Source organism: Rudanella lutea DSM 19387 (assembly GCF_000383955.1).
Lineage (GTDB): Bacteria > Bacteroidota > Bacteroidia > Cytophagales > Spirosomataceae > Rudanella > Rudanella lutea.
In genome coordinates this window covers 4,453,113-5,375,858 of the sequence record NZ_KB913013.1, presented here as the reverse complement: position 1 = coordinate 5,375,858, position 922,746 = coordinate 4,453,113, and the positions used below count along the sequence as shown (strand labels likewise).

Sequence of the window (922,746 nt, the reverse complement as noted above, 5' to 3'; positions counted from 1 at the left end):
ATGGTGAAATCGTACTCTTTATCGATGAGATTCACACGCTTATTGGCGCGGGCGGTGGTGGCGAAGGCGCGATGGATGCCGCCAACCTCCTAAAACCCGCCCTGGCTCGTGGCGAATTGCACGCCATTGGGGCTACCACGCTGAAAGAATATCAGAAATACATTGAGAAGGATAAGGCCCTCGAACGCCGGTTCCAGGCTGTGATGGTCGACGAACCCGACGTACAGGACGCCATCTCGATTCTGCGCGGTATCAAGGAGCGCTACGAGCTGCACCACGGGGTTCGCATCAAAGACGATGCTGTGATTGCCGCCGTCGAACTCTCGAACCGCTACATCTCCGACCGGTTTTTGCCCGACAAGGCCATTGACCTGATGGACGAAGCCGCTGCCAAACTTCGGCTCGAAATCGACTCCGTTCCCGAAGAACTGGACGAGCTGAACCGGCGCATTATGCAGCTCGAAATTGAGCGCGAGGCCATCCGGCGCGAAAACGATAAAGACAAAGAGACGCTGTTGAGCAAGCAGATTGCCGACCTCAACGAGCAGCGTAATGCGCTGAAAGCCCGCTGGGAAACCGAGAAACAATCGGTCAACGAAAGCCGGACGCTCAAAGAGCAACTCGATACCCTGCGTATCGAAGCCGAGCAGGCCGAACGGGCGGGCGACTACGGCAAAGTAGCCGAGATTCGCTACGGCCGCATTCCCGAAATCGAAAACCGGCTCAAGACACTTACGAGCGACGGACAACCCGCCGATGGGGCCGACCGCATGCTACAGGAAGAGGTGACGTCGGAAGATATTGCCGAAGTAGTGGCCAAGTGGACCGGGATTCCGGTAAGCCGGATGTTGCAGTCGGAGCGCGACAAGCTGCTGTTCCTCGAAGCCGAACTGGGCAAGCGGGTGGCTGGTCAGGAAGAAGCCATTCAGGTAGTGGCCGATGCCGTACGCCGGAGCCGCGCAGGTATGCAGGACCCCAAACGGCCGATTGGTTCGTTTATCTTCCTCGGCACCACCGGGGTCGGTAAAACCGAGTTGGCCAAGGCGCTGGCTGAGTTTTTGTTCAACGACGAGAACGCCCTGGTCCGCATCGATATGAGCGAGTTTCAGGAACGCCATGCCGTAAGCCGGTTGATTGGTGCCCCTCCGGGCTACGTGGGTTACGACGAAGGCGGTCAGCTGACCGAGGCCGTTCGTCGGAAACCCTACTCGGTGGTTCTGCTCGACGAAATCGAGAAAGCGCACCCCGACGTGTTCAACATCCTGCTGCAAGTGCTCGACGATGGCCGCCTGACCGACAACAAAGGACGCGTGGCCAACTTCAAGAACACGATCATCATCATGACATCGAACATCGGCTCGCACATTATCCGCGAGCGCTTCGCCGAGATCAACGACCGCAACGCCGATCAGGTGATTGAAAGCACCAAAGATGAGGTGTTCGAGTTGCTGAAGCAGACGGTTCGGCCTGAGTTTCTGAACCGAATCGACGAACTGGTGATGTTCCAGCCGCTGAGCAAGCGTGAAGTGCGCAAGATCATGGACATTCAGTTCCGGCAGATTCAGCACCGGCTGGCCGAGCAGGGTATTACCCTCGAAGCCGATAATGAGGTGCTCGACTTCATCGCCCGTGAAGGCTTCGACCCGCAGTTTGGTGCCCGACCGCTGAAGCGCGTCCTGCAACGTCGCATTCTGAACGCCCTCTCGAAAGAGATTCTGTCGGGTCGGATTCAGAAAAACGCGATCGTGGGCATGATGCTCAACGAAGACGAAAACGGCAAAGAGGACATCATCTTCTACAACCTGGACAAGGTGGTGCCGATACTTCAATAAATATTCAGTTATAAATACGCAAAACGCCCGGCCATATGGCCGGGCGTTTTGCGTATAAACCGATACACTTTGCATCAAAAATACAACATAAGCTACTTAAGGCAATTTCACTTTCACCTAAGTAAGCCGCTTAATAAATACACGCATCTAAAATTTTCGCCTACACTAGTTATAGTACATATTTGTAAAGTGTCTCTATACTAACACCTGTATAGACAAATAAACTTAATTAAGTATGAATATACACATCTTTATTAGCATTGCACCCGTCATTGAAGACTACCCGAACGGGTAGTCTTCAATGACAGCCTTAAAAACTACCTATCGGGATAGTTAGTCACCTTCGCACCTCATGTAAGTTTGCTAGGTCACAAGATTACTTAATTTCTACTTGTTCAGGAAAAACATGTTCACCGTCGCTACGAACCTACAAGCTTCTTACAAAACTACTTAAGTAACAAGGCTTTATATTCTCACCAATTCACTGGTGAAAAAGCAAAAATTAAGTTTACCAAAATTGTTACGCAGTAACCACGAGTTCGTCTAAGAGCAAGACAAGTAGCCAACTTAGCAACAGAACCAATTTTCAAAACTATGTCCAAACATTTACAATTGGATACGTCGCCGGTCGACGTGTTCTCTTCTCAAAAAAAGCATACCTTCACACGACTCTTCACGGGTTTCGTGTTACTACTGGTTAGCTTATTTCTTTGGCCGACGCAACAGGCAAACGCCCAGCAATGTACCACCAACGGCGGTAACTGGTCTAACCCAGCCTCCTGGACTTGTACTGGCGCAACACCACCTCCTTCGGGTGCTTTCACCGGGAGTATTAACGTAGCGGGTACATTAATTCTGGATGTCAACGTAACGATCTCGGGTTCTACGACGGTTAACATCGGCAATAGTGGTACACTCCAGATTGACCCAAACCGTACGTTAACGCTCTCAAATAATACCTCGATCATTAACCTGTTTAATGCAGGTAACGTTGTTGGGGGAGGCAGTGCCAATTCATCCATTACAATTGGAAGTAGTCCAACGGTATGGACCTATAATGCGTTCAACAATACGCCCGTTAGCGGCCCGATAATGTTTACCAATACCGGATATAAGGCACTTCCATCCCTGACATTATCGGTTGGCAATTCAAACCCCAGTGTTTGTGTTGGCGGTACCTCAAATTTGTCAGTTTCTCCTACGGGTGGTAGTGCTCCCTATAGCTACACTTGGAGCGCACCTGCCGGAGGGTCACTGAGTTCGATATCGAGTGCTGCTGTCGTAGCTACAATCACGGCCGCAGGCACTCAAACGTTTACAATCACCGTGGCAGACAACTTTGGTCGGCGGGGGACTAGTACGGTGAATGTAACAGGAGTTAGTACCCCAACAGCGACACTTGCTGCCAGCGGGCCCATCACCTGCGCGCAGCCTTCCGCGACACTCACCGCCACCGGTGGTACCAGCTATACGCTTAGCAATGGACAGACAAATACAACTGGCACCTTTAGTGTTAATACGGGCGGGACATACTCGGTAACAGTTGCTAATGCTACTGGTTGTACGGCAACCGCTTCAACCAATGTAAGTGTAGACAACACACCGCCGACAGCCACTTTGGCGGCCAGTGGGCCCATCACCTGCGCGCAACCTACCGCGACGTTAACGGCAACGGGCGGCACGAGCTACAAGCTCAGCGACGGGCAAACCAACACCAACGGCATCTTTACGGTAGCAACCGGCGGAGCATTTAGCGTAACCGTGACAGCCGCCAACGGGTGTACGGCAACAGCATCGACCAATGTAAGTGTAGACAATACACCGCCGACAGCCACTTTGGCCGCCAGCGGTGTAATCACTTGTGCACAGCCCACCGCAACCCTAACGGCCACCGGTGGCATGAGCTACAAACTGAGCGACGGGCAGACCAACACCAACGGCATCTTTACCGTTAATACAGGGGGAGCTTTCTCGGTGACGGTAACAGCGGCCAATGGTTGTACCGCAACCGCTTCAACGAATGTCACAGTGGACAACACGCCCCCGACAGCCACTCTGGCCGCCAGCGGTGTAATCACCTGCGCGCAACCCACCGCAACCCTGACCGCCACCGGTGGCACGAGCTACAAGCTCAGCGACGGTCAAACCAATACGACCGGCATTTTCACCGTGGGAGCTGCTGGAACATTTAGCGTAACGGTGACAGCCGCTAACGGCTGTACGGCGACGGCTACTACGAACGTCAGCAGCGACAATACAATACCAACAGCAACTCTGGCCGCCAGCGGGCCCATCACCTGCGCGCAACCTACCGCAACCCTAACGGCCACCGGTGGTACGAGCTACAAGCTCAGCGACGGGCAAACCAACAGCAACGGCCTCTTTACGGTTAACGCAGGGGGAGCTTTCTCGGTGACGGTAACAGCGGCCAATGGTTGTACCGCAACCGCTTCAACGAATGTAACTGTAGACAACACGCCCCCGACAGCCACTCTGGCCGCCAGCGGTGTAATCACTTGTGCACAGCCCACCGCAACCCTGACGGCCACCGGCGGCACGAGCTACAAGCTCAGCGACGGACAGACCAACAGCACTGGCATTTTCACAGTAGCCACCGGTGGAACATTTAGCGTAACGGTGACAGCCGCCAACGGGTGTACGGCAACAGCATCGACCAATGTAAGTGTAGACAATACACCGCCGACAGCCACTTTGGCCGCCAGCGGTGTAATCACTTGTGCACAGCCCACCGCAACCCTAACGGCCACCGGTGGCACGAGCTACAAACTGAGCGACGGGCAGACCAACAGCACTGGCATTTTCACAGTAGCCACCGGTGGAACATTTAGCGTAACGGTGACAGCCGCTAACGGGTGTACGGCAACAGCATCGACCAATGTAAGTGTAGACAATACACCGCCGACAGCCACTTTGGCCGCCAGCGGTGTAATTACTTGTGCCCAGCCTACCGCAACCCTAACGGCCACCGGTGGCGCGAGCTACAAGCTCAGCGACGGGCAGACCAATACTACCGGTATCTTCACAGTAGCCACCGGCGGGGCTTTCTCAGTGACGGTAACTGCTACCAATGGCTGCACCGCAACCGCTTCAGCCAATGTAACTGTAGACAACACACCCCCGACAGCCACTTTGGCCGCCAGCGGTGTAATTACTTGTGCCCAGCCTACCGCGACGCTCACCGCCACCGGTGGCACGAGCTACAAGCTCAGCGACGGACAGACCAATACAACAGGTATCTTCACCGTGGGAACCGGGGGTACTTTCTCAGTGACCGTAACAGCCACTAATGGGTGTACCGCAACGGCTACTACGAACGTCAGCAGCGACAATACAATACCAACAGCCACACTAGCTGCTGGCGGTATTATTACCTGCGCGCAGCCAACTGTTACACTAACGGCAACGGGTGGTGCCAGCTATACATTGAGTGATGGCCAGACCAACACAACCGGCACATTTACGGTGAACATTGCCGGACCCTACTCGGTAACGGTATCCAACGCCAACGGCTGTAAAGCAACCGCTTCAGCCAATGTAAGTAGCGATAATACTCCCCCGACAGCCACTCTGGCCGCCAGCGGTGTAATCACTTGTGCACAGCCCACCGCAACCCTGACGGCCACCGGCGGCACGAGCTACAAGCTCAGCGACGGACAGACCAACAGCACTGGCATTTTCACAGTAGCCACCGGTGGAACATTTAGCGTAACGGTGACAGCTGCTAACGGTTGTACGGCTACCGCTTCAACGAATATAACTGTAGACAACACGCCCCCGACGGCCACTCTGGCCGCCAGTGGCACCATCACCTGCGACCAACCCACCGCGACCCTGACGGCTACCGGCGGCACGGGCTACAAACTGAGTGACGGACAAACCAACACCACGGGTGTTTTCACGGTAGGAACTGGGGGCGCTTTCTCCGTGACGGTGACAGCTGCCAATGGTTGTACAGCAACGGCGTCTGTGAATGTAAGCAGCGACAACACGACCCCAACCGCGGGTCTGGTGAGCAGTGGTATGATCACCTGCGCTCAGCAAAGCGTAACGCTAACCGCAACCGGCGGTACTAGTTATACCCTGAGCGATGGGCAAACCAACACCTCAGGCATCTTCGCCGTCAACACGGCCGGTCTTTACTCAGTGACTGTCTCGAACGCCAACGGCTGTAAAGCTACCGCTTCGGCGACCGTTAGCAGCGACAACTCCGTTCCTACGGTATCGATCAATGCGCAACCCGCCACGAGTGTAACGCTCAATCAGGCCGTAACCCTGACAGCCAGCGGTGCGGCTACCTACACCTGGAGTACAGGTGCGACTACGGCGAGCATTAACCCGCCCACCAGCGCTACCGGAAGCACCACCTACTCAGTTACGGGTGTTTCGGCAAATGGCTGTTCGGCTTCGGCTACCGTCACAATCACCGTTACCAGCCCTGTAGCACCGCCTGTTTCAGGCACTTGCGGCAGCCCGGCTAACACAATTGGTCAACCGTTTGCGCTGGTTGCTCCGACCTACAACTGCCAAACAGGCCTGATCCAGTTTAACACGGTGGGTGGTGATGGCTCACCCATTACGTACGCAGCCATTGGTATTACGAGCCCAACCAGCAGCTGTACTGATCTGGTTGACACGCAAGTGGCTGAAGACATCCGTAATGGACGGCCCAACGTGCAGCCATTCACTATTTTCGCGACGCAAAACGGTGTAACGGTTAGCTACACCTGGAATGCACTCGCAGCGTGTGCGGGCGGCTCAACCGGTAACACAGCTCCAGTTGTTATTAATCCAGTAGCTCCACAAGCCGCCGTAGTAGGCAGCGCTTTCAGCCTGAACGTAGGCAGCGTGTTCTCGGATGCAGAGACGCCTACGCAACTGGTACTCTCAGCCAGCAACTTACCCGCCGGCCTTAGCCTCGCAGGAACCATCATCAGTGGTACACCATCGGCATCGGGAGTAAGCACCGTGACGCTGACTGCCACTGACCCTGGTAACCTCGCAACCAGTACCAGCTTCCAGATTACCGTCAGCCCGGCAGCGAGCGGTACCACCACTCCCCCACCATCGGGCAGTGCGCTTACGTTGCTGACGCCAACCTACGACTGTGCTACCGGTGCAATTACCTTCAACACGGCAGGTGGCGACGGCACTACTATCACCTACTCGGCGGTAGGCGTACAACGAGCATCAGCCACGAGCAATACGGGTGTTGTTGAAGCTGGATTACGAGCAGATCCAAAGCCGCTCAACATCACGGCTACACAAAGCGGTGTAACCGTTAGCATCTCGTTTGATTTCGGAGCATTCTGCGCAAATCCGGGCTCGGGCACCACCACACCAGGTTCAGGCACCACCACACCGGGCACCGCTACGTGTGGTAGTTCGGCCAGCACCATCGGCCAAACGTTGCAGATAACCGGGGTAACGGATGTTAATTGCCAGACGGGTACCTTCCGAATTCTGACCAGCGGTGGCAATGGCTCAGCCATTAACTACCAGAATATCATTGGCCTGAGCAATAATGACCCCAACAACTGCGTGCGAGTAGTCGATAATCCCGAGCAGTTACGGGCTATCAACACCGCCACTTCGGATATTTCACCGTTCCAGTTGCGCGTGACCCAGGGAACTACGACCAGTAACACGTTTACGTTTAATTTCAAAGGGTTCTGTACGGGTGCGGCTCGTATCGCCAACGAAGGAGCGGCTGACCTGAACGTAACGGTTCTGGGTAACCCCACCGCACAGGACTTTGTAGAGATTGAAGTTCGCGGGGCCGGCAACCAGCCCGTTCAGTTTGCGGTACTCAGCACCGGAGGTCGCCTGGTACATCAGGTGAGCGCCCAGTCGAGCCAAAGTGTAATCCGGCAGCGGGTCGAGCTCGGCTCAACCGCCGGTATCTACCTGCTCCAACTGAGCACGCCCACGCAGAGCAAAACCGTGAAAATTGTGAAGCAATAACACGATTGCAGTTTATAGATAGAAGCGGCCACTCCGATGGGGTGGCCGCTTTTTTACACTATCGCGTGTGCAACGGACCGAAACTCGGACCGGGGCGCATCGCAGGTGGGGCAGGCATACTCGGCCGGCAGGTTCGCAAACGAAACACCGGGGGCAATTCCGTTGAGACAGTCGCCATACTGTTCGTCGTACACCGTCAGGCAGTGCGGACACTCGTACAGGGGCACCACAACTACCGGCGTTGTATCAGTCTTATCGGGTTCGGGACGGATGGTATCGGGCGTTTGCGCCAGCCGACGCGCATTGAACGTCCGGCAAAGCCGGTTCAGCTGGTTGGGGAGATGCAGTCTGAGTAACCCCTTCTCGAAGAGATGATAAACCCGGCTGTTCGGATTGAAATTTTCCGTGTAAAACAGGTCATACACGCTGAACAGGGCCAGTTGCCCAATCCGCAAAATCGGTCGTTTCCGAATCAGTACCGAACCAAATACTTCTGTTTTGGGGCGGGTTTGAATACCAAAACACAGGCCAAACGTACGCGTATCGTCACGGTCGAAATAGCGTAGGATGTAGTTTTTCAACTGGCTCCCCTCGTCGGAATGATCCTCCGTTTGCCACGCTAATCCATTGGCCGCGTGCCGCACGTTGATGTTATGTTTGCCCAGCACAAACGACCAGGCCGCCCGGTCTTTCTCTTCAATTCCTTTGATGATAAGCGACTTCCAGGGCGTTGAACATAGCTCGCCAATGCGGGTCTGCAGGCAAAGCGCACAGAGATCCAGCAAAAACGCCACCGAAAACTGCTCGTCGGGCCGGTATAAACCCAACCACGACCGCTGTCCGTACCGGTTGAATCCTTCGTAATACGGTAACGAAAACTGGGGTAAATCGACCTCCTGCCCCACCGGCTGCGTTATGAACGACTGCCCTTCGGTTACCGCCCGAACCAGCGCCTGCTCGTCGTGGTGGCCGCTGTCGAGCATAGCTTTCTCAACGGCGTGGGCCATCCGACCAATGTGGTTGCTGTAGATCAGCTCAGGCCAGCAGAACAGCGAATTAGTCCGTTTCGGCCGAACATACAGGTACCAGAAATGAGGCTCCGGCGAGGCTATAAAATTCAGATTTCCTGTAAAAAAGGGGGTAAAACTCTGCCGGGAATCGGAGAGGTTTATTTTGAGCCGCGGGCGGTATTCAAACTGGTCCAGAATGGTATGATACTCACTCTCACGCAACCAGGCACCTGTATGAAACACGTCTTCACCACAGTAGGAACTGATGATGTTGGGGTACTCTTCGGGGTTGGTTTCGTACACGATGCCGTGCTGATGCAGGTCTTTTTCCAGAAACCGCATCACCTCATAATGTACGGTCATGAGCAACTGCTGCCGGGCACCAAACTGAACCTTCCGAACGTTGGCCGCGTAGGCCAGGCGAAGAATAGTCTGCAACGTTCCCGGCGACACGATACCGGCGGGCAAGTTGATTTTGAGGGTATAATAATCGCGCATGGTGTCTGATACGTTTAGATGACCTCATCGAAGCGGGTTACCGACTCGGCTACGGCCTCGCTTCCGCGCACAGCCTCCAGAATACTCCGAACTTCGGGGCGGCAAGACCCGCAGCCCGTACCGGCACCGGTTTGCTGACAAAGCTGCCCGAAATCGGTACAGCCCGCCCGGATAGCCTGTTCCAGATTACCCTGCCCCACCGTGTTGCACGAGCACACCAGCTTACCCTGCACGGGGTCTACTTTTTTGCTGGCCCGCAATAGCTGCAACCGCTTCTCCGACAGTTCGACCCCGTTGGCAATCAGGTCCCGGAACTCGGCAAACTCATTTTTGTCGCCCACCAGAATGGCCCCCACCAGTTTGTCATGATGCACAATGCACTTCTTGTAATAACGCCGGGCCTTGTCGATAAAGATGATTTCCTCGTACTCAGCCGCTGACGCGCCTACCGGAATCTCCGCCAGCCCCATACTGCACAGGTGCAGACCTTCCATTTTGAGAATATTCATCGACAAACTCCCCCGGTACGGCTGCGACACATCGCCCGCCACGAACCGGGCCGCGGTTTCAGCCTGTTGCTCAGCCGCCAGCGTGACACCCCACATCTGCCCATTCCATTGGGCTACTTCGCCTGCCGCAAAAATGTCGGGGTCCGAGGTTTGCAGGTAGTCGTTCACCACCACACCCCGGTTGCAGTGCAGACCGGCTTCGCGGGCCAGCTCAATATTGGGCTCTGTACCAATGGCCATCACCACAACCTGACAAGGCAGTTTCACTCCCGATTTGAGCTGAACACCCTCCAACCGGTCCATACCTGCGAAAGTGAGTACCTCTTCGTTGAAATACACCTCAATACCCCGATCAAGCAGTTCCAGATACAGCAGTTCGCTCGCCAGCGAATCGAGTTGGCGCTCCATAAACCGGCCACCCCGCTGCACAACCGTCACGCGCACAGTCAGTTGCCGGAGCGAAGCAGCCAATTCGAGCCCCAGCAGCCCCCCACCCACAATGACCGCGTGGGGTTCGGCCGCGCCGGGCGAGAGCTTTAAAAAGGGCAGTAACGCGTCGGCATCGAGCCGTGAGCGCATGTTAAAAATGCCCGGCAGCCGAGGCACCCCACGAGGCATAAACGCCCGGCTACCCGTGCCCAGCAGAAGCTTGTCGTAAGGGTGTTCCTGCCCATTCGTATCGGTCAGTACTTTGGCGGTACGGTCGATATGCGCAATACCGACGCCCTTATGGACCACAATACCGGCTTCGGCAAACTGGTCTTCGCGTAGTTTCACCAACTGCGCCCACGATTGCGCCCCGCTGATGTAGTCAGGCAATAGCACGCGGTTGTAAAACGGGTAAATCTCCTTCGAGAAAACATGAATTTCGTCGTTGATTGGGCCTGACTGTAAAGCCCGGTACGCATTGATAAAGCCCAGCCCCGCCGACCCAGCCCCGATAATGACAATTTTTTCGGATGGCTTTTGGTAAGGCTGCACCTCCACGGCCGTGAACTTAAAATCAGGCTCCTTAGACCGCGGGTCAATCAGCGCGTTGGTCAAATTATTGGCTCGGTTATGGTTCAGATTCCCCGGCTGTTTGCCCCAGTGCATCGGCAAAAAGCAAAGCCCCGGCCGAACTTCGTCGGTCAGTTGAGCCTTTACACGCACTTCGCCCCGGCGGCCACGCACCTCCACCAACTGCCCCTCCCGAATACCCCGCACCCGCGCATCATCCGGGTGAATTTGCAGCAGAGGTTGCGGGCTATGCTGGTTTAGCCTGGCTACCCGGCCCGTTTTGGTCATGGTATGCCACTGATCGCGGATGCGGCCGGTGGTGAGCACGAGCGGGAAGTCGGCGTCTGTCGGTTCCGAACTATTGCCATCGGGTACGGCATGAATTTGCGCCCGGCCATTCGGTGTGAAGAAAACATGATCGGCAAATAACCGCTTCGTCCCCAAAGACCCCACACCCTCACCTCCATTCTTCCCTTCCTGCTTTCCTCCATCCTCCTTTCCTCCTTTCCTTCGTTCCTCCTTTGCAAACGGCCACTGCACACTCCGGTGCGTCTGGAGAAATGGGTAGTCAACGCCAGTTACATCAATGCGGGTACGCGCCGTACTTTGTGTGTACTCAGCATACACCTCTTGTGCGTTTCGGTAGTCGAACGCTTCACCAAAGCCCATTTTTTGCGCAAACCGCCAGATGATTTCCGCATCAGGCAGGGCTTCGCCGGGCGCGTCGATTACCCTGGGCAGGTAACTGATCCGGCGTTCGGCATTAGTCATGGTCCCCTCTTTTTCGAGCCAGGCCGCAGCAGGTAGTACCACATCGGCAAAAGCCACCGTATCAGCCCGGTCCGACACATCCTGCACCACTACAAACCGGGCATTTTTGAGCGCTTTTTCGGCCCGGTTCAAATCGGGCATACTGACCAGCGGATTGGTATTGATAATCCAGATAGCCTTGAGCGAACCACCATCGGCCAGGGCGTCGAACATCTCGGTAGCCGTCAGGCCGGGGGTACCGGCAATCCGAACGGGGCTGTTCCAGAACGCTTCGATTTCGGCCCGGTGCGCGGCATTGACCACCTCGCGGTGACCGGGCAACAGGTTGGCCAGCCCACCTACCTCGCGGCCACCCATGGCATTGGGTTGGCCCGTGAGCGAAAACGGCCCATTGCCGGGTTTGCCGATACGACCCGTAATCAGGTGCAGGTTAATGAGCGACAGGTTTTTGTTGACCCCCACCACCGACTGATTGAGGCCCATAGTCCAGAGCGACAGAAACCCGTTCGAACGGCCGATCCAGTCGGCCGCTTTCCGAATATCGTCGGCCTCCACCCCGCACAGCTCAGCCGATTCGGCGAGGGTGCGCTGCATCACCAACGCCCGGTAAGCCTCGAAGCCATCGGTATGCTCGCGGATAAAGTCAGGGTCGATCTGCCCGTTTTCGATCAGCAGTCGGCCTATGGCATGGTTGAGTACAATGTCGGTGCCGGGTCGGAGGGGCAGGTGTAAGTCAGCCGACCGCGCCGTATCGGTGCGCCGGGGATCAACGCAGATAATTCGGACTTCCGGGTTGGCCAGTTTGTGCGCTTCGATCCGACGCCATAAAATCGGGTGACACCAGGCCGGGTTGGCCCCTTCGACCAGAAACAGGTCGGCCGCTTCGATATCGTCGTAACAAACCGGCACCGAGTCTTCGCCCAGCGACATCTTGTAGCCCACGACGGCCGAACTCATGCACAACCGCGAATTGGTGTCGATGTTATTGGACCCGATAAACCCCTTAATCAGCTTGTTGACCAGATAATACTCCTCCGTCAGGCACTGCCCCGACACATAAAAGGCAACCGAATCGGGGCCGTATTTCTGGATGAGCGTCCGAAACACAGCCGCCGTCCGTTCGAGAGCGGCATCCCAGCTTACCCGTTGGAGCGGCATCGACCGGTTGAGCCGCATCTGCGGATACAACAGCCGATCCGACCGATCCATGACGGTATAATGCAGGTTCATCCCTTTCGAGCAGAGCATTCCCCGATTGACCGGATGCTGTTTGTCGCCGGTCACCGTCAGTCGACCGTTGGCGTCCCGGTTGACCACAATGCCGCAACCTACGCCACAGTAGCAGCAGGTGGTTCGGTGTTGGGAGGGCTGAGTGTTCATGGCACAGTTGGTTTACAGGTGGCAGAAAAGGCCCAGAATCAGGCAACGGCAAGGCCCGGCTCGGGAGCCGTCACCTCCACTTTACAGAAGCGCGTGAGGGCCACAACACCCCCCACTACGGCTACGGCAAGGCCGATGTACACGAAGGCTTCGGAATAGCTAATGGCCGACGATTTGAACAGAAAACCCGCCAGTACGGCCCCTACGTTGCCCCCGGCTCCGACGATTCCGCTCACCGACCCAAGCGCTTTACGGTTGATAAAGGGCACCATTGCGTAGGTAGTCCCATTAGCCATTTTGAGAAATAGCGCAAACACGACCATCGCTATAATAGCCCCTGTCAGGTTGCCCGTCAGACCGAAATACACGATCCCGGCGCCCTCCAGCAACAGCAATACAGCCAGCAACAACCCCTTGCCGCGCATCCCAAACCGACGACCGACCCGGTCGGCCACAATGCCGCCCAACGCCCGGGCAAAGAGGTTCATAAACCCAAACGAACCCGCCAGTAGCCCCGCTGTGGTCAGGCTGGCTCCAAACTTTTCGGCAAAAAACAAGGCGGCCACGTTATCAAACGTGACTTCAATGCCGAAGCAGGCCCCGTAGGCCAGAAACAGAATCCAGGTGCGGTAATCTTTAGCGGCATCGGCCAGACTCCCCTCTTTGACAGCTTTCTGCCGACCGGGCAGTTCGTCGAAATTACCGGCGGGGGTGTCTTTCGTGTAGTTCCAGTACAGCACCGCCATCAGCAGCAGCCCGATACCCGGCACGATCATAGCCAGCCGCCAGGCCGAGGTTGGCAGGTAGCCCAGCCCCACAAATCCGGCAAAAATCAGGGGCATCACCATGTTGGTGATCCCACCGCCGAGGTTGCCCCAGCCACCAGCTACCGCATTGGCCGTTCCCACGATGTTCTTATCGAACATGACCGAGGTGTGGTACTGCGTGATGACAAACGAGGCCCCAATGATGCCGATGGCCAGCCGAAACAGCAGAAACGATTCGTAACTGTGGGCCAGGCCCACCGCCATGACCGGCACCGAGCACAGCACCAGCAGGGCCGTGTAGGTTTTGCGCGGCCCCCAGGTGTCGCAAAGTTTGCCGATGATGACGCGGGCCACCACTGTTACGGCTACGGAGGCAATAATGATGTTGCCAATTTGGCCTTTCGTCAGGTCGAGGTCGTCTTTCACCACTTTCATGAGCGGGGCCAGCCCGAACCACCCGAAAAAGCAGACAAAAAAAGATAACCACGTGATATGAAATGTGCGCATCTGAACGCCTTTGATACGGAAAATCGGTAACGATTCGAGTGGTTTATTCGAAGTCAGATTCATGGTTGTATGCGATTTAAGCGTTGTCAATCAGTTGATTTAATCAGACAGGGCGTTAGCGGGCAGCCAGAAACGAAGGCCGGATATTGAGCATCAGGTACGCCCATTTGCCCAGCTTGTCTTTCTGATTCATGGTACCCTGCTTGGTGTATTCGAGCGTGTTGGTCCCCTGCATGAGGCAGTAGCCCAGCTCAAGCGTGGTGAACTTGTTGAAGGCGTAGGTGGCCGTGAGGTCATACTCCACGCCCAGTTTGGCATCCAGGCGGGCACCCGTGGGGGCATCGGGCATCCGATTGTACGTGGGGGCCGCCAGCGCGAAATAATGCAGGTCGAGACCGGCCCCAAGCCGGGTGCCCGTGTACTTACATTTCAGGAACGCATCTTTCAAACCACCCACGGGCGACCCCGTTCCGACGTAGAAATAATCCATGTACCCCCAATGCCGGTGCGGGGTTCCATACAACGGATCAAAGCGGCCGGTTTCTCCAACTTTCAGTTTGGTCGCATCGTTGCCCGACAGTATCTCGTACCCTGAGCCAACGCTCAGCGGGCCTTTCTGAATCGTGAGATTCGCGCCATAGTGGTAAGCCTGTCGCAACCGCAGGCCATCGCGGTCGCGCCCGCGTTGCCCATACGCAAACACCTGTCCCTGCACGGAGGCAAATGGCCCCGCCGTGTTTGCCGTAAGCATAGCCCCGTAGGTAATGCGGGCGTGGGTGCCCGGCACGTCGTACCGTCGGCCATATACGTAACCCTGAGCCGGGCTGCCGAGTGAGTCGAGCCGGTATTTCTGGAAGTCGTCTTTGAACACCAGCGCCGACAACCGGGCCCGCCGGAACTGCCGGGCCAGATACGCCATCTGAAACGCTTTAAACTGCTGATTCTGCCCGTTGGTGCTTACGGGCGTAGCCAATAAAGGCGCACCTCCCCGGCCGCTCGTGGGCAGAAAACCGGCGGGTATGGCGAGGGTAACGTTTCGGGTCGATAAGGCCGACGATGGGGCATTGCCGGGTGTGTAGTCGGTGCCTGTCACACCGAAGGCATCGGTATTCTGGTTAAAACCGGCTCCGAGGTCGAGGCTCCAGCCCCGGTGTTGCGTTTTCAGCAAGGCAGCATCGAACCGGCGCCCCTGCTGCAACCAGTCGAGGTTACCCAGCAACCGAACGTCATCATACACCAGCTCTTGCCGCCCAAGTCTAAGCGACATATTCTGCACGGCGCGGAACCGGATGGACGAATCGGCCCGATTGGCCAGCGTCAGCTCGGCCCAGGCTTCGTGCACCATGAGCCGGTTGCCATCGGCCAGGCTGATCGTGGCCGCGTCCTGCCCCCAGACGCGCACATCCTGCACGGATGTCTGAACCGTAACCCGTTCTCCTTTATAATTGAACGCCAGGCGGGTTCGTTGCGATGTAAACAGGGCCGGGCGGCTATGCAGCGGAGCCAGATTACCCAGCCCGTCGCGGTATTCGGTGCGGGTACGTACCTGCCCCACGAGCGATACCTGTGCCCAAAGGCCTGTTTGAGCCCCTCCAACGACCACGAGGGTCAGGGCCAGTTTGTGTAAAGACCAATTCATAAATGTACAGTAAGCGTGATGGACAATGCGGGCGAAAACGCCATGCGGTAGCCGGGTGTACCAGCGTAGGTACACAGTATCAATCGGCCAGAAGCAGAGGCAAAGCACGCGGGGCAGAAGCGGCCCGGCGGCAGATAGGCGGACACCCCGGTTGGGTGCGCGAAACTTGCGTTACTTGTACTTTTTCATTTTCTTTGAAGCGTTTGTGTTTTTCGCATAGACAAACCCTGTTAAGCCGATCCACAAGGTGCCCCCACACCGGATCGGCTTTTTTTATGGTTTAGTGTTTGGGCTTAGGTTGGCACCTGACGTACGCTCAGCCCCAACCTTGGCCCAAACCTCTAAACAGCAGCTCCTACCCCCCGCAGGCACTCGGCCAGATACGACGGGTGCAGGGCTACCACCTCCCCAATAACCAGCACAGCGGGTGCCCCCACACCCTGCTCTGCCACTCGTTGGGGCATATTCCAGACCTGACCAATAACCTGCTGCTCGTCGGGGCGTGTGCCGTTCTGAATTACCGCCATGGGCAGATGCCCGCGCCCGGCCTCAACGTACAGCGCACAGATTTGGTCGATTTTTCGTAGGCCCATCAGCACCACCACCGTTGCCTTCGACTGAACCGCCAGCCGCAGATCGTCGGAGAGGTCACCGGTATGGGTGGTGCCCGTGATGACCCAGAAACTCTGACTCACCCCCCGGCTCGTAACGGGTATTCCCTGCGAGGCCGGTACGGCAATACAACTCGATACGCCCGGTACCACCTCACAGTCGATACCGTGCTGTAGGGCGTACTCGTACTCTTCGTACCCGCGCCCAAACACGTACGGGTCGCCCCCTTTGAGCCGAACCACGTGCCCGAGCTCCTGTGCCAGCCGCACCACGAGGGTGTTGATTTCTTCCTGCCGGAACGATGGTTTGCCGGCTCGCTTGCCGACGTACAGTGTCAAAATGCCCCCCGGCGCAAAATCGAGTAAGGAAGCGTTGGCCAGATCGTCGTACAAGACAACGTCAGCCTTTCTAAGCGCTCTGATCCCTTTTAGTGTGATCAATTCGCCGTTGCCGGGACCCGCCCCCACGAGTGTAAGCTTTGGCTGCATATGCGTACTCCCGAAAGAGCATCTATAGTAAAAATGTACTATTAACTACACTTGCAAATAAATGCAAAACATGGTTCAAAAGTAGATAGCTAATTTGTAAAAACAAGCCTTTCCCAAAAAAATATGTTTAATACAAAGCCATTTGCCGAATTAAAGATTAGGATTTAGAAAAAACACCTTATAAATTTGACACGGTTGGATTTGGGGAAAGCCAACCTATTTCTTGAATAAGTTCAATAATTAAACAGGGTTTTCATAACAACGTAGTTATTATCAACTATGAGCGTTCACACAAACACGCGCATTGTCGTTATTGGCAACGGCATGGTTGGCTACAAATTCTGCGAAAAATTTGTAGCCAAAGAAAAAAAAGGGCAGTGCTTTTCGCTGACGGTTTTCGGCGAAGAAGCACGGCCCGCCTACGACCGGGTTCATCTAAGCTCGTATCTGGACAGCAAGACGGCTGACGATTTGACCCTGGCCCCCACCGACTGGTACACCCAGCAGGGGATTCAGCTCTACCTCGGCGACCCGGTGGTTGAGATCGACCGCGCCCGCCGGGAAGTACGCTCGCACCAGGGCCGTATAGTGGCTTATGACTATCTGGTGCTGGCTACCGGCTCCGGCGCATTTGTCCCCCCCGTAGCGGGTGTGGAGAAAGACGGTGTATTTGTGTACCGCACGCTCGAAGACCTCGACCTGATTCAGTCGTACGCAACGGCCGTTCGTCAGGAAAGATCGGGCACCTTTCGGGGGGCCGTGTTGGGCGGTGGCCTTCTGGGCCTCGAAGCGGCCAAAGCCCTGCTCGATCTGGGCGTCGACGAAGCCCACGTTGTCGAGTTTGCACCTCGCCTGATGCCCCGACAAATCGACGAAGCCGGGTCGCAGGTGCTTCAGCGGCAACTCGAATCGCTGGGGCTCTCTGTCCATCTGAACAAAAGCACGCAGGCCATCACGGGCGATGCGGTGATTACAGGCCTTCAGTTTGCCGATGGGTCCCATCTGAACGTGAATCTGCTTGTGATTTCGGCGGGTATCCGGCCCCGCGACGAACTGGCCCGCGCGGCCGGGCTCGACACCCACCCGCGCGGGGGCATCCTGGTCAATGAGCAGCTACAGACCTCCGACCCGGCCATTTTTGCGATTGGCGAATGTGCCGTGGTGCATCAGATGGTGTACGGGCTGATGGCTCCGGGATACGAAATGGCCGAGGTGGTAGCCACCCAACTGCTGGGCGAAGCCAAACAGTTCAGGCCCTTCGACATGTCGACTAAGTTAAAGCTGATTGGCACCGACGTAGGTAGCTTCGGCGACCCGTTTGCGGGCGAGCCCGAATGCCGGACCATTGTCTATGAGAACAAGGCCAAGGGCATTTACAAGCGCATCAACATCTCGGCCGACGGCAAACAGTTGCTCGGCGGGATTCTGGTCGGCGACGCGAGCCAATACAACATGCTCCTGCAAACCTGCAAGAATCAGACGGTGCTCCCCCCCGACCCCGAAGACCTAATTTTGGGATCGCGCGGGGGCGAAGAAACTGGCCTCGGTGGCGTCATGAGCCTTCCCGACGACGCCCTGATCTGTTCCTGCGAGGCCATTACGAAAGGGCAGCTCTGCCACGAGATTACCGACAACGGCCACACGTCGGTCGACGCCCTTAAAAAAGCGACCAAAGCCTGCACGGGCTGTGGGGGGTGCACAGCCATGGTAAAAGACCTGATTGGGGGCGTTTTGAACCAGCAGGGCGTTTACGTGCGCAACACCCTCTGCGAACATTTCGAGTACACCCGTCAGGAGTTGCTTGATCTCGTGAAGTTGAACCACCACAAAACGTACGCGGCCGTACTCGATGCGTTCGGGCGGGGCGATGGCTGCGAGGTCTGTAAACCGGCCGTCGCGTCGATTTTGGCAAGCCTCTGGAACGAGAATATCCTCCGGCAAGACCGGGCCACCATTCAGGACTCCAACGACCGGTTTCTGGCCAACATTCAGCGGGGAGGTACCTACTCGGTGGTGCCGCGCATACCGGGGGGCGAAATCACGCCCGAAAAACTAATTGTGATTGGGCAGGTAGCGCAGAAATACGGCCTCTACACCAAAATTACCGGTGGGCAGCGCATCGACCTGTTTGGCGCGCATGTTGGCGACCTGCCCAGCATCTGGGAGGAGCTGATTGGAGCCGGTTTTGAGAGTGGCCACGCCTACGGCAAATCGCTGCGGACGGTCAAAAGTTGCGTGGGTACTACCTGGTGCCGGTTCGGTGTGCAGGATTCCGTCTCGTTTGCCATCGAACTCGAAAACCGGTACAAAGGCATACGTGCTCCGCACAAGCTAAAGTCGGCCGTGTCGGGTTGCACCCGCGAGTGCGCCGAAGCCCAGAGTAAAGACTTCGGTATTATCGCTACCGAAAAAGGCTGGAACGTGTACGTATGCGGCAACGGGGGCATAAAGCCCCAACACGCCCAACTGTTGGCCTCCGATGTCGACAAAACGACCTGTATTCGGCTCCTCGACCGGTTTCTCATGTTTTACATCAAAACCGCCGACCCCCTCACCCGCACTGCTACCTGGCTCAATAAACTGGAGGGTGGCCTGAATTACCTCAAAGCCGTCGTAATCGACGATGTGCTGGGCATAGCCGAGCAGCTCGAAAACGAGATGCAGCTTCTGGTTGATACGTACGCCTGCGAATGGAAAGAGGTTGTCGAAACCCCTGAGTTACGGCAACGATTTGCGCACTTCGTGAATGCACCGGCCGTGAAAGACCCTACGGTGCAGTTTGCCCCCATGCGCGATCAGATTCGTGCCCGCGAGTGGGCCTAAAAGCACGGGATTATCCCCACGACACCCCTTACGTAGTCGTTAAATACCCTCTCAAAACCAACCGATTATGGAATCAGTTACCCTTGACACCCAACCTCTTACCTGGCACATGGCCTGCCGGATCGACGATATTCCCCAAAACGGCGGAGCCTGCGCCCTGATCGACGGTCGGCAGATTGCTATTTTCAACTTCACCCGTCGGGGGCAGTGGTTTGCCACCGATAACGAGTGCCCTCACCGCCGACAGATGGCCCTTGGCCGCGGGATGATTGGTAGCCATGCCGAAGAGCCCAAAGTGGCCTGCCCGTTTCACAAACGTACGTTTTCGCTCAAAACCGGTCAATGCCTTAACGATGAGGGCTGTCCGCCCATTCAAACCTATCCGGTGCGGGTTAGTGCGGGCATCGTGTACGTGGGTGTTTAGCAAATAAGGTTACTTTGTGCATTGTTTGACGGGGCTAAACCAAAGCCCACTGCGTTTTGCGTATGACTCAACTCCATCAACAGGTAGCCCGCCGACTGACGCGGTTTTATATTCTGGCTCTGACCGTTATTGCCCTACTATCAGTGGCAGGGCTCCTGTTTATTCATTGTACTATCCGGGCGCACAACGACGACAGTCGGGTGGTCAACATTGCCGGTCGGCAGCGGATGCTCAGTCAGCGGCTCACCAAACTCGCCCTGTTGCGCACGCTCGATCAGCGCTCGGCCGACAGTGTTGCGTTCGATTCGTTGCTGAACACCTGGGCCCAGACGCACCGGCAACTCCGGGATGGAGTACTACAGATGGAGAAACGGTACACGGTACGGCCAAGCGCCACCCTCGACAGCATGATGGCGCAGATCGAGCCGTCGTTTCAGATTATGTACCGCAGTTTCCGGCAGTTCAGTGCCCCCGGCGCTACCGCCCAACAACGGCAGTCCGCCCTCGAAGTTATTCTGCAAAACGAACTGTCGTTTGTGGAGGGCATGAACACGTTTGTGTTTCAGTTCGACCGGGAGAGTTTTGAGCGCGTACAGTCGCTCTCGCGCATTGAGTGGTTTCTGACGGGGGCTACCTTGCTGGTCCTGCTGATCGAGGGGCTCTTTGTGTTCAGGCCGGTGGTGGCGCACACGCGCAACGTGATCCGGCAACTGGATCAGTCGGAACAGGCGTTACAGGAGACCAACCGACAGCTGGAGGGGGCCAATACGGCACTGGCGGCTGCCAATGCGAGCCTGGCCGAAACCAACCGCGAGCTGCTGGCCACCCAAACCGAACTGCTACACGCTACCGAGGAGAAATACCGGTTGCAACTTGCCGAGACAACCGTGCGCTCGGCCGCCTTACTCGAAGGGCAGGAAGAAGAGCGCCGACGGTTTGCCCGCGAGCTGCACGATGGGATCGGGCAGATGCTTACCGGCCTGAAACTCCATGCCGAAAAGCTCAAATCGACGACTACGCTCGACGACAGGCAACGGGCCCGCTTCGCCGAACTCTGCGATCTGATCTACGAAACCATCCAGACAACCCGGCAGGTATCGTACAACCTCATGCCCTCTACCCTGAGCGATTTTGGGCTGGGGGCTACGCTCAACCTGCTGGCCGAACAAACCACGCGCTCGTCGGGTACTGAGGTGGTGTACGAAGGCCCCCGCGAGAGCACCCACCTGAGCCCGGCCCAGGAAATTGGTCTGTACCGGATCGCTCAGGAGGCCCTGCACAATGCCGTCAAGTATGCCCGCGCTCTACAGATTATTATTCACCTGCGGCACGAAGCCAACCGGGTAGAACTGACCGTTCGGGACAATGGCCAAGGGTTCCGGCCCGACCAACGCCCTCCCGACAGCGGCCCCCTACCCGTGCTCAGCGGGCTCGAGAACATGCGCACCCGGGCTCGCCTGTTGCACGGCGAACTAAACCTCCAGACTTCGCCCGGCAGTGGAACTGAAATTACGGTAAGCATACCCACCGAATGAGTTTAACGACCACAACACTACCGCAATTCGCGACAGGGCCGTAAATTGCCCCTTCCACAAATCTCCTTCCTCATGGCTATACGACTTCTCATTGCCGACGATCACGCTGTAGTACGCAAAGGCATCCGAATGCTCCTTGAAGACGAACCCGATATGCAGGTCGTGGGCGAAGCCGCCGATGGCGACGAAGCTGTTGATCTGATTGGGCAATTAGACCCCGATATTCTGCTGCTCGACCTGACCATGCCCCGTATGTCGGGCCTTGAGGTGCTCAAAACGCTTTCGCGGCAGTCGCACCGGGTGTACACCCTTGTGTTTAGTATGCACAGCAACCCGGATTACATTCTGAAAGCGGTGCAACACGGCGCGGCCGGGTATTTGCTCAAAGACACCGGTCAGGCAGAAATCCTGAAAGCCATCCGAACCGTGGTCAACGGCGAGTTGTATTATCCGCCGAGCGCATCAAACGTCATTATCAAGCAGTTGGTACGTCAGCAACCGGTCTCGGCAGAAGCTGACACCCAGGCCGCTAAAACCCCAACCGTTTGGAGCCGCATTACCCCCCGCGAAGCCCAGGTGCTCAACTGCCTCATGGATGGAATGAGCAGCACGGAGATTGCCACGCGTTTCGGCGTCAGTGTAAATACCGTAGCCAATCAGCGGGCGAGTATTATCCGGAAAGCAGGCGTCAAAAACACGGCCGACCTGATTCGGCTCGCCGTCAGCGACAAAAGAAGGTGAGCACTCCCCGGAGCGGTCGGCATCAGAACCACCCGAATCGATAATGTGTTATCAAGAAGGGGTCATTTGCCCCATTAACCCCATTTATCGATCAGCCCTGAATGCTGTACCCCAATACCCTCGAACAAAAACTTGGATTTGATAAAATCCGCGAACTCCTCAAACAAGCGTGCATCAGCCCGCTCGGCCAGGACTACGTGGACAAAATTCGCTTCACCGACAATCACTCGCTCATCGACAAACTGCTTCGCCAAACGGCCGAATTCAAGCAGATTGTTCAGTACGAAACCGAGTTTCCGCAGTCGAACTACATTGATGTTCGGGAGCAACTGACCAAGGCCCGGATTGAAGGGCTGGCCCTGACGGAAGAAGACTTTTTTGATCTGAAACTGGCCCTCAAAACCGCGCAGGCCTGCCTGACCTTTCTGGCCAAGAGCGAGGAGGGTCGGGCAGGTGGCCGGCAGTTTCCGTTTCTGAAAGAACTCGCCGGCCCAGTGGCCCTCGACCCGCACCTCGTCAATTCGCTCGACCGGATTATCGACGACCGGGGCCGCGTGCGCGATTCGGCCTCCCCCGAACTGGCGCGTATTCGGAAGCAGATCATTGCCGAGCAGGCTCACCTCCGCAAGCAACTCGACTCTATTCTGCGGCAAGCCCGCCAAAACGGCTGGATTCCCGACGATATGAGCCTGACCGTGCGCGAAGGGCGGCTGGTTATTCCGGTTGCGGCCGAGCACAAGCGTAAAATCAAGGGTATTGTGCACGACGAATCGAACACGGGCCAAACCGTATTTCTCGAACCCGCCGAGGTGTTCGATGCCAACAATGAGATTCGGGAGCTGGAATACGCCGAACGGCGCGAAATTTTCCGGGTTCTGCTCGACCTGACCAACACGCTCCGGCCGCACCTGGAGGGGCTCAAAAAAGCCGTCAACTTTCTGGCTCAGATCGACTTTATCCGGGCCAAGGCACGGTTGGCCCTTCAGATTGGGGCCGAAATGCCTACGTTGCACAACCGCCCGTTTGTGAACTGGACCGACGTTCGGCACCCGCTACTCTTTTTGTCTCTCCAGAAAACAGAAGGCAAAAAAGTGGTACCGCTCACGGCCCGGCTCGACGAAAACGGACGGATTCTGATTATTTCGGGGCCCAATGCCGGGGGTAAATCCATTGCGCTTAAAACATTCGGGCTGGTGCAATACATGCTACAATGCGGCCTGCTGGTGCCTATGGCCGATTTTTCGGAGATGGGCGTTTTCCAGAATCTGTTTATCGACATTGGCGACGAGCAGTCGCTCGAAAACGACCTCAGCACGTACAGCTCGCACCTGACGGCCATGAAGCAGTTTATGGTGGGGGCCAACAAACGCACCCTTTTCCTCATCGACGAGTTTGGTACCGGTACCGAGCCGGGTTTGGGGGGTGCTATTGCCGAGGCTATTCTGGAAGACCTCAACAAGTCGGGGGCGTACGGGGTCATCAACACCCACTACACCAATCTGAAGGTATTTGCTGACAAAACCGACGGCCTTGTCAACGGCGCGATGCGGTTCGACAGTGAGCATCTGGAGCCGCTTTACCAGCTCGAAATTGGCCGGCCGGGCTCTTCGTTTGCGCTTGAGATTGCCCAGAAAATCGGGCTTCCCAAGGGCGTAATCAACCGGGCGAAAGAGAAACTGGGAACGCAGCAGGTCAACTTCGAGAAACTCATCAAGGAGCTCGACATTGAGAAAAAAGTGTTTGCCGAGAAAAACATTGAAGTTGGCATCAACCAGCGCAAACTGGCCCAGCAACTCGCCGAATATACAGCCCTGAAAACCAAGCTCGACAACGAGCAGAAGCAACTCCTCAACGACGCTAAGCAAAAAGCGAAGGCACTGGTGCAGGAAGCCAACCAACGGATTGAGAACACGATCCGGGAAATTCGGGAGGTGAAGGCCGACAAGGAAATCACCCGCGAAATCAGGCAGGAGCTTCAGCAGTTTGAGCAGAAAGCCCTCAAACCTGAGGTGGTGGCCGCCCCGGCAAAACCCAAAGAAGAGTACGAGTCGGCTACGGGGCCAATCGGCGCGGGCGACTACGTTCGGATTCAGGGGCAAACAGCCGTGGGGCAGGTACTGGCCATTCGGGGCAAAGACGCCGAAATCAGTATCGGCGACCTCAAATCGAACGTAAAGCTGAACCGGCTCGAAAAGGTAAGTCGGCGGGTGTTCAAAGAAGCCGTGGGCGAAACCGAAAAGCCCCGAATGCAGGGCATGGACCTGAACGAGAAAATGATGAACTTCAGCTTCAACCTCGACATTCGCGGCAAGCGGGGCGAAGAGGCCATCACTGAAGTAGATCAATTTTTCGACAATGCCCTCATGCTCGGCTACCCCGAACTCCGCATTGTACACGGCAAAGGCGACGGTATTCTGCGGAACCTCGTCCGGACGCACCTCCGCCGGTACAAGCAGGTTGCCCGTATGGAAGACGAGCACGCCGACCGGGGCGGAGCCGGCGTGACCATTGTGAAGATGAAGTAACAGGCAGTTTTTTTACCTTTGACCGAACCAATTTGAGACATGGAAACGCTATTAATTGAAGTGCATGACCAAAACAGCCTGAACCTGTTACAGGATCTGGAAGCGTTGGGTATTATTCAGGTGTTGCAGCGTACTCCCAAGCCGGTTTCAGGTCAAAAACTCTCCGAACGATTTGCCGGAAGTATTCCTAAAGAGGAAGGAGAAGCCTTAAATCGGTACATTGCCCAAAGCCGCAACGAATGGGAGCGACCTATCTGATCGACAGCAACGTTGTTTCTGACTACCTTACGGCCCGCCTTCCCGAATCGGGTATGACATGGCTCCACCCCGTTATAGACGCGATTCCGATTATACCTGTTATCACACAGATTGAAATACTCGGCTTTCAATCTTCTTATTCAGCCCAATATTTAGCTTTCACGCAAAGCGCAACCATTCTGTCTTTAACGCCAGAGGTTGTACACCAGACCATTGAGCTACGTAAAAGCCGGCGGCTACAGCACTGATGCATGGCCTGAAGCTTGTAACGCATAACCTTTCTGATTTCAGTGGCATCCCCCGTTTGTCGCTTATTGATCCCTATCAGGTTTAGCTGGCTGGGAAAAGATGAAGTAACGGTAGCCTAAACCCTTTCGGGCATCATGTACATCCAGAAGCTGACCCTCCATAACATCCGCTCCATCGGGCATTTCGATATGCACTTTCCCGAGCCCGCGGGCTGGCACGTGCTCATTGGCGACAATGGCGCAGGTAAATCGACCATTGTGCGGTCGGCGGCTTTGGTTATGCTCGATGTAGACGATATCAACGGAGCCCGGCAAAACTGGAACGACTGGCTGAGCCAACAGGCTACAACCGGTAGCATCGAGGCCGTTGTACAGCCCGACGAATCGTTCGACGGTGCAGCCGACCCGGTCGAGAGCCGGATTACGTTTGCCCGTGAAAACGAGGGTTTACAGACCCCCGCCCTACTTTCGCAGGTGGTTTTTCGGGGGCGACCGAGCTACTTCCGCAACGCGCCGTCGGGCGCCCCCGAATACCGCACCTATTCGTCGTTTCTGAGTGCAAACAACCCCGTGCCCGGCTCCTTATCGAGTGGGTACCCGGCCTGGTTTTCGGCCGCATATGGACCGTACCGCCGATTTTCGGGGGGCTCGCCCGAATTTGAGTCGGTGTTTCGGTCGAACCCCCGATTGGGCATGCACCTGTCGGTGTTCAGCGAAGGCGTGGCCCTGACCGAAGCGCTGACGTTTCTGCGCGACACCTACGCCCGCGAGCTGGAAACCCAAGTACACCGATCATCGGGCACGTCTGTAACAGACCCGACAATACCGCAAACCTCGGTGATTGGGGACCTGAAAACGTTTGTCAACGAAGCGGGTCTTCTTCCGCACGGCACCACCATCGACCGGGTCGAGTTGAGCGGTGTTTACTTTCGCGACGCCAACGGCAACCACATTACGGCCCTGCAACTGTCGGACGGTTACCGCTCCATGCTCAGTCTCATTTTTGAGCTAATCCAGCAACTAATTCGGGCGTATGGCCCCGATACCGTGTTTGCCAACGTACGGGCGGGCCTGATGAACATCGATGTACCGGGTGTGGTCTTGATCGACGAGATTGACACCCACCTGCACCCAACCTGGCAAACCCGAATTGGCGACTGGTTTCTGCGGTGTTTCCCACGCATTCAGTTTATCGTGACCACCCACAGCCCCCTCATCTGCCGGGCCTGCGAACGGGGTAGTATCTGGCGATTGGCCGCTCCCGGCAGCCCCGAACCCTCAGGCGAGGTAACCGGACAGGAACGCGACCGGCTCATTTACGGTACTGTGCTTGATGCGTTCGGCACCGAAATTTTTGGGAACGAAGTAAGCCAATCCGAGCGGGGACAAGCCATGGGCGCTCGTGTCGCGCACCTTAACATGAAGTCGTTCAAAGGCACAATTTCGGAGTCGGAGCGGCAGGAACTCTACGCCCTCCGGGCCAAAATGCCAACCGTGGAATGATTCGTCTGACGGCCCCTGCCCTCTCGGGCCAGGCCAGCGCCCAACTGGCTCGTTATCAAGCAGCCGTACTGAATGCAGGGACTTATACAGCGCAGGTAGCCGAAGCTAAAAAGCGATTCAAGCAGTATAACACCCGTACCAACCCGACGTTTACAGAAGTCAAGGCTCACCTGACCCAGATGTGTGTGGGGGCGCGTCGGTGCCATTATTGCGAAGACAGCGTGGCCGACGAGGTGGAGCACATTGCCCCTAAAGACCTTTACCCCGATCGTTGCTTTAGCTGGGACAATTACTGTTACGCCTGTGGCCCCTGCAACGGCCCCAAAAACAACCGGTACGCCGTTTTCCGGGCCGACGCGCAAGGCGCTTTTTTCGAGATTCCGCCCCACCCAAACACTCGGGCCGGGCAGGCGATTCAACTGGTGCCGCCCCCGCCCGGCCCGGAAGTGCTCATCAATCCACGGATTGATAACCCGCTCGACTATCTGTTTCTCGACATTACCAATAGCTTTCAGTTTGTGCCGCTCGCCGAGCCGGTCACGATGGCCTACCAACGTGCGGTGTATACTATCGACCTGCTCCGGCTCAACGTCCGGGCCGATCTGATCAAAGCCCGACGGCTTGCTTACACCAATTTCCGGGCCCGGCTGCGCGAGTACATTCACGACCGCGATGCGGGCTTGCCACAGCCCCACCTCGATACGCTTCGCCAAAACCTGCGCGACGAAAGTCACCAGACGGTCTGGCAGGAGATGGTTCGTCAGCACGCCCACCTTCCCGAACTAACCCGCCTTTTTGGGCAGGCTCCCGAAGCCGTGGCCTGGTAAACCAACTGGCACCCAAAAGAGCCCGCTACCGCCTATTGCCCCAACCGAAGCTTGCTCCCGGCGCCAAACATCAGCCGGGCACCGGTTCCGTAGGTGAGCCGCCCGGCAAACGCCGTTGACCCGGCCGGAACCGCGACGGCATGGTTCACCAAAACGGCATCGGCTAAGGTCGGCACCCGCCCGCACGACCATACGGATGGGTCGTTCCAGTCACCGTTTTTGACCGTTGTCAGCGGACCCGTGCAGCCGGGGCCACCCGCAAGCGTCCTGAACGTCAGCGGCTGCCCTGCCCATTCCGAGTATCCCTCCCCGCACCTGTTCAGCACCCGCCATTCGTAAGCCGTACCGCCGTCGAGCGCAATGAGCGTAAACGAACCGGCCGCACTTAACAATGGCCCGACACTAACCGTGTTCCAGCTTGTACTACCCACAGCTCGCCATTGTACCTCGTAGGTTTCGCCGGCATTACCACGCCATTGCAGCGGGGCCGTATTAGCAGTCAGGTCCCCTACCCGCAGGAAGCCAGGCCCTGCGCAGGTGGTCTGGAATGTGATAGGCGGCCCATAAGCTGTGGTACTGCCACTCACGCACTGTGTCGCTACCTGTGCCTCGTAGGTGCTACCCACCAGCAAGCCCGTCAGGCTCAGAGTTTCGGTGCTGATACCACTCAGGGTTGTCCAGCTACCTACGCCTTGCAAACGGTATTGCACCGAGTACGTAACCCCGCTCCCAAACCCATTCCAGCTCAGCCCGGCCGAGTTGGCCAGTACCGTTATTACAGACACCGAAAGGGGCGCATTGCAAAGCGTTCGGAAGTAGCTGATGGGTGAATATTCAGCGTATTGACCACTCGCGCACAGATACTGAATCTGCCAGTCGTAAGTCGTATTATCGGCGAGGCCCGTGAGCCGGAAGGCGGTGCCGGTTACGACCGACGTGCTCCATACCGTAGCTCCGGCGGCTTTCCAACGGACCCGATACGTGTTGCTGGGGGTATTGGCATACCACTGCAGCGTAGCCGCTGAAGCGGTAATGTCGATAGCCGACAAGCCGTTGCTGTTGGTCATGGGGGCGCACGCGCAAGCTATTGTGGTAAACGAACCCACCGTGTAGGCCGAACTGTTGCCCCCTCCGCAAGCGGTATTGATCCGGTACTCGTAGGCGGTACTTGGCAACAGGCCACCAAGCGTAAACCGGGTACTGTTGATTACCCCCGCCGACGTCCATGTACCGGCTCCCTGCTGTCGGTATTGCAGTTCGTACTGCGCCAACCCTGCCGCGCAACCCGTCCAGGCAATTCGGGCGTACCCGCACGAGTCGGCCGACATCAGTTGCACCACCGATAAGACCGCCGGAGCTACACAAACCGTTGTTACCGAAGCGGGCGTGCTAAACGACGAACTGACCGAGGCACTACAAACCGACCGAACCTCCCACCCCACCGCGTTGCCGGCAACCAGTCCGGTGAGGGCGTAAGTGTTCGTGGTCAGGCCCGTAATCGATATGGGGCTTCCGGTCCCGATCCGATAGCGTACCTCGTACGTGGCTCCGGCCGGGCCGTTCCAGCTCAGCACCGCACCCGTAGCCTGCACACAGGAGGCCACCAGATTGGTCGGGATGGCGCAACTGAGGGTGGTAAACGTTTGCACCGGGCTAAACACCGCGTCCTGCCCGGCACACATGCCTCCAGCCTGCCACTCGTAAGCCGTGTTCGGTAACAGATTTTGGGCAACGTAGCTCACCGAACCGCCACCTGTCAGCCGTGAAGCCACCAGCCAGACGGTTTCGCCCGCAGCCCGCCAGCGCACTTCGGCCTGCGGACTCGCGCTACCTCCCCAGTAGAGGGTTGCCTGCGTGGCACCGGGTACGCTGTAAAGTAGCGACGGGGCCACGGCCGTGCAGGCAACCGCCGGGCTTGTGGTAAACAAAATGGCCGCCGAATACGCCGAGGATACCCCATTGGGACACTCCATCCGAACCCGTAGTTCGTAGCTGGTGCCTGCCGATAAGCTCGCCAGGGGCGTGGTATAATTCTGCCCCGTCAGCGTTGCTTCATTCACAATCGGGCTACTAATCCAGTTGGTGCCCCCGGTGGGTCGCCATTGGGCCTGATAACCTGCATTGGGTTGCCCGGACCAATTGGCCAGGGCCGTGGTTGCACTCAGCCCACTGACGTAAACATTGGCCGACGATGGCGTGGGGCAATTGGTTGTGAATGTCTGCGGGTTACTCACCCCCGACGAAACCGTGAGCGACGAAGCCACACACGTAGCCTCTACCCGCCATTCATAGCCGGTAGCATTGGTCAGATTGGTGAGTATGAAAGGGCTCGCAGGCCAGTCGGTTACGGCGGTGGTCCAGGTGCCGCCCACCGGGCGCGTCGAGATGGTGTACACGGCACTGGCACTCGTGGCTGTCCAGTTCAACCGGGCCGCGTAGGCATTGATCTGGTCGGTGCTGAGGCCTGTGGGTACGGCGCAGCGGGTGGTGAAACTGGCTGGCGCGGTAAATGCAGAGCTTTCGGAAGCGGTGCAAAGCGTACGTACCCGCCAATTATATGCGCGGTTTACCACCAACCCAGTCAGCGACGCCGAGCGGGTGGTTACGGTCAGCGAGTTCCAGCTCGTAGGGTTAGCCTGCTCCTGCCATTGCACTTCATACGGTGTGGTCGAAGGGCCTTGCCAGCTGAGAGCCGCTGTTGTTAACCCAGCGTTGGCATTGAGGGCCGTTGGTACGGGGCACGCCAGCGTTGTAAACGACGGGCCGGGCGTGTAGGTCGACGACTCACCTGGTGTACACACGCTGCGTACTTCCCAGGCGTAGGTCGTACTCGGGTTCAAACCCGTGAGCGATTGTGCCGTACCCGTTGCCCCCAACACCGTCGACCAGTTGGCTTCGGAGACGGCCCGGAACCGCACATCGAAAAGCGTACCCGAGGGGTTCACCGATCCGGCTTGCCAGTTTACCGTGGCCCAGTTGGGGGTAATGGACCCCGCCGAATACGTAGCTGGCGGGTTACAGCCCACGGTAGTAAAGCTGACCGGGCCATTCCAGCTGGCGGTTCCTACGGGTCGCATCTGCCACTCGTAAGCCGTACCGGCGGCAAGCCCGGTCAGGCTCAGGGTAGTTGCCGTCCCAGCGGCTACGGTACTCCAGGTTGAGCCGCCCACGGGTCGCCACTGCACCTCGTATGAAAGCCCCTGTGTGAGCAGGTTCCAGCGCAGCAGAGCCTCGTTGCGGGTTATGTTCTGAGTGCGCGGGCTGTACGTTGCGGGCACTCCAACGGTAATCACGTAGTCTTCGGTTTCGCCTTCATCGTACGCCCCGCAGGGGTCGTTGGGGTTGGCTATGCCATACACCACCAGCACCCGAATTCGGAGGGGTCCGTTGGCTGTGCCGACCGGTATGGTCATGAAGCCGGCAAACTGATCCATGACCGTAAATTCGGTCTGGTACAGCTTTTCCGACGCGCCGAAGACCCCATCCCGGTTCAAATCGGCAAACACCGTCACGCCCTCGCTAAAACTGGAGGCAAACGTACCGCTAATAGGCACCTGCGCACCGGGCGCCACAAACGTATTCGGGCTGTTGTAGAAGGCAAAGCCACCGGGGCTGCACCCCGTATTCAGGCTGAGGACTTCACTGTTGAGCGCAAATGAGACGAGGGCATCACCGGCCGCGCAGCCGTTCAGGTATGTCGGTCGGCAGACTGGGTCGGTAGTGGTAAACGAAGCGCCTGCCACCCAAACGGAGCCGTACACTGCCGAGCAAAGCGTTTGAATGCGCCACTCGTAACTGGTTTGCCCGCTTAAGCCGGTTAAAAGATAGTTGGTAGCCCCGGCCACGGTGGTCGCACTGCTCCAGACCGACGTACCGGCTACACGCCACTGCACCTGTACAGGGGCGCCCGTCTGACTCATCGTCCAGCCGAGCGTGACCGACGTGCTGCCCAGATTGCTCAACGCGAGGTTAGCCGGAGCCGGGCAGGCAAGGGTTGTAAACGGACTTCCTGTGGCTATGCTTGAACTCACCGCCCCCGCACAACCCGTGTACACCTGCCACTCGTACGTGACGCCCGGCATGAGCCCACCCAACGAGTACGATGTTGCCGAGGTCGATGCGGGCGTGGGCGTGAGCCAGTTGGAGGAGCCCGTTTCACGGTACCGCACAAAATAGGTCATGCCCGGTTCCAGCGTGCTCCAGTTCAGGCGAGCCCCCTGTAAATTAAGTAAGTCGGCAAACAGGCTGAAAGGCATCTGACAGGCTGTTGTTGTAAACGTAGCCGGAGCGGTGAAGGGCGAGTTTTGTCCATCGCTGCACAGGGTACGCACGCCAAATTCGTAGGTCGTATTAGGTACCAGACCGCTCAGACTCAGCGAGGTTGCGGTCACCGACGCGGGCCAGGTAACGTACGTAGCCGAGCCCACTGGCCGGTAGCGCACTTCGTACCGGGTTTGCCCATCGACCACCCCCATCCAGCTTACCACCGCCTGTGTTCCGCTTTGCGCATTGCCGTTGCCCTGTAGGCCTTGCGGCTCCGCGCAGAGTGTGGTAAACGAGGTAGGCGTCGAGTAGCCCGACGTACCGGCGGCTCCGCAGAGCGTTCGGACCCGAAACTCGTAGGCCGTGTTGTTGGTCAACCCCGTGAGCAGATGGGCCGGGGCCGTCAGGCTACTCACCGATGTCCAGTTGGCCGCTCCCACCACCCGGTAGTTCAGTTCGTACTGTAGGCCGTTGCCTTTGTTCTCCCAAAATAGCAACGCCGAGGTGGAAGCCCGATACGTGACACCCTGGCTCACCGGCGCGTAGCACCCCGTCACAAACGTTAGGGAGGCCATGTAGCCCGATACACTCGTCGCCGAGCAAACTGTCTGGATTTGCCATTCATAGGTTGTTCCGGTGGTGAGGCCGGTCATCGAATAAGCCGACGTTGATACCGGGGCCGACGTAATCCAGATGGCACTTCCCACGGGCCGATGCCGAATCTGATATTGTAAACCCGGTATGGCCGTCCAGCCAACCTCAGCGGAGGTGTTGCTTATCGTATTCAGGAAACGGTATTGGGGCGGCTGGCAGGGCTGTGGGCCGGTGAAGGCGTACACCAGCTGCGAAAAGGCACCCGTATAGTCATCGTTTTGTACCAGCAACGTACTGCCATCGGCTGCGTACAGCTCCAGATACGTATCTGTCGACTGCCCACTTGTTGTCGGGCCTGTCGACACAGTCAGCAGACTACCCGATACCGTCACCGAAAGCGCATATGGCCCCGATGTTGTGTTGTTGGCGGGCCGCACCCGTATGTAATAGGTCTGCCCGCCCCCGGCCGTTCGCCAGCGGAACCAGTCCCCATCTGTACCGGAGTTCAGGCAGATGGGCGGACTTACGTAGTTGGCTCCATCCGTCAACGGGGTAGCCGTTTGGTAGGTATCATTGGGTTCGAGCGGATCACAACCCGAAGGCACCACGATATTGATCTGATAATCTTCGGCTTCGCCAAATTCGTAACTACCGCAGGGGTCGGCGGGGGTCGTGTTGTAAGCCACAATTACCCGCATCGCCATGGGGCCGGCCGTCACACTCGCCGGAACCGTCAAGCTCCCCGAAAAGCTACCCAGTACCAGGCTGGGGGTAGCATACAGGCGCTCCCCGGCATCGTCGAATACACCGTTCCGGTTGAGGTCGAGCCAGATACTGACTCCCTCTGGAAAACTGCTGCCGATGAGAGTTCCCGATACGGCAAAGGCCGTTCCCGGCGTCAGGCTGGTAGTTACGGTGGTGTACTGGCTATACCCCGTAGCGCCACTGGCACAGCCGGTATTCTGGCTCAACTGCACCGAGTTGACTACCAACCGATTGAGTCCATCATCTTCTACACATCCCACACTAAAGGTTGGGCGGCAGGCCAGTGTCTGAATACTGGCGGCCGTACTAATTCCGCCCGTAGTGCTGTTTGACGGCCGAACGCGGTAATACACCAGCGTATTCGACGGCGGATTGGGATCGGTATAGGTAGTGGTGTTGGGTCCCACACCGCCAATTGGCATAAACGGCCCCGCAGCTGAGGTGGCCCGCTCAATAAAGTACCCCATCTCGTTGGTGCCGTTATCGGTCCAGGTAAGTACTACGCCCGTTGGAATATTGGAAGCCAGCAGGTTTGTTGGGGCACTCACAACCGTAGGCGCGCAGGTCAACGTGTAGGCTGTGTGTGTCTGCCGAAGAGCCAACCCCGCGTCTATCCGGGCGTATTGCCCTGCTGTAAACTCATACCGGCAAGGGTCATAGTACGACATCAGGTTGTTCATGGGCGGGGTGTAGGTGGCCCCATTCGCGTCGGTCGCTGTACCATTGTACACCAGGCAGCCGTCGGGACCAAACACGGTTGAATGGCCGGGCCGCCCATACGGGTCAGCGGGGGTGTCGCACAAAAAATCGCCTTCGGTGGTACAGTTGGCCCCGGCCCCGCGCGTCACCAGCTCGTTAGACGAGTTGCCCGTCCCGTGCGTATGAACCAGATTGAAATTATGACCCAACTCGTGCGGCACCGTCCGGTCGCCCAGTTGCGCATCGGTTAGTGACCCGACGATAATCGCCCGGGTGCTCTGCACGGTATTGGATGGATAATAGGCGTACCCGGAAAAACCCTCATTCGTGGTATTCACGAAGTACATATTCAGCGCGTTGTTCACGTCGCGCCCGCTCGTCAGCGTACTCTCATTGGCAATCGCGTAGTTGGAAAAAAGCGTGCCATTGTCGATATAGTCGGGGGTCGTTCCGCAGAAATAAAATTGGAGGCCATTACCGTTGACCAAATAATACCGGTTGGCGCGGGCCAAAATATTATTTAGCCGGTCGAGGGATAAGCCACCCGTACCCGTGCTGCTCCGCAGAATATGCGGCCGAATCGGGATGTAGGTGATACCCGTCGCTTTGGTCCCCCTGGCCCGTTTAAGTTGCAGGGCAAACGCAGCTTCGCTCTCCAGGGCCTTACGCTGCTCGGGCGTCAGCTCGGGCACAGTACAGGTCAATGTTGGCCGAGTGGCCTTGTTACGTTGCGCCTGAGCAGGCAGCCACAAACCAACGCAAATCAAGAAATAGTACAGTTGTCGGTAGTATAGTCTATTCATAGTGGTAGCAGCTTGTATATATACAGATGAACAGGCAGCTAAAACTACACTTGAAATGATTGCTTCTCCTACAAGCAAGTCAAGAAGTTTCTGGAAAAGTGACAAAAATCATGCCCGTGATTATCAACCACTTAATCCATAATCTAATAGACTAAACACTCTCCGTGGGGATGTATATTTACAATTGAAGACTTACTAATACGAAAGCCGAACCAGTGCGTTGGTTCGGCTTTTTTTGTTGAAAAGAGATTTAAAAATTACACAGCTTAATCGAGACTTTCCGAAGATAAGAACAGGCTAACCGGTTACATTATCATCGGTTCAAAAAATACCCGCACATTCAGGGCTGCCCAAGCCCCAAAACTCCCCCGTTCATCAACTTCCCGCCCGTTTCAAACCGCAGATTTCGGCACACCTGCCGCCCCATCGGGCTCAGCACCGTAATCGTATGCCCTGTTTTGATCAGTACATCCTGCGTACCGGTTGGTACCGAGCCGCACGACCATATGGTGGGGTCGTTCCAGTTGCCCGAACGGAGGGTTTGCTGCACCAGACACCCCGTCAGCGTACTATTAACCGGGACGTAGTAAAGTGCCGACCAACGGTTGTTGGTATCGCGGGCGCGGAAAAAGAAACTGTAGCTACCCAACGCGCTCAGACTGGTGCTGCCTGTTACGGCTACATCCTGCCCATTGGCCGGTGTAAACGGCAAGGCAGTAGCCTGCCCATAGCCGGGGTCAGTATCGATAAAATACTCGACGCGGCTGATGGCGTTGGCGGTCTGTCCGGCAAAAATGACTAAAGGACTCAGCATGGTTTGCGACCATTGCCCGCGCCCTGTGCGGGTTCGTACCCCGATCTGATGCGTGCCCACAGCGAGCGTAGCGGGCAACGGAACACTCACCACAACCGGTGTACTGCCCGACGTGGGCGATATGGGCAGGATGGTATTGTTGCCCAGGCCCTGATCGGTATTGATAAAGTATTCAATGGCGGTGAGCACCGTTTGATCACCTGAGGTGCCAGGGGCATGCATATAGACCATATTCAGGCGGGTCGGCGACCATTGCCCATTGGCAGCCCGCACCCGAACACCCAGAAAATTAGCCCCCTGCGGCAACGTTCCAGTCGGTATGGAAAGCAATGCATCTACATGTACCCCCGGTGGTAAGCTCAGGGCAGTAGCCGCTCCAACACCAGGATCGGTGTTCCAGAAGTACTCAGCCGCAACCAGTGTTGTACTAACTGCCTGATGCAATACCCCGTTTTTAGCCTGCAATGCACCCGCCAACAGGCATAAGCCCGCAATAAGAATCCAGCTTTTCATGCGAGGGTCAGTTTTGGATTTTGGCCCGCAGCCGAATCTGAATGGTTTCATTTTGCCGGGCGGTAGCTGGCACCTGCAAATCCTGAATTACGGGCCCAACGGGCGAACCGGTCAGCACGTAGGGATCTGCCCCACCAAACGCTCCGCAATCGGTGCCACCTTCGCCTGCACCTCTGGCCGGCGAGCTGGCCGAGAGCATGTATTGCCCTTCCAGCGATGTTCCGGCGGGCGTAAACAATGTACCTGCCATGTTGGCAACATTCAGAAAAACGTTGCTCGGATTGGTACTTTGGTAATTGCCCAACCGAACAATGTTGTTGTTGAATGAGGCAAACATATCCGTCCGGTAATTCTGCCCGGCGTTGGCATTATTACAGGTAGCTGGCGTGATGAGGATATTATTGGCTACTGTGACATTGACGTTTGTGGTACCCAGCGAAATCACATCACAGGCCGCATACGTCATTGTATTATGGGCGATAACTCCTGTGTACCTAACCGAAGAATTACGTGTATATATCGCTCCGTTGATAATACAGTTTTTAATCAGAAAGTTGGTTGCGTCACCACTGATGACGACGTTTCCATCAATGAAGCACTGAACCAGTCTGGCATTATCAATGGCACCAATATTAATATCATCAGTAGATGAGTTAGGGTAAAACCGGCATCTCTGCACGGTTATATTGCTTCTGCTGATCGTAATTGTGCGCATTGAGCAACCCGTAATCAACGATCCATCTGAAGCCGTCAGGTTATTGCTGGCAAACGTAACGTCATCTAACTGGGCTTCGTTTGTCCCGTTGAAGTACCCACTCCCAATGATACTAACCCGCTTTCGGACGATAACGCTACCGTAAGAACCGGGGTCAAGCAGCAACACCGAGCCGGCTACAAAGGCAGGGTCGTCGATAATAGTCTGGAGGCTCTGTCCATTTTGCACCCGAATCACGTTCTGGGCAAACGTGAAGGTGGTAGCCAGCATCAGGCCGAGGATAAGTAGAGTGGTTTTCATGTGTTGGTGATTGGTTTGTACGAATTAGTTCAGCACACACGCTGCGGACATGGTTACCTGAATGGCCCGTTTTTCATTGACCGAGTCTTCCACAAACTTTCGGTTATACAGGTTGAGCCGGTAGCCTTTGATGAGCTTCTTCGAAAGCGTTTGCGCTTGCTGCGGGGTTAGTTTGTAATACATCAGCAGGTCGGTTTCATAGGAGCCGCCCCCACCCCAGTCAAAGCTGCTCTCGGAGTTTTCGGCGGGCATAAACTGCATCACCGATTCATCCTGCATCAAAAACATCAGGGGCTTGTCACTGTCCACAACCAGTAGGTTTAAACCCGGTTTTCGGGCGTACAAGACAAGCGATAGGTCGCTGCCATCCCGTCGAAAAATCAGGTCAACTTCCAGATCTTCGATGCCTACATCACCGGGATTGCCACCCGTGAGTACACCCACAATGATTTTTGCCCCCAATTTGGACCCGCGCAGGGTTGCCTGGGAGGCCTTTACGTTCTTCTTGGTAAACTTGTCGAACCACGCGTTGCACTGGGTTGGCAAAACGGTTTTACCGTCCGATGTCTTCGTACGAGCGGCAGCCTCCTTGCTACTTTGATTAGCGTACAGCGGGTCTTTGAAGGGCGTGGTTTGCGTGGGCGATTTGGTGGCCGCCTTCGTAGAGCTGGCGGGGGTATCGGTTTTGGCACTGGCTACAACCGGCTTGGCCGAGGGGGCAGATTGGGGGGCTCCTCCCACCATCATGGCTTCAATCAGGGCATCGGGCAGTTTGGCCGTTTTCAGCTCAATCATGCCGTCGGTGGAGGTATCAAACGCCGACCGGCTGGCCTGAATTTTCTGAACAATGAGCTTCCGGCCATACCCGGCGCGGTGCAACTCGATAATGTCTTTGTTCTGGATGATGTCCGTAGACTGAGTCAGCGATAGCATCAACTCAACCAGGGGCTCAGGCACTTTAGCCGTTTTCAGCGCAAGCAACCCATTGATACTCACATCAAAGCGCGTGGTACTGCGGTTAATTTTTTCCTCAATCAGTTTACGTGACACCTTGGCCGTATTGAGTGCAATCACACTCCCGTTGGAGAGTACCTCCTGCGCATTGGCCTTTGCGTAAGCCGTTAAAACAAACACGATAATCAGATAGACAATTTTCATAGAACAAGCCAGACTGGGTAGTGAACCGAATAGATAATGAAGTGCCGGATTAGGGCTTACAACCTGCGTGCGCTCAAGCCAACAACTGGCTCTTAGCCCACAAGCATACGGCACCGATACAACATACCCTCCGGTTACTCTATGAACCCGGGCTTTTTCTCCACCAAACCATATCAGGTTTGCACCAGGCTTGTCTAACACATAAGTTTGTATGTAATCCCACCGTGACTTATGCGCTCTTTTTGGCTCACTATCCTACTCATTTGCTCCTCGGTTCGGGGGCTGGCTCAACCTCCGCAGCATCCTAAACTGCCTGGAGCGCGTGCCGACTTTCGGGCGGCAGCCCAACGGCGCGATACGCTGGCAATGGCCGAAGCCGCCTACATCATTGGGAAACACACGTGGACATCCAACGATTATGTAGGCGGACGAAACTGGTTGCTCTATGCACTGCGAATCTGGGAAAAACGGGGTCCTTCAGTCCAACTAAACAAAGTGCTTATCCAACTCTCGGGCGATGAGTCCGTAATGGGCAACTTCCCCGAAGCGTTTGTGTATGCCAACCGTGCCCTCGCCAACAGCCGCCAGCTCAAGCACCCCCATAGCCTGATGAGTGCCTACTGGATGCTGGGAACCCTCCACCTTGAACGAGCCCAAAACGGCCTCGATACACCGACTGCCCGCAAAAAAACAGGCCTCGACAGTGCAGCCCGGTACCTGCAACAGGCCGAGGCAATAGCCCTGAAAATCGGAAAGACAATTGATATTGCGGGCATCCGCAATACCTGGGCTGAACTATTACTGGACTCCGATCCGGCTAAGGCAGTAGACTTGCTTGAGTATGCATTGCGTGCGTACTTAACGTCAGGACAAGGGGTTTCAATCACCAGACTTCATTACAAATTAAGTACTGCCTTTCTGGCAGTGAACAATCGGAGGAAAGCCTATGAATACCTTGAGAAAGCCGATAGTCTGCTTCGCCAAATCAATGACGCAAACCTTAGACTAATCATAGACGGACACTACGCATGGGTAAAATGGTACGAGGCCACCCGGCAATGGCCGCAGGCATACCAACGGCTCCGCATGGCGGATTCATTGCAAAAACGCCAGCTGACGAGGGAACAACGAGCTGTAATTGCCCAACTAAATGTGGGGTACGAAACCAGTCGGCGCGACAAGCTTCTCCAGCAACGCGAAGCCGAACTGAAGATTAACAAAGCGGTACTAACCGCCCAACAAAATTACACCTATGGGGCCCTGGGGTTCTCGGCCGTGGTTTTACTTGCCAGTGCCTTTTTCTACCGCCTTTGGCAGCAAAACAAGCGTACCCGACAACAAAATGAGCAGTTACTGGCCGAACAAAGCCACCGCACCAAGAATCACTTGCAAGCCATATCGGGCTTGTTGAGCCTACAGGCGAGTCAGCTGACCGACGAAGATGCCAAACGGGCGGTCGAAGAGAGTCAGATTCGTATTCAGTCCATGACCCTGCTGAATCGAAAACTGAGCCAGGCGACTGGGCAACATGCGCAGGGGCTACCCGATATTGTGCCTGAGATTGTCCAGATGATTCTGCGCAGCTACAGTCCCAAGGCCGTTGCCGTTACCTGTCAGGTTGAGCCGGTGCCTATCTCGGTCGAACAGATACTCCCGGTTGTACTGATCCTAAACGAGTTAGTGACCAATGCCTGCAAATACGCGTTTCCAAACCACCCGCATCCAAGCCTCACTATTCGGTGCTGGCCAGAGAACAACCGTATTCGGTTACGCGTGCAGGACAACGGGCCGGGTATTCGCCCCGACACCTCCCGGAAGGGGTTTGGGATGCGGTTGATTGCCCTGCAAACCGAGCAATTATGGGCCGAAGCGAGCTTTAGCCAACCGCCCGGCCTTACCTTTGATTTATCTATTCCCGGAAACGCCTGAACCCTATGCCTGATTCTGTTTTGATTGTTGAAGATGATCTGGCCATTGCCGTTGCCCTGGAAGAGAGCCTCCGCACCGCCGGCCGAACGGTGGCTGGTATTGCCCGCACCTACGACGACGTGTTGCGCTATATCGAACGTTCTCCGATTGCTTTAGCGATTGTTGATATTCACCTTGCCAACCGTACCGACGGGATTGCCGCTGCGCGCGTACTCCAGCGTCAGTGGGGCTCCACCATTATTTACCTGACCGGCTCTACCGACGATGCCACCTTTGAACGGGCAAAAGCAACCGGGCCAGCCGCTTTTCTGAACAAACCGTTGCGCATCAGGGAGGTGCTGCAACAGGTTGAGCTCGCCCTCGATAATCCCCTTCGAATCCGCCCAAATCCGCACGACGGCCCCATTTATCTGCCTACCGATTATGGCTTTGTGCGCGTTGCCCAGCCCGACATTTTTTACCTGGAAGCAGCCCGGAGTTATACCCTGCTTTATCTGAACAATAGCACCCTGAACCAACTAAACCCGGCCCGGAAACCCGACGAACCGCTAGTGCTGACCGGAAATTTGAAATACTGGGAAAAGCATCTATCGCCCACCCTGTTTTACCGGCTTTCCAAGTCTATGCTGGTCAATTTATCGAACATCCAACGCATCGACGAGTACCAGATTCAGCTTGGCCCTCATGCCGTCAGTTTACCGGCAGGCACCCGCAAAGCGCTACTCGACCAGCTTATGGTGGTTCGGACCCGGTAGACCGAAAACAAAAAAACTCGCCCCGAAGAGCGAGTTTTTTGTCTATCTATACGGGATGCGACTTACGCACCCTGCTTCATCCGAATGATATTCAGGGCAGCACCTGCCTTAAACCACTCGATCTGACCTTCGTTGTAGGTATGGTTTACCGCGAACTCGTCAACCGAACCATCCGCGTGAGTCAACCGAACCGTCAGCGGTACACCCGGCGCGAAGGTTGTCAGGCCGAGGATGTCGATGCTGTCGTCTTCCTGTACCTTGTCGTAGTCGGCGGGGTTAGCAAACGTCAGAGCCAGCATCCCCTGCTTTTTCAGGTTGGTTTCGTGGATACGGGCAAACGACCGTACCAGAATAGCCCGCACACCGAGGAAACGGGGTTCCATAGCCGCGTGCTCGCGTGACGAACCTTCACCGTAGTTTTCGTCGCCCACAACTACCGAGCCCACACCAGCGGCTTTGTATGCCCGCTGCACGGCCGGTACTTCGCCATACTCACCCGTCAGTTGATTCTTCACCGAGTTGGTTTTCTCGTTGTAGAAGTTTACCGCCCCGATGAGCATGTTGTTCGAAATGTTGTCGAGGTGACCGCGGTACTTCAACCACGGACCGGCCATCGAAATGTGGTCGGTTGTACACTTACCTTTTGCTTTAATGAGCAGTTTCAGGCCGTTCAGGTCGGTACCTTCCCAGGCCGCAAACGGAGCCAGCAGTTGCAGACGATCCGACGTGGGCGATACAATCACCTCCACACCCGAGCCATCTTCGGCCGGCGCCTGATAACCCGCATCTTCAACGGCATAGCCTTTGATCGGCTGCTCAATACCCTGCGGCTCGTCGAGCATCACCTGCTCACCGTTTTCGTTGGTCAGGGTGTCGGTCATGGGGTTGAACGTCAGATCGCCGGCAATGGCGAAAGCCGTCACGATTTCGGGCGATGCCACAAACGCATGCGTGCTGGCGTTACCGTCGTTCCGCTTGGCGAAGTTCCGGTTGAACGACGTGATGATTGAGTTCTTACGGGTTGGGTCGTCCATATGGCGAGCCCACTGACCGATGCAGGGTCCACAGGCGTTGGCCAGTACTACCCCACCGATACCTTCAAACGTATTCAGGATACCGTCGCGCTCAGCCGTAAACCGAACCAGTTCTGAACCCGGCGTAATGGTAAACTCGGCCTTTGTTTTCAGATTCTTGGCTGCCGCCTGAGCCGCTACTGAGGCCGACCGGGTCATGTCTTCGTAGCTTGAGTTGGTGCATGAGCCAATCAGACCCACTTCCAGTTTCTCGGGCCAGCCATTTTCTTTCACCGCCTTGGCGAAGTTCGACAGCGGCCAGGCGAGGTCGGGCGTAAATGGGCCGTTGATGTGCGGCTCCAGCGTGTTCAGGTCGATCTCGATCAGCTGATCGTAATACGTAGCAGGATCGGCATACACCTCATCGTCCGAACGCAGATGCGCGGCTACCGCACTCGCTGCATCGGCAATATCGGCCCGGTTGGTAGCACGGAGGTAGTCGCCCATCTTCTCATCGTACGCGAAAATCGACGTCGTAGCGCCAATTTCAGCACCCATGTTACAGATGGTTCCTTTACCCGTAGCCGAGAGGCTTTCGGCACCTTCGCCAAAGTACTCCACAATGCAGCCAGTACCTCCTTTTACGGTCAGGATACCCGCTACGCGCAGAATCACGTCTTTGGCCGACGCCCAGCCCGACAGTTTGCCGGTCAATTTAACGCCAATCAGTTTGGGCATTTTCAGCTCCCAGGGCAGGCCCGCCATCACATCGCAGGCATCGGCACCACCCACACCAATCGCGATCATTCCCAGACCACCGGCATTGGGCGTGTGTGAGTCCGTACCGATCATCATACCACCCGGAAACGCGTAGTTCTCGATCACCACCTGGTGAATGATACCCGCGCCGGGCTTCCAGAAACCGATACCGTATTTATTCGAAATCGACGACAGGAAGTCGTACACTTCTTTGTTTTTGCTCTTGGCTACGTCCAGATCGACGTCGGCACCCACTTCAGCCTGAATCAGGTGGTCGCAGTGTACCGTTGAGGGTACCGCAACCTTTGGCCGGCCAGCCTGCATAAACTGCAACAGGGCCATCTGAGCGGTAGCATCCTGCATAGCAACCCGGTCGGGAGCAAAGTCAACATAGGCTTTGCCGCGCTCGTGGGCCTGCGTCGCGTTTCCAGCCGACAGGTGGGCATATAAAATTTTCTCAGACAGGGTCAGTGGACGACCGACGGCCTGGCGGGCCGCTTCAACGCGTTCGCCAAGGCGGGCGTACACACGTTGAATCATGTCAACATCAAAAGCCATAGCAAAAAGGGGTAACGAGTTATAAAAACAACCTATTTATAAAAGGAACCGGAAAATCAGTGGATTTGATTCCCCGTTCTGGTCCATCTTATTGCGGGTCAAAATTAGGGGATTTTGCATCAATTTGTCCATAGACGCTTAAAAACGAAAAAGCCCCTCTTTCGCAGGGGCTTTTCACCTGGTTGTGACCGATACGGGAATCGAAAGCGAACGCGCTCCCGGCCGTCTTACCGCCGTGAAAGAGCAATTTGCTAACCACCAGACGAAATGGTTGAACACGAAAAAGCCCCTCTTTCGGAGGGGCTTTTCACTTGGTTGTGACCGATACGGGAATCGAACCCGTGTTACCGCCGTGAAAGGGCGATGTCCTAACCGCTAGACGAATCGGCCGTCTGAAGAACCAGACCTGACGTGTTTCAGATTTCTCTGCGACTGCGTCAGCGAATCGTGATGCAAAAGTACGGCGAAAATCTTCACGCGCAACATTTCGAGCAAAAAAATTTTAAAAAATTCACTTCTGAGCGTTTTAAACCTACTTTTGATGGATTCATTTTTTTAGTCATCTACTTCATTATCTGCATGCTCCGGTCTCTTTTGGTCGTGGGTCTCTGTTGCTTAAATTTTTTTAGCAATGCCCAATCGACTTCAACAAACACAGTAACATCCCCCCAGGAATTTTTAGGCTACCGAATCGGTGAGCGCTACACACCCCACCATCGGGTGCTGGCCTATGCCGAACAGGTAGCCCGGCAGGTGCCGGGCCGAGTGCGGGTTATTCCATACGGCACCACGTACGAAGGCCGGCCACTGGCGATAGTGGTGGTCGCGTCGGAAGCCAACATGAACCGGCTCGAAGAAATCCGGACCGATAACCTCAAACGAATCGGGATGGCCGAGGGGAATCCGGCATCGGCTACCCAAACCCCTATTGCCTGGCTGAGCTACAATGTGCACGGCAATGAAGCCGTCAGCTCCGAAACATTTATGGAGGTATTGTACGGACTGGTTGACCCGCAGAAAGGAAGCGACCAACCCGCCGTGATGCAGAAAATCCTGAACGCAACGGTGGTGATTCTCGATCCCGACCTGAACCCCGACGGGCACGACCGGTACGTAAACTGGTACAATCAGATGCAGGGCCGCGTGGCCGACCCTACGCCCTTCGCCCGTGAACACAATGAACCCTGGCCCGGCGGTCGGTACACCCACTACTACTTCGACCCTAACCGCGACTGGGCATGGCAAACGCAGGAGGTAACCCAGCAACGAATGGCGATGTACCACCGCTGGATGCCCCATGTACACGGCGACTTTCACGAAATGGGCGTAGAAAGCCCGTACTACTTTGCGCCCTCGGCCAAACCTTACCACGAGGATATTACGCCCTTTCAGCGCGATTTCCAGAACGTAATCGGGCAGTATTGCAGCCGCTATTTCGACCGCAACGGCTGGCTGTACTACACCCGCGAGCGGTTCGATTTGTTCTACCCCAGCTACGGCGATACCTGGCCAACGTACAACGGTGCCATCGCCATGACCTACGAGCAGGGCGGCAACACCCGCGCGGGTTTGGCCATTACGAAAGCCGACGGCGACACGCTGACGCTCCGGCAACGGATCGATCACCACACGGCCGCCAGTATTGCCACACTGGAGTCGGTAGCGGATCGGGGTAGCGATATTGTGAAAGCCTTTGGTGAGTTTTACGATAAAGCCCGTACCAGCCCGATTGGCGCCTACAAAAGCTACGTGATCAAAGCCAATGGCGATGCCGGACGCATGAACGCCTTGCGACAGTTGCTCGATAAAAACCAGATTCGGTACGGTTACGGCCGGGCGGCCGCTACGGCTTCAACCGGAAAATCGCGCGGCAATACAAACACGGGCGGGTTGAGCGGCTTCAATTACTTCACCCAGAAAACCGAGTCGGGCGTTACGGTGGCCCCCGAGGATTTGGTCATCAGCGCGTACCAACCCAAGTCGACGTTGCTCAAGATTCTGTTTGAGCCCAAGTCGGCCCTCGAAGATTCGGTGACGTACGACATTACGGCCTGGTCATTGCCCTACGCCTTTGGCTTGACGACCTACGGCCTGACAACCCGCCTGGAACCTGCCAGTACGGTAGCCCCGGCGTCGGTCCCGGTTTCTACATCGCAGACGGCCGGAGCCACACCCTACGCGTATCTGGTGCGCTGGCAGTCGATGCCCTCGGCGCAATTACTGGCAGGTTTGCTGAAACAAAAACTTAAGGTGCGGGCCGCTGAGAAACCGTTCGAACTGGGCGGCCAATCGTACCCGGCGGGCACGTTGCTCATTACGCGGGCGGGCAATGAGCGTCTTGGGGCCCGTTTCGACCAGATTGTGCAGGCCGAAGCCCAAAAAGCAAATGTTACGTTGACGCCGGTGCAAACCGGCTTCGTGACGAAAGGCTCCGACTTCGGCTCTGATTTTGTGATGGCCCTGAAAGCCCCCCGCGTGGGTGTTATAGTGGGCGAAGGGATGTCGCCGACGGCCTCAGGCGAGGTCTGGCATTATTTCGATCAGGAGCTTCAATATCCGTCGACGCTCATTACGGGCAACGATCTGGCGTCGATTGACCTGAGCAAACTCGACGTACTGGTGATGCCCACGGGCTACACCTACGGCCGGATCCTGAACGACAAAACCTTGTCGGCCCTTAAAACGTGGATACAGGCAGGTGGCAAACTGATTGCCCTTGAGCGGGCCGCCGACGCGCTGGCGGGTAAAGATGGCTTTGAACTGAAGGAGAAACCCGACAAGGAAAAAGACGCCAAGAAAGACGATAAAGACAAAAAATCGGCTACGGATTCAGTAAAAGCCTATGCTGACCGTGAACGCGATGCCGTGTCGGACGAGACCCCCGGCAGCATCTACCGCATCACGCTCGACACCACGCACCCGCTGGCATTTGGTTTAGGCAACAACTATTACGCCATCGTACAGGATGCGCACAACTTCGATCTGCTTAAAGATGGCTGGAATGTAGGCTACCTCAAAGCCGACAATTACGTGGCGGGTTTTGCCGGGAGCAATGCCAAAGAGAAACTGAAAAACACCCTGTCGATGGGTGTACAATCGCTTGGACGCGGCTCGGTGGTTTACCTCGCCGACAACCCGTTGTTCCGGGGCTTCTGGTACAACGGTAAGCTTCTGTTTGCCAACGCTGTGTTTATGGTTGGGAATTAAACAAAAAGCCCCGGCAGTTGCCGGGGCTTTTTGTTATCCATGCAATACCAGTACCGGCACTTCTGTCCGGGCAACCATCCGTTCGGTTTGGCTGGGGTTGACAAGGTTCTGGAAGAATGTTCGTTCGCGGGTGGTCATCACCAGCAAATCGGCGGGGTGCGACTCCAGATATTCGGTAAGCCCTTGTGTAACCGACCGGGCTTTTACTTTTTCCAGGTCGAGGGGCAGGTCGCCGTGCTGACGCTGCAATTGCATGAGCAGCTGATGGTCGTCGTAGAGATCGGGCTGGTTGGCCGCATCGACCTTTACCAGTTGCAGACTCGCCCCAAACGCCCGCGCTACGGCCAGGGTTTGCGCGAGCATATCGCGTTCGTCGAACTCCAGTTGGGTGGCATATACCACCTGTTTTACCTGTACAGGGGTCACCGGGGCATCGTCGGGCAGATTGGGGACCACCAGCACCGGGCAGGTAGCGGCCCGCGCTACATCGGCAGCGGCACTCCCCACCAACCGGTCGAAAAAGCCGGTTTGGGCACTGCGGCCTGTTACGATCAAATCAATATCACGCTCATTGGCAACGGCCACGATTTCATCCTCAACGGACCCAATCCGCCATTCCGATTCAATAGCGACGCCCTCAGGCTGGAGTTTCTGGACCAGCTTCTGGAGGTTTTCGCGGCCAATTTGTTCAAGGTCGGCGGTTGCCATAACCCCCACGCCAAGATCGCCCATGGTAGGCAGGGTAGCATCGGGAATGGGGGGCTGATACACGTGCAAAACCACCAGTGTGGCCTTGTATTGGCGGGCAAAAAACAGCGCCCAGTCTAAAGCGTGTTGGGTAGATGCCGTGAAATCGGTAGGGAAAAGGATGGCTTTCATGGTATAGTAGTTTTCAGAATAAACCCAAAAGAGAGCGGCCTGTTTTACCAGCCATAGTAGCTTTCGGGCGGTATGCCCTTCAGCCGCAGATACACAACGCACTGCCCCCGATGGTGGATAATGTGGTTTTCGAGCACGTACAACAACCGCCAACCCGGCATTTTATGCTCGCCATACTCCACGGTAGCCAGCAGTTTTTCGGCCGGAATGGTCTCGATGGCCCGGCGCACATGAGCGTACATACGGGGCAGCTCGGTCAGCACCTGGGCCTTAGTCATGTCCAGGGGTAAGCGTTTTCCTGCGTACAGATTGGGCTGCTCAAAATCGGCCTGCAACTGCCCTATTGTATACAAAATACAATGCCGCCATTGCTCGGCAAAGGTCATGGCCTCGGGCGTGTACCGAAAATTATACCCCGATTCGGGCATCTGTTCGGCGGTGGCAAGCGATACTTTTTCGGAAGACCGCCAGGCATCGAGCAACTCCTGCCGAATTCGGTCGGCCTCGGGGTTGGCCCCCGACAGCGAGACAACGGGCAGCCCGGCGAACCCGGCTGCCCGTTTAAGAAAGGTCTTTCGTTTCACAAGAATAGGTTAATGAGCTACGAGCCAGTTTTCACCCACACCAATGCCCGTGTCCATCTTGACGGCCATCGGAATCGCGTTTTTCATGATATGATCTACCCGCTCGCGCAGTATATCCAGCTCATCGCGGTGGGCATCGAACACCAATTCATCGTGCACCGTCAGAATCATTTTTGATTTCATGCGCTCCCGGCGCATCATGTCGTGAATCTGGATCATGGCAATCTTGAGCATATCGGCCGCGCTACCCTGAATGGGGGCATTAATGGCGTTGCGCTCGGCAAACATCCGGTCGGTTACATTGCGGGAGTTGATGTCGCGCAGGTACCGCCGACGGCCCAGAATCGTTTCGGCATACCCAAAACCACGGGCCTTCTCAACGCTCTGATCCATGTACGCTTTCACGGCCGGAAACTCCCCGAAATATTCCTCAATAATTTGGGCGGCCTCTTTGCGCGGAATTTTTAGCCGCTGCGCCAGCCCGAACGACGAAATCCCGTAGATGATCCCGAAGTTGATAGTCTTGGCCTTCCGGCGCATCTCGCTCGTTACCTCACCCAGGCCCACATGAAATACCTTGCTGGCCGTTTGGGTGTGAATGTCGATGTTGTTGTTGAAGGCGTTGGTCATAGTTTCGTCGCCACTGAAAGCGGCCATAATCCGCAATTCGATCTGCGAATAATCGGCCGACATAATCAGGAACTCCTCCGACCGAGGCACAAACGCCTTCCGGATCTCCTGCCCGCGCGGGGTACGAATCGGGATATTTTGCAGGTTCGGATTGGTCGAGCTGAGCCGCCCCGTTGCTGCTACCGCCTGATTGAACGAGGTATGAATACGACCCGTGCGCGGGCTAATCAGCAACGGCAACGCATCGACGTAGGTATTTTTAAGCTTGATCAGCTCGCGGTAGTCGAGAATCTTGCGGGCTATTTCGTGCTCGGCTTCCAGCTTCGACAGAATTTCTTCGCCTGTAGCGTACTGCCCCGTCCGGGTTTTTTTGGCGTTTTTGTCCAGCTTCAGTTTATCGAACAGCACTTCGCCCAGCTGTTTCGGCGACCCGATGTTGAACGACTCCCCAGCCAGTTCGTAAATCTCCTGCTGCACCTGCTTCACGTCGGTATCGAGTGTAGCCGACAACTCGGCCAGGGCGTTGGTATCAATCCGAATACCTTCCAGTTCCAGGTCGGCCAGAACCTGCACGAGTGGCATTTCGACCTGATCGAACAGCTTGAAGAGGTTATCCTTTTCGAGCAACGGCTCAAACGTTTGCTTCAGTTGCAGGGTAATGTCGGCATCTTCGCCAGCATACTCCACAATTTTCTCCACGTCTACCTCACGCATGGTTAGTTGCCCTTTGCCTTTTTTACCAATCAGGGCTTCAATCTCAACCGGGTGGTAGTCGAGGTACGTCATGGCCATAATATCCATGTTGTGCCGCTGCTCAGGCTCAATCAGGTAATGGGCAATCATGGTATCAAACAGCTTACCCTGCACCTCCACACCGTACTTTTTGAGCATCAGCAGGTCATACTTCAGGTTCTGCCCGATCTTAGTGATGGCGGGGTCTTGCAGCACCGGCTTAAACACATCGACAATTGCCTGAGCCTCGGCCCGGTCGACCGGAACGGGCACGTAAAAGGCCTCACCCGCCCGGTAAGCAAACGCCAAACCGACCAGATCGGCCTCAACGGGGTCGATGGCAGTGGTTTCGGAGTCGAAGCAAATAGCCGTTTGGCGGCTCAGGAAGTGCGCCAGACTGGCGCGCAGTTCGGGCGTATCGATGAGCCGGTAATCGTGCCTGACCGACTGAATGGTTTTGCGCGGTTTGCTGGCGCCCGTCTCGATTTCGGCATCGGGATAAACATCCAGAAACGCGGGAGCATCGGCGTCGGCCGGTGTCTCGCTCGTGGTCGATTCGGTTAAGGCTGCCTTTTTGCGGGTTTTGGGGGTCGGGGTATCGGCAACGGTCGCATCGCCCGGTTCAAAGGCAAACGGCAGGTCGGCCGTGCCTGAGGGTGCGGGGGCCGATGCAGCAAAGATGTCCATCTGCCCGTTTCCGGCCGCTCTGAACGCCGGGGGGAGCGGTTGCTCGGCGGGCGAGTCGAGGCCCAGCCGACCTTTCATCTGCCGAAACTCCAGCTCGTCCATCAGGGCCGTCAGCCGGGGTTTGTCGTACTCGGTCAGGCGCAGGGCTTCGGCATCGAACGGTACGGGCACGTCGAGATGAATGGTCGCCAGTTGTTTCGACAATAGTCCCTGATCGGCGTACTGCACCACATTTTCTTTCAGCTTCCCCTTCAACTGATCGGCATTGGCAATCAGATTTTCGACGGAGCCAAATTCGGCAATCAGTTTTTGCGCGGTTTTCTCACCAATGCCCGGAATACCGGGGATGTTGTCGACCGAATCGCCGATGAGACCCAGCATATCGGTCACCTGCTCGATACGTTCGATTCCCCAGCGTTCGCAAACCTCTTTCACGCCCTGTTTTTCGGCCGCTTTGCCCATAAAAGCGGGCTTGTAGATGTGGATACACTCGTCTACCAGTTGGCCGTAGTCTTTATCGGGGGTCATCATGTACACGTCGAACTCACCCGTGGCGCAGGCCCGTTTGGCAATGGTCCCGATGATGTCGTCGGCCTCGAAACCCTCCATAATCAGGATGGGGATATTCATGGCTTCGACAATCTGTTTGATGTACGGCGTAGCCACGCTGATATCTTCGGGCTGCGACTGCCGGGTGGCTTTGTACATCGGAAACTGTTCGTGCCGAAACGTTTTTTTGGAGTGATCAAACGCGACACCGATATGCGTCGGCTTTTCTTTTTGCAGCACCTCCAGCATGGCATTCATAAAGCCAAATATGGCACTGGTATTCAAGCCCCTTGAGGTGATACGGGGATTTTTGTTAAACGCAAAATGGGCGCGGTAGATCAACGCCAGGGCGTCGAGCAGAAACAGTTTGTTTTGTGGTTTTGCCATGCAGGAAAGCCTATCTTTATGTCGTGTAAAGATAACACATCTGCCGAAGTAAAGCTCCCAAACGCTTACTACCGATTACGTATGAAGGATCGACTCAGGACAATCTCCGCGTGGCATGAGCGCTATGTACAGCACGCGCTTTTGATCAACTCCACTTTATTCTGGGTGTTATTTTGGTTGTTGGCTGTTATCTCCTGCTCGTTCTATTATTTCTACGTCCACTATTGGTCCGACATGGTTGAGCTTCCGCAGCGTCATTTAGTCGGGCGGGTTGTCCTGTACGGTTGTGTATTGCTACCATTTGTACCCTTTCGGCGGTTACACCATTATGTCGTTATAATCGGGATATACCTTTTATATAAAGCCTGAGCTACATGACTTCCACATAATCTGACAGACAACCTGATAAATTACTCAGGTCAGGTTATCTCACAGCAGAAGCCGTCCATTTCCGTTTACTACGCTTAGTTATTCACTGCCGTAGGCAGCAAAACCCGGTCAATGAGGTGGACGACTCCGTTGGTGGCTGTCAGGTCGGTTTGTAGCAATTTTGCGCCCGTTACCGGGTTACCTCGCCCCGTCAACATGGTCCCCTGCTCGCCTACCATAATGCTCAGGGGCGTCCCCTGCACAGTAGCTACATCGCCCGACCGAAGCATGGGGCTGAATGTCCGCCGGGCTACGACATGATACCGTAAAATCTCGGCCAACCGCACCGGGTCAGCACTGCGCACCGCGTCGGCATCGACGTAACCGGCCGCCCGAAAAGCCGCGTTGGAAGGTGCGAACACGGTAATGCCCCCTTCAGCCGACGACTGCAAGGCCGTGAGCACAGTGGCCCCGGCCCGGTCGACCGCCAGCCGGAACAACGACAGTTCGGGGTTGGCCCGAATCAGTTCCAGCGTCGACAGCGACGGAGCCTGTAACAGCCGATCAATCACAAACATGACCGAGTTATTAGCGCCAATATCGGGCTGAACAATGCGGGCGGCATTGGCAAACAGTCGGCCATCGGAAGCTCTAAACAAAGTCATAGAAGCCGTAACCAGAGCTGTAGGTGCCGGCGTTGGCGTGTTGGCCGGCAAAGCCGAGACCGACAGGCGACTGTTGAGTACGTGGTATTGTAAAATCCGCTGCACCTGCGCGGGTGACAGCGAATCGAGTGTGGTTTTGGCGATGCCTGCCGCCCGAAAAGCCTCATCGGTCGGGGCAAACAAGGTTACAGAACCGGTTCGGAAACTCTCCGCGAGGCCCGACCGGATCAGGGCGGCATTGAGCAGACTCAGGTGGGGAGTCCGGCTCACAATGTCGGTCAGCGAGCCGGTAGCCGTTACGGTCGAGGGCATCGTAACGGTTGTACTGGGAAGCGTAGGCTCAGGGTCCGGCGCCACGTCGGTACCTCGGCTACAACTGGTTAGCCAGATGGCACCAGCCAGGGTACAGGTCAGCAGCGACCACGATTTAGCAGATTGGGTACGTGTTGTGTTCATAGCGTCAGGGCGTATCGCTTTTGGTGTTCGCACAGCGTTTCAGTCGACACGACCAGTTAAAAAACGTCTGAAGCCGAAAGCCGATATATCAGGCCCGATTATCTGAACCAATGGCTCAACACATATTATGCCAAAACGGGGCGCCAAACCGTTTTTAGCGGCCGACACCCCGTCATGAAAGTCTTCGTGTACCGGATTACGGCAACAATACCCGGTCGATCAGGTGAACAACGCCGTTCGTAGCGACGATGTCGGTACGGGTTACGTTCGAAGCCGATGTTCCGTTGCCTTTGCCGGTGATGGTTACGGAGTTACCATTGATGGCAACCGTCGAGGCCGATCCGCCAGCCATGGGCACAGCCCCGGCTACGAGGTTCGTAGAGAATACCCGCGCCGGTACAACGTGGTTCAGCAAAATACCTTGAAGTGTAGCCGGATTAGCCGCATTGATAGCCGCTTCGGTACCCAAGCCAGCCGCCGTGAAAGCCGCATTATTTGGCAGGAACAACGTAAACGGACCCGCTGCCGTGCTCAGTGCACCTACTACCGCGGCACCGGCGCGCTGAACAGCCGCAATCACCAGCGAATACTGGTTGTTGTTGGCCGTATTGAGAGCCACAACGGCCTCAAGCAAATTGCCCGCGGGGGGCAGTAGCACTTTATCGATAGCATGAATAACCCCGTTCGATGCGGCAATATCCGCCGTGGTTACCCGCGCGCCATTGACCGAAACCCCGCCTGAGTTACGGGTAACATACACGGTGCCGTTGGTCGAGAGAAGGCTGGCCTGTGGTGCGTTGTCGCCTACGTTAATCGCACTCGACGCAACCCGCGTGGGCAGCACGTGATACTGCAAAATGGCCGCCAGGGTAGCTACCGGAGCGGCATTGATGGCGGCTGCATCGGCAAAACCAGCCGCCCGGAAAGCCTCGTCGGTAGGCGCAAAAACAGTAATGTTGTTTGTGGTGCGGAGCGCATCGCCCAGCCCGGCGCGCAACACAGCGGCCTCAAGCAGACTGAACCGGCTGTCGGCAACCACTAAATCGGTTACGGTTTGGGGCGTGGTGCCTTCGTCTTCCTTACAGCTCGTGGCAATACCCAAAAGGAGTACGGTCATCAGAAATCCCATCCGACGAAAAAGCGATGTTCTAATCATTGGAAAGATAGTTTGAATTGGTTTGGTTGTATGTAGATAGCATAACCGCTACCCAATGCGATTACGGTTAATAAACGGACATTGATTAAAAACTGTTTAACACTTACCTATCAAATATTAAACAAAACACTCTTTTTCTGTTAGTTGGTCAATTTTTGTCCGGCTCGATTAACTTCGTACCCGACTCTGCGCCCGCTTTATGAACCCTGTCGACGATTTTTTACACCACATCCGTTTCGAGAAACGCCTGAGCCACCATACCCTGACGGCCTACAGTAAAGACCTTCAGCAGTTTAGTCATTTTCTGACCGATCAGTTTGAGCTCGAAACACCTCTCACGGCCGATTTTCGGCAGGTGCGAGCCTGGATTGTGTCGTTGGTAGAAGCCGAAATGGATCGCACGTCGGTAAATCGGAAGATTGCCACCCTGCGGAGTTTCTTTGGGTATCAGCTGCGCCGGAAAACGATTCAGGCCGACCCGATGCTCAAGATTCAGGCCCTCAAAACGAGCAAGAAACTGCCTCATTTTGTGGAAGAAAAGCCGATGGAAACCTTACTCGACGAAATCGAGTTTCCGCTCGACTTTGCGAGTCAACGTGACAAGTTGGTACTGGAACTGCTCTACGGAACGGGCATCCGCCTGAGCGAGCTGATTGGCTTGAAAGTAGCCGACATTAACCGGTACGAACGCACCATTACGGTACTGGGCAAGCGAAACAAACACCGGGTTGTGCCCATGCCCCCCTCCCTCGCCGAGCTGGTTGAGACGTATATCCGCCTGAAAACCGAAACGTTTGGCAACGAGGCCGATTCGGTGTACCTGATTGTGAGCGACAAGGGTATTCAGGCGTACCCCGTTCTGATTCAGCGCATTGTACAACGCAATCTGACGCTGGTAACCACACTGGAGAAAAAAAGTCCGCACGTGCTGCGCCACACGTTTGCTACCCACCTGCTCAACCGCGGAGCCGACCTCAACGCCATCAAAGATTTACTCGGCCACAGCAGCCTTGCCGCTACGCAGGTGTACACCCACACCAGCCTCGAACAACTCCGCAAAACCTACGAGCAGGCACATCCGAAGAGTGGGAAAAGGGGGGAAAGGGAAGAAAGGGAGGAAGAAAAAGGGAAAAGGGAGAAGGGAGAAGGGAGAAGGGAATGAGTGAGGTTTCTCCTTCTTCCCTTTCCTCCCCTTCTCCCTTCTCCTTATTTTCTAATACCTCCAGCTCGTCAGGTCGGCACCTTTGGGAGCCGATTCCTCGATTCGTTTCAGGATTTTGGGCACGTACATGGAGTTGTACCGCAGACGGCTAATGTAGTTAGGCTGCGTAGGGTCACCGTTCCAGCAGTGCTCGGCCCGGTCGCCATAGGCCACCTCGCCCCCGTAATGCGGGTTACGGGTCTGCTTCAGAAAATCCTCCATCAGGTACACCGCATTGTTGAGGTAGAAATTGTCCATGTCGCCACAGTAGATTCGGATTTTACCGGCCAGTTTGGGGCCCAGCGTTTTCCAGTCGCGCTTCAGGATATGGAGTAAGTCGTAGTTTTCGCGCCAGTAGGCCGCCACCTGCCTGTCGATTACGCCCGTACGCTTATCCCAGATTGGCTTAGGGTAGCCGTCGGGGCCTTGTGGCGAAAATACCGCCTGCCAGATGTCCCACTGATCGCCGGAGCGGGAGTTGGTTCCCAGCGCCAGCTCGCGGTGATTCATGTCCTCAATGGTACATTTCACATGTCCCAGATAGTCGCGTTTGCCGGGGCGCGGGGTGCGCTTGTGCGGGCTGTCGAGGTAATAAGCGTTCTGATCTTTGTAAATATCGACCACGGTGTACGCCTGAAACGTAATGGGATCGGGGCAAGCCGCAAAACAACCGTTAAACTCGTCGGGGTACATCACCTGCACCGCCAGAGCCTCCCAACCGCCCGTGCTGCCCCCGTAGGTAAACCGGGCCCAGCCTTGGCCAATTCCCCGGAACTGGCGTTCAATTTCGGGAATCAGCTCATACATGATGGCGTCGCCCCAGGGCCCCATGCTGGCCGAGTTAACGGCGTACGAGTCATCGTAATACGGCGTTGGGTGCTGAATTTCTACGATCAGCATTCGGGGAAAATCCTTGCTTGTCCACTGCTTGTAGAAATCGTGGGCCTCCTGCGCTACCCGCTTTTTATAGCCGTAAATGCCAAACCGGGGCACGTAATCGCTCGTGTCCATGTCGGCGGGTGGGGGCGTCTCGCTGAATCCGTCGAAATCGGCCGGGAAATGCCCGTGAAATACGCATAGCGGAAACCGGGCGTTGGGGTGTTCATCGAATCCATGCGGCAGCAGCACATGGGCCCCCAGGTACATAGGCCGACCCCAAAACTCGGTAAGCCGCTTGCTCAACACCTTGATGTGCTTGATGTATTTGGTGTCTTTGGGCTCCTCAATGGGTGGAATCACCTGATCCATCACGACCGGAATCACCTGTTTGGTGCGCGGGTTGTACCGAATCCTGACGGGTTTGCTGTACAGATTGCCCGGTGCCAGATTCCAGTGTTGCCCCTCTCCCCGATCCATAGGCAGCTTTACGGTATGCCCCGTTTTGAGTCGAAACGTTTCGTACCGGTGCAGCACCGCCTGCACGTAATACTCGCCCGCCGGTACGTCGGCCAGGCTTTTGCGCGGATACCCAAACACCGAACTATTGACCGTAGCGGCCTGCCCCGGTTTCAGTCCGTCGACGTCGATTCCAAACACCAGTTGGGTGTCGGCCTCATCGCTGATTTGGAAACGGGGTTCGGTTTTGGCGTCTTTGGCGAGCAAAAGGAGCACGCGCCCATCGAGAGCCGTAGAGGTAGCCGAAGCGGGAAACGATACCGAAAAGAGCGGTTGCGCCTGCGCCACCAGAGCGGAGAGTAAGCTAAACAGGCAACAATAGAAATAACGCATAGGATGTTGGGCTTGAAATGCAGCCCAACATACAAAAAAGTACCCGTATGGTGGTGGTGCCATAGCGATGACTGCCGGGCGGCCCCGATCTTTCGGAAGATGTCATCGCTGGGCAACTAACCGGACCTCAGTCAAACAGTTAGTCGGGCAGGTTGAGGGCTGCTTTTACGCGGGCGTAGTCGGTCCAGTCGATGGAGGCCAGGCGGCCGCCGGTCGAGACGCCCCCGGGGATAATGACGTAGCGCATTTGCTGCGTCGCGTTGATCGGATAACTGGCCCTTAGCTCAATGCGTCCCACAAAAAACCGCTGATGCACCGTATAAGTCACATTACCGACTACCTCAGCATACGGCAAGGGTATTACCCGCCCGTTTTCCTGCCAATACACCCGAATATCGGCCCGGTCGAGCACAGTCTGGGTGATCTGCGGAGCATTGATATTGGCCGTGAACGGGGCCGCACTCCCCGAAAAATTAACCGAGACCCAGGGCGAGTAAATCACGTTGGCCGTTCCTACCGGCCCTTGAGGGCCTGCCGGACCAGCGGGACCGGTTGGGCCAGCCGGGCCTGCTGGTCCGGTAGCTCCGGCAACGCCCGATACGCCCTGAGGGCCTGTAGGACCGGCCGGGCCCGCTGGGCCTTCGGGCCCCTGAGGGCCTTCGCAGCCCACGAGCAACCCGCCCAGAAGCATGAACAGAACAACGCCGGCTAGCGAATTGAGTATAGTTGCTTTCATACGATAAAGTCTTGTCTTACTGCTATTTACAAAAAAACGCGATACAACGGACTCAGTACGGGAAATTAGATGTCGGACATTAGACATTAGACCTTCATACATAAAGGTAACGTGAGTTACGGAACATTGCTGGCGCACAGGGCTTCGACAAGCTCAGCCTGACAGGCGGCTCACAAATTTGTGGTCAGGCTGAGCCTGTCGAAGCCCTATGCGCCAGCAACTAACTGTAGGAGAGATATTTGCGATATGCATTATCCATAATTCACGTTAAAGGTAGCAAGTCCAAGATCCAGTACCTGAAGTCCGAATATCCAGTACTAAAATCAACGGATTTTGTGTTCGACAAAAGGCAAGAATCAGGAGATTGGCATTGGTTATCAAGCCCGTAAGCACCGAATTTTTCGGCAACCTACACCCCACTGTTTACTGAGTTCGGGGCCCGTTCTGCAGGGCGGAGACCATAAAAAAAGGTCAGGATTACCAATACTGGTACCTCGCTGACCTTTTTGCTCAATAAAGCCTTACTATTTTATCATGACCCGGATGGTCTGCGGGGCGGGTTGGTTACCCCCGAAATAAAGACCGTTCCGATAGGCGATTGTCTTTTTGTGTGTAAACGGAATTGGTTCACCGTCGAGCACCTGATAGGTTCTGTTCTCGTAGTCGATCTTGATGCTCAGTCGGCGCTCTTCGTTGATTTTCATGCTGCCCAGATCCTGCGTAATCCGTTTGCCTTCCACGTACACATACGCACCGAGGTCAATCCGGTTTTGTTTGGGGTTCCAGCGCCAGGCTACCCGCGCTCCATCCACCTGATGCGGAGCCTGCCCCATGTGCTGGTTTTCGGACCCAACAAACCCCAGCCCGAAAACTTTGTTGTAGTCGAACTCATCCACCTGCGTCACGTCGTACATGCAGCTACTGTCAAATTTTACCGTAGCCGACACCTCACGCGGGCTGATGAGCATACCGCCCTTCCGTTTCAGCACGGGCTCATGCATACCTTTTTCGATGACTACCCACTCGGGGTCTTTCACCAGAAAATCGGGCACACAGGCCGAGACCGTAAACAATAGCCCGACAATGAGCAAGCGAATGCCCCCCCGGCGGGACTGACTGACAACACTATTTCGTAACATGGGTTGGTATTTCCTTATGGATAGCTCTGTACAAAGAACGGGCTAAATGGCTCATTCGTACGACCATTGACTCAAAAATGAGGTAATATAGTTCAGTATCAGTACTCGACATTCGGACTTCAGACACTAGACGTTAGACCCACTACCATTCTGTAGAGAAGTCAAACGTCTGGTGTCCAACATCTCATGTCCAGTACAGAGCAATGCATAATGGATAATTGGGCTAACTACTGACAATCAACTATTTCATTAGACATTTAATTCTGATTGACTACTCCATATTGCTGCTTTTTCGGCTATCCTGTTGCAGTTCCAAACGAATAGTCCGTACTTGTTTCTTAGTATTGTACTAACCTACCCTTTAATCTTACTACGCATTAATTATGGTAAAACTGATTTATCGCTGGCATTTAATCATTCTGTTCGGTTTTAGCCTTGGTGCATGTCAGCCATCTGCTACACAACTCACCCAACTCGATGTAACAAAGTTGCCTAAAGCCACGCCTGAACAGGTTGAGAAATTAGTAGAGCAATTTATTGAGGCCAAACCGGGTGAAACCATTCAGCTACCTGAAGGCTATTTTGAAATGAATACCCAGTTGATTCTGGACAAGGTGAACCGTGTGACCATCAAAGGGGCGGGGATGTACAACACCGTGCTATCGTTCAAAAACCTACAGGCCGGGGGCGAGGGAATGAAAATTGCTGGTGACGATGTGGTGCTGGAAGGGTTTACGGTGATGGATGCACCCGGCGACTGCATCAAAACACAGCATTGCAATAACCTCACGTTCAGAACCGTCAATACGACCTGGTCCTACACCGACCTTAGCAAACGCGGCACGTACGGTATTTATCCGGTGCAGTGTAAAAACGTACTGATCGAACGCTGCGAAGTATCTCGCTCGCGGGATGCCGGTATCTATGTTGGGCAATCAGAAAATATCATTGTACGGAACAACGTCGTTTTTGAAAACGTGGCCGGTATCGAAATAGAAAATTCAGATAATGCGGAGGTCTATGAAAACGTAGCCGAAAACAACACGGGCGGCATTCTGGTCTTCAACCTGCCCGGTTTACCAAAGGCATTTGGCTCACGGACGCGGGTCTTTAACAATACGATCCGCAACAACAACCACGAAAACTTTGCCGATTCGGGTCCCGTAGCCAACGGTAACGCTATCACCATGATTCCGCCCGGCAGCGGCATTGTGATTCTGGCGGGCAACGAGGTTGAGATTATGGGCAACAAGCTCATCAACCAGAAGACAGCGGCTATTTCCATTGCCAGCTACCACATCACGCAGTTGCCAATACCCAAACACCCCGGCTGGTCGCCCTACACCACCAACATATTCGTTCATGATAACACCTACGAACGGGAGTTTGGTATGCCTGACCTAACCAAAGATATGGGCAAACTCATTGCTACCAAATGCCTAAAAGCCCAGGATATTGTCTATGATGGTATTGTGGACGAAAGCCGTGGGCGCAATGTGCAGAAAAACCCAATGAATATCTGTATTCGCGAAAAAACCTCCGACCTGCGTTTTACCCGGTTTAGCTTACCGGCCAGTGGCAAGCTATCCGAAATTGAGGCTTTTCCGGACGCAACTCCGTTCAACGCCTGTACGGTTACCGTCAAAACAACACCCCCTGTGCTTTAAAGCGACTGCCAATAGCTGCTTTTTGGGTATGAAAAATTTTCGATTATTGAGCGTGGCCATGCTCATCTTTAGCGGTGCGGCCTTTTACGCCTGTTTGGGGCCAAACAATGCCCCAACGAATCCCGGAGAGCTTGATTTTGAAACGCTTCCGTTGAAGAAACTGTCGGAATATGGCTTTTTCAAAGGCGACCTGAACGCCCTACAGCCCAACGAACGGGTGCTGATTTATGAACCCGTTGCTCCTCTTTTTACCGACTATGCGTTGAAGAAGCGGTTTGTCTGGATGGCTCAGGGCACCTCAGCTACGTTTGACCCCACGGCCCCTGATGAACCACTCGACTTCCCCGACAAGGCGATCCTGGTGAAAAATTTTTACTATCCGGCCGACTTCCGTAAGCCTGCCGCCCAAAGGCGCATCCTCGAAACCCGCCTGCTTGTAAAGTACAAAGGCGCCTGGAAAGCCTATCCCTACCGCTGGAATGCCGAACAGACCGATGCCGACTACAAGGTAACGGGTGAGCGTATTCCGGTAAGCTGGACCGACGAACACGGACAGGCCCACCAGATTCTGTATGCAATGCCCAACAAAAACCAATGCAAAAGCTGCCACAATCGCAATGAGGTATTTATGCCCATTGGTCCGAAGGCGAAACAGCTCAACCACCCCATTGCCTACGCCGACGGCACCGAAAACCAGCTGCATCGCTGGGTAAAAATGGGTTACCTCAAAGCGGCAAAAACCGATATAGAGCGTAGCCCGTCGCTGGTGAGCATGACCGACCCGCACGCATCACTCGATAGCCGCGCCCGTTCGTACCTGGATGTAAACTGTGGCCATTGCCACAACCCTAAAGGCCCTGCCGCAACGTCGGGCCTTTACCTAAACTACGAAGAGCGCAACCCATTCCATTGGGGCGTACGAAAATCACCCGTAGCGGCTGGCATTGGGGCCGGCTCGTTTCGGTTCGACGTGAACCCCGGTCATGGCCGAGCTTCCATCATGACGTACCGAATGAACTCCGTGCACCCCGGCATTATGATGCCCGAAGTAGGGCGAGTGAGTATCCATACGGAAGGCGTGGCCCTGATAGAAACCTGGATCAATAGTCTGACCCCCTGACAGTTTGGAGAACTTAATCGGAAAATAGGTACCCCTTCCTCTCTTCTCCCTTCCTCCCTTCTCCCTTTCTACTGATACACCCGTACCCAGTCTACCTCCATCCGTTGGGGGAAAATCGCATCGTCGACGCCTTTCTGCCCACCCCAATTGCCACCAATGGCCAGGTTGAGAATAAGGTAAAATGGCTGATCGAAGGGCCACTGCTCGTAACGTTTGCCGTACGATTCCTTGTCGAAGGTGAAGTATGTTTTACCGTCGACCTTAAAGTCGATTTTATCAGTAGTCCAGTCGATGGCGTACACATGAAACGCCGTACTGAAGTCAGGAACTGTAATCTGGGCTCCCTGCTGGGTTTTCTTGACGTGATTGTACGCCTGCGTGTGTACCGTACCGTGCACCACACCGGGGTCATACCCAACATGCTCCATAATGTCGATTTCACCGTCGTTGGGCCACACCAGCGGCTCTTTGGCGGCCAGCATCCAGATGGCCGGCCACGTACCCCGACCAGCCGGTAGTTTGGCCCGCACCTCCACCCGGCCGTGTTTCCACTCTACCTTGCCTTTGGTGCGTAGCTTAGCCGAGGTATAGTTCCGGTTTTCCCAGTTTTCTTTACGGGCCTCGATAATCAATACGCCATTTTCGATCCGGCTATTTTCGGGCCGATTGCGCGTGTAAAACTGAAGTTCGTTGTTCCCAAACCCGCTCCCACCCACGTCGTACGCCCAGCGGGCGGTGTCGGGGCGGGTAGCATCCGGGCGTGGTACACCGGGGCGGCCGAGGGTACTGCCGTCAAATTCGTCGAACCAAACCAGTTGCGTATTGATGGCTTGTGAACGGGCTGGCGCGGGGGCCTGCTGCCCCCGGCAAGCGAGCGAAAAGCCGAGCAAACTCAGCACATAAACAGAATGACGCATCATAATCAGTTGGAAGAGCTTCACACCGCAATGTTACGCAAATCCAGACAGAGTACCGGGCAGCAGATATAGGGTATAGGACAAGCAAGCTTGCCAAATAAATTTTGGGACAGGATTACAGGATTATAAGGATTTGTTCAGGTCTAGGAAAATCCTGTTTATCCTGTAATCCGACGGGCCGACCCGACGGGCAAAAAAAGAAACTTGTCCTACAACCAGATACAGATTATCGGCAGGGCTTACCGGCCAAACGCCCACGTCAGAAAATCCGGCATAATAGCTCCCCAGGTTTCGGGGTTATGGTGGCCCCCTTCAACCTCTACGTAGCGCACATTCCCCGCGATACCCGGCTTTTCGCGTTGGTAGCCTATCTTTTCCAGCTCAGCAATCAGGTCGAGGGTGTCGTCGATGGAGTCGATGACACCGTTGTTGTTACGGTCGCTTGTTTCGTCGAGGGTGCCGGTTTGCAGCCAGAATTGTGTGCCGGGGGTGTAGCGTCCCTGCCGCACCAGGGTGTGCATAATCCGGTCAGTATCGTCGTCGTAGGCACTGCTGAACGCCTTGCTCCGCCACCAGAACGAGCCCGAAAACACACCCGCCCGGCTGAAGTGTTCGGGGTGATGAAAAACAATGTCAAATGCCGACAAACCACCGAGCGAAAACCCGGCAAAAGCAGCCTGCCCCGGTGCTGCGCTTACCCGGTAATGGGTATGGATATGGGGCAGCAGCTCGGTCAGTACAAAGTCGGTGTACAAGCCGGCTTTGCTCCCACGCTTCATGTAATCGGCCTGGGCCGCCGTGCCGTACTCCTGAATCCGGTCGGCATGGGTATGGACGGCCACCAGCACAAACGGCCGGACGGCCTGTTGGGCATAGAGCGAATCGAGCACCTCGGCAAGCCGCAGCCGGGGGAGGTCCTGCCCGTCGTTGAGGTACAGCACCGGGTACGGTTCGGGGGCGTGGGCGTTGTAGGCAGGGGGCAGAATAATATCGAGTTGCACAGCCCGATTAAGGGGCACAGAGTACAACGATTCGTCACGGACGACGGTCACTGAAGTCGTCGAAAATGCCGGGGTGGGATCGGCCATAAGGAAATAGATAAACAAAAATAAGCTCCGCACAACCCGCAAAATAAGGGCTTTTTTAGACGTAAACGGGTCAGGTAGCACTGCATGTAAGGATTTTAACTAAATTCCAATCGCAAACCACGCGCAAAACCCGCCCTTGCTTACCGGTGTTTTGGCGTATTTCATCACAACTTAACTCATCATCGTTTTGCATCAGGAATACCGCACTTACTACTCGCACCATCTCAACCGAACCCTCGAAATGCTCGTTTACGGCAACTGGGGGTACCCTATTCTGGTGTTTCCGACCACGATGGGCCGTTTTTACGAAGCGAGCGATTTTAAACTGATCGACGCGGTGAGCGCGCACATCAACTCGGGCCGGGTCAAACTATACTGCATCGACAGCGTTGACCGCGACAGCTGGTATGCCAAACACCTCCACCCCGGTGCCCGCATCTGGAACCACGTGCTGTACGACCGGTTCCTGAGCGAAGAGCTGGTGCCGTACATTCAGCGCGAAACCAACACGGGCAAAATTGGGGTAGCCGGGTGCAGCTTCGGCGGGTTTCAGGCCCTCAACTTCGCGTTCCGGCACCCCGATCAGGTAGGCCACCTCTTTTCGATGGGGGCCAAATTTGACATTCGGTCGTTTATGGATGGATACTACGACGACAACGTCTACTTCAACAACCCGCCCGACTTTATTCCGAACGCCCACAACGACGAGTTTTACAAGATGAACATCGTGCTGGGTACGTCGGAACATGATTTCTGCAAGGGCTCAAATTTCGAAATGGCCGGTATTCTGGGTCGTAAGAACATTCCCCACTGGCTCGACGTAGTGCCCTGGGGTGAGCACGACTGGCCCGTTTGGCGCAGCATGTTTCCGCGCTATCTGAACATGATCTGACCGAGGGGTGAGCACGACTGTTTTGGCCCGCCCCTCGGTCAGCCTCCCAAACGCCTTACAACTAAACCATACACCTTAAACGTACCCTGCTATGTGGCCAAATCAGCATTATACCACTGCCGACTCAACGCTCGAAGGGGCTCTCTCGCGGCTTACTGGGTATATTCAGGATGTTCCGGCGCAACTCTCGGCTCTGCCCGAAGAAACGCTGCTGGACATGAAACCCGGCAAATGGTCGCGGAAACAACTGCTGGGCCACCTGATCGACTCGGCCCTGAACAACCTGAAACGATTTAATGAGGCTCAGTTTGGGCCGGAGCCGTACACGTTTGCCTCGTACCGGCAAAACGAGCTGGTCGTTACCAACCATTACCAAAACCTCCCGCTCGATCATTTGCTTACGCTTTGGCAGGCCCTGAACCGGCAAATTGTCCACGTTGTCAGCGATTTACCCGAAGCCGCCCGGCAGCGCAAGGTGCAGGTAAAAGGTAGCGATGGCCCTCCACGCACGCTGTCGTGGCTTATTGAAGACTACGTGGGACACATGGAACATCACCTGCAAAAGCTGCTTTAATTGCCTCCTGCTACCCGCAACATACCGCCAAGTTATTCTGGGGGTTGTGGTAACGGGACAAAAACGGCATTTTTGCCCCGCCTTCGGGCATGAGTATAACTGAGGTTACACACAAACAACCTAAAAACAATCAGACACACCCGTCTGCTACAAACTATGAAAAAAATAGGCATACTGTTCGGTCAGGAAAACACGTTCCCGCAAGCCTTTGTCGAGCGCGTCAACGAAAAACAAAGCGATTTCAAGGCCGAGTTTGTCTTTATCGACCGCGTGGAGCAAAGCGTCCCGACCGACTACGCCGTTATTATCGACCGCATTTCGCAGGATGTTCCGTTCTACAAGGCGTTCCTGAAAAATGCCGCCCTTACCGGCACGGCCGTTATCAACAACCCGTTCTGGTGGGCCGCCGACGAGAAGTTTTTCAACAATGCCCTGGCCGTTCAGCTGGGTGTTCCGGTACCCAAAACCATTCTGCTGCCCTCCAAAGAGCGCCCCGACGATACGAACCACAACTCGTTCCGTAACCTCGGCCACATGAACTGGGACGCCATTTTCGAGCATATCGGTTTCCCGGCGTTCATGAAACCCCACGCGGGCGGAGGCTGGAAAAGCGTGTACAAGGTAGACAACCCTGAGCAGATGTTCCGGGCTTACGACGAGACCGGGCAACTCGTGATGCTCTATCAGGAAGCCATCGACTTTGAAGACTACTTCCGGTGCTACTGCATTGGCGGCAAAGACGTCCGGATTATGCCCTACGAGCCGCGCAACCCCCATCACCTGCGCTATGCCGCCGAGATGAAAACCACGGGCGATGCGGGCAAGAAGCTCCTCGAAACCATGAAAGACTACGTGCTGAAGCTCAACCACGCCCTCGGGTACGACTTCAACACGGTGGAGTTTGCCGTGCGTAATGGGGTGCCTATCGCCATCGACTTCTGCAACCCTGCTCCCGATGCCGACGTAAACTCGGTGGGTCAGGAAAACTTCGAGTGGGTGGTAGAAGCTGCCGCCAATATGGCTATCGAGCGGGCTAAGCGGGTGCAGGCAGGCAAAGACAACCTCACCTGGGGTACGTTTGTACGGGGCTCAGTAACGGCTGGTGCAGGCCCGGTGGGCGTTCAGACTCCGGCCGAGAGCAGCAAACCCACCCAAGAAGCCAAACCCAAGGCGAAAAAAGCCGAGGCCCCAAAGGCCGATAAAGCCGCCCCTAAGAAGGCGAAAAAGTAAAGAGGTTTTGTGGTTTATGTGAATGAACAATGTAAAATGCATAATGAATAATTGACTTATCAGCTGATAATCAACTTTTTCGTTATACATTTTACACTGTTCATTATACATTCCATTCAGCTAAGTCCCCAGAACCTTACCATCAACTGACCTTTAAACCAACCCATTGAATGCACGTATTTACGCTTGGTATTGAGGAAGAATTCCAGACCATTGACCCCGTAACCCGCGAGCTTCGGTCGCACATGTCGAAGCTGGTCGAAGGAGGCAAAATCGTGCTTCAGGAGCGCGTAAAGGCCGAAATGCACCAGGCTGTGGTGGAGGTAGGCACCAATATTTGCCACAACATTCACGAAGCCCGGCAGGAAGTGACCTACCTCCGGCGCGAGATTATCGAACTGGCCGACAAGCAGAACCTGAACGTGGCAGCCGCCGGTACGCACCCCTTCTCCGACTGGCAGGCGCAACTCATCACCCCCAACGAGCGCTACGATCAGCTGATTGAAGAAATGCGCGACGTGGCCCGGTCGAACCTGATTTTCGGCCTGCACGTACACGTGGGCATCAGCAGCCGTAACGAAGGCATTCAGATCATGAACGCCGTGCGCTACTTTTTGCCCCATATCTACGCCCTGTCGACCAATTCGCCGTTCTGGCGCGGGCGCAACACCGGTTTTAAGTCGTACCGCTCCAAGGTATTCGACAAGTTTCCGCGCACGGGTATCCCCGATTTTTTCTCGTCGGCGGCCGAGTACGACGAGTACATTGCTCTGCTGGTGAAAACGGGCTGTATCGACAACGGCAAGAAAATCTGGTGGGACATCCGGTTGCACCCGTTTTTCGACACCATCGAGTTCCGAATTTGTGACGTGCCTATGCGCGTCGACGAAACGGTTTGTCTGGCTGCTATCATGCAGGCACTGGTCGCTAAAATATCTAAACTGCACCGGCAAAACCTCAATTTCAGACCTTACCGGCGCATTTTAATCAGCGAAAACAAATGGCGGGCCGCCCGGTACGGCATTGAAGGCAAACTCATCGACTTTGGCAAGCAGGAAGAAGTACCGACGCACAGCCTGATCCATGAATTGCTCGATTTTATCGACGATGTGATGGATGAACTGGGTAGCCGGCAGGAGTGCGAATACGTGCTTAAGATGCTCGAAATGGGTACCGGCGCCGACCGACAACTGGCGGTTTTCAACCAAACCGGCGACCTCAAACAGGTTGTGGATTACATCGTTGCGGAAACTTCCTTCGGCGTGAGGTAGTTAGGAAAAGTGAGATGAAAATCGCTATCCTTGATATGTATGACAACCATGCCAACGAGGGCATGCGTTGTATTCAGCAGATTATCCGCCTGGTGGAAGGCCAAATGCGGGTGCCGCTTCACTTCGATGTGTTCAATGTTCGGGCGGGTAAAACGCCCGATCAGGTGCATCTGCCCGGTCTCCACTACGACGCGTACATTTCGACCGGGGGGCCGGGCAGCCCGCTCCCGCTCAACGAAGCCTGGGAGGAGCCGTACTTTGCCCTGATCGACGAGTTGTTTACGTGGAACCGGACACAGGAGCCCAAAAAGCCTTTGTTTCTGATCTGCCACTCGTTTCAGTTGGTTGCCCGGCACCTGGGCCTCGGTACCATCAGCAAGCGCCGGTCGACCTCGTTCGGTATTTTTCCGATGCACCGCACCGACGACGGCTACGCCGAACCATTTTTCAGCGGCCTACCCGAACCATTTTTTGCTGTCGACTCGCGCGATTACCAGCTCACCGAGCCTAATCTGGAGCGATTCGACGAAATCGGTGCACAGATTCTGTGTCTGGAAAAAATCCGACCCCACGTCGATTTGCCCCGGGCCGTGATGGCAGTGCGTTTCGGACCCGAAATTTTTGGTACGCAGTTTCACCCCGAAGCCGACGGCGAGGGGATGCTCCGCTACTTCATGACCGACGAAAAACGCGACCAGATTGTGTCGGTACATGGACAGGCCAAGTACGACGAAATGGTGGCTTACTTACAAGATCCAGACAAAATTGAGCTAACCGAATCGGTAATACTGCCGGGTTTCCTGCGTCATGCCATCCAGACCCAGCGCCAGTCGACATTCGAGTATTAGCCTTATCCGCTCATTTCCTATGCACCAACCGATTCGCCAGGTATTCAATCAGGCCTTTAGCCCCGCGCAATACGGGGCTTTTTTGGAGTCGATTCAGAACGATATGCCCGGCCTGCTCGATTTTCGGGTGGCCGAAACCCCTGTTTTTGTCCCGAAAGACCTCGGCGATAAACTGAAGCAGGCCTGCGCCGATATTGTCGAGGTGATTACCGCACCCGACTTTAAAACCCGTACTGAGGGGGCTATTCCGGCCGATCAGCGGGTACCCAACGAAAACGGGCATACCACCTTTCTGGCCGTCGACTTTGCCGTTTGCCGGGCCGCCGACGGCTCGCTGGAGCCCCAACTGATTGAATTGCAGGGTTTCCCGTCGCTCTTCGGATTTCAGGCGTACCTACCCGATAAGTTTCGGCAATTTTACCCCATCCCCGACGAGGTATCACCGTTGTTCAACGGCCTCGACCGGGCGGCTTACCTCGACCTGCTGCGCCAGACCATTGTGGCCGATTGCGACCCCGAAGAGGTGATTCTGCTCGAGATTTACCCCGAACAGCAGAAAACCCGCATTGATTTTGAACTCACCCGGCAGTATTTGGGTGTAGCACCGGTTTGCCTGACGAAAATCCGGAAAGATGGTCGGCAATTGTACTACGAAAAAGACGGGCGCCGAATCGACATCAAGCGCATTTATAACCGGCTGATTTTCGACGATCTGCATAACTACCCCGACCTGCAGACCGAGTTTCACCTCACCGACGATGTAGACGTGACGTGGGTAGGGCACCCAAACTGGTTTTTCCGGATTAGCAAGTACACCCTGCCTCTGCTTCAGAGTGAGTTTGTACCCCAAAGCTATTTCCTGAGCGATCTGGAAACGCCCCCCGCCGATCTGGAAAATTACGTGCTCAAGCCGTTGTTTTCGTTTGCCGGAGCCGGTGTCAAAATTCACGTAACACCCGCCGACATTGATGCCATTCCCACCGATCAGCGCGGTAACTTCCTGTTGCAACGGAAGGTGCAGTACGAACCCGTGATTCAATCGCCCGATGGCCTGGTGAAATGCGAGATCCGGATGCTGCTCGTGTGGCCCGACACCGCCGAAAAACCGATTCTGGCGACCAATTTGGCCCGTCTGAGCCGGGGCGAGATGATCGGTGTCAATTTCAACAAAAATAAGGACTGGGTCGGCGGCACGGTCTGTTTCTTCGTGTAGAGCCGCAAGATGTTACGTCCCTACCGCGATAACCGCAGGTTGTACCCGAGGTAGGGCAACGGAAACACGCGCAGCCGGTCTTCGTCGCGAATCGGAATCAGTGCGCCAATATCAAACGCATGCCGGGCCCGGTTGAGCCGAAAAACCGCTGAAACCTGACTAAAATGACCGTCCCAGTAGCTCTCCCGCGTGAGTAGCACCCGATTGTCGCAGATCAGGGATGCCCGACGCCCGAGCGGGGCCACAAAACCAATATCCAGCGAGCGCCGGTCGGCCCCGCCAATATCGGCTTTGACTGCCGTATAGCCGAGGGTCAGGTTGCGGCTTGTGTTTCCGAATGACACCAGACCTCCCAGCGTTCGCTGCCGCCGGTACATCCGTCGACTGCTAAACTGTGTGTAACGCCACCCTTCGAAGAATTGATAATCCAGGGTTCCGCCGATATGCACCGACCCCAGCGGAATACTCAGTTTAAGCCCGGCGGCCGGTCGGGTGTACAAGGTGCTGTTGTAGAACGTTGTACCACTGAAGGAGGGCGTCACACTCGCCCGAAGCGTGAGAAAATTGAATAAGCCTACCGACACTTCATTGTACAACACCCAAATGTTGCGGTAGGTGACCTGCCCGGCCTTGAGCGGAATAGCCGTTTGGCTGTTGAGTAGCCACGGGTATGGGTTCTCACCACGCGCCGAGGGGTTTGTGTTTGGCCCTCCGGCAGTCGGGATAACCACATCGGCCGGAGCTGTTTCGGACAAGGGTTCAATGCGGGCAATCTCTTTGGGCGACAGAATTGACTCACCACCTCGCCGACGAATGACGACCCGGCTTTCCGTTCGCTCCCGAATTTCACCCGTGTACACAGTGCCATCGGTCAGGGTTACGACGTAGGTAGTACGGCCCCTGTTGCGTACGGCAGACTGGTACGGTTCAATCCGCGTAATATCGGCCGGAGCCAGATACGACAGGCCACCACCCTGCCGCCGAACCACGACTTTGAGACTGTCTCGACTCACAATTCGCCCGACGTACTGCCCCCCATCTCGCAGAAATATCGAAAAGGTGGTGCGGCTGGAATCGAGCGGAACCGAGGTTTTTTGGGCAATCAAAGAAAGAGGTATGGATAGCAACAGGGCAAGCAGAACTGTTTTCATGAAAGAAGGTGTTGAGGTTTCGTTACAGACAAGAGTCTTTTCGACCCGAAAGGGTTGTAACAGATGTACCGAATACTGTATAATGGCAGGCAGCATTCCCCATTACACAGTATTCGGTACGCATTATTCATTAACAACATGACCCATCGCCAGTTATTTTTCCAGCACGTTGCCCAAACCTCTGATTTCCCGCTTGCCCTCGAAATTGAGCGCGCCGAGGGGGTGTTTCTCTACACGGCTACTGGCCAACGGTACATGGATCTGATTTCGGGCATTGGTGTAAGCAACGTAGGGCACCGGCATCCGAATGTGCTGGAGGCCATTCAGAATCAGCTGGATAAATACCTGCATCTGATGGTCTACGGCGAATACGTACAGACGCCCCAAACACAGCTCGCCCATGCCATTGCCGACACACTTAGCTCGTACACGGGCCCACACGGCAAACTGAGCAATGTGTATTTCACCAACTCAGGCACCGAGGCCGTTGAAGGGGCCATGAAATTAGCCAAACGGTTTACGGGTCGTACCGAAATCATTAGCTGTTTCAATGCTTACCACGGCGCTACGCAGGGGGCTCTGTCGCTCTCAGGCGACGAGAATTTCAAACGTAATTACCGTCCGCTCCTACCCGATGTACGCCATATCCGCTATGGCCACCTGCCCGACGTAGAGCACATCAGCCAACGCACGGCCGCCGTCGTGATCGAGGTTGTTTCGGCCGAATCGGGTATTCGGGTGCCCGACCCGGCCTACCTACAGGCCGTCCGTCAGCGTTGTACCGACACCGGCACGCTGTTGATTTTCGACGAAATACAGACCGGCTTCGGACGCACAGGCACGTTTTGGGCGTTTGAGGGCTTCGGCCCCGTTGTGCCCGATGTACTGGTATGCGCCAAAGGCATGGGGGGCGGCATGCCTATTGGGGCATTCATTAGCTCGCCCGAGGTCATGGGGGTGTTCAAAAACAACCCGATTCTGGGGCACATCACTACGTTTGGCGGGCACCCGGTTTCGTGTGCGGCCTCGTTGGCTACGCTGAACGTGATCCGGAATGAACAACTGTATGCGCAGGCCGAAGCCAAAGGGCAGCTTTTCCGGCAGTTGCTCGCCGACATCCCGGCGATTCGGGCCGTGCGGGGTAAAGGGCTGATGCTGGCGGCTGAGTTCGATTCGTTTGCGGTGCTCAAACCCGTCATCGACCGGGCCATCGAGCGGGGCGTCATTACCGACTGGTTTTTGTTTTGCGACAACTCAATGCGCATTGCCCCGCCCCTCATCATTACCGAGGCCGAGATTCACGAAGCCTGTGCCGTTATTCGGGATGCGGTGGGGGTGTAACGAAACGTATTGGAAAACGGGAATAGCCCTGAAATAAGTAAATACTATTGCTGACGCTGGGGACTTCGACAGGCTCAGGCTGACACCAAACTTGGGAGTCGCCAGTCAGCCTGAGCCTGTCGAAGGCCTATGCGCCAGCCTTTTTCTTCTACGACAAGGCAATCGCGCAGAAAGGGTTTAAGGTATTGTACCCCCAGAAACATCAGTCCGTAGGGATTAGGTTTTGCCCGAAATCTGGTTTAGTTAGAAACCCCGACGGTTACCGCTAAACCATGTTAAAAATTTCCTTTGGCTTCCTGACTGCCTTTCTTCTGGCCTTCGGTTTTCAACTCAACACCGACCTTCGCCCAACCAAAGAAACGCCCCGACCATCCGTCCGTAAAGACGATTTCCCGCCCGACCTACAATTAACCAACTTCACCGGCCCCGACCTGACCCCCAGCCCGGCCTGTCTGGCGGTGGCACCAACCGGCGAGGTGTTTGTGGGTGTAGACATGCAGGGGTCGCTGGGCAAAAAGCCCGACATGGGCAGTATTATCAAGCTGATAGACAAGGATAACGACGGGACGATGGACGCGCACACAACGTTCGCGAAAGTCAACAATCCGCGCGGAATCATTGCCCTCGGCGATCGGGTGTTTGTGCTCCATGCCACGTTTTCGCCCGACGGTAAGGCAACCGGGATGGATCTGGTCGTGTTTGAAGACAAAAACGGCGATGGCGTCGCCGATGGCCCTTCGAAGCCCCTGGTGGAGCATATCAGTAACGTGAAATTTATCCAGCAACGGGGTGTTGACCATGCCACCAACGGGATTCGGATGGGTATCGACGGCTGGATTTATATCGCTGTGGGCGATTTTGGTTTCCACGATGCCGTCGACCGGTCGGGCAAGAAGCTCACCATGCTCGGCGGGGGTATTGTGCGTGTCCGGCCCGATGGTACCGAAATGGAAGTGTATTCGCACGGTATGCGGAACATCTACGACGTCGCCATCGATCCGTACATGAACATTTTCACCCGCGACAACACCAACGATGGGGGCGGCTGGAACATCCGGTTCAGCCACCAGATTCAGTCGGCCGAGTACGGCTACCCGGTCCTGTTCAAGCATTTTACGGATGAGATTATCCCCGCTCTGGTCGATGTAGGGGGCGGTTCAGGAACCGGCTCGTTGTTTCTGGACGAACCTACCTGGCCAGCCAAATACAATCAGGTGCCCATGATGGCCGACTGGGGCCGAAATCAGCTTTATATCCACCGTGTCACACCCGATAAAGCCAGTTTCACCCAGAAGGAAGAAGAGTTTATCAAGCTGCCCCAGATTACCGACGTGGATGTCGACGGTTCCGGGCGGATGTACCTGGCAGCCTGGAACGGGGCAGGCTATACCGGCAACCCCAATAAGGGCTACGTGGTGCGGGTGGTTCCGCAGAACTGGACGTACAAGGCGTTCCCAGACTTGAAAAAAGCATCTGTCAAGCAGTTGGCCGAACTGTTAGAATCGAAAAGTGCGGTAGCCCGGTTCAATGCCTCGCAGGAGTTGTTGACCCGCCCAGCCAAACAAGCGACGAAAGCGGCCTGGAAAATTGCGTCGGACACCCAACTACCCCTCGCCAGTCGGGTAGCGGGTCTGTTTACCTACGCCCAACTGAGCGGCAAAGAAGGCATTGCGAATATGGTTAAACTGACGAGCGATGCCCCCATGCAGGAGTTTGCCCTCCGCGCCCTCGCCGACCGCAAACCGTTTGTGAGCAGCGTACCTCTGGAGCCGTTTTTGCAAGCCGCCAAATCGTCGTCGGAACGGGTTCAGGTAGCCGCTCTGATTGGCCTGGGCCGTCTGGACCGGAAAGAAGCTGCTTCGACCCTGCTCCAGGTAGCAGTACCGAGTTCGTTTGTGGTGCCCGCCAAAGGTACCGAAGGCCCCCACGCTACACCCAACGCATCGCTGGTGCCGGCTCACCTGGCCGTGCGGTCGCTGGTGAAGCTCAACGCCGTCGACGCCTGTTTGGGAGCTATCGGGTCGCCTAACTCGACATTGGCCCTGTGGGCGTTGCGGTACATGCACACGCCCGAAGCCGCCAACGGCCTGATTGCCGCTTATGGCCGCGCCACCGATCCACAACTGAAAAACCAGATTCTGAACACGGCCGCTCGCCTGTATAAAAAAGAGGCTCCCTACGATGCTTCGTGGTGGTGGAGCACCCGCCCCGACACGCACGGCCCGTACTACAAAGGCATCACGTGGGAAGGCTCATTCGCCATTGAGTCGTTTCTGAAAGCCGAATGGGCCAAAGCCGATGCGCCGGGCAAACTGGCCTTTACGGACATGAACGAGCGCTACCGGCTCGACATTGCCGACTTCAAAGGAGCCGAACCCGTTGCCGTTGAAGAAACAAAAATCGAAACCAAAATCGACCTGGAGAAAATCAAGAATCAGAAGGGGCAGATTGGCAACACGTCTATCGAGGATGTGATGCTCGCGATGGCCAGCATCAAAGGCGACTCGCGCAAAGGTCGGGAGCTGTTTATGCAGCAGGGGTGTGTGGCCTGCCACAGCCTGAGCAAGAGCGAAAAAATGAAAGGGCCGTTTATGGGGCAAATTGGCTCGATTATGACCCGCGACCAGATTGCCGAATCCATCCTGAAGCCCAATGCGTCCATCTCGCAGGGTTTCGCCACGGTTGAGATCAAAGCGAAAGGCAATAAGAGCTACATAGGCTTTGTATCCGAAGAGTCGGCCGAGCGGGTGGTTCTGCGCGACATTGCCGGTAATGTGTACACGATCCGGTCGAGCGATATTCTGTCCCGCAAAGAGCAGGACTCTTCAATGATGCCCTCTGGTTTGGCCAACGCCCTTTCATACGAAGAGTTTGCTTCGCTTATCACGTTTCTATCGGAGCAGAAGAAGTAGGTTTTCGGGGCGTTAGATACTGAATATTAGGCGCTGTACACTGGACGTTAGACTTTGTTACTGTGGATAATCTAACGTCCAGTGTCTAATGTCCACAATCTATTCCTGCCCTTTCTGACTATTTTTGCGGCATGACCCCAACAAATTACGAAGGGCGCATTGCCGGCCTACTGAACCTGAACACCCGGCAGGTTGCCAATACCATTGAACTCCTCGACGGCGGAGCCACCGTGCCGTTTATTGCCCGTTACCGGAAAGAAGCCACCAACGGCCTGGATGAAGTACAGATCACGGCCATCCGCGACACCTACGGACGGTTGCAGGAACTCGACAAACGGCGGGAAGCCATTCTTAAATCCATCAGCGAACAAGGTAAACTCACCCCCGAACTCCGAAAGAAAATTGAAGCCGCCGACTCCATGACGGAGTTGGAAGATTTGTATCTGCCCTACAAGCAGAAACGCAAAACCCGGGCTACCATCGCCATTGAGCGTGGTCTCGAACCGCTGGCCAACGTCATTTTTGCCCAAACCGAAGCCAACCCCGAGCGGGCTGCGGGCCGCTTCCTGACCGATCAGGTACCAACCATTGCCGACGCTCTACAGGGTGCCCGCGACATTATTGCCGAACGCATCAACGAAGATGCCGACGCTCGTCAGCGAGTCCGTAACCTGTTCGAGCGCGAAGCCATTGTGCGGTCAGTGGTCAAAAAGAACAAAGAAGCCGAGGGCGTCAAATACAAAGACTACTACGACTTTGCTGAACCCCTGCGCCGGGTACCCTCGCACCGGCTGTTGGCCATCCGACGGGGCGAAGCCGAGGGGTTTTTGAGTGTCAGCATCAGCCCCGACGAAGAGGCCGCCATTGAGCGGTTGGAGCGGCAGTTTCTGCGGGGGCTTGCTGCCAGCAAAGATCAGGTGGCGCTGGCTATCCGCGACAGCTACAAACGCCTGATCAAGCCCTCTATCGAAACCGAATTTGGGAACAAGTCGAAGGAGAAAGCCGACGGCGAGGCTATCAAGATTTTTGCCGACAACCTTCGGCAGTTGCTCCTGAGCCCTCCGCTGGGCCAAAAACGCGTACTGGCCATCGACCCCGGTTACCGGACGGGTTGTAAAACGGTGGTGATCGACGCGCAGGGTAATCTCACAGCCGACACCTTGCTGCACCTGTTTCTGTCCGATAATCAGAAGCAACAAGCGGCCGAAACCGTCCGGCGTCTGGTGAAACAGCATCAGATCGAAGCCATTGCGATTGGTAACGGCACCGGGGGCCGCGAAACCGAAGCCTTTGTGCGCGGGCTTGGGCTGGATGCGGGCATTGCCATCTTTGTCGTTAGCGAGCAGGGCGCATCGGTGTACTCGGCGTCGGACGTGGCCCGCGAGGAGTTTCCCGACAAAGATGTGACCGTGCGCGGGGCCGTCAGCATTGGTCGCCGGTTGATGGATCCTCTGGCCGAATTGGTTAAAATCGACCCGAAATCTATTGGCGTGGGCCAGTATCAGCACGACGTCGATCAGTCGGCCCTCAAAAACAGCCTCGACGATGTAGTTATGAGCTGCGTAAACTCGGTGGGCGTATCGCTCAACACCGCCAGTGCGCATTTGCTGCGGTATGTGTCGGGGCTGGGTCCGCAACTGGCCCAGAATATTGTGCAGTTCCGGGCGCAGAATGGTCCGTTCAAAAGCCGCGATCAACTCAAAAAAGTACCCCGGCTGGGTCCTAAAGCGTACGAACAGTGTGCGGGTTTTTTACGAATTGAAGGGGGCAAACATCCCCTCGACAACAGCGCCGTACACCCCGAAAGTTACGCCGTTGTGGAGCGCATGGCCGCCGACCTCAACACAACCGTAGCCGACCTGATTCGCAAGCCCGAACTCCGCAAGCAAATTCGGCCCGAACGGTACGTAACCCCCACAACCGGCCTACCTACCCTCCGCGATATTGTGGCTGAGCTCGACAAGCCCGGCCGCGACCCCCGCGAGCAATTGTCGGTGTTTAGTTTCGACGAGCGCATCAAGAGCATGGAGGATCTGCACGAAGGCATGGTGCTCGACGGTGTGGTGACCAACGTAACGGCGTTCGGAGCATTTGTTGATATTGGGGTGAAGCAGGACGGCCTCGTCCATATCTCACAACTATCGAATCAGTTCGTAAAAGATCCGCGCGAGGTGGTTAAAGTGTACCAGAAAGTAAAAGTCCGCGTTACAGAAGTGGATTTGGCCCGCAAACGTATTGCGTTGACCATGAAATTTTGATTCTTTTGATGCATTGAACCGGGTGGAGTCACTTTTCTTTTCGGCTTTGTCCGGTTCAATGCCACTGACTATTCGTATCCCGTATGCTGCCAACCACCATCCGGGCCCTTGTCCCGTCGGGTCTTACTGGCCTCACCTTGTTACTTAGCCTGTCGTCCTGTAGCTTATTCGGTCCGTCGTCGGGCCCTGCCCCTACCTCACGGCCATCGACTACAGCCCGTAAACCGGCGGCTCCGACCGGTAAAGTAGTGGATACCAAAACCTACCAGCGCACCTACGTGCCCACAGTAGTGCGGGTGGCGCGCAAATACACGGGTGTGCCCTACCGGCTGGGCGGCAATACCATGTCGGGCATCGACTGTTCGGGGCTGATTTACAATGTTTTTCAGGAAGTAGGGCTCCGCATGCCACGCATCTCGTGGCAGCAATCGGAAGTGGGTTACGAGGTCGATGTCAACGCCATTCGGCCTGGCGACCTGCTCTTTTTTGTCCCCGATCAGGGCAAAGCCGGGTATGTGTCACATGCGGCTATTGTGACGGAGGTTCGAAATTACGAAACCGACATTCGATTTATTCATGCCTCCTCGTCGCGGGGTGTCCGCGAAGACAATCTGTATTCGTCGTATTTTAAAGGCCGGTTTGTAAAGGCGCTACGTCCGTTCTGATTCGCTACCCTTCCAGTGGGGTTGATCCCCTGGCAGTGGTGGCGAATCAGAACGGACGTAGGAGTTACCAGCAAATTTTAGATGGCTTTGCTATTAAAGCGCTCAACCACTGCCAGGGACCCCACTGGCAGGAGTTCGAGAGAATGAAAAAGGCCGCCCTCGGGCGGCCTTGCTGTTTATTTCTCAACGACTTCAGGGGTAAAAAACTCTTCCCACTGCTCCGGTGTCCGGTGTTTAAGTTTCATTTCCAGCGACGACGACTCCTTGCGGGTATCGAACGATCGTTGGTACTTCACCTCCCAGGGCTTACCTTCGGCCGTTGCGGGAATCGCCTTTGCATTATGTTGCCAGAGCGTAATCCGCAGATCCTTAGTCTGACCAATGTAGTACTGCTCGGTAGAAGGGCTGTAAATGATATAAACGGTATGCATAATTTTCTCAGATGCTATTCAAATCTATGAAATAAATAGCAACAAAAAAAGCTACCGTTGGTAGCTTTCTATTGTATGGTGGAGAATATCGGATTCGAACCGATGGCCTCTACAATGCCATTGTAGCGCTCTAGCCAACTGAGCTAATCCCCCAGAGCAACCGGCTTTTTGTTTGCCGTATCGGGTGCAAAACTGCACAAAAACCGGTCGCTTGTCAAGAGCTTTGCCGAGTTTTTTTTAACCTATTGGTCAACCATCTCAGCATCAGCGAGTATGTAATTCAACTCGTAAATATTGTCGGCGTTCAGTTTGAGCGTTCCGCGAAACGTACGGCGCTCGTCGGTCTTAAACTTACGCCCGGCTTTCTTGAATTTCAGCGATACGACCGACTCCGGGCCGGCACCACCACAGAAAAAGCAGGCACTATACGGAAACGCCGAAAGTACGTACAAATTCGACTCCAGATCGACCGGTAATACGTAGCCCGTCAGTTCTACCGGTTTCCCATTTAACTTCTGTACGCTAGGACCAAACGTCGGATAAAGCATGTACACAGACTCCTCGGCGTACCACTTTTTCTTGAACGTGACATCGCGCAGGGCCTCCCACGTCAGTTTGACGGGCTCCACAGCTGACGTAAATGCCAGTAAGAACAAACTCAGAAAGGCCGGAAAAAGCAATAGCCGCTTCATTAGCTAATATTATCGGTTTGAAGTATGTTGTAAAATTACAAATTCTGTACTTTTAGGGTACTTTTTTGCAGGCTCAATAGTTGTAACTTGGAAGAACCACACGAAGTTAAACATAAAACGTACGCTTCTCCGTTCCGATTGCACAGTCTTTATACGACTGCACTCGTAGCCCTCACGATTTTGCTCACTGCCGGACAGATCCTGACGCAATATCGGCTGAACAACCTGCAAAAAAACATTCAATTTATTCGATATGCGTCGCTGCAACGGCACCAAAGCCAACAGCTTATCAGTAAGGCACTTCAGCTTCGCGACGCCAGCCAACTAAACGATTTTCGGGCGCACCACCGCGAACTCAAACAAATCTTTGACGGACTCGAGTCCAGCTATTCACAAAGCAGCTCGGGCCGGATCAACGAATGGGACATTACGATTGAGAACAGCCCCAAAGTGCGGGCTATGTTCGACGGTCTGAGGCCAATCTACACCCAACTGGCCCGCTCTACCCGTACGATTCTGTCGTTTCAGACGCCCGAAGCCGTGCAGTCGCCCATAGCGGACTTGGCGATGCAGCAACTCCTTCAGAACCAAAACCCGTTTTTGGGTCAGGTAGATGCCATTGTGCGCCAATACAATGCCGAGATTCGGGAGAAGATCGTGGTTCAGGAATGGATTGAGTTTGCCTTTTACATTCTGACCCTGGCGGTTGTGCTGTACATCGGGCTTAAGCTATTCAGGCCCGCTATCCGGCAGTTGAACCAAACCATTGATCAGCTCATTGCAGCCGAAAATACCACCGCCGAAACCAACCGTAAACTCGTGCGGCTCAACCGATCGCTACACGAAGCCCGGCAACGCCTGTTTCAGGCCACCAAACAACAACATCAGCAGGAAATCAACGATCAGAAACTACGGTCGTCGCTTCTGATTGCGGGTCAGGAAGAAGAACGGAAACGCCTGTCGCGAGAACTGCACGACGGACTGGGGCAAATGATGACCGCCATCAAGCTACAGGTAGAAGGCCTCGAAACCCACCTGAACCGGGTTACCTCGGCCGACGACCCGGTGGCCACCAAGCGCATCAGAGCCTTAAAAGACCTCATTGCGCAGACCATCAGCGAAACCCGATCTATCTCGAATGACCTGATGCCCAGTGTATTGAGCGACTTCGGTATTATTCCGGCCCTGAAGATGCTGGCCGAAACCGCTCTCGATAATCAGGCCAAAACTAACAACCCCGCACCCGACATTCGATTTGAGACCAACCTGCCCTCGGGGCGGCTCGACCGGCACGTTGAGATTTCGTTATACCGCATAACGCAGGAGGCCGTGACCAACGCAATTCGTCACGGAAAACCAACACAAATCACAATTGAGCTTATTGAACGAGAAAACTACTTACATTTGGTTGTTGCCGACAACGGCAGCGGATTTTATGTTCAACGCTTACAGGAACCACACGGCCCCTCGCAGGGCATTCACAACATGCAGGAACGAACAAAACTACTAAACGGTAGGTTCGTCATTCGATCAACCCCCGGTAAAGGCACCAAATTATTTGTCAGCATCCCTTATCAAGTACATTTCTCAGCGTATGAACAAGATACGACTAATGCTCGTTGATGACCACGCCATCGTGCGGGACGGCATCCGCCTGTTGCTCGAACAGGTCGACGACTTTCAGATCATCGATGAAGCCACTGATGGTGAAGAAGCTCTGGAAAAACTGAAAACCGGCCAATCGTCGGACGAAAACCGGCCTGACGTGGTCCTGATGGACATTTCGTTGCCCGGCATGTCGGGGATTCAAACGGCGCAGTCTATTGCCCGGCAGCACAAGCAGGTGCGCGTACTCATGCTCTCGATGCACAACAACGAAGACTACATTCTTCGGTCGGTTGAGGCCGGGGCCGCCGGGTACATTCTGAAAGACACCTCGTCGGACGAAATGGTAAAAGCCATCCGAACGGTGGCCTCCGGTGAGAAGTATTACAGCTCGCCCGTAGCAACGATCATCCTGAACGGGTACATGCAGCAGCTGAAGAAAAGCGACAAAACTGCCCTGAAAACCCGCCGGTCAAAACTTTCCAAAAAGGAAAAGGAAATCCTGCAATTCCTGGTCGAAGGAATGAGCAGTCGCGAGATTGCCGAGAAACTCCAACTGAGCGTCCGGACGGTCGACAATCACCGCGCCAACATGATGCGCCGGTTGCAGGTACGCAACGCGGCCGAGCTGGTGAAGACCGCCGTGGAAGAAAAACTGATCTGACGCTTTGCCCTGTCGCCGATGAATTGAGCTACATCGGCTGACAATAGACCTCTCGCTGAAACTTGAATGGATTTACTTGCGTTACCTGTACAAAACCGGCCGAAAAAGCCGGTTTTGTACGTTTATAGTAGTACATAAAGTTGATAGAGTACACAACCTTTTAAACCTGATACATTATGTCACTTCGCTTAGGAGACATTGCGCCGGACTTTGAAGCCGACACCACCCAGGGCCCTATTCGTTTTCATGAGTGGCTGGGTACCTCGTGGGGAATGCTGTTTTCGCACCCTGCCGATTTCACACCCGTTTGTACCACCGAACTGGGCAAAACGGCTCTCCTCAAAGACGACTTTGCCAAGCGTAACGTTAAAGTTATTGCCGTAAGTGTCGACGATCTGGATTCGCACAACCGCTGGACCCCCGACATTAAGGACGTGACCGGTACGGAAGTAAATTTCCCGATCATTGCCGACCCCGACCGCAAGGTGGCCGAGCTTTACGATATGATTCACCCCAACGCAAGCGAGAAAGCGACCGTACGCTCGGTGTTTGTGATTGGCCCCGATAAAAAAATCAAACTCACGCTGACCTATCCCGCTTCGACGGGCCGCAACTTCAACGAGTTGCTCCGCGTGATTGACTCGCTGCAATTAACAGCTGACTATCAGGTAGCTACCCCCGCCGACTGGCAGGATGGCGAAGACGTGATTGTAACGCCCGCCGTACCGAACGATCAGCTGGAGGAGAAATTTCCGAAAGGCGTCACGTTTGTGAAGCCCTACCTGCGCAAAACACCACAGCCGAATAAGTAAGCGGCCTTATTTTACCTTCTAAAAGCGTGTTGCCCACTAAACGGTCCTGTTTCCGTCTGTTGGCCACACGCTTTTGGTGTTTCTGGCGGGCAACGGGGGTAAACCGCGGCCATTACCCGGCTACGGTAAAGTTACTTCCAAACAAAGAATGCAGACACCGGGTTAGGTTTCTGTCAACCAAACAACACAACGTTATGTCAAAGAACTTGAATCCGCAGCACGACGAAGGCCCAGTGGCGAAAACCATTGAGGAGCAAACCGCCAAGTTACCCTCCGACTTATTTTTATGGGCTGCTTTAGGCTCCATGGGCGTATCGCTCGCACTCAAACTTCAGGGCGAAAATCATAAAGCACTTTTTGTAGGCCAGTGGGCCGCCCCCTTCCTCATTCTGGGTCTTTACAATAAACTGGTGAAGCTCGAAGGATCTGAATAGCCATTTACGGTTTTCAGTTTACGGTTTATGGTTTCCAATAGCCTGAAGCGTTTTTTGACCCGTCAGGCCACTGAAAACTGTAAACCGTAAACTGTAAACTCTATTTTTGTGCATGTCTTTAGGGGTCTTACTTCGGTTTCTGGTTAAGCGATATGAGTTTTGGGGAGCGGTACTGGCGCTGGTACTTGGTGTTATCCTCATCCGGTCGTGCCGCAAAACAGAGGACGATAAGGATTGGCGATTTGTAAAAGGTTACGGCATTCGCCTGCCCATGCACTACACCATGCATGGTTTCGACGTATCGAAACACAATGGCCGAATCGACTGGAAACGAGCCGCCCGCATGGAGTCAGAAGGCGTTCGGATGCGGTTTGTGTACATCAAAGCCTCCGAAGGCGCAACCCTCGCCGACAAGCAGTTTGCCCAGAACTGGAAGGGAGCCGGCAAGGTAGGACTCCCCCGGGGTGCCTACCATTTTTACCACCCCACCCGCGACCCGCACAAGCAGGCGCAGAACTTCATCAAACAGGTTACGCTGAAACCCGGCGACCTTGCCCCTGCCCTCGATTTTGAAGTGGTTAATGGGGTGGGCGAACAAAAACTGATTGCCGATATGCAAATCTGGCTCGACGAGATCGAGGAGCATTACGGCATTCGCCCCGTTATCTACACCAACGGGAGCCTCTATAAACGCTACATCAAGGGTAATTTTGACAAGTATCCGCTCTGGATCGCCGATTACTCCAATACCCACCTCAACGATTACAACCCCGACAAGCTTTACATCTGGCAACACAGCCAAAGTGGCTGGGTGAAAGGAATTCGGGGGCCTGTCGATATCAACACCTTTGTGATGGACTCCATCCGGCTGGCCGAGCTCAGATTGTGAGCGCGGGCACTTAGCCAAGTTTTTTGTAGTTTTACGAGAAATTCCAGTTGTTGAACCGAACCACGCATTTGCCCGCGACTAACTCATGAGCGAGTTTCAACATCCCCTCAGCAACGCACAGATCGAACTTCTTGATCTGTTTGCGCACCCTCTCTCCAACGAGGCTCTTACCGAATTAAAGCAACTGCTTTTGCAATTTAAGTTCGACCAACTGGAGAAGCTGGCCAATCAGGAATGGGAATCGAACAACCTGAATGCCCAAACTATTGAGGATCGTCTGCATGGTCATGCCCGCACTTCGTACCGTTCACAACAGAATTATTTATCAGGAAAGCAGGCTAATCCATGAAGGTTGTTCTGGATACCAATGTGCTACTTGCCTGCTATTCCCCTAAGTCTCGCCTGTTCCCGATTTGGCAATCATTCAGAGCACAGCAGTACACCCTGTGCGTAACCACCGACATTTTGGATGAATACGTTGAACTAATAGCTCGACTCAGTTCTCCATCCATCGCCAATCTGATCGTGGACATCATTACGCAAAGTCCCAATACGCAATTTGTCACCAAACATTTTTTCTGGCAACTAATTGAGGCCGACCCCGATGACAACAAATTTGTTGACTGTGGACTCATTGCCAACGCTCACTTTCTTGTTACCGAAGACAAGCATTTTGATGTACTGAAAACCAAGGGGTTTCCAACCCTCAACGTCATCGGTACCGATGAATTTATAAGCGTTTTACGCGCTCAAGCAATATAAACAACCTGAGACAATCCGATGCTGAAAACTCACTCTTTTACGGCGCTGCCCGCTTACGCCCAACTCCAAACCCACTTCGAGGCCGTTGAACCCCTGCACCTGCGCGATCTGTTTGCCGCCGACCCGGCCCGCTTCGATACATTCTCGCTCCGGTTTGCCGATATGCTGGTCGATTTCTCGAAAAACCGGATCACCCAGGAAACGCACGCGCTACTCGTTCAACTGGCCGAACAGGCCGACCTGAAAGACGCTATCGACAAACTGTTCTCGGGCGACCGGATCAACGCGACCGAAGACCGGGCTGTGCTGCACATTGCCCTGCGGAACCGCTCGAACACGCCGATCCTGGTAGATGGTCAGGATGTAATGCCGGAGGTAAACGAGGTGCTGAGCCGCATGAAAGGGTTTACCGAGCGGATTCGGTCGGGCGAGTGGAAAGGCTATACGGGTAAGGCCATCACCGATGTAGTAAACATTGGTATCGGCGGCTCCGACCTGGGCCCGGTGATGGTCACCGAAGCCCTTAAGCCGTACGCGTCGGACAGCCTGCGGGTACATTTTGTATCGAACGTCGACGGAGTGCATGTGTACGAGACCCTTCAGCAGGTAAACCCCGAAACAACCCTGTTTCTGATTGCCTCCAAGACCTTCACCACCCAGGAAACCATGACCAACGCCGGTACTGCCCGTGACTGGTTCCTGCAAAATGGGGGTACCGAAACCGACATTGCCCGACATTTTGCCGCCCTCTCGACCAACCGGAAGGCGGTCGAAGCGTTTGGCATTGATCCCGAAAATATGTTTGGCTTCTGGGACTGGGTCGGTGGCCGGTACTCGCTGTGGTCGGCCATTGGGTTGTCGATTGCCCTGTACATTGGGTTCGATAATTTTGAAGAGCTACTGGCCGGTGCGCACGATATGGATGTGCATTTCCGCGATACACCCTTTGCCAAAAACATCCCCGTAACCCTGGCGTTGCTGGGTATTTGGTACAATAATTTCTTTGGTGCGCAGACGCAGGCCATCCTGCCGTACGATCAATATTTACACCGGTTTGCGGCTTACTTCCAGCAGGGCGATATGGAGAGCAACGGCAAATCGACCGACCGTACCGGTAACCCCACCGACTACCAAACCGGGCCGATTATCTGGGGTGAGCCGGGCACCAACGGGCAGCACGCTTTTTATCAGCTTATTCATCAGGGTACCAAACTGATTCCGTGCGACTTTATTGCGCCGGCTATCAGCCAACGGCCCATCGGAAATCACCATCAATTGCTTTTGTCCAATTTCTTCGCTCAAACCGAAGCCCTGATGAATGGCAAATCGGCCGAAGAAGCGGCCGAAGAGCTGCGTAAGGCCGGAAAAAGCGAAGAAGAGGTGGCTTTTCTGACGCCATTTAAGGTGTTTTCGGGAAACCGGCCCACCAATTCGATTATGCTCAAACAAGTTACGCCCCGGGCACTCGGCAGCCTGATTGCGATGTACGAACACAAAATCTTTGTGCAGGGCGTGATCTGGAATATCTTTAGTTTTGATCAGTGGGGGGTAGAGTTGGGCAAGCAGTTGGCCAACCGTATTGTACCCGAATTGGCCGACGACGAACCGGTTGGGTCACACGATAATTCAACCAACGGTTTAATTAATTTTTACAAGCACATGAGAAAAAACTAAAACATTGCTTTTCTCTCGTCTGTTAAGGGGGTGTGGTCTGCTTGATCACACCCCTTTTTAGTACAATTCACTAAACGTTATGAAAGTCATGAAAAAATCAGTTTTCGCACTTTGCCTGCTGGCTACGGGTGCAGTCTACGCACAAACAAACTCCGAGTCGACTACGTCAGGCTCGATGTCATCAACGACGACAACCACCAATACAAACATGTCGTCGTCGCCAACGTACAACGCCAACACGACCGGCACCATGAGCGGTACTGAGTCGATGGGAACCGGCACCACCAGCAATGGCACCTACAGCTCAGGCAGCACCGGCAACACAACCGGAACAGGTGCGATGAACAGCGCTCCTACGTACAACGCTACGACTACCACAACGACAACAACTTCCGACTACGGTACTACGCCTACCCGGACTCGGGATACCAACGGCGACCGGGCCTGGGGTAAAGATGGTAAGTTTGGGGTGTATGCGGGTTTGAACTTCTCGCGGTTTGTGAATGAGCCTATCCCGGACGATGCTTACCGCACAGGCTGGCAGGCCGGTATTTACGGCCGCTCGGGTGGTACGATCTTCGGTCAGATTGGTCTGGAGTATCGGAACTCAACCTCAAACTTAGTTCGAAGTGGTTCAGCCATTGGTAACCCAACTTCAGGCACAGCAACAACGGGCGCTGATGTGCGTGGACAAATCGATCAGCACTTCCTGGCTATTCCGGCTTACGTAGGTGCCCGCATCGGTGCTTTGGCTGGTCTGCGTCTGCAAGCTGGTTTGGAACTGTCGTCGCTGGTGTCAATCGGTAACAACAACTTCAATCTGAACCGCGACGACCTGAATCGTACGATTCTGAACGGTCTGCTGGGTGCTGGTATCAACCTTGGGCCTGTAACCCTCGATGCGGTGTACAACCACGGCTTGCAAAACGTATTCGACAACGCGGATACCAAACGCCGGATGTGGGCCTTCAATGTAGGCTTCCGTTTCTAAGCCTGACCAAACAACATTTGCCAGCCACCCCCAACGGGGTGGTTTTTTTGTGCCTCGTTGTCTGGGTTTAGGCAGTATTTCCGAACATAGCCCCTTTTGCCTTGTTATCCAATAGGGCAACAATTGTTACCCACAACTCAACGTGATGAAACATACGGTACAGGTAGCGCTCTGCACACTGGGTGTGCTGGGAGGCAGTTTGGCATACGGCCAACGAAACACAAACGACTACGACCGGTTTCGGTCCGACGACCGCAGCAACCGGCCCGAACGCGATGATCGAGAGTACCGGCGCGATTTCCGCAACGACCGGCCTTACCGGGACGTAAGCCCCTACCGCAATGAACGTTTGGGACCCATGCGCGATGAACGGGAGATGCGCCCATCGGGCAATGGCCGGGAAATGCTCGACGCCTACCGCGAGGGATACCGCGATGGGCAACGGGATACCGAGCGGCTGTTGCGTCGAAATGGTGATGAGCCCGACAAAAACGAACGCGACGACCAACGTGATGATCGACTGAACTACAAAAACTTCACGTTTGGGGTGTATGCAGGTGGCAACTCAACCCGCTTTGAGGGCGAAGATGTGAACGGCGATGCGCTGACGGGCCGATTGGGCTGGCAACTCGGGGGTTTTATCCGGGGTGGAGGCCGTGTATTTGGGCAGATCGGCTTTGAGTACCTGACGTCGAGCAATGATTTTTACCAGAAAGGCGACGGCGCGAACCTGGAAGACATTACCGGCAATATTGATCAGCGGTACATTCACGTACCGGTGTATGTTGGGATCAAACTGGCGCAGTCGCCCCGGGGGGTATCGGCCGTTCGGCTTCAGGTGGGCGCTCAGTATGCCGCGCCAACGGGTGTCCGCAACAATGATTTCAACTTTGAGCGGGGCGATTTCCGCCGGTCGACCATTATGGGGCTGGCCAATCTGGGCTTCGATGCAGGGCCACTCTTTCTGGATCTGGTATACCAGCACGGTTTTGAGGATGTGCTAAAAGAAGTCAGCAACACCAAACGCCGAATTGTGGGGCTCAACGTGGGGCTTAAATTTTAAGTTGAAATGTATAATGTACAGCGCAGAACTAACGATAAATCTCTGGTAGTCAGTGATTTAAATCAATACCCATTGTACATTATACATTTCATAGTCACTTGATTAAGAGTTCTTTGAGGCCGACACGCCGATGCACCCTCATTCACTCTTTGCCATTGGCCGCAAACTGCCGACCTTTGCGCCATGAATACCCTCTTCCCTGTTTTCGTCAAAATTAGCCAGTTGCAAACGCTCGTTGTGGGCGGGGGTTACGTAGGGCTCGAAAAACTCACGGCCCTGCTCAACGCCGATGCCGATGCCCCCATTACGCTCGTTGCCCCCGAGATTCGCGACGAGATTCGGGCATTGGCCGGGCAGCACCCCAACATCACTCTGATTGCAGAAGCCTATAGGCCCGAACACCTGGCCGACCGAGATCTGGTTATTGTCGGCACCAACGACAAGGGCGTAAACCGGCAGGTGCAGCAAGACTGCAAGGCCCGGAAAATTCTGGTCAACGTAGCCGATACGCCCGACCTGTGCGACTTTTACCTCAGTTCGGTCGTGCGCAAAGGCGACCTGAAAATTGCCATTTCGACCAACGGCAAGTCGCCCACATTTGCCAAGCGGTTTCGGGAGGTACTGGAAGATATTCTGCCCGACAGTTTGCAGGAAACCCTCGATAACCTGACGGCTATACGCAATCGGCTCAAAGGCGATTTTGTGCAGAAAATGGAGAAACTGAACGAGATTACAAGTGTGATGCGGAGCGGCAAAGGCGACACAAGCGCACCCGAGTAGACTCAGAAGTGAAACGTGCGCAGCAGATCAATGGGTTGGTTGCGAACAATAAAGATGTACACAAGCCCTGCCAAAACCATGTAGCTGATAATGAGCCATTTCTTTTTGGTATCAAACTCGGCAGGGTTGTGGTGATAGTCGTACACCATGGAGGTTGAGAGGCCCATCACCATTAGAAAGAACGAGAAGATACCGAAATCTGTTCGGTACATGGTCAGCTCGTGCAGAAACCGGGCCCCGGATACAATATACAACAGCCAACAACCAAACCCGGCGCGGTACAGATACACGCTCAGTCGGCGGTCGTTTTTGATGTCAAAGAGGTCTTCTGAAAATTTCTCGGACATGGCAGCTAATTTTAAGTGAAGTTAATCACATATACCTACAAAACCAATTTAGCCCTATGGTTGATTCCCAACCCGTTGAGACGACACCTGCTTACAACGCCATGACGGTTGAGTTAGTACGCGTCGACGATGCATTCCATTTCGAAGCCACCGGCACGTCGGGCGTAGCCCTGCATATCGACGCAGCCACCGACATTGGTGGTCACAACCTCGGCGCCCGCCCGATGGAGATGTTGCTGATGGGGCTGGCATCGTGTAGCGCGATCGATGTGATACTGATTCTGAGTAAGCAGCGGCAGGTAATCGACGATTTCCGGCTTTCGGTGGAGGGGCTGCGCGAAAAAGGAGCTACGCCTGCACCGTTTCAGAAAATTCATATTACGTACAAGCTCAAAGGTAACCTCGACCCCGACCGCGTGAAGCGTGCCGTTGACTTGTCGATGGACAAGTACTGCTCGGCCACCGCGCAGCTGCGGCCCACGGCCGAGATCACCTATTCCATCGAGCTGGCATAACTTGCTGAGCCGTTAGCATTGTGTTTGCAATAATTTCCGAATAAATAGGTTATTGCTAAGAAACCAAGTAAACACAACTGCCATGAAAAAAGTATGGATGGGCCTCGCCCTGCTCACTACCCTATCGACCGTAGCGATGGCCGGACCGGCCTTCAAAGGCAAAAAAGCGAAAGCAAGAGCCAAAGCAAAAAGCGAACATTGCGAAAAAATGGGCTCGTCGAGCTGCTGCATGAAGAAAAAAGCACAGGCTTGATGCCACCGTATTGAATGAACCCAACGCGCCGGGTAGAGTCAAATCTGCCCGGCGCGTTGCGTTTTTTTGTAGTAGATTCGTGCGAATTTTGGCGACTTGCTCCCTTTCGGCTCTACCTCATGCAACAATATCACGATCTGCTGCGGCATATTCTCGCCAACGGCACACGCAAAACTGACCGGACTGGCACTGGTACCATCAGCGTTTTTGGGTATCAGATGCGGTTCGACCTACGCGAGGGCTTCCCCCTGCTGACCACCAAAAAAGTCCATACCAAGTCGATTATTCACGAATTGCTGTGGTTTATCAAGGGCGACACAAACATTAAGTACCTGAAAGACAACGGCGTCAGTATCTGGGACGAATGGGCTGATGAAAACGGCGACCTCGGCCCTGTTTACGGCAAACAGTGGCGGAGTTGGGCGGCTACAGACGGTCGGGTGATTGATCAATTGCAGGACGTACTGAATCAATTAAAACGCTCGCCCGATTCGCGCCGGATGATGGTTTCGGCCTGGAATCCCCCCGATGTGCCCAACATGGCCCTCCCCCCCTGCCATGCCCTTTTTCAGTTTTATGTGGCCGATGGCAAGCTTTCGTGCCAGTTGTATCAGCGCAGTGCCGACGTGTTTCTGGGTGTGCCGTTCAACATTGCCTCATACGCGCTGCTCACCATGATGGTAGCGCAGGAATGCGGCTATGAAGCCCATGAGTTTATCTGGACCGGGGGCGACACGCACCTGTACCTGAATCACTTAGAGCAGGTAGAAACACAGCTTGCCCGCGATTTTCGACCATTGCCCACCATGCGCCTGAACCCGGATGTGCCGTCGATTTTTGATTTTACGTACGCCGATTTTACCCTCGAAAACTACAATCCGCACCCTGCCATCAAGGCACCGGTAGCTATTTAAAATAAGCAGTGGGCAGTAGGCAGTGGCAGTAAGCAGTTGCTTACACACGAAAGCCAGAAAGGCGCGTCAGCCACTGCCCACTGCTTACTGCTACTGCCCACTACTCCCTACTTCTCATGTTTGAATTCCATAAAGACCGGGCGCTATACTTCCAGCATCAGACCCTGAACACCACCCGGTACGTGATTCCGTTTATCGAAGCCGCTACCCCCCTCAAGCCCGGTTGCCGGGTACTCGAAGTGGGTTCGGGTGAGGGCGGTGTACTCAAGGCGTTTGTCGACCGGGGGTGCTACGGTGTGGGCGTCGAACTGGAAGAGCCGAAGGTAAATGTGGCCCGCGCCATGATGGCCGACGATATTGCCGCCGGACGAGCGCAATTTTTTGTCAAGAATATTTACGACACCGACGTGCTGAGCGAATTGGGCGGCCCCTTCGACCTGATTGTGCTGAAAGACGTGATCGAGCATATTTACGATCAGGAGAAATGCCTCGCGTTGCTCAAGACGTTCCTGAAACCGGGCGGCTCCATTTATTTCGGGTTCCCGCCCTGGCAAATGCCGTTTGGGGGGCACCAACAGATTCTGCACAGCAAATTTCTGTCGAAGTTACCCTACTTTCACCTGCTACCCATGCCCCTCTACGTGGGCATCTTGAAGGCATTTGGCGAACGCCCGAAAGGTCTGATCGAAATTAAGGAAACGGGCATTTCGATTGAGCGTTTCGAGCGGATTACCCGTCGGACAGGCTACCGGATTACGAACAAAAAGCACTACCTCATCAATCCGATTTACGAGTTCAAATTCAAGCTAAAACCCCGCGAGCAGTACCCAATTATCAGCAAAATCCCGTACCTGCGCGACTTTGTCACGACCTGCGTGTACTACCTGATTACGCCCAGGGCGTAAGGCTACACCCCCCCCCGGCCCCCTCCTGAATTCAGGAGGGGGTGATGAAAACGTCAATCTTGACTAACTAACGGGATTGAAATGAAACGTAGCATGACTGTTACACCTCTCCCTCCTGTGTTTCAGGAGGGGGCTGGGGGGTGGTCCGGAACGCCGGAGTCTACCTACTTTGCTGAAGCCGTTGGTACTCGCGCTCGATCGGGTCGGGGCCGTTGCCCTGCCAGTAAACCGACAGGTAATGGGACACCAGACCGATACCCCAGCTCAACGTCATGAACAGCGGCCAGGGAAAGCGCCCAATCCGGCGGTCGACAAAAAATGTCAGGGCCAGATAGATCGTCCAAATAGCCGCGTTGATTAATACGTAGGTACGGAGGTGTTGTTTGAACTCAACTCGTTTTTTTGCTTGTTCCCACAAGTACGGGTTACGGTTGGCAGGGGTGTTAGAGGGCGTTTCCATGACGGGGTTTGCATTGCGTTGATTGATGAGCCAAAGGTATATCTCCCCTCGCCCGCAGCCTTGTAGTTTCCGACAAACCGCCCTCTGTACAGGATAAACCCCCTTTTTTTCGGGGTAGATTCCCGCAATAGAAACCATACCCCAAAATCATAACCACGTAACACTTCCATGAACACCTGGCTTGGTAAATACCTCATCCTGATCGGAGCTGCCCTGCTGGTTATAGGTGCGGTGGTGTACTTTGTGGGCGACCGGTGGCCCAGTTGGCTTGTTCCGGGGCGGTTACCCGGCGACATCCGGATCGAAGGCAAAAACGGCGGAGGGTTTTACTTCCCGATCGTCACCTGCATTGTGGCCAGTATTCTGCTCAATCTGCTCATTACGCTCCTCCGGCGATTGTTCTGACAACCGGCCTCTCCATTCCCCCGAATGGCCTAACTTGCAACTCGATATTTCTTACGCTTTCCCATGACAAATGCCGATATAGTCGATCTGTTCGAACAGACCGCCCGCCTGATGGAACTCCACAACGAAGATCCGTTTCGGATTCGCACGTTCTCGTCGGCGGCTTTTAACATCGACAAACTTCAGGACGATATTACCCAACTGCCCATTGCCGAGCTGACGCAGATTCAGGGCATCGGCAAGTCCGTTGCGACGCGTATTCGCGAGATCGTCGAAACAGGGCAACTCACCGACCTCAACGAACTGCTGAACCGCACGCCTGAGGGCGTTCTGGCGATGTTTCGGATCAAAGGCCTGGGGGCAAAAAAAATCCGGGTACTCTGGACCGAACTGGGTATCGACAACATTCGCGACCTGCAAATGGCCGCCGAAAACGGACAGGTAGCCAAAATTAAGGGCTTCGGGGCGGCTACGCAGGAGAAAATTCTGGCATCGCTGGAGTTCTTGCAGAGTCAGGCCGGCAAGGTCAGAATGGACAAGGCCCAGATGCTCGCTCGTGTGCTGTACGATGAATTGAAGCCCGCGTTTCCATCGGTCGAAATAAGCGGGCAGGTACGGCGGCAGGCGCAGGAAGTAGACACCATTCAGCTTTTGGTCGAGACTGCCGACGTAATCGGGGCCATGAACCAGATCGACCAGTTGCCCATGCTCACCCGCAACGACAGCCAATCGTCGCCGTTTGTGTGGCGGGGTCAACTGAGCGGGTCCGACGTGGGCGTCGAAATCAAGCTGGTGCCGGAAGGGCAGCTACCGCGTCGGCTTTTTATCGAAACAGCCGCCGAGGCTCATTTGGAGCAAATAGGCCCCACCGGCATGACGCTCCTACAGGCCGCCCTCACGGCCCCCTCTCCTACCGACGAAGCTATCTACGAACGGGCCGGTCTGCCATTTGTCGTGACCGAAATGCGCGAAGACCAATTTGCCTACCGCTGGGCCTCGCAGCACCACCCCGACGAGCTGGTCACCTGGGAAGACCTGCGCGGCACCCTGCACAACCACAGTACCTGGTCGGACGGCAAGCACACGCTGGCCGAGATGGCGGGCTACGCTCAGTCGCTGGGGTTGAGCTACTTCGGCATTGCCGACCATTCGCAAACGGCCTCGTACGCGCAGGGTCTTCGCCCCGAGCGGGTGGCCGAGCAGCACCGCGAGATCGACGCACTCAACGCGGGCTACGGGGGGGCGTTTCGGATTCTGAAAGGTATTGAGTCGGATATTCTGGGCGACGGTTCGCTCGACTATACGCCCGACGTACTGGCCTCGTTCGATTACGTGGTGGCCTCCGTGCACCAAACGCTCACCATGACCAAAGAAAAGGCCACGGCCCGCTTGCTGAAAGCGATCGAGAACCCGTACACAACCATTCTGGGGCATCCGACCGGCCGGCTGCTGCTGGCCCGCGAAGGCTACCCCATCGACCACAAAGCCATTATCGACGCCTGTGCCGAGCATCAGGTGGTGATCGAAATCAACGCCAGCCCCTACCGGCTCGACATCGACTGGCGCTGGATCGACTACGCGCAGCAACAGGGCGTGATGCTCAGTATCAACCCCGACGCCCACAGCACGGCGGGTCTTCTCGATATGCACTACGGCGTAGCCGTTGGGCGCAAAGGCGGGCTCCTGAAAACGATGACGTTCAACGCCCTGACGCTGACTGAAATGGTCGACTATCTCGCCAAACGTCGGCAGGCAAAAGGGTTTTAGAAAACTGGCGTCGTAGGTGGTTGGGCATGGTTTCCGGCCACCTACTTCGTTAGTTCGTTTTTTGAATGGCTGAGGGCGTCGGAACTATGTTTGAAATAACAACAGGGTACCCCAGCCGCCTGTATTTCGTCGACAATGGCCTGTGTACGACCGTGGTGCGGGGTATGCACCTGCCGCAAATACACCGCCCGAATCTGGCCGGGGTAATGCTTCACCACGTCGCGGTAAATGGTTGGGTCGGCCTGAGTATCGTCGCCGAGCAACACAAACTGCTGGTGGGGGAAAGCCGTCAGAATCCGGGCTATCCGGTCAAGCTTGGTAAAATGCCTGCCCTGCCCGGTTTTCCAGAGTTGCGATAGCCGCTTGAGCTGCCCCAACAGATACACCCCCTCGGGTAGTTGGTGCTCCTCCGCGAACGTCAGGATATAATCATACAGGTTCCACTCGCTACTCGATACGTAGAAAAACGGGTTGGGGCGTCCCTCTGCTGAACAAACCTTAGCCAAAAACTGGTAGTGATTGACCACCCCCTCAAACGGGTCGCGGCTTTGGGCATTTTCGGTCAGTAAAACCTGTAGCCGTTTCCAGATTGTGGCCGAATGCGAAATCAGAAACGTATCGTCAATATCTGAAATAAAGCCGTACTGGGTTGGGTGCGGAATGAGCACGCGGCCGTGTCCAGCAGCCAAAACAGCCGCGTGGGGTGTCTGGTCGGCCAGTAATTCAACCGCTACGGCGTTCCAGCCGTATTGGGGCGCTTTCTCAACGGGATAATCGAACCGAAAAAAACCATCAGCGTCGGTCGTTGTGACCTGATCGGTACCCGCCAGCCGGACCGTCACGTCGGGCATGGGTTTTACCATAAACAGCCGGAGCAACGCGAGCGTATTGGTCCAGACGTTGGGGCTGTACGAACGGCGCGGCATAGGGCCCCGGGTAAACACATGGCCCTGCACAATCTGGTGCGTTTGGCTACCAAAGCCCCGGTACACCCGCACAATAGGGCCACGCGTGAGCCGCATCCACGATAAAAAAGTATCTTTCCAATGGCCAGATCGGGCTCGTATCGGTTTATCCGTTGAGTTTTGTTTTGCTGTCTGTTCCATACTTGCTCAACCACCATGCCCCTCAAACTGTTAGTTGCCGTCAATCCTGCGTCGGGTGGAACCGACAAAACCGAGGCTATCGCCCAAATTCGGGGTTTTTGCCAAGAGCACGAAATCGAGCTTGCGATGCTGATGCTCACCGGCACGGCCGATGGGAAACGCATACAGGAACGGGTTACCCATACCAAACCCGACCGATTGGTAGCCATGGGTGGCGACGGTACCATTAAACTCGTGGCCGAAGTAGCCCTCCGGCACAACCTCCCACTCGGAATCTTACCGACTGGTTCGGCCAATGGCCTTGCCCGCGAACTGGGCCTCCCTACCCAACTGACCGAAGCCCTTGCGGTGGCTACGGGGAGCCTCGAACAGCCCATTGATGTGATCGAGGTAAACGGCGAACTGTGCCTGCACCTGAGCGACATTGGCCTCAACGCTCAGCTTATCAAATACTACCAGCAAAACAACTGGCGCGGTATGCTTGGCTACGCCCGGGGCGTGGTTCGGGTGCTGCTGCGCAAGCGGGTACTGCATGTTACGATCTGCACGCCGGAGAAAGAAATAAGCCGTTCGGCTGAGATGATTGCGCTGGCTAACGCACGTATGTACGGCACCGGTGCCGTGCTCAACCCCGATGGCGACATGGCCGACGGGCAGTTTGAGGTGGTGCTGTTGCGGCAGTTTTCGTGGATTGAGTTCATAAAAATGTTCTGGCGGTTCCGGCCTTTCGATCCCCAGAAAACCGAAATTATCGAAGCCCAATCGGTGCAGATCAGCACCCGCCGGAAAGCCTATTTTCAGGTCGATGGCGAGTACCGGGGCCGCATTACGCAGGTCGATGCCCGCATCAGGCCAGGGGCCTTGCGGGTTATGCTTGCCCAACCCCTGGGCGAGTCAGGCTCCTGAGTGCCAAATGAGTAAACAAATACGGCTTTTGTATTTCTTAGAACAAATCCCGGTGATGCACCACCGGGATTTGTTTATGTTTGCGTTTTCTTAAACCTACCCCAACCTATGCCGCATCGTTTACCTATTTTTTGCCAACGTTTTGTCTGGCAACCGGCTTTTTTATGGCTCCTACTGACCAGCCTGACCGGGGCCTACGGACAGCAGACCACTCTGGCCATTGCCGGTTACGTGCGCGAAACGGCTACAAATACTCCGATTACAGGCGTCAACGTATTTGTGCAGGAAATCCGGAAGGGGGTTTCGACCGACCGTGATGGGTATTACCTCGTCTCGTTGCCAGCGGGCACTTACACGGTCACGTTTTCGTCGGTTGGTTACCTGCGGAAGACGCAAACAATCAGGATTCCCCCCAGCCAACTGGCCAACGACGTGAATCTTGACGTTGACACCAAGCTACTGAACGAAGTAACCGTCAAAACCGAATCGGCCGACCGCAACGTTAAAAAAGTTGAGATGGGGGTCAATCAGCTGGCCATTCGCAACATCAAACGAATGCCTGCCCTCATGGGCGAGGTCGATGTGGTGCGAAGCCTGCTGCTGCTGCCGGGCGTGACCACCGTGGGCGAAGGGGCTACGGGCATCAACGTGCGCGGGGGTAGCGTAGACCAGAACCTGGTGCTGCTCGACGATGCACCGGTGTACAACTCCTCGCACCTGATGGGCTTTTTCTCGGTGTTTAACCCCGATGCCGTGCGCGACGTAACCTTGCAGAAAGGCTCCCTGCCTGCCCGGTATGGCGGCCGTATTTCGTCGGTACTGGATGTGCGTACCAAAGAACCCGAAACCGAGCGGCTCACCGTCAGTGGTGGCTTGGGGCTGGTATCGAGCCGGCTGGGGGTAGAGGGTCCAATTGGTTCGCGTAAACTTTCGTTTCTGGCCGATGGTCGACTCTCGGCCAACAACTTTCTGTTTCAGCTTGGGCCAGCCAACATCCGCGACACCCGCGCCAACTTCTACGACCTGACTACCAAAGTCAAGTTTTTACCGAACGAAAAAAACACGATCTGGCTCTCGGGCTACGCCAGCAATGACCGGATTCGGTTTCCGTCTGACTCGCTTATTTCTATCGGTGTTCGCTCGTCGCGCACCGACTTCGACTACCAGATCACCAATGCCTCATTGAAGTGGAACCATGCCTTCTCTGATGCCTTCAGCGTGACCACCACGGGCGTAGTGGCCCGGTACGCGGCCGCCCTGTCGGTACCCGATTCGGCAAGTGCGTTCCGGCTCCAATCGACGCTCCTGACGGGCATCGGCAAGGTCGAAGCCGACTACCAGCAGGGGCAGCACCGGCTGTCGGGGGGGCTTATTGCCACGCACTACGGGTTGTCGCCCAACACGCTTACGCCGGGGCCCGTGTCGAGTCAGTTACCGCTGACGCTGCCCACCGAGCAGGCCCTCGAAGCAGCCGTATTTGTGGAAGATGAATTTCGGCCCACCGAAAAGTTCTCGATTCTGGGCGGGCTACGGTACACCCGATTTTTCAATCTGGGGCCGGGTACCGTACAAACGTATAACCCTGAGGGGCCGCGCCTGCCCGACAACGTAATTGGGCAAACCGTTTTCGGGCGGGGGGCTGTGGCCGAAACCTACGGCGGCCTGGAGCCCCGCCTGGCCCTGCGGTGGTCGCCTAAACCCGAGCAATCGGTCAAGGTGTCGTACACCCGAATGCAGCAGTTTCTGCATCTGATTACCAACACCCAGGCGGCTCTGCCCACCTCGCGCTGGAAACTGAGCGACGCCAACATTCGGCCCCAGATTGCCGATCAGCTCTCGGCCGGTTATTTCCTGAACCTCCAGGCCAACACCTACGAACTGTCGGGCGAGGTGTACTACCGGCGAATTCGGGACGCCATCGACTACCGCGACGGTGCCCGGCTACTGCTCAACCCCACGCCCGAAACCGAGTTATTGCAGGGCGAGGGCAAAGCTTATGGAGCCGAGCTGATGCTGCGTAAAAACAACGGTTTCCTGACCGGCTGGGCCAGCTATGCCTATTCGCGCAGCTTGCTGCTTATCAATGGGCCTTACGCAGGCGAGCAGATAAACAACGGCAACTGGTTCCCGGCCAATTTCGACAAGCCCCACTCGCTTAATCTGGTCGCCATTTACCGGCCCTCACGCAAGTTTAATGCCTCGTTTAACTTCACCTACAGCACCGGTCGGCCGGTTACAGCCCCCTATGCTAAAGCGCGGATCAACGGCATTGCTATCCCGATCTACCTCGATCGAAACCAGCAACGGATACCCGATTATCACCGGCTCGACCTGTCGCTGACCTGGGAGAAAGACCCCGATAAACCGGGCCGGTTCTGGTACAGCTGGGTGTTCTCGGTGTACAACCTGTACGGCCGTAAAAACGCGTATTCGGTGTTTTATAAGCTCCGGTCCAGCTCGATGAGCGACGCCTACAAGCTATCGATTTTTGCGTCGCCGATTCCGTCGCTCACGTACAATTTCAAATTTTAACCCGCCACTCAGCCCCTATACCCCCATGAAGGTTCTCCATTATCTATCGTTTGTGCTGCTGTGGCTGGCATTTTCGTGCGTGACCCCCTACAACCCCGACACCCAGTCGCTCGACGGGAAGCTGGTGGTGGATGGCAACGTGACCGATCAACCCGGTCGCAACGGCATCAACCTGACCCTTACCACCGATTACACCGTGACGGGTCTTAATTTTTTGGTAACCAAAGCCACCGTCTACGTAATCGACGACCGGGGGCAGCGCATCAGCTACCGTGAGAGTACAGGCGGCAACTACCAGCCCGTCGACGCGAACTGGAAAGGGCAGGTTGGCCGGACATACACGCTTTTCATCCAAACCACCGACGGCCGACAGTACCAATCGACCCCCCAGCTGATGCGAGCCGTGCCGCCCATCGACACGCTCTACTACGAGTACACGCGCAAACCGGGCGTGAGTACACAAACCGTCAATAAAGGGTTTGATCTGTACATCGACACCAAAGACCCAGCTACCCCCGGTGACTATTACCGCTGGCGCTGGAAGCATTACGAGCTGATTAACTATTGCCGAACCAATGAGGTACAGCAGGGGCCCAGCACCGTGATTTATGGCTTTTACTGCTGCGAAACCTGCTGGGATATCGAACAGTGCTACGGTTGCAACAATACCGGTGCCGACACACGCATAAACGGCAACAAAATAGCCCGGCAACCCATCGTGCGGATTCCGTACAACAGTACCAGTCGGTATTACGTAGAAGTGGAGCAGGAGTCGCTCACTCCCGAAGCGTACCAATACTGGAACACGGTATCGCAGCTGACACAGAATAACGGCGGTATTTTCGACGCGACGCCCGTGCCTCTCAAGGGCAACATAACCTGCACCAACCGCACTGGTGAGCTGGCATTCGGCTTTTTTGGAGCGTCGAGCGTTTCGCTCAAAGCGACGTTTGTTGACCGCAGCAAGGCCCCCGACACCCCCGATACCCGCATTATACCCATTGTGCCACCGGGACCGCTTACGCCCTGCTCCCGTTGCGTAGAAAGCCCTTTCCGAACGCAGATTACCCCGCGATTCTGGAAGTATTAGCCGTATCTTTGCGCCAATATGCCCAAGTTTCTGATACTCCGATTTTCGTCGATCGGCGACATTGTGTTGACCACTCCCGTTGTGCGCTGCCTCAAACAGCAAGTGCCTAACGCCGAGGTGCATTTCTGCACCAAAAAGTCGTTTGCAGGACTACTTGAGCATAACCCGTACATTGATCGGACCCACGTTCTCGACGGGTCGCTGAATACGCTCATTGGGCAACTCAACGCCGAGCAGTTCGACTACATCATCGACCTGCACCACAACCTGCGCACGTCGATTATCAAGTTGCGGCTCACGTTGGCCCGCCCGGCCATCCGGTCGTTCAGCTTCGATAAGCTCAACACCCGAAAGTGGCTCCTGACCCGCTGGAAGGTAAACACCATGCCACCCGTGCACATTGTGGATCGGTACATGGCTACCCTGCACACCTTCGGGGTGATCAACGACGAGCAGGGCCTCGATTACGTTATCCCCTACCGCGATCAGGTAGAGCCCGACTGGCTCCCGGCTACGCATCGCCCGCACTATGTAGCCTACGCTATTGGGGGGCAGCACAACACCAAAAAGTTGCCAGTACCCCGCATGATTGAGCTATGCCGCAAAATTGATTATCCAATAGTGTTGCTGGGGGGCAAAGAAGACGCGGCCGCCGGGGCCGAAATCGAACAGGCGCTGGGCTCCAAACTGATTTACAACGCCTGCGGCAAATACAACCTCAACCAGTCGGCCTCGCTGCTGCAACAGGCGCGGGTAGTGTTCAGCCACGATACCGGTCTGATGCACATTGCGTCGGCCCTGAAAAAAAAGGTGTATTCCATCTGGGGCAATACCACGCCCTTGTTTGGCATGTTTCCCTACAAAACCCCTTACGCCATCCTCGAAAACAACGACCTCTCGTGTCGGCCGTGCTCCAAAATTGGCTACGCCAAATGCCCGCTGGGGCATTTTAAGTGCATGAATGACCTTTCGTTTGAATTTGAAGTAAAGGAACTCCGGCGCAAAAACGTCTGATCGGCGTTGTCTATTTGCTCAGATACACCTCCCGGTTGCGTACCAGCAACGAGACATAGTAATGTCCCGGCACGGGGTTGCCATCTACAGTGGCGGGTTTCCAGCGCGGAATCTGCTTTACGGCCGTTTTGAGCACCTCGCTTAGGTCGTCGTCTGGTGCGCTGATACTCAGGTTTGTGAGTAGGCCGTCGGCTTCGATAATACCTAACACCGACACGTACCGGTCCAGATTGGTCGACTCAAAGCCTCCCTTTCGGAGTTCGGCCTTGAGCGTTGCCAGAAAATCGGCTTCGGTCATGGCCATACCAGCGGGTTTAATAAAGTCGTCGCACAGGAGCGGTTGCCCATTCTGATCAAAACATTTGCTTTCGCGCGGCATTCCCCATTTATAGTACGCCCGGCGCTTGGTCGAGCCGTCGGGGTAGAATACCAGCAGGGGACCGTGCATTTCGCCGTTTTTGTAATCGCACGACCAGTAGGTTTGGCCATTCGGATACCACGACCGGGTAATGCCGTGTTTGATACCCTGATCATAATTGACGTAATGCTCTTCGGCAATGCGCACACCCGACGGCGTAAACGTGCGCACCACGGCTACTTCTCGTCGTTTATTCAGGAAGGTAATTTCCTCTATGTAAGTCCCATGATCGCGCCGTTCGAACAGCGGATTTACATCTGGATTCGGTGCGGGAGCCGATACCACCAGGCACAGCAAAGCCCCCCATAGAATAAAGTTCATACGGCAGTTTGATGAAGCGTGAATTTCATGGGGGTTGATTCGGAACGAGGTTTCAGTTGACCCAAACTCCGTTCCAAATCCGTTGAGCGTATCGATTAGCTACGAACACCAGCTGCGTAGTACAGCTGAGCCACCGCTTTCTGGTACTTACTTTTCAGTTCTTCAAGCTTGATCTGCATGTCGATGAGCTTAGTTTCCCGGGTGTTAACCAGAAACAGCGAGCTCTCGCCCAGATCAAACCGCTGCTGCTCGGCCTGCAACAGCCGGAGCTGATTTTGCACGGCCTGTTGTTGCAGAGCCAATTGCCGGTTCAAAGCCTTGATCTCGTTGTACGCTGTGTTGACCCCGTTTTGCACATCGCGGCCGGTTTGGGTGCGGTCCCACTGCAGCTGCTGCGTTTTGATCTGCACCTGCCGCAGTTTACCCCGCTCCTTCCGCAGAAACAGCGGCAGGGCAAAGTCGACCCCTACTTTGTAGTTGTTCAGTCCAAACCCATACACGTCGCGCATTTCGGGCGTAGTCATGTTGGCCTGACTCAACAACTGCCCCGATACGCTGAACTGCGGTTGCAGCAACGACCGGCGGAATTGCTCTTCGATGCGCTGCTGCCGGATTTTCAGATCAAGCGAAACCAGTTCGGGGTGCGACTCAGCGGCCCGCTGCCCCAGCAACTGAAACAGCGACTCATCGACCAGACCATCCTGTGCCACCTGCGGCACAGCCAAGTCGGGCAGCTCCACCGGCTGACCAGCCTCGTTCCAGAGGTAGGTCGACAAGATCAGGCGGGCATTCTGCAAATTCACCAGCGACTGCTCCAGTTGCACCTGCCGATCCTGCACGGTTATGGTTGCTTCGACCGAGTCGATGGCGGCTGCATCGCCAATAACCACACGCTGCTTGACGGCCCGAGCCCGCAGATCGGCCAGCTGAAAACCCTCGCGCAGTAAATCGACCTGCCGCTGCGCCAAATACCAGTTCCAGTACTCTTTGGCGGCATTGAGCCAGATTTTGTTAATCTCCTTCACGCGGTCGGCTTCAGCGAGTGAGGGCAACAGTTGCGCCTGCCGGAGCGTAGCCCGCCGGGAGTCAATCAGCAGGCCCTGACCAATGGGGATGCTCACCCCCACACCCAGCAACCCCGAGTCGGGGGTTCGGAGCTCCGGGTTCACACGCGCTCCCGTGAACCGATCGTAAGTGAGTTTAAAATCGGCTCCGCCCAGCCACACGGGCACTTTCAGCTCATTGGCCCAATTATTATAATACAGTGAACCTGGTTTACCGGGCTCTCCAAACTCTTTGCGACCAAACCCCGAACTGAGTTTCGGGTCGAAAAAGCCCCGGGCCTGCAACAGTTCCTGCCGGGCCGACTCAGGCAAGAGGTTAGCCTGCCGCACCAACGGATGGTTGGCCATGATAAAATCGGCCAGATCGCTAAAGGCAAACACCCGGGCGCGTGTGGTATCCTGGGCTTGCAGCGGCAGCGTTAGCAGAAAACTAAGCGCCAGCCAACCGAAACCGTACATCCAGACCGGTTTTTGAAACCGGTACATAAACCGGCCCGTCATTTCTTGGCCCCCTCCGTAGGCTCAGGTTCAGCTTTCAGACTCGGCGGGAAGCCGTTGAGCTGCCGCCAGATTTCGTACCAGATAGGCACATCGTCGAGCATCACCCAACCATACACACCCGATCCTTGCCGGAGTTGCGGAGGCCAGGCCTGATCACTATTGTCGGGGCGCACGAGCAAACGGTACTTACCATTGGTACTGCTCACGGCATCCACCACGGCTACCTGCCCACCAAACGTACCCACCGCTACGGTAGGCCAGCCCGAAAACTGCACGGCCGGCCAGCCATCAAACTGAAGCCGAACTTTGCGGCCCGGCGTGATGAGGGGCACGTCCATCGCGCGTACGTACAACTCTACCGCCAGCGACGGCTTATCGGGTTGCAGGGTCGCAATGGATTCGCCTTCCTTGATGGTCTCGCCAATACCCGCCTTGAGCGCCTTCACCACGTAGCCATCCTGCGGAGCCCGGATGATGTAAAGTCCCCGCCGAACATCCACACTACTGATTTTGTTTTGCAGTTTCGAAACCTCGCCCATGGCATCGGCCCGGTACGACACCGCCGAACTCCGGTCGGAGAGCGATTTGGCCATTTTTTCCGAATAATCAGCCTGAATTTCGGTCAGGTCGAGCCGGGCGTTGGCCAGTTCCTGCCGCGACACATTGAGCTTGTTTTCCTGCGCTACTACTTTGGCCTGATCTTCGGCAAACTTGAGCCGCCGGGTTTCCAGATCAGTCAGCGAGATAAGCCCGTTGCGGTGAGCCTCCTCGTAGCGGTCGAGCCGCACACGGGCGGTCTGGTAAAACTTTTGCACCGCCACCAGGTCCGTGCTATCGCTGATTACCTTGAAACGAGACTGCTTTACTTTGTTACGGGCCGACGCCAGTTTGACCTCAAGCCCCGCTTTCAGGGCAGCCATCTGCCCATCGAGGGCCTGAATTTTGGCATCAGTCGCATCCATACTCCCGCGCTTGGCGTCGAGCTGTTCCGACAGACGTAGCGGTAGGTTTGGATCAAAGTACTCGTCTTTGATTTCGGAGATAACGAGCAGCGTATCGCCTTTTCGAACTTTGTCGCCTTCGGCTACGGCCCAGCGTTCGATCCGGCCCGCAATGGCGTTTTGAACGGTTTGTGGGCGGTCTTGTGGGGTGAGGGCGGTCAGGCTACCGTCGCCCGTGATATTTTGCTGCCAGGGTAAAAACAAAAGAATCACAACGCCGATCAGGATGCCAATCATGACGCGTCCGAGTCGGCGGGACGTATTCAATTCGGGCAACGTCCGAAGCGTCCGGAGCGGATAATGCTTCCAGAGCTGTTCATCAACACGTTGTTTCGATAGGTTAAGCATGTGTGGTATCCGTTTCAAGGGGCAGGTCGGTTACACTACCCAATTTTTCCAAACCGGTGAGTAAGTCAAAATACGTTTCGATGCTCATAATCAGCTTTTCTACCGAGCCTGTAATCAAGACGATCACCAGTTCGGCGGCCACAAACTGACCGAGGGTCATCTGGCGCTCAACCACCAGGGCAGTACCCAAAACGAGCAGGCCACCTGTGATAATGGTTTTGAATGCTACGGCGTTGTAGAAAAAACGCTTCAGCACACTGTAGTGTTCATTACGGTACTTCAGGTAGTTAGATACCAGATCATCCATTTTGTCGATGGCTTCGAGCGAGTCGGCTTCGCGCCGGTAGGCGGTCAGGTCACGGGCCAGTTCTTCGAGCCAGGCCGCTACCTTATACTTATATTTCGACTCGTTGAGGCTGGTCTCGATGCCCCGATTACCATAGATCCACACCACAAAGGCGATCATGGAAGCTGTAAGTGCCCCAAAAACAATAAATACAGGGTGGTAAAACGACAGCAGAATAAGCCCCAACACCACCTGAATAGCCGCAGCTGTGATGTCGATGAGCAGTTTGGGCAGCGACTTCTGTACCGTGATGATGTCGAAAAACCGGTTCATCAACTCGGGCGGGTAATAGGGGCTCAACGCTTCGGGTTGAATACGCGGGAGCCGGTACGTAAACTCAAAGGCTGCCTTGGCAAAAATCCGTTGTTGTAACACCTCTACCAACGTCATTTGACCGATCTGCAACAAACCAACCAGCACTACCCCAACTATGACAAGCCCGATGAGCAGATAAATTGAATTGAAAACGGTGCCGCTGGATACAAAGTTAAAAACGGCCTGAATGCCCAACGGGAGCGACAAACTGATCAGACCCGCAATAATTGCGTACAGATAAACAAACCAAATATCACGCTTCTCATTACCGAGTAAGCGCATTAACCGCTGGAAAGGCGAGGGTGGACTCTCAAAGGCTGCGTCTCTCCGGTTACTGGAATATGCCATAGTTATTGTTTCATTAGAAAGATTGATACCCTAATTGCAATTGAATCGAGGGTAGAAGCTCAACAACGCGCTCGATAGTATTACTATCAAACGTATCATTAAAACTTTTATTTCCCCTTTTTTGTTCATTACTTACACGAATTACGGCTGAGCGGCTTATTTGGAGGATTCATGGAATATACAGTACACGTGCGCATGAACGAGCATTTGTTTTTGCGCGACCCGGAGAGTTCTGAACTCGGCCGCAAAATTGTGCGGCAAGGCATTGCGCTATTTGGCGAACTTGGTTTTGAAGATGCCACCTTCCGCAAGCTGGCCGATCGGATTGGCACCAAAGAAGCCAGCATTTATCGCTATTTTGAAAACAAACACCGGTTGCTCGTGTATCTGGTTGCGTGGTACTGGCGCTGGGCCGAGTATCAGCTTATTTTTCAGACTAACAACCTCAAAGACCCGCACGAAAAACTAGAGCGAGTGTTGCGGTTATTGCTTCTGAAAGATCTGAGCCATGCCCCCGAGAGCAATGGCGCCGACGGAATCGACCTGAAAATGCTGCACAGCATTGTGATTCGGGAGGCCAGCAAGGCTTACCTCACGCACCACGTTACCGAAGACAATCGGCAGCAGCTATTCAAGCCCTACAAGGATTTGTGCGGACGTATTGCCGATATTATCCTCGAACAGCAACCCGACTACCCGTTTGCCCGTTCGTTGGCCAGCACACTCGTTGAGATGGCTCACTACCAGACCTTTTTCATGCAGCACCTGCCCTCGCTCACCGATTTCAAGGCCGCCCAAAACGACGATCAGCTACTGGATTTTCTGCGCCACCTGCTGTTCGCATCTTTGGAAAAACCCGTTCTTGAACAAGCCTGAACTAATCCGAACCGGGGAGCATTTACTCCCCGTTTTTTTGTACCTACTCAGTCGGCCGAAGCCCCCAGCTGACTCAGCAGCTTGGTTAGTTTTGGGGTCATCTCGAAATCGTCGCCCCGCAACCGCATAATGGCCAGTTCTTTCATTTTCGACTCAAACACAATATCAACCTCTTTCCCGTACGTGTTCGCCGGGGCATACAGCCAATCGGCATGGGCTTCGCGCCGGGCTTTGGGGTCTTCGCGCTCCTGCCGCGAGTCGGAGTAATGAAACACAGGCCGCACATCCCAGGTATTGTAGGCCATCAGAAACGCTTCCTCTTCGGTTTGCCCATCGGGGTGCAGCGAGTGATGGAAATAATCAAACACAATCGGGATGCCGATATCCTCATGCAGACCGAGCAAATCCCGTACCGAATAGAGCGACGTCCGGTCGTCGTTTTCCACCGTCAGCCGGGCCCGCAGGTTTTGGGACAGCTTCCGGAAATTATCGGCAAACCGGCCCAGCGTGGCGGCTTTATCGCCGTAGGTACCACCCGCGTGAATATTGATTTTGTTCCAGTGAGAGGGCGTCAGGCCCATCAGATCAAACAGTTCCGAATGGTATTCCAGATCGGTGATGGTGTTGGCAAGTACCTTACCCTGACCCGCCAGATGATTGAACGGGCCGGGGTGAACCGTCAGGCGGATGGGGCGGCTACCGATTTCTTCGAGCACGGCCCGAATCTCGACATAGTCGGGTAACTGACCGATCCGGTACTCTGAAGCCCACGGAAACAGGTCGGAGGTGACGCGAAATAGTCGGAAACCGTGCGTCAGATTCCAGTCGACCACTTTCAGCAAATCCTGAACATTTTGCAGAGCCAGCTGGGATGCGTACTGAATGCCTTTTTCAGTGAATGTTTTCTTGATCATCCCCCGGGTTGTGGTGATCTTCTCGGCCTGCAAACTCAGGTTGATACAGGCATAGCCAACGTTAAGTGGGGCAGTTATCATATTCGGAAAACAACGAACAAATACCGGTGGTTTGAAGAGTTGACCGTTCGTTCGAAAGTTTTTGCCCGTAATTGACTCCTGCGGGCCGCTTTGTTAACTTGCCTTACTTCTTTTTCCGGTCTTTACCATTCGCCTGCCTGCTCTCTGACAGCCCGCGAATTTTACCTAAGACAACCCATGGGCGAACTGACCCGTACACAATTGAACCAAATGGCTCAGGTATGGCGCGAAATGGCGCGCAACCTGACTATGTACCAGGCAAGCCACTGGACCGAACTGAGTACCGTTCAGCATTATGATCTGAACGCCTACCAGAACAGCCTGCTTACCCGGGCGCAGGAAATCGACGAGCGGGCTTACCTCCTCCTGAACGAATCGCTCGAACCCGCACTGACTACCTCAATCCAACTCGTTGATCAGGCTGCCCATGCCCTGCACACCACCGACGAGCAAGCCAAGGCGTTGAATATAGGCGCATTGTCTGTAGCGCTGGCTGCCGGCCTGTACCGTAATAACGAATCGAGCGTACAGCTTGCCCTCTCAGAACTGAGAAATCTGACTCGCCCCGTTACGGTACGGCGATAAAAAGGGGCCCAATTCAACCGGCCTTTTTTGGCGATTGGGCGTTGGCGTTGTAGTTTGCCGACGGGCCCGGTAGGTGGCCAACTGTCAGCTACCCGGAGACCCTTCAACTTTCGTATGCCGCATTCATTTCACATCGTCGACGTATTCGCCGAGAAAAAGTATCAGGGCAACCAGTTAGCCGTTTTTGAACACACTGGCGACCTTAGCACTGAGCATATGCTCGCCATAGCCCGCGAAATCAACTTCGCCGAAACAACCTTTGTTGATACTCGCAGCCTGGGCGAAAATGAGGCCAATGTGCGCATTTTTACGCCCGATCAGGAGCTGCCTTTTGCGGGTCACCCTACGCTCGGAACCGCCTACGTACTCCGAAAACACCTTCTGCCGGGCAACCCGCGTCAACTGGTGCTGAATTTGGGGGTAGGCCCCATTGCGGTTACTGCCGAGGAAGATGTATTGTGGATGGAACAGAAACAGCCCACCTTTGGCAACCGGTACGAGGCCGCCGAGGTAGCCCGGTTTCTGGGCATCTCCCCTACCGATATTCTGTCTGACTTTGCGCTGGAGGAGGTATCAACCGGTATCCTGTTTCTGATTGTGCCGGTTCGGTCGCGCCGGGTGCTGCATGATATGGTACCCGATACGGCCGCTTTTCTGGCCTTTTTGCAGCAACATAGCCGGCATATGGGAGCTGTCCGGATGGGCTGTCTGGTATTTACCACCGAGACCTACGAACCGCAACACGACGTATCGTGCCGGATGTTTTACCCGATGAATGCCTCTGTGATTGAAGATTCGGCCACTGGCAGCGCCAACGGATGTTTGCTGGCTTATCTGCTAAAGCATCAGGTACTAAACAACCCGACGCTGCGGCTGCGTGTAGAGCAGGGCTACGCTATTCCGAGGCCATCGCTCTTGTATCACCACGGGGAGCTACTAACCAATGGCGATTATCTGCTTCGGATTGGCGGCAAAGTGCAGCCTGTGGCCCGTGGGCAATGGGATGCCTGAGTTTAATAGTTATACACCTGCCGGGGCAGGGTAACGGTTTCGAGCCAGTACGTACGGAGCGTTCGAAAATACTGCAGCCACTGCTCAAAGTCGAGCGGCTTGGCAATGTATGAGTTAGCACCCAAAGCGTACGAACGCTCAATGTCTTCATCGACATTCGAAACGCTCAGTACAACCACCGGTAACCGACGCTGAATAGGATACTCCTTTATGCGTTGCAACAACTGCCAGCCATCTTCGGCAGTGGGCAGGTACAGGTCGAGCAAGATCAGACGGGGCAGGTCACGGCCATTCTGGACACAGCCATCGAGATAAGCCATGGCATCATCGGCCCCCGATACACAGACGGGCTCAACGGTAGGCATGGCCTGCTGGAGCGCATAACGAATAAGGACTTGCTGATCGAGGTTATCTTCAATAACCAAAACGGTGGGCATTCGATCTCGACTGGTGGAAGGCACAATGAATCGTTTAGAGGTTTCGTAACACATACGGCCGCCTTACGGTGGTTGCTAAAAACGGCTGAGGTCAAATTTACGAGAAAAATATCGCTATTTAGACCCTCCGTTTTTGGGCAGTCGCCGGGATACCGACCGTATCGCAAACAGCAACCGTTCCATCAATACACTCTTTTTTACCCAAATGTTTGCCAACCTTCGTAAACAACCCGTTGTTTTAGAAGAAGTCAGCCATTTGTCACTACCTGTAAACTATGTCAGCACCATTGGCAGGCAGCCCTTCTTTGGCCGACCTGGGCGCCTATCTGCTTACACATAAAGACACAATTCTGCACAACTGGCGGGACGCCTGCCTGCGCGACGCGAACCTGCGGGCGGGCCTGATGCTCTCACCCGATGAGCAATGGGGCCGCATTCCCGACCTACTGGCCACCCTGGCCCAGCGTATGGAAATTCAGGCGGCCCTGAATCTGCCCAACCAGTTGGTTTCTGAGTTACTGAGCCAAACCGAGCTAAACCCCGATGAGCTTGCGCAGGAACATGGCCTGCACCGCTGGCAGAAAGGGTACACCCTTCAGGAGTTGATGGGTGAAATTGCGCACCTTCACCAGTGCATTACGCATCAGGAGAAGGACTTCTGGGCCAATCACCCTGTTCATGAGCCAGCTGTTCTTCTCGAAGCCGGTCAGATTACCACCCGCCTGGTCCACGAGCTTATCAGCGGAAGCGTAGGCCAGTACCATACCCTGCAAAAGCAGATGGCCGCCGACCGGGCCTCCAAACTCCAGCAAAGTCTCAATGGCCTGAACGACCTGATTCGTCAGCGTAGCAACCTGCTGCGGATGGCCTCGCACGACCTGAAAGGCAGCTTCGGAGTTATGAGCGGGGCGGCCTACCTCCTCGATCAGCCCGACAATTCGGAGCAAGTACGCACGCAGATGCTCCAGATGCTTCAGCGCAACCTCTCGAAAGTAACGGGCCTGTTGACGCAACTTATGGACCTTGCCCGGCTCGAAGCCGGCCATGAGGTGCTGTACCTCGAAGACTTCGACGCGGCTCAACTGCTACATCGGGTTGCCGACAGTTTACAAACGTATGCAGGGGAGCGTAACCTCTACCTGAGCCTGCTCGGCCCCGAAAAGCTACCCGTACTAAGCGACAGTGTGAAGGTGCAACGCATTGCCCAAAACCTGCTCCTGAACGCCCTTAAATACACCGCTACGGGTGGGGTCACGTTGAGCTGGGGAATAGAAAATGATGCGTGGTGGCATTTCACCGTTACCGACACCGGTCCCGGCCTGGGGCAGGCGCTCAACACCCCGCATAAACCCGGCCGGGGCGAAGGGTTGGGTCTGCATATTGTGAAACTACTCTGTAGCCTGCTCAAAGGCAAAATGGCTGTGGATAGTCAGGCAGGCGTAGGCACTACGTTTCGCATTATACTGCCCAGCCAGTATGCCCCTACCGACGACGGGGGCAGAGAAGTTAAGAATTAGAGATCCCTGCAGTTAACCACTTGCGCTCCATGAACCCCTGCCAGCAACTTCCGTTGTGGAGTCTCTGACCGCTGGCAGGGGTCTACCACTCTATACCCTACTCCAAAGTCGCCAGCCACAGACAGTAGTCGTACAAACAGAGCTAAACCAAAACAGCTTGTTCATCACAGACAGGAGCTGAGGAAGCGCGATGAATACGACCCACGGCCCTCACGCTACGGATGGTTTACCGTTTTCTCATTTTTTTAAACCGTTTTATGCAACTCCACCCCTGTTTGCATCGTCTTTCTGTGAGCAAGCAGACTGCTTAACTATTTTTTTAGTTTTTTTAACTATTTTTTTCGTTATTTAACAATCAGTTACACTCCAAGTACTTACTTTTGCCCCGTTCGTTTAGCACACCTTTACCTTTTCGTTTATGAAAACCTTTATACTCACGGGCTTACTGTGCCTGTTGATGACGGGCGTATTTGCCCAATCAGCTCCGGCCCGCTTCAACCTGTTGGGCAAAGCCGTCGACACGAGTGCAGTGGCCCTCAACGGGGCCACCGTAATGCTTCTCACGCCCAAAGATTCGGCACTTGTCAACTTCACCCGCACCTCCGAAACCGGCGCTTTTCAGTTCAAGAACCTGAAACGCGGCACCTATCTGCTCAAGATTTCGTACGTCGGTTCGATTCCGTTTAACCGCACCATTACCCCCCCCGACGGCAATGAGCTCGACCTGGGCGAGCTGAAACTGAAGCCCATCACGAAAGAGTTGTTTGAAGTAGTGGTCAAAACGGCCCGTGCCCCGCTCACCATCAAAGGCGATACCATTGAATACAACGCGGCCACGTTTAAGGTACCACCCGGCTCCACGGTGGAGGAACTGCTGCGCAAGCTCCCCGGCGTGCAGGTCGATCAGGAGGGAAATATCCGGGCGCAGGGGCAGGAAGTAAAACGGGTGACCGTAGACGGCAAGAGCTTTTTTGGCAGCGACCCGAAGATGGCTACCAAGAACCTGCCCGCCGATGCCATCTCGAAAGTGCAGGTGTTTACCGACAAAAGCGAACAGGCCAAGATTACCGGTGTGGACGACGGCAAGAAGGAGAAAACCGTAAACCTCGAACTGAAAGACAACTTCAAGAAAGGGGGCTTTGGCAAGCTGGTTGCCGGGGGCGGCAGCGACCTGGTGCCCGACCGCGACAACCGGGCCCGGGGTGAGATAAAAGGCAACTACAATAAGTTTGACACGAAACAGCAATTCTCGGTGATTGGCCTCGCCAACAACACCAACCAAACGGGGCTGTCGTGGAACGACTATCAGGATTTCCGGGGGAGTAACTCCTTTAACTGGAACGACGAAGCCGATTTTGGCTTCAACGGCGGTCGGTTTATTATGTTCGGCGACGATCAGGAAAGCCTCTCGATTCCGGTAACAGGCGGCCGCGGCCGGGGTTTCTCGGATAATCAGGCGGGCGGTGCCAACTACAATTACGACACCAAGAAAACCAAACTCAGCAGCAACTACTACTACAGCCGCACCCGCCTGTCGCTCGATGCACTCCGCTCACGCGAGAACTTTTTGCCGGGCAACCTTTCGATTCTGACCGCCGACACCAGCGGACAAATCAACGTCAACTCCAACCACCGGGGAAGCATCCGGTTTGAACAGGCTCTTGACTCAATGAGTACCCTTATTTTCCTGAACAATAGCCGATTTGGCACCAATAGCGGCTTGTTACAGGCCGAACAGAGCCTATTTCGTAACGGCGAGACACTGACAACCCGCAACATTCGTAACAACACCAGCTCGGGGCAGTCGCTCGGCATGGCCAACACCTTACTGTTCCGGCGGAAGTTCAAAACCAAAGGCCGCAACTTTGCCGCATCGGCGTCGATTCTGACCAACACCTCAGAGAGCCAACTGGATCTGAATACATCCACCCAGTTTTTTGAAAACCCGCGGGCGACCCTCGCCCAGCGACAGGACCAGCGCACCAACAGCGTGAGCAACGAGTACAAAGCCAGCCTGCTGTTTACTGAGCCGTTTAAGAAGAAGTTTTTCTGGGAGAGCTTTTACAATTTCAGCCTCCGGCGCGACGTAGCCGACCGCGATGTGTACGACCGCATGCGCGAGGGCAGCGCGGGTCAGATGCCCCGGCTCGATTCGCTCAGCCTGTACTACGAGAACAACTACCTGTATAACCGGCTCGGCACGAGTGTCCGGTATTCGCACAAGGGCATCAACCTGACGGTGGGCGCAGCCGCGCAGCGGTTCGACCTCGACGGGGAGTATGCCAATGATCAGTCTTCATTCCTGCGGTCAAAGATCAACCGGACGTTTATGAACATTATCCCGTCGGTAGGGCTCAACTACGACCTCAAAAACAACCGCTACCTGAATTTCAACTACAGCGTGAACACGCAGATGCCCTCCGCGCGCGATTTGCAGCCCATTGTCGACAACTCAAACCCGCTGTTTATCCGTCAGGGGAACCCCAATCTGCTGCCATCGCAGGCCCATAATCTTTGGGGTGGTTTCAGCTATTTCAACCCCGGTAGTTTCACTAATTTCTGGGGCAATATCAACTACAACTACTTCACCAACCAGGTTGTGTATAACCAGGTCATCGACCCAACCACGCTCGTAACTACCACCCGACCCGAGAATATTTCGGGCGGTTTCAACGTGGGCGCGTACACCAACTTCAGCTTCCCGTTGAAGAAAACAAAGTCGAACCTGGGCTTTGGTACCAACACCAGCTACGGCGAAAACTTACTGTATATCAACCGGGTGCTAAACACGAGCAAAAACCAGAACTACACGTTCCGCGCCCGTCTCGACCTCACCCCCGTCGACTGGTTTACGCTATATGCCAATGGGGAATGGGGTATTCAGAAAGTAAACTTCTCGGTGGATACGCGCCAGAATCAGACCATCTACAACTACACCTACGGGGGCGAAATGAACATTCGGTTACCGGGCGATTTTTACATCAACAGCAACCTCAACTACCGCGTGTTTATCAACGAGCGCTTTGGGTTCAACCAGCACGTGCCGATTCTGAACGCGTCGGTGTACAAAATTCTGGGCAAAGAAAAACGTTGGGAGGTTCGGGGGACACTGTACGATGCCCTCAACCGGAACCTCGGCGTGAACCTGTCGGCGTTCCAGAACTTTGTGACCAACGAGCGGGTACAAACCATCTCACGCTACGGAATGCTCACGCTCACGTACAACATGCGGGGCGTAAAAGCCCAGATGAAACGGCAAGGCTTTTAATTGAGTGAATGCGTGATTGAGCGAACAACAGACACTCAATCACTCATTCACTCATTCACTCAATACAAACATCAACTATGCTTAAACCCATTCTTCTCCTTCTGCTGACTACCTCGCTTGGCTTTGCGCAGAAGACCGAGGGCGTTGTGACCTACGAGCGCAAATCGCACTGGACCAAAATCATTGCGCGGCTCCCTTTTTTGAGCCGCGAAGAAAAAGACCGGGCCGCCATGACCTGGAAAAACGACGATGAAGACAAGGTAAAAATGAAGCTGGTTTTCAACGAGAAAGCCAGCCTGTTTACCTACGAGAGCGAGCAGGCCCAAAGCGACGACGGTCGTTGGTCGTGGCGGCAAGACGATTATTTTATCAGCCGCAACTTCGAAAAAGAGACCATGACGGACATTATCGAGACGCTCGGCAAAACGTACATCATTGAAGACTCCCTGCGTACGCCGGTCTGGAAAGTGATGAATCAGATCAAAGACGTAAACGGCTACGTGTGCATGAAAGCCGAAACCACCGATCCGATCCGGGGTCAGAAAATTGCCGCCTGGTTTTCGCAGGATATTCCCGTGCCGGCGGGGCCTGAGCGGTACTTTGGCCTGCCGGGCCTCATTATGGAGCTGGACATTAACGAGGGCGACGTGATTCTGGAAGCGGTGAAAGTAGAGTTTAAGCCCGTGGGGAAAGAACTGGCTTTGCCCAAAGCGAAGGGTAAGAAAATAAAGGAAACCGAGTACGAGTCGTTGCTCACGAAACACATTAACGACAGTATCAAGGCCAACCGTAACCCGTACTGGGCCATCCGGTACTAAGCCCGGCTGACTAAAACCACGTGCCACGGGGCCGCTCTACCAATCAGAGCGGCCGCGTGCTGTTCAGCAACCGGCTAAACCAGTGCCCGGATGCTTTCACAATGCGCGCCTGTGTCCGAAAATCGACGTAGACTAGCCCAAAACGCGGCCGAAACCCCTCGGCCCACTCAAAGTTGTCGAGAAACGTCCAGACGAAGTACCCTTCTACAGGCACCCCTTCTGACCGGGCCCGCCGGGTTTGCAAGAGGTAATCCTGGTGGTACTGAATCCGGGCCGGATCGTCGACGACGCCTTTGACCAGCCGATCGTAAAAGGCCGCACCACTCTCCGAAATATATAGTTTGCGTACTCCTTCGTACTGCGCAAATTGTTTCAGAATCCGGTACATACTCTCAGGGTACACCTCCCAGCCCATTTCGGTGAGTTGGGGCACCTGCCGCCGAAGCGGAGTCACCTCCCGCGCCCACAGGTACGGCATGAAATAGGTATGCTCAACCACGGCCCGGAAGTAATGTTGCAACCCCACAAAGTCGAAGTCGAACGCCAGCCGCTCGGTATCGCCGGGCAGGGTGTACTTCTGGGCGATGCCCTTCAGAAACGGAAGGTCGGCTACGGGATAACCCAGGCCGAGAGCGGGCTCAATAAACAGCCGATTCATAAGGGCATCGACCCGGCGGGCGGCTCCGGCATCGCGCACCGAAGCGGTGAACGGCTCCACCGGCGAACATGAAAATGTAGTGCCTACCTCGGCTCCGGCCACATTCTGCCGCACCACCCGGCCCCCTTCGGCCTGCGCCAGCGCCACGTGATGAATCACCGGCAGAAGGCCCCAGATGCCCCGCCGACCGGGCGCGTGCTGCCCTGTGCAGTATCCCAGCACCGAAAAAGCCAGCGGCTCGTTCAGAATGATCCAGTGCTTTACCTTGTGGCCAAAGGCGCGGGTACAGACGTCGGCAAACGCCCCAAACCACTCAACAACCTGCCGATTGCGCCAGCCACCCCTATCTTCGAGGGCCTGGGGCAAGTCCCAATGGTACAACGTAATCCAGGGGGTGATTCCCAACGCCAGACAGCGGTCAATCAGGCGGTCGTAAAAGGCCAGACCAGCTTCGTTGACGACACCGCCCTGCCCCGGACCTACCCCCATCGGCAGTATCCGCGACCACGACAGCGAGAACCTGAAATGGGTGAAACCAAGGGTTTTGTGGAGTTGTAAATCGGCCTCGTAATGATCGTAGAACAAACAGGCGAGGTCGGCCGTATCGCCCGTTTTGATTTTGCCCGGCTGGCGCGAAAACGTGTCCCAGATAGAAGGCGTGCGCCCATCCCGGTCAACCGCCCCTTCGATCTGGAAAGCAGCGGTGGCCGTACCCCAAACGAATTCGGGGCCAAAATCGGCCTTTTGAAGTGGGGGTTGTGGGTGGGTGTGCGTCGACAAAACAGGCAAGGGTTTCTTGTCTAACGCATACTGTCGGCAAATCGATTGCACGTAACAAAATGGTAATGATAGCCAGGTATTGGTTTCGGTTTAATGTTTCTGGTTCTCAGTACCAGACATTTGTCCAGCAAAAAATACCAATTCAATCAGCCAATCATATCAATAGCACGCGGATGACGCGGATTGGACAGATATACGCCGATTCGCTGTATAAATCCGCGAAAATTAGCCTAATCCGTATCATCCGCGTGCTAATTCCTTAATTCTCCAGTATTAAGTTTCTGGTTTAATGTTTCACGCAATTTGGTATCTGAAAACGAGTTGCTGAACAAACCGACAGACCCTTTCAAATCAAGACCCTATTGAGCCTCGGTCGGGAGTAGCGCAGCCAGATCCAGCTCGGCTGCTGGGGTGGTGTCGGCTTTGAGCACCCGCTGCATGTACGCGAGGGCCGCCCGTGTATCGTCGGGCGAACCAGCCGCAACGCAATCAGCGGGTACGTTCAGCCGAAAATCACGCATATAGGCATCATTGGCAGCAAATAACACGCACAAATCGGCACTGATACCGGTCAGAATGAGCCGCTCAGCCTTGAGGTATTCGAGCAGGGCATCGAGGGTAGTGGCATAAAAAGCCGAATGCTTGGGTTTGAGTACCACATAATCGTCGGCTTCGGGTTTGAGTAGTTGCACAACCGGCTCCCCGCGCACGCCGTCGTGCAGGCAGTGGTTCACTACGTCGTTAATATCGGATTGCCACCGACCGAAATTATCATTGACATACACCACCGGGATATTCAGCGCCTTAGCCTGTTGTTTCAACTGCCCAATCTGCCGGGCTGCGGCCAGCGTGGGTTCCAGAAACTGCGGGCCTTCGGGAAACTCCAGATCGTTGAGCATGTCGATGATGAGCAATGCCACCGGCGAGTTGTCGGGTGCGTTGCCGTGCAGATCATCATTTAGGGTTGCCATGAGGTTGTAGGGTGGTTAATTGAGGTTGTTGAGTAGTACTTCTTCAACGATTTGGACCTGTGGTTTTCCCGGTCGCCCGCCCGAAAAAGAGTTTACGGGCTTTCTGAAAGTTGTTTATGGTTTTTAGTTTAGCGTTTCTGGTTTGAAGCAGCCGCTATAAACCCAATTCAGTCCGCCTATCCGGGTCTCAAATCCGTTTATACCATAGCGTACCGCTCCCCTACCTTTGGGTGAGAATTTTGTAGTTACTATCCGAAAATCACATGCCAGCCACTCCACTTTACGACACACATGCGCTGGGCGAGCTGTCGGTATGGCAACACCAGATGCGGCAGCCGCCTTCGCTGACCAACCGACTCTCCAAAGGCCTGCAAAACCGGGTTAACCGACTCATTCCCCAACGGATACACGACCTCATTACGGGGGCCATCAAACACATGACGCGGGCCGTTCTGGCCGGATCAGAGTTTACGGCCCCATCACCCTCGGCCGAAACGCAGCTCGAACGAAAAGAGGAAGCTGTCCGTAACCGGATTGTGTGGTACAAACGGGTGGGCGCGGCCGAAGGGGGCGTAACGGGCGCGGGTGGCATCTTGCTCGGCCTGGCCGACTTTCCGTTGCTACTGAGCCTTAAAATGAAGATGCTCTACGACATTGCGGCTCTCTACGGGTACGACGTGAGCGATTACCGCGAGCGGCTCTTCGTGCTGCATATTTTCCAGCTTGCGTTTTCGAGTCAGGAGCGCCGACGGGCCGTTTTTGCCCATATGGAACAATGGCATGAGTTTGCGGCTACCCTCCCCGACGACATTCATCAGTTCGACTGGCAAACGTTTCAGCAGGAATACCGCGACTATATCGACCTCGCCAAAATGCTCCAGCTCGTGCCGGGCATTGGGGCCGTAGTGGGCGTAGTGGCCAACTGGCGGTTGCTCGATCAGTTGGGCGAAACCGCCATGATGGCCTATCGTATGCGTTGGGCCAGCCGACGGGCTATTGAGTAGTTAAGGTTGGGGCTCGTCGGGCAGGGTATCGCCCACCAGCAGGGCCGCTTCGTGAACCAGCTCGGTCGCAGCCAGCTCGTCGGTAACGGCCTCAATGTATTCATCAATAGCCTCCACGGCTTCGTCGGCCAGCAGCGGTTTGTCGGCAGACATCCCCAGCAACATCCGACCTACGTACAGCAGGTTGAGCGAAAAACGCAGGGGTGGCAGCTGAGCGCTATGCCGGGTATTGGGTTCGGTTTCCATGGGTACAGAGAAAACACGGTCAGGCTGCCTTACGTTCGGCAAGCACGCGAACCGTGACGAGCAACTGCCCCAAATGCCGCATGGTATGCTCGGCCGAATGCACCAGCAAGCCCAGCACCGTGGAGGGCAGGCCCGCCCGGCCCACACCCCGAAACTCGGTCAGTGTAGCCTCATCGGTGGTTCGCAACTGCACCAGCGCCCGGTCGACCTGTGCGCTGAATGCTTCTACCAATCCACCGGCCCGAATCGACACATCGGGTTTTCCCTCGGCAGCCAGGTAAGCCAGTTGGTCGGGCGTGAGCCCCTCAGCACGGGCGTAGGTAAGCAACCGGTCGAGAACGCCCGTCAGATGTTGCAGGTGAAACCCCACGGAGGCCAGCCCCGCCGGGCGTTCCCACAACGATTCGTCCGGAAAGTCAGCCATCAATTCGTTTAACTCTTCGCGGGCCTGCAAGAGCGCATGAGCAACCGGCTGGAGGAGGGCCGGTACATGGGGCAGTGCCCCCCGGAGCCATACTTCGGGCATGATGTTCGGTTTTAGAGCAATGTGAATGCTGGTTCAGTACTGGACATTCGGACGTTAGACATTAGATGTTTGACCTGACTACAGAATAGTAGTAGGTCTAACGTCTAATGTCCAACATCTAACGTCCAGTTTAGATTTAGGCTTGCAAGATACTGCTTACTACCAAAAACATAGAACAACTTACCCTCCAGACGGTCGTCTCCGTCCCAGCATTCGTCAGACTGTCTGATTATTTTTCTGGGCTGCCTGATCCGTCAGAGTCGTCAGCACCGACTGGCTGATGGGTGTTTCCTTGCCCGCACCAAATGCCCGTTGGTTACCCTCCAGGCTCGGAGCCGGGTCGGGCAGTAAGTCGTTGATGAGCGTCAGGGTTTCGGCCATGAGACTGGGCGACAACCCCTGCAAGGCCGTACCCACTTTGGCCATCACGGTCACCACCCGCTCGGCCTCGCCATGTCGGCAGGCATCAATAATCTGGCTCGCGCAGTCTTCGGCGCTGGTGGTCAGGCCCGGCAGTGAGTCCCCGATCTTGAACCAGGCGTACTCTTTTTCGTGCTGCCCTTTCACAATCGCGTTGCGTGGACTCCCCGTCCGAATCAGACCGGGGCAGATCGTCGTTACGAATATACCGTCGCGTTTGAGTTCGGCCCGGATGCTCTCCGAGAAACCGACCAACGCAAATTTGCTGGTTACATAAGGCGACAGGTGCGGAGCCGCTACCTTGCCCCCAAACGAGGCCACATTGACAATACGCCCCGCCCGACGTTGGCGCATATCGGGCAATACGGCCTGTATCATGTGGTAAGCTGCCCAAAAGTTGGTCGCCAGGGCATCCTGATAGTCTTCTTCAGCGGCATTGGCAAACGGCGTGACCATTATCACCCCGGCATTGTTGATGAGTACATCTACAGGCCCCAGATGGGCGCGGGCTGCCGACACAAAAGCCGCAATGTCCTCTTTGTTCGTTAGATCGCATTCGTAGGTAAGCACCCGGCCACCCTGCTGCTCCAGCTCAGTGCGGGCGCGGTCGAGTTCGTAAGGATCACGCGCACAAATGGACAGGTGCGCGCCCTCGGCCACCAGCTGACGGGCCAGAACCAGGCCCAGCCCCCGCGACCCACCGGTAATGATGACGTGCTTACCGGCAAAGTCGATCTTACGACTCTGCCGCATCACGGCCCGACTGGCCAGTACGGCCCCAAGGCCCGCCAGGCCCCAAAGCAGGGCTGTCTTGTTGGAGGATAATGCCATACGAATAGAGGATTAGTGTACGACTCCAACCCCGGCGGTCGGCTATTGTTTGCTTTTCCGTACGTACGGAACCCGGCAGGCTATACAGTAAAATTATAGGCCATGATGTGAACAGTACGGTTATATTTGCCACTAACACGCTCGATTCATCCCGATCAATCCCGCCTGTCAAGGTCTCATCCATCCAGATGAAACCCACTCGATTATGGACTACGAGCGATGCATTGACTAACTATTCTGTACGTCTGAATGAAAAAAATCCTGTTAGTCCTGTGCGCTTTACTGAGCATACAGGCTTACGCGCAAGGCCCTGTCTCGACCCGTATCCGGAGCGGCCTCGATGTCGGGTTTGCGTTTAAAAAAGATAATTACGCCCCATCGCTCACGTATTTTCAGCTGATGAACATCGGCCGAAACAGAGTAATTTCTGTCGGCTGGACTTCCCGGCTAGCCAAATTCTACGGCGACAATCTGAATCTGTATTCGGCACCGGCCAGCCTCACACGCGGCAAAACGGGTTTCGAGGCCCTGGGTGCCCCCCTTACACCGGCCACGATCGATACGGCCCGGTTCGATTTTATTACCAATACGTCGCTCAATTTCGGCATCCGGGTACAGGTACAGCTCGGCCCCGTTGAACTGGGCGGTAGCGCCGACCTTTTCGGCCTGACGATTGGCAAAACCCGCGTAGGACGCATGATTGCCTCTACCGGTGCGTATAAAGTGGAGAGTAGCCGCGCTGGCGTCGACTCGCTGGTGTACTTCACGGGCGACAACCGCCTGCAGTCATTTAAACCGACGCGGGGCAGTGTGCGCCTACTGGGCGATAACGATATTGGCAACCTGGCTGCTGAGTTGTACGCGCGCGTTCGGGTAGGGCAACGGCTCAGTATCAAAGGCGGCTACCAATGGCAAACCGCCGAAATGAGCCTCCGCGACATCCGCCCTATCGACGGTAACCGCCGTTTCCGCCACCGCACCGGCATGCCATTCGTAGCGGTGACGTTTCCGTTTTTTAATTAAGGAGAAGGGGGAAGAAGAGGACGAAAGGGAGGAGGGAGGAAAGGGAAAAGTGCTAACAACCCTCTCCTCCTTTTTCCCTTTTATCCCTTATTCCACCGGCTTCAGGTCGAAGTACGTTTCGTAGATCGCGTTGCCGACTTCGTTGCAGCGGGTCTGGAAACGGTCGAGGTACTGGTGGAGTCCGGCTTTGAGGATATCGGTTGTTTCGGTGAATTCGATTTCGGCCCGGAGTTTACTCATCATGCGCTCGGCGGGGTTGGTGTAGCCGTTGGCCGCGTTATTTGACGAGATTTCGTAGAGCGACAATTCGGCCTGCCGGATGCAGTGCGCCACCGCCCGCGGAAAGAGCTTATCGAGAATCAGGAAATTAATGATGTTTTCGGGGGTCAGGTGCCGGTGTTGCTGCCGGTACATATTGTAGGCCGACACCGATTTGAGCACCGACGACCAGATCATCAGGTCGAGCGTAGAGCCGTCTTCATCTTCGGGGAAGAGGGTAAAATATTTCACATCCAGAAACCGCGACGTTTTATCGGCCCGTTCCAGAAACCGGCCCAGCCGCCCGAAATGCCAGGCCTCGTTGCGGGTCACGGTAGCGTCAATCACGCCGTAAAACAACTGCGTACCATTGCGCACATCGGCCAGAAAATCCTGCATCCGGTTCTGCGGCCAATCGGTATGCTGACTACCGGCATCGCGCACCATCAGGTACAGCTGATTGAGGTTTTCCCACATCTCTTTTGAGATGGTTTCGCGTACGGTGCGGGCGTTTTCGCGGGCGTTGCTCAACGACGACACAATCGAGTTGGGGTTTCGCTTATCAAACGTCAGAAACTCGATTACGTTCTCGCGTGAGGGCTCCGTGAAGTACTGGTAAAACAGGTAATTGTCGGCCGTAGCGATCAACAAAGGCTCCCACTGCTGCGCTACGTTGGGGGGCAAATCGAGGGCCAGATTGAAATTAACGCTCATAAACCGGGCGTAATTTTCGGCCCGCTCGATGTAGCGGTTCATCCAATAGATAGAGTTGGCAACGCGGCTAAGCATAACAGTAAAGTTTACGGTTTGCAGTTTACAGTTTTCAGTGCAAAAACCGGCCAAGCTATGCCCGTTTTTTGCACGCAAACCCACTTTTAGGCATAACTGTAAACGTTAAACCCTAAACTGTAAACTTCTTTTAGTCGGCCCACACCTTGGTGCCTTCGGTGCAGTTTTTACACATCTCGATCTCGGAGCGCGAGCGGAGGAGTGTTTGCCGGAAGTCGGCATAGGCGGGGCCTTGCCAGAGCGCCCGAAACGATTGCTGCTGCAAATCGCCCAGCCGGTGGTGGGCATCCTTATCGAAACAGCACGGCACCACCAGCCCGTCCCAGGTGATGACGCACGAATGCCACATTTTCCAGCAGTGGTTGTCCATACCGCTCTTGATCCGGTAGGTTCCGTCGGGTTGCGGGGCATAACGGCTGTATTGGTCGAGAGTTGGAATGAGCTCGTTGCCGTGCTCGTAATCATAGATTTGGGCCGTTTTCAAGGCAACCTCATCCACGCCCAGCTCACGGGCCAACTGCCGCACCTCGGCAATCTGATGCTCGTTGGGCCGCACCACCAGAAACTGAAACACGATATGGGGCGTGCGCGACTTAAGTTCTTTTTTCCAGCGGACGATCTGCCGGGTACCTTCAATTACCTTCTGGAGCTTACCTCCCACCCGGTACTGCTGATACACCTCCTGCGTGGTTCCGTCGATGCTGATAATGAGCCGGTCGAGACCCGACTCCACCGTTTTGCGGGCGTTGGCCTCGGTCAGGTAATGGGCGTTGGTGCTGGTGGCGGTGTAAATGTTGCGGTCGGCCGCGTAGCGCACCAGTTCCAGAAACTGCGGATGCAGGTAGGGTTCGCCCTGAAAGTAAAAAATGAGGTAAAGCAGGGTTTCGTGCAGCTCGTCGATGGTGCGTTTGTACAGCTCCTCACCGAGCATACCCGTGGGCCGGGTGAAAGAGCGTAGGCCACTGGGGCATTCCGGGCAACGCAGGTTACAGGAGGTTGTCGGTTCAAACGAAATTGACATGGGTAATCCCCACGCTTCGGCCCGGCCCGTCTGCCGCGACCGGTAGTAACTGGCCAGTACTTTGAGCGCATTGGCCACCCGCCGGGGAGTCAGTTTCGATACAAAGTTCAGGCCATCACGCAGGTTACCGCCCAGAAAGTCACTTTTCATAAGAAGGTTTCTTACGTTCCCTCAAGGGCAGCTGGCTTCGGATTATTGTGCACGAAGTACCGCCTGAATTTGAAAACTCAATTGGGGGATCTTGTTCATACCCACAACCCAAACGATAGAATAGTTCACACCGATATAAAAAGCCATTCTTGAGGTAGAGTCACCACTCCAACCCGACTACTCCTTCGCCGGGGTCGTGTAAAAGTCGTAGGTAGCTTTGGCAATGTCGGCAATGAGCTTCTCGTTCGTGGCCTCGTTCTCCTGCGAGTCGGCCACGAAAACGCTGATGATCACGGGCTCACCATTGGGCAGAAATAACAAGCCAATGTCGTTGGTAGCGGCCGTCAGGCCTGCTTTGTTGGTACCCGACGAGCCCGTTTTATGCGCTACCACGGTACCGGCAGGCAAGCGGCCTTTCAGCCGGTTCACACCCGTATTCGTTTCGCGGAGGGTCTGCCAAATGAAGTCGTAACTACGTTTGGAGAGCCGCTTACCCTCGGGATCATAAAACGTTTGCAGTGTCTTGCTTGCGGCTTTGGGCGTGGTCCAGTTCTGAAACATATTGTCCCACTCGGCCTGCATTTCTTTCTCGGCAAACCGGATGGCAATCTCCTCAACGCCATTTTCTTTGATGTACGTTTCTACGGCTTTGGGCGAACCCAGCAACCGGATCAACACGTCGCATGCCACATTATCGCTCTGAGAAACCGCATACTGAATGAGCTTGGCGATGGAGAAAAGTCCCCCGTTCGGGTTCTCGTCGCGGAGTGGGCTCCATAAATCGGGCAGCAGGTCGTCTTTCCGAACCTCCACGGTTTGGTCCAGCGTAAACCGCCCCTTATCGACCTGCGCCAGCACGGCCAACCCAATATGCAACTTGAATACGCTCTGCAACGGTAAACGTCGATCTCCGTTCAGCGACAGCGTGTCTTTGCCATCGTTGGCAATAATGGAAACGCCCACCACGGCCTTTTTGCCCGCTACAATCCGTTGAATTTCCGTTCGTAACGGGTCTGTGTTTCGGCCCGATGGCTGGCAAGCTACCACCACCCAAACCAGAAGGGCGAAGGTGAATAACTGTTTCATAAACAGGTTAGAGGTGGTGGGAGATTGACGGAGGAGAGATTTAAGCTGCAGCACCCGCCATCATGGTCATGTACAGATTGGCCCCGTAGCCGCAGATGATTAGCAACAATGCCCGATCAAACGACGAAACGGTATCCTGCGCAAAGTGAACGTCGTAATTGTAATTCATTTTTTGCCATTTAAACGTCGGGCGGAGTTCCATAAGAATCGTTTCCTGCTCATTTTCGAGCACAAAATGGTAATTCCAAAAGCCCTTCATGCGCAATCGAACCGTTTGGGTTGCGCCCGTTTCGCCGGTCAGTTTGATGATGATATGCCCTTTCCAGTTGAAGGTAATATCGCCCCGATCCACGCCATCGACGAATACATCGAAATTAGAGCTCCAGATATTTCGCGACTTAATGACCACCTCCCGCCCATCTACAGTAGCCGAAGCCGTGCTGGAAAACCAGCTTTCGTAGGCGATGGTTGAAAGGGCTTTTCCTTCCTGATCTGTTATCGTAAAGTTGCCCCGGCCTGAGTTAGAAGTGAGCTGAAAGTTCATGTATAAGACGTTTCTGAGAATCGGTTTTTAAATCAATCACCAAACCACTTATTGAGTCGATCAGGCGCCGGTTGAGGAAGCCGACCGATTGCCGGTAAGTTGCAAAAAAATGGCGTACGAGTTTTGATTGGTTGAGTTTAACGAACAAAATCCCCCGCTCACCGCAACCGGTACACCCGGCAGTTTTCTTCTTCGAAGGTGAGGTAGCCCGCCGGCATACCGGGGATTGAGTCGGGCGGGGGGGCTGTCATGCCAGCTACAAAGGCATAGGCCGGATCGTCAGCGTGGGTCCAGGCGATGTAATCGGCGCGACCCGGCTCCAGAATCCAGCGCACAGCCTTGCCGCCAATCTCACTCCAGATTTGCTCGGCAAACAGACGAATCCGGCTGATGGCCTCAAACTGCTCCATATTGTCGCCCCACCGATACGGGCCGTGCGTCACCTTGTCTACCTCACCGTCGTCGTTGATCTGAAATACGTACAGCTTGGTGTATTCCTCATTGGCTCCGCGCTCCTGATGCAGATTACGCACCTCAAACCCAAGCGATACGTAACTGGGCATATCGGTCAGAAACAGGGCCACAAAGTACCGGAACAGGTTGCCGGTGCGGTAAAACTCGTCGAAACGGGGATCGTCTTTATCGGCCGTCATGACCGTAAAGTTGGGGGCAAACCGCCGGGTGCGGAGCCACTCGTCGTAATCGCTGAGTCGTTTCTGAAACAGTACCGAGCCCACCACGCACGATTGCAGATCGCCCAGGGTCGAGTCGGCATCGATGGCTTCGAGGTGGTCGGGTTCGTTGCCGTAAGCCATGGTGTTGGGCGGGGCCAGGAACGTCTCGGCAAAAAAACCAAAATGCGGCACGCCCTGCTTCTGAATGTGATGCTTTACGGCGCGCAGGGGATCGTAGTAAGCATCGGGTTCGGCGGGTACCCCCGTGGGGCGTAGCTGCACGTGGGCCATGTCGCCCCGCATAAAATCGAAGTTATACGCCCGCTGGCAGGTCAGGTATCGGTCGCAGAGGTAATTCCAGGCGGGCAGATTAGGCCGTTCGAAGTCGAGTTCCCAGTCGCGGTTGTCGTCTTTGCTATGGTGAAACTTGTAGCGTGCCAACGGGCCAAATACCCGCGACATAGGCTCGGGCCGGTTGAAGGCGTACTGATACCAGATTTGGCCGTACTCGTCGGTCACAAAATCGTTGGGCACAATGTGCAGCCCCCGGTACGGCGGAGCCATGGTCATGGGCAGCGTTTCGTAACCCTGCGCCGTAAGGTGACTGATGAGTTTGAGCCGCCGGATGAGCCGCCCCGTGTAGTCGCCGGGCGGGCCAAACAGAATCGAATGGCGCTGCTCATCGGTAAGCAACGGGATGTTGTGCGCGAAGAAAACCTCTTTGGTAAACGAAAGCGGTGTGCCGTCGGCGGCTCCTTTAAGTTTCAGAAACTGCCAGATCACCTCTTCAACCTGCCGGTACACGCTTTCGGTATGGTTTACGAGCCGGTAGCCTTCGCGGTGTACCCACTCAAACAGATTGGGGTGCACCAGAGCCATTTCGGAAAAGCGGTCGGTGTGCGGAATCACGTCCATACCGACAGTCCGGCCCAGCGCGTGAATCAGGTTGACAGCCACTTTAAGCTGCTTCTCCACGGTGTCGAGGGCGGGCACAAACCGGGCCAGATCGACACTGAAAAACTCGGGGTTTATCTGCCAGCTCACCATGCCGTACAAACTACCCACCACGCCCGGCTCCCAGATGGGCAGCAGGTGGATACTATCGTGGCAGGCCGGCAACGTAAGTACGTAGTTGATCACGTTCCAGAACGAACCCACCGTACGCACGTTTACGCCTACCATATTGGCTTTTTTGAGCCAGGTTCCGTCGGGCTCACTAATGGCGGGGCTCGGAATGGTTTCGGCCGGATCAAGCGCCCGGCGCAGAATGTCGTTACCCAAACGTTTGTGCAGAATATCCAGCGTTTGATACACCGAGAAACGAACCGCCGTTTGCGGCAATAGTTTCGGCACAAACGACTGCTGACCGGCCTGAAACCGGTCGAGGTAGGCGGCAAAATGCTGTTGCCAGTCGGCTTGAAAATCAGCTACAGAGGTTGGCATAGAGACAAAGATAAACAGCATGGCGTATCTTTGACGGCACCGCTGACCGAATTTACCATGCCTGACGAATTTCGCTTTCACCACCCGATTCGGGTACGCTGGTCTGAGGTAGACCCCTATCAGGTTGTTTTCAATGGGCACTACCTCAATTATTTCGACGTAGCCATTACCGAGTATTTCCGCAACCTGGGTATGCGTTTTACCGACCCGGCCACCATTGGCGGGGCCTTTTACGTCCGCAAGGCTACGCTGGAATATCTCGCACCGGCTTTTTTCGACGACGAGCTGCGTATTGGCGTCCGGGTAAGCCGGTTTGGCAACAGCAGCCTTCCGTTTCGTTTAACTATAGACCGGGCGGGCCAACCATTGGTCACGGGCGAGATCATCTACGTTAACACCGACCCGGCTACGCGCCAGCCCGCCCCCTTGCCAGAAGCTGTTCGGCTGGCTATTGGGCAATTTGAGGAGTTTTAAGACCGAGTTGACTCTACATATAATGAGTGAAAGAGTGAATAAATACGAAGCGGCTCCGATATGCACAATCCACTGAAAACTGAAAACCATCAACCGAAAACGCTAAACCACATTCCGTTCATGAAGACTCTCCTTTTCTGGTGTCTGCTGTTGTGCATTTCGCCCACGATATGGGCGCAGCGGTCGGGTTCCGTAAAAATCCACGCCCATAACGACTACGAAAAACCGGTTCCGCTCATGGCCGCCCTCGAAAACCGGGCCGACTTTATCGAGGCTGATATCTGGCTGGTAGATGGCAAGCTGATGGTTGCCCACGACCGGAAAGACATAAACCCGGCCCGTACGCTCGACTCGCTTTACCTGAACCCGATTGTGCGGCTGTTTGCCCAGAACGGGGGGCGTATCAGCTCCGACCGGACGTACCGGCCCGCGCTCGTTATTGACCTCAAAGACAAATTCGATGATATCTGGCCGGTATTGCAAGCGCGGCTGGCGCAAAACATCGACATTTTTAACCCCTTCTCGAACCCCAACGGGATTCAGGTGATTATCAGCGGCAGCCGACCCAAGGTGGAACGCATGATTGATTACCCCCTGTTTGTGCAGTTCGACGGGCGGCCGACCGAGATTTACGATGACGAAACCGTCCGGCGGGTGGCGCTCATCAGCGATAGTTTCTACAATTATTCGCGCTGGGACGGCAACGGCGACCTGCCCGACGCTGACCGCGAAAAACTGAAACGCATGATTCGGCGGGCGCACGACCAAAACAAAATGATCCGGTTCTGGGCCACGCCCGACAACCCAAACGCCTGGAAACAACTCCGCAAACTGGGCGTTGACGTTCTCAATACCGACAAAGTGGCCGAGTGCCGCAAATCGCTGTAATCAGACGCTATGACCCCTCCTATTCGAATTGGCATTATCAATGTATCGGACCGCGCCAGTGCCGGTGTCTACGAAGACATTCCGGGCAAAGCCGTGGTCGATTTGCTCAACCAATACCTCACCTGCGCCTGGGAACCGGTTTACCGGGTTATCCCCGACGAGCAGGATCAGCTTTCTGCCGCGTTTATCGAAATGGCCGACGTACAGGAATGCTGCCTGATTGTAACTACTGGCGGCACAGGCCCGGCCCCCCGCGACGTGACGCCCGAAGCCACCGAAGCCGTTTGCCACAAAATGCTGCCCGGTTTCGGCGAGCTGATGCGCCAGGAAAGCCTCAAATACGTTCCGACGGCCATTTTGTCGCGCCAAACGGCGGGTATCCGGGGCAAAACCCTGTTGCTCAACCTACCCGGTCGGCCCCGCGCTATTGAGCAATGTCTGTCGGTGGTGTTTCCGGCCATCCCTTACTGCATTGACCTGATCGGCGGCCCCTTCCTGACCACCGACGAGACAGTGATGCCTGTTTTCCGGCCGAAGGGTTAAACCACCCCCTTGCCCCCTCCTGAAAACAGGAGGGGGTAGCTTACCAAACAATCACAAAAACTATAGGTATCTTTTTGTTATTCAACACTGACTCATGATTCCACCTCCTTATTTCAAGGAGGGGATCAGGGGGTGGTAAAAAAAGGGCCGCCCTCATCAGGCGGCCCTTCTCTATTCAGGGGTGACTATTAATTGTTTCGGGCGTCTTTCACGGCCGAGTCATACTCTGCTTTGGCCGAGTCAAGCTCCTGCCGTTCTTCTCTGATGTCGCTGGTGTCACCTTCAGCTCTGGCTTCGTTCAGGTCTTCCTGCTCGTCCCGAACTTCCTCGGCTTTGTTTTCTGTTTTCGAATCACAGGCCACCTGCGTTGTCACCATCAATGCTGCAAGAGCCAGTGCGCTCATCCACTGTTTAGTTTTCATCTTTCAGTTCGTTTCGTAAAAGCGGACAATCCGCTGTTTGTACGATTAGTCGAACTACTTTCCCGGCTGTAAGGGCCAAAAAGCTGAGCGAACGGCCCTATACGTCAGCGCTTGACCCACCAGATTAGCAGGCCCGTTACACTCACTACGGCCGTCGCCAACGCCATCACAATCCACAAAATCTGGGTCACCGGACCACCAAACCGGCCGAAGTGCAGTTCTTCGAAAACGTGTTCCAGTTTGTATTCGGCATCCGCTTCTTCGGCCCGAAACACCTTCTGTTGGGCTCCTGTGAGGGCATCAAACTCCACAGCGGCCGTAAACCGCCCCAGCATCCGGTTGCTTTCGGGCGTGTTACCGCGCACCACAAGCGGGCGGTCGGGCGCTTCGGGAAAGGCGATGAGGTCGGGCGTCAGTTGCGGAATCGCCTGTTGGCTCCGTGTCAGATACGCATCCACCGTGGTGATGGTTGGCGGTGTTACCTCGGTTTTGGGTCGCTGCGGTCCGTTGCCAAACGACCGTTCAAGATGCTCCCAGTGGAAAAACACCCCGGTAGCCCCCATCCAGGTCATAAATAGCAAGGCCACTACACCGAGGTATTTGTGCAGATCAGCGTACACAATCCGGCGCGATTTGTTCCAGCGCACCCCCATCGAAAATACACCCAACAATGATTTGCGGTAGTACCAGGCTCCCGTTAGCACCGAGCCCAGCAGGCACAAGCCCACCAACCCCATGATGTAGCCACCGTAAGGCTCCCAGAGCAGACTCTCATGGAGTTCGCGCATCCGGCGCACAAACGCCTTTTCGCGTTCGCGGGTGCCCGTTACTGCACCTGTGTACGGGTTCACGTACACCCAAATCCGTTCCCCTTTTTCTTTCAGCTCAACGCGGGTAGCCCGGTCGGGTTCGCCAGCGTACAGGCGCATGTTGAGCAACGTAGCCGAGGGGTATTGCCGCCGGGCCGAGGCCAACAGCACATCGGCCGGTTGGCGGGCCGCGCCAGGCCGGGCCTCGCCAGGCCGGGCCTCGCCAGGGGCCACCGTGACGACACCGGGGTTGAGCCAGCCGTCCACCTGACTGTCGAGCACCAATACCGAGCCCGTGAGGGTAAGCATCAGAATAAATAAACCGGCGGTAAGTCCCAGAAGCCGGTGAATACGGAAAACAAGTTTATCAGTGAGCATGAGGATGTAAGGAATTGAAAGGGCAATATAAGCGAAAGACCCCCACAAGGCATTAGCGAATTTTAATTCCTGTTGTCCTGTAAACTAAGATGCCTTTTACTATTTTCCGACAAAATTTAAGACGCGACCCACCGGGCCGTCGGGCGTCTCCTGGTCCAAACAGCCCGTAAACTGTTTGGACTGGACGACGTTTATGCCGAGTCCGGTATTGCCCCTGTACCAATGAAACGTTCTCCCCTTTTCTGGTCGGCCCTGACCGCTGCCTTACTCTCTGGCGGGCTCATGAGCTGCAATTCGACGGGTAAACCGGCCGATGCAACCGCCACCGAGACCACCACAAGCCCAGCCGAAGCGGGCGCTGCTACGGCCAACACCGCTGCCACCGACGGCACGGCGATTGACACCACGGCCTCAGCCGGTGCAGGCGACCCGACGGCGATTCCGGCAGGCAAAATAGCCGATGCCGCGACCATTATTGGCCGCAAACAGGTGCCGGTGCTATGCTACCACCAGATTCGCGACTGGAAGGGTACGGATTCGAAAACGGCCAAAGATTACATTGTGCCCCTGGCTACGTTTGAACAGCACATGAAAATGCTTGCCGACAGCGGGTATCATACCATTCTGCCCGACCAACTGTATGCTTACCTGACCACAGGAGCCAAACTGCCCGAAAAACCAGTGATGCTCACCTTCGACGATGGCGACCTGACGCAGTACACCAACGCCCTGCCGGTACTGAACAAGTACGGTTTCAAAGGGTCATTTTACATCATGACGGTAGCCATTGGCCGACGGGGTAAGCAGCATTACATGGACAAAACCCAGCTCAAAGACCTCTCCGATAAGGGCCATACCATTGGTGCCCACACCTGGGATCACCAGAACGTAAAAAAACTGACCACGGCCGAGGACTGGAAAACACAGCTGGAAGAACCCAAAACGAAGCTGGAAGAAATCACGGGCAAGCCCGTTCGGCACTTCGCCTATCCATTTGGTTTGTGGAACGAGGCCGCCCTACCGGAAGTTGAAAAACGAGGCTACCTGACCGCGTACCAACTGGCCGAGAAAAAAATGAATCCGACCGACCCACTCATGACCATCCGCCGGATCATTGCGGGCGGTTACTGGTCGGCCAAAACGCTCAACGGCAATATGCGGGCGAGCTTTAAATAAGGTTGCTCCCAAAAAGAGAGCGATGACATCTTGTTTGGAAAGATGTCATCGCTCTCTTTTTTTGATGCCTGTCTTGTCTTTCAGAGATGTCATCTTGTTTAGAAAGATGACATCTCTGAAAGACAAGACCACCCGATTCGCTTACTTCTTCACGGGCGTAGTTGTCCGCAGAAACGCCACTAAGTTTTTCACCTCGGCCTCAGAAAGTGACTCCAGCAAACCCGTTGGCATCATCGACAACGGGTTTACCTCGCGCGCCTGAATATCCGACTTGTTGATCATCACAGCCTCCTGCCCTACCACCCGCAGGGTCAGCTGACGCTCGTTTTCGCGGGCTACGTTGCCCACATAGGTGCGGCCGTCACGCGTGGTAACCACCACCATTTTGTAATCGTCCTGAATTTCGGCGCTGGGGTCCAGAATGTTACTGAGCAGATAGTCGACGTTGGCCCGGTTTGAGCCGGTTAGTTCGGGGCCGATGGTGCCGCCTTCACCGTACATTTTGTGGCAAGGGCCGCAGGTGTTTTGAAAAACAAGCCGGCCTTTGCCCGCATCGGCCCCCGACACGGCTTTGTCGGTAAGCAGACTCCGGTAGCGGGCGTAGGCTTTTTCATCGAGCGCCACATGGTCAATCGGCCCCCAGACTTCCACAAATCCACTGCCTACCACCCGACGCAACTGCCGCGCTACGTAGGTCGGCACCTCGCGCTTATCGATCTGCTTTTTGGCCAAAGCCTGCGTGAGCATCCAGCCGTAGCGTGGTCGCGAGGCCAACGTCTGGATAGCCTCAGCCTTTTCGGCCGCCGACCAACCCGCGTACCGCTCAAGCAGGAGTTTACCTAGACTCTCATTGTCGTACCCAGCCACCGCCCGGATAGCCTCCATCCGTAAACCCGGTTCGGCCAGCAAACCCGGCAGGAGCTTAGGTAACTCGGGGCGTTGCTGAAGGGCCAACGCCCGCAGGGCTTTCCCGCGCGTTTCGGCTGGCAATTTGGCATTGTTGAGCGTCGCTATCGACTTCCGGGCCATTTCGATACCCCCAAACTGACCCGCAATCTGCGTAGCCAGCTTACCCGCTACGGGGTCGGTTTTCAGGCGGGCATATACCGGCTCCCAGTTGGCCGGGGCCGTCAGATCCGAGCGACCTTCCACAGCATCGCGCATTCCTTCGAGCAGGTGTATCCGATTTTTAGGCAGCTTACCCAGCGTAGCAACCAGGGCTTCGGTCGCGTCGGCATCGACGGCCCGGCGGGCAATAAATCCAGTCACCATCGGAATTTGACTACGGGTAGCCAGCTCCAGTGCCCGGCGGGTATTTTGCTTCACCAGGGGTTCGAGTCCAAACCAGATCATTTTGGGCAGGTTATGGTCGGTGGCATCCTCGCGGTGGGTCAGCAGTCCCTCCGCAATGGTCCAACGGGCCTCACCGGTCAGCCGTTGCAGGGCCGACGCCAGGTAGAGCCGCACCACAGGCGACGGGTCCTGCCGGGCCATGCGGCCAAACCCATTCAGCACCTCGGCCGACGGGCTGGCATCTTCACAAAGCAGTTGGATGGCCCACGCCCGTACGTGCGGGTCTTTGTCGACCAGAGCCGTAGTGAGGTCACCCGCCGACAAGCCGCCCGTGACGTGCAGCGCCCACATAGCCCGCAGCCGGTGGTCGGGGTCTGTATTGGCCGAGGTGTACAGCGTTTGCAGGGCCCGGTGCGTACCCGCAGCCAGCCGACCCGCAGCCGCCCGGCCCTGCAGCACCACCCGCGCCCGGCGGGCGTGCCACTCACTCGGGCTCGTTTGCAGGCTTACGAGTTGGGCATCGGGCATTTGTCCGAGATCACTGAACCGGCCGGGCCAGTTCTGCGCCCGCGAGCGGGTGGGCATAATCCGGAAAATACGCCCGGTCTCAGTGTTCAACACGTCGGAACCGCAAATGTCGGCATCGTGCCAGTCGAGCACGTACAGCCCACCTTCGGGGCCTATTTCCATGCTAAAGCCCACCCATTGAGCATTGTTGGCGGTCAGAAAATCCTCGCCATGATGCCCGGCAAAGCCCGACCCTTTGGGTTCGAGCACGTCGGAAAGCACCGCGTGTTCGTGGATGTTTGCCATGAAAATACGCCCCCGGTGCTCGGGCGGGAAGGCATCGGACAGGTACACCCGCGCGCCCCCGTGCGCCGATCGGTGGCTATGGTCGGCAATGGTTTTAATGTCGTTGTACACATACGGGTTGAAATGCTGCCCGCCCTGCCGGTGGTAAATACCGCCCGGAATCACGTGCCAGAGGTGCGGAATCACGCAGGCCGAAATAAAAAACTGCCCTTTGGCGTCGTAATCGATACCCCACGGATTGCTAAACCCATGTGCCACTACCTCAAACCGGTCTTTGATAGGATGGTAGCGCCATACGCCCCCGTTGATATCGACGCCCTCGCGTTGCAGAATATCCTCCGGAAACGGGTCTTTGTGCCGATACAGGCGACCTTCGGACCGGGATGGCTTGCGCACTTTTGAGGGGGTGGCAAAGCCCTGACAGCCGTAGAGCCAGCCATCGGGCCCCCAGTGCAGACTGTTGAGGGTTTCGTGCCGGTCGCGGATGCCCCAGCCTGTGAGCCGCACCTCAATATCGTCCATGTCGGCCTTGTCGTCGCCATTTTTGTCGGGCACAAACAGCAGGTTGGGCGGGGCACCCACAAACACGCCGGGTGTACCCTTGGTACCAAAGCCAACTGCAATAGCCGCCGGGAAGGCAATACCTTCCATGAAGACTTTCCGGCTGTCGGCCACGCCATCGCGGTCGGTATCTTCCAGAATCAGAATCCGGCTATCGCCCGCGTTTGAAAACCCTTTCCCCCGCGATTCATAATCACGGTTTTCGGCAATCCAGAGCCGCCCCCGGTCGTCCCAGCAAAACGCCATCGGCTGGGTCATGAGCGGTTCCGACGCCCAGGCATTCACCGTAAAGCCGGGTGCAACGGTCATGGCCGACACGGCTTCGGTAGCGTTCAGAAATTTGGCTTCGCGGCCTTCTTTCTGCGCGATACCCCACAAAGCGGCAGTGGTGTAGTCAGACTGATTGCCCGTAAACTGCCCGAAGGTTTTCGTCAGCTCCACATCGTTCAGCGTACCGGTGTACACAACCAACTGGTGCTTGAGAATCTCGACACTTCCTTTTTTGATGTGCCAGTCGGCCTTACGCGCCCGCGCCGGACCAACCCCCAACTGCCCATCGACCCGCCAAAGCGTGGGGTAGCCCCTGTTTTGCGGATGATCGAAAATGGCGATATGAGCCAGGTCGGAGCGGCCGGCCACCTGCATACCTACATCGACCCAGGGCGCGGCCTGCCCCTCGGCTTTGTCGTTGCGTTGCCGGGCAGCATTGATCACTTCGCCACGGATGCCTTCTTTCCAGGGCATCCGCAGAAACAGACCGCCATAGTCATACTTGCCAATGGTGACGTCGGTTTGGGCCTCGCCGTTCCATTCCAGATCGAGAAAGAACTTGCCGTCCTGCTCGCGCATGGCCCAGTTTTGGGTTTCGGTGAGCACCGCCCGGCCGGTTGAATCGAGCAGGTCGTAGACGGTTTGCCAACGCACGGTGGTTCCACGACTTTCAACAACCCGGGCCGACACCCGACGCCAGTAGTCGCCCTGCGGATGGTGGAAATAGTCGCGCCCGTTGACACGGGTGAAACCCCAATACAGGCCCGTTTGGTGCTTGTGGTGGCCGGGGCTGTATTCTGTCAGTACACCCCGGCCGTCGGGAGCGGCAATGGGGTGCAGATACGGCCGAAAATCAGCTTTGGCATGTTGGGTTACGATTGGCGTTTTTTCGCCCACCCGATACACGGCAAAGGTTTGGGCTGCTTTATCTTCCCGAATCAGCAGTTCTTTTTGGGCCACCGCCCGATGGTCGGGCGGGGCTTGCCAGGTGTACGTCAGACCCAGGCAAACGAGGCTGGTTAACAGCAGAAAATACTTCATGATGGTTTAGGACAGTATGATTTCAAAAGGAACCCTATCTCTCTTTTTACCACGTTGTGCCAGCGCTATATAAATCCACCCCGTTGCAGGCCAAAATCTTCGGTTACCTTTGGTGTCGTTTACCCCATCGGACCATGACGCACTTTAAACCCCTACGCCTTTTACTCGCTCTGTTGCTAACAGCCCCCGTTTTCGGGCAAACCATAGGCAACCCAGCCGCCGTGACGCCCCGGATGCGGGTGATTCTGGACAATGATTTCAGTGGTGATCCCGACGGGCTGTTTGCTCTGGCGCATCTGCTGGCTTCGCCCTCGGTCGATGTTCGGGGGATTATTGGTTCGCACCTGCGCGTGGGCGATGGCTTCGACAACTCGACCCGGCAGGCGCAAAATGCCGCTGCCAAAGCACACGAGCTGATGCAGGTGATGAACGTGACCCGGCCGATTCCGGTGCTGGCTGGTTCAGACACCGCCCTGCCTAACGACAGTACGCCCGTTCGCAACGAAGCGGTCAACCTGATTATTCGGGAAGCCCTCCGCACGGATACCAAACAACCTTTGTATCTGCTTTGCGGAGCCGGACTTACCGAAGCAGCCGCGGCCCTGCTGACGGCTCCGCAGATTGCCGATAAGCTGACGATTGTCTGGATTGGCGGCCCCGAGTATGCCAGTATGGCCCTGCCCCCGCCCAATTATTCGAGCCCGGAGTACAACCTCAACATTGATATTGCCGCGGCCCGGGCGGTGTTCAATCGGTCGTCGGTGGGTATTTGGCAGGTGCCCCGCAGTACGTACCGGCAGGCACTGTTGCCCTATTCCCAGTTGTTGCTTCAGGTGAAACCGCAAGGCAAAACCGGGGCTTACCTGAGCGGCCTGCTCGAAGCCCTGATGGTTCGGATTACGCGGTACGTGAATATTGGCGAAACGTACGTGCTGGGCGACAGCCCGCTGGTGTTGCTTACGGCTCTGCAATCGTCGTTCGAGGCCGATCCGTCGTCGAGCGAGTACGAAATCCGGCAAGCCCCGCTCATCAATGCGCAGGGCGAGTATGCGTACAACGCCAAAGGGCGAACCATTCGGGTGTACAGCCGTATCGACACCCAACTCATGTTCAACGACTTCTTCGCGAAGCTGATGTTGCTGAAATAAAAGTGAAAGAGTGAATGAGTGGGCCTTCCACTCATTCACTCTTTCACTCTTTCACTCTTTGAAAAACGGCCTACTTCACGCTCAGGCCCCCGTCGATTACCTGCATGGTGCCGGTGATAAACTTGCTGTCGTCGCTCGCCAGAAACAACACCAATTGACCGATTTCTTCGGGTTGGGCGTAACGGCCGAGGGGGATGGTAGCTTCAAGACCTTTTTTTGCTTCGGTAGCATGACCGGGCGCAAACCCTTCTTCGAGTGAACGCATCATCCGGTTGTCGACGGGCGATGGATGCACCGAGTTGACCCGGATTTTACGGGGCGCAGCCTCCACGGCCAACGCACGCATAATGCCCACGTTGGCGTGTTTGCTGGTAATGTACGCACTCACGAATGGGCTACCGTTGATACCCGCCACCGACGACGTGATAATCATACTGCCCCCGTCATTCATTTGCGGCAACACGTATTTGGCCCCCAGCCACACGCCCTTGATGTTCACGGCCACTATTTTATCGAATACGTCTTCGGGGTAGTCTTCAATGGGTTTCACCACGCCCTCGATGCCCGCATTGTTAAAAAACACGTCGATTTTTCCGAAGCGCGCCACCGTCTGATTCACATACTGCTGCACATCGGCCGATTGCGACACGTCGGCTGCGCACCAGGCCACCTGTTCTGACCCGCCCAGTTCGTCGGCTGCGCTTTTGAGGGCCTCCTCGCTCAGATCGACCAGCATAACGCGGGCCCCTTCGTCCAGAAACAGTTTTGCCGTTATTTTACCTATACTACCGGCCCCTCCGGTGATGACCGCCACTTTTCCTTCGAGCTTTTTCATGTGCTTGTTTTTTAAAACCAAAAACCACTCAGCGTCTGTAAAGTAGAGGTAAAATCGGGATGCCCGGACTGATTTTAATCATCTGGTCGGCTAATTCTGACCCAGCGGTATATAGTCGGAGAAACAAGAATTGTTTTGGAAGGGATTCGGCCCAAAAGCAACAGTCCTCACAAATTGCTCGCTATAAGCTTTTTGTGAGGACTCTCTGTACCGGGAGCCGGACTCGAACCGGCATGTCCTTGCAGACATTGGTGTTTGAGACCAACGCGTCTACCGATTCCGCCATCCCGGCAACTATTCGGTCGTTGTGTCAAACGTGGGTGCAAAACTAAGCCTTAATGGGCAATCTGCAAGCCTTAACGCGCAATTAAACGCAAAAAATTTAGGCCAGGCGACAAAGTAACTGATTGTCAAGCATAAGCTCAGCAAGCCATTAGTACTGGACATTAGATGTTGGACACTGGACGTTGGACTTCACTACAGAAGGGTCGTACGTCTACCGTCTAATGTCTGAAGTCCGAATATCCAATACTGAAATCAATGCCCGTTGGCAACCTACATTACTCGTACCGCAGCGCTTCGATTGGGTCGAGCCGCGAGGCACGTATGGCCGGGTAGATTCCCGAAAATAAACCAACGGCTACGCAGATGAGGATTCCGAGCATCATCCAACCCCAGGGCACCACAAAAGCCCCTTCGCCCTGACTGACCACCAGCGAAATCAGGTTACCAATGCCCAATCCCAGCACTACCCCACCGATTCCACCCAGTACACAAATCACGATGGCTTCGATCAGAAACTGCATCCGAATGAGCTGGGGCGTGGCTCCGAGCGACTTTCGAATCCCGATTTCGCGGGTGCGTTCCGTAACCGACACCAGCATGATATTCATTAGGGCAATGGCCGCCCCCAGCAACGTGATAAACCCAACCACAAAGCCGCCAATGCGCAGCACCCCGGTGGTTTCGTCGAGATCTTTGGCCAGTTCGTCGGCCCGTTCAATCCGGAACGAATCCGGCTGACCGAGGGCGTCGCGCCGGATCAGGCGCATGGTGCCACGGGCTTCGCCAACGGCTGTTTCCTGATCGCTGATGTCGGGCACCGACGCCGTAATATCGAATGTAAGCGACCGCTCACCCGCCAGCACCCGGGCGTTATCAATCGGAATGAGCATCACGCGGTCGTCGCCCCCACCCGTAAGGCTTCCTTTCTTCTCCAGCACGCCAATCACTTTGAACGGTGCCCCCTGCGCCCGGATAATCTGGTTGAGCGGGTTCACATTCGACCCAAACAACGCGCCTGCCAGCTCGCTGCCGATGATGGTTACGTTGAGCGAATTCTGGACGTCGTTGGCGTTCAAGTTACGGCCACTCGCCAGCTTGTAGTTTTTGACGGTCAGAAACGTGTCGTCGATCCCGTACAACTGTACGTTGGGGTTGGTCTTACGCGATCCGTACTTTACCTGCGTGGCTCCCGACACCAGCGACGACACCGAAATAGTGGCCCCGTACGGAAACCGGCGTTTGAACAGCACCGCCTGTCGGAACGTGATTGGCTCATCGGCCCGCTGCATCCGACCACCGAAGCGGCCCCGCTGCTGTTCGACCAGAATGCTGAACGTATTGGCACCAAGTCCTTCAAAACTGCTGTTGAGCGACGACTGAATTCCGTCGATGGCGGTCAGGATACCGACGAGCGACGTGATACCGATGGCAATAATCGCTGACGTAAGCACGGTCCGCAGCCGGTTACCGGCAATCGAGTTGAGCCCTTCGCGGACGTTTTCAATCAGATTCATGTTCTTAAAGGGCGAAAGGGTGAAAAAGCGAAAGGACGAGATTGGAGCGGTCTATGCGCTCTTTCGCTCTTTCACCCTTTGAATTTCTCGCACAAAATTTGCTTAATTTCGTTAATACAAAGCTACAATAGGCCTCATTACCAATATAACCGATGAAACGTCTGCTCTTGCCACTCATCCTTTTTCTGGCACTTCTTGCCCCTGCTATGGCGAATCGGCTGCTGATTCCGATGGATGAGGCCCAGAAAAATCACCTGAAGGCGTACGGCATCGCATACTGGGTTCTGAAAACCCACGATACCGAAATCGACTGGCTGCTGAATTACCGGGGAGGCAGTTTCATGATGTCGCAGAGCCAGGCGTTTGTCAACGAAATGGTAATCCGGGGGGTGAGTTACGAGGTTATCTCGGAGGCCCAGGCCGCTCAGATTATGGCCGAAGTTCAGTCGCCCGACGCCAATATGGACGCTGTGAAGCTCCAGAAACCACCCAAAGTGGCAGTCTATTCGCCCAAGACCAAACAACCGTGGGACGATGCTGTAACTATGGTAATGACCTACGCCGAAATTCCGTACGATGTGGTGTTCGACTCCGAAGTGCTCGATGGCAAGCTCCCTGAATACGACTGGCTACACCTGCACCATGAGGACTTCACGGGCCAATTCGGCAAGTTTTTCCACTTCAAAGACCAACCCTGGTACATTGCCCAGAAACAGGAAGCCGAAGGAATTGCCCGGAAATACGGCTACAATAAGGTTACCCAGATGAAGCTCGGCGTGGTGAAAAAAATCCGCGATTTCAGCCTCGGGGGCGGCTACCTGTTTGCTATGTGCAATGCCACCGATACCTACGACATTGCGTTGGCCGCGCAGAACACCGACATGGTGGATGCATTTTACGACGGCGACGGTTTCGACCCGAACGTGAACAGTAAACTCGATTTTCGGGAGACAATGGCCTTCCGCAATTTTCAGGTGTACACCAACCCGTACATGATCGAGTTCTCGAACATCGACAATCAGCCCGAAGAGCGCGGCCTCGCTGAGCACAATGACTATTTCTCGCTATTCCAGTTCTCAGCCAAATACGACCCCATCCCGACTATGCTCACCCAAAACCACATGAACGTGATCAAAGGGTTTATGGGGCAAACCACCGCGTTTAAGAAAGCATACCTAAAACCCGAAGTGGTGGTGATGGCCGAGAACCGGGCCGCTGGCGAAGCCCGCTACATTCACGCGCCCTACGGCCGGGGTTTTTTCACGTTCTACGGCGGTCATGACCCCGAAGATTACCGGCACGAAATCGGCGAGGAGCCCACCGACCTCAACCTGCACCCTAATTCAGCGGGTTACCGGCTGATTCTGAACAATATTCTGTTCCCGGCTGCGAAGAAGAAAAAGCAGAAGACCTAAGCTAAAATTATACAAGCCGGGCCAATTACCCGGCTTTTTTGTGGCTTTATGGCCAGGTACAAAATAATTTTTGAAGCCTTGAGCCCGGTTCGTGCGTTTTAAGAAGCGAGCATACAACCTGACTATGAACCGACGCGATTTGTTGAAGGCGGCCACCCTCCTACCATGGCTGTCTTTTCCGGACGTAACCCACGCACTCCCCTCTCAACGCAGGCGACTTACCCGCATTGCTTATCTCGGTGATACGCATCTGATGCCCCGCAGAAAGCCGATGAAAGGCCTGGCCCAATGTCTGCATCACATTCAGAACCAGACCGATAAACCATCCCTGATTCTAAACGGGGGCGATTCGATTATGGATTCGGTATCGCGAAACCGGCGCGACACCCGGCGACAATGGGAAGCCTGGCAAACCGTACTCCGGGCCGAATGCTCGCTGCCGGTGGAGCATTGTTTGGGTAATCACGATGTGTGGGCGCACGAAGAATCAGTAAACGACCCACTCGCGGGCAAAAACTGGGCGCAGGAGCAGCTGTTGTTTAGCCACCGTTACCGGAGTTTCGACCGCAACGGCTGGCATTTTATCATCCTCGACAGTATTCAACCGAAAAAAACCGGCGGCTGGTACTCGACCCACCTCGACGATGAACAACTCGACTGGCTGCGGGCCGATTTGAAAAAAACGGGTACCCAAACCCCGATTCTGGTGCTCTCGCACGTGCCTATCATTAGCGGCCGCATCGGGAATGAACTGTCGGACACAGCCCCGAGCCAATGGATTATTCCGGATGGGGCCATGCATACCGATGCCCCGACCTTAGTGGGGCTTTTCGGGCAGTACCCAAACCTGAAAACCTGCCTGAGTGGCCACCGGCACGTACTCGATGACGTGCAGTATGCGGGCGTGAATCACCTGTGCAATGGGGCCGTTTCGGGTAATTGGTGGCAGTCGAAAACGTTTCGCGGCACCCGGCGCGGTTACGCCCTGCTCGATTTATACGACGACGGCACCGCCGAGCGAACGTATGTTACGTACTGAAAACGTACAACGAAGCGGTGCTTCGTTGGGCTGTTAAGCCAATGTTTTGGCCTGTCGACCCAACGAAGCACCGCTTCGTTGTACGTTCATTACTCCTTCTCAACCACGAGCCGGAGCGTAAACTCATCCATTTCGATCTCGGCAAATTCGGGGCGGGCCGCGTCGCCGTTGAGACCCGCAACCAGATCAAGTTTCAAGGCTTGCACCTCCTGCCGAATGTACTCCTGATTGGCTTCGATAGCCTCGGCCAATACGTCGTTGTTGCGCTCCAGTACGATGCTGATTTTGTCGGTCACGTCGAAGTCGCGGTCTTTGCGCAGGTTCTGAATCCGGTTCACAAAGTCGCGGGCGATACCCTCCCGGCGGAGTTCGTCGGTTACGTTGACATCGAGGGCCACCGTCAAACCACCTTCGCTCGCTACCAGCCATCCGGGAATATCTTCGGTCAGAATTTCCACGTCGGTCAGTTGCAGATCGAACCCGTTGAGGTGCAGCGCACCGGCCGTTTCCAGTTGCTTCAGTTCGGCCTCGGTCATGGCCGTAATGGTAGCCGCTACGTCTTTCATCTGCTTGCCAAAGCGCGGACCGAGCGCCTTAAAGTTGGGCTTCACTTTCTTTTTCAGGATACCCGACGCATCATCCACAAATTCGACGGCTTTCACGTTAACCTCCGACTGAATGAGTGGGGCCACGTGCTCAATCTGCCGACGGGTTTGGGCGTTCAGAACCGGAATCAGCACCCGGCTCAATGGCTGGCGTACTTTCAGCTTATGGCCTTTCCGCAGCGAGTGAACAAGCGACGACACCTGTTGCGCCAGCTCCATCGACGCTTCCAGATCCGAATCAATCCAGTCGGTTTCAACCGGGCACCAATTGGTAAAGTGCACCGAATCGTACTGGAACGGGGTGTTTTTCTCCTTCGACTCTTCGCGCACCCCGTCTGTCAGGTTGTGGTAGAGCCAGTCAGCAAAGAACGGCGCAATGGGCGACATCATCTGTGCCACCACCGCCAGGCAGTGCTGTAGGGTTTCGTAAGCCGCCTGTTTGTCAGTCGCATCGGCTGTTTGCCAGAAACGCCGGCGCGAGAGCCGTACGTACCAGTTCGACAATTGATCGCACACAAAATCCTGCACCAGTCGGCCCGCTTTGGTGGGGTTGTAGCTCTCGAAGGCTTCGGTTACCTCGGCCACCATCGTGTTCAGCTTCGACAGAATCCAGCGGTCCAGCTCCGGCAATTGCTCGCGCGGAATCCGGTTAAACTGATTGATCTGATAGCCATCGATATTGGCATACAGGGCAAAGAAATTGTAGGTATTGAACAGCGTTCCGAAGAACCGCCGTTGTACCTCCCCGATCCCATCAATGTTGAACTTGAGGTTATCCCAGGGCTCGGCGTTGGTAATCATGTACCAGCGCGTTGCATCGGCTCCGTACGTGTCGAGGGTCTGGAACGGATCAATCGCGTTGCCCAGCCGCTTCGACATTTTGTTGCCGTTTTTGTCGAGCACCAGACCCGTCGAAACCACATTTTTGAACGCCACTGAGTCGAACAGAAGCACCGAAATGGCGTGCAGCGTAAAGAACCAGCCGCGTGTTTGGTCGACACCCTCCGAGATAAAATCGGCCGGAAACGACTCGCTGAACACATCCTGATTTTCAAACGGCCAATGCCACTGCGCGTAGGGCATCGCCCCCGAGTCGAACCACACGTCGATCAGGTCGGGCTCACGCTGCATCAGTTGACCTGATTCCGAAACGAGGTAAATCTCGTCGGAGTACGGCCGGTGGAGGTCGAAGGTACCGCCCGCCTTAGCCGCCAGAAAAGCGTTGTTTTTATCAATGTACGCCTGATACTCTGTCTTACCCTGAGCGACCCACTCACTCATTCGCGCATTCGCCCGTTCGCTCATGGTCACCAACTCCTCTACTGACCCGATGCACACCTCATCCTGTCCGTTTTCGCTGCGCCAGATTGGCAGCGGGGTGCCCCAATAGCGGCTGCGGCTCAGGTTCCAGTCGACAAGGTTTTCGAGCCAGTTGCCAAAGCGGCCCGTACCGGTGCTTTCGGGATTCCAGTTGATGGTCTTGTTCAGCTCCACGAGCCGGTCTTTCAAGGCCGTTGTGCGGATAAACCAGCTATCGAGCGGGTAGTACAGAATCGGCTTGTCGGTCCGCCAGCAGTGCGGGTACGGGTGTTCGTATTTTTCGACCCGGAACGCCTTGCCCTCCTCCTTCAGCTTGATGGCGATGAGCACATCCGTCGGGCGGAACTCAGGATCGGCCCGCTCCGCGTCGGAGTAGTATTCTTCTTTGACGTAACGACCCGCGAAATCGGTAACCTCCGGCACAAACCGGCCCTGCCGATCTACAATGGGCACCTCTTTGCCAAACTCATCTTTCACCATAATGGCCGGGATTCCGTTGGCTTGTGCCACCCGGAAGTCATCGGCCCCGAATGTGGGCGAGGTATGTACAACCCCGGTACCATCTTCGGTGGTGACGAAATCGCCCAGAATAACCTTAAAAGCGGGCGCTTCGGGCTGCACATAGGGCAGCAGTTGCTCGTACTCGATACCTTCGAGGTGTTGGCCCTTGAACTCCGAAATCACTGCCCAGGGAATCACCTTGTCGTTGGGCAGGTACGCATCAAAAGCCGACGTATTGGCCGGGTCTTCCACGCGACCTTTTTCGTTGAGCCAACGACCCACCAGCGCCTTCGCCAGAATCACGTGCACCAGCCTGTGCGTGTACGGGTTGAAGGTTTTGACCAGAACATAATCAATGTTGGCCCCGACGGTCAGCGCCGAGTTGGCGGGCAGGGTCCAGGGGGTGGTTGTCCAGGCCAGCACATGCACATCGGCATCATTGGAGTCGAAAAACAGAAACCCCGATTTACCGGTCGGTTTCACCTTGAACATGGCCACAATGGTCGTGTCGCGCACATCGCGGTAGGTGCCGGGCATGTTCAGCTCGTGCGAGCTGAGGCCCGTGCCCGCCTTGGGCGAAAACGGCTGAATGGTGTAGCCTTTGTACAGCAGGTCTTTGTCGTAAAGCCGCTTCAGCAGGTTCCAGACCGACTCGATGTAGTCGTTCTCGTAGGTTACGTACGGGTTTTCCAGGTCAACCCAGTAGCCCATTTTCTCGGTGAGGTTGTTCCACTGATCGGTAAACCGCATCACCGTTTCGCGGCAGCGTTGGTTGTACTCCTCTACCGAAATCGACTTACCGATATCTTCCTTGGTGATGCCCAGTTCTTTTTCAACCTGCAACTCAATGGGCAGGCCGTGGGTATCCCAACCACCCTTGCGCTTCACCTGGAAGCCCTGCAAGGTTTTGTAGCGGCAAAATATATCCTTGATGGTCCGGGCCATCACGTGGTGAATCCCCGGCGCTCCGTTGGCCGAGGGCGGCCCCTCATAAAAGGTAAACGTGGGTCGACCTTCGCGGACGCGCACGGACTCTTCAAATGCGTTGGTTTGTTTCCAATGCTGCAACACCTCAGCCGCGATATGGGCGTAATTGAGGGATTCGTATTGTTTATACTGCGCCATGCTTGAGGAATTAACCGCACGGCCGGTTGTAACTCGGTCTCCGTTCGGTAAAATAACCGCAAAGATACGGCTTTTTTGGTGGAGGATGCAGGATTGATGGCTCGTGAATGACACAGGTTGAGCGGATTTACGCTCATTTTTTTAGGCTTAACGCGTCGGCCACTTTACCAGCCTGCCCCACTCTTTCGCTAACCTTTGCCCACAAACCGGGCCTTCTGTGCGTTATTGCGGTACGCTACCCCACGCACAACCATGAAAATCCTTTTGGTCGAAGACGAGCCCAAAACCGCACAGGCGATTCAGCAAGGGCTGGAAGAGAGTCAGTTTGAGGTCGATATTGCCTACGATGGGATTATTGCCAAACGGCTGGCGCTTAAGAATAGCTACGCAGCCATTATTGTCGATGTGATTATTCCCGGCCTGAACGGCCTCCAGCTGTGTCAGCAACTGCGGGCCGAGGGCATCGGGACACCCATTATGCTCCTGACGGCGCTGGGCGAAACCGACGACAAAATTCTGGGGTTCGATGCCGGGGCCGATCAGTACCTGACCAAGCCGTTTCAGTTTGCCGAGCTGCTGGCGCGGGTTCGCTCCATGACCCGGCGTGGCTCGCCCGTTGCCATGACAGCCCAAACGCTCCGCTACGGTGGGCTTGAAATGAACCTCGACGCCAAAACCGTCACGCGCGACGGGCAGCCTATTGAGCTGACCGCCCGCGAGTTTGCCCTGCTGGAGTTTCTGATGCGCAATCAGGGACGGGTACTCTCGAAACCGCAAATTGCCGAGCACGTTTGGGACATCAACTTCGACTCGGGTACCAACATCGTGGAGGTGTACATCAATTATCTGCGGAAGAAGATCGACCGTGACTTCCCGACCAAACTCATTCATACTCAGTTTGGCATGGGGTACGTTTTCAAAGAAGAATAGCTCGGCAAGAGCAAGCTCTCTGGCTGGGAATGCCTAATTCCCTCTAAGCAAATTCTAAGTTCGTATTCATTTTCTTCTAAGGTCTGTTGGCGCTCTTTGTAGAAAAATTCGCTCAATCATGCATTTTTCTCATGAGTCAACACAAACCACTTCGAGCGGTTCGTCTGGTTAAGCCGGGCGAGCTGCCCTCTCAGCACCAGTCGGGCGGAGCCGAACACCCGCCCAATGGCAAACCACCCCGGCAGACCGATTGGCTACTGGTACTTATGACCGGGTTTGTGCTGCTGTCGCTGCTTATACTTTGGTGGATCAATTCACCGCTTTAAAAGCCCTCTAAGCAGATTCTAAGCCGCACTTAAGTTCCTTCTCAGCTTTGTTTATGTACTTGCACGTAGTTGCCCCACAGGCAACTGCCTTACTTTACTCAACTTACCTATGAAAACGAACATCAAAACCGCGGTGTGCACGGCGATGGCGGGCTTCCTGCTCCCGGCCGTTGCATCTGCCCAGACACCTCCCACGCCAAAGCCCACAACCGATGCCACTACGCTGCTGAGTCTGGGTCGGTATGCCGAAGCCAAAAACCTGCTGCGGCAGGCGGCACAGGCTACGCCCTCTATGCAAACGTATTTTGATGCGGGCTATGGATACCTGCGGGCCGGTCAGCCCGACTCGGCCCGGATTTGGTTTGAAAAAGGGGTACCTATGGACGAGAAACGCGTACCCCTCAACCAAACCGGTGTAGCCATCACGTATCTGGTTCAGAAAAATACGGCTCAGGCCGACGCTCAAATCAAGGCGGTTATCGACCGGAGCAAAGGCAAAAACGCGTCTATTCTGCACCGAATCGGCGAAGCCTACACGGGCTACCTGACTACCGAAGAGGGCTCGTTTAAACCTCGTTACCAGACCGCTAACCCGGCCAAAGCGATTGATTTTCTGAACCGGGCCGCCGAGCGCGACAAGAAAAACGCCGACATCCAACTGACCCTCGGCGATGCCTACTATCTGAATAAGGACGCCGGAACGGCCGTATCGCGCTACGAGAGTGCCCTCGAACTGGGTATGAACCCGTCGCGGGTGTATCAGCGGATGGGCGACATTTACTGGCAGGGCCGCAACCTCAATCTGGCCGTTGAGAATTACAAAAAGGCGGTTGAAGCCAACCCCCAATACGCGCCGGCCTACCGGCAGCTGGCCGAGCTTTACTATCTGGTTAACAAGTACAAAGAGGCCGCCAACTACACCGATCAGTATATTCAGGTAGCGGGCGACAACCGGCCCGAGATGCTGCTGCGGTCGGCGCAATTTCATTTTCTGGCCAATGATTTCCAGAAAGCCGTCGATGTGATTAACCAAAACCGGGCTGCCCTCGGCCAAAACCCGATCATTCACCGGATTGAGGGCTGGGCGTACTCGTCGCTGAAACAGCCCGAAAAAGCCATCGAGAGTTTGCAGACATTCCTGCAAAAAGCCCCCGAAAAGTCGATGCCCGACGATTTCAAGTACCTGGGCCGTGCGTACCTGACCACCGAGTCGGCCGAGGATGATTCGCTGGGGATTACGTTTCTGGAACGGGCGGCCCCGGCCGATACAAGCGAGAACCTGTACAGCGACATTGCCAAGTATTATTACCGAACCAAAAAGCACGCGCAGGCCGTAGCTGCCCTCGACTCGTCGATTGCGCACGGGTTCAAAGCTGATATGCAGGATTTGTTTCGGTACGGCATGAGCAATTACATGCTCGGTTTCGGGCGCGACAGCCTGGGTAAACTTCAGCGCGACACAGTCCGGTTTGCCAAAGCCGACTCGGCCCTGGCTCTGGCGCAGGCAGGCTCTCCCGATTATGCACCCACGGTGCTTTACCGGGCTAAGGCCAATTACTATGCCTATGCACCACAGGAGGCCGTAACGAACGGAAAAGCCAGGGAGCATTTCGAGAAGTTTATCAGCATGATCGAAGGCAAGGAAGAAGACCAGAAACGGTACAAGAATGATCTGGCGCTGGCCTTCAAATACCTGATTTCGTACCACGAGCTGGTTACCAAAGATGCAAGCGCCCGCGCCGAATGGTTGAAGAAAGGGCTGGCCATGCTCCCCGAAAACAAGGATTTAGCCAAGATTTCGGACGGCCCGGCCACCGAAGCCGATGCGCAGTAAGGTAGTCGAGCAGAATTAAATGTATAATGAACAGTGTACAATGTACAATGGAATGGCTGATTGCCAGCAGGTAATCTAATAATTCATTTTACATTATTCACTCACTGAAGAAGATTTGTGTGTAGGTTCTCGTGCGTTTTGCATAGGCGCATGGTAAGTCTAATGAGTGCAAAAAGGGGAGAATATCTGGAACCAGACATTCTCCCCTTTTTGCACTCTATCAGGCTAAAACGGCTTAAATTCCCTCAACGACAAGCAACTGGCCGGTAAGCGGGTATTGCGCCCGTTGTGCATCGGTCACGTTTTCGCCCGCTGTTGTCACAAACAGCCGCCCGTCGGGGTGTACGGCCACCTTGGTCGGGTTCAGGGCGGGGAGGTCAATGGCCCGCAGCAGATCACCTGAGGTTGAGAACTGCCGGATCACATGCCCCCCGTACCCCCCTACCCATATATTCCCCGCCCCGTCGGTTGAGATACCATCGGGCGACGAGTCCCAGGGCCAGGCCAGCCAGTTAGTTTCGGGGCTTTCTGTTTGGGCCAGATAGATGCCTTTCGGTCGTCCTTCGTGTCCAACCGTTTCAACCATCAGCAAGCCCAGTTGCGGGTGCCAAAGCGGCCCGTTACCAATCACAAAGCTGTCGGCAATCAAGGTATGGGTACCGTCGAGGCTATAATGCACAATTTTGCCCAGCACCGACTCGGCATCCATCGCCATCGTGCTGGCGTACAGCGACCCATCTGGTCCCAGACACGCATCATTGAACCGAACCTCGCCGTCGGGGTGCGTCAACGTATCGACCCGTTCAAGGCGCGACTCGCCCCCGTCGAGCAGATCGGCGATGTGCAGCCCCGATTGGAGTCCCACCCAAAAGCGGCCGTCGGGTCGGGGGAGCGCAAAGCCCACGAGTTCGGGCATGTGCCAGGTACGGAGGTTCTGGCCAGCCGCGTCGGACGCATAAATTCGTTTTTGCAGAATATCTACCCACCAGAGCTGTTCGGTGGGCTGATGCCAAAAAGCCCCCTCGCCGAGGGTATGTTGATGCGGATACAGAGTGGTTATGGTTGGTTTGGGCATAGTGTAAGCGGATTAATCAAGACAACGCCGGTTGGGCAACGAGTGTTTATACTGACCCGCTGCCTAACCGGCTGCCAAATTAACGCCCTCTTTGGATGCGATGTACCCAAACCGCTTCTTTTTTGAGACGCTCAGTTTTTCGACTTCGAGCCAATCCGCCCCAGCTTAAGCTTGTACGTAACCCCAATGATAGGCCCGCTCCCCTCGCCACTATGGTTCAACTCCACATCCTTAAACAACGACAGATCAACACTATGCGCTTTGGCCAGTTGCACCTGCACCCCGGCTTTGTACCGAACCTGATCGAAGGAACTACCCAGCCGGTAGAACACATCGGCCGACACGAAAGGGGTAATCCGGGTGCCGGTGCGGTACGATAGCCCCAGTTTATTACGCAGGTAACTACCATCGGCCACCACGGCGTCGTTGTCGTCTTTGAACTGATTCTGATACCGAAGCCGGTAGTCCAGTTCCAGCCTCCGCCCCAGTTTTTGCTCATACGAGACTTCAGCATAAAAGCGGTGATACGGTCGGTAATAATACGTATCGGTTTCTTTGTTTTTTTTCAGGCGGCCCGTGTACCGGTAATACCCCGCTACCTCCCAGTGCTTGTTGATCTTGTACGATACGCCCAACTCACCCAGGTACGCCCGCGTGACCTGCACGTTATCACTAAACCGAATTTGGGCGTTGGCATTAAGCGTCAGTCGTTTAGTGAGCCGAACATCGGTAGCCAGGCCCGTCCAGAGGCCCAGGCTCTCCTGTTGGGCAAACACCGGAACGGTAAGCAAACAGCTGATAATCAGCACTCCGTTAACGAGCCATTGAGTCGGCCGGGGCCGCCACAGACGTGAGGGTTGTAGCATCCTGATAATAGTAAACGGTGATTTTAACGCAATCTTTGAGCAGATCAAACTCCTGAATATCGACCCGGTGCACGGGCAGACCGGTTCGGGCACGCAGGTCGTGGAGTAACTCCGGGCGGAGCGAGGGCTGTAAGAGGTCGAGCCGGTCGTAGTGTACCGGTTTGCTCCACTCGCGCCGGATCAGCCGACCACTCTCTAACCCGTACACGCAACCCAGAATGAGGGCATTGAGCAACAGCAACTGCCCCATGCCCCCGCGAATCACGGCCGAGATTAAACCGAGTGAAATCACGATGAACAGGTATGTCATGTCTTTAGCCGTAAGCCCCTCAGTCCGATACCGCAGCATCGAAAACACGGCAAACAACCCAAAGGCGGCCCCCATGGACAACTGCACCTCGTTGAGCAGGTGGGTAATGAGGAAAATGATCAGGTTAAAGCCAAAGAAAGTCAGAAACAGGTCCGTTTTCCGGTAGATTCGGTAATACACGAGCCCAATGAGCACACCAACCGTTGCCAGATCGATAAGCAGCCGGGTCAACAGGGCTCCCGATATGCCGGTCCAGGCAAACAGACTTTGTGACCACTCAGGATCAGATAAAACTTGCGCGATGCACATGGGTCAATTAATTTACAAATAGCAGTATTTGAGTAGCTTAGCTAACAGTTCAGGCACTCAAATAAGGTTGTAGTTGTTTAAGTCGGGGCTTAAACCGATTATGCTTCAGATCCGGATTCAGACTCAACATACCCAGGCAGTACTTGCTCAGTCCACCCGGCCGCCGGTGTTCGTCCCGCATCAGATCGACAAAAGGCGACGCCTGCCGGGCATCCTGCTTTACTTCGGCAATCACAAGTTGCGAGAAACTCGTTTCGGCCCGGTGGTTTCGGAACGACAGGTTCAGATCGAGCGTAAGCCGCTCAGCCGACACCCGATGTACGAGCGTCAGGCGGGTATAACCCACCCACAACACGGGCAGTAGCTCACTGGGGTTTAGCGGCCGGATTGCCCCGGCGGTTTGCCCCGCCACAAACCCCTGGCTATCAGCATCGAGTCCAAACCGGTACGATGTCCCAAAGGCCCCGTTATCCGGCATAAAACCTCCGCCAAACGGAATCCGGCTCTTGTGCGTACGTCGTTTGTGGCTCTTGTGCTTCACCTCTGTAAACGCCACATCCGACTCTACGTACCAGCGTTGCCGAACCTTGTAGCGCTTGGGCCGCCCGGCCTGATGATCGTGGTACAGGCGCAGGTCGGGCGTGTCGTAATACATGGTTTCGTATGAGCAGCAGGGGTGGTTATCGATGTGCAGCCAGCGGTAATCGGCCCGCAACGCGTCCAGAATGACTGGTAACTCCGGTGCCGATAGCCAGTATTTGGTGTCGGTCCGGTTCATCAGCCGAACGTGCTCCATTTGAGCCAACGTAATTGGTTCAAACCGGTACGCTAGCGCGTCGAGCCGGCCGATGCCGGGCGTATCGTGCCGCCGTGTAGATACCATCAGGTGCAGGGTTATAGAAAATGCAGGGTACAGCCAAATCAGAGCGCTTAACCGCCTAAAGAAAAACGCTACTTCAAAAACTCAACAACGGCCTGATTCCGCGACACCACATGCGCTTTGATCTCGGTCAGGGCACTCGTAAAACTGGCCGCACTGGCAAGATGCGAGTACGGCTTTTGTTCAGTTTCAGTACCGGTCACGTAAGGCATAATCAAGGTGTGGTATTTGTCGAAAAGCGTATTCATGTTGGCCGGGGTAAACACCGACTGGGCAAACTGCCGAACATACTCTTTGTAGCGAGCATAGTACACGGGGTCGGCGGCCACAAAGCGAAGCAGCGGCCAGCCTGTACCCACCTCGGTCATAGCCAGCGACACGGCACTTCGGCCCCCGCCAGCCCCACCGCCCGGTTGTGCTCCACCGCCGGGCGCAGCCCCGCCCCCTACCGTGTTGGTCATCGACATGTTATGATCCCACGGAATCCAGGTCAGCTTTTTGGTGGGGGCATTATAGAGATAATAGTTGTGAGCGATGGCCCCGTACGTATCCCAATTAACAATCGTGTTGTTTACCGCCAGAAACTTCAGGTAATGATCTACGTTAAAGGTTTTCTCCAGATTGGTGCGCCAGGTGGCCGCGTCGGTTGTGCGATTGGTGGCATTTAGGGCCGTAACAAACGCCTGTACGTCGGTGTAGTCGGCCGCAGTTTCGTTATTTTTCTTCTCAAACTGGGTTGCCAGAAACGTCTGAAAGGTCGATTCGGGCTTGTAAATATTCCCTTTATCCTCGCCGAACTGATTCTCGACCATCGTATCGTCGATCACCTCCACCATGGTGTACACTCCGCAATACTTTTTACCCGCCCCAAAGTCAATATACACTTTGTAAAACGCTGTACGGGCTGCCGGAATCCCAGCCATGCGAAACACATCGGCAACTACCTTTTCCCGGATCAACGAGTTATCACTGTAGCCCGGAGACATGCTCAATTCCTTAAAACCGTACAGGCGTTGATCTTTAACTTCAGGGTTGGTGTCCTCAAAATGATCCATTTTCAGCCGAAACGGTAGCTTATAAACCCCCGTCCGCCACGATGACGACAAACTCGAATTGCCCTTGAGCCGAAAACCTACTTTTTCGTACAGCTTCCCGTTAAACCGTACCGGCAAAGCAATGTAGGCCGGGTCGGCCGTGCCGAACTGCCCGGCACCTCCCGCTCCGGGCGCCCCTCCACCGGGGGGCATACCTCCGCCCCCAGCACCGGCGGTTGTACCGCCAGCTCCAAACGCCCCTCCAAATTTGGTCGTCATATCAGCCTGAATGGATTGCCATTCGGCGGCTGTCATGGTAATCTCAAGCGTATTGACTTTGTCCTGCGGGAAAACCACCGCATAATTAGGCTCGGCGCTTTTGCCGTGTGAGGCTTCGGTCCAGTCGGGGTTCGATGAAGCCGAATTTCCAGAGGGGGTAAGCTCGTCGGGGGTCTTGCAACTAACAGTTGCTCCAACAATCAGACAGAGAGTGAGATAGCGAAACGAGTTCATGGTTCAGGCTTTATACGGGTGTCATTCAGCTGTACGCACCTGTACCCCACCGTTGTTGCCTGCCCCTGCGTATTTATACGGATGTGTCGATCTAAGACCCAGTTGTGCCGACCAATTCTATTCCAAAGATGAATACTGATGTATCCCGGAAGGTACACCTCCCCTAAAGTACTCCTCCCCCATGACGAACGTAACCCAACAAAAAGCCCTCTGCATCTTGCTGACACAGAGGGCTTATATCGCGAGCGATCGGGGTTTTACCCAACCGAACCTTCCAGGCTAATTTCTAACAGTTTCTGTGCTTCAACCGCAAATTCCATTGGCAGCTGATTCAAGACTTCCTTCGCATACCCGTTGATAATCAGGGCTACGGCCTGCTCCGTCGGGATGCCCCGTTGGTTGCAGTAGAATAGCTGATCCTCACCGATCTTCGAGGTAGTGGCTTCGTGCTCAACCGTGGCCGATGGGTTTTTCACTTCGATGTACGGGAACGTGTGCGCTCCGCACTTGTCACCCAGCAGCAGCGAGTCGCACTGCGAGAAGTTCCGAGCATTTTCGGCCCGCTTCATCACCTCAACCAGACCCCGGTACGAGTTTTGGCTCTTACCCGCCGAAATTCCTTTCGACACAATCCGGCTTTTTGTGTTCTTGCCAATATGCACCATTTTGGTACCTGTATCGGCCTGCTGCATGTTGTTCGTAACGGCTACCGAATAGAATTCGCCAATCGAGTTATCACCTTTCAGGATAACCGAGGGGTATTTCCAGGTAATAGCCGAACCGGTTTCAACCTGCGTCCACGAGATTTTCGAGTTAGCACCGTCGCAGATACCCCGCTTGGTTACGAAATTGTAAATACCACCGCGACCTTCTTTGTCACCAGGGTACCAGTTCTGCACCGTCGAGTACTTGATCTCGGCATCGGCATGGGCCACCAGCTCAACCACCGCAGCGTGCAACTGATTCTCGTCGCGCATGGGGGCCGTACAGCCTTCCAGATAGCTTACGTACGATCCTTCGTCGGCTACAATCAGGGTCCGCTCAAACTGCCCCGTACCGGCCGCATTAATACGGAAGTAGGTCGACAGTTCCATGGGGCACCGCACCCCTTTCGGGATGTAGCAGAACGAGCCATCGGAGAAGACAGCCGCGTTGAGGGCCGCGAAATAATTGTCTTTAGGCGGTACTACCGACCCTAAATATTTTTTCACCAGTTCGGGATGCTCCTGAACGGCTTCAGAAATAGACGAGAAAATAATACCCCGCTCGGCCAGGTCTTTCTTGAACGTGGTCGCTACCGATACCGAGTCCATGACGGCATCAACCGCCACCGGAGGCCGGTCGCCTTCCTGTTCAACCACACCCGCCAGCCGCTTCTGCTCGTTGAGCGAGATACCGAGCCGCTTGAACGTGTCGAGCAGTTCGGGGTCAATCTCGTCGAGTGAGTTAACGGTTTTCTTTTGCTTCGGGGCCGAATAGTACTTGATGGCCTGATAGTCAATTTTGGGATATTTGACATTAGGCCAATGGGGCTCGGTCATTTCCTGCCACTGCCGGAACGCCTTCAGACGCCACTCAAGGAGCCACTCGGGTTCGTTTTTCTTCGCAGAAATAAACCGTACAATATCTTCGTCTAAGCCTTGAGGAGCCTCATCCGCTTCGATCAGGGTCTCAAACCCGTACTTGTATTCCGAATTGGTGATGCTCTCTAAGAGTTCAACTTCTTTGCTCATAAGGTGTTTGTGATGCGGTTACTGCCGAACCAATGCACAAAAGTAACAATTTACTAAACGGCCCCGTTCCGGTATAGTTCGCAAATCACAGAAACTTTGTGGTTTGTCGACCAGAGCGCGCTATTTGCAACCGTCTTTTAGTCTTCATCCAGCGGAATCGACCGGTTTACGCTTTCTTCGAGCGAGATAAACGTTTCAGTCCGCTGAATGCCCTGTACCTTCTGAATCTTGTCGTGCAGCACTTCGCGTAGGTGGGTGGTATCGCGGCAAACGATCCGGGCAAAGATGCTGTAGATCCCGGTTGTGTAGTGAATATTTACCACTTCCGGAATTTTCATCAGCTGCTCGGCCACTTCAGCATACAGCGAACTTTTGTCTAAGTAAATACCCAGAAAGGCGCTGATGTCCCAACCGAGCTTGGTGTAATCGATCACCAGCTGCGAGCCACGCACAATGCCCATCTGCTCCATTTTCTTCATACGCACGTGCACCGTACCGCCCGACACGTAGATCCGCTTCCCGATTTCGGTGTACGGCATATTGGCATCCTGCATGAGCAGGGAGAGTATTTTTAGATCGGTGTTATCAATTTCTAAATTTTTGTCCATTTCAGAAATGTGATATTTGATGGATTTAAACAAAAGTATGTTTTTTTTGAATGAAATGTAAATTTTAAGAAATTTTGATAAAATATTTGCAATGAATAGAAAAGCTGCCTTACCTTTGCAATGTCAAGTTAATCAAACAACGCCGGGTCAACGGGGTAGAATTTGACAAATTGCTCTTTAACACTGTAGGATGTCGAAATTGGCAGACGTGCCCTCCTGTCTCGGGGGTGGTGATAACGGGATAAACGTAGCATAATGCCGCTCTTCGGAGCGACTGGGGTTGACCACCAGAGTTGTACTATGGCTAACCGCACCGTGGGTGGTTCGAGTCCCCCTCCTACAGCATGATCGTAATGGCGAATGAGACCGCCGATGTGGCTCTTCAATCGCTCTAAACGATTCGATTGGTTTTTAGTTTGTTGATGAAGTGTAATTCGACACACCGACCCATACTTGAGGTCGGTGTTGTTTTTTTATACCCAATTCTTAACTTCCTATTACCCCTTTCCGCTGCGACGACTCCCGCACAATCAGTTGCGTGGGCATCACCTGTGTTTGGCGGGGAACCTCGCCATCGGGGGCTTCAATCTGCGCCAACAGCAGCCGTACCGATTCGAGTCCGATCTCGTTAATGGGTTGGTTCACACTCGATAAGCCCGGCGAGAAAAATGCTGATACCGGCTCGTTGTTGAAACTCACTACGGCCAAATCTTCCGGCACCCGCACACCCCGTTGTTTCATAATGTACAAGGCCGGATAGGCCACCCGATCGCTGATTACCACCAACCCATCGAGCGGTTCGGAGAGATTGGTGATCGACAACGTTTGCATCACGGTGCTTTCCTGCGTGTAATCGCAATGGAAAATGTGCCGATCCGACACGGGTAACTGATGCCGAAGCAGGGCATCGCGATACCCGGCAATTCGCTGATTGCTCAACAGCAGATGCGGGGGGCCTGCCAGAAACCCAATCCGGCTACACCCCTGCTCAATCAGGTGCTCGGTGGCCCCAAATGCGGCCTGATAATTATCAACAATCACTTTCGAAACATCGATTCCCTCGGCGTGCCGGTCAAACAGTACGAGCGGAATGTTTCGCCGGATTAGGCGCTCTACATGCTCGTAATGATCGGTATCGCGCGAAAGCGACATAATAATCCCTTCGACCTGACTACGGAGCAGGTTTTCGAGAGTCGTTTTTTCGCGCAAATACGACTCCTGCGTTTGGCCAACGAGTACACTATAGCCCGCCCGCATGGCGGCATCCTCAATGCTGTTGAGTACAGCCGCAAAAAAATGGTAACTCAGATTGGGAACAATGACCCCGATGGTCCGGGTGCGGCTCTTCAGCAGGCTCTTAGCCAACTGATTGGGCTGATAGTCGAGCTCTTCGGCCAGCCGCATGACAGCGCTTCGGGTATCAGGGTGAATTTCGGGCATACCCCGCAACGCACGCGACACGGTTGAAATTGAAATATTCAGCGACCGGGCTATGTCTTTGATCGTAACGGGCGTAGCCTTCATAAAAATCGAGTTAAAATGTAACTTTTCAAATATTAGCCAATTAAGAAAGACGCTATTCCAGCGCTATACTCGTTTCGTTCGAAAATGTTTGCGTATTGCTAAAGTTTAAAGTTATCAAAAAATAATTATTTCCCGCAAACGTTTGCGGCAACGTTTGCATTGAAAAAACGGCTTACGTAGGTATTTCCGCACTTGACAGGCTTCAAAAAGGCCTATAATTTCAAGGCAACGTCTAAGGAATAGGCATTCGGCCGGTATGTAAAAAAAGGTGAGCTTTTATGGGTAGCTGGCAATCGGATTTTCACTTTTCCAATAAGCCACACCCCATACGTAGCACACTGACAGCATACCGAGCCGGTATTAACCTCACAAACAGGCCGTTTAGCTGCAACGGGCAACGAGCCTCAACCTTGCTTACTTTATGCTGACCAAAACGCTTTCGTTACCGATACGCCAGGCAATTGCTGTGACCGAGATGGCCCAACTGGGTACCGAAAATCTGCGTGAGCAATTTCTGATCGAATCGCTGTTTGAAGCCGACGAGATTCAGTTGGTGTACACCCATTACGACCGCGTCATTACAGGCGGAGCCATGCCTCTGCTCGAAGCCGTTGAACTGCCACCCTACGAGAACCTCAAAACCGAGTTTTTCCTGAAACGGCGCGAGCTGGGCGTCATCAACGTAGGAGGTGCGGGCTCAGTAACAGTGGATGGTGAACCATACGCCCTGAATACGCTCGACGGGCTGTACGTGGGGCAAGGCAGCCAATCGGTGCAGTTTCGGAGCGACGACCCGGCCACCCCGGCCCGGTTCTTTCTGATGTCGGCCCCGGCTCACCACGCTTACCCAACGGCCAAACTGGCTAAGGAAGACGCCAACCCAACCCGACTGGGCGCCCGCGAAACAGCCAACGAGCGCACCATTTACAAATACATTCATGCGGGCGGACTTACGAGTTGTCAACTCGTGATGGGCCTTACGGTGCTGGAGCCGGGGTCTGTCTGGAACACGATGCCCGCCCACACGCACGACCGCCGGATGGAAGTGTACTGCTATTTTGACCTGCACCCCGACCACAGGGTGTTTCACCTGATGGGCCCTCCCCAGCAAACCCGGCACCTTGTGGTGGCCAATCACCAGGCGGTACTGTCTCCGCCCTGGTCGATTCATTCGGGTTGTGGTACCTCGTCGTACTCCTTCATTTGGGGCATGGCGGGCGAGAATATGGATTTTACTGACATGGATTTTACCCCTATTTCTGAACTAAAATGACGTTTCGTTTCCGTTTTTTGATGGTCGGCTTATTGCTGGCTAACCTCTCGTTTGCGCAAGCCCCCGTGGATGTAAAAGGCGCGTTTGCCTTTGCCGCCAAACAATACGAAGGGATGCTCCGTAGCCACCCCGACACGACGCGGTTCCCCCAATCGACCAACCCCGACGGTACTCCCCGCGACATGAAGTCGGACTGGTGGTGCAGCGGCTTTTTTGGCGGCTCGCTTTGGTATCTGTTCGAGCAAACCGGCGACCCCAAGTGGAAAGAGGCCGCCCACAAATGGACTATGGCCGTGGCTAAGGAGCAGTACAATACCCGCACGCACGACCTCGGCTTTATGCTCTACTGCCCGTTCGGCAATGGCTATCGGCTCACCAAAAACCCGGCCTACAAGCCGATCATGCTCACCGGGGCTAAGTCGCTGGCGACCCGGTTCCGGCCCGATTACGGCGTCATTAAGTCGTGGGAGGGTTTCAAAGACCGCGCCGGTAAGCGGTATGAGTATCCGGTTATTATCGACAACATGATGAACCTGGAGTTTTTGTTCTGGGCGGCCCGGGAGTCGGGGAACAAAGACCTGTACAACCTATCGGTAACTCATGCCGACAATACCCTCAAAAATCATTACCGGCCCGATGCCAGCAGCTACCACGTAATCCTGTACGGCGATGGCGGCAAAGTAGAAGCGAAGAAAACCCACCAGGGTGCTGAAGACGAATCGGCCTGGTCGCGGGGACAGGCATGGGGTCTGTACGGTTACACGGTGATGTACCGCGAAACCAAAGACAAGAAGTACCTCGACCACGCCCGGCGCATTGCCAACTTCATGCTCAACCACAAAAATATGCCCGCCGACAAGATTCCGTACTGGGACTTTGACCGGCCGGGCGAGGAACGCGATGCCTCAGCGGGTGCCATTACGGCCGCAGCCCTGCTTGAACTAAGCACGTATGGTGGCCCATCGGCTAAAACCTATTTCAAAAACGCCGAGCAGATGCTGCAAAGCCTTTCGACACCTGCTTACCGGGCTAACCTGGGTGAAAACAACCACTTTATTCTGAAGCATAGCGTAGGCCACAAACCCGGCAACAGCGAAATAAATACCCCGCTGGTGTACGCCGATTATTACTACCTGGAGGCACTGCTTCGGTACGATGCCCTCCGCAAGAAAGGCGGCCAGAAATCGTAACTCAACCCCTCTGAATTCACACAACCTATTTTGCTACTAACTTCTATGAGAACCCCAAAACATTCAACACCCTCGACCCAGGAGAATCGCCTGCCGGGACTCGCCAGTCCGGGACTCGCCAGTCCTCCGGGCGTAAAGCGGCTGGTGTGCGGCTCTGCCCTGCTGGTGGCCCTGATGATTCCCGGCCTTAGCCTGGCCCGCCCCGAACGGCCTATTTTGGTCGCCGTGGCCGATCAGGGCGTTTCGGGCCGCGTAACCGACGAGAAAGGCGAAGGCCTGCCGGGTGTCAGCGTAACACTGCGCGGCACTAACCGTGGTACCACTACCGACAATACCGGTAAGTTTCAGATTTCGGTGCCCGGTCCCGATGCCGTACTGGTGTTCAGCTTTGTTGGGTACGCCCGGCAGGAGATTACGGTAGGCAACCGCCAATCGTTCAATGTGCAGCTGGTGTCCGATGAGCAGAATCTGAGCGAAGTAGTCGTGGTGGGTTACGGTACCCAGCGCAAGAGCGATATTACGGGCTCGGTGGCTTCGGTAACGGCCAAAGAGATTCGGGCGGTACCCGTCACGGGCGTTGGACAGGCCCTGCAGGGCCGCGCGCCGGGCGTATTCGTAACGCAGGCCTCCAACGCGCCGGGCGGTGGGGTAAGCATCCGCGTACGGGGTGGCAACTCCATCAACGCTGGCAACGAACCGCTGTACGTGATCGACGGATTTCCGGTGTACAACGAAAACGGCCCCAACCTGAACCCCAACGACATTGAGTCGATGGAGATTCTAAAAGATGCCTCGGCCACAGCTATTTACGGCTCACGGGGGGCAAACGGGGTGGTACTGATCACCACCAAACGCGGTAAGGCGGGCCAGAACCGCATCGAATTCGACTCGTATTATGGAGTGCAGAACGTGCGTCGGCAGATTCCGATGCTCAACGCGACTGAGTACGCTCAGTTGGTCAATGAAGCGCAGACTAATGCCGGGCGGCAGCCTGTGTTTACCAACGAACAGATTGCCGGATTCGGTGAAGGCACCAACTGGCAAAACGAGATTTTCCGGGCCGCGCCGATGCAGAATTACCAACTGACAGCCTCAGGCGGTAACGACAAAACCCGCTACGCCGTATCGGGTAACTACTTCGATCAGCAGGGGGTTATCATCAATTCAAAGTTCGACCGGGGCTCGCTGCGGTTCAATTTCGACCACAAGCTGAACGACAAATTCAGTCTCGGTACCAACCTCAATCTGGTGCGTACCCGGACATTTGCCGTACCTACCGATGCCGATGGTGGCAACGGAGCGACCGTGGTGTACTCGGCTCTGAACTTCTCGCCCACGCAACCGGTGTACAACCCCGACGGTACGCTCGTGGTGTTCAACACACCGGGCAGGATTCAGATCGGCTCACCGGTGGCTCAGGCCCTCGGTACGTCAAACCAGACCGTAGGCACCCGTTTGCTGGGCAATGTATTTGTTGATTACCGAATTATTCCGGGCCTGACGTTCCGTACGAGCTTCGGTACCGACATCAATTACAGCAAAAACAGCTTCTACATCTCACGGCTCACGGCTTCGGGCGCGCAGCTGGGCGGTCAGGGTGCCATTCAGAACAACCAGACCAGTAACTGGCTGAACGAAAACACGTTGACCTACAACAAAACGTTTAACTCGATTCACAACGTGACGTTGCTGGCGGGCTACACCATGCAGGGCAACCGGTTTGAGAGCGTGCGGGCGGTGTCGCAGGGCTTTGCCAACGACAACCTGACGTTCTACAACCTCGGCGGAGCCTCTACCCCGCTCATTCCGGCCTCGTCGGCGGCCCTCTGGCAATTGAACTCATACATCGGCCGGGTCAACTACGACTATGCCGGTAAGTATCTGGTAACGGCTACCGTACGGGCCGACGGTTCGTCGCGGTTCGGGACGGGCAACAAGTGGGCCGTGTTCCCATCGGGTTCGGTAGCGTGGCGTTTGTCGGAAGAAGACTTCCTGAAAGGCAACCCCGTGCTGAATGATCTGAAACTGCGCGTGAGCTACGGCTTGAGCGGTAACCAGGAAATTGGTCAGTACCAGTCGCTGGCAACGCTCGGCACCCAAAACGCCAACTTCAACAATACGGTAGCCATCGGGATCGGGCCTACGCGGGTAGCCAACCCCGACCTGCGCTGGGAAACCACCGCACAAGCCAATATCGGGGTGGATTTGGGTCTATGGAACAATCGTCTGACCCTGACCGCCGACGTGTACGACAAGAAAACGACCGACCTGCTGCTGTCGGTACCCCTGCCGTTTGTATCGGGCTATGCATCGGCCCTGCAAAACCTCGGCAGTATCCGCAACCGGGGTGTCGAACTGGGGATCAACTCGGTGAATACGACGGGCGCTTTCCGTTGGACCACGTCGTTCAACATTGCCGGCAACCGCAACAAAGTACTCGATCTGGGTAGCCAGCGTGAGTTTCCGGCGGGTGAGTCGAGCGGACACCTTCAGCTACCCAACTCGGGTCTGGTACGGGTAGGTGAGCAAGTGGGCTTGTTCTTCGGTCTGCGGTCAAACGGTATCTTCCAGAATCAGGCCGAGGTTGATGCATCGGCGCAGAAAACGGCCCGCCCCGGCGACATTCGCTATGTGGACCAGGATGGCAACGGCGTAATCAACCAGAGCGACCGCGTGATTCTGGGGTATGCCCAACCGAAGTTTTTCGGTGGTCTGACCAACACGTTCTCGTACAAAGGGTTTGAGCTGAGCATTTTCATGCAGGGCACCTACGGCAACAGCATCTTCAACATCAACCGGTTTGAGTTGGAGTCGCTGACGGGTGTGAGCAACCAGTCGCGCCGGGTACTCGACCGCTGGACGCCCACCAACCCCAGCACGACTATGCCGCGCGCCAATGCTGTGGGTAACGCCTACGTGATTTCGGACCGCCAGATTGAAGACGGCTCGTACCTGCGGGTGAAAAACGTGAACTTCTCGTACACCCTGCCCCAGACCATTAGCCGGAAGGTGAAAATGAACAACGTAAAAGTGTACGTGAGCGCGCAGAACCTGCTGACGTTTACCAACTACACGGGCTTCGATCCGGAGGTGAACCGGTTTGGGCAGAACACCCTGAGCCAGGGCACCGACTACGGCAGCTACCCCGGTAGCCGGATTTTCCTCGGCGGCTTAGTACTTGGCTTCTAATCTTTCATCTGCGAAAAACCATGAAAATCAACCATATTCTTTATTCGTCTCTGCTGGTGCTGGGCTTGTCGGCCTGCTCACTGGAAGAAACGCCCCCCTCGGCACTGGCTCCCGTAAACTTTTACACCAGCGCCGGCGATGCTGTAGCGGCCGTCAATGCCGTGTACGACGTTGCCAACCAGATTGGCGATCAGAGTCGGAACTTCATTATCATGGGCGACATTCCGTCCGACGATATGAACCTGCTGCTCAACAACGCCGACCGGATTCAGATCTGGAGTTTTCAGACCATCCCAACCAACGGTATTGTGGCCCAGTCGTGGCAGATTCTGTACCAGGGCGTAAACCGGGCCAACACGGCCATTGAGCGGATTCCGGGAATTCAGATGGACGAAAACCTGAAAAAACGGCTCGTGGGCGAGGCCAAATTCATGCGGGCGTTCTACTACTTCTACCTCGTTCGCTGGTGGGGTGGCGTGCCCTTAATGCTGACCGAAACCAAATCATTGGCCGATGGCCGCGATGTGAAGCGGGCTACGGCCGACGAGGTGTACGCGCAGATCATCAAAGACCTGACCGATGCCGAAACGGCGCTCCCCGACCGGTTTACCGGGGCCGATCTCGGTCGCGCAACGGCGGGCTCGGCCAAGGCCATGCTGGCTAAGGTGTACCTGCAACGGAAAGACTTCACCAACGCCCGGACCAAGTCGAAAGAGGTAATCGACAACGCGGCCAAGTACGGCTATGGCCTGTTCGACCGGTACGCCGATGCCTTTGCTATTTCGAACAAAAACGGCCGGGAGTCGGTCTTCGAGATTCAGTTTGTGGGGCAGGGCACCGGCCAGGGTAGCGGTATGGTTACGTACTTCGCGCCCGAAAACTCACCCGTTACGGGTCGGGGCTTCGGGTCATTTTTCCCGACTACGGAGTTCTACAACAGCTTCGACCCAACCGACAAACGGCGTGAGTTATTCATCAACTCGTATGTAGATGGCGGGGGCCGTACGGTCAACACGTTCCAGCATTTCAATAAATACCAGGACCCCTCGGCGCGGGCATTTGGCGACGCCAACAACAACTTCCCGATTATCCGGTACGCCGATGTCTTACTGATGTTTGCCGAAGCCGAAAACGAGCTGAACGGTCCCACGGCATTAGCTCTCAACGCAGCCAATCCGATTCGTCGGCGGGCCTTTGGATTCGGACTCAACGCTACCTCGCCGGTCGACTTCACGGCTGCTTTGGGTAAAGAAGGATTCCGGCAACGTCTCTACGACGAGCGCCGGTGGGAGTTCAACGCCGAAGGCCAACGCTGGTTTGATCTGGTACGCACGGGCCGTCTGGTGAGTGTGTTGAAGGCAAAGGGGAAAGAAAACGTGCAGGAAAAACATAACCTGTTCCCGATTCCGCAGCGCGAAATCGACCTGAACCCAAACCTGACGCAAAACCCGAATTACTAAGCCGGGGCTCGCCATAAATAGCAACGCCCCCGCCGAGAAATCGGCGGGGGCGTTGCTATTTATGGTTTTTGGTTTATGGTTTTTAGTTTCTGGTGTTAGCTGCACAAAGGCTGTACGCAGACAGCAAACTTTCTACAACCAGAAACGACAAACCAAAAACTATGAACCCTCCAGAAGCTATTCTTCTTTCATATTGTGGTACACGTTCTGCACGTCGTCGTCCTCTTCGATTTTTTCGAGCAGTTTCTCTACATCGGCCACCTGTTCTTCGGTTAGCTCCTTCGTATCGTTGGGGATACGCTGAAACTCGGCCCCTTTGATTTCGTAGCCTTTGCCTTCGAGGAATTTCTGGATGCTGCCAAACGCCGTAAACTCGCCGTAGATTACCAGTTGGCCGTTTTCTTCGTCGAATTCGATTTCGTCACCACCCACGTCGATCAGTTCCAGTTCGAGTTCTTCGGTGTCCACGCTATCGTCGGCGGCAATCCGAAACACACTCTTCCGGTCGAACATAAAGTCGGTCATACCGCTGGTGCCGAGGCTCCCCCCGCACTTGCTGAAATAGCTCCGAATGTTGGCTACAGTCCGGTTATGGTTATCGGTCGCTGTTTCAATTACAATGGCAATACCGTGGGGTGCGTATCCTTCGTAGGTGATTTCTTTGTAATCCTCCTGCTCTTTTGAAGAAGCCTTCTTGATGGCCCGCTCCACATTTTCTTTGGGCATGTTGGCGGCCTTGGCATTCTGAATGATCGCCCGTAGTCGGCCGTTGGTGTCGGGGTCGGGGCCACCGCTTTTCACCGCCATCACGATGTCTTTACCAATGCGGGTGAAGGTCTTAGCCATTTGCCCCCACCGTTTCATTTTCCGGGCTTTCCGGTATTCAAACGCGCGTCCCATTATTTTTAAAGTTTGCAGTTTTCAGTCTTCAGTTTTCAGTTGCGCGAAGCGGTTTTGATGCGTACGCCAAACTGAAAACTGAAGACCGAAAACTGTAAACTGTTTAGAGTTATATAGTTGTCAATTCAGTAAATTCAATTTCGATCTGCCCGCGCAGGAGGTCTTCAAACGTTTCGCGCTCCCGAATCAGGTGGGCTTGTCCGTCGTATACCATTACCTCGGCCGGGCGCCCACGCATGTTGTACGTAGAAGCCATCATGAAGCCATAAGCCCCCGCGTTTTCAAACGACAACACATCATTGGTGCGTACTTCGGGCAGAAGCCGGTCGGTGGCAAAGGTATCGGTCTCGCAAATGTAGCCAACCACCGTGTACAGTTTTTCGGGGCCTTCGGGGTTCGAGACATTGATAATGTCGTGCCAGGCGTCGTACATCATAGGCCGGATGAGGTGATTCAGACCCGTATCAACCTGCACAAATGTACGGGTCGGGTTTTCTTTCACCACGTTGACATTGGCCAGCAAATGCCCTGACTCGCTCACGAGCAACTTGCCCGGCTCAAACCACAGCTCGATGTTACGGCCGTAGCGGGCACAAAATGCCTTGAAAGCTGCCGAAACTTTCTGCCCCAGCTCGGCCAGATCGGTGGCATGGTCGCCCTCGCGGTAGGCCACCTTAAAGCCGCTACCAAAATCCATAAACCGCAGGTCGGGGAAATCGGAAGCGAGGTCGAACAAAACATCGGCAATTTTGAGGAACGTGTTGCCATCTTTAAAATCGGAGCCCGTATGAATATGCAACCCGATTACCGGAATGCCGTACTGCTCAACCAGAGCCTTAATCTGCGGCCGGTACTGGTTCGGAATCCCAAATTTCGAGTCGGCATGACCCGTCTGGATTTTGAGGTTCCCCCCATCGATAATACTCGGGTTGATTCGGATACAAATCGGTACAGCAGCCCCGTAGGTTTGCCCAATCTGCTCAATGAGTGGCAGGCTATCCGCGTTAATGGTCAGTCCCAGCTCGATAGCCTCCTGAATCTCAGCGAACCGGTTACCACTTGGCGTGTACATAATCTGCGACGGCTCGTAGCCGGCCCGCATCGCCAGCCGGGCCTCGTTGACCGACACTACGTCGACCTCCACACCCTGGCTCCGCATCAGCTTCAGAATCGACAGGTTCGAGAGGGCTTTCAGGGCGTATTTTATCTTAAGGTCCACGCCGGTGAAGGACGACCGAAGCAAGTCGATTTTTTGAATAATTTTGTCGGCATCATACACGTATGTCGGCAGGCCAAACTGGTTGGCAATGTCGAGCACCGGGACACCCTGAATCTGATACGAGCGGTTTTCTAAATACATACTGGCCTAAAATTCCCGCAAATATACGACTTAAGTAGCTTAGACCTTCTCCATGAAACACGCATTATTACTGGCTTTTAGTGGGTTGATCACCCTCCCCCTACTGGCTCAGAACCCGGCCCAGCCCCGGCGCGCTACTGCGGCCGCGCCAGCCACCCGTACCAATCCCGCTACCCTGCTACAGGCCGGCCCCATGGTGGGGGCATCGGATATGCGCGAGGTAAAACTGTGGGTGCAGACCAAAAGCCCCGCCCGCGTCCAGATTCGGTACACCGAAGATGGTAAACCGGGCAGCAGCCAGCTCACCGACGAGGTGAAAACCGGAAAAGAAACGGCTTTTACAGCCCACCTGCTCGCCGACAGGGTGGAACCCGGAAAAAAGTACACGTACGAACTGTTGATCGAGGGCCAGAAGGTGAGCCTGCCCTACCCGACAACGTTCCAAAGCCAACCCCTGTGGCAATTCAGAACGGACCCACCGGCTTTCCGGTTCGGCGTCGGAAGTTGCACCTACGTCAACGAACCGGACGTTGACCGGCCCGGTCGGCCCTACGGAGCTAACTACGAGATATTTGGGGCAATTGCAGGTCAGAAACCCGATTTTATGCTCTGGACCGGCGACAATACGTACCTCCGCGAAGTTGACTGGAACAGCCGTACGGGCGTGCTGCGCCGGTACACACACACCCGCTCGGTGCCCGAACTCCAGCCCCTATTGGCCAACACGCATCACTATGCCACCTGGGACGACCACGACTACGGCCCCAATGATGCCGACCGTAGTTACTGGCTCAAGCCCGTCACGCTCGAAGCCTTCAAGCTGTTCTGGGCCAACCCCAACTATGTGTTCAACGAAGGGTGTACGGGTACGTTTATGTGGAACGACTGCCAGTTTTTTCTGATGGACGACCGGACTTTCCGGGCCCCCAACGAGATGCCCGACGGCCCCGCCAAAGATTACCTTGGCAAGCAGCAGTTCGACTGGCTCATGGATGCCCTCAGCAGTAGCCAGGCTACGTTTAAATTTGTGGTGATTGGCAATCAGGTAGTCAACCCCGCCAAAGTAGCCGAAAACTACAGCAACTACGGGCACGAGCGCGACCGGCTGTTTAAAGCCATTGCTGAGGCCAAAATCCCGGGGGTTCTGTTTTTGACCGGCGACCGCCACCACACCATCCTGCACAAGCTCGACCGGCCCGGCACCTACCCCCTGTACGACCTGACCATCTCGCCCCTGACCTCGGGCCCCGCCAAAGCCACCGACGACGAACTGAAGCTCCCCACGGCCCAGGCAGGCACCTACCTCTCAGAGCGTAATTTTGGCGTTTTGAGCGTTAGCGGCCCCCTCCGCGACCGGGCCCTGACGATTCAGGTTTTTGATACCAAAGGCACCGAGAAATGGAGCCGGACCCTCAAGGCCTCGGAGCTAAAGTAAACCATTGTAACTCTACCGAGTTTACCTAGTGGCAGCCAAATGGTTGCCACTTTTTTTTGTACTCTACTCAATGTTAAGACAATGAATCTCCCAAAAACCCTCGGTTTGGCCACCGCCAGTCTGGTATGGCTCACCACAACCGCCAGCGCGCAACGCGTGACCACCAACCCTACGGCCGTTCCCAACACGGTCAGTACGCCTACGTTCCAGCCCGATACCCTTCGGCCCTCGCGCGAACAGATGCTGAACGACAACACCGCCGGCCAGGACGATGCCGACCGGAAAAATCGGCGGGAACGCCGGAGAAACATGCGCCGAAACAACCGCTCAGATGTCAACTCCCGGCAGAATCGGCAGGATAGCACAACACCCGACGGAACCACTGGCAACTCGGGTCGGCAAGACGCGACCTACCGTGAGAGCTCCATGAGCAACGGCACCGTAAACAACAACAGCAACACGACCAATTACAACAGTAACCAGGTTACCACGGCTCCTACGGGTGTGGGTTCCAACCCGAGTGCCACCGGAGCAGCCGGTGATGTGCGGCCGGGCACGGTGTCGTCGGGTAGTGCCGGTTCGGGCCGCATTACCGGTACAGAGAAAGCCACAGCAGGCGACCCCAACCTAAACCGGCCAGCCGCTACGGGTACCGGTACGGCCGTGTCGAAAGCCCAAAATGCGCCAATTGTAAACACAACGGCGAGCGTAGGCCGAACCAGCGTAGGCGACTTTATTGCCGCCCAGCCGGACTACACTACGCTCCAAAACGCGTTTCAGTCGGCTCAGATCGACAAAAGTCTCCGGGAAGGTCAGTCATATACGGTGTTTGCTCCGTCCAACGCTGCCTTTAAGAAATTACCCGCAAAAATTCAGAACGTATTGCTCGAAGGGCAAAACCGCGACGCCCTGAGTACCCTTCTCTCTTACCACGTAATACCTGGGGTGCTCGATGTAGCCGCCCTGACCCGGCAAATCGAAGCGGGTAACGGCAGTGCGCACCTTAAGACCCTAAGCGGGGCAACGCTGACGGCCAAACTGGGTAGCGATGGCAAGGTGGTTTTGACCGACGAACAGGGGCACACGAGCCGGGTCGATACCCCCAATCAGGTACAGACCAACGGCGTGGTTCATGGTATCGATACGGTATTGATGCCTAAAGAAAGTTCAGTAGTGTTTCGTTGATTTTTAGAGAGTTTGTCCACGGTTACATCATTATCGATTCGTTGATGGTGCATTTGTGGACAAACTTTTATATTTGGCCGAACAACTTGATTAAATAAAGATTAATAACGTGTATTCCCCCTGCACAACTATGCATGAATTTTCTTTACTTCCAGTTGTCAAAACCGTTGCGTACTTCCTTCTATTCCACTAAATCGTTGAAACGTACATCGCCCTTTGTCTCCGAGGCCGTCCTGATCGAAAAGCTGAATCGGCGGGATGAGCAGGCCTTCCACTGGCTGTACGATCAATATTCCCCCGCGCTTTTCGGGGTAATTCGCAAGATTGTACACGACGATGAACAGGCTCGTGACCTGTTGCAGGACGCTTTTATTAAAATCTGGAATAACCTGGATTCGTATGATGCGTCTAAAGGTAGGCTCTTCACGTGGCTGCTCAATGTAGCCCGCAATACTGCCATTGATAATTTACGTTCGGCCAAAGCCAGCAGCCGGCCTAATCCAGCCAATGCAATCCATACTGACGCGGAGAACGTATATATAGTTGATCGGCAGCACCAGACGGACCCTGAGAATATTGATCACATCGGAATGCGCGAAGTGGTCGATAAACTAAGGCCAGAACGAAAAATGCTGATTGATCTGGTGTACTTCAACGGCTATACGCACGAAGAGGCCGCCGAAGTCCTGAATCTGCCCCTGGGTACGGTGAAAACCCGCGTCCGATCGGCCCTTCAGGAGTTGAAACAGTTTTTTTCCCGATGAGCACAGCGTCCCTGTCTCACCGAGACACGGCCGTGCACGCAGCAAACCGTAATGAACGTACCAAATCTAAAAGATTAATATGATGCCTTGGGGCAAGCGGGCCCAAACCTAATACCCGCCCACCCATTGCTGACTTTTTGTGATATGGATGTCTCCGAATATATAGCATCAGGAACCCTGGAATTATACGCTTTGGGCGCAGCTTCGGATCAGGAGCGCCGGGAGGTAGAATGTCTGGCGTCGATTTATCCTGAAATTCGGCAGGAGCTGGATCAGCTCACCGAAGCTATGGAACGCTATGCTCTGGTTCATAGCGTTGACCCTCCCGCCGACCTGAAAGAGGCCATTATGAGCAAGCTCTCGTTTGAGCCCGCTCCGGTTCAGGAACCTATTGTGAAACCCATGCCCGTATCGAGGCCCACTTTCCAGTTTACTTGGGTGGCAGCGGCTTCGGTGGGGCTCATTCTGCTCTCATTTGCTCTGTTTCTGGTGAATCAGCTCCGCGAAAGCCAGCAGGTTCAGAGCAGCTTGCGGTCGACAAATAACAGCCTACAGGATGAAATCCGGCAGTTGCGCGATCGACAACAGAGCGCCGATGCAGCCATTGCTCTGCTGAAGCAACCCGGTACCCGTGTTATTCAGGTTCTGGGCAACGATAAAGCCCCCAACGGTCGGTTGGCCGTGTACTGGAACGCCCAGCTCAAACAGGTAGCCGTAGAAGTTGGCTCATTGCCCAAGCTAGCCGAAAATCAGCAGTATCAGCTTTGGTCGCTTGTTGATGGAAAACCCGTGGATGCCGGTGTCTTTGAAAACCTGCCCACCAACGGGCAACTTCAGCGCACTAACCGCTCCATTGGCGCGGCCGATGCCTTTGCTGTAACCATCGAACGCCGGGGCGGTAGCCCTACACCTACCCTCACAGCGCTGGTAGCGGTGGGGCAGGTTGGCTAAAACTAATCAAGGGCCTTTTTCGTATATATAGTATGAATCGCATAGCCCTCTTTCTGACATATGGCGCGCTGGTAGTGAGCTCATTGACTCACTTGTCGTGCCGTTCGAACACGGCTCAGGCTACCGACCTGAGCAAACAAGCACCCGAGGTAGACCCACCGGGTGGTCGGCGGGTGGTGAAGACCGATGCCGAGTGGAAAAAAATTCTGAAGCCCGACCAGTACTATGTGCTTCGGGAAAAAGGCACCGAGCGGGCAGGGAGCAGTTCGCTGAACGATATTCACGAAAAAGGTACGTTTGTTTGTGCCGCCTGCAAGAATCCCCTGTTCTCGGCCGATGCCAAGTTTGACTCGGGTACGGGTTGGCCCAGCTTTTTCCAGCCCATTGCCAAAAACGCGGTGAAAGAAGCCAAAGATTATGCCTTTGGTATGACCCGCACCGAGATTATGTGCAGTGTGTGCGACGGGCACCTGGGTCATGTTTTCGACGATGGCCCCAAGCCCACCGGCCTGCGCTATTGTATGAACGGAACAGCCATGCAGTTTGTCAAAAAACAATAGCCTGTGCAAAGCGCCCTCTGTCAGAGCGTGTAATTGACCGACTGGGTGGCCAATGCCACTCCCTCACGACAAATGTTTCAGATGAAGCCGGGCGAATGCCCGGCTTTTTACATAACTGAAGGGTCATTTTGCGTTATATTTGCATCCACCGTCGGGCCAGTCGGCCGGGTGATCGTAGCATTTATATTTCATCGAAATGAGGGAATTACTGGATCAGCTTCGCGCCGTCTGGGAGGCTATCGGCCTATTTTATCGCCGGACCAAGCGCAAGTTGGGCCGTCTTGTGCGCCGGGGAGCCTCGGCTACGTTGGGCGAAGAACGGACAGAGCAGGTTTACGAGCGCTATAATCGACTAAAAGAACGTCGGGAGGCCTTACGCGAACGTCGGCGGGAGGTCGTCGGGCGATATATTGATCGCGAAGCCGCCTATTACCCCTACCTCCGGCGGGCCTGGCACCTGTTCACGTACGGCTTGCTGGCAACCGCCCTGTATATTTTCGTTCTGGAAACCAATTTCTTATGGCTTACAGGCGAGATGCCCAGCATTGAAGAGCTGAAGAACCCCAAACTGAATCAGTCGTCGGAAATTTACACCCTCGACCGGAAGCTGATCGGCAAGTTTTATACCGAAAACCGTACGCCGATCAAGTACGAAAATATTCCGAAACCCCTTATCAACGCGCTGGTTGCTACCGAAGACGCCCGTTTTTACGACCATATGGGTATTGATGTTCGGGCATTGGGGCGGGCTGCGGCCAGTTTCGGGCGCGACGGCGGTGGCTCTACGATCACGCAACAGTTAGCCAAAAACCTGTTCAAGACCCGCCGGAAAAACAATAGCGGCCTTCTCAATAAAATCCCGTTTGTCCGGAAAATCATTTACAAATCGAAAGAGTGGCTCATGGCCATTAAGCTGGAGCGTAACTTTTCGAAGGACGAAATCATTACCTATTATTTCAATACGGTTGATTTTGGCAGCAACGCCTTCGGCCTGAAAACAGCCGCCCGGATTTTCTTCAATAAAGCCCCCGACAGCCTTAACGTGCAGGAAGGGGCCGTATTGGTGGGACTTCAGAAGGCGACTACCTCGTACAATCCGTTGCGGAACCCCGACCGCTCACGCGAGCGCCGGAACATAGTTCTGGGTCAGATGGCGAAGTATAAGTACCTGACTAAAGCCGAGGCCGACTCGATTATGCAGTTGCCGCTCCGCACCGACTACACCCCCGAAAACCCCTATGCCGGCCCGGCGAGTTATCTCAAAAACGCCGTTATGGACTTTGTGAAGAAATGGGGGGACGAGAACGGGTATGACCTTTACACCGATGGGCTTCGGATTGTGACGACCATCGACTCGCGGATGCAGACCTACGCCGAAGAGGCAACCGCCGAGAAAATGAAGACGCTCCAGCGCACGTTTGACAACCATTGGCGTGGCCGCAACCCCTGGATTGACGAAGAAGGGAACGAGATTCCGGGCTTTATTGATTCGGTTGCCAAACGAACCGATCGGTACCGCTCACTGGCCCGCCGTTTCCGCGATCAGCCCGACTCCATCAACTATTACATGAAGGAGAAGAAATTCAAGATGAAGGTCTTCGACTGGGGGGAGAAAGGCGAGCGCGAAACCGAAATGACTCCTTACGATTCAATTGCCTACTACAAACGCTTTTTGCAGGCAGGCATGGTCGCTATGGACCCTCACAATGGGCATATCCGGGCGTGGGTTGGTGGCCTCGATTACGACTACTTCAAGTACGACCACGTAAAGCAGGGCCGCCGTCAGCCGGGGTCAACCTTTAAACCGTTTGTGTACTGCGCGGCTATCGACGATACGAGCCTGAATCTGAGCCCCTGCGACCGTATCCGCGACAAGCCATTCCAGAAAGAGTATCGTGAAAACGGCGAAGACAAAGTGTGGGAGCCCAAAAACTCGACCGGCTCGTTTTCGTATTCCAACATGACCCTACGCCGGGCTATGGCCCGGTCGATCAACTCGATTACGGCCCAACTTACCGATGACGTCGGGCCCGAAAAAGTGGCCGCCTACGCGCACAAGCTGGGAATTAAAAGTCGGTTGGCCGCGGTACCATCGATTGGGCTGGGCTCGTCGGATGTGTCGTTGTATGAATTGGTCAATGCCTATTGCACGTTTCCCAACGGAGGGCAGCACGTAGACCCACTCATTGTTGACAGTATTGAAGATCGCAACGGGAATCAGATTGCCAAATTCACAGCTAATCAGGAGCGGGTGATCAGCGAAGAGTCGGCGTTTCTGATGATGTTTATGTTACAGGGGGGCTTGCAGGAGCCGGGCGGCACATCGCAAAACCTCTGGTCGTTCAATATTTTTAAGAACAACCATCAGATGGGCGGCAAAACCGGAACCACCTCGAACAACTCCGACGGCTGGTTTGTGGGTGTGTCCGACAAACTCGTTATTGGTGCCTGGGTTGGGGGCGATGACCGGAGTATTCACTTCCGATCCACCGATCTGGGTGAGGGTGCTAAAACAGCGTTGCCGATTGTCGGGCGGTTCCTGGAAAAAGTGTACGCCGACAAAGCGTTTAAAGACCTTCAGGGGCCTTTCCCGAAGCCATCGGTGCCGATTACCAAAGAATATCTTAACTGTAGCTATGACTACGACGAGAGCGAGTCAACGGATTCGGATTCGACAGACGTAGACCCGAGCCTGCTCGATTCAACGTTTACACCAACCCCGGCCCCAACCCCCGAACCGACAACCCCGCCCGATACCACCAATAGTACGGGTGGCCGCTGACGGTAAACTGGAGTTGAAATGAAAAAGGGATTTGGTCACGGGCCGAATCCCTTTTTCATTGGCCTGTTTTTGCCGAAAAAGTATAGGTCCCGACGGATGAAGGACAAGTCTTTTGACAAGATTACAGGATAAGGAGGATTTATCTGGGCCTAAATAAATCCTCTTTATCCGATACGTTGGCCCGGCTGTAAATCCTCCGGGGCAGAAAAACGTTTTTGCAAACCTGCCAGAATAAACTTGTCCTATACCCGTACCAACAGATACGGCGTTGGTATGGTAAATTTGTATAATGCCCGCTCCGTTGCCACCGATCCGCAAGATTATCCATATCGACATGGACGCCTTTTACGCGTCGGTGGAGCAACGCGACAACCCCGACCTCCGGGGCAAACCTGTTGCCGTGGGCGGTTCGCGGGCCCGGGGCGTGGTGGCCGCAGCCAGTTATGAAGCACGTACCTTCGGCGTACGATCGGCGATGGCATCGGTTACGGCCCTGCGGAAATGCCCCGATCTCCTTTTTGTCAAACCCCGTTTCGAGGTTTACAAAGCCGTTTCGGCCCAAATTCGGGCTGTTTTTGCCGAATACACCGACCTGATCGAACCGCTTTCGCTCGACGAGGCTTATCTGGACGTAACCGAAAACCGGGCCGGGCTGGCGTCGGCAACGGAAATTGCCCGGCAGATCAAGGCCAAAATTCTGGAAAATACCCAGCTGACGGCCTCAGCCGGGGTTTCATACAACAAATTCCTGGCGAAGCTCGCATCAGACTACCGCAAACCCGATGGTTTGTTTGTGATTAAACCCGCCGACGGCCCCCGCTTCGTCGAACCCCTACCCGTGGGAGCGTTTCACGGGATCGGACGCGTTACGGCCGGCAAAATGAATGCACTCGGTATTTTTACCGGCCTCGATCTGCGGCAACAGTCGGAGGAGTTTCTGACCCGGCACTTCGGTAAGGCAGGCCATCATTATTACCATATCGCGCGCGGTATCGACGAACGGGCCGTCAACCCCGACCGGGTTCGGAAATCGGTTGGCTCCGAAAACACGTTTGAGACCGACCTTTCGACCGAGCAGGCACTTGTCGATGGGCTTCAACCGTTGATCGACGATGTGTGGGAGTACTGCCAGAATCGGCAGATTGGTGCCCGCACGGTCACGCTCAAAGTGAAGTACGCCGATTTTCAGCAGATTACCCGTAGTCGAACAATAGCCACTGTTCTCCCCGATCGCTCAACCCTCGAACGAATCTGCCGGGAATTACTCCAATCCATTTTACCCGTTACGCAGGGCGTTCGGCTACTGGGCGTATCGTTGTCCAGCCTTTCCGACGAAACCAGTATGCCCAACCGGCAACTAACCCTATTTTGACGGTATTGCTGCAAAAACGCAGAACCAATTGGGGCGGTCAGTTTGCCTTAGAGACTTTCGGCACACCTATTTTTCGCCAAGCGGGCAACATAAATCATAATATTAAATAATTTTCATTTATTGTTACAAATCCTCTCTTACTTTTGCATCCATTGCATCTATCGATTTACTCTATACGCCAATCTGCTGAGAAGTATGACCCTGACAGCCCCCTCCTCCAGTATTCGAATACGTTCGGCAGAGCGCTCCTACAAACAACTTTCTGACGCGGACCTAATCCGACTGGCCCTGGCTACCGCCGACACCCGCTACCTGAATACACTGTACAGTCGGCAGTACAGGCCTGTTTATAACACGTGCTTATACTGGCTGAAGGACCCAGACTCAGCCGCCGACTGCACGCAGGAGGTTCTGATCAAAGTGTTTCAAAACCTTAGCTCGTTTGAACATCAGAGCAGTTTCTCGACCTGGCTTAATGCCGTGACGCGCAATCACTGCACAGATATACTGCGCCGTCAGCAGCGGCAACCGGGGCATTTTAGCCTAAACGAGGCTTTTCTGGAAACCGAACCCGTTCACTGGATAGCACCAGCCGACACGAGCGAAGACCTTTGGTTTTACCTCCGTTACCTTAAACCCGACGATCGGCAGATACTTTACCTGAAGTACGAAGACGACATTAAAACCGAGGATCTCGCCAAACATCTCGGTATCACGGTGAGTGCCGCCAAGATGCGACTCAACCGCGCCCGAACCCGCCTTAAAGCACTTTACGAACGTGTAAACATGGGTATGCCTTGACCTAAATGCCCTTTATGCAGACAGAGAGTTCCCCTAATGGAACTCGGTTTAACGTATGCCCCTCCGCTCCCATGATTGGTTTGGCCGCACCGGTAAAGACGGCTTCATCTACCGCGCCTGGATGAAAAATCAGGGCTTCCCGCATCACCTCTTCGAAGGCAAGCCCGTCATTGGTATCTGCAATACATTTTCGGAATTTACCCCCTGCAACGCGCACTTCCGCGAACTGGCCGAAGCCGTGAAGCGGGGAGTATGGGAGGCAGGTGGTTTTCCGCTTGAATTCCCGGTTATGTCGCTGGGAGAGTGCCAAATCAAGCCCACCGCGATGCTTTTCCGCAACCTGGCCAGTATGGACGTGGAGGAGAGTATTCGGGGAAACTCGATCGACGGGGTGATTCTGCTCTGCGGCTGCGACAAAACAACGCCCTCGCTCGTGATGGGTGCCTGTAGCGTCGACTTGCCCACGATTGTGCTGTCGGGCGGCCCCATGCTGGCCGGGCGGTATCAGGGCCGCAAAATTGGCACGTCGGACCTGTGGCGCTTTGCCGAAGATTTCAAAACAGGTAAAATGTCGCAGAAGGAGTTTGTGGAAGCCGAAGCCTGTATGGCCCGCAGTCAGGGACACTGCGCCGTGATGGGTACGGCCAGCACAATGGCTGCCATGGTTGAATCGCTGGGTTTGGCGCTTCCCGACAATGCGACGATTCCGGCCTCCGACTCGCGCCGGAAAGTACTGGCGCACCTGACCGGGATGCGGGCAGTTGAGCTGGCTAAGCAAAACATCAAACCATCGGATATTCTGACACGGCAGGCGTTTGAAAATGCCATTATGGTTAATGCCGCTTTGGGGGGTTCTACCAACTTTATTATTCACCTGATGGCCATTGCCGGCCGTATCGGTGTGGATTTGTCGCTGGATGATTTCGACACCCTGTCGGCCAAAATACCACTACTGGCCAACCTGCAACCGTCGGGAGAGCACTTTGTGGAAGACCTGTTCTACGCCGGTGGCCTACCCGCCATTATCCGGGAGTTACGTTCAGTCCTCAACAACGACGCCATGACCATCAACGGGTATTCGCTTGGCGAAAACTGCGCCGAAGCCCAATGCCACGATCGTTCGGTTATCGCCAGTATCGATGAGCCGTTCAAACCGGAATCGGGCGTGGCCGTGCTTCGGGGTAACCTGTGCCCTAACGGAGCCGTTCTGAAACCCTCGGCAGCCAGTCCCGAGCTGATGCAACACACGGGCCGGGCCGTGGTGTTTGAAAACATCGACGATTACAAGGCCCGCATCGACGATCCCGATCTCGACGTTGACCCCTCATGCGTGCTGGTGCTTAAAAACGTAGGGCCGCGCGGGTATCCGGGTATGCCGGAGGTGGGAAATATGCAGCTTCCGGCCAAGATTCTGGCGCAGGGCGTTCACGACATGGTCCGTATCTCGGACGGCCGCATGAGTGGAACCGGCTTCGGTACGGTGGTTCTGCACGTATCGCCCGAAGCCGCCGTGGGCGGTAACCTGGCCTTTGTACAGGACGGCGACCTGATTACCCTCGACGTAGAAAACCGCCGGTTGCACCTGCACGTGTCCGACGAAGAACTGGCTGGTCGCCTGGCTCGTTTCAAGCCGATTGACCTTGGCTACAACCGGGGGTATGTAAACCTCTACATCCGGCACGTAACGCAGGCCCACGAGGGTGCTGACCTCGACTTCCTGCGCGGCTCGTCGGGCAGCGTAGTCAAGCGAGATAGCCATTGACAGTGAACAGTGATCAACGAACAGTGAGCAGCTAACAATGAGCAACGAACAGTGAACAACGAACAATGAGCAGCTGACAAGTACCCATTTACTATTGGCTGTTCACTGTTCGTTGTTCACTGTCTACTGTCTACTGTCTAAAGTTGCCCCAGCAAGAGCTTACTGGCGGGGTTAAATTTCAGCCGTTGGCCTGCTTCGTAGCTCACCCGCAGTGCTCGGCCCTGATAACTGGCGGGTAGTTCTACCATATGCCGGATCAAAACAGCATCTGCACTGGTTGGCAATGCAGCTAAGCAACTGGTTCTAAATGGTTTCAATAAGTAACATTACAACTAATTGACTCCCGTGGGGCAGCTCCCCACCACAACCACTCGGTAGTTTGTACTTTGCCGTAGGTTACCCAACTCCAGCCGGGGGCCGGTCTCACCCGAGAGTAATACCGCGCCACTGTACCATTGATAGGTGAAGGGACCGGTGCCCTGCACTCGTGCTTCAAGCACTACGCCATCGCCCGCACATACCCGATCACGACTGGCGACCAATGACACCAGTAACGCATCACTTCCTACCCCACGTTCGCAGAAAGCCCCAAAATCCCCCCCACCGGGCAGTCCTGTATTCCCCGCGAAATTCTTCGTCGGCAAGGTACATAGAGCCGTTAAGGAAGCCGGAAAACAGCCCTGCAACAGATTGTTACTAAGATCAAGATATTGCAACTGATTCAATACCGGCAAACTCGCAGGAAGTAAACCAACCAGACCATTAGCCGACAGGCTCAGGCTCACCACCCGCCCGTTCTGGCAACTCACCCCGTACCAGCCCGAGCAAGGGTTGCAACTTTCCAGCCAACCCGTTCGGTTCAGCCAGGCTATTCCGTTGGTAGCCTGGTATAAATCGGCCAGGGGTGCGTAATCAGGATGCTGCTCCAGCATTGTTACCAGACTTGTTAGAGTCAGTTGCGTACCAGTCGGTGTACTTACCAGTACCGTATATGTGGTTGTACCGGTAGGCAAAACCACAAAAATTCCCGTGGTATTGATTAGTCCGGTATTGAGTAGTGTGTATGACTCTCCACCCGAAGCCGTCAGACTTACGGTCTGCCCTGAGCAAACGGTGAAATTACTGAGCCCGGCTACATCCAGATTAAAGCTATTGGATGTCAGGCTTGTACAGCCATCAGTCACTACCGCAAAATAATTACCCGCATCAGCCCGCTGCACATTGGTCAGACTCAGCATAGCCGACGCTTGTCCACTTACTGGCTGACCGTCCTTATACCATTGGACGGCGATGAGCCCAGTACCCATAACGCCGATTACGGTTGTTACCACACTGCCGGGCTGCACCACCGTGCCGACCACCGGCTGAGTAGTAATGGCGAGGGGCTGAAGTACCCCCCCCTGAAACTCCAGTGCCCCCATATCGATGCGCGCCCCAACAAAACGTGAGTTTCCCGCCAGATCCGTAACCCCAACAATAGCAGTAGTAGTGGCCGGGTCGCCCGCGTTGATGGCCGGAGAGCATGCAGACAGCTCTGCACTGTTAGTAGTGGCAAACGGCGACGTTGTGACAATAATATTATTGGCTCCGGCTATGCTGGCCATTTCGCCTTGTTCCAGCACACTATAGTTAGCGGTTAGATCTGCATTGGAGAAAAGATTTTGTCCCCGGTTATTCCCAAATACACAGTTGGTGATTTTAGCTGAAAATCTTGCTTCTGGACCCGAAACGACTTCGGTATAGTTGTCGTAAAATGAACAGTTTACAAATTCGCCGGTACTTTCGCGCCCAGAAAACAATTTACCTGACGGTCCACCCCGATTATGGGCAAATACGCAGTTGGTAAACAAGAACTTTCGTTCACCCCCGCCCCAAAAAGTGCCGGCATCAAACACGCCGGCCAAGCGCCCGCTCGAGTTTCGCACAAATGTGCTGTTTGATACGGTCAGGTTTGCTGCTCCCTTTATAGCCCCAGCCAGGCTACACTGGTTATCCTCGAACAAGCACTTATCAATTGTAACGGTACCGGTCGTAAGCAACGGTGCAAATGACCGGTTGCGCAGAAACCGACAATTGGTGACCCGTCCGCTCGTGATGAGCGAAGACTCCTGACTAGCAATCTGATCAGAAAACTCGGAATTATTAATTTGTATAAAATCCCCCTCAAAATATAGCCCGGAATACAGGCCATCAGCATGCCGAAACGTAGAGTTGTCAATACTGACCATACCCCTGCTGTACATTGTTCCGTAGCAATTAGGATTACTGTGCGCTTCAAACAAGCAGTTTGAAATCTCTACAGTACCATCCCCCCATACTGCTCCGCCCTGAAACTGCCCCTTGTTATTCCGAAATATCGAGTTCTCTATGACCAACCGACCCGCCAGATCCCGGTTGTCGGTGCAAATTGCTCCTCCTTCCGAAGCAAAATTGTTTACAAATACACATTCGCGAATCAAAGCTCCGCTTCGGCCTCCGTTTGATCCATTACTATAAATGCCCCCCCCTCTTACCGCTGAGTTGTTGACAAACCAACACTTCTGAATCAGGGTAGAGCAACTGTTGCCTGCTCCCGATCCGTCGTTAACCAGTCCGCCCCCATCAACAAGTGACGTATTATTAGCCAGAACAAACCCATCCAAAACAGCCGCTTCGGTTAAACCGGGGCCGTTGCTAACAATGGGGCGACCGTTGCCTAACAAGGAAGTTGAGGACGGAATGGTCAGGTTGATAGCCGGACGCTGACTCAACTCAGTTTCTGTACCCACAAACCCACCGTATATGGCTACCTCGGGACGCATGGAAAAACTGGTTTGAGGGGCCGGTCGATATGAACCCGCAGCTACCCAGATTTCGCGCAGTTGCTTGCATGGATATGACAAGGCCATCTGGAGATCTGTCAACGCATCCGCCCAGGTTAGGCCCGTGTTGGCTCCAGTGGCCGACGCGTTTACGTATATACGCGAGACCACGGGTGGGGTCGATTGCAGTTCGTATGCACCAATATCGACTCGACCGCCCACAATCCGCAAATTATCAAAACCATCGGCCGTACCCGCCGTTCCGACCGTTGTTTCTGGATCGCCCGCGTCAACTGCGGGCGAACAGGCAATCGCTAGTTTTGTGCTGGTTGTCGATTCAAAAGGCGAGTAACTTGCCAATACATTTCCAACCCCTGTGTAGTTAGTTTCAGTGGCCCTGAAAAGGCAGTAGTTAGCTGTAACGGCACTTTGTATCACTGCCCTACCAAAGGTATCCCAGAGTAAACAATTGGTTAAAACCATTCGACCGGCACCCTCTTCATTATACAGGGTACCACCGCTCTGTATTGAGCAATTGAGTAGAGTCACCCGGCTATTGACCGTGTACAGGGCACTATAAACAGCCCCACCTTTCGAAACAGCTCCATTGTTGATGAATGAACAGTTCAGAAACCTTGGATTACCCGTTCCATTTTGCGGGGCATAGTTCGAAACGGCTCCCCCCCAGAACTGCGCTCCGTTACCGCTGAAGGTGCATCGTTCGAAGATTGGGCTGGTATTGCCGCCGTTGCTGGCATCAGTGCAGACAGCTCCGCCATTATTCGCCTGGTTATTGGCAAACAGGCAGTTTCTGATTGTAGGGCTACAAAACTGTCCGCTACCAATTCCCTGAAGATACAAACCGCCCCCCAGTCCGTTTCCGCTTACACTAGCCACATTGCCGTTGGCATTGCCACCCATAATCACAAACCCATCGAGCCCATCAGCCGGGCTTAATCCGGCCTGTCCCACAACGACATGGTAGCTATTATCACTTAAAGTGCCCAACGTGCCAATATCGCCCGACAAGGTTGAACTGGATGGCACCGCCACATTAATAGCCGGGCGTTGGCTCCGCTCAGTCTCGGTACCGAGAAAGCCCCCAAATAGTCGGGTGCCGGGCTTTACCACAAAGCTCGTATTTCGGTTAGTACCCGTTGTGGGTTTATAGACCCCACCCGCTACCCAAATCTCGGCGGCATTGATCTGCGAATTGGTAAGAGCCGATTGCAGATCGGTGTACGCATCCTGCCAGCTCAGTCCTGTGTTGGCCCCGGTGGCATTGGCCCGCACATATAGTCTTGTAACGACCACCGACAAGCTAAATACCGTTGAGGTTACGCTGTTACAGGCAGTGCTAACAACGGCCCGGTAGTTTCCCCCATCAGTAAGCTGTACATTAGTCAGGCTCAGAATAGCGGAGGTTTGTCCGGCTACAGCCTGACCATTCCGGTACCACTGATAGGCATACGGCCCAGTCCCGCTCACATTTACGCCCGCCAAAACCACGCTCCCAAGGCTAACTACCGTACCAGCCGTGGGCTGACTGGTAATCAGTACTGATTGCTGGGGCTCGCCCTGAAATTCAAAGGCCCCGATGTCGATCCGCCCGCCAGACAACCGTGCATTACCCGCCAAATCGAGACTACTGGCTGTAACGGTGGTTGTGACTGGATTGCCTGCGTTTACGGCTGGCGAACAGCCCGTGATTTGGGTACTTGTTGCAGAGACAAACGGAGAAACGCTACTAACGAGATTATTGGAACCACTGTACCCAGAACCAGACTCGGCAATATCGAACAAACTGTAGGTAGCCATAATATTGCCACCACTGAATGTGAATATGCCGCCATTGTTCCAGACGATACAGTTGGTCAACTGAACACTCCCCATACCATTGGTCAGCGCCCCACCGTCAAAAGATACATTGCGCAGAAATGAGCAGTTCAAAAAAGACACATTCAATTGACCAGCGTTAAAAAAGGCACCTCCGTTATCCGCTGCCCGATTGTCGAAAAACGAACAGTTCACAAACTGGGCATTTCCTCCGCCGTAAACGCCCCCCCCGTTGAGACCACCATTATTGCTGCTAAACCAGCTGTTTTGCACCGCCAGACTCCCCCCTTCGGTACAAATACCGCCCCCTTGCTCACGGGCCACGTTACCCACAAACCCGCAGTTACGAATCGTCAGGTTCATACTGGCGTTGTACAAGCCACCACCTCTGTCAAAAAGATTGGTTTCATTACCATTGGCGTTACCACCCGTGATCACGAATCCATCAAGCAGCGCCGGGGCTATGGACCCGGTGGGGGTTTTTATAACATGGTAGCTGTTGTCGTCAGCGTTACCAACCAGCCCAATGTCGCCCGACAACGTCGTGCCAGATGGAGCGGTTATACTGACCGTCGGCCGCGCACTCAGCTGAGTTTCTGTACCCACAAAGCCACCGTAAATGGCCACATTTGGGAGCATGATGAAGCTAAGACTACGGTCTGTCCCCCCCCCGGAGGGCTTATAAATTCCAGAAGCCACCCATATTTCGGTCAGTTCGGCTCGGTTAGCATACGTCAGAGCCGACTGCAGATCAGTGAAGGCGTCCTGCCAATTCAAACCCGTACCAGCACCGGTCGCATTAGCCCGCACGTACAAACGAATAGGCGGACCTTCAACCTGCAAGGTGAAAGGCGTTGACGTTACACTCTGGCAAATACTGGTGATTACGACGTTATATACCCCCGAACTACCCGTCCGAACACTCGTCAGACTCAGCACAGCGGACGTTTGTCCACTTACTGGCTGACCATCCTTATACCATTGATACGTAATCGGATTGCTACTGACGGCGCCTACAGCGGCAGTCACACTTGCCCCCGTCCGTACGCTCGATGCCGCAACGGGCTGGCTTGTAATGGCCAAAGCCTGTAACGTTGGCGCTATGCCGATACGTACCTGTGCCGAACCACTCACAATACCATCGGTAGCCATAAGGGTAAACAGGCCTGACAGGGCACCACAAGTAGCGGCCAGATTAGCCTGAATGGTTCCATTATTGTTCACCAAATTAGTTACTGATAGGCCGTTGAGCGTGGCAGAAGAACTACCATTTATTGTTACGGTTAGATTAGCCGGGCTTCCATTAGTCGTACTTACCGTAGCCAACATCCGGTTCAGCACACTCCCACCCTCGGCTACTAAAAGCTGTAGCGGGTCGGCCGGGGTAATGGTAATAACGGTGGGTACATTGACCGATAGGCTAAACGTACTGGATGTCAAGCTTATGCAACCGGTTATGGCTACTGCGTAGTAAGTCCCGGCCGAACTCGCCTGTACATCGCTCAGGGTCAGAGTAGGCTCCGTTTGCCCCCTTAGCGACGAACCACCCCGATACCATTGGTAAGCAACAGGATCGCTCGCCCGAACCTCGAAGCGGACTAGCACAGTAGCCCCCGCTTCGACCGCCGACGAGGATGCAGGCTCACTGGTAATCAGCGGCAAAGGAGAAGGAAGAAGATCAACCCCCACCAAAACAGACGTACTCTGTATTCCGTCGGAGACTGTAAGAACAAACGTAGCTGGGCTAGATGCACAGGTCGTTCGTATATCAGCCGTAACGGCACCATTGACCTTACCAAGGTTACTAACCGTTATAGCATTGTTCGTGGCCGATGCGCTATTGTTTATAGTTACCGTCAGGTTGGCAGATACCCCAGTCGTGCTATTTATAGTTGCCAGTGTGACCGATTGTGCCGTGCTGTTCCTCGATACAGAAACGGGCACCGGAGTCACTGTGAACGGTGGTATATACAGATTAAATGGGGTTGAAGTCACGCTGTTACAAGGACTGGACACCACCACGCGGTAGGCACCGGCATCGGTTGTCTGGACATTAGACAACGACAGGGTAGCCGAGGTCTGCCCGCTCACAGGTGTATGGTTTCGGAACCACTGGTACGATAGCAGAGCAGTCGCCGAAACAGAAACGCCAGTTGAAATAGTTGATCCCGGCGTCACCGTCGATGCAGAGGCAGGTTGACTACGTATAGACAGTGGTGTTACGTTCACTTGCAGGGTACTCTCCGTAACCAGTAACCCATCGGTAACGATCAAAGCAAATCGTCCAGAGCCAGCGTTGCAATCAACAAACACATTGGCACGAATAGTACCGTTTGTATTTGCTATACCGTTTATGTTGATATCGCTTAGCGCAGACTCTGAACGAACGGTGAGCGATAAACTGCTTGGAGTGCTACCCAGCTGACTCACCGTGGCAATAGGCATGACCGTATTTGTGCCGGGAGTTAGCAATAAGTCTGGAGCGTTAACAGCTGGGGGACTCTGACAACCCAAATAACGAGTTACCGTTCTAATAGCAGGGATTTGAGCCACAAAATCCAGATAGCCATCATTATTCAGATCTCCTAAACTTAGTTGATCAGTGTGAGGGCCGGAGATATCCACGGGCGTGAAATTAAACTGCCCGTTACCAAGATATATCCGCAGACCTCCGTCGTAAATTGATCGGGTCGTAAGAATATCCGCTTTCCCATCATTATTGATATCTGCCAACGCAACGTAGCCACCATCTTCGCTCACATTTATACGATTTCCAAAAATGGCCGTGCCTGGAGTACCAAATATTGGGTCGTTTGACTTAGAAATATTCAGAAACAGAGCAGTCGTATTTCTCAAACCGGCCACAACTAACTCTGGAGTTCCATCGCCGTTCATATCACCCAGTGATATAGCCCCCGGGAAAGAGTTATTATCAATTGAAATATCAGGTCTTGCTGTGAAACCCCCGGCTCCGTCGCCCAACCGGATTGACACGTTGTGACTGTCGCCGTTTGCCGTTACAAAATCAAGTTTCCCATCCCCGTTAATGTCATCAGCTGCTATATCGAGCACGTCATTGGCGATAGATACATCAGGCATAGCCTGAAACCCATTCACCAAGCCACTGCCCAGGAATACCGAAACAGATTGCCCACTCCGACAGGCAGTTAGAAGGTCGAGCTTACCATCTTGATTAATATCTCTAATGATTGACTTATAGGGGTCTTCTCCAACAGCCAGGTTAGTAGTTCCCATAAATCCGCCAGTACCATCACCATATCGAATCGCGATAGTCGATTGGACTAGATTCGTACACACTATATCCAGTTTGCCATCATTATTCAGGTCACCCACATCAATATGGATAGAAGATCCACCGGTAGGAACCGAACCAAACTTTGTAAAACGTCCAGTACCGTCTCCGAGATGAATAGACACCGCCGACGCGTTCTGTTCACACACTAATAGATCCAGCTTGCCATCGTTATTAACGTCGCCCACGGTCGAAAAGTCGGCCCCTCTGCTGTTGGCAACTTCGATCGTCGGGCTAAACAAAGATCCTGTTGTACAAATGGCGCCCTCCCCAACGGTCAGGGTAAACGTCCGTTGCAAACCTGGTAACGGAAAAACGGTCCCCACATACGTTGTTACCGTCACCGAATATACTCCAGCCGGATATGCATTCGAGACTCGAACCCGACCCGTGACCGGATCAGCCACCAAATGGCCTCTAAAATCAGGAGAGGTTTTAGCACTCAGGCCACTCAGGCCTGTTTGAGCACTGCTGGGTGAGACAACCACACTCCCCCCTTTACTGACAGCTGTGTTTGGGTAAGCTCCCAGAATTGACACCTGAGCCTCAGCCCGGTTTGGCACTACGAAGGAAAGCAGGAAAACTAACAGGCAGGAATAGAACAGGAAAAGATGTTTCATAAGGTAGAGCCGGTCATACGCTTGTGTTTGATGGGGATTTGTTGATTTAGTTCGACTCCGGTATTGGAAGCGGCCTCAACAATTGCCGCTCCCTTATTTTCTAACTGCTTCACTTTGTAGGCGTAGTAAATCGAAACAGCGGTAACCAATAGAGCCGCCGTTAGCAGCAGACAGATCAGTTTGAGAAACCATCTCTGCTTTTCGACATCGACGATTGGAGAACGTGAGTGATGCATTGGGAGGGAGTTGCTGAACCACACAAAACAAAGTCCACGCCGTCGACAAGCCTAAAAACGGCCGTGGACAAAGCGTGGACATGTTCGTAATTAACTGAATCTGAGCTTACCCGGGCACCTACAAAGAGCGAATCAGGCTTTCCAGCGTCGTATCGGGGTGACGCTGTTCGAGTTTTCGGCGTAGCCGATAGCGCGCCTTTCGGACACTATCCTGACTAACACCCAGAATAAAACCCATGTCTTTAGATGGGATTTCGAGCTTCGACAACGTCAGTAAACGGACCTCAGCGGTTGTCAGTTCGGGATATTTGTCCTGTAATGAATCGAGAAAACCGGGGTGCACCTGCTCAAACAGTCGCTTGAACCGTTGCCAGTCAGCTTCGGTAATCAGGGTACGTTGGAGAAGATCTTCAACGGGTACGTGAGTCTCCGACCGCGCCGACGAAGCCTCGCTGGGTGTCGCCTGGGCCAGATCGGCCGCCAGTTTTTCAATTAGCTCATTTTTCTCTTTCAGGTACGTCATGTGCTGATTAAGCTGCGCTGTAGCATGTGCCAGCAACTCTTCGGCGCGTTTCTGCTGTTCGGTCTGTACCTGTTTTTCCCGTCGGCGTTTTAATTGGTTTTGACTGAGTGCGTACACACCAGCCGCTGTAAGCAACACCAAAGCGACGATGATAATATTACGGACCAGAATGGCGTTGGCTTTCTCAGCATCTAATGCCTGTAGGCTACTCAAATACCGTTCGGCGTTGATTCGAATCTGCGTATTATTGAGCAGTTGGTTACTAAACAAAGCCCGTTGCGAGTCTTTCACCTGAATTGTTGAGTCCAGATAAAGCGTCGCTTTAGGGAAATCGCCTGTTTTTCGATAATAAAGCGCCTGCACCTGGTAGTACACCAGCGGGTATTCGACCCAGGCCTCTTTGCGAAGCTTTAACGTTCGCGACTCCTCGATGTACGCCTTGGCCTCAGCAATACGGTTGAGCGCAAGCAACGCTTTAGCTATATGTATTGCCGCCGTAGCCGCATGTTCCGGTGATTCGCGACGGCTCAGTTTAGAACCGGTGTAAAGGTGCGGCAACGCCTGCTTAGTTTGGTTCAGCTCAAGCAGATTCTGCCCGTAGCTTACCGACGCAATACCCCAAAAGGTAGTATCCCGGTAAACCCTCGCTTTTCGAATCGCCTGACTGAATATGGCAGCTGCTTTTGCGAAATCTTTCAGCTGTTGATGCGCCATGCCCACGCTATGCAAAGCGGATACTTCAGCCCGTCTTGACAAAAACGGATACCGAAAAGCCTGGTCCATATAACGCAGAAATACCTTGTACTCTTCAAAGAAGTAATAACGCCCCCCTAAACCCACCAGATACTGGTTTATCTCAGGAATATTCTGATACCCAATCCGCTCAAACTCCTGCTGAGCCTGCAAAAGCAAGCGAAAGCCTTTTTCAAACTGAAGCTCCCCAAAGTAATACCGGCCTCGAAAATACAGCAACGACGCTCGTACAACGGGCACCGGGCACTGATCCATGAGTGGTTCAGCCTCATCGAGTACCGTCGAGAACTGGCCCGAAAAATCAACAAGATGATGCCGGAAAAGTATTTTGTGAAGCTCTGCGTACCAGTACAATCGGTCGTCATTCTCACGATTGGCAAACGTTTGTAATTGCCGTAGTTGCGCAAACAACCGGACAGAATCCTTTGCCGTAACTCGTTTGGCCCATATCGCATCCCAGGCCGGGTTTTGCCAGAGTTTAAAAATACGCTCGTCAGGTGCGTATCGAAACAGCGTATCGACCTGCCCCCGCACCAGCGAAGGGGAGCATAAACTTATGATAAACAGCAACCGCCAAAACAGGGACTTTAAGCACTTCATGCGCTTGGGCAACTTATGTAGGTTGGGAAGGATTTCGGATATATACGTTTTATAAGTAGCCTGCGATGGTATATGATCACCTTTTTAATGGCTATACAGGGGCATTACTTTTACCCTTGTAGACTATAGACAAAGTACATAAAATCAGTAAGATACACGAAAGCCGTGCTTGCCTTGGTAAGCACGGCTTTCGTGTAATTCTATACGCTTACCGCTCCCGGCTCCAGACCTCGTTGACTTTACCGCCGGTCGAACTAAGGCCGGTATGCAGCCAGTCCGTCCCCGTCAGCTTATTATCGAACGTCAGTGATTTACCAACCCGGCTGTTATCACGTGAGAAGAAGTCGATAGTCTCGGTGTACTTACCATCTTTAAGTGTGTACGTGCCGCCCCCGGTACCGCTAAACTGTTTGGTTTCGGGGTTGATGGCCGCCCACTGAAACCGGGTACCAGTTAGCAATTTGAGGGTTTTCCGGGCACCGCGCTGCATGGGTGTCATGGCGCCTTCGTTATTCGCCCGAGCCGTGATGCGCCACAGACCTGCCATCGGCGTTTGATCGCCCGGCTCATCAACCCGCGTCATCACCTGTTGCCCATTGGGCGTGATGATCGCCATTTGGGTAGCGCTATAGGCCATCTCAGCCGTTTGTGACTGACCTACCCGGGTGCTATCCGCCGAATCAAACTCAATGTTCATGGTCAGTTTAGTGCCGTCCTGCTTCCAGGTGCCACCCCGGGTGCTCAGAAACTGAGTTGGCGTGTAAACGGTCTGCATAAAATAGTTGTCGGCTACCAACAGCATAGTTGTTTCGCTGCCATTGGTTTTTCGCCAGGCCCCCTGTGTCGATGGTGCTGTAAATGGCCGGAAGGCAAGCGCGATGCCAACCGCCAGCAAAAGGAAATATTTCATGGTATAGGATGGAAAAGGTAACGCCCAAAGCCTGTATCAAGCAGGCTTTGGGCGTGCTATGCGTTAACGTCAAACATTCATACTATCGAACGGCAACGTACGAATCCGCTTGCCCGTAGCCGCAAACACCGCGTTACAGAGTGCAGGAGCAATAGGCGGCAAACCGGGCTCACCCACACCCCCGGGTGCTTCTTCGTTATCCAGAATATGGATTTCCATGGCCGGGGTCTCAGGCAGGCGCAGGAGTTGATAGTTATGGAAATTCTGCTGTTGAGCCTGTCCCTGCTCAAACGTAATTCCGTTTTTAATGGCGGCTGTCAGTCCCATTACCACATTGCCTTCGGTTTGGGCACGTACGTTGTCGGGGTTTACGTACATACCACAATCCAGCACCGTCACCACCCGATCCACTTTCACCCCCGCACCTTGTTTGGAAACGTAGATGGCGTGGGCGCAGATGCTCCCAAACGATTGACAAACAGCCACTCCTCTACCCTGCCCAGCTGCCAATGGCTTGTTCCAGTCGGCCTTCTGCGCCAGAGTTTCGAGTACCGTAATAAAGCGTTTGGCCGATTTGGCCGATTCCCCATCGGTTTGAGCTTTCAGCAAGTCCAGACGCAACGCCAGTGGGTCTTTACCGGCAGCGTGGGCCAATTCGTCGATGAAACTTTCATGGCCAAAACAGCTATTCGATGGGTACACCGAGCGCCACCAGACAATCGGAATATCGGTTTTTACGTGTTTCCAACCCACTCGGGCGTTCGGAAACGCGTAGGGACTCTCGTGCTTACCAATACCCTCGGCGGCCCAGCCATCGGCCGTGCCTTCTTTGAGCGAACCAAACACCTGCCCCTGAATCGACTCCCCAATAAGGGTATGAGCAAACGCCGTTACCTGCCCGTTGGCATCTACGGCGCCCTTCATCGAACTCAGCATACCCGGCCGGAAAGGTCCCTGCGTAATATCGTCTTCGCGTGTCCAGACCACCTTAACCGGCGCTTTGGCCGCTTTTGACAGGTTCACGGCTTCGAGTACAAAATCAAGATACGCCTTCCGTCCGAAAGCCCCGCCCAGAAATGGTACGTTGACCTTCACCTGCTCCGGCTTGATGCCCAGATGTGCCGACACCTGCTCGATAGCCCCATCTGGCCCCTGCACGGGTGCCCATATCTCGCACGAACCGTCGGGTTTCACATGGGCAATAGCTACTTCCGGCTCCATGGGCGCGTGGGCCAGAAAAGGGGTTTCGTAGGTCGCCTGTAGTTTTTTAGCACCGGTATCGAAAGCCTGACCAAAGTTGCCAGTTGTATAGTACGGAGCCGGTTCCACGTCGGCCTGCGCCCGGAGTTCGGCAAAATACCGGGCGGTGGTCATTTGGGTGTCGTACCCAGCATTATCCCACTTCACCTGCAACGCCCGCCGACCCTGTAGAGCCGCCCAGTAGTTGGTAGCCAATACCGCCACCACCTCCGACTTGCGGTGCGGCATGGGGCGTTCAGTGCGGATTACGGCTTTTACGCCGGGGATTTTACGGGCAGCCGCTTCATTCACCGATACAATTTTGCCGTGAATCACAGGGCTTCGTTCCACACTGGCATAGAGCATCCCCGGCACTTCAACGTCCATCCCGAACACGGCTTTCCCCGTTACTTTGTCGGGCACCTCGGGGCGGGGCATCGCTTTACCCAGTAGTTTCAGGTCGCTCTTTGGCTTGAGCGTCAGTTTAGTTGGTACGGGCAGCTTGCTCGCTTCATCGACTAGTTCGCCGTAGGTCAGCGTGCGTTGTGTAGGCCGGTGATGAATAGCCCCGTTTTCAGCGTAGCATTCCGTTTCGGCTACTTTCCAGCGGTTGGCCGCGGCCGTCGTAAACATCTGCCGGGCTGCAGCTCCGGCTTCGCGCAGGCGTTTCCAGCCCGTACGCACGGTGCTACTCCCGCCCGACAGCTGACTGCCGTACTTCCGTAATCCATCCGACTGCCGGATACTGATTTGATCCATGCCGACTTCCAGTTCTTCGGCAATCATCATGGGCACGGCCTGCCAGCTCCCCTGCCCCATATCGGGCCGGTGATTGATAAGCGTAATGCCCCCCGCATTGTCGATCACAATAAACGGGTGCAGCTCAAACGACAGGATAGCAGGTTCGGCCGATTGCGGATTGACCAGTGTGGTCATCCCAGCAGCATCAGTCGAAAAACCCAGTAATAAACCAGCACCGGTGAGTCCGGCAGCTTTCAAAAACGAACGGCGATCAACGGCAGAAGCAGACATAAGGAGATGCAGTTTTAAGGGTCAGGCCTGTTGTTGTTGGCAGGCCGTGATAAAGTATGCGAAAGTTACGAAAAAAGAGTCAGCGCACCAGTCGTCTGTGAACGTCTGCCCTGATTGGGCCAACAAACAAAAACCCGACCGCTACAAAGCGTATGGCTCCGTAGCGGTCGGGTAGTGTCGATGGCTTTACACCTTACTTCTTTGCGGGCATTTTGAAAATGGCCTCGTCGACGGTCGGGTTCACTTCAATTTTTTCAACCTTGATTTTCATCCGGCCAAACTGCGGGTTACTCATCTCGTTCAAAAACGGAAACTTCACTCCGTCGACGGCGCGGTAGTCGTCAAAATAAACCTCACCCTCTACATCCTGACCGTTCACTTTCGTTTTGCTGGTCACTTTTTGGTCGAGGTAGCTCGTCGTGTTAATAAAGTGCGTAATCACCGTACCATCGGGGCGGGTCAGCTGCAATTTATAGGTATCCTTGCCGTCAACAGCTTCTTTACCCAACATCTCAACTTTATTGCCTTTGGCTTTATAGTCCACAATGGGCCCGGTCAGGTCGAGCTGATCGGCGAGGCTTTTGCTCATCTCGGCCGGAATCTCCTGCGGATCGTTGCTTCCCGCCAGGGGGTTTACCATCCAACCCTTTGTGCCGTCGAAGGCCTGCGTAATAGTTTGCCCCATCACGGTAGCATCGGAACGCATCCCTTTACCTGCCACAATCGTTGATACCGACTTGATGTCATTCCCCATCAGCGAGGTCGATGTTTCCATCCGAACCGACTTCACGCCCTTGAGCTTGTCGGCACCACCCCGGGCTGCAATGTATTTCTCGATAACTTCATCAGCAGTCTGGGCCTGGATAGTAAGAGCGCTCATCAGAAAAGCGCCCATCAGCAATATTTTTTTCATGGAAACATGATTGTTGTTTATCAAATGTACCCAAAAGATACCAAACGAAAAAGCCCGTCACCGGAAGGGTGATGGGCTTTTGTATTTCAGCAACAGCGGGTGGAAATAAACAATACCACCGACATTGAAACTTCTAATTAGTTAGCGAGGGCTTCAGCACCACCTACGATTTCGAGAATCTCTTTCGTGATGGCCGCCTGACGAGTCCGGTTGTATACCAACCGAAGTTCTTTTAGCAGTTCACCCGCGTTTTCGGTCGCTTTATCCATTGCTGTCATCCGGGCTCCGTGCTCCGACGCATTCGACTCCAGAACCGCTTTGTACAACTGAATTTTCAGCGACTTGGGAATCAACTCAGCGATGATTTCTTCTTCTGAAGGCTCAAACGCGTAGTTAACCGCCGAGGCCGTTGTAGCCGTAGCATCCGCTGGCTTCGAAACGATGGGCAACATCTGCTCCGTCCGAACAATCTGGGTAGCCACGTTTTTGAACTCGTTGTACACCAGCTCAACTACGTCGTACCGGCCCGCCACAAAGCTCTCCATCGCACTTTCGGCAGCCGCCCGAACATTGGCAAAACTCAGGTTCAGGAAGCTATCGACAAACTGATTGTTGACCTTAAAACCACGACGTGCAAAGGCTTCGCCACCTTTCTTGCCAATGGCCATAATCTCGACGTTACCCCGGCTTTGCTGCGTTGCGTACTGCTCAGTGATTCGGGTCAGCGCGGCTTTCACTACGTTGGTATTGAAAGCACCACACAGACCTCGATCTGAGGTAACCACAATCATCAGCACCCGCTCAACCGGCCGTACGGCCTTGTAAGGGCTCTCAGCCGCAACATCGGCCCCGGCTGACACCGTACCCAGCATTTCGCTCAGTTTCTGCGCGTAGGGCCGCATCTGAATGATGTTGTCCTGCGCCCGGCGAAGCTTGGCAGCGGCCACCATTTTCATGGCCTTAGTGATTTGCTGAGTCGAATTTACCGAGACAATCCGGTTACGGACTTCCTTTAGTGATGGCATTTTAAGTGAGTTTATGGTTTGTAGTTCATGGTTTATAGTTTACTGACGGATAACCGTACTATAAACTACAAACCATAAACCATCCACTCCTTTTTAATAACGGGCCGACAGGTCGGCGGCTACTTTCTTGATCGCTGAGGTAGCAGTGTCACTCAGGTTCCCTTTGCGCAGGTCTTCGAGAGCGGCTGGATGCTGCGTTGACATCATCAGGGCAAACTCGCTTTCGAATTCTTTCACGCGCTCAACAGGTACCCGGTCGAGCAGACCGTTGGTTGATGCGTAGATAATCGCCACTTGCTGCTCAACCGCTACGGGTGAGTACTGAGGCTGCTTCAGCATCTCCTGATTCCGGCGACCCCGCTCAATGGTCAGCTTGGTCGACGCATCAAGGTCAGAACCAAACTTGGCAAATGCTTCAAGTTCGCGGAACTGAGCCTGATCGAGCTTCAGCGTACCGGCTACTTTCTTCATCGACTTGATTTGGGCGTTACCACCTACCCGCGATACCGAGATACCTACGTTGATAGCCGGACGAATACCCGAGTTAAACAAGTTCGACTCCAGGAAGATCTGACCGTCGGTAATCGAAATTACGTTGGTTGGGATGTACGCCGAAACGTCACCGGCCTGCGTCTCGATAATCGGGAGAGCCGTGAGCGAACCACCACCTTTGACAACCCCTTTGAGGCTCGGTGGTAAGTCGTTCATGTTGGCCGCGATTTCGTCGTTAGCCGTGATTTTAGCGGCCCGCTCCAGCAAGCGGCTGTGCAGGTAGAATACGTCACCAGGATAAGCCTCGCGGCCCGGCGGGCGACGCAGCAGCAGCGATACTTCGCGGTAGGCTACAGCCTGCTTCGACAAGTCGTCATAAACAACCAGTGCCGGACGGCCCGTATCCCGGAAGTACTCACCGATGGCCGCACCCGTAAACGGCGCGAAGAACTGCATCGGCGAGGGGTCAGATGCGTTAGCGGCCACGATCACGGTGTAGTCCATCGCACCGGCTTTGCGGAGCGTAGCTTCTACCTGCTTCACGGTCGACGCTTTCTGACCGCAGGCTACGTAGATACAGTAAACCGGCTGGCCTTTGTCGTAGAATTCTTTCTGGTTAATGATGGTATCGATAGCCACGGCGGTCTTACCCGTCTGACGGTCACCAATGATCAATTCCCGTTGGCCGCGGCCGATGGGGATCATGGCGTCGATAGCTTTAATACCAGTTTGGAGCGGCTCGTTAACGGGCTGACGGAAGATTACACCCGGTGCTTTACGCTCCAGGGGCATCTCGTACGTCTCGCCCTGGATTGCTCCAAGGCCGTCGATAGGCTGTCCGAGAGTATTTACTACCCGGCCCAGAATACCTTCGCCAACGTTGATGTATGCAATTTGGTTGGTACGTTTCACCGTATCGCCCTCTTTGACTTCAGAATAGTCACCGAGCAATACAGCTCCTACGTTATCTTCTTCAAGGTTCAGCGCCAGGGCCTGCAAACCGTTCTCGAAGATCAGCAACTCACCGGCCTGCACCTTCGACAAGCCGTAGATGCGCGCTACGCCGTCGCCAATTTGCAGTACCGTGCCGACTTCTTCGAGTTCTGCCTCGGTGCGGGCGCCGGAGAGTTGCTCGCGGAGGATGGCGGATACCTCGTCGGGTCTTACGGATACCATATAATTAGTGGAAATCGTTTGTTAGTAGATGGATTTTCGGCCGCAAAGGTAGGGACAAAATTTGATAAAAAGATGTGATCCGCTAAAATACAAGGCTAATTATTAGACTTTTCTAATGAAGCCAATTCACTCAGACTCGTTTTGTCACGGCACTTTTCGTTAATTTCTTCGTGGGCGTTCTGCATACCGGGGCACTAACGCCGGAAGCCTGTACGTTTGTGAGAGAAACGATTTGGGTCGGCAAGCCAATCTGACCGGTTGGCGGCAGTTTGTTAAAAGTCCTTAACGCGATAGATATTATTTTGCGCACAGGCCGTTAATCCAAACTTTTATCTACGTAATTTACGTTTTCATACTAAGCAACGATTCGTTCTTAATAACTTGTTTTTCATACGCATGACCTTTTTCAAAGTATTTTTAGCCGGTGCAGCATCGGCCGCTTTATTGTCCGGTTCCGCTCTGGCTCAGGCCAAAAAAACTGCTCCCAAACCCACCCCTGCAAAATCAAGTGCTCGCCCGGCGGCTCCGGCTGCTCCCGGTATGAGTCTGCGTACCACCAATGATTCACTCAGCTATAGCATTGGGCTCAATATTGCCCAAAACATGAAGCAGCAGGGAATCACCGATATTAATTCAGCCATGCTTGCCCGCGGTATCAACGATGCCCTAAAAGGCGGTAACATGGCCATGACGCCCGAACAGGCCAATATGGTACTGGGGGCGTTTATGCAGAAACAAATGGCCGTTCGGCAGGCCGAGAGTGCCAAAGCTGCTGAAGGCAACAAAAAGATCGGCAATGCTTTTCTGGCCGAAAACAAGACTAAACCGGGGGTAGTTACTACCACAAGTGGTCTACAGTATAAGGTGGTTAAAGAGGGTACGGGTAGCAAGCCCACCCCCACCGATCGGGTCAAAGTGCACTACACCGGCCGTCTGATCGATGGTAAAGTATTTGATAGTTCAGAACAACGCGGACAACCCGCTGAATTCGGCGTAACGGAGGTAATCCGGGGCTGGACCGAAGTGTTACAACTAATGCCCGTAGGTTCACGCTGGACGGTTTACATTCCGTCGGATCTGGCATACGGTGATCGTGGAGCGGGTGCAGACATTGGCCCCGGCTCAACACTGATTTTTGATGTGGAATTGCTGGATATTGTAAAATAAATGGATAATGGTTAATGAATAGTGCCTGGCGGACCTTTGATTTTACCGTCTGTCCCAATTCATTATTCATTGTACATTCTTCATCTTACATTGACTGTTATGAAGAAATACCTCGTAACCTTATTGCCCGTGCTGATTCTGAGCATTCAGCCGGATTCTCCCTCTTCGGGTGCGCACCAATTCGGAACGGCGACGGCGGGGGCTTCGGCCCTGACGGCCTCATCTGACGAGGATTTAAAGCCAACTATTTCGCAGGAAAGAGTTGAGCAGACGGTAGCCCGTTTGCTCACGACCTATCACTACCGGAAAGTTCGGTTAAACGACTCACTGTCGTCGAAAGTGTGGGATAATTACCTGGAGCAGGTCGATCGGAACAAAACGTATTTGCTGGCTTCTGATGTAGCCGCGTTCGATAAGTACCGCACGCAGGTCGACGATGCGCTGGTTAACGGCGATCTGTCGGCGGCCTACGAGTTTTACAACGTGTTTCGTAAACGGTACACCGAGCGCAGCACCTACGTACAGGACCTGCTGAAAAAACCGTTCACGTTCACGGTTGATGAAACACTGAACACTAACCGCGAGAAAGCCCCTTGGGCTAAAGATGCGGGCGAGCTGAACGAAATCTGGCGCAAAATGCTCAAGAATCAGGCACTGGAACTGAAACTGGCTGGCCAGAAAGACAGCGCCATTACCGCAACGCTTACCCAACGGTACAAAAACCTGGATAAAGCGGTGGCCCGGATTCGGAGCGACGATGTGTTCCAGATGTACATGAACGCTTTTGCCGAAGCTCTCGACCCGCACACAAACTACCTCAACCCCAGCAACGCTGACCGATTCAATCAGGAAATGAGTCAGTCGCTGGAGGGCATCGGGGCCATGTTGCAGGAAGATGGTGAGTACATCAAAATCTCGAATGTGATTCCGGGTGGCCCTGCGTTTAAGAGCAAGCAGTTAAACTCCAACGATAAAATTGTTGGGGTAGCTCAGGGCGACAACGGCCCGATGGTGAGTATTATCGGGTACCGGGTCGATGATGCGGTGAAGCTCATCAAAGGCCCCAAAGCAACGGTTGTTCGGTTGCAGATTCGGGCGGCCGATGCCCTGGCCAGCTCGGCCCCGAAAGAGGTTCGGCTGGTTCGGGAGAAAATCAAACTCGAAGAGCAACGGGCCAAGAAAGAAGTGATTGAGCTGACCGAAAACGGCCGTAATTACAAACTTGGGGTAATCAACATTCCGTTGTTCTACCGCGACTTTGAGGGAGCCCGTAAGCGTGAAGAAAACTTCAGCAGCACTACCAGCGATGTGAAACGAATGATCGACTCGTTGAAGCAACAGCGCGTTGATGGTATTGTGATCGACCTACGCAACAATGGCGGTGGCTCACTCACTGAAGCAATTAACCTGACGGGTCTGTTTATTCAGAAGGGGCCGGTGGTGCAGGTGCGTGAAGGCTCGGGTGAAACCGAAGTTTACAGCGACCTCGACCCCAGCGTAACCTACGATGGACCAATGGCCGTACTGGTAAACCGGTTTAGTGCGTCAGCTTCTGAAATTTTCGCGGCTGCCATTCAGGACTACAAACGCGGCCTTATTGTTGGTGGCCAAACATTTGGTAAAGGAACGGTGCAAACGCTCATCGACCTGAACCAGTGGATGCCCAAAGAGACCGACAAAGTAGGCCAGGTGAAAATGACGATCCAGAAGTTTTACCGGGTTAATGGCAGCAGCACGCAGCACAAAGGCGTAACGCCCGACATCGAATTGCCGTCGGGTTACTCGGCCGAAGAGTTTGGCGAAAGTTCTCAGCCAAGCGCCCTGCCCTGGGATCAGATTCCGGCAACTCGCTATGACCTGACCAATGCCGTAAATGACAAGGTTCTGAACCGGGTGAAAGAGCGGTTTGAGACACGTCTGAAAAACGATCCTGAACTGAAAAAGCTGTCGCAGGAATTGGCTGAGTTTAAGAAAGCCAAAGAAAACACGGTTGTTTCACTGCAGGAAACCAAGCGTCGGAAAGAGCGCGATGAAGCCGAGAAGAAGCGGGAAGCCCTACGCAAGGAAGTAGCCGAAGACCCGGAGGGTATCGATGAAACTGGCACGGCTACCGCCAATCAGGCCGACAAAGACAAGAAGAAGAAAAAAGATCTGTACCTGACCGAAACGGGGCGGATCCTGGCCGACTACATTGTGGCTGTTAACAAATAGGCTTTTTGCACCAATACGTAAGCCCCACCGCCCTAAGCAGTGGGGCTTTTTTGTGCATAGCCCTTGGTAAGAAATTCGACCGATTTTGCTTTAGTACGCATGCGGAATGCTACGCAAAAAGCCTCCTGAACTGGAGGTAAGCAACTTTTTATCAGGTAGTTTATGAAAAAACACATTGTACTGCTGTGTTTGGCTTTCGGGCTCACACAAGCGGCCATGGCCCAAACTAATCTGTCGGCTACGCCCCCCCGCGTGCAGGTAGCCAACGGTACGCTGGAAGGCGTTGCCGAGCCCAGCGGAGTTCGGTCATTCAAAGGCGTTCCGTTTGCCGCGCCCCCTGTGGGTAATCTTCGCTGGCGTGAGCCACAGCCTGCTCAGAATTGGTCGGGCATACGCAAGGCCGACAAATTTGGGCCAAGAGCCATGCAACGCCCTGTGTTCGGCGACATGAACTTCCGGTCTGACGGCATGAGTGAAGATTGTCTGTACCTGAACGTCTGGACACCGGCAAAAACGGGTAAGGAAAAGTTGCCCGTACTGGTGTATTTCTACGGAGGGGGCTTTATCGCGGGCGACGGCTCAGAGCCCCGATACGATGGTGAAAGTATGGCTCAGCGCGGTATTGTGACCCTGACGGTCAATTACCGGCTCAATGTGTTTGGCTTTATGGCTCACCCTGAGCTTACCAAAGAGTCGCCCCACAAGGCATCGGGTAACTACGGGTTGCTCGATCAGCAAGCAGCTCTGCGCTGGGTTCAGCAGAACATTGCCGCTTTCGGGGGCGACCCTAAACGCGTCACCATTGCGGGCGAATCGGCCGGTTCGGTATCTGTCAGTGCGCAGATGGTATCACCCGGCTCCAAAAACCTGATTGCTGGCGCCATTGGCGAGAGTGGCTCACTGCTGGGTACCCTCTCCCCCACGCCCCTGTCTGACGCGGAGGCTCTGGGGGTGAAATTTGCAGGTAGCCTCGGCGCCAACTCACTCGCCGATCTGCGGGCCATTCCGGCCGACAAAGTACTCGAAGCAACCGGGCAACCCGGTAGCCCCCGGTTTAGCACCGTGCTCGATGGCCACTTTTTACCCAAATCAGCTATTGCTATTTTTTCTGCTGGCGAGCAGGCGCAGGTGCCGTTGCTGGCTGGCTGGAACTCCGAAGAATCGGGGGCTCGTGGTATTCTGGGGCAGGACACCCCTACGCCCGAAAACTTTGCTAAAAACATCAAAAGGCTCTATCCCGACCGGGCCGACGAAGTATTGAAACTGTATCCGGGTCAGACAGAGGCCGAAGTTACCCAGGCTGCCACCGACCTGGCCGGTGATCGCTTTATCGGGTTCAGTACCTGGAAATGGACCGACATGCACGTAAAAACGGGAGGAGGCAAACCTGTGTACCGGTATTTCTACGAGCGGCCCCGCCCACCCATGACTCCCGAAATGGGCAATGCCACACCGGGACTGGCCGGTGGCGTTATCCGCGACAGCAACGCCCCCAAAGCACCACCCGCCAAAGGTGCTGTACACTCGGCTGAGATCGAATACGCTATGGGCAACCTCGGCTCCAACAAGGTGTATGCCTGGACGCCCGACGACTACAAAGTGTCGGAAGTCATGCAGGCTTATTTTGCCAACTTCATCAAAACCGGCAATCCCAACGGCAAAGGCTTACCTAAATGGCCAGCCGTAACCAAAGGTGGCCCCGCCCCGGTACTGCATATTGACGTGAACACCCGTACCGAAACGGAAAAGAACGCAGCCCGGTATCAGTTTCTGGATCAGTTGATGAAATAGTTTACAGTCTACCGTTTTCAGTTGGTTTGCGCCAGCTACCACTGAAAACGGTAAACCGTAGACTGAAAACTAATTAAAAAGAGCGGCCTTAACAGCCGCTCTTTTTGTTTCAAGGGTTCAGGAATAATCAATTAAAGACGAATGCGATCAAGGGTAACGTGTTTCTTCAAATTACTTAAAGCACCAAAAATTAAATTGTATACCGACTGAATGTTGATCTGCATCAGCGACGAAATCTCTTCATTACTCATGTTCTGATAGAAACGAAGATAAACGGCTTCGCGCTGACGGCGGGGCAAACGCTCGATAGCTTTATGCAGGCACTCATTCACAAAGCTATCCTCTTCAAAAGCGATGATTGTAGACTCATACGAGGGGTCGCAACCGGGCAACAGATCGGTTTGAACATCATCCTGGCTGCTGATTTTCTGCTCAGCCGTCAAGTGCCGAACCAACTTACGTTTGATCGAGGCCATCAGGTAGTACCGAACCGAAGTGGTAGGTCCGATGTTGGCCCGATGTTTCCATAACTCCACGAACAAATCGTGAATGCAGTCCTTAATTAGCGGTCTATCCTGCGCAAAGTGTGTGCAGTAGTGGTAGAGTACTTGCGCGTAGTCTTTGTACAACTGGGCAAAGGCTGTTTCGTTACCGCTACGAAACTGGTTCCACAACTGCTCTTCGTCTTGGCCGGATGGGGTGCGATGGCGAGGCATACAGAGATGATAGGGGGTTGGAGCGTTCAGGCAATCGTGTAAAAATAACGATAATGTTTTGAAGAATACAAGGAAACCCCTTAAAAATTAGCAAAATATCCAGTTATGCCATTGATATTTTGGTAAATCTGAAGTTACTCCCATCAAATAACCCTTTGTCACTCAGTTTCAAAGCCGGAATTACGAGCAACGCCATGAACGAAAGTGTCATGAACGGAGCCGCCAGCGAACTCCCCAAATCTTGTTTGGCAAACGTATCAAGTTGGGAATATTTTGTTGCGACTTCGTAGCCGTCAACATCGGTCATCAGACCCGCTACCGGCAGAGGCAAAATATATTCTTCGCCCCCATCCACAGCCGAAAGCCCCCCTTTCTCGGCCACAATCAGGTTAATGGCCCGGCAGATACTCGCATCGTCGCAACCCACCGCCGTGATATTATGCGAATCGTGCCCAACGGATGAAGCAATAGCACCCTGTTTGAGACCAAAATTCTTGATAAACGCCACCGCCGGTGGAGCATCGGCGTAGCGGTTGACAACCACCAGCTTGAGCAGATCCCGCGCCAGATCGGCCACGATGTGCCCATTCTGAACGGTGGGCACTACATGTAGCTCATTCGTGATGAGCTGTCCATCCAACGCTTCGATGACCCGGATAGAACCGCCTTCGTGCAATACCGCCAGACTATCGGGTTGTATAGGACTACAGTTAAAATGATTCGGATGATCGCTGCGGAGGTCAGGAATAAGCGTTTTACCGTTTTCGGCAACTACCTGCCCGTTGATCACGGTGTGCATCACCCGAAACCGCTCCATATCGTTGATCACAATAAAGTCGGCCGGGTCACCCTCCCGGAGTAGCCCCACCGGCAGCCGGTAGTGCATCACCGGATTCAGGCAAGCAGCCCGCAACACATTCCAGACGTTATGCCCCTTGAGCAACGCCCGCACCACCAATTGGTCAATATGCCCTTCGGCCAGCGTGTCGGGGTGTTTATCGTCCGAACAAAACATCACCCGGTCCGAATAATACGTCAGCAGCGGGTGCAGGGCCTCGAAGTTGCGGGCCGCGCTTCCCTCCCGAATCAGAATATTCATGCCCCGCTGCACCTTATCGAGCGCTTCCTCATACGTAAAGCATTCGTGATCGGTTTCAATGCCAGCGTCGATGTAGCGTTGGGCATCGTCGCCCCGAAGGCCCGGCGCGTGCCCGTCTACCGGCTTGTTGAACGCCCGGGCGAGGGCAATCTTCGCCATCACATCAGGGTCTTCGTTGAGCACCCCCGGAAAATTCATCATCTCGGCCAGGTACCCGATTTCGCGCCGACCCAGCAGTTTCCGAACATCACTCACGCTGATGGTGGCGCCCGCTGTTTCGAACGGGGTAGCGGGAACGCATGAAGGCGCTCCGAAGCAGAACTTAAACGGCACCCGGTTGCCGTCGGTAATCATGTATTCGACCCCCGGCACCCCGAGCACGTTGCCAATCTCGTGCGGGTCCGACACCGTAGCCACGGTCCCGTGCACAACGGCCAACCGGGCAAACTGGGCGGGGGTAAGCAACGAACTTTCCACATGAACGTGCGCATCCACAAACCCCGGCAGCACATACGGCACACCGGGCCGCTCGTTGCCTACGCGCTCTATCTGCGAAATCCGGCCATTCTCAATATGGATGGAACCGTAATAAATACGTTGGTCGAAAAGATCAAGAATGTTGGCGGTCAGTGTCATGAACGAATAGAAAAAGGTAAACGGGGGGAATACGCACGAGAACTAAAGCAAAATGGGCATTGGTTAGAGAGAAAGCAAGAATCTTCCGCAAGTTTTGTCGGACTGGCAGGGGTATAAGCCCCTTATCTTCGCCTTCTATTTTAAATTCTCGGATCAATCTGTTTTATAAATATGCCTGCCCAGGTACTTAAAGTTCATCCCGACGACAACGTAATTGTAGCCCTTCGGAACCTACCCGCCCAATCGACCATTGCGTTTGAAGGCCAGTCGTACACATTGCCCATCGGCGTGGATGCCAAACATAAATTTGTGACCGAAGACCTCCCAACGGGCGGTGTGGTGCGGATGTACGGCGTAACGGTTGGCAAAGCGACCCAACCCATTCGGCGGGGCGAACCCATCACTACGTTTAACCTCAAGCACGAATCGGATCAGTATGGTCTCGACAAACGACGACCCTACACCTACGCGGCCCCCGACGTAACGAAGTGGCAAAACCGTACGTTTATGGGGTATCACCGGGCCGACGGCCGGGTGGGCACCCGCAACTACTGGCTGGTGGTTCCGTTGGTGTTCTGCGAGAACCGGAATATACTCATTCTGAAAGACGCTTTTGAACGGGAACTCGGTTATGCGCAACCCGACACGTACCGCGATCAGGTGCGCGAACTCCTGAGCCTGTACCAACACGGCGATCTGGAGGCCATCAATAGCCTGCAATCAAGCCTGCCGAACGGCCACGCTACACAGCACCAGGCCAATCGTCCGTTCAAAAATGTCGATGGCATAAAGTTCTTGACCCACGAAATGGGTTGCGGAGGCACCCGTCAGGACTCCGCCTACCTCTGTTCGTTGCTGGCCGGGATGATCAACAACCCCAACGTAGCGGGGGCCACGGTGCTGAGCTTAGGTTGCCAACACCTGCAAACCGGTATGCTCGAAGAAGAGGTGCGCCGACAGAATCCCGCCTTCGATAAACCTCTGCTCCTGTTCGAACAGCAGGAAGGCACCGAGTTTGCCCTGATGGCGCAGGCCGTCAAGGAAACGTTTCTAGGCCTGACCCAAATCAATAAAATTGAGCGGAAACCGGCCCCGCTGAGTCAGTTGTGTGTGGGCCTGAAATGCGGAGGCTCCGACGGATTTTCGGGGCTATCGGCCAACCCGGCCATTGGCCACCTATCCGACGTGCTTGGCGCGCTGGGGGGCAAAACTGTACTGGCGGAGTTCCCGGAACTCTGCGGTGCCGAGCAGGACCTGATCGACCGCACGGCCGACGATGCCAAAGCGGGCAAGTTTATCCGTTTGATGCAAACGTATTCGGCACAGGCCGAAGCCGCCGGGTCGGGTTTCGATATGAACCCCTCACCCGGTAATATTAAGGATGGACTCATCACCGACGCCATCAAGTCGGCAGGGGCAGCCAAAAAAGGGGGCAACGCGCCCGTAGCCGATGTACTCGACTATGCTGAGCCAGCCGTAGCACCCGGCCTGAGTTTGCTCTGCACGCCCGGCAACGATGTAGAAGCCACTACGGGTATGGCAGGCTCCGGCACCAACCTGATTCTGTTTACAACGGGCCTGGGTACGCCAACGGGCAACCCTATTTGCCCGGTCGTGAAAATCTCGACCAATACCGCGCTGAAAAACCGGATGCCCGATGTCATTGATTTTGATAGCGGCCCTATTATCGACGGCGAGCAAACCATTCCCGAAAACGGCGACCTCCTGCTCGAGTGGCTCATTCAGCTGGCATCGGGCGAGGTAACTACCAAAGCCGAGCAATTGGGTCAGGACGATTTTATCCCCTGGAAACGAGGGGTATCACTTTAAAAGGAGTGAGTAGATAGGAGTGAGAAGTGAGGAGTGCTGACGCTGAATACCGTATGCATTAGTACTCCTGTCTCCTCACTCCTATCTCCTCGCTCCTCACTTTCACTCCTTAGTTTCTATGTTTTCTCTACAAAACAAGACTGCCCTCGTCACGGGGGGGGCCAGTGGTATTGGGCTAGCTATTTCGACGGCGTTTGCCCAGGCCGGGGCCTCAGTGCATATTCTCGAACTGAATACCGATCAGGCCCAGAAAGTGGCCGACGAGCTGAATGCCACCGGAGGCCGGGTGCAGGCTCATGCCGTTGATGTATCGAAACAAGCCGATGTTCGGGCGGTAATCGACCGAATTGCGGCCGAAGGACCGATTCATATTCTGGTCAACAACGCGGGCATCGCGCACGTTGGCAATGCCGAAACCACCACCGAGGCCGACCTCGACCGGCTGTACAACGTCAATGTAAAGGGCGTGTACAACTGCCTGCATGTGACTATTCCCCATCTGAAAGCCAATGGCGGAGGGGTTATCCTGAATATGGCATCGGTAGCAGCCACCGTCGGTATTCCCGACCGGTTTGCGTACTCCATGACCAAAGGAGCCGTACTGACCATGACCCTGTCGGTGGCCAAAGATTACCTCAAACACAACATTCGGTGCAACTGTATCTCGCCAGCGCGGGTACACACGCCATTTGTCGACGGGTTTCTGGCCAAGAATTACCCCGGTCAGGAAGCCGAAATGTTTGCTAAACTGGCAGCTACCCAGCCCATTGGGCGGATGGCCAAACCAGCCGAAATTGGTGCATTGGCCCTGTACCTGTGCTCCGATGAGGCCTCGTTTATCACCGGCACCGACTACCCAATCGACGGGGGCTTTTTGCGGCTCAACAACTAAATACGACAGGCGACTTCAGCGGGCCACTTTACCACCGAGGGCGTAGTTATCGTCGCGGTGCTGATCGTGCTCACCCGTGGGGTCGCCATCTTCATCAACGGGCTCGTCGTCATCATCAAGCAGGCGTTCGTCGTCAAACTCTTCATCGTCGTCGCCGTCATCCACAGCGGCTCCGCTCTGATTCACAATATCGGGACTGATGCGACCAATGCGCGAGCCTATTAACTCTGTGTCGCCAGCGTTGGGGGTTTTCTCGGTCAGGTTCATGGCCATTCTGTTTAGGTTTATCCCCTCAACTCATTCAGAAAGCATCCGTTTGAAAAGCAGAGCAAACGGCAGAAGTCTGAAAGCCCCCCTCCTGTTTTTCAGGAGGGGGTTGGGGGGGGTCTACAATCGTTAAAAGAAGCATAACAGTAAATCGTTGAGTTGGGCCTGCGGGTTTCGTACCTTTGGTCCGTTCCTAAACCCCTCACTTCCTGATGGTCCGTTTGTACACTTCCCTGCTCTGCGCCCTGACTATTGGCGCGGTATGGGCCCAACCCGCCCCTACCCAACGGGTTCAGCTGCCTAATGGCTGGAGCCTAACTCCGACCGGCAGCTCGGTTCCGCTCGGCGATTTACCCCTCAATATGGTTGTTTCGCCCGACCAGAAACGCCTGGCCGTTACGAACAACGGGCAGAGCAAACACACCATTCAGCTTTTCGATGTGAGCGGGAGCAGCACCCGGCAACTGGCCTCGATTGAGATTCCGAAAGCGTGGGTGGGCATCCGGTTTAGCCCCGACGGCAAGCGACTGTATGCATCGGGCGGCAACGACAACCGCGTGATGGTGTACGACATAGCGGACAATCAGCTGGTAAAGGCCGACTCCATTACGCTCGGCAAAGCGTGGCCCAACCGAATCTCGGTGGCGGGCCTCGACCTCAGCCGCGACGGCAAAACGCTCTACACCGTTACCAAAGACGATAGCGCCCTGTACGTGTGCAACGTAGCCAGCAAGCAAATCGAAAAGCGGATTCAGCTACCCCACGAAGCATACACTTGTCTGCTGTCGCCATCGGGCCATGAGCTATACATTACGCTTTGGGGCGGAGCCGGGGTACAGGTGTACGACACTAAAACAGGGCAAATCAGCGCCCGTATCGCCACCGGCGACCACCCCAACGACATGGTACTGACCAAGTCGGGCAAGTACCTGTTTACGGCCAACGCCAACGATAACTCCGTTTCGATTATTGACCTGGGCACCCGCCGGGTGGTGGAAGCCCTCAACACGGCCCTCTACCCCGACGCGCCGGCCGGTAGCACGCCCAACGGGCTGGCCCTCACCCCCGATGGTAAAACGCTGCTCGTAGCCAATGCCGACAACAACTGCCTTGCTGTTTTCGACGTTTCGAAACCGGGCAAGAGCCGGTCGCTGGGCTTCATCCCGACAGGCTGGTACCCGACCGCCGTAAAAGTGATTGGCAAGAAAATTCTGGTGTCGAACGGCAAGGGCATGACCTCGCTGGCCAACCCCAAAGGCCCCGACCCGTTTAAGCGCCGGGAAGAAGACACCCAGTACATCGGCGCCCTGTTCAAAGGCACCCTCTCGACGTTTACGATGCCCTCGGCCGCGCAACTGACGGGCCTCACGCGGCAGGTGTACGCCAATACCCCGTACAGCAAAGAGAAAGAAAAACTGGCCGCTGGCGAACCCAACAACCCGATTCCGCGCCGGGTGGGCGACCCCTCGCCGATCAAATACGTCTTTTACATCATCAAGGAAAACCGTACCTACGATCAGGTTTTCGGCGACATGCCCGGTGGCAACGGCGACTCGTCGCTCTGTTTGTTTCCCGAAAAAGTGACGCCCAATCAGCACGCACTGGCCCGCGAATTTGGCTTGCTCGACAATTTCTATGTAGATGCAGAAGTCAGTGCCGACGGGCATAACTGGTCGACGGCGGCTTATGCGCCCGATTACGTCGAGAAAACCTGGCCTACCAGCTACGGCGGACGTGGCGGCACCTACGACTACGAAGGCAGCCGACCGGTGGCGTTTCCGAAAAAAGGGTTTATCTGGGATCACTGCAAGCAGGCAGGTATCAGCTACCGGGGCTACGGCGAATTTGCCGCCTATGCCAAACGGCGGGGCTCAGCACTCGATGGCCGGTTTTGCCACCAATACCCCGACTACGACCTCAAAATCAAAGACATCGACCGGGTCGAAATCTGGAAACGTGACTTTGACTCGCTCCTAACGGCCAACCGCAACGGCGGACCGGCTGTACCGCGCTTCAACTCACTACGGCTCGGCAACAATCACACCGCCGGGGCCCGCATTGGTCAACTGACGCCTACCGCCATGGTGGCCGACAACGATCTGGCCGTGGGGCGGTTTATCGAACATCTCTCGAACAGCCCGATCTGGAAAGAATCGGCTGTGTTTATTCTGGAAGATGACGCTCAAAACGGGGCCGACCACGTTGACGCTCACCGCTCACCGGCGCTGGTGATTAGCCCGTACGCCAAACGGCGGCACATTGAACACACCATGTATTCGACCTCGGCGATGCTCCGCACCATGGAGCTGATTCTGGGTATGCCGCCCATGAGTCAGTACGACGCAGCGGCCCGGCCCATGTTTGCCCTCTTTACCAACACGCCCGACTTTACGCCCTACAAACACATACCGGCTCAGGTCGATTTGAGCGCCAAAAACACGGCCATGAACGAACCCGCCCGTCGGTCGGAGAAGTTTGATCTGCGCCATGCCGACACCTTAGACGACCACGAGTTCAATGCCGTAATCTGGATGGCTGTACGGGGCGAAAACAGCCCGGTACCGGCCCCCCGGCGTGGAGCCTGGCTCCGAATCGCCGAAAAAGAAGACGATGGCGACGGCGATTAATCCAACCGACTACTGGTTTTGGCTTTATCGTTTTTAGTTTCGGTTTATCGTGAAAAATTGCAGCCTCAACCGCTTTGCTATAAAGTGGTTGAGGCTTTTCTGTTCCCATCACGACCAAATCGCACGCTACACATGATTAAAACCGCTTTTCAGAACGAAATAAGCCTCGACGACGCCCTGGGCCGGGGTAGCAAGGGGGCTGCCGTCCGACGACTGCAGGAATGGCTCTGCCTGAGCGCCTTACGGTTTCCGGCGGCATCGGTCGTGGTGGTGATCGACGGAGATTTCGGGCCAGCCACCGAGCGCGCTGTCAAGAATCTGCAACGTGCCTTGAAAACCACGCCCACTGGTGAGGTAACGCCTGCATTTTTTGAACAGATCACCCACCCCATGCGGGCCGCTTTCGGGCCGGTTACGACGGGGAATAAACTCCCGAATCAGCTCATCTCCACTGCCAAACAACACCTGCTACACCGGGCCTCGGAGCTACAAACTGGCGCGGGTCAAAACCTTGGCCCCTGGGTGCGGGCCTACTGCGACGGGTACGACGGATCGCCGTTTTTGTGGTGCATGGGCTTTGTGCAGACCGTGCTGGATCAGGTGGCCACGGCCAACGGGCGGGCGTTTACAAGCATTATCCCCCAAACGCTCAGCTGCGATGTAGTGGCCATGGCGGGTAGCCAAAACGGTCGCTACATTCCGAACGCCGACATTCGAAAGAACCCTAAATTGGCGAAACCCGGCGATCTGTTTCTGCTTCGCTTTACCAACACCCCCGACTGGTTTCATACGGGCCTTATCACCGAGGTCGACGATGATGTATTTGAGACCATCGAGGGCAACACCAACGAGCAATCGTCCAACAACGGAACGGCCGTATTCGCGCGGGTTCGTAACTTTCGCAAAGCCACCATCGACGTTTACCGTACCGAAGGTCTGTAAACCTGACGCCCAATCAAGCCCCAACTACCCGAACCATGCGTATTGCCCCGGTTATCGTCTTTTTTCTGAGCGTTTTTAGCCTCACTCCCCGCTCGTTTGCCCAGCTTCAGAAACCCGTAGAAGTGATCCGCGACCGTTGGGGGGTAAATCACATCTACGCCCAAACAGAGCACGATCTGTTTTACGCACAGGGCTACTGTGCCGCGCAGGATCGGTTGTTTCAGCTGGAGATCTGGCGCAGGCAGGCTACCGGCACCGTTGCCGAGTTACTGGGACCGCAGGAACTCAAGCGCGATCAGGGCGCCCGGCTGTTTCGGTTCCGAACCACCCCGCAAACGCTCGACGCCGAGCTGAATCATTACCACCCACGGGGCTCAACCATTATACGGGCCTTTGTAGAAGGCATCAACGCCTACATCACCGAGATTCGGAAAACGCCCGATAAACTGCCTTTTGAATTTAAAGTCCTCAAAACCGAACCGGGTCTCTGGACGCCCGAAATCGTAATTAGCCGACATCAGGGCCTGTTGAGCAACGTACGCGATGAACTTAATTTCGGGCGGTTGGTCCACCTGATCGGGGCCGAAAAATTGCGTCAGCTGCAATGGTTTCACCCAACGCCCACACCCGACCGCGAGCCCAACCTGACCCTCCAGATCGACGGGGCGCAACTGATGCAACCCATTCTGGAGCTGTACGACGCGTTTCGGCTTCCGCTTAAGTTTACTCCACCCACCGACACCCGACAGGCATCCGCCGGGCCCGTAACCGATTCACCCCGGATACCCAATCTACACTTCACGCCCTCGCCCGAAGTAGAAGACTGGTTTGATACCGAAAAAACGATGGTTGGCTCCAACAACTGGGTGGTCGATGGACGGCACTCGGTGAGCGGCTATCCCATGCTAGCCAACGACCCGCACCGCGCGCAGTCGGCCCCATCCTTGCGGTACTGGGTGCACCTGCATGGGGCGGGCTGGAACGTAGTGGGTGCGGGCGAACCTACCTTACCCGGTGTGTCTATCGGCCACAACGAATACGGTGCCTGGGGGCTTACCATTTTCGAAACCGACAACGAAGACCTGTACGTGTACGAAACCAACCCCCGGAATCCCAACCAATACCGGTACAAGGGCCGTTGGGAATCGATGCGCCTTATTCGCGACACCATCCGGGTCAAAGGAGGGCAAGCCGTACCCGTGATTTTGAAATACACCCGGCACGGGCCCGTTACGTTTGAAGATACCCAAAACCACAAAGCCTATGCCGTACGGGCGGGTTGGCTCGAAAAAGGATGTGCGCCCTATCTGGCCAGTCTGCGCATGAATGAGGCCCGCAACTGGACCGAGTTTCGGCAAGCGTGCGCCTACAGCCGCATCCCCGGCGAAAACATGATCTGGGCTGGGCGGCCATCCGCGGGGCGACCTTCTGCCAGTGGACCGGTGCCGGGTCAAGCAACCACCAAAGGCGATATTGGCTGGCAGGCCGTGGGAATCTCGCCTATTCGGCCCGCCGTGGGTGGCCAAAGCTGGACCGGGCTGGTACCGGTACCCGGCGATGGGCGCTACGAATGGAACGGCTACCTACCAATTCAGAAACTGCCCAACAAGCTAAATCCGCCCGAGGGCTACGTGGCCACGGCCAATAACAACCTCACGCCCATTGATTTTCCCGACCGCAATGCTATCGGGTGGGTGTGGGCGGGGCCATCGCGGGCGCACCGGATTGAGGAAGTTCTGAACAACGGGGAGCGCAAAACCCTGACCGATTTTGCCCGGCTACAGGCCGATTATCTATCTATTCCGGCACGCACGCTGGTGCCCTTGCTCGGCCCACTCGTAGCCGACGATTCCCGCACCGAACAGGCAAGCAGCTATCTCCGCAAATGGAACTACCAACTGGAGCCGGGCTCGGTAGCGGCCTCAATCTACGTGGCCTGGGAAACCCAGCTACGGCAGGCGCTGTACCAGACTATGGTTCCTGAACGGGCGCGGCCTTACCTGCGCTCGCTGCCCACCAAGCGCATACTCGACTGGCTAAGCCTGCCCCTGATTCCGGTGCCCGACTCAACAGGAGGTCCCCTCCGGCTCATAAACCGGGACAGCCTGTTGCTTACCTGCCTTGATCAGGCCGTGAGCACCCTGACCAAACGGCTCGGCGGGGATATGGACGAGTGGCAATACGGCCAACGAGCCAACAAACACATCAGCCTGACGCACCCGCTCAGCGCACTCGTGAGCGAAGACGAGCGCAAACGCATCAACCTCGGCCCCATTCCACGCGGGGGCTACAGCGAAACCGTTAACAACACCGGCAACAACCTGAATCAGGAGCACGGGGCTTCGTTTCGGATTTTGGTGGATACCGAAGACTGGGACCGCACACTCGGTATCAACAGCCCCGGCCAATCGGGCGACCCGGCCAGTCCGCACTACCGCGATCTGTTCGAGCTGTGGGGACAAAATGGGTATTTCCCGGTCTTCTTCAGCCGGGAAAAGGTGAAAGCAGCCGCCGAAAAAACGACCGTGTTAAAGACAAATCGTTGACCCCTGCTCTTAACTACGCCGGCTGCCCGTGAACAGGGGCCTTGTATTCATTACTTGATACTGGGGAGCCAGGGCGTTTGGTCGTCTGGCTCCCCAGCATCTGTATGGCACTCCTGAGCACCGGGAAGCTGGGCAGCTTTTACCAACGGATTATTACCATGCCTGGAGCTCCATTCCCACCACCGTAATAGCCACAACCACCGCCACCGCCTGGGAAGCTCCCATCCTGCAGACCATTTTCACCCAGATACCCCCAGCCAATGAAGACAAGGTTACCCGATGCGGTCGAATTATTTTGTAACATAACTGTATTACCAATCCCTCCTCGCCCGGGTGGCACACCATACGCAGTACCGCCATCACTCATTTTCACCGTGATGATATAGTTGGAGGCATCTTTCTGCACATACGATAGGGGAATACACACCGACGCTTCCATACCCGGCATAGTCAGCGGCCTGAATCCGTCGGAAGGAACAAATGTTATGCCTCCGTTTCCGGCAAAGTTGTTCCCAGCACCAGCAAACAAATAATTATTGGTAAATGGGTAATAAACCTGACTCGCTCCACCTCCCTGAGCCGAACCGGGATTACCCGTTACCGTGGTACCGCTCCCCCCCCGGCCTACCACCACAGAAACCGAAGCAGGACCGTTAGGTTGAACCGCGTACAGTTTCTGGGCATATCCGCCTGAAGCACCGCCCCGGCAATCGCCCACATTACTCGAACCCAGGTATTTCACGCCACCACCGCCACCACCCCATGCCTCGACCAGAAACCGGGTAACACCAGCCGGTATGGTCCAGAGCTGCTGCGCGTTTTCGGACGTGTAGTTGAAAACGGTAAAATTGGCAAACTGACTACCAACATCGCCCGCAGTTGCCAGATATTCCCACTGGCTTCCGTTGTTGACGGCTACTTTCTGCTCGGTTGTGTTGTAGACCAGATTACCCGCGTTTTGCGGCACCGTGGCCGGATTTGTCTGCTGGGGCGTGGTGACTCGCGGTAGCGTAATAGCGTATGGTTTCAGTGCATACGATTGCTGGGCCTGCGCCAGACGCGACGTTACCAGCAGAAAAAAGAGCGTAAACAGTTGGATAAAGTTGATTTTCATACAGTTAACATTTACGCTGAAAGAAAGGCAAACCGCTCAATATACTAGCCTTTCAATAAGTCGTCCGACAACTGCTTCAAGTAGAAAATCCTTTATGCCGTACCTGTTCAGCCGCAAAACCGATTTGGTACCCTAACCCTTACCGGCCGAAACTAAGTGTGGTACCTACCCGGAAGCCCAGACCCTTATAAGAGCCATCCTGAAACTGACCAATCACTTCGAGCCGGAACACCGGTAAGACTCTCGGAATCAATCCATTCAATCCATAGCCTACTTCCGTGTAGTTTTTCGAATTGGGGGTGGCCAGATAGTGTACAAAGAGGTTTTCTTTCAGGTCGAGCAGGCGGAACCAGGTAATTTGTGTGAGTAAAAACTTGCGGTACTCGGCCAGTACGTGTGCTTCGGCAAATCGTTTGCCGGTGCTGTACTGATAGTAGGGCAGCAACCGGAATACCGAAACCGGGTCGCCCTGTTGCAGGAAGAACTGGTTGCCCGCAAAATGCCGGAAATCCGGGAAGTACACCCGCTTGTCGTTGACAAATGCCCCCGCCGACAGGTTGTAGCTCAGGCGGCTGCGGATACCCGTTTCAAACGAATGACTGATCCGAGCCTGTAAAAAATCGTAGTCGGTATCGCTCCCGCCCACGCCCGCAATGCCTTTGCGGTAGTTGACCGACAGCAGGGGGGCATCGTTGTTGGGCCGACTGATACGCCGACCGTTGCGAATAATGTAGCGGGGTGCACCCAGCCGGGCCGAAGCCAGCAGATTGAGCACAAACGCCTGATGCACCGGAAACGCCGACGAACCCACCTCGGCATTAGCCACCCGATTAGCCGTATAGGCCCGGTTGCGCCAGTTGATCCAGGGCCGAATATCGTCGCGGAAGTTGGCCAGCTCCGTTCGCTCGGCGTATTCGAGTGAGCCCGATACGTTGAGTCGGTTGTGCCACCACCGGAAATTACTCGATAATCGCACGAAGTCTTTCTGGTACTCTTTGAGGAAATTTTGCTCAAACACCAACGACGTCAGCGTGTTCATGGCGTTGCTGATCGGGTTGTCGGGGTTAAGCTGCGAGAGATACCGCCCCCCTTCCAGCCCCACCGTGGTGGTTTTGTAGGCGTACTGCGCCAGCCCGTAGCCAACCGCCCGGTTCCAGCCCAGCCCGTACCGAACCACACCCCCCACCGACCACGTTGGGCCCGGCTTAAACTGCGGGGTTTTCGATTTGCGGGTGGTATCCGGGGCCCCGGCTCGAATGTTCAGTTTCAGCCCAGCCTGCGCCCAGTACCCTTCTACGGTGTTATAAAAAATACTTTTGATGGGCGTATCGTATTGTAGCGTTGTGCGCTTACCCACGCGCCAGTTGGCCCCTTCGAGCAGTTGTATGGGTTTGAAATTGGCACTGCCACGGGTCGAGTCTTTCTTGACGGCCTTGGTACTGTCGGTTTTGGCCTTGATCTCCCGCACAATTTTGAGGCTGTCGTTACGCACGTAACTCCGAATTTCGGCTGAAGTAAGCGGCACCGACCGGAGCGAATCCCAGAAGGCGGCCGAACGCTTACCCGCCAGCGAATCCACACTGCTCGAATCATTGCGGAGCACCTGAACGTCGTCACGGTTTTCCTGTTTAGCTTTTTCCCGACGGGCTTTGGCCTCCTGCTTTTCGTACTCCTTCATCATCTGCCGCATGTTTTTGGTCGAAAACTCTTTCTGTTTTTTGACCAGATCATCCAGCGATTGCTCTTTGACGTCGCGCCTAGTAATTTTGGTTTCGGGCTTGAATTTCTTTTCGTCGACTACCTCCACCTCATCCACAAAGGCCGGGTTTACCTTCAGGTTGCGGTACTGATAACTCACCACAGCCTCACCGCCAACTTTCACGCCAAACATAGACCCTTTGAAATTGAACCGGCCGTTGACCGGCATCCAGACATTTTGTACCGGTGTGTAGGTTTGCCGCAGGTTGATCGTAAAGCCCTGTTGCAACACCTGTTCGAGTTGCAGGCTGTGGATAGCCCAGCTATTTTCGATGATGTAAATAACCCCTCGAAACACGCCCTCACCCCACGACCGCGGGTTTACGCGGATCTTGCTGATTTCGACCGCTTGCCCGTTCCCAACCGACTCGCGAAAGGTACCTTCGTACACGAATTTGTAATACGCGAATGCTTTAGGAGATAACGGCGATACGGCATTGTTGATCTCCGGACTGTAAAACGAGCCCATCGAAAACTGAGCCGGAATCAGCTGATCGCTTTGTGAATTGCGCGAGGCTATCAGCCGCCGACGGTAGGTGTTGGGTTGCTGAAACGAAACCTCCGAAACCGACTCGAATACGTTCGGAACACCCACTTTGAAGTTGGCTTCCTGCTCGGCTTCTTTGAGCTGCTTGCCCGCCATTTTTTCAACCAGTTTCGGAATACTCTCCACAATAAACGACCCTTTGCCGTACACCCGGGCCGTGTAGCTGTTGACCTGTAGGGCGTGGTATTTGCTCTTGGCAATGGCCCGGCGCATAATGGTGTAGGCCGGGTCTTCATTCGTGGAGCGGGCCTGTACCTCCTGTAGGCGAATTACCTGCTCGGTCATCACCACGTCGATAGTCTCGAAGCCGCTTTTGACCTCCACCGTTTTCTGCTGAGCCGCAAACCCAAGGTACTGAAACACGACCTCATAGCGGCCCGGTGCCAGCGGTAGTTCGTACCGGCCTTCGGTGTTCGATATGGTGCCGGCGTCGGTGCCTTTGCCCGTACCGTTTTTAACCACAACGGCTGCGTAAGGCAATACGTCACCGCCCGTGGTTTTTATGGTGCCCCGGATGCCCTGAGCGTAGGCGGTCAATTGGGTAATGAACAACAGAATACCGATACCGTACAGGCGACGCATAGGGAGAAGAGAATGATGAACTGCACAAAGTACACCCCGCCCGGACAGCCCTGCAAGCGTTTTGGTTGAATTAACAGTTTTTAAGGACAAACGGCGATTTTGGGGCTCAATCGCGTATCGTTTACGCGCCATTATTTAGCGTAAAGGCCTTTTATTCGCTCGCTAACTGATTCTGGTACCGACGTAAGCCGCCAATGATTTCGTTCAGCCGCCCCTCCTCCCGGCGCAGCGTCCGTTTGCCCAGCACGAAATAGGCATAGAGCATCCAACACGTGTACACAACCAGCGAGATGATCCGGCTGGACAAGGACATCTGCCCCAGAATTTCGATGAAGTAAAGCCCAAAAGCACCGTTGAGCAGGAGAAAATAAACCGGCCCATTGACCCGAACCAACTGTTTTCGGAAGGCGTAGTACCGTTCCCAATCGGCCAGATGCTCGGCCACCGGAGCCGCCAGGTCAATTTGTCGCAGCCGCCAGTACATATACAGGTTCACAACTGCCTGCCCCCCGGTGATCAAGGCCATCAGATACAAGCCTACGTAGGTGGTCTGTTGCGTAAACCGAATGCCGGTCAGCTCGTTGAACGTTGCCAGAAATACCGCTGTCAGGGCCAGCGCCAGGCCGCTCACCAGTTGCGTACGGGCCAGTTTTTGGCTGTGCGTTGCGTTGGTTTGCCGGAGTTGCTCCCAGCCAGCAGTATCGGGTGGGGAAACGGGCTGCTGCCAGATTTTTTTAAGATCGTCAAAGGGGTCCATGCTGGTGAAAGAGGGTAACAAGTTGCTGTTTGATCCGATGAATTTTGACGCGGAGGTTGCCGTCCGAAATCCCAACAACCTGAGCAATTTCGGGGTAAGGCACGTCATCGAGCACGAGCGAGATAATGAGTCGGTCGGTTTCGGGCAGTTGGCTCACGCACCCGTACAACCGCCGAACCGCTTCGTCGGGCTCACCGGCATCATCGGCCAGGGTAGCCATGTGCTGTTCCAGAAGCGGCTCAGCAAGCTGCCGTTTGGCTGTGCGCAAGTGGTTGAGGCAGGTATTGACGGCAATTCGGTACAGCCAGGTACTGACCTCGGCATTGCCCCGAAACGTGGGCAGATGCTGCCAGGCTTTAATAAACGTTTCCTGCATCAGGTCCTGTGCCTGCGCGTACTCACCCGTGTAGCCGAGGCACAACTTCAGGATACGGGGCGCAAAGCGGGCATACAACTCCTCAAAAGGCGGTATCGGTTGGCTGACGTTCATTAATGCAGTTGCAAAAACCCATCGATCTGCGCCAGAAACCAGGTCGGATCGTCGTACATGATAAAGTGTTTGGTATCGGCCACGGCGATAACCTTATTCGGCACGCGGGCGTACTGTTCGTTCAGAATGCGCATGGATGTCTCGCGGCTGTTCATGTACAAACTGCCCAGCACCAACACCGGCGAGCTAATGCGGGCAATATCGGTACGCAGATCGGTCAGGCTCATTTCGACAATGGTATAGCCCAGCGTTCGCCGGTCCGACCGAGCCGACCACCGGGCAATCTGCCGGGCGCGGCTCGTGTCAGCTACCTGTGTGCGCATCGAACGGGCCATATTCTCCTCATACGAGTCGGCGGGTAGGTTCACAAAATTCTGCGCTACCGCTTCGGCGTTGAACATAGGCAGTTTACGCAGCGAGTCGGCCGAGGTTTTGGGGTTCATCATTCCCGAAATAAACGGTACCCCATCCACGCAGATCAGCTTACCTACCAGATCGGGAGCGGTGCTACCCACCCACAAGCTCATGAATGCCCCGAGGCTATGGCCCATCAGAATCGGTTTGCGCAGTCGTTTGTCCCGAATGTAGCGAATAATCTGGTCGCGCACGGTTTGCAGAATTGGTTGCTCAATCGGATCTACGCCAGCGTAACCCGGCAGTGTAAGCACGTGGCACTCGTACCGGGTACGGAGGTGCGCTACGGTTTCCTGCCACACATCGCCACTGCACGAGTAGCCGGGAATGAGCAGAATAGGCTGCCCCTGGCCGGTCACCGAAACCCGAAACGAATAGGATTGTGCCATGCCCCACTGGGCCAACAGCAAAAGAAGAGAGCAAAGGATGGTCTTCATGTGTACAAACGGATTAAGAAGTTTGAACGACGAAGACCGCTTGGGCGCCATTGCGGTATTGTCGGTGATTAGAACCCCCAACCCGACATTTGTTACAGCCTGACGAAAAAAAATTTCAAGCCGACTCTTCAGCCCGCAAAAAAAACTATAACTTTTTCTGGACAATACAAAAGATAAACAACCCATACGCTTACACTGCACAAGGCTTACCGGATTGCTGCAGCGCCTATAGAGTAAGCTAATAGTTATGTAAACCAACCGACACAATTAACTCATTTCCATCTCCTTTTACTCACTTCCCCACTAAAAATAGCTCAGACAGGAACAATCCTACCCGCCCCGGCGTCTATTTATCAGGCACCTCTTGTAATGGTATGACGCGTAGACAGCATTTTGTGATTATTCTGATTTTGGGCACACTCTCCACAATCAGTCCGTTTTCGATTGACATGTACCTGCCGGGGTTTCCGGCCATTGCCAAAGACCTCAACACCACCATTGATAAGGTACAGTTTTCGCTGACAGCCTACTTTTTCGGGATTGCCGCCGGTCAGATGCTGTACGGCCCCCTGCTCGACCGGTTCGGGCGCAAAATACCGCTCTATGCGGGTTTAGGGCTGTATTTACTCGCTTCGGTGGGGTGTGCCTTTACCCATTCTATCGAGATGCTCGTGCTGATGCGATTGTTGCAGGCACTGGGCGGCTGCGTGGGCATGGTGGCGGCACAGGCCCTCGTGCGCGATCTGTTTCCGGTAAGCAACATTGCGCAGGTTTTCTCTCTGCTGACGCTCGTCATTGCTGTATCGCCCATGATTGCCCCCACCGTGGGTGGCTACGCTACCGTAGCTTTCGGCTGGCACTCTATTTTTCTGATTCTGGCCGGTATCACGGTATTGATTCTGGTGGCGGTGTATTATGCTCTCCCCAATGGCCGCCCCGCCGACCCCTCCATTTCTTTACGGCCACAAGCTGTTTTGGGTAGCTTTTTTACGGTACTTCGGCAACCACAGTTTATGACGTATGCCTTTGCGGGTGGGCTCTCTACGGCCTCATCGTTTGCCTACATTGCGGGCTCCCCCGATGTGTTCATGAATCTCTACCACGTGAGCGAGCAGCAGTACGGCTGGATTTTCGCGTTTCTGGCCATCGCAGTGCTAGCCCCTAATCAACTGAATCACGTATTGCTCAAGCGGTTTTCCAACGAGCAGATTGTGCATACTACCCTCATTTACCAGTCGGCAGTGGGACTCATTATGGTCTTTGGTAGCTGGGCAGGCTGGTTCGGGCTGACGGGTCTGCTCGGGATGCTGTTTCTGTTTCTACTTGGTCAGGGGCTGGTTGGTCCCAACTCGTCGGCCCTGTCGATGATGCCCTTTGCCCGGCATGCGGGTAGTGCGGCAGCCCTGATGGGAAGCCTCAGAATGGGATTTGGCGCACTGGTGTCGGCTTTGGTGAGCCTGATGCACAACGGCACGGCCCTGCCCATGATTGGTATGATGACTTTCTGTGCCGTGGGTGGCCTGCTCATTCTGCTGATTGGTGAGCGCGCCATTGCCCACCGCAGCGACAGCGTAGCCCCTAAAGCCGCGCTGTAAACTGGCAAGCTCCAGAGATGTCATCTTGTTTGTCGGTATTGTACATTTGTTCGGCACAAAACAATTGCCACGCGGATGAAACGGATCAAGCTAATTTTCGCGGATCTACTCATCGGCGTGAATTCGGCAAATCGGTGTTATCCGCGTTCAATTGGTTTCGATTGTACCTTTTGTCCATTACTGAGATCTTATTTAGAGAGATGACATCCCTGGAGTTTGCCGTCACGAAACAGAGCCCTCTTAAACAAGAGATGACATCTCGCTTAGAGAGATGTCATCTCTAATAGCCCCTCACAGCGGTGTCATCGCCCAAACATTACACCTCGTTACCGACGCCCACCTCCGCCGGGCTGGCGTCTGGAACGGCCGTCATATCCATATATACGTAGCTCCAGCTGTGGCCGTCGAGGTCTTCAAAGCTCCGCTCGTACATGAAACCGTGGTCTTGAGCAGGTAACGGCGTGGTAGCGCCAGCCGCAACGGCCTTATCAACAATAGCGTCAACGGCATCGCGGCTATCGGCAGAAAGACTCACAATTACCTCTGCCGTTTGCGAGGTGTCGGCAATCGCTTTTTTCGTGAAGCTGTTGAAAAAAGGCTCAACGAGCAACATCACATAAATTGTGTCGCTAATGACCATACAGGTCGCCTTTTCGTCGGTAAACTGCGGATTAAAGGTGTAGCCAAGCTGCGTAAAAAACGCAACCGAACGGTTTAGGTCGCGCACAGGCAGGTTAACAAAAATCTGGGTTGCCATACGTATTGTTGTTTAGAGTACAGAACAAAGATACGCCGACTTTGAAGGGGGGCTGGTGGGCAAACAAGACAAGAAAGGGGGGTATTCGGGACAGCTTTGGAGCAAACTAAAAAGACTCCCTTACAGGCCAGAATAAACGGGCAACGACAAAAAACTCTTTCTTTGCGAAAAGCCCTTTTTCTGCATGAACCGCCTTCTGTTTTTACTGGCTCCAGCCCTGCTGGGCATTTCTTTTCTGGATAGTTTTAAGTCAGCGCCCAGGGCCAAACCGATTGTGCTGGCGTACGTTGGCGGCTTTCGGGGCCTGGTAGACACCGAACGGATCGAAGCCGAAAAACTCACCCACATCAACTACGCCTTTGTCGATATCAAAGCCAACCGGGCCTGGCTGCATAACCTCGCTACCGACTCGACCAATTTCCGCAAGCTGAACGCCCTCAAGCGCCGAAACCCTGATCTGAAAATCCTGATCTCGATTGGCGGCTGGGCCTGGAGCGAAAACTTCTCCGACGCCGTTCTGTCCGATACCTCGCGGGCAGCTTTCGCGGCTTCGGCGGTCGATATTGTACGTCAGTACGACCTCGATGGCATCGACATCGACTGGGAGTACCCCGGCATGAAAGGCGAAGACAACGTATTTCGGCCCGAAGACAACCAAAACTTCACGCTCATGTTCAAGGCCCTGCGCGAGGGGCTCAACACGCTGGGTACCCAAACGCGCAAGCCGTACCTGGTCACCACGGCCCTGCCCGGTTTTGAAGGCATTTTCACCCATACCAACATGGCCGAAGTGCACCCCTACCTCGATTTCATCAATGTAATGTCGTACGATTTTTACACGGGTGGCCCCACGGCCGGGCACCACACTAACCTGTACCCGTCGGGGAAGGTGGCTAATGAGTCGTCGGGCGACCGCGCCGTGCAACGTTACCGACAGGCGGGCGTTCCGGCCGAAAAACTGGTGCTGGGTATTGCATTTTACGGGCGCGCGTGGCAGCTACAATCTGCCGACCCGGAAGCTCATCCACGTACTATCCGGAAAGTGGAGCGGGGTGGCGGCTACACATATATCAAAGACAGCCTCCTCACCAACCCTGCCTACCAGCGACACTGGGATCGCCGGGCTAAAGCGCCCTACCTGTTCCGGGCCGAAAACCAAATTTTCTTTTCCTACGACGACGAGCAGTCGGTACGGGCTAAATGCCGATATGTAAAAAGGAACGGGCTCGCGGGCGTAATGTTCTGGGAATACTTCAGCGATCCGAAGGGGTATTTACTGCATGAAATTGACCGCCAATTCTGAGTAAAATGTCGGTATACTGATTATAAACGGCCTAAGTCAATATACTCAACTTAGTTGACTATACATTTCCATTCGCAACGTCGTACAAAAATGGCTATACTCAGACCATACGAACGATAACTAAAAAATTTTTGAGCCATATATTATGACGTTTAAATTTATATATATTGCGGAAATCATTAACACTAAATGAGCTATGCAAAATTTTCTTCGCTTTAATAGCTGGAAGCTTGCCAGTGCAGCTATCGCCTTATCAACAACACTCCTGACCACAGGTTGCCAACCTCAACTTGACCTCAATCCTAACCCGGCCGGAGCCGCCCGTAGTGCCGCCAGCGCTGACTTTGTCGAGGGCGAGGTTCTTGTCAAAATGGCTAAAGGCGCCGGTGTACAGGGCCTGGCCAACGCGCTCACCCGCGTAAAGGGTGAAGTTGCCGAGAAGATCCTGACCAAAATCATGGAACGGATGGGCGACACAGAAGGCGTCGTGCTGATCAAAACCAAAATGAACACGCTGGACGCTATCGAAGCCCTGCGGGGTGTTGAAGGTGTGGAGTTTGCCGAGCCAAACTTCATCTACCAGCACAATGCCGTTTCGAACGATCCGGGCCTGAGCCAACTCTGGGGCATGGGCGCAAATGGCAACCAGTTTGGTAGCCAGGCCATCACCGCCTGGGCTAACGGTAAAATTGGTTCGTCGACCGTGTACGTAGGTATTATTGACGAGGGTTACATGTACACCCACGAAGATTTGGCGGCCAACGCTGGAACGAACCCTTACGAAACAGCGGGCAATGGTGTAGACGACGACAACAACGGCTATGTGGATGATGTGTACGGCTGGGACTTTGCCGGTAACAACAGCAGCGTATTCGACGGTACGGCCGACGACCACGGTACACACGTAGCCGGTACGATCGGCGGTGTGGGTGGCAACGGTATCGGGGTTGCTGGTGTTAACTGGAACGTCAAACTGCTCTCGGGTAAATTCCTCGGTAGCCGGGGCGGTACAACAGCCAACGCAATCAAGGCAATTGACTACTTCACCGAACTGAAGAAGAAAGGCCTGAACATTGTAGCAACCAACAACTCATGGGGTGGCGGAGGCTTCTCACAAGGGTTGCAGGACGCCATTGAGCGCGCTAATCAGGCGGGTGTTCTCTTCATTGCAGCCGCCGGCAACGGGGGTAGCGACGGTGTAGGCGACAACAACGACAACGTGGCAAACTACCCATCGAACTACCCGAACGCCAACGTTATTGCGGTGGCTTCGATTACCTCATCGGGTGCCCTGTCGAGCTTCTCAAACTTTGGTGCCAACCAGGTTGACATCGGTGCGCCGGGTTCAGCTATTTACTCAACCCTGCCGGGTAAAGCGGGTAAGTCATCATACGGTTCATACAGCGGTACGTCAATGGCAACGCCACACGTAGCCGGTGCTGCGGCCCTGTACAAGTCGATCAACCCAGGTGCAACGGCTGCACAGGTTAAGGATGCCATCCTGAACTCAGCTACGCCGACGCCATCACTTTCTGGCAAAACCACAACGGGTGGCCGCCTGAACGTATCGACGTTCTAAGCAGTACCTTATTCCGTACAAACACGAAACCCACCGGTTACCGGTGGGTTTCGTGTTTTTTAGGCATACGCGCTTATTTTCAGTTCAACGTTTCCGGGGTGCAGGCTGAGTAGACAAATGCTGCGTGAAAAACGGAAGCATCTTCTGCTCGATGCGCTCGGCAATTTTGTTGATGTGGTCGCCATCGTACTCTTCGTACGTATGCTTCACGCCGTAGTTGGTCAGCAGGCCTGTAAGCACTTTGTTGTTAGCGGCAATACTGGCATCTTTCGAGCCCGCATCAAATGCCAGCGCCCGCAGTTGTTTGAGGTTACCAATGTACCCGTCAATGCTGGCAAGTGGCGCATTGGCGGCCCATTTGGCTATAACCGTCGGCTGCAACACGCCCTCTTTGGTGGGCAGGTCGAGGTAAAACGGCGGATTGGTCGGGTTGGGCGACCACGCAGCCGCCGACGCAAACATGGCCTTGGTAAAAAAGCCTGCCTTTTCGAGGTCAGCCTGGGTTTTTACTCCCTCCATACTCGCAATCATCTCGGGGCTACCGGGGCCATTCATGGCGGGCAACATACAACACGGACTCAGCAGGTACAGACTCGAAAAAATTTCGGGGTGTTTCTGCCCGATTCGGATAGAACCGTACCCACCCATTGAGTGCCCGGCCAACCCCCGGCTGGTAGCCTGCGGCAGCGTCCGGTAGTTTTTGTCGATAAAGTCCACGAGTTCGTAGGCCACAAAATCCTCCCAGTTGCCGATCGTGACCGAGTTGGAATACATACTCCCAAAATAGCGGTTATAGGCATTGGGGGTTACAATGATAAACTCACCGGTTTTGCCGTCGGCCAATGTTTTATCGACTACGGTAGGCAGGTTGATCCAGTGTTTGGTAAACCCGTACCACTTATCGTCGCTATCGGTGAAGCCGTGCAGGAAATAAATGACCGGGTACCGGCGATTACGGTCGGTCTGGTAGCTGGGGGGCAGGTACACCGACACGTCGCGGTCGGGGGAGTCGCCGGCGAGGTTGCCTTCCAGCCCTTTGCCGTGTACGTTGACCCGCTCCACTTTCCCGGTACGGGCCGGGGTGCTCTGAGCGAGTGCCGGCATCGTTTGCAACAACCCGCCACTTAGTAAAAGCAAAGCGATACAACGTTTGCGTAAACGCATTTTCGGAAACATACGATTTAGTTTTATACCCACACAAGCATCCGAAGCCTACTTTTTACCAGTCTTAGTCACCCGGATCGTTAACTGAGGGGCATTATCAGCTGCTAACCCTTTCGGTCAAGGCCACCAACACGCTCACTCTTTACGGTCTTTCTTTTGGTTTACGCGGTAAACAAATAAAGCAACGCCGTTTTTCCAGCTCCTGCACCCGCGCAACCAGGGCTATATTGGCCGTTTCGAGAACCTGAAGGCGCTCCACGAGGGCGTTTAGATCGTCAGGGGTATTCTGAACCAGAATCACATCGCCCTGCGCGTTAACCGACAGAAATTTGGTAGCGGCTGCCTGCGTGGGCGACTGATCTGTGAGCCCCGACAACCGTAATCCGCTGGTATGGGCAGTAGGGGCCACAATTTCCAGCCGGTTTTGGGGGTTGGTTGTACCAATCCCTACCCTGCTGGCTTCGTTTCCGAGCACCAAAGCATTACTGGCCTCTACTCGGGCATTGGCACCAATAGCCACTGCGTTTTGAATCCCACTTTTGGCCTGCGCATTGGCTCCAATCAAGACCAGACCCTCCACAAATTCGTTTAGCTTCTCGCCCGACCGAGCCCCAATAATCACGTTTTGTTTGCCCGTGGCCATCCGATAACCCGCCTGGAAACCCAGAAACACGTTTTCGTCGGTCCGCACCGTTTGCCCGCCCGCAGCATACCCCAAAAAGGTATTGAAGTTACCCCGTGCATAAATGGGCGCATTGAAACCGGTGCCAGCTGCTGTGCCGATAAACGTGTTACCATCGCCGGTACGGAAGTTTACGCCGGTTTTAAAGCCCAGATAGGTACCATTGGTGCTCAGGCTGTCTTCTCCGGCCACTTCATGCCCGATATAGGTTGCCCCGTTGCTCCGGACGGGGGCGTCTTTATCATTGTCGGTAGCAAACCGGCCAATCAGAATACTATTGACACCCTGAAAGGTGGAACCGGCTTCGCTCCCGATAAAAATGTTGCCAGGGCCGGTATTACTTCTGCCCGCACTTTGGCCGATCATCACCACGTTGGAGGCCCGGTTATCCTGACCAGCACTATTGCCAATCACAACGCTACTACTCACTTTGCGAAACCGCCCGCCATTACCGGCGGCAGGGCCGATTACGACACTGTACTCGACCGAGTCGGCCGATGAAGCGGCACCGAACCCGATAATAACGTTGGCTTTGTTGGTCACTTTTGTCGGTTGCCGTAGGCCAACCATGACATTCTGAAGACCGGGTCCAGTATTAACTGGTGTATTGATAATCAAATTGTCCTGAGCGATACCCGGTAAGGCGATCAGGCAGGCAAGTAGTGGGCTGTATTTCATGACGATGGAGGTTTATGAATTCGCCACAAATTGCCACGAATACACTGAACACCAACACACTCCCTACGTATAAATACTTACAACATACAGACTCAGGTCGCAATTTTAGTAAACGGTAGGTGGCCACTCAAACCCCATCCTGCCCCTGCACAACTGAACCCTAAAAAATACCGATTGAGCCGACCGACCCAACGACTCACCCACAAAACCAATGGATAAAGGCTACAGCCCGTAATAGCTTTGTCGGGACAAAACAACACAATACACGAATGAAACAGCTTATCGCCTTCCTCCTGATCGCCTTTGCCTTTACGGCCTGCAAAAAAGAAACGGACATTGAGCCCGGCCCCCTCGCCGACCGGTTTGCCGGTACGTACAAACTCAGCTCATTTCGGTATGTTGACGATACCCAGAAAATCGAGTTTCCAACCCTGCCTATGACCGCCAACGGTACGACCATTTCGGGGAAGGTAACGCTGACAAAAAAGTCGGATAAAACGCTCGACATGACATTTCTGCTCACAGCAACGGGCATGGACGACGAAAGCGTTACGTTTGAAGGGGTCGAGGTACGGCAGGTAGGGTCAGAATACGGCCTTTTTGCCGAGGGCAGCCGCATCGCCGATGTCGATGGCTCATCGGTGATTTTCAACTATTCCGAAAGCAATCCAAAGCTCGAAATGGCGTTTGTCGCCCGGAAATAAGCGGTTTGCGCGGTCGTTTGGCCCCCAGATACGCGACCAAAGCTGTGTATCTGGGGGTTCTGTCTGCCGTTTACTGGGTAGAGTTTACGGTTTACACTTGGGCAGCCCTGAGTACCTCTTCTTTCTACCTCCAACGCCTGACCTTTCTCTTAGTCCGACTGCGAGGGCAGCGTTTCTGATGGCGTTTTGTTATTGCGTCGATTCAATCGGTACGTGAGCGTCAGCACAACGTTGTGCTTGCTGGCCGCCAGCTTGGGCGTAAACACGCCTTGTTCGAACCGGGCCGGAGTGTAATTAACCTGATTGACCCACCCCACCTGCATCGTAAAGTTTCGGTCGAACTGATACCCCAGGCCGGCATATAACCGGTTGCGCTCGAATGCGGGTCCTTTAGGGTTCAGGAAAATCTCGTCGTACGACGACAGAAAAAACGTTTTGCTCGTTAGCTTGCGGTTATTGAGGGGCAAGAATACGTTCAGCCGGTAGCGAATCCGGCTCCGAAATGAATCGGAACCATCGCGAAACTGAAACCAACGCTGCTCAATTCGGTATCGGTGTTCGAACCGGAGCCGATCGAGGTATTGATTGATAACCAGTTGCTCCCACAAACGTTTCTCGGTGTTGAGCGGCCCGGCCGACAGATCGTTGTAGTCGTAGGTAGCGTACCGCCCGCCCGCCAGCGTAAAGGTAAAGTTTCGGTCGAGGTCGTAGCTGACGCCCCCCTTTAGCTCGTTGTAAAAAAACTGTTGAAACGGGCGGTAACTACGGCCCTGAATTTCGAAAAAGCCCCCCCAATGTTTAGGTCCCGATGGCAGTTGAAGTGTTGTAATCACCCACGACCCAAGCGGCTCGGGAGCAGGCACCGTAGTTTGGGCCAATGCCCCACCTACCCATCCGAAACTAAACAGCAAACAGGCCAATTGCCCAACCAAACGTTTATGCAACACCGGTATCTCCCTTTTTTAGCTACAAAGCTACGGTTGGTAACGGAAAGATAATTTTGAAGCCGCCAATATTAACAGTCCTCTAACACATAAAATCGGTGCGATAGGGGCCGCCTGCCAATGCACCATTGGTTTAGGCGTCGGCAGGCGGTAAACTTAATCGGCTATGAAGGTGAATTCGGGGAAACCGTAAGCTTCGTACTTCACATTGACGGCTGCGTCGGGGAATACGGGGGTAGCGGAGTTGCGGTAACAGGCATTATACACCAGAATACTGCCTTTGGTAAACGGCATAAAATCGCCCCCGGCCGTTTTGTAGGCAACCCCGTACTTCTTATTGGCCCCACCCGACTGACTGTTCACGCTAATCACGTATTTCTTGTTTGGCGTCAGGGCCAGGGGGTCAATGGCGTCGAGGGTGAGCTTGTCGGGGGCGGTTTGCTCCACCGTTTTCTGGCGAATGACCTGCTTAGTATCAAAATCCCAGATGATTAGTCGGTACGTTCCGGATTCGGGCATTTTGGCCCCCAGTTGCGTGATTTTGCCCGCTACTGACGCACTAAACACAAGCCCCAACTCCCACGGCCCCGACGCTCGTACGCTGGCCGACAGAGAACTCTCACTGCTCATAAAATTGGTCAGCGTATTCTCGGCGGGTTTGGCGGCTTCTTCTTTAGGGCTACAGCCGGGCAGGCTGAGCAGGCCCGCCACCAGAAAGGCATAGATGCGTGTCGTTTTCATGATTCAGATTTTTTGTCTGAACCATTGGTCGGTTGAACACCCCTCCCCCGAAACAACAGCGGCCCGGTCTTGAGCGAACGGTCAGGCCAGGATCGGCCGAATCACCTTACCGCCCACATCGGTCAGCCGGAAATTACGCCCCTGAAACTCGTACGTCAGCTTTTCGTGGTCGAGGCCCAGCAGGTGCAGAATCGTAGCCTGAAAATCGTGTACGTGCGTGCGGCCCTCTACCCCCTGATAACCCAACTCATCGGTTTGGCCGTAGCTGAAGCCCGGTTTTACGCCCCCACCGGCCATCCAGAGCGTGTAGGCCGAGGGGTTATGGTCGCGACCCATAAACGGAGCCGGGCGATTGTCGCGGTTTTCCTGCATGGGTGTTCGGCCAAACTCGCCACTCCAGACCACCAGCGTCTGATCGAGCAGGCCGCGCTGTTTGAGATCCATCAGGAGGGCGGTCATTCCCTGATCCACGTCGCGGCACTTCTGCCGAAAACCGACCTCTAGGGCCTCCTGCGAGCTGGAGCCGTGCGAGTCCCAGCCCCAGTCGAACAGTTGCACAAACCGCACACCCGACTCCACCAGTTTGCGGGCCAGCAGGCAGTTATTAGCAAACGACACCTGTCCCGGCGTGGTGCCGTACAGCTGATGGATTGACTGCGGTTCGCGGCTGATGTCCATCACTTCGGGCACTTCGAGCTGCATCCGAAACGCCAGTTCGTACTGACTCATGCGGGTGAGCGTTTCGGGGTCGCCAAACTCATCGTACGTTTGCTGGTTGATGCGATTGATGGCGTCGATACTGGCTTTGCGGAGATCGCGATTCACGCCCTTCGGGTCGTCGACAAAGAGCACCGGCTCGCCCGAGGTGCGGCACTGCACCCCCTGAAAAACCGAGGGCAAAAACCCGCTTCCCCAGATACTCTTGCCGGCTTCGGGGTACTTACCGCCCGATGTCAGCACTACATAACCGGGCAGGTTCTGGTTTTCGGTACCCAGCCCGTACGTGACCCACGTACCCATGCCGGGCCGCCCCAGGCGCGGGGTGCCGGTGTGCATCATCAACTGGGCCGGCGCGTGGTTAAACTGGTCGGTGTGCATGGCTTTCAGAAAACACACCTCATCGGCCATGTTGGCGAAGTACGGCAGGTGATCAGACACCCACGCGCCCGACTGCCCCCGCTGGGCAAACTGCCCCTGCGGCCCAAGCATTTTCGGAACGCCCCGGATAAAGGCAAACGTTTTTCCTTCCAGAAACGACTGCGGGCAATCCTGACCGTGCCAGCGGGCCAGTTCGGGTTTGTAATCAAACAGCTCCAGCTGACTCGGCGAGCCCGCCATGTGCAGGTAAATCACCGACCGGATTTTGGGCGGAAAATGCGCCTGTTTCGGGTCGAGCGGGTTGCTCACGGCGGGCGTGCTGCCGCCGAGCCCGCAACTGCTCAGCAACGATTGCAGCGCCAGCGCCCCCAGGCCACTTCCGCATTGTTTCAGAAAATGCCGCCGGGTTTCGAGTTGGGCGGCCGCCAACGCGGCTTCTTTGTCAATATTCAGGCGCATGGTACGCGTTGTATTTTTTCGGTGGGGCTCGCTGGTTTCTCATCCGTGCGGCCCCGGCCGGTCAGGACTTGGTCACAAACTCGTCAATATTCAATAGGGCGTTGGTCGCCATGGTCAGGGCCGCGTGTTTAGCATCGGGCCGACGCGCAAACTGTTTCAGGGCTGCGTCGTACAAAGCTTGCAGGGCCTCCTGCTTTTCGGGCGTAATGGGCCGCCCGATGGCCCGTTGGTACGCATCGGCCAATTGGGCTTCAACCTTAGGGTGTTTTTCCACGAGCCGGGCCAGTTGGTCGGCGGCTTCTACAAACACGGGGTCGTTGAGCAGGGTCAGTGCCTGCAACGGCGTGTTGGTCCGAATCCGTCGCGAAAGGCACACCTCCCGGCTACCGGCGTCAAAGCTCACCATCGACGGGTACGGCCCCGTGCGCCGAACAAACGTGTAAATTCCCCGCCGGTGGGCGTCTTCGCCTGTGCTGGGCTCCCACTTCAGGCTGCTGTTTACGGCCTGCCAGATACCGTCGGGCTGGTACGGCATAGTGGGTTTCCCGAAGGCTTTCCGGCTCAGTAACCCGCTCACGGCCAGAGCCTGATCGCGGATGGTTTCGGCCGGGAGCCGTAACCGGGCACCCCGCGCCAGCAACCGGTTTTGCGGGTCACGGGTTATGGCGTCGGGGGTCGCCTTCGACGACTGTCGGTAAGTTTTCGACAAAACCATGTACCGCAGCAGTTGCTTCATGCTCCAGCCCCAATCGCGCGAAAACCGCACGGCCAGGTAATCGAGCAGTTCGGGGTGGCTGGGTTTGGCCCCGGCCGTCCCAAAATCTTCGAGCGTCTCGACCAGCCCCACGCCAAACAGTTGCTCCCAGAACCGATTGACCGTTACGCGGGCCGTGAGCGGGTTGCGCGGGTCGGTGAGCCACTGTGCCAGGCCCAACCGGTCTTTGGGCAACGCTCGGTCCATCCCCCCAAGCGACTTCGGTACGTCGGGCTGCACCACCGGACCGGGGCTTAGCCAATTGCCCCGCACAAACAGGTGCGTAGGCCGGGCGTAGTCGGGGTCGGTAGGCAGTACAATAGGCGTATTGTTTGTTTTGGCCGCAATCAGGTCCAGATATGCCTGCTGCTGAGCCGCATCGCCCGGAAAGTCGGGAATGAGCGCAAACCAGTCAATCTGGAAAAAGTACGACTCGGGGTCGATGCTGGGGTTGGTGGCCGTCAGATACAAGTCGTGCCGCCCGGTTGTGGGTTTGATAGGCCAGCGTTGCAGCACTTTATCCCGCGCGTTGTTGCGGGTGGTATCGAGTTTTATCCGGCTCAGAAGTGGGCCGGTAGGGCTATCAAGGTGCAGTTCGATCACCCCGCCCGGTTGCTTCACGCTCAGGTGACTGAGCAGCTGGGTACGCCCGTCGAGCCGCATGTTGGGGAGTCGGCACGAGCCCCCGTGTTTGAGACCAATGTTTCGGTCACCGAGCAAAGCCCCTTTCTCGTAATTATCGGCAAAATGCGCGTGGTGCCGGGGTTCCAGATGCCGCAGGAAATACACCCAGTTGAATGTACCCCGGTACGGCCGGGCCGAGGTGGCCGCACCCGAATCGGGCAAAGCCCGGAGCCACGTCAGCATGGCCTGCGCTTTCGACTCGTCTTCGGGCTTGAATTGCCGTAAAAACGGGGCTTCGTCCTGCGTGTCTTCGTCGCGGGTGTTGTTGAAAAACGCCATGAACTTGTAATAATCCTCATGGCGAAACGGGTCGTACGGGTGGCTGTGGCACTGCACACACCCAAACGACGTACCCTGCCAGGCCTCCCAGGTCGTATTGACCCGGTCGATGAGGGCCGCCACCCGAAACTCTTCGTCGACGGTGCCGGTCTCATCGTTGTTCATCGTATTGCGGTGAAAACCAGTCGCAATGAGCAGATCGTCGGGCGGCAGTTTACCGGCCGGGAGCCGCTGCGCCAGCAGGTCACCGGCCAGTTGCTCGGTCGTGAAGCGGTCGAAGGGCATATCGGCGTTGAACGCCCGGATTACCCAGTCTCGGTAGGGCCAAATGGAGCGACCGTTGTCTTTCTGGTAGCCCCGCGAGTCGGCATAGCGGGCCAGGTCGAGCCACATGGCCGCCCACCGCTCGCCATAGCCCGAGGAAGCCAGCAACTCATCGACCAGTTGGGCGTAAGCCGTGTTCCAGTCGTCGGCTTCGCTGTACTTTTTTAGTTGTTCGGCCGTGGGGGGCAGGCCCGTCAGGTCGAGGCTTACCCGCCGGATGAGGGTGAGCCGGTCGGCTTCGGGGGCCATACTCAGCCCTTCCTCTTCGTGCCGTTTGGCCACAAATTTGTCGATGGCGTTCGTATCGGCATCGCTCGAAAACCAGTCCATAAAACCGGCCAACGCACCACCACCGGGCACGGCCGGGCGTTCGAGCGGGCGATAGGCCCAGTGGGTATCCCAGGCGCACCCTTCATCCACCCAACGGGTGAGCAACTGGATTTCTTCGGGTTTGAGCGGGTCGGCTTTGTAGGGCATCCGCTCCTCAGGGTCAGGGTCGGTCAGGCGTTTGATAAACTCGCTGTTGCGGGCATCGCCGGGAATAATGGCCGGGTGGCCCGATTTGGTTTTGGCCAGGGCCTCTTCGCGAAACAGCAAACTCAACCCACCGGCCTGTTTTACCCCGCCGTGACAGGCAATGCAGTGCTTGTTGAGAATCGGCTTGATCTGCGTATTATAGTCAACCCGATCAGAGGAGGGCCACAGCGAGAACACCCCGATGCTCAGGCCCGCCAATCCAATTAGGGTGTATATCCAGGTCTTCATTCAGTCTGCGTAAACTTCTTTCTGAAAACAGGCGGGGAACAGTAACTTACTCATTCAGAAACCCGGAAAAACACATTTCTGTCCGGCATTGATCACAAAACCATTCATTAACCCGGCCGGTTTAGGTAAAAGGGGGGTTTCGTTTTCACAAAATCACACAGTTACACTGTCACGCATTGTTTTTATGCCGGATGTAGTCATTATCGGGGGCGGATTGGCCGGGCTGGTGAGCAGTCTGGAACTGGCACGGGCGGGTTTTGCCGTAACCCTGATCGAGCGCAAAACGTACCCATTTCACCGGGTTTGTGGCGAGTACGTATCCAACGAAGTGCGCGGGTATCTCACAGCCCTCGGCATCGACCTGAACGGGTTAGGCGCAGCCCAGATTACCCAGTTCAGGCTTTCGTCGCCTTCAGGCCGGTTGCTGGAGGCCCCGCTCGATCTGGGCGGGTTTGGCATCAGTCGCTACACCCTCGACTATGCGTTGTACCAGTTGGCACAAGCGGCCGGGGTGACCTTTGTGCTCGGCAAACAGGCTGAGGCCGTCCATTTTGATGCAACAAAGGGTCTGTTTGCCGTAGACCTCAACGATGGGCAAACGCTCTCGGCCCGGCTCGTGATCGGTGCGTTTGGCAAACGCTCCCGGCTCGACAAAGCCCTCGACCGGCCGTTTATGCGGCAATCGGCTCCGTACATTGGTGTAAAATACCATATCGAGCCCGGCCCCAAATCTGAGCCTTTCCCCACCGATTTGATTGCCCTGCACAACTTCCGGGATGGCTACTGCGGGATGTCGGCCATTGAAGCGGGGAAGTACTGCCTGTGCTACCTCACTACCCGCCAAAATCTCCGGCAGTTTGGCAATATTCCCGATATGGAACGGACGATTCTGGCCCAAAACCCCCATCTGCGCCATGTTTTTGAAACCTACGAGTTTCTGTACGACAAGCCTGAAGTGATCAACGAGGTTTCGTTTGCGCCCAAAAGGGCCGTCGACATGCACATGCTTATGGCGGGCGATTCGGCGGGGCTTATTACTCCGCTCTGCGGCAACGGTATGGCGATGGCTATTCATGGGGCCAAACTGGCGAGCGAGCTGTCTGTTGCATTTCTACAAAACAAACTGAGCCGCCCCGAACTGGAACGGCTCTATGAACAACGGTGGAAAGCCCTGTTTGCGCGTCGGCTTTGGGTGGGCCGCACCGTGCAGCGGCTCTTTGGCAATGTGCGGCTCTCCGAACTGGCGGTTTCGGCGTTTGGGTTGGTGAAGCCTGCCCTCCGGGGTGTAATGCGGCAAACCCACGGCGAGGAAGTGGCGGTTTAACTACGCTTGGGGAGTAACTTTAGCCAACAGCGCGGGCCAGTCGACACCAGCCTGAATGGTTTGCAGGTGGGGCAGTTGGCCGTTTTGCATTAGCTCCCTGATGATGGCGATATCGGTATCCCGCCCGAGCGACGCAACCGCTTTCACGACTCCATCGACCCCGTAAAAGGCCAGAAACGAATCGTCGGTTTCGGGGTCGCCGTCGTAGATTATCTGGTCAAACTGCTCGGCGTGGCCTACGTAATTGATGCGCTTTCCCTGCTGATTGGTCCAGAAAAACGGCGCCATGCGGTAGGGTTCCGGGGCATCCGGGCGGGCCATGTTCAGGCCTGCTACGTGGCCCTGCTGCCCGGCTACTTTCCAGTGTTCAATACGGACCGGGCCATCGGGGGTTGGGAAATGGGCAATGTCGCCCGCAGCATACAGACCGTCGGCCAGTTGGAGGTACTCATCGGTCAGTACGCCCCCATCGTCGGCGCGGGGTACGTTTTCGAGAAAATCAGTTCGGGGTTTCACCCCCAGCCCCAGCAGTACCACATCGGCGGGTAGCGACAGTCCGTTGTCGAGCACTACGGTGCTCACCTCACCCGTACCGTCGAACTGCCGCACCTCCCGGCCGAGGTGAAACCGGATACCCGCTTTTTCGTGCCATCCCTGCACCAACCGACCGATTTTTTCGCCCAGCACCTTGGCAAACGGAACAGCCTCCCGACCCACTACGGCCACCTCAGCCCCCAGTTTACGCAGGCTCATAGCCGCTTCGAGCCCGATAAACGAGCTACCCACGATCACCACCCGCTTGCCCTGCTGCCCCAGCAAGCGCAACTGACTACTATCGGTCAGGGTCCGCAGGGTGAACACATTGCGGAGGTCGGCACCGGGCACGGGCAGGTGGTTTGGCGCTCCACCGGTGCAAATCAGGGCTTTGTCGTACCGGATTGTCTCGCCCGACTGCAACACAATTTCTTTGATCGCGGCATCGAGCCGTTTCACCGGCGTTTCGGTGCGTATTTCGATGCCGTATTGTTTGTAAAAATCCGGCTCGCGCAAGGGCATCCATTCGGCCGGAGCCTTACCCTGTAAGTAATCTTTGGAACAGTTGGGCCGGTCGTAGGGTTGGTTTGGGCTTTGGGTCAGCATCACGATTCGGCCCGTGAAGCCCCCTTCGCGCAGGGCCTCGGCGGCAAAAGCCCCGGCCCCACCCGCCCCAACAATGACGTAGGTTTCGGTGCTATGGGCCTGTGGGGCCGCCAGCGGATTGGTTCGGCTTTGGGCATCGGTCGTCAGCCGCACCAGCACCTGATCGCTCTCAATCCGCACTTCGTGCATGGGCAGGCCATTTAGTGCGGGGGCTTCGAGCCGGTGGCCGGTTGTGGCGTCGAAACAGGCATTGTGCCACGGACACACGAGCCGGTGGCCATGCAATACGCCCTTGGCGAGCGGGGCACCATAGTGCGAGCATTTGGGGTAAAGCGCGTAGTACTGCCCATCGACACGGGCAAGAAGTACATCCGTGTCGCCCACCCGAACTTCTTTCAGTTGGCCATCGTGCAGGTCGTCAATATGGCACACGGCCGCTTCGGTGTAGTCAGTCGTCATAAACGTCAGATTTCCGACTAAACACCCAGCGACTCAAACGGGCTAAAAAACAGAGCGAAGGGTTTCAGGAGGCTCATTCAATATGGCCTGGGGCTGAAAAGCTCCGTTTGTGACGACGAGCGAAACGATGGCTGAAGGATGCCTTTTGGCTTCGGTACGCCAGGGCTTGGACTTTAGCTTTTCGACGACTTCCCCTCGCTATCGATACGAGCATTGTAGACAATATTGTCATCAGGGGCAATGGATAGGTTGCGTGTGCGCCCAGATGCCGCCGTTCTCGTCGGTGACGACGACAGCCACCCGATTGTCATCCGGGTCCAGGTCTGCTTTTTTGCCGCTGCCATCGCCAAAGACGTTCACCGAACCCACCACGTTCCCTTGCTCATCGAACAGGGGACAGCGGGCAAAGAACTCCCGGTTGTAAGCAAAGCGTACGGGCTGATCGCTCAACAGTGTGCCGCTACGGTCGAAGCGCAGAAACTGAAAGTGACGAAAAGGGATGTTTTTATCGGTCGCATCCTGCCGGAGGGCAAGGGCTTCATAGTGACCATTCGACAGTGAAAGCATATGGCCATCTTTGAGCCAGAAGGGTAAAGCATAGCCCCCTGTCTTGGCCTGTATATCAGCTGCCCCTGTCGCGGGCGACTCGGGCCGCATGACCAGCTTGCCAGTCGTAGGGTCGATAGATAGGCTCTGCTGGGGATAGGTGATATGGAGTGTTGATGCCGTACCAACTCCATTGCTCACCAGCCGGGGGGCAAGGGGTATGGCACCGGGCAGAGAGGCTTGGGGAAAGCGGTTGGTGATCTGGCTAAAGTCGCCCCCATAGGGTAATCGCAGTGGGCCATCATTGCTGTTGGTGCCGAACACGGCCCAATCATGCCCAGCACCGGGCTGAGGAGCCCCACCAAACACCTCACCTGGCGAAGCTCCGCCCTCGGCGGGGGCTACCGGTTGGCCGGAAGGATCCATCACGAGCGTCTGCATATAGAGGGCGTTGGAGGGGAAGAGGGCCCCTTTAGGCTTTGGTGTTTCGGCAAGGGGTAAGGTCCGGCCCGCGATGGGCATCAGGGTAGTGAAGGCTACCCCACCGAAGGCCGGGCCTACATGCAGGACCTCCACAGGGAAAGGTGGTAGCTTAAACGCGTTAAACGAAAAGTCGTTGGTTTGGACAGGTTTGATGGCTTGCCCTGTGGTCAGGACGGGGCCAAGCAGAACGCATAACAGAATGATGTTCTTATAGTAATGGTGCATTATTTTGGTGGTTATTGTGAGATGCTACGGTGGTTTTAGCGCGTATTCTTACACTTTAACGTGTAGTTCCAAGGGCTCAAAGTTGCCTTCAATTAACCATTGAGGCATGTAGTCAGATTCGTTGGTTTAGAGTGACTTTTCTCGGCAAAAGCATACGCACGACCTTCTGCGGTTGGTAGAAATATAAAAGTCAGATAGGCCACTAAGGTGCTGTTGTCTATTTCTGTGAAAGATAATTCGTATTCGCCAACCGAAACATCGGACCGTGGCGTAGCCGAGAGGGTTGGGCTGCTGCCGAGGGCGGTAGTCGTGGCCCCGGCACTCGTGCTAACCGAGCGAGTCCAATGGTAACTATAGCCCATCAGCGCGGTTCCGTCTAAGCTCTCTACGCTCAGCGTTAGGCTTTGGGGTACGGTGCGAGGTAGTTTGGTGGCTTCCTTACCCTGGGCATCTTTAGCGGAGCGCCGGACCGTCCACAATACGGATTTCGCATTCGTTTAGCGTCGTAGCTTCCGGTATGCCCACGGTCAGACTCCCGGTTCTCGTAACGGTACAGCCACCCGGTAGGGTTACCCGAATTTTCACCTCCTTGCATACAGTCATAACATATTACTTCTGCCGGAAACCCCAGAGGAGAGAATAGATGTGTTTGAAAGTAGAGGTAAACCATGATTAGGGCCAGTAGTAAAAACGTCCATCACCAACAGGAGTAGTTAGAACACCCCCGTTATCATCATCAATGTACCAGACAATGGAGCCAGGGCACTCGTCCAGAAACCACCAGTAGGCGCTGTGTTCATTCCAGGTTGCCTCATCCGCGGGGAATGCCTTCCGAAATAGGTTAGCCTGCTCAGTAGGGGTGCCTATCAAAAAAACACCGTTTTTGGCCAGTACAGCCAGATTGTCTTCCAGGATATGCTGTAAGACATAACAAAATAGGTAGACCCTCTGACGGTAATCCGCAGAGATCGATTGTGGAAAATCGTAGAAATCCCATCGCTCTGTTTTGAACCAAAGGTGTTCTAAGTCTTGGTAGAGGAAACTGGTAATGATCTTATCTAAACTTGCCTTGCTAATCATGACCTATTGAAATTTAAGTTCTATTTTTTTGTCGTTGACGACTGACATTAATAGGTTCTCGTTGACTACATCTATTGTCCATCGGGCCTCAGTTAATGCCTGATTGGTTGGATTGCCAAAATTCCGGAGTCTGATTTGAAACTTTTGATTACTTGGTTCGGGAGACCAAGTCCAAATATTACCTTGAGGAATTTCTTTAAGTGTTGCATTGCTCAGTTTACTACCCGCCAGCGTTTCTGCTAACCGAATAATCTCATTATCAGTAGCTCCAGCGAAAATTTTGACAGTTCGGCTGTCACGCGGATTTGCTACATTCCGAAGAATCTTTCCCCGTACGATTAACGAGTTCAGATAATCCGTCTTGTCAAAAAGCCTCACAACATCGTCCAACGAACTGGTAATATCGCCCCGAATGCCTGAGAGCACATGCCAGGTGTTGTCTTTGAGTTTGACCAGCAACAACCGGCCCATGACCTGCTCGCCAAACGGATTGATAAAGGGCTGGTTGGTCAATTGCACCGAGTGGGCAATGCTACTCTCGGTGATGTTCTTTTCGAGCCACTTGATGTTGCTCAACACTCCACCGGGACCAATTTTGGCCAGCCGGAGGTTGGTAGCTAGGCTAGACGAACAGGGTTTCGCCCACCGTCAGGGCCGTTACCCCCGCTATCGTTACCCCATTTTGGATCGTAATGACGTTGGAAACCAGCGATAAGCTTCGCATATCGTCGATCTAGCACCAGGACATATATGATTTAACGTAAGTTACTAAAACCGCTGATGTTTGTGCCTTCGACAGGCTCAGGCTGACTGGCAGCTCTCTAACCGATTGTCAGCCTGAGCCTGTCGAAGGCACAAACATCAGCAACTATTTATGGAACAGATAGTTACACCATCCACTATCCATAACTCGCGTTATTTTGATTGATACAGTTATTTGACTCGATCCTTTTACGTATAGGGCAATCTTTGCTTATTCAATACTTATTCCCGTTTTCGTAGAGGCTCTGATAGGATCTTATGAGCTGAAACGTTGCGTTTGCGGTGTGACTAATAAAGCGCCCCGGCACGGCCGTTCACCGTACCGGGGCGGCATGTCATGACGCAACTTCGGGCGTGGGGACAAGCGCGTCGGCGTACAGGCTCAACAAGACTTTTTCGGGGGTCATGGGGGCGTCGAAAGGTAAGCCAGATGAGGGGTTAAACGCGCGCACGGCGTTACGCAGGGCGAAATAAGCACCAATGCCGTACATCAGCGGGGGCTCACCAACGGCTTTGGACCGGAAAATGGCGTAGTCGCTGCCCGCCGTTTCGAGAAATTGAATATCGAGTACGGGCGGCACCGAATAAATATCCGGGATTTTGTACGTCGAGAGGGCGTTGGACAGCAGACGACCGTCGGCGTTGTAGCGGAGGTCTTCCATGGTCATCCAGCCAATGCCCTGCACAATGGCCCCCTCGGCCTGCCCCCGGTCGACAATGGTATTCATGCTCTGCCCAAAATCATGGGTTACCCGCACGTAATCGACCGTGTAGGTGCCCCGCAGGCAGTCGACCGTAGTTCCGACCAAAGCCGTGCCGTACACATGGTACGCAAACGGATGGCCTTTCTCTACGGTAGGGTCATAATGAATGCCCGGCGTGGCATAGTGAGCGTGCTCCGACAGGCAGACCCGCTGCTGATAAGCCTCCAGAATGAGGTCGTTCCAGCCCAGATCGCTCGGCTTGTCGCCTACCCAAACGACTTCGTTGCGAATAGAAACCTCCTCGGCTTGAAGCCGGGCGCGGGCTACCCCCAACAAACGTTCGGTCAGGGCCTGACAGGCCAGTTGAAGAGCTTTGCCGTTGAGGTCGGAGGTGGCACTTGCAGCCGTGGGCGAAGTATTGGCAATGCGGGTGGTGTTGGTCGGTTCAATTTTGATGCGTTCGGGCCGCACCGACAGGCAGCGGGCGGCCACCTGCACCATTTTGGTATTGACCCCCTGCCCCATTTCGACCGCGCCCGTACTGACGCCCACGCTCCCGTCGGCATACAGATGCACGAGGGCCCGCGCCTGATTCATCCATTTTTTGGTGAATGAAATGCCGAAACAGATTGGCATGACGGCCAACCCTTTCTTTTTGAGCCTGTTTTGGCGGTTAAACGCGTCGACTTCGCGCTGTAACTCCGGCAGGTCGTAGCGGGTGGCGGCATCGGTCCAGCAGGCTTCGGCTTCGCACCCTTCGGCCACCTGCCCGTAGTGAAATGCATCGCCTTCGCGCAGCAGGTTAGCCCGCTGAATAGCTATGGCCGACACGCCCAGTTCCTCGGCCGCTTTGGCAATAGCCGCTTCAATCACAAACATACCCTGCGGCCCGCCAAACCCCCGAAACGCCGTGTTAGAGGGCAAATTAGTACGGCACGAATAGGCCGTAACACGGAGATTGGGAATGAAATAAGTGTTGTTGGCGTGAAACAGACTCCGCTCCAGCACCGCCGGCGACAGATCGGCCGAGGCTCCGGCATCCTGATACAACGAGGCCGTGTACGCCCGAATTTTGAGGTCTTTGGTCAGCCCAATTTTAAAATCGGAGGTGTACGGATGTCGTTTGCCGGTCATGCGGAGGTCTTCCATCCGGTGCAGCACATACTTCACCGGACGGCGGAGGCAGTGCGTAGCCAGAGCCACCAGAGCCGCCCATAGGTTGGCCCCGTCTTCTTTGCCCCCAAAACCGCCCCCCAGCCGGGTCACGTCGATCTCGATTTTATGCATGCCCACGCCGAGAACCCGCGCTACCGCCCGTTGCACAGCGGTTGGCCCCTGCGTCGACGAAAAGAGCCGGATGTTGCCATTTTCGAGCGGAACAGCGTAAGCTCCCTGGGTTTCGAGATACAGGTGTTCCTGCCCACCCGAGTCGGCCCGGCCTTCGAAAATATAGTCGCAATCGGCAAAAGCGGCTTCGGCATCGCCGGTCTGAAACGTGCGTGGGGGCACAATCAACTGCCCCAGGGCACAAGCCTCGCGGGGATCAGTCACAACGGGCAAGGGGTCAATCTCGGCACGGATCAGAGCTGCAGCCCGGCGGGCAATCTCGTCGGTTTCGGCCACGACAAGGGCCACGGGCATTCCCCAGAAATCGACGGTTTGGTCGGCCAGCAACACCTCGTCGGGGATGATACCCCCAATCTGATTTTCGCCGGGGATGTCGCGGGCGGTCAGAATCCGCACCACGCCGGGCAGGTTGAGCGCATCAGCCAGATCGAGCGAGCGAATGCGCCCATGCGCTACTTGCGACCCAAACACACAGGCGTATAACGTACCGTTGACAACGGGCAAATCGTCGAGATACAACGACTCGCCCCGGACGTGGGTAAACGAATCAATATTTTTCATGGCTCAGGATGGGTTGTGTGGCGCTTCCAGAAAAGAGGCAAAGTGGGCTTGCATCAACTGCCGCACCAACAGCCGTTTGTACGCAACCGAACCGCGCACATCGCCAATCGGGCTGATTTCGGTTTGGGCAATGGCGTTGGCTTCCTCCAACGTATGCGGGCTAAGCGGTTTCCCGGCCAGAAAGGCCGACGTGCGGGCCAGATACAACGGCACAGGCGCCACGCCCCCTACCGACAGCTCGGCCCGGCGAATGCAGTCTCCGTCGGTTTCGATCAGGGCGGCCGAGTTGACACAGGCAATGTCGAGATACGTGCGTTTGCACACTTTCTCGAATCGGAACTGCGCACCGGGGCGGGGCAAGGTAAAAAAGAGCGATTCGAGTACGTCGTGCGGGTGCTTATTGAGCGTTTTGTAGCCCCGATACAGGTCGCGCAGGGGCACAATACGCCGGACATTGTCGCGGAAAAAGATTAGTTGCGCGTCCAGAGCCAGAAACCAGATGGTCAGGTCGCCGATGGGCGATGCATTGATGAGGTTCCCGGCCAGCGTACCCATGTTTCGGATGGGCGTCGACGACACCAGCTTGAGGTGGGCAGGTAAGTCGGGAAAATGGTCGAGCAATACCGGCGACTCACCCAGCTGGGCAGCCGTGCAGGCCCCACTCATCGACACGATATCGTCTTCGCGCCAGATGGGCGGCTGCTCACCGGCTCTGAACACGTGCCGAACAGCCGTATGCCGCATGGTTTCGGGGCGTTGCACGTAGAGGTCGGTACCGCCACCCACCAACACCACGTCGGTAGAAGCCTCGGTATGGATACCCGTTGGGTGCAGACCATTTTGAACCGATGTTTCCAACTGCGCCATCCGTTGCGGGATTTGCCTAAAATAGTCGGGCAGGAATCCCTGTTGTACCAGCCACGGGAGGGCGTCAGTCGGGGCGGGCCGCTCGCGCAGGGCGGCACCTATACGGTCTACGGCCCGTTCGATAGACTTGTAGCCGGTGCAACGGCAGATGTTACCATCGATACTGGCAATGCCGTTTTGGGTCGAGGGGGCTTTGTGACTCAGGCAATACCCCGCCAACGAGACCACAAACCCGACCGTGCAGAAACCGCACTGAGTACCGCCCTCATCGACCATGGCCTGCTGTACCCCGTTGAGGGTATCGGGCCGGTTGAGTCCTTCAATAGTCACAATATGCCGCCCCTGAGCATTGCCGAGGGGCATCAGGCAGGAGGTCATGGAACGATAGTGCATCAGGCCATCGGCCCACTCGCCCACGAGTACGGTGCAGGCTCCGCAGTCGCCTTCACGGCATCCGGTTTTGGTACCGGTCAGGTGTTGATTGCTCCGAATAAAATCAAGCATCACGGTGCTCGTTGGCGCATCCGTTTGAATAAGTCGGTCGTTGAGAAGGAATCGAATCAAGAGAACTACGTTCGTTTTAGGCTATTTTGTAAATATATAACGATTCGATTGCCTTTTGCTAAGTTTATGTTATTATTCTATTCTCTAACAGGAGTAGAGTAAACGCACAAATACCAGACAGTTCGTCCTCGTTTGAAGATGACACTAATTTGAATTGATGCGCAATGAAAGGCGCACTATAGCCCGTTATCTCCGGGCGGCAATAGTGTTCGCCCAGCCCTGTCAGTGCGCGGGTGCCCCCTCTTTCAGTTCAAGTACACCACTGACACCAAAAATTATTGCCCCGCTAAGGCTGTAACGGACAGATAAAATAGATACCTTGTAGGCAGCTGGAATTGTAACTATATGGCCTATCTGAACCTTTTGATTTCCAGTAGGAATACATCCGCACGACCAAGTCAACGATTCGTTCCATGGGCCGTTTCGAACACTATAAACCGTTTGGTTGGCGGCAGTCTGATACTCGTAGGCGCCCATGTCGATCCGGTCTCCATCAATTCGATTTTGGTTAGCCAGATCTGTTTCAGGAACATTGGTCAGGCTATACAGACCTGTTCGTACAATGACAACAGATGGGTTACCCGAATTAATTGCCAGCGAAGACGGGGCAAGCCGAAGATCAGTTGTGCTTACAAACGGGGTGGTATTCGTAGTTAAGTTACCCGGCCCACTGGAATAACCACTCATGGTGCTGCTAAAGAGGCTGTATTGTGCCGTTATACTTGAGCCAAAACTATTTTTGAAATCGCTCCCATTGGTAACTAGACGATTAAAAGCCAAGCAATTCCCCATCAATGTGTTACTTACCCCTTGGTAGCCAGTACTAACCACGATACCGCCCAGGTTATCAGCAAACGAGCAGTTTACGAGCAACGGGCTACTTATTCCGTACTCGCCATAATTGTATATAGCCCCGCCGGATAGGCATGTATTACTGGCAAAAGCGCAATTGGTGATTACGGGGCTACTCACCCCTTTGTAGCCATAATTAAAAATAGCTCCACCGTACGAGGTGGCTGAATTATTAAGAAAGAGGCAGTTGATGATTGTGGGACTACTGACCCCATTAACGCCACCTCCGTTATAAATTGCTCCCCCTAAGCTGGCCGAATTACCAATAAAAACACAGCTCCGAATGGTCGGGTTGCAGTCCCCCCCCTGACCACTATTGTACATTCCACCACCCTGACTACGTGTACCATTCAACAAATTGTCATCAGCGTTGCCGCCCGTAACAACAAAGCCATCCAGTACGGCCGTAGTAGTCAGGCCAACCGGGTTGCTAATAACATGATAACTGTTATCTGTAGTGATACCTGGCAAACCAATATCCCCGCTCAACGTGGTATTTAAGGGTCGGGATAAGTCCATGGGCGGGCGTTCACGCAAGGCCGTTTCGTTCCCTCTAAAGCCTCCGTAAATGGTTACGTTATTTCTGAGGAAAAAACTGATGTCCCGCGAGCTAGTGGTTGTCGGTTTATAAATTCCTTCGGCAACCCATATCTCAAGGGTATCAGCAACACACGGATAGTAAAGAGCAGACTGCAAATCCGTAAAAGCATTGGCCCAGTCGAGCCCTGAGTTTGTTCCAGTTGCAGAAGCATTAACATACAGCCGCGCCTGACGAGCCGCTGATAAACTACTCGCTTCATACGCTCCCATATCCACCTGCTCCAGATTAATTCTGGGGTTGCCTGATAGGTCAGTTGTTACACCGATCAGGCCGGTCGCTGAAGTAAGGCCAGTATTGATTGCTGGTGAACAGGGTGATAAATTTGTACTAGTGCTATTGAGGAACGGCGACACAACCATTGTGAGACTATTTACCGATGTGTAGCCCGTTACGGTGTTGTCGACCAGACTATATTGCAATTGAACTGTAGCCTGATAAAGATTCGTAAACGTCTCAGCAGCCCCATTTTTAAATGCTACACAGTTCACGAGAAGCGGATTAACAACGCTCAGATACCCGTCATTATACAATATACCCGTGTTTGCCTGAAACGAACAATTGGTAAATTGCGGGCTGCCCGTTCCCTGAGAAACATAATTGTTATACACGCCACCATACGCAGCGGTGTTTCGCATAAAGGAGCAGTTCGTCAATCGGGGTATGCCTGTACTCTTGTATCCGGTCCATCCCATTATGGCCCCTCCGCTGGAAGCTTTGTTATCTTCAAAAATACAGTTAACCATTGTTGGGTTGGCAACCCCGTAGAAATCGGCCATACTGTAGATTGCCCCACCTTCAACGGCCGAGTTAAACCGAAACGTACAGCGCGTCAGCGTCGAATTACTTATTGCATTCCGATTGTTACTAAACACACCGATGGCCCCTCCAGACTGGGTCGCAGTGTTACGCTGAAACACGCAATCGATTAGCGTAGGGCTGGCGCTCCCACCAGTACCGTTGAGTGTGGCTGCTCCTGCATTGTTGTAAATCCCACCACCGTAAAAAGCCCGGTTGTCGGTGAATAAGCAATGACGCACGGTAGGATTACACGGCCCCGGGCTGATTCCGTTATTATACATTCCTCCTCCATACCTGAACATAGTATTGGCGGGGCCATTTGCATTTCCGGCCGTAATAACAAACCCATCTAGAACAGCTGAGGAGGTCAGGCCAACAGGATTGTCAATAACATGATAGCTGTTATCGGCCATACTACCGGGTACCCCAATATCACCGCTAAGGGTCGTACTACTAAAGTGCCCCAATGCTAAATTTACTGGAGAGCGTTGAGCCAGATCATGCTCATTTCCAACAAATCCACCATAAATAACCACACCATTTTTCATCGAAAAACTCAGTGTACGACTGGCTGGGCCGCTCAGTGCGGTTGGTTTATAAATTCCCTGCGCTACCCAGACCTGGTCTCCCGGCGCGCTGGCATCAATGGCACCCTGTAAGTTAGTCGTACTTGATGCCCACGACAAGGCAGCAGCGGAGTTGTCGTTTGTACCGGTTGTCGAAACGAATCTCGTAACCTGGGCAGCCGAACTTGTTATACCTACCACCCATATTAGGGACATCAAGGTTGGTAAACCAAGCTTTGTAAAATGCATATTCTTCTGAAAATGAAATCAATCTTCGCAAACAGTTCAACTTACATATACTCCATGTTGGCGTTTAGATTTCATAAACCAGAAACATGAGTATTCAAGCATGGACTCGACCGAAAGCTCCGTCAGAGACTCAATTTCGGCAGATAAGACGTACCCTCTCCAAACACCAGAGCCCTGCCGGAGCGTAACCAAGACAGCTTTTCAGGCGTCAGGCCCCGTCAGGGCTCTTTTAGTGGTCTGTTTCCCTAGATTTACAAACAATGGTAGACCCCCAAACGGTGAATAACCAAAAAAGATGACATCTCTCCAAACGAGATGTCATCTTTGGCAGCTTCAGGCTGAAGAAACACGAAGTGTAATTTGGTAATAGGCCTGCCCTCTAGTTGATCTTCAACACGGCCATAAACGCTTCCTGCGGAATTTCGACGTTGCCGACCTGCCGCATCCGTTTCTTGCCTTTTTTCTGCTTGTCGAGCAGCTTGCGCTTCCGCGAAATATCACCCCCGTAACACTTGGCCAATACATCTTTGCGAAGGGCACTGAGGGTTTCGCGCGCAATAATTTTCTGACCAATAGCCGCCTGAATCGCAATCTCAAACTGCTGACGCGGAATCAGTTCGCGGAGTTTCTCGCACAGTTTCTTACCCCATTCGTACGATTTCGAGCGGTGCACAATGGCCGACAGAGCATCCACTTTGTCGCCGTTGAGCATCACATCGAGCTTCACCATGTCCGACTCGCGGTTGTCCATAAACTCGTAATCGAGCGAGGCATACCCACGCGAAATGGTCTTGAGCTTGTCGAAAAAGTCGAATACAACTTCGGCAAGGGGCATTTCGAACTGGAGTTCTACCCGGTCGGCGGTGAGGTAAACCTGATTTTTCAGGATGCTCCGCTTATCCATGCAGAGGCCCATAATGCCACCCACGTACTCAGCTTTCGTAATGATCTGAGCCCGAATAAATGGTTCTTCGATAAAGTCGATCAGGTTTGGCTCAGGCATGTCGGCCGGGGCCGAAACCTGTATCTCCTGGCCTTTGGTCGTCAGTACCTCAAACCGCACCGACGGAACGGTGGTAATCACGGTCATGTTGAACTCGCGCTCGAGCCGCTCCTGCACAATCTCCATGTGGAGCATACCGAGGAAACCACACCGGAAACCAAAGCCCAAAGCCGCCGAGGTTTCAGGCTCCCAAACCAGGGCCGCGTCGTTGAGCTGAAGTTTCTCCATCGCATCACGGAGGTCTTCAAACTCGCTCGTTTCCACAGGGTAAATACCCGCAAAAACCATCGGTTTCACCTCCGAAAACCCTTTGATGGCTTCTTTGGCGGGGTTTTCGAGCGTTGTGACGGTATCGCCAACTTTTACTTCTTTGGCCACTTTAATGCCGGAGATCAGGTAGCCTACATCGCCACACTCGATCACATCTTTGGGCTCCTGCGTCAGGCGAAGCGTGCCAATCTCATCGGCAATGTATTCCTTGCCGGTGTTCATGAACTTCACCTTATCACCCTTGCGAATGCGACCGTTTTTGACCCGGAAAATAACCTCAATACCGCGGTAGGAATTAAAGTGCGAGTCGAAAATCAAGGCTTGCAATGCGCCATCGGGCTCGCCTTTTGGGGGCGGAATCCGCTCGACAATGGCAGCCAGAATTTCGGGGACGCCGATACCCTCTTTACCCGATGCCGGAATAATCTCGTCGCGCTCGCAACCGAGCAGGTCTACCATCTCGTCTTTGATCTCCTCGGGCATAGCGCCGGGCAGGTCAATTTTGTTCAGTACCGGAATGATGACCAGATCGTTGTTGAGGGCCAAATACAGGTTCGAGATCGTCTGAGCCTCAGTACCCTGCGAGGCATCCACGAGAAGCAGGGCTCCTTCGCAGGCGGCAATCGACCGCGACACCTCATAACTAAAATCGACGTGACCGGGCGTGTCGATCAGGTTGAGCGTATATTTCTCGCCTTTGTGGACGTAGTCCATCTGGATGGCGTGGCTCTTGATCGTAATACCGCGCTCCCGTTCCAGATCCATGTCGTCGAGCAACTGGGCCTGCATGTCGCGGGCACCAACGGTCTTGGTAAATTCCAGCAGGCGATCAGCGAGTGTGCTTTTGCCGTGGTCAATGTGGGCGATAATGCAAAAATTACGGATGTGCTTCACGTTGGGAAGTCTGCTTTTTACGCAAAATTACGTAAAAAGCAGGTATTTTAGGCTTTTCAGTTGAGCCTCAGCATTGAAGTGACGGCGAGCCTCATTCATCACTACAACGTTAATTTCGGTTGGCTTTGGCTCAGGAGCTATTTCTTCCCGCTTACAGCCAATCATCAGTAGCAACAGGCCCAGTATAAAAACCAGTATTTTCATGGCGGTAGCGGCTTAACGGCTCAAAATCACTTTGCCCGACAACGTGCGTTTGGAGCTTGCTACCCGCACCACATACAGACCTGTCGGCTGTTCCCGCAAGGAAACCCGTTCCTTAGAAATCCTGTTGATTGGCATAATTTATGAAAAATTGAACAGGCCAGCGTTAAACACTGGCCTGTTCATGCGTTTACCGCTTTCGCATGACAACCTTGATGTTGTTGACTTGTCCTACATTCACAATCCCATCAACGGTGCCTTCGTATTTGACTAGGTCATAGTTTGGAAAACCGCTAGGACTAAGGTACACACGCCACAGGGAAGGTATAACTTGCTCGTATTCGAGATTACCTTGTGTATCAGTAGCAAGTTTTGCAAAAACTGTATCTTGGCGAGTCCCTCCAAAATAGCTCCCTTTATTACCAATTATCCAAATTTCAATGTTCGGAATTACATTGCCTTGTTGATCTTTAGTGGCTGCTTGAATGATCGTTGGTTGAGTTGCAGGTGTCGGCTCATCGTGCTTACAGCCAGTCATCAGGGCTACCAGCCCCGCGACAAAAACCAGTGTTTTCATGGCGATAACTGGTTAACGGCTCAGGACTATTTTACCTGCCAATGTGCGTTTAGCACTTTTTATTCGGACCAGATACAAGCCTACTGGCTGGGTCCGAAGCGAGATGCGCTCCTCATGCACTACGCCCAGACCAACTATAGAAGCTGTATGAATTACCCGGCCCGTTATGTCTGCTATCGTCAACGTAGCCGCTTCATCCTGCTCAAGCCCAAACGAAAGCGTTACTTCATCATGTGTAGGGTTTGGAAACACCAGCAGATTAGTAGCAGGTTCTTCAACGGTGGCAATGCGCCCGCCAAGAGCAGGAGTAAAAGAAAGGGGGGGGGGAAATAGCTTTCATGTGGATTGAAAATATAGTATGGTGACATTTAAAGTAAACATACAATTTACATAAAAAAATACAACATATTGACGATATTTTTTTCTTTGCGAGTTATGCCTTCCAAAACGCAACCACATCGGTTTCGAATAGTTACCTTATGACTATTACCCCATAATTTTGCTTTTTTATTACCTAACTACATGTCTCATCACAAACCCTTTGGCTGGCTGTTGTGGCTGGCCCTCGCGTCGCCCCTTGTGGGCACCGGGCAATCGGCACAGGCGCCGGCAGCCGGTGTGGCCGCTTCTGCCAAACAACGCTTTGCCAGCTTGCAGCAGGCACTCTCGGCAGGCGGTCAGCTCAACGGTTCGCAAGGGCCCCGCAGTGTCAACTGGATCGACAACGGACGGGCCTTCTCGTACCTCGACGGGCAGAGCACCATCAAAACCTTTACGCCCCAAACGGGTCAGGAAACCGTGGTCTTCGATGCCAGTGGCCTTACGTTCCCCGGCACAACCCAAACCTTTGTTTATCAGTCGTTTCAGTGGTCAAAAGACTCGAAGAACATCCTGTTTCAGACCAATTTCCGGCCGGTATATCGGCGGTCGGGTATTTCGGATTATTACAGCTATTCGGTGGCCGATAAGTCACTGAAGCTGGTGGCCAAAGATGCCCAAACCGCCGAGCTGGCACCTGACGGCAGCAAGATCGGCTACGAGCGGGGCGGCAACCTGTTTGTGTTCGACTTTGCGGGCGGCAAAGAGACCCAACTAACCAACGATGCCAAGCCTGCTTTCTACAACGGCCGCTTTGGCTGGGCGTATGAAGAGGAATTTGGACTCGCGCAAGCCTGGGAATGGTCGCCCGACAGCAAGTTTATTGCGTTCTGGCAGTCCGACGAGCGGCAGGTGCCTATCTACAAAATGACCGATTACAAGGGTTTCGACGAGAAATACGACTCGCTGCCTTACCCCCGCGTGGGCGACACCAACCCCAGCGTTCGGATTGGCGTAATCGAAATTAGTAACGGCAAAAAGCAGTGGATGAACGTTGACTTGCAGGATGGCTACATTCCGCGTATTTACTGGACCAACATAGAAGGTCAGGTGGCTCTGATTCACCTCAACCGCAAGCAAAACCACCTGCGTTTATTCATGGCCAACGGCCGGACGGGCGAGGCTCGGCCCATCATGGAAGAGAAGGCCAAAAGCTGGATTGATGTGTTCGACTTTTTTGCGGGCATCAATCACCTGATGTACTTCCCGGCGGGCGTGAACGAGTTTTACTGGGTCTCGGATCGCGACGGATACGCTCACCTGTACCGGTACGATTACACGGGTAAGCTGCTCAATGCCGTGACTTCGGGAGCGTGGGAGGTGACCTACGTGCACCACATCGACGCCAAAAACCGCAAAGTGTACTACACCTCTACAGAAGTGTCGCCCTTAGAGCGTCAGTTGTACATGATTGATATCGACGGTAAAAACAAGCGTCGGCTCACCAACACGCCGGGTCGGCACACGGTCAATGTGGCCCCCGCTACGGCCGACAGCAAGGGCAACGGCGTGTACTTTATTGACCGGTATTCCAACACCACCACGCCTACGCAAGTCGAACTGTGGGATACGAAAGGCAAAAAAATCAAAACGCTGGAAGCCAATAGCCGCGTGACCGATTTTGTGGCTAAGAACGCCATTGCCACCAAAGAGCTGGCCAATTTCACTACGTCTGACGGGCAGCGCATCGACATTTCGATTCTCAAACCGGCCGATTTCGACCCCAACTCGAAAAAGTATCCGGTGCTGGTCGATATTTACGGTGGTCCCGGTGCGCAGTCGGTGTATAACGATTTCAGCACGAGCGCCTGGCATCAGTACCTGACCCAGCAGGGGTATGTGGTGGTGAGTGTCAACAACCGGGGCAGCGGGGGCTACGGCCGCGATTTTGAGAAAATTGTGTACGAGCAGTTGGGCAAATACGAAAGCCTCGATTTTGCCGAAACCGCTAAGTATCTGGCCAAGCAGCCGTGGGTAGATGCCAACCGGATGGCTATTCGGGGACACAGCTACGGTGGCTACATGAGCAGCTACACCATGCTCACCCACCCCGGCGTGTTTAAGGTGGCTTTGGTAGGTGCGCCCGTCACCGACTGGCGTTTGTACGACAGCATCTACACCGAACGCTACATGGGTCTGCTACCCGAAAACGAAGCTAAATACAAGGCATCAGCCGTGACAACGTACGCCAAAAATCTGGCGGGAAAAATGTTTGTGGCCCACTCGACCATGGACGAAAATGTGCACGTTCGGAATACGTTTCAGCTCATGAACGCCCTCGAAGACGAAGGTAAGGATGCCGACCTGCGTATTTATCCGCCGGGTGCTCACGGCGTAGCCTACAACGGGGCGTCGTACGTGCTGCTGCACCAGCAATACACTGATTATCTGGCGCAACACCTGAAATAGTCGGGTGGCATCCGTTGTCTGCTGCCAGTCTCTAAAGACCCCTGAATAAAAAAACCTGCAAGCCGGTTGGCTTGCAGGTTTTTTATGTGAACCGTTCACATTAAGGCATAATAATTGATACACAAGTGGTTGATAGCCCGTTAGCCCCTTTTTTGACTTAAAATTCCGATGGGTGCGCACGGATTATATCGCCAATCCGTTACTAAATCGTTTTCTGTCTCGGCCCCATGCGTCTTTGTCTGCTACTTGTCGTCCTGCTTTTCTCGCTCACGGCTTCGGCCATGAGTAATCAGGAGAGCCTGCCCGACAGTCTGACGCAGGCGCCTACCGACAGCAACCGCACCCGGCCACGCCCGGCGATCACCTGGGCATTCAACCTCGATTTCCGGAATTCGTTTATCATGCGGCACCCGGTCAATGTGTGGGGTGTCAACTCAGGCATTACGTTTGGCCGCAAGCGCCACCACCTGACTTTGGGGTATTACTGGCTCACCTACGCCAATCAGTTGCGACTCATCAACTGGCGTCGTGATGCCGTGCAGCGGGTCAATTTGGGGTATTATACCCGCACCGATGTGTGGTTTATGAGCCTGCTATACTGGCCCAACCTGATTCATAACAAACGCTGGATTCTGAGCACACCAGTCGAAGTGGGTGCGGGGAAAGCCTTGGCGTTGCCCACCACGCTCGGCACCGATCAGGAAGCCCCGCGTACCCAGAGTGGTTTTTTTGTGCCCGTTCAGGTGGGCCTGTACAGTCAATGGAAAGCTACCCGTTGGGTAGGTCTGAGTACACAGGTTGGCTATCGGTACGCCTTTCACTCGGCCCAAAGCGTACCGTTCAACGGAGCCTATTACAGTTTTGGCGCTACAGTTTTCCCTGCTTTCTGGACTGACCTTTGGCGGGCTATTCGGCACAAAGAGCGGATTTCTCCTTTCCGCGACCCCATTTCGCGCCGGGGCAAACTGCACGACTGATTTCTGTTTTAAACAAACAACCCCAGCCCGATGATGCGATCGCCCGGTTGGGGTTGTTTGTTTAACATGCAACAAGGAAGATACTACCTACTGAGGCAGCCACCCGGTTACAGACTCTTCTGCTTCATCATTTTCACGGCATAGTCGGCCGCGCGGGCGGTCAGAGCCATGTAGGTGAGCGAGGGGTTCTGAGTCGACGTAGAGGTCATGCAGGCGCCATCGGTCACGAATACGTTCGGGCAGCTATGTACCTGATTCCACTTGTTCAGAATCGACGTTTTGGGATCGTTACCCATGCGAGCCCCACCCATTTCGTGAATATCCAGTCCCGGATTCCGGTGATCGTCGCGCACACGAATGTTGGTAAAACCAGCCACCGTAAACATCTCCGTCATCTGCTCCTGGTAGTCTTTCACCATTTTATCGTCGTTGGCGTCGTAGTCAATGGCGATTTTCAACTGTGGAATTCCGAACGGGTCTTTCAACGACGAATCGAGGGCCACGTAGTTGGTTTCTTTCGGGATGGTTTCGCCCATCATGTGCGAACCCACGTACCAGCCACCCAGTTTGGGGTTGAGCAGCCCCTGCTTGAGGTCGGCTCCTAAACCACTCTGATCGGCCCGTGAGATACGGCCCGCGCTGAAACCAGCCGCGTAGCCCCGCAAAAAGTCGGTTTCCTGCTTGAGTAAGTTACGGAACCGGGGAATGTAGGGGCTGTTGGGTCGGCGCCCTTCGGTGGTCGAATCGAGGTTTCCGTCGAACTCGGCCGAGATACCCGCCCGGTAGTTGTGGAACGCCACGTATTTACCCAGCACTCCGCTATCGTTGCCCAGCCCGTTGGGGAACCGGTTCGAGGTCGAGTTGAGCAGCACCAGATTGGAGTTCAGCGCAGCCGCATTAAGGAAAATAATTTTGGCGTAAAACTCCTGCATCTGCTTCGTTTGGGCATCAATCACCCGCACGCCCACAGCCCGCTTTTTGGCTTCATCGTAAATGATTGAATGCACCACCGAATGCGGCCGCAGCGTCATTTTGCCGGTGCGCATGGCCCACGGAATCGTGCTGGAGTTGCTGCTGAAGTAACCGCCATAGGGGCAGCCGCGCTCACAGATGGTGCGGTGCTGGCACTGCGCCCGGCCCTGCTGCAAATGAATGGGCTGAGGTTGTGTGATATGAGCCGCCCGGCCCATAATCACGTGCCGGTCTTTGTACTTTCCTGCTATTTTCTGCTGAAAATGCTTTTCCACACAGTTCCACTCGTGCGGGGGCAAAAACTCCCCATCGGGCAGGCTGGCCAGGCCGTCTTTGTTGCCCGAAATACCGGCAAACTTCTCAACGTAGCTATACCAGGGGGCAATGTCTTTGTACCGAATGGGCCAATCAACCGCGAATCCATCGCGGGCGGGGCCTTCAAAATCAAAGTCACTCCAACGCTGGGTCTGGCGCGCCCACATGAGCGACTTACCGCCCACCTGATAGCCCCGAATCCAGTCGAATGGTTTTTCCTGCACGTAAGGGTGCTCGGCATCTTTCACAAAGAAATGCTGCGTACCCTCGTAGAAGGCGTAACATTTACTGATGATTGGGTTGGCGTCGCGCACCTCTTTGGGCAACTGGCCCCGGTGCTCAAACTCCCAGGGTTGCATCATGGTAGTGGGGTAATCGGTCACGTGCCGCACATCGCGCCCCCGCTCAAGCACTAGCGTCCGCAAGCCTTTGCCGGTAAGTTCTTTGGCAGCCCATCCGCCACTAATCCCCGATCCTACCACAATGGCATCGTAGGTATTTTGCGCAGCTGCATCAATATTGAAGTATGACATGATAGCCTTTATGGGGATTTTTCGTACTGGTAGTCAGCATTTTGAACAAACCAGCAAGCCCCGTTTGTATTGTCTGAACTGTGTTAGGGTCGGGTCTGGGCAGCGTAGCCCAAACCGGTGTTTTTTAGCCAGCTACGGGTACGCAGCCTTTGTAACGGCCGGGCACCATTTCGTAGTGGGTCAGGTTGGTCATGACGTACTCGGAATTCATGTAGCCCCGAATGGTCAGGTTTTTCACCAGCGACAAGAACTCTTTCTGCCCCGGCACAGTCGACTGCTGCATTTGTTTGAGCACATTGAGCCGCCCAGCCTGGTCGGTTTCCAGGAATGATTTATTCCCTGTTGCTTTCGCTACCTCATCCAAAGCTGCAAAGCCTTTGCGGAACGTCTCCTGCGCCGTTTTGTCGTAGCAGTCAGCCACCATTTTTTCGACAAACTGGTCTACATTCAGAGCTTTAGCCCCCGGAATTTCGCCTTTCGACGGGTCGGTGGCGGGGGTAGCCGGAATAATGGTTTCGACCAGTTCGGCCAGCAGGTTTGTTTCCGCAGCCGAAAGGATTCCCCCGACCGAGCCCGTAGCCCGGAGCGATTCGGGTGTCCAGCGGGTAGCCCAGCTGGGCAGAACGGCAAGACCACCCACCGCAGTGGCCACCATTTTTAACGCGTTACGTCTTTTCAAAGTCCAAATTTTAATGGAAATCCAATTCTGACAAGGCTTACCCTGCTCATCTTTGATAACGAAAAGAAAACGTAAAAATGAGCGTTGGGCCTAAAGACAAAGATAAATAATCTGGAAAGCTAATGCCCACGCCGTTAGACAAATCGGCCAATAAATTGCATAAAAAGCTGTTAACCAAGCCCATTTAAGCAAAAAACTGCGCTTCTGACCTGGTTCCGGGCGCGTTGTTGGGTAAGGGTCGTATCTTTGATGCTTCGACCACCGAGAAGAGCACGAGCGTAACCCGTTGAATTTCTTTCTATGAGCGCTGACGCTGAAAAACTACGCATATATGACAGGCCCGACAATAAGGGCTGGAAAAAATGGGGCCCCTACCTCTCCGACCGGGCCTGGGGAACCGTCCGCGAAGATTATAGCCCGTATGGCGATGCCTGGAACAATGTCACGCACGACATGGCCCGCTCCCGCGCCTACCGCTGGGGCGAAGAAGGAATCGGCGGCATTGCAGACAACAAAGGCCACGTTTGCTTTGCCTTGGCCCTCTGGAATCACCGCGACAATATTCTGAAAGAGCGTTTCTTCGGACTGGCCGGCCCTGAGGGCAACCACGGCGAAGACGTGAAAGAGCTGTACTATTACCTCGACAGCACGCCCACGCACTCCTACATGAAGATGCTTTATAAGTATCCGCAGCGGGAGTTTCCGTACAATCAGCTCGTGATCGAAACCATGCGCCGGTCGCGCCATGATCCCGAGTTTGAACTGATCGACACGGGCATTTTCGACCAGAATGAGTACTTCGACGTGTTTATCGAGTACGCCAAGGCCGATCAAAACGACTGGCTCGTTAAAATTACGGCCCATAACCGGAGCACCGAACCGGCCCCGCTCACGCTGTTGCCCACCATCTGGTTCCGCAATACCTGGTCGTGGGGGTACGAGCAGTACAACACCCGGCCCATGCTCAACGGTATTGCCAACAGTCAGATCGAGGTAAACCACAAACAATTGGGCAAGTTTAAGCTCTATTGCGAAGGGGCCGACGACCTGCTGTTCTGCGAAAACGAAACTAATACCGAACGACTCTACGGCCGCCCTAACTCGACGGCTTTCCCGAAAGACGGGATCAATAATTACATTGTCGGGGGTAAAACTGATGCCATCAACCCCAACAAAATTGGCACGAAAGCCTCGGCTCAGTACACCCGCACGGTGGCCCCCGGCGAGTCGATGACGGTGCGGCTGCGGTTTAGCGACAACACCCACCTGAGCCAGCCTTTTGCCGATTTCGACCAATTATTCGAAACCCGTCAGGACGAAGCCGACGCCTTTTACGCCCATCTCCAGCAGAACGTCGATACCCCTGAGCTGCTGAATATTCAGCGGCAGGCCTACGCGGGAATGCTCTGGAACAAGCAGTTCTACTACTACAATGTCGATGAATGGCTCAAGGGTGACCCCAAAATGCCCGTGCCGTTTCAGGGGCGTGTGTATGCCCGCAACGAAACCTGGCGGCATATGTACACGGCCAATATTCTGAGCATGCCCGATAAGTGGGAATACCCGTGGTTTGCGGCCTGGGATCTGGCGTTTCATACGCTGACCCTCGCCCGGCTCGACCCCCACTTTGCCAAGCGCCAACTGGCCGTTATCCTGCGCGAGTACTACATGCACCCCAACGGGCAGATTCCGGCTTACGAGTGGAATTTCTCGGACGTGAACCCGCCCGTACACGCCTGGGCCACCTGGAAAGTGTACGAGATAGACCGGCAGATGAATGGCGTGGGCGACGTGAACTTCCTTGAGCGAGTGTTTCATAAATTGCTGCTCAACTTTACCTGGTGGGTAAACCGGAAAGACGTAGCCGGCAACAACATTTTTGGTGGGGGCTTCCTCGGCCTCGACAACATTGGGGTCTTCGACCGGTCGCAACCGTTGCCAATGGGCGGGCGCATCGAGCAGGCCGATGGCACCGGCTGGATGGCCATGTACACGCTCAACATGCTCCGCATCTCGTGCGAAATAGCCCTCACCCGGCCATCCTATCAGGACATGGCGAGCAAGTTCTTCGAGCATTTCCTGCACATCGCAGCCGCCATGAACAACCTCGGCAAGGAGCATATCAGCCTGTGGGACGAGGTCGATCAGTTTTATTACGACGTACTGCACACCCCCGACAACAACGCCCGGCTGCTCAAAATCCGGTCGATGGTGGGGCTCATCCCCCTGTTTGCCGTGGAGGTGCTCGACGAAGAGCTGCTCAACAAACTCCCCGACTTTAAGCGCCGGGTGGAGTGGGTACTCAAAAACCGACCCGACCTGGCCTCGCTTGTATCGCGGTGGCATGAGCCGGGCAAGGGCGAAACCCACCTGCTCTCACTGCTACGGGGACACCGTATGAAAATGCTGCTCAAACGAATGTTCGACGAGGCTGAGTTTTTGTCGGATTACGGTATCCGGGCCCTATCAAAATACCATGAGCAGCACCCGTATCAGTTTGTGCTCAACGGCGAGATGTTTCAGGTAAAATACGTACCGGCCGAGTCGGAAGCGAGCATTTTTGGGGGTAACTCCAACTGGCGCGGGCCCGTCTGGTTCCCGGTTAACTTCCTACTGATCGATTCACTACTGAAGTTTTACCAGTACTACGGCGACGATTTTGAGATCGAATACCCTACCCATTCGGGGCAGGTGATGAGCATAAAAGAAGCCGCTGTTCAGGTAGCTGAGCGACTGATTAACATTTTCCGGCGCGACGAAAAAACAGGGCTCATTCCGGCGTTCGGCAACGAAGAGAAGTTTCAGAAAGACCCCCATTTCCGGGATCTGTACCTGTTTTTCGAGTACTTCCACGGCGATGTGGGGGCAGGACTTGGTGCGTCTCACCAAACCGGCTGGACGGGTCTCGTGGCCGATTTGATTGAGTACCGGTATCTCTACCAAACCGAAACGGCCAACCTGGCCGTGAAGTAATATCTGTTAAACATGAGGGGTGCTTTCCGCGTAGCTGCTCATCCGAGCTTCTTCGCAGAAAGCACCCTTTTTTGGCATATAGCTAACTCTCTTTTCTAAAGCAAACCGCAGCCTTACAACTTCAAATACCGTTCTACGGCCGCACAATCGGTCAGGTCGAGCCGACCGTTGCTAATCTGGTTGATGAGCACATGCGTGGGTGCAATCAGAATAATCTTGACGTCGGCTTTGTACGTCGACAGAATTGTCGACTTTTCGTTGACCGTGGTCAGTTTAGCGGTTACGCGCACCCGATCGGGCAGATTTCGGACTGAGGTTTCTACCACACTCGGCGGCTCCGTGGGTATGGGACCGAGGTACAGCGACTGAACACTGTTGAGCGTCCAGGCATTGAGGCCGTCGCGCAGGTACACGAGCACCACGCCTTTGTCGGCCACCTCGGCATATTTCTCAGGCACAAACTGCCGGAAACCACTGGAGGTGTACATCTTCGTAATGGAGTTATACTCGGGCGTTCCCAACGGCCTGAACGACTCATTGGGGTAGATGTAACTCCAGGCATTAGCCGTACCCGGTTCTCCGGGTTGCCCCGGAGCCCCCGGCTGACCGGGCGCCCCGGGATCCCCTTTGGGGCCTTGTGCACCGGCATCCCCTTTGGGCCCCTGCGCCCCGGTGTCACCCTTGGGGCCCGGAACCGGATCGGTCTGACAACCAGCCAAAGCCAACAGGCTGGCCAGCAGCAAAATGGTTACGTTTCTCATGTCTTCGACGTTTACAGAAGTGAATGTTTGCAGTGTATGGATAGAGGTGGGCCAAAGCCGACCGTATTGTGCTGCAAAGTTGAGATTAGGCCAACGGCTGTAGAAGCCCGAAAGGTATGGTTTGTTAGTTTGGCCGACTGAATTGTCAATGCCGCTTACTGACTGGGGCTGCTGAAAATAGCCACCGGCAAACAGTATCTGCTTGACAAAGACTGGGGAAATAGTGTAAGTTGCTCCCCGTTCGGCAACGTGCCTGCCCGTTATTCGATCGTTTGTCCCCTATCCACTCCGCTTCTGTACACGTGTCTTTTTGCCAATCTGGGCCTGTAACCCCGATTTGCTACATCGTCAACCTTCTGTACGATACCCGTAATGCCTGTTCAGTATATTGAACCGATTTGCCATTTCCTGAATCAGATTGGTATTCAAACCAGATACGAAACCTTGCACGGCCCTACTTTTTTACCGGGGCTCCTTATACAGAATGGTACCATCCTGATTGACCGGGATAAACTTTTGTACCCCGGAGATATCTTGCACGAAGCAGGGCACATTGCCGTGTGCCTCCCCGAAGACCGCCCTAATTTAGGTGGTAATATTACCGACAATCATCCCGACAAAGCGGGCGACGAAATGGCTGTGTTGCTCTGGACGTATGCAGCCTCTCTGCACCTGAACCTGCCGCCCGACATTGTTTTTCATAAGGACGGATACAATGGCAACAGCCAATGGCTGATCGACCATTTCACAACAGGGCAATACATTGGGTTACCGTTGTTAGTCTGGATGGGGCTGGCCCATAACCCCGACACTAATGAGCCGGGCGTTGGTTTTCCCACTATGATACACTGGCTGAGGCCTTAAAATCACGCGTGGCGCCGAGAAACAAGTCACCTAAATATTGAAAAATCTTTAGCCGTACATACAATCAAGTTGTACATAAATTATATAATCATCAACTTTACCACGACGACAACTGATTGACACCCGTGGTAGTTAAGCTGCCACTCGACAAACAGTTTATCGTCCTTCCCTTCTCACCTCAAGTCGCTCACTTATATGCAAAGACGTCTATTTCTTCGTCAACTCTCGGCTGGGTTTGCTATCCCGTTACTTCCTATTTCCTCTGTACTGGGATCGTCGGCCGCCAGCCGCGCTCAATCGGCACTAACATCTGAATCAGCCCGAAAAGCCGCTGCCCACATTCGCACGGGTCAGCTCGGAACAGTACAAAGTATTCAGATTACCCACACGTACAATCCGGCTTACACGGCCCCTCAGGCCCTGCAACAAATTGCCGCGCAGCAACTCGAAATTACGAGCCAACTCCTCGGGCGTAGTCAGCCAATAGCAAACCCCGTAGCTTTTTTCGATCCTACACCATCGAGCCCATTTGGTACCTACTCGGGTAAGCTGACCGTATCGGACATGCAATTGACGTGGCAGGCCCTCGCCCGCCTGAACGCCGTCGATGATCAGGTGACCAGTAGCCTGTTGATTGTCGGCAGCCAGGCCCAACTTAGCCTTGACCTCAGGACGCACGCGTTTACGATCGCTCGATATGGTCAGTCTCCAGCCAACCAACAGGCTGGGTCAACTGCAGCCTGAGCCTGTTTCTATCTGCTTTCCTTTTTTTTAATGTCATTATGCTTATTGATCCCGAAGTAGCCTCTAAGTCGGTGCCTACCGTGGCCGATACGCACGCCAAACGCCTGACGTGGTGGCTTGGCCTGACGCCCGTATGGCGGTCGGCTTTCCAAACGGCTATCCTGCAACATTCCGCTCACCCCACGGCCGAAGAATTAGAATACCTCTGGCAAATTCCAGCCATCCGGTTTACGGGCCCGCGAGCCCCCTACCCCAATTTGCCGTTTGAATTAACCGATTGCTCGGGCCTACAGGGCATGAGTAACCTGGAAATTGTGGTGCTCACCCACCATCAATTAGGGTCTGTTACCGAACTGGCTACCTTACCCAAACTGCGGAGCCTGTTTGTTAACAACAACTCCATCAGGAGCCTGACTGGGATCGAATCGCTCAAAAAACTGGAGCAACTGTATGCGCAGTTTAACCAGATTGATTCATTGGTTCCTGTCCGGGAGCTGACCGGACTGCGGGAGATTTACATCAACTTCAACCCCATCAAAACCCTCGACGGTATCACGGCGAAGCACGCCCGTAACCTGAAGGGATTCTTTTGTTTACCGAACGACGACCTGCCCGACCGTGAAGTGATGCGGGTAGAACAACGCCTTGGCATTCGGTGCCGGGCAGCTTAAATCGATTATTACGAACCCAAACCGTTTTGTTTCATGGAACCGTACCTTGCTCAGGTAATTATGTTCGCTGGCAACTTTGCCCCACGATACTGGGCGTTCTGCCAGGGACAGATTCTGTCAATTGCTCAAAATACAGCCCTCTTCTCGCTCTTGGGTACCACGTTTGGAGGTAATGGCCAAACAACCTTCGGACTCCCCGACCTGCGCGGTCGCGCACCGATCGGGCCCGGACAGGGACCTGGCTTACCCCCAGTTGTTTTAGGCCAAATGGCTGGTGAGCCTACCCATACACTGATTACAACAGAAATGCCAGCGCACAATCATCCGCTTTTTGCATCGTCTCAAACAGGCAATATTGCCGCACCAGCCAATGCGTTTTTAGCCGCAACAGGCACCCTCGATCCTGAGTACAGAAGCACATTAGATTCGCCGGTAACTATGGGGGCAAATACGGTGGTAGGCAGTGGTGGTTCGCAGCCCCACAACAACATGCAACCCTATCTGGGTATGAACTTCATCATTTGCACATCAGGAATCTATCCATCAAGAAATTAAGCTTCAGACTGAATGTGGCTCTATTCATTCCTGCATCATAAAGCAGGCACTGCGACAATAAACAAACTGGCAACCAACCAATTAGTATCGGCTTGTTTACCAGCTGACTGTTCTAAACGGTACACCTGCTGACACATAATTTACAACTAACCTAAAACCATTTTTAGCACATGGAAGGATACATTGCTCAAATCATCATGTTCGCGGGCAACTTTGCCCCTCGGGGCTGGGCGTTCTGTAATGGGCAGATTTTGTCGATTGCCCAAAATACAGCCCTCTTCTCGCTCTTGGGTACCACGTTTGGAGGTAATGGCCAGACAACCTTTGCTCTCCCCGATTTCCGTGGCCGAGTGCCGGTTGGTACTGGTCAAGGGCCTGGTTTACCCCCAGTTGTTTTAGGCCAAATGGCTGGTGCAGCCACGCATACACTGATTATAACAGAAATGCCAGCACACAATCATTCGCTGGTTGCATCGTCTCAAACGGGTAATACCGCAGCACCCGCCAATGCTTTTCTGGCCGCCACGGGCGCGCTCGATCCCGAGTATAGAAGCACACTGGACTCTGGCGTCACATTAGGCCCGAATTCAATGTCGATTGCTGGTGGCTCGCAGCCCCACAACAATATGCAGCCCTATCTGGGCATCAACTTTATAATCTGCATGGAGGGCATTTTCCCAGCGCGTAATTAAGTCGTACGCCAGATCGTATCGGCTGGCACTCTTTACAAACTATTCTGTCGTGGGAAGCAATCCAAACCCGATTGCTTCCTACCCTTGCTCGTCAACCTTTTTTTGAACCTTACGCTTTCAACTCAATTATGCAACCTTCTCTACCACATCGGCCAGAACCGCTACACCCACGCGGAAGGCTTCGCCCGATGAAGTTGTTCCTTCTGGTGGTCGTGCTACTGACGTGCTTTGCGCAGGCGGTTCGTGCACAAAGCCCCCCCAGTTCGGTTACTGTATCAGGGGCATGCCTTGCTCAAGCCTCTACGTTGACGCTTCTCAATGCAAACTTTGAGGGTTCAAACCGCCCGGCCTACACAGGTACGGGCAGTATCATCCTCAACAGCCAAACGTACGCAGGCGTATCACTGAATCTGTATTTCCTGACCTCGGCGTCAGTTTGGGTACTCGAATTTGATGGGCAAGCGTATCTGTCAAACACCTCAACGGGCAGCTTGCCTCCCACTACCGGCTGGTTAGCCGAAACATCAGGTGTAGTAGGACCCTGCACGGGTAATACGCCGTTGGCAGTACAACTACCAGCTACCCTGGCTACCGTGACGACCACGGCTCCGAGTGATATACGACCCAACCGGGCCACACTCGGCGGCAATGTCACTAACGATGGCGGAGGGGCAATTTCCGAGCGCGGGGTCGTTTATATTACCGGCACCAGTACGCCTACTATATCGAACACTAAAATAATGAGTGGTACAGGTACGGGTGCATTCTCTGTAACAGCCACCGGACTAAACCCCAATACTCTGTATTCGGTACGCGCCTATGCAATCAACAGCGCTGGCCCAAGCTACGGCACATCCCTGACCTTTACAACATCAGCAGCTCCCACTCCACTGACCGTCAGTATTATCCAAACCACCAATGTTAGCTGTGCCGGAGGAGCAAACGGCTCTCTGAGCGCTTCGGCCAGTGGCGGGGTTGGATCATACACGTACAACTGGACACCCGGCAACCCCGCTGGCGACGGTACCGCTACTATCACCGGGCTGGCTGCGGGAAGTTACACTATTACAGTGACCGACAATCAGGGTACATCCGCTACGGCTGTCGGCACGGTCACGCAGCCTAATCCAATTTTCATTGGTAATTCGCAAACCAACGTCAGCTGTAATGGGAATACCAATGGCTCCATTTCAGTGTCGCCTACAGGTGGGTCGGGCGGATTCACCTACCGGTGGAGCAATTCGGCAACGACCAGTTCGATAAATAACTTAGCCGCGGGAGTGTACTCGGTTACCGTTACCGATGCCAATTCATGTACGGCTACCCGGAGCTTCACCATCACACAGCCTCCCGCCCTGGTTACCAGCAGCTCTTCACAGATTAATGTAAGCTGCAATGGAGGTAGTACAGGCTCCGCTTCAGTAGCAGTTTCGGGAGGAACGCCTGGTTATACATACAGCTGGGCGCCTTCGGGTGGTACAGCGGCTACGGCTAACGGCTTGTCCGCCGGTATATATACCGTGACCATCACCGACGCGAATGCATGCACGACCACCCGAAGCTTCACCATCACGCAGCCCCCAGCACTGGCGGTATCAAGCAGCCAAACGAACGTTAGCTGCAATGGCGGCAACAACGGCACAGCATCAGTCTCCGTATCAGGAGGAGCCCCCGGTTACACCTACAGTTGGGCACCTTCAGGCGGTACAGCGGCTACGGCTAACGGCTTGTCGGCCGGCACCTATATTGTGACTATCACCGACGCCAATGGCTGTGTTGCCACTCAGGCGTTCACTATTACACAGCCAGCACCACTGGTTGCCAGTACCATTCAGAATAACGTTATCTGTAACGGTGCTACCAATGGCTCGGCTACAGTAACGCCCTCTGGTGGCGTGGGAGGTTACACGTATAGCTGGGCACCTTCGGGCGGCACAGCGGCTACCGCTACGGGTCTCGCGGCTGGTAGCTACACCGTCACCATCACCGACGCCAATGGTTGCATAATAACCCGGAGCTTCACCATTACCCAACCCCCAGCGTTGGTTATCAGCAATTCTTCACAAACGAATGTTAGCTGTAACGGTGGCAATACAGGGGCCGCTTCAGTAGCAGTCTCAGGTGGCGTAGGGGGTTACACCTATCTTTGGACTCCATCAGGCGCAATAACACCTAGTGCTACGGGTTTAACGGCCGGCATATACACTGTGCTCATTACCGACGCCAATGGTTGCACAATAACCCGGAGCTTCACCATCACACAGCCCCCAGCACTGGCGGTAGCAACCAGCCAAACGAACGTTAGCTGCAATGGCGGCAACAACGGCGCAGCATCAGTCTCCGTATCAGGAGGAGCCCCCGGTTACACCTACAGTTGGGCACCTTCGGGCGGTACAGCGGCTACGGCATCAAATCTGACAGCTGGCACCTATACTGTGACCATCACCGACGCCAATGCGTGCACAACTACCCGGAGTTTCACCATCACCCAGCAGGCCGCCATTACCATCACGCCCAGCCAGACCAATGTTACCTGCAACGGATTGGCCAATGGTGCGGCAGCGGTATCTGTTTCGGGTAGCTCAGGGCCTTACACCTACAGCTGGGCACCTTCAGGTGGTAATGCGGCTACCGCTACGGGTCTCGCGGCCGGTAGCTACACCGTGACAATCACCGACGCCAATGGTTGCGTGGCAACCCAACCATTTACCATCACGCAGCCCCCTTCTCTGGTATTAGGCGGCAACCAAACGAATGTCAGCTGTAATGGCGCAGCCAATGGCTCGGCTACGGTGTCGCCTACAGGAGGGGCGGGCGGATTCACCTACCGGTGGAGCAATTCGGCAACGACCGGTTCGATAAATAACTTAGCCGCGGGGGTGTACTCCGTCACCGTTACCGATGCCAATTTGTGCACAGCCACCCGGAGTTTTACCATCACGCAGCCATCCGTACTGGTTACCACCAGTAGCCAAACGGACGTCAGCTGCAACGGTGGTACCAACGGATCGGCAACGGTAACGCCCTCTGGTGGCGTGGGGGGTTACACGTACAGCTGGGCACCTTCGGGCGGCACAGCGGCTACCGCTACGGGTCTCGCGGCTGGTAACTACACCGTGACAATCACCGACGCAAATGGGTGCACAACTACCCGGAACTTCACCATCACACAGCCCCCGGTTCTGGCCGCCACGATGAGCCAGACAAACGTTTCGACCTTTGCAGCTACCGATGGACGGGCCTCCGTTTCGGTTTCGGGCGGAGCAGGTAACTCATACACCTACGACTGGACGCCCGGCAACCCAACCGGCGATGGTACCAATACGATTTCGGGTTTGGCAGCAGGTCTGTACAGTGTGCTCATCACCGACCCCAACGGTTGCACGATCTCACAGAGTGTGAACATCACCCAGCCCGGTCAGCTTACAACGCCCGCGCCGGTGGTACTAACGCCCGCCAATGGATCACTGATCAACACCGCTACGCCCACCATTACAGGGACATCCGCACCTAACAGTACTATTACGGTTTTTGTAGATGGTAGCTCTGTGGGTACCACAACCGCTAATGGTGCAGGGAACTGGACGTTGACGCTCTCAAATGCACTGGCGCAGGGCTCGCATACCGTTCGGGCACGGGCGCAATTGGTGAACCAGATTCAGAGCCCCGACAGCAATACGAACACCTTTACCGTTGACTCGAACGGGCCCGGAGTAACCCTCAACACAACAGCAACCAACCCAACCCAGGTGTCGCCCATTCCGGTGACGATTGCCTTCACCGAATCGGTAACAGGGCTTACGTTGGCCGAGATTAGCGTGAGCAACGGCACTGCGTCGAACCTGACCGGTAGCGGCAGCAGCTACAACGTGAATATCATTCCTGCCGGTACGGGGCTGGTCACCGTCAGCGTAGCAGCCGGGGTTGCACAGGACAATGCCGGCAACCAGAACCTGGCGTCGAACGGAATCAGCATCCAGTACAACACGCCCAACAGCGCCCCAACGGTAGCCAATGCCATTCCTCCGCAGTCGGCAACCGTAGGCCAGGCGTTTACGTTTACAATTCCGGCCAATACCTTCACCGACATTGAAACACCGAACAGCCTCACCCTGTCGGTAGCAGGCCTGCCGCCAAACCTTACGTTCAGCGGCAACACCATCAGCGGCCTTGTTTCATCATCGGGCACCAGCAACGTGACGGTTACGGCCACTGACCCCGGTGGTTTGTCGGTCAACACCACCTTTATCATCACGACAGCGAGCCAGCCTTTTGGCGGAACCGTGGTGAGTTACAACTGCCAGACCGGTGCGATTGTGCTGGGCTCGGTAGGTAGCACGGGCGGAGTGATTGAGTACTTTGCCATTGGTGTAACGGGCTGGACCACCAATCCGAACCAGATTATTGAGGCTGGTTTGCGGGCCGACCCGAAGCCCATCACGATTCAGGTACGGCAAAACGGCGTTGAAGGTCTGCCGTTTATCTTCAACTTTGGTCAGTTCTGCGGCAACAATACCCCGCCCCTACTGGTCAACGCGGTGCCCCCACAATCGGCTACGGTTGGGGTTCCCTACACGCTGAATCTGGGCAATGTGTTCACCGACGCCCAGACACCCGGACAGATAACCCTGTCGGGCTCAGGCGTACCGGCTGGTCTGAACCTGATCGGTACGTTTATCACCGGTACACCGTCAGCGTCGGGTGTGAGCACCATTACGCTCACCGCCACCGATCCGGGTGGTCTCAGCAGCAGCACCAGCTTTGTGCTGACGGTTAGCCCCGTGGGTAGCCAGACAGGCACCCCACCCCCCACAGGCGGGTTGTTGTCGGCCACTGTGGTGAGCTACAACTGTAGCACGGGCGCCATTGTATTCGGATCAACGGGCGGTAACGGATCGGCGGTTGAATACCTCTCGATTGGTATTACGGGCTGGACTATCAACACAAACCACGTGATTGAGGCCGGTCTGCGGGCCGACCCGAAGCCAATCACGGTGCAGATTCGGCAGAATGGCGTGTTGGGTCAGGCGTTTGTGTTCGACTTTGGGGCCTTCTGCGCGGGTGCCCCCCAGCCGCCTGTCAGCACCACCAGTTGCGGCAGCCCAACGGCCACCTTGGGTAGCACCTTGCAGGTAACGGGCGTTACGGAGGTGAACTGCCAGACGGGCTCGTTCCGGATTCTGACGAGTGGCGGCAACGGGTCTCCCATCAGCTACGCCAATCTGGTAGGTCTGAGCAATGCCGACCCCAACAACTGTCTGCGGGTACTCGATAACCCTGACCTGATTCGGGCGGTAAACAACCCCGCTTCTGACATTGGCCCGCTCAACCTGCGGGTTACGCAGAACGGCGTCACCAGCAATACGTTTAGCTTCAACTTCAAGCAGTTCTGTACGGGCACTGCCCGGATTGCACGGGCCGAAGACACCCCGCTGGAGGTAACGGTACTGGGCAACCCCACCACCGCTGAGTGGGTAACTGTGCGGATAGCCGGAGCCGGTAGCGAAGCCATTGCTCTGGAGGTGGCCGATACACGAGGCCATCTGGTGAGCCAGCAGCAGGCAGTAGCCAGCCAGGGCGAAGCTACTACGCGGGTTCGGGTTGGTGCGTCGGCAGGTATGTACGTACTCCGGGTGAGCACACCAACGCGCACCCAAACGGTGAAGATCGTGCGGCAGTAAAACAGGGCGAAACGTGTAAAAAAGGCACCGGCTCGTGAGCCGGTGCCTTTTTTATTGCTTGGAGAAACGACCCTATTCCGTCATCTGTTGCGGACCCAACGAGATTAACACCCGGTCGAGTTTGTTCTTCAAATCCATCCACTCGTCAACGGTCAGATCGGTCGCGCTCAGGCTCTCCACCAGCCGTTCGGGAATGGTAGCGGCCCGGCTTTCGAGCGCGCGGCCTTCGGGCGTCAGCTCCACCCGTACTTTGCGCTCATCTTCGGTCGATTTGCTCCGCCGGATCAGCCCCATTGTTTCCAACCGCTTGAGCAAAGGCGTCACCGTATTGGTATTCAGCACGAGTTTCTGACGGACATCATTGACTGTGACATTGTCTTTTTCCCACAAAACCAGCAACGCCAGGTATTGCGGGTACGTAAGGCCCAGTTCGTCAAGAAACGGCTGATACGCGCGGGTGATGAGCCGCGAAACGGCGTAGACCGGGAAACAGAGCTGATTTTCGAGCTTTAAATGTTCAGTAGCCATACTACGTACAATTACAATTCGAAAGCCTCCATACGAACGGGCTTACCCTGCAGACTTTGGGCCGTCAGCCCATAAAATTCAGCGTTGCGCATAGTTTTCTTAGCGATTAAACAACTGACCATTACGGTATGCCTGCCAGGCTCCGGTGCTCCACAAGGCCCAGGCTACCAGCACAGGCTGAAAAAATAGCCGTACCAGTCGGGTGGTGTCCGAATTCAGATTGAATGCATCGATTCGATTCACGTACTGCGAAATGTTGCCGGGAAAAATGAGCACAAAAAACAGAGCCGTCGCCAACCCGACCCAAACCTTGTAACGCCCCAGCAACAGTAACGACAGACCCAGCCCGATTTCAACGACCCCGGACAGCACCACCACCAGATCAGGATCGAGTGGAAGCCAGGTGGGTACCTGCGCCAGAAATTCGATCCGGGCCCAGGTCAGGTGGCCAATACCCGCGAGTAGCAGGTTAGCGCCCAGTAACAACCGGAAAATGGTCTGCAAAAGACCTGTCTTTTGATTGGGGGTTTGTCGTATTTGAGTAATCATCGGCTTATTTATGTCGCGTGCGATACAAAAGTAAAGAAATTTAGATCGCGTGCGACATAGTTTTTAGTAAAAAGCACATTGGGCTTATTAGAATACCCCTATCTGATGGCGTTTTGCTCCAAGCGAGGGTAGCATAAAAACCCCGTCAGCTTGAGACCGACGGGGTTTTGCGTATGGAAAGAGGTAGATTCCGAATTGTTGGGTTAAAAGGCGAGCCGCTGCCAGATTCCGCTCACATCGAGCCGGTACGCCCGGTTATCGGTCGGCTCAATGGCCACAAGTTTCACCCATCCATTGAAAAACAAGGTCTGCAATACGGGTTGCCGTTCAATAATCTGGTCGATTCGGTAGCGGGGTGCGTACACCACCGTAAGCAGTCGCTGTGGCTCGTGATAGCGGGTTTCGTCGCTGGCAAACACCGACTGGAGCGGTAAACCATGCATCAGATCACTGGCGTTGCCCTGCATCACGCCCAGCTTACCGGCTACGTTATGGGTCACCTTGCTACCGCTGCCGTAGGCCACGTTGTCGAGCGTTGAGAACAGGTACTGGTTGTTAATCCACTGCGCCACCACCATCGGGGCCGTCAGAATGGTCTCCAGCAGCTTGCTCTCCACGTCGCTCTCCCACTCGTACGAGTGCAGGAAACAACGGCCTTCCAGATCAACCTGGCGGGTAAGCTGCCGGGGCCCTACAATAAAGGCCGCGTTGCGAGCCAGTCCCCATTCGGGCCGAACCTCAGCCCAGTCGGCACTACGACGAAGCGTGGCGCCCACCGTATCGACCCCCTCGGCCGACCGCCCGAAGGTATTGTACCGGTTAGCACTGTTGCTCTCACGAGCCGCCACCAGGGCCGTTAGCAAGCCCTGCAATTCCGACGCGTTCGAGTTGGCCAGAGGTTCGTCGTACAGCGTTACCTCGTCGGTCGTGGTGTTGTGTTCGGCCGCCATAAAGACCGTATCCGTTGGGATAGCAATCCCGTTCTGGGCCAGTTTCTGCCGCACCGAGGGCGTGTTCAGAATCTGAGCCATCAGTTTGGCGTTAGGACCACCGTGATTCCCTCCGCAGGCACCGCAGTCGAGGGCCGATGCGTACGCGTTGTTCTGGGTGGTGCTACCGTGTCCGCAAAACACAACCAACTTGCCAAACCCGCTTGTCAGCCCCATGAGCCGAAGCGCCGTTTCGGCATAGGTGGCCTGCTCAGCAGCCGAAATCCCCGCCGGGGTTGCACAGCAATCGGGCTTGGTCGGGATTTCGGGTTGTATGGCCTGGGTCAGCGACTCCCGTAACCGCTTGCTCGACACCGGGGCCAGCGTTCGGCCGAGCATCAGCAGACCACAAGCCGCACCCAGCGTCTCGACGAGCGCAAACGGCGTGGCAAAATTGTACTTGAGCGCGTTGTACGTTGCTTTCAAGCCTTTCAGAAACCGGTTGCCCGTTTGAAAACGCTGAAGCTGTGCTTCGTCGGCCAACGGTGTTTCATGCACCTCGTGGCGCGGCTTAAGCAATACCGGGCAGGCATCGTGCGCTTCGGAATCGGCATAGTGGTGTACTCGAATAGGTAGCCCGAAGAAGCCCGCAAAGCCAAACGTTTCGTAACGGCCCTGAGCTTCCAGCCGACGCCGAAACGGTTCCGAACGAACGTCGATACAAAATACCAATTGTGCATCAGCGCGTTGCTCTACCCCACCCAGCTGCCGGGCCTGCGGCAAGAGTTGGGTCAGCAATTGGCGACGGTAAATAGCCTCCGACTGCTCCAGCTGGCTCATTGTTTTTTCTACCTTCTCCGTTGCCACGGGCGACAACGCCTGCTGAATCGTGGGCTGGTATGCATCGGGCCAGAGCATCGACGTAATTGCGAGCCGTACCGCCAGCCATTCGATCATGGTAATGGGGTTCGGGTTGACGGTCGGGGGCGTTTGCCACTCGTTGCGCCATTTCACATACCCCGACCAACCCGGCAAATACGCCAGCGACTGCGACAAAAATGGCACCTGCTCCTCCTCTACTACCCCGAGAGCTTCCAGGCAGAGCAGGATGGCGTCTTCGGGAGCCTTGGGCAGGGCCTTCAGCCAATCCCGGCGATCGTCGTCGAATCCATGCAGTTCATCGTCCAGAAACGCCAGTTGCCGCCAGGCCGCATAAAAGCCCAGATGCCGGTTGGGCATCGGAATGGTAGCCTGTCCTTCATCGAGAAACACATGCCCCCATTTGATCAACTGCCGATTGACTGCTTCGAGCGCCGGGCTCGTTTCGGGCCGACCAAACAGCCGGGTACCTTCACGAAGGGCCTGCTCAAAGGGCATCGACTCCAGCCCTTGCAGCGGGTTACAGGCAATAAACGTTTTAAGAGGCCATACCGGCGCCAAAACCCGACCAGCCCGGCTTACGGCATCCTGTATTTGGGCGCGCTTCGAAACGGCAGGGGCAACAGGGCGGGAATGAGCTATTGTCGATTGCATAGGTTGCTATGTATTGAATGAGGGATAAGACGGAAGTGAAATGTTGGACTTAAACGTGGTAGGTGGTACGGATGGGCGTTGTGGTGTTCGCATCGGGCTGACTCCCGTTGAGGGCCGCCACGTACAGATTACGCCAGAGTCGGGTGTTTTGTAGCTCGGTCAACAGGTTCAGGTTCATACCCACCCAGATCAGAAGCATCACCGACAATACCAGCAGGTGTACACCATGAAGCGGCTGCGGCTCGGCAATAGCCAGCGGAGTCAGTACCGTTTCGATACCATGTACGCTTACCCCGTACAAACCACCCGCCAGCAACGCCAGCACAAGGGCCGGTACCAGCCGCACCAGGGGCTTACCCGTTTGCAGCACCGTTTGGGCAATTTGTGTAGCGGCCATGAATGCAAAGCCCAGCAACACAACCGTTGAATCGAGGGGTTGTCCGGCTGTCGGCAGGGGTTTGTTGCTCATGTACGCAAACCCCACCACACCGGCCAAACCCGCTACACAGGCCAGCATAAACTGCGTGGGCGTACCCGGCCGGAAAGCGGCCAACTGCCGTTTTTCGGCAACCGCTGAGCCAGCACTCAGAAACAGAAAGGCCTTAAACAGGCCGTGCCAGCACAGGTGCGCAACAGCCGCTGGAAATAGTCCCAGCCCGCACTGCATCACCATGAAGCCCATCTGACTCATGGTTGAGCAAGCCAGCATCCGCTTTATATCACTCTGAATCAGTTTCCAGACGGCACCGACAAGGGCGGTGAGCGCACCAATCCCGAACAAAACCAGCAGGAGTCCATTCTGGTGGAGGTACAGGGGTGCAAACCGAGCCAGCAGAAACCCGCCCCCGTTGATAAGGCCGGCGTGCATCAGGGCCGACACGGGCGTGGGTGAGTTGAGCGAGCTGGTCAGCCACTTATGAAAGGGCAGCAGGGCCGACTGAATCAGGGCCGCCATCATAATCAGGATCAGTACCGTTGTCATGGGTGATGCGCTCACATCGACACCCGCCGTCAGAATAGCCCGGAGCGAGTAACTACCGCTTAGGTCAGCCAGGAGCATGAGCGCAAAGGCCAACAGCAGAAAGCCCAGAAAAAACATCCGCAGGGCCAGCATGCCTGCGTTGTACGAGGCCCGCCAGCCGGTTTTGTGGATCATCAGGCGAACAAGCAACCCGTTGCTCAGTCCCCAACCCGCCAGCAGCAACAGCACATGATCGGCCATGACCATCAGCAGGGCGGCCGCCGTCAGCAGCGAGAGCTGCACAAAATAGGCACGGTACCGGCGATCGCCAGCCATGTACCGCTGCGAATATTGGTGTACAATACCGCTCACAAACAGAATGAGGGTTGCCATGATCCACGACAGGGCATCGGCCCGAATCCCGAAAACAGCCGCCCCCTCGTACTGATCCCCGAAAACCAGACCCGCAATGGCCAGTAAGCAACTTGTCCAGATAGCTGCGGTCGTTGCCTGCGCCCCCCCATGCGGGTTATCACGAAAACCAAACCCATTGACGAGTGCGCCCGCAATGGGCAGGGCTAAAAGTGAAACGTAGAGTACCAGTGGTTGTGAAAGATGGGCCATTGATTATTAGATTTACTATTATCAATGGCCAAAACTAAAAGCATACCTTATATCAGAAAAACGAATAATTCTTATTCTGTACATTAGAAAAACTTATATATTTGTTTAAAATGAATCAGAGCGTGTTTTAGGGCCTATTTCGCCTGTTTTGACGCATGATTTTTTTTGCCTAAGTTGGACATTATACCTACACTTCATCCAAACAGCACCGAGTATGTCATTAGATACCGTCACGCTTCAGTGTTTTCTGGCCGTAGCCGAAACGGGTAGTTTCACTAAGGCCGCCGACCGGGTCAACCGGACCCAATCGGCGGTTAGTCAGCAGTTGGCTAAGCTTGAACTGATTCTGGGTAAGACACTCATCAACCGGGGCAAAATACTTTCGCTTACCAACGAGGGAGAGATTTTTCTGGGATACGCCCGGCAGATTTTTGCCCTGCACCGCGAAGCGCTCGACCGGTTCAAACAGCCCGAATTGGAGGGCGAGGTGCGTTTTGGCCTGCCCGAAGATCTGGCTACAGTGCTACTGTCGGATGTGCTGGTTAACTTTTCACGGATTCACCCCCGTGTGTTTCTGAAAGTCGAGTGCGACCTGACCCTGAACCTGTTCGACCGTTTCCGGCGGGGCGAGTTTGACCTGATTCTGGTCAAGATGAGCCGCCCCGAAGAATTCCCGGAAGGGGTTGATATGTGGTCCGAAGCACTCGAATGGGTCGGAAAAGTTGAGCACTTCAAAAACAACGACCCCCAAAGTCCGCTTCCGCTGGTGCTATCGCCCCAACCCTGTGTGTACCGGGCCCGCGCCATCGAAGCCCTCGAAACAGCCGGTATCCCGTGGCGTCTGGTGTATAGCAGCCCGAGCTACACGGGTACCGTAGCCGCCGTCAAAGCCGGTCTGGGCCTGACAGTACTCCCCAAAACTATTGTACCCGCTCCGCTGGAGGTACTGCGCACGAGTTTGTTGCCTCCGCTTCCGCAAACGCACGTTTCGTTGCTCCGGCAAGGCCACGCCAGCAAGGCCGTAGAGTCGCTGGAGGAGTTTGTGCTGAAAAAAGTGCGGCACTGAGTCGCGGATAAACGCAATGAAGCCGCCCTGCGTACAAACAGGGCGGCTTCTTCAATAAACCATTGCGGAGAAATAGCCTCCTTAGTTGATTCCTACCAGTTCAACTTCAAACGTCAGGTCCTGGCCAGCCAACGGGTGGTTGGCATCCAGCACAACGTTGGTATCAGTCACCTGACGCACAATAACCGGAATCGGCTGCGGAGTACCTTCCTGATGCATATTAAGGGTCATTCCTACTTCGAGGGGGATCTCAGCAGGGATTTCGTTCCGTTCGATGCTGAACACATGGTCTTCAACCACCGGGCCGTAGGCATCTTCGACTGGGATATTGATGGTCCGTTTTTCGCCAATGCTCATACCCTCGATTCCGTTGTCGAAACCGGGGATCACCTGGCCACCGCCCAGTGTAAATTCGAGCGGAGTGCGGCCCGCCGACGAGTCGAAAATCGTTCCGTCGTCCAGAGTGCCTGTATAATGTACCTGAACGGTATCGCCAGCTTTTGCTTGTGCCATTTTGTTGTGTGTTTAGTACCCCACAAAGATATTAGTTTATCCATCCGTGTGTAGGCTGTTCAATCAGATTACCTCCGACCAACGCCGTACCAGCGTCAATAGTTCGTTTTGGATTGATTCGGTCCGGTCGGTATTGTACCAGCGCTGGGTGTTTTCGAGGATCTGCTCGAAGGTCAGATCACCGGCGGCTTTCCACTCGGCAATGGCCGCTTGCAGGCCAGCCGGGCGCGGGCCCCAGCTTCCGAGCACCTCGCCCGATGCGTTGTCGAGACAAATCAGTTTGGGAATAGACCGCCCGCCATTGGTCAGAAACGCGTTCATCAACTCCGGGTTTTCGTCGCGCAGCAGGAACCGCAGCGGTATCGACTCGCCCGCAATAGCCCGCAGTACCGGTAATGCCTGAGCGGCATCGCCACACCACGACTCAGTGAGGACCAGCCACGTCCAGCGACCAGCTACGGCCCCAACGGCCGCGGTCAGTTCGGGGTGAATAACGGTCTGTTTGTCGAGCCGGCTCATGCGGGCCAGGTTCATTTTGGTATAACCCAGAATCTCGGGCGTATTGTAATGGGCATCGGCTGAGGTAGTGCGGCCCTGTTCAAAGAGCTCAATAGCCAGTGTCCGGTACTGCTCGTAGGTCATTGCCGAGGCAACCAGTTCCGGCGTAGGGGTGGTTTGGGTGGGCATCATCGTCTATTTCTTCCATAACACCCCTATTTCGCGAGTTGGTTCGCACTGAGTACCTGGTGCAGGATTAATCCAGAATGGCAGACGAGCGTGCCGTTGAACGATTAGTGGGTGCGGGCGGCCTTTATCAGGCTACCCACACCCACGCAAAAGCAATGAACAAGCTCTTACGGATTCACCGATTTGGGTGGTTCATTCACGGCGTTCGGGTTGTGCTTAGGCACGGTTTTCATCTGAATCAGATCCACCAGAAACGCAAACGCCATCGAGAAGTAGATGTAGCCCTTCGGAATCTCAAAATGCAGCCCCTCGGCCACCAACGACATACCGATAATGAGCAGGAAGCACAGAGCCAGAATCTTAAACGATGGGTGCTGACTGATAAAGTTGCTGATGGGCTTCGAAGCCACGAGCATAATACCTACTGTCACAATCACGGCCGTGTACATCACCCAAAGTTGATCGACCATGCCCACAGCCGTGATGATGGAGTCGATAGAAAAGACCATGTCCAGTATCAGAATCTGAATGAGCAAATCGCGGAAGGTCGCTTTGGCCGTATTGTCCGGCGCGTTGGCATCGTCATTAAGCTCGGCTTTGTGGTAAATCTCCTTCGTGCTCTTGTAGATCAGGAAAAGCCCCCCGGCAAGCAGAATTAGTCCTTTCCCGCTGAAGTCGATGCCGAACACCGTAAAGAGCGTTTGATCGAGCTGCATGATCCACGAGATAAGCGCGAGCAACCCAAGCCGCATAAACATGGCCAAACCGATACCCCACAGCCGAAGCTTGTCACGTTGTTCGGGAGGCAGTTTATCCGACAGAATAGAAATGAAGATAATGTTATCGATGCCGAGGATCACCTCCAGCACGATCAATGTAAGTAAGGGTACGATGCTATCAACGAGCTCCATATTTTTTCAGTTAGGTAGCGAAAAAAAGGCGGCCTCATCGACCGCCTTTCTCTCAACTGATTTTTGTAGATAGCTGTTTACTAAAACCTACTTTAAACTTAGTAAGCCCGTGCAAACACCACCCGACCTTTGGAAGGCTTACCCGAGAAGACACAGATGCCTTCTTCGGGTTCCTGATCAAACGGAATACAACGAATGGTTGCTTTGGTAGCCTCCTTGATAGCCTCTTCGGTCTCAGAGGTACCATCCCAGTGGGCCAGCAAAAAGCCACCTTTCTCGATCTGCTCCTGAAACTGCTCAAACGTATCGACCCGGAACGTATTTTCCTGCCGGAACTGAAGCGCTTTCTGGTAGATATTTTGCTGAATGTCGTCGAGCAGAGCCTGAATCCGCTCCACCAGCCCGTCAAACGGCACGGTTTCTTTCGTTTTGGTATCCCGGCGCGCCAGCTCAATGGTGTTATTTTCGAGGTCGCGGCCACCCATAGCCAGGCGTACGGGTACGCCCCGCAACTCGTACTCGGCAAACTTCCAGCCGGGCTTGTTGGCATCCGAATCGTCGTATTTAACCGAGATCCCGGCCTTGCGGAGTTGCTGCACCAGCGGTTTCAGTTTTTCTGACAACTGCTCCAGTTGCTCGTCGCTGCGGTAAATCGGCACGATAACTACCTGAATTGGAGCCAGTTTTGGCGGCAACACCAACCCTGAGTCGTCGGAGTGCGCCATGATGAGGGCACCCATCAGGCGGGTCGATACCCCCCACGATGTCCCCCAAACATACTCAAGCTGATTCTGCTTGTTCAGAAACTGCACATCGAACGCCTTGGCAAAGTTTTGCCCCAGGAAGTGCGACGTACCCGCCTGTAAGGCTTTGCCGTCCTGCATCATGGCTTCGATACAGAGCGTATCGTCGGCACCGGCAAACCGCTCGTTAGGTGTTTTAGCCCCCTTGAGCACCGGCACGGCCATCCACTCCTCAGCAAAGCGGGCGTACACGTCGAGCATCTGCCGGGTTTCGGCCATGGCCTCCTCGGCGGTTGCGTGGGCGGTGTGGCCTTCCTGCCACAGGAACTCAGCCGTGCGGAGGAAAATACGGGTACGCATCTCCCAGCGCACCACGTTGGCCCACTGATTGATCAGCAGCGGCAGGTCACGGTACGACTGAATCCAGTTTTTGTACGTACTCCAGATGACCGTTTCCGAAGTTGGGCGCACAATCAGTTCTTCTTCCAGCTTAGCTTCCGGGTCGACAATAACGCCCGAACCATCCTCGGCATTTTTAAGCCGATAATGGGTCACCACTGCGCACTCTTTCGCGAAGCCCTCTACGTGGCTGGCTTCTTTGCTCAGGTACGACTTCGGAATAAAAAGAGGGAAGTACGCATTGGTGTGGCCCGTCTCCTTGAACATATCGTCGAGAGCCCGCTGCATTTTTTCCCAGATCGAAAAGCCATACGGCTTAATGACCATACACCCCCGAACGGCTGAGTTTTCGGCCAGGTCGGCCCGCTTAATGAGTTCGTTATACCACTCGGAATAGTTCTCGCTACGTGACGGAATTGCTTTTGCCATACAGGACGCTGGGTGATACTCGACAACAGACCGGATGCGATGCTATACCAACCACTTGGCGCCTGACGTTAGACGCGGCCCGCCGGGCGGCTCCGTGCAGGACTCTCAACGTTTGTTGTCGAAAAGCCTAACGTCCAATGTCTTTCGGGTGGTTTGGAGGTCGCTCGAACCTACTGTCTTGTATCTTTTTTTTAAGTCGATTTAAACCCTTCAGCCCTCAGATGGGTCTAAGGTCAGGAAGGGGTTGCAAAGATAGTTTTTTATGCTATATTTGTAATCAAACAGGTCTTTCCGCACGTTATACAAGAAAACAGGATCGATATTCGAGCACTGTACAAAAACCCTCTTCGTCAGATGAAAACGCAACGCACCTGGCCATATCTCTCGCTGGCCGCGCTGATGGGCCTGGCAAGCTGTACAAGCAGCCGTCAGACTGCACAGAACGCCGGCGAAATGGACGACCTTTACGGGAGTTCAGCCAACGCGGTTGTGTATGAAGGCAACCGCCAGTCATCGCAACCTTCCGAGAGCATCGCGTCGACACGTTCGCAACGGCAACGTGAGCGCGACGCTTACGCACGCAACACGAATCCAGATTACATTAACGACGATCAGCGGGGCTACGATCCTAACCGGGACGAGTACTACACTGAATTGAGCACACGCAATGTGAAGCGGGGGCTATCGGCTGATCCGGGCTGGAATACCGGCTCGTATAACGACGGTTTCACCGACGGATATTACGCGGGTATCGGTAACCCGGCTTTCAACAGCACCCGCTGGAATCCGTGGGGCTGGAACAACGGTTTCAACACAGGACTTTCTATCGGGCTGGGTGTAGGTTCTGGCTTCGGCTGGGGTAGCCCCTGGGGCTGGAACTCCTTTAACCGGTTTGGGTACGGCGGTTTCTACGACCCATTCTGGGGTGGTGGTTACAACTCGTTTGCCTATAGCCCCTGGGGTTACGGTGGCGGTTTCTACGATCCATTCTGGGGCGGTGGTTTCAACCGGTTCGGGTACGGTGGATTTGGCTACAGCCCCTGGGGTGGTGGCTGGAACCGTCCGGTCATCGTGAGCAACACGATCATTACCGGTGCTGACCCCTACCGCGCAACGCGTACGTACGGTGCTCGTGGCTCAGCCTCAAACAGCCGCTACAACGACAATTTCAACAACACGCCCCGCAACTATAACCCGCGGGGTACCGGTGGCCGGACAGCTACAGGTAGTGCGGCTCCTGTTTACGGAAACAACACGAACACGGGTACAAGTACGGGTTCGAGCGATAGCTACTACGCACGGCCACGTAACACCCGGGGTACCTATTACTACGAGAGCGGTGCCAACAACACTGGCTCACGCGGGGGTAACACCTCAAGCGGTACATACACCGATCCCAATGGTCGTACAGGCAGCGGCAGCGCGGGCGGTTACTATTCGGCCCCGCGCGAAAACAGCCGTGGTACGTACACACCCCGGAGTGGTAACAGCACGTACGAGAGTCGGCCGAGCTACAACCAGCCCAGCTATCAGGCTCCACAGCGTAGCACATACGAGAGTCGGCCAAGCTATAGCCAGCCCAGCCAGTCGAGCACCCCAAGCTATTCGGCTCCCTCGTCGGGTGGCTCACGCGGGGGTAGCAGTGGTGGCTACTCAGGTGGCGGTGGTGGCGGCTCACGTGGTCCGCGCTAAACCATTTGTGTAAATTTATTGGAGAAAAACCCCGTCATTGGCTACAATTGACGGGGTTTTTCGTTTATAAAAAGGTGAGATTAAACGCTCGGTATGGATAATTGTCATAGAGCTAAATTTCACACACGCAAGCTAACTACACACATGACTACTCGACTTCTTATATTAGGCGGCCTGCTTCTTGGTACGGGAGCAGCGTTTGGGCAAACGGGAAGCATCTATGCCGATGCCGCTTTTCAATACAACGAGATTCAGCAATCGGGTACGGCCCGGTTCAGGGGTATTGGCGGAAACCATACGGCTTTGGGGGGCGATGCCAGCACCTTGTTTGGCAACCCGGCGGGCCTGGGTTTCTACAACCGATCGGAATTGAGTTTTAGCCCTACCTTCCTCAACAATTCGTCGCAGACATCGTATCTGGGCAGCACCACCACCGACAGCCGGGGGCGAGTAGCCGTGGGGCAGTTAGGGCTTATTCTGGCCGGGGGCGACAATGGCAACAGCAACCGGCGCTGGCGTCGGACCACTTTTGGGGTTGGCTACCACCAGAATATCAATTTCAATAACGGATTTACGTTTGAAGGGCTCAATCGCCGTAGTTCACTGGTCGACAACCTGATTGATGACGCCAACAGCATTCAGGGCCTTACCGGCGGTCAGCTCAATAACGGATACGACCCAAACACCCGGCAGGCCGACGACCTGCTGGCGGCTGCTTACCAGCTCTATCTTGTAAATGGTACACCTGACGCCCAAGGCAACAACACGCGGGCTCCGTTTTTCAGCTACGACCTGCTGAACCCGCGCTCGCAGCAAAATACATTTGAGTCGTCGGGATCACAGTCGCAATGGACCGTAGCCTATGCCGGTAACCTCGACGACAAACTGTACCTGGGTATTAACGTGGGTCTGTCGCGGCTACGGTATAACTCCGACAATGTGCTGACCGAGGTGATTCAGGGAGGAAATAGTTTTGGCGACATCGGGCAGCGCGACCGGCTGACGGTATCTGGTAACGGAATCAACGCCACGCTGGGCGCTATCTATAAACTCACCCCCAGCGTTCAGATTGGGGCCACGGTTGCTTCGCCCAACTTCATGCGCGTTACCGAAACGTTTACCCAAAATCTGCGCGTAAACCCGATCGACCCAAATCTTGCCAACCTCATTGTAGGCGAGCTCGATGCTACCGACGTCGATGTAGCTCCCAACGATTTCGACTACACGATTACGGGGCCATTGCGGGCATCGGGTGGTGCCACGGTATTTTTGGGCGGAGGTAAAATTGGTTTCCTGACGGCTTCGGCTGAATATGTAGGCTATGCCGGTATGCGAGCCAATACTACCGGGGGCAACGCGAGCGACAACAGCGCGTTTCGCAACAACGTCCGCAACACGGTTCAGCAATCGTACCAGAATGTGGTGAATGTACGGGCCGGTGCCGAGTTCCGGGCCGGTATGTTCCGGATTCGGGGCGGGGCGGCTTACCTGCCCGACGCTGACATCAGCCGCCGTGATAACATCGACCGCACCCGGCTGCTGATTTCAGGCGGCCTTGGCTACCGCAACGACCGTTTCTTTGCCGACGTGTCAGGAACGTTCAACACAACTGAAGCGGCCTTTACGCCCTATACCCGGCCCAACCCCGCTGATTATGGCTCGGCGCTGATCAACAATAAACTCAGCGCCATTACGCTCTCGTTAGGTACGTTTTTCTAAAACCGTTCAGGACTGATCGTGTCTGGAGGTTGAATACAAAAAAGCGCGCAAACGGCTATCAACTAGCTACTTGCGCGCTTTTTTACGACAATTCAGTACTGAACGTTGGATATTGGACACTAGACGTTAGACTTCTCTACAGTATAGCAGCAAGTCTTACGTCTAGCTGTATTGAGCGACAAGGTTATTACTTGGAAACACCACTCCCTACCCTGGCAGTGGTTGTGGACAGTGGTTGCGGGCAACGCTTTCGGGCAATGGGTGATAACGCGAACAGAAAAAGTAACAACCTAATCAACCAATACGTCTAGTGTCTGTAGTCCGAATGTCCAGTACTTGCTCACAAAACGTATATAATTTACAACCAGTTGCCCAACTCGCGGAGTAGCATTTGCTCATTGGCCGAGCCTGTCACAACAATGTCGGCCTGCCGGTAGTAGGGTAAGCGCGACTCGTATTTCTGACGCAGATTTTCGAGCAGAGCAGGGTCCTGATGATTGACTAAAGGGCGGTCGGGGGTAGCGTGGGCCAGAATACGCTCGACCAAAACCTCGGGAGCAACGTCCAAGAAAATAGAGACACCCGACGCTTTGATGTAATCCATATTGTTATGAAAACAGGGCATTCCCCCACCCGTTGCTACAACGAGCGCTTCGCCCGGCCGGATACTGTGCAGCGCCCGGGTTTCGGCCTCGCGGAAATACGCTTCGCCCTGTTCGGCAAAAATCTCGGCAATGCTCCGGCCTTCTTCCCGAACAATAATCTTATCGGTATCAATAAACCGGTAATGCAACTCGTTGGCAAGCCGACGCCCCAGCGTGCTCTTACCTGACGATGGCATACCGATGAGGTAAATATTCTTCAAAGGAGTAGGGAATAAAGGCATAGGGAGACGCTGATAATCAGCGTCTCCCTATGCCTTTTACTTGACTAATTCGATTACTTCTTCGGGCGAAGGAGTCAGGTTTACGTGCCACTTGCCCCGCACGGTACCATTGCTGAGCAACCATGTGCCAGGATTCGACCGCATGATGGTTTTCAGGACGGTAGCATCGGCCTGATACACCTTGGCATCGAGCTGATATTCCTTCATGAACGCTTCAATTTCAGTACCGCCCACTGATGTCAGGATGTACGGACTCACCGAAGAACCCTGCAATCCTTTTAGCAACGACCGGATAGCGGGCAGACTCCCCGTGTCAAAATCCTTCACGTTCTTGATAATCACAAAGAGCTTATTGCCTTCAAACGTCTGCTGAGTAAAGTCGCCGTCGGCATCGTTCCAAACCCGGTAATCGGTGATTTTAGGCTTGGCGTTTTCGTTCAGCAACACCATCTCCTTAAACGTGTAGCCGCCTTCGGTTGGGTATTTCTCAAATTCAAACTCCTTGCCGTCTTTGGTCACAATGTATTTGTACCGCAACTCTTCGGAGGGCTTCATCTGCGTCGGAATATTCTTCCCGACCGCGTACGGCAACAGATCAAACGGGGGCAAAAACTCGATAGCGTACACCCCCAGACCAATGGAGAAGATGGTCGCCAAAGCGACCAGCCACCCGGTTTTGCGCGACGGCATCCGGTTGCGGTGCCCGATGATAAACAGGATGAGCACCATCAGCACCACGTCTTTGGTAAACGAAGTCCAGGGCTTCAGTTTGAGGGCATCGCCAAAACAGCCACAGTCGGTCACTTTGTTAAAGTAAGCCGAGTAAAAGGTGAGCACGGTAAAATAGCTCACCAGCAGCAGCAGCACCCACGTAGTCAGTTTGGGCTTATACGAGGCCAGCAGGGCCACACCAAGCACCACCTCGAGCACGCACATGACCACCGAAATGAGCAGAGCCGCCGGAATCAGCGCTTCGAAAAAACCGTGCAGGGACGGTAAGTCCTGCGCAAATACTTCGAAATACTCTTCCAGTTTGATCTGGGTTCCGACAGGGTCATTGAGTTTGATGAGCCCCGAGATAATGAAGATGATACCGACCAGATAGCGGGCAATACGGGCGGCAATGAGCATGCCGGGCGTACCGGTTTTTACTTTGGGGGGAGTGGTTAGGTTGGCTTCCATTCGCGCTTCAGAACGTAGGCGGTGTCGTCACACCAGATAATGAGTACGGTTAGTAACGAAAAAACTCGTTGTTTATATCCAGACCCGGCTAAATTAAACCGTTTGGGTCGGAGTAGAGGCTTTTTCACCCATTTTGATCAGGCAAAACACAGCGTAATTGATCATGTCCATGTAGTTGGCCTCTACGCCTTCCGAAACCAGCGTGGCCCCGGCATTGTCTTCAATCTGCTTGGTTCGGAGCAGCTTCATCAGGATAATATCCGTCATCGAACTGACCCGCATATCGCGCCAGGCTTCGCCGTAGTCGTGGTTTTTGGCAAACAACAGATCAATAACCCGGCCAATTTGTTCATTGTACAGGCTTTCGAGTTCAACCGGCGGAATATCCGTGCGGGGGTCGTTGTGCAAGGCCATCTGAATCAGGGCCATCACACAGTAGTTGATGATGCCAACAAACTCAGGTTCAATCCCCTCGCCTACTTTCGAAACACCTTTTTCCTGAAGTGTCCGAATACGCTGGGCCTTGATATAAATCTGATCGGTAATACTCGGCAGCCGTAAAATGCGCCATGCCGTGCCGTAATCCTTATTTTTTTTCAGGAACAGGTCTTGGCAGCGCTCAACAACCTGCCGATATTGTGTTTCGGTATTCGCCATAGTGATGGGCGGTCGGTAGTCCGGGCTGCCGTGTCGGCATTCGATACGGGAGTAAGCCAATACGGGCACCTCCCCCAATCCCCGGCCTTTGACCACTCTGTTTAATGTCGCAAAATACGAAAAAAACGCTCAATTGCCGGGGTCGGCTCGTCGACCTCAGCCACGGCCCGGCCGTCATGGGCATCCTCAATATCACCCCCGATTCGTTCTTCGCCGGAAGCCGCGTACCCGCCGGAGGGGCGCTCGAACAGGCGCTCATTGACCGAGCGGGCCAAATGCTTCAGGACGGAGCCTCGTTTCTGGATATTGGTGGTTACTCGACCCGACCGGGTGCCCCCAACATCAGCCCATCCGAAGAAGCCGACCGGGTTCTACCCGCCATTGAGGCCATCCGGCGGCACTGGCCTGAGGCTCTGCTTTCGGTCGATACGTTCCGGGCAGAGGTAGCCCGGCAGGCCGTTGAGGCTGGGGCCTGTATGGTCAACGACGTAGCTGGTGGCACCCTCGACCTGCAGATGTTCGAAACGGTAGCAGCCTTGCAGGTACCTTACGTGCTCATGCACATGCGGGGCACCCCGCAAACGATGCAGTCAATGGCGACGTACACCAATGTAGTTACCGAGGTAATTGATGAGCTGGCGATTCAGCTGGCCCGGTTACGGGCGCTGGGGCAACTCGATGTTTTACTCGACCCCGGCTTCGGCTTTGCCAAAACACCCGCTCATAACTTTGCCCTGCTGCACAGGCTCGAAGCGTTTCGGGTATTCGATGAACCGCTCCTGATTGGCCTGTCGCGTAAATCGACCATCTGGCGTACGCTCGGTATCACCGCCGACGAAGCCCTCAACGGCACCACCGTGCTCAACACGGTAGCCCTCCAGAAAGGGGCTTCGATTTTGCGGGTTCACGACGTGCGCGAGGCCGTTGAAGCCGTTACGCTCGTGGGGCACCTGCGCTGAAAGGCTACACTAACTGATACTTTTTGCCCGGCAGCGACCGCACGAAGCCCTGAAATTCAAGGTTGAGCAACAAGGCGGCCAACTGCCCCATCGGGATGGTACTCCGCCAGCTTAAATCATCAATATGACTATCGGGGTGCTGGCGCAACAGGGCCAGAATCTGGCTTTCTTCCTCTGTAACATCAATGGGTAGTGGTGCCGAAGTAGCCCGTGTACCCGTTGTTGTGCCCGCCGAGGCAGCCTCTACCGACCATCGAACGGCGTCGATAATATCCTGCGGGCTGGTGTAAATCTGAGCGCGATTTTCGCGAATCAGCTTGTTGCAGCCAAGTGAAAACGCCTGATTCAGTTGGCCCGGTACGGCCAACACCTCACGGTGGTAGTTATTGGCATACTCCGCTGTAATCAGAGCGCCCCCTTTGGCGGCTGCTTCCACCACCACGACCACATCGCTCAGACCCGCAATAATCCGGTTGCGGGCCGGAAACAGGCGGGCGTCGGGTTTTACGCCGGGGCGACTTTCGGTGAGTAGCCCACCCGTTAGCTGCATCTCGTGGGCCGTTTTCTGGTGCTGCGACGGGTAGATCACATCGACTCCGCTCGCCATCACGGCAACGGTAGGCAGACCATGTGCGAGGCTCGCCCGGTGCGCGGCAATATCAATTCCGTACGCAAGGCCACTCACCACCGTTGCGCCATAGGGTTGCATAGCCTGCACAATTTCGTCGGTAATACGCCGTCCGTAATCGGTAGCCTGCCGCGTGCCCACAAGCCCAATAGTACGCGGGGCGTTCAGATCACCGGCTCCGCTGTAGTAAAGCAGGGCGGGTGCATCGTACAGGCCCCGGAGTCGGGCCGGGTAGTCGATATCGGTATAGAACAGGGCGCGGACCTTCAATTTTTCGAGCTGCCGCATCACCCCTTCCGCTTCCAGAAGTACCTGCGGTTGCCGAATAGCGCGGGCTGTCACTTCGCCAATACCCGGAATCCGAAGAAGTTTTGCCACTGGCGACGTAAATACGGCTTCGGGGCTACCGCAATAGCTTACCAACTGGCGAATCAGTACATCGCCAACGCCCGGTACCAGCGTCAGCGCAATGGAATGAAGAGACATACCAAACGTTAAAACCCCAAAATAAGCAAAGGCTTAGATAACTGCCCCGTCTGTAACCGGAAATAACCAATTTTATCCGTAGCCCTCTCTCCCCTTTCTTCTTACCTGGCACAGGCACGCTACTTACCTCATAGACAAAAAGCGCTAATTCGCTATTTATCAGTTATTTATATACATTAATTACATTCAAAACTACTTATGATTAACTAAAATATTTTTCATACTATCAAATGAAACATACGTGTTAAAAAATGTAACGAGAGTGTTAGCGCATCCTTCGCGATCAGTGCTATTTGCCGGGGTCATTTCCGACAAATAACACAATCCATGAACACCTCAACCAGTCCCTTTCTTGCCAAACCTAAACGGGCACCCCCAGCCTCAAGCAGGAGTACTTCTCATTCAGTATTCCCAAAGAAAAGTATGACACCGAAGACCTCAACGCAGGTGGCGGACGCCGAAAAGCCAACGAGTAGGCACAACTTTTCTCTTTAACTACCAATCAAATGTCTCTTAGTTTAAACATCGGTCAGTTTAATTCTCTTTTCCCGGACGCCGAGAGCGACAAAGACGGCGAAGCGATCAAATACACCGTCGAAGACTCCGACTACCGGATCTATAATCCCACCTGGCAGAGTGGCCAGCCGGTGCTTGTGGTCAAAATGGATCACATACGCGGGGGGGCTACCGACGATCATGTGGAGCTGCATATCACGTTTGATACCAGCAACGCCAGCATGGTCAGTATCGAAGGAACCTGGGAAGCAGGCAACGATGGCTATCAGATTCCCAAAGTGGTGATTGAGGTCGTTGACGCTTCAGCTGAGATCCTGGGGGCCGTGGGCGCTCTCGAAACAGCCGGTATTTCCGAAGCCGCAGCGCAATCGGCCGTGGCCGTGTTCGATGGCTTCTGTAAATTGTTTAATACCCTCTCTGAGCTGATTGTCCGGATGAGCGACAACGGCGGCCGATTCTATTTCACGGCGGTTGTGTGCCATACCGTCAACCGGCTCAATAGCTGTGTATCTGTCAAATAACCTCTTAACCTAAAACGAACACAAGTCATGACGTTTGATTATCTCAAATTCGCTCAGTCGCTCGATAGCTATACGGGCATGGATGTTAAAGACGAACACAATGGCCAGAATGGCTGGGTAAAATGGAGTGACAGCGATAGCAACAGCGAATACAATCAGGTAATTGAGTACACCTACGACGATAAAGATTCGGGCGAGACGTTGGGCTTTCGAACCTGGTACATGGAAACCTCGCTCATGAAGTCGGATAATGGGAAGCCGACCGGCATGTTTGTATCGGTTAAAATCGACTACGAGCGTAACACCGGCGACGACCACATTATTCTGATCACGGGCTTCGATATCAACGGGTATATTCAGGTAGCGCAGGCTTCAATCCAGTTTCATGGCGACTCGGACGACAACCTGGTCATTGCCCCGATCCGGTCGGACGACATAGCCCTGTCGATGTACAACACGATTCATGATCTGCAGAAAAATGTGGATTACGGCGGCCCAACCGACAACGCCGGGCGGAAATCATTTGCCTACATCACGCAACTGCACATTTACGCGATTACTTCGGCCGTATCGGTGTAGGTTGTAATTCAAACGCCCGGAAAGTGCAAGATACTTTCCGGGCGTTATTGTTTTGGGCATATAACCCATTACATATTCCCGATCTCAAACACCCGTTTGAGCGAGTTCCAAAGCTGTCGTTTCAGATTCTGATCGGCTTCGATCACGGGCAGTGAGTCGGCCATGAGGAACGTGATACCGTCGAAACGGATCGGCTGGTAGCGGTCCATCATAATGTCCAGATTGATACGCTTGAAGGGTACGCCAAACGTGATAAAATGATGAATGTATTTGTGCCGCAACACGTCGGCAAAATTCACGTCGGCCACGCCGTAGACATTCAACAGGTCAACGCCGTTTACATCCAGATTGACCGCCTTCAGGATTTTCTCCAGAAACAGCAAATCGCTGGGAGCCAGATCCTCGTCGGCCAAAATAAGCACTTTGTGCTTTAGCAACTCTGGTTTCCGGGCTTCGGCCGGGCGCGCCGGTGGGCGGGTGTCCCGCACAGGCTCGACCGCGGTCACCGACGCGGTGAGCGGGGGAGTTACCATCAGCGGAACCTCGTCCGGCATCACTATCGGCGGCACTGGGGTGGGTACTGCGTCGACCGCGGGGGCTGTTGTCAGCCGCTCAACCGGACTCTCTTCGTGGGCAACTCGCAGATCGTCAAGTACCGGCGTTACGACGCCCGGCGAAGCGACGGGTTGCGGTTCCAGCAGCACGAGTTGCGGCTCCTGCACGGGCGGAATAGCCGGTACAGGTGGCACCACAACCGGCTCACTGATGGCAGGTACCGTTCCGCCCCAATCCGCGAGCGTCTCGGTAGGAACCCGAAACAGGTGTTCGGTTTGGTAGAGCGTTTGGTATAAGACTTTGGTCGACATGAATCAGGGGCAACAACGTGCGCAGACTGGCGCAAACAGGCAACTACAGCCCAACTGAAAACGCTAAACTGTAAACTGTAGACTGTAAACTATAAACCACAAACTATAAACTAAATCCCCCACTGCGGCTTAGGCAGGGGCAACCGACGGCCATCAAACGGGCGCTCTTTCGGGCCGTAGTATCGGGTCAGATAATCCAGAATAACCGGCTCCGACTCACCCAGATCCCAGAGCTTTTGCGTACGCTGCATCCAGCGGATTTTCTGCCGCCAGCCATCGCGGGTAAGTTGGCTTTGCAAAATCAGCTTGCTCGAATGGCAGGCCGTACACTGTCCTTTTACAAGCGTTAGCCGATCGTCGATCACCAGCCCCGTTTCCTTATCCAGTTGCAGGCTGTCGGTGGTTGTGCTGGTACGCGTGGGTAACAACGAACGGGTAGGCAGTGTAAATGCCACTAAGCCAACCGACAGGCCAAGCAGTAAACCGGCGAAAAGTCCCTTATTCATACGTGTTTTGCGTTTAACCAACCTTCACCGCAATCCGGTGGCAGGCATTATTGCAATAGCCTTCGGGGTTCCATTGTGGCATTACCATAGGCTGCGACACTCCGGCTTCATCGGTAGCCCGCGCCCAGAGTTCGTAATATCCCGGACGGGGCGGCTTCACCTCGGCCGTCCAGTGTTGCCAGGCCAGTCGGTTGCTGGGGACTTCGAGCTTAGCGGCTTGCCAGGTAGCGCCAAAATCCATCGACACCTCTACCGAGCGCACTGCCCGGTCGCCAGCCCACGCATGACCACGCAGGGCAACGGTTTCGCCCGGCTTCAACAGGGTCCCGGTGCGCGGGAACGTGATGAGCGACTTCACAGGCATCGACTCAATAATCCGGAAACGATCTTCGGGCGGGTCTACGCCAGGCTCCACCGGGTCGATAGGCACCCGGTAGCTTTTACCGGTCATTTTGGCCCCGTCATGTACTTTGTTGCGCACACTGATGGTATGTAGCCATTTGCCCGACACTGACGCTGGCCAGCCACCTACAACCAGCCGCAGCGGAGCGCCATGGACCACGGGAATATCCTTCCCGTTCATGGCCCAGGCCACGAGCGTTTCGTCTTCAAGAGCTTTGTGCATGGGGGCTCCCCGCGAGATCACTTCTTTTTTGGGGTCCTGACTCAGGTGCAAATCACTGCCGTAGTAGCCGATATACACCGCGTCGGATTTGAGGCCCACGTCGGCCAAAATATCTTTCAGCCGTACACCCGTCCACTCGGCGCAGCTCACAGCTCCGTCGGTCCATTGGTTACCGGCCGTTTTGGGGTAATACCCCGCCCGCCCGTTGCCGGCGCACTCCAGCACGAGCTGATACGTATGGTGCCGGAACTTCTTCTTCAGTTCGGCCAGCGTGTAGGTTTTGGGCGCTCTGACCGACTCGCCGTTGATGGTCAGTTTCCAGGTAGCCGGGTCTATTTTTTCGGGAATGAGGCCGTTGTTACGGACAAACATCCGCTCGGCGGGCGTGATTCGATCGTCGAGCAGATGGGCGGGCGTTTCTACATTCCAGGGCTTATCGTTGAGCACAACCAGATCTTTGTGCTTGTCGGTCATGGGGTTAATCGGACCGTCAGTCGGGCTAAACACTACCGGCAGATAGTGCCGGGGCAACCGATCGGCAAACACAATTTCAGCACCCAGCAGCGAACTAAGCGTTGCCAGCGTACTCTGACGCAAAAAACCCCGGCGATTGAAGAGCCGGTTCTGAGAATGAACGTCGGGCATACGAATTAAAATCTGTCCACCAAAGATACAGAAAAAGGGTTGGTCCGCGGGCGGCCACTGCGGATTAATAGGAACAAACCAGTATGTTTGCCCAACCGTATCCCAACCTGTTCAACTTCAATCCGTAACATGTCAAGTTCATTCAGCGCCAGCATAAATCAAGTAGACACGCTGCTCAATGCATCGTTGAATGGCACTATTGTGTACAAAACTGTATACAACGAGTCGGGCCAGATTAGTGACTTTACGTTAATCGCCCTAAACGAACAGGCGCGCAATGATTTCAACCGCCCCACCGAAGAGCTGCTGAACCAGTCGCTGCTGGAACTGTTGAAACACGACCCCAGCCTGTATCTGTTTCGACAATGTGCGTTGGCGGTTGAGAGCGGCCGAGCGGTTCAGTACGACACCGACTCCCGGCGCAGCCTCGACAATGCCCTGCATTCGTACACTGTCCGGATTACCCCGATCGAAGGGGGTGTGGTAGCCAGCTACATCGACATTACCCTGTCTAAACAACGCGACCTGCTCGAAAAACAGCAGAATGAGTTGCTGGACCGGATGATTCAGACAGCCCCCAGTGCTATTGCCCTGCACCGGACCATCTTCAACGAAGCCGGACAAATCGTTGACTTCCAGCTAATAAGGGCCAATCAACTGGCCTTCAACTGGATGAACGTTTCGGAAGAGGATGCCTACCAGAAGCCTCTGTCGGCCATTTTTCAGAACTTCCGCGAGACGGCCATTTTCCGGCACTATACCCGAGTCGCCCAAACCGGCGAACACGCCCGGTTCGAACGGCATATCGGACCCAACTGGTACGAGTTTTTTGTGGCCCAGTTCGACAATAGCATCATTGTAACGGTCAACGAAGCCACCAAACGCAAACAAACTGAACTGGCGCTTAAACAGCAAACCGAAACCCTGGAGGGGATTCTGGACGCCATTCCGGCGGGTGTGTTTGTGTCGGAGGCTATCCGCGACAAGGCAGGCCAAATCGTGGACTTCAAGATTGTTGAGGCCAACGCGGTGGCTTTGCTCACCAGCCGTCGGCAACGGTCGGCTACGATTGGGCAACTGGCTTCGGTCATTTTTCCCCAGCAACAGTACGAAACGCTATTCCCGCGCTACGAATCGGTGGTGGAGACCAAACAAATCCAACGGTTTGAGTACAGCATTCTGATTGAGGGCGCGCGAAAATGGGTCGATACGCAACTCTCGTACCTGGGCAATGACCGGGTTATTTCGTCGTTCAGCGACATTACCCCGATCCGGGAGGCCGAGTTTGCTACGCAGCAGCAAAGCGAGCTGCTGCGGAAAGTGATCGACAACGTACAGGTAGGTATCGGGCTGATTGAGGCCGTTCGGGACGACCAACAGGCCATTATCGATTTTCACTGGGTCATGTCCAACGAAGCCATCGCCCAGATTGCCCAGCTCCCTACCGAAAGCGAATCGGACAACCGGATTCGAGCAGAAGACTGCCCCGACTCCCCCGAACTGATCGACGTATTTAAGCAGGTCATTGCTACCGGCGAACCGTTCCAGAAAGAGCTAAACGGGAATCAGGGGCCTGCCGATGGCTGGTTCGACACCCGCATTGTGAAGCAGGGCGACGGCGTTTTGATTGCCGTGTCGGATATTACAAAACGTAAGCTAGCGGAGCTGGAGCTGGAACGTCAGAATCATTTTCTACAGCGCGCCAACCTCGACCTGATGCGCTCCAACGAGAACCTGCAACAGTTTGCCTACGTGGCCTCGCACGATTTGCAGGAACCGCTCCGCAAAATCATTGCTTTCGGCGATATGCTGAGCGAAACTTACGGCCGTACGCTCCCCCCCGAAGCCAACGACATGATTACGCGCATGCAAACAGCCGCCCGTCGGATGTCGCTGCTGATCCGGGATCTGCTCACCTACTCCCGCATCAGTGTGCATCCCGAAAAGCGTAGTACGGCCTCTCTCAATCAGCTTGTAACCGAAGCGGTTGATAATCTGTACGTACCGATTGAAGAAAGCGGGGCTCAGATTCAGATCGAACCGCTACCCGATATTCCGGGCGACCCGGTTCAGTTGGAACAATTATTTCAAAATCTGCTCTCCAACGCCATCAAATTCGGGCGTTCGGGCGTTAAACCCATAGTCCGGGTCTTTGGCGAAACGAAACCCTGGAACGACCTGGCCCCGAATGTGCAGGCCAAGGTACACAACCCGACCAAAGGCCCTATGGCGGTTATCCATATTCAGGACAACGGTATCGGATTCGACGAACAGTACACCGACCGGGTTTTTCAGGTGTTTCAGCGACTGCATAGCCCGGCTCAGTTTGCGGGTTCGGGCATCGGGCTGGCCATCTGTCGGCGCGTTGCCGAAAACCACGGAGGAACCATCACCGCCCAGAGTCGGTTGGGCGAGGGTGCCACCTTCACGGTTTATCTGCCCATTCAACCGGCTTAAACGAGCCCGTTTCTTGCCCTTTACGCCCAATTCGCTTTTTTTGCGCCATGACATTTTTAGGACGTCTTTTCCGGTCTGGTCGGCCCACCCCCGTACCCGAAGCACCATCTCCCCCGGAGGCTGGTCTGGCATCGGCTACAGTGGCTATGGTAGCCCCGCCCGCCCCGGTGCCCCCGGTGGCTACGCTTCCGGTTGTGCCGCAGACGGCCCCCGACTGGCTCACCGATGAGCGGCTCCTGTGCGACGAGGGGGTTATTTTTGGGTTATCGGAGGCCCGGCCCGAAGAAAAAACGGCCGTCATCCGAACGTTCTTTGCCCACCAAACGGCTGGTCTCGAACGGCAGATTGAGCAGTACAACGAGAAAATCGGGGAGCTAAACCTGTTTATTGGCCAACGTGAAAACAGCCTCGCCGAACTGGAGCAACAGTACACCACGCTGCGTAACCAACCACCGGCCGAACACCAGTTGCCGCGCACCGTGGTTGGGCTGCTACTGGCCTGCGCTATGTGTGTGGGCAATTACTTTTTGATCGAAACGGCTTTACAGACTGCCTACCCCACCCACACAACGTTTATCGCGGGGGGTGTTTTTCTGGCTGGAATGTTTGGCCTGTTTAGCCGGACGTCGTTGTTTCACGACCCGGCGGGCCAATTGTCGGTTCGGCGAGTGCTCGAAGAGATTGCCCTGCCGGTAGTATCAGCTGGCTTTGTTTGGATGATGGCGCTCCAGAGCCAGTCGGCTCCAATGGCCTCGGCCCTGGGCCTGTTTGTGCTGGGTCTGTTTCTGTTTGGCGGAAAGCTACTGCTGGGTTTGCTGACGGTGTTACGCGACGACCTCAGAGCGTACTCGGCCAACCGGCAACTCCTCCGCGATCAACGCGCCTTTACCATCCGCTACGAAACCGAAACCAAATTCTTACGGCAAGAAATGGATCAGTTTCGGGCGCAGAAATGGCAAATTTTGCCCGACCTGACCCGCGCCGAAGCTGAGCGTGACCGGCTCAACGCCCGGCGCGATATGCTGGTACGCCTGTTCGAGAGTGAGTTTAACCTGGCCCGATCGGTGAAAGACCGCCTGAGTGACGCGCAACGCCGGGCAATTCTGGGCGAATCGTAAATAGGGTTTAGGGTTTAGGGTTTTTAGTTGGAAGCAGACTGGTCGGAACGAAAAATCTATTGAACAAAAACCCGAACGCCGACCACTAAAAACCAGAAACCGGAACGCCGGCCGCTAAAAACTAAAAACCAACGAAAGAAACCCTACGCATGGAACCAACGAACCAACCTGACTTTCAGCATGGCTACAGCAGTGGCGTTGAGGGCGTCACCCCCGACGCCTACGAGGGCTATCTGTCGAGTCAGGTCAATCTGGATTGGCTCAACGAGCGCATCGCCGAGAAACGGGCCACGATCGAGCAGATTCAGGGGCAGTTGGGCGAGGCAACGGTTGCCCGCAAAACGGCGTTTGCTCAGTTGCAGGAGCACCTGCTACATGTGAGCGTAGCCGCCAAGCGGGTTGAGGGGCTCGAAGCCGAGCGGGACACCCTACTGACCGAACGGACCGAACTTCAGCAGCGCCGGGCCAAGCACACGCCCGAATACTCATTGCTGGCGGGCTTGCTGTTTCTGGTGGCAGGGATTTCGTTTCTGGCCGGCGACCTGATTATCTCCCACGAGATTGTGGCCTACGCCCTCAATATCCGTAACACTACCGAGGCCTGGGCCTTTGCCGTGGGGTTGGCTATGGTATCCATTCTGCTCAAACCAGCTTACGACCGGCTGGTGGAGCAACCCTATCAGCGCGACCCGGTTGGGCAAGGGCGTCGGTACGGGCGGTTCAAGATCGGGTTGGCCATCTTCGCAATGCTGACCCTGGCCGTTCTGGGGTGGTTTCGGTACGAAGCTTACCGTACCGACCAGCTCAAATCGGCCATCAACAAATCGATCCGACAAATGCAGCAAAGCAGCCTTTCGGCCGATGGTGATGGCGCCGTTGCAGCCGACCCAGCCCTGCTCGCCCGGATTGAAAAACAACTTCAACAATCGAGTGAGCTGAATTTGACGTTGGTGAATAGCCCGTGGGCTCTGCTTTCGTTTGTCCTCAGTGGGCTCTTGTTTGCGTTGGCGGGGGCGGTCTGTCTGGGCATTGGACTACCGGTTCTATCGGCCTTTTGGTTTCGCTGGCTCCAGGCCGACTGGCGGCTGCGCCAAATCCGGAAGCGGTTGCGCCGGGTACAACAGGAACTCGAACCCGCCGAGTCGATGCTGGCGGGGCACCTCACGCGCAAGGCGGTGCTGGAACACGAACTGGCCCTCACCCCCGACCCGGCCGAACTGTCGGCCCGGCAGCAGGCTCTGCATGTAGAAATCGACGACATGCTGGCCGAATGTCGATTGGCTCAGACCGATAGCCGAATTGCCAATTTCACCGACGGTTTCCAGAAGGGGGCCGTAGCCCGCCGAACCCTGAGCGAAGGCGAGCAGCAGCAGGTGAAAACAAACTATTTGAGCAATCAGCCCCATACCAAGGCCCCCCGGCCTACCCTACCGATGGCCGCCCCGCGCCCACATGAAGCTCTGCGGAATCTGATTGCCGGGGAGTTGGACAAACGTGAAGAATAGCGGTCAGAGCCCTGACAGCGCGACAGGAACGCGAGCGAAGAAACGTTACAACAAAACACCCAGCACCAAACCGGCCATGATGAGCAGAAACGGGGGCAGTTTGGTGAGTTCGAGCACCAGAATTGTACCCAGCACGGTAGCCACCATCGGCCAATTGGGGGCCATTGGCTCAAAAAGGGCCAAAGCGGCTGCCGCCGTGAGCCCGGTGCTTGCGGCATTGATGCCATCGAGCGAGGCCCGCACCGCCCGGTACCGCTTTAGTTGATTCCAGAACCGGTACACAAAGAAGATAAGAAACGTACCGGGCAGAAAAATACCCGCCGTGGATACGGCACTACCGATCAGTTGTCCGTACGTCCCCTCCGACCGCATCGAGAGCGCCCCCACGTACGAGGCAAACGCAAACACCGGCCCCGGAATGGCCTGCGCCATACCCAAACCCGACAAAAACTCCTCGCGGCTGAGGTAGTGTTTAAACGCCACAAACTCATTGTAGAGCATGGGCGTAAGCACCTGCCCCCCACCAAACACCAGGCTGCCGTTACGGTAGAAGTTTTCGAACAACCGAACCGGCAGTAACTGGGTTACGGCCCCCAAAATAGCCGCCCCAACCAGCACACCGAGCCACAGAAAAAAATTGGCCCACTCGATCCGAATGGGCTTTTTCTCCATCACCGTCTGCTTTTCGTAGGTGAGGGCGGTGGTAAGGCCTCCGGCCAGAATCACGACTGGGGTCACATAGGGCGACCGGAAAACGTAGGCTGTTAGCGCGGCCAGAATAGCCAGCATCAGCCCGCTCTGGGTTTTAATGACTTTGCGGGCAATTCGGTACCCGGCTACAATCAGAAACCCCACCGCCATGGGTTGAATAAATCGGGCAAATCGCAGCGACTGATGCTCTTCCTGCAAATAGCCCACCATCATACCGAAGGCGGTCATGATAGCCACGGCGGGCAGGCACCAGATCAGAAGGGTAAGGTACGCCAGGTTAGGCCCACCAATTTTGAACCCCAGGGCCGTAACAGTTTGCGTGGAGGTAGGCCCCGGCAAAATCTGACAAAGTGCGTTTAACTCCATCAGTTCATCTTCCGTCAGGTAGCCCCGTTTTTTCACGAACCGATCAAACATCATGGCCAGATGCACCTGCGGCCCCCCGAAGGTGGTCAACGCCAGAATCAACACATCTTTCAAAAAGATGATGTACCGAATCTTGCGCACCGGCTTCAGATGAGGGAGGTAGTTGATCATTCGTAGCGCATCCGTGTGGGCTGGAAGCAGGCGGAAAGAGTAGTCAGATATAAACCGGAATCCGACAAAACCTGTAATAAAGCCAAACCCGCAAGGCCTCGAAAACGGTATGAACCGACGGGCTTGCAGGTTTGGCAACAGAATACGTTACTTCTTGAGCCCTAACTCAATCAGGCGCTCGTTCAGGAACTCACCGGCTGTCATGTCGGTGTACAGTTTCGGGTGTTCGGCATCAATGCACGACTCCAGACAGGTCAGGTCCATATCGCCACGGGGGTGCATGAAAAACGGAATCGAGTAACGAGAAGTCGCCATTTTTTCGCGGGGTGGATTCACAACCTGGTGAATCGTCGACTTCAGTTTGTGGTTGGTAAGCCGGTCGAGCATATCGCCCACGTTGACAATAATCTGGTCGGGCAGGGCCGTAATGGCAATCCATTTTCCATCCCGACGCAGTACCTCTAGGCCATCGGCCGAGGCTCCCATCAGCAGCGTAATCAGGTTAATATCGCCATGTGCAGCCGCCCGAACGGCACCGTCGGGTGTAGTGACGGGGTCGAGAGGAAAGTAATGCAACGCCCGCAGGATGCTGTCGCCGTTCGATACTTTATCGTCGAAGTAGTTCTCGGGCAATTCGAGATAGATCGCAATGGCCCGCAGCAGCTGCCGCCCGGTATTCTCCAACGTACGGTAGGTTTCGATGGTGTATTTGCCGAAGTTCGGGTATTCTTCGGGCAATACGTTGGCGGGCATATCGCCCACGGGTTCGGGCTGACCAATGTGGTAAAACTCTTTCAGATCGGCGACGGTAGCGCCTTTGGCACGCTCGCGTCCTTTACCTACATACCCGCGCTGTCCGTTGAGTTCGGGATGTTCGTATTTCTTCTTGACCGCATCATCGGCCTTGAAAAACTCCTGTACCGAATCGTAGAGATTTTTCGTTAATTCGTCGGTAAGTCCGTGATTTTTAACCGCTACGAACCCGATATTATTGAATGCGTTGCCGAGTGCCTGCACAAAAGCCGCTTTCCGGGCGGGGTCTCCAGAGGTGAAATCCGCCAGATCAAGCGAGGGGATCTCGTCGTATAGTTGTTGATTATCCATTCCAGACTATTATTTAGACGAAATTACAACAACTTCAGTTTTTAAACCAAACGATGATCCATTGCATCTCATTGGGCGTAACCTAAATGGACTATTGAATAAGTTTACAAGCACATTGCTTCCGCCCGTTGTAATTTTACAAAATTAGTATCCGACGCCAGTGTGCTCTTCAACGTATGAATAACCACTCGACACGAGCCGACATAACCCCTCACTCGCTTTGGCAGAAAGCCATGGACAAAGTTCCAAATGGTCTGCTCGTGTACGAAATTGTAAAACAGGGCGGGGCTGCTACCCGGCTCCTGATCCAACTGGCCAACCAGCAGGCCGAACGCCTGTTTGGCCTCTCCAAAGAAGAAATGACCGGGCGGTTTGCGCACGATCTGTTCCCCGACGCTGGTAATTTCCCCCTGTGGTCCGACATTGAGCGGGCTATTCGTACCGGGCAACCCACGCGCCGTGAGATCTTTTCTTCCATCAGCCGGTCGGGGATAGCCGCCTGGTTCGATGTGGGTATTGAGCCCCTCGACGACAGCCGCTGCGCTGTGGTTTCGTTTCACGACATTACCGAGTGGAAACAAACCCAACAAAGCCTTCTCAGCGACTCGATACTGTTTCAGGCACTCTCCTCTACCGTACCCGAGATGGGCGTCGTCGCGGTTGATTTCTTCCGCAAAATTGCCCTTGCCAATGGTCAGCTACCTGGTTTGTTTATCAGCAATCAGGCCGAAGAGCTGGTCGGTCGGCGATTTCTGGACGCCATCGAAACCAAATACGGCATCGACTGGCAGCGGTACATCAGCACGGCTTTCGACGGGGAGCAACACTACTTTACCGACCACTGGAACAACTTGCGGTGTGAGATATACGTCGGGCCGGTACGCAATCCGAGCGGGCAGGTGGTGATGGTTCTGGCGGTTTTCAAAAATGTATCGGAGCAGTACGCCCAGCAGCAGGCGTTGCAGCAGGCCAACGTGTCATTGCACCGGTCCAACGAGAGCCTCGAACGGTTTGCTTATGTGGCCTCGCACGATTTGCAGGAGCCCCTGCGCAAGATTCGGGCCTTTGGCGATATGCTCAATGTCCGATATGCCCCCTCACTCGATGAAGGTGGCCGCGACATGATCGCCCGGATGCAGTCGGCGGCTATTCGGATGGACGAGCTGATCCGGTCTTTGCTCAGTTTCTCCCGCATCAACACGCCCCTGCTGACGTTCTACCCAGTCAATTTAGGCGATCTTCTGCGAGGAGTACAAGGCGACCTGGAGCTGGTTATTCAGGAAAAAGGGGCTTTAGTAGAGGTAAGTTCGTCTATGCCGGTGGTAGCGGGCGACGAAACCCAACTACGCCAGTTGTTTCAGAACCTGATTACCAACGCACTCAAGTTTGTGGCTCCGGGAGTGGCCCCCTGCGTTACGATCACGGCCCGCACGCTCCCAAAAGAGGAACTCCCGTACCAACCAGAGCCGAACCTCGGTCACCAGTTACAATACGCCGAAATAAGTGTTGCTGACAACGGCATTGGCATTGATAAAGACAATTTTCAGAAAATATTCGGGCTGTTTACCCGCCTGCATGGGCGCTCTACGTACGCAGGTACGGGTATCGGCCTGGCTACGACGAAACGCGTAGCCGAAAATCACGGCGGCACCATCACCGTGTCGAGTGAAGTAGGCAAGGGAACCGTTTTCAACGTCTACCTGCCTGTTGCACCCGACCCGGCCCCGCTTACTCATTAGCTGTGCCGGTTTGCTACGCACCGGCTTCCTTCGCCCAACAGCCCGTTACACCCCTGATCGGACGCGCTGAAAACAAGACCGCCCGATTCAGCCAGACGTAGCTAATCGGGCGGCCCCTTCAACACGCAACTCGCTGTTGAACCTGTTTAGGCAAAGTTCTTACCGATTTTGTCCCAGTCGTACACGTTCCAGGCAGCCGTCACATAGTCGGGTCGGCGGTTCTGGTACTTCAGGTAGTACGCGTGCTCCCATACGTCGAGACCCATGAGGGGCGTTCCTTTTTTCTCGGCCAGTGCCATGAGCGGGTTGTCCTGATTCGGGGTCGAGGTAATCTCTACTTCGTTACCCGTTTTGATCAGCCACACCCAGCCCGAACCAAACCGGCCGGCCGCAGCCTTGGCCCACTCGGCTTTGAACGCATCAAACGAACCGAACTTCTTGTTGATGGCTTCGGCCAAAGCACCTTTGGGCGCTCCACCACCTTTGGGCCCAATGGTATTCCAGAAAAACGTGTGGTTCCAGTGACCACCAGCGTTGTTGCGGATGGGGGCCGGTGTTTTGGCATCGATGCTTTTAACGAGATCGTCGATGCTCATTTTCGCCATTTTCGCGTTTTCGGGCTTCGCCATCTCCTTATTGAGGTTGTCCACGTACGCTTTGTGGTGCTTACCATGGTGAATCTCCATGGTGGCTTTATCGATATGGGGTTCGAGCGCTCCCGAATCGAACGGCAGGGGTGCCAGTTTGAATGGCCCTTCGGCCTGGGCCGGGTTATTGAAGCCAAACGAACGGGTTGTGGCAAGCACAGCCGAACCAGCAAACGCAATCTTTAAAAATTCAGCGCGATTCATGAAGCAGTTGTTTTGGTAATGAATAATTCTGTCGTCTGAAAAGACCTTGTCGTGGGCAAATGTAGTAATGACGCCCTACTTTAAACACCCCCGGCGGCTGTATTCCCAAAAAACGAGCCTATAGCCAGCCACTCAGCCCTCTTGCCTGCTTCCACTGGCGGGCATAACGGGCACAAAAAAGCCCCGGAAAACTCTTTCCGGGGCCTACAAACTCATTTGTTCACACTAGAGTGTGTGGACAATCAGAGCAACAAAATCATACTTGAAGCCAGATGAACCATCGCCAAGAAGCTGCTGGCTGTTTTTTCGTAGCGAGTTGCTACCCGGCGATACTGTTTCAAGCGGTTAAAATAGCGTTCAATCTTGTTGCGATCAGCGTACAAATTCTCATCGATTACCCGCTGCTCCACCCGATTCACTTTGGAGGGAATGATCGCGTCACAACCGTTGTGGGCCAACCCTTCCAGCAACCAATCGGCATCATAAGCCTTATCGGCAATCACAGCAAAAGCCTCACAGTCAGCCAGTAAGGTGGCTGCGCAAGGCGCATCACCCGCATGGCCAGGACTTAACTCAATGCGGATAGGATTGCCTAAGGCATCCACCAGAGCATGAATTTTTGTGGTCAAGCCGCCCCGTGAGCGGCCTAATGCTTGTTGCTGGAGACTACTTTTTTTTGCCCAGCAGCCTGTTGATGAGCTCGCACCGTTGTCGAGTCAATCATTACCCAATCCAGGTCGGGCTCTTGCAGGGCATCAAAGACCTGTTTCCACACCCCAGCCTGAGCCCAGCGCCGAAATCGTCGGTAGTTGCTGTTCCAATTGCCGAAGCGTTCAGGCAAGTCGCGCCAAGGCGCACCCGAGCGGGCAATCCAGAGCACGGCGTTGATAAACAAGCGGTTATCGAGTGCTTTTCGGCCTGCTGAGCCTGCCTGTCCTGGTAGAAGAGGGGTGATTTTAGTCCATTCCTGCTCGGTGATCTCATAGCGTCTCATGCCACAAAGATCGTAGGATTGGGTAAGTTTATCCTAATTGTCCACACACTCTAGTACTTTACTCGTAGGCGATGCGGCTCAGAATACTCCGGCCGAGGGTTACTTCGTCGGCATACTCCAGGTCACCACCAATAGGTACGCCCCGGGCAATGGTTGAAATTTTGAGCTTAAACGGCCGTAGTTTTTTCTGGAGATAAAACGCCGTTGTATCACCCTCCATGGTAGGGCTCAGGGCCAGGATAATCTCGCGTATCTCGCCCGCGTCTTCGCTCTGCAACCGTTGCAGGAGCGAGTCAATCTGGAGGTCGCTCGGGCCTACACCCTCTACCGGCGAAATAATACCGCCAAGCACGTGGTATAGCCCCTTAAACTGAGCCGTGTTCTCAATAGCCAGTACATCGCGGGTATCTTCGACCACGCAAATGATCGACCCATCGCGCCGGTTGCTGGCACAAATACCGCACAACTCACCATCAGAGAGGTTGTGGCATTTACGGCAGTATTGGGTGCGGGAGCGCACAGCCATCAGCGCATTGGCCAATGACTCGGTTTGTTCTTCGTCGCGTTTGAGTAAGTGGAGTACCAGTCGAAGCGCCGTTTTCTTGCCAATACCCGGCAATTTCGACACCTCATTTACCGCGTCTTCGACCAGTTTGGATGGAAATTCCATGTATAATTGATTTACTGAAGAACTTCGGCGCTGAGGCCCCGACGGCAAATCTCGTTGCGCATGGGTACAAGTTGTTCCCAGGAGCCATCTTTCACCGAACACTTGCCTTTGTAGTGAATAATGAGCGTGCACTGCTCGGCCTGTTCGGGCGTGTGCTCGCACACGTCGATGAGGGTATCGATGACAAAATCGAACGTGTTTACATCATCGTTGAAAACAACCAAATGATATACATCCGTCTCGACAACGTCTTCGAGAACCTCAACCTCATTTTGTTCAAAAGGCAACATAGGAACTAAGTTCGTAGATTGAAAATCGACTTTGTTTGGACAAATTTACGCAATTTTGGCTCTCCAAAGACGAGAATTTAACAGCTGTCCACGGCAGAAAATACTCGGTTTCTGAGGGGTCAACCTTCTCTAAATTAACCCACTTCGGGTACAAAAAGTTGCTTTTACCTCCATGAATGCTACCATCGCACTCATCATTCTGATTGCCTATTTTGCCATGCTGATTGCGGTGTCGTACTACACCTCGCGCGGGGCCGACACCAATACTTTTTTTACGGCCAACCGGCAATCGCCCTGGTATCTGGTAGCGTTTGCCATGATCGGCACCTCGCTGTCGGGGGTTACGTTTATCTCAGTACCGGGTGCCGTAGGAGCCTTACAGAAAGGCTTTGAAGGAGTTAAGGCCTTCAATTACTTCCAGGTGGTACTGGGCTACATTGTTGGGTACTACGTGATTGGCACCGTGCTCATGCCGTTGTACTACCGCATGAACCTCATTTCGATTTACGGCTACCTCGAAAAACGGTTTGGGTTCTGGTCGTACAAAACGGGGGCGGGGTTCTTTCTGCTGGCCCGCACGGTGGGGTCGGCAGTACGGCTTTACGTGGCGGCTCAGGTGCTGCAACTGGCAATTTTCAACGCATTTGGCATTCCGTTCGAAGTGTCGGTAGCCATCACGATTCTGCTCATCTGGTTGTACACGTTCAAGGGCGGAGTTAAGACCATTATTGTGACCGACACCCTTCAGACTACATTTCTGGTGACGGCCGTGGTACTCACCATCATTCTGATCACCAACGAACTTAATCTGAGCTTTGGCGAGATGGTGAGCACGGTACAAAGCAGCCCGTACTCCAAAATTTTCTTTTTCGAGAATATCAACGACCCGCGCCACTTTGTGAAGCAGTTTATCTCGGGTGCGTTTATTGCCATCGTGATGACTGGCCTGGATCAGGACCTGATGCAGAAAAACCTAACCTGCAAAAACATTGGCGAAGCCCAGAAAAACATGTTCTGGTTTACCATTACACTCACCATTGTCAACTTCCTGTTTCTGAGCCTGGGGGCCTTGTTGTACCTCTACGCTACTGAAAAAGGCATTTCGGTACCCGCCAAAACCGACGACCTGTACCCGATGCTCGCCCTCAATCACTTCGGGCCGGTAGTGGGCATTACATTCCTGTTGGGCATCACGGCGGCCACCTACGCCAGCTCCGACTCAGCCCTGACCGCCCTGACCACCTCGTTCTGTATCGACTTCATGAACGTTGAAAACCGGCCCGAGACTGAGCGCGCCCGCATTAAGCACTACGTACACATTGGGTTTTCGGTCCTGTTCTGGATTGTGATCGTCATTTTCAATCAACTCAACAGTCAGGATGTGATCACGGCCGTGTTCGATCTGGCTGGCTACACCTATGGACCATTGCTGGGTCTGTACGCGTTTGGTTTGTTCTCCAAGCGCCCCGTGCGCGACAATCTGGTGCCGTTTGTCTGCATCCTCTCTCCTATCCTGACCATTATCGTCAACAACAACTCGGTAGAGTGGTTTGGAGGCTATAAGTTTGGCTTTGAGCGTTTGCTGCTCAACGGCCTGTTTACGTATATAGGCTTGTGGGCGTTGTCGCGCAAGTAATGAGCAATAGCGTAAGCCTACATTTCTCTGGCATTATTGTTGACGACACCAGGAAAATCTTTCTGGTGTATGAAACACGTATTACGCACGGCAGCGGCTTTATTAGCCATCAACGCATCGGTACAGGCTCAAACCTGGACTTATTTCGGACTTTTTCCGCAATACTCGCAAACCGGCAATGTATCTAAACGACTGAATTACAACGCCTTTATCTCGTCCACGGTCGACCCATTTCACAAATCGACCGAGACAAAGTACTTCCCAACCAGCGACTTACAGCTTTACCTACAACCCAGTTTGCATTACAAACTGACGCCCAACACACAACTTGGCATCGGTTATGCACACGTCAGGCATCACCTATTCGGGTTGTATGTAAACGAAAATCGCGTGTGGGCTCAGGCAGTAAGCAGTTTACCGCTTGGCAAGGGGCGCCTGACTCACCGACTCCGTTACGAGGAGCGTTATCCGCTGAATCTGAAAACGAAGCAGTGGTCGTACGCCCAGCTATTTCGGTATCACGTTGGGTTTACGCTACCCTTGTACAATCCGAAAGAGCAGAAAAAAGGGCCATTTGTATCGGTTTCCAACGAAGCCTTTCTGTGTTTGTCAGGCGCCAGAAACAGCCCTGTTAGCTCAAAAAATGCGTTTTACGGCGAAAACTGGATATCCGGTGGCATTGGGTATAACTTTGGTAATCAGCTCGGGAAACTGGAGCTTGGGTACAATTATCAGGATTTGATTCGGAACAAAGCGGGCGATCATCGCCACCTGCATCTGGCACAAATAACCTGGTCAACCAACTTCACTTTGGAGAATCTGGGCGTCTGGTTGCTGACACCGCCTTATTAACGAAATAGCTTAGACTATAACTAATATAGGCTAAATCCTATTGTATTGCCAATTTGCTTTAGTAGCTTTGTGTTGATTTGGTTTAAAAATTAGTCATGAAACGGTTGCTCGGCTTCTCTTTGCTGCTCTTGCTGCTGTACCACTCGCTGGGGGGCGTTGTTGTCGCCATCGGCTCGTGGTGGCAGGATCAGCATGATCTGAGCCAGCGCCTGACGGTGTACCGGTCGGTGGATAGTTTGGTGGAGTTTCAGATTCCGCTCGACGGCCCGCACGACCCCGCCGACCTGCACGAAGCCACTCGCGAGGGCTTCACTTACCACGACCATTACTACGATGTGGTGAGCGTCGAAATTCGCGACAATATCTTGTTTATCAGCGGCCTTGAGAACAAAGAGGCTTCGTTCTGGCAACGCGATCTGCTTTCGTTTCTGAAAGACACGATCAATACCCAGTCGGAGTCGAGCCGGAAGTCGAGTGGGTGGCTCAAGCTCCTGCTGAAAGACTATTCGCTCAACAGCCGCACCATTCTCCATTTCTTCTTATACGACTGGCGCCAGGACATTCGGATTCCCCAGGCGCCCGTTATGCTGATGCACCGCGCTCTGCCGGTGTTTTCGCCCCCACCCGAAATCTGAGGGACCATAGCGTAATGTACAATGCGTAATGAGCAATGTTTAATGAAGTAGCTGGCCACCCTAAGGGTTAGTCGCCACTATTCATTACACACATTTCATTGCCCATCTGGCTTTGTGCATTATCTGTTTGGCCTTGTGCACTATCCATTGTGCACGATTCATTATTCATCTATTTCCCTCAGATCATGAAATTTTCTATACCATGTATAGGGCTGCTGGCTCTATGCCTGATTCCGTATACCCCGGCGGCAGCACAGGGCTGCGTGGCCGTTCGTCACATGAGTTGCGCGGCTCCGGCTGGCGTAAGCTCGTCTGAATACTTCAAACAACGGGCCGGCACCTGGCAGGTCTCGGCAGGCTACCGGTTCTTCCGGTCGTACAAACATTTCGTAGGCACCGAAGAGCAAAAACAGCGCGTTGAGCAAGGTACGCAGGTAATCAACGTGTCGCACGCGCTCGATCTGGGCGTTACGTACATGCCCAACCCCCGCTGGGCTATTTCGGTCAATCTGCCGGTGCAATACAACGACCGCTCCTCGCTATACGAACACTACGGAAACGCCGTGGCCGCCAACCCCGAGCAGAAACGATTCCATACGGGCTCGCAAGGTATCGGCGACCTGCGCATTTCGGGGAGCTACTGGGTCGTCAACCCGGCGGCTCTGCCAAAGGCTAACCTTGCTGTCGGGCTGGGTGTGAAACTCCCAACGGGCAACTTCCGCGTAACAGACTCGTTTCACCGGCGCACCAAAGAAGGTGCGGATTACACGATTGTGAAACCCGTGGATCAGTCCATTCAGTTGGGCGATGGCGGAGTTGGTGCCAATGTCGAGTTGCAGGGTTATGCCCAACTGACGGGCGGCCTCACGGCCTATGCCAACGGGTTTTACCTGTTCAATCCGCGCGCTACCAACGGCGTAGTGCGGAGCCCCGAAGCCACCACGATTGATCTGGTCACGGGTGAGTTTTCGGTAGCCGATCAGTTTGCGGCCCGGGTTGGGCTGAGTCAGTCGCTGCGGTTTGTGCCAGGTCTTTCGGTCATGCTGGGCGGCCGGGTTGAAGGCGTTCCCGCCAACGACGCCATCGGAAGCAGCATCGGCTTTCGGCGGCCCGGCTACATTGTATCGGTAGAGCCCGGACTGGCCTACATGAAGGGCCATTACTCGGCCGGGCTCACGGTACCCGTAGCCATAGTGCGCAACCGCATCAAGAGCTATGCTGACCGGCTCGACCCGCTGGGTGTACGCCATGGCGACGCGGCCTTTGCCGACTATCTCATCTCGTTCAACGTATCACGCTGGTTCTGAGTTAACATCATGAAAATTTTACGTCTGCTTGTCGTAGCCGGAGCCTTGTTAACGGGGCTACCTGCCTGGGCACAAATGCCTCACGACGCCATTTATATGCCTAAAAACTCGGCTTGTATTGCCGGTATGTACGGTCAGAGTACCTGGAACGAATACTGGGAGGGCTCGCTCAAACGCGAGAACTTCAACATCGGTACGCACACCACCCAAAGCGCCATGCTGATGCCCGCCATTGGGCTTTCGAACCGGGTAAACCTGATTCTGAGCCTCCCCTATGTCTGGACCAAAACATCGGCCGGCAACCTGATGGGTCAACGCGGCTTTGGGGATTTATCAGGCTGGCTAAAGGTGCGAATCGCCGAACACAAGGGCCTATCGCTGCACGGAGTTGTAGGCGGCTCATTGCCCGCCAGCCGGTACGTACCCGATTTTCTGCCCATGTCGATAGGGTTGGGCGCACGCACCGTCACGAGCCGCCTGCTGGTCAACTATACCCACCCGCGCACGGGCCTTTACCTGACAGCACACGGCTCGTACAACTGGCGGAGCAATATCCGGGTCGACCGTGATTCGTACTACGCTAACGAGCGGCTACACCAGACCAACGAGGTACAGGTGCCTAACGGGTACGATGCCGCCGTTCGGGTAGGTGTGCTGCGCCAGAAATGGCAAACCGAGGTGTTTGCCGAGCGGATGGCTAACCTGAGTGGCGACGATATTCGCCGGAACGATATGCCGTTCCCAACCAACAACATGCAGGCCACCACGGTCGGTTGGTATGGTAAGCTACAGCCCCGGCACATTGGTGTCAACGCCCGTATTGGCTACGCAGTGGCCGGGCGTAACATGGGGCAGGCTACCAGCTACACGCTGGGCCTGTTGTATCAGATTGGCGGTTTGTAATCGCGCACTGCCGGGAGCACACGGGCAGACGTATGCCCCCGGCTCAACTCTTATTTTACCATGAAATCGATATACAAATTTCTCCTCATAAGCGTCGTTTCGGCCACCTCATCGGCCTTGCTGACCAGCTGCGACAAAACCATTGAAGAACCCCTGCGGGTAGGCTACACGCCCGCTAACCTCGACGATAAGGCGAGCACCTGGAAAACCTACGTACTGAGCACACCTACGGCTGTGACCGTAGCGGCCCCGGTTGCTACCACCTCGGCCGCGTATGCCGCCGAACTGAGTGCCCTCAAAGCCAAATCGACCGAGCTGACCCGCGCCCAGCAGGAAGCCGTGGTGTACTGGGGAGCGGGTGCCGTGTACCGCTGGAACGAAATTGCCCGTGAACTGGCCGCCAAATATAACCTGCCACCAGCGTCTAACGCGGCTGGTACGTACCCCGTACCCGATCCGGCCAACCCAAACGCTGACCCCCGGTTTCCATTTGCGAACCCGCCTTACACCGCGCGGGCCCTGGCTTACCTGAGCGTGGCCCAGTACGACGCGCTGGTGGCTACCTGGCACTACAAATACCTCTACAAGCGGGTGGCTCCCTCGAAAGTGGACGCCAGTATCCGGGTAGCGCTGCCCGTTTCGGCCTTGCCCAGCTACCCCTCAGAAGATGCAGTAGTGGCTGCGGCCTCGGCCGTAGTACTCAAAGCGATGTTTCCGGGCGAGGTTGCTTTCATCGACGCCAAAGTAGCCGAACACGCAGCCAGCCGCCAATGGGCCGGTATGAACGTAGAAAGCGACCTGACTGCTGGTAGCAGCCTGGGCACGCAGGTAGCCGCGCAGGTGATGACCCGCGCCCGTGCCGACGGCATGAGTGCGGCCAATAACCAAAGCCTCACCGCCGGTATGATTGAAGCGGCTCAGAGCCGGGGCCAAACCCAAATCTGGCTAAGTCAGGAGTCGCCTGCCCGCCCGCCGATGCTCCCCAACTACGGGGCTGTCTCGACCTGGAATTTCGACCGGGCCACGCTCGTTAAATTGCGGCCCGGCGCGGCACCCCTACCCGGCACGGCCCAGTTTGAAAAAGAGCTGAATGAGCTAAAAGAGATTCAGAAGAACCAGACCCGCGAGCAGGCCCGCATTGCCAACTACTGGGCCGACGGTGCCGGTAGCTACACCCCACCGGGGCACTGGCACCGGATTGCGGCCAACGCGGCCCACGAAGCCCGGTTCAGTGAGGTTCGGATGGCCCGGACGCTCGCCCTGTTAGGTACTACCTTGCAGGATGCAGGGGTATGTTGCTGGGAGACTAAGTTCTACTACTACACACCACGCCCGCAGCAGTTTGGCGTAAAAACGTCGGTGGGTTTACCCAACTTCCCCTCATACACGTCGGGGCACTCCACGTTTTCGGGGGCTGCAGCCACGGTACTGAGCTACATTTTCCCCGAACGGTCGCAGGAGTTTATGGACAAAGCAACGGAGGCTTCGGTTTCGCGGATTTACGGCCTTATTCACTTCCGGTCTGATTGCGAAACGGGCCTGATTTGCGGCAAAAATATTGGCAGCTACGCCGTTAACCGGGGCAAAGCCGACGGCTCGGGTCTGTAAAAATCGTTATCCACACCCACCAATCATAGGTATGTAGTTTGTGTTCCCCGTTGGCCGCGTGCCGACGGGGACATTTTTTTGGTCAGGAGCGTCTTTTTTGCCACTCGCCCAGCCGTACATACCGCCAAAACCCGAATACTCGGCGAGCAGTCAGGTAATCCAGATTTTGATCGTTGGCAAAGGCTTCACGTTCAAAGCTGATATTTCGGTAGGCCGTGTAATGATCGCCGTACTGAAACAGCCGGTAGAGGTACTCGAACAGATACCAGAGATAGAACACCACAAGACCAAGCTCCAGCTGCTGCCGCAGATGGATACGTTCATGATTGATCAACACCGCCCTGGGGTTGGGCCGACGTACCAATACGAACGGCCAAAGCGTTAGTCCATCAACCCACAGAAAGGGCACTACCAGCAGAATCATGCCACAAAATTGGTTAAATTTGAGCAGAGATGTTCTCTTGTTAACCCCAACACAATGCGCTACAGTTTACACACACTAGTTGCTTTGTCGGTAGCCAGCCTGTCGGTGCTGGCGCAAACACCCCCCACCCTGACTAAACAACAACAGACCGTTTTATCCAGTTTAGAAACCCAAACGTCGCACTATGGCACCCTGGCCCGGCAAATCTGGGACTGGGCCGAAGTGGGCTATCAGGAGACCAAAAGCTCGGCCCTGTTGCAGGACGAACTCCGAAAGCAAGGCTTCACGGTCACGCCCGGCGTCGCCGAAATTCCGACCGCTTTTGTGGCTACGTATGGCAGCGGAAAACCCGTGATCGGGATTCTTGCCGAGTACGACGCCCTGCCCGGCATCAACCAGGATGCCGTTCCTGAGCGCAAACCCGTCGAGGGCAAGCGGGCCGGCCATGCCTGCGGGCATCACCTGTTTGGCACAGGCTCGGTAGCGGCCGCTACGGCCGTGAAGCAGTGGATGCAGCAAACCGGCCAGAAAGGAACCATCCGGCTCTACGGAACCCCTGCCGAAGAGGGCGGCTCAGGCAAGGTGTACATGGTGCGGGCCGGGTTGTTCAACGATGTCGACGCTGTGTTGCACTGGCACCCTGCCGACCGCAACAGTGCCGACCCTTCTACTTCTCTGGCCAATATCACGGCAAAATTTCGGTTCCGGGGCGTTTCGGCCCACGCATCGGCTGCACCCGACCGGGGTCGCTCGGCACTCGACGCCGTGGAGTCGATGAACTACATGGTCAACATGATGCGCGAACACATTCCGTCGGATACGCGGGTGCATTACGTGATCACGCGCGGGGGTGAGGCTCCGAACGTGGTTCCCGACTATGCCGAGGTTTATTACTATTGTCGGCATAAAAACCGGAATACGTTGAAGCAGGTTTGGGCCCGGATTATGAAAGCCGCCGAAGGAGCCGCTTTAGGCACCGAAACCAAAATGGAGGTCGAAATTATCGGGGGCGTGTTTGACCTGTTACCTGTGGAGTCGCTGGCACGGGTAATGCACCAGAACCTGAGCAAAGTAGGTGGTGTAACGTACTCGCCCGAAGAAACGCAGTTTGCCGAAAAACTAAGTGAGAGCTTCGGGGCGGCCTTTGGCTCGATCCGGAAACCGGGCGAAGCGGCCACCGTAGCCCCGTTTGCGGGCATCAGCAATGACCCGCTGAGTGGCGGTTCTACCGACGTGGGCGACGTTAGCTGGGCTGTACCCACCGTGGGCATGAGCGCGGCAACGTGGGTACCGGGCACAGCGGCCCATAGCTGGCAGGCCGTAGCCGCCGGAGCCACCGGCATTGGCACCAAAGGGATGATGGTAGCAGCCAAAACGCTCGCACTGACGGCCATGGAGCTATACCAAAACCCGGCTCTTTTGCAGAAAGCCCGGCAGGAGTGGCTGGAGGCCCGTGGCGGAACCGACTTCAACTACGAAGCCCTACTTGGCAACCGTAAACCCGCGCTGGATTATCGGAAATGAAATATCCCCGTCGACTCTCTTCTGGTGCGAATAACACGGTAATCGTGCTATCGTAAACCGAAGTGGCCAAACTCTACACGGGTGATACTCGTTCTGATATAGGATCAGAGGCCGAGAAGATGCGTTTTGCCAACACAATTGAGGTTGAAGTCAAGGAGCTTTGGCTCGATGTGTTTGAAGACGAGCTACGGGGCATGCACGGAGCGGGATTTGTGCATCGCAGCCTCAAACGGCCGTCTAATCTGGGCGGTTTGGCGTTCGACAATATTCTGCTCACCGAACAGGGGCTACGCCTGATCGACGTAGGAATTTCGGCCTTGAAAAAGCAGGGGGGCAATATAATATTTGAAAAGTATGTAGCGAACGAAGAGGCTGAAATGGCCGAGTTTCGGGATTATTTTCTGAATCGTTAAAGTAGGGCTGAAGGCGTTTTAAATCTATAACGAGCTGTAAGCCTTATTAATGCTATGACGCAGAGATGCACAGAGGTTCACGGAGTTGCACAGAGAAATAGGTAGAAAGCCTAGAGAAAACTCTGCGTTTTCTCTGGACATCTCCGTGTTATAACCACAAGGGGCTTTAGCCCTGACACCATGACTGAGCAGAAGTCTTTTTTTGATACCAAAATCGAATACCTCAAGGGGTTAGGACCGCAGCGGGCCGAACTGCTCAATACCGAATTGAGCATCTTCACCTATGGCGACCTGATTCAGTATTACCCCTTTCGGTACGACGACCGTACGCGCTTTTACACGATTAACGAACTGGACGAAAGCCTACCTTCCGCTCAGATTCGGGGGCGGCTGCGCGACTGGGTTGTGGAGGGCGAGGGTAGTAAAAAACGGATTATCGCCAACTTCACCGACGGTACCGGCACCATGCAGCTGGTTTGGTTTCAGGGACTTACCTGGCTCGAAAAATCTTTGCGCCCCAACGGCGAATACGTAGCCTACGGCAAACCGCAGGGTTTCAACGGGCGGTACAGCATTGTCCACCCCGAACTCGACCCGGTAGGCCCGGCTATGGAGCTCGAAACGGGTATGCAACCCGTGTACAACCTGACCGACAAGCTCCGCAAACGCAAACTCGACAGCAAGGTAATTTCGCGGGCGGTGCGGTCGCTGCTAGAAAGCTCGTGGCAGCACATTCACGAGACCCTGCCCGCCGAACTGATTGAAAAATACCGGCTCATCAGCAAGGCCGAAGCCCTCTGGAATATTCACATTCCGCAAAATCAGGCGTGGCTCAAGCAGGCCATGCGTCGGCTAAAGTTTGAAGAGCTGTTTTACAATCAGCTACGGCTCATATCAAACAAACTACTTCAGAAAGAGGAGTTTCCGGGTGCGGTTTTTAAAAATACCAGCCTCCTCAAGCACTTTTACGAGCACCTGCTGCCGTTTCCGCTCACAGGCGCACAACAGCGCGTACTCCGCGAAATTTATACCGACTGCAACACGGGTAAGCAGATGAACCGGTTGCTACAGGGCGATGTGGGCAGCGGCAAAACCATCGTGGCCTTTATCTCGATGCTGCTCGCCATTGCCAACGGGGCGCAGGCCTGCATGATGGCCCCCACCGAAATTCTGGCCGATCAGCACTACAATGGTCTGAAAGATTTTGCCGAAGCCATGGGCCTGAACATCGGTATTCTGACCGGCTCCACGAACAAGAAGAAGCGAGTGGTACTCCACGAAGAACTACAGTCGGGCAAAATGCATATCCTCATCGGAACGCACGCCCTGCTCGAAGATGCTGTTCAGTTCAAAAATCTCGGCCTGTGCATTATTGACGAGCAACACCGGTTTGGGGTGGCGCAACGGGCCAAAATGTGGGCCAAAAACCCGGTGGTACCACCCCATATTCTGGTCATGACAGCCACGCCTATTCCGCGCACCCTCGCCATGACCCTCTACGGTAACCTCGACCTCTCGATCATCGACGAGTTGCCCGCTGGCCGCAAACCGATCAAGACCGTGCATAAGTACGACAAACACCGCGCCGAGGTGTTTGGCTTCATGCGTACCGAACTCGAAAAAGGGCGGCAGGTGTATGTGGTGTACCCGCTCATTGAGGAGTCGGAGAAGCTCGATTACAAAGACCTGATGGATGGGTTTGAGAGTATTCAGCGGGCGTTTCCAAGGCCGAAATACGAGGTGGGTATGCTCCACGGAAAGATGCTGCCCTACGAGAAAGACGACGAAATGCAGCGGTTTCTGAAACGCGAAACGCAGATTCTGGTAGCCACTACGGTCATCGAAGTAGGTGTAAACGTACCCAACGCAAGCGTGATGGTGATTGAGAGCGCCGAGCGGTTTGGCCTTTCGCAGCTGCATCAGTTGCGCGGGCGCGTGGGCCGGGGGGCCGATCAGTCGTATTGTATCCTGATGACGGGCTACAAACTCAGCACCGATACCCGCACCCGGCTCGAAACCATGGTACGGACCAATAACGGTTTCGAAATTGCCGACGTCGACCTGCAGCTACGCGGCCCCGGCGACCTCACCGGCACGGCTCAAAGCGGTATCATGGACCTGATGATTGCCGACCTCGCGAAAGACGGAGCTGTGCTAACGGCCGCCCGCGAGTCGGCGCAGCAGATTCTGGACCTCGACCCACACCTCGTGCTGCCACAGCACACGCCTATCCGCAACCATCTGGACCGGCTCAAAAACCGCAAAGACAACAACTGGAGCCGGATTTCGTAGTAGAAACGCTTAGCTGAGAACAGACAGGCTTTGGCGTTGACAACGAGAAAAAAAATAGAGAACCCATTCAAATACGAGCCAAAACAAGTGGATAATTTATTGACCATTGGAGCAGAGGCACTAAAAAAAGCAGCCCTGAATGAAGAGGCTAAAAACTTTATACTTACAAACGAGAAACTCTTCAAGACCTTAAAAAAAGCGGCCAATCGGTACATCGGCGGAGAGACATTGGCGGAGACTATTCTCTCGATCCAACAGCTAAACCGTGATGGTTTCTCGGTGACTACCGACTACATGGGCGAGAGCATCCGTACGGAAAAAGACGCGAATGAGGCAACGGATGAGTTTGTGAACCTCGCCAGCGCTATCCACGAGGAAAAGCTGAACTCCTCTATCTCGTTAGATTTATCACATATCGGGATGCTCGTGTCAAACGACCTGGCGAAGCATAACCTACGGCGGATATGTTCACAGGCGGCCCAGGCCGATAAAGAAGTCATAATCAGTATGGAAGGAACAGACAGAACCGACTCGATTATTGACATCTATAAAGAGACACTGAAAACCCATTCAAATCTGGGCATCACCGTACAGGCGTATCTCTACCGGACTAAAGATGATTTCACGGAATTGTCCCAATTACCGGGTAGTATTCGGATGGTGAAAGGGGCCTACCATACGCCCGCCAACCAGTCAATGCCGAGAGGCAATGAGCTTGACGAGGTCTATCTGCACTATGTGGATCAACTACTTTCGAAAAACCACCCCTGCTCTATTGCCTCCCATCACGAGAAAATACACGAAGAAGCGGTGAAGCTTATCGACCAATACAAAGCCACCAACTATGTACTGGAGCGGTTGCTCGGTATCGGCAACGAAGCGCTTACCCTTTTTAAAGACAGAGGCTATGCCTGCCGTATGTATGTAGTATATGGCAAAGAATGGTACCTGTATTTGTGCAACCGCTGGGCCGAATATCCGCTGAACCTGTTCAAAGGATTGGCAGATATTGTGGGTTAATAAGCTGGTTTTCATACAACCTACTTCTTGGTATACCATAACCATGGGAGAACAAACAATTACGATCCGAATTAGTATCCAAAAACCAGTTTCTGGCCTTATGTATGGTCTGCAAAAAGGGAGTGGCACTAAGTATGAAACTGTCCAAAAGCAACTAGCTGGTACTGACGATCTTTGTTTTGAGGTTGAGCTTACCCTGAAAGAGAACCGAACGGGGGAGCTTACCTTTTACGGGCCTTATGCGCAAGGACCTGCCAACGAACGGTTTCTTTACGTTGATATGGGGCACTACGCGGGCCAGATAAACGCTCCTACTGGCGGACGCCTGAAAGTACCGCTGCCGAATATAGACGACACGTTAAAACAGGGCGCGCTTCACGGGAGTGTCCTCAGGGCGCGGGTTGCCGGACGAAAAGAACAAAATGGCAGTCCGAATACGGGGACTGTAAAGCCATTGGGTGGGTGGGAAATAGAAAAATAATTAGCCTCATGCAGTTGCACACGATACAGCCAAGAATAGAGACAGCAACCGAAAAGAAACTGGTTGGTAAACGGCTGACGATGAGCCTCGCCAACTACACAGTAGGCGAACTATGGCGGGGTTTCAGGCCGAGGCTCCCTGAAATAAACCATCGCGTATCGAATGACCTTATTTCGCTCGTCGTTTACCCGCCTTCCCATTTTGTCCACTTTGACCCCGCCAACGAATTTGAACGGTGGGCAGCCGTTGAGGTAACCCACTTCGATCAGGTACCCAACGAACTGGAAACCTTTGTGGTGCCGGGAGGCCTGTATGCCGTTTTCGACTACAAAGGCTCAAGCACTAATTCCTCAATTTTCCAGTACATCCTTGGTGTGTGGCTCCCTAACTCAGCCTACATCCTCGACAACCGGCCCCATTTTGAAGTGCTGGGCGAAGCCTACAGAAACAACGACCCTCTTTCCGAAGAAGCGATTTGGGTGCCGATTCAAGTAAAGTAGAAACCCTGGATACCAGTATGAATGATAGCTTAATCAGTTCAGGAGAGAAAAACATTGATGTACTTCTAAAATCAATGAAGCCCCGGCTGAATGCAGGCGAATACGTGTTTTGCACCGTTCAGAATCTGAGTCAAGTATTGCCTACCGACTGCCTGATGATGTTCCAGGAGGCCGAAGGAACTACCTTAATCCTGGCAAAAGAAGTAGCTGATACCTACAAATTTCAATATTCGTACATCGCCAGTTGGATTACGCTGACGGTCCATTCGTCGCTGGAGGCAGTGGGGTTAACGGCTGCTTTTTCGGGAGCTTTAGCCCTTGAAAACATCAGTTGTAACGTAGTCGCGGGCTATTTTCATGACCATCTCTTTGTCGACAAGAAAGATGCAGAGAGAGCTATGCAAATCCTCCAACGATTCTGTGCGACGAATTAGCGATTGAATTCTATTCGCTAATAAAGGAATGGGTTTTTTAATGTCTAAATCTGGAACACCATGAATCACTCTCGAATTTACCGCATGCTGTTTTCGAGCGTTTATCCGTTGTACGTCCAAAAAGCAGAGAAAAAAGGACGTACGAGGGCGGAGGTCGATACAATTATCTGCTGGCTAACCGGTTACGATGCCGATGCACTGCAAGCGCAAATCGACAGGAAAAGCGATTTTGAAACCTTCTTCGCCGAAGCACCGGGCCTGAACGCTAATGCGTCGAAAATTACGGGGGTGATCTGTGGACATCGGATAGAAGACATCGAAGATAAACTCGTGCAACAGGTTCGCTATCTGGATAAGCTGATTGATGAATTAGCGAAAGGCAAAGCCATGGAGAAAATCCTCAGAAGCTAATCGGGTCGGCAAGCGGGCCTAAGTACGCTTAAAAACGATGCATAGACGCCAATTTATTCTGGATGCGTTAACCGGGTTACCCGTTTTATGGACCTCTTCACTGCTGGCGAGTTCGTGTCAGCAGGGCACGGCGGTTGCGCCCAACGGTAAAACCGTCATTGTGGTAGGCGCGGGCATATCGGGTCTGGCTGCAGCTAAAAAGCTGAAAGAAAGAGGCTTTACGGTTACCGTGCTCGAAGCGTAGGAGAAAGTAGGCGGGCGTTTAAGAACCAACCGAAGCGCTGGCGTTGCTTTTGATGAGGGAGCGAGTTGGATTCACGGCATCAGTGGAAACCCGATTACTACACTTGCGCAACAGGCCGGTATGACTACATTCCATACCCGCGACGAAAGCCGAAAGTCGTATGATGTGGGCGGTACCTTACGAACAGCAACTTTGTACGACAGGGCCGAAAATGAGTTTTACACCATCCTGGGCTCATTGATGAAGCAAGGGAGCGCCACGCAAAGCTTTGCGACGGTTTTCAACAAACTGTACCCTGCCTACGCCAACGATCGCCTTTGGAAATTCCTACTCTCTACGTACCTGACGTTCGACTGCGGTGATCTGGATACCCTCTCATCCCTACTTTACGATGAAGGCGAAGAATTTGGCGGTGTCGACCACATCATCACCAATGGCTACGATACCATTGCCAACTATCTGGCTCAGGGCTTGTCGGTTCAGCTCAATCAGCGTGTAACAAAAATTGACTACTCGGCCAGGAACGTGAGCGTGACCCACAACGGCACCGTGACCACGAGCGATTACGTACTCGTGACCGTGCCGTTGGGCGTACTGAAAGCAAATACGATTCAATTTACGCCCGCGCTACCCGCTCAAAAGCAAAACGCCATTGGGAAAATAGGTATGAACTGCGTGAACAAGTTTCTGCTGACCTGGAACACGGCTTTCTGGGACAATGTGCAGTACCTGTCGTACACCCCCGAAACCCCGGATAAATTCAATTATTTTCTGAATCTGAAAACGGTTCACCCGGAAACCAATGGCCTGATGACGTTTGCCTACGCCGATTATGCCCGGCAAACCGAAAACATGACCGACGCGCAAGTTACCGGCGAAATCATGGCCCACCTACGCGATATGTACGGCACGGGTGTTCCGAACCCAACCCAGTTGTTACGCACTCGCTGGCAGACGAACCCAAATTCGCTCGGAGCCTACTCCTACACCGCCGTCGGGACTGAGATGCGGCATTTTGACGACCTCGCCGAAACTGTAAACAACCGACTGTTTTTTGCAGGCGAACATACCGAAGTCGACTATTTCTCAACCGTTCACGGGGCCTACCTGAGTGGCTTACGGGAAGCCGACAAAATCATTGACTTGAACGGTTAATAACATAGCAAGAGCGCAGCCACTCGGGCAAACGAATGCGTACCCCAAATTCAACGGCCGCTTGTTTGGGTTCTGGGCTCATTCATTCAGAACTTTGTATCAATCAGGCACACCTGTCACACTCCTCACAAACACCATGAACGAGCTCTCAGCCGACCAAATTGACCAATTCGTTCGGGATGGGTTTGTGCAAATTGCAGAGGCTTTCCCTATCGAAATCGCCCAACAGTGCCGCACCCTTTTGTGGCAGGCAATCCCGTGCGACCCGCAAGCCCCCGCGACATGGACACAGCCCGTATTTCGGATTGGGGAAATGACCGGAGAGCCATTCCAAAAGGCCGCCAACACGCCTGTTCTACACCGGGCATTCGATCAGTTGGTCGGTCCCGGCCGGTGGGTACCCCGGGCGAGTCTGGGCTCCTTTCCCATCCGGTTTCCGAGTCAGGTGTCGGCGGGTGATACGGGCTGGCACGTGGATGCGAGCTTTCCGGGCGACGACCCAACCGATTATTTCAACTGGCGAATCAACATACACTCCCGGGGCCGCGCGTTGCTGATGCTCTTTCTGTTTTCAGACGTAACCGAGCACGATGCGCCAACCCGTGTGCGGGTAGGTTCGCACCGCGACGTAGCCAAAATTCTGCAACCAGCAGGCGAACAGGGGCTCTCGTTTCTGGAAGTGGCTCATCAAGTAGCCTGCTTACCAGACCATCCCGAGGCCCTGGCTACGGGCCAGGCCGGCACGGTCTATTTGCTCCATCCATTCACGGTTCATGCCGCTCAGGATCACCACGGCACCGAGCCTAAATTTATGGCGCAGCCACCACTACAGCCCCACACCGACTGGAATATCTTTCGGCCCGCACAAGAGCTCTACCCCGTAGAACGAGCAATTCTGGAAGTTTTAAATGCGTAAACCTTTCGTTACTTTGGTCGACTCAAAAACAGCCAAACAACCCTATGGAATCCACTAAAATCACGATTCAGGCAAACATTGCCGCCCCAATTGGCAAAGTCTGGGCCTACTGGACTGAGCCCGCACACATTACCCGCTGGAACTTCGCCACCGACGACTGGCAGTGCCCCAGCGCCGAAAACGATTTGCGGCCCGGCGGCAAGTATATGGCCCGTATGGAAGCCAAAGACGGAAGCTTCGGTTTCGACTTTGAAGCTATTTACGACCGGGTTTTAGATGGGCAGGAACTGGCCTACACCATGCCCGACGGACGACAGGTAACTACCCGCTTCGATGCGCAGGACAACACCACGCAGGTAACCACCACGTTCGATGCCGAAAACCAGAACCCTGTCGAGATGCAACAGGCTGGCTGGCAAGCTATTCTAAATAATTTCAAGACGTACACCGAGACGAACTGAAGCCAATTTCATCCACTCAATCTTTCGTGACAACGATTGTCCAGTAACCCCAACCCGCCCCCGGACCCAAACCGGCTCAAACCGCCAACCGGCCTAACGCCCTTTGTGCTCGACCCGATTCCGGGCACCCGCACCCTGCTGCACCGGGTCGATTTGCCAACGTACGAACGGCTCCGGCTCACCACCGATCCCGAGCCTTTTTTCCGCGACCTGTCGGAACGGCTGCGGGCCGAGGGCTGGTTGGTGGTGCATCTTTGGGCCGATGTCGAGCAGTCGAAACCGGCCGTAGTGGCCTCGCGGATACGGGCGCTCGCGGGCGATTCGGTGCGGATACCGGCCCGGCTAACGCAGGTTCGGCGCATTGACCGCCCGACGGCGCTGGCATTTCTGGAACAAAATCATCTTCAGGTAGCCACCGCGTCGAAGTATAAATACGGCCTGTGGCTTCCGCAGCGCTATTTTCGGGTACTTCCGCCCGACTATCTTACCCCTGAGCAGGCCAGACAACCCGAATGCCTGGTTGCCGTAGCTACGTTTAGCCATCCCCGCACGATTCCGCGCGATGGGCAGCCCTACCGCTCGTACGAACTGGTGCGGTTTGCCAACCGACTGGGCTGTACGGTGGTGGGCGGTCTCGATAAGCTTCTGAAAGCATTTGTGACCGCGCATGCACCCGACGACATTATGACCTATGCCGACCGCGACTGGTCGGACGGGCGCAGTTACGAGCGGCTGGGCTTCGAACGGCTGGGCGAAACGGGGCCTCAACTATTCTGGCTCGACCCCATCACCCTGGAACGGCATTACCCGCACCGAATCGACGATACAACGGGGCTTATTCCGGTCTGGAACGCGGGGAGCATTAAGTTTGTAAAGAAATTACGGTTTACTTCTTCAGACCCGCTTACCTCCTGACCCAGCATGAACACTTCGCCCCTGCTTGTTATTTTAGGCCCTACCGCCAGTGGCAAAACCCGACTGGCGGTGCAGGTGGCCCGGCAACTGGGCGGTGAAATCATCAGCGCCGACTCACGGCAGGTGTACCGGGGCATGGACATTGGCACGGGCAAAGATCTCGACGAATACACGACTGATAACCAGACGATCTCGTACCACCTCATCGACGTTGTAGACGCTGGCGACGACTACAATCTGTACCGGTATCAGCAGGATTTTCACCGGGCCGTGGCCGATATTCAGAGCCGGGGGCGCCTGCCCATTGTGTGCGGAGGTACCGGCCTGTATATCGAAGCAGTGCTGAAAGGCCACGCCTACACGGCTATTCCCGTCAATGAACCCTTGCGGGCCGAACTCGGCACCCTCACCGACGAACAATTGGCCCACCGATTCCGCCAAACTCCATCGGCCTACAGCCCGGTTGCCGATACCTCGACCCGCAAGCGGCTTATCCGGGCGGTCGAAATAAGCCTGTACCTCAACGCCCACCCCGACGTGCAGCTTGGGGCAGGCCCGGCCTACGAGGCCCGGCTGTTTGGCATCGACGTCCCCGTTGAGCTGCGTCGCCAGCGCATCAGCACGCGGCTCCGGCACCGCTTGCAGCATGGCATGATCGACGAAGTGAAGCAACTGCTGGCGCAGGGCGTCCCGGCCGAAAAACTCGTTTTCTACGGTCTGGAATATAAGTTTATCACGCAATACCTGAGCGGTGAACTGGACTACGAAACGATGGCTACCCGGCTCGAAACGGCCATTTATCAGTTTGCCAAGCGCCAAATGACGTTTTTTCGAAAAATGGAACGCGACGGCCTGCCTATTCAATGGCTCGATGGTACCCAACCCACCGACGCGTTGAGTCATCAAATCGCCACGCTCATTTCCCGTTGACGGGCCGATCGCAAAACCTACGTTTGGGTAAAAATCAGAACACTTCCGCTACCCTACAGGCAGGTCTCAGAAAGTAGGGCCACTGGCTCAGATTTACTTCTATATACCCGGCCGTTTACACAATTTTGCATACACGATTGGTAGACTATTCATACTCCCCACGGGCGGGAGTTTCGGGCGCGCGCGGGTGTATCTGTCTGGGTTACTATTTCAACGATTATGAACTTTCTCTCACTTCTTCAACAGCAGGCCGGGCGGCTGCATGAGCAGATTCGGGGCTTGCTCTCGGCCAATCCGAGCAACGACGTGCTCCCACTGAAACAGTACCAGCAACTTCTCTGTATAAACCTGGCGTACTACCGCGCCCTCGAACGAGCCCTGACCGAACAGGCTGCCTACCTGCCGGGTTACGACCGACTTCTGCAATGCCGCACCCCGTATCTCGTAGCCGACTTGTTGGCAACAGGGGCACCCATTCCACAACAATACCCGACCTATTTTGCCTCGTGGTCATCGTGGAAACTGCTGGGAGCCGCTTACGTGGGCGAAGGCCTCTCGACCGAAGCTAAAGAAATTAATGTAGCCCTCCAGAAAAGCCCCCTGGTGCCACCTATGGCCCGTATTTCGCGCTTTTTCAACACCTCAGCGAGCCACCAGGCCGTTGAATCGTACGTACGGGTGCACGCCAAAGGCCACGAAGAAGAGGTCTTTCACGGGGTACAGGAAGCTCTGCAATTATATTCGAACCTGGCACACGACCCGGCTGTGGTACAGTAATGTTGTCAGCTATGGGATAATCTGCCCTTCAGTACTGGACATTAGATGTTAGACATTAGACTTACTACCATTCTGTAGGGAGGTCTAATGTCTAACATCTAATGTCCAGTACTGAGAATCTGCCCTATATCCAGCATGGGGGTTTGGTCCCAGTCGAGCATGGCGTTGAGCAGCTTGAGCCCCTTGAAATGGGGAATATCGGCCGGGCGGATCTCGGCCGGGTGCAGCACCCCCTCGGCCAGTAGCCGGGCCCGCATGGTACCAGCCAGCAAAGGCCGGGCGGGCGTCAGCCACCGTATGCCGTCATACAAAGCTACGTTGGCATACGAGGTATCGGTCAGCAAACCATCGCGTACCAGCAACACATCGTCGGCCGAACCACGTTGCGCAAACAAGGCATTTAGAGCCCGTCGGTCGGCATATTTATAGGCATAATCGAGACCGTCGGCGTCTACCAGCCTGAGGCTTTGTACCCGCCGAGGGCTGTATTCTTCAAACTCGACCAGCTGAACGTCAGGCCCATACGTTACCCGGCACTTATACACCTGCTCGGACCGGAGCCAGTCGGGCAACCTCACGACCTCGTCGAGCCGCAGTGCATCGGCCCGGTGCCATAAAGCGTGCCGCGTGCGGTTGAGCCGGTCGTTATGCGCCGATAGATTCTGAAGTTGACGGTGCCGAACGCACAGGGTTTCGAGGCAGGGTTGTGGATGCATGCGTAATGGGCAGATACACTTTTTGGATCATTTCCTGATACTCCGAGCGGGCGTCGGACCGGGCCGTAATACCCCCTCCACTTTTGAAAATAAGCTGCCCGCCACTCGCTTCGATAAAGCGAATCATTACCCCGGAGTCCAGATTAGCCCCATCGAAATAGCCGCATATTCCCGTATAATAGCCGCGTTCGTAGCCTTCGGCCTTACGTATAATGTCGACCGTTTTAGGTTTCGGAGCGCCACTAATCGACCCGGCGGGCAGCAAACTTGCCAGCAGCGACCCCATTTGATCGGGCCAGTTGTTGGGTAGCAGGGCGGCAATTTCGGAGCTTACCTGCCACAGCCCGCCCCCGCTCGTCTCCAGCCGATCCAGATACCGGTACCGCTCTACCCATACCTTCAGGGCTATTTGACTCAGGTCGTTCCGAATCAGGTCAACAATGGTTGCGTGTTCGGCAGCTTCTTTGGCATCGGCCAAAATGGTAGCCTGGGCATTGGGTACCTGAGCCGAAATGGTTCCTTTCATCGGAAAACTCGCCAGCCGGTTTCCGTGAATCTGCACAAACGATTCGGGCGAAAAGCACACGAACCGGTCGGCCAGCCGAACCTTGTAGCGGGCTGCCGTGTGGGTGTATAGCTCGGGTAGGGTCAGATTCGTTTCGATGGGCGTTTGGGCCGACAGATTGACCAGAAAGGAGTTACCGAGCCGGATATTCTGCACCACATAGTCGAACCCGATGCGGTAATGTTCAAACGAAATCGGGTATTTCTGAAACGAAACCGGTCGGCAAACCGGCGGCCGGGGAGCCGACGCAACCGGTTCTCCGGTAAAATCGAACTGAACATCGTACGCGGCCCACTCATCGGGGCGTAGCACGAGGGGCATCCGGCCATCAAAATCCAGCAAAAACAGAAACGGCTGACGCTGACGCCCGTACGTATTCATCTGGTCAATAGCCGAATCCGAAAGCATACATACTGACTGGTTTGTGGTTGAAGCGTAACAAAAACAATCGGAGTTGTCGATGCCGCAATGACAATAGGAACCCCAATTTAGTTCGATCGGCCCGGCGATTTACAGCTTGCGGTCGGTGCGGAATGCGGCTCCAATACGGAGGCCCACGTACCAGCCAGACGATCTAAACGACACCCGTTGCAGCGGATTGGTTTCGGTGATGAACTCGGGCCGTGAGCCCACCCGGTAGCCCCCGTCGAGGGCAACTACCAGCGCTTGCTCGTGATTGACACAATCGTCGTACCGGCGTTGTACCCCAAACCGGTAAGTGGCCGTCAGGCCCAGATCAACCGCACCGGCCGTTGTGTTAAGTTGTGTCGACTGCGATGCGCCGGGGTTGTTTAGGGCCGCCGACAGCGTGGGCGTCTGACTCTGCCCACTCGCAATACGTAGCCGAATCGGTATCGACATCACCCCCAGCGTTGGCATTAGCCCAAACCCCGCCCGTTGAATAATTCGGTAACCCATGCCCAGCCGGAACGTCGACACGCCGATACTGGCCTTATTGGTCCCGTTGGTGGCCGATCGGGTCCCTAGGCCGAAGTTAATATCGGTAAGCAGAAAAATGGGCTGACGCGAAATTTTCATTTGCGTACCCATCCCAACCGTTCGAAAGCGCCCGGTCAGAGCGGTGTACCCGTTACGGACCAATTCGGCATTGAGAGGGTCGAGCGCAATATTCTGCCAACCCATCCGGTAGTAGGTCGTTATATCGCGCGACCAGGGTCGGCGTACCGGGGGTCTCAACTCAGTATCATTGGCAATGGGCCCAAGCGGCACCGGAATTGGTTGAGCCATAGCAGGCAGCCCAGCAGCCAATAGCCCGAAAAGTAAGCACTTTGTAGCATTCCGACGCATGCCGTTTTCGTTTAGCATTCACTCGAAGCGGTTTTGAATTAATCAAGTTGGCCGCCAATGGCGTCTTTTGATCCTCAACAGGGCACTTTTTGCGAACCAAAATCCACTCATTGTATGCTCAAATTGCAAATCCGAACAGCTTCTTAACGAACAAAATCGGCGATCTGATGCATGAAAAATGGACAGCAGCCCGTTTGTTTTCAAACGGGCTGGCACCCAAAAAAAGTCGTGAGCGGGCGTAGCAGGAAGGGCTACAAAGCAGCGCTTAAATCGTACGAATGAAAGCTTCGAGCGCGTTGAGGTGTTCGGTGAAGGCCTGCCGACCTGCTTCTGAAGCCTGATAGGTTGTATTGGGTTTTCGGCCAACAAACTGTTTCTGCACCAGCACATACCCGGCTTCTTCGAGCGCGCGGAGGTGCGTAGCGAGGTTTCCGTCGGTGAGGGCCAGCAACTCTTTGAGCCCGTTGAAGCTCATCGACTCGTTGACCATCAGCACCGACATAATACTCAGCCGCGCTTTACTCTCAAACGCTTTGTTGAAGTGGGCCAGTAGCTCTTTCATGCAGCAGGTTGGTGGGTGGGGTTCCGATCGTATTTCCAATACATCGCCATTCCGTACAAGATGTGGAGCACCCCAAAGCCAACCGTCCAGAACAACAGACTCCAGCCCGTGATAAATAGAGCCAGCAATCCGAGCGCAATTTCGCAATAAGCGAGATATTCAACATCCCGTACGGTGTATTTACTACCGTTGAGCAGGGCAAGACCGTAAAAAATAAGCGTAACGGGCAGTGTGAGGAACAACAACCGGTACTGCAACAGAGCCAGACACACCCCGCCACCAGCCAATAAAGGCACGGCCATGGCCCAAATCAATCGGCGCGACGCCAGATTCCAGACCGGCTGCCCCTGCTGCCGGGCTTTGCGCACCGTAAACAGAATACCCAGCCCCAGCGCGGCCAGCAACACCAACACGGCCGTTTGCACCAGAAACAAATGCACCTGCTCGTATTGCGCCAGCCCGTAATTGGCCAGTTTATCATACGGCAACGCACTCAGCCAATCGGTACGGACACGCAGATAGACTACCCCGGCCCCAATGAGCGCCACGATACCAGCCGATACGCCCGACAAGCCACTGAGCGACAAAAACTTGGACGACCGCTCCATCAGGCTCCGGATCTCGGTCAGGGTTTGCAGATGCTCGTTCATAAATCGTTATAGTTACTTACACGGTTTAGGTTTCCTGATGCCCGGTGTACCGGACTCTGGTTTATCATTTCTGGCTGACTAAGCCTGCCTGGTACCTAAGTAAATGTAGAATGTAGAATGACTAATGAATAATTGGGTTACCTGTTGACAAACAGGCCTTTCGTTATACATTTCACACTGTTCATTATACATTTAATTCTGCTCCACTACTTATATCGCTAAACGTCGAAACGTATCAGCAATTTGTTACCAATAATCAGCAGGCCCACCACTACGGCCATCGTAGCCAGAATAAGCACGGCACCAGCGGCCATATCCTTTACTTTTCCGATGGTTGGATGATGCCCCGGCGATACCACATCGCAGAGCCGCTCAATAGCTGTGTTGACCGCTTCGGCCGCCCATACCAACCCGATTTGGGTCAGCACAATAGCCCACTCGGTCAGGGTAAACTGCAACCAGAAACCAAGCGCAATTACGGCAATAGCCACCAATAAGTGGACTTTGGCATTGTTCTCGTACCGAAACAAATCCAGAATCCCCTGCCCGGCAAACCGGAAACTGCGGAGTACTTTTTGTATGTCAATCATTCGAGGTGTTGGCAAAAGCCATGTGGGACGGGTATCGCAAACCGCTTCGGCCACAAAGATACAAAAGGCGCTACCCGAATCCCCCGCCCCATTTCTTACTTCTTCTCCGTACGCACGTACAGCCAGAATGCCACGTATAGTCCCAACAAGACAAACCCGTACACGAGCGTCAGTTTTACGGCCAGCGTATCGTGTGCCGATTGCCACACGGCCTGCCCCAACAGCCACGGCTTGCTCATGATGTTCCAACTGTTCCAGCGTCCCCACCGACCGAGGTAAATACCAAAACCAGCCAGGCCTTGACAAAGGGCCATCAGCACCCACGCCATAGGCCAACCCACCAGCTGATCGAGCAGCCGGTGCGCCAGATAACTCGAATACAGCCCCGCCAGCAGACCCGTCATGGCAAACAAAAACAGGCTCATGGTATCGAACCAAAGCAACGGAGCCTGAATATGCTGAATGTGAAACAGATCAGTGATGATGTAGGGTGCGTTGGGCATGAACAACAGCCACAAGCCGAGCCCCAGCCACACCCCTACCCGGCCAATCAGCCGGTGCCCGATCAGGTCGCGAAGCACGAGCTGAACCCCCAGCGGAAACCACGCCAGAAACACGTTCCAGCTCAGCATCACAAAAAACCACCAGTTGGCCGTCAGCAGCCCACGGGCCGTAACCAGTACAAAACCAACCGCCGTGAGCCAAGCTAAGGCACGGACACCCCGGCCCGAAGTTTCGTCGGGGCGGAGCGGAGCCGAGGCCGACGATAAGTGAAGAAAAGATGTTTGCATATTGCGAAGTACTTTGGCAAACAAAGCAACGGTAAAAAATGCATACATCGATACATCACTGTTCCTTTTTTACGGAAAGGTCTTCTATTCGTGGTATTGAGTCAACATCAAATACACATCGATCAGTACTGGACAAAATGTACCATTGAGCGATTGACTTAGCCAATGGATACGAATGGAAAGCGGATAACACGGATCGGGCATATGTACGCCGACTCCCTTGACCAATCCGCGAAAATCATCTTAATCCGTGTCATTCGCGTGCTAATTCCTTTAGCCGGAGCTACACCCGATGCCGAGTCTCCAAATACAATTGTCACACAAACACCACTATTCATTGTACATTCTCTTACCTGTTGTACGACCTGGAAACGAGCTAATCACCTAACAAATGCTTTTTTGATAAATAGTTACAAAGCTCCTCAACTATAATTCGCGCTAATTTTAGCTAATTGCGGCCGGTGCCACCCCACCTGAATGTATGCGCACCGCACCGTTACCAATGACACGACACCTCCTGAATACCTTGTCACTCAGTCTCTTACTGAGCACCCTCGCCTGGGCACAACCGGCCGAAACGGCCATTCTGAACCGGGTTTACAGCACGTACCGAACGGCCCAAACCTATCAGGATGTCGGTACGGTGACCTCCAAACATACCCGTAACCGCAACGCCAAACGGGAGCGGACCCTGCTCCAAACCTTTATCGATAAGTATCTGCCCATTGACGACGCTTATTACACGACCACGATCCAGTTTCAGACCGCCTACGTCAGGGCTACGGATCAGTTTCGGTTTCACTATCAGAAATCAACCGTAGGTCGCTCGGAATGCTTAACGATAGCCCACCAACAAACCAAGACACTCCGATGGCATAGTGTGCTGCCTAAGCCCGAAGGAATTGCTGAATCGACCTTGTCGGATGCTTTGGCCAGTGCAACGGGAATATCGCTGACGGCCTCCCGCAAAATTCCGGGGTTGTTGTTGCTTCAGCCTATCGATGCCGGTTGGGATATGCAAACCGCTCTCGACTGGAAACGCCTGCCCGATGCCCGGCAGGACGGGACCGATTGCTACCGACTGACAACCACCCGCGCTAAAGGCAAGGACGCAACGCTTTACATCGACAAAAAAACGTTTCTGATTCGGCGCATCGACGAAACATGGACCGACTCAGAAGGCACTACTCAGCAGTCATTGGTTTACAAACCAACCCTCAACAGTCCCGTACCGGCCCCAAAGCTCGCCATGACCGATGCCTGCCGGGGGCTATAACGGCTCCTACTCGGTCTGGTGCCTGTACACCGTGGGTACACAACAGCCTACTTTGTGTACTATTTAAGCCATATTCACCCCCACAAAAGCGGTCCTCTTGGCTAAGGTGTATATATTTGCAGCCGTTCAACAACTACCCGTATGACTGCTTACGAAACCGTCTCAACGTACTACGAAGCCTTCAATCGCAAAGACTGGTCGGCAATGCTCGCCCTGCTGCACGACGAGGTTCGGCACGACCCCAATCAAGGCACACCCCGCCACGGCAAAGCCTTGTTTACCGAGTTTCTGAACCATATGGACACCTGCTACGATGAGCAGCTGACCGATATGGTGATTCTGACACCAGCAAATGCTGAAGGGGCTGCGTCCGGTCGGGTGGCCTGCGAATTTGTCGTGAACGGCACGTACAAAGCCACCGATGGCGACCTGCCCCCCGCGCAGGGCCAACGCTATGTGCTGCCCGCCGGCTCGTTTATCGACGTGCAGAACGGCCTTATTACCCGCATCACCACGTATTATAACCTGCCACTTTGGGAGTCGCTGGTGCTGGGTCGGTAAGCCAGTTGCTTACCCCCAAACGAGTTACCGGCGGTGAGTTCCGCTCGGTACTCGACGACCTGGCCGCCCTTCGGATCACGGTATTCCGGGATTTCCCGTACCTGTACGAAGGGTCGATGGACTACGAAAAAACGTACCTCAACACCTATGTTCGCTCCGAGCGGTCGATGGGGTTGCTGGTGTACGATGGTGTACGGCTGGTAGGCGCTACCACCTGCCTGCCCCTCACCGACGAAACCGACGAGGTTCAGGCCCCTTTTCGGGCTGCAGGCTACGATCTGACGTCGGTATTTTACTTCGGTGAAAGCCTGTTGCTCCCTGCCTACCGGGGTAGCGGCTGGGGAAAGCGTTTTTTTGAAGAACGCGAAGCCCACGCCCGCCGGTTTGGCACGTACCGGCTTACCTGCTTCTGTGCGGTGCAACGCCCCACCGACCACCCACTACGACCGGCCACTTACCGGCCACTCGATGTATTCTGGGGATCATTGGGGTACCGCAAAGCACCTGAGCTGACCACGGCGTTTTACTGGCCCGATCTGGGCGAACAACAATCGACCCCCAAGCCGATGGTGTTCTGGACGCGCGCCCTCTGACCACCCGTACAGCAACTGGGTATTGACAAGGCACGCCCAAATCGGTAGCTTTAGCGCCAAGTGCAGTTTACTTCGTAAATCCTTATCAACATGGGCAAGTTTGTCGTATCCATTCGCAAAAACGGCGAATATCAGTTCAACCTTAAAGCTGGCAATGGCCAGATTATTCTAACCAGCGAAGGCTACACTACCGAGACCGGCTGCATGAACGGCATTGAGTCGGTGAAGAAAAACGCTCCCGACGACGATCGGTTTGAGCGCGTAGTGACCACCAACGGCAAGTTCCGGTTCAACCTCAAAGCCGGTAACGGACAGGTGATTGGCACAAGCGAAAACTACGAAAGCGTTGCCGCCCGCGACAACGGTATTGAGTCGGTGAAGAAAAACGCCCCCGACGCTACCGTCGAAAAAGAAGAATAAACCAGGCACTCGGGCGTACCAACAACCCGGTTACCATGCCATAAAACCTGTAGCTTTGTGGCATGGTAACTTGGATCACGCGTTTTCTGACCCGGCCCCTGGCCGAAGACTTCAGTTTTCGCAATCAGCTGCTATCGTCGGTACAAGGCGGTGTGTACGTTTTTCTGTTTATCTATTTCTTTATCCCGGGCCGTTTCACGAGCGACGAGTCGCGGGTGCCTTTATTGGGAGTTTTGGCTTTGGGCGTGTCGGTAGCTACACTGCTGGCCAATTACGTAGTTCCCCGGTTACTGCCCCGACTATACGATGAGGACCGTTGGACGGTGGGGCATCATATTCTGCACACCATTTTTACGCTGTTCTGCATCAGCCTCAGCAACCACCTGATTCTGACCCTAAGCGGCAACGCCACCCCGCCGTTTCTGAATATGTTGCTGATGGTTACGCTCATCGGCTTTTTCCCGATTACGATGTCGGTGGTACTGGCCCAACAGCGTCAGCTCAAGCGTAATCTGCGCCGGGCGTTGCTGCTCAACGAAGCCCTCCCCGAACGGCAGACCCCGACCGAAACCCCCATCCCCGTACCAAGCCCGCCCGAACCCGCTATCACCTTTATCCCGACTTCGGGGAAAGACCGGCTCACGGTACAACCCGCGCAGCTGCTCGCCATCGAGTCGGTAGGTAACTACCTCGACATTTACTGGCTCAACGGCCCCGACGTGCAGAAAACAACGCTCCGGCTCACGCTTAAGGAAGCCGAAAACAGGCTGGCAGCTTATCCGCAATTTTTTCGGTGCCATCGCGCTTTTCTGGTCAATTTAGGGGCCGTCCGGCATACGTCGGGCAATGCGCGCGGCTACCAGCTTACGTTGCACCGACTGCCGCAGGAAATCCCCGTAGCGCGGGGGTATGTAGAAGCTTTCGAAGCCCAGATGGAGCAGGCCAACGCGTAACAAAATCCCTTCCCATTCATCCCAGAAAAGGCCAATACATCCCCAGAAAGCCATTTTATCCCTCAATCGGGCCTCACATCCCGACCGCTTGCGGGAGCCATTCCGATCGGCCAGTTTTGCCTCAGTCAAACCGACAACCAACCGGCAAAACAAACCATCGCCATGAACGCATTTCGCTTTTTTTCTCGCCTGACTCCATCGCTCACCCGCATCACCTTTCACCTGCTCACCCTGTGGCTGACCAGCACCGCCGTGCAGGCGCAAACAGGCGCAGCGGCACCTACACCCGTTGAAATAGACCTGAGCAAGCCAAACGGAATGGCCATTTTCGACGACGCCTTTTATCAGAATCAACTATTTCTGCTGGGCGAATCGCACGGGGTACAAAAACCACAGGAGCTGGATTTTGCCTTGCTCAAGCATCTGAACGAGCGGGTAGGCGTACGTTACTACATCGCTGAGGTGGACCCTTCAAAGGCCTACTTCATAAATCAATACCTGCAAACCGGTAATGACAGCACCCTGATGAAGGTGTTTCGGAGCTGGGTGAACAACAAAGAGCAGTGGGCCAACCGGGATTTCTACCGGAAAATCGGCCGGATTCGGGCGCTGAACCAGACCCTGCCCGCCGAACGCCGTATCCGGTTTGTGGGTATCGACCGGATTCAGGAACGTAAACTGGTCGCCGAACACCTGATCGAACTGCTCGCCGGTCGCCGGTTAAGCCCAACCGCCCGCCCCCTGGCCGACACCCTGCTGAACCGGCTGCAAACCCTTCGACCCGACAGTCTGCGGGCCGAAGCCGCCACCGCCTGGCTGAACGACCTCAATGCCAACCCCAATACATACCGGCAGTTGCCGGCCGACCGCCTGAGTGAACTGAAACACGTACTGTCCAACGTGGTATATCTGAAAACCCTGAAGCGCGAACCAACCATTTTCGCCAACTTCAAAACGTTTGTGGAGAATACCGACCTGAAAAATGAAAAACTGTACGGGTTCTGGGGTTTCTACCACGTGTTGCAGGCTCCCACGGCCAATCGGAGTAAACCGTTTGCAGCCCTCGTACGTGAGTCGAACCTGCCCATGCACGACAAAATTGCGAGCATCACCTGCCTGTACGTTGATTGCCAGATGATGCTGGCGTCGGCTTACCTGCCCCCGATGTGGCAAACGCCCGGCAAGACGTTCTCCCGCGTGGATCAGTTCAACAACAATGGCCCTATGATGCGCACTGAAGGCATTGAGCAACTGATGGCCCTCTCGCGGCCCAACACGCTGACATTGTTCAAAATGACCGGTACCGATGCCGGACAACGACCAGGCCGGATTACGTACTCGCCGTTTATGCCGAAAGAGCAGCAGTTTAACTTTGAAGAAAACCGGCCCATGACCGATTATTTTGGGTACACCATTCTGGTTCGGAACTCCGACATGACCGAGCCGCTCGTACCCTGATCTATTTGAAGGGGGATGAACTGGTCGCAGAAAACCAGCTCATCCCCCTTCCCCATTTTGATCGCAACAACCGGCTGGAGCTGGGCATAGGTATTGCCGACGGAGATAACAGAAATCGCTCAGAAGGGTTATCTTTGCTTATCAGGAGCATTCGATAAAGCCCAACGGTACGGCTGCCACCTGTACCCCACGTTTCCGTTTTCTACCAAACCTCAGGATCCTGCTGATCTGACCGGTTTTGCGATTATGAGCGATTTTCAAAGCCTCCCCCCCCGCCGTCAGGAACAACTGATGGCTTTCAACCGCCTGCTGACCATCATGGACGAATTGCGCGAACAGTGCCCCTGGGACCGCAAACAAACCATCGACAGCCTGCGCCATCTCACCATCGAAGAAACCTACGAGCTTTCTGACGCCATCCTGAACGGAGACCTGGGCGAAGTCAAAAAAGAACTGGGCGACATTCAGCTGCATCTGCTCTTTTACGCCCGAATTGCCTCCGAAAAAGCCCCCGATGACCCCGACCGCTTCGACATGGCCGATGTGCTGCACGCCATCAGCGAGAAACTGATTCGGCGCCACCCGCACATTTACGGCGATGCCAACGGGCAGACCGTCGTTGCCGAAACCGAAGAGCAGGTCAAAGCCAACTGGGAGCAGCTGAAGCTCAAGGAAGGTAACAAATCGGTGTTGGGCGGGGTGCCAGCCTCCTTGCCTGCCCTGGTCAAAGCTATGCGGATTCAGGAGAAAGCCCGGGGTGCCGGTTTCGACTGGGAAGAGAAACAGCAGGTCTGGCAAAAGGTGGAAGAAGAGATGCAGGAGTTTAAGCAAGAGTTCAACACCGAATCGAACGAGGCTTTCGACCCTGAGCAAGCCGAGGGTGAGTTTGGTGATTTGCTGTTTTCGTTGGTTAATTACGCCCGATTTATCAACATTAACCCCGAAACGGCCCTCGAACGGACCAATAAGAAGTTCATCCGGCGGTTTCAGTACCTCGAAAAGCGGGCCCGCGCCAACGGGCAGCAACTGAAAGACATGACCCTGGCCGAGATGGATGTGTACTGGAACGAAGCTAAAACCGACGTGTCGGATTCATTATGAAAATAGCGTTTATCACCGATCTCCACATTGGCGCCGAGGGCGAAATGCCGCTGGGTATCGACGTACGGGCCAATTTTCTGAAAGCACTCCAGTTTGTGCGGGCCATGAAACCGGCCTGTCTGGTTCTCGGGGGCGACCTCTGCTACGATACCGGCGACCGGGCTGTGTACCGCTGGATTTATGAGCAACTGATGAACCTGCCCTGCGCCTGGTTTGCCATTCCCGGCAACCACGACGACTCGGTGATGCTCGCCGAAGAGCTTCATCTGGACCACCATCTGCACGGCAACGAACTGTATTTCAGCAGCCCGCTCGAAGGGTATCCGGCTGTTTTTCTGGACTCATCGAAGGCGCAACTCTCGCCCACGCAATGGGAATGGCTCCGCGACGAACTGAAATCCATTCACCACAATGTACTGGTCTTTTGTCACTACCCGGTTTTGCCCGCAAACGCCGAGTTTATGGATACCAAATACCCCTTTCGGCAAACCGAAAAGTGGCTCGAAACCACCCACGACCTCCCCTGCCGGATGCAGGTCATCAGCGGGCATTACCATACCGAAGCGGTGGCTTTGCGCGGCAACACCAGCCTGATGGTAACCCCCTCAACCTACATTCAGATTGACCCGCTATCGCCCGAAATCAAGATGGTGAAAACCACGCCCGCCGTACGCGAAATCATCGTGTCGCCGGGTGGGCTCACGAGCCGTGTGCACTATATATAAAGGGAGTGCCGAATGGTGAAGCCATAAAACGAAAAGGGTGTTTCGGACGGTCCGAAACACCCTTTTTATGTTTCCCGATTACCGTGATGAGTAATTCGGCGCTTCTTTCGAAATCAGAATATCATGCGGATGGCTTTCCTTTACCCCCGCCGTTGTGATTTTCACAAACCGGGCCTCCTGCAATGCCGGAATACTTGCGGCTCCGCAGTAACCCATACCGGCTTTCAGACCACCCACCATCTGGTAAATAATTTCAGACAGACGACCTTTGTAGGGTACGCGGCCCACAATGCCTTCCGGCACCAGTTTCTTCACATCGTCTTCGGCATCCTGGAAGTACCGGTCTTTCGAGCCTTCTTCCATAGCCTCTACCGAGCCCATGCCCCGGTAGCTTTTAAACCGGCGTCCTTCGTAAATCACAACCTCGCCAGGGGCCTCTTCGGTACCCGCCAGCAGCGAACCAATCATTACCGTGCTGGCTCCGCCTGCAATGGCCTTGGTAATATCCCCCGAAAACCGGATACCCCCATCAGCAATCACCGGAACTCCCGTACCTTTCAGGGCTTTGGCAGCCTCGTACACGGCCGTTAACTGCGGCATACCAATGCCGGCAATAATCCGGGTGGTACAGATACTCCCTGGCCCAACGCCCACTTTTACAGCGTCAGCACCCGCATCGGCAAGGGCTTTGGCCCCTTCGCCCGTAGCTACGTTACCGGCAACAACGTCGAGTTTGGGGAAGTTTTGCTTAATATTCCGAACCGCATCAAGTACCCCTTTCGAGTGCCCGTGGGCCGTATCCACGCTGATCACATCGACCCCGGCTTTGACGAGAGCCTCAATCCGTTTCATCAGATCGGGCGTAACGCCCACCGCAGCCCCTACGCGCAACCGGCCCCATTCGTCTTTGCAGGCATTGGGGTGGCTTTTACGCTTCAGGATGTCTTTGTAGGTTATCAGCCCGACGAGCTTGTACTCAGCGTTTACGATCGGTAATTTCTCAATCCGGTATTCCTGAAGGATGTTCTCGGCTTCTTCGAGCGTGATGCCTTCGCGGGCCGTAATCAGGTTCTCCTTCGTCATGACGTCAGTAGCGGGGCGGCTCATGTCGCGCTGGAAACGCAGGTCGCGGTTGGTCAGAATCCCAACGAGCACATTCTGCTCATCGACCACCGGAATACCACCGATTTTGAACTCCCTCATGTACCGATGGGCATCGGCAAGGGTAGCCCCGTGCGAGAGCGTAACCGGGTCAATGATCATCCCACTTTCGGAGCGTTTCACCTTCCGAACCTGCTCGGCCTGAGCCTCGATGCTCATGTTCTTATGGATGATGCCGATCCCACCTTCCTGCGCCATCGCAATAGCCGTTTCCGATTCGGTAACGGTATCCATAGCAGCCGATACCAGAGGAATGTTAAGCCGGATGTTGCGGGTAAGCTGCGTTTCGGTTTTGGTGTCGCGGGGGAGCACTTCCGAGTAGGCAGGCAGCAGCAGTACGTCGTCGTAGGTGAGAGCCTCGTAGAGAAACTTGGCGGAGTCTAAGCTCATGGCAAATAGCAGAGATTGTTATTTGCCGGTCAAAGGTACGAATTTCTTTGTCTACTTGTCTATTTTGGCGCGTCTAAATTGTTTTTGTCCTTTCCCGAAGCATCTGCAAAGAAGCCTTTCCCTTTGTACACTATACGCCGTTTACCATATCTACTCATGTATAAACAACCCAATTTTTAATTTATTTAAGACTACTCAGTAAATTTTTATCATTAGATATATACATAAAATAAATTTTTATCATATTTATGGAGAAAATTCACTATCCAATCTTTCCCATCACTTCAACATTCTTTTCCATCAGTACGCCTATGAGACAAGCGATTACCCGGGATCAACTTTTTGAGGGTGCTGTAGTCCTTTACGACGGTCAGGAACGCTACACCGCGATAGTTCAATCGGTAGGCAAAGAACAGGTGCGCCTACTCGATATCTATGGATTCTGCGAAGAGAGTTCGACCTACAGCGAATTAAGACCCTGTACTATCAGCCACTACACGCTTTGCCGACTGGGCTTTCGGGAGACGGAGCCGCTGAGCACCTGCTACACAATGGTGTTGCAAACGAGCCGTAGACCCGTTTCGTTATACCGGAAAGATCGGATATGGGTCTTGCAGATCGAGGCCAACGTAGTGTACGTCGAAAGCCTGCACCAGCTACAACTGGTTATCTGGTCGCTCACGGGCATCATGCTCAAACCGACACCAGCACAGCCTGAGCTGGAAGACGACCTGATTAACTACTAAACAGCGCCTTGTAGCGGCTCTCTTCCTGAACGAACCAACGGGGAGGGAGCCGCTTTTTGAGGTTCCTCCCCATTGGTTATATAGCTGAAAGCCCTCTGCAAGAATCTTTTAGCGAGTCGGAAGCTGTTAAGTGAATGAACAATGTATAATGAGCAATTGTATTACCTGCTGATAATCAGCCATCTCATTGTACATTTTACACTATTCATTTTACATTTAATTCTGTCCGAGTACCTATTCTATCCGAATTGAAATAGCCTTGCCGCCTGAGCCAACCACAATCTTGCAATCCGTAAATTTTGGGGCCGAGAGCGTCGGCCGGAAATTATTACTAAAGCCATACGGTTCTTTAGGTATTCCAAACATGCGCTTGTCGAGGGCGCCGTTGGCATTTACGTCGTGGTACACAGCCACCGCGTACTCGCCGGGTTCTACGTCAAATTCTTTTTGAATCAGCCCGTTCTTAGCCTCAATAATGGCGGTATCATCGGGCTTACATTCAGGGAATTTGGCGCAGGGTTTCATCAGCGCAATCCGAATGGTTCCTTTCTTACTCTGAACGTTCTGGACGGTGACGGTGAGGGTCGCTTTTTCCGAAGCGGGAGCCGGAACAACGAAGGAGGGCACGAGGGCCAGGAGGTGCATCAGAAAGCGCATCGACTGTAATTTTTTGTAAAAACGCTGTTATCTTGCCATAAAGTACACGAACATAAGCAACCCGGTTGAGTAAGCTACCCCTTGGTTGGCCGGTTGCTCTGTTTGCTAACTGCTCATTGAGAATTAATTATGAAGCCCCGTCGATGGATCACCAAGCCGTTTCCCGATGCACCCGCACAGCGAGCGGCTATTGAGACCCTGACGCGCGAGTTAAAGATCAGCCCATTTCTGGCGAGCTTGCTCGTACAGCGCGGGGTGTCGGGTTACGAAGAAGCCCGCGTTTTTTTCCGACCCGAAATTGGGCACCTGCATGACCCGTTTGCCATGCGCGATATGGACCGGGCCATCACCCGGCTGACGATGGCCATGGTACGGCAGGAAAAAATACTGGTCTACGGCGATTACGATGTCGACGGAACCACTTCGGTGGCCCTGTTTTACGGGTTCATGAAGACCCTGCACCCCCATCTCGACTACTACATTCCCGACCGCTACGCTGAGGGGTATGGTATTTCACAAGCCGGGATTAGATGGGCTGCCGACAATGGCTTTACCTTGATTGTAGCCCTCGACTGCGGCATCAAATCAATAGACCGCGTTGCCGAAGCCAAAGCCCTGGGGGTCGACTTTATCATTTGCGACCATCACCGCCCCGGCACCGAAATACCCGACGCGGCCGCCGTACTCGACCCCAAGCGCGTCGACTGCGCGTACCCGTATAAAGAGCTGACCGGCTGCGGGGTTGGTTTCAAGCTGTTGCAGGCCCTGTGCCTGTTTAAGGGGATTCCACTTGAACAACTCTACGCGTTTCTGGACCTGGTGGTAGTCAGCATTGCCTCGGACATTGTGCCGATCACGGGCGAAAACCGGGTGCTGGCTTACTACGGCCTTAAATGCCTCAACGAACAGGCCCGGCCGGGATTGCGGGCGCTTATCAAAGTGGCCAACGCCAAAAAGGATGAGTCGGGTAACCTGATTGCCGACAGTCGGGCTACTCCATCAACACGCCCGCTCGATATCAACGAGCTGGTGTTTAAAGTTGGGCCGCGCATCAATGCGGCCGGGCGTATTAAACACGCAAAAGAAGCCGTACGGTTGCTACTGGCCGACGACGATACCGAAGCCGACCGCTTTGCGCTGGAAATCAACGCGCACAATGTAAACCGGCAGAAGTTCGACTCGGGCACTACCCAGCAGGCCCTGGCCATGATTGAAGCCGACGAATGGTTAAAAAATGCTAAATCGACGGTTCTGTTCGACGCATCGTGGCACAAGGGCGTTATTGGTATTGTGGCCTCGCGTTGTATCGAACACTATTACCGCCCTACAGTTATTCTGACGCAGTCGAACGAAAAAGTAGCTGGATCGGCGCGGTCGGTGCCGGGGTTCGATGTGTACGAGGCCATTGAAGAGTGCGCCGACCTGCTCGAACAGTTTGGCGGGCATACCTTTGCGGCCGGTCTGACCCTGAAGCCCGAAAACGTACCCGCTTTCCGGCAGAAATTCGAGACGGTGGTATCGGGCCGGATTCAGGAGGAGATGCTCACCCCGCTGATCGAAATTGATATGCCGCTCGATTTTGATCAGATTGATGGCAAGTTTGTCCGAATCCTGAAACAGATGGGGCCGTTTGGGCCGCACAACCTGCAACCGGTCTTTTGTACCGAACAGGTGTACCTCTGTGGACCGGTTCAGACCATGCAACAAAAGCACCTGAAATTCTGGGTGCGGCAGGCCGACTCGGTGTATAAATTTCAGGCCATTGGGTTCAACATGGCTCCGCAGTGGGCCGACCGGCTGTATCACGACGAGCCCCTGTCGATTTGCTACCAGATTGAAGAAAACCATTTCAACGGTCAGGTATCTATCCAGCTGGTGCTAAAAGACATACGATGTATGGACCACACACCACCGTCGCTTGATTCTACTGAGCAGCCCAACGCGGTTGCGTGATCGATTATTCAGGATTTAATGATTCTCAGAACAGAAAACCTCATCAAGAAATACGGCTCCCGGCTGGTAAACAACAATGTGTCGTACCAGGTGGCACAGGGCGAAATTGTCGGCTTACTGGGTCCTAACGGGGCCGGTAAAACCACCTCGTTTTACATGGCCGTGGGCCTTATCAAACCCAATAGCGGCAAGGTGTACATTGACGATACCGACGTAACAGACCTGCCCATGTACAAGCGGGCCCGGCTTGGTTTGGGGTATCTGGCGCAGGAGGCTTCGGTTTTTCGTGACCTGACGGTTGAAGAAAACATCCTGGCCGTACTCGAAATGACCAAACTCTCGAAAGCCGAACAACGCGACAAGGTTGAAGACCTGCTCGAAGAATTCAGCCTCAAGCATGTTCGCAAAAACCTCGGCAAGGTACTGTCGGGGGGCGAACGCCGACGCACCGAAATTGCCCGCGCTCTGGCCGTTGACCCCAAATTTATCCTGCTCGATGAGCCGTTTGCGGGCGTCGACCCGATTGCGGTGGAAGATATTCAGAGCATTGTGGCCAAACTGAAGCACCGCAACATCGGAATTCTGATCACCGACCACAACGTAAACGAAACCCTCTCGATCACCGACCGGGCCTATCTGCTTTTTGAAGGTAAAATCCTGAAACAAGGCACCGCCGAAGACCTTGCGAGCGACGAACAGGTACGACGGCTTTATCTGGGTCAGCACTTCGAACTGAAACGCAAGATATGACAGACGAGCCCCAGCCCTGGCAGGTCGAATCGTCGGAGTACATTCACCGGCTGCCGTGGTTTACCGTTCGGAAAGAAGCGGTTCGGATGGCCAATGGTGGCTACATTCCCGATTATTTCGTACTGGAATACCCCAACTGGATCAATGTGGTGGCCGTTACGACCGAGGGGCAGCTGGTGCTCATACGGCAGTACCGGCACGGTTTCGGGGCGGTGCATTACGAGCTGTGCGCGGGTGTAGTAGAAGCATACGACGGGGCCACCGGAGCCGAAGCCGCCCTCATCACGGCCCAGCGCGAGCTGCTGGAAGAAACGGGCTATGGCGGGGGCGAGTGGACGTTGCTGATGACACTCTCGGCCAACCCCGGCACGCACTCAAACCTGACGTATGCGTATCTGGCAACGGGCGTAACCCTCATGCAGGCCCAGGAGCTCGAAGCCACTGAAGAGATCAGTGTTCATCTGGTATCACCAGCAGAAGCCCTCGCCCTGATTGATAGTGGTCAAATGATTCAGGCTCTCCACCTCGCTCCCCTTCTTAGGTATCTGGGTCAATACGGGATGTGAGGGGAGTTTAGAGTTTCGCGACTTCAGATCTCCTTACCGCAATGCGGGCAGTAATTACGCGCCCCTTTCTGAAGCCGCAGGTGTTCGAGGAACCCCGACGTGAGAATACCCGTTGGCAAGGCAAACAGCATGATACCCATCATGGCCGCAATACCCGCCAGTAGCTTTCCTAAAGGCGTAATGGGGTGAATATCACCGTACCCAACCGTAGCCATGGCATTGACTCCCCACCACATGGTTGCTGGTATGCTCGAAAATGTTTGGGGCTGCACCGGGTGCTCCACGTAGTACATAATGCTCGACACGATGATGAGCATGAACAGAATAAACATCACGCTGAGCACCAACTCCTCCTTCCGGTCGGCCACCACCCGCTGAATAAGCCGAACCGCATGCGAGTACCGGCTGATACGGAACAACCGGAAAATACGGAAGATCCGCAGGATACGGACAATGGCCAGATCGGTCGCAAAGAGACTGAAATAGAATGGAAAAATGGCCAGCAGGTCGATGATGGCCGACGTGGAAACCATGTACCGTAGTCGCCCCCAGACCGGATGCCGGTACTTCTCGTTTTCGACCGATACCCATATCCGCAACAGGTACTCAACCGTAAAAAACATAACCGAAAAGAACTCAAAATCGCGGAACAGCACAGCATGCTTGCGATTGATCGACTCGACGGTATGCAGCACAATAGCCACCGCATTGAGCGTGATGATGGTAACCAGCACTACGTTGAAAACCAGACTCATGCCCCTCTTTTTCCCGGTCGACGTTTCCAGAACCCGGTACATGGTCAGCCGCAAACGCGTACGGCGAGGGTGATGAGGGGTTGACGAAGCCGAGCGGGGGGCATTAACCATGACAACGTAAAACGGGGGTGAGTGGGTAAAAATACACATTTCTATCCACCCGGTAAACGCTCCCCTACTCTACAAATGCGCGTAACCAAGCCCCGGCAGCCCGTCGCGACTACGCTATGTAAACCGTTTTGACCGTACAGAACTCCCGAATACCCGGCCCTGCCAGTTCGCGACCGTACCCCGATTTCTTCACGCCCCCAATCGGCAGCCGTGAGTCGGACCGGACCACCGCATTGACAAACACACTGCCCACCCGCAGCCGCCGGGCCAGTTGCTCAGCCCGGTCGAGGTCGGCGGTCCAGATGGCGGCACTCAACCCGTAGCGCGACGCGTTGGCCAGTTGCACGGCTTCGTCGGCATCGGCAACGGCCGTGATCGTTGCCAGTGGTCCGAAGGTTTCCTCCTGAAACACCACGTTATCGGGGCGCACGTTGCCGAGAAGTGTCGGCTGCATTTGAGTACCGTTGCGTTGGCCACCCACCAGCAATTGGGCACCTTGCGCCAGTGCCTGCTGTAGCTGTTTTTCAAGTCCCTCGGCCAAATCGAGCCGGGCAATGGGACCCATCTGCACGGCGGGGTCGAAGGGGTCGCCCTGTCGGATACCCCGGATCAGCTCGGCAACGCGCTGGGTGAAAGCCTCAGCAACAGCCTCCTCGACCAGCCACCGTTTGGCGGCAATACACACCTGACCGGCATTGCTCATGCGCGAGGTTACGGCAGCCTGCGCGGCCTTGTCCAGATCGGCGTCGGCCAGTACAATTAGGGGGTCGCTACCGCCCAATTCGAGTACGCATTTTTTGATGTTCGCACCGGCTAATGCCGCCACCGACGCCCCGGCCCGCTCGCTGCCGGTAAGTGTAATCATGCCCACGCGATCGTCTTCGATCACCGCTTTCAGGGCGGGTACGTCGGCCACAAGGCAGGCAAACACCCCCTCGGGGAAGCCCGCGTCCCGAAACGCTTTTTCGATAGCCAATCCACAGCCAAGCGTGTTGGGAGCCGGTTTAAGCAGGGTAACATTGCCCGCCATCAGAGCCGGTACAGCATACCGAAACACTTGCCAGAACGGAAAATTCCAGGGCATGATGGCCAGCACCACGCCCACCGGCTCGTACCGGTAGCCACTCTGCCGGGCCTCCGTCGGGATGGTTTCGGGCTGTAGCAAGGTCTCAGCGTTTTCGGCATAATAGTCGCACTGCCCGGCACACTTCTCTATTTCGGCCCGCGACTCGGCCATGATCTTACCCATTTCGGCCGTCATCAGCTGCGCCAGTTCTTCCTGCCGGTCGCGCAACAGGCGACCCAAGCGCCGAAAACAGGCCGCTCGAACGGCAAATGGCCCTTCCGACCAATGGGCAAATTGCGCATCGGCCTGTGTGAGTAATTGATCAATTTCGGCGTCGGTATGCGCTGGGTACTCGGCTAATACCCCACCGGTATAGGGGTTTATGGTTTGAAATTGCATGGTTTTTTCGGGAAATGGGGCCGCAATGCGGGTGCCCCTTTATGGATATAACCCTGTTTGCGTAATTTGTTCGCCGGATCGTGCCCGTTCATTCGCTCAATTACCTGGAGGTTCGCTATTAAACCAACACAATTGCGGGTTGTCTTAGGTTAAGAACCGGTGGACGGCTATCACTGGGTCGATCCACAATTTAACTCATGTATGACTTATGAAACGATTCCTGCTGTTTTCACTGGCTCTGTTGCCCCTTCTTTTGACGCGCTGCGGGGTGAGCCGCCAACTAACAGAAGCCAAAGCCTTAGGCGATTGCCGATACGCTATCCGATCGGCGGATAGCATCACTCTGGCGGGTTACGACATCCGTCAGTTTCGGAATATGAAGGATATGAGCGATTTCAACCCGGTTAAGTATCCACGCATTGCCGCCGGTTTGCTCACCCGCAACGTTCCGCTCGACGCCCGCATTAATCTGGGCATTACGAACCCCACCAACCGCAACGCGGCCATCAACCAATTGGAATACCGCATTTTGTTGGCTGGTCAGGAGTTGTTCAACGGGTTCATTAACCAGCGTGTGGCCGTACCGGCTGGCGGTGGACAAACCGTGGTCCCGATTAAGATCAACGCCAATGCGTTTCAGTTGCTCACCGATGCCAAAACCCGCGATGCTTTCGCGCAGTTTGTGAGCAATCTGGCGGGTTCTGATGATACCAAAGCATCCCGGGTGACGATTAAAATCAAACCGACCCTCGACCTCGGTAACAAAGCTATCGACTACCCTGGCTACATCACGATCGAACAGGACGTAACGAACAAAATTCTGTTTGGTCAATAAAACTGGCCATTAGATGTTGGACACTAGACGTTAGACTTCTCTACAGAATGGTAGTAGGTCTAACGTCTGGTATCTGAGGTCCGAATGTCCTCTACTGAGAAACCGATAACACCAGCTTAGTTATCGCCCTGAAAACAAAAAGTCGCCCGGTCAAATTTGGCCGGGCGACTCGCGTTCTGAGCTATGATAACAATCTTGCCTTACGAAACCTCTCTCGATTGTCAGTAGTAGGATTCCCGGTTAGGGCAAAGGGTTGGAACGGGGGCAATATTTTTTTCGCACCCCGCACTACCCAACCATATGGCCGACAAATTGAGCCCCATTGTCCAGGATAAGCCCTCCGCGCCGGAAGCCCAGCCCGCAGGGTTCGCCCGCGTAAAACACACCGGCCTGATAGGTATGCCCGGCGGCATCGGTCGGGAAGGCAACATATTGCTGGTACACTTTGGGGTAATCGCCGTACTCGCCATCGGCGGCCAGCCGAACCTGCCCGCTCGTCTCCAGAATACGTACATTAGCACCTTCACGCCCAAAAATCACCTTTTCCACACTCGGCACATCTGTCAGAGGTCCGGTTTCGGTGCGCAGCAGTAACGGGTGATTTGGGTACAGCTCCCACAGAATTTTCAGGATATACTTCGACTGGAACAGCAGCGTGTAAGCCGGGTTGAGCACCAGTGTGCGCCGATTGCGTACGGCCTGCGTGAGCAATGCGCACAAATCGGGTTCATCTTCGGCCATCACTTCCCAGGGTACCAGCTTAAACCAGTAATCATACCGGATAAACCGTCCACTGAACGGGTCTTGCCGGAAAATGCCTTCGGTGGCCGAGAAATCGACGGTATCAATGTACGCAATGGCGGTGTCGAAGCCAGCCTCGCGGGCGGCCTCGGCAATCAGCGCTACGTTGGCATCATCTTCGGGAATGCCGTTACCGTCGGTGTCGCGGGTGGTCGAGAGTAGCAGTGATGGGTCGAGGTCGGGGTTTTGCTCGCGCAGGTATCGGAACTGCCCCACCAACGTTTCGTACACGGCGTTGAACTGCCGCGACTCGTCGAGGTCGTTGGCCCGCAAATGCGCATACTGCACTACGGCCGTCTCGGGCAGGCAGGTTGCGGTATCGGCATTAAACTCAATCAGCTTCACGCCCCGGTCGGTCATGGCCAGGTCGAACCGGCCGTAGAGGTGAATCTGCCGGTCGTCGTCCCACGAGTGCCGAATCAGCTCGACCAGATTGGCCGGAATCCCGAGTTCCGCAAAACGGTCGCGGTCGATCACGTGCTGCGCGGCCGCAACGTACATCTCGAATAACTCGGCGGCCGCATCGTGATACGCATCAACGTCGGCTTCAGAAACGGTCACCACTTCGTTGGTGAGATAAGGAACGGTATCGGTACCGAGCATCCAGTCCCAACCAATGTTGCGGAGCTGCTTGTCGGGGCTAACGGATAGTGTTTTAAGTTGAATCATCGACAATGGTGAAGAAAACGTGAAAAGCAGGCTACAAGAGCCCGTATGGGTTACGACGAGAAACCGCCACTGCGGCCCCGGCTGAAAAAGCCACCCCGGCTCCCGCTTGGTCGGCTGGTGACCACCCGCGAGCGGCTCACCTCGCGGCCAATATCGCTCGACCGGGCGTACACACTCGGGTTCGTATAAACCCCCTGACTGTACCGGCGGTCGCGGTCGAAGTTGGGGCCGCTGCCCATAAACTGCCGCCCGATCATGTAGCCCAACCCACCCCACAGCAGGGCATTGGCCAAACCGCTGCCGTGATTATAGCCGGATGGATTATTGAAATACTGACTGGTAGAGGGGTCGTTACGCACGAGCGCCTGCGCTGCGGCCACGCTAAGCGTATCGCGGTGCCCGTCGAAATAGCTCACAATAGCCCCCGCGCGCTCGGGGCCTACCTGCTGCTCGTCGGTGATTTTGAAATTGCCGGGGGCCGTCTCGGTGATGTACGACAGCACCCCTTTCTTATACGTCTCGGTCTGCGTATCAGCCTGCCCGGAGTCGGCGTACCCATCGTCATTGCTGCCTCCGCAGCTCTGAAGTAGCACCGAGCCATTGAGCAGGGCTACAGTGAGGGTTGTTCCGAGCGTGATATCTTTTACACGCCGAATCAGGGCTTGTTTTCGTGTCGGTGTCATGGCCGTTGTGGTAAGGGTCCAAACTATGGTACTAAACTACGGCAACAAACGTGGGGTTCAAACCGATTACCGACGAACGTCACCGGAACTGGACAAACGGTCGAATTTGGGGGTACCTTATAATAAAAACCGGTTGGCCCGCAGGCCAATAGATACCTGCAGACCAACCGGTCCGGCTGTTGGGGGCTACACTCAGGCGTGCAGGTGCCCCCGGTACTCGTTTATAAACTCGGTCAGCCGTCGGCGGGCAATCGGCAGCCGAATACCACCTGCCAGTACAACCTCGTTCTCAGGCCGGTGTACAGCCTTGATATACTGCCAGTTGAACATGTACTTCCGATGCGGCCGGGCAAACGACCCTGCGGGCAATCGGTCGGCCAGTGCTTTGAGCGTAATGGCCACGAGTAGTTGCGAACCGTCGCGGAAGTGAAGCAGGGTGTAGTTGCTCGTGCCTTCGAGCATCAGAATGGCCGACAGAGGTACCCACCGGCGGCCTTTCGGAAAGGGGAGTTCTAACCCGGCAGGGGCTTGTTGGCGCGACCGGGCCGAGAGACCTAACTGAGCAATTTTTTGCAGCAAAGAGGGGTTCATAAGGAGGTTGTTGTTTACTGTGCGGTTGACTATCGCATCAAAACTACATCCCTCTTTATGAACCCCCAGCGCCCTTGCGGACGTACCAGCCAAATGGACCGATGAATCGTTACTTTCGGTTTACGGACTGTAAACGCGTTTCGAGTCGAGTTCTTTAAAATACCCGGCTTCGGTTACCGAACAGAATGGTAAGCCCCGCCGATACGCTCACGACACTAATCGGCTTTACGCTGGTCATAAGGCTTGTCTGCCCACGACCAAGGCCCGTGCTGGTTACCGTTTTCATGTCGGAAAACGTGAAATCGGCACGGCTGTAATCAGTATTAAACTGCAGGGCGGTGCTCCGGCCGAGCCGGTACCGCAGCGTAAGGCCACCATTGTACGAGCGGGTCGTTGAGCGAACTTCACTAGTTTCAATCGCCATCGGAATATCCATAAACCGGCCGTTTAAACTGGTGCTGGGGCAAATACCGGAGGCCTGCCCCATGGTAGCCCGCGCCTGAATGGTCCAGCGCCCCACCGGGATGTTGACGTACGGCCCGGCCGTGAGCGAGGTAATCGCCCAGAAACCGGCGTTGGCCGTCCAGGTGTCGCCATTAATGCGGTACACCCCGTCGAGCAGGGCTTCTTCGTGCACCCGGTTGCGAAAAATTTCGTACCGGACCATCAGCCCAACGGGTCCCGCTACCCGGTAGCCAGCCGAAATGCTCGCCATGGTTCCCTGTTTGGCCAGGCCGGCCTCTTCGTCGCGGGTAGAGCAAAGACCAAACTTACCCGTGGGCAGGCTCACCCCGCTACTGATCGAAAAAAATCCGTTTTTGGGCTGATGCTGTAAAATAAAGCTCTTCTGTGCGTGTACCGAAAGGCTTACCAGCCACAGGAGCAAGATACTTCCGTAAAGTCGTTTCATGGAATAAGACATTGGTTGAACGAGCCTTTTGTTGAGCTATGAAGCCTCAGAGCAAAATCAATGCCATCCCGCAAAAGACCAGCCAAAACCTTTGTCGGCAGGTAGGGTTTATAGAAAACAGAGTACGCAATTCACTCAACCAACTCAACTGTTATGGCAGACTCATCAGCCCTTTCCGACGGCGCTCAGCAGGCCAATATGGTCTCCAACGAAAACGCCGAAACCATGTTCGGAGCCGATCAGGCCGAAACCAACATGGTCAAATTAGTAGATGGTAAACTCACCCCCATCGGCGATACGAACGACGATGTGATGGACGAACAGCTCCGCAATCGCTACAGCAGCGACGAAGAGCGGAGCTTGCAGGGGTACGACCAGAAAACCTACGAAAATTCGGATGCCGCCCTGCGCACGGGCAACACCATTGACCCCGATCAGATGCCCGACAACCCGCATGCAGAGGCCGAAATAACCGGCAACCCCGACGCAGGCTCAACGGTGAATACGGGTTTGCCCGCGCAAGAGGCAAACACCGCAAGCGGGGCCACCAACAGCACACCAACCGACCGGGTGCAGCCCAACGGGGCCGACATGAACAACACGGCTACGGGCAGCTTTGGCGTGTTTGCCGACATGGTTCCTAATTTGCCCTCAACGCCCGACCCTAACAACCCGGTACCCGCAGGCCCCGATACACCCACGCCACCGATGTCGCCCGACCCGGCTCCCGAAATTACCCCGTTGCCCGGTCAGCCGCAGCCGCATCAGCCCGAAATTCAGGAGCCTACCGAGCCCGACCGGTCCCATCAGATTGGTTTTCAGCAAAGTACGACCCACGTAACAGGCTGGCCTGCCACGGGTGAGCTGTCGTACACGGCCACCATCGAACCCCGGCCAGCCGATCAGATTCCTCTTTCGACCGATGATCTGGAGCCCGGAAATCAGTACGACGGTATGGAGGCCGGCCCCGATGCCGTTTCGGACGCAGCCGACGAAGGTATGGACCGCCACCCGACAACCGGCGATTCCACGCACCCGTATGATGTGAAGGGCGAAGAAGATTCGTCGTACCAACCGGGCGAGCGGCCTCAGGAAACAGCTCAGATGATGAGTCAGCCCCGCGAAAGCATGGACGAGAGCAGCGTAAAAGCCCAGGAGGCCGCCCACGGCGACCGGTCGGACCATAAATCGACCGAGGGCCTCGACCGAAAATATAATGACCTGGATGCCGCCCGTGACCGGACGGCGTATTAAATAGAGGAGAAAGGAAAAGGGAGGAAAGGAGAAAGAAGCGAATTCGCTGTCTTTTCCCTTCCTCCCTTTTCCTTTCTCCTCTATTCCTTTATTTCAAATTAATTGTTCGGCCGGTTTCGGCAGCGCGGTAGATTGCCTGTAGCAACCGAACATCGCGCTTGCCTTCTTCGCCGGTAATGTGGTCGGGCAAAGGCTTGCCTTCCATCAACGTTTTCGATACACCGTCCATGTGGGCCGCCTGATGGTTCACCACGGGCATTTCGATGGGTCCTTTACTGGTGCGCCCTTTGAGCGGGCCATACCCAAAAGCGGGCGACAGCTCAAACCAACCTTTTTCGCAGGATGCGTACAACCGCTCCACGCCGGCCGTGTAGCTGGTTGTTGAGTTGCTCATGGCCCCGCTCGGAAACCGGAACTGCCACGACATGGTCTCTTCTACTTCTTTAAATTTCTGTGGCTCGGTTTTGGCCGAGAACTGAGCGGTTACCGAGATCGGTTCTTCGCCCGTCACGTAGCGGGCGCCCTGAACCGCATAAATGCCCACATCCATCAGCGGCCCACCGCCCGCCATGGCCTTTTTCATCCGCCACTGACTCGGATCGCCAATGCGGAACCCATCGCTGCTTTCCACAAACTTAACGGCCCCAAATACTTTTTGCTGCCCCAGCCGCATCACCTCCTGCGTGAATGGCTCGTAGTGCAGCCGATACCCAACGGCCAACTGCTTGCTGGCTTTTCGGCAGGCATTAATCATCTGGTCGCACTCGGCTTCGGTGATGGCCAACGGTTTTTCGCAGATCACGTGCTTACCCGCCTGAGCGGCCCGCACTACAAATTCGGTGTGCATGGAGTTGGGCAACACCACGTACACAATGTCGATGTCGGGGTTATCGGCAATGCGGTCAAAGTTTTTATAATCGTAGACGTTCGCTTTCGGTATATTGTATTTAGCCATCCACTCATCGGCTTTGGCCGGGGTGCCGGTCACAATACCCGCCAATCGGCAGTACTGTGTTTGTTGCAGAGCGGGAGCCAGCAGATTTTTGCTGTAGTAACCCAGCCCGACCAGTGCGATGCCCAGTTTGCGGGTTTGCAGAGGCTGTCCCAGGGCATCGGTAAGCGCGGGCAAGGTGAGCGCAGCCCCGCCAACGGTCGACAGAAAGTGCCGTCGCGATTGAAAACCAAAATTATTCATGATCGATTTGAAAGCGTTTCGTATCAGAAAGCAGCACCTGAGGCCGCTTTACCTACCCAATTCGGAACCCGGCATTGCCCCGCCCGCTCCATTTTTTGTTGTTCGATAAGATTACCGCCTTGAAGTTCGTTGTACTTTCGATTTTCGAGCGTTCAATGTCGCGTTCCTGCTCTATGAGAAACCCCTTTTTGCTGCTGAGTAGCCTGTTTGTTCTCGTTTGTTTTGCGGCCTGCCAACGGCCCTATGCCCTTGTTCAACGCACACCAGCCCCCCGGTTTACGTCGCCGATGGCCTCGCCTAAACCCGACACCCTAACGCTCAGCCGTACCGACGTTACTGCCACAACGGAATCCGTCACTGAGCTTTCCGAAGAAAATCAGCCTGTAACCGAGCCAGATCCGGCTTTGCTTCTGGCCAGTGCTGCTCCGTTAGTTGCCACCCCGGCCGAACAACGGGCAGCTAACCGGCTGAAGCGGGTCGAGCGGCTGATGCGCGAGTCGAGCCAAGCGGTATCTGAACAACCCCGGCCCCGCCCAAAACCGAAAAGTCAGCTACGACTGGGCAACCGAATCCGGGAATCGCTGGGCCTGCCGCTCCGCGAGGAACTCAACTGGTGGCAGCGCATCGACTGGAAGCTCAAAGCCTCCGTATTTGTGATTTTGGTGGCCATTGTATTCGCTATTCTGAATCTGGGTCAGCTGGCCCTCTTGTTTGGCCTTATCGGAGCCGTGCTGCTGGTACTCGGGTTGAAACGCGCCTTCAAAAAGCGCCGACCCTGGTTGTAAGCGTACCCTAACCTGGAGCCGCCATGACTCGCTTTGGTCGTTATTTCGAACTGTTTGTTTGGGTGGGTGGCCTGTTGTGGCTGGCCTTTTCCGAGGTCGAATCGGCGCATTACTCCGTGTGCGTATTTCGGGCGGCTGGGTTCGAGCATTGCCCCGGTTGCGGGCTGGGGCATGGGGTGAGTCATTTGTTACATGGCCGTTTAGCCGAATCCTGGGCCAGTCATCCGCTCGCCATTCCGGCTCTCCTGATTTTGTTGAATCGTGTGTGGCAACTCGCCAAATTTGACTCAACAAACAAACACCAAATACAATGAACTCCGCAAACCCGAATCCGTTGCTGTACTTACCCGACATGCAACCCGAAGAATTGAACTATATCCAGAGTATCACCCGTGACCTGACTCCCCAGCAACTAGAGCAGTTTGTGTACCTGTATCGTACCAAACGCAAAGATAACCAGACCATTATGATTGTGGCACTGGCCGGATTTGCCGGGTTTGCGGGGATTCACCGGTTTATTCTGGGACAGATCGGGATGGGTATTTTGTATTTTCTGACGCTCGGCTTCTGTGGCATTGGCACCATTGTCGACCTGTTAAACAGTCGTTCGATGACCAACGAATATAATCAGCGACAAGCCTTCGAAAGCCTCCGTATGGTGCAGATGGGCTTCCGCTAAACAAAAAATCCCCGGCTGTGAGGCCGGGGATTTTTTGTTGTTATGCCAATTCCAGTACCCAGTCGTCCTGCTCCACAGTGGTATTTTCTTTTAATACTACCTGCTTCACGGTGCCGGCATTGGGTGCCGATACGATACTCTCCATCTTCATGGCCTCGATCACAAACAGAGGCTGATTCTTCTTCACCACATCGCCGGGCTTCACCAGAATCCGCGTCAGGCGACCCTGTAAGGGCGCCCCTACGTCGCCGGGCTTGCTCACTTTCTGGTTTTGGGCCTTATCTACCTTCAACGATTTGTCGCGCACTTTCACCTGACGGCTTTGACCGTTCAGTTCAAACGTGATCGTCCGCATACCCAGCTCATCGGGCTCCGATTTGAACAGCAACCGAACCAGAATGTTCTTGCCCTCGGCTATCTCAATCAGAATTTCTTCGTTCTCTTTCAGGCCGTACAGGAAAGCGGGCGTCGGGATGATGCTAACGTCGCCATACTCCTGACGCGCCTTGTAGTACTCGTCGTACACCTTCGGGTACATCTGGTACGAGAGGTAATCCGTGAAGCCTTCGTTGCGAGGGTACTTCTGCTGGAACTGCTCAAAGTCAGCATCGAAGTTAATCGGGGCCAGGTGCTCGTTCGGGCGGCCGGTCAGCGGCTCCTCTCCTTTCAGCACCGCTTTCTGGATGTCTTCGGGGAAACCACCGGGCGCCTGACCCAGCAATCCTTTCATCAGCTCCTTCACCGATTCGGGGAATGCCAGCGACTCGCCCCGCTCCAGCACATCCTTAGCGGTCAGGTTGTTGGCGGTCATGAAGATTGCCATATCACCCACTACTTTGGACGAAGGCGTCACCTTCACAATGTCGCCGAATAACTGGTTAACCACCACGTAATTCTTTTTCAGCACTTCGAACTTGTCACCCAGCCCCGTGGCAATGGCCTGTGGTTTCAGGTTCGAGTATTGGCCGCCGGGGATTTCGTTTTCGTACACCTCCGCATTACCGGCCTTCATACCCGACTCAAACGGATAGTAATACTCGCGCACATCCTCCCAGTAGTTGGAGTAGGCATTCAACGAACCCAGGTCGATGGGACATTCGCGCTCGTGACCCTGCATCATGGCCACCACTGAGTTGAAGTTCGGCTGCGAGGTCAGGCCCGAAAGCGCACCCAGAGCGCAGTCGACCACGTCGACACCGGCGTCAATCGCGGTCAGGTAGGTAGCTGCCTGAATGCCCGCTGTGTCGTGCGTGTGCAGGTGTACCGGAATATTCACCGCTTTTTTCAGTTCGCTCACCAAGACCTGGGCGGCCAGCGGCTTGAGCAGGCCAGCCATATCCTTGATACACAAGATATGGGCCCCTTCGTCTTCGAGCTGACGGGCCAGATCCAGATAATACTGGAGGTTATACTTGTGATTTTTGTCGGGGTTGAGCATATCGCCGGTGTAGCAGATAGCTGCTTCGGCGAGTGCGTTGGTTCGCTCACGAACGGCGCGGATGCTCACTTTCATCGCTTCTACCCAGTTGAGCGAGTCAAAAATCCGGAACACGTCGATGCCCGTTTCCCAGGATTTCTCCACGAATTTCTCAATCAGGTTATCCGGGTAAGCCGAGTAACCAACGGCGTTAGAGCCGCGGAAAAGCATTTGGAGCAGCATGTTGGGCATGGCCTCCCGGAAGGCTTCGAGCCGCTTCCAGGGGTTCTCGTGCAGAAAACGCATGGTCACATCGAAGGTAGCCCCGCCCCACACTTCCATCGAAAAGAGCTCAGGGTGATTTTTGGCAAACCCTTCGGCGACTTTCAGCATGTCCTGCGTCCGCACGCGGGTAGCCAGCAACGATTGGTGGCCATCGCGGAAGGTAGTATCCGTGTAAAGAACCGACTTCTGATCGTTCAGCCACTGCACAAATCCCTCCCGACCCAGCTCATTGAGCCGGTCGCGATTGCCTTTCGGATAAGCCCCGTACTGATCGTAAATTGGTACGGCAGGTGTACGGAATACCTTTGTTTTATCAACTTTCTTAACCTCCGGATTACCGTTGACAATCACCTCGGCCAGGTACTTCAACGCCCGCGTTGAGCGGTCGCCGGGGATACGCAGATTAAAAAGTTCGGGATGGCTCTCAATGAACGACACCCGCGCTTCGCCCCGTTGGAAAATGGGGTGGGCAATTACGTTCTGAAGGAACGGAATGTTCGTTTTCACCCCCCGAATCCGGAACTCTACCAACGCCCGCTGCAAGCGTTGCACAGCTCCTTTGAGCGTCCGGCCCCGCGAGGAAACCTTCACGATCATGGAGTCGAAATAGGGCGAAATCTTAACGCCCGGATAGCTACTGCCTTCATCCAGACGGATACCGAAACCAGCCGCGTTGCGGTAGGCGATAATGGTGCCAAAATCCGGTTTGAAACCATTGGCAGGGTCTTCCGTCGTGATCCGGCACTGAATGGCGTAGCCGTTGAGCGGAACCTCGTCCTGATGGTTGATATAGATTCCGTTGTCCGACAGCTTGTAGCCCATCGCGACGAGCAACTGCGTCCGCACAAGGTCGATACCTGTCACTTCTTCGGTAATGGTGTGCTCCACCTGAATCCGGGGGTTCACCTCGATGAAGTAGATATTCTCGTGCTTATCGACCAGAAACTCAACGGTTCCGGCATTGGAGTAGTTAACAGCCCGGCCTATTTTCAAGGCGTACTCGTACAACTTGTTGCGGGTTTCCTGCCGCAGGCCAAACGAAGGGGCCATTTCGACTACCTTCTGAAAACGCCGTTGTACCGAGCAATCCCGTTCGTACAGGTGGATCAGGCTACCGTGTGTATCGCCCAGGAGCTGTACCTCAATATGTTTGGGGTCTTCAATAAATTTTTCGAGGAAGATCGTATCATCGCCAAAAGCATTTTTTGCTTCGTTCTTGGCTTCAGTAAACGCTTTCTCGAAGTCTTCCGCGTTCCGCACCACGCGCATACCGCGACCACCTCCCCCGGCGGCAGCCTTCACCATAATCGGGAAGCCGATCCGGGTAGCTTCTTCCATGGCCCGCTCCGGCGACATGTTTTCCTCCCGCGAATCGGGAATCAGAGGAACATCGGCCGAGGTAGCCAGGTTTTTGGCCCGCACTTTGTCGCCCAGCGCATCCATTGCCTCGGGCGACGGTCCGACGAATACGATACCCTCTTCCCGGCAGCGACGAGCCAGCGTTACGTTTTCTGAGAGGAAACCGTAGCCCGGATGAATAGCGTCGACCTTCTTATGTTTCGCCAGCGCTATGATCCCCTCTACGTCCAGGTAAGGTTTTAGGGGGTCTTCATCACGACCAATCTGATACGCTTCATCGGCTTTATAGCGATGCAGCGAGTAGCGGTCTTCGTAGGTGTACACCGCAACAGTGGTAATTCCCAACTCGGTAGCGGCCCGCATGATGCGGATGGCGATTTCGCCCCGGTTGGCAACAAGCAGGCGGTTAATCGGGCGGATGTAATCCTTCATAGCGCAGGAGTGAAAACGTATAAAGAAGGAAAGAGCGCGCAGGTTTACGAACAAAGAGAGGTGAGTTTTTTTATCACTCTTTCACTCATTCGGCCTCTAGCTCTTTATTTTTCCAAACAGATGGCAAGTTTGTTGAAAATTTGCAAAAAATATCATCCAACAAAAGAATCTTTGGAAAAGGAAATATTTTCAGGAAAAAGTTCAGCGCATCGCTGTACTCAGGTACGGCCAAATTTTAGACATCGAGAGCGGAAATAGTCCTTCATGCAGGCTCTTCGAATAGAACGATCCGGGTATAGACTACAACTTTTCTTTTTTCTTCCCGTTCTGAATGCATACATTTCGCCTATTTCACCTGTCCATCAGCCTTATTTACCATGAAATCTCGGCCCACTACCTTACGGGATATTATACTCTTTGCCAGCTTTTTGGGCCTGATTCTGGTAAGTGTATTCCTGTGTCGGCGCGCCCTGGTCGACATTCACCAGATGACCACATCCATTTACGAAGATCGTTTGGTTCCCACGGCTTTGGTGGTCAACCTGACATCCGCAGTTTACCGCAAGCGAATGATGCTCGAAAGCACTCCACCGGCGGAAGGGGCGCCGACAGTAGCCCTTCAGGAACGGGTCAAAGCCGACAACCGGCGGGTCGATTCGCTCATTACCGACTACGTAAAAACGAAGCTAACCTCTGAAGAAGCCAATCAGCTTCGGTTGTTTCAGCAGCAACTGTCCGACTACAACAAGGCCGAGGCCGAGGCCCTAACCCGTGTATCGACCCAAGCGGCCGATGTGTACTCCAAAACGTTGCTCGATACGTTTGGGCAACTACTCAATTCGCTCAATAAACTGGCCACGCTCCAACTCACCGTGGGCGAAGACGTTCTGGAGCAGGCCCGCGAGAAAACCCGCTATATCCTAATTCTGACAGCCCTCCAGATCGGACTCATTCTGCTGATTGGCAGTATGATGCTGCAACGCAGTGTCGACGAGTAATTTAAGTTGTCAGCACCTTCTCCCCTACTTTCTCGGCTCCCATCCACTTCCGGATTATCTGCGTCAGCGGCCGGAATTCGATCAGAAAACCGTCGTGCCCGTACAACGAGTCGATTTCTTCGTAGACGGCGTTCGGAATATGCCGGGCCAGAAACTGCTGTTCGGCGGGCGGGAACAACACATCAGACCGGATACCAACAACCAGCGTGCGAGCCTTGATCTGTTCCAAAGCTTTCAGGATACTCCCCCGGTTGCGCCCCACGTTGTGCGAATCCATTACCTTCGAGAGCGTCCAGTACGTAAAGGCGTTGAAACGCGACACGAGCTTTTCGCCTTGATATCGCTGATAACCAGCAGCCTTGTAGTTATCCAATTGTTCGTTATTGTCGAGTGCCTGGGTGAACCCGTAGGTATCGTAGTTGCGGTACGAGAGCAGCGCAATAGAGCGGGCCGCTTTCATACCGACAGCCCCCGCATCGGGTCGGCGTTCGGTCCAGGTTGGGTCGGCCTCAATGGCCATCCGCTGCGATTCGTTGAAGGCAATTCCCCAGGGCGAATGCACGGCGTTGGTCGCAATCAGAATGAGGTTTTCGATCAGGCCCGGTTTCAGAATACCCCACTCCACCGCCTGCTGCCCCCCCACAGAGCCACCCAGACAGGTATGAATCCGGTCGATGCCCAGCTCCTGCCGGAGTAAATCGAGCGCATGGACGATGTCGCGGATCGTGATAGCCGGAAAATCGTGGTAAAACGGTTCGTCGGTTTCGGGGTTGATGGAAAGCGGCCCCGTCGACCCGTAACAGGAACCCAGAATATTGGCGCACACCACAAACCACTGCGCCGGGTCGTAGTAGCGGCCCGGCCCTACCATACCATTCCACCAATCGGTCGGGTCGGCATTGCCCGTCAGGGCATGGCATATCCAAATCACGTTGGAACGCTCCTCATTAAGTGTTCCAAACGTAGTATAGGCCAGTCGAAAGCCCGGTAGCGTAGCCCCGGCTTCGAGCGGAAACGAATATTTATAGTCGAAATAATTCAAGAGACAGAAAAGTAAGCAGTGCTCAACGAACAACTAACAGTGAACAACAAACAATAGCGGTAGATTGTCAATCAGAAATTTCACTAACTACTGCTCATTGTTCACTGCTCGTTGTTCGTTGTTAGTTGTTAAAAGCTTGCTCGAAATCGGCTTTAATGTCGTCGATATGCTCAGTACCTACCGATACCCGCAGCAGACCGGGCTCAACACCTGCACTCGCCTGCTCATGCTCGCTCAACTGCTGGTGCGTGGTGGTTGCCGGGTGAATGATGAGCGTTTTTGAATCGCCCACATTGGCCAGGTGGCTCACCATTTTGAGGCTGTTCACAAAGCGGTCGGCGGCTTCTTTGCCTCCTTTCACCTTGAACGTAAACACGCCCCCGAAGCCCCGCTTCAGGTATTTTTTGGCCAGCTCGTGATACGTGCTGCTCGGCAAACCGGGGTAGTTGATGTACTCAACCTGCTCATGCCCTTCGAGCCACTGCGCTAAGGCCAGCGCGTTTTGTACCGTCCGGTCGACCCGCAACGACAGGGTTTCAACGCCCTGCAAGAGCATAAATGAGTTGAACGGGCTGATAGCCGGGCCCCAGTCGCGCAGGCCTTCTACACGGGCTCGAATAATGAACTGAATATTGCCAAACGGCCCACCAACACCAAATACATCGCTGAATACCATGCCATGATACCCCGGTGAGGGCTGGCTAAACTGCGGAAACTTACCATTGCCCCAGTTGTAGTTACCACTGTCGACAATAACCCCGCCAATGCTGGTACCGTGGCCGCCAATCCACTTCGTGGCCGACTCAACCACCACAGCGGCCCCGTGCTCAATGGGCCGGAACAGATACCCACCCGCACCGAATGTATTGTCGACAATCAGGGGCAGGTCATGTTGTTTGGCTACTTCGGCAATGGCGTCGAAATCGGGTATATTAAAACCCGGATTACCAATGGTTTCTATGTATATGGCTTTGGTATTCTCGTCGATTTGCGCGGCCAGGTCTTCGGCGCGGTCACTCTTGGCAAATCGGGCCTCGATACCCAGCCGCTTAAACGACACCTTGAACTGGTTGTAGGTCCCTCCGTAGAGAAACGGCGACGCCACAAAATTGTCGCCCGCGTTGAGGAGGTTGCTCAGTGCGATAAACTGAGCTGCCTGCCCCGAGGCCACTGCCAAAGCGGCTACGCCCCCTTCCAGAGCCGCAATACGCTTCTCGAACACATCCGTAGTGGGGTTCATGATCCGGGTGTAGATGTTCCCGAACGCCTTTAGGGCAAACAGGTCGGCTCCGTGGGCGGAGTCGTTGAAGGTGTACGAAGTGGTTTGGTAGATCGGGACCGCCCGTGAGTTGGTGGTGGGGTCTACCTCCTGGCCTGCGTGCAGTTGCAGGGTGTCGAAGTGCAAGGGTGTTGCCATGCGTTTGTGAATAGATACTGTTGAATGTATAATGTACAACGAATGCCTCAACAGGTCGCAACGACCTTACAATGCCTGAGTCATCAATTGCTGTTCATTATCCATTTGTAACTTATATTTCCCATCAGCGCCTTGCTGTGGGCAGGAATTAGCACCTTGCCGGAGTGGGTAGGTTGCCAGCGATTCGTAGAGCCTGGTCTCTCCTCGCTTCTGTATAAATCAACCATGCGGGCGAACCCGACGGCGCCGGAGTTAGTGGCGCGGTGTTTGACTTGATGGTGCAAGTATAAAGCCTAAATCGGTTGGGCGCAACAGCAACCCGCAATTTCTACAAATCGCGCGGTTGGGCTTGTTGTCGGCACCGGGCGGGTTGGGGCGGTTAAAATTCAGATCAAAAAGGGTGACCCCGCCTATTCCTTGCCGCGGTTGTGTAATTTTGCTCAACGGCCCGCCCGAACGGCTCACTTACCCGTATGAACGATAGTTACCGCTACAACCGAGACAACGCCATTCGCAACCCAGGCACCACTACCGTGAAGGAAGCGATCAACCGCCTGCTGAAACACTATCAGCTACAGTCACGCTTCAACGAGACGTATCTGGAAGCATTCTGGGCTAAAATGATGGGGTCAACGATTGCCTCGCGCACAACCCGGCTGTACGTGAAAGAGCGGATTTTGTACATCGAAATCACGTCGGCCCCGCTTCGGAATGAGCTGGTGAATGCCAAGCATAAAATGGTAGCCCGCATCAATGAAGACATGGGCACGAGCGTGATCGACGATGTCGTGTTTATTTAATACTCTTTACCTCGGCCCGCAACGTTTCGGTGTCCCAACCATCGTTGATCTCTTTCAGCCAGCGGTTTTTCTCGTTAAACTCCATCAATTGCTCAATTTCACGGAGTTGCCGACGCGTGGTGTTGAAGTACATCTTCTCATCGTGCCGCACTTGCGCCAACTCATCCAGATGGGTTAAATCCTGCTTGATAAATAGGTGCGCGGCCCGTTGCGCGTGGTACGCCCTGACGCCCAATTCGCGCAGTACATCAACGCCCATCCGTACGGAAGTGTCCAGCGTTTCGCGGTAGACCCGTGTGTGCGCAACGTTAGCATCAACAAGCTCGTAGGCGTCGGACCAATCCATGGCACGGGCCAGAATCTGAAGGTGCGGAAAGTGTTTACGCACCGTTTCGACCAGTTCAACCGATTGTTCGGTTGTGTCCAGAGCCACCACAATGAGTTTGGCATCGTCGGCACCGGCGGCCCGTAGAAGATCGTAGCGCGAGGCATCGCCATAATACACCTTCAGGCCAATTTTACGAAGCAGGTCTACCCGGTCCGAGTCCATATCCAATACCGTTGTTCCGATGTTATTGGCCCGCAAAAAGCGGCCAACGGTGTTTCCAAACGGACCAAAGCCGGCAATGATGACCGGGTTTTTCTCCTCGACAGTGTCCTCCGTACGATTCGGTTTGTCGCGGGTACCGAAGCGGGGCAAAAGCCAGCGTTCGTTCAGGAGCATCAGCACGGGCGTCAGGGCCATGGTCAACGCGACCGAAGCCGTCAGCAGCCCCACGGTATCGGTCGCCAGAATACCGTTCTGTTGCGCAAACGACAGAAGAACAAAGGCAAACTCACCCACCTGACACAGCGCGAGTGAAAAAATCAGATTCTGATCGGTGCCCAGCTTGAACCGCCCTCCCAGCCCCCACAAAACCGCGGCCTTAAGCACCATGATGGTCAGGACAATACCCATCACTACGCCCACGTTGGCCACAATCAGGGCAATGTCGATAGACGTACCCACCGCGATAAAAAACAGTCCCAGCAATAAGCCCCGAAACGGGTCAATGTCGCTTTCGAGCTCTCGTTTGTATTCGCTGTTGGCCAGTACCACCCCGGCCACAAACGCCCCCAATGCCGGGCTCAGGCCCACCAGCTCCATGAGCAAGGCCACCCCAACAACGAGCAGCAGGGCCGTTGCAATAAACACTTCGCGTAGGCCCGTACCGGCGATAACCCGAAAAATAGGCCGCATTCCGTAACGGCCCAAAGCCACCACGCCCCCTACCGAGCCCACTACCACAAGCACCCGCAACAGGCCCGGCAAGTGATCGACCAGGCTATGGTGACCCTCGGCTCCGGTAGCCGCTATGGGGTAGGTTTGCAGCAAGGGCATCACCGCCAGAATAGGGATCACGGCGATGTCCTGAAACAGCAGTACCGCAAACGCACTCCGACCTGCACTGCTTTCTGTAAGCCCCTTTTCTTTGAGCATCTGCAACACAATGGCCGTAGACGACATAGCCAAAATCATCCCCGTAGCCAGGGCCGGCTGCCAGGCCAGACCTGCCACCATGGCCAGCCCCATACCGCCCAACATAGTGAGTAGTACCTGAAAACCGCCCAGCCCCAAAATGGCCGTGCGCATGCGCCAGAGGAGTTCGGGTTCGAGTTCGAGGCCAATCAGAAACAGCATAATCACCACGCCAAATTCGGCGTAGTGCATCACGTCCTGCCCCTCCGTCCCGATCAACTCCAGTCCGGCCGGTCCAATCAGCACCCCCGCCAGTAAATAGCCCAGTACTGAACCCAGGCCCAGCCGCTTGGCTACAGGTACGCAGACTACGGCAGCGGCCAGATACACAACTGCCTGAATAAGTACAGATTGGCTCATACGATTTGGGAAGGGATGATGTATTCGTTTGTGTACGTGAGTGCGGAGAGTTGTTCGGGTTGGATGCGCCCCTCGCCCAGGCCTGTGAGCAGCGTTCGATAGTACTCCACGTAGCTGTCGGTTTGTTCGGGGGTGATTCGGTGCGTGCCATGAACCACAAACGGAGGCAGGTAGGTCATGTTGCAAAGCACCGCCGTTTGCTCAAAGGGCCGTAAAAATTCCCGAATCGAGAACCGATTAAAACCAGTGGGCTGATAGGCCGTCTGCCCACCGCCCGCCGTGATCACATTCATCATTTTTTTGCCCGTCAGAGCCTTACCCATGCGGCCATACGCCCAGCCGTGCTCCAGCACCAGATCCTCCCACTGTTTGATGATGGGCGGAGCACTGTACCAATAAAACGGGTGCTGCATCAGTACATAATCGTGCGCCAACAGCAAAGCCTGCTCCCGGTCGACGTCAATTTCAAAGTCTGGATACTCCTCGTACAAGTCGTTGACCGTCACAAAGGATAAACCCTCGGTTGCCCGTAATAACGCCTTGTTCACCTGCGACTTTTCCAGAGCCGGGTGGGCAAACAAAATCAGAATGGTCCGCATTGAGTGTTTTCTGTTTCACGTAAAAGTACGATTCCGACTACCTTTGTCCATGTGGTCGACAAAACAATGCGCCAAACCCGGCACGCCAACGCGCCAAAAAAGCCCCCTAACTCTTCATCGATGATAATCCCCCCCTTTCTGAAGCCCGGCGACACGGTCGGTGTGGTGGCTCCGGCCAGTCATTTTGAGTATCAGGACCTCCAGCCGGGGCTGGCTATTCTGCGCGACCAATGGCACCTTAATGTAATAGAGGGCGAGAGCCTTCAGGCCCGTAGTGGACCCTTTGCCGGCTCCGACGACCTCCGCCGACGCGACCTGCAACAGCTATTTGATAACCCCGACGTCCGGGCGGTGCTGGCGGCACGGGGCGGCTACGGTTCGTACCGCATTGCCGACTCGCTCGACCTGACGGGGCTGATCCGGCACCCGAAATGGCTGGTGGGTTTCAGCGACATCACCGTGCTGCTTAGCTTGCTGGTGGGGCATGGCGTCGCCTGTCTGCACGGGATTATGCCTCGTGGGTTTGCGAAAGATACAACGGGCGAATCAATCGAAAACCTGCGGCAATGGCTCTTTGGCGAACACCATACGCCCTACCAGTTGCCCCCGCACCCCCTCAACCGGGCCGGGCAGACCACAGCCCCGGTGGTGGGCGGCAACCTGACGTTGCTCATTAACTCACTTGGCACCCCCACCGACCTCGACTATACGGGCAAGATTCTGTTCATCGAAGACATCGACGAGACGCTGTTCTCCCTCGACCGAATGATGCACCACCTGCGCCGGTCGGGGCGGCTCGCCGGGTTGGCGGGCTTAGTGGTCGGGCAGTTTACCGATATGGTCACCAGTTTGTCGTTGCCTTTTGGTCTCTCACCCGACGAAATTATTGCACAGGCGGTTGCCGGGTACGACTTTCCGGTTTGCTACGGCCTACCCTCGGGGCACGACACCCCCAACTGGACCCTGCCGATAGGCCTCCCGGCGACTCTGACCGTGGCCGAAACGGGTGCTGCGCTGCACTGGGCGTTGTAGTGTGCCGAAGATGTTGTATGTTGAGTCACGGTCGATACACCGACCTGTGATACATCGGCACAACTACTCACTTTACGGCCCATGAACGATAAAGTCGTCTGGATTACGGGAGCCTCTTCGGGTATTGGAGAGGCTCTGGCACTTGAATTGGCCCACCGGGGGGCGCGTCTGGTACTCTCGGCCCGGCGCGAAGACGAACTCCGGCGCGTTGCCAACGCAACCAACCTCCCCCCTACTCACGTATTGGTACTACCGCTCGACATGACCGACCTGAGCGGTATGGCCGGTTATGTTCAAACCGTAATGGACCACTTCGGGCAGATTGATTACGTGTTTCAGAATGCGGGCATCACGCAACGGGGTAGCGTGGCCGAAACCCAGCTTCCTGTGTACCGACAACTGATGGAACTAAACTATTTCGGGGTGGTAGCCCTCACGCAGGCTGTGCTACCGCATATGTTAGGCAGGGGGCAGGGGCATTTTGTGGTCACCAGCAGCGTAGCCGGCAAAATCGGCACCAAACAGCGGTCGGGCTACTGCGCCAGCAAGCACGCCCTGCACGGTTTTTTCGACGCCCTCCGGGCCGAAACCGCCGAGGCCGGTTTGCGGGTCACAACTATATGTCCCGGCTATATCCGAACTCCGATTTCGCTGCACGCGCTCGATGCGAAGGGTCAGAAACACGCCCGCATGGATGCCAATCAGGACAAGGGCATGGACCCGGCCGAGTGTGCCCGTCAGATTTGCCAGGCTGTGCTCCGCGGTCGCGAAGAGGTGTATGTAGGCGGTGTCGAAACGCTGGGAATTTACCTCGCCCGGTTCTGGCCCGCACTGGTCCGGCGCATCGTACGGAACCGCCCTCCCGAATAGGGCAATCGAAAAAAACCGGCACGAAATCAGACAAAAACAAATCTTATTTGGACCTAAACCCGTTTACCAATACGTAAATAGGTGTCTGTCGATATTCACCTTCAATTTGTCTATTTCATTTTCTGTTTCACCAATTTTTAACCTATTCTTGTAATCAACCAATTTTACAAACGCGCGTAACGTATGAGAGAAAAACTACTGCTGAGTCTGGTGCTCTGTTGGCTGATTAGTTTGTCGGTTTTTGCCCAAAGCAGAACGGTAACCGGCGTTATCACGTCGACAGAAGATGGCTCGCCCCTGCCCGGCGTGAATGTGCTGGTAAAGGGTACCCAAAATGGTACAACCACCGCGGCCGATGGCCGCTTTACCCTCAACAATGTACCGGCCAACGCGACGTTACAGGTTTCGTTTGTGGGGTACGAAAACCTCGAAATTCAGGTAGGCAACCGGGCCACCATCAATGCCCAGATTAAGCCCGATGTGCGGCAACTGGGCGAAGTAGTGGTAACGGCCCTTGGTCTCGAACAAAGCCGCGATCAGTTCGGCTCGGCGGCCTCGCAGGTGAAAGGTACGGCCGTGGCACAATCGGGTGAGGCTACGCTCATCAACGGCCTGTCGGGCAAGGCGTCGGGCGTGCAGATTGTCCGGTCGTCGGGCGACCCCGGTGCGGGCTCGTATATCCAGATTCGCGGGCAAAGCACCATCTCGGGCAGCCTGCAACCGCTGATCGTGCTCGACGGTATTCCGATCAACAACTCTACCTTAGGCAACAGTACCGAGGGGGTGGCGCAGCAGTCGCGTCTGAACGACATCAATCCCGAAGACATCGCATCGGTCGAGATTTTGAAGGGTGCCAGCGCGGCCGCCATCTGGGGTACACGGGCCGCCAATGGGGTTATCGTGATTACCACCAAGCGCGGCTCGGCCGGGCAGGGTAAGATCAACGTCAACTTCAAATCGACCCTTTCGCTCGATCAGGTGTACCGCACCCAGCCGCTCCAGAGTAAATTTGGCAGCGGTATCTTCGGTATTTACCAGTTTGTACCGTCGGGTGGTTTGTCGTGGGGCGATCGCATTGCCGACCGCTCAGGCGCAGCCGACGCACAAATCACGAGCCCGACGGCACCGGGTTACGCGGGCTATTTCGAAGCCGCCGACGGCACCCGCCTGTACCGGATTCCAGACGGCAACGCAGCCAACCCACACGGAGGCAAAAACTCACGCGATGTGTACGATTTCCGGGATACGTTTTTCAAAACAGGCTACTTCACCGACAACACGGTTAGCCTGAGCGGTGGCGACCCGAACGGTAATTTCTACATCAGCCTGGGCGACCTGAATCAGCAGGGTGTGATTAAGCACAACAGCGACTACCGCCGGACTACCGCCCGGGTAAATACCGAGCGCCGGTTCAACTCGTTTATCAAAACCTCGGCTACGTTTGGTTTTACAAAAACTACCTCCGACCGGGTGCAGCAGGGTTCTAACCTGTCGGGTCTGTACCTGGGCGGGTTGCGGACACCCGCCGACTTTAACGTGCTGCCCGAAGTAGGTACCTATTACGCCCCCAACGGGGAGATTTTTGCCAATCGGCAGCGTGCCTACCGCAACCCACTCGGTTCGAGCACCCGATCTACGTACGACAACCCGATCTGGACGCAGAAAAACGTGCGTAGTACGTCGGAGGTCGACCGGTACATCGGCAAGCTGGAACTGACCCTGAGCCCTCTGAAATGGCTCGACGTGGTATCGCGGGTGGGTATCGACTCATACACCGACAGCCGTCGGGATTTCTGGCCCACGCTGGCCTCATCTAACCCCGGTGGTTTGCTCTCGCTCAATTCGGTTTCAGAAACCCAGACCGACGTACAGGTATTCGGCAACGCCCGGTATCAGATCAACAACGACCTGAACCTGAACGCCATTGTAGGTATGAACCTGAACAACCGGGTGTTCAAAAACAACTCAGGTTTTGCCCGTTCGTTTATTCTGGGCGACAACCCTCCGCCATCCGACATTTCGAACGCCCAGCCGACCAATAAAGACCCCGGCTACGGTTTCTCGCAGCAACGCACAGCAGCCTTGTACGCTACGGCCAACCTTGGCTACCGCGACTACCTGTTCCTGAACCTGACGGGGCGGGGCGAATCGGCTTCGACGTTTGGCAAGAATACGACCCGGACATTCTTTTACCCAGCCGCCGACGTAGCTTTCCAGTTTACCGAAGCCCTGCCCAATCTGAAAGACAGCCAAACCCTATCGTTTGGTAAGGTGCGCCTGTCGTATGGTGAAGTGGGTGTGCAGCCGGGGCCGTACAACACCGTTACCTATTACGGGCCGGGCGGTATTGGCGAAAGCTGGGGGCCTTTCCTCGACGCGCTGGCCTACGGCAACGGGGGCTACCAGCAAAGTTCGGTATTGGGCAACCCCACCATTCAGCCCGAGCGGAAGCGCGAATTTGAGGGCGGGGTCGACCTGCGGTTTCTCCGCGACCGGTTCTCCCTAAGCGCTACATACTTCCAGAACACCACCAAAGCCGCTATTTTGTCGGTAGCCACGGCTCCGTCCACGGGCTTTACCAGCCGCACGGGCAATGCCGCCGAGATCAGCAACAAGGGTATCGAGCTTGACCTGGGGGCCAATATTTTGCAGGGCGATGGATTCACCTGGAACATGAACGCCAACTTCACCCGGCTCCGCAACAAGGTAAACTCCCTCAGTGGTACTACTTCGCTGTTCCTGGCGGGTTTTGCCGGCACTTCGTCGCGGGCTGTTGAAGGCTATCCGCTGGGCGTACTGTGGGGCGGTGATTTCCTACGCGACGGTAGCGGCAAGCTGATTCTGGAACGCGGGTTCCCGCAGGCGGCTCCACAGGAAAGCGTCATTGGCGATCCTAACCCCGACTTCAAACTGGGCATCGGCAACACCTTCGCCTACAAGGGTCTGTCGTTGTATGTTCTGTGGGACATGCAGGTAGGTGGTCAGATCTGGGGCGGTACGCGGGGCATTCTCGACTACTTCGGCCGCTCCGACCGGTCGGCCAACGAGGTGACAGCGACGCAGGATCTGCGGGTGTACAACACCGACAACGATCAGTACGGCGATGCAAACGGTATTATCCGGGCGGGTACGGTTTTCCGGGGTAATATCGTTGACTTTGGGGGCGGCCCGGTGGCCCTGACCGAGTCGTGGTACAAGGATCTTGGGGGTGGATTCGGGCCGGTATCGAGCCAGTTTATCGAGAAAGCCGACTGGCAGCGTCTGCGTGAGGTGACCCTTTCGTATTCGCTCAAGACGCCCGGATTCCGGCAGAAAACGCGCCTGTCGTCAGTTGACTTTTCGGTAACGGGCCGTAACCTGCTCATCATCTCGCCCTTTGTTGGCAACGATCCCGAAACCAACCTGACGGGAACGAGCAACGGCCGGGGTCTGGAGTACTTCAACAACCCGGCCACCCGCTCAGTACTGTTCACGGTTCGGATCAACTATTAATAAAGTTTACAGTATTCAGTATTCAGTTTAGAGTTGTCTGACACAAACTGAAAACAGGAAACAGTACACTGAAAACTTCTTACAATATGCATTTCTGGAAGAAAACGCTCACTATTCTGACGGTCGGCTTTTGGCTGGCGTCGTGCGAGAGCTATGTCGATAAAATAGACGAAATAGACCCGACGGCGCCGGTCGATGCGCCAATTCCGGCCCTGCTCACCGCTACCGAGGTGAACTATCAGGGCGTGATGGAGGGTGAACTGGCTCGCCTGGCGGGTATGTGGTCGGGGTACTTTACCGGCTCCGACCGGCAGTACGTAGCCCTGCAAAACTACAATACGGTTTCGGCCGACTTCGACGGGGCCTGGGGCAATATCTACGCGGGCGTGATCAAAAACACGCGTTTGCTGCGCCAAAAGGGGCAGGCCGCCGGTAACCGCAGCGTGCAGGGGGTTGCCAAGATTATCGAAGCACACACCATTGGGATGACGGCCGCTCTTTGGGGTGATGTACCATTCTCACAAGCCTCGAATCTGGCTCAGTTTCCGAATCCGACGTACGACAGCCAAACGGCGGTGTATGCGGCTGCGCAAACGCTACTCACCGAAGCCATTGCTGACCTCGGTACCGGACAGGGCTCACTCACGGGCGATTATATGTTTGGCGGAGGCCGTACGTTCTGGATTTCGGCCGCCAATACACTTAAAGCCAAGTTTTTCCTGCATCAGGGTCAGTACCAGCAGGCCATCAATTTTGCCAACAACGGCATCAAGAATCCGGGTCTGAACCTGTTTGGCTATCACGACAACGAGTACCAGAAAACGTACAACCTGTACTACTCGTTTCTGACCTACGACCGGGCGGGCTACATGACAGCCGAAGGCGCTTACGCCGTGAAGCTGCTCGATCCGGGCGACCGCCTGACGCGCAACAACACCAAAACCAACGAAGCTGCGCGGCTCAACTGGTATTATCAGCAGGGCCTGAACACCTTTTCGGTGGAGCCCAACGTGCTCTCGGCCCGCGAAACCGGCTTTAGCTGGGGCGTAGCTTCCGACGGCAGCGAAGACGGTTTTTTTGCGGCCGATGCGCCATTCCCGCTCGTTACCTTTGAAGAAAACCAGCTGATTCTGGCCGAAAGCAAGGCGCGTCTGGGACAAACCGAAGCGGCTTTGGCCGACCTGAACCTGCTGCGCTCGTTCTACAACACAGGCGGTTTTATTCCTGAGGGCTGGCTGGCGGCAGGCATTCGGTACGCGCCCTATGTGCTGGCCGATTTCCAGTCGGGCGGTATTGAGAACCGGGCTGGTCTGCGCTCCGCTGAGCAGGCGCTGTTACTTGAGATTCTGGAGGAGCGGTACATAACGCTTTATGGTCAGATCGAAGCCTTCAACGACATTCGCCGGACGGGCAACGCCCTCCGAATCCCGGCCAACGTAGGCAGTCAGATCCCGCGTCGATTCCTGTACTCACAGGCCGAAATCAACGCGAACAGCAGCGCCCCACGCCCGGCACCGGACCTGTTTGCCCCCACAGCGATCTTCCGGTAAGCGAAGCGGTTTACGTTTCAGTGCATAAAAAAGGGAAGCCAGATTGATTGGCTTCCCTTTTCTTATTTTCGTCCGCTCTGAGGTACTTATCGTTGTAAAGGATAGTACCCAATCTCTTACTTCGCCCCTTTTTTGGCCTGCTCCATGTAATCGACGGTCAGGTGGCAGAGCGATTTCATACCCAACACAAACGCGCTTTCGTCAATGAAAAAGTCGGGCGTGTGGTGAGCCGCAACTTCTTCGATTTTTTTGCCTTTGGGCATCCCGCCCAGGAAATAGAAAAAGCCGGGCACCTTCTGCTGGTAGAACGAGAAGTCTTCGGCACCCGTCTGGGCCGGGGTAATCACTACCTTGTTCTTACCGGCCAGGGTTTCGAGCGTAGGCACCATCTGCTCGGTCAGTTTGGGATCATTATACGTGACCGGATACATAATGTCGATTTTCACATCGGCTTTGGCCCCGGCGCTCTCGGCAATATTCGTCGCGATCTCGTTGATGCGCCGGTGCACCAGCTGCTGTGCTTCGGGACTGAACGTCCGGATAGTACCAATCATGTTTGCCTCTTCGGGAATGATATTCTGCCGAATCCCCCCGTGCAAAGCCCCTACGGTGACCACGGCAGCATTGTCGGTCAGGGTCACGTTGCGGCTCACAATGGTTTGCAGCCCCATAACCACCTGAGCGGCCGTCACAATCGGGTCAACACCCGACCAGGGTGAAGCCCCGTGGGTTTGGCGGCCTTTGATCTTGATAGCGTACTGATCTACAGCAGCCATAGTGGCACCGGGCCGGTACTTGATGGTCCCGACTTCGGTGAGGGAGTTGATATGCAGGCCAAAAATGGCATCGACTTTCGGGTTGTTGAGCACCCCTTCCTTCACCATCAGTTCGGCGCCCCCTTCTTCACCGGCCGGTGCACCCTCTTCGGCGGGCTGGAAAATGAACTTCACCGTACCGGGCAGATCGGCCCGAACGGATGCCAGAGCCTCAGCCGCGCCCATGAGCATAGCCACGTGGGTGTCGTGCCCACAGGCGTGCATAACCCCTGTTTTCTGGCCGTTGTACTCGGTCATCACCTGTGATTTAAACGGCAGATCAACGCGCTCCGTCACGGGTAAGCCATCCATATCCGCTCGCAAGGCCACCACGGGTCCGGGTTTACCGCCCTTCAGAATACCCACTACTCCGGTTTTGGCCACATTTACCTGTACCTCCATACCGAGCGACTTGAGGTGAGCAGCCACCTTGGCCGAGGTTTGAAACTCCCGATTACCTAACTCAGGGTTCTGGTGAAACTCCCGACGCCAGGCCACCACTTTTTGCTCCAGGCTCTCGGCCTGCTTATCAATCCGGGATTTGAGTGCAGCACCCGACTGGGCCTCACTCTGTAGAAAAAACGCCGAGCCAGCCAGTAACCCCAACGTAAGGCCGGTCACGTGTACAACGTGTTTCATAGGAAATAGTAAAAAGTTACCGCACAAGTTAAAACAGACGGGCGGCTTTGCCAAGTCAACCGCATTTGTGTTGCCTGCACCGGAGGTTACATGGCCTTTGAGGCACCCATTGAGACTATTCAAGCAGATCAGATATGGGGCTTCGGAGTGAGCAACAAATAGGAGATTTAACGTTTTTAAACCCTCTTTTGAGTTAGATAAACCCCTATACGCAAAATTGTAACCTAATCTGAATTTAGTGAATAATTCAAAATTTCTTTCGGCTAATTCACCCAATTGACTAATTTAGCGGCTTGTTAAATTACTTTTTCAAACAATTCTACTACCTCACTTCTATGCTTAAATCTTTATTTAATGTTGTACTGCTATGGCTATTGTGCCTGCCCGTTTTGGCGCAGGATATAGCAGTTAGTGGTCGCGTAACTTCATCAGACGACGGCTCCGCCCTACCCGGCGTGAGTGTACAAGTAAAAGGTACCACCCGCGGTACCACCACCGATGCATCGGGTAACTATCGGCTCAACGCTCCCGCCAACGCGCAGCTTGTTTTCAGCTTTATTGGTTACAAAACACAAGAGGTTGCTGTAGGCAATCGCACAACTGTAAACCTTAGCCTCACATCCGATGCATCCGTGCTGAACGAAGTTGTGGTAGTGGGCTACGGTACGCAAAGCAAAAAAACGATTACGGGTGCCATTGCCACGGTTGATGGAAAATCAATCAGCGACAAGCCGGTTCAAAGCTTCGATCAGGCCCTGCAGGGTCGGGCGGCTGGGGTGAGCATTACAACGCCCAACGGAGTTTTGAACAACGCACCGGTAATCCGGGTGCGGGGGGTATCGTCGATCAGCGGTTCATCGTCGCCCCTGATTGTTGTGGATGGTCTGCCCATCAACTCAGGCAACGTATCGCAGGGTGGTTTCACGGTAAACAACCCGCTGGGTGATATTAACCCAAACGATATTGAGTCACTCGACATTTTGAAAGATGCTTCGGCAACCGCCATCTACGGTTCGCGGGCTGCCGCCGGGGTTATCCTGATTACGACCAAGAAAGGCAAAGAAGGCCGTGCTCAGGTTAGCTACGACAGCTGGCTGGGTGCTACGCAGCCCTTCCGGCTCTTCAACATGCTCAACGCGCAGCAGTTCATGGATTACAAGAACCTCGCTGCCCGTAATGCCGGCCTGCCCGATCAGTTCTTCCCGACCACAAACCCCGACGGATCGATTGTAGACACCGACTGGTACGACCTGATTTACCGCACCGGCTACGGTCAGAACCACAACCTGAACGTAAACGGTGGCAATAAAGACACGCGCTACGCTTTCTCGGTTGGCTACACCAAGCAGCAGGGGATGATCCAGAAAAACGACTTTAGCCGGTTTACGGGCCGTATGAACATCTCGCACCAGTTGAACAAAGCAGTTCGGGTAGGTGCTAACATCAGCCTGGCCAACAGCTTCAACCAGTCGCCCAACACGGGAACGACAGGGGCGTTCAGCACGGGTGGTCTGGGCCGTTTGCCGCTGGTACTGGCTCCAAACGTGGCTCCCCGCAACCCCGACGGGTCGTACAACATTAACCGGGCTGCCAACAACCTCGGCCTGGGCAAAAACCTGATTGGCCCCGGTGGTTACTACAACCCCCTGCCCGACCTCGAACTGAGCAAGTTTACGTCAGAGAACAACCACCTTATTGGTAACGTGTTTGCGGATGTATTCCTGCTGCCGGGTCTGGTGTTCCGTACCTCGTACGGTCTGGATCAGACTACGGTCGAAGATATTGACTTCCGCAACAGCGTACATGGCGAAGCCGGCACGGTAGGTGGTCAGGCAACCAACATCTACTCGAACATCAAGCAGTGGAACTGGCAGAATTACCTGACCTACGATTTCAATTTCGGCAAGAACAACTTCCAGGCGGTTGCCGGTACCGAATCACAGAAGCAGATGTTCAACATCTGGGGTGGTACACGTCAGGGCCTTTCTGACCCCTTCTTCACCAGCTACCAGGGTAACTTTACTACCAACAACCCTCCTCCGGGCCTGCAGACCGAAAACGCCCTGCTGTCGTACTACGGTCGTTTGAACTACGACTTCGACAAGCGGTACCTGCTCTCGTTCACGTTGCGTCGCGACGGTTTCTCAGCTTACTCAGTAGACAACAAGTGGGGTAACTTCCCCGGTGCATCGGCCGGCTGGCGGGTATCAGAAGAAGACTTCTGGAAAAACTCAGCCCTGGGCCGCGTGGTGAACGAGTTTAAGCTTCGGGCCAGCTGGGGCCGGGTGGGTAACACCGGTATCGGTAACTTTGCATCGCTCAGCCTGTTCAACTCAGGTCTGTATGGCACCGTACCTACGTTTGCATTTGCGCAGGCAGGCAACCCAGCCCTGCGTTGGGAAATCAGCACCAACACCGACTTTGGTGTTGCATTTGGTCTGTTCAACGACCGCATCACGGGTGAGTTGACGTACTTCAACAAGCAGCTCGACGACCTCGTACTGAACGAACCGCAGGCACCGTCGCGCGGGATTCCGGGCAACAGCATCGCCACCAACGTAGGTTCGATGGTGAACCGGGGTCTTGAACTGACCTTGACAGCCAACACGTACACACGTGGTAAATTCAACTGGACTACCTCGTTTAACCTCACTACCCTGAACAACGAAGTATTGGCGCTGGCGAACAACAACGCGGACATCTTCGGCTCAACGGGTGGTCTGGAAAGCTCAAACATCATCCGGGTAGGTCAGTCGGCTGGTAGTATTTTCGCTATCCGTACCAACGGCGTGAACCCCGCCAACGGACAGAGGATCTTTATCAATGCCGCTGGTCGCGAAGTACAGTACAACCACGCTGCCGCTCCGGCACAGCGTTGGACTTACGTGTCGGACGGTGCCGTAGCTCCGGCTATTCAGGGTACCGACCGGGTAGTTATTGGTAACGCCCTGCCTAAGTATTACGGCGGTTTCGACAACACGTTTAAGTATGGCAACCTCGACCTGAGCATCTTCCTGCAATATTCAGGTGGTAACTACATCTACAATGGTACCAAGGCCGGTCTGCGCGATCAGCGTCCGTGGAACAACCATACCGATGTACTGAACCACTGGAAGCAGCCGGGCGACATTACCAACATCCCACGGCCGGTTCTGAACGACAACATTTCGAACGGTTCGGCTAACCCCATTTCTGAGAACGTAGAGAAGGGCGACTTCATTCGTGGACGGAACATCCTGCTGGCTTACACATTCCGTAACAACCTGCTGCGGAAGGCCAACATCAACTCCCTCCGCTTGTACGGACAGGTACAAAACGCCTTCGTAATCACGAAGTACAGTGGTGCTGACCCTGAGATTTCGACCAACCGCGACACGAACATCGCACCGGGTGTTGACCGGAACTCGACGCCACAGGCTCGTACGTACACCCTTGGTTTAGGACTGACGTTCTAATTCTTCACTTCTCAAACATTTAGTAAGACACGTATGCTTTTTTCAGATAAATACATAGTCTCACGGCGCGGTATGCTCCGTACGGCACTCGTAACCGCCGTACTCGGAACAAGCCTCACGGCCTGTGATCAGGAAAAGTTTTTGAACCCAACCCCGCTCACGTCGCTGGCCGATGTGGAAGCATTCAGCACGCCCGACCGGGTACTGGCTCAGGTCAACGGCCTGTACGCCAGTGTGAAGTCGGGGCAGTTTCTGGGTGGTCGCTACCAGGTGTACGTCGACGTACGGGGCGAAGAGTTTCTGAACGTGACCAACAACGGCGTTACGGCGCTCTCGGCCTGGAACCACACCCAAAACTCGGGTTCCAACGAACCAACCAACCTGTGGAATGCAGCTTACCTGGCAGTCAACCGGGCGAACCTGTTCCTGGCGGGTCTGGATGCCAACCCTACCGTAGTTGATCAGACGCTGGCCAACCAGTATCGGGGCGAAGCCCGGTTGCTGCGGGCGCTGACCTACCACCAAATGGTGCAGTTGTTTGCACAGCCGTACACAAAAGACAACGGTGCCTCGCCGGGCTTGCCCCTGCGCATCAAAGGCGAAGTTGGCTCGGGTGGTAACGACCTCGCCCGGGCAACTGTAGCCGAGGTGTACAAGCAGATTCTGGACGACCTCAATTTTGCCGAGCAGAACCTGCCTGCCAACTACGCCAGCGCAACCCTGAATACCACCCGTGCCCATAAAAACACGGCTATTGCGCTCAAAACCCGCGTTTACCTGACTATGGGTCAGTGGGCCAATGTGGTTACCGAAGCCAACAAGATTGTGTCGACGGCGGCCCCCTATCGTGCCAGCACGGGGGTAGCACATCAGCTTCAGGCCGATGTGCGGACGGTGTTCAGTAACTACACCACCACCGAGTCGATTTTCTCGATGCCGTTTAGCAGCAACGACCTGCCCGGTACGCAGAACGGCTTGCACAGCTACTACGTGCCGCTTACGGGTATCGGCGATTACAGCCTCAACCCGAACGGGATTATCAGCAACACGACGGCTTTCGCAACGGCCGATGCCCGCCGGAACTTCGTGAAGTCGGATTTTTCGGGTGACCTCATCAGCGGGGTACAGCGTAACCGTCTGTTCAAATTCCCGACCGGTCCACAGCATACCGACTGGGCTCCGGTAATCCGCTACTCAGAAGTACTGCTCAACGCGGCTGAAGCCCGCGCCCGGCTCAACACCTCGGCGGTGGATGAGCAAGGTCTGGCCCTGCTGAACGCCGTTCGGACGCGCTCAAACCCAACGGGTGCTTACACGGCTGCGGGTCTGGCTAATTCGGCAGGTCTGGTTAGCGCCATCCTGACCGAGCGCCGGATCGAGTTCCTCGGCGAAGGTATGCGGTCGAACGACTTGCTGCGGACCAATCAGCCCCTGCCCGAAAAAGGCGGTGTACAAAGTGCTCCCCGGATTCAGGCCGTACCCGTTACGGCATCGGTCTACATTTGGCCCCTGCCACAAACCGAACTGAACGTGAATAAACTGGCGGTTCAGAACCCATAAGTTCTGACTAACCAGCCTATCCAAAAAAGTCCCCATCAGCCTGGCTGGTGGGGACTTTTTTTAGGCCTTTTCCGATCTGTCAGTAACAGGCTTAACTGAGTATAATTCAATCCATACAAATAACTTACCGAAAAGAGCGCATTCGGTTTATTAATATTTAGACTAAAACATTAAACAGAAAATAATTCGCTGGTTTTTAAACGCTTACTAATTCAGCTACCCCTAATATTGTACAAAACAAAGAATACTTATATTGTAGAACAGTTTAGAAACTAAATATATAAGCCTAAACAAGCATAGAATAGAATATACGTCATCAGTAACCCGGTCAACCAAATTAAATTTTACCAATAATCTGATGTATATACAGATTATTTTGCCCTATTTTGTTCAATGTAGCTTTCCGTTCACTAATTTTGTATTCTGTTTACTCATAATTCAACAATTCATCTTTCAAACTCCTATGAGAAAACTTCTATTGGGAAGTTGGTTGCTGACACTGTTGTTCTGTCTGCCGGTACTGGCACAGGACATCACGGTTAGCGGACGCGTAACTTCATCAGACGACGGCTCCGCCCTACCCGGCGTGAGTGTTCAGGTAAAAGGTACCACCCGCGGTACCACCACCGACGCATCGGGTAACTACCGGCTCAGCGCACCGGCCAATTCCCGTTTAGTGTTTAGCTACATTGGATTTCTGCCGCAGGAGGTAGCAATGGGTAGCCGCACCTCCCTTAATGTGCAGTTGCAGAACAACGCGCAGGAACTGGGCGAGGTAGTAGTAACGGGGTACGGCGGAACCATCAACCGACGCGAGTTTACGGGTGCCAGCTCAAAGGTAACGGGCGCAGCCATTCAGAACCTGCCCGTAGGTAGCTTCGACAAGGCTCTGGCGGGCCGGGCGGCTGGTGTGCAAATCACGTCTGCCAACGGGGTGCCGGGTGGTGCCATCCAGGTGCGTATCCGGGGGATTGGTTCGATCTCGGCAGGTTCAGATCCACTCTACGTAGTCGACGGGGTGCAGCTGAACTCAACGAACAACTCGAGCTTTACCAGCTCAAACCCACTAGCGTTTTTGAACCCCAATGACATTGAGAGCATTGAAATTCTGAAAGATGCCGCTGCGGCTTCGATTTACGGTTCGCAGGCTGCCAACGGGGTTGTGCTTGTGACAACCAAGCGGGGTAAGACAGGCAAAACGCAAGTGTCGCTCAACTACTACACCGGTGTTGACGAGCCTATCAAGCGCCTGGATGTACTGAACACACAAGAGTGGATTGCCCTGCGGACTCAGGCCCGGATCAATGCGGGTCAGGCGGCCGACGTAGCCCGCGCTACGGTATTGAGCACGCTGCGGCAGCCCACCACGCTGACCGACGCTGAAGTAGCCGCTCTGCCCACCTACGACTGGCAGAAAGAAGCCTACCGGAACGGCCGCACCAACAACTACGAGCTGAGCCTGAACGGTGGCAACGACAAGACTAAATTCTTTGTATCGGGTTCGTACTACACCCAAAGTGCCAACGTCATCAATGTCGGATTCAAGCGTGGAACGCTCAACACTACCCTCACGCACGCCATCAACAGCAAATTGACGCTGGAGCAAACGCTGAAGATGAGTGCCATTCAGGCGCGTGGTCAGCAGGGATCACCCAACGGGGGTTCATTCCTCGGCTCGTCGGCGTTCTCGTCGTCACTCATGCTGCCAAGCGTACCTATTTATAACCCCGATGGCACGTTCTTCGGAACACCGGCACTAGGTGGTACTCCGGGTATCCTGAACCAGAACATTATTCAGGTATCAACGCTGAACGACATTACCTCAAACATCAACCAGTTTGTGGGTGGTTTGTCGCTCAACTACAAGCCGATCGAAGGGCTGAACATCCGGCCGTTTGTGAGCCTTGACTACCGGGCGATCAAGGGTCGTTACTTTACCGACCCTCGCACGGCCGATGCCTTTGTGGTTCGGGGACGTTTGCAGGATCAGTTCAACCAGAACATCAACTTCCTGACCAACATCACGGCAAACTACAACAAAACGTTTGGTGGCCGGCATGACGTAAGCGCCCTGTTGGGTGCCGAGTACCGCTCAGACCGCAACGAGTTTACCAACTCAAACATTACCAACGTGCCTACGCCTGACTTCCGCTACGGTAGTGCCGCGGCCCTGCCCCAGTCGATTGGTGGTGGCTGGACAGGCTACAGCAAGGCTTCGGTGTTTGGAAACCTGAAGTACAACTACGGCCGTAAGTACGACGTAAGCGTGATTGCCCGTCTCGACGGTTCAAGCCGGTTCGGTGCCAACAACCGCTTTGGTTTCTTCCCATCGGTATCGGGTGCCTGGCTTGTTTCGGAAGAAGACTTCCTGAAAGGCAACCGGGTACTGAACGAACTGAAACTGCGGGCATCGTACGGAACTACGGGTAACGACCAGATTGGTTCGCTGTTTGGTCTGGCCAACTTCCCTTCGCTGGGTCTGGTAAGTGCCGGCTTCGACTACAACGGTGCGGCTGGTTTTGCTCCCTCACAGCTGGGTAACCCCGACCTGAAGTGGGAAACCAACGTAACCACCAACTTAGGTTTGGACTTCGGTTTCTTTGGCAACCGCCTGACGGGTTCTGTGGACGTATTCGACCGCACCAGCCGCGACGTACTGTTGGGCGTAAACCTGCCTTTCACCAGCGGTTTTACGGCCATCTCGCGTAACTCAGGCTCAGTGCAGAACCGCGGTCTGGAGATTGAACTGAATACGGTAAACGTGCAGTCGGGCGACTTCAAATGGAGATCTTCATTCAACATCACGTTTATTCGGAACAAAGTGGTGAAGCTGATCGATGGCATTACGCCGTTGGCTAACCCCGATAGCGCGATCACGATCAACTACACCGATTTCTATGGCGTAGGTCGTACGGCAATTCAGGGACGCCCGCTGCTGGCTAACTACACCACGGAGTATGCCGGTGTAAACCCTGCCAATGGTCGGCCCATGTTCTACGACTTTGCCGGTAACATCACGTACACGCCGGTAACTCCGCGTGACCTGCGTTACCTGGGTTCAGAGCAGCCCCTGTTCTACGGTGGTTTCCAGAACTCGATCACGTACAAAGGCCTGACACTCGACGCCCTCTTCCAGTACGATTACGGTCGGCGGTCGTTCAACAGCCAAACCTCGTTCCTGGCCGAGCTGGCAGGTCGTGATTTCAACGCAATCCGGTCAGTATACGACCGTCGCTGGCAGCAGCCGGGTGACATCACCGACGTACCGCGCCCCATCAACGGCAACGCCGAAACACGGGGTATCAGCAGCCTGAGCGGCTCACGTACGCTTGAGGATGCGTCGTACCTGCGTTTGAAGCAGATTAGCCTCAGCTACGATGTTCCGGGTGCCCTGGGCCGTAAGATTGGAGCCTCAAAAGCCCGCGTGTATGTACAGGCCCAGAACCTGCTCACCTGGACCAACTGGACGAGCTACGATCCCGAATTCCTCAACTTTGGCTCAGGCAACAGCGGGGTTGTGCCCAACTCACGGTCAATTACCGCCGGTATTAACCTAACGTTCTGATCATCTTCAAACTGACTTATCGACAATGCGTATTTCCATAAAAACCTTGTCTGGCGGATTGCTGACCGCTGCGGCCCTGTCGCTGGCGTCGTGCAGCGACCTGCTCGAAGTACAGCCCCGCTCCAACGCCGATCTGACCACGGCACTGAATACAGCCGAAGGCCTGGATGCTACCCTCAACGGTATTTACGACCGTTTGCAAAGCACCGCCCTGTATGGTCGTGATTTTCTGGCCGTAGCCGAAGCCCTCGCCGACAATGCGCAGGCAACCAACAAATCGGGCCGCCTGAACAACGAAAACCGGAACGTAGCCGGTGCTTCGTTTGTCAACTGGGCTACCAGCTATTTCGCCATCAACCAGGCCAACCTGCTGCTCGAAGCCACGCCAAAGGTTACGTCGCTGACCGATACCAACCGGCGCAACTCGATTCTCGGCCAAGGTCACTTCCTACGGGCGTTGCTCTACCACGACCTGATGCGGGCCTATGCTTACGATCCGGGTGTTGAAATTGCACAACAAAACCGGGGTGGTGTTCCCATCGTGCTGACAGGTGTAAACAACCAGGATCAGTTGCAGTTTCCGGCCCGTGCGCCCATTGCCGATGTGTACAAGCAGATTTATAGCGACCTGGAGAAGTCGGTAACATTCTTTAGCCGGACCAGTGCCAACAACGGCAACATTCCGGCCTACGGTAACCGTGCTGCGGCTCAACTCCTGTTCTCACGGGTAGCGTTGTACAACAAAGACTACAACACGGCGGTACGGTATGCTACCGACGCTATTGGCGGTACGGTTCGTATTGTCGATGCAAGCGGCTACATTGGCGGCTGGCGTGCTCCACGCAACCCAGAGTCGGTATTTGAGGTGCAGTTTGCAGCTCCTTCCGAAAACATCGGGGTAAACACCTCACTGCAAACCACCTACACAACGCTTGTTCGCCCCGGCGACCGCGGCACCACGGGTGGCTTCGGAGACCTCGTTCCAAACAACGCGTTCCTGAGCGACATCCGGTCGGAAAGCAGCGCGACGGGTTTTGCCGATGTGCGGGCGCAACTGTACGAACTGGGTACTACCGGACGCGGAACGGCGTTTGTAGAGTGTACCAAGTTTCTGGGTAAAAACGGGGTAATCAACCTCGACAACGTACCGGTGCTCCGTATTCCAGAGGCTTACCTCAACCGGGCTGAGGCTTACTTTATGCTGGGTCGGATGACCGACGCCCTGGCCGACCTCAACACCATCCGGACAAACCGGGGCCTGACGGCACGCACCATGGCCAGCTTCACAAACGATGCCGCCCTGCTGGCCGAAATTCTGCGGCAGCGCCGGTTAGAGTTTGCCTTTGAAGGCCACCGCTGGTTTGATTTGAAACGGCGCGGACAGGATGTGATCAAGACCATCCCGCTCTCGCCCACGGCAAATAACCTGCCTTACAACGACTTCCGTGTACTGGCTAACATTCCGGTGAACGAGGTATCTACCAACAAAAACATTCGCCAGAACTTCGGTTATTAATCGGCAGTGCACCGGTCGGGTTTACTCGGCCGGTGCATGCACAAACCAAGCACATTCATGAAAAAACTGAATTATATTTTGTTGTGCGCCCTGTCGGTTTTGGGTCTGGCAGCCTGCGACAACACCCTGGATCAAGTGTTCGATGAGCAAACGCTCGTTGAATTCAACGAAGCCATTTTGCGTACTAACGCAACCGGTCGTACCTACTCGATTACCAGCCTGGCCAATACCCCTACCGCGGGCACTACCTCAACGGCGCAGTTGAATCTGGTAGGTCGGCAGCGGAGTAGCGAGCTCACGGTGCGGGTACTTGTTGACCCGGCTACGACTGCCCCCGCCAGCAGCTATACCTTAAGCAATGGCGGTAACGTGGTAATCCCGGCAAACTCGAGCTTTGGCTCACTGACCGTAACGGTTGGCCGGGCCAGCAGCACTACAGCGCCGGTCGGAAACCTCGTGCTGGTTATTGATAGCACAAGCACCGACTTTAAGCCGAGCCAGAACTATAAGCGGCTGGGTTTTTCGTTCAGAAATTAAAAAGAGTTAAAATTTTTTGTCCAAATGCCTCACCAAAAGTGGGGCATTTTTGTTACAGTGTATACCACTAGTATACAGGTATAAGTGACGTTATTAATGCAATAAAAAACCCTGCCTCTACGTCTACAGATATTATTGTTTACCCTTACCTTTGCGGTCCATTTCATCAATTTGTTAATTTATTTTTAATCTCAAAATCCATATGCGCAGAATTTTATTAGGAAGCTGGCTTCTTTCGCTGCTTTTCTGTCTGCCTTTGCTGGCACAGGATGTATCGATAAGTGGCCGGGTCACTTCATCAGACGACGGCTCCGCTCTTCCAGGTGTGAGCATTCAGGTAAAAGGTACCACGCGTGGCGCAACCACCGACGCTCAGGGACAGTATCGACTGAGTGTACCCGCCAACAGCCGGTTGGTGTTTAGCTACATTGGTTTCGAAACGCAGGAGATTCTGGTCGGTAACCAGACAACGATCGACGTAAAACTGTCGAGTGGCACACAAAGCCTCAACGAGATTGTGGTAACAGCACAGGGTATCGAGCGCGACAAACGCTCGCTTGGCTACTCAACGCAGGAAGTAGGCGCCAGCATGATTGCGCAGAAGTCGGAACCCAACCTGCTCAACGCCCTGCAAGGGAAGTTGGCCGGGGTTCAGATCAGCGGGCAAAGTGGTGCGCCGGGTGCTTCGACCAACATCAACATCCGGGGTATTACGTCGTTTAACGGATCGAACCAGCCGCTTATCGTAGTGGATGGTATTATCTTCAGCAATGACGTAAACGTATCCGGTAACACCCTGTTCCAGGCTCAGTCGGCCAACCGTCTGGCCGACGTGAACCCCGAAAACATCGAGTCGGTCAACGTACTGAAAGGCCCTGCGGCTGCGGTGCTGTACGGTTCGCGGGCGTCGGCGGGTGCGATCATCATCACCACCAAAAACGGCCGTAACCAGAACAACAAAACCGAGGTTACCGTCAATTCTTCGTACAACGTACAAAACGTGTATGGTCTGCCCCGTTTCCAGAACGATTATGGCCAGGGCACCAATAACCTGTACGTAAACAACTCGACCAACTCGTGGGGTCTGCCGTTTGTAGGTGGCCCAACGTCGATCACCAACCTGCAGGGCGAGACCCGTCCGTACCAGGCGTACCCAAACAACGTTCGGGATTTCTACCAGCAGGGTAGCATTTTCCAGAACACGGCTAACATTGCCGGTGGCGATGCCAACCGCAACTTTAGCCTGTCGTTTGGTAACACGACCCAAAAAGGGATTGTGCCTACGTTCAAGTTCAACCGGACCAACGTACAGGTAGGTGGCGAAAGCAAACTGAACAACGGTATCAAGGTATCGGGTACGGCTTCGTACGTACAGACGGTTCAGGGTGGTACGGCTCTCGGTAACGGCGGTAGTGCTTTCGGTCAGCTGACCCGTATCCCGCGCAGCTACGACCTCGTGAACGAGCCATTCCAGGACGCCAACGGACAGAGCATTTACTTCCTGACCACGTCGAACAACCCCAACTGGGCCGTTCGGAATTTGACGCTCAACAGCCAGGTGGATCGTTTCTTCGGTAACTTCACGGTAGGCTACGACGTAACCAAGTGGTTGAACGTGACGTACCGCGTAACAGGTGATACCTACACCGACCGCCGGAAAAACGTAAACAACATTGGTGCGGCCCGCGCCCCACAGGGTGAAATTATCCAGGATCAGTTCTTCCGTTCGGAATTGAACGGCGACCTGTTGGTAAACGCAAAAGCCGATAAGCTCTTTATCGAAGGCCTGAGCGGTAACCTCTTGCTGGGTAACAACATCAACCAGCGGCAGTCGCAGAGCCAGTCGGTATATGCACAGCAGCTCACGATTCCGGGCTTCACCAATGTATCGAACGGTTCGGTATTTACCAGCTCAGGCGAAAGCTCACTGACTCGCCGACTGGTAGGTTACTACGCACAGGCTTCGTTGTCGTACAACAACTATCTGTTCCTTGAACTGACCGGCCGCGCCGACCGCTCGTCGACGCTGCCCCGCGCCAACAACACGTACTTCTACCCCTCTGCTTCGGTTAGCTTTGTGCCTACGGATGCCTTCAAGCTCCAGTCGGACATCTTGTCGTACGCCAAAGTACGGGCAAGCATTGCCAAAGTTGGCCGTGATGCCGACCCCTACCTGCTCAACTCGGTATTCACCCAAGCCACGTTTGGTAATAACCTGGCCAGCGTAGCGTTCCCCTTGTCAATTGGTGGCAGCAGCGTTCCTGGCTTTGCTATCGGTGGCCGGATTGGCAACAACGGCCTGACGCCTGAGTTCGTAACCTCACAGGAAGTGGGTCTGAATCTGGGTCTGTTCAAGAACAAAGTGAGTATCGATGCAGCTTACTTCTTCACAAGCTCGACCAACCAGATTTTCAACGTAGCCGTATCGCCCTCATCGGGTTACGATACCCGGACCACCAACGTGGGTGAACTCCAGAACCGGGGTCTTGAACTGACTCTGAACGCAACACCTGTACGGACCAGCGGTTTCCGTTGGGATGTAACGCTCAACTTCACCCGGATTCGGAACAAGGTTGTGTCAATTGCACCCGGTGTGACCCAGTCAGGTATTACCGGCAACGGCTTTATTGGTATCACGTCGTCGATTGTCGAAGGTCAGCCGTACGGTGTGATTGTAAGTACAGCAAACCCACGGGTACAGAACACCAACCCGAACGGTCAGTACTACGACCCAACAGGTCAATTTGTTGGTCAGTACGTAATCAACCCAACCACGGGTCAGTTTGCGCCGGGTCTGGCGGGTCAGGTAATTGCCAACCCCAACCCGAACTGGACGGCCGGCCTGAACAACACGTTCTCGTACAAAGGCTTCTCGCTGCAGGCACTGATTGATACCCGTCAGGGCGGTCAGTTGTTCTCATTCAGCGCAGCCGACTACCGGTCAACTGGTTCGTTGTACGTAACGGGTATTGACCGCGATCAGCCCCGTATTCTGCCGGGCGTAATCCAGAACAGCGACGGAACATTCCGGCCAAACAACATTCAACTGCCTGCACAAACGTACTGGGCTGGTCTGGGTGGTCTGGCCTCAGAAGGTGCCGTATTCGACGCAACGGTGTACCGTCTGCGCGAGGTATCGCTCAACTATACCTTCCCGAAAGAGTGGTTGGGCCGCACCCCGTTGGGAGCCGCTTCGATCGGTATCACGGGCCGGAACCTGTACTTCTTTGCCCCGGGCTTCTTTGCTGACCCCGAAGTCAACACGCAGGGAGCGGGTAACATCCAGGGTCTGGATCTGAACGGGCCGCCAAATACCCGTAACTACGGTGTCAATCTGCGGCTTACATTCTAACACTTTCATCTTACATACGTCCATGAAAATAGTATTTCGTAGTGTAGTTCTGATGCTGCCGCTGGCGTTTGGCCTCGGCTGCTCCAACTTCCTCGACGAAAGCATCAACGTAACCCCGAACAACCCCACCTCGGTACCCCCATCGGTACTGTTGCCCACGGTTGAAATCGGTACTGCTTTCGCCAATGCCAATGAGATTAACCGGTTTGCATCGACCATCATGCAACAAACGGCTGGTGCTGCCAACAGCCCGGCTACATACGACGTGTACCAAACCAACGGTGCCGATTTTGGTAACCAGTGGCGGTTTGAACTGTACGGCGGTGCGCTGGTAAACGCCCAGAAGATTATCGACATTGCCTCGGCATCGAACTCACCTGCGTACACGGGTATCGCCAAAATCATGAAGGCGTACGCCTTCAGCGTGGCAACCGATATGTGGGGTGATGTACCGTACTCGCAGGCGTTGCAGGGTGAAGCTAACCCACAGCCCCGGGTCGACAAGCAGGAGGATATCTACAAAGGCAACTCGTCGCAGAATATCCAGAGCCTGTTTGATCTGGTGCGCGAAGGTCTGGCCGACCTCGACAAGCAGTCGGCTACCCGGCCGGGCAACGACGACGTGATCTACCGGGGCGACCTGGCCAAATGGCGCCGGGCCGGTAACACGCTGCTGCTGAAGCTGGCCAACACGATCAGCGTGAAAGAGCCCGCTTTGGCCAAACAGGTGATTGATCAGGTGATTGCCGGTAACAACTTTATCCGCAGCAATGCCGACGACCTCAACGTGACATTCGGTGCCGCCGTTGGTAGCCGCGATCCCCGCTTTGAGTACACTAACATCAGCTCGTTTAAAGACGACCTGATCATGAGCACGCGGTACCTGACCTTATTACAGGGTCTCAATGATCCCCGTCTGCCCGTGTTCTGGACCCGCCCGGCGGCCAATTACGTAACCTGGGACAACGGTCAGAGCGGTGCCCGGCCTACGCCGGTAACCACCTGGTCGCGGTACAACAGCTACGTAACCGGCGCTAATGGTGAAGGCCCTGTGCGCCTGTTGACCAACTTCCAGCGGGCGTTTATTCTGGCGGAGTCGGCCCTGATGCTGGGCACGGCGGGTGATCCGCAAACCCTGTATGCCGAAGGAATCCGGGCGTCGATGACGCTGGCGGGCATTCCGACGGCTCAGATCGATGCGTACATCACCGCCAATGCCCTGCGCGGTACGCAGCAGGAGCGCCTGGCCCAGATCATCACGCAGAAGTACATTGCGTTTACGGGCAACGGCCTTGAGCTATGGAACGATTGGCGTCGGACGGGTTACCCAACCCAGCAGCCTGCTCAGAATGCAGTGGGTATCGACGGAACCCGGCCTGTACGGGCGGTGTATGTGTCGTTTGAAAACGAGCGTAACACGAACTTCCCGAACCCAGCCCCCCAGTCGAACGTAAAAGTTTGGTGGGACGCCAACTAATACTCAAAACATAGCTACACAATGAAACTGACACTTATAAAAGGAGTATTGCTGGCAGCGATGGCATTGAGTACCGTTGCCTGCAAAGACGATCTGGAGTACGGCACGCTGGTGCGCGACAACCGCCCGGCAGTACCGGTTACGTTCACCAACGCAACTACGTACGGCGGCAACCCCTTCATCGAAATTTCTCGGGCCGGGGCTACACCGATTACGTTTACCCTGTCGATTCCGGCCGGTTCAGGTCGGACCATTAAGGAGATTAGCCGCGTAGTGGGTGGCGGTACGGGCATCAACGCCGGTTCGCTCAACACCAGCTCACTGGTAATCAACACGGCCCCGATCGCGGGTACGGGTACAACGGCTACGTTTACCATGACGCAGGCTGCCTTTGCGGCTAAGTATCCGACGGTAGTGCTTACTCCTACGGGTAACCCGGCGGCTCCGCGTGAGATTGCCTTTATCTTCCTGGTAACACTGGACGACAACACCCAGATTGTGACTCAGCAGGTACGGGCCCGCGTGTTGGCTTAATCCGTTTTGTTTTCTTCAAAGCACCGATGCGCAAGCATCGGTGCTTTTTTATGTGCCTTATGTCTACTTTTTTAATCAGAAATTCACCTAAGCAATACCCTATTACCATTAATCACATTATCTTTTAATAATCCAATTTTATGTATAACAAAATTTACTCATCCTACTAATTCTAAAGGCCTACTCCTATTTGCTCGCATACTATTATAATCTCTTGCAGAATACGGTCACAAATTCATCCTTCTTCCTGTTACGTATCACAAATCTTCTCATTAACCAAATTTTATTGTGAATCGAATTTATTTATTCAACGGTTTGTGAATAACTTGCCGTGAATTACCAATATATCTTAAATACCATGAGAAACACTTTACAACAACTCTGTTTGCTGGTCATGGTTCTGCTAGGTCAATTGGCCTGGGCACAGGACCGGGCGGTAACCGGAAAAGTGAAGGGCGATGATGGATCGCCCCTACCGGGTGTAACCGTTTTGCTGAAAGGAACCAGCCGCGGTACCACCACCAATGCAGAAGGAAATTTCCGAATTGATGCCCCCGCTACCGGTCGGCTGGTTTTCAGCTTTGTCGGCTATAAAAGCCAGGAAATTGCGGTTGGGAACCAGTCGACCTTATCGGTTACGCTCGAAAGCGACGCATCGAACCTGAACGAGGTTGTGGTTGTGGGCTACGGCGCTTCGCTTACCAAAAAGGAAACAACCGGCGCTACAACAAACATCAAAGGAGATGCTATTGAAAACCTGCCTATCCAGAGCTTCGACCGGGCCATGCAGGGACAAGCACCTGGTGTTCAGGTTACATCTAACAACGGAACGCCAGGCGGTGCTGTGCAGGTACGGATTCGGGGGGTCGGCTCAATCTCGGCTGGTAATGAGCCCCTTTACATTGTTGATGGTGTTCAGCTGAACAACCGGAACGACGGGGGCGGTAACGTAAGCAACAACCCGCTGGCGTTTTTGAACCCTAACGATATTGAGAGCATCGACATCCTGAAAGATGCCGCTACGGCCGCTATCTACGGTGCACAAGCCGCCAACGGGGTGGTACTGGTAACCACCAAGCGTGGCAAAGCGGGTACCAAAGCGAAAGTAAACCTGAATATGTATCGCGGGGTGGTAGAACCCATCCGGCAACTCGACGTACTAAACACCCAACAGTGGATTCAGGCCCGGCAGGAGGCTCTTACAACCAACACGCCTACCCTGACACCAGCGGCCAGCCGCACGGCCGTACTGGCTTCGCTGAACCTGCCCATCGACCTGAGCGATCAGGCCATTGCCGAACTGCCAACCTACAACTGGCAAAGCGAAGCCTACCGGCCCGGCAGCGTAACCAACGCCGACCTCTCGGCACAGGGTGGTAACGACCGCACCACGTACTACATCTCAGGCTCGTACAACCAGCAGGATGCAATTCTGCGTAATGTAGATTTCCAGCGGTTCTCGGGCAAAATGAACCTCACGAGCAAACTGAGCAATAAGATTACGCTCGATGCCGGCCTGACAGCTGCCAACGTAACACAGCGCGGCCCCTATGGTGGTGCCGAAGGCTCGCTGGCGTTTGGTGCACCTCAGTACTCAGCCCCGCTGATTCTGCCTATCAACCCCATTTACGCACCGGACGGCAGCTACTACGGCCTGCCCGCTTCGGGCATTGTCATGCCGGGTGATCTCTCGCAGAACGTTATTGCCAACTCAAACCTGATTAAGTCGAAGACAACTACAAATCAGTTGGTTTCAAATTTGGGCCTAACGTACGCTATCAGCAAAGACCTGGTTTTTAAGGCGTTTGGCGGCCTGGACTATCGTTCCGTGAACTCGTCGTTTTTTGGTGACCCACGCCTGTCAGATTACTTCAACATCCGGGGTACTCTGAACCAGTTTGTGAATAACAACACCAACCTCACTACCAACGCTACGCTGAACTACAACAAAACGTTTGGCAGCAAGCATACGTTTGGTGCCTTGTTGGGTGCTGAATACCGGCAGGAAATCAACGAAGGAACATCACTCAATGCCCAGGGCTTCCCTACGCCCGAGCTCAACACCGCCAACGCAGCTGCTGAACCCGTATCGGTAGGCGGTTTCTGGTCAGGCTTCAAACGGGCCGGTGTATTTACTAACCTGCGCTACGAATACCAGAAACGCTTTATTCTGAGCGGTATTATTCGGTACGATGGATCATCACGGTTCGGGGCGAACAACCAATGGGGTGTGTTCCCATCGATTTCGGCCAAATGGAACCTGGCTGAAGAGAACTTCCTCAAAGGCAGCAACGTAGTTAGCGACCTCGGCCTACGGTTTAGCGTGGGTAGCACCGGTAACGATCAGGTAGCCAACTTTGCGGCCCGTCGGCTTTACGGCCTTGGCGGTGTGTATCAGGGCAATGCCGGCATCGGTGTAAGCCAACTGGGCAACCCCAACCTGCGTTGGGAGCGCAACGTAACCTATAACGTGGGCCTTGACTATGGTTTCTTCGGGGGCCGTCTGAAAGGCTCGATTGATGCCTTCCAGCGCATTAGCCGCGACCTGCTGCTGACCCGCTCGATTCCGCAAACCAACGGTTTTAACAGTATTTTTGAGAACATTGGCGAGGTACAAAACCGGGGTCTGGAATTTGCCATCACAACCATTAACGTCAACACAGGTGGTTTCCGCTGGGAGAGCAACTTCAACATCACGTTCCTCGATAACAAAGTAACCAAGCTGTTTGAAGGTGCTGACGTTCTGCCCGGTAACCTGTCGGTACGGGTAGGTTATCCGCTCTTTACCAACGTAGGTGTACCCTATGCCGGTGTAAACCCAGCCAACGGTCGGCCGATGTGGTATGACCCCAGTGGCAACCTCACGTACATTGTCCGGACGGCCGATCAGCGCCCGCTGGGCCATTCAGGTATCACCAAGCAGTATGGTGGCTTCACCAATACGTTCAGCTACAAAGGGTTCGAACTGTCAGGCTTGTTCCAGTATGACTTTGGCCGGGTGATTCAGAACACCCAGGAGTTCCGTTTGGCCGACAATGCCGGCGTACTGCGCAACGGTCTGGAGTATTATTTCACCAACCGGTGGACTACTCCCGGTCAGATCACGAGCGTGCCGCGCCCGGCCAACAACCGGACCGAAATCAGTGGTCGTGTAAGTTCATACCAGTCAGGCACGCGCTTTTTCCAGGATGCATCGTATATCCGTCTGAAGCAGGTTTCGCTCAGCTACACCGTACCACCGGCTGTAGTAAGCCGCCTGAAACTGTCAGGTTTGAAAGTGTATGCGCAGGCAGTCAATGCCTTCACGCTGACGCGCTGGACAGGCTTCGATCCTGAGTTTGCTATTGAAGGTGGCCTGGACAATCAGGGGATCATTCCGCAGTCACGCAATTACACGCTGGGTGTTCAAATTGGCCTTTAATTCTCTCGACAAACGACTTTTATGAAACATACATTAGGAATTCTGACGCTGACAGTTGGCCTGTTCATGGCAAGTTGCAGCAACCTGCTTGATGTGCAGCCCCGGCAATCCATTGATTCGGGTGTGGCGCTCACCACGCGCGAAGGCATCAATGCGGCCGTTACCAACGTTTACACGTACCAGAAAGATATTACCCTGTATGGTCGTGACCTGATTGCCATTGCCGAAGCGCTGGGCGACGAAAGCCGGATCATCAACCGGGCAGGTGGCCGTTTTATCAACGAAGGCCAGAACGTGATCAACAGCCATCTGCTGGGCTGGAACATCTACTACCTCGGCATTAACAATATCAACCTGATTCTGGATGCACTGCCCAGCAGCCCTTTCAACGAAGCCGAGCGCGAGCGCATCGAAGGTGAATTGAAGTTTTTGCGGGCGCTGAACTACCACAATCTGGCCCGCGTGTTTGCCTATGACCCCAAAGTACGGATCAGTTCACTCGATCGGGGCGGGGTACCTCTCGTTCTGAAAGGTGTTAGCACGCCCGAGCAGATCGAGAACCACCCACGTGCTTCGGTTGATGAGGTGTACGCTCAGATTTACAAGGACCTGACCGACGCTGTTGCCAAAGCCCCCACTACGGGTGCACCGAGCCGGGCCACACGCGCGGCCGCCATGGCTTTGTTTGCCCGGGTTGCTCTTTACAACGAAGACTTCACCAACGCAATCAAGTATGCGACCGATGCACTCAATGCAGGCGTAGGCCGGTTTGTAGGCAATACGGATTATGTAGCTGCGTGGCGTAGCAACAGCCACCCTGAGTCGGTGTTTGAAATCCTGTTCCAGACCCGTCAGGAGTCGTTGGGTGTAAACAACTCACTGCAATCGGCCTACACAACGATGGAATCAGTAGCGCAGGTGAACAGCCTCGGGGCGCTGCGTCCTACGCCACTGCCAACGGCCAACGGCTGGGGTGCCGTGGTGCCCACTACGGCTTTTCTGGGCCTGCACCAGACGGGTGATGTTCGGCGTCAGCTGTATCAGTTGGGCCTGAACCGTTCGGGTAGCATCGTGGAAGAGTGTACCAAGTTCGTGGGTAAGTCGGGCGTGATTTACATGGATAACGTACCCGTAATTCGGATCTCGGAGCTTATCCTGATTCGGGCTGAGGCTCTGGCCCGCAGCAATGGCGATCAGGTACAGGCACTGGCCGATGTGAACCGGATTCGGACCCGCGCTGGCCTGACGGCTCTGCCCGCCACCACAACCAATGCCCAATTACAGACGGAGATTGAGCTCCAGCGCCGTTTAGAACTGGCCTTTGAGGGACACCGCTGGTTCGACCTGAAGCGTCGCGGACGCGATGTGGTCAAGTCAACAGGCAACGTACCTTACGGCGATACACGGACCCTGGCCCCCATCCCGGTTCGGGAAATCCAGGCGAACAACAAACTGGTTCAAAACGCAGGTTATTAATCGAGACATTCATGAAAAAGTTACTTCCATATAGCCTGTTGCTGGGTATTATGTTGCTGGCAACAGCCTGTTTTAAAGACCTGGAAATCACCTACGACGGACCTGCACAGGTAGAGTTCGAAACGGCTGTGCGCAACAACCCAGCCGTGGGTCTGACGTTTCCGCTCGTAGCCAGTGCCAACAGTGTAACGCTGGCACCCACCCTTACCACGCAGCTTAACCTGGTAGGGCCACAGCGCAACAGCGAACTGCGGGTTAAGGTGTTGGTAGAGCCAACGCTCACCACCACCGGTGCCAACACCTACACGCTGGTCAATAATGGCGAAGTGGTTATTCCGGCTAATAGCAGCGTCGGGTCGCTTTCCATTGCTGTGTCGCGGGCGAGCAGCACAACAGCCCCAATTCGTAACCTGGTTCTCACCCTAGACAGCACCAGTACGGAGTACAAAGCAAGCGCTAACTACAAGCGAATTGGGTTTACCATTCGTAACTAATTGCGACCGCGCTCCGGGCTCGGTTACGGGTAAACTGGAGCGCGTTTAATGTGCGTATCAAAAGCCCTCTACCCCGTTGTAGAGGGCTTTTTTATGGCAGTAAACCGAATTGACTTTTGTCTTATTGAAGAAGCGTGCCTACTCCGTAATTTAGGGGCACATTCTACTATACACCTGGGTTGGCACTATGAACACCTCTACCAAACGTATTCTGACCGTCCTGATTATTCTGCTCGTCGTCGGGCTGGCTTTTTACCCCAAACTGAAAACCCTTTTCAAACCCGCCGACGGATCCGGTGACCCAGCCAAAACGACTGCTGCGGGTGGACCAGCCAAAGGCCCCGGTGGTGCCTCAGCGGGCGGAAAAGCGGGCGGAGGGCCCACGTCTGTCGGGATCATGGTGGTCAACACCGAATCGCTGGATGAGAAAATTCTGACCACCGGCACGGTTGTCGCCAACGAAGAAGTGGAAATACGCTCGGAAGTGTCGGGGCGGGTAACGAGCATTGGTTTCCGCGAGGGCGACTACGTGCGCCGGGGTACCGTGCTGCTCCGTATCAACGACGCTGACTTGCAGGCACAGCTCCAGAAACTAAATGCCAACCGCAAACTGGCCGAGGCCAACGAGCAACGGCAAAAACGGCTGTTTGAAAAAGAGGCCATTAGCCGGGCCGAATACGAAATCAGCCAAACCAACCTGACGGGTATTCTGGCCGACATTGAAAACCTGAAAGCACAATTGGCCAAGACCGTGATCCGGGCACCGTTCGACGGAACCATTGGCCTACGTCAGATCAGCGTGGGTAGCTACATATCGCCCGCTACGCCCATTGCCACGCTCACCAACACCAACCCCGCCAAAATCGACTTCTCGGTACCGGCCAAATACGCCCAGATTGTTCGGCGGGGAAGCCGGATCCAGTTTACCGTGGAGGGGTCGGAAGCCAATCGGGCGGGTACGGTCTATGCCGTTGAACCCAAGGTAAACCCCGAAACGCGGGCCATGCTGCTCCGGGCTACCAGCCCCAACCCCAACGGAGCCCTCGTACCGGGTGCATTTGCCCGTATAGAAGTAGTGCTTAGTGCACGCGGCAACGCCATTGTTGTCCCCACGGAAGCGATTATTCCCGAACAAAACGGTCAGAAGGTGTACGTTGTCCGCAATCGCAAAGCCGAGTCGGTACCGGTACAAATTGGCCTTCGCACCGACCGTAACGTTGAAATCAAGAGTGGCCTGCACGTGGGCGACTCGCTCATTACCTCAGGCATTCAGATGGTCAAACCCGGCGGTGAGGTGCTGGTGCAGTAAATTATACGTTTACAGTTTGCTGTTTACGGTTTCCAGTTGGGCAGTACAGTCAACTTGAAAATCGAAAACTATAAACTGTAAACCGAAAACTGAAAACTATAAACCATGAACCTCTCTACCACTTCCATCAACCGCCCCGTATTGGCCGTTGTGCTGTCGTTGCTGATTATTGTTTTTGGGGTGATCGGCTTCCTGTATCTGGGCGTACGCGAATTCCCGAGCATCGACCTGCCCGTGGTAACCGTACAGACTACCTACACCGGCGCCAACGCCGATATTGTGGAGTCGCAGATTACCGAGCCACTCGAAGAGTCGATCAACGGGATTGCCGGTATCCGTACCCTCGCCAGCAGCAGCCGCGACGGGCGCTCGTCGATCACAGTCGAGTTTGAGCTCGACGTGAATATCGAAGATGCCGCCAACGACGTGCGCGACCGCGTGAGCCGGGCCGTGGCCAACCTCCCGCCCGATGCCGACCCGCCCGTAGTGGCCAAGGCCGACGCCGATGCCAGCCCGATCTATTTCATCCAGCTCCTGTCGAGCAAACGCTCGTTGCTCGAAGTCAACGACATTGCCAACCGGCAGTTCCGCGAACGATTTCAGACCATTCCGGGTGTGAGTAGCGTACAGATCTGGGGCGAAAAGAAATACGCCATGCGGCTCCGTATCGACCCCGTCAAACTGGCCTCGTACCGGCTCACAGCCATCGACATCGCCAACGCCCTCCGTACCCAGAATGTCGAACTGCCTTCGGGTTCGGTGGAGGGAGCTACTACCGAGTTGACCGTTCGGACTCTGGGTCGCCTGAGCACGGCCTCCGACTTCAACAATCTGATTCTGAAAGAGACCGCCGATCAGGTTGTGAAGTTTCAGGATGTGGGCTATGCCGAACTGGCTCCCGAAGTAGAGCGGACCATGTTTAAACGCGACGGGGTGCCGATGGTGGCCGTCGCCGTGATTCCGCAGCCGGGCGCCAACCAGATCGAGATTGCCAACGATGTGTACGTCAAGCTCGATCAGATCAAGCGCGACCTCCCCCCCGACCTCAAGGTGATGCTGGGCTTCGACTATACCCAGTACGTACGCCGGTCTATTACAGAGGTAGAAGAAACCATCGGGATTGCGTTTGTGCTGGTTGCCATTATCATTTTCCTGTTTCTGCGCGACTGGCGGAGTACCATTATTCCGCTCACGGCCATTCCGGTTTCTCTCATTGGTACGTTTTTCATCATGTACCTCTGCGGCTTCTCGATCAACGTGCTCACCCTGCTCGGAATCGTACTGGCCATCGGTCTGGTTGTCGACGACGCCATTGTGGTACTCGAAAACATCTACGCCAAAATTGAAGAGGGCATGTCGCCCTACAAGGCGGCCGTGAGTGGTTCCAACGAAATTTACTTTGCCGTTATCTCGACTACGGTCACGCTGGCGGCCGTGTTTCTGCCCGTGATTTTCCTTCAGGGCATTACGGGCCGTTTGTTCCGGGAGTTTGGCATTGTGGTAGCGGGCTCGGTGCTTATTTCGGCTTTTGTGTCGCTCACGCTCACGCCCATGCTCTCATCCAAACTTCTGAAAAACCGGAAGCGGCAACCCTGGCTCTACCGTACTACCGAGCCATTTTTCGAGTGGATGATTAGCGGATACGAGCGCTCGCTGGCCCATTTTCTGCGCCTTCGCTGGCTGGCGTGGGTCATTATGCTCGGCATGGTGGGTATTGTGTACGTGCTGTTCAAAACCAACGCCATTCCGTCGGAGCTGGCCCCCCTCGAAGACCGGGGTGGCTTCCGAATTCAGGCCACCGCGCCCGAAGGCGCTACGTTTGAGTACATGCTCAACTTCACCGACCGGCTGGCCAAAGACCTTCGCGCCCGGTTCGACACGGCCACGGTGCCGGGCGTCATTGCCGTTACCTCACCCAGCTTTGGCAGCGGGGCCACCAACACGGCCAACATCCGGATTTACCTCGGCGAAAAGCCCCCCCGTACCAAAACCCAGCAACAGGTGGTCGACGAAATGACGCCCGTTGTGAAGCAGTACACCGGTGCGCGCACGTTTGTGGCGCAGGAACAAACCATTCAGACCGGACAGCGTGGGGGTGGGGGCCTACCGGTCCAGTTTGTGATTCAGGCCAACAAGTTTGAGCAGCTTCGGGCCAAGCTGCCGGAGTTCATGAAAGCGGTGCAGGCTTCTGAAAAGTTTGCGACCTCCGACGTGAACCTCAAATTCACCAAGCCCGAAATCCGGCTCGACATCGACCGCGACAAAGCCCTCAACCTGGGCGTATCGGTGCAGGATGTGGCCCAAACGCTGCAACTCGGCCTATCGGGTCGGCGGTTTGGTTATTTCATCATGGATGGCAAGCAATATCAGGTAATTGGCCAGATTGAACGCTCCGACCGCAACGATATTACCGACCTTAAATCCCTGTTTGTCAAGAATAACCGGGGCGAACTGATTCAGCTCGACAACCTCGTGCGGGTGTCGGAGCAGAGCACCCCACCCACGCTGTACCGTTACAACCGGTACGCATCGGCCACGGTATCGGCCGGTTTGGCCAAAGGGGTTTCGCTCGGCGAAGGGATTACCGAAATGGAGCGTATTGCGGGCGAAATTCTGGACCCTTCGTTTACAACCGCCCTCGATGGTACCAGCAAGGAGTTCCGCGAAAGTTCATCGAGTCTGTACTTTGCCTTCGCGCTGGCTCTGCTGCTGATCTACCTGATTCTGGCTGCACAGTTCGAAAGCTTCGTCGACCCGATCATCATTCTGCTGACCGTACCGTTGGCCGTTTGCGGGGCGCTCCTGTCGCTTTGGGACTTCAGCCAGACACTCAACGTATTCAGCCAGATCGGGATTATTACGCTCGTCGGGCTCGTGACCAAAAACGGGATTCTGATTGTTGAGTTTGCCAATCAGCGGAAAGAACAGGGAGTAAACAAGCATCAGGCAGTGCTCGACGGAGCCGTGGCCCGGTTCCGGCCCATTCTGATGACGAGCCTTTGCGCGGCCCTCGGTCTGCTGCCCGTGGCACTGGCGCTGGGAGCTGGTTCGGAAAGCCGGGTATCCATGGGAATCGTGGTGGTGGGAGGTCTGATTTTCTCAACCGCCCTTACTCTATACGTGATTCCGGCCGTGTACACCTACCTGAGCCGCCCCGTCACCAAACATGCCGAAGAGCTGGAAGAAGCGGTTGCCTGATGCTACTTACACAAGAGATGACATCTCGTTTGGAGAGATGTCATCTCTGTTTTTTGACTATCTCCACAAAGATGTCATCTCTATTTGAGTAACTCACGTAATGACCAGCTTCACGCCGGCTACGAGTAGCCCCAGCGCCAGCACGTACCGAAGCACCGGTACCGAAAAACGCTGGCTACCGAAGTGACCACCCAGCAACCCGCCCGCAAACGCAACGGCGATCCAGGTCCAGACCGCCGGGTCGGGCGAGTAGCCTTTGGTGAGCAGGCCAAACAAGCCCGAAAGCGAGTTAACGAAGATAAACAGGGCCGATGTAGCGGCTACCTCTTTGAGCCGCCCCCATCCGAACAGGAGCATCAGCGGGCTTAACAGAATCCCGCCCCCAATCCCCAGCATTCCCGAAAGCAAGCCAATTGCAGCCCCGGCAACCAGACCCGCCCCCAACGGAACCGGACGCGGCTCGGCCTCCTCATCGCGGAACGACCAGACCAAACGCAATACTGCCAAAAGCAGGCATACGGCCAAAAGCTGTTTATATAGGGCATCGGTCAGGGGAAGTTTGGCCCCCAAAAACGCCAAGGGCACACTCGCCAGCGCAAATGGCCAGAACAACCTCCACCGAAAGTGGCCACCCCGGTAAAACTGGATAAACGAAACCGTCGATACAAATAGATTGAGCAATAAGGCCGAGGGTTTCATCAGCACCGGAGCCACCCCAAACAGGGCCATTGTGGCCAGATACCCACTGGCACCGCCATGCCCCACCGACGCGTACAGAAACCCCACAACAAACAGGCAGAGCAAAAACGGAATGGTTTCCATTCAATCAAATAGTCAGGAGACGTTTTTCGTTACATTTGGAAAACGAACTTAGAAGAATAATGGATAATGTACAATGAATACCGTTTCGTATTCGCCATTAGCCACTTTTTATCCTACAAACACCGCATGACGATTCGCAAAACCATACTGCTGACAGGCCTCGCCCTGTCGGCGAGTGCCGTTCTCTACGCCCAACCCGGCCCCGCACGTCGGCCGTTACCCAAAAACTGGTCGCACCTCGACCCTGCCAAAGACTCCATTGCCGGTATCAGCCTCAGCGAGGCTTACGAACTGCTCAAGGGCCGCACCTCGCAGCCGGTTGTGGTGGGTATTATCGACTCGGGCGTCGATATTGAGCACGAGGATTTGAAAGATGTGATCTGGAAAAACCCCAAAGAAACGCCCGATAACAACATTGATGAAGACAAAAACGGGTACATTGACGACGTAACCGGCTGGAACTTCATGGGCGCGAAAGACGGCACCACCTACGAAACCGATCAGGAAGAGGTGACCCAGATTTATGTGCTTTGGAAAGACAAGTACGACAAAGCCGACCCGAAAAAACTAAAAGGCCGCGCCCTCGAAGAGTACGCCATGTACCAGAAGGCCAAGGAGCGGTTTGAGAAAGGCTATAAAGCCAACGAAGCCAAGCGGTTGGCGGTATCGGACTCGGCTAAGTTTTTCGCGGCTTTGAATACCCTGAAACCCCAGCTTCAGGGCAAACCATTTGAAATAGGTAGCATCAACACCCTCGACGCAGGAGCCGACCCCATCACGGGAGCAGTAAAATCGGTACTGGGCGAAGTATTCACCGAGCAGTTCAGGTCGTTCGATATTATGTTTCGGCTACTCGAACGGGCGTATCCACGCCTGAAAGATGCCCTGCTGGCCGAAACTAAAAAGACATTTAACCCCGACATTCAGGGCCGTAAGATGGTAGGCGATAACCCCGCCGACCCAAACGAACGGTTCTACGGCAGCCCAAAGCTGATTATTGGCGAATCGGAAGAACTGGCCATGCACGGTACCCACGTAGCGGGGATTGTGGGCGCCAAGCGGGGTAACAACCTCGGCGTTGATGGGATTGCCGACAACGTCAGGATTATGACCGTGGCCGTAGTGCCCTCCAACGGCGATGAGCGCGATAAAGACGTAGCCAACGGTATTCGGTACGCCGTCGACAACGGGGCCAAGGTAATTAACATGAGCTTTGGCAAGCGGTTTTCGCCGTTTAAACCGCAGGTAGATGCCGCTATTCGGTACGCCGAAGAGCGTGATGTCCTGATTGTGCACGCGTCGGGCAATAATGCCGAAAACTACGACTCTATTCCGGCCTACCCCCGCCCCGAATACGAAGATGGCACCACCGCCCGCAACTTCATGACGGTAGGCAACTCAACAGCGTACCTGAACGAGAGCCTGCCCGCACGGTCGTCGAACTACGGTAGCCGCACGGTCGATCTGTTTGCGCCGGGCTCCGACATTGAGTCGACCATTCCGCGTAACAACTACGCGGCCTTTACGGGAACAAGCATGGCCGCGCCCTGCGTAGCGGGTGTAGCCGCCCTGTTGCGGTCGTACTTCCCGAACCTGACGGCCGTGCAGGTGAAAGATATTCTGATGAAAAGCGTGTACAAGCCTCAGCTGAACGTGCTGCGCCCCTCGTCGAAGCAGCAGGTGCCGTTTAGCAGCCTGAGCGTATCAGGGGGTATTGTCAATGCCGCACAGGCCGTGAAGCTGGCGCTGGGGAAATAAGGGTTTATGGTTTTTGGTTTATCGTTTTTGGTTGTTCCACCATGAACCCTAAACGATAAACCAAAAACTTACCAGTTCACCTCGGCTTTGTCGTGCCAGAACTTGCCAGTCTCATGGAGGGGGGCCTCGGTGGCAAGCCACACAATGGTCTCGGCTCCCTGTTCAACCGGGCGAGAGGCTCGTTGACCGCCCATTTCAGTACGTACCCAACCGGGGTCTACCGAATTTACGGCGATGTTTTGCCCGCTCAAGGCACCCGCAAACTGCCGGGTAACCGCATTGAGGGCCGTTTTAGAAATACTGTAGCCCGGTGCATACGTGCTCATGTCGTGCAACGCCCCCGACCCGCTCGATACGTTCACGACCCGCGCCCCCGCACGGGCCTTTTGCAGGTACGGCAAAAAGTCCTGAGTCACCAGAATAGGGCCGACAACATTCGTTTTCATCGCCCGTTCGAGCATTTCGGTGTTCAGCTTCGTGATGTCTTCGCCATGATCTTCCAGAATGGCCGCGTTGTTGATCAAGACATCCAGATGGTCGGCTTTTTGCGAAAACGTACCCACCGCCTGTTTGATGCTGACAGGGTCCGTTACGTCGAGGTGCAGCAAAACGACCTCATGCCCTTCGGCGCAGAGTTCTTCGCAGGCTTCGCGGCCCCGGTGCATATCCCGCGACCCGATAAATACCGCAAATCCACGTTTACACAGCTGGCGGGCCGTTTCTTTTCCTATTCCTTTGTTGGCGCCCGTAATGAGAGCAACCTGCTGATGTTCTGTTTTCATACAGAAATAAGCCATTTGCCAGAATAGTTGTTTGGATTTGTACGTTCACTCAATTGTACGGCCGTTGGTACAGTTATTCCGACAACCAATCGGCATATTTCCCAAATTCAGTCCCAACATTCAAGCACAAATCGTAACGCATGACTATTCACCTTGCTGGCCTGGCTTTAGCCCTGCTTCCGGGCTGTCTGATGGCGCAATCGGCTCTCCCGCAGCGTTCAGTTTCATCATCGCCTGTATTCTATGCCTCGGCTGCGTCGCGGTACACTCCGAAAGGGACATTTGCCCCGGTTAAAAACACCTTCCGACTAACCAGCCGACCCGTTTCGCCAAAAACCGACGGGGCCGCGTTCCGCATTGGACTCCGGGGTGGTGGTAACTACGTTCTCCCGCTCGAAAGCGTTGAGGGAGCTACCTACCAAAACACCTTTGGCTACCACGGCGGTCTGGTATTCAATATAGGCCGGGGTATGATTACGTTTCAGCCCGAAGTCAACTACAGCCAGATCAGTGTCAAAGCAGGGGCCAGTATTCAGGGGTTCAACCTCTCGGTTCAGGGTATCAACAACCGGGTTGAAGTGCCATTATTGGTAAAAGCCTCCTTTGGCGACCCTGACCGGGCGCGATTCTTCGTCAACGCTGGCCCCTATGCGGCCTATATTTTAAGTAGCCGTCTCAAAGCTTCGCTGGGGCCATTCGGTGATATTGATGAGAAAGTAACGTTTGAAGGCTCCGAAGGCCGTATTTCGTACGGGTTAGCTGGCGGACTGGGTGTAGCCATTCCGCTCGGACCGGGCCACCTGACTATCGAGGGTCGGGGCCTTTACGAGTTGGGCGATAACGCAAAAAACATGACCGTTGACCCTACAATTCCGGTCGATACGGATGTTCAGAACACTAAATATCTTACCTTACAGGCTTCCATTGGCTACCTGATTCCTATCGGGGGCCGATAAGTCGACGTGTTTATCCGATTGATAATGACGACTGGTGGCTGCTTTTGGCGGCCACCAGTTCTTTTTTACACAAACTTCAGGCTCTTTTCCCAAAGCCACTGCACGTTTTTGTCGGTCACGTCGCGGTTGCGGGGCGTTTTGGGAGCCATGTCCACAAAGTAAGCCCCGTTGTTGCGCTCCCCAATCGACTTGAGCGGGGCGGCCGCCAGAAAGATCGACGTTTCGGCCCCACGCTCGGGTGTCCGCAAAAACGGCGACATCAGTTTCCAGATAGCCCCGCCAATACCTTTGGTGTCGCTGGCAAAGTTGGTTTTGACCGCGCCCGGATGCACCGAAAATGAGCGGATACCCGTACCCTCAAAATGTTTGGCCGCTCCTTTGGCAAAGAGCAGGTTAGCCAGTTTATCGTCGCAATACGCCAGCATGGGCGAAAGCGTATCGATCCGGCGAAACATCCGATCGACCCGCCCACCCATATGGGCCGCCGACGATAGCGTAATGATGCGCACATCACCGGTTTGAGCGGCCGTTTTTTTCAGCATATCGGATAGGTACCACGTCAGAGCAAAATGACCAACGTGACTGGCGTAGAATGAACGCTCAATGTTTTCGTCGGTAAACTCCAGTTTGGCCGGGGTGTAGCCCGCATTGTTGATCAGCACATCAATTCGGTCGTATGTGGTTTTGATGTGTTCGGCGGCCCGCTGCACCGAGTCAGCGTCGTCGAGGCTTGCCTGTACCAGATCGACCTGACTATTCGGATTGGCTTTCTGAATTTCGGCCTGTGCCTCGCGGCCTTTGGTTTCGTTGCGGACCAGTAGGATCAAATCAAAGCCCCGGTGGGCCAACGCCCGGGCCGTAGATAACCCAATACCGGAGTTTGCTCCGGTTATCAATGCTCGTTTTTTCATTCCTATTCTATTGGTTCTGTCTCCAGTTTAAACCCTACGGTTTTGTGTTCTTCTCTATTCCCTTATTGAACCATCAGAATACCGAAAGGTTAGAAACACCGAAGCCACTCCAGTTCGGAATGGCTTCGGTCGGTAAGGGTTATATCGGTGTAACTGTTAGGCGTTGAAAGCAGGGGCAAACTCCTGTCGGGCAAAATCTTCCAGTTTGATTTTGCCGAGTTTAGCGGGTCGGTTAGCGAAATAGTCGGCCTGCATCGAACCGTCGCGCAGCGACGCCCCCATTTCGGTGTATTTGTCGGCCATCTCGTCGTTCAGACCCGCCTGTATCATGCCTTCGCGGTTTTGCTCATCGCTAAATACCACCCAGGGTGTTTGGGGTTTGCCGATGGCTTCGCCCAGGATCTGCGCAATTTCGGCCCCGGTGCGCTCATCGCCAGCCACGTACTGCACCTGAAAACCCGTAAAATCCAGATTGAGCAGGTTTTGCAGAGCGGCTTCGGCAATATCGTCGGTATGGACCAACACCAGTTTATCATCGCCAAAGTTGGCACCCATAATCCCGGCCTGCTTCACCAGGCCAATCATGGCAAAGAGGTTGTACATGAAGTACGACGGGCGCAACGATTTCACGTTCAGGCCCTCCACGGTTTTGAGCTTTTGCTCCATATCGTAGAGACCATCTACCGGGCCAGTTCCCTCTCCTTTGTGCGCGCCAATGCTGCTCAGCAACACCACAAACTGAATGTCGTTGGCCCGAATGGCCTCAATGTAATTGTCGGCAATGCCGTTTTGAAACGCCCGCCAACCCGTAACACCCCACTTAGGAGGAATCATCAGGTAAACGGCATCGGCCCCGGCAAAGGTAGCCTTTACAAAGTCGGCATCTTCAACACTCCCAACGGCGGCTGTTGCCCCCAGTGCTTCAATAGCAGCCGTATTGTCGGCTTTGCTGGTGATTACCGTCACGGCATGACCCAGTTTGGTCAGGCCTTGTACAATGGGTTTGCTGATGTGGCCAATTGAGCCAGTAATTACGTAGTTCATAGGAAAGTGAGTTATAAAAGGGGGTATGTGTGTTACTTAAAAGAGCAGTTTCCAGCCATTGAAAAACAGATCCTGCCCCGGTTGCCCGGTCAACTGCCGGACGTGCTCGTTGTCGTCCTGAGGCAGCACTTCACCTTTCGTTTTCACAATGGCTGAGATGCCCTGCTGCGCCAGTTCGCTGCACAGTTCGCGGGCCGATTGTACCTGAGCAGAGTGAGCAGAAACAAGACCGATAGTTGCTTTTTTGTCTTTCATGGGGGTCAGATATTTGTATATACAAACGTTTGAGTAAAAAATTAGACTTCGCCCAGTGCTCTTGCGGCCCCGAAAACCTGTTGGGTAAGCGTCTTCACCTGTTCTTCACCAATGGCTTCGGCATAGCGGGCGCCGGTTCGTTGCCAGGCATCCATAATCGCGTTGCTCATCCCGATTCCGCCGTCGGTAGGGTCCACAAACGTGTTCTTTCCTTCGCTTCGACGGGTCACCAATCCCTTGGTCTCCAGTTTCTCAATCAACCGGGTAATGGTCGATGGAGTCAGGCGCAGGGTCTCGCTCAAATGCGTGGGTGTCACCCCTGGGTTGTCGATCACCTCCCGTAGCAGATAAGCGTGCGAGTATGTCAAACCCAGTTTACCAAATTCTTCGTCGCCGATGGTCGTAATGGCCCGGGCAAGCGCGTTCGCCGAAAAGAGCAGACAGGCACTATAGCGGGTCGATTTACACTCGGCGGTCGATAATGTTGATTCGGTTTTCATGAAACAGGGCGCTTCAAAAGCACTGTTAAAAGGTCAACCATATTTGTACATACAAATGTTCCCGATTGGTTAATTTTCTTTTAATGATTTTTGTGAATAGGGATTTCGGTATGTTTAAGCGCTAAGTGCCATATTTCAGGAAACAACCTTAGGGAAGTTATGAGACGTTTGATACTCTGCTTGACATTACTTCTATCTAATTCATCATTTGGGCAAACGAAGGTATATACCCAAGACGTTACTAATTTTTTTGCAGCTTTCGACAGTATCAATAAGCAACCAGATACGGCTAAACAATTAACTATCCTTCAAAAGTTATACATAGATAGGGCAAGCGACGGTTTAAAGGACTTCATTGCTTTGGGTGGCGGAAATCCCTCTAAATGGTTGAATTACATTACCTACAATAGAGGCTACCTTACAAAGATGCGCCCGTTTATAGAAAATGTTTCAACTCAAATACCAACCATTCAGGCGAAGCTGGCGAAGATCAAACAAATGTATCCTGCATGTAAAGATGGAAGTATTTATTTCATCATCGGTTGTGGCACGGTTGGAGGTAGTCCGAACAAACAAACGAATAATTTACTACTTGGTGCGGAAGTTTTGGCATCAGCAAATTCGGAATGGGCTATCCCGGCAGTGATTCACGAGTTTATTCATTTGCAACAAAAAGATGGAAATGGTCAATTATTGACGCAAACGATCAACGAAGGTGTTGCAGAGTTTTTATCTGAAGTCTTTTTTGAAAAAGAACTCGCAGTCAATGGCTTTTCTACCCACTTAACCTTTGGATCCCAGAATGAGGATAAGGTCTGGAAAGCATTTAAGACAGAGATGTTTGTTATAAATAACGGTTTTCTGGGCTGGCTATACGGATCAAAGTCTTTTTCGGGTAGACAAATTCAAGATTTAGGCTACTTCATTGGTTATACGATTTGCAAGTCTTATTTCGAGAAAACCGATGATAAACAACTGGCTATCAGAAATTTATTAGAGTTAGACCTCGCGTCCAACGAAAAAATAAGACAATTCGTACTGCAATCAGGCTACATTACGCCCAATGATTTAGAATTTGTTAAATCATCCGGCTTTACGGATAAGCGTGTAGCCAAAAAAGTACAAAAGGTTGTGTATGGTTACAGAATAAAAAAGAGCAATATCCTGTTCGAATACAAGCTCCCGATTGACTTTCTAAACAGACATAAAGGAGATATTGGCTCTGTTTCTGTTGCTGGTTCGTTCAACGATTGGAATCCCAATAATGCAGAATTCCTCATGACTAAGCGCCCTAATAACATTTACATATTGTCGGTACCAACGTCAAAAATAGATTTATCGAAGCCCCAACAATTTAAGTTTGTACTCAATAAAGACATTTGGATGCCTGCTCCGGAGATAGCGAAAAACGTAGACGAAACGTCACAGAACTTAACCTTGGATAAAGACTGAAACACGTGCTAACAACCCTAACCAAAAAGGGCGAACCCAATGCCCGCCCTCTTTTCTTTTTCTGATCTGCTAGTAAATCTCAGCATTACCTCCTGAGACACACAACCAAGAACAATAAACCAAAAACCAGAAACTGTAAACCGGAACGCCGGACGCCCTAAACCTACTTAGCAGGCAGGTGTACCTCGGCCATCATGCACCGGGCAGAGCCGCCCCCGTTGGCCTCAATGGTGGAGAGGTCAACAACCAGCAGACGGGCGTAATCGTCGATGGTATCAATTTGTTTGGGCGTGAGCGATTCATAGGCCCGCGTCGACATCACGATCAGTTTCTGTCCGCGCGTGCTTACCACCTGTAACATATTACCGGCAAAGGCAGCCATTTGGTCGAGCGAGATTTCGATGATGCGCTTACCCAGGTTTTCGAGTTCCTGCCGAATTCGGAGCCGCTCGTCGAGGTCGGGGATGGCTTGTAAACAGACCACTGCAAACACATCACCGATACACATGACCACGTTGGTATGGTACACTTCTTTCCCGTCGGCGTCAACGGCATGAAACAGAATAGTCCGGTAGCCGGTACGGTTTTCGTACTCGTTTAGCACATCCGGATTGGTACGGGGCGACAAACAGGCGAAAGCCACCCGGTGCATCCGGTCGAGTACCATGCTGCCGGTTCCTTCCAGAAACTTCCCCTCCTGCTCGAAAGCCGTCAGATCCACCACTTTGGCGACCTGATACTCTTTTTTGAGGTCTTCGATGATCTCCATTCGGCGCTCGGCCCGGCGATTTTCGGCCTGCATCGGATACAGCACCACCGTACCGCTGAAGTGAAACGACACCCAGTTGTTGGGGAAAATCGAGTCGGGCGTATGGGGTTCTGCGGTATCCTCGTGCACGATCACATTAACTCCGTACGACCGTAATTGCTGAACCATATTGTCGAACTCGCGCAGGGCGTTTGCCTGGGCGGTATCGCGGGTTTGGGCGGCCACGGCTGCATTCTGGAACGTATTCGACTCGGCGGTCTGCTCATTAAAGCCGAACCGCACCGGTCGAATCATCAGGATGGTTGAGGTAGTTTGTGATTGCATAAAGTGACGAAAGGGGGCCGCCAACAGGCGACCCTGTACAGACAAAACAGGCTTAAAAATAGCAAAAAAGGCGATACTCCCGGTTACCTTACCCACTTTTGCGAGCGTAGGCAGGAGATTACAACTCGTCGCGGAGCAGGGGTAGGCTCATGCAGTGCGAGCCCCCGCGCGCCCGGCTCAACTCAGCGGAAGGGAGCATGATAAAGGTATTCTGAATGGTTTCGGGCGACGACTCTCCCCGCTCAAACCGGTCGAGGAGCTGGGCGGCCCCCACCACATCGAAACCCGCGTGCCGGAAAGCCTCCAGGGTGCGGTCGTTACGGTCGTACCCCACTACTACCCCATCTTTCAGGGCGAGCAAGTTGCACGAATCGGTCCACTGCTCCCGGGCCCCAAACGGAAACTCGTTATTTCCCGAATAAATAAACTGCACCGGCTCGGTAGCGCCCAGCTCGTTTCGGCTGATGTCGGCCAGTAAGTCTTCGAGGTTTTTGATTTCGGTTGGCTTATCCTCCTCCCCTTTCCGGAATTGCAGAATCCGCAGTTCTTCAGACAGGTCTTTTTGAGCAAAAAAGTGAAGCACATCCCGTTTGTTGGCTTCATCGCCCAACCGCGCCAGCGACCCCAGCAGCACCCACATATTCCGCTTCACCTGCGTAAAAATGGTGTCAATGTGCATGTAATCGCGCTTTTTCGGAATTTTGATAATCGTGACGGTATCCACCAGATCTTTCTCAAACACCAGCCGCATCACCTGCTGAGCCGCGTAAAGGGTGGTGCGTTCGCTTACACCGACCATAAGGTGCCGACGCGAAATCATCATCACGTCGCCCCCTTCGAGCGTAGAACGGGTCAGGTCGCGGTTTACGTCGGCATCGGGCAGCAAAAACGCGTGCTCATTGTCCGGGATCTCGATTAGTTTATCGCGGTAATCGGCAAACAGCGGATGATAATTGAAAAAGTACTGTGCCAGCAGGGCCTCGCGGGTGCGGGCCAGTTTGGCCGGTTTGTTGAGCAGGATATGGTCGTTGATCACAATCCCGATGTCGCGGGTAAAAATAAAGTTGGGCAGGGGTGCAAAAAGCATCGTCTGATCGGGCAATGATCCCGAAATCATGATCTTGGCCAGCTCCTCCGGATCAAACTGATGAAGCCGCTGCTGTGTCTGAAACGAGGTCCGTTCAATACCACAAATCGACGCAATCAGCTTGGTACGCACCACCTCATCGTGCAGAATATCAGCCAATAGCACCTGAATATCAATCACTTTATCGGACTTGAAATAGTCCGAATGCCCCGGCTTGTAGAAGTCCCGGTTGTGGGTAGGGCCGAGTTCGGCGATACGCCCGCGCACCTTGTCGGGGTCCAGAAAGTAGAGCAGGAGTTTGACGTAATAATCGTACTCATCCCGGCGCATCATAGAGAGGTTTACGATGTCTTCGAAGAGCCAATCCTGCGCTTTGGAAGGGACCACTTTACCCAGTCCCCGGTCGGGGCTATGAATAAGCAAACGCCGTAGGGTGCCAATTTCGGAGGTCACCCGCAGAAACGGGGCCGATTCGGCCGATTGATGGTGAAGGTGAGTTGATGGAGTGTTTAGGTCGGTGTTCATGCCAAACGGCGGGCTTGTGTTTCGGATAAACCCACCGACTGCAAGGTACAGCTTTGGCAATGGAAAAGGAAACCCCGGCCAAACAGGCCAACCCCCAACGACTTGCAAAGAGCCTGAAGACAACATAACAAAAGGCAAAAATATGGCTTGATTATTGCTCTGTTTACAAAGCCACTAATACGTCTTTTGCAATTAATACCCCCAAAAATATTACTAAACAAAAATCACCTAATTTATCCCTTTTACCTACTTACACCAATGTACTTCTACGCATTGGACACGAAATTGCTCTGGTTACGGGTTTAAATACCGTACCATATGGGTTTGAGAAACTTTACTTTCTTTCTATTAGTCAGCCTATTTTTTCTAAGTAATCTTGAGTCTGTTTACGGACAAAGTGGGCGCGTTTTTAGAGACTTCAACAACAATGGAATTGCGGACCCGAACGACATCGGCATGGCCGACATTCAGGTTCAGAGTTACCGGGCCGACGGCACCCTGTCGGGTACAGCCCTGACGAACACCGACGGGCAATACACGCTCTCTCCGGGAGCAGCACCGGGCGAACCCGTGCGGGTCGAATTTGTGCTCCCACCCGCCTTGTCCAATTATTACCCCTCGGCTTTCACGTCGGTTTCGGGCGGCAACGGCACCTCTCTTCAGTTTGTGACCGGCCCGGCTACAGACATCAATTACGGAGTCAGCTTACCGGGCGATTATTGCGAGTCGACGCCCCCTCTCTCCATCGTTTGCTTCATTGTCGGGGCCGGGATTACAGTCGGCGACGACAACCTGATTGCTACCATGCCGGCCAACGCTACCGGCACCACCGCCAACGTAGGGCACCCTGGCACCCCACCGAGTCTGGTAGGGGCTATCTGGGGGACCGCCTGGCAGCCCGAAACCGGGCGGCTCTTCTCGTCGGCTTTTATGCGCCGACATACTGCCTTTGGCATAGGCGGGACCGGGGCCGTGTACGTGACCGAGAATCCGCGCGAACCGAGCCTGAGTGGTTCGAGGCTGTTTATTAGCCTCCACGGCCTCACGGTGTCCACCCCTACGGGCGGTTCGGTAACGATCAATACAGGCAACGACCCGCACATGACCGAGGCATACTACCAGTCGGTGAAGCGGCCGGGCGACCCCGACAACCGCTTTTTTGCTGATCTGGTCAACCCCAACGGCAACCCGGCCGATGCAGTCGGCAAAATCGGCCTGGGCGACATGGACATGAGCAGCGATCAACGCTACCTGTACGTAGTCAACCCCGTGCAGAATCACCTGTACCGGATCACTATCGACGCCGATAACAATCCCACTACCTTACCAACCGCGAGCGATGTAATAGCCTACCCCCTACCCGACCCCGGCTGTGTGGGTGGTACGGCCCGGGCGTTTGGCCTCGGTGTGCGGGGCCGGTATGTGTTTATCGGTACGGTTTGCGACGCTGCGCAGTCGGTGCGGTTCGAAGACCTGAAAGCGACCGTGTTCCGGCTTGATACCGACACCGATCAGTTCTCGACGGTGGTCTCGTTTCCGCTCAACTACTACCGCGGTACGGTTTCGGGGGGGGAATACCCGATTCCGAAAGGCAACTGGCAACCCTGGAATGCCGATACCGACTGGACCAATGCCACCACCGACGCCGGGCAGGTATTCTCGCTGGGAAATCCCGACCGCCCGCAGGTATCATCACCCCAACCGATGCTCACCGACATTGCGTTCGACGACGATGGTTCGCTCGTGCTCGCCTTCACCGACCGGTTTGGGCATATGGAAATTTTCCACGGCCCCGACCCTCAGGGTAGCCGCCGGCCCGAAGGCTTTTTTATTGAGTACGATGGCCGCGCCGGGGGCGACATTCTGCGGGTTTGCAACGTAGGTAGTATCGATCAGCCGGTATATCAGATGGAGCAAAACGGCCGCTGTGGGGTACTGGGCGGTGGTCAGTTTACCGACGCTATCTATGTGGACGTGAACGGGAACCCCGCACCGGGCGAATTTGAATACTATACCGGCGACAACTTTAACCGCGACAGCCACACCGAAACCACCATGGGCTCGGTAGCCATTATACCCGGCTCGGGCGAGTTGATCGTTTCGGCCTTTGACCCCATTCAGGAATCGCAGCAGGGTTTGGTGTACACCAACGGATTTAAGGTACTGAACAATCAGACCGGGCAGTACATTCGGGCGTTCTCGCTGCTGAACGACATTCCGCAGAACAACGGCAACAACTATTTCGGGAAGGCCTCGGGGCTGGGCGGCATTGAGGTACTGTGTCAGGCCAAGAGTCTGGAAATTGGTAATTTAGTCTGGCTTGATGTAGACAAAGACGGCATTCAGGACGCGGGCGAAACGCCCCTGGCCGGCGTGAAGCTCGAATTATACAACAACCGCTCCCAACTGGTAGGAACTACCACATCGGACGCCAGCGGGCGGTATATTTTCAACCAGCTCAACGTAGTCGACACCGTGGGCGTCGATAAGCCGAACCGGGTCGGCTTGCAGGTGTTTACCACCTACACGGTTCGGGTTTCGACAACCCAGTTCGACAACTGGGGCACGGGTGTGCTGGCCAATCTGGCTCCGTCGCCTAAGGAGATGGGCACCACCACCGACCGCATCCGCGACAACAACGCGGGCATGAACGACAATTGGGTTGGTTTTCGCTACACCACGGGCGAGTCGGGCAGCAACAACCACACACTCGACATTGGCTTTGAGCCGGGTACCCCCCTGTTGGCCCTTTCCAAAGTAGCCAGCCAAACCCAGGCCGCCTTCGGCAGTTTGCTTAGCTATACAATTGCCGTACAAAACACCGGCACGGCATCGGCCACGGCTCTCACGGTACAAGACCTCCTCGACGAGGGTTTACTTTTCGTTTCGGCAACGCCTTCGGTTGGTACGTTTACCCCGACAACCCAGGGCGGCAACTGGCTGGTACCTCAAGTGGCACCCGGCGAAACGGTTTCGCTCGTAATTCAGGCCACGGCCAACAAAGTAGGCTCCCTCCGAAACTCGGCAACTTTGGGAAGCCAAACTGTTACCGTAACCACAGAAATTGATTGTGTGGTCGGCTCCTGTATCCCTATTCAGGTGCTCCGACTGAATCGATAACCCGTGCTGATTGTGTACTTTAAATGGCTGATTGTGTGCTATTGTGCATCAAATCAGCCATTTATCATTTGTATCCAATATGCTCTTTTTCTGAAACTTATCTCACCATTTACATACTAACCACCAAAGTATATATTAAATAAGCCGTGTCGGTGGCACGATTTTTTCAGATTGGCACAATGGTTGCTATCAGTGCAAATGCGGGTGTTATCTGAATTAACCCGTCATCGCAGATGAGCAACCACTTCCATTCACTTCACCTGTTCTTCCGCTGCCTGATTCTCGTTCTCCTGCTGGGGTCTGTAGGATCCGTCACGGCCCAAAGCATCTCGGGAACCGTCTTTCAGGACTTCAACAGTAACGGTATTTACGAGTCTATTCCTACCTCGGGCACCTATGCGTACGGGGAGCCGGGCCTATCGGGCGTGGCTGTTCGGGCGTACAACACGGCGGGCGTACTGTCGGGCAGTGGTGTCTCAGGCGCCACCGGAACCTACTCGTTTAGCACTACCGGTAGCGGTCCGTTTCGGGTTGAGTTCAGCATTCCCGGTTCACTCTCGTCAGTCAACGAGACGGCCGTCAACAGCACCAGCCTTGCGGCCGCCAATTCTGTACAGTTTACGAGCCCGGGCAGCAGTACGCTCAACTTTGGGGTTTTGGCCCGGGCCGATTACTGCCAGAGCAACCCACCGTTGATTGTTCCTTGCTTTGTGAGTGGCGACGCCCTTGCGCCCGGTGTAGCCGCCGAACACGTGATCGTGTCTTTCCCTTATTCATCCAGCAGTAGCAACACCGGTACGGCCAGTGCACCCAATATCGTCAGTAACTTTGACCCTACCCCCCGTGCTGATGCCGGACAGGTGGGTAGTGTATGGGGAATGGCCTACCAACGCGAAACCCAGAAGCTGTTTTCAGCGGCCTTTCTGAAACGGCACGTAGGGCTCGGCTCAGGTGGCCTCGGTGGCATTTATGTAACCACCCCAACAGGCACAGCCGCCAACGGTTCGCTATACGTTGACCTCGAAGCGGCTCCGTTCAACCTGAACCTGGGCCAAACCCAGTTGGGCACCCGTAGCTTACCCACCAGCACCACCGTTAGCAGCACCGACCCCAACGCCTTTACGCTGGTAGGTAAAGCCGGTCTGGGCAGCATGGCAATCTCTGACGATGGCTCACGCCTGTACATCACCGACCTGTTCAACCGCCAACTGCTTATTCTGAACGTAGGCAACCCGGCCAAAGCCGCCGGTAGTTTTACCGCCAGCGACCTCACTACGGTAGCCATTCCAACAACGGTCTCGTGCACCAACGGGCTGTCTCGTCCGTTTGCTGTGGCTGTGTACCGGGGCAAAGTGTATGTGGGTACGGTTTGTACCGCCGAAAGCCCCGGCAGTACGTCGGCCAACTTATCCGCTACGGTCTACGCCATGGACGAAGCCACGCAGACCTTCTCAACTACGGCTGTATTCAACACCCCGCTCACCTACCCCAAGGGCGATGTCCACGCTCAGTTTCCAGCTATGGGCAGCACCTGGGAGCCCTGGATCTCCAACTTTTCGAACTTCCATTTCTCCCAGTTGGGTACTACAAACGTGTACCGCACAGCCCGGCCACAACCCATGCTGTCGGACATTGATTTCACTGATCGGGGCGACATGGTTCTGTCATTGATGGACCGGTCAGGGCACCAGCTTGGCTACCGGCAGGTATCACCCGTAGCCAGTACAACTCTGTACAGCGGGTATATCGGTGGCGATATGCTCCGGGCCCGGCTTCAGGGCAGCACCTGGGTACTCGAAAACAACGCCATTGTAACGTCGGCTACGCTCGGCAGCACGACCGGCGGAGGGGCCAACAACGGCCAGGGCCCCGGTAACGGCGAGTTTTTTAACCACGAAAACTTCATCACCGACAACAACGGCGACGGCACGCTCGAAGAAATTCACCAGGAAACCTCTCAGGGGGGCGCAGTGATTGTGCCGGGCACCAACAATACGGTTTCTATCAACATGGACCCCCTCACCACCTGGTCGGGTGGGACAATCTGGCACTCCAATACCAACGGGGCTGAACTTCGGCGGTACGAGATTTACCGAACCATCAATAACAACGGGGTACAGGTAGACGGGACCTACGGGAAAGCCAATGGTCTTGGTCTGCCGGTTGCACTCTGCGACCCAGCTCCCATTCAGATTGGCAACCGCGTCTGGAAAGATACCAACGACAATGGGATTCAGGACCCAGGTGAGCCTGCTTTGGCCGGTGTAACCGTCCGACTCAGCGGTCCGGGCTTACCAACGGGTGGTGTTTCGGTAACGACCAATGCCGCTGGTGAGTACTATTTCTCTAACGCAACCAGCAGCACCAATACCACCGGTTTTGCGTACAGCCTCACCGGCCTGACCGCGGGCAGCAGCTACTCGCTTACCTTCCCAACCAGCGTCAGCGCGGGCGCGTTGCTGCTCAGCACCAAACCTAATTCGGCCACAGGCACCAACCCCGATCTGATCGACACCGACGTAGCCGCAACAGGTCTGATCGTTTTCAGCCTCGGTCAGTCGGGGCAGAACAACTTCTCGTTCGATGCGGGCTACACGTCCTGCGCGCAGGAAATAACATCGGTAACCGCCATCTGCAACCCAACCACCAATTTGTACACCCTTACAGGCACCATCAGCCTGACAAACGCCCCAGCTACCAGCCTGACGGTTTCGGCAGCGGGCGCCAGTACGGTTGTAAGCGTGTCGGCCGGGCAAAGCAGCGTGTCTTTTGCTCTTTCGGGTAGCAGCCTGGTGAGCAACGGCCCCGCCAGCCAAACGGTCACCGTAGTGTCGTCGGGAAGCACCTGCGGCCTCAGCTCCACTACGTTTGCCGTACCGGCCAGTTGCTCGGTATGCTCTGTTTCACTGGTGGCGGCCACCCTCGCTACTGGTACTGTAGGCACCCCCTACAGCCAAACCATCAGCGCTACCGGGGGCAGTGGTCCTTACACGTACTCCGTAACGGCAGGTACATTGCCAGCGGGGCTCAGCCTCAGCGCCGGAGGGATACTCAGCGGTACCCCAAGCACCACCGGAACCAGTACATTTACCGTAACGGCGACGAGTGCACCCAACTGCTCGGCCGTAGCCAGTTATTCGGTAACGGTTGCCCCGGTACCCGTTTGCGCCCTGAACGTTACGGCTACCCCCGGCGCTTGCCAAACCGCTACAAACCAATACACGTTGACGGGTTCGTTGTTACTAACCAACAACACGGCGGGCGGCATTGCCACCGTGACGGATGGGATCGTCAGCACCACCGTTACCGTACCGGCTCAGGCCACAGCCGTATCGTACACCCTGAGCGGCTTTGTGTCGGGATCAGGTTCACATACGGTCACGGCCAGCCTGCCCGGTTGCGGATCAGCTACCACCACCTACGCGGCCCCGGCCTCGTGTACGGTTTGCCCAACGCTCAGCCTGAGCGCTACCGGTCTCACCTCCACCACGGTTGGTGTAGCATACAGCGCTACCCTCTCGACCTCAGGAGGTCAGACGCCCTACAGCTACTCCCTCATTGGCGGAAGCCTGCCCGTTGGGTTGAGCCTGTCGGCGGACGGCACCATCAGCGGTACCCCTCTTTCGTCGGGCGTGTATTCGACCACCATTCGGGTTACCGATGGCCGGAGCTGCTCGGATGTACTTCCCTTTACGCTGACAGTCGATGCTGTCCCTCTATGCTCGTTGGATTTAGTGGTAACGCCGGGCAACTGTAACTCGGCCATCAATGAATACAGCGTGACGGGTACTATCACGGCCGTTAATGCCAGCGGTACACAGTCGCTCACCGTACAGGAGGGAAATGTGTCGACGGTTGTTACCCTCACCAACAACGGCCCTGCCAGCTTTACGCTGAACGGTCTTATGTCGGACGGAGGTTTGCATACCATTACGGTGTTCTCATCCAATACCGCCTGTGGTACCGTTAGCCAGACGTACACGGCCCCGGCCTCGTGTACGGTGGCCCAGCCCCAGCTGACGCTGACCAAACAGGCAAGCCTGAGCCTGGCGCAAGTGGGTGATGTAGTAACCTACGTGATCAAAGTAGCCAACACCGGCCCCATAGCCGCCACCAATGTGGTTGTCGACGATATTCTCGACAGCGGCATTCAGTACGTGCCTGGCTCGGCAACGGCTTCGGCAGGCACCTATTCCGCTTCGGTAACGGGTGGAGGAACCTGGACTATTGCCAGCCTACCCGTGGGGGCTACAGCAACACTCTCGTTTAGCGGCAGCGTACTGAACGAAGGTGTACTGTACAACACGGTGCGGATTCCTGATCTGGACCTCGACGCCAAGGTTTGTACCAGTGTCCCGATCAAGGTTTGTCAGGGTGCTCCATTTTCGATTCAGCTCGATGCCCCGGCCGGTTATAGCCGCTACCAATGGTATCTGACCACCCCAACGGGCACCACACTGGTATCCGACGTGGTAGCAACTACCGCCAACGCGGCTACGGCCAACAGCTACACCGCAACGCAGGCAGGTGAGTACCGGGTTATTGTGGATGAGGGCGTAGTAGGTAGCTGCCCCGACCAATCGTGCTGCCCGATTATTATCGAAGCAGTCGCCGTACCCCAGTTTACCGCACTTACCCGTAACCCCACCTGCATAAGCACGACTCCGCAGACCAACGGTCAGCTGTCGCTTACGGCCCTCAATGGGGATACCCGTCAGTTTACCTACCAGTACTCGTCGGGAAGTACATTCAATGCGGCTACCGCCACAGTTGCCCAAACGGTACCCGTCAACGGAATTATCTCGAGTACGCTATCGGCAGGTATTTACACCATCCGGGTCTTCAACTCGGCAGGTTGCTTCCAGGATGCTACCGTTACCCTTACAGCCAACTGCGACTGTAAAACGGACATTTGCACACCTTTAGCCATTAAAAAGACCCGCTCACTGGGCAAACCTGTGACGCCTTAACCGGCATTAACCAACACGTATCAGGGTACCCTTCGGATGCATTCGGAGGGTACCCTTCTTTTTGTCACTCAATCTGTCCTATCTATATGGCATAGTTTTTGGAGCCCCCGAAAATTCTTGTTTATGCGTTCTTTATTCTGGAAAGTGTTGACACATTAGGTTAAAAATTAGAGACATTTTGCCGAGTAAATTGAGCCAGAGTAAAGGGCCTATACGGGGCAGGAAGGCTTGAAAATCAAACAAAATACGATAAATCATCATGTATATATAATCTTAACTTACCCATTCTATAGATCATAAAAGTTTACGTTTTCAAACATGGCCCTATAGTTGCCTTACGGCATGAATGCCAACTCGTTTGGTCTTCTCCGACTTCCAAATTCAGGGTTATGAAAAATTTTTACCCCCTTTACCTCATCGGTTGCAAAGAGCGTATGTGCCGGCTTTTTTTGCTGGTGACCACGACCTTTTTGCTCGCTACCGGGGCACAGGCCCAGATCACGGGCACCGTGTTTCGGGACTATAACAATAATGGCCTTTACGAAACATCGGCCAGCTTCACCGAAGCAGGTGTAGCCGGTGTGGAGGTCCGGGCTTTTAACTCAGCGGGCACCAACGTCACCAACGGTTCTGTGCAGATTACCAATTCAGCCGGGGCGTATTCAATCAGCCCGACCACAAGCGGACCCTTTCGGCTGGAGTTTACCCTACCAACCAGTCTCAGCACGGCTTACTACACCAGTGCCAACGGAAGCGATTCGCGAACCTCCATTCAGTTTGTTCCATCATCACCTGCTACGGCTAACTTTGGCATTAGTAACCCGAGTGAATATTGCCAAACTGTTGCCCCCCCGTTGGTTGTCCCCTGCTTTGTCAGTGGCGACCCGCTATCAGCAACCACTACCGTTGGGGGCGAGGTAGCCATTGTCAGTGTGCCGTACAATTCGTCGGGTACGGCTATCTCAGGTACTTACATAGCTACCGCCCGGCAGGTGGGCAGCGTGTTTGGTCTGGCGTATCAACGCGAAACCCAGAAACTCTTTTCGGCCGCTTTTCTGAAACGACACGTGGGCCTCGGGTCGGCCGGGCTGGGCGGTATTTATGTCAATACCCTAACCAACCCGAGTAGCGCATCAACCACGACTACTACCTACGTTGACCTTGAAAATGCGCCATTCAGCCTCAATCTGGGGCAGTCAGTTATTTCGGGCCGAGTGCTGCCGGGCAATGGTACCACCGCCAGCACCGACCCGCTCGCCTTCGATGCGGTGGGTAAAGTCGGGTTGGGCGGTATGGCCCTTTCCACCAATGGCAACATCCTGTACATTGTCGACCTGTTTAACCGGCAATTGCTGGCTCTGAATATAGGTAACCCCGCCAAGTCGACCTTTACGGCTTCCGATCTGACAACTATTTCCCTGCCTGCATCTGCCTCCTGCACCAACGGCGTGGCCCGCCCATTTGCCGTTAAAGTGTATCAGGGTCGGGTGTACGTGGGCGTGGTATGTACCGGTGAAAATAGCGGCACCGACGCCAACCTGACGGCTTCGGTGTACGCCATGGCCGAGGGGGCCACGTCGCTCAGCAGCACAGCCGCGTTTACGTTCCGGCTCAATTATACCAAAGGCCGGGTGCATACCCAGGATCCCGCTCTGGGCGATCAATGGGAAACCTGGACAAACACATTTGCCGGTATCAATGCAGGTATAACAATCGGGTCAGGTACCGTCGACAGTCCATTTCAGCAGCGTCATGCCCGGCCACAACCGATGTTCTCCGACATCAGCTTTGCCAACAACGGCGACATGATTATCGGCCTTATGGACCGGGGCGGGCATCAGTTGGGGTATCGGCAGCGCAACACGACCAATACCACCTCTGCCACGCTCGTCAATGGCTACATTGGGGGCGATCTGCTCCGGGCATCCTTCAACGGGTCAGGCTGGACACTCGAAGCCAACGGGTCGGTGAGTGGCTTAACCAGTGCTTCGGGCGTAGGTACCTCACAAGGTCCCGGCATAGCCACTCCTACCGGGTACACAGGCACGTCGGGCGAGTTTTTCGCGACGGAAAATTACGTGGGCGTGCTGACGGTGGGGCAACCACCGGTCGAGATCCACCAGGAAACGTACATGGGTAGTTCGTTGGTACTACCCGGCCTCAATCAGACGGTAGCCATCACCATGGACCCACTGAACGTGTGGTCGGGGGGCTACACCTGGTTCAACAACCAGACTGGCGTCGACAACCGGCGGGCACAGATTTACCAAAGCGTGGGCGGCAGCGACCCCAACCCCGTCACACTCGGCAAAGCCAACGGGTTGGGGGCCATTAGTGCCATCTGCGACCCGTCTCCCCTCGAAATCGGGAACCGAATCTGGCGCGATACCGACCGAGACGGCGTGCAGGATGCGGGCGAATCTGGCCTGGCGGGGGTTACGGTGCAGCTATACCAGGGCAGCACGCTCGTTTCGACCACGGTCACCAGCGCCACGGGGGAGTTTTTCTTTAACGACTCCAACGTTCCGGGTGGCCTCATCCCGCAAACAACCTACGAGGTACGGCTACCCATCAGCTCAGCCACGTTCTCAGGCTCGGTACTCTCGCCCGCCAATAACGCATCGGTCAGCGACCTGATCGACTCCGACGCAACGCTCGTGAGCAATTACGGCTCGGTATTTTACACCACGGGCTTTTCGGGACAGAACAACCACACCCTCGATATTGGTATTGCACCCGGCGAGCCCGATCTGCGTATTACCAAAACCGTAGCTAACACGCTTGTCGCACAAGGGGCCAACAACGTATTTACGCTCACAGTCCAGAATATTGGTACGGGTGTAGCCACCAACCCGGTGGTACGTGATGTGCTCGACGCAGGCCTGACGTACGTAGCCTCCAGCCCGACAGCAGGTACTGTATCGGGTGGTACGCTGACGTTTGCCTTGGGCACCTCACTTGCTGTAGGGGCCACCAGCACCATCACGGTAACGGTGACGGCCGCCAGCACAGGCGTGTTGTTCAACGTAGCTTCGGTGACAGCAACCGAGCCCGAAGCGGGCACACTGGCCAACAACAACACCGCCCGCGCCGGCTTTGCCGTTCCCGTTTACCTCTGCGCGGGCGGAACGTACACGGCCACTTTACCGGCCGCGTTCAGCAGTGTTCAGTTTTTCCAGAACGGGGTTCCGGTGGCCAGCACGGGCAACTCGTTACTCATATCACAGGCAGGCACGTACAGCTATACGGCCCTGAATACGAACTGCGGAGCGGGCGGCTGCCCCCCGTTTATTGTGCAGAACGGTACCCAACAAACCCTGAGCGTAACGCCCTCCAGCCCTACGCTCTGCGCCGGGCAGTCGCAAAACCTGACTGTTAGTGGCTGCACCAACGGAGCCATCAGTTGGTCGGGCGGGCAAAGTGGAGCCTCTATTCTGGTCAACCCCAGCACCACAACCACCTACACCGCTACCTGCACGCCAACCAGCACCAGTCTTTGCAGCAGTACCGTCGCCGTAACGGTTACGGTGAATCCGCTACCCACGGCTACCCTCTCGTCGGCGACCATCTGCGCCGGGCAAACGACATCGTTGACGGCCACAGGCGGTACACTCTACAACTTCGGCACCGGCAGCAGTACCAACAATACGCTGACCGTAAGTCAGGCCACGGCAGGTTCGTACCCCTACTCCGTCACGGTGAGCAGCGCCACGGGCTGCACAGCGGTTGCCAACGCCACCCTGACCGTAAATGCACTACCTACGCCCACGCTCACACCATCGAGCACGTCGGTCTGCCTCGGCGGATCAGTGACCCTCAATGCCACGGGTGGTACCTTGTACAACTTCGGCACGGGAGCCACCGCTAACAGCACATTGGCCGTTACGCCGGGGAGTGTGGGTACTTTCCCGTACTCGGTCACGGTCACCAACGCATCGGGTTGTACAGCCGTAGCCACCACAACGGTTACGGTCAACGCCCTGCCTACGGCCACGCTCACGCCATCTAGCGCCCAAATCTGTCTGGGCAGTTCGGCTACGCTGACGGCCGGGGGCGGTACGCTTTACAACTTTGGTTCGGGCGCTACCGCGACGAATACGCTGGTGGTCAGCCCGGCTACTACGGGCACGTTTGCCTACTCGGTTACGGTGACTAATGCACAGGGTTGCACGGCCGTAGCTACCACAACGGTTACGGTCAACGCTCTACCCACGGCCACACTCACCCTGTCGAGCGCGAGCATCTGCGTCGGACAGTCAGCAACGTTGACAGCCACAGGTGGTACGCTCTACAACTTCGGCACGGGAGCGACGGCCGGCAACACGCTTATTGTATCACCGGCCACGGCGGGTAGTTATTCCTATTCGGTGGTGGTGACCAATGCATCAGGCTGTACGGCCGGGGCAGCCACAACCCTGACCGTGAACCCCGTACCCACGCCCACGCTGACTCCTTCCAGCACGTCGATCTGTCTCGGCGGGTCGGTCACGCTGACTGCTACGGGTGGCAGCGGGTACAACTTTGGTTCGGGCACAACAGCGAGCAATACGCTTACTGTAACGCCGGGTAGCGTGGGTACCTTCCCCTATTCCGTCACGGTCACCAATGCGTCGGGTTGTTCGGCCGTAGCCACCACAACGGTTACCGTCAACGCCCTACCTACGGCCACGCTCACGCCATCCAGCGCATCGATCTGTCTGGGCAGTTCGGTCACGCTGACGGCCGGGGGCGGTACGCTTTATAGCTTTGGCACAGGAGCCACCGCAACAAACACGCTGGTCGTGAGCCCTACCACAGCCGGTGCCTTCCCGTACTCGGTTACGGTCACCAATGCCCAGGGTTGCACGGCCGTAGCTACCACAACGGTTACGGTGAATGCGTCGATCAACGCCGGGCTGACAGCTTCGAGCGCGAGCATCTGCGCGGGTGCGTCGGTCACGCTGACGGCATCGGGCGGTACCGAATACAGCTTTATTGGTGCGTTTGGCGCCGATCCCAACCGGGTAGTGTCGCCCAGCACCACCACAACCTACTCCGTGACGGTACGCAACGGGGCTACCAGCTGCACCGCTGTAGCCGCGACTACCGTCACGGTGAATCCGGTACCCACGCCCACCCTGACGGCATCAGCGTCAGCTATCTGCGCGGGGGGCTCAGTGACTCTCACGGCTGGAGGAGCAGGCACGGGCGGCACCTACACGTTTAGTGGCCCCGGCCTGACGGCCACTGGCAATACCGCCGTAGTGCCTACCAGTACACCCGGCACCTATGCCTACTCGGTAGTGGTCACCAACAGCGCGGGCTGTACCGCCCTGACTACAACAACGTTCACGGTAAACCCGCAACCCACCGCGACCCTGACGCCCTCGTCACAAACCATCTGTCCGGGCAGCTCGGCAACCCTCACAGCCGGCGGAGGGGTCAACTACAGCTTCAGTGGCTCTGGTCTGGCTATTTTTGGCAATGAAGCCGTTGCTACACTCAGTACGGCAGGCACGTACCCGTATTCGGTAGTGGTCACCAATGGCTTTGGCTGTACGGCCGTTGCCAACGCCACCGTCACGGTAAGCCCGGCCGTAGTGGTCACGCTCATTCCCAGTAGCCCGGACAAATGCTCAGGCCCCACATCGGTCACCTTGACGGCCAACGCGCCCGGTGCGACTTCGTACGAACTAAGCGACGGGCAGGTATCCACGACTGGCCAGTTTGAGGTAAGCCCCAACCAAACGACCGTTTACACCGTGACGGCCACCAACGGCATAACGGGCTGCTTCGGCATTGCCGGGACTACCGTTACCGTGAACCCAACCCCGGTAGTCAGCATCACCCCGTCGAGCATAGCCATTTGCCAGAACGGCAGCGCTACCCTCACGGCAGTAGGCTGTACAGGCACACTCCTGTGGTCGACGGGCTCAACGGCCAGTTCGATTCTGGTACAAGCGCCAGCGAGTGTATCGACCTTGCAGGTTCAGTCGTACACAGTAACCTGTACGGCATCGACAGGCTGTGCCGCATCAGCCTCGGCGGTGGTCACCATTTCGCCCCCCGACGCCATCGCGGCCGTTAGCAACTCGCCGGTTTGCGCGGGGCAGCCCCTTGAGCTACGGGCTACGAGTGGCGGCAGCCAGTACGTATGGAGCGGCCCGAATAATTTCACGGCCAACACCGCTACGGTGACCATTCCGAACGCAACGACCGCCAACGCGGGCCTGTATAGTGTAACGCTCACTGGCGGCACCTGCGACGGGGTTGCGAGTGTGAGCGTATCGGTGAACGCGTTACCCGTTGCCACCCTTTCGTCGGCCACGATCTGCCCCGAAGGCACAGCAACCCTCACGGCTACGGGCGGTACGTTTTACATCTTCTCAAACGGCATCGAATCGGCCAGCAACACCCTCAACGTCAGCCCCAACGTTACAACCACCTACTCCGTCACGGTTAGCAATGCGGCTGGTTGCACGGCTTTGGCAACGGGTACCGTAACGGTAAACCAGCCCCCAACGGCCACCTTGAGCGCTCCTACCGTTTGCGTGGGTGGGTCGGCCACGTTAGTTGCCGGGGGCGGCACGCTTTACAACTTTGGTTCGGGAGCCACAACCGCCAATAGCCTGGTGGTGCCGACTCCGACAGCCGGTACCTTCCCGTACTCGGTTACGGTCACCAACGCGCAGGGTTGCACGGCAGTAGCCACCGATGTGCTGACGGTCAATGCACTCCCCGTTGCCAACCTACTGGCGGCACCGGCTACCCTCTGCCTCGGCGAGTCGGCTACGCTGACCGCCAGCGGAGGTTCGGGCAGCACGCCGTACAACTTCGGCACCGGAAATACGGCGAGCAATACATTAGTCGTAACACCGGCCAGTACGGGCACGTTTGCCTACTCGGTTACGGTGACCAACGCGTTGGGCTGTTCGTCCATTGCTTCAACCACGGTGACGGTCAATGCCCTGCCTACGGCCACACTCACCCTGTCGAGCACGAGCATCTGCGCCGGGCAGTCGGCGACGCTAACGGCTACGGGCGGTACGCTTTACAACTTCGGCGGGGGGCTCACAACGGGCAACACGCTGGTAGCCAGTCCAGCTACGGCAGGCAGCTATCCGTACTCAGTAGTGGTGACCAACTCGTCGGGCTGTACCGCCCTGGCTACAACCACGCTGACCGTTAACCCAGTCCCCAGCCCCACATTGACAGCTTCGAATACCGCTATCTGCCTCGGTGAGTCGGTGACGTTGACCGCGACGGGCGGTACCGGGTACAACTTCGGCACCGGAACAACAGCGAGCAACACACTTACGGTAACGCCGGGTAACGTGGGCACCTTCCCCTACTCCGTTACGGTGACCAATGCGACAGGTTGTTCGGCCGTAGCCACCACCAACGTTACGGTCAACGCCCTACCTGCGGCCACGCTCACCCCATCCAGCACGTCGATATGCCCCGGCGGATCGGTGACCCTGACGGCTACGGGCGGTAGTGGGTACAACTTCGGCACAGGCACTACAGCCAATAACACGCTTGTGGTAACACCGGGCAGCGTGGGCACCTTCCCCTACTCGGTCACGGTCACAACGGCAGCGGGTTGTTCGGCGATTGCTACCACGACGATCACGGTAAATGCGTCGATCAACGCCGGGCTGACAGCTTCGAGCGCGAGCATCTGTATTGGCGAATCGGCCACGTTGACGGCTACAGGCGGCACCCTCTTCAACTTCGGCGGGGGCAACCAAACGGCCAGTTTCATTATCGAAACGCCCACTGCACCGGGTACCTATCCGTACTCGGTAACGGTAAGCAACGGGGCCACCGGGTGCAGCAGCACAGCATCGACCCTGCTGACGGTGAACCCCCTGCCCGTGGCTACGCTTTCGTCGCTCACCGTATGTCAGGGCGCTCCCGCAACCCTCACGGCGACCGGCGGTAGCACCTACGCCTTCAGCGGGCCGGATATTACGGCGGGCACTTCGTCTCTCAACACACTCAGCGCACCCACCGCCAGCGCGGGTAGCTTTGTGTACTCGGTGACGGTGACCGACGGCAACACGGGTTGCAGCAGCGTGACCACGGCTACGCTCACGGTGAACCCCGCCGTAACGGCAACGCTCTCTTCGGTCTCAATCTGCGAAGGCCAACCAGCCTTGCTGACAGCCACCGGCGCGGGCGTTGGTGGTACCTACGCCTTCAGCGGACCGGGCATTACGGGCACGGGCAGCACAACGGCCAACACCGTTACGGTACAGCTACCGGCAGGGTCGGGTACGTTCCTGTACTCTGTAACCGCTACCAACAGCTTTAACTGCTCGGCAGTAGCTACCGGTACGATTGTAGAGCAATTGGCCCCGCTTGCTACGCTCTCGTCGGCCACGGTCTGCGTCGGCGAATCGGCCCAACTGATTGCGTCGGGCGGCAGCAGCTACGCCTTCAACGGCCCAAACATTACAGGCTCCGACACCAATACACTCACGGTAGCGGCCACAACGGCAGGCACCTTCCCCTACTCCGTCACGGTGAGTAACGGGGCCGGTTGTCAGGCCGTTGCCAATGGGGTACTCACCGTAAACAGCCTGCCGACAGTAGACCTTTCATCGCTGACGGTCTGCCTCAACCAACCGGCTACCCTCACAGTCACGGGCGGCAAACCGGGTAGCACCTATGCCTTTGCCGGACCGGGTATCGCCGGAGGAATCACGCAGACCAACACGCTCAGCGTACCCTCCACCAGCGCGGGTAGCTTTGTGTACTCGGTGACGGTGACCGACGGCAGCACGGGTTGCAGCAGCGTAACCACGGCTACACTCACGGTAAACCCTGCCGTGATAGCCACGCTTTCTTCGCTTTCGATCTGCGACGGTGCCCCCGTGAGCCTGACCGCGACCGGTGGCGTTCTGTACCAGTTCAGCGGTCCCGGCATCACCAACACTAGCAGCACAACGGCCAATGTGATGGCGGTGAATGTACCTACCGGCTCCGGCACGTTCCCGTACTCGGTGACCGTCACAGACGCCAACGGCTGTCAGGCCGTAGCCACCGCGACGATTGTCGAACGGGCGGCTCCAGCGCCAACGCTCTCATCGCTCGTTACCTGCCTGAACGAACCAGCCACCCTCACAGCGACGGGCGCGGGGATCGGGGGCACGTATCTCTTCGGCGGATCGGGAATCACGGGTGCGTTGAGCCAAACAGCCAACACCTTCGCGGTAGCAACTAACCAGCCGGGCACGTATCCGTACTCGGTGACAGTGACCGACACCAACGGATGTACGGCCATCAGCAACGCAACGGTCACGGTAAACCCGGCAGTAACGGCTACGGTCAATTCGGCCAATGTGTGTTTTGGTCAGTCGGTTACGCTCGTCGCGACGGGCGGCACCTCGTATGCCTTCAGTGGCTCGGGCATTGTGAGCACATCGGGCAACACCGCCGTGGTAGCGGCCACGGTGCCGGGTACGTATCTGTACGATGTTCGGGTAACCGATGCCAACGGCTGTACGGCCATCACCACGGCCACGGTCACGTTCTACCCACCTGTTACGGCCACGCTCTCGTCGGCCTCCATCTGCGACGGGGCTTCGGCTACGCTCACAGCCTCGAACAGTGGCGGGGAAAGCTACCTCCTGAGCGGCCCCGGTATCACGAGCCCCAACTCAACCACCGACAACGTGTTTGTGGTGACACCAGCGGGAACCGGTGAATTTTTGTACACCATTCGGGTTACCGACGCCGTTGGGTGTACGGCTACCGCACAGGGTCGCGTATTCAAATACAGCAGCCCGCAGGTCAGCCTATCGTCAGCCTCAATTTGTGCGGGTACCTCGGCCACACTCGTGGCCACCGGGGCACCAGCCAACGCCCTCTACAGCTTCAGTGGAAACGACATCCTGACCGTTACAAACAACCAGATTGTGGTAGAACCACCGGTGGCCGGTACGTATCCGTATTCGGTGACGGTAACGGACGCCAACGGGTGCTCGGCCGTGTCGAATGCCGTAGTGACGGTGCAGGACCTGCCCTCAGTAGCCATTACTACCCTCACCTGCAACGGCCTCTCGACCTATACCGTGAGCTTCACGGCAACAGCCGGAGCGCTGGTGACAGCCAATGTTGGTACGGTTACGGGGAATCAGGTAACGGGCATCCCGAGCGGTCAGACGGTCTTGCTCACAGCTGCGCTGAACAGCTGCACGGCAACGGCATCGGCTACGCTCGACTGTCGCGTCAATGCGGCCTCACTCGGCGACTTTGTTTGGGAAGATCTCAATGCCAATGGCGTGCAGGATGCGGGCGAACCACCCATCAGTGGCGTTACCGTGACCCTCTACACCAACGGCAGCGCGGTGGCTACCACGCAGACGAACGCCAACGGATTGTATAGTTTCACGGGCCTGACGCCGGGCGTCGGCTACGTGGTTGAGTTTGGCGCACCAACGGGCTTTACCACTACCGTAGCCAATGCCAGCAGCGATACGGGCCGCGACAGCAACGCCGATCCGCTCACGGGCCGGACGGCGAGTGTGACGCTGGCCCCCGGCGAGGTGAACCCGACTATCGACGCCGGCTTCTACCGGCCCGCCAGCCTCGGCGATTATGTATTTGCCGACAACGATCAGAACGGCGTTTCGTCGCCGGGCGACCTGCCACGGGGTGGGGTAACCGTCACCCTGATTAACAACGGCACCGTGGTGGCCAGCACCGTTACAAATCCCGACGGCAGCTACAGCTTTACGGGGCTAACTCCGGGTGTACCGTACTCGGTGAGCTTCACGGCTCCCGACGGCTTTACGGCAACCACCTACCCCACAGGCATCACGAATCCGATCACGCTGACCTCGGGCGAAAACAACAGTACGATTGATGCGGGCTTCTTCAGCCCGGCCTCGCTGGGTAACTTCGTCTGGAGTGATACCGATCGGGATGGTGTGCAGGATACCGACGAGCCGGGTATTCCGAACGTAACGGTAACCCTCATCCGCAACGGCACCGCCGTAGCCACCACTACCACAGACGATAACGGGCTTTATACCTTCGCAGGTCTGATACCGGGCGTACCGTATTCGGTGAGCTTTGCCGCTCCGGCCAATTTCTCGGCATCGCCCGCTAATCAGGGGGGCGACGACACGACGGATAGCGACGCCATCAACGGGGTTACCAGCTCACTGACGCTCAGCCCCGGCGAAAACAACCCGACGCTGGACGCCGGATTCTACCCGCTTCGTTTCGACCTGGCGCTGAGCAAAGCCGTGGTGAATGCACCCAACCCGCTATTGCCGGGCAGCCTCATCACGTACCGAATCACGCTGACGAACGAAGGCGAACTGACGGCCTTCAACACGCTCATTACCGACACGCCACCCGCCGAACTGAGCTTCTCGGCGGCCAACTCACCCGACTTCACCAGTACGGGCGGGGTAGCATCGGCTACGGTAGTGGCACTTGCACCGGGGCAGAGCGTCACGCTGACGGTGGCCTACACCCTGGCCACGAGCACGTCGACAGCCTTGACAAATCAGGCGGAAATTACCTCGACGAGCGACGATGATGTGGATTCAACACCGGGTAACCGGGCCGTTGCCCCCGATGAAGATGACACGGCCATTGCCACCATTCAGCCGGTGCAGTTTGCCGCACTGGGTAATTTTGTCTGGGAAGACCTAAACGCCAACGGACAGCAGGATTCAGGCGAGCCGGGCATCCCGAATGTACTGGTGAGCCTGCTCCAGAATGGCGTGGTGCTGACCACCACAACGACCAACGCCGGAGGGCTGTACAGCTTCACGGGCCTGACGCCGGGCGTTGCCTATCAGGTGCGGTTCGATGCGCCAGTTGGCTTCACCAGCACGGTTGCCAACTCTGGTAACGACCTGACTGACTCGGACCGCGACCCAATCACGGGCCTGAGCCAGACCGTAACCATGATCGGTGGCGAAACAAACAACACCCTGGATGCGGGCTTCTACCGGCCCGCCAGCCTCGGCGATCAGGTGTTTGTTGACCGGAACGAAAATGGAACACAGGACACCGACGAGCCTGCTCTGGGGGGGGTTACGGTCACGCTTGTCAGCAACGGTACCGTGGTAGCCAGCACCGTTACGAATCCCGACGGTACCTACAGCTTTACGGGTCTGACGCCCGGTGTGCCGTACTCAGTGAGCTTTACCGCGCCGGAGGGCTTCACGGCTACCACCTACCCCACCGGAGTTTCGGAGTCGGTGACGCTCGTATCGGGTGAGTCGAATAACACGCTCGATGCCGGGTTCAACAGCATCCCGGTGTACGATCTGAACCTGACCAAAACTGTTGTGAGCACGGGGCCGTACTACCCCGGTAGCCCCATCACGTACGAGATAACGGTGACTAACAACTCGAACCGGCCGGTGTATAACCTCAGGATTACCGATCAGTTGCCCGCCGGACTCCTGTTTGTGAGCGGAACAGGCTTCAGCAGTACTTCGGCCAATAGCGTAAGTGCGCTGGTTGCGGGGCCACTTTCGGCCTCGGGTGGTACTACAAGCCTCACACTCACGGCCATGCTGAGCCCCGATTTCACCGGAACGTCGCTCAATAACATTGCCGTTGTGGAGGCCTTCACCCCGACCGAAGACCTCAACGGCCCCTTGCTGATTGATGCCGACCGAACCGACAACCGGGATGAAGTAGCCGTGCCGATTGGGCAGTTGGCAAGCCTTGGCGATCAGACGTTTGTCGACACTAATGCCGACGGAATTCAGAACAACAACGAACCCGCTCTGGGTGGTGTAACGGTCACCCTTATCAGCAACGGTACCGTGGTGGCCAGCACCGTCACGAACCCCGACGGTACCTACAGCTTTACGGGTCTGACGCCCGGCGTGCCGTACTCAGTGAGCTTTACCGCGCCTGAGGGCTTCACAGCAACTACCTACCCCACCGGGGTTTCGGCACCCGTGACGCTGACAGCGGGCGAGGCCAACACCACCGTCGATGCCGGGTTTGCACCGCTACAGCCCGCATTGTTGCTGGCTAAGCAGGTAAATACCAACCGCACAACGCTGGGGGCCGTGGTCTCGTACACCGTCACGCTAACCAACACAGGGCCGGTTTCGGCCACGAGTATCGTCGTGAGCGACACGGCCTCGGCCGGGGTACTGATTGTGCCGGGTTCGGTATCGGTTTCGGTGGGTAGCTTTATGCCCGGCATGGGTGGAGGCACCTGGGCAATTGCCAGCCTGCCCGCAGGCGCTACGGCTACGCTCGTGTACAGCGCCAGCCTCACCACCGAGGGTATATCGACCAATACGGCCTCCATTCCGGGTCAGGACGCATCGGTATGTACCACGGTACCGTATCGGGTATGTGCCGGGCAGCCCTTTGGCATTCGGTTAGGGGCTCCGGCTGGTTTCAGTCGCTATCAGTGGTTCCTCACGGCACCGGGGGCTACCACCGCCACGCTTGTGTCGGACGGAACGCTCAACTCGTTTACGGCTACCTTGCCCGGCGAGTATCAGGTAGTCATTGATGAAGGGATTTCGGGCGGATGCCAGCAGTCGACCTGCTGCCCGTTTGTGATCGAGGAAACGCAGGTGCCGGTGTTCACCGTACTTACCCGCAACCCAACCTGCGTGGGCTCAGCCCCACAAACAAACGGTCAGTTGCAGGTTACGGGCCTGGGCACCGATGCAGGGGCTCGTTACAGCTACCAGTATTCGGCAAGCACCAGCTTCGACGGGGCTTTGGCGGTACCGGCTTCGGCAACGGCCCTGCCCGCCGATGGTATTCTGGCAAGCAACCTGCCCGAAGGCAACTATACCGTTCGGATCACCGACGTACAAACGGGGTGCTTCCGCGACGTAACCGTTGCCCTCACGGCCAACTGCACCTGCCCCGAAGACATCTGTGTGCCCGTAACGATCAAGAAAATCAAGTCGCTTGGTAAGGCGGTAACGCAGTAATTTACAAAGAGCGAAAGAGTGAAAGAGTGAAAGAGTGAAAGAGCGCTGATGAACACCCGCATTCTTTCACCTTTCACTCTTTCGCTCTTTCACCTTTAAATCAGTGACGGCTTAAACCCGGGTCGGGTGCGTTTTTTGGAGGCCTGTTCGTAGGCGTAGGCTAATCGCAACAGAGTTCCCTCCTGATAGGCACCCGAAATAAGTGAAAACCCAACCGGCAGGCCGTGCACCGTACCCATGGGCACCGTAATGTGCGGGTAGCCAGCCATAGCCGCCGGTGGGCAGAAGTAAAAGCCCGTGTCGTAGTCGCCGTTGACCAGATCAATGCAACCCGCGTAGCCGATGCTCGTGCCGCAAATGGCATCCAGCTTCGCATCGGCCATGAGTTTATCGATGATCTGCCGGGTACCGAGCGTTTTGGCCAAAGCATCGGTGTACTCTTTACGGCTGAGGTCGCCTTTGGCTTCGCTGCTTTCGAGAATCTCCTGCTTGAAAAACGGCATTGCCTCAGCTTCATTTTTTTTGTTGAACGCAATCACGTCAGCCAGCGATTTCACGCCCGCCCCGGCCGTAGCCAGGTATCGGTTCAGGCCGTCTTTGAACTCGTATTGCAGCACCGTGTACTCGGCCCCGCCGATCTCGCGGGTCAGTTTGAGCAAATCGACTTCCACCACGGTAGCGCCCTGTTTTTTAAGCACCTCAATGGCTTCTTTGTACAGCCCGACCACCCCTTCGTGCCCCGTCAGAAACGACTTTTCGACCCCGATGCGCTTACCGGCCAACCCGCCCGCATCCAGAAACCGGGTATAGTCCGATTCGGTTTTTCCGGCGCTTTGGGCCGTAACAGTATCGGCCGGGTCGGTGCCGACCATGGCCCCCAGCAATATGGCCGCGTCGGTTACGGTACGGGTCATGGGCCCGGCGGTATCCTGCGTTTTGGAGATCGGAATAATACCCGTGCGGCTCACCAGACCAATGGTCGGTTTGAGGCCCACCAGGCCGCAAAACGAGGAGGGCGCAATAATCGACCCGTCGGTTTCGGTCCCCACGGCCACGGCGCACAGGTTGGCGGCCACGGCTGCCCCCGAGCCCGAACTCGACCCGCACGGGCTCCGGTCGAGCACATACGGATTGCGGGTTTGGCCACCCCGGCTGCTCCAGCCACTACTCGACCGGGTTGAGCGGAAGTTGGCCCACTCGCTCAGGTTGGTTTTGCCCAGAATTACGGCTCCGGCTGCGCGGAGTTTGGCGGCCACAAACGCATCCTTAGCCGCTTTGTGCCCGTTCAGCGCCAGCGAGCCCGCCGTTGTGCTCATCTGATCGCCGGTGTCGATATTATCTTTGAGCAAAATCGGGATGCCGTGCAGCGGGCCCCGCACTTTGCCGGCCTTGCGCTCTTCGTCCAGAGCGGAGGCCATCGTCAGGGCATCCGGGTTTACTTCGATCACCGACTTCAGGCCCGGCCCATTTTGGTCAATGGCCTCGATCCGGTCCAGATACAGTTTCGTGATGTCGGCAGCAGTGTACTCGCCAGCCTGCATCTTTTTCTGTAGTTCACTAACAGTCACCTCGTTCAGTACAAAGTCGTCGGTAAACGAAGCGGTTTTGGTTTCGGTTTTGGCCGGTTTGTCGGCACCGCAGGCAGCCATCGCCAGCGAGGTAGCTCCCAGACTAACGGCCGATGAGCTTTTGATAAAATGTCGTCTGTTCATTCTGTAAAGAATGTGAAGTGGGTTTTGATGTGCTAAAGGGCACGGATTTTCAATTACGCGAATTTGAGCATACTTCGGCACTAAGTTTGTACTGTATTAGGGCTTATTTCAGAACGCCCCTTCGCGTACCCTCTCCCTACTCCTGGGTACCCCTCCTACAGAGCCCCTTTGCCCCACCTGTGCTATCGCTTCAGGCTCGTAACCACCCGCCGAAAGATTCCATATCTTACCGTATAGTCACAAATACAATACATTGATAATCAACATAGAACACTTTATATATTTTCTCTATAAATCTAAATCCAACAAGTCATTGATAGGCTAACTGCCTCATACTGGCGCACTTATTGCTCTCGCCGGGTCAATCCAATAGCTCTTGATTCCATCATAGTCTTATACCCGGCAGTTGGCTTTGCCAGCTTTCGAACGCTACCGTAATATGCGTCTTTTTACAATCTCATGGATGCCTTTGAAGTGGCCGATTGAGCCACGCGACGAGGTCCCCCAACGGCCTTACTTCGTCCGTTTCGTTGGGCTTCTGCTTAGCTTCGGCCTGAGTGCCTTCTCGGCGCAGGGGCAGGTGACAGGGCAGGTGTTTCGCGATTACAACGGCGACGGCATTCGGCAACCGACCGAACCACTCGTCGGGGGCGTCGTGGTACAGGCCTACAACACCACCAATGTGCTCTGTGCATCGGTAACGACGGGCTCAACGGCCGATGGCAATGGGCAAAACTACGCCCTTTCCGGGTGCACAGGGCCGGTACGGGTCGAATTCTCGATTCCGGGGCCGGTAGCGCAGGTATGCGGCCTGAACAATCAGCTCGATTTTCCGGGTGGTGGCGGGGCAAACTATGGCTCGGCCGTACAGTTTACATCGGCACCGGGTGTGGCCCATTTCGCCATTGCCTCCCCGCACGAGTACGCATCTCCGAAGCTGGCCAACCCCAAACTGTTTACGTCCTGTTACGTGAGCGGCAACAACACCGGCTCTGGTAACGTGGGCGATGCCGACGCCTTTGTGGGCGTCGATTACAACCCCGTGAGCAACAACGCCCCCGCCCCGGCTCATTATGCCAACACCCGGCAAATCGGCGCTACCTGGGGCATTGCCTACTCCAAACAGGCAAAGCGAGTGTTTACCTCGGCCGTACTGAAACGGCATACAGGACTGGGGCCGCTGGGGTCGGGTGGTATTTATCTGATCGACCCCTCGGTGCAGTTACCCGCTACCAATGGCGTAATCAACTTCCTTGATTTCGACGCAATCGGCATTGCCACGCGGGGGTCGGGCACCTACGCAGGCGCAACGGTAGCTGGGCCGGTGGTTCCGTTCAGCCCCGTGGTGGGGTCAAACACCGAGCGGGGGCTGGGCACCAACCTCGACTCCGGCGAGAAAGACGCGCAGGCGCTGGCGCAGGTAGGCCGGGTATCCTTTGGCGATCTGGACATCTCCGACGACGGCCGGTACCTGTATGTCATGAACTTATACGATAGCCGTTTGTACGAGATCGACCTGACCGACCCGGCCAATCCGGTAGCCCCAACGGCTGCCAACCGGGCCACCAAAATCAGGTCGTGGGCCATTCCGAAACCCTGCAATGCGGCCACCGGCGCCCCTCGGTCGTGGGGTATCGATTACTACCGGGGTAAGGCCTACATTGGGGTCGTGTGCGATGCTTCGATTTCGCAGAATTCGAGCGATCTGAGCTTTACTATTTACGAACTGGACCGTACGGCAGGTGTTTTCTCGGCTAAACTGAGCCATTCTCTCGACTTTGGTCGGGGTGTTTCCGACGGCTTTCGGGCCAACGGCAGCGCCCGTACCGGCTGGTTTGGCTGGACCAACGACTGGAGCAAACTGGTGCAGGGTACCGATGTGGTCAACTGGCCACAGCCCATCCTGTCGGACCTTGAGTTTGATACCGATGGCTCCATTGTTCTCGGCTTCATCGACCGGGCGGGTTTGCAGGGCGGATGGTGGAATTTCAGCCCAATTGCAAACGACAGCCAACTTTACATGACCATTACCGGGGGTGATATTTTGCGGGCGTACAAACGCAACGACTGCAATTGGGAACTCGAATCGGGCGGTAAAGAAGGCCCCAGCAGTGCCAAGGCCGCTACGGGGGGGGCTTTTAACGGCGAAGGGCCCGGCGGGGGCGAATTTTACCACGAAGAAAAGCTGGGCACCTCGCACCGCGAAACCGCGCTGGGCGGCCTCGGTATGTTGTGGGGCAGTGGCGATGTGGTCTCAACCGTGTACGATCCCTTCGGCTTCGATTCGTTCGGGCTGGCCTGGTTCGACAATACCACTGGTCAGCGCGACAAAGCATTTGAAGTGTTCTGGACAGGGAACTCGGGCACTACGCCCAACACCGGTACGTTTTCGAAGGGAATCAGTCTGGGCGATGTGGAAGTGCAAACCGAGTTGGCCCCGATCGAGATTGGCAACCGGATTTGGGACGATACCGACAAAGACGGCATTCAGGATGCAGGCGAAGCCGGTTTTGCCGGGGTGAGTGTTACGCTCAGCACCGGCTCAGGAACACCCATTGCCACAGCTACCACCGACGCCAACGGTTCTTACTATTTCTCCTCAGGTAGCGGTACCTCTACCCTCAGTGCTGTTTATGATTTAACCGCCCTGACCGCCCAAACCGGGTACCAGCTTAAGTATCCAACGTACACCGCAGGCAAAGCCCTTGTACCTGCCAATGCCGGTGCCGACCATATTGATTCGGACGCCCCGGTGAGTGGGGTCCTTTCGTTCTCAACAACTGATTACGGACAGGCTAACCACTCGTTCGATGTCGGGTACAGCGCCGTTCCCTGCGCCCTGACCCTCACCGCAACGGCAGGCCAATGCAACCCGCAAACGAACGAGTACGCCGTGAGCGGCACCCTCAGCTTCACCAACGCCGTAGCCGGGGTGGCCACCCTCACCGACGGGCTCGTATCGACAACCCTCACCATTCCGGCCGGAGCCACTTCGGTAGCGTATGCGCTCACGGGCCTCGTTGCAGGCACCAGTTCACACACAATCACGGTTACCGTGGCCGACTGCGGGAGTACCGCAGCCATGTACACAGCCCCGGCGGCCTGTCTGGCTGGTCCCAGCCTGTCGCTGGCCAAAACCGTCAGCGCGAGCCGCGCGCAACTGGGCGATGTTGTCTCGTACACGGTGACCGTAACCAACACGGGCCCGGTAGCGGCTACGGGGGTAGTTGTGAATGATGTTTTAGGCACCGGTATTAGCCCCGTACCCGGCTCGTTCGTGGTTTCGGCCGGCAGTTTTGCCCCCAGTTTCAGCGGGGGCAACTGGACGCTCACGAGTCTGCCCGCAGGTGCAACCGCCACCCTCGTGTACAGCGCGAGCCTGACGGCCGCCGGGGTGCTGGTCAACATGGCTTCTGTACCCGACGAAGAAGTGCAGGTCTGCACCACAGTGCCTTACCGGGTATGCAGCGGTCAATCAGTGGCGATTCCACTCAATGCTGCGGGCGGTTTTACCCGTTACCAATGGTACCGAACTGCCCCCGGCTCCAGCACGGCTACGCTCGTAGCCGACGGGACACTTAGCTCATTTACGGCTACCCTACCCGGAGAATACCGCGTCGTGATCGACAATGGCCTGGTGAACCCCTGCGGCCAATTGCCCTGCTGCCCCTTTGTGATCGAAGAAACGCAGGTACCGCTCTTTACCGTTCAGGCCCAAAACCCAACCTGCACCGGGGCTACACCGCAGGCCAATGGGCAACTCCAGGTAGCTGGTCTGGGCTCTAATGCGGACACCCGTTACGATTATCAATATGTAGCCGCAAGTAGTTTCAATGGCGCTTCAGCAACACCCGTGGCGGCCGTACCCGCCAACGGGGTATTAGCTACGAATTTGGTGGTTGGTACTTACACAGTCCGTATTACCAATCGGGCGTTGGGCTGCTTTCGCGATATAACCGTGTCTCTTGTCGACACCTGTACCTGTCCACCAACTCAGTGCCTGTCCATCACGGCCGAACGTCTGGTCGTGGACAAATAAGTCCCTGATTGTAAATTATTAAGCCTTATCTCGATTACCCAACGGCTTTGGTACTACTCATTTATTATGAGGGCCGGAGCCGTTGATTGTATCTACTCATTTGTGTAACGTGTACGGCATCAACGGTTGGCGCTTCTAGCCCGGTAAGCCTTGCTCTAGATAGCCTGCTATTGGCACAGTTTTTACTTACTTCCTTTCAGGTTCATTTTGGTTGAATTTATACCACGCAGGTCTCCGATCTATCAAATTCACTTTAGTATTTAAAACCAAAAACTCGTTTCCTTAAATAACAAAATATGACAACAAGTAACCTTTTCACCTTTTCTTAAGAACCTGCTTTGTCGTCCACTTTCGCTTTTTCTTGTATGTAACACCTGACGGTGGCATAGTTTTTGGAGCACAGACTGTAACTTTTTTTGCGATTTATTTTCTGCCAACCGGAGAGTTCTTATGTATTTATACTTCACTATTTTTTGAATACTCAAACACTTTACTTTCTACTCAAAACCAATATATACCACTCATAAACAACCACTTACAAACAGTTTATATGCCCTATAAAAATAGCAGATAAATACTTAAATAAAAACATCTATATTTATTCATTTTTTTCATGGTCTTATAGTTGCTGATCTGTGATCTATTGGCAGAGTTGCTGATCAAACTGCATCTCAATTAATGGGTCATGAAAAAATTATACGTACTATTTTCTCAGTTACCAGCCCATCGATTCTTTTTCTCTACAGTGCTGATTCTTCTGATTGTTAGTGGGGCGCAAGCCCAAACAATTACCGGAACGGTTTATAGAGATTTTGATTCGAACGGGATTTACGCGGCTATTCCTACTTCGGGTACCTACGCGTACGGAGAGCCGGGCGTACCGGGTGTCGTTGTCACGGCATACCCCAGTACAGGCACCCCCATCTCGGCAACCACAAACTCGGTTGGCTCGTACACGATTAACGTTGGTAACGGCAACCCTTACCGGGTTGAGTTTACCAATTTAGTCACGGGCGATTACGAGAGTTTCCGAGGCACCAACAGCCAGACCTCGGTTCGGTTCGTAACCGGCGGAGCTTCGAGTGTTAACCTCGGGGTTAACTACCCGCCTAACTACTGCGGGGTGTTGAATCCCTATCTCGCTACCTCATGTTACACCAATGGTGACCCAACCAAACCCAGCAACCTGACCAACAACCCGGCTAACGACAACTGGATGGTAGGCTGGCAGTATGATGGTACTAACACGGGACGGAATACCTATCTTTCGAAAGGGAGTATTGGTTCTACCTGGGGTCTGGCCTATCAACGTACCACCAACTCGCTGTTTGCCGCTGCCTTCATGAAGCGCCACTCGGGTTTCGGTACGGGTGGCCCCGGTCAGATCTACAAAATTGATGTGACCAACCCATTGAGTGCGACAGGCACGGTTGTTCCGTTTGTGAACCTGACTACCGACCTGGGGATTCCGGTTGGTACAGATCCACGCGCCCTGACAGCCCTGCCCGTGAATAAATTTACACCCAACTACGACGCAGCCGCCTTTGATCTGGTGGGTAAAATGTCGTTGGGAGATATTGATATTTCGGACGATGAGCGCACCCTCTGGGTGATGAACCTCTTCGACAAGGCTTTGTACGAGCTACCCATTGGTCTACCGGCCACCAAGCCCACTACGTTTACGAAGCACCTCTTACCAACAGGGGGCTGTGTCAATGGAACGCTTCGGCCGTTTGCAACCAAGTATTACCGGGGTAAGGTGTATGTAGGCGCCGTTTGTTCGGCCGAAAACGCTGGCGGCACGGCAAGCAACCTCACAGCGCTGGTGTACGCTCACGACCCCGCCGGGGCCGATGGCAACTTCACGCAGGTGCTCTCGTTCCCGCTTACTTACACCCGGGGCTTTGCGTCGTCGCGGGGAACCAACCCCGGCACCGGCCTTGCCGTACTGCCTGGCACCTGGCGGCCGTGGATTGATCAGTGGACCGATATTCCGAGCTCGCTCTTGTTGGGTGCTTACGACCAGACGGTTTGCCCACAACCGATGCTTTCTGACATTGAGTTCGACGTGAACGGTGAAATGGTTATCGCCATGATGGACCGCTTTGGGCATCAGGCGGGTAACCTCAACTACTCGACCATTTCTTCAACAACGGCGGTTTATGAAGCCACCGCAGCGGGCGATATGCTCCGGGCTGGTCGTCGGGCCGATGGTACTTATCAGCTCGAAAGCAACGCCATCGTGACGAATATTCCGGCCAACAGCCTGACGCCGATCACGGTTACGTCGCAGGGGACCAACCAGACCCCCGATCAGGGCCCCGGTGGCGCTGAATTTTACTGGCAGGATATGTACCCACAGGTAGCCAGCCCGAACTCATCGACGGCCGATGGTGGTCACCAGGAGATTCTGGTGGGTGGTATCACGCTGTTGCCGGGTACGGGCGAAGTAGTCAGTACCGCCTTCGACCCATTCAGTGATTTCCGGGCGGCAGGTGCACGTTACTACAACAACACAACCGGGGGCGCTAACTACGTGTATGAGGTTATCTCGCAGGATGGTGGGTTTACCTCACAGACCCAGCAAGTCGCTACGTTTGGGAAAGCCGCCAGCCTCGGCGATTTGGAGGTATTCTGCGAAATTCCTCCGATTCAGATTGGTAACCGCGTCTGGAACGACCTCGACAACGACGGCGTACAGGATGCCAACGAACCCGCCCTGGGAGGTGTGGTCGTAAACCTGAAAGGTCCCGGCCTGCCCACAGCGGGGGTGTCGGTAACCACCAGTGCCACGGGTGAGTACTACTTCTCGAACGGGGGCGGCAGCAATACCACCGGGTTTGTCTACGGTCTGACGACGCTCACCTCGGGCGGCAGCTATACACTCACGTTCCCGCTTTCGGCCTCGGCCAATACGCTATACCTGAGCACAAAACCCAACACAGCTACCGGCACCAACGCCGACGTAATTGATACCGACCCCAACACGGCGGGTATTATCACGTTTACGCTCGGTCAGGCGGGAGAAAACAACTTCAGCTACGATGCGGCTTATACAGACTGCGCCCTGACGGTAGGTCCTGTAACACCAACCTGTAACACGCTGACTAACCAATACACCCTGACGGGTACCATCAGCTTCACGAACACCCCGGCTACCAACCTGACCATTTCGGCAGCGGGAGCCACCACGGTCGTGAGCGTCACAGCCGGTCAGCCTTCGCTTACGTTTACCCTGTCGGGCACCAGCCTCATCAGCAACGGACCTGCCAGCCGGACCCTGACCATTGTGTCGTCGGCATCGTCGTGCGGAACGGCTTCAGCTACGTACACCGTACCGGCCACCTGCACCGTTTGCCCCACGCTTACGGTTACCCCCACTACGCTCTTGTCGGGTACGGTTGGGGTTGGCTACAGTCAAACCCTGACCACTACGGGCGGTGTCAGTTCGTACACCTACGCGGTGGTGGGCGGAAGCCTGCCTGCGGGCCTGAGTCTATCACCAACCGGTGTAATCAGTGGCACCCCAACAGCCAGCGTAACTACGTCATTCAGTGTTCGGGTGACGGACGCCCTCAACTGTTCGGCCGTGGTACCGCTCAGCCTGACGGTTGTACCGGCTCCTGTATGTGGGCTTAGCCTGACCGTAACACCGGGCCTTTGCCAGTCGGCTACTAATACCTACACGCTCACGAGCCGGGTTGGGGCGGTCAACGTACCGGCAAGCGGAACCCTGACCGTCAGTTCAGGAGCCTTCTCGCCCCCATTCGTCCAGACGATTCCGGCGGGTAGCAGCACAGGTACTTTAAGTTTTAGTGGTCTGGTAAGTAACGGCAGCACCTTCACAGTGACAGCGTCATTCTCCAACACGGCCTGCGCCCCCGTTAGCGAAACCTACACGGCCCCGGCTTCATGCTCGGTTGCGCCCCCCTGCTCGCTCACGGTTAACTCCCGCGTCAGCGTGTGCGACCCCGCCACAAACACCTATTCATCGACCGTTTCGGTAGGCCTGACCAATCCGGTAGCGGGTGTGCTCACCCTCACCGATGGCGTCCTGAGCCAGACCGTTACGATCACCGGCAGCACCACGAGTGCGGTGGGTATTTTCAACGGACTGATTTCTGACGGTACCCTGCATCAGGTATCGGCCAGCCTGCCCAACTGCGGCACATCAACGGCGACCTATACGGCCCCGGCTTCGTGCTCGGTAGCGCCCCCCTGCTCAGCCACACTGGCCGTAACAGCGGGTCTGTGCCAGTCGGCGACCAATGCCTACTCCGCTACGGCGACCCTGACGGTAGTGAACGTGACCACTCCACAAACCGTAACCATCACGATTGCCGGTGTCAGCAGCCAGGCTATTACCTTGCAGGCCGGTACCAACCAGGTGAGCTTCGATGTAAGCAACCTGCCTTCGGATGGTCTGGTGAAAATTGCCACGGCTACCTTCTCAGGTACGGCTTGTGCGTCGGTAAGCAATACGTACACGGCCCCGGCTTCGTGTTCGGTAGCGCCCCCCTGCTCGGTAACGCTTGCCGTAACGCCGGGCGAGTGTAACACGCTCACCAATGCCTACTCGGCAACGGCCGTTCTGACGGCGGTGAACATCGACGCCCCCCGTTCGGTAACGATCAACGTAGCCGGTCAGACGCAGGTATTCAGCCTGACGGCTACGGGCACCAACACAGTCGTGTATGTAGCCACGAACCTGCCATCAGAAGGTGCACTCAAAACCGCCACCGCGACGTTCTCAGGTACCACCTGCGCCAACACGTCGGCCACCTTTACGGCCCCAATGACCTGTACAAGCTGCGCGCTTATGGCCATCCCAACAGCGGGCCTGTGCCAGACCGCAACCAACACATACAGTTCAACCGTGGTAGTTGTAACCGGTCTGACCGGAGCCGGTGGGGTACTCACCGTTACCGACGGCACCCGCAGCGTCACCCTGGCCGTAGCCAGTGGCCTGAGCAGCTTTACGGGCACGGCGGTATTCAACGGCCTGGTAAGCGATGGCACTACGCACACGGTAACGGCTACGCTGCCGGGTTGCACATCGACCTCGACAACGTACACCGCTCCGGCATCCTGCTCTATTGCACCAGTTTGCTCGGCAACGCTCACGGTAACGCCCGGCCTGTGCCAAACAGCGACCAACACATATTCGGCAACCTCGCTGTTGATTGTTGAAAACGTAACTGTACCGCAAACCGTTACGCTGACGGTTGGTGGAGTAAGCAGTGTCCCGGTATCACTGTCAGCGGGTCGGAATGAGATCAGCCTGACCACGATCGGTCTGCAATCAGATGGTTTGACCAAGGTAGCCACGGCGACCTTCTCAGGTACGGCCTGCGCTTCGGTAAGTGCTACGTTTACCGCGCCCATGACCTGCACCAGCTGTACGCTCATGGTGACCCCAACGGCGGGTCTGTGCCAGACGGCCACCAACACCTTCAGCTCGACGGTGGCTGTGGTAACGGGCTCAACCGGCACGGGTGGCACCCTGACCATCAGCGACGGTAGCCAGAGCTTCACACTGGCCGTAGCGGGCGGGCTGAACAGCTACACCGGCACGGCGGTATTTACCAACCTGCCCAGCGACGGCTCAACCCGCACCGTAACGGCTACGCTGCCGGGTTGCGCATCGACCTCAGCGACGTACACCGCACCCCAGTCGTGCACGGCTACACCTACTTTTGATCTCCAGAAGCGGGTAAGCAGCACGAAAGTGCAGTTGGGCGATGTAGTATCGTACACCCTGATTCTGACCAATACCAGCACGGTGGCCGCTACCAATGTGGTCGTGAGCGATACAGCAACGGCAGGAATTGTCGTGATTCCGGGCTCAGCCACGGCTTCGCTTGGTACGTTTACCCAGACCCTCAACGGTGGCGACTGGGTGGTACCGAGCCTGCCAGCCGGCACTACGGCTACGCTTGTTTATAGTGTGAGCATGACGGCCGAAGGGGTTGCGTTCAACACGGCGTTTATCCCCGGTAAAGACAACGATACGCAGGTTTGCACCACCATTCCGTACAAGGTTTGTAAGGGTCAGCCGTTCGCCTTCGAGCTGTCGGCCCCGGCCGGTTACAGCCGCTACCAGTGGTACCTGACGGCCCCCGGTGCTACCACCGCTACGCTTGTGTCTGATAGTTCGCTTAACTCATTCACGGCTACCCTGCCCGGTGAGTACCGCGTTGTGATCAACGAAGGCGTAGTAGGTCAGTGTCCGCAAACGGGTTGCTGCCCTGTGGTGATCGAAGAAACCGAAGTGCCGCTGTACACGGTACTGACCCAGAATCCGACCTGTGTAGGCTCAAACCCACAGGCGAATGGTCAGTTGCAGATTACGGGCTTCACCGATGTACGCCGGTACCAGTTCCAGCTCTCATCGGGTACGAGCTTCGATGCCGCTTCGGCTACGGTGGCCGCTTCAATTCCGACCAATGGCATTATCGCCAGCAACCTGGCGGTAGGCAACTACACGGTTCGGGTGATTGACCGGCAGACAGGATGCTTCCGCGATGTGACAGTAGCCCTCACGGCCAACTGTGCCTGCCCCGAAGAGATTTGCGTACCGGTGACCATCAAGAAAACCAAATCGCAGGGCAAAGTAGTGACGCCTTAAGCGAAAGAGTGAAAGAGTGAAAGAGTGAACGGCGAAAGCGTGAGGGAGGGTCCTTCACGCTTTCGCCGTTTTTGCGGTAGGCACCATTCTGGCTTTGCCGGGAAGCGTTCGGCCCAACGTGGCCCGGCCAAACGTGGCCTGCACTCTGTCACCGCCCGGCAGCCCGGTCTTTCGCTCTTTCACCGCCCCGCAGCTCCCACTCTTTCGCTCTTTCACTCTTTCGCATTTAGGATTAACCCGCCCCTCGGGCTATCTTTGCCAAACCGTTTGCCGCCCCTCTATTATTATGCAATCGCTCAGTACGCGTCACCTGCTGGGAATCAAAGACCTGACCGAATCCGACATTCAGCTTATTCTGGAGACCGCCAGGGAATTTAAGGATGTCATCAATCGCCCGATCAAAAAAGTCCCTTCGCTGCGCGACATTACGATTGCCAACGTTTTCTTCGAGAACTCGACCCGCACCCGGCTCTCGTTTGAACTGGCCGAAAAACGGCTCTCGGCCGATGTCGTAAACTTTTCGGCTTCGGGCTCGTCGGTCAAAAAAGGCGAAACCCTGCTCGATACAGTCAACAACATTCTGGCCATGAAGGTCGACATGATTGTGATGCGGCATAGCAGCCCCGGTGCGCCCCACTACTTAGCCAAACACATTCCGGCCAACGTAGTCAACGCGGGCGACGGCACCCACGAGCACCCGACTCAGGCCTTGCTCGACTCCTTTTCGATTCAGCAGAAATTGGGCGACGTGGCCGGTAAGCGCGTGGCCATCATCGGCGACATTACCCACTCGCGGGTAGCCCTGTCGAATATTTTCTGTTTGCAGAAGCAAGGAGCCGAGGTGATGGTTTGCGGCCCGGCGACCTTGATACCCAAACACATCAGCGCCCTGGGTGTGCGGGTCAGTCATGATGTACGGGAGGCCCTCAACTGGTGCGATGTGGCCAATGTGCTGCGCATTCAGCTCGAACGGCAACAGATCAAGTACTTCCCATCGTTGCGGGAATATTCGCTGTACTACGGTATTTCTAAACAGATGCTCGACGAGCTTGACCGCCCGATTGTGCTGATGCACCCCGGCCCGATAAACCGGGGGGTTGAACTCACCTCCGACGCTGCCGACTCGCACCACAGCATCATTCTCGATCAGGTCGAAAACGGGGTAGCCGTTCGGATGGCGGTTCTGTACCTGCTGGCGCAGTTGTAACGAGTGCAGGATAAGTTCATACGCCAGGCTTGCGAAAAAAGTTTTAGACAGGATTACAGCCGGGTGGTCAAAAAAAAGAAACTTTAACCCCCGCTTTACTTCTGCGTGAGTTCGCGGAAGATTCCCTCCAGATTACCCGCCTGCTGCCGAAGCCCAACGAGTGTGAGACCACGGTCGGCCGCGAGCCGAAACACCGACGCCCGCAAGTCGGTGCCGGTCTCAGCCGTTATGCGATACTGCCCCGGCGCAATGCGCTCCACGGTCTGCACACCGGGGAGCTGTTGCAACCCTTCGGCATCGGCAAGGTCGGTTTCAAACTCGGCCACCACGGTGAGGCCACCCTCGGCCTGCGCCCGTAGTTCGGTCAGGGGGCTGTCGGCTACGAGTTGCCCCCCGCTGATAATCACCACCCGGTCGCAGAGGGCCTCAACCTCCTGCATAATGTGGGTCGAAAACAAAACGGTTTTATCGCGCCCGACCTCCCGGATCACATGCCGGATTTCGGAAAGCTGATTTGGGTCGAGGCCCGTAGTGGGTTCGTCGAGGATCAGCACCGGCGGGTTATGCAGCAGGGCCTGCGCCAGTCCCACCCGCTGCCGGTAGCCTTTCGACAACTGCCCGATGCGTTTATGCTGCTCCTGCGCAAGCCCTACCCGCTCGATCACCTGACTTATCTCACGGGAAAGCCGTTCGCCCCGGAGGCCGTGCAGCTCGCCCGTAAACCGCAGGTATTCTTTCACGTACAAATCCAGATATAGCGGGTTGTGTTCGGGCAGATAGCCAACACTCCGGCGCACGTCCATCGGGGCTGTACGCACGTCAAAGCCGTTGACCAGCACGGTGCCTTCGGTGGGCGGCAGGTAGCCCGTTGCCACTTTCATGGTTGTTGATTTACCGGCTCCGTTGGGCCCCAGAAAGCCAACAATCTGGCCCGGCTCCACCGAAAACGAAATATCGTTGACGGCGCGCTGCCCCGAATCGTACTGCTTGGTTAACTGCTGAACGCGTATTGACATGAATTGAAAAGCTAAAACACTGGCTATTAGACAACCGTCTATAATCACCGAAAATCAGCCGAATGGGTATGCTTCCAGACGGTTACGAACCGACGGCACCCCAAGTTGGGCATACAGAGGCCAATATCCAGCTTCTAACGTCTGACATCCAAAAAGTATTTCTATTTTTAGCGTTTAAACGAGAAAATCTCCCTTCCGTTGCTGTCTCTGCCTTTATGAGCAACTCTCTTTTTCGCAAAAAAACGGTAAACTCGGTTCTTACCGAAGCCGAACATAGTGCCTCCGGTCAAATGATGAAAATTCTGGGTGTCCGCGACCTTACCTCACTGGGTATTGCGGCCATCATTGGAGCAGGTATTTTCAGTACAATTGGCCGGGCTTCGTTCAACGGCGGGCCGGCCGTTTCGCTGCTGTTTGTTTTTACGGCCATTGCCTGCGTGTTTACAGCGCTTAGTTACGCTCAGTTTGCCAGCACGGTACCCGTGAGCGGGAGCGCTTACACCTACGCCTACGTGGCTTTCGGCGAAATTTTTGCCTGGATCATCGGGTGGTCGCTCATTCTCGAATACGCCGTTTCGAACATGGTAGTAGCCATTTCGTGGTCCGAATATTTTACGGGGATGCTCGCTGGCTTTGGGGTCAGTTTTCCCGGATGGCTCTCTACTGACTACGGGTCGGCGGCCCGCGCCTACGAAGCCGTGCAGCAGTCGGCCGCGTCGGCTACCGATGCCCAGCGCACCCTGGCCGCGGCTTATGAGGCCGCTCCCAGCTTAGGCAGCCTCAAGGTGATTATGGACTTACCCGCCGGGCTGATTACCGCCCTGATTACCGCTCTGGTGTACATTGGCATCAAGGAATCACGTAATGCGAGCAACGCTTTGGTGGTGCTCAAACTGGCCGTGATTGCGCTGGTGATTGGCGCCGGTGTGTTCTATATCAAACCTGCCAACTGGACGCCCTTCGCCCCCAACGGGGTGGGCGGGGTACTGAGTGGCGTGGCCTCGGTGTTCTTTGCGTTTATCGGTTTCGACTCCATTTCGACCACGGCCGAGGAGTGCCGCAACCCACAGCGTGACCTGCCCCGCGCCATGATTTACTGTCTTGTGATCTGTACGGTGCTGTACGTACTGATTACGTTGGTACTCACGGGCATGGTCAATTATAAAGAGTTGGGGGTCGACGATCCGCTCGCGTATGTGTTTCAGAAAGTAGGCGTGGATGCAATGGCCGGGATTATCTCGGTAAGCGCCGTGGTAGCCATCACCAGTGCCCTGCTTGCGTACCAGCTGGGGCAACCCCGCATCTGGATGACCATGAGCCGCGACGGGTTGCTGTGGCCCATTTTTTCGAGTATTCACCCCAAATACCGGACGCCCTGGTTCTCAACCATCGTTACGGGTTTGCTGGTAGCGCTGCCCTCGCTGTTTCTCGACATGCAGTTTTTTATCGACCTCACGAGCGTCGGGACGTTTTTTGCGTTCATTATGGTGTGCGGAGGTATTCTGTACCTCGACGCCAAGGGCATTTCGGCCCAATCGAAGTTTAAAGTGCCGTATGTTAACGGCAAATACCTCATTGGCCTGGGTCTGATTGGGGTAGTAGCCTGGGGGTTGTCGGGCGGATGGCTGTTCAGTTCAATGGCCGAGAAGCCCCTCCTGTACGTATTTTACCTGACCTGGACGGTGCTGTCGGTACTGGCCTTCCAACGCAGCTTCTCCCTGTTGCCGGTGCTGGGCATCCTGACCAACCTGTACCTCATGACCGAGCTGGGCCTGAGCAACTGGCTCATTTTTGTGGTTTGGCTCGTAATCGGGCTGGTGCTCTATTTTTCATATGGCTACCGGAAGAGTAAACTCGCGAAGTCGGGGACAATTATTTCCTAAATTTGTTTTGGAAGAAAAACGGATATGGAAGCTAAAATCAACGAAGCCGCCCGTTCGCTCTGGGTCATCTATCGCCATATGCCGACTGACGTTCAGCAGGCCTTCAAACGAATGATTGACGAGGGAGATTCGTACGTGAATGAGCAATGGACACCACTTTCTGACCCCTCTCTAAAAGGCATCTGGGAGTCACCAGACGAAGATTATTGGGACGAGTTATACACGAAGCTCCATGCAAAGTGAATTCAAATCAGCGGGCGAGCTTTACTGGTGTCAATTCCCGCTCTCTGACAAAATTGATAAGTCTAAAAAGCGGCCTGTTGTAATTATCAGCGCTCAGGAGTCTAATAAGTTGGACGATGACTACATTGTTCTCCCGATTACCCGAACAGTCAGGAGCGATTCCTTCTCAGTACTAATTCAGCCAACTGATATACTCGAGGGCCTAAAAATTGAAGGCGAGATTCGTTGCAACAAGCCATTTACAGTTCGTAATACACTCTTGCTTGAAAAAATTGGAAAGCTCGAAAATGCTGTTACTGAACAAGCTATTCGCCTAACTAAACAAGCTATTCATTTCGAATAACTACAGGTCTCACTCTCCCTTTCCGTAGATCAGAATATGCTGCTGTGGCAGGCGTTTGTCGTTTTTAAGCAAACGCAGCCCCACAGCCTTCATTTCTTTGGTTGCCTGCGCTTCCGACATTTTGTGGTGCTCCTTGATCGGCACGTTGGGGTCTTCGGCCCGGTACTCCACCAGCACAACCCGACCGCCCGGCCGCAACGACTGCACAATATTGTCCATCATCTCGCGCGGATTCGAAAACTCGTGGTAAGCATCGACCATCAGCACCAGATCAACGCTATTAGCGGGTAACTTCGGGTTGGTAATGGTGCCCAGCACCGGCTCCACGTTGGGAGCCTTATTTTTACGTTTGCCCGCTTCCAGATACTCGATCATCTCGGGCTGAATGTCTACCGCCAACACCTTTCCCTGCGGCACCAGCCGCGCGAGCCGAAAACTGAAATAGCCTGTTCCGGCCCCAATATCAGCCACCACATCAGTCGGTTTGAGGGCCAGCGCAGCCGCCAGCAAATCGGTGCGCTCTTCCTGCTGCCGCTCCGAGCGTTCGAGCCAACCCGCACCGAGGTGGCCCATCACTTCCGAAATTTCGCGGCCCATGTACACCCGCCCAATGCCATCGTAAGCCGGGGCCTTTGTTTGGTAATATCCGGCGGTATCGGGGGTACGGGTCGTGGTGGGCGACTGCTGTGAAGCACCCTGCCGACAGGCTACCGTGGTGAGCAACAAAAGAAATACGTAACGGATCATACAGATTGAGGGGAAGTACTAATCAATGTATAATGAACAGTGCACAGTTTCAGTACTGGCCATTCGGACTTTAGACACTGGACATTAGACTTACTACCTTTATAGATGGAGGTCTAACGTCTAATGTCCAGTACTGAGTATTTTATATTCACTTAACCAGGCCACCTAGTCCTGCATGGCAGCTTTCTTAATTCTTCGACCGAACCAGTAGCCGAGCAGCAACAGGCCGCTCACGATCGTCAGGCCGATAAAGCCTTTGCGCATCAGGTCCTGACTCCGGCTAAAGTACGCAATAAGCAACGTTAGCGGGGTTACGCCCAGCAGGGTGGCCGTGATGAATTTGGGGTACGATAAGCCCGACAAACCACCGACCAGACTGATAGCGTCGCCTGAAATGAACGGGGTCATGCGGGCAAAAACAATTGACCAAAATCCATTTTCCCTAACCCAGGCCCCGGCTTTGCGTTCGGTTTTGTCGCCTACAAGTCGGCGGACCATTGCCTCACCCACGCCACTGCCCACGCCATAACCGACCGTAGCTGCCACGCCCGATGCCACCAGCGAGATCAGGGTGCCGTTGACCGGACCATACGCCAGCATGGACACCGCAATGAGCACAAACGAAGGCACCACCACCATAAAAATCTGGGCCACCATTGCGGCCACTATAATGAGCGGGCCACGCCAGCCAAACTGGCTCACCCACTCCGAAATACGGGGTCGGTCGTCGCTCGACAGCACCTCGAACGCTTCGCGGATAAATTGACTAAACGCCGGTACCGTTACGTAAGCAACCCCAAGGCCACCCACGAGCAGCACCGTCAGAATGAGGGGGAGGTATTGAATCAGTTTATGAAAATCGTGTTCGGTTGAATCAGACATGCGCTATTAAATGGGTAGATGTTCCATTAACCCGTCCTACCTCAATGTGTTTAGGGTCAGTTAGTCTGTTGCCGGGCCGTCAGTGTAGTTTTCGAAACAAAACTGCATATTGCGTTCTTCTAACGGCAAACAATCCTTCTGTTCATTGTATGAATTTCATCCTACATCTCCTGCTCGATGCCGCCGTCATTTTCGGCCTTGCTTACGTCATGCCCCAAATCGAAGTAAAGAGCTTCGGTACGGCCGTACTCATCGCACTGATTCTCGGCATCCTCAACTTTCTGGTGGGCTGGCTGCTGGCCTTTCCGCTCAACTTAGTCACGTTCTTTTTACTGACGGGGCTGGTCCGGCTTGTGGTTACAGCCCTGCTGCTCAAGCTGATCGACAAGTTTATGGATAGCTTCACGATTCATGGTTTCTGGCCTGCCCTCGTTATTGCCCTGGCCGTTGCGGTTGCCGGTACCCTGATCGACCGGTCGGCCCCGAGTGAGCCTATGCGCGAAGCCGGGCACGTAGCCGTACTGGCTCCCGGTCGGTAAGCAAGCCCCGTTTTGATCTTCCAGAAAAGCACCTTGTCGAAAGATAGGGTGCTTTTTTTCGTTGTACCATGTCGTATGAGCTGTCATCTTGTTTAGAAAGATGACAGCTCATACGACATGGTACTCAGCCATGCGGAGGGCGAATTTCATGAGGTTTTCGAGCCGCCAGAGCACCGTATTTCGGCGGTACGAATCGGCAGGGTCCCGTCGGTACGCATTCCACTCAAACTCCCACGACAGCCGGGGAATCTCCTGCATCATGATTTTATCGATCAGAAAATCCGTCTGACTCGCAAACAGGTCGGTAGCAAACACACCGTCGAGCAGGGCCGCCACTACTTCTTCGCAGGTTACGGCCCGCGTGCCCGTAGGCGGGTTGGTGGGAATTAGCGGGGGCACATCCGAAAAATTAGGCTGAATGGCCTCGATCCGGGCCACCCAGTCGGGCTTGAGCCGGTACCCCGGTTCGACCTCAAAATAGCCCTGCACCAGATAATCGATCAGGGCCCCGCGCAGAGCAATGGTGGTGGTGTTGATCCAGATTTTAGAGAACCCCGTCTGGTAATACGGCTCGTACCCAAACACCGTTGGCTGATCGAGCAGCGGCTGCCCAAGGTCGCGAAGCCGCCAGTAAAAAATATCCATGTACTTCCGGTACGAGGCCGGGCGGGTGACCATGTCGGGCGGGGGTAGCTGTAACTGGCGCAACGTGCCCACCACCAGCTCCACGGGCGATTTGATCATGGCTCCCCGATTTTGGGGGCTAAAAAACACGTCGCTTGTGAGCAGTTTTTCCAGCACCGGCCGAATGGCCCAATCGTTACCCGGCGAGGCAAAAAATTGGGCCAACGGCTCAATCACGGCCGTTTCGACCTCGGGGGTTACATTCGGATTAACGAACCAACGGTAAAGCTTACGGCAGATAAACCGGGCCGTTTGCGGGTGGGTCAGCAGCATGGCCACCAGGTCGTTCAGCTCATCGTCGCCCGCCGTGGGGCCACTCCGCCCCCGGATCACGGCATGATTATAACTGGCCGAAAATACCTTGTCGGTGGTGTCGTGTTTGGCAGGGTCGAAGGTGGTGCCGATGGTGGTGGAGCCACTCACCCAATAGTTGCTGAACTTCCAGCCGGTAAGCACCCGCGCGGCCGCTTTCACGTCGTCTTCGGTGTAGTTGTACTGCCCGGCGGGGTCGAGAATCCCGACCGTAAACAACTCCTGCAACTCCCGGCCGAAGTTCTCATTGGGCGAACCAGCCTCGTTTTCGTTGCCGTTGAGATATTTGAGCATGGCCGGGTCTTTGGTCACCTCAATCAGGAACGTTCGGAAGTTGCCCAGCGCATGCGTACGCAGCAGGTGCAGATACCGCCAGATGAACCGATAATCGTCGACGCCCTCGCGGGTAGTTACGAAGTGATTTTGCCAGAACAAGGTCAGTTTATCGAGCAGACCAATCGGCTGGTTTTGACCCAGCATCACGCCCAGCCACCAGTACGACACAAAATAGCCCAACTCCGAATTGCGGTCGCCATCGTACGGAATAGTACGAATGGGCTGCCCCACGGTGGACCTGGCATCGTTGAGGTCGATGGGGGGCGGCAGAGCATAGTTTGCATTATTCACCAGCCGCTCCACCGCCTGACCCGCTGTAAGCCCCACAAACTCGGCTACCTCGGCCGATGTCGCCCCAAACGACGCCCGCCGGAGCAAATGGGCCGCTGTTTGGGGGGTCAGAACAGCGGTATGTGGGTTGAGAGAGGACACAGGCCAGGGGGCGGGGTTTATCGTTTTTGGTTTATCGTTTTGGGGGGTTGCGTGGGAGAAAACACAAGACTGACGAGGAAGGAAACGCAAGGCTGACGCAGGAGGAGATGCAAAATATTGCGTCTTTACGACGCCACCGGCAACGTAATCACAAACTCGGTAAACAAACCCGGCTCTGAGGTTAGGATCATGGTGCCGCCATGTCCTTTGGTCACAATGTCGTAACTGAGCGATAGCCCCAGGCCGGTGCCCTGCCCCGTGGGCTTTGTCGTGAAAAAAGGCTGAAAAACTTTCCGGGCCACCTCGGCCGGAATCCCCGTACCATTGTCGCGAATCCGAATCACAAGGGCATCGGCCTGGGCGGCTGTAGACACCCAAACCGTAGGCCGGTAGTTGGGCTGATCGGTAGTTTTTGACTGTTGCTCTACGGCGTAAAACGCATTGTTGAACAGGTTGACCAGCACCCGGCCTATGTCTTCCTTCACCAGTTTAATAGAAGGCAAGTCGGGGGTCAGCGCGGTTTCCAGATGCACGTTGAAACGCCCCGTTGGCCCCCCTTTATCTTTGGCCCGCATACCGTGGTAAGCCAGCCGCTGGTACTCGTCGACCAGCGCGTTCAGGTCGGTGGGTTCTTTTTGCCCTCCGTTGGCGCGGCTGTGCTGCAACATACCCCGCACAATACTGGAAGCCCGTTTGCCGTGCTCGTTTATTTTTTGAACATTCTGCTTCAGATCCTCCAGTAATTCGGTTTCCAGGTCTTCGTCGCGGCCGGTGGGTCGGGTTCGTTCTTCGTGCAGCTCACCGAGCAGCTCCACACTCACCTCGGCAAAGTTATTCACGAAGTTGAGCGGGTTCTGAATCTCGTGGGCGATACCAGCCGTCAGTTCCCCCAACGACGCCAGTTTTTCGCGCTGAACCAGTTGTTCCTGCGTGGCCCTAAGCTCTTCGAGCGACTGGTGTAGCTCGGCCGTTCGCTCCCGAACCTGCTGCTCCAGCCGGTCGTTTTGCGTAGCCAGAATCTGCTGTTTTTCCTGCTCCTGCGCCAATGTGCGGGCCGAGAGTTGCTGCACCTCACGAAGATTGTCGGACAGAGCCTGATACGTACGGGCGTAATCGCGCACAAGCGAGAGCGACAGCCCCACCGGGATGCTGAACAGAATAACGCCAAAAAGCAGTAAGATCGGAATCAGGATCGAGCTATCGAAATCATTTTGGGCCGTGATCTCTAGAATGGCCAACCCCACGCTGTAAACAAAAATCAGCCCCAGACAATACAGGGCCATTTTGATAGAATTCCACGGCAAGCGGGAGTCGGCATCGCCCCGTCGGCGGCCAATCCAGCTGAGACGCACGTAGTCGATCAGAATGAGCAACAACGGAATTACCCCCAGACTTTCGTAGCGTTTGTTAGTACTAATTTCGTAGACCAAATTGGCCACGGCTATCCCTATCAAAACATAATAGGCCCAGCCCCGCCGGAGATGCAGGTACTGATAGGCGGTCGTAAGGAGTAGGATAAACCCAAAGCAGATAAGCACATCTTCCGTTGGATCAACCACCGCCTGCTGTGTCAGTGTTGCTGTATGGTTATCCAGCTCACCTATACCGAATGCCAACGTAAAGAATATCATCATCCAGGCCAGCGTATAATGGATTCGCTGACTACGATTGACCCGATAAAACAACACATGCAGAAAGGCCAGAATAGCAAAAACACTGGCGAAGAAAATATTACCGAGTGTCAGCCAGCGCCCCCATACCACTGAAAGCGCGGCTTCGCTAACCGGTCTGAAACTTACATAGAGGGGGTCAATGTCGACCGCACCAAACAGAACCGGATCGCGCCGAAATTGATAGCGAATGGCCAGCACATGCCTACTTGTATCGGCAACGCTGATTGAGACAAACTGGATCACACGCTGCGAACCGCCCGAATCGAAGCGGGTGGGCTTGACCTTTGCCAGAAGACGACCGTCGAGAAAGATTTCAGATGCTCCAAACTGCTGTACCACCAGCTGTATGTCTTTGCCGACAGCCGAAGGCCGCATTCGAAAGGCCATCCGAAACCAGCCTTTGCCAGCTTTCCAGAGTGCCTCATTATTCTGCAACGAGTTGTCGGGCGATTGGTGCTCCCAGTTGAGGGGCTCATAGGTCGGGTCGGCCCAGCGCAGGCTATCACCCGCTTTGAACCGCCACGACACCCCCCGCAGGTCATCTTCGGCATCTACCCAGCGCGTGCGTTCCCGCTTTTGTCCCAGCACCGGCCCCAACGCCAGCCAGAAACTCATCATGTACAGCAATACCCGGATCATGCTGGCAAGATACAAAACAACCGGGACCCGCATAGGCCGGGATGGCCCCTACCCGGTAATACTCAGTTTGTAGGGTCCGGTAAACTGTAATTTGCCGTCCAGCTTCACGTTCCGAACTGACACGTTTTGCCCAATGGTAACCGTGTGCCCGGCATTGACCCGCACAAATTCGCCCGGCATCGGCTGTCGGCCCACCGTCCAGACAGCCCGGTTGGTCCAGTCGCCCGAGGCTACAGTTTCAACCACGTCGGAAAAGAGCGAAACCGTCGGGAAGTTTCTAAACAGCACCTGCCCCGTGGTGGCGGGCGCTGCGCCAAACCAATCGGTCAGCAGATCGCCGTACACTCGCCGGAAGTCAATCTGCATTTTGATGTCTTTGTTGCCGCCATAACTCGGAATCAGGTCGTTCAGGTCGGGATTGGTGCCAATGGTGGGGTGTTTTACGGCCTTGCCAAACACAAACATCGGGGCAGCTACCCCGTGGTCGGTACCGCGCGAGTTATTGGAATTGGCCCGACGCCCAAACTCCGAAAACGTCATGCCCACCACCCGGTCTTCGGTACCCTGCAAAGCCAGGTCCTGCTGGAAAGCCGCAATCCCTGCCGACAGTTTCCCGAGCAAGCTGGCGTGTTCGCCCAGGGTCGGGTCGGCACTATCGACCTGGGTCGAGTGGGTATCAAAGCCCCCAAGCGACACAAAGTAGATTTTGGTTTTGAGGCCGCCGTGAATAAGCCGGGCCACAATTTTGAGCTGATCGGCCAGGTAATTTTTCTCGGTCGACGCCGGGTAGGTAGCGAGGTTGCGACCGGCATCGGCCGCCCGTTTAATTTCGCCCGCATACCCTACCGAAAGCGCCTGCTGCTTGCGGATGTACGCAATCAGGTCGCCCGCATCACAACAAGGCAAATCGGCTGGCGAGGTGGAGGTAGCAGCCCCTACAAGCTGGTAAAAACTATCCGGGTCGTTGATGGCAATCCCCATCGACTGTGTGGGGCCGAGCAGGGCCGTAGAGGTCAGGTAGCCGATCTGGATAGCCAGCGGGTCTTCCATTTGTGGGTTGGGGTAGCCCACCGGATAGCCCGGAAACTGCGTGTTCAGGTAACGCCCGGCCCAGCCGGTTTCGCTTGTCTGCTCGGCGTCGACGGCCGTCATCCAGATGTCTGTCGAGCGGTAATGCGACTGATCGGGATTGGGGTACGATACCGAGTGGACAATCGTCAGCTTACCGTCGTTGTACAGGTTGCGCAACCCGGTCATCGAGGGGTGCAACCCGGTTTTATCATTGCCCGACAGTGTCAGGACTTTGTTTTGCGGAATGGCCACGTTGGCCGCTGTACCGTAGCCACGCAGGGTGTTGTAGGCACTCAGCTGATCGAGCGGAATCACGGTATTGAGGCCGTCATTGCCGCCGTTGAGGTAAATAATCACCAGCACCCGGTCGCCGTAAGCCGCGCCAGTCTGCATCAGCGACTGCACCAGGGCCGAGCTTTTGGCCATGGCCTTCACCCCAAACCCATCGACCATAACCGGGAGCAGGGCCGACGAGGCCGCCCGCATAAAATCTCTTCGTTTCATAATACGTGGTATTCGGCCATGCGCAAAATGTACTTCATCAGGGTCTGGAGCCGCCAGTTGATCGTATTGCGGGCGTTGGTGATTTGGGTGGTGGTGTAGTTGGCCGGGTACGTGATGGTTCGGCGGTAGGTGTTCCACTCAAACTCCCAGCTGGTACGGGGCGACGAGTTCATCATCATGATCTGATCGATCAGAAAGTCTTTCTGACTCCCAAACAGATCGGTGGCGAACAGATTCTGGGTAAAGGCGTCGAGTACCTGCACGCAGGTAACTGGCCCGGTGCCGCCCGTACCCGAAGCCGGAATATCGCTAAAGTTGGGTTGCAGGCTCGTTACCCAGGCAATCAAATCGATACCGAGTTTATATCCGGGCTCTACCTCCAGCCAACGCCAGATGAAGGCGTCGGTATAGTCGTTACGCAGGGCTACGGTGGTGGTGTTGATCCAGATTTTAGAGAACCCCGTCTGGTAATACGGCTCGTATCCAAACACACTCGGCTGATCGAGTAGCGGCTCCTGCAAATCGCGCATCCGCCAGAACACAAAGTCCATATACTTTTTGAATGGGGTGATCTTCGTCCGCATATCGGGCGGCATCTGCCCAAAAAATCGTAACGCCCCAATCTGAAACTCCGCCGGCGACTTGATCATGGCCCCGATATTGGCCGGGTCGAAGAAAATATCGCTCGTCAGGAGCTTCTCAATCACCGGCCGGATAGCCCAGTTATTCCCCGCCGACGCAAAAAACTGGGCCAGCGGAATAATCACGTTTGTCTCAATGTCGGGCGTCACAATGGGGTTTACAAACCAGCGGTAGAGCTTGCGGCAGATATACCGGGCGGTTTGCGGGTGGTTCAACAGCATCGTTACCAGATCGTTCAGCTCGGTATCGCCCGCTGTAGTGCCGGTACGGCCCGTAATCACGGCATTGTTGTAGCTGGCCGAAAACGTTTTGTTTGTTGTGTCGTGTTTGGCCGCATTGAACGTAGTGCTAATGCTGGTAGACCCGTTGACCCAGTAGTTGGTAAACTTCCAGCCCGTGAGCACCCGCGCGGCTGCCTTCACGTCGTCTTCGGTGTAATTTTTGTTCCCGTCGTAGTCGACCGCCCCGACCGTAAACAGCTCCTGCAACTCGCGGGCGTAGTTTTCGTTGGGCTTTCCCACCTCGTTTTCGTTGCCGTTGAGGTATTTGAGCATGGCCGGGTCTTTGCTGATTTCGGTCACCAGCGTCCGAAAATTCCCCAAGGCACCATTGCGAAGTAATTGCATATACCGCCACACAAACCGGTAATCGTCAACCACCTCGCGGGTTGTCACAAAGTGATTCTGCCAGAATAACGTCAGCTTGTCGAGCAGGCTTATCGGCTGATTCTGCCCGAGCATGAGCCCCAGCCACCAGTACCGGATGTAATGCCCAAAATCGAAGTTCCGATCACCATTAAACGCAAACCCCATGTACGCTTGACCGGCGGTGGGCTGCGTGCTATCCAGGTCGACGGGCGCGGGCGGGTTGTAATTTGCATTACCGATGAGTAGCTGCACAGCCTCGGCGGCCGTTTTACCCGTAAACTGCGTAATCTCGGCGGGGGTGGGGCCAAACGTTGCCCGCCGGAGCAGATGGGCCGCCGTTTTGGCGGTCAGTACCGCACTGTACGGAGAAAGGTAGGCCATGAAAAATTGAAATCAAGTACGATGGCCCGGCAAACTACCTGCGCCGGGAAAAGAGCAAGGCAATATATGAAAAAAGTGGCCTGCTAATAGCAGGCCACTTCGGTAACGGTACGCGCCACGCGCGATTTAAATAGCTTCTTAATCGTTTCGGCGAGCGCCCATCAGGATACTCACGTAGTAGAGCAACGTTGCCAGCGAGCCAATGGCCGCCACCACATAGGTCATTGCCGCCCACCACAGGGCGTCTTTAGCGTAGTCGTACTCGCGCTGGGTCACAATACCCCGGGTTTGCACCCACGCCAGCGCCCGCTTGCTCGCGTCGAACTCAACGGGCAAGGTAATAAAGCTGAACAAGGTAGTAGCCGCAAACAGAGCTACCCCGATGGTAAGCGGAATAAGCGAGGTGTTAATGAGCAGAATACCTGCCAAAATCACCCACTGCATATACTGCGACGCTACCGACACAAACGGCACAATGGCCGACCGGAACTTCAGCGGCCCGTAAGCCACCTTGTGTTGTACAGCGTGTCCACACTCGTGCGCGGCTACGGCGGCAGCGGCTACGCTACGGCCGTAATACACGTCGGCACTAAGGTTTACGGTTTTGTCCTGCGGGTTATAGTGGTCGGTGAGCATACCCTCCACCGAGAGTACCCGCACGTCATAAATCCCATTTTCGTTGAGCATCCGTTGGGCAATCTCAGCCCCGCTAAGGCCGTTGCTCAGGCCAATCTGTGAATACTCGTTGAACTTGCTCCGCAGTCGCCAGCTTACGAAAGCACTGACTGCGAAAACGATGATACCAATTAAATAAGCACCTGCCATTTTCAGAATAAGTTAGGTTCAGGGTTGTAAGCCCATCGCAAGTATAACAAAAAAGTAGGCCGGTTTGTCCCAAAATCCCCAGTACCCGGTACTGATGGCCCTACAGATGGCCGAACGGCTCAAAACCGGGAGGAGGTGTTTTCAGAGCTTAGCCCCGCAGTATTTGCAGTGCACGGCATCGGGATCGTGGCCCTGTCGGCTACAGTTGGGGCACGATTGGGTCGAGACAGCCAACCGACTACTGGCGGCACTGATACTCACGGCCACAATGCCGGTAGGCACAGCAATAATCACGTAGCCGAGCATCATAATGAGGGTCGCAATAAACTTACCAGCCGCCGTAGCGGGTACAATGTCGCCGTACCCAACCGTCGTGATCGTGATCACAGCCCAGTAAATACTCAGCGGAATACTCTCGAACCCGTTGGTACGCCCTTCGACCACGTACATCATGGCCCCCAGCACCACCACAAGCGACAGAATGGTGACGAAAAATACGGCGATTTTGGCCCGGCTCTCCCGCAACGAATACGCCAGCAAGCGGGCCGCAGCGGTGTACTCGCCCAGCTTCAAAATCCGAAAAATCCGGATGAGTCGCAGAATCCGAACGGCCATCAGCTCGTTGCCGCCCACCATAAACAGCCCCACGTAACCCGGTAAAATAGACAGCAGATCGACCAGCCCGAAAAAGCTGAATAGATACCCTAACGGCCGGCGGACGCTGATCAGCCGCAGTACGAACTCGATCGTAAACAGAATGGTAAATATCCATTCGACCTTTTCAAAGAAAGCGCCGAACTGACTGGCCAATGCGGGCACACTCTCCAGAATCACAATCAGCACGCTCAGCAGAATCAACACCAGCAGCGTCAGGTCAAAGGCCCGGCCGGCCGGGGTGTCGGCCTCAAAAATGATTTCGTGCATCCGGTGCCGAATGCGCTCCCAACGTTCGTTCATAGCCTAAAAAAAAACGCGCCGGATTTCAGCAAAGCCCGGCGCAGTAAACTTATCGATCAACGACCAAATTTTGTCCCAAAAAAATCGCCCTTATTCCAGACCGGCCGTTCGTCGGCCTGGGCCGTGAGGTAGCCAATCAGAAACTGCAACTGCACGTGCCGGGCGGCCGCACTCCAGTCGAACGGCTGGTTCATGTCATCTTTAGGCGTGTGGTACACGGTAGCCCGCCAGTCGAGGTTGAGTTTTGTGCCGTCGCGGGTGTCGCCGGTAGTCGAGCCGCTTTTGATGTAAATAGCCGGGATTCCCTGCCGCACAAAGCTGAAATGGTCCGAACGCATAAACACAGCCTGCTCAGGAATAGGGTCTTTGGCAATTTGCACCCCCACAAACTGTGCGGCCGCGTTGACGGCCCCTACCATGCTCGAATGCTCCGAGCCGTACGGCACAATATCGATGAGTGGGTGGAAGAAAAAGGGCATATCCAGACACAGGTTTGCCACGATTTTGTCTTTGGGTACTGTGGGGTTACTGGCGAAGTAGTCGGAGCCGAGCAGCCCCATTTCTTCGCCCGTAACGGCCACAAACAGGATTGACCGGCGGGGGGCTTTAGGCAACGACGCAAACAGCCGGGCCGCTTCGAGATTAATAGCGACGCCCGAGGCATTGTCGTGCGCCCCGTTATTGATCGAGTCGGCAGGGGCACTTTTGAGCGGCCGGGTGATGCCCAGATGGTCGAGGTGCGACACGTACACCACGTACTCGTCTTTGAGCCGGGGGTCGGTGCCGGGTAGCATTCCCACAATGTTTTCGCCCACCAGCCCGTCGTTCAGCTCGGTTTGCGTACGCGCCCGCACCGAGAGGTTGAGCGGAAACGCCTGCGGCTTACTCTGGGTAGCGGCAATACGTGCCTGATCGAACGTCTTTTCGGCCCCGGCAAACAGGGTGCGGGCCGTTGAGTCGCCCATCGACGCAATCACTTTCAGTTGCGGGTAGGTACGCTGTGCCTGCCCTTTCGGGTCGACCCAACGGTAGGTTGGCAGTCGGTTGCGCGGGGCATTCGACTCGATGCGCGCCCGCATGTCGGTAGGCAGGCTAAACGTGATGATACCCACGGCCCCACGGGCTGCGGCTACCTCCTGCTTGGCCGAACCCGAATACGCCCGCTGATTCGACGGGAACGAAGCGGGTGCCCCATTGAAACAGGCCACAATTTTGCCCCGCACGTCGATGTTGGCATAGTCGTCGTAGCCCAGTTCGGGGGCCGACACCCCAAAGCCAACAAACACGACCGGAGCCGAGACCTCGCTCGTAGCCTGCCCAAACTGAGGGCTCAGGATAAAGTTACGGCCGTAGGTCAGCGCCTGAGCAGGGCCATCAAGACCGTCGGCACCCCGGCGCGTGAGGCTCATCGAACTCCCCTCTTCCACCACCTGCGCCCGGCGCAACGGCACAGCCTGCCGGTAACTTTTTCCAACAGGGGTAAAACCAAGCGATTTAAACTGGCTTTCAACATACTGAGCGGCCAGCTCATAACCGGGCGAGCCGGGTTTACGGCCCTGTAATTTATCGTCGGAGAGGTACCGCATATGGGCCTCGATTGCCTCCGGCCGCACGGCCTTGGCCGCTTTCTGAGCCTCGGCCGGAATGGCGGGCGTGCCGGATTGGGCCATTCCGGCCAGACTAAAGAGTGTTGTTCCGATTACAGTAGGCAGTGCCTTGCAGGCAAGTGCGATTACGCGCATAGTGACGTGTTTGTGTGACAAAAAGGCAAGTTCGGAAAGTTCGGCCAAACGGGAAACAATCCCGGCAGGCTGGTTAGCCAGTCGGGTAAAGCGATACGGGTGCGGTGAGGCCAAACTGTTCGCGTAGGGCAACGCGGGCCGCGTGATACCCGCACATGCCATGTACCCCTCCACCCGGTGGTGTTGCCGACGAGCAGATGTACACCCCTCCGCCCCCCAGTGAGTAAGGTTCTGCTGACCATACCGGCCGGGTAAACAACTGCCCTAAATCCAGGATGCCGCCGTTGATGTCGCCCCCCACGTAATTTGGGTTGTACTGCTCCATTTGGGCGGTATTCATGGTGTGCCGGGCCAAAATCAGGTCGCGGAAACCGGGCGCAAACCGCTCAACCTGTTGCTCGATGGCATGGGTCATGTCGACGGTTGAGCCGTGGGGAACATGGCAGTACGCCCAGCCGGTATGCTGCCCGGCGGGTGCCCGCGTCGGGTCAAACCGGCTTTGCTGGGCCAGCAACACAAACGGCCGGTTGGGGTGGGCACCGGCGTAGGCCGCCTGCTCCGAAGCCGTAATGTCGGCCATTGACCCACCCAGATGCACGGTTCCTGCCCGGTGCAGATCGGGATTGGTAAACGGGATCGGTCCCGACAGCGCCCAGTCGATCTTGAACACGCCCGGCCCGTACCGGTACCGGTTCAGTTGCCAGCGGTACAGACGGGAGAGCTTATCACCCACAATGGGCAGTATCTGACGGGGCGTCAGGTCGAAGAGTAAGGCGCGGGCGGGCGGCAAATCGCGGGCGGTCCGAACCGGGCGGCCGGTCTGAATTTCGCCCCCGATGGATTGATAATACCCGGCCAGTGCAGTGGCAATAGCTTGTGCACCGCCCACAGGCAAGGGCCACCCCTGCCGATGCCCCAGTGCCAGCAATACCAGCGCAATGGCTGAGGTAGTGAGGTTGGTAAGCGGCTGAATCGAATGCGCGGCCATACCGGCCAGAAACCCCCGCGCGGCTTCGGTCTTGAACCGCCGGGCCAGCCACGTGACAGGCGGCAGAGCCTTAAGCCCAAACTGAGCCAGCGGGAATGGGTTTTTGGGGATTTGCAGCGGCCCCAGCAGGCTCGTTACGAGCGAGGGCCATTCCTGTTCAATAGGCCCGATCAGGTTACGGTACGTATCGGCATCGGGGCCCAAGTGCCGGGCGGTCTCGTCGACAGAACGAGTCAGCAAAGCCGCCGAGCCATCATCGAACGGATGCGCGGCCGCCACGGGAGGCTCTACAAACCGAAGCCCAAACTGCGCCAGCGGCAACTGCTGCAAAAAGGGCGAACCAGCCGTGAGCGGGTGAATCGCCGAGCACACGTCGTGCACGAAGCCCGGCAGGGTCAGTTCGGCGGAGCGCAAGCCGCCCCCTATGGTGGGTTTGGCTTCGAGCACCAGCGTCCTGAGCCCAGCCCGCTGCATCAGAATAGCCGCACTCAGGCCGTTGGGGCCAGCCCCCACAATCACAGCATCGTAGGCGGTGGCAGATGGGTTCATGTTCTGATGCAGACAGGCGGTGTTACAGGCTCTGCTTTATTTTTTCGATCAGGCTCGTGGTCGAGTACCCTTTCACGAGGGGAATGGTTTCGACGGAGCCGCCATTAGCCAGCACAAAATCGGCCCCGACAATGGTGGCAACGGTATAATCATCGCCTTTCACCAGAATATCGGGCCGAATCAGCTCGATTAACTCTTTGGGCGTCGGCTCGTCGAACAGGGTCACCAGATCGACAAATTCAAAGGCAGCCATCATTCGGGAGCGGGCGTACTCGTTCACCACCGGGCGCAGGGGGCCTTTGATCCGGCTCACCGACGCATCGGTGTTGAGACCCAGCACCAGCCGGTCGCCAAGGGCGCGGGCTTTTTCGAGGTAGTCGATGTGCCCCAGGTGAACAATATCGAAGCAGCCATTAGTAAACACGATGCGCTGCCCCTCGGCCCGCCACTCAGCCGCCTGCCGAATGGCCTGTTCACGGGTTTGTATTTTGGAAGAAGTCATAGATTCGTTTTTGGGCTTCATTCACCCATCAGATCGCTCACTCCGAACGTCAGCAACGGAAAGGCTGTAGGTGTCAGATTTTGCCCTCTCTTCAGTGTTTTCAGTTGCCCGTAGCCACCTTCCTGCGGATCGGTGTACACTTCCACACTGGGTGTTTTTAGGTTAATAATCCAAACTTCAGGAATCCCACTCTGTGCGTACAAGGGCAATTTCACCTCTTTATCAAAACGTAGAGTAGCTTCTGAGACTTCGATCAGCAACAAGACATCAGCTGGATTCGGAAGCGCTGCTTCGTAAAAATCATCGCGTGGGCGTAGCACAGCAATGTCGGGCTCCGGCTCCGAACGATCATTCAGAATAACGGGGTTCTGCACACTGACGATGGCCGCATCAGCCAACCGCATGGTAAATAGTTTAGTCAGTCGGGCGACACAGGCAAAATGTTTTCTACCAATCGGACTCATGGTATAGATACGGCCGTTTATGAGTTCTATGCGATCATTTTCCGTGAAAATTCCCGCTTCGCCCATCTGGTGATACTCTGTCACCGTGAATTGATACAGCCCTTGTTCAACTTCGGCTTCGGTCAGCATCGCGTTTGGTTATTTTCATTCAAGATACGCAAAATCCGTACTCATCGGGAGGTCTCTTCAACCGTTACCGGCGCAACGCCCCGCCGGTTTTTGGCCAGTACAATCAGGAAGCTGATGCCGCCGTACAGGATCACAAACAACCACTGCGACAGCAACATGAGGGTTGCCAGGGTCTGCCCATCCTGCGGGCTAAGGCCATACAGCGCCAGGGCTGAGCCCACCAGAATATTGAACGCACCCAGACCGCCCTGCGTAGGCGCGGCCATGCCGATGGTGCCCATGGTCAGAATCGTCAGGCCCGCCAACGGTCCGAGTTTGGCCGTTTGGGGCATGGCAAAAAACAAGACATACATGGTGGCGTAATACATCCCCCAAATGAGCAACGTATGGAACAGAAACAGCCCCGGGCTCCGTAGTTTCCTGACACTCAGCAGCCCCTCAAGCAAGCCCATACCGAAACCGATTATCTTGCTCAGCAAGGGGTTTTGCATGAGCCGGTCTTTGTACCGACCAAACAGCCACCAGGCAGCCACAGCCCCGCCCACAAGCAACACGGCCCCGCCTATGAGTAAGCCCGTATTGTCCTGCAACGTAGCCAGATTGAATTTGCTACCCAGAAACTCGGTCAGGAAGGTACTCAACCGACCAAACTCCAGCACAAAGGTGAGCCCTATGAGCAACACCAGCATGATTACGTCGAAAATGCGCTCGGCCACCACCGTTCCGAAGCTCACGTTAACGGGCACATCGTCGGTACGGTTAAGAGTACCGCAACGGGTCACCTCCCCCATACGCGGAATGAGCAGGTTGGCAAAATAGCCTGTGAGCACGGCCAACGTCAGGTTTGTAGCCGATGACCGGTAACCAACCACGGGCTCCAGCAACAACCCCCACCGCACGGCCCGGCTCCAGTGAGCTACCAGAATCAACACCCCGTATAAGGCCACCGGACGGTAGTCGGCCTGCCCGATAGCCACCAGCATGGCATCGAGGTCGATGTCTTTGAAAACGTACCAGAGCAGCCCACCGGCCACCACCAAAGAGATGAGATATTTGAGAAGTTGCTTCATAAGGGGAGAAGGGAGGAAAGGGAGAAAGGAGAACGGAAAAGTATGGATAACGCTACCTTTTCCGTTCTCCTTTCTCCCTTTTTCTACCCTTTTATTAATCGATTATTTTCGTCGGGGAACACCACAGTCGGTTTGTGGGCGCGGGCTTCGTCGGGGGTCATCATGGCATACGAGATAATGATGATGATGTCGCCAACTTGCGCCCGGCGGGCAGCCGCTCCGTTGAGGCAAATGATCCCCGAGCCCCGTTCGCCCTTGATCACGTAGGTAATCAGGCGCTCGCCGTTGTTGTTGTTAACAATGTGTACCTGCTCATTTTCCATGATGCCGGCAGCCTCCATAAGATCTTCGTCGATGGTAATGCTCCCCACATAGTTGAGTTCGGCCTGAGTCACGCGGACCCGGTGCAGTTTCGATTTTAATACGGTAACGAACATGAAGTAGACAATTGCCGGGCAAAAGTAGTGGATTTTCCACTCTAAGCAGGCACCCCTGAAACACCGCCCCCCCGCCTTTGGTTGCAGAACTATCGAAAGGGCTATCTTTGCGAAGCCGTTACGGGTTTGTGGTTTATCATGTATCGGTTTTCATAGGCAGGAGGCTCCACCCGCTGCAGTTTCGGCCTGAGCAACCATAAACCACCAACCATAAACTTCAAAACATAAACCAATCTCATGTCCCGAGTTTTGATTATTGGCGCCGGGGGCGTCGGCAGTGTAGTAGCGCACAAATGCGCGATGAACAGCGACGTTTTTACCGACATCATCCTGGCCAGCCGCACGAAGTCGAAATGTGATAAAATTGCCGCCGAAATTCAGGAGATGCACGGCGTCACCATCCGTACCGATGCCGTTGATGCCGACGTAGTGGCCGAGATGGTCGCCCTGATTCGTAAATACGAGCCTAAGCTGGTGATCAACGTGGCCCTGCCCTATCAGGACCTGCCTATCATGGACGCCTGTCTGGAAACCCGCACGCACTACATGGACACGGCCAACTACGAGCCCAAAGATGTGGCCAAGTTTGAATACAGCTGGCAGTGGGCCTACAAAGAGCGGTTTGAGCAGGCGGGTATCATGGCATTGCTCGGCTGTGGGTTCGACCCCGGTGCCACGCAGGTATTTACGGCCTATGCAGCCAAGCACCACTTCGACGAGATGCACTACCTCGACATTGTGGACTGCAACGCGGGCAACCACGGAAAGGCCTTTGCGACCAACTTCAACCCCGAAATCAACATCCGCGAGATTACCCAGCCGGGCCGCTACTGGGAAAACGGCGAGTGGGTCGAAATTCCGGCCATGAGCCAGCACAAACCCATCGACTACCCCGAAATCGGCCCGAAAGAGTCGTATGTGCTGTACCACGAAGAACTCGAATCGCTGGTGAAGAACTTCCCGACCCTGAAGCGGGCGCGCTTCTGGATGACCTTCGGGCAGGCGTATCTGACCCACCTCGAAGTGCTGCAAAACGTGGGTATGACGAGCATTCAGCCGATCAACTTCCAGGGGCAGCAAATTGTACCGCTCGAATTCCTGAAAGCTGTACTCCCCGCCCCCGATACCCTCGGCGAAAACTATTCGGGTCAAACGAGCATCGGTTGCCAGATCAAAGGCGTGAAAGACGGTGAAGACCGCACCTACTACATCTGGAACAACTGCGACCATGCCGAAACCTACAAAGAGGTGCGCGGACAGGCCGTGAGCTACACCACGGGCGTACCGGCTATGATCGGTGCTATGCTCATGCTGCGGGGCGACTGGATGAAGGCCGGTGTCTGGAACTGCGAAGAACTCGACCCAGATCCGTTCATCGAGCAAATGAACAAGCAGGGGCTTCCCGTACAGGAGCGCATCAACATACCCCTGCCGCACGAGTACTAGGGTTTAGGGTTTTTGGTACTCACTAAAAACCATAAACGGGTGTAGGACAAGTTCTTTGTGATAAGCTCGCCGGACGCTTCTTCGACCGCCCGGCGGCCCGGAGGATTACAGGATGTACAGGATTATTTTTAAGGAAGAAAATCCTGTACATCCTGTAATCCTGTCGAAAAAAATAAACTTGTCCTACACCCGATAAACCCTAAACCAAAAACTCCAAACCCACTATATTGGTCTGACGATTAGCTTCTTTTTGCCATGCGACACTTCTTTATGGTTTGCCCGGCGCTGTTGCTTACCTTGCCCGCGCTCGCCCAGACCACTACCCCGGCCGCGCCGGTCACAGTTCAGAACATGCAGCAGTGGGTAGGCTCCAACACCTTCGGCGTGATGCAGCGCATAGACACCCGCTACGAAGGCGTGCAGGGTAGCCCTTATTTTCTGAACGACTGGAGCCTCGGCCGGGTCGATCTGGTTACGGGCCGTAATTACGAGAGCGTACCCATCAAGTACGATGCGTACAGCCAGAATCTGGTGCTCAAGCGCCCGCAGGCCAACGACTCCATCATCGTGTACCCCAATCAGGTAAAGCAATTTGTGCTCCGCTCCGACGACGGGGCCGAGTGGCTGTTCCGACGTTTTGCCGACCTCAAAACCGACGACACCAGGCTCCGGGGCAGTTATTTTCTCGTTTTGTACGACGGCAAAACATCGTTGCTCAAGCGCGTGGGCAAGGAGTTCCGGCAAGCCGATTTTAAGTCGCCCTACTCGACCGATACCCGTTACGATGCCTACACTAACGAGTACACCTATTTTGTACTCAAACCCGATCAGACAATCACCAAGGTCAAAAAAGGCAAAAAGGGCATCATAGAGGCACTGAGCGATAAAAACGGCCCACTCGAAACGTACATCAAAGGCGAAAAACTGGACGCCAAAACCGATGCCGAGCTGGCGCAGATCGTGAAGTATTACGACAGCTTGTGAAATAGACAGGGCACCTGCATCCAACAGACACACGCTAAAATCTGCTGGATTATGCAAACGCCCTCGACACTGAACGACATTGTCTTTGAATCGCGCAACCGGGCCTACGGGGCCTATCTGTTGCGGCAACGGTACCAACCGACGCTTACCCGCGCTTTGGGTTTGGGCGTCGGTTTGTTTTTGTTGGGGGTATCAGCCCCCACGCTCTACGCCCGGCTGAACCCGCAAACCGGGCCGTCGGAATACCTCCGCGAGGTGACCCTCGAAAACGCCCGGCTCGACACGCCCCCCGCCGAAAAACCCGTTGAACTACCACCGGTAGAGGAGCTGCCAACCCCCAAAACGGTTCGAAGCCTGCCGCCCGAAGTACTGCCCGACAACGAGGTCACCGCTGCCGACCTCCCCCCAACCGTGGAGGAATTGGCCGAGGCAACCCCAAGCGACCAAACCCGCGAAGGAACCGGCGACGAAACCGCAATCATAGCCCCGCCCGAAGAGGCCGTGACGCCGACCAAAACCGAGTCGGCCATTGACGTGACGCCCGAAAAAGAACCTGAGTTTTTGGCCGTTGAGCAGCAACCTGAGTTTGCGGGTGGCCTGGAAGCCCTCACCCGTTACCTCACAAACAACCTCAAATACCCACGACAGGCCGCTCAGGCAGGCATCAGCGGACGCGTGTATGTGGGTTTTGTGGTCAACTCCGACGGCTCGCTGACCGACGTACAGGTTCTGAAAGGTATTAGCTTCGGCTGCGACGAAGAAGCCCGCCGGGTGGTGCAGCAAATGCCTCGCTGGAAACCCGGCCGTCAGTCGGGTCGTCCGGTGCGGGTCCGGTTTACGCTGCCCATCGCCTTCACGCTGGAGTAGGTTGGCTCGGGTGCAAACAGAGCCGGAGTTGTCTGGTGGTCAGCCTATATTCGGAGAACTGTTTGCGGCCGGGCGGCTACCAAGTTTCCAGATTGACTACCTTTGCGGTATGAATACAACCATCGAATCCATCATCAACGACATACCCTCGCCCTGCTTCGTACTTGAAGAGGATAAACTCCGCCAAAACCTCCAACTGATCGACTCGGTGCAGCAAGCCGCTGGTGTACAGATTATTCTGGCACTCAAAGGGTTTTCGATGTTCAGCGCGTTTCCGATTGTGCGCGAGTACCTGAGCGGAGCCACGGCAAGCTCGCTCAACGAAATCAAGCTCGTAAACGAGTACATGGGCATTCGGGCACACGCCTACATTCCGGCGTACCGCGACGATGAATTTGAGGAAGTCCTTAACCGCAGCAGTCACGTCACCTTCAACTCCTGGAGTCAGTGGGAGCGGTTTGGTCAACGGGCGCGGGAACGGGGCGTTTCGTGCGGGATTCGGGTCAATCCGCAGTATTCGGAGGTGGCTACCGATATGTACAACCCCTGCGTGCCGGGCTCACGGCTGGGTGTCACACGCGACAAACTGCCCGACCAATTACCCGATGGCCTGGAAGGCATCCATTTCCATACACTCTGCGAAAACGACTCGTACACCCTCGAACGGACCCTCGAAGCCCTCGAAAGCCGTTTTGCATCGCTATTGCATCAGGCCAAATGGGTGAACATGGGCGGAGGCCACCTCATGACCCGCGAAGGCTACAATACCGAGCACCTGATTGGGCTCCTGAAAGCCTTCCGGGAAAAATACAACGTGGAGGTGATTATGGAGCCTGGCTCGGCCATTGGCTGGCAAACGGGCGTTCTGACGGCTACCGTTCTCGACGTATTCGACAGTCAGGGTATTGACGTGGCCGTGCTCGACACCTCGTTTGCGGCCCACATGCCCGACACCCTCGAAATGCCTTACAAACCCCGGATTCGGGGAGCGTACCAGGAACCCGTTGCCGACAAACCGACTTACCGACTCGGCGGCATGACTTGCCTGGCCGGCGACTTCATGGGTGATTACTCGTTTGACCAACCCCTACAGGTGGGCGACACGATTATTTTCGAAGACATGATTCACTACACGATGGTGAAAACTACCACCTTCAACGGGGTGGGTCTACCCGCCATCGGCATCCTGAAAGCCGACGGTACCTTTGCCCTCGTGCGCCAATACGGCTACGAAAGCTTTAAGGATAGACTGAGTTAAAAGCGAAAGAGTGAATGAGTGAAAGAGCGCAGGTTGTCATGGTTGCTCATTCACTCTTTCGCTCTTTCACCTTCAAGCTTTTTACCGCCCTCTCCCGGTACTGCTCTCGGTGGTAGCCATGAGCGGGTATTGATCGAAAATAGATCGGACGATGCCTTTGAAGTAGTTATTCTTGAAGTTGGGGTTGCGCATCATCTTCGACGCGTACCCTTTCCAGATTACCTGATACGTTTCGGCGTCGATGAGCGAAATCATCAGAGTTCCCTCGTCGAGGTTATAATCAATGCGTTTGTAGGTCGCGTCGTCATCTTCCCGAACCACCCAGTCTTTGATTACGGGCTGCTGATACCCCCGGAACCGGAGATCGGAGCGGAAAATATTGTACGAAATCAACAGATTGGGATTGCGGTTGCTCACTTTATAGCCACGTGCTTCCATCTGATGGCGAATAGCGTCCTGAATATCGGAGCACAGCAACGTAGAGTCAATGAATTCACACTCCAGAAAGTTAAAGGACGTATAGTTTTTGAAATGGCCTTCGTAGCTGTAATCATGCTCAACGAACAACTTACCGGGTGTACAGCCAATCGAACTTAGGCCGACAACGGCCAATACAATGAGAGCGCCAAAGATTTTCCGCATGACCTGAGGAGAAGTAAATGTTTAACTGATACTGCTGATTTTACAGGTTGATAATACAACTACCGTTCAAACGCAATGTACCCATCAGTTGTTTGAGAACCAAGCCCATACCGCGGAATTATTTCAAAAACTTACCCGCGATAATAAAATAGGCCCTGCTTCATTTCAGCCTTTGTAACCGGTACGTCGAACGCGCAACTACCCCGCCCATCGAGCAACGCCATCCGGACTTGTCCGGCCCGATTTTTCTTATCCTGAAGGGTCAGGGTCAGAATCGGGTCCATGTCTTCGTCCTTTAGTCGGGTTCTTCCATATACGGCAAACAGGTACTCTTCGATTTCGGTAAGCAAGGTTTCGTCGATCATTCCTTTTTTAAACGCGATGTAGGCTTCGGCCACCATCCCGGCGGCAATAGCCTCACCGTGCAGCAGCCGTCGGCGGGAATCTTCCAGAAAATGGGTTTCGATAGCGTGGCCGAGGGTATGGCCAAAGTTCAGGATCTTCCGCAGGCCCTTTTCGGTGGGGTCTTGCGCCACCACCCGCTCTTTCACGGCCACCGAGTGCGCCACCAGTTCGGGCCAGTTTTGGTCGTTCAGCTCCAGGCGCCGGATTTTCTGCCACTGTTCGGCGTCGGCAATAAGGCAGTGTTTGATAATTTCGGCAAAGCCCGACCGCAACTCCCGCTCGGGCAGGGTAGCGAGCATGGCGGGGTCAATGAGTACGGCATCGGGCAATTTGAAAACGCCGATATGGTTTTTGAGCCCCTGAAAGTCGATACCGAGTTTACCACCCACGCTCGCATCAACCTGCGAGAGCAGCGTAGTGGGTAACTGCGCAAACGCAATGCCCCGCTTGTAGGTAGCGGCACAAAAGCCTCCCATATCGCCAATAACGCCCCCGCCGAGGTTAAGCAGGAGCCCATGCCGGTCGAAGTTGGCGCGGGTGAGGGCATCCCAGATGGTTTGGCAAGTCGCTAAATGCTTCTGTTCTTCACCCGCCCGAATCCGGATGAGCGTATGTTTAGGCAGAATCGGTTTGAGCACCGGGTAGCAGTGCCGGTAGGTATGGTTGTCGACCAGAACAGCAATGGCCGATGGGTCGATTTGGGCGATGAAAGCAGGGAGGCTTTCGGGCAGAGAGGCTATGATTACCGAAGACATAGCGCAAATATAGGAGAATACAGGAGGTAGGAGATAGGAGTGAGGAGATGCTGACGCGTAAGCAATACTCGTGCGTCAGCAACTCCTCACTCCTCACTCCTATCTCCTATCTCCTACCTCCTCACTCCTATCTCCTCCTACGAAATCACTTTCAGCCCGTCGGCGAAGGCTTTCATCTGCTCCATGGTGCCCAGGCTCACCCGGCACCAGTATTGCCCATCGAATTTCCACTGACGCACACTCACGCCCTGATCCATCATTTTAGCTGTGAAATCTTCGCCTTTCATCCGGATCGGGAACATCACAAAGTTGGCGTCGGAGGGCAGGGCCTCGTAGCCATTGTCTTTGAGCACATTGGCCAGAAACGCCTTCGATTCGGCCGTTTTGCCCAATGACCACTTCAAAAATGCTTTGTCGGGCATACTTATGAGGGCCGCCCGCACCGACGTCATGCTGATGCCCCCACCATTGGGCGAGAAAGCGGCAATCTGCGCCAGCGTTTCGGGCTTGCCGAGCAGATACCCGATGCGCAACCCGGCAAAACCGTGTACTTTCGAAAAGGTCCGGCTGATGAGTACGTTCTTTCCTTTCCGCACCAGATCGACCATCGAGGCCGCTTTAGGGTCGGCTACGTAATCAATATAGGCCTCGTCCACAAAAACAGGCGTTTTATCGGCCGTAGCTCCGATAAAGCTGCGCAGTTTGGCCGGGTCGGTCAGAATAGCCGTGGGGTTGTTCGGATTGCAGAGGTACACCAGACTCGTCTTGGCCGAAATCCGGTCGCTTAGCTTTTGCAGATTCTGATCGTACCCATCGGCCGCCACCAACGGCACCCGCTCGGCCGTCATGCCGTGACGCAGAGCCGCGCGGGGCAGAGCCTCAAACGTGGGGTCCGGAAACACCAGATTGTTGCCCGCCGGGGTTTTGTAGGCATAGTACATCGCCGTAGCACTCAGCAGCTCCCCCGAACCGGCTCCCAGCAAAACGCACTCCTCGGGCACACCCTCTTCCTGAGCCACCATTTTTTTGAACTGCCGGGTGTACTCCATTGCGTACAGGTACCCATCGGGGGCAGCTTCGCCAATGGCTTTGAGCACCTTGGGCGAAGGTCCATAGGGGTTTTCGTTGGCCGACAGGCGGGCTTTCAAAGCCACCGTTTTGGGCGGGCCGCCCACCGGCGCTTCACCGTTCAGGAAAGCCACTTCGTCGAGCCAGGGCTCGCACGATGTACCGGCCAACGCGTTGGAAAGGGGCATACCGGCCAATCCGAGCCCGGAAATCAGACCAGCCCGTAGCCAGTCACGACGGTTAATGTGTTGCATAAACGTGGTTAGTGATGAACGATTAGCGATAAGCGATGAGTGATGAATCCTCTTGTAACTGTGAACCGTTCATCACTCATCGCTCATCGTTGTTTAATTAATTCCCTGCACGCGAGATAACCGACTGAAGACCTGGCTTTTGTGCGACCCGGTCCAGGTAAGTAATACTACACTACCTGAGCGCGGGGTTGCCACGCCCAGCTCCGACCAGGTTTTGGTCAGGGTAGCTCGGCCCCGGCTATCGGTTGTGACATCGCCGAGGGCGGTGCCGTTGCGGAGGGTCACTTTCAGGGCCAGCCCCGTCACCGGAATTGAGTCGATTCCTACTTTGTTGTTCAGGATTCCGTCTTTGTTCAGCTCCAGAATCCGAACGCCAACGCTCACCGTACCACTTACCTTTTGCGATACCACGGGTTCGCCTGTAAGACCACCCCCATCGCCAGTAGCGTTTTCGATAATTACCAGCACCGGAGCCGCTACCCGATCGACAAACGGGTCATCGACCTTCTGACAGGCCGAAAGCCCCAACAGTCCGGTAATGCCTACCAAACCCCAGGCTAACAGCCGGTTTTTACAATTTAGCCAAATTCGGCCAGTCAAACGGTTATTTTTCAGCCAGTTTCGTTTCATATTTTTCAGGGTTAAAAGCCGACATCCTATTTTTCTGACCACCAGAGTTTAGCCTTCGTGTCGTTCTTTCCGCCGATCATCGTCAACGCTTTAGCCATGTTGGCGTTGTTGAGCGAGGCTTCGGAGGTCGGATACGGCAAACGGGTAGGCAACACCCCGTCGTTTTCAAACACAGCCCGCGGGTCTTTGGGCGGTAATACAGGCAGGCCCGTCCGGCGGTATTCGGTCCAGGCCTCCAGGCCCTGCCCAAACAAGGCAATCCACTTTTGCTCCAGCACCTTCTCGCGGGTCACCGTACCCACTGTTTTGAGGTAGGTATCGGTCATTTTGAGACCGTACTGCTCAAATGAAGCGGTCATCCCCTTTTCAAAATACGTTTGGGCACTCCCCGAAACGTCGCCGTCGAGAGCCGCTTCGGCCAGAATCAGGTTCAGTTCGCCATACGTCATAACCACCTGGGGCGACGTTTTCTGGATAAAGTACGTGCCGATGTTGGAGCTGCTGCCGAGGTAGGTGGTTGCAATAGCATCGGGCAGGCCGTTGGCATGGCCTACATATTTGCCGTCTTTGTTCGGTTGGGCGTACACGGTCAGGCGCGGGTCGGCCAGGTCGGTGAGCTTGTCGACAAGGGTTTTGCTCACGTTCCAGTCGGTACGGCTATCGTTGACCATCACCAGATACAGCTCATTGTTGCTCGACAGCACCTCGGTGCATTTGAGCGAGGCATTATCGGCATTGCTTGTAAACACGGGATATTTGGCCGGGTCGCCCAGAATCTCGGCCATAATCGCCCGCGACTCCGTCGCTTTTTTGGCCGCCTGCCGGTTGGCCAGTCGGATGCGGAGCGAGTTGGCAAACTTCTTCCACTTCAGAATATCGCCGTTGTACAGAATATCGCCCGATACGGCCGGACCACCCACTACCAGTTTTTCGTTGGCCGTTTTGAGGTCGGCCAGCATCCCGGCATACACCTTGTCCATCTCGTCGTACGTTGGCGAATAAACCGGCTGTTCGGCGGTGCCTTTGAGGGCTTCGGTGTACGGAATTGGGCCGTAGAGGTCGGTCAGGAGCGAAAACGTCCAGGTCCGCATGACGATGGCGATTCCCTCGTAGTTGGTATTCTGAAACTTGCCGCCCGGCTGCGACAAGCTCACCATCCGCTGAAAATTGACCAGACCATCGTTGTAGAGGGCTTTCCAGTTGTTGTTGTAAAACGCCACAGAAAGCCCGTAGTTATCACCTTCGTTGGAATAGATATTCCGGGTGAGGTACTGCATCCAGAGCATGGCCCCGTCGAGGTTGAGCCGTTCAAACCGGTCGCGGCCACCCCATGAGCGGTCTATCACCTTCTCGATCCCGTACGGCAACAGATACTGCGGACTGAGGGCCGTGGGGTTGTTGGGGTCGGTGTTCATCGCGTCGAAGTCGCCCGTGCAGGACGAGACCGTTAGCATGACCCCTATGAATAGGAAAAAGGCTTTCATCATTTTTTAGTTTAGGGTTTTCAGTTTACGGTTTAGAGTTAATTGTTGCACGAAGCGACGATTCTTCGAAGCCTATTGCACGCGTCAGCTAACTGAAAACTGTAAACCGTAAACTGAAAACTCGTTTAAAAACTGAGATTCAGGTTGACACCGATGCTTCGGCTGCTGGGGAGTTCGCCGTACGCGAAACCCTGGGCGTTGCCGCCAAAACGGTCCACTTCGGGGTCTATGTGGGGGTTATTACGGAACAGCATGAGCAGGTTACGCCCCACCAGCGAAACCTTGGCCGACCGGATAAACTTACCCGCCAGCAGAGCCGGTGGCAGCGCATACCCGATAGATGCCTCGCGCAGTTTCACATACGACCCGTCGAAGATGGCGGCTTCGTGGTAGCGCCGGGGGTTATTGTAGCCGTAGAGCGTAGTGGCCGGCACAATCACGGTGTTGGGTACGTACTGCGGGCTTTCGGGCGTCCCGATGTTCACCACGCCTTTGCCAATAATGCCCTCCTCTCGGCCCACCGCCGTTTCGGCCAGCTGACCCGTCCAGCGGGCGGTGCCGGTGCCTTCGTCGAAGAAATCACCCCCCATTTTTACGTCCACCAGCGCCGACACCACTACCCCTTTGTAGTTGAGTGTATTGAGCCAGCCGCCCGTCCAGCGGGGTTGGATATTGCCCAGCACCCGCGCCGTTGTCGACACAACGGGCAACCCATTGTTGTAGATGATCTGCCCATCGGGTGCCCGCTCAAACCCGATTCCGAACAGGGTGCCGTAGGCTTCGCCCACGCGGGCTTCGGAGTTGAGGCCCTGCCGGGCGTTGAGCACGTAGGTTGTCAGGCCCTCGGCCAGCTCAACCACCCGGTTGCGGTTGCGGGCAAAGTTGAGGATTGTTTCCCAGGTCAGGCCCGAGGGTAGCTTCACGGGCGTACCCGACAAAACAATCTCGATTCCCTTGTTGGTGAGCATACCCGCATTGAGCACCCGCTGATTGTAGCCACTCGCCTTGGAAATATCGACGGCCAGAATCTGGTTGCGCGATGTCTGATCGTAGTAGGTTACGTCGAGCCCGATGCGGCCTTTCAGAAACCGCAGATCAAGGCCCAACTCCTTGCCCGTTGTGATTTCGGGTTTGAGGGTAGCATTGGCAATGCGGATGTTTTCGTAAAACTCCGGCACCGAACCATTCCACGAGCCCCCCGACCGGAACGTCTGCGTCAGCTGGTAGGGGTCGGCATCGTTGCCTACCTGCGCCCACGACGCCCGCACCTTCCCGAACGACAGCACACCTGAGGAGAGGTTGAGCAGGTCGGTCAGCACGGCCGACGCCGACACCGACGGGTAGAAATAGCTCCGGGCGTTGGACGGCAACGTGCTCGACCAGTCGTTGCGGGCCGTTGCGTTCAGAAACAGGGCGTTGCGCCAGCCAAACTCGGCCGAGGCAAACAAACTGTTCATCTGCGATTTCTGGATGGCACTTTCTACCGCATTCTGGCTCACGTTGGAATTGGCCAGATTGTACAGACCATCTACCACCAGTTCGCCCACGTAGGTGTAGTTGCGTTTGTAGTAGTTGGTGCGCTGCACCCCACCCACCTGTACATTGGTGGTGATGTCGGGGGTTATGGTTTTGTTGTAGGTCAGCATGAAGTCGTGGTTCGTCTCCTGCCGCCGGAGCACTTCTTCGGAATAGCGGCCGGGGGTGCGGTTGCCATTGCGCACCCGCTCAAAATTGACCACATTGATGCGGGTATCCGTCCAGAAATCGGTACCACTACGGAGCAGCAGGCTCAGGCCCGGCATCAGCTGGTAGTTGAGCGCCAGGTTACCTACCAACCGATCTTTGTCGTTGGTGAACGGCAGCATTTCGGCACTGAAATAAGGGTTCGTGAAAAACGTGTGCTGCCAGTTGGGCGGGTCGGTATCGGCGGGGCGGCCGGGCAGGGCCCGCTGAATATGCACCGATGTGTAGTCGCGCCAGTTTTTCAGGCGGCTCCAGTCGGTTTGGCGATGCGCCCAGATAAACTGCTGCCCTTCCTGATAGCCCCGGTTACCGCCCGATTTGACATACTCGCTCGAAATCGTGACGGTCAGTTTGGGCGTAAAATTGTAGCTCCCGTTAAACTTGAAGTTATCGCGCTGGAAGTCGTTGTAGAGCATAATCCCCTGCTGGGTAAGCCGCCCGAGCGACAGCCGGAAATTGCCCTTGTCGTTGCCTCCCGAAAGAGCCACACTGTTGGTGAATGTTTTGCCGGTTTGCCAGTAATCATGCCAGTTGTTCGGCATGGGTGTCAGCGGAGCCACTTCGGTCCCACTCCACCAATGCCGCACCAGCCGCCCGTCCATCGGTGCTCCCCAGCTCTCGTCGGTACCTTCAGTGCCGTTGAGCGGAGCATTTGGCCCATAGGCCGCCCGGTATTGGGCTATCTCTTTGGGATCGGTAATGGCCCCGCTCCAGCCATCGTTGTACCAGGTCCGGTAGCCGTTGCCGCCACCGTAGGTATTCTGAAACTCGGGCGAAATCCAGGCCCGGTCAACGGTCACGTTGGAGTTGATTTCGACGCCGATTCCTTTGGCCCCGGCTCCCGTTTTGGTCGTGACCAGAATAACGCCGTTGGCCGCCCGCGAGCCGTACAAAGCAGCCGCGTTGGGGCCTTTGAGCACACTGATCTCCTTGATATTGTCCGGATTGATCTCCGACAGCCCCCCGCCAAACTGCTTCTCGGAGGTTTGCTGAATCGGAACGCCATCCACCACAATCAGGGGTTGGTTATTACCCGAAATCGACGCAGCCCCCCGAATCTGAATGCTGGAACCGCTACCGGGCCCGCCATTGCTGCCGATGCGCAAACCGGCCACTTTACCCGAGAGCGCATTGGCCACGTTGGTAGCCCGCGCTTCAGTGAGCGACGAGCCTTTGATTTCCTGCACCCCGTAGCCCAGGGCCTTTTTTTCCTTGGCGATGCCAAAGGCCGTTACCACCACCTCGGCCAGTTGCCGGTTATCGGAGCGAAGCGTGATGGGTAAATTCGTGCGGGAACCTACCGATATCTCTTCGGTGGCGAAGCCAATGGCGCTGACAACCAGAATGGCTTTATCGTCGGGAATACGTAGCGAAAACATCCCCCGGGCATCGGTGGTCGTACCGGTTGTACGGCCCGACGTTTCGCTGCCTTTTAACACCACGTTGACACCCGGCAGGGCGCCTTCTTCAGCCGACGTGACGGTGCCCGTCAGCATACGCTCCTGTGCATGGGCTACCAGCGTCAAAAACCCCAAAAGAAAAGAGAGTAGTCTTGTTTTCATTCGATAAGGCGGTTTGAAAAGTGAGTATCCCTTTGTCAGACTGCCCCGGCAGGCGCAACCCATACGCACACTGGCCGCCCGGTGCGCACAACCGCCCCAGCCGGGCAGTCTGACAAAGGCCCGTTGGCCGACTCCGGTGAGTACGGCAAAGCAGACCAGCCTAACCCAAGCGCCAGAAATAGAAGACACTATCTACCCGGCCCGGCTCCAGGAGCCAGTTGTTGAGTTGGTTACGAGAAACGAATGGTACGAAGGAGCCCCCCGAACGGAGGCATCGGTTCATGCGGGTTTCGCCGGGCTGTCCATCGAGTGTGGTACAGATCGTAGCGAGACCTCAGTCGGCCCTGACCCAAGTGCGGCCAGTAGTCAGCGCCGAAGCGGTAAGCCGGTTTTGTTGTACGTCAAATATAAGCATCAATCCTATATATCCAAATTATATTTTATGATTTTTATCAATAGCCGACCAAAATTTTATCATTTACATGTTTAACCAAATTAAATCCTTAGTCATTTTTTATTTATTCCTTAGAAAATACAACTTTTTACTAATCTACCGGATATAGAGAGAATTATTGACGAAAATCATCCGCTAACCAGGCTGTATCCTTTTTATTTCGGCGGAAAGAGGCCAATTTTGCCCTAAAACCGATCATTCTATATTTTATCAACTTTCATTATGATGTTTTCTTTACGAAAACTCCTGATGATGTTCATCGTGTTTAGCGTTGTGGCTCTGGGAGCACACGCTCAAAATGACTTCATCACGGGTAAAGTAACAGCTGCCGAAGACGGTGCCCCCATTCCGGGCGCGAGCGTGGTAGTTAAAGGAACTTCGCGCGGTACCAATACCGACGCTAACGGTACGTTTCGTATTCAGGCCGGCCGGGGTCAGGTACTACGTATAAGCTACATCGGCACCAAAACCCAGGACGTAACCGTGGGCAACGCCACCGTGCTGAACGTAAAACTGGAGCAGGAAGCCGGTAGCCTCAACGAAGTCGTGGTAACGGCGCTCGGTATCCAGCGCGAAAAACGTCAGTTGGGTTATTCTGTATCAGAACTGAAAGGGGCTGATTTGGCCAACTCTCAGCGCGACAACTTCATCAATGCCCTGCAAGGCCGCGTAGCTGGTCTTACGGTAGGTACGTCGAGCGGGATGCCGGGTGCCTCGTCGGGGGTGCAGATTCGGGGGATCAACTCGATTTCGGGTAACAACCAGCCGCTGTACGTTGTCGACGGGATGCCTATCGACAACCGCACCGCCCAAAACAACCAGTTTGTAGCGGGCGGTATCTCAGGGCAGTCGTTCGAAAACCGGAACATCGACTTCTCGAACCGGGCGCAGGACATCAACCCCAACGACATCGAAACCATCACGGTACTGAAAGGCCCCGAAGCAGCCGCCCTGTACGGGGTTGAAGCGGCCAACGGTGCCATTGTTATTACGACCAAGAAAGGCAAAGCCGGTGCCGGCCGCATCAACTACACCAGCACGTACACGATTCAGAAAGTAGGACTACTCCCCGAAACCCAGAAAGTGTACAGCCAGGGCAACAACGGGGTGAGCCAGAACACCAGCTTCAACGCATTTGGCCCACGCTATGCCGAAAACACGCCCCTGTACGACAACGCCAACTCGTTTTTGCAGACCGGTATCGGGCAGCGGCACAACATCTCGTTCGACGGTGGGTCGGATCGGTACACCTACCGGCTTTCGGGTGGGTATTTCAATAGCAAGGGCGTAGTACCCACTACGGAGTACAAACGCTTAAACGTGAGCCTCGGCGGTACTGCCAAAATGAGCAACAAACTGTCGCTCGAATCGACCTTGCAGTACATCAACACCGACAACGTGAAGGTATCGAAAGGGGCAAACTCGTTTTTGCTGGGCCTTCTGTCGTGGCCTTCGAGCGACGACATGACGAGCTATCTCAACCCCGACGGGTCGCGCCGGAAGGTAACCTCGGCCACGAGCGAAATTGAAAACCCGTTCTTCGACGTGAACAAAAACAAGCTTCGTGACCGGGGCAACCGCGTGATTACAAACGTAGGGGCCAATTTTGCCGCTACCGACTGGTTGACGTTTACCGGCCGGGTGGGTCTTGATGTGTACTCAACGCAGTACATGTTTATGTACCACCCCGAATCGAACCGCTCGGGCGGGGTTATCGGCGGGGCCATCGACCAATCGACCGATAACAACCGGACACTTACGGCCCAGTATTTTGCCACGGCCAAGAAAGACTTTGGCAAGCTGAGCACCTCGGTGCGGGTAGGTCAGGCTATTTACGACTACAACTACCGCTCGCTGGCTACGCGGGGTGAGAAATTCCTCGACCCTAACTTTGTTTCGATCAACAATACCGACCCCCTCACCCAGAAATCGCGTGAGTTTGTACGGCAGCGCCGGTTGGTGGGTGTGTTTGGCGACGTAACGCTCGGGTATAATGATGTCGCGTTTTTGACCGTGACCGGCCGTAACGACTGGTCGAGTACGTTCCCGAAAGCGTCGCGTTCGTTCTTCTACCCCTCAGCTTCGTTCAGCTTAGTGTACACGGACCTGATCCCTCAGGGCCGCTTCCGCGATGTATTGAGCTACGGTAAGTTCCGTATTTCGGCCGCACAGGTGGGTAAAGAGGCTCCCGAATATTCGACCTCGCAGGCCTACGAAAGCCAGACCACCACGGGCGGTGGCTTTAGCTACGGCTTTACGGCGCCCAACCCGTTCCTGGTTCCCGAAAAAGTAACGTCGTTTGAGGTAGGTACGGAGATGAAGTTTTTCAACAACCGGCTCGGCTTCGATCTGGCGTATTACAAGACCAACAGCGTTAACCAGATCATCCGCGATTTGCGTATTAGCTACGGTACGGGCTTTATCCTGAAGGTAATCAACGGCGGGCGGCTCTGGAACGATGGCGTCGAGCTGTCGATCAATGCCGAACCCGTTCGGACAGCCAACTTCAACTGGAATCTGGTGGCCAACTTCACCAAGACCAACAGCCGCCTGGCCGAGCTGCCCAGCGGTCAGTCTGAGTTTTATAACTCCGACACCTGGGTGTTTGGCAACGTACGCAACGGAGCCCGCCTGAACGGCCCGCTGACAACCCTCACCGGCAACAGCTACGTGCGCAACACGCGGGGTGACATTCTGATCAGCCCCGTATCGGGCTTACCCCTGACCGAAACCGTCTGGAACGTGGTAGGCGACCGCAACCCCGATTTTGTAGTGGGTTTGGTGAATACGTTCTCGTACAAAAACTTTGGCCTCAACTTCGTCATCGACGTGCGTAAAGGGGGCGATGTATTCAACGCGACCGAGCTGTACCTCTACAACCGGGGTCTGAGCCCCAAAACCCTCGATCGTGAGAAACCGTACACGTTTACGGGTGTGTTGAAAGACGGACTCGAAAATACCGACAACCCAACGCCCAACACGATTCAGGTAGTGCCGTACTACAATAACAGCTTCTATACGGCCCTGGCCGACGAGGAGTTTATTGAGCGCGACGTGAACTGGATGCGCCTGAAAGAACTGACCCTGCGCTACAACTTTGCCCCCTCGCTGCTGCAACGGTCGCGGGTGGTCAAAACGGCAGGTTTGTTTGTTACGGCCAATGACCTGTTTATGCTCACCAACTACACCGGTGGCGATCCGGGCGTTAACGCGGCCAATACCGTAACCGGCGGTTCGGGCGGTATGGGCATCGACTACGGCAACTTACCCCTGCCGCGCGTGTTCAACATTGGGGTGAATATTGGTTTTTAACGCGACAAACGAATGAACCTGAAGAAATTCTCCGCACTGCTGCTGGCCGGTCTGGGCCTGTCGCTCAGTAGCTGCGATAAATACTTAGACATCAACAAAAACCCCAACAACCCCGACCAGGTTGAGGCTGCGCTGCTGCTGGCTCCGATTCAGAACCAGTATGTACTCGGTATTCAGTTCGACGCCCGGTACATCGGTTCGTACGTGCAGAACTGGCACAACGCAACCGCCGGTGTTGTGTGGGATCTGCACAGCTACGCCGTCAACAGCGATGCCGGGGGCGAAATCTGGCGGAACGTGTACTGGCGCGGGGGCCGCAACACCCTCAACATGATGGCCGATGCCCAGGCCAACGAGCGCTGGGATTACCTCGGTGTGGGGCAGGTACTGCAAGCCTGGGGCTGGCAGATGCTCACCGATGTGCACGGCGAGATTATCCTGAAAGAAGCCTTCGATCAGGACCCGAACAAAAACACCTTTAACTACGACACCCAGGAAACGGTGTACGCCGAAGTGGTGCGGCTGTTGCAGGAAGGCATCAAAAACCTGAACCGGGCCGACGGCCGCGTATCAACGGCCTCGCTCGGCCGGGGCGACCGGATTTACGGGGGCGACCGCCTGAAATGGAAGAAGTTTGCGTACGGCCTGCTGGCGATCAACGCGCATCATCTCTCCAACAAACCGTCGTTGTACAAGCCCGATCAGGTGATTGCCTACGTCGATAGTGCCTTCACGAGCAATGCCGACGATGCCCTGTTTACATTTAACGGCCTCAGCACCGCCGATGGCTCGTTTTTCGGACCACTGCGCCAGAATATGCAGGCCTACGGGCAGGGAGCCTTTCCGGTACGGCTCATGGACGGCACCGTGTTTACCGGCGTGCGCGACCCCCGCTTGCCTATTCTGCTGGCTGCCAGTGGCGACGGCACGTTCCGGGGCATCAACCCCGGCGCGGGGCAGTCGACGGCGACCAGTGTGCCTGTGCCCACGCGGGTTCCCTCACCCTGGGGGACACAGGTGGCGGTATTGCCCCCAGCCGGTACTACGGGTAAGTTTATCTTTACCGATAAAGGGCCGTTTCCGCTTATGACCTATGCTCAGCTTCAGTTTATCAAAGCCGAAGCCGCGTTTATCAAAGGCGACAGAGCGACCGCCCTGGCCGCGTACCGTCGGGGTATCGAAGCGCACATGACGGCCTCGTGGGTCAACGTTCCCGCAGCCGACCGCACGGCGTACCTGAGCAACCCGCTGGTGGTGCCTGCTACGGCCGCCGGACTGACGCTGAGCCAGATCATGTTGCAGAAGTACATAGCCCAGTGGGGCTGGGGCTTCCTGGAGCAGTGGTCCGACCTGCGCCGGTACAACTATAACCCGGAGGTATTTACGAGCTTCCAGCTGCCCACAGTAGCGACCGTCAACAACGGAAAACCGGCTCAGCGCATCCGGCCCCGGTACAACTCGGAGTACGTCTGGAATCTCGAAGCCCTGCGCCCGCTCGGTGGTCTCGAACTCGATTATCACACCAAACCTGTTTGGTTTACCCAACCTTAAGCTGGCCGGGGCTGGTGGTTTTTTAGCTACCAGCCCCAGCCCGAACTATTTGACATCATGCTCAAAAATATTCTGTTTATCTTCTCGGCTGCGGTGTTGCTGTTCTCCTGCGAGAAAAACGCCCTGCAACTGCCCACCGAACCCGTCGGAGCCGGAGCACGGCTGAAGCTGATTCACGCGGCCCCCGACCTGCCGGGTATCGACCTGCTGATTGGCGGTAAAAAGTTCAGCGCCTTCACGCCCGTTGGTGCCACGACCACCAACCCCGGCACGCCCGCCGGTGTGCCCTACAACAACACATTTCCGGGCAACTTAGCCAACTACGCGCTGGTCACACCGGGACAGGCAGCCATCACCATTTCGGCGCCGGCCAGCACCACGGCTGGCAGCGCTACGGTAGTTACGGAACAGTCGATCACGCTGGACGACAACAAGTACTACTCCCTGTTTGTGGCAGGCCCCACGGCCAAGCCTGAGGTTCTGTTGCTCACCGACGATTTTGGCTCGGCTCTCGATGCCACCAAGACGTACGTACGATTCATCAACCTGACTTCGGGGGGGACGTATGACTTTGCTCTTTCCAACGGCACCATGCTAGCACCCGCACTGGCTTTCAAAGGCGTTACGTCGTTTATCGCCATTGATCCGGCCATCACGCCTTCGTTTGTGTTCCGCGCACCGGGTACTACCGCCAACCTAGGCACGATTACACTTACCAACACGGCTGCCGGTCGGGTAATCACGATCTTTACCCGCGGGGTAGTAGGCCGAACCGGCACGGCTGCACCCGGCATCAACCTGTATATCAACCGGTAACGAGCTGAGCCACCTTCCAGAGCCGCTTTGCATACGCAAAGCGGCTTTTTTGTTCTGGACGAAAATGGCTGATGGTATTTTTATACAAAACGGCTGTGGATTGGGCCAGAAAAAAGCTAATTTTGTTAGGATAGCAAAACCGAAAAAAGATGCCTGTTCGTAAAGCAACCCAACACCTTCCCCCACTGGTGATACGCGGACGTAATGCAACGGGTAAAATTATTGAGGGTATCATCCCCGCTGGAGAGCATCCTGCAGAAGACCCTGGTTTGGCCATTCAAAAAGTACTGGCTAAACGCAAAAACATCATACCCACGCCTATACTCCCCGAATGATCAGTGCTCCGCCAAACTCGTTTGTGCTGGTTGATAAAGGCGTAATGAGTCGTTTCCTTTTGGGAAAGCCACAAATTACTGAAGCTTACACCAAGCTTACAAATACCTCCGTACCAGTCATTTCAGCCAGTATTTATATTGAGCTTATGCGATGGTTGGTTAATATCCGTGGGCGCAAGGTTGATCCCATCACCAAAAAAGAGTTTGAGTTTATTCGGAGACAACTCGATAAGTATGTGCAGCTCAATCACGCAGAATGCATCGAACTGGCAGTTGAAGTGTCTCGGATTTATCCAGACACTGGTCTAGGGGACTGTTTCACGATTGGTGTTAGCTTATTTTTCGATATCCCTGTATTCACGCTCAACCAGAAACACTTCGAGCGGATACCGGGCTTGCGGCTATACCGCCCTGACAATTACGACCTGCTGGAAACTAATTGAGCACTCTCCATTTCACTTTATCTACATTCGTTACTATTCCGTTCAATCATGCTCATTCCTAAAGCACGTAGGAACAATCAGCGGCTTAACCCGCTTTTACCTCTACCCGGTACGCTTGCGGGCTTACCCTGAGCGGGCCAATTGGGCCGTAACCGGTGTGTATTACCCGACTCAACCGTTTGCCATGAACGTGCTGCTGACCGGGGCAAATGGCTTTCTCGGAAGCCATATTGCCCGCCAACTGATCGAGCGGGGCTATACCGTGCGGGCCCTGCTCCGCCCCAATAGCCCCACCCCTACCCTCAACGACCTACCCATTGTACCCGTGCCGGGCGACCTACGCGACCGGGCTTCGGTTGTTCGCGCGGCCGATGATTGCCAGTACATCATCCATGCCGGGGCGTTGGCGTCGGTAAACCCGGCTCGTAACAAAACCGTTTGGGATATCAACCTCGACGGAACCGAGAACGTGCTGCGGGCCGCTCACCTCACGGGGGTAGAGCGGCTTGTGTATGTGGGTACAGCCAATGTGTTTGGCTTCGGGACAAAAACGAGTCCGGGCAACGAAAACAGCCCCTACGTAGGTACCCGATACGGACTCGATTACATGGACAGTAAAGAAGCCGCCACTCGCCGGGTAATGCAGTCGGGCGTGCCGGCCGTGAGTGTACACCCGACGTTTATGCTCGGTTCTATGGACCACAAACCTACGTCGGGCGCACTGTTGCTGGGACTTTATAAACGGCAGGTAGCCGGAACGCCGGTGGGCGGCAAAAACTACGTACACGTAGCTGATGTAGCAACGGCAACCGTCAACGCCCTAACCAAAGGGCGCGTGGGTGAGCAGTATATTCTGGGAAATCAGAACCTGAGCTATGCCGAAGCCTTTGCCCTCATGGCCGAGGTGATGGGTTGCCGCGCTCCGTCGGTGACGATTCCGAAAGGCTTGGCCTGGGTAGCCGGGCAACTGAGTCAGCTTCAGGCCACCCTAACCCGTAAACCCGCCCGTCTCAACCCGGCGATGGTGGCCGTAGCCAACGACGGCCATTATTTCGAGGTGCAAAAGGCCATTCGCGAACTCAACCTCCCCCAAACGCCGGTTCAGGAGGCTATCCGCGACGCATTCGACTGGTTCCGGGCCAACGGGTACGTATAGCCCGCCAAAATTTCTTTTTTTCGATAGCCCGAATGCAGTCCCCCGGCGTATTATGGACGAAACACAGTCCATTATGCGTGAACCCGCTCAAACCGTGCAACTGGCTTTACACGGCGGCCCCAAAACGGTGCAGTCCCAATTTGTGTGGCCTGTTTTCGACGAACGGGAGGTAAACACCGTGGCCGACCTGGTCCGTAGCGGGCAGTGGGGCAACCCCGACTGCACGGGTCTGGTAGCCGAGTTTGAAGCGCAGTTTGCGGCTTACTGCGGCACCAAATACGCCATTAGCTGCGTCAACGGGTCGGTATCGCTACGGCTGGCGCTGATGGCCTGCGGAGTTCGCCCCGGCGACGAAGTCATTGTGCCGCCCTACACGTTTATTGCCACGGCTTCAACGGTGCTGGAGGTAAACTGCGTCCCGGTTTTTGTGGATCTCGACCCCGATACCTACAACCTCGACCCGGCTCGCATCGAAGCCGCCATTACCGACCGTACCCGCGCTATTATTCCGGTGCATTTTGCGGGCTTACCCTGCGATATGGACGCTATTATGGCCATAGCCGAGCGGTACAACCTGCGGGTTATTGAAGATGCCGCCCACGCACACGGAGCCGAATACCGGGGCCGCAAACTCGGCTCGATAGGCGATCTGGGCAGTTTCAGCTTTCAGTCCTCCAAAAACCTGACCTCAGGCGAAGGCGGTATGGTCATTACCAACGACGATGCCCTATACCGCACCGTCGAATCGCTGCGCAACGTGGGGAGGCTACCCGAAGGGCAGTGGTACGACCATTTCAATCCCGGCTGCAATTACCGGATCAGCCCGCTCCAGGCCGGGTTGCTGATTGAACAACTTAAGCGACTCGACGACCAAACCCGCCGACGGCACGAAAACGGGCTTTACCTCGACTCCCTGCTGGGTGCCATCGACGGAATACGGCCTATGAGCCGGGGTAACGCGCCCCTCGTACACGCCCGGCACCTGTATCTGTTTCGGTACAACAAACAGGCGTTTGCCAACCTGCCCAAAGCCGAATTTGTTCAAATGCTGGCGGCCGAGGGCGTCCCGTGTTCGGGTGGTTATCCGCACCCATTATACAAACAGCCCCTATTCCAAAACCGCAACTGGATGTGCTACGCCATCCCCGACTGGGTGGATTACGGGCCCGTACATTGCCCCGTTGCCGAACACGCCTGCTCCGACGAAGGAATCTGGATTTTTCAGCACGCCCTGCTCGGTACCCGCACCGATATGGATGCGTTTGCCGATGCCATCCGCAAAATCCAACAGGCGATGACCGGTTTATAGTTTGACCCCACCCCTTTCCCTTCCCTCAGGGGGAGCGTTTCGGGGCTGGAATTATTCACAGAATGAAAAGTAGTTTGAAGTGCAAGTAGATACGGATTCCTTCCTCTTTTTGACCGCTCTTTTTCACACCCCAGCACCGGGTCACCGGCCGCCAAGAACTAAAAACCAAGAACTAAAAACCAAAAACTAAGAACTAAAACCGGCACACCGGCCGCCATAAACCCCAATACACCCACTTGACTGCATGAAACGCTTTTTATCGGTTTTCTGGCTCTTTTCACTCCTTTCCACCTTCCTCCTGATTGACTCCGGCACTGCCCGGAGTCAATCTATTCAACTACAACAGGCCGCCTTACTGGTATCGCCGGGCATACCCGCCCCCATGCGCGAAACCGCCCCGCAGGTACTTCAGGAAGAAGTAGCCAAACGCACCGGTATCCGGCTGACGACGCGTACCGATTGGCCCAAAAACACGGTAATCGCCTTCGCTCTAGCTACCGATACCGAGCTGTACGGCGTCTCAGTCCCCACAACGCACAAACCCGACAAGCCCGAAAGCTTCGCCATTGTGACCAACGTTCAACCCCGCCAAACTACCATCTGGGTCATTGGGCACGACAGCCGGGGTATTTTGTTCGGTACGGGTTGGCTGCTGCGTAACCTGCGGCTTTCGCCCAAACAAGCCGAGCTACCCGGTTCGGTGGCGCTGGTGTCGGCCCCGGCCTACCCCATTCGCGGGCATCAGCTCGGTTACCGCACCACGGCCAACTCATACGATGCCTGGAGTGTGGCCCAATACGATCAGTACATCCGCGAACTGGCCCTGTTTGGCACCAATGCGGTAGAGGCTATTCCGTTTCACGAAGACGACAAACCCAGTCCGCACTTTAAAATCCCGGCGGCCGAAATGCGTATTCGCATCGGCGAAATCTGCCAGAAATACGACGTTGATCACTGGGTCTGGACCCCGGCAACGTTCGACCTCACCGACGCGCCCAAACGACAGGCCGAGCTGGATCGGCACGAAGCCTTTTACCGGGCCTGTCCCCGGCTGAACCATATTTTTGTGCCCGGTGGCGACCCCGGCCACAACCACCCGCGCGACCTGATGCCGTTTCTGCGCGACCTGCACACGCGGCTGGTGCGCTACCACCCTACCGGGCGGGTCTGGCTTTCGTTGCAGGGCTTCAGCGTCGATCAGATGGACTACGTGTTTCGGTACCTGAACACCGAGAAACCCACCTGGCTGGCCGGGCTGGTGCACGGGCCGGGTAGTCCTCCCCTGGCCCAAACCCGCTTTCGGTTGCCTAAGCAATACCAGATGCGGCAATACCCCGACATTACGCACAACATCCGCTGCGAATTTCCGGTCGAACGGTGGGATCAGGCCTTTGCGCTCACCCTTGGGCGCGAGGCCGCTAACCCCCGCCCGTTTTTCTTCGCCCGGACGCAGGCCACCTGGGCCCCGTTTACCGACGGATTTGTGTCGTACTCCGACGGTTGCCACGACGACGTGAACAAGGTAGTCTGGAGTATGCGCGGCTGGGACCCCACCAAAGATGTACGGGAGATTCTGGCCGAATACAGCCGGTTTTTCTTTGGCCCGACGCTGGCCGAGCCCGTAGCCGATGGCATAGCCGCACTGGAACAAAACTGGCACGGCCCGTTGGCCGAAAACGGGGGCGTCGAAGCGTCATTTGCGTTCTGGCAGAAGCTGGAAACGGACGCACCGGCCCTGTCGACCAACTGGCGGTGGCAACTGCTTTTGCTGCGGGCCTATTACGACACCTACACCCGCCGACGGCTGTTGTACGAGCAACGGCTCGAAGGGGAAGCCAATGCCCTGCTGCTGCGGGCCACCGACCCCAAAGCGGCTATGCGTCAGGCGCTGTCCCTTGTCAATCAGGCTGATAAGCAGCCCGCAGCTCCCGTACTCCGGCGCCGAATTGAGCAGTTATGTACCGATTTATTCGCGTCGGTGGGTCTCCAGACGAGTGTCGAGCGGCATCAGGCGCGCAGTCCTGAACGGGGTTGCGTCCTCGATTTTGTCGACTATCCGCTCAACAATCGCTGGTGGCTGGCCGATCAGTTTGCCCGGATTGATTCGCTGCCCGACAAGGCGGCCGCGCAAAGGCGCCTGCACGAAATTGCCACCTGGGAAAATCCGGGACCGGGCAGTTTTTACGACGATGTGTCGAGTGTGAGCAAGGGGCCGCGGGTCAAAACTATCTCCGACGATGCCACCGACATTGCCTGGTGGGACAATGGCAGCAGCCGGACGCGGCTATCGTCGCAAACGTTTCAGCGCTGCCCGGCCCTCGATTACGAAAACCTCGATCCCGGCGCCCGCTACACCCTGCGCGTAGTTGGGTTTGGTGAAGCCCTGCTGCGGGTGGATGGGCAACGGCTCGAACCGACCGTGTATAACCGGCAGGCTGATACCGTAAAAGAGTGGGTAGTGCCGCTCACGGCCACGCAGGACGGCCGGATTCAGGTCACGTTTGATCAGCCCGAAGAGTCGCACCTCAACTGGCGTCAGAACTCGCGGATTTCTGACATCTGGCTTATCAGGGAACAACTAGAGTAAACGGCGTGACCGGGTTACCTCTCTCCTATTTCCCGGCAAGGTAGCGGTGTCGGTATTCGAGTGGGGTGCAGCCTTTGATCTGCTTAAACTGGCGGGCAATATTTTTGGTATCGTTGAGGCCGAGGTCCATCGCAATTTCAAACACGGCCTGATCGGTTTCGAGCAGTTTTTTGGAGAATTTTTCGATCCGCAGATTCTGAATGTATTTGTAAATCGGGTAGCCAATCACCTCTTGAAACCGCATTTCGAGCGAGCGCCGGGAGAGTGGCACCTGCTTCACCACCTGATCGACCTGGAGATTTTTGTCGATATTCTGGTGGATGTATTTGAGCGACAAGGCAATGTATTCGTCGTGCGTGGCGTAAATATCCGTTGACTGCCGGGTGATAATCTGCGTGGGCTCTACCACAATATCGTAGGCCTGATCGATGTCTTTGCGGATGAGCCGGTCGAGGAGCCGGGCCGCATCGTAGCCTCCTTTTTCGGCATCCAGCGCAATACTCGACAAGGGCGGGTCAGAGAGTTCGCACAGGGTCTCGTCGTTGTCGACGCCCAGCACGGCCACCTCGTCGGGGATGCGGATACCCGAATGCCGACAAGCCTCGGTGATATGCTGCCCCAGCCGGTCGTCGCAGGCCAACAGGGCAATGGGCTTGGGCAAGGACAGCAGCCATTCGCTGAGCGAACTCGGTTTGTAGTACCAAAGCTCGCTCGACCGCACCTTGTTGTGCTCAAAATACGTGACCTCATGCCCTGCGCGTGCCACTCGTTCCTCAAACCCCTCGGCCCGCTCCCGCGACCAGACAATGTTTTTGAACCCGTAGAATGCAAAATGCCGGAAGCCCTTTTTGAGGAAATAGTCGGCCGCCATAGCCCCTGTTTCGCGGTAGGCACCGGTTATGTTCGGAATTTCGGTGAAGCGTTCCTTAAAGTCCTGGGCAATCACCGGAATACCGGCTTCCACGAGTTTCTCGGCGCAGCCATCGTTGTACAACTGCCCGATGATACCGTCGGCCTCCCAATCGCGGGCCCAGTCGAGAATACCATCGATACCCTGCGTTTCGCGGTGAAAGAGCGGCATCCGGCAAAAAATCCAGGGGCCATGTTCCCGCGAGTACTTGGTGATTCCCTTCAGCAGACTCTTGCTGTAGTCTTCGGCAAAATCGATCAGCAGGATAACCTTGTGCATGACATAAAGAAGTTTGAGACCACCCCCTAACCCCCTCCTGAAAACAGGAAGGGAACAGCAACGATCACCTTGCTATACAAACAAGATGCCTGATAACTCTTTGTTTGTCTAGTAAACTCCCCCTCCTGAAAACATGAGGGGGTTGGGGGGTGGTCAAGCCAATACATAGAAAAACGTAGTACTTCCGATAGCGAATGTCTCTCGGCTCAATATTCGTTTAAAGAAACCAGAGTTACTATACCAATCACGAATTCTACGCCAGCTGATGCACCAGTACCGAGGCTCCCAACAAGGCAATAGACTCGTTTTCAGACTGCACCAGTCGCAACCGCTGTAAGGTGGTGGGGTACGCAAAATCGGCCATACTTTGCAGCATGCCAGCCCGAAAATACGGGTACGCTTTGGCAATAGAGCCGCCGAGCACAATCACTTCGGGGTCGTAGGTGTATAGTACGGCTTTAATGGCCTGCCCGAAATGTCCGCCAAATTCGGCCCACAACGCCAGCGCATCGGGGGCGCCAAGCCGGGCCGACTGACTCACCTCCCAGGCCGACGTACCGTGCATACTCTCGAAAAAGTGGGTTGAGGCATACGACTCAATCGTTTTGTCACGATAGGGCAAAAGGCCAATCTCCCCCGCCCCGCAGTTGTTGCCCGTGTAGAGCTGGTTGTCGATGATGATGCCCGAACCGAGCCCCGTACCGATGGCCAGCCCCACCGCCGAGCGGCACCCCCGCGCCAGCCCAAACTGATGTTCGCCCAGAATAAAGCAGTTGACGTCGTTGTTGACAAATACCGGCCGGTCGAACTCCTCCTCCAGAATATCGCGCAGGGGCACCTCCTGCCACGACGGAATATTAGCCACGTTGTACACAATGCCACGTTCCAGATCAACCACCGACGGCACTCCGATCCCGATGCTACTCACCTCAGGGCTCAGCAACGGTCGAATCATCTCAACCAGTTGACCCAGCGTAGCCGACAGCGAATCTTTTTGCCGGAGCCGCCCACTCACTTTATGCAGCACGGTACCGTTTTCGATCAGGCCCACCCGCACGTTGGTTCCTCCCAGATCAACCCCAATCGTTTTCATTGTCTCATTCCAAGGTTTGGTGTCTGTATGTTAGCGGCTTGTGCCGTTCAGCTCCGGTTAGGGCGGTGTTAGCACCGTAGCCCGGCTGGCGCGACCGGCCGCGTCGAAACTTTTGAGTTTGACCGGGCCACTCACCCGTACCGGCTTCTGGTACAGGGCCGAGGTACTATTCGGCTCCGAACCATCGGTCGTGTACCGAATCTGAAGCCCCGGCAACTCGACATTAGCCTCCAGCAGGCCATTCAGGATGCGGGCTCCCGGCGGAGGCAGTCGGTAGTTGTACCCCCCGTTGAACCGGGCCAGCCGAGGCAGGTCGCGCTGGGCCAGGGTGTTGGCAAACACGTTCCAGCCAGCCGCAATGGCCCGCTCCCGCGCAACGCGGTCGTCGACGGTTTCCCAGGGCCGTTCGGGCGCCCAGGCACTCTCGGCAAAGCCCATCAGCTTGGGCAGCATGTAGTACTCGGCCATATCGCGCCCTTTCACGGTTTCGCTCCAGAGCTGCGCTTCTACCCCCCGGATATTCGGGCGGGCGTCGGGCCGGAGCCGCTCCCGACCGGTAAAATCAAGCGGGTCGCCCATAGCCGTTTTATACGTCGTTTTGAACATGTCGTACGGCGCAAACGTCCAGTTGCTGCGCGTATCTACATAGCCTGCCCAATACAGGCCGGGCTCTTCGGGATCGTTGTTGTAGGCCAGATCGAAGTAAAAATTCGATACGTTACAGAGCACCACCGGATAACCCGCATTGGCCAGCCGGTTACCCAAATCAGGGTCGAACAGGTTGTTCCAGATGTAAGGCACCACCCGGCGGCCCACAAACTCTCGGTTGGGCACGTAGTTGCCGTTAGCAGCTTTGGTGAGGGCGACCTCCTCCCAACCGTGAATTTCGAGTTTGCGCGGTTCGAGCCGTTTCAGCAACGTTCGCACAAAGTAAGCCTGTAGGTTTTTGGGGTCTTTTATGGCCGGATTCTCGCGCAGGAGCTTAGCCGCCACCGGCGACTGTGCCCAGGCCCCTTCGGGTACCTCGTCGCCCCCAATGTGCATTACTTCCATCGGCACCCCCGCCTGTTTGTACATCCGGGTTATCTCGTCCACTACTTTTTCGTAAAACCGGTACGTCGATTCGAGGCCCACACTCACCACATTGTCTTTGTACCCCTGCGCCGACTGATACACCGAGCGGTCGGCGGGGTCGATGAGCCGGTACTGGGCGGCTTCGGCGGGTTTACCTTCGTTCATCAGCCGTTGGTAACGGGCCTCCATCGCCTTGATAGCCGCCCGCGCATGACCGGGGAAATTCAGTTCGGGAATCACCCGGATGTGCCGGGCGTGGGCGTATTTCAGAATCTCCACAAAGTCGGCTTTAGTGTAAAAACCGCTGCCGTATTTGCCTTCTTCGTACGCCTTTGGCCCCGAGCCGTAGGCAGGGTGCAGGGCTGGTGCCTCTTTGCCCGACGTATGCTGGCGTTGCGCACCCACCTGCGTCAGCTCGGGCAAGCCGTCAATTTCGAGCCGCCAGCCTTCGTCTTCGGTGGTGTAAAACAAAAACTGATTGACCTTGTAAAACGCCAGCAGGTCGAGCACGCGCAGAATAGTTTCTTTGGTCTGGAAGTTTCGGCTTACGTCGAGGTGCAGTCCCCGAAATCCGAACCGGGGGGCATCGTCGATCTGGGTAAACGGCAAAGCCACCGGTTCGGCGGGGGTTTTGTAGGCTTCGAGGGGCAACAAGGCCAACAGGCTTTGGGTGCCGTAAAATACCCCGGCGGCATCGCTACCGGTGATGTTTACTCCCCCGGCATCGATCCGGAGTTGGTAAGCCTCCCGGTTTTTGCCCGCCACCTGAACCGGCCCGGTTTTGAGCACAATAGCGGTACTCGTGGGCGGAGTGGTCACGATCTGAAACGTTTTGCCGGTCATCTGCTTCAGCTTTTCGGCCAGCAACGTGGCTTCGCCGGTCAGGCCGGGGTCGGCATAAATCGGCATCGACGCCGATAGGGCCAGTGTACCGGGGCTCGTCGACAGGCGCACCGGGGCCGGAATCACCGGCTGCAACTGACTTGCCGGGAGCAGCGTAGCCGTTTGGTTTTGCCCAAATACTACCTCCGGCGAGTAGGGAGGCTCGCGGTCGGCAGGGCCACGGAGCCGCTGCTCTTTACGGGCAAACGGCCGGATGGTATAGTTGGCGATGGGCACCACCTCCGCTTCGCGGCCGGCATCATCGTACAAGACCAGATACGGCCCAAGGGGGGCATCGGTCACTTTGGTTACGCCTTCGGTGCCTTCGTACCGGATCGTTACCGAAGCACCGGGATCGAGTCGGAAGCCCGCATTGGGCGTAAGTTTGTACCAGTCGCCGTTGATGTGCTGCACCGTGCCCGGTTGCGGGCTACGGGGCTTGAGCATAGGCCGGGGAGCCATATTGAAAAACAAGGCCCAGTTACGGTCGGTGAGCGGGGTATCGCCGGTGTTGGTCAGGTCGAAACGGGCCTCAAAACCGTTGGGCACCGGCGTAAAGTTACTTACCAGCTCCCAGCTCAGATCGACCTGCCCGGCCGACCCGTTTTTCTGGCAACTTACGCCAACCAGCAACCCAATCAGACAGATCAGGGCAGAGTACAGTATGGTGCGCATAAATTTTACGTGTCAGTAGCCTTTATAGTACTCTGTTCCGTACTAAAAATACCATTCGGCCCGTGCGGCTTTTTTATACGTTTATGATTCAACCCACCAACCGACTTATCTCGCTCGATGCCGTTCGGGGCTTCACGATTGCGGCCATGATTATGGTCAACTTTCCGGGCACCGAAGAGCACGTGTATTTTACACTCCGGCACTCCAAATGGAACGGCCTGTCGTTTACCGACCTCATAGCCCCGGTGTTTTTGTTTGTCGTGGGCGTATCTATTGCCCTCGCCTATTCGGGCAAGCGCGACGCGGGCGGGCCGCGAGGGCCGCTGTACCGCAAAATCGTGGTCCGGGCGCTTAAGATTTACGCTGTCGGTATGTTTCTGAACCTCATGCCCGACTTCAACCTGACCGATGCCCGCTGGACCGGCACCCTCCACCGCATTGCCTTTGTGTTTCTGTTCTGTGCCCTGCTGTACCTCAACACCAACTGGAAACAACAGGCGTGGATTGCCGCGCTCACGCTGGTAGCCTACTGGCTTGCGCTCACGCTCATTCCCTCACCCGACCTCGGCCGGGTGGCGCTGGAGCCGGGGCAAAATCTGGTGGCCTGGTTCGACCGGCAGTTTCTGCCCGGCCGGATGTGGCAGGGCACCTGGGACCCTGAGAGTATTCTGAGCACCTTTCCGGCCACGGTCACGGGTATTACGGGCCTGCTCGCCGGGCGGTGGATGCTCAGTGCAGCCAGCCCCACCGAAAAAGTGGCCTATCTGATGACGGCGGGCTTTTTTACCACTGCCGCCGGGTATTTCTGGGGGCTTACGTTTCCGGTCAATGAAGGTCTCTGGACCAGTTCGTTTGTACTCGTCACCTCCGGGTTTGCGGCCATGCTGCTGGGGGCTCTTTACTTTCTGGTCGATGTGTTGGGTTACCGAAACGGCACCGCGCCGGGCATTGTGTTTGGGGCTAACGCTATAGCTGTATACGTTATGGCCGATGTACTGGCGCTGTTTTTCTATCGACTCAAATTTGGCGGTCTCCCCCTCAACGAACTCGCGGTGGGGGAGCTGATTAAACTGGGGTTCCAGCCCGAACTCGCCAGCCTCTTGTACGCCCTGTTCTTCGTGGCGGTCAACTACATCCCGGCTTATTGGCTCTACCAGCGGAAGATTTTCATTAAGCTGTAAATTCCGTTTGTTTGGCCGGACTCAGGCCTGAGTCCGGCCAAACAAACAGCTTCTTAGCCTTTGCCACCCAGCTTGCGGGCTTTGTACTCCTGAAACCGCTTCTGGTATTGCTCGGCCTGTTCGGGCGTAAAGCGTTTCTGATATTCAGCGGGCAAATCGAGCCGTTCGGGGGCTAAAGCTGGAGCCTGATCCACGAGGGTATTTTGCCCTTTGGCATTTTTGGTCAGTACGAACGAGTCGTATTTCTCGCCCGTTACGGTGTACGCCTGATACGTCAGCCGGTCGCCGTCGATGGAGACGGTCTGGTACAGCTGCGTGTTCGATGCGGCCCGATCCATCCAGGTTTGCAAACCAATATCGTACATTTTCGGCCCACTCACCGACACCACATAGATGGGGCCGTCGGGGTGTTTGCGGCTCTTGCCCAGCGGCATATTGATACCCCGGCCGTAGGTATGGTCATGGCCCTGCAATACTAGATCAACGTTGTATTTCTTGTAAATCGGCTCCATCCGGTCGCGCCACTCGTTGTTGTCGCGGCCCTGTTTGGTCGAGTAAATCGGGTGGTGATGCGTCACAATGGTCCACCGATTCGGGTTGTCGGCCAACGTCTTGTTCAGCCACTCGGCCTGAAGGCGCATCACGGCCGAGTCGAGAATGGCGGCCTGCGAATTGAGCGATACAAACCGAACGCCCTGATAATCGAGAAAATAAGCGGTTTCTTCCAGTCCTTTGGGGCCATTTTCGGGGAGTGAAAACGACGGACGCCAGTGCCGCGATACCCGCACCTTGCCCGTTTCGTCCCGGAAATATTCGTGGTTGCCCGGCGCGGGCAGGGCGGGCAGCATCCCGTTTATCCACCCCCCCGCTTCGAACCACTCCCCCCACTGCCAATCAGCGTTGGACGTGGTAATGAGATCTCCGGCATGAATCATCAGACTGGCCGTGGGCAGCGTAGTGTAGGCCCCGCGCACTGCCCGCGACCACAGCGACCGAATGTCGTTCTGGGCATCGCCGAAGTACAGAAACGAAAACGGTGCGGGTTTGTCGGTAGCGGTTTTAAACTGAAACCACTCGCTCCAGAGCTTACCATCGCCCACGCGGTAGCTGTATTTGGTAGCGGGTTTCAGCCCTTTGAACTGCACCGAATGGTACAACACCGTGCGGCCGTCTAGCACCACACGCTCGGTAGTGGCGGCCACCACACTGGCACTCGCCACAAAGTCGCCGGAGGGGTCGGCCTCGGCAATAGCCCCCACGGCCCCGGTCACAGTGGAGTCGGTGCGCCAGTTGACCGATTGGGTCGTAGCGGGGTTGGCCTGCCAGCCGAGAATCAGGCGATCGGGGTATGGCCCCGGCGGGTAGTCTTTGTGTACCTGCGCCACAGCCGTTGTCAGGCTCAGGCCCAAACACAGTAAAAGGGATTTCATAAAGACCAGGGTGAAATAAATGTATAATGAATAGTGCAAAATGAACAATGAATGCCTGATAATCAGCAGGTATTCATTGTTCATTTTGCATTGCTAAGTATCGAGCAAAAGGTAAATAATCAAGCAGTTAACTTATCCAATCGATGCCAATTGAACGCGGATGACGCGGATCGGGCAGATGTACGCCGATTCCCTGTGTCAACCTGCAAAAATTGGCTTAATCCGTGTCATCCGCATGCCAATTCTTTCGTACTGAACAAACCTACAGTACTGAACTCACATTGTACACTCAATCAGGGAACGCCAGAAAACACTCTGTAAAACAGAAAACCGGGGTCGCTATACTGATGGCTGGCAACCGGCCCCAGCAATTTCTCACCTGCTGGCAACGGGGCCTTCGATGGGCGCACTAATTACGCCAAGATACCGGCCCATCCAGTAAGGCAGTAACCAGATGTCGCCCGCGCTGTGCTCCGACACACCGTTGCTACGGGTGCGGTCGAGAGTAAACATGTTGCCGTTGTGCCGCTGAATAGGCCGCTCGTCGGGAGGAAGCACCTCTTTGGTTGTTTGCCGACGGAAATTATCGGGGATCCGCTCAATGTCTTTGCGGTGGCTGTTACGAATGTCCCAGTCTATAAGGTCGAGGGGGTGTTCGCGCAGGTACCAGGCGGCCTCGTTGAGGTCAATCGTTTTGGTGCCGGTGAGGGCCGTAAAAATATTCCAGGCCCCTTCTTTTTCGGGTCGCTCGGCTTCCCAGTGGTCTATGATCGCTTTCTTGAAATGCGTGCGGAGGGTATCATTGAAGGCGTACCGATACAGCCCCCAGTAACCAACAAAATACATCTCATCGTCGGAGTGGTTCCATCCGTCCGACATCAGCTTGCTGTGTTCGTCGGCATTGTCGGGGGCTTTCCCGATATGGCTCATAGGCCGCATCAGGTTCTCGAAGTAGCCGTGTTTGTTCATCAGCTCAAACGCCTTTTGCTTGTATTTCTCTTTTTTGGTGAAATGATAGGCCGTCTGGAGCATGGCCACAATATTCGATGAGTTCAGCTTGCGGTCGCCAACGTTGGTGGGGAAGCCGTTGACGTACGAAGGGTTCCATTTGCCCCACATAGTCGGCTTACCGTCGTAATCGATCAGGTACATGTCGTGGGTGATGATGTGGCTCATGAGCGTGTCGATGAGCGTAATCGCCCGGCTTTTGAGATTGCGGTCGTCTACCAGCTCGGCCATGGCCCCGAAGGCAAAAATATGCCCAATTACCTCATCGCTGCTGGTGGTCGCCTTGAAGTCCCAACCCGGCTGGGGCGAGGGTTGCCAGCGTTCGGGGTCGCTAAGACTGGCAATGTAGCCTTTGCGCTCAAACGAACGGGCCGGAAAACCCGGCACCGGCGTCACAGTGTACAGGCGCTCCATAGCATCGAGCGATTCGCGACAGTTCTGCAGAGCCTCCTTGTCTTTGGTAACGGAATAGCGGAAAATTTCGCCCGCCAGGTACATCGACGTCCACAGGCCATCGTTATCGGAATCGGCCAGGAAACCCGTATCAATATTGCCTTTCTCCATGCCACTCAACGACGCGTTGAACCCGTTACGAATATGCCGCGACCGCACCTGCGCATCGTAAAATTTCGCCTTGTCGTATAAGGTCATCCGTTTGCTCTCCATGCGGGTGAGCCCGGCCGTAGTCAGAATCAGCACCGAGCCAGCCGGCCCGGCCGTAATCTGGGTCACAGCGTTGCCCGGCAACCACCGTTCCCCGTTGTAGTAATCAAACTGCCCGTCGGGCCGGAGCGCAAATGCCCCCTGCGATGTCCCGAACCAGAGCCGCCCGTTTACATCGGCCACGGCCGTAATATCGGTAGCGGGCAATTTTCGACGCACCGCCCCCACGGGCTTGCGCGTGGCCGGGTCGAACTCCAGATACCCGTCTGTGGTACCCAACACCAGTTTTTGCCCCTTGTCGGTAATATCAAACGCCGTAAACGGGCCACCGGTGTACACGGTCGTCAGGGCCGGGTTGCGCAGGGGCAACACCTGCACCGACCGCTCGCCCAGAATCCAGAACTGCCCTGCCGATGGCTGGTACCGAATGGCCACCACCTGATCGTTGGTTAGGCTCCCTTTCCAGCGAATGGTCTTATCCTGCACCAGATGCAGGGCTTTTCCGTCGGACACGAGAAACGTAAAATCGGGTGCCCCCGCAAAGAGCCGGGCACCGGGCAGCTGATGCTCGGCATGGAGCTTACCCGCCCAGGCGTTGCTCAGAACGGCCCGGTCGTCGAGGTACACGAGTTGGCCCTCGTGCATGCCGATGGCGGCCAGTTTCCGGTCTTTCATGGGCCGGTAGCTGCGGTCGGGGCGCACCTGCCCCGGCACCAGAAACTGCCCCCCGGCGGGCCGCGCCAGTCCCGTACCCGACAGCAGCTGCACCACCCCGTTGCGGTCGCAGGCGAGGCCCGTCAGACTCGCATCGGGCTTGTCGGTATAGTATTTTACACTGTACTCCTGGACAAACGGTTTGTCCTGATAAACGGACTGCGCTGAGGCCGGGAGTGCACCCACAAGCAGGGCTCCCCCAAACAACAAAGCCGCGCCGAAAGAATGAAATCGCATAAGCGGAAGGTGTTTTCGGAATGAATGAATAGAAGATGGGCAGCCTGAACATCGGCGGGCCCGCGCCCGGCCAACTGCCTGCCGGAATGTGGCTCCGGCTACGATTTGTGTTGTAATCTATACGCCGACCCACATCAAACAGGCTATTAACAAAAAAGGAAATTTTTATCCTTTACCAACATTCGTTCAACCAATTGATTTCGCTCAAAAAAGCCCTGTCTGAGCATATAAGCCAATTCATATTCTGCGCAAATTGAGGGTATTTTTACGCAAAGTGCGAAAATTCGTCCGATCCAAACCCTCTATATTTGTTTGATCCTAAGCCAGATACACCCAATTTAATTTTGACCTAAACCCTTAAAACAATATAAAATATAGAGCCCGGCAACAGGCCTGTATTATTATTTTGTTAACTATTCCGCTGAACCCTTACCTTTTCTTTCCATGACTGTCGACCTCGCTACCCGAACTCTTATTGGTCATGTTGTTCATGGCGATCAGGCTGCGTTTGCTCAGCTTTACCGCAACTACCGGACACCGGCTCTGAAGTTCTGCCTGCACTTGCTCAAAGACCGCGACGAGGCCGAAAACATGGTGCACGATCTATTTGTGAAGCTGTGGGAACGACGCGCGTCGATCAATCCCGACCTCAACTTCAACTCCTTCCTGTTTACCTGCCTCCGCAACCTGACCTTCGACTATCTGAAGCAAGTGGAGAAAAGTCAGCAGTTTAAACAGCGGTATCTGGAGCGGATGGAAACTTTCCGCGACGAAGACACCGCCGACGAAGAGGCCCGGGTGCAGCGACTGCAAACGGCTATCGATGGGCTCTCGCACCGCCGGAAGGCCATTCTGCTCCTGAGTATCGAAGAAGGAAAATCGTACGGAGAAATAGCCGAGTTGTTACGCATTTCAAAGAATACGGTCAAAAACCAGCTGGTGAAAGCCCGGCAGCTCCTGCGCGAAACCGTCGACGTAGCCATCTCGTAACCCACGTTGGGTAAATATTCAATACATCGGTAGTCTTTTCACAAGGTCGTCCAGTAGTATAGGCAAACTGACTAACGGACGAACAGGATGCAGAAGCCCGACAGCAGCTACCTGATGGAGCAACTGATCCACAATCGGTTGTCGGTAGATGAACTAAATCAATTGTTAGCCGGCCTCCACCACCCCGACGACCTGCAGGCGTATTCGGACGTGCTGGAGACTTTTTTCAAAACCCTCATCGAGCAACAGGGCCCTCCGCCCGCTCCCACCCAAACAACCGGATAAACGCAACGGACCGTTGGCCGCCCACCGCGACCGACCGGGGGCTCTTTGTTGAGCCTATTAGCGCCTTTTAGAGTGGCATTACCGAACCTTTCACAGACAAAGTAAACATGAAATCAATCTTTACGCTTCTCCTCATGCTCAGGCATGCGCTGGCTATCGGTATGGTAGCGGTCGTTTGCTCGGCTCAGGTGCTGGCTGGTAGCCCGGCCCGTACCAAAGCCGCCCGGGTTATCACGGGCACCGTGACCTTAGCCACCAACAATCAGCCCATTGCGGGGGCCAATGTGCTCATTAAGGGCACGCAGATGGGTACCGTGACCGACCAGAAAGGCCAGTACTCGATCACGGTGTCGACCGACAACGCCGTGCTGGTATTCTCGTTTATCGGCCACAAAACGCAGGAAATCCTGGTTGGCAAGCAGTCGGTGATCGACGTAGGGCTGGTGGAAAACAGCGAAGTCCTCAACGAAGTGGTGGTTACGGCTCTCGGTATCAAGCGCGAAGCCCGCTCGCTCGGCTATGCCGTGAGCGAGGTGCAGGGTAAAGACCTCAGCCGGGTGGCGCAGGAGAACATCCTGAACTCGCTTGCCGGTAAGGTGCCGGGCGTACAAATCAGCTCGACAGGCCCCACGGGTTCGTCGGTGAGCATGATTATCCGGGGGGCTAAATCGCTCAACACGGATAACCAGCCCCTGTTTGTGGTGGATGGGGTGCCCATTGCCAACACCCTCAACAACGTGAGTCAGATTGGTAACGACAACCGGGTCGATTACGGCAACGCTATTTCGGACATTAACCCCGAAGACATCGAAAACATTTCGATTCTGAAAGGGCCAAGTGCGGCCGCTCTCTACGGCTCGCGGGCGGGCAATGGTGTGGTGCTGATTACAACCAAGAGCGGTTCAAAATCACAGAAAATGACCGTATCGCTCACCTCAAACACGGTGTTCGATCAGCCGTACCGGTTCCTCAAAACATCGAGCCGGTTTGCCACCGGGATTCTGCCCTTTACGCCTACGGCCAACCCCTACCCCGGCGGTGTTCTGACCATCGACGAAAGCTCGGCCGGGGGCGTTGGCCCCGAACTCGACCGGGGCTACAGCGCCATTCAATGGAACAGCCCGGTGGGTCCCGACGGCAAAAAAATACCGACCCCGCTGGTGTCGCACCCCAACAACGTCCGCGACTTTGTGCAGACGGGCATCACCAGCTCCAACGGCATCTCGATCGCGAACAACTCCGAGAAGGTGACCTACCGGCTGTCGTACGCCAACATGAGCAGCCGGGGCATTATTCCGAACTCCGACCTGTTTAAGAACACGCTGGCCGTGAGCACCGCCCTGCGCGTAAACAACAAGCTGACCTTGAGCACCAACCTCGATTTTAGCCGTAACAACTCCAACAACCGACCAGCGGGCGAGCGCGGCACCAACCCCATGCAGTGGGCCTACGCCGTGGGATCGCACATCGACATCAACGAGCTGCGCGACTACTGGGTACCTGGCCGCGAGGGCTTGCAGCAGCGGTCGCAAAGCCCGGCCAACTACAACAACCCGTATTTTCTGGCCTACGAGGTCAACAACAGCTTTGTGCGCGACCGCCTGTTTGGTAACCTCAAGGCCGAGTGGCAACTCACGCCCGACATTAAACTGATGGCCCGCTACGCACTGGATACCTACAGCGAGCAGCGGCAAACCAAAATTGCCCGGAGCTACACGGGTGAGCCCAACGGTGCCTACGGGGTCATCAACCTCAAACGCTACGAGCGCAACGCCGACTTCCTGGCTACTTACAACAAACGGCTGGGCGACTTGAGCATGGTGATTTCGGCGGGGGGTAACAACCGGTACTCGGAGTCGTCGGACATCAGCACGAGCAGCCTCAACCGGGCCGGGCTGATTATTCCGGGGCTGTTTACGATTCAGAACATCGCGCCCAACAACCTGCAATACAGCAACTACCTGTTCCGCCGGGCTATTTACAGCGTGTACGGCACGGCCAACTTCGGGTACAAAGACATGATCTACCTCGACCTGACCGCCCGCAACGACTGGTCGAGCACGCTGCCGGTCAGCAACCGGTCGTACTTTTACCCCTCGGCCTCGCTCAGTATACTCATCAACGAGATGGTGCCCCTCAAAAACGTGGACCTGTTTAAGGTGCGGGCGGGCGTAGCGCAGGTGGGTAACGATGCCAACCCGTACAGCCTCTACCCCACCCTCGGCGACGCGGGGGCCTGGAACGGCATTACGCGGCTGAACAAGCCGGGGGCGATTCTGCTCCCCGACCTGAAGCCCGAAATTGCGACCTCGTACGAGGTTGGTATTGATTACAACATGTTCCGCAACCGGCTGCGGTTTGCCGGTACGTACTACGTCTCGAACAACCGAAACCAGATTATCCCGACCCAAATTGCGCCATCGTCGGGCTTTACAACCAAAAATATCAACGCTGGTTTGCTCGAAAGCCGGGGTGTTGAACTCTCGCTCGGCGGTACACTCTGGGACAAAGGCGGGCTGCGCTGGGACCTGACCACCAACTATACCCGCAACGTGACGCGGATTAAGGAACTGGCCGACGGATTGCCCTTCTACACCCTCTGGACCGACGCCAAGGGTGGAGCCTGGACCTACGTAGGCGATAAAGTTGGTGATATTTACGATGCCCAAATCGTGACCGTTACCGACGAGAAGTCGCCGTATTTCGGCTACCCCATTCTCGACAACGATGGCTCGTGGCAGGCCCGCAGTGCCAGCACCAGCAAAAACAAAATTGGTAATTTCAACCCCGATTTCATTCTGGGGGCCCAAAGCTCTATTTCGTACAAGGGCTTCAGCCTGAACCTCTCGCTCGACTGGCGGGCCGGGGGTGATTTTGTGTCGCAAACGTACCGGTACATGGAGTCGGATCTGCGCTCGCAGCGGTTCCTCGACAACCTCATCAACCCCAACGGCCGTACGGGCGATGCCCTTCGCAACTGGTTGGTTGAGAACGCCGACGAGTACATCCGCATCAACGGCAACCGCTTCCCGATTGTAGGCGGCCCCACGGCCGATTACGGCGGCTATCCGTTTGAGTTTGGTGGCAAAACGTACCCCTACGGTGTGTTCAACCCCGGTGTCATTGCGCAGTACGACGCCAAGGGTAACATTACGGGCTACATCGAGAACCTGGGTGGCACGGGTACCCGCATCATCCCCTACGGCGACAACTACCCCTGGGACTTCACACGGGCGGCTATGTTCGACGCGTCGTTTGTGAAGCTGCGCGAAGTGTCGCTCGGGTACGACCTGCCCGCCCGCTTCGTGAAGTCGATTGGGTTGCAAAACGCCAATGTTTCGGTGTACAGCCGCAACATCATTCTCTGGACGGCGGCCAAGATCAACATCGACCCCGAAATGGCGTTTCAGCCGCAAGCCGGTACGCAGGCCGGTACCCAGTTTAAGCAGGGTATTGAGCGCTACAACGTAACCCCCTGGGTTATTCCGGTCGGTTTCAAACTGGGTCTCACGTTCTAAATGAATGTACGCTGTACAGTGTACAACGACCAACCCAAAATCACGTACCTCATGAAAACGCAATCGAAAAAAATAATAGCCTGCCTGGGTATTCTGACGACGCTGCTGGTTTCGTGCAAAGACCTCACCGAACTCAACGTCAACCCCAACGGTGTGCAGGCCGGGGCCGTAAACCCCAACCTGATTATGCCCACCGTGCTCACCGAAACGGCCAAACTGTACACCAACTTAGGGTTCCAGGATATTGCCGGGGTGGTGCAGCACACCCAGAAAGATGCCTGGTTTAACGGGCATAACGACTACGACTGGGGGGGCGACCAAAGCTGGACCCCGTACTACGACCAACTCCGCAACAACGAACTCCTGTACAAGCGGGCTGTGGAGCAGAATCTGGAGTTTCAGCAGGGTGTGGCTCTCGTCATGAAGTCGTACCTGTTTGGCCTCATCACCGACCTTTGGGGCGATGCCCCCTACACCAACGCCCTCAAGGGTGAGCAGGGGGGTACGGAGTTTATTGCCCCCAAATACGACGATCAGGGTACGATTTACGCGGGTATTCTGGCCGATCTGGAAAAAGCCAACACCCTGCTCTCGAAACCCAAAAGTGCCTATTCCAGCATTGTCGAGAACGTAGATGTGTACTACGCTGGTGACCCCGCCAAGTGGCAAAAATTCGCCAACTCGCTCCGGCTTCGGTACTTCATGCGGATTTCGGCCAAGCAGCCCGATATAGCCAAGGCGGGTATTGAGAAGATTATGGCTAACCTGGCGCAAAACCCCATTATCGACGATGCCTCGGCCGATGCCACGATGGCGTATGTGGGCAACAACGCCAACGATGCCTGGCCGTCGAACACGGTGTTTGACATCAGCGGCAGCAACTACCGCCGGATTAAAATGGGGGCTACCCTCGTTAAACCCATGCAGGCAACCAACGACCCGCGCCTGGCTATCTGGGCCAAAAAAGTGGAGGTGCCGCTGTCGGTCGATGCTTCCCTACCCGCGGGTACCGATAAAATTGTGAACGGAATCCGGTTGCTCTCGCCCGATAAAGTGGGCAACACTCCAATTGATACTGACCCGAACTACGTGGGCCTGCCCGCGAGCGTTTCGCAGCTTCCGTCGACGTATAATTTCAACCCCACACCCGGCCAAACGTCGGTGAACCCGCACGTATCGTATCTCAACGAGATCTATATGCAGGCCAAGGGCACCTTGCTCAAGGCCCGGCTCATGTCGGCCGCCGAGGTTCGGTTTATTCTGGCCGAAGCCGCCCAGAAAGGGTGGGCTGTGGGCGATGCCAAAACGCATTACGAGGCCGGTGTACGGGCCTCACTCACCGCCTGGGGCCTTGCCAGCAGTTACAATGCGTTTATTGCCCAGAAAGGCGTTGCCTACGATGGCACACTGGCGCAGGTGATGGGTCAGAAATGGATTGCCAGCTGGACGAGCGCCACCGAGTCGTGGTTCGACTACCGCCGGACGGGCCTGCCCGCGCTCAATTCGGGACCGGCAGCCAAGCGCAAAGCCATTCCGCTCCGGTTTTACTACATGCGCGACGAGCTGAACCTCAACAAGGCCAACTCAGCATCGGCCATCGAGAAACTCGAAATGACCACCAATTCCCAGTCAGACGGAAAAAACAGTGCCTGGTCGAAGCCGTGGGTCGTGCAAGGCACCGGCAAGCCCTGGTAAGTAAATCGCCACCCTCTTACCCCCTCCTTAAACTCAGGAGGGGGGATCTCAAAGTCGACCTTATCGTACCCAAGGGCGGCTTTGAGTTCTTTTTTGTCCGATAAGACCTCGTTGCTTTTTGTAGGTCATTATCCATTCTCATCCGTATGCGAACGTGGATTGTCTATTTCATTGCCTGCCTGCTGAGCCTTAACACCGAAGCGCAGGATTTCAAGGCCGGGGCCGCCCGTCGGCTTATCACCCCAGACCCACTGCTACCCGTTTCGGGCGGTATTGGTACCCCCCAACCGGCCACCCGCAAACAGGGCGACCTGTGGGTGCGGGCCGTGGTGTTTGAAAAAAACGGCACCCGCGTTGCCGTAGTGAGCATTGATAACCTGGGCTGGCCCTCGGTACTGGGCAATCGGGCGCGATCGCTGATTGGGGGCATTCCACCCGAAAACATTCTCATTGCGGCTACCCACACCCACAGTGGCCCCGATGCCTACGCGTTTCCAAACGAAAAAGGCCAGTCATTTGCCGACATGCCGTACCTGGACCGGTGTGTGCGTGCCATGGCCGAGGCCGTCAACGAAGCCCGCACCAACCTCCGCCCGGCAACCCTGCGCGTGGCCGTGGGCGAAGCCAAAGGGCAGATTGCCTACAACTACTATGCCCCCGACCTCTACGATCCGCGCTGCGGGGTGATTCAGGCCCTAGCCAGTACCGGCCCCGACGTGGGTAAACCCATTGCAACGCTTGTGAACTACGCCATTCACCCCGAAGTGATTGGATCGGGCCGGGGTATTCTGAGTCCCGACCTCTGCGGCCCGCTGTACGACCGGATCGAGGCTAACGTTGGGGGTGTGGCCCTGTTTGTCAACGGAGCGCAGGGCGGCATGGTCACGGCCGACAACCGGCGGCCCGAGGGCAAAGAAGCCAACACCTGGGAAGAATGCATCCGGATTGGCGAACTTCTGGCCGACGAAGCCCTGCGGATTATCGGGTCGGCCCCGGCGCAACCGAACCCGTCGCTCACCTGTGCCACCCGGTCGGTTACGTTTCCGATTGAGTCGGACGTGATGAAGTACATTGTCAAAAACTCACCCCTGAAGTACCCGGTTTTGCCCGGCGACAAGGTGGCCGCGCAGGTGAATCTGCTCACGATTGGCACGGCGCAGGTGCTCACCATTCCGGGCGAAGCCCTGCCCAATATTGGCTTCTACCTCAAGCGGCAAATGCGCGCTACGGCCCCTATGCTGTTTGGGCTCACCAACGATGCCTTCGGCTATATGCTCACAAAAGTAGATTTCAGGAGCTTCCGGCGTTATGACTACATCAGTCGCACGAGCTTAGGCGAAAACACCGCCGAGATTTTTATGGACGAAGCCCTCAAACTGATTGCCAATGCCCCGGCCGCCGATGCGTACCGGTAAGCCTATCACCAATCTGAACCATGAACCTGAACCCCTTACGCCTGTCTATTCTGGGTTGCCTGCTGGTAGCGCTTTTTGCGTTCGAGCGGCCAGCCCCCAAACCCAAAATTACGCCATCGACAGCCCTCGAAAGCTACCTCCGCAATGGGGACCAAACCTTTGCGTGGCAGCAGAAAGACAGCTACACCTATGGCGATATTACGGCCTACGAAATCCTGCTGACCTCCCAGAACTGGCGTAACCACATCTGGAAACATCAGCTCACGATTCTGGTGCCTAAAGACGTGCAGCATACGGAGGCCATGCTTTTCATTACGGGCGGCTCCATCAAAGAAGGTGAGCCCCGCTGGAATGGCCGCGAAGACGGATTCAACCGGGCTATGAGTGCGGTCGCTACGGGCAACAAGGCCGTTGTGGCCGTGCTGCGCCAAACCCCCAACCAACCGTTGTACGACAACCTGACCGAAGACGCGCTCATCTCGTACACCCTCCATCAGTTCAAAAAAGATGGCGACTACAGCTGGCCACTGCTGTTCCCGATGGTAAAAAGTGCCGTGCGGGCTATGGACGCCATGCAGGAGTTTTCGACCAAAACGCTCCAGAAACCCATCAACGGGTTTGTGGTGTCGGGAGCCTCGAAACGCGGCTGGACCACCTGGCTCACCGGTGCCAGCGACAAGCGCGTAGTAGCCATTGCCCCAATGGTCATTGATATTCTGAACATGCCCGTGAACCTCGACTACCAGATGAAAAGCTGGAACAAGTACAGCGAGCAGATTGAAGATTACGTAAAACTCGAAATTCCGCAGACGGTACACAGTAAGGCCGGCAGTGCCGTTACCGAAATGATTGACCCCTACGCCTATCGAAAAAAACTCACCATGCCCAAAATGCTGTTTATGGGCACCAACGATGAGTACTGGACCGTAGACGCGGTGAAGCACTACCTCGGCGAGATTCCGGGGCAGAACTTTATCCACTATGTCCCCAACGTAGGCCACGACCTCGGCGATAAGCGGCAGGCCCTTGGTGCCCTGAGCGCCTTTTTCGGGACTACCCTGAGCAAAAAGCCGTACCCCGCCTGCCAATGGACGGTAACGCCCACCAAAACCGGCGTAAACCTGACCCTGACCGCCACACCCGATGCACTTCAGGACGTGACCGTCTGGTCGGCCACCTCGGCCGACCGGATTTTTCAGGACGAAAAATGGACCGGCAAATCGCTGGGGATCGCCAATCAGGCCAAAATAAACCTGACCGAAGCGTTTCCGGGCAGTGGCTATCGTGCCTTTTACGTCGACCTGAAGTACAAAGCACCAAATGGTGGCACCTACACCGAAAGCACCCGCATGTTTCTGACCGATAATGACGAGGTATTCCTGAAATGAAGACACTCCCCATCATAGACCTGAGCATTATAGCGGCCTACCTGGTCGGGATGGTGGCTGTGGGTATTTACTTTTCCCGCAAAAACCAGAACGCCGATCAGTTCACGACCGCTTCGGGCAAAATTCCGGGTTGGGCCATCGGCCTGTCGATCTACGCTACGTTTCTGAGCAGCAACACCTTTCTGGGGGTGCCGGGCAAAGCCTTCGGCTCCAACTGGAATTCGTTTGTGTTTAGCCTTTCCATGCCGCTGGCGGCCTGGGTAGCCACGCGGTTTTTTATTCCGTTTTACCGCAGCACGGGCGAGGTATCGGCCTACACCCACCTCGAACATCGGTTTGGGGCCTGGGCCCGCACCTACGCCGTGGTGTGTTTTCTGCTCACGCAGCTGGCGCGTATGGGATCCATCTTTTTCGGTATCGCACTCAGTCTGCAAGCCCTCACCGGCTACCCTATGGCTACCATCATGCTGGTGGTGGGGAGCTGCATCATTTTTTACACCGTGCTGGGCGGTATGGAGGCCGTGATCTGGACCGAAGTAGCGCAGGGTGTCATCAAAACCGGCGGGGCCGTGCTGATTTTGTGGTTGGTAGTGGATGGTATGCCCGGCGGGCTGTCGAAGATTGTGGAGGTTGGGCAGGCCGACAACAAGTTTAGCTTAGGCAGTTTCGCGCCCGACTTTACACAGGCCACGTTCTGGGTGGTATTGCTCTACGGCTTTTTTATGAACCTGAACAACTTCGGGATGGATCAGAACTACGTGCAGCGGTACCACACCACGGCTTCGGTGCGCGAAGCGAGCCAATCGGTTTGGCTGTGCGTGTACCTGTACGTGCCTATCTCGCTGCTGTTCTTTTTTCTCGGATCGAGTCTGTACGCCTACTATCAGGCTAACCCCGACCTGCTGAATGCCGTCAGGATGCAGGTGGCTACCGAGCGTTTGCCCGGTGCCAACCCGGACGCCATTCGGCAGTTGGCGGCTTCGCTCAGTGTGGCCGACGTGGGCGATAAGGTCATGCCGCATTTTATGGTGAACAAGGTTCCGGCAGGAATGGTGGGCCTCATTGTGGCGGCCATTATGTCGGCGGCCATGAGCACCATCAGCTCAGGCATGAATGCGTCGGCTACGGTCTTCTCGGTCGACATTTATCAGCGGTACGTGTCGGGCGCGCTGACGGATAAGCAATCGTTGCGGGTACTGTACATTGCCACCACCGTGTTTGGGGTGCTGGGCATGTTTACGGGCATTGCCATGATTGGCGTGAAAAGCGTACTCGACATCTGGTGGATGCTCTCGGGCATTTTTGCGGGGGGTATGCTGGGGCTCTTCCTGCTGGGTATCATCTCCCGCACGACCCGCAACGCCGAGGCTCTGATTGCTACCATCGTGGGCGTGCTGGTGATTGTCTGGATGACGCTTTCGGCCCAACTCCCCGACTCGATGGCGCAATTACGCAGCCCGCTACACCCTAACATGATTATGGTGGTGGGTACGCTTACGTTGTTTCTGACGGGCCTGCTGCTGACTCGCCTGCGCGGCCGCGGCACCCAAGCCCAAACCGCTGAACCCCAGACAACCGCTTCGGCGTAGGGGTTTGGGGTTTATCGTTTTTAGTTTTTGGTTTATCGTTTTTGGTGGCCGGCCTTCCGGTGGCATACATACCGGTAGCCAATATTCGCACTGATACTCAGGATTGCGTTGCTCCCATCAAGCCAGTATCCAGTTCATTGTTCGTTGTTCACTGTTCATTGTTCATTGTCCATTCTCCATTCCCCCCTATACCTATGCCCACTCCTCCTTCTTCGTTACCGCGCGGCTTTGTGCCGGTCATGCTGACCCCGTTTACCGATACGGGTGCGGTCGACCTGCCGGGTCTGGCTACGCTCACCGATTTTTACCTGCAAACCGGGGCGGCCGGCCTCTTTGCCAACTGCCTTTCGAGCGAGATGTACGAGCTGACAGGCTTTGAGCGCATCACCATCACCCGGCAGGTGGTTAATAGGACCAATGGCCGGGTGCCCGTTGTATCGACCGGCACGTTTGGCGGCCCCATTGCCGTACAGGCCGATTTTGTAAAACGCATTTACGATACCGGCGTACAGGCCGTGATTGTGATTACGAGCCAATTGGCCTCACCCGAAGAGTCCGACGCGGTGTTTCTGGACCGGTTGCATCAACTCATCGACCAAACCGAGGGCGTACCGCTCGGCATGTACGAATGCCCGGTGCCGTACAAACGACTCATCACCCCCGACATTCTGGCCGACATTCTGCCTACCGGGCGGCTGATCTACCACAAAGACACCTGCCTCGACCTGGCCGAAGTAAATCGGCGGTTGACGGTGGCACAGGGCTACCCGTTTGGGCTATACGATGCCTACATGGTCAACGCAGTATCGTCGCTCAAGGCCGGGGCCGCCGGGCTGTCGTGCATTCAGGGCAATATTTACCCCGAACTGATTGTCTGGCTCTGCAACCATTACAACGACCCTGCGCAGCAGAAAGCCGTAAAACGGGTGCAGCAGTTTCTGAACAGAACCATGGACTTAGTGCATACGGCCTACCCCACCCTGGCGAAGTACAGCCTACAGAAACGCGGACTCCCCATCAGCCTGTACACACGCCGGAAAGTAGACCGGCTCACGCCCGACCTCTGCACCCGCGTCGATGCCATGCTCCGCGACCTGGCCCAGCTGGAGGCCGATCTGTCCATCGAACCCGTATTGATGCCACAACCCGCATGAGTGTAAAGCCCTCCGCGTTTGCTTCCGTTTGGCAAGCCCTCACGGGCGGGCTACTTTTGCTTTTTCTTCTCGCCAGTCGACCGTTCAGAATGCCGCCAGAAACCCAGCTAACCCACGCCCCACACGGACACACGTTGAACCACATTCAGGTGTTTTCGCCCGATGATGCGTGGTTGGTGTACGATACCCGCAACGTAGATACCAACCTGGGGCAAACCTGCTGTATCCGCATGGTCAACGTACACACGGGCGAAGACCGGCTGCTGTACCAAACCCCCAACCAGACTCCGCACGGGCCGGGCGCGGGGGCCGTTACGTTCTCGCCCACGCAGGCGCAGGTGCTGTTTCTGCACGGGCTCCGCAACGCCGACGCCCGGTTGCCCTACGCCATGACCCGGCGCACCGGTGTCCTGATCGACACGCAGAAGCCCGGCCACCCTCACTTTCTGGACGGCCGCAACACCGCGCCCCCATTTACGGCCGGGGCGTTGCGGGGCGGTACCCACGCGCATAGCTGGAGTGCCGACGGCCAATGGGTCTGCTTTACGTACAACGATGAAGTGATGGAACGGCTTGCAGCCTCGGACCCGACCGTGGCCGACCTGCGTATGGTGGGCGTGATGGCACCCGTGCGGGCCGTGAAGGTGCCCAACAACAACGGAGCCGATGCCTTTGACGGAGAATGGTTTGCAGCCGTGGTAACGCGCGTCACCGAAAACCCCACGCCCGGCACCGACGAAATCAATCGGGCCTTCGACGAGACCTGGATTGGCAGGGCGGGCTACACCCGTCCCGACGGCAGCCGCCAACATCGGGCGTTGGCGTTTCAGGGCAATGTGCGCAACGGGGCCAACCAAACCGTGACCGAGGTGTTTGTCCTCGACCTGCCCGACAACCTCACCCTTGCCGCGCCCGGCCAACCCCTCGAAGGCACCTCGACCACCCGCCCAAACCCGCCCGTTGGCACCGTACAACGCCGGATTACGTTTACCGAACGCGGTATTGAAGGGCCCCGGCATTGGCTCCGCTCCACCCCCGACGGGGCGCTTATTGGCTTTCTGGCAAAGGATAAAAACGAGCAGGTGCAGGTATTTGGGGTGTCGCCCAACGGCGGGGCTATTCGGCAACTCACCCATCAGCCTCACTCGATTCAGACGCCGTTTTCGTTCAGCCCCGACGGAAGCCGGGTGGCTTACGCAGCCGACAACAGTGTGTTTGTTACCGACCTGAACAGCGGACAGGCGACACGACTTACCCCCCGCTCAACCGACGAAACCCGGCCCATCAACGGCGTGGTTTGGTCTAACAAAGGCAACCGGCTCGTGTACAACCGATACGTAGCGGGCCCAGAAGGCCGGTTTATTCAGATTATGCAACTCCGGCTGAGTGAGTGATTGGTTGCTAATGGCTGACGGGCAGCTCCCTACCGCCCTCCGGCTACTTTACGAAGCTGATAAAACAGTTTTTCGAGCAACCGACTATCATCGGTGATGATGTCGGCAGACGCAGCCATACCCGTTTTTACCGTCAGCGATTGACCATAGGTCGTTTTCAGACCATTGGGCAACGTGACTTTAGCCAGAAAAACGCTGTCTTTGACCGGCACATCGGCAATGGCCGTAATGCGTCCGCGTACGGCACCGAACTCCTGGTAGGGAAATCCAGCAAATTTGACCAGTACGGCCTGCCCAACCTGTACTTTACCGGCGTTCTGCTGCGGTACGCGCAGTTCGCCCACGTAATCGCTACCCGGTGGGGCCACGTACAGTAACTCCTGCCCTGTGGTCATGGCCTGATTCTCCTGCAAGGTGGTGGGAAAAGATACCCGCCCGGCTACGGGGGCCGTCAGCACATAGTTCATGATCCAGGCATCGGCCGCGCTGCGTAGGGTGTTGAGCGCTTGTAAAAACTTGTCGCGTTCCTCAGATACCTGTTTGTCTAATTCCAGAATCTCTTTCTGTTTGGCTCGTTGGGCGGTCAGGTTTGTGATCAAGGCCGATGCCGTTTGCTGATAGGGTAATCGGCGGGCAATGTTCTTACTTTCCTCGCGCTTCAGGTCCAGCCGGGCAATGACCTTTTCCTGGTATAACCGCTGTTGGACGTCGTAGTCTTCCTGTGCCAGTTGGATGTCCTGCGCCTGAATTTGGTGTTGTTCGCGCAGGTTGTCGGCCAATGCCTGTAAGTCTATGATTTCCTGTTGCAGCAATGCCCGTTTCTTGCTATAAAAGCCATTAGCCAGGTACGCCCGCAGTTGGATTCGGCTCTGCTCAAACGTCTGATAGGCGGTTTGTAACTCGCCTAACTGATGATAGTCGGACAGGCTAAGTTGGCTCAGGTTTTCCAGATTCCCCCTGCCAACCACCGTCCAGGCTTTGGCTAATTCGTCCGAAAGTTTCAACACCTCATCGTGCCGGGCCGTGCTTTCTAAGTAAGCCAGCACCGTACCGGCTTTTACCACCTGCCCTTCCTGCACCAGTAGGCGGGTGAGTTTGCCTTCGGTGCGGGTCAGTACCGCTTTGGGGGCGTTGGCCGATGTAAGCCGAAACGATGCCTTAATCAGGTCTGGGTATCGAATAACCCACGCCCCCAAAAATACCAGCACCAGAACGGCAAACACGACCGAAACACCCCAGCGGAGTATCCATTTTGGCGGACGGGAGAGCACTTCCTGCACCTCCTCTGAACGAAGTTCAATGAACGTATGGGTGGTATGCGACATAGACGTATCGGGTCGGCGTTGAACCGTTTTACGTACCTAATTCCAACTGATTACGAACCAATTGCCAATAGTCGCCCCGGCGGGCCACTAACTCGGTATGGGTGCCAACTTCGGTTATCTCGCCTTTGTCGAGTACCACAATCTGATCGGCATGGCAAACGGTACTTAGCCGGTGGGCCACAATCACGACTGTGCGACCAACAAAAAAATCATCTAAGTTCCTCATAATGATTGCTTCATTATTGGCATCCAGGGCGTTAGTTGCTTCGTCAAAGAAGATATACTGCGGGTCTTTATAAACGGCGCGGGCTATCAGAATCCGTTGTCGTTGCCCCTGACTGATGCCGTTACCTTCGACCCCAATTTTGGTGTGGTAACCCGACGGAAGCGAGTCGACGAACTCGCGCAAATTGGCCACCCGAACGGCGTGGTCGAGCCGCCTGGCGTCGATGCGGTCGACACCCACAGCGATGTTGCGGGCAATCGTGTCGGAAAAAATAAACCCATCCTGCATGACAACACCGCATTGAGTGCGCCACATCGCGTGTCCTACGTTCCGCAAGGCAGCCTCGCCTAAGCGAATTTCACCTTTGCCGGGTTCGTAAAATTTAAGTAACAGTTTAAGCAAGGTCGTTTTGCCGCTGCCACTCATACCCACAATAGCCGTAGTACGTCCTTCTGGGATCAGTAGATTGATGTTGCGCAGTACGGGTTCGTTGCCCGCGCCGACGTAGGTAAACGAAACCTGCCGTAGTTGCAGGGCTTTGTTAACGGGTAACGAGTCTATGTGTGGGCGGTCAGCCGGTTCCTCATCCGGTAGGGTATGAATTTCGTTTAGCCGTTCCAGACTGATTTTGGCATCCTGTAAGCCCTGCGTAAACCCCACAAGTTGCTCAACGGGACTGTTCATCTGCCCAATGATATACTGCACGGCCAGCATGGCTCCCAGGGTCAATTGCCCGCTGATGACGGCCTGCGCAGCCAGAAACGTAATCAGGATGTTCTTGCCTTCGTTGATGGCAAATGCACCGCCCGTCTGAATTTGACTCAGGGCCAATCCCCGCATCTGCAACCGGAACAACCGCACCTGCAACCGCTCCCACGCCCAGCGCATGGGCCGCTCGGCCCCGGCCAGCTTGATTTCCTGCATGCCCTGAATCAGTTGGGCCAGACTACTCTGGTTCTTGGCCGACACATCAAACCGCCGAAAGTCCAGTTTCCGTCGTTGCCGCAGAAACAACAACACCCAGGCCACATACAACGCACTGGCTCCCATGAAAATACCAAAAATGGTGAGGTTATACAGAGCCAGCACCACCCCGAAAATAACGAGGTTGACCAGCGAGAACAGCACCGTTAGCGTTTGTCCGGTTAAGAAGGCTTCAATCCGATGATGGTCGCCGATGCGCTGCATGATGTCGCCAAAATTCTTGCTGTCGAAAAAGGTCACGGGCAACCGCATGAGTTTGATGAGAAAATCGGAGAGAATATTGAGGTTTACCCTTGTGCTGATGTGTAGCAGAATCCAGCTCCGAATAAACTCGACCGACAGCCGCCCGACCATCAGCATCAGTTGCGCCCCCAGCACCAGATACACAAACGGCAGGTTCTGCGTATTGACCCCAATATCGACCACCGATTGGGTCAGGAACGGAAACAGCAGTTGCAGCCCGCTCCCGACGGCCAACGCCAGCACCAATTGCGCCAGCAAGGGCTTGTATTGCCACAGGTAACCCAGCACCCGCCCAAAACCGTAACCCGAAGTGGGCTCATCCTCCTGTTCATAGAATGCAGGGGTAGGTTCCAGCAGTAGTACTACACCTTCCTCGCGGCCCTGCGAATCGTCCCCTAAAGTGCGGGCCGACAACCACCCCCGGCAGAACTCCTCCGCCGAATACGTAACCAGTCCCTTTGCCGGGTCAGCGACACAGACGGTTCCTTTACGCGCAACAGGCGGGGTTGGGGGCGTGGGCATAGGCGGCCGTTGAACGGGTGGAATAATGATTTGCTCCGCGCCGATCTGTAACGAAGGCGCGAACGGTGTCTGCTGTACGTTACCTATGTCGGCCCCCGATTTGGGTACGTTACGTCCTCCTTTGATGGCCCCTAACCAGCTTTTGCCCGTCCCTTTAATGGCATGGACAACCACAAAATGATTCTTCTGCCAATGCACAATGCAGGGCAGAGGGACTTCATGGGCCAGTTTCTCAAACGAGAGCTTCACGCCCATCGACCGGAAGCCAATGGCTTCGGCGGCCTCGGCAATGCCCAACAGCGATACGCCATCCTTACCTATCTGCGCCTTTTCGCGCAACGACTGCACCGTGTACGACCGACCATAATGTTTGGCCACCATCCGCAGGCAGGTAGGGCCACAATCCATCTGATCGAGTTGCGTATAGTGAGGAAAAGGTTTCATGTTGATGGCGTGTTTTCTGCTTCTGTTTGTGTGCGGACAAATTCTTCAAATTGCTCACTCGTCTTCATCAAACCTAACTCGACTAACTGAGCCGAATCCTGGAAGCGAACTGAACCCGAAAAAGATAAATTCAATGATGGATTTTGCGTAATACGTTGATTAAAATGCTTGTAATAAAACGCATTTCCATAGTGTTGCTCCCGAACACACTCTTCTCGCACCTCTTCAATAAAATCGTGTATGAATTTTGTATGAATCACCACTCCCTGTAGATCACTAATTTGCGCCCCATTAATAGCGTGCATCCCCTGAACTAAATATGTATCAGGTAGGTATTTGAAGAGGGGGATTTTTGACAGGATGGAGGGTGGTGTACTTTTACCGAAAACACGGTCTCTCATGCCGCCCGTAAAAATTATTGATTCAAAGAATTGCCAGCGTAGGCGATCAAAGAATGAAAACTGAATTTTCTCATATTCTTTGTCAAAGTTTGAAACTACTGTCAACGGGTTTTGACCTGGAGTGTAGTTACTACTGTTAACTGGCTTATCAGCATACATATCTAACAGCAAAGCACGAAAAGCTGTACTGCCTGTTTCTTCAAGAAACTGACAAAATTTTGGTATTGATAATTTTTCAGCTTGAGGGAAATATAGTAGCTCGTCAATATCAACCACTACGCACCAGTACCCTTTACCGTATTTTTCCAGCAAATGCTCCATCCAGTACCAATGATTTACGTAACTATCGGTAGTTCGAAAAACATGAACTGCCTGGCATTGTAAAGCAATTTGTACTGAATCGTCAGTTGAACTATTATCAATCAGAAAAAAACGATCTACACCCAGGCTCTTATAATATTCAAAAAAGTGAGGTAATCGTAATGACTCGTTTCGCATAATAGCAAAGAGCCGTATTTCATTATTATTAAATATTTTGTCATTGGAAATATTACGCACTGAAATTATTGTGTAAAATTTCATCATACAGTACCTCAATTTACCAATAAATACACGCCATCTAACTCCCCACTTATTATTCATGGTTAGCAATTTATACTTTGCAGAGATTAACATGTTATACTATTTATTTTTGGTCAAATCACTGAGAATTTCTTTGAGTGTTGGATCTGATGGCCTATTGGCATCTAAAGTTATCACCTGACTCTTATCTCCAATTAATACATATTTTGGCACACTATTCGACGTTATAAAGCGAGCCAAATTAGAATTTGGGTTAAGTAAAAAATGCTTACTGGAGGGATTGTCTAATTTTAAAGCCTTAATAGCTTTAGTCCATTTGTGTTTATCGGTATCAATTGATATGTAGACAAAAGAGTATAACTCTTTCGATAACTCGTTCTGTAATTTAATGGAACTTGGCATTTCACCCCTACAAGGTGCACACCAGCTTGCCCATATATCTATGTACAAAATTTTACCTTGTCCATTTTTAAGTACATCTCCCCAAGACGTTTTTTTTTCATCTATACCAATGAGTACTTCGTCAGTGAATGTTTTAGCCTGAACTAACGAATCTTTAGCTTGTTTCACGCTTTTAAACTCGCTTTCAAGATGCTTCGTATATGCCTCAATCAGACAATTTGTTCGAAAATCAGCCAAACATTCTTCATAAAAATTACAAGGTTTTTCTCTATTATCATGTAATATATTGAATTGAAGTAGATTAGCAACTTTCTCATTATATATTTCTCGCGCAGAGAAATATGACTTCCTAAAAAAATCATTAGGATCATCTATGCTACGATTCAAATACATATGGTAACTACGAATCGCAAAAGGATACCATTGGCTGTAGATTATATCGTCACTAGTATTGATCCATTCTTTAAAAGAATCGAGCGTTTTTAAATAGTTTTCTGGTAATCTTGTTTTGTCACTTACCCTATAAAAAGGCTGCATCATATCAATTAAATACATTAGCTTTATTTGATACAAATAAACATCATGGTACTTTTTGTTCAGGCTCAACGAATCAGAGTAATTTTTTAGAATTTTCAGCCTTTCGTTATATAATCGCTCATATTCTTCAATCACAACTGCAACATCAAGCTTTTCAGTCCAGAATAAATTCGTCAGATCAGGTTGGCTAATGCCATACCCTTTTATTGACATAAAACTCAAAAAATTCAGTTCGTGCAAATACGTTCCAGAGAAGGTAAATTTTTGGATCTTGTTAAACGAGTAATGCACATTAATTAAATCGTTTGGCATTACATAAACTGGATAATCTCGATTGTCACTTGTAGTAAATACGACTTCTGTAGGCTTTTCTAAATTTATTTTCACAGTGTCGGGCAAACCTGTTCTTCTTTCTTTTACAATAGGCTGTCTTCTTAAATGATTAAAATAGTCATTATAGTGCATAGATATTGGACCTCCAGACTCATTAGTAATTACAAGGGTAGCTACATCACCATTCGATTGAGCCACACAGTAGTCGATGAGCCCAAGAAAAACGACAAAGATGCTTATTATAAGTAGAGTCGCTCTCATAATGCACATTGTGTAAGAATTGATTTGATTACCGTAATAAGACTTCCAAGAAATCCCACAATGTGGGATTTCTTAATTGATTAATATTGCCAATGACATTCCGCGTAACAACTGCTAACCCCCCAGGACTTACAAATTTGTGTTGTTTTTGCTTGACACAGCTCGGTACTCGATAATGCACAGCCTTGATTTTGTATAAACAAACGTTGTTCAACCTTCTCACCATGCAGGGTGACAGTGTACGTTGCACTCGTTGAACACATAAATGTCCCCCCTCTTAAATTCCTCATCTCTGACCTTGTCAGAGCGGCATCTGCAAATCTTGCTAACATCGTTTTGATTCGTTTGAAAGTTAAACAATTGATTTATATGAATCGGCCAATTCCGTTGGTTGGGGTGCCGCCCGTAAATTGCGGCACAGGTTTTCTAGATCGTTGAGGGTGTAGGTCAGCGGGATTTGCCGTCCGTTCAGGTAAAGGGTAGGTGTACCCACTACCTGCGCCAACTCGCTCCATCGGGCGTGCAGTTGTAGTTGCTGCCTGGCATCGACAAATTCCTCAGAAGGACTTATTCCTTTACGCCACTCTATGCTATCATGGTCATTCCGGGTGTACCACAAGTGCATGGCTCGTTCGGCATCGTCAGGAGACAAACTCAGTAGTTTTTGGGTAACAGCCACTGATTCTGCTGATCCAATAAATACAAACTGACAATTGATCGTGTCCGTGCGTTCTACCAATGCTTCCAGTTGGGGATGCAACCGTCGGCAGGGGCCACAAAGCGGGTTGGTCACAACGGTCAGCGTATGTTCGGCTTCGGGGTTGCCCATCGTTACCACCCGCATACCCTCAAAAATGGGAGGCATCTGCGGTTGTCTAGTAAATAGGCTTTCGACGTATTCGGGATTAAATTTGGCACGCTGCAATTCCCGGCGTAACGGGAAGACCTGTGTAGCGTCCTGTAGCGGCTTCTTCAAGAATACCCACCCGATTATCGGCACTAAAAATGCCAGACCAAACAAGGCTATCGTTTGCCCATTCACAACGGGTGTAATCGACTGCCAGTGGGGTGCGCCAAGCGCAAATTCGGCCCACAACAAGACCTGCACCAGCAGACAAAGCGTACACCATGATTTGGCAACTCGGTACTGATAATAAACCGAATAGAGGGTGTAGGGCAACGCCAGGACATTCAGGACAATCAGCCAGGACAATACAGCCGGTTGAGCGGTACTTAATCCCATCAGCAGGGCCAAAAAACTACCGGCAAAGTAGGTAAAGCCAATTTCGGCCCAACCCAGCCAGCCCCACAGTTTGGCAGCTTTGGAGGTCAGTACACTATTGCAATCGGTGCGGTTGTCGAGGCTACACAAGCTACGCAACAGGCTGTTGTCAGCATCAATTGTGGACCAGAGCAATAGGGTAGTTACGACAATACCCGTCAGTTTGGTTAGCAGTAAGCCCCATAGCGGGCCATTGTTAAACACGGCTTGGGGTAGAAATAGCCCTCCCATACAGATCAGGCAAAGAATCAGCCCTCCGATGACCATCGGAAGCCGGGCGTTTTGCAATGCGGCTTCGCGCTTTTTTTGTTGGTAGTTGGCTTCGCCAGAACTTTCGTCCGGTTCAATCAGTAAAATGACCCCGTTCCACTTGCGGGAGAAATCCGTCAGGCTGTCGGTTTGCCAGCCCCGCTGTGTATCTAACCACTCGACCCGTTCATTGGTCACCTTTCGAACCGGCGCAAAATAGCCCCCATTGATTTCTAAGTAGACAATGGCCGGGAGTGGTATTTCCACTAACTGTTCCGGCCTGATCCGCGTGGCCAGATTTGACACCTTCCATTCGGTCAATAGGTCGCTCATGGCGAGTAGCGACGGAAAATCCGGGTGCAGATACAGTTCCTCCTTTACGGTTTTAGCCGTGATCGGTAGCCGGGCCACCTGTATCAGATAGGCCAGGGCATCGTAGGCGTTTTTTTCAACGGGCGTCAGCTTCATGGTGTGTATTGGTTAACAGGTTCCTGATAATCTGCCGGGTAGATATAACTTCCGTCTCACGTTTGAACTGCCTGATTTTATCTGCAAACGACCCGTCGTTCAGCAACCGTTGCAGTTTATCCTGCAAATTTGTCGCTCGCTCCGTATGAAACACCCCCCGCAAGCCCAGGCCATGATGCTCCACTTTCAGGGCATTGCCGGGTTGGTCGTAGTGCGGGTCTAAGGGATACACCAGCATGGGCACCCCATAGTAAATGCTTTCTTTGATCGAGCCTAAGCCTCCGTGCGTGATAAATACGTCGGCCTGTTGCAAAACGGCTAATTGCGGAACCCGACTAAATAAATGAACCTGATGGGAGGGCCGATGCCACGCCCGAACGGTTTGGATCACCAACGGATTGACGGAGCATACCAATTGAACGTTGCCAAGTCCGCTCACTACCGTCAGCAAGTTTTCAATAAACGTCAGCAACGTTCGGTCGGGGCCGGTGTAGAACGTCCCGAAGCTGCAATAAATAATCCGTTCACCCGCCTGCTTCCGGGCCAGAATACCGGGCCATTGCCGGGCAAAGTCGGGATCTACTTCCGTATCGGCCCGGCTCTCCTGAACGCACAGGCCCAGATAGTGCCCATTCGGTTGTCGAACATCGGGCGATACCTCCAATTCCAGCGGAGCCAGCAACAGTTCGGGTACATTGGCAAATAAGCGCGTATAGGGTGTTTGGATAACCTGATGCTCTGCCGTTAGCCCCGCCAGTTGCTGTACCATTCGCCATTGATAGCGCATGGCGGCCCTGTACAACTCGGCACCCGGATTCTGAATGAAGCGCTTCATACGGAAGGCTTCCGTTTCAGATAGGACTGGAATCGATTGCGGCCATTCGCCCTCAGACACAACTGGGAAGTTACCCACTCGGTACGTCGATAGCATAGGGTTACAGAACAGCAGTCGAACCCTTAAGCGGTATTCATACAGAGCCAGAAAATCGGTACTACTGAATATATCAATAATCACCACGTCCGGCAGTAATCGGTTCATCAACTCGTCCAGCACCTGCTTCCGGTGATGATATACGTCATTCCTATGAACCGAACGCAGAACCTGCCAGAAGCCTGCTTTCTCTTTTTTTGAACGCAAAAAGTTCTGTTCCATCCCAAAGCCGATGCGGAACGAATCGTTCATGACAGGCGTGTAGCCGTTTTGGGCCACGATGTCGGCCAGAACGGGCGTCGTCACGGCATAGTAGATATCGTACTCGTCGGCCAGTAAATCGGCCAGATACAGCGTCGGAATGATATGGCTACGGATGGAAGCGGGTATGAACAAAACGCGCTTTTTACGGCTAACCAATAACTCAACAGCAGAACCAACCTGATCAGGCTGTTGCCGCACACTGCGTCTCTGCACTGTATCGGGTATCGGTAGCGTCGTCAGGCCAGTCATTGTCTTTGTGGAGAACGGTCAGACAAAGGTGGCCGCTTACTTAGCCAATGACAATCGATTTGCCGATAATTTCAATCAAAATATTGATAAAATTTATTAGATAAACGATACATAACCCCGGTCAGTTAGTTGCACCCGCTATCAACTTCAATCGCTCTACCAGTCGCCGATTTTCGGCTTCGAGATGCTCAATACGCTGTCGCTGTAGTTGAATCACCTGTTTCTGCGAAGCAGTGAGGTCGTTGTACAGTGTTTGGGCATTCAGGACGGTCGACTCTAAGGCAGAACCATCGGGTGCGGGAATGATGACCACCAAATCGTCAGGAATCAGCTCCTTAGCATCAACCCCAAATGTGGTAGCTAACCGGACGTAATACTTTGCGCTGGGCGAGGAACGGTCGTTTTCCCAGGCGAAATAGGTACTTTGGCAAACGCCGACCTGCTCGGCGACTACCTGTTGAGACAATCTTTTCTGGTTGCGAAGTTGGCGCAGTATCTCACCGAGTGTCATAAGAAACGAAAGAGGCAAAGTATGGATATAAACTCAATTTAAAGTTACACGGAACTTACCTGTTAGTAGTTTCAGAAATACAAGATGTAATTCGACCAACGCCAATTTAACCTGTTTTTAATATCTATACATATCTTGTCTAAAATACTTTAGAGTGAGCATTTTGTCATGCTGGGGAAGGAAGCATGACAAAATGCACGCCAATATATAACCTTAACTACTTTAGGCGATCTACTTATCTATTGACTGGGTGTCGGACAAGTTTGCCAACCGTCCATTTCCCCCCCCCGGCCCCCTCCTTGAACTAAGGAGGGGGCCGGGGGGGAAGGCGGTAAACCGGCAACGGATGGCTGGAGACACAAACTTGTCCGATACATCTATTGACTACAGGGTAATCACCCCTACCGCCCAATCGCTACTTTCCGCAGAATCGAGGTGATAATCTGCGACGTGGTGACGCCATCGGCCTCGGCTTCGTAGTTGAGCATAATCCGGTGGTTAAACACGTCGGGCGCTACTTCTTTGATGTCTTCGGGCAATACATAGTCGCGCCGATCGAAGTAGGCGAGGGCTTTGGCCGCCCGGTTGAGGTTGATACTCGCGCGGGGCGAAACCCCGTATTGCAGGTAGCGGGCTTCGTCGCGAAGGCCGTATTCGAGGGGTCGGCGGGTAGCAAACACCAGCTCGATGATGTACCGCTCCAGGGTTTCGGACATGTTGACCGTGTTGATCTCATTGCGGATTCCCCGGATGTCGTCGCGGTCGAGGACGGGCTGCACCTCGTAGTCGAAACTCATGTCCGACATCCGGCGCATCACCTCCAGCTCATCCTCTTTGGAGAGGTAATCAATAAAGACCTTCATCATAAACCGGTCGACCTGCGCTTCGGGCAGAGGGTAGGTTCCCTCCTGCTCCACCGGGTTTTGGGTAGCCAGTACCAGAAACGGCGGGTCGAGCAGGAAGGTCTCTTCGCCGATTGTCACCTGCTTTTCCTGCATGGCTTCGAGCAGGGCCGACTGTACCTTGGCGGGTGAGCGGTTGATCTCGTCGGCCAGAATGAGGTTGGCAAAAATAGGACCCTGTTTCACCTCAAACTCGGCCGTTCGCTGGTTAAAAATCATCGTCCCGATCAGGTCGGCGGGCAAGAGGTCGGGCGTGAACTGAATCCGCTGAAAATCAAGCTGCAACACTTTGGCCAGCGTATTGATAGTGAGCGTCTTGGCCAGACCCGGCACCCCTTCGAGCAGAATATGCCCACCCGTAAAGAGGCCAATCAACAGGCGGTTCAGGAGCCGATCCTGCCCCACGACTACCCGGCCTACTTCTTCGCTCACCTGGCGAATTTTGGTATGATATGAGAATTGAGTGGCTTGCAAACTGGAGTTGTAAAGTTTTAAAGTTGTAGAGTTGTAAAGTTAGTCGTGGCGACGCCCTTTCCGTTCTGTCGTTTTTAAATAGTCAACCAGGCTATCAATCAAACGACCAACTTCGTCGGCCTGCTCATAAAGCGAATCAAACTGTAATTGGGTGATGTATTCATTGTCGAGAGAACGATACAACTGAGATTTTACTTCTGTTGATGATCCTTTAGCAATGCCTAAAAACTGAATAAATTCCTTCCGACTTCCCCGTCCGTATCCTTCGGCAACGTTATCCATGACCGAACCACCCGCCCGACGAATCTGCCGTTTTAAGTCCAGGTCATCCAAAAACAGGGCCGATCGTGTGGTACGATGAATCGCCATCGACAACAATCGTGCTTTTTGCCAGGTCGTTAAATCTTCAATTCTGTTGATGGTAGCCATAGTGGGGAGTTGTACAGTTATAAAGTTATTGAGTTGTACAGGTATAAAGTTCGCTATGAAGAAGATAGTACGAGTGAAAGTCAACCCCAACTTTCCAACTCTGCAACTATACAACTCTAAAACTTATTTACCAGCGCTGCCCGCACGCTGCGGTCTTTCCCGTGAATATCCTTGTACACCTGCACGCTGCTAAAGCCCCGGTCGGCAAAAACCCGGCGGGTATCATCGCCAAACCGTTCGTTGATTTCCACGTAGCAGGCACCGCCGGGTGTCAGGTGCTTACGGGCAAAATCGGCTACGGCTTTGTAAAAAATGAGCGGGTCGGCATCGTCGACGAACAGGGCCAAATCGGGCTCGTATTCCAGTACATTCCGGTCCATTTGGGCGGCTTCGGAGCGGGTCACGTAGGGCGGGTTGCTCACAATGCAGTCAAAAGATCGGTCGAAGTCGGCGGGTACGTTCAGAATATCCTGAATCTGGAAAACCACATCGGCCGCGCCCAGATTTTCGGCATTGCGCCGGGCGAGGGTCAGGGCCTGCTCCGACACGTCCCAGCCGGTAACCAGGGCTGAAGGCAGAAAACGAGCGAGGGTAACGGCCAGACAGCCGCTGCCGGTGCCAATATCGAGCACCTCAACCGGCCGTGCTTCGAGCGGGTCGTCGATCCGGTTGGCAAAGTCGTGCATGATGAGCCGCACGAGGTCTTCGGTTTCGGGGCGGGGAATAAGCACATCGGGTGAGACCTCAAATTCGAGGCCGCAAAAAATGGTTGTCCCGATCACGTGCTGAATGGGCTCCTGCCGGTTGAGCCGTTCCAGAATCCGAAACCAATCAGGCTCGGTGCGGTTGGGCGGCAAGGGCTTATCGCCCAGCACATCGGCTTTACGAAGCCCAAAGTAGTGATCAAGCAGCATGAACGCCATTTCGCGGGCCTCCTCGGGGGGGTACGCCGTGATATTGCGCGAGAGTTGTTGGTATAGTGGACGGGCCGTAGCCATCTGAAAGCGTTTTTTTCGTAAAACTGAGAAAATAGCCGGACAAATAGAAGTTTAGCCCGCTTTGTCGAGCGCCGGTCGGTGCCCGTTTGCACCGGAGGCTGCGCGACTTTTCCGTATATTAGCCCCTATGATGCGATCATTATTCTTTCCGATTGGCTTACTCACGCTCGTGGTGGCCTGCCATTCCTCGGCCCCACGCGGCTCGTCGGGCGCGGTATCCCAGAGTCAGGGCGTGTACCAATACCGCGACGAAGACCCTACGCTCAAACCGTTTTACTCCGACCGGATGGGTGTTACCGGGCGCAATGGCATGGTGGCTACGGCACACCCCGAAGCCTCGCGCGTGGGCTTGGAGATTCTGAAAGCCGGTGGCAACGCCGTAGATGCGGCCGTGGCCGTGCAGTTTGCCCTGGCGGTGGTGTACCCCGGCGCGGGCAACCTGGGGGGCGGAGGGTTTCTGGTGTATCGCGACAAAGCCGGTGAAGCCCATACCCTCGATTTTCGCGAAAAAGCCCCGGGCAAAGCCACCCGCGATATGTACCTCGACTCAGCGGGCAATGTACGGCCGGGCCTGAGCATCAGCGGGCATCTGGCAAGCGGAGTACCGGGCTCTGTCGACGGCATGGTACAGGCGCATAGCCGGTTTGGGCGGTTAAGCTGGGCGCAGGTGCTGCAACCCGCCATCGACCTCGCCGAGCGGGGCTTTGCCCTCACCGAGCGCGATGCCCGTGGTCTCAACAGTATCCGGCAAGACCTCCTGCGGATCAATCCCGGCAAATCGTATTTTCTGAAAGGCACCCCGACCGACACCACCCGCTGGCGCGCCAATGACCGACTCGTGCAAACCGATCTGGGACAAACCCTCCGGCGGATTCAGGCACAGGGCCGCGCCGGTTTTTACGGGGGCGAAACCGCCCGGCTGCTGGCAACCGAGATGCAGCGCGGGGGTGGCCTGATTACCGAGCAGGACCTGGCCGACTACAAATCGGTTTGGCGAACCCCACTCAAGGCTACCTACAAAGACCTGAATATCATCACAATGCCCCCTACGTCGAGCGGTGGGGTTGCGCTGGTGCAACTGATGCGATTTGTGGAGCCGTTTCCGCTCCGGCGCTGGGGCTGGAACCGCGACAGCACCGTACAGGTCATGATTGAAGCCGAACGGCGCGTGTATGCCGACCGGGCCAAGTTTCTGGGCGACCCTGATTTTGTGAAGGTCCCCGTAGCCGAACTGACGAGCTACCCGTACCTCAAATCGCGCTGGACCGACTTCAACTGGGCCAAAGCCACCGACAGCCGGAACATCCGCGGGGGCACCTTGCCCGGTTTCGAAAGCCTCGAAACTACCCACTTCTCGGTGGTCGACAAAGAGGGTAACGCCGTGGCCATTACCACCACACTCAACGGTGGTTACGGCAGCCGGGTTGTGGTAGGCGGAGCTGGTTTTCTGATGAACAACGAGATGGACGATTTCAGCATCAAACCCGGCACGCCCAACATGTACGGGCTGGTGGGCAATGCGGCCAACGCCATTGCACCCGGCAAACGGATGCTGTCGAGTATGACGCCCACGATTCTCGAAAAAGGGGGTAAGCTGTACATGGTAGTTGGCACGCCGGGCGGCTCAACCATCATGACGTCGGTGTTTCAGACGATTCTGAACGTGACTGAGCACGGCATGACGATGCAGCAGGCCGTGAATGCGCTGAAGTTTCACCATCAGTGGCTACCCGACAAAACGACCTTTGAAAACGGAGCGTTCACCCCCAAAACCGAACAGATTCTGCAAAGCCGGGGCTACGTGCTCGAACGCCTGACCAACACCCTCGGCCGTATGGACTGTATTCTGGTGCGCCCCGACGGTACCCTCGAAGGAGCCTCTGACCCCCGCGCCGATAACACCGCCATGGGATATTAATGGGAGTTAGATCAGTTCTGGACATTAGATGTTGGATACTAGACGTTAGACACCCCTACAGAAGAGTAGTAAGTCTAACGCCTAGTGTCTGAAGTCCGAATAGCAAGCACTGAGTTAACTCTTAACTTCCAACTCCTAACTATATTCCCCCTTTATCCCAGCACGTTACGGAGCGATTTAGCCCGGTCGGCGCGCTGGCTGGCTTCTTTCTCCGCCCGGTTACCGTACTCCCGAACGGCATCGTTGGGGGCATCATCGGCAAGATCGTCGGCGAGGTCCGACATCTCATTGGTAACTTTCTGGATTTGCTCCAGGTATTTGAGGTCGAACGCGGTGCCTGCTTTTTCACCGGTGAGGTCTTCCAGCCGGTCGCGCCCTTCGGCCGACAGCTCGGTGGGCAGCACAATTTTCAGGTCACGGGCCAAATCGCGAAGGGCTTTATCCTGCTGCGCAAACCGGTTTACGGCCTGCTGAGCCAGCGCCTTCACTTCCGGGTTGGTTGCCTGCCGCAGAGCCGCCTGACTCAGTTCGTACTCGGTGAGGTTCATGCTCGTCAGCTCCACCAGCCGCCCGGCCGTTTTCTTGGCGTCCTGTTTGGCTTCGTCGCTAACGCCCACGGCCTGGGCGTCGATACGTTGTTCGTTGGCTTCGTTGGCCTTATTCTCACTGTCGTTACCGCCACAGGCTTGCAGAAGCAAACCCAGCACGGCTACTGAAAGGTATCTGTTCATGATTGAATGTACAATGTAAAATGCCCCCTACTTACCCGCGTTGGCTTGCCGCGCTGCGCTATCGGCGGGGGCTGTTTGCGCGGCTTTTTCAGCCTTCTCTTTCTCCTTGGCCCGGCGCCGGAAAAATCCGCGCAGCAGGAAATTATGCTGCAGGGCCTCCATGTTTTCGTCCAGCTTTTTGGTGCCCTGGTTCAGGTTGCTCAACGTACCGCGCACATCGTTGTTTACGCTCGGGTCGTTGAGAAGCAGGCCCACCAGATTGTCTTTACTGTTGAGTCGGTCGCTTGCCTTGCGCATATCGTCGGTCACTTCAGTAGCCATATTGGCCGCATCCCGGAGCCGGGCCGACGTCAGCCGGATATTGCTGTACACGGCCGTGTCGGACACGAGCTGGTTTGGCAGGCTGCGCTTGTCATTGAGCTTGGCCGCAAACGCCGACAATGATCCCGACGCCTTGGCGGCACTGCCCGATGCCTGCTGCAAATTGCTCACCATACTTTCAAACCGGTAAGCCAGCAGCGAATCGGTCAATACGGCACCAGCCACCCCCTTGCCCTGCTTTATCTGGCCAATGATGTTTTTCACGTCGGTGGTGATCCGCAACAGGTTGTTGTTGTTTTCCTGCAAGGTTTCGAGCAGTTGGTCGGAGCTGAGGGCCGTGCGTACCGCCAGCCGATCGCCATCTTCCACGGGCTCTACGCGGGGGCTCCCTCCCACAATCATCACAATTTTGTTACCGATAAGCCCGTCGGAGCTAATGGTCGCCTGCGCATCTTTACGGATATACGCCTGCGATTTTTCTTCGATGTTCATGTCGACCTCCACCTGCGAATTGCCGAAGAAGCTGATCCGACGGACGGTGCCGACTTTCACGCCCGAAAACCAGACGTTGTTTCCTACTTTGAGGCCACCCACATCGTCGAAGATAGCTTTCACCATCACGGTTTTTACGAACCGCTTTTGCTGCCCGCCGAGGAACAACACGCCCCCGATAAAAATGATAATCCCGATGAGCACAAAAAGGCCAACGGTAATGGATCGTTTATTGTCTGCTGCTTTCATGTGTCTAAAATTTGGCTTGTGGATGGTCTATGACATGCGTCGTTCTTCCACGAAATTGTAATTGTAAAACTGCTGCACGCGCTCGTCGTCGGTGTCGAATACCTCTTCGAATGTCCCAACGCGCTGAAACTGCCCGTCGAATAACATAGCCACCCGGTCGCCCACGGCTTTGGCGCAGGTGAGGTCGTGCGTAATCACAATCGACGAGGTTTTGTAGCGTTCCTTCACCTCGTTGATCAGGTTGTTGATATCAATGCAGGTAATCGGGTCAAGGCCGGCCGTCGGTTCGTCGTAGAGCATCACTTCAGGCTTCAGAATGAGCGTGCGGGCTATACCGATCCGCTTGCGTTGCCCACCCGACAGTTCGGACGGCATCTGGTTAATGGTCTGGCTCAGACCCACGTTGTCGAGGGCCTCTTCTACGGCCTGATCAATTTCTTTACGGCTCAGGTTACGCACGTTGCGCACAAGCGGAAACTCCAGATTTTCGCGCACGGTCATGCTGTCGTACAGGGCACTGTTCTGAAACGAAAACCCAATCTTGAGCCGGAGTTCGTCGAGTTCTTTGCGGGAGAGCTCCTCCACCTGTTGCCCAAAGGCCGTAATGGTGCCCGAGTCGGCTTTGAGCAACCCGACCAGTATCTTGATCAGCACCGATTTCCCCGTTCCCGACCGGCCCAGTACGACCAGGTTTTCGCCCTTGTACAGGTCGAGGTCGACACCCTGCAACACCTTGTAGTCGCCAAAGGCAATGCGGAGGTCGCGGATTGAAATAATAACTTCATTGTTCATGTGTGTAGCGAATGGCTGGGTGGGACTATGTACCGCGAATGGCGTTGACAATCTGCAAGGCCAGTAGTTCTTCAATAAAGACGAGGAACATGGTGGTTACCACGGCCGAGTTGGCCGCCTTCCCGACGCCCTCCGTTCCCTTCGATGAGTTGTAGCCTTTGTAACAGCCGACCATGCCGATGGTAAACCCGAATACGAAGGTTTTGATGAGCGACGCGAAAATGTCGAGAAACGAAATGGCCTCGAAAACGTCGTTTATAAACGTCAGAAAGCTGGTGGCTTCGTTCTGCGTCACATTTACGAACGCCCCCAGCAACCCCACAAATACGGTGTACACCATGAGCGTGGGCAGCATAAGGGTGGTAGCCAGTACGCGGGTCACGACCAGAAATTTAAACGGATTGGTGGCCGACACCTCCATGGCGTCGATCTGTTCGGTTACGCGCATGGAGCCCAGCTCGGCCCCGATGTTGGAACCCACCCGGCCGGCCGCAATCAGGGCCGTAACCAGCGGAGCCAACGCCCGCACCAGCGCAATGGCAATGAGCGACGGCAACCACGAGGTAGCCCCAAACTCAGCCAACGACGGCCGCGACTGATTGGTGAACACAATCCCGGTGATAAAACCCGTCAGGGAAATGAGCGGCAACGAGCGCACCCCTACCTCGTAACACTGGCGAATAATTTCTTTGAACTCGTAAGGGGGCTGAAAAACTTCTTTGAAAAACTGACCGACGAAGCCCGCTACGTCGCTCAGGGTAATCAGCATGCGCCCAAAACGTCTGGGCGTGCTGGCGGTCTCGGTTCCTGTAGTGCTGGTGTTCATTCTGTACTTTTTAAGAGATACTACCAAAGTAGTACAGCACTCATAACAGGAATCTGGAACGGTGGTTTAATTTTGTGAGTGAAGGGAATACATCCCTCAAAACCCTCTCTATGACGCGTCTTCTGACCTTTGTACTGGCTTCGTTTCTGAGCCTCTCGGCAACCGCCCAACTCCTGCACGTAGGCACCTATACCGTTCGCGGCAGCGAGGGGATTTATACCCTGCGTTTTGATCCTAAAACAGGCAAACTGTCACCCCAAAGCAGTGTTCGGAATCAGAAAAGCCCTTCGTTTGTCGCCATCCGGCCGGGTGGTAAATTTCTGTACGCCGTCAACGAGGCCGACAATGCCGGGGCTACCCGCGCGGGGGCCGTCAGCGCCTACACGCGCGACCCCAAAACCGGTGCCCTGACGTTTATCAACGAAACCTCGGCCTTTGGGCGCGGCCCCTGCCACATCAGCGTCGACAAAACCGGACGCTGGGCGATCATCTCCAACTACACGAGCGGTAGCTGGCGGGTGTATGGCATCAATGCCGATGGCTCGCTCGGCGCTTTGACCGACAGCCTGAGTTTTTCGGGGAAAGGCGTGAATCAGAGTCGGCAGGAAGGCCCACACGTGCACTCGGCCACTATCTCGGCCGACAATCGGTTTGTGTACATTGCCGACCTCGGCACCGACAAGCTGCACACCTACGCCCTCAACACCAAAACCGGCAAGCTGACACCCGCCGTAACGCCCGTTGTGACGGTGCAACCCGGTTCGGGCCCACGCCACGTGGCAATTCACCCCAATGGGCGTTTCCTGTATCTGGCCGAAGAAATGACCTCGTCGGTCGCGGTATTTAGCCGGAACCCGCAAACGGGCGCGCTCTCGCTCATGGGCGACCGTGTAGCCAGCCTACCCGCCGACTTTACGGGCGATAATACCCATGCCGATATTCATACCGACCCAGCGGGCAAGCACCTGTACGTCTCGAATCGGGGGCATAATTCGCTCAGCATCTTCTCCATCGCGGCCGACGGTACGCTCAAGCTGATTGGGCATCAGCCGGTAAAAGGAGCCAAACCCCGCAATTTTATGGTACACCCGAGTGGGCAGTACGTGCTGGTTGCCAATCAGGACACCGACAATATCGTGGTGTTTCGGCGCGACCCCAAAACGGGCCTCCTCACCGACACTGGCGAGCAAGTCAGCGTACCCTCACCTGTGTGTTTGAAAATGGAGTAATTTGATTGCTTTCAGAGATATCATCTCGTTTGGAGAGATGACATCTCTGCGAAGGGTCTATGGGTTGGAAAGTCAATTGCCAGAGATGTCATCTCGTTTGGAGTACTGTTTAAGACATGTCATCTCTCCAAACGAGATGACATGTCTTCGATAGCTAAAACCTAAGCTACCAGCAGCGTGAGCCAGGCTTCGGCTACGTTGCCCTCAGCCAAAAGTTGTTTGGCGCGCAGGTGTAACAAATCGGGCAGGTATTGGCAACCGAAACGGGCTTCGTCCATGAGCGACCGTACCGCTTCGGTTTGCCGGTAAGCCGCTACTTCGTCGGGGGTGGGCAGAGTTTTGGCGCTACCAAGCTTACCCAGATCGTTGCCTGTCAGGATGTTACTATTTCGGATCGGGAGCGGTATCTGATCTACCCCGACGCCCATTTGCGGGCGCGCCACTTCAAACAAAGCCGAATCGTTGGCCCGCACGTACCAGTCGGCCCCGAGCCGACCAACCAAATCAATTCGGAACGGGTCAATCTGACCGTTAGCATCGAAAATCTCGTCGTGGAAATGGGCCAGCACCACCTCGCATACCACGAGCGTACCGGCGCCCGGCGCGTCGCCCAGCGGCACGAGCGACCGCACCACGCACTCGAACGATGCGGGAGCCTCGGCTACCCGCGGGGGCGCCACCCGCTCGGAGGGTAAGGGAGTGAAACCCGCTTTATCGAACTCGTTCACGTGCCGGTCGAACTCGGCACTCGCCAACGACATCTGCTCCACCATCCGGTGACTCACCACGTTGATAGTCACCTCAGGCACCTCCTCCACGTTGAGCAGGGCGTGTTTTTTATGCCCATGCCGGTTGCGGCTGGGCGAAAACACCAGTATGGGCGGGTTAAAACCAAAGATGTTGAAAAAGCTGTAGGGCGACAGGTTTACGTGCCCCTCCTTGCTGATGGTGCTCACAAACGCAATAGGCCGGGGCGCTACGGAGCTGTTGAGCAGTTTATAAAAGGCCTGTGGGCTGAGATCCTGCGGGGAAATGGTTTTCATCCGAATATGCTTCTTATCCAACTATACGGCCCGTGACTTCGCCAAGTTCCTGCCGGTGCTCGTCGGGCCCGAAAAAGGCCCGCATCGTAACCCGGTCGCCATCGAGCAGAAAGGTGCGGGTACTCCCATCGGGCAGGGGCAGCGGGCGGGTTCCGTTCCAGCTCTGTTCGAGCAGGGAGCCGCTTTCGCCGGGCGTAGGGCCAGAAATGGTGCCGGTGGCCAGCATATCGCCCACGTTCAGATTACAGCCGTTGACGGTGTGGTGGGCAATCATCTGGGCAAACGACCAGTACAGATACTGGGCGTTGCTACGGGCAATGCAGGCATCGTTGAGCCAAACCTCCAGCTGAATATCAAAATGCCCCGGCCCTGAGGGTTGTAAGTATGGCAAGGGACGCGGGTGTTGCTCAGGGCCAGCGCAACGGACCGGCTCAAGCTCATGAAACGGCAACACCCAGGCCGACATCGACGAGCCAAAGTTTTTACCCAGAAACGGCCCCAGCGGCTGATACTCCCACCGCTGAATGTCGCGGGCCGACCAGTCGTTGAACAACACCAGCCCGAAAATATAATCCTCGGCTTCGGTGATGGGGACGGGTTGGCCCAGAGGAGAAGCCTTGCCAATTACCAGACCCAGTTCGAGTTCGAAATCGAGAGCCGCCGACGGCCGGCATTCGGGTTGTTTTTCGGCATTGAGCACCTGCCCCGACGGTCGCCGAATGGGTGTACCCGAAACCACAATGCTCGACGACCGACCGTGATACGCCACCGGCATGTGCCGATAATTGGCCAGCAACGGGTCGCCGTCGGGCCTGAACATACGGCCCACATTCTCGGCATGGTGAATGCCCGCATAAAAGTCGGTGTAGTCGCCGATGTGTACGGGCCGGTGCAGGGTTGCCCGCGATGCCCGGATGAGCACCTGATCGTGCACCTCGCGCAGGGCAGCCTCGTTGTTGGCCAGTAGTTCGCCGATACGGTCACTCACAGCACGGCAGGTAGCCCGGCCCAACGCCATAAATGGGTTCAGCACGGGTTGGGCAAATACCGACGGATTGATGTTAAGTGATTTGAAGTAACCCAGCAGGGCCACTGTCTCAAGATCGAGAATAAAGTCGCCGTGCCGGTAACCCACGCGGGGCGACGCAATATCGTAACTGAAGATGCCGTACATAGGTAGATGGTTTGAAGTGGGCGTTGGTTTGAGGTTTATCGATTTGTTTGGCAACTCGTTCTGAAATAGCCAATTGCATGAACCGTCAAACCAGAAGCCAAGACCCAAAAACCACTTAAAAAGCCAGAAAAGGACAAAAGAGCCTAATCCGGGCAACCTATCCGGTCAGGCATTTTCGGGTGTGGCTTTGCCCTCTTCGTCGTTAAAGTTTTGATAGATTTCGTCCATAATCCGGACAAAATGCCGGTAATCGTCTTCACTCAAACTCCCCCACCCTTTGCGCCGAATCTCGACCACGGCCGGGAGCATTTGTTCGTACACCTGCTCGCCGGTTTGCGTGAGCGAAACCAGAAACTTACGCCGGTCGTCGCCGGCCATTCGGCGCTCTACCAGTTCTTTTTTAACCAACAGATCAATAATTCGGGTCACGGTGGGCGCATCTTTAGCCGTCATTTCGGCCAGTGTAGCCTGTGCAATACCGGGGTTTCGGTGCAAATGATCCACAACCACCCATTGGTCTACCGTGAGGTCGAAACCAGCTTCCACAAATCGTTTCTGCAACGCATTGCGGATTTTCTTGATGGTCGTGTCGATCTTAAAAAAATAGGCACGGGAGTCAGACGGATGAGTCATTACAACGAACAACAATCAGTGAACAACGAACAGAGAACAACTATCAACGAGCAGTGCGCAACGAACAACCAACACTGAACTGCGTGTGCGACTGTTCCCCAAAAGGATGGCAAGATAATCGTTTGGGCGTTTCCGATTGTTATCGGTAACTCAGGGCTCACCCTTTCCTACCCACTGTTCATTGTTAACTGTTCATTGTTCGTGGATAGTTGTTCGTTGTTAACTGTTCACAGCCAGCAGTTCGTCAAGCGTAGCCTCGATCTCCGGCACTGAGTGGTAGAGCTGCTCGTATGAGTCGATCACGAAGTATCGTTCCTGAAACCGGTCGATCACATAGGGCGTCTGTAACAGGGTTTTCACGTCGTACGGAATCCGCTGCGGCACGTCGCTTTCGAGGGCGTAGATGGTCTCACCCGGCGACGACAGAATGCCCCCGCCATAAATGCGCATTCCCCGGCGCCCCAACGAGCTATTCTCCTGAATAAGGCCAAACTCAACCGTGTACCAGTACAGTTGGGCAATCATCTGAATAGCCTCCTCATTGTCGACATGCGCCAGGGCAATACGGCTGAGAGCCGCCAGAAAATCACAAAAGTGGGTATTAGTCAGCACGGGTACATGCCCAAACGTGTCGTGAAACATGTCGGGTTCGGGCAGGTAATCGAGTTGGTCGCGGGTGCGTAGCCAGGTGGTTGCCGGAAACTGCCGGTCGGCCATAAGTTCAAAAAACTCGCGGTTACCAATCAGGCCCGGCACCGCCACCACGCGCCAGCCTGTGAGCGGGCGCAAACGCGGATTGAGGTCTTCTTCAAAGTTCGGAATCCGCGCATTGGGGAAGCCCGTAGCCACAATCCCGTCCATGTAAGCCTGACTGGCACGACCGGGCAGACGCTCCATCTGCCGTTCGAAAAGCAATTTCCAAACGGCCTGATCGTCGGGGGTATATGCTGAATAATCCTGGATCATAAGGCGTTTCTAGTTTGCAGTTTTCAGTCTACAGTTTTCAGTTGCGCAAAGCGGTCCCAACCTGCATCTACCTCTGGAAACTGTAGACTGGAAACTGTAGACATTTACAACGTTCCCCGTAACTCCTGCTCGCGCTCGATGGCTTCAAAAAGCGCTTTGAAATTGCCTTTTCCGAACGAACGGGCCCCTTTGCGCTGAATGATCTCGAAGAAAAGCGTAGGCCGTGGGGTTACCGGTTTCGTGAAAATCTGAAGCAGGTAGCCCTCCTCGTCGCGGTCGACCAGAATACCCAATGGGCGCAGCGTTTCAATTTCCTCATCAATCTGCCCAACGCGGTCTTTCAGATCGTCGTAGTAGGCATCGGGCACCCGTAAAAACTCAACTCCACGGTCGCGGAGGGCCGTTACGGTTTCTACAATATTGTCGGTAGCAACAGCGATGTGCTGCACACCGGCCCCTTCGTAGAAATTGATGTATTCTTCGATCTGCGACTTCTTTTTCCCCTCGGCCGGCTCGTTGATCGGGAACTTGATACGGCCGTTGCCGTTGCTCATTACCTTACTCATCAGCGCCGTGTAATCAGTCGAAATGTCTTTGTCATCGAATGAGACAAGCTGATTGAAGCCCATTACCTCGGCGTAGAACCGAGTCCAGGTGTTCATCTCGTTCCAGCCTACGTTACCCACCATATGGTCTACGTATCTGAGCCCTATCGGTGCAGGCTGATAATGCGGGTTCCAGGCTTTGTAGCCGGGCAGGAAAGGCCCATCGTAGGCGTTGCGCTCCACAAACACGTGTACTGTATCGCCGTAAGTATGAATCCCCGACCGCACCACGTATCCGTTTTGGTCTTCTTCGCGGGTTGGCTCCATAAACGGACGCGCCCCCCGGCTCGTAGTTTCGGCGAAGGCCTGCGTGGCATCATCGACCCACAACGCCACCACCCGCACCCCATCGCCATGCTGGTCGATATGATGGCCTATTTCGGTGTTGCTGTGGAGCGGTGAGGTAAGCACCATCCGGATTTTGTCCTGCACCACTACGTACGATTCGCGGTCGCGCAGGCCCGTTTCCAGGCCGGCATAGGCCAACGGCTGGAAACCAAAGGCAGTCTGAAAATAGTGGGCCGCCTGCCGGGCATTGCTCACATACAGTTCGATATAGTCGGTACCGTTGAGCGGCAGAAAATCAACCGATTGAGAAGTTTCTGGTTTGAGAAGTTCGAGCGTTTCCATTGTCTGTTTGTTGATGCAATTCGTACGCGATACAGCGCGTCTAATTTTGTATCGCAGAAAAAAGACGCGACGTATCACGTCTGTGCCTAAAGGATACGGTTTATTCTATCCACGATTTCCAGTACACGCCATCGTCGATGGTCATGGCCTGTTCGGTGAGCATGAGCGGCCGGAATGTGTCGACCATGACGGCGTATTCTTCGGTTCCGGTTTTGCCGATACTCCGCTCCATAGCGCCGGGGGCCGGGCCGTGCGGAATACCGCCGGGGTGGAGCGTGATGTGCCCCGGCGCGATGTCGTTGCGCGACATAAAATCCCCATCGACGTAGTAGATCACCTCGTCGGAGTCGATGTTGGAGTGATTGTACGGGGCCGGAATGGCTTTCGGATGGTAGTCGTACAAACGCGGGCAGAACGAGCACACCACAAACGTGTCGGTCTGAAACGTCTGATGCACCGGCGGTGGCTGGTGAACGCGGCCCGTTATCGGCTCAAAATCCTGAATATTGAAGGCGTACGGGAAATTGTAGCCATCCCACCCGACCACATCGAACGGGTGCGTGGCATACACAAGCGTATGAATAGCGCCCTGTTTCCTGATTTTCATGATAAACTCGCCCGTTTCGTCGTGGGTCTCCAGATCCTGCGGGCGCCGGATGTCGCGCTCGCAAAACGGCGAGTGTTCAAGCAACTGCCCAAAATGATTCCGGTAGCGTTTGGGCGTGTATATGGGCGAGTGCGACTCCACGTACAGCAAGCGCACGGGCTCGCCATCGTTCAGCTCAAACTGATAAATCATACCCCGCGGAATTACGAGGTAATCGCCATACCCAAAGTCAATAGAGCCGAGCAGCGTACGCAGCTTACCAGAGCCCCGATGCACAAAAATCAGCTCGTCGGCGTCGGCATTTTTGTAAAAATACTCGTTCATCGACCGCTGCGGGGCGGCTACCCCAAGCACCAGGTCTTTGTTGAACAAGAGCGGGGTCCGGCTATCGAGAAAGTCGGTTTGGGTGTCGGGCGTAACGTTGAAGCCAATCAGCTTCCGGGCCAGCATGTTTTTTTCTACCGCCACCCTCGGCGCAGCCTCCACACTGTCGAGCACCGCTTTCACCTGCGTAGGCCGGTGAACATGGTACAACAGCGACGACATACCATCGAACCCGATTGTGCCAAACAGCTGCTCGTAATACAGCTTGCCCGAACCACCGGGTTTCTCGAACTGCGTATGCCGCTTGCGCGGAATCTGGCCGAGGGTGTGATAGAACATGTTCTTGTTGATGAAGTGTAATACTTGTTGAAACAACAATTGTTTAACGCACAATTATAGAGACAAGTTTTGAGATTTTGAACAAAACCACGAAAAAAAGTGATGTTAAGTTGATCGAGTGGCCGCTAAAGATGCTTCCTACCGAGGTATTATTGAGCTCACCCGGTTTTGGCTACCTTTGGGGGCCTAGTCGGTGCTACCCGCACCGCCCTGCTATCGGTTTACACAGACACAGTTTCCTTTTCAAACCTTATTCTCGACGAATGCAACCTACACTCCTGATCTTAGCCGCCGGTATGGGTAGCCGTTACGGTGGCGTCAAGCAACTGGATCAGTTTGGCCCTCACGGCGAAACCATTATCGACTATTCCCTCTTCGACGCCATCCGGGCCGGTTTTGGCAAGGTCGTTTTTATTATCCGCGAAGAACTACGGGCCGATTTTGAAGAGATTTTCCTTCCGAAACTACAAGGCAAAATCCAGGTTGATTTTGCGATTCAGGCCCTCGGTTCCTACGTGCCCGTAGAGTTGGGTGCCGTAGAACGTACCAAACCCTGGGGCACGGGCCATGCCGTTTTATGCGCTAAAGACCACACCCAAACTCCGTTTGCCGTTATCAATGCCGACGATTTTTACGGCTATCAGGCCTTCGAACTGATCAGTCAGTTTCTGCAAACCGACACCGACGATCAGCTCCATGCTATGGTGGCCTACGAAGTCAAGAATACGCTGTCGGAAAACGGCTCAGTATCGCGCGGGGTTTGCGAGGTAAACGAATCGGGTAACCTGATGTCGGTGATTGAGCGCACCAAAATTTACGAGCAGGAGGGCGACCCGGCCGGGAGCCGCATCGTGTTTGAAGAGGCTGATGGGCTGACCCAACTGGCCCCCAACACGCCGGTTTCGATGAATTTCTGGGGTTTCAAACCGTCGGTTTTCCCCTTAATTCAGAAGCAGTTTGAGAGTTACGCCGTTGCCAATATCGACTCGCCCAAGGCTGAGTTTTACATCCCGACTGTGATGACCAACCTGATTCAGACCAACACAGGGCATTGTAAGGTATTCCGCAGTCAGTCGGCCTGGTTTGGTGTCACCTACCCCGAAGATAAACCCACGGTACAGGCGGCCCTCAACGCGCTCCATGCCGAAGGTGCCTATCCCGACCGACTTTGGGATAATGCCTAAGCCGTGCATGGATAATGTATATTCAGCACTGGACATTCGGACTTCAGACACTGGACGTTAGACTTACCACCTTTATAGATGGAGGTCTAACGTCCAATATCCAACATCTAATGTCTAGTACTGTATACTATTCATTATACATTTAACTCAGCTCCATTACTTAACAAAAGGAATCGTGCCCCGAAAGTCACGACTCCTTTTGTATGCAGACCCGTCAAGGATCACTTTGCGGTATCACTCGTTGTGCGAATCAGACTGATACCCGTAAAGAAGAAAATAGCGCCGAGGCCGAGGTAAACCAGCGAAGCCTGCGCTACTCCGCCCGCCATGAGGTCTTTTCCTCCCAAAAGTAAGCCTATCAACCCGAGCAGGGTCAGGATAATACCGAAGATGCGTTTAACATTCATAACCGTTGAGTTTGTGTACGTGAATTTTACTCATACAAACGCACAGCACTCAAAACTGGCTACGCAATTTAGGGAATGGCCTACTTTTGGGGGCCAGAGAAATTAATGATGCCCTTTGCCATCGCTGTGGCCGTCTTTCTTGCAGCAGGCCGGTAGCTTATCGTATCCTTTGGCGTCGGCCGCTACTTCGTCGGCATCATATCCCGTCTTGGTGATGTTAGACTTGATCTTGGCCACATCCGTCTTTTTCGGGTTATACTTCACCGTTACCACCTTATCCTCCAGGTTCAGGTTCGATTCGCGCACCCCTTTTTCAAACGCGAGGTTACGCTCAATGCGCTCTTTGCACATTTCGCACACCGCCGACGTTTTGATTTTTACTTCTTTCTCCTTGTCATCAGCCGACGTCCAGGCCGTCAGACCAACGAGTAAAAAGAAGGCGGCAATCAGAGAAAATACGTTCGTTTTCATGGTTTGTACAATTGGTTTTGGTGAAATCTGGAGTCACCCAAACGCTTTGACAGTTCTATCTATCAAACGTTTAAGCAACTTTGTTTGGTTCGTTTAACGCATACGCATTGGGGCGGGTGTTATGCGGAGGTACACCTGCCCCGACAAAGGCATACGACCGTACAGGGTTTGTAAATACCGGTCGGGCATACCGGCGGTTAGTTGCGCCCCGGCTACCAGATCGGTGTTAAGATACCGCACCACCCGGTAATTAAGGCCCAGTGTCAGGTTGTCGACGTTTACGTGCCGGGGCACCGAGGTATCGGTATCCTCCGCGATGCCCAACTCTTCCGGCGATTTGGTAATGTTCTCGTACCGGCCATACAAAGCCACCCGACCCGCCTGAAAACTGGTTTCGGCCAGATAGGCATTTTCGGCTTCGTTATCGTGCACGTTTTGCCCCCAAACGAGCGCCGAGGTCACGTAGAAATCCGGTGAGCCATTCAGCGTTACGCTATGCAACAACGATGCCGTGGTACGCCGTACATCGCCCGGATGTGATATTTCCGGGTTTTTCAGCCATCCCTGCGAGAACTGCAACGCCAGCGAAGGCGTTGGATTGACCGACAAACGATACGAGTAGCTATCAAATCGGGGCCGGTCAATGCCGAGCCGGGCCTCGTCGGGCTCACGACCCGTAAAGGATGAGGCTTCAATTTTGGCAATGCCGTACCGGACGCCCGCCGTGGCAACCCCAAACGTGATGTGGGTGGCATCCATCCAGTGATGGCCTAGGGGCGAGTCGGGATTATTGAACGACGAAATCCGGTGCATAAAGGCAGGAGGGCCTAAAGCTGGTTCGCCGGGTAATCCGACATACACAAAGGCGTCGGCTTTCGGGCTAAACGAGTGGCTATACCCGACCGATAGCTCCGAGAACAAATCATGCTGATGCTGCCGGTCGACCAGGGGGCGGTTCTGATACGTTTCGCCCGATTGGAACAACAACGGGTATCCACCTTTGCCCACCGTAAACGGATCGAGCGAAAGCATCGCTTTTATCGACAACAGGCCCCGCTTACCCACGTTTCGCTGCGCCATACCCATAAACCAGTTGGGGGCATCGAACTGCTGCGCCCGGCCCTTACCGTTGGGGTTATTGATGTTTTGATTGGTGTGCCGCAGAAACACGCTGTAGTGCAGCATGTACATCCAGCCCGAAGGCCGATGACTCATGTAGGCGTACATGGGCGTCTGATCGGGGTGCCACGAGGTACCCGAACCATTCCGGTTCATTGGCAAACTCCGTGAGTACAGGTGCGACATACTCATGCCCCCATGGTTCATGTCGGCACCGGTATGTGTCATTCCCTGATGGTCTCCCCCATTCATGTTCCCGTGATTCTGGTGCATCGGTTGCTGTTCTCCGTTGGTGGGCTTGTTAGTCGACGCACCCACCGAGTCGCGTTTGGCGGGCATGGTATGCCCGTGGTGTTCGTGCTGAGCGCGAAGGGCCGGGGCCACAATGCTCAGGGACAGAAGCAAAAAGAAGTTTTTCATAACGTTGTGTTGTGATAGGGCAAAGGTAAATCCCTTGCCCCGACCACGTTGTATAGGATTGTTGAGCTGATGTACAGGGTTTTAACCTGTATGGCCGCCAATCATCCCGTAAGCTTATCCAATTCTTTCCGATTGGCCTGTGCCGCCTTCCGGTACCCGCCGGGGGTTTGGCCCGTCACCTGCCGAAACTGGTTCGACAAATGCTGCGAACTGCTGTAACCAAGCCGAAAAGCAATCTCCGACAGGCTCAGTTCGTCGTACCGGAGGTACTCTTTCACTTTCTCGATTTTGAGCGCAATGATGTACTTTTCGATAGTCATGCCCTCGTTGGCCGAAAACAGGTGACTCAAAAACGAGTAGTCGTACCCCATTTTCCGCTCCAGAAAAGCCGAAAAGTTCTCGCTATTGCGCCGTTCGCCTTTCGCGTGCTGAATTTCATTCACGAGCAGGGCTTTCATCTGTTCCAGTAAGCTTTGCCGACGGTTATCGACCAGATCGAACTCGTTGGCCCGTAGTACCTCGCGTACCGCATCAAGCGAAACCGTAGGTGGTAAACCTTCAATATCGACCTCGCCCAACTCTACCGACCGAACGGTAATGCCCAGTTTTTCCAGCTCCTCGCGAACGACCCGCTTACAGCGTCCGCACACCATATTCCGAATTGTGAGCGTCATAGCGTTTTGAGTCTGAACCCTACATACACCATAGCACCGGTGATAGGCCCCCAAACCCGGCTTGCCGCGTCGAAGTTGGGGCTAAACGGCATATCAGCATGCATAATGGGATCCAGCTGCCGGAATCCGGTGAGGTTTTCACCACCGAGGTAGAGTTCGAGTCCATTTCGGAACGTCCGTGAAACCTGAGCGTTCAGATTGGCAAAACCCGGCGCCCGGTCGGTGCGCATGTTGGCATAACCGGGGTGCAGGTAGCCATCGGCCATGTACGGAATCCGCTTAGGTCCGTTCCATTGGAGGGTAGCATCGAACTTCCACTTGTCGTACGGCAGAGCGTAGCCCACGTTGAACAATACCCGGTCGCGGCTCACCATCATGCGCTCCAGCAAGACCGACTCCCCAAAGGCGGCCCCCAGCGACTGCCGCACGTCGAACAACCGGTAAGCCGCTTTCACCTCCATCCGCCGAATCGGCTGCATGTTTAACTCAGCCTGAAAACTGTTGGCAAAGGATTTCCCCTGAAGCTGGTAGAAGTTAATTTGACGTGCGTGCTCCAGATCAACCACCATCTGCTGGGTGAAATTGGTCCGGAAATAATCGAGAATAAAGCTGGCTTTGTTGCCAAACATCAGAAACTCATTGGTCAGGCCGAGGCCATAATTCCACGATACCTCGGGCCGGAGTGGGCTACGGAAGAATACCTCCCGCGAGCTAACGAAATACCCGAAGTTCTCGGCCATCAGGTTGGGCACCCGGAAGCCACGCCCGGCCGAAGCACGGGCCGTAATCAGGTTGTGGATGTGGTATTTGGCATGCACCCGTGGCGACCATTGGGCTCCGTAGAGATTATGGAAGTCGATCCGGTTGCCAATCACCAGCGCAAAACGCTCGGGATAGGTGTACGTGTACTCGAAAAATGCACCCGGTACCGACTCGGTTCGGTTGGTAGGCAGCAGTTTTTGCTTGTAGCTCTCGTTATACCGGTCGAGCATATAACTCACCCCCGTTTTAAAGGTATGGTTCGTATTGTCAATAATCGACTGGTAAATCAAGTTGGCATACAGCATCTGCTGATTGCCCGAGTAGGGCGCAAACCCAAACCGGGCGTCCTGCTCATGATTTAACCCGTTCAGAATCAACCCTAACCCCCGGTACGGCTTTTCGGGGTACAAACGAGCCATTTTCGAGAAAAACTCAAGGCGTTTTGTACCATTGGTGAATTCATACTTTGGCCCATTAACGGCCGCTACCTGCCCCCCTTCGCGATCTTCGTACAGGGCTTTAAAGCCAAACTGTGCCATAAACCGCTCGCTGTTGTATTTCCAGCGATTGATGGCGTTGTACTGCCGGTACATGGGCAGATCGAGAAAATTATCGCCGTTCTGATCAATGCGAGTTCGCAGTGCGCTCACATGCCCCAGGCCACCAACGCTCCATTTTTTCGACAGGGCGCGCGACACGTTTACATTGCCCTCAACCCGGCCGAAGGTATTGGCGTAGCCATTGAGTAACCATTGCGTACGCTCGGTTTCGGCTTTAAAGTCAGGCTTTTGAAGTTCGATATTGAGGGCACCCGTCATCCCCTCATACCCATTCACCACCGAGCCGACGCCCTTGCCGACGTCGATGCTGGTGATCCAGGTGCCGGGAATGTAGCTCATCCCGAACGTGCTGGCCAACCCCCGGATATTCGGGATATTTTCGACGTTGGTTTGTACGTACTGCCCCCCTAAGCCCAAAAACTGAATCTGCCGGGCTCCGGTCACGGCGTCGCTGTACGATACGCTCACCGACGCGTTGGTTTCGAAGCTTTCGGAGAGGTTGCAACAGGCTGCTTTGGCCAGGGTACGCTGGGTGAGTACCTCCGTCTGAATCGGATTCAGTCGATCAATCTGGGTGGTTCCACCAGCCGAAACAACCACTTCCTTAAGCGTTGCTTCGGCACGCAGTGTTACGCGGATCTCAGCCGACGGATCGCTGATTACAAGCGTATCCGGCTTGTAGCCGACATAACTGATAACAAGTCGAGATTGGCCCTCGGGTTGGGCAAGCTGGAATCGGCCAACCGAGTCGGTAGTTGTACCGGTAGTTGTACTGCTCCAATACACATTGGCACCTACCAACGGTACTGATTTATTGGCAACCGATTCAAATACGGTGCCCTGAATGGTCTGAGCCCAGGACGTGGCCGACAGGCCTATCAATAAGCCTATAATGAGAAAATTACGCATGATGGTTGAGAATGGGTAAAACAAGATAAGCCCATATCCAGACGGATACCGGCATTTGCACATTCATCAACAATCTATATCAGGAAGCTTTGCACCAGCACCAGCAATTGGCGACCATGGGCTGCAGGAGGGGCATTGGGGGCATGAATGACAACTGACTCATCCTGAGAAAACATCCAGTTGAGCAGAGCCGTAACCAGCGTTGTTACACTCGTAACAACCGCTTCAGCCATTATTTTGAAGAACTTGGCTACCAACTGACTCAGCGACGAGCCGATGTCAACTTTCTCGTAGCGTTGTTCTTCCTGGCAACAATCAGCCTTTTTCACAACGGGCTGTGCCGAAGCAGGTTGAGCTTTAGCTGTGGGACACCCCACACAACCTGTTTTTTCAGTGCCTACCAGTGAAATCTTCTTGCCCCGCATCTGGCACGAATGCTCGACCAGCCCGAAGCCTGTACTACTTAGTAGCACGACCACGGCCATCAGCACATTGACGATACGGAACAATTGGCGTTTCATGATGGGCCAAATGTAAAAATAAGATTAAATGAAAGCAAATTTTTTGCGTAAACGGCAGGTGTAACCCTACCATAAAAAAGAAAGATCGCCAAGGGCGATCTTTCTTCCGTCTGACAGTAATCGGATCAATCTTAGTAACCAGGGTTCTGCTTCAGTACGTCTTTACCCTGAATGTCGATTTGAGCCTGCGGAATGGGCAGTAACTCATCCTGACCGGCGGTAAACGTAGCCCCACCCAGCGTAGTCGGCAGACGCGACGGAGCGCCTTCGTACTGCAGATACGCGTTGAGAGTTTGAGCAGCAATGCCCCAGCGAACCAGGTCGAAGAAGCGGTGTCCTTCGTCGCCCAGCTCCAGACGGCGCTCAAAACGCAGAGCCGTTGTAGCCGAAGCTTTGGTAGCAAATACCGATGCAGGGTACTCATTGATAACATACTTAGCCGCTGGTGCGCCACCCGTACGGGTAACAAAGCCTGCTGGGTTAGCTGCGCGGTTACGTACCATGTTGACGTACTCACGAGCCTTAGTCAGCGAACCTACTTCGATTTCGCACTCAGCTGCCATCAACAGAACGTCAGCATACCGGATAATCGGTACGTTCAGAGCCGTATAGCCTGGCGTCCATGAGCTGTTATCCTGCAGTGAGCCACGGTCCGACTTGTAGTAGGTAAACTTCTTCGGCGAGTATGGGCCACCGTTTGGCTGGTTCCGAATCCAGTCGGCACCTGGGTGGTCCATCCAGTCGAGGTAAGGAATTCCCCGGCGACCTACCGTGTGGTCGAGACGTGGGTCAAGGTTACCAGCATCAGGCGTAAATGCGTCTTTCGACAGCACACCCATATCGCTCTTCACGGCATTGGCTGCTGAATTGTATGAGCCATCGAGCAGAGGCAGACCATTCGCATCGGTACGGAACGAGTTCACGTATTCGAAGCTGGGCTGGTTAAATCCGCAGCAGTTACCTGGGCCGTTCGGGCCCGTGTTGTACGGATAGTTCAGGTCAAACTCAGGGTTCGCATTGTTTACGTTACCCGTGTTCGCGGCAGCCTGAATAGCGAATACTGACTCTTCGTTGTTGTCGTTCGACGCCTTGAACAGGTCAGCATACTTCGGCACCAGACCGTACTTCTTACCATTCGACGTTTTACCGTTGGCAATGATCAGATCGAACAGGGCCTTTGCATCCGCGTACTTCTTCTGATACAAGTACACTTTGGCCAGCTGAGCAGCCGCACCCCACTTGTTGATCCGGCCCGCAGCCGACTGAGTCTCTGGCAGGTTCTCGTAAGCAAACTTAGCGTCGGCTTCAATTTTTGGCCACAGATCCTGATCGTTTTTCACTTTCTCGATGCCGGTACCGTAATCAACCGTCTCATCGATGTACGGCGTATTGCCGTACAGACGCTTCAGGTCGAAGTAGTACAGAGCACGGAGGAAGCGAGTTTCAGCAGTTACCCGCTTCTTATCGTCGGCCGACATATCGGCTGGCGCGTTCTTGAGCAGGTTCAGTGTCGTGTTGCACCGGGCAATACCTTCGTACTTCCGCTGCCAGGTACCCGCTACCTCACCGGTTGAGATGGTCTCAAAGCGCTGAATTGGGTTGATCGACGAGAAGTCACCGGGGTCAGTTCCTTTGTTGGCATCACCACCGCGGATACCACCCCAAACCCAGTTTGAGAAAGATGCCAGACGGTCACCGCGACCGTTCAGAATCGAATATGCACCGATCAGTGAGCCTTCGATACCTGCTTTTGAGCTCAACTGCGCCTGCGCCAGCTGACCCGTAACGGGTACTTCCAGAAACGTATCTTTACACGAAACAGTTGCCAAACTCAGGGTCGTTGCTGCACCCAGAATAAAGAGTTTTTTATTGTGTCTCATTGTGTGATTAAGTTGAAATGTGGGGTATTTGCATACCCCATTTTGTTTTTAGAATGACAGAGAAACACCGCCCAGTACGCTACGAGTAATTGGGTAGTTTCCTACATCAATACCAAAGTTAGTATCAGCGTTACCACCTACGCTTGGGTCAAGACCCTGGTATTTCGTGATCGTGAACAGGTTGTTTGTTGATACGAATACGCGCAGACGCTGCAATTTGATTTTGTTCAGAATGCTGCTTGGCAGGTTGTAGCCAAACGACAGGTTCTGCATCCGGAAGTACGAACCGTCTTCTACGTAGTACGAGTTCGACTGGGTGTTGGTGCTGAAGTTCGAAGCTGCTTCGAAAATGGGCACAGTACCACCGGGGTTCTCAGGTGACCATGAGTCACGCACGCGGGCGCTGATAGCCGCACCCGCAAACGATGGGTAGAAGTCGGTGAACCACTTCGATACGTTGAAAATCTTGTTACCGATTGAGGTGTAACCATACATTTCAACATCGAATCCACGATACGTGAAGCGCAGGTTCAGACCACCCGTGAATTTCGGAACAGGGCTACCGAGGTAGGTCCGGTCGTTCGCGTCGATCTTGTTGTCACCGTTGATATCAGCATACCGGAAACGGCCTGGAGCGGCACCTTCCTGCTTCGGCGCAGCGTCTACTTCAGCTTTGCTCTGGAACAAGCCAGTCACCTGGTAGCCGTAGAACGCTGACAGTGAGTAGCCCAACTGGTTCCGAATCGGGTTGATACCCCGGAAACCTGGGTTTACAGTAGTCAGGTAGGTCAGACCCGGAGCGAGGTACTCAATTTTGTTGCTCAGCGTGCTGGCGGTGATGTTCGCTTCGTAACCTACTTCGGCACCGATTTTACCACGGGTAATTACCTGAAGGTCGATACCCTGGTTACGCATCTTACCGATGTTAACCGAAGGAGCCGAAGCATACGTACCGATTACGTCAGGAATAGGCACCTGGAACAGAAGATCCTTGGTGTCTTTCCGCCAGATGTCGAGGATAACTTCCAGACGGTTATTGAAAAACGAACCATCAAAACCGATGTTGCTCGTGATCGAGGTCTCCCACTTAGCATCGGGGTTACCGATCCGTGAGCGGTAGTAACCGTCAACCGTGCTTGAGTTCGAACCGTTGATATCGTAGGCCGAGTTGCCGAGGTTAGCGGCATACAAGCTGTACTGGTTAGCCGGGTCAACGTTGTTTGAGTTACCCATCAAACCATAACCACCCCGTACTTTGAACTCAGTCACCCACGAGAGGTCTTTCATGAACTCTTCAGACGACATACGCCATGCTACCGAAGCAGCCGGGAACACACCGTAGCGGTTGTTGGCACCGAAACGGCTTGAACCGTCGCGACGAATCACACCCGTTACGATATACTTGTCGTTGTAGATGTAGTTCAAACGACCGAACAGTGAGTAGAAGTTAACCCCCTTGAACTGACCACTGTTTACCTGACGACCCGTTGAGGCCACCGTGCTCAGCGTGATGTAGTTTGGGTCGGTTGAGAATGGGTTCTGACCGTTACCATTGATGTTCCGGCCAACACCGGTGTTCAGGGCTTCCTGACCCACGATTACGTCAACACCGTGTACACCAAACTTACGCTTGTAAGCCGCCGTGTTGGTCAACACCCAGGCAAATGAATAGCCACCACCTTCGTTGTAGCCAAATGCCGAGTTGTTTTCCGAGTTTTCGTACTGCAGGCGGCTGTAGCCATAGTTGTAGAAGCTACCGTACTGACCACCCACCGTGCTACGTAGGGTCAGGTTTTCGATCGGATCAACCTCGAGGTAGATGTTACCAAAGCCCAGCGTGTTGAAACCACGGTTGTTGGACAGACCCTGACGGCTTGCCACCGGGTTACGTGGGTTGTTGAAGCCTTTGGCAGCCGTACCCGCATATCCACCGAACTCGTCGTACACCGGAATGATTGAAGGCATACGGAAAGCCTGCAGAATGTCGTTTTCGTCGGCAGCTACACCCTGACCGTTACCAGCACCGCCCTGACCCAATACCGACAGGTAGGTAAACTGAACGTTCTCACCAATCCGAACTTTCTTGCCCAGATCAAATTCTGAGTTAGCCCGGAACGAGTAGCGCTTGAAATCGTTGTTCAGAAGGATACCCTGCTGATTCTGAGCGCTCAAGCCAATATAGAAACGGCTTCCTTCGCCACTACCAGTAAAGCCCAGACCATGACGCTGTACAGCGGCTACCCGCGTAACGGCATCGTACCAGTCGGTACCTTCTTTGTTGGCCCGAACTACCTGATAGATAGCACCAGCTGCTGGGTTGATGTTGTACTTCAACCGCTCAGCCGCCAGGTCAACGCTACCTACTACGCCTGCACGGCCCCCTACGTTAATGAAATCAGGGATAATCGGTGTAGCACCCGTACCAAACTGTGGGTGGCTGTAGGCAGGAGCCGTCCCGTTCTGGAACGCTGTGTTGCGGAACTGACGCCAAGTCCAGTCAGCAAACTCGGTTGGCTTCAACATCTCCTGACCTTTGCCCGGATCTGTAGCACCAATCTGACCGTCGTACGTTACCTGCAATTTCTTGGGAGTCTTCGAGCCCTTCCGGGTCGTAATAACGATAACGCCGTTGGCAGCACGCGCACCGTAGATTGACGCAGCCGCAGCGTCTTTCAGTACGGTGGTTGTCTCCACGTCGTCCGGAGCAACGAAGTTCACCGAGCCAACGGGCACCCCGTCAACTACGTACAGAGGCTCGTTACCACCGAAGGCACCGAAACCCCGCACGCGTACCTGGCTGTTGGTACCCGGCTGACCGTTGGTGATAACCGTCACACCCGATACGCGACCCTGCAGCTGCTGCTCTACGTTGCCCGAAGGCTGAGCCTGCAGTGCCCGCGCTTTCACCGTCGAGACGGCACCCGTTACCGTGCGCCGATCGTCAGTGGTGTAACCCGTTACAACAACTTCCGACAGAGCGGTGGCGTCGTCTTCGAGGGTGATGTTCACTTCAGAGCGGTTACCCACTGCTACTTCCTGGCCTTTGTAACCGATTGCAGAAATAACCAGCACTGGATTTGCACCCCGCAGGTTCAACGCGTACGCACCATTGGCATCGGTAGTTGTACCGGTCGTTGTGCCCTTGATCACAATGTTCACTCCGGGAACGGGTCCATCAGCACCGGTGATTTTCCCAGTAATCCGGCGGTCCTGGGCCATCACCACAATGCTACTGAATAGCATCAGTGTGCATAACAGCGCAGCCTGAGATAGCCTGTAGAGAGTTGTTCTCATGTACCTTGATGTTTTTTAAGGTTGGAATTAATTGGTAAAACGGCATTTATACTCACCACGCAAAAGTAAAACATCTGAAGCCCATACTCGAACTTTTTTTTAATATTTTCTTTTTTTAATCCCATCTAAAACTGTTCATAAAAAATGTGACTGACAGGCAACTTATTGGCCATGAAATGCCTACAAGCGGTTTTTTGGGCTTTTTTGCGTTAGGATGATTGCTATTTTTTTTTGTAGTTTGCTCTCAGATTTTGTTCTTCAATACTCATGCTTCGTGAATTACGCGCCCATATTGCTCTTTTAGTTACTCTTGTCTCAATCTCCTCTTGTCAACAAGACAAACCTTTATTTACACTTGTACCGACATCTGAAACCGGTATCACGTTTAGTAACCGCATTACCGACAATGACACCTTTAACATTGTCGATTTTGAGTATATTTACAATGGTGGCGGGGTAAGTATTGCCGATTTCAATGGCGACAGTTTGCAGGATATCTTTTTCACCGGAAACCAGTCCGCCAACAGGCTCTACATTAACAAAGGGAAAAAAGGCGGGGCCTCACTTCAGTTTGCCGATGTGACGAAGCAGGCAGCCGTTGATGGAAACGGTAAGTGGTGTTCTGGTGTAGCCCTTGTCGATATCAACAATGATGGCCGAATGGACATATATGTGGGTGCTACCGTGAGCAAAAACGCAGCCCGCCGTGAAAATTTACTGTTTATTAATGAAGGCAACCAAACCGGAGCTGATGGCCTTTCGGTACCAGTCTTCAAAGAGCGGGCCCACGAATATGGCATTGCCGACGATGGGCACACGACCCATTCTGCCTTTTTTGACTACGACAATGACGGAGATCTTGACCTGTACGTACTCACCAATACAATTGAACAGTACCCCAACGCGTACCGGATCAAAGTAAAAGACGGCTCGTCGGCCACAACCGACCGACTGTATCGGAACATGACCGTCGAGCGGAAAACCGGCAAAGCAAGCGCCCCGGCCGGAACCCCGCTTTTTGTCAACGTCTCACGTGAGGCCGGTATTCTGACCGAGGGCTACGGATTGGGAATTTCGATCGTAGATATTAACCGCGACGGCTGGAAAGATATTTACGTCACCAACGACTACATCACCGACGACCTGCTTTATATCAATAACCAGAAAGGTGGGTTTACCGACCGGGCGGCTGATTATTTCAAGCACACCAGCAACTCGGCCATGGGCAACGACGTGGCGGATATTAACAACGACGGACTAGCCGAAGTGGTAGCCGTGGACATGCAACCCCGCGACAATTACCGCAAGAAGATGTTGATGGGCCCCAATAGCTACCAAAACTACCTTAACAATGAGGAGTTTAAGTACAATTACCAGTATGTGCGCAATACACTTCAGCTGAACGGTGGTCCGCGCCCCGGTAGTAAAGACCCTGTGTTTTCAGAAATCAGCCTGCTGGCCGACGTAGCCGAAACGGACTGGAGCTGGTCTCCCCTACTGGCCGACTTTGACCACGATGGCTACCGAGACCTGATGATAACCAACGGGTTTCCGAAAGATATCACTGACCGTGATTTCGTTAGTTTTCGGCAGGAGAGCGGATCTGTAGCCACCAAAAGCTACCTGCTGAGCCAAATTCCGGTTGTTAAGATTAGCAACTACGCGTTTCGGAACCGCGCCGGAGACTCAGACAACGAACCATTGCTCTTCGACGACGTGACGCAGGACTGGGGCTTATTTAAACCCTCTTTCTCCAACGGTGCTGCCTACGGTGATCTCGACAACGACGGAGACCTCGAATACGTTACGAACAACATCAACGACTCTGCCTTTGTGTACCGCAACAACTTAATGGAGCAAAAGGCTGGCCAGACCAGCTACCTCCGCGTTGGGTTTGTAGGGACAGAATATAACCGCATGGGGCTCGGCACCCTCGTTGAAATCGATTACAAAGATGCCAAAGGAGTAGCCCGGCGGCAGGTTTACGAGCATAGCCCATACCGGGGGTATCTGTCGACAGTTGAGCCGTTTGCCCACTTCGGTCTGGGCACGATCAAAGCCGTTGACCGGGTGCGTATCATCTGGCCGGGTATCAACGGACAACCCGCCCGCCAACAGGTCCTGACCAACGTAAAAACCAATCAGGTACTCACCGCCGACGCCCGCAAAGCCACCGAGCCGTACCAACCCGATACGCCACAGACAGCCCCAAGCCCGCTGCGCGATATTACCGACTCTGTAGGGGTACAGTTTGTACATCAGGAGCCCGAGTACATCGATTTCAACAACCAGAAACTTCTGCCCCACAAACTGTCGCAGTTTGGCCCGGCGGTAGCAGCTGGTGATGTCAACGGCGATGGTCTCGACGATTTCTTCGTGGGAGGCTCGCGCCAACACAGCGGTACGTTTTTCCTCCAGCAGACGAGCGGGCGGTTTACATCGCAACCCCTCTTGCCGGGGCCGACACCCAACCCACGCAAGCCGGAAGAAGACATGGGTGTGCTTTTGTTTGACGCTGATACCGATGGCGACCTCGATTTGTACATTGCCAGTGGTAGTTGCGAAGACAATGCCGGTGCCCCTACGTACCAGGATCGGCTTTACGTGAACAACGGTAAAGGCCAGTTTACGCTGGCGCCGGGCAGCCTGCCCGTCAACACCACCAGCAAGTCGTGTGTGAAAGCTGCCGATTTTGACCGCGATGGCGATCTTGATCTGTTTGTGGGTGGCCGCGTAGAACCTGACCAGTACCCTAAACCAGTTACGAGCCTGCTGCTTCGCAACGATTCCCCCAAAGGGGGTACAGGCGCACCCCGGTTTACCGATGTAACGGCGAAAGTAGCCCCGGCTCTGCAAAACGTCGGGCTGGTGTGCGACGCTCTCTGGACCGACCCCGATAACGATGGCTGGCCCGACCTGATGCTGGCAGGCGAGTTTATGGCACTCACGCTCCTGAAAAATGGGCAGAAACAACCCTTTACGGCTGTACCCATCTCGCCCGATGTAAAGGGTTGGTGGAACTCGCTTACCCCCGGCGACTTCGATGCCGATGGCGATATCGATTACATTGCCGGGAACCTCGGCCTCAACGCCCGCATGCGGGCCAGTAAGCTCGAACCCGTGCGCCTGTACGCTGGTGATTTCGACAACAATGGCTTCTACGACGCTATTCCGACCATCTTTATTCCCGAAACTGCCAACGAAGGTGCCCCGCGTAAAGAGTACACGTTTCACGGCCGCGACGACCTCATTAAGCAAATGATTGTGATGCGGAAGCGGTTTCCGTTCTACAAAGATTTCACCACGGCCAGCATCGACAAGCTCCTGACCGAAGAGGAACGCAGTAAGGCTATGGTACTCGAAGCCAATGAGTTTCGTTCGATGTACCTCGAAAACAAAGGAGTCGGTAGCGACGGCAAAGCCCAGTTTGCTATGCACCCACTGCCTACGCTGGCGCAGCTGGGGCCTATTTTTGGTATGGTTACTCAGGATGTAGATAACGACGGTAACCTCGATGTGGTGCTGGTTGGCAATGACTACAGCGGAGAGGTGTCAATAGGCCGGTACGATGCCCTCAACGGACTATGGCTCCGGGGCAACGGCAAAGGTGGTTTTACGCCCACTACCTCGGCAGCCAGTGGTTTTTATGTGCCGGGCAACGCTAAGGGGTTGGCTCAGCTCACCGATGCCAACGGCCGCCCACTGCTGGTAGCCACTCAAAACCGGGGTAAATTGTGTATCTTCCGGCAAACAACACCCAGCCGGAGCATCCGGCTGCAACCCAACGACGCCAGTGGGTTGGTCACACTGCCTACTGGTAAACGTCAGCGGGTTGAGTTTGGGTATGGTCAGTCCTTTTTGTCGCAGTCGGCGCGCCAGCTGGTGTTGCCCCCCAACGTAAAGTCTGTTGTGATTACCGACGGAACCGGCAAACAGCGACAGTTGTAACCGCATTTTTCACCTTTTCTGGACCCGTTTCATGCAACTTTCATCTGTATTGCTGCTTCTGGGGATTCTGAGCTGCCAATCGGTGGCCTCGTACCGCACGCAGGAGCCGAAGATGAAAGGCGTCAATCTGGTGGCCCCGCCCCGCCAACCCGCACCCGATGCCCTAAGCGGGCCACGGCAGGTGGGGGCCGACTGGGTTGCCGTAGTTCCGTACGGGTTTTGTCAGCAGGGTGACCCGCACTTTTACTACAGCGGCAACCCGCCACCGGGCAGGCGGAACATGGGGCAGTGGTGGGGCGAAACCCCGCAGGGAGTAGCCGAAACCATCCGAATGGCACGGGAGCAAAACCTGAGGGTGATGCTGAAGCCGCACGTCTGGATGATGGGCGGCTCACACCTCGACCTCGCATTTGCCAACGAGGCCGATTGGCTGACGTTTGAAACCGATTACACAAAATACATTCTGCACAACGCACACCTGGCCGATTCGCTCCGGGTCGATCTGTTTTGCATCACCACCGAACTGGACCGGTTCGCCGTAGCCCGGCCCCAATTCTGGAGCCGACTGATTGGTCAGGTCAAAGCCATTTACAAAGGCAAGCTAACCTACGCGGCCAATTGGGATCGGTACGCGCAGATTCCGTTCTGGAACGAACTCGACTACATTGGTGTGGATGCCTACTTTCCGCTCTCCGACAGCCCAACGCCGAGTGTGCGGGCCATGAATCGGGGTTGGAAAGATCATGTACAAGCGTTGGGCGAACTAAGTGGCGAAAAGCAGAAGCCAATCCTGTTTACGGAGTTTGGTTACCGGGCCTGCACCTACACGGCCCGGCGGCCCTGGGAGTCGGACACCGACTGCACACCCAGCGAACAGGCACAGGCACAAGCCTACACGGCCCTGTTTGAGTCGGTGTGGCATCAGCCCTGGTTTGCGGGTGGGTTCGTTTGGAAATGGTTTCTGACCGATTCTCCCAACACACGGCATCCAGACCAGTATAGCCCGCAAAACCGGGCAGCGGCCAACACGCTTAAAGACGCCTGGCATTAGATAAGTTCCTCGTTTGTCTTATACCCGCAAACGCTTGTCTGGTTCTTTCTACGCATGAAACGTCTCCTTATCCTTCTGGCCCCGGCTGTGATGCTGGCCTGTGCCACCCCTAAATCCAACGTGTCGTCGACCGCAGGCGCCCGCAGCCAAAAAGGCGATGGTTGGGTGAGTTTATTTAACGGCAAAAACCTCGACGGCTGGAAAGTAGCCGAAAACCCGGCTACTTTCTCGGTACAGGACGGCGCGATTGTGGTATTCGGTCCTCGGGCACACCTGTTTTACGACGGGCCGGTCAATAACCATACCTTCAAAAATTTCGAGTGGAAGGCGACCGTGAAAACCATGCCCGGCTCCAACTCCGGCATGTTTATTCATACCGGCTATCAGGAGAAAGGCTGGCCCGCCAAAGGCTACGAAATTCAGGTAAACCAAACCCATACCGACTGGCGTAAAACGGGCAGTGTATATGCCCTTCAGGACGTAAAAGAGGTGTTCGTGAAAGACGATGAGTGGTACACCGAGCAGATCACGGTACAGGGCAAAATGGTTACGGTACGGATCAACGACAAGATCATTAACCAGTACACCGAGCCCGACAGCATCAGCAATAAGCCCAATATTACCCGCAAACTAAGCAGTGGTACGGTGGCCTTGCAGGGCCACGACCCCAAAAGTAAAGTGTTGTTTAAAGACATCATGATTCGGGTACTACCCGACTAATTCCACGTACACTCTGCCAAGACACCTCTCCCAACCGAGAGGTGTTTTTTTATGAAACCCCATACCGGCTCTGCACTAAAATCACCTTAAGACAAGCCCATGTCATTGGCGAAGTTCGCCGGAAGCTCTATCTTCGTTAGACCGTCTGAACAGACACTTCCTCTGGTTTACCGTAACGAATTGAATGAATTTACTGACCAAAGCTTTACTGGAGTTAACACCCGGCCCGCTGGGGGTGTTTCAGGGTTTGACCAGCCCTGAGGGTCTCCTTGTCGACTTGCTTCTGGTCGAGGCAAACCCCGCAGCGCAGCACCTCTGGAAGCTTCCGGGTACCCCCGCTCACACAACCACGCTTTCGTCGTTAGTCCCCAACCTCCCCTCTGACGCCTATCGCCAGATACTGAATACCTTACGCCAGGCTGAACCTCAGACACAGTGGCTGACCCTACCCGGCGAATCGGGTCGGCTGTCGTTTCTAAAGCTACCCGACAGCCCTCATTTTCTGGTCGGTGGACATCGGCAAACTACCCTGATTGCCCCCTCTGGAACCGACGCCCAACATCAGACTCTGGCGAAACAAAACGAACTACTCCGATCGGTACTCGACAGCTCGCAGAGCCAGATTGCCGCGTTTGAAGCCATCCGAAATGAAGCAGGCGAAATTGTGGATTTCCGGTACGTGCTGCAAAACGAGACCAACCGCCGGACAACCCGACGCGACGACCATCAGGTGATTGGCCACACCATGCTCGAGTATTTTCCGCACACGGTTGAAACAGGTGTATTTGCCCGTTATGCGCAGGTTGCTGACACCGGTACCCCCGCCCGGCTCGATATACCGTACCAGTACGATGGACTGTCGGGATATTTTGATGTATCGGTTGTGAAGTGGGGCGATGGAATTGTGCTCACCATTCAGGATAAGCCCGAAAGCTGGGAGGCCGAACAACAGCGAAAACACCAGACCGAACTGCTTCAGCGCGTGATCGATCACTCGCCGGTGGGTATTATTCTGGCCGAAGCCATTCGGGACGAAACAGACGACATTGTAGATTTCCGGTATTTGCTGACCAACTCGTTCAACGCCGGGCTCGTTGGGCGTACCGTAGCCGATATGGCCGGACAGCTAATCAGCACGCTGTTTCCGAACTGGCAGACGATACCCCTTTTTGATACGTTTTACACCGTCACCCAAACCGGTGAAAGCCAACGGTATTCGTTCGAATATAACCATTTCGGAACACGCGGCTGGTTTGAAGGTTCGTTTATTAAGCATGGCGACGGAGTTCTGTTCACGTTTCTCGATGTGTCGGCTATCAAGCAGGCCGAGGTCGATCAGGAAATTCTGGCCAATCAGCTCGAAGCTATCCTCGATAATTCGCAAACGGCTCTTTCGCTGCACGAAGCCATTCGGGATTCGGACGGCAAGATTGTGGATTTTCGGACAGTGCGCGGGAATCGACTCGCGCGCGAAATCTGGGGACCATTGACAGAAACCATTCTAACCAAGCCCTTTAGCCAGGTACCCAACCCCACCTATGAGGCCGATTTTGCCCGATACTGCCGGGTCGTAGAAACCGGACAACCCGAAACCGTTGAGTTTACCTACGGCCCGCAAACGTTTCTGATGGCAACCGGTAAGCTGGGCGACGGCGTGGTGATTTCGTTTATCGACATCTCCGAAGTCCGGCGGTCGCGCCAGCAACTGGAGATTGTGATTCAGGAGTTGAAACGCTCCAACGAGAGCCTGCAACAGTTTGCCTACGTAGCCTCGCACGATTTGCAGGAGCCCCTGCGCAAGATTATGGCCTTCGGCGACTTACTCACCGAGCGACACCACAATTCACTGGACACCAACGCCGTAGATCTGGTGCAACGGATGCAGCAGTCGGCCCGGCGGATGTCGATGTTGATTCGGGACCTGCTTGATTACTCGCGCATCTCGACCCTGAAAGACCAGTTTGAACCGATTAATCTGAATCTGGTGATGACCGACGTGCTGAACGATCTGGACTTACTCATCCGCGATTCAGGGGCCAATATTCAGGTAGAGCAGTTGCCCACTGTTCAGGGGTCAGCGTTACAAATGCAACAACTGTTTAGTAACCTGGTCAGCAACGCCCTGAAATTTCAGCAGAGTGATCTGTCTCCTCACGTTTTAGTCAGTTGCCAGCCTGCCGACCCCGACAGCCTGCCCGCCGACCTGAACCCCAACGGACAGTATTGGCAGATTTCGGTGCAGGACAACGGCATTGGCTTCGAGAAACAGTACGCCGAACGCATTTTCCAGGTTTTCCAGCGACTCCACAGCAAAGCCAAATTTGTGGGTACAGGTGTCGGCCTGGCGATTTGCCGCCGAGTAGTCGAAAATCATAACGGCGCCATTCGGGCAACGAGCGAACTCGGCAAAGGCTCGGTATTTACGATTTGGCTCCCGGCCTGATCGCCGACGCTTTCGGAATAAGGCCAAATACTAAAAAACTGGCCCGCACCGGTGCAACTTCTGCGCGGCCGAGTGCATCTTTCCGTAAACATCGTCAAAACCATGAAAACCTTTCTAGGTCCACTCCTTGCCCTCGGCCTTCTGACCACAACATTCACCCAGGCCCAATCGACCGACGACCTCAAGCCGTTTCAAACCAAAACATTCTCGGGAATCAACGCTGTGCAGGCCCGCACCTCGGGCGGTAGTCTGACGGTAGAAGGTGGTTCGGGCAACGAAACCAAAGTCGAAATGTACGTGCGGCCCAACAACTGGAACGGGCGCGAAACCCTCAGTCAGGACGAAATACAGAAACGGCTCGAAGATTACGAGATTAGCATTCGGCAGGAAGGGAAAACCGTGATTGCCACGGCCCGGCGCAAAAATGACCGCAGTGATTGGAAACGCGCCCTGAGCATCGGCTTTAAGTTTTACACCCCACGCAACACCACGGCCGACCTCGAAACATCGGGCGGGAGCCTTCGGTTGGCTCACCTCACCGGCAACCAGAAACTCGAAACATCGGGCGGGAGCATTCGGCTCGACGATGTACGCGGTACGGTGAACGGCGAAACTTCGGGTGGCAGCATTCAGATTACCAACTGCCACGATCAGATTACCCTTGAAACATCAGGCGGCAGTATCGAGGCCACCGACTCCGACGGTACGCTTCGGCTCGAAACGTCGGGCGGCAGCATCCGACTCAACGGACTGAAAGGCAACATTGTAGCGCAGACGTCGGGTGGTAGTGTGCAGGGCAACAACATTGATGGCGAATTGAAAACGGGGACTTCGGGCGGGAGCGTCCGGCTCCGCAACATTGCCGGCAGCGTTGAAACGAGCACCTCGGCCGGTAGCATCGAACTCGAAATGACCCGCGTTGACAAGTATGTACGGGTTGACGGCAGTGTGGGCAGTGTTCGGGTGAAACTTCCCATGAACAAGGGGCTGGACCTCGATATTCGGGGCAGCAAAGTCGTGTCTGGCGAGCTGCGTAACTTCGACGGGCAGGCCGACAAAGACCGAATCAAAGGGCGCGTGAATGGCGGAGGAGCCCGGGTCGAAATCTCAGCTTCGATGGGCAGCGTGTACCTCAACCAGCAGTAAAGGCAAGAGTTGAGAGTTACAGACTACAGAGCCACTAAACACCTTTCCATAAAGTGTTTAGTGGCTTTTCGCATAGTCACTTGCAGGTCTTTTTGTAAACGGATTATCAATCTTTTCGACGTGCAGATCGGGTTTTGCTCCGCTCTGCTTTTTCGGCCTGATCCCGCTCGTATTCCTCGCGCTGACGCTTGTCGGCCACGAGATTTCGGTACAGCCCATTCAATACATAGATATCGTCCACCTCATCGATCAGGCGGTGTAGTTGTTCGCGAACCTGATTAATATTCATCCTGTAAGTTGATTAGTCTACCCGGCGTTCTGTTGGGTATTGCTCCAACTCCATAACCCAGCCAGCGGCAGAACGTTCAGGCAGACGGGTCAACGCCCCCCGATTAGTGAAAGAATAAGTACCCGAGCCCGATTCCCGCCAATACGCCCACAAAGTCGGCAATAAGGCCCGCTACAATGGCGTAGCGTGTCTTTTTTATCCCTACCGACCCGAAGTACAGGGCAACAATGTAGAAGGTGGTATCGGCCGATCCCTGAAAGATACAGACGAGCCGCCCCACAAACGAGTCGGGCCCGAACTGTTTCATGGCATCAATCATGAGGGCCCGCGCGCCCGACCCACTCAGGGGTTTCATGAGGGCAACGGGTAGGGCATCCGTAAAATCGGTGTTTACGCCCGTCAGCCCAATCACGTATTTAAGGCCGCTCACGAGGTAATCCATCGCGCCCGCATTCCGAAACGCGCCAATGGCCACCAGCATACCCACCAAATACGGAATAATGCGCACCGAAGTTTCGAAACCGGCTTTGGCCCCTTCGATGAACGTATCGAAAACATCAATTTTCTTCCGGATGGCACCCGCCAGAAACGTCACGATAATACTCAGCAACAGGACGTTACCCACCACTTTCGATACCTGCTCGATTTGCTCTTTGGGCAGACCTGACAGGTACCAAAGCGCCAAGCCCAAAAAGGCCGTAAGGCCACCAATACCACCCAGTACGGTGCTATTGAGCAGGTTGAGCCGCTGTTTGATACCCACAATCAGGATACTCACCACGGTAGTTACGTAGGTGCCAATGAGGCAGGGAATAAAAATATCCGACGGGTCGGCGGCCCCCAGAATAGCCCGTTGGGCCATGATACTCAGCGGAATAATGGTGAGGCCCGACGTATGCAGCACCAGAAACATAATCTGGGCGTTGCTGGCGGTGTCTTTCACGGGGTTTAGCTCCTGCAAACTCTGCATGGCTTTCAGGCCGAAGGGCGTAGCGGCATTGTCGAGCCCGAGCATATTGGCCGAAAAGTTCATGATCATCTGCCCGTTGGCGGGGTGATCTTTGGGCACTTCCGGGAAGAGTTTGTTGAAAAATGGCCCAATGACGCGGGCGATGGCGTTGATGGCGCCAATTTTCTCGGCAATGTTGAGCAGCCCCAGAAAAAACGTCATAACCCCCGCTAAAGGCAGGGCAATGTCCATCACAGCTACTTTCGACGAATCGAACAACCCCTCTACGATGGTCTTGAAAATCTCGGTATCGCCAAAAACCAGTAGCTTGACCAGAGCCACCAAAAATGCAATCAGAAAAAACGCAACCCAGATGTAATTTAAAGCCATCCCTATTGATTCAGTGAAAGAGTGAAAGAGCGAACGAGGCTCTACCAATTTGATTACGGCCACCAGCTCACATATTCACGGCCGCCCGCGAGAAATGCTGTAAGTTTACGGCATCAGCTTCACAAAACAATCGTATTTGGGTATGCAAAACAGAGTCCGGCTGGCTATATTTTTCTATTCACTCATTCAGGCATTCACGCTTTCGCTCATTACCAACGCTCAGGGCCTCGAAGCCTCCATGCAGGCACAACGGCTTGTGAATATCCAAACGGTTGACCCATCGCTGCTGGTTGAGTTGAAATATTCGACGACAGACAATTTTGTCAAAAAAGACGTGTACGGCGACCTTACCCGCGCTTACATGCAACCTATGGCCGCCCAGAAATTAGCCAAAGCCAACGCCCTCCTGAAGCAGCAACAACCCGAGCTACGCCTGCTTGTGTACGATGCCGCCCGCCCGCGGGCGGCCCAGTGGAAGCTCTGGAACGCCCTGCCACAGTATCCCGAAAATGTACGCCGGAAATACGTAGCCGACCCCCGCGAGGGCTCCATTCACAACTACGGTTGTGCTGTTGACCTGACCATCGCCCGCGTACAAGGCAACGATTACGTGCCACTCGACATGGGTACTCCGTACGACTATTTCGGCGTGTTGGCCTACCCCTCCGACGAGGAGCGGCTGTTGCGCGAAGGCAAGCTAACCAAGCAACAGGTGGCCAACCGCAAACTACTCCGATCCGTAATGCGGCAGGCGGGTTTCTCGTCCATCGAGTACGAATGGTGGCACTTCAACGCCCTCTCCCGCCAAAAAGCCATGATGCAGTTCCGGATTGTGGAATAGGGAAAAAAGGGAGAAAGGAGAAAAGGGGTTCCAGCGCAACGTTGCGTTAGCCTCCTTTTTTCCTTTCTCCCTTCTCCCTTTCCTCCTTTCTCCTTTTTCAATACACCTCCATTTCGGGTTCGACTTCGCGCGCCCAGGCGTGAATACCCCCGTCGAGGTTGTAGAGGTTGGTCAACCCGAATTGGGTGTGCAGGTAATTGGCTACGTTGGCCGAACGGATGCCGTGATGGCAGTAGACCACCACCGGTTTATCGGTCGGGATGCGCTTCCCGTTGTTTGGGATTACCCCGACCGGAATCAGCACGGCCCCTTCGAGGTGGCAAATGTCAAATTCAGGACGCTCGCGCACGTCGAGCAGGAAAATATCTTCCCCAGCCGCCAATCGGTTAGCCAGCTCCTGCGGGGCTATTTTTTGCGGACCGTTTGCAGCCGATTTAGCCGGTTTGTATCCTGAGCTAAGGCCAGCCTGCGCGAGGGTTTCGGCATCGGTCCGGCGCTTCACCCGGATTTTCTGAAACGACATGGCCAACAAATCGACCATGAGCAGATGCCCGCTCAGAGGCTCGCCCAGGCCCGTCAGCATCTTGATTACTTCAGTAGCCTGATACGTGCCGATTACCCCCGGCAACACACCAAGCACGCCCGTGTCGTTGCAGTTCGGAATCTCCATCTCGTTCGGAAACTCCGGAAACAGACACCGGTATGTAGCCCCCCCCTGATGGTTGAGCACCGCCACCTGCCCCTCAAACCGGTGAATAGCCCCGTACACAAACGGCTTACCGAGCGTGACGCACGCATCGTTGATCAGATAACGGGTCTTAAAATTGTCGGTGCAGTCGACCACAATGTCGTAGCCTTCGGCAATGGCGCGGGCGTTGTCGCTATCAAACGCGAGCGAATACGTATCGAACGTAATCTCGGGATTGAGCTTTTGCAGATGCGCCACAGCGGCCTTGGCTTTGGGTTTACCCAGCTCGTTGGTGGTGTACAACACCTGCCGTTGCAGATTGCTAATATCCACCACGTCAGGATCGACCACGCCGATGGTGCCCACGCCGGCCGCCGTCAGATAAAGCAGCACCGGACACCCCAACCCACCTGCCCCTACGACAAGAACCGAGGCACTTTTGAGCTTAAGTTGCCCCTCAACACCTACCTCCGGCAGGTTCAGGTGCTTTTGATACCGTTTGTATTCAGCAGGTAGTAGCATAGTAATTTTAGGTGAGGCTGTTACGCTAAAATACGCTTTTTGAGGGGTATTTAGTTTATGGGATAACCGGAAAATTTAAAAGAGGGAGAAGGAAAAAAGGGGATAAGGGAAAAAAGGAGGAAAGGGAGGAGGGGGATTCCGGCGCAACGTTGCGTCAGCCTCCTTTCTCCTTTTTCCCTTTCCTCCCTATTTCACCAACTTCTCAAACAAACGTTCCAGCGTTTGGTCGGGGTCGGTGCAGAGACCGGGGTGTACAGGAGAAGTTTGCACAATGGTGCTGCGGGCGGCCGTGAGCCATCGAAACCGGGCGGCCGTAGCCAACTGACCGATTGGCCCACCCGTTTGCCGACCTGCACAAATCCGCTCGAAAGCCTGCAAGCGGTGGGTCAGTTCGTCGAGGTCGAGAGTGGCCGAAAAAGCCGCGAGCCGCTGCGGGTCGAGGAGGTAGCGGGTTTGTAGAAAGCCCCGGGCTGAGCAGTACAAAATAACGCCCACGTTCAGAAACTCTTCTCGTTCGACACGCGGCACCACCCGGATTACGGCGTATTCAAACAAGAGATTTTCGGGCATGTTGCGCTGCGTTGACAAAGACCTCCGAAACGGAAAGCCGGGTGGTTAAAAACTGAACATACATCTGCCGACGGTCGGCCGGCGACATCTCCGAGGGGCCCGCACTCGACGGTTCGTCCGTCAGCCACTCGTCGGGCACGAGACCTACAATCGCTTCAATACGGCTAGGGGTGAGCACCGCCCGAAACTCGGCATCGACCGCTTCGAGCTCGCTTGCCTGCGGGAGCAACACATGATCTTTGACCTGGACAAATGGTCGATGGGCGTGTTCTTCCCACGACCCACCGGTGTGGTGAAAATACAGCGAAGCGCCGTGGTCGATCAGCCAGAGTTCTTTGTGCCAGATCAGCATATTGGTGTTGCGGGCCGTCCGGTCAACGTTGGTCATGAGGCAGTCGAGCCACACAATCTGCGACGCCAGCCGGGCATCGACCGGAGTCACGAGCGGATCAAACGTGATGGCCCCCGATAAGTAATGGAGAGCGAGGTTGAGCCCGGTACTGGCTTTGAGCAAATCCTGAATTTCTTCGTCGGGTTCCGTGCGGCCAAAGGCTTCGTCGAGTTGGGCAAACACGATTTCGGGCATCCGTAAGCCCAGCAACCGGGCCGTTTCGCCCGCAATCAGTTCAGCAATGAGGGCTTTGGCCCCCTGCCCCGCTCCGCGAAACTTGAGTACATACAGAAAATCGTCGTCGGCCTCGGCCAACGCGGGCAGTGAGCCCCCCTCGCGCAGGGGCGTAACGTAACGCATCACATGGACGGTACGGAGATCGGGCGGTTGGTAATTGGGCACAGATTACTAACGGGTTTATGGCGGCCGGCGTTCCGGTTGATAGCGGCTATTGCCTTGGTTTTTAATTCATAACGACCCAGTTTGGTACCCAGAACCAAAAACCCAAACGCCAGCCACCATCCCCCACAAAGACAAAAGTACGGCGATTCGGCCCAGACTTAACAGCGAGGGGCAACCGTTGCCTGAATCAACCCGCGCTACTCAACTGATCCACCTGACTCTGGAGCCTGCCAATCAGCAGATTACCAATTCGGCGGGTTAGTTCAGCTTCTTCAGCCACAAAGATGGCCCACTCTTCGGGCGAAAACTGCCCCACCACCATCCCAATCAGCATCAGCCGCAACCGGGTATCCTCGCGCACCGAACGCTCAATGTACGCCAGCTTGTCTTCGGGGCTAAACCGGTCGAAGGCCACTTTGCGTTTGGGCAAATGATGCCGGTAATACGCCAGAATAAGATCGTTGAGGGCTTTCAGTACCGGCCGGAGTGTTTGGTTCTGAAACTGCTCGGCGGTCGATATAGCCGTGGGTTCGGTTGGAATTTTGGGGCGGGGTTTCACTTGTTTTCTTTGTTCGACTTTCCTAAAAAATCATCTTCGCCCATACCGGTCGAGTGGTCGTTTACGTCCGAAGCATCGACTGAGACATCGTCTTCGTTGATGCTCACCAGCCGGGGCTTGCCTTCGGTTTCCTCATTGCGGTCGTACATCTCTTCGGTCGGGCCTGTGGGCGTTCCGTGGGTTGTGTTGCTTTCCATAACGTTGTCTAAGTTTGTTTCTCAGAAAACTCACCAATGGGACAAAGGTTCTGAAACCAGCACCCGTTGTTTTTGCGTATGACTCCAACCTGGCAAATCTGGATCGACACCGGCGGCACTTTCACCGACGGCATTGCCCGCTCGCCTGAGGGCCCTTTGCACCGCACCAAAGTACTTAGCAGCAGCCGACTCCGTGGCCAACTCGACACCGACGGGCGGTTGCGGGCACCGTGGCTCAACGCCCCTATTTTTGCGGGCTACACCCTGCGGATTGTCGGTACGGGCGAGACCTACCGCGTCCGGTCGCTCAGTACGGAGGGGCATCTTCAGCTAGACCCTACGTCTGAACCGGCAGGCAACCCAACCCTACCTACCGGAACAACTGTCGAACTATTTACCGGCGAAGAAGCCCCCGTTTTGGCCGCCCGACTCCTGACCGAAACCCCGCTCGACAGGCCCTTTCCTCCACTCGAAATGCGGCTGGGCACCACTAAAGGAACCAATGCTCTGCTCGAACGCAAGGGTGGTCGGGTAGCCCTGCTCGTAACGCGTGGCTTCCGCGATTTGCTCCTGATTGGCACCCAGCAACGCCCCAACCTGTTTCAACTGGCCATTCCTCCCGCCGAGGTGCTTTACGAGTCGGTTCTGGAAGTGGATGAACGGCTCGGGGCTGATGGCGCGGTGATTACCCCCCTTGCCGAAAGCGCCCTCTCGACCTTAATCGATGAACTCCGGCAACAAAACCCCGACGCCATTGCCATTTCGCTGCTTAACGCGTACCGCAATCCCGCCCACGAAAACCATATCCGGGAAGCTTTGCAACGAGCCGGCTTTTCGCACATCACCTGTTCTACCGAGGTATCGGCGGCACCCGGCTACGTAGCCCGCACGCAAACCGCCGTGGCCGATGCCTACCTAACACCGGTTTTGCACGCGTACCTTACCAACGTACAAACTCAGCTGGGCCCGGCGGCTACGCTCCGCATCATGAGCAGTGCGGGTGGTTTGGTGCGGGCCGATCTGTTTCGGCCGAAAGACAGCCTGCTGAGTGGCCCGGCCGGGGGTGTTATCGGAGCCGGGCAGGTAGGAGCCGCCCTATCGCGGGCGGCCCTAACCGAACCACACAACACGGGCAGCGGAGTACTTACGCTCGATATGGGCGGCACCAGTACCGATGTAGCCCGCATCCAGATTCAACATGGCACTGGCATACCCGACTACCGATTTTCGACCCAGATTGGCCCGTTTGAACTGCAATTGCCCTCATTGGCTATCGAAACGGTAGCAGCCGGGGGCGGGTCAGTTTGCTGGTACGACCAAACCCAGGGCCGTTTACGCGTAGGGCCGCACAGCGCCGGGGCCAACCCCGGCCCGGCCTGTTACGGTGCGTCGGGGCCGGGTGAGGTTGGTTTACTCACCATCACCGACGTCAACCTGTTGCTCGGGCGGCTGCACCCGGCTCAGTTCGGCATCCCGATTTTTCCGGAAAAGGCACAGGCCGCCCTCGATGCCGTCAGCCAACAGGCCAACGCACCCGCCGAGGCCATTCTGGCTGGTTTTGCCCGCATTGCCGACGAAGCTATGGCCGGAGCTATCCGTACCATCTCCGTTGCGCGCGGCTTCGATCCGGCCGAGTACAGTCTTCTGGTATTTGGCGGAGCCGGGGGCCTGCATGGCTGCTCGGTGGCCCGGCTACTGGGTATGAAACGGCTCGTTTTGCCCTTCGACGGAGGCTTGTTGAGTGCCTACGGAATTGGGCAGGCACGCAGCGAACGCATGACCGCACAGGCCATTCTGAAACCGCTAAACGAAGTTTTGCCCGAACTCCCCGACCGAATCGAAGTCCTGACCGAGCAAGCCACCACGGCCCTTCAGGCCGACGTGGGTGCGGAGTTGGGGATTGAGATCACGGCCGTGCGGGTGTTCATGCGGTTGCAGGGGCAGGAATCAACCGTAGACGTTCGATACTCTCATACTGAGCACCTGGCCGACGCGTTCCGGGCAGCCTACGAGCATCGGTACGGACACTACCCGGCCGGCCGGGCCGTTGAGGTCGAGAGCATCCGGGTACAGGTCGCTACAGCAGTTCCCCTGCCCGAACCCGCTCAGGCCCCGCCCGCACCCCGACCGGCCCAACCGGCTTTCCAGACCGGCCCATACCCTGCTTACGACTGGGCAGCCCTGCAACCGGGCGACAGCTTCGCGGGCCCGGCCCTGCTGCTCAACACCACCTCGTCGGTATTCATCGAACCGGGCTGGCAGCTTACCCTCCAACCCAACCGCGACGCGGTGGCACTTTTCGACGAACGGCCGGACCAGACCGACACGGCCACCGAAACCGATGTGGAGGCCATTCAGCTGGAGCTGTTTACCCGCCGGTTTATGAGCATTGCCGAAGAAATGGGCACGCAATTACAGCGAACGGCCTTTTCGACCAACGTAAAAGAGCGGCTCGACTTCTCCTGCGCCCTGCTCGACCCACGCGCCCAACTCGTCGCTAATGCCCCACACATACCCGTGCACCTTGGGAGTCTGGGCGTGTGCGCCCGCCTGTGTCTGGAGCAACTGCCGCTGGAGCCGGGCGACGTAATCATCACCAACCACCCCCGCTTTGGCGGCTCGCACCTGCCCGACGTAACGCTGATTCAGGGTGTGTTTACCGAACCAACCGCCGATGCCCCCGAACCCCTGCTGGTTGGCTATGTCATAAACCGGGCACACCACGCCGAAATTGGCGGTAAAGTACCCGGTTCTATGCCGCCCGATGCCACTACCCTCTCCGAAGAGGGCGTGGTGCTGGAACCTCAATACCTGATGCGCCGGGGCGAGTGGCTCTGGGACGACGCTACCGGGCAGCGGGGGGTGAAAAGCCGCTTTACGGAGGCCCCCTACCCCACCCGGTCGCTTGCCGAAAACCGGGCCGACATTGAAGCCGCCCTGGCCTCGCTCCGGGCGGGCGAAACGGCCCTGCTCAGTCTGGTACGGGCGTACGGGTTGCCTACCGTTCACCGATACATGGAACGGCTGAAACAGTCGGCTACGGAGCGCATGGCGCGGGTACTTACGCAACACGAAGGGGCCATTTTCGAGGCCACCGAAACCCTCGACGACGGGCATCAGATCCGGGTGGGAATTCGGGTGCAGAACGGAGCAATCGAATTTGACTTCCGGGGCACCTCGGCCGTGCACCCGTACAACCTCAACGCCAACCTGTCCATCCTGCACAGTGCCGTGCTGTACGTACTCCGGCTCTGGTGCAACGAAGATATGCCCCTCAACGAAGGCCTGATGGCCCCCGTACGGTTTACCCTCCCCGAATCGTCGTTTCTGAATCCGCGTTTCCCAGCCGACCTGTCGGAACCGGCCCCGGCCGTTGTAGGCGGCAACACCGAAGTGAGTCAGCGGCTGGTGGACACCTTGCTCAAGGCCCTTGGGCTGGCGGCCTGTAGCTACGGCACCATGAACAATTTTCTGTTTGGCGGGGCCGATTTTGGCTATTACGAAACCATTGGTGGAGGCACCGGGGCCACCGTAGGCGCCCACGGGCGGTCGGCGGTGCATCAGCACATGACCAACACCAAACTCACTGACCCCGAAGAGCTCGAACGGCGTTACCCGGTTCGGCTGCGGGCGTTTGGCATACGGGCGCACTCGGGCGGGGCAGGCACCTGGCGCGGGGGCGACGGCATCACGCGCGAAATCGAGTTTCTGCAACCCGTACAGGCTACACTGCTGAGCCAACACCGGCAGGTGGCCCCCTACGGCCTGAACGGCGGTGAGCCGGGGCAGGTGGGGCGGCAATGGCTGGTGAGCGCCGACGGCGAACCGACCGAATTGCCGGGCATTTTTACACGGGCCATGCACGCCGGTGAGCGGATCCGAATCGAAACACCCGGCGGGGGCGGCATGGGCGGCAACGACCGGGGCGTGTGCTAAAGTCGCGCAACAATTTTTACCCGGCCCGGTTCTACCTGTTGAATCTTACATACTCATGTTATGACTACCGATCTGAACAAACCGGAGACCAAAGAACAAGGCGTTAAAAACATTCAGCCCAACATCGGTCTTAGCAAAGACGTTCTGAAAAAAGACAACGAACTGCTCAACGCGTACCTGGCCGACCTGCATGTGCTGTACATTAAAACCCGCAAATACCACTGGAATGTCGCGGGCCCAAGCTTCAAGGAATACCACGAGTTTTTTGAAGAGCAGTACAAGCAGATGGAAGAAATGATCGACGAGGTGGCCGAGCGTATTCGGATGCTGGGTGGCAAGCCCCTCTCGACCATGGCCGACTTCGTGAAAGAAACCAGTCTGGAAGAAGATAAGTCGGGCGAAGTGAAAACCCGCGATATGTTTGAGCGCCTGCTGGCCGACCACGAGCAGGTGACCCGCGAACTGCGCGACGACGTGAAAACGACCGACGAAGAACTCGAAGATGCCGGTACGGCAGATTTCCTGACGGGCCTGATGGAAGAACACGAAAAAATGGCGTGGATGCTGCGGAAATACCTGTCGTAGACTCGCATTAACCCACATTTACCCCAACACCCGGTTAGACGCCGGGTGTTTTTTGGTTTCTACGGGTAGACCTGCGCACCCATTTGCCCTATGCCTACCCCTCGCCGAGCGTTTCTGAAAACCCTTTCGGGTCTGGCCGGAGCCGCCCTTTTACCGGGCCAAGCCTCCTTTGGCGCACCCGCTGTGCCCCATCTGTCGTGTAATTCATACACCTGGAACACGTTTTACAACCGCGACAAAAAGGTCTGGATGGCCGATCCTGACGCGTCGCTGACAGAGTACGTGGCCTCGGGCCTGACCGACTATGAGCCCAGCCTGAACACACCCGACGAGGTGGCCAAACTGGCTCCATACTTACGTCGGTACAGCCTCCTGATGCGGTCCATTTATGTCAACAGCTCGCTGCACGAAGCTGCCGACGCCCCCGCTTCTATCCAGAAGGCTGTAGCCATTGCCGAAGCCGCCAAGGCCCTCGGCACCCGTATTGTAGTCACCAACCCAAACCCACTCAAGTGGGGCAGTGCCGACAACAAAACCGACGCGCAACTCACCGAACAGGCCCGCAACCTCGACCGGCTCGGGGCTGCCCTCCGCGACCGGGGGCTCACGCTCGCCTACCACACCCACGACCCTGAGTTTCGGGCGGGGGCCCGCGAGTTTTACCACATGATGCTCCACACCAACCCGCGCCATGTGGCCTTTTGCCTCGACGCCCACTGGGTGTACCGAGGCACGGGCAACTCGCAGGTGGCGTTGTTCGATATTGTCAAACAGTTTGGGAGCCGTATTGTAGAGCTACACATCCGGCAGTCGAAAGGGGGAATCTGGCAGGAAACCTTCACCGACGGCGATATCGACTACCGGCGGCTCACCCACGACCTGAAAGCCCTGCGTGTACGCCCTCACTTAGTTCTCGAACAATGTCTTGAGGCCCAAACTCCGCATACCCTCAGCGCCGTTGACGCGCACCGACAAGACCTGCGCTACGCCCGCGAGGTATTTGCCGGATTGGGGTAGTTTTTGAGTTTATCGTTCTTGGTTTGTTGTTTTTGGTTAAAACACAACCATCATACATACACAATCAACAACCCACCCGTGGCAAACAATGTCCAATACAGAGACTTCTGCTTGATTATTAGGTAATCAAGCAGAATTAGGTTAAACGTTAGTTTGTCATCGGAAAACCCCTGACGGGGTAAAACCGGGTCGGTATCTGACCTGAACTATTGACAGACAGCCCCGACGGGGCAAACGATGTTGGCCCTGCCGCTGTGATGACAAAAATGCCTGGCACGGATAATTCAATTTGCTTTTGCCTGAGTACTTAATCCGTGAAAATCGGCTCAATCTGTGTCATCTGCGTGCCAATTCGTTTTGCTATAAATGGAACACGGACTTAGCGGATTCTCACTGATTGTACATTTTGCCAACCGTAAACCCTAAACAGTCAGGAATGCCCAAATCTTTATCCTTTCGCGCCGGCTTAGGCAGTGTTCTGTTCTGGTCGGTTATTTCGGCGGCTTTTATTGGCCCCGGTACCGTCACCACCTGTTCGATGGCGGGGTCGCAGTACGGATTCTCGCTGCTCTGGGCGCTCACGTTCAGCACGCTCGGCACTATTTTATTGCAGGAGGCAGCCGCCCGCATCACCATTGCTTCGGGCCGCAGCTTAGGCGAAATCATCTCAGACACGTACGGTCTTCGGTCGAAAGCCCTTCCCCTGTTTCTGTTCGGGGCTGTGTCTCTTGGGTGCGCAGCGTATCAGGCGGGCAATATTCTGGGTGCCGTAGCCGGACTGGCGTTGCTCACTCACCTACCCGCCTGGGTGCTTACCATAGCCGTGGGCGTGGTAAGTACGGCCTTGCTTTGGGCTGGCTCAACAGGCGGTATTGCCAAGTTTCTGGGCATGGTGGTGGGGCTCATGGGTATCGCCTTTGCCTACGTGGCTGCCCAGGCCGTGACCGATACGCCCGCTCTGCTCACCTCGCTGGTGGTGCCGACCCTGCCCGACGGGTCGCTGGTGCTCGTGATTGGCCTGATTGGCACCACCATTGTGCCCTACAACCTCTTTCTGGGATCTGGCATTGGTGATGGGCAACAACTGGCCGAAATGCGCTGGGGTATCGGGCTGGCCGTGGCCATTGGGGGCGGAATATCAATGGCAATTTTGCTGGCCGGCACGCTCGTTACGGGCAGTTTCTCGTTCGAAAACGTCGCCCAAACCCTGAGCAGCCGCATGGGGAGCTGGGCAGGAAGTTTCTTCGCGTTTGGCCTGTTTGCAGCCGGGTTCACATCGGCACTCACGGCTCCACTGGCGGCTGCCGTTACCGCTAAAAGCCTGCTGGGCTGGCCCGAAACCTCAACGGCCTACCGCGCTGTTTGGCTCGTTGTGATGGGCGTCGGGCTGGTGTTTGGTCTGTTGGGGGTGAAACCCGTGCCGGTTATTGTGCTGGCGCAGGCAGCCAACGGATTACTGCTCCCCATTGTCGCGATCTTTCTGCTGCTGGCCGTTAACAACCGTAAGTTGCTACCCGCCGAATACCGCAACTCCGTTTGGCAAAACCTAGCCATGGGGCTGGTGGTAGCAATCACCGCCTTTCTGGGCCTACGCAACCTGTGGCTCGTTTTTGCCTAAAAAAACGGGCTACCCTTCAGGCAGCCCGTTGCACACATCTCATGGGATAGGGTCTTGAACGTCTTTACAAATGAGTTTCCCCAAGCAAGTTGGCCCATTTGTCACCTTTCACAGCCCAAGAGAAGTGTACGAGCATAGCCGACGTTTAGATGTTGGTCCCCATTTTTTTTAGCAAAAAACCTTTTTCTGTTTCAATGACTGGTAACCAAACCGGGTTTCGGGCCGTTGTGGAATAAGCATCTGCCGCCCCCGACTGACCAATCATTCGTGACCAGGCCGTCGGCAGGCCTTCTTTTTTCGAGTAACCTTACCTAATGAGAATTTTATACGTCGCTCTCGTCGCTTCAGCAAGCAGCGTTTTCGCGCAGGACGCGCCCCCCCAATCGTACACCCTCACGCAAGACACTATCCGGCTCAACGAAGTGGTAGTGCGCGCCTACGAAAGCAACCGCCCATTGCTCCAGACAGCGGCCTCCGTGGGGCTGCTGAGTCGCCGGGAGCTTACCGAACGGTTTAGTGCGCCCACGCTGGTGCCCGCCCTGAACACCCTGCCCGGCGTGCGGGCCGACGAGCGGTCGCCGGGCAGCTACCGGCTCTCTATCCGGGGGAGTCTGATCCGGTCGCCGTTTGGGGTGCGCAACGTGAAAGTGTACTGGAACGATCTGCCCCTAACCGACGCGGGTGGCAATACCCCTCTCAACGCACTCGATGTGCGGGCGTTGGGGGGAGCCGAAGTGCTCAAAGGTCCGGCGGGCAGTTTGTACGGGGCCAATACCGGCGGAGCGGTGCTGTTTTCGGGGCAGGCCACCCCGCCCGGTGTATCGAGCGTGGAGGTCAATGGATTGGCGGGCTCGTATGGGCTTGGTGGAGGGGGTGTAGCGATTGCCTCAGGCCGCGAAAACGCGTCGCTCAACCTCAGCTATCAGAACTTGGGGGCCACGGGCTACCGGACGCATTCGGCGCTCCGGCGCGACAATGTGCAGCTGACCGGTCAGTTTCGGGTGAGCGAGCGCCGGACCGTATCGGTGCTGGGCCTTTTCTCTGACCTTAACTACCAGACACCGGGCGGGCTTACCGAGGCTCAGTACCGGCTCGACCCGCGACAGGCTCGCCCGGCTACTCGCGCTACGCCCGGCAGCGCCGAGCAGCAGGCGGCTATTTACCAGAAATTAGGCTACCTCGGTTTGTCGCAGACCTACCGCTTCAGCGAACGCTGGCAAAACACCACCGCGCTGTATGCCACCGTCACGGATTTCAGGAACCCGTTTATCACCAATTACGAACGACGAGCCGATCAGGGGCTGGGTGGCCGTACCGTAACTCGTTGGCAGGCGGTCCAAAAGGGCGTCCCGACGGTGATTACGTTCGGGGCTGAGCTTGGGCATAATTTCACCATTTCCCGAAATTACGGCAACCGGCGCGGGCAAATCGACACCCTCCAAACCGACGACGAGCTGAAGGCCCTTCAGTGGCTCGGTTTTGCGCAGATCGAAAGCTCGTTGCCGGCTGGTTTTTTGCTCACGGCGGGAATCAGCCGCAATGAGGTGCGCTACCAATTCACACGCTTTTCGAACAGCCCGGCCAATGAGCAACGTCGGGCATTCGACCCGGTATGGCTGCCCCGCGTGGCCCTGCTCAAGCAACTGACCGATGCTATTTCGGCGTTTGGCAGCATCAGCACGGGGTATTCGGCCCCCACGTTACAGGAAATCCGGCCGTCGGATCTGGTGTTCAACCCACGCCTGGCACCGGAGCGCGGCACGAGCTACGAGCTGGGCCTGCGCGGCTCTGCACTGGCCGGGCGGCTTCAATTCGATCTGGCTGCGTACCAGTTTGCCCTGCGCGAAACCATTGTTCGGCGCACGACCGATGCCGGGGCCGAGACCTTCACCAACGCGGGCCGTACCGAGCAGCGGGGCCTCGAAGCCCTGCTCAGTTATCAGATTCTGAAACAAAGCAGCCCCGGCAATCCGGTATCGCTACGAGCCTGGAACGCCCTTACGCTTACCAACTACCGCTACCGCGATTATCGGCAGGGTACCGCCGACGTATCGGGCAAGCGGGTACCGGGCGTAGCTCCCACCACCAATGTGTCGGGCCTGGACCTGAACACCCGCTTTGGGTTGTATGCCTTCCTGACGTACCAGTTCCTGAACCCGTTTGCGCTCAACGACGCCAATACGGCCACCGCCGACCCCACCCGGATTGCCACGGCAACGGTTGGGTTTCGGCGCACGCTCGGGCCGGTGACGTTTGACCTGTTTGCTACCGGCGACAACCTGCTCGATCAGCAATACAGCCTGGGGTACGATTTGAACGCCTTTGGCAACCGGTTCTACAACGCATCGGCCCGGCGCAACTTTGTGGGTGGGGTTCGGGCTTCGGTGCGGTGGTAAGACCAAACCTCCGGTCTACCGGCCAACGAACCGTTTATCATTTCCGCCAACCTCGCCGGAACCCTTCGGCGGTGCCTGCCGTTGCCCACCCATGACCCGCCGATTTACCCGCATGATGGTAGTTATTCTCGTTGTGGTGGCCTTACTGACTGCCGCCCTTTTTGCCCTGCTACGCCTACCCGTTTTTGGTACCGACCCGGCGGGCACCCGTCTGGAACGCATTCGTCAGTCGCCCCATTATCAGGATAATGCGTTTCAGAACCGGGAAGAAACCTCGGTGGAGAGCAAGGAGTCAAATGTCCTGAAACTGCTGGGTGGTTACTGGAACCGTTCGCCCGAAAACGAACCCAAACAGCCGCTGCCCTCGGTCCGAACCGACCTCAACGCCCTGCCCGACGCGCAACCCACGTTCGTCTGGTTTGGGCACTCTTCGTACCTGCTGCGGCACAACGGTTTCACGCTGTTGATGGACCCCGTTTTTGGTGGAAATGCCTCGCCGGTTTCGTTTTTTGGCAAGTCGTTTCCGGGGAGCGACGCCTACGGCCCGGCCGACATGCCCGACATCGATGTACTGGTGTTATCGCACGACCACTACGATCACTTCGACTACACGACTATCAAGGCCCTGATTCCGAAGGTGAAGCAGTTTGTGGTTGCGCTGGGCGTAGGGGCACACCTCGAACACTGGGGTGTACCCGCCAACCGAATCACCGAGCTCGACTGGTTCGAAACGACTACGGTACAGGATGGCATTCAGCTAACAGCTACCCCGGCGCGGCATTTTTCGGGTCGGTCGCTGGCGCGGGGTCGCACGCTCTGGGCGTCGTATGTGCTGCAACTACCCGGCTACCGCCTTTTTCTGGGTGGCGATTCGGGCTACGATAAAACCTTCGCTCAATTGGGCGCGCAGTATGGTCCCTTTGATCTGGCTATTCTCGAATGCGGACAGTACAACGCGTTGTGGCCCAGCATCCATATGTTTCCGGAAGAAGTGGTGCAGGCCGGGCAAGACCTGAACGCCAAAGCGATACTGCCCGTACACTGGGGTAAATTTGCCCTGGCCTACCACGCCTGGACCGAACCCGTTGAACGATTCTCCAAACGCGCACAGGCCGCCGGGATGCCTTTTGCAACCCCTCAAATTGGGCAGCCCGTAGTGCTGGGGCAACCGCTCCCCCAAACGGCCTGGTGGCGCACCGTTGGAACCGGTCAGGCTCAGTAACGTTGAATCTTATGCTGCTGACGATTACAAATTTTCGGAAAGTCTACCACCAAACGCCTATTCTGACGGTGCCATCGCTCCAGTTACCGGCGGGTACGTACTGGTTTCGGGGGATCAACGGGTCGGGGAAAAGCACGTTTTTGCGGACAATAGCCGGTATGCTACCGTTTACCGGTGAGATTTGGCTGAACGAACAGTACGAGATCAACCGGCACCCGGTTCCTTACCGCTTGCGGGTCAACTACGCCGAAGCCGAACCCCTGTTCCCCGATTTTCTGTCGGCCTACGACATCATTCAGTTTGTGGCAAAAGCCAAACAGGCGACCCGTACACAGGTCGCCTGTTTGGCCGAACAACTCGGCGTTGATGCATACTGGAAAACGCCCACTGGTACGTATTCGAGCGGTATGCAGAAAAAAGTGGCCCTGCTGATGGCGTTTCTGGGTCAGCCCGCGCTGATTCTGCTCGACGAACCCCTAACTACCATCGATGACCGGGCCGCCCAAACCCTGTTTGGCCTCATCCGCGAACGGCAGGCCGCAGGCGTTTCGTTTGGGTTAGCCTCACACCAGGACGTCGGGCAGTCGGCCCTGCCCATCGACCGGGTTTTTCTGGTCGAAAATGGCCAGTTGCAATCGGTTTAGCTCAGAATTTTCCGGCAAAACTCCATACATTTTTTCACCTCCGCCACGGCGTTGGAACCCGCCGGAATCTGGTATTCCAGCTCAACCGTAGCCGGAAACGTGTATTTCTGCTCGCGCATGAGGCCCAGCACCTGCGTCAGGGGCGTATCGCCCTGCCCCCAGGGGAGGTTTTTCTTGCCATTGGCAGGTCCTTGCCGGTCTTTGATGTGCATGCTCGAAATGCGGTCGTGCCGACGCTGAATCAGGCCCAGCGGGTCGGGCTGACCAGCCGCGATGTAGTGCCCTAGATCGAAGTTCATGGCGTTGCCCGGCGACTGTGCCAGGGCCGTATCCCAGAATGTAGGTGTTTGCTGTTCGTGGCCGTGGTAACCCACCCGAATCCCGTGTTTGGCCGCCATTTGACCCAGCTTGAGCGTGTGAGCGTCGTTGGCCGGGTGTTCGAGCGTCACCTGATTGGCCCCCAGCGCCTTGGCTGCGCGCATACCGTAGTCGATTTCGGCATCGGAGTTTTGCATGCCAAACGCATCGGGCTTGAAGCCATAAATGCTTACCCCGGCCGCGTTGTACATCTTCCGAACCTGCTCAAACTTGCTCATCGGCACCGACAGCCGCCATTTGGCCACTTCGGCCCGGTAGGCTTTCATTTGCGCTTCGGCTTCGGTCAGTGTTTTTTGCTCATCGTCCGTGAGGGTCTGATTCTCGCGACGCTTGCGCATCAACGGAAACACCGACCGCATATCGACCGTGTTTTTGGGCGCACCCGCAAACGACTCGGCCGGGCCACCCATCAGCTCAATCGCACTGATTCCGCTGTCGAGCACATATTTGAGGGTAGCCTCGGCACTCTGATCGGGCATATCGCGGTACGAGTACGTAATAACGCCGATCTGCACGCCGTTGATGAGCGAGCTCGACTCCCTGAGGCTCCGAATCAGGGCGGGTGCCCCAAACAGTTTTTGGCTTCCTACGATGGCTCCCGACACGAGAGCGGCCGTCGTTCCCAGAAAGCGACGGCGAGATTGAGCATGTTCCATTGGACCAGTGATAAAGGTTTGAGTCAGTTTTTACCGGCCAGCGTTCCTATTTGCCGGCCTGTTAGCAGAAAAACATCACGGCCCGGTTTTATACTGCCTCATCAATCCGGTTCTTCCGGCTGGTTAGCGGCTGGCCTTGAGTTGCTTCATCACCTCGTTGATCTGCCGCTCGGTGGCTTCGATCTGGGTATCGTACGCATGGGTAGTGTCGCGCAGTGATTTTTGCAGGAGCTGGAAGTTGTTCAGGCGTAACTGACTATACCTTTTGAGCAAGGCTGTGCGCCGGTCGAGGGACTCCGAAAGCTCCAGAGAATCGGCTTGCTGCAGGGTCCGAATGGCTTCTTGCCAGGCCGGAATACCCCGCTCGCTCAAGGCATCGGCTACGCCTTTGGCGGGCGTGTTGGGCGGCAGTTTAAACGAGTCCATTGCCTGCCGTTCCAGCTCCCCGAACCGCTCCATAATTTTCTCGTATTTGGCCATCGGGTTGTCGGTATAGGCGTACACCAGCACGGCCATGGCCAGCACCAGAGCGGCCGGAAACAGCAACGGCACGAGCGGTTGGTTGGCCGAGCGGCCCGCCCGTAACATGAACAGGTAGTAGGTGTAGCCCGTGAGCAAACCCGAGAGCAGACCACCAATATGAGCCGCATTATCGATACCGGCACTCATGCCCAGCATCAGGTTGAACCCCACAAACAGGGCAATGCTTTTGAGCATTCCGTTGCGTACTTCGGCCGGTAGCCAATTGGTGGTGAGTAAGGCCAGAAATACGCCGTACAATCCAAAAATTGCCCCGGATGCCCCCGCGCTGACAATAATGTCGTGCCACCAGAGGCTGGCTACGCTACCCATCAGACCCGTGACCACATACGTCACGCCAAACTGCACACTCCCCAGCAAGGGCTCCAGAATCGGGCCAATCTGCATCAGCGCGTACATATTGAACACCAGGTGCAGAATACCGATGTGAATAAAGCAGCAGGTGAGCAACCGCCACGGTTGACCATCGAGGGTGAGGGGGGTAAAATTGGCTCCCCAGCGAATCAGGCCCTCGCTTGAGGGTTGCATCACATCCACACCCGTCAGCGCCATCAACGCAAACAGGCCGATGTTGATCCACAGTAGAATGGGGGTTACCCGATAATCGGGCGCGGGTTTGAACAGGTCCAGGGGGCTACTGCCTGATGTTGCCTGTGCATGGTCCTGATTATCGGGCGTGCGGTTGTCGTAAGGGTCGGTTAGGTTGTCGTTTGTCATTTTTCTGTGGCTTTCAGCCGACAATGATACTATTTTTAGGCGCGCCATCCCCGCTCCCATGACTCTTTTACTCCGTACCCTGGTTGCGCCTTACTACACCCGCAATGCCGGTTTTCTCGGTGTAGTTGTTTATCTGGCCTTTGGTTTCATGCGGGCGCAGGATCACCACGCGCTTATGGCCGCCATTCTAATGTCGCCGTTTTTACTCGCCCTGACGGCAGGGCTTTGGGCTCTGTACACCCTCCGGGCCACGGTATTTGCCCGGCAACTCCTGAGTGAGCCCCCCCAACGGTTTTTGCTATCGGCCCGGCTACTGTCCCCTCCGGTGCGTTGGGCAAGCTGGGTGCTGGTATCGGTTGCTTTACTGTTTCCTGTAGAAGCTTACGCGGGTTGGATGCTTCAGCGCGGGTTTGTGCATCAGACCTGGGCCGCCAATGCCGCGCTGGTCGTTGTGGTGCTGCTGTTGGTGGGCGCGAGTGCCTGGGGGCTCAACGAACGAATCCGAACCCCCTACCCCGAACGGGCACTCCGGTTGCCGCGTTGGCGTTGGTCAATCCCATATGTTCTGTTTTACCCCTCGTTTTTAGGGCGTCATCGGCCGGTGGCTACTCTACTCTCTAAAGCGGCCTCAGTAGGCCTCCTGATGGGGGTATGCCGCCTGTACCTCACCGACGACTACGACCAACGACTCTTGTTGATTGGCCTGATGATGAGCCTGGTGGCCCATGCGCCCCTCTGCCGTGCGTTTTTCGAGTTTGAGCAAACGTGGCTCCGATGGTTACCCAACCTGCCTATCTCGCCCTGGGGCCGACTGGGTCGGTACGCGCTGACGTACGCCCTCATTTGGCTCCCCGAACTCCCGGTACTGCTGTACTATGCGCCCATAACAGTGAGCCCGGCTTACATGGGTATGCTGTGGATCACTGGCCTCGGCTGGCTCCTGTTTTTCCACACATTTGCCTACCGCCCCCGCTGGAATCCTGACCGCTGGCAGCAACAATTGTTCAGCGGGTTTCTGGCCGGGTTATTCCTCATTATGTTTGGCATACCGGCTTTGGGTTGGTTGTTCATGGCCCTTTGCCTCACTGGCTGGCAATTTCTGCGAGCTACGCCCTGGCTGCGCGATATTAATCCGGTGTAAACCTACTCTTTCGGCCCCTCTTTTAGACAGCTTTGGGCGATTCTCCTAATAATCCCGGTTTTAGATAGACTTTAATAGCTATAATCTATTGATTTTATAGCTTAAAATACCGTTTTATATTGCGCCCTTATTCACCAAAAATAAGCGGGATTCCCCCAATCGATCGTCTTGATTGGGGCCCTGGCTATCCGTTCACCCTACTTCATGTCCCATATGCGGCAGTTATTCCTGATTACGTTGTTTTTTCTCACCTCGTTTCTGGCTCAGGCGCAGGTTCAGAAACGGGTTACAGACGAAGAACAGGCCTGGGTCGGCTACCTGAATCAGACCCGACTCACCAACAAAACAGGCCTTTGGGCCGAGGTACACCTCCGCCGGACCGACTTTCTGCAACGCTGGAATCAGCAGCTGCTCCGGGCGGGCCTCACGTATTACGCAGCCGACAATATCCGACTGACTGCGGGTTATGCTTTCATCAGCTCGTACCTGTCGCCAAGTGGGGTTATTCGCCCCGAACATCGTCCGTGGCAGCAAATCTGGTGGTCGGGCCATGCTGGCAAATTCTTTCTGACCCAGTGGGTACGGGCCGAGCAGCGATTCAACCACCGGGTGCAGGGCGATCAGTTGGCCGATGGGTATGGATTCAACTGGCGAATGCGCTACAATCTGCTCCTGCAAATGCCCCTGGCCGGTAAAACCATTCGGCCGGGCGTGGTGAACGCGGTGGTTCAGAACGAACTTTTTGTCAATGCAGGCAAACAGATCACCTACAACTATTTCGACCAGAACCGCTTTTTTGTAGGGTTATCGTACCCCATTCGCAAGAACCTGATTTTGCAGGGCGGCTACATGAATTTGTATCAGCAAACAGCCGCTGGCAATAGCTTTGTGAATAATCACGTAGCGCGTCTGTTTCTCTTTCATACCCTTGATTTACGCGCCCCGGCCGAGTAAATAACGCTCAAGACTATCTGCAAAAAAGCCGTCGGTCCGGGAAGTTGATCCCCAGACTGACGGCTTTTCATGGATGGGCATGACCTACTGCTGCCCAGAGCAACGCAACCTCGCTAGTTGTTACTGAGCGACCATTGCTCCACAACGTCCCAGGTTGAGCCGTTGTGTTTGAGCATACATATAGCGTCGGCCGTAAACGACCGGTCGTACGGTTGCTCAGCAAAATAGGCCCACGCTTCGGGGAAGGCAGGCCGTTTCAGGTCTTTGAATGCCACAGTCATGTGCGGGCGGAAAGGCCGATACTCCGGCTCAATCCCCAAATGATAGTGTGCGTACAACTCCAGGTTTTTTTGTAAACTCGTCAGGTACTCATTGGGGGCAACATCCACAAAAATCACCCGCTGATCGAACCGGTCGAAGCCCTTAAGCTGAATATCAATCGGCGATTGCTGAGCGGCAAATTCGTGCAAAATTGAAAAATCAGTTCGACTACTCCGAAATGGAGGTAACAAGGTGATATGGGGCGGAGCCGTGAGGGCATGACCCGTTTTGAAACGTTCCAGCGCCTGTTGCTTAAATGCCGTCACTTCGTCCTGAATCGTCGACGGCGGCAGTACCGCCAATAGGTACGTGCTACTGGGAGGTTCCAGTTTACGAGTTTGCTTTTTCATACGTCAAGAATTAACTAATCAAATCCTAATCCACTAAGTAATTAATTCGCAAAAGTGTTCAAACGGGTTGGGCAGTAGCCCACCGAATGGTCACCTCCTGCCGTAAATCAGGGTGCAGACTAATGGCCACCGGGCAGGTATGGGCAATGCGTTCGAGCCGGGCGCGGGTTTCGTCGTCGGGCATAAAAGGACCATCGGCGTTCTCGGCCCGCAGGGTCAGATCGACCTGGATAGCCGCAATCCGGCGGGGCGGCTCAGCGCTCATTACCTTCGTTACATCCATCGAACTCCCTTTCAGTTCAATCCCATCCCGACGGGCAAAAATGGCCATTGTTGTCAGAATACAAGTCCCTAAAGCGTTGGCCACCAAATCGGTAGGCGAAAAGGCCTCACCCCGACCCTGATTGTCGGTAGGCGCATCGGTATGGATACGTGTACCAGACTGTACATGTGTGCATTCGGTGCGTAGATCGCCCGTATAATCAATGTGAATCGTTGGCATAATTCATCGCGTTTCCCCTCAAACATAAAACGGTTAACATCGTTAACCTAAAAGCAAATGGACATTTTATTGTAAACTGCTCTTTTCTTTTTATTTTTAGTTCCTGAAACTCACGGTCATGCAACGCTTATACAAATTTTTAGGTGTAGGATTAGTCTCTTCTCTGCTGCTGGCAGGGCCGAGCTATGCACAGATGCAGCAGTCCGCCGACGCCGAAGATGAACCATACAAGTCCGTGACCACCTTCGGCGTAACAACCAACACCAACTCGGGGCTTTTAGGCGGTTTTGCGTTCCGGCAAAGCAAACGCCTTTCTGAGACCTTTCTGGGACGGCCGCAGTACCGCTACTTAGCTGTAGAAATTGTGAATGTAAAGCACCCGAAAGAGGTGCAACAAGCCGTAAATTTTACAGGTTCACGGTTTACGTACGGCAAAGAAAACTACCTCTTTGTGGTACGCCCGCAGTACGGACGCGAAATCTCTTTGTTTGAACGCAGCGCCGACGAAGGTATCTCAATCAACGCCATCTTTGCCGTTGGGCCTTCATTGGGTATCGTAAAGCCCTACTACGTCACGATCAGCGAAAGCGGCAACCGCACCCGTACGGTGCCCGCTTCTTCACTCTACGGCACGGGTGGCCAACCGGGCACAGGGGCGTTGCCCACCGGTTCGGGCGGTCTGTTTCGGGGCTTCGGTGAGTCGAAGTTTACGGCAGGTGCCAACGTGAAAGCGGCTGTCAATTTTGAATTGAGCGCATTCCGCAACAATACCACAGGGATCGAAATCGGTTTTCTGGCCGAACTGTTCCCCAGCCCTATCTCCATCATGGCCGGAGCCGATAAGCGGGCGTTCTTCTCATCAGGCTACGCTACCTTGTTTTTTGGATCAAAGAAATAAACAACTATTTCCGGATAGAAAAGCGGAACCTCAGCCGGGGCTCCGCTTTTTGTTTTCTCAGCCTGCGATTTAGCAACCGGCGTCGGAAAGACCTCTGGATTACTAACTTAGCGGTATGAAAGGGAAAGGGTGTTTATCAATTTTTGTGCTGGCATTGGTAGTGGGCATAGTTGGGGCGGTGATCCGGTTTTATGGAGGCAAATTTATCGATCAGTACACCCAGCCGTGGGCGTACAGCCAAACCGAACCCTTACTGGTGGGCACCTGGCAGGGCGTATTTCGCGATCCCGACGGGGTTTCAAAAACCCTGAACTTACGAATCGACGTGCCCCTGACCGACGATGAACGGCTGGCCCGAACTAGCCGGAAGTCGCGCCGACGTCGTAAGGACAAACGGGCCTTCGATGGGGTAGCCACCGTAAGCAGCCGACTCGGACGGGAAGTTTACGAGCTAAACGGGACCGTTGACCGGACCAACGACCATCAGTTCAGTCTCGATTTCACCACGCAGGATGGCAAATACCCCGTAACACCCAACTTTTATATCAACGATACCGAAAGCAGCGACAATCAGTGGCGTGCCGATCAGATGCGACTGACGCTCCGTTTTGCGTACATTCGGCCGGGAGGCTCGTCGTTTTACAGCAGTAGCGACCCGCGTTTCAAGAAGACGGTTTCGCTGGAACTCAGGCGGGTGGAGCCGGCTCAGCCAAACCCGTAAAATGAGGCCGCCGAGAAGAGATTCCGCTTGCCCCAACAGATGGGGGTTTTGGGTGGGCATTCCGAACTTTAGCCCGTAGATTTGCATTCTGTAAAAAACACCGAACGAGGTCGTACCATGATCGAACTACCCGTTATCCCCTCCACCGAGCAACGCAAAAAGCGGCCCGACTGGCTGCGCGTGAAGTTGCCGGTTGGCCCCGAATACGCCAAAGTCCGCAAACTTGTCGATACTTATAAGCTCCATACCATCTGCGAATCAGGCAACTGCCCCAACATGGGCGAGTGCTGGGGCGCCGGCACGGCAACCTTCATGATTCTGGGAAATGTGTGTACCCGGAGCTGTACCTTTTGCGCCGTGGCCACCGGTCGGCCCAACGAATACGATACCGACGAACCCCGGCGCGTAGCCGAGGCCATCGTTTTGATGAAAGTCAAACATGCCGTGATTACCTCCGTAAACCGCGATGAGTTGAAAGACCGCGGGGCCGAAATCTGGTACCAAACCGTGCGGGCGGTGAAAGAAGCCTCGCCCACTACAACCATCGAAACGCTCATTCCTGATGTAAAAAGCAACTGGGATGCGCTCATTCGGATGATTGAGGCCGGTCAGGAGGTGGTGTCGCACAACATGGAAACGGTGGAGCGGCTCTACCGGCGCGTGCGGCCGCAAGCCCGCTACGAGCGTAGCCTGGAGCAGATTCGGCGGACCAAAGAGTACGGCCAACGCACCAAAACCGGCATTATGCTCGGCCTGGGCGAAACCACCGACGAAGTGCACAAGGCCATGGATGACCTGGCCGAAAACGGACTGGACATCCTGACGCTGGGTCAGTACCTGCAGCCCACCAAGATGCACCACGAGGTGATCGAATGGATTACGCCCGAGCAGTTTGACCGCTACCGCGAAGAAGGCCTGCGCCGGGGTCTCAAGTACGTAGAGTCGGGACCGTTGGTACGGTCGAGCTACCACGCCGAACGGCACGTGCTGGTGTAGGGCGGGGTTAACCGCCGGGTGCCCCCGGTCCTATTCTGCCGCGATGGCATCTTTCAAAACAAGATGCCATCGCGGCAGAACGCAAACAAGTTACAGAACGTATAGTTATACGGTAAAGCCCTGTCGGCAATCGGCGGGGCTTTAGTGTGTCATCAACCCGATGAAAAAATACGACTTCATCATTGCAGGCGGTGGCATGGCTGGGTTGAGTATGGCCTATTACCTGACTCAATCGCCCCTGCGCGACCGCTCCATTTTACTGCTCGACCGCGAATCAAAAAACCGTAACGACCGTACCTGGTGTTTTTGGGAACGGGGCGAGGGCCCGTTTGAGTCGATTCTGTTTCGTAACTGGAACCGAGTCGAGTTTCATGGTACTACGCTTTCGGGTTTGCTGAATATTGGCGATTACCGCTACAAAATGCTGCGGGGTATTGATTTTTATGCCCACATTCAGGAGCATCTGTCCCGGTTTCCGAATATCGAAATCAGGCAGGCTACTATTAACCGCATCAAAGAAACCGCTCAGGGTGGATTTGTCATTGCCGACGATGAGCCCCTCATTGCCGACTACGTGTTCGATAGCACCTTTGCGCTCAAACTCGACGACCCCGACAACCACAACCTGTTGCAACATTTCAAAGGGTGGGTCATTCGGACAGAGAAGCCCTGTTTCAACGTCGATCAGCCCCGGATGATGGATTTTCGGGTGGCCCAGCACGGCGACTGCCGGTTTGTGTACGTTCTGCCTTTCGATGCGCAGACGGCCCTGATTGAGTTTACCCTGTTCAACGAAACCCTGCTGACCGATGCCGATTACGAGGCCGCTTTGGCCCAGTACATTTCCCAGCATTTAGACACCGGCACGTACCAGATCTGCGAAACCGAGTTTGGTGTGATTCCGATGTCGGACGTATCTACGCAGGAAAACCCATCGGAGCATATTGTCCGAATCGGTACAGCAGGCGGGCATACCAAGGCTTCAACGGGCTACACCTTTCAGCGCACCCAGCGCTACCTCCGGGAGCTGGTGCAGAACCTCGCTCAGACCGGAAAACCGTTCCGTCAAAAGTCGTGGCTCAAGAGCCGCTTCAAGCTCTACGACAGCATTTTTCTGAATGTACTTCAGAAGCACCGCTACCCCGCCGACGATATGTTTACGCTACTGTACGAGCACAACAGCCCGGCGCAGGTTTTTAAGTTTCTGGACGAAGACACCAGCTTTGGCGAAGACCTACGGGTAATGTGGTCGATGCCGAAAGGCCCCTTTACGGTAGCTCTGTTTGACGTATTGCGCCGGAAGTTACTGAGCTAACGTCTCCTGAAACGGGCAACTCGCCAGTACGGTACGGTTTTTGAACGCTAAACTCTTACTTTTGTGCTTTAAAACTACGTTCAGACCGACAATATGCCGTATCTGTTTACCTCCGAATCCGTTTCGGAAGGACACCCCGATAAAGTCGCCGATCAGATCTCGGACGCGCTGATTGATAATTTCCTTGCCTACGATCCGTCGAGTAAGGTGGCTTGCGAGACCCTCGTAACCACAGGTCAGGTAGTGCTGGCCGGTGAGATCAAAACCGAAACCTACCTCGACGTTCAGAAAATTACCCGCGAGGTGATCCGCCGAATCGGCTACACCAAGAGCGAATACATGTTTGAGGCAAACTCGTGCGGTATTTTCTCCGCCCTGCACGATCAGTCGGCCGACATTAATCAGGGGGTTGATCGGGCTGTAGCTAATGACGATTTCGAGACCAAAGCCAATGCGCAGGGTGCCGGTGATCAGGGTATGATGTTTGGCTACGCCACCAACGAGACCGAAAACTTCATGCCGCTACCGCTCGACCTCTCGCACAAAATTCTGCAGGAGCTGTCGGATATTCGGAACAACCACGCGGATCTGATTCCGTACCTCCGCCCCGACGCCAAGTCGCAGGTGACGATTGAGTACTCAGACGACGACCGGCCCGTTCGGATCGACACCATCGTGGTTTCAACGCAGCACGACGATTTCGACTCTGACGAAGCGATGCTGGCCAAAATCCGGGAAGACATCATCAACATCGTGATTCCGCGGGTGAAGGCCAAGCTGAAGCCCGAACTTCAGGCTTTGTTTACGGGCGATATCACCTATTACATCAACCCCACGGGTAAGTTTGTGATTGGTGGCCCCCACGGCGATACCGGCCTGACGGGCCGTAAGATCATCGTAGATACCTACGGCGGCAAAGGCGCACACGGCGGTGGTGCTTTCTCAGGCAAAGACCCCTCGAAAGTTGACCGTTCGGCAGCATATGCCACGCGTCACATTGCCAAAAACATGGTGGCAGCGGGTCTGTGCGATCAGGTACTGGTTCAGGTGTCGTACGCTATCGGGGTGGCCAAACCCTGCGGCTTATACGTGAACACGTACGGCACGGCCAAAGTCGATATGACCGACGGCGAGATTGCCCGCCAGATTGAGTCGATCTTCGACATGCGTCCCTACGCGATTGAGCAACGCCTGAAACTCCGCAACCCGATTTATTCGGAAACGGCTGCTTACGGCCACATGGGTCGCAAAAACGAAGTGGTTACCAAAACATTCGGCTCCAACGGCTCCACCAAGCAGGTTGAGGTTGAACTCTTCACCTGGGAGAAGCTCGATTTTGTTGATAAAATCAAAGAAGCGTTTGGGGTGTAAAATGGATAGTGTAAAATGGTTAATGAATAATGAAAACAGAATTAGTTGCCGCTGAGCATTATTCATCAATCATTATTCATTAAAAAAGCCGCCAACTCAAGGGAGTCGGCGGCTTTTTACGTTAGGAGATATAAGGTATTAATCGTCTAAATCAACTTCGACGGGTTCGTCCATTTTCATGCGCTCTTTGGCCTGCGCAATGGTTGAACTCGAAAAGTCGTTGCGTTTCTCTTTGCAACGAACCAATTTATCTTTGAGCACCTCCAACACGCGGTCGGTGGCGCTTTCAAACGTCTTATCGTGTTCTTTCACGAAGAGCTCTTTGCCCGGAATGAGCAGCCGCACCTCCATGACTTTTTCTTTCACTTTGTTGGTTTCCGACCCGTCGAGTTTCAGAAACACCTCACCACTGATAATGCGGTCGTGGAAAGTGTCTAACTTGTTCAGCTTCGCCTGGATGAAATCGAGCAGGCTACGGTCGGCCGTAAAGTGCACAGCATGAATTTGAAGTCTCATAGTGTCACACGGTTTGTTTAAAGGGTGAAACCTAAACTAATGGACTATCTAAGTTTGTCGATTTTGGTATTCGAGTCAATAGGTACGCAGAATTATCCAAACCTGTTCCACGGGTAGGCACCCGAAAGTGAGTCTAAGCGGCTGACTCGGTCCTGTTTTGCTCTTGATGTGAAACATTTACGAAAGCAAAGTTCCTCGTAAAGTATAATTTTGGCCTTTTGTCGTCGCGTATGCCCGAGTTTACAACCCTTTTTTTGCTTTGTTTGACGGCCCTGACGGCCGGTTTTATCGACTCCGTAGTGGGCGGTGGGGGTCTGGTTCAGATCCCCGCCCTCTTTCTGCTTTTCCCCCATTTTCCGGTACCGCGGGTCATTGGCACCAACCGGTTTTCGTCGTTTATGGGCACGGGTGTAGCGGCCTGGCAATATGTTCAGCGGGTGGCCGTGCCGTGGCCTATTGTGCTGTGGGCGGCCGTAGCGGCCAGTATTTGTTCGTTTCTGGGCGCGCGGCTGTCGAGCCTGCTACCGGGTGCCGTGCTGAAACCCATCATGCTGGTTTTGATGACAGGCATCGCCATCTATACCTATCGTAACAAAACACTGGGACAGGAAGAAAACCTGCGGATAGCCCCCGACAAGCTACCGTGGCTGGCCGGGGCACTGGGTGGAGCCATCGGGTTTTACAACGGCTTTGTGGGGCCGGGCACAGGTAGTCTGTTGGTATTCGGGTTTGTGAGTTTACTCGGCTTCGACTTCCTACGGGCCTCGGCACAGGCCAAAATCATCAACGTCGTAGCCGATGTATCGTCGCTTATTTTCTTCATTACGAACGGCTACGTCACCTACGAACTCGCCATCCCGATGATGCTCTGCAACATGGCCGGGTCGTTTATCGGGAGCCGCATGGCCATCGGGCGCGGGTCGGCATTTATCCGGGCGCTGTTTCTGATAGTCGTATTTGGGCTGATTGCCCGGTTTGGCTACGAGGTGGTGAGGGATTGGGGTGGCTGGTGAGCCCCCACTATTAGCCAAACGATCTATACAATCTTTCCAATCACAAACTCCCCAACGCTTTCCGGACCTGCAGTTGCCCCAGCAGTACGTCGTAAACCGCCCGGAGGTAATTGTTCTCGGCTTGCTGGACCGCGTACTCGCTGTTGCGGAAATCGGCCAGCAGAAGCGTACCGGCATCGAACCGCACCCGGTCAATAGCCAGAATACGCTGCGCCTGTTCAATGTTCTTCCGGGTTTCGGTCAGGTTCTCGCGGGCTTGTTCGAGAGTATTGCGGGCCGCGCGGGTTTCGTAGTCGAAATCGTTGCGGAGCCGTTGTAGCGTATTCTGGTTGATTTGCGCCCTCGTTACATACTCCTGCCGGTTCAGGCGAGTTTGCCGACCATCGAAAAGCGGAACATTGACCCGCAGGCCCACGTAATTGTACGGGAACCACGTGCCCGACGCAAACGGATTGAATGTATCAGCAAGCTGTTGGGCGGCATACGCGCCGTAAGCCGACACCACGGGCAACAGCCGGGCCTGTTCTTTTCGTTCGTTCAGGAGGTTCAGCTGTCGGCTCAGGTCTTCCTGCCGCAGTTCGATACGCTCATTTGTGGTGCGTTCATCAGCCTGAAACTGGGTAAACAGAGCCGTTAGTGAGTCGGCCGGTTCCACCGCATTCGGGCTATTGATCCGGTAGCGCAGGTTGTCGAGGCTGAGGGCGTAATCCCGCCCGTCGTTCCGCAGAGTTAATTCCGCATTGCTCAGGTCGAGCACAAACCGATTGTAGTCTGACTCGAGCAAGGTGCCCGCCTGTAGGCGCGTTTTGGCCTGATCGAGGTACGTCTGCGCCCGCATCCGCGCCTGTTCCGAGAGCCGTTTTTTCTCCCGATTAAATACCGCCTGATAATACGCTTCGGTCACCTGTTGCCGCACATCTACGTTCAGCCGTTCGAGCGTGGCCTGCTGGCTTTCTACGTTCAGCCGATTGATGTCGCGTTCTACCCGGCTTTGGGCGTCGTACACCTTCTGCTCGGCCTGCACATTCAGCAAGTTATTGATGGGCGTACCAAACCGAAGGACAATATCCTGATTATTGGCGAACGGCGCGTTTTTGATCACGCTGCGCTGTATTTGGGTATTCCAGCGAAGGTCGGCCCCGGCATTGAGCTGCGGTTGCCACCGCGCCCGCCGGCGGGCCTCGTCACTACCCGAGAGCTGCACCTGAAGCTGCCCATTGGTCAGTTCGAGCCGGTTGGCTTGTGCCTGTTTCAACGCTTCTGGCAGCGAGATGGGCGACTGTCCAAAGAGCGAAAGAGTGAAAGAGTGAAAGAACAAAAGGAAACCAAGGAGTCTCATAATGGTAATTGGTAGTTCCGTAGAGACGCAACAACTTGCGTCTCCAGACCGGATGGTTTTTTCTTGCCGGATGGGGAGACGCAACATCTTGCGTCTCAACCAATCATCCCCTAAACACAGTTGCCGGTTCCAGTGAATTGATTCGACGAATGGCAAACACACTCCCGCCCAGCGAAATGAGAATGGTCACGGCAAACAGGGCAAAATCGAACCAGCCGGGGAAATAAAACAATGTACCCGACTGGGCAATCCCGTACCGAAACCCTTCGACCAGCCCCCGACCCACCACAAAACCGACCACGGCAAACAAAAAGGCCTGCATCAGAATCAGACGGCTGATGTAGCCGTTGGTGGCCCCAATGGCTTTCAGCGTGCCATAATCCTTGATCCGGTCGATAGCGGCCGAGTAAAGCGTAAGGCCAATAATGACCAGTCCCGAAATGATGGCGAAACCAATCAGGCTCCCAAACGAAGCCGCAATGCCGTTGGTAGCCAGCACCGTGCGGACGGTGGTTTCGGAGAGGGCATCAGCATTCCAGGCCCGCACGCCGTTGATGCTCTGGTTGATCGCCTGAATAACCGACGCTTCGGTGACGCCCGGTTTGTGCTTCACCAGATAAAAGCTGACTTTATTGGTCGATACGTTGCCGAGATAGCGGGCGCGTTCGATGGTTGTAAAGGCGAGTAATCCCCCACCGAACGACCGGGCTCCGCGCGTCAGGCCCGCGTTGTACACCTTTTTACCGTTGACCTCAAAGTAATCGCCCGGTTTGAGCCCCCCGTGAGCTTTGGCGTCGTAAAAGTCGGTGATGATGGCGCCATCGGGGAGCATATCCTGCGGTTTGGCCGTGTAGAGCCGCCACGGGCCACCCACAAAGCCGGGTGCCTGCGAGCCAATAAGGGCCAGCCCGCTCGTTTTACCATTGGCAAACTTGGCGCCTACGGTGGCCACCACCACCGGGTACACCCGTTCGACACCCGGCAGCGAAGCTATCTCATTGCCTTTGCGGGTATCGAGCAGGCTCAGTTGATTGGCGTTGGTGGTCGTTTCATCCGTCACCCAGATGTAGCCTTTGTTGTTGTCCACAATGCTACGCATGGCGTCGGTGAGGAAGATAAACAGACCGGCCTGTTGGCCCACCAGAAACACCGAAATCACAATACCCGCCAATGCTCCCAATGACTTGGCCTTGTCGTAACGGATGAATTTGTAAGCTGTCCTGAACATAGTTTTTGGGACACAGAGATGCACAGAGAAAAACAGAGATACACAGAGGATTTTATTCTGCGCCTATATTCTCTGTGTATCTCCGTATCCCTTCGTGAATCTCTGTGTCATAAAAAATCACTTTACACTAATCACACACTCCACCCGTGCGCCGATAATTACCTTGCCAGGGTCGTCTAACTGTACCCTAACCTCGCGCACGCGCCGGTCTTCGAGGTTAGCGGTATTGTCGGCGAAGAGCGATTTTTTACGGAGGTATGGCGAGGCCAGTACCACCGTGCCTGTGCTCAGGCGCTCGTCGCTTCCCTGCGGCCGGACATAGGCTTTTTGCCCCACTTTGACCTTAAGGGCAAAGAGTTCGTCGACCTCTGTAATAGCCACCAGGGGGCCTGCGGGGGCAAACTCCCCGATCGACTGGTTATTGGACAGGTATTGACCCACTTTGGCATCCAGACTCAGCAAGGTTCCTGAGGTTGGGGCTTTTACCGTTTTGAGACCCGCCACGGTATTGGCGTATTGAATATCGGCCCGGAGCGATGCCACCTGCCCCTGCGCCTGCCGCACCTGTGCCTCAGCCGCCCGAATCTGCTGTTGCAGGTTCTGTACGGCGTAGCGCGAGTCGTCGAGGTCTTTTGGGGTAAGGGCTTTCCCGGCGAAAAGGGTCTCGTTGCGTTTCAGATCGGCCTGGGCTTTTTCGAGCTGCACGCGGAGCGTCTGCACGTTCTGGCGGGCCGTTTCGATAGCGTCCTGCTGGGTTTTTATCTTCACGTTGGCCTGCTGTAGCTGAGCGGTTTCCACGGCATTGTCCATCGTCAGAATTACCTGCCCTTTTTGAACCTGATCGCCTACGTTAACGTTTATGGCTCGAATCAGACCACCGGTCTCGGCTGAGAGTTGCGAAATCCGGGCGGCTGGTTCGATAATAGCAATACCTACCACTTCGTCGATCTGTTTGGGTGTCTGTACCGTTCGGACGGAATCCTGTGTTTGGGTCGACTTCTCGTTTTTCCCACCACAGGCACCTAAAGCAATGGCTATTAAGCCAAAGAGTATCGGTCGTTGTGCTGCATTCATTATTTCAAAATTTTTCGGGGGTCAGTTTGTCCAATTTGTAAAGCTCTGGCAACGCGCAGCGCCCGCTCAATTCGCTTGTCGGTCGATTTAACCGCTGTCACCAAATAAATCAGGCTACGTTGCCGGCCGGGTGTAAGGCTTTGGAAAACTTCATAGGCCTCGGGGTCGGTAGCCAGCACTTCGGCCAGTTCGTCCGGCATCTCACATTGAAAGTCAGAGGTGTCGGGCGTGAGTGTTACGGTCACCGAGCTGCCAGTTGTGATGCCAGCTATGGCCCGAGCCTGCTTGTTCAGAATAATGTAATAGCCACCAACGGCCCGAGGGAGCAAGGCTGCGTGATAGAGCTGACCACCGTTGAGTTGGTAACAGCAACGCTTGCCGTGGTCTTTGAGCCAGCCCAGGGCGATCTCGTTCGGGATGTCGGCAACCTGCATGGCGCCCGGAACAACACTAATGGTAGTTTGGAAAGTGGTCATAGTTCTGAAGGGTTATCCAGTTCGCGGACAAAGCCATTATCTACTTCCACGATGCGGTGGGCGTATTCTTTCAGGCGGGGGTCGTGGGTCACTACCGCCACTGACTTGCCACCGTCGGCCAGCGTGCGAAGTTCGCGCATGACCACCCCCAGCGAGTCTTTATCGAGCGCAGCCGTTGGTTCATCGCACAGGACCAGTTTTGGGTTAGTGACCAGCGCACGGGCAATAGCAATGCGTTGCTGCTGCCCACCCGAAAGCTGCTTGGGCAGGTTTTTCCGGCGGTCGGTCATTCCAACGGTTTTAAGCGCCTGCTCGGTGCGGTCGCGGGCTTCGGTACTACCCACGCCCTGCAACTGAAGGGGCATCATCACGTTTTCTTCAGCCGTGAGGGGAGCCAGCAGGTTGAAGTTCTGAAACACAAAGCCGATGGTGTCGAGCCGGAGCCGGGCAAGGGCCGTTTCTTTCAACTGGTTTACATGTTGCCCATTGACCCATAAATCGCCGTAGCTGGGGTAAATAACACAGCCCAGCAGGGAGAGCAGGGTGGTTTTTCCAGACCCCGACGGCCCAATAATGAGCATCAACTCACCTTCATTCAGTTGTAAGGTAGTCGGTTGTAGGGCAACAATCGTTTGGTCGCCGGTGCGGTATTCTTTGCCCGCGCCTTTCAATTCCGCAATCATACCGGTTCGGTTGGCATTGGTTGGGTTTGTACACTCAAGATCGGATCATAACGCGCAGCAAAAACTATGAATTCATAGCTACTACCTCATCGCTTTGCAATATTACTACGGATCCGTAGTTTTTGTTCTACCAAGCACATTAAAATTTTATTTTCGTAGTAATTTTATGGTTAAACAAGCTGTTTAGTATTATATCATAGTAAGTAGTCAGACAGAATTAAATGTAAAATGAATAGTGTAGAATGTACAATGAGATAGCTGATTATCAACAGGTAACACAATTGTTCATTATACATTTTACATTGTTCATTCACTTAAAATGGATAAAGGAGAAGCTAACGTAATTGAGCTGGTCAATGCCTGGGCCCGCTACAGCGCAGACACGCCGAATGCCGACCTGCCCGGGTTCTGCCTGCACTATCTGACGGAGCACGCAAGCCTATCGACCGGAGAAACCACCGAAGACATACCCGATCAGGACGGCCTCATCCATAAGCAGTGGCTCGAAAGTATGACCGGACAGATCTACCGCTCGCCGGTACCGGTTCAGGTAGAGGCCCGGCTGGGGGCTCTGGTGGGGCGCTTGGGCAAGTATGCTTATTTCTACTCCAAGAAGGCTATGCAACCCTTCGATTTCCGGTCGATTGAGGAGCCCGTGTACCTGATTGCCCTCATGCAGATGGGCACCCCCAAAAAAAGTGAGTTGATTTACGAGATGATGGCGGAGTTTGCCTCAGGCACCGACGTAATAAACCGGCTCATCCGAATGGGGTATATTGAGGAGTTCCCCGACGAACAGGACCGCCGGTCGAGACGGCTGAAAATCACGCCGGAGGGGCTGAAAACGATTCAGCAGGCCATGCCCGTGATGAACCGCGTGGGGGCCGTGGCCTACAGCTCGCTCACCGATGGCGAGAAAGCCTTACTGACCCAAATTCTGGACAAGCTCGATCATTATCACGCCGAACATTTCCGCCAAAGCCGAAATGCCGATTTCGACGAGGTGTATGACCGAATGGTGGGAAGCCGGGATTAGACACGTAAATTACGGCACGAACCCCAAGACACCTCCACCGGACTCCGGCAATAAAACCTTATTCTGAATGCGTAGCCTATTCTTGTTGCTGTTCGGATGCAGCACGGCGCTGGCTCAGGTAGCGCCCTTAGCTCCGCTCACCAACCCCTCGGGCGAACGGACCGCCCAAACGTACTGCAACCCGATGGACATCAGCTATCGGTACAACTTTGAGCAGCTAAACGAGCGAATTTCGTACCGGTCGGGTGCCGACCCGGTTATTATCAACCACAAAAAAGGGAATAATCCCGGCGAGTATTACCTCTTTGTGACCATTCAGGGGGGCTGGTGGCACTCCAAAGACCTGGTCAACTGGCGCTACGTGGTACCCGACAAGTGGCCCATGGAAGATATGTGTGCCCCGGCGGCACTGTCGGTGCGCGACACGCTCTACCTGTTTCAGAGTACCTTCGAGCAGCGGCCCATTTTCATCTCAACAGAGCCCGAAAAAGGCAAACTAACGTTTTATAACCGCTGGCTACCACGCTTACCCAAAGATATTGGCCCCTGGGACCCGGCCCTGTTTCACGACCCCGACACCGACAAGTGGTACATGTACTGGGGCTCTTCAAACGTGTACCCCCTGTTTGGAGCTGAGCTCGACAAGAGTCGTAACCTGACCTACGCGGGCAACAATCCGGCCGAAGCATACAAGGCTATGTTCTGGCTTGATCCGTACAAACACGGCTGGGAGAGGTTCGGGCCCAACCACTCCGACCCGTTCAAACCGTTTACCGAGGGTGCCTGGATGACCAAGTATAACGGTAAATACTACCTGCAATATGGCGCGCCCGGCACCGAATACAACGTGTACGGTAACGGAACCTACGTGGGCAAAAGTCCGCTCGGGCCGTTTGAGTATGCTCCTTACAACCCCGTAGCCTATAAGCCGGGAGGCTACGCCACAGGCTGCGGGCACGGCAACACATTTCTCGACAATTTTGGCAACTACTGGAACACCGGCACCACCTGGATTGGGGTAAACTGGGGCATGGAACGCCGGATTGTAATGAACCCGGCCGGTTTTGATAAAGACGACCAAATGTATGTGAACACTCGGTTTGGGGATTTCCCGCACCGGTTGGCCGACAAAAAATGGGGCAGCCTACAGGGACAGGCCCCCGATGAGTCGTTTACGGGCTGGATGTTGCTGAACTACAAAAAGCCGGTACGGGCCTCCTCAACGCTGGCAACGGCCCCCACCGACACCGTAACCGCCGATCGGGTGGCCGACGAAAATCCGCGCACGTTTTGGGTAGCGGGCCAAAACCGCCCCGGCGAAACGCTCACCACCGACCTCGGTTCCGAGCACGACATTCGGGCGGTGCAGGTCAACTACTTTGATTACAAGCTCGCCATCTTCGACTCCGATTCGACGGTTTACACGCAGTTTAAAATCCTGACTTCGACCGACGGCAAAAACTGGGAAACCGTAGCCGACCTGACCAGGGAGCCTAAAAAAGATCACACCTGCGCCTACGTCGAAATTCCGCTCCGAACCAATGGCAAACCCGTGCGGGCACGGTATGTACGCTACGAACACGTGTACACAGCCGGCAAGCACCTATCTATTAACGGATTCCGGGTATTTGGCAATGGACTCGGTAAAGCTCCGGCCACCCCGACCATGACCGCCAAACGCCAGAAAGACGAACGAAATGCTGACCTGACCTGGACTAAAGTGCCCGGTGCCGTTGGGTACAACGTTCGCTGGGGTATTGCCCCCGACAAACTCTACCAGACCTACCAGTTCTGGCACGACCATCCCGGTAGCTTTGAGTTACGTGCTCTCAACGTAGGCGTGCCCTACTACTTCGCCATCGAAGCGTTCAACGAAAACGGGGTGTCGACACTCAGCCCGGTGGTTAGCAGCGATTCTGGACGGTAGACCCGGGGACTCCGGTTTAGGAGCGGGTGCGCAGAATGGTATCGTCGCTGAAAAACCGATCGCGACGATACCATAAGAACAACCCCAGGCCCAGCAGCAACAGCACTTCGGCCAGAGGACGGGCCAGCCAAACGCCGTTGAGGTGCATTCCCAGCGGCTCCGGCAACACGAGCAGCAACAAAGCAATCAGCAGGAATCCGCGAACCACGTTGGTCAACGTCGACAGCGTAGCCTGGCCAATTATCTGGATGTACATGACCAGCACGTAGTTGGGGCCGGTAGCCGCAAACAGGATAAACGACAGCATAATGGCGCGGGTAGCCACCTGCTTAAACTCGTCGGACTCATCGGCCGAAACGATATTGATGAGCAAATCGGACCCGAAAAAGCCAATCAAATACACCCCCACCCCCACCATGAAGGTGAAAAGCAACGCAAACCGGAGGGTTTCGATGACCCGGTGCGGCTGGCGAGCGCCAATATTGTATGCCATAATGGGCTGAATAGCGAGCATAGCAGCCGTAAACAGACGTAGGAAAAGATTGCTCAACAGGTTTACCACCCCAAACGCCGACACCGCCAATGCGCCGTACGGCAGCAGGCTCCGGTTGATTAGAAAGAACCCAAACGCTACCGATACTTCTGACACAAACGACGGAAAGCCGAGCCGGAACAGTTCGGGCCATTCGGTAAACCGAAGACCCAACCGAAACCGGCGCAGGCTCAAATGTCCCTTGCGCCGTTCGATGGCCACCGCCAGATACACCACCGCAACCAGCAGCGCCAGACCAGTAGCAATGGCCGCCCCGGCCACCCCGTACGGGAATACAACCACCAGAACCAGGTCGAGCACAATGTTCAGGATGGCCGCCAGCACCGTGGCATTCTTCGTGATGCCGGGCGCATTGTCGTTCGATAGAAAGCCTCCCCACAATACCCGAATCAGAAAAAAAGGCGTAAACAGGAGATTCCAGTACGTGCATTCGGTGGTGTACTGAACCATGATGGGCGATTGACCGGCCGCGAGCCAGCTGACCAATGGCCCCGTAATCCAGGGGGTGCTCAGGGCCGCCACCGTGCCCACCCCTAACACCAGCGTGGTAGCTACCTCAAAAACGTGCCGGGCCTCGGCCAGTCGGCCACCCCCTACGTGCCGGGCAAACAAAATCCCTCCGCCGATCATGATACTGAGCACAAACGCAATAAACAGCAACAGCACCGGCGTGTAGAGCCCAATGGCACCCAGAGCCTCTTTACCGACCTGCTGCCCCAGAATAATGCCGTTAATGACCTGATGGGCCGCAATAGACGCCATGCTGATCAGGCTGGGCACGTAAAACCGAAAAAAAAGCCGTTGTACCGGCGCGGTTCCTAAGTCGTTGCGGGATGTTGTTTCGGTGTTTGGCATAACGAAGAGGGTAGACGCGACACATCGCGTCTGAACATAAAACTGGTCTGCACAAAAAATACGTAGAGACGCAACACCTCGCGTCTCGCTCACCAGAGGCATCAGAGCAGCTCTGACACAGCCTTGCGAATGTTGGCCGCCATCTGATCGGTGGGCAGGTCGTTGGCATCGTTACCGAAGGGGTCTTCTATCTCCTCGGCAATCAGTTCAAGACTGGCGAGCACATAGAACACAAATACCACCACCGGCACCACCCAGTAATGTAGCGACAGCACATACCCAAACGGCAGGGTAAGGCAGTACACCGCAATGAATTTTTTCAGAAACGACGAATACGAAAACGGAATCGGGGTAGTATGTATCCGTTCGCAAATGCCACAGATATCGGTAAAGGACGTAAACTCATCGTTGAGCACCAGCAAATGCTCGGGCCTGAATGTACCCCGCCCGTACAGTTCGTCCATTTTCCCAAAGAGCCGCATGGCCATCTGATTGGGCTGATGCCGGTCGGGGGCTACGCTGTGGGGGTCGAAACCGGGGCAAGCGGTCCACTCCTCAGGTCGATGGCGACCGCGCAGGTGGTTCTTCAGAGCAACCGCGTAATTGGGAATCATAGCCCGAAAAAACTGCCGCGACTCGGTATCGGCCGGGTCGAGAATGTGGGCCAGCTTGAGGGCCAGGTTTCGGGAGTTGTTGGTGAGGGCTCCCCAGGCTTTGCGGCCCTCCCACCAGCGGTCATAGGCCGTGTTGGTTCGGAAAACGAGCAGCATCGAAATCACAAAACCCAGCAACGAGTGCATGATGGCGATGTTTTTCAGGTCGGAGTCTGGACCAGGATGCACATACTCGATGACCACGTAGGCAACCAGCGCACAGTAGGCCGCCATTGCCGCCAATACGGGGCTCAGTTTCCGAATGGTATCGGCCTTGTGGATCGAGAAAATGAACCGGAGCCAGTCTTTGGGGTCGTATTCAATCATGGAGAAAAAGGTGGACAGCCCTGCAAACATGAACCATCCCGCTCAATTTCCCCAACATACGGGCGTTTTTTTACAGCAGGATGGAGGGGTCGACCAGGTTGTTTTTAATAGCAAACAACACCAATCCGGCCGTATTGCGCGCACCGGTTTTTTCGAGCAAACTGGCCCGGTGCCCGTCGATGGTACGAATGCTGACACACAGCTTTTCGGCTATTTCGGGGGCCGTTTGCTGCTGGCAAATGAGGTTTAGCACCTCCAGTTCGCGGGCCGTCAGGGTAGCGGGCAAATCATCGGTCAGCAACCGCCGGGGCTTGCGGGTATTGAGCCGGTTACGCATGGCCGACAAGAACGCTTCGTTGAAGTACACGTCTTTTTCGACCACCGTCCGTATAGCCCGCTCCACCTCGGCCGGCTCCACATTTTTGAACAGATACGCACTCACGCCCAAGTCCATCAGGTGTGTTACAAACCGGTCTTCGCTGTAAACGGACAGAATAATGACCCGAATATCGGGGTACTGTTTGTGCAGTAGTTTGGTGGTTTCTACGCCGTTTAGTTCCGGCATCGACAGGTCGAGCAGCACCACCTCGGGCTGGGGGTCGGCCGTAGCGAGGCCGTCGAGCAAAGCCCGGCCGTTGTCGGCTTCGAGCACGACCCGAATGTCCTGAAAATCATTGATGATCGAAACCATGCCCTTTCTGAAGAGCACCTGATCGTCGGCAATGGCTACATGAATGGGTTTCATAGCGTTGATGAAAGTGCAGTTGGCTGAGGAATACGGACCGTTACGTGCAGGCCTGCACCCGGCCGGGTCACAAACGTAGCCGATCCGTTGAGCATCTGGGCGCGGGTTTCGATGTTTTTCAGACCGAGGCTTTTCTTCTGGTACGCCGTCGAAAAGTCGAACCCTTTGCCGTTGTCGTTATACTCGAGCAGGAGCCCATCGGCCTGTTGGCTCAGTTGCAGGTTCAGCTCAGTAGCCTCAGCGTGTTTCACGGCATTGTTGAGCAACTCCTGCACCAACCGGTACAGAATAAGGCTGGTACGCGTTTCTACAGCTATCTCTTCGTCTACCGTCAGTCGAATATCCACATCCACGAGATTCATGGCCGTTTCGCAAAGCCCCTCCAGAGCGTAGGCCAGTCCCAATTCATTGAGCCCCTGCGGCAACAGATCGTTCGAGATGCGTCGAACGTTGTCGATCGTATTGTCGATAACTCCTTTCACTTTGCCGCTCAACTCGGCGGGGGGGGTGCCGGGCGCGGCCGTTTGGCCAATCTGCCCCACCAGCAACCGCATGGCCGACAGAGCCGCGCCGACTTCGTCGTGCAGGTCACGGGCAACCCGCTTGCGCTCGTCTTCCACGGCATCGAGGGTTTGGTACACTACCGCCTGCTGGTAGTTCAGCTCCATCTGTTTCACTAGCAACTCCTGCTCCACAATGCGTTTCTGGTACAGCAGAATGAATCCGACCACGCCCACGACCAACAGAATCATGGCCGCCGACCCACCCACCAATATCAATATGAGATCAACCGACTCCTGGGACTGAGCCATAAACCAATGCTGATAAAAATGTGCAGTAAGATGATCACACCGACGTGAAGGTAGTTTGACAGCAGCACAAACGACGAACCCGCCGATTTGATGAAGGCATTACGGAGCATAAACAGGAACAGTACCCCGGCGAAGTACAGCAGGAAACCCGTATTGATCCAGAACACGGGCGACGTTTCGAGCCGGGTTGTGCGGAGTTCGGCCAGCATCTGGTAGTACGCCAGGAGCGCCATCCCGATCACGAGCAGACACTCCAGTACGAGCGTGTAGGTGTGAATACCCGTTACCACCTGAATGTACAGCGTGTTGATGATGGCAAACCCCGAAAAGAACACCATTACGGCGGGAATGAGCCAACGCGGCACAAAGGAACCGAATACCTGCCGGTAAAATAGCGCAATGGCATTGAACTCGATGAAGGTGTACCCATGAAACAGGGCCAGGTTATTGATGTGCAGGTAGCGCGATGTGACTTTCGAGATGATTTCGCCCAGAGTTGCCGTTGCAATAAACAGGCTGATGGAACGTAAACCGGGGCTCAGTGTGCGCCACCGCAGCAAAAGCACCAATGTTGAAATACCGAGCAGAGCACTTCCGTACTTAAGAAACCAATACGTAAACGTTTCACCCATAAACACCTTCAAATTAACGGATTAACAAAAACCAAAACTGTACTGGACCTTCGAACTTCAGGCACTGGACGCTAGACTTACTACCTTTAGATAGGAAGGTCTAACGTCTAATGTCCAGTACTGAGACTACTTTATACTTACCGGCAACCCGCGCCCGGCGGCCCCACAAACAAGGGACTTTCGGGATCGCAGTTGGGTGGGCACAGGGATGAAAAGTCGAATACGTAGTAGTTTTCTTCCGACAGTCTGCGCTCGGTTTCTACGGTCCCGATCAGATCAATAATATCGTCAGGATTCTTATCCTGCACATCGGGCTGAACATCGCCCCGGCGGGCTGCCGACACCAGCACCAGGCAGGCCTCCAGTGAGCCAGGGGCCTCCGCAACTGGCTTGCGCCCTACGTACATGCGGATATACTCGGTATCGTACTGACTCAGAATTTCGATAAACTCCTTTTTACGGACCAGAAAAGCGCGCATATCAGTCGGGCTCAGATTCGGGTCTTTTCGGGGATCGGCCCCAATCCAGTTTTCGGCGTATTGCTGAGCGGTTTCGAGCGGAATCGCAAACGGTTCCTGATGATCAGGGGCCTTCGGAGCTGAGTGCATGATTGAAAGTAGGGTCAATGGACAAAAAACTGGACTAAGTACGGGTTAAGTACCCGTAAAAACACCTGTTTTAGCAAAATACGCATAAATACGCCCCATAAGCCCGCTCAAACACCTGTTTTCGGATTTGGGCGTTTCTGTCGGTTCCTACGCCCCGCCAATCAACCAACTTTGTATCGTTCAGATGGCGAACAAAGCTCTCCAGCGGATCCGACTCTGTCCACACCATCTTGTTTGTTTCTGTCCACACCCTCCTTTACCACCCTTACCGGTGGGGATTACCAATCTCCCACAAGCCACACCCGAATTACCTGACTCATAAACCCTTACCCTTTTCTGAGTACCAAGAACCTTCCTCTATCCAAAAACGAAGTGCTCCGGGATCGTCGGGTAAGCCCATCCGGGCTTACTCCGGCGGCCTGAAGTAAGTCAGGTTTTCGAAACGTATTTATTTAGCCATAAATCCACACCGTATGAAAAAGTATCCTGTTTCGCCGGTTCCTGACGCGCTCAAGCTATTTTTCGGAAGTTTAGCCCTTATTTGGCTCTGCGGCCTGCTGTTTTTCTTCTGGTCGATTCTGCACCGGATATAAGAATGTAAAAAGCATATTCAGTACTGGACATTCGGACTTCAGACACTGGACATTCAGACACTGGACATTAGACTTAATACCTTTAGATAAGGAGGTCTAACGTCTAATGTCCAACATCTAATGTCCAGTACTGAGCACTGTTCATTATTCCGACGGCCTCACAAAAACAGACCCTCCAGCACTGCGGATAAGCCACAGGGCGGTAACTTCGTGCCCTATGCTGACCGACCGCCGACTGCTCCTGATCTACGCCATTATTTTTATCGACGTTGTGGTTGGCTCAGCCATTGGCCCTATCCTGCCCGAGTTCGTCCGAACCACTACCCGACCCCAACTGTGGCTAGCGGCCGGTACGGGGTTATTTTTGGGTATGCAGCTGTTTTCGGCACCCCTGCTGGGTAAACTCTCCGACGGATACGGTCGCCGACCGATTTTCATTCTCTCAGCTGTGGGTACGCTGCTGGCAAATAGCCTGCTTTTTCCGCTCCGGCTCGGTGCTTTTCTGGCCAACCGGGTCAGCGACGGACTTACCAACGGCATGTATGCGACTGTCCGCTCGGCCATCACCGATATTTCGCCCAAAGAGCAGCTCTTCAAAAACCTCGGTATCGAGGGCTCCATTATCTCGCTCGGGTTTGTGATTGGCCCGGCGGTGTCGGGGCTGTTGCTTACGTTGCTCGACGCCCAACCCGGCCATCAGGCCCCGGTCGTGGTAATCATGGCCGTCACGCTGTCGGGGCTCAATGTGGGGCTGAGTCTGCTACTACGCGAAACCCGGCCGGGCACGTCGGCGGTTTCGGCGGGCGAATTGAAAAAGGAACTGATTCAAGCACTCAACGTAACGACCCTCTGGCGTCGGCTCCTGGAGAAAGACCGGCAGGCTCCCGGCCTTAAGCAGCTCGTGCTGATGCAGTTGGCACTGACCTTAGGCATTGGGTATTACTTCTATTTTGTCACGTTTGCCAGCTTTGGCCCGCTGCAGATGGATGCCCGCGACATCTCTTATTTTTTCATGTATTTCGGGGCGCTGAGCGTGGTTATCAGCTTTGTGTTTTACACTTACCTCGCCGACCGGATTCCGCAGGCGCGGACCATATTCTGGCTGGCAGCCCTATCGATACCGGTTCTGGCGGATTACGGACTGGTAGGTACGTCGCGGGTGAGTCTTTATGTGCTGGTAACGGTCGACTGCCTGACTATTTCGCTCATTCAGGGCTTGATTGAAGGGCTTATGGCCCAACGCACCACCGATGCCGACCGGGGCGAAGTATTTGGCCTCAATCAGGCTTTGCAGGGATTGGCGAGTTTTGCCACTACACTCGTTTTTGGTGGCTTGTCGCTGCTCGATCTGCGGCTGCCGTTTGGGTGGTTTGCGGCTTGCCTGGGCGTTGTGGCCTGGCTCGCGTGGCGGGTGCGGGGCCGCGAAAGTATGCGAAGTCATGGCGCTGCCTGACGTCCACCCGAGTCAAAAGAAGCCTTTTATCAACTGCCCATGTCCCGTTCCAACGCCCTTGCCATTCTGGCTCTTTTAGGTGTACTGAGCTGCCAACCCCGCCGGGAGCCTGCCCCCGAGCCCAAACAATACAGCGTACCGGCCGAGGTAGAACCGTACGTGAAGGCCTTCCGCGAGGTTGCTCAGACCTACGGACAAACCCTCCCCTCCGACAACCTGATTATCACATTTGGCCAACCCAACCGGGCCGATGCCTGTGCGCAATGCACCCTTGCCGCCGGTCAAACACCCCGGATTACGATCAAAATGGAGGATTTATGCTGGAAAAATGCGAGTGCCGCCGAACGCGAAGCGCTCGTTTTCCACGAGTTGGGGCATTGCTGGCTCAAACGCGATCACCGCGACGACCGGTTTCCGAATGGTGCGTATGCCAGCCTGATGAACTCCGACGACATTACGGTGTATGCCGTTTGCCGCTACCCTATCGGTGAACCCGTATGCGACAAGCGACCCCGCCGAGCTTACTACCTCGACGAGCTATTCAACCCCGCGACCCCTGCCCCAACCTGGGCACGCTAAGACTCCGTCAAAACCAGGTAACCGGGGGAATGCTCTCAACCGCCAACTTTCCCAAACGGCTTGAACCCGTTCTCGCGGGTTACAATCACCTCTTTTACCTCGATATACGGCTTACTGAACAATTCGGTGTCGCGCAGGGCCTCCATAAACACGTAATACTGATTGAGGTCGTTGCAGGAGATCATCATCACATCGGAGAACCGGGCATGAAACGCTTCGGCGTCGAATAGGCGCACCTGTACTTCCTGTTCGAAACGGGCAAAAAGGGGGGTAGTTTTTCGGTCGAAAAAAGCCTCGCGCTGACTCCGGGATAGCGCCAACCAGGCCGGTAATGCCTGATACAAAACAAAGATGGTGTACATGGGAAAGGAGGGAAAAGGGAGAAAGGAAAAGGGAAGAAAAGAAAAAAGAAAGTCGAAGCCATAACTCAAATCATCTCGTTTCTTGTTCCCTCTCTCCTTTCCTCCCTTCCTCCTTTTCCTATTGATACCCCCTTGCCTGAAGCTGAAACAGTTCGGCGTAGCGGCCACCCTGTGCCAGCAACTCGGTATGGGAGCCCAGCTCGATCAGGCGGCCACCTTCGAGCACCAGAATACGATCGGCCATCCGGACGGTGCTGAACCGGTGCGAGATAATCACCGAGCTTTTGCCTTCTGTGAGGCCCGCAAATCGTTGAAACACCTCGTATTCGGCGCGGGCGTCGAGGGCAGCGGTAGGTTCGTCGAGAATAATCAGCTGGGCATCGCGCATGTAAGCCCGAGCCAGCGCCACTTTCTGCCACTCGCCCCCCGACAACTCAACCCCTTTGTTGAACGAGCGACCCAGTTGCTGATCGTACCCGGCCGGTAGCTTGGCAATCACCGAATCGGCCAGGCTCCGTTGCGCCGATGACTCGATCCGGGGTTGATTGGTCCGCTCGTCGATATCGCCCACCGCAATATTGACGCCCGCCGACATTTTGAACCGGACATAATCCTGAAAAATCACCCCAACGTTGCGCCGGAGGTCAGCCAGGTCGTACTCACGCAGGTCGCGGCCGTCGAGCAGAATACGCCCTTCTGAAGGGTCGTACAAACGGGCGAGCAGCTTAACCAGCGTAGTCTTTCCGGCCCCATTTTCGCCCACCAGGGCCAGCTTTTCACCAGGCCGAAGCGTAAACGACAGGTTGCGGATCGCCCAGCGTTCGGGGGCGTTGGCATACTGAAAACCCACGTTCTCAAACACAAACCCCTCCCGAATGGGTTGCGGCACCCGCAGCGGTGCCCCGGCAGCGGGGTCGTTGGGCGAGTGGATTTTGGGTTGAATCGCGAAGTAATCAAATAAGTCCTGCAAATAGAGAGCCTCCTGTGTTAAGCCACTGAACTGCAACAGAATGCTTTCCAGCGAACCCCGTACCTGCCGAAACGCCCCCGCCAGAAACGTCAGGTCACCGAGCGAAATCTGCCCGGCTACAGCCCGGCCAATAATCCAGACGTAGGCCGCGTAATAGCCTGCCGTGCCTAAGGCCGTCAGCACTGTACCCCAGCCCGCCCGGCTAATGGCCAACGCCCGATTTTTGACGTAATACGTCCACGACAACGTCCGGAACCGATCGATGAGGAAGCCCGACAGGCCAAAAATCTTTACCTCCTTAGCGGTATCGTCGGCCGCGCCCACGTAGCGCAGATAATCCAGTTCGCGCCGTTCGGGGGTCCAGTTGCGCGAGAGCGAGTAACTCCGCTGATTGAAGTAATTGTCGGCGGCAAAGGCGGGCAATACGGCCAGCACCAGCAGACCAATGAGCCAGGGGTTGTACACCACCAGACCAGCCGCCAGAAACGCCACCGAAATGATTTCCTGCACCTGCCCGAATACCTGCGACAGCAACACCGTGCGGCCGGTGGTTTGTCGGCGGGCGCGTTCGAGTTTATCGTAAAAAGCGGCATCTTCAAACTGTTCCAGATCGAGCGAGGCCGCGTGTTCCATCAGCCGGATAGACGTTTGGTTGGCAAACAGATCGCCCAGCAGGCTGTCGAGCAGCGATACCAGCCGCCCCAGCGCCGTAGCCAGTACCGCTAAGCCAAACTCGGCCCCCACCAGTTGCCAGAGGTACGCGGTGTCGGGGTTAGGGCCCTGCGCCATGAGCCGCACCACCTCGTCGATAATCAGCTTGCCGACATACAAAGCAGCCGCCGGGATAGCCGCCCGTAGCAACCGCCCGAAAGCGTTGCCCAGAAACAGACCCGGCGAGGTTTGCCACACCAGCTGGAAAAAGGCTGGCAGGTTTTTGAGCGCACTAAACCGGTCTCGCCAGCTGAGTGCTTCACCGGCTGGTTGGGCCGGATTAGACGAATGAGACGCTTTACTTTTAGCCATACACAAGTACCCCTCCCGACCAAAGGCCGGTAGACAAACGTATCACAAAATGCCTGCCCGATTGGTTCAGCGCTACAAGCCTGAGCCTCTGCCTGAAGGCCGTTGAAACCGACTTTAATTCTGACCAACCGATGGGCATTCAGGCCCGATTAACTATCTTGTTTCTTTTATTGGCGTATATACCTTTCTCTCTACCCGTAGCGCATTCTGATGTAAACAATGTTTACTCCTCTTCATTCGGTCACTCGAACCCCAACACAGTCGGCAAATCCGGCGTTTCTGCACGGGCTGATGGTTTGCGTGCCGGTGCGTAGCCCGGTTGCGGGCAACAGTACCGACGGGGTGCTCATCGACCTCAACGAACGGGCGTTAGCGGATTTTGGTCAACCACGAGAACAGCTCACCGGACAGCCGCTCACCGCCTTGCTGGGCCTCCATCCGGCGGGCGAGTTACTGCATCAACTCACACAGGTTGCCGACAGTGGCCTATCGAGCCGGTTTGAAACCCAACTCCAATTTCAACCCGGCAGACAATCCGAGGGGTACGACGTTCAACTAACCCGGTTTGAAGGTCGGGTGCTGATCTACTATTACCCTCTTGCCCCCGATCAGCCCGAAGCGAACCAGCCTTATTCGGATCAACTCTCGGCGCTGGTACAAAATGCCCTGACAGGCCTGACTTGCCTGGAGCCTGTACACGACGACACCGGGGCCATTATCGACTTCCGGTACCTGCTTGTCAACCAGCACGCCATCCAGCTCGCCCGCAAATCGGCTGAGCAGCTCCTGGGCCAACGGATGCTCGAACTGTACCCGACCATTCAGGGGAGCCTTCTGTTCCACAAATGGCTCGAAGCCTACCAAACCGGGCAGCCAACGCAGTTTCTGAACTCGTTTACACTCCCCAATGGCCAAACCAGCTGGTACGAAAGCCGCACCGTCCGCCACGGCGATGTGCTCATCGAATCGTTTAACGACGTAACCGAGCAAAAACTGAGCGAGCTTCGGCAACACGATCAGGCGGCCCTGCTCGAACGGGTGCTCAACACCACCCAAAGTGCCATTTTGGTGCTCCGGCCTGAGCAGAGCGAAGCAGGCGACCTGCTCGATTTGCAGGTGACACTCGCCAACCAGACCGCCCGGCACTGGTTCAACCTGTCGGCGCTCGACCGGATGACCCAGACCTTTATGCCGATCGGCATGGCGATACCCGGCAATGCCTTTTTCGACACCTGCCAGCGGGTGCTCCAGTCGCGTATGCCCGAACGAACCATTTTCTCGTTCGGAAACCGGCAGTACGACATGGCGATTGCCCCCCTCAACTACTCGCTGACCATCTCGGCCTTCGACGTTACGGATCTGCAAACGCAGCGGGAACAACTCGAAATCAGCAATTTCGACCTCCGGCGTTCGGGCGAAAACCTTCGGCAGTTTGCGCAGGTAGCCTCCAGCGACCTCATCACTCCGCTCCGCAAGATTCTGTCGTTTACGGAGCTGCTGCAACAGCAATATTCCGATCAACTTAGCCCCGATGGTATCGATGTGCTCCGGCGCGTCTACACGGCCGCCCGGCGGATGGATATGTTTCTGCACGATTTGCTGGCCTATTCGCGGTTGAGTACTCAAACCCAGCACATGGAGTCGTTTGAGCTCTCAACGTTGATCAATGAGCTGGCGACCGAAGATCTGTGGCCACTGATTCATCAGAGCGGGGCGCGGCTTACCATTGGACAACTGCCGGTGCTCACGGCCAACCGCTCACAAATTCGTCAGCTGCTGCTCAACCTGCTCACCAACGCGCTCACGTTTAGGCGGGTGGGTATCACGCCGGAGATCGAGGTGAACGCGCGCCTTATTCCGTACACTGAACTTCCTACCATAGCTGTGCAAACGGCCGGTCAGGCTGAGCCTACAGGTACGGCTCTGTACCACGAGATCAGCGTGAGCGACAACGGAACCGGCTTCGAAGGCACCAGCGATGAACAGGTATTTCAGGCTTTTCTGCGGCTCAAATCCCGGAGTCGGCACGACGGGTCGGGGATTGGGCTTGCCATATGCCGTCGCATCGTCGAAAACCACCGTGGATATATTTCCGCCGTTGGCGAGCCTGGTGTAGGGGCTACATTTCGTATCTTTCTGCCAGCAAATGAAACGAGTCTCAGTACTGGACATTTGGACTTCAGACACTAGACCATAGACTACACCACTGAATGGTAGTACGTCTAACGTCTAGTATCAAACATCTAATGTCCAGTGATGAAGAAACAAGTTAGGAGTTGGTGGCTAAGGGTTAATAGTTTGGCATCTGCAAACCGTAAACCAAAAACTATAAACCACAAACTCTAAACTATATCCTCAGTCCCATGCGTCGATTTTTACTTCTGAGTGTTTTTGTTCTGAGCACCGGTTTAACCGCGATGGCCGACGGTGTTCGGTTTTTTCAGGGTTCCTGGGGGCAACTTTTAAGTGAAGCCAAACGCCAGAACAAGCCCATTTTTGTGGATGTGTACACTACCTGGTGCGGGCCCTGCAAACTGATGACGTCGCAGGCATTTCCCAACCCACGGGTGGCTGCCCGCATGAACGAACACTTTGTTAACTACAAACTCGACGCCGAAAAAGGCGACGGGCAGAGCATTGCCAAACGGTACGGTGTGCAGGGATACCCAACGTCGCTGTTTCTGACGCCCGACGGCAAACTGCTGCACCGGGCGATTGGCTACAATGGGATCGACAAGTTTCTAGCCGAAGCCCAAAAAGCGATTTCCGACGCCAAAGAGGCCCGTACAATGGCCATCTGGAATGCCGAATACGACCGGGGCGAACGCTCGGCCAAATTCCTGCGGGGGATGTTGCTCAAACAAACCGAATACGACCGCGCTACGGCCGACGTACTCGACGATTATGTGAAGGTGCTGCCCAAAGCCGATACCCTCGCGGCCGACGAGATCAAGTTTCTGAGCGATGTGCTGTCGACCACATACACTAAGGCTTATTTGCTACTCGCCAAACAAACGGCTTCGGTAGCGGGGCAAACGGCCAAGCAGCCCCTTCTGCCCGGTCTTACCAAAGCCCTGAGCCGGGCCGAACAGTTTGATTTTCAGGATGCCGTAGCGAGTCAGGACGAGGTACAGCTCGAACAGCTCATCAAGCATATCAACGCCCGTCAACAAGCACAAAACCCGGCTTTGGCCAAAACGCCGGTTGAGCAGAAGGCAATTCTGGAGCGCGAAGCCGACGCGGTTCGGTTGCGGTTTTACAGGGCGTCGCGGCTACCGGCTCACTACATTGCTCTCGCCAAAAAGATTGCCGAAACCCGGCTCATGACCCGTACAGCAGCCGAGTTGGCCCGGGCCGATTCGCTCGCTTACCTCCAGTCAACACCTACGGATCTGGGACTAACCGATTCAACGGCAAAAACGCCCCCGCAAGCCGACCGGTCGACGGTGTCCCGGTTGACGGCGCTGCAACTAAGCGACCTCGCCCGTAATCTGACCGAACAATCCGCCGACAAAAAAGACCTGGCGCAGGCTTTACGCTGGTCTGAGCGGGCAGTGCAGCTGCACAACCACCCCAGTACGGTGCTCGTACATGCCCGGCTGCTCATCCGGGCCGGTCGTCGCGCTGAAGCACAACGGCAACTCCGCGACGCTATTTCGCGCCAGCAACCCGACCATGATTCGGTGCCGATGCTACAAACCGAACTGAACAAGCTTAAACCCTGAATTACGGCTCGGTGACCCTAACCTCACGCGAGTTTGACTTTCACCGTCAGTTGGTTTGCGAGTACGTCGGCCATAGCCCGCAGGCCCCATTGCTCGCTACGGTGATGCCCGACGGCCAGTACACTCATCCCGCTCGACCGAACGGCAGCTTCGGCCGCTTTTCGGTACTGCCCGGTCAGGTACAGATGGGCGCCCCGGTCGCCAGCCTCCTGCACCAGGGCTGGCGTCATGGCACCCACCACCGCCACCCGATTTATCCGCTTTTCGGGATCAGCAACCAGCTCATCCAACCCACCGAAACCGCTCCGAATCTGCCCGGCCACATCGCCCAATAGACGAGGTACCCGGCAGTCGGCTATCATGCCGATGGCCCGCCGGGGTAGCTCCGGGCCGTCGGGGTGTGCGGCCTGTTTATAGCCAATTTCTTCGAGTGGCCCCAACGCCAACGCTTCGGCCAACGCTACGTTGTAGCCCATGGTAAACGTTTCATCGAACGGCAGATGATGCGCCAAAATACCCACGTCGGGCGGGAGGGCATCGGCCGGAAGTTGCCACGGCCGGTGCAGCCAAACGGCATCGAGCTCATCGTTTCTTACCCACTCGCCTATGTCGGCAACGGGTTCGAGCGCCAGACCCAAACGCCCCACCGGCCGCTCCGACGCCCGAAAAATTCCTCCCTGTTCGTCGGGAGAATACCGGTCGGTACTCAATAGCCGGGCCAGCCACTCGGCTAATTCCCGAAGAGACAGCATCTTTTTACCCATACCCAACCAACAGATTATCAAGCCTGTAGTTTTAAAAATTGAGTCAAAAAACGAACCACTTACTCAGTTGGACTTGACAAAGGGATTTTCTTTTCCCTACTTTTGTGCCTCTAAACTGCGCCCGATCTCTGCGGGTTGCCAATGCCCATGAAGCCCATTGCTTAAAGCCCCAAGCGGGTTTTCTTTTCTCTCCGACAACCACCCTCAGCGGTGGCTCTTCTCTTTTTTCATGGGTTGCCGATAGCCAGCGGGCTACGTCCGGCCTTTCTGACTTTTTCACAATGACTAAGTTTTTCGAGTTATTTCTGGCCGCATTGCGCGGTACAGAAACCAATTTTACATCAGGCAGTATCAACCGGGCTATATTTCTGTTATCGGTGCCGATGATTCTGGAGATGGTGATGGAATCACTATTTGCCGTAGTCGACGTGTTTTTTGTAGCTCGCATTGGCACCGAAGCCGTTGCCACCGTCGGCCTAACGGAGTCGGTACTGACCATTGTGTATGCCCTTGCCATTGGCATGAGTACGGCCGCAACGGCACTTGTGGCCCGGCGTATCGGTGAAAATAACCCACGCGGAGCCGAGCAGGCCATTGGTCAGGTTATTCTGATTTCGCTGACGGCCGCCATAGCCCTTGGGCTCCCCGGCTTTTTGTGGGCCGAAACCATTCTGCGGCTCATGGGGGGTAGCGAGCGGCTCATTGCCAACGGAGTCGGCTTCACCCGGATGATTTTTGCCAGCGCACCGGCCATTATGCTCCTGCACACCCTTAGCGGTTGCCTGCGCGGGGAGGGTATGGCCTCAGTAGCCATGCAATCGCTCTGGCTGGCCAACGGCATCAATATTCTGCTGTGTCCGGTGCTCATTTTCGGCTGGGGACCATTTCCTGAAATGGGCGTGATGGGGTCGGCTGTGGCAACCACCATCGGGCGGGCATCGGGTGCGCTGTATCAACTGGCCGCCCTGACGCGCCGGAGCGGTATTGTGCAGGTGCGCCGGGCCGACCTCACCCCAAACACCGACCTCATCCGGAGCCTGCTGAGTCTTTCGGCGGGAGGTACAGCTCAGTTCCTGATCGGGTCGGCAAGCTGGGTGTTTCTGACGCGGCTCGTGTCGAGCTTCGGTAGCGATGCCGTGGCGGGTTACACCATTGCCATCCGGATTCTGATTTTCACTATTCTGCCCTCGTGGGGGTTAGCTAATGCAGCGGCTACGCTGGTTGGGCAAAATCTGGGGGCGGGGCAACCCGAGCGGGCCGAAACCTCAGCCTGGCGGGCAGCCATTGGCAATATGGTGTTTCTGGTTTTGGTGGGCATTGGCTTTTACACTTTTGCGGCCGAAGTGGTGGGCATTTTCAACCGCGACCCCGCCGTGGTGGCTGTAGCGGTACAGTGTCTGCGGATTTTCTGCCTCGGGTACGTGGCTTATGCGTACGGAATGGTACTCACGCAGGCCCTCAACGGGGCAGGCGACACCCGCACGCCAACGCTGATTAACATTGTTTGCTTCTGGCTGATTGAGATTCCGCTCGCCTATGCCTTAGCCGAATGGCTGCATTGGGGCCCCGAGGGCGTATTCTGGTCGGTGGCCTTCAGCGAATCGCTGCTGGCGGTGTGTGCGATCGCGGTGTTCCGCCGGGGCCGGTGGAAAGCCGTTACGGTGTGATAGGAACGCTAACAACAGATCTCCGTACTGGACATTAGATGTTGGACATTAGACGTTATACCTACCTACAGAATGGTAGTAAGTCTAACGTCCAGTGTCTGAAGTCCGAATGTCCAGTACTGTAACAACCGATAATGAAAGGGTGAATACACCATCAAAATCGGTGCTAATCCCTTTTAATCGGTGTTATCCGCGTGCCATTCATCTCAGAAACTTTTACAAAAATAGACCCGTTATTTCTATATGATTGAAACACAAAAACAATTCACTGGCGGCCCGGCTGAAACCGCTGTTCTGGTTGCTTTGGTCACCCAAAAGCAAACCACCGAACAGACGAAGGAATACTTAGACGAATTAGCGTTCCTGGCCGAAACATCCGGGATTGTTACGAAGAAAACCTTTACCCAAAAACTCGAACGGGCCGATACCCGAACGTTTGTGGGCAAGGGTAAACTCGAAGAGATTCAGACCTATATTATCGATAACCCGGTCGACACCATCATTTTTGATGATGACCTGACCCCCGCGCAGGTGCGCAACCTCGAAGCGACGTTTAAGGACATCAAGGTTCTCGACCGGAGTTTGCTGATTCTGAATATTTTCTCGATGCGGGCGCAGACCGCTCAGGCCCGCGTGCAGGTCGAGCTGGCTCAGTACCAGTACATGTACCCGCGTCTGACCCGTATGTGGACCCACTTGAGCCGCCAGAAAGGGGGCGTGGGGATGCGCGGACCCGGTGAGAAAGAACTTGAAACGGACCGCCGGATTGTGCAGGACCGGATCGCCTTTCTGAAAGAAAAACTGGAGAAGATCGACCGGCAGAGCCAAACCCGCCGGAAAGAACGCGACCGGCTCGTGCGGGTATCGCTGGTAGGCTACACCAACGTGGGCAAATCGACCCTGATGCGGACGATGGCCAAAACCGATGTGTTTGCCGAAAACAAACTGTTTGCGACCGTGGACTCAACGGTGCGGAAGGTGGTTCTGGGTAATATCCCGTTTCTGCTGACCGATACGGTTGGATTTATCCGAAAGCTGCCCACCACGCTGATCGAGTCATTTAAGTCGACACTCGATGAGGTACGGGAGGCCGACATTCTGCTGCACGTGGTGGATGTGTCGCACCCTTCGTTTGAGGAGCATATTGAAGTTGTCAACGCGACGCTGGCCGACATTAAAGCCGCGGAGAAACCGACTATTCTGGTTTTTAACAAGGTAGATCAGTTTGTACCGAAAGAGGAGTGGGCACCGGAGTACGACGAGGAAGGCGACGAGCCGTTGGCAGTGGCTACCCGCCGGAAAACGGCTTTGGAATACCTCAAAAAGACGTATCTGACCAAAAAAGCAGATAATGTGGTGTTTATTTCGGCACAAACCCGGGAGAACATCGAGGAGCTGCGCGATTTGCTGTACAAACTGGTTCGCGAACGACATTTCCAGATCTATCCCAACTGGCTCGATATTCCACTGACCGACTTCGCGGAAGAAGGAGACGGCTACGGTTTAGAGGGAGCAACGACGGAAGCATAGTTGCTGAACTGCCCTTTTTTGCTCAATTTTGCATCCAACCTGTAAGGTTTTTAAAACCTTGCAGGTTTTTTATGGCACTGTAGTTCAACGGATAGAATAGGCGTTTCCTAAACGCTAGATCCGGGTTCGATTCCCGGCAGAGCCACTACTTCACCCAATAGGCGTTTGCTAAACGCTAGATCCGGCCGGGGGCGCGTTCGCCTTCGATTCCCGGCAGAGCCACTACTTCACCCAATAGGCGTTTGCTAAACGCCAGATCCGGCCGCGGTGGCGGACCACTTCGATTCCCGGCAGAGCCACTACGTCAGTTCATCGATGCCGCTCCACCCCTACCTGTTCGCAGTAGGCCAATACGGGGCAGGTTGAGCATTTGGGCAAATTACCCGTACAAATGTGCTTCCCGAACGGCATCAGCAGCCGATTCACATCAATCCAGCGGTCGCGGGGCACCCGGCGCTCCAGCTCCTTCAGGGTTTGTTCAGGTTGCCTGGTCTGCACATAACCCCAGCGGTTCACCACCCGATGCACATGTACATCGACGCTGATAGCCGCCTGCCCCGTGGCCACGCCCAGCGCCAGATTGGCGCATTTTGGCCCCACGCCCTTGAGCGAAGTCAGCACGTCAAAATCAGCGGGGAGCTGCCCGTCGAACTCATCGAGAGCCCGGCGGGCAATACCGAGCAGAGTGTACGCTTTCTGGTCGGGGTAGGTTGTGCCGTATAGCCGTTCGGTTAGCTCTTCGACGGTCAGCGTGGCCAGTTGCGCCGGGGTGCGGGCCACCTCAAACAGACGCAGCGATACCGGAATGGTGGTTTCGTCGAGGGTTCGGATCGAGACAATACAGGAAATCAGCTGTTCGAACAGGGTATTGTACCCTCGCTCGGCCAGTTCGAACATGGCGGCTTTAGGGAAAGGCGCAACGGCCTGGGCAATGGCGTCGAGTACGACGTCAAGATCGAAATTCGGTTTCACGTTGAGGGGGCCAGGGTCGCCCGGTTCAGCATCCGGTTCGGAACCGGCGAGACCTGAAAGAGAAAACCCCAGCCCCCACACATTGTTCAGGACTTCGTGATCACCATCTCGACCCGCCGGTTTTCGGGCCGTTCTTTGAGCCCCCGGTTGGTATTGATGGGCCGCGAGGGGCCGTACCCAATCGTTTCGATTCGAGCAGCGGCAATGCCTTTACGCACCAGATAGGCTTTTACCTCATTCACCCGGTTGCGCGACAGCTCGACGTTGGCGTCGAAATCGCCCACGGTATCCGTATGGCCTTCGAGCCGGATGCTCATACCCGGATTTTCGCGCATCAGCTGCACCAGCCGATCCAGTTCGGGGAACGACTCAGACTTCAGGTCAAACTTCGATACGTTGAAGTAGATATTTTTCAGCGTCACCTTCGTGCCGGCTTCAATGGGCACCAGGTCAAAATCGCGCAGTTTATCGGCTTTAGTCACCGTCAGGGTGTCACTTTGGCTGAAATACCCTTTCGCTTTGGCCGTAACGGCATACACCGAAAGCGGCTCTGCGGCAATCTGATAATTACCAGCCAACCGGCCACTCAGTACCGAATCGGCCGAATTGTTCCCGTCCGACTCCGCCCCCGACAACAGTTGGTACGTGACCGTAGCTACGATTGGCTTCTTTGTTTTGGCATCACGCACGGTTCCCTTCATGGACACCGAAGGCGCCGGAGCTGGCGTGGGTTCGGGCTCGGGCGTCGGCTCTACTTTGGGAGCCGGAGCGGGCTTTGTAGGGGTAGCAGGCGGAGGGGTACGCCGGGCCTGCACATCGGGTTCACGAGCGGGCGGGGTACGGTTTTGCTTCGCGGGGTTGGTTATGTGCACCCCCCAGAAGTTGAAACAGGTTTGGCCGGGCCGGTTTCGGTCGCTGCACTCAAACAAATCGAACACCTCGTAGCCGGGCGTGATACGCTCAAAATATGCCACAAAATCAACGCGTTCGCCCGCTTCAACATCCCGGCGACGGTCGTTCGGTTGGCGCTCTACCGGAATATTCTCGGCCCGGATAAACTTAAACGCTTTCTCACCCTGATTCACGTACAGCCGGGCCGAAGCCACAAACGTAATTGTATTGCCGTCTGTTCGTCCATATTCCTCCAGATCTTTCGGTAAGGGGAAAGGCAACCGCCGGGGCGTATTTCGGGGAAAAACGGATTTCTGCGACGACCGATATCGCATGTAAATAATCGTGTACTGACTCGTCAGCTCAACGCGCTGAATAAGCACATCCGGGTCGTTGGCTTCATCGACCCGGGGCCGCTCAGTGGTGTACTGAACCGTTTGGGCCCACGCCCCGCTCCCAATCACTACCGTGAGCAACAAGGCCAAAAGAAGTCGCATTTTTATCATAGCTGTGTTTACTGATTAAGCCCGTTATCGGTTTGGTTTTCAATGCGGAGAAAAACCAACCCCTCAAAACCCAAACCTCATTCCCTGTTGGTAACGCTTAGAGTCGGTTGGGTATTGAATGGTTTAACGGATCCGCAAAGTAAGCGTTCAGGAACTCCTACCCTATTGGACTAACGGCCTAAAAACAAAACTGGCGACCGGAATAATCCCGGTCGCCAGCTTCTGACGAATCGTAACCCTAAACGTATCGTAACTGCGGCTTAGTAGCCTTCATTTTGCGTGAGGGCGGGGTTCACGTCGATTTCCCGCTTCGGAATCGGGAACACCAGCGAGGGCGAGTTCCAGGCATAATTACCTGTGCTCTGCCGCAGACGCTTCAGATCATGAATCCGCAGACCTTCAAAAGCCAGTTCGAACTGACGCTCCTGCAATACGTTGGCGAGCGTCGGGGTGGCAATGGGTGCCAGACCCGCGCGGGTACGCACGGCGTTCAGATCGGCGGCTGGGCTTGCCCCTACGGCCGAGTTCAGGCGCAGGTTACACTCCGCCCGCACCAGCAACATCTCGGCCAGACGAATAATGGGGATATTGGCCCCAAAATCGGTAAACTTAGCCGTGTAATAGCGGTTGGTTCCTTTGAAACCGATGTAGAACAGTTCGTTCCGGCGGGCGTCGGTAGCTGCGTATGAATTAACAAACGCATTGTTTACCTGTACATCGCCCCGACCTACCGCCGATCCGTCAACCGGAAGGCTGGCATAGAACGTCGTCAGACCATCGTTGCTGGTACCCGCGTTGTTCTGGTCGTTTTGCTGGAGTTCAAAAATACTCTCGCTCGTATTCCGGTTCCGGAACACCGCCGATACACCGGGGTTCAGCCGGTAGCTACCCGACGCAATCACCTGGTTGGCAGCATCAAGCGCCTTGGCGTAGTCGCCCTGTTGCAGGTACACCCGCGACAGGAACGCCAGCACTGCGAACTTGTCGGCCCGAGTTCCGTTATCGTTGGGCAGTAACCCGACAGCCTTGGTCAGGTCGTCGATCACCTGCGCGTAGGTCTGCGCCACCGTCGAGCGCGGTACCTGCGTATTGGCCTGATCGACAGTGTTTGAAGGCGTCAGCACCAGCGGCAAACCCGGATGGCTGTTACCCGTTGTAGCACCCCAGGGCAGGGCGTAGTAACGCACCAGCTCAAACAACACGATACCCCGGATAAACCGAGCTTCACCCTCAATCCGCTTACGGGTGGCTTCGTTTGTCGACTTACTCAGGTTGGCCAGTACGTTGTTCACGGTGCTGATGGCCTGATAGCCTGTGAGCCAGGTACGACCTGCTTCGGCATTGGCAAACGTCATTGTTTTGTTGGCCACCTCGCGGAAGCTTACAAACGTACCCCGCCAGGTAATGTAGCCCTCGCTACCCTGAAGCTCGGCCAGCAGGTTGAAGTTGGTACCAAACAGGGCACCGCTACCCAGTTGACCATACGCCCCAATAATGGCGCTTTGCAGGTCTTGCTCGGTGCTAAGCGCCTGAGCCGCATCGATGCTCTGCTGCGGCTGAATGTCGAGCCGTTCGTCGCAGGCAGTAAGGCCCAGCATCAGAGCGGTACAGATATATACGAATGTTTTTTTCATGGCTTAAATGTCTGTCTTAATCAGCTCTGGCCTAAAACCCGATGTTGATACCAAACGTGATGGTCCGCTGCTGCGGTGGGGTGTAGAAATCGTGGCCCAGCGTCACGTTGGCGTTCTGGTTCGACGTGGCTGAGTACTGCGTGTTTACCTCCGGATCATACCCCGTGTATTTGGTAAACGTGAACAGGTTGAGACCCGACACATACACCCGCGCCGACTGCATCGACACTTTCCGGAGCAACGACGATGGGATGGTGTACCCCAGCGATGCCGTTTTCACGCGCACAAACGTACCGTCCTGTACCCAGCGCGACGATACCCCGGCCCCGTTGCCCTCGTACAAACGAGCCTGGGGTACCATGGTAATGTCGCCGGGCTTTTGCCAGCGGTTCATCTGATCGACAGTCTGGTTGTCGAAGTAATCGCCATTAACCGACTGGAAGAAACCAGCCACGTTGTACAGATCATTGCCAAACACACCCTGAAGCAGTACGCTCAGATCAAAGCCTTTGTACGAGAAATTGTTGGTCAAACCCGCAATAAAATCCGGGTTTGGGTCGCCCACTTTCATGTTTGGGGCAGCTGCGTAATTGTTGGTTGGCTTGCCGTCGGCACCTTCGTAGATCGCATCGCCCGTTTGTGGGTCAGCACCGAGGAACTTCTTGCCGTAGAAATAGCCCAGAGGCTCACCCACGGCTACCCGACCCAGAAAACGTGAACCCGGCTCAATAGGCTGACCATTCAACTGCGTTACCTTGTTGCGGTTTACAGCAATGTTGAAGTTGGTCGACCAGCGGAAGGCCTTGGTGGTATTTTGCGACGTGATGCTGAACTCGACACCCCGGTTGCGGAGGCTACCCACGTTTTGAGCGATGGTCGTGTAGCCACTGATGCCCGGCAGTGGCCGGTTCAGAAGCAGGTCGCGGGTGTCTTTGTTATAGAAATCAATCTGACCGTTGATGCGGTTGCGCAACAAACCAAACTCAAGCCCTACGTCGAACTGAGCCGTGGTTTCCCAACCCAGCTGGGGGTTAGCCAGTTGCGAGGGGATGATACCCGCCTGATCGGCGTAGAATACGGCTGAGTACAGCCCGCGTGAGGCAAAGTTGCCAATTTCGGAGTTACCCGTCAGACCATAGCTGGCCCGCAGCTTGAGCAGGCTGATGGTCGTATTGTTTTGCAGGAAGGACTCTTCGTTGATAATCCAGCCCGCTGATACCGATGGGAACACCCCGTAGCGGTTTTCGGCCCCGAAACGGCTGCTACCGTCGACACGACCCGACACACCCAGCAGATACCGATCCCGGAAACGGTAGTTGACCCGGGCAATGTACGACAGAATGCTGTAGCCCGTTTGGGTTGAGCTACCGCCAATAATCCGGGCCGCGCTGGCCAGCTTCGTGAACTGATCGTTGGGGAAGCCCCGACCCGTAGCGTTTACGTTCTGAATGTCGCTTTCCTGGTACGTGATACCCGCCAACGCGTCGATGGCGTGGTCGCCAAACGAGTTGTTGTAATTCAGTGTGTTGTTGGTTGTCCAGTTGATGTTGCGCAGCTGGTTCTGGTAGCCATAACCCGTGGGGGCACCGTCTTCGGTCCGGCGGGTGCGGTAAATTTCCTCCTGCAAGTTCAGCAGGTCATACCCAAACTCAGTCCGGAAGTTAAGCCCTTTGGCCAAACGCAGGGTTCCGTTCAGGTTACCGAATGAGCGGTAGCTGGTAGCCCGGTTAAAGGCGTCGGTCACTTCGATCAGCGCATTGTAGTACAGCGTCCGGCGGTTCAGTTCGCCCGTGGCGGGGTCGAAAGCAGGCTGTAAGGGCGGCAGGGCGTTCAACTGTACGGGGTTCGAGAACGCGTTATCGTCGGCGGTCTTATTATTGATCGAACGCGAAATAGCAAAGCTTGCCCCTAGCGACAGGCGGTCGCTTACCGTGTGGTCGAGGTTCAGACGGATGTTGTTCCGGCCGAAGTCGTTCGCCTTGATCATACCGATCTGCCGGTTGGTAGCGCCACTCAGGTAGAAACGGGTTTTCTCAGTACCTCCACTCAGGTTAAAGTTGAACTGGTTGACCGAGCCCTGCCGGAAAGCAGCTTCTGACCAACGCTCGTCGGTAGTCGATGTGATGTCGATACCAGCACCGTCAAACTCTTCGGCTGGGTCGTAACCCATGTTGGTAGCAGCCTCGCTGAACAGTTCAATGTACTGCTCACGGTTGAGAAACTGACGCAGGTTGGTAGCCTCGGAAATGCCGGTATAAAAACCCACATTGACATTGGTGCGACCCGCCCGACCTTTTTTGGTAGTGATCAGAACGACCCCGTTGCTCGCCCGCGAACCATAAATAGCTGATGCTGAAGCATCTTTCAGGATGTCGATGCTTTCAATATCGTTCGGGTCAATATCGGCCAGAGGGCTGTATGGCTCGGTTGTCGAGGTGCTTCCGTCCTGCGACGTAATGGGGATACCATCTACCACGTACAGAGGATCGTTACCCGCCGAAATTGACGCGGCACCCCGCACCCGAATTTGTAGACCAGCCCCCAGTTTACCGCTGCTTTGAGTCACCTGTACACCCGGTGCCCGGCCGGCCAGTGCCTGCTCAAAGGTTTGTACGGGTACGTTGTTCAGGTCGGCCGCTTTGATCGAGGCAATAGAGCCTTTCACGTCGCGGGCCTGTTGCGTACCGTAACCCACCACCACCACTTCGTTGAGCGAACGGGCATCGTTCGACAACCGAACGTCGATTTGGGAACGGGTGCCAATCGTAATCTCCTGGCTGGTGGTCCCGACAAAGCTGAACACCAGCGTTGTGCCGGTATTGGGCACCTGAATGGTGTAGTTACCCTGGGCGTCGGTTTGGGTGCCCCGCGTCGTGCCTTTCACGAGTACGGTTGCCCCCGGAATCGGAGCGCCATCGGCAGCATCGGTAACTTTACCGGTTACCCGCCGGTCTTGAGCATATGCAGGGCTCTGCGATAGTCCCCACAATGCCAGAAAGACAAATAAAAAGTGTCTCATGGATAATTAGTTATATTGATTGTTTGTATTTACTTGACAGGCCGCAAAATTATTTCTTTACCATTTCTTAATACAGATTGTTTGCAAAACTTTATAGACTTTCTGCATTTAAGGCAATTCGTGTAATTCTACTTAATGCCTGTAACTCCCCCAAAAGACGCGTCCAAGAGGTTCCTGTTGCACTTGGCCAACTAATTCAGGTCACTCGTCTGCTTGCAATCACCCATTGCCGCCGTACGTTTCGGATCAATCACTTCTATCAACCTCTTTGAAGCCTTATAGTTACAGCCTCCGTCTTACTTTAGGGCTACCCCAAACCCAGACGACCCAATCGGCATACCGTTTCAACCGACAGCAAGTCACCGTTAGTCTAATTAACGATTCGTTTACTAAGGATAATTACACAAAAATTTCATTACAGTTTACAGCTCATTTTCGATCAGACTATTTCCTATCTGTTGACTACCTATCCCAACACATACAGCTGATAAAACAAAAGAACCTATCAGGCAGCCGCGCGGGCTACCCGATAGGTTCTGAAAACGAATCCCGCGCAGATTACTGCACGATATTCAGGCGGTAAAAGAACGGTGAGCTGTAAAAAGCCCCACCCGTGATGTTTGCCCCGGTGTTGGCCGCGGTAAACTGCTTGCCATTAGTCAGCTTCATCACAGCCGTAATTTCGAACCGGTCACCGGCTGCTACATCGGCCGCTGTCAGCTTGGTTGCCGTCAGTGCTTCGGCACCTGTCACGGTGATGGTAGCGCGTGGGTAGCCGGTTGTGGGATCTTTGGCATAAGCCGAGGCCGGAATCGAGCGCAGGGGAGCATAGGTAGTTGTTTTGCTCGCATTGGCCCCTACGCCCACAAACCGAATCGACAAGTCGTACGAGGCAAATAATGCGCCCATATCGGGGGTCACAGCCTCAGCCACAAGCTGCATCCGGGTGCCGCCCATGTTGGCTTTGCTGACGCTAAACGTCGATGCAGCTACCGGAAAGGGAGTCACGGTTCGCATGTACCCACCCTGCTCCAGGCTAAACTCATCAATGCGTTCGATCATTTCGGTCTTGCAAGAGGTGGCCACAGCCATCACCAGCAGCATTACCCAAAACGTATGGATGTATTTCATGTTCTTTTGATTCAAAGTTGACGTTTTCAGTACGGATTACTTCACAAAACCAGCCGGGTTGTTGTCCCAGAAAACGGGCACCGTTACGTTCGGCTTTTGTTTGGCGTTTGAGTTCCGGGTGATAAACGAAGTTGGGTAGTAGTATGACCGTACAAACTGACCGGGGTTGGGGTCGAGGGCAGGCTGCTGATTAGCCGGCTTACCGGTACGCCGATAAAGGTTGTACGACTCAACACCGTTGCCGTACAGGGCCAGCCAGTATTCGGTAGCAATGATGTTCAGGCGGGCATCGTCGGTAGTAGCCGCATCGTAGTCGGCCAATACCTTGTTTACGTAACGCGTCACCTGATCGGCCCACACAATTTTCTGGTCGGTTTCGAAGGTGCTGATTTTACCAGCCTCCGTTGAGCCCATCGCCAGAGCCCGTACATCGGCCATCGACTTTTCGATAGCCGAGCGCAGCAAGGCGCGGGGCGAGCCCGAGGTACCGAGCGTCAGAGCCGATTCGGCCAGCATAAAGTCAACAAACGAGCGCATCATGATCGGATGAATACCCGCGCCACCGGCACCAGCACCTAATGATACGGGACGCCCGGCATCGTTATCGAACAAACCACCTGCGGGATACAAACCCCAGGCCGTACGGCGCAAACCATCTGGTGGAATACCCTCGTTGCTGAGGTGATCGCGGCCCCAGTAACCAATCATGGTGGGCAGACAGAACACATCATTCGGGCCGTAATGAGCCGGTTTCTGGTTGGTAATGCACCGGAGTTCGTTCACATCAGCCGTGTTGCGGGTCACCTGCCGGTAGAAGTAGTACCGGATGCGTGGGTCGGGGAACCCTTTGCTGTCGTGCATCACGCCCATGTACGAGTTCGACTGGTAGTCGCCACCACCCGTGGGCGAGTACTGCCCGGCATAACGCGGGTGGCGCGTGTCGGGGTTGGTCAGGTTGGAACCAAACTTGAACGAGAAGTTCTGAGCAGCCGTGCTGATGAGCTTATCGCCGGTGATGAGGGCGTTGATGGCCGAGGTTGTCCCCGCCTTATCAATGAGCCGACGGTTTAGCAGCATTTTCAGCTTGATCGTGTTAGCCACCCGAATCCAGCTGTCAGGCGTACCGCCGTAGAACAGATCGCCGGTTGCACCACCTTTCGAGGTTGCGCTAAAATTCTTGATAGCTTCATCCAGATCAGCGAGGGCTGCGGTGTAAATAGCGGCTCCTCCGTCGATTTTAGGGTTGAAGTTCTCAGAGTTAAGAGCCTCTGTGTACGGTATATCACCGAAGGCGTCCACCATGTTGGCCAGCGCCGAGGCCCGTAGGGTACGGGCAATACCGGCATGTACAAACAGTTCGGCTTTTTCGGCCAACGGAATCAGGGCTTTCACGTCGTTCAGGAGTCCCGCGTAGGCAGTCGTCCAGGTTCCGTCGTTGCTAATGGGCGTTACAGCGTTATCATAGATAGCCGCACCCTGATTAAGCATCCGGGTCAGGCGCATACCGGGGTCACTGAGTTGATTAAAATGCCCGGCATACGTCAACTCAACCTGACTGAGCAGGTAATTAATATCGGTGTTTGCGGCCGTTACAGCATTGGGGTTGTCGAGCAGGTCCAGTTCGCACGAACTAATGAGCACCGTACACAACGCCAGCACAAACAGTTTTATGGATTTGATCATCGTTTGCAATGATTTTTAAGTCTGTTAATTAGGTTTCTTCCCAACAGGTATTGGTTAGAACGTCAGTTTAAGCGTACCGCCCAACCGGCGTGCGCTTGGCCCCGTCAGGAACTCGAAACCGAGGCCGTTGCCTACCCCCAGACCGAGGTTATCCGTATCGAAGTTGAGGCCCGGAGGGAAGTGCAGTGCCCGATACCAGAGGTTGTTACCAGTCAGGGCAATCGAAGCACCTTTGATACCCAGCTTACCGATGAGCGTTTTAGGCAGCTGATAGGCCAGCGACACTTCCTGCAAACGGATGGTTGATCCATCGTAAATGCGGCCTTCGTCACCGAAGAAATAGAGGTTGTTAAAGCCTACGTCAGACGCCGTAACCTGAATATCGTTGGGCTGACCGTCGGCTTTCACGCCGGGGAAGATAAACGTTTGGGCGCGGTCATAACCTGCTTTCAGGCCCGTGTCGTACGTCAGACCCCGACCCATCAGGGCACCGGCCGTTGATGAGTACATAGCTCCGCCATGCCGGTACGACCACATCATGCTGAACGACAATCCTTTGTAGCTCAGCTCATTGATCAGGCTCGTAGTAAAGGCCGGGTTCGGATCACCCAGTACAATCGGAGTAGTGGTGGTTTGCAGATACCCCTGTCCGTCGATCAGGAATTGTCCCTGATCGTTCCGGCGGTAACCCGTCCCTTTGATAATGTTGAACGGCTTGCCCACCACAGCGAAGTTACCCAGGCCGGCAAAACCCGTGATCTGCACTTCCTGTAACGTGCCGCCGAGGTCCATTACGAGTGGTTCGTTGCGGCTGAACACACCGGTTGCATCCCAGCTGAATGCACCTCTGCGCACGAGATTGGCCGTCAGGTTCAGCTCGATACCCTGATTCCGAATTTTACCGATGTTGATGGTGGTACCGGTGAAGCCCGTAGCCGCATCGAGCGGAGCGTTGGTAATCAGGTTGCGCGTAATCCGGCGGTACAGGGTCAGGTCAACACTTACCCGGTTATTGAGGAACTTCCCTTCAGCACCCAACTCATACTCGGTGTGCAACTCGGGCTTCAGGTTGGGGTTACCCAGGGTGTTGTCGACCGAGTGTGTTTGTACAGGCGCCCCGGCGGCATTGAGCCAGCCCCGTGCATTCTGCGCCAGAATGTTACGCGTGTTGTAGGGGCTCGGGAAACCAGCCGAGGTACCCACACCCGCCCGCAGTTTGAGGAAGTTCATGAATCCCGACGACAACCCGTTGAAGGCCGTAGTGGGCACGAACGAAATACTGCCTGAAGGATAGAAAATCCGGCGGTTAGCCTTCTCCACGGTCGAGGTCCAGTCGTTTCGGCCAGCGAAGTTCAAAAACAGGTAGTTGTTGAAATCGGCCGTAACCTCTCCGAAAACACCCATCCGGGTCTGCTCTTCGGTACGATTAAACGAGACGTTATCAATGAAGTTGTTGTGCCGGAATAGGTTACGGGCCAGTTGGTTCTGGCTGTTCATATTGAATACGCTCAGCCGGTCATTCCGCAGGTTACCGCCCACTTTAGCCGACACGCTCAGCTTCTCAGTCAGCGCTTTGCTGTACGACAGGATGGCGGTATTGTCCCAAATGGTATTCTTGAAATTAACCGTGTTGTACAGACCATTTACCAACTGAACGCCCCCTTTGTTGATCATGAAATCCTGGGTCTCGTCGTAGGTATCCAGACCAGTTTTAAACAACAGCGTCAGGTCATTACCGAAATCGTACGTAGCCGTGTTAGAGGCAAAAATCCGGTTTACCACGCCCGTCGTTTTGTAGTTGGCCAACACCCAGCGGGGGTTCGGAATATCGTTACCGCTCCGGAAGTACACCGAGCTGCCATCTACCGGGTTCTCATAAGGCCATCCCATCAGGTCGACCTGCCGAGGGGTGTACATCACGTTGGCCAGCACCGAGGGGAAATCGTTGGCGTTGTTACCTGTTCCTGAGCTAAGCGGTGGCGAAAACTGATCCGTATTAACAAAGTTGATCGATGTTTGCATGGTGAGCCGCTTGCTCATTTGGGCATTCAGACCCAAACCGAGGTTCAAACGCTTCAGGCCATTCTCGGGAATATAGCCCTGCTCATTGTTATACCCCACCGACACGTTGTAGCTCACCTTCTCGCCACCGCCCGAAATGTTCAGGCCCGTGTTGGAGATGTTGCCGGTACGGAAAAAGTCGCTTACGTTGTTGGGGAACACCTGCATCGTGTACGGGCTCACCGAGGCCACATACGGAGCCATAGCCGCCCGCGTAGCCGCTACTGACAAAAACGCGTATGGGTGGTTGGTGAGAGCCGTATTGGTGTTCTGCGATGGGTACGTACGGGCTTCATCGAGCGTAGGGCCCCAGTTACTGAAGAAATAACCGAGGTTTTGCTGGAAACCACCTACGTAGTCGTTCTGATACTTGGGCAGGTGCGCCGTGTTGGTAAAGAACGACTGCGTTACCGTAAATTCGGTTTTGCGGGCCTTCTTGCTACCATTCTTGGTTGTCACCAGAATTACCCCGTTCCGGCCCTGATCACCATAAGTTACCGTAGCCGCCAGACCCTTCAGTACCGTGATATTTTCGATGTTGTTGGGGTCGAGGTCCAGAAACCGGCTCGACGAGGTCTGTCCACCGCTGGTAAAACCACCCCGCGTGTTGGTGCTTGAGTTGAACGGAACCCCATCCACCACAAACAGAGGTTGCACCGAACCCGTAATCGACGAGTAGCCGCGAATGGTAATGTTGGTACCCGTACCCGACACCCCCGACGTTGCCGTGATGTTCACACCCGGTACTTTACCTTGCAGAACCCGACCTACGTCGGCCTGTGGCCGGTCTTCAATAGATTTTTTATCGACGGCATTCACGGCATAACCGAGTGCCCGCTTCTCCCGAACAAGGCCCTGCGCCGTTACAACCACTTCGCCAAGCTCCTTGCTGTCGGAAACGAGTTTGATATCAATTTTGGTCTGATTACCCACCTCGACTTCCTGCGAGGCAGAGCCCACGAAGCTAAAGACAAGCCGCCCGCCCTTCTGAGGAACACTAATTGAATAATTCCCCGAAGCGTCGGTATTCGACCCTTTTGTGGAGCCTTTCAAAACGACCGATACCCCCGGCATCGGCGCCCCGTCGTCGGCCGAAATGACCTGACCGGTGACGATTCTCTCCTGAGCCCAGGCCCAGAGTGAGCATAACACCAGTAGGCTCACCAGTAGAGTTTTCCTCATAAGAACAGTTTGTTTGAGATTGAAGAATACAAGTAGAATTCCTGCAAAAATAGGCGCAGACAGATACAATGCAATATTTTGGCCGATCAAAAAACTTACCTAATTATATTTTAATAATTAACCATTTCCCAAATTTTATTTTACTATATACACATTATAACCAAGAATTATTAAATTTTCTTATAGTAAAATTACTCATTCTAATAAGTTACTTTAAACGACGAATATCGCTCAAAAATTCAAGCTGATTGTACTATTCTCATAATGACTAACCCTTCATACCAGAACGAGTCATTTTACTTCGTATAGACGTTTACTTCGTGCAAGCACACACCAACAAAAAACCCAGCTTCTGTGCTGGGTTTTTTATTAGGCTAAAGCCTGCATCTGTTTCTCGATTTGACGAGCCATTCCTTTAGTATGTTGGTAGCCGATGCGAAACAATTCGCGGGCCCGTTTAATATCGGACAAGCCGTAATTGGCTAACTCGGGCGGCTCAATCAAGACATTGCACTTGGCAAACCGTTCTTTGGTTTTGCTCTGCACCGCCAGAATCAGGCTGCGCTCAATTACTCCGCGCATAGATGTAATGGGCTTGGTCAGCCCAAACGGGTTACAGTGCGAGCCCAGCACGATGTCGACCTTATTTTCGATCAGTTCGACCGGCAGATTGTTTAGCACACCGCCGTCTACATACTGCCGCTTATTAATCAACATCGGTTCGAAAATGCCCGGCAAACAGCACGAAGCCAATACCGGCCGGATCAGCTCGCCCGACTCAAACACGTCGAGATCACCCTCGTTCAGATCAACAGCTGCCACGTGCAACGGAATCTGTAAACGCTCGAACCGGTCGTGCGGCAAATGCTGCCGGTAAAGATCAATCGCGGTATCAATCCGAAGCAGGCCCATCCGATTCCAGGCGGGTCGCAGATACTTCGTAAACGACGACGACTCGATAATTTTCAGGCTTTCCTCGGGCGTATAGCCATTGGCAAACAAGGCCCCGGCAATGGCCCCCGCACTGGTACCGGCAATCCGACTAATGGTAATCCCCTGTTCATTGAGGGCTTTCATAACACCCAGATGGGCGATGCCACGGGCTCCCCCACCCGACAAAACCAGACCTATCTCCATAGACGAATCGTGAATGAGTAGTTCGTTGCGCTCCGCTCCAATACCTGAGCCCGACTGCTCACCCTATAAACGCCGAGAGGGGCCCTTTGTCTTTAATCCGTACGCCTTTTTCGGTCTGTTCTACAGTGGCCGCTTCGGTCACGGGGTCGTGCTCAAACATCAGCACCCAATTTTCGGCCGCAGCCTGGGTAAGCACCCGCGCTTTTTCGTCCATCGTGAGCAGAGGCCGTACATCATAACTCATTACGTAGGGTAAGGGCACGTGCCCTGCCGACGGTATCAGGTCGGCGCAGTACAGCACCGTCTGGTTACCCACCGTGAGCTTGGGCAGGGCCATTTTTTCGGTATGCCCGTCTACGCATACCAGATCCATGCCGGGCAGGGTGAGCCCGCCCTCATCGAGAAACCGGAGTTGCCCACTTTCTTCGAGCGGCAAGATGTTCTCTTTCAGAAATGACGCTTTCTCACGGGGATTGGGGTGCGTAGCCCACTGCCAATGGGCGCTGTGAGTCCAGTAGGTGGCCTTGGTAAACGTGGGCTCCAAGCGCCCGCCCACGCGCCGGATGGCTCCACCTACATGGTCGAAGTGCAGGTGCGTGAGCAGTACATCGGTAATATCGGTTTCTGAATAGCCCGCCCGCCGAATCGACGCAATCAGTTCGGCCTTATCGGGACCGTCGCCGTGATGGGGCTCGTAATGCCCGAAGAATTTGTCATCCTGCTTATCGCCCAGCCCTGTATCAACCAGCACCAGCCGGGGGCGTCCGTCGGCATCGGTTGTTTCCAGGAGTAGGCAGCGCATCGCCCAGGTACAGCGGTTTTGAGCGTCGGCCGGATTGAGTTTATTCCAGAGTGGTTTCGGCACAACGCCGAACATAGCTCCCCCGTCGAGTTTGAAGAAGCCGGTATCAATGGTTTTGAGAGTCATTTTTCGTTTGTCGATTCAATTGAGGCCGAGCGCGTGTGGGCGTCGGCCTGTGCGTGATGCCCGGCGATTTACGACGGATGCCTTAAAAAAACAAACCCCCACCTGCCAATGGCAAATGGGGGTTTGTGGGCCAGCCAGGACTCGAACCTGGGACTTACTGATTATGAGTCAGGCACTCTAACCGACTGAGTTACAAGCCCATACAGACAAAGCGCTGCTTTTCCGTATGGCAAATATACAACGATAAACCCCGGTTTGCAAGAGGTACGGCCCCGGTTCGAGCCGACGAGCCCCAAAACATTCTGCCCGTAATCTGTTATCTTTGATAAAAATCAGTTGCTCCTCGCTTTGGCCTCCGTCAACAAAAAGAAAATTCTGAACGACCCCGTCTACGGGTTCATTACGATTCCCTCCGAACTGCTTTACGACCTGGTCGAGCACCCGTATTTCCAACGGCTTCGGCGCATCAAGCAACTGGGTATGTCGGAGTACGTGTATCCCGGTGCGCTGCACACGCGGTTTCATCACGCCCTCGGCGCCATGCATCTGATGGGGCAGGCTATTCAGACACTGCGGGGGAAGGGTCACGCCATCAGCGACGAGGAATGCGAGGCTGCGCAAATTGCCATTCTGCTGCACGACGTGGGTCACGGCCCCTTTTCGCATGTGCTGGAGTCCTGTTTTTTGCAGGATGTACCCCACGAAGAGGTTTCGCTCCTGCTCATGCACGACCTCAACCGACAGTTTGGCGGTCGGCTTTCGACCGCCATTCGGATGTTTGAGGGCACCTACGAACGGCCATTTTTCCACCAGCTGGTTTCGAGTCAGCTCGACATGGACCGGATGGACTACCTCAACCGCGACAGTTTTTACACGGGTGTCGCCGAAGGCACTATCGGGGCCGATCGGATCATTAAAATGCTCGATTTGGTCGACGATCAACTGGCGGTAGAGGCCAAAGGGATTCTGAGCATCGAAAACTTCCTGAACTCGCGCCGGATTATGTACTGGCAGGTGTATCTGCACAAAACGTCGATCTGCGTGGAGTCGATGCTGGTTCAGGTGTTGCGCCGGGCGCGGTTTCTGGTCCATCAGTACGGGGCCGATACCCTGTTTGCATCGCCCGCGTTTCGGCTTTTTCTGGAAAACGACATCAGCATTGTCGAGTTCAAAACGGAACCCCGGTACCTGAAAGCTTTCACTGAGCTGGACGATTTCGACGTGTGGGCCTGCATTAAGCTCTGGAGTAAACACACAGACCGGGTACTATCGAGCATTTGCCAAATGCTCCTCAACCGGCATTTGTACAAGATTATTCACGCAACCGAACCGTTCGATGCCGCTTTGGTAGGCGAAATTGAAACACAACTACGGCAGCGCGGTATTACCGACGACGAAATGTCCTATTTTCTGGTAGAAGGACAGGCAACCAATGCGGCTTATTTGCCCTCGGGCGACAAAATTAACATCAAACTGAAGTCGGGGCAGGTAATCGACATTGCCGACGCGTCGGACTTACCAAATATCAAGGCGTTAACGCACATTGTTCGGCGGCATTACATCTGCTGGGCTCGAAATTTAAGCCTGCCCGTTGCCGAAGTTGCCCTGTAAAATGACACCCCTCCGGGGCCGGACTATGGCGTTCCGGGTAATTTATTGAAATAATCGGACAAATAACCGAATAGTCCTATTTGTTGGCTACCTTAGCGCCCGAAAAATCGCCCGTTCGCGGGTCTCTATTTAGCGCTACCAATCTTGTATGGAGTTTACTGTCAGGCAAATTGCGGCCCTGATCAATGGCAAAGTACAGGGCAACGATGCCCTGCCAATCAACCAGTTAGCCAAAATAGAAGAAGGCCAACCAGGTAGCATTTCCTTTTTATCCAACCTGAAGTACGAGCCTTACTTGTACACGACGCAGGCTTCGGCCGTGATTGTCGACGGGTCCTTTGAGCCTAAGAAACCAGTAGCGGCTACGCTTATTTTTGTAGAAAACTCCTATTCGGCCTTTACCCGATTGCTCGAAGAGTACCACCGGCAGATGTCGTTTGCCCGCGTGGGCGTGGAGCAACCCAGTTACCTTGCCGAGAACAGCACCGTTGGCGAACAGGTGTACCGGGGCGCTTTCTCGTACATTGGCCGCAACTGCCGCATCGGCAACAACGTAAAGATTTACCCGCATGTGTTTATCGGCGACAACGTTCAGATTGGCGATAACACCATTCTGCACCCCGGCGTACGGGTACTCGAAAATTGTGTAGTTGGCAGTCACTGCACTCTACACCCCAACGCCGTAATCGGTAGCGACGGGTTCGGATTTGCCCCACAGCCCGACGGTACGTACAAAACGATTCCGCAACTGGGCAACGTGATTCTGGAAGATTATGTAAGTGTAGGCGCCAACACCACCATCGACTGTGCTACCATGGGCTCAACGATTATCCGTCGCGGAGCCAAGCTCGACAACCTGATTCAGATTGGCCACAATGTAGAAATTGGAGCCAACACCGTGATTGCCGCGCAAACCGGCATTTCGGGCTCCACCAAAATTGGGGCCAACTGCACCATTGGCGGGCAGGCAGGTATTGGTGGGCACATCAGCATTGCCGACCATACGCGCATTGGCGCTCAGTCGGGAGTCGGCAAAAGCATTAAGGAGCCGGGGCAGGCCATCAACGGTACGCCCTCGCAGGATCTCAAAGAAAGTTTAAAGTCGCAGGTGCTCATTCGGCAGCTCCCGCAACTGGAAAAACGCATTTCGGCTTTAGAAAAAAAGGGGATTGGTGACCAATAACTGCCTCCGGGCAATCTGACACTGCCTTACGGGGCAGATCGGGCAAACTCACCACCAACCACGAACGATTACTCTATGAATATTAAGCAGCAGACTATCCAGAAGGCCGTTTCGGTATCAGGCGTGGGCCTGCATACGGGTGTACAGGCAACCATGACCTTTTTGCCCGCCCCTTCGAATCACGGCTACAAGTTCCAACGTGTCGACCTGCCCGGCCAACCCATTGTAGATGCCGACGTAGACAACGTGGTAGACCTCTCGCGGGGGACAACCATTGAGCAGAGTGGGGCCCGTATCCACACCGTTGAGCACACCCTGGCCGCTTTGGTAGGTTTGCAGATCGACAACGTCCTGATTCAGCTCGATGGCCCCGAACCACCGATCATGGATGGCAGCTCGATTAAGTTTGTAGAGGCCCTGCGCGATGCCGGCATCGAAGAACAAAACGCGGCTCGTAATTACTTCGAGGTCAACGAATACGTACACTATCGCAACGACGATAAAGATATTGAGATTGCCGCCCTGCCGCTCAACGACTACCGCCTGACGGTGATGGTGGACTACAACTCGCGGTTTCTGAGCAGCCAACACGCGTACCTGAACGATCTGACTCAGTTTCCGGAAGAGATTGCCATGTGCCGTACGTTTGTATTTCTGCACGAGCTGGAGGCCCTTTACAAACAAAATTTGATCAAAGGGGGGGACCTCAGCAACGCTATCGTGATTGTTGATCGTAAGGTAGAAGAAGGCGAGCTCGACCACCTGGCGCAGTTGCTCAACAAACCCAAAGTGAGCGTCAACCGGGAAGTCGGTATTCTGAACAATCTGGACCTGCACTACCCCAATGAGATGGCCCGGCACAAACTGCTCGACATGATCGGCGATCTGGCCCTGGTTGGCCGCCCGATCAAGGCGCAGATTCTGGCTGCCCGTCCGGGTCATGCCGCCAATGTGGCCTTTGCCAAGAAGATAAAGAAATTAATGCTTAAAAACGCCCAGAATCAGGTACCGCAGTTCGACCCCACGCAGCCAGCCGTGATGGATATGAATCGGATCTCGCAGCTGCTCCCCCACCGGTACCCCTTCCAGCTGATCGACCGGATCATTGCGCTGGACGAAAATAGCGTGGTTGGCATTAAAAACGTGACGATGAACGAGCCGTTCTTCCCCGGTCACTTCCCCGGCAATCCGGTGATGCCCGGTGTCATGCAGCTCGAAGCGATGGCCCAAACAGGCGGAATTCTGGTGTTGAGCACCGTATCGGACCCCGAAAACTATTGGCCCTACCTGATCGGAATTGAAAACTGCCGGTTCCGGCGCAATGTGGTTCCCGGCGATACGCTCATTCTGCGGTGCGAGTTTACGTCGCCTATGAAACGCGGTATTGTGAAAATGCAGGGACGTGGCTACGTGGCCGGGCAACTGGTTTGCGAAGCCGATATGATTGCCAGCTTAGTCAAAAAGAAATGAGTTTACAGTTTATAGTTTACAGTTTGCAGTTGGTTTAATCTCGGGTACCGACCTTACACTCACTACTGAAAACTGAAAACAGTACTCTGAAAACAGTAAACTGTTTATCATGATTCAACCATTAGCCTACGTCCACCCCGAAGCGAAGATTGCCCAAAATGTGGTGATCGAACCGTTCGCCATCATTCACAAGGACGTAGAAGTCGGCGAGGGCACCTGGATTGGGTCGCACGCCGTTATCAACGAAGGTTCCCGTATTGGTAAAAACTGCCGTATTTACCCCGGTGCGGTCATTTCCTCGATCCCACAGGATCTGAAGTTTAAGGGTGAATATACCCTCACGTACATCGGCGACAATACCACCATCCGGGAGTATGCCACCATCAGCCGCGGTACCGAAGAACACTACAAGACCGAAATTGGCAGCAACTGCCTGATTATGGCCTATGCCCACGTGGCACACGACTGCCGCATTGGCAACAACTGCATCATGACAAACAATGTGCAGATGGCCGGTCATGTATACATGGGCGACTGGGCCATTATTGGCGGGTCGAGTTCGGTATTGCAGTTTACGCGCATTGGTGCACACGCCATGATTTCGGGCGGGTCGCTGGTGCGGAAAGATGTACCGCCGTTTACCAAGGCGGCCCGCGAACCGCTGTCGTACACGGGGATCAACTCCATCGGTTTGCGTCGGCGAGGCTTTACCAACGAGCAAATCAACGACATTCAGGAAATTTACCGGTACCTGTACCTGCGCGGCCTTAACAATGCCGAAGCGCTCACCCGCATTGAACTGGAGCTACCTGCTTCCGACGCCCGCGATGAGGTATTGAACTTCATCCGTACGTCGGAGCGCGGCATCATGCGCGGCCCCGGCGGTCACGACCGGGAATAGGTTTACTGTTTTTGGATTTTTGGTTTATCGTTTGTGGTTTATCGTAAAACAAACCACAAAAAGTAGGGGGCTGGTGTGAAAACCAGCCCCTGCTTTTTTAGCGTAAAAACGTAGTGACCTAACGTCTCACCTCGCCCCGCTGCTCAAACTTCTTCGCCCTGCAACTGCTTGTCGTACAGTTCGCGGTAGGTGCCGTTAAGGGCCATCAGCTCATGGTGCGTACCCTGCTCCACTACGTTACCGTCATCGAGCACAATAATCCGGTCGGCAAGCTTGGCCGACGACACCCGGTGCGAGATAATCACCGACGTTCGGTCGGCCATAATCCGCTTGAGGTTGTTCAGAATGATATTTTCGGTATTGGTATCGACCGCCGAAAGACAATCGTCCAGAATCAGAATTTTAGGGTCGCGGGCAATGGCGCGGGCAATGCTCAGACGTTGTTTCTGCCCACCCGATAGCGTAATACCCCGCTCGCCAATCCGGGTTTCAAAACCCTCGGGGAAACCTACAATGTTTCCGTACAGGTCGGCATCGCGCACGGCCTCTTCAACCCGCTCCTGCGGCATGTCGGGCTTGCCAAAGCGCACGTTGTTGCTGATCGAATCAGAAAACAGAAACACATCCTGCGGCACGTAGCCCATCTGCTCGCGTAATGAGGTCAGGTTGTAATCGCTGATAGGCCGCCCGTCGATGAGCACCTCCCCGGCCGAAGCGTCGTACATGCGGGTAATGAGGTTAGCCAGCGTGCTTTTGCCCGAGCCCGTAGTGCCCAGAATAGCCACACTCTCGCCTGAGCGTGCGTGGAGCGAGAAGTTTTTCAAGGCCACAATGCCCGAATCGGGGTACACAAACCGGACGTTACGCAGCTCAATTTCACCCTCAATTTCACGCTTCAGATTTTTCTGCGAAACAATGTCGGTTTTCTCGTTCAGAAACTCATTGATCCGTTGTTGCGAAGCCGCAGCCCGCTGGGTTTGGCTCGTAGTCCAGCCCAAAGCCATTACGGGCCAGGTAAGCATATTCACGTAGATCAGAAACTCCGTGATGTTGCCCGGTGTGAGCCGCCCGGCCAGAATCTCCTGCCCGCCCACGTACACCACCAGCACGTTGCTGAGGCCAATGAGCATCACGGTCATGGGTTGCCAGAGGGCATCGACCATCGTGAGCCGGAGCGATTTCTGGCGGTATTCGTTGCTTTCGCGCTCGAAATTGGCCGCCGACACATCTTCCTGCACAAACGACTTAAGCACCCGAATGCCCGAAAAGGCTTCCTGCACCGACGTACTCATGCGCGAGAGCGACCGCTGAATCTCTTCAGAACGCGAAATAACGATGTTCTCGACCAGATAGATACCAATAGACAGAATGGGCAACGGCAACAACACATAGACCGTCAGGCGGGCGTTGATACTGACCATGTAACCAATCACCAGCACAAACAAAACCAGCAGGTTAACCCCGTACATGATGCTGGGGCCGACGTACATCCGCACCTTGCTCACGTCTTCCGAAATACGGGCCATCAAATCGCCGGTATTGTGCCGCCGGTAAAAGCTCAGGGGCAGGGTTTGGTAATGGTCGTAGATTTCGTTTTTGAGGTCGTACTCAATATGGCGCGACATTACGATGAGCGTTTGCCGAACCAGAAACAGAAAGAAGCCTTTGAGCAGGGCCAGCCCCAGAATGAGGAACCCATAAAGCAGGATACTAAAAGCAAAGATGTCGTACAAAGCCGACTGTAGCCCGGAGCCAGCGTAGAGGTAATAAATATCGAGGGTTTCGCTCACCAGATCGAGGGCGTAGCGAACCAGTTGGGCCGGAAAAATGCCGAATAGGTTAGAAACAAACGTAAAAACCGTTCCCCAGATCAGGTACCATTTGTATTTGGCGAGGTACTTGTTGAGGTGAGCTAAATGGGCAAATGTTTTCACAGAAAAGCGGCAGCGTTTAGTTGGCTAACTGCCACTTTGGGCGAAAAGTTGCAGTTAGCCAACTGCCCCCTGCACCGACGTATCACAAAAAAGAAGGGGCAGCCTCAACCGCCCCTTCTCCTTTACAGCCTTCATCCTTTCTCCCCCTCTAATACACCTCGCTCGTTTTAAACTCCGAGGTTTGGTGGAAGGTCACATCGGGGTTGTTCTGGCTGTTCATACGCAGAATCCAGTCTGATTCGGCCAGGAAAACAGGGTTTTTGTCTTTATCATAGCCAATCTGATTGCCTTTGAGCCGGATAAACTCGGTCAGCTTCACCGGGTTTTCGGCCGTAATCCAGGTGGCTTTGGTGTAGTTCATCGGCACCCAGCGGCACTTGGCCCCGTACTCGTTTTCGAGCCGGTACTGAATCACCTCAAACTGAAGTTCACCCACAGTACCCACAATTTTGCGGTTGCCGGGTTGCAGCGTAAACAGCTGCGCAACACCCTCGTCGGTCAGTTGCTCAATTCCTTTCTCCAACTGCTTCGACTTCATGGGGTCGAGGTTAATGAGTTCCTTGAAAATTTCGGGCGAGAAGCTCGGAATACCCTGAAACTGCAGGTCTTCGCCTTCGGTGAGTGTATCGCCAATTTTGAAGTTTCCGGTATCGTACAAACCCACCACATCGCCGGGGAACCCTTCGTCCATGACCGCTTTGGCATCGGCCATGAAGCTAAACGGACTACTAAAGCGCAGGTCTTTGTCGAGCCGGGTGTGGTGATAAAATTTACCCCGCTCAAACTTACCCGAGCAGATGCGCAGGAAAGCGATCCGGTCGCGGTGACGCGGGTCGAGGTTGGCGTGAATCTTAAACACAAACCCCGTGAACCGTTTCTCATCGGGCGTTACGGGCCGCTTGTCGGTAGGCCGCCCCACGGGCTCGGGCGAGAGCGAGCAGAAGGCATCGAGAAGTTCTTTCACCCCGAAGTTGTTCACCGCCGACCCGAAGAAAACCGGGGCCAGTTTGCCGTTCAGGTAGGCCTCCCGGTCGAACGCGTCGTACACGCCTTCAATCAGCTCAACATCTTCGCGAAGCTGATCGGCATCCCGTTGGCCTACTTTCTCATCAAGTACAGGCGTGTTGATGTCGATTTCGAGCACATCGTCTTCCAGCCGGGTTTTATTCACCTTAAAGAAGTTCAACTTCTGATCAATCAGGCTGTACACCCCTTTGAAGTTCTGCCCCATGTTGACGGGCCACGCCAGGGGGCGCACCCGAATGTTCAGTTTTTCTTCGAGTTCATCGAGCAGATCGAACGGGTTTTTACCTTCCCGGTCCATCTTGTTCACGAAAATCATCACGGGCGTATCGCGCATCCGGCATACTTCCATGAGCCGCTCGGTTTGCTCCTCCACCCCCTTCACGCAGTCGATCACCAGAATCACGCTATCCACGGCCGTGAGCGTACGGTACGTATCTTCGGCAAAGTCTTTGTGACCCGGTGTATCGAGAATATTAATTTTCAGGTCGTTGTACTCGAACGTCATCACCGACGTAGCCACCGAAATACCCCGTTGCTTCTCGATTTCCATGAAATCGGAGGTGGCCGTTTTCTTGATTTTGTTCGATTTTACGGCCCCGGCCACCTGAATGGCTCCGCCAAAAAGCAGCAACTTTTCGGTGAGGGTGGTTTTACCGGCATCGGGGTGGCTGATAATGGCAAACGTCCGCCGACGGGCAATCTCCTGCTGTATACTCATTGCGTATTTTCCTCAGAAATAAAGGACAAAGATACAGAAAAAAGGGCGGACCACCCGCGACCGACGTGCAGCAAACCCGGCACTGTTTCCCATTTGCTCATACGTCAAAAAATATATACTCTTACGGAACCCAAAGCCCCCGGCCTGTGTGTTGCTTAGGAAAGTACAATTTTAGTTATGCAGTCTGTTGCTTCACCCGTTGCCGCACAGCCCCGTCGGCTGACCCTGTGGCTGGCCCTCGCTTCGGTTTATATTCTGTGGGGGTCAACGTATCTGTTTATCCATTTCATGATCGAACAGATGCCTCCGCTCTACATGGCATCGATGCGGTTTTTGGCAGCGGGCACCCTTCTGTACACCTACGCCCGCGTGACCGGAACACCCCGGCCTACGTTGGGCCAGATCCGTTCGGCGGGGGCCGTTGGTATCTTGTTGCTCGGTATCGCCAACGGTTGTTTGACTATTGCCATTCAACACATCCCGACGGGCATGGCCGCACTCATTGCGGGCACACTACCAGTATTTCTGCTGTCGCTAAACTGGGTGTCGTTCGGCAAAACCCGCCCCTCTAATCTGGCGTTGGCGGGCCTTCTGCTGGGTTTTGTGGGCGTCTATTTTCTGATCAAGCCCGACAAGTTGCAGGGCGGTTCGGCCGACCATAACCTCATCGGGGCCGGGCTTATCATGATTGGGAATCTGGCCTGGGCAATGGGTACCCTGATGTCGCCCCGGCTCAATTTGCCCTCGCCATTTATGTCGAGCGGCATTCAGATGCTGGCTGGTGCGGCTGCCCTGCTCACGGTTAGCCTCCTCACCGAACCGGTTAACTTGTTTAGCATTGTCGATGCCCCCACCAAAGCCATTGGCTCGCTGTGGTATTTAGTCATTTTCGGGTCTATCATCGGGTTTTCGTCATACGCATGGCTGGCCCGCAACGCGCCCCCTACCCTCTTGTCCACCTACGCTTACGTCAACCCCGTCGTAGCTATGTTGCTGGGCACTCTGTTTGCCGGTGAAATTCTCACCAGTCAATCACTCATCGGTGCCGGCATTGTGGTAGCCGGGGTGGTGCTGATTACACTGGGGCGTAAGTAAAGGGCTGACGCGAGTGAGCCGCAAAATTTGTTGCGGCTCTACGGGTTGGGCGGGGGGCTTACGCTCGTCCAACCACCGTCGACAACAAGGCTTTGACCCGTGATGTGCCGTGAGGCCGGGTTGAGCAAAAATAGGGCAGCATGGGTCATGTCGGCCACGGTTGCCGGGCGCCCCATGGGCGTGATCCGCGACCAGATAGGTACGTAATCCGGATCGTCGAGGGTACGTTCGGTTTGGGTAGCGCCGGGTGCCAATGCATTGATAGTAATGCCGTAGGGCGACAGGTCGAGCACGAGGTTTTTAGCCAGCATTTCTAGGGCGGCTTTGGTCATGGCGTAGGCCGCCAAACCGGGGTGGGCCTGATGCCCCACAACCGACGACATCAGCAACACGCTGCCACCCCGCCCCTGCTCGCGCATTTGCCGGGCTGCGGCCTGCGTCAGAAAGAAGCTCCCCCGCAAATTCAGGTTGAGCACCCGCTCGAAATGGGTCGGGTCGTACGAAAAAAAATCGCCGAACAGGGTCAGGCCCGCGTTGGCAACCACTAAATCGACCCCGCCAAACCGATCCACGGCCGTATCGACCAACTGTTGAATAAACAGAACCTCGGCGGCATCGCCGGGTAGGGCTTCGCAACGCCCACCACCCTGCCGGATTCGTTCGGCAGCTTCGAAACAGAGCGTTTCGTCCAGGTCATTGAGCAGTACATTGGCCCCCTGCTGGCAAAGGCCCTCGGCAATGGCAAACCCGATACCCTGTCCGGCACCGGTTACAATGGCAGTTTGATTCAGAAAAGACATTCGGGTATCAGGTTCCTTGCTGGGGAATTTCGGCAGAGGCAATTACCGCCAGCAACTCGCTGATCATCATGGCCGTAGCCCCCCATACTTTGTGATTTTGAATCTGAAAAAATGGGGCATCAATCAATACGCCCCGCACCTCAATTTGGGTATCGCCCACAATGGTTTCGTCCAGAAATGTCGCCAGAGGCACCTCCACCACCTCCTCCACCTCGCGCGGGTCGGGGTAAAAGTCGGGGCGGTGTTTCATAACTCCCACCACGGGCTGCACGAAAAAATTGCTCGGCGGAATGTACAGCTCGGTCAGTTGGCCCAGCACCTGCACATCCGTCACCCGGATACCGATTTCTTCCTGCGCTTCGCGCAGGGCCGTTCGGATCAGGTTTTCGTCGGTACGCTCCATGCGCCCCCCCGGAAACGCCATCTGCCCCGCATGTACGCCGTCGTAAATCGGCCGCAGAATAAGCGGCAGGTAAATTTCGCCCCGGTAGGGATAAAACAGGATCAGTACCGCACTCCGACGGGCTTTCTCGTTGGGCCGCACACTCATCCGCTGCCGCGACCCCGACATCATGCGCCGGTGTGCAGCCTCGCCGGGTAAAGGTTGCTGCAAGCGACGCTGAAGCGATTCGGTAAAGGTGGCGAATGAGGTCTGAGGCATGGTGTCAAGTGGAAAAAAGAAGCAGATAGGCAAGCCACAGGCTTTGCCCGCTTAATCAACAATAACTTCGTCCATTTCAATCGAGGTCGACTTACCGGCTTCAGGATGACCCACCGGTGCTTTTCCCGCATTTTTGGCTTTGAGCCGCACGTAGCGGGCCTTGGCCGTTTTGAAATCGGCCACAACCGGCACCACCGCCCAGGTTCCTTCCAGAGGTACATTGACCGGCTGGGCAATAGCCTCCTTGAAATCGCTACCGTCTCGGCTGAGGGCAATCTCGACCGATGTTGGCGGGAATATCCGATACGGAATCCGTTTGAGGAAATTCACCGACACCTTTGTTACTGAACGAACCTCGCCAAGGTCAATTGTGACCTCCAGATCATTGCCCCACGAATCGACCCATTCGGTTTGGCTTTGCGGCCCCTGTGCCACCTCGCCATCGGTCAGTTTACGGCCGTCGGGGTCTACCTGCTTCACCAGGTTGCTCGTGTACGATTTACCCTTGGCGCGGTGAATCACAAAGGTCTCGTTGAGGGTAGCCCCTGTGGTGGTCACGGCCCGGAGCGTAGTGGTTTTGTTCAGCGTGATCGGCCCAATGTACTCGGTAGAGCTTGTGTTGGGCTGACGGCCGTTGGTCGTGTAATAAATCTTGCTGTCGGAGTCTGATTTTTCGAGTCGCACCTGCAACTGCCCATCGCTACCAAACTGCGTGGAGGCCCGTACATCGAACAGCCGTTTGCTGTAGTTTACGCCCAGATAATCGAGTCGGCGAAGGTGATTTTTGAGCCGCACGGCGAAGTCTTCAAAATTGCGCGGCCCCTCGGGCATCCAGCCAATTTCGGCCAGGGCAATGGCCCGCGGATAGCTCATGTACTCCACCTGTTCGGGGGTTTTCATGTATTCTGTCCAGACGTTACCCTGCACGCCCAAGATGTATTTTTTCTGCTCCGGCGTCAGTTCGGCTGGCGTGGGTTCGTAGCCGTACACTTTTTCCACGGTCAAGAGGCCACCAATTGCCAGGGGCTCCTGCGTAGGTTCGCCCTGATACTTATCGAGGTAGCAAAACGCGCCCGGCGTCATCACAACGGTGTGTTTTTGTTTGGCCGCTTCGATACCGCCCTCGGTGCCGCGCCAGCTCATTACGGTTGCGTTGGGGGCCAGGCCGCCCTCCAGAATTTCGTCCCAGCCGATGATAGCCCGGCCTTTAGCGGTTACAAACTTGTCGATCCGGCGGATGAAATAGCTTTGCAGTTCCTCCTCGGTTTTAAGTTTCTGCTGCTTCATCAGGTTCTGGCAGAAAGCGCTCTTTTTCCAGGCTTCCTTGGGGCACTCATCGCCCCCGATATGGATGTATTTGCCCGGAAACAGGGCCATTACCTCCGTCAGCACGTCCTGCAAAAACGTGAACGTTTTCTCGGTGGGGCAGTACACATCTTCGTACACACCCCAGATTTTGCCCACCTCGTACCGTTTGGTAGGCTCGCACGACAGTTCGGGGTAAGCCGCAATAGCTGCCAACGCGTGGCCCGGCAATTCGATTTCGGGGATGATGGTCACGTGCCGGGCGGCCGCGTACCGCACCACGTCTTTGATCTGCTCCTGTGTGTAAAACCCGCCATGAGGCTGCCCGTCGTACCGGAAGGGGTAATTTTCGCCGTAATGCCCGGCCAACGTCTCGGTGCGGGTACTGCCCACCTGCGTCAGCTTGGGGTACTTCTTGATTTCGACGCGCCAGCCCTGATCGTCGGTCAGGTGCCAGTGAAAGGTGTTCATTTTGTGCCGGGCGAGCAGGTCGATGTACTTCTTTACGAATGCGACGGGCATAAAATGGCGGCTCACGTCGAGCATCAGCCCGCGGTAGGCGTAGCGGGGCCGGTCAAGAATCTGACAGGCAGGCATAGCCCACGTCACGCCCGATACCGTTTTGGGGCTGAAGGCTTCGGTAGGCAGCAGTTGCAACAGGGTTTGTACGGCGTAGAAATACCCCTTGGGCGTTTCGGCTTCTACCGTGACGCGGTCGGGCGTAACACGGAGCACATAGCCCTCAGGGCCACAACGCCCACCCGTATGCGCCTGAAAATTAATGTGTTTACCCTTAGCGTAGGCAGGTGTAGGAGCCATCACCGTAATGGGCAGTCCCGTGGCCGTGCGGAGCTGAGCCGACAGCAACTGAGCGGCTGCCTGTTGTTTGGCGTCTTTAGGCGCGGCCAGAATCCGGGTGAAGGCCGTCAGGGTAAACTGCCCCTCCTGCCCCGAAAATTGCGCCGGAAACGGAATCAGGTTATATGAATTTTCGGTTTGGGCAAACGCCCCACACGATGTGAACACAAACAGCCAAACGGCAAGGGCATAACGAAGCATACAGAATTAACCAGTAAGGTTTATGGTTTTTAGTTTATCGTTTTTGGTTTTGTAAGGCAACGGATGCACGAATGGAACCTTGTGTAAATTGTTAAACCAGAACGCCAACTGCCAGAAACCAAAAACTAAGAACAAGGAACAGATAAAGTAAACGCCAAAAGTACGGAGCGAAAGCCAGAGTTTTTACTGACGCACCACCCGCCGGTTGAGCACCGTACTGCCCACCTGCACCCGGATGGTGTACACGCCCGGGTGCGGCAGCGCAATCCGGCGTTGGTGCGTGAGGGCTGCCCGAAGCGTCATGTGCTGCACCGAGCGCCCCGCAGCATCTACGACGTCGATGGTACTTTCCTGCGGCTTATTCAGGCTCAGTTCGAATTGCACCGACTCGGTGGTAGGGTTCGGGAATACCCGCAACTGCCCCTCGGCAAAGGTTTCGGTAGCAGTAGGGGCCTGTACCGTCAGGTTGAACTCATCACGGAGGCACCCCTGCTCATCGGTCACGGCCACGGTAAACGTACCCGCCTGCCGGGCTACGTAGCGGGCCGTGCGCTCGGTTTGGCCCCCTTCGGTCCAGGTGTAGCGGGGGGCCGACCACGACGCCCGCAACTGCAGCGTATCGCCGTAGTTGAGCCGCAACGACTCGGTTTTACCCACGTTTTTCATGATCGTAAACCGGTCGCGCACCACACCATCGGCCGCTACAAACTGGGCGTCGAGCCGGTTGTCCTGCACGTCCAGAATCATAGAACCACCGGGGTTCCGGTGCGTAGCTGCCATGGCCGGGTGATCGGGGTTGCCCGCAAAGCGACCACCCAGGGCCCCACCCGACCCGTTGACTACGTACACCGTGCCCTGGCCTTTGGTGAGAATCGGGCATGAGTTGGCCGACCCATCGTACCGGCCGTTGGTGGTTTCGGCCAGGTGAACGGCCGGGTTAAACTCATCCGCTTTACCCTGAAAATTACGGATCCGGTACGAGCGTTCGTAGGTGTGGCTGTGGCCGCTCATGACGATATCGACGTTGTACCGTTCCAGAATGGGCGTCAGGTTTTCGCGCAGGTGTTGGAGCACAATTTCTACGTCGGAGTCGCGGGCGGAGCGGGTATAGGGCGGGTGGTGGAAGAACACGACCGTCCACGGCTGTTTGTTGGCCGCCAGGTCGCGTTCGAGCCAGCGTACCTGCGGACCAGAGGGGTCGTACAGGGGCCATTGGCCGCCCTCGAACCCAAACGAATCGAGCGACACAAAATGCACGTTGCCGTAATCGAACGAGTAGTACATTTTGGAGTTGGAGGGCACCCCGCCAGCCTGCCCGGCCTGCGGAAAACTGAAAATACTGAAATACGGACTATCGAATTTCTGGTTCTGATCGGCGTAGTCGTGGTTGCCAGGGGTAGCGTACGAAGGCAGGCTACGGAGGTGGTCGGGGTACACATCGAACACGTAGCGTTGAAACTCGTCTTCAGTACCGCAGCAGTAGGCATTATCGCCGAGCCATATCCAGAGGTCGGCGGGTTTGTCCACTGTTGCTTTGCGGTATTGCTCGTACACCGCCATCTGATTAGGGGTACCATCGCCGAAATCGCCCAGTGACCAGATCCGAAACGGACGGGTGTCGCCCGGTGGCAGGGCGGTTTTGAAGGTATGGCTTGCATCGCCCGCCAGGCGGGTGTCGGCCTGCCCGATGGCGTAATAGTAGCGGGTGGCCGGGCTGAGGCCTGTTAAGGACAGAATATGTTCGGTAACCGGGGTTTTGTCTTCCACCAACTGGGTCAGGCCATTGGGCGTAGTTCCGTACCAGACCCGGGTGCCCGCGGGAACGTCGGTGCGCCAGCGGATGGTCATGCTCGTGGGCGTCACCACTTGCAGGTAAGGCCCCCGCGTAAGGGCGGGCGTTTGCGCAAAACTGCCCGTAAACAGGAAGAAGAGAAGTGCCGTAAGGAGATAGTGCATAGAATTGTGGGCTAGCCCACAAAGGTAACACCGTTCGGTCAGTCGTGTAAGAGCGACTCAATACTTCGGGGTTGATCTTCGTTTATCGGTTGCTATCCCGACGGCTTTCCGCACCTTGTTTTACGATCAAACCTAATTCTCTCTGGTGTATGAAACGTTTTTTGTCGCTATCGCTGATCGGTAGTGTGCTTTGGCTGACGAATTGTAAAAAAGAAGACGAAGTAGCCCCGGTTGGCTGCGATGGGCTTGCTGTGCGGGCATCGGCCGTATCGGGCACGGCCCAGCGTTACGCGGCCAATTTCACCAAATCCAACTGCGACGCCTACCGGGCTGCCCTCACGGCCTACATACAAGCCGGCGAGCAATGCCCCGGCACCAGCTCTACCGACCTTGCCAACGCCAAAGCCGCCCTTGCCGCGCTCAAGTGCCAGTAAGGCTGACCCTAACGGTACGGGCCTTTGAGACTTGCAAGATGTACGGGTACGTCCCAGAGCTGTCAGCTCGTTTGGTGAGCTGACAGCTCTTTTTGTGGGCAACGTTTTCGCCTTAGGTTGGGCAGTCAATAGCACGCGGGTAACGCGAATCGGGCAGATGTACGCTGATCTCCTTTATCAATCCCGCCTGGTTGGGCTTAATCGGTGTTATCTGCGTGCCAATTCCTCCATACTGTACAAATGTTCAATACGGAAACGATACATCGTAGAGTTTGACCCAGTACTTATGAGACGCGACTCTGACTTTCAAAAGTGGTGCGATTTAGAGGCATTTGCCCAGTCTTAATCCTTGTTATGAGGGAAGTGCGACTCTGACCAGTCTTCAACGAAGAATTTGAAAACTGTAAGCGGTCTTAATCCTTGTTATGAGGGAAGTGCGACTCTGACGGAAAGTTATCACCTAATATTTATTTAGTCGTTTGTCTTAATCCTTGTTATGAGGGAAGTGCGACTCTGACATGTTTTCTCATGAAGAAAACGGTGATTTTATAAATGCGTCTTAATCCTTGTTATGAGGGAAGTGCGACTCTGACCCGGAGTCCATAAATTCATCATTCGCGGTGTGATCGAGAAGGTCTTAATCCTTGTTATGAGGGAAGTGCGACTCTGACAATGATATTGAGAACGCATGTCTGATCAATCCCGGTGAGTCTTAATCCTTGTTATGAGGGAAGTGCGACTCTGACTCAAATCTTCTCCGTTCTCAACTGCTAAAGCTACTGGTAGTCTTAATCCTTGTTATGAGGGAAGTGCGACTCTGACACGTGGAGCACTTCAACACACAGACCGAACCCGGTGTACGTCTTAATCCTTGTTATGAGGGAAGTGCGACTCTGACTTCTTGTTGAAGAAATCAAAGCTACTTCGAACCCTTCGAGTCTTAATCCTTGTTATGAGGGAAGTGCGACTCTGACATAACCCTGTATGAGGTTTCGTTGCGTGAAATTTTGGGTCTTAATCCTTGTTATGAGGGAAGTGCGACTCTGACTTGTGCCAAAACAGGATAGTCGTTACTAACGAAAAGTCTTAATCCTTGTTATGAGGGAAGTGCGACTCTGACATTGAACCCATCACCAAAACGGAAATGGGTTCAGGTCTTAATCCTTGTTATGAGGGAAGTGCGACTCTGACTTAGTTAGAGATTGTATTTTGGTCAATACAATTAAGAGGGTCTTAATCCTTGTTATGAGGGAAGTGCGACTCTGACAATTATGAAGAAGGATCTCAACTAAGTACCGTTGAAGGTCTTAATCCTTGTTATGAGGGAAGTGCGACTCTGACCAAGCTTGCTGCTGCTCAGATCTACTGGTTGACCCTTGTCTTAATCCTTGTTATGAGGGAAGTGCGACTCTGACAAGGCCAAAAATGCCGCCACCGTACTGGGTTTCGATGTCTTAATCCTTGTTATGAGGGAAGTGCGACTCTGACTTGTGGAGGATTAGCGAAATAGAATATCAGCCGGAGTCTTAATCCTTGTTATGAGGGAAGTGCGACTCTGACACAACCAACCAAAAACCTTAAAACGGTTTCGGTTGAGAAGTCTTAATCCTTGTTATGAGGGAAGTGCGACTCTGACCAGTAAGCCGGTATCGAAAGATTTTCACGACGAGGTCTTAATCCTTGTTATGAGGGAAGTGCGACTCTGACTGTGTGTTCATTGCAGAGTAGGCTAACGCCTACTTCTGGTCTTAATCCTTGTTATGAGGGAAGTGCGACTCTGACTTCACCTGAATTGTATCAAGTGGAGGATGATCGGTAGTCTTAATCCTTGTTATGAGGGAAGTGCGACTCTGACGGAAAGTTATCACCTAATATTTATTTAGTCGTTTGTCTTAATCCTTGTTATGAGGGAAGTGCGACTCTGACTAAAAACTAGAAACTATGAAAGTAGATCGGTTTGATGTCTTAATCCTTGTTATGAGGGAAGTGCGACTCTGACCACCTACATTAAGGATTACGCTGCCATTAAGGGTCTTAATCCTTGTTATGAGGGAAGTGCGACTCTGACGCTTCGTTGGTGACAACGAAACGAAGACGGATTTCGTGTCTTAATCCTTGTTATGAGGGAAGTGCGACTCTGACGTTTTGTTCGCCCTTGCACTCCTATTTGTTGTCCTCAGGTCTTAATCCTTGTTATGAGGGAAGTGCGACTCTGACTAACGATGGTAAAATTTTTAAAGGAGAGAAACGCACATATAGTCTTAATCCTTGTTATGAGGGAAGTGCGACTCTGACCATCAACCTGGGTAAGAATAAGCAGCTTTCTTGTAGTCTTAATCCTTGTTATGAGGGAAGTGCGACTCTGACCTGATAAAGGTAACTTGTACATGGTCATTAACAATCGTAGTCTTAATCCTTGTTATGAGGGAAGTGCGACTCTGACCACATAAAAACCGGGCAGCATTAGACCTCCATAAACAAGGGGTCTTAATCCTTGTTATGAGGGAAGTGCGACTCTGACCATTGAACCCATTACCAAAACGGAAATGGGAGCAATGTCTTAATCCTTGTTATGAGGGAAGTGCGACTCTGACCTCAAGTTGCAAAATCTTCAAACAAAAATTTGAAGACTGGTCTTAATCCTTGTTATGAGGGAAGTGCGACTCTGACGGTCCATTATACTACCATCATTCTCCCCCTACGGATGTCTTAATCCTTGTTATGAGGGAAGTGCGACTCTGACAGTTCAAGTGGTGACATGCCTGATTACCAGTAAGTAAAGAACTAAATTGTGAGAAATTTCACATTGGATCACGGAAAAAGCCTGTCAAAAAGGAACATTCTCCCGCTTACATCACAAGTTTACGGGTTCTTTTTGAATCCTGAAAGCCCGCCAGCCCGATTTCTGTTTACCCGCATCCCAAGCCTGCACAGCCTCTACACGCACCAACATATCGGCCCCTACGCCAGCCAGTAGATCGGCTGGTACGTACACATCGCGCACAAATCCCACGGCCTTACCGGGCAGCATTCGCAACGGCCCCGCTACCTCACGTATAGAGAGGTACGTTAGCACTTCATCAGCCACGAGCCGCGCCTGTAGCACCCGAACCTGCGGGCGTCCGTTGCGCTCAGTAGGCACATAGCGGATGGCAACCCGATCGCCCAGGGCAAGCGTCAGGCCAAACTTACGGACCGGAAAACTGCCTGTCAGTCGCTCATCAATCGCGATATTGGCGTAATGCCCAGCCGGGTCAACGCCCGTCACCAGCACGACGGTTTCGGGCAGGTCGGCAAAGAGCAGGGCGTCGGCTTCGGGGCTGAGGGCCCGCGCCCACGCACCCGGCGCGGTGGGGGTCGCTTCTACGTAGCGGGGGTCGCGTTGCCAGCCCAGCACCTCGGCCGGGATGGGCCAACTGTTGGCCTGCCGGGTCTGCACCAGTTGCTCCACCTCAGCGCGGGCATCGGCCGGGCGGCCCACCATGAGCAAATACATAGCCGCCCGCTGCCGCACCTTCACGAGCATCTTGTCGGGCGCACCCACCGTGAGGGCTCGGGCCAGGCAGGCCAGCCGCTGCGATGGCTCCACCAGATCGGCCATGAGGTTCCAGACCCAGAAATCGCCCGTTTTCTGGCGGGCAAAGGGCATAAACACCTGCCGGGCCTCGTCGGGGCGGTGCAGCCGCAGCAGCAGTTGAGCCCGAAAATAGGTCAGAAACGTCCAGTCGGGATGCGCGGTGGCGTAGTGAGCCATCCGGTCGAGCCAGGGCTGTGCCTGTTCGTCGGGCAGGGTCACCTGCGTCAGCAGTTGCCGGGCCACGGCATAGAGCAGCCCTTCGAGCAGCGGGCGGGCCGTTTTACCGTTGCCGTAGGCTTCCGGGCGTTCGTCTTCGGGCCGGAACATGCCTTCCCAGCCGTGTTGGGCCACGAGCAGAGTCCAGTCGAGGCCCGTATCGGCATGGCGCAGCAGGGCCTTCCACCAAACCGAGCGCAGCAAACCCGCTTCGGTGGGTACAAATCCACCCGACAGCCGCAGCACCTCGGCCAGGGCAGGAAAAGGCAGCGTGTCGGGCGTGTGGCGCATCAGGAATCGGCACACGCTCCACCCCACCGACTCGCGCCAGCGGGCATCGTCCGTCATCGGAAACGCGCTGATAACACTCAGCCCGCGCAGCATCCGGGCCGAATCGGTACTACCCGACGCGTCTTTGAGCAATTGGGCATACACCCACCCCAACGGCCGAATGGTAGCCGAGTTTTGCGGGTCGGCTTCGTACCGGGCGAGGGCTTGCCGGAAGTCAATAGCGAGAGCGGAGGGTTGTGTGTTGGTTGTCATGGCGTGAAAGAGAAAAAGAGTGAAAGAGCGATAAGTGATGAACGATGAGTGATGAGTCGTGGCCACTTATCGTTTATCACTCATCACTCAAAAAAACAGCGTATGCTTCGGGGCCGTAAGTTGCTCTACTTCAAACGACTGCCCAATGCAGCGCAGCGAGTTGAGCATGTCTTCGCCCACGGGCAGGAGCATGATACTGTCGGTATTTTCGTAGAGCTGCTGAATCTGCCGGAGCAGGTCGGTCAGCCGCTCGTAGCGTTTGCGGTGCATCCGGGCAAAAAACACCGATTTCTGGATGCGAACGCAGCCCTCGCGGAGCAGCGTTTTAGCCACCAGCCGACGTACTTTGTTATTTTCTATATCGTAACTGATAAGGCAATACATCTCTTCGGGTCGTTTGCGGGTTGTTTGCCGAAACCACAGCCACCAGTTGGCCAGGGCGGTTGGCAACGCACCCGTTTCGGCTAAGCAGGTCAGTTGCTCGTCGGAGAGCGCGGGCAGGCCTGCCTGTTGCCAGGCCCGGTTGCGCTCGGGCAAGGTAGGGGGCGGGGTTGGTTTCCGGCGGGGCATGGAGTGAAAGAGTGAAAGAGCGAAAGAGTGAAAGAGTGAGGGGCGCGGGCAGCAAAGAGTGAAAGAGTGAGGTGTCGGTTAAGCAAAGTACTCTTTCGCTCTTTCGCTCTTTCACTCTTTAATTCACCGACACGGTTAGCGGTACGTTTTCCACCACGTGCGTGGGGAAGAGCAGGGCAAAAAGTTGCTCGTGAAGCCGGTCGGTCAGGGCGGGGTCGGTACCGGTTTTGGGCGAACGCACCACCGAGAAACCGCGCTTGCCCCAGTGCACGTTGACCTCGCCGGTCTGATGCCCCTGCCGCACCACAAACTTCAGCCCGTAGTTGAGCGGTTGCGCCATCAGGAGCGTCCAGCCCATACGGGTGCAGATGGTTTGCACATCGGGTTCGAGGGCCAGTAGGGCGTCGGGCACAAACGTCTGCTTCTCCCTCCTGACGGGCACCTCCTTACCTGCCACGGCCCGCAGCACCTGCTGGTAGGCAGTTTCGTTGAGCGGACGCTCAGTGGCCGGCTTGCGGGTAACGGTTGGCGTTTCGGCCATACCGGGCAAATCGGCCTCGGCCTCGGTTTGCCAGCGCGACCAGTCTACCGGCATCGCGTTGGGGTTGAGGTAAGCCGTCGGGTCGTGAGCCAGAAAACAGGCCCGCGTCACGTCGGAGGTGCGCAGGTCGAGCCCCGTAGCCCAGCGGTGGCGCAAGGCCCACTCGCCCGCAAAGGCCCGGTAAGCCAGCTGAAATTGCCGCGCATCAGTACAGGGTTCGAGCAGGCGCACCACCACTTTCAGACCCATACCCGACGGCGACACAAAGGCCAGGGCCACGTACTCATCGTCGCGCAGACTGTCGGGCAGTTGGCCGTTGAGGTCGGGGCAATGGTCAATGTCCAGAATTGCGTAGAAAGCCGCGCCAAACTGTTCGGTACGGCGCAGCACCTGCCCGGCCTCGTTGGGCGCAAACACACTCCCCACCACGTAGGACAGCCGCGTTTTGGCCGTTCGGAAAGCGTCAGCATCCAGGGTGCGGAGGTTCCGCAGGCGCGTGGTGGTGTGTTGCAACCCCGCATCGGTCGTGATGAGCGTGTGTACCTCGGCCAATGAGCGCGTTTGGAGCGCATCGGTGGGACTGGTGAGGGCCGTACCAAAAGAGAGCGTCGGTGTCGTCGTTGTCATGATCGTGCGAGGTTTTAGGTGGAAGATGCTACAAAAGTAGGGCGCCCCACTGCAATCGAATTGCAGTGAAATTACGTTGACCTAACGGCCCAACGGGTTGCTAAGCCGTTGTACGTTTTAGCCGGGAGGCCAGCCGCTGGGCGTCGAGCAGCAGGTGCTGCGCCCTTGAGCGGCTCAGGCCCTCCAGCGTGACGAGTTCGGCCAGGTAGTCGTTCATGGCCTGAATCAGAATCCGCTTGCCCGATGTATTGAGCCAGTACTGCCCCGATCCGTCGTTACGGCCGTCTATGTCAAAAAACTCATCAAAAATGACCTCCTGCATCAGCAGATGGCACACCACGTAGTCGGCCCAGGCGCGGTAGGGTTCGATGAAGTCATAGACCAGCACCGGGCGGTTGTACTCGTCGCGGTGCATGACGCCCACAAACGGATCAATTCCGGCCTGAATCAGGGCCGACTCGCAGGTACCGTAGATCATCCCGTAGGCATAGTTGAGCAGGCAGTTGAAGGCATCGGTGGCCCCGCGCCCGCTCCGCCTGCTAAACCGGTAGGTTTCGGGCAGCAGTTGATTGATGGCCCCAAAGTACACCCGTCCCGCGCTGCCTTCCAGCCCCCGGAAGGTATCGAAGCACAGGCTGAGGTCGGCCGTGGGCACGTTACCGAGCCGATCAGCGTAGCGGTCGAGGGCCACGAGCGCGTCGGTGGGCAAGGTGGCACTCGACAGCAGCGCAAGGCCATCGAGCACAGCCCGTTGGCTTGCCAGCTTCCGCAGCAGCCACTCGCGCACCCACACAGCCCCGGCCTCGCCCGTAGCAAAAGCTAATTGGTGCTTCCGAATAGTGGCGATACTCCCAAACTGATGACTCCAGAGCCGCCCAGCCGGGAAGCCCTTGCGGTCGACAAACAAGAGGTCGGTATTGTGTTCGATGGCCGTCATGGCCACCTCATGACTCATGCGCGTAGCCGCGTGCAGCACAATGGTTTTGACTGTCTGTACCGGCACGAAAAACTCGCGGTCCTGCGTCCGTACCCGATACCGGCCTTCTTTGACCGAAAGGCTGCTGCCGCGTTGATTGAGGATGAGTTGTGTCATTAGTGAAACGGTGAAAGAGTGAATGAGTGAAAGAGAAAAAGAGTGAATGAGCGAAAGAGTGAATGAGTGAGGACCGTCGCTCCGGTTTGGCAAAGAGTAATTCTGAACGCGTCAGCCGCTCTTTCACTCTTTCACTCATTCGCTCTTTAAAAACTCTCGCAACATAGCCAGCGATTTGGGCATACTGCCCTGCACCTGCACGGCCCAACGCACGGCCCGGCTCTCGCGCAACCATTTGTCCCAAAGAGCGGTGAGCAAGTCGGCTTCGTGCAAATGATCGTATTTGGGCCGCACTTCGGCTACGCATACGCGCAGGTTGGGCAGATTTTTGGTTAACGGCATAAGCCCCTCGGTGGGTCGGGCGAGCGTTTGCCGCCAGTTCGGGTCGCGCCGGAGCCGGTCGAGCATGCGCGAATCGGTAGCGCGGTTGCCCTGTGTGAGGCCGTGGGTGTTGCGCTCAAAGTCCAGGTAGCCATCGGTGAGCACCACCAGCACGTTTTGGGCGTGAGGGCGCAAGTCGGTGGGGAGTTGCTCGTTGGCGTACTGCCAGAGGTCGCAGCCGGCAAAGTCGCGGGCGGTTCCGCGTCCGGCTTGGCGTTTACCCGTTAGCGCCTGCCGATACAGGGCCGCGAGTTGGCGGGGCAGGTCGGCGCGGAGGGCATCGAGCCGCTTGCGTTTGTCGGCCATCGTCAGGGCATCCATGTCGAGGTAGAGCGCGTCCATAAACGCTTCGGGCCGGTAGCTGATGCCTTTTTGCGGGGCAATCACCACCCGAAAGCAGTCTTTCGAGAAAATGATCTGCTGCGAACGCACCCGGCTGTCGAATTCAGCAAACACGGCCTGCACCATTGCCAGATCGCGCTCGGCTTGTTTGGGGGCCAGCAACCGGTCGGAGAGGTCGAGCAGCACCACGTAATTGGTGGGCTGTTTGGCAGCAGGGATTGCAGCCACGGTGGCGTTTGAGACAACCATAGAAAGAAGCAGGCAGTAGAAGAAGTTGGTCATGGTGTTGAATGGTTTATGGTTTTCTGTAGAGACGCATACGTGCGTCTCCTATGCTGACGTATAGGCGACGATGAAGTTATGAGACGCAAGTATGCGTCTCTACGTGGGCAGGTGCTGTGCCCGGAAGGCCCGCATCACGGCATCGCACTCGGCGCGCAGGGCGGCATCGTTGCCCATCCGATTGTTCACGTAGGTGAGCCAGCCGTCGTAGAAATCAGTTACGTACTTCTCCAGCTCCGAGGGGCTAAACACCACCGCCTGCCGACTCTCGCGGAGGGCCTTGATGTCGAGTTCGAGCCGGGCCATGTCGCCTTCGAGTTCGAGGAGCTGGTTTTTCAGGGCGGTAATGCGGGTTTTGAGCGGAATCTTCTTGTCTTCGCGGTGGCGAATTTCGAGCGCCGTCAGGCGCGACACGTCTTTCTTGCCAATCTCGTGCATCCAGGCGTGGAGCAGCAGACTCCAGGCCAAAGCGGCCACAAATCCCAGCGCCATCACCAACCAGAACTCCGGCGAAGTCCACCAATCATGCGGATCGGTCTCGTTTGCCTTGCCCATCATTATTTTCATGTCATGGATTTTATGTTCCACGAAGTAGGCAATCAACGCGTCCGTACCGAGTACCACCAGAAGCAGCGCACCAAAACCGACTTTGCCTAACCAGCCGGTTATGTCCCAAAGCACATGCAACCCGATACCGAAAACAAACAGCAGCAGCGGCCCCGCCCAATGAAAATGCAGCGTAACAAAAGCTTGCTTCGAAAAAATGGCTGATAATACTGCCGACTGTCCATCGGGGCCAGCTGCCTGCATTTCGGTGGCCACATCGCGCAAAAAGCCCGAATAAAATGACGACACGTAGAAGAGGTACACAAACAGGGTACCCAGCAAGGTAGCCAATCCAAAGAGCCGCAGTTTCATCCGGTCGAGGTGGTTGGGGTCGCGCAAGCCAGCGGCTTCGTCTTTGCGGATTTGCAGAATCTCATCGTCGAGTTCGGCCAGTTGGTCCTGCACGGCGGGCATCTCCGACTCGTTGATCTGCCGGATGCGCGTACGGGCGTCAGCGGCCTTTTTTTCGAGGTCCAGAATCTGCTCGTCGGTGCGTTGCTCATGGCGTTGGCGCCGGTCGTCGTCGTTTCGTTCCTCCACCAAATAGCCGCGTAGCACCCGGTTGAGCAGGTTGTCGAGGGCCAGTGCATTGCCCCGGTGCCGCTCGGCCTTTTCGTAGCCCACAGCGTTGAGGTTTACGGGTGGCAGGGGTGCGTCGGCGGGCTCAACTGTCGTGTCGGTAGCCACGGCGAGCGTTACCGGCTCGGTTGAGAACAGCGTGTCGGCAGAGTCAGAAACGGTAGTAGTGCGGGTCGAAAAGAAGGTAGTGAAGGTTGTCATAGTCTTGCGTTGGTTTGATTGAACGTTGCAAAACAAGCCACTCCCACTGCAATCTTTTTGCAGTGAAAAATAAAAAGCTCATTTTTGGGTTAAAAACCTGATGTCCATGTCCAACGCACTTCCACAACCTTATACCGATACGCAGTTTACGCGCCTGAAACGGATTCATAATGCCCTTGTTAACAACGCGTTACCGGCTTTCAAACTTGCCGGCGAGAAAAATCCTAATCCGCTTTTCGATGGTTTTTCCGAACGGACCTTTTACAATTTACTGGATACGCTCAGGCAGCTGGCGCAGAATCAGGGCGCCGAAATCAGGTATAATCAGGTCCTGAACCGGTACGAATGCTCGAAACGGTTTTCCCTGTATCTGGCGCTTTTCCCGGATGAAAAAAATCTGGTTTCCGACATGGCAGCCGCCCTCGACTGGGTAGCCCGACTCAATGAATTTGAGGGGCTCGATGGGGTTTTTCTGAAATTAGAAGATCGCGCCGGTATTGCGGCCGATAGCAGTCAGAAAGCGGTGGTACACTATGAGCAGAACCCTCTCTACACCGGTAGCGATTGGCTCAAACCCCTGTACGATTTGATCAGGGCTGACCACCCGGCCCTGCTGACCTACACCGAGTTTGGCCGAGAGCCGGTGGCATACACGTTTAGCCCCTATTTGCTGAAGGAATACAACAACCGCTGGCACATCTACGGCTGGGCGGCCGAACCAAAGCGGTTGCTCAACCTCGCCCTCGACCGAATCGACAAACTTAAACCCCTGCCCGACCTCCGGCGTCGGCCCTGCGACGTAGATTGGTCAACGTACCTGACCGATGTGGTCGGCTTTACGCGCATCGAGGGTGAGCCGCTGCGCGAGTACCGGGTGCGGGTCTGGTTTCCCCGCGCTCATTATGTGTTGACCAAGCCCCTGCATCACACCCAGGACATCGGGCAACGCACGGGTGAGTTTATTGACTTCATTTATCATCTCCGCTGGAACCGCGAACTGGAAGCCGCCCTGTTTGAACTCGGCCCCGACGCCGAACTGCTGGAGCCGATAGACAAACGGGCTGCTTTTGCCGAAAAAGCGCGGGCGTTGGCGGGGCGGTATGGATGGTAACAATTAAAAACCAATGGATTTTAGAACAACGGAATTGTAATGCCGTAGGCTTTGAATAGGGCCTTCTGGTCGGCCACCATTTTCACACCTACCGACCTTTCTCCTTTTATTCTCTGATAGTCAGGCCACTATTGAGCAAGTCTTGTGCCGAAAAGTTTGTCTTATTTTCACCCGATAGCCGTTTGTGCAGTACTCACAGCCGATTAAACATACCCGTATGTACGGCGGGGTGCTGACCCAGCGGCATAGTCAGGAAATCGTTGGTGTTGAGCGGGAGGCAGGAAACGAGCTCTTTTGCCTCCTGGTTGTGCTGACCAACCGCCCGCAGGCAATCATGTGCCCGTTGCAAACTCTACAACGCCTGATTAATCTTCGCCACTACGGCTGCATCGGAAACCGACGCCCAAATAGACGAGTCAAGATGACCAATGGCTCTTTCTACGCGTTCCTGCACCCAGTAAAGGTGCGTATTCTGTTGGCGGTTGAGTAGTGGTTCAGGGTCGAGTGGCCTGGGTCAATCGAGCAGGTTGCGGATTTCGGTGGCGATGGTGTCGTAGATACCGAAGCCAGAGATGTTGAAGATTTGATCGAGATCGGCGAAAAGCTGTCCTGATCTATAATCTTGTTTCTGTCCCCCCAAAATTTCATCGATCTCATCTGAGGTAATTGAACCTAAACCATGTTGAGCGTCATTTCGCTTTTTAGCAAACAACTCCAACTTGTCACCAACACGTTTCCGAAGCCCCATTTGTGGGTCAACAAAAATCCCATTATTGCATAAAAAAATGTAAGTACTTTTGTAAGCCCATCGGTTAGGATTATTAACGGCAACATTTTTTTTCTTCAAGTAAGCAATCAAGTCGGGGTGAATCTGTTTTAATTTCTGCTCAAACGGCTCATTAATGTCATTTTTGCCAAACGCAGAGCTGAAGTATTGCCCAAGCGAGCCAACAATATTTTCAACTGGTATTTTAAACAAGACTTCGTTTAGCGTGTGGGCCCGCCAGAGAAATTCGTTGTACTTTCTTTGTTTAAGAAAGCGAATTTTCATTGCCAGGTAGAGATCTGCTACTTTCTCTTTCTCACTGATCTCTTGTTGCAAACTATTGTACTGAAGGTTTAGCCGTAAGGCTGCATAGTTGGCTCTTTCAAAAATGCCTGTATTACTATGCAAATCTTCAGTTATGGCATCAAAGTCATAATCATCAAGATGCTTGTGAATCTTCTGTTTGTTCAGGTCATCCAGAAATCTATCTGTAAACGTCAATACTACAGGGTCAGCTCCGTCCGGTTTCTGATATAGCTTCACTCTATGCTTAAACGCCTGTATCAGTTGAAGCGTAACAGCCTGATTAATTTGATCAATCCCCCCCTGTGGCAATAAAAAGATCGATTCTACTTCGTCAGAGTCATCAAAAAGCGAGTGGTTCTTTGCCGCGAACTGATCATACTGATAATCAATATCGGCAACGCGTTCGTAAATCTCGTATTGGTCAAACGTTGCCATTTGCAGCAGCGGATGACGACGAAGAAGTGTTTCAACTACCGATGCGAAAAACAGGGTATCGTTATTGTAATGGAAGGGCTTAACCTTTCCTTCGCTGTACTCCTGTTCCTGATTGGTGTAAATCAGCAGAACAACATCAACAGTTTTTTCTTCCTGAGCTAATTGGTCAACAACGGGCGTAATAAGGGGCATCTCCAGTATGTCGGCGAATGCCAGCGTGATATCGGCCAGTATTTTTCCGCCAATTCGTGGTGTCACTGTGTAATAGTCCGGGAAATCTTTCGACCAGGAAACATCGAGTTGATTTTCCGCTTTTCTGACCGTTATTCGGTCACGCCCTGTTTTCTCGTCCTTTATGGTCTGTACAGTCCATTCATCAGCCTGCATAATCAGGTCTTTCCGTAACTGCACATCCCGCGTTCCAATCGTTATAATCAGATAGTTTTTCATCTCTCTTCATCAATTTAAATCTACTAACTTATTCACTATCAAAACTTTCACAGCCGCCCGACTCTGGTCGATTAGCCAAAACCCTAGCAGATTAGGAATCGGATTCCTAATCGGTCAGGGCTTGTTTTTAAAAGCACTTAACTCAACTGAGTTGACGACTCCTTTAGGTGTTGCATCTTTAACTAATACGGTTATGACCTGCCCCACCGGAAGGTTGGGATAACGCAACGAAACTATGGACTTGTTCTGTTCGGTGATATACAGTTCGATTTGAACCGTTGGCGTACCGGTCCTCACAACAACCGCATCAATCTTATCTCCTTTGCGCGGCACCTTATTCAAGTAAACAGGCTCGTATTTCCGGCTTTCTGCCTCCAACCGTTTGTGTCGGCTTTGCTCCTTCTGCTGTTGGTCGGTACTAAAAGCCTGCCCAAAACTAACCATCCGTCGTCCGGTTCTGGCTCGCGTTTCCTCGCTTCTGTTATCACCAACGAGCGTGAGTTTGAGGAAGCCCGGCAATAAGAAATCCCGTTCAGGGTCAGTCACTACATCGAACTTGCGGGTTTTAGCAAAAATATGATCCGTTGTTCGTTGTCGTTCTTTATAATGGTTTGGTCGCCGATTTTGAACCGTGACATAGTTGTCTCTTACCCAAGACTGATAATGTCCTCGGCTAATATCCTGCCAATCGCCAGTGATACTGTGAAACCCTACATTGGCCCCCACCCGCAACAGGCAACTGTTGGTAGCAGCGTTAGACCGTTCGAGTTCCTGTAGTCGTTCCTGCATACTCCGCCGGGCATTCACGTTCAGGTCGTCGTTGTCGAATAGCTCGTAGTACTGGCGTTCTTTAGTCAGGTATTGAGCCGTATGGTCGCGAATCAACCGGATTAGTTCGCTACCCGTTAGCTGCTCAAATGGCTTACGGTAAAATGGGTCTTCCTGCATACGTTTAGCAAACCATTCGTTCAGCAAAGAGGTCGCTAGACCGATTCGCAATTCGCTTCTCTGTCCCGGCCGTAACGATTCGAAAAAGTTTAGAAAGCCTTCGTTTGCCCGTGTTTGTACGCTTTCGGGCATGAATTCCGGGTGATGGTTCAGCCGTGCTTTATCGTCTCGCCCATGCTTCCACTGTCCTTTGGTATTGCCGGGTACGTTTGGGTTGCCATCGCCGGAAAACACTTTCACGGGAAAGACCCGCAGGGCATCCTGCTCAAAACAAACATCGCTCAGTTGCAGATACCGCATAAAGTTAGCCGTTATTGGCCCAAACAAGGTCTCATCCAGCTTGCCCCAGTTGTCGGCCTGAGGCATTTGATGACGAGTCAGATGCCACACCAACACCGACCGGATAGCCCCTTTGAGCGACGTACCCGGCAATGTAGGTTGCCCCAACCCCGACACATAAGCCCGGCGAATTTCCCGAATGGTTCGGTTCAGGGTATCAACGGTCTCCTCGCGCAGTCGCACGTCGGGGTCGTTGATGACGGGTAAATTTCCCAGGTACGTGTTCAGCCTGTCAAATTCACCAGCGGCCATGTCGGCTGTTACCTTGTCGAGTTGTTCGGGCAAGAGTGCTTTGAACAAGCCATCGGCATTCAAAAACGTGAGTGATGAGCCTTTCTGCACAAAGTCGAGGCCAGGCATATAATGCTTCTCCTGGGCCATGCCCACATGCACGGGCGTGACCACATCTACATTGAACTGATAAGTGGTAAAGGCCGGTTTAATTCGTTCCATTTTTATTTCAGGTTAACGGGTAGCCAGATCGCCCGGCCATCGCGCCAGACGGGGTGTGCGGGCAGGTGAGGAGCCGGTTTGTCGTCTTCCGCCACCGGTCGAATATCAACCAGCCGCCCCGCCCGCGTGTAGGTAGCCGACGATGGCAACCGAAACAGCGAACCGGGCCGAAACATCTGCACCGACCGTTTCCGCAGGGTGTTGTGTGGCTCGGAAAGCCAGCCCCCGCGCTGCACCAGTTCATACCGAACCGCCGGGTCGGTCTGTTCGCCGATGTGCCCCATCAGTTGCGCCAACTGGCCATAATCCTCCGGGCAGAACAGCGACAGGTTTACGCCGTAGGAGCCGCTTTGCGGAAACTGGAACGAGTCGGGTAGTTCGCAGAAGGCAGGCTCGAACTGCCCGTTGCCCACGCTCCGGTCGGTACCAATGCCTTCGTCGGCCAAGTACGTCAGGGCTGCTTTTACGTGCTTCTCTGCATCTACACTGTCATACTGAACGAGGCACCATAGGCCCGAATCGTACCGAAAATACAGCCGCTCGATATAGTACGGCGTCGGCTCCGATTCGTCGCGGGGTTTGGTCAGGCGTGTCTGTACGTCGGCGGTCAGGAAGTCGGCATAGTCTTTGGGCATAACCTTACTTTGAAAGGCTCCGTGCAGATTATCAGTACCACCTTCGGGTGGCGCTGTCTGATTCAGGTACGCCAGAAAATGGTCGGTATCAACATACTGTACTTTCTTGTACTTCTTGGCTTCGCCCGGTTTCAGGTCTACTTGTTCTGTTTTGGTATTTCTGAAAAACGGCTTCGGCCAGAAATAGACGGGGCCTTGTTGTTCCACATTCTTGACCTGTCGGTGCTCATAGAACGGAAACAGACTCGACACCACAAAGCCCGGTTCGGCTGATGAACCGGCATTGCCAGGAATGAGGTCTGTTCGGCCCAGCATGGCCCACGCCTGAAAAATGGCCGCCGTGAGCGAGTCGGAATGCACCACACGCTCGCTGACACCGTAGTCGTCGGGGCGAATATTGCTCAGGTGGAGCGGGGCTGTAAACCGAAAGCGGATCAGGGCGGTGCGAGGATAAATTAGCGCCGGTTTAGCAACGGGCTTAGCGGAAGCCGCTGACGTTTGGTTCGGTCTCCTGATTATATGCTGAATTGATTGCTTCGTTGGCTTTGGTTTACCCATCGTTGTCTGTGGTTTGTTCCCCGGCCAGGGCTAATACACGTGTGCGGAGCGTTTCGCTAATCCGAAATTTAGCTTTACTGATCAGGTCGTCCAGATGCGGCCTGAGTCTGGTGAGCAGTCCCTGTTGTTTAGCCTGTAGCAAAACGCCCAGCGTTCCGATTACAGGTAACCCAAGTTCAGTGGCTTTTGCCCGACCCTCCTGATCATCGAGTAGTAATCGGTCGGCTTGTGTTTCCAGCATCAACACGATGGCCTCGGCCTCCCCTTCATCCATATCGTCCAGCAGATCCAGATACCGCTGTCGGTTATGAATCGCCTGAACCGTAAGCCACTCCGGTCGGTGCTGAAGCCAGCGTTGCATAGCTTCATCCCGCAGCATCTCCTCCCACACTCGTTCAGGAATCAGTACTTGCTGGTACAGAGCCGGTAACAGGCTAATCTGATCAATCTTGAACAAGGCATTCAAAGACGAGGTATCGCTGACGATGATCATGTCAGCCCAAGCATTTTGGCGTCTTCCTCAAGCATTTCCAGCGTATACTCCTGCCCCAAACCCCGTTTAGCCAACTCGTCAGAAAAAGCAATTCGGTCAAGGTCGGTCAATCGGCGGGCCTGCGCTTTGGTCAGTTTGCCGTTGGCATATAACTGCACCGCCAGTTCGAGCCGAAGTTGTTCGGAGGTCAGCCCGGTGGTCTGTATAATTTGATCGTCCAGCTCGAGTATCATGCCAGTACAGGTTTGTTGCTTTTCTCAAGGTAATCAGACGCTTGCTTATGCACAACGCCTTTTCCATCCTTAACTATCTGCCAGCCGTTAAAATCAAACGTTATCTGTCCGTAACCGCGTGAGCCAGACCCACCGAGGTAGTCATCTTCGAGTAAGCGAATGCCGTCTTCTAAAAGAGCCAGAAACTCTTTTTCGTACTTGTTTGCCAGGCTCTCCTGTTCGTCGGCAGGGATAAGAGCAGGTTTACCATCTTCTCCTTTTTTAGTCGTCGGTGTAATGATGTTCACCACAAACTGTACCTCAAACTCCGCCCCAGCCGGAATGCGTTCGGTTTGGCGGGGGTGTTCGGCGGTGCCTTTGATACGGTCGATACGGTTTTCAAATTTCACCTCCGTGTAGGGCATATCTGTAAATTCAGAGTCGTAGAGCAACTTGGCCCATTCGCGGGTCAGGTAGGCATCACGTACCTGTATGCGGGCGGGTGTTCCGTTATCACCCGCTGAGCCAAACAAACGAGCCAGAATCTTTCCGGTTTCAGTTCGGTAATTATCGTAGTCGAAGCTGGTTTCGCCTTTGGCGTTGATACCTTCCCCCAAAGCCACTTCCAGCAAGCTACGAAGTTTGCCTTTGAGCGATGAACCGGGAATGTAGGGTTCGTTGTTGTCTTTGCGCCGAACCACGGGGTTATCGACCCCGCCTATCTCGACATTGTCTTTGCTATCGCCAATGTGCAGTCCGGTTAGCAGGGTCATACGCCCCGTGATAATGAGTTTTTTGTGGAGTTTCATGCGGTTGGCTGGGTTTTCACTTCTTCCATTTCTTTATGGTAGGCTACAATACCTTCGAATACGTCAACAAAGTGTTTAAAACGCTTCCGCTCATCTATTTCAATCTCATCGGGTTTTTGCTTGTCCGATTTAAGCCCCCGAATAAGGGGGCACATCAACTCATAGAAGGGCTTGATCTTAGATTTATTTTTTTGCTTGTCTTTGTTAAAGTCACGGCCAACAGCATAAGCAAGTTTGGGCTCAAGCAGAGGTAACTCACTACGCTTACCCTTGAAATCAGCTTGAATCTTTTTCACCGCTCCAAAAAAACGGCGAAGTTGTGAAGATGAAAGCTGGTCAAACTCATGATCTTTTTCAGCAAGGTAATGTCCCCAGTTTTTCAGGACATCAACATCTCGAACCCCATCTTTCAAAATAGCGGGATCAATGTTACTTGGTCGGGTTTTTGCCATAATCATTCAGCGTTTAATTGGTCACGAAAGGTTAGTTCGGCCCAGCGGCAGGCCACAATAAAGGCTTCAAGCCGGACCTGTATCGGCTGGCCCCTCAGGTCGGTATATTGGCCGCACATCAGCAGCAGTTTGAGCGTGTCGAGGGCTTTGTTTTTCGGGTCGTTGGGGTTGCGGGTACGTTGGCGGGCCAGGCTGTAGGCCGCATTCCACCGCCACGATTGGTCGTTGAGGAGTTGGTTAGATTTCTTATCGCGCCGGGTAGCCGTTTCGTACCAGTCGAACATACTCAGCAGCAACCCTTTAGAGAGGGTTCCGTCAGTCAGCCACTTCACCCACTGGGTTTTTAACTCCCGGACTACCGCAAACTCATCCCAGCCAACCACCACGTCGAACAAACAAACAGCATCTTTTTCAACCCGATTGACCATGGGCTTTATTCCCTTTTCGGCTTTATTGAAGTCTTTGGCGTTGTCTTCAGCTTCGCCCGCAGCCAGAGCCGCTTTCCCGATTGGGTAGCGGGGGCGCATCAGAAAGATACCCGCCGAAATAGTCAGGTCGTTGCGGCCCGTAAATGACTTGAACGTTTGCTGGATGCAATCGGCAAAGTCGATGATCCGATCCCAGCGACCAACGGCAAACACATCGTCGCCCCCGGAATAGATGATGTTAACCCAATTCTTAAATTCCTCCTGCTCGCGGATAGTATTCAGATAGCCGCTAAAAAACCAGTCGAGCAAGCCCGACAGGGTCGAGTAGGCCGAGAAGCTGGCATTTTGTTTATCAAACCCGTTGATGAATAGTTTACCCAGCCCGTCGACGTCCATCCGCAACACGGCCAGCCGGTTGTAATGACCGTATCGCTCCACAATCGCACTATCCTCGTCTTTATGGTTTTGGCGAATAATACCCGTTAACTCCTCAAAGCTTTTACTTCGATATAGGTCGGCCATAGCCACCTGACTGCCCCCAAAGAAGCGAAAACCAAAGCCGACGTTCGGGTTCTGACGACTATCGTGCAAAAACTTACTTCCCGAACCTGGTTGCAGCGTTTGCAGTACATCGATGTTAGGCGGTAGATTATTTGACAGGTAATGCTCTTTTTCCAGCGAAAAGGAGTCCAGCCCATCCAGTAGCCGAAAGTCACCGGCACCCATAACGCGATACCGGTGCTTCACCAACGCTTCACCAATTTTAATTTGTTCGTTTACCTCTTTGGCCACAAGCAGCTCGCGCTCGTCGTCGGGCTTTACCAGCGTTTGTCCTTCTACGCCTTCACGCCCAGTCACGGCACACAGTTTGCGGTTGCCGCCATATCCGGTAGCGCTAAACAACTCATTGAATTGAGCGGCATTGAGCAATAATGTTTTGTTCTTCTGTTGCTTCTGTTCGGCCGCTTTATCGGCCGCTGCCTTCCAGAGTTGACCCAGCTCCCCCCGTTGCTCTATATCCTCTTTGTCAATATAAACTACCTGCGATTTGTCGGGCTCGTACCGAAACGAAACCTGTCCGAAGCATACGTACAGGCTACCGCCAAACTTGTCCCAAACGGCTTTTTCGATTTCGTACTGAATCGATTCAAGCTGTACGTCACCGGGCAGGAGCATAAAAAACTTCCCTCCGCTGCTGTACACCAAATGAGCGCTGTATGTATCTGTTTCAGCCTGAATTTTGCGGGCAATGCCATCCATCAGCACTTGCAGCGAGTACGACCGCCCCCGCAAACTACGGGCTGCGTACTTTGAGGCAATGTTATAGATGAATGTCTGGATACCCGACAAGTCAACACAGGCTAACTGCAACGGCATTCCCGCCGAAAAGACTGCTTCCTGAAAACGATAGGGTTCGCCTGGTGTGGCTTTGTACAGGCAATGAGCCAGAGCCGCCGTTGTCTTCAGGTGATGAAACAGGCTTATATCCTGCCTGTTCTCCGAAACCGGTATGCACCACGTATATTGCCTAAGCAACTGAAACAAGGACTCGACAAAGGCGTTGAAGTTACCCGTAGGGAGTTTACGAACCTCCTGTCCAAACTCTGCCCACAGCGTTGAGTAAGCTCTTTCCAACGCTTCACTAACAGCGGGTTCATCCAGCATGTGGTCATCCAGCGTCAGCTTTTGCGGGCTAAACAAACGTACTTGCTTGGCTTTCTTAAGTACTTCGTTATCTCCTACAATGTGCGTTATCTGCACGGATGAAAGGATGCTGGCCAACGGCTTATCGCGCGTATCTTTCTCGGCAAGCTGATCAATTTGCAAAGCCAACCGGCGGGCAAAGTCAATCAGCTTGCAATACTCTCCCTGCTCATTGGAATCAGCACATATAATTACCTCACCATCGCCGATTGTAATACCCACTTCGGCCAACATGGTTCTGTATTGGCTAACCTGTTTAACAACTCGCTCATCATGCAGCAGCCCCGCCAGATAAACCAAATCGCGGGTGTCGGTGGGTTTAGTATTCGTCGTCATATTGCGTTGTTGCATTATCCCTCTCTTCCTTCCTCCTTTCTTCCCTTCTCCTCCCTCTTACCACCCCAAACCCCAAACTCACGCCTTTGCCCAGCCCAATCCAGTCGGGTAGGAAAACGTTAGTGGAGAACTCCAGATCAAAACCCGCCAGCCGCTGCCCTTTGTAGTACAGCCACCGGATGGGCGAACAGTCGTGAATTCGGACTTTTACCGGCCGGTCGATGTGCCAGCCGAGGCCCTTGGCCATACTCAGGATGTTACCCGTCAGGATGCGTTCGAGTAGTTCGAGTCGGTCCAGCTCGTCGGGAGTGTGCAGGTAGCGGGCATAGTTGGCATCGTTGAGCGCCAGCCAGTCGCGGAGCTCGAAGCGGAACGAGTGCTCCCAGGCTTGCAGAGTGTACTGCTGCAACCGTAAATCGGCAACAGCCAGCGTGAGCGGGCGACCGTTCAGGTCGAGCTGCCAGGAGGGACGTTGAAAAAGCTGATGAATTTCGTCAACGCCCGCTTCCACACACACCAAAAGCGGGTTACGGCCAATCCGCTTGTACTGAATAGCCGGGTACCGATAGGCATAACCGCCCGGCCCTTGTTCGTCGTGGTTATGGAAGAGTGTATAGTCAGGGCCAACAGCAGTAGCAATAGCACCCCGAAAAGCAGAAAGTTCGTTACGGTCGATTGATGCATCGAACCGAATGGTGAGGTAGCGGATACGTTTCAAAAGTGTGGTTAAAGCAAGGTTAAAACTTAGGATTCGCAAAAATAGAAGAAGTGTAATACGATGTATATGACGTATCACTTTTTTGCGATTTTTTTTGCCTTACTCCCAAACACTTTCCGCCACTTACTCAAGTCACTCAGTATTTACTCACATTTTAAGACCTTATAGGCATGAACAATACCAGAAAACCCGTTTCTTTGCCATAGAATACTATTTCAATAGACTATAAATACTAATACTCTATCTGGAATAGGGACAATACCAATCACCCTGTGACCGTACGCGTGTCGCCCATCGTTACTGCCTGTTTATGGAACTGATCGAAAAACAAACCGCCCCGCTGAATCCATTTGCCCGCCTGTTTGTCTTGCTGTGGGTAATTGCCTTAGTGGCTGTTGCTGGGTTCAGGGCCGTGAAGCCGGCCATATCGAAAGAAGTTCTGCATGTTGAAACAGGGAAAAAAGTCGTTCTGATTCGCCATGCTCGCTAACGGCCCCCTGCCCACCCTACCCGACAAACTGCCCAACGTGGGCACCACCATTTTCACCGTAATGTCGGCACTGGCTACCCAGACAGGTGCCCTCAACCTGTCACAAGGGTTTCCGAGTTTCCCGGCCGACCCGGCCCTGCTGGCCCTGGTAACCGAGGCTATGGCCCAGAACCATAATCAGTATGCTCCCATGCCGGGCGTGCCCGATCTCCGCGAGGCTATTGCGACTAAGGTACAGGCCGATTACGGGGTTGCTTACCACCCTGCCGACGAAATCACGGTGACTTCGGGTGCGACCGAAGCGCTCTCCGTAGCCATCTCAACGGTGGTACAAGCCAACGGTGCGGGCGGTGGTCCCGATGAGGTGATTGTATTCGAACCTGCTTACGACAGTTACGTACCGGCCATCGAACTAAATGGCGGGGTGCCGGTGTACGTGTCGCTGGCTCCACCCCATTATGCCATCGACTGGGATGCCGTTCGGGCGAAAATTACCCCGCGCACCCGGCTCATTATGGTCAATACGCCCCATAACCCCACGGGGCGCGTCTGGACCCGCGATGACGTGGATCAGCTGGCAGCCATCGTCGAAGCCCACAACTTATTGGTTATTAGCGACGAGGTGTACGAGCATATCGTGTTCGACCGGCAGGTCGGCGCCGGTCGGCAACATCATTCGCTCATGACCCACCCTATCCTGCGCGAGCGGACGTTTGTGTGCGGGTCATTCGGCAAAACATTCCACGTAACGGGCTGGAAAATTGGGTACTGCCTCGCCCCCAAAGCGCTGACAGCCGCTTTTCGGAAGATTCATCAGTTTGTGACGTTCAGCGTCCCGACACCCATGCAGTACGCCCTCGCGCGGTACCTGCAACAGCCCGAACACTACCAGAGCCTATCGGCATTTTATGAGCGAAAACGGGATACGTTTCTCGATGCCATCGCCGGTTCGCCGTTTCGGTACATCCCGACCGAGGGCACGTTTTTTCAGACGCTCGCTTACGGGCACCTCACCGACGAACCCGACACCGAACTGGCCATCCGCCTGACCCACGAAATTGGGGTGGCTTCGATTCCGTTATCGGTGTTTTATCACGACCGACGCGACTACCGGATGCTGCGTTTTTGTTTTGCCAAAGACGATGCCATGCTCCGCGAAGCCGGCTCGCGGCTGAAAGCGTGGTCGAATAGCTTGGTTTAGGGTTTTTAGTTCATCGTTTTTGGTTAAAACGATTGTCTGACAATTTTTGTAGCGACCCGGCATCCTGTGTAGCTCTGCCCTTTGCGGTCCGACGGTTCGGCCGTAGCCACACGACTTCCACATAATTTGACAACCAACCATAAACGGTAAAGCCAATCAGATTTCCAATAAGCTTTTAACGGCCTCAGCGTACGTAGAACCACTGGTGAGTTTGGTGCCTTTTTTGTCGCTCAGGACAATCAGAAACTTACCGTCGAAATGCTTCACGACCTCGCTGATGCGGTGTACATTGACCAAAGCCGAACGGCTGATCCGGACAAACGTATCGGGGAGCTTTTCGGATAAGGTGGTGATGGTATAGGAAGTCAGAAACTTCTGCCCGTCGGTGGTCGAGAGGAATACGTATTTGTCTTCGGCTTCGAAAAACGCAATCTCAGGTAGCGGGATAAGCTTGATTTTATCCCCTGTTTTGACAGAAATCGAGTGAATTTCCCTTTTGGGCTGCATCCGTTCGAGCAACTTGAACAGATTGTCGGCATTGGGAAAGTGATTGGCGCTTTCCGACCGACTTCCCAGCTCCACCACCGACCTGATTTTATGGATCGTCCGCTCCAGCCGCTCGGCCTCAATCGGCTTAAGCAGGTAATCTATGGAGTGCTCCTCAAACGCCCGGATAGCGTATTGGTCGTATGCCGTCGCAAAAATAACGAGCGGCATGTAGGTCAGGCGCGCGAGCATTTCGAACCCGTTGAGCAGGGGCATTTCAATATCGAGGAAGATCACATCGGGCCGTTGAGCCTCAACCAGGGCCAACCCCTCGGCCCCGTTAGCGGCTTCGCCAATCACCGAAAACACACCGGGCTGTTTGCCCAATAACCGTTTCAGGCGCGAAATGGCCAACGCTTCGTCGTCAATCAGGATCGTTTTAAGCGGAAAGTTCATGGTAGTAGAGCGGTGATCAGTGAGCAACGAACAGTGAACAACCAACAGTGAGCAACTAACAATGAACAGTGAACAGCTAACAGTGAGCAACCAACAGTGAGCAGTTGGCAATGGCAGTGAACAGTTGCCTAATTCCAGCAAGTAGTTCGTTGATGGTTGTTCGTTGTTCACTGTTAATTGTTCGTTGTTCACTGTTCGTTGTTCACTGCTCGTTGATGGTTGTTCGTTGTTCACTGTTAATTGTTCGTTGTCAACCTGTTGAGTTTAATTCCAAGCAGCACCTGCTTGTAGGGTTCATTCTGAAGTTCAACCCGCGCGTCATCGCCGTAGAGGAGCCGGAGCTTTTCGCTAATGCTCCGCAGACCGTAGCCACTGCCCATTTCTTCGGGAAATGCCGGGCCGTTATCGTGTACGCTCAGGAATACCCAATCGTCCTGCTGGTAAATCTTAACATCGATGCGCCCCTGCCCGGCCCGCTTGCTGATGCCGTGCTTCACCGCATTCTCGACAATGGGCTGTAACAAAAATTGGGGTACTTTCAGAGCATTGAGCGACTCGTCGGCCAGCGAAACCCCAAACTGAAGCCGGTCGCCGAAACGGACGTGTTCCACCTGTAGGTACGTCTGCACCATGTCGAGTTCATCGGCAAGGCTGCTCGTATGCGTGCCATCGCGGCCGGTTGAGTACCGAAACAGCTTCGACAACAGCAGGGTCATTTCTTCGGCCTTGTCGGGGTCATCGTGCACCAGGCTGGCAATGCTATTAAGGGCATTGTACAGAAAGTGCGGGTTTATTTTGGCCTGAAGGGCGTCGAGTTCAGCCCGTGTTTTGAGCTTCTCCATGTTGAGCAGTTCAAACTCCTGCTCAGTTATCTTGCGCGACAGTTGCCGACCCTGCCGGAGCACGTACAGAAACAGATTACCCACCAGCAATCCGCCCAACACGTAAAAATACCAGGGCGCCGATTGGGTACTCAATGGTTGTTGCGTAGCCTGCCGGGCGAGTTGCCTGAACACCTCTTTCCCAAACAGCATGTACGTCACCCAGGCCATAGTCACGTAAACCGGTACAATAGCAAGGCTAACCAGCAGGTGCCGCACCCAAATGCGCCGAATGGCCCGGTCTAACCAATCGGACATGAAATAGACCAGCAGAAACACCGTGACGCCCTCGGTCAGATTCTGCCAGACGATGAACCGGTTCAGGTCGGCGATGAGCTTGTTGCCCGACGTGACAATCAGATTGGTGAAGTACACAATGCCGCTCACGCCGTACATGAGCAAGGCCCCCAACACCATCCCGATCAAGACCCCCCAAACGGGTTTTTTGAGCAGATACGTGAGTGTAATGGGTGTGGCCGGGAGTTTGGTCCGCTCCACGTTGTGCGCCCGGCCCGTGAACGACATCGAAACCCCCGACAGGTCAGCGCCCGTGAGGTCGGCACCGGATAGCCCGCTGAAATTGAGGTTGGCCCCGGTCAGGTCAGCATCCACAAACGAGGCATTCACCAGCGACGAAAAGCTGAGGTTGGCGTTGTGGAGCGTGGCCCGGCTGAAATTGGCCCCCGACAGGTCGGAGAAGCTGAAATCGGCATCGGTCAGGTCGAGCCCGCTAAAATCGAAGTGGGCCAACGCCGAGCCCCGCATCCGCACAGGCCGTGCGGGCCGGTTGGACGATTGGTGCAATTGTCGTTCGAGTTGTTCGCGGGTCATAAGCTTATTTGCACTTTTCCAGCATAGGTGCAATCTGCGACTGCCCCCAGTTGGGCGAGAGGTCGCTCTTGGGTTTAAAGGTAGCAAATTTCTCGGCCGCCTTTTTCAGCACCGGGCAGGCTGTAGCTGGTCCACCCCCAAACTGTTCGGGTGTGTACATAAGCGAGGAGCCTTCGAGCACATACAGGCGCGGGTTGTCGGGGTTGAGTGCTTTTGCTTTCTCGATGCCCGCCTGAAACAGCGGGCCGTACTGTTGCCAGCGGGCCATTGGGTCGACCACCATCCGGGCCTGCGCCACGTAGGCCCGCAACACGGCCAACTCGTCGTTATCGGGTGAGAGGGCATCGGCGGCTTTCAGGTGGGCATCGGCTTTGTCGAGATAGGCATCTTTTTCGGCCGCATCTTTCCCCATAAAGCCCAGAAATACGTACTCAAGCCCGGCATAGTAGCGCGGCAACCACTCTTTGGTTTCGACGCTCGCGATGCGCTCAAATCCGTTGGCCGCAGCCAGCATGTCGGCCGGGGGCGTTTTCATATTCTGGCTTTTCAGCGTATTCAGGGCGGCCGTCATAGCCTGCGTGTACTGTTCCGACTGAGCTACTACCGGACTAACCAGGCCCATCAGGGCTGCAACGAGAGATACAATCAGGGTTTTCATACTGAAATAAGTAAAAGTTAGACGTTTGGAGTTAAAAGGGTGGTCGATGGCGCGGGATCAGAGTTTGTTCAGGTCGACTTTGGCGCGCTTGCCAAGCATGATGACACCACCCACAAAAAAGGTGCGGTACGAGGTGGGGCCTACGGTGTAGCGGGTTCGGCCGGGCTGCCCGTCGGGGTTGGCTGCGTACCGGTACGTAAATACGTTGCGGGTGTTGAGCAGGTTATCCACTGAGGCATAGATCACCACAAAATTGCCCTTGAACGCCGTGATATAATTGGCCGAAAAACTCACGTTGTGTACCGGCGGGGTACGGTCGGTCAGAAACTCGCTCTCGGGTCGGTTCGGGTTGTAGTAAGGGCGACCGCTCGTGTACGCATAGGTCAGGCCCAGATTCGTCCTGATTTTTTCGACATACCGGCGGGTAATCAGGCTCAGGTTGTGGGTCGATACAAACGTGGGCGTAGCCTGGGTAAGGTAATTCCGAAACAGTCGCTTCGTATCCACATAGCTATACGTTACCCAGTAATCGAGGCCTTTGATACTTGTCTGATCGCGCCAGAACACGTCAAATCCCCCGGCGTACCCTTTACCCGTGTTATTGGTCTGGCCAATGGGAAACCGGTACGGATTACCCAAATCGGCTCTCCAGTCGAAGCCAGCCACGGCACTCGTATCCACCCGCTCACGCACCAGTTGAGCGTAGTTTTTGTAAAATGTCTCGACCCGAAACGTCCGCTTGTTTTTGATTACCTGATAGTTCAGAATCAGGTGGTCGGCCCGCTCGTACGCGAGGGTTTTGTTCCGAAACAGGTAGTTGTAATCGGGCGTCTGGTAAAACTGCCCGGCCGCCAGCGACACCTGGCTGTAGGCTCCTGTTTTGTAAGCCATCGACAGGCGCGGAGCCACGTTCATTCGGCCAATCACCGAGGTATATTCGGCACGGCCTCCGAGTTGCACCGCCAGTTTCCGGCCCGCATACACCTGCCATTCGGCAAACGTAGCCGCGTATTGGTCGGTTAGGCTGAAGGCGTTACCAAATACGGTGTTACCAAGCCGGATCGCGTGCCATTCGGCCCCGAAAAGGAGCTGACCGTTGCCGGGGAGCGCACGGGTCAGCACGGCCCGCACCTGCGCCCGACTGTTCTGCCGCGAAAAATCGAACGCGCCCATGGTCATGTCGTCGGTGTCGTGGCTCAGCGAAACGCCCGTGTTCAGAGCCCATTTCCCTTCATCCCACGAGTCGGTGTACGTGGTGTTGATAAACAGATTCCGGTTGTGCTGATCGAGCGTAGCACGACCCGTTTCGTTACCCGCCTGCGCCTGGGCCGGGTCGCGGAAAACCATCGCCAACCGCGAATCCGAATACATACCGTAAGCCTTGATGAGGCCGTTTTTAGTGGGCTGATACCGGTACGTCATGGAGGTACCGCCATAGACCGGGGCTTTGAGCCACTCCACATTTTGGGGCACCAGCGCGAAAAACGGGCGCAAGTCACCATAGTAGAGCGAGGCCGACACCGACGATTTCTCGGTGGCATTGTCGTAGGTAACACCCGCGCTTGCCAGATTCAGGCTCAGGCTAACGCCGTCCCGCGAGCCTTTATCAGTTGTGTTGAGCAACAACACACTCGACAGGGCCTGCCCGTACTGCGCGGAGTAGCCGCCGGTGCTGAACGATGTACCTTTGAACTGGAAGGGATCGAAGCGACCCCGCTGCTGCACATCGGGCAGGGATGAGAAAAAGGGATTCTGCACGATCAGCCCATCAATCACCACTTTGGCCTCCAGGTTTGAGCCACCGCGTACAAACAGGCCCGCCTGCTCGCCCACGCGCTGGGCACCGGGCATGAAGTTGACGGCCCCGGTGATGTCGGCCGCGGCCCCGGCAATATTCACAATATCGAGCGCCTTCAGCATCGTCATCTTTTTCGTATCCGACGCTTCAAACGCTCCCGCCGTAATCACCACGGTATTCAGCTCGTTGGCCGATTCCGTCATTCGAACCGTCAGCTCCATCGGGGCACCCGTGAGCTTCAGGAGCTGGGCATAATTCTCGAAACCGACGAAAGTCACCAGTAGCGTAGCGGTATCGCGCCGGGTGGTTGTAAACCGAAAACTACCCGTGCTGTCGGCATTAGCCCCATCGTAGGTGCCTTTGAGGTAGATGTTGGCCCCCGGCAGAGCACGGCCGCGCTCGTCGAGCACGCGACCCCGGAGCTGGGTTTGGGCCGATGCTCCGGTGGCTATCAGCGTGAAGAAAAAGAAAAGGTAAATAGGCTTCATGGCTTGGGAAACGGGGTGTTCAGGTTGTATTTGCCGAAAACGTCTCGCCCGACAACCGGCCTGCCCTGGGCAATGCCAGCCCCAACCAAGGATCGGTCGGGGTGTCGTTTGATTGACGATTCAAACGTACAGCCCGCTTCCGGCGTTATTCCCTAAAATCAGACGAACGCCCGACCCACGGGAGTCAACTGCCCATTTTTGCCGACAGAATTATGCTCAACTTACCCGAAATCTCCCACCTCCTGTATCAGAAAGTAGTCTTGTGGTTTAATAGTGCTGTTCGTTTCCTGCCCGAAATCGGCATTGCTATACTGGTTATTTTACTGGCCCGTTTCCTGTCCAACGTGGTCAGCCGGGTCATTGCGGGCGGGCTGGGGCGCGTAAGCGACAATGCCTCGCTGGTGGGGTTGTTGGGCACCGTAGTCCGGATTATGATTCTGGCCGTTGGTCTGTTTGTTGCCCTCGGCGTACTGGGCCTCGACAAAACCGTGACCTCACTGCTGGCCGGTGCGGGGGTCATTGCTCTGGCGGTGGGCTTTGCCTTTCAGGATTTGACGGCCAACTTTATTTCGGGCTCCATGATTGCCATTGCCCGCCCCCTCCAGACCGGCGACACCGTCGAAACCAACGGGTTTACAGGCCGGGTAGTCGAGGTGAAGCTCCGATCCATTGTGCTTGATAACGGGCAAGGCCAAACCATCGAAATTCCGAGTAAGGATGTGTTTCAGAAGCCGATCACCAATCATTCGCGCTCGGGCCAACGGCGGCTCGAAGTCTCGTTCGGGGTTTCGTACCTCGACGATCTGGAGCGGGTACAGCAGGTAGCCCTCGGCGCCATTCGGGCCTTGCCGTTTGTCGAAGCCAATTACCCGGTGCAGGTATATTTCCGATCGTTCACGCTCGACAATATTCAGGGGTACGTCTGGTTCTGGATCGATGGACGCACAACTTCACAACCCGAAGCCCAGAGCGAAGCCATCAAAGCCATCAAAGCGGCTTTCGAGCGCGAACAGATTTTGCTGATGTTCCGCCCCGATACGCTTGACCTCAAAAAGCGGCTGTCAGAAACGGGGGGATGAGATGCCCCCTTTACACCGAAAAACCACCCCTAACCCCCTCCTGAAAAACAGGAGGGGGCGGTAATAACGTCAACCCTGTGTTACAAAAGAGAAACCTAAAAACTCTCTGCCTGACCGGTAAACGCCCCCTCCTTGAATTAAGGAGGGGGTTGGGGGTGGTAAACTTTTCGGGAGGGCGCTCCGTCGGTCCGGTTTTTTGGGGCTCAATTCGGCATAAACCGGCGGTCGCTGAGGAACTCGGTATCGGTGAGGGTGCGCAGAAACGCGATTAGGTCGGTTTGTTCCTGCCGGGTCAGGGTAAAGCCTGATTTGAGCGCCGGGTCGAGGGTGGGTGAGTCGGTGATGCCGCTTGCGTAGTGGGTCAGCACCTGCTCCAGTGTCCAGAAACGTCCATCGTGCATATACGGGGGCGTACGCTCCACGTTGCGCAGGCTCGGCACCCGGAATTTGTAGCGGTCGGCGGGGTTGAGCGAAATAGCCCCCCGGCCAATGTCATCTACTTTAGCCGTCGGAATCCGGGGCAGGCCGTTGTTGCGAAACGAGCCATCGGTAAACAAATCGGTAGCGTGGCAACTCGCGCATTTAGCCTTGAATACAGTGAGCCCCCGGGTTTCGGTATCGTTCAGGGCCGGGCCCTCACCCCGCACCGCCTTGTCGTACCGCGAATTGGCCGACACGAGGGTCACCATAAACTGCGAGAGGGCCTTCATCATACGTTCCGTATTGATCTCTTTGGTCCCAAAAGCCGCTTCAAACAGGCCGGGGTATTGCGGGTCTTTGCGGAGTTTAGCTAGCACATTCGCCAGCGTATCGCCCATCTCGACCGGGTTCTGAATAGGCGAAATAGGCAGTAAATCGAGGTCTTGCACGCCCCCATCCCAGAAAAACTCCCGCTGCCAGGCTACGTTCTGAATGGCGGGCACATTGCGCGTGCCGATCTGATCGCGGATGCCGTGACTCAGGGCATGGTCGGTATGGGCAAAGGCAGCCGACGGCTGATGACAAAATCCGCACGAAACGGTGCCATCGTGCGAGAGCAGGCCATCATAAAACAACGCCCGGCCGAGCGCAAAGCCCTGCACCGTCACCGGGTTTTTGGCCAGATTGTACGCCGGTTCGGGAAAATTAGCGGGCTTGTTCCAGGCCATCGGCGTAGGTTTGAAACCCGGCGTGGTGGGTTCGGGGGTGGGTTCGCTACCACCCGCTTCGTTCGGCTGGCATGCCCAGATACCGCACCAGAGTGCTACCATGCCCGCCAGTGTCATCAGGTGCCGGTACGTCATCGCTCCAGAGGGGTTATTTGCCGAAACGAAAACATACGGGCGTAGTTGTTGGCCACATCAGCCGACTCCGGCGATACCATGATGTCGGATTTCTGGGCCAAACTTAGCCGCTTCGGCCCGTCGAAAATCTTCAGTACATCGGCCCGAATCTGCACAGCCGAAACCGGTCCGGTGGTGGCCGATACCGATTGTCCGCCAAAATCGAGCGTAACTGTGCGCAGGTTATTGAGTGTGCGGGCGCGGTAGCCGCCAAACAGGCCCACATGAAACCGGTAGTTACGCTGCCCAGTCGCATCGGGGGCCACAGCAGGCGATGTGCCCTCCAGTTTCAGAAAAATGTAGCCCGTATTCCAGTCCCAGTACATGCCCGACGTATGACTCAAGCCGGGGTCCAGAACGCCCTTGCGCTGTTCAATACCCGACACGCTCCGCAAACTATCGACTCCGACCATAAACGACAGCCCGGTGTAGGGTCCTTCGGGCAGATTGTTGAGCCGGAGCGTTCGCGATGCTTCGTCGGAGGCACGCACCAGAAAATAACTGCTGTCTTGCGGAATAACGTACTCCGAGCCATCGGCCCGGCGCAGACGGATGTTGCTCACAAAATAATCGAGCCGGCTAACGGTGAATGGCTCACCAGCCGCGTTGGTGTAGGTGGCATTGCCGAGGGCAAGCGGAGCGGCACCCGCTACGTGATCGAACTGCAAGGCGAGCGCCCCCGTTTTGGGCGTCATGGTGTCGCGCCCACAGGCCCACACCAGCCCCGCCATACCTATCAGAAAGGCGTACAAATAGTGTTTCATACCAGACAACCGGTTGTGCCGGTACGTGCATAACGTTTTGGTAAGCCTCTTGGATATGCAAAATGGCCAGAAACAACAGGTATTTTGTGTACCTACACGGCTAACGCAACCGACCGGCCTACCGGAACGACAAACGCGATTCGTGTACCCCGGCCGGGGGCTGTATCAACCGTGCAGCTCCCCCCGATCAATTCGGCCCGGCGCTGCATATTTCGCAAGCCCGCACCCGAATTGGTCATCGACTGATTCATGACGGCGTCATAATCGAAGCCCTTCCCGTCGTCTTCGAGTTGGAGGAGCAGTTGGCCATCGCGCGTTTGCAGGCTTACGTGCAGCGCCCGTGCCTGCGCGTGTTTGAGCAGATTATTGATAGCCTCCTGCACCATACGGAACAGGATAATTTCACGCTCAAACCCAAGCGGCTGTATGTCGGGCTGCACACGTAGGCTGGCGGTGAGCCGCCCCGCGCCATTAAGCCGCTCAATCTCAAACGCCAGCGTTTCCACCAGGCCGAAGTCACGGATAAAGTCACCATCCAGACTTTTGCTCAGAGACCGCACCCCGCGAATGGTCTGATCAATGACCCCGTTGGTTTTTTGGGTCAGCGGTCGCACCTCGGTGAGGTCTTCGGCATCTTCGAGCTGATTGAGGTACAGTTTGGTGACCGACAGAAGCTGCCCGATGTTGTCGTGCAGTTCGCGCCCGATCGATTGCAGGGTCTGATTCTGCATTTCGATCTGTGCTTTGAGGATTTCTTCTTCGTAAGCCGCCTTCATCGCCGAACGTTCGCGCAGGTTTTCGAGCTGACGACGCTGAAAAACAAGGGCAAAGCTGACGATAAACACCGCCAGTAGCAGGAACACAACCGTGCTCGTAACGGCCAAAACGTAAACACTATCACCCATACGGTAATTTTCGGGCAGCAACCAGGAAAGCTATGGAATACAGAACTGACCGAAAGATACCAAGAACCAGATTGACCTTGAACAGACTAACCGCAAAATGGGATGATTTTTTGTAGAACGCGTGATAAAATCCGGTGGCAATGATCGACCCGGCGTAAAAGAACAGTAGCGCCGTAGCGATCCAGAAAAGGGGTTCCTGCAACAGATAGATAATCTCCTTGCTTTGTAGCAGACTCCGAAAATATAGCAAACTTATAATCAGCGCCATAACCGCCATCATGCTAAACACATCGGTAGCCGCCGAGTTGTGTTGCTGATTCAGCAAGCCGTTGTACAACCCAAACACTGCCAACACCCCGGCGGTGCCCATCAGCCAATAGCGACTCCACCGGAACACCGCCAATTTCTCCCGAAACATACACACGTACAGGGCATACTCTACCGGAAACGCCAGGCAGTAGTACACCCGGGTAATGGTAGCCTGAGCCTCCATGGTCGGAATAAACTCCAGCCCCAATTCAATCAGGCATAGATTACCAATGTATAAAATAAGCCAGCGCACCCACGGGTTTCGGATGCGCTGAAAGAAAAAGAGACCAATCAGAAAGCTGAGTGCCTGTATGATGGATACGACGTAAAAAAACATCCGGTCCGGTAAACGTTAGAAAGACAACGATGGCTCCTCACCGGTCTCACAGTTGGGTCGGCAGAGGAAATGGGCACTCAGAATTGACTCATCCTTCGGGGTACCCAAATGCGTGTGGTCCGGGCACCAGGCCACCACGTTCAGGCCTTTGAAAATACGGAAGGTAGTGGTATCGTCACCAAAATGGGAACTACTCGACGTGGAAGGCACGATGTACACCACCAGATACTCATTGGCCCCGCGCTGCCGAAACGGATAAATACGAATGCCTTTGTATCGGGTCGTATCGAAACCGGGAAGTTTGGCAACCTTCAAATTGGTGTGCGCTTCAATGCCCTTTATTTCCAGGCGAACGCTGCCAGTAGTTTTATTATCCGTTTCGCACTCGCTCCGGGGCCACCCGGCAGCCGCCCCTTTGATTTTAGCCGAACGCTCGGCATACAGCCTTTGAGCCGTTTCGTACGATATAGTTTCAGAAGAGACCGCCGTAGCCAATACCGAATCCAATGAAGCCTCGCGGGCAGTGACCGCCGAACTGTCGGCCCCCGTGGAGTCGGCCGCTGAGTCGCCTGTGGTTTTGTCGTTTGTTTGGCCAATGCAGGCGGTCAGGCAGGCCATCAGGGCTGCGTACAGGTAAAGAGGTTTAGGTGTCATAGAGTCGGTTACGTGTATGTGAGTGATTCGACAGCGAATGTCCGGCGATGCCACCTTCCAGACAACGGGGGATTTCCCGTATTTCACGACCAAAAACTACGTATCATTGCACGAAACAAATCACTCATCAATGCGTCCTCTGCTTTACCTCCTTTGCCTGCTGTGGTCGGGGCTGTCGCTCGCCCAGAACTCGGCCCAACCTACCAGCACCTACGTGCGCGACAACTACCAGAAGTTCGAGTACAAAATTCCGATGCGCGACGGTACCAAACTGCATACCGCCGTTTACGTGCCCAAAGACGCATTGGCCACCAACCGTAGCGACGGACCGAAGTACCCGTTTATGATGCAACGCACCTGCTACAGCGTGGCACCGTACGGGGTTGATAAGTACCCGCAGCAACTCGGGCCGTCGGGCACGTTGATGCGCGACAAGTACATTTTTGTGTATCAGGACGTGCGCGGCCGCTGGATGTCGGAAGGCACCTGGACCAACATGACGCCCAACGTCCCCGACGCACCGGCTGCCGTAGCGACCAAAGGCCGGAAAGCGGCAAAAACACCCGCTGCGCCCTTCACCCCCGACGAAAGCTCGGATACCTACGATACCATCGAGTGGCTGCTCAAGAATATCCCGAACAACAATGGCCGCGTGGGTCAATGGGGCATCTCGTACCCCGGTTTTTACACGGCGGCCTCGCTGCCCGATGCACACCCGGCTCTCAAAGCAGCCTCGCCCCAGGCACCGGTGTCCGACTTTTTCTTCGACGATTTTCACCACAACGGGGCCTTCATTCAGGCCTACCTGTTTACCTATCCTGTATTTGGGGTACAGCACCCCGCCCCCACCACAGAGTCGTGGTACGACAAGCAGTACATTCCGGAGTTTGTGAAGGGATTCCAGACGGGCGGACGCGATGGGTACTCGTTTCAGCTCGGCATTGGGCCGCTCAAAAACGTGACGAGCAAATACTACCCCGACAACTTCTATTGGAAAGAGACCGTCGAACACCCCAACTACGACGAGTTCTGGCAGAAACGAAGCATTCTGCCCCACCTGAAGGGCATTAAACCGGCCGTGATGACCGTGGGCGGCTGGTTCGACGCCGAGGACCTCTACGGCCCACTCAACGTGTACAAAACCATTGAGAAAAACAGCCCCGGCGCGTACAATACGCTCGTGATGGGGCCGTTTGGGCATGGCCGCTGGTCGCGCGAGACGGGCCGCACCCTCCACTCAAACATCTATTTCGGCGATAGCATTGCTACGTTCTACCAGCGCAATATTGAGGCCCGGTTCTTCAACCATTTTCTCAAAGGTGCGGGCGACGGCAAAACGGATCTGCCCGAAGCCTACCTGTTCGATACGGGCCGCAAAGCGTGGAAAACGTTTGACAAATGGCCCAGCCCGGCCGCTCAAACCCTATCGTACAGCCTGCTGCCAGACGGAGCTCTCGCTACGAATCGGGTGATGGGTTCTACCAACCCCAGTGGCAATGATTTCTCGGAGTTTATGTCGGACCCCAACAAGCCGGTGCCGTACACGGAAGACAACACCACGACCATGAGCTTTACGCCCTTCAACTACATGTCAGAAGATCAGCGTTTTGCCAGCCGACGACCCGATGTGCTCACCTTCCAGACCGATGTACTGACCGAAGACCTCACACTCGGGGGCGAAATCATGGCCAAACTGAAGGTAAGCACCACCGGCACCGACGCCGACTGGGTGGTAAAACTAATTGATGTGTACCCCGACGATGAGCCGAGCCACCCGTACCTGCCCAACAAAAACATTATCCTGAGCGGCTACCAGCAGATGGTACGCTCGGAGGTGATGCGCGGGCGGTTCCGCAACTCGTTTGAGAAACCTGAGCCGTTTAAACCGGGCGAAATTACCGACGTGAACTTCCGGCTTCAGGATGTGCTGCACACCTTCAAAAAAGGCCACCGCGTCATGATTCAGGTGCAGAGTACGTGGTTCCCGCTCATCGACCGAAACCCGCAAACGTTTGTCCCGAACATTTTCCTCGCCGACGAGAAAGACTTCCAGAAACAAACCCACCGGGTGTACAGCAGCTCGACCATTGAGGTGCAGGTACTGAAATAATCAACCGCCAAACGCTTTGAGGGGCTGGAGACAGATGACATCTTTCCGAAACAAGATGTCATCTGTCTCCAGCCCCTCAAAGCGTTTATCCACATTCAACCTACGCGGCCCGACCTACGCGGCCCGACTACTGCTGGGTCGGCGGAGGGTGGCTGAACGAATCGGTTGCCGGTGGTTCAGGTTTTCTTCCAGCACCTCTTCGGTAATGGCCCCAATGTGCAGGGCCCGTTTCATAACCGACTCAAACGGCAGGTTGAAGTAGTTGGACACTTCGCTGCGGAAACTGTCCGGGAAACGCGACAACCGGATACCGAAAAACTTCCGCACCTCATCTTCGGGCAACAAAGCCGCCAGGGCCACGCGCTCGGCTTCGGGCAGTAGCTCCTGTTTGCTGGCGTAGGCATGGTCGAGGCCGATTGCCGCCGTCAGGATATTCAAAAACAGATTTTTGTACATTCCCGACAGTTCAGCGGGCAGAATGACCCAACCCTGCTCCCGGAATTTGGCCGCAAAGCCAGTCAGTCCTTCCACACCCCGCAGTTCGCCGGCGATCATCTCATCGGGAAACTGCAAACGGCTATCCTGCTTTTGAAGCCGGTACACCACCGCTTCGACCGGGCTTTTCTGAAAAAGCAGGTCGGCAGGAATCACTCGCTTGCTTTCCCACTGATCGGTCAGGCGTGTAAACACCGACTCGTTGTACACCAGTTTGTCGGCCGAGCCGAGGCTAACCAGCATTCGCCGAAACGACGCCAGAAAGTCAATCGAGAGCTGATTAGGATTGTTTTTAGTTCGTGCCATGAGCAATTCTGAACGGCCGAAAAAATCGGCTCATTAGTATAGTTGTCCTGTTGATAATGAACAGTAAATCTACCAAAATCGCTCCATAAAAACAATCACAACGAGGGGCAAAAATAGGCCCGTACAAACCGGACAATCTGCCTATAACCTACGCTTTTTCAATCGGTTACAAGCAGCCACAGACAGCAATGGGGTCTTAACAAATAGCCCACCGCGTGCAGCACTTCGTACAAGGTGTTGCCGGGCGGGGCAACACGCTAAACAAGGGCGTTGTTTACGGGGCCAGATTCGCCAATGCAATCCGTCAACTCAAAAATGAATCCTGCACAAAAGCCTCACTGCCGCCATTTGAGGGTTTTGAGCATGTGGATAATATCCTGCCGAACGTACTGAATTACCGGCGCTAACGAGTCGTTGGCCGTAGCGGTATTGAAATAAAGCGCCCCCCGCAAAAAATGCGTAGTGGTATCGGTTGTGATAAACTGTACCTGTGTGGGCACCTCCCCTTCCAGCTCGATTACGTTGGCCCACAAACCCGAGGGTAATTTCTGAATTTGCTCCCGAATGGCCGTTGCTTTGATTTTGTGCTTACCCGCCAGCTTATACGAATCCTGCAACATGGATTTTAGCCGCTCGGGATTGTTGAGCACCGGTTTGTAGGTCAGCTGCACACTCGCCTGAAACGCCGGGTAGTAAATAAAAATCCAGTGAGGCTCAGCCCGGGCAAACGTATCGGGCAACACCCGAGCCATACGGTTTACCTCAAACTGATACGGGTGGTTCGGCGGGAGCGTCACGTACCGGTGCGGGGGCAGATCAATGCGGGGGTATCCTTTGGGTTTGGGTATGTAGTCGGCATCGGTCGAAGTAGACGAAGAGCCGCAGGCTGTCAGCCCCAGAAGGGCCACCAAAAGCAAATGCTTACACACAGTAGTGGGAATTTATAACGAACCCTTAGAGAACGAAAAACCCGGCCGTTTCGTGCCGGGTTTTCGTTCTCTAAGGGTTCTGCCATCAGGTATTCACTTCTTCCAGGGCTTCCTCTTTCACGGGCTGCCCCATGAGCGTAGCAAACCGGTTGATATTAAACGTTGGCTCAAACCAGACCTCGCCCAGCACCGGGTGCTTTACAGGCACCTCAGGGTTCTGAATTTCATTGAGCAGCACCCCCGTTTCGCCGTGGGTATGGCGCTTTACCATCCGGATGGTGTACAACTGATCCTGCTTGGGCGTTTGTACCCCGAACTCCGCGTAAAAAGCCAGCACCGGGGCCGGAAATTTATCGTTAATGCAAATGACTTCCATACTCTAAATCTTGATACACCTGATTACAAGGATATGCCTAAAGGCGTTTGCTGTCAGCAGGTTTTCATTCAGAACACGAAGTTAGCAGAATGCATTCGTCCGAAAATCAATGAAATCATAAAAATCCGATGAATCATGACTCGGACATTAACCCAGGGGTGTAGGACAAGTTCTTTGTGATAGGGATTCGACAGAAGTTTTTTTCTGACAGGATTACAGGATAAACAGGATTGATTGAGCCCCAAAAATCCTGTTTATCCTGTAATCCTGTCAGAAAAATAAACTTGTCCTACACCCCTAATCCAGTAACCCGCCGAGATTGCCCAGCACCGAGCCGCTCTCTTTGTGCGACTGACCACTGTACGGAGCCAGACGCTGCACCAGTTTCGAGATCGGCATCGACTGAATCCAGACCCGGCCCGTGCCGCTCAGCGTGGCTAAAAACAGGCCTTCTCCGCCGAAAATCATGCTTTTGAGGCCACCCGAGCGCTGAATATCAAAATGTACCTGCGGCTCAAAAGCCACTACGCAACCCGTATCAATACGCAGGGTTTCGTTGTTCAGCTGCCGCTCAATCACAACCCCGCCCGCGTGCACAAACGCCATACCGTCGCCCTGTAGTTTCTGCATAATGAAGCCCTCGCCCCCGAAGAAGCCCGAGCCCAGCCGCTGATTGAAATGGATGCTCATGCGCGTACCCATAGCAGCACACAAAAAACCGTCTTTCTGCACAATGAGTGAATTGCCGTAGATATTGGCCAGGTTGATCGGCATTACCGTGCCAGGGTACGGGGCCGCAAACGCCAGCTTGCGCTTGATACCCGCCCGGTTGGTAAAATGGGTCATAAACAGCGACTCACCCGTGATGAGCCGCGAGCCTGCCTGCAACAGCTTACCCATGAGGCCCTGCGTAGGCTGCGAGCCGTCGCCCATTTTGGTTTCAAACTGAATACCGTCTTCCATAAACAGCATAGAGCCGGCTTCGGCAATAACGGTTTCGTTTGGGTCCAGCTCGATTTCTACGATCTGAATGTCTTCGCCAATGATTTTGTAATCGATTTCGTGTGAGTACATTTGGTTTGGGAGTTTACTGAAGTGGTTCTATTTGTTTCAAAGGCTGGAAGGCTTTTGCCCTTTCCCAGTCCTGCATTAATTCCTGTTGGTGGAGCACAGCCCACTCGATTACCATCCCCAGAGCACGTGAGGGGAGTTTCCCTTCGATAACACGTCAATCCGTAATCGAAATAAGGCACTCATCGCTACCATATTTTGCGTGGAAGTGCGGTGGAGCATGATTCAGCGTTTTTCCAATTCGTCGAAATCAGCATCGTCCAGATTCAGATCGTCGTCATCCTCTTCTTCCTCCTCATCGGGGGCTTTGGGTTCTTCTTCGCCCCGCAGCGCCTTCAGGTCGTCGCGGTGCCGGAGTTTTTTATCATCGACGGTCTTGTTCAGAAACTGGTTGATCTTGTCAATATCGTAGCTCGTTGTGATTTCGCCGAACGAGTTGATCTGAATATCGAATCCTTCGAGGTCTTTATGAACCCGGGGTTTTTCGTTTTCGTCGAGGTTTGATTTCTTCTTTGCCATGTTGGTCACCGTTTGTCTGTCTTTCTGGTGAATTAACACCCAAATCGGTTGGAGGTTTAGAGTCGGGGGCTAGCGGACTGCCCGCTCAAAAAAATGTCCGACGTTTCAAACCTACCCGATTTCGAAACGCCGGACAACTTCTGTTGTGTAAATGGTTAATTCAGGCGCTCCAGGGCCCGGTTCAGCCGGATAAGCGTCTCCTCCCGACCAATGATTTCCATGGTCAGCATCAGGTCGGGGCCAGCCCCCGTACCCGTGAGGGCCAGGCGCATGGCCTGCATCACTTTTCCCTGTTTAATGCCAGCCTGCTGCAACGTCTCAGACAGCAAATGCTTGATGGCATCGGCCACAAACTCACCTTCGTAGGTTTCGAGCGCCTGTCGGAAAGCCGTAGCCGCAGCGATGGCGTCGGCGTTCCACTTAGCTGCGCGCACCGTTTCGTCGTAGCTATCGGGCGAATAGAAAATGGTACGGGCTTCGGGGAAAATCTCGTGCGCAAAATTGACGCGCTCCTTCAGCAGAGCCGTGATTTTGGTTGCTTTTTCGAGCGTACAGGGGAAACCAGCCCCTTCGGCTGCCTGCTGCACCACCGGAGCCAGATTGGCGTCGGGCTGCTGCCGAATGTACTGATGGTTGAACCATTTGGCTTTCTCCACGTCGAAACGGGCCCCGCCTTTGTGGATGTTCTCAATCGAAAACGCTTCGATCAGTTCGTCCATCGTAAACAGTTCTTGCTCGGTACCGGGGTTCCAGCCCAGAAACGCCAGAAAGTTGACCAGGGCCTGCGGCAGGTAGCCATCTTCGCGGAAGCCCCGCGCTACCGTGCCCGTAAACGGATCAGTCCACTGAAGCGGAAACACCGGAAAACCACCCAAATCAGCGTCGCGCTTGCTTAGTTTACCGTTGCCCTCAGGCTTGAGCAACAGGGGCAGGTGCGCAAACTGCGGCATGGTGCTTTCCCAGCCAAGGTAGCGGTACAGCAACACGTGCAACGGGGCCGAGGGCAGCCACTCTTCACCCCGAATCACGTGGGTGATGCCCATCAGGTGATCATCGACGACGTTGGCAAGGTGGTAAGTCGGCAGGCCGTCGGATTTAAGCAGCACTTTATCATCAATGGCCGACGAGTGCACGTTGACCCAACCGCGAATCAGGTCGTTGAGCCGAACCTCTTCTTTGCGGGGGGTTTTGAGCCGAATCACGTAGGGGTCGCCCGCATCGATGCGTGCTTTCACTTCATCGGCTGGCAGCGTGAGCGAGTTTTTCATCTGCAACCGCGTGATAGCGTTGTACTGAGCCGCCGGGGCGTTGGCTTCTTCGAGCCGCTGCCGCATAGCGTCGAGTTCCTCGGGCGTATCAAACGCGTAATACGCTTTCCCTTCATCTACGAGCCGGAACGCTTCTTTCTGGTACATTTCTTTCCGCTCCGACTGCCGGTAGGGCGCATTGGGGCCGCCTACACTTTGTCCTTCGTCGATCTGAATGCCCACCCACTTGAGGGCTTCGATGATGTAATCTTCGGCACCCGGCACAAACCGATTCTGGTCGGTATCTTCAATACGCAGGAGCATTTTGCCGCCCATTTTGCGGGCAAACAGGTAGTTGTATAAAGCGGTGCGCACCCCGCCAATGTGTAGTGGGCCGGTGGGGCTGGGCGCGAAACGAACGCGAACGGGATTGGACATAGAAAATGATTGAGTGAAAGAGTGGAAGAGTGAAAGAGTGGACACGTAAGCTCACTCTTTCACTCTTCCACTCTTTCACCATTAAATCGCTATAACTGAAATTTCGACATTCACATCTTTGGGCAACCGTGCTACCTCTACGGTTTCGCGGGCGGGGTATTCGCCCGTGAAGAAAGAACTGTACACCTCGTTGATGAGACCAAAGTTGTTTAGGTCTTTCACAAAAATGGTGGCCTTCAGCACGTGGCTATAGTCTTTACCGGCTGTTTTCAGAATCGCGCCGATATTTTCCATTACCTTGCGTGTTTCGGCCTGAATATCGCCCGCTGGTGCCAGATCGGCGGCAATCTGACCCGATACAAACAGAAAGCCACCTGCCTGTACAGCCTGGCTATACGGACCAATCGGGGCCGGGGCCTGATCGGTGTAAACAATTTCTTTTGACATAATCTTATAGTCGATAGTCGGCAGTTTAGTGTCAGACTTGTTGCTTCATCGGCGGTTGGTGGGCGGCCTTTGTCGTCGCTATCCGTTCCGGTAAGTAAGCAGTTGACCTGACTGGCCCGCAAAGTTACGACGTAAACCACCTTATGCAGGATTTCTCCCTGATCATCTTCGTGAAAAATCCGGTTCCGGGAACCGTGAAAACCCGAATTGCCCGTACCGTAGGCAACGAGCGCGCTACGGCTGTGTACCGACATTTGCTTGCCCACACCCAACAGATTAGCCGAATGCTGCCCTGGAAACGACTCGTTTACTACGGCGACTTTATCAATTCGGCCGATGGCTGGATGGGGTACCACAAACGGCTCCAAACCGGTCAGGATTTGGGCGAACGCATGCACAATGCCTTTGCCGAGCAGTTTGCCGCCGGGGCCAAACGGGCCGTTATTATGGGCAGTGATTGCCTCGCTATTCAGCCTGATCACCTGAAACAGGCCTTTCGCGCTCTCGACACCACCGACGTAGTCATTGGACCGGCTACCGACGGCGGGTATTACGTACTCGGTATGAAACGGTTGCACTCTTTTCTGTTTCAGAACAAACCCTGGAGTCAGCCCGAATTGCTCGAACAAACCATTGCCGACCTCAACCAACACGGCCTCACCTACACACTCCTCGAACCCCTAACCGACATTGATGAATGGGACGATTACATCAGTCAGTCGAATGTTGGGATATAATGAATGTAAAGTTTACTGTTTTCAGTCTAGGGTTTTCAGTTTACGCTTGCGCCAGCCCACTGTAAACTCTAAACCGTAAACTGCAAACTCTTAATTTTCAGCCTCATGCAACACCTCCTTATTCTGGTCGGCATCAGCGGTAGTGGCAAGTCGACGTTTGCCCGGCAGTGGGTGCAGGACAAACCCAACTACCTGCGCCTGAACCGCGACGAACTGCGCCGAAGCGTGCTGCCGGTGCCGTTGGGAGAATACTGGAAGTGGGATGAGAAACGTAAAAACCGGATTGAGCGGCTGGTGTCGGACTTAGAGCAAACCGCTCTTCAATCAGCGCTCGATGGCGGCTGGAACGTGGTCATGGACAACACGCACCTGCGCGCCCGGTATATTCATGACGTACTGAAACGGGTAGAGAACCGCGAGATCGAAGTCACGTTCCGGCTGCTGGAAGTTTCCGTTGAGGAAGCCATCCGACGCGATGCCAACCGACCCGACTCCGTGGGCGAAACCGCCATTCGGGAGCAGGCTGAGCGGCTGAAACAGTTTCGGAAGCAGTTCGACGTGAGTCAACGGCTCGTTTTTCCTAAAACAAACGCGGTGCCTTCGCCCACCGTTCAGAACAACGACCTACCCAAGTGCATTCTGGTGGATATTGACGGGACGGCCGCCAAAATTCACGACCGATCCCCGTTCGACTGGCTCAAAGTGGGTCGTGATAAACCCAACCCGCCCGTACTGAACGTAGTGCGGGCCATGCGCGAGGCCGGGTACGCCATTATTTTTATATCGGGCCGCGACAGCCTCGCCCGCCCCGAAACAATCAACTGGCTTTGGCGGCATATGGGTTGGCGCGAGGGCTCCGACTATCAGCTGTTTATGCGCAAACAGAATGATATGCGCAAAGACGCCATCGTAAAGCGCGAACTGTTCGACGCCCATATCCGGGGCCGCTATTTCGTTGAAGTGATCCTGGACGACCGCGATCAGGTAGTCGCCCTCTGGCGTCGCGATTTGGGTCTCCCCTGCTTTCAGGTCGACTACGGTAATTTCTAACTAAACGAGGGGCCTCGCCAATGGCGAGGCCCCTCGTTTTACAATTGGTTTGTATCCGGTTTTACTGCCGAACCACTTTCACGGTTTTCTGCCCGCCGGGCGTACTCACCTGTACGAAATACATCCCGACCGAACGGCCCAGTTGTACCCGGCGCGATTCGGTAGCCCCGGCTTGCTCAATCAGTTGCTCACTCACCAGCTGCCCCGTAGCGTCAGCCACGCGTAGCCGCAACGAACCACCAGCAGCTCCGCGCACCACAATCTGCACCGCATCGGCCGACGTTGGGTTACCCAGCACCGTGACATCGAGCGAGCCAGACGTTTCGGCACTGGCCACGCGGCCCGCGGCCCCTCCGCTGCACACGGCTTTGAAGTCCCAGCTGTAGCTTACTTCGCTCGCCGGATTGCCCACGTAACGGGCCTGGAGAGCAAACGGTTGGGCGTCGGCAAAGGGCCGCACCGTGTAAGGGCCTGCCACCGTCGACCAGTCGGTGATACCCACCGCCCGGTACTGAATCGGCTGCCCGGTACCACCCGTCGTATTGAACGTAAAGGCACCCGTGGCGCAGTCGTACGTGGGGGCAATTAGCGCCAGCGGAGCCGGTTGTGTGGGGCTCACAGGCGTAGTAGCCGTGCCACTAATCAGAACGGCAAAACTCACCGACGACGACAGGTTGCCCGGATCGGTAGCCGAAATGGTCAGGCCGATAACTCCGCTCTGACTGGGCGTACCCGAAATAGTCCGCGTACCGGCATTAAACGACAAGCCGTTGGCCGGCAGGCCTGTAGCTGTGTACGTGAGGGCGTCGCCGTTGGGATCGGTAAAGGCAGGCACTACAAACGTAAACGGAACCCCTACCGTAGCCGACTGCGGCCCCACGGCCGGCGGCACCGGCGCGCCATTGGCCGGTGGTGTACCCGAACAGAACGCCCGGAAATCGAACGTCCGGTTGAGCGTCACGCCATCTTGCTGAACCCGCAAAATCACCGTCGAATTGTTGGGGTCGTTCACAATGGCAGCATCGATAAACTGTACCGGGTTGCCCGACGGTACGGTCACAAACACAATCGAATACAACAGGGGCGAACCTGAGCCTCCGGCCGTCTGGAACGTTACCTGACGCGTAGTGCAGTTATACAACGGAGCCAGCAGGGTCAGGCTGGTGGGGGCCACACCCGTACCCGAAGGCGGAGCCGTGGTGGTACTCGACGGAGGGCTCACCGGATCGGGATTCTGAGCGCAGAACTGCCGGAAGTTGAACGACAACGGCTGGGCCATCAGACCATCCTGCAACGCCCCAATAGTAATGATACCCGAACTGTTAGGGTCGAGCCGCACACCGGCCTCAATAACGCCCGTGGGGTTCGTAGCCGATGAGCGTTGTACACCAATCGCCGTGAATGTAATAGGCGAACCGCTGCCCCCGCTCGTGCGGAACGTGATCTGACCCGTAGCGCAGTCGTAAAGCGGAGTAATCAGCGTCAGCGGGCTGCCCGGCGTAACCGGCGGGTTTTCCGTTGGCGGGGCCAATACACCGCGTACCGTCAGGCGAATCTCGTCGGTATCGTCGTCGTAGTTGTTACAGAGAGCGTTATCGAACACCGAATCATGATCGAACTGATCGGCGCTTTTGATCTCCGCCTGCATCCGCAGAGCGGTATTTTCGGGAGCCGTTACCGAAGCCGTAAACACAAACTGCGCCGTAGCGTTGGCAGCAATGCTACCCGCCGTAAACGTCAGCTCGCGGCTTTCGGTATTGTAGCTGACGCCGGGGGTGCTGCTGCTCACGTACGACAGCCCCACCGGCAACGTAGCCCGGGCTATCACGTTGGTGGCTACCTGCGGGCCGAGGTTATTCTTGATACCGACCCGAATGGTGACGACCTCGTTTTGCGCGGGCGTCGGGTTGCTCACGCTCATATTGCCAAACAGCTCCACATCGGCCCCGGCATTGGTGGGCACATTGATGCGGGTATCAATGCTCTGCGTATCGTCTTCTCCATTGCAGAAACCGTTTCCGTGCGGGCTATCGGGGTCTTTCGTATCGGCCGACATAATCTGCCAATAGGTGTAATACTTATTGGCGTTCGATGCCGTGCTGGTAGTTGGCGTGGGCGGAACCGTTGCGTAGAAATACAGTAACCGACGTTCGCCCGGTGCCAAATCGTCGACGTGCAGCAGCACCCGGCCCGTGCCCGGATCAAAGGTAGTGCCGGGTGTAGTTGGCGTCATGGTCCAGGTAGTCGAAGACGGGTCGGTGGTGGGGCTATTGTCTGTTGTGTAGCCCGATCCGGCGGGCAATTGCACCGCAATATGGATGTTGGTAGACGGGTTACTGTCTTCGTTCAAGACGTGGGTCACGTAGCGCACACGCTCACCCGGTGCGGGCGTCCGACGGCTCACGTCCACTTTGGGCAGGGCCAGATCGACCGTAGGGACTGGGTTTTCGGGCAGATCAATTGTCGCCGTGACGGGGGTTTCGGTACTACGGCAACCCGCAGCCGATACGCAGATAGCGCTGTAGTTATAGAATCCCGAAGCCGAGGGGCTAACCAATACACTTCCCTTAGTGCCGTCGGTCCACTCAGGGGTACCCGTGAGACAACTCGCCGTCAGAGTTACCGCTGTTCCCTCGGTAGTGGTCAGTGAGGCCGGATTTCCCGTTACCGTAGGGGCAGTGGGGAGCGCTTCAATCAGCAGAGTTCCGGTCACCGATTCGATCAGCAGACCGGCTAATCGCGCCGAACCATCCGGCACACAATCTACTGTGTACGAGAACACCCCCGCAACCGACCCATCAACCCCGTAGGTACTTTGCAACAGAGCCGACCCACCAGCCGGGGTTATTTGGGGCACAAAGGCAGTGGGGCAACTGGCCGTTACACTCAACGGCGTACCCAAACAGGCAGTCAGGTTGGGCGTTGGGCTTACCGTAGGCCGAATAGGAGCCGGTAACACCTGAATGACAACTTCGATCTCGTTACTGCCGCACCCTCCTTCGGCAGCCTGACAAGACACGTAGTAAAATAAATCTTGTGGTGATGACGGTGCCACTACCGTTCGGATAGCGCCCGCCATCGGGTCATCCGCCCAAATAGCAGTGGAGCCGGTTGGGCAGGTGGCCGTCAGCGAAAAACTGGCGTTTACTTCTACCGTTCCACTGGCCGGGTTGCTTGTAATCACCGGCTCACTGGGGGCATCAATTCCGTAAATAGTAAACTCAGTAGAGCTGCTTTCCTGAGCCGCGTTGGTGCAGGTAAAGGTGTAGCTTTCCACGCCCGGATTCACAAAGTAGATCACCAGAAACCCGTTGGAACCCGATGCCGTTCGGCTCTCGGGCCCGCTGTACGAAGCCGTTGTACTAACCGGGCAACTAAATTCGATGCCCCGCTCAGTGCCGCCCACACAGAGCGACAACGTACTGGGGCCATCGATGGTAGGCGAGGTGGGCGGTGCTACAATGGCTGCCGGTAACGCCTTGGGCGGATCGGCCGCAAAAACGTTGCTGCAAAGCGCAAGCAGGCAGCTTACACATACTAACCAGCACCGGATGACTGACGTAATGGTTCTATTCATCGACTGATAGGAAGAGTAGGTTATAAATAAGGCCCAAGTTACATTAAATCTGCATTAACAAAGCAAATCTCTTCATATATAAACGGGGGCTTATACTCTACAAATCAACTAGTTAAATCTGATTTTCAATTCCTTACTCAGACGTTAAGTATCACACCAAGTGTAGTATTTTTGCATTCGGTTTATATTTATTCGGACAACCGGCCTTTCAATACTGGACATTCGGACTTCAGATACCGGACGCTAGACTTACTACCCTTATATATGGAGGTCTAATGTCCAACATCTAATGTCCAGTACTGACGAACAGGTCTAACCGTCCTTCATTCACCGACTGTACCCGCTTTGTTTCGTTTCAAACAGTTTACCGTTCAGCAACACCGGACCGCCATGAAGGTCTGCACCGATGCCTGTGTGCTGGGGGCCTACACGCACCCGGCCACCACGCAGCTGCGGGAGAACCCAACCCTGCTCGACATTGGCACCGGCACCGGATTACTGGCCCTGATGGCGGCTCAGAATTACCCCAAAGCCCCCCGTATCGACGCCGTGGAGCTCGACCCCGACGCTTTCGCGCAGGCTACCGACAACGTGGCCGCCAGTCCCTTTGCCAACCGAATCCGAGTGCATCAGACCGCCATTCAGCATTTCCGGCCCGATGCCCCCTACGACCTTATTCTGACCAACCCGCCGTTTTTCACGAATCACCTCCGCTCGCCCAACGCGGCCACCAACCGGGCCCTCCATACCGACACGCTCCCGTTTCCCGACCTCGTAGCGGCCGCAGACCGACTGCTGCACCCCGACGGCGAGTGGTGGGTGCTGTTGCCACCCTATGAGGCCGGGCAGCTCGAAACCCTCGCCCAGCAGGCCAACCTGTGGCCGTTCAGCCGGTTGAGCCTACGCCACAACGCGCGTAAGGCCCCGTTTCGGCATATTACGGGCTACCGCCGAAACCCCTCCGCCGTACAGGCCGACACCCTCACCGTGTACGAGCCCGACCCCGCCAACCCCGGCCGCGAAACGTACACCCTCCCCTTCCGCCAACTTCTAAGCCCGTTTTACCTTATTTTTTAAGAACTTTGTGTTCTATGTCCGACTTGCAATTAACCGTTCTGATCCCCCTCTATAACGAAGATGAGTCGCTGCCCGAACTGCACGACTGGATTGTTCGGGTGGTGACGGAGCATCGCTATACATACGAAATCCTGTTTATCGACGACGGTTCCACCGACCGGTCGTGGTCGGTAATTGAACAGTTGGCCGCCCGCAACCCTGCGCATGTACGCGCCGTACGGTTTGGGCGCAACTACGGCAAAACAGCCGCGCTACAGGTGGGATTCAAAGCCAGCCGGGGCAACGTAGTGATTACAATGGATGCCGACCTACAGGACAGCCCCGACGAAATCCCGGATCTGTACCGCATGATTACCCAGGACGGGTACGACCTGGTGTCGGGCTGGAAGAAGAAACGCTACGACCCCCTCACCAAAACTCTGCCCACCAAACTCTTCAACGGCGTATCACGCTGGGTGTCGGGTGTGCAGTTACACGACTTCAATTGTGGCCTCAAAGCCTACCGGCAGGCCGTAGTCAAATCGTTTGACCTGTACGGCGAGATGCACCGCAACCTGCCCATTGTGGCCAAGTGGAACGGGTTTGGGCGTATCGGCGAGAAAGTAGTGCAGCATCAGGCCCGCAAATACGGCAACACCAAGTTCGGGCTCGACCGGTTTATCAACGGCTTCCTCGACTTGCTCGTCATTGCGTTTATGCACCGGTTCAGCAAGCGACCCATGCACTTTTTCGGGGGCTTCGGTACGCTGTCGTTTTTCATCGGTACGGTACTGGCCTTTTACCTCATCGGGCTCAAACTGTACAATATTTCGCAGGGGCTCCGTTTCCGCAACGTAACCGACAACCCCTTGTTTTTCTTTGCCTTAGTGGCTATTATCCTGGGGGTTCAGTTGTTTCTGGCGGGGTTTGTGGGCGAGCTGCTCATCCGCCAAAATCACCACCGGCCCGAAGATTATTTGATTGCCGAACGAATCGAAACCGAGTAGTTTGGCGCCTTAAATACTTACTAATTTGTTACCAATCCCTACCCCCTACCAACCATGATTCAGATTCGCCCCGGCGTTGCGGCTGATATTCCGCAGGTATTTGACTTAGTGATGGAGTTGGCTGTCTATGAAAAAGCGGCCGATCAGGTAACCAACACGCCTGAGCAAATGCTCCAGGACGGCTTTGGCCCCAACCCTTCATTTGGCTTTCTGGTAGCCGAAGACGACGAAAAAAACCAGATCATCGGCATTGCCCTCTACTACTACCGCTACTCGACCTGGAAAGGCAAGCGCCTGTACCTGGAAGACATCATCGTGACCGAAAACTACCGGGGCATGGGCATTGGTAAACTCCTCCTCGACGAAACCATTGTGACAGCCCGCCAAACTAACTGCACCGGTATGATGTGGCAGGTACTCGACTGGAACAAGCCCGCAATTGGGTTCTACCAGCAGTTTGGCACCCGCTTCGACGATGGCTGGACAAACTGTCACCTCGATTTTTAGTTTAGCGTTTACCCGTTCATCAACTCACACGCGCCTTGTCACTCCCCTCCGACCACATCCGTCTTTTGTTTGGCCTCAAACTACGTCAGCTTCGTATCGACAGAGGCTTGTCGGTGAGCGAGCTGGCGCAGGCTTCGGGCATGGCCGTTTCGTACATCTCCGAAATTGAAAAGGGCCGTAAATATCCCAAAGCTGATAAAATTTCGGCGTTGGCAACGGCCATGAACGTGGATTACGATACGCTGGTATCGCTGAAACTGAGCAAAAAACTGGAGCCCATTTCGGACCTGCTCCGCTCGAAGTTTCTGACCGAAATTCCGCTCGAACTGTTCGGTATCGACCCGTCAGATTTGCTGGAGTTGCTGGCCGAAGCCCCCGCCAAAGTGAGCGCTATGATTCGGACGTTCATGGACATTGCCCTCAGCTACAACATGTCGGTAGAGCGGCTGTACATGACCATGCTCCGGTCGTATCAGGAACTACACGACAACCATTTTGAGGATATTGAAGCCGATGCCGACCGGTTTCTGGCCGAGTTTGCCCCGGCCAATGCGCCTGTAACCGAGGGTCTGCTGACCAACCTGCTCAAAACGCGGTACAACGTCACGATTCAGCCCTTCGACCCCGATACCCAGCCCGATTTGGCCACGCTGCGGTCGGTGTACCGGCCCGAAAGCCGGGTGCTGCACCTCAACCGCCACATGGCACCCGGTCAGCGGGCTTACGTGCTTGCCCGCGAGGTCGGGTTTCAGTACCTCAACCTCAAAGTTCGGCCCTACGCCTATGCTTTTGTCGAAGCCGAATCATTTGAGCAGGTCCTCAACAATTACAAAGCATCATACTTTGCCGGGGCTATCCTGATCCGGCGCGAGCGGCTTATTGAACGGCTGAGCGAGCTGTTTGCCCGCCCAACCTGGAACAACGACGATTTTCTGAACCTGATTGAGGAATGCGGCTCAACCCCGGAGCGGTTTTTTTACCGGCTTAGCAACGTGCTGCCCAAATATTTCGGGATCGACCAGTTGTTTTTCTACCGGTTCAACAACACGGCGGGGGAAAACATTTTTCATCTCACTAAGGAGATGCACCTGTCGCGCACGCAGGGGCCACGCGGCATGGTCGATGAGCACTACTGCCGACGTTGGATTGCCCTGACTATTTTGCAGGAACTCTCGTTTTTGCAACGGCACAAACAGTTCGACGGGGCCGTGTGTCGGGCGCAGCTCTCAACTTACGCCGATTCGCGCCAGCAATACCTGATTGTATCGGTGGCTTACCCGCACCGAACCATCGAACAGGAAAACATGAGCGTGTCGATGTGTTTTGTGGTCAACGACGCCCTGCGCAGTAAGATGCAGTTTCTGAACGACCCCGCCCTCTCGCACCGGATCGTGAACGAAGCCTGCGAGCGCTGCGGCATTTTCGACTGCAAAGAGCGGGTCTCGGCACCTATTGTGCTCCAGAAACGCCGACAACAGGAGGCTACCAAGGCCGCCATGAGCCAATTGCTTTGAGGGAACTGATAAAAATCAGGCCATAAAAACATGCATTCCAAAAAGTAAGACATCCGTGGGTGTCTTACTTTTTTTTGATCCCCCTGTTACTTTTCTGTAGATGGGAAGTATTAACAGATGCTTGGGCACAAGTACAAGTACCTGACGTCAGGCCCGAGGCTATATTCACATACATTTAAAACTGCCCCTGAGGTCGGAAGCGCCAATCGAAATCCTGTCGATTAGCCTCCGACCTCGTTGGTTTTAAGCACTTACCAACGCCCGATATTCATCCATATCACCCCACAAGCGTTCCACCAGATCGTTCAGGTCCGGATGGCCCAGCTCGGCAGGGTCGTCGTAAGCCGATATCAGAAGTGCATAATCACGAATCAGATCGCGGAAGTCTCCTTTCAGTCTGTTCAAATAAACAGTATCAATGCCATGTTGTCGTAAAAACTGCATCAATCGCTCCGGTTTTGGCCCTTGTGCCCCCAATTCTCTAACCAACGCCCCCCCAAACCGAAGCGTAGCGAACCCGTGCCGAAAGGCTTCTAAAAGATAGCCCTTTATATCGTCGCGCAAATCCACCATCTTTTCCTGCGCGTGTCCGGCACTATAATGTCTTGCCAAATGACAGGCTGCAAAAAAGGCGGTTCGGCGGTCTTGCGTCCGCCGGGGCCGAAACGGATGGTTAGGCGATTTAGGTAACCGAATCAGCCGGTAAGCCTCACCTTCGAGTGCTGAAAGCAAACCGGCCAACTGCTTGTCGTACGAATCAAAACCCACCCGGGTCTGATTTTGCTGCTCCACCGACATTTGCCGGTGAAAGCGAATCGGGAGGGGGTCAATCGGCACCAGCCCTTCATCTGCCGACGGGGAAGGTTTCAGCACCGCCACCATCGCCATAATTCGGTCCTGATTTACGAGGGTTGCCATGCCAAACAGGTGCCGAATCTGATCGTACCGCTCTACATGCCCTTTGTCGTCGCATAAGGATACCAGCAACGAGCCTTGTAGTAGCTGATTGGTGGGTAAGCCAAATTGTATCCGTAACAAGTGATCGCGGCTTACCTCGGCCATCCCCTCGCCCGAGCGGCCATTCCCCGACAACAGGGCCTTGCCCGACCTCTGTACTTCCAGCCTGTACCGAAATATTTCCGGGGGGTCATTGGGGTTCCGACGTTCGGTCATATAGAGATCATACGTACCCGCAAGCTGAGCCAACGGACGCGCCCGCGTGACGTTTCTGAGTTCTTCAACAGCCTGACTGTCGGTGGCAGCCACCAGCCCCTGCTGACCGCTCAGGTATTGCCCCACTTTCAGATACTGAGGACTTTGGCAGAAGGTAAACATATCGAGGTCGGCCACTACCGGGTCGGCTTGTTTCTGCAACACTACCCGCCCCGAGGTGGGGTGTGTAAAGCTGTGATCGAAACCGGCGTACACGCCCAACAGGTAGCGATTGTCGGTAAGGCCACCTTCCAGAAAATAGTGTAACCGATAGGTGCCATTGTCATGATCGAAGTCCAAATCAACCCGAATACCGTGGTTATGCGGGATGGCAAAGCCCTGCAAACGAGGATGCTTGTGCTGAGTTGGATACCGGCACTCGACCCGGCCCGCCCGCGATATTTTGCAGATAAATAAGGTCACATGCCCTGTAATCGGATGCACAAAAAAACCTTGGTACGAGTCGGCAACCTCGGCCAGCAACCAGGCATTTTTTGCACGGGGCAATGCGTCAAACGATTCAACAGCCCCATCAGCAGGTACATCGACCCGCTGCCCCAGTAAGAAGTGAAACACCTCGTCGGGGATACTTTCGGGGTTCTGAACGTATTGTCTGATAAGATCTTCGCACGCTTCGAGCGACGGTTGCCGCCACCAGACCATTAACCCGGCGGCCGGGTGAGCCAGCCCAAACTTACCACTCAAACTCGCAAAAGCCCCCACATAAATCGGGGCCTTATCGCTGGTCCAGTCGAGGGTAATCTGGGTCCAGACACCAGTCCGTTTCTGACCGGGGGCATCAATCAACCGTAACGAAAGCATGTGCCCATCTGAAGGGTTGCTTTCGGTCACCACTGTTTTGTGCTGCCCGTCGCTATACCAATAGGTAACCTCAGCACCTACCCACGAGTGCTCGGGCGTAGTGGCCCCGGTTGGAGGCTTCACAAGGGCATAACCTACTTTCTCTCTTGTTTTTTTACGGTGAGGCCGCCAGTAAAATGCTAGAAAGCACGGCTGAGCAGGACTGCCAGCCGATCTGTCGGCACCAGCCGACTCGAGCATAACATGTTTCCGTTTTCGGCCCAGTCCTACTTTCTTTTTCAACCTCGGCGAACGGGTATCGATGGGCTGATTCTTATTCAGAAAAACAAGCTGTCCATTTTGTTCTTCTATCGACAGGTCCCCACCCGATTTGGCTATCAGGTAATGCGCCAGGGCTATAGTCCGAAACTTGGGCGATTTAATGGCGCGCACCCTATTCGGCACAATGTCGGGATTCAGCAAATAACTCACATTGGTTGCACTAATGGTGTCGGGCTCCTGATGGTTAATGGCCAACAACGATTTATAGGGTGCCTGGGCCAGATCGTCGGTAATTGCCTGCTGACTTATCCGAAGTGCCAGGTGGAAGGCTCTTAGACCGAGCACCACTTCTCTTCGATTGGGGTGGTTGAAAAAGGAAGGCGTATCAGTATCGTCGGGCAAGTAACGCTGGAGAAGCTGGTCAACTACTTCGTCCCGATGAATCGATTCATCAGTAGCTCTTTTTGTCATATGGGTGAGAATATAGTGGGCTTGAAAATTGACTGAAAATAAAGTGATTATCAAGGAATAAACGTGAAAATAAAGTGATTTGTAACTGATAATTATATTTTTTATATTTAAGAGTGCCATCAGAGACCTTTGCCTGCATGAAACCCATATGCAAGGTCTTGCTTGTCATGGCATTCGGAATGAGTGCATGCCGTGAGGTGGCTCCTCAACCTCAACCCCAAACCGAGGATCAGGTTCGCATTCGCCCAACCGGGCCAACCCCGGCCGTAAAGCCCGACAGTGTGGGCACACGCCCCCGGTACGAGTATTAAAGCGCGCTTCGCCAAAAAACCGCTACCCCACGTGGGAGTAGCGGTTTTTTTTGGCAATTTGGCAAGGCTTACCCAAACCTACTCCCCGTAACCTATGAAGCACCTTATACTTCTCTTGTTTATATTGAGTATAGAGGTTGTGCGGGCCCAACCCGATTCATCTATCCGCCAGATAGAAGACCTGATCGCGCAAGGGAACAAAGCAGGAAGTACCTTTGACAACACCCGCGCCATTGGTTTCTACCAACAGGCCCTGACCCTTAGTCATAAAGCCAGGTTACCGGCTTACTCCATTCTGCTCTGCGTAGACATCGGCATCCTGAAAAGCCAGTTGGCACAGGTACCCGAAGCCCTTGGCTACCTCCGGCGGGCCAATGGGTATTATTACTCCTTTCGCGACAAATCGGTTCGGCGTCGGTTCATGATCGACTTCGGCCTGGCCGTGGCCCATACCGGCCTTACCCAGTTCGACTCGGCTATGCACTATTATAACCAGTGTGATTATCTCATCAAAACCCACAACGATTCGCTCAAATCCTTCAACTACTACCTCGACCTCTACTACCTGGAGCGGTCATATCTGGCGCAGGAAACCATGAACTTCACCGAGAGCATTGCTCTCAACGAAGAAGCCATCCGGCGCTACAAAGCCCGGCATAAAACCGACGACGGCTCGGGCAATCATTACAACTCACTCGGTAAGTCGTACGTAGCTCTGGGGCAGTTTGCCCGCGCCGACTCGGCCTTTAGGCGTGCAGCTACCCTCTATGCCAACAACCCCTTGTTTGAGGCCATTATTCTCTGCAACCTTACCGACTCGCAGTTGCAGCAGGGCCGGGCGTCGGCGGGGGCACAAACCCTCCGGCGGGCCCAACAAGCCTACCAACGCTACCAACACCAAACCGGCGGAATCGATACCGATGTCGAGCGTCGGCTCCGGCAAAACCGGGCAGGGGTGTATCTGGCCCAGGGTGACCTGACCCGCGCGCAGGCCGCCTTTACCGAATTGCTGACGTTTTGCGCCAAACATTTCCCCATGCCCTCCGGCTTTCGGGCAGATGCGTACCTGAGTATGAGCCGTATGTACGAACAACAGCGCAAACCGGCAGCTGCACGCAACGCCCTCGATGCCGCCGTGCGCGAAGCCTACGGACCACGGGCTACCTCCCCCGAACAGGCCGTATTGCCCCGCTCACTGGTATCGGCCCTGACAGCACGGGCCGATTTTCTGGCCCGTTCCCCGGTTGCATCGCCCACCGAACGTGTGGCCAACGCCCGCGAGGCCCTGACCAGCTACGAGCAGGCCATAAGTCTGGTGGCATCGCTCCGGCGGGGTGCCCTACTCCCCGAATCCAAGGCTTTTCTGGCCGCCAAGGCCGCCCCGCTGTATATACCAGCGCTATCACTCTGCTACGAACTGGCGCAACAATCTGCCCAACCCCAGCTGTACACGCGCCAGGCGTTTTCTCTTTTCGACCGGTTTCAGAACAGCCTACTGGCCGATGCACAGCTTGAGCAGCGGCTCATGCGTCAATACCTGCCCACTCCCATGCAGGCCGAGTGGCGTCGGTTGAGTCAACGCCTGAGTCAGCTTCGGCTCGTGCGCGAAACAGGCAACCGTTCGGTCGAGGCCGAACTGGACCGAACCGAAAAAAGTCTGCTCGAATGGCAACAACGCACCGACCGTACTCACCCACAATACCGGCAGGCCCTGAGCCGGGTAGCGCAATTATCAATGAGCGATTACCAAACGGTGCTGCAACCGGGCGAAGCGTTGCTGTGCTATGCGCCTACGCCCACGGGGTTACTGGTGCTTGCGCTACACAAGCAGGGGGTTTTGTTTCGGCGGTTGCCGGTGAGCCCGGCCATGCTGGATCAGGCCCTAAGCCGATACCGGGCCGAGGTGAGCCGCAACCCCGGCATAGTGGGCAGTTATGACAGCCGCCCGGCACAGGCGGTGTACAGGCTGCTGCTGGCTCCGATTCGGGCGATGCTACCCAACCTTACCGCCCTGACGGTGGTTCCGCCACCCGACTGGCAAATTCCGTTTGAAGCCCTCGAAACCCCGGCCGGACGTTGGCTCATCCAGGACCTGGATGTGGGGTATCAGTTCAACCTGTCGGGGCGGCTTCTCCCACCCGACCCGGTACAAACCCAGCACGAAGCCCTCAGCTTTGCTCCATTTGCCGCTGATACTGGCCGCAGCCCATTTCGGATGCCCACCGGGTTTTTACTCAGGCCACTGCGGGCCTCCGCCGAAGAAGCCACCCTGCCCGATGGCCAAAGCTGGCTTGGTAAAACAGCTTCGAAAAAACGTTTTTTGCAGAATGCGCCACACGCCCGCTTGCTGCTCATAACGACCCACACCTACCCCGGACCGCGCGAAACGGCACTGGTATTTCACCCGGCCGGGACCGATTACCTGCTCTACCCATCCGAACTCCAACACGCCGACCTGCGGGCCGTGGGCCTGGCGGCCCTCTCGGCCTGCGCGACCGAGAAGGGGATTCAGTTACCCGGCGATGGGGTTCACAGCCTGGGGCGAGCTATGGCATGGGCGGGAGCCCAAAGCGTGACGTGCTCGTGGTTTAATGTCAACGATGAAGCGCAGGCCCTGTTAGCCCGCTATTTCTTTCCAAAGTTGAACAACGGGCAGTCGATCCGGCAAAACTGGCGACAGGCCCGACTTGAGTTTCTGGCCTCGCCCGATGCCAATCGGTACAGTGGGCACCCACACTGGTGGGCCGGTGTAGCTCTGTACGGTGGGCATACCCCTTTTGTGCCTGAGTCTTCCCGGCCCCCCATCTGGCTGATGGGGCTATTGGTCGGCACGATAGGGTTGGCCGGCTGGCGAATGTTCAATCGAAAAGGCCGCGCCAAAAAATTTGGGCTCTGATGCGAGTGCGGTCGAGCAGGGTACCGGGGAATCGGGGCTGCTCAATGGCTTCGTACCGGCTCCAGTAGTGACTGGCTTTATCAATAGCTCCCAGTTTCAGGCACGACAGAGACAGGTTCCACCAGATAGCCTCGCGTAGGTAGGGACTGATGGGGGCGCGGGCGGCTGTTTCGTAAAGAGTGACGGCCGCGGCAAAGTTGCCATCGGTATAAAATGCATTGGCGCGAATAAAATCGTTTAAGGCCTGCTGCTCAGCGGGGCGCAGGTCGTCGCGAGGGGCCTGAACGGCCTCGCGGTGCACCCCGGCGTCAAGGTCGGCATTAGCCAGGCTTACCTCACTCACTAGCAGGTACACCCCACCTAACAGCAGCAGTATGGCAGCCATAGCCAACCGCCAGAACACCGCCCGGCCACCCCGCGCCGAAACCACCTCCGGGGCAGACTTCGGTATGGATTCGGCATCGAGTTGAGTCATTACGGACCGCGCCATCCGAATCAGCTCAGCCTCTTGCGCAAATCGCTGCGTTCGTTGCAGGCTTTGCACGGTTTCGCGAAACTCAGGTTCTTTTTCCATACGCATTTCTATGGCCCGGCGGTCAGTGTCGGGCAGTTGATTAGCGAGGTATCGCTCTATCTGTTCAAGTACCTCAGTAGTAAGCTTCATATTTTTTCAGCAGGCTGCCAAGTTCCAGCTTCGCCCGGTAATATCGTTGTTTGGCCGCCTGAGTTGATATGTGCAACAAATCACCAATTTCCTGGTGACTCTTTCCCTCAAAATCGTACCACTGAAACAGCTGCCGGTCGGCCGGCGATAGCTGACCCAGAATTTGTTCGGAAATATCCTGCTGTTCCTGTTCGAGCAAATACGCATCGGGCTGTAACGGCTCCGTTGTGCCCTGGTCAATGTACGCCTGATCGCGGGCCATCCGGCCGAGGATTCGCTCCCGTTCTTTCAAATAAAGATTCCAGCAGATACGGTAGAGATACGTGCCGATAGTCGCTTCGTTGGGTTCGTAGGCTGTATGCCAGACCTTTTTCAGAAAAGTAACAATGGCCTCCTGAAAAACATCATTGGCCAATTCGGGGCCCAATAGTTCATTTTGGCTATCGGCCTTGACAAAGCCTTGCACAAATTTTTTATAACCATACAATTGCCTGACAGCCCACTCCACCCTCGACGGGGTGCGGGAGCGGATGGCATCCACCAGTTCACGGTCATTGGGTTCTTTTGGCATAACTCTCAGAAGGCGCGTTCTGCCAATTAATTAGCCTTACGCCCCAAAAAGTAACAAGAAAAATAGACATACCCCCCAAAAGGCCCCGGGCTCCGTGCCTATCTTTGTTTTTCTCCATTCGATACCATGCAACAGCCCGATACCATTACCGACCGCTTTTTCCGGTACGTGCAGATCGACACGCAATCGGACCCGACCTCCGCGGCCAACCCCAGCACCGAGAAACAAAAGGACCTGAGCCGCCTGCTCGTGCAGGAACTGCATCAGATGGGCATCACCGATGCCGAACTCGACCCGTGGGGCTACGTGTACGCAACGATCCCGGCCAATTCACCCAAACCCAATATCCCCGTCATCTGCTTCTGCTCGCACGTCGACACCTCACCCGATGTGACAGGCGCTAACGTGCGGCCCATAATCCATACCGCCTACGATGGCCGCGACCTCGTATTGCCCGACCGCCGGACCGCAGACGACCCGACCCAGGTCATCCGCCTGGCCGATCACCCCGATCTGGCGGGGCAGCTGGGTAACGACATTATTACGGCAAGTGGCACAACCCTGCTCGGAGCCGACAACAAGGCGGGGGTGGCGGCCATCATGACGGCCGCCCACCGGCTCATGACCACGCCCGAGATCCAGCACGGCACCATTCGGATTCTGTTTACGCCCGACGAAGAAGTGGGCCGGGGTACCGAAAAAGTTGATATAGCGAAGCTGGGAGCCGATTTTGGCTATACCATCGACGGCGAATCGGTGGGGACGCTCGAAGATGAGACGTTCTCGGCCGATGGGGTTCGGATTACGATCCAGGGCGTTTCGACCCATCCCGGTTTTGCGAAGGGCAAACTCGAAAACGCCCTCAAAATAGCCGCCGATTTATTGGCCAGCCTGCCCAAAGACACGCTTTCACCCGAAACCACCGAGGGTAAAGAAGGTTTTATTCACCCCGGCCATCTGGAAGGTAATCAGGACCGGGCTACGCTCGATTTCATCATTCGCGATTTTACGGTGGCGGGTCTGCACGAGAAAGAAGCCTATCTACAGGCCCAGCTCGACGCCGTTCTCAAACACTATCCACATTCAACGGCCGAACTGGTTGTAACGGAGCAGTACCGCAACATGAAAGAGGTGCTCGACAGCCACCCGGCCGTGGTCGACAATGCGCTGGAGGCTATCCGGCGGGCAGGGCTCACCCCGCAGCGCCGGAGCATTCGGGGTGGTACCGATGGGTCGCGGCTGTCGTTTATGGGTTTGCCATGCCCCAATATTTTCGCGGGCGAACACGCCTTTCACTCGCGGCAGGAGTGGGTTTCGGTTCAGGACATGGAAAAAGCCGCCGAGGTGATTGTCAACGTAGCGCAGGTTTGGGAAGAGCGGACGCCGGCCCTGTAAGAGCCCCAAATATGAGGCTACCAAACCTGCAAGGTCTTTAAGACTTTACAGGTTTGGCAAAGGCCCAACCCTGTAACTACTAACCATGAGTCATCCCGAATTTTAGGGTAGTCTAGGCCTCGACCCAACCCAATGCCCCGTTAGGGGCTCAATGTTGGTAGAAAAGTCGTCTCCCACGAGAACCCGAGCCCCGAAGGGGCGTAACTTGATTCGAGTTACGCCCCTTCGGGGCTCGGCTATTTGGATCATTTTCCCGTTAGCTATGGACATTAGGCCCCTAACGGGGCATCCTGGGGAACTTGGGCCTGAACCATCAAGATGTTGAAAATTCGGGATGACTCATGTTTTCGCAACTAATCACCTGCCACCTGCATGTACCACGACCCACTACTTCCTGGTCGCTACTACCACTTGTTTAATCATGCTGTTGGTGACGAAAACCTATTTCGTTACCACGATAATTACATCTATTTTTTGAAGCAATATGCAGCTTATATCCAACCCGTTGCCAGAACGTTTACGTATTGTTTAATGCCAAATCACTTCCACTTTTTGGTTCAGATTGCTGATGAAGCCGAAATTGAACATTGTTTTCAAACTATAAAACCGGAGGAGGCCAAACCCGTTTCGTTCAACCACTCTTCCTTTGTGGTACAGCAATTCAGCAACTTATGTAACAGCTACGCTAAGGCCTATAATAAACGTTTTAATAGACGTGGGTCACTATTTATTGACAAACTAAAACGCAAGGAAGTAGATTCCGATACGTACTTCACCCGGTTAATTGCCTATATCCACACGAATCCTGTACATCATGGGTTTTGTCAGAAGGCAGAATTATGGTCTTACTCATCCCTGACATCTGTGACCAGTTCAAAACCAACCTTACTTGAGCGCAATACTGTGTTAGATTGGTTTGGGGGCGTAGAATCATTCGTTGCTTTTCATCAACAAATACAACCCACTCAAAAAGGCGAAGACTGGGAATTTGGGTATTAGACTATCAAACTTGAAGTCAGCCCAAACCTGCAAGGTCTCAAAGACCTTACAGGTTTAAGACCTCGCTACCTCAATTTAATCAAACTTTGCGAAACGGCATCGGTTGAGTTGGTAACAAATCTCAACCGTTATGGAAATTCAAACCACCGAAACGGTCACCCGAAAGGCTACGCCATACGATGTGACTTACGACGTGTTTGGCATTAAAACACTGTTTGTTAACGTGTTCTTCATCGGCGACCCCGGCCCCGGCAACCCCTGGGTATTGGTCGATGCCGGCTTGCCGGGCTACGCCAATACCATCCGGCAGGAAGCCGAAAAACTCTACGGACCGAGCCCCGACGGCGGCCCCTGCAAACCACAGGCTATTGTGCTGACTCACGGCCACGGCGACCATGTAGGCTCGTTGAAAACTCTGCTCGAAGAATGGGGCGATGTGCCGGTTTACGCGCACCGGCTCGAAATGCCCTTCCTTACCGGTAAGTCGAGCTATCCACCACCCGACCCAGCTATTGGGGGCGGGGGCATGGCGTACCTATCGTGGGTATTTCCGCTCGGGCCCATCGACATCAGCCAACACGTACGCCCGATTCCCGACGATGGGCACATCGACGACCTGCCCGGTTGGCGGGCCATCCACACGCCCGGTCATGCACCGGGACATATTTCGCTGTTCCGTGACAGCGACCGCACCCTGATTGCGGGCGACGCCTTTATCACCACCAACCAGAACGCCCTGACGGCGGTTGCCACGCAGGCTCTGGAAGTACAGGGGCCACCGGCCTATTTTACGATCAACTGGGATGATGCCCGGCAATCCGTCAAGAAACTGGCCGATCTGGTCCCGCTGACGGCAGGCACGGGGCACGGCATCTCGATTCGCGGCCTCGACCTGACGCTGGAGCTGAGCCGATTAGTGGATAATTTTGACCAACGCTCGATTCCGTCACGGGGCCGGTATGTGAAAGAACCCGCCATTACCGACGAAAACGGGATCGTGTCGATGCCAACGCCTACCTCGTACCACGTAGCGCGTGGTCTGGCACTGGGGGCTGTGATTGCGGCCGGGCTATATTTCCTGCTGCGGAGACGGTAAAAATTTGTGCGACAACTAGTTGCTGATGCGAAGTACCTTCGACAGGCGTAACTGAACACGGCTCGTGTCGCACAGGCGGGCCATTTTCCATGCTCTCCGTTCAATAAAAGCCCCAACGGGGTGTAACAACTCAAACGAGCCCTGTTACACACAGTTGGGGCTTTGTACGCGAAAAAGGAAATTCTATTCGGGTAGTCGGCTTTTCGAAAACCGAACAACAGGCATTCAAACTACGCTACAACCGCTCTTCGAACAGTTTCAGAATCCGCTTGTATTCGTCCATCCAGCTGGTCGGCTCCACAAAACCGTGATCTTCCATGGGGTACGAGGCCAGTTCCCAATTTTCTTTTTTCAGCTCAATGAGTCGTTGGGCCAGCCGGACGGCATCCTGATAGTGCACATTCACATCGACCATACCGTGGCAGATGAGCAAGTGGCCCTTCAGCCCATCGGCGAAGTAAATCGGCGACGACCGACGGTACGCCAGCGAATCGGTCTGGGGTTCGTTGAGGATGTTGGCCGTGTAGCCGTGGTTGTAGGCCGCCCAATCGGTTACGGGGCGCAGGGCCGCACCGGCAGCAAACGTGCCGGGCGTTGTGAACATAGCCATCAGGGTGATAAACCCACCGTACGACCCACCGTAAATACCAATCCGGTTGGCCTCAACACCGTGGTTTTTAACGAGCCAGGCAGCTGCATCGACGTGGTCGGTCAGGTCTTTGCCTCCCATGTGCCGATAAATACCCGTACGCCAGTCGCGGCCGTAGCCTGCACTCGCCCGGTAGTCAATATCGAGCACCGTGTACCCCTTATCGACCAGGAGGTTATGAAACATGTACTCCCGGAAATACTGGCTCCACCACTTGTGCGCATTTTGCAGATAACCGGCTCCGTGCACAAACACAACGGCCCGGCCATTGGGTTTTACATCGCCCGATGGCTTGTACAGCCGGGCATAAATAGCCTGCCCATCGCGGGCCGGAATAGTCACCACCTGCGGGTCGCGCCAGGGGTATGCCTTAAACTCGGCCGTGGGCGAATCGGTCAGTTGCACCGGGGTTGCCCCAACCGAGCCAGCTTCCTTCTTTGGTGCGGTCTGTTTTTTACTGTTTGCTATTGATTGTTGCTCTAAACCAGCCAGATACAATTCCCAGGGGCGGTTGGCGTACGAGTGCCGAATGACCATGCTGCGCTCATCGGGCGAGAGGGTTACATCGTTGGCCCCGGTCATGGTGGTCAGTCGCTCACGCGGGCCGCCGGTTACGGCCATCCGGTACAGGTGTTGCTCGCCGGGGTGTACTTCATTGGTGGTCAGGAAGAAAAACTGCTTATCCTTCGAAAGTGTCACCTGCTGCACCTCGAACCGGCCCGAAGTCAGTTGCTTACGCTCGCCCGTGGTCAAGTTTACCGTGTACAGATGCGAATAGCCATCGGCCTCAGACTGGAAATAAAGCGTTTGTCCATCGGCCAGAAAACCGAGCGTACCGGGGTTCGGGCCAAACCCAATGTTGGGGCCACCCACCCAGGCATCGTCGTGTTGGCGATCAATGAGCTTGAGCGTGCGTGTGGCCGGGTCGAGCTGCATAATCCAGCGGTCTTTATTGTCCTGCGCCCGCAGCACCAGCACCGCGTACCGATTGGTAGCCTGTGGCGACCATAGCACGTTTGAGATCGTAACCGAGCGCAGAGCCGCCCGTTTGCTCGTGTCGGGTTTGGCCGATGTGGCCGCCCCACCCGTAAAATTGATCCGGTCGGTAATGCCGGGTACCGTTCGCAATGACACCGCCTGTACCGTGTCGCGGTCAATATCATACACAAACAACTCGTACGAGGCCAGCGGAGCTCCCACTTTGGTCCGGGCGGGCAGGTCTTCGGTAAAGCCCGACTCGGTTACGTAGCTGGGCACCACGGTACTTTTGGCACCCGAAGCCGCTTTGGCGAGCGTAAACGTAACAAACTTACCGTCGGGACTCAGTTGCGGGCTCATAAGCATCCGGCCTTCGGTATAAAACTGTTTGGGCCGCCTTGGCGTATCGCCTTTGTCAATTTTTTCGGATTCATCCCGCTTTTCCTTCCGCTCGCGCAATACATCGAACAGGCCCAGCTGCTCTTTTTTCAACAGGGTTTCCTGGGTATTGGGCTTAACCTCAGCCCGTTTGGTGCCGGGATCAAAGTAGGTAATCTGGCTCAGCTCGCCATTGCTCAGGGTCATGCGAAACAGATTGCCGCCACGCGAAAACACCACCGCCCGCTCGTCGCCCGAAAACTGCGGATTAGCCTCCCGATCCACCGTATTGGTCAACTGCCGGGTCTGGTAGGTACGGCAATCGACCAGAAACAGATCGCCGTTTTTGTCGTAGAGTTTCAGGCTGCGGTCGCGGTTATACACACCGGGGCCCGAGGGCAGGCTCCGGCGCTCGGCGGGGCTTACCTTCTGCGGCTTACGGTCGCCCGCGAGCACTACCTTGTAAAGCGAGTCCCCTTTGGCTTTTTCGGGGTTCCAGTTGAAATAGACGGTTTTGCCATCTTCGGCCCAGAAAACGCCCGAGGGCGAGGTGCCAACCCAATTTTTAGGGTCCTGCATGATTTTCTCGACGGTCAGACGGGACGATGAAGCGGCCGGTTGCGGTTGGGCAAACGCCGGGCATGCCATTACCGCAATGGCTAAGTAGTACAGACGGAGCATTGTTGTTATGAAGAAGCGATAAAAGGCCCAAATTAGGAAGAAAACCCCGAATCCGACACGACAAGTGCCCCCTTGGCCCCACCTGGGTACTGGTACGGGGCCTGGTTTCGGGCTGCATCGCCGGTCCATCCGGACAGGGACGCCCAAAAGCGCGGCAATCGTATTATCTTGGTGCCCAAAACAGCTACGCAATGCTTTACGTTGTACACGCCTACGATGGCACCGACGAACAGGCGCTCGACCGCCGGATGGCCGTCCGCCCAAACCATTTTGAGGGAGTTCGCAAACTAAAAGAGATGGGTCATTACGTGGTGGGCGGAGCCCTGCTCAGTCCCGAGGGTCAGATGATTGGCTCTATGATGCTCCTCGATTTCGAGACCGAAGCCCAGCTTCAGGACTGGCTATCGTGGGAACCTTACGTGCAGGGCAAAGTCTGGGAGAAAATAGACATCAAACCCTTCCGGCAAGCACAGCTCTGAAAAGACCGGCTGACCACCCCCTAACCCCCTCCTCTAACTAAGGAGGGAGTAGGGGGTGCCCCACAAACTCGTAACTCGTTCATTTCCCGAATATTCCCTTGAAACATATTTCCTTACTCCTGTGCCTGGCTCTGCTGACGGCCTGCCAATCGAAACCCGACGGCAGCGGAGCCACCAACGATTCGACAGCTGTATCCGACGATGATACGCTCGCGACGACCCTCTCAACCGAAGGGCCGCAGACATCGCCCGACAACTTTGTGCTTATCCCGGGCGAACAGGCGGGTGTTGTCCGGGCCAATACTTCCGAAGCTCAACTCATCCAGATTCTGGGGGCCGAAAACGTCACAAAAGCCGATACCGTTTGGGGAGCCGAGGGTGATTTTTACATTGGCACGACGCTATTCAAAGGCACCCCCGATCAGGCGCAGATTATCTGGAAAGATGAGCAGCACACGCGCCCCGAGATGGTCCTGATTGAAGCCGATGCCGCCGAGATCGGCAAGGCGGTACCAACAGCCAGCGCCAGCCGATGGGCCACGCCGGAGGGCCTGCGGATTGGTAGTACGCTCAAAGAAGTAGAGAAATTAAACGGCAGAGCGTTTAGCCTATATGGATTCGACTGGGACTATGGCGGTAACGTGTCGAGCTGGCAAACCGGGAAACTTCAGGACCCGGACGGTAAAGTGTACCTGAATGTGCAGTTTGCGGCCGGGGCACTGTCGCCCGCGCAGGAACAAAGCTACCAGACCGTGTCGGGCGACGGTGAGTTTTCGTCGGCCAATCCGGTTATGCAGCGGCTAAACCCCACTGTTCAAAGCATCAGCCTCTCGTTCCGGTAAACACCCGCCCAACGCCCAGTATTTTTAGTCATTTGCATGATACAAGCAGCCATATTTGACATGGACGGCCTTCTGGTGGACTCAGAACCCCACTGGCGCGCCGTAGAAATTGACATTTTTGCCACGGTAGGCCTTCATCTGACCGACGACGAGTGTAAACTCACCACCGGTCTGCCCACCGATGCCGTAGCCGAGTACTGGTTTGAGCGTCGGCCGTGGGATGAGACCATTCGGACGCGGGCCGAAATTGGCGAGGCTATTCTCGAAGGAGCCCACCGTCAGATTGGCCTCCACGCCGAACCTATGCCGGGTGCCGTCGAGATTCTTCGTTTCTTCCACGACCGGGGCATCCCAACGGCTATTGCGTCGGCCTCGCCCATGAACCTGATCGAGGTTGTTATTGACCGGCTGGGCATTCGGTCGTTGCTGAAAACCTGGCATTCGGCCACGCTCGAAGCCCGCAACAAACCCGCGCCCGATGTGTATCTGGGGGCAGCCCGAAAGCTGGGCGTAACACCCACCCATTGCCTTGCTTTTGAGGACTCAGGTAATGGCTTAAAATCAGCGCACGCGGCCGGTATGATTACTGTGGCCGTACCTGCCCTGTTTGAAGCCGAAGAACCTAAATTTGCTATTGCCAATCTGATTATTCCGTCGTTATTGGCTTTCGACGAGCCTACTTTTCAATCGCTGGAAGCCACCATTCCCTAAAACCCTTTTCTACTGAACCGAATGCGTCTTTACCAACTCGATGCCTTTACCGACCGGCTTTTTGCCGGAAACCCGGCCGCGGTATGCCCACTCACCGAGTGGCTGCCCGACGAGACTATGCAGCAAATTGCGGCCGAAAACAACCTGGCCGAAACCGCTTTTTACACCCACAACCCGGCTACGGGCCGCTACCACATCCGCTGGTTTACGCCCACCGTCGAGGTCGACCTGTGCGGCCACGCTACGCTGGCCACCGCCTACGTCATTTTCTCGCTGGAGCCCTTTTCGGGGAATGTCGACGAAATTTATCTGGATTCGCGTAGTGGTGAGCTGAAAGTGTGCCGTCAGGGCGACTGGCTCGTACTCGACTTCCCGTCCGACACGCTTCAGCGGGCCAATGTGCAACCGCCCGCCTTACTGAGTGGCCTCGAACAACGCCCCCTCGAAATTTATAAGGGGAAGTCCGATTACCTATTGGTGTACGGCTCACAGGCCGAAATCGAGAACCTCAACCCCAATTTCCGCGAACTGGCCTCGGTGCCGGCGCGGGGCGTTATTGTTACGGCTCCCGGCGTGGACTCGCCGGGCGAATCAGGGGTGGATTTTGTGTCGCGGTTCTTTGCTCCACAATCGGGCGTCGACGAAGACCCTGTCACGGGCTCGGCCCACACGACCCTCATCCCGTACTGGGCCGAACGGCTCGGCAAAACCGAACTCACCGCCCGCCAAATTTCGCGCCGGGGGGGCTACCTCCGCTGCAAACACAACGGTGAACGAGTCGATATTGCGGGTCAGGTGAAGCTATACATGACCGCCGATATTCACGTCGGGTGACGAATTACAGCGATGTCATCTCTTCAAACGAGATGACATCGCTGTAATTTAACGAATCCCCTTTCGGATACCGGTAGCAATGGCCCGCGCCATGCGTTTGCGGAAGCGCGGGTCAACAATGAGCTGCTCATCGGCGGAGTTACTCAAAAATGGCCCCTCCACCAGCACGTTGGGGTACTCAGTGGGTGTATTGAAAAAGAAATTGAAGTGCCCCACATTGCCAAATTCAGGCATTTTTTCGCCCGGAATACCTGTTTTCACCCGCAACAACTCCCGCAGCATCACCTGACTCAGCGGCCGAAACCCCAGGTGCTTGTAGTACGTACTCATGCCCCGTACCGCCCGGATCCCCGACGCATTGAAGTGAATACTCACCAACAGGTCGGGCATGAGCTGCCGCATCGCCCGAAGCCGGGCCGTTGGGCCTATGTTGGTGTCGGTATCGCGGGTCATGATTACCCGCACGCCTTTACGCGTGAGAAGGTCGCGTACCTGTCGGGCTACATCAAGGGTCATGTCTTTTTCGAGCACGCCCGTTTCCAGCCCACGCGCCCCGGTATTACTGCCGCCATGTCCGGCATCGACGGCAACCGTCATGCCGCGCAGCCGGGGTTTCGCAGGCCCCCGCCGAACCCGCATGGTCAGGGTATTTTTGGCGTAACCTAAACTGTACCCCCAGCTCCGTGGCTTTTTCAGGGTCACATGAACGCGCAGGATTTCGTCGGCAAGCTGCTCAAACCATACATCTCGGATAACCCCAGCCGATTCGCGTTGGGTTATCCAGTTAGTGTTGCTGGTGACGCCAAACAAGTCTACAATAAGGTGACCATCGGCCAGGAGTTGCCCCCGGTACGGAAGCCGCGCCGGGAGCCGAATCGCCAATACATCGTTGCCGGGCAACGCAGCATCGCCCGAAACCGTCCAGTTACCCGTCAGGCCACCGGTTGGGTAGCGGGCCGTGGTATCGATACGTACCTGCTCAACCGGCAAAAACCCCGACAGCGACGGGGCCAATCGAACTCGCCAGAAACGCCCCGACGAGTCGAGCCCAGTCAGGTTAAGCACCACGGCCGAATCGAGGGTTTCCATGCGTGCCCCACCCAGCCGGTCGGTACCGAGTCCGTAGTAAAGCGGGGTCAGTTCGGAGCGGGTGAAGCCGGTCAGCAGGGTGTCGCGCACGGTGGGGGTTTGTGCCCAGAGCAAGGCGGGCAGCAAATACAAGCACAGACCCGTAACAAATGGTTTCATGAAGCGAATCTCACTGCTGGACATTAGATGTTGGACATTAGACGTTAGGCCTCGATCTATAAAAGTAGTAAGTCTAACGTCCAGTGTCTGAAGTCCGAATGTCCAGTGCTGAAAAAGTAAATAAAACGTTTAACGGTGGCCCAGCCGAGCATCAATACTGTACGCACCAGCCCCATTGAACGCCAAAAACAAAGTGACTACCAGCAGGTTGGCCGACGGATACGAATTCTCGTACGTGTCGGCTATGAATACGTGACCCAGCAAGAGCGCCACCAGAAAGTTAAACGCCACCACCAGAGCCACCGGACGAGTCCAAAGGCCGAGTATCAGCAATATTCCGCCCAAAAACTCGGTGTAGGCCGACACGACTGCCCCCGGCCCCGGAAATGGAAACCCGAGCGTAGTCAGGTAGTTAGTAAATTCGGTTAGTTTGGCCGGATCACTCATGTAAGGCCACGCCGACAGCACCAGTTGCAACCCAAATGCCAGCCGGAGCAGCAACACACCAAAATCACGAAACCGTGATAAAGAATACAGAGAAGAGAGCATAGTGTACAAGATTAGGGTCTTTAGGCCATTTACGACGTGATTTTACTACCAAATCCTTATAAATTTAGAAACAGTCTAAACTAAAATAAATCTCTATTACGTTTATGGAGTAAATACAGACCCCTAATGCCTAGCCGGGCTGTTCCAATTTAAAACCATCCATGATTGAAGACGTTTGCCCCTCGGCCACACCGGGGCCATTTGCCCAAAGTTACGTTACCGAAAACCGGCTGGCGGGCGTCGATTGCGTGCTGAAAAAATGCTGCAAGAAATACAAGAAAGGCAAACGATGTAAGAAGTGCCCCGACCGGTAGCTTATTTTGCGCTATGACACTTCGCTACGAATGGCATACCGACCCGTTGCCCCCTGCGCTTGCGGCCGAACTCGCACAACTCATTGCCCAAATTTTTGGCGACCAATCGCCCGAACAGGTTGCTGCCGAACTGGATTACCAACAGGCGCGTACCCCACTTTGGGTCGGGCTGGCGTTTGATGGCCCCGTACTTGTTGGCTACAAAATCGGGTATGAGCGCAAACCGGGGCATTTTTACAGTTGGCTCGGCGGAGTACTACCGGCCTACCGGGGACAGGGCATTGCCTCGGCACTCATGACGGAGCAGCACAACTGGTGCCGCCAACAGGGCTACCATACCCTACGCACCCAAACATACAATAGGTGGCGTTCGATGCTGATCCTAAACCTGCGGCACGGGTTCGACATTGTTGGAACGGTGCAGGGTACACGCGGACTGACCCTTGTGCTCGAAAAGAAGCTGACTAATTAACTGAATAGTGGTTGTCAATCTGTACATTTGAATAACAACCCACTGTTCATCATGAAACTGAAAGCAATTATCACAGGTGCCACGGGCATGGTTGGCGAAGGTGTTCTGCACGAATGCCTGCTCCACCCCGACGTTGAGCACGTTCTGGTCGTCGGGCGAAAAGCCTGCGGGGTTAGCCACCCCAAACTAAAGGAATTACTGGTACCCGACTTTTTCGATCTCTCGGCCGTAGAAGCCGACCTACGCGGGTACAACGCCTGTTTCTTTTGTCTCGGCACCTCGTCGCTCGGCATGAGCGAGCACGATTTTTACAAAATTACCTACACGCTCACCCTCAATTTTGCCCAAACCCTGAGCGAACTCAACCCCGACATGACGTTCTGTTACGTGTCGGGGGCAGGCACCGACAGTACCGAAAAGGGCCGTACCATGTGGGCGCGCGTGAAAGGCAAAACCGAAAACGATCTGATGAAACTGCCCTTCCGGCAGGTCTACAACTTCCGGCCGGGCTACATTCAGCCCACCGAAGGACTCAAAAACACCCTCCCCTATTACAAATACCTGAGCTGGCTGTACCCAGCCTTTCGGGTGCTGTTTGCCAACTACGTATGCACGCTGAAAGAGATCGGTTTGGCCATGATTCACTGCGCTGGAAACGGGCAGCAAAAAACGGTTGTTGAGGTAAAAGGGATCAAAGCCCTCGCCAGTCAGTCGTAACGAATGCATCTGTACCTCCATATTCCGTTTTGTAAGCAGGCCTGCCACTACTGCGATTTTCATTTCAGCACCAACCTGAGCCGAAAAGACGCGATGGTGGAGGCTATCCGAACCGAAATAGGCCTGCAAGCCACCTATTTACCCCCCTCCGAACTGCAAACCGTGTATTTCGGAGGGGGTACTCCCTCGTTACTGACCGAAGCCGAACTGGCCCGTTTGTTCGACACGATTCATGGGCGGTTTAGCATAGCCCCCGATGCCGAAATTACGCTTGAAGCTAACCCCGACGACCTGACGCCCGCCAAACTGACCATGCTCCGGCGGTACGTGAACCGGCTCAGTATTGGTATCCAAACGTTTAGCGAGGAGGCTCTGCGCTGGATGAACCGCGCCCACAATGCCGCCGAAGCTGAGCAATGTGTACGGCTGGCCCGCGAGGCTGGTTTCGACAATCTCAGTATCGACCTGATCTACGGCATTCCGCTTTTCAGCGTCTGGCAGTACGACCTCGACCGCGCCCTGTCGCTGAACGTTCCGCACCTATCAGCGTATGCACTCACCATTGAACCCGATACGGCATTTGGCCGCTGGACACAGAAAGGCAAACTCCCGGCTCTCGACGAAGGCCTGGCCGCCGACCATTTCGAGCAACTCACCCAAACGCTTGCTGGTGCAGGCTACGAGCACTACGAGATTTCGAATTTTGCCAAACCCGGCCATTACGCCCGGCACAATACGGCCTACTGGCAGCAACGCCCGTACCTGGGCGTGGGGCCAAGTGCGCACTCGTACAATGGCCATAGCCGACAGTTCAACGTGGCCAACAATGCGCTGTATCTGCGGGCAATCGAAGCCGGTGAGCTACCCGCCGAAACCGAAACCCTGACCCCGGCCGACCGGGTCAACGAGTATCTGCTGACGGGCCTACGCACCCAGTGGGGCTGCTCGCTGACCGAACTGAGCCAACTCACAGGAGGTGATTTTGAGCAACAACAGGCCTCGGCCCTGGGCGAGTTATACGAACAACAATGGCTACAAAAAGCCGACGGTTTTCTCCGGCTCACGCAGGCGGGCAAGCTCTTTGCCGACCGGGTAGCGGCCAGTCTGTTTGTAGATTAACTCATTTTCTGGCCCACATACAGCTTTTTTTAGCATTTTCGCGTTTATGCTACACCGGTACGTTGCTGGTGTACCTCAAAAACCCATGTCTGAAAATCGCCCGCGCAACAGCAACGCCAACCGCCAACCCGATGCCTCGTACTCGGCCATGGGCTCAACGGGTTCACGCAATACGGCCTCGGCGGGCACGGGGCGCGCCAACACAGGCGGGTCGGCCTGGGCGCAGGGGCGTCGGTTTTTGCGGGAGCACCCGTGGGTGGGCAAACTCTACCGGATAGCCGCCCAACTCGCGCTGTACCTCTTTCTGTTTTCGATCGGCTGGGTGATTGTGCTCAAGTGGGTACCCGTCTGGGTGACTCCGCTGGTGGTGTCGCGGTGGTGGGATACCCTCGGCACCGACCAAAGCAGCCGGGTGTATAAAGACTGGACTTCGTACGAAAACATCAGCAAAGAAGCCGCCCTGGCGGTAGTTGCCTCCGAAGATCAGGCCTTTCCGTACCATTGGGGCTTCGACTTCGACGAAATTCAGGATGCCATCAAGGAAAACCAACGGCGCAAACGCCCACGGGGAGCCAGTACCATTTCGCAACAGGTAGCCAAAAACGTGTTTCTCTGGAACGGCCGGAGCTACATTCGGAAAGGGCTTGAAGTGTACTTCACCGTACTGATTGAACTGGTGTGGGGCAAAAAACGGATTCTGGAAGTGTACCTGAACGTAGCCGAAACAGGCCCCATGACATTTGGCGTGGAAGCGGCCAGTCAACGCTATTACGACCACCCGGCTAAGTCGCTCTCCCGCGACGAAGCCGCCCGGATTGCGGCCGTACTGCCCAATCCGATCCGGTTCTCAATTGCCAACCCTTCCAACTACATCCAACGCCGAACCCGGCAAATTTCCCGGCAAATGCGTGCCCTCGGCGGGCAGAAATACGTCCGGAATCTGTAGCAATCGGGCAAGTTAAAGGCTTGTCGTTTTGGGGTGAGAGCAGTTGATACTCTGGCTGTTAACCTAACATAAATTATGGAAAATTTGTATTACAACCAGCTGTTCAACAAATGATGGCTGACGCAAGGGCCTTCGACAGGCTCAACCGCACGCGGTCCGGGCTGACTGGGGCTCTCAAGCATAATGTCAGCCTGAGCCTGTCGAAGGCCCTTGCGTCAGCCATTATGCATAATGCACGTTAATTCACCGCGAATCGCTCCACCATCCGTTTACAAAGTCAACTCCTCGGTGGGGTCCCACAGGCGGGTTTTGAAATCGGTGATTCGGTCGTCGGAGACCAGGACACCTTCGGCCTCCAGAAGCTCCTGCATCCGGGTGGGGCTACCAAAGAAATGTTTACCCGACAAAATGCCTAGCCGGTTTACAACGCGGTGCGCGGGTACATCGGGGCGGGTATGGCTGGCATTCATGGCCCAGCCCACCATTCGGGCACCGGCCCGCAAACTCAGATACCGCGCAATGGCTCCATAGGTCGTCACACGGCCAAGCGGCACCTGCCGCACCACCTCGTACACATCCTCAAAGTAATCGCGCTGTTGCATGGTTACAGGTATCAGTGAACAACGAACAGTAAACAACGATCAACGAACAACGAACAGTGAGCAACCAATAGTGGACAACCAACAATGATCAATTATCAACGAACAGTCATGAGTGAGCAGTGCTTGTTAACTGTTCGTTGTTCGTTGATAATTGTTCACTGCTCGTCGTTCGTTGTTCCTTCGATTTCGGCTACCAGCTCGGCATACCAGGCTTCGCCGTAGGCCCGAATCAGGGCTTCGCGGACGAATTTGTAAACAGGCACGTTCAGCTCTTTACCAAGTCCGCAGGCCGGGCTGCAAATAGGCCACCGGTCGTAGTTGAGAGCATGATACTGATCGTACTTGGTCACCCGAATCGGGTACAGGTGGCACGAAATCGGCTTTTTCCAATCGACTTTGCCATCATTGTAGGCATCTTCGATCCCGCATTTCAGGATTCCCTTATCGTTCCAGGTGGCAAACACACACTCTCGCCCGCCCACGGTCGTCGTCACAAACCCCCCTTCACCGTCGGGCTCGTACAAACCCTGTTTTTCGATAGCGGCAATGCCTTCGGGCGAGAGGTAAGGCTTTACCTTCGGGTAAATGCGTTGCAGAATGTGCAGTTCGTCGGCTTCGAGGGGGGCCCCCAAATCGCCTTCAACACAGCAGGCCCCCTTGCATTTGTCAAGGTTGCAAACGAAGAACTTATCGGCAATGTCATCGCTGATGACCGTATTCTCAATCAGAATCATGCTTTTCTGAGAAGTGAGGAGAGAGGAGTTAGAAGATAGGAGTGAGGAGTGAGGAGTTGCTGACGCACGAGTAATGCTGACGCGTCAGCAACTCCTCACTCCTATCTTCTCACTCCTCTCTTCTCGCTCCTCACTCCTATCTCCTTTTTACTTAACTATTTTAATCTTTTGTCCTTCCTTAACCGTCACATCGGTCAGGCCGTTCCACTCCTGAATCTGCTCGATAGTCACGTTGTACAGCTTCGAGATTCGGAACATGGTCTGCCCTTTTTCAACGGTGTGGTAAATCGTTTCCGACCGGGGCTGCGTGGCCGTCGGCGCTGAGGTATTGAGGGGCCGCCCTGCCGGGAAGCCCTGCGGCACGTTGCGTACCGTAAGCGATTGCCCTACCGACAGTTTGTCTTCCAACGTCAGGTTATTGGCAGCCAGCAGATCGTCAATAGACACCCCGTAGAGTTTCGAAATGCTATAATAGGTCTGTCCTGGCTCAACGGAGTGAGTCATAGTACGGCCGCCAGCCGTTGTTGTCGGCCGATTGGCGGGAGCGGGCCGGGTAGCCGGAGCAGCGGGGCGCGTGTTGCCAGCCGTTCGGTCGGTCGGTACGGTCGCCGGGCGCGTGTTGGGCGGCAAAGTCGGCTCATTGCCCGTCACCTCGTACCCTCCCTGCCGATTCGCCTTCGTAGGCACGGAAGGCAGCAGGTCGTTATCTTCGTCGGGCTCAGAGGCCGGGGTAGCTGGTTTCACCGTCACAGTACGCGAACCGCCATTACCGCCGTTGGGGCTGGGGGGCGTTATGGGCCGCGTGTTCGATACCACCGGGCGGTCGGCCGGAGGGGTAGCCGGGCGAGATGCTGGCCGCGATGCCGTTGAGCTACCGTTGCCCGTTTCGGGGGGCGTGGTGGTGGTAGCGGGTACATTTTCACCCCCAAACTTGGGCGTGTACAGTTTGCGTTCCGACGGGTTACGCGGAATATTGTCGCTGTTGACCGGGCGGGAGGGCGCCGTACTGCCATTGCCTGAGGCCGCTACATCGGGCCGAGTGGATGGCGTAGCGGGCGTGGGGTCGTACACGGGGGGCGTCGGGACGTTGATGATTTCGACCGGACGGTTGCGGGGCCGACGTTCGCGGAGCCACATCACCCGGCCAACCTGAAGCCGCTGTACCCGGTCGAGCCGGTTGTATTTCAGCAGGTGTTTCAGCCGGATGCCGTACCGCTGCGAAATGCTCCGGGTGGTTTCGCCCTCGCGGGTAGTATGAAACGGCACCAGCGCTTTTTTACGCTTTTTGGCCAGATAATACACCTCACCGGGCTCAATCGGCATTTTTTCGGTCAGATCGTTATACCGCAAGAAGCTGGAATAGCTCACCTTCGCTTTACGAGCCAGGGTACCGGCATTATCGCCAGCCTGTGCCTGAATGCCCGGTAAGCCATTGATTTCGTACAGGATAGGGTCGGCCTGACTACGTACGCCTAAGGTCACTTTTTTCAGTACCGGAAAACCTACATCGTTTTGGAGAAAGTCGGGGGTCTTCTTGTCCGAAACCGCTACCACCCGCTGCCGTACTTCATTGATCTGATTGCTCGGTACCGGAATCATCACCGTGTACGCCTTGTCGGACGGAATACTGGCGCCCAGAATCCAGCGGTTGTACGTCAGCAGATCATCGGTATTAACCTGTACCCCCTGTGCGCCCAAGTCGGTCACAATCTGCTGAACCGTTTTCCCGCCCCCGTTTGGGTACTCGATCAGGGCCACCGCGTTTTTGGTCTGATAAGAAGGCAGGGCGTTTTCGACCGCAATTTTATGGGCCAGAAACCGCAGAATGTACCGGTCCGTTGACCCCGACAAGGCTATTTCCTTCGCGTACGACCAGTCGGGCGGAATCAATTTGCTGATACCTCCCGCGCCGAGGTAAAACGAAAACAGCGACGACACCCAGTTGTTAAACTGCGTATTGCTTTTCTTCAGATAGGTAGCCGCCCCGCGTGTGGAGCCGGTGATGCTCTTGCGCTCGTCGATCTCATCATCTACGCGCATCCCGTTGATCAGGGCTGTTTCGCGCTTGAATTGCCAGAATCCAACTGCCTGCGACGACGACACGGCATCGGGCGTGAGCGAGCTCTCCTGTACGGCAAGGTATTTAAAATCGGTCGGGACGTCTTCGTCGGTCAGGATGGCCTCGATGATCGGGAAGTAGAGTACCACCCGGTCGAGTTTGGCATTCCAGTACTGCCGATTGGCGTACAGGGCGTTGATGTCCTGCTGAATGAGTCGGCGGGCCTCTTCATCGAGCTGAATCGAGATTCCGGCAAACTCGGTACGGGGCGGCACCGACGGAACAGCGGGCGGCTGGGCCACAGCCAGAGTACTGACAAAAACAACAAGGAGGGTTAGCAGCTTTTTCATAGTTATTTTTTCATCATCATCATGACTCCGTCGCGCACAGGCAGCAGCACATTTTCAACACGGGGGTCATCCTGAACTTTTTGGTTGAAGGCCATCACAGCCAGGGTGTCTTTGTCCGACGGTTTCACGGGCTGCACCACCTTCCCGCTCCACAACACGTTGTCGGCCATGATGATACCGCCTGGCCGTACCTTGTCTATTACCAGATCAAGGTACACCGAGTAGCCTATTTTATCAGCATCAATAAACACCAGATCAAACGTATCGGTCAGGGAGGGAATCAGGTCGGCGGCATTGCCAATGAGCAGGTCGATTTTGTCGGCTAAGGGCGACTCCCGCCAGAAATCGCGGATCATGTCTTCCAGCTCTTCGTTTTTCTCGATGGTAATCAGGCGACCATCGTCGGTCAGGCCCTCAGCCAGACACAGGGCCGAGTAACCGGTATAGGTACCGATTTCGAGAATCCGGCGGGGGCGCATCATGTGGGCAAACAACGACAACATGCGCCCCTGAAAATGCCCCGACAACATACGGGGATGCAGTACCTTGGCATGGGTTTGGCGATTGAGCCGACGAAGCAACTCGCTTTCGGGCGAGGTATGGGCGTCGGCATAAGCCGTTAAATCAGGTGGTAAAAAATCCATTCGAGGTAGTACGCTTACTCCTGCAAGGGGGTAATAACGGACGGAGGTTTTAGTAAAAGTACTGTTTTCTGCTAAACGAGCCACAACCGAAGCGATTGTGTGGCGTAAAAAAACTCGGATTTACCGGCCGGAACCGAGCCGCTTCGGAGTGAGACTGGAACGGCTAAACAAGGTCATTTCGGTAGACAGGTGCACTTCAACTACCCGGCCTATCATTGCTGGGCAGGCCGCTGAGGCATAACCTTTTAGTAACTCGCCCACCAACCCAGCTTTCAGAATGAGTACCTTCGTTCTGCACAATCAACCTACTGAGCATGAAGCATATCTTCTTATTCCTCTCCTTTCTGTGGCTGGCTCTACCGTTCTACACCCACGCCCAGATCGGCTTGGGGGGCCAGCCGCACCCCTCGGCCGCACTCGACCTCAAAAGCCCCGCCAACGACAAGGTGTTTTATCCCACCCGGCTCACCACCGCCCAGCGCCTGGCAGTACCCAACCCGCAAGCCGGTGCTTTGGTGTATGATCTGGACAAAGGCACGCTGTACCTGCACGACGGACAAAACTGGTTTCCACTGGCTCCTACTACCTCGGGGCAGCTACCGCCCATTGACCGCACCGCGAGCGACGGAGCCGCCAACGACCAGTTTGGCCTTAGTGTGGCTATTTCGGGCGATTACGCTATCGTCGGGGCTTTGGGCGACGATGTTGGGAGCACAATCGATCAGGGTTCGGCCTACATCTTTGTTCGGACAGGCAATAGCTGGGTGCAGCAAGCCAAACTGGTGGCAAGCGATGGTGCCACAAACGACTATTTTGGCTACAGCGTGGCTATTGCGGGCGACTATGCCCTTGTCGGAGCCTATTCCGATAACGTCGGGATCAATAGCGGACAGGGCTCGGATTATGTCTTCATGCGGTCGGGCGATGAATGGATACAACAAGCTAAACTCACCGCAACCGACGGAGCCCCAAACGATGAGTTTGGTTTCAGCGTCTCCATAGCTGGTGATTATGCGGTTATCGGAGCCTCTGCCGATGACAATGGCAGCAATACCAATCAGGGTTCAGCCTACGTTTTCGTGCGCTCGGGTACGACCTGGAGCCAGCAAGCCAAACTCACCGCGGGCGACGGTGCCATCAACGACTTTTTTGGCACCAGCGTGGCCATATCGGGCACGTACATCGTGGTGGGAGCCCCGTATGGAGGTGGTGCGAGCAGCCCAAGCCAGGGAGCTGCGTACGTTTTCCTAAGGTCGGGTACGACCTGGAGCCAACAAGCCAAACTAACTGCCAGCGACGGAACAGCCGACGATCAATTTGGCGTCAGTGTCGCCCTCGCGGGCGATTACGCTCTGGTTGGGGCATATTATGATGACCCAGGTGGACTTACCGAAGCTGGATCAGCTTATGTATTTATCCGGTCGGGAAGTACATGGACGCAGCAAGCCAAACTGACTAACAGTAACCCCGCCAGTGGCCACCTCTTCGGATTCAGCGTGGCTCTCTCGGGTAATTACGCCCTCGTCAGCGCGTATGGCGAAAATACGTTTCAGGGGACATCCACCCTTTTTGTACGGTCGGGAACGACCTGGAGCCGAGTTCGAAAAGTGACCGATTCCAGCCCGAGCAACACCTTTAACGGAATTTCGGTGAGCCTCTCCAACGGCACGTTCATCATCGGGGCATCGAATTTTCGAAGCGCACAGGGCAAGGTTAGCTTTGGTACCATTGACTGAAAACCCATGAAAAACCTCTTCACTCTTCTCTCCTTCCTTCTGGCTCTGCCACTTGCTACCCACGCCCAAATCGGCATGGGGGGCCAACCGCACTCCTCGGCCGTACTCGATCTCAAAAGCCCCGCCAACGACCGGGCCTTTTACCCGCCCCGGCTCACCACCGCCCAACGACTGGCGATCGTGAACCCGCAGGCAGGGGCCTTCGTGTTCGACCTCGACAAAGGTGCTTTCTATTACCACGACGGGCAAAACTGGGTTCCGCTGGCCCCCACCTCCCCCAATTATTTACCACCGATCGACCGCACGGCGAGCGACGGGACCGAATACGCTGGGTTCGGCACCAGTGTAGCCATTTCAGGCGATTACGCCATTGTGGGAGCCCCTAACAGCCCGGTTAGCAGCAATCTGACCCAGGGGGCGGCTTACATTTTTATCAGGTCGGGCAATAGCTGGACTCAGCAAGCGAAACTGACGGCGTCGGATGGGGCCGCGAGCGATCAGTTCGGCTATAGCGTGGCCATTTCGGGCGATTATGCCGTTGTAGGAGCCAATAACGACGCCATCGGCAGCAACAACGGGCAGGGCTCAGCGTATATCTTTATGCGCTCAGGCGATAGCTGGATTCAGCAGGCCAAACTGACGGCGTCGGACGGGGCGGCAAGCGATAACTTTGGCTATAGCGTGTCTATTTCGGGCAGCTACGCCATGATTGGAGCCCGCGGAGACGACATTGGCAGCAACGTCGATCAGGGCTCTGCCTACGTTTTTATGCGGTCGAATACGAGCTGGAACCAGCAAGCCAAATTGCTGGCAGGCGATGGAACGGCCAACGACTTTTTCGGTACCAGTGTTGCTATATCGAACGCCTACATGCTGGCCGGGGCTTCGAACGGAGGTGGCCCGAGTAGTGCCACTCAGGGAGCCGCTTACGTTTTCTTTCGATCGGGGAGCACCTATGTGGAGCAAGCTAAACTGGTAGCAAACGATGGCACAACAGGCGACGCCTTTGGCATCAGCGTAGCCACTACGGGCGATTATGCTGTCGTGGGGGCCAACTACAGTAGTCCGGGGAGCGTTAACGATGCAGGAGCGGCCTATGTATTTATCCGGTCGGGAAGCAGTTGGGCCCAGCAAGTCAAATTGACCAAAAGCGACCCCGCCGTTGGCGACTTCCTGGGCACCAGCGTGGCACTATCGGGTAACTATGCCCTTATTGGAGCCAGTGGAGACAATGTTTTTCAGGGTTCAGCCACCCTTTTTGTCCGATCAGGCACGCTCTGGAGCCAGGTTCGAACGGTAACCGACTTTAGTGCATCCGGCACATCCAATGGCAAATCGGTCGGGCTTTCCAACGGCACCTTTATCATCGGTGGACCGGGTTTCAAGTTCAGTCAGGGTAAGGTTGGCTTTGGCACGATTGATTAAATTAACTGCGCCAAAATGCACCATTCAGATAGCATGTATCTGATTTTTAGGTTAGTATATTGAGACAAATAAACTACAAACGAATGTACAGTTGCCTGCATTTGTTGTACGCCAGCGGTTAAATTCGCTCTCTTTACTAACCACCTTCACATGACGTACTTATACTCTTGCCTGACCGGCTTACTGCTGTGTCTGGCCCTTAGCGCCCGTGCCCAGATCGGTATGGGGGGGCAGCCACACTCCTCAGCCGTACTCGATCTCAAAAGCCCCGCCAACGACAAAGCTTTTTATCCGCCCCGGCTCACTACCGCCCAACGACTGGCCATCACAAACCCACAGATTGGGGCACTGGTCTTCGACCTTGACAAAGGCACCCTTTACCTCCACGATGGCCAAAACTGGCTTCCGCTGGCAACCACGAGCAACAACAACCTCGCTCCCATTGATCGCCTGGCAAGCGACGGGGCCAAGGGGGATGTCTTTGGGGTCAGGGTGATGCTATCGGGCGACTACGCCATTGTCGGGGCCAGTGGCGCCGATATTGGCTCCAACGTCAATCAGGGAGCAGCGTACATCTTTGTACGGTCGGGAAGTACGTGGATTCAACAAGCCAAACTCACCGCAAACGACGGAGCCGCTGGAGACGTTTTTGGGGTTAGTGTAGCCATTGCGGGTGACTATGCCATCGTCGGAGCGCGATCAGACGATATTGGGGCCAACATCGACCAGGGATCAGTCTATGTTTTCGTTCGATCGGGCACCACCTGGACACAGCAGGCCAAACTGACCGCGGGCGACGGAACCACCGACGACAAGTTTGGCCACGCCGTTGCAATTTCGGGTGATTATGTTCTTGTGAGCGCCCCTAGCGACGATATTGAGGCTAATGCCGATGCGGGCTCCGCGTACATTTTTATACGCTCGGGGGCAACCTGGACCCAACAAGCCAAACTCACCGCAAGCGACGGAGCCGCCAACGACCAATTTGGCTCGAGCGCAGCCATATCAGGTGATTACGCCATCGTCGGAGCAAACTTCGATGACATTAACGCCAATACCGATCAGGGATCGGCCTACGTCTTTGTTCGGTCGGGCACCACCTGGACGCAGCAGGTTAAACTCACCGCAGGCGATGGCGATTTGGCTGATAACTTTGGATACAGCGTGGCCATTTCGGGCGATTATGCGGTGATTGGTGCCTATACCGACGATATCAACAGCAATCGCGATCAGGGGTCGGCCTACGTCTTTGTCAGGTCGGGGGGCAGTTGGGCGCAACAGGCTAAACTAACCGCTGTTACCGGTGGAGCTGTCTCCGATCTTTTCGGTGGAAGCGTAGGCATTTCGGGTGATTACGCTCTAATCGGTGCTTTCGGTATGAATACATATCAAGGTTCAGCGTATCTATTTGTACGGTCAGGCACCAGTTGGAATCAGGTCCGTAAGATAGTCGACAACACCTCTGCTCTAACTTTTAATGGGTACTCAGTGAGCATTAGCAACGGTGTATTCATTATTGGTGCGTATGGCTTTCAGAATAATCAGAGCAAGGTTGGCTTTGGCACGATTGACTAGACTAATCCATTCAGATAGTATTTAGCCTATTGTAAGGTTAACAAAACAAAGCAAATAGAACACATACGAATATTCGTTTTACTGCTTTTGCTCTACTTCAAATACTACATTCGTTCTCTTTAACCACCTTCACATGACGTACTTATACTCTTGCCTGACCGGCTTACTGCTGTGTCTGGTCCTCACCTCTCATGCCCAGATTGGCATAGGTGGACAGCCGCACTCTTCGGCCGCGCTTGATCTCAAAAGCCCCACCAACGACAAAGCCTTTTACCCACCCCGGCTCACCACTACCCAACGGCTGGCCATCGTAAACCCACAAACAGGGGCACTGGTCTTCGACCTTGACAAGGGTACCCTCTACCTCCACGATGGCCAAAACTGGGTTCCGCTGGCCACTACAAGCAACACCAACCTCGCTCCCATTGATCGTCTGGCAAATGACGGAGCACGGGGCGACCTTTTTGGGTTCAGTGTGGCTATTGAGGGTGATTACGCGATCATTGGCGCGGCTTACGACGACGTGACACACGTCAATCAAGGATCAGCCTATGTCTTTATTCGATCAGGAAACAACTGGGTACAACAAGCTAAACTGACGGCCAGCGACGGAGCCTCAAACGATCTGTTCGGGGTCAGCGTGGCCATTTCGGGTAACTATGTTATTGTTGGAGCACGAACAGACGATATAGACGCCAACACCGACCAAGGGGCCGCCTACGTTTTCGTTCGGTCTGGTACCACATGGACTCAGCAGGCCAAACTGACGGCTAGCGACGGAGCCTCAAACGATCAGTTTGGTACTAGTGTTGCCATATCGGGCGATTACGTCACTATCGGAGCGCACTTGGACGATATTGGCCCAAACACTGACCAAGGATCAGCGTACATCTTTGTGCGTTCAGGAACCTCCTGGACCCAACAAACCAAACTGACCGCGAGCGACGGAACATCAAACGATTATTTTGGCAGCTGTGTATCCATAATGGGCGATTATAGCATAATAGGCGCTCCTCTTAGTGAAATTGGCACCAGCGAATACCAGGGCGGAGCCTACATCTTTACACGGTCAGGCACCGCTTGGTCCCTACAAACTAAACTGATCGCAAACGATGGGGCAGGTAATGACAACTTTGGTATACAGGTGGCTATTACGGGCGATTATTGTGTAGTTGGAGCAATGGGCAACGATGTTAATAGTAAACGAGATCAGGGGGCCGCGTACATTTTTATCCGATCAGGCAGTAACTGGACTCAGCAAGCTAAGCTGACGGCCATCGATGGGATCGCTGATGATCTTTTTGGGAGCAGCGTCTCCATCGATGGCGATTATGCACTTATTGGGGCCTACGGCATTAACGCGTATCAGGGGGCCGCTTACATTTTTGTCCGATCAGGCACTACGTGGCGTCAGTTACGAAGAGTCAATGACAACAGTCCAACCAATACGTTCAACGGCATTTCAGTCAGCATTAGCAATGGCACGTTTATTATTGGTGGGTATGGCTTTCAGGGTGGCCAGGGCAAGGTTGGCTTTGGCACGGTCGATTAAACGGCATCCGCACTGGGCCAATCTCGGCACGAAGCGGATGCCGTGGGCTAACTGATTCGCCCGGAATCATTGCCAGTAATCGTACTGCATGTACCGCGCTGTTTCGACTGACTCCGTATGGCCGAACAGTTTGCTTACTACATAGAGCGATGCGTCGATACCGGCTGATATTCCCGCCGAGGTGATAATCTTCCCGTTATCGACCCAGCGCTCGGTGGGGCGCAGCTCGGTGTTTGGCGCGGCTTCGCGCATACCCTCTATCGCTTTGTAATGCGTAGTCGCAGCCAGCCCGTCGAGCAATCCGGCTTTACCGAGAATAAACGAACCTGTACAAACCGACAGCACCAGCTCGGCCCGTTCGGCCTGCCGTTTCACCCAGGCCAGAATCGTCGGGTTATGCATTTCGCGCCGGGTGCCGTAGCGCGTGCCGTCGGGGTGAATCCCGCCCCCGCCCGGAACCACGAGGACATCGGCCTGCGGATGGTCGTCGAGCAGATACGTGGGCGTAATGCAGAGCCCATTACGGGCGTACACCGGACCGCGCTCGGCTACGGTAAACACCCGAAAAGGTGGCTCCGAAAAACGCGTTTGGCCTGATTGACGGCCCGTTACGCCGAACACTTCAAACGGCCCGGCAAAGTCGAGCACTTCAATTTCGTTGAATAACAGAATGGCTACGTGACGCATGGTGGAAAGAGCAAATGAGTGAAAGAGTGAATGAGTGAATGAGCGAAAGAGCGGAATAGTGTTTGAAGGTGGGCACTCTTTCGCTCATTCACTCTTTCACTCTTTAAATCCTTCCTATCGCCAGCGGAAAGACTTGGCATCAATGGCGCGCATGGTGCAGAGAATCCCATCGAGGTGATCGTATTCGTGCTGAAGCAGCTCCGAAAAGTCGTCGGTAAGGTCCCAGGTTTGGGGTTGCCAATGCTCATCGAGGTACCGGATCGTGAGCGACTTATGCCGCTTGACCCGCACCAGCAAATGCGGAAAACTCATACAATCGTCCCACAACTCGAACTGCTCGTCGCTTAGGTTTTCGAGGACGGGGTTGATAAACACCACCGGCCCACGACCAACCGGCGGGGCTACGTTCATGTAGATCAGCCGCTTCATAATGCCCAACTGAGGGGCGGCTATGGCCCGACCAAAATTGTATTTTGCCCGGATCTCTTCCATCACGTTATGCAGATCGGCCACCCAACCCGCCACCAGCGGCAGTTCGTCGCGCTCCACGGGCGCACAGGTTTCGTACAGGCGCGGATCGCCCAGAAGCAATAAATCAGCAAGTGTTTTCACCATTTTTCGGTATCGGTTTACGGGAGTTATCAGGCAGATAATATCCCGTTATGGTTTAATTTCAGAATCAGACTTATCAATCAAAAAGCCAGTCCCGAATTTGTACGTCGGTCAGATTACCCCCGCAGATCACCGTCCCGACATGCCTGCCCCGAAACCGGTCGGGGTGTTCGAGAAGGGCCGCCACGCCCACCGCGCCCGACGGCTCAACCACCAGCCCCGCGTGCCGATGCAACAACTGCATGGCCTTCAGGATACCCGCTTCGGTCACCAGCAAGCCCTCGTCCACAGTCGCTTCCATGTCGGCGAGGGCCTGCGGTACCGGCACGCGCACCCCGATACCGTCGGCAATGGTCTGGATGTGGTCGTGAGCAACCAACCGTTTCTGCCACCACGACTCCAGCATGGCCGGGGCCCCTTCGGCCTGAACCGCCACGATGGATGTGTTGGGCCGAAGCGCCTTCAGAGCCGTGCCGATGCCGTTGATCAACGCGCCGTTACCAAGAGGCACGAGCAACGTATCGAGATTGTACGGCAACCGGGCCAGTTCGGTGCCGATGGTGCCCGCCCCCACGAGGGTTTCGAGATCGAGGCCGTCCTCCACAAACCGGTCGCCGGTACGTTGGGCTACGCGCCGGGCCTCGGCTTTGGCAGCATCGAAGTCATCTCCGTGCAGAATTACCTCCGCACCGAGCGTCCGCATCCGGCTCACCTTGAGCGGGTTGGCCGTCAGCCCGGCATACACCGTGAGGGGAATCTGGCGCTTGCGGGCCGTGTAGGCCATGGCCTGCCCGAAATTGCCCGCACTGGCGCACACCACCCGCCCGGTTGCGTGCCCTTGCATGAGCCAATCGGCACCCCGCCCTTTGAACGAGCGAATCGGGTTCTGGGTCTCGACCTTGAGCGTCAGCTCGCAGCCCAGCAACTCGCTCAGCGGTTCGCAAATGTACTGGGGCGACTGCCGGAAAACGGGGTCGATGCGGGGCTCGGCCGCCTGTATATCGGCCAGGGTCAGGCGGGGCGTGTTCATTGCCGGTTTTTCGAGTCGATGATGATCGTCACGGGGCCATCGTTGAGCAGAGCCACCTTCATATCGGCCCCAAACTCGCCCGTTTGTACGGGGTGGCCAAGGTCGGCCGAGAGCTGGGCAATCATGCGTTCGTAGAGCGGGATGGCCACGTCGGGTCGGGCCGCTTCGATAAAGCTCGGCCGGTTGCCTTTTTTGGTGCTGGCGTGCAGCGTAAACTGACTGATGAGCAGGATACTGCCGCCCACGGCCGCGAGGTCGAGGTTCATTTTGCCCGCTTCGTCGTTGAAAATCCGCATCCCGACAATCTTTTTGCTCAGCCACACCACGTCTTCGTCGGTGTCGGTATGGGTAATGCCCAGCAGGATCAGAAATCCGGTGTTGATCTGCCCTTTTACAGCCCCGTCGATGGTTACGGAAGCTTCGGACACGCGTTGGAGTACAGCAATCATACGGCAAGTTAAAATCAGGATACGCCGGGTGTGCAACGCACAAGACAATTTTCGCCCGATGCGCGCAAAAATGGGGTTTGCGTTGGCATTTGGGGTACACCTACCCGTAAATTGCCGACAAAATCACAACCACCATGCGCTATTTGTTTGCTTTACTCAGCCTGCTATCGCTCTCGGCACAGGCTCAGACAACCCCTACCCGAACCCTCCGCACCTACGAAGGCAGCGTAAACGACCGTTACCCGGTTTCGCTCACCCTCACCACGTACGATAACCTGGCCCACGGTACGCTGATTTACAAGCGGTCGGGCATCCCGATTCGGGTCGTCGGAACGGTCGACGGCAGCGATATTCTGCTGCATGAGTTTGACCCGAAAGCCACTGTCACGGGTATTTTCAACGGAAAAGCATCGGCCAAAGGGTATTTGGGTAGCTGGTTTCCGGCCAAAGAGAACGGCAAAGAACTCTCCTTTTCACTGACGCAGACAAGCACCCGCCCGGCCCCGGCCCCATCGGCTACCAGTTTGACGGGTACATACAGCTACAATTTCGGGAAGAACGAAGGAGCCCCGGTGGGTCAACTGCTGGTACAGCAACTGGGTACCGACAAGCTTGTCGTTTCGATGGATGCTAACCGGGGAGCCCCCTCCTACAACATGGCCATGATCGACAAAACCACGCTCAAACTGCGGGCCAATCAGGCAGTTTACAAGAGTACCGAATTCGGCAAATGCACGCTCAAGATCACCTTTTTTGAGGGTGGAGCCAGCATCGCCTACGTAGGTGAAGACTACGATTGCGGCTTCGGCAACGGAGCCTCTGTCAGCGGCAACTACGTAAAAACGAGCAGCAAGACGCCGAAGTTTGATAAAGAGTGAAAGAGCGAATGAGAGAAAGAGTGAATGAGAGAAAGAGTGAAAGAGCGAATGAGTGAATGAGTGCGGGCCGTGGACGGCAAAGAGCGAAATAGGTAACCAAGCTGCTGCCCCCTGAGGAGATGCCCCCACTCTTTCGCCCTTTCACTCTTTCTCTCTTTCGCTCTTTAAATATACCCCCCGATACTTTTTCGTGATTTATTACAAAATATTAGGTAAAAATTAAATTTTTATTGAGTGGGCAACATCTGAGATACCCGGTTTGGGAGTATGTATGGCGGTTCTGACCCAGAACCACCAGTCATGTTCAACACGTAAACACCTAAACAGTATGCGTATCTCTCCCACGCGACTGGGACAGTTGAGAAGATTTATTCTCAGTTGTGCCTTACTACTGATGGGCGTTAGCGGCTATGCCTCCAGCCACCGCGAAGCTCCCCTCATCTCAAACGACCCGTTGGCCGACAACACCGACGTGTACGCGTTTAAAAGTCCCGATGATCCGAATACGATCACAATTATTGCCAATTACATCCCGTTTGAGTCGCCCGAAGGTGGCCCAAACTATTACAACTTCGGTGAGAACATCCGGTACGAGATTCACGTAAAAAACAACCCCAACACACCGGGCGACGACATTACGTACCGTTTCACCTTCACGAAGGTCAACGAAGACCCCACCACGTTTTTCAACATCCGGTTGGGTAAGCAGAACCTCAAAACGACCTATCGTTGCGAGAAAAGCACCGACGGTGGCCGTACGTTCCAGACTATCGTGATGAACGGCATTGTGCCGGCTTACAACATCGGGCCCCGCTCTATCGAGAATGGCACCGTAGGTCTGGGCAAACCGTACGAGACCCTGCGCCAGGAGGCTATTCTGCGGGCTACCACGGGTGAGCAGGTATTCTGCGGCCCCGCCGATGACCCGTTCTTCGTAGACCTGGCAGGCGCATTCGACCTGGGTAACTTCCGGCCGGATGGTAACGGGGTCAACAAGCCCAAAGACGCCGTAGCTCGCTACAACTGCCACACCATTGCCCTCAAAATTCCGGTCAATATGTTGCAGAAAGACGGCAAGTCGGTCAATCAGGCCAGCAACATCCTCGACCCCGATTTTGTGATCGGTGTGTGGGCTTCGTCGAGCCGCCGGATGATCCGCACCCTGTTTGAAGGGGGCGATGTAGGCGTTGATGGCGACTGGATTCAGGTATCACGTCTGGGCATGCCGCTGACCAACGAAGCTGTGATTCCGGTAGGCATGAAAGACCGCTGGAATGCCCTGACGCCTTACAATGGCAACGACCTCCAGTTTGCCAAGTATTTCACCAACCCCGAACTGGCTCTCTACATGGACGACGCGAAGTTTGGTGGTGCAGTACCATCGCTCCGGGGTCTGCGGATTCAGTCGAAGTCACTTGGCTCATTCGATTTCCGCAATGATCGGCCGGGTCTGTTCGGTCTGAAAGGCAATGCCGCCCTCAACGGCACGGCTTTGGCCGAGTCGGCATTTGGTGGTCTGCTGCTGCCCGATGCGGCCAGCCCCCGCGCGGTCGACCTGCTGCCCATCTTCTACACGGGTGTACCTAACCTGCGTCCCTACCAGCTCGCAACCGGTAAAAACGGCAACCCACTCGCCAGTGGTAAGCCGTTCATCCACAACTTCCTGCCCACGCTGGGCGACATGCTCCGGCTCAACATGGCCGTACCCGCTACCCCACGCAACGATCCTAAGTTCAGCTCGTTGGGTCTGGTGCAGGCAGCCGTACTGGGTCTGACCGATCCGATGTACACCAACCCGAATCTCCAGTTTATTCCGAACATGGACGGTTTCCCCAACGGACGCCGGCTGGAAGACGACGTAACGACCATCTCGCTGCAAGCGGTAGGTGGGGTGGTACTGGCCGCCGTTGGTTTGTGGTACGACGACTTCACACCCGGCACCAGCCCAAGCCCTGTAACGCAGAATCTGGTCAACGTACTGACCTTCAACGCGGGTGTCACCAAAAACGACACCACCCTGCGGGCTACGTTCCCCTACGTGCAGACGCCCTGGAGAGGTTTCGACTATAAAGTTCAGGCACGCCAGTAAGGCACGATCACTATTCATCTGTACACACATGAAAAACAGATTATTTCTCTTGCTGGTGGCCGTACTTGCTTACTTGCCACTTAGCCAGGCCTTCGCGTCGAGTCACCGCGAAGCCCCTCTTATTTCGAATGACCCGCTGGCTGATAATACCGACGTTTACGCGTTCAAAAGCCCAACCAATGCGGAGCGCATTGTGCTTATTGCCAACTACATCCCGTTTGAAGACCCCAATGGCGGGCCAAACTGGTACACATTTGGCGAGAATATCCGGTACGAGATTCACGTAAAAAACAACGCCAGCACACCCGGCGACGACATTACGTACCGCTTCACCTTCACGAAGGTCAACGAAGATCCCACCACGTTTTTCAACATCCGGTTGGGTAAGCAAAACCAGAAGGTAACCTACACCTGCGAGCGCAGCATGGACGGTGGCCGTACGTTTCAGGTGATTGTAGCCGGTGGAACGGTGCCGCCTGCCAACATTGGCCCGCGGTCTATCGAAAACCCATCGGTAGGTCTGGGAGCAAATAGCTACAATGCCCTTGCTAACCAGTCGATCATGACAGCCTCAACCGGCGAGCGTGTATTCTGCGGTCCGGTCGATGATCCGTTCTTTGTAGACCTGGGCGGTGCGTTTGACGTGGGCGGTTTCCGGAAGCAGGGCCGCGACGCAGTTTCGCGCTACAACTGCCACACCATTGCGATTGAGGTACAGGTAGCCACGCTGCAAAAAGACCGCAAGTCGGTAGCACAGGCGAGCAACATCCTCGACCCCGATTATGTGATCGGTGTGTGGGCTTCGTCGAGCCGCCGGATGATTACAACCCTGTATCGGGGTGGTGACGTAGGTTCTGACGGTGGCTGGGTTCAGGTATCACGCCTGGGTATGCCACTGACCAACGAAGCCGTGATTCCGGTAGGCATGAAAGACCGCTGGAATGCTCTGACGCCTTACAACGGCAATGACCTCCAGTTTGCCAAGTACTTTACCAACCCCGAGCTGGCCCTCTACATGGACGACTCGAAGTTTGGGGCAGCCGTGCCGGGCCTGGCTCCGTTGCGGATTCAGTCGAAGTCATTGGGGGCTTTTGACTTCCGCAATGGCCAACCCGGTCTGTCGGGTCTGCGCAACAGCACGGCGGTAGCTGGTACAGCTTTGGCCGAGAACGCCTTCGGTCCGGTACTGCTGCCCGATGCGGCCAGCCCCCGCGCGGTCGACCTGCTGCCCATCTTCTACACGGGTGTACCTAACCTGCGTCCCTACCAGCTCGCAACCGGCAAAAACGGCAACCCACTCGCCAGTGGTAAGCCGTTCATCCACAACTTTCTGCCAACGCTGGGCGATATGCTCCGGCTCAACATGGCCGTACCCGCTACCCCACGCAACGATCCTAACTTTAGCTCGTTGGGTCTGGTGCAGGCAGCCGTGCTCGGTCTGACAAACCCGACGTACGCCAACCCGAATCTCCAGTTTATTCCGAACATGGACGGTTTCCCCAACGGACGCCGGCTGGAAGACGACGTAACTACTATCTCGCTGCAAGCCGTAGGTGGTGTAGTACTGGCCGCTATCGGTTTGTGGTACGACGACTTTACGCCGGGTGTGAGCCCAAGCCCCGTAACAGCTCAACTGGGTGGTGTACTGGGCTTCAACGCGGGTGTTACCAAAAACGACACCACGTTCAAAGCAGCGTTCCCATTCGTACAGGACCCCTGGCGCGGATTCCTCGGCAATCAGTACGTAGGCCCGAACTCGTTTGTACCGGCGGCTTCGCAGCCACTGGCCGCAACGGTGCTGGCGTATAACTGTGCTACGGGCGAGGTAACACTCGGCCGCACTGGTGGCGACCCCAACCGCGCGGTTGAGTTCCGCACGGTGGGTGCCGTAAACGGTGGCTACGGCCCCACCACCACGCGTGTACTGGAGCCGGGCGTACGTCTCGACCCCAACACCCGCAACATCTGGATCATGGTTCGGTACGTAGGCGACCCCATGTCGGAGGTAGCTTCTACGTTCGACTTCCGGGCTTTCTGCGCCGGTGCGCGGGGCCGTCTGGCCAACGAGGGCGACGCATCGCTCACCATGCGGGTTATGGGTAACCCCGTTACAACCGACGAGGTGATGATTGAGGTACAGGGCGCATCGGGCGAGCAACTGCGCTTGCAGGTGGTGAACAGCCGCGGTCAGATGACTCACCAGCAAGTGGTGGGTATGGCGGGCGCGGTAGAACACCGGACGGTACAAATCGGCAGCCAGCCGGGTGTGTACCTCATCCGGGCCGCTACCCCAACCAGTACCCAAACGATTCGCGTCGTTCGGCAATAACTGCCATCTAGACTGTATCCACTCACCAAACGTACTGCCGGTCGCCTTCGGGCGACCGGCAGATTATCATCCATAGTAAAACTCTGTTTCAGTATGATACGTAACGTATTACCCCGCAAATCCATAGCTACATTGCTGGTCGGCCTGTTTCTGCTGACTGGCTGCACCAAACAATCGGAGCAGACGACCTCGTCGGCCGGATCGTCAGAACTACCGTCGCTGTATCAGCGTGAGGGCGAATTAGCCAAAGCCGCCGAGTGGCCCAAAACGCAGCAGAAGGTTGAAGACCTGAAGCTCGAAATCGCCAAAAACCCCAACGATGTAAAGCCCCGGCTCAAGCTCGTGGTCATTTACCTGTCGGAGGCCCGCATTACCGGCGAGCACCCGTACTACTACCCAGCCATCCTGAAAATCCTCGACGGGGTGCTGACCATCGACCCTAAAAACTTTGAGGCTCTGGTGTTTCAGGCTTCGGTTAAAATGTCGCAGCATCAGTTTACGGTAGCCAAGGAGGTGGCCGAAAAAGCCCGGCAAATCAATCCCAACAATGCCTACGTGTACGGCATTCTGGTGGATGCGAATGTGGAACTGGGTAACTACGAAGAAGCCGTGAAGATGTCGGATCAGATGCAGGTGCTGAAGCCCTCGCTGGAGTCGTACTCACGGGCCTCGTACCTTCGTGAACTATACGGCGACTATCCGGGCTCTATCGAAGCCATGAAACTGGCGGTTCAGGCGGGCCTGCCCGGTTCAGAACCGCACTGCTGGAGCAAAAATACCCTCGGGCATCTGTACGAAACCACCGGCCAACTGGCTAAAGCCGAGCAGCAGTACGCCGAAATTCTGGTGTTGCGCCCCAGCTACGCCTTCGCGTTAGGCGGTCAGGCACGCATCCAGAAAGCCCGGAAAGAATACGATAAAGCCCTGGTTACGCTCGAAAAAGCAGCCGCGATCATGCCGGAGTTTTCATTCCACGAAGAAATGGCCGACATCTACGCCTTGCAGGGCGACAAGGCCAAAGCAGCCGCCAAGTACGCTGAGGTAGCCAAGATGCTGGAGGAAGACGCCCAGTCGGGTCATACCGTTGATCTGGAACTTTGCAAGCTGCACACCAAAGCCGGCAACCTCGACGAAGCCCTGTCGTACGGACAGAAAGAGCTGAGCAAGCGGCCCCAGAACATCGACGTGAACCACGCCCTGGCCGACATCTATTTTCTCAAGAACGACCCCAAAAAGGCGCAGGAGCACATGAAAATCGCGTTGCGTACGGGCAGCAAAGACCCCGAACTGCTGAAGCGCGCGGGCGAAATCCAACTGGCGCTGGGCAATGCCGGCGAAGGCAACAAGCTGATCGCAGCCGCCAAAAAGACCAACCCAGTACTCTAAGGAGGCTCTAACGGCTAATTTTGACTACTCGTAACTAACCCAAACCGGTTCGTCAGCCAACCAAAAACGCTAAACTAAAAACCAGAAACCAAAAACGTAAGCCCGTCAATGCGTAAACGAATCATGATAACGAGACCCTGGGTCGCTTTTATGCTCTTCCTCAACTACCTGCTGGTAGTGGGCGGAGGGTATATGAACGCGCCCGGTGAGCCCCGTTACGTGATCGATCAATTTGAGGAGCACAAGCTCCATTGCCCGCACTGCCATCATCTGGATATTGCTCCGTTTCTGGAGGAAATCAACGCCGAGCTGGCGGCCAATCAGGCAGAAGAAACCCGCAAGGCGTCGGAGCATCAGCTATCACTGCTCAAGATGATGGATGTACACTGTTTACCCAACGAGCTCATTGGACCGCTACCCGTCTCCACGTATTGGGAGAGAATCGTGGTGAATACGTACCGGTTGAAACGTTCGGAGGGCGTCTGCAACGCTATCTTCTCTCCCCCCTGGCAAGGAACTACTCTTTCCTGAGTATCTATCCCATCGCGTGCACCACTCGGTTGCACCTTTCCTTGCTTTGTATGAAATCCATTCTATCTATCCTCTGCTGCCTGTGCATCAGCCTGTCGGCCTATGCGCATTTGGGCAACCTGACCGGTACGGTCTTCGATCAAACCAATAACCGCCCGCTGCAAGGCGTCACCGTTCGGCTGACGGGCCTCAACCGGGCCACCATCACCAACGAAGCGGGTCAGTACCGATTCGATAACCTGGTCGCGTCGGCGTACAAACTCGAACTGTCGCACGTGGGGTTTGCAACCCAGGTAGTCGACGTGACGGTGCAAAACGACCAAACCACTACCCTGCGCACGGGTATGAACGTGGCTCCGGTAGCCCTGAGCGAAGTGGTCATTTCGTCGGGACGGCCCCACGATCAGCAACTCATCAGCAACCTCGACATTAAGCTCCGGCCCATTACCAACTCGCAGGAAGTACTGCGGCTGGTGCCGGGGCTGTTTATTGGCCAACACGCCGGGGGCGGCAAGGCCGAACAACTGTTTCTGCGCGGATTCGATCTGGACCACGGCACCGACATTGGTCTCACCGTCGATGGCATGCCTGTCAACATGGTGTCGCACGCACACGGACAGGGCTATGCCGACCTGCATTTTGTGATTCCCGAACTGATTGAGGGCGTCGATTTTAAGAAAGGGCCGTACCGGGCCGACAAAGGCAATTTTGTAACGGCGGGCTGGGCCGACTTCCGCACCCGCACCACCCTCGACCGCTCGTTTGTGAAGCTCGAAGGCGGTCAGTTCGATACATTTCGGGCGGTGGCCGGGGTCGATCTGCTCGGTAAAGCCCGGCGGTCGGGCACCAACAACAGCCGTCCTCAATCGGCGTATCTGGCCTCCGAGTATTCCTTTTCAAACGCTTACTTCGATACCCCGCAGCGGTTCAACCGGATTAACCTGATGGGCAAATACCACGGGCATATCGGGGCCGGCACCACCCTCACGCTGACCGGCTCGACGTTCTGGAGCCGCTGGAATCATTCGGGGCAGATACCCGACCGGGCCGTGGCTTCGGGGCAGATTGGCTTCTTCGGGGCCATCGACCCCACCGAGGGGGGCGAAACAAGCCGAACCAACCTCAACGCGCAGTTTCTGACCGTTACGCCCGGCAACAACGTAGTCAAAAACTCGTTTTTCTACAGCAATTACGGGTTTGAGCTGTACTCCAACTTCACGTTTTTTGCCCGCGACTCGGTCAATGGCGATCAGATCCGGCAGCGCGAACGCCGGAACCTGTTTGGCTACACAGGCAGCTACACTCACGAAACGTACCTCGGCAAAACCCGCCTGACTACCACCGTGGGTGCGCAGTACCGGCACGACCTCACGGGCGGGCGCGTACCCACCGAGCTGTCGTACACCCGCAACCGGACCGAGACCCTCCAACGGGTTCAATACGGCGACATCGACGAGCTGAATGCGGCCCTGTACGCCGATGAGCAGATTCAGTTTTCGGACCGGTTGACGCTCAACGCGGGCCTGCGGGTCGATTATTTCCGCAACATTTACACCGACCGCATCCCCCAACCCGCTACTGTGGGGCGCGCCCGGCAGGCCATTGTGTCGCCCAAGCTAAACCTGTACTACACCGCTAACCCACGCCTGCAACTGTACATCAACACAGGCAAGGGTTTTCACTCCAACGATACCCGTGTGGTGGTGCCGCAGGGTGGCCGCGAAATTCTGCCCGGAGCTTACGGCGCCGATGCGGGCGTTATTTTCAAGCCCGTTCCCCGGCTGTTGGTCAATGCGGCCGCGTGGTATCTGTGGCTCGATCAGGAGTTTGTGTACGTGGGCGACGAGGGTGTAGTGGAACCCGGTGGGCGGTCGCGTCGGCAGGGGGTCGATGTATCGGTGCGGTATCAGATTACCAACCGCACCAACGGAGCCAACTTCTACGCCGACTTCGACCTGAACACCGCCCGGCCCCGGGCCGTGGGCGTTGAGTCGGGGCAGAATTACCTGCCGTTGGCCCCGGTGTTCACGTCGATTGGGGGGTTGTCGTTGCAAACAGAATCGGGCTTTAGCGGCTCGCTGCGGTACCGGTACATGGCCGACCGCCCGGCCAACGAAGATTACTCGATTGTGGCCAAAGGCTATTTCGTAACCGACCTACAGGCCAACTACACCCGAAAGACCTACAGCCTCGGTCTTTCGGTGCAAAACCTGCTGAACACCCGCTGGAAAGAAACGCAGTTTGCCACCGAAAGCCGCCTGCAAAACGAAGCCACTCCCGTCAACGAAATTCATTTCACGCCCGGCACGCCCTTTTTCGCCCGGCTGAGCCTGACGCTGTTTTTTTAAGCGGCCGGGAGAACGGTAAAACTCGTTGGCAGTAAGTGAACGAAGCATACTTTTTCAAAACCTGTAAGGTCTTTGAGACCTTGCAGGTTTGGGTAGCTGTTGTCATTTAGATGAAGGGCCAACGTCTTTTGCCCCTTTAAGGCCAGAGCTACACGACTTCCACATGATTTGACAGACACCCACGAAAGCTTACACTAATTCTGCTCAATTACTCAAGCAGTGGAGCAGAATTAAACACAAGTATTTGAAATAAGGGCTGGTTTGTCCTTCCGACAGAAGGACAAACCAGCCCAAGTACCTCCCTCAAACCTCGCGTTATTTCAGCTTCACTACCGAAACCGGCCCCATCAGGCCCGAAGGCAGCAAGGGCGACTCGGCGCGGTAGAACGGCATAGTCGTGAACGTCACTTTCTGGGTAACACCCGGTTGCGCATCGCCCACCAGGCGATTCACCCAAAGGTTGGTCACCTTTACCTGCACCGAATTTTTACCCGGTTTCACGGCATCCGAAATATCGACCCGGAACGGTTTTTTCCAGACCACGCCCAGGTTTTTGCCGTTCACAATCACCTCGGCCATGTTTTTCACATCGCCCAGGTCCAGCACATAGCGCGCGGTGGCGTCGGCAGCAGCCAGCGCAAACGTGTTTTCGTAAGTGCCTGTCCCCGAAAAGTATTTGATACCCGCATCGGTATGGTCGGTCCAGGAAGTGAGCCGCGCAAACGTGGCCTGCGTCGGTGCACCACGGCCCGGCTGAAACTGCACGGTCCAAGGGGTTTCGATCCGGGCCACGGCCGTTTCGGTTTGGGCAGGGCGGGTGTAGGCAGGCGCGGTAGCTTTTTGCCGGAACACAATGAAGTAGGCATCCCACGGGTCGAAAGTCAGGGGCACCACCACGCGGCCGTTTTTGATCTGATACGACACCTTCTCGATTTTACCCGTTTGCGGATGCCACAACTCGGGCACACGGTCACCTACACGGAAGCTGAGGGTGGCCGCGTTGGGCGCGTCGCTGCGGCTAGATAGCCAGTAAATATCGCCCTCGGTGGTGTTGCGGTGTACAAACAAGACCTCGGCGCGGGCGTCGGACACCACCACATCGGGGGCCACGTTCAGCCCTTTGAGCACCTCCGCCAGAGGCCGCGTCGATACGTTCGGGTTGCGCCAGATCTCGTCGGCCAAAGCCGCAAACTGAGCCGGATTGTCGCTCAGGCTCGGTGAACGTTCGGGCCTGGCACCTACGAGTTTCATCCCTGACTTGACCAGTTCGCCCAGTTTCCGCAGCACCGGCAGGGTCATGTACCGGGCCGAGGGATCGAGCACCAGCACGCGGTATGTAAGGCCACTCGGCACTTTAATCTGACCGTTTTCTACGCGCAGGGCGTTCTGCACAACCGTAGCGTTGGCAAAATCGTACTCGTACCCAGCCGGTACAGGCGGCAACGCGTTGGCAAACAGCGAGGTGATGTTTTCGTTTTCGCCGTAGTAGTACAGCACATCGACCACCGGCTGCCCCTGTTGCAGTAGGTGGCAGCTCCGGCTCAGGTAATCGACCCAGGCTTTGGCGGGCTCGGCCCAGGTTTCGTGCCGGGTGAAGTACTGCCCAAACGGCCCGAGCGAGAAACCGGGCACCTTGTCGTCGAGCGGCTGATGCACAGAGGTGTGCACCACAAAGCGGTTCAGGCCCGAGGCCATCTCCATGTCGGCGGTGCGTTTGAGTTTTTCGGGATGAAACGAAAACGCGTTCCCCACCGACGTCATCGACTCGGCCGCGACCAGATTTTGCCCGTAAATATGCGCCACCGATGCCGACTCGCGGATGTCGGCCTTACTCCGAATTTCCTCGTCGTTGCCCCCCGCCAGACTACCCGGTGTCCACATGGCCGACATCGGAATATCGGCGTTGCGCTTCACGTCCATGCCATCGGCCAGGTAAATCCGTTTGTTTTCGTGCGATTCGGTGTAGCGTTTCAGGCCGCGCTTGTGCAGAGCCTCGCCAATCACGTCGTAATGATTATCGGCAATCATCTCGCCGATGGTTTTGCGAAAATCCCACAGAAACTGTTCGCTTGCTTCCGCGCTTTTCACCACCCGGCCCGTCAGCACGGGCAACCACGGCAGCATGGAGTACCCCCGTCGGCGGGCAAACTCCTCGGGCATAGCTTGGGTCCAGGTCATGTGCCCGGCCTCGTAGCTGTCGAGCACCATGTACTGTAGCCCCTGACTGCCCATCAGGCCGCCCGTGGCGTCTTTGTACATGTCGAGGTAGGTGTTGATATAGGTCGAAACGGCCGTTTTGTCCAGTTTATCCACTTCCAGGCCGGTGGCCTCGGGCGAGGCCGGGTGATTTTGCCGACCCGTGAGCGAGTACCCCAGTCGCAGCACCATCCAGTCGGCGGTACCGGCCGGGGGTGTCCAGTCGAGCGTACCGTCGGGCTGCATTTTTCCGGTCAGGTCAATCACACTTTCGGGCGCAACGGCATCGGCCGCAGCGGGTGTTTTTACCGTTTCTTCTTTCCAGGGATTAAAACCGGCTTTGTCTTCGGCCAGATGGACCCGGTCGGCCAAATGCAGCACCAGTTCGGCCACGTTGACCCCCTCAGGCTTGGGCGGTTCGGCTTTGCCCCCCATCATGGTTGCAAACGGATTAGGTGCGGGCGGCAGGGTTTTGAACGCCATGCGGAAATAGCGGGCCGTAGTGGGCGGAATACTGAGCGTGTTTAGGGGCACAATACTCCCCGGCACGGCCACCACATCGCGAAAATTGACGCCATCGTCGCTTACCTGAAACGTGCGGTTTTCTGGCCCGCCGTTGAACTCCTGCAAGGGCTTTTTGTTGGCACCGGCCACTGAAAACGCCTTTACCGTGCGCGGGGCATCAAACTCGTACTGAATCCACATGTCTTCACCTACGGCTTTGGGCGGCAGGTAGCTCGACCGGGCAATGTCCCCATCGGTGAGGTCGGCCACGGTAAAGGAGCCCCCGCTTGAGGTCACTTTCGGGTTGAAGTCCGTAAAAGGCTTGTCAGCATCGGGCAAGCGGTACGCAACCACAAGAGCATCCCGGTAAAACGTAGGTGGATTTTCGACCGGCGCACTGCCCAGCCCCGACTCCATGGGTGCCTGCCCAAACGGTCCCGTAACGGCCGGGGGTTGCGGCAGCTTACCCGCAAAACGCGCCCCCGCCCGAACGCGGGTTTCGGTCCAGACGTATTTTTTCATGCCGTCTTCGGGTTTCACCCAGGGGCCACCCGTCACGCTCCAGCCCGGCGACCCGGCAATGGCCATTTCGAGGTTTAGCTGCTGCGCCAGTTGGGTTGTGTGCCGGAAAGCCTCTTTCCACTCGGGCGTCATGAACACGAGTTTTTTGGGCACCACGAGCGGGGTAAACAGGCTCGCGTCGAAGTTCTGAAACCCACCGATTCCCACCCGGCTCATCCACTGAAGGTCTTTGGTGATGCCGTCTTTCGTGACATTGCCGTTCATCCAGTGCCACCACACACGGGGCCGGGCGGCATTGGGCGGGTTTTGAAAGCCGGTTTGCAGGCGTCCGCCCGGTTGCGCGTAGGCCGCCGGGCCAAGCAAGGTCAGGGCCAGCACAGCCGCGCGAGTCCACGTTTTGGTAGGGGTATTCATCATGAAGGGTTCGTTTTGCGCATTACGTCTTGATCGGTTAAGAGCGCGGGGCTTGTGTTTTCAGGAATATGTAACGCCCCCTAACGCTTATTCTAAATTAGATTCTCACGCCTGATTACTTACCTCTAATTACCTACTCGACCGGTACTCGAACCCGCCTTCTTTTACTTACTCTGGTCAGCGTGCGCATCAGTAGCCTACCGCGTCCGGCTCCTTTATCAGAGTGGTTTCAACTGCCAGTCTGGCATTCTTTTCCTGTCTTTTATCGCGCCCGATGAACCGTACCGATTTCCTCAAAACATCGGCTCTTGCCGGAGCCTCGCTCATCACCGACCCGCTGGAGGTTCGGGCATTTATCACCCCCAAAAAAGCACAGAAGTACCGCACGGCCGTAGTGGGCGCGGGCTGGTGGGGCGGCAACATCATGCGCTGTGCCGTGCAGGCTGGCGAGTCGAAAATTGTGGCGCTCTGCGATGTAGACACCCGGCAGCTCAAAAAAACAAGCGACGAACTGGCTAAACTCACCACCGACTCGCCCAAACTCTACAAGGATTACCGCGAGATGCTGGCCGCCGAGAAGCCCGAAATCGTGATTGTGGCTACCCCCGACCACTGGCACCCGCTGGTGGCGATTGCGGCCATGCAGGCCGGGGCGCACGTGTACGTCGAAAAACCCATCAGCCACACTATCAACGAGGGCAAGGCTATGGTCAGGGCCGCCCGCCAAACGGGGCGTATCTGTCAGGTAGGAACACACCGGCGCATTTCGCCCCACAACGTGTCGGGGATGGAGTTTCTGAAGTCGGGCAAGGTTGGTAAAATCGGGATGGCCCGGGCGTTTGTACACTACGGCGGTGGGCCGGGCAAGCCTACGGCCAATACCGAAGCTCCGCCCGAACTGGACTGGAATATGTGGTGCGGCCCGGCCCCGCTACGCGACTATAACCCGGCCATGCACCCGCGCGGCTGGCGTAACTTCCTCGACTATGCCAACGGCACCCTCGGCGACTGGGGCATTCACTGGCTCGATCAGATTTTGTGGTGGACTGAGGAAAAGCACCCGCGCAAGGTGTACTCCACCGGAGGCCGGTCTGTCAAACAGGACAGCACCGACGCGCCCGACCATCAGGTATCGACGTTTGAATTTGAGGATTTTACAGCCGTTTGGGAACACCGCACCTTTGGGGGTAACATGGCCGAAAAAACCCACCCGCAACAGGCCGTTGGGGTGTATTTCTACGGCACCGAGGGCACCTTCCACATGGGCTGGCTCGATGGCTGGACGTTTTACCCCGCCGACCCCAAAAAGCCGACCATCCATCAGGATGCGCAGCTCGATAAACCCGACGACCAGAACATCGCTTTGCTGTGGGCTAACTTTCTGCAAAGCATCAAAACAAACAAGCTGCCGGTCAGCGACATTGAAATCGGCCAACGGTCGACGAATATGGCCCTGCTGGGGATGCTCTCGCTCAAACTGGGCCGGAGTGTGTCGTGGGATGGCAACCAGATTGCGGGCGACGCCGAGGCCAACGCACTCCTGGGCCGGGCGTACCGGGGCGAATGGCAATACCCGGTATAGTCACTGTTATTCAAAAAAAGCCGCCGGGCCCAACGCGTTGTTGTGGGCCCGGCGGCTGTCGTTTTAGGGGGCGGTTATCCCGTTTGGCACCCCTGCCCGGTTTACCCGGCGGCTTTCGAGCTGTTCAAACAGGGCGCGTGGCCGTTCAAGGTACGGCGGGTCGGGGTCCGAAACGGCCTCTTCGCTAAACACCTGACCTCCGCGTTTGGCATGGTAGCGGCTGCGCACCTCAATGGCCTGCCAGCCTGCCGCGCCGATGGATAGGTTCAGGTGTTGCGCCAGGTCGCGCATGAGGGCCGTACCGTCGGGCTGATACGCCAGCAGAAACGCCCGCGGGTCGGTATCGGCAATGGTTCCGAACCGGGCGTAATAGTACGTCAGCACCTGCGCCATGTAGGCATCAAAGTTGAGCATTTGGACCTCATCGGGCTTTAACCCAAATAGATAGGGCGGCAACAAAGCCGGCACGGCGTGCATTCCCCGGTGTTTACGCTGCGAGGCAATCACGGCCTCGGGCGACCGGTACAGCAACACAATAGGGGTGGTTGGGAAAAACCGCCGAATCAGGTCGTAATAGTACGCATGCCAACTGTCGAGTTTCACAAACAGCCGTTTTTCGTGGCCGGTGCGTGGCTGTCCCACCAGCGTGAGTACCGCCCGAATATAGGTCTCCTGCTGGTCGGGAGTGAGCTGCGGATGGCGTTTCGGCAAGAACAACAGCTCGTCGAGCAAGGGCATCTCCGACAAAACAATGTTTGTCTGGTCGAGGCACAGCAGTTGCGAGAGCAACGTTGACCCACACCGCGAAACGTGGAAAATAAACGCCGTGGGTTCTACAGCGGCTAAACTTTGCGCCATCTCCACCAGGCTATCGAGCGTGCTCAGGGTTTGGTAGCGGCCCGAGTTTTGGGGCTCACTCAGGCACCGCCGGAGCGTTTCGTCGAAAAACGGAGCGTCGAACGGGTGCCCGCCCACCCACTGCCACCGGCAGTACAGTTCGGGCGAGTTAGGCACAAGCGCGGTCGGAATCCAGCCCCAAAGTGGGTGTTTCTCCATCACAACGCGGGTGAGTTTTGGGCCATTTCCTGCCGTAACTGAGCCACCAACTGACGGGCAATATCAGAATCCTGCCGCTCCAGCTCGGCAATCATGCGCCGTTTGGTGTCGAGTGAATAATCCCGTTGGCGGGCCTCGTAGTCAAAATCATAGCCCGCCTGCCCAAACCACGCATCCGTCCAGGCATTGCGCAGCCCGTCGATCACCAGGTGAATCCGGTCGACGGTACCGCCGTTGTGCACGCTATGGGGCAGGCTGAAGTTGGCGTACCAGCACTCGCCTACCTGCATGGGCAGATCGACGCCATCGACCCGAAACTGTACATCGGCCCCGGTCTGTAGCGGAATATGAATACGGAAACAGTCAAATTCGTAGCCCAGCTGCCGGTCGGTATGCTCCCGAATAGTACTACCCGGACCCAGCGACAGCAACCGCACAGTTTGCTGCTCGAAAGGCATTTGCTCCAGAATCTCACGGAAGTACGGGCAATGATCGAGCAACGGGGTATTCTGGTACTCCATTCGATCACCGTGCGCAAAAATGTCGGTTTCCCGACCCGAAGCCGACCGGAGGGACAGGCTGGTCCAGTTGCCGTTGTAATCGGCCTTATTGAAGTGCAGGGTCCAGTGGGCCTGTTGGCAGCTCGCCAGATCGGCCCGAAGCCGCTGGGGATCGAGCGGAAAAGAAAGTTTGAAAAAACGGTTATTCATCGGGGTAGAGGAAGTATTTTTCGGCAATGGTACTGATTCAATTGACCGGTTTATCGGGGGCGGGCAAAACAACGCTGGCCCAACGCGCCAAGGTCCAGTTAGAAAAACACGGCTATGCGGTGGAAGTGCTGGATGCCGATGTACTTCGGCAAAAGCTCTGGCCCGAACTTACTTACTCGGCCGCGCATCGGCAAGAAAATATTCGTCGGCTCGCGTATCTGGGACATCTTTTGTGCCGCCGGAACATTGTTGTTTTTCTGGCGGCCATCAACCCGTACGAGGCTACAAGAGCCGAGGTAGCCGCTCAGTACCCCGGCACCCAAACAGTGTATGTTTGCTGCGACCTCCCGACGCTCATTGAGCGCGACACCAAGGGCCTGTATGCCCGCGCCCTCCTGCCCGACAACCACCCCGACAAGCTCGCCAACCTGACCGGTGTAAACGACCCGTATGAGCCGCCCCTCCACCCCGACCTGGTGCTGTACACGGCTCAGCAAACCGAAGCGCAAAGCACAGAACAGTTGGTTGAGCACCTGCTTACGGTACTCCCCTAACCCCTTACGCCTATGCAAACAAAGACCGTTTTTGCCGACATCGACGCGTATATCGCCAGCTTCCCCGAACCAACGCAGCAGCTTCTTCAGAGCTTGCGCGAGACCATACAGCAGGCAGTCCCTGAAGCCACCGAAACCATCAGCTACCAGATGCCCACGTTTACGCTGCACGGGAATCTGGTGCATTTTGCGGCTTACAAAAACCACATCGGTTTTTACCCGGCCCCGAGCGGCATCAGCGCGTTTCAGGCCGAACTGTCGGCCTACAAACGGGCCAAAGGGTCGGTGCAGTTTCCGATTAGTCAACCCCTCCCCCTCAACCTGATCGCCCGGATTACGGCGTTTCGGGTAGCCGAAAACAGGCAACGGGCAGCCCTCCGGTCTAAACGGTAACCTCGCACGGGCAAAGACCGGTAGGCAGAATCCGGCAACCATTCGACCCCGTTCGGGTTATTCCCTCTACCCAACAACGTTTGTTTTTCAATGTCCTGGAAAGATACCTTAATCAACTCCGCACTGGGTGCCGAAGCCGCCTTTGACTCGTTAAAAGAGCGTCTGTTCCGACGTTTGGACCACGACAAACCCTACCAGATTATCTATTTTCGGGGGTTTGGCAGCGAAACGGCCGTGATGCTCAGCGGGCGCGTGCTGCGGCAACACGACCTGCCCACCCCCTCCGACAACAGCCGGTTCTGGGAAAACTTAGTCGCTACATACCAACGTTTCGAGAGCGACGAGGTGCCGGGTGTTCCGGTGCGGATTGAGGCTTTCGGCCAGAAATACACGACCGTTACCGACGAAGAAGGCTATTTCGAGCTGCTCATCAACCCACCCAACGAACTCCCCGCCGGGCGGGCCTGGTACCCCGTCAGCTACTACCTCGACGGTGTGACCCAACCCGACGGCCGGCCGGTTGAGAAACACGGCCACCTGATGATTTCGCCCCGGTTTAGTCAGTTTGGGGTGATTTCGGACATCGACGATACGGTGCTCGTAACCGGCGCTACCAGCATTCTGCAAACAGCCCGGCTTACGTTTCTGGGCAACGCTTACACGCGGCTGCCGTTTGGCGGAGTAGCCGCTTTTTACCGCGCTCTGCAAAGCGGCCCCGTCACCACGCTCTTCAACCCGATTTACTACGTGTCGAGCAGTCCCTGGAATCTGTACGATCTGCTGGTCGATTTTTTCCGCATTCAGGGCGTACCCAAGGGCCCGTTGCTCCTGCGCGACCTCGGCCTGAGCGCCAATCAGCTGGGTGCGAGCTCGCACCATGAGCATAAGCTGGCCATGATCGAAAAGGTGATGGCCGTGAATCCGCAATTGCCGTTTGTGCTCATTGGCGATAGCGGGCAACAAGACCCCGAAATTTACAGTCAGGTCGTGCGCGATAACCCCGGCCGGATTCGGGCGGTGTACATCCGCGACGTATCGGCACAGGACCGGCGCGACGAAGCCGTGCGCGAACTCATCCGCACCACCGAGGCCTACGACGTGCCCATGTTGCTCGTACCCGACACGGTGGCGGCCGCCGAACACGCAGCGTCGATTGGCCTTATTGACCCCGATACCATCCCCGAAATTCGGGCCGACCGACGCGCTGACGAGGGAAGTGACACTATGTAGTGTAACGCGAGTTATTAAAAATGGCTGATGCTTAGCTAAGCATCAGCCATTAACTATTTGTGATACAGCTACCTGTGATTGGCCTTACGCTTTATTCACGTTAACTTACAACCCAAAACCGATACGTACACCGGGGTACACCTGCTTGAAAAAGCCGTTCATATACAGCTCCGGCTCAATTCGGATCAGGCCTTTCTGGTACAGCGTGCCACTCAGCCGAATGGTGTTTGGCGCAAAATAATCTCCTTTGCGGTGTACCAGCATCCCGACCGACAGGCTCGTGCGAAGCCGGTCGAAGGCAGGGCCCCGGCCGTCGGCGGAGGGGCGGTAAAACGCGACACTGGCGGTCAGAAAATCGTTTCGCCCAATGAGCCCGCGCCCATCGGCCGGATTCTGAAAAAAGAAGTTCGACAAATAGCCAACCGAGTACCCAACTCCTTTAAATCGCGACGGCACAAACTGTACATCCAGTTTGAGCGAAGGCACCAATTGACTCCGAATCAGGCCCGCACCGAAGCTCGGCTGAAAACTGAGAAAAGGTGCTTTGGCCAGGCCAGGGCTCATAAAATGGGTACCGATGGAGTTGCCTTCGCGCCGGTAGCGCAGATCAAACGACATTTTGGAGTTGGTCAGGTCATGCCCTTTATACCCCCTGACAGCCTGCATGGCTTCCTGTACTTTTTGGTTAACCCCACCCTCGGCCAACAACCGGTCGAGGGTACTCAGGCTGTTGACCAGCACGTACAGGCTAAAGTCGTAGACCTTTTGCGGCTCCAGCGACCACACTACCTGTAGCGTATCCTGCCGCGATTTGACCAGTACAGGTTCCGACCGGCCCTCCAGAAATCGATAAGCACTGACCGGCTGCGAATGCTGCCGTACTTCGATTGTACGGGCGGTGCTCCCCAGCCGAAACAGCGTATGTATGGCCTGAACGGGGTTCTGCGTGGTGTCGGCTATTTTTCGGTAATCGGCCACAAACAGGCGTAGCACCGAGTCGATATTTTTTCGGGCTTCGAGCTGGGTAAAAATCTGAAACCCAATGACGAGCGCATTTTTCTGCCCCAGATCGACCTCAATGTGGCTTATGCCGTCGAAGCGACCTCGTTTGCCGGGACCTGCCAGGTGCGAGTCGATTGGTTGGGCCATAGTAGTCCCGGCTATGCCTAACAGGAGCATAGCGATTCGAAAGGTTGATCGTATCATTTATTGTGTTTGTTTTCGCTGTAAAGGCACTTGAAGTTGAGCCGGGGTCTCATCAGATGCCGCCGAGAGCGTATTGCCAGAGCCAAGCCGCACAAACCGCTCGGCGCGACCTCCACTTCCATTTCTAACCCAGTAGTTTCCTTCGTCGGTCAGCAGTTCGTTTTCGTGCACCACCCGAAACCGGCGTTTGGCGGGTACCGGGGCCGGGGCCAGTGTCCGTTCGGCTACCGATGGGATGGGGCTGGGGGATTCTGTCACATGGGCTACGTGCTCATCCGGTGTACTTGCAGGCAACGTCGGTGACACCACCGACCGGCTAACGGGCGTGTCAGGGTTCTTTTCCTCCGATACAGATCGGGTAGCGACGCGGTTACCACTCGATTGGATGCGTTCAGTCTCCCGTTGGCGGTGAGCTACGGTTTCGGGTTTATCTGGTTTGGGCGCCAGGGTTACGGGCGGTTGGGATGCGTTGCTTTGTTTCTGAGCCGGTAATCGCCCAGCCTCCACCTGCGCCGATTGGTCGTCCTGATCGTTGTACAGCCACATTCCGCCCAGAACCAAGCCTATACAGGCAGCCGCCAATGCCCACCATACCGGGGCGGGACGCTTTGGCTGGGTTACTGGCGCGGCCGTTAATTCGGGACGTAATTGCTCCCAAAGCCGCCCGGCATCAAACGTAGAGCCCGGCGGGGGGGCATCGGGCAGTTGATCGAGCACCTGCCGAATGCGTTGGTCAAGACGTTCGTCGGGATTCGTGTTCATACCCATTTGTGGTTAGCCAACTCTGTAATAAGGCCCGCGCCTTGCTTAGTTGCGACTTGGATGTGTTTTCAGAAATGCAAAGCTGTTCGGCAATTTCGCGATGCGAATACCCGTCGATGGCGTACAGGTTAAACACTGTTCGGTAGCCGGGCGGCAACTGCCGGATCAGGTCGTAGATTTGTTCGGCATCCAGGCCGGCATCGGGCAAGTCTGTGGGGGTCGCCGGGGGCTCGTCGGCTTCGGCTCCCGCAAACAACGGCAGCGACTGTCTGGCCCGCAGAAACTGTAAGGCCTCGTTGGTTACGACCCGCTTCATCCAGGCTTCCAGCCCTTTATCGTCGCGATACACAAACCCACTCAGGCTTCTGAATATTTTCAGGAACGCATTCATCAGCACCTCTTCGGCATCGGCCTCGTGCCGCACGTACCGCAACCCCACTCGAAACAACCGATTAGCGTACTGATCGTACAGCCGCCGTTGGGCGAAGCCGTTACCAAGCTGGCATTGTTCGATCAGTTGTTGGAGCATTGAGAAGTGTGTCGGGTTTGATGCGTTTCAATGACAGAAATGCAGCCATCAGCCGAAGGGTTGCCTGAGTGCGAAAAAAAAGGTCGGCCGGGGGCTCCCCGACCGACCTCGACAAAAGATCAACTGCGTCTTATCAGGCAAAAACCGTTGTTACATCTATGCTTAAGCCAGCCAGCACGCCGGACTCGACGGTGCCGCTCTCGGCCGCAAACGAAACCAGATCGAACCCGGCGGTTGTGCGCCCGTACACTTCGATACTCTGGTTACGCGGATCAACAATCCAGTATTCGGCCACACCTGTTCGCTCGTAGAGCTTGAACTTGGTGTTGCGATCCAGCTTGATAGACGAAGGCGAAATAATCTCTACCACCAGATCGGGCGCACCGAAGAAACCGTCCTCCTGCAAATTGGGTAGGTTGGCATCGAGCACCACAAACAAATCCGGCTGCACGTCGGTATTCGGCTCAGGGACGACTCCAAAGGGAGCGAAAATGACCTCTCCAAGCTTATTCAGGAGAACATGATTCCCCAATAACAAATGCAACTTAGCCAGTATACGCTGGTGCGTTACGGTAGGATGATTCTTAGCCACTATTTCGCCATCTATGAGTTCAAAGACGTTCGCTTTCTCCTCTTCGGCCGAAAACTCCATTGCCCGGAACTCATCATACGTCATCGGTCTGGTGATCGTCTCCATATCGCTGCTGTTTACGCCTTACCTGAGCAATTTACAAAATTTATTCCACCGTCACCGACTTGGCCAGGTTACGGGGCTGATCGACGTTGCGGCCGCGTAGCACGGCGATGTCGTAAGCCAGCAGCTGCAACGGAATCACCGATACGAGCGGCATCAGAATTTCGTGCACCTTCGGAATCTCAATCACAAAATCGACCATGCCGGGCAGGTTGGTGTCGCCCTCGGTCGTGATGGCGATAACGCGGCCTTTGCGGGCCTTTACCTCCTGAATATTCGACACCACTTTCTCGTACGAGCTGTCCTGCGTTGCATTGACCACCACCGGCATATCCTCGTCGATGAGGGCAATGGGGCCGTGTTTCATCTCGGCGGCCGGGTAGCCTTCGGCGTGGATGTAGCTGATTTCTTTCAGTTTCAGGGCTCCTTCGAGCGCCACGGGGAAGTTGAGACCCCGGCCCAGATAAATGAAATTGCGGGCGTACGTAAAAATACGGGCAATCTCTTTCACTTTGTCGGCGGCCTGCAACACCCGCTCCACCTTGGCCGGGATGCTTTCCAGCTCAGCCAGCAACTGCCGAAACAACGAGTCGGAAAGGGTGCCTTTGCGCTGAGCCGCGGCTAAGGCCATCAGCGTCAGTACGGTTACCTGCGCCGTAAAGGCTTTGGTGCTCGCCACCCCGATTTCGGGACCGGCGTGCGTGTAAGCCCCCGCGTGGGTAGCCCGGGCGATCGACGAGCCCACGACGTTGCAAACCCCGAAAATGGTTGCTCCTTTCGACTTCGCCAGCTCGATGGCCGCCAACGTATCGGCTGTTTCGCCCGATTGCGAAATCGCAATCACAATATCGCCTTCTTTGATAATCGGGTTGCGGTACCGAAACTCCGACGCGTACTCCACCTCGACCGGAATCCGGGCCAACTCCTCAAAAATATACTCGGCTACCAGCCCCGCGTGCCACGAGGTGCCACAACCGACAATCACAATCCGCTTCGACTTGGCCAGTTTGTCCATGTAATCGCGGAGGCCACCCAACTGCAGGGTTCCTTCGTCGGCGTTGACGCGCCCGCGCATGGAGTCGGCAATCGAACGTGGCTGTTCAAAGATTTCCTTGAGCATGAAGTGGTCGAAGCCGCCTTTTTCAATCGCTTCCAGCTCCAGCTCTACCTTTTGCACATAGGGCGTTTTTTCGGCATTTTCGAGCGTCACGATTTTCAGCTCGCCTTCGCGCACTACGGCAATTTCGTAATCGTCGAGGTACACCACATCTTTAGTGTATTCGATAATAGGCGAGGCATCCGACGCGAAGAAAAACTCGTTTTCGCCCACCCCGATCACCAGCGGGCTCCCTTTGCGGGCGGCTACCAGTTGCGTGGGGTTATCTTCTGAAATCACCACAATGGCATACGCCCCCACAACCTCCTGCAACGCCAGCCGAACGGCCTCTTCAAGCGATGAACCGGTATTCTCCTGAATGTCTTCGATAAACTGAATGAGCACTTCGGTATCCGTCTCCGACCGAAACTCGCGCCCTTTGGCCAGCAGGCTTTTCTTGATAGCCGCGTAGTTTTCGATAATGCCGTTGTGGATAATGGCCAGCTTGCGGTGAAACGAGTAATGCGGGTGTGCGTTGGCATCGTTGGGTTCGCCGTGGGTAGCCCAACGCGTGTGGCCCATCCCGATGGTGGCGTGCAACTCCTTACCAACGAGCTCGCCTTCCAGATCGGTTACTTTTCCTTTTTTCTTATACACCTTCAGGCCGTTTCCGTTGAGCAGGGCAATACCTGCGCTGTCGTACCCGCGATATTCGAGTCGTTTGAGGCCCTTCAGGACCAGGGGAGCCGCTTCGCGGTGTCCCACATATGCCACAATTCCGCACATGGTTTTAAAAAATGTTTTTGGTTTTTCGCTTTTAAGCCTCCGGCTCTCTCACAACCAGCTTATAACAAGCAAGTTGGGCAAAATGAACTGCCTCCTGAATCGGGAATTAAAAACAATGCACTACTTAAGTTGGGCTAATCGGTCGTCTTTAACGGCCGTTCGGGGTGTAAAATAACGAGTTTCGGCGGTCTAAACCGACCCGATCATGATAACCCGATCATGTTTAAGAAAATAAAAAGCCCCGGCTGGTCTGTTTCGGAGGCCAGTCGGGGCAAACTATGCACTCGTACTTAGTTTGACGACGTAAAGAACAACACCAGCTTCGCGCTTGCCTTCCCATCCAGCAACATGCGCTGAACGCGGTCGTTCAGGTAGATCTGCTGACGTGACGGTTGTAAGAGCCCCTGCGTAGTCACCGGCCCGATGTCGCTGCTGATGGGTGTCAGCAGATACAGCCCGTTGTTGGGTCGCTTACCCGCCAGAATAGCCTGTATGTAGCCCGTCATGTTGATTGTGTAATCACGCGTACGGCTGTTGTATGCTACCACCTGCGGGCTGTAAAACGAAGATTCGGTTGTGTTGACAGCCACACCAGGGAAAACCGGCACCAATTGCACCACCCGGTTAGGCGACGAGCGGGCAATCTGGAACCCGTTGGCCTCGGCCAGAGCAATGTACGGTGGCAAACCGCCCCCCGGAAACGTACCATCGGGTTGGGTCGGTGTAATCACCAGATCGGCCCGGTTGATACCTACGCGCCGGTTTTCTTCAATCGACAACAGGCTCGGGAAGGTCAGGCGAGTGGTAACACCCGTCATAGGCTGTACGAACGTCCGGCCGTTGGTGGCCGACGACGGCAGAGCCTGCCCTGCCCGGAGACTCGCCAACGGCGTACCCGCCCGGTCGACGGTCAGGTTGGTAAACCGGTTGCCCGACAGGAAAAACCCGTACGAACTCGCCGTTGTGTCGCCCTGTACGTGGTAGTACACCGCAATGTATGAGAAACGGGATAACTGAAGCAGTGAAGCCCGGTCGGTGGAAGTTACTACAGCAAGGCCCTTCTTGTTCAGAGCCAGAAACTTGGTTGCATCGCTCCCCTCGGCGGTATTGGCTAACTTGATCAGATCTTGCCCAATGGCGTCGGGCAGGCGGGCAATTAGGGCCGTATCGCCGGTTGTGGTACGCGGCCGGGGCCGTACCGTAAACCGGGCAAGCGGCTGCGTCTCATAGCCAATTCGGTTCCGAATATCGTAATTGGCCGTGCCAATATCTTCGGTGAGCCGATGCACACTCAGTTGCTGCGGCACCAACGTATCGCCGTAGAAATAGGAGAAGCCGCTTTCGCGCTGCAACGACATCACCAGCCGGGTAGAGTCGTACACGATTTGCGCGGTCGGCACTACCTTTTTGTCTTTGTCGACTACCGTAAAGGCCGTACTCAGCTCCAGCCGGGCAAACGAAGCCGCCTGCCCTTTACCGAAAATCGGGTCGGTATAGCGGCCGGTAAGCAACCCGCTCAGCCCGTTGCTCTGCACCGAATCGAGCAGAACCGTGGAGCGTTCCACCGAGAAGGTATCGCTGAAAAAAACGCCCACCGGAGTAGTGGGCGCCAATCCAATTTCACTGGGTTCCTGGCAAGCCAGCAGGCTCAGGGTGGCCCCAGCCAGCAGCGTGGCTTTACCCAGCCAGTTGCGTGTAGAGGTTGAAGTACCGGTCGGCAAAATCTTCGTCTTCGTTAGAACCGAATTTGTAGTCGGGGATGTCATTAAGAATGGCGTTCAAACTTTCACTTACTTCTTCTTCGGCTTTCACCACGGCGTCGGCATAAGCCACACCAACCCGGATAAATCCTTCGTAATCGCCCGTGTTCAGCGCCGACAGCATTTCGTCGTCAATGTCGAGCATTTTTGCTTTTTCAATCAGTTCCCCGCTGCTGAACTGATGGTCAAATGCATTGTTGTAGATTGTAAAAACCGACTTCGAGTCCTTAAACATCGGGTCGTTTTTGTACGTCGTTTTGAGGTAAAGCGGAATCAGGGCGGTCATCCAGTCGTTGCAATGCACAATATCCGGCGACCAGCCAAGTTTTTTCACCGTTTCCAGCGCTCCCTTACAGAAGAAAATAGCGCGCTCGTCGTTGTCATCGTAGAACCGGTTTTCCTTATCGTGGAAAACGTACTTCCGCTGGAAATAGTCTTCGTTATCGATAAAATAAACCTGCAACTTGGCATTCGGAATCGACGCCACCTTGATAATCAGGGGCTTTTCTTCGTCACCGACCGAGATATTGATTCCCGACAACCGCACCACCTCATGCAGCCGGTTCTTGCGCTCGTTGATCAGACCAAAACGCGGTACCAGAATCCGAATCTCCATGCCGCGCTCTTGCATGACCTGTGGCAACTTACGAACAAAATCAGCTACTTCGGTGGTTTTTAAGAAGGGGTTTATCTCACTGGCAACGTACAGAATGCGAAGTTTGCTCATAAAAAGACGGGCGCTAAATGACAGTTTGCAAATAGAAAATCTGCAAAATTATACAATTTTTTTGCGTATTTCAATCATAAACTCCTAAATAATTACCATTTTAACGCGTTTAAACGACTTCGTCTTTCGCCCTATTCAACTTAGCCCGTACTTTGTCGTCATCACGGAGCCCTGCTCCTTTCCCGATTGCCTCTATGCAACGTATTGACACTGTACACGCGCTTCGGCAGCAAATTCGTCTCGTACATACTCCCGGTCTGACCCTGGGCTTCGTACCCACCATGGGTGCCTTGCACGAAGGCCACCTCGATTTGGTCCGGCGCGCCCGGCAGGAATGCGATCTGGTCGTCGCCAGCGTGTTTGTGAATCCGGTTCAGTTTAATAACCCCGACGATCTGGCGCGCTACCCGCGCACACTGGAACAAGACGCCGAAATGCTCCAAAGCGTTGGAACGGATATATTATTTTTTCCCTCGGCCGACGAAATGTACCCCGAAGCTCCGCAACTCCGCCTGAATTTTGGCGAGCTCGAAACGGTGATGGAGGGGGCTTTCCGGCCCGGCCACTTCAACGGCGTGGGCATTGTAGTAGCCAAACTATTTAATCTGGTTCAGCCCGACCGGGCCTATTTTGGGCAGAAAGACCTGCAACAGATTGCCGTTGTACGGCGGCTTATTCGCGATCTGAGCTTCCCGGTTGAACTTATTCGCTGCGACACCGTCCGGGAAGCCGACGGGCTCGCTATGTCGTCGCGCAATCGAAACCTCACGCCCAACGAACGGCTACAAGCCCCCATTATTCATCAGGCTCTGACCCTTGCGCATGATCTGATGCTCGAAGGTCAGAGCCCCAATCAGGCCAAAGCAGCCGTCACGGGCTTGTTTTCACAACAGCCACATTTCCGGCTTGAGTATGTAGAGGTTGCCAATGCTGATACGCTACAACCTGTATCGGAGATGCAGGCACCCGGCCAAACGGCTATTTGCCTGGCGGCTCATCTGGGCAAAGTGCGCCTGATTGATAATCTGGTTTTCTAAGAGTATTCCGGGGCAGCCTGCGCACAGCCATAGTGTAGGGGGTACTGGGCATCTGGTATCCCTGTGAACGCTCATACCCGTGAGCTGCCCTGTTTTTTTAATGCGTGCGCTTCAAAACTACAAACAGAGTAAATAGGTTATCTATTTATACTCAATATCTATAGGTTATGAAGCTTGTTTCACCATTGTATTCATTCGAACTGTCTATTCTGGGCTACGGCCAAAACAACACGAACTGGCGAGACCGGAATAATCTCCGCTGTGAAATTGCCACGTTCTGGAAAAAGCAGGGCGACCGTCAGTCGGCACCGTTGCAGACATACGATCTGTCGCGGCTGTTAGTGAGTTTGGAACAATTACGGTTAAAACGCACCGCTCATGTGACCTGTACCTTGTCTGATCAGGATCTAAGTGTCGACATTTATGCCCTAACAGGCAATAAATACAAATTTCAAATTCAGCTTAACCGTAGCCTAACCCCCAACTGGCATCCGTACCCTGACTTCCCGCTTGAGATGGATATGGTTTTGAACGAAACTCAGTTTAATGACCTCATCAGCGATTTGAGCAATCAACTGGCAGTATATCCGGAAAGGTAAATCTTACCTTTTTATCTAAATTGACGGACGTAACTAAATCTATAAAGTTGCGTCTGTTTTACATTTTAGTAACCACTTATTCGAAAAGTAGACCAAGAGCAGTGCTCCGTCCAAAAACTAGTCTTAATAAGTCATTTGTTTTACTAAAAAAAAACGTTACCACTTGGTAACATTACTTTTAATTTCCATTTTTGTGTCGATGGTCGTGATACAATTGGTTACTACCAGTATTTAGGTAAACATGTTACTTAAAGCATAATCTGGATACTGCCCATTTGCATTCTTAATAACCACCAAAACAGTCAGGTAATCTTATGAAAGTAGTTAAAAGAAGGAACCGTGCGATGACTATGGAACGCATCTTGCGGGCCACTGGCGAGGTCATCGCCGAACGCGGCACTGAAAAAGCCGGGATTAACGCCGTAGCCGAAAAGGCTCAGGTTAACAAAGTACTGATATACCGGTATTTTGGCGGCTGGAACGGACTGGTCGAAGCCTACGTACAGCGGGGCTTTTTCCTGTCGATGTTCAACGAAAAGTATCTGGAATCGGTACCGGAGAATGTTCCGGCAGCCGAGCGCAGCAAAGTATGGTCGGAGTATGCGATCAACCTGATGCGTGAGTTCCGGAGCCGTAAGTCATCGCAGGACCTGGTCCGCTGGGAAATGTCGAACGGTGAAACCGAGCTCGCCAAGCGTATAGCAACCTTCCGTGACAACTCGTACGAGAAACTCATTAAAAAGTTGGCCCCCTTCCCTGAGTATGATCCAAACGCGATCACGGCCCTTTTACTATCAGGCATCACCTACCTTACCCTTATCAGCAACCAACGCGACAAGATTATGGACATCGATTTGACCTCGCAAGACGGCTGGGATCGGATCGAGAAGGCTATCCGCCGGGTGTATTCAAGCCTTAACACGGCCATGGAACTGGCCAAGGAAGCAAAGTAAAAACAAACGATTGCACCTTCGAGACCAACGTTGGCTTGCAATCAGCTCCGAATTAGTTACTGATCCAATGATACATGTATAAAAGCCTGCCCGGTTTGTCGGGCAGGCTTTTTGTATCAGGCATTCATCAGCGTTTCGATCTCGTCAGCTTCTACCGGTATCTGCGCCATCAGGTCGAGGTTTCCGTCTTCTGTGATGAGAATATTATTCTCCAGACGAATTCCTAACCCCTCTTCCCGGATGTAAATGCCCGGCTCGCAGGTAAATACCATACCCGGCTCAAACCGGCGGTATTTATTCCCCACATCGTGCACATCGAGCCCAAGGAAGTGCGACGTACCGTGCATAAAATATTTTTTGTACAGCGGTGCCTCAGGGTCTTGTTTAGCCACCTCATTTTTATCAAGAAGTCCCAACCCAATCAGTTCCGACTCCATAATCTTGCCTACTTCGCGGTGGTACTCGTCCCAAAGGTTACCCGGCCGTAACATCTGAGTGGCCTCACGCATCACGCGCAACACGGCGTCGTACACGGCCCGCTGCCGGGGGGTAAAGCGACCGTTCACCGGAATGCTCCGGGTCATGTCGGCATTGTAGTTGGCATATTCGGCCCCAATATCGAGCAGAATCACGTCGCCATCCTGGCACTGTGCGCTGTTGTCGATATAGTGCAGCACGCAGGCATTGGCCCCCGAAGCAATAATAGGCGTATAGGCCGCCCCCCGCGACCGGTGCCGCAGAAACTCGTGCATCATTTCGGCTTCGATTTCGTATTCCCACACACCGGGCTTTACAAACCGGAGCAACCGCCGGAACATGGTATCGGTGATATGAATAGCCCGGTTCAGGAGCTCCACCTCCTGCGGTAGTTTGATGGCCCGCAGATGGTGCATGAGCGGAGCCACGCGCTCCAGCGTATGCAGGGGAAACTGTTGCCGAAACCAATCAATAAACCGGGCATCGCGCGTTTGAACGGTTACTTCGGCACGGGTATGCTCGTTGGTGTTCAGGTACACACGTTCGGCCTCAAACACCATCTGTTTGAAAATAAGCTCGAACTGGCTCGTCCAGTAAATCGACCGCTGGGCAATGCCGCTGGTTTGCTCGGCCTCAGCCTTGGTTAGTTTGTGGCCCTCCCAAATGGCAATCAGCTCGCTCGTTTCGCGCAGAAACAAAACCTCCCGAAAGCGCTCGTCGGGATGATCGGGAAACAGCACCAGAATGGTCTCTTCCTGATCGACACCGGTCAGGTAGAACAGATCATTATTTTGCCGAAAGCCCATCGTCCCGTCGGCATTGGTCGGCATAATGTCGTTGGCATTGAAAATCGCCAGCGATTTGGGTTTGAGCAGCCCTGCCAGCCGCTGCCGATTGGTAGTAAATAAGGTGTTGTTGATTGGTTCGTAACGCATGGAAACGATGCTGGATACAGGGTCAGGCCTGCTAGTGGCTGACGGGCAATCCGATGATATATCTCCCCGTGAAATGCCCAGAAACTAACATAGTCTGCCCTTTTGTTAAGTTTGCAAAGAAAACCATTGTCGGTGAAGTTATCTAACCGACGGGGTAGTTTACGCACACCCCTTCTTTATACCAATATCTTAACCTGGAAACCATGACGCAACGCATCGTACTGTGGCTGTTGCTTTGGCCCGCCCTTTGTTGGGCTACCCCTACCAAGCCAGAGCCAGCTAAATACTGGATTATTTTCAAGGATAAAGATCCATCGGCGGCTCCCGCCCTATCGCCCGGTACGTTGCACAGCCGACAGCTACGCGGCCTCCCCGTTGATGATACCGACCGGCCGCTCTCGGCCAATTACCTTGCCCAGCTCCGGCAAACTGGCGTTACGCCCCTGTGCCGGTCGCGCTGGTTCAATGCGGTATCGGCGCAACTTAGCCCGGCACATGTAGCCCAGGTAAAGCAGCTCTCGTTTGTGAAAGAACTGATTCCGATTGACCGCCACCTGGTGGTTACGGGCCTGCCCGACGCCGACCTGACCCGCCCGCAACTAGCACCGGTCATGAATCAGATTCAGGCAAACGAGTTTGCCGCGGCTGGCCTTACGGGCCGGTTTGTGAAAGTGGGCGTCTTGGATGCCGGCTTTTTTGGGGCCGACTCCGCTGCCGCGCTCAAACACCTGTTTGTGCGCAATGGCGTGCGCACCGTGCGCGATTACGTAAACGCCAAAAAGACGAAAAACGACCTGTTTCATAATCTGGAAAGCATGTCTGATTTTCACGGCACCGAAGTAATGGCCGCTATTGCCGGCCTCGACCCCGCCGAGAATATCCAGTACGGCCTGGCTACCGACGCTACGTTCTATTTGGCCCGCACCGATCAGGGCAACCGCGAGTTTCGGGGCGAAGAAGACAACTGGGTTCAGGCGATCGAATGGCTCGACAGTCTCGGCGTACGGCTGGTGAATACCTCACTGGGCTACGCCCGTGGGTTTACCGACCCCAAAGAAAACTACGAACCTAAGCAGATGGACGGCCACACGAGTGTCATCAGCCGGGCTGCCCAAATGGCCGCCGATAAGAAGGGCATGCTCATTGTGGTCTCGGCCGGTAACGAGGGCGACGACCGCAGCTGGCGCATTATCAGCACCCCGGCCGATGCACAGGGCGTACTGGCCGTTGGGGCTACCAACTCGCGCCTTTGGAACCGCATTGGGTACAGCAGCATTGGCCCCGAAAGCCTGCCTTACCTGAAACCAAACGTATCGTGTTTTTCGCTGTATGGGACATCGCTATCGGCACCGGTCATCACGGGCTTTGCGGCCTGTATCATGCAGGCCAACCCTAGGCTTACCAACCGCGAGGTTATTGAGCTGATCGAAAAATCGTCGCACCTGTACCCTTACGGCAACAATTTTGTGGGCTACGGCGTACCACAAGCCTCGCGCGTGCTGGCTATGCTGCGCAAACAACCGCTATCGGCAACGGCCCGGTCGGTGAATGCGTCGGGCAAATCGGTCAGCCTGCCCCTAGGTTTGAATGACAAGGAAACGGTTTCTATTTTCCGCAAGAAAGACGAAACCCATGTTATTCAGCAGGAAGCCCTGAAGGTGAGCAACGGAAAGCTGCTCATCAAGCGGGTCAATGGCGAAGCCCGCACCACCGTCGATCTGAAAAAAGAAGTGATCGAAGTGATTTGGGACTAAACGTCTTACAGGCTATAAACAGCAGAACGATGGCGGCCCGCTTTTGACCCTTCTGAAAGGTTAAAAGCGGGCCGCCATCGTTGCGTTATCTAACGTCTGCTTGTCTCTTTCAAAGATACCGCTTGCCGTGCAGGTAGTTTTGCACGTAATCGCTGATGCCGTCTTCGAGCGAATGAAACGGCTTGTCGTATCCAATAGAGCGTAGCTTGGCCATATTGGCCTGCGTGAAATACTGGTACTTGTCGCGAATATCAGTGGGGGTATCGATAAAGTCGATGTTTGGGTCGCGGTCCATGGCCGCAAAGGTGGCGTTGGCCAAATCGAGGAATGTGCGGGCCTTGCCGCTACCGAGGTTATAAATACCGGAGTTACGCCGGTGGTGCATCAGAAACAAACACACCTCTACTACATCTTTCACGTACACAAAGTCGCGCATCTGCTCACCGTCTTTAAAGTCGGGGTGGTGCGAGCGGAAGAGCTTCATACCACCCGTTTGGCAGATCTGATTGTAGGCATGGAAAATAACCGATGCCATCCGGCCTTTGTGGTACTCGTTGGGGCCGTACACGTTGAAAAACTTCAGACCGGCCCAGAAAAACGGTTTTCGCTCCTGCTCAAGCGCCCAGATATCGAACTCATTTTTCGACTCTCCGTAGGGGTTAAGCGGGCGGAGCTGCGGAATCACCGATTCGTTGTCGTCGTATCCTAACTCCCCCAGACCATAGGTAGCCGCCGATGAAGCATAGACGAGCGGAATCTGGTAGTCAATACATTTTTGCCAAATCTTCTTGGAGTACTCGACATTGAGGTGGGCGAAGATTTCGTAGTTAAACTCCGTGGTATCGGTACGGGCCCCAATGTGAAAGATAAACTCAATCTCCTGGTAGTTAGCCTCCAGCCAGTCGAACAGCTCTTCACGGTCGACACGCTCCTGAATGCGTTTGTCCGCTAAGTTAGCTGCCTTCTCCGGGTGAGAAAAGTCATCAACGGCGACAATAAAATTGAAGTTTTCTTCATTCAACTTATTGATTAAACAACTGCCAATGAACCCGGCAGCCCCCGTTACAACAATCATATTCAGTAAATCTAAAGCGTATAGTGGCTATTGATTAAATCAGAAGGCGTGATTAGGCAAAAAGTGGCCCAAAGGTAGGGTGTATGCAAACAGAAACCTATACCTTATTTAAGGGAAAAATATAACTTTTTCAATACCAAAGAAAGGCAATGTGATGCTACAGAGCCGATTAACCCTATCTAAGCGTACAGGCTAACTGCATTTTTTTAGGACTTCGTAAAGTTGTACCTTTGCCGCTTTTACAGTGGGCGTTGTCTGGAAAAACCGCCCTTAACAAACCAGAATAATGGTATACATTAGCCGAACAGAACACTTCAACGCGGCCCACCGGCTCTTCAACCCGAACTGGTCCGACGAAAAGAATAAAGAAGTTTTTGGCCCCTGCGCCAACTACAACTGGCACGGGCACAACTTCGAACTGATTGTCACGGTCAAAGGTGAGCCCGACCCCGATACAGGCTTCGTAATCGACCTGAAAGTACTGGGCGATATGATCAAACGGGAAATCATCGATCTGGTCGATCATAAAAATCTGAACCTCGATGTACCCTTTATGCAGGGGAAAATGGCGAGCTGCGAGATCTTTGTGATGGAAATCTGGAAAATACTCGAACGCGCCCTGGCGGAGGTTTCGGAGGCCCGGCTGCATCAGATTCGGCTGATCGAGACACCCAAAAACTTAGTAGATTACTACGGAGAGTAAAAAGTAGCAGTAAGCAGCAGCAGTAGGTAGTTGTGCTGCTCACTGCCACTGCCCATTGCCACTACCGACACTATGCGTTACTACTTCATAGCCGGCGAACGCTCCGGCGACCTCCACGGGGGCAACCTGATCCGGTCGATACGGCAGCATGACCCCGACGCTCAGTGCCGGGCTTACGGCGGAGAACAGATGCAGGAGGCCGGGGCTACGCTGGTCCGTCATTATCGGCAGATGGCCTTCATGGGCTTTATCGAAGTAGCCAAAAACCTCGGCACTATCCGCCGGATCATGCGCGAGTGTCAGGCCGATTTGCTGGCCAACCGTCCTGACGTTCTGGTCTTGATCGATTATGCCGGTTTTAATCTGCGCATGGCCCGGTTTGCCAAAAAACACGGCATTCCGGTTTTCTATTACATCTCTCCGAAAGTCTGGGCCTGGAATCAGAAACGCGCCCTCACCATCAAAGCCCTCGTCGACCGGCTGTTTGTGATCTTCCCGTTTGAGGTCGACTTTTTTAAACAGTACGATTACGAGGTCGAATACGTGGGCAATCCGCTCATGGATGCGCTCACGGCTTTTCGTCCGAACCCCAACTTTGCCATTGGGCCACGCCATCTGGGTCGGCCGGTAGTGGCCTTGCTCCCCGGAAGCCGCAAACAGGAAGTCGAAAATATGTTGCCCGTAATGCTCGAAGCCTCGCGGCAGTTTACCGGGTATCAGTTTGCCGTGGGCACCGTCGATAACCTTCCCAGGGCGCTCTACGATCGTCTGCTGGCCAATTATCCCGATGTAAAGCGGGTAGAAGATGCCGCTTACGACCTGCTGCACGTTGCCGAAGCCGCGCTGGTTACCTCAGGCACGGCAACGCTCGAAACCGCCCTGCTCAACGTGCCCGAAGTGGTTCTGTATAAAACCCCGCGCTGGTGGTACGAAATCGGCAAGCGGATTCTGGCGGTCCCGTACCTGTCGCTGGTGAATCTGATTGCGGGTAGGCTGGTGGTTCACGAACTGATTTACGATTGTACCCCCACCCGCGTTGCCGACGAACTGCGGGCTATTCTGGTGGGCGGCAAACGCCGGGACGCCATGCTCCGCGATTACGCCGAGGTGCAGCAAAAAGTAGGTGGCCCCGGTGCCTCTGAGCGGGCTGGTAAACGCATGGTCGAACTGGTTAAATCGTACGCAACGCATGGCCAACCTAACGCTTAAACCCATAGCGGCCGAGGATACGCTCGCCCTTCGCCACTCGGTACTGTGGCCCGACAAACCGTTTGACTACGTGCGGCTCCCCGACGATGAGGATGGCTTTCACCTAGGCGGCTTCGTCGACGGTGAGTTGGTTTCGGTCATTTCGCTGTTCATCACCGAGGGAGACGAGACCACACCCCGCATGGCCCGGTTTCGCAAATTTGCTACGGCCCCGGCTCATCAGGGACGCGGCATTGGCACCCAATTGCTCAACCACGTGATCGAACAGGCCCGGCACCGAGGGGCAACCCATATCTGGTGCGATGCCCGCCTGACAGCCGCCGGATTTTACGAGCGGTTCGGGATGCGAGCCGAAGGCGACGTCTTTCACAAAGGCCCGATTCCCTACAGCCGCTTCGGCATGCCGCTGTGAGGGCGTTTATCCTTTGTTGTTTATAGTTTTTGGTGGTCAACGGTACGGTTTCTGGCTTTCTGAAGAGCCGAAGATGACCAGCATACAGAAAACGAAAAGGCGGGCACTCGGCCCGCCTTTTCGTTTTCTGTATGCATTCGTTTACATCGGAGGCTCCCAACCTTTGTGATACTCCCGGCTCCACAGTTTCATCGCTTCCCGATCGCGGATGTGGCCGTTTTTGGGGTCTACGTCGAACGATTTTTTTGTGCGGTAGCTAATGTTGGCTAAGTGGCTGAGTAACGTACTCTTGGCTCCCTCGTCAATAGGCGACGCCTGTTTTTCCTTACCCCGAATGGCTTCAAAGAAGTTGACAACGTGACGGGTCGTCATGTCGCCACCGCCACCCAGAGCCGTGCCAGCCTCATTGCCTTTGGCTTTGCTGTCTTTGATGAGCTTACCCTCGCGGCTAAACAGTTTATAGCCATTCCGGTCAACATATACGCTACCATTGCTGCCGTAAATTACCGTCCCCCGATCGCTGCCGTAAGTCAGGTAGCCATTGCGGCTCTTGCCATCCCATTTGATGATCTTGTCGCCGGGGAACCGGAAGGTAGCGTCCATCGTGTCGTACATCGTCCAGCCGTCGTTCAGGAAATGACGCTTGGCTGCTTCCACGCTCACGTGCTCTGGAAAGTCGACCTGCAACGCCCAGCGGGCAACGTCGAGTTCGTGAGTAGCATTGTTGCCACTTTCGGCGGTACCATACAGCCAGTCGTACCAGTGCCAGTTATAGTCCCAAGTATCGTGCATGTAGGGCGTACGCGGGGCTGGTCCCTGAAACAAATCCCAATCCAGGCCATCGGGTACAGGTGCGGCTTTCGGAACTGGCACCTCGCCCCGGTTGGCAATGTAAAAGGCTACTGCTTTATAAGGCGTACCGATAGCGCCGTTGTGAATCTGACCGATGATGTCGATTGACTCAACCGCCGACCGCTGCTGATTGCCCATCTGAATCACCTTACCGTATTTGCGCTGGCATTCGGCCAGAATCTCGCCCTCGCGGGGGCTATGGCTACAGGGTTTCTCTACGTACACGTGCTTACCCGCCTGTACAGCCATCCAGGTGCCGGGGGCATGCCAGTGGTCGGGGGTTGCGTTGAACAGGGCGTCGACGTTTTTATCGGCAATCACCTTCCGAATGTCGTTTTCGAGTTTCGGTTTGTAGTCGATAAACTTCGAAAACTTCTGCGCGCCCGACTCCCGCTGCTTTTTCATCACATCGCAGAGGTACACCAACTCCACGTTGCTGCTTTTGAGGCCAATTGGTTCGTAGTAGGCCCCTAACCGGCGGCCCAACCCGGCAATAGCCACGTTGATACGCTCGTTGGCCCCGATGATTTTGGCGTAACTCTTGGCCGACATACCGTTGGCCAGCCCCCCAACCGCCAGTCCGGCCGTGCTGAGGGCAGCTTTCTTTATAAACTCTCTTCTTGAACCTTCCATTAATATCAGATACACTTAAGGGAATGAATCGCTTGCCCCGCCCGGTCTGAACACCCCGTACGTGGGTTCACTTGTGGGGTAATCAGGATTTACGTTTGCCCGAACGCGTCGCTTCGCAAACGCCCCGGAAATAGCCTACCGACTCAGCAATACCAGCCAGCGGGTCTTTCATGTCTTTCTCATATTCAAGACTGCACGAACCAGAATACCCCACTTTCCGCAAAGCCTGTACGAAAGCGGGCACATCGATCACCCCCCGGCCCAGCTCGCAGGTTTTGCCTTCTTTCGAGGCAGCCGTTACGTTTTTGAGGTGAATATCGAAGATACGTTTCGTATACGTTTGCAGGTCAGCCACGGGGTCGTCGCCGTTGCGTCGGTCATGCCCCATATCGAAGCAGAACCCAATGCGTGAATCCAGATTTTTAATCTCGTTCCAAATCGAAACGGCATTGGGATACAACGCTATATCGGGGCCGTGATTGTGGATGGCAAAGCGCATATCATACTCTTTCACCTTCTTATCCACGTACGGCAGAAACTCAGTGTTGGGCACGCCAATTATCAGCTTCACCCCCACCCGCTTGGCATAGTCGAAGGCCCGGTCTACCTCAGCCTCGCTTTTCATATAAATTGGCCCAACGGCATATCCCGTCACATTCGACTCTTTCAGCTTGGCATGAAAGGCTTCAATTTGTTCGGCGGTACTGTTGAGCGGCAGGTGAAAGTCTTTGATACACAGGTAACGAACATCCACTTTGCGCATCATTTCGAGCGCCTGATCGAGCTTGAAGTGAACGAAGGTATAGCCCGCCATGCCTAATTTGAACAGATCTGTATCGGGGGCAGCGGTTGTCTCGGGAGCATGGGCAGATGCGATCACGGGGCTCATACCCGCAGCGGCCAGATAACCACCTGTGCTCTTAAGAAAGGTCCTACGTGTTGTCATGGGCAGTAAGTAATCCTGTGTTTGATGACTAATCCGCCTATTTAAGTTCGTAGCAACCTGTTTATACCCAAGTGTACCGCTAAGTTTCGGCATTTGCCGTCCGTAACTACCCACATGGGCAGTTTAAGAATGGGGCAATGACGACCTGTAGCCGTATCCAACAGGGTCAGCAAATACCTTTTAGCGAGAAACTGTATCTGAAAGAGAATAGAGAATGGGACGGATTAGCCGCCTACATCACGCCGGTAGCTTCCCAGCGTTTGAGCCAGGTTTTTTTCTTGCCCGGCACCTTGCTGAAGAATTCGTAGAAGGGCAGCATGTCCTGCTCGTAATTGCCCGTTACGTAGAGGGGTTCGCTCAGAATAACCCGGCGGTTGGTCCAGTCGAATCCGGTCAGGATCAAGGGCACATTGGCCTTGAGAGCCATATAGTAAAAGCCGGTTTTGAGCTTTTCGACATCGCTGCGGGTGCCTTCGGGCGCAATGCAGATATGTAGTTGGTCGGCTTTGTTGAGCACATCGGCTACGGCATCGACCATATTGCGCGACTTATCGCGGTACACAGGCCGCCCGCCGAGGGCACGGAACAGCCAGCCAGCATACCAGGTAAAAAGCGAACTTTTGGCCAGGTACTCAATCCAGATATGGATGGTAGGCCGTACGCCCAACCCAATAGGAAAGTCCCAGTTGGTTGTATGCGGAGCTACTACCCAAATTGCTTTGGGCAGATGATGGGGAACCGGGCCGACAACCCGCCAGCCGTACACCGAAACAAATAACCAACGGGCAATAGCACCGAGCATAGGTGGGAGTACATTGAACTACAGACACCAAAGACTGATCGAGCTATGGCCAGGCGGCCAACTCCATCAGTCTTTAATGTCTGTAACCCTGATTAATATTTCCGCTCTTTGCTTACCAGCCAGCGCCCCGTAATGTACGACGCTGCCAACAGAATTACATAGAACAGAAGTGTACCGATTGTTGAAAAATCCATTGTCAGAAACAGGTTGTTTTTTGGTACGACAAAATTAAGCCGAGACATTGGACTTTAACTATGGGTTGTCCGACTTTTTTACCGAACCCCAGCCCAATCGCTTTCGTCCAATCCCCTGCCCTACAGCACTCCTTTTGTGCTGGGCAGGTTGTTTAGCTCGTTTATATCCCGCCGAACCGCCATTTTGATCGCTTTGGCAAATGCCTTAAACACAGCCTCAATTTTATGGTGTTCATTATCCCCCTCTACCTTGATATTGAGGTTACACTGGGCAGTATCGCTGAATGACTTGAAAAAGTGGAAAAACATTTCGGTCGGCATTTCCCCAATTTTCTCCCGCCGAAACTCCGCATCCCACACAATCCAGGGCCGTCCCGAAAAGTCGATCGCTACCTGCGCCAGGGCCTCGTCCATGGGCAAGAGGAATCCGTACCGGCTGATACCCCGCTTGTCGCCAAGAGCCTTGCGGTACGCTTCGCCCAGCGCCAGCGCCGTGTCTTCAATCGTGTGGTGTTCGTCGATGTGCAAATCGCCCTGCACCCGAATGCTTAGGTCAGCTCCTGAGTGCTTGGCCAGTTGGTCGAGCATATGGTCGAAAAAGCCAAGGCCCGTCTGCATATCGGCCCGGCCCGTTCCGTCGAGGTTTAGCTCAATCCGAATTTGGGTTTCTTTGGTGTTTCGCTCAACGGTGGCCGTGCGGGCGGGTAGCCGCAAAAATTCGTAAATGGAGTGCCAGTCGCCCGAGCTGAAAGCAATGGCATTGCGCATTTCGTCGGTCATCCCATCCACATCGGCATTGAGCACCGGCGAGGCCTCGCCCGCATTGGGCAGAAACAAGATCGCTTTAGCCCCCAAATTAATGGCCAGTTGCACATCCGTCAGCCGATCACCAATCACGTAACTATTGGCCAGGTCATATTCCCCGGTGAGGTAGTCGGTGAGCATCCCCGTGCCCGGCTTGCGGGTAGTCGAGTTGTCGCGCGGGAAGTGTTTATCAATATGAATGCTGTCGAAATGGACATTTTCGGCCGCAAAGGTCTCGAGCATCTTGTTATGTGCAGGCCAGAAGGTCTCTTCCGGGAACGAAGCCGTTCCGAGGCCATCCTGATTGGTCACCATAGCCAGTACATAATCGGTATCCTGGGCAATACGGCGCATTCCCGAAAGTACCCCCGGAATAAAGGTGAGCTTCTCTAACGAATCGACCTGCTGGTCGGGCTGCGGCTCTACAATGAGGGTGCCGTCGCGGTCGATAAACAATACAGTTCGCATGAGCGATTGAAAAAAGGCGGTTGTAAATAGCAAAGGTACAGCCCCGCATCCGGAACTGACAAAAACAAAAGCTTTTCGGGGCTTCGAACTCCTGAAACTACGCAATTATCGTCCGCATAATCTATCTTTGTACTACGTTATACAAGACAACAAGACGCAATTACACCAAAGCACCATTTCAGTTTATACTTAACCTAATTCCTTCCTCTATCCAACATTGAATTTGTACGTATTAAAGTAAACTAAGCATAGATTAACATTTCAATTAGTAACAAAATGTCAGACAATCGTAGCAAGTTGACACGTATTGGCGTGTTTTACGACGGTAATTATTTCCTACACGTAAGCAACTATTACAATTATTCTCACGAACGTCGTAGCCGTATCAGCATTTCAGGTATTCACGAGTTTATCCGGCGGCAGGTAGCCGAGGAAGAAGATACCGATGTTCGGCTATGTCAAATTGTTGATGCACATTACTTTCGGGGGCGTCTCAATGCCCACGAAGCCCATCAGCGGGGCAACCAACTGTTTTATGACCGCCTGTTCGACGATATTCTCATGTCGGAAGGGGTGGTTACGCACTATCTGCCCGTAAAAACTTATCAAGGTTACCGGCAGGAAAAAGGGATCGACGTATGGCTGGCCCTCGAAGCGTACGAGCTGGCTCTGCACAAATCATTCGACGTGGTCGTGCTGATTTCGGCCGATGGCGACTATGTACCGCTGGTGCGCAAACTGAATACCCTCGGCTCACGCGTGATGGTACTCAGCTGGGATTTCGAATTCCTTAACGACGAAGGAGAGCGCATCGTGACCCGGACCTCGCAGGACTTGCTCGAAGAGGTGTCGTACCCGATCTCGATGCACCAGGAAATTGACAATCGGATTCGCAAAAACGACCCGATTGTGCAGAATTTGTTTGTGAAGCAACAGCAAACCCGCATGAACTTTTCATCGGGCAATGCACCCACGTACGGCAACGGGCCTGTTGCCAGCAATGGGAACGCCAATAATCACAACACCTACCCCGACGAACCCAATTACAACACGGTTGATCTGGACAATGGTGAAGAACTCAAAATCAGCACGATTCGGAGTCTGAAATCGGGTTATGGGTTTATCAACTACCCACCCAACAACCTGTTCTTCCACTATACGAGTCTGGTTGGTGCCGACTTCAACGAACTGCAGGTTGATGACGAGGTTTCGTTTAAGATCGGGAAAAACGACGAAGGCAAAGATATTGCCGTAGAGGTACACCTGCTGGCCCCGTAGGGCACCTTCAGCGTGGTTTTCAGGAGGTAAGCCGGGCGCTCCCGAGCGGGCCTCCACTTAGAATAATACAAATTTAATAGGGCTAAATTTTTTATTTAGCCCTATTTTTCTTACTTTTACGCAAGTTTTCAAGCGACACTCGTCGCATTGCTTTGTCTCTCCTTTTTTATCATCGCGTAGGTAGGTCTGACAGAGCTCTCCGGGTGTTTAATGGTGGGTCATCTGTGTGGGCGCTTCTTGGATAGAAGCAACCGGTGTGGATTCGTTTGCGCGTGGGCTAATCGTTCGTCTTTGTTGTCTGCTGGCTTCCGTATATCGGAGCGTTGGGTCTTTGGGACTGGTCAGGGTAAGTAGGGCAACCGCACGGGCGGTTTCTAAAGTTTAATCTCGCATATCACGCCGACTACCGGCACTCACTTCGCTTGGATGATAATTCATCCTTATTCAGTTATTATTCATGGAAGTGAATCAAAATGAGGAGTTCCAAACTCCGCAGGAAGACGCGCCCGTAAAGGCCGCTCCTAAAAAAACCAAATCAAAAAAAGCAGTTAGCGCTGAAACATCGGTTGAAGAAACCGCTGCTGCCGACGTAGCACCGGTGGTTGAGGCCGCCGTTGAAACGGCACCGGTGGCCGACGAAGCCGAGGTAGTCGTTGAAACCGTAACGGTACAGCCCGCAGCTGCCGACAGTACCGCTCCGGTAACGCTCGAAAGCCTGCTGGTTGACCCCAAGCAGCGGACGTTTGCCCAGCTGAACCTGTCCGACGAACTGCTTCGGGCCGTGACCGACATGGGATTCACCTCGCCTTCGCCGATTCAGGCCGAAGCGATTCCGGCTATCATGACCGGTCGCGATGTGATCGGACAAGCCCAAACCGGTACGGGTAAAACCGCTGCGTTCGGTATTCCGGCCCTCGAAATTGTGGACCCAAGCGAGCGCCATGTGCAGGTGCTCATTCTGTGCCCAACCCGCGAATTGGCCCTTCAGGTAGCCGACGAAATGCGGAAGCTTTCGAAGCACAAGCGTGGCGTAAAAGTAGAGGCCATTTACGGTGGTGACTCTATTGAGCGGCAAATTCGCTCCCTCAAAAGTGGGGTTCATGTAGTAATCGGGACGCCCGGCCGCGTGATGGACCACATGGAGCGGAATACCCTGAAGCTCGACAATGTGAAGATGATGATTCTCGATGAGGCCGATGAGATGCTCGATATGGGCTTCCGCGAAGACATCGAAAGCATTCTGGAAGACATGCCCGAAGAGCGCCAGACGGTGCTGTTCTCGGCTACCATGTCGAAGCCGATCATGACCATCACGCAGCGGTTCCAGCAGGATCCGATTCTGGTGAAAGTGATTAAGAAAGAATTGACCAACACCAACATCGAGCAGGTTTACTTCGAAGTAAAACCCAAGGCGAAGGTGGAGGTAATGTGCCGTTTGATTGACACGTACGACCTGAAACTGTTGCTGGTATTTGCCAACACAAAGCGTAAGGTCGATGAAATCGTGGAAGACCTTCAGGTACGTGGCTACATGGCCGAGGGTTTGCACGGCGATTTGCGTCAGGCCCAGCGGAACAACGTAATGTCGAAGTTCCGGTCGGGTACAACCAATATTCTGGTAGCTACCGACGTAGCCGCCCGTGGTATCGACGTTGATGATGTAGACGCGGTAATCAACTTCGACATTCCGCTCGACGAAGAGTATTATGTACACCGCATTGGCCGCACAGGCCGGGCGGGTAAGTCGGGCCGGGCGTTCTCGTTTGTGAGCCGCGACGAAAAATACCGCTTCCGGGAGATCCAGAACTACACCAAAGTTCGGGTTGAGAAAGGGGTTATTCCGTCGTTTGAAGACATCGTTGGTCTCCGCAAAGCCCGGTTTATTGAGCAACTGCGCGAGTCGATTACCTCAAGCGACGACCTGCATCTGTACAGCGATATTCTGACCCAACTGCACCACGCCGGTCTGTCGACCGAGCAAGTGGTAGCCGCTCTGGTGAAACGCAGCATGGGTATCGTGAAAAATGAGTTTTCGGATCAGAACCTGGGTCTGGAAGACGACCGTCGCGAACGGCGTGACCGGGGCCGGGGTGATGACCGCTACGGCGACCGTCGTGAAGGAGGTGGCCGCTTCGGCGATCGCAACGACCGGTTCGGCGGTGACCGCAACGATCGGGGTGGCCGCTTCGGCGATCGCAACGACCGGGGTAACAGCCGCTTTGGTGACCGGAACGACCGGGGCAATAGCCGCTTTGGCGATCGGAACGAAGGCAGCTTTGGCCCACGTGATGGTGGTGGCCGCCGGGGGTATTTTGAGAAAGATAACGCCCGCCCACCCCGCGAACGCGATGCCAACATGACCCGCTTGTTTGTGAGCATTGGTCGGCGCGATTACGTGCGGCCGGGCGACATTGTCGGGGCTATTGCCGGCGAAGCCAACATTCCGGGTGGTAGCATTGGTCACATCGATATTTTCGACAAGCACACGTTTGTCGACGTACCGAGCGATATGGCTAACCGGGTTGTTGAAATCATGGACGGTAACTCCATCAAAGGTCGTCGGGTAGGCGTTGAAGTCGCCCGGTAATCTGAACACCATACAAAGCAAAAAGGCCATTCCTGCGCAGGAATGGCCTTTTTGCTTTACCAGTCCATCAATCGGCTATTCGAAATAATAGCCGAAGATGATATTCATCTCGTCTTCGCTGGTGAGGCCGAAGCCAACGGTTCGGTTGGTGTTGTTGAAATAAGTCACCTCAGAGGTAAGACCCTCCCCCGCTTTGAGAGCAATGGGCGTCGTAAAGGTTACTATCTCAGGATGCTCCCAATCGGTATTGGTGTAAATCACTTCGCCGTTCCGGGCTCCGCCTTTGATTTTGATCACAAACTTTTCGCCGAGCTTGTGCGTGTGCGACGTAAGCGCCAGAATCATGCGGGGCTTGGTATAGATAAAATCTTTGGTGATGGTTCGACGCTGACCGGCTGGCAACGAGAAGTTGGTATTTGCTTCATTCAGGGTCTTCACCACGTTGACGACCTTAGCCTTATCAACGGTATAGAGGTTCATCGACACCTCGCCGGGCAGGGGTGCTCCCGTTTTGTTTACATAGTGCGAATTCAGGTCGAGCGAGGTGTTGGCCGGAATCAGCAGTGCCGACCCCGCCGGGAACGTGTAGTCGTAGGTAGGCGTTTGCGTACCAGCCACAAAAATGTGGTTTTGCATCGATAGGTACGTGAGCAGATTAGCCGAACCATCGGGATTACGCAGGTCGCGGATTTGATCCATTGGAGGCACAAGCGCCTGATCTTTGAAGCCATAGGCCACAAAATGGTGGCTATTAGGCCGCATCTTAACCTGAATCCGATTGACATACACGTCGGTAGCATTACCCACCGACCGACGCATAAACAGCTCTCGTTCAAAATTAGGAGCCACCGAAAACTGCGGTAAATTCATCTGAAAACCCTGCTCAACGGCTGGTTTGGGAAGCACTTCAAACGGGCCGTAGGTTACGCTGGGCGTTTTATCGTCGAGCAGGCTGGCGTCTACCACACTCCCTTCGCGCGGAGCACCGGCTTCGATCCAACGCCGGACAAACTCAATCTGACCCACACTGAGCGGGTCCATACCGAGGGGCATCAGGCTACCATACTGCTTACCGCCATGATGCGCCGGGTTGGGGTCAAACTTATGAAAAAGCAGGCTTTGTGCGGCCGCAAAGGGCTTTACCCGCATCAGGCCATCGGTTTTGGCAGCACTATTCCGCGGCTGCACATTCACCAGATTGGTGTAGGCCACAGCCGCCGATAGCACCAAACCATGCTGCGCGAACGAGGGGTCTTTGTCCGACGCATGGCAACCGGCCGTAGCACAGGTGGGCGTCAGAATCCGCTCCTGCATGAGGGTAAAGCTCGACTTTTCGGTCGATGCGTTTTCGCCAGCTTCTTTACCCGTTTGGCAGGCATTGATCAGTAATGCACTGGCGGCCAACGCCGTAAACAAAACAGGACGCATAAAGTAGAGTTTAACGTTTACGGTTTAGGGTTTACGATTTAGAGTTTATCGCTACCCTGTTAGAGTGTGTAGTGTATCCGGTTGGTATTGTACTAAAAGCGAAGAACGAAGTGCTGCCGGGGTTGTTCGCGCCGGAAAAAAACCAGCCCGAGAGCAAACAAATCGACCGACACCGTCACGGCCGGATGCTCCCGAATCGTTTGCCAGGCCTGCTCCATCTCGGCCGACCAGTGAATATCATCGAAAACAAATACCGAGTCGTTGTGAATCCGCTCTAAACAAGCCGTAAAATACTGAATAGTAGGCGTATATCGGTGATTAGCATCAAAAAAAACCAGATCAACCGGTGGTAATTGTGCTAAAGCGGGGACCAGAGTCTGATCGAGGTTACCCACCACCTGCCGCACGTTGGTACATCCCAGTTGCGCAAAGGTCTGACCCGCCAGATCCGCCGTTTCGGGGCAGCCTTCAAAGGTGACCACTTGCCCCCCAACAGCCTCGGCCCCTTTGGCCAGATACGCCGTGGTAACCCCCAGCGAGGTGCCCAAATCGAGCACGGTACGGGTCTGAAAACGTTGGGTAAGTCGGTGCAGCAAGCGGCCGTATTTGTCGGCCTTGAGCGATTTTCGGGCAATAGAGCTTACCGATCGGTGATACTGTCCGGCTCCGGTACCAAAATCGGTCACGTGGATTTGCGTAGGGTTTGAGCAAAGCTGCTGCCGTACCTGCGCAATAGGCGTGTAAACAGGGGCTTCCCGGTCGTCAACACGGATGGTACGCGTGTACAGATCGTACAAAAAGGGCGAATGAAGAGAGTGCTCGTCGCGGGCCGCGAGCCAATAACGGAGGTACGCTTGAATCAACTTAATTTAATCTGAACGGAACCACCATGGTGAACTCCGGGATGGTAATGTGAAGGCGTTTGCCGTCGATGATGCGCTCAATCAGGTACGAACCGACCATCTTGCCCATGCTGGAGCGCAGATTGCAGCCCGATACGTATTCGTGCACCTCGCCCGGCTCAAGCACGGGTTGCTGACCCACCACACCTTCGCCTTCTACCTCGCGAATGGTGCCGTTGGAGTCGTAGATTGTCCAGCGACGCCGAAGCAGATGTACGGTGTAGTCGCTGGCATTTTCAATCGTGATTCGGTATGTGAAAACGTAATGCGCCTGTAAGGGGCTGGAGTAGTCCGACTGATACTCGGTTTTCACACTCACCCTGATACCTTCCGTTACTGCCGAAATCATAATTTTAGGCTCATTTTGACAACCTTAGAACGAAAATTAGGTTGTTAAGTTTACTTTAGCAAGTGGCTCTACCTATTTTTTTTGCCTTCACGCTGGCGACCTATATACGTCACACAGTAGGTGTCGCGCCTGGGTAATTAGCCTCTATCATTGCCCTCATAACGCAGAATCCGCATGAAAGTTGTCATTGCCGAATCGTGGCAGAAACGGCTACAGGCCGAGTTTGATCAACCCTATTTTGTTAAGTTAGCCCAGTTTGTCCGCGACGAGTACAGTACACAACGCGTATATCCGCCGGGCAAACTCATTTTCAATGCTTTCGACAAATGCAGCTTCGACAACACCCGGGTGGTGATTCTGGGGCAAGACCCGTATCATGGCGAGGGGCAAGCCAACGGACTGGCTTTTTCGGTAGCCGATGGTATTACAAAGCCGCCTTCGTTGATCAATATTTTTAAAGAGATACAGGACGACCTGGGTAAACCCATTCCGAAATCGGGGAACCTCGAACGCTGGGCTGAGCAGGGTGTTATGCTCCTCAATGCTACCCTAACCGTACGGGCCGGTCAGGCGGGGTCGCATCAGGGAAAAGGCTGGGAAACCTTCACCGATGCCGTTATCAAGCTCATTTCCGACGAAAAAGAGCACGTTGTTTTTCTGCTTTGGGGAGCTTATGCACAAAAAAAAGGCGCCGTAATTGACGCCAAAAAACACCTTGTCCTGACCAGCAAACACCCGTCGCCCATGGCGGCTCAGTGGGGGGGCTGGTTTGGCAACAAGCACTTCAGTCAGGCAAACGCCTATCTACGCGAGCACGGGTTGCCGGAGATTAATTGGTAAAAAAGAAGAAAAGGACGAAGGGGAGGAAAGGGAGAAAGGGTTGCTTGCAGTGCATCCTTTCTCCCTTTCCTCCCCTTCGTCCTTTCACCGTTTATTTAATGATGCTAAACAGGCGGCTCCAGCGGATTTTCTGCCAGAACGACTCTGGATTCGGGTCAATCGACATCCAGACAAATACGGCCTTACCCACAATGTGGTCTTCGGGAACGAAGCCCCAGAACCGCGAATCGAGGGAGTTATGCCGGTTATCGCCCATCATGAAATAGTAATCTTGTTTGAACGTGTACGACGTAATCGGCTTCCCGTCGACCGTAACGCTGTTGGCCGTCAGCTCCACTTTGCCGTTATCTTCATACCGCTGAATCACCGGTCCGTAGAACGCAATGGTTTGTGGGGTGAGCTGAATGGTCTGCCCTTTTTTAGGCACCTGCAACGGCCCGAAGAAGTCCCGGTTCCATTTAGTTTGCTCGCCACCGTATACCCCAAAGCCCGTTCCCGGTTGATCGACAAGTAAGGTAACGGCCTTAACGCCCTCAACCGTTTTGAACTTCTCGGCAGTTTCTTTAGTAGTGATAACCTTATAACCAATAAGCTCATTTTGCTTAGTAGAGTCGTTATACTGCTGCCAAGGTTGCCAATTTAACGTGTGATTATTTGGGTCAGGATCTCGATAATCATTAACTATTCCAAATTTTCGAAAATATTTATCTTCCCAACTTTGATCAGCGGTAAATACGATATACTCATGCTGCACCCCAGGCGGAGTGGGCATTGGCTTTCCATTGATAAATACCTCCTGACTCCGCAGCTCGACCACGTCGCCCGGAATACCAATACAGCGTTTGATGTAGTTGGTCCGCAAATCGGGGGGGTACTGATCTTCAATGGGGTAGTTAAACACCACCACATCGCCATTTTTCACGCTGGTGAAGCCCGGCAACCGAAACGACGGTAACTGGAGCGCCGTGCTGTACGACGGGATTTCGGTGCCCCATATTTTCTGGTGCGTCAGAGGCACCTGCAAGGGCGTGCGCGGGGTGCGCGTACCGTAATGCAGTTTGCTCACAAACAGAAAATCGCCCACCAGCAAGCTGTTTTCCATGGAGGGCGTCGGGATGGTAAAAGCCTCCATGAACAGCCATCGGATAAGCGTAGCTGCCACAACGGCGAACAGTATTGAGTCGAACCACTCACGAAGGGGCGACTTTTTAGGCTTTTGTTTCGAGACTGGTTTTTGCTCCGTTATTGCCATGATAAAAAAAGTGAGCAGTTGGCAGTAGCAGTGAGCAGTTTGGCTTTCGCGCCTGCCTACTGCCATTGCTTACTGAGTACTACATTCCTAATAAATCATCCATACCAAATATACCCTGCCGACCCGCAATCCACTCGGCGGCAACCACGGCCCCAAGGGCAAACCCCTGCCGACTGTGCGCCACGTGGCTGATCTCGATCCGGTCTACCTCCGACTCGTACCGAACGGTGTGCGTGCCGGGTACTTTTCCTTCCCGAACCGACTCGATCATGACCGCATCGTCGGACTCGGCAACTCCTTCGGCCTGCTCCTGCCAACGTGTTTTACCGGGCAGGTTAGCCATAATCCCTTCGGCGAGCGTAATGGCCGTACCGCTGGGTGAGTCTTTCTTTTCAGTGTGGTGAATTTCGGTCATCGACACCCGGTACGACGGGTACTGGTGCATAAACTGGGCCAACGTTTTGTTGAGCCGGAAAAACAGGTTCACACCGATGCTGTAGTTCGATGCATAGAAAAAGGCGCCGTTTTTCTCCCGGCACAGCTTTTCAATGGCGGGGCGCTCACTTAGCCAACCGGTGGTGCCGCACACAACCGGCCAACCGCGCTCAAAACAGTAGGTCAGATTCCCCACCACTGAGTCGGGCGTGCTGAACTCAATCACGGCATCCACGGCATCGTTGGCGAGGGCATCCAGTTCGTGCCGGTTGTTTACGTCAATCCGGCCAACAATCTGGTGTCCTCGTTCGAGCGCAATCTGCTCGATGGTCCGGCCCATTTTGCCATAGCCGAGTAAAAGAATATTCATTTTTTAAAATTCAAGGTTAACCGGACGCCCGGTACCGTGGTGCCGCTTACCGACCGCAAATTGGGCCGTATGCGCAGGCTCAGGTCGTCCGACAGGTCAAATGTTTTCAGGTGAGCGGCCACGTTGGCCTCTATCGCATTGAGTGCCCACAGTGCCACCGTAATAATCACGTTCATATCGCGGTAACGCTGGTACGTACTTGTCGCGCTTTTGAGCTGGGCAACCCCCAGCCGTTGCTCACTATTTCGGCTTCTGATGTACACCAAAGCCGTGCCTTGTCCGGGCCCGTTGGTGGTATCGTTATAGGCAACCCGGTAGGCATTTTCAAACTTGAGATACTCCCGGTTGTTATCAACCAAAAAGTAGATCGACGTACCAATACCCGCGTAAATCAACGGTATTTTCCAGAAATCGCGGTTGTAGGCCTGTCCTAAGCCGGGCAGCATGATAGACCGGAGCGTTGCCTTACGGGGAATAATCGTCCGGCGCAGGGCTTCCTGTTTGGCCGACAGGGGCTTCGCGCCTGCCGTATCAATGCCTGATGGCTCAGTGGTCAGTACCGAACTACCCACCCGAATACTGTCGGCACCGGCTGGTCGCAGCGTGTCGGGGGCAGCCCCGGTCGTTTGCGCGTTGGCGTAATGCCCCCACATACTCAGCGCCAATACGAGCACCCGCACAATCCTTTCCCCTCTCATGGCCCGCTGTTTACGACGCACTGGAATTCAGAACCAGCAGAATCTTGTCCAATTCTTCCTGCGATCCAAACGGAATCTTGATCTCGCCTTTATGTTTTTCGTCGGCCTTGATCGAGACCTTTGTACCAAACATCGACGAGAGCTTAAACTGTAAGCTCCGAATCTCCTGCTTGGGCAAGGTCACACGCCGGGCCGTTGCCCCCTCAGTTTCGTCGGCCAGGTTCCGAACAGCCTCCTCCACTTTCCGCACCGACCAGTCTTCCTCCACAATTTTCTTGAAGAGTTTGATCTGGGTTTCGGGGTTGTCGATGTTGATAATCGCCCGCGCGTGGCCCATCGAGATCACATTGTCGCGCAGAGATGCCTGAATAACCGGCGGCAGTTTGAGTAACCGAATATAGTTGTTGACGGTTGTGCGGTTTTTGCCGACACGCTCGCCCAGCTCCTCCTGCTTGAGGCTGCACTCCGTAATGAGCCGCTGGTAGCTCAGGGCAATTTCCATGGAGTTGAGGTTCTCCCGCTGAATGTTCTCAATGAGGGCCATTTCCAGCATCTGCTGGTCGTTGGCCGTCCGAACATAAGCGGGTATATGGGTCAGCCCGGCAATTTTGGATGCCTGCAACCGGCGTTCGCCCGAGATGAGCTGATACTGATCTTTACCCAGCTGCCGCACCGTAATGGGCTGAATGATGCCCTGCACCCGAATCGACTCGGCGAGTTCGTTGAGGGCCTCTTCATCAAAGCGGGTTCGGGGCTGAAACGGGTTGGTTTCAATGTATCCGAGATTGATCTCGGTCATGGTACTGATGGCCTCAAACGGCGATGGCTTGGTGTGTCGGCTGCCCCCATCACTATCCTGCAACAAGGCGCCCAATCCTCGTCCCAGACCCGTCATTCGTTTTGGCGCTTTGGCGTTCGAAGTATCCATTGTAAGAGTTTATAGTTTTCAGTCTATAGTTTACAGTTCATGCAGTGTACGGATCTCGACGATCACGGCCTGCAACTGTAAACTATAAACCGTAAACATTTTTTAACTTTTTCAGACGGCCATGTCCTGGGGCATGATTCCGTTTTTGACTAAAATTTCGCGAGCTAAGTTCAGATAGCTGATAGCCCCTTTGCTATCGGCATCCTGAGCCAGCGCAGGCACCCCAAAGCTGGGTGATTCGCTCAGGCGAATGTTGCGCGGGATGATGGTATTGAACACCATCGACTGGAAGTGTGCGGTTACCTCACCAACCACCTGATTCGACAAACGAACCCGTAAGTCGTACATAGTCAGCAAAATACCCTCAATCGAAAGCTCGGTATTGAGCCGCGACTGAATGATTTTGATCGTGTTGAGCAGTTTGCCCAGCCCTTCGAGCGCGAAGTACTCACACTGCACCGGGATAATGACCGAATCAGCAGCTGTGAGCGCGTTGATGGTGATCAGACCCAATGAGGGCGAGCAATCGACGACCACAAAATCGTAGTCATGCCGGATGTCGTTGAGGGCCTCTTTCATCCGCTCCTCGCGGTTTTTGAGGTTGATCATCTCGATCTCGGCCCCGACCAGGTCAATGTGCGACGGCAGCAGGTCGAGATTCGGGAAGTCAGTTTGCAGAATAGCATCTCGCGTCCGAATATCCTCGATCATGCATTCGTAGATGCTGTTTTCGATTTCTTTCGGATTGTAGCCAAGCCCCGATGTGGAGTTGGCCTGCGGATCAGCGTCAACAATCAGCGTTCGGTATTCGAGGGCAGCCAAACTGGCAGCCAAATTGATTGTCGTAGTGGTTTTTCCGACGCCCCCTTTTTGGTTGGCGACAGCAATGACTTTGCCCATGGGTTTTGGTACGTTGCAGTGTCAAAGATGCCGGATGCATTTTGATATTCCAAGAGTGTTCCACGAAAATGTTTCACAAATTTTGTTAAGTGGGATGGTAGTTCGACTAAATAGGCTATGTCGTCTTGAACACCAGAATTTCGCCTTCTTTTTCCCGGGTTTTGGCAGAGGGATGATTAATTTTTCGTCTCTAAATGAATACAGGTGAGATCTACCCTACTCAGTTATAAAAGTTTCACCTGTGGTAGTGACAAAGTGAAACATGTATTAGATTGCATCCAATGACCCTTTTATGTAATTTTTACATCAAACCGTTACAAAAAAAAGCAGATATCTACCCACTCCACAATGCAAAACCTTTTCTTCGACCACCCCATTCTTAATTCACCCTACGACTATCCTACCCGGTACTGGGAGTTGGACAAGGATGGGCAACCTACCCAACAGATCATCGACCGGCGCAGACCAGCCGAGTTTATAACGCCAATCCCCAAACCGCGTAAACGGAAAAAGACTGAGGGGCAGCAATCCCTTATTTTTGATGAAGGGAAGGGACTATCCACTGAGAAACAGCAGTATGATCCGACGTCCATCATCAATCAGGTACGTCAGGAGGTAGAAAAGTGGCGGAGCCTGCCCAACCCTGCGCAGTGGCAGGTAACGCCTGAAACCGCCCGATTGCTTCAACATTGGCGAAGCCACAAGTTCAGTAGTATTCGTCCCTTCTTCTGTCAGGTTGAAGCCGTGGAAACGGCTATCTGGCTTACCGAAGTCGCACCCAATGCAGGCAAGGCTGCAAAGGCGCTGCTGGATCATCTGGCCAATGCCAATAACGACGCCAATCCCGAGCTGATGCGTGTGGCCTTTAAATTGGCGACTGGAGCGGGTAAAACTACCGTGATGGCGATGATTATCGCCTGGCAGACGATCAATGCGGTTCGACGACCGCAAAGCAAAAACTTCACGCGTGGCTTCCTGATTGTAACGCCAGGTATCACCATCAAGGACCGCCTGCGTGTATTACAACCCAACGACCCGGATAGCTACTACGCCAGCCGCGAACTCGTACCGCCCGATATGCTGGATGATTTGCCGCGGGCCAAAATCGTGATTACCAACTACCATGCCTTTAAACTGCGCGAGCGGATAGAGATGTCGAAAGGTGGGCGGTTGTTGTTGCAGGGCCGTGGCGGTGAAGCGCTGAATACCCTGGAAACAGAAGGGCAGATGATTCAGCGGGTGATGCCCGATCTGATGGGGATGAAGAACATCATGGCTATCAACGACGAAGCGCACCACTGCTACCGCGAGAAACCACAGGCCGACGAAGACATTGCCGATTTGACCGGTGAAGACAAAGCCGAAGCCGAGCAAAATCGCGAAGCTGCCCGGCTCTGGATTTCGGGGCTGGAAGCCGTGAAGCGTAAGCTTGGCCTTACCCGAGTGGTTGACCTGTCGGCCACGCCCTTCTTTCTGAAAGGTTCCGGGTACGTTGAAGGTACGTTATTCCCCTGGACGATGAGCGACTTCTCGCTGATGGATGCCATCGAATGCGGTATTGTGAAGCTACCACGCGTACCTGTTGCCGATAACATTCCGGGTGCTGAGGTGCCGATGTTCCGGAATCTCTGGGAGCATATCCGTACCAAAATGCCCAAGAAAGGCCGGGGAAACAGCGCAGCTCTTGACCCGCTGAGCTTACCACCCCAGCTCCAGACGGCGCTGGAAGCCCTGTATGGTCACTACGAAAAGACGTTCAACCTCTGGCAGGAGCATGGTATCAAGGTGCCGCCCTGTTTCATCATCGTCTGTAACAATACGGCCACGTCGAAACTGGTGTACGATTTCATTTCGGGCTTTACCCGCACCAATGCCGATGGCTCTGAAAGCTTCGAGAACGGGCGATTGGCCTTGTTCCGCAACTTCGATGAGCACGGCAACCCGCTTGCCCGGCCCAATACGCTGCTGATCGATAGTGAACAGCTTGAATCGGGCGAAGCACTGGATGATAACTTCCGGAAGATGGCCGCCGATGAGATTGAGCGTTTCCGGCGCGAAATCATCGAACGAACCGGCGATGCCCGCTCGGCCGATAACCTGACCGATCAGGACCTGTTGCGCGAGGTGATGAACACTGTGGGGCGACCCGGTCGGTTGGGTGGCTCGATCCGCTGCGTGGTGTCGGTATCGATGCTCACCGAAGGTTGGGATGCCAATACCGTCACGCACGTGCTGGGCGTTCGGGCATTTGGTACGCAACTCCTCTGTGAACAGGTGATTGGTCGGGCGTTGCGTCGGCAATCGTACGACCTTAACGAAGAGGGGCTGTTCAATACCGAATACGCCGACGTGCTGGGCATTCCGTTCGACTTTACGGCCAAGCCGGTGATCTCGAAACCGCAGAAGCCCCGCGAAACGATTCAGGTGCGGGCCATGCGCCCTGAGCGCGACGAACTGGAGATTACCTTCCCCCGCGTGGAGGGTTACCGCGTCGAGCTGCCCGAAGAACGGCTAACTGCCGTATTCAACGAAGATTCGATGCTGGAACTGACACCGGCGTTGGTGGGCGCGACCGAAACGCAAAACTCCGGCATCATTGGCGAACGGGTCGACCTGAATCTGGTGCATACGGGCGATGTGCGGCCTTCGCAGGTGATCTACGAGCTTACATCGCATCTGCTCTTTACCAAGTTTCGGGATGCCGATGGTGCCCCCAAACTGCATCTGTTCGGGCAGCTTAAGCGCATCTGTAAGGAGTGGATAGACTCGTGCCTGACCTGCAAGGGAGGCACATACCCGGCGCAGTTGCGCTACAAAATGCTGGCCGATATTGCCTGCGACCGCATCGACGCGGCTATCACGCGGGCCTTTGCCGACAAACGACCCATCAAGGCAGTTACCGACCCGTACAACCCCACCGGTTCGACGCGCTTTGTGAACTTCAACACCTCGAAAGCAGACCGCTGGGAAACGGACTCCAGGAAGTGCCAGATCAACTGGGTGATTCTCGATAGCGATTGGGAGGCTGAGTTCTGCCGCATTGTGGAAAAGCACCCGCGCGTGAAAGCCTACGTGAAAAACCACAACCTCGGCCTGGAGGTGCCTTACCGCTTCGGTTCCGAAAACCGCAAATACCTGCCCGATTTCATTGTGCTGGTAGACGATGGCCACGGCCCCGACGACCTGCTGCACCTGATTATCGAGATCAAGGGCTACCGGCGCGAAGATGCCAAAGAGAAAAAAGCAACCATTGAAAATTACTGGGTTCCGGGCGTCAACAATAGCCGTCAGTTTGGCCGTTGGGCGTTTGCCGAGTTCCGCGATGTGTATGAGATTGAAGCCGACTTTGCCGCCAAGGTAGAAGAGCAACTAGACCAGATTATCGAACAAACAGCCGTAGCCGTGAGTTAGAGGTCGTTTGTTCATAATGAATAGTTGCGTACCTACGGCACGCCAAACGCGACCCGGCATCTGGCGATGCTACAAACATTTGGTCCGTTCCGGCTACGCGGCCGGTCGATTCGGTAGACAACGAGCACGCCAGACCGGGTCACGCCAGACCGGGTCACGCCGAGCCATGTCGCATAGCGACAAGATGTTTGTAGCCCGGTAGCAGCGAGGGCAGCCCAGCGTGCCGTAGGTACGCGATAAAATGGGCGGTTGTGTTGCGTACCTACGGCACGCCAAACGTGCACCGACATCCGGCGATGCTACAAACATCTAACCGCTACGCGGTCGGGTCGCGCCGGTACAAGTCGCGTAGCGACGGTATGTTTGTAGCCCCGGTAGCAGCGAGGGCAGCCCAGCGTGCCGTAGGTACGCGATAAAATGGGCGGTTGTGTTGCGTACCTACGGCACGCCAAACGCTACCTGGCATCCGGCGTGCTACAAACATTTAGCCGCTACGCGGCCGCGACGTAGGCCCGTCAGGCGAAGGTCAGATTGTGGTCGCGTCACGCCAGACCGGGTCACGCCAGACCGGGTCACGCCAGACCGGGTCCGGATTGGGTCCAGGCAAGGCGGGGTAAACCATGTCGCGTAGCCGGAACGCCGGACCGGACGGAATGTTTGTAGCCCGGTAGCAGCGGGGCCAACGTAGCGTGCCGTAGGTACGCGACAAAAATGGGCGGTTGTGTGACGTACCTACGGCATGTTATACACGCCCCAGCATATAAACTTTGACTCGGTCCGGGGTCCCGGCGATGCGGCCGGTAGTTTGGTAGAGACTATCCCTTACTCCGAACGCCGGACCGAATACAACAATATGGGTTGGACCACGATCCAACGTTTATTATAAACCTGTAACAACTTGCCCCTTTCAAATGGCAAAAACCAATACGACCGATAAACTCATTACCGCGCTGACCCATACCGACGATACGCGCCGAAATATCCCCACCGCCGAATACCAATCGATGCTGCAAAAGGAGGCCCAAAACCCGCTGCGGGTGGCCTACGAACGGCGCAACCGCGACCTCGACCCGCAACTGGTATGGCGGGGAAAAGACGAACAGGACTGGAGCGACCTGATGGTGGCCGCGCCCCCGCTCTACATTCAGGAGAAGGTACACCCCAAAGCGCTGATCGATGACCTGCTGCGCCAAAGCAAAATTGGGGACTACACGCAGGGCCGCATCATGGCCGACCTCTTTGCCGACTTCAACGGCATCCCGCAGGGCGTCGATAAAACGGAATTTTACCAACACGACCAACACTGGACCAACCGCATGATTCTGGGCGACTCGCTACAGGTGATGGCGAGCCTGGCCGAGCGCGAGGGCCTGCGCGGCAAGGTGCAGTGCATCTATTTCGACCCGCCCTACGGCATCAAGTTCAACTCCAACTTCCAGTGGAGCACCACGAGCCGCGACGTGAAGGATGGCAACGCGGCCCACATTACCCGCGAACCCGAACAGGTAAAAGCCTTCCGCGATACCTGGCGCGACGGCATCCACAGCTACCTGACGTACCTGCGCGACCGCCTGACTGTTGCCCGCGATCTGCTCACCGACTCCGGCTCGGTCTTCGTCCAAATCGGTGACGAAAACGTGCACCGGGTACGTGCGTTGATGGATGAAGTGTTTGGGGATGAGAATTTTGTGAGTCAAATCGTTATGAAAACGACAGGAGGTCTTGGTAGCAGTGGTTTGAAAGGCGTTAGTGACTTTATACTATGGTATGCTAAAGACCACGAGAGTTTAAAATTCAGGAAGGCATTACTTACAAAACAACAAGGCGAAGGGGCTTCAACAGGTGAAAGATATAGCGCGGCTTATGAAACCAACACAGGGATATATAGAACACTGACATCACAGGAAAAAGAAGACTCTTCCAAAATCCCTCCTACCATTGCCACGTTTCAGTACGATAATTTAGTGTCATCTGGCTATACTCCAACCTGTACTTTCCCAATTGAATTTGAAAGTCAAAGATTTACTCCGGGTGGTGGTAGAAGTTGGAAAACAAACGAAGAAGGCGTTAAGACACTCATTAAAGCAGGGCGTATAGGCTGCACAGGAAAAAGCGTTAGGTATAGAAGATTTCTTCTTGATTATCCAGGTTATGAGGCCAGTAATATTTGGATGGATATAGCTGTAAGGACTGATAAACAGTATGTTGTAGAGACATCTACAGGTGCTATTCAACGCTGCCTTCTCATGGCATCAGACCCCGGTGATTTGATCCTCGACCCAACCTGTGGTTCAGGTACAACGGCTTACGTCGCTGAGCAATGGGGCCGCCGGTGGATAACGATTGATACATCGCGGGTAGCTCTGGCCTTGGCACGTACCCGGCTGATGGGTGCCCGCTATCCGTTTTACCTGCTGGCTGATTCGCAGGAAGGCCAGAAAAAAGAAGCGGAGATTACCCGCTCGGCTATCAGCACACAGCCCACGCGGGGCAACATTCGCCACGGCTTCGTGTATGAGCGGGTGCCACACATTACGCTCAAGTCCATCGCCAACAACGCCGAAATCGACGTCATCTACGATAAGTGGCAGTCGACGCTGGAGCCGTTGCGTGCGGCTCTCAACGCCCAGGTTGGTCAAAAATGGGAAGAATGGGAGATCCCCCGCGAGGCCAAACCGAGTTGGTCGGCCGAGGCTACCCAACTCCACGGCGAGTGGTGGCAGGCCCGCATTGCCCGGCAGAAGGAAATCGACGCCAGCATTGCCGCCAAAGCCGAGTTTGAGTACCTCTACGACAAACCCTACGAAGACAAGCGCAAGGTGCGCGTAGCGGGGCCATTTACGGTCGAGAGTCTCAGCCCTCACCGCACCCTCGGCGTCGATGAAGAGGACAACCTCATCGACCCGTTGGCCGTACAGGAGAGTAAAGCGGGCTATGGCGGAGAGCGCACCTTCGAGCAGATGATTCTGGAAAACCTCAAGAGCGCGGGGGTGCAGCAGGCCCACAAGGAGGACAAAATCAACTTCACCTCCCTCACCGGCTGGCCCGGCGACCTCATCTGCGCCGAAGGGCGGTATCAGGAGGGCGAGCGCGAACGGCGGGCTGGTATTTTCATCGGGCCTGAGTTTGGCACCATACAGCGCGCCGATCTGGTACAGGCCGCCCGCGAGTGCGCCGATGCCGGTTTTGATGTGCTCATTGCCTGCGCCTTCAACTTCGAGGCCCACACCACCGATTTCAACAAGTTGGGTGGCATACCGGTCCTGAAGGCCCGCATGAACGCCGACCTGCACATGGCCGAGGACCTGAAGAACACCGGCAAGGGTAACCTGTTTGTTGTCTTCGGCGAACCGGACATCGACCTGCTCCCGGTCGATAACGGGCAGATTCAGGTACGTATCAACGGCGTCGATGTGTTTCACCCCAGCACCGGCGAAGTCCGTTCCGACGGGGCCGAGGGCATTGCCTGCTGGTTTATCGACACCGACTACAACGAAGAAAGCTTCTTCGTGCGGCACGCGTACTTCCTGGGGGCCAATGACCCCTACAAAGCCCTCAAGACTACGCTCAAAGCCGAAATCAACGCCGAAGCCTGGGAGTCGCTCAACAGCGATACCTCGCGGCCGTTCCCCAAACCCACGTCAGGCCGCATTGCCGTGAAAGTCATCAACCACCTCGGCGATGAAGTCATGAAGGTATTCCGCGTCGCGTAGAACGGATAGTAGACGGGCAAAGTCGCGTAGCTGGAACGCCGGACTGGACGGAATGTTTGTAGCCACCGTGTGTAACAAGCCCGCCCAGCGTGCCGTAGGTACGCGATAAAAAATGCGCGGTTGTGTTGCGTACCTACGGCACGCCAAACGCGACCCGGCATCCGGCGATGCTACAAACATCTAGCCGCTACGCGGCCGGTCGGGTCAGTAGGCAATGATCGCGCCAGACCGGGTCGCGCCAGACCGGGTCGCGTAGACGGTACAGCGGACCGGATGGTAGCCGAGCCATGTCGCGTAGCCGGAACGCCGGACCGGACCAAATGTTTGTAGCTCGATAGCAGCGTGGCCAACGTAGCGTGCCGTAGGTACGCAACCACAACGCCCAACTAAGGTTGCGTACCTACGGCACACCACTAAATACATTACTCCACAACTAACTACGATTGATATTGGCAAATACCTACACCCAAATCTACCTGCAAACGGTCTTCGCCGTTAAACACCGGTACGGCCTTATTCAAACACATTGGAAGGAAGAACTATATCAGTACATAACCGGCATCGTACAGCAACAAGGCCATAAGATGCTTGCCATTAACGGCATGCCCGATCATATCCATGTCTTCATGGGCATCAATCCGAAGCAGTCCATTTCCGATCTAATACAGGATATCAAAGGCGATTCCTCAAAGTGGATCAATAGCAATCGGTTCGTAAAAGGCCATTTCGAGTGGCAGTCGGGCTACGGAGCCTTCTCGTACGGTCATTCCCAAATTGACTTGGTCGTGAAATACATTCAGAATCAGGAAATGCACCACCACCAACGCTCATTTTTAGAGGAGTACACCACATTTCTGCGAAAATTCAACGTACCCTACGATGAACAATACCTGTTCAAACCCCTCGATGAATAGTCATCGGGCTATCGCCTGAAAGTCCGTATTCTCTTCTTTTCGATATTTTCCTTTTTTGACCTTACTGCACCACATTATGGAATTTCGTATAGCCGCTACCTTCACCGATAGTCTGGCCCGGTTGACGGGCGACGAGCAAAAGGCCGCAAAGACAACTGCCTTCGACCTGCAACTCAATCCGGCACATCCAGGCCTGAGCTTTCACCGCATCGAGCGGGCTCGTGACAAGTATTTCTGGTCGGTGCGTGTCAGCAGCGACATTCGGCTGATTGTCCACAAAACCGAAAGCAGTTTTCTGCTCTGCTACGTCGACCACCACGACAAAGCGTACGAGTGGGCCGAGCGCCGGAAGCTGGAAGTTCACCCCCGCACAGGAGCGGCCCAGTTTGTCGAAATCCGGGAAACCATTCAGGAAATTCAAATTCCGGTCTATGTGCCAACGGAAGCAGCTCCCGTTCGGAAAGAACTGAAAAAGCTGTTTGCCAGCTTACCCGATGATACGTTACTCAGCTACGGCGTACCCGCCGAATGGCTGGCCGATGTTAAGGGAGCCGACGAGGATTCGCTGCTGGTTCTGGCGGATCATCTACCTGCCGAGGCTGCGGAGGCTTTGCTGGAACTGGCCACGGGTGGAACACCCAAAGTGCCTCAGCCAGTCGCCCCAGCCACCGATCCTTTCCAGCACCCCGATGCACAACGCCGTTTCCGCACGTTGCACAACGTCGAAGAACTGCAACAGGCACTCGACTATCCGTGGGACAAATGGGCCGTTTTTCTGCACCCCGATCAGCGTAGTACGGTGGAGAAACAGTACTCCGGCCCGGCCCGTGTGTCCGGATCGGCCGGAACCGGCAAAACCATTGTGGCCCTGCACCGGGCAGTTTACCTGGCCCGGCAAAACTCAGACGCCCGGGTGCTACTGACTACCTTTTCGGATATTCTGGCCAATGCGCTGAAGGTAAAACTCCGTCGGCTGGTGAGCGCCGAGCCCCACCTAGCCGAACGGATCGACGTAGAAGCCATCGATAAAGTAGGCGTTCGGCTGTATCGGCGAAGTGTGGGAACACCGAATATTGTTACACATGCGCAACTGATCGGTTTTATTGACAAGGCGGTGGCGAGTCAGCCAGACCAGAAGTATAGCCGTTCGTTTCTGTTGTCGGAATGGGAGCAGGTTGTCGATGCCTGGCAGTTGAAGACCTGGGAGGAATACCGAGATGTGAAGCGGCTTGGGCGTAAAACAAAGCTCCCCGAAGCACAAAGGGCCAAACTATGGGCTATTTTTAGCGATGTCATCAAGCAGTTAGCAACGGCTGGTTTGATGACCCTGGCCGAAGTATTTACCAAACTCGCTCCTGTAGCCGCAGCAAAGCCACCCTATCAATACATCATCGTCGACGAAGCCCAGGACATAACCGTTTATCATCTGCGTTTGCTGGCCGCTATCGGGGCTACCGAACCCAACGCGCTGTTTTTTGCGGGCGATATCGGGCAGCGCATCTTTCAGCAGCCGTTCCCGTGGAAAACGCTGGGCGTGTCGATACAGGGACGTTCTAAAACACTAACCGTTAATTACCGAACGTCGCACCAGATTCGTAAGAAAGCCGATCAACTGTTAGGTACGGAGCTTTCGGATGCTGATGGCAACGTAGAAGAGCGTGGCAGGGCCGTGTCGGTGTTCAACGGCCCACTTCCTGAGTTTAAGACGTTCGATTCTTCAGAAGACGAATCGGCCTACGTGGGGCAATGGATAGCAAAGCTGGCAAGCGATGGTTTATCCCCGCACGAGATCGGTGTTTTTGTACGCTCACAAGGGCAAATCGACAGGGCTAAGGCGGCTGTCGAATCGGCGGGATTGCCCTACCTGGTGCTCGATGAGCGGGTGGATACCATCAGTACCAAAGTCCCGGTCTGCACCATGCATCTGGCCAAAGGTCTGGAGTTTAAAGCCGTGGTTGTCATGGCCTGCGACGACGAAGTACTGCCCCTCCAGGAGCGAATCGAGTCTATCACTGACTACGCCGATTTGGAAGATGTGTACAACACCGAACGCCATCTGTTATACGTAGCCTGCACCCGTGCTCGCGATCAACTGCTCATCACAAGCGTTGAGCCGTGCTCAGAGTTTCTGGATGATCTTGCCGGCTGAAAATCGCATTCACGTCAACTTTTCAATTAAATAGTTAAACTCAGCGATGCTTGCCTTATGGTAAAAGCCTTAATTCATCGATACGATAATAAACCCGACATGCTGGCGGTTGAAAAAAACCGCTGCAGCGATGTTTTCAATCACGCACTTGACAACGATTTTGAGTTGGTTATCATTGTGCCTACCAAAGTAGCCAAGACTGATCTTGTTATTGTGGCCGAAGCCCTCAGTGGTCAGTACCAGCCCGAAGAACCCCGCTCATGGCCCGGTAAGCCTGCCGATTATGGTTGGCGGGTAGACTTAGGAACTGTGAGAGAGACTAAACTTGATATAATCAAACAAGCTTTCGACGAAGTTAACCTGAATTGGGGAGGTGCCTGGACGATCCGTAATGTCGCATTGCCTGACTGGGTACGTGACCTTCTGGATGGTTATTCACCTGACGGGACAGGTATAGGTGTACATGAAGATGCAGGTGTGTACAGAGTTGAAAATTCCTCATCTACTGAAGAACCCAGTGAAGAGGAAATGGCTGTCGAAGGATTACTCCGTGAACAAACTGGCTACGTACGAAGCCGAGATCGTCGTCTTCGCAATCAGGCACTTAAACGAGCACAGGGCGTCTGTGAAGTATGCGAAGTCGACTTCTCCAAACTGCTCGATGGTCGTGGCGTTCGGGCGTTGCAGGTTCATCACCGCAATCAACTGGCTTTAAGCGATCTGCCTGTGATTACTAAGCTCACTGATCTTGCCGTGGTCTGCGCCAATTGCCACGCGCTTATCCACATGAATGTTAAACAGGCAATGCCTGTCGAAGAACTAAAAAAGCTGTTAAGTAACGGCTAAGTTATCTAGGGTACGTTGACAATTAAGTTACTGACATTAGGCTACCCGCTACGTAAATGAATTCAGCAAAACTGCTGGCTGTCTTCTCGTAGCGGGTATCCACCCACGGGTACTGTTTGAGCTGATTGAAATACCGCTCCACCTTTGCACGCTCGCTGACTCACATAGCCCCCAAGACCTGCAACACATGAGCGATCCGCTCCCCCTGCTGATCGTTAATTGTGTGGCGACGCATCTCACAAATTGAGAACCATCACTAACCTCAACTAACTGTCAATGCACTCTGACAGTATACTGTAGAATAGCTTGAAAAGATACGTCTCCAGCTTTGCTATCAGGCCCAATATATATACTAATATTATATAGATACATGACTTTTGTAACTAAGGACGATTTAAAAAAATAATTTACGCTTGCTAAATGAGACGTGACTTTTAAATAATCAGTTACATATATTTGTAACGTTTACAGATGATCACTTTCCATACCTATCGATTTCCTTATGCCTATCAAAGCATCCTCACTTATAGTATTAATACAGCCTGCCATTCGACTTAGTATTTGATGCTGGTTTGAATGTAATGTAGCCTGTAACCACGGTATTGAAACCGTAGTCTATTCACACCCATAGTCCAACCTCCATTATGCCTCGATTTCTTTCTACAGCCTTATCGGTTGTTACGTTCATTTTCTGTAGTTGTAGCCAGAAGGCCATCGTCCGATTTACGCAAAAGCCCGCCGAGCTTCACTCTTCCGACGCCCTTACACAGCTAATGCTGGTAAACAAATCACCCAAGATTGTTTTACGCGTTCCAACTACACAAGGGAAAGTTACAGATGCCCAACTATCCCAAAACCCTGTTAGTACTGGTCGAGGAAAAGTAGTAAAGGGTCGGCGGGGCGAAGCAGCTATTAAGTTTACCGAAATTCAACAGCAGTACGACGAGACCGCCCTTTACAACGCTATCGAAAAACAACTTTTCAAAGAAGGGTTTAGTGTGCGCGATAGAGCACTGTTCAATCAGGTATTGCCCGGCGAGAGTTATAAGAAAATTGGTAATCAGACCGACACTGACCTCATTCTCGAACTCATTAGTGTAGAGCGCCCCGTTGGCTATAATACCAACGTTTGTTACGTTCAGGACGGTGACTCAGAGCGCAGTGTTAAGATGCGGCAAGACTACCGAACGCTGGGTGGGGCATCGGTTGAGTTTAAATTGATTCAGGTTAAATCCAATCAGGTTGTCGGTAATTATAAGATTCACTACACCCCTTGTACCGACGATGCCTGCCGCGGGTATTATAAAAAGAACACAGGTTTCAGGGCGTTTCAGTGGGTGCGTCCCGGTGAAACAAAGGCTAAAATTACTGCCTACGAAGCGATTGATCAGAACGATCTGGAGTCGTTCATGGCCGATGCAACTCACCAGTTAGTTCAAACCATGCGTTAATCTCTACTTCTGCACCATGAAACATTTTTTACCTGTTATACTGCTATTTTTCGTTTGTGAGAGAGGCCTTGCGCAGGAAGCAATATACTTTGCCAACGGCGATAAGCTACCCAATGCACGATTGGCCGATGCTACCGAAGATAAAGTTGTCTTGAGTGTCAAACGAGACAACGGACCGAGTACATACAGCTTTCAGCGAAGCAACGTTCTAATGGCTTTCAATGCCGCTGGTGATTTTCTGGTAGTTTCTACACTACCGACCGACGCAGCTTCTGCCCGGCAACAAATCGAGCAATTCTCTACCGCAAAAACATCAAATCGGCAGTCTGATTTTTTGGTGAAAGCCGTCCCATTTACGGTTATTCCAGCAACTATTTCGTACGAAAGCGAGCAGGTTATCAATTATAAAACTACAGGAGGCACTGCCGCTTCCATCAATAAAGATGAGTTGGTGATGGTATTACGTAAAGATGGGCGCCACCAACTTATCATGGCTCCTACCGACGTAGTAGCACTCTTACCAACGATCCGTCAGCAGATTTCAGCCGGGGGTACTCCTGAACCGGTTACTACCACGGCCAAAACAGAACCCACGGCACCAGTCTCAACGACAGGAACATCCGAAACAGTTATTCCGACCCCTAAACCCGGTGCAGCAGAAACGGCTAATGTGCCAGCTGTTGTTGTGGTAGTGAACACAACCCCTCCTACTGAATCAGCTACTCAGTCACCTCAGACAACCAATACTGCCTTAGCCCAACCTTCAGCCCAAAGTCGTGTGTTAAGTACTGACGAGTATCGAACCTACAGAGCTAAAGCAATACAGCAGGTTGACGAGTTCGCCAGTTATTTAAATATTATAACCGACAAGTCTTTTTCATCAGATAGACGTGATGAAGCTATCAATCAGGCTGTGCGCCTATTTATACCAACCGCAACTATCGAGGTTACATCAAAGAACCGGCCGGGATCTCGACGATATCCAATACGCGAATATTTGACACGACTAAAATTACTCCCTTACAGCCAAACAAACATTGAGTGGTCTGAGATTCAGTACATCAGAGAACTAACACAGGCAGCTAGTGGCGATTACTACGGAATCATCACAGCTCAGCAAACGTTTACAGGTTACGGTGGACCGGGGGGGCGTAATGTACTCTACAGCGACGTCACGCAGAAAAACGTACGGGTCAAACTACAGTCGTATGAGAAAACTGTGAACGGGGAAGGGCAGCTTAATTGGCAGGTATTACTGGGCAACATCGGCGTGGCGAATAATTAAGCCCTAAACCTATACGGGTGTGGACGTGCGAGCGATCAGGTGGATAATACTCAACCTATGGTGGGTTTCATCAATTAGTGCGGGCTACAGCCGGGCAGATAACTGCCTTCAGGTATCGGGGGTGGTACTGGATTACAAAACCAAGCAACCTCTACATGCCAACCTATCAGTAAAGCTCCCTTCGGGGCGCCTTTCGCTGGGACAATCGGCCGAAGGCTCAGGGCAGTTCCAAATTGGCCTTGACTGTCGGGCAACCGTATTGATTATTGAGCGTGCCGGTTATCACCCCCAACAGCTTTCATTGGCAGGCCTCTCAACAAATCGATTACCTGTCGTTGTAGGAATTCTTATCCCGCTCATCCCGGTGGATAAGCTTGGAGTCGATCAGGTATACCAACAATCGGCGCAGCGGCACTATGAGCAGCAGGATAACCAAAAATCAGGCAAACCGCAGCGTGGACTTTTTAACGTAACCGATGCCCTTACTAGCTCTCCTTTAGAAGTTAAAGCCTGCTTATTTTCAACGAACGACCAGGCAAAACGTTGCTTTAACACCAATAGCAAGGGCCAATTTAGCGCAACGTTCCCAAAACAGGATATCGTGGCCCTGGAGATTCAGCAACCAGGCTATCAGCCTTATCAGGGCAACATTGCCATTGAACACCTTGATGGTCAGCAACGTACACATACCATACAACTCCTTCGAGAACTGACAATAGTGGTCATTCAAATTCCTCAGAGTCAGCTCAAGGTAAACGGAGAGCTACAGGCCCTTGGAGGAAATGCAACCATACCTCTGCAGCGTGTTCCCGGTATTGACAATCAACTGTGCACCTACATGATTCAGCCGGGGCAGTACAAGCTAACCGCGAAACACACGACCGGCGTTGCCCGCTACAGCCAGCCACTTACGATTCGAACCGGTCTTAACGTGATTGCGCTGCCGACTATAGCCCCTCCCCCAAATATTTCGGCCGGTGCAGCTACCTCAACGGCGCGCCCTCCCCTGACGGTATCGCCGAAACGTGTATATCGCTTGCCCGACGAACTACCCCTGATCTACTTCGAGCAGGGCAGTTACCTTCTTGATGAGGACGACCGCGATCTGCTGCGACAGGTAGGGGTATTTATGCAAGCTCATCCCGAATATCGCCTTAAAATCATCGGCCACACCGACCCTGAGGGCGATGAGCAAATCAACCGATATCTGTCTGAACTCAGGGCCCGAATGATTAGCAACTTCCTGCTATGGCAGGGTGTGCCCGAAAAAAAAATGGCCTGGAGCGGTCAGGGCAGCCGATACCCGGTTTCCCCGCGTGATTCGGAAGAAAATAAAGCTAAAAACCGACGAGTCTTTCTAAAACTTGAGATTGATCAATGAGACAATTTATTCGTAACATTCTTTTGCTTGTTTTGTTGGGGGGAGCTAGTTGCAGTCAGACTCCAGATTTACCCAATTCGCTTATTCCAGCAGGCTGCCGTCTGGGTCTGGCCACGTATACTTACGAGGGTTACTCCGATTCAACGGCTTATGAATATGATTCGTTTGGCCATCTTACCAAAACGACAGCTACCCGCAAAGAGAGAGGACGCGTTACCCGGCAGATAAGCCAGTTTTTTGGCTTTGGCCCTGATCATTACCTCAACAGTCGTACAGACCGGATCACTACCTATACCAATAGCCTACCATCAATTATGGAAGGGGCCTTCGTGTATGAATACCAGGGTACTCCGAAGCAGATTCAGTCCATCCGTCGAATCAGCGGAACCGTAGCGAGCGATTCGCCCTGGACAACCACCTATCAATATACAGGTACTCAATTAAGCCAATATAGAGAAGTAGCAGCTTCGGGTACTCTGCTAACAGAAGTATCGGTAGGCCCTGACGGACGTCCAACGCGAATTCAGCAGCCTAGATACCAACTTATAGACCTCGCCAACGGCCTAATCAGGCGCACGGTTAATGGTAAAGATACTACCCAATACACCTACGATGCACAGGGCCAACTCACAAATCAAATTATAAGTTATGGTGGTACAGGTGAGCGAGTTGAACGCACCATCACCTACGACAACCGCATACCTGTACGTACCGGTGAGCTGCGCTTTAAGGGATTTCCTGAAAATGATCTCACAGGAAACGGCCGTGCACAAAGCAATATACAGACGGAAACAATCCGGCGATTTCGATCTGGGTTCTTGATTGAAAGTTCAACTCTACAATACAGCTACGCATACAATTCGCAAAATTATCCAACAGGGTATGCCCGGTCCGATGGAAGCCGTGCCCGCTTTTACTACACCAATTGCCCATGAGAAAACGTTTACTTTTCCTACTACTACTAACATCTGGGGCGAGTCTTGCTCAAACCAAGACAAAGACTACCCCTAATCTCTCTAAGAGCGATCAGGCAGAAATAAGGAATATTGCCCGCAAGCAAATTGAGAACCTACGGGCTTTGCTCAATACCATCAGCTTTAATGACGTGTCGGAATTTGAACGCGACGCCGTCATAAAGAATAGTTTTCTCCCGAATGCCAATCAGATTTTTCTGAATGACGGGGTGATTGTTGAGGATGATATTAATCCTGAAAACACCGGTGCGGGTAAACCCGTCGATGTGCCTATTGAAAAATATCTACGCAATCTGGATCTCTTTTACACTAAAACCGAGGGATTCAGTATTGACTTTACAGAGGTGATTCCCCGTAACGTTCAGAATGGAGCGGTTCCTTATCTGCAGGTTTATTTCTTATCCACGTTCAAAAGCCAGCATAACCAGATAACAAAGCCCTATCAACCAAACCGGCGAGTAGCCGAATTTCGGGCTGAGCGGGTCGGCAAAGGCTGGTCTGTGATGATCACAAGGCTCGCGTTTGCCCCATCTGCTCCCCAATCCCCACAACCTCATACCCCGGTAACACAACCTACAACGGTTTCAGATCCACCCCCAGCCAAACCGCCAATTGCCCGCTACCAACGACAGGGATGGCTTCTGATAGCCGGGGGGGTAGCTAGCTTAGCGGGTGGGTATTTGATTCACTCCCAGCTTCAGGCAGACTATAAAACATACACAGGAAAAGTAGATGTGCTAAATGCCGAATACGATCAATGGCGTGATCTATCGCGACAGCCCACGGGCAGCCGTCTAACCCCCTTGAGCTTTACCTCTTTTTCTGGCTCCAGTAGTTATGCCGCGTATGGTGCAGGGACTACTGGTGTAGGCCTACTGGCAACAGGTATTAGTAAACTCCTCAAAGCACACAAACTTCGGAAGCAGCAGGCGAGTAAGTAACTCCCGCTTTCGACTGATTTTCACACTATTTCTCCCAACTCGATTCATGAGACGTATCCTACTTCTTTTCGGGCTACTCCTGATCTGTTCCTTTCTGCGAGCTCAACCTCTCTCCTTATCTATTTTGTATGGCCCCCCGGATACCCCACCCGAGACGTGGTCTACAGGCAATGTTTTTCAGGTGGGTAACCAGGTTGGAGATGTAGCCATTTACGCCTTGTTCGGAGGAAGTGGTAATCGGTCGTTTCAGATTTTTTCACCAGGAGAGAATATTACGAAAACCGTTTCTGGAACCGGCTATTTTAATATCCGGCCAACCAGTAGCACGGTCATAGACCGAACCAAAATTCTGAACTTTTCGGGTACAGTAACTGGCTCCGTCAATATCACGGTTCGGACACTTCCCATAACCACACAACTTTCTGTTACCGGGTCAGCATCACCGGGCTCTACACTCCCCGTCTTTTTCAGTACGGGCGTAGGGACCTTTCCAGTAGGGCTTGGCTTTCAGGTTCAGCTGCTTGACGCCAATGGTAACTTTATCCAAAACCTAAGCGCAAACCCGGCCTACACCAGTCGGGAACCGGCTACCTATAGTTCAGGCGATCTGCGTTCCATTCCGGCCTCTTTACCTACCAATCTTGCTGCTGGTACATACCGGGTACGGGTATCATCAACGGGCTTACCAACCACAATTACTGGCACCTCGAGTGCCGCCTTTCAGGTGCAACCCTCACTGGGCACTATCAACACTGTAATCACAAATGTTACCCCGCATACAATTTGTACAGGTTATAGTGGTTCCATCGAACTTACCTGGACTGCCACCGACAATGGCTTACAAACGCAGAATTATACCATTGGCGTCTATTCAGAAAACGCTACTTCGGCTATAAATCCTGTTCGACTGATTCCGAATCAGGGAATTTACACGTCTACAGCCGGTACAGCTAAAGCGATGCTTACCACCACCACACTCCTAAACTCGCTCCCGGTAGGACGCTACAAACTGGCCATTCTGCACGCAACAGCTACCACCAATGCCAGCTTAAGTAATCTGTTTGTTGTAGCATCCCAACCGTCCGCTATCATCTCCGACGGTACAACCAATATAAATGAAGGAGAAGCCGCGAGCATTCGGCTAACGTTTTCGGGACAAGGACCGTGGTCATACAGCTACAATGATTTAAGAAACGGGATTCAAACGGTCACAAACACGACCAATAACCCAGTACTCTTACCCGTTTATCCAACCAGCGATTATCTGTTTAGTACAGCTCGGCTTTTATCATTTAGTGGGTATTGTGGTACAGGTACCGTAACCGGCTCTTCGCAGATTCGTGTGTCGAGGTTATCTCTGGCAATCACCGGCGTTAGTCACCCCAATACCTGTCCGGGCAATACCCTATCCGTTAACTTCACCGTTAGTGGCAATATAACGGCTGGTACACGCTACCGACTTCAGCTCTCCGACGCATCCGGAAGTTTTGCCAATCCGCGTGAAATAGCCTCCGGTACCAGTAGCCCATTGACCGGGGTAACCCCTACAAACGACGCCCCCGGAACAGGCTATAAGATACGTATTGTAGCAGACAGCAACTTACCCCCTAGCGCCACGGCCGATCTGGTATTTACCCGGCCATCGCCCCCATCGGTAACCGATTATGGCTTCTGTATCGGCAGCACTCCACCAACGATCACTGCTATAGGCTCCAACCTACAATGGTTTAGTGATGACAATATAGCTCAATCCTTTGGCGGTACTGCTCCAGTACCGCCAAGCGACCGGTCGAGCAGTTACCGCGTTTCACAAACCGTTAATGGCTGCCCGAGTAGTACGGCACTAGTCCGTGTGATCGCAAACAGTAAGTCATCGGCTCCGATAGTATCTACCCCGGTCACGTATTGCCAGAATGGAAGTGCCTCCGCATTAACCGCTCAAGGAGTTGGACTTCAGTGGTATTCCGCAAATCAGCAAAGCCTTGGTTCTAACGCGCCCATTCCAAACACTGGGAACATAGGTAACCAGACATTTTATGTTTCTCAGAACCAGAACGGCTGCCCATCTGATTTAACCGCAGTCGTAGTTACTGTGACGGCTCCACCGGCCGCCCCTACGGTTTCTACACCGGCCTCTGTATGCCAGTTTGCTCAAGTAGCGAATACCGTCTTATCCGCTGCTGTTACAGGCCAGGATTTTCGCTGGTATACTAACGAAACTGGCGGAATCGGAAGTACACAGGCCCCTACACCCCGTACGAGTACAGAGGGCGTCGAAGTGTATTTTGTGAGTCAGATTATTAATGGATGCGAAAGCAGCCGGGCCCGAGTTCAGCAGACGGTTATTAAAGCACCCGACCGCCCATCTGTCACTACCAACCCAGTCTTATACTGTTTGAACGATTCACCCCGGTCGCTTACAGCATCCGGGACTGGCTTACGTTGGTATCAGCAGGCCACAGGTGGCACCTTTACCACCGACTCGCCAAGCCCAAACACCAGTCGTGTCGGAACATTGACCTACTACGTGTCGCAGGTTTCCGGTAGTACTGGCTGCGAAAGCCCCCGTACCCAGGTCGATGCACAAGTGCTGGCTCAGCCAAACCCACCCGATGTAGTCACCAATCAGTTTATCTGCCAAAACAGCGTATCCACTCCCCTGCGGGCAAGTGGAGTAGGCTTACAGTGGAGCGGGCCGGGTATCACCGGAACCAGTAGCACAGCACCTATGCCACCCAATTCGATGGCCGGTACACTTACCTATCAAGTGCGGCAGCAAATTGGTAGTTGTCTCAGTCCGGCATCGACCATTCAGGTTACGATACGCCCCCAGCCAGTTGCCCCAACCGTGGAGTCACCGCTAAAGTTGTGTCTTGGCTCCGCAACTCAAAATCTGGCAGCCTCTGGTAGCGGTCTTCGCTGGTACAATACCCCTGATGGTAACGGTACAGCACGGGATCAAATTAGTTTTTCGCCAAACGCGACAGGTGTATTCAACTTTTACGTCAAACAAGTCGTGAATGATTGCGAAAGCCCACTCAGCCGGTTAGAAGTTCGTGTATCTGTACCCGCACGCGCAACCCTATCGGGCGATTCTATCGTAACGCTTTATGACAGCACAGCTATCCGAATTCGGTTCACCGGCGACGCTCCTTACAATCTGGTTTTGTGGAATGGAAAAACCATAACCACGTCTAATAATCCCTTTATTGTTTGGGAAAAGCCCACAGCCAGTACCACCTACAGCCTACGCTCGTTAAAAAACGATTGCGGCACTGGCGACGTAGGCAATTCGTACCGCCTGACGGTGTTAACACCACTAGCCACAGACGATACACCGTTTAGCTCAGGCCTTACTGTACGGGTTTATCCCAACCCAGTTACCGCACAGGCTCACCTGGAATGGCTGGCACCAGTGCATGAAACTGCTACCATAAACGTCGTCTCCATGAGTGGTCTGACGGTTTGGAGCGATAACCGCAAAGGTACCGGAACCCCACAAACAGAGTCTATCTCAGTAGATAACTGGCCGCCCGGCATTTACATGATAATGCTAAACGCAGCGTCAGGAAAGGCGCTTACCCGAGTATTAGTTACTCCGTAAAACCACCACCTGCACTGCGGACGATGCAGATTTTGGCTCATCCGCTTTAACAGAATTTTACCGCTCATGCTTCGTTTTACCACTTTCGTTGCGTTGTTTTTACTTACTGCTCTGACGGTTACGGCCCGACCGAGCGCGGCCCGACCCGACCGCAATGGTGAGCCAACCGCTAAACCCTCCGACCGACTGTACGAAATTCGGATCTACTACCCAACACCGGGTAAGTACGCCGAAATTGTGGACCGGTTTCGGCAGTACACCACCAAGCTGTTTGAAAAACACGGCATGGAAAATATCGGCTACTGGACCCCTACCGATACCACCAACAAGCAGCTGGTGTATATTCTGGCCTACCCCGATAAGGCCGCCCGCGATGCTTCGTGGAAGGCTTTCGGCAGCGACCCCGCCTGGAAAGAGGTAGTCGCCAAAACCGAAGCCAGAGGTAAACTCGTGGCTAAAGTCGACCAGATTTTCATGAAAGAAACCGACTTCTCGCCCAAGGTAAGCGTAAAGGCCAAGTCGCCCGCACGGACCTTTGAGATGCGTACGTACACAGCCGCGCCCGGCAAAATGCCCAACTTGCTCGACCGGTTTCGCAACCACACGCTGAAGCTTTTCAAGAAGCACGGCATGACCAACGTGGCTTACTTTCTGACAACAGAGCCCACCGCTCCCGATGCCAACGGGCAACCCCGGCTCGTGTATTTCCTAGCCCACGAGAGAGAAGCCGCCGGTAAAGCCTCGTTCGACGCGTTCCGGAAAGACCCCAAGTGGCTAAAGGCGAAAGGCGATTCGGAGAAGGATGGCCCAATCACGAGCAAAGTTGAGTCGCTGTATCTCGTTCCGACCGATTACTCGCCCATGAAGTAATTCCGATTCTATACGCAGCAACATGAGTCATCCCGAATTTTAGGGTAGTCTAGGCCTCGACCCAACCCAATGCCCCGTTAGGGGCTCAATGTTGGTAGAAAAGTCGTCTCCCACGAGAACCCGAGCCCCGAAGGGGCGTAACTTGATTCGAGTTACGCCCCTTCGGGGCTCGGCTATTTGGATCATTTTCCCGTTAGCTATGGACATTAGGCCCCTAACGGGGCATCCTGGGGAACTTGGGCCTGAACCATCAAGATGTTGAAAATTCGGGATGACTCATGTTGTTATTTAACGTGAATTATGGAAAATGGCTGACGCAAAGGCCTTCGACAGGCTCAGGCTGACAGGCAGCTCTCAAGTCTACAGTCAGCCTGAGCCTGTCGAAGGCCTTTGCGTCAGCAACTAATTGTTAATCAGACAGTCGCGACCTGCGTTATCCATAATTCACGTTATTTATTGGCTTTCACAAGACAGACCTTAGGCCGAGTGGGGCCGGGGCTTAATGAAAATAGCCAGCCAGGTACGGCGCGCCAGTCGAAAAAAGTAGGGGGTTAGCAGCAGAAGTGTTGGAATAAGCCCAACAAGGTAGTAATCCAGATCGAGGTTCAGGCCCGTTACGAGTATCCAGAACGTGATGAGGGCGTAAGCGGTGTAGAACGCATAACTCACAAACATGGAACCCCAGTAAAAGCCCGGTTCGGGCGTGAGGTTCTCGTGGCAATGCGGACAACGCTCGTGCATTTTGTCGAAATTACGGCTGAATGCACTCTTGCTTACGAAGAAATCACCCTCGTGACAACGGGGACATTTATTGAACAATATGGCATACAATCGGCTGTTTCTCATAGCGAAGGCCACCCACCCGGCAGGTCGGCACGTGCGCGACAAAAGCGGGTGAAATGGCACCACAAAAGTACGGCAACCCCGTTGGCCACCCAACCACAAACCACACACGCTATGGTACAAATCAACGATCTCCGCCCGCTTCCCGGAAGTCGGCCGGGGTGCGACCGGTCATTTTCCGAAAGAATCGCACAAAGTACGATGGGTCGTCGAAACCAAGCCCGAATGCAATTTCCTTGATCGATTCGGCCGTGTGGGTGAGCAACCGCTGAGCCTCAATCAGCAGCCGTTCCTGCCACAACTGACTGGCCGTTTTGCCCACAATCTGACGGCAGATATGGTTGAGGTAGTTGGGCGAGAGGTTCATCTGATCAGCGTACTGACGCACTTCACGAACGGTCAGAAACTGTTTTTCCAGCAATTCTTCGTACTGTCGGAGCCTGTCGTACAGTTGGGTATCCACGCCCGGTTGCTGCTCCCGGTAGAGCCGACTGGCTTTTTCGAGCAGAATGTGTACAAACGACAAAAACACATCCGGGCGGTGCGGTTGCCCGCCCTCGTACTCGTCGAAGGCATAATCGAACACGTTCTGAAACAGATCGGACTCCGGGATATCGGACAGGAGAGGCTGGTGCTGATGCGAGTGGTAAAAGGGGTACTGATGCAGCCGGTTACCAAACCGACCCTTGAAAAAACTGGCCTCAAAAAACAGGTTGTAGCCACGCGCATCGGCCGAGAGGGCCCAACTGTGAATCTGGCCCGGTGTCAGAAAATACAACTGCCGGGGGGCCACCTCGTACGTTCGGAAGTCGATCGTATGCGTACCACTGCCCTGACTGATCCACATCACCAGATAAAACGTGTGGCCGTGGGGCTTCTCAATCCCATGTACTTCCTGCACCAGCCGTTCGAGCCGGGTCATGTAAAACGGAGCATCGGGGTGGTGCCGGGGGAACGACTGAAGTTGGTATACGGGTAACATAGAAGGGGATTTACGCCCAAATTATAACTTTATCGTTTGTGGCTGTAGAGTAGGTAAAGATGTGATCGCTTACCAACTTCTCCGACACCGGGTCTATCTTTACTCTTTATTTTACGAATCTCCTCTTGCGCGCACTTCTCACCTATCTGCTGCTGTTGGCTCCCTGGCTTGTTTCGGCTCAGACCGATACAGCCCGTTCGGCCTTTTACCAGACCCGGTTCGGACCCTACAACCCCAGCCGAACGTTAGCCTGCGACCTGCTCCATACCGACCTCGACCTTCGTTTCGACTGGACGAAGCAACAGGCAACGGGCACCGCTACACTCTGGCTCAAACCGTGGTTTTATCCGCAGGACTCGGTAGCCATCGACGCCAAAGGGTTCCTGATCGGCAGTGTTACGCTGATTGATACCAATCGGACCAAACCCACCACAACGCCCCTCCCCTACGTGTACACCGATGGGCGCGTGCTCCGGGTGAAACTGCCTCGAACCTATACCCGCGCCGAACCGTTTGCGATTCGAATTACGTACACGGCCCGACCGAACGCGGCCCGACCGAACGAACTGCCTAAAACCGAACGCGGTTCGGCCGGGGCTACCTCCGACGATAAGGGGCTGTATTTTATCAACCCCGATGGCAAACAGGCTGGCGTGCCGCGTCAGATCTGGACGCAGGGCGAAACCGAGGCTAATTCGTGCTGGTTTCCGACAATCGACACGCCCAACGAGAAAATGACGCAGGATTTCCGGCTGACGGTCGAGAGTCGCTACCGGACCCTGTCGAACGGGCGACTCGTTTCACAAACCCACAACCCCGACGGCACCCGCACCGACCGTTGGGTACAAACGCTGCCCCACGCGCCCTATCTGGCCATGGTGGGTGTGGGCGAGTTTGCCTACGTCCGCGATTCCCTCCCCCCTACTGCCGACCGCAAAGGGCTGGAAGTGAGCTATTACGTAGAACCGGCCTACGAGAAAAACGCCCGACAGATTTTTGGCCGTACCCCGGCCATGATCCGCTTCTTTGAACAAGCGTTTGGCGTACCGTACGTATGGCATAAGTACAGTCAGATGGTGGTGCGCGATTTTGTGAGCGGGGCCATGGAAAACACCACCGCCACCGTACATAACGAAGCAGTACAGATGGACGCCCGGCAGATGGTCGATGAAAACTCGGATGCCGTGATCGCGCACGAACTGGCGCACCACTGGTTTGGTGATCTGGTCACCTGCGAATCGTGGGCCAACCTGCCCCTCAACGAAGCCTTTGCGACCTACGCCGAGTACCTCTGGTTCGAACACGCCAAAGGCCCCGACGAGGCTGAGCTGCACCGGCAGTCCGATTTATTCCAGTACCTGTCGGAAGCCGAAACCAAGCAGGAACCCCTCATCCGCTACCGCCATGCCGACCGGGAAGATATGTTCGACGCCCACTCGTACCAGAAAGGAGGGCTTGTGCTGCATCTGCTCCATAAGGTAGTGGGCGACGAGGCTTTTTTCGCGTCCCTAAAACGGTATCTGAACGCGCACCGCTTCGGCACGGCCGAGGTGGCCGACCTCCGCGAAGCCTTTGAAGCCGTGACCGGGCAAGACCTCAACTGGTTTTTTGAGCAGTGGTTTCTGGCGCCGGGTCATGCCGTAGTGCGGGTAGAGCAGCAGTACACACCCGGCCGGCTTACGTTGCAGGTTCGGCAGCGGCAAGACAGCCTGAGCATTCCCGGCTTTGTGTCGGCCTACCGGGTGCCGGTGCTGATTGATGTTTGGGTGAAAGGCAAGCGCACCCGCTACGAAGCGTGGCTTAACCAGACCGAGCAAACCATTATCCTACCCGTTGCCGAACAACCTGAATTGGTTTTGTTCGACGCCGACTACCGGCTCGTGGGTACGGTTGAGCATACGCGGTCGCGGGCCGAGTGGCTTTTTCAGTACACACATGCCGATACGTTTCGGGCGCGGGTCGAGAGCCTGACCCGGCTCCTCGAACCGGGTGCCCTCACTCATACGGATGTTGTACAGGCGCTCATAAAAGCCCTCGATGATCCGTTCTGGAAAATCAGGCAGATGGCCGTCAGTGGATTAGCCAATTACACCGGCGATGCCGTGTCAGTAGTGGAGAGTCGCCTGCGTCAGTTAGCGAGCCGCGACCCCAAATCAGCCGTGCGGACCGAGGCACTCGCTACCCTCTCGACCCTGCGTAACCCGGCCAACAGTGTGGTGTTCAGGCAGGCCCTCGCCGATTCGTCGTACACGGTGGTGTCTGTGGCTCTGGTGAGCTACCTGAAAGGCAAACCGGCCGATGCCGACGCGATTGTGGCTCAGTTTGCCAACGAACGGAACGGCTCGGTACTGGCTGCCGTAGCCGATTACTACGCCGAAGCCGCCGACCCGCGCCGGTACGACTGGTTTACGCAGTCGATTGGCAAGATTCGCCCGACGGAGCGGTACGAGTTTTTGCTGGCCTTCGGCAAATACCTGTTGTTGTCGAGCCAGTCGATTCAGAAGAAATCCCTGCCCACGCTGGAGGCCATTGCCCGCAACGATGCCAGCCCGTACGCCCGGTTTGGGGCGTATCAGGCACTGGGCCTCCTTCTCGATTTGCCGGGTGTGTCGCAACTCCGGGCCGACATCCGTACCGCCGAAAAAGACCCCCAACTCCGGGCCATTTATAAGCAGATGGGGGAATGAAAAAAGGAGGAAAGGGAGAAGGGAGAAAGGAGAAGGGACGCAAGCGTAGTGTCCCCTTCTCCCCTTCTCCCTTTCCTCCCTTTTCCCCCTTTCCCCCTAACTCAGCGGCCCGGCGAACTGAATCAGGGCCGTAGCCAGATTGGTGAGGCCGGTGGTGAAAGGGCCATTATCATTGTTGTTCGCGTATTCCTGAGCCGTGCCGGCCAGTTCACGCATCAGGCGTTCGGTGCTGCGCATATCGCCCTTGGCCAGCGCGTCGGTTAGTTCGCGGAGGGGTGCTTCGAGCCACTGCGCACTCGGCTCAGCCTGCACCACGCTCATCCATTCCTGCAACATCGATACGCCCTGCTCGGGTGTTACGGCCGACAGCCCACCCGCCAGGGTCTCCTGCGTGCTGGTGAGCAACACCTGCAAATGGTCGCCGGGGTTAGCGTACACGGGGGTCGGGTCAGGCTCATTTTGAGCCAGTTGGTCATCGTCGTTGATACGACCCAGATCGGTGGCAAACGCCCGGAGTGTGTCGGCCAGTTGCGCCACCTGCTCAGCCGTTTCCGATTCGGTGGCGCGAGCCATGGCCTGCATCTGCCCGGCTAAGGTGTTAATGCACTCTTTTACCCGTTGCGGGTCGGGCGAGGGATTGAGTAATTCGTCGTACAGGTCGGTGAGTTTGGCGTGAATAGCCTCGGTGCCATCGGTATGTTTCAACACCGACATCCATTCTTTCACCAGATCGGTGCCGTTGGCGGGCACTTCGTTGTCTTCCGTTTGCGAAAATGCTTGCAGCGTGTTTTGCAACACGGTCTGTGGGTGAGCCTGAGCCATAAGGTCTACGTTGAGCTTGGTTAATATTCTACCAACTCGCTATAGTGTTTAATGTTTGGCCCGCCCGTTTCCTCACATTATCCAACTTTTTTGAAACAATATACTTTTATAGGTGTGCCTCACGACGAGGTACGCGTATTCAACGTTAACCATTTACAATCATGAATGAGACAACACTCAAAGGTGGCTGGAACGAGCTGAAAGGAAAAATCAAACAAGCCTATGGCGATTTGACCGATGACGATCTCACCTATGCCGAAGGCAAAGAAGACGAAATGTGGGGCCGACTCCAGCAGAAAACGGGTAAAACCAAAGACGAAATCCACAAAGCAGTTGCGGATTTATAAGAATTTAGACAAAAGACACTAGACAGAAGACAATAGACTTTTTTATAGCAGTCTTCAATCCAACGTCTTTCATCTAAGCAACTTGAGCCGGGGCTTACGTCCCGGCTTTTTCGTTGTCGGACAGTCGGTTTCGTATCAAAATTATGCCGCTTCACGATAAAAGTCATGGACAGATTACTCCATAAGCTATTCCTTTGGCACCGACACGTAAAACCACCTTTATGCATCGGTTGCTTTACCTCTTTATCCTTTTGGCGACCCAGCCCGTACGGGCCCAGACCGTAGTCTCAACGGTACAGGAAGCGCTCGACCTGGCCCGCCGAAATAACCCTGAACTGGTCAACGCCCGCCAGAATCGGGTCGTGCAGGACCTCCAGCAAACGACAGCCCGCGCGGCCCTGCTTCCTTCGGCCCGCGCCTTCACCAATTTCGATTACAACTATGCCCTGCCTGTGCAACTCGTGCCTGCCGAGTTTTTGGGGGGCCAGCCGGGCGACTACCGGCAGCTTCGGTTTGGGCTTCCTTTTTTCCTGACCGTCGGGGCCGAAATCAACATGCCTATTCTGAACCGGGCCGCCCGCGCTGATCTGGGCATTGTGGAGCAAAACCTGCGCCTGATCGATGATCAGAACTTAGTTTTACAGGACGAAGTAGCCACCCAAACGGCCCGGCTGTACCATGCGGCCCTGCTGACGCGGTCGGCCATTGGGCTTACCCGGCGCAACCTTTCGGTAGCCGATACGCTGGTTCAGATTGCCCAAAGCCGACTCGACAAGGGGCTAATTGAACCGCTTGAACTGAACCGAATCCGAACGGTACAGCTCAACACGGCCGATGTACTGTACCAGAACGAACTGGCCTACACCCGCAACCTGGCGCAGTTGAAACTGTTATTGGGCCTCGCCCCTACCGACAGCCTCGCTCTGACCGAAAACCTGGCCGACCGGCCCACGTCGACGCCCGTAGCGGCAACCGGGCCCGGCTCGCTGCAACGCCCGCAAATCGCGCTGCGGCAGGCCCGCGTTGAGCTGGCCCGGCGGCAGTTGGAACGCGAGCAGCTGACACGTTGGCCAACACTGGCAGCTTACGCCCGGTACTCCGAGCAGGCACAACGCGACAAGCTGAACTTTCTGAATTTCGACCAGCGCTGGTTTACCATCGGCGTGGCTGGCCTGCAATTCAACTGGCCTATTTACGCGGGCGGAGCCCGTAAGGCCAGCCAGACCCGCACCCGCCTGCAACTGAAACTGGCCGAGGCTGAACTCGCCTACGAACGCAACCGCCAGCAAACCGATACCGATGACCTCCGTAACAGCTACAATCAGGCCGTGCGCTCGCTGGATCTGAACCGCCAACACTACGACCTCAGCACCCAAAATGTGCAGATTGCGCTGGTCAAATACCGCTCAGGCCTGTTTGCTTACGACCAATATCTCAACGTGTTCAACGAGGCTCTTTCGTCGCAAAACCGGTACCTGAACAACCTCTCAAACGTATTTATTAACCAGACCCTTTTGCAGATTCGGGGGCTATAAAAAAGTTTTCAGTTTAGAGTTTTCAGTCTACAGTTCGCAAAGCGGCCGGTTCGGTATCCGTCAACAGAAAACTGAAAACCTTAAACTGAAAACTGAAGACTTTAAATCATGAAACCACTTCTCTACCTCCTCCTACTGACACTTTTCGTGGGCTGTAACCGCGGTACTGAAAGCCTTTCGCCCACGTACCGCGAACTGACCGAGGCCGTATACGCATCGGGCAACGTGTACCCCCGCAACGAGTACACCGTGACCGCCGACGCCACCGGCATTTTAGAGCAAAGGCTCGTAAACGAAGGCGACACCATCCGCCAGAATCAACTCCTGTTTGTGCTCGAAAGCGAGGCCGAAAACGCCCGGCAACAGGCTGCCGCCAGCGCATTGCGGCAGGCCCAGACCAACCTCGGCCCCAACTCGCCCGTACTGGCCGAGCTCGAAGCACAGGTGCGCAACGCCCGTACCCGCCTGAGCAACGACTCGATCAACTACACCCGGTTTCGGGAGTTGTACAACCAAAACGCCACCTCGCGGGCCGAACTCGAACGGGCTGAGCTGAACTACACCCTCGCCCGCAACAACCTACGGGCCCAGCTCAACACCCTGCAACGCAGCAAAAACCAGATTGGGCTCGACGTGGCCAACAGCCGCAGTCAGCTGGTGGTGTCGGAGGTGGCCGGGCGTAACACCCGCGTGCGCAGCTTCGTGAACGGCAAGGTGTATGAGGTGTATAAAGACCCCGGCGAGGTGGTACGCATCGGCGATCCGCTCGCGCTGGTGGGCAGCGGCAACCGCCTGTTTGCCCAACTGTCGGTGGATGAGAGCGATTTTGGCCGGATTCGGGTGGGTCAATCGGTATTGCTCAAGGCCGACGTGTACGCGGGTAAGGTGTTCAACGCCCGCGTGAGTAAGGTGTACCCCAAACTGAACCGCGCCGACCAGTCGTTCCGGGTCGATGCCGAGTTTACGAGCGACACCCCCGACGCGTACTACGGCCTGACAGTAGAAGCCAACATCATCATCAGCCAGCGGCCGCGGGTGCTCACCATCCCGAAATCATACGTGATCGGCCAGGATAGCGTGTGGGTGGAACAGGACGGCAAAAAACAGAAGATCCGGTTCCAGAAAGGGGCCGAAAACTTCGACGTAGTGGAAGTGCGTGGCGGACTGACGGAAACCTCTAAACTAATGCGTAATGAGTAACGCGTAATGATGAATGGCCGCTTCTAGCAGGCTGACACAATACCTATTACGCATTACTCATTAAGCATTCCGCATTAAAACATGAATATTTCCATTGCAGCCCAGATCGCGCAAACGCACCTCATGGCCAAAAAGCGGCAAACGCTCGTGGCTATGCTCGGCGTTACGTTCGGGATCGCCATGTTTATCACCATGATCTCGTTTATGCAGGGGGTCAACCAGTTTCTGGAAGACTCGGCCCTCGATGCCAGCCCGCATATTCGGATGTACAACGAGGTAAACACCCAGCGACCCAGCCTCATCGACGAACTCAAACCCGGCGGGTTCAACGTGGTGCACCATCAGAAACCCAAAAACGAACAAGCCCGGCTCAAAAACGGTCTGTTCATTGCCGAGCGCATCGAACGCGAAACGGGCGTGCAGGGCGTGTCGCCCCAAGTGGCCACGCAGGCGTTTTACAACAACGGCCCCATTCAGCTTTCGGGTACCATTTCGGGCGTGGATATTAACCGCGAAAACAAGCTATACAAGCTCACCAACCGGCTTAAGTCGGGCTCACTAAACGCCCTCAAAACCAACCCCGACGGCCTGATTATGGGCAACGTGCTGGCCCGCAAACTGAACGTTCAGCTCGGCGACAAGGTGACCGTAACCACCCCCACCGGCAATACGCGGGTGCTGCGGGTAGTGGGTACGTTTGGGTTCGGTGTGGGCACCGTCGACAACACGAAAAGCTACGCCAACCTCTCCACGGTGCAGGAAATGCTCCAGCGCGATCCAAGCTACATCACCGACATCCACGTGAAGATGTTCGACCCGATGCAGGCCCTGCCGTTTGGCAAGCGGCTCCGGGCCATGTACGGCTACTATACCGAAGACTGGGCTACGGCCAACACGGCGATTCTGGCGGGCGAAAAAATTCGGAATATGCTCACCTTCGTCGTGTCGATTACGCTCCTGGTTGTAGCGGGCTTTGGTATCTACAACATCATGAACATGACCGTGATCAACAAGATCAAGGACATCGCCATTCTGAAAGCCACTGGCTTCGACGGCCGCGATGTGGTCGCTATTTTTCTGCTTCAGGCCGCTTTTATCGGACTGACGGGTGGGTTGTTGGGGCTCGCTATTGGTTTCGGGTTGAGCTACTTACTCTCGATTACGCCCTTCGACGCCGGTGATTTTCTGAGCCTCGACACGTTTCCGGTCATTTTCGCGGCCAAGTATTACGTCATGGGGCTTCTTTTCGGGGTCATCACCACGGTGCTGGCGGGGTATTTCCCTTCACGCAAAGCAGCCAAAGTGGATCCGGTAGCCATTTTGAGGGGGTGATTTTAATGCGTAATGCATAATGATAAATGCGTAATACATCGAATCCCTAAACCTACCATGTCATGCACAAATACGGCAAGAAACCCGATCCACTCCGGGAAAAGACGTTGAACCTGGCTGTTCGCATTGTCAATCTCAGTAAGTACTTAATGCAGGAGAAGAACGAATATACTATTAGTAAACAGGTACTTCGTTCAGGCACAAACCCTGGCGCTATGGTAAGAGAAGCAGCCAATGCAGAGTCAGGACTTGATTTTATTCACAAATTAAGTGTGGCCCAAAAGGAAGCAGGAGAAACCTTGTATTGGCTTGAGCTTTTGTTCAGGACTAACTACTTAGCGGCAAATGAGTACGAGTCTATCTACGCTGATACAGAAGAAATTCTGAGGCTTATTAAAAGCTCAATTGTGACCCGGAAGAAAACCCTCGCTACCAAAACTGCCTCTGCCCTGACGTTCCTCACGTATTACCTTTTCTGATTACGCATTCATCATTACGCATTAAAACCATGTCGGTTCTCTCAGCCCAAAATCTCAACAAATACTTCTACGACCCGGAGAAGTTTCATGTCCTGCGCGATGTCTCATTCGATGTGCAGCGGGGCGAGTTTTTGTCGATCGTGGGCAAGTCGGGGTGTGGCAAAAGTACGCTGCTGTACCTGCTCTCGACCATGGACACCGACTACGAGGGGCAGATTACCATGGCGGGCACCACCCTGACCGGCCGCAACCAGGATTTTCTGGCCCGGTTTCGGAACGAGCACCTCGGCTTTGTGTTTCAGTTTCACTTTCTGCTGCCCGAATTTTCGGCCCTGCAAAACGTGATGCTGCCCGGCCTCAAGCTGGGCAAGTACCCGGCCAAAGAAGTGGAAGAACGGGCGATGGAAAAGCTACGGCTCATTGGCATGGCCGATTACGCCCGTAAATCGGCCAGTAAACTCTCCGGCGGTCAGCAGCAGCGGGTGGCTATTGCCCGGGCACTCATCAACGACCCGACCATCATCATGGGCGACGAGCCCACCGGCAACCTCGACAAAGCCAACACCGAAAACGTGTTTGCGATTTTTCAGGATTTGGCCCGCAAAGGGCAAACCATCATCGCCGTAACGCACGACCCCGACTTTGCCGCCGGCAGCGACCGGGTCATCGAGATGTCGGACGGTCAGATTATTGCTACCCATGAAAATTCGCATTAACCGAAACATTCAACTTGCCTTTCTGTACCTGGCCTTACTGGGTGTGTTGGGCAGACAATGGGTGCTGCCGAGCATTGGCTGGAAAGAGCAGGCAATTCTGTTTGGCGTTACCTTACTGATTTTCAACGCTATTCTGCTCTTTCATTACTGGTTCAATGAGTACCTGAACCGCCGGTATCCGTTTGAGCGAAATGTCCGCAACCGGGTTATCATTCAGCTGATTGTGGGCTGGGGGGTCGTCAAAACGGTGCTGTTTTTGGGTGGCCTACTGATTGTTCGCCAGATTTTACCAGCCCTGACCGACTCCATCAACCGGCTCACGCTGGTAGCCCTAAGTTTGGTGGCTTTTCTGGCCAATACGGTTATCTGCCTTAGCTTTATCGCCATTCTGCTGTTCAACCGCTGGCAGGAAAACCTCCTGCGGGCCGCCCGGCTTGAGCAGGAAAAAGCGCAGGTCCAATACGACAACCTGAAGAACCAGCTCAACCCCCATTTTCTGTTCAACAGCCTCTCATCGCTCGATAGCCTGATCGACGATAACCCCGTGCTGGCCCGGCAATTTTTGCAGCAACTCGCGCGGGTGTACCGATACGTGCTCCAGCATAAAGACAAAGAATTGGTCACTCTCGAAACCGAGCTGGCGTTTATCAAAAACTACGTGGCCCTGCTACAGACCCGCTTTGAGGGTACGTTCCGGCTCGACTGTACGGTTGAGAGCGAGACCCTCGAACGGCAGATTGTTCCCGTAACCCTCCAGATCCTGATCGAGAACGCCATCAAACACAACATCATCAGCGAAGCCGCTCCGCTGACGGTGGACCTGAGGGTGCAGGATGGCTACCTGGAGGTATCGAACCGCATTCAGCGCAAAAAACAGATAGCCACCTCCAACGGGCAAGGCTTGCAGAACCTACAGCAGTTGTATAGTTTTCTGAGCGACCGAACCATCGAGATTCAGGAAGACAAAACCACCTTTCGGGTTCGTGTGCCGCTCTTGTAAATACCATGACGATCCTCCTCATCGAAGACGAACCCCTTATTGCCCGGCAGCTCCTGAAACTGGTTCGGCAACTCGAACCCGAAGCCGACCTCCAGGGGCCTCTGGGCAATGTGCAGCAGGCAAAAGAGTACCTCTCCAACCACCGGCCCGATTTAATCATTGCGGATATTCAACTGGCCGACGGGGTAAGCTTCGAGGCTTTTGAACAGGTAAACCTCAACGTACCGGTTATTTTCACAACGGCCTACGACGAATATGCCATCCGGGCGTTTAAAATCAACAGCATCGACTACCTCCTCAAACCCGTTGACCCCGACGAGCTGCGGGCCGCCCTCGCCAAGTACCACCGCTGGCAACCCTCCGGCACCGACTTTGCCGATCACTTTCGGTCGTTGCTGCACCAGTTTGGTCAGCCTGCCCAAACGCCGGTTTACAAGCGACGGTTCACGGCCCACCACCTCCGGCAGATTGTGCCCGTACTCGAAGAGCAGGTCGCTTATTTTCAGCGCGACGAACTGATTTACCTCCACACGCTCGCCGGGCAGAAACTGGTGACCGACTACCGCACCCTCGACGAGCTGGACGACCTCCTCGACCCGGCCTGTTTTTTCCGGGCCAACCGGCAGTTTCTGGTCAGTCTCAAAGCCGTAGCCGGGTATCAGCCCCATTTTAGCGGCAAACTGGCGGTTCGGTTGCATCCTCCCTACCAAACCGTCGACTTGCTTATCAGTAAAGAGAAAGCACCCATCTTCCGGCAGTGGCTCGAAGGGTAGGCTAACCATCCATCAAAAACCGCTTGGTAAAATTCCTGTTTTTTGGTAATTAGTAACCGCGAATTCAAAACGAAAAACCAATTCATCAAGCGTTTACCATGACAGTTCTAACACCAAACATCCGGCGATGGCTGGTCGTGAGTGCCCTAGCTTCGGGTAGCCTGCTGGCCCAGCCCCTACTCAACGGCACCACGGCTCAGGTGTATGCACAGGCTGCTTCGGCCGCCTTGCCTGAAGGCGTTACCAAAGGCGCAACCGTGGAAGGCATTACGGAGTACAACCTCAAAAACGGCCTCAAAGTACTGCTCTTCCCCGACGTATCGAAGCCCACCATCACGGTCAACATCACCTACCTGGTCGGCTCACGGCACGAGGGACTGGGCGAAACCGGTATGGCTCACCTGCTCGAACACATGGTGTTTAAGGGATCGACCAAGCACCCCAACATTCCGCAGGAACTAACCGCCCACGGTGCCCGGCCCAACGGCACTACCTGGCTCGACCGTACCAACTACTTCGAGACGTTTGCCGCTACCGACGAAAACCTCAAATGGGCACTCGACCTCGAATCAGACCGGATGGTGAACTCGTTCATCAAAAAAGAAGACCTGATGTCGGAGTTTTCGGTGGTGCGGAATGAATTTGAAAGCCGTGAAAACTCTCCGCAAAACGTGCTGAACGAGCGCGTGGTGTCGACCGCTTATCTATGGCACAACTACGGCAAATCGACCATAGGTAACCGCTCCGATCTGGAGAAAGTACCCATCGAGAACCTCCAGGCTTTTTACAAGAAATATTACCAGCCCGACAATGCGGTGCTGGTGGTGGCCGGTAAAATTGACGAAGCCAAGACCATCGCGATGGTCAACGAGTATTTCGGCAATATTCCCCGCCCGGCACGCGTATTGCAGCCGACCTACACGGTAGAGCCGGTTCAGGATGGTGAGCGCTCCGTAACGCTCCGGCGCGTGGGCGACACCCGCGTGGTGTCGGCCCTGTACCACATCATGCCCAGCTCGCACCCCGACTACCCGGCCATGGATGTGCTCATCGACATTCTGACCGACGAGCCGAGCGGCCGCCTGTACAAAGCCCTGATCGAGACCAAGAAAGCCTCGCAGCAATACGGGTATGCGTTTATGACCAAAGACCCCGGCCATGCGTACTTCGCCGTGGAGATGCTGAAAGAAAAATCGGCCGACGAAGCCCGCCGGATTCTGCTGAACACCCTCGACTCGATTGCGATCAAAGCCCCCACCAAAGAGGAGGTAGACCGCTCGAAGGCAAAGCAGCTGAAGTACGTCGAGATGGCATTTAAAGACGTGGAGCAACTGGGCCGGAGCCTGAGCGAATACATTGCTACCGGCGACTGGCGGCTGCTGTTCCTGTACCGCGACCAACTGGAGAAAGTGACCCCCGCCGACGTACAGCGCGTGGCGGCTTACTACTTTAAGCCCTCAAACCGGACCATCGGCGAGTTTATTCCGGAGACCAAGCCCGACCGGGCCGAGATGCCCGACGCGCCCAATCTGGCCGCTTTGACCCAAAATTACAAAGGCCGGGCCGCTATGGCGCAGGGCGAAGCCTTCGACCCGTCGCCCGCTAACATCGACGGCCGCACCAAGCGCGTAGAACTCCCCAACACCATCGAAATGGCCCTGTTGCCCAAATCGACGCGGGGTAGCGAGGTAAACGTTCGGATGACCCTCCGCATGGGTGATGTAAAAAGCCTGGAAAACAAGAGCACCGTCAGCAGCTTTGCAGCCGCCCTGCTCGACAAAGGCACGACCACCCGCAGCCGGCAGCAGATCAAAGACGAACTGGACAAGCTGAAGGCGCAGGTGAGCGTTGGGGGCGCGGGTAACAACGCGTCGGTGTCGATCAAAGCCACCAAAGAAACACTGCCTGAGGTAATGCGCATTGTGGGCGATATCCTCAAAAACCCCGCCTTTGATGCCAACGAGTTCGAAAAACTGAAGCAGGAGCAACTGGCCCAGGTCGAATCGCAGCGGTCGGAACCCAACGCCATTGCCTCGAACCTGTTCCAGCGGACTATGAACCCGTACGCCAAGGGCGATATTCGGTACACCAAGACGTTTGACGAGGAAGTAGCCGACATCAAAGCCCTGAAGCTGGAGGACATCAAGAAATTCCACAAGGACTTCTACGGTGCTCAGAACGCAACGGTCTCGATCGTGGGCGACTTCGACGAGCCAAAAACCCGCAAGATTATTTCGGATGAGTTTGGCCTCTGGAAATCGAAAATGCCGTTTAGCCGGGTGGTAACCGAGTACAAGGCCATTCCGGCAGGTGCCCAGAATATCGAAACCCCCGACAAAGCCAATGCGCTCATGCTGGCGGGCCTGAACCTGTCGGTACGCGACGACGACCCCGACTACGCGGCTCTCATTCTGGGCAACTACATGCTCGGTGGGGGCTTCCTGAACTCGCGTCTGGCAACCCGTATCCGGCAAAAAGAGGGTATCAGCTACGGTGTTGGCTCAAACATCAACGCAAGCCCCTGGGACAAGGCAGGCATGTTTATGACCTATGCCATTTACAACCCCGAAAACTCGGAGCGCCTGGTGAAAGCCCTGCGCGAAGAGCTGGAAAAAGTGCAGAAAGAAGGCTTTACGGCCGAGGAGCTGAACGCGGCCCGGTCGGGTTATCTGCAATCGCGGCAGGTAACGCGGGCGCAGGACCCCAGCCTGGCCGGTACACTCAACAACTACCTGTACCTAAATCGGACGATGGCCTGGGATGCCGACTTTGAAAAGAAGATTGCAGCCCTGACGCCCGAACAGGTCAACGCGGCCATGAAAAAACATATCGACCCGGCCAAACTGACGATTATTCAGGCGGGCGATTTTGCCAAGGCGGCCAAAAAAGTAGCTGAGCAGCAACCGGCTTCGAGCGTTGGCTCAGGCACGAAGAAAAACTAAGCTGTTGTGCATAATGCCTCCCCAAAAGGCCTTCCTGCTACAAGGAAGGCCTTTTTTGTTTTTCCGTCTACCCAACCGTTACCGTTCGCTCAAGGACTGTTTGCGTCAGCGTCCGCTTACCGACTAACAGGCTGTATGGGTCAACAACGGCCCCCTATTCTCGTAAACGCCATGTTAGTTATTCCCTCACGACGCCCAACCCGGCCCGAACTGCCCTTGTTTCGCAAGCGGGTCAGCATCGACATGGGGCACTCTTTTTTTGTGGGTGCCTACACCAAAGTGTTTTTCAAACTCCGGGGGTACACCCTGGAAGACCTGGAGTTTCGGCTGCCCGATGGCCCACAGGCGGGCGTAGTATCGCTCTGCCGCGACGCCAATTTTGACCCCGAACGCCCCGACGTGATGCTATGCCTTGGCTACCGGCCCGGTACGTACGTGTTTCAGGTGGTTGACCGGGCCACCAACGTGGTGGTAGCCGAGAAGAAATTTGAACTGACCACCGACTGGGCCGACGAGAAAACAGGTCCCTCGCTCTCGGTGGTAGGCGTGGTAACCGGGGGTGAGTCGGCACCGGCCTGGGGGGGTGGCCCGGCTGGCCCCGATCCTCAAAACCTGAACGTGTTACCCCAATCGGGCACCCGGCGCATTGCCATTATCCTGGTCGATACGTCGTCGCAACGGTACCCGACCGATACACCCACCCTCGACGCCATCCGGCAGCGGTGGATGGACGAAATCATCAACGGCGTCACCGTGAGCGGGCAAACCCGCAGCAGTCGCCGGTTTTTTCAGGAGGTTTCGTACAACAACTTCGATATTTCGGCCCAGATCTTCGGTCCCTACCAGCTATCGGGCAATTTCGACAGCTACTTCACCGCCGTCACCCGCAACGGCAACACCCTTTGGTCGCCTAACACCAACTACCACCAGGCCTGCATCACGGCCGCCGATAGCGACGTTAATTGGGGCAATTTCGACACCGTATTGTGCGTATCGCAGAATACCGCAACGCAGAACGCCTGGCCCTACGCGAGCATTGGCACCCGCACCTACACCACCGCCGAAGGGAGCCGTAACCTTGGTGTTATTTCGATGCCTGTGGGTTGGGGCGACACCTTTGAGCCTACCCGTGCCGTGCACGAAACGTTTGCGCACGAGCTGGGCCACAACCTCGGCCTGAGCGATCAGTACACGCCCGACGTACCCGGCCGCAACCCTGTTCAGTGGGACCATATGGATAGCGAAGACGGACTGGCGCACTTCTCGCTGGCGCACCGCATGATGCTCGGCTGGGTACCCGCGGGCTGGCTCAAGACCTACAACTTTGCGCTGGGGGGCTCGCCCGTCAACGAAACCATCAGCCTCAGCGCCATTCAGGCAGGTACGCCCCCGGCCGGGCGCATGGGCGGCATTGAGGTGCGGGTGGCCGATGGCTGGAACTACTACGTGGAGTACCGAAACCGGCAGGCTACCCACACCAGCGATCAGGAATTGCCCACCAACAATGCCGTGCTGGTAACCGACGTCGACTCGTCGCCGGACGATGCGCCCATCAGCCGCCCCCGGATTCTGCGCGTTGCCAATGACCCCGACGGCGACGGCAGCGTGCTGACCAATGGCCTGAATTACCGGGCCGTAGACGTATCGGACCCGACCTTCCCGACCGATTTTCGGCTCAGTGTGAGCGGCATCGACGGCACCAAGGCCGACGTGAAAGTAGAGTACGGTGTCAACAGCCGCCCCGACCCCTCTATACGGCCGTGGCCGGCAAGCCCCACCCGGCAGTGGCAAAGCCCCGACATTGAAGTGCGCAACACCCGCAACGCGGCCGACCCGGCCTGGTTCAACGTGCCCTGGGCCGGCAACCCCAACACGGTGGTAGCGCGGGTGCGGAACAACGGGAATCTGGCTGCTCCCAACGTGCGGGTGTTATTTTCGGTTAAAAACTACAACGTGGGCGGAGCGCCCGAAACCCCGCTGGGCGAAATGACCCAAACGATTCCGGCCCTCGGTACGGTGGAGTTTACAACCACCTGGAATCCGCCGGGCAACGGCCACTACTGCATCATTGTTCGCATCGACACGTTTGCCTTTGTGGCCCCCGACGGCACACTCGTCACCGAAATGTCGCCCCACAATAACCTCGCTCAGTCGAACTACGACCGGTTTATTTCGGCCGAAGGCTCCCCCGCCACCCGCCAGATTACATTTGTGGAAGTGGGCAACCCGTACAACGAAGCGACCCGCGTGTTTATCCGGCCGGGCCAGTCGAACCCGCTGTACCGTACCTACCTCGGGGCTACCTCGCTCCTGCTCGAACCAGGCGAAACCCGCCGGGTGGAAGTCATGTACGAATACGACAGCAGCAACGTGTTCCGCACGCCCATGAGCCTGGGCAAGTATGGCTGGATAACGCCCGAAAAACGCGGTAATGAAGGGCTTGCTCAGCGTGCCCAGAAGCTGTTTGGCGCCAAGCCCAACCGGGTCGATCTGGCTGCCTTTATCGAAGACCCGCGCGACCCTGAGTTGCATACGGCCTACCGGTTTAGCGGGGCCGAAGCCGAGATAGTCACCGGCCGACGCACCAAATTCGATTATTTCTACAAAGACGGGGGGCAGATTGGCGGGCGTGTTGTGCTCGACAACCGACGCCCAACCGGAGTCAACGGAGGCCGGGTGCTGCTCATTTACCGCAACACCGAAGACCCCAAAAACCCGCTGACCATTTACGACGAGGTTCGGCTCGACTGGGACGGCCGGTTTGTGGTGAAAACGTCGAAAAAGGGCCTATCCATTCGGCCCGAGAGTCTTCAGGCGTATTACCTGCCTACGCCCGGCTTCGGCGATTGCTACTCCGCGGTGATTCCTTTTGCGCATTAACCTGTACAAAAACCTGTAAGGTCTTCGAGACCTTGCAGGTTTACAATTCCCCACCCCCAAACCTGTAAGGTCTCGAAGACCTTGCAGGTTTTTCATTCGGAATGTATTTGCCCAAAATCTGGACGTAAATGCGCATTTTTGTAGTAAAACGCCCATCAATAAACAGACGGCAAACACATACCCGATGAGAAAAACAACTGTACTGATTCTGCTTACATTAGCCTCGTGCAAGGTCGCGCAAAAAGCCACCATCCCGGCCTGGCAACCCTACGACGAAACGGCCGAACTGGCCAAAAACGCAAACCACGAATCCACCCGATTACGCTACAAGCTGATTCAGTCGCGAAACCTCGACAAAAACACGTTCTGGAAGACTATCAGCCCTCAGCTGGGGCGCTTTTCCGAAGCGGATTACCAAGCCCTCAAGCCACTCATTCTGGAACAGGACATTCTCACGTTGCAGGGCCACATCCGCACCGGCAAGCTCACCTACGAGAAGCTGACCCAATGGTACCTGTACCGGATTGCCCAGTTTGAAAACAACCGGACTACCGCCCTCAACAACCTCATTGCTATCAACCCCAACGCCGTGGCCGAGGCCCGCGCCCGCGACAAAGCCCGCGCGGCCGGCACAACCCACCCCATTTTCGGGATGCCCATTATCCTGAAAGACAACATCAACCAGAACGGCATGGTCACCACGGCCGGGGCGCAGGCGTTTTACAACAACATCACCAAAGACGCCTTCATTGTGGAGCAGCTACGCAAAAACGGGGCTGTTTTTCTGGCCAAAGCCAACCTGAGCGAGTGGGCCAACTTCATGTGCCTCGACTGCCCCAACGGCTACAGTGCAATGGGCGGCCAAACACTGAACCCCTACGGCCCCCGGCAGTTCGATACGGGCGGATCGAGTTCGGGTAGTGGCTCCAGCATGGCGGCCAACTATGCGGCTGCGGCCGTGGGCACCGAAACGTCGGGCTCGATTCTGTCGCCTGCCAGTGCCAACTCACTCGTGGGGCTTAAACCCACCACAGGCTTGCTAAGCCGGGGTGGCATCGTACCCATTTCGAGCACACTCGACACCCCCGGCCCCATGACCCGCACCGTGACCGATGCGGCCATTCTGCTCTCGGCCATGACCGGCGAAGACCCGGCCGACCCGGCCACCAAAAACAACCCAAAAAACAAAACGTACTGGGAGTCGGTGAAAACGGGAACACTCAAGGGCATACGGTTTGGGGCCTACAAACCCATGCTGCGCGACTCACTCTACGCACAAAACGTGGCCAAAATCCGGGCACAGGGCGGCACCGTGATCGAGATTGAGCTGGAACAGGTATCGCCCGAGGGTTTTGGTACGTTGCTCAACGTTGATATGAACGTCGACCTACCGGGTTACATCAAAAACTACGGTTCGTCGGCGCTCCCCTTCCGCTCGGTCGACGATATTCTGGCCTACAACCGGCAGGACTCAACCCGGCGGATGCCATACGGGCAGGGGCGCATTGCCGGGGTGCCCAAAACCCAGCTAAGCCCCGACGAGGTGGCCAAGCTACGCACGAGCATCCGCAAAACAGGCGTGGAGTATTTCGAGAAACCCATGAAACAGCATGGGCTCGACGCCATTCTGTCGATCAACAACCGAAGTGCGGGCTTAGCCGCAGCGGCCAACTACCCCTGCCTGACCGTACCGATGGGCTACCGGCCCAACGGCGAGCCGGTTGGCATTACGTTTATTGCCCGGCCGTTTGCCGAAGACAAACTCCTGAACATCGGCTACGCTTTTGAGCAGGCTACCCGGGCCCGCAAAGCACCCGAAGCGTACAAATAGCCCCCATTATACACTTGCGGGGTTGTAGGGCCGGAGGAATCCGTCGGCGCTACAACCCCGCTGCTACTTCGATCAGGTGAATCCGTGCCCCATCCGTTAAACAACCTGATTATCAAACGCAAGCTTTCGGTCTTTGTAAAAAAAACGCCTTTGTTCATGAACCACATTTTAACCGTTCACGAAAACCAGTCGACTTAGGTTGTATCTTTCATAAGAAATGGGCTATTTGGGCAGCTCTTTCCACATCCATGTCTGCCCAACAAAACCTGCTCCGCGCCCTAAAGCTCATCAGGCTGCTCAAACAACGTCCCGGTAAAACCCTCCGCCAACTGGCCCAACTCCTCGACTGCGACCCGCGCCATGCCCGCCGGTTTCTGGAAACGCTCGAAGCGGTTGGTTTTTTTGTGGAGAAAGAAGGGAAACGACCTCCCCGTTTTTTTCTGTTCGAGGACGAACGTCGGCAACAGGCCGACTTTACCGAGGACGAGGCCGAACTACTCCAGCAGGCACTCGCAGCCCTACCCCCTACGAATCCGATCCTGGCTCCGCTCCGGCAAAAAATCTTTAGCCGCTCCACCTTGTTCCCGATGGCCGATACGCTGCTCGACGGCCACAAAAGCGCGATGGTGACACGCCTGCACGAGGCTATCAGCAACCGGCAGCAAGTGCGGCTGTTGCGCTACTACTCGGCCCATAGCGACACGATCAGTAACCGACTGGTAGAGCCACACAGTTTCTCAGCCGACTACAGCCAACTGACAAGCTACGAACCGGCTTCAGACCAGATTAAGACCTTCAAGATTCAGCGGATGGAGGCCGTTGAACTGCTCGACACGCCCCAAACCCACCCGCCTACCGAAGCCCCCACTGACCCGTTTGATTGGCCGGGTGAGCCGGTGCGGGTGTCACTTGCACTAACGCGGATGGCTTAACGGCTGCTGTTGGAGGAACGCCCACTAACCCGGCCGGACCTGCACCCCAATCCCGACGACGCAACATTCCCATACCGCTACACAGGCGAAGTGCGGAGTTGGGTGGGTATCGGGCGGTTTATTCTGGGGCTACCGGGTCACGTGCGCATCGACGCCCCGGACGCACTGAGGGATTACGTGCGGGGGCGGATTGGGGAGTTTGTGGTGTGAGTTAAAGAGAAGCGACCCAGTCTAAAAAATCAGTAGGACTCAGAATCGAAATACCATGAAATGGATGAAGCACCAGCAAATCCTGATCGCCCGAAATGATACAGTCGGCTTGTCCGTCAGTTGCCAGCTCAAGAAACTTATTGTCTTTAGCATCACGGCAATCACTCAGTCGGCTACTGACGCTTACAGCCTTAGCCTTCAGACTGTATTGATTGATGAAAAGGTCAGCCTCAAAGGGAGTTAGGTAACGAGCGAATTTAGGTCGATGAAGTACCTCATTTAATTCGCTCAAGCAAGCTTCCGAAGTTAACAGTTCACCCTGATTTAGTGCCAACTCGAAAGCTTTTCGGGGGATTGACGTAGAAAGAAGTGCAGCACTAACTAGCGTATTGGTATCGAAAACAATTTTCATTCTTCGTCCAATAGGCTCTGCAAGATTTCAGAAGTTAACCCCCGTTGAGTAGCCTTAAAACTAATGTAGTCCATAACGTCTGTCAGGCTCGTTGGCTCGTTCAGGCAGTCAGTTACTAACTGCGAAACGAATGTTTGCTGTTGCTCTGACAAAGCCCGAAAGCGTTCGGCGGTGGTTTCGGGAACAGGAATTTGCAGGATAGTCATGATCGAAACAGATTACAGACAGACGAAGGTACAACCAATAAACACGTACGCGTAAAGTTTTGTGACAGCATACGTCACTTTTATGATTTTGATTTGCGAAATAAGAAAACGATGAAAGGCATATGCAGGACAAAGCGATAGCCGCCATTGGCCGGTTAGCTCTTCAAAAAGAGAGCCAAGCGGAGCCGTACATGCTGTACGTGCAAAATATGTTTCCGGGCATCAACTATGACATGATATTGGCCGTATTCTCAATCTATGAGGAGAGTGGGCAATTGACTTGTCGGTTTACAGGTGTTGACATAGAAAAAGCCAGCGAAACAACATACCCAAAATATCTGTATCGGGGTGGTTCGCCTAGAGGTGGCGACATTACATTTACCACCAAAGCGGGAGATTTGGCGAAAAAGCTTAATACTCTCCTGACAGTTCAAGTTAAAAATGCTGTTGCACTTTGTAGAGTCAATAACAACCAACAGGACCTGAACCTTTTGTTGGCCTTGCAACACCGCCTGACCGCTGAGTATGACGAGGTACTTGCCGCCTTGCAGAGTGCTTACGGCCAAATGGATAAAAAGCGGCAACAGTCGTCGGGATTTAGCATCTGTTTTGAATCGGATGGCGTTCGCCGTTACCTGGCAGACTTTCCCATTTTTCAACAGCAAATTCTGCTCAGTGGTACATCGGGCAAGTCGGAGAAATACGGGGTTACGTCGCAGGGGAAAGATCAGTTTTGCTCGGTTTGCCTCGAGAAAAAACCGTTGCTGCATGGCTTTGCCTCACCATTCAAATATGCAACAGTCGATAAGCCGGGTATGGTGAGCGGCTTTTTTGACCAACGCGGTAACTGGAAAAACTACCCCATTTGCTCCGATTGTTCGCTGGAATTTGAGTACGGGCAAAAGTACGTCGCCCAGAAATTGAAGAAGTACTTTTACGGTAGTAGTTATTTCGCCATTCCGAAAACCGTATTGAGCTCTGACACCAACGGACTGGAAAAAGCTCTCAAGTTGATTACAGGATTAGAGTTTCAATTATCGGAAGCGGAGAAAGAGAAGCGGATTGAAGATCGAATCATGCAGGAGATCGGTAAAGCAGATAACTGCTTTACGCTGAACTTGCTGTTTTTTGAGGAGAATCCGACCACAAAGGCAATCAAAATCAAACTGCTGCTGGAAGAAATCTTGCCTTCACGTTTCCGAAAGTTGTTCTCAGAGGCTCCGGCGAAGGTGAACCCGAACCCACTCTACAAGGCGGCATACCGCATCAAGAAGGAGCCGCACGACCTCACGTTTTCTTTTGGGCTATTCAAGCAGTTTTACGAAGATGACTTCTACGGCATCGTCAACGATGTTTTCGTAGGCCGTCCCATTAATCGGCAAACGCTTTACAACCGCTTCATGGCGCAAATCCGGGCTAATTATAACAAAGCCCAGACCTCAGAAGGCTACGTTGAACCCGCAGGACTTACTATTCTTAAGGCTCACTTACTGCTCAACTACCTCACTTACCTATCACTCATTACCACAAGTCAAACCATAACCATGCAAATCGACGAACAAACCGACGAAGCACAGGTCGAGGCAAAATACGGCCGTGCGTTTGACGAAACACTTTTCAGGCAATTTGTTAACGACAATCCTAAGTTTCTGGATGACCCTTACAAGGTGGGCATCTTTGCCGTAGGGGTGTTGGTGCGCTTACTGCTTAATATTCAGCAACGTGAACTGGGCGGAACCCCCTTTGAGAAAAAGCTGAAAGGATACAACCTGAATCCCGAAACGCTGAAAACTGTCTATCTCGAAACGATGGCAAAACTGGCGCAATACCGTGATTATGGTAAACGCTACGAAACACTTAGCCACATCATTAGCGAGCATTTTACCCTGAACAGCCACAAGCTGCCAACCCTTTCGAACAATGAGCTATCGTTCTATTTCGTGGCTGGCTTAGAGATGGCTCACCGATTCCGTATAGAAAAACCTGAAACCAACGAAAACAAATAAGCAACATGGCTACACTGACCAACCGAACCGAAATTCTCTTTTTGTACGAAATTGAAAACGCTAATCCTAACGGTGACCCTCTCAACGAAAACCGCCCCCGTTACGACTCAGAAGAAAACCGCGTACTGGTGTCCGACGTGCGGCTAAAGCGCACCATCCGTGACTATTGGTACGAGTACAAAGGCTATAACGGCACCAACGGCAAAGACATCTTTGTGCGCGAAACCACGTATCAGGACGGCGACAAAACCTACATCGTTGACGGTAAACGCCGGGCAAAAGCGTTCCAGGAAAACAAACAAACCGTACTGAATCAGTGCATCGATGTACGGACATTTGGGGGCGTATTGCCACTTGACAAAGACTCTATTACGTTGGTTGGTCCAACCCAATTTCAGATGGGTAAATCGCTGAACAAGACTGACATCGTAACGGAGCAGGGAACCGGAGCCTTTGCATCAGGCGATAAAAAAGGGCAGGCTACGTTCCGCACTGAGTACAAAGTGCCGTACGCTCTGATTGGCTTCAACGGCATTGTTAACGAAAAAGCGGCCGCCTACTCCCAAATGACAGACGACGACAAAGCCTTGTTGCTTGAAGGTATTTGGGAAGGCACTAAAAACCTGATTTCCCGGTCAAAGTTCGGGCAAACGCCCTTACTGTTACTGACGGTGGAGTACAACGAGCCATTCTATATTGGCGGTCTTCGGCAACGGCTGAAGCTGGCTTCTGATAAAAACGAAATGCAACTCCGCAGTACGGACGACTATACACTCGACGTAACCGAGTTACTGGCTGAGTTGGGGCGCAATAAAAACAAGATTAAGGCGGTCACAGTGCGGATTGACCCACGGCTCAAAACCTCGCATCCGCTGACTAATGGACAACTATCATTATGAGCAACCGGCTAATCGTCTTCGAAGTATCGGGCGAGTACGGCCACTTTCGCAAGTTCAACACCACCACCTCGCCCCTGACTTACCCGATTCCCACGCGAACGGCACTAACGGGGCTGTTGGGGGCCGTGCTGGGCATAGAACGCGAAACGGCCCCCGGCCGCTTTCCAGGCAACGTAACACCGGTACAGGAACTCTTTAGCAGCGCCGTTTGTGGGGTTGCCATACAACTGTTGTCTCCTGTAAAAAAGGTGAATATTGGCTTTAATCTGCTCGATACAGGCAATTCATTCTTTGAAATCAAAAAGAGTGGACGCACACAGATCGAATTTGAACTGCTCAAAAACCCTGCGTTTCGGGTCTTCGTGCAGCATCAGGATGAGACTGTAATTGACAAACTAAGCGAACGATTAACCAATAACGCGCACCATTTTACGCCTTATCTGGGTTTGAGTCAGTTTACAGCGGTGTTGAGTAATACGGTGGTTTGCTCGGCTTCGCTGAAAACAAGTGCAGGTAGCACGGTACCTATTCGATCGGCGGTGAATCTGTCAGCGCTTACGGATAGTTCACCCATAGAGTTCAATCAAACGGCGCACTACTACGTCGAGACTATGCCGATTGAGCTATCAAAAGAGCGCGTCGTTACCCGATATGGAGAAGTGCTTGTAGATGCTGACGGGAGCACTGTTGCGGTTCGAACTAGCACCTGGATTGAAACATCTGATTTTGGCAATATTCTTTATCTCTGATGCTTTATTCACACCCCGGCGTTCCGCTAATTGTACACTTGCGGCAGGTAGCTGAGTCATGTCGTCAATTGCTGACAAACCGAAACACTGATTTTGGTTTGCCTGAGGGCTTACTGGCAGACCTTGGCTATCTGGCTGGGGTAACCCATGATGTTGCGAAAGGAACGCGTTTTTTTCAAATATACATGCTTTCGCCTGACCACAAAGTAACAGGGCCAAAGGAACACGCCTTACTGTCGGCCCTATTAGCAAAAGTGGTAGTTAAACAGTATTTAGCCCGGTTTGATCTTAACGAAACTGATCGTAAACTTCTGCCTTATCTGGTATTTACGGCTGTTAAACGGCATCATGGCAATCTGAAAGATTTTGCAGATGAGCTGTATTTAGAAGAAAAAGCCAATATTCTTTCTGAGCAAATTGCAGCCTTTCAAGATGAAGGTGAGACAGAAGCAATTCTAAACGAACTACTCTCTGTGGTCGACTTTAGTTTCGATTGGGCGTCCTTCAAACTGTATATTGAAGAGCAGGCGTATTTGGACGAATATGGGGATTTTTCACTTGATTTTTTCGACCTCGGCGAATACGAAGACCTTCCTGCTGACGCCAAAAATCGCTATTTCTACTGGCATCAGTTGTTCTACGGCACGCTTTTGCTCTCCGACAAATCGGATGTTATTCTGAAAGGTATCGATGTCCCATCGGCAACTCAACCGGCTTTAGCTGCGCTAGAAACGTACCGGCAACAGAAGGGTTTTGACAAGCCCCAAAGCAGTCTGGATAAACTAAAAAATCAGGCTTATCAGGAAACACTTGAAGCCGTTTCCCGAATTTGCAAGCCCGAACAGCACCTGTATTCCATTACGTTACCAACAGGACTGGGCAAAACGCTTACTTCGCTGGCGGTTGGTTTGGCATTACAACAGAAGCTGAGACTGGAAGCCGGACGCCTGGTTATAACTATCCCCTTTACGTCCATCATTGACCAGAATTTTGGGGTGTTTCAGGACGTATTTAACAATCCAACTTCTGATATTTTGCTCAAACATCACCATTTAGCCGAACCGGCCTACAAAGTTGGTGATGATACGCTTGACCAGGATAAAAGTCAGTTTTTGATTGAAACGTGGCAGTCGGGTATCGTTGTCACGACGTTTGTGCAGTTGCTCGAAACACTGTTTTCAAATGATAAAACCAAACTATTGAAACTGCCCAATCTGGCTAACTCAGTTATCATACTGGACGAAGTTCAGCAGGTAAAGTACGAATTGTGGCCCCTGATTCGGCAAACATTTAAGACGCTGGGCGAACGGTACAATTGCTATTTCGTGCTGATGTCGGCCACCCAACCGTTGATTTTCACACCTGATGAGGAGATTACAGAGTTGGTACCCAACTATCGCAATTATTTCAAAAGCCCACACTTTAACCGAACTCGGCTAATTAACCGCACCCGTCAGGAGGTCAGTTTTAAAGAGTTCCAGCAAGATGTAATTGACTACTGCCAGGGTAACCCAACTAAAAACGTACTGGTCATTCTGAATACCAAAAAAGCTACGTTGGAGTGCTTCAAGACTGTGGCGACTACTTTGGGCGAAGACAAAACCGACGTTTATTACCTCACTACACTCATTACCCCTTACGAACGCAAACGAATTATCGACCGTATTAAAAAGTACAAAGGGCCCAAACAGCAGGTAATTATTTCTACCCAGCTTATTGAGGCTGGCGTTGACGTGTCGGTAGATACAGTTTTCAGAACGATGGCTCCGCTTGATTCTATTATTCAGGCAGCTGGCCGCGCCAACCGGTACAATGAGAAAGCTGTACCAAGTGAGGTTTTTCTATATGCTGTTGCCGAAATGAAACGAGCCAGTGGTATGGTGTACGGGGGCGACTTGCTGATAAAAACGGGTAATGTATTAAAAGCTGTTTCGGAGACGGACGAACATGGTTATCTCTCCTTGATTGAAGCCTATTTTGAGGAAGTCCGCAAGCAGGCTGATGTCTTGGTATCACAAGAATTGACGGCATTACAGGCGTTGGAATTTGAGAAAGTGGGCAAGTTTCAGTTTGTCGAAGACCAGGATACGGAATCTGTTTATGTACAGCTGAATGAGGAAGCTGAACAACTTTGGGAGCAGTACGTAGCGATCAGTAATCGGCAGGACTTGAAACCCTACGAGCGTAAGCGCGAATTTGCATTGATCAAAGCTAGGTTTTATGAATATGTAGTAAACGTACCGCTTCCTTATTTACCAAATGGAGGTGGTAAGGCATCACAGATTGTGTTTGACAGCGAAAAGGAGCACTTTTTCTATGTTTCGCGTCGAAGTAATCCGTCAGCCTGCTATCAATACAACCACGATAATTTTCGCCAAAATACAGGCTATGCTTCTGTAAGCCAGCCACTAACCCACCACCACTAACCATGCCTTCCACTACCACCCTCCCCCTCACCACCATTACCTTTCCTGAAATTGCCCTGCGGACGCGCGACGCGCACAAGCTGCGGGGTTACTTCGGCGATCTGTTTCGCGAGTACTCGCCCCTGCTGCATAACCACCTCGAAGCCGACAACGACGAGGTGAAGTTCCGCTACGCCTACCCGCTCGTGCAGTATAAGGTGCTCGACCGAGTCCCGACACTCGTGGGAGCGGGCGAAGGGGCCGGGCTGCTGGCACAACTGTTTCTCAAAATACGTCAGCTTCGGATTGACGAGGCCGATTTTCCCGTCCTGAGCAAGCACATTCGACACGAACAGGCCACACTCGGCATCTCAGACGACCTGATCGACTACCGGTTCGAGACGCGCTGGATGGCCCTCAATCAGGCCAACTACCGCGACTATCAACGCTACACGCCCGATGAACGGCAGGCCCAGCTCAAACGCATTCTGACGAGTCAGCTGCTGGCTACCTTCCGGGAGTTTGGGCTGTGGCTGGAACCCACGGAGCGGGTGATGGTCCGGCTGCGAACGGAGGAGCACACTACCCAATTCAAAAACCAGACGATGGTCGTCTTTTCGGGCGGCTTCACAACGAATGTAATTCTGCCCGATGGGCTGGGCATGGGCAAGGCCGTATCGCGGGGATTCGGGACAATTTTAAAGAGCGAAAGAGTGAAAGAGTGAAAGACCGGCTCACGTCGCTCCGGCACTCCAGCTTTGCTCTTTCACTCTTTCGCCTTTCACTCTTTAACCCATGCAACTCCACATCACTACCTACGGAACCTACCTGCACGTAAAAGACGCCATGTTCGACATCCGACGCCGGGGCGAAGACGGACGCGTCGTGAGTGTAGCCACCTACTCGGCCGAGAAAGTCACCCACATTATGCTGGCAACAGGCACGAGCCTCAGTACCGATGCCGTGAAGCTGGCCATGCGCCATAACGTCGATCTGGTGTTTCTGGAACAACACGGCGATCCCATTGGGCGGGTATGGCACACCAAACTGGGCAGCACGACCAAAATCCGCAAACGCCAACTCGAAGCAAGCCTGGGCCCTGAGGGGCTGCGGTGGGTGAAAACCTGGTTGATGACTAAAGTGGACAATCAGCTCCAATTTATCAAAGACCTGAAAAAACACCGGGCGCAGCACACTGATTACCTCAATGACAAGCTGACCCGACTGGAAGCTCTGTCGCTCTCGATCAGTACCCAGGAGGCCCCCAACGTTGCGGCTGTGGCCGACACGCTGCGCGGGTTGGAAGGAACAGCCGGACGGCTCTATTTTGAAACCCTCAGCTATGTACTGCCGAAGGAGTATCAGTTCAGCGGACGCAGCAGCCGACCGGCTCAGGACGGCTTCAACGCCTTTCTGAATTATGCCTACGGTATTCTGTACAGTCGGATTGAGAAGGCGCTGATGATTGCCGGCCTGGACCCTTATGTTGGTTTCCTGCATCGCGACGATTACAATCAACTGAGTATGGTGTATGACTTTATTGAGCCGTACCGGGTTTGGGCCGACGAGGTAGTATTCCGGCTGTTTTCGGGCAAGAAAGTGAACCTCCGCGACCCTGAGCGGGCCCATGTTTCGGCGGTTTCGGCCGTGCGCAACGGCGCATCAATGGGCGGGGTAACGCTCAATGCCGAAGGGAAGATGCTGCTTGTTGATGCGTTTAATGGTTTTTTCGATCAGGACCCGATTCGGTATCGGGGGCGTAACCTGACGCGCAGCCATTGTATCCAACTGGACACCCATCAGTTTGCCAACGAGTTAATTGGAAAAAATACGCCGACTTTTGACCACCAAAAACTATGATCGTTTGGGTTCTGTACGATATTGTGAAGGATAAATCGCGGACGAAAGCGGCAAAATGTTGTCGGCAGGCGGGACTGTACCGGGTTCAGTTTTCGTGTTTTCTGGGTACGTTAACCCCCAATCAGAAAGATACGCTGCAACTGCAACTGGAAGAGCTGATTGACGAAGAAACCGACAAGGTGTATATCTTCCCGATGAGCCGGAGCGAACTACAACAAACGGCCCTGTTAGGGCAGGCCTTTGACCGAAAACTGGTTACCGACGAAATACGAGCCCTGTTCTTCTAAAGAATGAAAGAGGGAGAAAACGCGGCCCGCACTCTTTCACTCTTTCACCCATTCGCCCATGACCCTCACCCCTTCCCACATTATCGAGTATCTGTTTTGTCCCCGGTTTACGTATTTCGAGTATGTGCTGGGCATTCCACAATTTGAAGAGAACAACTATAAGGTTATGCGGGGGCGACATCTGCACGATGAGCGGCTCGAACGGAATAAAGACTACCTGCGCCGTCGGCTTGCCGTGGTAGAGAAACACCTCGACCAATACCTGACCAACAGCCTGTTGCGCGGAACGGTGGATGAGGTACTGGGCTTTGCTGATGGCACGATGGTCCCACTCGATTACAAGTTTGCGGAGTATAAAGATCGGGTTTATGACACATACAGGACTCAGTTATACTGTTATGCCTGGCTGATTGAGGAGAATTTTGGGCGACGGGTTGACCGGGGTTTTCTGGTTTATACGCGGAGTAATAACCGGGTTATTGAGGTACCTATTTCCGACGAGAATAAAACCGATGTGAAGCGGGCGGCCGAATCAGTTTTTGCAATTATTGACCAAAATCGGTTTCCTAAGGCGACGAAATCCAAGGCTCGTTGTGTAACTTGCACGTATCGGAACGTCTGCATTCGGTGATAGGTAGCTTTCCGGGTGCAAACGTATTTGAATCAACTCCAAAAACGACCTTAAGCTACTATGAATCATCGGGTTAGCTTTACGGAGCGATGCATATTTGGGCGCTGTAAACCGTTCTTTGACGTGCTAAATTATCTAAAAAGAGAGGGAGCAAATAGCGGCTTTTCCCCACTAAATCAAGGCTTTACACATATCAACGCGTCACTGAGCAACATCCACGATAAGAAGGATTGAAACTCCTCAGGCTTGAGGTTTTCTAAGTAGTGGTCCTCTAGTCACTGAGCAACATCCACGATAAGAAGGATTGAAACCCTCACCGACCATCAGGAACTCTACCGGGCGATTTTGTCACTGAGCAACATCCACGATAAGAAGGATTGAAACTAAGACGTTCGTATGTAGAGCGTTATTTGCTCGACTGTCACTGAGCAACATCCACGATAAGAAGGATTGAAACTTCGAGTGTAGCGAACACGTACCAACCCGGCCCCGATGCGTCACTGAGCAACATCCACGATAAGAAGGATTGAAACAAAACAGGCTGAATTGTTTCGAAACACCCATCAGCACCGTCACTGAGCAACATCCACGATAAGAAGGATTGAAACCTCAATTATCAGCCTCTTGTTTTGCTTTTTTGTCAGTCACTGAGCAACATCCACGATAAGAAGGATTGAAACGTCTAACGTCACATTGCCCGTTTTCCCATTGACTGCGTCACTGAGCAACATCCACGATAAGAAGGATTGAAACGGGTCTGCATTACGTACAACCTGATACGTTTTACCCTCAAGTCACTGAGCAACATCCACGATAAGAAGGATTGAAACAAGCAGACGCTATCGAATGGATTGGAGAAGCTCTTGGTCACTGAGCAACATCCACGATAAGAAGGATTGAAACCATCCAGATGAGCACCTAACAGCTTACGTGAAGGACGAGAAGCAGTCACTGAGCAACATCCACGATAAGAAGGATTGAAACTCACCGGGAGCCAGCTTTACCCGTACCGGTATATACGGTCACTGAGCAACATCCACGATAAGAAGGATTGAAACTAAGTGTCCTGTTTGCCCCGCTCATAGCCAGCATCATGTCACTGAGCAACATCCACGATAAGAAGGATTGAAACCGGAGCTACGCCATTCATGGATTTCATGAAGTGGCGGTCACTGAGCAACATCCACGATAAGAAGGATTGAAACAAAAACCGATCACGCAAGGCGCCTGTTTCGACCGGGGTCACTGAGCAACATCCACGATAAGAAGGATTGAAACTATACAGCACGGAGAACGAAAAAAGTGTGCCTCTATGTCACTGAGCAACATCCACGATAAGAAGGATTGAAACACCATGTACACGTACATCGAGATTATCGACCAATCCGGTCACTGAGCAACATCCACGATAAGAAGGATTGAAACTTAAGCCGCCCGTGAGCGGACTGATAGAGGTCGGATGTCACTGAGCAACATCCACGATAAGAAGGATTGAAACAACATTGGAAAGAGTATTGGATAGACAAATACTCCGGTTGTCACTGAGCAACATCCACGATAAGAAGGATTGAAACCAGGTCGATGTTCTCAAGGATAGCTTCAAGAATATCAGTCACTGAGCAACATCCACGATAAGAAGGATTGAAACCTGGATATTCGCGTAAACGGGAAAATTAGCCGGTCAGTCACTGAGCAACATCCACGATAAGAAGGATTGAAACGCGGCTGGTGGCAAACTCTGATCGTAGCGGACAGAGGGTCACTGAGCAACATCCACGATAAGAAGGATTGAAACGGCTACCGGGAGGCCCAGCAATACGCCCGCAACCGTGTCACTGAGCAACATCCACGATAAGAAGGATTGAAACTCGGCAGCCGAACAAGGCAACCTATAACCCACAGAAAAGTCACTGAGCAACATCCACGATAAGAAGGATTGAAACGTACACCAAACCATTGATACAACCTACCCGATTTCTGGTCACTGAGCAACATCCACGATAAGAAGGATTGAAACACTGAACGCTCACCGAGATTTCCGCAGCCGGTCTTCGTCACTGAGCAACATCCACGATAAGAAGGATTGAAACTCCGCGACGAGCGGTTCAAGAAGCTGGTCAAGTCGAGTCACTGAGCAACATCCACGATAAGAAGGATTGAAACTGCGGTAATAAAGCTAAAGGTGCTGAAACCTTGCAAGTCACTGAGCAACATCCACGATAAGAAGGATTGAAACAGATTGAGCAGTATTTCGAGACAATTGAAATGAGCCGTCACTGAGCAACATCCACGATAAGAAGGATTGAAACCCGGACAGGAACGGCTAAAGCAACAGGCCGAAGCAAGGTCACTGAGCAACATCCACGATAAGAAGGATTGAAACCCGTACTGCCAGATAACTACATCACCGACTTGCGGGGTCACTGAGCAACATCCACGATAAGAAGGATTGAAACTAGACAGCAATCAGGGTAAAAAAATCTATTACGTTCAGTCACTGAGCAACATCCACGATAAGAAGGATTGAAACCCCAATCAACCCCCAAATCATCGAACCTCATGCGTCGTCACTGAGCAACATCCACGATAAGAAGGATTGAAACAAACGACGTTTCAGCTGGTGGATTTTCCCGGTGCAGTGTCACTGAGCAACATCCACGATAAGAAGGATTGAAACCCGTAGATGCGGGTTTCGGCCTCTTCCTCGCCCAAATCGTCACTGAGCAACATCCACGATAAGAAGGATTGAAACCCTGACCATTACGCAGCTGGGGGCATCGCTGGGTTTTGTCACTGAGCAACATCCACGATAAGAAGGATTGAAACGTAGCCTAATCGAAATGGCCACCGCACCCGGCACCTAGTCACTGAGCAACATCCACGATAAGAAGGATTGAAACTCTACGGCCGAGGTAGCCGACCCAAACAGACCCGGCTCGTCACTGAGCAACATCCACGATAAGAAGGATTGAAACAGTTGCTTACAGGCATCCTCTACGGCTTCGTTGTCTGTCACTGAGCAACATCCACGATAAGAAGGATTGAAACGTCGGCCGTGCGGCTTGCCCATAAAGGCGACTGTCGGGTCACTGAGCAACATCCACGATAAGAAGGATTGAAACGCGAATACATCAAAATGACGGGTGTACGCGCTATTCTAGTCACTGAGCAACATCCACGATAAGAAGGATTGAAACTAACCCTTGCCGCCAGCCACATCGAACACGATGGCGTGTCACTGAGCAACATCCACAATAAGAAGGATTGAAACAACTGCTCAATGTCCTGTGCTGAAACAGGTCGCAATTGTCACTGAGCAACATCCACGATAAGAAGGATTGAAACCTAATGTACTCAATCTATCGCGGTTTCCATCTGGAGTCACTGAGCAACATCCACGATAAGAAGGATTGAAACCGCCCCCAGGTGGCGGCACGGCGGCCCCGGTAACAGGTCACTGAGCAACATCCACGATAAGAAGGATTGAAACGGTCTGGGTTTCCGAAGAACTCCAAGCAACAGCTCAAGTCACTGAGCAACATCCACGATAAGAAGGATTGAAACTAGCGCTCCGATGTAGGCGCGCTCGCGTTCAATCATGGTCACTGAGCAACATCCACGATAAGAAGGATTGAAACCAAAACGTATAACTTTGCTTATCAAAGTGATGCACAACGTCACTGTGCAACATCCACGATAAGAAGGATTGAAACGGTGAGGCCAGTAGTCCCTCAGCCGCTTCGAGTAGCGTGTCACTGAGCAACATCCACGATAAGAAGGATTGAAACGTGGCCAGACAATCGCTTTCATTGCGAATCAGGCCAAGTCACTGAGCAACATCCACGACAAGAAGGATTGAAACACTGTCAGCAGCCCCCCAAGCACGCGCTAAATCGAGTCACTGAGCAACATCCACGATAAGAAGGATTGAAACAAAAGGAGCGGGGCAAACTGCTGGCCTCATTGCCTGGTCACTGAGCAACATCCACGATAAGAAGGATTGAAACTCGCGGTGGTAGGGTAGTTTGGCCCCGTTCGGTATCGTCACTGAGCAACATCCACGATAAGAAGGATTGAAACTTGCACTGGGCACCGCTGATCTGAACGCGTTCAAAACAGCGGGTTCGTGGTCACTGAGCAACATCCACGATAAGAAGGATTGAAACGGGACTATACCCATACCCGACAGTGCAGTTGATCGGGTCACTGAGCAACATCCACGATAAGAAGGATTGAAACATGATGGTAGGGGGTGGTCAGCCTTTACGAAGGTTCGTCACTGAGCAACATCCACGAAGGATTGAAACTACCGTTGGCTCCGAGGTAATAGATTCGTTGGCAGAGGTCACTGACCTACATCCACGATAGGAAGGATTGAAACGTAGCGGGGGTGTAGCGGAGGGTACACCTGCAGTTGGTCACTGACCTACATCCACGATAAGAAGGATTGAAACATCGTATCGACACTCCAACCCGCATCTCTGGCCCGGTCACTGACCTACATCCATGATAAGAAGGATTGAAGCCCGACAATGTGGTGATTAACCAGCCCCTGTCCCCCGTCACTGACCAACATCCACGATAAGAAGGATTGAAATGTATTCGGCATCCAGACTGCAATGACGCGAGTCTGGGCAGTCACTGACCAACATCCATGATAAGAAGGATTGAAACGGCGATAGTAAGAATCCATTCAACCGCAACGCAACCAAATTAGTCATTTGGCCAATGGACGTACGCGGACTCCGACGGGGCGTCACCAGCCTTGATTCCCCCGCGATTTAGCCGTATTTTTGTGCTACTGTCAGATAGAAACTGACCCCAAGCAAGCATGATTCATCAACTGTCGCTCTCGCTCACACCCGAGCAGGCCTTTACCGACGCGACCTTCCGCGCCGAGGCCCTTCGCCAACTCCGGCTTCCTGACTCACCCGACATTACAGTCCGTAAAAAACGGCAGTCTATCGACGCCCGCGGCCGTCAGGTACGTGTGCATGTCGATACGGAGGTGTTTGTCGGCGAGGCCCCTACCCCGCTGCTTCAGCACGGGTTGCACTACCCCAACGTAACCAATGCCCAACCAGTCGTTATTGTCGGGGCAGGGCCAGCCGGTTTATTTGCCGCCCTGCGCCTGATTGAGCTGGGGATTAAACCGATTATTCTGGAACGAGGCAGCGATGTCCGGGCACGTCGTCGCGATTTGGCTGCCATCAACAAAGACCATATTGTCAACCCCGAGTCGAACTACTGCTTTGGCGAGGGCGGGGCGGGTACCTACTCCGACGGCAAACTGTACACCCGTGCCACCAAACGGGGCGATGTCCGCCGGATTCTGGAGATTCTGGTGGCCCACGGCGCAACCGATCAGATACTGGTAGACGCCCATCCGCACATCGGCACCAATAAACTGCCGGGTGTGGTGGCCGCCCTGCGCGAGCAGATCCTGAACGCAGGCGGAGAGGTGCATTTCGACACCAAAGTAACCGACCTCATCCTGCACGGGGGCGAGATGCGGGGCGTTGTCACGCACGACGGCCGCGAGTGGTCCGGCCTTGGCGTTATTCTGGCTACCGGCCACTCAGCCCGCGATATTTTTCATCTGCTGCACGCGCGCAACGTACTCATTGAGGCCAAGCCGTTTGCGATGGGCGTACGGATCGAGCATCAGCAGTCCCTCATCGACACCCTGCAATACCATCTCCCTACGCAGGCTGAGGGCCGGGGCGATTACCTCCCGGCAGCATCGTACAGCCTGGTGACCCAAACCCGGTTTGAGGGCGTTGAGCGGGGCGTTTTTTCGTTTTGTATGTGTCCCGGCGGATTTATTGTCCCGGCAGCTACGGCCCCCGGCGAGCTGGTGGTCAATGGCATGTCGCCCTCGCGTCGGGACTCCAAATTTGCCAACTCCGGGCTGGTTGTAGCCATTACCGATCACGATTTAGCCCCTTATGCCGAGCATGGCCCTCTCGCGGGTCTGGCCCTGCAACAGGCCGTGGAACAGAATGCCTGCCAGGTAGCCAGCCGGGGTAGCCAAACTCCGACCCAAACGGCCCCGGCCCAGCGGATAGCCGATTTTGTCAACGGTAAGCTGTCGCCCGCCTTGTTGCCGACCTCGTACCAGCCCGGCTTACTATCGGCCGACATGGCCGAGGTACTGCCCGCGCACATTGCCCAACCCCTGCGGGCGGGTCTGCGCGACTTTGGCCGCAAAATGAAGGGGTATTTGTCCAACGAAGGACAGTTAATCGGTATCGAAAGTCGTACCTCGTCGCCCGTGCGTATCCCACGAGACCGGCAGACCTGCGAGCACGTCCAAATCCGCCGACTGTTTCCGTGTGGCGAAGGTGCCGGTTACGCCGGGGGCATTGTATCGGCTGCGATGGATGGCGAACGGTGCGCCGAAGAGCTGGCGAAACTGTATCGCCCGTAAAACCATTGGTCACCGACGTGGAAACACGCGTTGGCTGGCATTCTAAGAGATGACATCTCATTTGGAGAGATGTCATCTCTTAGAATGCCAGCCCGGGTTAACATGAGTTGTGAGAAATAAGGGTTCGCGCCCTAACTCACACTACTTTAGAGAGATGTCAGCGCTTCTGCCCGAATTTACTGCCGAATCAGCTTGCGGGTGTAGGCCCGTGAGCCTGCTTCGAGCCGGAGAATGTAAACGCCCGCGGGCAAACTACTCAGGTCCAGCTCCGTTTCGTAGGTTGTCGAGGTCGGTTCTGCGGACCAGGTACGGAGCGTTCGGCCATCAGGGGCATACACCGCCCCCATCACCCGGGTTGGTTGCTGCGGCAGCCGTTGCTGCGGCAGCCGTAACTGCACCCGGCTCACTCCATCAGTCGGATTAGGCATTACCGTCAGCACATCGGCATCGGGAATTACCTCGCCGGGCCATTCGGCGGTTGTTGCCACTCGGCCACGGGCACCGGCATCAGTCAGTGTTGTACTCAGAATGGCCCGGCAATTCTGGCTTGTTCCCGAACCAACCGTTACCGAATACAGCCCCGCAGCCGATGCTGTGATCGATTTGGCCGTAGCCCCAAGCATCGTTTTCCCGTTGAACGACCACCCAAACGAAGGGTTCGGGTAATTGCTCGATCCGGCCGTGAGTGTGGCGGTTCGGGTAGCCGACACCTGCGCACTGCTCGCTACGAGCGTGGCCGCCGGGCGAGGGTACACATACGCCCGCAACAGGGATGAAACCGCCGTTCGGCCGTTGGCGTCGGTCACTTCGAGGAGATACACTTTCTGGTCGGCGGCAATGCCGGTTTGGGCATACGTAGCCGTGATGGTAGGTGCCAGCCCGGTCATGTCGGTTACGGGTTGCCCCAGGTTGAGCCAACGCACCCGATACGGGGCTTTCCCGCCGGAAACATCGGAACCGAACGCAATGGGCGAGCCCGCGCAAAACTCATTTTTTCCCTCAACCAGCCGGGCCGACACCACAAACTCTTTCAGGGCTTGATCGAGCACAACCGACTCAACGGCCGTGCAACCGGTCGCGTCGGTAATGCGGAGCGAGTAGGTGCCCAGCTCCACCACCTTGATCGTGCTCGGATAACTGGCTGTGTTGGCCGTGTTGACTTCCTGCTGGGCTCCGATGGCTTTCACGACACCACCCGCCGTTTGCACCGACCAAGTACCGGCATAGTAAGGGGCGGTCGGGCGGGGAAGCCCACCCGTAACCTGCGCGGCCAGATTGGTCTCGATCACACGGGCGGTACCTTGCAGGCCGTTCTGCACCAGAATCGACACGCGGGGCACATCGTTGGCTATCTGCCAGCTATCCGTTGCCACACAGCCATCGGCCACACCCCGGACTGAGAGCGTGTACAGCCCCGTTTGCTTCACCAACCGGATACTATCGGTAGAACCGACCGATAGCTGAGTACTGTCGCGCAACCACTGAATACGTTTGTAATAAATCTGCGTCACCTCACCCACCTGTGTACCCCCGTAGCCGGGCTGTTGGCGTTTAAACACCAGCACAGAGTCTTTTTGTGGACAGTAAGCCAGATGCTTACCCCGGCTGTCGGCTACCGAAGCAGGCGTTTGCGGGCCCAGCCCAATGAGGCACTGACGTGGGGGTGCACCCGGATTCAACGCAATCAGATTGGCCACACCGCCACTGAATCGGCGGGCCAGCACCCGCCCATTTACGACGCCCAGATGCACGGTTTCGGCCTGAGTAGACACGTTGGTATTGAACAAACTGGCGGCCGATACCAGACTGGCCACCGGCCGGATAGAATCGGGAGCTGCGGCCGAAAGCAGCAAAAGCCCATTCCCGTCGAAGCCGTACAGCCGCCCGCCTGAGCTAACCACCGCACCCAGCCCGCCCGGCCGGAACCGGGCCTGCCCCACGCGGGCGGTGCGGGCGGCAGTCGAGTCAATTTGCCAGACATCGAGTTTGTAGCCCAGTGCGCGGCTGCCCAGCCGCACGGCATTGTAGACCGGCGCCACCAGCCCCGCTTCGGTGCGGGTGAGCCCCACAGGAAATGTCGACGGCCCCAGATCGGCCAATGGCTGACGGACAAGGCCGTCGGTGAGCCACGCCTGTACCCGATCGGTAGTGCGTTTGCGGGTCAGAAAAACCTGTTTACCCACCCCGCCCACGGGTTGGTGGGTGTATTGGTTCAGGCTATCGTCGAGCATAACGAGCCGGGCCGTAGCCGGATCGAACGCCTGTACACTGAACCGGCTTGGCGTGGCGGCCGTTGAGTCGGCGCGGGCACCCACGAGCAGCATACCACCCGGCCCGGCCACGTACTCGCTCAGTAGCTCCGAGTTCCGCAACAACCGGCCGGCACTCAGTTCGCGGTCGTACCGCCGGGCAAGGGTGTAGCGATCGGTGCGGGTATCAAGTCGCCACACCTCCTGATACCCCTTGCCGTTTTCATTGGCCAGATCGGTCTGGAGCAGGAGCACGTACGGCCCCGCCGATCCCATCGTTACCACCTGTTGGGTACGAGTGCCGGTAGTCGGCTTTAGCATACCGATGCTCCAGATAAGCCGGGTTCGGCCACCGGTATCGCGCCGAAACAGGTTGGTGTACCGGCTGCGGGCATCTTCGGTCTGAATACTATACAAAAGACCACGATCATCGGCCGACACCAGCCCGAACACATCGGCACCCGACTGGTTGACCACGATGCTCCGCACCGAGTCGCGGCTTACTTCGAGCAGGCTACAAAACGATTTACCGTTACTCACGAAGGCCGTTTGTACAAACAACCGGTTGTTGGCTACCTGCACCCACTTGGGTTGCACGCTGAGATACGGGCTGCTTTGCACGTTGAACGTACGCACCGCCCCTGTAGCCCCGTCGGCCTCGATAAGGTAATTGGCCAACCCGTCGGACCAGAGGAGTAACTTCTGGCCGTTGACCGCAAACCGGCTGGGGTAGCGCCCACCACCCCCGTACAGAATATCGGCCTGCGTACCACTGCTCAGTGCGCCCGGAATCAGATCGGTGACCCGTTGCGTACCGGCTTCGGTGCCATCGGTGCGCCAGAGTTCAATGCCCGTAACGCCATCGTCGGCCCAGAAATACAGGCGATTCCCGTGCCTGAACGGCCGAAAATCGCGCAGGGCTACCTTCACTTTGGCGGGGCTGAGGGTGTTCGCGTCGGTCAGGGCGCTGTGGGTTGAGTCTGAAACAAAGGCGCTCGCCCGGCCGGGCCGAATGTCTTTGACCCGGCGGGTACCGGCCGGGGTGCCGTCGGTGCGCCAGAGTTCGTACCCCGTTTGGCCGTCGTCGGCGAGGTAAAATAAGGCTCCGTCCAGTCTGATTTCGTGATAAGGTACCACAATATCCGGAGCCGGGCGGGCCATCAACGTGTCTAATCGTTGCGCTTGGGCTGCCTGCCAGACGAATCCGCAAAGCAGGCAACAATAAACCACGAAGGCTGTTAACCGTGGAAAATTGTACTTCATGATAGGCTGAGTATGGAAAGGTTCTAATGCCCTGCCCGTTACCACAAACCATACCATATTTTAGCCTTTCATGGACGCGACGGTCAATTCTGGACTAACCGAACACACAACCTTCTTACTATCAATTATTTATGAAAAAAATTTGAGCCGAAAATTTTTCAGAATTTCACATCAATAATATTTCATTTATATTTGATTACCAACAGGTTAGCACCCAAAACCAGCTTAGTGAAACACCTCAACCTTACTCGCTTCGAGCTGCTGAATAGTCTGAGCGAACAGACCAACCCGGCTTTTATCATCGACAATCGGATTACTGCGCAGATACAGTTTTTTGAGGTTCGGGAGGTTGGTCAGGCCGGGCGAAAGTGTCTGGAGGTTGTTGCTGTTCAGGTCAAGTTCTTCGAGAGAATACATCCGGTCGAGCACGGGCGGGGTGGTACTGAGGTAGTTGTAACTCAAATCGAGCAGGCGCAGGCTCCGAAACCGCTTGAACCGGTCGGGCAGGCCACCGATCTGGTTATGGTGGGCATACAGCACCTGCAACCGTTTCAGGCGGGCGAGTCGGTCGGGCAAGGTCCGCAACCGATTGTGCGAAATGGCCAGCTGTTCGAGCCGCCGGAGCCGCGACAGCCGGGCGGGCAACTCGGTCAGGGTATTGTAGTACAGATCGAGCACCTTAAGCCGCCGGAGCCGCGTGAGCGAGGTCGGGCACTCGGCCAACCCCGCATTGTACAGGTTCAGATCGGTAAGTCGGCGTAGCCCGCGCAGATCGGCCGTTTTGAGCTTGTTGTTACCTATCCAGAGGCTTTCGAGCCGTCGGTTCTGCCGCACACTCGCGGGCACATAGGTCAGCCGGTTGCCTTGCAGATTGAGCGCCAGGAGGTGTTTGTTCGGAACAAACGACACACTATCGTCGGGCAGGGCGTTGTAGAGCAAACTCAGCCGTTGCAGTTTCGGAAGGTCGGCCGTCAGGCGAGCGGGCAAGCTGCTGATCCGGTTTCTGGACAGGTCGAGTTCCTGCAAGTTCGGAAACCGGTACACCTCTTCGGGGATGCGCTGGAGTTCGAGCTGATTGAAATAAAGCTTCGTGACGGTATCGGGGCGGGTGGTATTCCGGGCCTGCTCCACTGTACTAAGCACCCCGGCTCCGGTGCGTACCGTTCGTTTTTCGGGAATGTTGCCCACGTGCATCAGCTGGTTACGAAACCGGGTCGAGGCCGTTGCCGGAAACCGTTTAGTCCGGTAGTATTGGGCCAGTTTTTCGAGTATCTGCGTTTTGGTGGAGTCGGGTGTCGGTACGAGCCAATCCACAAGCACCGTAGCAGCCTCGCCCGTTGGTTCATAGTATTCGCGCAGACCAAAGGCCACCCGTTTCTGGGCCAGGTTATGCTCCCGGATAAACCCATTAAATTGCTGTATAGCGCGCATCCGAAGCTCTTGCCGGGCTTTGGGCTGGCTCGCAAACAGGGTTTCAACCGGTGGATATTGTCGGTTCAGCACGGCAAGGCTCAACCCGTGCCCACTCGTATCGGACAGGCTGATGATGCGAGTCTGAGCGGTAGCCACTGAGCACCACGCCAGCATAAAAAACAAGGTAAACAGCAATGGTTTCATACGCGAACGGTTTTTGTAGGAATACAACGATAAATATAGTTATTATTTCATGCCGTTGCTGAAGTTTTTAACTTTCCGGCTCATCGGGTTTCCAGTCATGGCCCAAACTGCGCGGCCCATTATTCTACGCCGTTTTTGCCAAACAACCTTTATTGATCATTCGTTGACACGCTATGCAAACGTTCCCCTCAACCGCCACCCGCCCCAACGGCGCTGCCCGGTCGGTAGCTCCCGTAGAGTCGCCCGATTTTTATGACATCGACGATTTACTCACGCCCGAACACAAGCTCGTCCGGTCGTCGATTCGCGACTTTGTGAGCCGTGAAATCACGCCCATTATCGAAGAACAGGCGCAGAAGGCCGAGTTTCCGGCGGGCATCGTGCCGAAGTTTGGACAGATTGGCGCGTTTGGGCCGACCATCCCGGTTGAGTACGGGGGCGGGGGCCTCGACTACATTTCGTATGGCCTGATGATGCAGGAAATTGAGCGGGGCGACTCCGGTATGCGCTCCACGGTATCGGTGCAAAGCTCGCTGGTGATGTACCCGATCTGGGCGTTTGGCTCCGAAGAACAAAAAAAGAAATACCTGCCCCGCCTGGCTAAGGGCGAGTTGCTGGGGTGTTTTGGACTGACCGAGGCTAACCACGGCTCCAACCCCGGCGGTATGGAAACAAGCTTTGTGGAAACCAGTTCGGCGTATATTCTGAACGGCTCGAAGATGTGGATCACCAACTCCCCACTGGCCGACATTGCCGTGGTATGGGCCAAAAACGAGCAGGGTAAAATTCGGGGGCTTATTGTGGAGCGGGGCATGGACGGCTTTTCTACGCCCGAAATTCACAACAAATGGTCGCTGCGGGCGAGCATCACGGGCGAGCTGGTGTTTCAGGACGTACGCATTCCGAAAGAGAATATCCTGCCCGGCTCAGGGGGCCTTCGCAGCCCGCTTCAGTGCCTCGATCAGGCCCGGTACGGCATTGCCTGGGGGGCTATCGGTGTAGCCATGGACTGCTACGAAACGGCCCGGCGCTACGCCCTCGAACGGATGCAGTTCAGTAAACCGATTGCCTCGTTTCAGTTGGTGCAGAAAAAACTGGCCGAAATGCTCACCGACATCACCAAGGCCCAACTCGTATGCTGGCGGCTGGGTATGCTCAAAAATGATAACCGGGCCACAACCGCCCAAATTTCACTGGCCAAGCGCGACAACGTAGCCATGGCCCTGCGCGTGGCGCGCGAAGCCCGGCAGATTCTGGGCGGTATGGGTATTGTGGGCGACTTCCCGATTATGCGACACCTGATGAACCTCGAATCGGTGGTAACCTACGAGGGTACCCACGATATTCACCTGCTCATTCTGGGTGCCGAAATCACGGGAATTCCGGCGTTTAAGTGAACAATGGAGAATGAACAATGCACAATGTACAGTGTAAAATGCATAATGAAACGATTGATTATCAGCAGGTAATCCAATTATCCATTCACTGTTCACTGTCCACTATTCATTATTCATTATTCACTGTTCATTGTTCATTGTTCATTATTCATTCTCTTAGTATCAGGGGCATTGACAAACTTTTTGGCCCGTTGGGTATGGCTCGGCTAACAGAATAGACGGAGTGACAGTTGTCCTCTTAGCGCCAACCGGCGGGGCTTTCGGGCTCCGTCGGTTAGCTATTCCTCTTGTTCCAACTTCCGCCCCCGACCACCTGTGCAATTTCTCAGCGACCTTCTCGAACACCCTTCGTTGTTCGCCTATTTTTCGGGCGCGAACAACTACACCTGGCTCCAGTTCCGAAATGGTGACCGCCGACTGCTGGCCAAACCGTTGACGTACTTCGAAGAGCGGCTGCCTTCGTTTATCCGGGTGCATAAAACAGTGCTTATCAACCCGGTTTTTATTGCCACCGTGTTGCCGCCCCCCCGCCCAAAAATGCCCGGCCTTGTCAGGATGCAGGACGGGGCCGAACTTCCCGTAAGTCGCCGACGGTGGACCGAGGTAGGCCAACAGCTACTGAATCAGGCCGGCCATACGGCTACCCTACCCGTAGCCACACCGGGTATTCGAGCGGTGGCCTCGCTACGTATGCTGGTGGTGATGACCGGCAACGCCCTGTTGCTCACCCGCGAACGGGTTGAGCGGTTCGGGCCGCATTGCCAGATTCAGTCGGTGGAGCTGGGCGGGGCATTGGCTACCGATTTGCTGCAACGCCCTATGCACAAAAACCCGTCGCTCATTTTGCTCGACGCCCGCACCAACCGGGCCGATCGAAGCCTGACCCTGCGGTCGCTCAAGAGCCACCCGAAATTGCAGAATATCCCCGTAATCTGGCTGGCTTCGCCCGACGATGATCCCGACCACCCGTACACGCTGGGGGCCAATTCGGTTGTACAAATTCCTGACGATCCGAAATTGTTTGGGCAGGCCATTGAGCAACTATGCCGGTACTGGTTACTGGTAGCGCAGCCGGTATTGGCTATCGGGTAGGCAGTTAGCGCATACCCGGCAGCACTACGGTTTCCCACCAGTAGGTTCGGAATGTTTCGAAATAAGTGATCCAGTCGGGGTAACCACTCGGCTTCACTACGTACGATGCGCACCCCAGGTCATAGGCCTGTTCCACATCGCTCGGGTTGTCTGAATAGCTCAACAGCACCACGGGGACCTTACCGTGTGTAGCCGCCTTTTGGTTAATTGTTTCGAGTATGGCCCAGCCATCGTCGCGGCCGGGCAGGTACAGATCGAGCAGGATCAGTTTAAGCAATTTCCAACTACTGCTGGTGTATTGCTCCAGTTGAGCGATGGCTTCTTCTTTCGACCCGACCAGTACGGGTTTTACTTCGGGAAGACACTGCCGAATTGCCTTTTCGATAATCAGGCCGTGATCGGGGTCGTCTTCGATAATTAACAGCTGCGCATTCCTGAAATTGGTCCGGGGCGATGCGTCGCCGGGTAACTTTCTCATTTTTTTATGGGTTTGGGCGGAAGCCGGCCGTCATGCAGTGGGTAAATAGGACCAGTCTGTGAACCCTAACGTAGTACGATTATACGTCGAAAAGCGCACATCACCAACTGTCTGGCCTGAATCACTCTGAGTGCCCACGCACATCCCGAACCACATACGATAAAAGTCCCGGCCCAAAACAGAACCGGGACTAACAAACAAAACCGGGTCAATCAATAGCTTTTTAAGAGCCCTCGCTACCCGCAGTACTGGACGTTAGATGTTGGACATTAGACGTTAGGCTTCCCTACAGAAGGGTAGTAAGTCTAACGTCCAACGTCCAACACTGAGCTACCCGCGCACAAACGGCCCGGCAATCGCCAGAACCTGCTCCTTGGTTAGTGGCTCGTCGTAGGCTTCGCGCACAACACGCTCCACAGTTTGCCCCACGTTGCCCTCGCGCTGAATCAAACGGGGGCCTACCACCGGGGGCAGGTCGACCGTCCATTGCATGGTTGGGCTTTCGCCCATATACACGGCTGCGGGAGCCCCCCCGGTTTCCCCTTCCGAGGTCCAGACCCGTAACCCCCGAATCAGGCGCACCTCACCCGCGTGCCGGGCCTCTACCGAGTGAATTTTGAGCGCAGCCAGCAACACATCCCGGTTTCCTTTGAGCCGGGGCGCCTGCCCTTTGTAGGCTCGCACACCCAAATCTTCAAACGCCTGCGAGAGCACCAGAAACGTCGGGTAATTACTAAAGACCGTCGGGAATTGGCCACCCGCCGTAAAATCAAACGTGGGCTTCGAAATAGCGCTGCTGCCCAGTGCCGACCGCAGAAAATCGACGTGCTGCCGCTCGTGCTCACCAATCCTGGCAAACACATTCCGGTCATTGGCCGGAATCAGCCCCGGCGTGTTGAGGCCAATGGCGTAAAACTCCGCTTCGAGGTATTCGAGCAGCAGGGCAAAGTTGAGCACATCGGCCACATCGCCATCGGCGGCAAAGGCCTTGTTGAGCGTAGCCGCCAGCAGGCCTGTCGACCCGGCAGCGGCTACGGCTGTAGTTTTGAACAATTTACGGCGCGATACCATAAACTTGTCGTAAGCCTCGGCGTCGCGTTGTTCTATTTCCGAAAGTATGTTGAATAAATTCATAAATGTCTTGTTGTTAGGAAGTTGACAGCAGAATTCAATTCACAGCCATGGGCCGCACGCATTCACTTAGTACGTCGGCAGGTTGGCAATGCTGATTTTCTGTTTGATGTACTTCTGCGCGCGGGCTACCACTTCGCCGGGGGTCAGGTGCCAATCGCGGCCCTGCGCATCGATCAGCTCATGACTGAGAGCAAACGGCGTTTTGGGCGCAATCATGTGCCGGGCCAGGGTTGCGTGCCGGGCCTCAATAGACACCATTTTGCCGGCAATCTTGAGCACTTCGACATCGTGAATAAGCGGCCCCGTACCATTGAAAGCGGCCACTCCCACATTCTCAAACTGCTGAGCCGCATCGAATACACTATTTCGGTTACTGAAGTCGACCGTGCTGAAATCGAAGTCGAGCATCGGGATAGCCATACCGCCCAGAAATGTCTTGAAAAATTCGCGGTGGGCCACTTCATGATCGTGCAGTTCGGCCAGTACTCTGCGGTCTTCGGGCGTCACGTTCATGGCTCGCTGCAAGGCCGTGGCATAAAAGGCCGTTTCGAGTTGATCGAGTGTGTACGCCAGATTGGAGATACCAATATCGCCCGACCCCAGGTCAACGGTTCCGTCGGGGAGAACCTCAGCCCCCAGCCGGGCCTGCCGCTTACCCGTTTGTGGGTCAACGAGCGGTTCGCGGGTGCAGGAGGCCAGAAAAGCCGCCGTAGAGGCCGATACCAGCCCAAGCTGACGCATAAAAAGCCGCCGTTCGACCGAGGGAATGGCCGGTACACTCGGCCCGACTTCCGGGCGCGGTAGTTGATCGTTGTTTTTCATAAAAATAGACGTTGTTGAGCATGAAAAAGGACTGTTTATGCCAGAACCCGGCCCTACCCAAAAAGTCTACTAAGCCCGTAGAAAATATTTATAAGCGATGATATATAGTCGGGCTGGTGGTTATTAACTCAGCGATCAAGTCAGCATAACAGGGCGTCTTAAAAGAAAGAAGTTTTCTGTTTATCAACACGTTAACACAATCAAACGCGCGCATCCGGTATGCCCAACACGTACACAAAAATGGCACTGCCGCCTATTCTCAAAAATGAGGATTCGGCCAAACGCGCCCCTTTTTTAGGAATGAATGAAGAGGTGGGTAGTTGAATAGGTGAATGACTCAATGGCAGACCGTAATTCAACCGATACGGCGCACCGTAACTCACTCATTCACCCGGCCCCATGCACGAGAAAGATATTGTCAATGCCAACCCACCCGTAGCCCGGCTGGATTCCCGGCTGGCCAACTGGATGGCCCGTCATGGCCTCACGATGCTCCGGCTGGCGCTGGGGATTGTGTTTTTGTGGTTCGGTGGGCAGAAGTTTTTCCCGGCCCTGAGCGAAGCCGAAACCCTCGCCATTCGCACGATCGACAAACTCAGTTTTGGGATGTTCTCGGCCGATACCAGCCGGATTATGCTGGCCATTTGGGAATGCCTAATTGGCCTGGGGTTACTTTCAGGACGGTTTATGCGCCTGACCCTGGGGCTACTGTTTCTGCAAATGATCGGCACGTTTCTGCCGCTTGCTTTTTTCCCCAACGAGACCTGGAAATACCCGTTTGTGCCGACGCTCGTGGGTCAGTACATCATCAAAAACGGGGTGCTGGTCTCGGCCGGTATTGTCTTGGGGGCAACGGTCCGGGGTGGCAAACTCATTGCCGACCCCAAAGCGGCCCGCGAAGCCGAACGCAAACAGGCTAAGGCACCGTCGGATGCGAGCCGGTAGGTGTATGGTTTTTGGTTTATAGTTTCTGGTGGCCGGCGTTGGAGTCTTTGGCCGACCAACAAGGCAGATAATCTACTCATATTGAACTACTTACTATAAGGTGATTTATAAAAATAGCAGACCGGTCCGCTGACGTTCAGGGCTTCCATTCCTCCTAACTCATAGTATGCAAACTAACGTGAATTACGAATAGAGCTTATCGTAACTGATTGTTTGATAGCCTGTCGAATCGGAACAGCGAAGCGGCCCTACGCGTCAGCAATTTTCCATAATTCGCGTTAAACTAAGAACTATCGACCGGAACACTGACACCCATAAACTCAAAACCAAAAACTATAAACCTAAAGCCCTACACCTCGGCCTCTACAAGGTAATGCGCCTGAATATCGCGGGCGAGTCGTTGTAAAATGCCCTGAAGCTCGTCGGGCGACTCTACCGTCACGGACGAACCGAACGCCAGCAGCCAACGCGCCAGCCCCCACAGATAAGGCGTACAGAGGTGCATCCGAACCCGGTCGCCGAGGTCTTCCTCTTCCGAAAAACCCCAGCTGTGCCGTTGGTCGTTCAGGAACCGTACCACCGACTTGTCGAACACCACCGTCACGTTGGTGAGGGGCATATCAGAATGCATCTGATCGAGGTATTGGCGTAAGGTCATTCGGGCATGACGGGCAAACCGTTGGCCTGTATCGGTCAGCTCATGAATCCGATCCACCCGAAAGTCGCGGTAATCCTGCCGGTGTCGGCAAAAGGCAATCAGGTGCCACGCCATGCTGTAATGGTACAGGCCCACGGGCTCCACTTCGCGCCAGCTTTCGGCATCGGTATAACCCGCCTGATAGTGCATTCGGAGCACGTGCTGCCGACCGATAGCCTGCTGAATGGTGTTGAGCAAGCCACCCGCCCGGTACTTGCCCGTAACTGGTTTCTGAATGGCCACCTGCGGAGCCAGTTCGTCGAGGTGCTCCTGATCCGTTTGTTTGAGCACCGATTTGATCTTGTACAGGGCCGAGTCAAAGGCCGTTTGTACCGATTCGTCGGCCCAGTTTTCAATCAGTTTGGCAGCAAACACCAGGGCCCCCGCTTCAGCATTGGTAAACATGACCGGGGGCAAATGATAATCGGTCAGGAAATAGCCCACCCCGGCCTCGGCCCCGATAGGCACACCGGCCTCTTCGAGCGAGCGAACATCGCGGTACACAGTGCGGAGGCTGATGCCGAAACGGTCGGCCAGTTCCTGCGCCCGCACCACCCGCTTAGTTTGCAGGTGAATCAGGATGGCAGTCAGGCGATGGAGACGGTTCATAGAAAAAGGCGAACGCGGCCCCGTCCCGGCGGTCGGGTACAACGGGGCCGCGTTCTTGAAAGGGAATAGTCAGATACGGCAATTTACGAAATTTTATCCACCTCCCGAAACCCAAACGCCCTGTTTTCCGGGGCATTTTTAGCCAATAGTTTCTCCCCCATCAGCCGGTCGAATAGCGGCCATTTCATCGGAATTCAGGCCGTAGAGGGCACCTACCAACATTGATACGTCGGCCTCGAGCCCCTCGGTACTGCTCCCTGCCGCCCGCAAGGACAGAATCTGATCGACCAGGGCTACAATGGGCGCTTGCTGTTCGGGCGTAGCGGGCGGCACCGGAATCTGCGCCCAACGCTCGGGCCGGAGCCGGGTGGCGCCTTTATGGGTTACCGGGGTCGTTATACGCAGAAAATACTCCACTACTGCGCTGTTCAACACGGCCAGCAGGTAGCGGTCGCCCGACCCGATCACGAATGTTTTGCCGAGTGGGTACGCGTCGCCATCGGCCAGCGCAAAGGCGGGTACCGACCGAGCCGGATTGAACACAATATACGGTTGCCGAAACTGCACGACGGTGGCATCTGTCTGGAGTTCCCACCAAAACACGCCCTGATTGGCCCGCGCCTGCGCTTTAGCCTCAAACGGTTTTAACCAGTTGTGCACAGCCGGGTAGGTCTCGGCCAGCCAGCTTTCTGGGTCACTTTCGCCCCGTAGCTGCGTCGTCATCCCCCGTTCGAGAGCGATCAGAAACCGAGCGGGTGGGTCAACCATGTACCGCCCGATGTTACGCGGCAACACAACGGGTTTCAGTACCTCAGCCGAGCGGGGATCGTCGGCCAGTAGCCGGTTTCGGGTCTTGGTATCAATCACAAAGGCTTCGTCCAGCCCGGTTTTGATACCGCTCCACAGCCGACCGGCCACATAGTCGGTGAGCGGTTGCCCAGCCTCCCGAATGCGCGTGAGCAGGTTTTGCCCGGCCGGGTCCGACAGGAGCCACCCGTCGTCGGGCAACGAATGGGTCGCAATCACAAACGAGCGGCTGTGCGTTTCGGTCGCCTGGCGTTGCGCCCCCCTTCGTTGAGTTACCCGGAAGTTATCGTGGGCCGGGGCCTTGCGCAGGTTCAGCACACAAACCGGTTCGCCCCCGGTCGGGTCGTCGCCCAAGTCGGTCACCTGTTCGATGGCCACGCCTGTTTTGAGCCACTGCCGCAGGTTAGCACCGTGCGGGCTGCGCATCCAATCGGTGGGCAGCACACAGGCCAACTGCCCGCCCGACCGCAGCAGGTTCAGGCTCTGTTCCACAAATAAGGCATACGCACCGATACCCGGCGCGTAGGTGTTCGGAAACGATTTACTCAGCAAGGCCCGGCGGCCAGCCGGCTCATCGGGATCGGTGATTGGCAGGTAGCTCAGCACCGCATCGAATCCAACAAACGCCCCAGCCTCATCGAGCACTTCGGGAAACATAAACCGCCATTCGACCGCCTGTGCGTACGGGCGTTGTTTATCGGCCAACGCTTTTTTTCGGGCAGCCACCTGAGCGTCCAGCGTTTGCAGCCGGTTATCGTGTTCGACAAAATCGAAGGTGAGAGCGAGTTGCGCCCGCCGGGTTTCGAGCTCGCGAATCTCGGCATAGTCTTTCCCGTCGATTAAGGCTAACTGCGGGAGGAGAGCCTCGAAATCGGCCATTCGGGCTTCTATTTGGGCTTTTTCAGCTTCCTCCCAACAAGTCGGGTAAGCCATCCGGTCGGTCCGGTACTGCCGAAACGCACCCGTAAACTTCTCGCGCAGGCTTACGTTACGCACCGTATCCGCCCGAAACCCAAGCCCAAATCGGCTGATAAGGGCATTACCAACCTTCAGATTTGCATCCAGATTAGGGATGTTCGGTAGCGACCAGCCCGCCTTACCGTCGGTTACGTAATAGGTACTTTTGAGTAATTCGAGTGCTAACCGCAACCGGGCCAACTCAACCGCAACCGGGTCCGCATCGACCCCAAACAGGCAGTGCTGGATTAAAATCCGCTTTTCGTGAAAAAGGGTTTCCTGCACCCGTTGCTTTTCGGAGGCTCCCGGTGCCCGTCGGCGACTTGTCGACGGACGCTCTACGGGTTGCCCCGTACGCAGCCGACTCTGGGCGGTTGTCGGTTGGTACGCAAACACCTCACCGTCGGTATTCCAGACCACCAGATCGTCCCCTTCAACCGCCACCTCGTAGCCGCTCAGCAGCCGCCCGGCCGGGTCGGTCAGAATACCCAACTCGGCTTTGATCGCGATCAGCTCGTGCAGAGCCGATACCAGCAGATGCCCACCGCCCACGGCCGGGTCTACCACGCGCAGACCATTGATGAGGGCGTTGGCTTCGCCCGGTTCTATATTCTGAAGCTGAGCCCGTAAGTCGGTCAGGTCGGCGCAATGCAGACCAAACCGCTCGTTGAACCGCTGCAACACCAACCGCCGAATGGGCTCACGCACGGTATGTTCGGCCACCCAACCGGGCGTGTACGCGGCTCCGGTGCGGGAGTTACTCAACAGGTCGATCACCAGGCCGAGGGCCGTGTGGTTCAGAGCGGGCTTATTGTCGGGCTGAATAGTGGCCGCGCCTTCGGTTGCAAAGTCATAGCTATCCAGAAAAGCCAGCAAATACGTCAGCGTGGGCAATTCGCCCGTTTGCCGGTCGCCCGATGGGGTTTTCAGGCTTGTTTGGGCAAATAGCGGCAGGGTAAGCCGGTCGTTCAGCGCGCTCAGAGGGAGTACCTGTTCGAGCTGTGTTGGGGCAAACAGCGCACTGTTCAGGTACGGAATAGCCTCCGCCGGGCCGTATCGGCTCACCACCCCAGCCGACCGCTCCGAGACCGGCACGGCGATTACCTCAAAAAACAGCTCGCCTAACTCGGCAAAAGTGCGTAGCTGACGGGCCGTCAGGAACTGACCCTCGCGGCTGTAGCCGTGGTAGGTTTGCAACTGCCCTTCGAGCCGTTTCAGAAACAAGACCCGGCCGAGCCAGGTCAACAGCAGTTCGAGAGCAACGCGGGTTTCCTGCCCTTCGGGATCGGGGCCGTAGGTGTTAGGGTCGGGCAGGTGGGTCAGGGCCCCGGTAGCGCGCAGGCATCCAATCGTGTTTTCGAGCCAGGAGCCCGGTTGCCGGTCGGGTTCGGGTAGCCGGTCGAGCCGGGGGACTCCACCCGATAGGGTTCGATGGAGGCCCAGCACATGCAGCAGCTCATCGACAAACGGGCCGTTGATGAGATCGCCATTGTCGGTAAGCGGAATCTGGAGCAGGTGTTCGGGCGAAAACAGCTTGTAGACTGGAATAAGCGGAAGCCAGTCGGCGGGGTTATCGGCACGGGCCGCGTTTTCGAGCTCGCGCAGGTTGAGCCAGGTTACGGGCACCTCGTCGTCCATCTCGCGCAGAATCCGGGCCGTCTCACTGAAGAAAAATGCGTTGTCTTTTTTCTGTTGCCCCTTAATCTGGTAGAGTTTCCGCAGGCGGGGATTCTGGTAGAAAAACCGCCGAAAATCGGCTTCGGCAAAGAAAAACCAGTTGTACACGTCGGTGATGACCAGCCGCGTAAACGGGCGTTCGGGCCGACGCTCCGCTTCCTCGAAGTAGTACAAAATAAGCTCATGGAGCGACTTGACATTGTTTTTCAACATAGTCATCATCTCTCCGGCAAACACTTTCTTGGCCGCCATAAGCACACCGGGCGCGGCTTCGGCCGTCGGGCCAGTATAAATCACCAGATCGTTCTGGTCGCGGGTAGCCACAGCCAGCCCTGAGTGGGCGTTGTAAAACGTATCGTTCAGAAACTCGGTGATTATTTTCCGCTGGTACACCTCCGACTCTCCCTCGTCGAGCCGCGTCAACAGCCGCAACAGGGCCTGTCGGAACCGGTCGATGTGTTGGTGGGTGATGGTTTGTTTGGCGTACGCTTTATCCAGTGCCTGAGCCGGCTTACGGGGTTGGAGCCTCATGGAACAAAGTTACACACGGATTGGATGAGATTTTATTCGTGTCATCCGCGTGCCATCATCCACCGCATGCCATTCAATCACCTCGTGCGGAAATCATCCACAATACCCTGCATCATCCAGTTGGCCAATGCCTGCCGGTTCGACGGAATCAGAAACCGCCGTTGGTCGAGCTTGTTCTGGATGTTGCCCAGTTCGATAAAAACGGTGGGCGGGTGGCTGTTTTTAACCACATACAGCGTATTACGGGCCGACACGTTGCCCGAGTACGGCCGGTCGGGCTGGTAGCGTTTGTAGTTGGCCCGAAACCGCCGGTGAATATGCCGGGCCAGCCGCGCCCCCGACTTACTTTGGGTGTGGTGATAAAAGAATACGTCGATTTTTTCGCCCACACTCCGGCTGTCGACGTGAATGGTAATAAACCGCTGGAATCGTCCTTTGTGCCGGGCATAAAGTCGATTTACGGCCGAGGTGGTCTGATCGAGCCGGGTATTTTGATTGAGTGGAATACGCTGACGCGGGTAAGCCACCTCATCGCGGTCGATTTTAAGGATAGCCTCATTCCGAATACCGTCGTTTGGGTCGTGTACAATCATGTACACCGTAGCCCCCTGTTGCCTGAGTAAATCGGCCAGCCGGATCGTCACGTCGTAGGCGTACTCATCCTCGGGGAGCAGGTGCTTGCCGTAGCGACCAATAGCACCGGGGTCGGGGCCGCCGTGCCCGGAAGCCAGATAATATACTGTTCCGCTCAGCGGCTTGCGGCTCGCAGCCGGTTGCTTCTTGGCCGCCGATGCCGATTTTTTCGGGTTCTTTCCTCGCCGTTTATCGGGCTGCTCTGGTGCGGGCTTAGGTCGTTCGCGGAGGGTAGCTGCCGTTTCGGGCAACCGGTTTGTGCCGGTCAGAAGGCCGGGGTTGGTCAGAGCCCAAAGCGCACAAACGAAGGCAAAGAAGAGTGTCTGCAAATTAGTGGTTTGTTGTGAACGAAGGTGGATGCTCTGGTAATCAGACCCAAAGCCACCCAAACGAAGCCGCAAAAGTACGGCTTCCGGCTGCGGAGCGCAAGCCAGTGACTAATCGGTCGGTCTTTATCGAACCAACGGAGCTCGCGGCAGGGCACGAAAAAAGCCAACAGACACGGCGTCCATTGGCTTTTGCTTACCCATTGAGTAAACCCTTAGGCCAGGGTAGCATCAACGGAAATATGGGTATTGAACAGCTTCGAGATTGGGCAGTTTTTCTCGGCATGGGCCACCAATTCGTCAAACTTGGCCTGGTCGAGGTTGGGCACGCTCGCCTTGAGGGTCAGCTTTGAGCTGCTGATACCGCCATCTTCGAGCGTAATGTCGCAGCGCACATCGAGAGTGTCGGCGGCAAAACCCGCCTGTTGAATATTAAACGCCAGTTGCATGGCAAAGCAGCCTGCATGAGCAGCGGCTACAAGCTCTTCGGGGTTGGTACCAATACCATCTTCAAACCGGGTATTAAACGAGTACTGCGTCTGGTTCAGCACTGTGCTGGCGGTAGTCAGCGTGCCTTTACCATCTTTGCCAGTGCCGGCCCAGTGTGCCGATGCGTTGCGGGTAATTTTCATAATGTGCGACTTAAGTTGGTTTATGTTTTGATTGGATGACGCAAAAGTAAACAGGCCATCTGCCTTTAATTTTCACCTATGTTAAAAAGCGACGGCCAAACGTATATCGTGCGATGTCTGACCTATAACTCGCTACTTTAGGCTTTGTTTTGGCGCGTTACCATCGAACTCCTGCCTATGTCTCCGTCTCAACAAACGGTATTACATCATCAGTTACGCGAATTTGCCCAGCTTACCGAGGCAGACCTTCTCCTGGCCGAACCGTTCTGGCAGAGCCGGGCCATTCCCCGGCACGATTTGTTTACCTTCAGCCATTCGGTTTGCCGACACGTAGGGTTTGTGCTCAAAGGCATGTTCCGGGTCTATTACACGGACCCAAAAACCGAGCAGGAGCACAATCTGTACTTCGTAGCCGAACACACATTTTTGACCTCGCTCAAAAGCCTGTTAACCCAAACCACCTGCCCCTACCTGATCGAAGCTCTCGAAGACACCGAGCTGTTGGTTATCGAACACGACCGGCTCCGCGAGCTCTACCAGCAATCGCACGGTTGGGAGCGGTTTGGGCGGTTACTGGCCGAGCATTATTTTCTGATCAACCAGACCCGGTCGGAAAGCTTGCTGACCCAGTCGGCGGAGGAGCGCTATACCGATCTGTTGACCCGGCAACCCGATATTCTAAACCGGGTTTCGCTCGGACATATTGCTTCTTATCTGGGTATCAAAGGCCCGTCGTTAAGCCGTATCCGGGCCCAGGTAGCGCATCGTTGAGCGGTAACTCCGCTCTGATTTCGCACAGGCATTGCATTAAATTTCAAGGCAAATTTCGTTTTCAATGATCTGTCGTTTACTTTTCGGGTACGTACACGTTGTTCGTTAGTATCTCTTCTTACCAAATTATCTATGGCTCGCCCTACCTTTCACCTTTTTTTCGCCCAACGAATTAAGCCCAATTTTATAGATCAACGGGTCTGTATGGCCATCAACCGAGCTGGCTTTCAGGCTCCTGTGCAGGTCGTTTTACTTTCTTCCAGCCAACCGGCCAATCTTTTTTCCGGATCGTGTTTCGGGTACGTACCCCAACCGGCAAGCCTGCGTATTGTCTACAGCTAAAAACCGGCCTTCAGTCGGGCAGTATCCCACCCCTATTCGGTTGCTTTTGTGGCTATCTTAAGCACCCACCTTAATTATCCGATTCAATCAACCCGAACCGCTTCTCACAAGATGCATCAACACACGCACAACCCATCCGAACCAGACTCCCTCACTACGCAGCCCTCCCGCCGAACCTTTATGGGACAGGCACTGGCAGGTACGGCAGCCCTGACACTCGGCGGCATATTGCCCGGTTTCAGCCCCAAAAGTTACGCCCGGATTCTGGGGGCCAACGACCGCATTCAGGTGGGCATGATGGGTGTAAACAGCCGGGGGCTGGCCTTAGCAAGCAACTTTGCCCTGCAACCCAACTGTCAGGTTCGTTCGGTTTCCGACGTCGACACACGCGCGGCCGATAAGTGTATTACCACCGTTGAGAAACTGGGCGAGGCCAAACCGCAGGCGGTGCCCGATTTCCGAAAGGCGCTGGAAGACAAAGACCTCGACGCACTGATTATAGCAGCCCCCGATCACTGGCACGCACCGGCGGCCCTGCTGGCCTCTAAGGCAGGCAAGCATGTGTACCTCGAAAAGCCCTGTTCGCACAACCCGCACGAAGGCGAACTGCTGGTGGCCGCCCAGAAAAAATACAAGAATGTGATTCAGATGGGCAATCAGCGCCGATCATGGCCCAACGTAGCGGCCGGGGTGCTGGCCGTTCGCGACGGCATCATCGGTCGGCCGTACTTCGCCAAGGGCTGGTACACCAACAATCGGCCTTCGATCGGGGTCGGTAAAGCATCGGCTGTTCCGTCGTGGCTCAACTACGACCTGTGGCAGGGGCCCGCGCCCCGGCAGGCATTTAAAGACAATATTCTGCACTACAACTGGCACTGGTTCTGGAACTGGGGCACGGGCGAATCGCTCAACAATGGCACACACATGCTCGACCTGATGCGCTGGGGCCTGAACGTCGACTACCCCACCCGAGTGACCTCGACCGGTGGCCGATACCGGTATCAGGACGATTGGGAAACGCCCGACACGCAGGTCATCAGCCTCGAATTTGCCAACAATACCGGCATGACCTGGGAGGGCCGCAGTTGCAACGGCCGTACCATTGAAGGGAGCAGCGTAGGCGTCATTTTTTACGGCGACAAAGGGGCGCTGCAAATCGACGGGGGCAACGCCTACAAGGTGTACGACCTCGACAATAATCTTGTGAAAGAGGTCAAAAACGACGTTGTCATCAACGCCCGTGACCGTATGAATCCCTCGCAAGCCCTCGACGCCCTGCATATTCAGAACTTTTTCGACGCTATTCGAAAAGGCGCGGCCCTCAACTCCGACATTCTGAGCGGGCACCAAAGCACGCTACTCTGTCAGTTAGGCAACATCGCTCTGCGGTCGGGCAGTACGCTCGACATTGACCCCGCCACCGGGCGGATCAAAAACAACAAAGCCGCCGAGCGATTCTGGAAACGCGAATATCAACGCGGTTGGGAGCCAACGGTGTAACTACGTTAAGTAGTTTTTGGTTTTGGGTTTCTGGTTTAATGTTTCACGCAATTTGTTATCTGATAACGAGTGAGCAAAGAACGAACCCTAAACTAATTTAAACTAAGGCCTTACAAGTGGGCAGTCAAGCATTTACTCAGTACTGGACATTTGGACATTAGACGTTAGACCTCCATCTATAAATGGTAGTAAGTCTAACGTGAGTTAAGGACAAAATACGTATCAATCAGCTGTTAAACAGATAGGTGCTAACGCGTTAGCCATTATCCATAATTCACGTTAAATCTAACGTCCAGTGTCTGAAGTCCGAATGTCCAGTACTGAAAAGCGTTTAAGGAGAGAAACTGGCCTTACCAAAACCCGGAGCACCGGTTGCCAAAAACCATTAGCCAATAGTTATCATGAAAAACAAACCAGAGGTTGTTGAAGTCAGCTCCCTCAGCGAACGCGATACGATGGTGTCGATTCTGCTGATTGGGGTGCTGTTCTTCGTATTCGGGTTCGTAACCTGGGTCAACGCCATTCTGATTCCCTACTTCAAAATCGCCTGCGAGCTAACCAATTTCAGTTCGTATCTGGTCACGTTTGCGTTCTATATTTCGTACTTCATCATGTCGGTGCCGTCGTCGTACCTGCTCAAGCGGGTGGGCTTCAAAAAAGGCATGATGGTTGGGTTCTGGGTGATGGCGTTGGGGGCCTTCATTTTTGTACCGGCCGCCCTTACCCGCTCCTACCCGACGTTTTTACTTGGGCTGTTTACGATTGGCGTCGGGCTGGCTATCCTGCAAACAGCGGCCAACCCCTACATCACCGTTCTGGGCCCCAAAGAGCGGGCGGCCCAACGCATCAGCATCATGGGAATCTGCAACAAAGGCGCGGGTATTCTGGCCCCGCTCCTGTTTGCCGCCGTGATTCTGCGGGCTACCGATACCGACCTGTTCAGCCAACTCGCCACCATGCCCGCTTCCGAAAAAGCGGCCGCCCTCGATGAGCTGGTGCGCCGGGTCATTGTCCCCTATTCGGTAATCGGCACCGTACTCATTGGGCTGGGGATTCTGGTGCGGGTGTCGCCCCTGCCCGAAATCAACACTGAGCACGAAACGGCTGATGTAGCCGCGGCCAACGTCGATAAAACCTCTATTTTCCAGTTCCCACACCTGATTCTGGGCGCTCTGGCTATCTTTCTGCACGTGGGCACACAGGTTATCGCCATCGACACGATCATCGGGTACGCCGGTTCGATGGGTATTCCCCTGCTCGACGCCAAGGTGTTGCCCTCGTACACCCTATTTGCCACAATTTGCGGCTACATCATCGGCATCGCCCTCATTCCGAAGGTCATCAGTCAGGTAAACATGTTCCGAATCTGCACGGTGCTGGGGCTGGTGTTTACGCTGCTGATTCTGTTCAGCCGGGGCAACCTCTCGGTGCTGGGCCTACAGGCCGATTTGTCGGTCTGGTTTGTGGTATTACTGGGGCTGGCCAACTCGCTTGTGTGGGCTAGTATCTGGCCGTTGGCTCTCGACGGGCTGGGCCGGTTTACCAAAGTGGGGGCCGCTCTGCTCATCATGGGTCTCAGCGGCAACGCCCTCCTACCGTTGGTGTATGGCCTGCTGGCCGACCAATACGGCCTGCGCGAGGCTTACTGGGTTTTATTTCCCTGTTATCTCTACCTGGCGTACTACGCCTTCCGGGGGCATCGGCTGCGCCGGTGGGGCATGCCGGTTACCGCTAAATCACTCGTTCATGAACAACAGGGAAGCGGCTATGCAACGCCTTAAACTGACCAACGGGCGGGTTGTTACGGCCCAACGGATTATCCCGAACGGGACGGTATTAGTCACCGGCAATCAGATTACCGACGTCTGTGAAGGTCCGCTCAACGTGCCCGACGCGGTCGAGATCGATGTGGCTGGGGCATACATCGCTCCGGGCTTTATCGACATTCACGTGCACGGGGGCGGAGGGCACGACTTTATGGATGGCACCGAAACGGCGTTTCTGCGCATTGCCGAGCTACACGCCCAACACGGCACCACCGCTATGGTGCCCACTACGCTGACGAGTACACAGGATCAGCTACTGCACACACTCGACTGCTACGAACGCGCCCACGGCCAGAACACGCAGGGGGCCGAGTTTCTGGGTATGCACCTGGAAGGGCCGTACTTTGCCCTGAACCAGCGTGGCGCTCAGGACCCACGCTACATTCGCGACCCCGACCCGGCCGAGTACCGGGCCGTACTGGGCTATACCAACGCCGTAACCCGCTGGAGTGCTGCCCCTGAGCGTAAAGGTGCTCTGGCGTTTGGCCGGTACCTGCGCGATAACGGCGTAGTGGCCGCCATTGCCCATACCGATGCCGTGTACGACGAGGTAGTAGCCGCCGTGGAAAATGGCTACAGTTTGGCTACGCACCTTTACAGCGCCATGTCGACGGTGACCCGGCGGCAGGGGTTCCGGTTGGCAGGGGTGGTCGAAAGTGCGTACCTGATCGATGAGCTAGACGTAGAGCTCATTGCCGACGGGGCTCACCTGCCGGGGCCGCTGCTCAAGCTGGCTTACAAGATCAAAGGCCCCGACCGCACGGCCCTCATTACCGATGCCATGCGGGCTGCGGGTATGCCGCCGGGGCCAAGTATCCTGGGCAATCGGGACAATGGACTGCCCGTGATTGTGGAGGATGGTGTTGCTAAAATGCCCAACCGACAGGCGTTTGCGGGTAGTGTGGCTACGGCTGACCGACTGCTGCGGACCATCCGTACCCAAACCGACATTCCGTTGCTCGATGCCGTGCAGATGCTCACAAGTACGCCCGCCCGCATCATGGGCGTGGGCGACCGCAAAGGCTCCCTCACCGCCCGGAAAGACGCCGACCTGGTTGTGTTCGACGACGATTGCCATGTTGCGCTCACGGTGGTCGGCGGCCGGATTGTGTTTCAGCGCGAGCCCGAAGCGGTAATTTAATTGGGAACCTCCCTCCTAACTCAAACCAAAAACGCAATAACCCAAAACACAATGACTCCACAAACCCATACCGACCGGCTGGCCCTGCGCCTGCATCCCAACCGCGCTCAACTGGGCATAAAGGCTGCTTTGGCCGTTGCCGAGCGGATGCGCACTCTCCTCAATGAACAGGATACCGTTGCCATGATTTTTGCCGCGGCTCCCTCGCAGCAGGAATTTCTGGAAAACCTACGCGTACAGCCCGACATCGACTGGGGCCGGGTGCGGGCGTTTCACATGGACGAATACGTGGGTCTGCCCGCCGAGGCTCCGCAGGGGTTTGGCAACTTCCTGCGCGAACGCCTGTTCGATCGGGTGCCCTTTGGTGAGGTGTATTACCTGAACGGCAACGCACCCGATATGGAGGCCGAATGCAACCGGTACGCTATTCTGCTGACCCAGTTTCCGGTCGATATTGTGTGCATGGGCATTGGCGAAAACTGCCATATTGCCTTCAACGACCCGCACGTGGCCCTGTTCGACGATCCGGTGCTGGTGAAAGTGGTTGACCTGGACACGGCCTGTCGGCAACAGCAGGTAAACGACGGTTGCTTTACCCATTTCGACGATGTACCGACCCACGCCCTCACGCTTACCGTACCGGCCCTGATGCAGGCTCCGCACGTATTTTGCATGGTGCCGGGCCACAACAAGGCACAGGCTATTGCGCATACCTTACAATCAGACATTACCGAACTGTACCCGTCGACCATTCTGCGTCGGCACGAAGACGCTACGCTGTTTATCGATGCCGACAGCGCATCGCTCCTGCCCGCACTCGATGAACATTCGGCCCAAGACTCTGTAGCATGATGTTATTCTGGCCTACCCTGAGCGCCACCTTCGCGCTTGCCGCCACCATGTTGACCCCTACTCCCGCTTCGCAACCGCGACCGGCCACCCCGCCGGTTCGGCTGGTTGTACTCGACCCCGGCCATTTTCATGCCGCCCTGGTGCAGAAATCGATGTACCCCACGGTGAGCCCCGAGGTGTCGGTGTTTGCCCCCGCCGGGCCCGATTTACAGGCTTACGAAGACCGAATCCGGCAGTACAACAACCGCGCCGACAACCCGACGCACTGGAAACCGATTGTGTACACCAGCCCCGACTACCTGAACCGGCTCCTGACCGACAAACCGGGTAACGTGGTGGTGCTGTCGGGCAATAACCGGCGGAAAAACGGCTACATTCCGCAACTCGTTGGGGCAGGGATGAACGTTCTGTCCGACAAACCCATGGCGATCGACAAGGCTGATTTTGACCGGCTCAAGGGGGCATTTGCCACGGCCGAGCGCAAAAAGGTGTTGCTGTACGACATCATGACCGAGCGGTACGAGATCACCAACGCCCTGCAACGGGCACTGACACAGGTGCCGGCCGTGTTTGGGCAACTGGAGCGCGGTACCCCCGACAACCCGGCCGTGATTAAAGAAAGTGTGCACCACTTTTTCAAATACGTGTCGGGGCAGCCGCTGGTACGCCCGGCCTGGTTTTTCGATGTCCGTCAGCAGGGCGAAGGGCTGGTTGACGTAACCACTCACCTCGTCGACCTGATTCAGTGGTCGTGTTTCCCGGACGTGAAGCTCAACTATCAGACCGATGTGGCCATGCACAGCGCCCGGCGCTGGCCCACTACGCTCACTCCGGCTCAGTTCAAACAGGTGACCCGGCAAAATACCTACCCCGATTACCTCCAGAACAGTCGGCGCGATAGCCTGCTCGATGTGTACGCCAATGGTGAAATGGTGTATCGACTTAAAGGTATAACGGCCAAAGTGGCGGTCCGCTGGAATTTTGAACCACCCGCAGGCACCGGCGACCTCCACTACTCGCTCATGCGGGGCAGCCGGGCCCACCTGATTATTGAACAGGGAGCCGCTCAGCAGTACAAGCCTGTTTTGTACGTAAAACCCATAGCCGGGCAAGCCGCAGCCGCCTTTGAGAAAACACTCGAAACTGCCCTCGCTACGCTTCGGAAAACATACCCCGGTCTGACGCTTATCCGGCAGGGCGACAAATGGCAGATTGGTATTCCCGAACGTTACGAAGTGGGGCACGAAGCCCATTTCAAACAGGTAGCCGACGCGTATTTTCGGTACCTGAGCGCCGGTAAACTGCCCGCCTGGGAAGTGCCCAACATGCTGGCCAAATACTACACCACCACACAGGCACTGCAAATGGCGTCCAGGTAACAAACCCGCCCCTTTTGTGATGCCAATCGGGTGGCCTATCTTGCAGTCGGCGGGTTTGCGGACAGGCACACCTTTTGCCCCCGCAAACCCGCCCGACCGAAGGGGACGATGTATTGATGAAAAAGAAAGAACTTCAGGGCGTCAAAGAAATAGCGCGTCGGGCCAATGTGGCCATTGCTACCGTCGACCGGGTGATTCATAACCGGGGCGGGGTGTCGGAAAAAACGCGGGAGAAAATCCTCGCCATCATTCAGGAGTTAGACTACCAGCCTAACCTGCTCGCCCGGCGGCTGGCGTCGGGCAAATCGAACCGGCTGGTGGCCCTCATCCCGTCGGCAACACCCGAACTGGATTTCTGGGACGCCCCCCGCCGGGGTATTCAGCGGGCCGATGCCGAGGTACGGGCGTACGGGCTGCGGGTGGATGAGCTTTTTTTCGACCTCAACGATAAGCAGACGTTTGTGGAGCAAACCCGTCTGATTCTGGCCAACCCGCCCGATGGCGTGGTGCTGGCGCCCATGTTTGTGGAAGAAGCGCGCGCGTTTGCCCTGGCGTGTGGGGAAAGGGGTATTCCGTATGTGTTTATCGACTCTAACATCCCCGACCTTGCCAGCCTGTCGTACATTGGCCCGCCCCTGTTTGAGAGTGGGTATCTGGCCGGTCGGCTGAGTACCTACGCCCTGCGGGGCGCGGGCCGGGTGCTGGTGGTCAACCTGGCCGCCGATCTGGAAAGCTTCACCTACCGACGCATCGAAGAGGGCTTCCGGGCGTACCTGACCGAGCATCGACCGGCTTGCCTCGTCGACCGGATCGACCTGCACGAAACGGATCAAACGGCCGTTTCAACCGCCCTTTCGGCTTACCTGACCGCCCACCCCGACCTCGACCTGATTTTTGTGACCAACTCCCGGACGTTTCTGGTGGCCCGGTTCCTCGAATCGAGTTCGTTACCGACCAAACCGATGCTTATTGGGTACGATCTGGTGCAAAAAAACAGCCAATACCTTCAGCAGGGCACCATTGATTTTCTAATTTGCCATCAGCCCGAAGATCAGGGCTACCGGAGCATTATGGCCCTGTACCAGCATCTGGTGTTTCAGACTCCGGTCGAAGCGGTGCACTACATGCCTATTGACATCGTTACCCGCGAGAATAGCCTTTTTTACGAAAACTAAGCCGGTTTAACCCGGTCACGGTGAGGGCCATTGTGGCAAAAAAGCCCAGCAGAGCGGCCGCTTGCCCAAACCCACTGACAACCCGCCAGTCGGGCAGTGCCTGCCAGTCGGCCAACAACCGGAGCCCCAGCGACACGCTGTTGAGCCCGGCCCATGCGTACAGCAACGGGTGATAAAACACCCCACCCTGACCCAGCACACCGGGCAGAATAATGGGCGCGTGAGCAAAAATCATCGAAAACACAAAGCCCAGAAAGAAGCTGTGCAGGGCTGCGTCGTACCAGAAGGCGTTGCGCACGGGCAGCAGGAACAGGAGTCCGCTCAGAAACAGCCAGCCGTAGCCCATCAGCAACCACACTCCGCTGTAGCGGGCCTGCCCCGGTTTCCGCAATGATTTGAGGGCCATATCGAACCGAAGCAGCCAAAGAGCTACGCCCAGCATACCAGCACCCAGCACCGGCTGTCCGGCCCCGTGAAATGGCTGCCCGATGCCCAGCCCCACCAGAGCCAGCAAGGCCCAAAGCAAAGCCCGCTGGCCAGTCGTCAGTGGCAAAAACCGACTCAGTTCGAGTCGTTCGCCCACAATGGTAAACAGCAAAAAGCCTATCCACCAGGGCACGGCCAACGGATAAAAGCCATTCCGAAACAGCAAACTATTGCCTACCGCCAGGCATATGCTGCCCGCCAACAGGAGGTAGTAATAGCTGTGCCGGTGCCGAACCAGAAACAGATAAGTCATCAGCACCATGCTCAACGCACCCGCAACCAATAGCCCCTGCGCCAGTTCGGTGGCCCCCAGCCAGAAAGCAGGCAGGCTGAGCCCGTTGAGCAGTGGAGCCAGCAAGGCCCCGTTTGTTTTGAACACCACAGCCCGTTCGAGCAGAATCAGGGTGGTCAGAAACGAGCCAATCATCAACGCCCCGTGCTGTCCCACAGCCTCGGCCACAGGCATAGGATAGCCCAGCCGAACCAAACCGGTCAGGATGCCCAATACCAGCGCCAGTAGGGCAAACGGCAGCAACGCAATGGGGGGAATACGGGTTGATTCCATACAACAGCACCGAGGCATTGGACAACTGACCTCAGGTACAAAGAAACACCCGCCCCCCCAGCTCCGACCTGACCCAAATCAGACCGGCGCCCTATTTAGGTCAAGCCATTCGGCGGGGCGCTGCGCTATTTTTGTCGGTATATGAACGTAGCCGATACAAATCCCCAAACCGCGCGGACTCAGGAGCAGCGCGGCTGGCAAACCGCCCTACTGTGGTGGGTAGTGGCCGGAGCGCTTGGGGTACTGCTCCGGTATCTGTTGTTGCGACCTTCGGCCACGCTTGTGTACCCGTACTGGCTGCACGCCCATTCGCACGTGGTGTTGCTTGGCTGGGCGTTCAACGCCTTGTTTCTGGCTTTGGTAGCTCAGTTTGTCTCTTCAGCACAACAGAAAGCCTACCGCCCGATCTGGATCGGGTTTCAGGTCGCTATTGTCGGGATGCTGGGGCTGTTTCCGGTGCAGGGCTATGCCGCAGGGTCTATCGTGTTCTCGACGTTACACGTACTGCTGTCGTACTACATGGCCTGGCGACTCCGCACCGACCTCCGACCCGATCGCTCCCTGGCGGCCCGGTTTGTGCGCTGGGGTTTGCTTTTTCTGGTGGTGTCGACGCTGGGGCCGTATGCCCTCGGTATTCTGAAAGCCCGGCACTTGCACGAGACAATCTGGTACAACCTCTCGATCTATTTTTACCTGCACTTTCTGTACAACGGCTGGTTCATATTCGGGTGCCTGGCCTTGCTCATCCGCCCGCTTGAGCGGTGGGGCTGTATGCCTACCGGCCGGGCGGCTAATTGGTTTCTGGCGGTCTGGGTGGCCGCCACCGTGGGGACACTGGCTCTTTCGGCCCTGTGGACTCAACCACCCGCGTGGGTGTGGGGAGTGGGTGGAGTGGCCGGGATAGTGCAGCTTGGGGCCGGTAGCTGGCTCATTTGGCAACTCTGGCAAGGTCGGTCCCGGTTGCAAAGTGAACTTCGCCCCGTGGCTTACCGGCTGGGTCAACTGGCACTGGTGAGTTTCGGGCTCAAGCTTGGGCTACAGGCGTGGTCGGCGAGTGTGTGGGCCACCGAGTGGAGTTACGCCCAACGGCATCTGGTAATTGCGTATCTGCACCTCGTATTTATCGGGGTCATAAGCTTTTTCCTATTGGCGTGGGCCATTCAACGCGGGGTACTACGCCCCTCAGGCCCGGCTCTCGGCCTGATTTTGGTCTTCTTCATCCTAACCGAAGGCGGGCTCGTATTCGAATCAATCCTGCAACGCACCGGCACCTATCTCCCGTATTTTGCCCAGCTGATGCTCTTTTTTTCGGTGGGGCTGTGGATGGGGGTTGTCGGGTTGTGGCGGGCAGCTACGGGCCAAACAAAAGGCGCGACCTCAATGGAAGTCGCGCCTGGTTGATGGTTTTTGGGTTTATCGTTTTGAGTTTATCGTTTATGGGTTGCCGTTGGACCGGCCCGCGTAGAGACGCATACTTGCGTCTCATCATGCGCCAGCCATCATGCGCCAGCCTAACTAAAAACGATAAACCAAAAACCAAAAACTATATACCGCCTTCCTACTTCTGCGGAATCAGTTCGGCCAATTTCTTGCCGAGGTCTTCGCCCCGGATATTCTTGGCCAGAATCTTACCATCGGGGCCAATCAGGAAGTTCTGCGGAATAGCCCGAACGCCGTACATTTTAGCCACCTCGTTTTCCCAGAATTTCAGATCCGATACGTGCGTCCAGGTGAGGTTATCTTTGTAGATGGCCTTCATCCAGGCGTCTTTGGCGTTGGGCCGGTCGAGCGAAACCCCAAGCACCGTAAAGTTCCGGTCTTTGAAGTCATTGTAATTCTTCACCACGTTGGGGTTTTCCATCCGGCAGGGGCCGCACCAGCTCGCCCAGAAGTCAACAAGCACATATTTACCCCGGAAATCGCGGAGCGACACGGCCCGGCCCGACGTATCGGCCTGCGTGAAGTCCATCGCCATTTCGCCGATCGACGTTGCCTTCAGCTTCACCAGCATATCGGCATACTCTTTACCACCTTTGCTGTTTTTCACCGCATCCGACAACCCATCAAACACGGGCTTCACGGTCGTGTATTCGGGTGCATAGCCGCCGTAGTTCTGCAACGCATCCAGACTGATGAGGCTGTTGGGGTTATTCTTGATAAAATCGGCCCAAACCTGCTTTTGCTCGGCCTGAATAGCCTCGTACCGCTTCTCCGACGACTCGTTGAACTCCTTCGACTTACGTTGCTCTGCCGACGCTGACTGGTACTCTTTCATGAACAGCTCCATTTTTTGCGAAGCCGGTTTGAGCGCCATCCGTAGCTTGTTGTTATCCACGTTGAGGGGTGTGCCGGCCACTACGGCATTCTGCATGGAGTCGGGGCTAATTACCGTGATAGTGCCGGGCTCCAGATACACGCCCATCACCGATGCAGGGTTCACCCGGCCCTGTTTCTCAACGGCAAGCGAAGCCTGCATGGGGTTCTCTACAGACCCTTTAAACTCAAACGCGCCCTGCTGAATAAGCGCCGTGTCCATTTTGATGGCCGCCCCGGCCCGATACCGCAAAAAGGCTTTGGTTGCCGATGAATTGCCCAGTTTACCTTTGATGGTGTACGCTCCTCCCTGTGCCCAGAGCATCGAGGGAAGGAGCAGCAAGGCCATGGTAGCCAGCTTTTTCATGTTCGAATGTATTTTGTAGACGATTAAAGGTACTGATTTTGCCGATTGCGTTGCTACAGAATCGGATGAACGGCGGGCGAATGGGTCATTTATCGCGAAAATGAGCCCGTAGCATGGGTTTGCAGATGCCCAAAAGACATATCCGGCCGTTTTGGGTTTATACTTGCACCGAACGACCAAAACAGACAAGCATTCATGGCGTTTTACTCCGACCATCCCGAAGATTTACTCTTCGATGCCGCCCGCCGGGGCGATACAGCCTACCTCCGACAACTGATCGACAATCAAGTTGATATAAACATCCAGAACGGCAAGGGCTTTACCCCCCTGATTGTAGCCGCCTACGACGGCCAGCAGGAAGCTACCCAGCTCCTGCTCGATGCCGGCGCCGACCCTAATATTCAGGATGCAAGCGGCAACACGGCCCTTATGGGTATTTCGTTTAAAGGGCACCCCGAAATTGCCGACCTTCTTATTCAACACGGTGCCGACCTCGATCTGCAAAACGGCAACGGAGGCACAGCGCTGATGTTTGCCACTATGTTTGGGCGTAACAATATGGTGAAATGCCTGCTCGATGCCGGAGCCGACACCAGCCTGCGCGACGCGCGGGGGCTTTCGGCCCGCGATATAGCCATTCAGCAAGGTAACGAAGAAGCCCTTCAGTGGCTGTAACCAGAGCGGGCGGGCCACCTTGTGACCCGCCCGCCGTTGATTATTGCTCACTCTTGCTCCAGTCAAATTGCGGATGCTCCGTGGGCGTTTGTGCCTCTTTCATCAGGGCCAGCAGGGCGGCCACTTTATCGGGTTTACTGGCCGCCAGATTGGTGGTTTCGCCTTCGTCCTGCCCCAGGTCGTAGAGTTCGAGCCGCTCAGGTTCCCCCTTTTTCTTCAGCCGCACCAGTTTCCAGTTATCCTGCAACAACGCCTGCCGCAACTCGCCCTCATCGAACTGCCAGAACAACGATCGGTTGGCCGGGGCCGGCGCCGAACTCATCAGTACCCGACTCATGTCCAACCCATCAATATTACGGGGTGGGGCGGTTCGGGTTAAGGCGCAAATCGTCGGGCTGATGTCCCAATTGGCCCAAACGGCATTGCTCACCTTGCCCGGCCTGACGCGCCCTCCCAAGGCAATCATAGGTACCCGAATACCACCCTCGTATAAATCGCGCTTGATACCGCGCAGCGGGCCGTTGCTGTCGAAAAACTCCGGGTTAGCCCCACCCTCCCGATGCGGACCGTTGTCCGACGTAAAAAACACGTAGGTGTTCTTGTCCATACCGTACTGTTTGAGCAGTTCCAGAAGCTTACCCACATCCTTATCCAGCCGACTCAGCATGGCCGCAAACGTTGCTTTGGGGTTTTGCTGGCTCGAATACGAGGTGCCGGGGCGTTTCACAAACGGCGTTTCGGGAAACGGGCTTCGGCCGTCAGCGGTCAGAATCGGGCGAGCGTCCTCATCGGTCGTTGCCATTTCGGCGTGCACGAGTGTAATAGGCAGGTACAGAAAAAACGGTTGTTTGTCGGCCTGCCGATTCTGCAAAAATTCGAAGGCACGGTCCATAATCACGTCGTGCGTGTACTGGGTTGGCGAAAGCCGTAACACCGACAGTTGTCCATTTCGCACCTGCCAAAGCGAATCGGTATGGTAGTTATGCGCGTGCCGGTGATGCAGGTAGCCCGTAAACTCGTCCCAACCTTTGCGCTGCGGTGCGCCGGAATTATTGTTCAGGCCAAGGCCCCATTTACCAAACATACCGGTTTTATAGCCGTTGGCCTGCAACCGTTGCGCCAACGTAGTATCGGTGTCGCGTAAAGGAATTTCCCCGTTGCCCCGCACGTAGGCGTGCCCCATGTGCTTACCCGTCATGAGCGCACAACGTGAGGGCGCGCACACGGTGCTACCCGCGTAAAACCGGGTAAAGCGGATGCCCTGCCGGGCCATGCGGTCGAGGTTAGGCGTTTTTACTTTTTGTTGTCCGTAACAGCCCAAATCTCCATATCCCAGATCATCAGCCATAATATAGATGATATTGGGCCGCGACTGCTGGGCTACAGTCACGGTGGCGAGGGCAGTAAGCAAAAGGGGCAGCAAGAGCCAGAAAGGCCGGTTTCGGGGGTGCATCACACGTGTCTGATTTTGGGTGTACAGAAGTCGACTTGTACACGTAAGGGGGTTTAAAAGGCGAATTTACCCATACAGCAGACCGAAGTGGCGCACGCGTTGGGTATAATCGAGCGGGTAGGTTCCTTCTGATACATAAGGCCGGTTGAGTGGTCCTTGCTAATCCAACTCCCGGCCGCTATCCCTCGTATGAAACGCATTGCTGCCCTTTTCGGAATCGGGCTTTGCCTGATTCACCTTTCGTTCGCACAAACACCCCAAACAGCGGCCCCGGCGGCCCAAACTGCCGTTCAGCTTACGTGGTGGAACCCCGCTCAGTCGGACATACCCGTGCTGGAAGGCCAGGGCTGGACGGGCAAAGCACTCCTGAGCCCCTACGACCGGCTCCCGGCGGTAGCCCAGAAAGCAGTGCGTCCGGCCGTATGGAACCTGTCGCGCCATGCAACCGGGCTACTCATTCGGTTTCGGGCCAATACAAATCAGATCAGCGTGCGCTACGCCGTCAACGGTAATCTGTCGCTGACGAACATGTCGACGACGGGAGCCAGCGGAGTTGACCTATACGCCCGCAACAGCGATGGCGAATGGCTCTGGTGCAACGGCCGACCGACTTTCGGTGATACCATCCGGTTCACCTATACGGGGCTTCAACCCTCCGAACCCCAACATCAGAAAGGTCGCGAATACCAGCTTTACCTCCCACTGGGCAACTCACTCAAATGGCTCGAAATTGGCGTGCCAACCGGTAGTGCGTTTACTCCGTTACCCGTACGCCCCTACAAACCGATTGTGGTGTACGGCACCTCCATTGCCCACGGGTACTCGGCTTCGCGGGCGGGTATGTCGTGGGTGAATATTCTGGGCCGCAAACTCGATCAGCCCATGATCAATCTGGCGTTTTCGGGGAATGGCCGCATGGAAAAAGAAGTGTACGAACTCCTGCCCGAAATCGACGCCCGCGTGTATGTGCTCGACTGCCTGCCCAATCTCATTTCGTCGACCGGGATTCCGCTCGATACCACCCGCGCCCGCACCCTGCACGCGGTTCGGCTCCTGAAGCAAAAACGACCCAATACCCCCATTCTGCTCGTCGACCATGCGGGCTATACCGATGGCGGCACCAACCCCGGTCGGCGGCAGTTGTACGAGGAGGTCAACAACTTACAGCATCAGATTTTCGCCCAGCTAAAAGCCGAGGGTATTCAGGATTTATATTTGCTTCCCTACTCAGCCCTTAACCTCGACGCCGAATCGATGGTCGATGGAACGCACCCGAGCGATTTTGGCATGCTCCAGTATGCCGAGGCTTACGAGCGGGTGCTGCGGCCCATTCTGAACGAACCGGCGGGCACCCTGTCGACCACCCGCGCCCGCACCCAATCGCGCGATGCAAGCATTTACGACTGGGAGACCCGCCACCGGGCCATACTGGCACGGGTGAAAGCGAAACCACCCCGGATCGTTTTCTTCGGCAACTCAATTACGCACTACTGGGCGGGCGAGCCGCAGGCTCCCATTGCGCGCGGCACCGATTCATGGAACGCCGTGATGGAACCGCTGGGGGTACAAAACATGGGTTTCGGCTGGGACCGGATCGAAAACGTACTCTGGCGCGTGTATCACGGTGAGTTGGATGGCTACACGGCTGAGCAGGTCGTGTTGATGATCGGCACGAATAACATCGGGCTAAACACCAACGACGACATTGTGGCCGGTCTGAAGTTTTTGGGACAGGCCATTAAAGCCCGGCAACCAACGGCTCAGCTCCTGATGATCGGGATTCTGCCCCGCCGAAATGAAGAAAAACGGATTGCCCGACTAAACGAAGACATTGCCCGAATTGCCGGTGAATTGAATGCCACCTTTGCCCAACCCGGCACGGTTTTTCTGGGGTCGGACGGCAAAATAAACGAATCGCTATTTACCGACGGGTTGCACCCAAATGCGCAGGGCTACGGACTTCTGGCCGAGAAAATGCGTCCTTACCTGAAACCAATAGCCCAGCCGGTTGTACAGGAGCAACCCCGCAAAACCCGTAAAAAATAATGGCTGTAGCTCAACTCATCGGGTGAGCGCGTCGTACGTCAGTGAGAGATAATAAAATCCACCCACTGCCGGGCCAGCCAGAAACGAGTAATACGAGCGGTTGAGCAAATTGGTGGCTCCCAGCTTCAGCACAAGCCCTTTGAGCCGCGCGTTGATCTGTGCATCTACGGTGTGAATGGCAGGTACCGTACCCGTTGCCAGTGCCGACTGCCACAGAAAAGCTGTTTGGTACTTGTAGTTCACCGCAAACCCGACCAGCCCTACTTTCGACAGGCTCAGGTTGGTAATCCAGCGGGGCGTGTTGAAACCCTCTTCGAGGCCGTCGCCCTGTTCGGTGCGATTCAGTTGGGCGTAAGCGGCATTGCCCGCTATGGCCCAACCCGTACGGCCACCCGCCAGCGCGTAGCGCACACCGGCACTGCCCCCGTAGGTATGCACTACCGAACGCGAGTTGGTCCAGAGCCGGTAGCGGTCCTGTTTAGTTCGGTCGGCGAGGTAATACGCCACCGAGTCGGGGTTGTTGCCTTTCGGGATATTGGCCTCGACCTGCGCCATGAAGTTGCGGTATCGGGTATAGTACAGATCCACGTCGAGCTGTAAGCGCCCCCCAAACCAAAGCCCTTTGTACCCGCTCTCAATACTATTGACCTGCTCCGGTTTAATGTAGGTGTACGTATTTGGTTTCAGCAACCCTTTGTTACGGTCAATAGCCTGCGCGGTAGTCAGTCCGTTGGTGTTCACGTCGGTATTGATCGCGGCCCCAAACGCATCTATCGACGTTCGGAAGTACGACCGCTCAAACACACCCGCCGAAAGCAATGGCAGCCCGCCCACGCGTTTTACACCACCTGAGTTGACGTTGGAAAACGCTTCGAACAGCGACGGGAACCGGTACCCATTCTGGTACGACAGCCGTACATGATGCCTGTCGTTTGGCGAGAAAACGGCGGCCACCCGAGGGTTCAGCCGGGGCTCAAAATACTTGTTTTTGTCGAGCCTGACGGAGCCCGTCAATTTGAGCCGATTATCGAGAAACAGGCGATTGGCCTGCACAAATCCCCCAATCTTCGAGTACGTCAGATTCTGGCCGGGGGCTTCGGGATTAATGAAATAATTGCCGTCAGGAAACAGAACGAATTGCCGGTACTCCATGCCCACGAGCAAATCGATACCGGTCTGTTTTTGGAAAGCCGCCCACGGGCCGCGCGTGGGTTCAAACTGAGCCTCGGCATGGTACAACCACGACCGCACCCGCAGAGCAGCCCCAATATCCCAGTTATTGATATGTCCCAACGAATCGAGTAAGGCCTCGAATCGTGCCGTTCCGGGCTGCGGTCGACCGGCATCGGCTTGTGCACGAGCCTGTGCCAGCGCAACCGGCAACGACGCTCCCTGCTGTCGACTGGCGGCAAACTGAGCCGAAAACTGTCCGAACCAGGCGTTATCCGACTGGAAAGCCCGGTCGATGTTTTCAGCCATCGACCGAATGTTGTACGAGTTTCCGGTATTCTCACCTGTACGGTACGCCCGAATCTGGAGCGTGGGCGAGGCAAACGTCAGGCTGTGCTGACTCAGTCCGTAATTGTCCAGCCGAAACCGGTTGGTACGCTGATAAACATTATCGAGCAAGGCACCCTGATACGTGTAGCTCAGACTTGTTTGCGGCTTAAACCGGTATTGCACAGTTAGGTCGCCCCGGAGGTGTCGCAACCGATAATCGGTCACTTCGCTTTCGTAATACCCCGTTCGGGCTACTACCACGTTACGACCATCAAGCCGGAGGGTGCGCCGGTTGGGCGATTCGTTGCCGTATGAATTTACAGGATCCTGAGCCGGTTGTTCCGGGCCGGTCAAGCCCAGCGATTGATTGGCACTGGGGTTTAGGTCGGTACGGTTGTTAGCCACCCAATCGTACCCTGTCTGGTACACCAGATTGGCTTTAAAAGCGAGCCGACTTCCCAAAACCTTAGCATACCGAATGCTGCTTTCGCTGTAAAGTTTAGTCCCGACACCCGCGCTACCCACATGGTTTGCGCCTGTTTTCTGGCTTACGGTCAGGCCGGGTGATTCAAATGGATCTTTGGTGATGAGGTTGACAAGGCCATTGAGGGCATTAAGGCCGTACAGAGCCGAAGCGGTTCCGGCCATAATTTCAACCCGACTGATATCGAGGTCCGACGGAGCCAACGCGCCCGCAATGGGTGCCCCAATATGCGGAGCCTGATTATCACGTCCATCAACAAGCTGCACAAACCGCACATTGGTCGTGTTGGCAAACCCGCGGGTGTTGTAAACCTTAAATCCTAAGCTGGGTGTGAGCAACTGAACCCCTTTAAGGTTCTCGATAGCGTCGTAATATGACAGTTGGGCCGATTTGCGAATGGTTCGTTCATCGAGTACCTCTACGCTTACAGGTGAGCGGAGCACATTTTCGGGTACACGCGAGGCCGATACTACCACCTCATTTAGCTGCCGGGTCCGCAGCGAGTCAAGCGCGGGGAGTGTGTCGGAAGGGGCAGCCAGTAAATAGAGGATTGGGCAGAGGGATAACATAACCTGAGCGGCCGGGCAAGGGCAAGGCTCAAGTTAACCCTGAATAGCTGAACTACCAATAAAAAGCCCCGGACGTGATGACCGGGGCTTTTCTATTAATTCAGAAACGAGAGTTTCAAGTCGTTCAGTTGGCTTCGAACCGAGGCATCTACCTGCCGATCGCCGAGTTGGAGAACATACCCGCCAATCAGCTTCGGATTAATTTTCTCGGTCAGTTCAATCAGTTGGCCGCCGGTTGTTTTGGCTACCATCTCTTTAAACTTCGTCCGCAGTTCGTCGGTAAGCGGGGTGGTGGTAATCACCGTAGCCCGCTCAATTCCTTTCATACCGTCGTACAAACGGATAAACTCATCAGCTATATTTTCCAGAATCCCCTCGCGGTTTTTCCGAACAGCAATGTCAATGAAGCTCATTGTCATTGGGTTCAGCTTGTCCTTGAAGATCGTCCGCAGAACAGCGTCTTTCTTGCTCACGCGGATGATCGGGTTCTTCAGCATCAAGGCCAGCGGACGGCTATCGTCCACGGTCTTCTTGAAAAACAGCATATCCTTGTGGATGTCTGCTACAAGGTCTTTCTCCCGTGCCAGATCCAGCAGGGACTTGGCGTATCGGTATGCAACGGTTGCTACTGCCATATCGTTAGCAGTTTTCAGTTTTCGGTTTTCAGTCGACAGTTGTGTTTAGCCGTTGAAGGCATGAGCGAACTGAAAACTGTAAACGCTACACTGTAAACTATTTTAATTGAGCCGTGAGTTTGCTACTAAATCCTGTACCAGTTTCTCCTGTGCTGATTGGTCAGCCAGTTCGCGACGCAGTACTTTCTCGGCAATGTCGAGAGAGAGGGTAACTACCTCTTTCTTCATCGACGTCACCAGCGCCTGACGCTCATTCTGCATCGACTCGCGGGCCTGCTCCAGAATCCGATTGGCTTCAACCTGAGCCTTCTGCTGGGCATCGGCAACCAGACGGTCAGCGGCTTCTTTGGCACCCCGAAGAATGCTTTCGCGCTCCGAACGAGCTTCAGCCAGCAGTTTCTCGTTATCAGCTTTCAAAAGGGCCATTTCCTGACGGGTTTTCTCCGCCAGATCGAGGGCACTCTGAATATTGGTTTCGCGCTCTTTGAGGCTCTGCGTGATTGGCTTCCACGCAAACTTAGACAGGATAAAGAACAGGGCACCGAAGATGACAATCTGCCAAAACAACAGGCCGATATCGGGGGTAAGTAAATCCATTTCCGGACGTTTTTATGTTTTCTGTTTACGGTTTACAGTTGGGGCTGCCTTACAGATAAACCAAAAACTGTAAACAGCAGACTGCAAAGTTCTGAGGAGCATTCTTTTGTTAGGAAGCCCCCGCAGCCGACAACCTCAAACTACGGGGACTTTCCAGAAAACGGGTTGCTTTTCGTGCGCTCTTGCCTAATACGTGAGCGAAAAGCTGCGCTAATGCGCGTGCTGCTGCTCAGCGATTACGCCAGAGCAACCAGCAGACAGATTACGGCAGCGAACAGGGCCACGGCTTCGATAAGAGCCGCGATGATCAACATAGCCGTTTGGATACGACCAGCCGCTTCTGGCTGACGAGCGATACCTTCCATCGCGCTGCCACCGATACGACCGATACCCAGACCAGCACCAATAGCGGCCAGACCAGCACCTACTGCGGCACCCATTACGGCTACGCTACCCGTAGCTTCCAACAAGATTGAGAGCAAAAACGCTAACATCTGATTTTGAATTTATTATGAAAAAAGAAACAAAAGAATGCGAATCTCAACTTACAACGATCAGTGAACAATTGACCATGATCTTGATCCACTTATGCCCACAACGAGCTACCCTAATTACTGTGCTGTTACTCGTTGTTAGCTGTTCACTGACGATTGAATTACCCGATTTCTTCACCAGGACCTTCGTACCCGATGCCGTGATCGGCTTCATGGTGATCTTCAATCGCGCTGCCGATGTACATCGACGTGAGCAGGGTGAAGATAAAGGCTTGCAGGAAGGCAACCAGCAATTCGATCAGGTTCATGAAGATCGTAAACGGAGCCACGATCAAGCTGATCCCCCAACCCGTTGCCGAGCCGCCCAGATTATTGGCAATGAAAATAAGCGAAATCAAGCTCAGGATGATGATGTGACCCGCCGTGATGTTGGCAAACAACCGGACCATCAACGAGAACGGCTTCATGAACACACCCACAATTTCAACCGGGATCATAATGGGCAGCAGAGCCACGGGTACACCCGTTGGCTTTACAAGGTGAGCCCAGTAGTGCTTGTTACCGTTCAGGTTTACCACGAAGAACGTAATAACGGCCAGTACAAGCGTTACGGCGATGTTACCGGTCAGGTTGGCTCCACCCGGCAACAGACCCAGCAGGTTGTTGATCAGGATAAAGAAGAACAACGTCAGTAGGTAGGGCAAATATTTTTCGTAATGATGTCCCAGGTTCGGCTTGGCGATCTCGTCACGAACGAACATCACGATCGGCTCCAGGAACGATTGCAAACCCTTTGGAGCTTTGCCTTTGTTTCTCACGTATCCACCCGCTACCGACCGGAAAATCAGAATCAGCAGAATGGCGCTTAGCATCAACGAAGCTACGTTTTTGGTGATCGAGAAATCGTACACTTTTACGTCTTTGAGCGGCTCGCCCGCTTCGTTTACGCGGTACAGGTGACCGTGCTCCGACTTGTAATTATTATACACCTCACCGTGATTCAGGTGCGACGACGAGAAGACCTCCAGGCCGCGGTCGGCAGTGTACAGAATAACAGGCAGGGGGAGCGTGACACCGTGAGCGAATTCCCAGCCCCGGTCGTCGCGAATGTGGTGCATAATCATTTCGCCCACATTGAATTTTTCTTTTTGCTCCTGGTGTGTCTCCTGACCGTCGAGCGTGTGCTCCTGAGCCGTAGCTAAACCAAACGAGCTCAGAAACAGAGAAGTAACAACGAAAAATCTATTAAATAAGCGACGCATCATATGAAATCAAAGGCGGTCTTTCAAATCGCGTCGCAATTTACGACTCAATCCGTAGATTTCAAAAGCGGTGTAAAATATATATAGTACAAGAAAGTCGAAGATGAAGATGCGCTTGTTCTCAACACCCTGATACACGAAAAAACCCACAAAGGCTACACTCAACACCAGCCGAGCCACCGTAAAACCCATATAAAAAGGAATAAATCGCTCGCCTTTTTCCTGATTTCCAAGTTCTACTAAACGGTGCATTAGAAACGACAAACTGAGGTAAAAGAGCAGAATGACCTTCCAAAGCGGATGAATAAAACGGATATAACCAAACCGTTCAGCTATGAAAAATACAAAAGCCAGAATGAGGGTAAACAGTATTGATCGAAGCATATGGGGGTAAAAACGTAGGAAAGGGAGAAGGTAAAAGGGAGAACGGGATTTTGTACAACCACTCCCTGATACCGCTTTTGCGAGCTATTCTTTAGGTAAGCCTTTAATAAACAAATACAGTGACGCTCCAATGGCCGTCAATGCCAGCACAATGGTCCAGACGGGAAGCCGATTGCCCTGCCATTCGTCGAGTTTCATACCACCCCATACACCCAGGCCAATGGTGCCGAGCATTTGAAACGCAATGCTGCTATACTGCGTGTACGACGTGACCTTGCGGTTGGCCTTGTCGAAGCGGGTTTTGGGATCGGTTGAGCCGGGCTTATTTTCCATGATGAACGGGTACCAACTGGGGGTTTGGTCTCTTTTTTGTAATTTGGCACATATTAAATAATGCTACCTACCCCGTCAGCGTTAGAAGGTTAGTTTGCCATGCCCAAAGGGGGCAAGCGTCATGTAAGATATATAATGCAAAATGAATGATGCATAGTTTCCAATGAGGAGGCTTCCTGCTGGTTATTCGCTATTCATCGGTTCATTATCAACAATGCTTCAATTCCGTCGCCAAGACTCTGCCAATAGCCTGCTGGGCTGGGCCACCTGTTTAGGGCTGCTTGCCGGCCTTAGTGCCTGTTCGCAATACAGCAATCGGCCCATGAGTAAGGCCTATCATAACCTTACGGCTCACTACAACGCGTATTTTATTGCACAGGATCAGCTTCGGCAGGCCGAAATTGCCCTCTACAAAAACCGTAAGGAAAATTATAACCAGATTCTCCCCGTCTTGTTACCGGTTGACTCAATCACTAATGAGCCGGTAAAGCCGTTTCTCGATGAAGCGATCAAAAAAGCGTCGCTCGTAGCGGAGCGGCATCAGAACAGCAAATGGCTCGACGATGCGTACATCGTCATCGGCAAAGCCCGTTTACTGAAGCAGGATCTGCCCAACGCCATCGAGGTGTTCAAGTACGTGAACACCAAAGGTACCAATGAAGACGACAAGCACACGGCGCTCGTTAACCTGATGCGGGCGTACGTAGAAGCAGGCGACTACAACAATGGCCTCAATGTGGCCGAATACCTGCGGGTACAACCTCTCAGTAAAGACAACACCCGCGATTACTACCTGACCAAAGCGTATTTGCACCAACGCAAGGGCGAACCCGCCGTGGCCGCTGCCATACTGGATGCCACGTTTCCGTTGCTCAAGAAAGAAGAATCGACGGCTCGTCTGCATCTGATTGCCGGGCAGCTATACGACCTTGCCGGTCAAACAGCCAAGGCGTACGAGCACTATGCCGATGTGCTTCGGAACCGCCCCGCCTACGAACAGGAGTTTTACGCCAACATCTATCTGATTCAGGGCAGCGGGGGCAAAAACAGACTCGGCCAGTCGTTTGAGCAGATGCTGAGCGACCGCAAAAATGCCGACCTGAAAGACAAAGTTTATTACACCATGGGCCTGCTCGAAGCCCGTCGGGGCCGCTACGATGAGGCAATTCGTCTGTACCGTCAGTCGGTGGCGGCTACCACCACCAATACCGAGCAGGTTCCGTACACGTACCTCGAAATGGGCAAGCTCTATTTCGAGAAGAAGGGAGATTTTGTCAATGCTCAGATGTATTACGACAGCGCCCTGGCGTTGCTGCCGCAGCAGTCGGCCGATTACGCGAGTATTCAGACCCGTAAAAAGTCGCTGGACGAATACGTGAGCTATCGAAACACCATTCGGACCGAAGACAGCCTGCAACAACTGGCGCGACTCTCGCCCGAAGCACTCACACAGGCCCTCAACAAGGCCATGCAGGAGCAGGACAAACGCGACGCCCAACAGGCTGAACTAGCCCGTCAGGTAATCGAAAAAGCAACCGGCACACCTACCGTGGCTGGGGTGTCGCAGCCGGGAGCTACCAATTCCAACCTCGCCCCCAACGACCGCTGGTATCTGTACAACCCCGTCCGGATTACGCAGGGCCTTCAGGATTTTACGAGTACCTGGGGAAACCGCCCGCTGGAAGACGACTGGCGCCGGAGTAACAAGGATGCAACGCGGGCGGTGGCGGCCGAAAATAGCCCCGTCGATGGTGCAGCACCAGCGGGTACGATCAACCCCAACGCGCCCCTGCCGACCCGGGCCGATGCGTTGAATGCAGCTGCCGGTACCCCAACTGTAGGCGGCACCGCCGTGGGTAGCCGCGCCAATGGTGTAGGCAGTCGGCTGGAAGCGATGAAAGCGCAACTCCCACTGACACCTGCAGCCCTGGCACAATCGAATGGTCGTGTCGAAAATGCCCTGTACCGGCTAGGGAAGCTGTACAAATTTCAGTTTAATCAGCCAGCCGATGCTATCTCGACCTTTGAGCAGTTGCTGACGCGCTACCCCAATACCCTCCAGAAACCCGAAGTGTACTATCTCCTGTCGGTTTCCAACGATCAGTTGGGGCGCACATCGACCTGGAAAGACAAGCTACTCGCCGAATTTCCGAATACATCCTATGCGCGGCTTGCTGGTAAAATAGCTGCGGGCAACGGTGCGGGTGTCAGCTCCGGGGCCGAAGCACAGGCGCAGAAACTTTACGCCGATGTGTACTATCTGTACCAGACGGGTAACCTGACCGAAGGCCTTGCCCGTGCCGAAACGGCCCTGAATCAGTTTGCCGGTTCGCAAATTGAGGATAAGTTTGCCTTACTGCGGGCCATGCTCATTGGTCGGGTACAGGGAACGGAGCCCTATCGTCAGGCGTTAGCCGATTTTATCCGCGACTACCCGGCCAGTACGCTGATTCCGCACGTGAAGGAATTGCAAACAGCCGCCGACCAGGCCACGGCTAAGAGAAAATAAGCAGTGGGCATTGGCAGTAGGCAATTTCTTTAGTTGTCTGATTGCGAATAAATACTGCCCACTGCCACTAACCCTACGAAAACTATGCTCGAACTTGCTTCTGGCCCGTACAGAACCCTTATCAAACGACTCTGGCGCTATGCGTTGATTGGCCTGGCGTTACTCGTTTTCTACATTTTTGCGGTCAGCTACAATTTCCTCTGGCTGTTTGGCGGTATGCCCAGCCTCAAAGCGCTCGAAAACCCACAGAGCGAGGTAGCGTCAGAACTGTATTCGGAGGATGGCGTCATTCTGGGCAAGTATTACACCGAAAACCGAACGCCCATCGAAATTACACAGGTATCGCCCAATGTAATTTCGGCACTCATTGCCACCGAGGACGCCCGGTTTACCCGCCACTCGGGCATCGACCCGCGCTCCTTGTTCCGGGCGATTTCGGGTATTTTACCCTTTGGTGGGAAAGGGGGCGGCAGTACGCTCACCCAGCAAACGGCCAAAAACCTGTTTGAAACCCGGGCCGAAAAATACCGGGGCTGGCTCGGACATATTCCGCTGGTGAGCACGGTGATTTCAAAAACAAAAGAGTGGATTCTGGCCGTGCGGCTCGAACGAAACTATACGAAGCAGGAAATCCTGATGATGTACCTGAACACCGTTTCGTTTGGCAACAACACGTACGGGATCAAAACGGCAACCAAAACGTATTTTGGTAAAGAGCCGTGGCAACTGAACGTGGAAGAAGGCGCGCTGCTGGTCGGTATGCTCCAGAACCCATCGTTGTATAACCCACGCACCCACGAAGAACGGGCCATTCAACGGCGAAATGTGGTACTGGGCCAGATGAAAAAGTATGGATTTCTGACCGATGCCCAGTTTGCTACGTATCGCGAGAAACCGCTTAAACTGGATTTTAGCGTCGAGAACCAGAATACCGGTATGGCTGCTTACTTTCGGGCGGTTATCAAAGATGACCTGCAGCGCTGGATCAAAGAGTACAACGAAAATAACGGCACCGAGCTTGACCTGTACAGCAGCGGCCTCAAAATACGTACATCGATCGATTCACGGATGCAGGCTTATGCCGAGGCCAGTGTGATGGAGCACATGCGCGATCAGCAACGTAAATTTTACGAACACTGGCGGGGCCGCAACCCCTGGGTTAAGAAAGATGAGCGGACAGACAAGTTTGTTGAAATACCAGGCTTCATTGAGCAGGTTGCCAAACGTACAGCCCGGTACAAAAGCCTCGTGAAAGAGTACGGCGACGATAAGGAAGCCATCTGGCGCGAGATGCGGAAGCCGGTAAAAATGAAAGTGTTCACGTACGGGGGCAAGAAAAACGAAAAAGACACTACCCTCAGCCCGCTCGACTCTATCCGCTATTACAAGCGACTTCTCAACGTGGGATTTATGTCGATGGACCCCAATACCGGGCAGGTAAAGGCCTGGGTGGGCGGTATCAACTTCAAGTACATGAAGTTTGACCACGTGCGGCAGAGCCGTCGGCAACCGGGCTCAACATTCAAGCCGTTTGTGTACCTGGCCGCCATCGACAAAGCGTTCATAACCCCCTGCGACCAGTTTACCGATCAGCCCACCACGTTTGCGCGGGGCGAAGACAACAACGGCGGCCCAGCCTGGACACCTAAAAACTCAAATGGCAAATACAGCTACCGGAGCCTGTCGCTCCGCGAAGCACTCGGTCAGTCGATCAATACGGTGAGCGCCCAGTTGATCAAGAAAACCAAATCTGAAACCGTAGTCGACTATGCCAAACGGCTGGGCATTCAAAGCCCCCTCACAGCCAACCCCACACTTTGCCTGGGTACGAGCGATGTGACGGTGTTTGAAATGGTAGGCGCCTATTGCGCATTTGCTAACGGGGGCTACCGGGTAAAACCCCTGCTCATTCTGGATATTCGGGATAAAGACGGCAACGTATTGGCCAGCTTTGGTCCGTTGGCGAATCAGGAAATCAACGCGTCGCGGGCGTACGATATGCTGTACCTCATGCGCGGGGCCGTAGAAGAACCCAACGGAACCTCGGCCCGGCTACGAAGCCAGTACAAGCTCCTCGACGGGGGCAACGAAATTGCCGCCAAAACCGGTACTACATCCAACTATTCCGACGGCTGGTTTATGGGTATGACCCAGAATCTGGTTTCGGGCCTTTGGGTGGGGGGCGACGACCGGAGTATCCACTTCCGAAATATCGAATACGGGCAGGGCGCTCGTGTGGCCATGCCCGCCTGGGCCTTGTATATGCAGCGCGTGTACAAAGACCCTACCCTGACCCGCTACAAACCCGAACGGTTTCGCAAGCCCGACAAGTACAAAATCGACTGCGGTGGCTACTACATCGACTCTACGCAACGGTACATTCCGCCCAAGGTAACCACACAGGAAGAGGAGGGCATTTTGCAGTAACTTTTTTGACCTGAGGGCCGTTAAACAATGGCACGCGGATAACGCGGATAAGGGAAATTTACACAGTAATTCATCAGAAATCTGTGCTAATCTGCCCAATCTGCGTCATCCGCGTTCTGTTTTACTTTTTGTTGATAAGCAATGGCTAATCCTCAATTCGACTATAAAACCGAGCTGGCCCGGATTCCGCACGAGCCAGGTGTCTATCGGTATTTCGACGCTACGGGTGAGGTGATTTACGTGGGAAAAGCCAAAGACCTGCGCAACCGGGTTAGCAGCTATTTTACCAACTCGCGGCAACACGACCGGAAAACACTGCGGCTCGTCAGTCAGATTCGGAAAATCGAGTTCACGATTGTACACACCGAATTTGACGCCCTCCTGCTCGAAAATCAGCTGATTAAGCGGTACCTGCCGAAGTACAACATTTTGTTACGCGACGATAAAACGTACCCCTTCATTTGCGTAACTAACGAGCCGTTTCCGCGCGTAATTACCACCCGGCGCATCGACCGGAAACTGGGCACTTTCTACGGGCCTTACGCTAATCTGAAGCCGATGTACACCGTGCTGGAAATGTTCAGCCAGTTGTTCACGATCCGCACCTGCAACTATAACCTGACTCAGGAAAACATCGAAGCGGGCAAGTTCAAAGTCTGCCTGGAGTACCACATCGGCAACTGCAAAGGCCCCTGCGAAGGCAAACAGTCAGAGCCCGATTATGACCGCGACATTGAGCAGGTACACTCGATTCTGAAAGGGCAGCTAAAACCCGCACAGGAGTATTTCCGCAACCGGATGGTTGAAGCAGCCGAAACCCTGGCGTTTGAGCAGGCCCAGCAATACAAAGACAAGATGGATGTATTGCAGCGTTTCCAGAGCAAATCGACGGTGGTGAACCCCAAAATTGCCGACGCCGACGTGTTTACCATTGCCTCCGACGAAAACTGTGCGTACGTCAACTTTATGAAGGTCGTCAATGGGACTATTATCCAGACCCATACGGTGGAGGTGAAGAAGAAACTCGATGAAACCGATGCCGACATTCTGGCCATGATGATTGTGGAGTTCCGCGGGCAGTACGGCAGCACGGCCAAGGAAATAATGACCAATATTCCGCTCGATGTAGATCTCAAAGCTGAAATCACGATTCCGCAGATCGGTGATAAGAAGAAACTGCTCGATATGTCGCTCAAAAACGTGCTCTATTTCCGGCGCGAGCGTCAGGACCGGGCAGCGGCCGAAGCCACGGCGAGCGCGAGTAAGAAAGATCGGGTTCTGATCAAACTGAAACAGGATCTTCAGCTAAAGTCGCTACCCCGGCGTATCGAGTGTTTCGATAACTCTAACATTCAGGGTACAAACCCGGTCTCGGCTATGGTTTGTTTCATAGATGGTAAACCAGCCAATAAGGAGTACCGCCACTTTTCGATCAAAACCGTGGTGGGACCCAACGACTTTGCCAGTATGCACGAGGTGGTAACCCGCCGGTATAGCCGTGTGCTGGATGAGCAAACAGGCCTACCCGACCTGATTGTGATTGACGGTGGCAAAGGGCAGCTTAGTGCCGCCTGCGATGCTCTCAAAGCGCTTGACTTGTACGGCAAAGTACCGATTATTGGCATTGCCAAGCGGCTCGAAGAGATCTATTTTCCAGAAGACAGCCTACCGCTCTACATCGATAAAAAGTCCGAATCGCTCAAGCTAATTCAACGCATCCGCGACGAAGCGCACCGGTTTGCCATCACATACCATCGTGACAAACGGAGTCGGAATAGCCTGATCAGCGAATTGGAAAATATCGAGGGTATCGGCAAGAAAACAGCCGCCCGCTTACTGACTTACTTCAAAGGCGTCAAAAAGATTCGGGAGGCTCCCATTGAGCAAATTGCCGAAGTCGTTGGGGCCGACAAAGCCAGGAAGGTAAAGGAGTATTTTGAAGGAATCGAAAATACATAGCGCCAATACGGAGTTCATCATCAAACAGAAAAAGCCCGGCCTTTCGACCGGGCTTTTTCTGTTTAAGTCTGTTTGGCTTAGTATTCCCACAAACCGTGTTCCATCTCCATCAGCTCGTGCTCGGTCTGAATTGACTTCAACAAGCCTTCACGATCACCGTAAACGCCCACAAGATCTTTGTCTTCGGGGTTCGATACTTTGGTAATACGGCCGTAGAACAAACGAAGATCAAATGCGTCGGCCAGGTTTTTATGCTGGGCCTGATTTTGCGGGTTGTACCACACAAATTTCTTCGGATCCGAACGGAACAGTTTGTCCAGATCAGCATATTTGAACGACGCTACAGGTACTTCCAGACCGGCCGGGTTCTTGTCGGCAGGCAGGTAAAGTGTCACCGTTTGGATATCGTAGTACAACCGTGAACGCTTGCGATCGAAAATCCAGTCTTCTTTGATCTCCAGAATGTTCAGGTCACGAGCAAAGTACTCATCGCCTTGAAAAGCCGGCGCTGCTTTTACCGTATCAACCGGAGCCGCAGCCACCACCGTAGCCGGAGCCGGTTTGGTTGCTTTACCTTTTGCTCCTTTTTTCGACGAGGCTACTGCCTTCTTCTTGGGAGCGGGAGCCCCCCAGCCATCATCAACAGGTTCTGCTTTCTTTTTGGGTGCCGGAGCCCCCCAGCCATCGTCAGTTGTTTTGGCAGCTGCCTTCGGCGCATCTTTTTTAGCGGGTGCGCCCCAACCGTCATTCGCATTGGCGGCACCCTCCTGACCGAAACCGGCCTCAATTTCTTCTTTCGACAATCCGCCCCCGGAGTTCGGCATCAGAATCTTCTGCTGAAACTTATCGGGTGTCATGGGCGTACGCGTCGAATCGTTTTCATAAGCCACCAGCAGACCCGACTTAACGGCTTCCATCAGGTACTTAGAAATCTCGTTATTCTTCGAAAACATCGATTGATTCTGCTTCTCCTTCAGGTCGATCCGACGCCAAAGGGTTTTCTTCATCATGATGTCATTGTCGTTGATGGGTCGAACCGACATTGGATTCGCGCCCGTACTGGCCTTCTCCTGCGCTACCGCACTCCCACCAGCCAGCAGCAAGATGGCTACTGCGCCCACGCCGAACCGCATGTTTTTCGGTTGATTCATGTCTGCTTCTAAGGTTTACTTTTCACAATAATGGCACGGCTATCTGTCTGACTAACAAAACCGTGCCATTATCGGCTTATTCTAACTATATAACGCTTAACGGGCCAGATTATTTAGTTCAACGGAATGTTGTAAATCGGACGACCCATGTTTACATCGCTTACTTGGCCCCGGAAGTTCTGCCGCTGCACGCCTTCTACCTCTATCACGTAACGGTCACCGGGTTGCGCTTCAGCAGCCAGGCTACCAATTGACCCACCACCGGGCCCTAACGTAACAGCACCTACCCGGCGATTACCGCGGGCCAGGTTCACCGTGAAGCCCGTTACCCGGAAGACGGCATCTTCGGGGTTGAAGTTTTTGAAGCTTTCGTCTGGTACAGCCACTACCCGGATACTCCGCACAGCGGAAGCCGACATACCTCGGCGCTCATCGACTTTCGAACCACCGACATAGTATTCCAGCGTCGGTTTGGGAACCCGGTTTACCCGGAATTTCTCAGTACCCAACAGGTTACCCCCGTTGCTGATGTTGATGGCTACACTTTGTGCGCTTGGCACCACCGTTACTTTACCTTTCTCACCACTGTTGATCACATCGGCACCCGAAGCCGTAATGCTGGGGTTCCAGAGGGCGCCCAACTGCGGGCTCTGAATGCTCAGTTTATTGGCACAACCCAGATAGAGCGGAGGCAGCGTACCTGTCTCAACCTGATACGTTGGCTTGGCTACAAAGTACTCAGCTTGCAGCGGCACTGTTTTCGAGGTGCCATCGGGTGCATTGTACGAGATCGAACCTGTCAGGACCCGGCGGGCCAAACCATTTTTATCGTAAGCACCACCCTGGGCCGTAAACTCGATAACCCCGCGGCCATTGTCCATCCGGACAGGTGCACCGCTGAGACTCATCCGGGGTTGAATACCCGACGATGAAGCCGCCAGGAACATCTCACCTTTGAACTTCGTACCCGCAACCACCACCTTCGATTCCATGCTCAGCATGGCCATGATCTTATCGAACTTCACGTCGGCTGCACCCACTTTCGAAGCCAGTACTTCCAGTGTTTCGCCTTCAATACGACGTACCTCCGACTGTTTCTGGCTCAAAACGGCCAAAGCGGCCGGTACGGGCGTCTGGGCGAAGTTTAGTTCAGCAAAATCTTTCCGACGCTGTTCGGCTGACCGGCTGGCAATGGCATCATCTTTACCATCAACCGCCAGGGGCGCAAACTTCGCATTGGTGTACTTGCTCAGATTCGTAACAAAGCCGTTCAGCTGGTTTTTCAGGGCATAGGCTTCACCATTGCGGTTAGGGCCCACCATGATCTGAGCTACTTTTTCTTCTTCACTGGCGTTTTTGATATTGCCCGTTTCATCAAGACCACCGCCTGCTTCTTCAATCAGACGTTGTTTCAGACCGTCAATCTGGCTGATCATTTCTGATGCCATCTTACGGACTTCTTCGGCCTGCCGGATGACCGCTACATCGGCGGGGCGATTTCCAGACTTCTCAACCGTAGCCCGGATATTTTTGATTGTAGCGTCGTTAACCTGATTTATAGCCCCCGTCGATTGCTCCAGACTGTTATTGATCAGGATGAATTTCTCCAGAATGGCCGATGTCACCTGCAGGGCAAGCAACGCGGTCAAAACCAGGTACATCATCCCGATCATCTTCTGACGGGGTGTTTCTTTGCCACCTGCCATAATGTGGGGTAGTGATAATTAAAGAGTTGTAGAGTTAGTACAAAGTTGCCGTGTTGTCAGGTTGGCGAGTTGCACCGATCTGCGACCGTGCCAACACCCCAACCTGACACATGCATCCTTTTATTGATTACCGCGCATAGCTGTGAGCATGCTGCCGTACACATTGTTCAGTGACGACAGGTTGCCCGTCAGTTTGGCCAGCTCGTTTTTGAACTGCTGCGTATCGCGGCTGGCGTCGGCCATATTCTCCATAGCGGAGGTCAGGCTGCCATAGAAGGCGTTCATTGCCTTCAGGTGTTTGTTTGTATCCTGCAACTCCAGTTCGTACACCGCATTCAGGGCACCCATATTTTTGGTTACCTTCTGGAACTGATCGCGGTAGTCTTTGGCGTCGGTGGTTGCATCAGCCATCGAGTTCATAGCTGTGATAGCTGTACCGTACGACTTGTTCATTTCACCGATCGACTGCGAGGCTGTTTTCACGTTCCGGGCGTACTCGTTGGTCGCTACGGTAGCATCCGTCAGATCCTTCATTTTTGACACTGAATCAGACAGCGTGCGGAAGCCCGTGCCCAGTTTTTCAAAAATATCTGGCGTTACCTTAGCCTGTGCCAACATTTGATCCATGTTGGCCGTCAGACCATTGGCCTGCGGAACAGCAACGGCGGCCTTACGAGGTTCACCTTTGTAGTCGTCGGCCAGCTCAGGATAAACCCGCTCCCACTCATAGTCGACACCAGCGGCAGGGAACAGGAAGCTCTGCATAGCATACAAAGCGAAGATAACAGCCTCGATAATCAGACCGGCCGTCAGAAGCCAGCCCAGCGACGTAATGTGTTGAATCTTAGCCATGGCCCCAAGTACTACGACTGCGGCTCCGGCACTATAAATGGTTGGTACGAGACGATCCCAGAAAAAATTGACTCTCTTTCCTGCTGCCATAAGATGGGCTAATTAAAGCGTATGGTGAACTGTTTTTGTGATTACGAATTAAGCTTTGCTGTTGTTGCCACGGCCACCCCGGCTGCTTTTGCTCCCCCGGCTGCTGCTGCTGGCTTTGGTTGCTTTGCTGCGTGAGCCACCGCTCCGGCCACCCCGCATCGATGCGGTCCGCCCTTCGAGGTTGTCCATTACGCAACGGAATCCGATATACGACCGCTTGGCGTTCTCGTACTCGTAGTACCGCGTACCGGTTTCCAGATAGTAGGCAATATCTTTCCATGAACCACCCCGAACTACTTTACGCGGCTCGTCGGCATTCTGGTTGTCCGGGTTCATATCCCAAACAATGGCGTTTGAGTTATCAGCGTATGCATCGCGGCACCACTCAGCTACGTTACCGGCCATGTTGTACAGACCGTAATCATTGGCGTTGTAGGCATTTGCCGGGGCTGTGTACGGATAGCCGTCTGCATCGAAGTTGCCGCGCTGAGGCTTAAAGTTAGCCAAGTAGCAACCCTTGCCGTTTGCCACATATGGGTTACCCCAGGGGTATTTGGCTCCTTGCTTACCGCCCCGTGCAGCCCACTCCCACTCGGCCTCAGAAGGCAACCGGAAACGGGGCGACACAAACTGACCTTCTTTAGTCCGGAAGTCGTTGTACACGTTGGTGCGCCACGAGCAGAAATGTTGAGCCGCCTGCCAGCTTACACCCACCACCGGGTAGGTGTCAAAGGCTGGGTGACCATAATAGTATTCCAGCATCGGGTCGCCGTTGTGATACGTGAAGTCGTTTTTCCAAACGGCCGTATCCGGATAAAATTTTGCCATGATTTCCTCCTCGCCGATGGTCGATACCGAATCGGTCAGGAGTGCGTTGACGTACTGGCGGTACTCGTGGTTGGTAACCTCGGTATCGTCCATATAGAACGAGCTGATCGTTACCCGACGGTTCATGTTAATCTGGGTAGCGGCCACGTCTTCGTCGGCCTGACCCATAATGAACGAGCCTGAGGGAACGAGCACCATGCCGTAGGGCGTAGTTTGCTTCCAACCTTTACGGCCTTTGTCAGCAGTAATCTCACCATTGATTACACCAACGTCACCACCGTCTTTACCCCCTCTTCCGCCAAATTTAGACTTAACAAAACCGCAACTCTGCATTAGCAGAACCACAGCCGCGACCATTGCCCCTCGGGTTGCGTTTACTGTAAACCAGGTGTACTTCATGTCAGTAGCGTACTTATTTTCTTCTTGTGCAAGACCGAACTAAAAACGAAAATCCGTTCGGTTATTGTATTGTTATGCCGTACAGGCGAAAAAATTAGACTTCGGGTACTATTTACCAATTAAAAACAGATAAAAACAAGGTCATTATCAAGGGTCAATCCCTCAAAATTACTATCCTCCCTGCAAACAGCCTAACAATAATAGGGCCAATTTGTCTATCTGAGCCGATTTAAGCAAGTCTACTTACCTATTAGCCGTATTTTCAATACCGGAAACGCGGGGTACGAATAATAGGCTTTTTACGGGCATCGATTGGAGGTAATGAGTAACTAAGCAAAATTTCGTGGGAGGTAGGAGCTTTGTTTGCGTAGGTATTAGTGGTAAAGTCAAACGCATACCCAAAGCGTAGGGCATTGTTCCGAAGCAAACTTACGCCTACCGTGGCCATTAGCGCATCACCAACGCGGTAGCCCAGGCCAGCCCAGTACCGTTGCTGATAGGTAGCCAGAATATTGGCAGAAATGGCCGTCTTAGTCGTTGGTGTAGCCATAGCTACTAAAACCGACGGCTGAAGATCAAGATCATAGCCAAAACCAAGCCGATAACCGGCCGTCAAATACGCAGTCCGCTCCTGAGGCACTACCAGACGGTCGGTACCGAGCCGAAATGCCGGTTGGTTAATATGCAGAACACTTACGCCCACCCAATAATCGACCGTATTGTAATAAACGCCAGCGCCCAGGTCGGGCCGGGCCTGCGTAATACGGCCCTGCTGAAGTAACGGATCGGGCTCGTTGGGGCGAAACTGACCAAAATCAAAACCTCGGTTATACAAGCCTGCCTGTACCCCTACCGCCAATGTGCCATTTTTTAAGGCCATCCGGTACGCGTATGAAACCTGTACAGCCTGATTGATAGCCGGCCCAAGCCGGTCGTTCATTGCGTAAATGCCAACTCCTCCTTTAATTTTATCCAGAGGCATGTTAAACGAGAACAGTTGGGTGCTTGGCCCTCCGCCATTGTCGGTAATGGTTGGCTGATAACCGGCCCACTGGGTACGGTGCACCAACTGAAAACGCGGCACTCCCTCCGACCCTGCCCCCGCCGGGTTATAATACAGCGGGTTGAACATATACATGCTAAACTGAGGGTCATTTTGGGCGTGCACAAACCCGCTTGTGCCCAACAAAAGCAGTGATAGTAATGCGTAAACAATGCGCCCCATAAAGCTGGCCGTGTAAAGTTTCTAGGTCAATTGATCACTGGTTATTCCCGGTTGCCCGCAACTGGCAGGTTCTGCCCCTCAGCTACGAGCCGTTGTCAATAAATGACTTTTAATCTAAACGCAGTATAGACAGAAAATATTGAAACAAAAAAGAGGTCAGACGCAAACGCCTGACCTCCTATGCTAACTTACCGAGCCTACAGATTGTTGGCTTTTTTGATATACAATTCCAGAGCACCGTTCATCGAGGGTGCGTTGGGTAGCGGAGCTTCGATGTCGAGCGTCAGGCCCGCTTCTTTGATTGCTTTGGCCGTTGTGGGGCCAAAAGCCGCCATCCGGGTTCCATTCTGCTGGAAATCAGGGAAATTGCTAAACAGCGAAGTTACCCCCGACGGGCTGAAGAAAGCGATAATGTCAAACGACTTAATATCCAGGTCCGACAGGTCAGTGGGTACCGTTTCGTACATGACCGCTTCGGTAAAGTGCAGCGCACTTGTATCCATAAACTCCGGAATATCGTTTCGGCGAATATTGGAACACGGAAACAAAAACTTCTCTGTTTTATGCTTCTTGATAATTTCCATCAGTTCGGCCGCCGTTTTGGTACCGGTGAAGATTTTCCGCTTCCGAATCACAATATACTTCTGGAGGTAGTTGGCCGTCTGCTCCGAAATACAGAAGTACTTCATGTCGGCAGGTACCTCAACCCGTCCTTCCTGGCAGATACGGAAAAAGTGATCAATCGCGTTACGGCTCGTGAAAATAATGGCCGTGTGATCGAGAATATTGATCTTTTGTTTACGGAAATCTTTGTACGATACGCCCTGGATTTGGATAAATGGTCGGAAGTCTATGGTAAGGTTGTACTTGCTGGCTAAGTCGAAATAAGGAGATTTTTCGTCAGGTCTGGATTGAGTAACTAAGACGCTCGAAACCTTCGTTAACCGATTTTCTGATTGCTGGGTGCTTGTTTCGTTCATTGAATAAACCTCGTTATACGATTCGAAGCTTAGATGCCAGCAAGCCTCCTGATGCATTGCGGTTGACTTGATAAAAGAAGGAAAACCTTACAGTGCAAACCGCACACCAATTAGCAAGGGCACTAATTCAACGATGCAAAGGTACGAAATTAAATAAAGACTTTTGATAGGTGCCTGAGCTCGTATAACCAAATACAAAAGTACTAACCGCACCAGGTAGAAGACCGTAAACGGGATTAGCAGGTAATTCGTGAGGTTTTCGATGGCAGGGCCGTTGAAAATGACAATAGCCGCCAGAAAGCCAATGGCCGTGAAGAACAGTAGTGATGACTGGACTACTTTGAAGAAGTGGATATTGACCACACTCTCGAACCGGTACAGGCTCCCAACCACCTGCAACATCAAATATTTGCCCAGAAAGGACAGAAATACCAGCACGCTGACCAACAGGTAATACAGTAGCAGAGCCCCAAAATTCTGTTGATCAAGCAGTAAGGTACGCGACGAGAACACGTTGACGTTGCGGCTCTGTACAAACAGAAACAAATAGCCCATTACAAAACTGAGGCTGATCAAAAACAGGAGTACCGTACGGCTAAGGGGGCGGTTAATCAGGAACGACTCATCCCGAACCCGCAGAGCAAATAAATCGCGGGGATCGTACAGCACCAGAAACGCCCGCCGGTACAGGCTAAACAACAAGGCATGAATAGCCAGTAGGAAGAGCAAACCAAGCCCGAAAAAATTTTGATAGACCGAAAAAGTCCGGGGCCGTACGCTCAGATTGTCGTCGCTCAGTACCACCGGCTTCTGCAAAATCGATTTGGGGTACCCCATAATCATCTGCTTGCCAGCCACGCCGGCCGACCCATAAATGGAGAGCAGCACCCGAGGTTGCCGGTACGCATTGTACAAACTGTCGATCGAAAACGTGTACCAACGGCCACCCAACAACTGTTTTTTCAGGGCAGCATTGATAAACACGTAGGAATCGGTATCGGTATATAGCAGGAGCTGATAATGCCGGTTGCTTTCCAGATCAATGGAAGCGCTCACCGCGGGGGCATCGGCATGAATTTCGGGGAGGTAAGGCACATAGGCCTTGGCAGCCTCATCGTACACAAGCCAATCGTCGGCAAAGCTGTGTACGGCATAGTAGCGTTGCTCAGGGCCAACGCCATTGCGGGTGGTTTGCGCAAAAAGCGAAAGAGCGAAGGAGTGAAGGAGTGAAAGAGCGAGTACAGCAAGACCACGTCGCATCCATCCGTTCGTCTTCTGTGTTTGCTCTTTCACCTTGCGGCCCATTGGGCCATCGCTCTTTCTCTCTTTCACTCGTTCATTAATTTTTACCGAGGGCCTTCAGCATGGTTTCGCCGATAAGGGCCGGTGACTCCACTACGTGAATACCGCACTCACGCATGATAGCCATTTTGGCAGCTGCCGTATCATCAGCACCACCGACAATAGCACCAGCGTGGCCCATACGGCGGCCTTTAGGCGCGGTTTGGCCAGCAATAAAGCCAACTACCGGCTTCCGGTTGCCATCAGCCTTAATCCAACGGGCCGCTTCGGCTTCCATACCGCCACCGATTTCACCAATCATCACGATGGCTTCTGTTTCGGGGTCGTTCATCAGGAGTTCAACGGCTTCTTTGGTCGTAGTGCCAATAATTGGGTCACCACCGATACCAATAGCCGTTGTTTGGCCCAGACCCGCTTTGGTCAGTTGGTCAACGGCTTCGTAGGTAAGTGTACCTGACTTCGAAACGATACCAACCGTACCTTTCTTGAAAATGAAGCCGGGCATAATCCCAACCTTGCACTCTTCGGCCGTCATCACACCGGGGCAGTTTGGCCCGATCAGACGGCAGGTTTTGCCAGCCAGATAATTTTTGGCCATCACCATATCTTCGGTCGGAATGCCCTCGGTGATACATACAATCACCTGAATACCGGCATCGGCAGCCTCCATGATGGCGTCGGCCGCGAAAGCGGGGGGCACAAAAATGATCGACACATCGGCGCCGGTCTGCTCAACAGCATCCCGTACGGTATTGAACACCGGGCGGTCGAGGTGCGTTTGTCCTCCTTTGCCGGGTGTGACACCGCCAACCACGTTGGTGCCGTATTCCATCATCTGCTGGGCATGGAAACTACCCTCCGAACCAGTAAAGCCCTGGACGATAACTTTTGAGTTCTTGTTGACTAATACGCTCATGTTGCTCGTAAATCGTTGATTTTAGATGCCGAATCGTTGACCGTAACCTCAAACAGCACCAATAAAAAGCCTCGCAAAAGTAGAGGGAAAGCCGGAAAGACCAATGACTATTTTCTGTACATTTCGGCATGATTCTTTCGCACGTCATTTCCGACGCGGCTTTGGCCATCACGGGCGTTGGTGTTTTCTGGCATTTTTTTGGTCACCTGCCTTTTTACAATCGGTTGCTCTGGGGCTTTTTTCTGCTGACCATTTCGCTGGCAGCCATTGCCGGCACGGCCCGATTTGCCGGTGTCGAAAATCTGGAAGCTCTGCACGAATCCCTGCAAACGCTGGCCAGTACGCTCGGGATTGTTTGTGTCGTGATGGCCACCTGGGCTCTGGTGATGCGCCGAACGGTAAAGCTTATTCCGTTTGTGATGACCCTCGTACTGGGCCTTTTCCTGTTTGTAGTGCTGCTCTTGCCCGATGTGCGCGTATTTCGGCCGGTATCTTCATCGCTCGGTATTTTACTGGTTATGCTCCTTGGTGTATTTGGCCTGATGCGCCGGGTACCCAACGCGCTCTGGATTGTGATTGCCGTCATGCTGGCGGCTATTGCCACCAAGGCCGAGTCGTTTTCGCAACTGATGCACCCTACCGATTTTTATCATTACATGCTGGCGCTGTCGCTACTGGGGTTCGGTAAGGCCGTGCAGAAGTAGGTATTGCGGTTGAGGTCTGATGCCCTGCCCCCGAAACATCTCGGTCAAATAAACCGTCACTGCCTTGCGGGGGTTTAGTTGGTACACTCAACAACTACACGCGAATGAATTTACTGGAACTGGCCGAAGACCCGGTCAAAGCAGCCAAAGCCGCCAAACTTCAGTACACCTCCGATACCATGCCGGGCATTTCGCGGCAACGGAAAGGCGACCGGTTTACGTACCTGGCTCCCGATGGCCAACCCGTCGATGATGAGGCTACGCTCGCCCGAATTACCAAAATGGCGTTACCCCCAGCCTGGCAAAACGTATGGATCTGCGCTAAACCCAACGGCCATTTACAGGCAACGGGAATCGATACAAAAAATCGGAAACAGTACCGCTACCACGCCAACTGGAACGCCATTCGGAGCGAAACCAAGTTTTTTCGGATGATTTCATTCGGCCAGAAACTGCCGCTGCTACGCCAGCAAATTGAGCAGGACCTGAAAAAAACGGGGCTTCCGCGCGATAAAGTCATTGCCATTGCCCTGAGCGTAATGGAGCATACCCTGATCCGAATCGGCAACGCGGCTTACGAGAAAGAATACGGTTCGTACGGACTCACAACCCTGAAAGACCGGCATGTGAAAATGCAGGGAGCCGAACTCCGTTTCAGTTTCAAAGGCAAAAAAGGAATTTACCACGACATTACGCTGCACGACCGACGGCTGTCGCGGTTGGTGAAAGCCTGCCGTGATATTCCCGGTAAAGAGCTTTTTCAGTACTTCGACGAAACCGGCGAACGACGCAGTATTGATTCGGGTATGGTCAACGAGTACCTACAGCAGGTAATGGGCGATAGCTTTTCAGCGAAGGATTTTCGTACCTGGGCCGGTACCGTCAATGCCCTTCGGCTGTTGGTGGAGCTGGAGCCCTGCACAACGGAAAAGGAAGCCAAAAAGAATGTAAACACCGTGCTCGATGAAGTGTCGCACCGGCTGGGCAACACCCGCACCGTTTGCCGGAAACATTACGTACATCCGCAGATTCTGGAAGCCTACGAGTGCCAGGACCTTAACCCGTACATCGAACACCGAAACCGGTTTCGGCAAACGAGCCCATACGGGCTGGATGGCGTCGAAAAACTTCTGTTGAAATTCCTGACCGATCAAGCCAAAACGATTGTCAAGCAAACCAATAAGCGTTCGGTAGCCCCCACAACCCGCACCCGACCCAGTACCGTCAGCCCATAGCTTTTACCCAGTGGTGCCGGCCACACTGTTGGCAGGCGGGTTGCCTTTCAGTCCCTTCAAACGGCTGTACATGCCCACACGTTGTGCAGGCATACTGGCCCGGTACCACAAGCGTATCTGTTGCGAGCCGTAGCAGATGAGGTAAAATGGGCAGCCCTGGCCTGCACGCATCATCCGTCGACCGGAAAACGCTTAATTGACCATTTGGCTCCAGAATTGCCAGCCGAACCTGCCCCAAATGCTCAATACCGCCCTGCCGCAGTTCGGAAAAGAGTTCGTCTTGCCCGAGATCTTCTTCATCGAAGTTGCGGGTTTCGATACATCCGTTCTGAATCACGTACACGGGTTTGCCTTCAAGACTTTCGCGGAGCCGCCGGTTCTTATCGCTCAGGCGGGTAATGATTTTGTAGCAGCCCATCATGACCACAAACACAACAATAGGCGTACTCAACGGAACGTCGTCGTAAAACATAGGATCGCCCGCGGCTGAGCCTAACCCAATGAGCAATACCAGTTCATAGACCGATAATTGTTTCACCGATCGCTTACCCGATATGGTCAGGGCTAGCAACACCACCGTAAACATAATGGCCGTACGCAGAGCCACCTCACCCAGGTACATCCACGGAAAATCATGGATAAGAATCCGTTGCCAGTCGAAGGGTTGTACAGGCTCTTTCATGGTATCTGCGATAGGTTAGCACCGGCCTACGGGGTAAACGAAAAAATCGTAACCGGACTGAAGAAATCGGACATTGTGGCTTCGCAGCCCCTCCGCTCCCTTAGTCTGGTTACGATTTTATAAACGCAGAAACGATTACTTGGTTATGGTGCTGCTCAGACGGAGCAGTTCTATCTCGGCCGACTTAGCGTTGAAGGAGGCATCAATTAGGCGCGTCTGGGCCGTGAGTGCATTGCGCTGTACATCCCGAAACTCGACAAACGTAGAGTTCCCAATCCGGTAGCGGTCGTAGGCGATATCAACGTTCTGAAGAGCAATCTGATAATTCTGCACTTCCAGTTGGAGTTGAGCGAGGCTGTTGCGGTATTGCTGATACGACTGCTCAAGCGCCGACATGAGCTGTAATTGCTGGTTAGCGGTCTGATCGGCGGTGATCTGTTCGTTGATCCGGGCATTGGCAAGCTGACGTTTCAGGTTTCCGCCATTGTACAACGGCAACACCATCCGAATTCCCAACGAATACGTTTCGTTGCGGCCTCGGCGCGTTCCGAAGCCAGCCTGGTTGTCAGTAGGCAAAAAACTATATCCGCCCAGCAAATCAACCTGAGGATACTGCTGGGCTCGGGCCAAACGTACATCAATAGCTGCCAGACGCTGATTCAGTACGGCAGCTGCCAATTGTGGATTCTGCTGTTTGAGCGACTCGCGCAGGTCGGGCAACGACAGATCAGAGCGTACCAGAATGGTATCCCGTACGGCAAATTCCGTATCTAATTCGCGTACCAGCAACGTATTCAACACCACTTTAGCGTTGCGCAGATTCAGTTGCTGCGTCATCAAGGCGGCACTATCAGCATTGTAGTCGACCTGTGCACTCAGAAAATCAACCTTCGACCGCGTCCCGACCTCGTAGGTGGCCCGTGCGAGTTCGAGTCGTTCGCGGGAGATATCCAACGCCTGCTGGAACGCAATCAAACGCTGAAGCTGCCGCACTACGTCGTAGTAAGCCGTAGTGGCGTCGGCAATGGTCAGCTCAATATTGGCGCGGGTATTTACTTCGGCCACCCGTACCAGCTGGCCGAGCCGGGCAAGGGTAGCTTCGCGGCCAAATCCATTGAACACAGTGTACGTAGCCGCAGGCCCAACGGTGGCATTTCGGTTAACAACACCATAGAGCCGTTGTGGAGGAACATTGAAGTTAAAGAAATCCTGCCGCAGATTCTGCACCAGCAGGTTGTTCTGAAACGTAAAATTCACCGTAGGATAAAACCCGGCAAAACCTTTTGTATTGTTATTTTGGGCAATCAGCTCCTGTGAGCGGTTCACCCGAATTTGATAGTTGTTGGCAACGGCAGACGACACCACTTCCGACAATGAAAGCAAACTACCTTTCTGGGGTAAATTGGCCAGCGTTACCGTGCGTTGTAGGGCCCGCTGAACGGGCGAAGTGGGCGTATCGGTTTGCGGTTGTGTGGTTGTCGTGGGGCGGGTGGGCTGCTGGGCAAGTACCTGGAACGAGAGGAAAAAACAAACCAGAAAAGAGCAGTATCTCATAAAATGGGGAAATGCGCGTATGAAAGTCAAAATTAGTGTTTAGACAGGTTTACTCCTCTATTGCGTATAGATACCAATCGACAAACTGCCTTAATACACCGACGAAAGCAAGATTCACAAACCTAACGACTATAAGTCGCTCCGTTGTCGAAAAGTGCCGTATAATTGCGACCTACTTAATCAACATCATGCGCGTACGCTCTTCCGTATCTCTCGCATCTGCGTTTGCCGGCCTCTTGCTGGTCGGCTGTCAGCAACGGCAATCAGCCGATTTACTGGTAACAAATGCCACCATTTACACCGCCGACTCGGCCTTTTCGACCGCCAACGCCTTTGTCGTTAAAGACGGGAAATTTCTGGCGGTTGGGTCTGCCGACGAACTGGCCAAACAATACACCGCCGACAGCACTGCCGATCTGGGCGGTCAACCGGTGTATCCGGGTTTCTTCGACCCGCATTCGCACTTTATGGGCCTGGGCCAAATGCTCGATCAGGCCGATCTGGTCGGGGCCGGGTCATACGCCGAAGTAGTACAGCGGCTGAAAGCGTTTGGCGAGAAAAACCCGCAGGCCATGTGGATCATTGGTCGGGGGTGGGATCAGAACGACTGGCCCGCTACCGACTCCCCCGTGCGGGGTTTCCCCACAAAGGCCCTGCTCGATGCCGCTTTCCCGAACATCCCGGTGGCCCTGACCCGGGTTGATGGGCACGCCCTGCTCGTCAACAGCAAGGCCCTCCGACTGGCCCAGATTACGGGCGGCAGCAAACTCGCCGGGGGCGAAGTGGTGCTCGATGCCCAGGGGCAGCCCACGGGTGTTTTGGTCGATAACGCCATGCAGATGGTTCGGCGGGTAATTCCGCAACCCGACGATCAGGACAAAGAGCGAATGCTGCTGGCGGCTCAGAAAATGTGTTTCTCGTACGGCCTTACGTCGGTGTCGGATGCGGGCCTGAACCGTAACGACATTGAATTGATTGAGCGGTTGCAGAAAGAAGGCAAACTGAAGATCCGCGATTACGCCATGATCTCGCTCGGCCTGCCCAACATCGATTATTACCTCAAAAAAGGACCGTACCAAACCGACCGGCTCACCGTTCGGTCGTTTAAGCTGTACGCCGACGGGGCCCTCGGCTCACGTGGTGCCTGCCTGCGCAAGCCCTACAGCGACCGGCCCGAAACCACCGGCTTTCTGCTCCTTAGCCCCGCCGAGCTGGAGCGGATTCTGACTCAGCTGGCGGGTAGCGGGTTTCAGGCCAACACGCACTGTATCGGCGACTCGGCCAACCACCTTATTCTGGACCTGTACGGCAAACTCCTGAAAACCAAAAACGACCGTCGCTGGCGCATCGAGCACGCACAGGTGGTATCGCCCGAAGATGTCTGGAAATTCAATCGGTACTCGGTGATTCCGTCGGTACAACCCACCCATGCTACCTCCGATATGTATTGGGCCGCCGAACGGCTCGGGCCGGTGCGGGTAAAAGGCGCCTATGCCTTCAAAGATCTGATGAAACAAAACAATGTAATTGCATTTGGCAGCGATTTCCCGGTCGAGGCAGTCAACCCTTTGTTTGGCTTCCACTCGGCCACGGCCCGGCAGGATGCCAAAAATTTCCCGGCGGGTGGCTACCAGCCCGAAAACGCAGTTGACCGCCAATCGGCTCTGCTGGCTATGACTCGCTGGGCGGCCTACGCCAACTTTGAAGACCAGATGCGCGGTAGCATCGCCCCCGGTAAGCAAGCCGACTTTGTGGTACTCAACAAAGACATCATGAAAGCCCCTGCTCCCGAATTGCGCCAAACCAAGGTGCTACAGACCTGGGTAGGTGGTGAGCGCGTATTTTAAGTACACAATACCGCAAAAACAGCGGGCGCGTCGGTACATAACCACCGACGCGCCCGCTGTCTTTAAGTGCTTAGACTGAATTAATGTATAATGAACAATGTGAAATGTATGATTAAAGGACTGGCTGTGAGTGGGTAATTCAGGCATTCATTTTACATTGTTCATTCACTTATACCCTCGGTTATCGTTTTCGGCTCACCATTTCCTGGCTGAACACGAGCGAAACATGACTCTGCTCCGAAACCGGGTAGTTTAGCCGAATAAACTGGGCTGCATTTGCTTTGGGCAGATAGACGAATCCACGTACCGATTCGCCCGGTTCAATGTACGTCCGTTGCAGGGCCAATTCGCTCCAGCGGTAGGTTTCAAAACCGTATTGCTGCATCCGGTCGGCAAATACCCCGTGATCAATCACCCGCTTGGCCTGAATTAGTTGGTACGCATTGTTGTGAGCCACGCGGTTTTGAAATCTACTCTCGACCGACTGTCGGCGCGTCGATGACGAGATATCACTGGCTACAGTCGCCACCAGCAACACCGTATTGATGATACGGGCCGTTTTCAGGCGTCGTTCTTCGCGGGCTACTTTACTCTTTACCCGCTCTCCCTCAACCGTTGGATCGGCGGCTGTGCGGGCCACCGCCAATGCCGGGTTGTGCGACTCGCGGAGGGTATCTTCGCTCGCGGTAAGGGCTACGTACCTAAAGTTGACCGGGTCAACACGCACCGGCCGGCTCGATTTGTTTTTGATTTCAATATCCATAGCCAGGTATTCCATGTCTTCGCGTTCAAACGAAGCCACCACAACCAGGCTATCCACCTCGGCCTTTGTCACCATACGCCCTTCAACATGCGCCACATCGCCTGTCACGGGGGTAAGTTGCAGGTATTTGCTCGATGCGCATCCACTTAGTCCCAGCGCACTGACCACTCCCAGAGCCGCGTATAGTACCCAGGCATTTCGTTTCATGACCGTATTTGTTGTTGCTATTGGTTCACTTCTATTAGTTGTACTTACCAAAGCTAAAGAGGCTAGTCCAGATAGTCAACCGGAATTGGATAGATGGTCTGAAAAACCGTCTGAAGTGTGTTTACCTTGCCGGTCTACCTCAACCGGCTCGCCCATAATCCGTATCTTTGCCCGATGAATACGACACTCAATCAACCAATTATATCAACCACCACCCTACCCGTAATGGAAGCTTTTTACACCCTACAGGGCGAAGGAGCACACAGCGGCCGGGCGGCATACTTTATCCGACTGGGGGGCTGCGATGTGGGTTGCCACTGGTGCGACGTGAAAGAGTCGTGGGATGTAAACGCCCACCCACATCAGTCTATCCATCAGATTGTGGCCGAAGCGGCTGCCCACCCCGGCCGTATGGCCGTTATCACGGGTGGCGAACCCCTCATGCACGATCTTACCGACCTTACGCTGGCCTTGCAGGCGGCCGGGTTCAAAACGAACATCGAAACTTCGGGGGTGTGCGAGGCCGTAACCGGTAGCTGGGACTGGATTTGCTTCTCACCGAAGAAGTTCAAAAAGCCCAATCCCGCCATTTATGAGCAAGCCGACGAATTAAAAGTGATTATCTATAACCAGTCGGATTTTGCCTTTGCGGAGTCGTTTGTACCCTACCTCCGCCCCGATTGTCGGCTGTTTTTGCAAACCGAATGGAGCCGAACAAAAGAAATGCTGCCGCTCATCGTTGAGTACGTAAAAAGTAATCCGCAATGGCAGGTATCGTTGCAAACCCACAAGTACATGGATATTCCATGAGGCAACGACCAACTGACAGCAAACAGCGAACAGTTGATCGGTTTTACCAGATAGTTACCCCTGGTCACTCATTCATCAGGGTTTACTGGTGCCTGATTGTCATTATCGGTTCGTTGGTCTCGGTTGATTGTCAGGCACAGGCTCCCAAAACTAAGCAGCTTTATGAACAATCGATGAAGCTTTTTGGCGAACGTAAAGCCACCGAAGCCATTGCGTTCATGGAGGAAGCAATTAAGCGCGAACCTTCCTTTGCCGATGCGCACCTGAAGCTGGGGCAACTGTACGAGTTTACCAAACGAGTAGAGCCCGCCCTGCTGGCCTACCGCGAAGCAGTGCGGCTTCAGCCCGATGCCCCCACTACGGCACCGGCCTACCAATCGTTGAGTAACCTGCTGCTCCGGCTCGGCCGATACGCCGAAGCGATTCCCTATTTAGAAAAATATGCGACCTTGTTTGCCCCGCAGTCGGCACAGGCCCTGCGCGTAGAGCGGCTGTTGGCCACCGCCCGCTTCGGGCAGGAAGCTACCCAACGCCCACAGGCCGTAACGCCCCGCCCACTTTCGTCGGCTTTGCAAACTACCCCCTCGCAATATTTTCCGGTGCTCACCGCCGACGAGCAGACCCTCGTGTTTACGGTTTTAAAACCCGAAGGTGACGAAGACCTGTTTACGACCACCTTCAACGGTGAAACCTGGCAGCCCCCCGTATCGCTATCTCCCAATATCAATACGGTCGACAATGAAGGGACTCCCAGCCTTTCGGCCGATGGGCGCACCCTGGTGTTTGCCGCCTGCCAGGGTCGTAAAGGGATGGGTAGCTGCGACCTGTACATTACCCGGCGAACCGGCAACGAATGGTCTGAACCCCAGAACCTCGGCCCAACGGTAAACAGCCGCTATTACGAATCACAACCCGCTTTATCGGCCGATGGTCGGCGGCTGTATTTTGTATCAGACCGGCCCGGTGGTCAGGGCAAACGCGACATCTGGCGTACCGACGCCGACGAGCAGGGCAACTGGTTGGCTCCCGTCAACATGGGCACACCCATTAACACGACCTTCAACGAAGCATCACCGTTTATTCACGCCAACGGACAAACCCTGTTTTTTGCGTCGGAAGGGCACATTGGTATGGGCGGCTATGACCTTTTTGTGAGCGACAGTCTGGTCACCACGGCCTCGGTGCGTTGGAGCCAACCCGGCAATCTGGGGTATCCTATCAATACGGCTGAGGATCAGGCTTCGCTGTTTGTGTCGGCCAACGGAGCACGGGCTTATTATTCATTCGAGGAACAGAAAGAGGGCATTTCGCAACGGTCGCGGATTTACGTGTTCGACATGCCCGAGTCGCTGCGCGAGCGGGTAAAACCGGTTAGCTACCTCAAAGGCGTGGTGGCCAACAGCAAAAACCAGAAACCGGTTACGGCCACCGTTGAGCTGATCGACCTGGCTACCAACCAGACTATTTCGCGGGTCAAGTCCGACGCCCAAACCGGCCAGTACGCTATTGTACTCCCGACCGAGGGCGAGTATGCCCTGTACGTGAGCAGCCCCGGTTACCTATTCAAAAGTCTTTCGTTCGATTTTACCCAAAAGACGAAGGAAACCAGCAGTGGTGTAGCCCTTCCGGTAGCCCTCGAACCCATCAGCCCTACAGGCAAGGAGACACTCAACAACCTGTTTTTTGAGTCGGGCCGGTACGATCTGGCCGATAAGTCACGAACGGAGCTAAACCGGTTGGCGGATTTTCTGAAGCTGAACCCGACGGTAACCATCGAAGTATCGGGCCATACCGATGATCAGGGCGATGCTACGGCCAATCTGACCTTATCGAAAAAACGGGCTCAGACCGTGGTCACCTACCTGACCGAAGCTGGCATTGCACCCACCCGGATCAAATCGGCCGGATTTGGCAAAACTCGACCATTAGTACCCAATACCAGCGACGAAAACCGACGCCAGAACCGCCGGATCGAGTGGCGTATTCTGTAGCTGATTTTGAGCCGGTCTCGGATGAGTATCCTCTCCCGGTTATCGGCCCTAACTCCCCGATACTGAGGCTGAAATAGGATAAAAGGATTGGTTTGCTCTACTAATCTGCTTGGTTTCACGAGGAATTTTTTTGAACTTTGCCAATGTTGTCGTTACGAACGGTAGCTTGTGGCACCCATTGCCTTGTACTAAAAGCGGCTGTTCTGATCCATTCTGACAACATTCTTTTCTGAGTGACGATGACTCCCGAACATGTAAAGTGCCTTATTATTGGCTCCGGACCCGCCGGATATACAGCAGCTATTTATGCCGCACGGGCCAATATGCAACCCGTATTGTATCAGGGTGCCCAACCGGGTGGCCAATTAACCATCACAACTGAAGTCGATAATTTCCCCGGCTACCCACAGGGTGTCAATGGCCCGCAGATGATGCAGGACCTCGAAGCACAAGCTCGCCGGTTTGGCTCCGACGTGCGCTACGGCGTGGTGACCTCCGTCCAGTTTGAAGCCAACCCCGGCCCCGGACGTCCGCACCGGGCGGTTGTCGACGAGAAACACGAAATCACGGCCGACAGTATTATTATTTCGACCGGTGCTTCGGCCAAATGGCTGGGCCTTCCCTCCGAGATGCGCCTGAACGGTCGGGGTGTTTCAGCGTGTGCTGTTTGTGACGGGTTCTTCTTCCGCAATCAGGACGTAGCCATTGTAGGCGCGGGCGACACCGCGGCCGAAGAAGCCAGCTACCTCTCCAACATCTGCCGTAAAGTGTATATGCTGGTTCGGCGCGATCAGATGCGGGCCTCGCGGTTCATGCAGCAGCGGGTTCTGTCGAAAGACAACATTGAAGTGCTCTGGAACACCGAGACCCTCGAAGTCCTGGGTGACGAGGAGGTAAACGGCATTCTGATTCAGGATACCGTAACGGGCGAACAACGCACCCTCGACGTGACCGGCTTTTTCGTAGCTATTGGCCACAAACCCAATACCGATATTTTCAAAAACTACCTCGACATGGACAGCAATGGCTACATTCTGACCGAGAAAGGTAGCACACGGACCAACATCCCCGGCGTATTTGCCTGCGGTGATGCCCAAGACAATGTGTACCGGCAAGCCATCACGGCGGCTGGCACCGGGTGTATGGCTGCTCTCGACGCCGAGCGTTATCTGGTAACACTCGAAATGCAGGAGCATCTGGTCGCTTAGTTTACGGATTTTACATTTCAGGCCAGACGAGTTCGCTTGGCTGGCCTGAAATCGGGTATATCACAGTACTTAACTTAACTCTGGTGGTTGATCCTGATCGCCCGCCTGCCGAACGACACTTCATGAACAGCTACTGATGAGCAGCTGGCCTCCCTCGCCGAAGCCAACTGCCCATCATAGTTCATTATTCGTTCCGGGCTGCCCATCATTGACCAACTGCCTACTGGAACGAACCGATGATAAAAAACCGGATTGCCTGGCTAATCGCCTTCGGATGCATAGGCCTGAGCACGCTACATGCGCAGGCTCAGGAGCGGGGCTTATTCAAAAACTCGCGCATCAAGCCCAAAACTACCTACAACCCCAACTTCCCGGCGGCCGAAGAAAAGAAACAAGCCGATGTGTTCGAGCAGGAAACAACCAGCCTGCGTTTCAACAATCAATTTGAGCCGAAAAAGGAAGTAAACCCAGTCGTGGCTGAAGATACCAGCATGATCGACCAGGGTGAAACGAGCGTGGTAGAAGTAATCGACTCGGTTCAGGTGGGCGACGAGTGGGTAAAAATTGCGGATTACTACGCCGTTTGGGACTCCCGCCATATTGACCCTTACAACATTAACCCGCTTGACTTCGATGAGGTAATCGATATTAAGCTGTACGATCCACCGGCCAACCGGTTCTGGTCGGCCCCACTCCAACAAGGCAAACTCACCTCAAACTTCGGCTACCGCTGGGGGCGCTGGCATACCGGTGCCGACCTCGACTGCGAAACCGGCGACCCAGTTTACGCGGCTTTCGATGGTATCGTGCGGGTAGTTGGCTGGGATGGAAACGGATACGGGCGGTATGTGCTGATTCGGCACTACAACGGTCTCGAAACACTCTACGGCCACATGTCAAAACAACTCGTAGAGTCAGGTCAATTAGTGAAAGCCGGTGATCAAATCGGGCTCGGTGGCAACACAGGCCGGAGTTATGGCGCGCACCTCCATTACGAAACCCGCTACGAAGGCAACCCTTTCAGCCCGCTCAATATTTACGCTTTCCCCGAAAACGTGGTCACCTCCGACCACTTTCTGCTGACCAGTAAGGTGTGGGATTACCTACGCGGAGGTCGCAACGCCAGTTCGGGCTCAGATCTGAGCTTTAAGCCCAAGTTCAAGCGGACCGTACTTCATCGGGTACGCTCAGGCGAGACCCTCTCGTCGATTGCCGGCCGCTATGGGATGTCGGCCTCTACACTGGCCCGGAAAAATCACATGTCGCAGCGTACCAAAATTCGGCCGGGGCAAAAGCTACGTGTCAATTAGTAGCAGTAAGCAGTGGCAGTCGTTCAGAGAAGCGAGGTTGATGTAAGAAACAGCCTACTGCTACTGCCCACTGCCACTAATTTTCTGACCGAACCATAAAAAGCCGCCTGAGCCAACTTTTTTGCTCGGCGGCTTCTTCGTTTTTATCTGCTTCGGTTAGCTCCTGCCGAGCCAGTTCGCGTAAATCTGGCTGCCCCGCATCTACCCAGCAGGTATACCAGAAATCGCCCACCATTTTTACCGACGCGCGCATCTGCCGCTCTACCTGCCCTTTCAGGCGCTCGTGGTACTGCGCCGAAAACACTTCGGAGTAAACCTTCGTGGTTACCCCATTACGCTCCTCAAATCCAAACTTACGGGTATCACCTACCTGAGCAGTGAGTTCCTGCTCGGTACGCAATACAGAATCGAGGGCAGCATGAGCCCGGAAAACTGCCCGCCAGGCTGCTTTCTGGGGCGATTGGACGTAATCGGCGGGGCCCACCACAAAATCGAACTGATGACTAAACAACTCCGGTAACCGCGATTCCCAAAACCCGTGAATTCCCTGCTGATTGGTCAGTTGGCCGTTGTAGTTCCGGGTAGTATGCAGAGGCACGTTGGCATCGGCAATATAATGCCCCAAATCAGCAGCTAATCGGAGAATCTGACGAACGTTACGCGTTCGGATTGCCTCGGTCAATTGATATTTGGCCAGTTGAATATGCCAGGGCACAATGCCATGAGCCGCCAGCGTATCCTCTCCATATCGGCTAACGGCATCCTTGTAGTAACGGGGCAACGTAGCCGTTGTCGTATCGGGATAGTCGTCGAGATCAATAAAGTGCCGGGGAGCCTCACCCACCACTGCCACCCGCCGACGGTCCGGATTAACGGCATTATCAGTTAGGTAATCGATATGGCGTTTAAAAAAAGGCATCATCTCGGCAGGTAGCGTAAAAACCGCCAGCCGATTGATTTGGCGATGCGAATAGAAGCCCCAGCTTGGTCGATTTACTGGGGCCTTAGCCCGTGTTTCTGACGCAATAAAAAGTAGGCAGAACGCATACAACCAGAGCAAAAAAACATACCTTTGAACGAACATAGCACTTTGCAAAGAAAATGTTAAACTTTTAAAGCAAGGAACCATTTTAACAGAACAAAATTTTGCTTAACCGCAAGAAAACATAACAATGAATCGTAAATCAAAGGGTTATCTGCTAATTGTCGCTGTATTCTGTGCTTTCGGGCTTTTCATCTACGGAGCTTACTCTCCTGCAAGAAAAGCACTAAAACAGCAAATTTTTTGTGTGAAGTTCAAAAACAGCACTGAGAAAGAAGCTGTTGAGCGCCATATGCATGCATTTGCTGCGCTAAAGCGTGAAACGAAAGCCATCGTAAATTACAGTGCAGGCCGGACAATTGAGCCCGCAGGCCGGTCGGGTTCATACGATGTTGTGCACTATCTGACGTTTCAAACCGAAGACGACATGAAAAATTTTCAGCAGAGTGCCCCCTTCAAAACCTTCAAGGCCGAGAACGAAGCCGCCTGGGAAAATATTCTGGTTATCAACGCCGATATTCAACAGTAAAACAACCTGCCACCAACGGCGCGGAAACGAGTGGTGCCGTTCTATAGGTTGGCCATTGAGTGCATACAGGGCAACTTCTTAAATTTCAGCACAAAGTGTTGATGTTCTGAGAAAGAAGCCGTACTTTTGCAACTCTTTTGCGAAACAAGAAATTCGTTTACATACAAAATGGCAAATCACAAATCTGCGAAGAAAGCCATCCGGTCGAGTGCCAAGAAGCGTTTACTGAACCGTTACCAGCACAAAACAACCCGGAATTTGGTCAAGTCTCTCCGTGAGACACACGATCACGCAATGGCTGTTGAACTGTATAAGAAAGTAGCATCTGCGCTCGACAAACTGGCGAAACGCAATGTTATTCACAAGAATAAAGCCTCAAACAACAAGTCAAAGCTGGCTCGTTTTGTCAACAAGCTGGCTCAGGCAGCTGCCTAATTGTTGTTGTGATTTGCTGATCCCGATCAGCCATTACCTACCAACGATTTATGAAAACCTTACACGTACCCGTGTGAGGTTTTTTTATGCCCCACCGTCATGAACTACGATAACCCCCGTAAAATTCTTAGCTGGGCCGAGGAAGACCGCCCCCGTGAGAAACTAATGCTCAAAGGACGGGCTGCCCTCTCCGACGCCGAGCTGATCGCCATTCTGATCGGGTCGGGCACTACCGACCTTACCGCCGTTGATGTGTCCAAGATCATCTTGCAGAGCGTGGGGAATAACCTAAACGAGCTGGCCAAGTTGAGCGTTAAAGACTTATCGAAGTTCAGAGGTATCGGCGAGGCCAAAGGCATTAGCATTGTAGCCGCCCTCGAGCTGGGTCGGCGTCGGCGCGAACAGGACCGGCCCCAACGCACCCGCATCACCTGCTCACGGGATGCCTACGAGGAAATCAGGCCGCATCTGCTCGATAAACCGCACGAAGAGTTCTGGATTTTACTCCTTAACCGGGCCAACGAGGTGCTGCGCCCTGTTCAGATCAGCGCCGGTGGTGTTTCGGGGACGGTTGCCGACCCAAAGCTGATTTTCAAACAGGCGGTCGAGAATCTGGCCAGTTCGATCATTCTGGTGCACAACCATCCTTCGGAAAACCTCACACCCTCGCAGGCAGACAAAGACCTCACCCGCAAACTACGGGAAGGTGGCAAACTTCTGGATATTCCCATACTCGACCATCTGATCTTTACCGATCGGGCGTACCTCAGCTTTGCCGACGAAGGGTTGTTGTAACAGGCAAAAATGCCGAAAGGGAGAAGGAAGACGGTTTTGTCCGTTTCCCTTCTCCCTTTCGGCTTTATCCTTTAATGCTTACTTATTCCAGGCTAAGGCATTAATGTTCTGCCCTACCTTGCGGCCTTCGCGCAGACCAGTATCATTATCCTGACGGGTATGGATACCGCCCAGGAAACGAGAATACGACGACTCCTCGGCCGTTTCCCAGAACGACTTAAAGGAGCGTGCTTTAAAATCAGCGTTCCGCTTGGTGTCCCGGACGCGATTTACGTGCGAATCATCAGTAAAGGAGAAATTGCTGCCAAATACTTCAGACAGTACAATGGCCGCAGCCCCCGACTGAGTGGCATGTCCTGACATAAAGCCGGGGAAAGGCGGAGTAGACAGTAACGGCATCCAGTTCGGATCAATAAAGTACCGTACGTAGCTCTGCGGACGAATATTGTTATAAGTAAACTTGCACTTCCAGCAGCAGATAAACGCATCATTGACCGCAATTCCTACCCGCGCGAGCGCTTCGGCCGACTTTGCTAAATCTGCCTTGGCCGTTCGGATGGCAATCCGGGCCAGGTTGTACGAGTGGCCGGGGGGGGTAAAGGTATCGCTTGGGTCATCGGCCCACCAAACAGCAATTTCTTTTTCCTCCTGCGTTAATGACTTCCCTTTGGTGTACACTTCCAGATTCTGCGCAAAAAACGATGAAGTAATCTGGGTTGAATAGGGAATGATAGACGGTACCGGCAACGCTGCGTTGCGGGCCAACATAGTCCGAACCTGCCCCCAGTAGGGTTGTAGAGGAACTTTGCGGGCGTCGGTGGGCTCCCAGAATCCAGCACCCGTTTGCACTTTATAGTCGGCTGGGAAATTGCGCGTGTACCCTTCGTGTCCGCCATCGGTTTTCGACCACTCAAAAATGGCCTGCCCAATGCTTTTGCCGTACGCTATCGAGCGCTCGTTCACAGCCACATCACCTGATTTGTATTGGTTGAGCAGTGCCGTTTCGACCGAGTCAATTTTGGCTTTGTAGGCGTCGCTGGTGTTGGCAAACAAGCCTTTCAGAACCACAGCCTGCGCGGCATTGGCCGACAGAGCCCAATTGTAGGCTTTGTTGGCTTCAACGGTAGGCAGGGTGGTAAGCCCCTGCAACTGCCATACCAGCGACCGCTTCGTCGGGATGCCTGCAACCACCGATTCATACATGGTTACCCCGGCATAGCCAATGGCCCGGGCCGCCACCGGGGGCGAAAAACCTGGGCTATTCCGAACAAGCCGGAGCGTCATATCCGACCAGGTCAGTGCCACTGTGTTATCAATCTGGTCGGCTGTATTGCTATTAGGTTGCGGAGTTACGTTATTTTCTTCCGTTTGCTGTCGGCACGATTCCAGAAACAGGATGGCAACCAACAGGAAAAGAAAAGACGACCTATCCCGGAATTTAGCGATGACCCCAGCCTTTGGTGTCGATACTATGGTTTGTATATTTTTTTCCATGCGCATACATGTAACTAAGCACAGTTACACAAATTTAGCCTCATCACGGCTAGAGCAAAAGTAGTGCCAACTACAAGCACCTGTACCTATGACGGCGAAGGGCCGGATAAGTGTCATCTCCAAAGCTGATTCTTGTCGTATCTTTGACTACCGATTGACTCTGCTTTCATCACCATGCGCATCCCCGACGAGACCATTGAACGAATCAAACAAGCCGCCGACATTGTAGAAGTTGTCGGCGATTTTGTCTCGCTCAAAAAACGGGGGAGCAATTATATCGCCTGTTGCCCCTTCCACAACGAAAAAACGCCGTCGTTCAACGTCAACCCGGCCCGGCAGATCTACAAGTGCTTTGGTTGTGGCAAAGCCGGTGATCCCGTGCGATTTGTAATGGATATTGAGAACGTCGGCTATGGGGAAGCGCTACGTTTTTTAGCCAAAAAATATGGCATCGAAATTGAGGAACAGGCTCCCACGCCCGAAGACCTGCTCAAGCAAAACGAACGTGAAAGTTTGTTCATCGTACTCAACTTTGCCAAAACCTACTTTGCCGAGCTGCTTGCCAACCACGATGAAGGCCAAAGTATCGGCCTGAGCTACTTCCGCGAACGGGGTTTTACCACACCTACTATTCAGGCTTTTGAACTCGGCTACAGCCTTAATAGTTGGGACGGTTTGTTACAGGAAGCCGAACGGCGGGGGTACAGCCGCGACCTGCTCGAAAAGGCGGGCCTGATTCTGAACAAAACCGATGACGGTGGGTCTAAACGCGACCGGGTTTTCGACCGCTTTCGGGGGCGGGTCATGTTCCCGATCCACAACGTATCAGGGCGGGTTATTGCGTTTGGAGCCCGTATTCTGGTCAACGATAAGAACCAGCCCAAGTACCTCAACTCGCCTGAGACCGAGGTTTACCACAAAAGTGCGGTTCTGTACGGCATTTATCAGGCCAAGCAAACCATTCGACAGGAGGACGTCTGTTACCTGACGGAGGGCTATACAGACGTCATCTCACTGCATCAGGCAGGCATCAAAAACGTAGTAGCTTCGTCGGGTACGTCGCTTACCATCGAGCAGATTCGGCTCATCGGGCGGTTTACCCAAAACGTGACTATCCTGTACGATGGCGACGCGGCCGGCATCAAGGCTGCCCTGCGTGGACTCGACATGGTGCTCGAAGAGGGCCTCAACGTGAGTATTGTGACGTTTCCGGATGGCGAAGACCCCGACAGCTACGTCCGGCGCGTAGGGGCCGAAGCGTTCAAAGCCTACATCAAAAGTCATACAAGCGACTTCATCCGGTTCAAAACCGATGTGTTGCTACGCGACGCGGGCGACAATCCGTTTAAGCGGGCCGAGGTCATCGGCGAGGTAGTCAGCAGTATTATTCGAATTCCCGACGCCCTGCAACGGCAGGTTTTCTTCCGAACAACGGCCGCTCAACTGCGGGTTGATGAGCAAACGCTCATCAGCGAGGGCAACCGCCTGATGCGCAAACAGCAGGAGCAACAAAGCCGCGATCAGCAACGGCAGCGCGACCGCGAACAGAACCGCCCCCAAAATGGCCCGATCAACCGGGGTTCAGCGCCTGATGCGTCGCTTGCCGACATCAACGCCCTGCTCTCGGAGGCCGGTATCGACGGGCCACCCGACGACTTTTTCCTGGACGACATCCCGGCGGGTATTGCTCCTCCTGCACCCACACCAGAAGCTCGCACGGCTCCCAAACCGGAGCGTTCGGGCCTGTCGTTTCAGGAAGAAGAGTGCATCCGGCTCCTGGTCAATTACGGCACGCGCGAACTGGAGCCGGGCATTACGCTATGCCAGTACGTCTTGTCGGAGCTGGATAGCATTGAGTTTCAAACGTCTCCCTACAACCTGATGCTCACCCTGTTTCGGGAGGCCTACCTGCACGGCGATATTCTGACCGCCGATGATTTTCTGCGAAAGCCCGAACAGATTGAAACCCACCGTGAAGCCATCAACCTGACTACGCCCCGTCACGAAATCAGCGATGGTTGGCTTAAGCACGAGATCATTGTTCCATCGGAAGAAGACGTGTCTATTCTGGCCGATGCCGCTTACGGCAACATTTTACGCATTAAGAAACTGCTGGCCGAGCAAAAAATGCTCGAAATCCGGCGGGGTATTGTCGAAACATCAGACCCTGATGAAAGCGACCGCCTGATGGCCGAATACATGCACTACAAACGGGTCGACGTAGAAATTGCCAAACTACTGGGGACGGTCATTTCGGGGTGATGCCTAAATGGCCTTACTTAATTCCTCTCTACATATTGAGCGCACTTAACGAAAAAAGGCAACCCCGATGGGTTGCCTTTTTTCGTTGCCTGTATGCCTGTTAGCTCCCGGCTGTAATTTCAATCTCTTCGCCTGACTTGGTCAGGAACCGGAAATCCATGATCCCAAACGAGCTGTCTTTCACCAGTTTCACCCAGGTTTTGTATTTCATGTACCACTGCCACTGCCGCGAAAAAATCCCTTTGCTGAAGTACGCATGCAGGAACGGGTGCAATACGATACTAATGCCGCGCTCGTTTTGCTTGGTCAGGATGTAATCAAGATTATTCTCGATCACGTCAGTCACCAATACGCTCGCCTGAATGGTACCGGTACCGTTGCAGGTGGGGCACACCTCGCGGGTTGCCACGTTCATTTCGGGCCGGACTCGCTGCCGGGTAATCTGCATCAGACCAAACTTGGTCAGCGGCAAAATTGTGTATTTCGACCGGTCGGTGCGCATTTCGTCGCGCATCAGGTCATACACCAACTTCTTATTCTCGGCGCGCTTCATATCAATGAAGTCCACCACAATAATTCCGCCCATATCGCGCAACCGGAGTTGGCGGGCAATTTCTTTAGCGGCCTCGCGGTTTACGCTCACGGCCGTTGCTTCCTGATCCTCTTCGGAGTTAGACTTGTTGCCGCTGTTGACGTCAATCACGTGCAGCGCTTCGGTATGCTCAATAATGAGGTATCCCCCACCCGGCAAACTTACCGACCGCCCAAACAGCGACTTTAACTGCTTTTCTAACCCAAGGGCCTCAAAGACTTTGTTTTTTCCCGCATGAAGCTTAACAATGCGTTCTTTTTCGGGAGCAATCGTGTGAATAAAGTGCTTAATGTCGTCGAATGCTTCGCGGGTATCGACCGTAATGCTGTCGAACGATTCGTTCAGCATATCGCGAAGAATAGACGAAGCCCGGTTCATTTCGCCCAACACCCGGTCACGGGGTTTGGCATCGCGGAGGGTCTTGATGGCAGTATCCCACTTTTCGAGGGACGTTTGCAGATCACGATCCAGTTCTTCCACTTCACGCCCGGCCGCTACCGTCCGGACAATCACGCCGAAGTTTTGGGGCTTCAGCGACGACATCAACCGGAGCAACCGCGAACGTTCGGCCCGGTCGGTGATTTTTTTGGAAATATTGACTCCGTTGGCAAAAGGCACCAGTACCAAGTACCGGCCGGCAATCGAAATATCGCACGATAACCGCGGACCTTTTGTTGAAATAGGCTCTTTTACAACTTGCACCAAGATCGGCGCACCCTTCGTTAATACCTTATCGATTTTGCCGATTTTATCGATCTCCGGCTCCATTTTGAAACCATTGAGCCGGCCGGTATCAACCCGTTTGGCGATAGCATCCTTAGTAAATTTGAGGAACGAATTAATGTTCGGCCCTAAATCCTGGTAATGCAGAAACCCATCTTTTTCGTGTCCTACATCCACAAACGCGGCATTCAGACCCGATGATAGCTTCTTTATTGTGCCTAAGTACAAATCGCCAACCGTAAAGCTGCTGTCGGACTCTTCGATGTGATATTCGAGCAACCTCTTGTCCTGCAAGAGGGCAATCCGATCACCTTTCTGAGTCGAACTGATAACTAATTCATTACTCACCAGATGAAGACACGGTTAGAGATGGCGATGGAGATAAACAGTAAACAACGAACAGTGAACAGCGAGCAACCAACAGTAAGCAGGTAAATCTGTTCACTGTTAGTTGCTCGTTGCACACTGTTCACTGTAAACTACTTTTTCTTGTGCCGATTCTTCCGGAGACGCTTCTTCCGCTTGTGGGTAGCGATCTTATGGCGTTTTCTTTTTTTACCGCAAGGCATAGTAAAAACGTGTTTAATGGTTATCTGATTTGTCGGCCACCCACCCGGGCGCCCTATTTATGTTTTCAGTTTTAAGTTCACTGTTTTCAATTAGTCCATGAAACGGGTTCACGTTCTTCTTCAACAACTACAAACCGTAAACTGCAAACTACAATGTTACTTCATCCGCTCTTCCAGCTCTTTCACAGCAGCCAGAATCTGCGGATCTCTCTCCGTGGCTTTCACCTCGGCAAGAATTTTCTGCGCTTCCGCTTTCTCTCCTTTTTCTACCAGGCTAACGCCCAAATAGAAACGAGCCTTGCGGCTGTTCGGATTCACGGTCAGAATCTGCCGGAACCGCTCAATTGCCCGGTCGTACTGATTCGAACGCATTGAAAGCAGACCGAGATTAAACAAGGCAACCTCATTGGTTGGGTCTTGTTGCAGTACCTCGCGCAACAGCATAATACCCTGCATTGGCGTCTGCGTACTCACATACGTCATGGCCATGTTAGCTTTCGCCAGCAGCAGGTCAGGGTTTTTGTCAAGAGCTTTCTGGTAAAAATCTCTCGTCTTCTGCCCCAGGTCGGCCGATTTTTTATCGTCTACGGCAAAGCCGTATGCTTCAAAATACAAATCGCCCGCACGCAACAGGTTGGGCTCCGTCGGCTGCGCCGTAGCGAGCTGACCAGCGTAATACGCTGCACTATCAAAGCGGCTTACCGAGCGAAAAAACTCGACAAGTGTTTCGGTAGCCTTGCCCTTATCTGTTGCCGAGGCATAAGCCGTCAGCAAAGCCGAACGCTTCTTTTCCTGCTCAGGCGATAACGGAGCATTGTGCTCCATGGCCGAGCCGGCTGCCGAAGCATTTTCGGCTTTGGCGGTAGTGGTTCGCCCACCACCCTCTTGTGCACTCAACTGCTTATTGGTGTTTTGCACAACCCCTTTCGGCAGACTGTACAAGCCAACCGTGAGTAGCGAAGCAAGACCGACAACAAGCAGAATTGGTTTGTTCATAGGTGGAAATTGTCTAACGATGGATGTTCGTTTGGCAAAAAAACATCGCTATTCTGACGTTTCCATT

At 54.9% G+C, this 922,746-nt stretch carries 704 protein-coding genes, 5 tRNA genes, 3 pseudogenes, 3 CRISPR repeat arrays and 1 riboswitch (1 of these 716 cut by a window edge); of the genes and pseudogenes, 352 read left to right on the top strand and 360 right to left on the bottom strand.

From position 1 onward, the window contains the following. Together clpB and RUDLU_RS0122040 are read left to right on the top strand one after the other, a co-directional pair. Window positions 1-1,832: the 3' portion of an ATP-dependent chaperone ClpB gene (gene clpB, locus RUDLU_RS0122045; RefSeq protein WP_019990606.1), read on the top strand. The gene continues 820 nt to the left of window position 1, outside the view; only the last 1,832 of its 2,652 coding nucleotides appear in the window; the start codon falls outside the window, past its left edge; its stop codon occupies window positions 1,830-1,832. 1,326 nt (window positions 1,833-3,158) lie between these two features. Continuing rightward, window positions 3,159-7,814 carry a putative Ig domain-containing protein gene (locus RUDLU_RS0122040; RefSeq protein WP_169578066.1) on the top strand — a complete coding sequence of 1,552 codons (4,656 nt, stop codon included), beginning with the start codon at window positions 3,159-3,161 and terminating at the stop codon, window positions 7,812-7,814. A gap of 53 nt (window positions 7,815-7,867) precedes the next feature. On the opposite strand, the gene RUDLU_RS0122035 is transcribed toward RUDLU_RS0122040, so the two are convergent. The 5 genes from RUDLU_RS0122035 to cobA all read right to left on the bottom strand — a co-directional run bounded on the left by RUDLU_RS0122035 (window position 7,868) and on the right by cobA (window position 16,994). Then, entirely contained in the window at window positions 7,868-9,322 is a 1,455-nt protein-coding gene (locus RUDLU_RS0122035) for a rubredoxin (protein WP_019990604.1), read from the bottom strand. 14 nt (window positions 9,323-9,336) lie between these two features. Further along, window positions 9,337-12,981, bottom strand: coding sequence for a nitrate reductase (locus tag RUDLU_RS0122030; RefSeq protein WP_019990603.1), 3,645 nt, complete (start codon window positions 12,979-12,981; stop codon window positions 9,337-9,339). A gap of 38 nt (window positions 12,982-13,019) precedes the next feature. Further along, window positions 13,020-14,318: a NarK family nitrate/nitrite MFS transporter gene (locus tag RUDLU_RS0122025; protein WP_019990602.1), complete on the bottom strand. Its 1,299-nt coding sequence runs from the start codon at window positions 14,316-14,318 to the stop codon at window positions 13,020-13,022. A 52-nt stretch (window positions 14,319-14,370) separates the two neighbouring features. After that, entirely contained in the window at window positions 14,371-15,894 is a 1,524-nt protein-coding gene (locus RUDLU_RS0122020; protein ID WP_019990601.1) for an alginate export family protein, read from the bottom strand. Between the two features lie 341 nt (window positions 15,895-16,235). Then, on the bottom strand, window positions 16,236-16,994 hold the full coding sequence (cobA, locus tag RUDLU_RS0122015; RefSeq protein WP_027303297.1) for a uroporphyrinogen-III C-methyltransferase: 759 nt from the start codon (window positions 16,992-16,994) through the stop codon (window positions 16,236-16,238). A gap of 279 nt (window positions 16,995-17,273) precedes the next feature. Here cobA and nirB point away from each other — a divergent pair, with 279 nt between their 5' ends. The 8 genes from nirB to RUDLU_RS0121975 all read left to right on the top strand — a co-directional run bounded on the left by nirB (window position 17,274) and on the right by RUDLU_RS0121975 (window position 27,878). After that, window positions 17,274-19,817 (top strand): nitrite reductase large subunit NirB, encoded by a 2,544-nt coding sequence (gene nirB / locus RUDLU_RS0122010; RefSeq protein ID WP_019990599.1) that lies wholly within the window; start codon window positions 17,274-17,276, stop codon window positions 19,815-19,817. Between the two features lie 67 nt (window positions 19,818-19,884). Continuing rightward, a complete protein-coding gene (gene nirD, locus RUDLU_RS0122005) occupies window positions 19,885-20,241 on the top strand; it encodes a nitrite reductase small subunit NirD (protein ID WP_027303296.1) in 357 nt (118 codons plus the stop codon). A gap of 62 nt (window positions 20,242-20,303) precedes the next feature. Continuing rightward, the gene (locus RUDLU_RS0122000; protein ID WP_019990597.1) at window positions 20,304-21,776 is read left to right on the top strand and encodes an ATP-binding protein; all 1,473 of its coding nucleotides are present in this window, start codon (window positions 20,304-20,306) and stop codon (window positions 21,774-21,776) included. A 72-nt stretch (window positions 21,777-21,848) separates the two neighbouring features. Beyond that, on the top strand, window positions 21,849-22,517 hold the full coding sequence (locus RUDLU_RS0121995; RefSeq protein WP_019990596.1) for a response regulator transcription factor: 669 nt from the start codon (window positions 21,849-21,851) through the stop codon (window positions 22,515-22,517). Window positions 22,518-22,618: 101 nt separating this feature from the next. Next, window positions 22,619-25,042 (top strand): endonuclease MutS2, encoded by a 2,424-nt coding sequence (locus tag RUDLU_RS0121990; protein ID WP_019990595.1) that lies wholly within the window; start codon window positions 22,619-22,621, stop codon window positions 25,040-25,042. Window positions 25,043-25,081: 39 nt separating this feature from the next. After that, on the top strand, window positions 25,082-25,300 hold the full coding sequence (locus tag RUDLU_RS27965) for a hypothetical protein (protein ID WP_019990594.1): 219 nt from the start codon (window positions 25,082-25,084) through the stop codon (window positions 25,298-25,300). Window positions 25,301-25,683: 383 nt separating this feature from the next. Further along, window positions 25,684-27,051, top strand: coding sequence for an AAA family ATPase (locus tag RUDLU_RS0121980; protein ID WP_019990593.1), 1,368 nt, complete (start codon window positions 25,684-25,686; stop codon window positions 27,049-27,051). Continuing rightward, window positions 27,048-27,878: an HNH endonuclease family protein gene (locus RUDLU_RS0121975; protein WP_019990592.1), complete on the top strand. Its 831-nt coding sequence runs from the start codon at window positions 27,048-27,050 to the stop codon at window positions 27,876-27,878. Before RUDLU_RS0121980 ends, RUDLU_RS0121975 begins: the two co-directional genes overlap by 4 nt. A gap of 32 nt (window positions 27,879-27,910) precedes the next feature. Here RUDLU_RS0121975 and RUDLU_RS0121970 read toward each other — a convergent pair whose 3' ends face one another. The 4 genes from RUDLU_RS0121970 to RUDLU_RS28935 all read right to left on the bottom strand — a co-directional run bounded on the left by RUDLU_RS0121970 (window position 27,911) and on the right by RUDLU_RS28935 (window position 38,502). Continuing rightward, entirely contained in the window at window positions 27,911-35,002 is a 7,092-nt protein-coding gene (locus RUDLU_RS0121970; RefSeq protein WP_083940621.1) for a fibronectin type III domain-containing protein, read from the bottom strand. Between the two features lie 340 nt (window positions 35,003-35,342). Continuing rightward, a complete protein-coding gene (locus RUDLU_RS0121965) occupies window positions 35,343-36,329 on the bottom strand; it encodes a hypothetical protein (protein ID WP_019990590.1) in 987 nt (328 codons plus the stop codon). A gap of 7 nt (window positions 36,330-36,336) precedes the next feature. Then, complete coding sequence (locus tag RUDLU_RS0121960; RefSeq protein WP_019990589.1) at window positions 36,337-37,344, bottom strand: right-handed parallel beta-helix repeat-containing protein; 1,008 nt, start codon at window positions 37,342-37,344, stop codon at window positions 36,337-36,339. Between the two features lie 24 nt (window positions 37,345-37,368). Then, complete coding sequence (locus tag RUDLU_RS28935) at window positions 37,369-38,502, bottom strand: hypothetical protein (RefSeq protein WP_019990588.1); 1,134 nt, start codon at window positions 38,500-38,502, stop codon at window positions 37,369-37,371. Window positions 38,503-38,733: 231 nt separating this feature from the next. On the opposite strand from RUDLU_RS28935, the gene RUDLU_RS0121950 reads away from it, so the two are divergent. Further along, window positions 38,734-40,431 carry a sensor histidine kinase gene (locus RUDLU_RS0121950; RefSeq protein ID WP_019990587.1) on the top strand — a complete coding sequence of 566 codons (1,698 nt, stop codon included), beginning with the start codon at window positions 38,734-38,736 and terminating at the stop codon, window positions 40,429-40,431. A gap of 5 nt (window positions 40,432-40,436) precedes the next feature. After that, entirely contained in the window at window positions 40,437-41,186 is a 750-nt protein-coding gene (locus RUDLU_RS28930) for a response regulator transcription factor (RefSeq protein WP_019990586.1), read from the top strand. A 62-nt stretch (window positions 41,187-41,248) separates the two neighbouring features. Here RUDLU_RS28930 and RUDLU_RS0121940 read toward each other — a convergent pair whose 3' ends face one another. Together RUDLU_RS0121940 and RUDLU_RS0121935 are read right to left on the bottom strand one after the other, a co-directional pair. After that, window positions 41,249-43,516, bottom strand: a complete 2,268-nt coding sequence (locus RUDLU_RS0121940; RefSeq protein WP_019990585.1) for an aconitate hydratase — start codon at window positions 43,514-43,516, stop codon at window positions 41,249-41,251. Window positions 43,517-43,834: 318 nt separating this feature from the next. Next, a tRNA-Glu gene (locus tag RUDLU_RS0121935) sits at window positions 43,835-43,906 on the bottom strand. 189 nt (window positions 43,907-44,095) lie between these two features. Between RUDLU_RS0121935 and RUDLU_RS0121930 the strand changes: the two genes are divergently transcribed. Beyond that, window positions 44,096-46,723: a M14 family metallopeptidase gene (locus RUDLU_RS0121930; RefSeq protein ID WP_027303295.1), complete on the top strand. Its 2,628-nt coding sequence runs from the start codon at window positions 44,096-44,098 to the stop codon at window positions 46,721-46,723. A 33-nt stretch (window positions 46,724-46,756) separates the two neighbouring features. Here the strand turns inward: RUDLU_RS0121930 and RUDLU_RS0121925 are convergent, their stop codons facing one another. From RUDLU_RS0121925 to RUDLU_RS0121905, 5 genes are all read right to left on the bottom strand, one after another. After that, entirely contained in the window at window positions 46,757-47,602 is an 846-nt protein-coding gene (locus RUDLU_RS0121925) for a universal stress protein (RefSeq protein ID WP_019990583.1), read from the bottom strand. Between the two features lie 44 nt (window positions 47,603-47,646). Next, window positions 47,647-48,186 (bottom strand): DinB family protein, encoded by a 540-nt coding sequence (locus tag RUDLU_RS0121920; RefSeq protein WP_019990582.1) that lies wholly within the window; start codon window positions 48,184-48,186, stop codon window positions 47,647-47,649. Window positions 48,187-48,195: 9 nt separating this feature from the next. Continuing rightward, on the bottom strand, window positions 48,196-51,171 hold the full coding sequence (gene polA, locus RUDLU_RS0121915) for a DNA polymerase I (RefSeq protein ID WP_019990581.1): 2,976 nt from the start codon (window positions 51,169-51,171) through the stop codon (window positions 48,196-48,198). 464 nt (window positions 51,172-51,635) lie between these two features. After that, a complete protein-coding gene (locus RUDLU_RS27950; RefSeq protein ID WP_019990579.1) occupies window positions 51,636-52,661 on the bottom strand; it encodes a fasciclin domain-containing protein in 1,026 nt (341 codons plus the stop codon). A 196-nt stretch (window positions 52,662-52,857) separates the two neighbouring features. Beyond that, window positions 52,858-53,817, bottom strand: a complete 960-nt coding sequence (locus RUDLU_RS0121905) for a fasciclin domain-containing protein (RefSeq protein ID WP_044129634.1) — start codon at window positions 53,815-53,817, stop codon at window positions 52,858-52,860. A 199-nt stretch (window positions 53,818-54,016) separates the two neighbouring features. Between RUDLU_RS0121905 and RUDLU_RS0121900 the strand changes: the two genes are divergently transcribed. Beyond that, window positions 54,017-54,979, top strand: a complete 963-nt coding sequence (locus tag RUDLU_RS0121900) for a tyrosine-type recombinase/integrase (protein ID WP_019990577.1) — start codon at window positions 54,017-54,019, stop codon at window positions 54,977-54,979. Window positions 54,980-55,030: 51 nt separating this feature from the next. Here the strand turns inward: RUDLU_RS0121900 and RUDLU_RS0121895 are convergent, their stop codons facing one another. The 3 genes from RUDLU_RS0121895 to RUDLU_RS0121885 form a co-directional block, all read right to left on the bottom strand. After that, entirely contained in the window at window positions 55,031-56,746 is a 1,716-nt protein-coding gene (locus RUDLU_RS0121895) for an alpha/beta hydrolase (RefSeq protein ID WP_019990576.1), read from the bottom strand. Window positions 56,747-56,885: 139 nt separating this feature from the next. Further along, window positions 56,886-57,482 (bottom strand): collagen-like protein, encoded by a 597-nt coding sequence (locus RUDLU_RS30440; RefSeq protein WP_019990575.1) that lies wholly within the window; start codon window positions 57,480-57,482, stop codon window positions 56,886-56,888. A 524-nt stretch (window positions 57,483-58,006) separates the two neighbouring features. Beyond that, window positions 58,007-58,621, bottom strand: a complete 615-nt coding sequence (locus RUDLU_RS0121885; RefSeq protein ID WP_019990574.1) for a hypothetical protein — start codon at window positions 58,619-58,621, stop codon at window positions 58,007-58,009. A gap of 383 nt (window positions 58,622-59,004) precedes the next feature. Between RUDLU_RS0121885 and RUDLU_RS0121880 the strand changes: the two genes are divergently transcribed. Both RUDLU_RS0121880 and RUDLU_RS0121875 read left to right on the top strand, forming a co-directional pair. After that, window positions 59,005-60,288: a parallel beta-helix domain-containing protein gene (locus RUDLU_RS0121880; RefSeq protein ID WP_019990573.1), complete on the top strand. Its 1,284-nt coding sequence runs from the start codon at window positions 59,005-59,007 to the stop codon at window positions 60,286-60,288. 28 nt (window positions 60,289-60,316) lie between these two features. After that, entirely contained in the window at window positions 60,317-61,408 is a 1,092-nt protein-coding gene (locus tag RUDLU_RS0121875; protein WP_019990572.1) for an SO2930 family diheme c-type cytochrome, read from the top strand. Window positions 61,409-61,476: 68 nt separating this feature from the next. Here the strand turns inward: RUDLU_RS0121875 and RUDLU_RS0121870 are convergent, their stop codons facing one another. Both RUDLU_RS0121870 and RUDLU_RS0121865 read right to left on the bottom strand, forming a co-directional pair. After that, a complete protein-coding gene (locus RUDLU_RS0121870; protein ID WP_019990571.1) occupies window positions 61,477-62,325 on the bottom strand; it encodes a glycoside hydrolase family 16 protein in 849 nt (282 codons plus the stop codon). 239 nt (window positions 62,326-62,564) lie between these two features. Then, window positions 62,565-63,413: an alpha/beta hydrolase gene (locus RUDLU_RS0121865; protein ID WP_044130718.1), complete on the bottom strand. Its 849-nt coding sequence runs from the start codon at window positions 63,411-63,413 to the stop codon at window positions 62,565-62,567. A gap of 241 nt (window positions 63,414-63,654) precedes the next feature. Here RUDLU_RS0121865 and RUDLU_RS0121860 point away from each other — a divergent pair, with 241 nt between their 5' ends. The 6 genes from RUDLU_RS0121860 (at window position 63,655) to RUDLU_RS0121835 (ending at window position 69,441) form a co-directional block, all read left to right on the top strand. Further along, window positions 63,655-64,305, top strand: coding sequence for an esterase family protein (locus tag RUDLU_RS0121860; protein WP_019990569.1), 651 nt, complete (start codon window positions 63,655-63,657; stop codon window positions 64,303-64,305). A 91-nt stretch (window positions 64,306-64,396) separates the two neighbouring features. After that, a complete protein-coding gene (locus RUDLU_RS0121855; protein ID WP_019990568.1) occupies window positions 64,397-64,879 on the top strand; it encodes a DinB family protein in 483 nt (160 codons plus the stop codon). Window positions 64,880-65,035: 156 nt separating this feature from the next. Further along, complete coding sequence (locus RUDLU_RS0121850) at window positions 65,036-66,109, top strand: ATP-grasp domain-containing protein (protein WP_019990567.1); 1,074 nt, start codon at window positions 65,036-65,038, stop codon at window positions 66,107-66,109. 170 nt (window positions 66,110-66,279) lie between these two features. Further along, window positions 66,280-67,380: a carboxylate-amine ligase gene (locus RUDLU_RS0121845; RefSeq protein WP_019990566.1), complete on the top strand. Its 1,101-nt coding sequence runs from the start codon at window positions 66,280-66,282 to the stop codon at window positions 67,378-67,380. 14 nt (window positions 67,381-67,394) lie between these two features. Then, on the top strand, window positions 67,395-68,228 hold the full coding sequence (locus tag RUDLU_RS0121840) for a type 1 glutamine amidotransferase (protein WP_019990565.1): 834 nt from the start codon (window positions 67,395-67,397) through the stop codon (window positions 68,226-68,228). A gap of 19 nt (window positions 68,229-68,247) precedes the next feature. Then, entirely contained in the window at window positions 68,248-69,441 is a 1,194-nt protein-coding gene (locus RUDLU_RS0121835) for a hypothetical protein (RefSeq protein ID WP_019990564.1), read from the top strand. A 20-nt stretch (window positions 69,442-69,461) separates the two neighbouring features. On the opposite strand, the gene RUDLU_RS0121830 is transcribed toward RUDLU_RS0121835, so the two are convergent. Next, complete coding sequence (locus tag RUDLU_RS0121830) at window positions 69,462-70,592, bottom strand: hypothetical protein (protein WP_019990563.1); 1,131 nt, start codon at window positions 70,590-70,592, stop codon at window positions 69,462-69,464. A 138-nt stretch (window positions 70,593-70,730) separates the two neighbouring features. Between RUDLU_RS0121830 and RUDLU_RS0121825 the strand changes: the two genes are divergently transcribed. The 4 genes from RUDLU_RS0121825 (at window position 70,731) to RUDLU_RS0121810 (ending at window position 77,768) form a co-directional block, all read left to right on the top strand. Further along, window positions 70,731-71,933, top strand: a complete 1,203-nt coding sequence (locus RUDLU_RS0121825; protein WP_019990562.1) for an aspartate aminotransferase family protein — start codon at window positions 70,731-70,733, stop codon at window positions 71,931-71,933. Window positions 71,934-72,205: 272 nt separating this feature from the next. Next, window positions 72,206-74,845: a DUF7133 domain-containing protein gene (locus tag RUDLU_RS0121820; RefSeq protein WP_019990561.1), complete on the top strand. Its 2,640-nt coding sequence runs from the start codon at window positions 72,206-72,208 to the stop codon at window positions 74,843-74,845. Between the two features lie 131 nt (window positions 74,846-74,976). After that, entirely contained in the window at window positions 74,977-77,103 is a 2,127-nt protein-coding gene (locus RUDLU_RS0121815; RefSeq protein WP_019990560.1) for a Tex family protein, read from the top strand. Window positions 77,104-77,186: 83 nt separating this feature from the next. Further along, window positions 77,187-77,768, top strand: coding sequence for a C40 family peptidase (locus RUDLU_RS0121810; RefSeq protein ID WP_027303291.1), 582 nt, complete (start codon window positions 77,187-77,189; stop codon window positions 77,766-77,768). Window positions 77,769-77,944: 176 nt separating this feature from the next. On the opposite strand, the gene RUDLU_RS0121805 is transcribed toward RUDLU_RS0121810, so the two are convergent. The 3 genes from RUDLU_RS0121805 to RUDLU_RS0121795 all read right to left on the bottom strand — a co-directional run bounded on the left by RUDLU_RS0121805 (window position 77,945) and on the right by RUDLU_RS0121795 (window position 78,891). Further along, on the bottom strand, window positions 77,945-78,199 hold the full coding sequence (locus RUDLU_RS0121805) for a GIY-YIG nuclease family protein (protein WP_019990558.1): 255 nt from the start codon (window positions 78,197-78,199) through the stop codon (window positions 77,945-77,947). Window positions 78,200-78,275: 76 nt separating this feature from the next. Beyond that, a tRNA-Ala gene (locus RUDLU_RS0121800) sits at window positions 78,276-78,352 on the bottom strand. A gap of 89 nt (window positions 78,353-78,441) precedes the next feature. Further along, entirely contained in the window at window positions 78,442-78,891 is a 450-nt protein-coding gene (locus RUDLU_RS0121795) for a hypothetical protein (RefSeq protein ID WP_019990557.1), read from the bottom strand. 138 nt (window positions 78,892-79,029) lie between these two features. Between RUDLU_RS0121795 and RUDLU_RS27945 the strand changes: the two genes are divergently transcribed. The 11 genes from RUDLU_RS27945 (at window position 79,030) to RUDLU_RS0121735 (ending at window position 88,565) form a co-directional block, all read left to right on the top strand. Beyond that, window positions 79,030-80,514, top strand: coding sequence for an ATP-binding protein (locus tag RUDLU_RS27945; protein WP_019990556.1), 1,485 nt, complete (start codon window positions 79,030-79,032; stop codon window positions 80,512-80,514). Then, a complete protein-coding gene (locus RUDLU_RS0121785; RefSeq protein ID WP_245581701.1) occupies window positions 80,486-81,160 on the top strand; it encodes a response regulator transcription factor in 675 nt (224 codons plus the stop codon). Before RUDLU_RS27945 ends, RUDLU_RS0121785 begins: the two co-directional genes overlap by 29 nt. Before the next feature lie 176 nt (window positions 81,161-81,336). Then, entirely contained in the window at window positions 81,337-81,972 is a 636-nt protein-coding gene (locus RUDLU_RS0121775) for a peroxiredoxin (RefSeq protein ID WP_019990553.1), read from the top strand. 194 nt (window positions 81,973-82,166) lie between these two features. Next, window positions 82,167-82,406, top strand: coding sequence for a hypothetical protein (locus RUDLU_RS0121770; RefSeq protein WP_019990552.1), 240 nt, complete (start codon window positions 82,167-82,169; stop codon window positions 82,404-82,406). Between the two features lie 112 nt (window positions 82,407-82,518). Then, window positions 82,519-83,295, top strand: coding sequence for a glycoside hydrolase family 25 protein (locus tag RUDLU_RS27940; RefSeq protein ID WP_019990551.1), 777 nt, complete (start codon window positions 82,519-82,521; stop codon window positions 83,293-83,295). 85 nt (window positions 83,296-83,380) lie between these two features. Next, a complete protein-coding gene (locus RUDLU_RS0121760; protein WP_019990550.1) occupies window positions 83,381-83,644 on the top strand; it encodes a hypothetical protein in 264 nt (87 codons plus the stop codon). After that, the gene (locus tag RUDLU_RS0121755; RefSeq protein ID WP_019990549.1) at window positions 83,641-84,057 is read left to right on the top strand and encodes a putative toxin-antitoxin system toxin component, PIN family; all 417 of its coding nucleotides are present in this window, start codon (window positions 83,641-83,643) and stop codon (window positions 84,055-84,057) included. The genes RUDLU_RS0121760 and RUDLU_RS0121755 overlap by 4 nt, the downstream gene beginning before the upstream one ends. An 18-nt stretch (window positions 84,058-84,075) precedes the next feature. After that, entirely contained in the window at window positions 84,076-85,731 is a 1,656-nt protein-coding gene (gene pgi / locus RUDLU_RS0121750) for a glucose-6-phosphate isomerase (protein WP_019990548.1), read from the top strand. A gap of 88 nt (window positions 85,732-85,819) precedes the next feature. Next, window positions 85,820-86,722: a PorT family protein gene (locus RUDLU_RS0121745; RefSeq protein WP_245581700.1), complete on the top strand. Its 903-nt coding sequence runs from the start codon at window positions 85,820-85,822 to the stop codon at window positions 86,720-86,722. Window positions 86,723-86,867: 145 nt separating this feature from the next. Further along, on the top strand, window positions 86,868-87,785 hold the full coding sequence (locus RUDLU_RS0121740) for a porin family protein (protein WP_019990546.1): 918 nt from the start codon (window positions 86,868-86,870) through the stop codon (window positions 87,783-87,785). A gap of 183 nt (window positions 87,786-87,968) precedes the next feature. Beyond that, complete coding sequence (locus tag RUDLU_RS0121735) at window positions 87,969-88,565, top strand: precorrin-2 dehydrogenase/sirohydrochlorin ferrochelatase family protein (RefSeq protein WP_019990545.1); 597 nt, start codon at window positions 87,969-87,971, stop codon at window positions 88,563-88,565. 2 nt (window positions 88,566-88,567) lie between these two features. Here RUDLU_RS0121735 and RUDLU_RS0121730 read toward each other — a convergent pair whose 3' ends face one another. Continuing rightward, window positions 88,568-88,912 (bottom strand): hypothetical protein, encoded by a 345-nt coding sequence (locus tag RUDLU_RS0121730; protein WP_019990544.1) that lies wholly within the window; start codon window positions 88,910-88,912, stop codon window positions 88,568-88,570. Between the two features lie 56 nt (window positions 88,913-88,968). Between RUDLU_RS0121730 and RUDLU_RS0121725 the strand changes: the two genes are divergently transcribed. The 4 genes from RUDLU_RS0121725 (at window position 88,969) to RUDLU_RS0121710 (ending at window position 91,499) form a co-directional block, all read left to right on the top strand. Further along, a complete protein-coding gene (locus RUDLU_RS0121725) occupies window positions 88,969-89,427 on the top strand; it encodes an OsmC family protein (RefSeq protein WP_027303290.1) in 459 nt (152 codons plus the stop codon). A gap of 82 nt (window positions 89,428-89,509) precedes the next feature. Further along, window positions 89,510-89,680, top strand: a complete 171-nt coding sequence (locus RUDLU_RS30075; protein ID WP_019990542.1) for a hypothetical protein — start codon at window positions 89,510-89,512, stop codon at window positions 89,678-89,680. Window positions 89,681-89,799: 119 nt separating this feature from the next. Continuing rightward, on the top strand, window positions 89,800-90,594 hold the full coding sequence (locus RUDLU_RS0121715) for a thymidylate synthase (RefSeq protein ID WP_027303289.1): 795 nt from the start codon (window positions 89,800-89,802) through the stop codon (window positions 90,592-90,594). A gap of 116 nt (window positions 90,595-90,710) precedes the next feature. Then, window positions 90,711-91,499, top strand: a complete 789-nt coding sequence (locus RUDLU_RS0121710) for a class I SAM-dependent methyltransferase (RefSeq protein ID WP_019990540.1) — start codon at window positions 90,711-90,713, stop codon at window positions 91,497-91,499. Window positions 91,500-91,659: 160 nt separating this feature from the next. On the opposite strand, the gene RUDLU_RS0121705 is transcribed toward RUDLU_RS0121710, so the two are convergent. After that, complete coding sequence (locus RUDLU_RS0121705) at window positions 91,660-91,959, bottom strand: 2TM domain-containing protein (protein WP_019990539.1); 300 nt, start codon at window positions 91,957-91,959, stop codon at window positions 91,660-91,662. 168 nt (window positions 91,960-92,127) lie between these two features. Here RUDLU_RS0121705 and RUDLU_RS0121700 point away from each other — a divergent pair, with 168 nt between their 5' ends. Beyond that, window positions 92,128-92,364, top strand: a complete 237-nt coding sequence (locus RUDLU_RS0121700) for a DUF2905 domain-containing protein (RefSeq protein WP_019990538.1) — start codon at window positions 92,128-92,130, stop codon at window positions 92,362-92,364. 63 nt (window positions 92,365-92,427) lie between these two features. Then, on the top strand, window positions 92,428-94,131 hold the full coding sequence (locus RUDLU_RS0121695; protein WP_019990537.1) for a helix-hairpin-helix domain-containing protein: 1,704 nt from the start codon (window positions 92,428-92,430) through the stop codon (window positions 94,129-94,131). 41 nt (window positions 94,132-94,172) lie between these two features. Here RUDLU_RS0121695 and RUDLU_RS0121690 read toward each other — a convergent pair whose 3' ends face one another. Continuing rightward, window positions 94,173-95,237, bottom strand: a complete 1,065-nt coding sequence (locus RUDLU_RS0121690) for an App1 family protein phosphatidate phosphatase (protein ID WP_027303288.1) — start codon at window positions 95,235-95,237, stop codon at window positions 94,173-94,175. A gap of 15 nt (window positions 95,238-95,252) precedes the next feature. On the opposite strand from RUDLU_RS0121690, the gene RUDLU_RS0121685 reads away from it, so the two are divergent. From RUDLU_RS0121685 to RUDLU_RS0121670, 4 genes are all read left to right on the top strand, one after another. Further along, complete coding sequence (locus RUDLU_RS0121685; RefSeq protein ID WP_019990535.1) at window positions 95,253-96,143, top strand: diacylglycerol/lipid kinase family protein; 891 nt, start codon at window positions 95,253-95,255, stop codon at window positions 96,141-96,143. Between the two features lie 108 nt (window positions 96,144-96,251). Continuing rightward, a complete protein-coding gene (locus tag RUDLU_RS0121680; protein ID WP_019990534.1) occupies window positions 96,252-98,675 on the top strand; it encodes a TonB-dependent receptor in 2,424 nt (807 codons plus the stop codon). Between the two features lie 25 nt (window positions 98,676-98,700). After that, window positions 98,701-99,765 (top strand): DUF4249 domain-containing protein, encoded by a 1,065-nt coding sequence (locus tag RUDLU_RS0121675; RefSeq protein WP_019990533.1) that lies wholly within the window; start codon window positions 98,701-98,703, stop codon window positions 99,763-99,765. 18 nt (window positions 99,766-99,783) lie between these two features. After that, window positions 99,784-100,779: a glycosyltransferase family 9 protein gene (locus RUDLU_RS0121670; protein WP_019990532.1), complete on the top strand. Its 996-nt coding sequence runs from the start codon at window positions 99,784-99,786 to the stop codon at window positions 100,777-100,779. A 10-nt stretch (window positions 100,780-100,789) separates the two neighbouring features. Here RUDLU_RS0121670 and RUDLU_RS0121665 read toward each other — a convergent pair whose 3' ends face one another. From RUDLU_RS0121665 to RUDLU_RS0121650, 4 genes are all read right to left on the bottom strand, one after another. Beyond that, window positions 100,790-101,518 (bottom strand): hypothetical protein, encoded by a 729-nt coding sequence (locus RUDLU_RS0121665; protein WP_019990531.1) that lies wholly within the window; start codon window positions 101,516-101,518, stop codon window positions 100,790-100,792. Window positions 101,519-101,613: 95 nt separating this feature from the next. Beyond that, window positions 101,614-103,068, bottom strand: a complete 1,455-nt coding sequence (locus tag RUDLU_RS0121660) for a TolC family protein (RefSeq protein WP_169578065.1) — start codon at window positions 103,066-103,068, stop codon at window positions 101,614-101,616. Window positions 103,069-103,079: 11 nt separating this feature from the next. Further along, window positions 103,080-104,432: an HlyD family secretion protein gene (locus RUDLU_RS0121655; RefSeq protein WP_019990529.1), complete on the bottom strand. Its 1,353-nt coding sequence runs from the start codon at window positions 104,430-104,432 to the stop codon at window positions 103,080-103,082. Then, window positions 104,425-105,375: an ABC transporter transmembrane domain-containing protein gene (locus RUDLU_RS0121650; protein WP_019990528.1), complete on the bottom strand. Its 951-nt coding sequence runs from the start codon at window positions 105,373-105,375 to the stop codon at window positions 104,425-104,427. Before RUDLU_RS0121650 ends, RUDLU_RS0121655 begins: the two co-directional genes overlap by 8 nt. 237 nt (window positions 105,376-105,612) lie before the next feature. On the opposite strand from RUDLU_RS0121650, the gene RUDLU_RS0121645 reads away from it, so the two are divergent. After that, the gene (locus tag RUDLU_RS0121645; RefSeq protein WP_027303287.1) at window positions 105,613-106,317 is read left to right on the top strand and encodes a TetR/AcrR family transcriptional regulator; all 705 of its coding nucleotides are present in this window, start codon (window positions 105,613-105,615) and stop codon (window positions 106,315-106,317) included. Window positions 106,318-106,364: 47 nt separating this feature from the next. Here the strand turns inward: RUDLU_RS0121645 and uvsE are convergent, their stop codons facing one another. Beyond that, entirely contained in the window at window positions 106,365-107,312 is a 948-nt protein-coding gene (uvsE, locus tag RUDLU_RS0121640) for a UV DNA damage repair endonuclease UvsE (protein ID WP_019990526.1), read from the bottom strand. A gap of 177 nt (window positions 107,313-107,489) precedes the next feature. Here uvsE and RUDLU_RS0121635 point away from each other — a divergent pair, with 177 nt between their 5' ends. Beyond that, window positions 107,490-107,897, top strand: a complete 408-nt coding sequence (locus RUDLU_RS0121635) for a hypothetical protein (protein WP_019990525.1) — start codon at window positions 107,490-107,492, stop codon at window positions 107,895-107,897. A 114-nt stretch (window positions 107,898-108,011) separates the two neighbouring features. Next, window positions 108,012-108,908, top strand: coding sequence for a PhzF family phenazine biosynthesis protein (locus tag RUDLU_RS0121630; protein WP_027303286.1), 897 nt, complete (start codon window positions 108,012-108,014; stop codon window positions 108,906-108,908). Between the two features lie 2 nt (window positions 108,909-108,910). Here RUDLU_RS0121630 and RUDLU_RS0121625 read toward each other — a convergent pair whose 3' ends face one another. Beyond that, the gene (locus RUDLU_RS0121625) at window positions 108,911-109,345 is read right to left on the bottom strand and encodes a response regulator (protein WP_019990523.1); all 435 of its coding nucleotides are present in this window, start codon (window positions 109,343-109,345) and stop codon (window positions 108,911-108,913) included. A gap of 275 nt (window positions 109,346-109,620) precedes the next feature. On the opposite strand from RUDLU_RS0121625, the gene RUDLU_RS27935 reads away from it, so the two are divergent. From RUDLU_RS27935 to RUDLU_RS0121610, 3 genes are all read left to right on the top strand, one after another. After that, window positions 109,621-110,862, top strand: coding sequence for a sensor histidine kinase (locus RUDLU_RS27935; RefSeq protein WP_083940620.1), 1,242 nt, complete (start codon window positions 109,621-109,623; stop codon window positions 110,860-110,862). Window positions 110,863-111,280: 418 nt separating this feature from the next. After that, the gene (locus RUDLU_RS0121615) at window positions 111,281-114,130 is read left to right on the top strand and encodes an outer membrane beta-barrel protein (protein WP_019990521.1); all 2,850 of its coding nucleotides are present in this window, start codon (window positions 111,281-111,283) and stop codon (window positions 114,128-114,130) included. Between the two features lie 77 nt (window positions 114,131-114,207). Beyond that, complete coding sequence (locus tag RUDLU_RS0121610) at window positions 114,208-114,948, top strand: GLPGLI family protein (protein ID WP_019990520.1); 741 nt, start codon at window positions 114,208-114,210, stop codon at window positions 114,946-114,948. 43 nt (window positions 114,949-114,991) lie between these two features. On the opposite strand, the gene RUDLU_RS0121605 is transcribed toward RUDLU_RS0121610, so the two are convergent. Beyond that, the gene (locus RUDLU_RS0121605) at window positions 114,992-116,386 is read right to left on the bottom strand and encodes a GH1 family beta-glucosidase (protein WP_019990519.1); all 1,395 of its coding nucleotides are present in this window, start codon (window positions 116,384-116,386) and stop codon (window positions 114,992-114,994) included. Window positions 116,387-116,745: 359 nt separating this feature from the next. Further along, window positions 116,746-117,357, bottom strand: coding sequence for a cysteine hydrolase family protein (locus tag RUDLU_RS0121600; RefSeq protein ID WP_019990518.1), 612 nt, complete (start codon window positions 117,355-117,357; stop codon window positions 116,746-116,748). Window positions 117,358-117,620: 263 nt separating this feature from the next. Here RUDLU_RS0121600 and RUDLU_RS0121595 point away from each other — a divergent pair, with 263 nt between their 5' ends. Continuing rightward, entirely contained in the window at window positions 117,621-118,361 is a 741-nt protein-coding gene (locus RUDLU_RS0121595; RefSeq protein ID WP_019990517.1) for an EcsC family protein, read from the top strand. Here the strand turns inward: RUDLU_RS0121595 and RUDLU_RS0121590 are convergent, their stop codons facing one another. The 3 genes from RUDLU_RS0121590 to RUDLU_RS0121580 all read right to left on the bottom strand — a co-directional run bounded on the left by RUDLU_RS0121590 (window position 118,362) and on the right by RUDLU_RS0121580 (window position 120,384). Then, window positions 118,362-118,607 (bottom strand): hypothetical protein, encoded by a 246-nt coding sequence (locus RUDLU_RS0121590; RefSeq protein ID WP_019990516.1) that lies wholly within the window; start codon window positions 118,605-118,607, stop codon window positions 118,362-118,364. 19 nt (window positions 118,608-118,626) lie between these two features. Beyond that, window positions 118,627-119,133 (bottom strand): DinB family protein, encoded by a 507-nt coding sequence (locus tag RUDLU_RS0121585; RefSeq protein WP_019990515.1) that lies wholly within the window; start codon window positions 119,131-119,133, stop codon window positions 118,627-118,629. A gap of 216 nt (window positions 119,134-119,349) precedes the next feature. Further along, window positions 119,350-120,384, bottom strand: coding sequence for an SDR family NAD(P)-dependent oxidoreductase (locus RUDLU_RS0121580; protein WP_019990514.1), 1,035 nt, complete (start codon window positions 120,382-120,384; stop codon window positions 119,350-119,352). Window positions 120,385-120,633: 249 nt separating this feature from the next. Here RUDLU_RS0121580 and RUDLU_RS0121575 point away from each other — a divergent pair, with 249 nt between their 5' ends. After that, complete coding sequence (locus tag RUDLU_RS0121575; protein WP_019990513.1) at window positions 120,634-121,407, top strand: hypothetical protein; 774 nt, start codon at window positions 120,634-120,636, stop codon at window positions 121,405-121,407. 87 nt (window positions 121,408-121,494) lie between these two features. On the opposite strand, the gene RUDLU_RS0121570 is transcribed toward RUDLU_RS0121575, so the two are convergent. The 5 genes from RUDLU_RS0121570 to RUDLU_RS0121550 all read right to left on the bottom strand — a co-directional run bounded on the left by RUDLU_RS0121570 (window position 121,495) and on the right by RUDLU_RS0121550 (window position 127,372). Next, window positions 121,495-122,454: an alpha-E domain-containing protein gene (locus RUDLU_RS0121570; protein WP_027303283.1), complete on the bottom strand. Its 960-nt coding sequence runs from the start codon at window positions 122,452-122,454 to the stop codon at window positions 121,495-121,497. Between the two features lie 130 nt (window positions 122,455-122,584). Next, a complete protein-coding gene (locus RUDLU_RS0121565; protein ID WP_019990511.1) occupies window positions 122,585-123,625 on the bottom strand; it encodes an SPASM domain-containing protein in 1,041 nt (346 codons plus the stop codon). A gap of 177 nt (window positions 123,626-123,802) precedes the next feature. Next, window positions 123,803-124,711 carry a class A beta-lactamase, subclass A2 gene (gene bla, locus RUDLU_RS0121560; RefSeq protein WP_019990510.1) on the bottom strand — a complete coding sequence of 303 codons (909 nt, stop codon included), beginning with the start codon at window positions 124,709-124,711 and terminating at the stop codon, window positions 123,803-123,805. A gap of 40 nt (window positions 124,712-124,751) precedes the next feature. Beyond that, window positions 124,752-125,255: a hypothetical protein gene (locus tag RUDLU_RS0121555; protein WP_019990509.1), complete on the bottom strand. Its 504-nt coding sequence runs from the start codon at window positions 125,253-125,255 to the stop codon at window positions 124,752-124,754. A 158-nt stretch (window positions 125,256-125,413) separates the two neighbouring features. Then, the gene (locus RUDLU_RS0121550; RefSeq protein ID WP_044130697.1) at window positions 125,414-127,372 is read right to left on the bottom strand and encodes an alpha-amylase family protein; all 1,959 of its coding nucleotides are present in this window, start codon (window positions 127,370-127,372) and stop codon (window positions 125,414-125,416) included. A gap of 57 nt (window positions 127,373-127,429) precedes the next feature. Here RUDLU_RS0121550 and RUDLU_RS0121545 point away from each other — a divergent pair, with 57 nt between their 5' ends. The 3 genes from RUDLU_RS0121545 to mog all read left to right on the top strand — a co-directional run bounded on the left by RUDLU_RS0121545 (window position 127,430) and on the right by mog (window position 129,277). Beyond that, a complete protein-coding gene (locus RUDLU_RS0121545; protein WP_044130694.1) occupies window positions 127,430-127,846 on the top strand; it encodes an acyl-CoA thioesterase in 417 nt (138 codons plus the stop codon). A 120-nt stretch (window positions 127,847-127,966) separates the two neighbouring features. Further along, window positions 127,967-128,734 (top strand): phosphatidylinositol-specific phospholipase C/glycerophosphodiester phosphodiesterase family protein, encoded by a 768-nt coding sequence (locus RUDLU_RS0121540; protein WP_044129592.1) that lies wholly within the window; start codon window positions 127,967-127,969, stop codon window positions 128,732-128,734. A gap of 9 nt (window positions 128,735-128,743) precedes the next feature. Continuing rightward, window positions 128,744-129,277, top strand: a complete 534-nt coding sequence (mog, locus tag RUDLU_RS0121535) for a molybdopterin adenylyltransferase (RefSeq protein WP_019990505.1) — start codon at window positions 128,744-128,746, stop codon at window positions 129,275-129,277. Window positions 129,278-129,465: 188 nt separating this feature from the next. Here the strand turns inward: mog and RUDLU_RS0121530 are convergent, their stop codons facing one another. Continuing rightward, on the bottom strand, window positions 129,466-129,699 hold the full coding sequence (locus RUDLU_RS0121530; protein WP_019990504.1) for a DUF1090 family protein: 234 nt from the start codon (window positions 129,697-129,699) through the stop codon (window positions 129,466-129,468). Window positions 129,700-129,803: 104 nt separating this feature from the next. Continuing rightward, window positions 129,804-130,886, bottom strand: coding sequence for a PepSY-associated TM helix domain-containing protein (locus RUDLU_RS0121525; RefSeq protein WP_019990503.1), 1,083 nt, complete (start codon window positions 130,884-130,886; stop codon window positions 129,804-129,806). 222 nt (window positions 130,887-131,108) lie between these two features. Between RUDLU_RS0121525 and RUDLU_RS0121520 the strand changes: the two genes are divergently transcribed. Next, window positions 131,109-132,062 (top strand): polysaccharide deacetylase family protein, encoded by a 954-nt coding sequence (locus RUDLU_RS0121520; RefSeq protein WP_027303281.1) that lies wholly within the window; start codon window positions 131,109-131,111, stop codon window positions 132,060-132,062. Between the two features lie 141 nt (window positions 132,063-132,203). On the opposite strand, the gene RUDLU_RS0121515 is transcribed toward RUDLU_RS0121520, so the two are convergent. After that, window positions 132,204-136,040, bottom strand: coding sequence for a PVC-type heme-binding CxxCH protein (locus RUDLU_RS0121515; protein WP_019990501.1), 3,837 nt, complete (start codon window positions 136,038-136,040; stop codon window positions 132,204-132,206). Between the two features lie 134 nt (window positions 136,041-136,174). Here RUDLU_RS0121515 and RUDLU_RS0121510 point away from each other — a divergent pair, with 134 nt between their 5' ends. After that, on the top strand, window positions 136,175-137,188 hold the full coding sequence (locus RUDLU_RS0121510) for a nucleoside hydrolase (protein WP_044129591.1): 1,014 nt from the start codon (window positions 136,175-136,177) through the stop codon (window positions 137,186-137,188). A gap of 70 nt (window positions 137,189-137,258) precedes the next feature. Here RUDLU_RS0121510 and RUDLU_RS0121505 read toward each other — a convergent pair whose 3' ends face one another. The 3 genes from RUDLU_RS0121505 to RUDLU_RS0121495 all read right to left on the bottom strand — a co-directional run bounded on the left by RUDLU_RS0121505 (window position 137,259) and on the right by RUDLU_RS0121495 (window position 139,822). Next, entirely contained in the window at window positions 137,259-138,023 is a 765-nt protein-coding gene (locus RUDLU_RS0121505; RefSeq protein ID WP_019990499.1) for an SDR family NAD(P)-dependent oxidoreductase, read from the bottom strand. A gap of 208 nt (window positions 138,024-138,231) precedes the next feature. Next, window positions 138,232-138,315, bottom strand: a tRNA-Leu gene (locus tag RUDLU_RS0121500). A gap of 268 nt (window positions 138,316-138,583) precedes the next feature. Beyond that, a complete protein-coding gene (locus RUDLU_RS0121495) occupies window positions 138,584-139,822 on the bottom strand; it encodes an ABC transporter permease (protein WP_019990498.1) in 1,239 nt (412 codons plus the stop codon). Window positions 139,823-139,974: 152 nt separating this feature from the next. On the opposite strand from RUDLU_RS0121495, the gene RUDLU_RS0121485 reads away from it, so the two are divergent. Together RUDLU_RS0121485 and RUDLU_RS0121480 are read left to right on the top strand one after the other, a co-directional pair. Beyond that, window positions 139,975-141,237 (top strand): hypothetical protein, encoded by a 1,263-nt coding sequence (locus RUDLU_RS0121485; protein WP_019990497.1) that lies wholly within the window; start codon window positions 139,975-139,977, stop codon window positions 141,235-141,237. Between the two features lie 124 nt (window positions 141,238-141,361). Further along, a complete protein-coding gene (locus RUDLU_RS0121480) occupies window positions 141,362-142,276 on the top strand; it encodes a metallophosphoesterase family protein (RefSeq protein WP_027303280.1) in 915 nt (304 codons plus the stop codon). 89 nt (window positions 142,277-142,365) lie between these two features. On the opposite strand, the gene ileS is transcribed toward RUDLU_RS0121480, so the two are convergent. Next, complete coding sequence (gene ileS, locus RUDLU_RS0121475) at window positions 142,366-145,827, bottom strand: isoleucine--tRNA ligase (RefSeq protein WP_019990495.1); 3,462 nt, start codon at window positions 145,825-145,827, stop codon at window positions 142,366-142,368. A 252-nt stretch (window positions 145,828-146,079) separates the two neighbouring features. Between ileS and RUDLU_RS0121470 the strand changes: the two genes are divergently transcribed. The 3 genes from RUDLU_RS0121470 (at window position 146,080) to RUDLU_RS0121460 (ending at window position 148,917) form a co-directional block, all read left to right on the top strand. Continuing rightward, window positions 146,080-146,757, top strand: coding sequence for a winged helix-turn-helix domain-containing protein (locus tag RUDLU_RS0121470; RefSeq protein WP_027303279.1), 678 nt, complete (start codon window positions 146,080-146,082; stop codon window positions 146,755-146,757). A 131-nt stretch (window positions 146,758-146,888) separates the two neighbouring features. Then, window positions 146,889-147,083 carry a hypothetical protein gene (locus tag RUDLU_RS0121465; RefSeq protein ID WP_019990493.1) on the top strand — a complete coding sequence of 65 codons (195 nt, stop codon included), beginning with the start codon at window positions 146,889-146,891 and terminating at the stop codon, window positions 147,081-147,083. Between the two features lie 109 nt (window positions 147,084-147,192). After that, window positions 147,193-148,917 carry a tetratricopeptide repeat protein gene (locus tag RUDLU_RS0121460; RefSeq protein WP_019990492.1) on the top strand — a complete coding sequence of 575 codons (1,725 nt, stop codon included), beginning with the start codon at window positions 147,193-147,195 and terminating at the stop codon, window positions 148,915-148,917. A gap of 235 nt (window positions 148,918-149,152) precedes the next feature. Here RUDLU_RS0121460 and RUDLU_RS0121455 read toward each other — a convergent pair whose 3' ends face one another. From RUDLU_RS0121455 to RUDLU_RS0121420, 8 genes are all read right to left on the bottom strand, one after another. Then, window positions 149,153-149,992, bottom strand: coding sequence for an SMP-30/gluconolactonase/LRE family protein (locus tag RUDLU_RS0121455; protein ID WP_019990491.1), 840 nt, complete (start codon window positions 149,990-149,992; stop codon window positions 149,153-149,155). Between the two features lie 131 nt (window positions 149,993-150,123). Beyond that, window positions 150,124-150,858, bottom strand: a complete 735-nt coding sequence (locus tag RUDLU_RS0121450; protein WP_157580340.1) for a DUF2490 domain-containing protein — start codon at window positions 150,856-150,858, stop codon at window positions 150,124-150,126. Continuing rightward, a complete protein-coding gene (locus RUDLU_RS0121445; RefSeq protein ID WP_157580337.1) occupies window positions 150,806-151,477 on the bottom strand; it encodes a DUF4956 domain-containing protein in 672 nt (223 codons plus the stop codon). Before RUDLU_RS0121445 ends, RUDLU_RS0121450 begins: the two co-directional genes overlap by 53 nt. Before the next feature lie 49 nt (window positions 151,478-151,526). Further along, entirely contained in the window at window positions 151,527-152,360 is an 834-nt protein-coding gene (locus RUDLU_RS0121440) for a polyphosphate polymerase domain-containing protein (protein WP_019990488.1), read from the bottom strand. Between the two features lie 68 nt (window positions 152,361-152,428). Further along, complete coding sequence (locus tag RUDLU_RS0121435) at window positions 152,429-153,904, bottom strand: CotH kinase family protein (RefSeq protein ID WP_019990487.1); 1,476 nt, start codon at window positions 153,902-153,904, stop codon at window positions 152,429-152,431. Between the two features lie 257 nt (window positions 153,905-154,161). Beyond that, a complete protein-coding gene (gene sufB / locus RUDLU_RS0121430) occupies window positions 154,162-155,637 on the bottom strand; it encodes a Fe-S cluster assembly protein SufB (RefSeq protein ID WP_019990486.1) in 1,476 nt (491 codons plus the stop codon). A gap of 137 nt (window positions 155,638-155,774) precedes the next feature. After that, window positions 155,775-156,245, bottom strand: coding sequence for an Lrp/AsnC ligand binding domain-containing protein (locus tag RUDLU_RS0121425; protein ID WP_019990485.1), 471 nt, complete (start codon window positions 156,243-156,245; stop codon window positions 155,775-155,777). A 486-nt stretch (window positions 156,246-156,731) separates the two neighbouring features. Next, the gene (locus RUDLU_RS0121420) at window positions 156,732-157,769 is read right to left on the bottom strand and encodes a LacI family DNA-binding transcriptional regulator (RefSeq protein ID WP_019990484.1); all 1,038 of its coding nucleotides are present in this window, start codon (window positions 157,767-157,769) and stop codon (window positions 156,732-156,734) included. Window positions 157,770-158,190: 421 nt separating this feature from the next. On the opposite strand from RUDLU_RS0121420, the gene kduI reads away from it, so the two are divergent. The 4 genes from kduI to RUDLU_RS0121400 are packed head-to-tail and all read left to right on the top strand — an operon-like array spanning window position 158,191 to window position 164,881. Then, window positions 158,191-159,042 (top strand): 5-dehydro-4-deoxy-D-glucuronate isomerase, encoded by an 852-nt coding sequence (gene kduI, locus RUDLU_RS0121415; RefSeq protein WP_019990483.1) that lies wholly within the window; start codon window positions 158,191-158,193, stop codon window positions 159,040-159,042. Then, window positions 159,039-160,232, top strand: coding sequence for a glycoside hydrolase family 88 protein (locus RUDLU_RS0121410; protein ID WP_019990482.1), 1,194 nt, complete (start codon window positions 159,039-159,041; stop codon window positions 160,230-160,232). The genes kduI and RUDLU_RS0121410 overlap by 4 nt, the downstream gene beginning before the upstream one ends. A 45-nt stretch (window positions 160,233-160,277) precedes the next feature. Then, a complete protein-coding gene (locus RUDLU_RS0121405) occupies window positions 160,278-163,421 on the top strand; it encodes a SusC/RagA family TonB-linked outer membrane protein (protein ID WP_019990481.1) in 3,144 nt (1,047 codons plus the stop codon). A 20-nt stretch (window positions 163,422-163,441) separates the two neighbouring features. Next, window positions 163,442-164,881 carry a RagB/SusD family nutrient uptake outer membrane protein gene (locus RUDLU_RS0121400; RefSeq protein WP_019990480.1) on the top strand — a complete coding sequence of 480 codons (1,440 nt, stop codon included), beginning with the start codon at window positions 163,442-163,444 and terminating at the stop codon, window positions 164,879-164,881. Between the two features lie 177 nt (window positions 164,882-165,058). On the opposite strand, the gene RUDLU_RS0121395 is transcribed toward RUDLU_RS0121400, so the two are convergent. Next, a complete protein-coding gene (locus RUDLU_RS0121395) occupies window positions 165,059-165,781 on the bottom strand; it encodes a YebC/PmpR family DNA-binding transcriptional regulator (RefSeq protein WP_019990479.1) in 723 nt (240 codons plus the stop codon). A gap of 109 nt (window positions 165,782-165,890) precedes the next feature. Continuing rightward, the gene (gene lysA, locus RUDLU_RS0121390; protein ID WP_019990478.1) at window positions 165,891-167,141 is read right to left on the bottom strand and encodes a diaminopimelate decarboxylase; all 1,251 of its coding nucleotides are present in this window, start codon (window positions 167,139-167,141) and stop codon (window positions 165,891-165,893) included. Between the two features lie 52 nt (window positions 167,142-167,193). On the opposite strand from lysA, the gene RUDLU_RS0121385 reads away from it, so the two are divergent. The 9 genes from RUDLU_RS0121385 to RUDLU_RS0121345 all read left to right on the top strand — a co-directional run bounded on the left by RUDLU_RS0121385 (window position 167,194) and on the right by RUDLU_RS0121345 (window position 178,753). Continuing rightward, the gene (locus tag RUDLU_RS0121385; RefSeq protein WP_044129590.1) at window positions 167,194-168,576 is read left to right on the top strand and encodes an alkaline phosphatase D family protein; all 1,383 of its coding nucleotides are present in this window, start codon (window positions 167,194-167,196) and stop codon (window positions 168,574-168,576) included. A gap of 81 nt (window positions 168,577-168,657) precedes the next feature. Beyond that, window positions 168,658-169,761, top strand: coding sequence for a fasciclin domain-containing protein (locus RUDLU_RS28925; RefSeq protein WP_019990476.1), 1,104 nt, complete (start codon window positions 168,658-168,660; stop codon window positions 169,759-169,761). Between the two features lie 197 nt (window positions 169,762-169,958). Beyond that, window positions 169,959-170,525 (top strand): RNA polymerase sigma factor, encoded by a 567-nt coding sequence (locus tag RUDLU_RS0121375; RefSeq protein ID WP_019990475.1) that lies wholly within the window; start codon window positions 169,959-169,961, stop codon window positions 170,523-170,525. A gap of 144 nt (window positions 170,526-170,669) precedes the next feature. Further along, a complete protein-coding gene (locus RUDLU_RS0121370; RefSeq protein ID WP_027303278.1) occupies window positions 170,670-171,476 on the top strand; it encodes an anti-sigma factor in 807 nt (268 codons plus the stop codon). Window positions 171,477-171,508: 32 nt separating this feature from the next. Continuing rightward, window positions 171,509-172,036 carry a peptide-methionine (R)-S-oxide reductase MsrB gene (gene msrB / locus RUDLU_RS0121365; protein WP_019990473.1) on the top strand — a complete coding sequence of 176 codons (528 nt, stop codon included), beginning with the start codon at window positions 171,509-171,511 and terminating at the stop codon, window positions 172,034-172,036. A gap of 196 nt (window positions 172,037-172,232) precedes the next feature. Next, window positions 172,233-174,818 (top strand): penicillin-binding protein 1A, encoded by a 2,586-nt coding sequence (locus tag RUDLU_RS0121360; RefSeq protein WP_019990472.1) that lies wholly within the window; start codon window positions 172,233-172,235, stop codon window positions 174,816-174,818. Between the two features lie 289 nt (window positions 174,819-175,107). Continuing rightward, window positions 175,108-176,190: a DNA polymerase IV gene (dinB, locus tag RUDLU_RS0121355; protein ID WP_019990471.1), complete on the top strand. Its 1,083-nt coding sequence runs from the start codon at window positions 175,108-175,110 to the stop codon at window positions 176,188-176,190. Between the two features lie 195 nt (window positions 176,191-176,385). After that, window positions 176,386-176,991, top strand: a complete 606-nt coding sequence (locus RUDLU_RS0121350; RefSeq protein WP_019990470.1) for an RNA polymerase sigma factor — start codon at window positions 176,386-176,388, stop codon at window positions 176,989-176,991. A gap of 55 nt (window positions 176,992-177,046) precedes the next feature. Then, window positions 177,047-178,753 carry an IlvD/Edd family dehydratase gene (locus RUDLU_RS0121345; RefSeq protein ID WP_019990469.1) on the top strand — a complete coding sequence of 569 codons (1,707 nt, stop codon included), beginning with the start codon at window positions 177,047-177,049 and terminating at the stop codon, window positions 178,751-178,753. Window positions 178,754-179,085: 332 nt separating this feature from the next. Here RUDLU_RS0121345 and RUDLU_RS0121335 read toward each other — a convergent pair whose 3' ends face one another. The 9 genes and pseudogenes from RUDLU_RS0121335 to atpA all read right to left on the bottom strand — a co-directional run bounded on the left by RUDLU_RS0121335 (window position 179,086) and on the right by atpA (window position 196,222). Next, entirely contained in the window at window positions 179,086-185,052 is a 5,967-nt protein-coding gene (locus RUDLU_RS0121335) for a choice-of-anchor Q domain-containing protein (RefSeq protein ID WP_245581699.1), read from the bottom strand. 900 nt (window positions 185,053-185,952) lie between these two features. Continuing rightward, a pseudogene (locus tag RUDLU_RS30635) lies at window positions 185,953-187,323 on the bottom strand (FG-GAP repeat domain-containing protein); the annotation flags it as partial. Further along, complete coding sequence (locus tag RUDLU_RS0121325; protein WP_019990465.1) at window positions 187,320-187,559, bottom strand: hypothetical protein; 240 nt, start codon at window positions 187,557-187,559, stop codon at window positions 187,320-187,322. The gene RUDLU_RS0121325 and the pseudogene RUDLU_RS30635, both read right to left, overlap by 4 nt. Before the next feature lie 118 nt (window positions 187,560-187,677). Further along, window positions 187,678-189,435 carry a helix-turn-helix transcriptional regulator gene (locus RUDLU_RS0121320; RefSeq protein WP_019990464.1) on the bottom strand — a complete coding sequence of 586 codons (1,758 nt, stop codon included), beginning with the start codon at window positions 189,433-189,435 and terminating at the stop codon, window positions 187,678-187,680. Window positions 189,436-189,643: 208 nt separating this feature from the next. Continuing rightward, on the bottom strand, window positions 189,644-190,345 hold the full coding sequence (locus RUDLU_RS0121315) for a hypothetical protein (RefSeq protein ID WP_019990463.1): 702 nt from the start codon (window positions 190,343-190,345) through the stop codon (window positions 189,644-189,646). Window positions 190,346-190,414: 69 nt separating this feature from the next. Next, complete coding sequence (locus RUDLU_RS0121310) at window positions 190,415-192,616, bottom strand: xanthine dehydrogenase family protein molybdopterin-binding subunit (RefSeq protein WP_019990462.1); 2,202 nt, start codon at window positions 192,614-192,616, stop codon at window positions 190,415-190,417. 193 nt (window positions 192,617-192,809) lie between these two features. Continuing rightward, window positions 192,810-193,529 carry a LolA-like protein gene (locus RUDLU_RS0121305; RefSeq protein WP_019990461.1) on the bottom strand — a complete coding sequence of 240 codons (720 nt, stop codon included), beginning with the start codon at window positions 193,527-193,529 and terminating at the stop codon, window positions 192,810-192,812. Between the two features lie 137 nt (window positions 193,530-193,666). Continuing rightward, the gene (gene atpG / locus RUDLU_RS0121300) at window positions 193,667-194,554 is read right to left on the bottom strand and encodes an ATP synthase F1 subunit gamma (RefSeq protein ID WP_027303277.1); all 888 of its coding nucleotides are present in this window, start codon (window positions 194,552-194,554) and stop codon (window positions 193,667-193,669) included. A gap of 93 nt (window positions 194,555-194,647) precedes the next feature. Beyond that, window positions 194,648-196,222 (bottom strand): F0F1 ATP synthase subunit alpha, encoded by a 1,575-nt coding sequence (gene atpA / locus RUDLU_RS0121295; RefSeq protein WP_019990459.1) that lies wholly within the window; start codon window positions 196,220-196,222, stop codon window positions 194,648-194,650. A 396-nt stretch (window positions 196,223-196,618) separates the two neighbouring features. Here atpA and bamJ point away from each other — a divergent pair, with 396 nt between their 5' ends. The 3 genes from bamJ (at window position 196,619) to RUDLU_RS0121280 (ending at window position 201,391) form a co-directional block, all read left to right on the top strand. Continuing rightward, window positions 196,619-197,389 carry a BamJ family beta-barrel-assembly machinery protein gene (gene bamJ / locus RUDLU_RS0121290; protein WP_019990458.1) on the top strand — a complete coding sequence of 257 codons (771 nt, stop codon included), beginning with the start codon at window positions 196,619-196,621 and terminating at the stop codon, window positions 197,387-197,389. A 99-nt stretch (window positions 197,390-197,488) separates the two neighbouring features. After that, window positions 197,489-199,600, top strand: coding sequence for a carboxy terminal-processing peptidase (locus RUDLU_RS0121285; RefSeq protein WP_019990457.1), 2,112 nt, complete (start codon window positions 197,489-197,491; stop codon window positions 199,598-199,600). Window positions 199,601-199,762: 162 nt separating this feature from the next. Further along, the gene (locus RUDLU_RS0121280) at window positions 199,763-201,391 is read left to right on the top strand and encodes a carboxylesterase/lipase family protein (RefSeq protein WP_019990456.1); all 1,629 of its coding nucleotides are present in this window, start codon (window positions 199,763-199,765) and stop codon (window positions 201,389-201,391) included. A gap of 131 nt (window positions 201,392-201,522) precedes the next feature. Here RUDLU_RS0121280 and RUDLU_RS0121275 read toward each other — a convergent pair whose 3' ends face one another. Next, window positions 201,523-202,107, bottom strand: a complete 585-nt coding sequence (locus RUDLU_RS0121275; protein ID WP_019990455.1) for an RNA polymerase sigma factor — start codon at window positions 202,105-202,107, stop codon at window positions 201,523-201,525. 103 nt (window positions 202,108-202,210) lie between these two features. After that, window positions 202,211-203,842 carry an adenine deaminase gene (ade, locus tag RUDLU_RS0121270; protein ID WP_019990454.1) on the bottom strand — a complete coding sequence of 544 codons (1,632 nt, stop codon included), beginning with the start codon at window positions 203,840-203,842 and terminating at the stop codon, window positions 202,211-202,213. A 171-nt stretch (window positions 203,843-204,013) separates the two neighbouring features. Here ade and RUDLU_RS0121265 point away from each other — a divergent pair, with 171 nt between their 5' ends. Both RUDLU_RS0121265 and RUDLU_RS0121260 read left to right on the top strand, forming a co-directional pair. After that, window positions 204,014-205,672, top strand: a complete 1,659-nt coding sequence (locus tag RUDLU_RS0121265; protein WP_019990453.1) for a UxaA family hydrolase — start codon at window positions 204,014-204,016, stop codon at window positions 205,670-205,672. A gap of 118 nt (window positions 205,673-205,790) precedes the next feature. Further along, window positions 205,791-206,564, top strand: a complete 774-nt coding sequence (locus RUDLU_RS0121260; RefSeq protein ID WP_019990452.1) for an SDR family NAD(P)-dependent oxidoreductase — start codon at window positions 205,791-205,793, stop codon at window positions 206,562-206,564. Window positions 206,565-206,579: 15 nt separating this feature from the next. Here the strand turns inward: RUDLU_RS0121260 and RUDLU_RS30190 are convergent, their stop codons facing one another. Further along, window positions 206,580-206,831 carry a hypothetical protein gene (locus RUDLU_RS30190; RefSeq protein WP_027303276.1) on the bottom strand — a complete coding sequence of 84 codons (252 nt, stop codon included), beginning with the start codon at window positions 206,829-206,831 and terminating at the stop codon, window positions 206,580-206,582. Between the two features lie 212 nt (window positions 206,832-207,043). Here RUDLU_RS30190 and RUDLU_RS0121250 point away from each other — a divergent pair, with 212 nt between their 5' ends. The 3 genes from RUDLU_RS0121250 (at window position 207,044) to RUDLU_RS0121240 (ending at window position 212,946) form a co-directional block, all read left to right on the top strand. Next, window positions 207,044-209,458, top strand: coding sequence for a bifunctional YncE family protein/alkaline phosphatase family protein (locus RUDLU_RS0121250; RefSeq protein WP_019990450.1), 2,415 nt, complete (start codon window positions 207,044-207,046; stop codon window positions 209,456-209,458). A 132-nt stretch (window positions 209,459-209,590) separates the two neighbouring features. Further along, a complete protein-coding gene (locus RUDLU_RS0121245; RefSeq protein WP_019990449.1) occupies window positions 209,591-210,400 on the top strand; it encodes a peptidoglycan-binding protein in 810 nt (269 codons plus the stop codon). Between the two features lie 35 nt (window positions 210,401-210,435). Then, the gene (locus tag RUDLU_RS0121240; RefSeq protein ID WP_019990448.1) at window positions 210,436-212,946 is read left to right on the top strand and encodes a penicillin acylase family protein; all 2,511 of its coding nucleotides are present in this window, start codon (window positions 210,436-210,438) and stop codon (window positions 212,944-212,946) included. 139 nt (window positions 212,947-213,085) lie between these two features. Here the strand turns inward: RUDLU_RS0121240 and RUDLU_RS0121235 are convergent, their stop codons facing one another. From RUDLU_RS0121235 to RUDLU_RS27920, 5 genes are all read right to left on the bottom strand, one after another. Then, window positions 213,086-214,060, bottom strand: a complete 975-nt coding sequence (locus tag RUDLU_RS0121235) for a glycine-rich domain-containing protein (RefSeq protein ID WP_019990447.1) — start codon at window positions 214,058-214,060, stop codon at window positions 213,086-213,088. Window positions 214,061-214,199: 139 nt separating this feature from the next. Continuing rightward, window positions 214,200-216,947 carry a DUF5686 and carboxypeptidase regulatory-like domain-containing protein gene (locus RUDLU_RS0121230; RefSeq protein ID WP_019990446.1) on the bottom strand — a complete coding sequence of 916 codons (2,748 nt, stop codon included), beginning with the start codon at window positions 216,945-216,947 and terminating at the stop codon, window positions 214,200-214,202. Window positions 216,948-217,098: 151 nt separating this feature from the next. Further along, complete coding sequence (locus RUDLU_RS0121225) at window positions 217,099-217,704, bottom strand: hypothetical protein (protein WP_019990445.1); 606 nt, start codon at window positions 217,702-217,704, stop codon at window positions 217,099-217,101. Continuing rightward, complete coding sequence (locus tag RUDLU_RS0121220) at window positions 217,691-218,194, bottom strand: RNA polymerase sigma factor (RefSeq protein ID WP_027303274.1); 504 nt, start codon at window positions 218,192-218,194, stop codon at window positions 217,691-217,693. Before RUDLU_RS0121220 ends, RUDLU_RS0121225 begins: the two co-directional genes overlap by 14 nt. Then, window positions 218,194-219,045, bottom strand: a complete 852-nt coding sequence (locus RUDLU_RS27920; RefSeq protein WP_052316754.1) for an alpha/beta fold hydrolase — start codon at window positions 219,043-219,045, stop codon at window positions 218,194-218,196. Before RUDLU_RS27920 ends, RUDLU_RS0121220 begins: the two co-directional genes overlap by 1 nt. Window positions 219,046-219,419: 374 nt before the next feature. Between RUDLU_RS27920 and RUDLU_RS0121210 the strand changes: the two genes are divergently transcribed. Further along, the gene (locus tag RUDLU_RS0121210; RefSeq protein WP_027303273.1) at window positions 219,420-220,640 is read left to right on the top strand and encodes a multidrug effflux MFS transporter; all 1,221 of its coding nucleotides are present in this window, start codon (window positions 219,420-219,422) and stop codon (window positions 220,638-220,640) included. Between the two features lie 316 nt (window positions 220,641-220,956). Here the strand turns inward: RUDLU_RS0121210 and RUDLU_RS27915 are convergent, their stop codons facing one another. Continuing rightward, window positions 220,957-221,397, bottom strand: a complete 441-nt coding sequence (locus RUDLU_RS27915; protein WP_019990441.1) for a VOC family protein — start codon at window positions 221,395-221,397, stop codon at window positions 220,957-220,959. A gap of 184 nt (window positions 221,398-221,581) precedes the next feature. Between RUDLU_RS27915 and RUDLU_RS0121200 the strand changes: the two genes are divergently transcribed. Both RUDLU_RS0121200 and RUDLU_RS0121195 read left to right on the top strand, forming a co-directional pair. Continuing rightward, on the top strand, window positions 221,582-222,700 hold the full coding sequence (locus tag RUDLU_RS0121200) for a glycoside hydrolase family 18 protein (protein ID WP_019990440.1): 1,119 nt from the start codon (window positions 221,582-221,584) through the stop codon (window positions 222,698-222,700). Window positions 222,701-222,896: 196 nt separating this feature from the next. Then, entirely contained in the window at window positions 222,897-224,279 is a 1,383-nt protein-coding gene (locus tag RUDLU_RS0121195) for a S8 family peptidase (RefSeq protein ID WP_019990439.1), read from the top strand. Window positions 224,280-224,363: 84 nt separating this feature from the next. Here the strand turns inward: RUDLU_RS0121195 and RUDLU_RS0121190 are convergent, their stop codons facing one another. Then, complete coding sequence (locus RUDLU_RS0121190; RefSeq protein WP_019990438.1) at window positions 224,364-225,383, bottom strand: alpha/beta hydrolase; 1,020 nt, start codon at window positions 225,381-225,383, stop codon at window positions 224,364-224,366. A gap of 202 nt (window positions 225,384-225,585) precedes the next feature. Beyond that, a complete protein-coding gene (locus tag RUDLU_RS27910) occupies window positions 225,586-226,803 on the bottom strand; it encodes a hypothetical protein (protein ID WP_027303271.1) in 1,218 nt (405 codons plus the stop codon). 269 nt (window positions 226,804-227,072) lie between these two features. Here RUDLU_RS27910 and RUDLU_RS0121180 point away from each other — a divergent pair, with 269 nt between their 5' ends. Further along, window positions 227,073-227,507, top strand: a complete 435-nt coding sequence (locus RUDLU_RS0121180) for a hypothetical protein (RefSeq protein WP_019990437.1) — start codon at window positions 227,073-227,075, stop codon at window positions 227,505-227,507. A gap of 149 nt (window positions 227,508-227,656) precedes the next feature. Here the strand turns inward: RUDLU_RS0121180 and RUDLU_RS0121175 are convergent, their stop codons facing one another. The 4 genes from RUDLU_RS0121175 to RUDLU_RS0121160 all read right to left on the bottom strand — a co-directional run bounded on the left by RUDLU_RS0121175 (window position 227,657) and on the right by RUDLU_RS0121160 (window position 233,555). Next, window positions 227,657-228,454: a DUF2490 domain-containing protein gene (locus RUDLU_RS0121175; RefSeq protein ID WP_245581698.1), complete on the bottom strand. Its 798-nt coding sequence runs from the start codon at window positions 228,452-228,454 to the stop codon at window positions 227,657-227,659. 153 nt (window positions 228,455-228,607) lie between these two features. Then, window positions 228,608-229,192 (bottom strand): DUF4082 domain-containing protein, encoded by a 585-nt coding sequence (locus RUDLU_RS0121170; protein WP_019990435.1) that lies wholly within the window; start codon window positions 229,190-229,192, stop codon window positions 228,608-228,610. A gap of 81 nt (window positions 229,193-229,273) precedes the next feature. Continuing rightward, window positions 229,274-230,749, bottom strand: coding sequence for a DUF1501 domain-containing protein (locus RUDLU_RS0121165; RefSeq protein WP_019990434.1), 1,476 nt, complete (start codon window positions 230,747-230,749; stop codon window positions 229,274-229,276). Window positions 230,750-230,810: 61 nt separating this feature from the next. Next, complete coding sequence (locus RUDLU_RS0121160; protein WP_027303269.1) at window positions 230,811-233,555, bottom strand: DUF1553 domain-containing protein; 2,745 nt, start codon at window positions 233,553-233,555, stop codon at window positions 230,811-230,813. 184 nt (window positions 233,556-233,739) lie between these two features. Between RUDLU_RS0121160 and RUDLU_RS0121155 the strand changes: the two genes are divergently transcribed. Continuing rightward, the gene (locus tag RUDLU_RS0121155) at window positions 233,740-234,879 is read left to right on the top strand and encodes an NAD(P)/FAD-dependent oxidoreductase (RefSeq protein ID WP_019990432.1); all 1,140 of its coding nucleotides are present in this window, start codon (window positions 233,740-233,742) and stop codon (window positions 234,877-234,879) included. On the opposite strand, the gene RUDLU_RS0121150 is transcribed toward RUDLU_RS0121155, so the two are convergent. The 11 genes from RUDLU_RS0121150 to RUDLU_RS30630 form a co-directional block, all read right to left on the bottom strand. After that, complete coding sequence (locus RUDLU_RS0121150; protein ID WP_019990431.1) at window positions 234,880-236,478, bottom strand: FAD-dependent oxidoreductase; 1,599 nt, start codon at window positions 236,476-236,478, stop codon at window positions 234,880-234,882. Between the two features lie 231 nt (window positions 236,479-236,709). Next, the gene (locus RUDLU_RS0121145; protein ID WP_019990430.1) at window positions 236,710-237,732 is read right to left on the bottom strand and encodes a hypothetical protein; all 1,023 of its coding nucleotides are present in this window, start codon (window positions 237,730-237,732) and stop codon (window positions 236,710-236,712) included. A gap of 672 nt (window positions 237,733-238,404) precedes the next feature. After that, the gene (locus RUDLU_RS0121140; RefSeq protein WP_019990429.1) at window positions 238,405-238,812 is read right to left on the bottom strand and encodes a DUF596 domain-containing protein; all 408 of its coding nucleotides are present in this window, start codon (window positions 238,810-238,812) and stop codon (window positions 238,405-238,407) included. 3 nt (window positions 238,813-238,815) lie between these two features. After that, a complete protein-coding gene (locus RUDLU_RS0121135; RefSeq protein WP_019990428.1) occupies window positions 238,816-239,388 on the bottom strand; it encodes a hypothetical protein in 573 nt (190 codons plus the stop codon). Between the two features lie 521 nt (window positions 239,389-239,909). Continuing rightward, a complete protein-coding gene (locus tag RUDLU_RS27905) occupies window positions 239,910-242,186 on the bottom strand; it encodes a xanthine dehydrogenase molybdopterin binding subunit (protein ID WP_019990426.1) in 2,277 nt (758 codons plus the stop codon). Between the two features lie 3 nt (window positions 242,187-242,189). Beyond that, window positions 242,190-243,617, bottom strand: a complete 1,428-nt coding sequence (locus RUDLU_RS0121120; RefSeq protein ID WP_019990425.1) for an FAD binding domain-containing protein — start codon at window positions 243,615-243,617, stop codon at window positions 242,190-242,192. A gap of 222 nt (window positions 243,618-243,839) precedes the next feature. Continuing rightward, window positions 243,840-246,554, bottom strand: a complete 2,715-nt coding sequence (locus RUDLU_RS0121115; RefSeq protein ID WP_169578064.1) for a choice-of-anchor Q domain-containing protein — start codon at window positions 246,552-246,554, stop codon at window positions 243,840-243,842. A 508-nt stretch (window positions 246,555-247,062) separates the two neighbouring features. Beyond that, on the bottom strand, window positions 247,063-248,850 hold the full coding sequence (gene lepA, locus RUDLU_RS0121110; protein WP_019990423.1) for a translation elongation factor 4: 1,788 nt from the start codon (window positions 248,848-248,850) through the stop codon (window positions 247,063-247,065). 27 nt (window positions 248,851-248,877) lie between these two features. Then, on the bottom strand, window positions 248,878-249,054 hold the full coding sequence (locus tag RUDLU_RS29750) for a hypothetical protein (RefSeq protein WP_019990422.1): 177 nt from the start codon (window positions 249,052-249,054) through the stop codon (window positions 248,878-248,880). A 187-nt stretch (window positions 249,055-249,241) separates the two neighbouring features. Next, the gene (locus RUDLU_RS0121100) at window positions 249,242-249,628 is read right to left on the bottom strand and encodes a hypothetical protein (RefSeq protein ID WP_019990421.1); all 387 of its coding nucleotides are present in this window, start codon (window positions 249,626-249,628) and stop codon (window positions 249,242-249,244) included. 12 nt (window positions 249,629-249,640) lie between these two features. Further along, entirely contained in the window at window positions 249,641-249,880 is a 240-nt protein-coding gene (locus tag RUDLU_RS30630; protein WP_169578063.1) for a T9SS type A sorting domain-containing protein, read from the bottom strand. Between the two features lie 270 nt (window positions 249,881-250,150). Between RUDLU_RS30630 and RUDLU_RS0121095 the strand changes: the two genes are divergently transcribed. Both RUDLU_RS0121095 and RUDLU_RS0121090 read left to right on the top strand, forming a co-directional pair. Further along, window positions 250,151-252,415, top strand: coding sequence for a S9 family peptidase (locus RUDLU_RS0121095; protein WP_019990420.1), 2,265 nt, complete (start codon window positions 250,151-250,153; stop codon window positions 252,413-252,415). 227 nt (window positions 252,416-252,642) lie between these two features. Continuing rightward, on the top strand, window positions 252,643-253,392 hold the full coding sequence (locus tag RUDLU_RS0121090) for a hypothetical protein (RefSeq protein ID WP_019990419.1): 750 nt from the start codon (window positions 252,643-252,645) through the stop codon (window positions 253,390-253,392). 107 nt (window positions 253,393-253,499) lie between these two features. On the opposite strand, the gene RUDLU_RS0121085 is transcribed toward RUDLU_RS0121090, so the two are convergent. Next, a complete protein-coding gene (locus RUDLU_RS0121085; protein WP_019990418.1) occupies window positions 253,500-255,212 on the bottom strand; it encodes a GMC oxidoreductase in 1,713 nt (570 codons plus the stop codon). Between the two features lie 124 nt (window positions 255,213-255,336). Then, on the bottom strand, window positions 255,337-255,867 hold the full coding sequence (locus RUDLU_RS0121080; protein WP_019990417.1) for a gluconate 2-dehydrogenase subunit 3 family protein: 531 nt from the start codon (window positions 255,865-255,867) through the stop codon (window positions 255,337-255,339). 324 nt (window positions 255,868-256,191) lie between these two features. Between RUDLU_RS0121080 and RUDLU_RS0121075 the strand changes: the two genes are divergently transcribed. Then, window positions 256,192-258,864 carry an MGH1-like glycoside hydrolase domain-containing protein gene (locus RUDLU_RS0121075; protein ID WP_019990416.1) on the top strand — a complete coding sequence of 891 codons (2,673 nt, stop codon included), beginning with the start codon at window positions 256,192-256,194 and terminating at the stop codon, window positions 258,862-258,864. 113 nt (window positions 258,865-258,977) lie between these two features. Here RUDLU_RS0121075 and RUDLU_RS30065 read toward each other — a convergent pair whose 3' ends face one another. Then, on the bottom strand, window positions 258,978-259,625 hold the full coding sequence (locus RUDLU_RS30065; protein ID WP_019990415.1) for a collagen-like triple helix repeat-containing protein: 648 nt from the start codon (window positions 259,623-259,625) through the stop codon (window positions 258,978-258,980). A 372-nt stretch (window positions 259,626-259,997) separates the two neighbouring features. Here RUDLU_RS30065 and RUDLU_RS0121065 point away from each other — a divergent pair, with 372 nt between their 5' ends. From RUDLU_RS0121065 to RUDLU_RS0121045, 5 genes are all read left to right on the top strand, one after another. Further along, complete coding sequence (locus RUDLU_RS0121065; protein ID WP_019990414.1) at window positions 259,998-260,489, top strand: hypothetical protein; 492 nt, start codon at window positions 259,998-260,000, stop codon at window positions 260,487-260,489. Window positions 260,490-260,684: 195 nt separating this feature from the next. Next, a complete protein-coding gene (locus RUDLU_RS29740) occupies window positions 260,685-261,233 on the top strand; it encodes a hypothetical protein (RefSeq protein WP_157580319.1) in 549 nt (182 codons plus the stop codon). A gap of 38 nt (window positions 261,234-261,271) precedes the next feature. After that, window positions 261,272-261,904 (top strand): leucine-rich repeat domain-containing protein, encoded by a 633-nt coding sequence (locus RUDLU_RS0121055; protein ID WP_019990412.1) that lies wholly within the window; start codon window positions 261,272-261,274, stop codon window positions 261,902-261,904. A gap of 33 nt (window positions 261,905-261,937) precedes the next feature. Next, entirely contained in the window at window positions 261,938-262,459 is a 522-nt protein-coding gene (locus RUDLU_RS0121050) for a phage tail protein (protein ID WP_019990411.1), read from the top strand. A 170-nt stretch (window positions 262,460-262,629) separates the two neighbouring features. Then, entirely contained in the window at window positions 262,630-263,151 is a 522-nt protein-coding gene (locus tag RUDLU_RS0121045) for a phage tail protein (RefSeq protein ID WP_019990410.1), read from the top strand. Between the two features lie 126 nt (window positions 263,152-263,277). On the opposite strand, the gene RUDLU_RS30435 is transcribed toward RUDLU_RS0121045, so the two are convergent. Beyond that, the gene (locus RUDLU_RS30435; protein WP_281168783.1) at window positions 263,278-263,400 is read right to left on the bottom strand and encodes a hypothetical protein; all 123 of its coding nucleotides are present in this window, start codon (window positions 263,398-263,400) and stop codon (window positions 263,278-263,280) included. A gap of 56 nt (window positions 263,401-263,456) precedes the next feature. Here RUDLU_RS30435 and RUDLU_RS28920 point away from each other — a divergent pair, with 56 nt between their 5' ends. Further along, window positions 263,457-268,832 carry a beta strand repeat-containing protein gene (locus tag RUDLU_RS28920; protein WP_169578062.1) on the top strand — a complete coding sequence of 1,792 codons (5,376 nt, stop codon included), beginning with the start codon at window positions 263,457-263,459 and terminating at the stop codon, window positions 268,830-268,832. A gap of 72 nt (window positions 268,833-268,904) precedes the next feature. On the opposite strand, the gene RUDLU_RS0121035 is transcribed toward RUDLU_RS28920, so the two are convergent. From RUDLU_RS0121035 to RUDLU_RS0121020, 4 genes are all read right to left on the bottom strand, one after another. Further along, window positions 268,905-269,360 carry a MarR family winged helix-turn-helix transcriptional regulator gene (locus RUDLU_RS0121035; protein WP_019990408.1) on the bottom strand — a complete coding sequence of 152 codons (456 nt, stop codon included), beginning with the start codon at window positions 269,358-269,360 and terminating at the stop codon, window positions 268,905-268,907. Between the two features lie 99 nt (window positions 269,361-269,459). Next, complete coding sequence (locus RUDLU_RS0121030) at window positions 269,460-269,909, bottom strand: DoxX family protein (protein ID WP_157580315.1); 450 nt, start codon at window positions 269,907-269,909, stop codon at window positions 269,460-269,462. 203 nt (window positions 269,910-270,112) lie between these two features. After that, window positions 270,113-272,371 carry a DUF2309 domain-containing protein gene (locus RUDLU_RS0121025; protein WP_027303265.1) on the bottom strand — a complete coding sequence of 753 codons (2,259 nt, stop codon included), beginning with the start codon at window positions 272,369-272,371 and terminating at the stop codon, window positions 270,113-270,115. A 49-nt stretch (window positions 272,372-272,420) separates the two neighbouring features. Then, window positions 272,421-273,956: a proton-conducting transporter transmembrane domain-containing protein gene (locus tag RUDLU_RS0121020; protein ID WP_019990405.1), complete on the bottom strand. Its 1,536-nt coding sequence runs from the start codon at window positions 273,954-273,956 to the stop codon at window positions 272,421-272,423. A gap of 214 nt (window positions 273,957-274,170) precedes the next feature. Here RUDLU_RS0121020 and RUDLU_RS0121015 point away from each other — a divergent pair, with 214 nt between their 5' ends. Continuing rightward, complete coding sequence (locus tag RUDLU_RS0121015; RefSeq protein ID WP_019990404.1) at window positions 274,171-275,022, top strand: LysR substrate-binding domain-containing protein; 852 nt, start codon at window positions 274,171-274,173, stop codon at window positions 275,020-275,022. 81 nt (window positions 275,023-275,103) lie between these two features. Here the strand turns inward: RUDLU_RS0121015 and RUDLU_RS0121010 are convergent, their stop codons facing one another. The 4 genes from RUDLU_RS0121010 to proS all read right to left on the bottom strand — a co-directional run bounded on the left by RUDLU_RS0121010 (window position 275,104) and on the right by proS (window position 278,704). Beyond that, window positions 275,104-275,535: an FKBP-type peptidyl-prolyl cis-trans isomerase gene (locus RUDLU_RS0121010; protein WP_019990403.1), complete on the bottom strand. Its 432-nt coding sequence runs from the start codon at window positions 275,533-275,535 to the stop codon at window positions 275,104-275,106. Between the two features lie 63 nt (window positions 275,536-275,598). Then, window positions 275,599-276,225, bottom strand: a complete 627-nt coding sequence (locus RUDLU_RS0121005; protein ID WP_019990402.1) for a thioredoxin family protein — start codon at window positions 276,223-276,225, stop codon at window positions 275,599-275,601. Window positions 276,226-276,389: 164 nt separating this feature from the next. Next, a complete protein-coding gene (locus RUDLU_RS0121000) occupies window positions 276,390-277,133 on the bottom strand; it encodes a TerC family protein (protein WP_019990401.1) in 744 nt (247 codons plus the stop codon). 98 nt (window positions 277,134-277,231) lie between these two features. Next, complete coding sequence (gene proS, locus RUDLU_RS0120995; protein ID WP_019990400.1) at window positions 277,232-278,704, bottom strand: proline--tRNA ligase; 1,473 nt, start codon at window positions 278,702-278,704, stop codon at window positions 277,232-277,234. A gap of 354 nt (window positions 278,705-279,058) precedes the next feature. Between proS and RUDLU_RS0120990 the strand changes: the two genes are divergently transcribed. Continuing rightward, window positions 279,059-280,396, top strand: coding sequence for a hypothetical protein (locus tag RUDLU_RS0120990; protein ID WP_019990399.1), 1,338 nt, complete (start codon window positions 279,059-279,061; stop codon window positions 280,394-280,396). 144 nt (window positions 280,397-280,540) lie between these two features. Next, window positions 280,541-282,115, top strand: a complete 1,575-nt coding sequence (locus RUDLU_RS0120985) for a hypothetical protein (RefSeq protein ID WP_019990398.1) — start codon at window positions 280,541-280,543, stop codon at window positions 282,113-282,115. 358 nt (window positions 282,116-282,473) lie between these two features. Here the strand turns inward: RUDLU_RS0120985 and RUDLU_RS0120980 are convergent, their stop codons facing one another. The 3 genes from RUDLU_RS0120980 to RUDLU_RS0120970 all read right to left on the bottom strand — a co-directional run bounded on the left by RUDLU_RS0120980 (window position 282,474) and on the right by RUDLU_RS0120970 (window position 284,840). After that, complete coding sequence (locus RUDLU_RS0120980; protein WP_019990397.1) at window positions 282,474-282,980, bottom strand: shikimate kinase; 507 nt, start codon at window positions 282,978-282,980, stop codon at window positions 282,474-282,476. A gap of 57 nt (window positions 282,981-283,037) precedes the next feature. After that, window positions 283,038-284,183, bottom strand: coding sequence for a BT_3928 family protein (locus RUDLU_RS0120975; protein ID WP_019990396.1), 1,146 nt, complete (start codon window positions 284,181-284,183; stop codon window positions 283,038-283,040). Window positions 284,184-284,276: 93 nt separating this feature from the next. After that, window positions 284,277-284,840: a DUF1599 domain-containing protein gene (locus RUDLU_RS0120970; RefSeq protein ID WP_044129589.1), complete on the bottom strand. Its 564-nt coding sequence runs from the start codon at window positions 284,838-284,840 to the stop codon at window positions 284,277-284,279. Between the two features lie 104 nt (window positions 284,841-284,944). Between RUDLU_RS0120970 and folP the strand changes: the two genes are divergently transcribed. Beyond that, window positions 284,945-285,799, top strand: coding sequence for a dihydropteroate synthase (gene folP / locus RUDLU_RS0120965; protein WP_019990394.1), 855 nt, complete (start codon window positions 284,945-284,947; stop codon window positions 285,797-285,799). A 4-nt stretch (window positions 285,800-285,803) separates the two neighbouring features. On the opposite strand, the gene dprA is transcribed toward folP, so the two are convergent. Then, entirely contained in the window at window positions 285,804-286,913 is a 1,110-nt protein-coding gene (gene dprA / locus RUDLU_RS0120960; RefSeq protein WP_019990393.1) for a DNA-processing protein DprA, read from the bottom strand. Between the two features lie 506 nt (window positions 286,914-287,419). Between dprA and RUDLU_RS0120955 the strand changes: the two genes are divergently transcribed. Then, the gene (locus RUDLU_RS0120955; RefSeq protein ID WP_019990392.1) at window positions 287,420-287,950 is read left to right on the top strand and encodes a hypothetical protein; all 531 of its coding nucleotides are present in this window, start codon (window positions 287,420-287,422) and stop codon (window positions 287,948-287,950) included. Window positions 287,951-287,977: 27 nt separating this feature from the next. After that, on the top strand, window positions 287,978-288,529 hold the full coding sequence (locus RUDLU_RS0120950) for a hypothetical protein (protein WP_019990391.1): 552 nt from the start codon (window positions 287,978-287,980) through the stop codon (window positions 288,527-288,529). Window positions 288,530-288,597: 68 nt separating this feature from the next. On the opposite strand, the gene RUDLU_RS0120945 is transcribed toward RUDLU_RS0120950, so the two are convergent. The 3 genes from RUDLU_RS0120945 to RUDLU_RS0120935 form a co-directional block, all read right to left on the bottom strand. Continuing rightward, the gene (locus RUDLU_RS0120945; protein ID WP_019990390.1) at window positions 288,598-289,395 is read right to left on the bottom strand and encodes a hypothetical protein; all 798 of its coding nucleotides are present in this window, start codon (window positions 289,393-289,395) and stop codon (window positions 288,598-288,600) included. A gap of 110 nt (window positions 289,396-289,505) precedes the next feature. After that, window positions 289,506-289,901 carry a hypothetical protein gene (locus tag RUDLU_RS0120940; protein ID WP_019990389.1) on the bottom strand — a complete coding sequence of 132 codons (396 nt, stop codon included), beginning with the start codon at window positions 289,899-289,901 and terminating at the stop codon, window positions 289,506-289,508. 13 nt (window positions 289,902-289,914) lie between these two features. Further along, entirely contained in the window at window positions 289,915-291,171 is a 1,257-nt protein-coding gene (locus RUDLU_RS0120935; protein ID WP_019990388.1) for a sulfite oxidase, read from the bottom strand. Window positions 291,172-291,300: 129 nt separating this feature from the next. Between RUDLU_RS0120935 and RUDLU_RS28915 the strand changes: the two genes are divergently transcribed. The 3 genes from RUDLU_RS28915 to RUDLU_RS0120920 all read left to right on the top strand — a co-directional run bounded on the left by RUDLU_RS28915 (window position 291,301) and on the right by RUDLU_RS0120920 (window position 296,251). Further along, entirely contained in the window at window positions 291,301-293,628 is a 2,328-nt protein-coding gene (locus RUDLU_RS28915) for a PAS domain-containing sensor histidine kinase (RefSeq protein ID WP_019990387.1), read from the top strand. A gap of 47 nt (window positions 293,629-293,675) precedes the next feature. Beyond that, window positions 293,676-294,746 carry a hypothetical protein gene (locus RUDLU_RS0120925; protein ID WP_044129586.1) on the top strand — a complete coding sequence of 357 codons (1,071 nt, stop codon included), beginning with the start codon at window positions 293,676-293,678 and terminating at the stop codon, window positions 294,744-294,746. Between the two features lie 149 nt (window positions 294,747-294,895). Then, window positions 294,896-296,251 (top strand): hypothetical protein, encoded by a 1,356-nt coding sequence (locus tag RUDLU_RS0120920; protein WP_019990385.1) that lies wholly within the window; start codon window positions 294,896-294,898, stop codon window positions 296,249-296,251. A 45-nt stretch (window positions 296,252-296,296) separates the two neighbouring features. On the opposite strand, the gene chrA is transcribed toward RUDLU_RS0120920, so the two are convergent. Beyond that, a complete protein-coding gene (chrA, locus tag RUDLU_RS0120915; protein ID WP_019990384.1) occupies window positions 296,297-297,499 on the bottom strand; it encodes a chromate efflux transporter in 1,203 nt (400 codons plus the stop codon). 147 nt (window positions 297,500-297,646) lie between these two features. Next, window positions 297,647-298,603, bottom strand: coding sequence for an isopenicillin N synthase family dioxygenase (locus tag RUDLU_RS0120910; protein WP_019990383.1), 957 nt, complete (start codon window positions 298,601-298,603; stop codon window positions 297,647-297,649). A 176-nt stretch (window positions 298,604-298,779) separates the two neighbouring features. Between RUDLU_RS0120910 and RUDLU_RS0120905 the strand changes: the two genes are divergently transcribed. Beyond that, window positions 298,780-300,342 (top strand): PAS domain-containing sensor histidine kinase, encoded by a 1,563-nt coding sequence (locus RUDLU_RS0120905; RefSeq protein WP_157580312.1) that lies wholly within the window; start codon window positions 298,780-298,782, stop codon window positions 300,340-300,342. Window positions 300,343-300,488: 146 nt separating this feature from the next. Here RUDLU_RS0120905 and RUDLU_RS0120900 read toward each other — a convergent pair whose 3' ends face one another. The 4 genes from RUDLU_RS0120900 to RUDLU_RS0120880 form a co-directional block, all read right to left on the bottom strand. Continuing rightward, window positions 300,489-301,193: a superoxide dismutase gene (locus RUDLU_RS0120900; RefSeq protein ID WP_019990381.1), complete on the bottom strand. Its 705-nt coding sequence runs from the start codon at window positions 301,191-301,193 to the stop codon at window positions 300,489-300,491. Window positions 301,194-301,435: 242 nt separating this feature from the next. Next, window positions 301,436-302,187, bottom strand: a protein-coding gene (locus RUDLU_RS29380; protein WP_152127412.1) for an IS5 family transposase whose coding sequence is annotated in 2 segments (ribosomal slippage) — window positions 301,436-301,851 and window positions 301,851-302,187 — 753 coding nt in all. Because the reading frame shifts where the segments join, the coding sequence is not laid out codon by codon here. 58 nt (window positions 302,188-302,245) lie between these two features. Continuing rightward, window positions 302,246-302,857, bottom strand: a complete 612-nt coding sequence (gene recR, locus RUDLU_RS0120885; protein ID WP_019990380.1) for a recombination mediator RecR — start codon at window positions 302,855-302,857, stop codon at window positions 302,246-302,248. 11 nt (window positions 302,858-302,868) lie between these two features. Next, window positions 302,869-303,147 (bottom strand): ATP-dependent Clp protease adaptor ClpS, encoded by a 279-nt coding sequence (locus RUDLU_RS0120880; RefSeq protein ID WP_019990379.1) that lies wholly within the window; start codon window positions 303,145-303,147, stop codon window positions 302,869-302,871. A gap of 172 nt (window positions 303,148-303,319) precedes the next feature. Between RUDLU_RS0120880 and RUDLU_RS0120875 the strand changes: the two genes are divergently transcribed. The 6 genes from RUDLU_RS0120875 (at window position 303,320) to RUDLU_RS0120850 (ending at window position 310,088) form a co-directional block, all read left to right on the top strand. Beyond that, window positions 303,320-304,783: a sodium:solute symporter gene (locus tag RUDLU_RS0120875; RefSeq protein ID WP_019990378.1), complete on the top strand. Its 1,464-nt coding sequence runs from the start codon at window positions 303,320-303,322 to the stop codon at window positions 304,781-304,783. A gap of 69 nt (window positions 304,784-304,852) precedes the next feature. Beyond that, window positions 304,853-305,635, top strand: a complete 783-nt coding sequence (locus RUDLU_RS0120870) for a DUF2490 domain-containing protein (RefSeq protein ID WP_019990377.1) — start codon at window positions 304,853-304,855, stop codon at window positions 305,633-305,635. Between the two features lie 95 nt (window positions 305,636-305,730). Continuing rightward, window positions 305,731-306,270 carry a hypothetical protein gene (locus tag RUDLU_RS0120865; RefSeq protein ID WP_019990376.1) on the top strand — a complete coding sequence of 180 codons (540 nt, stop codon included), beginning with the start codon at window positions 305,731-305,733 and terminating at the stop codon, window positions 306,268-306,270. 185 nt (window positions 306,271-306,455) lie between these two features. Continuing rightward, window positions 306,456-307,577 carry a TonB-dependent receptor gene (locus tag RUDLU_RS0120860; protein WP_027303263.1) on the top strand — a complete coding sequence of 374 codons (1,122 nt, stop codon included), beginning with the start codon at window positions 306,456-306,458 and terminating at the stop codon, window positions 307,575-307,577. Window positions 307,578-307,586: 9 nt separating this feature from the next. Continuing rightward, window positions 307,587-308,480, top strand: a complete 894-nt coding sequence (locus RUDLU_RS0120855) for a hypothetical protein (protein WP_019990374.1) — start codon at window positions 307,587-307,589, stop codon at window positions 308,478-308,480. A 60-nt stretch (window positions 308,481-308,540) separates the two neighbouring features. Continuing rightward, window positions 308,541-310,088 (top strand): phosphatase PAP2 family protein, encoded by a 1,548-nt coding sequence (locus RUDLU_RS0120850; RefSeq protein ID WP_019990373.1) that lies wholly within the window; start codon window positions 308,541-308,543, stop codon window positions 310,086-310,088. An 82-nt stretch (window positions 310,089-310,170) separates the two neighbouring features. Here the strand turns inward: RUDLU_RS0120850 and RUDLU_RS0120845 are convergent, their stop codons facing one another. Next, window positions 310,171-310,512, bottom strand: coding sequence for a hypothetical protein (locus RUDLU_RS0120845; RefSeq protein WP_019990372.1), 342 nt, complete (start codon window positions 310,510-310,512; stop codon window positions 310,171-310,173). 54 nt (window positions 310,513-310,566) lie between these two features. Between RUDLU_RS0120845 and RUDLU_RS0120840 the strand changes: the two genes are divergently transcribed. The 14 genes and pseudogenes from RUDLU_RS0120840 to RUDLU_RS0120775 all read left to right on the top strand — a co-directional run bounded on the left by RUDLU_RS0120840 (window position 310,567) and on the right by RUDLU_RS0120775 (window position 322,985). Beyond that, complete coding sequence (locus RUDLU_RS0120840; RefSeq protein WP_027303261.1) at window positions 310,567-312,036, top strand: amidohydrolase; 1,470 nt, start codon at window positions 310,567-310,569, stop codon at window positions 312,034-312,036. A gap of 62 nt (window positions 312,037-312,098) precedes the next feature. Beyond that, the gene (locus tag RUDLU_RS27890) at window positions 312,099-312,449 is read left to right on the top strand and encodes a hypothetical protein (protein ID WP_052316752.1); all 351 of its coding nucleotides are present in this window, start codon (window positions 312,099-312,101) and stop codon (window positions 312,447-312,449) included. 180 nt (window positions 312,450-312,629) lie between these two features. Next, on the top strand, window positions 312,630-314,741 hold the full coding sequence (gene recG, locus RUDLU_RS0120830) for an ATP-dependent DNA helicase RecG (protein WP_019990369.1): 2,112 nt from the start codon (window positions 312,630-312,632) through the stop codon (window positions 314,739-314,741). Between the two features lie 36 nt (window positions 314,742-314,777). Further along, window positions 314,778-315,761: a proline dehydrogenase family protein gene (locus tag RUDLU_RS0120825; RefSeq protein WP_245581697.1), complete on the top strand. Its 984-nt coding sequence runs from the start codon at window positions 314,778-314,780 to the stop codon at window positions 315,759-315,761. A gap of 43 nt (window positions 315,762-315,804) precedes the next feature. Further along, window positions 315,805-316,242, top strand: a complete 438-nt coding sequence (locus RUDLU_RS0120820) for a DUF5990 family protein (RefSeq protein ID WP_019990367.1) — start codon at window positions 315,805-315,807, stop codon at window positions 316,240-316,242. A gap of 8 nt (window positions 316,243-316,250) precedes the next feature. Continuing rightward, on the top strand, window positions 316,251-316,742 hold the full coding sequence (locus RUDLU_RS0120815) for a GyrI-like domain-containing protein (protein WP_044129584.1): 492 nt from the start codon (window positions 316,251-316,253) through the stop codon (window positions 316,740-316,742). Window positions 316,743-316,759: 17 nt separating this feature from the next. Then, window positions 316,760-317,176 carry an ACT domain-containing protein gene (locus RUDLU_RS0120810; protein WP_019990365.1) on the top strand — a complete coding sequence of 139 codons (417 nt, stop codon included), beginning with the start codon at window positions 316,760-316,762 and terminating at the stop codon, window positions 317,174-317,176. A gap of 60 nt (window positions 317,177-317,236) precedes the next feature. Further along, on the top strand, window positions 317,237-317,587 hold the full coding sequence (locus RUDLU_RS0120805; RefSeq protein WP_027303258.1) for a DUF2200 domain-containing protein: 351 nt from the start codon (window positions 317,237-317,239) through the stop codon (window positions 317,585-317,587). Between the two features lie 37 nt (window positions 317,588-317,624). Then, window positions 317,625-318,986: pseudogene (locus RUDLU_RS27885) on the top strand (flavin monoamine oxidase family protein). Window positions 318,987-319,122: 136 nt separating this feature from the next. Further along, window positions 319,123-319,902 carry a phytanoyl-CoA dioxygenase family protein gene (locus RUDLU_RS0120795; protein ID WP_019990361.1) on the top strand — a complete coding sequence of 260 codons (780 nt, stop codon included), beginning with the start codon at window positions 319,123-319,125 and terminating at the stop codon, window positions 319,900-319,902. A gap of 44 nt (window positions 319,903-319,946) precedes the next feature. Next, window positions 319,947-320,363 carry an SRPBCC family protein gene (locus RUDLU_RS0120790; protein WP_019990360.1) on the top strand — a complete coding sequence of 139 codons (417 nt, stop codon included), beginning with the start codon at window positions 319,947-319,949 and terminating at the stop codon, window positions 320,361-320,363. 36 nt (window positions 320,364-320,399) lie between these two features. Continuing rightward, complete coding sequence (locus RUDLU_RS27880) at window positions 320,400-321,278, top strand: hypothetical protein (protein WP_019990359.1); 879 nt, start codon at window positions 320,400-320,402, stop codon at window positions 321,276-321,278. 6 nt (window positions 321,279-321,284) lie between these two features. Then, window positions 321,285-322,208, top strand: coding sequence for a tRNA (adenosine(37)-N6)-dimethylallyltransferase MiaA (miaA, locus tag RUDLU_RS0120780; RefSeq protein WP_019990358.1), 924 nt, complete (start codon window positions 321,285-321,287; stop codon window positions 322,206-322,208). Window positions 322,209-322,427: 219 nt separating this feature from the next. Then, window positions 322,428-322,985 (top strand): heme oxygenase-like domain-containing protein, encoded by a 558-nt coding sequence (locus RUDLU_RS0120775; protein WP_019990357.1) that lies wholly within the window; start codon window positions 322,428-322,430, stop codon window positions 322,983-322,985. A gap of 98 nt (window positions 322,986-323,083) precedes the next feature. Here RUDLU_RS0120775 and RUDLU_RS0120770 read toward each other — a convergent pair whose 3' ends face one another. From RUDLU_RS0120770 to RUDLU_RS0120740, 7 genes are all read right to left on the bottom strand, one after another. After that, window positions 323,084-323,701: an aminotransferase class IV gene (locus RUDLU_RS0120770; protein WP_019990356.1), complete on the bottom strand. Its 618-nt coding sequence runs from the start codon at window positions 323,699-323,701 to the stop codon at window positions 323,084-323,086. After that, window positions 323,631-324,674, bottom strand: a complete 1,044-nt coding sequence (locus RUDLU_RS0120765) for an aminodeoxychorismate synthase component I (RefSeq protein ID WP_019990355.1) — start codon at window positions 324,672-324,674, stop codon at window positions 323,631-323,633. The genes RUDLU_RS0120770 and RUDLU_RS0120765 overlap by 71 nt, the downstream gene beginning before the upstream one ends. Window positions 324,675-324,776: 102 nt before the next feature. Further along, window positions 324,777-325,592, bottom strand: a complete 816-nt coding sequence (locus RUDLU_RS0120760) for a hypothetical protein (RefSeq protein ID WP_019990354.1) — start codon at window positions 325,590-325,592, stop codon at window positions 324,777-324,779. A gap of 247 nt (window positions 325,593-325,839) precedes the next feature. Further along, window positions 325,840-326,136 carry a winged helix-turn-helix domain-containing protein gene (locus RUDLU_RS0120755; RefSeq protein WP_019990353.1) on the bottom strand — a complete coding sequence of 99 codons (297 nt, stop codon included), beginning with the start codon at window positions 326,134-326,136 and terminating at the stop codon, window positions 325,840-325,842. Further along, window positions 326,133-326,786, bottom strand: a complete 654-nt coding sequence (locus RUDLU_RS0120750) for a hypothetical protein (RefSeq protein ID WP_019990352.1) — start codon at window positions 326,784-326,786, stop codon at window positions 326,133-326,135. Before RUDLU_RS0120750 ends, RUDLU_RS0120755 begins: the two co-directional genes overlap by 4 nt. Before the next feature lie 218 nt (window positions 326,787-327,004). Continuing rightward, window positions 327,005-327,376, bottom strand: coding sequence for a diacylglycerol kinase family protein (locus tag RUDLU_RS0120745; protein ID WP_019990351.1), 372 nt, complete (start codon window positions 327,374-327,376; stop codon window positions 327,005-327,007). Between the two features lie 95 nt (window positions 327,377-327,471). After that, the gene (locus RUDLU_RS0120740) at window positions 327,472-328,167 is read right to left on the bottom strand and encodes a DUF1361 domain-containing protein (RefSeq protein ID WP_044130656.1); all 696 of its coding nucleotides are present in this window, start codon (window positions 328,165-328,167) and stop codon (window positions 327,472-327,474) included. Between the two features lie 502 nt (window positions 328,168-328,669). Here RUDLU_RS0120740 and RUDLU_RS0120735 point away from each other — a divergent pair. From RUDLU_RS0120735 to RUDLU_RS0120700, 8 genes are all read left to right on the top strand, one after another. Next, complete coding sequence (locus tag RUDLU_RS0120735; protein ID WP_019990349.1) at window positions 328,670-329,443, top strand: hypothetical protein; 774 nt, start codon at window positions 328,670-328,672, stop codon at window positions 329,441-329,443. A 141-nt stretch (window positions 329,444-329,584) separates the two neighbouring features. Beyond that, window positions 329,585-330,004, top strand: coding sequence for a nuclear transport factor 2 family protein (locus RUDLU_RS0120730; RefSeq protein WP_019990348.1), 420 nt, complete (start codon window positions 329,585-329,587; stop codon window positions 330,002-330,004). Beyond that, window positions 329,977-330,597 carry a GNAT family N-acetyltransferase gene (locus RUDLU_RS0120725; protein WP_019990347.1) on the top strand — a complete coding sequence of 207 codons (621 nt, stop codon included), beginning with the start codon at window positions 329,977-329,979 and terminating at the stop codon, window positions 330,595-330,597. The genes RUDLU_RS0120730 and RUDLU_RS0120725 overlap by 28 nt, the downstream gene beginning before the upstream one ends. Window positions 330,598-330,687: 90 nt before the next feature. After that, window positions 330,688-331,017, top strand: coding sequence for a YegP family protein (locus RUDLU_RS0120720; protein ID WP_019990346.1), 330 nt, complete (start codon window positions 330,688-330,690; stop codon window positions 331,015-331,017). Window positions 331,018-331,079: 62 nt separating this feature from the next. Beyond that, window positions 331,080-331,970: a LytR/AlgR family response regulator transcription factor gene (locus RUDLU_RS0120715; RefSeq protein ID WP_019990345.1), complete on the top strand. Its 891-nt coding sequence runs from the start codon at window positions 331,080-331,082 to the stop codon at window positions 331,968-331,970. 162 nt (window positions 331,971-332,132) lie between these two features. Continuing rightward, entirely contained in the window at window positions 332,133-333,428 is a 1,296-nt protein-coding gene (locus tag RUDLU_RS0120710) for a TraB/GumN family protein (RefSeq protein ID WP_019990344.1), read from the top strand. 246 nt (window positions 333,429-333,674) lie between these two features. Then, the gene (gene mazG / locus RUDLU_RS0120705) at window positions 333,675-334,529 is read left to right on the top strand and encodes a nucleoside triphosphate pyrophosphohydrolase (protein ID WP_019990343.1); all 855 of its coding nucleotides are present in this window, start codon (window positions 333,675-333,677) and stop codon (window positions 334,527-334,529) included. Then, window positions 334,526-335,254 (top strand): metallophosphoesterase family protein, encoded by a 729-nt coding sequence (locus RUDLU_RS0120700; RefSeq protein ID WP_019990342.1) that lies wholly within the window; start codon window positions 334,526-334,528, stop codon window positions 335,252-335,254. The genes mazG and RUDLU_RS0120700 overlap by 4 nt, the downstream gene beginning before the upstream one ends. A 78-nt stretch (window positions 335,255-335,332) precedes the next feature. Here the strand turns inward: RUDLU_RS0120700 and guaB are convergent, their stop codons facing one another. Further along, window positions 335,333-336,805 (bottom strand): IMP dehydrogenase, encoded by a 1,473-nt coding sequence (guaB, locus tag RUDLU_RS0120695; RefSeq protein ID WP_019990341.1) that lies wholly within the window; start codon window positions 336,803-336,805, stop codon window positions 335,333-335,335. A 311-nt stretch (window positions 336,806-337,116) separates the two neighbouring features. Here guaB and RUDLU_RS0120690 point away from each other — a divergent pair, with 311 nt between their 5' ends. Then, window positions 337,117-337,551 (top strand): hypothetical protein, encoded by a 435-nt coding sequence (locus tag RUDLU_RS0120690; protein ID WP_157580307.1) that lies wholly within the window; start codon window positions 337,117-337,119, stop codon window positions 337,549-337,551. Between the two features lie 234 nt (window positions 337,552-337,785). Here RUDLU_RS0120690 and RUDLU_RS0120685 read toward each other — a convergent pair whose 3' ends face one another. Continuing rightward, window positions 337,786-338,208, bottom strand: coding sequence for a DUF2141 domain-containing protein (locus RUDLU_RS0120685; protein WP_019990339.1), 423 nt, complete (start codon window positions 338,206-338,208; stop codon window positions 337,786-337,788). Window positions 338,209-338,337: 129 nt separating this feature from the next. On the opposite strand from RUDLU_RS0120685, the gene recJ reads away from it, so the two are divergent. From recJ to RUDLU_RS0120670, 3 genes are read left to right on the top strand one after another with little or no spacing between them, the layout of a single operon-like run. Further along, window positions 338,338-340,161 carry a single-stranded-DNA-specific exonuclease RecJ gene (recJ, locus tag RUDLU_RS0120680; protein WP_019990338.1) on the top strand — a complete coding sequence of 608 codons (1,824 nt, stop codon included), beginning with the start codon at window positions 338,338-338,340 and terminating at the stop codon, window positions 340,159-340,161. A gap of 18 nt (window positions 340,162-340,179) precedes the next feature. Next, on the top strand, window positions 340,180-340,911 hold the full coding sequence (gene lptB / locus RUDLU_RS0120675; protein ID WP_019990337.1) for an LPS export ABC transporter ATP-binding protein: 732 nt from the start codon (window positions 340,180-340,182) through the stop codon (window positions 340,909-340,911). Further along, complete coding sequence (locus RUDLU_RS0120670; RefSeq protein WP_019990336.1) at window positions 340,908-341,477, top strand: NUDIX hydrolase; 570 nt, start codon at window positions 340,908-340,910, stop codon at window positions 341,475-341,477. Before lptB ends, RUDLU_RS0120670 begins: the two co-directional genes overlap by 4 nt. Before the next feature lie 23 nt (window positions 341,478-341,500). On the opposite strand, the gene RUDLU_RS0120665 is transcribed toward RUDLU_RS0120670, so the two are convergent. Together RUDLU_RS0120665 and RUDLU_RS0120660 are read right to left on the bottom strand one after the other, a co-directional pair. After that, on the bottom strand, window positions 341,501-342,343 hold the full coding sequence (locus RUDLU_RS0120665; protein ID WP_083940671.1) for an ion transporter: 843 nt from the start codon (window positions 342,341-342,343) through the stop codon (window positions 341,501-341,503). Window positions 342,344-342,452: 109 nt separating this feature from the next. After that, entirely contained in the window at window positions 342,453-343,808 is a 1,356-nt protein-coding gene (locus RUDLU_RS0120660) for an NAD-dependent succinate-semialdehyde dehydrogenase (RefSeq protein WP_019990334.1), read from the bottom strand. Between the two features lie 208 nt (window positions 343,809-344,016). On the opposite strand from RUDLU_RS0120660, the gene RUDLU_RS0120655 reads away from it, so the two are divergent. Beyond that, on the top strand, window positions 344,017-344,643 hold the full coding sequence (locus tag RUDLU_RS0120655) for an LEA/WHy family protein (RefSeq protein ID WP_019990333.1): 627 nt from the start codon (window positions 344,017-344,019) through the stop codon (window positions 344,641-344,643). Between the two features lie 288 nt (window positions 344,644-344,931). On the opposite strand, the gene RUDLU_RS0120650 is transcribed toward RUDLU_RS0120655, so the two are convergent. From RUDLU_RS0120650 to RUDLU_RS0120635, 4 genes are all read right to left on the bottom strand, one after another. Further along, window positions 344,932-346,113: a glutathionylspermidine synthase family protein gene (locus RUDLU_RS0120650; RefSeq protein WP_019990332.1), complete on the bottom strand. Its 1,182-nt coding sequence runs from the start codon at window positions 346,111-346,113 to the stop codon at window positions 344,932-344,934. A 50-nt stretch (window positions 346,114-346,163) separates the two neighbouring features. Then, complete coding sequence (locus tag RUDLU_RS0120645) at window positions 346,164-346,796, bottom strand: Cj0371 family chemotaxis-regulating polar lipoprotein (protein ID WP_019990331.1); 633 nt, start codon at window positions 346,794-346,796, stop codon at window positions 346,164-346,166. 192 nt (window positions 346,797-346,988) lie between these two features. Further along, complete coding sequence (locus RUDLU_RS27875) at window positions 346,989-347,387, bottom strand: LytR/AlgR family response regulator transcription factor (RefSeq protein WP_019990330.1); 399 nt, start codon at window positions 347,385-347,387, stop codon at window positions 346,989-346,991. A gap of 154 nt (window positions 347,388-347,541) precedes the next feature. Beyond that, window positions 347,542-348,297 carry an outer membrane beta-barrel protein gene (locus tag RUDLU_RS0120635; protein WP_019990329.1) on the bottom strand — a complete coding sequence of 252 codons (756 nt, stop codon included), beginning with the start codon at window positions 348,295-348,297 and terminating at the stop codon, window positions 347,542-347,544. Between the two features lie 153 nt (window positions 348,298-348,450). On the opposite strand from RUDLU_RS0120635, the gene RUDLU_RS0120630 reads away from it, so the two are divergent. Continuing rightward, window positions 348,451-349,551, top strand: coding sequence for a hypothetical protein (locus tag RUDLU_RS0120630; protein ID WP_019990328.1), 1,101 nt, complete (start codon window positions 348,451-348,453; stop codon window positions 349,549-349,551). 88 nt (window positions 349,552-349,639) lie between these two features. Here RUDLU_RS0120630 and RUDLU_RS0120625 read toward each other — a convergent pair whose 3' ends face one another. Continuing rightward, a complete protein-coding gene (locus tag RUDLU_RS0120625; RefSeq protein ID WP_019990327.1) occupies window positions 349,640-350,746 on the bottom strand; it encodes a Gfo/Idh/MocA family protein in 1,107 nt (368 codons plus the stop codon). 173 nt (window positions 350,747-350,919) lie between these two features. Between RUDLU_RS0120625 and RUDLU_RS28910 the strand changes: the two genes are divergently transcribed. From RUDLU_RS28910 to RUDLU_RS0120610, 3 genes are read left to right on the top strand one after another with little or no spacing between them, the layout of a single operon-like run. Next, complete coding sequence (locus RUDLU_RS28910; RefSeq protein ID WP_157580305.1) at window positions 350,920-351,531, top strand: hypothetical protein; 612 nt, start codon at window positions 350,920-350,922, stop codon at window positions 351,529-351,531. A gap of 23 nt (window positions 351,532-351,554) precedes the next feature. Then, complete coding sequence (locus RUDLU_RS0120615) at window positions 351,555-351,845, top strand: DUF2752 domain-containing protein (protein ID WP_019990325.1); 291 nt, start codon at window positions 351,555-351,557, stop codon at window positions 351,843-351,845. Beyond that, complete coding sequence (locus RUDLU_RS0120610) at window positions 351,842-352,210, top strand: TM2 domain-containing protein (protein ID WP_019990324.1); 369 nt, start codon at window positions 351,842-351,844, stop codon at window positions 352,208-352,210. The genes RUDLU_RS0120615 and RUDLU_RS0120610 overlap by 4 nt, the downstream gene beginning before the upstream one ends. A gap of 40 nt (window positions 352,211-352,250) precedes the next feature. On the opposite strand, the gene RUDLU_RS0120605 is transcribed toward RUDLU_RS0120610, so the two are convergent. Beyond that, window positions 352,251-355,703 carry a pyruvate carboxylase gene (locus RUDLU_RS0120605; RefSeq protein WP_019990323.1) on the bottom strand — a complete coding sequence of 1,151 codons (3,453 nt, stop codon included), beginning with the start codon at window positions 355,701-355,703 and terminating at the stop codon, window positions 352,251-352,253. Window positions 355,704-356,080: 377 nt separating this feature from the next. On the opposite strand from RUDLU_RS0120605, the gene RUDLU_RS0120600 reads away from it, so the two are divergent. After that, the gene (locus RUDLU_RS0120600; protein WP_019990322.1) at window positions 356,081-356,701 is read left to right on the top strand and encodes an MCP four helix bundle domain-containing protein; all 621 of its coding nucleotides are present in this window, start codon (window positions 356,081-356,083) and stop codon (window positions 356,699-356,701) included. Window position 356,702: 1 nt separating this feature from the next. On the opposite strand, the gene RUDLU_RS27865 is transcribed toward RUDLU_RS0120600, so the two are convergent. Beyond that, the gene (locus RUDLU_RS27865; RefSeq protein WP_019990321.1) at window positions 356,703-357,743 is read right to left on the bottom strand and encodes a homoserine O-acetyltransferase family protein; all 1,041 of its coding nucleotides are present in this window, start codon (window positions 357,741-357,743) and stop codon (window positions 356,703-356,705) included. Window positions 357,744-357,864: 121 nt separating this feature from the next. Further along, window positions 357,865-359,160, bottom strand: a complete 1,296-nt coding sequence (locus RUDLU_RS0120590; protein WP_019990320.1) for an O-acetylhomoserine aminocarboxypropyltransferase/cysteine synthase family protein — start codon at window positions 359,158-359,160, stop codon at window positions 357,865-357,867. A gap of 109 nt (window positions 359,161-359,269) precedes the next feature. Continuing rightward, window positions 359,270-359,381: riboswitch (SAM riboswitch) on the bottom strand. 252 nt (window positions 359,382-359,633) lie between these two features. Here RUDLU_RS0120590 and RUDLU_RS0120585 point away from each other — a divergent pair. Then, window positions 359,634-359,960, top strand: coding sequence for a DciA family protein (locus RUDLU_RS0120585; RefSeq protein WP_019990319.1), 327 nt, complete (start codon window positions 359,634-359,636; stop codon window positions 359,958-359,960). Here RUDLU_RS0120585 and RUDLU_RS0120580 read toward each other — a convergent pair. After that, window positions 359,953-361,839 (bottom strand): monovalent cation:proton antiporter-2 (CPA2) family protein, encoded by a 1,887-nt coding sequence (locus tag RUDLU_RS0120580; protein WP_019990318.1) that lies wholly within the window; start codon window positions 361,837-361,839, stop codon window positions 359,953-359,955. The two genes, RUDLU_RS0120585 and RUDLU_RS0120580, sit on opposite strands and share 8 nt — an antisense overlap. Beyond that, complete coding sequence (gene kefF / locus RUDLU_RS0120575) at window positions 361,836-362,438, bottom strand: glutathione-regulated potassium-efflux system oxidoreductase KefF (RefSeq protein ID WP_019990317.1); 603 nt, start codon at window positions 362,436-362,438, stop codon at window positions 361,836-361,838. Before kefF ends, RUDLU_RS0120580 begins: the two co-directional genes overlap by 4 nt. A 120-nt stretch (window positions 362,439-362,558) precedes the next feature. On the opposite strand from kefF, the gene RUDLU_RS0120570 reads away from it, so the two are divergent. The 4 genes from RUDLU_RS0120570 (at window position 362,559) to RUDLU_RS0120555 (ending at window position 369,382) form a co-directional block, all read left to right on the top strand. Next, window positions 362,559-363,470, top strand: coding sequence for a S66 peptidase family protein (locus RUDLU_RS0120570; protein WP_019990316.1), 912 nt, complete (start codon window positions 362,559-362,561; stop codon window positions 363,468-363,470). An 81-nt stretch (window positions 363,471-363,551) separates the two neighbouring features. Further along, window positions 363,552-364,340 (top strand): SDR family oxidoreductase, encoded by a 789-nt coding sequence (locus RUDLU_RS0120565; RefSeq protein ID WP_019990315.1) that lies wholly within the window; start codon window positions 363,552-363,554, stop codon window positions 364,338-364,340. Window positions 364,341-364,523: 183 nt separating this feature from the next. Next, the gene (locus RUDLU_RS0120560) at window positions 364,524-367,832 is read left to right on the top strand and encodes a SusC/RagA family TonB-linked outer membrane protein (protein WP_019990314.1); all 3,309 of its coding nucleotides are present in this window, start codon (window positions 364,524-364,526) and stop codon (window positions 367,830-367,832) included. 86 nt (window positions 367,833-367,918) lie between these two features. Then, window positions 367,919-369,382, top strand: coding sequence for a SusD/RagB family nutrient-binding outer membrane lipoprotein (locus tag RUDLU_RS0120555; RefSeq protein ID WP_019990313.1), 1,464 nt, complete (start codon window positions 367,919-367,921; stop codon window positions 369,380-369,382). Between the two features lie 116 nt (window positions 369,383-369,498). Here the strand turns inward: RUDLU_RS0120555 and RUDLU_RS0120550 are convergent, their stop codons facing one another. Continuing rightward, a complete protein-coding gene (locus RUDLU_RS0120550; protein WP_019990312.1) occupies window positions 369,499-370,836 on the bottom strand; it encodes an amidohydrolase in 1,338 nt (445 codons plus the stop codon). A gap of 335 nt (window positions 370,837-371,171) precedes the next feature. On the opposite strand from RUDLU_RS0120550, the gene RUDLU_RS0120545 reads away from it, so the two are divergent. From RUDLU_RS0120545 to RUDLU_RS0120485, 13 genes are all read left to right on the top strand, one after another. Beyond that, on the top strand, window positions 371,172-374,291 hold the full coding sequence (locus tag RUDLU_RS0120545) for a SusC/RagA family TonB-linked outer membrane protein (protein ID WP_027303256.1): 3,120 nt from the start codon (window positions 371,172-371,174) through the stop codon (window positions 374,289-374,291). Between the two features lie 72 nt (window positions 374,292-374,363). Then, a complete protein-coding gene (locus RUDLU_RS0120540; RefSeq protein ID WP_245581696.1) occupies window positions 374,364-375,851 on the top strand; it encodes a RagB/SusD family nutrient uptake outer membrane protein in 1,488 nt (495 codons plus the stop codon). A gap of 463 nt (window positions 375,852-376,314) precedes the next feature. Next, entirely contained in the window at window positions 376,315-379,416 is a 3,102-nt protein-coding gene (locus tag RUDLU_RS0120535; protein WP_027303255.1) for a SusC/RagA family TonB-linked outer membrane protein, read from the top strand. Between the two features lie 25 nt (window positions 379,417-379,441). Then, on the top strand, window positions 379,442-380,932 hold the full coding sequence (locus RUDLU_RS0120530) for a RagB/SusD family nutrient uptake outer membrane protein (protein WP_044129582.1): 1,491 nt from the start codon (window positions 379,442-379,444) through the stop codon (window positions 380,930-380,932). 57 nt (window positions 380,933-380,989) lie between these two features. Further along, window positions 380,990-381,469 (top strand): hypothetical protein, encoded by a 480-nt coding sequence (locus RUDLU_RS28905; protein WP_019990307.1) that lies wholly within the window; start codon window positions 380,990-380,992, stop codon window positions 381,467-381,469. A 202-nt stretch (window positions 381,470-381,671) separates the two neighbouring features. After that, complete coding sequence (locus tag RUDLU_RS0120520; protein ID WP_027303254.1) at window positions 381,672-384,821, top strand: SusC/RagA family TonB-linked outer membrane protein; 3,150 nt, start codon at window positions 381,672-381,674, stop codon at window positions 384,819-384,821. 22 nt (window positions 384,822-384,843) lie between these two features. Then, entirely contained in the window at window positions 384,844-386,298 is a 1,455-nt protein-coding gene (locus RUDLU_RS0120515) for a SusD/RagB family nutrient-binding outer membrane lipoprotein (RefSeq protein ID WP_027303253.1), read from the top strand. A gap of 21 nt (window positions 386,299-386,319) precedes the next feature. Then, the gene (locus tag RUDLU_RS0120510; RefSeq protein ID WP_019990304.1) at window positions 386,320-386,832 is read left to right on the top strand and encodes a hypothetical protein; all 513 of its coding nucleotides are present in this window, start codon (window positions 386,320-386,322) and stop codon (window positions 386,830-386,832) included. Window positions 386,833-387,190: 358 nt separating this feature from the next. Beyond that, window positions 387,191-390,253: a SusC/RagA family TonB-linked outer membrane protein gene (locus tag RUDLU_RS0120505; RefSeq protein ID WP_044129579.1), complete on the top strand. Its 3,063-nt coding sequence runs from the start codon at window positions 387,191-387,193 to the stop codon at window positions 390,251-390,253. A gap of 21 nt (window positions 390,254-390,274) precedes the next feature. Next, the gene (locus tag RUDLU_RS0120500) at window positions 390,275-391,729 is read left to right on the top strand and encodes a RagB/SusD family nutrient uptake outer membrane protein (RefSeq protein ID WP_019990302.1); all 1,455 of its coding nucleotides are present in this window, start codon (window positions 390,275-390,277) and stop codon (window positions 391,727-391,729) included. An 11-nt stretch (window positions 391,730-391,740) separates the two neighbouring features. Further along, window positions 391,741-392,223, top strand: a complete 483-nt coding sequence (locus tag RUDLU_RS0120495; protein WP_019990301.1) for a hypothetical protein — start codon at window positions 391,741-391,743, stop codon at window positions 392,221-392,223. 187 nt (window positions 392,224-392,410) lie between these two features. Further along, on the top strand, window positions 392,411-393,532 hold the full coding sequence (locus RUDLU_RS0120490) for an efflux RND transporter periplasmic adaptor subunit (RefSeq protein WP_019990300.1): 1,122 nt from the start codon (window positions 392,411-392,413) through the stop codon (window positions 393,530-393,532). A gap of 105 nt (window positions 393,533-393,637) precedes the next feature. Beyond that, window positions 393,638-396,730: an efflux RND transporter permease subunit gene (locus RUDLU_RS0120485; protein ID WP_019990299.1), complete on the top strand. Its 3,093-nt coding sequence runs from the start codon at window positions 393,638-393,640 to the stop codon at window positions 396,728-396,730. 93 nt (window positions 396,731-396,823) lie between these two features. On the opposite strand, the gene RUDLU_RS0120480 is transcribed toward RUDLU_RS0120485, so the two are convergent. Next, a complete protein-coding gene (locus RUDLU_RS0120480; protein WP_019990298.1) occupies window positions 396,824-397,552 on the bottom strand; it encodes a sulfite exporter TauE/SafE family protein in 729 nt (242 codons plus the stop codon). Between the two features lie 126 nt (window positions 397,553-397,678). Between RUDLU_RS0120480 and RUDLU_RS0120475 the strand changes: the two genes are divergently transcribed. Next, on the top strand, window positions 397,679-399,310 hold the full coding sequence (locus tag RUDLU_RS0120475) for a S8 family serine peptidase (RefSeq protein WP_044130640.1): 1,632 nt from the start codon (window positions 397,679-397,681) through the stop codon (window positions 399,308-399,310). Between the two features lie 68 nt (window positions 399,311-399,378). Here the strand turns inward: RUDLU_RS0120475 and RUDLU_RS0120470 are convergent, their stop codons facing one another. Further along, window positions 399,379-400,092, bottom strand: coding sequence for an SDR family oxidoreductase (locus RUDLU_RS0120470; protein WP_027303250.1), 714 nt, complete (start codon window positions 400,090-400,092; stop codon window positions 399,379-399,381). Between the two features lie 140 nt (window positions 400,093-400,232). Here RUDLU_RS0120470 and RUDLU_RS0120465 point away from each other — a divergent pair, with 140 nt between their 5' ends. Further along, the gene (locus RUDLU_RS0120465) at window positions 400,233-401,048 is read left to right on the top strand and encodes a porin family protein (protein WP_019990295.1); all 816 of its coding nucleotides are present in this window, start codon (window positions 400,233-400,235) and stop codon (window positions 401,046-401,048) included. Between the two features lie 65 nt (window positions 401,049-401,113). Here the strand turns inward: RUDLU_RS0120465 and RUDLU_RS0120460 are convergent, their stop codons facing one another. The 4 genes from RUDLU_RS0120460 to RUDLU_RS0120445 form a co-directional block, all read right to left on the bottom strand. Then, on the bottom strand, window positions 401,114-401,959 hold the full coding sequence (locus RUDLU_RS0120460; protein WP_019990294.1) for an SDR family NAD(P)-dependent oxidoreductase: 846 nt from the start codon (window positions 401,957-401,959) through the stop codon (window positions 401,114-401,116). A gap of 156 nt (window positions 401,960-402,115) precedes the next feature. Continuing rightward, complete coding sequence (locus RUDLU_RS0120455) at window positions 402,116-403,003, bottom strand: NAD(P)H-binding protein (RefSeq protein WP_019990293.1); 888 nt, start codon at window positions 403,001-403,003, stop codon at window positions 402,116-402,118. Between the two features lie 36 nt (window positions 403,004-403,039). Next, complete coding sequence (locus RUDLU_RS0120450) at window positions 403,040-403,258, bottom strand: hypothetical protein (RefSeq protein WP_019990292.1); 219 nt, start codon at window positions 403,256-403,258, stop codon at window positions 403,040-403,042. 41 nt (window positions 403,259-403,299) lie between these two features. Beyond that, window positions 403,300-403,758, bottom strand: coding sequence for a MarR family winged helix-turn-helix transcriptional regulator (locus tag RUDLU_RS0120445; protein WP_019990291.1), 459 nt, complete (start codon window positions 403,756-403,758; stop codon window positions 403,300-403,302). A 159-nt stretch (window positions 403,759-403,917) separates the two neighbouring features. Here RUDLU_RS0120445 and RUDLU_RS0120440 point away from each other — a divergent pair, with 159 nt between their 5' ends. Next, a complete protein-coding gene (locus tag RUDLU_RS0120440) occupies window positions 403,918-405,210 on the top strand; it encodes a DUF2268 domain-containing putative Zn-dependent protease (RefSeq protein ID WP_019990290.1) in 1,293 nt (430 codons plus the stop codon). A 163-nt stretch (window positions 405,211-405,373) separates the two neighbouring features. On the opposite strand, the gene ctlX is transcribed toward RUDLU_RS0120440, so the two are convergent. Further along, on the bottom strand, window positions 405,374-406,303 hold the full coding sequence (gene ctlX, locus RUDLU_RS0120435; protein ID WP_027303249.1) for a citrulline utilization hydrolase CtlX: 930 nt from the start codon (window positions 406,301-406,303) through the stop codon (window positions 405,374-405,376). A gap of 118 nt (window positions 406,304-406,421) precedes the next feature. Next, complete coding sequence (locus tag RUDLU_RS0120430; protein ID WP_019990288.1) at window positions 406,422-407,915, bottom strand: arginine deiminase family protein; 1,494 nt, start codon at window positions 407,913-407,915, stop codon at window positions 406,422-406,424. 318 nt (window positions 407,916-408,233) lie between these two features. Between RUDLU_RS0120430 and RUDLU_RS0120425 the strand changes: the two genes are divergently transcribed. The 3 genes from RUDLU_RS0120425 to RUDLU_RS0120415 all read left to right on the top strand — a co-directional run bounded on the left by RUDLU_RS0120425 (window position 408,234) and on the right by RUDLU_RS0120415 (window position 429,930). Continuing rightward, the gene (locus RUDLU_RS0120425) at window positions 408,234-411,035 is read left to right on the top strand and encodes an SdrD B-like domain-containing protein (RefSeq protein ID WP_083940615.1); all 2,802 of its coding nucleotides are present in this window, start codon (window positions 408,234-408,236) and stop codon (window positions 411,033-411,035) included. 233 nt (window positions 411,036-411,268) lie between these two features. After that, window positions 411,269-416,005, top strand: a complete 4,737-nt coding sequence (locus RUDLU_RS0120420) for a putative Ig domain-containing protein (RefSeq protein WP_019990286.1) — start codon at window positions 411,269-411,271, stop codon at window positions 416,003-416,005. 389 nt (window positions 416,006-416,394) lie between these two features. Continuing rightward, window positions 416,395-429,930, top strand: a complete 13,536-nt coding sequence (locus RUDLU_RS0120415) for an SdrD B-like domain-containing protein (RefSeq protein WP_019990285.1) — start codon at window positions 416,395-416,397, stop codon at window positions 429,928-429,930. Between the two features lie 95 nt (window positions 429,931-430,025). Here the strand turns inward: RUDLU_RS0120415 and RUDLU_RS0120410 are convergent, their stop codons facing one another. Further along, window positions 430,026-431,642 (bottom strand): amidase, encoded by a 1,617-nt coding sequence (locus RUDLU_RS0120410; protein WP_019990284.1) that lies wholly within the window; start codon window positions 431,640-431,642, stop codon window positions 430,026-430,028. 469 nt (window positions 431,643-432,111) lie between these two features. Here RUDLU_RS0120410 and RUDLU_RS0120405 point away from each other — a divergent pair, with 469 nt between their 5' ends. The 3 genes from RUDLU_RS0120405 (at window position 432,112) to RUDLU_RS0120395 (ending at window position 443,516) form a co-directional block, all read left to right on the top strand. Beyond that, complete coding sequence (locus RUDLU_RS0120405) at window positions 432,112-435,681, top strand: SdrD B-like domain-containing protein (RefSeq protein ID WP_211220221.1); 3,570 nt, start codon at window positions 432,112-432,114, stop codon at window positions 435,679-435,681. A gap of 685 nt (window positions 435,682-436,366) precedes the next feature. Next, window positions 436,367-442,309: an SdrD B-like domain-containing protein gene (locus RUDLU_RS28900; RefSeq protein WP_019990283.1), complete on the top strand. Its 5,943-nt coding sequence runs from the start codon at window positions 436,367-436,369 to the stop codon at window positions 442,307-442,309. 286 nt (window positions 442,310-442,595) lie between these two features. Next, window positions 442,596-443,516, top strand: coding sequence for an aspartate carbamoyltransferase catalytic subunit (locus tag RUDLU_RS0120395; protein ID WP_019990282.1), 921 nt, complete (start codon window positions 442,596-442,598; stop codon window positions 443,514-443,516). A 95-nt stretch (window positions 443,517-443,611) separates the two neighbouring features. Here the strand turns inward: RUDLU_RS0120395 and gldA are convergent, their stop codons facing one another. Then, on the bottom strand, window positions 443,612-444,532 hold the full coding sequence (gene gldA, locus RUDLU_RS0120390; protein ID WP_019990281.1) for a gliding motility-associated ABC transporter ATP-binding subunit GldA: 921 nt from the start codon (window positions 444,530-444,532) through the stop codon (window positions 443,612-443,614). Between the two features lie 215 nt (window positions 444,533-444,747). Between gldA and RUDLU_RS0120385 the strand changes: the two genes are divergently transcribed. Genes RUDLU_RS0120385 through RUDLU_RS0120375 form a run of 3 tightly spaced genes read left to right on the top strand, consistent with a single transcriptional unit; the run spans window position 444,748 to window position 447,001 of the window. Then, complete coding sequence (locus RUDLU_RS0120385; RefSeq protein ID WP_019990280.1) at window positions 444,748-446,415, top strand: amino acid permease; 1,668 nt, start codon at window positions 444,748-444,750, stop codon at window positions 446,413-446,415. A gap of 24 nt (window positions 446,416-446,439) precedes the next feature. Continuing rightward, window positions 446,440-446,658 (top strand): hypothetical protein, encoded by a 219-nt coding sequence (locus RUDLU_RS0120380; RefSeq protein WP_019990279.1) that lies wholly within the window; start codon window positions 446,440-446,442, stop codon window positions 446,656-446,658. Beyond that, window positions 446,648-447,001, top strand: a complete 354-nt coding sequence (locus tag RUDLU_RS0120375) for a type II toxin-antitoxin system PemK/MazF family toxin (RefSeq protein ID WP_019990278.1) — start codon at window positions 446,648-446,650, stop codon at window positions 446,999-447,001. The genes RUDLU_RS0120380 and RUDLU_RS0120375 overlap by 11 nt, the downstream gene beginning before the upstream one ends. A gap of 9 nt (window positions 447,002-447,010) precedes the next feature. Here the strand turns inward: RUDLU_RS0120375 and RUDLU_RS0120370 are convergent, their stop codons facing one another. Together RUDLU_RS0120370 and RUDLU_RS0120365 are read right to left on the bottom strand one after the other, a co-directional pair. Then, window positions 447,011-447,748: a class I SAM-dependent methyltransferase gene (locus tag RUDLU_RS0120370; protein WP_019990277.1), complete on the bottom strand. Its 738-nt coding sequence runs from the start codon at window positions 447,746-447,748 to the stop codon at window positions 447,011-447,013. 165 nt (window positions 447,749-447,913) lie between these two features. Beyond that, window positions 447,914-448,630, bottom strand: a complete 717-nt coding sequence (locus RUDLU_RS0120365) for a TVP38/TMEM64 family protein (protein WP_019990276.1) — start codon at window positions 448,628-448,630, stop codon at window positions 447,914-447,916. 149 nt (window positions 448,631-448,779) lie between these two features. Here RUDLU_RS0120365 and RUDLU_RS0120360 point away from each other — a divergent pair, with 149 nt between their 5' ends. Next, on the top strand, window positions 448,780-449,169 hold the full coding sequence (locus RUDLU_RS0120360; protein WP_019990275.1) for a phage holin family protein: 390 nt from the start codon (window positions 448,780-448,782) through the stop codon (window positions 449,167-449,169). Between the two features lie 108 nt (window positions 449,170-449,277). Here RUDLU_RS0120360 and RUDLU_RS0120355 read toward each other — a convergent pair whose 3' ends face one another. From RUDLU_RS0120355 to panD, 12 genes are all read right to left on the bottom strand, one after another. Next, window positions 449,278-450,933: a DUF1800 domain-containing protein gene (locus RUDLU_RS0120355; RefSeq protein ID WP_027303246.1), complete on the bottom strand. Its 1,656-nt coding sequence runs from the start codon at window positions 450,931-450,933 to the stop codon at window positions 449,278-449,280. Window positions 450,934-451,058: 125 nt separating this feature from the next. Beyond that, on the bottom strand, window positions 451,059-453,245 hold the full coding sequence (locus tag RUDLU_RS0120350; RefSeq protein ID WP_245581695.1) for a sensor histidine kinase: 2,187 nt from the start codon (window positions 453,243-453,245) through the stop codon (window positions 451,059-451,061). A 48-nt stretch (window positions 453,246-453,293) separates the two neighbouring features. After that, window positions 453,294-454,820 (bottom strand): DUF1501 domain-containing protein, encoded by a 1,527-nt coding sequence (locus RUDLU_RS0120345; protein WP_027303245.1) that lies wholly within the window; start codon window positions 454,818-454,820, stop codon window positions 453,294-453,296. Continuing rightward, window positions 454,817-456,490 (bottom strand): DUF1800 domain-containing protein, encoded by a 1,674-nt coding sequence (locus RUDLU_RS0120340; protein ID WP_019990271.1) that lies wholly within the window; start codon window positions 456,488-456,490, stop codon window positions 454,817-454,819. Before RUDLU_RS0120340 ends, RUDLU_RS0120345 begins: the two co-directional genes overlap by 4 nt. A gap of 138 nt (window positions 456,491-456,628) precedes the next feature. After that, on the bottom strand, window positions 456,629-457,315 hold the full coding sequence (locus tag RUDLU_RS0120335; protein WP_019990270.1) for a zinc metallopeptidase: 687 nt from the start codon (window positions 457,313-457,315) through the stop codon (window positions 456,629-456,631). 141 nt (window positions 457,316-457,456) lie between these two features. Continuing rightward, complete coding sequence (locus RUDLU_RS0120330) at window positions 457,457-458,272, bottom strand: ion transporter (RefSeq protein ID WP_019990269.1); 816 nt, start codon at window positions 458,270-458,272, stop codon at window positions 457,457-457,459. A 56-nt stretch (window positions 458,273-458,328) separates the two neighbouring features. After that, complete coding sequence (locus tag RUDLU_RS0120325) at window positions 458,329-460,014, bottom strand: M28 family metallopeptidase (RefSeq protein WP_019990268.1); 1,686 nt, start codon at window positions 460,012-460,014, stop codon at window positions 458,329-458,331. 73 nt (window positions 460,015-460,087) lie between these two features. Further along, window positions 460,088-461,551, bottom strand: coding sequence for a phytoene desaturase family protein (locus RUDLU_RS0120320; protein ID WP_019990267.1), 1,464 nt, complete (start codon window positions 461,549-461,551; stop codon window positions 460,088-460,090). A gap of 22 nt (window positions 461,552-461,573) precedes the next feature. Continuing rightward, window positions 461,574-462,053, bottom strand: coding sequence for a D-glycero-beta-D-manno-heptose 1-phosphate adenylyltransferase (rfaE2, locus tag RUDLU_RS0120315; RefSeq protein WP_019990266.1), 480 nt, complete (start codon window positions 462,051-462,053; stop codon window positions 461,574-461,576). Between the two features lie 17 nt (window positions 462,054-462,070). After that, window positions 462,071-462,646 carry a Uma2 family endonuclease gene (locus RUDLU_RS0120310; RefSeq protein ID WP_019990265.1) on the bottom strand — a complete coding sequence of 192 codons (576 nt, stop codon included), beginning with the start codon at window positions 462,644-462,646 and terminating at the stop codon, window positions 462,071-462,073. 41 nt (window positions 462,647-462,687) lie between these two features. Continuing rightward, window positions 462,688-463,716 (bottom strand): lysylphosphatidylglycerol synthase transmembrane domain-containing protein, encoded by a 1,029-nt coding sequence (locus tag RUDLU_RS0120305; protein WP_027303243.1) that lies wholly within the window; start codon window positions 463,714-463,716, stop codon window positions 462,688-462,690. Window positions 463,717-463,799: 83 nt separating this feature from the next. Continuing rightward, entirely contained in the window at window positions 463,800-464,153 is a 354-nt protein-coding gene (gene panD / locus RUDLU_RS0120300; protein WP_019990263.1) for an aspartate 1-decarboxylase, read from the bottom strand. A gap of 237 nt (window positions 464,154-464,390) precedes the next feature. Between panD and RUDLU_RS0120295 the strand changes: the two genes are divergently transcribed. The 4 genes from RUDLU_RS0120295 (at window position 464,391) to nspC (ending at window position 468,708) form a co-directional block, all read left to right on the top strand. Continuing rightward, the gene (locus RUDLU_RS0120295; RefSeq protein WP_027303242.1) at window positions 464,391-465,599 is read left to right on the top strand and encodes a saccharopine dehydrogenase family protein; all 1,209 of its coding nucleotides are present in this window, start codon (window positions 464,391-464,393) and stop codon (window positions 465,597-465,599) included. A gap of 255 nt (window positions 465,600-465,854) precedes the next feature. Then, window positions 465,855-466,583 carry a hypothetical protein gene (locus tag RUDLU_RS0120290; protein ID WP_019990261.1) on the top strand — a complete coding sequence of 243 codons (729 nt, stop codon included), beginning with the start codon at window positions 465,855-465,857 and terminating at the stop codon, window positions 466,581-466,583. A gap of 51 nt (window positions 466,584-466,634) precedes the next feature. Beyond that, window positions 466,635-467,450, top strand: coding sequence for an energy transducer TonB (locus tag RUDLU_RS0120285; RefSeq protein WP_019990260.1), 816 nt, complete (start codon window positions 466,635-466,637; stop codon window positions 467,448-467,450). Between the two features lie 109 nt (window positions 467,451-467,559). Further along, window positions 467,560-468,708 carry a carboxynorspermidine decarboxylase gene (gene nspC, locus RUDLU_RS0120280; RefSeq protein WP_027303241.1) on the top strand — a complete coding sequence of 383 codons (1,149 nt, stop codon included), beginning with the start codon at window positions 467,560-467,562 and terminating at the stop codon, window positions 468,706-468,708. 81 nt (window positions 468,709-468,789) lie between these two features. Here the strand turns inward: nspC and RUDLU_RS0120275 are convergent, their stop codons facing one another. The 6 genes from RUDLU_RS0120275 to RUDLU_RS0120250 all read right to left on the bottom strand — a co-directional run bounded on the left by RUDLU_RS0120275 (window position 468,790) and on the right by RUDLU_RS0120250 (window position 477,251). Next, complete coding sequence (locus RUDLU_RS0120275; RefSeq protein ID WP_019990258.1) at window positions 468,790-469,350, bottom strand: DUF4136 domain-containing protein; 561 nt, start codon at window positions 469,348-469,350, stop codon at window positions 468,790-468,792. A 131-nt stretch (window positions 469,351-469,481) separates the two neighbouring features. Then, entirely contained in the window at window positions 469,482-470,510 is a 1,029-nt protein-coding gene (gene aroB / locus RUDLU_RS0120270) for a 3-dehydroquinate synthase (RefSeq protein WP_019990257.1), read from the bottom strand. Window positions 470,511-470,647: 137 nt separating this feature from the next. Then, a complete protein-coding gene (locus RUDLU_RS0120265) occupies window positions 470,648-471,832 on the bottom strand; it encodes a pyridoxal phosphate-dependent aminotransferase (RefSeq protein ID WP_019990256.1) in 1,185 nt (394 codons plus the stop codon). Window positions 471,833-471,925: 93 nt separating this feature from the next. Then, window positions 471,926-472,462, bottom strand: coding sequence for a hypothetical protein (locus RUDLU_RS0120260; protein WP_019990255.1), 537 nt, complete (start codon window positions 472,460-472,462; stop codon window positions 471,926-471,928). Window positions 472,463-472,488: 26 nt separating this feature from the next. Further along, window positions 472,489-473,949: a SusD/RagB family nutrient-binding outer membrane lipoprotein gene (locus RUDLU_RS0120255; protein ID WP_019990254.1), complete on the bottom strand. Its 1,461-nt coding sequence runs from the start codon at window positions 473,947-473,949 to the stop codon at window positions 472,489-472,491. A gap of 122 nt (window positions 473,950-474,071) precedes the next feature. Next, entirely contained in the window at window positions 474,072-477,251 is a 3,180-nt protein-coding gene (locus tag RUDLU_RS0120250; RefSeq protein ID WP_027303239.1) for a SusC/RagA family TonB-linked outer membrane protein, read from the bottom strand. 676 nt (window positions 477,252-477,927) lie between these two features. Here RUDLU_RS0120250 and RUDLU_RS0120245 point away from each other — a divergent pair. The 8 genes from RUDLU_RS0120245 (at window position 477,928) to RUDLU_RS0120210 (ending at window position 489,214) form a co-directional block, all read left to right on the top strand. Continuing rightward, complete coding sequence (locus RUDLU_RS0120245) at window positions 477,928-481,017, top strand: SusC/RagA family TonB-linked outer membrane protein (protein ID WP_019990252.1); 3,090 nt, start codon at window positions 477,928-477,930, stop codon at window positions 481,015-481,017. A gap of 12 nt (window positions 481,018-481,029) precedes the next feature. Further along, window positions 481,030-482,568, top strand: a complete 1,539-nt coding sequence (locus tag RUDLU_RS0120240) for a SusD/RagB family nutrient-binding outer membrane lipoprotein (protein ID WP_019990251.1) — start codon at window positions 481,030-481,032, stop codon at window positions 482,566-482,568. 57 nt (window positions 482,569-482,625) lie between these two features. Continuing rightward, on the top strand, window positions 482,626-483,384 hold the full coding sequence (locus RUDLU_RS0120235; protein WP_019990250.1) for a DUF4397 domain-containing protein: 759 nt from the start codon (window positions 482,626-482,628) through the stop codon (window positions 483,382-483,384). 149 nt (window positions 483,385-483,533) lie between these two features. Next, complete coding sequence (locus RUDLU_RS30185; protein ID WP_019990249.1) at window positions 483,534-483,719, top strand: hypothetical protein; 186 nt, start codon at window positions 483,534-483,536, stop codon at window positions 483,717-483,719. Then, window positions 483,716-484,162 (top strand): type II toxin-antitoxin system VapC family toxin, encoded by a 447-nt coding sequence (locus tag RUDLU_RS0120225; protein WP_019990248.1) that lies wholly within the window; start codon window positions 483,716-483,718, stop codon window positions 484,160-484,162. The genes RUDLU_RS30185 and RUDLU_RS0120225 overlap by 4 nt, the downstream gene beginning before the upstream one ends. 115 nt (window positions 484,163-484,277) lie before the next feature. After that, the gene (locus RUDLU_RS0120220) at window positions 484,278-485,318 is read left to right on the top strand and encodes an NAD-dependent epimerase/dehydratase family protein (protein WP_019990247.1); all 1,041 of its coding nucleotides are present in this window, start codon (window positions 484,278-484,280) and stop codon (window positions 485,316-485,318) included. A gap of 52 nt (window positions 485,319-485,370) precedes the next feature. Next, window positions 485,371-486,627 carry a DegT/DnrJ/EryC1/StrS family aminotransferase gene (locus RUDLU_RS0120215; RefSeq protein WP_245581694.1) on the top strand — a complete coding sequence of 419 codons (1,257 nt, stop codon included), beginning with the start codon at window positions 485,371-485,373 and terminating at the stop codon, window positions 486,625-486,627. Between the two features lie 244 nt (window positions 486,628-486,871). Continuing rightward, window positions 486,872-489,214 (top strand): hypothetical protein, encoded by a 2,343-nt coding sequence (locus RUDLU_RS0120210; RefSeq protein ID WP_019990245.1) that lies wholly within the window; start codon window positions 486,872-486,874, stop codon window positions 489,212-489,214. Window positions 489,215-489,239: 25 nt separating this feature from the next. Here the strand turns inward: RUDLU_RS0120210 and RUDLU_RS0120205 are convergent, their stop codons facing one another. The 3 genes from RUDLU_RS0120205 to RUDLU_RS0120195 all read right to left on the bottom strand — a co-directional run bounded on the left by RUDLU_RS0120205 (window position 489,240) and on the right by RUDLU_RS0120195 (window position 494,127). Further along, window positions 489,240-490,403, bottom strand: coding sequence for an AraC family transcriptional regulator (locus tag RUDLU_RS0120205; protein ID WP_019990244.1), 1,164 nt, complete (start codon window positions 490,401-490,403; stop codon window positions 489,240-489,242). Between the two features lie 253 nt (window positions 490,404-490,656). After that, on the bottom strand, window positions 490,657-491,496 hold the full coding sequence (locus tag RUDLU_RS0120200) for an ROK family protein (protein ID WP_019990243.1): 840 nt from the start codon (window positions 491,494-491,496) through the stop codon (window positions 490,657-490,659). A 57-nt stretch (window positions 491,497-491,553) separates the two neighbouring features. Further along, window positions 491,554-494,127, bottom strand: a complete 2,574-nt coding sequence (locus RUDLU_RS0120195; protein ID WP_019990242.1) for a family 20 glycosylhydrolase — start codon at window positions 494,125-494,127, stop codon at window positions 491,554-491,556. A gap of 83 nt (window positions 494,128-494,210) precedes the next feature. Here RUDLU_RS0120195 and RUDLU_RS0120190 point away from each other — a divergent pair, with 83 nt between their 5' ends. Then, on the top strand, window positions 494,211-495,308 hold the full coding sequence (locus tag RUDLU_RS0120190) for an acyltransferase family protein (protein ID WP_019990241.1): 1,098 nt from the start codon (window positions 494,211-494,213) through the stop codon (window positions 495,306-495,308). A gap of 53 nt (window positions 495,309-495,361) precedes the next feature. Here RUDLU_RS0120190 and RUDLU_RS0120185 read toward each other — a convergent pair whose 3' ends face one another. Then, complete coding sequence (locus tag RUDLU_RS0120185) at window positions 495,362-496,738, bottom strand: purple acid phosphatase family protein (protein WP_044130629.1); 1,377 nt, start codon at window positions 496,736-496,738, stop codon at window positions 495,362-495,364. Window positions 496,739-497,113: 375 nt separating this feature from the next. Then, window positions 497,114-499,360 (bottom strand): ligand-binding sensor domain-containing protein, encoded by a 2,247-nt coding sequence (locus tag RUDLU_RS0120180; RefSeq protein WP_019990239.1) that lies wholly within the window; start codon window positions 499,358-499,360, stop codon window positions 497,114-497,116. 444 nt (window positions 499,361-499,804) lie between these two features. On the opposite strand from RUDLU_RS0120180, the gene RUDLU_RS0120175 reads away from it, so the two are divergent. The 9 genes from RUDLU_RS0120175 to RUDLU_RS27850 all read left to right on the top strand — a co-directional run bounded on the left by RUDLU_RS0120175 (window position 499,805) and on the right by RUDLU_RS27850 (window position 512,788). Beyond that, window positions 499,805-500,350: an RNA polymerase sigma factor gene (locus RUDLU_RS0120175; RefSeq protein ID WP_019990238.1), complete on the top strand. Its 546-nt coding sequence runs from the start codon at window positions 499,805-499,807 to the stop codon at window positions 500,348-500,350. 87 nt (window positions 500,351-500,437) lie between these two features. Further along, the gene (locus tag RUDLU_RS0120170) at window positions 500,438-500,635 is read left to right on the top strand and encodes a hypothetical protein (RefSeq protein ID WP_019990237.1); all 198 of its coding nucleotides are present in this window, start codon (window positions 500,438-500,440) and stop codon (window positions 500,633-500,635) included. A gap of 107 nt (window positions 500,636-500,742) precedes the next feature. After that, on the top strand, window positions 500,743-504,153 hold the full coding sequence (locus tag RUDLU_RS0120165; RefSeq protein ID WP_157580303.1) for a SusC/RagA family TonB-linked outer membrane protein: 3,411 nt from the start codon (window positions 500,743-500,745) through the stop codon (window positions 504,151-504,153). Between the two features lie 51 nt (window positions 504,154-504,204). Further along, complete coding sequence (locus RUDLU_RS0120160; RefSeq protein ID WP_027303236.1) at window positions 504,205-505,848, top strand: SusD/RagB family nutrient-binding outer membrane lipoprotein; 1,644 nt, start codon at window positions 504,205-504,207, stop codon at window positions 505,846-505,848. 146 nt (window positions 505,849-505,994) lie between these two features. Next, window positions 505,995-507,263: a hypothetical protein gene (locus tag RUDLU_RS0120155; protein ID WP_019990234.1), complete on the top strand. Its 1,269-nt coding sequence runs from the start codon at window positions 505,995-505,997 to the stop codon at window positions 507,261-507,263. A 20-nt stretch (window positions 507,264-507,283) separates the two neighbouring features. Continuing rightward, the gene (locus RUDLU_RS0120150) at window positions 507,284-508,651 is read left to right on the top strand and encodes a PhoPQ-activated pathogenicity-related family protein (protein WP_019990233.1); all 1,368 of its coding nucleotides are present in this window, start codon (window positions 507,284-507,286) and stop codon (window positions 508,649-508,651) included. Further along, window positions 508,648-510,240 carry a sodium:solute symporter family protein gene (locus tag RUDLU_RS0120145; RefSeq protein WP_019990232.1) on the top strand — a complete coding sequence of 531 codons (1,593 nt, stop codon included), beginning with the start codon at window positions 508,648-508,650 and terminating at the stop codon, window positions 510,238-510,240. Before RUDLU_RS0120150 ends, RUDLU_RS0120145 begins: the two co-directional genes overlap by 4 nt. Window positions 510,241-510,434: 194 nt before the next feature. Beyond that, window positions 510,435-511,394 carry a dihydrodipicolinate synthase family protein gene (locus tag RUDLU_RS0120140; RefSeq protein WP_083940613.1) on the top strand — a complete coding sequence of 320 codons (960 nt, stop codon included), beginning with the start codon at window positions 510,435-510,437 and terminating at the stop codon, window positions 511,392-511,394. A gap of 89 nt (window positions 511,395-511,483) precedes the next feature. Next, window positions 511,484-512,788, top strand: a complete 1,305-nt coding sequence (locus RUDLU_RS27850; RefSeq protein WP_044130625.1) for a DUF3748 domain-containing protein — start codon at window positions 511,484-511,486, stop codon at window positions 512,786-512,788. Between the two features lie 29 nt (window positions 512,789-512,817). Here the strand turns inward: RUDLU_RS27850 and RUDLU_RS0120130 are convergent, their stop codons facing one another. The 10 genes from RUDLU_RS0120130 to prmC all read right to left on the bottom strand — a co-directional run bounded on the left by RUDLU_RS0120130 (window position 512,818) and on the right by prmC (window position 525,805). Then, the gene (locus RUDLU_RS0120130; protein WP_019990229.1) at window positions 512,818-514,113 is read right to left on the bottom strand and encodes an HlyD family secretion protein; all 1,296 of its coding nucleotides are present in this window, start codon (window positions 514,111-514,113) and stop codon (window positions 512,818-512,820) included. A 28-nt stretch (window positions 514,114-514,141) separates the two neighbouring features. Then, window positions 514,142-516,532 (bottom strand): peptidase domain-containing ABC transporter, encoded by a 2,391-nt coding sequence (locus RUDLU_RS0120125; RefSeq protein WP_019990228.1) that lies wholly within the window; start codon window positions 516,530-516,532, stop codon window positions 514,142-514,144. Next, entirely contained in the window at window positions 516,529-517,518 is a 990-nt protein-coding gene (locus RUDLU_RS0120120) for a glycosyltransferase family 2 protein (RefSeq protein ID WP_169578060.1), read from the bottom strand. Before RUDLU_RS0120120 ends, RUDLU_RS0120125 begins: the two co-directional genes overlap by 4 nt. Before the next feature lie 96 nt (window positions 517,519-517,614). Next, the gene (locus tag RUDLU_RS0120115; protein WP_169578059.1) at window positions 517,615-518,985 is read right to left on the bottom strand and encodes a TlpA family protein disulfide reductase; all 1,371 of its coding nucleotides are present in this window, start codon (window positions 518,983-518,985) and stop codon (window positions 517,615-517,617) included. Window positions 518,986-519,400: 415 nt separating this feature from the next. Beyond that, window positions 519,401-521,047 carry a vitamin K epoxide reductase family protein gene (locus RUDLU_RS0120110; RefSeq protein WP_019990225.1) on the bottom strand — a complete coding sequence of 549 codons (1,647 nt, stop codon included), beginning with the start codon at window positions 521,045-521,047 and terminating at the stop codon, window positions 519,401-519,403. Next, window positions 521,028-522,455 carry a glycosyltransferase gene (locus RUDLU_RS0120105; protein WP_211220220.1) on the bottom strand — a complete coding sequence of 476 codons (1,428 nt, stop codon included), beginning with the start codon at window positions 522,453-522,455 and terminating at the stop codon, window positions 521,028-521,030. The genes RUDLU_RS0120110 and RUDLU_RS0120105 overlap by 20 nt, the downstream gene beginning before the upstream one ends. 157 nt (window positions 522,456-522,612) lie before the next feature. After that, a complete protein-coding gene (locus RUDLU_RS28895) occupies window positions 522,613-523,002 on the bottom strand; it encodes a helix-turn-helix domain-containing protein (protein ID WP_019990223.1) in 390 nt (129 codons plus the stop codon). A gap of 401 nt (window positions 523,003-523,403) precedes the next feature. Continuing rightward, window positions 523,404-524,378, bottom strand: a complete 975-nt coding sequence (locus RUDLU_RS0120095) for an AAA family ATPase (protein ID WP_019990222.1) — start codon at window positions 524,376-524,378, stop codon at window positions 523,404-523,406. 39 nt (window positions 524,379-524,417) lie between these two features. Continuing rightward, complete coding sequence (locus RUDLU_RS0120090) at window positions 524,418-524,807, bottom strand: four helix bundle protein (protein WP_019990221.1); 390 nt, start codon at window positions 524,805-524,807, stop codon at window positions 524,418-524,420. A gap of 116 nt (window positions 524,808-524,923) precedes the next feature. Beyond that, complete coding sequence (gene prmC / locus RUDLU_RS0120085) at window positions 524,924-525,805, bottom strand: peptide chain release factor N(5)-glutamine methyltransferase (RefSeq protein WP_019990220.1); 882 nt, start codon at window positions 525,803-525,805, stop codon at window positions 524,924-524,926. Between the two features lie 127 nt (window positions 525,806-525,932). Between prmC and ggt the strand changes: the two genes are divergently transcribed. Continuing rightward, on the top strand, window positions 525,933-527,723 hold the full coding sequence (gene ggt, locus RUDLU_RS0120080) for a gamma-glutamyltransferase (protein WP_019990219.1): 1,791 nt from the start codon (window positions 525,933-525,935) through the stop codon (window positions 527,721-527,723). 152 nt (window positions 527,724-527,875) lie between these two features. Here the strand turns inward: ggt and RUDLU_RS0120075 are convergent, their stop codons facing one another. The 4 genes from RUDLU_RS0120075 to RUDLU_RS0120060 are packed head-to-tail and all read right to left on the bottom strand — an operon-like array spanning window position 527,876 to window position 531,134. Next, window positions 527,876-528,454 carry a DUF4142 domain-containing protein gene (locus tag RUDLU_RS0120075; protein ID WP_044129575.1) on the bottom strand — a complete coding sequence of 193 codons (579 nt, stop codon included), beginning with the start codon at window positions 528,452-528,454 and terminating at the stop codon, window positions 527,876-527,878. Window positions 528,455-528,481: 27 nt separating this feature from the next. Then, window positions 528,482-529,516 carry an MlaD family protein gene (locus RUDLU_RS0120070; RefSeq protein ID WP_019990217.1) on the bottom strand — a complete coding sequence of 345 codons (1,035 nt, stop codon included), beginning with the start codon at window positions 529,514-529,516 and terminating at the stop codon, window positions 528,482-528,484. 27 nt (window positions 529,517-529,543) lie between these two features. Beyond that, a complete protein-coding gene (locus RUDLU_RS0120065) occupies window positions 529,544-530,308 on the bottom strand; it encodes an ABC transporter ATP-binding protein (protein WP_019990216.1) in 765 nt (254 codons plus the stop codon). 25 nt (window positions 530,309-530,333) lie between these two features. Continuing rightward, complete coding sequence (locus tag RUDLU_RS0120060) at window positions 530,334-531,134, bottom strand: MlaE family ABC transporter permease (protein WP_019990215.1); 801 nt, start codon at window positions 531,132-531,134, stop codon at window positions 530,334-530,336. A gap of 110 nt (window positions 531,135-531,244) precedes the next feature. On the opposite strand from RUDLU_RS0120060, the gene RUDLU_RS0120055 reads away from it, so the two are divergent. Then, window positions 531,245-532,363 (top strand): lactonase family protein, encoded by a 1,119-nt coding sequence (locus tag RUDLU_RS0120055; RefSeq protein ID WP_019990214.1) that lies wholly within the window; start codon window positions 531,245-531,247, stop codon window positions 532,361-532,363. A gap of 161 nt (window positions 532,364-532,524) precedes the next feature. On the opposite strand, the gene RUDLU_RS0120050 is transcribed toward RUDLU_RS0120055, so the two are convergent. The 6 genes from RUDLU_RS0120050 to RUDLU_RS0120025 form a co-directional block, all read right to left on the bottom strand. Beyond that, a complete protein-coding gene (locus RUDLU_RS0120050; RefSeq protein ID WP_019990213.1) occupies window positions 532,525-533,406 on the bottom strand; it encodes a flavin reductase family protein in 882 nt (293 codons plus the stop codon). Between the two features lie 13 nt (window positions 533,407-533,419). Then, window positions 533,420-534,580: a fumarylacetoacetase gene (fahA, locus tag RUDLU_RS0120045; RefSeq protein ID WP_019990212.1), complete on the bottom strand. Its 1,161-nt coding sequence runs from the start codon at window positions 534,578-534,580 to the stop codon at window positions 533,420-533,422. Window positions 534,581-534,745: 165 nt separating this feature from the next. Further along, entirely contained in the window at window positions 534,746-535,213 is a 468-nt protein-coding gene (locus RUDLU_RS0120040) for a MarR family winged helix-turn-helix transcriptional regulator (protein WP_019990211.1), read from the bottom strand. A gap of 219 nt (window positions 535,214-535,432) precedes the next feature. After that, on the bottom strand, window positions 535,433-536,179 hold the full coding sequence (gene phhA, locus RUDLU_RS0120035) for a phenylalanine 4-monooxygenase (protein WP_019990210.1): 747 nt from the start codon (window positions 536,177-536,179) through the stop codon (window positions 535,433-535,435). Window positions 536,180-536,283: 104 nt separating this feature from the next. Then, complete coding sequence (gene hppD, locus RUDLU_RS0120030; RefSeq protein ID WP_019990209.1) at window positions 536,284-537,414, bottom strand: 4-hydroxyphenylpyruvate dioxygenase; 1,131 nt, start codon at window positions 537,412-537,414, stop codon at window positions 536,284-536,286. A 100-nt stretch (window positions 537,415-537,514) separates the two neighbouring features. Further along, a complete protein-coding gene (locus RUDLU_RS0120025; protein WP_044130620.1) occupies window positions 537,515-538,684 on the bottom strand; it encodes a homogentisate 1,2-dioxygenase in 1,170 nt (389 codons plus the stop codon). Window positions 538,685-538,947: 263 nt separating this feature from the next. On the opposite strand from RUDLU_RS0120025, the gene RUDLU_RS0120020 reads away from it, so the two are divergent. Then, the gene (locus RUDLU_RS0120020) at window positions 538,948-539,868 is read left to right on the top strand and encodes a nucleotidyltransferase family protein (protein WP_019990207.1); all 921 of its coding nucleotides are present in this window, start codon (window positions 538,948-538,950) and stop codon (window positions 539,866-539,868) included. Between the two features lie 221 nt (window positions 539,869-540,089). On the opposite strand, the gene RUDLU_RS0120015 is transcribed toward RUDLU_RS0120020, so the two are convergent. The 8 genes from RUDLU_RS0120015 to RUDLU_RS0119980 all read right to left on the bottom strand — a co-directional run bounded on the left by RUDLU_RS0120015 (window position 540,090) and on the right by RUDLU_RS0119980 (window position 550,885). After that, entirely contained in the window at window positions 540,090-540,275 is a 186-nt protein-coding gene (locus tag RUDLU_RS0120015; protein WP_019990206.1) for a hypothetical protein, read from the bottom strand. A 102-nt stretch (window positions 540,276-540,377) separates the two neighbouring features. Then, window positions 540,378-540,746 (bottom strand): heavy-metal-associated domain-containing protein, encoded by a 369-nt coding sequence (locus RUDLU_RS0120010; protein WP_019990205.1) that lies wholly within the window; start codon window positions 540,744-540,746, stop codon window positions 540,378-540,380. A 93-nt stretch (window positions 540,747-540,839) separates the two neighbouring features. Next, window positions 540,840-542,285, bottom strand: coding sequence for a hypothetical protein (locus RUDLU_RS0120005; protein WP_019990204.1), 1,446 nt, complete (start codon window positions 542,283-542,285; stop codon window positions 540,840-540,842). Between the two features lie 101 nt (window positions 542,286-542,386). Beyond that, window positions 542,387-542,959 (bottom strand): AraC family transcriptional regulator, encoded by a 573-nt coding sequence (locus RUDLU_RS0120000; RefSeq protein ID WP_019990203.1) that lies wholly within the window; start codon window positions 542,957-542,959, stop codon window positions 542,387-542,389. Next, window positions 542,956-545,190 (bottom strand): TonB-dependent receptor, encoded by a 2,235-nt coding sequence (locus tag RUDLU_RS0119995; RefSeq protein WP_019990202.1) that lies wholly within the window; start codon window positions 545,188-545,190, stop codon window positions 542,956-542,958. Before RUDLU_RS0119995 ends, RUDLU_RS0120000 begins: the two co-directional genes overlap by 4 nt. A gap of 74 nt (window positions 545,191-545,264) precedes the next feature. Further along, a complete protein-coding gene (locus RUDLU_RS0119990; protein WP_019990201.1) occupies window positions 545,265-545,711 on the bottom strand; it encodes an HYC_CC_PP family protein in 447 nt (148 codons plus the stop codon). 131 nt (window positions 545,712-545,842) lie between these two features. Continuing rightward, window positions 545,843-547,591 (bottom strand): RagB/SusD family nutrient uptake outer membrane protein, encoded by a 1,749-nt coding sequence (locus RUDLU_RS0119985; protein WP_019990200.1) that lies wholly within the window; start codon window positions 547,589-547,591, stop codon window positions 545,843-545,845. 48 nt (window positions 547,592-547,639) lie between these two features. Beyond that, on the bottom strand, window positions 547,640-550,885 hold the full coding sequence (locus RUDLU_RS0119980) for a SusC/RagA family TonB-linked outer membrane protein (protein WP_027303233.1): 3,246 nt from the start codon (window positions 550,883-550,885) through the stop codon (window positions 547,640-547,642). A 267-nt stretch (window positions 550,886-551,152) separates the two neighbouring features. On the opposite strand from RUDLU_RS0119980, the gene RUDLU_RS0119975 reads away from it, so the two are divergent. The 5 genes from RUDLU_RS0119975 (at window position 551,153) to RUDLU_RS0119955 (ending at window position 560,193) form a co-directional block, all read left to right on the top strand. Further along, on the top strand, window positions 551,153-554,833 hold the full coding sequence (locus tag RUDLU_RS0119975; protein WP_019990198.1) for a VCBS repeat-containing protein: 3,681 nt from the start codon (window positions 551,153-551,155) through the stop codon (window positions 554,831-554,833). Window positions 554,834-554,864: 31 nt separating this feature from the next. After that, a complete protein-coding gene (locus tag RUDLU_RS0119970) occupies window positions 554,865-555,884 on the top strand; it encodes a glycoside hydrolase family 113 (protein ID WP_019990197.1) in 1,020 nt (339 codons plus the stop codon). A 54-nt stretch (window positions 555,885-555,938) separates the two neighbouring features. Continuing rightward, window positions 555,939-556,604 carry a 3-keto-disaccharide hydrolase gene (locus tag RUDLU_RS0119965; protein WP_019990196.1) on the top strand — a complete coding sequence of 222 codons (666 nt, stop codon included), beginning with the start codon at window positions 555,939-555,941 and terminating at the stop codon, window positions 556,602-556,604. A 184-nt stretch (window positions 556,605-556,788) separates the two neighbouring features. After that, on the top strand, window positions 556,789-559,047 hold the full coding sequence (locus RUDLU_RS28890) for a PAS domain-containing sensor histidine kinase (RefSeq protein WP_019990195.1): 2,259 nt from the start codon (window positions 556,789-556,791) through the stop codon (window positions 559,045-559,047). 102 nt (window positions 559,048-559,149) lie between these two features. Then, on the top strand, window positions 559,150-560,193 hold the full coding sequence (locus tag RUDLU_RS0119955) for a DUF4097 family beta strand repeat-containing protein (RefSeq protein WP_019990194.1): 1,044 nt from the start codon (window positions 559,150-559,152) through the stop codon (window positions 560,191-560,193). A 106-nt stretch (window positions 560,194-560,299) separates the two neighbouring features. Here RUDLU_RS0119955 and RUDLU_RS0119950 read toward each other — a convergent pair whose 3' ends face one another. Continuing rightward, a complete protein-coding gene (locus RUDLU_RS0119950; protein WP_019990193.1) occupies window positions 560,300-560,482 on the bottom strand; it encodes a hypothetical protein in 183 nt (60 codons plus the stop codon). A 103-nt stretch (window positions 560,483-560,585) separates the two neighbouring features. Further along, the gene (locus RUDLU_RS0119945) at window positions 560,586-561,821 is read right to left on the bottom strand and encodes a nucleoside recognition domain-containing protein (RefSeq protein WP_019990192.1); all 1,236 of its coding nucleotides are present in this window, start codon (window positions 561,819-561,821) and stop codon (window positions 560,586-560,588) included. Between the two features lie 142 nt (window positions 561,822-561,963). On the opposite strand from RUDLU_RS0119945, the gene RUDLU_RS0119940 reads away from it, so the two are divergent. Next, complete coding sequence (locus RUDLU_RS0119940; RefSeq protein WP_019990191.1) at window positions 561,964-562,662, top strand: M15 family metallopeptidase; 699 nt, start codon at window positions 561,964-561,966, stop codon at window positions 562,660-562,662. 97 nt (window positions 562,663-562,759) lie between these two features. Here the strand turns inward: RUDLU_RS0119940 and moeB are convergent, their stop codons facing one another. From moeB to RUDLU_RS0119915, 5 genes are all read right to left on the bottom strand, one after another. Beyond that, on the bottom strand, window positions 562,760-563,872 hold the full coding sequence (gene moeB / locus RUDLU_RS0119935; protein ID WP_019990190.1) for a molybdopterin-synthase adenylyltransferase MoeB: 1,113 nt from the start codon (window positions 563,870-563,872) through the stop codon (window positions 562,760-562,762). Between the two features lie 186 nt (window positions 563,873-564,058). Beyond that, window positions 564,059-564,442, bottom strand: a complete 384-nt coding sequence (locus tag RUDLU_RS0119930) for a DUF3037 domain-containing protein (protein ID WP_019990189.1) — start codon at window positions 564,440-564,442, stop codon at window positions 564,059-564,061. After that, window positions 564,420-565,193 carry a HipA family kinase gene (locus tag RUDLU_RS0119925; protein WP_019990188.1) on the bottom strand — a complete coding sequence of 258 codons (774 nt, stop codon included), beginning with the start codon at window positions 565,191-565,193 and terminating at the stop codon, window positions 564,420-564,422. The genes RUDLU_RS0119930 and RUDLU_RS0119925 overlap by 23 nt, the downstream gene beginning before the upstream one ends. 229 nt (window positions 565,194-565,422) lie before the next feature. Next, window positions 565,423-565,794, bottom strand: a complete 372-nt coding sequence (locus RUDLU_RS0119920; protein ID WP_019990187.1) for a hypothetical protein — start codon at window positions 565,792-565,794, stop codon at window positions 565,423-565,425. After that, window positions 565,791-565,991: a hypothetical protein gene (locus RUDLU_RS0119915; RefSeq protein ID WP_019990186.1), complete on the bottom strand. Its 201-nt coding sequence runs from the start codon at window positions 565,989-565,991 to the stop codon at window positions 565,791-565,793. Before RUDLU_RS0119915 ends, RUDLU_RS0119920 begins: the two co-directional genes overlap by 4 nt. 78 nt (window positions 565,992-566,069) lie before the next feature. Here RUDLU_RS0119915 and RUDLU_RS0119910 point away from each other — a divergent pair, with 78 nt between their 5' ends. From RUDLU_RS0119910 to RUDLU_RS0119875, 7 genes are all read left to right on the top strand, one after another. Next, a complete protein-coding gene (locus tag RUDLU_RS0119910) occupies window positions 566,070-569,927 on the top strand; it encodes a hydantoinase B/oxoprolinase family protein (protein WP_019990185.1) in 3,858 nt (1,285 codons plus the stop codon). 60 nt (window positions 569,928-569,987) lie between these two features. After that, window positions 569,988-570,512 (top strand): Dps family protein, encoded by a 525-nt coding sequence (locus RUDLU_RS0119905; protein ID WP_019990184.1) that lies wholly within the window; start codon window positions 569,988-569,990, stop codon window positions 570,510-570,512. A gap of 90 nt (window positions 570,513-570,602) precedes the next feature. Further along, window positions 570,603-571,529, top strand: a complete 927-nt coding sequence (locus RUDLU_RS0119900) for a sugar phosphate isomerase/epimerase family protein (protein WP_019990183.1) — start codon at window positions 570,603-570,605, stop codon at window positions 571,527-571,529. A 436-nt stretch (window positions 571,530-571,965) separates the two neighbouring features. Further along, window positions 571,966-573,147, top strand: coding sequence for an Nramp family divalent metal transporter (locus RUDLU_RS0119895; RefSeq protein ID WP_019990182.1), 1,182 nt, complete (start codon window positions 571,966-571,968; stop codon window positions 573,145-573,147). A 314-nt stretch (window positions 573,148-573,461) separates the two neighbouring features. Then, window positions 573,462-575,543, top strand: coding sequence for a TonB-dependent receptor (locus RUDLU_RS0119885; RefSeq protein ID WP_019990180.1), 2,082 nt, complete (start codon window positions 573,462-573,464; stop codon window positions 575,541-575,543). A 91-nt stretch (window positions 575,544-575,634) separates the two neighbouring features. Continuing rightward, a complete protein-coding gene (locus RUDLU_RS0119880) occupies window positions 575,635-576,765 on the top strand; it encodes an MBL fold metallo-hydrolase (protein ID WP_019990179.1) in 1,131 nt (376 codons plus the stop codon). An 11-nt stretch (window positions 576,766-576,776) separates the two neighbouring features. Beyond that, the gene (locus RUDLU_RS0119875; protein WP_019990178.1) at window positions 576,777-577,409 is read left to right on the top strand and encodes an ABC transporter ATP-binding protein; all 633 of its coding nucleotides are present in this window, start codon (window positions 576,777-576,779) and stop codon (window positions 577,407-577,409) included. Here RUDLU_RS0119875 and RUDLU_RS0119870 read toward each other — a convergent pair. Then, the gene (locus tag RUDLU_RS0119870) at window positions 577,406-578,443 is read right to left on the bottom strand and encodes a sugar phosphate isomerase/epimerase family protein (RefSeq protein ID WP_019990177.1); all 1,038 of its coding nucleotides are present in this window, start codon (window positions 578,441-578,443) and stop codon (window positions 577,406-577,408) included. The genes RUDLU_RS0119875 and RUDLU_RS0119870 overlap by 4 nt on opposite strands. Window positions 578,444-578,566: 123 nt before the next feature. Continuing rightward, complete coding sequence (locus RUDLU_RS0119865) at window positions 578,567-579,700, bottom strand: rhomboid family intramembrane serine protease (protein ID WP_019990176.1); 1,134 nt, start codon at window positions 579,698-579,700, stop codon at window positions 578,567-578,569. Window positions 579,701-579,758: 58 nt separating this feature from the next. Between RUDLU_RS0119865 and RUDLU_RS0119860 the strand changes: the two genes are divergently transcribed. Further along, on the top strand, window positions 579,759-580,841 hold the full coding sequence (locus RUDLU_RS0119860) for a hypothetical protein (RefSeq protein WP_019990175.1): 1,083 nt from the start codon (window positions 579,759-579,761) through the stop codon (window positions 580,839-580,841). Between the two features lie 213 nt (window positions 580,842-581,054). After that, window positions 581,055-581,795 carry a DUF2490 domain-containing protein gene (locus RUDLU_RS0119855; protein ID WP_027303226.1) on the top strand — a complete coding sequence of 247 codons (741 nt, stop codon included), beginning with the start codon at window positions 581,055-581,057 and terminating at the stop codon, window positions 581,793-581,795. Between the two features lie 113 nt (window positions 581,796-581,908). Here RUDLU_RS0119855 and RUDLU_RS0119850 read toward each other — a convergent pair whose 3' ends face one another. Together RUDLU_RS0119850 and RUDLU_RS0119845 are read right to left on the bottom strand one after the other, a co-directional pair. Next, window positions 581,909-582,466, bottom strand: a complete 558-nt coding sequence (locus RUDLU_RS0119850; protein ID WP_044129574.1) for a 2'-5' RNA ligase family protein — start codon at window positions 582,464-582,466, stop codon at window positions 581,909-581,911. A gap of 58 nt (window positions 582,467-582,524) precedes the next feature. Continuing rightward, window positions 582,525-582,968: an OsmC family protein gene (locus tag RUDLU_RS0119845; protein ID WP_019990172.1), complete on the bottom strand. Its 444-nt coding sequence runs from the start codon at window positions 582,966-582,968 to the stop codon at window positions 582,525-582,527. Between the two features lie 118 nt (window positions 582,969-583,086). Here RUDLU_RS0119845 and RUDLU_RS0119840 point away from each other — a divergent pair, with 118 nt between their 5' ends. The 5 genes from RUDLU_RS0119840 to metK all read left to right on the top strand — a co-directional run bounded on the left by RUDLU_RS0119840 (window position 583,087) and on the right by metK (window position 588,269). Further along, entirely contained in the window at window positions 583,087-583,866 is a 780-nt protein-coding gene (locus tag RUDLU_RS0119840; RefSeq protein WP_019990171.1) for a hypothetical protein, read from the top strand. Window positions 583,867-583,981: 115 nt separating this feature from the next. Then, complete coding sequence (locus RUDLU_RS0119835) at window positions 583,982-584,587, top strand: hypothetical protein (RefSeq protein WP_019990170.1); 606 nt, start codon at window positions 583,982-583,984, stop codon at window positions 584,585-584,587. A 117-nt stretch (window positions 584,588-584,704) separates the two neighbouring features. Further along, window positions 584,705-585,583 (top strand): lipoyl synthase, encoded by an 879-nt coding sequence (lipA, locus tag RUDLU_RS0119830; protein WP_019990169.1) that lies wholly within the window; start codon window positions 584,705-584,707, stop codon window positions 585,581-585,583. Window positions 585,584-585,743: 160 nt separating this feature from the next. Beyond that, window positions 585,744-586,898: a lycopene cyclase family protein gene (locus tag RUDLU_RS0119825; RefSeq protein WP_019990168.1), complete on the top strand. Its 1,155-nt coding sequence runs from the start codon at window positions 585,744-585,746 to the stop codon at window positions 586,896-586,898. 93 nt (window positions 586,899-586,991) lie between these two features. After that, on the top strand, window positions 586,992-588,269 hold the full coding sequence (metK, locus tag RUDLU_RS0119820) for a methionine adenosyltransferase (RefSeq protein WP_019990167.1): 1,278 nt from the start codon (window positions 586,992-586,994) through the stop codon (window positions 588,267-588,269). Between the two features lie 138 nt (window positions 588,270-588,407). On the opposite strand, the gene RUDLU_RS0119815 is transcribed toward metK, so the two are convergent. Next, entirely contained in the window at window positions 588,408-588,785 is a 378-nt protein-coding gene (locus RUDLU_RS0119815; RefSeq protein WP_019990166.1) for an HPF/RaiA family ribosome-associated protein, read from the bottom strand. Window positions 588,786-589,015: 230 nt separating this feature from the next. Here RUDLU_RS0119815 and RUDLU_RS0119810 point away from each other — a divergent pair, with 230 nt between their 5' ends. Next, a complete protein-coding gene (locus RUDLU_RS0119810) occupies window positions 589,016-589,798 on the top strand; it encodes a sulfite exporter TauE/SafE family protein (RefSeq protein WP_019990165.1) in 783 nt (260 codons plus the stop codon). A gap of 40 nt (window positions 589,799-589,838) precedes the next feature. Here the strand turns inward: RUDLU_RS0119810 and RUDLU_RS0119805 are convergent, their stop codons facing one another. From RUDLU_RS0119805 to RUDLU_RS0119785, 5 genes are all read right to left on the bottom strand, one after another. Further along, window positions 589,839-591,137 carry a TolC family protein gene (locus tag RUDLU_RS0119805; protein WP_083940611.1) on the bottom strand — a complete coding sequence of 433 codons (1,299 nt, stop codon included), beginning with the start codon at window positions 591,135-591,137 and terminating at the stop codon, window positions 589,839-589,841. A 103-nt stretch (window positions 591,138-591,240) separates the two neighbouring features. After that, a complete protein-coding gene (locus RUDLU_RS0119800) occupies window positions 591,241-592,365 on the bottom strand; it encodes an ABC transporter permease (RefSeq protein ID WP_019990163.1) in 1,125 nt (374 codons plus the stop codon). 117 nt (window positions 592,366-592,482) lie between these two features. Then, entirely contained in the window at window positions 592,483-593,439 is a 957-nt protein-coding gene (locus RUDLU_RS0119795) for an HlyD family secretion protein (protein WP_019990162.1), read from the bottom strand. Beyond that, a complete protein-coding gene (locus tag RUDLU_RS0119790) occupies window positions 593,439-593,915 on the bottom strand; it encodes a YdeI/OmpD-associated family protein (protein WP_019990161.1) in 477 nt (158 codons plus the stop codon). The genes RUDLU_RS0119795 and RUDLU_RS0119790 overlap by 1 nt, the downstream gene beginning before the upstream one ends. Further along, window positions 593,912-594,598 (bottom strand): ABC transporter ATP-binding protein, encoded by a 687-nt coding sequence (locus RUDLU_RS0119785; RefSeq protein ID WP_019990160.1) that lies wholly within the window; start codon window positions 594,596-594,598, stop codon window positions 593,912-593,914. The genes RUDLU_RS0119790 and RUDLU_RS0119785 overlap by 4 nt, the downstream gene beginning before the upstream one ends. A 319-nt stretch (window positions 594,599-594,917) precedes the next feature. Between RUDLU_RS0119785 and RUDLU_RS0119780 the strand changes: the two genes are divergently transcribed. Continuing rightward, entirely contained in the window at window positions 594,918-595,634 is a 717-nt protein-coding gene (locus RUDLU_RS0119780; RefSeq protein ID WP_019990159.1) for a MarR family winged helix-turn-helix transcriptional regulator, read from the top strand. A gap of 67 nt (window positions 595,635-595,701) precedes the next feature. Continuing rightward, the gene (locus RUDLU_RS0119775) at window positions 595,702-597,561 is read left to right on the top strand and encodes a family 43 glycosylhydrolase (RefSeq protein ID WP_019990158.1); all 1,860 of its coding nucleotides are present in this window, start codon (window positions 595,702-595,704) and stop codon (window positions 597,559-597,561) included. A gap of 16 nt (window positions 597,562-597,577) precedes the next feature. On the opposite strand, the gene RUDLU_RS0119770 is transcribed toward RUDLU_RS0119775, so the two are convergent. The 6 genes from RUDLU_RS0119770 to RUDLU_RS0119745 form a co-directional block, all read right to left on the bottom strand. Beyond that, window positions 597,578-598,969, bottom strand: coding sequence for an MATE family efflux transporter (locus RUDLU_RS0119770; protein ID WP_019990157.1), 1,392 nt, complete (start codon window positions 598,967-598,969; stop codon window positions 597,578-597,580). Between the two features lie 101 nt (window positions 598,970-599,070). After that, window positions 599,071-599,949 (bottom strand): bestrophin family protein, encoded by an 879-nt coding sequence (locus tag RUDLU_RS0119765; RefSeq protein ID WP_027303225.1) that lies wholly within the window; start codon window positions 599,947-599,949, stop codon window positions 599,071-599,073. Between the two features lie 70 nt (window positions 599,950-600,019). Then, on the bottom strand, window positions 600,020-600,694 hold the full coding sequence (locus tag RUDLU_RS0119760; RefSeq protein WP_019990155.1) for a response regulator transcription factor: 675 nt from the start codon (window positions 600,692-600,694) through the stop codon (window positions 600,020-600,022). Further along, window positions 600,691-601,506: a sensor histidine kinase gene (locus RUDLU_RS0119755; protein ID WP_027303224.1), complete on the bottom strand. Its 816-nt coding sequence runs from the start codon at window positions 601,504-601,506 to the stop codon at window positions 600,691-600,693. The genes RUDLU_RS0119760 and RUDLU_RS0119755 overlap by 4 nt, the downstream gene beginning before the upstream one ends. Beyond that, window positions 601,470-602,138 (bottom strand): hypothetical protein, encoded by a 669-nt coding sequence (locus tag RUDLU_RS0119750; RefSeq protein WP_027303223.1) that lies wholly within the window; start codon window positions 602,136-602,138, stop codon window positions 601,470-601,472. The genes RUDLU_RS0119755 and RUDLU_RS0119750 overlap by 37 nt, the downstream gene beginning before the upstream one ends. Before the next feature lie 137 nt (window positions 602,139-602,275). After that, complete coding sequence (locus tag RUDLU_RS0119745) at window positions 602,276-602,746, bottom strand: hypothetical protein (RefSeq protein WP_019990152.1); 471 nt, start codon at window positions 602,744-602,746, stop codon at window positions 602,276-602,278. A gap of 810 nt (window positions 602,747-603,556) precedes the next feature. On the opposite strand from RUDLU_RS0119745, the gene RUDLU_RS0119735 reads away from it, so the two are divergent. Next, window positions 603,557-604,792, top strand: a complete 1,236-nt coding sequence (locus RUDLU_RS0119735; RefSeq protein ID WP_019990150.1) for an MFS transporter — start codon at window positions 603,557-603,559, stop codon at window positions 604,790-604,792. Window positions 604,793-604,831: 39 nt separating this feature from the next. Continuing rightward, complete coding sequence (locus tag RUDLU_RS0119730; RefSeq protein ID WP_019990149.1) at window positions 604,832-605,371, top strand: putative metallopeptidase; 540 nt, start codon at window positions 604,832-604,834, stop codon at window positions 605,369-605,371. Between the two features lie 35 nt (window positions 605,372-605,406). On the opposite strand, the gene RUDLU_RS0119725 is transcribed toward RUDLU_RS0119730, so the two are convergent. Further along, entirely contained in the window at window positions 605,407-605,733 is a 327-nt protein-coding gene (locus RUDLU_RS0119725; protein WP_044130613.1) for a darcynin family protein, read from the bottom strand. A gap of 118 nt (window positions 605,734-605,851) precedes the next feature. Continuing rightward, window positions 605,852-607,726: an ABC transporter ATP-binding protein gene (locus RUDLU_RS0119720; protein ID WP_019990147.1), complete on the bottom strand. Its 1,875-nt coding sequence runs from the start codon at window positions 607,724-607,726 to the stop codon at window positions 605,852-605,854. Window positions 607,727-607,945: 219 nt separating this feature from the next. Here RUDLU_RS0119720 and RUDLU_RS0119715 point away from each other — a divergent pair, with 219 nt between their 5' ends. Both RUDLU_RS0119715 and RUDLU_RS28885 read left to right on the top strand, forming a co-directional pair. Continuing rightward, window positions 607,946-609,916, top strand: coding sequence for an ATP-binding protein (locus RUDLU_RS0119715; protein ID WP_019990146.1), 1,971 nt, complete (start codon window positions 607,946-607,948; stop codon window positions 609,914-609,916). 173 nt (window positions 609,917-610,089) lie between these two features. Continuing rightward, window positions 610,090-611,451, top strand: a complete 1,362-nt coding sequence (locus RUDLU_RS28885; RefSeq protein WP_019990145.1) for a thioredoxin family protein — start codon at window positions 610,090-610,092, stop codon at window positions 611,449-611,451. 23 nt (window positions 611,452-611,474) lie between these two features. Here the strand turns inward: RUDLU_RS28885 and RUDLU_RS0119705 are convergent, their stop codons facing one another. Next, window positions 611,475-612,203, bottom strand: coding sequence for a Nif3-like dinuclear metal center hexameric protein (locus RUDLU_RS0119705; RefSeq protein ID WP_245581693.1), 729 nt, complete (start codon window positions 612,201-612,203; stop codon window positions 611,475-611,477). Window positions 612,204-612,496: 293 nt separating this feature from the next. Here RUDLU_RS0119705 and RUDLU_RS0119700 point away from each other — a divergent pair, with 293 nt between their 5' ends. The 3 genes from RUDLU_RS0119700 to RUDLU_RS0119690 all read left to right on the top strand — a co-directional run bounded on the left by RUDLU_RS0119700 (window position 612,497) and on the right by RUDLU_RS0119690 (window position 615,557). Next, window positions 612,497-613,882, top strand: a complete 1,386-nt coding sequence (locus RUDLU_RS0119700; protein ID WP_019990143.1) for an MATE family efflux transporter — start codon at window positions 612,497-612,499, stop codon at window positions 613,880-613,882. 243 nt (window positions 613,883-614,125) lie between these two features. After that, the gene (gene hflX / locus RUDLU_RS0119695; RefSeq protein ID WP_019990142.1) at window positions 614,126-615,412 is read left to right on the top strand and encodes a GTPase HflX; all 1,287 of its coding nucleotides are present in this window, start codon (window positions 614,126-614,128) and stop codon (window positions 615,410-615,412) included. 73 nt (window positions 615,413-615,485) lie between these two features. Continuing rightward, a tRNA-Arg gene (locus RUDLU_RS0119690) sits at window positions 615,486-615,557 on the top strand. Window positions 615,558-615,721: 164 nt separating this feature from the next. Here RUDLU_RS0119690 and RUDLU_RS0119685 read toward each other — a convergent pair. The 10 genes from RUDLU_RS0119685 to RUDLU_RS0119640 all read right to left on the bottom strand — a co-directional run bounded on the left by RUDLU_RS0119685 (window position 615,722) and on the right by RUDLU_RS0119640 (window position 630,756). Next, window positions 615,722-616,384 carry an endonuclease III domain-containing protein gene (locus tag RUDLU_RS0119685; RefSeq protein ID WP_027303222.1) on the bottom strand — a complete coding sequence of 221 codons (663 nt, stop codon included), beginning with the start codon at window positions 616,382-616,384 and terminating at the stop codon, window positions 615,722-615,724. Window positions 616,385-616,470: 86 nt separating this feature from the next. Next, window positions 616,471-617,772, bottom strand: coding sequence for an OmpA family protein (locus RUDLU_RS0119680; RefSeq protein ID WP_019990140.1), 1,302 nt, complete (start codon window positions 617,770-617,772; stop codon window positions 616,471-616,473). A gap of 269 nt (window positions 617,773-618,041) precedes the next feature. Continuing rightward, on the bottom strand, window positions 618,042-619,415 hold the full coding sequence (locus RUDLU_RS0119675; RefSeq protein WP_027303220.1) for a RagB/SusD family nutrient uptake outer membrane protein: 1,374 nt from the start codon (window positions 619,413-619,415) through the stop codon (window positions 618,042-618,044). Window positions 619,416-619,446: 31 nt separating this feature from the next. Beyond that, window positions 619,447-622,434: a SusC/RagA family TonB-linked outer membrane protein gene (locus tag RUDLU_RS0119670; protein WP_019990138.1), complete on the bottom strand. Its 2,988-nt coding sequence runs from the start codon at window positions 622,432-622,434 to the stop codon at window positions 619,447-619,449. A gap of 558 nt (window positions 622,435-622,992) precedes the next feature. Then, window positions 622,993-623,565, bottom strand: coding sequence for a hypothetical protein (locus RUDLU_RS0119665; protein WP_019990137.1), 573 nt, complete (start codon window positions 623,563-623,565; stop codon window positions 622,993-622,995). A gap of 36 nt (window positions 623,566-623,601) precedes the next feature. Beyond that, complete coding sequence (locus RUDLU_RS0119660) at window positions 623,602-625,248, bottom strand: SusD/RagB family nutrient-binding outer membrane lipoprotein (RefSeq protein ID WP_019990136.1); 1,647 nt, start codon at window positions 625,246-625,248, stop codon at window positions 623,602-623,604. 54 nt (window positions 625,249-625,302) lie between these two features. Next, window positions 625,303-628,491: a SusC/RagA family TonB-linked outer membrane protein gene (locus tag RUDLU_RS0119655; protein WP_019990135.1), complete on the bottom strand. Its 3,189-nt coding sequence runs from the start codon at window positions 628,489-628,491 to the stop codon at window positions 625,303-625,305. 369 nt (window positions 628,492-628,860) lie between these two features. Then, window positions 628,861-629,628 (bottom strand): patatin-like phospholipase family protein, encoded by a 768-nt coding sequence (locus RUDLU_RS0119650; RefSeq protein ID WP_019990134.1) that lies wholly within the window; start codon window positions 629,626-629,628, stop codon window positions 628,861-628,863. A gap of 58 nt (window positions 629,629-629,686) precedes the next feature. Next, complete coding sequence (locus RUDLU_RS0119645; protein WP_019990133.1) at window positions 629,687-630,556, bottom strand: MBL fold metallo-hydrolase; 870 nt, start codon at window positions 630,554-630,556, stop codon at window positions 629,687-629,689. Between the two features lie 126 nt (window positions 630,557-630,682). Next, window positions 630,683-630,756 (bottom strand) — tRNA-Ile (locus RUDLU_RS0119640). 148 nt (window positions 630,757-630,904) lie between these two features. Between RUDLU_RS0119640 and RUDLU_RS0119635 the strand changes: the two genes are divergently transcribed. The 4 genes from RUDLU_RS0119635 to lpxA all read left to right on the top strand — a co-directional run bounded on the left by RUDLU_RS0119635 (window position 630,905) and on the right by lpxA (window position 635,721). Next, on the top strand, window positions 630,905-632,167 hold the full coding sequence (locus RUDLU_RS0119635) for an HD domain-containing protein (protein ID WP_019990132.1): 1,263 nt from the start codon (window positions 630,905-630,907) through the stop codon (window positions 632,165-632,167). 148 nt (window positions 632,168-632,315) lie between these two features. Beyond that, a complete protein-coding gene (gene lpxD / locus RUDLU_RS0119630; RefSeq protein ID WP_019990131.1) occupies window positions 632,316-633,350 on the top strand; it encodes a UDP-3-O-(3-hydroxymyristoyl)glucosamine N-acyltransferase in 1,035 nt (344 codons plus the stop codon). 75 nt (window positions 633,351-633,425) lie between these two features. Further along, entirely contained in the window at window positions 633,426-634,820 is a 1,395-nt protein-coding gene (locus RUDLU_RS0119625) for a bifunctional UDP-3-O-[3-hydroxymyristoyl] N-acetylglucosamine deacetylase/3-hydroxyacyl-ACP dehydratase (RefSeq protein WP_019990130.1), read from the top strand. 109 nt (window positions 634,821-634,929) lie between these two features. Next, window positions 634,930-635,721 (top strand): acyl-ACP--UDP-N-acetylglucosamine O-acyltransferase, encoded by a 792-nt coding sequence (gene lpxA / locus RUDLU_RS0119620; RefSeq protein WP_019990129.1) that lies wholly within the window; start codon window positions 634,930-634,932, stop codon window positions 635,719-635,721. A 143-nt stretch (window positions 635,722-635,864) separates the two neighbouring features. Here the strand turns inward: lpxA and RUDLU_RS0119615 are convergent, their stop codons facing one another. Continuing rightward, a complete protein-coding gene (locus RUDLU_RS0119615; protein WP_019990128.1) occupies window positions 635,865-637,655 on the bottom strand; it encodes an ABC transporter ATP-binding protein in 1,791 nt (596 codons plus the stop codon). Between the two features lie 148 nt (window positions 637,656-637,803). After that, the gene (locus RUDLU_RS0119610; RefSeq protein ID WP_019990127.1) at window positions 637,804-639,399 is read right to left on the bottom strand and encodes a peptide chain release factor 3; all 1,596 of its coding nucleotides are present in this window, start codon (window positions 639,397-639,399) and stop codon (window positions 637,804-637,806) included. A gap of 177 nt (window positions 639,400-639,576) precedes the next feature. On the opposite strand from RUDLU_RS0119610, the gene RUDLU_RS0119605 reads away from it, so the two are divergent. Further along, the gene (locus tag RUDLU_RS0119605; RefSeq protein WP_019990126.1) at window positions 639,577-640,494 is read left to right on the top strand and encodes an EamA family transporter; all 918 of its coding nucleotides are present in this window, start codon (window positions 639,577-639,579) and stop codon (window positions 640,492-640,494) included. A 38-nt stretch (window positions 640,495-640,532) separates the two neighbouring features. Here the strand turns inward: RUDLU_RS0119605 and RUDLU_RS0119600 are convergent, their stop codons facing one another. From RUDLU_RS0119600 to RUDLU_RS0119585, 4 genes are all read right to left on the bottom strand, one after another. Next, window positions 640,533-641,294, bottom strand: a complete 762-nt coding sequence (locus RUDLU_RS0119600) for an SDR family NAD(P)-dependent oxidoreductase (RefSeq protein ID WP_019990125.1) — start codon at window positions 641,292-641,294, stop codon at window positions 640,533-640,535. Window positions 641,295-641,301: 7 nt separating this feature from the next. Next, a complete protein-coding gene (locus RUDLU_RS0119595) occupies window positions 641,302-641,955 on the bottom strand; it encodes an NUDIX hydrolase (RefSeq protein ID WP_019990124.1) in 654 nt (217 codons plus the stop codon). Window positions 641,956-642,006: 51 nt separating this feature from the next. Next, window positions 642,007-644,319: a glycoside hydrolase family 20 protein gene (locus RUDLU_RS0119590; protein WP_019990123.1), complete on the bottom strand. Its 2,313-nt coding sequence runs from the start codon at window positions 644,317-644,319 to the stop codon at window positions 642,007-642,009. 183 nt (window positions 644,320-644,502) lie between these two features. Next, window positions 644,503-646,275: a metallophosphoesterase gene (locus RUDLU_RS0119585; RefSeq protein WP_019990122.1), complete on the bottom strand. Its 1,773-nt coding sequence runs from the start codon at window positions 646,273-646,275 to the stop codon at window positions 644,503-644,505. A 149-nt stretch (window positions 646,276-646,424) separates the two neighbouring features. Here RUDLU_RS0119585 and RUDLU_RS0119580 point away from each other — a divergent pair, with 149 nt between their 5' ends. Next, entirely contained in the window at window positions 646,425-646,709 is a 285-nt protein-coding gene (locus tag RUDLU_RS0119580; protein WP_019990121.1) for a hypothetical protein, read from the top strand. 339 nt (window positions 646,710-647,048) lie between these two features. Further along, a CRISPR array of direct repeats spans window positions 647,049-649,452; the repeat unit is 37 nt; unit sequence GTCTTAATCCTTGTTATGAGGGAAGTGCGACTCTGAC. 111 nt (window positions 649,453-649,563) lie between these two features. Here RUDLU_RS0119580 and RUDLU_RS0119575 read toward each other — a convergent pair. The 6 genes from RUDLU_RS0119575 to RUDLU_RS0119550 all read right to left on the bottom strand — a co-directional run bounded on the left by RUDLU_RS0119575 (window position 649,564) and on the right by RUDLU_RS0119550 (window position 656,267). Then, window positions 649,564-651,045 carry a DUF7017 domain-containing protein gene (locus tag RUDLU_RS0119575; protein ID WP_019990120.1) on the bottom strand — a complete coding sequence of 494 codons (1,482 nt, stop codon included), beginning with the start codon at window positions 651,043-651,045 and terminating at the stop codon, window positions 649,564-649,566. An 87-nt stretch (window positions 651,046-651,132) separates the two neighbouring features. Next, window positions 651,133-651,615: a CRISPR-associated endonuclease Cas2 gene (cas2, locus tag RUDLU_RS28880; RefSeq protein ID WP_019990119.1), complete on the bottom strand. Its 483-nt coding sequence runs from the start codon at window positions 651,613-651,615 to the stop codon at window positions 651,133-651,135. Between the two features lie 118 nt (window positions 651,616-651,733). Next, a complete protein-coding gene (locus RUDLU_RS0119565; protein WP_019990118.1) occupies window positions 651,734-652,783 on the bottom strand; it encodes a CRISPR-associated primase-polymerase type B in 1,050 nt (349 codons plus the stop codon). Window positions 652,784-652,883: 100 nt separating this feature from the next. Then, on the bottom strand, window positions 652,884-653,876 hold the full coding sequence (cas1, locus tag RUDLU_RS0119560; RefSeq protein WP_019990117.1) for a CRISPR-associated endonuclease Cas1: 993 nt from the start codon (window positions 653,874-653,876) through the stop codon (window positions 652,884-652,886). 135 nt (window positions 653,877-654,011) lie between these two features. After that, on the bottom strand, window positions 654,012-654,881 hold the full coding sequence (locus tag RUDLU_RS0119555) for a hypothetical protein (protein ID WP_019990116.1): 870 nt from the start codon (window positions 654,879-654,881) through the stop codon (window positions 654,012-654,014). 99 nt (window positions 654,882-654,980) lie between these two features. Further along, window positions 654,981-656,267 carry a hypothetical protein gene (locus tag RUDLU_RS0119550; protein ID WP_019990115.1) on the bottom strand — a complete coding sequence of 429 codons (1,287 nt, stop codon included), beginning with the start codon at window positions 656,265-656,267 and terminating at the stop codon, window positions 654,981-654,983. 106 nt (window positions 656,268-656,373) lie between these two features. Here RUDLU_RS0119550 and RUDLU_RS28875 point away from each other — a divergent pair, with 106 nt between their 5' ends. Further along, entirely contained in the window at window positions 656,374-657,378 is a 1,005-nt protein-coding gene (locus RUDLU_RS28875) for a helix-turn-helix transcriptional regulator (RefSeq protein ID WP_019990114.1), read from the top strand. Window positions 657,379-657,562: 184 nt separating this feature from the next. Beyond that, window positions 657,563-657,868, top strand: a complete 306-nt coding sequence (locus tag RUDLU_RS30180) for a hypothetical protein (protein ID WP_157580298.1) — start codon at window positions 657,563-657,565, stop codon at window positions 657,866-657,868. Between the two features lie 24 nt (window positions 657,869-657,892). On the opposite strand, the gene RUDLU_RS0119535 is transcribed toward RUDLU_RS30180, so the two are convergent. From RUDLU_RS0119535 to RUDLU_RS27810, 9 genes are all read right to left on the bottom strand, one after another. Then, on the bottom strand, window positions 657,893-659,335 hold the full coding sequence (locus RUDLU_RS0119535) for a hypothetical protein (RefSeq protein WP_019990112.1): 1,443 nt from the start codon (window positions 659,333-659,335) through the stop codon (window positions 657,893-657,895). Between the two features lie 114 nt (window positions 659,336-659,449). After that, window positions 659,450-661,075, bottom strand: a complete 1,626-nt coding sequence (locus RUDLU_RS0119530) for an RAMP superfamily CRISPR-associated protein (protein ID WP_019990111.1) — start codon at window positions 661,073-661,075, stop codon at window positions 659,450-659,452. A gap of 2 nt (window positions 661,076-661,077) precedes the next feature. Next, on the bottom strand, window positions 661,078-662,268 hold the full coding sequence (csm4, locus tag RUDLU_RS0119525) for a type III-A CRISPR-associated RAMP protein Csm4 (protein ID WP_019990110.1): 1,191 nt from the start codon (window positions 662,266-662,268) through the stop codon (window positions 661,078-661,080). Further along, window positions 662,261-662,761, bottom strand: coding sequence for a PIN domain-containing protein (locus tag RUDLU_RS0119520; protein WP_019990109.1), 501 nt, complete (start codon window positions 662,759-662,761; stop codon window positions 662,261-662,263). Before RUDLU_RS0119520 ends, csm4 begins: the two co-directional genes overlap by 8 nt. Beyond that, on the bottom strand, window positions 662,758-662,994 hold the full coding sequence (locus tag RUDLU_RS27820) for a UPF0175 family protein (protein ID WP_019990108.1): 237 nt from the start codon (window positions 662,992-662,994) through the stop codon (window positions 662,758-662,760). Before RUDLU_RS27820 ends, RUDLU_RS0119520 begins: the two co-directional genes overlap by 4 nt. Further along, complete coding sequence (gene csm3 / locus RUDLU_RS0119510) at window positions 662,991-663,782, bottom strand: type III-A CRISPR-associated RAMP protein Csm3 (protein WP_019990107.1); 792 nt, start codon at window positions 663,780-663,782, stop codon at window positions 662,991-662,993. Before csm3 ends, RUDLU_RS27820 begins: the two co-directional genes overlap by 4 nt. Next, the gene (gene csm2 / locus RUDLU_RS28870; RefSeq protein WP_169578057.1) at window positions 663,779-664,234 is read right to left on the bottom strand and encodes a type III-A CRISPR-associated protein Csm2; all 456 of its coding nucleotides are present in this window, start codon (window positions 664,232-664,234) and stop codon (window positions 663,779-663,781) included. The genes csm3 and csm2 overlap by 4 nt, the downstream gene beginning before the upstream one ends. 2 nt (window positions 664,235-664,236) lie before the next feature. Further along, window positions 664,237-666,702 (bottom strand): type III-A CRISPR-associated protein Cas10/Csm1, encoded by a 2,466-nt coding sequence (gene cas10 / locus RUDLU_RS0119500; protein WP_019990105.1) that lies wholly within the window; start codon window positions 666,700-666,702, stop codon window positions 664,237-664,239. Further along, entirely contained in the window at window positions 666,686-667,420 is a 735-nt protein-coding gene (locus tag RUDLU_RS27810; protein ID WP_019990104.1) for a CRISPR-associated endonuclease Cas6, read from the bottom strand. Before RUDLU_RS27810 ends, cas10 begins: the two co-directional genes overlap by 17 nt. 310 nt (window positions 667,421-667,730) lie before the next feature. Between RUDLU_RS27810 and RUDLU_RS0119490 the strand changes: the two genes are divergently transcribed. Next, window positions 667,731-667,910, top strand: coding sequence for a hypothetical protein (locus tag RUDLU_RS0119490; RefSeq protein ID WP_019990103.1), 180 nt, complete (start codon window positions 667,731-667,733; stop codon window positions 667,908-667,910). Next, on the top strand, window positions 667,900-669,111 hold the full coding sequence (locus tag RUDLU_RS0119485; RefSeq protein WP_019990102.1) for a methionine aminotransferase: 1,212 nt from the start codon (window positions 667,900-667,902) through the stop codon (window positions 669,109-669,111). The genes RUDLU_RS0119490 and RUDLU_RS0119485 overlap by 11 nt, the downstream gene beginning before the upstream one ends. Before the next feature lie 156 nt (window positions 669,112-669,267). On the opposite strand, the gene RUDLU_RS0119480 is transcribed toward RUDLU_RS0119485, so the two are convergent. The 4 genes from RUDLU_RS0119480 to RUDLU_RS0119465 form a co-directional block, all read right to left on the bottom strand. After that, window positions 669,268-670,053 carry a LytR/AlgR family response regulator transcription factor gene (locus tag RUDLU_RS0119480; protein ID WP_019990101.1) on the bottom strand — a complete coding sequence of 262 codons (786 nt, stop codon included), beginning with the start codon at window positions 670,051-670,053 and terminating at the stop codon, window positions 669,268-669,270. A gap of 236 nt (window positions 670,054-670,289) precedes the next feature. Then, the gene (locus RUDLU_RS0119475; protein WP_019990100.1) at window positions 670,290-671,765 is read right to left on the bottom strand and encodes a histidine kinase; all 1,476 of its coding nucleotides are present in this window, start codon (window positions 671,763-671,765) and stop codon (window positions 670,290-670,292) included. Window positions 671,766-671,769: 4 nt separating this feature from the next. Further along, on the bottom strand, window positions 671,770-672,423 hold the full coding sequence (locus RUDLU_RS0119470) for a hypothetical protein (protein ID WP_019990099.1): 654 nt from the start codon (window positions 672,421-672,423) through the stop codon (window positions 671,770-671,772). 57 nt (window positions 672,424-672,480) lie between these two features. Then, entirely contained in the window at window positions 672,481-674,709 is a 2,229-nt protein-coding gene (locus RUDLU_RS0119465) for a TonB-dependent receptor (RefSeq protein WP_019990098.1), read from the bottom strand. 212 nt (window positions 674,710-674,921) lie between these two features. On the opposite strand from RUDLU_RS0119465, the gene RUDLU_RS0119460 reads away from it, so the two are divergent. Continuing rightward, entirely contained in the window at window positions 674,922-675,788 is an 867-nt protein-coding gene (locus RUDLU_RS0119460; RefSeq protein ID WP_019990097.1) for a mechanosensitive ion channel family protein, read from the top strand. Between the two features lie 203 nt (window positions 675,789-675,991). On the opposite strand, the gene RUDLU_RS0119455 is transcribed toward RUDLU_RS0119460, so the two are convergent. The 5 genes from RUDLU_RS0119455 to RUDLU_RS0119435 form a co-directional block, all read right to left on the bottom strand. Next, window positions 675,992-677,071, bottom strand: a complete 1,080-nt coding sequence (locus tag RUDLU_RS0119455; RefSeq protein WP_019990096.1) for a cytochrome-c peroxidase — start codon at window positions 677,069-677,071, stop codon at window positions 675,992-675,994. Beyond that, complete coding sequence (locus tag RUDLU_RS0119450) at window positions 677,068-677,874, bottom strand: MbnP family protein (RefSeq protein WP_019990095.1); 807 nt, start codon at window positions 677,872-677,874, stop codon at window positions 677,068-677,070. Before RUDLU_RS0119450 ends, RUDLU_RS0119455 begins: the two co-directional genes overlap by 4 nt. 92 nt (window positions 677,875-677,966) lie before the next feature. Then, window positions 677,967-678,779: a sensor histidine kinase gene (locus RUDLU_RS0119445; RefSeq protein ID WP_019990094.1), complete on the bottom strand. Its 813-nt coding sequence runs from the start codon at window positions 678,777-678,779 to the stop codon at window positions 677,967-677,969. Next, window positions 678,772-679,425, bottom strand: a complete 654-nt coding sequence (locus tag RUDLU_RS0119440) for a hypothetical protein (RefSeq protein ID WP_019990093.1) — start codon at window positions 679,423-679,425, stop codon at window positions 678,772-678,774. Before RUDLU_RS0119440 ends, RUDLU_RS0119445 begins: the two co-directional genes overlap by 8 nt. A 15-nt stretch (window positions 679,426-679,440) precedes the next feature. Next, entirely contained in the window at window positions 679,441-680,079 is a 639-nt protein-coding gene (locus RUDLU_RS0119435; protein WP_019990092.1) for a hypothetical protein, read from the bottom strand. A gap of 130 nt (window positions 680,080-680,209) precedes the next feature. On the opposite strand from RUDLU_RS0119435, the gene RUDLU_RS0119430 reads away from it, so the two are divergent. Then, entirely contained in the window at window positions 680,210-682,189 is a 1,980-nt protein-coding gene (locus RUDLU_RS0119430; RefSeq protein WP_019990091.1) for a CocE/NonD family hydrolase, read from the top strand. A 114-nt stretch (window positions 682,190-682,303) separates the two neighbouring features. Here RUDLU_RS0119430 and RUDLU_RS0119425 read toward each other — a convergent pair whose 3' ends face one another. The 8 genes and pseudogenes from RUDLU_RS0119425 to RUDLU_RS0119390 form a co-directional block, all read right to left on the bottom strand. Beyond that, window positions 682,304-682,990, bottom strand: coding sequence for a hypothetical protein (locus RUDLU_RS0119425; protein WP_019990090.1), 687 nt, complete (start codon window positions 682,988-682,990; stop codon window positions 682,304-682,306). A 335-nt stretch (window positions 682,991-683,325) separates the two neighbouring features. Further along, a complete protein-coding gene (gldD, locus tag RUDLU_RS0119420; protein ID WP_483826376.1) occupies window positions 683,326-683,907 on the bottom strand; it encodes a gliding motility lipoprotein GldD in 582 nt (193 codons plus the stop codon). Window positions 683,908-684,004: 97 nt separating this feature from the next. Further along, window positions 684,005-684,295: a hypothetical protein gene (locus RUDLU_RS0119415; RefSeq protein ID WP_019990088.1), complete on the bottom strand. Its 291-nt coding sequence runs from the start codon at window positions 684,293-684,295 to the stop codon at window positions 684,005-684,007. Between the two features lie 297 nt (window positions 684,296-684,592). Further along, window positions 684,593-685,369, bottom strand: a complete 777-nt coding sequence (locus tag RUDLU_RS0119410; protein WP_019990087.1) for a TIGR00266 family protein — start codon at window positions 685,367-685,369, stop codon at window positions 684,593-684,595. Window positions 685,370-685,382: 13 nt separating this feature from the next. Beyond that, window positions 685,383-685,595, bottom strand: a pseudogene (locus RUDLU_RS30175) (DUF4160 domain-containing protein). Then, on the bottom strand, window positions 685,592-685,885 hold the full coding sequence (locus RUDLU_RS0119400) for a hypothetical protein (protein ID WP_019990085.1): 294 nt from the start codon (window positions 685,883-685,885) through the stop codon (window positions 685,592-685,594). Before RUDLU_RS0119400 ends, RUDLU_RS30175 begins: the two are co-directional and overlap by 4 nt. Before the next feature lie 155 nt (window positions 685,886-686,040). Then, window positions 686,041-687,570, bottom strand: a complete 1,530-nt coding sequence (gene gltX / locus RUDLU_RS0119395; protein WP_019990084.1) for a glutamate--tRNA ligase — start codon at window positions 687,568-687,570, stop codon at window positions 686,041-686,043. Between the two features lie 81 nt (window positions 687,571-687,651). After that, a complete protein-coding gene (locus RUDLU_RS0119390; protein WP_019990083.1) occupies window positions 687,652-688,017 on the bottom strand; it encodes a Rid family detoxifying hydrolase in 366 nt (121 codons plus the stop codon). A 143-nt stretch (window positions 688,018-688,160) separates the two neighbouring features. On the opposite strand from RUDLU_RS0119390, the gene RUDLU_RS0119385 reads away from it, so the two are divergent. Together RUDLU_RS0119385 and RUDLU_RS0119380 are read left to right on the top strand one after the other, a co-directional pair. Further along, window positions 688,161-688,754, top strand: coding sequence for a TIGR04282 family arsenosugar biosynthesis glycosyltransferase (locus RUDLU_RS0119385; RefSeq protein ID WP_019990082.1), 594 nt, complete (start codon window positions 688,161-688,163; stop codon window positions 688,752-688,754). A gap of 105 nt (window positions 688,755-688,859) precedes the next feature. Continuing rightward, a complete protein-coding gene (locus tag RUDLU_RS0119380; RefSeq protein WP_019990081.1) occupies window positions 688,860-689,804 on the top strand; it encodes a phosphatase domain-containing protein in 945 nt (314 codons plus the stop codon). Between the two features lie 61 nt (window positions 689,805-689,865). On the opposite strand, the gene RUDLU_RS0119375 is transcribed toward RUDLU_RS0119380, so the two are convergent. Continuing rightward, window positions 689,866-693,381 (bottom strand): putative Ig domain-containing protein, encoded by a 3,516-nt coding sequence (locus RUDLU_RS0119375; protein WP_019990080.1) that lies wholly within the window; start codon window positions 693,379-693,381, stop codon window positions 689,866-689,868. 345 nt (window positions 693,382-693,726) lie between these two features. On the opposite strand from RUDLU_RS0119375, the gene RUDLU_RS0119370 reads away from it, so the two are divergent. The 4 genes from RUDLU_RS0119370 to RUDLU_RS0119355 are packed head-to-tail and all read left to right on the top strand — an operon-like array spanning window position 693,727 to window position 697,465. After that, window positions 693,727-694,458 (top strand): tRNA1(Val) (adenine(37)-N6)-methyltransferase, encoded by a 732-nt coding sequence (locus RUDLU_RS0119370; RefSeq protein WP_019990079.1) that lies wholly within the window; start codon window positions 693,727-693,729, stop codon window positions 694,456-694,458. Window positions 694,459-694,472: 14 nt separating this feature from the next. After that, complete coding sequence (locus RUDLU_RS0119365) at window positions 694,473-695,444, top strand: glycosyltransferase family 2 protein (RefSeq protein WP_019990078.1); 972 nt, start codon at window positions 694,473-694,475, stop codon at window positions 695,442-695,444. Between the two features lie 54 nt (window positions 695,445-695,498). Then, a complete protein-coding gene (locus RUDLU_RS0119360; RefSeq protein ID WP_019990077.1) occupies window positions 695,499-695,951 on the top strand; it encodes a GNAT family N-acetyltransferase in 453 nt (150 codons plus the stop codon). Window positions 695,952-695,986: 35 nt separating this feature from the next. After that, complete coding sequence (locus tag RUDLU_RS0119355) at window positions 695,987-697,465, top strand: helix-turn-helix domain-containing protein (RefSeq protein ID WP_027303218.1); 1,479 nt, start codon at window positions 695,987-695,989, stop codon at window positions 697,463-697,465. A 243-nt stretch (window positions 697,466-697,708) separates the two neighbouring features. On the opposite strand, the gene RUDLU_RS0119350 is transcribed toward RUDLU_RS0119355, so the two are convergent. Further along, on the bottom strand, window positions 697,709-700,231 hold the full coding sequence (locus RUDLU_RS0119350; RefSeq protein ID WP_157580296.1) for a hypothetical protein: 2,523 nt from the start codon (window positions 700,229-700,231) through the stop codon (window positions 697,709-697,711). Window positions 700,232-700,368: 137 nt separating this feature from the next. On the opposite strand from RUDLU_RS0119350, the gene RUDLU_RS29730 reads away from it, so the two are divergent. Further along, window positions 700,369-700,542 (top strand): hypothetical protein, encoded by a 174-nt coding sequence (locus RUDLU_RS29730; protein ID WP_157580294.1) that lies wholly within the window; start codon window positions 700,369-700,371, stop codon window positions 700,540-700,542. A 94-nt stretch (window positions 700,543-700,636) separates the two neighbouring features. Further along, a complete protein-coding gene (locus RUDLU_RS0119345) occupies window positions 700,637-703,438 on the top strand; it encodes a CHAT domain-containing protein (protein ID WP_019990074.1) in 2,802 nt (933 codons plus the stop codon). Here RUDLU_RS0119345 and RUDLU_RS0119340 read toward each other — a convergent pair. Together RUDLU_RS0119340 and RUDLU_RS0119335 are read right to left on the bottom strand one after the other, a co-directional pair. Further along, window positions 703,401-704,102, bottom strand: coding sequence for a hypothetical protein (locus RUDLU_RS0119340; RefSeq protein WP_044129570.1), 702 nt, complete (start codon window positions 704,100-704,102; stop codon window positions 703,401-703,403). The genes RUDLU_RS0119345 and RUDLU_RS0119340 overlap by 38 nt on opposite strands. Next, window positions 704,086-704,673, bottom strand: a complete 588-nt coding sequence (locus RUDLU_RS0119335) for an RNA polymerase sigma factor (protein WP_083940607.1) — start codon at window positions 704,671-704,673, stop codon at window positions 704,086-704,088. Before RUDLU_RS0119335 ends, RUDLU_RS0119340 begins: the two co-directional genes overlap by 17 nt. A gap of 126 nt (window positions 704,674-704,799) precedes the next feature. On the opposite strand from RUDLU_RS0119335, the gene pepT reads away from it, so the two are divergent. From pepT to RUDLU_RS0119320, 3 genes are all read left to right on the top strand, one after another. Next, window positions 704,800-706,068 carry a peptidase T gene (gene pepT / locus RUDLU_RS0119330; protein WP_019990071.1) on the top strand — a complete coding sequence of 423 codons (1,269 nt, stop codon included), beginning with the start codon at window positions 704,800-704,802 and terminating at the stop codon, window positions 706,066-706,068. Window positions 706,069-706,440: 372 nt separating this feature from the next. Then, on the top strand, window positions 706,441-707,067 hold the full coding sequence (locus RUDLU_RS0119325) for a hypothetical protein (protein WP_019990070.1): 627 nt from the start codon (window positions 706,441-706,443) through the stop codon (window positions 707,065-707,067). Between the two features lie 130 nt (window positions 707,068-707,197). Beyond that, window positions 707,198-708,163: an MBL fold metallo-hydrolase gene (locus RUDLU_RS0119320; protein ID WP_019990069.1), complete on the top strand. Its 966-nt coding sequence runs from the start codon at window positions 707,198-707,200 to the stop codon at window positions 708,161-708,163. A gap of 235 nt (window positions 708,164-708,398) precedes the next feature. On the opposite strand, the gene RUDLU_RS0119315 is transcribed toward RUDLU_RS0119320, so the two are convergent. Beyond that, a complete protein-coding gene (locus RUDLU_RS0119315; protein WP_019990068.1) occupies window positions 708,399-710,849 on the bottom strand; it encodes a S9 family peptidase in 2,451 nt (816 codons plus the stop codon). 191 nt (window positions 710,850-711,040) lie between these two features. On the opposite strand from RUDLU_RS0119315, the gene RUDLU_RS0119310 reads away from it, so the two are divergent. The 4 genes from RUDLU_RS0119310 (at window position 711,041) to RUDLU_RS0119295 (ending at window position 713,715) form a co-directional block, all read left to right on the top strand. Next, window positions 711,041-711,328 carry a YciI family protein gene (locus tag RUDLU_RS0119310; protein WP_019990067.1) on the top strand — a complete coding sequence of 96 codons (288 nt, stop codon included), beginning with the start codon at window positions 711,041-711,043 and terminating at the stop codon, window positions 711,326-711,328. A gap of 98 nt (window positions 711,329-711,426) precedes the next feature. After that, entirely contained in the window at window positions 711,427-712,170 is a 744-nt protein-coding gene (locus RUDLU_RS0119305) for a hypothetical protein (RefSeq protein ID WP_019990066.1), read from the top strand. Window positions 712,171-712,206: 36 nt separating this feature from the next. Next, complete coding sequence (hxpB, locus tag RUDLU_RS0119300) at window positions 712,207-712,881, top strand: hexitol phosphatase HxpB (RefSeq protein ID WP_019990065.1); 675 nt, start codon at window positions 712,207-712,209, stop codon at window positions 712,879-712,881. 21 nt (window positions 712,882-712,902) lie between these two features. After that, a complete protein-coding gene (locus tag RUDLU_RS0119295) occupies window positions 712,903-713,715 on the top strand; it encodes a PhzF family phenazine biosynthesis protein (RefSeq protein ID WP_019990064.1) in 813 nt (270 codons plus the stop codon). Window positions 713,716-713,763: 48 nt separating this feature from the next. Here RUDLU_RS0119295 and RUDLU_RS0119290 read toward each other — a convergent pair whose 3' ends face one another. Then, window positions 713,764-714,963: an N-acetylmuramoyl-L-alanine amidase gene (locus RUDLU_RS0119290; protein WP_019990063.1), complete on the bottom strand. Its 1,200-nt coding sequence runs from the start codon at window positions 714,961-714,963 to the stop codon at window positions 713,764-713,766. A 129-nt stretch (window positions 714,964-715,092) separates the two neighbouring features. Beyond that, complete coding sequence (locus tag RUDLU_RS0119285; protein ID WP_019990062.1) at window positions 715,093-715,512, bottom strand: DoxX family protein; 420 nt, start codon at window positions 715,510-715,512, stop codon at window positions 715,093-715,095. 161 nt (window positions 715,513-715,673) lie between these two features. Here RUDLU_RS0119285 and RUDLU_RS30055 point away from each other — a divergent pair, with 161 nt between their 5' ends. From RUDLU_RS30055 to mtgA, 5 genes are all read left to right on the top strand, one after another. Next, on the top strand, window positions 715,674-715,826 hold the full coding sequence (locus RUDLU_RS30055) for a hypothetical protein (RefSeq protein WP_019990061.1): 153 nt from the start codon (window positions 715,674-715,676) through the stop codon (window positions 715,824-715,826). A gap of 13 nt (window positions 715,827-715,839) precedes the next feature. Further along, window positions 715,840-716,298 (top strand): GNAT family N-acetyltransferase, encoded by a 459-nt coding sequence (locus RUDLU_RS0119275; protein ID WP_019990060.1) that lies wholly within the window; start codon window positions 715,840-715,842, stop codon window positions 716,296-716,298. A gap of 51 nt (window positions 716,299-716,349) precedes the next feature. After that, entirely contained in the window at window positions 716,350-717,015 is a 666-nt protein-coding gene (locus RUDLU_RS0119270) for a Rossmann-fold NAD(P)-binding domain-containing protein (protein WP_019990059.1), read from the top strand. Between the two features lie 3 nt (window positions 717,016-717,018). Then, entirely contained in the window at window positions 717,019-718,134 is a 1,116-nt protein-coding gene (hemW, locus tag RUDLU_RS0119265; RefSeq protein WP_019990058.1) for a radical SAM family heme chaperone HemW, read from the top strand. A gap of 85 nt (window positions 718,135-718,219) precedes the next feature. Beyond that, entirely contained in the window at window positions 718,220-719,080 is an 861-nt protein-coding gene (gene mtgA / locus RUDLU_RS27805) for a monofunctional biosynthetic peptidoglycan transglycosylase (RefSeq protein WP_019990057.1), read from the top strand. Window positions 719,081-719,349: 269 nt separating this feature from the next. Here the strand turns inward: mtgA and RUDLU_RS0119250 are convergent, their stop codons facing one another. From RUDLU_RS0119250 to RUDLU_RS0119235, 4 genes are all read right to left on the bottom strand, one after another. After that, window positions 719,350-719,682 carry an MGMT family protein gene (locus RUDLU_RS0119250; protein ID WP_019990055.1) on the bottom strand — a complete coding sequence of 111 codons (333 nt, stop codon included), beginning with the start codon at window positions 719,680-719,682 and terminating at the stop codon, window positions 719,350-719,352. Between the two features lie 155 nt (window positions 719,683-719,837). Further along, entirely contained in the window at window positions 719,838-720,416 is a 579-nt protein-coding gene (locus tag RUDLU_RS0119245) for a DUF3109 family protein (protein WP_019990054.1), read from the bottom strand. 147 nt (window positions 720,417-720,563) lie between these two features. Next, on the bottom strand, window positions 720,564-722,825 hold the full coding sequence (locus RUDLU_RS0119240; protein WP_019990053.1) for a lytic transglycosylase domain-containing protein: 2,262 nt from the start codon (window positions 722,823-722,825) through the stop codon (window positions 720,564-720,566). Window positions 722,826-722,827: 2 nt separating this feature from the next. Continuing rightward, window positions 722,828-723,469 (bottom strand): O-methyltransferase, encoded by a 642-nt coding sequence (locus tag RUDLU_RS0119235; RefSeq protein WP_019990052.1) that lies wholly within the window; start codon window positions 723,467-723,469, stop codon window positions 722,828-722,830. A 314-nt stretch (window positions 723,470-723,783) separates the two neighbouring features. Between RUDLU_RS0119235 and RUDLU_RS27800 the strand changes: the two genes are divergently transcribed. From RUDLU_RS27800 to RUDLU_RS27785, 4 genes are all read left to right on the top strand, one after another. Further along, the gene (locus RUDLU_RS27800; protein ID WP_019990051.1) at window positions 723,784-725,205 is read left to right on the top strand and encodes an FG-GAP repeat protein; all 1,422 of its coding nucleotides are present in this window, start codon (window positions 723,784-723,786) and stop codon (window positions 725,203-725,205) included. 6 nt (window positions 725,206-725,211) lie between these two features. Further along, the gene (locus RUDLU_RS27795) at window positions 725,212-726,630 is read left to right on the top strand and encodes an FG-GAP repeat protein (RefSeq protein WP_019990050.1); all 1,419 of its coding nucleotides are present in this window, start codon (window positions 725,212-725,214) and stop codon (window positions 726,628-726,630) included. A gap of 150 nt (window positions 726,631-726,780) precedes the next feature. Beyond that, window positions 726,781-728,205 (top strand): FG-GAP repeat protein, encoded by a 1,425-nt coding sequence (locus tag RUDLU_RS27790; protein WP_019990049.1) that lies wholly within the window; start codon window positions 726,781-726,783, stop codon window positions 728,203-728,205. A 133-nt stretch (window positions 728,206-728,338) separates the two neighbouring features. Then, on the top strand, window positions 728,339-729,757 hold the full coding sequence (locus RUDLU_RS27785; protein WP_019990048.1) for an FG-GAP repeat protein: 1,419 nt from the start codon (window positions 728,339-728,341) through the stop codon (window positions 729,755-729,757). 66 nt (window positions 729,758-729,823) lie between these two features. Here the strand turns inward: RUDLU_RS27785 and RUDLU_RS0119210 are convergent, their stop codons facing one another. The 4 genes from RUDLU_RS0119210 to dtd all read right to left on the bottom strand — a co-directional run bounded on the left by RUDLU_RS0119210 (window position 729,824) and on the right by dtd (window position 732,535). Continuing rightward, window positions 729,824-730,444: a DJ-1/PfpI family protein gene (locus tag RUDLU_RS0119210; protein WP_019990047.1), complete on the bottom strand. Its 621-nt coding sequence runs from the start codon at window positions 730,442-730,444 to the stop codon at window positions 729,824-729,826. A 114-nt stretch (window positions 730,445-730,558) separates the two neighbouring features. Beyond that, a complete protein-coding gene (locus RUDLU_RS0119205; protein WP_027303217.1) occupies window positions 730,559-731,056 on the bottom strand; it encodes a peptide deformylase in 498 nt (165 codons plus the stop codon). A gap of 76 nt (window positions 731,057-731,132) precedes the next feature. Continuing rightward, window positions 731,133-732,086, bottom strand: a complete 954-nt coding sequence (locus RUDLU_RS0119200; RefSeq protein WP_019990045.1) for a threonine ammonia-lyase — start codon at window positions 732,084-732,086, stop codon at window positions 731,133-731,135. Further along, the gene (gene dtd, locus RUDLU_RS0119195) at window positions 732,083-732,535 is read right to left on the bottom strand and encodes a D-aminoacyl-tRNA deacylase (RefSeq protein ID WP_019990044.1); all 453 of its coding nucleotides are present in this window, start codon (window positions 732,533-732,535) and stop codon (window positions 732,083-732,085) included. The genes RUDLU_RS0119200 and dtd overlap by 4 nt, the downstream gene beginning before the upstream one ends. Before the next feature lie 134 nt (window positions 732,536-732,669). Between dtd and RUDLU_RS27780 the strand changes: the two genes are divergently transcribed. The 6 genes from RUDLU_RS27780 to RUDLU_RS0119165 all read left to right on the top strand — a co-directional run bounded on the left by RUDLU_RS27780 (window position 732,670) and on the right by RUDLU_RS0119165 (window position 742,096). Further along, window positions 732,670-733,413 carry a hypothetical protein gene (locus tag RUDLU_RS27780; protein WP_019990043.1) on the top strand — a complete coding sequence of 248 codons (744 nt, stop codon included), beginning with the start codon at window positions 732,670-732,672 and terminating at the stop codon, window positions 733,411-733,413. A gap of 394 nt (window positions 733,414-733,807) precedes the next feature. Continuing rightward, window positions 733,808-735,502, top strand: coding sequence for a DUF4331 domain-containing protein (locus tag RUDLU_RS0119185; RefSeq protein ID WP_019990042.1), 1,695 nt, complete (start codon window positions 733,808-733,810; stop codon window positions 735,500-735,502). Window positions 735,503-735,530: 28 nt separating this feature from the next. Continuing rightward, entirely contained in the window at window positions 735,531-737,831 is a 2,301-nt protein-coding gene (locus RUDLU_RS0119180) for a DUF4331 domain-containing protein (protein WP_027303216.1), read from the top strand. Window positions 737,832-737,924: 93 nt separating this feature from the next. Next, complete coding sequence (locus RUDLU_RS0119175; protein WP_157580292.1) at window positions 737,925-739,217, top strand: tetratricopeptide repeat protein; 1,293 nt, start codon at window positions 737,925-737,927, stop codon at window positions 739,215-739,217. A 123-nt stretch (window positions 739,218-739,340) separates the two neighbouring features. Beyond that, window positions 739,341-739,748 carry a hypothetical protein gene (locus RUDLU_RS0119170; RefSeq protein ID WP_157580290.1) on the top strand — a complete coding sequence of 136 codons (408 nt, stop codon included), beginning with the start codon at window positions 739,341-739,343 and terminating at the stop codon, window positions 739,746-739,748. A gap of 50 nt (window positions 739,749-739,798) precedes the next feature. Then, the gene (locus RUDLU_RS0119165) at window positions 739,799-742,096 is read left to right on the top strand and encodes a TonB-dependent receptor (RefSeq protein WP_019990038.1); all 2,298 of its coding nucleotides are present in this window, start codon (window positions 739,799-739,801) and stop codon (window positions 742,094-742,096) included. Between the two features lie 315 nt (window positions 742,097-742,411). Here RUDLU_RS0119165 and RUDLU_RS0119160 read toward each other — a convergent pair whose 3' ends face one another. Continuing rightward, complete coding sequence (locus RUDLU_RS0119160) at window positions 742,412-745,735, bottom strand: glycosyl hydrolase (RefSeq protein WP_019990037.1); 3,324 nt, start codon at window positions 745,733-745,735, stop codon at window positions 742,412-742,414. A 271-nt stretch (window positions 745,736-746,006) separates the two neighbouring features. Here RUDLU_RS0119160 and RUDLU_RS0119155 point away from each other — a divergent pair, with 271 nt between their 5' ends. After that, window positions 746,007-747,314, top strand: a complete 1,308-nt coding sequence (locus RUDLU_RS0119155) for a Gfo/Idh/MocA family protein (protein WP_019990036.1) — start codon at window positions 746,007-746,009, stop codon at window positions 747,312-747,314. A 63-nt stretch (window positions 747,315-747,377) separates the two neighbouring features. Here the strand turns inward: RUDLU_RS0119155 and RUDLU_RS27775 are convergent, their stop codons facing one another. Both RUDLU_RS27775 and RUDLU_RS0119145 read right to left on the bottom strand, forming a co-directional pair. Next, window positions 747,378-748,370 carry a PI-PLC domain-containing protein gene (locus RUDLU_RS27775; RefSeq protein ID WP_019990035.1) on the bottom strand — a complete coding sequence of 331 codons (993 nt, stop codon included), beginning with the start codon at window positions 748,368-748,370 and terminating at the stop codon, window positions 747,378-747,380. Continuing rightward, window positions 748,370-749,080, bottom strand: a complete 711-nt coding sequence (locus tag RUDLU_RS0119145; protein WP_019990034.1) for an aspartyl/asparaginyl beta-hydroxylase domain-containing protein — start codon at window positions 749,078-749,080, stop codon at window positions 748,370-748,372. The genes RUDLU_RS27775 and RUDLU_RS0119145 overlap by 1 nt, the downstream gene beginning before the upstream one ends. A gap of 26 nt (window positions 749,081-749,106) precedes the next feature. On the opposite strand from RUDLU_RS0119145, the gene cysC reads away from it, so the two are divergent. From cysC to RUDLU_RS0119130, 3 genes are all read left to right on the top strand, one after another. Then, window positions 749,107-749,634 (top strand): adenylyl-sulfate kinase, encoded by a 528-nt coding sequence (gene cysC / locus RUDLU_RS0119140; RefSeq protein WP_019990033.1) that lies wholly within the window; start codon window positions 749,107-749,109, stop codon window positions 749,632-749,634. Window positions 749,635-749,646: 12 nt separating this feature from the next. Next, complete coding sequence (locus tag RUDLU_RS0119135) at window positions 749,647-750,027, top strand: iron chaperone (RefSeq protein ID WP_019990032.1); 381 nt, start codon at window positions 749,647-749,649, stop codon at window positions 750,025-750,027. 90 nt (window positions 750,028-750,117) lie between these two features. Further along, the gene (locus tag RUDLU_RS0119130) at window positions 750,118-751,257 is read left to right on the top strand and encodes an App1 family protein phosphatidate phosphatase (RefSeq protein ID WP_019990031.1); all 1,140 of its coding nucleotides are present in this window, start codon (window positions 750,118-750,120) and stop codon (window positions 751,255-751,257) included. 105 nt (window positions 751,258-751,362) lie between these two features. Here RUDLU_RS0119130 and RUDLU_RS0119125 read toward each other — a convergent pair whose 3' ends face one another. The 7 genes from RUDLU_RS0119125 to RUDLU_RS0119095 form a co-directional block, all read right to left on the bottom strand. Beyond that, on the bottom strand, window positions 751,363-752,463 hold the full coding sequence (locus tag RUDLU_RS0119125; protein WP_157580284.1) for a hypothetical protein: 1,101 nt from the start codon (window positions 752,461-752,463) through the stop codon (window positions 751,363-751,365). Beyond that, the gene (locus RUDLU_RS0119120; RefSeq protein WP_019990029.1) at window positions 752,464-753,225 is read right to left on the bottom strand and encodes a hypothetical protein; all 762 of its coding nucleotides are present in this window, start codon (window positions 753,223-753,225) and stop codon (window positions 752,464-752,466) included. Beyond that, the gene (locus tag RUDLU_RS0119115; RefSeq protein WP_019990028.1) at window positions 753,197-753,754 is read right to left on the bottom strand and encodes an RNA polymerase sigma factor; all 558 of its coding nucleotides are present in this window, start codon (window positions 753,752-753,754) and stop codon (window positions 753,197-753,199) included. Before RUDLU_RS0119115 ends, RUDLU_RS0119120 begins: the two co-directional genes overlap by 29 nt. Before the next feature lie 133 nt (window positions 753,755-753,887). Beyond that, window positions 753,888-754,451 carry a Uma2 family endonuclease gene (locus tag RUDLU_RS0119110; RefSeq protein ID WP_083940606.1) on the bottom strand — a complete coding sequence of 188 codons (564 nt, stop codon included), beginning with the start codon at window positions 754,449-754,451 and terminating at the stop codon, window positions 753,888-753,890. 40 nt (window positions 754,452-754,491) lie between these two features. Then, window positions 754,492-756,330 (bottom strand): glutamine--fructose-6-phosphate transaminase (isomerizing), encoded by a 1,839-nt coding sequence (gene glmS, locus RUDLU_RS0119105; protein ID WP_019990026.1) that lies wholly within the window; start codon window positions 756,328-756,330, stop codon window positions 754,492-754,494. A gap of 290 nt (window positions 756,331-756,620) precedes the next feature. Beyond that, window positions 756,621-758,051: a DUF4270 family protein gene (locus RUDLU_RS0119100; RefSeq protein ID WP_019990025.1), complete on the bottom strand. Its 1,431-nt coding sequence runs from the start codon at window positions 758,049-758,051 to the stop codon at window positions 756,621-756,623. Next, entirely contained in the window at window positions 758,008-758,817 is an 810-nt protein-coding gene (locus tag RUDLU_RS0119095) for a glycogen/starch synthase (RefSeq protein ID WP_019990024.1), read from the bottom strand. The genes RUDLU_RS0119100 and RUDLU_RS0119095 overlap by 44 nt, the downstream gene beginning before the upstream one ends. Window positions 758,818-759,011: 194 nt before the next feature. Between RUDLU_RS0119095 and panC the strand changes: the two genes are divergently transcribed. From panC to RUDLU_RS0119080, 3 genes are all read left to right on the top strand, one after another. After that, window positions 759,012-759,854 (top strand): pantoate--beta-alanine ligase, encoded by an 843-nt coding sequence (gene panC, locus RUDLU_RS0119090; RefSeq protein ID WP_027303215.1) that lies wholly within the window; start codon window positions 759,012-759,014, stop codon window positions 759,852-759,854. Between the two features lie 167 nt (window positions 759,855-760,021). Beyond that, window positions 760,022-760,453 carry a WapI family immunity protein gene (locus RUDLU_RS0119085; protein ID WP_019990022.1) on the top strand — a complete coding sequence of 144 codons (432 nt, stop codon included), beginning with the start codon at window positions 760,022-760,024 and terminating at the stop codon, window positions 760,451-760,453. 344 nt (window positions 760,454-760,797) lie between these two features. Beyond that, window positions 760,798-761,406: a TetR/AcrR family transcriptional regulator gene (locus RUDLU_RS0119080; RefSeq protein WP_027303214.1), complete on the top strand. Its 609-nt coding sequence runs from the start codon at window positions 760,798-760,800 to the stop codon at window positions 761,404-761,406. 116 nt (window positions 761,407-761,522) lie between these two features. Here RUDLU_RS0119080 and RUDLU_RS0119075 read toward each other — a convergent pair whose 3' ends face one another. After that, window positions 761,523-762,818, bottom strand: a complete 1,296-nt coding sequence (locus tag RUDLU_RS0119075) for an aminopeptidase P N-terminal domain-containing protein (protein ID WP_019990020.1) — start codon at window positions 762,816-762,818, stop codon at window positions 761,523-761,525. Window positions 762,819-763,021: 203 nt separating this feature from the next. On the opposite strand from RUDLU_RS0119075, the gene RUDLU_RS0119070 reads away from it, so the two are divergent. Then, window positions 763,022-764,572, top strand: coding sequence for a S8 family serine peptidase (locus RUDLU_RS0119070; RefSeq protein WP_019990019.1), 1,551 nt, complete (start codon window positions 763,022-763,024; stop codon window positions 764,570-764,572). A gap of 109 nt (window positions 764,573-764,681) precedes the next feature. On the opposite strand, the gene rfaD is transcribed toward RUDLU_RS0119070, so the two are convergent. Then, on the bottom strand, window positions 764,682-765,647 hold the full coding sequence (rfaD, locus tag RUDLU_RS0119065; protein WP_019990018.1) for an ADP-glyceromanno-heptose 6-epimerase: 966 nt from the start codon (window positions 765,645-765,647) through the stop codon (window positions 764,682-764,684). Between the two features lie 286 nt (window positions 765,648-765,933). On the opposite strand from rfaD, the gene RUDLU_RS0119060 reads away from it, so the two are divergent. The 3 genes from RUDLU_RS0119060 (at window position 765,934) to RUDLU_RS0119050 (ending at window position 767,971) form a co-directional block, all read left to right on the top strand. Continuing rightward, entirely contained in the window at window positions 765,934-766,350 is a 417-nt protein-coding gene (locus tag RUDLU_RS0119060; RefSeq protein ID WP_019990017.1) for a 6-carboxytetrahydropterin synthase QueD, read from the top strand. Between the two features lie 72 nt (window positions 766,351-766,422). Further along, complete coding sequence (gene lpxB, locus RUDLU_RS0119055; RefSeq protein WP_027303213.1) at window positions 766,423-767,559, top strand: lipid-A-disaccharide synthase; 1,137 nt, start codon at window positions 766,423-766,425, stop codon at window positions 767,557-767,559. Beyond that, a complete protein-coding gene (locus RUDLU_RS0119050; protein ID WP_019990015.1) occupies window positions 767,540-767,971 on the top strand; it encodes a GNAT family N-acetyltransferase in 432 nt (143 codons plus the stop codon). Before lpxB ends, RUDLU_RS0119050 begins: the two co-directional genes overlap by 20 nt. Before the next feature lie 141 nt (window positions 767,972-768,112). On the opposite strand, the gene RUDLU_RS0119045 is transcribed toward RUDLU_RS0119050, so the two are convergent. The 4 genes from RUDLU_RS0119045 to hisB form a co-directional block, all read right to left on the bottom strand. Continuing rightward, complete coding sequence (locus RUDLU_RS0119045; RefSeq protein WP_019990014.1) at window positions 768,113-769,456, bottom strand: Gfo/Idh/MocA family protein; 1,344 nt, start codon at window positions 769,454-769,456, stop codon at window positions 768,113-768,115. Window positions 769,457-769,538: 82 nt separating this feature from the next. Beyond that, complete coding sequence (locus RUDLU_RS0119040) at window positions 769,539-770,402, bottom strand: sugar phosphate isomerase/epimerase family protein (protein ID WP_019990013.1); 864 nt, start codon at window positions 770,400-770,402, stop codon at window positions 769,539-769,541. Between the two features lie 232 nt (window positions 770,403-770,634). Further along, window positions 770,635-771,204: a 1-acyl-sn-glycerol-3-phosphate acyltransferase gene (locus tag RUDLU_RS0119035; protein WP_019990012.1), complete on the bottom strand. Its 570-nt coding sequence runs from the start codon at window positions 771,202-771,204 to the stop codon at window positions 770,635-770,637. A gap of 314 nt (window positions 771,205-771,518) precedes the next feature. Beyond that, window positions 771,519-772,670 carry a bifunctional histidinol-phosphatase/imidazoleglycerol-phosphate dehydratase HisB gene (hisB, locus tag RUDLU_RS0119025; protein WP_019990010.1) on the bottom strand — a complete coding sequence of 384 codons (1,152 nt, stop codon included), beginning with the start codon at window positions 772,668-772,670 and terminating at the stop codon, window positions 771,519-771,521. Between the two features lie 276 nt (window positions 772,671-772,946). Here hisB and RUDLU_RS0119020 point away from each other — a divergent pair, with 276 nt between their 5' ends. Together RUDLU_RS0119020 and RUDLU_RS0119015 are read left to right on the top strand one after the other, a co-directional pair. Continuing rightward, entirely contained in the window at window positions 772,947-773,948 is a 1,002-nt protein-coding gene (locus tag RUDLU_RS0119020; RefSeq protein WP_019990009.1) for an NYN domain-containing protein, read from the top strand. Between the two features lie 457 nt (window positions 773,949-774,405). Next, window positions 774,406-776,535 (top strand): DEAD/DEAH box helicase, encoded by a 2,130-nt coding sequence (locus tag RUDLU_RS0119015; protein WP_019990008.1) that lies wholly within the window; start codon window positions 774,406-774,408, stop codon window positions 776,533-776,535. 75 nt (window positions 776,536-776,610) lie between these two features. Here the strand turns inward: RUDLU_RS0119015 and RUDLU_RS0119010 are convergent, their stop codons facing one another. The 3 genes from RUDLU_RS0119010 to apaG all read right to left on the bottom strand — a co-directional run bounded on the left by RUDLU_RS0119010 (window position 776,611) and on the right by apaG (window position 779,214). Beyond that, entirely contained in the window at window positions 776,611-777,963 is a 1,353-nt protein-coding gene (locus RUDLU_RS0119010) for a monooxygenase (protein WP_027303212.1), read from the bottom strand. 92 nt (window positions 777,964-778,055) lie between these two features. Then, window positions 778,056-778,826, bottom strand: a complete 771-nt coding sequence (locus RUDLU_RS0119005; protein ID WP_019990006.1) for an O-methyltransferase — start codon at window positions 778,824-778,826, stop codon at window positions 778,056-778,058. Between the two features lies 1 nt (window position 778,827). Further along, window positions 778,828-779,214, bottom strand: coding sequence for a Co2+/Mg2+ efflux protein ApaG (gene apaG, locus RUDLU_RS0119000; RefSeq protein WP_019990005.1), 387 nt, complete (start codon window positions 779,212-779,214; stop codon window positions 778,828-778,830). 174 nt (window positions 779,215-779,388) lie between these two features. Between apaG and ung the strand changes: the two genes are divergently transcribed. Next, window positions 779,389-780,054: a uracil-DNA glycosylase gene (ung, locus tag RUDLU_RS0118995; RefSeq protein WP_019990004.1), complete on the top strand. Its 666-nt coding sequence runs from the start codon at window positions 779,389-779,391 to the stop codon at window positions 780,052-780,054. 91 nt (window positions 780,055-780,145) lie between these two features. Here the strand turns inward: ung and lepB are convergent, their stop codons facing one another. The 5 genes from lepB to RUDLU_RS0118970 form a co-directional block, all read right to left on the bottom strand. Then, the gene (lepB, locus tag RUDLU_RS0118990; protein WP_211220218.1) at window positions 780,146-781,306 is read right to left on the bottom strand and encodes a signal peptidase I; all 1,161 of its coding nucleotides are present in this window, start codon (window positions 781,304-781,306) and stop codon (window positions 780,146-780,148) included. A 79-nt stretch (window positions 781,307-781,385) separates the two neighbouring features. Continuing rightward, complete coding sequence (dapB, locus tag RUDLU_RS0118985; RefSeq protein WP_019990001.1) at window positions 781,386-782,111, bottom strand: 4-hydroxy-tetrahydrodipicolinate reductase; 726 nt, start codon at window positions 782,109-782,111, stop codon at window positions 781,386-781,388. Further along, window positions 782,108-782,809, bottom strand: coding sequence for a DUF5683 domain-containing protein (locus RUDLU_RS27770; protein ID WP_157580282.1), 702 nt, complete (start codon window positions 782,807-782,809; stop codon window positions 782,108-782,110). The genes dapB and RUDLU_RS27770 overlap by 4 nt, the downstream gene beginning before the upstream one ends. 10 nt (window positions 782,810-782,819) lie before the next feature. Continuing rightward, a complete protein-coding gene (locus RUDLU_RS0118975) occupies window positions 782,820-783,737 on the bottom strand; it encodes a ParB/RepB/Spo0J family partition protein (protein ID WP_019989999.1) in 918 nt (305 codons plus the stop codon). A 111-nt stretch (window positions 783,738-783,848) separates the two neighbouring features. Then, a complete protein-coding gene (locus tag RUDLU_RS0118970; RefSeq protein ID WP_019989998.1) occupies window positions 783,849-784,637 on the bottom strand; it encodes a ParA family protein in 789 nt (262 codons plus the stop codon). Between the two features lie 348 nt (window positions 784,638-784,985). Between RUDLU_RS0118970 and RUDLU_RS0118965 the strand changes: the two genes are divergently transcribed. After that, entirely contained in the window at window positions 784,986-788,048 is a 3,063-nt protein-coding gene (locus RUDLU_RS0118965; RefSeq protein ID WP_019989997.1) for a BPTD_3080 family restriction endonuclease, read from the top strand. A 526-nt stretch (window positions 788,049-788,574) separates the two neighbouring features. Here the strand turns inward: RUDLU_RS0118965 and RUDLU_RS29725 are convergent. Beyond that, window positions 788,575-788,757: a hypothetical protein gene (locus RUDLU_RS29725; RefSeq protein ID WP_157580280.1), complete on the bottom strand. Its 183-nt coding sequence runs from the start codon at window positions 788,755-788,757 to the stop codon at window positions 788,575-788,577. Between the two features lie 202 nt (window positions 788,758-788,959). Here RUDLU_RS29725 and RUDLU_RS0118960 point away from each other — a divergent pair, with 202 nt between their 5' ends. From RUDLU_RS0118960 to RUDLU_RS0118920, 11 genes are all read left to right on the top strand, one after another. Then, a complete protein-coding gene (locus tag RUDLU_RS0118960; protein WP_019989996.1) occupies window positions 788,960-791,761 on the top strand; it encodes a site-specific DNA-methyltransferase in 2,802 nt (933 codons plus the stop codon). A gap of 449 nt (window positions 791,762-792,210) precedes the next feature. Then, window positions 792,211-792,675: an IS200/IS605 family transposase gene (gene tnpA / locus RUDLU_RS0118955; RefSeq protein ID WP_027303210.1), complete on the top strand. Its 465-nt coding sequence runs from the start codon at window positions 792,211-792,213 to the stop codon at window positions 792,673-792,675. 76 nt (window positions 792,676-792,751) lie between these two features. Continuing rightward, entirely contained in the window at window positions 792,752-794,824 is a 2,073-nt protein-coding gene (locus RUDLU_RS0118950) for a 3'-5' exonuclease (RefSeq protein WP_019989994.1), read from the top strand. Window positions 794,825-794,881: 57 nt separating this feature from the next. Further along, window positions 794,882-795,670 (top strand): HNH endonuclease, encoded by a 789-nt coding sequence (locus tag RUDLU_RS0118945; RefSeq protein WP_019989993.1) that lies wholly within the window; start codon window positions 794,882-794,884, stop codon window positions 795,668-795,670. 644 nt (window positions 795,671-796,314) lie between these two features. Continuing rightward, complete coding sequence (locus RUDLU_RS0118940; protein ID WP_157580276.1) at window positions 796,315-797,121, top strand: hypothetical protein; 807 nt, start codon at window positions 796,315-796,317, stop codon at window positions 797,119-797,121. A 16-nt stretch (window positions 797,122-797,137) separates the two neighbouring features. Then, entirely contained in the window at window positions 797,138-798,406 is a 1,269-nt protein-coding gene (locus tag RUDLU_RS0118935; protein WP_019989991.1) for a hypothetical protein, read from the top strand. A gap of 19 nt (window positions 798,407-798,425) precedes the next feature. Further along, on the top strand, window positions 798,426-799,787 hold the full coding sequence (locus RUDLU_RS28865; RefSeq protein WP_019989990.1) for an OmpA family protein: 1,362 nt from the start codon (window positions 798,426-798,428) through the stop codon (window positions 799,785-799,787). Beyond that, window positions 799,784-800,722 carry a hypothetical protein gene (locus tag RUDLU_RS29715; RefSeq protein ID WP_157580274.1) on the top strand — a complete coding sequence of 313 codons (939 nt, stop codon included), beginning with the start codon at window positions 799,784-799,786 and terminating at the stop codon, window positions 800,720-800,722. The genes RUDLU_RS28865 and RUDLU_RS29715 overlap by 4 nt, the downstream gene beginning before the upstream one ends. Next, a complete protein-coding gene (locus tag RUDLU_RS0118925; protein WP_019989989.1) occupies window positions 800,719-801,702 on the top strand; it encodes a hypothetical protein in 984 nt (327 codons plus the stop codon). Before RUDLU_RS29715 ends, RUDLU_RS0118925 begins: the two co-directional genes overlap by 4 nt. Before the next feature lie 46 nt (window positions 801,703-801,748). After that, a complete protein-coding gene (locus RUDLU_RS30430; RefSeq protein WP_083940604.1) occupies window positions 801,749-805,306 on the top strand; it encodes an Ig-like domain-containing protein in 3,558 nt (1,185 codons plus the stop codon). Window positions 805,307-805,372: 66 nt separating this feature from the next. Beyond that, complete coding sequence (locus tag RUDLU_RS0118920) at window positions 805,373-806,176, top strand: NIPSNAP family protein (RefSeq protein WP_019989988.1); 804 nt, start codon at window positions 805,373-805,375, stop codon at window positions 806,174-806,176. A 477-nt stretch (window positions 806,177-806,653) separates the two neighbouring features. Here the strand turns inward: RUDLU_RS0118920 and RUDLU_RS0118915 are convergent, their stop codons facing one another. Together RUDLU_RS0118915 and RUDLU_RS0118910 are read right to left on the bottom strand one after the other, a co-directional pair. Beyond that, entirely contained in the window at window positions 806,654-806,917 is a 264-nt protein-coding gene (locus RUDLU_RS0118915; RefSeq protein WP_342663151.1) for a DUF983 domain-containing protein, read from the bottom strand. Between the two features lie 226 nt (window positions 806,918-807,143). Then, complete coding sequence (locus RUDLU_RS0118910; RefSeq protein ID WP_019989986.1) at window positions 807,144-808,001, bottom strand: helix-turn-helix domain-containing protein; 858 nt, start codon at window positions 807,999-808,001, stop codon at window positions 807,144-807,146. Between the two features lie 125 nt (window positions 808,002-808,126). Between RUDLU_RS0118910 and RUDLU_RS0118905 the strand changes: the two genes are divergently transcribed. Next, complete coding sequence (locus RUDLU_RS0118905; RefSeq protein ID WP_019989985.1) at window positions 808,127-810,688, top strand: M1 family aminopeptidase; 2,562 nt, start codon at window positions 808,127-808,129, stop codon at window positions 810,686-810,688. A 96-nt stretch (window positions 810,689-810,784) separates the two neighbouring features. On the opposite strand, the gene RUDLU_RS0118900 is transcribed toward RUDLU_RS0118905, so the two are convergent. After that, window positions 810,785-811,510 carry a hypothetical protein gene (locus RUDLU_RS0118900; protein ID WP_019989984.1) on the bottom strand — a complete coding sequence of 242 codons (726 nt, stop codon included), beginning with the start codon at window positions 811,508-811,510 and terminating at the stop codon, window positions 810,785-810,787. A 161-nt stretch (window positions 811,511-811,671) separates the two neighbouring features. On the opposite strand from RUDLU_RS0118900, the gene RUDLU_RS0118895 reads away from it, so the two are divergent. The 13 genes from RUDLU_RS0118895 to RUDLU_RS30305 all read left to right on the top strand — a co-directional run bounded on the left by RUDLU_RS0118895 (window position 811,672) and on the right by RUDLU_RS30305 (window position 827,687). Then, window positions 811,672-811,857, top strand: a complete 186-nt coding sequence (locus RUDLU_RS0118895) for a CsbD family protein (protein ID WP_019989983.1) — start codon at window positions 811,672-811,674, stop codon at window positions 811,855-811,857. Window positions 811,858-812,078: 221 nt separating this feature from the next. Then, a complete protein-coding gene (locus RUDLU_RS0118890; protein WP_019989982.1) occupies window positions 812,079-813,392 on the top strand; it encodes a TolC family protein in 1,314 nt (437 codons plus the stop codon). A gap of 108 nt (window positions 813,393-813,500) precedes the next feature. Next, complete coding sequence (locus RUDLU_RS0118885; RefSeq protein ID WP_019989981.1) at window positions 813,501-814,592, top strand: efflux RND transporter periplasmic adaptor subunit; 1,092 nt, start codon at window positions 813,501-813,503, stop codon at window positions 814,590-814,592. Between the two features lie 81 nt (window positions 814,593-814,673). Further along, complete coding sequence (locus tag RUDLU_RS0118880; RefSeq protein ID WP_019989980.1) at window positions 814,674-815,924, top strand: ABC transporter permease; 1,251 nt, start codon at window positions 814,674-814,676, stop codon at window positions 815,922-815,924. A gap of 62 nt (window positions 815,925-815,986) precedes the next feature. Then, window positions 815,987-816,403, top strand: coding sequence for a four helix bundle protein (locus RUDLU_RS0118875; RefSeq protein ID WP_019989979.1), 417 nt, complete (start codon window positions 815,987-815,989; stop codon window positions 816,401-816,403). 29 nt (window positions 816,404-816,432) lie between these two features. Next, window positions 816,433-817,119 carry an ABC transporter ATP-binding protein gene (locus RUDLU_RS0118870; RefSeq protein WP_019989978.1) on the top strand — a complete coding sequence of 229 codons (687 nt, stop codon included), beginning with the start codon at window positions 816,433-816,435 and terminating at the stop codon, window positions 817,117-817,119. Next, window positions 817,103-818,119 carry a sensor histidine kinase gene (locus RUDLU_RS0118865; protein WP_019989977.1) on the top strand — a complete coding sequence of 339 codons (1,017 nt, stop codon included), beginning with the start codon at window positions 817,103-817,105 and terminating at the stop codon, window positions 818,117-818,119. The genes RUDLU_RS0118870 and RUDLU_RS0118865 overlap by 17 nt, the downstream gene beginning before the upstream one ends. Before the next feature lie 5 nt (window positions 818,120-818,124). Beyond that, a complete protein-coding gene (locus RUDLU_RS0118860) occupies window positions 818,125-818,892 on the top strand; it encodes a LytR/AlgR family response regulator transcription factor (protein WP_019989976.1) in 768 nt (255 codons plus the stop codon). 98 nt (window positions 818,893-818,990) lie between these two features. Then, a complete protein-coding gene (locus RUDLU_RS0118855) occupies window positions 818,991-821,834 on the top strand; it encodes a M16 family metallopeptidase (RefSeq protein ID WP_083940603.1) in 2,844 nt (947 codons plus the stop codon). Between the two features lie 171 nt (window positions 821,835-822,005). After that, on the top strand, window positions 822,006-824,714 hold the full coding sequence (locus RUDLU_RS0118850) for a CARDB domain-containing protein (RefSeq protein ID WP_169578055.1): 2,709 nt from the start codon (window positions 822,006-822,008) through the stop codon (window positions 824,712-824,714). A gap of 184 nt (window positions 824,715-824,898) precedes the next feature. Then, a complete protein-coding gene (locus tag RUDLU_RS0118845; protein WP_019989973.1) occupies window positions 824,899-826,545 on the top strand; it encodes an amidase family protein in 1,647 nt (548 codons plus the stop codon). Window positions 826,546-826,793: 248 nt separating this feature from the next. Further along, window positions 826,794-827,477, top strand: coding sequence for a helix-turn-helix transcriptional regulator (locus RUDLU_RS27760; RefSeq protein ID WP_019989971.1), 684 nt, complete (start codon window positions 826,794-826,796; stop codon window positions 827,475-827,477). A 9-nt stretch (window positions 827,478-827,486) separates the two neighbouring features. Continuing rightward, window positions 827,487-827,687 (top strand): hypothetical protein, encoded by a 201-nt coding sequence (locus RUDLU_RS30305; RefSeq protein ID WP_019989970.1) that lies wholly within the window; start codon window positions 827,487-827,489, stop codon window positions 827,685-827,687. A 1-nt stretch (window position 827,688) separates the two neighbouring features. Here the strand turns inward: RUDLU_RS30305 and RUDLU_RS27755 are convergent, their stop codons facing one another. Then, the gene (locus tag RUDLU_RS27755) at window positions 827,689-828,099 is read right to left on the bottom strand and encodes a putative toxin-antitoxin system toxin component, PIN family (RefSeq protein ID WP_019989969.1); all 411 of its coding nucleotides are present in this window, start codon (window positions 828,097-828,099) and stop codon (window positions 827,689-827,691) included. Then, entirely contained in the window at window positions 828,096-828,305 is a 210-nt protein-coding gene (locus RUDLU_RS0118825; RefSeq protein ID WP_019989968.1) for a hypothetical protein, read from the bottom strand. The genes RUDLU_RS27755 and RUDLU_RS0118825 overlap by 4 nt, the downstream gene beginning before the upstream one ends. Before the next feature lie 122 nt (window positions 828,306-828,427). On the opposite strand from RUDLU_RS0118825, the gene RUDLU_RS0118820 reads away from it, so the two are divergent. The 9 genes from RUDLU_RS0118820 (at window position 828,428) to RUDLU_RS0118780 (ending at window position 843,572) form a co-directional block, all read left to right on the top strand. Continuing rightward, window positions 828,428-830,311, top strand: coding sequence for a TIGR02556 family CRISPR-associated protein (locus RUDLU_RS0118820; RefSeq protein WP_019989967.1), 1,884 nt, complete (start codon window positions 828,428-828,430; stop codon window positions 830,309-830,311). Window positions 830,312-830,316: 5 nt separating this feature from the next. After that, entirely contained in the window at window positions 830,317-831,210 is an 894-nt protein-coding gene (gene cas7b, locus RUDLU_RS0118815) for a type I-B CRISPR-associated protein Cas7/Csh2 (RefSeq protein ID WP_019989966.1), read from the top strand. Beyond that, the gene (gene cas5b / locus RUDLU_RS28860; protein WP_019989965.1) at window positions 831,207-831,959 is read left to right on the top strand and encodes a type I-B CRISPR-associated protein Cas5b; all 753 of its coding nucleotides are present in this window, start codon (window positions 831,207-831,209) and stop codon (window positions 831,957-831,959) included. Before cas7b ends, cas5b begins: the two co-directional genes overlap by 4 nt. Next, window positions 831,959-834,385 carry a CRISPR-associated helicase/endonuclease Cas3 gene (locus tag RUDLU_RS0118805; protein ID WP_083940602.1) on the top strand — a complete coding sequence of 809 codons (2,427 nt, stop codon included), beginning with the start codon at window positions 831,959-831,961 and terminating at the stop codon, window positions 834,383-834,385. The genes cas5b and RUDLU_RS0118805 overlap by 1 nt, the downstream gene beginning before the upstream one ends. A 2-nt stretch (window positions 834,386-834,387) precedes the next feature. Next, complete coding sequence (locus RUDLU_RS0118800; protein ID WP_019989963.1) at window positions 834,388-835,089, top strand: CRISPR-associated endonuclease Cas6; 702 nt, start codon at window positions 834,388-834,390, stop codon at window positions 835,087-835,089. Window positions 835,090-835,159: 70 nt separating this feature from the next. Continuing rightward, window positions 835,160-836,224 (top strand): CRISPR-associated endonuclease Cas1, encoded by a 1,065-nt coding sequence (gene cas1, locus RUDLU_RS0118795; protein ID WP_019989962.1) that lies wholly within the window; start codon window positions 835,160-835,162, stop codon window positions 836,222-836,224. Further along, a complete protein-coding gene (cas2, locus tag RUDLU_RS0118790) occupies window positions 836,221-836,511 on the top strand; it encodes a CRISPR-associated endonuclease Cas2 (protein ID WP_019989961.1) in 291 nt (96 codons plus the stop codon). The genes cas1 (RUDLU_RS0118795) and cas2 (RUDLU_RS0118790) overlap by 4 nt, the downstream gene beginning before the upstream one ends. A 58-nt stretch (window positions 836,512-836,569) precedes the next feature. Continuing rightward, the gene (gene cas4, locus RUDLU_RS0118785) at window positions 836,570-837,142 is read left to right on the top strand and encodes a CRISPR-associated protein Cas4 (RefSeq protein ID WP_019989960.1); all 573 of its coding nucleotides are present in this window, start codon (window positions 836,570-836,572) and stop codon (window positions 837,140-837,142) included. A gap of 200 nt (window positions 837,143-837,342) precedes the next feature. Beyond that, window positions 837,343-841,381: direct repeats of the CRISPR family, unit length 37 nt; unit sequence GTCACTGAGCAACATCCACGATAAGAAGGATTGAAAC. A gap of 104 nt (window positions 841,382-841,485) precedes the next feature. Further along, a CRISPR array of direct repeats spans window positions 841,486-841,816; the repeat unit is 37 nt. A gap of 157 nt (window positions 841,817-841,973) precedes the next feature. Next, window positions 841,974-843,572 (top strand): NAD(P)/FAD-dependent oxidoreductase, encoded by a 1,599-nt coding sequence (locus RUDLU_RS0118780; RefSeq protein WP_019989959.1) that lies wholly within the window; start codon window positions 841,974-841,976, stop codon window positions 843,570-843,572. 176 nt (window positions 843,573-843,748) lie between these two features. Here the strand turns inward: RUDLU_RS0118780 and RUDLU_RS0118775 are convergent, their stop codons facing one another. After that, complete coding sequence (locus RUDLU_RS0118775) at window positions 843,749-847,084, bottom strand: T9SS type A sorting domain-containing protein (RefSeq protein WP_169578054.1); 3,336 nt, start codon at window positions 847,082-847,084, stop codon at window positions 843,749-843,751. 225 nt (window positions 847,085-847,309) lie between these two features. Further along, the gene (locus RUDLU_RS0118770) at window positions 847,310-848,701 is read right to left on the bottom strand and encodes a leucine-rich repeat domain-containing protein (protein ID WP_019989957.1); all 1,392 of its coding nucleotides are present in this window, start codon (window positions 848,699-848,701) and stop codon (window positions 847,310-847,312) included. Between the two features lie 173 nt (window positions 848,702-848,874). Here RUDLU_RS0118770 and RUDLU_RS0118765 point away from each other — a divergent pair, with 173 nt between their 5' ends. Then, window positions 848,875-850,098 carry an acyl-CoA dehydrogenase family protein gene (locus RUDLU_RS0118765; RefSeq protein ID WP_019989956.1) on the top strand — a complete coding sequence of 408 codons (1,224 nt, stop codon included), beginning with the start codon at window positions 848,875-848,877 and terminating at the stop codon, window positions 850,096-850,098. Between the two features lie 315 nt (window positions 850,099-850,413). Then, window positions 850,414-851,190 carry a response regulator transcription factor gene (locus RUDLU_RS0118760; RefSeq protein WP_019989955.1) on the top strand — a complete coding sequence of 259 codons (777 nt, stop codon included), beginning with the start codon at window positions 850,414-850,416 and terminating at the stop codon, window positions 851,188-851,190. Window positions 851,191-851,194: 4 nt separating this feature from the next. On the opposite strand, the gene RUDLU_RS0118755 is transcribed toward RUDLU_RS0118760, so the two are convergent. From RUDLU_RS0118755 to RUDLU_RS0118745, 3 genes are all read right to left on the bottom strand, one after another. Next, on the bottom strand, window positions 851,195-851,668 hold the full coding sequence (locus RUDLU_RS0118755) for a response regulator (protein ID WP_019989954.1): 474 nt from the start codon (window positions 851,666-851,668) through the stop codon (window positions 851,195-851,197). A gap of 330 nt (window positions 851,669-851,998) precedes the next feature. Beyond that, window positions 851,999-852,802 (bottom strand): ferritin-like domain-containing protein, encoded by an 804-nt coding sequence (locus RUDLU_RS0118750; RefSeq protein ID WP_019989953.1) that lies wholly within the window; start codon window positions 852,800-852,802, stop codon window positions 851,999-852,001. A gap of 66 nt (window positions 852,803-852,868) precedes the next feature. Next, on the bottom strand, window positions 852,869-853,624 hold the full coding sequence (locus tag RUDLU_RS0118745; RefSeq protein WP_019989952.1) for a ferritin-like domain-containing protein: 756 nt from the start codon (window positions 853,622-853,624) through the stop codon (window positions 852,869-852,871). Between the two features lie 399 nt (window positions 853,625-854,023). Here RUDLU_RS0118745 and RUDLU_RS0118735 point away from each other — a divergent pair, with 399 nt between their 5' ends. Then, a complete protein-coding gene (locus tag RUDLU_RS0118735) occupies window positions 854,024-854,569 on the top strand; it encodes a DoxX family membrane protein (protein ID WP_019989950.1) in 546 nt (181 codons plus the stop codon). A 349-nt stretch (window positions 854,570-854,918) separates the two neighbouring features. Here RUDLU_RS0118735 and RUDLU_RS0118730 read toward each other — a convergent pair whose 3' ends face one another. The 4 genes from RUDLU_RS0118730 to RUDLU_RS0118715 all read right to left on the bottom strand — a co-directional run bounded on the left by RUDLU_RS0118730 (window position 854,919) and on the right by RUDLU_RS0118715 (window position 861,438). Next, the gene (locus RUDLU_RS0118730) at window positions 854,919-855,875 is read right to left on the bottom strand and encodes a helix-turn-helix transcriptional regulator (RefSeq protein WP_019989949.1); all 957 of its coding nucleotides are present in this window, start codon (window positions 855,873-855,875) and stop codon (window positions 854,919-854,921) included. Between the two features lie 138 nt (window positions 855,876-856,013). Beyond that, a complete protein-coding gene (locus tag RUDLU_RS27745) occupies window positions 856,014-859,847 on the bottom strand; it encodes a DUF7149 domain-containing protein (RefSeq protein WP_019989948.1) in 3,834 nt (1,277 codons plus the stop codon). Window positions 859,848-859,924: 77 nt separating this feature from the next. Next, on the bottom strand, window positions 859,925-860,809 hold the full coding sequence (locus RUDLU_RS0118720; RefSeq protein WP_019989947.1) for an N-acetylmuramoyl-L-alanine amidase family protein: 885 nt from the start codon (window positions 860,807-860,809) through the stop codon (window positions 859,925-859,927). Window positions 860,810-861,021: 212 nt separating this feature from the next. Further along, the gene (locus RUDLU_RS0118715; RefSeq protein WP_019989946.1) at window positions 861,022-861,438 is read right to left on the bottom strand and encodes an OsmC family protein; all 417 of its coding nucleotides are present in this window, start codon (window positions 861,436-861,438) and stop codon (window positions 861,022-861,024) included. 177 nt (window positions 861,439-861,615) lie between these two features. Here RUDLU_RS0118715 and RUDLU_RS0118710 point away from each other — a divergent pair, with 177 nt between their 5' ends. The 7 genes from RUDLU_RS0118710 (at window position 861,616) to RUDLU_RS0118680 (ending at window position 870,424) form a co-directional block, all read left to right on the top strand. Next, window positions 861,616-862,209: a Crp/Fnr family transcriptional regulator gene (locus tag RUDLU_RS0118710; protein ID WP_027303207.1), complete on the top strand. Its 594-nt coding sequence runs from the start codon at window positions 861,616-861,618 to the stop codon at window positions 862,207-862,209. 522 nt (window positions 862,210-862,731) lie between these two features. Continuing rightward, window positions 862,732-864,051, top strand: a complete 1,320-nt coding sequence (locus RUDLU_RS0118705) for a Gfo/Idh/MocA family protein (RefSeq protein WP_019989944.1) — start codon at window positions 862,732-862,734, stop codon at window positions 864,049-864,051. 401 nt (window positions 864,052-864,452) lie between these two features. Beyond that, window positions 864,453-865,832 (top strand): sugar MFS transporter, encoded by a 1,380-nt coding sequence (locus tag RUDLU_RS0118700; RefSeq protein WP_019989943.1) that lies wholly within the window; start codon window positions 864,453-864,455, stop codon window positions 865,830-865,832. Further along, on the top strand, window positions 865,819-867,018 hold the full coding sequence (gene nagA / locus RUDLU_RS0118695) for an N-acetylglucosamine-6-phosphate deacetylase (RefSeq protein WP_019989942.1): 1,200 nt from the start codon (window positions 865,819-865,821) through the stop codon (window positions 867,016-867,018). The genes RUDLU_RS0118700 and nagA overlap by 14 nt, the downstream gene beginning before the upstream one ends. A gap of 51 nt (window positions 867,019-867,069) precedes the next feature. Continuing rightward, window positions 867,070-867,870 (top strand): glucosamine-6-phosphate deaminase, encoded by an 801-nt coding sequence (locus RUDLU_RS0118690; RefSeq protein ID WP_019989941.1) that lies wholly within the window; start codon window positions 867,070-867,072, stop codon window positions 867,868-867,870. Further along, the gene (locus RUDLU_RS0118685) at window positions 867,867-869,249 is read left to right on the top strand and encodes a putative oxidoreductase C-terminal domain-containing protein (protein WP_019989940.1); all 1,383 of its coding nucleotides are present in this window, start codon (window positions 867,867-867,869) and stop codon (window positions 869,247-869,249) included. Before RUDLU_RS0118690 ends, RUDLU_RS0118685 begins: the two co-directional genes overlap by 4 nt. Before the next feature lie 74 nt (window positions 869,250-869,323). Next, window positions 869,324-870,424: a LacI family DNA-binding transcriptional regulator gene (locus RUDLU_RS0118680; RefSeq protein WP_019989939.1), complete on the top strand. Its 1,101-nt coding sequence runs from the start codon at window positions 869,324-869,326 to the stop codon at window positions 870,422-870,424. Here the strand turns inward: RUDLU_RS0118680 and RUDLU_RS0118675 are convergent. Beyond that, window positions 870,390-871,475, bottom strand: a complete 1,086-nt coding sequence (locus tag RUDLU_RS0118675) for a hypothetical protein (RefSeq protein WP_019989938.1) — start codon at window positions 871,473-871,475, stop codon at window positions 870,390-870,392. The genes RUDLU_RS0118680 and RUDLU_RS0118675 overlap by 35 nt on opposite strands. Before the next feature lie 141 nt (window positions 871,476-871,616). On the opposite strand from RUDLU_RS0118675, the gene RUDLU_RS0118670 reads away from it, so the two are divergent. Then, window positions 871,617-872,876 carry a hypothetical protein gene (locus tag RUDLU_RS0118670; RefSeq protein ID WP_019989937.1) on the top strand — a complete coding sequence of 420 codons (1,260 nt, stop codon included), beginning with the start codon at window positions 871,617-871,619 and terminating at the stop codon, window positions 872,874-872,876. A gap of 157 nt (window positions 872,877-873,033) precedes the next feature. Here RUDLU_RS0118670 and RUDLU_RS0118665 read toward each other — a convergent pair whose 3' ends face one another. Then, complete coding sequence (locus RUDLU_RS0118665; protein ID WP_019989936.1) at window positions 873,034-874,155, bottom strand: TlpA disulfide reductase family protein; 1,122 nt, start codon at window positions 874,153-874,155, stop codon at window positions 873,034-873,036. Window positions 874,156-874,350: 195 nt separating this feature from the next. Here RUDLU_RS0118665 and RUDLU_RS0118660 point away from each other — a divergent pair, with 195 nt between their 5' ends. Further along, entirely contained in the window at window positions 874,351-874,830 is a 480-nt protein-coding gene (locus tag RUDLU_RS0118660) for an ankyrin repeat domain-containing protein (protein ID WP_019989935.1), read from the top strand. 40 nt (window positions 874,831-874,870) lie between these two features. On the opposite strand, the gene RUDLU_RS0118655 is transcribed toward RUDLU_RS0118660, so the two are convergent. Continuing rightward, the gene (locus RUDLU_RS0118655; RefSeq protein ID WP_019989934.1) at window positions 874,871-876,283 is read right to left on the bottom strand and encodes an arylsulfatase; all 1,413 of its coding nucleotides are present in this window, start codon (window positions 876,281-876,283) and stop codon (window positions 874,871-874,873) included. Window positions 876,284-876,472: 189 nt separating this feature from the next. Between RUDLU_RS0118655 and RUDLU_RS0118650 the strand changes: the two genes are divergently transcribed. Further along, window positions 876,473-878,329, top strand: a complete 1,857-nt coding sequence (locus RUDLU_RS0118650) for an SGNH/GDSL hydrolase family protein (protein ID WP_019989933.1) — start codon at window positions 876,473-876,475, stop codon at window positions 878,327-878,329. A gap of 15 nt (window positions 878,330-878,344) precedes the next feature. Here RUDLU_RS0118650 and RUDLU_RS0118645 read toward each other — a convergent pair whose 3' ends face one another. From RUDLU_RS0118645 to RUDLU_RS0118615, 7 genes are all read right to left on the bottom strand, one after another. Then, the gene (locus RUDLU_RS0118645) at window positions 878,345-880,882 is read right to left on the bottom strand and encodes a TonB-dependent receptor plug domain-containing protein (RefSeq protein ID WP_019989932.1); all 2,538 of its coding nucleotides are present in this window, start codon (window positions 880,880-880,882) and stop codon (window positions 878,345-878,347) included. Between the two features lie 95 nt (window positions 880,883-880,977). Next, entirely contained in the window at window positions 880,978-881,517 is a 540-nt protein-coding gene (gene atpH, locus RUDLU_RS0118640) for an ATP synthase F1 subunit delta (RefSeq protein WP_019989931.1), read from the bottom strand. Between the two features lie 102 nt (window positions 881,518-881,619). Further along, a complete protein-coding gene (gene atpF / locus RUDLU_RS0118635) occupies window positions 881,620-882,114 on the bottom strand; it encodes a F0F1 ATP synthase subunit B (protein WP_019989930.1) in 495 nt (164 codons plus the stop codon). Window positions 882,115-882,350: 236 nt separating this feature from the next. Further along, on the bottom strand, window positions 882,351-882,608 hold the full coding sequence (atpE, locus tag RUDLU_RS0118630) for an ATP synthase F0 subunit C (RefSeq protein WP_019989929.1): 258 nt from the start codon (window positions 882,606-882,608) through the stop codon (window positions 882,351-882,353). Window positions 882,609-882,769: 161 nt separating this feature from the next. Continuing rightward, window positions 882,770-883,873, bottom strand: a complete 1,104-nt coding sequence (gene atpB, locus RUDLU_RS0118625) for a F0F1 ATP synthase subunit A (protein WP_019989928.1) — start codon at window positions 883,871-883,873, stop codon at window positions 882,770-882,772. A 6-nt stretch (window positions 883,874-883,879) separates the two neighbouring features. After that, on the bottom strand, window positions 883,880-884,254 hold the full coding sequence (locus RUDLU_RS0118620) for a hypothetical protein (protein ID WP_019989927.1): 375 nt from the start codon (window positions 884,252-884,254) through the stop codon (window positions 883,880-883,882). An 84-nt stretch (window positions 884,255-884,338) separates the two neighbouring features. Then, on the bottom strand, window positions 884,339-884,587 hold the full coding sequence (locus RUDLU_RS0118615; protein WP_019989926.1) for an AtpZ/AtpI family protein: 249 nt from the start codon (window positions 884,585-884,587) through the stop codon (window positions 884,339-884,341). Window positions 884,588-884,801: 214 nt separating this feature from the next. On the opposite strand from RUDLU_RS0118615, the gene porW reads away from it, so the two are divergent. The 3 genes from porW to uvrC all read left to right on the top strand — a co-directional run bounded on the left by porW (window position 884,802) and on the right by uvrC (window position 891,482). Further along, window positions 884,802-887,096 (top strand): type IX secretion system periplasmic lipoprotein PorW/SprE, encoded by a 2,295-nt coding sequence (gene porW, locus RUDLU_RS0118610; protein ID WP_027303204.1) that lies wholly within the window; start codon window positions 884,802-884,804, stop codon window positions 887,094-887,096. An 84-nt stretch (window positions 887,097-887,180) separates the two neighbouring features. Then, a complete protein-coding gene (locus tag RUDLU_RS0118605) occupies window positions 887,181-889,523 on the top strand; it encodes a penicillin-binding protein 1A (protein ID WP_019989924.1) in 2,343 nt (780 codons plus the stop codon). 141 nt (window positions 889,524-889,664) lie between these two features. Continuing rightward, entirely contained in the window at window positions 889,665-891,482 is a 1,818-nt protein-coding gene (gene uvrC / locus RUDLU_RS0118600) for an excinuclease ABC subunit UvrC (protein WP_019989923.1), read from the top strand. Window positions 891,483-891,559: 77 nt separating this feature from the next. On the opposite strand, the gene porN is transcribed toward uvrC, so the two are convergent. The 8 genes from porN to sucD all read right to left on the bottom strand — a co-directional run bounded on the left by porN (window position 891,560) and on the right by sucD (window position 900,931). Then, a complete protein-coding gene (gene porN / locus RUDLU_RS0118595; RefSeq protein ID WP_019989922.1) occupies window positions 891,560-892,633 on the bottom strand; it encodes a type IX secretion system ring subunit PorN/GldN in 1,074 nt (357 codons plus the stop codon). A 113-nt stretch (window positions 892,634-892,746) separates the two neighbouring features. Continuing rightward, a complete protein-coding gene (porM, locus tag RUDLU_RS0118590) occupies window positions 892,747-894,339 on the bottom strand; it encodes a type IX secretion system motor protein PorM/GldM (protein ID WP_027303203.1) in 1,593 nt (530 codons plus the stop codon). A gap of 120 nt (window positions 894,340-894,459) precedes the next feature. Beyond that, a complete protein-coding gene (gene porL, locus RUDLU_RS0118585) occupies window positions 894,460-895,281 on the bottom strand; it encodes a type IX secretion system motor protein PorL/GldL (protein ID WP_019989920.1) in 822 nt (273 codons plus the stop codon). A 48-nt stretch (window positions 895,282-895,329) separates the two neighbouring features. Next, window positions 895,330-896,508, bottom strand: a complete 1,179-nt coding sequence (porK, locus tag RUDLU_RS0118580; RefSeq protein ID WP_027303202.1) for a T9SS ring complex lipoprotein PorK/GldK — start codon at window positions 896,506-896,508, stop codon at window positions 895,330-895,332. 262 nt (window positions 896,509-896,770) lie between these two features. Continuing rightward, on the bottom strand, window positions 896,771-897,733 hold the full coding sequence (locus RUDLU_RS0118575; protein WP_019989918.1) for a PorP/SprF family type IX secretion system membrane protein: 963 nt from the start codon (window positions 897,731-897,733) through the stop codon (window positions 896,771-896,773). 197 nt (window positions 897,734-897,930) lie between these two features. Further along, a complete protein-coding gene (locus RUDLU_RS0118570; protein WP_019989917.1) occupies window positions 897,931-898,713 on the bottom strand; it encodes a uroporphyrinogen-III synthase in 783 nt (260 codons plus the stop codon). Between the two features lie 87 nt (window positions 898,714-898,800). Beyond that, the gene (locus RUDLU_RS0118565) at window positions 898,801-900,045 is read right to left on the bottom strand and encodes a DUF4271 domain-containing protein (protein WP_245581690.1); all 1,245 of its coding nucleotides are present in this window, start codon (window positions 900,043-900,045) and stop codon (window positions 898,801-898,803) included. A gap of 7 nt (window positions 900,046-900,052) precedes the next feature. Continuing rightward, a complete protein-coding gene (sucD, locus tag RUDLU_RS0118560) occupies window positions 900,053-900,931 on the bottom strand; it encodes a succinate--CoA ligase subunit alpha (protein ID WP_019989915.1) in 879 nt (292 codons plus the stop codon). Between the two features lie 128 nt (window positions 900,932-901,059). On the opposite strand from sucD, the gene RUDLU_RS0118555 reads away from it, so the two are divergent. Continuing rightward, window positions 901,060-901,635 carry a DUF6962 family protein gene (locus RUDLU_RS0118555; protein WP_019989914.1) on the top strand — a complete coding sequence of 192 codons (576 nt, stop codon included), beginning with the start codon at window positions 901,060-901,062 and terminating at the stop codon, window positions 901,633-901,635. A gap of 104 nt (window positions 901,636-901,739) precedes the next feature. Further along, window positions 901,740-902,870: a DNA topoisomerase IB gene (locus RUDLU_RS0118550; RefSeq protein ID WP_019989913.1), complete on the top strand. Its 1,131-nt coding sequence runs from the start codon at window positions 901,740-901,742 to the stop codon at window positions 902,868-902,870. Here the strand turns inward: RUDLU_RS0118550 and RUDLU_RS0118545 are convergent. After that, on the bottom strand, window positions 902,860-903,552 hold the full coding sequence (locus RUDLU_RS0118545) for a DUF421 domain-containing protein (protein ID WP_019989912.1): 693 nt from the start codon (window positions 903,550-903,552) through the stop codon (window positions 902,860-902,862). The genes RUDLU_RS0118550 and RUDLU_RS0118545 overlap by 11 nt on opposite strands. A 135-nt stretch (window positions 903,553-903,687) precedes the next feature. Continuing rightward, window positions 903,688-905,106 carry a TolC family protein gene (locus RUDLU_RS0118540; RefSeq protein ID WP_019989911.1) on the bottom strand — a complete coding sequence of 473 codons (1,419 nt, stop codon included), beginning with the start codon at window positions 905,104-905,106 and terminating at the stop codon, window positions 903,688-903,690. Window positions 905,107-905,294: 188 nt separating this feature from the next. Between RUDLU_RS0118540 and RUDLU_RS0118535 the strand changes: the two genes are divergently transcribed. Further along, window positions 905,295-906,953, top strand: coding sequence for an amidohydrolase (locus RUDLU_RS0118535; protein WP_019989910.1), 1,659 nt, complete (start codon window positions 905,295-905,297; stop codon window positions 906,951-906,953). Window positions 906,954-907,134: 181 nt separating this feature from the next. On the opposite strand, the gene RUDLU_RS0118530 is transcribed toward RUDLU_RS0118535, so the two are convergent. Then, a complete protein-coding gene (locus RUDLU_RS0118530) occupies window positions 907,135-907,923 on the bottom strand; it encodes a hypothetical protein (protein WP_019989909.1) in 789 nt (262 codons plus the stop codon). Window positions 907,924-908,097: 174 nt separating this feature from the next. Here RUDLU_RS0118530 and RUDLU_RS0118525 point away from each other — a divergent pair, with 174 nt between their 5' ends. From RUDLU_RS0118525 to RUDLU_RS0118510, 4 genes are all read left to right on the top strand, one after another. Continuing rightward, window positions 908,098-908,733, top strand: a complete 636-nt coding sequence (locus RUDLU_RS0118525) for a 7-carboxy-7-deazaguanine synthase QueE (protein ID WP_044129560.1) — start codon at window positions 908,098-908,100, stop codon at window positions 908,731-908,733. Between the two features lie 173 nt (window positions 908,734-908,906). Then, window positions 908,907-910,724, top strand: a complete 1,818-nt coding sequence (locus RUDLU_RS0118520; RefSeq protein WP_019989907.1) for an OmpA family protein — start codon at window positions 908,907-908,909, stop codon at window positions 910,722-910,724. 239 nt (window positions 910,725-910,963) lie between these two features. After that, entirely contained in the window at window positions 910,964-911,932 is a 969-nt protein-coding gene (gene trxB / locus RUDLU_RS0118515; RefSeq protein ID WP_019989906.1) for a thioredoxin-disulfide reductase, read from the top strand. A 236-nt stretch (window positions 911,933-912,168) separates the two neighbouring features. Beyond that, window positions 912,169-913,242, top strand: coding sequence for a M23 family metallopeptidase (locus RUDLU_RS0118510; protein ID WP_019989905.1), 1,074 nt, complete (start codon window positions 912,169-912,171; stop codon window positions 913,240-913,242). Between the two features lie 76 nt (window positions 913,243-913,318). Here RUDLU_RS0118510 and RUDLU_RS0118505 read toward each other — a convergent pair whose 3' ends face one another. Continuing rightward, on the bottom strand, window positions 913,319-914,326 hold the full coding sequence (locus tag RUDLU_RS0118505) for a zinc dependent phospholipase C family protein (protein WP_019989904.1): 1,008 nt from the start codon (window positions 914,324-914,326) through the stop codon (window positions 913,319-913,321). Window positions 914,327-914,414: 88 nt separating this feature from the next. Here RUDLU_RS0118505 and RUDLU_RS0118500 point away from each other — a divergent pair, with 88 nt between their 5' ends. The 3 genes from RUDLU_RS0118500 to radC all read left to right on the top strand — a co-directional run bounded on the left by RUDLU_RS0118500 (window position 914,415) and on the right by radC (window position 916,043). Then, on the top strand, window positions 914,415-914,813 hold the full coding sequence (locus RUDLU_RS0118500; RefSeq protein WP_027303200.1) for a Dabb family protein: 399 nt from the start codon (window positions 914,415-914,417) through the stop codon (window positions 914,811-914,813). Window positions 914,814-914,981: 168 nt separating this feature from the next. Next, the gene (gene rpsT, locus RUDLU_RS0118495) at window positions 914,982-915,248 is read left to right on the top strand and encodes a 30S ribosomal protein S20 (protein ID WP_019989902.1); all 267 of its coding nucleotides are present in this window, start codon (window positions 914,982-914,984) and stop codon (window positions 915,246-915,248) included. A gap of 99 nt (window positions 915,249-915,347) precedes the next feature. Then, the gene (radC, locus tag RUDLU_RS0118490) at window positions 915,348-916,043 is read left to right on the top strand and encodes a RadC family protein (protein WP_019989901.1); all 696 of its coding nucleotides are present in this window, start codon (window positions 915,348-915,350) and stop codon (window positions 916,041-916,043) included. A gap of 78 nt (window positions 916,044-916,121) precedes the next feature. Here the strand turns inward: radC and RUDLU_RS0118485 are convergent, their stop codons facing one another. Continuing rightward, entirely contained in the window at window positions 916,122-917,537 is a 1,416-nt protein-coding gene (locus tag RUDLU_RS0118485; protein ID WP_083940600.1) for a vanadium-dependent haloperoxidase, read from the bottom strand. Between the two features lie 174 nt (window positions 917,538-917,711). On the opposite strand from RUDLU_RS0118485, the gene dnaG reads away from it, so the two are divergent. Next, window positions 917,712-919,799 (top strand): DNA primase, encoded by a 2,088-nt coding sequence (dnaG, locus tag RUDLU_RS0118480; protein ID WP_019989899.1) that lies wholly within the window; start codon window positions 917,712-917,714, stop codon window positions 919,797-919,799. A gap of 100 nt (window positions 919,800-919,899) precedes the next feature. Here the strand turns inward: dnaG and RUDLU_RS0118475 are convergent, their stop codons facing one another. Both RUDLU_RS0118475 and RUDLU_RS0118470 read right to left on the bottom strand, forming a co-directional pair. Next, on the bottom strand, window positions 919,900-921,462 hold the full coding sequence (locus RUDLU_RS0118475) for an Rne/Rng family ribonuclease (RefSeq protein WP_027303199.1): 1,563 nt from the start codon (window positions 921,460-921,462) through the stop codon (window positions 919,900-919,902). A 377-nt stretch (window positions 921,463-921,839) separates the two neighbouring features. Further along, the gene (locus RUDLU_RS0118470) at window positions 921,840-922,679 is read right to left on the bottom strand and encodes a tetratricopeptide repeat protein (RefSeq protein ID WP_019989897.1); all 840 of its coding nucleotides are present in this window, start codon (window positions 922,677-922,679) and stop codon (window positions 921,840-921,842) included. Window positions 922,680-922,746: the final 67 nt, after the last annotated feature.

What these genes read in the sequence shown, in the direction of transcription:
- RUDLU_RS0122035 (WP_019990604.1), bottom strand. Translation starts at nt 9,322, where the DNA reads ATGCGCGATTATTATACCCTCAAAATCAACTTGCCCGCCGGTATCGTG.
- RUDLU_RS0122030 (WP_019990603.1), bottom strand. Translation starts at nt 12,981, where the DNA reads ATGAACACTCAGCCCTCCCAACACCGAACCACCTGCTGCTACTGTGGC.
- RUDLU_RS0122025 (WP_019990602.1), bottom strand. Translation starts at nt 14,318, where the DNA reads ATGAATCTGACTTCGAATAAACCACTCGAATCGTTACCGATTTTCCGT.
- RUDLU_RS0122020 (WP_019990601.1), bottom strand. Translation starts at nt 15,894, where the DNA reads ATGAATTGGTCTTTACACAAACTGGCCCTGACCCTCGTGGTCGTTGGA.
- cobA (WP_027303297.1), bottom strand. Translation starts at nt 16,994, where the DNA reads ATGCAGCCAAAGCTTACACTCGTGGGGGCGGGTCCCGGCAACGGCGAA.
- nirB (WP_019990599.1), top strand. Translation starts at nt 17,274, where the DNA reads ATGAGCGTTCACACAAACACGCGCATTGTCGTTATTGGCAACGGCATG.
- nirD (WP_027303296.1), top strand. Translation starts at nt 19,885, where the DNA reads ATGGAATCAGTTACCCTTGACACCCAACCTCTTACCTGGCACATGGCC.
- RUDLU_RS0122000 (WP_019990597.1), top strand. Translation starts at nt 20,304, where the DNA reads ATGACTCAACTCCATCAACAGGTAGCCCGCCGACTGACGCGGTTTTAT.
- RUDLU_RS0121995 (WP_019990596.1), top strand. Translation starts at nt 21,849, where the DNA reads ATGGCTATACGACTTCTCATTGCCGACGATCACGCTGTAGTACGCAAA.
- RUDLU_RS0121990 (WP_019990595.1), top strand. Translation starts at nt 22,619, where the DNA reads ATGCTGTACCCCAATACCCTCGAACAAAAACTTGGATTTGATAAAATC.
- RUDLU_RS27965 (WP_019990594.1), top strand. Translation starts at nt 25,082, where the DNA reads ATGGAAACGCTATTAATTGAAGTGCATGACCAAAACAGCCTGAACCTG.
- RUDLU_RS0121980 (WP_019990593.1), top strand. Translation starts at nt 25,684, where the DNA reads ATGTACATCCAGAAGCTGACCCTCCATAACATCCGCTCCATCGGGCAT.
- RUDLU_RS0121975 (WP_019990592.1), top strand. Translation starts at nt 27,048, where the DNA reads ATGATTCGTCTGACGGCCCCTGCCCTCTCGGGCCAGGCCAGCGCCCAA.
- RUDLU_RS0121970 (WP_083940621.1), bottom strand. Translation starts at nt 35,002, where the DNA reads ATGAATAGACTATACTACCGACAACTGTACTATTTCTTGATTTGCGTT.
- RUDLU_RS0121965 (WP_019990590.1), bottom strand. Translation starts at nt 36,329, where the DNA reads ATGAAAAGCTGGATTCTTATTGCGGGCTTATGCCTGTTGGCGGGTGCA.
- RUDLU_RS0121960 (WP_019990589.1), bottom strand. Translation starts at nt 37,344, where the DNA reads ATGAAAACCACTCTACTTATCCTCGGCCTGATGCTGGCTACCACCTTC.
- RUDLU_RS28935 (WP_019990588.1), bottom strand. Translation starts at nt 38,502, where the DNA reads ATGAAAATTGTCTATCTGATTATCGTGTTTGTTTTAACGGCTTACGCA.
- RUDLU_RS0121950 (WP_019990587.1), top strand. Translation starts at nt 38,734, where the DNA reads ATGCGCTCTTTTTGGCTCACTATCCTACTCATTTGCTCCTCGGTTCGG.
- RUDLU_RS28930 (WP_019990586.1), top strand. Translation starts at nt 40,437, where the DNA reads ATGCCTGATTCTGTTTTGATTGTTGAAGATGATCTGGCCATTGCCGTT.
- RUDLU_RS0121940 (WP_019990585.1), bottom strand. Translation starts at nt 43,516, where the DNA reads ATGGCTTTTGATGTTGACATGATTCAACGTGTGTACGCCCGCCTTGGC.
- RUDLU_RS0121930 (WP_027303295.1), top strand. Translation starts at nt 44,096, where the DNA reads ATGCTCCGGTCTCTTTTGGTCGTGGGTCTCTGTTGCTTAAATTTTTTT.
- RUDLU_RS0121925 (WP_019990583.1), bottom strand. Translation starts at nt 47,602, where the DNA reads ATGAAAGCCATCCTTTTCCCTACCGATTTCACGGCATCTACCCAACAC.
- polA (WP_019990581.1), bottom strand. Translation starts at nt 51,171, where the DNA reads ATGGCAAAACCACAAAACAAACTGTTTCTGCTCGACGCCCTGGCGTTG.
- RUDLU_RS27950 (WP_019990579.1), bottom strand. Translation starts at nt 52,661, where the DNA reads ATGAACACAACACGTACCCAATCTGCTAAATCGTGGTCGCTGCTGACC.
- RUDLU_RS0121905 (WP_044129634.1), bottom strand. Translation starts at nt 53,817, where the DNA reads ATGATTAGAACATCGCTTTTTCGTCGGATGGGATTTCTGATGACCGTA.
- RUDLU_RS0121900 (WP_019990577.1), top strand. Translation starts at nt 54,017, where the DNA reads ATGAACCCTGTCGACGATTTTTTACACCACATCCGTTTCGAGAAACGC.
- RUDLU_RS0121895 (WP_019990576.1), bottom strand. Translation starts at nt 56,746, where the DNA reads ATGCGTTATTTCTATTGTTGCCTGTTTAGCTTACTCTCCGCTCTGGTG.
- RUDLU_RS30440 (WP_019990575.1), bottom strand. Translation starts at nt 57,482, where the DNA reads ATGAAAGCAACTATACTCAATTCGCTAGCCGGCGTTGTTCTGTTCATG.
- RUDLU_RS0121885 (WP_019990574.1), bottom strand. Translation starts at nt 58,621, where the DNA reads ATGTTACGAAATAGTGTTGTCAGTCAGTCCCGCCGGGGGGGCATTCGC.
- RUDLU_RS0121880 (WP_019990573.1), top strand. Translation starts at nt 59,005, where the DNA reads ATGGTAAAACTGATTTATCGCTGGCATTTAATCATTCTGTTCGGTTTT.
- RUDLU_RS0121875 (WP_019990572.1), top strand. Translation starts at nt 60,317, where the DNA reads ATGAAAAATTTTCGATTATTGAGCGTGGCCATGCTCATCTTTAGCGGT.
- RUDLU_RS0121870 (WP_019990571.1), bottom strand. Translation starts at nt 62,325, where the DNA reads ATGCGTCATTCTGTTTATGTGCTGAGTTTGCTCGGCTTTTCGCTCGCT.
- RUDLU_RS0121865 (WP_044130718.1), bottom strand. Translation starts at nt 63,413, where the DNA reads ATGGCCGATCCCACCCCGGCATTTTCGACGACTTCAGTGACCGTCGTC.
- RUDLU_RS0121860 (WP_019990569.1), top strand. Translation starts at nt 63,655, where the DNA reads ATGCTCGTTTACGGCAACTGGGGGTACCCTATTCTGGTGTTTCCGACC.
- RUDLU_RS0121855 (WP_019990568.1), top strand. Translation starts at nt 64,397, where the DNA reads ATGTGGCCAAATCAGCATTATACCACTGCCGACTCAACGCTCGAAGGG.
- RUDLU_RS0121850 (WP_019990567.1), top strand. Translation starts at nt 65,036, where the DNA reads ATGAAAAAAATAGGCATACTGTTCGGTCAGGAAAACACGTTCCCGCAA.
- RUDLU_RS0121845 (WP_019990566.1), top strand. Translation starts at nt 66,280, where the DNA reads ATGCACGTATTTACGCTTGGTATTGAGGAAGAATTCCAGACCATTGAC.
- RUDLU_RS0121840 (WP_019990565.1), top strand. Translation starts at nt 67,395, where the DNA reads ATGAAAATCGCTATCCTTGATATGTATGACAACCATGCCAACGAGGGC.
- RUDLU_RS0121835 (WP_019990564.1), top strand. Translation starts at nt 68,248, where the DNA reads ATGCACCAACCGATTCGCCAGGTATTCAATCAGGCCTTTAGCCCCGCG.
- RUDLU_RS0121830 (WP_019990563.1), bottom strand. Translation starts at nt 70,592, where the DNA reads ATGAAAACAGTTCTGCTTGCCCTGTTGCTATCCATACCTCTTTCTTTG.
- RUDLU_RS0121825 (WP_019990562.1), top strand. Translation starts at nt 70,731, where the DNA reads ATGACCCATCGCCAGTTATTTTTCCAGCACGTTGCCCAAACCTCTGAT.
- RUDLU_RS0121820 (WP_019990561.1), top strand. Translation starts at nt 72,206, where the DNA reads ATGTTAAAAATTTCCTTTGGCTTCCTGACTGCCTTTCTTCTGGCCTTC.
- RUDLU_RS0121815 (WP_019990560.1), top strand. Translation starts at nt 74,977, where the DNA reads ATGACCCCAACAAATTACGAAGGGCGCATTGCCGGCCTACTGAACCTG.
- RUDLU_RS0121810 (WP_027303291.1), top strand. Translation starts at nt 77,187, where the DNA reads ATGCTGCCAACCACCATCCGGGCCCTTGTCCCGTCGGGTCTTACTGGC.
- RUDLU_RS0121805 (WP_019990558.1), bottom strand. Translation starts at nt 78,199, where the DNA reads ATGCATACCGTTTATATCATTTACAGCCCTTCTACCGAGCAGTACTAC.
- RUDLU_RS0121795 (WP_019990557.1), bottom strand. Translation starts at nt 78,891, where the DNA reads ATGAAGCGGCTATTGCTTTTTCCGGCCTTTCTGAGTTTGTTCTTACTG.
- RUDLU_RS0121785 (WP_245581701.1), top strand. Translation starts at nt 80,486, where the DNA reads ATGAACAAGATACGACTAATGCTCGTTGATGACCACGCCATCGTGCGG.
- RUDLU_RS0121775 (WP_019990553.1), top strand. Translation starts at nt 81,337, where the DNA reads ATGTCACTTCGCTTAGGAGACATTGCGCCGGACTTTGAAGCCGACACC.
- RUDLU_RS0121770 (WP_019990552.1), top strand. Translation starts at nt 82,167, where the DNA reads ATGTCAAAGAACTTGAATCCGCAGCACGACGAAGGCCCAGTGGCGAAA.
- RUDLU_RS27940 (WP_019990551.1), top strand. Translation starts at nt 82,519, where the DNA reads ATGTCTTTAGGGGTCTTACTTCGGTTTCTGGTTAAGCGATATGAGTTT.
- RUDLU_RS0121760 (WP_019990550.1), top strand. Translation starts at nt 83,381, where the DNA reads ATGAGCGAGTTTCAACATCCCCTCAGCAACGCACAGATCGAACTTCTT.
- RUDLU_RS0121755 (WP_019990549.1), top strand. Translation starts at nt 83,641, where the DNA reads ATGAAGGTTGTTCTGGATACCAATGTGCTACTTGCCTGCTATTCCCCT.
- pgi (WP_019990548.1), top strand. Translation starts at nt 84,076, where the DNA reads ATGCTGAAAACTCACTCTTTTACGGCGCTGCCCGCTTACGCCCAACTC.
- RUDLU_RS0121745 (WP_245581700.1), top strand. Translation starts at nt 85,820, where the DNA reads ATGAAAAAATCAGTTTTCGCACTTTGCCTGCTGGCTACGGGTGCAGTC.
- RUDLU_RS0121740 (WP_019990546.1), top strand. Translation starts at nt 86,868, where the DNA reads ATGAAACATACGGTACAGGTAGCGCTCTGCACACTGGGTGTGCTGGGA.
- RUDLU_RS0121735 (WP_019990545.1), top strand. Translation starts at nt 87,969, where the DNA reads ATGAATACCCTCTTCCCTGTTTTCGTCAAAATTAGCCAGTTGCAAACG.
- RUDLU_RS0121730 (WP_019990544.1), bottom strand. Translation starts at nt 88,912, where the DNA reads ATGTCCGAGAAATTTTCAGAAGACCTCTTTGACATCAAAAACGACCGC.
- RUDLU_RS0121725 (WP_027303290.1), top strand. Translation starts at nt 88,969, where the DNA reads ATGGTTGATTCCCAACCCGTTGAGACGACACCTGCTTACAACGCCATG.
- RUDLU_RS30075 (WP_019990542.1), top strand. Translation starts at nt 89,510, where the DNA reads ATGAAAAAAGTATGGATGGGCCTCGCCCTGCTCACTACCCTATCGACC.
- RUDLU_RS0121715 (WP_027303289.1), top strand. Translation starts at nt 89,800, where the DNA reads ATGCAACAATATCACGATCTGCTGCGGCATATTCTCGCCAACGGCACA.
- RUDLU_RS0121710 (WP_019990540.1), top strand. Translation starts at nt 90,711, where the DNA reads ATGTTTGAATTCCATAAAGACCGGGCGCTATACTTCCAGCATCAGACC.
- RUDLU_RS0121705 (WP_019990539.1), bottom strand. Translation starts at nt 91,959, where the DNA reads ATGGAAACGCCCTCTAACACCCCTGCCAACCGTAACCCGTACTTGTGG.
- RUDLU_RS0121700 (WP_019990538.1), top strand. Translation starts at nt 92,128, where the DNA reads ATGAACACCTGGCTTGGTAAATACCTCATCCTGATCGGAGCTGCCCTG.
- RUDLU_RS0121695 (WP_019990537.1), top strand. Translation starts at nt 92,428, where the DNA reads ATGACAAATGCCGATATAGTCGATCTGTTCGAACAGACCGCCCGCCTG.
- RUDLU_RS0121690 (WP_027303288.1), bottom strand. Translation starts at nt 95,237, where the DNA reads ATGGAACAGACAGCAAAACAAAACTCAACGGATAAACCGATACGAGCC.
- RUDLU_RS0121685 (WP_019990535.1), top strand. Translation starts at nt 95,253, where the DNA reads ATGCCCCTCAAACTGTTAGTTGCCGTCAATCCTGCGTCGGGTGGAACC.
- RUDLU_RS0121680 (WP_019990534.1), top strand. Translation starts at nt 96,252, where the DNA reads ATGCCGCATCGTTTACCTATTTTTTGCCAACGTTTTGTCTGGCAACCG.
- RUDLU_RS0121675 (WP_019990533.1), top strand. Translation starts at nt 98,701, where the DNA reads ATGAAGGTTCTCCATTATCTATCGTTTGTGCTGCTGTGGCTGGCATTT.
- RUDLU_RS0121670 (WP_019990532.1), top strand. Translation starts at nt 99,784, where the DNA reads ATGCCCAAGTTTCTGATACTCCGATTTTCGTCGATCGGCGACATTGTG.
- RUDLU_RS0121665 (WP_019990531.1), bottom strand. Translation starts at nt 101,518, where the DNA reads ATGAACTTTATTCTATGGGGGGCTTTGCTGTGCCTGGTGGTATCGGCT.
- RUDLU_RS0121660 (WP_169578065.1), bottom strand. Translation starts at nt 103,068, where the DNA reads ATGTACCGGTTTCAAAAACCGGTCTGGATGTACGGTTTCGGTTGGCTG.
- RUDLU_RS0121655 (WP_019990529.1), bottom strand. Translation starts at nt 104,432, where the DNA reads ATGCTTAACCTATCGAAACAACGTGTTGATGAACAGCTCTGGAAGCAT.
- RUDLU_RS0121650 (WP_019990528.1), bottom strand. Translation starts at nt 105,375, where the DNA reads ATGCGCTTACTCGGTAATGAGAAGCGTGATATTTGGTTTGTTTATCTG.
- RUDLU_RS0121645 (WP_027303287.1), top strand. Translation starts at nt 105,613, where the DNA reads ATGGAATATACAGTACACGTGCGCATGAACGAGCATTTGTTTTTGCGC.
- uvsE (WP_019990526.1), bottom strand. Translation starts at nt 107,312, where the DNA reads ATGATAACTGCCCCACTTAACGTTGGCTATGCCTGTATCAACCTGAGT.
- RUDLU_RS0121635 (WP_019990525.1), top strand. Translation starts at nt 107,490, where the DNA reads ATGGGCGAACTGACCCGTACACAATTGAACCAAATGGCTCAGGTATGG.
- RUDLU_RS0121630 (WP_027303286.1), top strand. Translation starts at nt 108,012, where the DNA reads ATGCCGCATTCATTTCACATCGTCGACGTATTCGCCGAGAAAAAGTAT.
- RUDLU_RS0121625 (WP_019990523.1), bottom strand. Translation starts at nt 109,345, where the DNA reads ATGCCCACCGTTTTGGTTATTGAAGATAACCTCGATCAGCAAGTCCTT.
- RUDLU_RS27935 (WP_083940620.1), top strand. Translation starts at nt 109,621, where the DNA reads ATGTCAGCACCATTGGCAGGCAGCCCTTCTTTGGCCGACCTGGGCGCC.
- RUDLU_RS0121615 (WP_019990521.1), top strand. Translation starts at nt 111,281, where the DNA reads ATGAAAACCTTTATACTCACGGGCTTACTGTGCCTGTTGATGACGGGC.
- RUDLU_RS0121610 (WP_019990520.1), top strand. Translation starts at nt 114,208, where the DNA reads ATGCTTAAACCCATTCTTCTCCTTCTGCTGACTACCTCGCTTGGCTTT.
- RUDLU_RS0121600 (WP_019990518.1), bottom strand. Translation starts at nt 117,357, where the DNA reads ATGGCAACCCTAAATGATGATCTGCACGGCAACGCACCCGACAACTCG.
- RUDLU_RS0121595 (WP_019990517.1), top strand. Translation starts at nt 117,621, where the DNA reads ATGCCAGCCACTCCACTTTACGACACACATGCGCTGGGCGAGCTGTCG.
- RUDLU_RS0121590 (WP_019990516.1), bottom strand. Translation starts at nt 118,607, where the DNA reads ATGGAAACCGAACCCAATACCCGGCATAGCGCTCAGCTGCCACCCCTG.
- RUDLU_RS0121585 (WP_019990515.1), bottom strand. Translation starts at nt 119,133, where the DNA reads ATGCCCGAAGTATGGCTCCGGGGGGCACTGCCCCATGTACCGGCCCTC.
- RUDLU_RS0121580 (WP_019990514.1), bottom strand. Translation starts at nt 120,384, where the DNA reads ATGGCATTATCCTCCAACAAGACAGCCCTGCTTTGGGGCCTGGCGGGC.
- RUDLU_RS0121575 (WP_019990513.1), top strand. Translation starts at nt 120,634, where the DNA reads ATGAAAAAAATCCTGTTAGTCCTGTGCGCTTTACTGAGCATACAGGCT.
- RUDLU_RS0121570 (WP_027303283.1), bottom strand. Translation starts at nt 122,454, where the DNA reads ATGCTTAGCCGCGTTGCCAACTCTATCTATTGGATGAACCGCTACATC.
- RUDLU_RS0121565 (WP_019990511.1), bottom strand. Translation starts at nt 123,625, where the DNA reads ATGAAAAGTGACTTTCTGGGCGGTAACCTGCGTGATGGCCTGAACTTT.
- bla (WP_019990510.1), bottom strand. Translation starts at nt 124,711, where the DNA reads ATGAAACAGTTATTCACCTTCGCCCTTCTGGTTTGGGTGGTGGTAGCT.
- RUDLU_RS0121555 (WP_019990509.1), bottom strand. Translation starts at nt 125,255, where the DNA reads ATGAACTTTCAGCTCACTTCTAACTCAGGCCGGGGCAACTTTACGATA.
- RUDLU_RS0121550 (WP_044130697.1), bottom strand. Translation starts at nt 127,372, where the DNA reads ATGCCAACCTCTGTAGCTGATTTTCAAGCCGACTGGCAACAGCATTTT.
- RUDLU_RS0121545 (WP_044130694.1), top strand. Translation starts at nt 127,430, where the DNA reads ATGCCTGACGAATTTCGCTTTCACCACCCGATTCGGGTACGCTGGTCT.
- RUDLU_RS0121540 (WP_044129592.1), top strand. Translation starts at nt 127,967, where the DNA reads ATGAAGACTCTCCTTTTCTGGTGTCTGCTGTTGTGCATTTCGCCCACG.
- mog (WP_019990505.1), top strand. Translation starts at nt 128,744, where the DNA reads ATGACCCCTCCTATTCGAATTGGCATTATCAATGTATCGGACCGCGCC.
- RUDLU_RS0121530 (WP_019990504.1), bottom strand. Translation starts at nt 129,699, where the DNA reads ATGAAAACTAAACAGTGGATGAGCGCACTGGCTCTTGCAGCATTGATG.
- RUDLU_RS0121525 (WP_019990503.1), bottom strand. Translation starts at nt 130,886, where the DNA reads ATGCTCACTGATAAACTTGTTTTCCGTATTCACCGGCTTCTGGGACTT.
- RUDLU_RS0121520 (WP_027303281.1), top strand. Translation starts at nt 131,109, where the DNA reads ATGAAACGTTCTCCCCTTTTCTGGTCGGCCCTGACCGCTGCCTTACTC.
- RUDLU_RS0121515 (WP_019990501.1), bottom strand. Translation starts at nt 136,040, where the DNA reads ATGAAGTATTTTCTGCTGTTAACCAGCCTCGTTTGCCTGGGTCTGACG.
- RUDLU_RS0121510 (WP_044129591.1), top strand. Translation starts at nt 136,175, where the DNA reads ATGACGCACTTTAAACCCCTACGCCTTTTACTCGCTCTGTTGCTAACA.
- RUDLU_RS0121505 (WP_019990499.1), bottom strand. Translation starts at nt 138,023, where the DNA reads ATGAAAAAGCTCGAAGGAAAAGTGGCGGTCATCACCGGAGGGGCCGGT.
- RUDLU_RS0121495 (WP_019990498.1), bottom strand. Translation starts at nt 139,822, where the DNA reads ATGAATCTGATTGAAAACGTCCGCGAAGGGCTCAACTCGATTGCCGGT.
- RUDLU_RS0121485 (WP_019990497.1), top strand. Translation starts at nt 139,975, where the DNA reads ATGAAACGTCTGCTCTTGCCACTCATCCTTTTTCTGGCACTTCTTGCC.
- RUDLU_RS0121480 (WP_027303280.1), top strand. Translation starts at nt 141,362, where the DNA reads ATGAACCGACGCGATTTGTTGAAGGCGGCCACCCTCCTACCATGGCTG.
- ileS (WP_019990495.1), bottom strand. Translation starts at nt 145,827, where the DNA reads ATGGCGCAGTATAAACAATACGAATCCCTCAATTACGCCCATATCGCG.
- RUDLU_RS0121470 (WP_027303279.1), top strand. Translation starts at nt 146,080, where the DNA reads ATGAAAATCCTTTTGGTCGAAGACGAGCCCAAAACCGCACAGGCGATT.
- RUDLU_RS0121465 (WP_019990493.1), top strand. Translation starts at nt 146,889, where the DNA reads ATGAGTCAACACAAACCACTTCGAGCGGTTCGTCTGGTTAAGCCGGGC.
- RUDLU_RS0121460 (WP_019990492.1), top strand. Translation starts at nt 147,193, where the DNA reads ATGAAAACGAACATCAAAACCGCGGTGTGCACGGCGATGGCGGGCTTC.
- RUDLU_RS0121455 (WP_019990491.1), bottom strand. Translation starts at nt 149,992, where the DNA reads ATGCCCAAACCAACCATAACCACTCTGTATCCGCATCAACATACCCTC.
- RUDLU_RS0121450 (WP_157580340.1), bottom strand. Translation starts at nt 150,858, where the DNA reads ATGCTACAACCCTCACGTCTGTGGCGGCCCCGGCCGACTCAATGGCTC.
- RUDLU_RS0121445 (WP_157580337.1), bottom strand. Translation starts at nt 151,477, where the DNA reads ATGTGCATCGCGCAAGTTTTATCTGATCCTGAGTGGTCACAAAGTCTG.
- RUDLU_RS0121440 (WP_019990488.1), bottom strand. Translation starts at nt 152,360, where the DNA reads ATGGTATCTACACGGCGGCACGATACGCCCGGCATCGGCCGGCTCGAC.
- RUDLU_RS0121435 (WP_019990487.1), bottom strand. Translation starts at nt 153,904, where the DNA reads ATGAACTCGTTTCGCTATCTCACTCTCTGTCTGATTGTTGGAGCAACT.
- sufB (WP_019990486.1), bottom strand. Translation starts at nt 155,637, where the DNA reads ATGAGCAAAGAAGTTGAACTCTTAGAGAGCATCACCAATTCGGAATAC.
- RUDLU_RS0121425 (WP_019990485.1), bottom strand. Translation starts at nt 156,245, where the DNA reads ATGGACAAAAATTTAGAAATTGATAACACCGATCTAAAAATACTCTCC.
- RUDLU_RS0121420 (WP_019990484.1), bottom strand. Translation starts at nt 157,769, where the DNA reads ATGAAGGCTACGCCCGTTACGATCAAAGACATAGCCCGGTCGCTGAAT.
- kduI (WP_019990483.1), top strand. Translation starts at nt 158,191, where the DNA reads ATGCTGACCAAAACGCTTTCGTTACCGATACGCCAGGCAATTGCTGTG.
- RUDLU_RS0121410 (WP_019990482.1), top strand. Translation starts at nt 159,039, where the DNA reads ATGACGTTTCGTTTCCGTTTTTTGATGGTCGGCTTATTGCTGGCTAAC.
- RUDLU_RS0121405 (WP_019990481.1), top strand. Translation starts at nt 160,278, where the DNA reads ATGAGAACCCCAAAACATTCAACACCCTCGACCCAGGAGAATCGCCTG.
- RUDLU_RS0121400 (WP_019990480.1), top strand. Translation starts at nt 163,442, where the DNA reads ATGAAAATCAACCATATTCTTTATTCGTCTCTGCTGGTGCTGGGCTTG.
- RUDLU_RS0121395 (WP_019990479.1), bottom strand. Translation starts at nt 165,781, where the DNA reads ATGGGACGCGCGTTTGAATACCGGAAAGCCCGGAAAATGAAACGGTGG.
- lysA (WP_019990478.1), bottom strand. Translation starts at nt 167,141, where the DNA reads ATGTATTTAGAAAACCGCTCGTATCAGATTCAGGGTGTCCCGGTGCTC.
- RUDLU_RS0121385 (WP_044129590.1), top strand. Translation starts at nt 167,194, where the DNA reads ATGAAACACGCATTATTACTGGCTTTTAGTGGGTTGATCACCCTCCCC.
- RUDLU_RS28925 (WP_019990476.1), top strand. Translation starts at nt 168,658, where the DNA reads ATGAATCTCCCAAAAACCCTCGGTTTGGCCACCGCCAGTCTGGTATGG.
- RUDLU_RS0121370 (WP_027303278.1), top strand. Translation starts at nt 170,670, where the DNA reads ATGGATGTCTCCGAATATATAGCATCAGGAACCCTGGAATTATACGCT.
- msrB (WP_019990473.1), top strand. Translation starts at nt 171,509, where the DNA reads ATGAATCGCATAGCCCTCTTTCTGACATATGGCGCGCTGGTAGTGAGC.
- RUDLU_RS0121360 (WP_019990472.1), top strand. Translation starts at nt 172,233, where the DNA reads ATGAGGGAATTACTGGATCAGCTTCGCGCCGTCTGGGAGGCTATCGGC.
- dinB (WP_019990471.1), top strand. Translation starts at nt 175,108, where the DNA reads ATGCCCGCTCCGTTGCCACCGATCCGCAAGATTATCCATATCGACATG.
- RUDLU_RS0121350 (WP_019990470.1), top strand. Translation starts at nt 176,386, where the DNA reads ATGACCCTGACAGCCCCCTCCTCCAGTATTCGAATACGTTCGGCAGAG.
- RUDLU_RS0121345 (WP_019990469.1), top strand. Translation starts at nt 177,047, where the DNA reads ATGCCCCTCCGCTCCCATGATTGGTTTGGCCGCACCGGTAAAGACGGC.
- RUDLU_RS0121325 (WP_019990465.1), bottom strand. Translation starts at nt 187,559, where the DNA reads ATGCATCACTCACGTTCTCCAATCGTCGATGTCGAAAAGCAGAGATGG.
- RUDLU_RS0121320 (WP_019990464.1), bottom strand. Translation starts at nt 189,435, where the DNA reads ATGAAGTGCTTAAAGTCCCTGTTTTGGCGGTTGCTGTTTATCATAAGT.
- RUDLU_RS0121315 (WP_019990463.1), bottom strand. Translation starts at nt 190,345, where the DNA reads ATGAAATATTTCCTTTTGCTGGCGGTTGGCATCGCGCTTGCCTTCCGG.
- RUDLU_RS0121310 (WP_019990462.1), bottom strand. Translation starts at nt 192,616, where the DNA reads ATGTCTGCTTCTGCCGTTGATCGCCGTTCGTTTTTGAAAGCTGCCGGA.
- RUDLU_RS0121305 (WP_019990461.1), bottom strand. Translation starts at nt 193,529, where the DNA reads ATGAAAAAAATATTGCTGATGGGCGCTTTTCTGATGAGCGCTCTTACT.
- atpG (WP_027303277.1), bottom strand. Translation starts at nt 194,554, where the DNA reads ATGCCATCACTAAAGGAAGTCCGTAACCGGATTGTCTCGGTAAATTCG.
- atpA (WP_019990459.1), bottom strand. Translation starts at nt 196,222, where the DNA reads ATGGTATCCGTAAGACCCGACGAGGTATCCGCCATCCTCCGCGAGCAA.
- bamJ (WP_019990458.1), top strand. Translation starts at nt 196,619, where the DNA reads ATGACCTTTTTCAAAGTATTTTTAGCCGGTGCAGCATCGGCCGCTTTA.
- RUDLU_RS0121285 (WP_019990457.1), top strand. Translation starts at nt 197,489, where the DNA reads ATGAAGAAATACCTCGTAACCTTATTGCCCGTGCTGATTCTGAGCATT.
- RUDLU_RS0121280 (WP_019990456.1), top strand. Translation starts at nt 199,763, where the DNA reads ATGAAAAAACACATTGTACTGCTGTGTTTGGCTTTCGGGCTCACACAA.
- RUDLU_RS0121275 (WP_019990455.1), bottom strand. Translation starts at nt 202,107, where the DNA reads ATGCCTCGCCATCGCACCCCATCCGGCCAAGACGAAGAGCAGTTGTGG.
- ade (WP_019990454.1), bottom strand. Translation starts at nt 203,842, where the DNA reads ATGACACTGACCGCCAACATTCTTGATCTTTTCGACCAACGTATTTAT.
- RUDLU_RS0121265 (WP_019990453.1), top strand. Translation starts at nt 204,014, where the DNA reads ATGCCTGCCCAGGTACTTAAAGTTCATCCCGACGACAACGTAATTGTA.
- RUDLU_RS0121260 (WP_019990452.1), top strand. Translation starts at nt 205,791, where the DNA reads ATGTTTTCTCTACAAAACAAGACTGCCCTCGTCACGGGGGGGGCCAGT.
- RUDLU_RS30190 (WP_027303276.1), bottom strand. Translation starts at nt 206,831, where the DNA reads ATGAACCTGACCGAGAAAACCCCCAACGCTGGCGACACAGAGTTAATA.
- RUDLU_RS0121250 (WP_019990450.1), top strand. Translation starts at nt 207,044, where the DNA reads ATGGTCCGTTTGTACACTTCCCTGCTCTGCGCCCTGACTATTGGCGCG.
- RUDLU_RS0121245 (WP_019990449.1), top strand. Translation starts at nt 209,591, where the DNA reads ATGATTAAAACCGCTTTTCAGAACGAAATAAGCCTCGACGACGCCCTG.
- RUDLU_RS0121240 (WP_019990448.1), top strand. Translation starts at nt 210,436, where the DNA reads ATGCGTATTGCCCCGGTTATCGTCTTTTTTCTGAGCGTTTTTAGCCTC.
- RUDLU_RS0121235 (WP_019990447.1), bottom strand. Translation starts at nt 214,060, where the DNA reads ATGAAAATCAACTTTATCCAACTGTTTACGCTCTTTTTTCTGCTGGTA.
- RUDLU_RS0121230 (WP_019990446.1), bottom strand. Translation starts at nt 216,947, where the DNA reads ATGCGTCGCCTGTACGGTATCGGTATTCTGTTGTTCATTACCCAATTG.
- RUDLU_RS0121225 (WP_019990445.1), bottom strand. Translation starts at nt 217,704, where the DNA reads ATGGACCCCTTTGACGATCTTAAAAAAATCTGGCAGCAGCCCGTTTCC.
- RUDLU_RS0121220 (WP_027303274.1), bottom strand. Translation starts at nt 218,194, where the DNA reads ATGAACGTCAGCCAACCGATACCGCCTTTTGAGGAGTTGTATGCCCGC.
- RUDLU_RS27920 (WP_052316754.1), bottom strand. Translation starts at nt 219,045, where the DNA reads ATGAAGACCATCCTTTGCTCTCTTCTTTTGCTGTTGGCCCAGTGGGGC.
- RUDLU_RS0121210 (WP_027303273.1), top strand. Translation starts at nt 219,420, where the DNA reads ATGACGCGTAGACAGCATTTTGTGATTATTCTGATTTTGGGCACACTC.
- RUDLU_RS27915 (WP_019990441.1), bottom strand. Translation starts at nt 221,397, where the DNA reads ATGGCAACCCAGATTTTTGTTAACCTGCCTGTGCGCGACCTAAACCGT.
- RUDLU_RS0121200 (WP_019990440.1), top strand. Translation starts at nt 221,582, where the DNA reads ATGAACCGCCTTCTGTTTTTACTGGCTCCAGCCCTGCTGGGCATTTCT.
- RUDLU_RS0121195 (WP_019990439.1), top strand. Translation starts at nt 222,897, where the DNA reads ATGCAAAATTTTCTTCGCTTTAATAGCTGGAAGCTTGCCAGTGCAGCT.
- RUDLU_RS0121190 (WP_019990438.1), bottom strand. Translation starts at nt 225,383, where the DNA reads ATGCCGGCACTCGCTCAGAGCACCCCGGCCCGTACCGGGAAAGTGGAG.
- RUDLU_RS27910 (WP_027303271.1), bottom strand. Translation starts at nt 226,803, where the DNA reads ATGAAATACAGCCCACTACTTGCCTGCCTGATCGCCTTACCGGGTATC.
- RUDLU_RS0121180 (WP_019990437.1), top strand. Translation starts at nt 227,073, where the DNA reads ATGAAACAGCTTATCGCCTTCCTCCTGATCGCCTTTGCCTTTACGGCC.
- RUDLU_RS0121170 (WP_019990435.1), bottom strand. Translation starts at nt 229,192, where the DNA reads ATGAAAACGACACGCATCTATGCCTTTCTGGTGGCGGGCCTGCTCAGC.
- RUDLU_RS0121165 (WP_019990434.1), bottom strand. Translation starts at nt 230,749, where the DNA reads ATGCGCCTGAATATTGACAAAGAAGCCGCGTTGGCGGCCGCCCAACTC.
- RUDLU_RS0121160 (WP_027303269.1), bottom strand. Translation starts at nt 233,555, where the DNA reads ATGAAGACCTGGATATACACCCTAATTGGATTGGCGGGCCTGAGCATC.
- RUDLU_RS0121155 (WP_019990432.1), top strand. Translation starts at nt 233,740, where the DNA reads ATGCCGGATGTAGTCATTATCGGGGGCGGATTGGCCGGGCTGGTGAGC.
- RUDLU_RS0121150 (WP_019990431.1), bottom strand. Translation starts at nt 236,478, where the DNA reads ATGACGACTGACTACACCGAAGCGGCCGTGTGCCATATTGACGACCTG.
- RUDLU_RS0121145 (WP_019990430.1), bottom strand. Translation starts at nt 237,732, where the DNA reads ATGCACCATTACTATAAGAACATCATTCTGTTATGCGTTCTGCTTGGC.
- RUDLU_RS0121140 (WP_019990429.1), bottom strand. Translation starts at nt 238,812, where the DNA reads ATGATTAGCAAGGCAAGTTTAGATAAGATCATTACCAGTTTCCTCTAC.
- RUDLU_RS27905 (WP_019990426.1), bottom strand. Translation starts at nt 242,186, where the DNA reads ATGAAAAATATTGATTCGTTTACCCACGTCCGGGGCGAGTCGTTGTAT.
- RUDLU_RS29750 (WP_019990422.1), bottom strand. Translation starts at nt 249,054, where the DNA reads ATGAAAATACTGGTTTTTATACTGGGCCTGTTGCTACTGATGATTGGC.
- RUDLU_RS0121100 (WP_019990421.1), bottom strand. Translation starts at nt 249,628, where the DNA reads ATGAAAACACTGGTTTTTGTCGCGGGGCTGGTAGCCCTGATGACTGGC.
- RUDLU_RS0121095 (WP_019990420.1), top strand. Translation starts at nt 250,151, where the DNA reads ATGTCTCATCACAAACCCTTTGGCTGGCTGTTGTGGCTGGCCCTCGCG.
- RUDLU_RS0121090 (WP_019990419.1), top strand. Translation starts at nt 252,643, where the DNA reads ATGCGTCTTTGTCTGCTACTTGTCGTCCTGCTTTTCTCGCTCACGGCT.
- RUDLU_RS0121085 (WP_019990418.1), bottom strand. Translation starts at nt 255,212, where the DNA reads ATGTCATACTTCAATATTGATGCAGCTGCGCAAAATACCTACGATGCC.
- RUDLU_RS0121080 (WP_019990417.1), bottom strand. Translation starts at nt 255,867, where the DNA reads ATGGTGGCCACTGCGGTGGGTGGTCTTGCCGTTCTGCCCAGCTGGGCT.
- RUDLU_RS0121075 (WP_019990416.1), top strand. Translation starts at nt 256,192, where the DNA reads ATGAGCGCTGACGCTGAAAAACTACGCATATATGACAGGCCCGACAAT.
- RUDLU_RS30065 (WP_019990415.1), bottom strand. Translation starts at nt 259,625, where the DNA reads ATGAGAAACGTAACCATTTTGCTGCTGGCCAGCCTGTTGGCTTTGGCT.
- RUDLU_RS0121065 (WP_019990414.1), top strand. Translation starts at nt 259,998, where the DNA reads ATGCCTGTTCAGTATATTGAACCGATTTGCCATTTCCTGAATCAGATT.
- RUDLU_RS29740 (WP_157580319.1), top strand. Translation starts at nt 260,685, where the DNA reads ATGCAAAGACGTCTATTTCTTCGTCAACTCTCGGCTGGGTTTGCTATC.
- RUDLU_RS0121055 (WP_019990412.1), top strand. Translation starts at nt 261,272, where the DNA reads ATGCTTATTGATCCCGAAGTAGCCTCTAAGTCGGTGCCTACCGTGGCC.
- RUDLU_RS0121050 (WP_019990411.1), top strand. Translation starts at nt 261,938, where the DNA reads ATGGAACCGTACCTTGCTCAGGTAATTATGTTCGCTGGCAACTTTGCC.
- RUDLU_RS0121045 (WP_019990410.1), top strand. Translation starts at nt 262,630, where the DNA reads ATGGAAGGATACATTGCTCAAATCATCATGTTCGCGGGCAACTTTGCC.
- RUDLU_RS0121035 (WP_019990408.1), bottom strand. Translation starts at nt 269,360, where the DNA reads ATGGCTACTGAACATTTAAAGCTCGAAAATCAGCTCTGTTTCCCGGTC.
- RUDLU_RS0121030 (WP_157580315.1), bottom strand. Translation starts at nt 269,909, where the DNA reads ATGATTACTCAAATACGACAAACCCCCAATCAAAAGACAGGTCTTTTG.
- RUDLU_RS0121025 (WP_027303265.1), bottom strand. Translation starts at nt 272,371, where the DNA reads ATGCAATCGACAATAGCTCATTCCCGCCCTGTTGCCCCTGCCGTTTCG.
- RUDLU_RS0121020 (WP_019990405.1), bottom strand. Translation starts at nt 273,956, where the DNA reads ATGGCCCATCTTTCACAACCACTGGTACTCTACGTTTCACTTTTAGCC.
- RUDLU_RS0121015 (WP_019990404.1), top strand. Translation starts at nt 274,171, where the DNA reads ATGTCATTAGATACCGTCACGCTTCAGTGTTTTCTGGCCGTAGCCGAA.
- RUDLU_RS0121010 (WP_019990403.1), bottom strand. Translation starts at nt 275,535, where the DNA reads ATGGCACAAGCAAAAGCTGGCGATACCGTTCAGGTACATTATACAGGC.
- RUDLU_RS0121005 (WP_019990402.1), bottom strand. Translation starts at nt 276,225, where the DNA reads ATGATGCCCACCCAAACCACCCCTACGCCGGAACTGGTTGCCTCGGCA.
- RUDLU_RS0121000 (WP_019990401.1), bottom strand. Translation starts at nt 277,133, where the DNA reads ATGGAGCTCGTTGATAGCATCGTACCCTTACTTACATTGATCGTGCTG.
- proS (WP_019990400.1), bottom strand. Translation starts at nt 278,704, where the DNA reads ATGGCAAAAGCAATTCCGTCACGTAGCGAGAACTATTCCGAGTGGTAT.
- RUDLU_RS0120990 (WP_019990399.1), top strand. Translation starts at nt 279,059, where the DNA reads ATGAAAACGCAACGCACCTGGCCATATCTCTCGCTGGCCGCGCTGATG.
- RUDLU_RS0120985 (WP_019990398.1), top strand. Translation starts at nt 280,541, where the DNA reads ATGACTACTCGACTTCTTATATTAGGCGGCCTGCTTCTTGGTACGGGA.
- RUDLU_RS0120975 (WP_019990396.1), bottom strand. Translation starts at nt 284,183, where the DNA reads ATGGAAGCCAACCTAACCACTCCCCCCAAAGTAAAAACCGGTACGCCC.
- RUDLU_RS0120970 (WP_044129589.1), bottom strand. Translation starts at nt 284,840, where the DNA reads ATGGCGAATACCGAAACACAATATCGGCAGGTTGTTGAGCGCTGCCAA.
- folP (WP_019990394.1), top strand. Translation starts at nt 284,945, where the DNA reads ATGTCGCAAAATACGAAAAAAACGCTCAATTGCCGGGGTCGGCTCGTC.
- dprA (WP_019990393.1), bottom strand. Translation starts at nt 286,913, where the DNA reads ATGTCTCTTCATTCCATTGCGCTGACGCTGGTACCGGGCGTTGGCGAT.
- RUDLU_RS0120955 (WP_019990392.1), top strand. Translation starts at nt 287,420, where the DNA reads ATGTCTCTTAGTTTAAACATCGGTCAGTTTAATTCTCTTTTCCCGGAC.
- RUDLU_RS0120950 (WP_019990391.1), top strand. Translation starts at nt 287,978, where the DNA reads ATGACGTTTGATTATCTCAAATTCGCTCAGTCGCTCGATAGCTATACG.
- RUDLU_RS0120945 (WP_019990390.1), bottom strand. Translation starts at nt 289,395, where the DNA reads ATGTCGACCAAAGTCTTATACCAAACGCTCTACCAAACCGAACACCTG.
- RUDLU_RS0120940 (WP_019990389.1), bottom strand. Translation starts at nt 289,901, where the DNA reads ATGAATAAGGGACTTTTCGCCGGTTTACTGCTTGGCCTGTCGGTTGGC.
- RUDLU_RS0120935 (WP_019990388.1), bottom strand. Translation starts at nt 291,171, where the DNA reads ATGCCCGACGTTCATTCTCAGAACCGGCTCTTCAATCGCCGGGGTTTT.
- RUDLU_RS28915 (WP_019990387.1), top strand. Translation starts at nt 291,301, where the DNA reads ATGTCAAGTTCATTCAGCGCCAGCATAAATCAAGTAGACACGCTGCTC.
- RUDLU_RS0120925 (WP_044129586.1), top strand. Translation starts at nt 293,676, where the DNA reads ATGACATTTTTAGGACGTCTTTTCCGGTCTGGTCGGCCCACCCCCGTA.
- RUDLU_RS0120920 (WP_019990385.1), top strand. Translation starts at nt 294,896, where the DNA reads ATGGAACCAACGAACCAACCTGACTTTCAGCATGGCTACAGCAGTGGC.
- chrA (WP_019990384.1), bottom strand. Translation starts at nt 297,499, where the DNA reads ATGATCAACTACCTCCCTCATCTGAAGCCGGTGCGCAAGATTCGGTAC.
- RUDLU_RS0120910 (WP_019990383.1), bottom strand. Translation starts at nt 298,603, where the DNA reads ATGGATAATCAACAACTATACGACGAGATCCCCTCGCTTGATCTGGCG.
- RUDLU_RS0120905 (WP_157580312.1), top strand. Translation starts at nt 298,780, where the DNA reads ATGAATAACCACTCGACACGAGCCGACATAACCCCTCACTCGCTTTGG.
- RUDLU_RS0120900 (WP_019990381.1), bottom strand. Translation starts at nt 301,193, where the DNA reads ATGAATCGCGCTGAATTTTTAAAGATTGCGTTTGCTGGTTCGGCTGTG.
- recR (WP_019990380.1), bottom strand. Translation starts at nt 302,857, where the DNA reads ATGGAATTTCCATCCAAACTGGTCGAAGACGCGGTAAATGAGGTGTCG.
- RUDLU_RS0120880 (WP_019990379.1), bottom strand. Translation starts at nt 303,147, where the DNA reads ATGTTGCCTTTTGAACAAAATGAGGTTGAGGTTCTCGAAGACGTTGTC.
- RUDLU_RS0120875 (WP_019990378.1), top strand. Translation starts at nt 303,320, where the DNA reads ATGAATGCTACCATCGCACTCATCATTCTGATTGCCTATTTTGCCATG.
- RUDLU_RS0120870 (WP_019990377.1), top strand. Translation starts at nt 304,853, where the DNA reads ATGAAACACGTATTACGCACGGCAGCGGCTTTATTAGCCATCAACGCA.
- RUDLU_RS0120865 (WP_019990376.1), top strand. Translation starts at nt 305,731, where the DNA reads ATGAAACGGTTGCTCGGCTTCTCTTTGCTGCTCTTGCTGCTGTACCAC.
- RUDLU_RS0120860 (WP_027303263.1), top strand. Translation starts at nt 306,456, where the DNA reads ATGAAATTTTCTATACCATGTATAGGGCTGCTGGCTCTATGCCTGATT.
- RUDLU_RS0120855 (WP_019990374.1), top strand. Translation starts at nt 307,587, where the DNA reads ATGAAAATTTTACGTCTGCTTGTCGTAGCCGGAGCCTTGTTAACGGGG.
- RUDLU_RS0120850 (WP_019990373.1), top strand. Translation starts at nt 308,541, where the DNA reads ATGAAATCGATATACAAATTTCTCCTCATAAGCGTCGTTTCGGCCACC.
- RUDLU_RS0120845 (WP_019990372.1), bottom strand. Translation starts at nt 310,512, where the DNA reads ATGATTCTGCTGGTAGTGCCCTTTCTGTGGGTTGATGGACTAACGCTT.
- RUDLU_RS0120840 (WP_027303261.1), top strand. Translation starts at nt 310,567, where the DNA reads ATGCGCTACAGTTTACACACACTAGTTGCTTTGTCGGTAGCCAGCCTG.
- recG (WP_019990369.1), top strand. Translation starts at nt 312,630, where the DNA reads ATGACTGAGCAGAAGTCTTTTTTTGATACCAAAATCGAATACCTCAAG.
- RUDLU_RS0120820 (WP_019990367.1), top strand. Translation starts at nt 315,805, where the DNA reads ATGGGAGAACAAACAATTACGATCCGAATTAGTATCCAAAAACCAGTT.
- RUDLU_RS0120815 (WP_044129584.1), top strand. Translation starts at nt 316,251, where the DNA reads ATGCAGTTGCACACGATACAGCCAAGAATAGAGACAGCAACCGAAAAG.
- RUDLU_RS0120810 (WP_019990365.1), top strand. Translation starts at nt 316,760, where the DNA reads ATGAATGATAGCTTAATCAGTTCAGGAGAGAAAAACATTGATGTACTT.
- RUDLU_RS0120805 (WP_027303258.1), top strand. Translation starts at nt 317,237, where the DNA reads ATGAATCACTCTCGAATTTACCGCATGCTGTTTTCGAGCGTTTATCCG.
- RUDLU_RS0120795 (WP_019990361.1), top strand. Translation starts at nt 319,123, where the DNA reads ATGAACGAGCTCTCAGCCGACCAAATTGACCAATTCGTTCGGGATGGG.
- RUDLU_RS0120790 (WP_019990360.1), top strand. Translation starts at nt 319,947, where the DNA reads ATGGAATCCACTAAAATCACGATTCAGGCAAACATTGCCGCCCCAATT.
- miaA (WP_019990358.1), top strand. Translation starts at nt 321,285, where the DNA reads ATGAACACTTCGCCCCTGCTTGTTATTTTAGGCCCTACCGCCAGTGGC.
- RUDLU_RS0120775 (WP_019990357.1), top strand. Translation starts at nt 322,428, where the DNA reads ATGAACTTTCTCTCACTTCTTCAACAGCAGGCCGGGCGGCTGCATGAG.
- RUDLU_RS0120770 (WP_019990356.1), bottom strand. Translation starts at nt 323,701, where the DNA reads ATGCATCCACAACCCTGCCTCGAAACCCTGTGCGTTCGGCACCGTCAA.
- RUDLU_RS0120765 (WP_019990355.1), bottom strand. Translation starts at nt 324,674, where the DNA reads ATGCTTTCGGATTCGGCTATTGACCAGATGAATACGTACGGGCGTCAG.
- RUDLU_RS0120760 (WP_019990354.1), bottom strand. Translation starts at nt 325,592, where the DNA reads ATGCTAAACGAAAACGGCATGCGTCGGAATGCTACAAAGTGCTTACTT.
- RUDLU_RS0120755 (WP_019990353.1), bottom strand. Translation starts at nt 326,136, where the DNA reads ATGAAAGAGCTACTGGCCCACTTCAACAAAGCGTTTGAGAGTAAAGCG.
- RUDLU_RS0120750 (WP_019990352.1), bottom strand. Translation starts at nt 326,786, where the DNA reads ATGAACGAGCATCTGCAAACCCTGACCGAGATCCGGAGCCTGATGGAG.
- RUDLU_RS0120745 (WP_019990351.1), bottom strand. Translation starts at nt 327,376, where the DNA reads ATGATTGACATACAAAAAGTACTCCGCAGTTTCCGGTTTGCCGGGCAG.
- RUDLU_RS0120740 (WP_044130656.1), bottom strand. Translation starts at nt 328,167, where the DNA reads ATGCAAACATCTTTTCTTCACTTATCGTCGGCCTCGGCTCCGCTCCGC.
- RUDLU_RS0120735 (WP_019990349.1), top strand. Translation starts at nt 328,670, where the DNA reads ATGACACGACACCTCCTGAATACCTTGTCACTCAGTCTCTTACTGAGC.
- RUDLU_RS0120730 (WP_019990348.1), top strand. Translation starts at nt 329,585, where the DNA reads ATGACTGCTTACGAAACCGTCTCAACGTACTACGAAGCCTTCAATCGC.
- RUDLU_RS0120720 (WP_019990346.1), top strand. Translation starts at nt 330,688, where the DNA reads ATGGGCAAGTTTGTCGTATCCATTCGCAAAAACGGCGAATATCAGTTC.
- RUDLU_RS0120715 (WP_019990345.1), top strand. Translation starts at nt 331,080, where the DNA reads ATGGTAACTTGGATCACGCGTTTTCTGACCCGGCCCCTGGCCGAAGAC.
- RUDLU_RS0120710 (WP_019990344.1), top strand. Translation starts at nt 332,133, where the DNA reads ATGAACGCATTTCGCTTTTTTTCTCGCCTGACTCCATCGCTCACCCGC.
- mazG (WP_019990343.1), top strand. Translation starts at nt 333,675, where the DNA reads ATGAGCGATTTTCAAAGCCTCCCCCCCCGCCGTCAGGAACAACTGATG.
- RUDLU_RS0120700 (WP_019990342.1), top strand. Translation starts at nt 334,526, where the DNA reads ATGAAAATAGCGTTTATCACCGATCTCCACATTGGCGCCGAGGGCGAA.
- guaB (WP_019990341.1), bottom strand. Translation starts at nt 336,805, where the DNA reads ATGAGCTTAGACTCCGCCAAGTTTCTCTACGAGGCTCTCACCTACGAC.
- RUDLU_RS0120690 (WP_157580307.1), top strand. Translation starts at nt 337,117, where the DNA reads ATGAGACAAGCGATTACCCGGGATCAACTTTTTGAGGGTGCTGTAGTC.
- RUDLU_RS0120685 (WP_019990339.1), bottom strand. Translation starts at nt 338,208, where the DNA reads ATGCGCTTTCTGATGCACCTCCTGGCCCTCGTGCCCTCCTTCGTTGTT.
- recJ (WP_019990338.1), top strand. Translation starts at nt 338,338, where the DNA reads ATGAAGCCCCGTCGATGGATCACCAAGCCGTTTCCCGATGCACCCGCA.
- lptB (WP_019990337.1), top strand. Translation starts at nt 340,180, where the DNA reads ATGATTCTCAGAACAGAAAACCTCATCAAGAAATACGGCTCCCGGCTG.
- RUDLU_RS0120670 (WP_019990336.1), top strand. Translation starts at nt 340,908, where the DNA reads ATGACAGACGAGCCCCAGCCCTGGCAGGTCGAATCGTCGGAGTACATT.
- RUDLU_RS0120665 (WP_083940671.1), bottom strand. Translation starts at nt 342,343, where the DNA reads ATGGTTAATGCCCCCCGCTCGGCTTCGTCAACCCCTCATCACCCTCGC.
- RUDLU_RS0120660 (WP_019990334.1), bottom strand. Translation starts at nt 343,808, where the DNA reads ATGCAATTTCAAACCATAAACCCCTATACCGGTGGGGTATTAGCCGAG.
- RUDLU_RS0120655 (WP_019990333.1), top strand. Translation starts at nt 344,017, where the DNA reads ATGAAACGATTCCTGCTGTTTTCACTGGCTCTGTTGCCCCTTCTTTTG.
- RUDLU_RS0120650 (WP_019990332.1), bottom strand. Translation starts at nt 346,113, where the DNA reads ATGATTCAACTTAAAACACTATCCGTTAGCCCCGACAAGCAGCTCCGC.
- RUDLU_RS0120645 (WP_019990331.1), bottom strand. Translation starts at nt 346,796, where the DNA reads ATGACACCGACACGAAAACAAGCCCTGATTCGGCGTGTAAAAGATATC.
- RUDLU_RS27875 (WP_019990330.1), bottom strand. Translation starts at nt 347,387, where the DNA reads ATGAACCCCTCTTTGCTGCAAAAAATTGCTCAGTTAGGTCTCTCGGCC.
- RUDLU_RS0120635 (WP_019990329.1), bottom strand. Translation starts at nt 348,297, where the DNA reads ATGAAACGACTTTACGGAAGTATCTTGCTCCTGTGGCTGGTAAGCCTT.
- RUDLU_RS0120630 (WP_019990328.1), top strand. Translation starts at nt 348,451, where the DNA reads ATGGCAGACTCATCAGCCCTTTCCGACGGCGCTCAGCAGGCCAATATG.
- RUDLU_RS0120625 (WP_019990327.1), bottom strand. Translation starts at nt 350,746, where the DNA reads ATGAATAATTTTGGTTTTCAATCGCGACGGCACTTTCTGTCGACCGTT.
- RUDLU_RS28910 (WP_157580305.1), top strand. Translation starts at nt 350,920, where the DNA reads ATGAGAAACCCCTTTTTGCTGCTGAGTAGCCTGTTTGTTCTCGTTTGT.
- RUDLU_RS0120615 (WP_019990325.1), top strand. Translation starts at nt 351,555, where the DNA reads ATGACTCGCTTTGGTCGTTATTTCGAACTGTTTGTTTGGGTGGGTGGC.
- RUDLU_RS0120610 (WP_019990324.1), top strand. Translation starts at nt 351,842, where the DNA reads ATGAACTCCGCAAACCCGAATCCGTTGCTGTACTTACCCGACATGCAA.
- RUDLU_RS0120605 (WP_019990323.1), bottom strand. Translation starts at nt 355,703, where the DNA reads ATGAAGGATTACATCCGCCCGATTAACCGCCTGCTTGTTGCCAACCGG.
- RUDLU_RS0120600 (WP_019990322.1), top strand. Translation starts at nt 356,081, where the DNA reads ATGAAATCTCGGCCCACTACCTTACGGGATATTATACTCTTTGCCAGC.
- RUDLU_RS0120590 (WP_019990320.1), bottom strand. Translation starts at nt 359,160, where the DNA reads ATGGCAACACCCTTGCACTTCGACACCCTGCAACTGCACGCAGGCCAG.
- RUDLU_RS0120585 (WP_019990319.1), top strand. Translation starts at nt 359,634, where the DNA reads ATGAACGATAGTTACCGCTACAACCGAGACAACGCCATTCGCAACCCA.
- RUDLU_RS0120580 (WP_019990318.1), bottom strand. Translation starts at nt 361,839, where the DNA reads ATGAGCCAATCTGTACTTATTCAGGCAGTTGTGTATCTGGCCGCTGCC.
- kefF (WP_019990317.1), bottom strand. Translation starts at nt 362,438, where the DNA reads ATGCGGACCATTCTGATTTTGTTTGCCCACCCGGCTCTGGAAAAGTCG.
- RUDLU_RS0120570 (WP_019990316.1), top strand. Translation starts at nt 362,559, where the DNA reads ATGATAATCCCCCCCTTTCTGAAGCCCGGCGACACGGTCGGTGTGGTG.
- RUDLU_RS0120565 (WP_019990315.1), top strand. Translation starts at nt 363,552, where the DNA reads ATGAACGATAAAGTCGTCTGGATTACGGGAGCCTCTTCGGGTATTGGA.
- RUDLU_RS0120560 (WP_019990314.1), top strand. Translation starts at nt 364,524, where the DNA reads ATGAGAGAAAAACTACTGCTGAGTCTGGTGCTCTGTTGGCTGATTAGT.
- RUDLU_RS0120555 (WP_019990313.1), top strand. Translation starts at nt 367,919, where the DNA reads ATGCATTTCTGGAAGAAAACGCTCACTATTCTGACGGTCGGCTTTTGG.
- RUDLU_RS0120550 (WP_019990312.1), bottom strand. Translation starts at nt 370,836, where the DNA reads ATGAAACACGTTGTACACGTGACCGGCCTTACGTTGGGGTTACTGGCT.
- RUDLU_RS0120545 (WP_027303256.1), top strand. Translation starts at nt 371,172, where the DNA reads ATGCTTAAATCTTTATTTAATGTTGTACTGCTATGGCTATTGTGCCTG.
- RUDLU_RS0120540 (WP_245581696.1), top strand. Translation starts at nt 374,364, where the DNA reads ATGCTCCGTACGGCACTCGTAACCGCCGTACTCGGAACAAGCCTCACG.
- RUDLU_RS0120535 (WP_027303255.1), top strand. Translation starts at nt 376,315, where the DNA reads ATGAGAAAACTTCTATTGGGAAGTTGGTTGCTGACACTGTTGTTCTGT.
- RUDLU_RS0120530 (WP_044129582.1), top strand. Translation starts at nt 379,442, where the DNA reads ATGCGTATTTCCATAAAAACCTTGTCTGGCGGATTGCTGACCGCTGCG.
- RUDLU_RS28905 (WP_019990307.1), top strand. Translation starts at nt 380,990, where the DNA reads ATGAAAAAACTGAATTATATTTTGTTGTGCGCCCTGTCGGTTTTGGGT.
- RUDLU_RS0120520 (WP_027303254.1), top strand. Translation starts at nt 381,672, where the DNA reads ATGCGCAGAATTTTATTAGGAAGCTGGCTTCTTTCGCTGCTTTTCTGT.
- RUDLU_RS0120515 (WP_027303253.1), top strand. Translation starts at nt 384,844, where the DNA reads ATGAAAATAGTATTTCGTAGTGTAGTTCTGATGCTGCCGCTGGCGTTT.
- RUDLU_RS0120510 (WP_019990304.1), top strand. Translation starts at nt 386,320, where the DNA reads ATGAAACTGACACTTATAAAAGGAGTATTGCTGGCAGCGATGGCATTG.
- RUDLU_RS0120505 (WP_044129579.1), top strand. Translation starts at nt 387,191, where the DNA reads ATGAGAAACACTTTACAACAACTCTGTTTGCTGGTCATGGTTCTGCTA.
- RUDLU_RS0120500 (WP_019990302.1), top strand. Translation starts at nt 390,275, where the DNA reads ATGAAACATACATTAGGAATTCTGACGCTGACAGTTGGCCTGTTCATG.
- RUDLU_RS0120495 (WP_019990301.1), top strand. Translation starts at nt 391,741, where the DNA reads ATGAAAAAGTTACTTCCATATAGCCTGTTGCTGGGTATTATGTTGCTG.
- RUDLU_RS0120490 (WP_019990300.1), top strand. Translation starts at nt 392,411, where the DNA reads ATGAACACCTCTACCAAACGTATTCTGACCGTCCTGATTATTCTGCTC.
- RUDLU_RS0120485 (WP_019990299.1), top strand. Translation starts at nt 393,638, where the DNA reads ATGAACCTCTCTACCACTTCCATCAACCGCCCCGTATTGGCCGTTGTG.
- RUDLU_RS0120480 (WP_019990298.1), bottom strand. Translation starts at nt 397,552, where the DNA reads ATGGAAACCATTCCGTTTTTGCTCTGCCTGTTTGTTGTGGGGTTTCTG.
- RUDLU_RS0120475 (WP_044130640.1), top strand. Translation starts at nt 397,679, where the DNA reads ATGACGATTCGCAAAACCATACTGCTGACAGGCCTCGCCCTGTCGGCG.
- RUDLU_RS0120470 (WP_027303250.1), bottom strand. Translation starts at nt 400,092, where the DNA reads ATGAAAACAGAACATCAGCAGGTTGCTCTCATTACGGGCGCCAACAAA.
- RUDLU_RS0120465 (WP_019990295.1), top strand. Translation starts at nt 400,233, where the DNA reads ATGACTATTCACCTTGCTGGCCTGGCTTTAGCCCTGCTTCCGGGCTGT.
- RUDLU_RS0120460 (WP_019990294.1), bottom strand. Translation starts at nt 401,959, where the DNA reads ATGAAAAAACGAGCATTGATAACCGGAGCAAACTCCGGTATTGGGTTA.
- RUDLU_RS0120455 (WP_019990293.1), bottom strand. Translation starts at nt 403,003, where the DNA reads ATGAACTACGTAATTACTGGCTCAATTGGCCACATCAGCAAACCCATT.
- RUDLU_RS0120450 (WP_019990292.1), bottom strand. Translation starts at nt 403,258, where the DNA reads ATGAAAGACAAAAAAGCAACTATCGGTCTTGTTTCTGCTCACTCTGCT.
- RUDLU_RS0120445 (WP_019990291.1), bottom strand. Translation starts at nt 403,758, where the DNA reads ATGAAAACCGAATCAACATTATCGACCGCCGAGTGTAAATCGACCCGC.
- RUDLU_RS0120440 (WP_019990290.1), top strand. Translation starts at nt 403,918, where the DNA reads ATGAGACGTTTGATACTCTGCTTGACATTACTTCTATCTAATTCATCA.
- ctlX (WP_027303249.1), bottom strand. Translation starts at nt 406,303, where the DNA reads ATGCAATCACAAACTACCTCAACCATCCTGATGATTCGACCGGTGCGG.
- RUDLU_RS0120430 (WP_019990288.1), bottom strand. Translation starts at nt 407,915, where the DNA reads ATGAACACCGACCTAAACACTCCATCAACTCACCTTCACCATCAATCG.
- RUDLU_RS0120425 (WP_083940615.1), top strand. Translation starts at nt 408,234, where the DNA reads ATGGGTTTGAGAAACTTTACTTTCTTTCTATTAGTCAGCCTATTTTTT.
- RUDLU_RS0120420 (WP_019990286.1), top strand. Translation starts at nt 411,269, where the DNA reads ATGAGCAACCACTTCCATTCACTTCACCTGTTCTTCCGCTGCCTGATT.
- RUDLU_RS0120415 (WP_019990285.1), top strand. Translation starts at nt 416,395, where the DNA reads ATGAAAAATTTTTACCCCCTTTACCTCATCGGTTGCAAAGAGCGTATG.
- RUDLU_RS0120410 (WP_019990284.1), bottom strand. Translation starts at nt 431,642, where the DNA reads ATGAACAGACGACATTTTATCAAAAGCTCATCGGCCGTTAGTCTGGGA.
- RUDLU_RS28900 (WP_019990283.1), top strand. Translation starts at nt 436,367, where the DNA reads ATGAAAAAATTATACGTACTATTTTCTCAGTTACCAGCCCATCGATTC.
- RUDLU_RS0120395 (WP_019990282.1), top strand. Translation starts at nt 442,596, where the DNA reads ATGCAATCGCTCAGTACGCGTCACCTGCTGGGAATCAAAGACCTGACC.
- gldA (WP_019990281.1), bottom strand. Translation starts at nt 444,532, where the DNA reads ATGTCAATACGCGTTCAGCAGTTAACCAAGCAGTACGATTCGGGGCAG.
- RUDLU_RS0120385 (WP_019990280.1), top strand. Translation starts at nt 444,748, where the DNA reads ATGAGCAACTCTCTTTTTCGCAAAAAAACGGTAAACTCGGTTCTTACC.
- RUDLU_RS0120380 (WP_019990279.1), top strand. Translation starts at nt 446,440, where the DNA reads ATGGAAGCTAAAATCAACGAAGCCGCCCGTTCGCTCTGGGTCATCTAT.
- RUDLU_RS0120375 (WP_019990278.1), top strand. Translation starts at nt 446,648, where the DNA reads ATGCAAAGTGAATTCAAATCAGCGGGCGAGCTTTACTGGTGTCAATTC.
- RUDLU_RS0120370 (WP_019990277.1), bottom strand. Translation starts at nt 447,748, where the DNA reads ATGATCCGTTACGTATTTCTTTTGTTGCTCACCACGGTAGCCTGTCGG.
- RUDLU_RS0120365 (WP_019990276.1), bottom strand. Translation starts at nt 448,630, where the DNA reads ATGTCTGATTCAACCGAACACGATTTTCATAAACTGATTCAATACCTC.
- RUDLU_RS0120360 (WP_019990275.1), top strand. Translation starts at nt 448,780, where the DNA reads ATGAATTTCATCCTACATCTCCTGCTCGATGCCGCCGTCATTTTCGGC.
- RUDLU_RS0120350 (WP_245581695.1), bottom strand. Translation starts at nt 453,245, where the DNA reads ATGATCCGGGTATTGCTGTACATGATGAGTTTCTGGCTGGCGTTGGGG.
- RUDLU_RS0120345 (WP_027303245.1), bottom strand. Translation starts at nt 454,820, where the DNA reads ATGAAACGAAGAGATTTTATGCGGGCGGCCTCGTCGGCCCTGCTCCCG.
- RUDLU_RS0120340 (WP_019990271.1), bottom strand. Translation starts at nt 456,490, where the DNA reads ATGGCCTACCTTTCTCCGTACAGTGCGGTACTGACCGCCAAAACGGCG.
- RUDLU_RS0120335 (WP_019990270.1), bottom strand. Translation starts at nt 457,315, where the DNA reads ATGGCAGGTGCTTATTTAATTGGTATCATCGTTTTCGCAGTCAGTGCT.
- RUDLU_RS0120330 (WP_019990269.1), bottom strand. Translation starts at nt 458,272, where the DNA reads ATGAACGAACGTTGGGAGCGCATTCGGCACCGGATGCACGAAATCATT.
- RUDLU_RS0120325 (WP_019990268.1), bottom strand. Translation starts at nt 460,014, where the DNA reads ATGCGCGTAATCGCACTTGCCTGCAAGGCACTGCCTACTGTAATCGGA.
- RUDLU_RS0120320 (WP_019990267.1), bottom strand. Translation starts at nt 461,551, where the DNA reads ATGAACCCATCTGCCACCGCCTACGATGCTGTGATTGTGGGGGCTGGC.
- rfaE2 (WP_019990266.1), bottom strand. Translation starts at nt 462,053, where the DNA reads ATGACTTCTTCCAAAATACAAACCCGTGAACAGGCCATTCGGCAGGCG.
- RUDLU_RS0120310 (WP_019990265.1), bottom strand. Translation starts at nt 462,646, where the DNA reads ATGCTGACCGAAGCCGAAGTTGAACAAGGGCTGTATCAATTCACGGTG.
- RUDLU_RS0120305 (WP_027303243.1), bottom strand. Translation starts at nt 463,716, where the DNA reads ATGAAGCAACTTCTCAAATATCTCATCTCTTTGGTGGTGGCCGGTGGG.
- panD (WP_019990263.1), bottom strand. Translation starts at nt 464,153, where the DNA reads ATGTTCGTTACCGTATTAAAATCGAAACTGCACCGGGTCCGCGTGACT.
- RUDLU_RS0120295 (WP_027303242.1), top strand. Translation starts at nt 464,391, where the DNA reads ATGTCCCGAGTTTTGATTATTGGCGCCGGGGGCGTCGGCAGTGTAGTA.
- RUDLU_RS0120290 (WP_019990261.1), top strand. Translation starts at nt 465,855, where the DNA reads ATGCGACACTTCTTTATGGTTTGCCCGGCGCTGTTGCTTACCTTGCCC.
- RUDLU_RS0120285 (WP_019990260.1), top strand. Translation starts at nt 466,635, where the DNA reads ATGCAAACGCCCTCGACACTGAACGACATTGTCTTTGAATCGCGCAAC.
- nspC (WP_027303241.1), top strand. Translation starts at nt 467,560, where the DNA reads ATGAATACAACCATCGAATCCATCATCAACGACATACCCTCGCCCTGC.
- RUDLU_RS0120275 (WP_019990258.1), bottom strand. Translation starts at nt 469,350, where the DNA reads ATGCGGAAAATCTTTGGCGCTCTCATTGTATTGGCCGTTGTCGGCCTA.
- aroB (WP_019990257.1), bottom strand. Translation starts at nt 470,510, where the DNA reads ATGTCTTCGGTAATCATAGCCTCTCTGCCCGAAAGCCTCCCTGCTTTC.
- RUDLU_RS0120265 (WP_019990256.1), bottom strand. Translation starts at nt 471,832, where the DNA reads ATGCAACACATTAACCGTCGTGACTGGCTACGGGCTGGTCTGATTTCC.
- RUDLU_RS0120260 (WP_019990255.1), bottom strand. Translation starts at nt 472,462, where the DNA reads ATGAAACGAAACTGGCTGAAAAATAACCGTTTGACTGGCCGAATTTGG.
- RUDLU_RS0120255 (WP_019990254.1), bottom strand. Translation starts at nt 473,949, where the DNA reads ATGATGAAAGCCTTTTTCCTATTCATAGGGGTCATGCTAACGGTCTCG.
- RUDLU_RS0120250 (WP_027303239.1), bottom strand. Translation starts at nt 477,251, where the DNA reads ATGAAAACAAGACTACTCTCTTTTCTTTTGGGGTTTTTGACGCTGGTA.
- RUDLU_RS0120245 (WP_019990252.1), top strand. Translation starts at nt 477,928, where the DNA reads ATGATGTTTTCTTTACGAAAACTCCTGATGATGTTCATCGTGTTTAGC.
- RUDLU_RS0120240 (WP_019990251.1), top strand. Translation starts at nt 481,030, where the DNA reads ATGAACCTGAAGAAATTCTCCGCACTGCTGCTGGCCGGTCTGGGCCTG.
- RUDLU_RS0120235 (WP_019990250.1), top strand. Translation starts at nt 482,626, where the DNA reads ATGCTCAAAAATATTCTGTTTATCTTCTCGGCTGCGGTGTTGCTGTTC.
- RUDLU_RS30185 (WP_019990249.1), top strand. Translation starts at nt 483,534, where the DNA reads ATGCCTGTTCGTAAAGCAACCCAACACCTTCCCCCACTGGTGATACGC.
- RUDLU_RS0120225 (WP_019990248.1), top strand. Translation starts at nt 483,716, where the DNA reads ATGATCAGTGCTCCGCCAAACTCGTTTGTGCTGGTTGATAAAGGCGTA.
- RUDLU_RS0120215 (WP_245581694.1), top strand. Translation starts at nt 485,371, where the DNA reads ATGGACGAAACACAGTCCATTATGCGTGAACCCGCTCAAACCGTGCAA.
- RUDLU_RS0120210 (WP_019990245.1), top strand. Translation starts at nt 486,872, where the DNA reads ATGAAACGCTTTTTATCGGTTTTCTGGCTCTTTTCACTCCTTTCCACC.
- RUDLU_RS0120205 (WP_019990244.1), bottom strand. Translation starts at nt 490,403, where the DNA reads ATGCACAAGGTTATCCTGCTGATCGATTTTGCCGAAGACTACAGCAAG.
- RUDLU_RS0120200 (WP_019990243.1), bottom strand. Translation starts at nt 491,496, where the DNA reads ATGAAAACGATTGGGGTTGATCTGGGAGGAACCAACGTGCGGGTGGGC.
- RUDLU_RS0120195 (WP_019990242.1), bottom strand. Translation starts at nt 494,127, where the DNA reads ATGCGCACCATACTGTACTCTGCCCTGATCTGTCTGATTGGGTTGCTG.
- RUDLU_RS0120190 (WP_019990241.1), top strand. Translation starts at nt 494,211, where the DNA reads ATGATTCAACCCACCAACCGACTTATCTCGCTCGATGCCGTTCGGGGC.
- RUDLU_RS0120185 (WP_044130629.1), bottom strand. Translation starts at nt 496,738, where the DNA reads ATGAAATCCCTTTTACTGTGTTTGGGCCTGAGCCTGACAACGGCTGTG.
- RUDLU_RS0120180 (WP_019990239.1), bottom strand. Translation starts at nt 499,360, where the DNA reads ATGCGATTTCATTCTTTCGGCGCGGCTTTGTTGTTTGGGGGAGCCCTG.
- RUDLU_RS0120175 (WP_019990238.1), top strand. Translation starts at nt 499,805, where the DNA reads ATGACTGTCGACCTCGCTACCCGAACTCTTATTGGTCATGTTGTTCAT.
- RUDLU_RS0120170 (WP_019990237.1), top strand. Translation starts at nt 500,438, where the DNA reads ATGCAGAAGCCCGACAGCAGCTACCTGATGGAGCAACTGATCCACAAT.
- RUDLU_RS0120165 (WP_157580303.1), top strand. Translation starts at nt 500,743, where the DNA reads ATGAAATCAATCTTTACGCTTCTCCTCATGCTCAGGCATGCGCTGGCT.
- RUDLU_RS0120160 (WP_027303236.1), top strand. Translation starts at nt 504,205, where the DNA reads ATGAAAACGCAATCGAAAAAAATAATAGCCTGCCTGGGTATTCTGACG.
- RUDLU_RS0120155 (WP_019990234.1), top strand. Translation starts at nt 505,995, where the DNA reads ATGCGAACGTGGATTGTCTATTTCATTGCCTGCCTGCTGAGCCTTAAC.
- RUDLU_RS0120150 (WP_019990233.1), top strand. Translation starts at nt 507,284, where the DNA reads ATGAACCTGAACCCCTTACGCCTGTCTATTCTGGGTTGCCTGCTGGTA.
- RUDLU_RS0120145 (WP_019990232.1), top strand. Translation starts at nt 508,648, where the DNA reads ATGAAGACACTCCCCATCATAGACCTGAGCATTATAGCGGCCTACCTG.
- RUDLU_RS0120140 (WP_083940613.1), top strand. Translation starts at nt 510,435, where the DNA reads ATGCCCACTCCTCCTTCTTCGTTACCGCGCGGCTTTGTGCCGGTCATG.
- RUDLU_RS27850 (WP_044130625.1), top strand. Translation starts at nt 511,484, where the DNA reads ATGCCGCCAGAAACCCAGCTAACCCACGCCCCACACGGACACACGTTG.
- RUDLU_RS0120130 (WP_019990229.1), bottom strand. Translation starts at nt 514,113, where the DNA reads ATGTCGCATACCACCCATACGTTCATTGAACTTCGTTCAGAGGAGGTG.
- RUDLU_RS0120125 (WP_019990228.1), bottom strand. Translation starts at nt 516,532, where the DNA reads ATGAAACCTTTTCCTCACTATACGCAACTCGATCAGATGGATTGTGGC.
- RUDLU_RS0120120 (WP_169578060.1), bottom strand. Translation starts at nt 517,518, where the DNA reads ATGATGAAATTTTACACAATAATTTCAGTGCGTAATATTTCCAATGAC.
- RUDLU_RS0120110 (WP_019990225.1), bottom strand. Translation starts at nt 521,047, where the DNA reads ATGAAGCTGACGCCCGTTGAAAAAAACGCCTACGATGCCCTGGCCTAT.
- RUDLU_RS28895 (WP_019990223.1), bottom strand. Translation starts at nt 523,002, where the DNA reads ATGACACTCGGTGAGATACTGCGCCAACTTCGCAACCAGAAAAGATTG.
- RUDLU_RS0120090 (WP_019990221.1), bottom strand. Translation starts at nt 524,807, where the DNA reads ATGGCTACCATCAACAGAATTGAAGATTTAACGACCTGGCAAAAAGCA.
- prmC (WP_019990220.1), bottom strand. Translation starts at nt 525,805, where the DNA reads ATGGCTACGGCCCGTCCACTATACCAACAACTCTCGCGCAATATCACG.
- ggt (WP_019990219.1), top strand. Translation starts at nt 525,933, where the DNA reads ATGATGCGATCATTATTCTTTCCGATTGGCTTACTCACGCTCGTGGTG.
- RUDLU_RS0120075 (WP_044129575.1), bottom strand. Translation starts at nt 528,454, where the DNA reads ATGAACAGATACCTTTCAGTAGCCGTGCTGGGTTTGCTTCTGCAAGCC.
- RUDLU_RS0120070 (WP_019990217.1), bottom strand. Translation starts at nt 529,516, where the DNA reads ATGAAAGCAGCAGACAATAAACGATCCATTACCGTTGGCCTTTTTGTG.
- RUDLU_RS0120065 (WP_019990216.1), bottom strand. Translation starts at nt 530,308, where the DNA reads ATGAACAATGAAGTTATTATTTCAATCCGCGACCTCCGCATTGCCTTT.
- RUDLU_RS0120060 (WP_019990215.1), bottom strand. Translation starts at nt 531,134, where the DNA reads ATGAACACCAGCACTACAGGAACCGAGACCGCCAGCACGCCCAGACGT.
- RUDLU_RS0120055 (WP_019990214.1), top strand. Translation starts at nt 531,245, where the DNA reads ATGACGCGTCTTCTGACCTTTGTACTGGCTTCGTTTCTGAGCCTCTCG.
- RUDLU_RS0120050 (WP_019990213.1), bottom strand. Translation starts at nt 533,406, where the DNA reads ATGAAAACCATTTCCCCGCAGGATCTCAGCCCACAGGCCTTTTATAAA.
- fahA (WP_019990212.1), bottom strand. Translation starts at nt 534,580, where the DNA reads ATGTACGGCATCTTCAGTTACGATATTGCGTCGCCCCGCGTGGGTTAC.
- RUDLU_RS0120040 (WP_019990211.1), bottom strand. Translation starts at nt 535,213, where the DNA reads ATGACTCATCCGTCTGACTCCCGTGCCTATTTTTTTAAGATCGACACG.
- phhA (WP_019990210.1), bottom strand. Translation starts at nt 536,179, where the DNA reads ATGATCCAGGATTATTCAGCATATACCCCCGACGATCAGGCCGTTTGG.
- hppD (WP_019990209.1), bottom strand. Translation starts at nt 537,414, where the DNA reads ATGGAAACGCTCGAACTTCTCAAACCAGAAACTTCTCAATCGGTTGAT.
- RUDLU_RS0120025 (WP_044130620.1), bottom strand. Translation starts at nt 538,684, where the DNA reads ATGTTCTATCACACCCTCGGCCAGATTCCGCGCAAGCGGCATACGCAG.
- RUDLU_RS0120020 (WP_019990207.1), top strand. Translation starts at nt 538,948, where the DNA reads ATGCAACCTACACTCCTGATCTTAGCCGCCGGTATGGGTAGCCGTTAC.
- RUDLU_RS0120015 (WP_019990206.1), bottom strand. Translation starts at nt 540,275, where the DNA reads ATGAATGTTAAACGCATCTTCGGTATTATCCTGACCCTGCTCGGGTTG.
- RUDLU_RS0120010 (WP_019990205.1), bottom strand. Translation starts at nt 540,746, where the DNA reads ATGAAAACGAACGTATTTTCTCTGATTGCCGCCTTCTTTTTACTCGTT.
- RUDLU_RS0120005 (WP_019990204.1), bottom strand. Translation starts at nt 542,285, where the DNA reads ATGAAAAACTTCTTTTTGCTTCTGTCCCTGAGCATTGTGGCCCCGGCC.
- RUDLU_RS0120000 (WP_019990203.1), bottom strand. Translation starts at nt 542,959, where the DNA reads ATGACGCTCACAATTCGGAATATGGTGTGCGGACGCTGTAAGCGGGTC.
- RUDLU_RS0119995 (WP_019990202.1), bottom strand. Translation starts at nt 545,190, where the DNA reads ATGCGTAATTTTCTCATTATAGGCTTATTGATAGGCCTGTCGGCCACG.
- RUDLU_RS0119990 (WP_019990201.1), bottom strand. Translation starts at nt 545,711, where the DNA reads ATGAAACGCCAATTGTTCCGTATCGTCAATGTGCTGATGGCCGTGGTC.
- RUDLU_RS0119985 (WP_019990200.1), bottom strand. Translation starts at nt 547,591, where the DNA reads ATGAGACACAATAAAAAACTCTTTATTCTGGGTGCAGCAACGACCCTG.
- RUDLU_RS0119980 (WP_027303233.1), bottom strand. Translation starts at nt 550,885, where the DNA reads ATGAGAACAACTCTCTACAGGCTATCTCAGGCTGCGCTGTTATGCACA.
- RUDLU_RS0119975 (WP_019990198.1), top strand. Translation starts at nt 551,153, where the DNA reads ATGCTTCGTGAATTACGCGCCCATATTGCTCTTTTAGTTACTCTTGTC.
- RUDLU_RS0119970 (WP_019990197.1), top strand. Translation starts at nt 554,865, where the DNA reads ATGCAACTTTCATCTGTATTGCTGCTTCTGGGGATTCTGAGCTGCCAA.
- RUDLU_RS0119965 (WP_019990196.1), top strand. Translation starts at nt 555,939, where the DNA reads ATGAAACGTCTCCTTATCCTTCTGGCCCCGGCTGTGATGCTGGCCTGT.
- RUDLU_RS28890 (WP_019990195.1), top strand. Translation starts at nt 556,789, where the DNA reads ATGAATTTACTGACCAAAGCTTTACTGGAGTTAACACCCGGCCCGCTG.
- RUDLU_RS0119955 (WP_019990194.1), top strand. Translation starts at nt 559,150, where the DNA reads ATGAAAACCTTTCTAGGTCCACTCCTTGCCCTCGGCCTTCTGACCACA.
- RUDLU_RS0119950 (WP_019990193.1), bottom strand. Translation starts at nt 560,482, where the DNA reads ATGAATATTAATCAGGTTCGCGAACAACTACACCGCCTGATCGATGAG.
- RUDLU_RS0119945 (WP_019990192.1), bottom strand. Translation starts at nt 561,821, where the DNA reads ATGGCTTTAAATTACATCTGGGTTGCGTTTTTTCTGATTGCATTTTTG.
- RUDLU_RS0119940 (WP_019990191.1), top strand. Translation starts at nt 561,964, where the DNA reads ATGCAAAACAGAGTCCGGCTGGCTATATTTTTCTATTCACTCATTCAG.
- moeB (WP_019990190.1), bottom strand. Translation starts at nt 563,872, where the DNA reads ATGCTACTACCTGCTGAATACAAACGGTATCAAAAGCACCTGAACCTG.
- RUDLU_RS0119930 (WP_019990189.1), bottom strand. Translation starts at nt 564,442, where the DNA reads ATGCCCGAAAATCTCTTGTTTGAATACGCCGTAATCCGGGTGGTGCCG.
- RUDLU_RS0119925 (WP_019990188.1), bottom strand. Translation starts at nt 565,193, where the DNA reads ATGCGTTACGTTACGCCCCTGCGCGAGGGGGGCTCACTGCCCGCGTTG.
- RUDLU_RS0119915 (WP_019990186.1), bottom strand. Translation starts at nt 565,991, where the DNA reads ATGGAAAGCAACACAACCCACGGAACGCCCACAGGCCCGACCGAAGAG.
- RUDLU_RS0119910 (WP_019990185.1), top strand. Translation starts at nt 566,070, where the DNA reads ATGACTCCAACCTGGCAAATCTGGATCGACACCGGCGGCACTTTCACC.
- RUDLU_RS0119905 (WP_019990184.1), top strand. Translation starts at nt 569,988, where the DNA reads ATGACTACCGATCTGAACAAACCGGAGACCAAAGAACAAGGCGTTAAA.
- RUDLU_RS0119900 (WP_019990183.1), top strand. Translation starts at nt 570,603, where the DNA reads ATGCCTACCCCTCGCCGAGCGTTTCTGAAAACCCTTTCGGGTCTGGCC.
- RUDLU_RS0119895 (WP_019990182.1), top strand. Translation starts at nt 571,966, where the DNA reads ATGCCCAAATCTTTATCCTTTCGCGCCGGCTTAGGCAGTGTTCTGTTC.
- RUDLU_RS0119885 (WP_019990180.1), top strand. Translation starts at nt 573,462, where the DNA reads ATGAGAATTTTATACGTCGCTCTCGTCGCTTCAGCAAGCAGCGTTTTC.
- RUDLU_RS0119880 (WP_019990179.1), top strand. Translation starts at nt 575,635, where the DNA reads ATGACCCGCCGATTTACCCGCATGATGGTAGTTATTCTCGTTGTGGTG.
- RUDLU_RS0119875 (WP_019990178.1), top strand. Translation starts at nt 576,777, where the DNA reads ATGCTGCTGACGATTACAAATTTTCGGAAAGTCTACCACCAAACGCCT.
- RUDLU_RS0119870 (WP_019990177.1), bottom strand. Translation starts at nt 578,443, where the DNA reads ATGGAACATGCTCAATCTCGCCGTCGCTTTCTGGGAACGACGGCCGCT.
- RUDLU_RS0119865 (WP_019990176.1), bottom strand. Translation starts at nt 579,700, where the DNA reads ATGACAAACGACAACCTAACCGACCCTTACGACAACCGCACGCCCGAT.
- RUDLU_RS0119860 (WP_019990175.1), top strand. Translation starts at nt 579,759, where the DNA reads ATGACTCTTTTACTCCGTACCCTGGTTGCGCCTTACTACACCCGCAAT.
- RUDLU_RS0119855 (WP_027303226.1), top strand. Translation starts at nt 581,055, where the DNA reads ATGCGGCAGTTATTCCTGATTACGTTGTTTTTTCTCACCTCGTTTCTG.
- RUDLU_RS0119850 (WP_044129574.1), bottom strand. Translation starts at nt 582,466, where the DNA reads ATGAAAAAGCAAACTCGTAAACTGGAACCTCCCAGTAGCACGTACCTA.
- RUDLU_RS0119845 (WP_019990172.1), bottom strand. Translation starts at nt 582,968, where the DNA reads ATGCCAACGATTCACATTGATTATACGGGCGATCTACGCACCGAATGC.
- RUDLU_RS0119840 (WP_019990171.1), top strand. Translation starts at nt 583,087, where the DNA reads ATGCAACGCTTATACAAATTTTTAGGTGTAGGATTAGTCTCTTCTCTG.
- RUDLU_RS0119835 (WP_019990170.1), top strand. Translation starts at nt 583,982, where the DNA reads ATGAAAGGGAAAGGGTGTTTATCAATTTTTGTGCTGGCATTGGTAGTG.
- lipA (WP_019990169.1), top strand. Translation starts at nt 584,705, where the DNA reads ATGATCGAACTACCCGTTATCCCCTCCACCGAGCAACGCAAAAAGCGG.
- RUDLU_RS0119825 (WP_019990168.1), top strand. Translation starts at nt 585,744, where the DNA reads ATGAAAAAATACGACTTCATCATTGCAGGCGGTGGCATGGCTGGGTTG.
- metK (WP_019990167.1), top strand. Translation starts at nt 586,992, where the DNA reads ATGCCGTATCTGTTTACCTCCGAATCCGTTTCGGAAGGACACCCCGAT.
- RUDLU_RS0119815 (WP_019990166.1), bottom strand. Translation starts at nt 588,785, where the DNA reads ATGAGACTTCAAATTCATGCTGTGCACTTTACGGCCGACCGTAGCCTG.
- RUDLU_RS0119810 (WP_019990165.1), top strand. Translation starts at nt 589,016, where the DNA reads ATGCCCGAGTTTACAACCCTTTTTTTGCTTTGTTTGACGGCCCTGACG.
- RUDLU_RS0119805 (WP_083940611.1), bottom strand. Translation starts at nt 591,137, where the DNA reads ATGAGACTCCTTGGTTTCCTTTTGTTCTTTCACTCTTTCACTCTTTCG.
- RUDLU_RS0119800 (WP_019990163.1), bottom strand. Translation starts at nt 592,365, where the DNA reads ATGTTCAGGACAGCTTACAAATTCATCCGTTACGACAAGGCCAAGTCA.
- RUDLU_RS0119795 (WP_019990162.1), bottom strand. Translation starts at nt 593,439, where the DNA reads ATGAATGCAGCACAACGACCGATACTCTTTGGCTTAATAGCCATTGCT.
- RUDLU_RS0119790 (WP_019990161.1), bottom strand. Translation starts at nt 593,915, where the DNA reads ATGACCACTTTCCAAACTACCATTAGTGTTGTTCCGGGCGCCATGCAG.
- RUDLU_RS0119785 (WP_019990160.1), bottom strand. Translation starts at nt 594,598, where the DNA reads ATGATTGCGGAATTGAAAGGCGCGGGCAAAGAATACCGCACCGGCGAC.
- RUDLU_RS0119780 (WP_019990159.1), top strand. Translation starts at nt 594,918, where the DNA reads ATGGATAAAGGAGAAGCTAACGTAATTGAGCTGGTCAATGCCTGGGCC.
- RUDLU_RS0119775 (WP_019990158.1), top strand. Translation starts at nt 595,702, where the DNA reads ATGCGTAGCCTATTCTTGTTGCTGTTCGGATGCAGCACGGCGCTGGCT.
- RUDLU_RS0119770 (WP_019990157.1), bottom strand. Translation starts at nt 598,969, where the DNA reads ATGCCAAACACCGAAACAACATCCCGCAACGACTTAGGAACCGCGCCG.
- RUDLU_RS0119765 (WP_027303225.1), bottom strand. Translation starts at nt 599,949, where the DNA reads ATGATTGAATACGACCCCAAAGACTGGCTCCGGTTCATTTTCTCGATC.
- RUDLU_RS0119760 (WP_019990155.1), bottom strand. Translation starts at nt 600,694, where the DNA reads ATGAAACCCATTCATGTAGCCATTGCCGACGATCAGGTGCTCTTCAGA.
- RUDLU_RS0119755 (WP_027303224.1), bottom strand. Translation starts at nt 601,506, where the DNA reads ATGGCTCAGTCCCAGGAGTCGGTTGATCTCATATTGATATTGGTGGGT.
- RUDLU_RS0119750 (WP_027303223.1), bottom strand. Translation starts at nt 602,138, where the DNA reads ATGGGTGAAACGTTTACGTATTGGTTTCTTAAGTACGGAAGTGCTCTG.
- RUDLU_RS0119745 (WP_019990152.1), bottom strand. Translation starts at nt 602,746, where the DNA reads ATGCACTCAGCTCCGAAGGCCCCTGATCATCAGGAACCGTTTGCGATT.
- RUDLU_RS0119735 (WP_019990150.1), top strand. Translation starts at nt 603,557, where the DNA reads ATGCTGACCGACCGCCGACTGCTCCTGATCTACGCCATTATTTTTATC.
- RUDLU_RS0119730 (WP_019990149.1), top strand. Translation starts at nt 604,832, where the DNA reads ATGTCCCGTTCCAACGCCCTTGCCATTCTGGCTCTTTTAGGTGTACTG.
- RUDLU_RS0119725 (WP_044130613.1), bottom strand. Translation starts at nt 605,733, where the DNA reads ATGTACACCATCTTTGTTTTGTATCAGGCATTACCGGCCTGGTTGGCG.
- RUDLU_RS0119720 (WP_019990147.1), bottom strand. Translation starts at nt 607,726, where the DNA reads ATGGCTAAAAGTAAAGCGTCTCATTCGTCTAATCCGGCCCAACCAGCC.
- RUDLU_RS0119715 (WP_019990146.1), top strand. Translation starts at nt 607,946, where the DNA reads ATGTTTACTCCTCTTCATTCGGTCACTCGAACCCCAACACAGTCGGCA.
- RUDLU_RS28885 (WP_019990145.1), top strand. Translation starts at nt 610,090, where the DNA reads ATGCGTCGATTTTTACTTCTGAGTGTTTTTGTTCTGAGCACCGGTTTA.
- RUDLU_RS0119705 (WP_245581693.1), bottom strand. Translation starts at nt 612,203, where the DNA reads ATGCTGTCTCTTCGGGAATTAGCCGAGTGGCTGGCCCGGCTATTGAGT.
- RUDLU_RS0119700 (WP_019990143.1), top strand. Translation starts at nt 612,497, where the DNA reads ATGACTAAGTTTTTCGAGTTATTTCTGGCCGCATTGCGCGGTACAGAA.
- hflX (WP_019990142.1), top strand. Translation starts at nt 614,126, where the DNA reads ATGATTGAAACACAAAAACAATTCACTGGCGGCCCGGCTGAAACCGCT.
- RUDLU_RS0119680 (WP_019990140.1), bottom strand. Translation starts at nt 617,772, where the DNA reads ATGCGACTTCTTTTGGCCTTGTTGCTCACGGTAGTGATTGGGAGCGGG.
- RUDLU_RS0119675 (WP_027303220.1), bottom strand. Translation starts at nt 619,415, where the DNA reads ATGAAAAAAACATTCGTATATATCTGTACCGCTCTGATGCTGGGCCTT.
- RUDLU_RS0119670 (WP_019990138.1), bottom strand. Translation starts at nt 622,434, where the DNA reads ATGAGACACTTTTTATTTGTCTTTCTGGCATTGTGGGGACTATCGCAG.
- RUDLU_RS0119665 (WP_019990137.1), bottom strand. Translation starts at nt 623,565, where the DNA reads ATGAAATACATCCATACGTTTTGGGTAATGCTGCTGGTGATGGCTGTG.
- RUDLU_RS0119660 (WP_019990136.1), bottom strand. Translation starts at nt 625,248, where the DNA reads ATGATCAAATCCATAAAACTGTTTGTGCTGGCGTTGTGTACGGTGCTC.
- RUDLU_RS0119655 (WP_019990135.1), bottom strand. Translation starts at nt 628,491, where the DNA reads ATGAGGAAAACTCTACTGGTGAGCCTACTGGTGTTATGCTCACTCTGG.
- RUDLU_RS0119650 (WP_019990134.1), bottom strand. Translation starts at nt 629,628, where the DNA reads ATGGAGATAGGTCTGGTTTTGTCGGGTGGGGGAGCCCGTGGCATCGCC.
- RUDLU_RS0119645 (WP_019990133.1), bottom strand. Translation starts at nt 630,556, where the DNA reads ATGACTCTCAAAACCATTGATACCGGCTTCTTCAAACTCGACGGGGGA.
- lpxD (WP_019990131.1), top strand. Translation starts at nt 632,316, where the DNA reads ATGGAGTTTACTGTCAGGCAAATTGCGGCCCTGATCAATGGCAAAGTA.
- RUDLU_RS0119625 (WP_019990130.1), top strand. Translation starts at nt 633,426, where the DNA reads ATGAATATTAAGCAGCAGACTATCCAGAAGGCCGTTTCGGTATCAGGC.
- lpxA (WP_019990129.1), top strand. Translation starts at nt 634,930, where the DNA reads ATGATTCAACCATTAGCCTACGTCCACCCCGAAGCGAAGATTGCCCAA.
- RUDLU_RS0119610 (WP_019990127.1), bottom strand. Translation starts at nt 639,399, where the DNA reads ATGAGTATACAGCAGGAGATTGCCCGTCGGCGGACGTTTGCCATTATC.
- RUDLU_RS0119605 (WP_019990126.1), top strand. Translation starts at nt 639,577, where the DNA reads ATGCAGTCTGTTGCTTCACCCGTTGCCGCACAGCCCCGTCGGCTGACC.
- RUDLU_RS0119600 (WP_019990125.1), bottom strand. Translation starts at nt 641,294, where the DNA reads ATGTCTTTTCTGAATCAAACTGCCATTGTAACCGGTGCCGGACAGGGT.
- RUDLU_RS0119595 (WP_019990124.1), bottom strand. Translation starts at nt 641,955, where the DNA reads ATGCCTCAGACCTCATTCGCCACCTTTACCGAATCGCTTCAGCGTCGC.
- RUDLU_RS0119590 (WP_019990123.1), bottom strand. Translation starts at nt 644,319, where the DNA reads ATGCTTCGTTATGCCCTTGCCGTTTGGCTGTTTGTGTTCACATCGTGT.
- RUDLU_RS0119585 (WP_019990122.1), bottom strand. Translation starts at nt 646,275, where the DNA reads ATGCACTATCTCCTTACGGCACTTCTCTTCTTCCTGTTTACGGGCAGT.
- RUDLU_RS0119580 (WP_019990121.1), top strand. Translation starts at nt 646,425, where the DNA reads ATGAAACGTTTTTTGTCGCTATCGCTGATCGGTAGTGTGCTTTGGCTG.
- RUDLU_RS0119575 (WP_019990120.1), bottom strand. Translation starts at nt 651,045, where the DNA reads ATGACAACCAACACACAACCCTCCGCTCTCGCTATTGACTTCCGGCAA.
- cas2 (WP_019990119.1), bottom strand. Translation starts at nt 651,615, where the DNA reads ATGCCCCGCCGGAAACCAACCCCGCCCCCTACCTTGCCCGAGCGCAAC.
- RUDLU_RS0119565 (WP_019990118.1), bottom strand. Translation starts at nt 652,783, where the DNA reads ATGACAACGACGACACCGACGCTCTCTTTTGGTACGGCCCTCACCAGT.
- cas1 (WP_019990117.1), bottom strand. Translation starts at nt 653,876, where the DNA reads ATGACACAACTCATCCTCAATCAACGCGGCAGCAGCCTTTCGGTCAAA.
- RUDLU_RS0119555 (WP_019990116.1), bottom strand. Translation starts at nt 654,881, where the DNA reads ATGACCAACTTCTTCTACTGCCTGCTTCTTTCTATGGTTGTCTCAAAC.
- RUDLU_RS0119550 (WP_019990115.1), bottom strand. Translation starts at nt 656,267, where the DNA reads ATGACAACCTTCACTACCTTCTTTTCGACCCGCACTACTACCGTTTCT.
- RUDLU_RS28875 (WP_019990114.1), top strand. Translation starts at nt 656,374, where the DNA reads ATGTCCAACGCACTTCCACAACCTTATACCGATACGCAGTTTACGCGC.
- RUDLU_RS0119535 (WP_019990112.1), bottom strand. Translation starts at nt 659,335, where the DNA reads ATGAAAAACTATCTGATTATAACGATTGGAACGCGGGATGTGCAGTTA.
- RUDLU_RS0119530 (WP_019990111.1), bottom strand. Translation starts at nt 661,075, where the DNA reads ATGGAACGAATTAAACCGGCCTTTACCACTTATCAGTTCAATGTAGAT.
- csm4 (WP_019990110.1), bottom strand. Translation starts at nt 662,268, where the DNA reads ATGGGTAAACCAAAGCCAACGAAGCAATCAATTCAGCATATAATCAGG.
- RUDLU_RS0119520 (WP_019990109.1), bottom strand. Translation starts at nt 662,761, where the DNA reads ATGATCATCGTCAGCGATACCTCGTCTTTGAATGCCTTGTTCAAGATT.
- RUDLU_RS27820 (WP_019990108.1), bottom strand. Translation starts at nt 662,994, where the DNA reads ATGATACTCGAGCTGGACGATCAAATTATACAGACCACCGGGCTGACC.
- csm3 (WP_019990107.1), bottom strand. Translation starts at nt 663,782, where the DNA reads ATGAAACTCCACAAAAAACTCATTATCACGGGGCGTATGACCCTGCTA.
- csm2 (WP_169578057.1), bottom strand. Translation starts at nt 664,234, where the DNA reads ATGGCAAAAACCCGACCAAGTAACATTGATCCCGCTATTTTGAAAGAT.
- cas10 (WP_019990105.1), bottom strand. Translation starts at nt 666,702, where the DNA reads ATGACGACGAATACTAAACCCACCGACACCCGCGATTTGGTTTATCTG.
- RUDLU_RS0119490 (WP_019990103.1), top strand. Translation starts at nt 667,731, where the DNA reads ATGGAACTGATCGAAAAACAAACCGCCCCGCTGAATCCATTTGCCCGC.
- RUDLU_RS0119485 (WP_019990102.1), top strand. Translation starts at nt 667,900, where the DNA reads ATGCTCGCTAACGGCCCCCTGCCCACCCTACCCGACAAACTGCCCAAC.
- RUDLU_RS0119480 (WP_019990101.1), bottom strand. Translation starts at nt 670,053, where the DNA reads ATGAACTTTCCGCTTAAAACGATCCTGATTGACGACGAAGCGTTGGCC.
- RUDLU_RS0119475 (WP_019990100.1), bottom strand. Translation starts at nt 671,765, where the DNA reads ATGACCCGCGAACAACTCGAACGACAATTGCACCAATCGTCCAACCGG.
- RUDLU_RS0119470 (WP_019990099.1), bottom strand. Translation starts at nt 672,423, where the DNA reads ATGAAAACCCTGATTGTATCTCTCGTTGCAGCCCTGATGGGCCTGGTT.
- RUDLU_RS0119465 (WP_019990098.1), bottom strand. Translation starts at nt 674,709, where the DNA reads ATGAAGCCTATTTACCTTTTCTTTTTCTTCACGCTGATAGCCACCGGA.
- RUDLU_RS0119460 (WP_019990097.1), top strand. Translation starts at nt 674,922, where the DNA reads ATGCTCAACTTACCCGAAATCTCCCACCTCCTGTATCAGAAAGTAGTC.
- RUDLU_RS0119455 (WP_019990096.1), bottom strand. Translation starts at nt 677,071, where the DNA reads ATGACGTACCGGCACCTGATGACACTGGCGGGCATGGTAGCACTCTGG.
- RUDLU_RS0119450 (WP_019990095.1), bottom strand. Translation starts at nt 677,874, where the DNA reads ATGAAACACTATTTGTACGCCTTTCTGATAGGTATGGCGGGGCTGGTG.
- RUDLU_RS0119445 (WP_019990094.1), bottom strand. Translation starts at nt 678,779, where the DNA reads ATGGGTGATAGTGTTTACGTTTTGGCCGTTACGAGCACGGTTGTGTTC.
- RUDLU_RS0119440 (WP_019990093.1), bottom strand. Translation starts at nt 679,425, where the DNA reads ATGTTTTTTTACGTCGTATCCATCATACAGGCACTCAGCTTTCTGATT.
- RUDLU_RS0119435 (WP_019990092.1), bottom strand. Translation starts at nt 680,079, where the DNA reads ATGACACCTAAACCTCTTTACCTGTACGCAGCCCTGATGGCCTGCCTG.
- RUDLU_RS0119430 (WP_019990091.1), top strand. Translation starts at nt 680,210, where the DNA reads ATGCGTCCTCTGCTTTACCTCCTTTGCCTGCTGTGGTCGGGGCTGTCG.
- RUDLU_RS0119425 (WP_019990090.1), bottom strand. Translation starts at nt 682,990, where the DNA reads ATGGCACGAACTAAAAACAATCCTAATCAGCTCTCGATTGACTTTCTG.
- RUDLU_RS0119415 (WP_019990088.1), bottom strand. Translation starts at nt 684,295, where the DNA reads ATGGAAGTCATTTGCATTAACGATAAATTTCCGGCCCCGGTGCTGGCT.
- RUDLU_RS0119410 (WP_019990087.1), bottom strand. Translation starts at nt 685,369, where the DNA reads ATGTACTCACACGAAATCGATTACAAAATCATTGGCGAAGACATTCAG.
- RUDLU_RS0119400 (WP_019990085.1), bottom strand. Translation starts at nt 685,885, where the DNA reads ATGGCAAAGAAGAAATCAAACCTCGACGAAAACGAAAAACCCCGGGTT.
- gltX (WP_019990084.1), bottom strand. Translation starts at nt 687,570, where the DNA reads ATGTCCAATCCCGTTCGCGTTCGTTTCGCGCCCAGCCCCACCGGCCCA.
- RUDLU_RS0119390 (WP_019990083.1), bottom strand. Translation starts at nt 688,017, where the DNA reads ATGTCAAAAGAAATTGTTTACACCGATCAGGCCCCGGCCCCGATTGGT.
- RUDLU_RS0119385 (WP_019990082.1), top strand. Translation starts at nt 688,161, where the DNA reads ATGCAGGATTTCTCCCTGATCATCTTCGTGAAAAATCCGGTTCCGGGA.
- RUDLU_RS0119380 (WP_019990081.1), top strand. Translation starts at nt 688,860, where the DNA reads ATGCAACACCTCCTTATTCTGGTCGGCATCAGCGGTAGTGGCAAGTCG.
- RUDLU_RS0119375 (WP_019990080.1), bottom strand. Translation starts at nt 693,381, where the DNA reads ATGAATAGAACCATTACGTCAGTCATCCGGTGCTGGTTAGTATGTGTA.
- RUDLU_RS0119365 (WP_019990078.1), top strand. Translation starts at nt 694,473, where the DNA reads ATGTCCGACTTGCAATTAACCGTTCTGATCCCCCTCTATAACGAAGAT.
- RUDLU_RS0119360 (WP_019990077.1), top strand. Translation starts at nt 695,499, where the DNA reads ATGATTCAGATTCGCCCCGGCGTTGCGGCTGATATTCCGCAGGTATTT.
- RUDLU_RS0119350 (WP_157580296.1), bottom strand. Translation starts at nt 700,231, where the DNA reads ATGACAAAAAGAGCTACTGATGAATCGATTCATCGGGACGAAGTAGTT.
- RUDLU_RS29730 (WP_157580294.1), top strand. Translation starts at nt 700,369, where the DNA reads ATGAAACCCATATGCAAGGTCTTGCTTGTCATGGCATTCGGAATGAGT.
- RUDLU_RS0119345 (WP_019990074.1), top strand. Translation starts at nt 700,637, where the DNA reads ATGAAGCACCTTATACTTCTCTTGTTTATATTGAGTATAGAGGTTGTG.
- RUDLU_RS0119340 (WP_044129570.1), bottom strand. Translation starts at nt 704,102, where the DNA reads ATGAAGCTTACTACTGAGGTACTTGAACAGATAGAGCGATACCTCGCT.
- RUDLU_RS0119335 (WP_083940607.1), bottom strand. Translation starts at nt 704,673, where the DNA reads ATGCCAAAAGAACCCAATGACCGTGAACTGGTGGATGCCATCCGCTCC.
- pepT (WP_019990071.1), top strand. Translation starts at nt 704,800, where the DNA reads ATGCAACAGCCCGATACCATTACCGACCGCTTTTTCCGGTACGTGCAG.
- RUDLU_RS0119325 (WP_019990070.1), top strand. Translation starts at nt 706,441, where the DNA reads ATGTACCACGACCCACTACTTCCTGGTCGCTACTACCACTTGTTTAAT.
- RUDLU_RS0119320 (WP_019990069.1), top strand. Translation starts at nt 707,198, where the DNA reads ATGGAAATTCAAACCACCGAAACGGTCACCCGAAAGGCTACGCCATAC.
- RUDLU_RS0119315 (WP_019990068.1), bottom strand. Translation starts at nt 710,849, where the DNA reads ATGCTCCGTCTGTACTACTTAGCCATTGCGGTAATGGCATGCCCGGCG.
- RUDLU_RS0119310 (WP_019990067.1), top strand. Translation starts at nt 711,041, where the DNA reads ATGCTTTACGTTGTACACGCCTACGATGGCACCGACGAACAGGCGCTC.
- hxpB (WP_019990065.1), top strand. Translation starts at nt 712,207, where the DNA reads ATGATACAAGCAGCCATATTTGACATGGACGGCCTTCTGGTGGACTCA.
- RUDLU_RS0119295 (WP_019990064.1), top strand. Translation starts at nt 712,903, where the DNA reads ATGCGTCTTTACCAACTCGATGCCTTTACCGACCGGCTTTTTGCCGGA.
- RUDLU_RS0119290 (WP_019990063.1), bottom strand. Translation starts at nt 714,963, where the DNA reads ATGAAACCATTTGTTACGGGTCTGTGCTTGTATTTGCTGCCCGCCTTG.
- RUDLU_RS0119285 (WP_019990062.1), bottom strand. Translation starts at nt 715,512, where the DNA reads ATGCTCTCTTCTCTGTATTCTTTATCACGGTTTCGTGATTTTGGTGTG.
- RUDLU_RS30055 (WP_019990061.1), top strand. Translation starts at nt 715,674, where the DNA reads ATGATTGAAGACGTTTGCCCCTCGGCCACACCGGGGCCATTTGCCCAA.
- RUDLU_RS0119275 (WP_019990060.1), top strand. Translation starts at nt 715,840, where the DNA reads ATGACACTTCGCTACGAATGGCATACCGACCCGTTGCCCCCTGCGCTT.
- RUDLU_RS0119270 (WP_019990059.1), top strand. Translation starts at nt 716,350, where the DNA reads ATGAAACTGAAAGCAATTATCACAGGTGCCACGGGCATGGTTGGCGAA.
- hemW (WP_019990058.1), top strand. Translation starts at nt 717,019, where the DNA reads ATGCATCTGTACCTCCATATTCCGTTTTGTAAGCAGGCCTGCCACTAC.
- mtgA (WP_019990057.1), top strand. Translation starts at nt 718,220, where the DNA reads ATGTCTGAAAATCGCCCGCGCAACAGCAACGCCAACCGCCAACCCGAT.
- RUDLU_RS0119250 (WP_019990055.1), bottom strand. Translation starts at nt 719,682, where the DNA reads ATGCAACAGCGCGATTACTTTGAGGATGTGTACGAGGTGGTGCGGCAG.
- RUDLU_RS0119245 (WP_019990054.1), bottom strand. Translation starts at nt 720,416, where the DNA reads ATGATTCTGATTGAGAATACGGTCATCAGCGATGACATTGCCGATAAG.
- RUDLU_RS0119240 (WP_019990053.1), bottom strand. Translation starts at nt 722,825, where the DNA reads ATGAAAAAGCTGCTAACCCTCCTTGTTGTTTTTGTCAGTACTCTGGCT.
- RUDLU_RS0119235 (WP_019990052.1), bottom strand. Translation starts at nt 723,469, where the DNA reads ATGGATTTTTTACCACCTGATTTAACGGCTTATGCCGACGCCCATACC.
- RUDLU_RS27800 (WP_019990051.1), top strand. Translation starts at nt 723,784, where the DNA reads ATGAAGCATATCTTCTTATTCCTCTCCTTTCTGTGGCTGGCTCTACCG.
- RUDLU_RS27795 (WP_019990050.1), top strand. Translation starts at nt 725,212, where the DNA reads ATGAAAAACCTCTTCACTCTTCTCTCCTTCCTTCTGGCTCTGCCACTT.
- RUDLU_RS27790 (WP_019990049.1), top strand. Translation starts at nt 726,781, where the DNA reads ATGACGTACTTATACTCTTGCCTGACCGGCTTACTGCTGTGTCTGGCC.
- RUDLU_RS27785 (WP_019990048.1), top strand. Translation starts at nt 728,339, where the DNA reads ATGACGTACTTATACTCTTGCCTGACCGGCTTACTGCTGTGTCTGGTC.
- RUDLU_RS0119210 (WP_019990047.1), bottom strand. Translation starts at nt 730,444, where the DNA reads ATGCGTCACGTAGCCATTCTGTTATTCAACGAAATTGAAGTGCTCGAC.
- RUDLU_RS0119200 (WP_019990045.1), bottom strand. Translation starts at nt 732,086, where the DNA reads ATGAACACGCCCCGCCTGACCCTGGCCGATATACAGGCGGCCGAGCCC.
- dtd (WP_019990044.1), bottom strand. Translation starts at nt 732,535, where the DNA reads ATGATTGCTGTACTCCAACGCGTGTCCGAAGCTTCCGTAACCATCGAC.
- RUDLU_RS27780 (WP_019990043.1), top strand. Translation starts at nt 732,670, where the DNA reads ATGCGCTATTTGTTTGCTTTACTCAGCCTGCTATCGCTCTCGGCACAG.
- RUDLU_RS0119185 (WP_019990042.1), top strand. Translation starts at nt 733,808, where the DNA reads ATGGGCGTTAGCGGCTATGCCTCCAGCCACCGCGAAGCTCCCCTCATC.
- RUDLU_RS0119180 (WP_027303216.1), top strand. Translation starts at nt 735,531, where the DNA reads ATGAAAAACAGATTATTTCTCTTGCTGGTGGCCGTACTTGCTTACTTG.
- RUDLU_RS0119175 (WP_157580292.1), top strand. Translation starts at nt 737,925, where the DNA reads ATGATACGTAACGTATTACCCCGCAAATCCATAGCTACATTGCTGGTC.
- RUDLU_RS0119170 (WP_157580290.1), top strand. Translation starts at nt 739,341, where the DNA reads ATGATAACGAGACCCTGGGTCGCTTTTATGCTCTTCCTCAACTACCTG.
- RUDLU_RS0119165 (WP_019990038.1), top strand. Translation starts at nt 739,799, where the DNA reads ATGAAATCCATTCTATCTATCCTCTGCTGCCTGTGCATCAGCCTGTCG.
- RUDLU_RS0119160 (WP_019990037.1), bottom strand. Translation starts at nt 745,735, where the DNA reads ATGATGAATACCCCTACCAAAACGTGGACTCGCGCGGCTGTGCTGGCC.
- RUDLU_RS0119155 (WP_019990036.1), top strand. Translation starts at nt 746,007, where the DNA reads ATGAACCGTACCGATTTCCTCAAAACATCGGCTCTTGCCGGAGCCTCG.
- RUDLU_RS27775 (WP_019990035.1), bottom strand. Translation starts at nt 748,370, where the DNA reads ATGGAGAAACACCCACTTTGGGGCTGGATTCCGACCGCGCTTGTGCCT.
- RUDLU_RS0119145 (WP_019990034.1), bottom strand. Translation starts at nt 749,080, where the DNA reads ATGAATAACCGTTTTTTCAAACTTTCTTTTCCGCTCGATCCCCAGCGG.
- cysC (WP_019990033.1), top strand. Translation starts at nt 749,107, where the DNA reads ATGGTACTGATTCAATTGACCGGTTTATCGGGGGCGGGCAAAACAACG.
- RUDLU_RS0119135 (WP_019990032.1), top strand. Translation starts at nt 749,647, where the DNA reads ATGCAAACAAAGACCGTTTTTGCCGACATCGACGCGTATATCGCCAGC.
- RUDLU_RS0119130 (WP_019990031.1), top strand. Translation starts at nt 750,118, where the DNA reads ATGTCCTGGAAAGATACCTTAATCAACTCCGCACTGGGTGCCGAAGCC.
- RUDLU_RS0119125 (WP_157580284.1), bottom strand. Translation starts at nt 752,463, where the DNA reads ATGATACGATCAACCTTTCGAATCGCTATGCTCCTGTTAGGCATAGCC.
- RUDLU_RS0119120 (WP_019990029.1), bottom strand. Translation starts at nt 753,225, where the DNA reads ATGAACACGAATCCCGACGAACGTCTTGACCAACGCATTCGGCAGGTG.
- RUDLU_RS0119115 (WP_019990028.1), bottom strand. Translation starts at nt 753,754, where the DNA reads ATGCTCCAACAACTGATCGAACAATGCCAGCTTGGTAACGGCTTCGCC.
- RUDLU_RS0119110 (WP_083940606.1), bottom strand. Translation starts at nt 754,451, where the DNA reads ATGGAGACGATCACCAGACCGATGACGTATGATGAGTTCCGGGCAATG.
- glmS (WP_019990026.1), bottom strand. Translation starts at nt 756,330, where the DNA reads ATGTGCGGAATTGTGGCATATGTGGGACACCGCGAAGCGGCTCCCCTG.
- RUDLU_RS0119095 (WP_019990024.1), bottom strand. Translation starts at nt 758,817, where the DNA reads ATGAGCAAACTTCGCATTCTGTACGTTGCCAGTGAGATAAACCCCTTC.
- panC (WP_027303215.1), top strand. Translation starts at nt 759,012, where the DNA reads ATGCAACGTATTGACACTGTACACGCGCTTCGGCAGCAAATTCGTCTC.
- RUDLU_RS0119085 (WP_019990022.1), top strand. Translation starts at nt 760,022, where the DNA reads ATGAAGCTTGTTTCACCATTGTATTCATTCGAACTGTCTATTCTGGGC.
- RUDLU_RS0119080 (WP_027303214.1), top strand. Translation starts at nt 760,798, where the DNA reads ATGACTATGGAACGCATCTTGCGGGCCACTGGCGAGGTCATCGCCGAA.
- RUDLU_RS0119075 (WP_019990020.1), bottom strand. Translation starts at nt 762,818, where the DNA reads ATGCGTTACGAACCAATCAACAACACCTTATTTACTACCAATCGGCAG.
- RUDLU_RS0119070 (WP_019990019.1), top strand. Translation starts at nt 763,022, where the DNA reads ATGACGCAACGCATCGTACTGTGGCTGTTGCTTTGGCCCGCCCTTTGT.
- rfaD (WP_019990018.1), bottom strand. Translation starts at nt 765,647, where the DNA reads ATGATTGTTGTAACGGGGGCTGCCGGGTTCATTGGCAGTTGTTTAATC.
- RUDLU_RS0119060 (WP_019990017.1), top strand. Translation starts at nt 765,934, where the DNA reads ATGGTATACATTAGCCGAACAGAACACTTCAACGCGGCCCACCGGCTC.
- lpxB (WP_027303213.1), top strand. Translation starts at nt 766,423, where the DNA reads ATGCGTTACTACTTCATAGCCGGCGAACGCTCCGGCGACCTCCACGGG.
- RUDLU_RS0119050 (WP_019990015.1), top strand. Translation starts at nt 767,540, where the DNA reads ATGGCCAACCTAACGCTTAAACCCATAGCGGCCGAGGATACGCTCGCC.
- RUDLU_RS0119045 (WP_019990014.1), bottom strand. Translation starts at nt 769,456, where the DNA reads ATGGAAGGTTCAAGAAGAGAGTTTATAAAGAAAGCTGCCCTCAGCACG.
- RUDLU_RS0119040 (WP_019990013.1), bottom strand. Translation starts at nt 770,402, where the DNA reads ATGACAACACGTAGGACCTTTCTTAAGAGCACAGGTGGTTATCTGGCC.
- RUDLU_RS0119035 (WP_019990012.1), bottom strand. Translation starts at nt 771,204, where the DNA reads ATGCTCGGTGCTATTGCCCGTTGGTTATTTGTTTCGGTGTACGGCTGG.
- hisB (WP_019990010.1), bottom strand. Translation starts at nt 772,670, where the DNA reads ATGCGAACTGTATTGTTTATCGACCGCGACGGCACCCTCATTGTAGAG.
- RUDLU_RS0119020 (WP_019990009.1), top strand. Translation starts at nt 772,947, where the DNA reads ATGTCAGACAATCGTAGCAAGTTGACACGTATTGGCGTGTTTTACGAC.
- RUDLU_RS0119015 (WP_019990008.1), top strand. Translation starts at nt 774,406, where the DNA reads ATGGAAGTGAATCAAAATGAGGAGTTCCAAACTCCGCAGGAAGACGCG.
- RUDLU_RS0119010 (WP_027303212.1), bottom strand. Translation starts at nt 777,963, where the DNA reads ATGCGTCCTGTTTTGTTTACGGCGTTGGCCGCCAGTGCATTACTGATC.
- apaG (WP_019990005.1), bottom strand. Translation starts at nt 779,214, where the DNA reads ATGATTTCGGCAGTAACGGAAGGTATCAGGGTGAGTGTGAAAACCGAG.
- ung (WP_019990004.1), top strand. Translation starts at nt 779,389, where the DNA reads ATGAAAGTTGTCATTGCCGAATCGTGGCAGAAACGGCTACAGGCCGAG.
- lepB (WP_211220218.1), bottom strand. Translation starts at nt 781,306, where the DNA reads ATGGCAATAACGGAGCAAAAACCAGTCTCGAAACAAAAGCCTAAAAAG.
- dapB (WP_019990001.1), bottom strand. Translation starts at nt 782,111, where the DNA reads ATGAATATTCTTTTACTCGGCTATGGCAAAATGGGCCGGACCATCGAG.
- RUDLU_RS27770 (WP_157580282.1), bottom strand. Translation starts at nt 782,809, where the DNA reads ATGAGAGGGGAAAGGATTGTGCGGGTGCTCGTATTGGCGCTGAGTATG.
- RUDLU_RS0118975 (WP_019989999.1), bottom strand. Translation starts at nt 783,737, where the DNA reads ATGGATACTTCGAACGCCAAAGCGCCAAAACGAATGACGGGTCTGGGA.
- RUDLU_RS0118970 (WP_019989998.1), bottom strand. Translation starts at nt 784,637, where the DNA reads ATGGGCAAAGTCATTGCTGTCGCCAACCAAAAAGGGGGCGTCGGAAAA.
- RUDLU_RS0118965 (WP_019989997.1), top strand. Translation starts at nt 784,986, where the DNA reads ATGCAAAACCTTTTCTTCGACCACCCCATTCTTAATTCACCCTACGAC.
- RUDLU_RS0118960 (WP_019989996.1), top strand. Translation starts at nt 788,960, where the DNA reads ATGGCAAAAACCAATACGACCGATAAACTCATTACCGCGCTGACCCAT.
- RUDLU_RS0118950 (WP_019989994.1), top strand. Translation starts at nt 792,752, where the DNA reads ATGGAATTTCGTATAGCCGCTACCTTCACCGATAGTCTGGCCCGGTTG.
- RUDLU_RS0118945 (WP_019989993.1), top strand. Translation starts at nt 794,882, where the DNA reads ATGGTAAAAGCCTTAATTCATCGATACGATAATAAACCCGACATGCTG.
- RUDLU_RS0118940 (WP_157580276.1), top strand. Translation starts at nt 796,315, where the DNA reads ATGCCTCGATTTCTTTCTACAGCCTTATCGGTTGTTACGTTCATTTTC.
- RUDLU_RS0118935 (WP_019989991.1), top strand. Translation starts at nt 797,138, where the DNA reads ATGAAACATTTTTTACCTGTTATACTGCTATTTTTCGTTTGTGAGAGA.
- RUDLU_RS29715 (WP_157580274.1), top strand. Translation starts at nt 799,784, where the DNA reads ATGAGACAATTTATTCGTAACATTCTTTTGCTTGTTTTGTTGGGGGGA.
- RUDLU_RS0118925 (WP_019989989.1), top strand. Translation starts at nt 800,719, where the DNA reads ATGAGAAAACGTTTACTTTTCCTACTACTACTAACATCTGGGGCGAGT.
- RUDLU_RS30430 (WP_083940604.1), top strand. Translation starts at nt 801,749, where the DNA reads ATGAGACGTATCCTACTTCTTTTCGGGCTACTCCTGATCTGTTCCTTT.
- RUDLU_RS0118920 (WP_019989988.1), top strand. Translation starts at nt 805,373, where the DNA reads ATGCTTCGTTTTACCACTTTCGTTGCGTTGTTTTTACTTACTGCTCTG.
- RUDLU_RS0118915 (WP_342663151.1), bottom strand. Translation starts at nt 806,917, where the DNA reads ATGCACGAGCGTTGTCCGCATTGCCACGAGAACCTCACGCCCGAACCG.
- RUDLU_RS0118910 (WP_019989986.1), bottom strand. Translation starts at nt 808,001, where the DNA reads ATGTTACCCGTATACCAACTTCAGTCGTTCCCCCGGCACCACCCCGAT.
- RUDLU_RS0118900 (WP_019989984.1), bottom strand. Translation starts at nt 811,510, where the DNA reads ATGGCTCAGGCTCACCCACAGACCGTGTTGCAAAACACGCTGCAAGCA.
- RUDLU_RS0118895 (WP_019989983.1), top strand. Translation starts at nt 811,672, where the DNA reads ATGAATGAGACAACACTCAAAGGTGGCTGGAACGAGCTGAAAGGAAAA.
- RUDLU_RS0118890 (WP_019989982.1), top strand. Translation starts at nt 812,079, where the DNA reads ATGCATCGGTTGCTTTACCTCTTTATCCTTTTGGCGACCCAGCCCGTA.
- RUDLU_RS0118885 (WP_019989981.1), top strand. Translation starts at nt 813,501, where the DNA reads ATGAAACCACTTCTCTACCTCCTCCTACTGACACTTTTCGTGGGCTGT.
- RUDLU_RS0118880 (WP_019989980.1), top strand. Translation starts at nt 814,674, where the DNA reads ATGAATATTTCCATTGCAGCCCAGATCGCGCAAACGCACCTCATGGCC.
- RUDLU_RS0118875 (WP_019989979.1), top strand. Translation starts at nt 815,987, where the DNA reads ATGCACAAATACGGCAAGAAACCCGATCCACTCCGGGAAAAGACGTTG.
- RUDLU_RS0118870 (WP_019989978.1), top strand. Translation starts at nt 816,433, where the DNA reads ATGTCGGTTCTCTCAGCCCAAAATCTCAACAAATACTTCTACGACCCG.
- RUDLU_RS0118865 (WP_019989977.1), top strand. Translation starts at nt 817,103, where the DNA reads ATGAAAATTCGCATTAACCGAAACATTCAACTTGCCTTTCTGTACCTG.
- RUDLU_RS0118860 (WP_019989976.1), top strand. Translation starts at nt 818,125, where the DNA reads ATGACGATCCTCCTCATCGAAGACGAACCCCTTATTGCCCGGCAGCTC.
- RUDLU_RS0118855 (WP_083940603.1), top strand. Translation starts at nt 818,991, where the DNA reads ATGACAGTTCTAACACCAAACATCCGGCGATGGCTGGTCGTGAGTGCC.
- RUDLU_RS0118850 (WP_169578055.1), top strand. Translation starts at nt 822,006, where the DNA reads ATGTTAGTTATTCCCTCACGACGCCCAACCCGGCCCGAACTGCCCTTG.
- RUDLU_RS0118845 (WP_019989973.1), top strand. Translation starts at nt 824,899, where the DNA reads ATGAGAAAAACAACTGTACTGATTCTGCTTACATTAGCCTCGTGCAAG.
- RUDLU_RS27760 (WP_019989971.1), top strand. Translation starts at nt 826,794, where the DNA reads ATGTCTGCCCAACAAAACCTGCTCCGCGCCCTAAAGCTCATCAGGCTG.
- RUDLU_RS27755 (WP_019989969.1), bottom strand. Translation starts at nt 828,099, where the DNA reads ATGAAAATTGTTTTCGATACCAATACGCTAGTTAGTGCTGCACTTCTT.
- RUDLU_RS0118825 (WP_019989968.1), bottom strand. Translation starts at nt 828,305, where the DNA reads ATGACTATCCTGCAAATTCCTGTTCCCGAAACCACCGCCGAACGCTTT.
- RUDLU_RS0118820 (WP_019989967.1), top strand. Translation starts at nt 828,428, where the DNA reads ATGCAGGACAAAGCGATAGCCGCCATTGGCCGGTTAGCTCTTCAAAAA.
- cas7b (WP_019989966.1), top strand. Translation starts at nt 830,317, where the DNA reads ATGGCTACACTGACCAACCGAACCGAAATTCTCTTTTTGTACGAAATT.
- cas5b (WP_019989965.1), top strand. Translation starts at nt 831,207, where the DNA reads ATGAGCAACCGGCTAATCGTCTTCGAAGTATCGGGCGAGTACGGCCAC.
- RUDLU_RS0118805 (WP_083940602.1), top strand. Translation starts at nt 831,959, where the DNA reads ATGCTTTATTCACACCCCGGCGTTCCGCTAATTGTACACTTGCGGCAG.
- RUDLU_RS0118800 (WP_019989963.1), top strand. Translation starts at nt 834,388, where the DNA reads ATGCCTTCCACTACCACCCTCCCCCTCACCACCATTACCTTTCCTGAA.
- cas1 (WP_019989962.1), top strand. Translation starts at nt 835,160, where the DNA reads ATGCAACTCCACATCACTACCTACGGAACCTACCTGCACGTAAAAGAC.
- cas2 (WP_019989961.1), top strand. Translation starts at nt 836,221, where the DNA reads ATGATCGTTTGGGTTCTGTACGATATTGTGAAGGATAAATCGCGGACG.
- cas4 (WP_019989960.1), top strand. Translation starts at nt 836,570, where the DNA reads ATGACCCTCACCCCTTCCCACATTATCGAGTATCTGTTTTGTCCCCGG.
- RUDLU_RS0118780 (WP_019989959.1), top strand. Translation starts at nt 841,974, where the DNA reads ATGATTCATCAACTGTCGCTCTCGCTCACACCCGAGCAGGCCTTTACC.
- RUDLU_RS0118775 (WP_169578054.1), bottom strand. Translation starts at nt 847,084, where the DNA reads ATGAAGTACAATTTTCCACGGTTAACAGCCTTCGTGGTTTATTGTTGC.
- RUDLU_RS0118770 (WP_019989957.1), bottom strand. Translation starts at nt 848,701, where the DNA reads ATGAAACCATTGCTGTTTACCTTGTTTTTTATGCTGGCGTGGTGCTCA.
- RUDLU_RS0118765 (WP_019989956.1), top strand. Translation starts at nt 848,875, where the DNA reads ATGCAAACGTTCCCCTCAACCGCCACCCGCCCCAACGGCGCTGCCCGG.
- RUDLU_RS0118755 (WP_019989954.1), bottom strand. Translation starts at nt 851,668, where the DNA reads ATGAGAAAGTTACCCGGCGACGCATCGCCCCGGACCAATTTCAGGAAT.
- RUDLU_RS0118750 (WP_019989953.1), bottom strand. Translation starts at nt 852,802, where the DNA reads ATGAATTTATTCAACATACTTTCGGAAATAGAACAACGCGACGCCGAG.
- RUDLU_RS0118745 (WP_019989952.1), bottom strand. Translation starts at nt 853,624, where the DNA reads ATGAAAAACAACGATCAACTACCGCGCCCGGAAGTCGGGCCGAGTGTA.
- RUDLU_RS0118735 (WP_019989950.1), top strand. Translation starts at nt 854,024, where the DNA reads ATGCACGAGAAAGATATTGTCAATGCCAACCCACCCGTAGCCCGGCTG.
- RUDLU_RS0118730 (WP_019989949.1), bottom strand. Translation starts at nt 855,875, where the DNA reads ATGAACCGTCTCCATCGCCTGACTGCCATCCTGATTCACCTGCAAACT.
- RUDLU_RS27745 (WP_019989948.1), bottom strand. Translation starts at nt 859,847, where the DNA reads ATGAGGCTCCAACCCCGTAAGCCGGCTCAGGCACTGGATAAAGCGTAC.
- RUDLU_RS0118715 (WP_019989946.1), bottom strand. Translation starts at nt 861,438, where the DNA reads ATGAAAATTACCCGCAACGCATCGGCACACTGGGCCGGCACTGGCAAA.
- RUDLU_RS0118710 (WP_027303207.1), top strand. Translation starts at nt 861,616, where the DNA reads ATGTCTCCGTCTCAACAAACGGTATTACATCATCAGTTACGCGAATTT.
- RUDLU_RS0118705 (WP_019989944.1), top strand. Translation starts at nt 862,732, where the DNA reads ATGGGACAGGCACTGGCAGGTACGGCAGCCCTGACACTCGGCGGCATA.
- RUDLU_RS0118700 (WP_019989943.1), top strand. Translation starts at nt 864,453, where the DNA reads ATGAAAAACAAACCAGAGGTTGTTGAAGTCAGCTCCCTCAGCGAACGC.
- nagA (WP_019989942.1), top strand. Translation starts at nt 865,819, where the DNA reads ATGCAACGCCTTAAACTGACCAACGGGCGGGTTGTTACGGCCCAACGG.
- RUDLU_RS0118690 (WP_019989941.1), top strand. Translation starts at nt 867,070, where the DNA reads ATGACTCCACAAACCCATACCGACCGGCTGGCCCTGCGCCTGCATCCC.
- RUDLU_RS0118685 (WP_019989940.1), top strand. Translation starts at nt 867,867, where the DNA reads ATGATGTTATTCTGGCCTACCCTGAGCGCCACCTTCGCGCTTGCCGCC.
- RUDLU_RS0118675 (WP_019989938.1), bottom strand. Translation starts at nt 871,475, where the DNA reads ATGGAATCAACCCGTATTCCCCCCATTGCGTTGCTGCCGTTTGCCCTA.
- RUDLU_RS0118670 (WP_019989937.1), top strand. Translation starts at nt 871,617, where the DNA reads ATGAACGTAGCCGATACAAATCCCCAAACCGCGCGGACTCAGGAGCAG.
- RUDLU_RS0118665 (WP_019989936.1), bottom strand. Translation starts at nt 874,155, where the DNA reads ATGAAAAAGCTGGCTACCATGGCCTTGCTGCTCCTTCCCTCGATGCTC.
- RUDLU_RS0118660 (WP_019989935.1), top strand. Translation starts at nt 874,351, where the DNA reads ATGGCGTTTTACTCCGACCATCCCGAAGATTTACTCTTCGATGCCGCC.
- RUDLU_RS0118655 (WP_019989934.1), bottom strand. Translation starts at nt 876,283, where the DNA reads ATGCACCCCCGAAACCGGCCTTTCTGGCTCTTGCTGCCCCTTTTGCTT.
- RUDLU_RS0118650 (WP_019989933.1), top strand. Translation starts at nt 876,473, where the DNA reads ATGAAACGCATTGCTGCCCTTTTCGGAATCGGGCTTTGCCTGATTCAC.
- RUDLU_RS0118645 (WP_019989932.1), bottom strand. Translation starts at nt 880,882, where the DNA reads ATGTTATCCCTCTGCCCAATCCTCTATTTACTGGCTGCCCCTTCCGAC.
- atpH (WP_019989931.1), bottom strand. Translation starts at nt 881,517, where the DNA reads ATGGCAGTAGCAACCGTTGCATACCGATACGCCAAGTCCCTGCTGGAT.
- atpF (WP_019989930.1), bottom strand. Translation starts at nt 882,114, where the DNA reads ATGGATTTACTTACCCCCGATATCGGCCTGTTGTTTTGGCAGATTGTC.
- atpE (WP_019989929.1), bottom strand. Translation starts at nt 882,608, where the DNA reads ATGTTAGCGTTTTTGCTCTCAATCTTGTTGGAAGCTACGGGTAGCGTA.
- atpB (WP_019989928.1), bottom strand. Translation starts at nt 883,873, where the DNA reads ATGATGCGTCGCTTATTTAATAGATTTTTCGTTGTTACTTCTCTGTTT.
- RUDLU_RS0118620 (WP_019989927.1), bottom strand. Translation starts at nt 884,254, where the DNA reads ATGCTTCGATCAATACTGTTTACCCTCATTCTGGCTTTTGTATTTTTC.
- RUDLU_RS0118615 (WP_019989926.1), bottom strand. Translation starts at nt 884,587, where the DNA reads ATGGAAAATAAGCCCGGCTCAACCGATCCCAAAACCCGCTTCGACAAG.
- porW (WP_027303204.1), top strand. Translation starts at nt 884,802, where the DNA reads ATGCTTCAATTCCGTCGCCAAGACTCTGCCAATAGCCTGCTGGGCTGG.
- RUDLU_RS0118605 (WP_019989924.1), top strand. Translation starts at nt 887,181, where the DNA reads ATGCTCGAACTTGCTTCTGGCCCGTACAGAACCCTTATCAAACGACTC.
- uvrC (WP_019989923.1), top strand. Translation starts at nt 889,665, where the DNA reads ATGGCTAATCCTCAATTCGACTATAAAACCGAGCTGGCCCGGATTCCG.
- porN (WP_019989922.1), bottom strand. Translation starts at nt 892,633, where the DNA reads ATGAATCAACCGAAAAACATGCGGTTCGGCGTGGGCGCAGTAGCCATC.
- porM (WP_027303203.1), bottom strand. Translation starts at nt 894,339, where the DNA reads ATGGCAGGTGGCAAAGAAACACCCCGTCAGAAGATGATCGGGATGATG.
- porL (WP_019989920.1), bottom strand. Translation starts at nt 895,281, where the DNA reads ATGGCAGCAGGAAAGAGAGTCAATTTTTTCTGGGATCGTCTCGTACCA.
- porK (WP_027303202.1), bottom strand. Translation starts at nt 896,508, where the DNA reads ATGAAGTACACCTGGTTTACAGTAAACGCAACCCGAGGGGCAATGGTC.
- RUDLU_RS0118575 (WP_019989918.1), bottom strand. Translation starts at nt 897,733, where the DNA reads ATGGGGCGCATTGTTTACGCATTACTATCACTGCTTTTGTTGGGCACA.
- RUDLU_RS0118570 (WP_019989917.1), bottom strand. Translation starts at nt 898,713, where the DNA reads ATGAACGAAACAAGCACCCAGCAATCAGAAAATCGGTTAACGAAGGTT.
- sucD (WP_019989915.1), bottom strand. Translation starts at nt 900,931, where the DNA reads ATGAGCGTATTAGTCAACAAGAACTCAAAAGTTATCGTCCAGGGCTTT.
- RUDLU_RS0118555 (WP_019989914.1), top strand. Translation starts at nt 901,060, where the DNA reads ATGATTCTTTCGCACGTCATTTCCGACGCGGCTTTGGCCATCACGGGC.
- RUDLU_RS0118550 (WP_019989913.1), top strand. Translation starts at nt 901,740, where the DNA reads ATGAATTTACTGGAACTGGCCGAAGACCCGGTCAAAGCAGCCAAAGCC.
- RUDLU_RS0118545 (WP_019989912.1), bottom strand. Translation starts at nt 903,552, where the DNA reads ATGAAAGAGCCTGTACAACCCTTCGACTGGCAACGGATTCTTATCCAT.
- RUDLU_RS0118540 (WP_019989911.1), bottom strand. Translation starts at nt 905,106, where the DNA reads ATGAGATACTGCTCTTTTCTGGTTTGTTTTTTCCTCTCGTTCCAGGTA.
- RUDLU_RS0118535 (WP_019989910.1), top strand. Translation starts at nt 905,295, where the DNA reads ATGCGCGTACGCTCTTCCGTATCTCTCGCATCTGCGTTTGCCGGCCTC.
- RUDLU_RS0118530 (WP_019989909.1), bottom strand. Translation starts at nt 907,923, where the DNA reads ATGAAACGAAATGCCTGGGTACTATACGCGGCTCTGGGAGTGGTCAGT.
- RUDLU_RS0118525 (WP_044129560.1), top strand. Translation starts at nt 908,098, where the DNA reads ATGAATACGACACTCAATCAACCAATTATATCAACCACCACCCTACCC.
- RUDLU_RS0118520 (WP_019989907.1), top strand. Translation starts at nt 908,907, where the DNA reads ATGAAGCTTTTTGGCGAACGTAAAGCCACCGAAGCCATTGCGTTCATG.
- trxB (WP_019989906.1), top strand. Translation starts at nt 910,964, where the DNA reads ATGACTCCCGAACATGTAAAGTGCCTTATTATTGGCTCCGGACCCGCC.
- RUDLU_RS0118510 (WP_019989905.1), top strand. Translation starts at nt 912,169, where the DNA reads ATGATAAAAAACCGGATTGCCTGGCTAATCGCCTTCGGATGCATAGGC.
- RUDLU_RS0118505 (WP_019989904.1), bottom strand. Translation starts at nt 914,326, where the DNA reads ATGTTCGTTCAAAGGTATGTTTTTTTGCTCTGGTTGTATGCGTTCTGC.
- RUDLU_RS0118500 (WP_027303200.1), top strand. Translation starts at nt 914,415, where the DNA reads ATGAATCGTAAATCAAAGGGTTATCTGCTAATTGTCGCTGTATTCTGT.
- rpsT (WP_019989902.1), top strand. Translation starts at nt 914,982, where the DNA reads ATGGCAAATCACAAATCTGCGAAGAAAGCCATCCGGTCGAGTGCCAAG.
- radC (WP_019989901.1), top strand. Translation starts at nt 915,348, where the DNA reads ATGAACTACGATAACCCCCGTAAAATTCTTAGCTGGGCCGAGGAAGAC.
- RUDLU_RS0118485 (WP_083940600.1), bottom strand. Translation starts at nt 917,537, where the DNA reads ATGGAAAAAAATATACAAACCATAGTATCGACACCAAAGGCTGGGGTC.
- dnaG (WP_019989899.1), top strand. Translation starts at nt 917,712, where the DNA reads ATGCGCATCCCCGACGAGACCATTGAACGAATCAAACAAGCCGCCGAC.
- RUDLU_RS0118470 (WP_019989897.1), bottom strand. Translation starts at nt 922,679, where the DNA reads ATGAACAAACCAATTCTGCTTGTTGTCGGTCTTGCTTCGCTACTCACG.